This is a genomic window from Chitinophaga sp. LS1 (assembly GCF_034274695.1).
In the GTDB taxonomy this organism is placed as follows: Bacteria; Bacteroidota; Bacteroidia; order Chitinophagales; family Chitinophagaceae; genus Chitinophaga.
The window spans coordinates 6,194,756-7,117,501 of the sequence record NZ_CP128362.1; the positions used below are offsets into that span (position 1 = coordinate 6,194,756).

General features: G+C 43.3%; 712 protein-coding genes, 7 tRNA genes, 5 pseudogenes and 1 riboswitch (2 of these 725 only partly in view). Of the genes and pseudogenes, 307 read left to right on the top strand and 417 right to left on the bottom strand.

Annotated features, from left to right (window positions below):
* The 3 genes from accD to QQL36_RS25470 all read left to right on the top strand — a co-directional run.
* Positions 1-336: the 3' portion of an acetyl-CoA carboxylase, carboxyltransferase subunit beta gene (gene accD / locus QQL36_RS25460; protein WP_083728821.1), read on the top strand. The gene continues 513 nt to the left of window position 1, outside the view; the window shows 336 of its 849 coding nt (coding positions 514-849); its start codon lies beyond the left edge, outside the window; its stop codon occupies positions 334-336.
* A 78-nt stretch (positions 337-414) separates the two neighbouring features.
* Entirely contained in the window at positions 415-852 is a 438-nt protein-coding gene (gene smpB, locus QQL36_RS25465; protein WP_083728823.1) for an SsrA-binding protein SmpB, read from the top strand.
* 187 nt (positions 853-1,039) lie between these two features.
* Entirely contained in the window at positions 1,040-2,206 is a 1,167-nt protein-coding gene (locus tag QQL36_RS25470; protein ID WP_321567196.1) for a hypothetical protein, read from the top strand.
* A gap of 250 nt (positions 2,207-2,456) precedes the next feature.
* On the opposite strand, the gene rnhA is transcribed toward QQL36_RS25470, so the two are convergent.
* The 19 genes from rnhA to QQL36_RS25565 form a co-directional block, all read right to left on the bottom strand.
* Positions 2,457-2,915 carry a ribonuclease HI gene (rnhA, locus tag QQL36_RS25475; protein WP_083728827.1) on the bottom strand — a complete coding sequence of 153 codons (459 nt, stop codon included), beginning with the start codon at positions 2,913-2,915 and terminating at the stop codon, positions 2,457-2,459.
* 239 nt (positions 2,916-3,154) lie between these two features.
* Complete coding sequence (locus QQL36_RS25480) at positions 3,155-4,792, bottom strand: acyl-CoA carboxylase subunit beta (protein ID WP_321567197.1); 1,638 nt, start codon at positions 4,790-4,792, stop codon at positions 3,155-3,157.
* 104 nt (positions 4,793-4,896) lie between these two features.
* Positions 4,897-5,688 carry a C40 family peptidase gene (locus QQL36_RS25485; RefSeq protein WP_083728831.1) on the bottom strand — a complete coding sequence of 264 codons (792 nt, stop codon included), beginning with the start codon at positions 5,686-5,688 and terminating at the stop codon, positions 4,897-4,899.
* 16 nt (positions 5,689-5,704) lie between these two features.
* On the bottom strand, positions 5,705-6,835 hold the full coding sequence (locus tag QQL36_RS25490) for a CapA family protein (RefSeq protein WP_321567198.1): 1,131 nt from the start codon (positions 6,833-6,835) through the stop codon (positions 5,705-5,707).
* A 169-nt stretch (positions 6,836-7,004) separates the two neighbouring features.
* Positions 7,005-8,843: a glycoside hydrolase family 76 protein gene (locus tag QQL36_RS25495; protein ID WP_321567199.1), complete on the bottom strand. Its 1,839-nt coding sequence runs from the start codon at positions 8,841-8,843 to the stop codon at positions 7,005-7,007.
* Between the two features lie 146 nt (positions 8,844-8,989).
* Complete coding sequence (locus tag QQL36_RS25500) at positions 8,990-9,922, bottom strand: bifunctional helix-turn-helix transcriptional regulator/GNAT family N-acetyltransferase (RefSeq protein WP_083728837.1); 933 nt, start codon at positions 9,920-9,922, stop codon at positions 8,990-8,992.
* A 114-nt stretch (positions 9,923-10,036) separates the two neighbouring features.
* The gene (locus QQL36_RS25505; protein WP_321567200.1) at positions 10,037-10,507 is read right to left on the bottom strand and encodes a c-type cytochrome; all 471 of its coding nucleotides are present in this window, start codon (positions 10,505-10,507) and stop codon (positions 10,037-10,039) included.
* Position 10,508: 1 nt separating this feature from the next.
* Entirely contained in the window at positions 10,509-11,786 is a 1,278-nt protein-coding gene (locus QQL36_RS25510; RefSeq protein WP_083728841.1) for a PQQ-dependent sugar dehydrogenase, read from the bottom strand.
* A gap of 120 nt (positions 11,787-11,906) precedes the next feature.
* Positions 11,907-13,724, bottom strand: coding sequence for a RagB/SusD family nutrient uptake outer membrane protein (locus QQL36_RS25515; RefSeq protein ID WP_083728843.1), 1,818 nt, complete (start codon positions 13,722-13,724; stop codon positions 11,907-11,909).
* Positions 13,725-13,736: 12 nt separating this feature from the next.
* Positions 13,737-16,922 (bottom strand): TonB-dependent receptor, encoded by a 3,186-nt coding sequence (locus QQL36_RS25520; protein ID WP_321567201.1) that lies wholly within the window; start codon positions 16,920-16,922, stop codon positions 13,737-13,739.
* A gap of 293 nt (positions 16,923-17,215) precedes the next feature.
* Positions 17,216-17,734, bottom strand: coding sequence for a carbohydrate-binding protein (locus QQL36_RS25525; RefSeq protein WP_083728847.1), 519 nt, complete (start codon positions 17,732-17,734; stop codon positions 17,216-17,218).
* Between the two features lie 270 nt (positions 17,735-18,004).
* Positions 18,005-21,907 carry a CheR family methyltransferase gene (locus QQL36_RS25530; protein WP_321567202.1) on the bottom strand — a complete coding sequence of 1,301 codons (3,903 nt, stop codon included), beginning with the start codon at positions 21,905-21,907 and terminating at the stop codon, positions 18,005-18,007.
* Positions 21,908-21,962: 55 nt separating this feature from the next.
* Positions 21,963-22,559 (bottom strand): chemotaxis protein CheB, encoded by a 597-nt coding sequence (locus QQL36_RS25535; protein ID WP_083728851.1) that lies wholly within the window; start codon positions 22,557-22,559, stop codon positions 21,963-21,965.
* A 177-nt stretch (positions 22,560-22,736) separates the two neighbouring features.
* Positions 22,737-23,339 carry an LURP-one-related/scramblase family protein gene (locus QQL36_RS25540; RefSeq protein WP_321567203.1) on the bottom strand — a complete coding sequence of 201 codons (603 nt, stop codon included), beginning with the start codon at positions 23,337-23,339 and terminating at the stop codon, positions 22,737-22,739.
* A gap of 299 nt (positions 23,340-23,638) precedes the next feature.
* Positions 23,639-25,159 carry a RagB/SusD family nutrient uptake outer membrane protein gene (locus QQL36_RS25545; protein WP_321567204.1) on the bottom strand — a complete coding sequence of 507 codons (1,521 nt, stop codon included), beginning with the start codon at positions 25,157-25,159 and terminating at the stop codon, positions 23,639-23,641.
* Positions 25,160-25,185: 26 nt separating this feature from the next.
* Entirely contained in the window at positions 25,186-28,701 is a 3,516-nt protein-coding gene (locus tag QQL36_RS25550; protein WP_321567205.1) for a TonB-dependent receptor, read from the bottom strand.
* A 20-nt stretch (positions 28,702-28,721) separates the two neighbouring features.
* Entirely contained in the window at positions 28,722-29,693 is a 972-nt protein-coding gene (locus tag QQL36_RS25555) for a FecR family protein (RefSeq protein ID WP_321567206.1), read from the bottom strand.
* Between the two features lie 15 nt (positions 29,694-29,708).
* Entirely contained in the window at positions 29,709-30,326 is a 618-nt protein-coding gene (locus tag QQL36_RS25560) for an RNA polymerase sigma factor (protein ID WP_083728859.1), read from the bottom strand.
* A 68-nt stretch (positions 30,327-30,394) separates the two neighbouring features.
* The gene (locus QQL36_RS25565) at positions 30,395-31,543 is read right to left on the bottom strand and encodes a GTP-binding protein (RefSeq protein WP_083728861.1); all 1,149 of its coding nucleotides are present in this window, start codon (positions 31,541-31,543) and stop codon (positions 30,395-30,397) included.
* Between the two features lie 94 nt (positions 31,544-31,637).
* Between QQL36_RS25565 and QQL36_RS25570 the strand changes: the two genes are divergently transcribed.
* Positions 31,638-33,044, top strand: coding sequence for a S8/S53 family peptidase (locus QQL36_RS25570; protein ID WP_321567207.1), 1,407 nt, complete (start codon positions 31,638-31,640; stop codon positions 33,042-33,044).
* Here the strand turns inward: QQL36_RS25570 and QQL36_RS25575 are convergent.
* Together QQL36_RS25575 and QQL36_RS25580 are read right to left on the bottom strand one after the other, a co-directional pair.
* Positions 33,033-33,311, bottom strand: coding sequence for a LytTR family DNA-binding domain-containing protein (locus QQL36_RS25575; protein WP_321567208.1), 279 nt, complete (start codon positions 33,309-33,311; stop codon positions 33,033-33,035). The genes QQL36_RS25570 and QQL36_RS25575 overlap by 12 nt on opposite strands.
* Before the next feature lie 479 nt (positions 33,312-33,790).
* Positions 33,791-34,513, bottom strand: coding sequence for an SDR family NAD(P)-dependent oxidoreductase (locus QQL36_RS25580; RefSeq protein WP_321567209.1), 723 nt, complete (start codon positions 34,511-34,513; stop codon positions 33,791-33,793).
* Between the two features lie 337 nt (positions 34,514-34,850).
* Between QQL36_RS25580 and QQL36_RS25585 the strand changes: the two genes are divergently transcribed.
* From QQL36_RS25585 to QQL36_RS25605, 5 genes are read left to right on the top strand one after another with little or no spacing between them, the layout of a single operon-like run.
* Positions 34,851-38,117: a SusC/RagA family TonB-linked outer membrane protein gene (locus tag QQL36_RS25585; RefSeq protein ID WP_083730389.1), complete on the top strand. Its 3,267-nt coding sequence runs from the start codon at positions 34,851-34,853 to the stop codon at positions 38,115-38,117.
* A gap of 19 nt (positions 38,118-38,136) precedes the next feature.
* Complete coding sequence (locus QQL36_RS25590) at positions 38,137-39,819, top strand: RagB/SusD family nutrient uptake outer membrane protein (protein ID WP_083730390.1); 1,683 nt, start codon at positions 38,137-38,139, stop codon at positions 39,817-39,819.
* A 23-nt stretch (positions 39,820-39,842) separates the two neighbouring features.
* Entirely contained in the window at positions 39,843-42,614 is a 2,772-nt protein-coding gene (locus QQL36_RS25595; protein ID WP_083730391.1) for a SusC/RagA family TonB-linked outer membrane protein, read from the top strand.
* Positions 42,615-42,627: 13 nt separating this feature from the next.
* A complete protein-coding gene (locus tag QQL36_RS25600) occupies positions 42,628-44,274 on the top strand; it encodes a RagB/SusD family nutrient uptake outer membrane protein (RefSeq protein ID WP_083730393.1) in 1,647 nt (548 codons plus the stop codon).
* Between the two features lie 20 nt (positions 44,275-44,294).
* Positions 44,295-45,371 (top strand): DUF5013 domain-containing protein, encoded by a 1,077-nt coding sequence (locus tag QQL36_RS25605; protein ID WP_083730392.1) that lies wholly within the window; start codon positions 44,295-44,297, stop codon positions 45,369-45,371.
* Positions 45,372-45,411: 40 nt separating this feature from the next.
* On the opposite strand, the gene QQL36_RS25610 is transcribed toward QQL36_RS25605, so the two are convergent.
* From QQL36_RS25610 to QQL36_RS25715, 22 genes are all read right to left on the bottom strand, one after another.
* The gene (locus tag QQL36_RS25610; protein ID WP_321567210.1) at positions 45,412-46,878 is read right to left on the bottom strand and encodes an aspartate aminotransferase family protein; all 1,467 of its coding nucleotides are present in this window, start codon (positions 46,876-46,878) and stop codon (positions 45,412-45,414) included.
* Between the two features lie 7 nt (positions 46,879-46,885).
* A complete protein-coding gene (locus QQL36_RS25615) occupies positions 46,886-48,013 on the bottom strand; it encodes a taurine catabolism dioxygenase TauD (RefSeq protein ID WP_321567211.1) in 1,128 nt (375 codons plus the stop codon).
* Positions 47,967-48,950 carry a sterol desaturase family protein gene (locus QQL36_RS25620; RefSeq protein WP_321567212.1) on the bottom strand — a complete coding sequence of 328 codons (984 nt, stop codon included), beginning with the start codon at positions 48,948-48,950 and terminating at the stop codon, positions 47,967-47,969. Before QQL36_RS25620 ends, QQL36_RS25615 begins: the two co-directional genes overlap by 47 nt.
* Positions 48,947-49,501: a nitroreductase gene (locus tag QQL36_RS25625; RefSeq protein WP_083726457.1), complete on the bottom strand. Its 555-nt coding sequence runs from the start codon at positions 49,499-49,501 to the stop codon at positions 48,947-48,949. Before QQL36_RS25625 ends, QQL36_RS25620 begins: the two co-directional genes overlap by 4 nt.
* Entirely contained in the window at positions 49,498-51,306 is a 1,809-nt protein-coding gene (locus QQL36_RS25630) for an IucA/IucC family protein (RefSeq protein WP_083726455.1), read from the bottom strand. Before QQL36_RS25630 ends, QQL36_RS25625 begins: the two co-directional genes overlap by 4 nt.
* On the bottom strand, positions 51,303-52,478 hold the full coding sequence (locus tag QQL36_RS25635) for an MFS transporter (RefSeq protein ID WP_321567213.1): 1,176 nt from the start codon (positions 52,476-52,478) through the stop codon (positions 51,303-51,305). Before QQL36_RS25635 ends, QQL36_RS25630 begins: the two co-directional genes overlap by 4 nt.
* 2 nt (positions 52,479-52,480) lie before the next feature.
* On the bottom strand, positions 52,481-53,776 hold the full coding sequence (locus tag QQL36_RS25640; RefSeq protein WP_321567214.1) for a lysine N(6)-hydroxylase/L-ornithine N(5)-oxygenase family protein: 1,296 nt from the start codon (positions 53,774-53,776) through the stop codon (positions 52,481-52,483).
* Between the two features lie 289 nt (positions 53,777-54,065).
* A complete protein-coding gene (locus QQL36_RS25645) occupies positions 54,066-54,704 on the bottom strand; it encodes a response regulator transcription factor (RefSeq protein WP_083726451.1) in 639 nt (212 codons plus the stop codon).
* Between the two features lie 128 nt (positions 54,705-54,832).
* A complete protein-coding gene (locus tag QQL36_RS25650; protein ID WP_321567215.1) occupies positions 54,833-56,020 on the bottom strand; it encodes a PepSY-associated TM helix domain-containing protein in 1,188 nt (395 codons plus the stop codon).
* A gap of 63 nt (positions 56,021-56,083) precedes the next feature.
* Positions 56,084-58,489, bottom strand: a complete 2,406-nt coding sequence (locus tag QQL36_RS25655; RefSeq protein ID WP_321567216.1) for a TonB-dependent siderophore receptor — start codon at positions 58,487-58,489, stop codon at positions 56,084-56,086.
* A gap of 144 nt (positions 58,490-58,633) precedes the next feature.
* On the bottom strand, positions 58,634-58,813 hold the full coding sequence (locus QQL36_RS35775) for a hypothetical protein (RefSeq protein ID WP_083726445.1): 180 nt from the start codon (positions 58,811-58,813) through the stop codon (positions 58,634-58,636).
* 104 nt (positions 58,814-58,917) lie between these two features.
* Positions 58,918-60,186, bottom strand: a complete 1,269-nt coding sequence (locus QQL36_RS25665) for an MFS transporter (RefSeq protein WP_321567217.1) — start codon at positions 60,184-60,186, stop codon at positions 58,918-58,920.
* A gap of 178 nt (positions 60,187-60,364) precedes the next feature.
* Positions 60,365-61,123, bottom strand: a complete 759-nt coding sequence (locus tag QQL36_RS25670; protein WP_321567218.1) for a 6-phosphogluconolactonase — start codon at positions 61,121-61,123, stop codon at positions 60,365-60,367.
* A gap of 24 nt (positions 61,124-61,147) precedes the next feature.
* Entirely contained in the window at positions 61,148-63,991 is a 2,844-nt protein-coding gene (locus tag QQL36_RS25675) for a TonB-dependent receptor (RefSeq protein ID WP_321567219.1), read from the bottom strand.
* A gap of 34 nt (positions 63,992-64,025) precedes the next feature.
* Positions 64,026-65,252: a hypothetical protein gene (locus QQL36_RS25680; protein ID WP_321567220.1), complete on the bottom strand. Its 1,227-nt coding sequence runs from the start codon at positions 65,250-65,252 to the stop codon at positions 64,026-64,028.
* On the bottom strand, positions 65,239-67,560 hold the full coding sequence (locus QQL36_RS25685) for a glycoside hydrolase family 20 zincin-like fold domain-containing protein (RefSeq protein WP_321567221.1): 2,322 nt from the start codon (positions 67,558-67,560) through the stop codon (positions 65,239-65,241). Before QQL36_RS25685 ends, QQL36_RS25680 begins: the two co-directional genes overlap by 14 nt.
* A 146-nt stretch (positions 67,561-67,706) precedes the next feature.
* Positions 67,707-69,140, bottom strand: a complete 1,434-nt coding sequence (locus QQL36_RS25690) for a glycoside hydrolase family 28 protein (RefSeq protein WP_321567222.1) — start codon at positions 69,138-69,140, stop codon at positions 67,707-67,709.
* Positions 69,141-69,252: 112 nt separating this feature from the next.
* Positions 69,253-69,462 carry a hypothetical protein gene (locus QQL36_RS25695; RefSeq protein WP_083726431.1) on the bottom strand — a complete coding sequence of 70 codons (210 nt, stop codon included), beginning with the start codon at positions 69,460-69,462 and terminating at the stop codon, positions 69,253-69,255.
* On the bottom strand, positions 69,459-69,866 hold the full coding sequence (locus tag QQL36_RS25700) for a hypothetical protein (protein ID WP_321567223.1): 408 nt from the start codon (positions 69,864-69,866) through the stop codon (positions 69,459-69,461). The genes QQL36_RS25695 and QQL36_RS25700 overlap by 4 nt, the downstream gene beginning before the upstream one ends.
* A 393-nt stretch (positions 69,867-70,259) precedes the next feature.
* Positions 70,260-70,487, bottom strand: a complete 228-nt coding sequence (locus QQL36_RS25705) for a hypothetical protein (RefSeq protein WP_143708982.1) — start codon at positions 70,485-70,487, stop codon at positions 70,260-70,262.
* Positions 70,488-70,498: 11 nt separating this feature from the next.
* Complete coding sequence (locus QQL36_RS25710; RefSeq protein ID WP_083726425.1) at positions 70,499-71,572, bottom strand: LacI family DNA-binding transcriptional regulator; 1,074 nt, start codon at positions 71,570-71,572, stop codon at positions 70,499-70,501.
* Between the two features lie 248 nt (positions 71,573-71,820).
* Complete coding sequence (locus tag QQL36_RS25715; RefSeq protein WP_321567224.1) at positions 71,821-72,804, bottom strand: hypothetical protein; 984 nt, start codon at positions 72,802-72,804, stop codon at positions 71,821-71,823.
* A 110-nt stretch (positions 72,805-72,914) separates the two neighbouring features.
* Between QQL36_RS25715 and mnmD the strand changes: the two genes are divergently transcribed.
* Positions 72,915-73,535 (top strand): tRNA (5-methylaminomethyl-2-thiouridine)(34)-methyltransferase MnmD, encoded by a 621-nt coding sequence (mnmD, locus tag QQL36_RS25720; protein WP_083726421.1) that lies wholly within the window; start codon positions 72,915-72,917, stop codon positions 73,533-73,535.
* 50 nt (positions 73,536-73,585) lie between these two features.
* Here the strand turns inward: mnmD and QQL36_RS25725 are convergent, their stop codons facing one another.
* The 4 genes from QQL36_RS25725 to QQL36_RS25740 all read right to left on the bottom strand — a co-directional run bounded on the left by QQL36_RS25725 (position 73,586) and on the right by QQL36_RS25740 (position 76,554).
* Complete coding sequence (locus QQL36_RS25725) at positions 73,586-74,143, bottom strand: group 1 truncated hemoglobin (protein WP_321567225.1); 558 nt, start codon at positions 74,141-74,143, stop codon at positions 73,586-73,588.
* A gap of 3 nt (positions 74,144-74,146) precedes the next feature.
* Positions 74,147-74,572, bottom strand: coding sequence for a hypothetical protein (locus QQL36_RS25730; protein ID WP_321567226.1), 426 nt, complete (start codon positions 74,570-74,572; stop codon positions 74,147-74,149).
* 120 nt (positions 74,573-74,692) lie between these two features.
* Complete coding sequence (locus QQL36_RS25735) at positions 74,693-75,277, bottom strand: DUF1543 domain-containing protein (RefSeq protein WP_321567227.1); 585 nt, start codon at positions 75,275-75,277, stop codon at positions 74,693-74,695.
* Entirely contained in the window at positions 75,265-76,554 is a 1,290-nt protein-coding gene (locus tag QQL36_RS25740; protein WP_321567228.1) for a cobyrinate a,c-diamide synthase, read from the bottom strand. Before QQL36_RS25740 ends, QQL36_RS25735 begins: the two co-directional genes overlap by 13 nt.
* 47 nt (positions 76,555-76,601) lie before the next feature.
* Between QQL36_RS25740 and QQL36_RS25745 the strand changes: the two genes are divergently transcribed.
* The 21 genes from QQL36_RS25745 to QQL36_RS25845 all read left to right on the top strand — a co-directional run bounded on the left by QQL36_RS25745 (position 76,602) and on the right by QQL36_RS25845 (position 96,493).
* Positions 76,602-78,068 carry a cobyric acid synthase gene (locus tag QQL36_RS25745; protein WP_321567229.1) on the top strand — a complete coding sequence of 489 codons (1,467 nt, stop codon included), beginning with the start codon at positions 76,602-76,604 and terminating at the stop codon, positions 78,066-78,068.
* On the top strand, positions 78,065-79,081 hold the full coding sequence (locus tag QQL36_RS25750; RefSeq protein ID WP_321567230.1) for an aminotransferase class I/II-fold pyridoxal phosphate-dependent enzyme: 1,017 nt from the start codon (positions 78,065-78,067) through the stop codon (positions 79,079-79,081). The genes QQL36_RS25745 and QQL36_RS25750 overlap by 4 nt, the downstream gene beginning before the upstream one ends.
* Positions 79,066-79,992, top strand: a complete 927-nt coding sequence (gene cbiB, locus QQL36_RS25755) for an adenosylcobinamide-phosphate synthase CbiB (RefSeq protein WP_321567231.1) — start codon at positions 79,066-79,068, stop codon at positions 79,990-79,992. Before QQL36_RS25750 ends, cbiB begins: the two co-directional genes overlap by 16 nt.
* 167 nt (positions 79,993-80,159) lie before the next feature.
* Positions 80,160-80,361: riboswitch (cobalamin riboswitch) on the top strand.
* A gap of 130 nt (positions 80,362-80,491) precedes the next feature.
* Positions 80,492-80,851, top strand: coding sequence for a (2Fe-2S) ferredoxin domain-containing protein (locus QQL36_RS25760; protein ID WP_321567232.1), 360 nt, complete (start codon positions 80,492-80,494; stop codon positions 80,849-80,851).
* A 241-nt stretch (positions 80,852-81,092) separates the two neighbouring features.
* Positions 81,093-81,893 (top strand): NAD+ synthetase, encoded by an 801-nt coding sequence (locus tag QQL36_RS25765; RefSeq protein ID WP_083726405.1) that lies wholly within the window; start codon positions 81,093-81,095, stop codon positions 81,891-81,893.
* Complete coding sequence (locus QQL36_RS25770) at positions 81,880-82,719, top strand: SDR family oxidoreductase (RefSeq protein WP_321567233.1); 840 nt, start codon at positions 81,880-81,882, stop codon at positions 82,717-82,719. The genes QQL36_RS25765 and QQL36_RS25770 overlap by 14 nt, the downstream gene beginning before the upstream one ends.
* A complete protein-coding gene (locus tag QQL36_RS25775; protein WP_321567234.1) occupies positions 82,716-83,636 on the top strand; it encodes a sirohydrochlorin chelatase in 921 nt (306 codons plus the stop codon). Before QQL36_RS25770 ends, QQL36_RS25775 begins: the two co-directional genes overlap by 4 nt.
* Positions 83,637-83,639: 3 nt before the next feature.
* Positions 83,640-84,347 carry a precorrin-2 C(20)-methyltransferase gene (gene cobI / locus QQL36_RS25780; RefSeq protein WP_321567235.1) on the top strand — a complete coding sequence of 236 codons (708 nt, stop codon included), beginning with the start codon at positions 83,640-83,642 and terminating at the stop codon, positions 84,345-84,347.
* Positions 84,344-85,693, top strand: coding sequence for a precorrin-3B C(17)-methyltransferase (cobJ, locus tag QQL36_RS25785; RefSeq protein WP_083726397.1), 1,350 nt, complete (start codon positions 84,344-84,346; stop codon positions 85,691-85,693). The genes cobI and cobJ overlap by 4 nt, the downstream gene beginning before the upstream one ends.
* A complete protein-coding gene (gene cbiE, locus QQL36_RS25790; RefSeq protein WP_083726395.1) occupies positions 85,686-86,873 on the top strand; it encodes a precorrin-6y C5,15-methyltransferase (decarboxylating) subunit CbiE in 1,188 nt (395 codons plus the stop codon). Before cobJ ends, cbiE begins: the two co-directional genes overlap by 8 nt.
* A gap of 2 nt (positions 86,874-86,875) precedes the next feature.
* Complete coding sequence (cobM, locus tag QQL36_RS25795; protein ID WP_321567236.1) at positions 86,876-88,696, top strand: precorrin-4 C(11)-methyltransferase; 1,821 nt, start codon at positions 86,876-86,878, stop codon at positions 88,694-88,696.
* Between the two features lie 2 nt (positions 88,697-88,698).
* Positions 88,699-89,436, top strand: coding sequence for a precorrin-6A/cobalt-precorrin-6A reductase (locus QQL36_RS25800; RefSeq protein ID WP_083726391.1), 738 nt, complete (start codon positions 88,699-88,701; stop codon positions 89,434-89,436).
* Positions 89,427-90,482, top strand: coding sequence for a cobalt-precorrin-5B (C(1))-methyltransferase (locus QQL36_RS25805; protein ID WP_321567237.1), 1,056 nt, complete (start codon positions 89,427-89,429; stop codon positions 90,480-90,482). The genes QQL36_RS25800 and QQL36_RS25805 overlap by 10 nt, the downstream gene beginning before the upstream one ends.
* Positions 90,483-90,580: 98 nt before the next feature.
* Entirely contained in the window at positions 90,581-91,276 is a 696-nt protein-coding gene (locus QQL36_RS25810) for a hypothetical protein (protein ID WP_083726387.1), read from the top strand.
* Positions 91,273-92,196, top strand: a complete 924-nt coding sequence (locus QQL36_RS25815; protein WP_083726385.1) for an ATP-binding protein — start codon at positions 91,273-91,275, stop codon at positions 92,194-92,196. The genes QQL36_RS25810 and QQL36_RS25815 overlap by 4 nt, the downstream gene beginning before the upstream one ends.
* Before the next feature lie 83 nt (positions 92,197-92,279).
* The gene (locus QQL36_RS25820; protein WP_143708981.1) at positions 92,280-92,879 is read left to right on the top strand and encodes a vWA domain-containing protein; all 600 of its coding nucleotides are present in this window, start codon (positions 92,280-92,282) and stop codon (positions 92,877-92,879) included.
* 78 nt (positions 92,880-92,957) lie between these two features.
* Entirely contained in the window at positions 92,958-93,461 is a 504-nt protein-coding gene (locus QQL36_RS25825; protein WP_083726381.1) for a bifunctional adenosylcobinamide kinase/adenosylcobinamide-phosphate guanylyltransferase, read from the top strand.
* Positions 93,462-93,608: 147 nt separating this feature from the next.
* The gene (cobT, locus tag QQL36_RS25830; protein WP_083726379.1) at positions 93,609-94,649 is read left to right on the top strand and encodes a nicotinate-nucleotide--dimethylbenzimidazole phosphoribosyltransferase; all 1,041 of its coding nucleotides are present in this window, start codon (positions 93,609-93,611) and stop codon (positions 94,647-94,649) included.
* Position 94,650: 1 nt separating this feature from the next.
* Positions 94,651-95,421 carry an adenosylcobinamide-GDP ribazoletransferase gene (cobS, locus tag QQL36_RS25835; protein ID WP_321567238.1) on the top strand — a complete coding sequence of 257 codons (771 nt, stop codon included), beginning with the start codon at positions 94,651-94,653 and terminating at the stop codon, positions 95,419-95,421.
* Positions 95,403-95,918, top strand: a complete 516-nt coding sequence (locus QQL36_RS25840; protein ID WP_321567239.1) for a histidine phosphatase family protein — start codon at positions 95,403-95,405, stop codon at positions 95,916-95,918. Before cobS ends, QQL36_RS25840 begins: the two co-directional genes overlap by 19 nt.
* Positions 95,915-96,493 (top strand): cob(I)yrinic acid a,c-diamide adenosyltransferase, encoded by a 579-nt coding sequence (locus QQL36_RS25845; RefSeq protein WP_321567240.1) that lies wholly within the window; start codon positions 95,915-95,917, stop codon positions 96,491-96,493. The genes QQL36_RS25840 and QQL36_RS25845 overlap by 4 nt, the downstream gene beginning before the upstream one ends.
* Before the next feature lie 141 nt (positions 96,494-96,634).
* Here the strand turns inward: QQL36_RS25845 and cobN are convergent, their stop codons facing one another.
* Entirely contained in the window at positions 96,635-100,378 is a 3,744-nt protein-coding gene (gene cobN, locus QQL36_RS25850) for a cobaltochelatase subunit CobN (protein WP_321567241.1), read from the bottom strand.
* Position 100,379: 1 nt separating this feature from the next.
* Positions 100,380-101,417, bottom strand: coding sequence for a cobalamin biosynthesis protein CobW (gene cobW, locus QQL36_RS25855; RefSeq protein ID WP_321567242.1), 1,038 nt, complete (start codon positions 101,415-101,417; stop codon positions 100,380-100,382).
* A gap of 77 nt (positions 101,418-101,494) precedes the next feature.
* Between cobW and QQL36_RS25860 the strand changes: the two genes are divergently transcribed.
* Together QQL36_RS25860 and QQL36_RS25865 are read left to right on the top strand one after the other, a co-directional pair.
* A complete protein-coding gene (locus QQL36_RS25860; RefSeq protein WP_083726367.1) occupies positions 101,495-102,484 on the top strand; it encodes a phosphotransferase in 990 nt (329 codons plus the stop codon).
* Positions 102,485-102,569: 85 nt separating this feature from the next.
* Positions 102,570-104,123, top strand: coding sequence for a M81 family metallopeptidase (locus QQL36_RS25865; protein WP_321567243.1), 1,554 nt, complete (start codon positions 102,570-102,572; stop codon positions 104,121-104,123).
* 127 nt (positions 104,124-104,250) lie between these two features.
* On the opposite strand, the gene QQL36_RS25870 is transcribed toward QQL36_RS25865, so the two are convergent.
* Entirely contained in the window at positions 104,251-104,805 is a 555-nt protein-coding gene (locus QQL36_RS25870) for an NAD(P)H-dependent oxidoreductase (RefSeq protein ID WP_321567244.1), read from the bottom strand.
* 251 nt (positions 104,806-105,056) lie between these two features.
* On the opposite strand from QQL36_RS25870, the gene QQL36_RS25875 reads away from it, so the two are divergent.
* Both QQL36_RS25875 and QQL36_RS25880 read left to right on the top strand, forming a co-directional pair.
* Positions 105,057-105,212 carry a hypothetical protein gene (locus QQL36_RS25875; RefSeq protein WP_179091234.1) on the top strand — a complete coding sequence of 52 codons (156 nt, stop codon included), beginning with the start codon at positions 105,057-105,059 and terminating at the stop codon, positions 105,210-105,212.
* Between the two features lie 14 nt (positions 105,213-105,226).
* Positions 105,227-105,487: an RNA polymerase sigma factor gene (locus QQL36_RS25880; RefSeq protein ID WP_083726361.1), complete on the top strand. Its 261-nt coding sequence runs from the start codon at positions 105,227-105,229 to the stop codon at positions 105,485-105,487.
* On the opposite strand, the gene QQL36_RS25885 is transcribed toward QQL36_RS25880, so the two are convergent.
* Positions 105,482-105,961: a hypothetical protein gene (locus QQL36_RS25885; protein WP_083726359.1), complete on the bottom strand. Its 480-nt coding sequence runs from the start codon at positions 105,959-105,961 to the stop codon at positions 105,482-105,484. The genes QQL36_RS25880 and QQL36_RS25885 overlap by 6 nt on opposite strands.
* A 163-nt stretch (positions 105,962-106,124) precedes the next feature.
* Between QQL36_RS25885 and QQL36_RS25890 the strand changes: the two genes are divergently transcribed.
* The 4 genes from QQL36_RS25890 to glgX all read left to right on the top strand — a co-directional run bounded on the left by QQL36_RS25890 (position 106,125) and on the right by glgX (position 112,882).
* Entirely contained in the window at positions 106,125-106,886 is a 762-nt protein-coding gene (locus tag QQL36_RS25890; protein WP_083726357.1) for an SDR family oxidoreductase, read from the top strand.
* 107 nt (positions 106,887-106,993) lie between these two features.
* Positions 106,994-109,837, top strand: a complete 2,844-nt coding sequence (gene ligD, locus QQL36_RS25895) for a non-homologous end-joining DNA ligase (protein ID WP_321567245.1) — start codon at positions 106,994-106,996, stop codon at positions 109,835-109,837.
* Between the two features lie 60 nt (positions 109,838-109,897).
* The gene (locus tag QQL36_RS25900; protein ID WP_321567246.1) at positions 109,898-110,629 is read left to right on the top strand and encodes a DNA-formamidopyrimidine glycosylase family protein; all 732 of its coding nucleotides are present in this window, start codon (positions 109,898-109,900) and stop codon (positions 110,627-110,629) included.
* A 60-nt stretch (positions 110,630-110,689) separates the two neighbouring features.
* Positions 110,690-112,882, top strand: a complete 2,193-nt coding sequence (glgX, locus tag QQL36_RS25905; RefSeq protein WP_321567247.1) for a glycogen debranching protein GlgX — start codon at positions 110,690-110,692, stop codon at positions 112,880-112,882.
* Positions 112,883-113,055: 173 nt separating this feature from the next.
* Here the strand turns inward: glgX and QQL36_RS25910 are convergent, their stop codons facing one another.
* The 6 genes from QQL36_RS25910 to QQL36_RS25935 form a co-directional block, all read right to left on the bottom strand.
* Entirely contained in the window at positions 113,056-114,543 is a 1,488-nt protein-coding gene (locus QQL36_RS25910) for a calcineurin-like phosphoesterase family protein (RefSeq protein WP_321567248.1), read from the bottom strand.
* A 185-nt stretch (positions 114,544-114,728) separates the two neighbouring features.
* Entirely contained in the window at positions 114,729-116,234 is a 1,506-nt protein-coding gene (locus tag QQL36_RS25915; protein ID WP_321567249.1) for a DUF5689 domain-containing protein, read from the bottom strand.
* Positions 116,235-116,252: 18 nt separating this feature from the next.
* Entirely contained in the window at positions 116,253-117,746 is a 1,494-nt protein-coding gene (locus tag QQL36_RS25920; RefSeq protein WP_321567250.1) for a SusD/RagB family nutrient-binding outer membrane lipoprotein, read from the bottom strand.
* An 8-nt stretch (positions 117,747-117,754) separates the two neighbouring features.
* Complete coding sequence (locus QQL36_RS25925; RefSeq protein ID WP_321567251.1) at positions 117,755-121,225, bottom strand: SusC/RagA family TonB-linked outer membrane protein; 3,471 nt, start codon at positions 121,223-121,225, stop codon at positions 117,755-117,757.
* A 59-nt stretch (positions 121,226-121,284) separates the two neighbouring features.
* Positions 121,285-122,268 carry a FecR family protein gene (locus tag QQL36_RS25930; RefSeq protein WP_321567252.1) on the bottom strand — a complete coding sequence of 328 codons (984 nt, stop codon included), beginning with the start codon at positions 122,266-122,268 and terminating at the stop codon, positions 121,285-121,287.
* A 277-nt stretch (positions 122,269-122,545) separates the two neighbouring features.
* On the bottom strand, positions 122,546-123,085 hold the full coding sequence (locus QQL36_RS25935; RefSeq protein WP_083726339.1) for a sigma-70 family RNA polymerase sigma factor: 540 nt from the start codon (positions 123,083-123,085) through the stop codon (positions 122,546-122,548).
* Between the two features lie 105 nt (positions 123,086-123,190).
* On the opposite strand from QQL36_RS25935, the gene QQL36_RS25940 reads away from it, so the two are divergent.
* Positions 123,191-123,937, top strand: coding sequence for an ROK family protein (locus tag QQL36_RS25940; RefSeq protein ID WP_321567253.1), 747 nt, complete (start codon positions 123,191-123,193; stop codon positions 123,935-123,937).
* Positions 123,938-124,060: 123 nt separating this feature from the next.
* On the opposite strand, the gene QQL36_RS25945 is transcribed toward QQL36_RS25940, so the two are convergent.
* The 3 genes from QQL36_RS25945 to QQL36_RS25955 are packed head-to-tail and all read right to left on the bottom strand — an operon-like array spanning position 124,061 to position 128,055.
* Positions 124,061-124,402, bottom strand: coding sequence for a DUF4280 domain-containing protein (locus QQL36_RS25945; protein ID WP_083725019.1), 342 nt, complete (start codon positions 124,400-124,402; stop codon positions 124,061-124,063).
* A gap of 1 nt (position 124,403) precedes the next feature.
* Complete coding sequence (locus QQL36_RS25950) at positions 124,404-124,997, bottom strand: hypothetical protein (protein ID WP_083725017.1); 594 nt, start codon at positions 124,995-124,997, stop codon at positions 124,404-124,406.
* A 10-nt stretch (positions 124,998-125,007) separates the two neighbouring features.
* Positions 125,008-128,055, bottom strand: coding sequence for a type VI secretion system Vgr family protein (locus QQL36_RS25955; RefSeq protein ID WP_321567254.1), 3,048 nt, complete (start codon positions 128,053-128,055; stop codon positions 125,008-125,010).
* A 154-nt stretch (positions 128,056-128,209) separates the two neighbouring features.
* Here QQL36_RS25955 and QQL36_RS25960 point away from each other — a divergent pair, with 154 nt between their 5' ends.
* Together QQL36_RS25960 and QQL36_RS25965 are read left to right on the top strand one after the other, a co-directional pair.
* A complete protein-coding gene (locus tag QQL36_RS25960) occupies positions 128,210-128,836 on the top strand; it encodes an ABC transporter ATP-binding protein (protein ID WP_321567255.1) in 627 nt (208 codons plus the stop codon).
* Positions 128,837-129,934 (top strand): hypothetical protein, encoded by a 1,098-nt coding sequence (locus tag QQL36_RS25965; protein ID WP_321567256.1) that lies wholly within the window; start codon positions 128,837-128,839, stop codon positions 129,932-129,934.
* Between the two features lie 22 nt (positions 129,935-129,956).
* Here QQL36_RS25965 and QQL36_RS25970 read toward each other — a convergent pair whose 3' ends face one another.
* Together QQL36_RS25970 and QQL36_RS25975 are read right to left on the bottom strand one after the other, a co-directional pair.
* Entirely contained in the window at positions 129,957-131,264 is a 1,308-nt protein-coding gene (locus QQL36_RS25970; RefSeq protein ID WP_321567257.1) for a RagB/SusD family nutrient uptake outer membrane protein, read from the bottom strand.
* A gap of 22 nt (positions 131,265-131,286) precedes the next feature.
* On the bottom strand, positions 131,287-134,283 hold the full coding sequence (locus QQL36_RS25975) for a SusC/RagA family TonB-linked outer membrane protein (RefSeq protein ID WP_321567258.1): 2,997 nt from the start codon (positions 134,281-134,283) through the stop codon (positions 131,287-131,289).
* Between the two features lie 453 nt (positions 134,284-134,736).
* Between QQL36_RS25975 and QQL36_RS25980 the strand changes: the two genes are divergently transcribed.
* Positions 134,737-135,291, top strand: coding sequence for a hypothetical protein (locus QQL36_RS25980; protein WP_321567259.1), 555 nt, complete (start codon positions 134,737-134,739; stop codon positions 135,289-135,291).
* 213 nt (positions 135,292-135,504) lie between these two features.
* Here QQL36_RS25980 and QQL36_RS25985 read toward each other — a convergent pair whose 3' ends face one another.
* The 11 genes from QQL36_RS25985 to QQL36_RS26035 form a co-directional block, all read right to left on the bottom strand.
* Positions 135,505-136,560, bottom strand: a complete 1,056-nt coding sequence (locus tag QQL36_RS25985; RefSeq protein ID WP_321567260.1) for a DUF2167 domain-containing protein — start codon at positions 136,558-136,560, stop codon at positions 135,505-135,507.
* A 262-nt stretch (positions 136,561-136,822) separates the two neighbouring features.
* Positions 136,823-137,608: a pyruvate formate-lyase-activating protein gene (pflA, locus tag QQL36_RS25990; protein WP_083724999.1), complete on the bottom strand. Its 786-nt coding sequence runs from the start codon at positions 137,606-137,608 to the stop codon at positions 136,823-136,825.
* Positions 137,609-137,696: 88 nt separating this feature from the next.
* Entirely contained in the window at positions 137,697-139,931 is a 2,235-nt protein-coding gene (pflB, locus tag QQL36_RS25995) for a formate C-acetyltransferase (protein WP_321567261.1), read from the bottom strand.
* A gap of 148 nt (positions 139,932-140,079) precedes the next feature.
* The gene (locus QQL36_RS26000; RefSeq protein ID WP_321567262.1) at positions 140,080-140,850 is read right to left on the bottom strand and encodes a hypothetical protein; all 771 of its coding nucleotides are present in this window, start codon (positions 140,848-140,850) and stop codon (positions 140,080-140,082) included.
* Positions 140,851-141,097: 247 nt separating this feature from the next.
* Positions 141,098-141,937 (bottom strand): VOC family protein, encoded by an 840-nt coding sequence (locus QQL36_RS26005; RefSeq protein ID WP_321567263.1) that lies wholly within the window; start codon positions 141,935-141,937, stop codon positions 141,098-141,100.
* 206 nt (positions 141,938-142,143) lie between these two features.
* Positions 142,144-142,554, bottom strand: a complete 411-nt coding sequence (locus tag QQL36_RS26010) for a hypothetical protein (RefSeq protein WP_321567264.1) — start codon at positions 142,552-142,554, stop codon at positions 142,144-142,146.
* Between the two features lie 361 nt (positions 142,555-142,915).
* Positions 142,916-144,172 carry a metal-dependent hydrolase family protein gene (locus tag QQL36_RS26015; protein WP_321567265.1) on the bottom strand — a complete coding sequence of 419 codons (1,257 nt, stop codon included), beginning with the start codon at positions 144,170-144,172 and terminating at the stop codon, positions 142,916-142,918.
* Positions 144,173-144,355: 183 nt separating this feature from the next.
* Positions 144,356-145,126 (bottom strand): DUF5995 family protein, encoded by a 771-nt coding sequence (locus QQL36_RS26020; protein ID WP_321567266.1) that lies wholly within the window; start codon positions 145,124-145,126, stop codon positions 144,356-144,358.
* Between the two features lie 236 nt (positions 145,127-145,362).
* Positions 145,363-148,590 (bottom strand): DUF2723 domain-containing protein, encoded by a 3,228-nt coding sequence (locus QQL36_RS26025; protein WP_321567267.1) that lies wholly within the window; start codon positions 148,588-148,590, stop codon positions 145,363-145,365.
* Positions 148,591-148,800: 210 nt separating this feature from the next.
* Positions 148,801-149,634: an SAM-dependent chlorinase/fluorinase gene (locus QQL36_RS26030; protein WP_321567268.1), complete on the bottom strand. Its 834-nt coding sequence runs from the start codon at positions 149,632-149,634 to the stop codon at positions 148,801-148,803.
* A 218-nt stretch (positions 149,635-149,852) separates the two neighbouring features.
* A complete protein-coding gene (locus QQL36_RS26035) occupies positions 149,853-150,665 on the bottom strand; it encodes an SDR family oxidoreductase (RefSeq protein ID WP_321567269.1) in 813 nt (270 codons plus the stop codon).
* Between the two features lie 164 nt (positions 150,666-150,829).
* Between QQL36_RS26035 and QQL36_RS26040 the strand changes: the two genes are divergently transcribed.
* A tRNA-Lys gene (locus QQL36_RS26040) sits at positions 150,830-150,902 on the top strand.
* Positions 150,903-151,545: 643 nt separating this feature from the next.
* Entirely contained in the window at positions 151,546-152,220 is a 675-nt protein-coding gene (locus QQL36_RS26045; protein WP_321567270.1) for a hypothetical protein, read from the top strand.
* A 561-nt stretch (positions 152,221-152,781) separates the two neighbouring features.
* On the opposite strand, the gene QQL36_RS26050 is transcribed toward QQL36_RS26045, so the two are convergent.
* The 3 genes from QQL36_RS26050 to QQL36_RS26060 all read right to left on the bottom strand — a co-directional run bounded on the left by QQL36_RS26050 (position 152,782) and on the right by QQL36_RS26060 (position 156,677).
* Positions 152,782-153,951, bottom strand: a complete 1,170-nt coding sequence (locus QQL36_RS26050) for a M50 family metallopeptidase (RefSeq protein WP_321567271.1) — start codon at positions 153,949-153,951, stop codon at positions 152,782-152,784.
* A 752-nt stretch (positions 153,952-154,703) separates the two neighbouring features.
* Entirely contained in the window at positions 154,704-155,861 is a 1,158-nt protein-coding gene (locus QQL36_RS26055; RefSeq protein WP_321567272.1) for an alpha/beta hydrolase, read from the bottom strand.
* Positions 155,862-156,071: 210 nt separating this feature from the next.
* Entirely contained in the window at positions 156,072-156,677 is a 606-nt protein-coding gene (locus QQL36_RS26060; RefSeq protein WP_321567273.1) for a TetR/AcrR family transcriptional regulator, read from the bottom strand.
* 283 nt (positions 156,678-156,960) lie between these two features.
* Between QQL36_RS26060 and QQL36_RS26065 the strand changes: the two genes are divergently transcribed.
* From QQL36_RS26065 to QQL36_RS26090, 6 genes are all read left to right on the top strand, one after another.
* Positions 156,961-157,797 carry a hypothetical protein gene (locus QQL36_RS26065; protein WP_321567274.1) on the top strand — a complete coding sequence of 279 codons (837 nt, stop codon included), beginning with the start codon at positions 156,961-156,963 and terminating at the stop codon, positions 157,795-157,797.
* 164 nt (positions 157,798-157,961) lie between these two features.
* Positions 157,962-159,140 carry a hypothetical protein gene (locus QQL36_RS26070; protein ID WP_321567275.1) on the top strand — a complete coding sequence of 393 codons (1,179 nt, stop codon included), beginning with the start codon at positions 157,962-157,964 and terminating at the stop codon, positions 159,138-159,140.
* Positions 159,137-160,966: a 7TM-DISM domain-containing protein gene (locus QQL36_RS26075; RefSeq protein WP_321567276.1), complete on the top strand. Its 1,830-nt coding sequence runs from the start codon at positions 159,137-159,139 to the stop codon at positions 160,964-160,966. Before QQL36_RS26070 ends, QQL36_RS26075 begins: the two co-directional genes overlap by 4 nt.
* A 30-nt stretch (positions 160,967-160,996) precedes the next feature.
* Positions 160,997-161,647, top strand: coding sequence for a response regulator transcription factor (locus tag QQL36_RS26080; RefSeq protein ID WP_321567277.1), 651 nt, complete (start codon positions 160,997-160,999; stop codon positions 161,645-161,647).
* Positions 161,648-161,761: 114 nt separating this feature from the next.
* The gene (locus tag QQL36_RS26085; protein WP_321567278.1) at positions 161,762-162,679 is read left to right on the top strand and encodes a hypothetical protein; all 918 of its coding nucleotides are present in this window, start codon (positions 161,762-161,764) and stop codon (positions 162,677-162,679) included.
* On the top strand, positions 162,676-164,088 hold the full coding sequence (locus QQL36_RS26090) for a C1 family peptidase (protein WP_321567279.1): 1,413 nt from the start codon (positions 162,676-162,678) through the stop codon (positions 164,086-164,088). The genes QQL36_RS26085 and QQL36_RS26090 overlap by 4 nt, the downstream gene beginning before the upstream one ends.
* A gap of 81 nt (positions 164,089-164,169) precedes the next feature.
* Here the strand turns inward: QQL36_RS26090 and QQL36_RS26095 are convergent, their stop codons facing one another.
* On the bottom strand, positions 164,170-165,054 hold the full coding sequence (locus tag QQL36_RS26095; protein ID WP_321567280.1) for a hypothetical protein: 885 nt from the start codon (positions 165,052-165,054) through the stop codon (positions 164,170-164,172).
* Between the two features lie 245 nt (positions 165,055-165,299).
* Here QQL36_RS26095 and QQL36_RS26100 point away from each other — a divergent pair, with 245 nt between their 5' ends.
* The 3 genes from QQL36_RS26100 to QQL36_RS26110 all read left to right on the top strand — a co-directional run bounded on the left by QQL36_RS26100 (position 165,300) and on the right by QQL36_RS26110 (position 166,802).
* On the top strand, positions 165,300-165,620 hold the full coding sequence (locus QQL36_RS26100) for an ArsR/SmtB family transcription factor (RefSeq protein WP_083724952.1): 321 nt from the start codon (positions 165,300-165,302) through the stop codon (positions 165,618-165,620).
* A gap of 279 nt (positions 165,621-165,899) precedes the next feature.
* Positions 165,900-166,163 (top strand): SRPBCC family protein, encoded by a 264-nt coding sequence (locus tag QQL36_RS26105; protein ID WP_321570560.1) that lies wholly within the window; start codon positions 165,900-165,902, stop codon positions 166,161-166,163.
* Between the two features lie 105 nt (positions 166,164-166,268).
* Positions 166,269-166,802 (top strand): DUF4256 domain-containing protein, encoded by a 534-nt coding sequence (locus tag QQL36_RS26110; RefSeq protein ID WP_321567281.1) that lies wholly within the window; start codon positions 166,269-166,271, stop codon positions 166,800-166,802.
* A gap of 83 nt (positions 166,803-166,885) precedes the next feature.
* Here the strand turns inward: QQL36_RS26110 and QQL36_RS26115 are convergent, their stop codons facing one another.
* The 5 genes from QQL36_RS26115 to QQL36_RS26135 all read right to left on the bottom strand — a co-directional run bounded on the left by QQL36_RS26115 (position 166,886) and on the right by QQL36_RS26135 (position 172,715).
* Positions 166,886-168,586, bottom strand: coding sequence for a family 2A encapsulin nanocompartment cargo protein cysteine desulfurase (locus tag QQL36_RS26115; protein ID WP_321567282.1), 1,701 nt, complete (start codon positions 168,584-168,586; stop codon positions 166,886-166,888).
* Complete coding sequence (locus QQL36_RS26120) at positions 168,573-169,493, bottom strand: family 2A encapsulin nanocompartment shell protein (RefSeq protein ID WP_083724944.1); 921 nt, start codon at positions 169,491-169,493, stop codon at positions 168,573-168,575. The genes QQL36_RS26115 and QQL36_RS26120 overlap by 14 nt, the downstream gene beginning before the upstream one ends.
* Positions 169,494-169,713: 220 nt before the next feature.
* A complete protein-coding gene (locus QQL36_RS26125) occupies positions 169,714-170,181 on the bottom strand; it encodes a hypothetical protein (RefSeq protein ID WP_083724942.1) in 468 nt (155 codons plus the stop codon).
* 28 nt (positions 170,182-170,209) lie between these two features.
* Positions 170,210-171,637 carry a glycoside hydrolase family 28 protein gene (locus QQL36_RS26130; RefSeq protein ID WP_321567283.1) on the bottom strand — a complete coding sequence of 476 codons (1,428 nt, stop codon included), beginning with the start codon at positions 171,635-171,637 and terminating at the stop codon, positions 170,210-170,212.
* 241 nt (positions 171,638-171,878) lie between these two features.
* Positions 171,879-172,715 (bottom strand): methylated-DNA--[protein]-cysteine S-methyltransferase, encoded by an 837-nt coding sequence (locus QQL36_RS26135; protein ID WP_083724938.1) that lies wholly within the window; start codon positions 172,713-172,715, stop codon positions 171,879-171,881.
* Between the two features lie 86 nt (positions 172,716-172,801).
* Here QQL36_RS26135 and QQL36_RS26140 point away from each other — a divergent pair, with 86 nt between their 5' ends.
* The 3 genes from QQL36_RS26140 (at position 172,802) to QQL36_RS26150 (ending at position 174,108) form a co-directional block, all read left to right on the top strand.
* Entirely contained in the window at positions 172,802-173,365 is a 564-nt protein-coding gene (locus tag QQL36_RS26140) for a PhnA domain-containing protein (protein WP_083724936.1), read from the top strand.
* A gap of 180 nt (positions 173,366-173,545) precedes the next feature.
* The gene (locus QQL36_RS26145) at positions 173,546-173,908 is read left to right on the top strand and encodes a hypothetical protein (protein WP_321567284.1); all 363 of its coding nucleotides are present in this window, start codon (positions 173,546-173,548) and stop codon (positions 173,906-173,908) included.
* Positions 173,905-174,108 (top strand): hypothetical protein, encoded by a 204-nt coding sequence (locus QQL36_RS26150; protein ID WP_321567285.1) that lies wholly within the window; start codon positions 173,905-173,907, stop codon positions 174,106-174,108. Before QQL36_RS26145 ends, QQL36_RS26150 begins: the two co-directional genes overlap by 4 nt.
* Before the next feature lie 81 nt (positions 174,109-174,189).
* Here the strand turns inward: QQL36_RS26150 and QQL36_RS26155 are convergent, their stop codons facing one another.
* Positions 174,190-174,372 carry a hypothetical protein gene (locus QQL36_RS26155; RefSeq protein WP_179091188.1) on the bottom strand — a complete coding sequence of 61 codons (183 nt, stop codon included), beginning with the start codon at positions 174,370-174,372 and terminating at the stop codon, positions 174,190-174,192.
* Here QQL36_RS26155 and QQL36_RS26160 point away from each other — a divergent pair.
* Complete coding sequence (locus QQL36_RS26160; RefSeq protein ID WP_179091187.1) at positions 174,371-175,126, top strand: helix-turn-helix domain-containing protein; 756 nt, start codon at positions 174,371-174,373, stop codon at positions 175,124-175,126. The two genes, QQL36_RS26155 and QQL36_RS26160, sit on opposite strands and share 2 nt — an antisense overlap.
* A gap of 48 nt (positions 175,127-175,174) precedes the next feature.
* Positions 175,175-176,050, top strand: a complete 876-nt coding sequence (locus tag QQL36_RS26165) for a hypothetical protein (RefSeq protein ID WP_321567286.1) — start codon at positions 175,175-175,177, stop codon at positions 176,048-176,050.
* Here the strand turns inward: QQL36_RS26165 and QQL36_RS26170 are convergent.
* Positions 176,045-176,628 (bottom strand): annotated as a pseudogene (locus QQL36_RS26170) (suppressor of fused domain protein). The gene QQL36_RS26165 and the pseudogene QQL36_RS26170 sit on opposite strands and share 6 nt — an antisense overlap.
* Positions 176,629-176,741: 113 nt before the next feature.
* Between QQL36_RS26170 and QQL36_RS26175 the strand changes: the two are divergent.
* The gene (locus QQL36_RS26175) at positions 176,742-176,972 is read left to right on the top strand and encodes a hypothetical protein (RefSeq protein ID WP_321567287.1); all 231 of its coding nucleotides are present in this window, start codon (positions 176,742-176,744) and stop codon (positions 176,970-176,972) included.
* 53 nt (positions 176,973-177,025) lie between these two features.
* Here the strand turns inward: QQL36_RS26175 and QQL36_RS26180 are convergent, their stop codons facing one another.
* On the bottom strand, positions 177,026-179,410 hold the full coding sequence (locus QQL36_RS26180) for a discoidin domain-containing protein (RefSeq protein WP_321567288.1): 2,385 nt from the start codon (positions 179,408-179,410) through the stop codon (positions 177,026-177,028).
* 100 nt (positions 179,411-179,510) lie between these two features.
* Here QQL36_RS26180 and QQL36_RS26185 point away from each other — a divergent pair, with 100 nt between their 5' ends.
* From QQL36_RS26185 to QQL36_RS26205, 5 genes are read left to right on the top strand one after another with little or no spacing between them, the layout of a single operon-like run.
* Positions 179,511-180,236, top strand: coding sequence for a DUF72 domain-containing protein (locus QQL36_RS26185; RefSeq protein ID WP_321567289.1), 726 nt, complete (start codon positions 179,511-179,513; stop codon positions 180,234-180,236).
* 22 nt (positions 180,237-180,258) lie between these two features.
* Complete coding sequence (locus tag QQL36_RS26190) at positions 180,259-181,371, top strand: tetratricopeptide repeat protein (RefSeq protein WP_321567290.1); 1,113 nt, start codon at positions 180,259-180,261, stop codon at positions 181,369-181,371.
* 30 nt (positions 181,372-181,401) lie between these two features.
* Positions 181,402-182,091: a DUF2461 domain-containing protein gene (locus QQL36_RS26195; protein ID WP_321567291.1), complete on the top strand. Its 690-nt coding sequence runs from the start codon at positions 181,402-181,404 to the stop codon at positions 182,089-182,091.
* Positions 182,092-182,134: 43 nt separating this feature from the next.
* A complete protein-coding gene (locus QQL36_RS26200; protein WP_321567292.1) occupies positions 182,135-182,998 on the top strand; it encodes a serine hydrolase in 864 nt (287 codons plus the stop codon).
* A 19-nt stretch (positions 182,999-183,017) separates the two neighbouring features.
* On the top strand, positions 183,018-183,404 hold the full coding sequence (locus QQL36_RS26205; RefSeq protein ID WP_083724916.1) for a DoxX family membrane protein: 387 nt from the start codon (positions 183,018-183,020) through the stop codon (positions 183,402-183,404).
* Here the strand turns inward: QQL36_RS26205 and QQL36_RS26210 are convergent.
* The gene (locus QQL36_RS26210; protein WP_321567293.1) at positions 183,379-184,965 is read right to left on the bottom strand and encodes a T9SS type A sorting domain-containing protein; all 1,587 of its coding nucleotides are present in this window, start codon (positions 184,963-184,965) and stop codon (positions 183,379-183,381) included. The genes QQL36_RS26205 and QQL36_RS26210 overlap by 26 nt on opposite strands.
* A gap of 104 nt (positions 184,966-185,069) precedes the next feature.
* Between QQL36_RS26210 and QQL36_RS26215 the strand changes: the two genes are divergently transcribed.
* Positions 185,070-185,357, top strand: a complete 288-nt coding sequence (locus tag QQL36_RS26215) for a hypothetical protein (protein ID WP_083724914.1) — start codon at positions 185,070-185,072, stop codon at positions 185,355-185,357.
* Here the strand turns inward: QQL36_RS26215 and QQL36_RS26220 are convergent.
* On the bottom strand, positions 185,324-186,415 hold the full coding sequence (locus QQL36_RS26220; protein WP_321567294.1) for an anaerobic sulfatase maturase: 1,092 nt from the start codon (positions 186,413-186,415) through the stop codon (positions 185,324-185,326). The genes QQL36_RS26215 and QQL36_RS26220 overlap by 34 nt on opposite strands.
* Before the next feature lie 231 nt (positions 186,416-186,646).
* Here QQL36_RS26220 and QQL36_RS26225 point away from each other — a divergent pair, with 231 nt between their 5' ends.
* Positions 186,647-186,790, top strand: a complete 144-nt coding sequence (locus QQL36_RS26225) for a hypothetical protein (protein ID WP_179091185.1) — start codon at positions 186,647-186,649, stop codon at positions 186,788-186,790.
* 82 nt (positions 186,791-186,872) lie between these two features.
* Positions 186,873-187,586, top strand: a complete 714-nt coding sequence (locus QQL36_RS26230; RefSeq protein ID WP_321567295.1) for an alpha/beta hydrolase — start codon at positions 186,873-186,875, stop codon at positions 187,584-187,586.
* On the opposite strand, the gene QQL36_RS26235 is transcribed toward QQL36_RS26230, so the two are convergent.
* Positions 187,556-188,953 carry a carboxylesterase family protein gene (locus QQL36_RS26235; RefSeq protein WP_321567296.1) on the bottom strand — a complete coding sequence of 466 codons (1,398 nt, stop codon included), beginning with the start codon at positions 188,951-188,953 and terminating at the stop codon, positions 187,556-187,558. The two genes, QQL36_RS26230 and QQL36_RS26235, sit on opposite strands and share 31 nt — an antisense overlap.
* A 78-nt stretch (positions 188,954-189,031) precedes the next feature.
* Here QQL36_RS26235 and QQL36_RS26240 point away from each other — a divergent pair, with 78 nt between their 5' ends.
* The 5 genes from QQL36_RS26240 to QQL36_RS26260 all read left to right on the top strand — a co-directional run bounded on the left by QQL36_RS26240 (position 189,032) and on the right by QQL36_RS26260 (position 194,504).
* A complete protein-coding gene (locus tag QQL36_RS26240; protein WP_083724906.1) occupies positions 189,032-190,126 on the top strand; it encodes a vWA domain-containing protein in 1,095 nt (364 codons plus the stop codon).
* Positions 190,127-190,160: 34 nt separating this feature from the next.
* Complete coding sequence (locus tag QQL36_RS26245) at positions 190,161-191,669, top strand: sigma 54-interacting transcriptional regulator (protein WP_083724904.1); 1,509 nt, start codon at positions 190,161-190,163, stop codon at positions 191,667-191,669.
* Between the two features lie 123 nt (positions 191,670-191,792).
* The gene (locus QQL36_RS26250) at positions 191,793-192,374 is read left to right on the top strand and encodes a TetR/AcrR family transcriptional regulator (RefSeq protein WP_083724902.1); all 582 of its coding nucleotides are present in this window, start codon (positions 191,793-191,795) and stop codon (positions 192,372-192,374) included.
* Positions 192,375-192,388: 14 nt separating this feature from the next.
* A complete protein-coding gene (locus tag QQL36_RS26255; RefSeq protein WP_321567297.1) occupies positions 192,389-193,150 on the top strand; it encodes an SDR family oxidoreductase in 762 nt (253 codons plus the stop codon).
* A gap of 40 nt (positions 193,151-193,190) precedes the next feature.
* Entirely contained in the window at positions 193,191-194,504 is a 1,314-nt protein-coding gene (locus QQL36_RS26260) for a Gfo/Idh/MocA family oxidoreductase (RefSeq protein WP_321567298.1), read from the top strand.
* Positions 194,505-194,701: 197 nt separating this feature from the next.
* Here the strand turns inward: QQL36_RS26260 and QQL36_RS26265 are convergent, their stop codons facing one another.
* Together QQL36_RS26265 and QQL36_RS26270 are read right to left on the bottom strand one after the other, a co-directional pair.
* Positions 194,702-195,208: a GNAT family N-acetyltransferase gene (locus QQL36_RS26265; RefSeq protein ID WP_143708908.1), complete on the bottom strand. Its 507-nt coding sequence runs from the start codon at positions 195,206-195,208 to the stop codon at positions 194,702-194,704.
* A 224-nt stretch (positions 195,209-195,432) separates the two neighbouring features.
* A complete protein-coding gene (locus tag QQL36_RS26270; protein WP_235643886.1) occupies positions 195,433-196,647 on the bottom strand; it encodes an MFS transporter in 1,215 nt (404 codons plus the stop codon).
* An 89-nt stretch (positions 196,648-196,736) separates the two neighbouring features.
* Here QQL36_RS26270 and QQL36_RS26275 point away from each other — a divergent pair, with 89 nt between their 5' ends.
* Positions 196,737-197,633, top strand: a complete 897-nt coding sequence (locus QQL36_RS26275) for a LysR substrate-binding domain-containing protein (protein WP_321567299.1) — start codon at positions 196,737-196,739, stop codon at positions 197,631-197,633.
* Here the strand turns inward: QQL36_RS26275 and QQL36_RS26280 are convergent, their stop codons facing one another.
* Positions 197,634-198,863 (bottom strand): hypothetical protein, encoded by a 1,230-nt coding sequence (locus QQL36_RS26280; RefSeq protein ID WP_321570561.1) that lies wholly within the window; start codon positions 198,861-198,863, stop codon positions 197,634-197,636.
* Positions 198,864-199,399: 536 nt separating this feature from the next.
* Between QQL36_RS26280 and QQL36_RS26285 the strand changes: the two genes are divergently transcribed.
* The 12 genes from QQL36_RS26285 to QQL36_RS26340 all read left to right on the top strand — a co-directional run bounded on the left by QQL36_RS26285 (position 199,400) and on the right by QQL36_RS26340 (position 210,125).
* Positions 199,400-201,091 (top strand): arylsulfatase, encoded by a 1,692-nt coding sequence (locus QQL36_RS26285; protein WP_321567300.1) that lies wholly within the window; start codon positions 199,400-199,402, stop codon positions 201,089-201,091.
* Positions 201,092-201,224: 133 nt separating this feature from the next.
* Positions 201,225-203,642, top strand: a complete 2,418-nt coding sequence (locus QQL36_RS26290) for an ABC transporter permease (RefSeq protein ID WP_321567301.1) — start codon at positions 201,225-201,227, stop codon at positions 203,640-203,642.
* Positions 203,643-203,808: 166 nt separating this feature from the next.
* Complete coding sequence (locus QQL36_RS26295) at positions 203,809-204,147, top strand: hypothetical protein (RefSeq protein WP_143708907.1); 339 nt, start codon at positions 203,809-203,811, stop codon at positions 204,145-204,147.
* 130 nt (positions 204,148-204,277) lie between these two features.
* Positions 204,278-205,936: a phage tail protein gene (locus QQL36_RS26300; protein ID WP_179091182.1), complete on the top strand. Its 1,659-nt coding sequence runs from the start codon at positions 204,278-204,280 to the stop codon at positions 205,934-205,936.
* 186 nt (positions 205,937-206,122) lie between these two features.
* Positions 206,123-206,752 carry a hypothetical protein gene (locus QQL36_RS26305; RefSeq protein WP_143708906.1) on the top strand — a complete coding sequence of 210 codons (630 nt, stop codon included), beginning with the start codon at positions 206,123-206,125 and terminating at the stop codon, positions 206,750-206,752.
* Positions 206,753-206,766: 14 nt separating this feature from the next.
* Positions 206,767-207,444, top strand: a complete 678-nt coding sequence (locus tag QQL36_RS26310) for a hypothetical protein (protein WP_321567302.1) — start codon at positions 206,767-206,769, stop codon at positions 207,442-207,444.
* A complete protein-coding gene (locus QQL36_RS26315) occupies positions 207,393-208,178 on the top strand; it encodes a sensor histidine kinase (RefSeq protein WP_083724880.1) in 786 nt (261 codons plus the stop codon). The genes QQL36_RS26310 and QQL36_RS26315 overlap by 52 nt, the downstream gene beginning before the upstream one ends.
* Before the next feature lie 8 nt (positions 208,179-208,186).
* Positions 208,187-208,843 (top strand): response regulator transcription factor, encoded by a 657-nt coding sequence (locus QQL36_RS26320; RefSeq protein WP_083724878.1) that lies wholly within the window; start codon positions 208,187-208,189, stop codon positions 208,841-208,843.
* Between the two features lie 119 nt (positions 208,844-208,962).
* Positions 208,963-209,874, top strand: coding sequence for a putative 2-dehydropantoate 2-reductase (locus QQL36_RS26325; protein WP_321567303.1), 912 nt, complete (start codon positions 208,963-208,965; stop codon positions 209,872-209,874).
* 21 nt (positions 209,875-209,895) lie between these two features.
* Positions 209,896-209,966: transfer RNA gene (locus tag QQL36_RS26330), tRNA-OTHER, on the top strand.
* Positions 209,967-209,973: 7 nt separating this feature from the next.
* A tRNA-Gly gene (locus tag QQL36_RS26335) sits at positions 209,974-210,046 on the top strand.
* 7 nt (positions 210,047-210,053) lie between these two features.
* Positions 210,054-210,125, top strand: a tRNA-Gly gene (locus QQL36_RS26340).
* Positions 210,126-210,172: 47 nt separating this feature from the next.
* Here the strand turns inward: QQL36_RS26340 and QQL36_RS26345 are convergent.
* The 3 genes from QQL36_RS26345 to QQL36_RS26355 are packed head-to-tail and all read right to left on the bottom strand — an operon-like array spanning position 210,173 to position 227,206.
* Positions 210,173-210,415, bottom strand: a complete 243-nt coding sequence (locus QQL36_RS26345) for a hypothetical protein (RefSeq protein WP_321567304.1) — start codon at positions 210,413-210,415, stop codon at positions 210,173-210,175.
* Between the two features lie 7 nt (positions 210,416-210,422).
* Positions 210,423-211,412 carry a type IX secretion system membrane protein PorP/SprF gene (locus QQL36_RS26350; protein WP_235643876.1) on the bottom strand — a complete coding sequence of 330 codons (990 nt, stop codon included), beginning with the start codon at positions 211,410-211,412 and terminating at the stop codon, positions 210,423-210,425.
* Positions 211,409-227,206 carry an Ig-like domain-containing protein gene (locus tag QQL36_RS26355; protein WP_321567305.1) on the bottom strand — a complete coding sequence of 5,266 codons (15,798 nt, stop codon included), beginning with the start codon at positions 227,204-227,206 and terminating at the stop codon, positions 211,409-211,411. The genes QQL36_RS26350 and QQL36_RS26355 overlap by 4 nt, the downstream gene beginning before the upstream one ends.
* Positions 227,207-227,593: 387 nt before the next feature.
* On the opposite strand from QQL36_RS26355, the gene QQL36_RS26360 reads away from it, so the two are divergent.
* The gene (locus QQL36_RS26360; protein WP_083730421.1) at positions 227,594-228,208 is read left to right on the top strand and encodes an alpha-ketoglutarate-dependent dioxygenase AlkB family protein; all 615 of its coding nucleotides are present in this window, start codon (positions 227,594-227,596) and stop codon (positions 228,206-228,208) included.
* On the opposite strand, the gene QQL36_RS26365 is transcribed toward QQL36_RS26360, so the two are convergent.
* Complete coding sequence (locus QQL36_RS26365; protein ID WP_321567306.1) at positions 228,192-228,818, bottom strand: hypothetical protein; 627 nt, start codon at positions 228,816-228,818, stop codon at positions 228,192-228,194. The two genes, QQL36_RS26360 and QQL36_RS26365, sit on opposite strands and share 17 nt — an antisense overlap.
* 164 nt (positions 228,819-228,982) lie before the next feature.
* Positions 228,983-229,264 carry a hypothetical protein gene (locus QQL36_RS26370; RefSeq protein WP_321567307.1) on the bottom strand — a complete coding sequence of 94 codons (282 nt, stop codon included), beginning with the start codon at positions 229,262-229,264 and terminating at the stop codon, positions 228,983-228,985.
* Between the two features lie 97 nt (positions 229,265-229,361).
* On the opposite strand from QQL36_RS26370, the gene QQL36_RS26375 reads away from it, so the two are divergent.
* Positions 229,362-231,545 carry a beta-1,3-glucanase family protein gene (locus QQL36_RS26375; protein WP_321567308.1) on the top strand — a complete coding sequence of 728 codons (2,184 nt, stop codon included), beginning with the start codon at positions 229,362-229,364 and terminating at the stop codon, positions 231,543-231,545.
* 39 nt (positions 231,546-231,584) lie between these two features.
* Here the strand turns inward: QQL36_RS26375 and QQL36_RS26380 are convergent, their stop codons facing one another.
* The 5 genes from QQL36_RS26380 to QQL36_RS26400 all read right to left on the bottom strand — a co-directional run bounded on the left by QQL36_RS26380 (position 231,585) and on the right by QQL36_RS26400 (position 252,545).
* The gene (locus QQL36_RS26380; protein WP_321567309.1) at positions 231,585-232,088 is read right to left on the bottom strand and encodes a class I SAM-dependent methyltransferase; all 504 of its coding nucleotides are present in this window, start codon (positions 232,086-232,088) and stop codon (positions 231,585-231,587) included.
* A gap of 150 nt (positions 232,089-232,238) precedes the next feature.
* Positions 232,239-232,586 carry a DUF6515 family protein gene (locus QQL36_RS26385; protein WP_321567310.1) on the bottom strand — a complete coding sequence of 116 codons (348 nt, stop codon included), beginning with the start codon at positions 232,584-232,586 and terminating at the stop codon, positions 232,239-232,241.
* 137 nt (positions 232,587-232,723) lie between these two features.
* A complete protein-coding gene (locus QQL36_RS26390) occupies positions 232,724-248,533 on the bottom strand; it encodes a gliding motility-associated C-terminal domain-containing protein (protein WP_321567311.1) in 15,810 nt (5,269 codons plus the stop codon).
* A gap of 498 nt (positions 248,534-249,031) precedes the next feature.
* Positions 249,032-249,349 (bottom strand): hypothetical protein, encoded by a 318-nt coding sequence (locus QQL36_RS26395; RefSeq protein WP_321567312.1) that lies wholly within the window; start codon positions 249,347-249,349, stop codon positions 249,032-249,034.
* Positions 249,350-249,383: 34 nt separating this feature from the next.
* Complete coding sequence (locus QQL36_RS26400) at positions 249,384-252,545, bottom strand: DUF4450 domain-containing protein (protein WP_321567313.1); 3,162 nt, start codon at positions 252,543-252,545, stop codon at positions 249,384-249,386.
* Positions 252,546-252,590: 45 nt separating this feature from the next.
* Here QQL36_RS26400 and QQL36_RS26405 point away from each other — a divergent pair, with 45 nt between their 5' ends.
* Positions 252,591-253,214, top strand: coding sequence for a hypothetical protein (locus tag QQL36_RS26405; RefSeq protein WP_083727719.1), 624 nt, complete (start codon positions 252,591-252,593; stop codon positions 253,212-253,214).
* A gap of 655 nt (positions 253,215-253,869) precedes the next feature.
* On the top strand, positions 253,870-254,277 hold the full coding sequence (locus QQL36_RS26410) for an SMI1/KNR4 family protein (protein WP_083727721.1): 408 nt from the start codon (positions 253,870-253,872) through the stop codon (positions 254,275-254,277).
* 5 nt (positions 254,278-254,282) lie between these two features.
* Here the strand turns inward: QQL36_RS26410 and QQL36_RS26415 are convergent, their stop codons facing one another.
* Entirely contained in the window at positions 254,283-254,942 is a 660-nt protein-coding gene (locus QQL36_RS26415; protein WP_321567314.1) for a hypothetical protein, read from the bottom strand.
* 346 nt (positions 254,943-255,288) lie between these two features.
* Positions 255,289-256,707 (bottom strand): hypothetical protein, encoded by a 1,419-nt coding sequence (locus tag QQL36_RS26420; protein ID WP_321567315.1) that lies wholly within the window; start codon positions 256,705-256,707, stop codon positions 255,289-255,291.
* Positions 256,708-256,779: 72 nt separating this feature from the next.
* On the opposite strand from QQL36_RS26420, the gene QQL36_RS26425 reads away from it, so the two are divergent.
* The 3 genes from QQL36_RS26425 (at position 256,780) to QQL36_RS26435 (ending at position 259,692) form a co-directional block, all read left to right on the top strand.
* Positions 256,780-257,439: an alpha/beta family hydrolase gene (locus QQL36_RS26425; RefSeq protein WP_321567316.1), complete on the top strand. Its 660-nt coding sequence runs from the start codon at positions 256,780-256,782 to the stop codon at positions 257,437-257,439.
* Positions 257,440-257,660: 221 nt separating this feature from the next.
* A complete protein-coding gene (locus tag QQL36_RS26430) occupies positions 257,661-258,377 on the top strand; it encodes an HAD family hydrolase (protein ID WP_083727729.1) in 717 nt (238 codons plus the stop codon).
* Complete coding sequence (locus QQL36_RS26435; protein WP_321567317.1) at positions 258,361-259,692, top strand: MFS transporter; 1,332 nt, start codon at positions 258,361-258,363, stop codon at positions 259,690-259,692. Before QQL36_RS26430 ends, QQL36_RS26435 begins: the two co-directional genes overlap by 17 nt.
* Before the next feature lie 103 nt (positions 259,693-259,795).
* Here the strand turns inward: QQL36_RS26435 and QQL36_RS26440 are convergent, their stop codons facing one another.
* The 3 genes and pseudogenes from QQL36_RS26440 to QQL36_RS26450 form a co-directional block, all read right to left on the bottom strand.
* The gene (locus QQL36_RS26440; protein WP_321567318.1) at positions 259,796-261,715 is read right to left on the bottom strand and encodes a TonB-dependent receptor; all 1,920 of its coding nucleotides are present in this window, start codon (positions 261,713-261,715) and stop codon (positions 259,796-259,798) included.
* A 329-nt stretch (positions 261,716-262,044) separates the two neighbouring features.
* Positions 262,045-262,440, bottom strand: a pseudogene (locus QQL36_RS26445) (GNAT family N-acetyltransferase); the annotation flags it as partial.
* Between the two features lie 260 nt (positions 262,441-262,700).
* Positions 262,701-263,636 (bottom strand): quinone oxidoreductase, encoded by a 936-nt coding sequence (locus tag QQL36_RS26450; protein WP_321567319.1) that lies wholly within the window; start codon positions 263,634-263,636, stop codon positions 262,701-262,703.
* Between the two features lie 103 nt (positions 263,637-263,739).
* On the opposite strand from QQL36_RS26450, the gene QQL36_RS26455 reads away from it, so the two are divergent.
* A complete protein-coding gene (locus QQL36_RS26455) occupies positions 263,740-264,114 on the top strand; it encodes a winged helix-turn-helix transcriptional regulator (RefSeq protein ID WP_083727739.1) in 375 nt (124 codons plus the stop codon).
* Here the strand turns inward: QQL36_RS26455 and QQL36_RS26460 are convergent.
* Positions 264,101-264,328, bottom strand: a complete 228-nt coding sequence (locus tag QQL36_RS26460) for a hypothetical protein (RefSeq protein ID WP_321567320.1) — start codon at positions 264,326-264,328, stop codon at positions 264,101-264,103. The genes QQL36_RS26455 and QQL36_RS26460 overlap by 14 nt on opposite strands.
* 59 nt (positions 264,329-264,387) lie before the next feature.
* On the opposite strand from QQL36_RS26460, the gene QQL36_RS26465 reads away from it, so the two are divergent.
* The gene (locus QQL36_RS26465) at positions 264,388-266,712 is read left to right on the top strand and encodes a DUF1963 domain-containing protein (RefSeq protein WP_321567321.1); all 2,325 of its coding nucleotides are present in this window, start codon (positions 264,388-264,390) and stop codon (positions 266,710-266,712) included.
* Positions 266,713-266,727: 15 nt separating this feature from the next.
* Here the strand turns inward: QQL36_RS26465 and QQL36_RS26470 are convergent, their stop codons facing one another.
* Complete coding sequence (locus QQL36_RS26470; RefSeq protein ID WP_083727745.1) at positions 266,728-266,952, bottom strand: hypothetical protein; 225 nt, start codon at positions 266,950-266,952, stop codon at positions 266,728-266,730.
* A gap of 146 nt (positions 266,953-267,098) precedes the next feature.
* Between QQL36_RS26470 and QQL36_RS26475 the strand changes: the two genes are divergently transcribed.
* From QQL36_RS26475 to QQL36_RS26485, 3 genes are read left to right on the top strand one after another with little or no spacing between them, the layout of a single operon-like run.
* Positions 267,099-267,305, top strand: coding sequence for a hypothetical protein (locus QQL36_RS26475; RefSeq protein WP_321567322.1), 207 nt, complete (start codon positions 267,099-267,101; stop codon positions 267,303-267,305).
* Positions 267,306-267,319: 14 nt separating this feature from the next.
* The gene (locus tag QQL36_RS26480; protein ID WP_321567323.1) at positions 267,320-267,862 is read left to right on the top strand and encodes an RNA polymerase sigma factor; all 543 of its coding nucleotides are present in this window, start codon (positions 267,320-267,322) and stop codon (positions 267,860-267,862) included.
* Positions 267,859-268,251 carry a hypothetical protein gene (locus QQL36_RS26485; protein ID WP_321567324.1) on the top strand — a complete coding sequence of 131 codons (393 nt, stop codon included), beginning with the start codon at positions 267,859-267,861 and terminating at the stop codon, positions 268,249-268,251. The genes QQL36_RS26480 and QQL36_RS26485 overlap by 4 nt, the downstream gene beginning before the upstream one ends.
* 283 nt (positions 268,252-268,534) lie before the next feature.
* Here QQL36_RS26485 and QQL36_RS26490 read toward each other — a convergent pair whose 3' ends face one another.
* From QQL36_RS26490 to QQL36_RS26510, 5 genes are all read right to left on the bottom strand, one after another.
* Entirely contained in the window at positions 268,535-268,831 is a 297-nt protein-coding gene (locus QQL36_RS26490; protein WP_321567325.1) for a putative quinol monooxygenase, read from the bottom strand.
* 11 nt (positions 268,832-268,842) lie between these two features.
* Positions 268,843-269,514: a type 1 glutamine amidotransferase domain-containing protein gene (locus tag QQL36_RS26495; RefSeq protein WP_083727751.1), complete on the bottom strand. Its 672-nt coding sequence runs from the start codon at positions 269,512-269,514 to the stop codon at positions 268,843-268,845.
* A 265-nt stretch (positions 269,515-269,779) separates the two neighbouring features.
* On the bottom strand, positions 269,780-270,346 hold the full coding sequence (locus QQL36_RS26500) for a Crp/Fnr family transcriptional regulator (protein ID WP_321567326.1): 567 nt from the start codon (positions 270,344-270,346) through the stop codon (positions 269,780-269,782).
* Between the two features lie 122 nt (positions 270,347-270,468).
* Entirely contained in the window at positions 270,469-270,825 is a 357-nt protein-coding gene (locus QQL36_RS26505; protein WP_083727755.1) for a hypothetical protein, read from the bottom strand.
* Positions 270,788-271,237, bottom strand: coding sequence for a hypothetical protein (locus QQL36_RS26510; protein ID WP_083727757.1), 450 nt, complete (start codon positions 271,235-271,237; stop codon positions 270,788-270,790). The genes QQL36_RS26505 and QQL36_RS26510 overlap by 38 nt, the downstream gene beginning before the upstream one ends.
* Before the next feature lie 322 nt (positions 271,238-271,559).
* On the opposite strand from QQL36_RS26510, the gene QQL36_RS26515 reads away from it, so the two are divergent.
* From QQL36_RS26515 to QQL36_RS26545, 7 genes are all read left to right on the top strand, one after another.
* Positions 271,560-272,270 carry a hypothetical protein gene (locus tag QQL36_RS26515; RefSeq protein ID WP_321567327.1) on the top strand — a complete coding sequence of 237 codons (711 nt, stop codon included), beginning with the start codon at positions 271,560-271,562 and terminating at the stop codon, positions 272,268-272,270.
* An 88-nt stretch (positions 272,271-272,358) separates the two neighbouring features.
* Positions 272,359-274,749, top strand: a complete 2,391-nt coding sequence (locus QQL36_RS26520) for a TonB-dependent receptor (RefSeq protein WP_321567328.1) — start codon at positions 272,359-272,361, stop codon at positions 274,747-274,749.
* A 205-nt stretch (positions 274,750-274,954) separates the two neighbouring features.
* Positions 274,955-275,452 carry a hypothetical protein gene (locus QQL36_RS26525; RefSeq protein WP_321567329.1) on the top strand — a complete coding sequence of 166 codons (498 nt, stop codon included), beginning with the start codon at positions 274,955-274,957 and terminating at the stop codon, positions 275,450-275,452.
* Between the two features lie 116 nt (positions 275,453-275,568).
* Positions 275,569-276,378: a hypothetical protein gene (locus QQL36_RS26530; protein WP_321567330.1), complete on the top strand. Its 810-nt coding sequence runs from the start codon at positions 275,569-275,571 to the stop codon at positions 276,376-276,378.
* Positions 276,379-276,871: 493 nt separating this feature from the next.
* Positions 276,872-277,138: a PadR family transcriptional regulator gene (locus tag QQL36_RS26535; protein WP_220388834.1), complete on the top strand. Its 267-nt coding sequence runs from the start codon at positions 276,872-276,874 to the stop codon at positions 277,136-277,138.
* 6 nt (positions 277,139-277,144) lie between these two features.
* The gene (locus QQL36_RS26540; protein ID WP_083727768.1) at positions 277,145-277,720 is read left to right on the top strand and encodes a hypothetical protein; all 576 of its coding nucleotides are present in this window, start codon (positions 277,145-277,147) and stop codon (positions 277,718-277,720) included.
* Positions 277,717-279,057 (top strand): alpha/beta hydrolase family protein, encoded by a 1,341-nt coding sequence (locus QQL36_RS26545; RefSeq protein ID WP_321567331.1) that lies wholly within the window; start codon positions 277,717-277,719, stop codon positions 279,055-279,057. The genes QQL36_RS26540 and QQL36_RS26545 overlap by 4 nt, the downstream gene beginning before the upstream one ends.
* On the opposite strand, the gene QQL36_RS26550 is transcribed toward QQL36_RS26545, so the two are convergent.
* Complete coding sequence (locus QQL36_RS26550; protein ID WP_083727772.1) at positions 279,054-279,410, bottom strand: DUF2200 domain-containing protein; 357 nt, start codon at positions 279,408-279,410, stop codon at positions 279,054-279,056. The two genes, QQL36_RS26545 and QQL36_RS26550, sit on opposite strands and share 4 nt — an antisense overlap.
* 135 nt (positions 279,411-279,545) lie before the next feature.
* Here QQL36_RS26550 and QQL36_RS26555 point away from each other — a divergent pair, with 135 nt between their 5' ends.
* On the top strand, positions 279,546-280,430 hold the full coding sequence (locus QQL36_RS26555) for an SMP-30/gluconolactonase/LRE family protein (protein WP_321567332.1): 885 nt from the start codon (positions 279,546-279,548) through the stop codon (positions 280,428-280,430).
* A gap of 101 nt (positions 280,431-280,531) precedes the next feature.
* On the opposite strand, the gene QQL36_RS26560 is transcribed toward QQL36_RS26555, so the two are convergent.
* The 14 genes from QQL36_RS26560 to QQL36_RS26625 all read right to left on the bottom strand — a co-directional run bounded on the left by QQL36_RS26560 (position 280,532) and on the right by QQL36_RS26625 (position 312,614).
* Entirely contained in the window at positions 280,532-281,617 is a 1,086-nt protein-coding gene (locus QQL36_RS26560) for a Gfo/Idh/MocA family protein (RefSeq protein ID WP_083727776.1), read from the bottom strand.
* 162 nt (positions 281,618-281,779) lie between these two features.
* On the bottom strand, positions 281,780-283,213 hold the full coding sequence (locus QQL36_RS26565; RefSeq protein ID WP_321567333.1) for a RagB/SusD family nutrient uptake outer membrane protein: 1,434 nt from the start codon (positions 283,211-283,213) through the stop codon (positions 281,780-281,782).
* Positions 283,214-283,248: 35 nt separating this feature from the next.
* A complete protein-coding gene (locus tag QQL36_RS26570; RefSeq protein WP_321567334.1) occupies positions 283,249-286,347 on the bottom strand; it encodes a SusC/RagA family TonB-linked outer membrane protein in 3,099 nt (1,032 codons plus the stop codon).
* A 1,078-nt stretch (positions 286,348-287,425) separates the two neighbouring features.
* Positions 287,426-289,792: a right-handed parallel beta-helix repeat-containing protein gene (locus tag QQL36_RS26575; RefSeq protein ID WP_321567335.1), complete on the bottom strand. Its 2,367-nt coding sequence runs from the start codon at positions 289,790-289,792 to the stop codon at positions 287,426-287,428.
* 40 nt (positions 289,793-289,832) lie between these two features.
* Complete coding sequence (gene galA / locus QQL36_RS26580; protein WP_321567336.1) at positions 289,833-292,289, bottom strand: beta-galactosidase GalA; 2,457 nt, start codon at positions 292,287-292,289, stop codon at positions 289,833-289,835.
* Positions 292,290-292,371: 82 nt separating this feature from the next.
* On the bottom strand, positions 292,372-294,462 hold the full coding sequence (locus QQL36_RS26585; protein WP_321567337.1) for an alpha-L-fucosidase: 2,091 nt from the start codon (positions 294,460-294,462) through the stop codon (positions 292,372-292,374).
* Positions 294,463-294,479: 17 nt separating this feature from the next.
* Complete coding sequence (locus tag QQL36_RS26590; protein WP_321567338.1) at positions 294,480-296,786, bottom strand: glycoside hydrolase family 44 protein; 2,307 nt, start codon at positions 296,784-296,786, stop codon at positions 294,480-294,482.
* Between the two features lie 96 nt (positions 296,787-296,882).
* Positions 296,883-298,475 (bottom strand): GH39 family glycosyl hydrolase, encoded by a 1,593-nt coding sequence (locus QQL36_RS26595; protein ID WP_321567339.1) that lies wholly within the window; start codon positions 298,473-298,475, stop codon positions 296,883-296,885.
* A 27-nt stretch (positions 298,476-298,502) separates the two neighbouring features.
* Entirely contained in the window at positions 298,503-300,590 is a 2,088-nt protein-coding gene (locus tag QQL36_RS26600) for a beta-galactosidase (RefSeq protein ID WP_321567340.1), read from the bottom strand.
* An 11-nt stretch (positions 300,591-300,601) separates the two neighbouring features.
* Positions 300,602-302,053, bottom strand: a complete 1,452-nt coding sequence (locus tag QQL36_RS26605) for a cellulase family glycosylhydrolase (RefSeq protein ID WP_321567341.1) — start codon at positions 302,051-302,053, stop codon at positions 300,602-300,604.
* 30 nt (positions 302,054-302,083) lie between these two features.
* Positions 302,084-303,301, bottom strand: coding sequence for a glycan-binding surface protein (locus tag QQL36_RS26610; RefSeq protein WP_321567342.1), 1,218 nt, complete (start codon positions 303,299-303,301; stop codon positions 302,084-302,086).
* A 22-nt stretch (positions 303,302-303,323) separates the two neighbouring features.
* Positions 303,324-304,850: a RagB/SusD family nutrient uptake outer membrane protein gene (locus tag QQL36_RS26615; RefSeq protein WP_321567343.1), complete on the bottom strand. Its 1,527-nt coding sequence runs from the start codon at positions 304,848-304,850 to the stop codon at positions 303,324-303,326.
* A gap of 76 nt (positions 304,851-304,926) precedes the next feature.
* Positions 304,927-308,082 (bottom strand): TonB-dependent receptor, encoded by a 3,156-nt coding sequence (locus QQL36_RS26620; protein ID WP_321567344.1) that lies wholly within the window; start codon positions 308,080-308,082, stop codon positions 304,927-304,929.
* A gap of 434 nt (positions 308,083-308,516) precedes the next feature.
* The gene (locus QQL36_RS26625) at positions 308,517-312,614 is read right to left on the bottom strand and encodes a two-component regulator propeller domain-containing protein (RefSeq protein WP_321567345.1); all 4,098 of its coding nucleotides are present in this window, start codon (positions 312,612-312,614) and stop codon (positions 308,517-308,519) included.
* Positions 312,615-313,441: 827 nt separating this feature from the next.
* Here QQL36_RS26625 and QQL36_RS26630 point away from each other — a divergent pair.
* The 8 genes from QQL36_RS26630 (at position 313,442) to QQL36_RS26665 (ending at position 325,027) form a co-directional block, all read left to right on the top strand.
* On the top strand, positions 313,442-314,038 hold the full coding sequence (locus QQL36_RS26630) for an AraC family transcriptional regulator (protein WP_321567346.1): 597 nt from the start codon (positions 313,442-313,444) through the stop codon (positions 314,036-314,038).
* Between the two features lie 53 nt (positions 314,039-314,091).
* Complete coding sequence (locus QQL36_RS26635) at positions 314,092-314,448, top strand: nuclear transport factor 2 family protein (RefSeq protein WP_321567347.1); 357 nt, start codon at positions 314,092-314,094, stop codon at positions 314,446-314,448.
* Positions 314,449-314,699: 251 nt separating this feature from the next.
* A complete protein-coding gene (locus tag QQL36_RS26640; protein ID WP_321567348.1) occupies positions 314,700-315,788 on the top strand; it encodes an efflux RND transporter periplasmic adaptor subunit in 1,089 nt (362 codons plus the stop codon).
* Between the two features lie 18 nt (positions 315,789-315,806).
* Positions 315,807-320,270, top strand: a complete 4,464-nt coding sequence (locus QQL36_RS26645; RefSeq protein ID WP_321567349.1) for an efflux RND transporter permease subunit — start codon at positions 315,807-315,809, stop codon at positions 320,268-320,270.
* 256 nt (positions 320,271-320,526) lie between these two features.
* Positions 320,527-321,462 (top strand): sensor histidine kinase, encoded by a 936-nt coding sequence (locus QQL36_RS26650; protein WP_321567350.1) that lies wholly within the window; start codon positions 320,527-320,529, stop codon positions 321,460-321,462.
* A gap of 9 nt (positions 321,463-321,471) precedes the next feature.
* A complete protein-coding gene (locus QQL36_RS26655; protein ID WP_321567351.1) occupies positions 321,472-322,233 on the top strand; it encodes a LytTR family DNA-binding domain-containing protein in 762 nt (253 codons plus the stop codon).
* Between the two features lie 84 nt (positions 322,234-322,317).
* Complete coding sequence (locus QQL36_RS26660) at positions 322,318-322,920, top strand: hypothetical protein (RefSeq protein WP_321567352.1); 603 nt, start codon at positions 322,318-322,320, stop codon at positions 322,918-322,920.
* A 586-nt stretch (positions 322,921-323,506) separates the two neighbouring features.
* A complete protein-coding gene (locus tag QQL36_RS26665) occupies positions 323,507-325,027 on the top strand; it encodes a glycosyltransferase family 39 protein (RefSeq protein WP_321567353.1) in 1,521 nt (506 codons plus the stop codon).
* Positions 325,028-325,557: 530 nt separating this feature from the next.
* On the opposite strand, the gene QQL36_RS26670 is transcribed toward QQL36_RS26665, so the two are convergent.
* Together QQL36_RS26670 and QQL36_RS26675 are read right to left on the bottom strand one after the other, a co-directional pair.
* The gene (locus tag QQL36_RS26670) at positions 325,558-326,151 is read right to left on the bottom strand and encodes a Crp/Fnr family transcriptional regulator (protein WP_083729517.1); all 594 of its coding nucleotides are present in this window, start codon (positions 326,149-326,151) and stop codon (positions 325,558-325,560) included.
* A gap of 232 nt (positions 326,152-326,383) precedes the next feature.
* Positions 326,384-326,983 carry a hypothetical protein gene (locus tag QQL36_RS26675; RefSeq protein WP_321567354.1) on the bottom strand — a complete coding sequence of 200 codons (600 nt, stop codon included), beginning with the start codon at positions 326,981-326,983 and terminating at the stop codon, positions 326,384-326,386.
* Positions 326,984-327,233: 250 nt separating this feature from the next.
* On the opposite strand from QQL36_RS26675, the gene QQL36_RS26680 reads away from it, so the two are divergent.
* From QQL36_RS26680 to QQL36_RS26715, 8 genes are all read left to right on the top strand, one after another.
* Positions 327,234-327,893, top strand: a complete 660-nt coding sequence (locus tag QQL36_RS26680; RefSeq protein ID WP_083729513.1) for a hypothetical protein — start codon at positions 327,234-327,236, stop codon at positions 327,891-327,893.
* Between the two features lie 772 nt (positions 327,894-328,665).
* Positions 328,666-329,190, top strand: a complete 525-nt coding sequence (locus QQL36_RS26685) for a hypothetical protein (RefSeq protein WP_083729509.1) — start codon at positions 328,666-328,668, stop codon at positions 329,188-329,190.
* Positions 329,191-329,208: 18 nt separating this feature from the next.
* Positions 329,209-329,694, top strand: a complete 486-nt coding sequence (locus tag QQL36_RS26690; RefSeq protein ID WP_321567355.1) for a hypothetical protein — start codon at positions 329,209-329,211, stop codon at positions 329,692-329,694.
* Between the two features lie 68 nt (positions 329,695-329,762).
* On the top strand, positions 329,763-330,089 hold the full coding sequence (locus QQL36_RS26695; protein ID WP_321567356.1) for a transposase: 327 nt from the start codon (positions 329,763-329,765) through the stop codon (positions 330,087-330,089).
* A 14-nt stretch (positions 330,090-330,103) separates the two neighbouring features.
* Positions 330,104-330,514 (top strand): transposase, encoded by a 411-nt coding sequence (locus QQL36_RS26700; RefSeq protein ID WP_321570562.1) that lies wholly within the window; start codon positions 330,104-330,106, stop codon positions 330,512-330,514.
* Positions 330,515-330,533: 19 nt separating this feature from the next.
* Positions 330,534-331,172: a hypothetical protein gene (locus QQL36_RS26705; protein ID WP_321567357.1), complete on the top strand. Its 639-nt coding sequence runs from the start codon at positions 330,534-330,536 to the stop codon at positions 331,170-331,172.
* A gap of 92 nt (positions 331,173-331,264) precedes the next feature.
* A complete protein-coding gene (locus QQL36_RS26710) occupies positions 331,265-331,912 on the top strand; it encodes a hypothetical protein (protein WP_321567358.1) in 648 nt (215 codons plus the stop codon).
* 51 nt (positions 331,913-331,963) lie between these two features.
* The gene (locus tag QQL36_RS26715; protein ID WP_083729503.1) at positions 331,964-332,278 is read left to right on the top strand and encodes a hypothetical protein; all 315 of its coding nucleotides are present in this window, start codon (positions 331,964-331,966) and stop codon (positions 332,276-332,278) included.
* A gap of 277 nt (positions 332,279-332,555) precedes the next feature.
* Here QQL36_RS26715 and QQL36_RS26720 read toward each other — a convergent pair whose 3' ends face one another.
* From QQL36_RS26720 to QQL36_RS26755, 8 genes are all read right to left on the bottom strand, one after another.
* Complete coding sequence (locus tag QQL36_RS26720; protein WP_321567359.1) at positions 332,556-332,816, bottom strand: hypothetical protein; 261 nt, start codon at positions 332,814-332,816, stop codon at positions 332,556-332,558.
* Positions 332,817-333,028: 212 nt separating this feature from the next.
* Positions 333,029-334,792, bottom strand: a complete 1,764-nt coding sequence (gene tnpC, locus QQL36_RS26725) for an IS66 family transposase (protein WP_083730637.1) — start codon at positions 334,790-334,792, stop codon at positions 333,029-333,031.
* A 46-nt stretch (positions 334,793-334,838) separates the two neighbouring features.
* Positions 334,839-335,207 (bottom strand): IS66 family insertion sequence element accessory protein TnpB, encoded by a 369-nt coding sequence (gene tnpB, locus QQL36_RS26730; protein WP_083730638.1) that lies wholly within the window; start codon positions 335,205-335,207, stop codon positions 334,839-334,841.
* Between the two features lie 3 nt (positions 335,208-335,210).
* Positions 335,211-335,537 carry an IS66 family insertion sequence element accessory protein TnpA gene (tnpA, locus tag QQL36_RS26735; RefSeq protein ID WP_072362417.1) on the bottom strand — a complete coding sequence of 109 codons (327 nt, stop codon included), beginning with the start codon at positions 335,535-335,537 and terminating at the stop codon, positions 335,211-335,213.
* Between the two features lie 144 nt (positions 335,538-335,681).
* Entirely contained in the window at positions 335,682-336,437 is a 756-nt protein-coding gene (gene istB, locus QQL36_RS26740; protein WP_321567360.1) for an IS21-like element helper ATPase IstB, read from the bottom strand.
* Positions 336,438-336,494: 57 nt separating this feature from the next.
* Complete coding sequence (istA, locus tag QQL36_RS26745; RefSeq protein WP_321567361.1) at positions 336,495-338,027, bottom strand: IS21 family transposase; 1,533 nt, start codon at positions 338,025-338,027, stop codon at positions 336,495-336,497.
* A 629-nt stretch (positions 338,028-338,656) separates the two neighbouring features.
* Positions 338,657-339,649: a hypothetical protein gene (locus QQL36_RS26750; protein WP_321567362.1), complete on the bottom strand. Its 993-nt coding sequence runs from the start codon at positions 339,647-339,649 to the stop codon at positions 338,657-338,659.
* A 738-nt stretch (positions 339,650-340,387) separates the two neighbouring features.
* Complete coding sequence (locus QQL36_RS26755) at positions 340,388-341,053, bottom strand: hypothetical protein (protein WP_321567363.1); 666 nt, start codon at positions 341,051-341,053, stop codon at positions 340,388-340,390.
* A 146-nt stretch (positions 341,054-341,199) separates the two neighbouring features.
* Between QQL36_RS26755 and QQL36_RS26760 the strand changes: the two genes are divergently transcribed.
* Both QQL36_RS26760 and QQL36_RS26765 read left to right on the top strand, forming a co-directional pair.
* Positions 341,200-341,841 carry a hypothetical protein gene (locus tag QQL36_RS26760; protein ID WP_321567364.1) on the top strand — a complete coding sequence of 214 codons (642 nt, stop codon included), beginning with the start codon at positions 341,200-341,202 and terminating at the stop codon, positions 341,839-341,841.
* A 51-nt stretch (positions 341,842-341,892) separates the two neighbouring features.
* On the top strand, positions 341,893-342,084 hold the full coding sequence (locus QQL36_RS26765; RefSeq protein ID WP_321567365.1) for a hypothetical protein: 192 nt from the start codon (positions 341,893-341,895) through the stop codon (positions 342,082-342,084).
* Positions 342,085-342,411: 327 nt separating this feature from the next.
* On the opposite strand, the gene QQL36_RS26770 is transcribed toward QQL36_RS26765, so the two are convergent.
* From QQL36_RS26770 to QQL36_RS26815, 10 genes are all read right to left on the bottom strand, one after another.
* Positions 342,412-343,869, bottom strand: coding sequence for an IS1182 family transposase (locus QQL36_RS26770; protein WP_321567366.1), 1,458 nt, complete (start codon positions 343,867-343,869; stop codon positions 342,412-342,414).
* Between the two features lie 354 nt (positions 343,870-344,223).
* Positions 344,224-345,903: a hypothetical protein gene (locus QQL36_RS26775; RefSeq protein ID WP_321567367.1), complete on the bottom strand. Its 1,680-nt coding sequence runs from the start codon at positions 345,901-345,903 to the stop codon at positions 344,224-344,226.
* Between the two features lie 10 nt (positions 345,904-345,913).
* Positions 345,914-346,330, bottom strand: coding sequence for a very short patch repair endonuclease (locus tag QQL36_RS26780; protein WP_321567368.1), 417 nt, complete (start codon positions 346,328-346,330; stop codon positions 345,914-345,916).
* The gene (locus tag QQL36_RS26785; protein ID WP_321567369.1) at positions 346,314-347,471 is read right to left on the bottom strand and encodes a DNA cytosine methyltransferase; all 1,158 of its coding nucleotides are present in this window, start codon (positions 347,469-347,471) and stop codon (positions 346,314-346,316) included. Before QQL36_RS26785 ends, QQL36_RS26780 begins: the two co-directional genes overlap by 17 nt.
* The gene (locus QQL36_RS26790) at positions 347,464-348,534 is read right to left on the bottom strand and encodes a PD-(D/E)XK nuclease family protein (RefSeq protein WP_321567370.1); all 1,071 of its coding nucleotides are present in this window, start codon (positions 348,532-348,534) and stop codon (positions 347,464-347,466) included. Before QQL36_RS26790 ends, QQL36_RS26785 begins: the two co-directional genes overlap by 8 nt.
* Complete coding sequence (locus QQL36_RS26795; protein WP_321567371.1) at positions 348,534-354,647, bottom strand: DEAD/DEAH box helicase; 6,114 nt, start codon at positions 354,645-354,647, stop codon at positions 348,534-348,536. Before QQL36_RS26795 ends, QQL36_RS26790 begins: the two co-directional genes overlap by 1 nt.
* Positions 354,644-357,469: a hypothetical protein gene (locus QQL36_RS26800; protein ID WP_321567372.1), complete on the bottom strand. Its 2,826-nt coding sequence runs from the start codon at positions 357,467-357,469 to the stop codon at positions 354,644-354,646. Before QQL36_RS26800 ends, QQL36_RS26795 begins: the two co-directional genes overlap by 4 nt.
* Entirely contained in the window at positions 357,466-358,269 is an 804-nt protein-coding gene (locus tag QQL36_RS26805) for a nucleotidyl transferase AbiEii/AbiGii toxin family protein (RefSeq protein ID WP_321567373.1), read from the bottom strand. The genes QQL36_RS26800 and QQL36_RS26805 overlap by 4 nt, the downstream gene beginning before the upstream one ends.
* The gene (locus QQL36_RS26810) at positions 358,266-359,087 is read right to left on the bottom strand and encodes a type IV toxin-antitoxin system AbiEi family antitoxin (RefSeq protein ID WP_321567374.1); all 822 of its coding nucleotides are present in this window, start codon (positions 359,085-359,087) and stop codon (positions 358,266-358,268) included. Before QQL36_RS26810 ends, QQL36_RS26805 begins: the two co-directional genes overlap by 4 nt.
* A 542-nt stretch (positions 359,088-359,629) precedes the next feature.
* Positions 359,630-360,043 carry a helix-turn-helix transcriptional regulator gene (locus tag QQL36_RS26815; RefSeq protein ID WP_177189447.1) on the bottom strand — a complete coding sequence of 138 codons (414 nt, stop codon included), beginning with the start codon at positions 360,041-360,043 and terminating at the stop codon, positions 359,630-359,632.
* Positions 360,044-360,301: 258 nt separating this feature from the next.
* On the opposite strand from QQL36_RS26815, the gene QQL36_RS26820 reads away from it, so the two are divergent.
* The 10 genes from QQL36_RS26820 to QQL36_RS26865 all read left to right on the top strand — a co-directional run bounded on the left by QQL36_RS26820 (position 360,302) and on the right by QQL36_RS26865 (position 365,829).
* Positions 360,302-361,045 carry a HAMP domain-containing sensor histidine kinase gene (locus QQL36_RS26820; RefSeq protein ID WP_321567375.1) on the top strand — a complete coding sequence of 248 codons (744 nt, stop codon included), beginning with the start codon at positions 360,302-360,304 and terminating at the stop codon, positions 361,043-361,045.
* A gap of 34 nt (positions 361,046-361,079) precedes the next feature.
* Positions 361,080-361,994: a HEPN domain-containing protein gene (locus QQL36_RS26825; protein ID WP_321567376.1), complete on the top strand. Its 915-nt coding sequence runs from the start codon at positions 361,080-361,082 to the stop codon at positions 361,992-361,994.
* A complete protein-coding gene (locus QQL36_RS26830) occupies positions 361,978-362,379 on the top strand; it encodes a hypothetical protein (RefSeq protein ID WP_321567377.1) in 402 nt (133 codons plus the stop codon). Before QQL36_RS26825 ends, QQL36_RS26830 begins: the two co-directional genes overlap by 17 nt.
* Positions 362,379-362,591: a hypothetical protein gene (locus QQL36_RS26835; RefSeq protein ID WP_321567378.1), complete on the top strand. Its 213-nt coding sequence runs from the start codon at positions 362,379-362,381 to the stop codon at positions 362,589-362,591. Before QQL36_RS26830 ends, QQL36_RS26835 begins: the two co-directional genes overlap by 1 nt.
* A gap of 102 nt (positions 362,592-362,693) precedes the next feature.
* On the top strand, positions 362,694-363,503 hold the full coding sequence (locus QQL36_RS26840) for a hypothetical protein (RefSeq protein WP_321567379.1): 810 nt from the start codon (positions 362,694-362,696) through the stop codon (positions 363,501-363,503).
* A gap of 221 nt (positions 363,504-363,724) precedes the next feature.
* Positions 363,725-364,111: a hypothetical protein gene (locus QQL36_RS26845; RefSeq protein ID WP_321567380.1), complete on the top strand. Its 387-nt coding sequence runs from the start codon at positions 363,725-363,727 to the stop codon at positions 364,109-364,111.
* 38 nt (positions 364,112-364,149) lie between these two features.
* Complete coding sequence (locus tag QQL36_RS26850) at positions 364,150-364,422, top strand: hypothetical protein (protein ID WP_321567381.1); 273 nt, start codon at positions 364,150-364,152, stop codon at positions 364,420-364,422.
* 47 nt (positions 364,423-364,469) lie between these two features.
* Positions 364,470-365,174 (top strand): hypothetical protein, encoded by a 705-nt coding sequence (locus tag QQL36_RS26855; protein WP_321567382.1) that lies wholly within the window; start codon positions 364,470-364,472, stop codon positions 365,172-365,174.
* Between the two features lie 34 nt (positions 365,175-365,208).
* Entirely contained in the window at positions 365,209-365,466 is a 258-nt protein-coding gene (locus tag QQL36_RS26860) for a hypothetical protein (protein ID WP_321567383.1), read from the top strand.
* A gap of 114 nt (positions 365,467-365,580) precedes the next feature.
* Positions 365,581-365,829: a hypothetical protein gene (locus tag QQL36_RS26865; RefSeq protein WP_321567384.1), complete on the top strand. Its 249-nt coding sequence runs from the start codon at positions 365,581-365,583 to the stop codon at positions 365,827-365,829.
* A gap of 45 nt (positions 365,830-365,874) precedes the next feature.
* On the opposite strand, the gene QQL36_RS26870 is transcribed toward QQL36_RS26865, so the two are convergent.
* The 3 genes from QQL36_RS26870 to QQL36_RS26880 all read right to left on the bottom strand — a co-directional run bounded on the left by QQL36_RS26870 (position 365,875) and on the right by QQL36_RS26880 (position 367,494).
* Positions 365,875-366,969, bottom strand: a complete 1,095-nt coding sequence (locus tag QQL36_RS26870) for a site-specific integrase (protein ID WP_321567385.1) — start codon at positions 366,967-366,969, stop codon at positions 365,875-365,877.
* Positions 366,966-367,295 carry a hypothetical protein gene (locus QQL36_RS26875; protein ID WP_321567386.1) on the bottom strand — a complete coding sequence of 110 codons (330 nt, stop codon included), beginning with the start codon at positions 367,293-367,295 and terminating at the stop codon, positions 366,966-366,968. Before QQL36_RS26875 ends, QQL36_RS26870 begins: the two co-directional genes overlap by 4 nt.
* A 115-nt stretch (positions 367,296-367,410) precedes the next feature.
* Positions 367,411-367,494, bottom strand: a tRNA-Leu gene (locus tag QQL36_RS26880).
* A 136-nt stretch (positions 367,495-367,630) separates the two neighbouring features.
* Here QQL36_RS26880 and QQL36_RS26885 point away from each other — a divergent pair.
* The 3 genes from QQL36_RS26885 (at position 367,631) to QQL36_RS26895 (ending at position 370,328) form a co-directional block, all read left to right on the top strand.
* Positions 367,631-368,731 (top strand): NADH:flavin oxidoreductase, encoded by a 1,101-nt coding sequence (locus tag QQL36_RS26885; RefSeq protein WP_321567387.1) that lies wholly within the window; start codon positions 367,631-367,633, stop codon positions 368,729-368,731.
* Between the two features lie 270 nt (positions 368,732-369,001).
* Entirely contained in the window at positions 369,002-369,616 is a 615-nt protein-coding gene (locus QQL36_RS26890; RefSeq protein WP_321567388.1) for a Crp/Fnr family transcriptional regulator, read from the top strand.
* 73 nt (positions 369,617-369,689) lie between these two features.
* Entirely contained in the window at positions 369,690-370,328 is a 639-nt protein-coding gene (locus tag QQL36_RS26895; RefSeq protein WP_321567389.1) for an NAD(P)H-dependent oxidoreductase, read from the top strand.
* A gap of 86 nt (positions 370,329-370,414) precedes the next feature.
* Here the strand turns inward: QQL36_RS26895 and QQL36_RS26900 are convergent, their stop codons facing one another.
* A complete protein-coding gene (locus QQL36_RS26900; protein WP_321567390.1) occupies positions 370,415-371,710 on the bottom strand; it encodes a hypothetical protein in 1,296 nt (431 codons plus the stop codon).
* 275 nt (positions 371,711-371,985) lie between these two features.
* On the opposite strand from QQL36_RS26900, the gene QQL36_RS26905 reads away from it, so the two are divergent.
* The 4 genes from QQL36_RS26905 (at position 371,986) to QQL36_RS26920 (ending at position 375,770) form a co-directional block, all read left to right on the top strand.
* Positions 371,986-373,014 carry a sterol desaturase family protein gene (locus QQL36_RS26905; RefSeq protein ID WP_321567391.1) on the top strand — a complete coding sequence of 343 codons (1,029 nt, stop codon included), beginning with the start codon at positions 371,986-371,988 and terminating at the stop codon, positions 373,012-373,014.
* Positions 372,995-374,050 (top strand): 6-bladed beta-propeller, encoded by a 1,056-nt coding sequence (locus QQL36_RS26910; RefSeq protein ID WP_083730343.1) that lies wholly within the window; start codon positions 372,995-372,997, stop codon positions 374,048-374,050. Before QQL36_RS26905 ends, QQL36_RS26910 begins: the two co-directional genes overlap by 20 nt.
* 94 nt (positions 374,051-374,144) lie before the next feature.
* A tRNA-Leu gene (locus QQL36_RS26915) sits at positions 374,145-374,228 on the top strand.
* A 420-nt stretch (positions 374,229-374,648) separates the two neighbouring features.
* Positions 374,649-375,770, top strand: a complete 1,122-nt coding sequence (locus QQL36_RS26920; RefSeq protein WP_321567392.1) for a site-specific integrase — start codon at positions 374,649-374,651, stop codon at positions 375,768-375,770.
* 74 nt (positions 375,771-375,844) lie between these two features.
* On the opposite strand, the gene QQL36_RS26925 is transcribed toward QQL36_RS26920, so the two are convergent.
* The 3 genes from QQL36_RS26925 to radC form a co-directional block, all read right to left on the bottom strand.
* A complete protein-coding gene (locus QQL36_RS26925; RefSeq protein ID WP_321567393.1) occupies positions 375,845-376,084 on the bottom strand; it encodes a hypothetical protein in 240 nt (79 codons plus the stop codon).
* Positions 376,085-376,263: 179 nt separating this feature from the next.
* On the bottom strand, positions 376,264-377,193 hold the full coding sequence (locus QQL36_RS26930; protein ID WP_321567394.1) for a hypothetical protein: 930 nt from the start codon (positions 377,191-377,193) through the stop codon (positions 376,264-376,266).
* Between the two features lie 237 nt (positions 377,194-377,430).
* Positions 377,431-378,174, bottom strand: coding sequence for a RadC family protein (radC, locus tag QQL36_RS26935; protein ID WP_321567395.1), 744 nt, complete (start codon positions 378,172-378,174; stop codon positions 377,431-377,433).
* A 225-nt stretch (positions 378,175-378,399) separates the two neighbouring features.
* On the opposite strand from radC, the gene QQL36_RS26940 reads away from it, so the two are divergent.
* Positions 378,400-379,059 carry a hypothetical protein gene (locus QQL36_RS26940; protein WP_321567396.1) on the top strand — a complete coding sequence of 220 codons (660 nt, stop codon included), beginning with the start codon at positions 378,400-378,402 and terminating at the stop codon, positions 379,057-379,059.
* Positions 379,060-379,277: 218 nt separating this feature from the next.
* On the opposite strand, the gene QQL36_RS26945 is transcribed toward QQL36_RS26940, so the two are convergent.
* The 21 genes from QQL36_RS26945 to QQL36_RS27045 all read right to left on the bottom strand — a co-directional run bounded on the left by QQL36_RS26945 (position 379,278) and on the right by QQL36_RS27045 (position 396,421).
* Positions 379,278-380,792 (bottom strand): ATP-binding protein, encoded by a 1,515-nt coding sequence (locus QQL36_RS26945; RefSeq protein ID WP_321567397.1) that lies wholly within the window; start codon positions 380,790-380,792, stop codon positions 379,278-379,280.
* Between the two features lie 9 nt (positions 380,793-380,801).
* Positions 380,802-385,472 carry a strawberry notch-like NTP hydrolase domain-containing protein gene (locus QQL36_RS26950; RefSeq protein WP_321567398.1) on the bottom strand — a complete coding sequence of 1,557 codons (4,671 nt, stop codon included), beginning with the start codon at positions 385,470-385,472 and terminating at the stop codon, positions 380,802-380,804.
* Positions 385,473-385,532: 60 nt separating this feature from the next.
* Positions 385,533-386,417: a hypothetical protein gene (locus QQL36_RS26955; protein ID WP_321567399.1), complete on the bottom strand. Its 885-nt coding sequence runs from the start codon at positions 386,415-386,417 to the stop codon at positions 385,533-385,535.
* A gap of 2 nt (positions 386,418-386,419) precedes the next feature.
* On the bottom strand, positions 386,420-386,593 hold the full coding sequence (locus QQL36_RS26960; protein WP_321567400.1) for a hypothetical protein: 174 nt from the start codon (positions 386,591-386,593) through the stop codon (positions 386,420-386,422).
* 5 nt (positions 386,594-386,598) lie between these two features.
* Positions 386,599-387,243 carry a hypothetical protein gene (locus tag QQL36_RS26965; RefSeq protein WP_321567401.1) on the bottom strand — a complete coding sequence of 215 codons (645 nt, stop codon included), beginning with the start codon at positions 387,241-387,243 and terminating at the stop codon, positions 386,599-386,601.
* 37 nt (positions 387,244-387,280) lie between these two features.
* A complete protein-coding gene (locus QQL36_RS26970) occupies positions 387,281-387,520 on the bottom strand; it encodes a hypothetical protein (RefSeq protein WP_321567402.1) in 240 nt (79 codons plus the stop codon).
* Between the two features lie 76 nt (positions 387,521-387,596).
* Positions 387,597-388,226, bottom strand: coding sequence for a hypothetical protein (locus tag QQL36_RS26975; protein WP_321567403.1), 630 nt, complete (start codon positions 388,224-388,226; stop codon positions 387,597-387,599).
* Between the two features lie 43 nt (positions 388,227-388,269).
* Positions 388,270-389,274, bottom strand: a complete 1,005-nt coding sequence (locus QQL36_RS26980; RefSeq protein ID WP_321567404.1) for a hypothetical protein — start codon at positions 389,272-389,274, stop codon at positions 388,270-388,272.
* Positions 389,275-389,285: 11 nt separating this feature from the next.
* Complete coding sequence (locus tag QQL36_RS26985) at positions 389,286-389,951, bottom strand: hypothetical protein (RefSeq protein ID WP_321567405.1); 666 nt, start codon at positions 389,949-389,951, stop codon at positions 389,286-389,288.
* 10 nt (positions 389,952-389,961) lie between these two features.
* Positions 389,962-390,144 carry a hypothetical protein gene (locus tag QQL36_RS26990; RefSeq protein WP_146971330.1) on the bottom strand — a complete coding sequence of 61 codons (183 nt, stop codon included), beginning with the start codon at positions 390,142-390,144 and terminating at the stop codon, positions 389,962-389,964.
* A 55-nt stretch (positions 390,145-390,199) separates the two neighbouring features.
* Positions 390,200-391,006 (bottom strand): hypothetical protein, encoded by an 807-nt coding sequence (locus tag QQL36_RS26995; protein ID WP_321567406.1) that lies wholly within the window; start codon positions 391,004-391,006, stop codon positions 390,200-390,202.
* 1 nt (position 391,007) lies between these two features.
* A complete protein-coding gene (locus tag QQL36_RS27000; protein WP_321567407.1) occupies positions 391,008-391,322 on the bottom strand; it encodes a hypothetical protein in 315 nt (104 codons plus the stop codon).
* Positions 391,319-391,783, bottom strand: coding sequence for a hypothetical protein (locus QQL36_RS27005; RefSeq protein WP_321567408.1), 465 nt, complete (start codon positions 391,781-391,783; stop codon positions 391,319-391,321). The genes QQL36_RS27000 and QQL36_RS27005 overlap by 4 nt, the downstream gene beginning before the upstream one ends.
* Positions 391,780-392,160 (bottom strand): hypothetical protein, encoded by a 381-nt coding sequence (locus QQL36_RS27010; protein ID WP_146971326.1) that lies wholly within the window; start codon positions 392,158-392,160, stop codon positions 391,780-391,782. The genes QQL36_RS27005 and QQL36_RS27010 overlap by 4 nt, the downstream gene beginning before the upstream one ends.
* 77 nt (positions 392,161-392,237) lie before the next feature.
* Positions 392,238-392,966: a hypothetical protein gene (locus QQL36_RS27015; RefSeq protein ID WP_146971325.1), complete on the bottom strand. Its 729-nt coding sequence runs from the start codon at positions 392,964-392,966 to the stop codon at positions 392,238-392,240.
* A 17-nt stretch (positions 392,967-392,983) separates the two neighbouring features.
* Positions 392,984-393,622 carry a hypothetical protein gene (locus QQL36_RS27020; RefSeq protein WP_321567409.1) on the bottom strand — a complete coding sequence of 213 codons (639 nt, stop codon included), beginning with the start codon at positions 393,620-393,622 and terminating at the stop codon, positions 392,984-392,986.
* 22 nt (positions 393,623-393,644) lie between these two features.
* Positions 393,645-394,373 (bottom strand): hypothetical protein, encoded by a 729-nt coding sequence (locus tag QQL36_RS27025; protein ID WP_321567410.1) that lies wholly within the window; start codon positions 394,371-394,373, stop codon positions 393,645-393,647.
* A 92-nt stretch (positions 394,374-394,465) separates the two neighbouring features.
* Positions 394,466-395,350, bottom strand: coding sequence for a transglutaminase-like domain-containing protein (locus QQL36_RS27030; protein WP_321567411.1), 885 nt, complete (start codon positions 395,348-395,350; stop codon positions 394,466-394,468).
* Positions 395,351-395,356: 6 nt separating this feature from the next.
* Complete coding sequence (locus QQL36_RS27035; RefSeq protein ID WP_321567412.1) at positions 395,357-395,839, bottom strand: hypothetical protein; 483 nt, start codon at positions 395,837-395,839, stop codon at positions 395,357-395,359.
* Positions 395,823-396,077 carry a hypothetical protein gene (locus QQL36_RS27040; protein WP_321567413.1) on the bottom strand — a complete coding sequence of 85 codons (255 nt, stop codon included), beginning with the start codon at positions 396,075-396,077 and terminating at the stop codon, positions 395,823-395,825. Before QQL36_RS27040 ends, QQL36_RS27035 begins: the two co-directional genes overlap by 17 nt.
* Before the next feature lie 116 nt (positions 396,078-396,193).
* A complete protein-coding gene (locus QQL36_RS27045) occupies positions 396,194-396,421 on the bottom strand; it encodes a DUF4248 domain-containing protein (RefSeq protein WP_146971320.1) in 228 nt (75 codons plus the stop codon).
* Positions 396,422-397,042: 621 nt separating this feature from the next.
* Here QQL36_RS27045 and tnpA (QQL36_RS27050) point away from each other — a divergent pair.
* From tnpA (QQL36_RS27050) to QQL36_RS27065, 4 genes are all read left to right on the top strand, one after another.
* The gene (tnpA, locus tag QQL36_RS27050; protein WP_072362417.1) at positions 397,043-397,369 is read left to right on the top strand and encodes an IS66 family insertion sequence element accessory protein TnpA; all 327 of its coding nucleotides are present in this window, start codon (positions 397,043-397,045) and stop codon (positions 397,367-397,369) included.
* A 3-nt stretch (positions 397,370-397,372) separates the two neighbouring features.
* Positions 397,373-397,741 (top strand): IS66 family insertion sequence element accessory protein TnpB, encoded by a 369-nt coding sequence (gene tnpB / locus QQL36_RS27055; protein ID WP_083730638.1) that lies wholly within the window; start codon positions 397,373-397,375, stop codon positions 397,739-397,741.
* A 46-nt stretch (positions 397,742-397,787) separates the two neighbouring features.
* The gene (gene tnpC, locus QQL36_RS27060; protein WP_083730637.1) at positions 397,788-399,551 is read left to right on the top strand and encodes an IS66 family transposase; all 1,764 of its coding nucleotides are present in this window, start codon (positions 397,788-397,790) and stop codon (positions 399,549-399,551) included.
* Positions 399,552-399,748: 197 nt separating this feature from the next.
* Positions 399,749-400,303 (top strand): site-specific integrase, encoded by a 555-nt coding sequence (locus QQL36_RS27065; protein ID WP_321567414.1) that lies wholly within the window; start codon positions 399,749-399,751, stop codon positions 400,301-400,303.
* A 70-nt stretch (positions 400,304-400,373) separates the two neighbouring features.
* Here the strand turns inward: QQL36_RS27065 and QQL36_RS27070 are convergent, their stop codons facing one another.
* The 9 genes from QQL36_RS27070 to QQL36_RS27110 form a co-directional block, all read right to left on the bottom strand.
* A complete protein-coding gene (locus QQL36_RS27070; protein ID WP_321567415.1) occupies positions 400,374-400,622 on the bottom strand; it encodes a hypothetical protein in 249 nt (82 codons plus the stop codon).
* Positions 400,623-400,731: 109 nt separating this feature from the next.
* Positions 400,732-400,986 carry a hypothetical protein gene (locus QQL36_RS27075; protein ID WP_321567416.1) on the bottom strand — a complete coding sequence of 85 codons (255 nt, stop codon included), beginning with the start codon at positions 400,984-400,986 and terminating at the stop codon, positions 400,732-400,734.
* Between the two features lie 30 nt (positions 400,987-401,016).
* The gene (locus QQL36_RS27080) at positions 401,017-401,703 is read right to left on the bottom strand and encodes a hypothetical protein (RefSeq protein WP_083730607.1); all 687 of its coding nucleotides are present in this window, start codon (positions 401,701-401,703) and stop codon (positions 401,017-401,019) included.
* Positions 401,704-401,732: 29 nt separating this feature from the next.
* Complete coding sequence (locus QQL36_RS27085) at positions 401,733-401,999, bottom strand: hypothetical protein (protein WP_143709221.1); 267 nt, start codon at positions 401,997-401,999, stop codon at positions 401,733-401,735.
* 270 nt (positions 402,000-402,269) lie between these two features.
* Positions 402,270-402,983, bottom strand: a complete 714-nt coding sequence (locus tag QQL36_RS27090; protein ID WP_321567417.1) for an SGNH/GDSL hydrolase family protein — start codon at positions 402,981-402,983, stop codon at positions 402,270-402,272.
* A gap of 21 nt (positions 402,984-403,004) precedes the next feature.
* Positions 403,005-403,643 (bottom strand): hypothetical protein, encoded by a 639-nt coding sequence (locus tag QQL36_RS27095; protein ID WP_321567418.1) that lies wholly within the window; start codon positions 403,641-403,643, stop codon positions 403,005-403,007.
* 64 nt (positions 403,644-403,707) lie between these two features.
* Positions 403,708-404,604: an IS1595 family transposase gene (locus tag QQL36_RS27100; protein WP_321567419.1), complete on the bottom strand. Its 897-nt coding sequence runs from the start codon at positions 404,602-404,604 to the stop codon at positions 403,708-403,710.
* A gap of 847 nt (positions 404,605-405,451) precedes the next feature.
* The gene (locus QQL36_RS27105) at positions 405,452-406,141 is read right to left on the bottom strand and encodes a hypothetical protein (RefSeq protein WP_321567420.1); all 690 of its coding nucleotides are present in this window, start codon (positions 406,139-406,141) and stop codon (positions 405,452-405,454) included.
* An 11-nt stretch (positions 406,142-406,152) separates the two neighbouring features.
* Entirely contained in the window at positions 406,153-407,163 is a 1,011-nt protein-coding gene (locus QQL36_RS27110; RefSeq protein ID WP_321567421.1) for a hypothetical protein, read from the bottom strand.
* A gap of 14 nt (positions 407,164-407,177) precedes the next feature.
* Between QQL36_RS27110 and QQL36_RS27115 the strand changes: the two genes are divergently transcribed.
* Positions 407,178-407,798 (top strand): phage integrase SAM-like domain-containing protein, encoded by a 621-nt coding sequence (locus QQL36_RS27115; protein ID WP_321567422.1) that lies wholly within the window; start codon positions 407,178-407,180, stop codon positions 407,796-407,798.
* 273 nt (positions 407,799-408,071) lie between these two features.
* On the opposite strand, the gene QQL36_RS27120 is transcribed toward QQL36_RS27115, so the two are convergent.
* The 4 genes from QQL36_RS27120 to QQL36_RS27135 all read right to left on the bottom strand — a co-directional run bounded on the left by QQL36_RS27120 (position 408,072) and on the right by QQL36_RS27135 (position 412,562).
* Positions 408,072-408,599 (bottom strand): dihydrofolate reductase family protein, encoded by a 528-nt coding sequence (locus QQL36_RS27120; RefSeq protein ID WP_321567423.1) that lies wholly within the window; start codon positions 408,597-408,599, stop codon positions 408,072-408,074.
* Between the two features lie 104 nt (positions 408,600-408,703).
* Positions 408,704-409,549, bottom strand: a complete 846-nt coding sequence (locus tag QQL36_RS27125; protein WP_321567424.1) for a DNA-binding domain-containing protein — start codon at positions 409,547-409,549, stop codon at positions 408,704-408,706.
* Positions 409,542-410,465, bottom strand: coding sequence for a DUF692 domain-containing protein (locus QQL36_RS27130; RefSeq protein WP_083730535.1), 924 nt, complete (start codon positions 410,463-410,465; stop codon positions 409,542-409,544). The genes QQL36_RS27125 and QQL36_RS27130 overlap by 8 nt, the downstream gene beginning before the upstream one ends.
* Positions 410,466-410,474: 9 nt before the next feature.
* Positions 410,475-412,562, bottom strand: a complete 2,088-nt coding sequence (locus tag QQL36_RS27135) for a ferritin-like domain-containing protein (RefSeq protein WP_321567425.1) — start codon at positions 412,560-412,562, stop codon at positions 410,475-410,477.
* Positions 412,563-412,886: 324 nt separating this feature from the next.
* Between QQL36_RS27135 and QQL36_RS27140 the strand changes: the two genes are divergently transcribed.
* From QQL36_RS27140 to QQL36_RS27175, 8 genes are all read left to right on the top strand, one after another.
* Positions 412,887-413,264 carry a S26 family signal peptidase gene (locus tag QQL36_RS27140; protein WP_321567426.1) on the top strand — a complete coding sequence of 126 codons (378 nt, stop codon included), beginning with the start codon at positions 412,887-412,889 and terminating at the stop codon, positions 413,262-413,264.
* Between the two features lie 380 nt (positions 413,265-413,644).
* Positions 413,645-415,174, top strand: coding sequence for a phosphoethanolamine--lipid A transferase EptA (gene eptA, locus QQL36_RS27145; RefSeq protein ID WP_083727617.1), 1,530 nt, complete (start codon positions 413,645-413,647; stop codon positions 415,172-415,174).
* Positions 415,175-415,612: 438 nt separating this feature from the next.
* Positions 415,613-415,825, top strand: a complete 213-nt coding sequence (locus QQL36_RS27150; protein WP_321567427.1) for a hypothetical protein — start codon at positions 415,613-415,615, stop codon at positions 415,823-415,825.
* Between the two features lie 590 nt (positions 415,826-416,415).
* Complete coding sequence (locus QQL36_RS27155; protein WP_321567428.1) at positions 416,416-417,654, top strand: aspartate aminotransferase family protein; 1,239 nt, start codon at positions 416,416-416,418, stop codon at positions 417,652-417,654.
* Between the two features lie 12 nt (positions 417,655-417,666).
* Positions 417,667-418,692, top strand: a complete 1,026-nt coding sequence (locus QQL36_RS27160) for an alcohol dehydrogenase catalytic domain-containing protein (RefSeq protein WP_083727623.1) — start codon at positions 417,667-417,669, stop codon at positions 418,690-418,692.
* An 11-nt stretch (positions 418,693-418,703) separates the two neighbouring features.
* Positions 418,704-419,387 (top strand): HAD family hydrolase, encoded by a 684-nt coding sequence (locus QQL36_RS27165; protein WP_083727625.1) that lies wholly within the window; start codon positions 418,704-418,706, stop codon positions 419,385-419,387.
* 90 nt (positions 419,388-419,477) lie between these two features.
* Positions 419,478-420,626, top strand: coding sequence for an MFS transporter (locus tag QQL36_RS27170; protein WP_321567429.1), 1,149 nt, complete (start codon positions 419,478-419,480; stop codon positions 420,624-420,626).
* A 4-nt stretch (positions 420,627-420,630) separates the two neighbouring features.
* Complete coding sequence (locus tag QQL36_RS27175) at positions 420,631-421,161, top strand: DUF1349 domain-containing protein (protein WP_321567430.1); 531 nt, start codon at positions 420,631-420,633, stop codon at positions 421,159-421,161.
* Positions 421,162-421,592: 431 nt separating this feature from the next.
* Here QQL36_RS27175 and QQL36_RS27180 read toward each other — a convergent pair whose 3' ends face one another.
* Entirely contained in the window at positions 421,593-422,612 is a 1,020-nt protein-coding gene (locus QQL36_RS27180; RefSeq protein WP_321567431.1) for a sialidase family protein, read from the bottom strand.
* Positions 422,613-423,276: 664 nt separating this feature from the next.
* Between QQL36_RS27180 and QQL36_RS27185 the strand changes: the two genes are divergently transcribed.
* The 3 genes from QQL36_RS27185 (at position 423,277) to QQL36_RS27195 (ending at position 426,976) form a co-directional block, all read left to right on the top strand.
* Entirely contained in the window at positions 423,277-423,834 is a 558-nt protein-coding gene (locus QQL36_RS27185) for a hypothetical protein (protein ID WP_143709042.1), read from the top strand.
* A gap of 181 nt (positions 423,835-424,015) precedes the next feature.
* The gene (locus QQL36_RS27190; protein ID WP_321567432.1) at positions 424,016-425,419 is read left to right on the top strand and encodes a rhodanese-like domain-containing protein; all 1,404 of its coding nucleotides are present in this window, start codon (positions 424,016-424,018) and stop codon (positions 425,417-425,419) included.
* Positions 425,420-425,989: 570 nt separating this feature from the next.
* Positions 425,990-426,976: a DNA/RNA non-specific endonuclease gene (locus QQL36_RS27195; RefSeq protein ID WP_083727633.1), complete on the top strand. Its 987-nt coding sequence runs from the start codon at positions 425,990-425,992 to the stop codon at positions 426,974-426,976.
* Positions 426,977-426,986: 10 nt separating this feature from the next.
* Here the strand turns inward: QQL36_RS27195 and mgtA are convergent, their stop codons facing one another.
* Positions 426,987-429,527 carry a magnesium-translocating P-type ATPase gene (mgtA, locus tag QQL36_RS27200; protein WP_321567433.1) on the bottom strand — a complete coding sequence of 847 codons (2,541 nt, stop codon included), beginning with the start codon at positions 429,525-429,527 and terminating at the stop codon, positions 426,987-426,989.
* Between the two features lie 452 nt (positions 429,528-429,979).
* Between mgtA and QQL36_RS27205 the strand changes: the two genes are divergently transcribed.
* The 5 genes from QQL36_RS27205 to QQL36_RS27225 all read left to right on the top strand — a co-directional run bounded on the left by QQL36_RS27205 (position 429,980) and on the right by QQL36_RS27225 (position 439,443).
* On the top strand, positions 429,980-431,011 hold the full coding sequence (locus tag QQL36_RS27205; protein ID WP_321567434.1) for a response regulator: 1,032 nt from the start codon (positions 429,980-429,982) through the stop codon (positions 431,009-431,011).
* 312 nt (positions 431,012-431,323) lie between these two features.
* Positions 431,324-435,286, top strand: coding sequence for an alpha-glucan family phosphorylase (glgP, locus tag QQL36_RS27210; protein WP_321567435.1), 3,963 nt, complete (start codon positions 431,324-431,326; stop codon positions 435,284-435,286).
* Positions 435,287-435,310: 24 nt separating this feature from the next.
* On the top strand, positions 435,311-436,159 hold the full coding sequence (locus QQL36_RS27215) for a hypothetical protein (RefSeq protein WP_321567436.1): 849 nt from the start codon (positions 435,311-435,313) through the stop codon (positions 436,157-436,159).
* 567 nt (positions 436,160-436,726) lie between these two features.
* Positions 436,727-437,302, top strand: a complete 576-nt coding sequence (locus QQL36_RS27220) for a hypothetical protein (protein ID WP_321567437.1) — start codon at positions 436,727-436,729, stop codon at positions 437,300-437,302.
* A gap of 161 nt (positions 437,303-437,463) precedes the next feature.
* Positions 437,464-439,443, top strand: coding sequence for an SEL1-like repeat protein (locus tag QQL36_RS27225; RefSeq protein WP_321567438.1), 1,980 nt, complete (start codon positions 437,464-437,466; stop codon positions 439,441-439,443).
* Positions 439,444-439,570: 127 nt separating this feature from the next.
* Here QQL36_RS27225 and QQL36_RS27230 read toward each other — a convergent pair whose 3' ends face one another.
* The 4 genes from QQL36_RS27230 to QQL36_RS27245 form a co-directional block, all read right to left on the bottom strand.
* Positions 439,571-440,323 (bottom strand): SDR family NAD(P)-dependent oxidoreductase, encoded by a 753-nt coding sequence (locus QQL36_RS27230; protein ID WP_321567439.1) that lies wholly within the window; start codon positions 440,321-440,323, stop codon positions 439,571-439,573.
* A gap of 80 nt (positions 440,324-440,403) precedes the next feature.
* The gene (locus tag QQL36_RS27235) at positions 440,404-441,357 is read right to left on the bottom strand and encodes a helix-turn-helix domain-containing protein (RefSeq protein WP_321567440.1); all 954 of its coding nucleotides are present in this window, start codon (positions 441,355-441,357) and stop codon (positions 440,404-440,406) included.
* A 241-nt stretch (positions 441,358-441,598) separates the two neighbouring features.
* Entirely contained in the window at positions 441,599-442,687 is a 1,089-nt protein-coding gene (locus tag QQL36_RS27240) for a 3-oxoacyl-ACP synthase III family protein (protein WP_083727653.1), read from the bottom strand.
* A gap of 282 nt (positions 442,688-442,969) precedes the next feature.
* On the bottom strand, positions 442,970-443,782 hold the full coding sequence (locus QQL36_RS27245) for a helix-turn-helix domain-containing protein (protein WP_321567441.1): 813 nt from the start codon (positions 443,780-443,782) through the stop codon (positions 442,970-442,972).
* Positions 443,783-443,855: 73 nt separating this feature from the next.
* On the opposite strand from QQL36_RS27245, the gene QQL36_RS27250 reads away from it, so the two are divergent.
* A complete protein-coding gene (locus QQL36_RS27250) occupies positions 443,856-445,112 on the top strand; it encodes a S41 family peptidase (RefSeq protein ID WP_321567442.1) in 1,257 nt (418 codons plus the stop codon).
* A 141-nt stretch (positions 445,113-445,253) separates the two neighbouring features.
* Here the strand turns inward: QQL36_RS27250 and QQL36_RS27255 are convergent, their stop codons facing one another.
* Together QQL36_RS27255 and QQL36_RS27260 are read right to left on the bottom strand one after the other, a co-directional pair.
* Positions 445,254-446,906: a hypothetical protein gene (locus QQL36_RS27255; RefSeq protein WP_321567443.1), complete on the bottom strand. Its 1,653-nt coding sequence runs from the start codon at positions 446,904-446,906 to the stop codon at positions 445,254-445,256.
* 42 nt (positions 446,907-446,948) lie between these two features.
* Complete coding sequence (locus QQL36_RS27260) at positions 446,949-447,113, bottom strand: hypothetical protein (RefSeq protein WP_321567444.1); 165 nt, start codon at positions 447,111-447,113, stop codon at positions 446,949-446,951.
* 401 nt (positions 447,114-447,514) lie between these two features.
* Between QQL36_RS27260 and QQL36_RS27265 the strand changes: the two genes are divergently transcribed.
* The 3 genes from QQL36_RS27265 (at position 447,515) to QQL36_RS27275 (ending at position 448,549) form a co-directional block, all read left to right on the top strand.
* On the top strand, positions 447,515-447,796 hold the full coding sequence (locus tag QQL36_RS27265) for an RNA-binding protein (RefSeq protein ID WP_320574781.1): 282 nt from the start codon (positions 447,515-447,517) through the stop codon (positions 447,794-447,796).
* A gap of 59 nt (positions 447,797-447,855) precedes the next feature.
* Positions 447,856-448,122 carry a hypothetical protein gene (locus QQL36_RS27270; RefSeq protein WP_083727709.1) on the top strand — a complete coding sequence of 89 codons (267 nt, stop codon included), beginning with the start codon at positions 447,856-447,858 and terminating at the stop codon, positions 448,120-448,122.
* Positions 448,123-448,243: 121 nt separating this feature from the next.
* Positions 448,244-448,549, top strand: coding sequence for a hypothetical protein (locus QQL36_RS27275; RefSeq protein WP_083727659.1), 306 nt, complete (start codon positions 448,244-448,246; stop codon positions 448,547-448,549).
* A 157-nt stretch (positions 448,550-448,706) separates the two neighbouring features.
* Here QQL36_RS27275 and QQL36_RS27280 read toward each other — a convergent pair whose 3' ends face one another.
* From QQL36_RS27280 to QQL36_RS27290, 3 genes are all read right to left on the bottom strand, one after another.
* Entirely contained in the window at positions 448,707-449,435 is a 729-nt protein-coding gene (locus QQL36_RS27280; protein ID WP_083727661.1) for an acyl-CoA desaturase, read from the bottom strand.
* Positions 449,436-449,637: 202 nt separating this feature from the next.
* Positions 449,638-450,132 (bottom strand): 5-(carboxyamino)imidazole ribonucleotide mutase, encoded by a 495-nt coding sequence (purE, locus tag QQL36_RS27285; protein WP_083727663.1) that lies wholly within the window; start codon positions 450,130-450,132, stop codon positions 449,638-449,640.
* Between the two features lie 5 nt (positions 450,133-450,137).
* Complete coding sequence (locus tag QQL36_RS27290; RefSeq protein WP_083727665.1) at positions 450,138-451,256, bottom strand: 5-(carboxyamino)imidazole ribonucleotide synthase; 1,119 nt, start codon at positions 451,254-451,256, stop codon at positions 450,138-450,140.
* Between the two features lie 388 nt (positions 451,257-451,644).
* Between QQL36_RS27290 and QQL36_RS27295 the strand changes: the two genes are divergently transcribed.
* Both QQL36_RS27295 and QQL36_RS27300 read left to right on the top strand, forming a co-directional pair.
* On the top strand, positions 451,645-452,076 hold the full coding sequence (locus tag QQL36_RS27295; RefSeq protein WP_321567445.1) for a hypothetical protein: 432 nt from the start codon (positions 451,645-451,647) through the stop codon (positions 452,074-452,076).
* 194 nt (positions 452,077-452,270) lie between these two features.
* Positions 452,271-453,212, top strand: a complete 942-nt coding sequence (locus QQL36_RS27300) for a 3',5'-cyclic-nucleotide phosphodiesterase (protein ID WP_321567446.1) — start codon at positions 452,271-452,273, stop codon at positions 453,210-453,212.
* A gap of 44 nt (positions 453,213-453,256) precedes the next feature.
* Here QQL36_RS27300 and QQL36_RS27305 read toward each other — a convergent pair whose 3' ends face one another.
* The 8 genes from QQL36_RS27305 to QQL36_RS27340 form a co-directional block, all read right to left on the bottom strand.
* Positions 453,257-454,240 (bottom strand): hypothetical protein, encoded by a 984-nt coding sequence (locus QQL36_RS27305; protein WP_321567447.1) that lies wholly within the window; start codon positions 454,238-454,240, stop codon positions 453,257-453,259.
* Between the two features lie 6 nt (positions 454,241-454,246).
* A complete protein-coding gene (locus QQL36_RS27310; RefSeq protein ID WP_321567448.1) occupies positions 454,247-455,968 on the bottom strand; it encodes a galactosyltransferase-related protein in 1,722 nt (573 codons plus the stop codon).
* A complete protein-coding gene (locus tag QQL36_RS27315) occupies positions 455,965-456,828 on the bottom strand; it encodes a beta-1,6-N-acetylglucosaminyltransferase (protein ID WP_321567449.1) in 864 nt (287 codons plus the stop codon). Before QQL36_RS27315 ends, QQL36_RS27310 begins: the two co-directional genes overlap by 4 nt.
* A gap of 5 nt (positions 456,829-456,833) precedes the next feature.
* A complete protein-coding gene (locus QQL36_RS27320) occupies positions 456,834-457,043 on the bottom strand; it encodes a hypothetical protein (protein WP_321567450.1) in 210 nt (69 codons plus the stop codon).
* A 6-nt stretch (positions 457,044-457,049) separates the two neighbouring features.
* Positions 457,050-459,287, bottom strand: coding sequence for a peptidase domain-containing ABC transporter (locus QQL36_RS27325; protein ID WP_321567451.1), 2,238 nt, complete (start codon positions 459,285-459,287; stop codon positions 457,050-457,052).
* Positions 459,288-459,300: 13 nt separating this feature from the next.
* Positions 459,301-460,656 (bottom strand): radical SAM/SPASM domain-containing protein, encoded by a 1,356-nt coding sequence (locus tag QQL36_RS27330; RefSeq protein ID WP_321567452.1) that lies wholly within the window; start codon positions 460,654-460,656, stop codon positions 459,301-459,303.
* Between the two features lie 56 nt (positions 460,657-460,712).
* Positions 460,713-460,883, bottom strand: a complete 171-nt coding sequence (locus tag QQL36_RS27335; RefSeq protein WP_321567453.1) for a hypothetical protein — start codon at positions 460,881-460,883, stop codon at positions 460,713-460,715.
* Between the two features lie 166 nt (positions 460,884-461,049).
* Positions 461,050-463,506, bottom strand: a complete 2,457-nt coding sequence (locus QQL36_RS27340; protein ID WP_321567454.1) for an outer membrane beta-barrel protein — start codon at positions 463,504-463,506, stop codon at positions 461,050-461,052.
* 476 nt (positions 463,507-463,982) lie between these two features.
* On the opposite strand from QQL36_RS27340, the gene QQL36_RS27345 reads away from it, so the two are divergent.
* The gene (locus QQL36_RS27345) at positions 463,983-465,458 is read left to right on the top strand and encodes a M28 family metallopeptidase (protein WP_321567455.1); all 1,476 of its coding nucleotides are present in this window, start codon (positions 463,983-463,985) and stop codon (positions 465,456-465,458) included.
* 321 nt (positions 465,459-465,779) lie between these two features.
* On the opposite strand, the gene QQL36_RS27350 is transcribed toward QQL36_RS27345, so the two are convergent.
* The 3 genes from QQL36_RS27350 to QQL36_RS27360 all read right to left on the bottom strand — a co-directional run bounded on the left by QQL36_RS27350 (position 465,780) and on the right by QQL36_RS27360 (position 470,555).
* Entirely contained in the window at positions 465,780-468,011 is a 2,232-nt protein-coding gene (locus QQL36_RS27350; RefSeq protein WP_321567456.1) for a glycoside hydrolase family 3 N-terminal domain-containing protein, read from the bottom strand.
* A gap of 9 nt (positions 468,012-468,020) precedes the next feature.
* Entirely contained in the window at positions 468,021-469,304 is a 1,284-nt protein-coding gene (locus tag QQL36_RS27355; RefSeq protein ID WP_321567457.1) for a glycoside hydrolase 5 family protein, read from the bottom strand.
* A gap of 234 nt (positions 469,305-469,538) precedes the next feature.
* Positions 469,539-470,555 carry a proline iminopeptidase-family hydrolase gene (locus tag QQL36_RS27360; protein WP_220388832.1) on the bottom strand — a complete coding sequence of 339 codons (1,017 nt, stop codon included), beginning with the start codon at positions 470,553-470,555 and terminating at the stop codon, positions 469,539-469,541.
* A gap of 400 nt (positions 470,556-470,955) precedes the next feature.
* Between QQL36_RS27360 and QQL36_RS27365 the strand changes: the two genes are divergently transcribed.
* Entirely contained in the window at positions 470,956-471,240 is a 285-nt protein-coding gene (locus QQL36_RS27365) for a pyrimidine/purine nucleoside phosphorylase (protein ID WP_083727683.1), read from the top strand.
* Between the two features lie 362 nt (positions 471,241-471,602).
* Here the strand turns inward: QQL36_RS27365 and QQL36_RS27370 are convergent, their stop codons facing one another.
* Positions 471,603-472,004 carry an NUDIX domain-containing protein gene (locus QQL36_RS27370; RefSeq protein ID WP_321567458.1) on the bottom strand — a complete coding sequence of 134 codons (402 nt, stop codon included), beginning with the start codon at positions 472,002-472,004 and terminating at the stop codon, positions 471,603-471,605.
* Positions 472,005-472,176: 172 nt separating this feature from the next.
* On the opposite strand from QQL36_RS27370, the gene QQL36_RS27375 reads away from it, so the two are divergent.
* The 5 genes from QQL36_RS27375 (at position 472,177) to QQL36_RS27395 (ending at position 477,766) form a co-directional block, all read left to right on the top strand.
* Positions 472,177-474,597 (top strand): outer membrane beta-barrel family protein, encoded by a 2,421-nt coding sequence (locus tag QQL36_RS27375; RefSeq protein ID WP_321567459.1) that lies wholly within the window; start codon positions 472,177-472,179, stop codon positions 474,595-474,597.
* 3 nt (positions 474,598-474,600) lie between these two features.
* Complete coding sequence (locus QQL36_RS27380) at positions 474,601-474,780, top strand: 4'-phosphopantetheinyl transferase superfamily protein (RefSeq protein ID WP_083727689.1); 180 nt, start codon at positions 474,601-474,603, stop codon at positions 474,778-474,780.
* Positions 474,781-474,842: 62 nt separating this feature from the next.
* Positions 474,843-475,547 carry a head GIN domain-containing protein gene (locus tag QQL36_RS27385; RefSeq protein ID WP_083727691.1) on the top strand — a complete coding sequence of 235 codons (705 nt, stop codon included), beginning with the start codon at positions 474,843-474,845 and terminating at the stop codon, positions 475,545-475,547.
* Positions 475,548-475,619: 72 nt separating this feature from the next.
* Positions 475,620-476,816 carry an NAD(P)-dependent oxidoreductase gene (locus QQL36_RS27390; RefSeq protein WP_083727693.1) on the top strand — a complete coding sequence of 399 codons (1,197 nt, stop codon included), beginning with the start codon at positions 475,620-475,622 and terminating at the stop codon, positions 476,814-476,816.
* Positions 476,817-476,983: 167 nt separating this feature from the next.
* A complete protein-coding gene (locus QQL36_RS27395) occupies positions 476,984-477,766 on the top strand; it encodes a transposase (RefSeq protein ID WP_255373922.1) in 783 nt (260 codons plus the stop codon).
* A 16-nt stretch (positions 477,767-477,782) separates the two neighbouring features.
* On the opposite strand, the gene QQL36_RS27400 is transcribed toward QQL36_RS27395, so the two are convergent.
* From QQL36_RS27400 to QQL36_RS27420, 5 genes are all read right to left on the bottom strand, one after another.
* Positions 477,783-478,325 (bottom strand): hypothetical protein, encoded by a 543-nt coding sequence (locus QQL36_RS27400; RefSeq protein WP_321567460.1) that lies wholly within the window; start codon positions 478,323-478,325, stop codon positions 477,783-477,785.
* A 3-nt stretch (positions 478,326-478,328) separates the two neighbouring features.
* Positions 478,329-479,378 carry a mechanosensitive ion channel family protein gene (locus tag QQL36_RS27405; RefSeq protein WP_321567461.1) on the bottom strand — a complete coding sequence of 350 codons (1,050 nt, stop codon included), beginning with the start codon at positions 479,376-479,378 and terminating at the stop codon, positions 478,329-478,331.
* A 21-nt stretch (positions 479,379-479,399) separates the two neighbouring features.
* Positions 479,400-480,224 carry a tRNA1(Val) (adenine(37)-N6)-methyltransferase gene (locus QQL36_RS27410; protein WP_083727697.1) on the bottom strand — a complete coding sequence of 275 codons (825 nt, stop codon included), beginning with the start codon at positions 480,222-480,224 and terminating at the stop codon, positions 479,400-479,402.
* A 2-nt stretch (positions 480,225-480,226) separates the two neighbouring features.
* Positions 480,227-481,231, bottom strand: coding sequence for a tRNA (adenosine(37)-N6)-threonylcarbamoyltransferase complex transferase subunit TsaD (gene tsaD, locus QQL36_RS27415; RefSeq protein WP_083727699.1), 1,005 nt, complete (start codon positions 481,229-481,231; stop codon positions 480,227-480,229).
* A 201-nt stretch (positions 481,232-481,432) separates the two neighbouring features.
* Complete coding sequence (locus QQL36_RS27420; protein WP_220388833.1) at positions 481,433-482,740, bottom strand: ABC transporter permease; 1,308 nt, start codon at positions 482,738-482,740, stop codon at positions 481,433-481,435.
* Between the two features lie 47 nt (positions 482,741-482,787).
* Here QQL36_RS27420 and QQL36_RS27425 point away from each other — a divergent pair, with 47 nt between their 5' ends.
* A complete protein-coding gene (locus QQL36_RS27425) occupies positions 482,788-484,371 on the top strand; it encodes a peptide chain release factor 3 (protein ID WP_083727703.1) in 1,584 nt (527 codons plus the stop codon).
* Between the two features lie 301 nt (positions 484,372-484,672).
* Here the strand turns inward: QQL36_RS27425 and QQL36_RS27430 are convergent, their stop codons facing one another.
* From QQL36_RS27430 to QQL36_RS27445, 4 genes are all read right to left on the bottom strand, one after another.
* The gene (locus QQL36_RS27430; RefSeq protein ID WP_083724701.1) at positions 484,673-485,158 is read right to left on the bottom strand and encodes a DUF6265 family protein; all 486 of its coding nucleotides are present in this window, start codon (positions 485,156-485,158) and stop codon (positions 484,673-484,675) included.
* Positions 485,130-487,055, bottom strand: coding sequence for a menaquinone biosynthesis decarboxylase (locus QQL36_RS27435; RefSeq protein WP_083724699.1), 1,926 nt, complete (start codon positions 487,053-487,055; stop codon positions 485,130-485,132). Before QQL36_RS27435 ends, QQL36_RS27430 begins: the two co-directional genes overlap by 29 nt.
* A 446-nt stretch (positions 487,056-487,501) precedes the next feature.
* The gene (locus QQL36_RS27440) at positions 487,502-487,825 is read right to left on the bottom strand and encodes a hypothetical protein (protein WP_321567462.1); all 324 of its coding nucleotides are present in this window, start codon (positions 487,823-487,825) and stop codon (positions 487,502-487,504) included.
* 599 nt (positions 487,826-488,424) lie between these two features.
* Complete coding sequence (locus tag QQL36_RS27445) at positions 488,425-489,273, bottom strand: DUF6089 family protein (RefSeq protein WP_083724693.1); 849 nt, start codon at positions 489,271-489,273, stop codon at positions 488,425-488,427.
* Between the two features lie 485 nt (positions 489,274-489,758).
* Between QQL36_RS27445 and QQL36_RS27450 the strand changes: the two genes are divergently transcribed.
* The 4 genes from QQL36_RS27450 to QQL36_RS27465 all read left to right on the top strand — a co-directional run bounded on the left by QQL36_RS27450 (position 489,759) and on the right by QQL36_RS27465 (position 493,655).
* A complete protein-coding gene (locus QQL36_RS27450; RefSeq protein ID WP_179091177.1) occupies positions 489,759-490,688 on the top strand; it encodes a helix-turn-helix domain-containing protein in 930 nt (309 codons plus the stop codon).
* A gap of 237 nt (positions 490,689-490,925) precedes the next feature.
* Positions 490,926-492,002: an AI-2E family transporter gene (locus QQL36_RS27455; RefSeq protein ID WP_083724689.1), complete on the top strand. Its 1,077-nt coding sequence runs from the start codon at positions 490,926-490,928 to the stop codon at positions 492,000-492,002.
* Positions 492,003-492,004: 2 nt separating this feature from the next.
* A complete protein-coding gene (locus tag QQL36_RS27460; protein WP_083724687.1) occupies positions 492,005-492,580 on the top strand; it encodes a GNAT family N-acetyltransferase in 576 nt (191 codons plus the stop codon).
* 583 nt (positions 492,581-493,163) lie between these two features.
* Complete coding sequence (locus QQL36_RS27465) at positions 493,164-493,655, top strand: GNAT family N-acetyltransferase (protein WP_083724719.1); 492 nt, start codon at positions 493,164-493,166, stop codon at positions 493,653-493,655.
* On the opposite strand, the gene QQL36_RS27470 is transcribed toward QQL36_RS27465, so the two are convergent.
* On the bottom strand, positions 493,635-494,294 hold the full coding sequence (locus QQL36_RS27470; RefSeq protein ID WP_083724683.1) for a helix-turn-helix transcriptional regulator: 660 nt from the start codon (positions 494,292-494,294) through the stop codon (positions 493,635-493,637). The genes QQL36_RS27465 and QQL36_RS27470 overlap by 21 nt on opposite strands.
* Positions 494,295-494,416: 122 nt before the next feature.
* Between QQL36_RS27470 and QQL36_RS27475 the strand changes: the two genes are divergently transcribed.
* From QQL36_RS27475 to QQL36_RS27510, 8 genes are all read left to right on the top strand, one after another.
* Positions 494,417-494,974, top strand: coding sequence for an NADPH-dependent FMN reductase (locus QQL36_RS27475; protein ID WP_083724681.1), 558 nt, complete (start codon positions 494,417-494,419; stop codon positions 494,972-494,974).
* Positions 494,975-495,003: 29 nt separating this feature from the next.
* Positions 495,004-495,333, top strand: a complete 330-nt coding sequence (locus QQL36_RS27480) for a HesB/IscA family protein (protein ID WP_083724679.1) — start codon at positions 495,004-495,006, stop codon at positions 495,331-495,333.
* A gap of 46 nt (positions 495,334-495,379) precedes the next feature.
* On the top strand, positions 495,380-496,822 hold the full coding sequence (gene sufB / locus QQL36_RS27485) for a Fe-S cluster assembly protein SufB (RefSeq protein ID WP_083724677.1): 1,443 nt from the start codon (positions 495,380-495,382) through the stop codon (positions 496,820-496,822).
* 56 nt (positions 496,823-496,878) lie between these two features.
* Complete coding sequence (sufC, locus tag QQL36_RS27490) at positions 496,879-497,643, top strand: Fe-S cluster assembly ATPase SufC (RefSeq protein ID WP_083724675.1); 765 nt, start codon at positions 496,879-496,881, stop codon at positions 497,641-497,643.
* Positions 497,644-497,681: 38 nt separating this feature from the next.
* Positions 497,682-499,007, top strand: a complete 1,326-nt coding sequence (gene sufD / locus QQL36_RS27495) for a Fe-S cluster assembly protein SufD (RefSeq protein WP_083724673.1) — start codon at positions 497,682-497,684, stop codon at positions 499,005-499,007.
* A gap of 99 nt (positions 499,008-499,106) precedes the next feature.
* Positions 499,107-500,336 (top strand): cysteine desulfurase, encoded by a 1,230-nt coding sequence (locus QQL36_RS27500; RefSeq protein ID WP_321570563.1) that lies wholly within the window; start codon positions 499,107-499,109, stop codon positions 500,334-500,336.
* A 101-nt stretch (positions 500,337-500,437) separates the two neighbouring features.
* Complete coding sequence (locus QQL36_RS27505) at positions 500,438-500,863, top strand: SufE family protein (protein WP_083724671.1); 426 nt, start codon at positions 500,438-500,440, stop codon at positions 500,861-500,863.
* The gene (locus QQL36_RS27510; RefSeq protein WP_414017937.1) at positions 500,851-501,162 is read left to right on the top strand and encodes an iron-sulfur cluster assembly protein; all 312 of its coding nucleotides are present in this window, start codon (positions 500,851-500,853) and stop codon (positions 501,160-501,162) included. The genes QQL36_RS27505 and QQL36_RS27510 overlap by 13 nt, the downstream gene beginning before the upstream one ends.
* Before the next feature lie 121 nt (positions 501,163-501,283).
* On the opposite strand, the gene QQL36_RS27515 is transcribed toward QQL36_RS27510, so the two are convergent.
* Complete coding sequence (locus QQL36_RS27515; protein WP_321567463.1) at positions 501,284-501,910, bottom strand: hypothetical protein; 627 nt, start codon at positions 501,908-501,910, stop codon at positions 501,284-501,286.
* 182 nt (positions 501,911-502,092) lie between these two features.
* On the opposite strand from QQL36_RS27515, the gene QQL36_RS27520 reads away from it, so the two are divergent.
* The 4 genes from QQL36_RS27520 (at position 502,093) to QQL36_RS27535 (ending at position 510,728) form a co-directional block, all read left to right on the top strand.
* Positions 502,093-502,623: a hypothetical protein gene (locus QQL36_RS27520; RefSeq protein ID WP_321567464.1), complete on the top strand. Its 531-nt coding sequence runs from the start codon at positions 502,093-502,095 to the stop codon at positions 502,621-502,623.
* Between the two features lie 124 nt (positions 502,624-502,747).
* A complete protein-coding gene (locus QQL36_RS27525) occupies positions 502,748-503,854 on the top strand; it encodes an efflux RND transporter periplasmic adaptor subunit (protein ID WP_321567465.1) in 1,107 nt (368 codons plus the stop codon).
* A gap of 199 nt (positions 503,855-504,053) precedes the next feature.
* The gene (locus QQL36_RS27530; RefSeq protein WP_321567466.1) at positions 504,054-508,727 is read left to right on the top strand and encodes an efflux RND transporter permease subunit; all 4,674 of its coding nucleotides are present in this window, start codon (positions 504,054-504,056) and stop codon (positions 508,725-508,727) included.
* Between the two features lie 429 nt (positions 508,728-509,156).
* On the top strand, positions 509,157-510,728 hold the full coding sequence (locus QQL36_RS27535) for an ATP-binding protein (RefSeq protein ID WP_321567467.1): 1,572 nt from the start codon (positions 509,157-509,159) through the stop codon (positions 510,726-510,728).
* Positions 510,729-511,011: 283 nt separating this feature from the next.
* On the opposite strand, the gene QQL36_RS27540 is transcribed toward QQL36_RS27535, so the two are convergent.
* On the bottom strand, positions 511,012-511,578 hold the full coding sequence (locus QQL36_RS27540) for a chemotaxis protein CheB (RefSeq protein WP_321567468.1): 567 nt from the start codon (positions 511,576-511,578) through the stop codon (positions 511,012-511,014).
* Entirely contained in the window at positions 511,575-512,408 is an 834-nt protein-coding gene (locus tag QQL36_RS27545) for a protein-glutamate O-methyltransferase CheR (protein ID WP_321567469.1), read from the bottom strand. Before QQL36_RS27545 ends, QQL36_RS27540 begins: the two co-directional genes overlap by 4 nt.
* 233 nt (positions 512,409-512,641) lie before the next feature.
* Between QQL36_RS27545 and QQL36_RS27550 the strand changes: the two genes are divergently transcribed.
* Positions 512,642-513,451, top strand: a complete 810-nt coding sequence (locus QQL36_RS27550; RefSeq protein WP_321567470.1) for a hypothetical protein — start codon at positions 512,642-512,644, stop codon at positions 513,449-513,451.
* A gap of 456 nt (positions 513,452-513,907) precedes the next feature.
* Here the strand turns inward: QQL36_RS27550 and QQL36_RS27555 are convergent, their stop codons facing one another.
* The 3 genes from QQL36_RS27555 to QQL36_RS27565 all read right to left on the bottom strand — a co-directional run bounded on the left by QQL36_RS27555 (position 513,908) and on the right by QQL36_RS27565 (position 517,144).
* The gene (locus QQL36_RS27555; RefSeq protein ID WP_321567471.1) at positions 513,908-516,142 is read right to left on the bottom strand and encodes a cation:proton antiporter; all 2,235 of its coding nucleotides are present in this window, start codon (positions 516,140-516,142) and stop codon (positions 513,908-513,910) included.
* A 154-nt stretch (positions 516,143-516,296) separates the two neighbouring features.
* Entirely contained in the window at positions 516,297-516,665 is a 369-nt protein-coding gene (locus QQL36_RS27560; protein WP_321567472.1) for a hypothetical protein, read from the bottom strand.
* Between the two features lie 26 nt (positions 516,666-516,691).
* Complete coding sequence (locus tag QQL36_RS27565) at positions 516,692-517,144, bottom strand: MarR family winged helix-turn-helix transcriptional regulator (RefSeq protein ID WP_083724647.1); 453 nt, start codon at positions 517,142-517,144, stop codon at positions 516,692-516,694.
* Between the two features lie 117 nt (positions 517,145-517,261).
* Here QQL36_RS27565 and QQL36_RS27570 point away from each other — a divergent pair, with 117 nt between their 5' ends.
* The 7 genes from QQL36_RS27570 (at position 517,262) to QQL36_RS27600 (ending at position 522,430) form a co-directional block, all read left to right on the top strand.
* Positions 517,262-517,831 (top strand): YeeE/YedE family protein, encoded by a 570-nt coding sequence (locus QQL36_RS27570; RefSeq protein ID WP_321567473.1) that lies wholly within the window; start codon positions 517,262-517,264, stop codon positions 517,829-517,831.
* A complete protein-coding gene (locus QQL36_RS27575) occupies positions 517,828-518,238 on the top strand; it encodes a DUF6691 family protein (protein ID WP_235643844.1) in 411 nt (136 codons plus the stop codon). Before QQL36_RS27570 ends, QQL36_RS27575 begins: the two co-directional genes overlap by 4 nt.
* Positions 518,239-518,702: 464 nt before the next feature.
* Positions 518,703-519,476, top strand: a complete 774-nt coding sequence (locus QQL36_RS27580) for an SDR family NAD(P)-dependent oxidoreductase (protein WP_083724641.1) — start codon at positions 518,703-518,705, stop codon at positions 519,474-519,476.
* Between the two features lie 274 nt (positions 519,477-519,750).
* Positions 519,751-520,557, top strand: coding sequence for a phytanoyl-CoA dioxygenase family protein (locus QQL36_RS27585; RefSeq protein WP_083724639.1), 807 nt, complete (start codon positions 519,751-519,753; stop codon positions 520,555-520,557).
* A gap of 122 nt (positions 520,558-520,679) precedes the next feature.
* On the top strand, positions 520,680-520,928 hold the full coding sequence (locus tag QQL36_RS27590) for a hypothetical protein (protein ID WP_321567474.1): 249 nt from the start codon (positions 520,680-520,682) through the stop codon (positions 520,926-520,928).
* A gap of 366 nt (positions 520,929-521,294) precedes the next feature.
* Entirely contained in the window at positions 521,295-521,861 is a 567-nt protein-coding gene (locus tag QQL36_RS27595) for a hypothetical protein (RefSeq protein ID WP_083724635.1), read from the top strand.
* Positions 521,858-522,430, top strand: coding sequence for a hypothetical protein (locus tag QQL36_RS27600; RefSeq protein ID WP_321567475.1), 573 nt, complete (start codon positions 521,858-521,860; stop codon positions 522,428-522,430). The genes QQL36_RS27595 and QQL36_RS27600 overlap by 4 nt, the downstream gene beginning before the upstream one ends.
* Positions 522,431-522,466: 36 nt before the next feature.
* Here the strand turns inward: QQL36_RS27600 and QQL36_RS27605 are convergent, their stop codons facing one another.
* Positions 522,467-522,865 (bottom strand): helix-turn-helix domain-containing protein, encoded by a 399-nt coding sequence (locus QQL36_RS27605; protein ID WP_321567476.1) that lies wholly within the window; start codon positions 522,863-522,865, stop codon positions 522,467-522,469.
* A gap of 675 nt (positions 522,866-523,540) precedes the next feature.
* Here QQL36_RS27605 and QQL36_RS27610 point away from each other — a divergent pair.
* The 3 genes from QQL36_RS27610 to QQL36_RS27620 are packed head-to-tail and all read left to right on the top strand — an operon-like array spanning position 523,541 to position 525,070.
* Positions 523,541-524,113 carry a YceI family protein gene (locus QQL36_RS27610; RefSeq protein ID WP_083724631.1) on the top strand — a complete coding sequence of 191 codons (573 nt, stop codon included), beginning with the start codon at positions 523,541-523,543 and terminating at the stop codon, positions 524,111-524,113.
* A gap of 14 nt (positions 524,114-524,127) precedes the next feature.
* Positions 524,128-524,661, top strand: a complete 534-nt coding sequence (locus QQL36_RS27615; RefSeq protein ID WP_083724713.1) for a YceI family protein — start codon at positions 524,128-524,130, stop codon at positions 524,659-524,661.
* A 16-nt stretch (positions 524,662-524,677) separates the two neighbouring features.
* A complete protein-coding gene (locus QQL36_RS27620; protein WP_321567477.1) occupies positions 524,678-525,070 on the top strand; it encodes a hypothetical protein in 393 nt (130 codons plus the stop codon).
* A gap of 39 nt (positions 525,071-525,109) precedes the next feature.
* Here the strand turns inward: QQL36_RS27620 and QQL36_RS27625 are convergent, their stop codons facing one another.
* A complete protein-coding gene (locus QQL36_RS27625) occupies positions 525,110-526,459 on the bottom strand; it encodes an acyl-CoA dehydrogenase family protein (RefSeq protein WP_083724627.1) in 1,350 nt (449 codons plus the stop codon).
* 162 nt (positions 526,460-526,621) lie between these two features.
* Positions 526,622-526,882 carry a hypothetical protein gene (locus QQL36_RS27630; protein ID WP_321567478.1) on the bottom strand — a complete coding sequence of 87 codons (261 nt, stop codon included), beginning with the start codon at positions 526,880-526,882 and terminating at the stop codon, positions 526,622-526,624.
* Positions 526,883-527,103: 221 nt separating this feature from the next.
* Between QQL36_RS27630 and QQL36_RS27635 the strand changes: the two genes are divergently transcribed.
* A complete protein-coding gene (locus QQL36_RS27635; RefSeq protein ID WP_083724623.1) occupies positions 527,104-528,438 on the top strand; it encodes a sensor histidine kinase in 1,335 nt (444 codons plus the stop codon).
* A 76-nt stretch (positions 528,439-528,514) separates the two neighbouring features.
* On the opposite strand, the gene QQL36_RS27640 is transcribed toward QQL36_RS27635, so the two are convergent.
* The 6 genes from QQL36_RS27640 to QQL36_RS27665 form a co-directional block, all read right to left on the bottom strand.
* A complete protein-coding gene (locus tag QQL36_RS27640) occupies positions 528,515-528,778 on the bottom strand; it encodes a hypothetical protein (RefSeq protein ID WP_083724621.1) in 264 nt (87 codons plus the stop codon).
* 143 nt (positions 528,779-528,921) lie between these two features.
* A complete protein-coding gene (locus QQL36_RS27645; RefSeq protein ID WP_083724619.1) occupies positions 528,922-529,467 on the bottom strand; it encodes a hypothetical protein in 546 nt (181 codons plus the stop codon).
* A 39-nt stretch (positions 529,468-529,506) separates the two neighbouring features.
* Complete coding sequence (locus QQL36_RS27650) at positions 529,507-530,526, bottom strand: zinc-binding alcohol dehydrogenase family protein (RefSeq protein WP_321567479.1); 1,020 nt, start codon at positions 530,524-530,526, stop codon at positions 529,507-529,509.
* 97 nt (positions 530,527-530,623) lie between these two features.
* Positions 530,624-531,436, bottom strand: coding sequence for an MlaD family protein (locus QQL36_RS27655; RefSeq protein ID WP_083724618.1), 813 nt, complete (start codon positions 531,434-531,436; stop codon positions 530,624-530,626).
* 6 nt (positions 531,437-531,442) lie between these two features.
* Positions 531,443-532,174 (bottom strand): ABC transporter ATP-binding protein, encoded by a 732-nt coding sequence (locus QQL36_RS27660; RefSeq protein WP_083724616.1) that lies wholly within the window; start codon positions 532,172-532,174, stop codon positions 531,443-531,445.
* 2 nt (positions 532,175-532,176) lie between these two features.
* Entirely contained in the window at positions 532,177-533,004 is an 828-nt protein-coding gene (locus QQL36_RS27665; RefSeq protein ID WP_321567480.1) for an ABC transporter permease, read from the bottom strand.
* 138 nt (positions 533,005-533,142) lie between these two features.
* Here QQL36_RS27665 and QQL36_RS27670 point away from each other — a divergent pair, with 138 nt between their 5' ends.
* The 5 genes from QQL36_RS27670 (at position 533,143) to QQL36_RS27690 (ending at position 537,817) form a co-directional block, all read left to right on the top strand.
* Positions 533,143-534,792, top strand: coding sequence for a TPM domain-containing protein (locus tag QQL36_RS27670; RefSeq protein WP_321567481.1), 1,650 nt, complete (start codon positions 533,143-533,145; stop codon positions 534,790-534,792).
* A 126-nt stretch (positions 534,793-534,918) separates the two neighbouring features.
* Positions 534,919-535,785 (top strand): acyl-CoA desaturase, encoded by an 867-nt coding sequence (locus QQL36_RS27675; protein ID WP_235643838.1) that lies wholly within the window; start codon positions 534,919-534,921, stop codon positions 535,783-535,785.
* A 101-nt stretch (positions 535,786-535,886) separates the two neighbouring features.
* Positions 535,887-536,567, top strand: coding sequence for a FadR/GntR family transcriptional regulator (locus QQL36_RS27680; RefSeq protein WP_321567482.1), 681 nt, complete (start codon positions 535,887-535,889; stop codon positions 536,565-536,567).
* Positions 536,568-536,577: 10 nt separating this feature from the next.
* Positions 536,578-537,414 carry a sulfite exporter TauE/SafE family protein gene (locus QQL36_RS27685; protein ID WP_321567483.1) on the top strand — a complete coding sequence of 279 codons (837 nt, stop codon included), beginning with the start codon at positions 536,578-536,580 and terminating at the stop codon, positions 537,412-537,414.
* A 1-nt stretch (position 537,415) separates the two neighbouring features.
* Positions 537,416-537,817: a DUF1634 domain-containing protein gene (locus QQL36_RS27690; RefSeq protein WP_321567484.1), complete on the top strand. Its 402-nt coding sequence runs from the start codon at positions 537,416-537,418 to the stop codon at positions 537,815-537,817.
* Between the two features lie 21 nt (positions 537,818-537,838).
* Here the strand turns inward: QQL36_RS27690 and QQL36_RS27695 are convergent, their stop codons facing one another.
* Positions 537,839-539,635, bottom strand: coding sequence for an ABC transporter ATP-binding protein (locus QQL36_RS27695; protein WP_235643834.1), 1,797 nt, complete (start codon positions 539,633-539,635; stop codon positions 537,839-537,841).
* Entirely contained in the window at positions 539,577-541,334 is a 1,758-nt protein-coding gene (locus QQL36_RS27700) for an ABC transporter ATP-binding protein (protein ID WP_321567485.1), read from the bottom strand. Before QQL36_RS27700 ends, QQL36_RS27695 begins: the two co-directional genes overlap by 59 nt.
* Before the next feature lie 104 nt (positions 541,335-541,438).
* On the opposite strand from QQL36_RS27700, the gene QQL36_RS27705 reads away from it, so the two are divergent.
* Entirely contained in the window at positions 541,439-541,672 is a 234-nt protein-coding gene (locus QQL36_RS27705) for a hypothetical protein (RefSeq protein ID WP_321567486.1), read from the top strand.
* A gap of 312 nt (positions 541,673-541,984) precedes the next feature.
* Here QQL36_RS27705 and QQL36_RS27710 read toward each other — a convergent pair whose 3' ends face one another.
* The 8 genes from QQL36_RS27710 to QQL36_RS27745 all read right to left on the bottom strand — a co-directional run bounded on the left by QQL36_RS27710 (position 541,985) and on the right by QQL36_RS27745 (position 553,860).
* Complete coding sequence (locus QQL36_RS27710; RefSeq protein WP_321567487.1) at positions 541,985-542,794, bottom strand: SDR family NAD(P)-dependent oxidoreductase; 810 nt, start codon at positions 542,792-542,794, stop codon at positions 541,985-541,987.
* A gap of 98 nt (positions 542,795-542,892) precedes the next feature.
* Entirely contained in the window at positions 542,893-543,726 is an 834-nt protein-coding gene (locus tag QQL36_RS27715) for an SDR family NAD(P)-dependent oxidoreductase (protein WP_321567488.1), read from the bottom strand.
* Between the two features lie 487 nt (positions 543,727-544,213).
* Positions 544,214-545,116: a helix-turn-helix transcriptional regulator gene (locus tag QQL36_RS27720; protein WP_321567489.1), complete on the bottom strand. Its 903-nt coding sequence runs from the start codon at positions 545,114-545,116 to the stop codon at positions 544,214-544,216.
* Complete coding sequence (locus tag QQL36_RS27725) at positions 545,076-545,528, bottom strand: ADP-ribosylglycohydrolase family protein (protein ID WP_083724594.1); 453 nt, start codon at positions 545,526-545,528, stop codon at positions 545,076-545,078. The genes QQL36_RS27720 and QQL36_RS27725 overlap by 41 nt, the downstream gene beginning before the upstream one ends.
* A gap of 159 nt (positions 545,529-545,687) precedes the next feature.
* Positions 545,688-548,231: a polynucleotide kinase-phosphatase gene (locus QQL36_RS27730; protein WP_321567490.1), complete on the bottom strand. Its 2,544-nt coding sequence runs from the start codon at positions 548,229-548,231 to the stop codon at positions 545,688-545,690.
* Between the two features lie 6 nt (positions 548,232-548,237).
* Entirely contained in the window at positions 548,238-549,596 is a 1,359-nt protein-coding gene (locus QQL36_RS27735) for a 3' terminal RNA ribose 2'-O-methyltransferase Hen1 (protein WP_321567491.1), read from the bottom strand.
* Positions 549,597-549,752: 156 nt separating this feature from the next.
* On the bottom strand, positions 549,753-552,434 hold the full coding sequence (locus tag QQL36_RS27740; protein ID WP_321567492.1) for a glycosyl hydrolase: 2,682 nt from the start codon (positions 552,432-552,434) through the stop codon (positions 549,753-549,755).
* 7 nt (positions 552,435-552,441) lie between these two features.
* A complete protein-coding gene (locus QQL36_RS27745) occupies positions 552,442-553,860 on the bottom strand; it encodes an arylsulfatase (RefSeq protein ID WP_235643831.1) in 1,419 nt (472 codons plus the stop codon).
* A gap of 224 nt (positions 553,861-554,084) precedes the next feature.
* Between QQL36_RS27745 and QQL36_RS27750 the strand changes: the two genes are divergently transcribed.
* The gene (locus QQL36_RS27750) at positions 554,085-554,555 is read left to right on the top strand and encodes a hypothetical protein (RefSeq protein WP_321567493.1); all 471 of its coding nucleotides are present in this window, start codon (positions 554,085-554,087) and stop codon (positions 554,553-554,555) included.
* 17 nt (positions 554,556-554,572) lie between these two features.
* On the opposite strand, the gene QQL36_RS27755 is transcribed toward QQL36_RS27750, so the two are convergent.
* The 5 genes from QQL36_RS27755 to QQL36_RS27775 form a co-directional block, all read right to left on the bottom strand.
* Complete coding sequence (locus tag QQL36_RS27755; protein ID WP_083724584.1) at positions 554,573-556,108, bottom strand: M1 family metallopeptidase; 1,536 nt, start codon at positions 556,106-556,108, stop codon at positions 554,573-554,575.
* 10 nt (positions 556,109-556,118) lie between these two features.
* A complete protein-coding gene (locus QQL36_RS27760; RefSeq protein ID WP_321567494.1) occupies positions 556,119-556,541 on the bottom strand; it encodes a secondary thiamine-phosphate synthase enzyme YjbQ in 423 nt (140 codons plus the stop codon).
* A gap of 20 nt (positions 556,542-556,561) precedes the next feature.
* Positions 556,562-556,978 carry a hypothetical protein gene (locus tag QQL36_RS27765; RefSeq protein WP_321567495.1) on the bottom strand — a complete coding sequence of 139 codons (417 nt, stop codon included), beginning with the start codon at positions 556,976-556,978 and terminating at the stop codon, positions 556,562-556,564.
* A gap of 61 nt (positions 556,979-557,039) precedes the next feature.
* Entirely contained in the window at positions 557,040-557,981 is a 942-nt protein-coding gene (locus tag QQL36_RS27770) for a glycosyl hydrolase family 18 protein (RefSeq protein WP_321567496.1), read from the bottom strand.
* Between the two features lie 138 nt (positions 557,982-558,119).
* Entirely contained in the window at positions 558,120-559,025 is a 906-nt protein-coding gene (locus tag QQL36_RS27775; RefSeq protein ID WP_321567497.1) for a hypothetical protein, read from the bottom strand.
* Positions 559,026-559,229: 204 nt separating this feature from the next.
* On the opposite strand from QQL36_RS27775, the gene QQL36_RS27780 reads away from it, so the two are divergent.
* Together QQL36_RS27780 and QQL36_RS27785 are read left to right on the top strand one after the other, a co-directional pair.
* Positions 559,230-560,726, top strand: a complete 1,497-nt coding sequence (locus QQL36_RS27780; protein ID WP_083724574.1) for a S8 family peptidase — start codon at positions 559,230-559,232, stop codon at positions 560,724-560,726.
* A 154-nt stretch (positions 560,727-560,880) separates the two neighbouring features.
* On the top strand, positions 560,881-562,296 hold the full coding sequence (locus QQL36_RS27785; RefSeq protein WP_083724572.1) for an alpha-L-fucosidase: 1,416 nt from the start codon (positions 560,881-560,883) through the stop codon (positions 562,294-562,296).
* Positions 562,297-562,362: 66 nt separating this feature from the next.
* Here QQL36_RS27785 and QQL36_RS27790 read toward each other — a convergent pair whose 3' ends face one another.
* Positions 562,363-562,794, bottom strand: a complete 432-nt coding sequence (locus tag QQL36_RS27790; protein ID WP_321567498.1) for a response regulator transcription factor — start codon at positions 562,792-562,794, stop codon at positions 562,363-562,365.
* Between the two features lie 208 nt (positions 562,795-563,002).
* On the opposite strand from QQL36_RS27790, the gene QQL36_RS27795 reads away from it, so the two are divergent.
* Together QQL36_RS27795 and gpmA are read left to right on the top strand one after the other, a co-directional pair.
* Positions 563,003-565,012 (top strand): OmpA family protein, encoded by a 2,010-nt coding sequence (locus QQL36_RS27795; protein ID WP_321567499.1) that lies wholly within the window; start codon positions 563,003-563,005, stop codon positions 565,010-565,012.
* A 502-nt stretch (positions 565,013-565,514) separates the two neighbouring features.
* Complete coding sequence (gpmA, locus tag QQL36_RS27800) at positions 565,515-566,204, top strand: 2,3-diphosphoglycerate-dependent phosphoglycerate mutase (protein ID WP_083724566.1); 690 nt, start codon at positions 565,515-565,517, stop codon at positions 566,202-566,204.
* Here the strand turns inward: gpmA and QQL36_RS27805 are convergent.
* The 18 genes from QQL36_RS27805 to QQL36_RS27890 all read right to left on the bottom strand — a co-directional run bounded on the left by QQL36_RS27805 (position 566,182) and on the right by QQL36_RS27890 (position 580,052).
* The gene (locus QQL36_RS27805) at positions 566,182-566,802 is read right to left on the bottom strand and encodes a hypothetical protein (RefSeq protein WP_083724564.1); all 621 of its coding nucleotides are present in this window, start codon (positions 566,800-566,802) and stop codon (positions 566,182-566,184) included. The genes gpmA and QQL36_RS27805 overlap by 23 nt on opposite strands.
* Before the next feature lie 5 nt (positions 566,803-566,807).
* Complete coding sequence (locus QQL36_RS27810) at positions 566,808-567,791, bottom strand: hypothetical protein (protein ID WP_321567500.1); 984 nt, start codon at positions 567,789-567,791, stop codon at positions 566,808-566,810.
* 28 nt (positions 567,792-567,819) lie between these two features.
* Positions 567,820-568,362 (bottom strand): HAD-IIIA family hydrolase, encoded by a 543-nt coding sequence (locus QQL36_RS27815; protein WP_321567501.1) that lies wholly within the window; start codon positions 568,360-568,362, stop codon positions 567,820-567,822.
* Positions 568,359-569,051, bottom strand: coding sequence for a nucleotidyltransferase family protein (locus QQL36_RS27820; protein WP_179091176.1), 693 nt, complete (start codon positions 569,049-569,051; stop codon positions 568,359-568,361). Before QQL36_RS27820 ends, QQL36_RS27815 begins: the two co-directional genes overlap by 4 nt.
* On the bottom strand, positions 569,048-569,626 hold the full coding sequence (locus QQL36_RS27825; RefSeq protein WP_321567502.1) for a D-sedoheptulose 7-phosphate isomerase: 579 nt from the start codon (positions 569,624-569,626) through the stop codon (positions 569,048-569,050). The genes QQL36_RS27820 and QQL36_RS27825 overlap by 4 nt, the downstream gene beginning before the upstream one ends.
* A gap of 11 nt (positions 569,627-569,637) precedes the next feature.
* Positions 569,638-570,654, bottom strand: a complete 1,017-nt coding sequence (locus tag QQL36_RS27830) for a dehydrogenase (RefSeq protein ID WP_321567503.1) — start codon at positions 570,652-570,654, stop codon at positions 569,638-569,640.
* 70 nt (positions 570,655-570,724) lie between these two features.
* Complete coding sequence (locus tag QQL36_RS27835) at positions 570,725-571,855, bottom strand: glycosyltransferase (RefSeq protein ID WP_321567504.1); 1,131 nt, start codon at positions 571,853-571,855, stop codon at positions 570,725-570,727.
* Between the two features lie 6 nt (positions 571,856-571,861).
* Positions 571,862-572,809, bottom strand: coding sequence for a glycosyltransferase family 2 protein (locus tag QQL36_RS27840; RefSeq protein ID WP_083724555.1), 948 nt, complete (start codon positions 572,807-572,809; stop codon positions 571,862-571,864).
* Positions 572,810-572,833: 24 nt separating this feature from the next.
* Positions 572,834-573,364: a DUF4199 domain-containing protein gene (locus tag QQL36_RS27845; protein WP_083724553.1), complete on the bottom strand. Its 531-nt coding sequence runs from the start codon at positions 573,362-573,364 to the stop codon at positions 572,834-572,836.
* Between the two features lie 17 nt (positions 573,365-573,381).
* A complete protein-coding gene (locus tag QQL36_RS27850; protein WP_321567505.1) occupies positions 573,382-574,683 on the bottom strand; it encodes a dihydroorotase in 1,302 nt (433 codons plus the stop codon).
* Between the two features lie 492 nt (positions 574,684-575,175).
* Positions 575,176-575,556 carry a hypothetical protein gene (locus tag QQL36_RS27855; protein ID WP_321567506.1) on the bottom strand — a complete coding sequence of 127 codons (381 nt, stop codon included), beginning with the start codon at positions 575,554-575,556 and terminating at the stop codon, positions 575,176-575,178.
* Positions 575,538-575,762: a hypothetical protein gene (locus QQL36_RS27860; RefSeq protein WP_083724547.1), complete on the bottom strand. Its 225-nt coding sequence runs from the start codon at positions 575,760-575,762 to the stop codon at positions 575,538-575,540. The genes QQL36_RS27855 and QQL36_RS27860 overlap by 19 nt, the downstream gene beginning before the upstream one ends.
* 103 nt (positions 575,763-575,865) lie before the next feature.
* A complete protein-coding gene (locus tag QQL36_RS27865) occupies positions 575,866-576,627 on the bottom strand; it encodes an SDR family NAD(P)-dependent oxidoreductase (protein ID WP_083724545.1) in 762 nt (253 codons plus the stop codon).
* A 286-nt stretch (positions 576,628-576,913) separates the two neighbouring features.
* On the bottom strand, positions 576,914-577,585 hold the full coding sequence (locus tag QQL36_RS27870) for a BON domain-containing protein (RefSeq protein ID WP_083724543.1): 672 nt from the start codon (positions 577,583-577,585) through the stop codon (positions 576,914-576,916).
* A 203-nt stretch (positions 577,586-577,788) separates the two neighbouring features.
* A complete protein-coding gene (locus tag QQL36_RS27875) occupies positions 577,789-578,172 on the bottom strand; it encodes a hypothetical protein (protein WP_321567507.1) in 384 nt (127 codons plus the stop codon).
* Positions 578,173-578,314: 142 nt separating this feature from the next.
* Positions 578,315-579,028: a DUF6629 family protein gene (locus QQL36_RS27880; RefSeq protein WP_321567508.1), complete on the bottom strand. Its 714-nt coding sequence runs from the start codon at positions 579,026-579,028 to the stop codon at positions 578,315-578,317.
* A 98-nt stretch (positions 579,029-579,126) separates the two neighbouring features.
* Positions 579,127-579,282 carry a hypothetical protein gene (locus tag QQL36_RS27885; protein WP_179091175.1) on the bottom strand — a complete coding sequence of 52 codons (156 nt, stop codon included), beginning with the start codon at positions 579,280-579,282 and terminating at the stop codon, positions 579,127-579,129.
* Positions 579,283-579,374: 92 nt separating this feature from the next.
* The gene (locus QQL36_RS27890; RefSeq protein ID WP_083724535.1) at positions 579,375-580,052 is read right to left on the bottom strand and encodes a BON domain-containing protein; all 678 of its coding nucleotides are present in this window, start codon (positions 580,050-580,052) and stop codon (positions 579,375-579,377) included.
* 335 nt (positions 580,053-580,387) lie between these two features.
* Here QQL36_RS27890 and QQL36_RS27895 point away from each other — a divergent pair, with 335 nt between their 5' ends.
* Genes QQL36_RS27895 through QQL36_RS27905 form a run of 3 tightly spaced genes read left to right on the top strand, consistent with a single transcriptional unit; the run spans position 580,388 to position 582,975 of the window.
* On the top strand, positions 580,388-581,212 hold the full coding sequence (locus QQL36_RS27895; protein ID WP_321567509.1) for an ABC transporter permease: 825 nt from the start codon (positions 580,388-580,390) through the stop codon (positions 581,210-581,212).
* A 15-nt stretch (positions 581,213-581,227) separates the two neighbouring features.
* Positions 581,228-582,001: an ABC transporter ATP-binding protein gene (locus QQL36_RS27900; RefSeq protein WP_321567510.1), complete on the top strand. Its 774-nt coding sequence runs from the start codon at positions 581,228-581,230 to the stop codon at positions 581,999-582,001.
* Positions 581,998-582,975: an MlaD family protein gene (locus tag QQL36_RS27905; RefSeq protein WP_321567511.1), complete on the top strand. Its 978-nt coding sequence runs from the start codon at positions 581,998-582,000 to the stop codon at positions 582,973-582,975. Before QQL36_RS27900 ends, QQL36_RS27905 begins: the two co-directional genes overlap by 4 nt.
* A 62-nt stretch (positions 582,976-583,037) precedes the next feature.
* On the opposite strand, the gene QQL36_RS27910 is transcribed toward QQL36_RS27905, so the two are convergent.
* Both QQL36_RS27910 and QQL36_RS27915 read right to left on the bottom strand, forming a co-directional pair.
* The gene (locus QQL36_RS27910) at positions 583,038-585,533 is read right to left on the bottom strand and encodes a cation-translocating P-type ATPase (RefSeq protein ID WP_321567512.1); all 2,496 of its coding nucleotides are present in this window, start codon (positions 585,531-585,533) and stop codon (positions 583,038-583,040) included.
* A 220-nt stretch (positions 585,534-585,753) separates the two neighbouring features.
* On the bottom strand, positions 585,754-587,052 hold the full coding sequence (locus QQL36_RS27915; RefSeq protein ID WP_143709112.1) for a hypothetical protein: 1,299 nt from the start codon (positions 587,050-587,052) through the stop codon (positions 585,754-585,756).
* 469 nt (positions 587,053-587,521) lie between these two features.
* On the opposite strand from QQL36_RS27915, the gene QQL36_RS27920 reads away from it, so the two are divergent.
* The 5 genes from QQL36_RS27920 (at position 587,522) to QQL36_RS27940 (ending at position 594,748) form a co-directional block, all read left to right on the top strand.
* Positions 587,522-588,451 carry a histidine kinase gene (locus QQL36_RS27920; protein WP_321567513.1) on the top strand — a complete coding sequence of 310 codons (930 nt, stop codon included), beginning with the start codon at positions 587,522-587,524 and terminating at the stop codon, positions 588,449-588,451.
* Entirely contained in the window at positions 588,445-589,140 is a 696-nt protein-coding gene (locus QQL36_RS27925) for a LytR/AlgR family response regulator transcription factor (RefSeq protein WP_083729713.1), read from the top strand. Before QQL36_RS27920 ends, QQL36_RS27925 begins: the two co-directional genes overlap by 7 nt.
* Positions 589,141-589,224: 84 nt before the next feature.
* Positions 589,225-590,568, top strand: a complete 1,344-nt coding sequence (locus tag QQL36_RS27930) for a TolC family protein (RefSeq protein ID WP_321567514.1) — start codon at positions 589,225-589,227, stop codon at positions 590,566-590,568.
* Position 590,569: 1 nt separating this feature from the next.
* Entirely contained in the window at positions 590,570-591,640 is a 1,071-nt protein-coding gene (locus QQL36_RS27935; RefSeq protein WP_321567515.1) for an efflux RND transporter periplasmic adaptor subunit, read from the top strand.
* A 6-nt stretch (positions 591,641-591,646) separates the two neighbouring features.
* Positions 591,647-594,748, top strand: a complete 3,102-nt coding sequence (locus tag QQL36_RS27940) for an efflux RND transporter permease subunit (protein ID WP_321567516.1) — start codon at positions 591,647-591,649, stop codon at positions 594,746-594,748.
* Between the two features lie 716 nt (positions 594,749-595,464).
* Here the strand turns inward: QQL36_RS27940 and QQL36_RS27945 are convergent.
* From QQL36_RS27945 to QQL36_RS27985, 9 genes are all read right to left on the bottom strand, one after another.
* Complete coding sequence (locus QQL36_RS27945) at positions 595,465-596,424, bottom strand: hypothetical protein (protein WP_083729709.1); 960 nt, start codon at positions 596,422-596,424, stop codon at positions 595,465-595,467.
* A gap of 12 nt (positions 596,425-596,436) precedes the next feature.
* On the bottom strand, positions 596,437-597,492 hold the full coding sequence (locus tag QQL36_RS27950) for a hypothetical protein (protein ID WP_321567517.1): 1,056 nt from the start codon (positions 597,490-597,492) through the stop codon (positions 596,437-596,439).
* Positions 597,493-597,799: 307 nt separating this feature from the next.
* Positions 597,800-598,039 (bottom strand): hypothetical protein, encoded by a 240-nt coding sequence (locus QQL36_RS27955; RefSeq protein ID WP_321567518.1) that lies wholly within the window; start codon positions 598,037-598,039, stop codon positions 597,800-597,802.
* Between the two features lie 114 nt (positions 598,040-598,153).
* Positions 598,154-599,167 (bottom strand): non-reducing end alpha-L-arabinofuranosidase family hydrolase, encoded by a 1,014-nt coding sequence (locus QQL36_RS27960; RefSeq protein ID WP_321567519.1) that lies wholly within the window; start codon positions 599,165-599,167, stop codon positions 598,154-598,156.
* Between the two features lie 30 nt (positions 599,168-599,197).
* On the bottom strand, positions 599,198-600,448 hold the full coding sequence (locus QQL36_RS27965; protein ID WP_321567520.1) for a hypothetical protein: 1,251 nt from the start codon (positions 600,446-600,448) through the stop codon (positions 599,198-599,200).
* A 133-nt stretch (positions 600,449-600,581) separates the two neighbouring features.
* Entirely contained in the window at positions 600,582-602,366 is a 1,785-nt protein-coding gene (locus QQL36_RS27970; protein WP_321567521.1) for a RagB/SusD family nutrient uptake outer membrane protein, read from the bottom strand.
* A gap of 18 nt (positions 602,367-602,384) precedes the next feature.
* Entirely contained in the window at positions 602,385-605,552 is a 3,168-nt protein-coding gene (locus QQL36_RS27975) for a TonB-dependent receptor (RefSeq protein ID WP_321567522.1), read from the bottom strand.
* 221 nt (positions 605,553-605,773) lie between these two features.
* Positions 605,774-606,901: an endo-1,4-beta-xylanase gene (locus QQL36_RS27980; RefSeq protein ID WP_321567523.1), complete on the bottom strand. Its 1,128-nt coding sequence runs from the start codon at positions 606,899-606,901 to the stop codon at positions 605,774-605,776.
* A gap of 263 nt (positions 606,902-607,164) precedes the next feature.
* Entirely contained in the window at positions 607,165-611,250 is a 4,086-nt protein-coding gene (locus tag QQL36_RS27985; RefSeq protein ID WP_321567524.1) for a two-component regulator propeller domain-containing protein, read from the bottom strand.
* Positions 611,251-612,145: 895 nt separating this feature from the next.
* On the opposite strand from QQL36_RS27985, the gene QQL36_RS27990 reads away from it, so the two are divergent.
* Positions 612,146-614,050 carry a PAS domain S-box protein gene (locus QQL36_RS27990; protein ID WP_321567525.1) on the top strand — a complete coding sequence of 635 codons (1,905 nt, stop codon included), beginning with the start codon at positions 612,146-612,148 and terminating at the stop codon, positions 614,048-614,050.
* A gap of 152 nt (positions 614,051-614,202) precedes the next feature.
* On the opposite strand, the gene QQL36_RS27995 is transcribed toward QQL36_RS27990, so the two are convergent.
* The 4 genes from QQL36_RS27995 to QQL36_RS28010 all read right to left on the bottom strand — a co-directional run bounded on the left by QQL36_RS27995 (position 614,203) and on the right by QQL36_RS28010 (position 618,303).
* Positions 614,203-615,804: a glycoside hydrolase 43 family protein gene (locus tag QQL36_RS27995; RefSeq protein ID WP_321567526.1), complete on the bottom strand. Its 1,602-nt coding sequence runs from the start codon at positions 615,802-615,804 to the stop codon at positions 614,203-614,205.
* Positions 615,805-616,136: 332 nt separating this feature from the next.
* The gene (locus QQL36_RS28000; RefSeq protein WP_083729694.1) at positions 616,137-616,895 is read right to left on the bottom strand and encodes an SDR family NAD(P)-dependent oxidoreductase; all 759 of its coding nucleotides are present in this window, start codon (positions 616,893-616,895) and stop codon (positions 616,137-616,139) included.
* Between the two features lie 12 nt (positions 616,896-616,907).
* On the bottom strand, positions 616,908-617,537 hold the full coding sequence (locus tag QQL36_RS28005; protein WP_321567527.1) for an NADPH-dependent F420 reductase: 630 nt from the start codon (positions 617,535-617,537) through the stop codon (positions 616,908-616,910).
* Between the two features lie 13 nt (positions 617,538-617,550).
* A complete protein-coding gene (locus tag QQL36_RS28010; RefSeq protein WP_083729692.1) occupies positions 617,551-618,303 on the bottom strand; it encodes a glucose 1-dehydrogenase in 753 nt (250 codons plus the stop codon).
* 104 nt (positions 618,304-618,407) lie between these two features.
* Between QQL36_RS28010 and QQL36_RS28015 the strand changes: the two genes are divergently transcribed.
* Positions 618,408-618,770 (top strand): helix-turn-helix domain-containing protein, encoded by a 363-nt coding sequence (locus tag QQL36_RS28015; protein ID WP_321567528.1) that lies wholly within the window; start codon positions 618,408-618,410, stop codon positions 618,768-618,770.
* Positions 618,771-618,880: 110 nt separating this feature from the next.
* Positions 618,881-619,153, top strand: a complete 273-nt coding sequence (locus QQL36_RS28020) for a hypothetical protein (RefSeq protein ID WP_321567529.1) — start codon at positions 618,881-618,883, stop codon at positions 619,151-619,153.
* A 123-nt stretch (positions 619,154-619,276) separates the two neighbouring features.
* On the opposite strand, the gene QQL36_RS28025 is transcribed toward QQL36_RS28020, so the two are convergent.
* From QQL36_RS28025 to QQL36_RS28050, 6 genes are all read right to left on the bottom strand, one after another.
* Complete coding sequence (locus QQL36_RS28025; RefSeq protein ID WP_321567530.1) at positions 619,277-619,672, bottom strand: hypothetical protein; 396 nt, start codon at positions 619,670-619,672, stop codon at positions 619,277-619,279.
* 105 nt (positions 619,673-619,777) lie between these two features.
* The gene (locus QQL36_RS28030) at positions 619,778-619,960 is read right to left on the bottom strand and encodes a hypothetical protein (RefSeq protein WP_321567531.1); all 183 of its coding nucleotides are present in this window, start codon (positions 619,958-619,960) and stop codon (positions 619,778-619,780) included.
* 241 nt (positions 619,961-620,201) lie between these two features.
* A complete protein-coding gene (locus QQL36_RS28035; protein WP_083729688.1) occupies positions 620,202-620,732 on the bottom strand; it encodes a site-specific integrase in 531 nt (176 codons plus the stop codon).
* 84 nt (positions 620,733-620,816) lie between these two features.
* Positions 620,817-621,302, bottom strand: coding sequence for a phage integrase SAM-like domain-containing protein (locus QQL36_RS28040; RefSeq protein WP_321567532.1), 486 nt, complete (start codon positions 621,300-621,302; stop codon positions 620,817-620,819).
* A gap of 534 nt (positions 621,303-621,836) precedes the next feature.
* On the bottom strand, positions 621,837-623,735 hold the full coding sequence (locus tag QQL36_RS28045; RefSeq protein WP_321567533.1) for a tetratricopeptide repeat-containing sensor histidine kinase: 1,899 nt from the start codon (positions 623,733-623,735) through the stop codon (positions 621,837-621,839).
* Between the two features lie 511 nt (positions 623,736-624,246).
* Positions 624,247-624,320: transfer RNA gene (locus QQL36_RS28050), tRNA-Pro, on the bottom strand.
* Positions 624,321-624,543: 223 nt separating this feature from the next.
* Between QQL36_RS28050 and QQL36_RS28055 the strand changes: the two genes are divergently transcribed.
* Positions 624,544-626,961: an ABC transporter permease gene (locus QQL36_RS28055; protein ID WP_321567534.1), complete on the top strand. Its 2,418-nt coding sequence runs from the start codon at positions 624,544-624,546 to the stop codon at positions 626,959-626,961.
* Between the two features lie 235 nt (positions 626,962-627,196).
* On the opposite strand, the gene QQL36_RS28060 is transcribed toward QQL36_RS28055, so the two are convergent.
* The 17 genes from QQL36_RS28060 to QQL36_RS28140 all read right to left on the bottom strand — a co-directional run bounded on the left by QQL36_RS28060 (position 627,197) and on the right by QQL36_RS28140 (position 699,121).
* Complete coding sequence (locus QQL36_RS28060; RefSeq protein ID WP_321567535.1) at positions 627,197-629,614, bottom strand: DNA/RNA non-specific endonuclease; 2,418 nt, start codon at positions 629,612-629,614, stop codon at positions 627,197-627,199.
* Between the two features lie 110 nt (positions 629,615-629,724).
* Positions 629,725-631,776 carry a hypothetical protein gene (locus tag QQL36_RS28065; RefSeq protein ID WP_321567536.1) on the bottom strand — a complete coding sequence of 684 codons (2,052 nt, stop codon included), beginning with the start codon at positions 631,774-631,776 and terminating at the stop codon, positions 629,725-629,727.
* Between the two features lie 18 nt (positions 631,777-631,794).
* Positions 631,795-633,543, bottom strand: coding sequence for a carbamoyltransferase (locus QQL36_RS28070; protein ID WP_321567537.1), 1,749 nt, complete (start codon positions 633,541-633,543; stop codon positions 631,795-631,797).
* Between the two features lie 9 nt (positions 633,544-633,552).
* A complete protein-coding gene (locus tag QQL36_RS28075; protein ID WP_321567538.1) occupies positions 633,553-634,239 on the bottom strand; it encodes a thioesterase II family protein in 687 nt (228 codons plus the stop codon).
* Entirely contained in the window at positions 634,236-635,885 is a 1,650-nt protein-coding gene (locus QQL36_RS28080; protein WP_321567539.1) for a cyclic peptide export ABC transporter, read from the bottom strand. The genes QQL36_RS28075 and QQL36_RS28080 overlap by 4 nt, the downstream gene beginning before the upstream one ends.
* Positions 635,882-643,570 carry a non-ribosomal peptide synthetase gene (locus tag QQL36_RS28085; protein ID WP_321567540.1) on the bottom strand — a complete coding sequence of 2,563 codons (7,689 nt, stop codon included), beginning with the start codon at positions 643,568-643,570 and terminating at the stop codon, positions 635,882-635,884. The genes QQL36_RS28080 and QQL36_RS28085 overlap by 4 nt, the downstream gene beginning before the upstream one ends.
* 14 nt (positions 643,571-643,584) lie before the next feature.
* Complete coding sequence (locus tag QQL36_RS28090; RefSeq protein WP_321567541.1) at positions 643,585-655,713, bottom strand: non-ribosomal peptide synthetase; 12,129 nt, start codon at positions 655,711-655,713, stop codon at positions 643,585-643,587.
* A gap of 10 nt (positions 655,714-655,723) precedes the next feature.
* Positions 655,724-659,968, bottom strand: a complete 4,245-nt coding sequence (locus tag QQL36_RS28095; RefSeq protein WP_321567542.1) for a type I polyketide synthase — start codon at positions 659,966-659,968, stop codon at positions 655,724-655,726.
* A 9-nt stretch (positions 659,969-659,977) separates the two neighbouring features.
* Positions 659,978-671,188, bottom strand: a complete 11,211-nt coding sequence (locus QQL36_RS28100) for a non-ribosomal peptide synthetase (protein WP_321567543.1) — start codon at positions 671,186-671,188, stop codon at positions 659,978-659,980.
* Positions 671,189-671,205: 17 nt separating this feature from the next.
* Complete coding sequence (locus tag QQL36_RS28105) at positions 671,206-672,225, bottom strand: TauD/TfdA family dioxygenase (RefSeq protein ID WP_321567544.1); 1,020 nt, start codon at positions 672,223-672,225, stop codon at positions 671,206-671,208.
* 12 nt (positions 672,226-672,237) lie between these two features.
* A complete protein-coding gene (locus QQL36_RS28110) occupies positions 672,238-681,819 on the bottom strand; it encodes a non-ribosomal peptide synthetase (protein ID WP_321567545.1) in 9,582 nt (3,193 codons plus the stop codon).
* A gap of 4 nt (positions 681,820-681,823) precedes the next feature.
* Positions 681,824-682,171, bottom strand: a complete 348-nt coding sequence (locus tag QQL36_RS28115; RefSeq protein WP_321567546.1) for a hypothetical protein — start codon at positions 682,169-682,171, stop codon at positions 681,824-681,826.
* Positions 682,172-682,183: 12 nt separating this feature from the next.
* The gene (locus tag QQL36_RS28120; protein WP_321567547.1) at positions 682,184-684,535 is read right to left on the bottom strand and encodes a penicillin acylase family protein; all 2,352 of its coding nucleotides are present in this window, start codon (positions 684,533-684,535) and stop codon (positions 682,184-682,186) included.
* Between the two features lie 14 nt (positions 684,536-684,549).
* Entirely contained in the window at positions 684,550-693,876 is a 9,327-nt protein-coding gene (locus QQL36_RS28125; RefSeq protein WP_321567548.1) for a non-ribosomal peptide synthetase, read from the bottom strand.
* A gap of 69 nt (positions 693,877-693,945) precedes the next feature.
* Positions 693,946-695,187: a nucleotide disphospho-sugar-binding domain-containing protein gene (locus QQL36_RS28130; protein WP_321567549.1), complete on the bottom strand. Its 1,242-nt coding sequence runs from the start codon at positions 695,185-695,187 to the stop codon at positions 693,946-693,948.
* A gap of 8 nt (positions 695,188-695,195) precedes the next feature.
* Positions 695,196-697,625: a TonB-dependent receptor domain-containing protein gene (locus QQL36_RS28135; RefSeq protein WP_321567550.1), complete on the bottom strand. Its 2,430-nt coding sequence runs from the start codon at positions 697,623-697,625 to the stop codon at positions 695,196-695,198.
* 956 nt (positions 697,626-698,581) lie between these two features.
* A complete protein-coding gene (locus QQL36_RS28140; protein WP_321567551.1) occupies positions 698,582-699,121 on the bottom strand; it encodes a hypothetical protein in 540 nt (179 codons plus the stop codon).
* 613 nt (positions 699,122-699,734) lie between these two features.
* Between QQL36_RS28140 and tnpA (QQL36_RS28145) the strand changes: the two genes are divergently transcribed.
* The 6 genes from tnpA (QQL36_RS28145) (at position 699,735) to QQL36_RS28170 (ending at position 704,038) form a co-directional block, all read left to right on the top strand.
* Positions 699,735-700,049: an IS66 family insertion sequence element accessory protein TnpA gene (tnpA, locus tag QQL36_RS28145; protein WP_321567552.1), complete on the top strand. Its 315-nt coding sequence runs from the start codon at positions 699,735-699,737 to the stop codon at positions 700,047-700,049.
* Between the two features lie 2 nt (positions 700,050-700,051).
* The gene (gene tnpB / locus QQL36_RS28150; protein ID WP_321567553.1) at positions 700,052-700,408 is read left to right on the top strand and encodes an IS66 family insertion sequence element accessory protein TnpB; all 357 of its coding nucleotides are present in this window, start codon (positions 700,052-700,054) and stop codon (positions 700,406-700,408) included.
* 175 nt (positions 700,409-700,583) lie between these two features.
* Complete coding sequence (gene tnpC / locus QQL36_RS28155; RefSeq protein WP_321567554.1) at positions 700,584-701,972, top strand: IS66 family transposase; 1,389 nt, start codon at positions 700,584-700,586, stop codon at positions 701,970-701,972.
* Between the two features lie 110 nt (positions 701,973-702,082).
* Positions 702,083-702,889, top strand: coding sequence for a hypothetical protein (locus QQL36_RS28160; protein ID WP_321567555.1), 807 nt, complete (start codon positions 702,083-702,085; stop codon positions 702,887-702,889).
* A gap of 351 nt (positions 702,890-703,240) precedes the next feature.
* Positions 703,241-703,402, top strand: coding sequence for a hypothetical protein (locus tag QQL36_RS28165; RefSeq protein ID WP_179091387.1), 162 nt, complete (start codon positions 703,241-703,243; stop codon positions 703,400-703,402).
* 15 nt (positions 703,403-703,417) lie between these two features.
* Positions 703,418-704,038: a hypothetical protein gene (locus QQL36_RS28170; RefSeq protein WP_321567556.1), complete on the top strand. Its 621-nt coding sequence runs from the start codon at positions 703,418-703,420 to the stop codon at positions 704,036-704,038.
* Positions 704,039-704,050: 12 nt separating this feature from the next.
* On the opposite strand, the gene QQL36_RS28175 is transcribed toward QQL36_RS28170, so the two are convergent.
* From QQL36_RS28175 to QQL36_RS28220, 11 genes are all read right to left on the bottom strand, one after another.
* Positions 704,051-704,359, bottom strand: a complete 309-nt coding sequence (locus QQL36_RS28175) for a hypothetical protein (protein ID WP_143709193.1) — start codon at positions 704,357-704,359, stop codon at positions 704,051-704,053.
* A gap of 22 nt (positions 704,360-704,381) precedes the next feature.
* Complete coding sequence (locus QQL36_RS28180; RefSeq protein WP_321567557.1) at positions 704,382-704,711, bottom strand: hypothetical protein; 330 nt, start codon at positions 704,709-704,711, stop codon at positions 704,382-704,384.
* Positions 704,712-704,916: 205 nt separating this feature from the next.
* A complete protein-coding gene (locus QQL36_RS28185) occupies positions 704,917-705,324 on the bottom strand; it encodes a hypothetical protein (protein ID WP_321567558.1) in 408 nt (135 codons plus the stop codon).
* A gap of 187 nt (positions 705,325-705,511) precedes the next feature.
* A complete protein-coding gene (locus QQL36_RS28190) occupies positions 705,512-705,976 on the bottom strand; it encodes a hypothetical protein (RefSeq protein ID WP_083729731.1) in 465 nt (154 codons plus the stop codon).
* A 7-nt stretch (positions 705,977-705,983) separates the two neighbouring features.
* Positions 705,984-706,412 carry a hypothetical protein gene (locus tag QQL36_RS28195; RefSeq protein WP_143709117.1) on the bottom strand — a complete coding sequence of 143 codons (429 nt, stop codon included), beginning with the start codon at positions 706,410-706,412 and terminating at the stop codon, positions 705,984-705,986.
* 262 nt (positions 706,413-706,674) lie between these two features.
* Positions 706,675-707,001, bottom strand: a complete 327-nt coding sequence (locus tag QQL36_RS28200) for a hypothetical protein (protein WP_083729729.1) — start codon at positions 706,999-707,001, stop codon at positions 706,675-706,677.
* Between the two features lie 139 nt (positions 707,002-707,140).
* Positions 707,141-707,371, bottom strand: a complete 231-nt coding sequence (locus tag QQL36_RS28205) for a hypothetical protein (RefSeq protein WP_083729728.1) — start codon at positions 707,369-707,371, stop codon at positions 707,141-707,143.
* 83 nt (positions 707,372-707,454) lie between these two features.
* Positions 707,455-707,670, bottom strand: a complete 216-nt coding sequence (locus QQL36_RS35780) for a transposase (RefSeq protein WP_220388864.1) — start codon at positions 707,668-707,670, stop codon at positions 707,455-707,457.
* 372 nt (positions 707,671-708,042) lie between these two features.
* Entirely contained in the window at positions 708,043-708,240 is a 198-nt protein-coding gene (locus tag QQL36_RS28210) for a hypothetical protein (protein ID WP_321567559.1), read from the bottom strand.
* 461 nt (positions 708,241-708,701) lie between these two features.
* Positions 708,702-709,166, bottom strand: a complete 465-nt coding sequence (locus tag QQL36_RS28215; RefSeq protein ID WP_321567560.1) for a hypothetical protein — start codon at positions 709,164-709,166, stop codon at positions 708,702-708,704.
* A 39-nt stretch (positions 709,167-709,205) separates the two neighbouring features.
* Positions 709,206-709,757 carry a hypothetical protein gene (locus QQL36_RS28220; protein WP_143709115.1) on the bottom strand — a complete coding sequence of 184 codons (552 nt, stop codon included), beginning with the start codon at positions 709,755-709,757 and terminating at the stop codon, positions 709,206-709,208.
* Positions 709,758-711,236: 1,479 nt separating this feature from the next.
* Here QQL36_RS28220 and QQL36_RS28225 point away from each other — a divergent pair.
* Complete coding sequence (locus tag QQL36_RS28225; RefSeq protein ID WP_255373922.1) at positions 711,237-712,019, top strand: transposase; 783 nt, start codon at positions 711,237-711,239, stop codon at positions 712,017-712,019.
* Between the two features lie 59 nt (positions 712,020-712,078).
* Here QQL36_RS28225 and QQL36_RS28230 read toward each other — a convergent pair.
* From QQL36_RS28230 to QQL36_RS28260, 7 genes and pseudogenes are all read right to left on the bottom strand, one after another.
* A pseudogene (locus tag QQL36_RS28230) lies at positions 712,079-712,234 on the bottom strand (IS701 family transposase); the annotation flags it as partial.
* Positions 712,235-712,775: 541 nt separating this feature from the next.
* Complete coding sequence (locus tag QQL36_RS28235) at positions 712,776-713,420, bottom strand: hypothetical protein (RefSeq protein WP_321567561.1); 645 nt, start codon at positions 713,418-713,420, stop codon at positions 712,776-712,778.
* A gap of 17 nt (positions 713,421-713,437) precedes the next feature.
* Positions 713,438-721,903, bottom strand: coding sequence for a hypothetical protein (locus tag QQL36_RS28240; RefSeq protein ID WP_321567562.1), 8,466 nt, complete (start codon positions 721,901-721,903; stop codon positions 713,438-713,440).
* A 103-nt stretch (positions 721,904-722,006) separates the two neighbouring features.
* Positions 722,007-724,265: a hypothetical protein gene (locus QQL36_RS28245; RefSeq protein ID WP_321567563.1), complete on the bottom strand. Its 2,259-nt coding sequence runs from the start codon at positions 724,263-724,265 to the stop codon at positions 722,007-722,009.
* Positions 724,266-724,273: 8 nt separating this feature from the next.
* Positions 724,274-732,031 carry a DUF5977 domain-containing protein gene (locus QQL36_RS28250; RefSeq protein WP_321567564.1) on the bottom strand — a complete coding sequence of 2,586 codons (7,758 nt, stop codon included), beginning with the start codon at positions 732,029-732,031 and terminating at the stop codon, positions 724,274-724,276.
* A 111-nt stretch (positions 732,032-732,142) separates the two neighbouring features.
* Entirely contained in the window at positions 732,143-732,382 is a 240-nt protein-coding gene (locus QQL36_RS28255; protein ID WP_321567565.1) for a hypothetical protein, read from the bottom strand.
* A gap of 460 nt (positions 732,383-732,842) precedes the next feature.
* The gene (locus QQL36_RS28260) at positions 732,843-734,141 is read right to left on the bottom strand and encodes a hypothetical protein (protein ID WP_321567566.1); all 1,299 of its coding nucleotides are present in this window, start codon (positions 734,139-734,141) and stop codon (positions 732,843-732,845) included.
* A 161-nt stretch (positions 734,142-734,302) separates the two neighbouring features.
* Here QQL36_RS28260 and QQL36_RS28265 point away from each other — a divergent pair, with 161 nt between their 5' ends.
* Positions 734,303-734,767 carry an RNA polymerase sigma factor gene (locus QQL36_RS28265; RefSeq protein ID WP_321567567.1) on the top strand — a complete coding sequence of 155 codons (465 nt, stop codon included), beginning with the start codon at positions 734,303-734,305 and terminating at the stop codon, positions 734,765-734,767.
* Between the two features lie 73 nt (positions 734,768-734,840).
* On the opposite strand, the gene QQL36_RS28270 is transcribed toward QQL36_RS28265, so the two are convergent.
* From QQL36_RS28270 to QQL36_RS28315, 10 genes and pseudogenes are all read right to left on the bottom strand, one after another.
* Positions 734,841-735,116 (bottom strand): hypothetical protein, encoded by a 276-nt coding sequence (locus tag QQL36_RS28270; protein WP_083729717.1) that lies wholly within the window; start codon positions 735,114-735,116, stop codon positions 734,841-734,843.
* Between the two features lie 462 nt (positions 735,117-735,578).
* A complete protein-coding gene (gene nifJ / locus QQL36_RS28275) occupies positions 735,579-739,160 on the bottom strand; it encodes a pyruvate:ferredoxin (flavodoxin) oxidoreductase (protein WP_321567568.1) in 3,582 nt (1,193 codons plus the stop codon).
* 12 nt (positions 739,161-739,172) lie between these two features.
* Entirely contained in the window at positions 739,173-740,795 is a 1,623-nt protein-coding gene (locus QQL36_RS28280) for an NAD(P)-binding protein (protein WP_083730566.1), read from the bottom strand.
* 328 nt (positions 740,796-741,123) lie between these two features.
* A pseudogene (locus tag QQL36_RS28285) lies at positions 741,124-741,522 on the bottom strand (transposase); the annotation flags it as partial.
* 11 nt (positions 741,523-741,533) lie between these two features.
* Positions 741,534-742,067 (bottom strand): IS110 family transposase, encoded by a 534-nt coding sequence (locus tag QQL36_RS28290; protein WP_321570559.1) that lies wholly within the window; start codon positions 742,065-742,067, stop codon positions 741,534-741,536.
* Complete coding sequence (locus tag QQL36_RS28295) at positions 741,956-742,297, bottom strand: hypothetical protein (RefSeq protein WP_321566369.1); 342 nt, start codon at positions 742,295-742,297, stop codon at positions 741,956-741,958. The genes QQL36_RS28290 and QQL36_RS28295 overlap by 112 nt, the downstream gene beginning before the upstream one ends.
* Before the next feature lie 108 nt (positions 742,298-742,405).
* Positions 742,406-742,603 carry a hypothetical protein gene (locus QQL36_RS28300; RefSeq protein WP_321567569.1) on the bottom strand — a complete coding sequence of 66 codons (198 nt, stop codon included), beginning with the start codon at positions 742,601-742,603 and terminating at the stop codon, positions 742,406-742,408.
* 90 nt (positions 742,604-742,693) lie between these two features.
* Entirely contained in the window at positions 742,694-743,608 is a 915-nt protein-coding gene (locus QQL36_RS28305) for a hypothetical protein (RefSeq protein WP_321567570.1), read from the bottom strand.
* Between the two features lie 139 nt (positions 743,609-743,747).
* A complete protein-coding gene (locus QQL36_RS28310; RefSeq protein WP_321567571.1) occupies positions 743,748-744,854 on the bottom strand; it encodes a FecR family protein in 1,107 nt (368 codons plus the stop codon).
* A gap of 17 nt (positions 744,855-744,871) precedes the next feature.
* Positions 744,872-745,432: an RNA polymerase sigma factor gene (locus QQL36_RS28315; RefSeq protein ID WP_321567572.1), complete on the bottom strand. Its 561-nt coding sequence runs from the start codon at positions 745,430-745,432 to the stop codon at positions 744,872-744,874.
* A 185-nt stretch (positions 745,433-745,617) separates the two neighbouring features.
* Between QQL36_RS28315 and QQL36_RS28320 the strand changes: the two genes are divergently transcribed.
* The 4 genes from QQL36_RS28320 to QQL36_RS28335 are packed head-to-tail and all read left to right on the top strand — an operon-like array spanning position 745,618 to position 753,436.
* Complete coding sequence (locus tag QQL36_RS28320; protein WP_321567573.1) at positions 745,618-749,073, top strand: TonB-dependent receptor; 3,456 nt, start codon at positions 745,618-745,620, stop codon at positions 749,071-749,073.
* A gap of 24 nt (positions 749,074-749,097) precedes the next feature.
* Positions 749,098-751,008, top strand: a complete 1,911-nt coding sequence (locus tag QQL36_RS28325; protein ID WP_321567574.1) for a RagB/SusD family nutrient uptake outer membrane protein — start codon at positions 749,098-749,100, stop codon at positions 751,006-751,008.
* A gap of 12 nt (positions 751,009-751,020) precedes the next feature.
* A complete protein-coding gene (locus tag QQL36_RS28330) occupies positions 751,021-752,214 on the top strand; it encodes a DUF5000 domain-containing lipoprotein (RefSeq protein WP_083723845.1) in 1,194 nt (397 codons plus the stop codon).
* Between the two features lie 19 nt (positions 752,215-752,233).
* A complete protein-coding gene (locus tag QQL36_RS28335; RefSeq protein WP_321567575.1) occupies positions 752,234-753,436 on the top strand; it encodes a DUF4998 domain-containing protein in 1,203 nt (400 codons plus the stop codon).
* Between the two features lie 144 nt (positions 753,437-753,580).
* Here the strand turns inward: QQL36_RS28335 and QQL36_RS28340 are convergent, their stop codons facing one another.
* Both QQL36_RS28340 and QQL36_RS28345 read right to left on the bottom strand, forming a co-directional pair.
* Entirely contained in the window at positions 753,581-754,255 is a 675-nt protein-coding gene (locus QQL36_RS28340; protein ID WP_321567576.1) for an HAD family hydrolase, read from the bottom strand.
* A 78-nt stretch (positions 754,256-754,333) separates the two neighbouring features.
* Entirely contained in the window at positions 754,334-755,539 is a 1,206-nt protein-coding gene (locus QQL36_RS28345; protein WP_083723851.1) for a hypothetical protein, read from the bottom strand.
* A gap of 307 nt (positions 755,540-755,846) precedes the next feature.
* Between QQL36_RS28345 and QQL36_RS28350 the strand changes: the two genes are divergently transcribed.
* Entirely contained in the window at positions 755,847-756,284 is a 438-nt protein-coding gene (locus tag QQL36_RS28350) for a GNAT family N-acetyltransferase (protein ID WP_321567577.1), read from the top strand.
* Positions 756,285-756,422: 138 nt separating this feature from the next.
* Here the strand turns inward: QQL36_RS28350 and QQL36_RS28355 are convergent, their stop codons facing one another.
* Together QQL36_RS28355 and QQL36_RS28360 are read right to left on the bottom strand one after the other, a co-directional pair.
* A complete protein-coding gene (locus QQL36_RS28355; RefSeq protein WP_083723855.1) occupies positions 756,423-756,944 on the bottom strand; it encodes a hypothetical protein in 522 nt (173 codons plus the stop codon).
* A 209-nt stretch (positions 756,945-757,153) separates the two neighbouring features.
* Positions 757,154-757,615, bottom strand: coding sequence for a sigma-70 family RNA polymerase sigma factor (locus tag QQL36_RS28360; protein WP_321567578.1), 462 nt, complete (start codon positions 757,613-757,615; stop codon positions 757,154-757,156).
* A 90-nt stretch (positions 757,616-757,705) separates the two neighbouring features.
* Here QQL36_RS28360 and QQL36_RS28365 point away from each other — a divergent pair, with 90 nt between their 5' ends.
* Positions 757,706-758,404 carry a RibD family protein gene (locus QQL36_RS28365; protein WP_321567579.1) on the top strand — a complete coding sequence of 233 codons (699 nt, stop codon included), beginning with the start codon at positions 757,706-757,708 and terminating at the stop codon, positions 758,402-758,404.
* Positions 758,405-758,796: 392 nt separating this feature from the next.
* Here the strand turns inward: QQL36_RS28365 and QQL36_RS28370 are convergent, their stop codons facing one another.
* The 4 genes from QQL36_RS28370 to QQL36_RS28385 all read right to left on the bottom strand — a co-directional run bounded on the left by QQL36_RS28370 (position 758,797) and on the right by QQL36_RS28385 (position 763,396).
* Positions 758,797-759,102 (bottom strand): hypothetical protein, encoded by a 306-nt coding sequence (locus tag QQL36_RS28370; protein WP_321567580.1) that lies wholly within the window; start codon positions 759,100-759,102, stop codon positions 758,797-758,799.
* Between the two features lie 131 nt (positions 759,103-759,233).
* Positions 759,234-761,315 (bottom strand): GxGYxYP domain-containing protein, encoded by a 2,082-nt coding sequence (locus QQL36_RS28375; RefSeq protein ID WP_321567581.1) that lies wholly within the window; start codon positions 761,313-761,315, stop codon positions 759,234-759,236.
* A gap of 294 nt (positions 761,316-761,609) precedes the next feature.
* Positions 761,610-762,533: a helix-turn-helix transcriptional regulator gene (locus tag QQL36_RS28380; protein WP_321567582.1), complete on the bottom strand. Its 924-nt coding sequence runs from the start codon at positions 762,531-762,533 to the stop codon at positions 761,610-761,612.
* Between the two features lie 8 nt (positions 762,534-762,541).
* On the bottom strand, positions 762,542-763,396 hold the full coding sequence (locus QQL36_RS28385; RefSeq protein WP_321567583.1) for an NAD(P)H-binding protein: 855 nt from the start codon (positions 763,394-763,396) through the stop codon (positions 762,542-762,544).
* Between the two features lie 94 nt (positions 763,397-763,490).
* Between QQL36_RS28385 and QQL36_RS28390 the strand changes: the two genes are divergently transcribed.
* On the top strand, positions 763,491-763,931 hold the full coding sequence (locus QQL36_RS28390; RefSeq protein WP_083723871.1) for a YqgE/AlgH family protein: 441 nt from the start codon (positions 763,491-763,493) through the stop codon (positions 763,929-763,931).
* An 18-nt stretch (positions 763,932-763,949) separates the two neighbouring features.
* Here QQL36_RS28390 and QQL36_RS28395 read toward each other — a convergent pair whose 3' ends face one another.
* Both QQL36_RS28395 and QQL36_RS28400 read right to left on the bottom strand, forming a co-directional pair.
* On the bottom strand, positions 763,950-764,657 hold the full coding sequence (locus tag QQL36_RS28395; RefSeq protein ID WP_321567584.1) for an SGNH/GDSL hydrolase family protein: 708 nt from the start codon (positions 764,655-764,657) through the stop codon (positions 763,950-763,952).
* A 215-nt stretch (positions 764,658-764,872) separates the two neighbouring features.
* Positions 764,873-765,472 (bottom strand): hypothetical protein, encoded by a 600-nt coding sequence (locus QQL36_RS28400; RefSeq protein WP_321567585.1) that lies wholly within the window; start codon positions 765,470-765,472, stop codon positions 764,873-764,875.
* Positions 765,473-765,641: 169 nt separating this feature from the next.
* Here QQL36_RS28400 and QQL36_RS28405 point away from each other — a divergent pair, with 169 nt between their 5' ends.
* The gene (locus QQL36_RS28405; protein ID WP_321567586.1) at positions 765,642-766,115 is read left to right on the top strand and encodes a macro domain-containing protein; all 474 of its coding nucleotides are present in this window, start codon (positions 765,642-765,644) and stop codon (positions 766,113-766,115) included.
* On the opposite strand, the gene QQL36_RS28410 is transcribed toward QQL36_RS28405, so the two are convergent.
* Complete coding sequence (locus tag QQL36_RS28410) at positions 766,101-766,550, bottom strand: hypothetical protein (protein WP_083723878.1); 450 nt, start codon at positions 766,548-766,550, stop codon at positions 766,101-766,103. The two genes, QQL36_RS28405 and QQL36_RS28410, sit on opposite strands and share 15 nt — an antisense overlap.
* A 295-nt stretch (positions 766,551-766,845) precedes the next feature.
* Between QQL36_RS28410 and QQL36_RS28415 the strand changes: the two genes are divergently transcribed.
* Together QQL36_RS28415 and QQL36_RS28420 are read left to right on the top strand one after the other, a co-directional pair.
* The gene (locus QQL36_RS28415) at positions 766,846-767,091 is read left to right on the top strand and encodes a hypothetical protein (protein ID WP_321567587.1); all 246 of its coding nucleotides are present in this window, start codon (positions 766,846-766,848) and stop codon (positions 767,089-767,091) included.
* Between the two features lie 182 nt (positions 767,092-767,273).
* Entirely contained in the window at positions 767,274-768,488 is a 1,215-nt protein-coding gene (locus QQL36_RS28420; RefSeq protein WP_321567588.1) for an NAD(P)/FAD-dependent oxidoreductase, read from the top strand.
* Between the two features lie 21 nt (positions 768,489-768,509).
* On the opposite strand, the gene QQL36_RS28425 is transcribed toward QQL36_RS28420, so the two are convergent.
* Positions 768,510-769,067: a hypothetical protein gene (locus tag QQL36_RS28425; protein WP_321567589.1), complete on the bottom strand. Its 558-nt coding sequence runs from the start codon at positions 769,065-769,067 to the stop codon at positions 768,510-768,512.
* 80 nt (positions 769,068-769,147) lie between these two features.
* Between QQL36_RS28425 and QQL36_RS28430 the strand changes: the two genes are divergently transcribed.
* On the top strand, positions 769,148-770,104 hold the full coding sequence (locus QQL36_RS28430; protein ID WP_321567590.1) for a DUF4421 family protein: 957 nt from the start codon (positions 769,148-769,150) through the stop codon (positions 770,102-770,104).
* Positions 770,105-770,139: 35 nt separating this feature from the next.
* On the opposite strand, the gene QQL36_RS28435 is transcribed toward QQL36_RS28430, so the two are convergent.
* The 7 genes from QQL36_RS28435 to QQL36_RS28465 all read right to left on the bottom strand — a co-directional run bounded on the left by QQL36_RS28435 (position 770,140) and on the right by QQL36_RS28465 (position 775,500).
* Positions 770,140-770,595, bottom strand: coding sequence for a hypothetical protein (locus QQL36_RS28435; protein ID WP_321567591.1), 456 nt, complete (start codon positions 770,593-770,595; stop codon positions 770,140-770,142).
* A gap of 94 nt (positions 770,596-770,689) precedes the next feature.
* Positions 770,690-771,055, bottom strand: coding sequence for a hypothetical protein (locus tag QQL36_RS28440; RefSeq protein ID WP_321567592.1), 366 nt, complete (start codon positions 771,053-771,055; stop codon positions 770,690-770,692).
* 11 nt (positions 771,056-771,066) lie between these two features.
* Positions 771,067-771,411, bottom strand: a complete 345-nt coding sequence (locus QQL36_RS28445; protein ID WP_321567593.1) for a hypothetical protein — start codon at positions 771,409-771,411, stop codon at positions 771,067-771,069.
* Between the two features lie 100 nt (positions 771,412-771,511).
* Entirely contained in the window at positions 771,512-771,982 is a 471-nt protein-coding gene (locus QQL36_RS28450; RefSeq protein WP_083723890.1) for a hypothetical protein, read from the bottom strand.
* Positions 771,979-772,356, bottom strand: a complete 378-nt coding sequence (locus QQL36_RS28455; RefSeq protein WP_083723892.1) for an SRPBCC domain-containing protein — start codon at positions 772,354-772,356, stop codon at positions 771,979-771,981. The genes QQL36_RS28450 and QQL36_RS28455 overlap by 4 nt, the downstream gene beginning before the upstream one ends.
* Before the next feature lie 134 nt (positions 772,357-772,490).
* A complete protein-coding gene (locus tag QQL36_RS28460; protein ID WP_321567594.1) occupies positions 772,491-774,794 on the bottom strand; it encodes a family 20 glycosylhydrolase in 2,304 nt (767 codons plus the stop codon).
* A 106-nt stretch (positions 774,795-774,900) separates the two neighbouring features.
* Entirely contained in the window at positions 774,901-775,500 is a 600-nt protein-coding gene (locus QQL36_RS28465; RefSeq protein ID WP_321567595.1) for a pseudouridine synthase, read from the bottom strand.
* A 78-nt stretch (positions 775,501-775,578) separates the two neighbouring features.
* On the opposite strand from QQL36_RS28465, the gene QQL36_RS28470 reads away from it, so the two are divergent.
* Both QQL36_RS28470 and QQL36_RS28475 read left to right on the top strand, forming a co-directional pair.
* Complete coding sequence (locus QQL36_RS28470) at positions 775,579-777,981, top strand: glycoside hydrolase family 127 protein (protein WP_321567596.1); 2,403 nt, start codon at positions 775,579-775,581, stop codon at positions 777,979-777,981.
* Positions 777,978-778,118 (top strand): hypothetical protein, encoded by a 141-nt coding sequence (locus tag QQL36_RS28475; protein WP_321567597.1) that lies wholly within the window; start codon positions 777,978-777,980, stop codon positions 778,116-778,118. Before QQL36_RS28470 ends, QQL36_RS28475 begins: the two co-directional genes overlap by 4 nt.
* Before the next feature lie 68 nt (positions 778,119-778,186).
* Here QQL36_RS28475 and QQL36_RS28480 read toward each other — a convergent pair whose 3' ends face one another.
* Positions 778,187-778,753 (bottom strand): RNA polymerase sigma factor, encoded by a 567-nt coding sequence (locus QQL36_RS28480; RefSeq protein WP_321567598.1) that lies wholly within the window; start codon positions 778,751-778,753, stop codon positions 778,187-778,189.
* Positions 778,754-778,913: 160 nt separating this feature from the next.
* Between QQL36_RS28480 and QQL36_RS28485 the strand changes: the two genes are divergently transcribed.
* The 7 genes from QQL36_RS28485 (at position 778,914) to QQL36_RS28515 (ending at position 791,280) form a co-directional block, all read left to right on the top strand.
* The gene (locus tag QQL36_RS28485; RefSeq protein WP_321567599.1) at positions 778,914-780,050 is read left to right on the top strand and encodes a FecR family protein; all 1,137 of its coding nucleotides are present in this window, start codon (positions 778,914-778,916) and stop codon (positions 780,048-780,050) included.
* Positions 780,051-780,238: 188 nt separating this feature from the next.
* A complete protein-coding gene (locus tag QQL36_RS28490; RefSeq protein ID WP_179091162.1) occupies positions 780,239-783,568 on the top strand; it encodes a TonB-dependent receptor in 3,330 nt (1,109 codons plus the stop codon).
* A gap of 11 nt (positions 783,569-783,579) precedes the next feature.
* Positions 783,580-785,520, top strand: coding sequence for a RagB/SusD family nutrient uptake outer membrane protein (locus tag QQL36_RS28495; RefSeq protein ID WP_321567600.1), 1,941 nt, complete (start codon positions 783,580-783,582; stop codon positions 785,518-785,520).
* A 21-nt stretch (positions 785,521-785,541) separates the two neighbouring features.
* The gene (locus QQL36_RS28500; RefSeq protein ID WP_321567601.1) at positions 785,542-786,285 is read left to right on the top strand and encodes a DUF3823 domain-containing protein; all 744 of its coding nucleotides are present in this window, start codon (positions 785,542-785,544) and stop codon (positions 786,283-786,285) included.
* A gap of 246 nt (positions 786,286-786,531) precedes the next feature.
* On the top strand, positions 786,532-788,697 hold the full coding sequence (locus QQL36_RS28505) for a hypothetical protein (RefSeq protein ID WP_321567602.1): 2,166 nt from the start codon (positions 786,532-786,534) through the stop codon (positions 788,695-788,697).
* A gap of 213 nt (positions 788,698-788,910) precedes the next feature.
* The gene (locus QQL36_RS28510; RefSeq protein WP_321567603.1) at positions 788,911-789,723 is read left to right on the top strand and encodes an MBL fold metallo-hydrolase; all 813 of its coding nucleotides are present in this window, start codon (positions 788,911-788,913) and stop codon (positions 789,721-789,723) included.
* A 267-nt stretch (positions 789,724-789,990) separates the two neighbouring features.
* Complete coding sequence (locus QQL36_RS28515) at positions 789,991-791,280, top strand: acetyl-CoA hydrolase/transferase family protein (protein WP_083723918.1); 1,290 nt, start codon at positions 789,991-789,993, stop codon at positions 791,278-791,280.
* A gap of 393 nt (positions 791,281-791,673) precedes the next feature.
* Here the strand turns inward: QQL36_RS28515 and QQL36_RS28520 are convergent, their stop codons facing one another.
* The 4 genes from QQL36_RS28520 to QQL36_RS28535 all read right to left on the bottom strand — a co-directional run bounded on the left by QQL36_RS28520 (position 791,674) and on the right by QQL36_RS28535 (position 794,569).
* Positions 791,674-792,042 (bottom strand): winged helix-turn-helix transcriptional regulator, encoded by a 369-nt coding sequence (locus QQL36_RS28520; protein ID WP_083723920.1) that lies wholly within the window; start codon positions 792,040-792,042, stop codon positions 791,674-791,676.
* Between the two features lie 213 nt (positions 792,043-792,255).
* Positions 792,256-793,347 (bottom strand): TlpA disulfide reductase family protein, encoded by a 1,092-nt coding sequence (locus tag QQL36_RS28525; protein WP_321567604.1) that lies wholly within the window; start codon positions 793,345-793,347, stop codon positions 792,256-792,258.
* A gap of 146 nt (positions 793,348-793,493) precedes the next feature.
* Positions 793,494-794,270 carry a hypothetical protein gene (locus tag QQL36_RS28530; RefSeq protein ID WP_321567605.1) on the bottom strand — a complete coding sequence of 259 codons (777 nt, stop codon included), beginning with the start codon at positions 794,268-794,270 and terminating at the stop codon, positions 793,494-793,496.
* Between the two features lie 98 nt (positions 794,271-794,368).
* Positions 794,369-794,569: a hypothetical protein gene (locus QQL36_RS28535; RefSeq protein ID WP_321567606.1), complete on the bottom strand. Its 201-nt coding sequence runs from the start codon at positions 794,567-794,569 to the stop codon at positions 794,369-794,371.
* Positions 794,570-794,706: 137 nt separating this feature from the next.
* On the opposite strand from QQL36_RS28535, the pseudogene QQL36_RS28540 reads away from it, so the two are divergent.
* A pseudogene (locus QQL36_RS28540) lies at positions 794,707-794,931 on the top strand (DNA glycosylase AlkZ-like family protein); the annotation flags it as partial.
* 44 nt (positions 794,932-794,975) lie between these two features.
* On the opposite strand, the gene QQL36_RS28545 reads toward QQL36_RS28540, so the two are convergent.
* From QQL36_RS28545 to QQL36_RS28570, 6 genes are all read right to left on the bottom strand, one after another.
* Positions 794,976-795,557, bottom strand: coding sequence for a hypothetical protein (locus tag QQL36_RS28545; protein ID WP_083723926.1), 582 nt, complete (start codon positions 795,555-795,557; stop codon positions 794,976-794,978).
* Positions 795,558-795,594: 37 nt separating this feature from the next.
* Positions 795,595-797,820, bottom strand: coding sequence for a hypothetical protein (locus QQL36_RS28550; protein WP_321567607.1), 2,226 nt, complete (start codon positions 797,818-797,820; stop codon positions 795,595-795,597).
* An 84-nt stretch (positions 797,821-797,904) separates the two neighbouring features.
* Positions 797,905-798,390, bottom strand: coding sequence for a hypothetical protein (locus tag QQL36_RS28555; RefSeq protein ID WP_321567608.1), 486 nt, complete (start codon positions 798,388-798,390; stop codon positions 797,905-797,907).
* A 124-nt stretch (positions 798,391-798,514) separates the two neighbouring features.
* Positions 798,515-798,961: a hypothetical protein gene (locus QQL36_RS28560; RefSeq protein ID WP_321567609.1), complete on the bottom strand. Its 447-nt coding sequence runs from the start codon at positions 798,959-798,961 to the stop codon at positions 798,515-798,517.
* 176 nt (positions 798,962-799,137) lie between these two features.
* Positions 799,138-801,045, bottom strand: coding sequence for a heavy metal translocating P-type ATPase (locus QQL36_RS28565; protein ID WP_321567610.1), 1,908 nt, complete (start codon positions 801,043-801,045; stop codon positions 799,138-799,140).
* 176 nt (positions 801,046-801,221) lie between these two features.
* On the bottom strand, positions 801,222-801,989 hold the full coding sequence (locus tag QQL36_RS28570; RefSeq protein WP_321567611.1) for a hypothetical protein: 768 nt from the start codon (positions 801,987-801,989) through the stop codon (positions 801,222-801,224).
* Positions 801,990-802,259: 270 nt separating this feature from the next.
* Between QQL36_RS28570 and QQL36_RS28575 the strand changes: the two genes are divergently transcribed.
* From QQL36_RS28575 to QQL36_RS28620, 10 genes are all read left to right on the top strand, one after another.
* A complete protein-coding gene (locus QQL36_RS28575; RefSeq protein WP_321567612.1) occupies positions 802,260-802,844 on the top strand; it encodes a TetR/AcrR family transcriptional regulator in 585 nt (194 codons plus the stop codon).
* Positions 802,845-802,895: 51 nt separating this feature from the next.
* Positions 802,896-803,639 (top strand): SDR family oxidoreductase, encoded by a 744-nt coding sequence (locus QQL36_RS28580; RefSeq protein WP_321567613.1) that lies wholly within the window; start codon positions 802,896-802,898, stop codon positions 803,637-803,639.
* A gap of 28 nt (positions 803,640-803,667) precedes the next feature.
* Positions 803,668-805,212: a DHA2 family efflux MFS transporter permease subunit gene (locus tag QQL36_RS28585; protein ID WP_321567614.1), complete on the top strand. Its 1,545-nt coding sequence runs from the start codon at positions 803,668-803,670 to the stop codon at positions 805,210-805,212.
* A 28-nt stretch (positions 805,213-805,240) separates the two neighbouring features.
* Entirely contained in the window at positions 805,241-805,882 is a 642-nt protein-coding gene (locus QQL36_RS28590; RefSeq protein ID WP_321567615.1) for a class I SAM-dependent methyltransferase, read from the top strand.
* 19 nt (positions 805,883-805,901) lie between these two features.
* Positions 805,902-806,483 carry an RNA polymerase sigma factor gene (locus tag QQL36_RS28595; protein WP_321567616.1) on the top strand — a complete coding sequence of 194 codons (582 nt, stop codon included), beginning with the start codon at positions 805,902-805,904 and terminating at the stop codon, positions 806,481-806,483.
* A gap of 80 nt (positions 806,484-806,563) precedes the next feature.
* Positions 806,564-807,700 carry a FecR family protein gene (locus QQL36_RS28600; protein ID WP_321567617.1) on the top strand — a complete coding sequence of 379 codons (1,137 nt, stop codon included), beginning with the start codon at positions 806,564-806,566 and terminating at the stop codon, positions 807,698-807,700.
* Positions 807,701-808,097: 397 nt separating this feature from the next.
* Positions 808,098-811,439 (top strand): SusC/RagA family TonB-linked outer membrane protein, encoded by a 3,342-nt coding sequence (locus QQL36_RS28605; RefSeq protein WP_321567618.1) that lies wholly within the window; start codon positions 808,098-808,100, stop codon positions 811,437-811,439.
* A gap of 70 nt (positions 811,440-811,509) precedes the next feature.
* A complete protein-coding gene (locus tag QQL36_RS28610) occupies positions 811,510-812,865 on the top strand; it encodes a RagB/SusD family nutrient uptake outer membrane protein (RefSeq protein WP_083723952.1) in 1,356 nt (451 codons plus the stop codon).
* Positions 812,866-812,926: 61 nt separating this feature from the next.
* The gene (locus tag QQL36_RS28615; protein WP_321567619.1) at positions 812,927-814,108 is read left to right on the top strand and encodes a TlpA disulfide reductase family protein; all 1,182 of its coding nucleotides are present in this window, start codon (positions 812,927-812,929) and stop codon (positions 814,106-814,108) included.
* Positions 814,109-814,365: 257 nt separating this feature from the next.
* Positions 814,366-814,977 (top strand): hypothetical protein, encoded by a 612-nt coding sequence (locus QQL36_RS28620; protein WP_321567620.1) that lies wholly within the window; start codon positions 814,366-814,368, stop codon positions 814,975-814,977.
* A gap of 362 nt (positions 814,978-815,339) precedes the next feature.
* Here QQL36_RS28620 and QQL36_RS28625 read toward each other — a convergent pair whose 3' ends face one another.
* On the bottom strand, positions 815,340-815,699 hold the full coding sequence (locus tag QQL36_RS28625) for a hypothetical protein (RefSeq protein WP_083723958.1): 360 nt from the start codon (positions 815,697-815,699) through the stop codon (positions 815,340-815,342).
* A 406-nt stretch (positions 815,700-816,105) separates the two neighbouring features.
* The gene (locus QQL36_RS28630) at positions 816,106-817,251 is read right to left on the bottom strand and encodes a PAS domain-containing sensor histidine kinase (RefSeq protein WP_083723960.1); all 1,146 of its coding nucleotides are present in this window, start codon (positions 817,249-817,251) and stop codon (positions 816,106-816,108) included.
* A gap of 477 nt (positions 817,252-817,728) precedes the next feature.
* Between QQL36_RS28630 and QQL36_RS28635 the strand changes: the two genes are divergently transcribed.
* A complete protein-coding gene (locus QQL36_RS28635) occupies positions 817,729-817,893 on the top strand; it encodes a DUF1328 family protein (protein WP_083723962.1) in 165 nt (54 codons plus the stop codon).
* A gap of 46 nt (positions 817,894-817,939) precedes the next feature.
* Here the strand turns inward: QQL36_RS28635 and QQL36_RS28640 are convergent, their stop codons facing one another.
* Positions 817,940-818,542, bottom strand: coding sequence for a hypothetical protein (locus QQL36_RS28640; RefSeq protein ID WP_321567621.1), 603 nt, complete (start codon positions 818,540-818,542; stop codon positions 817,940-817,942).
* 71 nt (positions 818,543-818,613) lie between these two features.
* Positions 818,614-818,907, bottom strand: coding sequence for a hypothetical protein (locus tag QQL36_RS28645; RefSeq protein ID WP_321567622.1), 294 nt, complete (start codon positions 818,905-818,907; stop codon positions 818,614-818,616).
* A 109-nt stretch (positions 818,908-819,016) separates the two neighbouring features.
* On the opposite strand from QQL36_RS28645, the gene QQL36_RS28650 reads away from it, so the two are divergent.
* The 7 genes from QQL36_RS28650 (at position 819,017) to QQL36_RS28680 (ending at position 823,905) form a co-directional block, all read left to right on the top strand.
* A complete protein-coding gene (locus QQL36_RS28650) occupies positions 819,017-819,733 on the top strand; it encodes a pirin family protein (protein WP_321567623.1) in 717 nt (238 codons plus the stop codon).
* A gap of 63 nt (positions 819,734-819,796) precedes the next feature.
* A complete protein-coding gene (locus tag QQL36_RS28655) occupies positions 819,797-820,375 on the top strand; it encodes a nitroreductase family protein (RefSeq protein WP_083723970.1) in 579 nt (192 codons plus the stop codon).
* A gap of 12 nt (positions 820,376-820,387) precedes the next feature.
* The gene (locus QQL36_RS28660) at positions 820,388-820,699 is read left to right on the top strand and encodes a hypothetical protein (RefSeq protein ID WP_083723972.1); all 312 of its coding nucleotides are present in this window, start codon (positions 820,388-820,390) and stop codon (positions 820,697-820,699) included.
* 305 nt (positions 820,700-821,004) lie between these two features.
* On the top strand, positions 821,005-821,853 hold the full coding sequence (locus QQL36_RS28665) for a pirin family protein (protein ID WP_083723974.1): 849 nt from the start codon (positions 821,005-821,007) through the stop codon (positions 821,851-821,853).
* Between the two features lie 55 nt (positions 821,854-821,908).
* A complete protein-coding gene (locus QQL36_RS28670; RefSeq protein WP_083723976.1) occupies positions 821,909-822,844 on the top strand; it encodes a ring-cleaving dioxygenase in 936 nt (311 codons plus the stop codon).
* A gap of 96 nt (positions 822,845-822,940) precedes the next feature.
* Entirely contained in the window at positions 822,941-823,234 is a 294-nt protein-coding gene (locus tag QQL36_RS28675; protein WP_321567624.1) for a GNAT family N-acetyltransferase, read from the top strand.
* A 50-nt stretch (positions 823,235-823,284) separates the two neighbouring features.
* Complete coding sequence (locus QQL36_RS28680; RefSeq protein ID WP_083723980.1) at positions 823,285-823,905, top strand: alpha/beta hydrolase; 621 nt, start codon at positions 823,285-823,287, stop codon at positions 823,903-823,905.
* A gap of 76 nt (positions 823,906-823,981) precedes the next feature.
* Here QQL36_RS28680 and QQL36_RS28685 read toward each other — a convergent pair whose 3' ends face one another.
* Together QQL36_RS28685 and QQL36_RS28690 are read right to left on the bottom strand one after the other, a co-directional pair.
* Entirely contained in the window at positions 823,982-824,563 is a 582-nt protein-coding gene (locus QQL36_RS28685) for a Crp/Fnr family transcriptional regulator (RefSeq protein ID WP_083723982.1), read from the bottom strand.
* Between the two features lie 9 nt (positions 824,564-824,572).
* Complete coding sequence (locus QQL36_RS28690) at positions 824,573-824,746, bottom strand: hypothetical protein (protein ID WP_179091163.1); 174 nt, start codon at positions 824,744-824,746, stop codon at positions 824,573-824,575.
* Between the two features lie 121 nt (positions 824,747-824,867).
* Here QQL36_RS28690 and QQL36_RS28695 point away from each other — a divergent pair, with 121 nt between their 5' ends.
* The 3 genes from QQL36_RS28695 (at position 824,868) to QQL36_RS28705 (ending at position 828,938) form a co-directional block, all read left to right on the top strand.
* A complete protein-coding gene (locus tag QQL36_RS28695) occupies positions 824,868-827,333 on the top strand; it encodes a hypothetical protein (RefSeq protein WP_083723984.1) in 2,466 nt (821 codons plus the stop codon).
* A gap of 69 nt (positions 827,334-827,402) precedes the next feature.
* Positions 827,403-828,422, top strand: coding sequence for an aldo/keto reductase (locus QQL36_RS28700; protein WP_083723986.1), 1,020 nt, complete (start codon positions 827,403-827,405; stop codon positions 828,420-828,422).
* Positions 828,423-828,575: 153 nt separating this feature from the next.
* Positions 828,576-828,938 (top strand): four-helix bundle copper-binding protein, encoded by a 363-nt coding sequence (locus tag QQL36_RS28705; RefSeq protein WP_235643745.1) that lies wholly within the window; start codon positions 828,576-828,578, stop codon positions 828,936-828,938.
* Here QQL36_RS28705 and QQL36_RS28710 read toward each other — a convergent pair.
* Genes QQL36_RS28710 through QQL36_RS28745 form a run of 8 tightly spaced genes read right to left on the bottom strand, consistent with a single transcriptional unit; the run spans position 828,922 to position 835,273 of the window.
* On the bottom strand, positions 828,922-829,452 hold the full coding sequence (locus QQL36_RS28710) for a 4'-phosphopantetheinyl transferase superfamily protein (protein ID WP_321567625.1): 531 nt from the start codon (positions 829,450-829,452) through the stop codon (positions 828,922-828,924). The two genes, QQL36_RS28705 and QQL36_RS28710, sit on opposite strands and share 17 nt — an antisense overlap.
* Entirely contained in the window at positions 829,449-829,697 is a 249-nt protein-coding gene (locus tag QQL36_RS28715) for an acyl carrier protein (protein WP_083723988.1), read from the bottom strand. Before QQL36_RS28715 ends, QQL36_RS28710 begins: the two co-directional genes overlap by 4 nt.
* The gene (locus QQL36_RS28720) at positions 829,690-830,967 is read right to left on the bottom strand and encodes a beta-ketoacyl-[acyl-carrier-protein] synthase family protein (RefSeq protein ID WP_321567626.1); all 1,278 of its coding nucleotides are present in this window, start codon (positions 830,965-830,967) and stop codon (positions 829,690-829,692) included. Before QQL36_RS28720 ends, QQL36_RS28715 begins: the two co-directional genes overlap by 8 nt.
* A 17-nt stretch (positions 830,968-830,984) precedes the next feature.
* Complete coding sequence (locus QQL36_RS28725) at positions 830,985-831,434, bottom strand: 3-hydroxyacyl-ACP dehydratase FabZ family protein (RefSeq protein WP_083723992.1); 450 nt, start codon at positions 831,432-831,434, stop codon at positions 830,985-830,987.
* A gap of 3 nt (positions 831,435-831,437) precedes the next feature.
* The gene (locus tag QQL36_RS28730) at positions 831,438-832,331 is read right to left on the bottom strand and encodes an SDR family oxidoreductase (RefSeq protein WP_321567627.1); all 894 of its coding nucleotides are present in this window, start codon (positions 832,329-832,331) and stop codon (positions 831,438-831,440) included.
* Between the two features lie 57 nt (positions 832,332-832,388).
* Positions 832,389-833,441: a type III polyketide synthase gene (locus tag QQL36_RS28735; RefSeq protein ID WP_321567628.1), complete on the bottom strand. Its 1,053-nt coding sequence runs from the start codon at positions 833,439-833,441 to the stop codon at positions 832,389-832,391.
* On the bottom strand, positions 833,438-834,148 hold the full coding sequence (locus QQL36_RS28740) for a methyltransferase domain-containing protein (RefSeq protein WP_321567629.1): 711 nt from the start codon (positions 834,146-834,148) through the stop codon (positions 833,438-833,440). The genes QQL36_RS28735 and QQL36_RS28740 overlap by 4 nt, the downstream gene beginning before the upstream one ends.
* A 12-nt stretch (positions 834,149-834,160) precedes the next feature.
* Entirely contained in the window at positions 834,161-835,273 is a 1,113-nt protein-coding gene (locus QQL36_RS28745; protein ID WP_321567630.1) for an NAD(P)/FAD-dependent oxidoreductase, read from the bottom strand.
* Positions 835,274-835,497: 224 nt separating this feature from the next.
* On the opposite strand from QQL36_RS28745, the gene QQL36_RS28750 reads away from it, so the two are divergent.
* Positions 835,498-836,358 (top strand): hypothetical protein, encoded by an 861-nt coding sequence (locus QQL36_RS28750; RefSeq protein WP_321567631.1) that lies wholly within the window; start codon positions 835,498-835,500, stop codon positions 836,356-836,358.
* Positions 836,359-836,613: 255 nt separating this feature from the next.
* On the opposite strand, the gene QQL36_RS28755 is transcribed toward QQL36_RS28750, so the two are convergent.
* Positions 836,614-836,820 (bottom strand): hypothetical protein, encoded by a 207-nt coding sequence (locus QQL36_RS28755; RefSeq protein WP_321567632.1) that lies wholly within the window; start codon positions 836,818-836,820, stop codon positions 836,614-836,616.
* Between the two features lie 164 nt (positions 836,821-836,984).
* Positions 836,985-838,136 (bottom strand): putative sensor domain DACNV-containing protein, encoded by a 1,152-nt coding sequence (locus tag QQL36_RS28760; RefSeq protein WP_083724002.1) that lies wholly within the window; start codon positions 838,134-838,136, stop codon positions 836,985-836,987.
* 338 nt (positions 838,137-838,474) lie between these two features.
* On the opposite strand from QQL36_RS28760, the gene poxB reads away from it, so the two are divergent.
* From poxB to QQL36_RS28815, 11 genes are all read left to right on the top strand, one after another.
* Complete coding sequence (poxB, locus tag QQL36_RS28765; protein WP_321567633.1) at positions 838,475-840,199, top strand: ubiquinone-dependent pyruvate dehydrogenase; 1,725 nt, start codon at positions 838,475-838,477, stop codon at positions 840,197-840,199.
* 226 nt (positions 840,200-840,425) lie between these two features.
* Positions 840,426-841,700, top strand: coding sequence for a hypothetical protein (locus QQL36_RS28770; protein WP_083724008.1), 1,275 nt, complete (start codon positions 840,426-840,428; stop codon positions 841,698-841,700).
* 33 nt (positions 841,701-841,733) lie between these two features.
* On the top strand, positions 841,734-843,023 hold the full coding sequence (gene urtA / locus QQL36_RS28775) for an urea ABC transporter substrate-binding protein (protein ID WP_083724010.1): 1,290 nt from the start codon (positions 841,734-841,736) through the stop codon (positions 843,021-843,023).
* 25 nt (positions 843,024-843,048) lie between these two features.
* Positions 843,049-844,665, top strand: coding sequence for an urea ABC transporter permease subunit UrtB (gene urtB / locus QQL36_RS28780; RefSeq protein ID WP_220388777.1), 1,617 nt, complete (start codon positions 843,049-843,051; stop codon positions 844,663-844,665).
* A 26-nt stretch (positions 844,666-844,691) separates the two neighbouring features.
* Entirely contained in the window at positions 844,692-845,729 is a 1,038-nt protein-coding gene (gene urtC, locus QQL36_RS28785) for an urea ABC transporter permease subunit UrtC (protein WP_321567634.1), read from the top strand.
* Positions 845,720-846,475, top strand: coding sequence for an urea ABC transporter ATP-binding protein UrtD (urtD, locus tag QQL36_RS28790; RefSeq protein ID WP_321567635.1), 756 nt, complete (start codon positions 845,720-845,722; stop codon positions 846,473-846,475). Before urtC ends, urtD begins: the two co-directional genes overlap by 10 nt.
* A complete protein-coding gene (gene urtE / locus QQL36_RS28795) occupies positions 846,472-847,179 on the top strand; it encodes an urea ABC transporter ATP-binding subunit UrtE (protein ID WP_083724016.1) in 708 nt (235 codons plus the stop codon). The genes urtD and urtE overlap by 4 nt, the downstream gene beginning before the upstream one ends.
* 46 nt (positions 847,180-847,225) lie before the next feature.
* Positions 847,226-849,007 (top strand): ATP-binding protein, encoded by a 1,782-nt coding sequence (locus QQL36_RS28800; protein ID WP_321567636.1) that lies wholly within the window; start codon positions 847,226-847,228, stop codon positions 849,005-849,007.
* Positions 849,008-849,065: 58 nt separating this feature from the next.
* On the top strand, positions 849,066-849,731 hold the full coding sequence (locus QQL36_RS28805; RefSeq protein ID WP_083724020.1) for a response regulator transcription factor: 666 nt from the start codon (positions 849,066-849,068) through the stop codon (positions 849,729-849,731).
* 729 nt (positions 849,732-850,460) lie between these two features.
* Positions 850,461-851,381: a J domain-containing protein gene (locus tag QQL36_RS28810; RefSeq protein WP_321567637.1), complete on the top strand. Its 921-nt coding sequence runs from the start codon at positions 850,461-850,463 to the stop codon at positions 851,379-851,381.
* A 4-nt stretch (positions 851,382-851,385) separates the two neighbouring features.
* On the top strand, positions 851,386-851,670 hold the full coding sequence (locus QQL36_RS28815; RefSeq protein ID WP_072362329.1) for a chaperone modulator CbpM: 285 nt from the start codon (positions 851,386-851,388) through the stop codon (positions 851,668-851,670).
* A 109-nt stretch (positions 851,671-851,779) separates the two neighbouring features.
* On the opposite strand, the gene QQL36_RS28820 is transcribed toward QQL36_RS28815, so the two are convergent.
* Positions 851,780-852,508 (bottom strand): hypothetical protein, encoded by a 729-nt coding sequence (locus QQL36_RS28820; RefSeq protein WP_321567638.1) that lies wholly within the window; start codon positions 852,506-852,508, stop codon positions 851,780-851,782.
* A 286-nt stretch (positions 852,509-852,794) separates the two neighbouring features.
* A complete protein-coding gene (locus QQL36_RS28825) occupies positions 852,795-854,669 on the bottom strand; it encodes a M1 family metallopeptidase (protein WP_321567639.1) in 1,875 nt (624 codons plus the stop codon).
* Positions 854,670-854,826: 157 nt separating this feature from the next.
* On the opposite strand from QQL36_RS28825, the gene QQL36_RS28830 reads away from it, so the two are divergent.
* The gene (locus QQL36_RS28830) at positions 854,827-855,609 is read left to right on the top strand and encodes a transposase (protein ID WP_255373922.1); all 783 of its coding nucleotides are present in this window, start codon (positions 854,827-854,829) and stop codon (positions 855,607-855,609) included.
* A gap of 91 nt (positions 855,610-855,700) precedes the next feature.
* Here the strand turns inward: QQL36_RS28830 and trxA are convergent, their stop codons facing one another.
* Together trxA and QQL36_RS28840 are read right to left on the bottom strand one after the other, a co-directional pair.
* Positions 855,701-855,997: a thioredoxin gene (trxA, locus tag QQL36_RS28835; protein ID WP_083730543.1), complete on the bottom strand. Its 297-nt coding sequence runs from the start codon at positions 855,995-855,997 to the stop codon at positions 855,701-855,703.
* 93 nt (positions 855,998-856,090) lie between these two features.
* Entirely contained in the window at positions 856,091-856,606 is a 516-nt protein-coding gene (locus tag QQL36_RS28840; protein WP_321567640.1) for a 2'-5' RNA ligase family protein, read from the bottom strand.
* Between the two features lie 51 nt (positions 856,607-856,657).
* On the opposite strand from QQL36_RS28840, the gene QQL36_RS28845 reads away from it, so the two are divergent.
* Together QQL36_RS28845 and QQL36_RS28850 are read left to right on the top strand one after the other, a co-directional pair.
* Positions 856,658-858,106: a glycoside hydrolase family 28 protein gene (locus QQL36_RS28845; protein ID WP_321567641.1), complete on the top strand. Its 1,449-nt coding sequence runs from the start codon at positions 856,658-856,660 to the stop codon at positions 858,104-858,106.
* On the top strand, positions 858,103-858,918 hold the full coding sequence (locus QQL36_RS28850; protein ID WP_321567642.1) for an ankyrin repeat domain-containing protein: 816 nt from the start codon (positions 858,103-858,105) through the stop codon (positions 858,916-858,918). Before QQL36_RS28845 ends, QQL36_RS28850 begins: the two co-directional genes overlap by 4 nt.
* A 248-nt stretch (positions 858,919-859,166) precedes the next feature.
* Here QQL36_RS28850 and QQL36_RS28855 read toward each other — a convergent pair whose 3' ends face one another.
* The 16 genes from QQL36_RS28855 to QQL36_RS28930 all read right to left on the bottom strand — a co-directional run bounded on the left by QQL36_RS28855 (position 859,167) and on the right by QQL36_RS28930 (position 882,636).
* Positions 859,167-859,328: a hypothetical protein gene (locus tag QQL36_RS28855; RefSeq protein WP_321567643.1), complete on the bottom strand. Its 162-nt coding sequence runs from the start codon at positions 859,326-859,328 to the stop codon at positions 859,167-859,169.
* Between the two features lie 116 nt (positions 859,329-859,444).
* A complete protein-coding gene (locus tag QQL36_RS28860; RefSeq protein WP_321567644.1) occupies positions 859,445-860,152 on the bottom strand; it encodes a hypothetical protein in 708 nt (235 codons plus the stop codon).
* 140 nt (positions 860,153-860,292) lie between these two features.
* Positions 860,293-860,640 (bottom strand): hypothetical protein, encoded by a 348-nt coding sequence (locus tag QQL36_RS28865; RefSeq protein WP_321567645.1) that lies wholly within the window; start codon positions 860,638-860,640, stop codon positions 860,293-860,295.
* Between the two features lie 59 nt (positions 860,641-860,699).
* On the bottom strand, positions 860,700-861,581 hold the full coding sequence (locus QQL36_RS28870) for a hypothetical protein (protein WP_321567646.1): 882 nt from the start codon (positions 861,579-861,581) through the stop codon (positions 860,700-860,702).
* 56 nt (positions 861,582-861,637) lie between these two features.
* Positions 861,638-862,867, bottom strand: coding sequence for a transposase (locus tag QQL36_RS28875; protein ID WP_321566410.1), 1,230 nt, complete (start codon positions 862,865-862,867; stop codon positions 861,638-861,640).
* Positions 862,868-863,330: 463 nt separating this feature from the next.
* Entirely contained in the window at positions 863,331-863,921 is a 591-nt protein-coding gene (locus tag QQL36_RS28880) for a hypothetical protein (protein ID WP_321567647.1), read from the bottom strand.
* A 47-nt stretch (positions 863,922-863,968) separates the two neighbouring features.
* Positions 863,969-865,231 (bottom strand): IS701 family transposase, encoded by a 1,263-nt coding sequence (locus QQL36_RS28885; protein WP_321567648.1) that lies wholly within the window; start codon positions 865,229-865,231, stop codon positions 863,969-863,971.
* Positions 865,232-865,943: 712 nt separating this feature from the next.
* A complete protein-coding gene (locus tag QQL36_RS28890) occupies positions 865,944-866,744 on the bottom strand; it encodes a hypothetical protein (RefSeq protein WP_321567649.1) in 801 nt (266 codons plus the stop codon).
* A gap of 125 nt (positions 866,745-866,869) precedes the next feature.
* Complete coding sequence (locus QQL36_RS28895) at positions 866,870-867,631, bottom strand: HEPN domain-containing protein (RefSeq protein ID WP_321567650.1); 762 nt, start codon at positions 867,629-867,631, stop codon at positions 866,870-866,872.
* Positions 867,632-867,669: 38 nt separating this feature from the next.
* Positions 867,670-868,257, bottom strand: a complete 588-nt coding sequence (locus tag QQL36_RS28900; protein WP_321567651.1) for an SMI1/KNR4 family protein — start codon at positions 868,255-868,257, stop codon at positions 867,670-867,672.
* A gap of 39 nt (positions 868,258-868,296) precedes the next feature.
* Positions 868,297-872,511, bottom strand: coding sequence for a DUF6443 domain-containing protein (locus QQL36_RS28905; RefSeq protein WP_321567652.1), 4,215 nt, complete (start codon positions 872,509-872,511; stop codon positions 868,297-868,299).
* A 4-nt stretch (positions 872,512-872,515) separates the two neighbouring features.
* A complete protein-coding gene (locus QQL36_RS28910) occupies positions 872,516-877,657 on the bottom strand; it encodes a DUF5977 domain-containing protein (RefSeq protein ID WP_321567653.1) in 5,142 nt (1,713 codons plus the stop codon).
* A gap of 369 nt (positions 877,658-878,026) precedes the next feature.
* On the bottom strand, positions 878,027-878,239 hold the full coding sequence (locus QQL36_RS28915; protein WP_321567654.1) for a hypothetical protein: 213 nt from the start codon (positions 878,237-878,239) through the stop codon (positions 878,027-878,029).
* Between the two features lie 341 nt (positions 878,240-878,580).
* Complete coding sequence (locus QQL36_RS28920) at positions 878,581-879,459, bottom strand: right-handed parallel beta-helix repeat-containing protein (RefSeq protein WP_321567655.1); 879 nt, start codon at positions 879,457-879,459, stop codon at positions 878,581-878,583.
* A gap of 291 nt (positions 879,460-879,750) precedes the next feature.
* Positions 879,751-881,307 (bottom strand): alpha,alpha-trehalase TreF, encoded by a 1,557-nt coding sequence (gene treF, locus QQL36_RS28925; RefSeq protein ID WP_321567656.1) that lies wholly within the window; start codon positions 881,305-881,307, stop codon positions 879,751-879,753.
* A 726-nt stretch (positions 881,308-882,033) separates the two neighbouring features.
* Positions 882,034-882,636 (bottom strand): hypothetical protein, encoded by a 603-nt coding sequence (locus QQL36_RS28930; protein WP_143709110.1) that lies wholly within the window; start codon positions 882,634-882,636, stop codon positions 882,034-882,036.
* A gap of 189 nt (positions 882,637-882,825) precedes the next feature.
* On the opposite strand from QQL36_RS28930, the gene QQL36_RS28935 reads away from it, so the two are divergent.
* Positions 882,826-883,323 carry a hypothetical protein gene (locus QQL36_RS28935; RefSeq protein WP_321567657.1) on the top strand — a complete coding sequence of 166 codons (498 nt, stop codon included), beginning with the start codon at positions 882,826-882,828 and terminating at the stop codon, positions 883,321-883,323.
* Between the two features lie 6 nt (positions 883,324-883,329).
* Positions 883,330-884,139 carry an SOS response-associated peptidase gene (locus tag QQL36_RS28940; RefSeq protein WP_321567658.1) on the top strand — a complete coding sequence of 270 codons (810 nt, stop codon included), beginning with the start codon at positions 883,330-883,332 and terminating at the stop codon, positions 884,137-884,139.
* Between the two features lie 202 nt (positions 884,140-884,341).
* Here QQL36_RS28940 and QQL36_RS28945 read toward each other — a convergent pair whose 3' ends face one another.
* The 5 genes from QQL36_RS28945 to QQL36_RS28965 all read right to left on the bottom strand — a co-directional run bounded on the left by QQL36_RS28945 (position 884,342) and on the right by QQL36_RS28965 (position 895,247).
* A complete protein-coding gene (locus tag QQL36_RS28945) occupies positions 884,342-884,941 on the bottom strand; it encodes a hypothetical protein (protein ID WP_321567659.1) in 600 nt (199 codons plus the stop codon).
* Complete coding sequence (locus QQL36_RS28950; protein WP_321567660.1) at positions 884,931-885,431, bottom strand: sigma-70 family RNA polymerase sigma factor; 501 nt, start codon at positions 885,429-885,431, stop codon at positions 884,931-884,933. The genes QQL36_RS28945 and QQL36_RS28950 overlap by 11 nt, the downstream gene beginning before the upstream one ends.
* Positions 885,432-885,509: 78 nt before the next feature.
* Complete coding sequence (locus QQL36_RS28955; RefSeq protein ID WP_321567661.1) at positions 885,510-885,983, bottom strand: hypothetical protein; 474 nt, start codon at positions 885,981-885,983, stop codon at positions 885,510-885,512.
* Positions 885,984-885,985: 2 nt separating this feature from the next.
* Positions 885,986-891,499: a fibronectin type III domain-containing protein gene (locus QQL36_RS28960; protein WP_321567662.1), complete on the bottom strand. Its 5,514-nt coding sequence runs from the start codon at positions 891,497-891,499 to the stop codon at positions 885,986-885,988.
* Between the two features lie 61 nt (positions 891,500-891,560).
* Positions 891,561-895,247, bottom strand: a complete 3,687-nt coding sequence (locus QQL36_RS28965) for a T9SS type A sorting domain-containing protein (protein WP_321567663.1) — start codon at positions 895,245-895,247, stop codon at positions 891,561-891,563.
* 370 nt (positions 895,248-895,617) lie between these two features.
* Here QQL36_RS28965 and QQL36_RS28970 point away from each other — a divergent pair, with 370 nt between their 5' ends.
* Positions 895,618-897,267, top strand: a complete 1,650-nt coding sequence (locus QQL36_RS28970) for a lectin (protein ID WP_321567664.1) — start codon at positions 895,618-895,620, stop codon at positions 897,265-897,267.
* A 49-nt stretch (positions 897,268-897,316) separates the two neighbouring features.
* Positions 897,317-898,102 (top strand): AraC family transcriptional regulator, encoded by a 786-nt coding sequence (locus tag QQL36_RS28975; protein ID WP_083729673.1) that lies wholly within the window; start codon positions 897,317-897,319, stop codon positions 898,100-898,102.
* A gap of 76 nt (positions 898,103-898,178) precedes the next feature.
* On the opposite strand, the gene QQL36_RS28980 is transcribed toward QQL36_RS28975, so the two are convergent.
* From QQL36_RS28980 to QQL36_RS28995, 4 genes are all read right to left on the bottom strand, one after another.
* Positions 898,179-899,039, bottom strand: a complete 861-nt coding sequence (locus QQL36_RS28980; protein WP_321567665.1) for a glycosyl hydrolase — start codon at positions 899,037-899,039, stop codon at positions 898,179-898,181.
* Between the two features lie 161 nt (positions 899,040-899,200).
* Positions 899,201-901,504 carry a phosphoketolase family protein gene (locus tag QQL36_RS28985; RefSeq protein WP_321567666.1) on the bottom strand — a complete coding sequence of 768 codons (2,304 nt, stop codon included), beginning with the start codon at positions 901,502-901,504 and terminating at the stop codon, positions 899,201-899,203.
* A gap of 1 nt (position 901,505) precedes the next feature.
* Positions 901,506-902,621: an acetate/propionate family kinase gene (locus QQL36_RS28990; protein ID WP_321567667.1), complete on the bottom strand. Its 1,116-nt coding sequence runs from the start codon at positions 902,619-902,621 to the stop codon at positions 901,506-901,508.
* A gap of 11 nt (positions 902,622-902,632) precedes the next feature.
* Positions 902,633-903,181, bottom strand: coding sequence for a hypothetical protein (locus tag QQL36_RS28995; protein ID WP_321567668.1), 549 nt, complete (start codon positions 903,179-903,181; stop codon positions 902,633-902,635).
* 152 nt (positions 903,182-903,333) lie between these two features.
* Between QQL36_RS28995 and QQL36_RS29000 the strand changes: the two genes are divergently transcribed.
* From QQL36_RS29000 to QQL36_RS29020, 5 genes are all read left to right on the top strand, one after another.
* Complete coding sequence (locus QQL36_RS29000; protein WP_083729668.1) at positions 903,334-903,753, top strand: response regulator; 420 nt, start codon at positions 903,334-903,336, stop codon at positions 903,751-903,753.
* A 141-nt stretch (positions 903,754-903,894) separates the two neighbouring features.
* Entirely contained in the window at positions 903,895-904,935 is a 1,041-nt protein-coding gene (locus QQL36_RS29005) for an LLM class flavin-dependent oxidoreductase (protein WP_321567669.1), read from the top strand.
* 96 nt (positions 904,936-905,031) lie between these two features.
* Complete coding sequence (locus QQL36_RS29010; RefSeq protein ID WP_321567670.1) at positions 905,032-905,931, top strand: PfkB family carbohydrate kinase; 900 nt, start codon at positions 905,032-905,034, stop codon at positions 905,929-905,931.
* A gap of 192 nt (positions 905,932-906,123) precedes the next feature.
* Positions 906,124-906,573, top strand: a complete 450-nt coding sequence (locus QQL36_RS29015; protein ID WP_321567671.1) for a hypothetical protein — start codon at positions 906,124-906,126, stop codon at positions 906,571-906,573.
* A gap of 67 nt (positions 906,574-906,640) precedes the next feature.
* Positions 906,641-908,848 carry an alpha-N-acetylglucosaminidase gene (locus QQL36_RS29020; protein WP_321567672.1) on the top strand — a complete coding sequence of 736 codons (2,208 nt, stop codon included), beginning with the start codon at positions 906,641-906,643 and terminating at the stop codon, positions 908,846-908,848.
* A 161-nt stretch (positions 908,849-909,009) separates the two neighbouring features.
* Here the strand turns inward: QQL36_RS29020 and QQL36_RS29025 are convergent, their stop codons facing one another.
* Positions 909,010-909,585: a hypothetical protein gene (locus QQL36_RS29025; RefSeq protein ID WP_321567673.1), complete on the bottom strand. Its 576-nt coding sequence runs from the start codon at positions 909,583-909,585 to the stop codon at positions 909,010-909,012.
* Between the two features lie 485 nt (positions 909,586-910,070).
* Positions 910,071-913,268 (bottom strand): GH92 family glycosyl hydrolase, encoded by a 3,198-nt coding sequence (locus tag QQL36_RS29030; RefSeq protein WP_321567674.1) that lies wholly within the window; start codon positions 913,266-913,268, stop codon positions 910,071-910,073.
* Between the two features lie 219 nt (positions 913,269-913,487).
* On the opposite strand from QQL36_RS29030, the gene QQL36_RS29035 reads away from it, so the two are divergent.
* Positions 913,488-913,937 carry a DUF6496 domain-containing protein gene (locus QQL36_RS29035; protein WP_321567675.1) on the top strand — a complete coding sequence of 150 codons (450 nt, stop codon included), beginning with the start codon at positions 913,488-913,490 and terminating at the stop codon, positions 913,935-913,937.
* A 140-nt stretch (positions 913,938-914,077) separates the two neighbouring features.
* Here QQL36_RS29035 and QQL36_RS29040 read toward each other — a convergent pair whose 3' ends face one another.
* Positions 914,078-915,382: a HAMP domain-containing sensor histidine kinase gene (locus tag QQL36_RS29040; protein WP_321567676.1), complete on the bottom strand. Its 1,305-nt coding sequence runs from the start codon at positions 915,380-915,382 to the stop codon at positions 914,078-914,080.
* 215 nt (positions 915,383-915,597) lie between these two features.
* On the opposite strand from QQL36_RS29040, the gene QQL36_RS29045 reads away from it, so the two are divergent.
* The 3 genes from QQL36_RS29045 (at position 915,598) to QQL36_RS29055 (ending at position 919,323) form a co-directional block, all read left to right on the top strand.
* On the top strand, positions 915,598-918,006 hold the full coding sequence (locus QQL36_RS29045; protein WP_321567677.1) for an ABC transporter permease: 2,409 nt from the start codon (positions 915,598-915,600) through the stop codon (positions 918,004-918,006).
* A gap of 334 nt (positions 918,007-918,340) precedes the next feature.
* Positions 918,341-919,105 carry a hypothetical protein gene (locus tag QQL36_RS29050; protein ID WP_321567678.1) on the top strand — a complete coding sequence of 255 codons (765 nt, stop codon included), beginning with the start codon at positions 918,341-918,343 and terminating at the stop codon, positions 919,103-919,105.
* 23 nt (positions 919,106-919,128) lie between these two features.
* Positions 919,129-919,323 carry a hypothetical protein gene (locus tag QQL36_RS29055; protein WP_321567679.1) on the top strand — a complete coding sequence of 65 codons (195 nt, stop codon included), beginning with the start codon at positions 919,129-919,131 and terminating at the stop codon, positions 919,321-919,323.
* A 71-nt stretch (positions 919,324-919,394) separates the two neighbouring features.
* Here the strand turns inward: QQL36_RS29055 and QQL36_RS29060 are convergent, their stop codons facing one another.
* A complete protein-coding gene (locus QQL36_RS29060) occupies positions 919,395-920,801 on the bottom strand; it encodes a glycoside hydrolase family 32 protein (protein WP_321567680.1) in 1,407 nt (468 codons plus the stop codon).
* Between the two features lie 226 nt (positions 920,802-921,027).
* Here QQL36_RS29060 and QQL36_RS29065 point away from each other — a divergent pair, with 226 nt between their 5' ends.
* Complete coding sequence (locus QQL36_RS29065) at positions 921,028-921,876, top strand: universal stress protein (RefSeq protein ID WP_321567681.1); 849 nt, start codon at positions 921,028-921,030, stop codon at positions 921,874-921,876.
* Between the two features lie 175 nt (positions 921,877-922,051).
* Here the strand turns inward: QQL36_RS29065 and QQL36_RS29070 are convergent, their stop codons facing one another.
* Positions 922,052-922,746, bottom strand: partial view of a type IX secretion system membrane protein PorP/SprF gene (locus QQL36_RS29070; RefSeq protein WP_083730639.1) — the 3' portion only. The gene runs 274 nt beyond the window's last position; 695 of the gene's 969 nt are visible here — the last part of the coding sequence; the start codon falls outside the window, past its right edge — the gene reads right to left on this strand; its stop codon occupies positions 922,052-922,054.

Consider the following 922,746-nt stretch of genomic DNA (forward strand, 5'->3'; position numbering starts at 1 on the left):
GAAAGTGCTTTTTCCCTGATGCAAATGGCAAAAACTTCTGCCAAGCTGACGCAGTTGGCGGATGCGAAGCTGCCTTTCATCTCTCTGGCAACAGATCCGACCACGGGTGGTGTAACGGCTTCTTTCGCAATGCTGGGTGACCTGAACATTGCAGAGCCTAAGGCCCTGATCGGTTTCGCTGGTCCACGTATCATTAAGGAAACGATCAAGAAAGACTTGCCTGAGGGTTTCCAGAGTGCTGAGTTCCTGCTGGAACATGGCTTTTTGGACCTGATCATTGACCGTAAAGAAATGAAGGCCAAACTGGCACAGTTGCTCGAATTGTTTAAAAACTAATTTTTTAAAATAACTGCGGATTACAGCTGGTGTGAATTCATGCCATTGTAATCCGCAATTTGTAAATCCCAATTTAAAGTGGCAGAACTGAGGAACAGATCGGCATTTTATGAGTACGCAATAGAGGATAAATTTATTGCAGGGATGGTATTGACAGGTACTGAGATTAAATCTATCCGACAGAGCCGGGTTAGTTTTAATGACTCATTCTGCTATTTTTCTAAAGGAGAATTGTTTGTTAGAAGCCTGCATATCACCGAATATTCGCATGGCGCCTACGCGAATCATGACCCATTGCGCGAGCGTAAGTTGCTGTTGACAAAACGGGAGCTGCGTAAGATGGAAGGGAAGATTAAGGAGAAAGGGTTTACCATCGTTCCATTACGTATTTTTTTGAGTGAGAAGGGGTTGGCGAAGATGGAGATAGGACTTGGCAGAGGGAAGAAAATGCATGATAAGCGTGAGTCTATTAAGGAGAGAGATACGCAGAGAGAGATTAAGCGGTATCTGAAGTAAGGATTTTAACTGCAGGATTCTCAGAGAGAGATCAAGCGGTATCTGAAAGGAAAGATTTTAATTGCAGGGTTCTCAGAGAGATCAAATGGTATCTGAAGTAAAGGCTTTTTATCATGGAGATACACATAGCTGATCAGGTAGCATCTAAAGTAAGCTCTTTTTATACAAGGGGGACTATACCTATATCATGATAAACAAACCTAACTGTCGCTGGTGGCTGATAGCACCACTTATTTTTGCATTGTCCTGCAAATCAGGGGAGAAATTGTACAATAAGGGCCGTTATGACGAAGCCGTTATTGCATTTGTAAAGAAACTCCGTAAAACTCCCACACACCAGACTTCACTGACTTTATTGCCACAGGCATATGCGCAATCAGTACAGTTGCATGAAAAAAATGCGTCGGCTGCATTGGGCACCACTGCAAATTTAAAATTTGAAGCAGCATTGAGGGAGTACCAGGTACTGCAAAACCTCTATAATAATATTGAAGCGTGTCCGGCATGCCTTACGGTGGTGACACCGAAGGATTACCGGAATGCGATATCTGCATCCAGAGATACGGCAGCAGCTACGAGATATGATCATGGGATGGCGTTGTTGAGGAATGGAGATCGATTTAGTGCACGGAAAGCATATAGTAATTTCCAGGCGGCTTTGTCGCTGGTGCCGGATTATAAGAATGCGAAGGACATGATGGAGCAGGCGTACCAGATGGGAATGGCTGTTGTGGAAGTACGCGATGTAGCATTGGTATCACAGTATGACCAGAGAGCCCTGGAGCCGGGTGCAGCGATCTTCAGAGATAATGTGTTGAATAACCTGCGGGCAAAGAATAATAATAGTTTTGTGCAGATATTGCCGGAAAGTGAAGTAGTGAAAAATAAGCTCCATGCAGATTATGTGGTGGATATCAGGGTGGAAGATTTTCTGGTGAGTAAGCCGAATATACAGAAGAATTATAGGGAGCTGGTAAAGACGGTAGAGATTATAGAGCCTGCGGATACGACTAAGCGGCCGAGACAAGCGGATAAGGTGAGGAAGGAGACATATAAAGGGGTGTTGTATTTTAATACGGTGAGTGTGGTGACTGGGGGGAATATTGTGTGTTATCTGATAGATGGGGCGAATGATGATGATATGGAGAAGATTGTGTTGCCTGCGGATGCGGGATGGAGTAATTCGTTTTGTTATTTTAAGGGAGATGAAAGGGTGCTGACCCCGGAGGATAGGAAGTTGATTGGCGGGCAGGATTTGCCTTCACCTACGGTGGGGGAATTGTTTCAGGCGGCAGTTGGGAGGTCTTATGGGGAGATAACGAATATTGTGATGAAGCATTATGCGAGTTTTTAATGTGATTAACTAATGCATTCTATGGGTTTAGGCATTTAATGATATTATGTTTTAAATCCTTTTCAATAAAAGAGATTGCATCAAAAATAAATAAACCTCCTTAGAAGTGCTTAAAGGACTACCTCCATTAGGTACCCGAATAAAACGAGGCCATATCTTAAGTAAGATACGGCCTCGTTTATTGAATGTAATACGAAAACTTATATTGAATGCTTCCCGAATGCTTTTATAAATCCTTTGCGAATACTTTTTAATTCCCCGCTTCAAACCCCTGATCTATCAACCATTGTCCACTATCAGCAGCGGCAGTAGCCAATTCATCACAGCGGTTATTGAGTGGATTGGTAGAGTGCCCTTTTACCCAGGTAAATTTCACTTGCTGTCTTCTGTAAGCAGGAATAAACCGCTGCCAGAGGTCTTTGTTCTTTTTGTCTTTGAAGCCGATCTTTACCCAGTTCCAGAGCCAACCTTTTTCAATAGAATTGACTACGTATTCACTGTCGGTGAAGATGCGGACTGGCAAACCGTCCTTTTTGAGCGTTTCGAGCGCGACGATAACAGCGAGGAGTTCCATGCGGTTGTTGGTGGTTTTGCGATATCCCTGGGAGAGTTCTTTGCGAACTGAGTTCCACATGAGGATGACGCCGTAGCCGCCTGGGCCTGGATTGCCGCGGGATGAACCGTCTGTGTAGATTATTACTTCGGACATAGCGGGCAAAGATAGGAAATTTGGTTTGGGCCTGCGACAGCAAGCAAGAAAGATCTTATTTTTTCTTAGCGTAGTGAATATTGTGACCAGCGTACAGTATGAAAGGTCGGTCTTATTCCTCCTGTAGTAGCTTAAATGGTAACCAGATTAAAGAAATCTTTTTTCATTTCTTTAATCTGGCTGGTTTCTTTTTCCTTGACAGCGGTGGCGGCTTCTTTGGTAGGGACGAGTATTTTGTATTACACCTGAAATACGCCCAAACTAAAATTACCCTCCACGGGGGCCTGATTCGCGGCCTTTATACTCTCAGAAATTATTCTTCGTGTATCCAATGGGTCTATTATTTCATCTACCCATAATCTAGCCGCCGCATAATAGGGCGTGGTTTGACTATTATACTTCGCTGTGATCTCAGACAGCAATTTATTTTCATCCTCAGGCGTAATCTCCTCCCCTTTTGCTTTGAGCGAAGCCACCTGGATCTGCAACAATGTCTTTGCCGCCTGCTCCCCTCCCATTACCGCAATCTTTGCATTGGGCCATGCATAGATAAAACGTGGATCATATGCCTTCCCACACATCGCATAGTTGCCCGCACCATAAGAGTTTCCCACGATTACTGTAATTTTGGGAACGATAGAATTCGCCACTGCATTCACCAGCTTTGCTCCATCTTTAATGATACCCGCATGTTCACTACGGCTACCCACCATAAACCCGGTTACATCCTGTAAAAACACCAGCGGTATTTTCTTCTGATTACAATTCATGATAAAACGGGCTGCCTTATCCGCACTATCATTATAGATCACACCACCCATCTGCATTTCACCTTTCCTGCTTTTTACTATCTTCCGCTGATTCGCTACTATACCCACTGCCCAACCATCTATGCGGGCATAGCCACACAGAATGCTTTTACCATAATCTTCTTTGTATTGATCAAATTCAGAATTATCTACTATCCTTGAAATTACGTCCACCATATCATAAGGACGGGTACTATCTTCAGGAATCAGGCTATATAATTCCGAAGGATCTTTTGCCGGAGCAACAGCTGCGACCCTGTCAAAACCCGCATCGGCCGGGTGCCCCAGCTTGCTGACTATTTTCTTTATATGATCCAGACACTCCTCATCTGATTTGAATTTATAATCAGCAATACCTGAAATTTCTGTATGTGTCACGGCGCCACCCAAGGTCTCTGCATCTATAGTTTCACCAATAGCCGCCTTTACTAAATATGGCCCTGCGAGAAAGATAGAACCATTACCTTCTACCATCAGCACTTCATCACTCATGATAGGCAGATACGCACCACCTGCTACACAACTACCCATCACCGCCGCTATCTGTGTAATACCCATCGCACTCATACGCGCATTATTGCGAAATATACGGCCAAAATGCTCCTTATCCGGGAAGATCTCATCCTGCATAGGCAAGTATACCCCCGCACTATCTACCAGGTAAATAATGGGCAAATGATTCTCCATTGCGATCTCCTGCAGGCGAAGGTTTTTCTTCCCCGTCATAGGGAACCAGGCCCCCGCTTTCACGGTCATATCATTGGCCACGATCATACACTGCCGCCCGGCAATGTAGCCGATACCTCCGACAGTGCCTGCCGCCGGGCACCCACCATGTTCTTCATACATCCCATAGGCAGCAAATGCCCCTATTTCAATAAAGGTCGCGTCTTTGTCACAGAGATATGCGATACGTTCACGGGGAGTCAATTTGCCCCGCTGCCGGACTTTTTCGAGGTTCTTTTTACCTCCGCCCTGTTCTACAATGGCGAGGCGTTGTTTCAGGGTACTGAGCGATCTGCGCATGGCATCTTCATTCCTGTTCTTGTCCAGTTGCTGTGCTTCCATAACGATTGTTTTGTGTTCGGGGATGATTCTTCTTAAAAATAAGGGATTGGGGGCAAATAAAAACGCTTCTGCGGGGCAGAAGCGTTTTTATTTCTACATTTTTTTTATTTCTTGCTCTCATTCAGTGGCAGTGGCTCCTGACAGGAATCTACCGGCATTGGTGAGAATATACGCTTTGCAGCGACTAATCTCTTTTTGTAGTAAGTACTGTTCGTGATGTCAACGATATTCACCCCCTGGTTGGATGAGTGAATCATCATCACCTTTCCGCCTTCTACCTTATAGACCATACCTACGTGACCTACTTTCTTGCCTTTTACATTCTTCCTTCCTGTAAAGAACAACAGATCACCAGGACTGAAATTCTCCGGACTCACCACCTGCCCTAGTACAGAAATACTCGCAGCCGTTCTTGGGATGGTCATACCGATGGCATTAAAACCATAATTAATCAACCCGCTACAATCAAACCCAATGGGGCCGATTGCACCACGAACATAAGGTTTACCCAGTTCCGATACCAGGGTGAGCAGCATATTGCGCACCTCCTCCTGTTTGATACTGGCCAGATCGGCGCTGTCAGGCACATACACCTGATGCACCGGCTCGTCCGGTAAGTCAGGATTGACACCCGAACCAGGTCTCACCGCCATAGCAGCTTTCCCCCCCTTTGCAGGGTGATGAGCAGTCCCTTTTTTTCCGGGTTTAGTATGGGGCAGGTGAGCCGTTTTACCAGATTGGGAATTATGCGCATGTGCTGTGGTTTTAGCATGCGTGGAATGCACCACGTGCGTTTGCTTTTTCGCAGGCGTGGCTTTGGTTTTCTTTTTCTGCTGTGCAGCAGCAGTCGTTATGGTCGCCCCCAGGGGCAGTAGCAGTAGTATTAGCCTCTTCACAATTACATGTTTTGCATCACAAGGTCCCTACATTCACTCCTGTATATCCAAAATCCTTCACCGACAATGAACGGATCATTTTGAAAGCTTTCATAGCCGAGTCAGGTTTTGGGATACCTTCTCCTTCTTGCTTGAAAGAGAAGACTTTATTGTCCAGCATTCTCCCCTCTTTTGTGATTGTTACCTGCAACAAAGGTGCAATATTTAGCGGATATTTTAAATTGAATTGGTGATAAGTTGAAAAATTACCTAAACTATAAGCGATTAATTTTTCCTTATATACCTCCATTCCCCTTACTACATGGGGACCTGAGCCGATTACCATGTCCGCTCCGGCATCTACACAAAGACGCGCAAAATGACGGACATTTCCCCTGTTTTGCCCAAAAAAGACCTCTTTTGTCTTCGGCGTGGTCATTTTGGAAGCCCCTTCTGCACCTCCATGGAAGAATACGACTACGATGTCAAAACGGGGTTTTAGTTCAGATATCATGGCAGTTACCAGTGAATCGTCATTGAGATCCAGGCAGTTACTGTGTGGGGCAAAGGATATGAACCCGATGCGGGTATTCCTGACCGTGATGCTATCCGTAGGGTGCTGCGGGGTACCGCTGGTACGGATATTATTCTCCTGCAACCAGGCGAGGGTGTTCGTGACCCCTGTCAGACCGAAATCAAAACTGTGGTTGTTAGCCAGGTTGAGGTATTCGAAACCGGCGTCTTTGTACCACTGGGCAAATTTTGTGGGAGTACGGAAAGCGAAGCACTGGTTAGTACCACAGCTTTTGAACACAGGGGCCGAGTCGGATACACAGCTTTCCAGGTTCCCAATGCGGAGATCGGTTTGTGATAACACGGGCAGCGCCTCCTGCAGGATCGTTCCACTATCATATTTTGGAAGATAGTAGGTGGAAGGATAGCTGGAACCGACCATGAGGTCTCCTACTATCGAGAAACTGATAGTATCGGCAATGCCAGGTTCACGTAACCTTGCTACAGGTACCGTCGCTTTGAGCGACACAGGTTTTCGGGGGGTGGATGTTTTGGTATCCAGACCTCCGAGTAGTAATTGGGCTAACACAATCAGTAAAATGCCATTAAATGAAAATAGCAGTTTACCGCTTTTTGAACGATTCAAATTCAACATATATTGATGGGGAATGATTCTCTATTGTCCGCCTACGAAACAAACTTCACAATATGTAAAGGTATAATAAATTATGAGAAAATCCCCTATGATTGCTATACAATCACAGGGGATTTTCCGGGCCTGGGGGCCTGCGGCCGGCCTAAGGTGAGAACGCCCTCTGGCTGGCTTATTTTATGAATTTACGTACATATTGTTGATTACCATGTAGTAACACGAGTGTATATACGCCGGATGGTAAACGGGATACATCTATCTTACCTGTGGAGGTATAGGTAGTTAATACAACTCTCCCGGAAATATCTACTACACGCACAATTTCTTTAGAGAAATCAAATCCGGCTTTTACTGTCAACACGTCTTTTACCGGGTTGGGATAAATGGTAAATGACGGATCGTTCGCTGTATGTGAAGCAGAAGACGTTACTGCTGATGATGCAATAACCGCAGCCGTTGCACTAATCTTAATTGATGATGTTGAATCATTAAAATTATCATCTACCAGACAGGCATCATCCGCCGTCTTTACGATTGTTCTTCCGCCGAAGTTATCATTCAGATATAGTGTTACCTGATACCCGCCCGTCACTTTCAAAGAAGATACATCATCATTCAGAATACCTCTTGCCTGCAACTGAGACAAGGTATATGTACCCGCTGTCAAACTCACAAACGCACCTGTATAATTACAATCCTTATAGAAAGTAGCTACGCCAACGGGGTGGACAATCAAAGATGAAGCACTATCATTCCATGCATTTCCGATCCATGTACTCAATCCTGTAATCGTGAAATTTTCTCCTGAGAAATTATCATTCTTATACAGCGTTACCTGGTACCCGGCAGGGATGGCATAACTGGTGATATCATTATCCTTGATACCTTTTGCCACTAACGCAGCCGTATTGTATGCTCCTAACGGTAAAGGCCATGCATAACCGCCATAAGTGATATCTTTATAGAAAAATGCCTGATCTAAATTGGCCGCTGCTTCTTCCAGCATTACCCCACTCAGTTGTGTGGAATAATCTGTGGAGGATGAAGGGGGCACTGACCAGTTAGGGCTGACCAGGTTGTTAGAAGTATTGATCCCCTGCGTACGGAGTACTTCTGCATTGTACTGAATAGCGGCATTGTACTTTGCTCTTACCGCATCTGTCAAAACCCCTTCCCTGGCTAAGATAGAGAGATAGCGAATAAAGATACCTTTGAACAAACCTCCATCTCCGCCCCCTGTTTCATCTGCAAAAAACATCCCGTTGGGACGACGGCTATTGTAAGCATATTCAGCCGTCTTGATCGCATCATTCAGGTAAGTGACGTCATTCGTCGCCTTGTACAACTCCCAGGCGGCACCGATGTACGTACCTACATTGTAAGAGAAGACCCAGTCCTTCTGCGTCACACCAGTGTTCAGGTTGATGTTGTCCCACACCGCACCGGTGGTGGCATCTACGAGGTTTGTTTTTACAAAGGAGTAGATATCCTTTGCCCTTTGCAGGTCAGCTGCATTGCCGGTGTAGCGATAGATGCGTGCACCCAGGATCACCGCAGGAGTATTGGCACAGGTGTTTTTGCACCCGGAACAATTCTTGTTCCAGTCGAGCGCACCATTGGAATACCCCGTGTTGATGTCCGTCCAGAGCAGGGAAGCTACGCTGTAATAGTCAGCATCGGCAGTAGATTTGTACGCATTCAATGCGGCTAATCCCATCCACTCCATATCATCATAGAATGTATTGATATAGGTGTTGCCGTTAAATGATTTGGTACCCAGCAGGAGGCTCTTCATACGGGTCTTGTAAGTGTCGGAGCGGGTACGTAAATAACCGTCGTTGAGGGCGTCTACACCATGCGCACACCACCAATAATTATTCGTGGGAACGCCAAAGGTGTTGTACATACTTGTCTGTAAAGTTTCTGCTACAGGACCATAGGTAGCAAGCTGGCCGAAGGTGCACAGCTGTATAAATAACAGCAGGACACTGAGTGTAAAAATGGGTTTCATTTTCGTGGGTTTATTTTGAGAGATATAAAAACCAGTAACGTGGATTGTTAAGGTAGTAAAAAAAATAGCTTATGCCTAGCGGCATAAGCTATTTTTTTTTGCAAAAGGAGCAATTTGGCCTGCGGCCGCCTTCATCCTTGTTTATTTTAGACGAGATCCATGTCGTAACGCTCTTCGTTCATATGCTTTCCGTACAAGCCAACCGGTTTTTCGCCTGTCTTGCGGAAGCCTGCTTTTCTAAACATATTATTAGCCGTTTCGGCCAGATTGGTTGAAAACAGGTAAATTTTGTGATACCCCTTCTCCCGGCAGTTAATAATGGCATCTGCCAGTAACTTGCGGCCCAGCCCCATCCCTCTGAAATCAGGATGTACCAGGAACCATTTGAGCTGTGCGGCATAGCGGGAATGCCAAACGACAGCGATTGACGCCACGATCTGGTTGCCATGCAGTGCGAGGTATACCTGATCCTTGGAAGGATTGTACGCTTCCAGGAACTCGGCGAAGTTCTTACATACGCTGGTATCGAATTCCAGGTTATACCCCAGTTCTTTGGCATACAAGGTGCCGTGCATATACATCAGGTAACCAGGGTCTCCGGGGAGCAGCTGGTATCTCCATGTAATATCGTTAGCGGTGATCCGGTTTTCTTCGGACAGGATGTGGCGGATGGTCTTCATGGCGGCAGCCAGCGCTAACTGTTGCTCGTCAGGAATTGGGTCCAGCAACTGACGGATCTGTTCACCCGCCGTTTCCTGCATCATCTCCAGCAGCTTCCGTCCTTTGGCAGTAATCTGCAGGTACCAGGTACGGCCATCCAACGCAGATTTCTTTCTGGAAAGTAGTTGCTCGCTTTCAAAAGCTTTGAGCATACGGCTTAGGTAGCCGCCGTCAATTCCAAGATTATCCACAAGTTTACCAGCGGTGCACTGGTCTTCAGCTGTTAAGGTGTGGAGTACCCTTAAGGCCGTCAAGGTAAGGTTGTTTTCGGATACGTGTCGGTTCAAGGTTTCCGACAAACTGGTATAGTATCTGTTAAACTCACTGATTTCCTGTACCACTTCAAGATTCGATGACATGTCCCATTGAATTTGTACAAAAATATAAATCAGTTTTATAATGTGCAAATATGTTGAAAATGAAGGGCGAGGGAATAATTAAAAAAGGCCGGCATTTTCAGCTGGCCTTTCTAATTATTTAATTTTTGCCCTAACGGCTTTGACCTCTGCGGGTTTTATGGCGCTGGCTTTATTCCCGAAACTGTTTCTTACAAAGGTGAGCACGTCGGCGATTTCCTCGTCCTTGAGCTGCGCCTGTGGGGGCATAGGATTGGAGTAATACTCCCCTTCAATTTCCACATCGTCATTCAGCCCTTTCAGGACGATGGTGATCAATTTTGTTTTATCGCCCAGTACGAAGCTTGTCCTGATCAGGGGTGGGTTCATGCGGGGTACCCCGCTGCCGTCTGCCTGGTGACAGGCTAAACATATATTCTGGTACAGTACTTTTCCGCGGGCTATTGAAGCGGCGCTGCCAGCAGTACTGCCGGTGGCTTTGCCAGCAGTATTACCGTTAGCTTTACCAACAGTTTTGCTTTTAGTCTGTGCCATACCAACACCTGCAACACTCATTAGCAGCATCGCTGCCATTATCCATCTTATCATACTACTTTTTATATATAATCCGGTACACGGTTCCTTTCACATCGTCAGATACATACAGGGAGCCATCAGGGCCCTGTGCCAGTCCGCATGGACGGTGTTGCGCTTGGCCTGGAGATTTGATTTCACCAGGACCTGCAAATCCTTCAGCAAAGACTTCCCAGTCGCCGGCAGGTTTGCCATCTTTGAATGGCTGGAATACTACGAAATAACCTTTCTGAGGTTCAGGAGCACGGTTCCAGGATCCATGGAAGGCGATGAAGGCACCGTTGCGATACTTTTCAGGGAACATGTTGCCTGTGTAGAACAGCATATCATTCGGTGCCATATGACCCGGATAAGCTGCAGCGGGATCCTGAATGTGATCTCCACCTGTCTTTTTGCCATCGCCACCGTATTCAGGGGCGAGGATCTTCTTGTGCTGGAACTGGTCGTAGTAGATATATGGCCAACCACAGTCAGAACCTTTGTGCAGGGCGTACATGCACTCAGCAGGCAGTTCGGCAGATTGCTTTTCGTCGTATATGTCAGGGAAAAGGTCATGCAGCTGGTCACGGCCATGCTGCATCACAAACAGCTGGTTCAGCTGCGTGTTCCAGTCAAGCCCCACCACGTTGCGCAGACCGGTGGCATAGCGAACGCCATCGCCGTAGGTCTGGTTAAGTTTGTCCGCTTTGAACTGCCAGATGCCCCCGGCAGAATCCAGGACCGGACAAGGTTGCATACCGAGGGACCCCTTGGTACGGTCTTTTGTCTGGCAGGAATTGGAGTAAGCACCGATGTTCACGTACAGGTTGCCATCGTTGTCGAGCTTGAATGCTTTTGCTTCGTGCTGGTGACGGTTGATGAGGCCAGTGACGATGACTTCAGCTTTGGAGGTATCCATCACCTGGTGTTTGTTATTAAGTTTAAAGCGGTACACGTCGGTGTTGGAAGAGGCATATAAGTAGTTGCCTTTCACTTCGATACCAGTGCCGTCGTATTTGAAGAAGCTGGTCTTATTGTCAATTTTACCATCGCCGTTGGTGTCCTGCAGATACCAGATAGTATTTCCTTTATTGCGGGTGCCTTCTACTTTTACATAGAGGTCGCCTTCGGGGGTGACGGTCAGGTGGCGTGCGTGGCCGAGGCCTTCAGTTGCTACCAGGGCGCCGAAACCGGAAGGGAGTTTCAGACCTGCATTGTCTGCATCAGGGGTTACGGTAGTACCAGGTACACCGGGGCCGAAGCTGGTGAGGAGGCTGGTAAGTGCTACAGTAGCCAGAGTGAATGCTTTGTTCATTTGGGTTGCGTGGTTTTGAGTTTTTTTAAAGCCAGGATGAAATTACAAAATACCCTCGCTCTTGCGGAGCGAGGGTAGCTATTTTTTAAATGAGTGGTTATTTATGAGGTTAATTGGCCATTAAAAACCCGGATTCTGTACTAATTTGTTATTTCTATTGATCTCATCCCTTTGAATTGGCATAAAATACATCTTATCCAGCCACAACCTGTTCTCATTGACCAGTGTAACAGGGGTATAGGTATAATCATAATTAGCCGGATCATACTTATACAAGGTCACCTGGCTCCCCGCCTTAAGTTTTCCCTGTACATTGATCCCTCTCAGCGCACGACCAATGGTAGCTGGTGCAATCATCCAACGTCTTACATCAAAAAAACGTTGTTCTTCAAACACCATTTCTATTTCGCGTTCATGCTGGTAATCTGCTTTCAGCACCGCACCAGAAGAGGTGATATCAGGCATGGCCGCCCTTTTCCGGATCATGTTCAGGTAAGTACGCGCCTCTCCTTCCTGTCCTAATTCCATCAGTGCTTCTGCATAGTTGAGAATGATCTCAGTATACCTGAAAAATGGCCAGGGCACTTCCTGTCTGAAATATTGTGCATCTACAGCAGGGTCGATGAATTTCTTAAAATAATAGCCTGTGAAACTACCATTCCAGTCTTCTATAGGCCCCTGGCGGGTATCCAGGCCTGGATTGGAAATGGCCTTCGATCCATCCCATACTTCATAGCTACCTGCCTGCACCTGATTGGCCGGATCCATATCCGCCACATCTGTAGGGCGCTGGCGCCAGTTAGCACCATCATACAAAATCGTTGCATAAAAGCGGGGATCACGATTCTGGTATGGGTTTGCCTTTTGTGTCGCATTATTCCAATCAAAAGAGCTACCATCACTCATTTCGTAATCATCAATCAATAACTGTGTAGGTGTATTTCCCGACCAGTTATGATACCCATTTAATCCATTGTACAACCCAATCTGCCCACCTGCTTCTGACTTGGCATTTACAAAATAACGGGAGAAGATACTTTCTGTATTATCCTTCAGGAACATCGCCTGATAGTTAGTAGTGGCTTCCTCAGCAGAAGCCGGATCAGGAGAAGCTAAGGAATATGTACCGAGATCCATTACCGCCTTTGCCGCATCGAGCGCTTTCTGCCAGCGACTGTTACGATCACCGGATGTATAACCTAATAACTCAGGTTGTGCAGCAGCTGCAATGGTAGCCGATTTACTTTTCGCTGTCGGTATATCATGCAGATCACTCGCTGCATATAATAAGATACGGGATTTGAGAGCCAGCGCCGCACCTTCCGTGGCACGACCTTTTACCGATACCGATTCTGTACCATGCAGATAATATGCAGCGGAGTCACAATCTTTCACGATGTGATCCACACATTCTTCAAATGTATTTCTTGCTATACTATAATCTGCATCAGCTAAACTATACACCTGATCTACCAAAGGCACACCTCCAAAACTCCGCACCAGCTGCTGATAAAACCATGCACGCAGAAAGAACACTTCTCCTCTCAAACGCGCTGCCTGCAATTGTTTATCAAAGGTCACCTTCGATATATTCGCAAAGAAATTATTGCACGCACGTATACGCAGATACATCGTTCCCCACTGGAATGCACCACGGCTATTTACATATTCTGCATCAGTGGGGCTAATGGTAGACTCGACCATATTTTTCATACCATAGTTATGCGTAAACATGGTTTCATCTGTTGCAGAAGACAACATCGTTTCAGGGAAACCACCATTTCCCAGACCATTATAAATATCATTGACATACGCTTCGGCCAGCGCAGGATCAGTCCATACATCATCTGAAGTAGCCTCTCCCAAAGGCCTGGTATTCAGGAAGTCTGTATTACAGGCTGCTGTTGTCAGCAACAATAATAAGCATATATATTTCATACAATGATTGTATTAAAGCGTTAATGTAAAACCGGCATTGATCACTCTGGCCTGTGGATAATACTGGCCATTTCCATTCACGGATTCAGGATCCAGGATACCTAATTTATCCAGCGTAAAAAGGTTCAGACAATTCGCATAAATGCGCAGTCCATTTATGCCTGAACGCTTCTTTATTAAGTCAGATAAACTGTAACCGATTTCAAGGTTTTTCAATCTGATATAATTTGTTTTTCTGAACCAGTACGTATTACCAGTAGCCCAATAGGTATCATTTCTGTCATTGACACGAGGATCTACAGAACTGGGATGATCAGGACTCCAGCGATGATCGTAATAATCTTTTGTGAAGTTGCCGATCTCACCGGATTCTGTGTTGATGGCCAGCCCACCACCGGTAGCGCCTTGTATCAATACGGCCATATCAAAGCCCTTGTATTGTAAACTGATGTTGACACCACCTGTAAATGTTGGCTGAGTACTCTTATCATTCCTTACCTTGTCATCGCCATCAATTTTACCATTCCCATCTATATCTTTAAACTTCATATCGCCCGGCTTGAGGTTATTGGTCAGGGCGCTGTAATCGATTGTATTTTTGTTTATATCATCAAAATCTTTGAATACGCCATCATATTCATAGTAGAGCGCCGTGTTCATAGGACGGCCTGTAGACCTTTGCCTGCTGGGTGCGCCGGGTGCTTCATCCCAGAAAATGATCTTGTTTTTAGAATAACCACCGTTTACGCTGATATCGTACCTGAAATCAGGACCGATCTTGTCGGTATAACCAATGCGGAATTCAAAGCCTTTGTTATCGACCTTACCAATGTTCTCTGCAGGTAGTGTCATACCAGTGGTTTGTGGCACAGAAGCATTCCTTCTAACGAGGATACCGGTACGTTTATTCATGAATGCATCCAATTCAAAGTAAAGTCTGCTGTTCAATAATGCACCATCTAAACCAACGTTGTAATTATTCGCTACTTCCCAGGTTATGAAGGGGTTAGGCATACGTGCTTCATAGAGTGATTTCACCACATTGCCACCAAGAATATAACTATTGAAACCATAAGTAGCGTAGTATTGATATTCCTGCAGCGTAAGCGTACCATCTCCATCATCATCAAAATAGATCTGGTCATTACCCAGTTTACCCCACGATGCACGGAGCTTGAGGTAGTTGATGATTTTCACATTGTTCTTCCAGAAGTTCTCTTCTGAAATACGCCACCCTGCCATGATACCTGGGAAGAAACCGAAACGGGAAGAAGCTGGGAACATGTACGAACCATCATATCTCCATACAAATTCAGCGAGGTATTTCTCTTTGTAATTGTATGCCGCACGACCAAAATAATTTAAGCGCGCGCGATCCCATGCACCTCCATAGTTATCTTTTTCTGCATCACCACCTGCACTAAGTTGGTCAATCAAACTGGAAAGAAAGTATTTGCGGGAAGCACCGAAATCGTCGAAGTTGACAGTTTCTTTTTCTATACCAAATACCATGTTTACAGTATGATCTTTATTAAAAGTATGATCATAAGTGAGCAAGCCTCTTAGCAACAGATTCGTCTGGTCCTCAGTACCTTGTGAAAGGCTGGCCTGATCTGTCCCTCTTTTGCTTTTGATCAGCAAGGGTGTTTTACCATCGTCTTCATAAGTTTTCTTATCCCAGGTATATAGGTACCAGGGCGTCATCCAGTCTTTGGTACGCTTCAGGTATTTATCGTAAGCGATGTTACCGCTCAGCTTCAATCCTTCTACCCATGGAATGATGATGTCGAGTCGTGCATTGCTCTGTACATAGTAACGACGATCTTTGTCATAACCGGTTTGGTCGGTGGTGATTACAACAGGATTGTTACCATATTCAATATCAGGTCCGGGCAGACCATTTGGCCAGAATGCCGGCTCTGTAGGCTTTCCACGCATGAGCATCCGAAAAATGTCGCTGGCGCTACGTGTAGGAAAATGACGGTTTTCTTCTCTGCCCATCAGGTCTACAGCTACGTTCATGTACTTATTGACCTTTGCATCGAGATTTACGCGGAGGCTGTACTGATTATAACCGGTAGCAGAGTGTTTGTAATAAGCGTCCTGTGACTGGTACCCAAACGAGGTGAGGTACTTTACATTTTCAGAACCACCAGACATTTGCAGGCTATGATTGGATTGTGGAGACCAGGTTTTGAAAGTAGACTTATACCAGTTGGTATTGGGGTATAACCAGGGGTCAGATCCATCTTTGTATTTCTGGATTTCATCCAGACCAAAGGCTACATCCCAGGTCTTGTTGGTAGAAGGAGAAGTGTAAGTGCCATGCTGTTGGTATACACTCCATGCATTGTTCCATTCTGTAGCCGGTACATCCCTGTACAGACTGAGCTCATCACGCAACTGTGCATACTCAGGGGCATTGGACATATCGGGAATGTGAGTAGGTTGAGACCATCCCTGGTTGAATGAATAGGCCAGCTGGGGCTTACCGGATTTCCCTCTTTTGGTCGTAACAAGGATAACACCATTTGCAGCGCGGGCGCCATAAATGGCAGCCGAGGCATCTTTTAAAACGGAGATACTTTCGATATCCACGGGGTTAATTCTTTCCAATCCACCCACGCGGTTGGCCACACCATCGATCACGACGAGGGGATCATTATTCCCCAGGGTGTTGGAACCACGAATGCGTAGTGTGGAACCATCATACCCTGGTTCACCGCTGTTCTGCATAGCAGTGACACCTGGCATACGACCGGAAATGGAATTGGATAAATTCGTAGCGGGCGACTTGATGAGGTCCGCACCTTTTACACTGGTGATAGCGCCGGAAACGGCTTCTTTTTTCTGGGCGCCGTAACCTACTACGACGACTTCACTCAGGCCTTTGGTATCAGCTTCGAGGGAGACATCGATAACTGCTCCATTAACGGTGAGTGTCTGCGGCAGATAGCCGATAGCGCTGACAGTGATTTTCGACCCTTTGGCTACGGGCAGGGTAAAAGTGCCTTCGGGGGTTGTGGTAGTACCTTTTGAGGTGCCATCTACTTTGATGGTGGCGCCGATGACAGGCGCATTTGTTTTGTCTACGACACGCCCTTTGAGAGGGAGATCTTGTGCCTGTATAACGCTACAATAAAAAAGCACGCTCAGGGCATAGCAAAGCCAGCCCCGGAAGAGGAGCAAATTTTTCATACGCGAGATTTGATAGTTACAGAATACGAAGACCGCAGTAACGGGTGTTACTGAAGATTTTGGTTTTCAACGAGTTTAATAAACGAAAATTACCGTTTGGTTAAACGCTTTTATTTCGGATGATCATCACAACGTGGTTTTGTTTTTAATGAATGATGAAAATAAGGTGCCATGGATCTGGCTGATGAATCAGGTTTTCGCTACAATTACACAAATGAAAAGTCCGGGTTGTTAAACACAATCCTAAAATAGAAAAAATAATCAAGGAAGAATAATTTCTTTGACAATACGGGTTAATAATCCGTCTCGAACGAAATAGCAGTAATACTGAACTGGCTTCCCCTCGCTACGAGGTAGAGGTCATGTACACCAAATGAGTATTTGGAATTGCCCGTCATTTTGAGCGCATATGTTGTGTCTCCGGTATATGGGATCTTCAGGGTACCTATACGACGACTTTTCTTTCCTTTAGGGCTGTTTATTCTAAATTCGAGTCTGGAGCCTTTTGATTGTTTGTTTTCACAAAAAACAGTCACTCTGACTGCCACTTCCCCCAGCCCCAGATTTACTTGTCCGAAACCAAGGTAGCTCCCTGATTTCATTTTAAATTCAGTTTCAAAGTTTCCTTTTCTTACTACTGGCGCAGGAGTAGCTGGTGGCGGAGGCGTGTTGCCCGGTCCACCTCCAGTAGGAGATGCCGTTGCGACAGGCGTTGCTGCCGGTGGTGGTGATGCAGCCGGAGGCGACGATTGTGATTGTCCCCTGACGATCAACTGCGCGATAATAAAAAATAGACATAGGATAGGCCTCATAGCTATATGGGTAGGTCTGGCTCATAGTCATTTTCGATCACTATTGCCCAACCAGTGTCAAATTTTGTAATCAGGACGAAATTTACGCAAAATTATATTAAATTTTACAATAATAATATATAATGATTACCAAGGGTTTGTTAATAATATTTGAACCCCTCCTATATTTTACGTACTCCGACGGGGATTTATTGTATTTGTGGGGATAAAATCGACGAATGTGGATATGTTATCTTTTTATTATACGCGTTTACCCGCAGACAAAAGCGCTTATTGTTGTATTTCTGGTATAATGATGTGAAAGGCAGCGCCCTGTTGTTCTACCCCAAATGCTTGAATATCACCGTTATGGATGTCCATGATCTTGCGGCATAATGCCAGTCCGATACCGGTACCCTCGAATTTTTCCTTCTGGTTCAGCCGCTGGAAGATCACAAACAATTTATCGGCATAAGACTGGTTAAATCCGATGCCATTATCTGCCACCACGATCCGGTACCAGGAGGTATTTTTACTCAGGTGTGGGTAATCGTTCATGTCCGTGGCCGTCAGCTTTTTGGCACTGATGGTGATGCGGCAGGAATCGTTTGGATTCGAGAATTTCAGGGCATTGCCGATCAGGTTGTAGAACAACTGGTTCATTTGCAATGGCACGGCATCCAGTACGGGTAGTTCGCTGATTTCCATTTGTGCCTGTTTTTCCCTGATCAGGAGTTCAAAATCTTCCGTCACATTGGCTACGATCAGGTTTAGGTCCACAGGCAGGAAGGCATTTTCGCCCAGTTCCAGGCGGGAATATGCAATCAGGTCACGGATCAGGTCCGACATGCGGATGGCAGATTGTTTGACCTTGCCCAGGTACAACCTGGTATCAATTTTATTGTTGTCAGGCTTTACACTTTCGAGCATGTCTGCAAAGAGGCGGATCTTTCTCAGCGGTTCCTGCAGGTCATGACTGGTGATGAATACAAATTGTTCAAGTTCGTGGTTTCGTTTGGAGAGGTTTGCATTGGCCTCTTCCAGGGCGATGGTACGCTCGCGCACTTTTCTTTCCAGCGCATCTTCCACCATTTTCTGATCGTCGATGTCTACACAGGCGCCAATAAATCCTACGAATTCATCCTGCGCTATAAAGCGGGGAATACCGGAGCAGGATAACCAATGATAGCTGCCATCCTGTCTTTTCAAACGGAACTCAGCATAGAAATTTCGTCTGTCGCGGGAGGAACGGCTAAAGTTGATCTTCCATTTATCGATATCATCCGGATGCATAATGTCGTACCAGCCTTTGTCCTTATCCTGGTCCATGGAGCGACCTGTGTATTTTTGCCACGCCTTGTTGAAGAAGGAGAAGGAGCCATCTTTTTCCGCGATCCAGATCATGGCAGGTGCGGTATCGGCAATCATCCTGAAGTAGGCTTCGCTTTGTTGCAGGTGTAATTGAGCCTGCTTGCGTTCCGTGATATCCTGGGTGATACCGATCATGTGTCTCACACCAGTTTGTTCGTCGAGTACAGATTGTCCCCGGGCCATGACCCAGCGTATTACAGGGTCATGGCCTTTGATCCTGTATTCTTCTGAAAACGGTGTTTGGGTTGCCAGTGCAATATCCAGAGCCTTCATGACACGGTTCCGGTCTTCGGCATGAATGGCCTGCAGGAGTTTGTCTATGGTCACTACAGCGTTTGCAGACAGGCCATAATTTGCTTTACATAGTTCATTGCACTCCAGGATGCCTGTTTCAACATTGAGCTCCCATGAGCCTAATTTGCCCGTTTCCAGGGCAAAGTTCAGGCGGTTGTTCACGTCCTGTAAATGACGCTGGTATTGTTTGGATTCCGTAACATCTGTCACCACACCTAAAATGCGGCTGGCGATGCGTTCTTCAAAGAATACCTGCGCCTTGCAGGAGATCCATTTGATCCTGTCTTCGCTGGCTGTAATACGGAAATCGATATTGATCTGTCCATTGTCAATGCCTGCCAGTGCGGCCTGTATAGAGCCTTGTACGCCTTCTACGTCCAATGGATGGATCGCTTTGATGAAGGTATCATATTCTACAGGTGCATCACTGCTGATATTGAGTAATTCGCGGCTTCTGTCGGATAATAATATTTCTCTGGTAGCGGGGTTGAATTCCCAGGTACCGGTTTTTGTACCATCCAGGGCCAGGCGTAAACGCTCTTCGTTGTTACGCACCTGTTCCTGCTTCCGGGCGATCCGTTCACGCGCTTCCCTGACCTCGGAGATATCTTCGATAGCCAGCAGAATCAGGTCTTCCCTGAGATCCTGGGAGGTAATGAGCTGACCATTCAGCAGCATGGTACGCTCTCCTATTGTATTGAATTTGTGAGTGAGTTCGTAATTGATAAACGGCGTTCTGGAAGAATGCAGGTTTTCGAGTAGGGAACGCAGGTCGGAATTGTTCCATTGTTTATTACCCAGTTCGTAGAAGATCTTGCCTTCGGTTTCCTTTCTGTCTATTTTGAAGACGCGATAAAAAGAAGCGTTGGCACTTACTACGCGGATATTTGCATCCAGGATGACGAGTGATTCATGTACGGTATTGACGATGGCTTCTGCATACAGCCGCGCGTTATTCAACTGGTTATTTCGTTCCAGCAGGTCGTTGTTGCGGGTACTCAGTTCATCGTTGATCACCTGTAGTTCTTCCTGCGAGACTTCCAGTTCCTCATTCAGACTTTTCAGCTCTTCATTGGCAGATTGCAGTTCTTCGTTGGTCGCCTCGTATGCTTCGGCTACAGCGCGCAGTTCGTCTTTGTAGCGTTGCACTTCCTTTTCCATTTGCAATACGCGCAGTGTCTTGTCATCCGTGCTTTCGGTGACAGGTTCTGTCCTCTTCGTATCAGCGGCGTATTGGTCAGGAGACTGATGATTAAAGATCACCAGGTAGTAAGTCTCGTGCAGGTTGACGATAGGCACGATCTCAAAGCCAACGGTGAGTTGGCCGGAAACAACCGAGATGGTGATCCCTTCTTTCTTTACATTTCTTTTGCCTGTTTGAGCCTGGTTCAGGGCACTGCGCAGACTATGTACCAGATCTCTGTGGGCTAGTTTCAGGATATTCAGACTGGCTTTACCTGGCCCGTGCTCGAAAAACTGCAGGGTTATACCACGGAATTCGATAATGTCAAATTGTTCGTTGAGTAATACAGCCGACGGAGCAAACATGGAAAGTATAATACTATCAGCTGCCTTCTGTGCATCTACATTTTCATCTCTTTCCTGGTCGAAGCTGGGTGTCATGTGCTTGATTTTTTTATTAGTGGGGAACGCACTTCTCAGCGTCCACTTATCTACGTTCTTTTTTAAATAGATCTTCGTCTTTTTCGAAGGCATTTCAAACAGGTCGGGCGAGCGGTTGGTTTCAGATTTGCCCAGCCAGAGGAACCCTTTATCTTTCAGCGCGTAGTTGAAAATGCTGAGCATTTTTTTTTGTAGTACGGGTTGCATGTATATCAATACATTGCGGCAACTGATGAGATTCAGTTTAGCAAATGGTGGATCAGTGAGCATATTGTGAGATGCAAATACACACACGTCGCGGATATAACTAACTACTTCGTATCCCTGTTCTACTTCTCTGAAAAACTTTTCCAGCCTGGCATCAGAAACGCCTCCCATCTGTGTTTTAGGATAAAGGGCTTTTCTGGCTGAGGCTATCACAGCATCGGAGAGATCGGTGGCAAAGATTTTTACCTTTTCGGTGAAGTTGTCGTGCCCCATGATTTCATAGAGACAGATGGCAATAGAATAGGCTTCTTCTCCAGTGGCGCAACCGGCCACCCAGATACGTACCTGGTCGTCCCCATCAACTGCCTGCCGGGTTACCTGTGGCAAGATAGTTCTGAAGAGATATTCAAAACTGCCGGGGTCCCGAAAAAACGACGATACATGAATTAAAAGTTCAGCAAATACTACATTCTGTTCGTTCTCATTATCTTTTATTAATGTTAGATACTCTTCAAAACCTGGAATGTTCATTAATGACATCCTGCGTTGTAACCGTCTTGTAATGGTGGAAAGCTTGTACTGCAAGAAATCTACTCCTGAAAATTCTGACAGGATAGATAGGATACCTTTTAATGCAGCATTGGGCCCCGCACCGATTCGTCTCCGGTTACTCTCAGCATCTTGATGCATGTCAGGCATACAAACTTTTTTGACTTGTGTCTATATAAATCGATAAAGATATATAAAAATAGCATCAAATCATTCGTTTATCAGTTTTCAGGTATCGCTGCAGGAACTTAGCAATTTCCGGTGGCGGCAGTACCACATGCGGATCATCTCTATTGATGGCTGTCAGGGGCAGGATATTGAATTCAGTCGTCTCCGGATCCTGCACAAGTACGAGGCCATGCCTATCCTCTATCGCTTTAATACCTTCAATACCATCCGTGCCCATACCAGACAGGATGATTCCGACCGCGTTTTCAGCATAGCATTTGGCCATTGATATGAAGAAGAGATCAATTGACTTGTTGATGATTTCGCGCGAATAGCGTTTCCGTACCCGCAATATATGATCTTCCACAATCATCATCATCCCTTCTACCAATACATACACATTATCTGGTTGCAGTTTTACGGTATCGGTCACACGATGAACCGGCATTTCTGTAAACCGCTGCAGAATGTGGCTGAAACGGCTTGGATAATCGGCTGATAAATGCGGTATCACTACAAAAGCTGCGCCTGTTTTTTCTCTGAAGTGCTGAAAAAATTCACAAACGGGTTCCAGACCACCGGCGGAGCAGCCAATGCCAATGCATAAAGACGGGAATTTAACAACATTACTCATGGTTCACATCTAATTAATGGTTTCACAATAAAGATGCCTCTAATTAGAGGACAGGTTCAACCATTAAATTCAAAGAAAATGCCAGAGTGTGTTGCTGTGGTACTATTTTAACACAATTTGTAGAAAGAGAGGGGCAACGAGGGGTGAAAAAAAGGCCGGTTTTACCCGGCCTCCACATTATTTTGATTCCTTTAACACCATGTCGATGGTGATGGCACCAGCTACGATGGCGATCTTTTTCAGATCTTCAGGACATTCTTTACCAATGATCACGCGGTATTTATCAGCTGTGGTGAACACTTCTTTCATCACACCAGCCCACTTTTTAGTGATTTGTCCCAATTCATTCCCACTTGCATCCACAATTGTGAAATTCCACGCTTTCCAGTCCCCTTTGATCTCGGCAATCACAGCACCATATTGATCTGTAATATGGAATAAAGGTTTGAAAAGTTTGAACTTGTGTTTGATGCCACCGATTTGATTACCATTCCCATCGAGTATCGTGATTTTCGACATCCAGAAAGTCCAGCCACGGTGAATGGTGGCGACTATGGTGTTGTCCATTTCTTTTATGTCGAGGGTGAAAGGGAATACGGCTTTGCTCAGGAATAAACGCAGGAGCTTGTGCCAGACAGGTACGGTTTGTTCAATATTACCGATTTGCTGCCCCTGATCATCGTACACTTTATAGGCATTAGAGAATTTAAAAAGTCCGATTTTTTCGTCAATGAAATAATCGTGGTGATTGAAGAATTTAGGTAAGTTCGCTTGTCCCATTAAGAGAAATTTTAAGAGTTAAGGTTTAACAACGGGGGCGAAGGTATAAAAATATTATAATATAAAAAATCGTTTATACTTAACAGACATAAAACGATTGGGTGATCTTAATCAGGATACATTTCCAATAAATCCTGTAATTCTATGATCTTATCAGGATATTTACTGACGGGGTGCGTAGCGCTGTCTGCCACCTGCCAACAAATAAAAGGCGTTTATACATAACATATATCATTAAAAAAGGGGCCAGCCATTACAGCTGGCCCCATGCTCAAATATAAGGGGGAAAATGTAAAATATTAGTAGCCTGGATTTTGGTACATGCCTGTTGGGTTCAGCTTGACCTCATCAGAAGGAATAGGATAATACCTGTCCTTAGTGGTAAAGTGTTGCGGAATTGCGATTCCATATCTTGCCGGATCCTTTGCCTGGAAGTAACTTACCAGCTCGTCAGTGGTGAATGTTCTCAGCAGGTCATACCATCTGTGGTTTTCGAATGCCAGTTCAATTCTTCTTTCGTGCAGGATAGCCAGTTTCAGAGTTGGGTACTTAGCCGCATAGTTAGCATCCTTTGAGGCAGTAGCATAATCGGACATACCTGCCCTGGTTCTCACCTGATCCAGGAAAGAGATCGCAGTCGTATGGTCGCCCAGCAAATTGTTTACCTCAGCCAGATTCAGGATGATGTCTGCATAGCGCATCAGGATCCAATCGTTACCACCATAACCATTCACGCCGGCAGCATCAGAAGCATCGCGGAACTTGGTAATGAAGTAATCTTTTACATTGGAAGCATTCGCATATTTCACAGAGAAATCCATTCTTGGATCACCGGTTTCATAATCATCGATCAGATCACCTGTAACGTTTCCACCTACACCTGTTGCTTCTTTTTGTGAGTTGATGGTTTCACCGGCGGCCTGGTTATTTGCAGCTATAGAAGAGGAATAAGTAGCATCACCTTGTTTATACACGATCTGCATGATCAGCTCAGGGCAACTGGATTTTTTATCCACGTTAAACACATCTGAATAAGCGATTTCGCTCAGCTGACCGAAGTTGCGCATATTGTAACAAGCCTCGAGGTATGTTTTTGCATCCTGTAAGTGAGCTGTGCTTTGACCGTCTTCAATAGTCTGAGACATTGTCAGGTACACCTGCCCCAGCAGACCATTGGCAGCTGCCTTGGATGCGCGGCCAATTTTATCGCCGGTCTGGAAGTTGGGCAGTGGACTTTCCAATACATCTTTCAGGTCACTAATGATCTGCGCATATACAGCTGTATCAGCTACGCGATAGGTATAAGCAGTTACCTCGTCAGAAGTAGTCAACTGCTTTGTTACCAAAGGCACAGCACCCCACTGGCGTACCAGGTGGAAGTACATCAATGCACGCAGGAATTTAGCTTCTGCAGCATAACCCAGCTTCGTATCATTGCTGGAATAGCTTACACCATCAATATTGGATAAAACCACATTCGCACGGGAAACAGTTTCATATAACGCTGCCCAGTGAGACAGTAAATAAGAGTTACCGACTAATACTGAGAAATCATTAAACTGGAATGGCTCACCAGAGTTGGAATAGTCATTACGACCGGTATTGTCTGATCGCTCTTCCAGGTACAGGCCACTGCTTTCACCGATACAGTTAGAACTTCTCAGGGATTGATATATACCGTTTACTGCTAAAAGGACATCATTTTCTGATGCAAAATAATCGGATACACTGAGCGCATTGGGGTTAGACTGGTTCAGAAAATCCTTGCTACAGGAAACCATTACCACACTTACCGCTATTGCTAAAAATATTCGTTTCATGTTGAATAATTTTGAAAATAAAAGGATTAGAAGCCTACCTTAACACCTAGATTATATGCACGTACCAATGGATACTTACCATAGTCTACACCTGGTGTCAGGTTATTTCCATCATTATAATCTACTTCAGGATTGTAACCTTTGTATTTAGAAATAGTGAATAGGTTGTCTACACTTGCATAGACTCTTGCATTGCTCAGACCAAGACGTTTTTTCAGCACTCCCGACTTAATGTCATAACCCAGTGTAGCATTTGTACAACGGAAGAAAGAACCATTCTGCAGGTAGAAAGTAGACAAACGGGTACTATTACTCTGTGTACCACTTCTGGATGCACGGAATACGTGACCGTTACCTGGATTAGCTTCGCTCACATAGTGGCCTGCAGCATCGGCATATTGGTTACCGGAACCTTCCATGTTGTAAAGGTAGTAATCCTGACCATCCAGTACTTTGTTGCCATAAGAACCATTGAAAGAAGAAGAAAAGGTGAAATTCTTATAGCTGGCATTCAGCGCGAAACCATAAGTAAATTTAGCATATGGAGAACCGATCACCTTTTTATCATTATCATTTACAACACCATCCTTATTTACATCTTCAAAGTATAAATCGCCTGCTTTCAATGGAGAACTGTTAGCAGAAGATTCTGCCACCTTGCCCACATCACCAGGTTTGGCCACACCCAATACCTTGAAGCCATAAAACATACCCACCGGTTGGCCTTCCTCTGTAATGTGTGTCTTGTAAGAACGCTCAGCACCAGCCTTGATAATAGTGCTACCACCACCCAGATCCAGTACTTTATTTTTATTGATAGAGATATTACCCGCTACACCCAGGTGAAAATCTTTACCATCAATTACCCTGGCATCAACCTGCAGGTCTATGCCACTATTACGGATCTTTGAATCACGCAGGTTAGTCAGGATGGAAGTAGAACCGGAGATAGCAGAAATTGTTTGTTGGAACAAGAGGTTGTAGGAATAAGAAAGGTAATAGTTAGCAATGAAATTCAAACGACCTTTCAGGATGCCGATGTCAAGACCAGTATTAAACTGTGAAGTAGATTCCCAGCCCAGTTTCTGATCTTTCAGGTCACCCGGATAATAGGCAGAGCTCACAGTACCCGAACCAAATACGGTACCGGTAGCTGTTGCCATAGTAGTCATCGTATTGTAGTTACCGATATTATTGTTACCACTTAAACCCCAGCTGGCACGCAGTTTCAATGTAGATAACTGACCCAGCCAGTCATGGTAGAAAGATTCGCCTGAAATATTCCAGCCTGCGGATACAGACGGGAATAAACCCCACTTGTTCTGAGGACCAAAACGGGAAGAACCATCTGTACGGATAGATCCTGTCAGGAAATATTTTTCATTGTAATTATAACTTGCACGACCAAAATAAGACATCATCGTCCAGGTAGATTTGTAGGCATCCGTCAGTTGGAAATCAGTTCCATCAGCACCTTTTGCAGTGATTTCCTGGATACGATCATCTTCAAAACCTTTTGCAGTCACTTTTACCAGATCAGTGGTATTTATCTGGGCAGAATAACCAGCCAGACCAGTAATATTATGCTTACCAAATCGCTTGTTATAGTTCAGGGTGAACTCAGCCAGCTGGTCTACCACGTTCTGGTTTTGAGCAATACCATTTGCTGCTGCCTTTGCATTGTCAGAATAAGGTGCACTTACGCCACTACTTAAGCTGGTAGGGTAATAATAGTTATACTTCTCGGAATAACTCATCATACCTACGTTTGCCTTCACAGTCAGTTCTGGCAGGATGGTATAAATAGCATAAGCGTTGTAGTTACTACGGTTACCTTTGCGGGTAATGTTAATTTCCTTTGCCAGAGCAATCGGGTTTTCGAAGCTGTTGTAACCATACTTAGTAGACAGTGCAGCAATTTCATTCTTCAGTGGATTACCATTAGAATCGTATGGCTGTGCACTTGGAGGCATCAACAGCGCCGTCATGATCGGGTTGTGATCCCAGCGGCCTTCACTCAATTCCCTGTTCTGGTTGTTGGTGTAAGAAATGTTTACACCCGCCTTCAGTCTTGGATTGATCGTTGCATCCAGGTTCATTCTCAGGTTGATCTTTTTTACACTTGTATTCAGTACCACACCATCCTGATCCTGGTAACCACCACTCATATAATACCTGATATTGTCAGTACCACCAGAGAAGGATACATTGTGACGACCAAAGAAAGCATTCCTGTAAATCAGGTCCTGCCAGTCAGTATTATATTTAGAAGGAATTACCTTTTGATTGGCGAAGTCATAATAGCGGGGATCGATCTGCACAGCGTTCGCATTACCCACATTTGCCACGCGGGTAGCATTGTTATCACTCATCATACCATCATTCCATGTCAAAGAGGTATTGTTTTCTATCAGGTTCCTATAAGTACCATTACGACCGTCTACCAGCAGTTGCAGGAACTGGTTGCTGTCTAACAGCTTCACTTTCTTAGACACCTGGTTTACACCTGTGGTATAACTATATTCCAGTTTACCTCTGCTACCGGATTTACCTCTTTTGGTAGTGATCATCACCACCCCGCCGGAAGCCCGGGAACCATAGATGGCTGCAGAAGCCGCATCTTTGAGGATGTCGATGGTTTCGATATCTTCAGGGTTGATGAAAACGTCTGCATCTACAGGGTAACCATCTACTACATACAATGGATCAGAGCTCGCATTGAAGGAGCCAATACCACGCACACGGATCTTGGTGCTCTTGTAAGGTGCACCGCTCACCTGCGATACCTGTACACCTGCTACTTTACCTACAATCGCCTGACCTACGGTAGGTGCTGTGAGGTTCATTTCGCTCGCTTTTACGCTGGATACAGCACCGGTCAGATCGCTCTTTCTTACAGACTGGTAACCGATGGCTACCACTTCCTGGAGCTGGCTGTTCTGGCTTTTCAGACGTACGTTCAGAATGTTCTCTGAAGTAACCGGTACTTCCTGTGGAGCGAAACCGATGAAGTTAAATACCAGAACATCACCGATGTTTACTTTGATGGAGTACTTACCATCAACATCGGTAGTTGTGTTTACCTTAGATGTTTTTTCGTGAATGCTCACACCTGGAATAGGCATGTTGCTTTCGTCAGTAACCACACCTGAGATGGTCACTGTTGCGGCATCGGTAGTTTGTGCTACTACAACCGGAACAGCTTTTATTTTTTCAATCTTCAGGAAGATGTGACGCTCATCCACCTGTTTCACAGCACCTTCGTACCCTTTCAGTAAATCCTGCAAAACGGACGCCAGTGGAGCAGCAGCAGCTTTGTAGCTCACAAGCTGATTATCTGCAACATGTGTAGTATTGTAACCAATGGAAAGGCCAGTCTGAGATTCAATGAGTAAAAATACTTTTCTGAGTGGTGTGTTTTTAACGTCTAAATTAATGCGGGTATCACGCACCTGTATCGTGATCTGGCTGCGCAGTTCTGTCGCAAAACCCATTACATGACAAGTCAATAATATGAGCAGCAGGTACGCCCGGTGCGTCATATTTGTTGGCATTTTACATCTTATTCGCATGATGCTGTGTTGATTTTAATTTCATTATGATTAATCTGATAGGTAATGCCGGATAACTGTGACAGCAATCTCATGGCATTCTCCACCGTTTCATTTTTTAACTGTAATGTGTATTTACAATTGTGTCTGGCTTGTCCTGTCAGGGTGATATGGATATTGTATTGTCGTTCTAAAACAGCGGCTATTTCCGGAATACTGGCTTGTTCGAAGTAGAAAACATTGTTCTGCCATGCGGCAATTTCATTTGACTTTCCTGTACCTATGTTTAAGGAGTCGTGTTCTTTATTGTAGGTCAATACCTGGTCTTTGGTCAAACCTGCGGAGAGTACAGTAGTTTGGGTAGCTGCCTTTTTCTCGATCCTTACTTTACCGGTCAGTACCGCAATCTCTACGTCTTTTTCACCGGGATAGGCTTTCACGTTGAAGGAAGTACCCAATACTACTGTTTGCAGGTTTCCACTACGAACAATAAATGGTTTTGCAATATGCTGCGCTACATCAAACACGGCTTCACCTGTCAGTTCGAGCACACGGTCACGTACGCCAAAGTCAGACGGGATGCGGAGTTGCGTATTCGCATTGATGGTCACGATACTACCATCAGGCAAGGTGATCTTTTTACGCTCAGCTTTTCCTGCCTGCAACAAGGCATAGGTAATGGGAGCAGGAGGCTGGTGTAATTGTTTATATATAAATAGGACAGACGTACATACTAATATAAATACGGCGGCAACTTTCAGGATGCGTGGCAATACACGCACCTTCACCTTTGGATGGAATATGCGCTCCAAAGCCTCCAGGGCAGCGTCATTAGCAGCATCCGTAAATGCCGGATCGTCTTGTAATTCTTCGAAAGAATCAAACCACTCCCTGATACGGGCAGCTTCCTCCGGCGTAGCTTCACCGGCTCTGTATTTTTTAAAAAGCGATAATATCTCTGCTTTGTCTGATGATGTGTGCATTCATCAGTATAGTCTCTAAATCATATAAGCGGTACCGTTAAGGAATTGTAAACACAATGTTAACAGAATGTAAACAGAGAGCCAATGGTCTGTTTGTAGACGGAGACGGATCCTTTTGAGGGCAAGCGATATGGTATTCTTTACGGTTTGCTCTGAGAGTCCGTATTCCTGGGCTATTTCGTGGATAGACTTAGATTCCCAGCGGCTGGAAATAAAAACTTTCCGCATGGTATCATTCATCTTTGCGACTTCAGTATCCACCTTTTCCCGCATTTCGACGGCTATTAACTGGTTCTCGACAGGGAAAGTACTGGGTTCGTCTTTTTCTAATAAGGTAGTTTGCCGCGCTAATATTTTTTTGTGCGCTATCTGCCAGTCTATTACAGAATAGTAGGCGGCACGGCACATGTAGTTGAAGATCTTTTCGGGGTTTTGAATGTTGTGCCGGTTATTCCAGCAGGAGATCAGTACTTCCTGCAGTATATCTTTGGCGTCATCTTCCAATCGCACGCGGGCATAGATATACTTATACAACGCTACATTGTAGCGTAATACAAGTATGGCAAAAGCTTTCTCATCGTTCTCCTTCCGGACTAAGGATAATAATTCCGCATCGGTCAAATTCTTCATCATAAGACGGAGCTCTAAAGCGATGCGAAATTATTATTGAAAAAAATGGTTCTATATTATGTTTAAGTTAACTACAAGGGAAACTCATCTGAAAACCTTTGTCCTCTTTGCATTGCTGCGATTTCCACAGGTGTGCATAAACAGTTTTCCAGTTCTATGGTGATTAAATCCTTGTCCATATCCTTGCCGATGATAACAAGTTCATTGTATCTATCTCCAAAATTTTTATCCCACCTGCTTTCTATTTCTTCTTTGTAATCGAGGAAGCTGGCGTAGCGGATACGGTCTTTGTAGGGCATACTACACCACCATACACCGGCTTTTTCAGCGCGGAGACTACCTCCGGCCTGACTCCAGTTAATAGCGTCATCCTGCCGGGAAGCGAGCCAGAAGAGACCTTTACTGCGAATGATGTTGGAGTGCCATTCCTCGTTTAAATATCGCCAGAAGCGGGCTGGGTGAAAGGGTTCACGGCTGCGGAAGACAAAGCTGCTGATGCCGTATTCTTCGGTTTCCGGTGTATGGTATTCTTTGTTGAGTTCTTCGATCCAGCCGGCTTGTTGACTGGTGGTGTCGAAATCAAATAAGTGAGTATTCAGTATGTCAGCAGGGGCAATTTTTCCAAATTCGCTGGTGATGATCTTTGCACCGGGATTTAGTTTTTTAATCATGGCTTTTAAAGTGCCTAACATCTCTGGTGTGATCAGGTCTGTTTTATTTAATATAATAACATTCGCAAATTCCAATTGGTCAGTAAGCAGGTTTACCACTGTCCGCTCCTCATGGATACGGGTGCTGCCATAGTCCTGGAGGAAGTTGTAGGAGTCCACAACAGTAACTAAGGTATCAAGTCTGGATAATTCATCAAGCGTGCCGTAGGTAAATGTTTGCGCTACGGGAAGCGGTTCGCTGATACCGGAGCTTTCTATTAATAAATAGTCGAACCGCTTTTCATTGGCCAATTTTTCTACTTCAATAAGTAGGTCTTCGCGGAGGGTGCAGCAGATGCAGCCGTTGCTCATCTCTACGAGTTTTTCTTCTGTTCTGTTGAGGGTATTTTCATTCTTTACGAGTTGGGCATCTATGTTCACCTCACTCATATCGTTGACAATAACGGCCACTTTCAGGCCTTCTTTATTATGTAGGATATGATTGAGCAAAGAAGTCTTACCGGCACCCAGGAAACCACTGAGTACCGTTACAGGCAAACGGTCTGTCATTATTATATGTATTATTTGCAGTAAAGATATGCAACTTTGTTGCAAATGAAACTTTTCAATAAAACTTTCGTAACTTCTATGTAAATCCTTTGTTATGAAACCCATCTACCCTATTCTGTGCCTGCTGGCACTCAGCGCCTGTTCCCGGAAGGATACGCTTCCCACTATCAACAATTCAAATCCTGACACGATTATTCCGAAATCTGCTATCAATGATTTTATTGAACAACGACTTAAAGAGGAGGATCATTTCGACTGGGCCATGGCCAATGATAGTATGTTGTGGAGTGCATTGATTCAGTCAGATAGTGTATTAAGTATAGGCTATAATACCGGCGATAAGGAGAAAGTATTAAAAGTGGTAAAGGAACATGAAGGCGCGCTTATTTATCCATTTAAAGAAGGGAAATTGCCATTTCTTAACTTGAAAGTGGGTAATTATGCTACGATCAAAGCACTGCGTGGATTTGTTCGCTATGCAGATCCTATTGGCTATGGTGCTTATAGTCAGGCTAATGCAAGGCCTGCCAGTAGCTTATTGAATTTCGGCTGCGGGAGTAATACAGCCCAAACGAATATTAAATATACTTCGATACTCCCTGCAGCCAAGCAATCCTGGAATTACACTTATCACCACATTCCTGAGGCATGGGCACAATCTACAGGAGCAAATATCAAGGTTATGATTATTGATACGGGTATCAGTGATGCGCAGGAAAACTTAGGCTCCGCATTCAATCAGGGTTACTCTTCGGGACGAAGCATTGCACGTGCGGTGACATATTCCGGTGCTACCACCAATGACGATTGCGGGCATGGTACCAGTATGGCGGGTGTACTGGCAGGACCTCGGGGCACAGATGGCAATACTGCTGGCATTGCCTACAATTGTAATCTGCTCATGGTACATGCGGCTGAAAATGTGGTGATCCTCTCTTCAAAATCTGTAAATGGTGTAACTGATGCTTATGTACTGGGTGCAGATGATCCGGATGTAAAGATCATCAGTATGAGTTTGGGTACCATCTTTAGCTATGGTCAGATCAAGGATGCGATTGCTTATGCTGATAGCAAACAGAAATTGATGTTCTGTGCCGCAGGTACTTCATTTTCATTCTTTGCAAGTTTTGTGGGAGTGATCTTTCCGGCTAACCAGCCACAGGTACATGCTGTAACGGGGGTGAAAGATAACCTGACCACACGTTGTGACGACTGTCACGTAGGGAGCAAAGTAGATTTTACAATAGTGATGGAAAAAGCCAGTAACGGTTTGCATCCATTGAGTATTGCGATGAGCGGGGATGTACCTTCCACAGTAGGCGGGTCTTCTGTAGCAACGGCAAGTTGTTCTGCCATCGCAGCATTGATATGGAGTAAAAACCCGGGTTATCCAAGAGATAGCATTATCAGCAAGATGCAGAGAGCAGGCACCTACCCTGTGACCCGCAATAGTTCTTTTGGCTGGGGGATAGTGAATGTCGCTACGGCCTTATCGCTTTAGGAAACGATTATGTAAAATGCGTTGTAGTGTTTCTTCCTTCTGATATTTGGAAACTGGAATCTGGAAAGCACCTACATACAGCGTGTTACCTTCAATACTATTGATTTTGTCGATGGCCACCAGGTAAGACTTGTGTGGTTGTACAAAAGATGTTGCGGGCAGGTGCTCCTGCAACATCTTTAATGTAAGGTGTGTGATGATCTTTCTGTCAGGTACGTGAATAGCAGCATAATTCTCCATGGCTTCGACAAAGAGAATGTCATTCACGCTGATCTTTTCCAGCTTGCTATCAACTTTTACAAAGAAGTAATCGCTTGTGGATGGTTGGGTTTGGAAATGGTCATAGATCTTATTGGCTGTTTTGAGAAAGCGTTCAAAAGAAATAGGTTTTAATAAATAGTCCAGTACTTCCAGTTCATATCCATGTAGTGCGTATTTTTCGTACGCAGTGGTAAATACGACCTTTGGCGGGCGGGTAAGGGTTTTTTAATAATTCAATACCTGTCATATAAGGCATCTCAATATCCAGGAATAAAACATCTACCTGTTGTTGTTTTAGCTACGAGTTCAATTCAATGGCATTTTCACACACGTCTTTCAGATCAAGAAGATCAATCTTCTCAAGATTGCATAAGTTTGAGTTTATGCAGGAAAATTAGCGAGGATGTTGGGGAGGGGGAAATAAGTTTGACGTAAGGGCGGATTTTGGTGGTGTAGGGGGGGATAGAAAGAAAGACCTTTTAAAACTATGGCAATCTCGCCGCCAACTTTTCAGGCATCAATCTCAATACCTGATATATTAATTTCCATTTTATGCCCGGTACAATCGTAAACCCATTACCTGCATTTACAATTTCATTCGCAATAAACGAAGGTTCCATTAATAAAGACTCCGGGAGGTCAAGTCCGGCCGTCATCTTGCTACGGATATAGCCTGCTACTATCACATTTACCACGACCTTTCTGGCAAACAAATATTGTCTCATCCCTGCCAGATATTGGGTAAATGCTGCTTTTGTACTACCGTAAATAAAGTTACTTTTTCGTCCACGTACACCTGATAACGAGGATAGCCCGATGATCCGTTCCAGGTGCTCATTCCCCTTGTCATTTACAATGATATTAATGATGGATACAGCGCCGGCATAGTGTACCTGCATCATCCGATAACAACCTTCCCAATCTGTCAGGGCCTGTTCATTCGTTACCTGAAAACCGGCTGAATATACAACGATATGGGGTTTTGCAGGCAATGAAGCGTAGAAAGCCACATGTGTTTCAAAAGCAATGGCATCAAAATAACAGATAGTCAACCGGCTATCAGAAACCTTCTTCGCTTCCATAAACGATTCTATTGCTGCTGTACTACGGGAGGCTGCTATCACCTGATACCCTTTTTCGAGATATAATAATGTAGCTTCTTTCGCTACATCAGAATTGGCGCCGAGGATCAATACAGTTTTGGACATATAAAGCAAGCTAAGAAAAAACTAAATCATTTTAGCAACCCCATCGGCTAAAATCCTGCTATTCTTTGTTAATTCCCGCAAATACCCTCTCCTTTTTTCATAATACTTTTCCATCCAGCATTCACCTAACTGTAGTTATGAAAACAATTGTAAACGATTACTCTGATTCACCAAAGGGCCAACATCCTTTATTACATCCACAAGAAAAACTGTTTTATTATGAACCAAATTGTAAACGATTACGTTCCATCGCTACCTTTTTTATTTCGAATGATGCAAACGTTTGCAGACAACCACTAATCGGGGATTCCATTTTGTAAAAACCAATTTCTACATCATGATCAAACGACTACTCTTACAATGGTCGGTAGCCCTCCTATTGCTTGAACTAATAGGATTACCCACTACCTACGGGCAAAGCTCCCTTACTGTAAGCGGTACGGTACGCTCCGGCAATGAAGTGCTCATCGGCGTGAGCGTCTACCAGAAGAACAATATCAACATCGCTACCAAAACAGACGAAAACGGTCACTTCAAACTTACTGTACCAGACAATGCTACCCTGATCTTCTCTTTCATCGGTTACCATCGGCAGGAGGTGAATGTCAATGCACGCCCGGTTCTCAACATCAACCTCGTCACGGAAGATAAAGCGCTCGGCGAAGTGGTGGTTGTCGGCTACGGCAAACAAAAAGCACCTACCGTGACAGGGGCTATTTCTACCGTTGGTGGCAAAGAGCTCGTCTCCACCCCTGTGTCTAACATCACCAATATGCTTGTAGGGCGAGCCTCCGGTATCAGCGCCGTACAATCCAGCGGTGAACCCGGTCAGAATGCTGCGACCATTCACATTCGTGGTATTGCCACTTTAAACGGTCAGGATCCGCTCATCGTAATCGATGGTATACAGCAACCGGCAGAGCAGCCTTACGTGGTGCTCAACGCCATGGATGCAAACGAAATCGAAGGCATCTCTATTCTGAAAGATGCTTCTGCTACCGCTGTATATGGTATCCGGGGCGCGAACGGTGTCATCATCGTCACCACCAAAAGAGGGAAACTCAATAAACCTACCTTCGGCTTCACCGCAAATGGCGGTTTTACAAACGCTACCTCCCTCCTGCCCATTCTCAACTCTTATCAATACGCCCTCTTCCGTAATGAAGGTGTCCGCAACGCGGAGGCCGCCGGCAACAGCAGCTTTGACAACCTGCTCTTCACCGACAATGAATTGTGGAAGTTCAAAAATAACAGGGACTATACTACAGACGAAATCAACAGCCTTGAAATCGGAACCAGCGACAGACAGGCACTGGCCAACAGCCCCGCCCTGTACTACACTTCGCATAACTATTTCAAGGAAATCTTCGGAGGTAAGGGCCAGCAACAACAATACAACATGAATATATCCGGCGGAGTTGAAAAAGTAAGGTACTTTGCTTCGCTAGGCTACTATCACCAGCAAGGTATTCTCAACGACTACAATTACGGTGGTTCTAATACGAATTCCAACTTCAAACGTTATAACTTCCGATCCAACTTCGACATCGACGTATTCAAAAACTTCCAGATCAGCGTGAACCTGGCGGGGCAATCAACCGTTGGCCATGTGCCTTCAGGCGGCTATAGCTCTACAGACCAGGGCGATCGCTACCAGCTTATCATCCAGAAGATCTTTGAGAGTAGTCCGTTCGTAGGCCCCAACTTCGTTAATGGCAAACTGGTGAATGGGTTTATCGGTACCTCCGGCGATGGCATTAATCCCCTTGTTGATAAAGGTGGGAGTGGTGTCTCTCCCATCAGTGACTTCCTCAGTGCCGGTACGCTGAATCAGTATATTACAACTCTCACCAGCACCGTGAACCTGAAGCACCAGATGGACTACATCACCCAGGGACTGAATCTGAATGGAAAGATCGCCTATGATGACAGTTATACGAAGGGCTTCTACCAAACCACCAGCATTCCGCTTTACAAAGCCATGCGCGATCCCAACAATCCTAATAACATTGTGCTTGCCGGTGGTCAGTTAAACCCTGACTACACCTCCGACAACTGGGGTAATGGTGCCTGGCGCAAAGTATACCTGGAAGCTTCTATCGACTACGCCCACAGTTTTGGCAATCACAACGTGTCCGCATTATTCCTTGGCAATGCCCAGAAATACACGGCACACGATCTAACCTATAACACACCCTCCGGTTTAATGGGTTTGGTAGGCCGTGTTACATACAACTTTAGTGAACGCTACCTGCTGGAATTCAACATGGGTCTGAATGGTACTGAAAACTTCGCACCTAAGCGCCGCTTTGGTTACTTCCCCGCTGTATCTGCGGGTTGGGTTGTGACAAAAGAACCATTCTATCCGAAGAACGATGTGCTTACCTGGCTCAAACTTCGTGGCTCCTATGGAGAAGTCGGTAGCGACAGATTGGGAAGTCGCCGCTATCTCTACCTGCCAAATGGCTGGTCATCCAGTTCAAGCGGTTACTATTTTGGCAATAGCAATGGTAGTAGTGCAAACCCTTATTTCTCAGGCGCCAGCGAAACCACTTTGGGTAATCCTGACGTGACCTGGGAACGTGCAAAGAAACTAAATCTTGCCGCTGACCTGCGTTTGTGGAAGGATAAGATCACTCTCTCCGCTACCCTCTTCAGGGAAAACAGGAATAACATCCTCGTGAACCTCCAAACGATCCCGGCTACTTATGGGGTATCCTCTTCCATCGTACCTCCTGCGAATATTGGCCGCGTCAGCAACCAGGGATATGAGATCGAACTGGGGTACAATGATAATATTGGTAAACTCAGTTATTTCCTCCGTGCCAACTTCTCCTACGCGCGCAATAAAATTGAATATATGGCAGAGCCGTCTTACCAATATCCATGGATGAACGAGACCGGCTACAGCATTGGGCAATACAAAGGTTATGTATGGGATGGTTTCTTCAACACTACCGAAGAACTGAATAACCGCCCATATAATACGAACGGCAATCAGGCAAGACTGGGCAATATCCGTTACAAAGATATCAACGGCGACGGCATCATTGATACCAAAGACCAGGTGCCTATCGGCTACTCCAATCTGCCTCGCATAGCCTACAACCTGACCATCGGTTTCTCTTATAAAGGATTCGATATCTCTGCCCTCTTTATCGGTACAGCACAGGGTTCCTTCCCGCAATCCGGTTATGTGCTGAGTACCCCATTTGCCAAGAACGTAGGTGCTGTATTCCAGCCTTACTACGATGGCCACTGGACACAGGAAAAGTATGAGAATGGTGAAAAGATTACCTATCCCTCCTTCTCTTTCAGTGGTTCCGGCCCCAATAACCTTTTCAGCGACTTCTGGCTCAAGTCTAACAACTTCAAGCGCCTCAAGAACCTTGAAATAGGTTACAGCATCCAGGACAGGGGATTACTCACCCGCGCGCATATCCGAAGTATCCGCTTCTACGCCAATGGTAATAACCTCATTACCTGGAGCAAAGAAGTGATGAAAGGCATTGACCCTGAGCTGGCGGACGATGGCAAGAACAGTATGGGATATATGTACCCGCTGACCCGCACGTTCAACTTCGGTACCAATATCCAGTTCTGATCCACTAAAAATATTTGAGATGAAACCTTACTATATCATATGCATGGTGCTGTTGCTGTTTGCCTGCCAGAAGGACTTTCTGCAAATGCCCATCTCCAATACAACAACGACAGATTCGGTATTCTCTACGACTATCAAAGCGCAGGGAGCTATCGCCAACGCCTATAAGAAAGTGCTCTGTCAGGGTCTGCCCTATCAGGGTAACTGGAACTCACTCATCCAGGACAATATATCCGGCGCTCTCACCTATGGCTTCTCCTGGACATGGGGTTATGGTATTGCCACCAGTACCGGCCTCACTGCAACAGGCAATACGGAAGACATGGATGGCTACGCCTATAATTTCACTGCCATCAGACAGGCCTACCTCGTCAGGGAAAACATCGACAAGGTCACCGACATGACGGCAGCTGACAAAGCCATTGTGAAAGCAGAAATGCTGGCACTCATCGCTTACGACTATGAACAAATGGTGATCATGTACGGAGGTGTTCCTATCGTGACCAAATCACTGACTGTAAACGATGACCTGAATATTCCCCGTGCTCCAGTAGCAGAAGTAATAGATTCTATCAGCAGCTGGTGTGATGCTGCAGCAGCTGTATTGCCAGCCGTATGGTCTGCTACCTGGACCGGCCGGATGACGAAGTCCGCCGCCTTGTCCATCAAAGCAAAGGCGCTGTTATACGCGGCACGTCCTCTTTTTAATACAGCTACGCCTTATCTGGATCTGGGAGCTAATAATAACCTCATCTGCATGGGCAATGAAGACGCTTCCCGCTGGCAAACGGCTGCCATCGCTGCCGAAGCTGTGATCAAAGAAGCAGAAACCAATGGAGGTATTAAGATCATCAATACCGGCAATCCGCTGGATGATTATGGTACAGCGACCTCCACACCTGCCAACGCCGAGATCATACTGGCATTTAAATACGATGCCGGTGGTAGTGGCATGAACACGTTTTACAACATGCATAACTGGCAGGCATATGGAAATGGGCTCACTACCAGTTATCTCGAGAACTACTACAAAGCAGATGGCACCGACCAGGTATGGCCAACTGCCACCACAGCCTTTTCTGACTACACCACCCGTATACAGGCTATGGAACCCCGTTTCAAAGCGAGTTTCAAAGCATGGGAGATTGACACCTGGAACAACCCGAATGATAATAACTGGGCGAATTCCAACCTCTTTCAATGGGCGATGAACGTAGCCGCTGTACCTGTAAAGTTCTATTACAAAGCAGGCACCCGTAACTGGTTTGAGTTCCCCATCTTCCGTCTCGCGGCTTATTATTTATCTGCAGCAGAAGCGTACAACGAATTGGGACAATCTGCCAATGCACTGGCTAAACTCAACATCATTCATCAGCGTGCCGGCCTGCCAGCTATTACTGAAACCGATCAGGCAAAATTGAGAACGATTATCCAGAGAGAATGGGCAGCAGAGTTCTTCGATGAGAACTACTGGCTGCATGATATCAAACACTGGAAAAGAACAGATATCGGTGACGGCCTGATTGGCGGCGTGATTCGCACCCTGCATTTCAACAGTGATGTAGGATCAAAAATGACAGGTAATACGGACTATCATGATGGCAAGATGTACCTGGGCTTCTGGGCACCCCGTCAGTTCCTCAATCCTTTCCCGCAAACGGAAATCAACAAGGGTACCCTGATCCAGAATCCCGGCTACTAATCACGCTTTAAAAATTATTGAACATGCGCTACAGAACGCTACTATATATGCTGGCCTTTTCCGGTAAAGTGCTGGCGCAATCCGTTCCGGATTCGATACCTACGGCTTCCGTATCAAAAGTATCCGGAGAGGAATTATACAGGACACCGGCTGCAAATATCACCAATACCTTCTATGGCCGTCTGCCCGGTATCATCACCGAACAGGCCAGCGGCGAGCCGGGCTATGACAATGCCAGCTTTGTGATACGCGGCATGGGCACTTACGACAACAATGACATCGCCATATTTGTAGATGGATTTCAGGTGAACAATACCTACTTCCAGTATTTATCTGCCATAGAAATTGCGGAAGTTAAATTATATAAAGACGCCGCAGCACTCGCTGCCTTTGGGATGCGTGGCGCGAACGGCGTACTATGGATCACTACAAAAAGAGGCCATGCAGGCAAACCCACTGTACAGGTGCAGGTGAGAAATGGCGTACAACAGGCTGAGAATATCAATAAGCCATTGCGGTCTTATGACTATGCACGACTCTATAATCAGGCTGTCAGCAATGACCTGTATGCGGTAAACAATCATCAATATATTTACACGCCAAAGTATACCACCACACAACTGGAGGCGTATAAAAATGGTACGGGTACAGATATAGACTGGTTTGATGAAGTTCTGAAAAAGAACGCCGTATTCAGAGATGCGAATATTACTTTCAGTGGCGGTGATACAACTACCCGATATGCACTCATCGTAGATTACATGAAGAACCAGGGTTTGTATAATGTGGCGACAAATGCCACTACTTCAAATGCACAGATCCAGCGCTTTAACCTGCGGGCCAACCTGGATTTTAGCTTTTTCAAAATATTTGAAGCCAAAGTAGACCTGGGTGGCCGTATTGAAGACAGGCGATATCCGAACTTCAACGGCCCGAGCTTATGGAATAATATGGCGGTGTACCCTTCCAATGTGTACCCGGTGAAAGATGAAACGGGCAACTGGTCAGGCACGACCGTTTATTCAAATAACCCTGTAGCATCACTGAAAGCACTGGGTTGGACATCGACACATGACAGAACATTACAGGCGAATTTTAACCTGAAAGAAAAACTGGATTTCATTACTCCCGGGTTATACCTGAGTGAAGCAGTGAGTTTCAATACATGGACCAGAAGCGCTGCCAGCAAAACAGCTACCTATGCACGTTATTATAATGGCGTGCAAACAACAACTGATGTTACTTCAGATCTTGTAGCCAGTGCCAGTTCACCGACTAACCAGTACGACTGGAAACAGGCTAACCTGAGTGCCGGGTATGACCGTACTTTTGGTTCCCATGCGGTACATGCACTGGTGAATTATTTTGCCAGCAACTATATAGAAGACTGGAATGGTAATTTCAATGGTTCAGGGTATAATACAGGTAATAACATCTTCCATCACTATACGAACTTAGGTGGCACCATTGATTATACATACCGTAATAAGTATATGCTAGGATTTGGCTTTGGATATAGCGGTTCAGACAACTATGCTATAGGTCATAACCATGGTTTCTATCCGGCCATCTCTGCAGGATGGATTGCATTGACAGCGCCTTTGTACCTGAAAGTCAGGGCTTCTGCAGGCAAATCAGGAAATGAAAACTCTGCACAGGGCAGGTATCTTTACCAGCAGTATTATGGTACCTCTACCGCATTTTATACGGGGGTGACCAGTTTGAATTCCAACACAGCCATCGCACCTACTTATATAGCCAACCCCGACATCTTTGCAGAGCATAGCATGAAGTATAATGTCGGTTTTGATATGACCCTGTTTAAGAAACTGGATATTATAGCAGATGCATACATGGATAAACGTGGTGGTATTATCACCTACGATCAGGCCAGTTATGCCGCGACTATTGGTACGGCACTGATGTTTAAGAACATCGGGAAGATGACAAATAAAGGATTTGAACTCACCATGAACTACCACGATACATGGAAAGGATTGGGTTACCATGTAGGAGGCAGTATGCTGTATCATAAGAACACGGTAGACTATAAAGCTGAAATTACCCCTGTGAATAGTTTTAGTAAAACGACAGGATTATCTGTCAGTACGCCCACAGGCTTAATAGCAGAAGGGTTTTACCAGACAGACGATTTCAATGCAGATGGTACATTAAAGTCAGGACAACCAGTACCTGTTTTTGGTGCAGTACAACCTGGAGATCTGAAATACAAAGACCTTGACAATAGCGGATTCGTGGATCAGAATGACGTGACTAAGATCGGGCATCCGGCCTATCCATCCCTGTATTACTCTTTTAATGCATCACTGGATTACAAGGGTTTTGATGTGGCAATCCTATTCCAGGGAGGTGCTGGTGCTGATTTCAATCTGCTAAATGCAGCAACGCAGACCCTGGCATTCGTAAGTAATAACAATGCCTTCCCAATGGCCAAAGGCGCCTGGGCCTATTATCCGTCAGAAGGTATTGACACACGGAGCACAGCTACCTATCCACGGCTCACTACACAATCAAATACCAATAACTACCGGAATTCAACTTTCTGGATAAAGAAAAACAATTACCTGCGGATCAGGAATATAGAAGTAGGCTATTCTTTGCCTGAGGCATTCCTGAAAAGAGCACACCTGAGTCGTTTGCGCTTGTTCATGAGTGCGACGAATCCAGTCACCATCAGCAAGCTCTTAAGAGATTACAACTTTGATCCGGAGACCCCAACAGGATATCCGGGACTGAAATCGTACATCGGTGGACTCAGTGTTTCATTTAACTAATAAAATGACCCTCATGCAGAAACTAACAATCTATATAGTCATTTTGCTGGTGCTGAGTGCCTGTTCAAAAGACTTTCTAAATACAAAGATCGATTCATCTGAGACAGACAAGACGCTCAATTCGGATTACAGTACGCTGATCTCGCTGGGCAATGCGCCGTATGCATATATCAGGAATGGCTTTTTATCTGTGGATGGTAATCTCTTTGCAGCAGCCACGGACGAGGCAGAGCAGACTTCAGGCATTTCCGATGCACAGCTGTTTAACCAGGGGAGCTGGAATGCGACGACGAATCCGGATAACTATTACAGTAGCTATTATAGGGGGATCAGGGCGGCGAATTACTTCCTGGAACACTCCGTGAATTACAAAGATATCTTAGGCACTAACAGGGACACGATCTCTGCTGCCGGTGCTATCAGTTACAAAAATGATGTGATGAATGTGGCATGGTATAGAGCGGAAGCACACATTTTGAGAGCATACTTCTATTTTGAATTATCAAAAAGATATGGAGGTGTACCACTGCTGACAAGGGTGCTGAATGCGGATGAGAATACGATTATGCCGGCTACACCTTATGATAGTGTGATGAATTTTGTAGTTGACGAGGTAACATTATATCAGGACAGTTTGCAGGTGAACTGGAAAACCTCTTCTTTTTCCAATTATGATGGCCGGTTCACAAAGGGCGTGGCACTGGCATTAAAGGCAAGAGCATTACTATATTGGGCCAGTCCATTGCACAATACAAGCGGAGATGTATTGAGATGGCAGCAGGCAGCTGCTGCAGCCCATGATGTAATTGCGTTAGGGATATATAGTTTATCAAATGATTACAGGAATTACTTTTTGCAAAGTAATACGTTAAGCAGCGGCGAAACGATTTTGGCAGTCAGGCAGACAGCGAATCATTACATGGAAACCATGAACTATCCCATCAGTACTTCCGGTGGTCAGAGCGGAGTAACGCCTTCAGAAAATCTTGTATCAGATTATGAATATACTGGTACGCCGGATCCCGCGAATCCATATACCAACCGTGATCCAAGACTGGGGATGAGTGTCGTGACGAATGGAAGTACATGGAATAGCAGGGTGATCAACGAAGCTCCGGGGGGTACGGATGATATGGCAAATACGAATGCAAGTAAGACGGGGTATTATCTGAAAAAATTCCTGAATGATGGATTGAATCTTGTGCAGGGAGGTACTGCCACACACCATTGGGTGGTAATGCGATATGGAGAAGTATTGCTGGAATATGCAGAGGCAATGAATGAAGCCTATGGCCCGGATAATGATAATGGATATGGATTAACAGCCAGAGCCGCGATCAATATGGTGCGTGCACGTACGGGGGTAAATATGCCGGCGGTAACAGCCACCAATCAGGACGAATTCAGAACTGCTGTAAAGCATGAAAGAAGAATTGAATTAGCATTTGAGGATTACAGATACTGGGACCTGCTTAGATGGAAGGATGCAGAAACGGCCTTAAATAAGCCTCTGTTAGGCGTAAAAGTGAATAATGGTGTATACACCACATTCAGCGTAGAAGAGCGCGTTTTTAACGCCAGTAAGATGTATTATTATCCATTTCCGCAGACGGAAATCAGTATTTCCAAAGGAGTGCTGGTGCAAAACCCGGGTTGGTAATTCATTTAAAAAATCAATCTATGAAACAATCAATCATCATCATATTTCTTTTATCGCTCTGGGCTTGTAAAAAGGATGCCGACAGTTATGGCATTCCTAATATTTACATGCCACAGGCGCTCAATATCTCTGGTGGTATCAGTGCGAACTATCCTGTGCCAACTGGTACGGATTCTTCCACCTATAATTACACCATTGATGCGACTACCAATAAACTCAATATCATCCTGGGTGTTGCGCAGGCAAGTACGCTCAAACCAGCAGGTTTTACTGTCAATGTTATAACCGATGCTGATACTATTGATCTCTTAAAGTTCAACAATATCCTGGATGCGAATACCCTACTAATGCCTGATTTACTCTATACCCTTCCATCTTCTGTCAGTGTTCCTGCCGGAAAAAGTGAGGGAACCTTTTTTCTATCACTCGATATCAATCAGTTAAAATCATCTGATTACGAGGGTAAGAAGCTCGCACTGGCAGTAAGACTGAAAAGTACGGGACAGTATGAAGTTGCTTCCAATGCCGCGGTAACAATTGTAATTGTAGATGTAGATGCGCTGGTCATTGGCCCATCCAAAGATATCTCTTCCCAATATCTGAAGAATACCTCTACCCCATTCACAATAGCCGGTCTTCATTCCGGTGGCCGCTGGGGTACGCTGACGGACTGGATTGCCAATACGGCGGCAAAAAGCCATGACGGGTATGGTGGGTATGCAACAGATGAAGGAGGCACCATAGATATGGAAAGTGGCTGGGGATCTCCGGCTATTCATAATGGCAAGATCTGGCAGACTACGGGTAGTGCGCTGCCAGCGGGTACGTATACTTTAGATGTATCTGATCTGGATTGGCAGGGAACAAAGGATCCGACTTATATTGTAGTAGCGCCGGGGTTGGATACGATTCCGGATTATGGGGATATAAGCGGGAATACAACGATTCAGTATACGCTGTTCAGTGATCCCAAGATTACGTTTACGCTGACTGAAGAAACTAAAGTTACAGTTGGTTTTGCGGCGAATTATATTCAGGATCAACAAGGGTTTAAGATATATAGTGTAAAATTATTAAACTATCCCAAGCATCTATAATTTCTATACCGCCCCCTACAAAAGGGGGCGGTATAATATATCAAATGTCTCTGATTGCTTTTAATATCTCTTTGATATCCTCAATCGTAGTCAAAGGATTCAAAATAGTAAACTTCAGATAAAACCGTCCATCAACTTTCGTACTCGCTATCAATACTTCCCCGCTAAAAAACAACCGCTCTTTTATCTTTTTATTCAATTCACAGGGCGATACATTTAAGCCAGCCGGATAATACCTAAATACCAACACCCCCAAATCACTATGACTCAACAACTGAAAATCCTCCTGCTCCTCTATCAAACAAGCCGCCTCTTCTGCCGTTTCTATAATCGTATCCGTATACGCACCCAACTGCTGCCTACCCATAAGCCTCAAAGTAAACCATAACTTCAATGCATCAAACCGCCTGGTACTCTGCGTCACCGATTTATTGATCTGTGCAGGCAGTGCATCATAATCCTGCTCCTTCGGATTCAGATAATCTGCATGATGCCTGATAATATTCAGGTGTACCCTGTTTTTCACTATAAATGCGCTCGAACTGATCGGCTGAAAAAACGACTTATGATAATCAATCGTCACCGAATCCGCCAACTCAATCCCATCCAACAAATAACGATACTTATCCGTCAATAACAATCCACAACCATAAGCCGCATCCACATGATACCACAACTGATTCCGCTTTGCCACTCCCGCTATACCCGATAACGGATCTACATTTCCGAAATCCGTGGTACCTGCCGTCGCTATCACTGCTATTGGAATATTCCCCAATTCTTTTTCTTTTTGAATCGCTGCTTCCAGCGCACCCATATCCATCCTGAATCGTTCATCAGTCGCCACTTTTATCACCGCCTGCTCTCCCAACCCCATCAGCGAAGCATTCTTCTGATTACTAAAATGTGCCTTCTCCGACACAAATATCCTGAACCGGTTGGCTTCTACCGGATGCCCATCCAGCTTAATATTATGATGCAGGAAGTTCAGCGCATAATAATCCCTCGCCAGCAACAACCCCATCATATTACTCTGGGACCCACCAGCTGTAAACACGCCATCACACTGTTCATCATACCCGATCTGCGCACCCGTCCAATCAATCAGTTTCCTCTCCATAAATGTTCCACCCGCACTCTGATCGTAGGTATCCTGGCTACTATTGATCGCACTGATAATCACCTCTGCCGCCAGGGCCGGTATTACTACCGGACAATTCAGGTGTGCAATATACTTAGGCAAATGAAAGGCCGTGGCATGCTGTATATACAACCGATCCACCTCTTCAAACAAACGCTCATAATCAGGAAGCGGGGTATCAAAATCCACTTCCCTGAACTGCGCCAGCAAAGCCGCGGGCTTTATCCCGCTAAATGGTCGCTTATTGTTTTCCAGAAAAGCCGTCACCCGCTCTGCAGCAGCCGTGATAGCAGCATTGTATTCCGCCGCTGCCCCCTCATAAAAGAGATCCTTTACAGGTGCAGCAACCAGGGTTGGTTGATTCATGTTTGATTTATTTAAATAGACTGCCATAATGTTCTTCCATTATTAAATAAGGATCGTCCGCATGTGTTACTCCCCTGATGCCAATGAGACTGGTCTTACTCATCATTCTCAACATCATTCGCCGCTCACACTTTACCATCATATCATTCTCTTTCCGATATCCCGCCACAAATGCATTTCTGCCATGGGCACACAAATGATTGTTCACAAAAATGAGATCACCTGACTCTGGTATATAATCATTGTATATCAGCTTCCGCGCTTCCTCCCAGAAATGCTTCAGGTAAGCCATTGCCTCCGGGGTCTGCCCAGCCGATTCATTATAAATTTGTTCTGCCGCATCAAAGCGAATGAAAGGATTCTCCCTGTTTCCATACAAAACAGGGGTAGTCACTTCTTCTCCCTTCGCCACATCAGCATCATAATTCGCATCCTTCGGACATTTATAAATAGATTGGAACAATGCATCCATCTCCTCTCCCAGCAATCCATGCGAGCGAATACTATACAAGGAACTCGGTACATTCTCTTCATTCCTCAAAAACAAAAAGCTCAAAAAATCCGCCGCATTAAAGAGAAAAGCATCTTCCGTATGCACAAACAGATCCGTTCTTGACCCGGACCCTGTCTGTGTAAAATTCATTTTCTCATCAGGAATGATCGCATGCAATAATCCGCCTCCCTTACGCTGGGCATAGTACTGTACAGGCTTGGAAGGTACCGCTCCATGCAACAAAGCACAGATAAAACCATAACGATTGATCTTCGTATAATCCATCTGTTTATAAGAAGGCGGTGTAGGACCCAGCTGATCCTGATCTACATTCACCAACCCTCTCAGTACAATCGCCCCATATTGGGAAGCCGAGAAGTCAGTACCGAAACTGCAGAGGATACGTGAAATCCTTTCCGGCAATAACTGAAATGCATGTAAATGCAACTCTGCGATGAATGCCGGATTTTCATAACTGCCAAATGCCAATGCCAGCATATCGCCCAGTTTTGTCAGCGCAGCGCGTTCTCGTGGTGTAATGTCTATGATGAGTGGGGCCATTGGCGGATAGGCACGTGTTACGGAGAGCAACACATCATGCATGGGTTCCATCAATGGTATGTTCGCTGTATTGGGTTCCATATTTTTTCTTTTTAGAAAGTGGATATTGATATTCCTTCCAGGCTTCATCCCTGTATGCAGCAGCCATTTTGCCACCGTCTATATGATTCCATCCCGGAGGTTTGAGGACATAGCGTATTTTATCAATAAGACGGGGTGCGGACCGGATATCCATCCATAGATCCCGCCAGAGTAGTAGTTGTACCTGCCAGAGGCTTTTGGGGTTAATCTTTTCACTCAGGATGCCATACACTGGTTTTATATCATCCAGTTCTGTCTGAAACGTACGAAATAATTTATCCCATATGGAAAAGGTCTCACCATAATTGCGATCCAGGTAGATATAATTTTTAGCATGATGTACCCTGTGTACGGATGGTGTGATAAACAGGAATTCAAGGAATCGTTGTTTCCCGACAAAGCGGTCAAAGTGATCATTGACATGTTCATACAAACCATATAGTCTGGCAATAGACTCACAGATAAATATCATGAATGGATCAAAACCTAAAATGGGTAGCCAGATAATCGTGAGTGGGATATGCAGGAATCCCAGGAAGGAACCCCGCACAGCCACCGTCAGTTTCATTTCTTCAGCCGTATGGTGCACACCATGTATGCACCAGAAGAAGCGTACCTGATGGCCCAACAGGTGTACCAGCCAAAACATAAAATCATACACCAGATAAGTGAAGATCCATATGTACCAGGCATCGCTCAGTGTGGTGATCCTATATTGGTACAACCACATCATAGTGCCAAAGATCACCACCTTGCCCAGGAAGAAATAAGGAATGCTATCTAATACATAGGATAATACATTCACCCAGCCTTCTCTGTTGCTTTCCATTTTTTTACTGATGACCAGTAAGAGCCATTCTACAACGACAAGGCCAAGGACCACATAGCCAAAAACGCCTTGTAGTTTTCCAAGTAAGATGGGGAGATATGTATTCATGTTAACCAGGTCACTTTTTTCTCAATCCCTGTCCGCCGTTTACTGGAAGTATATTCGGCCATATCATAATAACCCATGTAAAAAAATCCCAGGCATCTTTCATTCGGTGCCAGTTCAAATCGCGCGGCATATTCTATACAGGCAGTGCAGCTATCCCAATATCCACCTATATCATAGGCGGTGCAGGTCAGCGCCATGTTCTGTACGGCACAGGCCACCGCTGCCAGTTCTTCCCACTCTTCTATGATTACTTTCGTACTCCGCTTCATGATGATCACGATCACACAACCTGCTCTGGCAGGATAATGTAATAACCGTTCATACTGTGCGCTGTAGTAATCCGCCAGATACGATCCGAACTGTATCAGCTGTGCGCCCTGCAATACAATAAACCGCCAGGGCTGGGTCATTTTATAATTTGGCGCCCAAATGGCATTTGTCAATACTTCTTCTATAACCGGTTTGGGAACAGGCTTATCTATATAATAATCCGCAAAAATACTCCTGCGATTACGGATGATATCCGTAATCATTTCACCTTTCGTCATCATACATTCAACAGGGAGGCATTTGCTTTTTTGAATACAGCTACCGGATTCTTTAACATACCGGCCAACTGCAAACTACCCGCCGGATCGGCCAGATCTACCATTTGCTTATTATTTCTTAATTGCAGTCTGTTCAGACAAGACAAAATGAATTCTTCTGCAAACAGGTCATACTGTTCAAACTTCTCTGCATGTTCCGGATGTTCTTCCTGATATGCATGAATGGTAGCTGCCACCAGCTGCCAGAATTTATCTTCTGCATAGTCACAATGTTCTACCAGTATCTGCGCCACAAAACGGAAGAAACAATCAAACACATCGGTGAGGATACTCAATGCACGTAACTCTTCCGGCACTTCCACACAGATCCTTCTACCCTTTTCAGGGATCTCTTCTTTGTAACTAAATACCCCTATCTCCTCTGTGATGTCTTTCATGATGGCCTTGACAGGTACATGGTTTTCCAATACCAATATCAGGTTCTCTCCATGTGGCATGAATACCAGGTCATGCTCATAGAAACAATGCAACAAAGGCGTGAGATAACTCTGCAAGTACTTTCTTAACCAGTCTGTTGTAGAGAGACCAGCTGCTTTGATCAACTCGTGTAATAAGGAGTTACCATTGAAATCGATATGTAGTAATCCAGCCATTGTCATGAGTCTTTGACCCGGTTGTAACACAGTGGCCGGGCTTTCACGCCACAGAGCAGCCAGCATTTTATTATAAGAACTCATTTTTCCAAATGGCTCATAATAGAAGTTGCGGTAACCGACTGTTGCTACTTCACATAATAATGTAAACCCTAATTTTTGAATATAAGGATCTCCGGCAATGGCTGACTTAATCCACTCTGTAATAGGTGGCGTACTATCCATGTAATATGGGGTAAGCCCTCTTACAAACCCCATATTGAGCACGCCAATGGCGGTCTTGGTATAATGCTTATCCGGATGACTAAGATTATAAAAGGTACGAATGGATTGTTGTGCACTGAAATCATCCGGTCCTTCACCCAGACAAACAAGTAAGTTATTAGCGATATCAGGTGCAAATACAATTGCTAATTTATTGTACCACTGCCATGGGTGTACGGGAATAAAAAAGTAATCAGCAGGGTCTACGCCTTTCTCTTTCAGGACTTTGTTGAAAGTCTCCAGCGTACGTTCGCCTAGTTCTTTTTCCATTAATAACTGGTAAGGCAGGCTATCTACCGCAGCATAGGCAGCACGGCTCTTATGTCCTGCTAACCAGATCAGCCGGATTTTTGCATCTGCTTCCGGCGCATAGGCCTTGTAATCTGCCGCATCAAATCCGATGCGGCCATTATTAGCTACAAAGCAGGGATGCCCGCTGGACATGGCGTGTTCGATTGTCTGGTAATCTGCATTGACCAGATCTGCTGCACTCAGTGTATGATTGGCCATCATATATGTACTGCCGTATAAAGTACTGGTGATCTCCTCAAGATAACTAGGCAATTGTTCTGTAGAGATATTCAACAGGTCTTTGAATTCCAGTATAAAGTGCAGACTGTCTAAAGCTACTTGTTCACCGTTCCTGAATTTCTTCAGCGAATCTTTGTCTATATACCAGTGCTGCAGGCTCAGTATCCTGGCACGAAAACTATAAACGATATCTTCACTTATCAAATTATAATGCCCCCATCCTTTCTCTTCATATTGCAAAATGGGTGCAAGCAAGAGCTCATGAGCAAACTCACTAATGATCTTACATACGTGCAACTGGTTGGCACGAGCCCATAACAGGGGTTGTAAATTGGAAACTACATGTGCGGCTTGTTTCATACTATCAATTTTGACGTTTGGGTAGTCTGTGTTCTGATTACATGATAATAAAGGGCGGTTACAACGGCGAACCCTGAAAGGGCTACCATAAAGGGCATGCGCAGACTAAACTGATCTACCAGTACCCCAGCCATTGTGCTGGCTATCAACACGCCCATATTCTGAAAGAAATGGATCTTGCTATATTCAATAGCATACGCTACAGGATCGCTCACATGAAAGAGCAATGCATCGAAGCGGACGGCCGCCTGAAAGAAAGACCAGCCATAAATACAGCGACCAATAAATACAGCGCCTGCCAACGGATACCCCTGTAATAACAAACCTGCCAGTCCAAACAACAATGCAGAGATAATACCCTGGTATACATTGCGCTGCCCCTGCCGTTTCTTATTTACATAGAGGCCAATCATAGCCACCACGGCTGGCATGGCGTATACTGTGCCTGACAAAATTGTACTATTACTATTTGTAACGCTCTCCCAGTACCGCACAAAAAATGGCCGGATGATGAAATCACTGAAATAAAGAATCATTGTAATAATCCCTAGTTTCAATACCATGCCTTGTGGCCAGATACTGGTTTTAATCTTTTGTGGATTTTCCACTGGCGGCACTTCATCGGAGCCAGAGGTTTGCAGCAAATAAAAACTCATACCGGCCTGTATAAGATCACCTGCTGCCATGCCTATAAAAATCCATGCCGGTGACAGCCAGTCGATCACCATACCTCCAAACACCGCACCGAGTACACTGCCACAATGAATGATCACAGCAAGCAGTCCGATGATATTGGTATGTTCTTCTTTCTTTGTAATGCGCAGGATAAAAGGATACACCAACAGGTAGCTTCCTTTAAAGACGATAATCGATAAGGAAACGATCCAGAAGTGTACATAGTTCGTGATAAAGAAACAACTGGCGGCCAATGCACCAGCTACCAGCTGTGTGTATACGAGAATACGCAGTTCCGACTTACCTTTTGAAATCCATGCCCACATAGGGAATGCGATCATCACTGTCGCACATACCGTACTGAAATAAAAACCCACAGCTTTCGGATCAGTGATCCCAAACTGGGATTTGAAGAAATGAGGGTAAAAAGGATGCAATAAATAGTCACTCACCACCGCCACCAGCGTCATGATGATCAGGAAATTCCTCACCTTCATACTTAAATCAGTTCGGGTATGTTTTGTAAGATTTGTTCTTCATCGGTAACCATAAATTGCTGGAAGGCAATTCGCTGCTCTATCGCATAGTAGTCCTTACCGGTCATCTCGCGGATCAGGATGGCATTGCGGTAACAGCCCATCCCCAGATCTGGTGTAGATAGTCCATGGGTATGCAACTCGGCATTTTGTACATAGATATTTTGCCCAATACTGTAGTTACGGTTTACATCGAACCGGCCTTTTTCATCAAAGGCGATCCTATCTTTGATATTATTTAAGAAAGCCGGCATGCTGTAGTGATAACCAGTGCATAGAATCAGGCCTTCTGTATGATGCCTGTAATGCTTTTCCACTTCTTCCTGATAAAAGTCCAGTGTGAAGCCATCATCATAAGCGACCTTCTTCAACGCGGAATTTGTACGTAGTGATACGGTAATCTCGTGTTGGAGTCTTTTTGTATACAGCAGATCGAAGATATTGCCAATGAGATCGTTATTAATCCCTTTGTACAAATGCCGCTGGTTGCGGCTCAGCTGGTCTCTCTTTTCCATCGGCAATGCATGAAAGTAATCGACGTATTCAGGAGAGGTCATTTCCAGTGTAAGCTTACTGTATTCAAGCGGGAAAAACCGGGGAGAACGGGTGATCCAATGCAATTGGTATCCATAGGTGTCAATATCTCCCAACAGATCATAATAGATCTCCGCAGCACTCTGTCCACTGCCTACAATTGTAATACTACGCTTACTTTGTAAGCTATTTTTATTTTCAAGATAGGAAGATGAATGGATGGCATTTTTCATATGCTCCCTGCACATAACAGGTACATACGGAACAGTGCCGGTACCCAACACCAACCTTTTTGCTTGAATAACTCCGTTATTGCAGGTAAGCGTATAGTGCTGTCTGTTATCATCCCATACAATATCATCTACCCTTGTGTTCCAATGCAGATTATCTAACTTTTTCACCGCCCATTGGCAGTACTTGTTATACTCATGGCGCAGTATTTTAAAATTCTCCCTGATGTAAAAAGAATAGATACGTCCTTCTACTTTCAGGTAGTTCAGGAAACTGAACGGACTGGTAGGATCTGCCATGGTGACAAGATCCGCCATAAAAGGGACTTGTAATGTTGTGTCCTGGAGCAGCATGCCAGGGTGCCAGTTGAAACCTTCGCGCTGATCCAGAAAAATGCCATTAAGTGCTTTAATCGGTTGTGTCATAGCAGCGAGGCTGATATTGAAGGGACCTGCACCGATAGCCGCGAAGTCGTAAACCTTTTCAGTATTCATAAAATAGTAATTGTTGATGGGTTAAGGGCAGTTTTTCATTGATGTAAAACTAGGTATACCATAATAGAATGACAATCGCCTGTTCAGGGTAAAAAGAGGGTAGACACAAATGGTAACACTCTACCCTATGAAGGGTATATCATCTCACAAAAAAGAGAGTGGACTCAAAAGTTAGAGTACACCCTCTTTAATTCGGATACCGGATGGAGCCAGATTCCATTTTATGCGATTCGTAGGAGTTTCATTTATTTACACCCTCCTTACGGGGTGGTATCCTGTGGCCCACAAATTATGTAACGAGACCATTCTCTATTGCAAAACTTGCAAGCCCGACTGCCGAATGGACATTCAATTTTTTCATTATATTCTTTCTATGTGTATGTACCGTGTGCGGACTTAAATTTAAAGCTGCGGCAATCTCTTTGTTGGCTTTGCCTGAGGCAATCTGCTGAATGATAGCAGTCTCTTTACCAGTCAGGATAGTAGTACTAAAAGAGGTATTGCGTCTATCATCCAGTAGTAGATCTACAATAAACGGTGCATATTTTTTTCGCCCCTGCAAAGCGCCGGTAATGGCTTCCTGCAATTCCTGCTTTTCACATTCTTTAGTGAGATAGCAGTATACATTCAGTTCCAGTGAGCGAAGTATGTGCGCTTTCGTCTGCTGACTGGAGATAATGATTACTTTACACGAGGGAATCAGGGCGGGCACAGCGCTTACTACATCGGGACTGAAGAATGCCGGGTTATAATCGAGGATCAATATATCAGGATAGTATGTTTGTAACACGTGTTTGAACTCGTCTGTGTTCCCCGCTTCCTGTATTACATAAGGGTTCTCCTGATTAACGAGCAGACTTCTGATCCCTTCTCTATATACAGGCTGTGCATCCGCCAGTAGGATACGGATTGTGTCTGTCTTGTTCATTATTTTGGTTACGTTAAATAATGACCTTATTGAACCGATAAAGATATGACGGGAAAATAGTCTGTATACAGCAGTGCCGCCCTTAATAGTAAGGGTATAAGTTAACAAAAATCATAATAATAAGTAGTTTACACAGGTACGCTGACTACTGGTTTGCGTGATGCCTGTTTTTTATTTTTTGTCGTCTTTTTATTTTTTCTGCCCCACCAGATATATACACCGGTCACGGGCAGAGAAGCAGCAATGAGGGAGGCAAAGAATGCCAGCATTTTTCCGGGCAGACCTAATATGCTGCCCACATGCAAATCATAGTTAAATGAGAGCACCTTTTCTCCATTGTTCCGGGTACTGAATTCACTTCTTCTCAGCAGTTTACCACTATGCTGGTCATAGAATGTACTGGTACTGGTAAAGTAAGGCCTGCGGGCGTTCCGGGCATATACGGAAACCGCCGCTTTATTATTTTTAGGTATAGTCACGAACAGAGAGGTGGCAGCAGGATCCTGTTGCAGGGCTGTATGTAAAATTCTATCCATGGAATATGGGCGAAGGTCAAGTGTGTCAGAGGTAACTGCAGGCAACTCCGCCACAGTTTTGCCACCATTGGCTGTCCATTGAACAGCTTTATTAAACCATTCAAAACTCCATACAAGACCTGTCAGCGCAATCACCAGTAAGATGAACATGGCATAAAAACCGGCAATGTTGTGCAGGTCGTAGTTCTTGCGCTTCCACTTGGTATCCTTCTTCCATTTGAACCATACCCGTTGTTTCATGGCACTCTTGTTCTTCGGCCACCAGAGTATAAGTCCTGAGATGAGCATCACGACGAAAATTACCACACTCCACGAAATGATCTTATCCCCTACTACAGGCCCCATAAACAGGTTGACATGAAGGGTAATAACCAGGTTAAAGAATTCCCATTTCGTATTTTCTACTTTTACAACTGCTCCCGTATAGGGGTTCACGTATACCTTGTAAAAATATTCGAGGTAACCGTTGTAAAAGATCTTCTTTTCGTTCACCTTCACTGTACGGAAATAGACCGTACGATCCGGTGCTGTCAACACCTCCGCTACCTGCAATGGTTTATCTGCACCGATAGCCTTTTGTGCATTGGCCTGTAAAGTGGCCAGAGGCAAACGAACTGCATTGGGCGGAACGGTGACATACATGCGGTTATGATAGGCCAGCGGTTTTATCTCTTCAATAAAAGCATACAAACAACCGGTGATGCCCAGTATTAAAACAACAAGCCCGGAACAAAGCCCGAGCCATAAATGTAATTTGCCAGTGATCTGTTTAAAGGTCATAAGTTTGCTTTAAATAGAAGACTAAGGCGTGCCATTGCACACCTTAGTCATTGAAAATTATTCTTAGAAACGATAACTTGTAGACACGCGTAAATTTCTTCCGGCTTCGGCCTGCCAGTAATAAATATGGTTGCCGTTATTGTCGTAAGAAGGTGCTCCTGTGTACAGGTATTTATTCAGTACATTATTTACATTCACGTTAAAGCTGAATTTGTTGATGTTGTAACCAACACCACCATCCAGTCTGAAGTAATCTGGCAGGAAGTTTTCAGACTTATCATATACCTGACCAGCAATCCGACCTATCTGCCACTGGTAACCGGCAAAGATGCGCAGACCATTCAGCACACCTGCTGGCACACGGTAAGTAACCCAGCTATTCTGGATATGCTTCGCTGTACCGGAGATGTAGTTACCCACCAGGCTGGCATAAGAGTCTTTAGTGACCTGACCATCGGTGTAAGCATAGTTGGCCACTACGCTCAGACCACGCGCCAGCTCACCCTTTACATCCACTTCCACACCTTTTATTTTCTGCTGTCCGTTAGTACGGCTATAGATGAAACCAGCGGTAGGTGATTCATGTTCCAGATCTGTAGCCAGAACATTGTTCTTTACGATCTGGTAGATAGCTACGTTGGTGCTAAGGCGACCGCCGAACCACTCTTTCTTCACACCAAGTTCCAGGTTAGAACCGGTGAGTGGTTTGAAAGTTTTACCTTCCCAATCAGTACCACCATTCTGCATAAACACTTCATCGTACACGAAGTAAGCACTCAGACTACTGATTACAGAGTAACTTACACCTACACGTGGAGTGAACTTACTTTCATTTTTAGTAGTGGAGTAAGGGTTATTGTAGATATTGGTAGTATAGCGGCCGGCAATTGTCAGTCGCAGGGTATTGTTCAGGAAACCCAGTTCATCCTGCAGGTATTCCGTGGTATAACCATAGTCGTATTCCACACCTCTTACACGGATGTTTTGAGAACGATCCCAGGTAGGCTGTGTTACGTTGCTGTAAGTTGGTTTATAAATGTTGAAGGTAGTATCACCCAGGGACTGTGATTGATTCCAGTCAGCCCAGTACTGGCTACGTTTCATATCCAGACCACCTAGTACGGTGTGGGTCACAGGACCGGTTTTAAATTTACCATTTACAAAGAACTGGCCGGTACGGTTGATGGCCAATGCATCCCAGATGCCGATATTCCTTTGCAAAAGACTATCATTGAAAGAAGAGAAATAAGAAGGCCACATGCTCTGACCTCTCTGGTCATATTGCAGGTAGGCCAACTGTGCGGTAAATTTCCAGTTGTTGTTGAAGTTGTGCTCGAAAGTACCCGTCAGACTCTGATCTGTGATCTTAGTAGGATCCAGTTTCGGATCGGCAGTGGTGAAGTTGATAGGCAGATCAGCATACCCTTTGCGGGAAAAGGCATAGTTGCTGCCAATTACCTGCTCCTGCACAAACTGACGGTTATATTCCAATGTTACCGATGTCCTGTCGTCAATCAGGTATTTCAATACCGGTGCAATAGAGTAACGGTTATTGAATTCATAATTACGCCAGGAATCACGCTGTGTACCCATTACATTCAGGCGGTACAGCAGACGGCCGTTTTTGGAGAGCTTGCCATCCAGATCCAACGTACCACGGTAAGTATTGAAACTACCTACGGTCAGGGCAATTTCATTATTATTACTTAAACCAGTAGGCTTCTTGGTCACTACGTTATAGAAACCGGAAGGTTCCCCGCTGGAAAGCATAAAGCCCGCAGGACCTTTCACAATTTCGATACGGTCTACCATGCTCATGTCTTCGGTAAGCGGGCTCCATGGGCTACTTACTACGTTCATACCATTTCTGAAAGCAGAGAGCTGAGAGCCACGGGCCTGAATTTTTGTATAAATATCCCAGTGACCGATTCGCATAGCGCCAGAGATATTCCTGGATACATCTTCCTGCATATCAAAGATCTGCTGATCCTGCAATACTTCATGGGTAAGTACTTCGATGCTTTGCGGCACATCTTTGATAGGGGTAGCAATTCGGAGGGAGGTAGATGGCGCATCTACCTTGTATTTGTTTCCATCGCCCACGATTACCACCTCTTTCATTTGCTGGTTGGTAGCACTGAGCTGGATGGTTGCATGAGCGACCTTATCCTCTTCTACAGTTACCGTCTGCTCTACGGATTCGTATCCGATCAGGGAAACCTGCAATGTATATGTACCAGGTTTTATCTTTTTGAAAATGAATTCTCCATTTTGATCTGTTACAATTCCTCTCCCGGTACCTTTGACCTGTACGGTTACGTAAGGGGCAGGCTGACCATCGGAAGTTATAACTTTCCCCCTTATAGCGGAGAGGAACTCGTCAGCTTTGGCGATGTTCCAAAGGGAACTAAGTAGTAGTGTAAAAAGCAGCGTTGTGGTAAAAGTGTAACGGGTGACGTTTTGGTTCATAAAAGGTCCAGTTTATATGTCCTTGGTTTTGGCCCGCAAAACTAACCCACACAAAGGCGTAAGCATTTACGCAAAAAGGAAAAGTTTTAATCGTAATGGGAAAAAAATTTAATAATTTGGCTTAATGTAACTTTATTTGTAGAGTCAGTAACTCATTTTATTTATTGATTGTCCCTGTTTTGCCCTTTGTTTCAGGATAGCAGCTTTCTGAACCAGCAACGGGCTTGTTTTCTTTGCCTTCTCTACCCGCTTCTCAATTTCTCTCTGTATAAGGGAAGGATTTTCCAGTTGCACTACCTGTTGTTCCCATACTACATCATCCAAATAATCCTGTCTTATCGGCTTACAACTACATTTCCTGGTTCCCTCAAAGCGATAAGCATCTGGCCCAAAACAGTGATAATAATGATAGCTCCTTTGGATTTGTTTTATGAGACCTTAGTAACAGGCGTCATCTTAGGTAATAAAAAATGGATCAGCAACCAGGCCAACAGGAAAGATAGGCTGCAGTAAATGAAAATAATATTGTAGCCGGCTTTGATTTGGTTTAAGGCCTTGTAATGGTCCAATACTAATCCTATAGCAATTGGGAAAAGCACGCCGCCTATGGCTCCCGCCATGCCGCCTATGCCTATTACGGAGCTGACTGCTCCCGAGGGCAAAATGTCGGATACCACCGTATAGATATTGGCGCTCCAGGCAGCATTCCCTGCGATGGAAAGACTAATGAGACTTACTACTATCCAGATGTTCTCAGTATAACGGGAAGCAAAGATTGGCAATACCACAAGTGCAGATATCAGGAGGGCCATCTTACGGGCCTTATACACCGGCCAGCCTCTTTTAATGAGGAAGGAAGAAAGGTAACCACCTCCCAGCGCACCCAGGGTAGCTGCAGTATATATGATGATCAGCGGAGGAGAAGGTTTCTTCAGGTCCAGATGAAAAGCACTGGAAAAATATGACGGCAGCCAGTACATAAAAAAGTACCAGATCGGGTCAGTAAAAAACTTTCCGATGATGAATACCCAGGTCTGCTTCAGGCCAAATAACCAGCTCCACGACACGGTCCCATTCACCAAAGGCTCGTTATCGCTTTTTATCAGCGCCAGTTCGGCTGCAGATACTTTTTTATGATTTTCTGGTTTGTCGTAGATAAGCACCCAGCCAATGAGCCATAAGCCTCCCAGGCTACCGGTAATGATAAATGCAGCCTGCCAGCCAAAGGTTCCCAGCAACCAGGGAATAATCAGCGGTGCTGCTACTGCACCGATATTGGAGCCGGAATCAAAGATTCCCGTTGCCATGGCTCTTTCCTGTTTAGGAAACCATTCTACGACAGTTTTAATAGCAGACGGGAAGTTACCGGATTCTCCAAGGCCCAGGAATGCCCTGATTATACCAAATCCAAGTGTAGATTTTACTACGGCATGTAAAATGGCTGCCAGGCTCCATACTGCGATGGAGATGGTATATCCCATCTTGCTGCCAATCTTATCGATAATGCGGCCGAATACTAGCAGTCCGATGGCATAGGAAGCGGTAAAAGCCATTACAATATGGCTATAGTCAGTTTCTGTCCAGTTAAATTGCTTTTCAAGTATGGGTTTCAGATAGCCGACTACCTGCCTGTCCAGGTAATTGATTGTGGTTGCAAAAAACAGCATGCTGCAAATGACCCAGCGATAATTTCTCATGACTTATAATTTAACTTATTTGGTTTTGCCAACTCACCTCATAACCATTTACCATAAAGCTGGGACCTTGCGGCTGGATGATTTCAAGCGGTTTGATATCCTGACGGAAAGTCTTCGCCAACTCTGCTTTGTAATCTCCTCAGCTGTAGGCGGATGTAACGGATGCATAAAGTTGGATTTAGATGATCAGTGCGGCACTTTCCTTGTCAAGGAACATGATTGTGTTTTCATGTTTCCTTAAGATGGTTGAAGGGTATTTTTCTGAGATATCATTTTTTAGTGTATGATATACGGCCTGTGCCTTTGTTGCTCCTGGCACCATACAATAAATATACTTCGCGTTGAGCAGAGCAGGAATGGTGAGTGTATAAGCATATGGAGGTACATCAGCGGCTTGTGGAAAGCAACCTTCGTTTACCTGCTGCTGCTTGCAGGCATCGTCCAGGTCTACTATTTTCACCAGCTTGCTGTCGTTAAACAAAGCCACATGCGGATCGTTAAAGGCCAGGTGGGCATTTTCACCAATGCCCATGAAGGTGATATCTACAGGATTCGTTTTCAGCAAAGCCGCATACCTGCTACATTCAATATGAATGTCAGTGGCCTGTCCGTTAATGTAAAAAATATTTTTAAACGACACTTTGCCGAAAATCCTTTCTCTCAGGAAATTACTGAACAGCTGTGGATGTCCATCCGGCAGACCCGTGTATTCGTCCATATGAAATGCCTGAACCCTGTTCCATTCGAGGTCTTCCCTGATCAAAGCAGCCAGAAACTCCAGTTGCGAACCGGCTGCGGCAAAGATGATATTGACTACAGGCTGCTGCTGCAACAGCTCTTTTATCTGCTGTGCGGCCATCGTAGCTGCAGCTTGTCCAAGCGCCTGACGATTTTCATAAATATTAACGGCTAACTGTCCTGCTGTAATTGCTGTCATGCTTATTTTATTTTTCCACCTTGTTTAAAATCTGAATTTGAGACCGGCACGTCCCCAATAGGAATAAAATTGCTTTTCGTAAATGCGCTGCTTGTTACCGAAATAAGAGCGCTGGGGGGCATTTGTAAGATTTTGTGCCTCCACGTATACAGTAAAGTATTTGCTGAGTTGGTAAGATGCATTGGCATCCACCTGCACACGTGCATCCCTGATCACATCTTTATCCGCATCATCACCCAGGCTTACGACGTAAGATCCGTTGTAGTTAAGATTACCCTGGATAGTGAACCCCTTTAAAGAATATGCCAGAGAGCCGTTGGCACTGTGTGTGGCCTGACCAGGCAGACGCAGGTTCTTACGGAACTGTGCATCAGCATCAGAGTGGCTGTAAGTATAGTTAGCGAAAATGGTGAATCCTTTCAGGAATCCTGGCAGGAAGGTCATATTTGCCTGTGCATTCAACTCCAGTCCGTATACATTAGCAGAGTTACCATTCAGCGTCTGGTAATATCTCCAGCCTGTATATTGATCTGCCCCCTCAAATTCATCTCCGTCCAGGTTGATCACGCTGTTGTATTGGAACTTGTCGATCTTCTTATAGAAGATGCCCCCGGAAAGGATACCCAGGTTAGACAGGTATTTTTCTGCCATCAGGTCTACATTGGTAGAGAATGCCGGCTTCAGCTCAGGATTACCATCGGTCACGGTTTCGCTGAGGATATTGATGATACGGCCAGGCACGAGGTCTGCGAAATTCGGACGGGAATAGCCAAAGGTCACACCACCACGAATCAGAGATGACTTTGTAAGATCATATTTACCCTGGATGTTAGGCAGAAACCGCACATAGCTGTTTGTCTTCTTTGCCAGGGTGGTGGAAGCCCACTGTTCATCCTCGTCCTGGGTAATGATGTTGCCTTTGTAGTTTACGTCTGTGCGTTCTACACGAAGGCCGCCCAGTAACATGAACCGGTTGAACTGGATCCGGTTCATGAGATATCCTGCTGTTATGGTTTCTACTGCATCATAAAAATATGCGTCTTTGCTTACTCGTGTACTGGATTCATCAGTGGTAAAGGTGCCATCGTTGGCAGCGTAATGCTTGTTAAAGTAGTTGATGGTGGAGGTTTTATCGACACCCAGACCAAAGTCAAAATTTCCGTCCAGCAGCTCATCATCAACATTAGTCAAGCCGGCGAAGTTAGTGAGCTTACCATCTGCGGCATCTCCGCTAAAGTTAGCTACCAGAGTATTGGGCAGCTTATACCGCTTATTGTGCATGGACTTCACCTTCACGCCTGCTTTAAAAATGGCGGAGTTGTTACCTATTTTATAGGGCACAGTGGCATTGATTTTAGCAACAAAATTTTTGCCTTCAATATTAAAGTAATCACGTTCAATGGTGTTGTAGGTAAAAAGGGAAGCATCATTCCGCCAGTCAGTACCTGTAGCCATCAGATAATCTTCGTTCAGTTTACTGATGGTCAGAGGTATATTTCCTGTAATAAAGTTAAATGTGTTGTTCCTGCTTTTCAGTTTAGAGATGCTATAGAAGGCACCTCCATCCAGCTTTACTCTTCCGATCTGGGTTTCACCCTGGAGATTAAAATTCAGGTTCCCATTATCTTCTGATGCATCTTTTATTTCGTTGTATGAGCGACCCTTACTGGTCACATAATTGCCGTCTGCATCAACAGAGGTATTCTTTGTCTGCATGCGAGTACGTTTCCTGTATCTCGTCATGTTATTATCCCTGTCGCTGTACATCACGTTCAGCACAAGGTTAGTTACCGGAGAAAAGTTATAGTCGATAGTAGCAGAAGCTCCTACCCTTGTTCGCTGATTTTCCGTGTAGAGATACCTGATATCAGTAGGGAAATAGATAGAGTCTTTCCCATCTCCGAAGTCCTTTAGCTCCCATACCTGTGCATTTACTTCATCATAACCGTTAGTAGTGCGGTAATAGCTGCCAGTGAGTATCACGCCAAGCTTTCCGTTTGGATTGTTCTCGTTCTGGAAGAAACGCTGGCCGTACGAAATGTTGCCAATCCCATTGGATTTACTTCTCAGTTGGTTGTAGCCAAGTCCTGCATCAAGGGCAAGCCTGGGTTTAAGTGAGATGGCGGTAGGAGATTTCATATTCACGACCCCCGCGATAGCGTCTCCGTCCAGGTCCGGGGTGAGCGTTTTGATCACTTCCATGGAAGAAAGCACATTGACAGGGATGAGATCCAGGGTAGCATTACGTTCACCATCCTCAGAAGAGCCCATGATCTGCTCGCCATTTACATTGATGTTGGTAAAGTTCCCCGGCGTACCCCTCAGCTGTACTGTGGCGCCCTCTCCACTGGTATTGCGGCCAATGGTGACACCCGGCAGGCGTTGCATAGATTCGGCCACGTTCAGATCAGGAAAACGGCCCATCACGTCAGCAGAGACTACCTGCTTAATGTTGTCGGCATTCCGCTGCTGGTTCAGCGCTTTCTGCTGGCCTTCCATTACACTCGATACCTGGATCGTGGAAAGGCTGTGAACATTTGACGACATCTTTATATCCTTCACTACTGTGCTGCCACCTTTTACCTTCACCTCTGTTTCCATCGGGGCGTACCCCATATAGTTGATCTGAAGAGTATAGGAGCCCTCTTTCACACCTTGCAACTCAAAGGTGCCGGCGGTACCGGTAGACACCCCTTTTGTAGTTCCTTTAATTTTCACGGAAGCTCCCGGCAGGGCATTACCTTCCGTATCTGTAATCAGGCCTTTAATGTTGCCCGGCGACTGTTGTGCTGTTACATCCGATACAAGGCATATCAGTGACGCTGTAAAGAAAAAGAGCGTCCGTAACAGGTGAATACCTGCTTTCATGTAGAGATAATTTTGGTTGAATAATTAATAGACCCTACTTAAACTTATAATTCAGATAATCCGAAAGAAACCGGACTGCAAATGAAGTTCCGATATCCCTGTTTGTGAGCCATATTTTCCCTTTCTTAAATCTTGTGCGCGTTTCCAGTACGGCCCCCCGGAGGTTTGGATCCGGATGATTTTCGGCGAACCTGTTTTTCATAAGCCATACTGCCGACTTTTCTATATTCTCATTAAACTCTGTGTATCCCTGTTCTGCCAGCTTGATCCAGACAATGCCGGCAAGCGATACTGCCGAACCGGTGGCTGAACCTTTATCTGGCGTCCGTCCGTTTGTATAGTTATCATAATAGATGGTTCCTTCTTCCGTTTGGGTGTTTGCAAAAAGACGCGCTGTGCGGGCAGCTGCCTCCAGGTATTTTTTATCCTTTGTGAGATAAAACGCTTCTATCAGCGATTCAGCATACCATAAAGAAAAACGGGGATGAAAGGAATGTGCTTCCATTGAATTGGGTGTAAACCGCATCCACAAGCCTTCAGGCCCCTGCTTTTCGATCAGGCTGTTGCAAAGGAGGATGAATGCATTGCGAAAGGCTGTATCTCCTGAAAACTCATATGCATCCTTGAACAGGGATCCCTCTGTGTTTGGCCTTGATACGTCATACAGCTCTTGCTTCTTTTTGCCTTTCCAGAAAGGGCTGTTCTCTTTCACCACCTCCCCTGTTTTTACATCTATCAGGTCGTAGCACACGCCCATCTGCGGGGAATACATGTTTTTCAGCATCCATTTTGCTGCACCGGTAGCCACTTTTGCATATGTAGGATCTTTGGTGACCCTTGACAACTCATAGATACCCGGCGTACCATCGGAAACAGTAGCAAATACATAATAGTCCTGTCCCAGCACATCGCCATGGATAGCGCGCACCATGCCATTCAGTTTGGGATCGTCCTTTATTTCCATGTTGATCCAGTAATTGCCGCCTCTTTTCGCCGCATCCAGATAATGTATATTGCCTGTTACCTTATAAGCCGCCAGCAGTGCATTTACAGCCTGTCCAGTATGCCAGGGCACTTCGTAGGGATACCATTTTCCTTCCAGCACATTATAATCACAGCGGGACTTACCTGCGGAATCGATCAATACATCTGCCACATAGCGGGCAGTCTGATCGATGGCCCTGACGACATCTTCCTTTTTCAGCTGCGCCGGGGCTGATATCGTAAGCAGGCACATTAAAGCTGTTTTAATCCACTTCATAACGGTTGGTTTTTGAATTTATCTGGTATTTGTGCTTATGATTAGTGATTACAAGGTCATCCCGCAGCCGGAAGGTAAACCTGCGGCGATTTCCAGTGCTCCGGATGAGGATGTGGTTTATGCCTGTGTGTAAAGGTAGCTGCACCGGGTTTTGCACAGTTTTTACTTCATGGCCATTACAATACAACACCGTGCTGTCTCCGGCTGTCAGCCATGCATCTACTACCCGGGCGCTGTCTGTTTGTAGCTGGCAATAGGCATATACAACAGATGGCAGGTATTTTTCTTCCAGGTCGATAATCCCTCCATTTGTGGCTGCAAACTTCTGCCAGCGATACTTATTACCATCATAAATGTATACATCGCCAGGCGAAGGTTGCAACGCTTTATCCATTCCATCTATTGACGGCAGGTTACCGCACAGCAGCCAATTGGTAAAGTAAAAGGAGGTTGTTGGTATGATATCCTTTCTACGGGCTGGCAGCTCCTGTAATTCCTTCACCTTTTGTGACCAGGAGTGTAACACCGTATCCAGCCAGTAAGGTTGATTTTCATTCAACCATAGCTTCCTGAAGGTTTCGGCAGTAGCCTTGTAGGCTGCTACGAGACTGTCTGTGCTCATATCAGGATCTACCATAACCTGCCTGGTTCGCAGCATCAGCTCATACTGATGGATGACCAGCTGCATCGCTGCAAGATCTTCCGGATGAAGCGCAGGCACTGCCCGGTGGCTTAGGCTAGTGGCTATTCTCACAATATGTAATGCCTCGGCTATACTGTTATTATTCAGGATCATTTGTTTGCCGCTGTCAGGTACAATCTGTTGTTTCCACAGCTGATCATTCAGGTTATAGGTAACTGGCTGTTCACGCAGCTGCATCAGCGTAAAAAGAGCATTTACATAGTTACCATTATACGTACCATATGCAACGTTTTCAAAGCGGAGATCAAACCCATCAGCACCCGTATTCCAGCTTTTGTCTGCAGCAAGGTAAACCCCATACCAGTCTGCATCAAAAAGGTAGGTGCCGCCATCATCCCACACCGTAGTAAACACACCAGCGGCACCGCTCTCCCTGCCCTGTTTAATAAATCCGCCTATGTTTTTTTTCGCCATGATCATATCAGGAAACATGCGGTAAGAGTTGACAATACCCGGGCATACCATATACTGTAATCCCCGCCGGGCAAAAGGTTTTATCCACTGATCAAAGTTCGCCTGGTCTCCATATTCCCATGAGAGGTACATGATGTCTCTGGGGAGGAGGTCCAGAATTTCCGTATGCTTTAAGGCCATATCTCCCCACATCATCATTTTTTTACCATGTTGTTTCACGACATCATATAGTAATTGGAGAAAGCCGGCATAAAACTTCGGGATGCCTACGCTGTCAACATATTTTGCTGATCGTCCTTTATCAATTCCAAATGTTTCGTCACAGTTTACATTAAACCAGGGCGCGCTGAAGGCATCGCACAGCTCTCCAATTACATCCTTCAGGAATATGCGTGCACTGTCGTCAAGTGGTGAGATGAGCGTAGCTGATTCTCCCATATGCCTGTATTGAGGTAATGCGAGGATCTTCTCAAAGTGGCCGAACGACTGAAAATTTCCTACCAGCTGCATGTGATAATCTGCTGCATAATCGCTTAGTTCACGGATTTGCCGGATAGTCAGCTTTCCATCTGCCGGGGCAAAATCCGGATGAGATAGTGGCTGTACTACATGTTCTATATAAAACGAGAGATAATTGACCTTTAACTCTGCCAGGCGTTGAATTTGCTTTTTTATATAATCGACTGTCGATATGGGACCGCGGCTGATGTCGTCAAACACTACCCGGGCTGGAAAATCAGGCCAGTCAATAATGGTGACTGCTGTTTTCCAGTGTGCCCCTGTAAGCTGTCTTAGCGTTTGTAAACCGTAAAACAGTCCAACTTCATCGTTGGCAGCTATGAACCGATGTTGGTGATTGATGACTAGTATATATCCTTCTTTTCCTATTTTCTCAATATTATTTTGTGCATAACGCCGGACAAGCGCATTGATAGTTGCATTACCACTAATGATATATAGGCTAATGGCTTCCTGCGGACCGGATGCTGCCGGCAGTTGCCAGTGGCGAAGGAGACGTGCCTGCATAGCACTGTCCTTTCCAGTCAGCAGTAACTTTACAGGCATGCTGACATTGTCTTTCCCCTCCTTTACAAACTGCGGATAAGGAATTACCGGTAGAACAGCTGCGTGCGTGAATACCATGGGCAAAAACATCCCCATTAATAGAAATAGATTTCTATAAGCTGTCATAGTTTATGTATATCCACTGGAATAAAAGAATTGTCCCCCCTGATAAATTAGCTCCTACTTACCTATAGTGTGTTTAAACGAACATTTACATGAAAATGAAATACCTCTACTACAATATAAGAATTTTTCCGGTAACGTACCCGTAATTATTCAATTAATTTCTTTTTTGCACCTTTCTCCTGTGTAAAACCATTGCTGCTATCCTGTATGCTTACTCCTGCTACATCCAGATCAGTGCAGGCAAATTGTTGTGTATGGCTGATCACCAGGCCTGGCCTGCTGTCCTTTTCTTTAGCACGGAATGTAATATCAGATAATCTTATATCCTTTGCATATCTTATAAACAGGCCATAAGCTGGTAATACGCCAAACATGGTAGCTTCAGGATAATCCTTTTCCAGTTCCGGCACTGGCTGGCCAGAGGCTTTGCCACCACCAGCTGTTTCGATAGTAATATGAGACAGAGAGAGCGCCTGCAAGGGTGTACCTGCAATACCTGTGATGGAGCATCCTGTAACGTCGGCACCTGTAGCATGAATATCTGACAAATGTATATTTCTTATTATTCCGGGAGCTGGTGTTGCGCCGCCTTCCTTATATTTCCGGCCCCTGTTGCACAGGCGAATGAACAACGGCACTTGTGGCCCATCTATTACTATATTATTTATGGATACATTTTCCATGATGCCACCATCGGCCATTTCCAGTGAAATGCCGCTGTTTCCTGCAGGTTTGCCGTAAATGGTAATTAATTGCGCAGATGGCCGTATCACACAATTGGTGACGGCGATATTCCTGAAACCACCGGTGGATTCTGTACCAAACTTCAGCGCATTGCAGTGGCTGCTAATGACACAATTGCTGATAGTAATATTTTCCGAAATACGTGGTGATGTGCTCTTAATCGTAATTCCATCATCATCGCTATCCCCGTTGATGCCTGATATGATTACATTACGACAGCCATCAATATCCATCATATCATTATTCTTGTTGGAATGGTTCCAGATTCTTATATCCTGGATCTTTACATCGTCACAGTCAAGGTAGTGTTGCATCCAGAAGGCTGAATTACGTAGTGTAATGTCCCGCACAGAGATATTTTTACACCCGATGAACCACAGAAGGTATGGACGATTGCGGTATCGGTCCGGCTTCTTTAGGGTATTGGTCACAAATGCTGCGCCCTGTCCATCTATGATACCATTCCCTTCAATGTGCACGTTTTCCTGGTCTTTGCAGAAGAAGAGCGCCTGCTGTGCCCATTCATCTCCATAAAATCTAATCCCGGCCTGCTGATGCGGGTATAATTTTGTATCCTTTTGTCCCAGGATGGTTGCTCCTCCTGCTATATATAAGGTGACATTACTTTTCAGATAAACGGTTGCACTCAGGTATTTCCCTGCTGGGAAATACACCTTTCCTCCCTTGGCAGCACAAGCATCCACTGCTTTTTGAATAGCAGCTGTATTATCAGTGGTGCTGTCTCCGATGGCTCCATAGCTGGTTACGTCGAACCATTGGCTGCGGGCTTCAATAGTAAATAATAAGCACCAAAGCCATATGCAATGCCTTATCATGAGTTTCTCATTTTACATGTGATGTAACAAAAACTGCTATCGTTTAACTAAGATAATAAATTTACGGGTACGTACCCGTTTTTTTTATTATTTTTTTGAATGAGATAATTTATCAAACGATAAGCCTATAGGTAACACTACGAATCCGCTGATCTTCCGAAGGCTGTAAAATCAACTCCAGAGGGTATGCTTTCAATGCGGGATAAGGCGTCCGGTACCTTGCTACTATCCAGCTGTCATTGCCTGAGGTGATGCTGAGCGCCCATTGATGTGTACCTGTACTAAGCAATTCCGTTTGGCTATCTACCATTGTAATTTTCATGCTGTTGTCCCGGATAATTGGTTCAATAATCCTGACCGGTGGCAGGGCGTCATGGCCGATAACTGTAATTTTTTTTGAAGGAAGCTGTCGTCCAATAAATAACGGATCTTATAGCCTACGCCTCTTGTGAGCCATTCCTTATCTTTCATCTCACCAGATACGGTCACTTCGTAGGTGCGTGGCCAGGTCTGGTTTGCAGATAAACGGCTGTCGAACTCAAACAGGTTGGTAAAATACCCTGTGCTGTCAGTATATTCAATCCGTGGTGTTAGTGGCAAAACGCCCCAGGCTTCCGGAAAGCTCATATGCTCAGGACGGGTGTAGATGGTGGGGCTTGAAGCGCCCATGAACCCGCAGCCTGAGGCCCACAGGTGACTCACCTTTCCCCCATCAGGACAGAACATCTATTTCCCTTTGCTGCCTGGTCTTTGTAGCGGTACACAGTGATTGTGGCCATAAAGCAGGCCGTTTTGACCTCAATCACATCAAGTTTGGGCAAACATCATCAAACTGGCTTCATCAGCAGGAATCGCCTTATAATGCCACATTTTTTTGTTTCCAACTCATAAGCCAGCACCAGGTTTTTAGCTTTTGCAAAAGTGGGATATACACAGGGCGGGGTATTTAAGACTGCTATATGCTGTGGGCCGTATCCCAGCAAGCTGTCTTTCAGGATATTCTGCCGGATAAAGGCCAGGTTCCGCAGGGCCGCGGTGGCATAACGGTCATCCTTGTTTAATAGAGGTAGTCAGCGGTGGCTGTCATGCCGGTGCGCCATTGCTGTTGCTGTGTGGGCGTTAATGCCAGCTTCTGATAAGACAGCAATAACAACAGCAACTGATCTGTAGTGGTGCCTGTTCACACCAGATGCTGCCATCAGCAGCCTGCCTTTGCAATAAGGCACCTGAAAGGGTGGGTAAAGTACCTGCATAGGCCTTATTGGGATAAAGCTCCTGCGCACTACCAGGCAGGCAAAGGAGCATGAATCCTGACAATAAAAGGATCAAGTGCTGGCTACGAAACATTGTGTGTGTGTTTAATTCCGATAGTACCGGCAATTTTCTTTTGTAACAATCTCAATTGGCATAAGGTACTCAGGCTCTACGGGTTGGTCATAAACAAGGTGCTGGAACAAAGTGATGATACCTCTGTACCCTTGCTCACGCGGCTTCTCACAGATAAGAAAATCAATAGTTCCAGACTGGAGATAGCTTACATTATCTGGAATAAAATCATATCCCAGCAGGATCAGGTGTTTAAGGCCAGCCTTTTCAAGGCAACGGGCAACCAGTGATACCCTGGAGTTAGTGACGAAAATAGCGCCGATGGCATTATCTTTTTTAAGGAGCTTTGTCAGATGGCGGGCCACTATTTCATAATCCGTATCCTTAGAATCGAATGTAATCAGCTCATAAGGCAGCTGATTGTCTTTGAAATACGCCCTGAAGCCTTCTTCCTTTCTCAATATGGAATAGTTGGTATCTATTTCCTGCGCGATTTTCGTAATAACAATCTTCTGCCCTTCCCGGATGCCATAACTTGCAAGCTGAGCGGCCACGTAGCCACTATGAAAGTTTTCAGGCCCAATATAGCACATGGCGTTAAAGCCGGGAATATCTGTATTGATCAGCACATAAGGAATACCGGACTCCTTGCAGTAATCAATGAGCTGTAAGGCAGTATCAGAAAATGTGGGTGTTAGCAGGATGCCATCCGGGGCCGAGCGTATGATTTTTTTTACCTGCTTTTTAAAAGTGGCTTCATCGTTCTGGTCAAAGAAAAGCCGCTCTACCTTTATTCCATACTGCCTGATTTCATTTTCGGCCTGGTCAATCCCTTCCTTGGGTGCTTCCCAGAAAGCTGTTTCTGGCGAGGTGACAGGCAATAGCGTGGCCAGCCGCAGATTTCCCCTGCTGGCCAGTGCCAGGCGCCGCGCCAGTACATTGGGCTGGTAATTCAGCCTTTTCATGATCTCCCGGATCAAGGCCTTTGTCTTCTCAGATACTCCTTCCCTGTTGTGAATTACCCTGTCTACCGTTGCTATAGATACCTGTGCAAGCCTTGCAATTTCTTTTACTCCTGCGGCTGCTTTGCTATTATCTTTCTTCATAATATTATTAGCTATAACAAATATAAACAATTAAACAGCCGCGTTGTATGACATTGCCTCCATGTTTTTCACTGTCCTTTCTCCAGTATGATCGAATCCCCTTTCCCGTTCATAATCCACCATAGCGGCAGACCTGTAATTGATGAACGCCTGGTGCAGGTGGCAGAGCTATTGCCCCTGCTGTACTTACTAAAATAAAAAAGCGCACCTGCCAGAAGACAGATGCGCTTTTTTACATTTGCTTTTTTTCAATAGTAGATATCTACCACCCCATTCGGGGTACCATTCGTTACCACACTCGCATGTTGTCCGCAATCCGTCACCGCATTCGCCACTGTCCAGGACAATGCTGATTGCGTACCACCCTGTAACTGTATCTGAATATTACTGAAGGTGGTCTTCGTTGTATTCGGATAATCAGTACATACTACAGGATAGTATACTTCCAGTGACTCAGCTGCCCAATAGAGCTTTTGGATATTACTCACTGAAAGATTGATAGAAGAATAGCCGGTGAAAGCAGAGGTGTAGCTATAGGTGCTGCCACTGCTGCCGGTGAGGGTCATGATACCAGTGAGGCTCGTACCGGCACTCACCCTCACAAGGTTACTGAAGATAGCAGTTCCGCTGGAACCATCTACATACCAGTTGGCAATGGCCCAGTAGTTACCACCACCTGCTGCAGAAGGCCCCCATTGTAAGACGGGTTGCAGGATGTAGGAACTATTTTGGAGACCATTGAACATAAAGATGGTCTGCCCATTGGAAGTGGAAGGTGCAGGTGGTACCGTCCAGGTGGTAGAAAAATAAGAAATCGGTGTAGACACCGGGTTACTCCAGTAAGTGTAAGCAATCCAACCGGAGCTGAGGGGTTTTACTTTCCGCGCTAAAGGAGCAGCGCTGTTGACATTACCAGGGTAATCAGGAAATGCGCCGGCATCGGCATGGATAGCGCCAAAGTCTTTGGCGACTTTGCCTGTGGCATCGTCGATGGCTCTTAAACGGCCACCCTGTACATCCAGGTGTTGTCCTTGTTCGATTTTGCTGACTTTGTCAGCTGGGCGCCAACCGCCGGGAGTTAGTACCATACCTGCCTGGGCTGAGTTGTCAGTGGCAACGGTAGTGGTAGAAACGGGGGTCGTGTCCGGAGCAGATTTGGTCGTTTCTTTGCCGCATGCAGCAAAGAAGAAGGCGCTGATGAGTATCAGACCGCCAACATAGGTGTGTTTCATGCGTGATCGGGTTTTCTGGTTATTATGGGGATGTTCTTAAAGTTACCTTGTTTGGATGCGGGGACATAGCAGGGGGAGGTTTTTAAGTTGTTTTTAAGTTCCTTTGTGATATGAAAAGGGAATTACTGGTCACGGCTGATGGCTCCCATACAATAGCTATTCCGGACATGAACGTAACATATCATAGCACACACGGTGCGATACAGGAAAGTATGCATGTATTTATCCATTCAGGTTTACATGCTATACAGGCACCTGCCATTCGCATCTTTGAAATGGGATTTGGTACAGGATTGAATGCTTTGCTCACTTTACAGTATGCTACTACACCTGTATATTACTACGCTGTAGAACAATTTCCCTTGACAGCACAGGAAGTAGAAGGATTAAATTATGGTGCCGATCTACATCAATACCCCTGGAATAAAGATGTAAAAATTTCTGAAAAGTTTACCCTGCACAAAGCCCATGCATCTTTATTAGATGTAGCTCCTTTTGTCCAAACCTTTCATTTAATTTATTACGATGCTTTTGCACCTGCAGCCCAACCGGAATTATGGTCGGTCGCTGTCTTTGAAAAATTATATAGCTTATTAGAACCGGGAGGAATACTGGTTACCTATTGTAGTAAAGGAGATGTAAGAAGAGCTATGCTGGCAGCGGGTTTCAATGTAGAAAAATTAGCAGGCCCGCCGGGAAAAAGAGAAATGCTGCGAGCGGTAAGACCCTAACGACAAATGTCCCAACATATGTTGAGACACCTGTTCTTTTTTTAAACAGATTATTTTTGTACGACCTGTGTACGCAGCGTTTCTACGAGTGCACCTACCCTTCCGATCAACTGATCAGACAAGCCATTTTTCTTTGCACCTATTACGAGGTCTGCAACAAATGCATCGAAATCATCATTGGCAGCCTTCCCATTCATGCGGGAATTCTGTGCCGGATCGTGTGCTGCTGTCATACTTTTACCACCATATGTATAACTGGTAGAACCTGTACCTACACATACAAAGTCAGTGAGTTTCTTGCTAAGTGCTTCAAAACCGCTGGTATTGCCGGCGGTAACTTCTGCCAGCAGAGTTTGGAAAAATCCATTGATAGCAGTATCTGCTGCAATCACGAAGATGGTACTGTCTAATACAGAACGAATGCCAAGACGACCCTGTTGAATCATAGTACCAGAATTGGCAGGATCATTCACCATAGTGGATCCTCCGAGTGAGTCATACAATGTTTTTGTTGTTTCCGTTTTATCTGAATCTTTCTTGCACGAGGTGAGGAACAGGCCTGTGCCAAAGATACCAGCTAATAATAACAGTGCTGCGTTACTTTTCATTTTCTATTTTTTACTGATGAATAAGTTCATAATTTTTCCGGTGAATGACTGTGCCATAGCCGGACAGCCTTTCTGCATATCAGCAGCGCTGGGTACAAATCGTGTAGCCGTATAATGTAGTGACTGACCACACCTGCTGATGATGTCGTTGGCATCCGCCAGCAATGGAGAATAAGTAAATATAGCGATACGTGTTCCTGCATTCACCAATACATGATCTACGCCGGGCTGTGCATAGAGCCAGGCCTGTACCTGTTCTCCTTCCTGGGCCGTAAGTGATTGCTGAATGTCCATTCTGGCCATGATTCGTGTATGCGCATCCGCTGGCTTTGGCCGGGTTACAAGGTAAATGTGTACTAACAGTACGAGTACCAGGCACGCGAGTATACCTCCCGCCCATGGCAGGATTTTCAGAGCTTTCCTTATCATAAAATAATGTGTAAATTATAGAAACCAGCTTCCGTATCTGACGATGTAGTTTTGCTACATATTCAGATACGGGAAATATATTCAGCTGGATTTAAAAGCTAAAAAATAATTGAAGAGGGGTTATTCGGAAGTATATTCTCCATTCAGTATGCGATCCAGTTTAAAATATCCCAGGTGTACCCGATCTGGCTTTGCAGCTGGACCAGCAGGTGTTAACTCCAAAGCATATTGTGCTCTGATAGTAGCAGGGAGTATTTCTTCTATCAATGCAAAATCATCGATATCTACACCATACTTGTCATCGATGTGTGATGTAGCACCGGGGAATGTGGTATGCTTGAAAAACGCAGTAGCTTTTGCTTTTCGAAGCGCTTCGTTCTTTTCTTTACCAGTGGAGAGCAATTTGTAATGGTATTCCTCCATTTCATTTTCTTTGTATCCACCAAGGTTGATGAAGTAAAGTTGTGTACCACCAGCTTCTTTTTCTGTACGGGGTATCACTTTTACCTGCATATCATCTACAAGCGTCACTTCCCTGAAAGCATCAAGGTGAAGATTCCCTTTTGCTTCCGGCCAGAAGGCTTCCAGCGCAGGTATTACCTCCTTCAGTGAAGTAGCGACACCAAAGAAGACATCATGCTGTTCTGTGTGTCTGCCTGCAGGCTTGCATCCTGCAAGGATCATAAAAAGCTTTACTTGTTCCATAATGATAAAAGTATTGCGACGTCTTCACCCCAGTAAAAATGAATGTAGGAGGCGAGCACATTTTGCTGTCTGTAAATAGGTGTTGGTACGGCTTTACCACGGGCATTCTGTACTTCGCCGATGGTGATGAGATTTGATGTGGCGTGTGAGTAATGGAATTCGTGCCCTTTCAAAACCGCATCTTCAATTTTTACTTTGCGATAACCTAGTGATAAGCGACTATCAACCATGCTGGTCTCAAGGTCCAGTACACCACACATGTCGTGGCGGGTGCCTTCCTGATCTGTAATAACGTTGCCCAGGTACATCATCCCCCCACATTCTGCAATCACACGTCCGCCGTTTTCGCAATAGTCGCGAATAGCTTTTCGCATGGCGAGGTTCTGCTGTAAGGCGGATAAATATAATTCAGGATAGCCTCCGGCGAGGTAGAGCAGATCTGCTTCAGGTAAAGATGTATCATGTATTGGACTAAAATAGGTCACATCTCCAAACTGACGGATATTCTCTGCATAGATAAAATTAAATGCTTCGTCCCAGGCTACAGCGATCTTAAATTTCTTTTGAAAAAAAGAATGCCTTGTCTCTGTCGAAGGTCTGTTTTTCTCCGTCAAAGCCAATAACCCATCGATATCCACCGACTTACTTACATGAGCAGCTGCCAGCTCTACAATCGCCTCATAATCATTTTCACCTGACAATGCCAACCCCAGATGTCTGGAAGGAATCTTTATCTCTTCATTCACAGGAATATACCCCAATGGCATAATACCCACATCCCCGCACGCATCCTTCAGAAACTGATAATGACTCTCCGTATTGACAAAATTGAAAATAACCCCGGCAATCTTTACATCCGTATTAAAATTCTTCAACCCATACAACAACGGCGCCACTGAATACGCCATTGCCTTTGCATTCACCACCAGTATCACAGGTATATCCAGCAACAATGCAATCGCCGCACTACTCCCCTCCCATTTCACGGCTCCGTCATACAACCCCATCACACCTTCTGTGACTACCACATCTGCATCATCGCTGTAGTGACTATACAGATCCTGCACATGTGCCTCACTCATCATAAACGTATCCAGATTGATGCTCTGCCTGCGGGCTGCCCGGGTATGATGGGTTGTATCGATATAATCAGGGCCGCATTTAAAAGGCTGGACCTGCAAGCCCCTGTTATGCAATGCCCGCAACAACCCCAAAGTGAGTGTGGTCTTGCCTGAATGGCTGGATGGTGCTGCGATTAAAAACTGAGGCTTCTTCATTTGGTCAAAGATAGTACATTTGTAAAATTATCTATACGCCCAACGCTATGCAGCAATTAAAACCCATCATGTTTGTAGGTACCGCTTCAGACGTCGGGAAAAGCTTTATAAATACCGGTTTCTGCCGCATTTTCAAACAGGATGGTTACCAACCAGCTCCGTTTAAGGCACAGAACATGTCACTCAACAGCTTCGTTACTCCTGACGGACTTGAAATAGGCCGCGCGCAAGCAGTACAGGCAGAAGCCTGTGGGCTGCCCTGTAGTGCAGATATGAACCCTGTATTGCTGAAACCTACGAATGACAAGACCTCGCAGGTTGTATTGATGGGTAAACCTGTGGGGAGCCAGTCGGCCTATGATTACTTCATGGGGAATAATAAACAGGAATTGTTGAATGCTGCCAAAGCAGCCTTTGACAGGTTGCTGGCCCAGTATAGCCCTGTAGTAATGGAAGGTGCAGGTAGTATCAGTGAACTAAACCTGAAACACAGGGATATTACAAATATGCGGATGGCACTGCATGCAAGGGCAGATGTATACCTCGTTGCAGACATTGACAAAGGCGGCATCTTTGGGAGTGTATATGGCACAATCGCACTTTTACCTCCTGAAGAAAAAGCATTGCTGAAAGGCATCATCGTCAATAAATTCCGTGGCGATGCCCGTCTTTTTGAAACCGGAAAAACCTTGCTGGAAGAGCTGTGCGGTGTTCCTGTAGTTGGTATCATCCCTTATCGAAGGGATATCTACGTAGAGGAAGAAGACTCTGTGGCACTGGCTCGTAAGCAACAACAGGCAGGTAGTGGCAAAGTCAATGTAGTAGTAGTTTTACTAAACCGTTTGTCCAACTTCACAGACTTTACCGTACTCGAAAAAGATGAGCGCGTACACCTGTATTATAGCAATAACGCGGCTGAAATTGCACAGGCAGACATTGTGATTATACCCGGTAGTAAAAATACCATTGCAGACCTGGTGGATATCAAAAATAATGGTGTGGCAACAGCCATCACACAGGCATTCAAAGACGGCAAGACTGTGATTGGTATCTGTGGTGGTTACCAGATGATGGGGCATAGTGTGGAAGATCCTGTAGGTGTGGAAGGTACTGTTTCTTGTATGCCCGGGCTGGGGTTGCTACCAGTAACAACAGTACTTACTGAAGTAAAGACCACACAACAATGCACCTTTCAATATAAAAATAGTGCCGCTATCTGTGAAGGATATGAGATTCATATGGGGATTACCTCAAGCAACACCCCATTGAATACGATGCCCCATGGCCACGGGGATGGGTATATATTGAACGACCGCTGCTGGGGCACCTATATCCATGGCATTTTGGATAACCCTGTAGTCGTGGACGACCTGCTTTCCCCTTTCAGGATGGAAGCTGCCGCCCCCTTTGATTACAACAATTATAAACATGAGCAGTACGATAAACTGGCACAACATCTGCGCGAACATGTCGATATTGCCTACATTTACAGTCAATTAAAAAGTGAACAATGATATTAGGTCATGGAGATGACAGGTATCTGTATTCCCGGGAAATTCTTGCTGATTTTAGTTCTAACGTGTATTACAAAGGACTTTCCATTGGTTTGGTACATCACCTGAGCACACAACTTTTCAGATTAAAAAATTATCCGGAAGCAAACGCACAAAGTTTGCAGGAAGCATTGGCACAATGGCATGAGATTACGCCGTCACAAGTCTTAGCCACAAATGGCGCAACTGAAGCTTTTTATCTGGTAGCCCATGCATGGAGAGGCCAATCGGCAACGGTTGTCATTCCTGCATTTGCAGAGTATGAAGATGCCTGCAGGGTGAATGATATTTCAGTATCGCATCTTGAATGGTCTTCTCTAAAACAGGATACTACATTTGCGACAGAGCTGGTATTTTTAGGTAATCCTAATAATCCTACCGGGGCTTTGTTATCAGTTGACTTTCTACAGGCATTGCTGCTAAACAATACTGCAATCACGTTTGTGATCGATGAAGCATATGTAGACTTTACCCATGAAAGAAAATCGCTGGTTAACTCACTGGATGACTTACCGAATTTAATTATCATCAAATCACTCACCAAAACTTATGCAATACCGGGTTTGAGGCTAGGGTATTTATTAAGTAGCACTGATACGATCGCTAAAATAATAGTGTCAAAAATGCCCTGGTCAGTGAATGCACTGGCCATTGAAGCGGGCTTGTATATTGTGGCGCATAAAGAACAACTGACATTTAATGCAGTAGATTTATTGCAGGATACGGCTAACTTAATGGCGGCATTGAGTATTCATGTGAAAGTGATGCCTACTCAAACGAACTTCTTTTTATGTGAGTTAATAAATGGTACTGCTGCTGATCTAAAGGCATATCTGGTAGAGGAGCATAGTTTACTTATCAGGGATGCCAGCAATTTCAAAAGTCTCAGTCCGAAACATTTCAGGGTGGCGACACAAACGCCAGAAAAAAATGCTTTATTGATTAAAGGCATCAATGCATGGATGGAAAAATAATATGGATTCCTTTGGTGGTAGGGTATGTGTTGGATTTGCTCCTGGGCGATCCAGGGTGGCTGCCACATCCGGTGCGGTTGTTTGGCAATCTGATCGCATTTGGTGAAAAGAGACTCAATAATGGATCCAGACGTATTCTAAAAGGAGCTGTATTAACCGTGGTATTGTGCCTCGGGGTGTATGCTTTCTTCTATTCCATGCAGGAAATACTGCCGCTCTGGGCGAGGTATATTTTCAACAGTATTTTTGTTTTTTACGGTTTGGCCAATAAGAGCCTTTTACAGGAGGGCGCAGCCGTTTATGACGCCTTATGCCACCAGGGGCTGGAAGCAGGCAGAAAACGCCTTGTCTGGATCGTAGGCAGGGATACTTCAAAGCTGCAGGAGAACCAGATCCGGATAGCGGTATTGGAGACCTTGTCAGAGAACCTTAGTGACGGAGTGATTGCCCCCCTGCTCTTTTATGCAGTAGGTGGTGTACCTGCTATGATGCTGTACAAGATGATCAATACGCTGGACTCTATGATTGGGTATAAAAGCGAGCGCTATTTATATTTTGGCCGGTTTGCCGCCAGACTGGATGATGTGGCAAACTATATACCCGCAAGGGTGACGGCGTTTTTGATGGTGCTGGTCTCCTTCAGTAAACGGGGATGGCAGTATATATTTAAATACGGTCACAAGCACGCCAGTCCCAATTCAGGTTACCCGGAGGCGGCGCTGGCTGGGATTATGAATTGCAGGTTCGGCGGGCCGAATGTGTATCATGGCGTGGTGGTAGAGAAGCCTTATATCGGTGAGCACCAACGGGAAATTCAACATGAAGAATTACGAAAAGTGATGTTTATAAATCAATCAGTAACTTTCCTGATGGTGGTGCTGATAATATTATTTAAAGCATTCTATTCATAACAATAAAAGCGGAACTCTGAAACCTGGTATCAAAGACCAGTTTTTATCCCCTCCCCTAACGAATCTAAATCGTCCGCCAGCTCACTCTTCCCTTCACTATCCATATAGTTATACTTCATAAGGTGGGTTTATTGTCCTTAACTGCCGGAAAGTTAATTTTATTTACTACTTTTACCCCGGTTTATGGTTTTTATACGCCTCCCAGGCGGATAAAATTAAAAGGGAATCTGGTGTAAATCCAGAACAGTTCCCGCTGCTGTAAGTTCCATCAATCGCTTTTAACATCTGCAAAGCCACTGTTCCTACCGGAACGGGAAGGCGTTAAAAGTGGAACAAGTCAGAAGACCTGCCAAAAACTATAACTACTTATCCAATGCTTTCGGGAAAAAAGTACAGGGATTGCAAACAACATACACTGCGTTTGCTCTTGCCGCTTTTTCTCCTGTCTGCTTGTTTAATCGTTAACGGGTAATTAACTGCATTAAATGTTTTAAAAGGTATGGCTATTAAAGATCTGACCAAGGTTCAGAAGATGGTTTTTATTTGCAATGGTGGAACCTGTGCTAAAGGCGGTGCAGACGAAAACACTATAGCTTTGAGGGCACACCTCACCAAACATGGCATGGATGATGAAATTCATACTGTTCGCACTAAATGTATGGGTCAATGTACCAGCGGACCAATTATATTCATTCACCCCGAAGGTGCCTGGTATGGTGGCGTAAACCCTGAGATTGCACGTGATATTGCGACTCAGCATCTCTTACAAAACACTTTACTGAAACCACAACTTTGCTTCCCGGAACCAGATGCCTTGGTGTTACAGCCTGTAACGTTTAGCGCAGCGAAAGCAGAATAAACCACAGCATCGTCACCAACGAAAATGGTGAATATACCCTTGCCTACCTTGCTCCCGGAGAATACACATTGATCCATGCCCGGACTCATAAACAGAGAACCTGTTCAATACACAATAGGCTGAGGCATAGTTTTACGACGAATCAGGATTGAAAGGTGAGGCGGAACCTGTTTATGATTTTCACATCACACCAGGCATACCCTTGTTTATAAAAGGAAGTTTGCGCGTATATTTTTAAATTATGGGAACCGATATTTCAGGATTTATCGTATTGGCTGTCCTTGGCCTTCGCCACGGACTTGACCCGGACCACATTACAGTGATCGATGGTTATACTTACCGCCTCCACATGCACAAAAGTACATGGAGCAAATGGGTAGGTACCCTCTTTACATTTGGACATGGCATTATGGTCACCGCCATTGCATTATTCCTTTGTATACTGAAGAACAATTTCAATATCCCACCATTGCTGGATATCGTGGTTGAATGGACTGCCTCGCTGATGCTGTTCTTTATGGGTATTTCTAACCTTATCTATTTGAAGAGAGGTCAGGTACAAATGGCCGGTATCCGACAGAAATTAATCCCGAATGCATTCAACAAAAGCCTGAATCCGTTCACAGTAATACTCACAGGCATCATCTTCGGGTTCATCTTCGATACCTCTTCGCAGATTGCAGCCTTTGGTTATGCTGTAGCAGTATCAAACCAATGGATCTACGCAATCCTGGGTGGCGTAGTGTTCTCCCTGGGATTAATCCTCACAGGCACCTGCGATTCCATGTTGCTCAGCAAACTACTCAAGACCTTCGACCAGAAGAAGATCCAAAACCACCGGTTCAAATTAAATGTACTAATCACAATCATGTGTTTCGCAATTCCCATCTATAAAATACTCAGTACATGGAATACTTCCCTGGAATTGAGCGACACACAGAACAATATTGTGGGAATAATTTTCGTAAGTATCATCATTTCATTGTATGCTGATTTATATTTGAGGCACAAATTCAGTAAATCAGACAATGGAACAGAATGAGTATACAAAGAACAGATCCATCAGCATCTTAGGCTGTGGCTGGCTCGGCTTACCATTAGCCGAACTTTTTGTTCAGCAGGGATACCAGGTTAAGGGGTCTGTGACCAGTGAAGAAAAGCTGGAAACACTGTCTGAAAAAGGGGTACTCCCCTACCAGGTCACCATCACCGACCAGGCCATTGACTGTAATGACCTGCAGGCATTCCTGGATAGCGATATCCTGATCATCAATTTCCCACCCGGTCGCAGACCGGATATTACCACTTATCACCCTGCCCAGATTGCCCTACTGATTCAGGCAATTGAGGTAAGCCCTGTCAAACACGTGCTGTTTATCAGCTCCACCTCCGTATACCCTGACCTGAACAGGGAAATTACGGAAAAGGACATAGTACCCCCGACCAAAGGTAGCGGACAAGCCCTGTTGCAGGCAGAGAACCTGCTCCTTTCACAAACGAAATTTACCACTACTATACTTAGATTAGGAGGTTTGATCGGGTACGACCGTATGCCGGCGCACTTCCTGGCGGGCAAAAAAGATGTGGAAAACGGAGATGCCCCTATCAATGTGATCCACCAGGACGATTGCTTAGGACTGATCAGTGCGCTCATTGAACAGGAGGTTTGGGGAGATATTTTTCATGCTGCTGCCGATGAACACCCGACCCGCAAAGTTTACTATACATTGGCAGCTGAAAAAGCAGGGCTGGAAGTTCCTACCTTTGCCGAAGGCAAACCATTGTGTTTTAAGATTATCAATTCTGATAAGATCAAGCACCGCCTGCGTTATACATTCAAACATCCTAACCCACTGGCATTATTATGAAAGGGATATTAATATGCGGACATGGCAGCAGGGACCCGGAAGGAGTACGGGGATTTAAAGAGCTGGTCGCTTTGCTTAAAGAGCGATACCCGGACTATATGGTCGATTATGGCTTCCTGGAATTTTCACATCCCGTATATGCAGCGGCGGTAGAACGCATGTATCTGGCAGGAGTGCGCGAAATCCTGGCAATTCCGGCTATTCTCTTTGCCGGCGCGCATGCCAAGAATGATATTCCTTATGAGATGAATACCCTGCAAAGCCAGTATGAAGGATTGACGATACGGCTAGGCAGGCATATAGGCATTACGCCGTCTATTTTAAAACTCGCACAGAAACTTATACGGGAAGCAGGTGGTACGGGAGATCTTTCTGATACCTGTCTGCTTGTAGTTGGCAGAGGAACTTCCGATCCGGATGCGAATGCTGATGTGGCGAAAATGACCCGGATGCTGTGGGAAGGAATGGGATTTGGCTTTGCAACGACGGCCTATATCGGAGTGACAAAGCCTTTGCTGCAGGAAGCCTTGCCCCTGGTGAATCTCTTGCCCTATAAGAGGATCATCGCGGTCCCGGTATTTTTGTTTACAGGCGTGTTATTGAAAAAGATATATACGCAGCTGGACGAATACAAAGCACAGACTGATAAAACAATACTATATACTTCCGGTTTCGAATGTGATGACCTATTATTAGAGACGATCGATGAACGGATCAGAGAGGTAGAAGTTGGAAGACCAGAGATGAATTGCCAGCTTTGTAAGTATAGAACTCAGATAATTGGATTTGAGGAGGAGGTGGGCAAAGAGCAGGTGGGGCACCATCTGGCTGTGAAAGGGATCTTGTTTGAAGAGGATGAGAAGATTGAATCGGGGAATAAGGTGATCAGCAAATTTAAAAAGATATTGGGGATCTGAGTTATGGCAAAACAAGGTAAAATTTATGGTGTATCTCTTGGCCCCGGCGATCCTTTATTGATAACCGTTAAGGGCCTGCAGGTTTTGCAGCAGGTAGATAGAATTTATTATCCGGGCTCTTTGCTCGAGGATGGCAGTACCATCAGTTACTCACTGGGAATATTGCAATATCATCAACTGGATGAGAGCAAATTCAGGGGCATGTTCCTGAAAATGAGTAACGACAGAAGCGAGGTAGCAGGCACATATGCAAATACGTTCCTGCAGATGTGGGAGGACTACCAGATGGGATTACAGGCAGCGTTTGTCAGCGAAGGGGATATTTCCTTTTACAGCACATTTGCTTACCTGATGGAACATATTCAGCAATATAAGTTGGATGTGGAGATCATTGCAGGAGTACCTTCTTTCCTGAATGGAGCGGCAGCTCACCAATTTCCATTAGGTGTACTGAATGAGAAGATAGCCATTTTGCCACGCATGCAGGATGCTAAACAATTGGATCATTTATTAGATTCTTTTGATACAGTAGTACTGATTAAAGTGCGGAGTGTGATCAAAACATTGTTGCCGGTGATGCACAACAGGGCATTGCGGATGATGTATTGCGAAAGACTGGGTACACCGGATCAGTTTATCACAACAGATATACAGGCTATTAAAGAGAGAGAACTGCCCTATTTTTCGCTGATTATTCTAAAGAAATTATGAGATTAAGTGTAGTGGGCATAGGTCCCGGCGGCGCTGATTACATTTTGCCAGTCGCACAACAGGTATTATCAGATGCAGATATCGTGATTGGATATAGTTACTATTTCCAGTTCATCAGTCATTTACTAAAACCCACCTGCGAATGTATTGGCAAAGACCTCACTGAAGAAGAAGCACGTGCAGTACTGGCAGTAGATAGCTGTGCCCCCGGTAAGCATATAGTCGTGATCAGCTCTGGTGATGCAGGGATTTATGCTATGGCATCGCTGGTATACCAGTACGCAGGCAAACACCCGGAAAAAGAGATTGCATTACAGACTATTCCGGGTATCAGTGCATTCATAGCCGCTGCAGGTAAACTAGGCGCCCCACTGGGCCATGATTTCTGCTGCATTTCCCTATCAGATTTAATGACACCATGGACCACCATAGAGCAACGTATCAAAGCTGCGGCCTTTGGTGACTTCGTCACCTCATTATATAATCCAAGAAGCAAAAAACGCTTCTGGCAACTGGAACGCTTTAAAGAGATCTTTTTAGAACATCGTTCGCCGGATACACCTGTGGCAATTATACGCCAGGTAACACGCCCGGAAGAAAACATCCTCATTACCACACTAAAAGAACTACCTGTAGCAGCTGTAGATATGTTCTCGCTGGTGATGGTGGGTAATTCCCAGACATACCAGTTCAAAAACTTCTTAGTTACGCCACGTGGTTATTTAGATAGAAAGCCACAGAGCGGACAGGAGATCCAGGACGAAAGTTTCAGACAGATCGCCGCACAAATGCAACGTACTGATTTATCACCTGCCGATAAGTGGGCGGTAATGCGTTGTATACACACAACGGCTGATTTCGAATATGAAGATTTATATCATTCTAACGATAATGCCATTGACCGCTGGCAGGAATACCTGCAACAAGGCGGTACAATTGTAACGGATGTGACAATGGTGCAATCTGGTATTACCCGTTCTTTTCTGGAGAAATATCAGTCTCAGGTACATTGTTATTTAAATGCAGAAGGCGTACTTGAACTCGCGGCACAGAAAGGTTTGACAAGAAGCCAGGCCGGGATGCGGCTGGCGATAGAGAAGCACCCGGAGGCATTGTTTGTAGTAGGAAATGCACCGACGGCTTTGTTTGAGTTATGTGATCATTTGGGAAATGCGGGCTTTAAACCTGCAGGCATCATTGGTGCACCGGTAGGTTTTGTGAATGTGGTGGAGTCAAAATTGAAATTGCAGGCGATGAAGCATATACCTTATGTGATAATAAAAGGTCGCAAGGGAGGTAGTAATGTGGCAGCAAGTATCGTAAATGCAGCATTCTCTTATGAATAAATACGTGGTCATAGGTATTTCAGATCAAGCACACTTCACCTTACCAGATGAAGTGCAGACCCTATTACCACAACACCGGTATTTTTCGGGAGGCAAACGACACCATGAACGGATACAGCAATACCTGCCTGAGAAATATGAATGGATCAATATTACAGGTGACGTTCCCGGCTTGATACAACAGTTTCGCCAGCTGGATGGCACTATAGTGATCTTTGCTTCAGGCGATCCTTTATTTTATGGATTTGCAAATAGCATCCGGAAGTATGATCCACTGGCAGCTATGAAGGTCTATCCTTATTTTAACAGCCTACAGTTATTATGTCAGAAATGCAATATCGCTTATGCCGGAATGTATAACACATCTGTTCACGGGCGTGGATGGGATGAATTGGATACAGCACTGATCAAAAGAGAAAAGCTGATCGGAGTATTGACAGATGGAGTAAAAACACCTGGTGCTATAGCAAAAAGACTTTTATCATTTGGGTATAACAACTACACAATGATAATAGGTGAAGGGTTGGAAGGTGTGGAGGAAAAAATCACAAGACACTCATTATCAGAAGCCACAAACAGTTTATTTCACACCTTGAATTGTGTATTATTAATACAATCTACGCCACGCAAAAAATATTCAGGCATACCAGATGCATTATTCGAAGGACTACCGAACAGGCCAAACATGATCACCAAGATGCCGATAAGGCTATTGAGTTTGACCCAACTGGATTTGTTTCAGCGAAGTGTATTATGGGATATCGGTTTTTGTACCGGCTCAGTAGCCATTGAAGCAAAGAATAATTTCCCTCATTTACAGGTAGTCGCTTTTGAAAAGAGAGAAGAATGTGATGCATTGCTGGATATAAATGCCTGCAAATTTGGAGTACCTGGAATCATAAAGGTGATGGGTGATATTTTCGAGCAGGACTTATCTGTCTATCCCCTACCCGATGCGATATTTATTGGAGGCCATGGAAATAGGTTAGACACTTTAATCCATCGCTTGCATTTGCATATACAAAAAGGCGCCCGCATTGTCATGAATGCGGTCAAACCCGACAGCAGGGAGCAATTTACGCAGGCCATAACGACCTTAGGCTATCACCTGCATCCCCCTGTAGATATTACAATTGACGATCATAATCCGATTACTGTCCTCACGGCAGAAAAAATATAAACATGAACAAAACAGCGATCATAGCCAGTACAGACAGAGGCGTGGAATTAGGTTTGCGCATCAGACAGGAATTTCCTCATGCTGTAGTGGTAAGTACGCGCACACATGAGCAGATAACCTCCATCCCTGCTATTGCAGATTTCTTACAGACCAATTACGACAACTTCGACACCCTGGTATTCATTGGCGCATTAGGTATTTGTGTAAGAAGTATTGCACCCTATTTACAGAACAAACATACAGACCCTGCAGTCATCAATATGGACGACCATGGGTATTATGTGCAGGCAGTAGTATCCGGGCATGAAGGTGGCGCAAATGCATTAGCCACGAAACTCGCACTTGCTACGGCAGGACAGGCCGTGATCACGACCAGTAGTGACCTGCAACAGTTATGGGCACTGGATACATTGGCCGCGCAGTTTAATTGGAAAGCAACTCCAAATAATGCATTGATTGCTTTATTTGTCAATAACAAACCCACAGCAGTTTTATTAGATATTAAAGATAAAGGCACACAGTATCTGGAAAGAACAAAGCCGGCCTTTGCCAATATTTATTACGCTTTTGAGGAGATCGACTTTTCGAAATATGAATTACTGATTGCAGTAACTTATAAAAACTATGAGGCCCCCATTCCGGTATTTCACTACCATGTCCCCGTATTGAATATAGGTATGGGATGTTCAAGAGATATTGAAACTGACCTGCTGGAAGCTTCACTCCATGAGCAGTTTCAGATACAGGGACTGGCTTTATCCGCTTTAAAAGCAATCGGCTCTATTGATATCAAAGGAGACGAAACTGCTTTCATCGCCTTAGCACAAACATTAAGTGTACCCTTTATCACCTTTACTGCGGATGAATTAAATACACAGGTAGTTCCAAATGCATCTGAAGTAGTTCTGTCTAAATTAGGCGTGCACAGTGTATCTGAAGCTGCTGCCATGTTGCTCTCCGGTAATACCGGTTTATTTCTCGAAAAGCAAAAGATAACAGTAGCCTCCGGCAAAAAACATACACTGGCTATTGCCATTGATAAAAGTGCAGTGCGCAAAGCAGAGGTGGTGATCGTAGGTGCAGGACCGGGAGATGCTGAATTGATCAGTATCAAAGGAAAACAGTTATTAGAGACTGCGGACCTGATCTTATATGCAGGTAGCCTGGTTCCGGAAGAACTCACCCATTATGCGAAAACAGGCGCAGTGGTACGTAACTCCGCTAGCATGACGCTGGAAGATCAAATCAGTCTCATGGAAACACATTATGCGAAAGGACATCTGATCGTACGTTTACAATCCGGCGATCCTTCCATATATGGCGCGATACAGGAGCAGATGACCATCTTTGATGAGAAAGGCATGGACTACTCCATCGTACCGGGTATCTCTTCGTTCCAGGCGGCAGCAGCTTATCTGAAATCTGAGTTTACCATCCCGGAAGTCGTGCAAAGCATCATCTTAACACGCGGTGCCGGCAAAACCCCATTACCGGAAAATGAGAAACTGAATGAGATGGCAAAGCATAAAGCGACCATGTGTATCTTCCTGAGTGCGACTATTGCTAAATCAGTACAGGCACAACTACTGGAACATTACGCACCTGAAACACCGGTGGCAGTTTTGTACAGAGTAACATGGAAAGACGAAGCAGTATTTACCGGTCAGTTAAAAGATCTTGCCCAGATTATCAGGGATAATAAACTGACCCTCACTACCCTGGTCATTGTTGGTGATGCAATTGGTGCAAGAAAAAACAGGTCACATTTATATAGTCCTGAATGGAAACACACATTCAGAACAGGTAAAACATTAAAAGTATAATCATGATACTTGTATTTGGTGGAACGACAGAAGGAAGAAAAACGATGGCCCTGCTGGAACAGGCAGGCTTACCCTATTGCTATTCCACCAAATCGGAACTCGAAATACCATCGCAGACCTATGGTACATACAGGCATGGCGCGCTCACCCCTGCTGCATTACAGGCTTTCTGTAAAGAACAAAGTGTACGGGTAATAGTACATGCCAGTCATCCGTTTGCAACTGTATTACACCAGACAATTGCGGAAGCAGGCTTGCCTGTTCTACGCTTTGAAAGAGAATATCCGGCGCGTACAGTACATCCGCTGGTGCATTATTTTGATAGTTATAATGCAGCAATGGACTACCTGTCCATACATCCTGTAAAAAAACTATTAGCATTGACAGGTGTACAGACAATCAGTCAACTATACAGATATTGGCAGCATAATGAAACACTCTTCAGGATCCTGCCAAGGAATAGTTCACTGGAACAGGCCTTGGCAGCAGGTTTTCCGAAAGAAAACCTGATCATGGAAATGCCGGGCAATGAAGCGGCACTGATTGCTTTTCACAATATTACAGGTATACTGACAAAAGAAAGTGGAGAATCAGGTTTATTATCTGTCAAGATCAATGAAGCACTGGCAGCTAATATTCCCATTTTTATCATTTCCAGACCTGTTATGCCGGCAGGCTTTATATCCGTAAATGAGGATGATTTATTGGATCATTTAAAAGTCTATGGAGCATGTCTCTAAGAACAGGATATACCACCGGCGCCTGTGCGACTGCCTGTACCAAGGCAGCCCTTACAGCGCTGTTGACTCAGACACCTGTTGAAGAAATTGAGATCACATTGCCACTGGGTCAAAAGGTATTATTCAAAGTAACCTGTTCTTTTAACAACCTGAATGCAACCTGCACCACGATCAAAGACGGTGGCGATGATCCGGATGCAACACATGGAGCTACCATCGGAAGCAGGGTTTCATTAAATACAGGTGACGATATCGTTTTTCTAAGAGGCGAAGGTGTAGGTGTAGTCACATTACCCGGTCTGGCCATCGGTGTTGGCGAGCCTGCGATCAATCCCGTTCCAAGAAAAATGATGCAGGATGCCGTGAATTTTATCCGGCATCAGTACCAGCTCACACAAGGCGTTGACATACAGGTATTCGTGGTGAATGGAGAAGAGATCGCAAAGAAGACGTTGAATGCACGTATCGGTATTATTGGCGGTATATCTATATTAGGTACCACGGGAATTGTAAAACCATTCAGTGCCTCCGCTTATATCGCCAGTATTACCCAGGGCATCGATGTATCAATTGCCAATGGTTGCGATACCGTAGTGATCAATTCAGGAGGTCGCTCTGAAAATATATTAAGAAAGCGCTTCGCGCATCTGCCTGAGTTTGCCTTTGTGCAATATGGTAACTGGATTGGTGAAACATTGAATAAAATAAAAACCACGCCCCTTCGGAAAGTGAAGATGGGGATTATGCTTGGTAAGGCCTGTAAACTGGCACAGGGAGAGCTAGACACACATAGTGGTAAATCCAGCTGGGATAAACAATTCATAAATGAATTGGCTATGGGGTGCGGGTATCCTCCGGAACAATGTCAGCCTATTCTGGATCTGAACCTGGCACGGAGACTAACAGAATTGTTTCCTTTTAATGCGGAAGAACCTTTCTACAAAGCATTGGCAGAACACTGCTATGCGGTATGTAAAGCGATCATCCCTGCCGTAAGACTGGAAATATTATTGATTGATGCGAATGATAATATAATTAGCTGGTAGTGATGGTTGGATTTATTATTGATTGATGCGAATGACAATATAATTAGCTGCTAGCGAGGTTTGGAAATACTATTGATTGATGCGAATGATAATATAATATGATTGGATTTTTATTAACAGATTCTATTTTATTAGGAGTACAACATTCTTTTGAACCGGACCATATGGCCGCCGTTTCAGTATTAGCATCTGAAAAAGCGAACAACAAACTAAGTCTCCGCAAACTCATCTGGCGATCTTCCCAATGGGCATTAGGACACTCGGTTTCTTTGATCCTCTTCAGCTTTTTTGCTTTATTACTGAAATCGGCTTTGCCCGTAAATATATCCGGCTATGCAGAAATGGCGGTAGGCCCCGTCATGATATGGCTGGGAATTTCCGCCATCCGCCGCAACCACCAGTTAAAGAAACTGATGGCTACCCACAAGGAATTTGCAGAACACGACCACCTGAACAATGCCCTGCATATTCATGGTAAACAAGGGAAGGAGATCGCCATGAATCCCCTGAGCCGTAGCTTTTGGGTAGGCATGCTACATGGCCTTGCAGGTACAGGTGGCGCCTGTGCCATCGCCCTCATCCTGGCATCAAAAGATGCAGGTACGGCCATGTGGATCATCGTATTGCAAAGTTTGGGAATCGTTATTGCCATGACCACCTATAGTTGTGTACTGGCATTTTCCGTATCCCGTTTTATTGAAAGAAATCAGGTGGCGTTCAAATCAATGAATGCGATCGTCGGCCTCTTCTCGATTGGAGTAGGCTGTGTATGGGTATATAATTGTTTTGTATGATCACGTATCCTTTTACTGCTATCTGCGGACAGGAAGATTTTAAACTGGCGCTGACACTGTGTATGATCGATCCCGGATTGGGAGGCGTACTCGCACTGGGTGACAAAGGCACTGGTAAAACCACCACTGTAAGAGGGCTAAGCCATCTCCTGCAGGATGTTCCTTTTGTAAACCTGCCAATAGGTGCAACAGAAGATCGTGTACTGGGCACCGTAAAACTGGATGTACTCCTGAACGAAAAGCGGCTGGAAATACAACCCGGTTTGCTGGCAGCAGCACATCATGGAATACTCTATATAGACGAAGTGAACCTCCTGAGTGATTATCTCATGGATGTATTACTGGATGCTGCGGCAAGCGGTGGCTATTATCTGGAAAGAGATACCATCTCTCAGTGGATGGAAAGCCGCTTTTGCCTGGTAGGCACCATGAACCCGGAAGAAGGGAATCTTCGTCCACAGTTGTTAGATCGGTTTGGACTGAGTGTACATATCAGTACACCTACAGATAAAGCATTGCGCATGGAAATTGTACAACGCAGGGTAGCTTTTGATACAGACGCAGCAAAGTTTGTTAAAGAATATTGTGAACATGAAAAGATGCTTGAAGCGCAGATCGTAGCCGCTCAGAATTTTTTACCCGCTGTTGCGATTCCAACAAAGATCTATGATGTAGTAACTGACCTTTGTATCCAGCACCAGGTGGAAGGGATGCGTGCAGATATATTATTGATGAAAGCAGCCAGGGCACATGCCGCGTTTCATGGACAAAATACAATAAGAGAAGATGATGTGCGTGTAGTACAAAACTTTGTCCTCTCCCATCGTTCACGTCAAACACCGCCCTCTCAAAGCTCTTCCCGCGAAAGTAAGCCTTCGGGCGATAAGGAGGGTGAGCCGAAAAAGGTCAGAACGATTTAAATAATTACCTTTTACAGGCAGCTGGCACTGAAAAGAGGTTGAACCTCAAAAGCGGTCCGAAAGGCCGTAAAAGAGGCCTGCCAATGCCTGTAATGTCCACTCCGGTCATCGGCAATGATCATCGAACACGCGATCTGCTAGGCACAGTGAAAAATTACTTACTCACTGGCCAACCTGAAATAATATACCAGCGTAAAGCTTCCAAAGCCGCCCTGTCCTTGCTATTTTTGATTGACAGCAGCGGCTCCATGATCAAAGACAGGCAGATCGCTTATATCAAAGGAGTCATTGCTCAAACCATTGCGCAGCATCAACACAAACGGCTGCGATATGGCGCAGTAGCCCTTACACAGGGCGATGCACAACTGGTATCACATTATACAACAGACACGACCAGTTTTATCGAAAGTATCGCCCAATTACGGTCAGGCGGCAAAACCAATCTGAAAGCAGGGTTACAACTAATACAACAAATGAAAACATCCGATAAGACACAACTTTACATCTTCACAGATGGAAAGATCAATACCGGCGGAAGTTTGCAGGAATCGGCCCTGTATTTCAAACAACACCTCCGGACTTTATCGGCAACCACTGTTGTCAATATTGAAAGCGGTTTTGTGAAACTGGGTAAGGCTGCTGAACTGGCAAAAGGTATCGGTGCTACTTACTTAAACTTATAAGAAGTGGTCCATTTTCAAACTGGCAGAATGCATGAACTGGCAAAAGGTATCAGTACTACTTACTTAAACTTATAACAGATGATCCATTACATTTCTGGCGGACAAAGGTCCGGCAAAACAAAATTTGCTATGCAGACTGCCTCGCAGCTGTCCCCAAACCCTGTTTACCTGGCCACCAGCCGCATCTGGGATACAGAACACCAGGCAAGGATTGAGCTGCATAAACAGGAACGGGATCATCAATGGGAAAATATAGAAGAAGAAAAAGAAGTAAGTAAACTATCACTGCCCAACAGAACCGTGGTTTTTGACTGCGTCACCCTGTGGCTGACCAACTTCTTCACCGATGCACATTATAACATAGACATCGCACTAAGAGAGGCCAAAGCAGAATTTGACCTATTTGCTGCACAGGAATTTAATCTCATCATCATATCCAACGAAATCGGTATGGGCGTTCACGCAGAGACTGAAATCGGCAGGAAGTTCGTTGACCTGCAGGGATGGATGAATCAATATATCGCACAAAAAGCGGATAAGGCAACTCTGATGGTATCAGGACTACCTATTACAGTTAAATAAAACTGGCAACCCTGATAATATCAGAACCACCTTCACAGTAACAAAACTGCCAAGGCAACCCTGATAATATCAGAACTACCACCTCAGTAAAAAAACCGAAAAGGCAACCCTGACAATATCAGAACTACCCATTATAATTAATCAGACATGACCGAATTTAACATTACACCACTTGACCGCAGCCTTGACGCTGCCCTCACCGAAAAGATCAATTTAAAAACCAAACCATTAGGCTCCTTAGGCAAACTTGAAAAACTCGCCTTACAGATAGGGAAAATTCAAAACACCCTCTCGCCAACATTAACAAAACCTACCATCGTTGTATTCGCAGGTGACCATGGCATTGCAAAAGAAGGCGTAAGCCCATATCCCCAGGAAGTAACCTGGCAGATGGTATACAACTTCCTGCAGGGTGGAGCAGGTATCAATGTATTTGCCCGCCAGCACCAGATCGCCATCAAAGTAGTTGATGCCGGTGTGAATTATACATTTCCCCCCCATCCTGCCCTGATTGACTTAAAGGTAGCACCAGGTACACAAAGCTATCTCCATGCACCTGCTATGAGTGTAGAAGAATGTAACACCGCGATTAGCCGTGCGGCATCACTGGTAGCGCAATTACATGCGGAAGGTTGTAATGTAATCGGATTTGGAGAAATGGGTATCGGCAATACTTCTGCTGCAGCATTGCTGATGAGTCTTTTATGTAACCTGCCACTGGAACAATGCATAGGCAGAGGTACAGGTCTGGATGATAAAGGATTAGAAAAGAAGAAAACAATCCTGGGCGAAGCTCTGCGTACACAAACACCGGCTGACAAATCTCCGCTGGAAATATTAAGAACCTTTGGTGGCTTCGAAGTAGCCATGATCTGCGGTGCCATGCTGAAAGCCGCTGAATTGAAAATGGTTGTTCTGATAGATGGCTTTATTACAACAGCCGCCTTGCTGGTAGCAGCTGCATTACATCCTGCAATATTGGATTATTGTGTATTTGCACATCAATCAAACGAACAGGGACATCAGCAATTATTAACTTATTTAAAAGCAGATCCGTTGTTGCAACTGGGTATGCGTTTGGGTGAAGGCACCGGTGCAGCTGTAGCATATCCTCTGGTACAGTCAGCCGTAGCATTCCTGAATGAAATGGCCAGCTTTGCATCTGCGGGTGTAACAAATAAAGACTAACATGATCAAAAGGGAGATCCTGTACTTCAGGGCCGCTTTAATGTTTTTCACCCGTCTGCCGGCGGGACATAACATCACCGTCGGGCTACAAAGTGCCGCCAGGTATTTGCCACTGATAGGAATACTGGTAGGTGCAACTGGCGCCACTGTATATTATCTGGGGCATTTGCTATTCAAAGATCCGTATGTAGCATCTGTACTCTCGATTGTAGCCACGATACTGATGACAGGTGGCTTTCATGAAGACGGACTGGCAGATGTGGCTGATGGCTTCGGAGGTGGCTGGACAAAAGAAAAGATCCTGGAGATTATGAAGGATCCCCGAACAGGAGCTTATGGTGTGATGGCGCTGGTATGTAGTATTGGATTAAAAATATTCGTACTCGCGAAGCTAGGGACGTTGCTGCCAGATCAGTTCTTTTTGATCTATGTATGTGGGCATACAATCAGCAGGGTAACACCGTTGTTTCTGATGCGTTTTTTGGAGTATGCCCGCCTGGATGGAACCAGTAAGGTTGGTGTAGTGATCACCCCGGTCAGTATCGGCGCTTTGGTATTTGCGACAGTTATCGGATTCGTACCACTGGCTATACTCGGTGTGGAAGCTGCATGGATCAGTGTAATATCTTGTGCTACGATGACATTATATTTAGGATGGTATTTCCAGAAGTGGATAGATGGGTATACAGGCGATTGCCTGGGTGCTACTCAACAATTGAATGAGCTTATTTTTTACCTGTGTTTACTTGCAATATGGAATTATGCTTTGTAAGACATGTACAGCCGGCGATTGAAGCTGGAATTTGTTATGGGCAGCTGGATGTACCTTTGCCGGCAGGATATGAAACACTGCATAATGAGATCATCGCTGGCCTGGGTCGTTTCGACAAAATATATACCAGTCCTTTACAAAGATGTCAGTTATTAGCTCAAACCCTTTCAGCAAACTTTGTCTCGGATGAACGACTGATGGAATTGAATTTTGGTGAATGGGAAGGAATAAAATGGGATGAAATTGATCGTAAATTGATGGATCACTGGGGAGCTAATTACATAACTTCAGGCCCTCCGGGAGGCGAATCATTACAACAACTGGTAGCAAGACTAGATGCTTTTTTAAAAACAATTCCCTTCGCGGATCGCATCGTTATTGTAACCCATGCAGGCGTAATCCGTGCAGCACGACATCTGCTGGAAGCCCGGCCACTGAACAAAATCATGTCAGAAAAAATTAATTACGGAGGAATCTATACATTCAACTTATTATGAAGATCTATACAAAAAAAGGAGACCAGGGTACAACCGCCTTATTCGGCGGAAGCCGTGTAGATAAAGACGATGTAAGAGTAGAAAGCTATGGTACATTGGATGAAGTAAATTCTACCATCGGCCTGTTAAGAGCCAAACTGGGACCAGAACACGAATGGCAACCCCGCTTACATAAGATCCAGAAAGACATGATGAACATGATGTCGCATCTGGCCCGTCCATCTGACTGTAAAAAGGAAAACCCGAATCCAAAGCCGGAAGACGGTGCAGCCTTTTGTGAAGAATGGATTGATGAACTGGAAGCTGCCATGACATCAAAATCTGATTACTTCTTACTACCAGGTGGCAATGAGATTTCTGCTTTGTGCCATGTAGTAAGAACACAATTGAGAAGAGGCGAAAGACGACTGGTATCGCTGATGAAAGTAGATACCATTGAAGATTATATACCCGCGTATGTAAACAGACTATCTGATCTGTTCTTCATTCTCGCAAGAGCAGAGATGGACAAGACAGGGGTAGCTGAGGAAAAATGGCAGCTGTTTCTTTACAAAAGAAAGAAACAGCCGGAATGATTGTTGCCTTCATCTCGCTAAAGCAAAGATGTACAAGCCTGTAATGCTCTACGCCCTGACGTCACAAAAGTAAAGCTGTACAAGGCATAATGATTTATGCCCTGACCTCACAAATGCGGAGCTGTACAAGGCAGTAATGATCTACTCCATATCCACAAACATACTTTGCAGCTTTTCCAGCGTCTCCGGTTTTGGCGTCTGCCACATTCCCCGTTGAATAGCTTCCAACATACGTTCTGTCATATCCTTCAAAGCCCACGGATTTGCCTGTTCGATGAACTGACGATTCGCTTCATTGAACAGGTATTCCTGGGTAATCCCTTCATACATAAAATCATCTACCATATTAGTCGTCGCATCATAAGCAAAGAGATAATCCATAGTAGCTGCCATCTCAAATGCCCCCTTATAACCATGGCGCTTCACACCAGCAATCCACTTCGGATTCACCACCCTTGAACGATATACTTTCAGCAACTCTTCTTTTAAACTCTTTATACGCGGCGTCTCCGGACGTGCATGGTCTCCAAAATAAATAGAAGGTTGCTCTCCTTTGATAGTTTCCACCGCATTTGCTAAGCCTCCCTGGAACTGGTAATAGTCATCCGAATCGAGAATATCATGCTCCCTGTTATCCTGATTATGCATCACGATTTGCAGATCAGATAAACGCTTTTCAAATACCTCATGCGCAGATTCACCTGTGCGGTCAGCACCATAAGCATACCCACTCCAATTGATATAAATTTTAGCAAGGTCTTCCCTCGTCTGCCAGTTCTTTTCATCTATTACTGCCTGCAACCCTGCGCCATAAGCACCTGGCTTCGAACCAAAAACCCTGAAAAGAGATCTTTTATGTGCCTTGGTTTCATCCAATCCCTTATTGAGCCATTCCTGCTTTTCAGCGAGATAGCGTTTGCGGATAGGATTCTGTTCCAACGGTTCATCCAGTAAAGCCACCTTTTCTACCACTGCATTCAACAAGGAGATCACATCCGGAAATGCATCCCTGAAAAACCCTGAAATACGTAGCATGACATCGATGCGTGGCCTTCTCAATTGAATAAGCGGAATGATCTCAAAATCAGACACCCGCCTGTTAGCCGCCTGCCATACGGGTTGTACCCCCATAAGAGCCAGTGCCTGTGCAATGTCATCTCCACCTGTACGCATGGTACTGGTACCCCATACAGAAAGCCCTATAGATTCAGGATAATCCCCCTGCTCCTGCATGTAACGACTGATGATAAGGTTCGCGCTTTTTACCCCCAGTGTGTAAGCGGCCTGTGTGGGTATAGCCCGGACATCTACAGAATAGAAATTTCTTCCTGTTGGCAATACATCCATACGACCACGTGTAGGTGCGCCGGAGCTACCACTGGGAACATAACCAGCGTCTAAACCGTGTAAGAGGTTGGTGATTTCCTCCGTAGTACGTTGAATCTTTGGTAAGGTATGAGTAAGGATATTGTGACAATAAGCTTTGGTCGCTGGAAGATGGTAGTCTTCGCCTTGCAGGATATGATGACCACTCAGCATCCTCTCACCTTTCAAAAGACCTTCCCCATCCAACATCCCCATACCCTTCAGCATCTCTTTCACAACCCCCTCCAACACCTCCACTGCATCCCCCCTGTTCCTACACCCCCTAAACAACAAATGCTCACTTTTAAAAGCCATCTCATAATCCCCTCCCAAAGGATCAAATCCTAACCCCATCTCCTCAGCCGGCACCTGCGTAATCCCCTTCTGCCCCGCCACAGGCACCCTATGCAATGCTATCAGCAAATCAATCAGCTGCTCATCCACTGGTGCCTTCCCCAAAATATGCAATCCATCCCGGATCTGCGCCTCTTTCAATTCACACAAATACCCATCCAGCTTCAACAACAACGTATCCATATCAGAAACCGCTGCCTGCAGATCTGTTTCCAGATCCGCCTCCTTCACCAACTGTGTGATCTGCGCACGAATCACCGCCGTACGCTTCGGATCCACACTAAACGCTTCATAATATTCATCAATCAAATGTTCCAGCTTAGTCAACGTACCATAATTCTCCGCTCTCGTCATGGGCGGAATCAGGTGATCTATAATAATAGCATGTGTCCTGCGCTTTGCCTGCGTTCCTTCCCCCGGATCATTCACTATGAACGGATAGAAATGCGGAACAGGACTTAACAACACAGCCGGGAAACAACTCTCCTTGCTCAATGCCACACTCTTTCCCGGCAACCATTCCAGGTTTCCATGCTTACCACAATGAATCAAAGCATCTGCTTTGAACACCTCATTCACCCAACAGTAATAAGCAAGGTATCTATAAGTAGGCGGTAAATCAGGCGAGTGGTAAATAGCCTTCTCATCCTGATTATAACCGCGCGCAGGCTGAATACTCACGAAGACATTCCCCAACAAACACCCTGGAATAATAAAATCCTCTTCCTGTGAAGGCCCCCATTGCTGAAGGATCTTCTCTTTAAGCAATGGTGATAACTGCTCAAAATATTCCTGAAACCGATCCTTGTCTATACTAATCTGATAAGGACGATAAAGCGTAGTATCCGTATCATTCGTAACATAATGCGTGATCAGCCCGATCAACTCCCCGCTGTTAGCAGGAATATAATCTCCCGTATCATACCCTGCTGTTTTCAACGCATGCAGGATCTCCACAATACTCGCAGGTGTATCTAATCCTACCCCATTTGCCAAACGACTATCCTTATTTGGATAGTTCGGCATAATAAGGGCAATATGTTTATCTTTTTGTTCCTTCTTACCAAGCTGTATCCAATTATTTGCAAAAGCCACCACAAAATCACACCCTTCCTCATGCGTACTATATTGCAGAATATCTGAATCCGTCAACACGTCCTTGCCCATAGAAGATTTAAAAGAAATAGCCGTCGTAATAATGCGACCATCTATCTCCGGCAATGCAATATTCATCGCCACATCTACTGGTGTCAGACCAAATAGATTCTGCTCCCATACCTCTTTTGTACAGGCAGCAAAGATGCCCTGTATAACAGGTACATCAAGATTATCAAATAAGAAACTTTCATCCTTATCCATAGACTTAATTGAAAAGCTGGTCGTGTTGATCAACACTTTTACCTTTCCTTTCAATAAAGATTCAAGTTCCTGTAAACTATGCTGATCACGAAGATTGCTCACAAAAGCAATCACAGGCTTCAGCCCTTTAACTGCCAACGCCTTTATTAAATAATACACCGGCGCCAGATTATCCGCCAGATAATGCGTTTGGTAAACAAGGATGGCTACATCTGCTATATAATCCCCCGGCGGGATCATTCCCTTCTCCGGATGAAATAAAAACAGATCCGCAATTTTTTGAGGAGGTGCGAATTGTAAATCTTTATTAAAGCAATGATGAAATATATAAGCCAACCCATTCTTCAGGTTATGCTTTCCACCGGCACAACAGTATTTCCATAAGGTATCAGCAATCTTCACATCCACAGTGGAACTATTCAGCAATTCTACATCCGGCGCGTCATAACCCGGCAGGAAGAGTACGGGAATACTTTGCTGTTCACAGGCAATGCTGATAGCTTCAAACAAATACGGGTAGTAATTCCTGCCACCTAACAGGCGACAGATCACCAGCTTTGCATGGCTGATCACCTCCTCTACATATTTATCGATGGTCAGTTCCTGCTTCAGGTATACCAGGTTGGCAATTCGCAGGGACGGGAGCTGTGTGTGGGTTTGGTGTAACTCCCTATAAGCATTGCTCAGTGAATGGATCTCCGTATCGGCAGCAGAGAGGAATACGACGTCTCCTATTGATTGCTGTATGTGGAAGACCCCATCCCCGTTGGGATTCCACCCACCGGGGATTGTTGGGATCAGGTGCATATTAGTTTAACTTTTCGTGTAACAGTGCGGACAGGTCTTTTTCCATCAGTTCATCGCCGATGAATACCAGACTGGTTTTGCGGACTTCGCCCTCCTTCCATTTACGATCAAAATAATGATCAAAACGGTGAGATACGCCCTGCAATACCATGCGCATAGGCTTATTGGGAATATCGATAAACCCTTTGATTCGGTAGATCTCATGCTCTGCCACCATTTCTTTCAGCGCAGCTACCAGTGATTCCGGGGTATGCGGTGCCGTTACAGTTACCACGATCGAGTCGATATCATCATCGTGATGGTGATCCAGGCCATTGGCATGATCTTCCTCGTGGTGAGAGTGACGGCTTTCCAGGTCGTTTTCTGCAGCAGCCTGCACGCCTAACAGTACGTCGGCAGACAGGTCGCCATTGTTAGCAGTCACCATCTTCACATTCGGACGAAGTTTGCTGCTTATAATACCTGTTACTTCATCAAACTGTAATCCTTCCAGCAGATCTTTCTTAGTTAATACAACGAGGTCAGCACAGGAGAGCTGGTCTTCGAAAAGTTCTTCGATCGGTGTTTCATGATCCAGGGAGTCATCGGCCTCACGCTGTGCCTGTAAGCGTTCACGGTCACAGATTTCGCCGGTCGCCTGACCTACCAGGTCTACCACAGTGACAACTGCATCTACAGTGATCTGTGATTTCAGGTCAGGCCAGTTAAATGCATGCAGCAGCGGTTTGGGCAGTGCAAGACCTGAAGTTTCGATGATGATATGATCGATCGTATCTTTTCTATCCATCAATTGCAGCATCACTGGCAGGAACTCTTCCTGCACGGTACAACACAGGCAACCGTTGTTCAGTTCAAGTACGTCTTCTTCATTGGAGCAGCAGGATTTGATAAGGTCTCCGTCGATGCCCATTTCACCAAATTCATTGACAATTACTGCAAGTCGACGACCATTGGCGTTCTGAATCAGGTTGCGGATCAATGTAGTTTTTCCGGAGCCTAAGAACCCCGTAATGATGGTTACCGGTATTTTGGAAGTCATGTTATTGTTTTGTGTAGGCCGCTAAAATACGTGATTTTTATATACTTTTGCTGGCCCCGTTTAAACCCATTCATACCATGACACATTTTCCGGTAGTTAGTTCTATTTTGTCGGCCCAATACCTGGTCCCTTTATTTCAGGTGAAGTATAATTTGAGTCGTGATACGACCTGCAGATTGCTGAAAGCTGGCGTAAATCACAGTTATCTCGTGACCGATGGTGACAATAAGTACATCTTTAGGATATATTGCATCAACTGGCGTACGAAAAAGGATATTGCAGAAGAGATCCGTTTGTTAAATCTATTGCGCACACATGCTATGCCAGTCTCCTATCCTATTGCAGATTTTGACAACGACTATGTACAGCTACTGCATGCGCCGGAAGGGTTGCGGTATGGCGTGCTGTTTTCCTATGCCCATGGAGAAAAGCTTTTACAGTACCCGACAGCCCTACATTACAAAATGGGTGTTGCAATAGCACGTCTTCACCAGGTAACCGAAAATTTCAAACTGGATAGAGTAGACTATACCCCCTCTGTCATGGTAGTCGATTCATTTGAAAGACTGAAAGGTTATCTCCCATTGGAGACAGAAGAAATGCAATGGATGCAGCAGGCGCAGGACTACTTATTAAAGCTATACGCCACCATCGATCACTCCAGCGTGAGAAATGGTGCCGTGCACATGGACCTGTGGTTTGACAACATGAATATTACTAACGATGGGTTTACCATTTTCGACTTTGACTTTTGTGGCAATGGCATGCTCTGTTATGATCTGGCCTATTACATCCTGCAGGTACATAGTACAGAAAGAGAAAATATGGAGGTGTGTAAAGAAAAGGTAGCTGCTTTCCTGGACGGTTATTCTTCCATTACCCCCATCTCAGAAGAGGAAAAGGCATTGATCCCGGCCTTCGGTATAAGTATGTATTTCTTCTACCTGGGCATTCAGTGCCAGCGATATGAGGACTGGTCCAATACTTTCCTGAATGAAGTATACCTAAAGCGATTTATAAAATTATTAATAAAAAGATATGCAGACTTATATGAGTTAGCTATCTGAAATCACCTACCATTCACACATTTTTTTAAAAAACCTATCGCTTTTTGATTATTTTTCAATGAATCTATGCTAAAAAGTGAATTTTATGAAACGTGTGTTTTTTCTAATGGCAAGTTATTGCCTTATGGGTGGCGCCATTGCGCAGAATAAGCTGCCCCGTATAGCTATCGCAGGCCTCGCTATCGAGTCCAGCACTTTCTCTCCTGCCACGTCAGACGAAGCGGCTTTCAAGGCGCAGTATGGCAATGAGGTATTTAAGACGTATCCATTTATGTCGGCAGATTCGCCCCTGCGAAAGGCTGCTATGTGGTTCCCGACAATTACGGGCCATGCATTGCCGGGTGGCGCGGTGACCAAAGTGGCATATGAGTCGCTGGTTAGAAAAACACTGGATTCATTGAAGAAACACCTCCCTTACGATGGATTGTATTTCGATATTCATGGAGCGATGAGTGTAGTGGGCATGGAAGATCCGGAAGGTGATTTTATAGTACGCATCCGCAAAGTAGTGGGTACGAAAACGCTGATCAGTACCTCTATGGACCTGCATGGAAATGTAAGCTGGCGACTGGCGGAAAATACAGATCTCATTACCTGTTATCGCATGGCGCCTCACGAAGATGCACTGGATACAAAGGAAAGAGCAATACGTAATCTCGTAGAACGCCTGAAAAGTGGTAAAGGGAAACCCGCCTACAAAGCCTGGATTCCAGTGCCAATCTTATTGCCGGGCGAAAAAACATCTACCCGAATAGAACCCGGTAAGAGTTTGTATGCGCAGGTAGATCCGGCTTCCAGACAACCCGGTGTAATTGATGCTGCAATCTGGATCGGGTATGCATGGGCAGATGAACCACGCAATCATGCAGTCGTAATGGTAACAGGTGATGACAAGGAAAATGTAACCATTGCCGCCGAAAAACTGGCAAAAAGCTTTTGGGATGTGCGCAAACAATTTGAATTTGTAGCACCGACTGCCACCTTGCAGGAAGCGCTGGATGCTGCCGTGAAAAGTGATAAACATCCTTTCTATATCAGTGATTCTGGTGATAATCCAACTGCGGGTGGTGCAGGCGATGTAACCTGGACATTGACGCAGATACTGGCACGACCTGAGTTTAAATCAGAGAATGGGCCTACATTGATTTATGCAAGTATCCCTGGCCCCGATTTGGTAAAGAAAGCCATAGAACTGGGTGTAGGAAAGCATATAGAAGCTGAAGCAGGAGCAAAGGTGGATGCGCGTTTTGCAGGTCCTGTGAAGCTGTCCGGTACGATTGAATCAATTGAATATGGTGATAAAGATGCTGTGGTAGAAGTCGTGGTAAAGGTAGGGAGTGTGCACGTGATCGTGACACAGAAGCGGAAACCTTATCACAAAGAGAAAGATTTTACACGGTTAGGATTGAATCCCCGTAAAGCAGATATTGTGGTGGTGAAGATTGGCTATCTGGAACCTGAATTGTATAATATGCGTGCAGATTGGCTGCTGGCGCTGACACCGGGTGGTGTGGATCAGAATTTGGAACGGTTAGGATATAAGCATATAGTGCATCCGATGTTTCCGGTTGATATGGATATGAAGGATCCGGATTTGAAAGTGAGGTGGGTACCTGCGGCAGATAAGTTGAAGAAATAGTTTTTATAAAAAGGGGGCGTCTCGAAGTTTCGAGACATCCCCTTTTTATAAAAATGGTTTTCATTCCCCGTTGGAGAATTCCCTCTTTCATGAATGTTGTATTAGGTACCTGATGGAAAGAATTTTTCTAAGCGTTTTTATTAAACCAATCTATATACGCTTTCACCACCTTTGCAATAAACTCTTTAGTATCCCCTTCTTTCAGATTCCCCTTATCATCAAACAGCTCATTAGATTTCTGAATATACACCTCTGGCTGTTGCATCACAGGAATATTAAGAAATACAAGACTTTGCCTTAAATGATGATTTGCCCCAAACCCACCAATATTACCAGGAGAATTACTAAACACAGCACCGGGCTTGCCATTCCACACACTTTTCCCATAAGGTCTTGACCCTACATCCAGCGCATTTTTCAAAGCCGCAGGTATAGACCTGTTATGCTCAGGTGTCACAAAAATGACCCCATCCACAGATTGTATCGCATTTCTGAAAGCAACATAGGAACCCGGCACAGTTTGATGATCATCAAAATCCTGATTATAAATGGGCAGCTCATCAATGGCGATGATTTTAAACTCAAACCCCGCCGGAGCCATGGGAAGTAATCCACTGGCAATCTTCTTTGAAAAAGATTCTTTGCGCAGACTCCCTGCGATAATGCCTATAATCTTGCTCATAATACTTGATTTTTTAGCATTAACACGGCAATGATAATGCCATAGCAATATTTACAAAGTTGGGGAATGTGACAGGACTTACTGGTACACTTTCACAGAATATTAGTATTTTCTCACGATTTGATAGATGCGGCGGAGGTATCCGTTTAGAGAGTCAGAAAGCGTACCCGGAAAAAAGTTTGAAAAAAGTAGTCGGAAAGTGCAACCTTTTTCACTAAAACGGGACTAATATATACAAACAAGGACAACAATTGACAGATCAGGAACTGATACAACAGGTTTTGAATGGTAATAAGCAGGCCTTTGGAGTGATCATTAAACAATCAGAAGGACTTGTAGCCCAGATCATGTATAAAATGATCACAGAGGCGCATGTTCGGAAGGGTCTGGTGCAGGAGGTGTATTGAAGGTATATCTGTCATTGAAAGAGTTCAGGTATCAGTCCAAGTTAAATACATGGATAGGCGGGATAGCATATAAGACTTGTCTGAAGTACCTGGAAAGACGGCACCTGGAATTTGTATCCGCTGACCTTATGGAGGAGGAAAATGAGATAATGGATAATGGAAATGCGACAAAGGCAATGACGCAGAAAGAGCTGGCAGGAATATTAAAAGAAGTGATCGATCAGTTGTCGCCAATATTCAGGACGTTGATAATACTACTCATTCATCCCTTATGAGGATAAGCCTTTCAACCTTTCTTTTTGCGGCCCTCTTTTCAAAGAGTATATTTTTAACGATGCTTCCACTGCTGAAGTGTAATCAATCAGCACCTGTATTTTTGCAAGTAATAGCAGTTGCTGTGGGCTATCCACCACTAATCGGATTTCATGATTTGCATCCCCCTCTTCAGCATTAGGAGCCTCCATTGCCAACTGCTCCAACACCTGATCCCTATTAATCTCCGCCTCCTCCAAAAGTATATCCACCATATAATCCACTGCTCTATAATCCACCTCCTTCTCCCTCAGAAAAACCGCTAACTCCTCTGCACTTAAACCATCAAAAAACGCCTTGCTCCCAAACTTCGTCCCACTAAACGCAGCTTTAATCTCCTCCAACGCCTTTGCAGGCTGATCCTTTCTCCGAGCAATAATTGCCCTCATGGCTCTTCCCAGCTCCTCTATCATTTCTAAAATATAATCTATTGGCATATTATCAGCGAATTTAACGTTTTTAAAAGGTTATAAATAAAGCCTTCCCCCACAATGGCATAATTCTGGAAGTTAGTAAGACAAAGACGAAAATACTTACCAGTCACAGCCGCTTATTTGAAAACTAAATTACTTTATTGAAAAAACCTAAAACAACTGAGTTATGGAAACAATCACCCAAAATTACCGATATAAATATATTCGTGAAATGCCTTGTGGAGATTACGAAACAGAAGGCGAACCGGAAACAACCATCTTTCCTTCCATCTTATACGACACTGCAAAAGATGGATGCCACCGTCTTCTCGGCAAAGTCGCGCTGATAGAGGGCGGAGATACTGGCCTTGGCCGTGCCATTGCCGTACAGTTTGCCAAAGAAGGCGCGGAAGTTGCTATCCTTTTCAATGATGATGGCAGCCAGGCCAGAGAGACAGCAGACATGATCAGGGAATATGGCAAACAAGCACTTTTACTTTCCTGTAATGTAACAAGTGAAGATGGTTGCAAACTAGCTGTCGATAAAACGATTAGCAGGTTTGGAAAGATCGATATCCTTGTAAACAATGCAGCACAGGAAAATCTTGTTCCGCAATATTATCTCGTCAATCATGCCATCCCACACCTGGCAATAGGGAGCAGTATTATCAATACTTCAACCCAGGAAGCCATTATCGACTTTACCAGGGTCTTGTCTTCCCAATTAATTAAAAAAGGGATCAGGGTGAATGGAGTGGCGCCAGGCGCAATATGGGATTCATCTGTCTATGACATAGCCGACCCTGACTATGGGAAAGATGCCCTTTTCGGACATGCCGCTCACCCTGCAGACATTGCACCTTGTTATATTTTTCTGGCTTCCGAAGATGCGGCCTTTATTTCCGGGGAAATATTGCATCCGAACGGAGGAATTGCAATCACCAGTTGAAGAGAAACGATGATGTTCTGTTAAGGAGACACCATGATGCCCGGTTGGAGGCATCATGATTTCCAGTTAATGAAGCACGATGATGCCCCAGTTAAAATTTGATCGCTATGAGCTTAGCTAAGTACAAGCAAAAAAGAACTTTTACAAAGACACCTGAACCTACAGGTGGCAAGAGTGATAATAAGGAATTGCATTTTGTAATTCAGAAGCACGATGCTTCGCATTTGCATTATGATTTCAGACTGGAAATGAAGGGTGTACTTAAAAGCTGGGCGGTGCCAAAAGGGCCTTCAATGGATCCGAAAGTGAAAAGACTCGCCATGATGGTAGAGGATCATCCTTATGATTATAAAGATTTTGAAGGTGTGATCCCAGCCGGCAACTACGGCGCAGGTACGGTGATTGTCTGGGATGAGGGGACCTATGTTCCGCAGATAAGCGGACTCAATAAAAAGGGGTGGGAAAAGGAGTTGTTACATGCCATCGAAAACGGAAAGCTTCATTTTATTTTGCAGGGAGAAAAGCTGAAAGGGGAATTTGCCTTGGTGAAAACACACGGCAGAGGGGAGAATTCATGGTTATTAATGAAGATAAAGGATGAATATGCCGCAACAGCGGATGTGACAAAGAAAGAGAAATCGGTTTTATCCGGCAGGACACTTAAGCAGGTGGAGAAAGACCCGGAGATGGTTACCACACATCCTCGCGTTAAAAAATCCGTCCCTCAGCCTACGGCGAAAGATCTTGCCACTCATCCTCCCCTTAACGAAATCGCTACTCATCCTGCATACGACTTCTCTACCCTCCTTTCAAAGGGCAAAAAAGCCCCCATGCCCAAAGAAATAAAACCCATGCTGGCCACCCTCACTGAAAAACCATTTGATAAAAAAGACTGGCTCTATGAAATCAAATGGGATGGCTACAGGGCCATCAGCTATATAAACAAAGGCAATGTAACCATCCTCTCCAGGAACCAACTTTCCTTCAACGAAAAGTTTGACGTGATTGCTGATGCCCTAAAAGAATGGAATACAAAAGCTATTATCGATGGCGAAATAGTTGCATTGAATAAAAACGGTAACCCTGATTTCCAGGCGCTACAAAATTACCTGAAGACGGGCAAATCCGTACAACTTGCTTATTATGTCTTTGACCTGCTATGGTATGATGGCAAGGATATCACCCAACTACCTTTACTGGAAAGAAAGGAAATATTACAACAGGTATTACCACAGAATAATAAACTGATACGGTACAGTGAACACATCACAGGAGGAAATAGTCAGGGCACCGCATTCTTTAAAGCCGCTTTGAAAAAAGGACTGGAAGGCGTAATGGCTAAAGATGCGGATAGTACCTATTCTTTAGGCCGCCGCACGGATAGTTGGCTAAAAATTAAAAACAATTTGCAGACGGAAGCGATCATCTGTGGCTATACCGTCGGCCGGAATAGCCGGAAACATTTTGGTGCGTTGATATTAGGAAAGTATAAGAATGGCGTATTGAATTATATAGGTCATACAGGAGGAGGATTTGATACGAAGTCACTGAAAGAATTGTATGAAAAATTCCAACCTTTGATAACAAACGAATTTCCCTTTAAAATAAAACCAAAAACCAATATGCCGGCTACCTGGATAAAGCCTGAGTTGGTATGTGAAGTGAAATTTGCCGAGGAGACAAGAGAAGGCATTTTAAGACAACCGATTTTTCTTGGTTTGAGAGAAGATAAAAGTGCGAAGAAGGAGAAGAAGGAAAAAGTAGTGGCGGCACCAGTTTCTGATAAAAAAACAAAGACAGTGAAAAAGACAGCTAAACCCGAAAAAGTAGTAGAAAATTTGACAGCGAAAAAAGCAACACCCCCAAAAGCTACTACTAAAAAAGCTACCGCAGGAAAGACCTCCGCTAAGAAAGCTGCTGCCTCAAAAGCAACACCACCTGTCCCCAAGGCCACCTCTAAGCCTTCCACCTCTCCTAAAAAATCAACGCCCAAACCAACTTCAAAAAAAAAGCCCACTACCCTCCTCCTTCCGGAGGATCAAAACGAAGTCGAAATCAAAATAGACGGGAAACTCCTAAAATTCACCAACCTTGACAAACTCTACTGGCCAGATGAAAACATCACCAAACGAGACATGCTCAACTACTACGCAACCATCTCCGATACCATTCTCCCCTACCTCATCGACCGCCCGCAATCCCTCAACAGATTCCCCGACGGTATCAAAGGCTTCCACTTCTATCAAAAAAATGTAGAAGACAAAGTCGCCGACTGGATCCAAACCTTTCCCTACGTCAGCGAATCAGATGGCGAAACAAAAAACTTCCTTGTCTGCAAAGACAAAGCCAGTCTACTTTATATGGCCAACCTTGGTTGCATTGAACTCAACCCATGGCATAGCCGCATTCAAAAACCAGACAATCCAGACTACTGTCTCATCGACCTCGATCCAGACACCAATGACTTCAATGAAGTCATTCAAACCGCACTCGAAATAAAAAAATTACTCGATGATATAGGCGCTGATTCCTACATCAAAACCTCCGGCTCTACCGGCATGCACATCCTCATTCCTCTTGGCGCAAAGTATACATTTGATCAATCCCGTATGCTTGCAGAACTCATCGTCCAGGTCATCAATAAAAGACTACCTGACATTACAAGTATTGAACGCTCTCCTAATAAGCGAAAGGGAAAAATCTACTTAGATTTCCTTCAAAACAGGCAAATCCAAACCATGGCAGTTGCCTACTCTTTAAGACCCAAACCAGGCGCCACCGTATCTGCCCCACTAAAATGGGAAGAGGTCAAAAAAGGATTAACAATTAAACACTTTGATATCTTCAATATGCCTGATAGAATTGCTGAAACAGGGGATTTACTGAAAGGAGTATTAGGAAAAGGAATCAATATGCAACAGGTATTAAAAAAACTACAAAAATTCATCTGACAGATCTTATAGAAAATGTCTTTCTTATAGAAATTCCCAACCCTTAAACCTTTTTAATCCATGCCCGAAGGCCCCTCTATCGTCATCCTGAAAGAAGCCATCTCCCACTTCAAAGGAAAAAAAATCCTCGCCGCCTCCGGCTACGCGAAAATTGACCTATCAAAACTTAAAAACAAAAAAATCACCGCCATCAAATCCTGGGGAAAACATCTCCTCATCTGCTTCAACACCTTCACCATCCGCATCCACCTCCTCCTCTTCGGCACCTATCTTATCAACAACCGCAAACCCGCAAACCCCACCCTCCGCCTCACCTTTACAAATGACGAATTGAACTTCTACACCTGCTCCGTCATCATCATCGACCAACCACTTAATGAAGTCTACGACTGGGAAATCGATTTGCTCAGCGACCAATGGAACGCTGAAAAGGTATTGAAACAACTCAAAAAAATCCCTGACATGTTAGCATGCGATGCCCTCCTCAACCAGGACATCTTTGCCGGCTCCGGCAATATCATTAAAAACGAAGTCCTATTCCGTACCCACATCCACCCACTCAGCAAAGTGGGGAAATTACCCCTTAAAAAGAAGAAAGAACTGGTACAGGAAGCCCGTCAGTACAGCTTCGATTTCCTGGAATGGAAAAAAACTTCTGTACTAAAACAACACTGGCTCGCCCACACCCGCAAAACCTGCCCCCGCTGCCATATAGCATTTAATAAAGAATACCTGGGCACGACCAGACGAAGATCATTTTTCTGCAATAATTGCCAGTTTTTATATGAATAACGATTGTAATGGCATGAATTTTACCACCCTATGCCCTATAACTAATTGCTCTGGAAATTAATGAAGAACAGTCCACAAACCCTCCATCTACCAGTCCACATTACCCCTGGTAGTCCATATCCATTAGGCGCAACCCCTGATGATAAAGGCGTGAATTTCGCCATCTACGCCGACTATGCAACCAGTGTAGACCTTTGCCTGTTCAACAGCCCCTCAGACCCAAAAGAATCGCAAAGAATCAAAATGACTGAGCGGTTTCATCAGGTATGGCACGTGCATGTATCCGGCCTGAAACCCGGTCAACTGTACGGTTACCGTGTAAATGGCCCATACACTCCACAGGAAGGTAGCCGTTTCAATGAAAATAAATTACTCTTAGATCCATACGCCAAAGCCATATCAGGCACTATCAACTGGCACGACTGCCTCTTTGGCTACCAAATAGGCAGTCCGGAAGAAGACCTGAGTTTCAGCGACGCTGACAGCGCTCCGTATATTCCGAAATCGGTAGTGGTCGATGATGCCTTTGATTGGGAAGACGATAAATTTCCAAAAATCCCCTACAATGCCACCATCATCTATGAGATGCATGTAAAGGGCTTTACAAAAATGCATCCGGACATTCCTGAAGAGATCCGCGGAACATATGCGGCCATCGGCCATCCGGTTACAATCGACTACCTCAAAAAGCTAGGGGTAACGGCGGTTGAATTAATGCCGGTACATCACTTTGTGGCCGACAGACACCTGGTTGAGAAAGGATTGACTAACTACTGGGGCTATAATACCATTGGGTATTTTGCCCCTGATGCGCGGTATTCTTCTTCCGGTATCGAAGGCCAGCAGGTAACCGAGTTCAAGGAAATGGTCAAAGCCCTTCATAAAGCTGGTATTGAAGTATTCCTGGATGTCGTTTACAATCATACTGCCGAAGGTAACCATATGGGACCGACACTGAGCTTCAGAGGAGTGGATAATTGTAGTTATTACCGGCTTACTGAAGATAAACGATACTACATGGATTTTACCGGCACAGGCAATACACTGAATGCACAGTTGCCCAATGTACTGCGCCTGATCATGGATAGTCTTCGTTATTGGGTAGAACAGATGCATATTGACGGATTCCGTTTCGACCTGGCGGCAGCATTAGCACGGGAACTACATGAGGTGAACAGCTTGAGTGCTTTCTTTGAAATCATTTACCAGGATCCGGTGATCAGTCAGGTGAAGTTGATTGCTGAACCCTGGGATGTGGGAGAAGGTGGCTATCAGGTAGGAAAATTCCCTCCTGGATGGGCGGAATGGAATGGTCTATATAGGGATTGTATCAGGGGATACTGGAAAGGTGATGATAGTATGCTGGCTGAGTTTGCCCTTCGGTTTACAGGAAGTCCGGATTTGTATGAGGCGGATTATCGCAGACCAACGGCTAGTATCAACTTCATTACCGCCCATGATGGTTTTACCCTGCATGACCTTGTCTCTTATAATGGCAAGCATAATGAAAGTAATGGTGAAGACAACAGGGATGGGGCGAATGTTAATTACTCTTTTAACTGGGGGGCTGAAGGTGACACCAATGATGAAGGCATCAATAATATCCGTGCACAGATCAAGCGCAATTTTATTACAACCTTATTCCTTTCACAGGGTGTGCCTATGCTTGTAGCGGGTGATGAATCAGGGAATACGCAACATGGGAATAACAATGCTTATTGTCAGGATAATGAAATTTCATGGTTGGATTGGGAGAAACAGGATCCGCAATTACGGGAGTTTACGAGGAATATCATTAAGTTACGAAAGAGTCATTCTGTTTTTGCGAGGCCGGGATGGTTTCAGGGAATTCCGATTAAGGGAGTGGAAGATATTGGATGGTTCCTGCCGGATGGTGCGGAGATGCAGGAGGATCATTGGAAAGAATATTATGCGAAATCAATTGCTATTTACTTGAATGGAAAAGGGTTGAGGTGTGTGAATGAAGTGGGTGAAAAGATGGTGGATGATTCTTTTTATGTTATTTTCAATGCGCATCATGATGCAATTGAGTTTGCGTTGCCTACAGAAAAGTATGCGAAGAAGTGGCAGCGGATCCTGGATACCAGTGTATGGAAGACGGAAGATCAAAATACGTATGTGGCTGGGAATAAGGTGCAGGTGCAGGGACACTCTATTTCGTTATTCATTCATAAAGAGGATTTGCTGCCTGTAGCAGGATTGCCGGTTCCGGAAGTTACGCATGCTAAATAACCCGTTCCGGGCTTACCTGTTCAGGAAGTAAAGCGTTCCATGTAATATGGGATAAAAAGCAGGCGGTCAGGAATTTTGCCTTCGGCAAAATTCCTGACCTAGCGGCTTTCGGCGGGCGATAAGCCCGCCGAAAGCCAATAAAATAACGAGCCCGACACCCGCCTACAACCTAACTAAATGCTCTCCTCATACACATTCCCAAACCTATCCGTCGCCCTCACCATTATTTTCTTCACCCCCACGGACGGCTTCGCAAAAAACAGATGATCCGTCAATGAAGGCTCTACAAACTTATGTTTCTTCGGCAACTCCGGCCCCAAATACAACTCCACCGCCCATGGATCATATGCCACCCGCCTCTCCATCTCCCCATTACTCACCCCATCCTCAAACCACTCCACCTTCCACTTCTTATCCCAATTCCATACATTCACCGCTACCTCATCAGGCGAAGCCTGCACCCGCCCCTTCTCATAAATCCTTAACTGCTTCTCCTTTGGTAACCCCGTCCCTTTATACACCCACTTTATATCTGTCCCATCCACATCATAGATCCCATACCCTGCCGGCGTTCCATCACTACAAATTGGCCCCGTCCACCAGGCCCCACACACCGTTCCATGATTATGCTCCATGATATTCCCTTCTTCCCAATTATCATTGAAATGCGTATGCCCACTCATTATGTGCACCTTATAAGGCGCAAACATCTTGTACAACTTCTTCCTGTTCGCCACCGTACCACCTCCCGGTTCATCCTTCTTCCCCTCTCTCCTTGCCTGTCCGGTATAAGTCGGTATATGCAAACTCAATACGATCATACTCCCAGCCTTCACCTGCGCCAGATCCTGATCCAGCCATTGTAATTGGTTCTCTGTCAGATAACCAATGTAATTTTTAGCTTCCCCCAAAAAGAACACATCATCCAACACAATGTAATGGATCTCTCCCCTGTTATATGAATAATAAGTAGGCCCGAAATGAGACTTAAATGTATTAGCCGAACCATCATCCGTCCTCGCCTCATTATCCATATCATGATTCCCAATCACATTAAAGAAAGGAATTCCACACAACTCCACCGCCCTGCGATAACCATGATACAACTCAAACTCATCCCATACCAGATCACCACAACCAATACCATGTATCAACGTATCCTTAGGATAAGATTTAATCACCCCCTGCAAATCAGGCACAGACTCTTTCAACAACTGATCTACATCTTTCTGCGACTTCATCTGCGGATCCGCCCAAACCATAAAGGTGTGTTTTGTATCATCCACCTTCAACTTCTCCAATTTGAAATCAGCCGTAAAGGAAGGCTTGTTCTTTGGAATAGCCTGATAAAAAGATGCGATGCCCCGTTCCTCCGGAAACGCATACCCACGTGGTATACTCATGTACACAAACTCCGCCGTACCATTGGATTGCAGCTCATACCCACCATTTTTATCTGTCAGCGTAATATTAATCCCATCTGTCACCGGAACACCTGCCACGCCTTTCCCCTCACAAAGAACCTTGCCCCTGAGCGACACAGTAGAAAGATCAATATTGTTCTCCCGCAGCAAAGGCCTTGCATTCACTATCGCCGCCGGCAAAGCTAACAATGAACCGGTCACACCTACATTCTTTAAAAAGTTTCTTCTGTTAAGCATACATCTTATTTAAGTGTTGTTGCGCCATCACCTTCTATATCGGTTATCGCTGATGTTTTTATACCATTACTTTCTATATCAGTTATCGCTGAGCCTTATTTAAGCGTCGTTGCGCCATCACCTTCTATATCCGTTATCACCGATGTTTTTATACCATTACTTTCTATATCAGTTATCGCTGAGCCTTATTTAAGCGTCGTTGCGCCATCACCTTCTATATCCGTTATCACCGATGTTGTACTAAGTTGTTTATTATTCTGCGCCCTTGCCTGTACCCACTTACCCAACGATACATTATACACTCCACCCAGCATATTAAATATCCCCAAATCCGCCGTATTATACGACAGCGCCAATGTATTAGACCCCTGACGATAAAATGGCTGTTCTTCCAGCGTGATCGGATTGATTATATCATAAAAATCGGTATTCGCAATGCGATAACCTTTCGCCGGTGGCCCAGCTGTATACAAACTACCACCCGTCGACACCCACATCACATCTACCGGTTTTGAATCTACCGTTACCACTGTATCCTGGAATACCGCCATCCCAAATGCATTCCCACTATTCGCCATCAAACCTGTCGTCGCTGTACCAAATCCATCTCCACCCGTAGTCGTATAGTCAAATGTACGTACCCAGTTAGCACTACTGATATCTGTAGATTTGGACCCATTTATTTTTTTCCCGATACCTCCTACATAAAAGAACGTTCCTTTCGCTGCCTTACCAGCATAAAGATTAAACTTGTAAGAACGCTTTTCACCTGTCGCCCACCCCTTGGATGGATAACCTGTAGGCGTGCTGGCATTGGCATTGTTCGTCACCACGAGCGCAAATGGCGTAGCTGCAAAGTCAATATCCCTCGTCGCCATCATCTGCACATATTCATAATTACCATCCGCACCACTTGCATCCGACATAAAACCAGTGATCAACACGGGTGCTATAGAAATTTCTGAACTCAATACAGTGACATCAGCAGCAGTGCGCATACGGAACACAGGCGTATTATCCGCACCTATAAACACAATACCATAGAAGTTGGCGCTCACCGGCGCAGTGATATTCGCAAACGCACTGGTATCTGCTGTACGTAACAACAAATTTCCAAAACCATCATTCAATACTTTATCGCCTTTCAATACATCTCCTTTTGCAGGCAATGGATCGAACCCACCTTTTACAACTACCGCCAATGTACTTTCAAAATCACCCGGATTCGCCAATATTGCCGCAGTCGTAACACGGTTTACCGGAATCGTATTCCCGGAAGAGATCTTCCTCATTTTCGTCAGTGATACCCCGGTCAGTTCCAACATGCCATCTGTTTTTTCCAATACTGCCCCCTGCACATCGATCAACACAGAATCTCCCGGCACATAACTATTCGCTACATCCCCCAATTGAATCGCGATCCCTCTCAGCTTTGACAAACGACGCGCATCCTGCACAATCAGCAGTCCGGCTGGCAAATTGCCTCCGCTATGATCTGATACGACCATCGCTGCTATACTCGTAGAGCCAAGCATGTTTTCTTTGCTGAGTGTAACGGGTTTTGACTTATACAGATTCCTGATATCGTATATCGAAATATAAGGGCTGATGGTTCCACCGGGATAGGTCTCACTTTTTTCACAACCCCAAATGAATAATATGAGTGGTAAGTATACTAAGAATTTCTTCATTGTAAAATGATTTTATTGTTACGGTTTCTGCCACCATACCTGTGTACTGATTTCATCTGGTCCCTGACTGGCTATCGCCAGCTTGTAGTTCGTCGGATTGGTAGACTGCACATACACCGGGTAAGTCATTCTGGCTGGCATCACACCATTATTCCGCAACCCTGCACCCTTTGGTAATTCAGGATGCCCTGTACGACGATACTCAAACCACTGCTGCATATCCGTCAGGAACAACGCATAATACTTTTGCTTATGTATTTTCTCCATCTTCTGATCCAGCGTTTCATCATTCAGCCACTCGATATCTGCCGCTGCCAGCCAGGTGGTGATGGATATAGGCCAGGTAGGAATCCACTGTGTAATGCTGTTGAGCGCACCTGTATTATAATACGTCTCTGCCGAACCACTGATCCATCCTTTCGCCGCCGCTTCTGCCAGTATAAATTCCAACTCTGCATAGTTCATCATCATCCCCGTCATCGGTTCTGTCATGAGAGAAACAGCCGATGTATTGGAATAGAAATAACATTTCTTCACAGGATTCTCACCCGGTGAATAACCACTTGGCACACCCTGATAAGAACCGGAATAAGGCGCGATCCCCCACCTGTTAAAACCTCCCGTACCATAAGTAGGTATATCAATACGTGGATCATTCCACTGAGAAAGATTATCAATAAAGAAACTCGCGATACCCGGTGAACGGAAATCCTGCTCCCTCACTGCCAGATAAGGTGATGAATAAGGCCCCACACCCGTCCATCGCAATATCGCAGATTCATCATTGCTGGTCATAATAGGATAGCTACTTTTATTCGTCTCCACGATATCCTTAATTTTCAGAATTGCTGAATCCGACTTTGCTGACACACGCAATAACAAACGCAGGTAAAGTGAGTTACCAAACTTCCTCCACTTTGCTACATCCCCATTGTACACCGGATCACTAGAACCTGTAATAGCCGTACCCGCACTCAGCAACGTATTGGCTGTATCCAGTTTTTTGAAGATATCGAGATAAATATCCTTCTGCGCATCAAAGCGAGGCTCATAGATCAGGCTGTCTTTTGCAAGGTTAGACTGGAAATAAGGAATATCCCCATAAGTATCTGTAAGTATGGAATAGATCCATGACTGACAAATGAGCGAGATCCCCATATAAGATTTATTGTAGTTCAGCTCATCACTGGATATGGTATACATATCCTTGAAGTTGGTCAACTCAGAATAGAGACCATTGTACAGATAATCTGACCAGGTTGAACGAAAGTCGTAACGGAACACCTGACCTTCTGCATCACTCATGTTCACCGTCACCTGCATCAGCTCATTGTTAAAGTTGCGGTTACGCAGCATGTTGTATGTAAGGGTATTCACCAGTGCCGGGGCCATCAATTGCGATGGCAAAGCTTCAGGCGTACCATTCGGGTTCGTATTCGTCTCCTGAAAATTTTTCGTACAGGAACTCAAAATGATACCCAGTAAAAGTATGTATGTAAATTGCTTCATCATGTCGAATATTAAAGTCCAATTACCAGATTAAAACCGAGGGTTCGTGTGGATGGGAACTGACCGATCTCAAAGCCCTGCAGTATGTCAGAACCATAGAGGGTACCAAATTCAGGATCAAACATCGGCCATGGTGACCAGATGAACAGATCACGACCATACACACCTACTGTGGCGCGCTGGAATCCCAACCTTTTTACCAACCCCTTGCTGAATGTATAGTCTATACGTGCTTCTCTGAATTTGATAAAGTCTGTACGAAACACACTACCTTCTGCATTGTCTACACCATAGTGTGAACGGTAGTATTCGTCTATATCAGTTGCGATCACATCGTTCTTACGATATTTACCATCAGTGGTCGCCACTACACCATTACCGACGATGCCGTTGTAACGGCCCGGCAGCGTCTCCTTCAGTTTACCCTGCTCTGCCATTTTATAGTGTGTAAGCGAGTGCGATACGCCACCATATTGTGCATCAAAAAGCAGGTGCAGATTGAAACCCTTATACCTGAAATCGTTCGTCCAGCCGATCTTTGCTTTTGGCAGAATGTTGCCAAGATATTTTACATCTTCTGTCAACAGTGCTACTCCCGTGCTGGCATCATAAATAACCTGACCATCCGGCGCACGCTGATAACCACGACCATACAGGTCGCCCATGCTACCACCTACTTTCGCCACGATCTGACCACCGCCTACAGGGCCAGTTCTCAATACGACAGAGCTATCGGCCAGACTCATAATACGGTTACGGTTCGCAGAGAATACCACATTGGAACTCCACGAAAATCCATTCTTCACACTAACAGGTGTTGTGTTAAGGGCGATTTCTATCCCTTCATTTCTCACATCCCCCGCATTGATCAATACCTGTGTATAACCAGATGCACGGTCTACCACCCGCTTTAAGTGCTGGTCTTTTGTATTACCTCTGTACACCGCTACATCAATACCGAATCTGTTATTCAGGAACTGTACATTCGCGCCTACTTCATAGGTAATGGTACGCAGTGGCTTCAGGTTCGGATTCGTCAGCAGATCTGGCGCTGACAAACCACCATTATACAAACTACCCGCAGATGAATAATTGTACGAAGTGAGGTAAGCAGTTGTACCACCACTACCTACGCTGGATGCAGAAAAGCGTACCTTTGCAAAGTTGATCGCCTTGGGCATATGCAATACTTCCGATGCTACAAAACTCAGGTTGGCAGCAGGATAAAAGAACCCGGAGTTAGTCGTACGGTCAGGTGTAGCCAGCGTACTGGTCCAGTCCTGTCTGCCGGTAAGATCCAGGAATAAATAATCCCTGAAACTACCCGTCACCATACCATAAAAACTATTGATGGCATATTTACTTCTGTAGGGCATAGTCACCAAAGGACCCGCTGCATTGGAGAAAGTAAAGATACCCGGGAATGTCAGTGAATCCGCACGGGTTTCATCTTTGTTATAATTATTTGTCAGGGTGCTTCCACCAGCTGTAGCAGAGAATTCAATATCTTCATTTATGCGCTTGCTGTATTTCAACAGGAAGTCACTACTTGCTTCCATAGAAAAGATATTCTGTGTACGATAACTTCCCTTTGGTAGTTTCGCACCTGCATCATACGGACGTTCCTGCGCACGCTGGTCATAAGCAAAGTCAATGGATGTTCTCACCAGTAAACTCAGTTCTTTGGTGAAGTTGTAAGTAGCCTGCACATTCCCCGTAATGCCGTTACGGTTTGTTTTGTTGATGAACTCATTTGCTACGGCAAACGGGTTTTCAGGATAAGAGCTAAAAGGGTACTTAATAGCACGACCCTCCTGGCCTTTCACCCAGTAGTCACGCAACCAGTCGATATTTGCATTGGGTTGCCAGAAGATGTACCAGTACATCAGCGATTGGTTACCATAACCTGAACCGGGTAGGTTATCACTCCCTTTATTTGTATAGTTAACTTTGGAAGAGATGGTTAGTTTGTCACTGATCTTTGAATTCACAGACATGGCAACGGTGTTACGTTTGTAACCCGTGTTTGGCACGATCCAGTCGTTGTTCACGTTTGTGAATGAAAAGCGCGCAGTGGTTTTGTCCGTACCACCATCTACACTAATGCTGTTCGTAAAAGTCTTTCCGGTCTGAAAGAATTTCTGTAACTGATTTGTATAAGGTCTCCACAGCGTTCTTTCTGTGCCTACCTTTTGCGTAACCGGATCATATTGAAAGAACATCTGTCCGTCGAACTTTGGGCCATAAGCAGAGCTGGTACCACTGGTGCTGGCGCCATCTGCAGATGTACCGTAGGAATAATAAGCGGCACCATCCAGACCTTGTCCATATTCATATTGCAACTCCGGCCAACGGTTTACCTGTTCCAGCGATTCGTTGCTATTGAAAGTAACACCTAACCCTCTTTTGTGGGGCGTACCAGCTTTGGTGGTGATGATCACCGCACCATTTGCACCACGCTGACCATAGAGCGCTGCAGCACCGGGGCCTTTCAGCACGGTAACCGATTCAATATCTTCAGCGTTCAGGTCGTTCAAACCTGTGCCATAGTCGGCAGGCATGTTGTCAGAACCTGTACCATAGGGTGTTTCACCATCTATACCTGTACGGCGTCCGCTACCATTGTTGATCACCACGCCATCTACTACGATGAGGGCTTCGTTGTCGCCATTCAGGTTGTTCTCACCACGAAGAATGATTTTGTTAGAGCCTGTAGGTCCCGCATTGGAACGAACCAGGTTAAGACCTGCTACTTTTCCGGAAAGGGCGTCTGTCCAGTTGTTAGACAAGGCGTTAGTCAGCTGTTCACCTTTAACCACTGTGGTGGCATAACCAAGCCCTTTTTCTTCTCTTTTAATACCTAATGCCGTTGTTACCACCACTTCATTCAGTGCTTTGGCATCAGGGGCCATTTGCAGGTCCAGTTTCTGTGATTCATTTACCGCTACCTGACGGGTGATATAACCTATAAAGGAAAATACGAGTGTAGGATTATTACCGGGTATCTTCAGGAAGTAGTTACCATCCGTACCGGAAATAGTGCCGATATTACCGCTTTTAATACGCACATTCACCCCCACCAGCGGTTCCCCCCGCTCGTCTGAAATACGCCCCCGTATCACAATGTCCTCGGGTTTGCGGGTTACGATAAATGTATTGCCGGTTTGCGTGAATACATAACCTGTATTTGCCAGGGCAACATGCAAAATTTCCTTTGCTGTGGCATCGTAGATCTTAATGCTGACCCGTACATTAGCATCTACATCATTAGGACTATAATTTATGAGATAACGGCTATTTTTCTGGATGTACTGAAATACATCTTTCAGAGGCTGGTTGCTCACCGTGAGGTCCAGCTTCTTTTCAATGGTTTGTGCATTGATGTTGGTCAGCCATGCTACAAAGAAGAATAATACCCATACAGAAAGTTTGGGGTAGGAAATCCCTAACGGGCATCCCCGCTTTTTTGTACATTTGTCCATTCATTTTAAAATTTAGCTTGTACTGAATTTTGGCGCCCTGTTACCGCAGGGTGCTTTTTTTACCTGATAACTATTTGATTGTCTGTAATTGTGTACTGGAAACTGCTCATCAATTTTAACTGCTGCATGATGTTTTCGATCGTATTATTCCGGAATGTGGCAGTGTATTTCCTTTTAAATAAGGTGGCATCCTTCACATCAAAGTGAACAGCGTACTTATGCTGTAATACCTGTAAGACCTGTTGTAAACCTGCATCCTGGAAAATTAATTCTCCCCTGATCCAGGCGGTTGTAGTGGCAGTGTCAATTTCCTCTTTTATAAATGTCCCGTTTCTCTTATCTGCGGTCAATCCCATACCGGCGCTCAAAACGAGTCCTTTTAAGCCGATTTTACCGCTATTTACGTTTACGATGGCAGTCTGTTCATCTTTATAATCCCTGACGGTAAAAGACGTCCCTAATACCTTTACATTGAGTTGTAGTGACCTTACATAGAATGGTCGTTTGGCGTCTTTGGCAATTTCAAAATAAGCCTCTCCTTCTTCTACATATACTATACGTGCGCTATCTTCAAATTCTTCCGGAAAATACAAGGTGGATCCGCCATTAATAGTCACCCGACTCCCATCAGACAAGTTGATGGACCCGTGATTACCATCTGCTATACGCATTGTCCTAAAGCGGCGCTCTGCTTTTTGCTCCCAGTTTAATACCCCTTTGCGTATTAAAAAACTACTCCCCAATAATAACACAAAGATGGCGGCGTAACGGCTGACATTTTTCAACAAAACAGGTTTTAATTTTAATGAAGCCAGTTTTACAGCCGGTTTCCTGTTATGCCGGAAGCGAGTCAGTGCTGTATCAATTTCTGCCTCGGGCAACTGATGTGCTATATTATTTACAAATGCATCTACGGGAAATAGTTCCGACAATTCCTGTTCAGACAGACCTTCTAATGCCTGCTGCAATTCCTGCTTACCGGCGGCGTCCAATCTGCCTGCCTGATAGTCTTCCAGTCTGTGTCTGATGTCGGAAATATTCATTTAAGAGACGTCGTTTTATATAAGAACGGCGAATTAAAATGGGCACCGACAGGAAAGTAGGTTAAGGAATTGTTACCAGAAAAAATTCATGACGGTAGGTGCTCCCAATGGGAATGAAACCCCTTACCTGATAAAATTCATGACGGTAGGTGCTCATCAATGGGAATGAAACCCCTTACCTGATAAAATTCATGACGGCGGGTGCTCCCAATGGGAATGAAACCCCTTACCTGATAAAATTCATGACGGTAGGTGCTCCCAACGGGAATGAAACCCCTTACCAGGTAAAAAAGATAGTAGCCAGACGTGAACGAAGCGAGCGAAGTACTCTACCTATATACCGTTCTACAGTTTTTTCAGACACCCCTTCCTGCAGGGCGATTTCCTTGTAAGTCAATCCGTACTCGCGATTAAGCAGGTAATAACGGCGAACCGTTTCTTCGTGATTATTAATGGTATGATTAACGATTTGCTGCTGTTCTTTAGCTTCTATAACAGTCATAGCCGGAGAGAAATGTCCGGATTCAGGGAAACTCACCTTATACGCATCGTGCTGTTTACGTTCCCGAAGCGCAACTTTCAGATGATCAAGAAAACAATTACGGGCGATGACAAGGATATAACGTGCTATTTCAGTTTCTTCTTCAGGAAGCAGGTGGAATTTTTGCCAGGCTTTCAGGTAGGCTTCCTGCGCCAGATCTTCGGCTAGTTCATTATTATTACTTATTTTTATAAGATATGCAACAGTGCCCGACCAGGTCTCTTTAAAGATCCTGTCGAAAATTGCAGCAGTATTTTCAGAATTGGAACGCATCATATAAATTGACGCACAAAATTAGGAAGTCAGTTTAAAGTGAGTGTTAAGTTATTATAAACAAAATCGGTGTGACTTTTGTATTGATTTGCATAAATTTTTAATAACATGGCAGAGACAGGACATATTTTAGCGATTGATGTGGGTGGGTCGCATATCAAATGTACGATCCTCAATGATAAAGGGGAATGGCAGATGGAGTATAAGCGGGTAAAAACGCCGGAGGCAGCCACCCCCGAGAGTGTGTTAAGTACCATACAGGGTTTGGTACAAGGCATGCCGGAATATGATAAGATCTCTGTTGGATTTCCAGGGTATGTAAGGAATGGTATCGTGTATACGGCACCGAACCTGGGAAATCCGAACTGGAAGAATATTGATTTGGGACAGCGTATTGCGGATTTGCTGAATAAACCGGTGAGACTGGTAAATGATGCGGATCAGCTGGGACTGGGTGTTGTAAGTGGCAAGGGGTATGAGCTGGCGGTAACACTGGGAACTGGGTTTGGAACAGCGGTTTTGATTGATGGGTATTTACTGCCGCACCTGGAACTGGCACATCACCCCTTGACGAAGGAGCATGATTATGACGAATATATAGGCAATAAGGCGTTGGAAAAAGAAGGGTTGGAAAAGTGGAATAAGCGGATGGAACGGGTGATGGAGGTGCTGAAAGTTGTGTTTAATTACGATCGGTTGTATTTGGGAGGGGGAAATGCGGATAAGATTAGTTTTAAACTGGATAAGAATGTGATATTGTTTACGAATAAAGATGGGATTAAAGGAGGGGCGAAATTGTGGGAGATGGAGGATAAGTATCATATCAGTACTAATTTTCCCAAAAATAAACAGTAAAAATTGAGGGAGATTGCTTCGCAATCTCCCTCAATTTTTAAATGCTGTATTTCGGCCGTCGAAAGACGGCCGAAATACAGCATTTAGGCAATCCCTGCTTCGCTAGCGCGTTTGGCGGTCCTTCTATTCTTCAGTAGCAGCGAAACCATTTTGCCCTGTCGATGCAAAAGAAATCTTTCCACCCAACCCGCACATACAATACGATTTATCTGTCAATTCCTTATCTGATCCAATCACATCCAATACCGTCGTATCCATCCACGCCGTAGGCTTCGGCATACACGGCTTCTGCGTTACACTACACACCCCAAACGGCGGTATATTCGTATTCGCTCCTTTATCCTTCTCCGTCGCCACCAGCTTATCTTCTATATACACATACGACTGACTGGTGACCTTTAGCACAGCTGGTGCCGCACCCTTATCACACTTCATCCGGGCGGTATCTGTAATAATTGTAAGCATATCAGTTATCGTGATGAGTAGATGTTTTAATTGTAATCACCTTGCCAGTCACCGCATCCAGATTCACATGCTTCAGCTGAATATCCGCCCCACCTATATGCCCGTCTTCATGCGTCACTATCCAGCGATCGCCAATAGTATCTGACTTTCTATTGATGCTCGTCCAGCGATCTGCCAGTGACAGATTATTGCGTTTCAGGAATTCCATCACCTTATCGAGCGTAAAAGTATATGGCGCATCGTAGTTCACAGATTTTTGTTCAACTCCCTGCTCATTGAAGAAACGCCACGTACCCAGGCGGAACACACTTTTATTGAACAAGTCACCTTCCTCCTTGAGTGTACCATTTTTATAATATTCACGATAGTGATCAATATACGTATCGGGTTTACTGGTCGTTTCGGCATATCCCCCATCAAAGTCGGTCTGTCTTACCTTCACACCATCGTGCTCAAAGGTATACTCACCTGCCTGTTTGTTTTTATTATAGGTCTCTATATCGAATCGGTTGTTCATATTTGTTTGTTTGGTTTGTGCACAGGCCGCAAATGAGTGGATGATGATCAGTACGGCAAGCCAGAACTTTTTATACATATTGATTGATTTATTCTTTTCCTACATTCGCTCTCACCTTCTCCCACTGCCACTTCCAGGTACTGATACGCGTCTTGCCATATTGGTGCGAATAGTCCATGATATTCTCAGTTTCACCAATCTTAAACACATGACTGCCACTATTGTCAAACGTGTGATACAGTCCCATTGCATGCAGCAATTCGTGGGTGGTCGTAGCAGTATTATGGGTATTGAAGAGCACTACACTCTTCGCCACTATATCTTTGGCGCCACCATTCAGGCCCTGGTAATTGCTTCCGGCCATATACCCGCCTTCTTCATCAAAGAAGAATACTTTGTAATAGTCTTTGTAAGTAGCATGCTTTGCATTGAAGGCCGTTTCCAGTGAATCGTGGATCTGCTTACCTCCCGGATAAGCATTCACAGCAGTGGAACCGGAAGCCGTGGTCAATGCATTCGTTTTGATAGCTGCATCTGCCGTCATATCCAGTTCTTCTTCTACCAGGTTCAATAAAATTAAACCCTGATTCATATATTTTTCCAGAAAAGCCTTTTCTCCGGTGGTCTTGCCTGTATTTACACTTGTCCCAAATTTGGTCTTCACTTTCACAAAAACCACATTTGCTTTATAACGTACTTTGTTTTTGACAACAATCAATTTTCCGGCCAGCTTAGGCGTATCCAAAGTACCATCTGCTTTCTTAGTATAAGCCATCACTTTTATTTCCTGATCTGCATCTGATTCTTTCAAACATTCTACTGTCAGTTCCAGTTTATGACTACCCTTACTCTTTGGTGTGATCTCCTTTTTATCGCATTTGATAAATTCATCCTTGAATAACAGCTCTATTTTTTCCGGCTCTTCATCTACTTCTACAAGCAACTGCACAGTAGCTTTCGTATTATTATAACTCTTACCACCGGGGAATAAGCATAACCATGACTGGTAGTATTCCGCCGTCGTTTTACCATCCGCTTCCTTCTTCCATGGAATGAGTGCCGGACTGTAACGGGTAGTTTTCAGTGTATTAAATTTAGCATCGCTTTGTGTAAACACAGCGCCAGACTGGGTGGCATAGACACTGCCATAGCTACCTACAATCTTTTTATATTCTACATCACCCACAATGCTGGTATCTTTGATACGCAACCAGTCAAAGCCATACTCTCCTGTCCACCCACTTTTTGGGCGGAAGCTTACAATCACTTTAGCCGGAATTTCCGGTTTTGCTGTTTCGTAAGTATCTGCTTTATTATAGTGTTTATTGCCCTGCTCACCTTTCATGTGCAACTCACCTTTACTATTTGCCAGGATCTTCTCATCGCTGTGCAGCATGATCTGGCTCTGGCCTGCGGCATAAAGTTGCTGGGCTTCTATCTTGATTTCATCTTTTGAATTGAATAGCGCCTTGCCCGCCTGCATGTGCAGGAAGTCAGCAATCATCTGCGTCATGAGTGGCGTATTCACGACCATTGCTTTCATCACATTCATGAGCAGCTGTCCGCCTACGTTCATCTCCATTTGCTCACCCACATTGATGTTCATGTTGCGGGCATTCAGCGTCATGTTCTCCGGCGCAGTGATTTCGATGCTGGATGTGCTGGTATTTAGGTAAATGACATTACTGTTTTTGTCAGTGATAGTAATGCTTTCACTACCATCCGTATCATCCAGACGAATGACATGGCCACTGCGGGTTTTGATCACCTTCAGGTTATTCTGCGCATCACCAAAACCTGTCTTTGCCGTACCATTGTACGTGGTACCTGTTACAAAAGGTGCTTCGGGATTCCCTCCTTCAAAGTCTACCCATACCTCCTCCCCTTTTTCAGGCATGAAGTAAATACCTTTGTCCGAACCGCTGTGTGCATTCAGCACACGTATCCAGGGAGTTGTACCGCTCTCCTGCCAGCGAAACCGAACCTTTACACGGCCCAGACCTTTGGGGTCATGGTTCTCAATCACGGTGGCGCTTTGTGGCTCGCAATATGGAATGGCATGCAGGTCTATGTACGGTACAGCCGTATCCGCAGGAATGGCTTCGAATGTATTTACATAAAGACCATTATCCGTACAGGAATGTTGCAATGAAGTAATAAGGAATTGTCCATGATCTTCGGTAGATAGAAAGTTTTCTCTCACCGTAATCAAATCCCCAATTCTTAAAGACGTTTCATTGGAGCGGCCTTTCATCACCACCATGCTGGCGGCTTTGCCTTTATACTGCAAGGTAGTCAGATCGTCTACCTGCGACTGGGCACTACTGCTAAAGCCATAGTTCATTTTGTACAGCGAGGGTTTGCTATAGAGCTGTTTGCTCACCTCCTGCACATGGGTGCTGTATTGATTCGTACCACTGCCAGCCTGTGATTGCGTGTCATTGTTCACCACAGATTCCTGGCGGTAGTCATAGCCATTCAGTTTTAAGTTGTTTGGCTTTACATCCAGTGCCAGGTCAAAATCCAGTAAATTCACCTGGTGGATTAATTCAGTTTGCCGGTTTTTGTACTGCCCGAAAATGAGTTGTTGCCCGTCGTAAAAGAACCATTCACCATAGCGTGCCGCGAGGCGGGACACAAAGGTGTAAGCGGTTTCCTTGTATTGAACAATGTACTTGAGCGACGCTGTGTTATTGGGTTTGACCGATAACGGCGGCATGAGTGGGCCCCCTGATTTAAGCACAGTATCAATGATGTCGCTGAGCGGACGGCGCTCAAATGTAGCGATGTGGGGATCGTTTTCCAGCAAAATATCGGGGCTGAAACCTCTGATCACACAGAAACCGTTGGTACCATCGTTTTCTTTGCCGGCATTGATACCGGTAACAATGCCATCAAAAATCAATGGTTGAGCAGTGCTCAATGGATCCGCGGGTTTGATGCTGATTTTGATTTCTTTGCCAAGAAAGTTCTTACTGGCGTTGAACAGACCTTTTCCTAACTTATTCAACCAATCGTAGCTAATGAGAATTTCAAATGAATGATGTCCTCTGATTTGCTGGTACAGATTGAGTGAATGAAATGAGGAAAACAGGTTCCCATCAATGGAGAATGAAGTTTGGGTATGTAAAGACATGGTTAAGGGTTAAAAAATCAAGGTGAATATACGAAAAAATATTAATTACGAATAGATGCACCCTGCCTGCGGCCAACTAATTTTCTCCAAAAAATATTGTTAAAAAACAGCAGCGGTCTCATCACCCATAAATATTTTTTATATATTGATAGCTATGCTTCAACTCACAAATGTTCGCAAAGCCTATCAGGGAAAAGTAATCCTCAATATACCTTCCCTCCTGCTGGATCCCGGCATCTACTGGATACAGGGCGCCAATGGGTCAGGCAAATCCACGTTACTGAAAATCATCGCCGGCATGGTGCCTTTTGAAGGAGAGATCACCTTCAAAGACAGCAGTCTCAGGCATTCACCCCTCATTTACAGACAACACATAGGTTGGGCTGCAGCAGAACCGCTCTTCCCTCCTTTTATGACAGGCATGGATCTCGTGATCCTGTACCAGCGGATCAGGAAAGTGCCACAACCCGAAATCGATCGGCTCATAGAACGGTTTAATGTCGGTAACTTCATACAGGGACAAGCTTCCGCATATTCCGCAGGGATGACCAAACGATTGTCGCTGTTACTGGCCTTCATCGGAAATCCTGCTCTTATTATACTGGATGAACCATTGACGACACTGGATACGAATTCATTTACACTCATCTCTGATCTGATACTGGAATTCAACCAGAAAGCCGGCACTTCATTTTTAATGAGCTCACACCAGGACCTGGATACCAGTTTATTAAATGCACAGCGGGCACTCACAGTTATTAACCAAAGCATCATACAATAAATGACAAGATATCTACTCCGTTCATTGGTTTCACCCTTCTTCAGAGAGAATGGCGGGTTGATCATTTTCATTTACACCATGACGGTGTTTATTGTCAATTCCCAATCTGGCGCAGGCGTATATGAATATCATTTATTCCTGGTACTGGGTACTTTCAGACATGCGGGTATGATGAGCATGGTGTTTTTACTTTGGTTCCTGTATACGAGAAAGTTTACCGCCTTTGTGGTCACGGAAATATATAAACCTGAAAATATGTTCCTGCATGTATTCAATTATCTCAGTAAAAAAAAGCAGACAGGATTACTATTCATTGCCACATTTTTATTGATGATACCCGTGTGGGCGTATGTGATCTTTATAGTAAGAACAGGTATTCAATATGGCTATATCGGAGGTGTATGCCTTGTGATCGGTTATTTATTATTGCTGTGCTTACTCTCCGCGCTCTGGTTGGGAAACAGGCTAAGACACATTGCGGAAGGAAATGCACCGGTGCTGAAATCTTTTAAATTCACTTCTATGACAGGGATGCTTTTGCGATACATAGCCACGAAACAACTTGTTACATGGACAGGATTAAAGATCTTCACATGTGGCCTGCTATACCTCATTGCTGTCAATAATTCAATGAAATATTATGATGGACAAACCATCTTTATTGTAATAAGCTTAGGTATTTTAGGCAATGGCATATTGGTATACAGATGCAGGGAATTTGAAGATGTGTATTTGAATTTTTATAGAACAATGCCGGTATCACTAAGTATGCGATTCCTTGAATATGCATTACTGGATTTTATATTGATCATCCCCGAGGTATTGTTGTTAGTACTGTTAGTACCCAAACACATGCCGCTGACCGATGCTGCTATCTTTTTTTTATGTGGGTATAGCAGTATGTTGCTGATGACGAGTCTTACCTTCTACAGGCATTTTACAAAATCACAGTTCTATAAGATCTTATCAGTCGTACTTTGTGTACAGTATATTTTTTTATTGACAGTAGGCTTACCGGCCCTTTATATTTCACTTACAATGATCGCCATCGCGCTGTTCAGGTGGAGATATTATAAATATGAAACGCTTCTGCCTTAAAAAAACAGAAGCGTTTCTATTTTTATTGATTGCTTTCGCTTTGAGGTAATGGGAAATGACTCCACACATCATCATCTGCTCTGTCTACAGGAAGTGTATGCAACAATACATATCTTCTCATATCAATCCATCTATGTCCTTCCATGAACAGGGAATACCGCCTGTTGTACAATAATTCCGTCGTCAAAGCAGCAGTGGTCAAAGCGCCTGCATATGCTGTCAGATTGTGGGCAGTACGTATACGGTTCAGGGCCACTATCGCATTCGGAAAGTTATTTGTTTGAATATTAGCTTCTGCATAGATCAAAATGAGTTCTTCATTGCGAATAATGCTCACAGGCGCATTCAGTGAATTCCAGACAATCACATCTCTGTTGCCGGTCAATCCATTCTGACTGGCAGACGAATTACGTACCTGTGTTTTATTGATCCGATCATCACCCGGCACAATGTCATTAGCATAAGAAGGATGCGCTATCCGCACTTCCCCATTACTATTTGGTGCGATATACAATGTGTTGGAAACATCTCCCCCATTGGTAGAGAAAAAATGCCATACACCTGTCGTAAGATTCCCATTCAGGTCAAAGAAAGATTCATTCAAAGCAGTCAGCGCTTCCGCCCATTGCTTACGATATAAATGCACCCTTGCAGCCAGTGCCCTGTTGAATTTCAACAAGCCCGCAGCATCCGAAAATCCTGCAAAACCACCTGACAAAGGGAAGATAATATCTGCACCTGTAAGGTCCGCCTTTCCATCATCCAGGAATTGTAATACTGAATCCAATACAATACCCGGATCAGTGATCACCGGTCCCTGTGCTGCGCCATTGGCCACCGGAATGCGGGCCCCACTGGAATCCGTCATATTGATATTGAGTAATAACTGGTAACCTATCAAAGTCTTTGCATATCCGGAAAATCCTTTCTTCTGCGCATCACTCGCTACAGATCCGCTGGTATGACTAATGGCCTCCAAAAGAATAAAACACTGCCGCATCACCTGATAACGGGATGCCCAGGGATTGGTCAGGTAAAAAGTATTATTGTCCAGCACCTTCGTACCACCACCCAACATATCTGTTGTATAACGGGGTTCTGAACTGGAAAAGCGATAGACTTCACGACCAATAATCCCTTCTGCATCCAGGTAAAAATTGATACTGGTACGCATACCCGATTCAGCACCGGTAGCGAGATTAAATAAGTCACTTCGGGTTGGATTGCCTGTTACACCACCCACCACCGGCGTATTCAGACTGTTTATTTCTCCCTTCTGACAGGCATTCAGCAATATTAGCAGACAGAAGGCTATTATGTTGTGTTTCATGTGTCAATGTTTTTAAAAAGGATCAGAAATCTACACCAATATGGAAACTGGCTCTCTTCGATGCAGGGAAAGGCATTACATCCACCCCTGTGGACAAACCATTGCTACCACGGCTGGAAGAAGTGCTGATGGTATTACTACCAAAATTGGATACTTCCGGATCATACCCTACATAATGGGTCCAGGTAAAGAAATTGTTCGCTGATACACCCAGCCGGATACCGGAAATGGTTTTGGTATTTTTTAACGGCACATTGTAATACAACCCGATTTCGCGGATGCGCACATAACTGGCATCCTGTACATAAATGCTGGCATCGCCGGCACCTAAGCGGTATACGCCTGCTTTCTGTCCATTGATGATATCATCATAATCGAAGGAGGTTGCCCCCGCATCGGTGAGCAACTGGGTCAGGTTGATATTATCCCCGCCTTTCTTCCAATGCAGCAGGAAACGCAGTGACCAGTTTTTAAACACCGTCACTTCATTGTAGAAGCTCATCTGGAATTTAGGCTCTGAGTTCCCGATCAGTTTCAGGTCACTCCCTACAGTACCTTTGATCTGTGTGGCGGGCTGACCTTCTTCGAGGTAGAATGTACCAAGTGAGTTACCAAATGCACCAATGGCATACGGAGGAATCACCAGTCTGGTGACCTTGCTACGGTTGTACCACCAGTTGATAGACGAAGTCCATTTGATATTCGTTTTATTGACAGGCACCAGGTTCAATCCTATTTCCACACCCTGATTTTTCAGGTCGCCGCTGTTTTTCCATTCAGCGCTGTAACCGGAGGATGCTGCCAGCGAGTGACGCAACAGTACATCCTGAATTCTTTTATTGTAATAAGTTGCTTCCAGGCTAATACGGCCATTCAGCACACTGATGTCCAAACCGGTTTCAAACTCCTCCTGTCTTTCAGGTTTGATATCTGGATTTCCCTGCAGATTATCGACCAATACACCGGGCAGACCATCGATATTACTACCCAGCATGCCGGTGAACTTACTGCTGTAAGGCGGTACATTGCCTGACTGTCCATAGGCCGCCCTGATCTTGAGGTTATCGACATTATCGATTGACCACCCTTTCAATTTGGTGAAGTTGAAAGAGAATGCGCCTTTCGGGAATGCATAGTACTTTTTGTATTCACCATTATTGGTAGAACGGTCAAAACGAACACCACCACTCAACGTAATGGCTTCAATCAGGGAAAGGTCTTCCTGTATGAAAACACCATTGTCCCTGAATTTGGATCGAAACTGTCGGGTAGCCGTATTGGCACTGGCATCGACATTGCTCTGACCTGCTACAATATTGGTAGCCACCGTTACGATGTTATCAAAATACCCGGTTTCCAATGTGGCACCTACAGTACTCGTCAGGCTGATAGCCGGTGTTGGCGTAAAAGTATTGGCGAGGAAACCACCGAGGTTGGTATTGAGGTTATTGGTATTGCCCTGAATGGAATGTCCCTGTTTTGAATTTTCTTCAAACTGCAGGTCACGTGGAAAGAGGGCCATCGTTTTATAATTGAAATAGTCCACTCCACCACGACCAATAAAGCGGGTATGAGAATGCTCGCTTTGTTGCAGGTGCACTTCCAGGTTACCTCCACCGACAAAACGGTTGGTAGTTTCATTGTTCGTCATCTTATCGCGGGTTTCCAGGGGGTTGGAAGCGGCGAAAGGATTGCGTGGATATTCCCCCAAAGCATTGGGATGGAGGTCAACGAAATTGGGGGTGGAAGAGAGCGCTACGCCATAGCTGACGCCATTGTTATCGTTGTTGGTTAAGCCCCTGTCGGCAGAAGAATAGATGTAGTTCGTCGTGACACCGAGCGATACCCGGTCACTGAGTTTATGGTCAATATTGAGGCGAACGGAGTTGTTAAAATAACCGGTACCTTTTACAATTCCTTCTTCCTGACGGCGGTTGCCCGAGAGGTAGAAAGTTGTCTTGTCTCCACCACCGCTGATGGCGAGATTGGTGTTTAGCACCTGCCCTTTCTGGCCAAACATTTCCTTTTCATAATCGAAGATCCTGCCGGCACTTTGGGCGTCGGTAAATTGCGTTTTATAGGCTTCTCTTTTGGCGATTACATCCGGATCAGTATTATCTGCACTACCGGCAAGATCGGCCGCCGTTTCGGCTGTAAATGGCCTTACACCCATCAGGTGTCGCACCTTCACAAAGCCGACTTCCTGGTTAAGGCTCACTTTTGTTTTGCCTGCCCTTCCTTTTTTGGTAGTAATGATCACCACCCCGGCAGCGGCTTTGGCACCATACATAGCGGCGGCAGAAGCGCCTTTGAGGATCTCAATATTTTCAATATCGGTGGGGCTCAGGTCTGCAATACGGCTGGAGGGGTTGTCCTGGTTATTGGGGTTTCCGGCAGTAGCGGCGCCGGTTACGTCATTGAGGCCGGCAGGGATACTGCTGTTATTAAAGAAGATACCATCTACAACATACAGCGGTTGCGAGTTACCAAATACCGAGGTGATACCCCTGAGTTTGACGGTGAAACCACCACCTGGGGCGCCGGAATTGGCAGAGATCAAAGCGCCCGGGACCTTGCCACTGAGGGCGGCGTCGAAGGTCTGTGCGGGGGCCACGCCACTGAGTTGATTGGCAGAGATGGTGGCGACGGCATTCGCAAGATTACTTCGTTTGATGCTTGTAGCGGCGCCGGTCACTACTACTTCATCAAGGTGAGCAAGGTCTTCATCCAGGGTCAGGTTGAGGATAGCCTGATTGTTAGTGAGGCGGATAGTTTGGGTTTTGTACCCGGTATAGCTGATCACTAACGTGGAGGCACCGGCGGGAAGGGCGATGGAATATTTACCGTTGGCGTCGGACATAGCGCCCCTGCTGGTATTGAGCACCCGGATGGTTACACCGGGTACTACCTGACCGGTTTTCGCATCTCTTATTTGTCCGGTCACATTTTGCTGCGCGAATAATGCATAAGTACAGAATAGGCATAACAGTAGCAGCAAGCTAAATTTTTGCAAAAGCATAGCTTGAAGGGTTTAGAGTGTGAGTTGAAATTTGACTGGTTACAGACTACAAAATTTTGGTTATTAAAAGCTGTCGTGGTTCCTGCTAAATGGGTTCAACACGGTTTCAGGGGCGCAGGTGATTATTACTCTGTCGGCATCAGATCGATGCGGCAGATTACGGAATTTTTCAGGGTTTTCACTTTTTTTATTTGGAGGGATTGGGTTATTTTTTATAAAGTAAGTATTAATACTCTGTAAAAGGGCGGTATCAACTGAATGATACCGCCCTTTGTCTTTAGTGTAACTTCGATGCTAATACATCACCATAAGTACATTATAAGTACACTTGTATATCGATTGGATATTGAGGTGAAGATTTAGTGATGTATTAGTACTCATTTAGTATTATAGTTACACTATAGTTCCAGCGTATGTAGTAACATTGTTTCTGTAACCTCAAAATTGTTTGTTATGGCACTTGTAAAAGACAACATACTCCTCCAACTCGTACGGGGAACGCTCGGCGATCAACTCACGATTTACGAACGGAACGGACAGATAATAATGGCGAAGAAGCGCGGTCCGTCAAAGAAAAAGCCGACGAAAAAACAGCTGGAAGCAAGGTATAAGATGAAAATAGCGGCGGCTTATGCGCGGTCGATTCTGGAGGATCCGGAGTTGAAGGCTTATTATAAGTCGCTGGCAGGGCCTGGGCAGAATGCTTATAATATGGCGGTGAAGGATGCTTTCAGATCGCCTGAGATTCAGAATATCAGGTTTGAAGAGATGGATGTAGTGGTGACTACGAAAGATGAATTCCGGGTAGTGGATGTGGATGTACGGGTACATGATGCGGCGGGTACTATGCTGGAAAGAGGGAAGGCAGTGTTGGGCAGGAATGGGGTAGATTGGTATTATAAAGCAGCGGTGTTGCCTGCAGGAGGCAGGGTTGTAGCGGTGGCGGTAGATTTGCCGGGGAATGAAACGCTGAGGGAGTTGGTGATTGTGGGGGATGGAGGGAAATGAGAAGCCGCCTCATATTCGTAATGAGACGGCTTTGTATGTAAAGATTGGGACTTTGTTTTTGGAGAATGATTTTAGAGGGCAGGCTTTCAGGTTCCTGTTTTTTCGGGGCCTGTTTCTCAGTATGCTACTTTTCGGGTTCCAGTTTTCCGGGGCCTGTTTCTCAGTGTCCTACTTTTCGGGGTCCTGATTTTCCGGGTTCTGTTTCTCAGTGCCCTACTTTTCAGGATCCAGTTTTTCGGGGTCCTGATTTTCTGATTCCAGCTGCCCTGGATCCAGCTTTTCGTGGCCCTGAATTTCCGATTCCTGCTTCTCGTCTTCTTGTTTTTCGTCTTCTTCTATTGCTGGTATCTCTTTAGAATTCTTCTCTTTTTTACCCGTAAATAACTTTCGGATAAAACCACCTAAAGCAACAAATCCTAAAAGAATAAATTTCCAGAAAGCAGCACCAAATTTAACAAGAAGGGCAAAGAAACCTACCTTGGCAAGCACTTTGCCAGCGATCAGACCACCAATAGTATAAGCAGCTACCTTATCGATTTTTGGATCAAAATCCTTGTAAGCATTACCACTTGTGAACTTCGCCATTTGCAACACTTTATCTATATCAGCTTTTACCAGCGGCAATTCATTCATAGTACATATTGCATTCATAGAAAGCACCCCATCACGACCTAATATCCTGATTTCGTAGTTCAGTGTATGGGGCGTGTCTTCTCCGAATTTAATTTCTCTGGCCCAGTGAAGCACTTTGTTTTCCTTGTCGTAAAAAGGAGATTGTGCCCAGCCCATCATATGAATTGGCTGGTAACCATTCTTTACTCTTTCCGTATTTGCTTCAACTTCTTCCTTTTGAATATCTTTCAGCAGGTCATCATAATTGATCTTTGATGCATCATAGTCCTTTACATAACCGATGTTTTCATATCGTACCACAAAAGCATAGCTGATCGAATCAAAAGCATCAGCATTAGCAGGAAAAATCATCCCCAGAATATCATCTGACACTGAAGGCGGGTTGCCCCACAAATCGGTCAGAATATACTTGCTCTGTGCTGCATTCAGGAATTTAAAGCCCGCAGGTACATTGATATCAGCCTTACCGCCGGACAAGTGAATCAAACCAGATTCCCACTTTTCCGACTGCTTTACTGAGTCTACGAATTTGCTGTATTGTTTTTCAGCCATGGCAATCGAATCGTCCACGGGAGTGGCCGCTTTCAGGCCCGGCGCAAGTAGGAGCACGCTGGCCAGGTAAAGGAATTTTCGCATATAGAGGTATAAATTAAAGACTGTAAAAGTGGGAATAATTTTGATGTATCCGTAATATATTGGACGGAAAATGGGTTTCAGAGGATGGATTTAATCCAGTAACCTATGGATGTTACAGGTGCGTATTGGAGTTACTTACGCAAGTATCGTTTTGACGGGTAAACAAAAAAAGCATACAGTTAGCAATTAACCGATGCCTTCATTTTATTATTAGAAAATCATTTTCCTGAATGGAAGAAACCTTATCCAGCTACCGTAGGCGTTATTTCAGCACTACATTATTAAAGTACTTATTAAATATATGTACAGCTGTTTTTTTACCCTCGAGTGTAGGCCCCTCAATACCTTTCAATGGATAATTCATTTTCAGCAATTCCCATTTATGGCTGCCTAACTGATGAAAAGGAATGATCTCTACCCTATCCACTGTTTTATATCTTGTAAAATGCTTGGCCCATTCTTCCAGGTACTCTACCTGATCTGTCCATCCGGGAACCAATACATACCTCAACCACATCCGCTTACCAGTAGATTCACGGTAGGCAGCAAGGTCCAGCGTATTCCGGTTACTCAGGCCAGTAAGTTTATGATGCCATTCATCATTAATATGTTTTACATCAAGCAGTAACAGGTCAGTATGTTCCATTAATTCATGGGTAGCATCATCATTCAGACGGCCATTGGAATCCAGACAGGTATTGATTCCTATCTCATGGAGCGCTTTAAAAAAGGTAGTGATCTTGTTGCGTTGCAACAGTGGCTCCCCTCCTGAAACGGTGACACCGCCATCCTTTCCAAAATAAGTGCGCTGTCTGTCTGCTCTTTTCACCAATTCGTCAATACCAATCAACATTCCACCTTTCACATCAAGTGTATCAGGATTCTGGCAGTAAACGCAGCGGAATTGACATCCCTGTACAAATACAACCATTCTAACGCCAGGTCCGTCGTGTGTGCCAAATGTTTCAAGAGAGTGAATACGCAAATGTTCCGGATCATCGAGGTTGAGCGCGGCGGCCTCGAGGTCCTGTAAAGGAAAGTACAACATAGTCTTAAAAAGGAAGGTCGATAGAAGACAGAGACAAAACAGCGGACCGCAGATGCGATCCGCTGTTGTCTTACTTAGTCCCAATTGATCACATACTCTCGTGGAAAGTACGTGTTATCACTTCAAGCTGATGCGCCCTGGATAAGCGCACGAAGTTTACAGCATAGCCGGATACACGGATGGTGAGCTGAGGATAATTCTCAGGGTGCTCGTAAGCGTCCATCAATGTTTCGCGGTTCAGCACATTTACATTCAGGTGATGCGCCATCTTGTTAAAGTAGCCATTCATGGTAGTCACCAGATTACTAATCTGTTCGTCTCTTGTATCACCCAGTGATTTAGGGATCATAGAGAAGGTGTTAGAGATACCATCCTGCGCATCTTTATAATCCAGTTTACAAACAGAGTTGAGAGATGCGATCGCACCGCTACAGTCTCTTCCGTGCATTGGATTGGCGCCGGGCGCAAAGGCTTCGCCTTTCTTACGTCCGTCAGGAGTCGCACCTGTGTTGCTACCGTACATTACATTACTTGTAATGGTCAGCAGAGACAGGGTCGGTGTAGAATTCTTGTAAGTAGCATGCTTGCGCAGCTCTGTGATGAAGAAGTGAGTGATTTCTTTTGCAATGTTATCTACTCTGTCATCATCGTTACCATATTTAGGATATTCTCCTTCAATTTTATAGTCTACGGTCAGGCCACGATCATCTCTGATTGGTGTAACCTTCGCATATTTGATAGCGGAGAGGGAGTCTGCTATGATGGAAATACCGGCAGCACCATATGCAATGTCGATATGGGGATCTGTATTTACCAGAGACATCTGGGCTCTTTCATAATAATATTTATCGTGCATGTAGTGGATGATAAACATCGCTTTGGCATACACTCTCGCCAGTTCTGCCAAAGTTTGTTTGAACACACCCAAAACCTGGTTGTATTCCAGCGGACCATCGGCCAATACAGGAATGTTCTTAATCACTTCCAGACCATCGATTTCTTCTTTACCGGCATTCAGGGCAATCAGCAATGCCTTAGGCAGGTTTGCTCTTGCACCAAAGTGCTGGATAGATTTACCGATTTCCTGATAGGATACGCAACAAGCGATACCATAGTCATCAGAACCACGGGTACCTCTCATCAGGTCATCGTTTTCGTACTGGATAGATGATGTATCGATAGATACCTGTGCACAGAAGCGTTTGAAACCTTCTGGCAGACTATCAGCCCACAGAACAGTCAGATTTGGTTCTGGTGAAGAACCCAGGTTGTACAGGGTCTGCAGAAAGCGGAAAGAAGTCTTGGTTACTTTTGTACGGCCATCGTGCAGTGTACCACCGAGTGCTTCAGTTACCCAGGTAGGGTCACCACCAAAGATCTCGTCGTAGCTACCAGGACGCAGGTGACGTACCAGTCTCAGTTTCATTACGAACTGGTCGATGATTTCCTGTGCTTCTTCTTCATTGATCAGTCCAGCCTGCAGGTCTCTTTCAATAAATACATCCAGGAAGGATGATACATTACCCAAAGACATCGCAGCACCATCCTGTTCTTTTACAGCAGCCAGGTAAGCAAAGTACACCCATTGTACAGCTTCGCGGGCATTTTCTGCAGGGCGGGCTACATCACAACCATAGGCAGCAGCCATGGTGATCATGTCTTTCAGCGCACTGATCTGGGTATTGATCTCTTCACGCAGACGCACTTTGTGCTCAGTCATTTCACCACCTACCTTGTTCAGGTCAGCTTTCTTGAACTTAATCAGCTGATCAGCACCATACAGCGCCAGGCGACGGAAGTCACCAATAATACGGCCACGTGCATAGTTGTCTGGTAAGCCAGTCAGTACGTGTTTGGAGCGGAATGCCCTGATTTCGCTGTCATAGGCATTGAACACACCTTCATTATGGTTTTTAGCATAATTGAAAATGTCGATCACTCTTGAAGATACTGTCAGTCCTTTTTCTTTCACAGCGGACTCAACCAACTTGATACCGCCAAAAGGCTTCATTGCACGTTTTAACAGTTGATCAGTTTGCAGGCCAACAATTATTTCATCATCCCTTTTAATATAGCCCGGCGCAAAGGCGGTCATATTGGAGATGGTTTCTGTGTCAATGGCCAGAACGCCATTGTTAGCTCTTTCTTTGAGCAATTCTTTTTTAACGGTATCCCACAAGCGGTTAGTTCTTGCAGAAATACCTGACAGGAATGAAGCATCACCCTGGTAAGGTCTGATGTTTTTTACAACGAAATCATATACGTTCATTGTAGTATTCCAATCACCTGATTTGAAGGGAACAGCGGTCACATCTTTTATCATATCCTTGAATTTTATTTATTCTCTAGATAATGATACAAAGTTAACCCCCGCGCGGGTGGATATTTGTGTTCGTCGTCAGTCTATATAGTGATTATAGTTGTGAATCTGACCAAATTGTGGGTGATTATAAGTGTAATTGTAGGTGTGATTATAAATTTGAATGTGATGATGGTGGAGGATGTGAAGATGGTTGTGGATGTTCTCTTTTCCACTTGGTAGCGAAGTAGGCTCCCCAGCCTTTGATATATTCGTAAAACTGGTATTCGTTTTCGAAGTCCAGGAGCATCTCGTAACTAGGCCGGTAGGCGACCATGAAGGAATCCAGAACGGGTGATTCCAGTCCGGTGAGACGCTTTACAAGAGGCATATTAAAGCGGTGAGTAATGTATTTATCCTGTTCAATAGCAACCAATTGGTCGCGGAAATGCTCCATTCTTTTTGCTTTTCTCCAGGTTAAGAGGAGGTCGAGGTTTACACCTACCCCACCCATGCCGGTGGCGATGTATTCGCGGGAATAATCGAATACTTTGCGGTACTCCTGTCTGAATTCGGCGGAGTCCTGTTTGTAGCTTTTTTGCTGTACTTCTACGGTAGGGAGTACTTTGATATCTATATGTAATCCCACATCAAATGGGCGGTTTACGTTCAGTTCATTTACGGGGAATTTCATGGTGACCTTGCCCTGGTAAGAAAAACTCAGGGAATCTTTGCGGTTGATGCGGATAGAGTAATGCCCCATGGAATCGGTGACAGTACCGCCTCCGGCGGAATTTATTACGCTGACGCCTGCCATGCCATAGCGTTCCGTACGTTCATACACGGTACCCTTCACCTGCACTATCTGGGCGAAGGTCAGGGCTCGAATGGCGATCAGGATAATAAGTAATAAGAATGATTTGTGTAAAATTGAAATACTCATCTGGAAGGCAAACTAATACAGATGATAAAAACAAACAAGTGGATGTTAAATATTAACAAACAATTGTATAGGAAACCCCGCGTTGGGACGCGGGGTTGGGGGTTTTAGAAGGCGAAAAAAAGTTTTTTGGTCAGGCGGATTGATCAGCGGTTTGAACATAACCAGAAGGCCGGTTTGATCCGGGGGGTGATTTGATCAGAGGGATTGGTTTGATCAGAGTCCAATTTGATCATGGCCCCTATTTTGATCATGCATTTTCCAATTCTGTATAGATAAGCTTCTTCATCTTCATCAATGCCCCCATTACATGCTGGAACTTACCTGGATTCGTCATCCATTCACCCAGTTTATCAGGAACGATCTGCCAGCTGATACCATATTTATCGACCAGCCAGCCGCAGGCCACCTCATGGCCACCGTTGGCGATCAGGCCATCCCAATATTTGTCAATTTCGGCCTGATCCTTACAGTTTACCACCAGGGAAATGGCGTCCACAAAGCCAAATCCATGTTCGGCAGAGCTATCCATGGCCATGGTCACGAAGTTCTTGATTTTGAACTGAGCGTGCTTTACATAATTGGTATTGTCCTCTCCTTCGCTATATTTCAGAATACCCTGTATACCGTTTTCAGGGAATAAACTGCTATAGAAGTGCACCGCCTCTTCTGCTTTGCCGGCTTTAGGACCGGTGAACATCAGGGTGGGGCAGAATTTCTGGTTCATATCGTTTTTGCCACCGGTATATAGCTGCCAGGAGATGCCAAATTTATCCTGCACCCAGGCGTATTTGGAACTCCAGGGGTAGGTATCCAATGGCATGAGGGCGCTGCCGCCGTTGATCAGTTTTAGGTAATATGCTTCTGTATCTTGCTCATTTTCACTCAATACCATGAAGGAAATGGATGGATTGGGGGTGGATGAAGGCCTGTCATTGAGTAACATAAATTGCTGACCGCTCAGTTTGAGCGTGATTACGATTGGGTTGGAGGAGGTAATGGCGCCGTCTCCAAAGGTGTCTAAGTAAAAGTCAGCCGCTTCCGCAATTTTGCCTTTGATGGTGAGGCAAGGATAGATGGAATTGTTCATGATGGTCAATTATGTTATTAATGAGTAGTTTTTGCGATACAACTTTTTGAAGAGCTGTTGTGCTATGAGGTCTTTAACTTTTGTCATGCACTCTTTAATGAAGGGGCTGTTTTGCCTTACAACTTTTTAAAGCGCTGTTCTGCCATGCCCTCTTTAATTTTTGTCATGCACTCTTCAATGAAGGAGCTGTTTTGCCTTACGACTTCTTAAAGCGCCTTTTTTACCATACAACGACACAGGTCCATCCCCATATACCATTCAATGCAAAAGCCCGCAGGGTCAATGCTACTATCGTGAATTAATTGCTGGAAAGCATTGCCAATGGCAGGAATGTCCTTCATAAAATCATGAACGTCGATGAACAGGTACCCTCCTTTTGAGATCACTTTAGTCTCCAGGCTATGTTTGGAGAACTCACCAGGGTGCAATTCGGCTGCCGCTGCCTTATACAAAATACGACCATCTCCGGCTGGCCAGGAAAGCCCGAAATACATCCTTTTTTCGTCGAAAGGAACAAGGCTATGTAAGGTCTCATGGGCCTGCTTTACTCCTTCTGGGAAGGAGCTGGCAGAGACACAATAGACAAGTATATCGCTTTGTAAAGTAGTAGTTTCCATACTGTAAACATACGATCATTAGGAACGGTTCATAGGGGGTAAAAAAGACAATTAACAGGTAAAATACGACACCATGACTCAGCCGCTGGAAAAATATAAAAAACTGCTTTCCGACAGGTGAAAAGCACAATTAAGGAGTAAAATGCAATAACCTAAGATTCGGCAAGATGAGGGATACTCCTTTCATAACTGATGAAAGGCATGATTACCGGGTAAAACCTACAAATGACGCAGATTCTGCAAGATCTGGGATACTTCCCTGCACAACCGGTGAAAGGCATGATTACCGGGTAAAACCTACAATTGACGCGGATTCTGCAAGATCTGGGATACTTCCCTGCATAACCGGCGAAAGGCATGATTACCGGGTAATATCCAACACTATAACCCCATTCTGCATCACCATGGAAACCAGCTTCACAACCGCAATATCTGCCACCGGATCTCCCTTTACTGCAATCAGATCGGCCACATAACCAGCCCTGATATTTCCCAGCAGCGGCAAACCAAATACACTTGCATTGACAGCTGTAGCCGCATGTAGTACATCAATAGGTTTCATACCGTATTCTACCATTAGCAACATCTCACGACTATTATCACCATGTGCAAATACACCTACATCCCCTCCCATACAAATAGTAACACCTGCCTTCATCGCGTCATTAAAGATCTTGTGCTTTTGTTTTATCGCAACCGTTTCCTGGTCTATGCCTTTACGCCAGCCTTTATAACTGGCAATAGATTCAGTAGCTGTAAGTGTAGGACACAATGCAATACCTTTCTCTTTCATCAACCTGAATAATTCAGGCGTTCCCCCATCCCCATGTTCAATAGTACGCACACCCGCCTCTATAGCGCGGCGCATCCCCTCTTCAGTGCCGGAATGTACCACCACATACCGACCACTACTACCAGCTACTTCTACCGCAAGCTTAAGTTCTGTAGCCGTAAACGTAGGTGCCGGTGTTTTATTCAACCCCCATCGGTAATCTGCATATAATTTAATCACATCAGCACCATGGCCGATCTGAGATCGAATGGCTTTTGTAAGGCCATCCGTACCATCAGCTTCTTCAGCGCCAAGCGGAATATCACCATTGTATCCTTTAGGCCCATAACTACCAGTGGCAACAATAGCACGGGTAGCAACGATTAAACGGGGACCTGGAATAATACCTTTATTAATCGCTTCTTTTAAACCAGCATCATCATACATCGCCCCTTCCGTACCCAGATCCCGTGCAGTAGTGAACCCCGCCATAAGCGTAGCTCTGGCATGCACTACAGCGCGGGCCGTACGTTCCGCTCCTGATTCAGTGAGCACCTGATCATTCCAGCTGGTTTCATTATAAGGATGTAAGAAAAGATGTGAATGGCCTTCTATAAGCCCAGGCATAAGGGTCATGCCTTTCAGGTCAATAACAGTTACTTTTTCAGGCACCTGGATAGTTGCAGGATCGCCGGCAGCCACGATCTGACTATCCCTCACCAATACCCACCAGTTAGCATGCATAACAGTTCCGTCAAATACACGATCCGGTTTGAAAAGGTAAGAGGACTGGGCATTGACAGATATATTGAATAGAAGGAAAAAAGCAAAAACGACGTATCTCATATTCATTCTTTGGCTTACAGTTTAGCTGGTTATACCGCCGGCAGCAAGGAAAAAATAACAAATATTCCTTTAATAAAATTATTCCCTCTTTAAAGGAATTCCCTCCTTAAGATCCCATCATTAAAATGATTCCATCATTAATAAAAAGCGATTCCTCTTTAAAAAAGAATGATTCCTTCTTTATCACCGCACCTTAAGATACATTTTTTGATAATTCCTTAGGATATTGGTAATCTTAGAAGGATTTTTCAGCTCAAATAAATGGATAAAAAAAACAGTTATTTTGATAAAGCCTTTGGTGGTGACAATACTCCCACCCAGTTTATGAATATCCTGATCTCTGGAAGCAATTGTATTTCCACTATTATATAAATCCTCTGCAAAGCACCATGCTCCATCTCTCGCATTACTCAGTGCAAACTGGATTAACAATGAATTATTTCCTGAATGTTTGCCTAGTAAAGATAGTAAGGGAGATATTCTATTTAGCTCGTTGATCACTTCATAACTCAAGGCCGCGAGAATAGTATTAATACTATTAAAGTCCTGGTGTATTAACTGTAAAGGGGTATTATATTCTTTCGCTATTTCCACTACTGCTACGCCAAGATCCAGATTAATATGCGCATTCATACCTAACAGTAAATGCTGCAAAACCAATACAGATCTCTTTTGTAGCTGCTCAAACGTCACTTGCCATGATAAGGATACACCGGTTTTATTCTTCGCCGTCCATTCATCATAAGCCGCAATGTAACGATTGGCAAAGACCACATCCAGTCTTTCCATTCTCGGTCCATCCTGAAACTCTCCTGCTGCAATTCCTTCTTTTACACGACATGTGACTTTGTGGTATAAGGCAGCGAAATAGCCGGCCCTGTTATCTGTGGTGATAGATGTTGCGATGATCTCCTCTAACCGGGAAATCACCTCATTAATAGTTTGCGCGGGCATATTTTGGGGTTTGATAGCTACTAAGATAATAAAAAATGTCCGGCGCAGTCACGTAATGATGGATCCTGCGGCCATTCTCCCCTGCCGAAAAATCAACACTTCAATAACTTGCTCGGACCTGTTTCAGAATTGATACCCAATAAGATAAAAAAATCCCCGGCTCTAAAAGAACCGGGGATTATACTTACTAATAATATATTAACCAGCTGGCGTCACATTGCCACCAGGCCTATAATTTACTTAGTGCTATCGTCTGTACTGATCACATTACCACCAGGTAAATCCTGCATGGCATGATGCGCAGTATCGCTAAAGTCTGATTTCATACGATCCAGTAATGAAATAAACTGTTGCGCCATCTGTCCATCACGCTGCAAATCGCTGGTCATTCTGTTCTCAGGCAGACTACGATAATAGTTGATCTGCTGCTGACAATCCTTCTTGATCAGACTGGCAATCTGCTCAGCCTTCGCCTTATCACCAGCCAGGTAGTACGCATATACAGTCTGCATAGAACTGTAGTTATGCATCTGCCCCGGAGTAGTCATCGCATAAGGGAACGTGCTTTGCAACAGGTTGCTATCCGCCTTGTTCAGTGCCAGTAACGCCTGATCTTTCTTATTATCCAGCGCCAGTGCAGTACCCAGGCGGGTATAAGCATTTCTCAGATACTGAAGCAGCTTACGGTTTGGTTCGTCGAAGTAAGTAGTTGGAATATTCGCACCACCGAAGGTGAATTTATTCATCATTACATCGTACATCACCGGCACGTTCACATTCTTCTCAGCACCCATTGGATCTTCGCTTTCTTCTTTCTTCAGTGGAACCAGGCGATAGGTCAGACCATCCATACGGAGGTAGTCGTTCAGACCCAGATCGGTAGGGCTGGTGAAATAGATAGGGCGTTTCCATGCATTGGTAGCAATGATATCCAGTGCAGCCAGGTCATTCTTCAGCAGGTAGTTCTTATTTACCTGGAATGGCAGCTGTGGCAGGATACGGCTGCTGTCGTACGCACTTACAGTATTGGAAGCCAGTACTTCAGCTTTATCAACAGGAATGAACAGTCTCTTTACAGGGAGGTAGTTCATCTGCTCATTACTCTGAGTGGTTACCATCGCACGACTGTCAGTAGAACCCATGAAGTTCAGTACTTCTTTCAGGTTATAGAATTTATCCTGCGGGAAGTTACCACCATCATAGAACTGAACGTAGTTGTGGTTTTCGCCACGGTATTTATCCGCACTCCAAGTCATTGGAATAGCTGGACTCTGGTTTACCGCCTGGCGGGCCTGATCGATATACCAGTCAACACCAAGCAAGCTCAGGTTGATCACACGTACATCGGTACGAACACCTTCTACTTCCTGTGCAAACCACAGCGGGTAAGTATCGTTATCACCTACAGTGAAGAGGATCGCATTCGGCGCACATGAATTAAGGTAGTCAGAAGCCACGTCTTTAGCAATCGTTTTGGTAGAACGATCATGATCATCCCACTCCTGCGCACCCATCAGTACAGGTACTGCCAGGATACAGATCACAGTAGCGATTGGCGCAGCAACTGCCAGTTTGGTTTTGCTCTTCAGGAACTGATATACTGCCAGTACACCCAGACCAATCCACACCGCATAAGCATAGAAAGATCCTACATAAGCGTAGTCACGCTCACGTGGCTGGTTACCAGCCTGGTTTAGGTAAAGTACGATCGCGAAACCTGTGAAGAAGAACAGCAGACCTACAACAAGGGTATCGCGGCGGTGGTATTTATAATGATACAACAGACCGAATATACCTAAGAGGAATGGCAGGAGGAACAGGGTATTGTGACCCTTGTTGTTCTTCAAACTATCTGGCATGTTAGACTGGTCACCATACAGGAAGTTGTCGATGAAAGGAATACCGGAAATCCAGTTACCATCTCTCACGTTACCATAACCCTGTGTATCGTTCTGTTTACCAGCAAAGTTCCACATGAAGTAACGGAAGTACATAAAGTTAACCTGGTATTCCAGGAAGAACTTCACATTGTCGCCAAAAGTTGGCTTTTCACCCTGTTGTAAGCCCAGGAAGCTACGATAGTAGTCAGCATGGCCCTGATCGTTGGACGCGTCCCAAACACGTGGGAACAGCATTTTATCTTCTGGAGCATAAACAGGTTCCTGTTTTTTGCCGGCAACTACATATTTAGGTTTACCGTTTTCATCAAAACCGCGTGCGTACACATTGCTGGTTTCTTTGTATTCGGAAGGACGGGCAGTAAATACCTGACCATAGATCAGCGGGAAATCACCATACTGCTCACGACCCAGGTAACCAACCAGGGAGATCGGGTTATCTACGTTATACATATCTACAGCCGGATTAGCAGTAGACCTCACCATGGTGGTAATATAAGTGGAGTAACCCAGTAACAGGAAGAGCGTACAGTAGATAGTCAGCTTGGTTGCATGTACAACATTTGGTAGCAACAGGTTACCACCAGCCTGTTTAACCACCCATGGAATACCCAGTACCGCACCTGCGATGATGATCTTCAGGAATATCATACCACTACCATCAGCGTCGATGAATGCAGGGATGAGGATTACGGAAGAGATCAGGATCAATGGAGCATAAATGCCGAATTTCGGATTTTTCAGACCATAGATCAGGGCTGCAATAATTGCAATAAAGTAGAATCCAAAACCAGTGAAGAAAGGCAGGTGCAGATAGTTTACGAAGAACACATCCATATAACCGGAAGCCTTGATGGTATCCTGGATAATGAATTTCTGTATCAGACCGGTTATCGCACAACCAATAATAAACGCCCAGAAGGTACCCATTGGGGTCGCTTTGTAACGTTTAAAGTAATATACCATCACAATAGCAGGGATGGTGAGGAGGTTCAGCAGGTGGACACCAATAGAGAGCCCCATCATGAAAGCGATGAACACGATCCAGCGGTCGGCATAAGCCTCTTCGGATTCATGTTCCCATTTCAGGATAGCCCAGAATACGATGGCAGTGAAGAAAGACGACATAGCGTATACCTCACCTTCCACAGCAGAGAACCAGAATGAGTCAGAGAAAGTATAAGCGAGGGCACCTACGATACCTGCGCCCATGATAGCGATCATTTTTTCGCCGGAGATCGATTCGCCTGCCTTCACCATAAGGCGGCGTGCAAAGTGGGTAATGGTCCAAAAGAGGAACAGGATAGTGAATCCACTTGCAAGGGCAGACATCGTGTTAACACCAATAGCGGCATGCTTCTGGCCGAAGAAAATAATAAAGAGCCTACCCAACAGCACAAAAAGCGGAGCCCCTGGAGGGTGAGGGATCTGCACCTTTGCGGCGGTGCTAATAAACTCACCGCAGTCCCATAAGCTGCCGGTCGCCTCCATAGTCATAATATAGACAGTGCAGGCAATGATACAAATAACCCAACCCACAATGTTGTTGGTCCTTTTAAAATTCATAGAGATGTTTTAGGTCCGACAAAAATAGAAAAAGTGGCAAATTATGATAATTAGAGATAACAGTTTTAACTTTTTCTTTAATAAGTGAAAAAAAATGAAGATTTACAGGGATTTATGGGGTTTGGGGTGAGATTTTTTAATACCATTTTAATTCAGGGGGGCCTCTTTCCGGATAAAATCAAAAATGCCGGCCATGGGGCCGGCATAAAATCAGTTAAATATGACTCTGACCGTCTGGTAAAACGACAGTTTCTGGTACCCGGTATTCTGCTGGCTCGTCAACTGATCCCTGCGGAACCCTTGTAAACCAAACAAACCGGCAGCATTACCTTTATTAATAGCGATCTCCAGGTAACCGGCGGCATTGAACATGGCCAGTTTATGTCCTTCCGGTACATCGGAATAGGTTTCACTGAGGGAGGAAATGACTTCATCCCTGCGGAAAAAGATAGAGAACTTTCTATTCTGGCGCTGCTCTTCGAACTGTTTGCGGGTGATATTCACTACAACATTTTCGAAGTTGTCGATATGAATGATCTGACCATCGATATAATCCTGCCCGGTCATGGGCTGTAAGTTATTCTTAATAACGTATTCGTTTGCCTGTTCTCCCAGGTCAGCTAATTTCTTACCGCTTTTGAGATCATTGAATGCCTGAGCAAAACGTCTCAGTATACCAAAGGTATCTTTCGCCTGATCTTTTCCGAGCGGTAATTTGACAACTACTCCAGGTAACCCTTCTGCAATCATGGTAATCAGCCCGTTATCTGCGCAGGCGATATATTGACCATTGTGCTGAGCGAGCAACACATGATCTGCTTTTCTATCGAACAGATTAATGAGTACCATATGAAATGTACCTGCTGCAAAATGCGCGAAAGCACCTTTACAGATATACGTAGCCTGCGGCAGGTTGAACGGAGAAATCTGGTGAGTAACGTCCACTAACTGAGCACCGGGACAGTCCTGCGACAGCTGCCCTTTCATGGCGCCGACGAGGTAATCCTGTAAACCGATATCTGATGTTAGTGTTATAATGGACATTCGTGATTATTAGATTCGCTTTATCTCCAAATTTGATGCCATTGAAGACTGGCGTTGATTTTAATGCAAAGTAAGATAATATTTAGATGCGGGAGACTGTCAATATGAAAATACTTGTTCAGATGTGTATAACTCTGTGAACTTGTATAGATAAGGGTTTGGGGCGGTGTAAAGAAAATCCGGAACTGGAAAATAGTCAGTTCCGGATTGAATGTCAATTATTTTAAAGGAGAATTTGGTTCTTTCTTAAAGTGGTTGTACACCATTCCATCCAGGAATCCGGGTAGTAGTTTACTCAGTAACACGGTCAGTTTTCCCTGTCCTGTCAATACCAATGTACGTTTACGTTTAGCAATCGATTTATTGATAGCTGAAGCAACGGCTTCGGCGGTCATGAGTTTTCCTTCATCAAGGGGTGTTTCGCCCTGTACGTTACCTTTTTCGTTCAGTGCCGTGTTGCGGATATTGGAGGCAGTAAAGCCCGGGCATACCCACATTACGTTTACGCCTGTATGCAGGAGTTCTGTTCTCAGCGATTCCAGGAAGCCCTGCATGGCGAACTTGCTGGCAGAGTAACCGGTTCTGCCGGGAAGGCCACGGTAACCGGCGATGGAAGATACGCCGACGATGGTTCCTTTATTTTCGAGGATGGAAGGTAATGCATAATTTGTACAATACACGGTTCCCCAGAAATTGATATCCATTAGTTGTTTTAACACAGACAAATTGACACCATTGAAGAGGGCGCGCATAGAGATACCTGCATTGTTGATGAGGATATCTATTTTACCGAAATGGGCAATAGTTTGTCCAATAAAAGCTTTACAATCATCCTCTTTACTGACATCGGCGACATAGGTAAACAGGGCATTTGTTTTCAGCTCATCGTTTAAGGCCTGCAGGGCGTCCTGCTTGCGGCCACATACGGCGACTTTGGCGCCGGAGCGAAGGAGGTCAATTGCGATGGCTTTTCCTATACCGGAAGTTCCGCCGGTGATAACGGCTACTTTGTTTTCGAAAGGTTGTTGCATTAGAAATTTTTAGCAATCACAAAAATAAGTGGGATATTGGATAATATGAGATTTTGTTTGTGAAGAGCGGGTAAAATTGTGAGTATGTTTTAAAAAAAGTTGTCAAAAAGTTGGGAGATATTAAATAATTCCTATCTTTGCACTCCCAATAACGAACGGGGTATGATTCCGTAGCTCAGTTGGTAGAGCAATACACTTTTAATGTATGGGTCTTGGGTTCGAGTCCCAACGGGATCACAGGAATTAAAAAAGCCTCAGGTTCAAGGACTTGGGGCTTTTTTAATTTTATAAGATTTGCATAACGGATTCATTATCAACCTCGATTAGGTTCAAGTCCCAATAGGGAGTTTGTCAACCACAAGCCTCAATAATTTATTATCTGGTAGCAATTCTTCAAATAGACTCGTTTCGTGTGTTACGCTTGTTCTATGGCGAGGATCACGCGCACGGCCATAACCATAAATATTACAGTCAAACTCCTCCAATAACTCTGTTATACAAATTATAGATCTTTAGAAATTTTGTAAATTTATAACGTGGACAATTGGGCTTAATCATATTTAGAATGTTATTGAATTTGACTATAGTTATGTGACATTCTCCTTTGCATATTAAGTACAAGTGAAAAGGCCTTTTCTGGAAATCCAGTAAAGGCTCTTTCAGCTGTAATTACTACAAGATCATCTGAAGGAAATCAGGGGCTAAGCAATTGAATCTATACAGCGGTTTCACCAGGTGCTCCAGGAATAGCATTGGCACACGAACTAGGGGACACTTTTCAATTAGGAGATAATTTTCCTCAATCTACAGGTGGATTTAATGGATTATCCACCTGGAGGTCTTATCAGTTCAGAGGTTGACGAAATATGGAATAAAGCTCATGATAAATAGAAAATTTAAGCTCATAGTAATTACATTATTGTTTATCTGCCAAATTGTAAAAGGGCAGTCCAATACGGATGTATTGAAAAAATATGTGGTTTTTACTTTTGAAGTATCGCATAAAGATGCCAAACTCAAAGAATATTATTATTGGATAACACCACAAGATTCTGTAACGAAAAAAAATGCGTTTGAAGTTTTTCCATTATATACAGAAGAATATTCTAAAGATATTTTGGATAGATGTAAATCAGGTGGCATGATAGATATATTTTCTGCTTCCAATGCAACGAATTTTGATTTTGACGATAATTATAAATCGCAAGTAACAAATCTACTTTCAATAATAAGTGTCAACAAAATTGAGGTTCAAATCTTTAAAAAGAAGTGGGACAAAAATGGAGATGAAATGGTTATAAGGGTTTATGCTACCCCTATTAATGGCACATTTTGTAATTGTTTACAGAACCATGGAAAGGTTACTTATGGTTTTAAGGGGATAGTTTATTTACCCGTGATGTCCTTTAGTTATGATATGAATTTTTCGAATAGTAAAAATGAAAAAACAGTTAAATATGTTGATTATAGTTATGTTGAATACTCCAGTCATTATCCTATAAATATTCATGGTAATTCAAATATTCGTGTTAAAGGAAGTATTGAGCTTTACTGAGCTGTCGGGCAATCCAAATTGATTGCATAAAGTAGCATAAAAGTTATATAATTAGTCAATTTCTACAATAAGTTACCCACTGATGATTCATGAAATTACCTTCATTGCTTTTGATGAGCGTCGAATTTAGGAGACTTAATTACAATTACATCTATCGGGTAGATTATGGTATAAACAGTTTAAGAAATGATTATAACTATTTGATTAACATATACTTTAAATCGGACAGCATCTTCAAATGTTCATAAAACCGGTTCGAGAATTGTCCAACTGGGTTCACCAACCCCGACTTCTTGAGAATAGTCTCAAAAGGTCGGGGTTCTTCTTTCTCTGAAGTGCCCGTCAGTTCTGCAACGAGAGCTTTCTCAGTTGTAGCTGAAAACCATTGCTCATCTGTAAGATATTCTCGTCTGGTTGCCATATAGCAAAGATCTGAATATTTTATCCATACTTACTATTTATGAAATGAACTCTAATTAATAATAGATGAATTGTAATAGCGATGGTATGTAACTTAATTAAATCACATCGCTATTTATAAATATTTCCGTTGAATCTAAATCACTTCAACCCGCATTGGTTTTCAGCTTCTTTAATGAGTTCATCTATCATTTGTGTGCCAGGGTTTAGCTCTTTCGCTTTAATAAACTGTTTTAGGGCGTCATGATATTGCCCCATTTTGTTATAATATACACCTAGCGCTGAGAACGTATCGGAATTATCAGGATCAAGCGATAAGGCATGCTTGATATCCAGCAGACCTTCTTCATTGAATCCCAGTTCGATTTTAGTAAGCCCTCTGTAATTGAAGGAATATGTAAAATTACTATCCACCGCGATTGCCTTATCGAAAAGTACAAGTCCCTCTTCGAACCGTTTGAGTGCAACAAGTGTTAACCCTTTATTATTCAGCGAATACTTATTTGCAGGATCCAATTCGAGAGATTGGTCGTATAGTTCAATCGCTTTATCGCGAAAGCCCAGCATTGAATAAGCCAGTGCCATATTCGATAAATCAGCTGATTTCAGTTGCCATTTCTGAACAAATTCATCAGACAATTCTTTAGCTTTCAGATAGTTTTGGCTTTGTATATATGCACTGATGGCTAAACGATACATGTACTCACTTTTGCTTGATGAAAGTCCTTCCTCAAGCAAAATAGCTGCCTCTGCATATCTTTTCTTATGATATAATTTTGTTCCGGTCGAAATCTTCACCCAATTATGGGAAATAAGCATTTTCAAAAGGTAACCATCATTGAATGTGATGTGACCATTCGCAAGTCTTATAGGAATGGGGTTTGGGTATAAATTTACATAAGCATCCAATAATGCGGATGACATGAACAAAATAAAAAATAATTTGAAAAAGCCCTCTATATTATCATCAAATGTGAAATAAACAGCAACCCCGCCGATAATAAAAGACGCAAGTGGTCCGGCCAATGTGTAAATGATCTGCTGAATTCTGGGGATCTCTGATGCTGATGGAATACATAATCCTCCTCTCCACTTAAACGGATTATAACGAACAAAGAAGGTAAATTTACCCATCGTTAGTTTGAAACATTGATCTGCATCGCCATAAGATCCCAGATAAATCGTTACTGCCTTTCTGGTTAGCAGCATTGCAGGGATAGCATGCCCCAGTTCATGACATAATATTGTTACAGGTCTTATTACTAACAGCACGGAAATTATAGTAAACAGGATCGGAAGGAAATATTCCATATAGCACGCAAAAGTATTTTAGGTAAAGGGATCTGTAAAAGTAGCTTTTTATGCTTTTGCTAATTATCTTTTTCGGAACTATTTAATTATCAACTCCCAGCTGTTTATGAAAGATCATTAAACAACATAGTAGGTGGCAATTAGGAGTGTTTCCAAACTGTAAATTTTAATAGACGTACTTATATATACCAAGGGAAGCGCATCGAACTTTTACCATATTAATTTAACTCATTAATATCGAATTAGGACTATTGACGCTAATTGATCAACAATCTGGTTCACGTTTCCGGTACCTGAGATCACCAAAATCAGAAAGCTTCAAGTTCAAGAACTTGGAGCTTTCTGATTTTTGGAGCTTTCATCCACATTATTTATTATCACCCTTTAGCGAGGTTCGAGTCTCATTGGAGTGTTAACTGAGAATAATATTAGAACAATATTCCATTATTTTTCATGATCATTGGCAACAGTTATTTTTGTAATGAGGCATATAAGCTAATAAGTATACACTTCCCGGCATTCCGGAATAGATATTTATAGGCTTTATCTTTGCCGCTGTATTTATTGATGCCATCAGGTTTACAGTATTACTTTCCAATCCTGGTATTTCCAAAACCGGTTCAGTCATATCATTTACATACACTCATTTTCCAACCGGAAACTACCAGCTGAACATGGTTCCATTCTTTATTTTGAATGAGTTGAAGGCGTTTGGGTAAGCTCCACTTATTTATACTATTATCAGATGTCGTCTATTTTGCGTGCTGCAAAAAATCGACAATCAATTCGGTGAGTTGTTCAGGTTGTTCCTGTTGCAACCAGTGACCCGCACCTGCAATGATGTGAAAGCTTTGCATTTTTGTACAGGCCTTGCGCTGCATCTGTTCTAATGCGCCTGGCGGACGAAATGTTGCCCAGTCAGCGACCCCTGAAATAAAGCAGGAGGGTACATCTATGGTGTGACCCGAAAAAAGTTCGAGGTCAGACCTATTTAATCCGCTCGTGGTACAACGGTACCAGTTTAATCCGCCCTGGAAACCGGTACGTTTAAACTCCTGGGTATAGAAATCTATTTCATTATCCGGAAGCCATTTACAAGCGTCTATTTCATTCTGTGACGGCATGTAGGGAGCAACTGACTCCGGCATTGTTTTATCCAGATCCAGCACATAATAAGTAGGCTGCCTGGCGAATTCTTCTGCCGTGCCCGAGGTAAGGGCAAATGGTTTATTCTGACTCCAGTCTGCACTCTTTACGTGAAAGTAAGCCCGCTGAAAATCACGCAGGCCATGTTTGCTATTCAGCATATCATCATTGGCGCTGCGTGATGAGAAATAGGTGGTACTGTCCTTACGGGGTCTTGGCAGTGATGCAAGGGGATCTTTAGCAGGTGCCAATGGTTGTAGATTCGGTGAAGCTTGTCCTTCAACACCAAAAGGTAAAGGTGGCACTCCACCGAAGGGACAACTTAAAATAACAACTGACCGGAAAAAATCAGGTCTGACAAGAGCGCAATACGCTGCCACTGTCGAACCCACATCGTGTCCCACTATAGCGGAAACAGAATTGTGCCCCATAGCCATCATCAGACCGAGGGCATCACGGGAAAGTTCATGGGTCCTGAAAGAGGCATAATTTCCATCAAAACTATTGTCAGATCCCGTTGTGCGGCCATATCCACGCAGATCAGGGGCGATCACATGGTAACCCGCAGCTGCCAATGGCAGCATCACTTTCCGCCAACTGTAGGCAAGTTCCGGAAATCCGTGCAGCAGTAGTAGAGCAGGGCGCTTTGGTGTCTCAAAACCGGCTTCCAGTACATGCACTGTCAGGCCGTTGACTCCGGGAACATACCGCTCGCGTATGCCTGCCGGTAGTTCCATGTCCTTTAATTGATCTTGTGTTTTCATAGAATTTATTTTTATTGGATTTGGTCTTTTTCCTGCCAAGCCCTCCAAAGGGCGGATCAAAACCGCTCCTAAGGCAGTAAGCGCTGTGTTTATTACAAAGTTTCTGCGTTTCATAGTTTCATATATGGCTTTTATTAAAAGACTTTTTGGTCTAATTTTAATTAAAAAAAATGGTTTGCATGATTTCATCATTTAAACCATATAGTTCATTTAAGCTTGCTTGATCTCAAAAGATTTTAACTCAGATTTAAGCATCTTTATGACTGTGCGCATCGGCTTAACACTATCGGTTACTCTCGAAACCAAAGTTGCCCCTTCCAGCATTACCAGTACTTTTAAACAATACTCTTCGGGCTTCAGTTTATCTGATAATTCTCCGTTTGCTATACCTTTTTTTAAAATATCAATAAAAAGTGTCAAAGAGCCTTCGATCATTGCCTTTACCTTTTTTTTGACTGTTGGATTTGTGTTATCCGAGTCTACACCGAAATTTAAAATGGGGCATCCGCCTTCTATAAAAGGAACCAACGGATTTTCACGAAGATCTAAGAACGCAAACAGCTTTTTAACCGCTGTTTTTTCTTTTGATATAACGGAATAAGTTTTAGCCGAGACTTTACTGAAAATGAAATCTACAGTAGCGATAGAAATTGCCTCTTTGTTTTCAAAATTCCCATATATGCCTCCTTTGGCCATCTTTGTGGCCGCCAGTATATCATCTATAGTCGTCCCCGCTATCCCTTTCGAATTGAATATGGGTGCCGATTGTTCTATGATAAACTGCTTAGTTCTTTCCGCTTTCCCTTTTATGTTCATCGTTTATTTTTGATGATTCAAATTTAGACTAAATAGTCTAAATTAAAAAATAAATAAAATTTCAGCAAAATTATGACAATGCTCAAACCAATATCAGAACTATCATGAGGACCTTTCTTCAAATCTACACTTCATAAATACATAATATCCATCTAACCGATATCCTGATGGGTCAGCTTATAAGTCTTCAGGTCGATTAATAGAAAACATTAGAGGTATACACCCAGTACAAAAAACACTAAGATATTTACCGTATATTCAATTTAACAACTCTTAAAATGCCATGCACGTTACCTCTCTTCGCACAACGCAGCCTGCTAACAGAGCTTCGGCCAATAATACCTCTTCTGCAGGTATTTCCCGGCCTGCTGCAACGGTAAATAAGCCTGTAGTACAGCTCACAAAAAGCCTTACATATGCAGTAAGCCCTGAAGCCGTGGTCAGCGCCTCCGCTAAGTCCAGGTGGATGATGGTACAGGGCCTGCAACAGCTGGGCTATCCTGATTGGCACCTCACCATCTTCCCTATTAACCAGGAAAAATGGAGCCATAGCTTTCAATTGCCTGCCAATGGTAACCGTCCCGTACAGAAATGGATGCTATACGACGAATTTCACTTTACCAATCGCGAAGGCGACCACTTCTTCTACACAGATGATTGTGTCCCCCTGAAAAGCAGCATGGAATCAAGAGGCAAAAGCCCTGCATGGGAGCTACAGGATAAATGGACCTGGGCTAACTGGATTTGTCATCAGTATTTCAATGTAAACTATAACGCGTTACAGCAATATGTACAAGAACGTCCCAAGGCTGAACAGGAAGAAGCAAAAAAAAAGAAAGCAGAAGAGCAATTCCAGCAAAACCTGTGGGAGCTCTATAAAGATTCTGTCAGGCGCTTTCCTGAATGGCATGAAAAAGAGAAGCTGGACGTGTATAGCTGGACAAAGCTAATCCAAGACGGCTACCGGGGCACTGATGAACAATTTAAACTACAGATAGCTGAGGAAGTCAAAGGAATTCCTTATCCGACCCAGGAGAGAGTATGGGTCGATAATGAAAAAGGATATGGATATGAGACGCCCCAGCATGAAAAATCTCCCAACTCTTCAGGTTTGATATAAAGCGCACTGTAAATAAATGCTTAGTCCCGGGACGATCAACCTGTAGCATTTCGAACACAAAATTCAACCCGGGGAAAATACCCCTCCCCCATGTCTTTTTTCACCTTTTCGCGCAACAGTGTAATGTGTAGCTTGCAAGCATAACCTCAATAACTACTGAATCTATGAGTCATAGTCGCAAAGTCGGGTACCTATTATTGACCCTGGTCATCATTTTCTACACCCCTTATGTAGCCCTGCTACTCCGCGAAGGAGGAGAACTCCCACCGGATTTCTTTTATTTTCCTGCAAAGGTAGCCACGGTAAAACCAGATAAGAATTACCTGGTGATTGTCATTACCTCCTTATTGTTCATCGCTTACCTGTTACTCGTCTTCTTCCCACGTATTTATGGGATACGACCTGCTACCACACCACCGCCACGCCCCCCAAAAACACGCTTACCATGGTGGTTCTGGCTGGGACTGATTTTGTGGGGTGCGATCATAGTCATATTCGCCGCAAAACTCAGCGGACCTAAATGGCTGTTGAACTGGGCATTATTGCCCCTATGGTGGGGCTTCATCTTTATGCTGGATGGCATGGTCTACGCCCGCAATGGGGGTAAATCCTTGATGAAAAATGGAATGGCAGAACTTTTTGCCATGGGGATGCTCTCCATTTCAGGATGGCTCATCTTCGAGTATTTCAATTTTTTCATCAACATCAACTGGTTCTATCCGCATGCGGAGATAGTGCCACGGGATGAATTCCTGCTCTACGCCATTATAGGTTCCTCAGCATTTATTCCCATGGCATTTGAGTGGTACCACCTGCTGCTGACCTTCCCGCGCATCAACGCCGGTTACCGGCAGGGCCGAAAGGTGAAATGGTCGCTGACTGCGCGTATCATTATTCTGATTGTAGCAGCCGGGTTGCTTTTCAGTATGGTATTCGCACCGGATAGTCTGTTCTACGCCTTCTGGCTGGGGCCACTCACCATCCTGATTATTGTACTGGGCATGCTGGGAAAATGGACGCCTTTCCGCGCTATCCGGGAACAGGGTGACTGGAATCCGCTGATTGTTTTTTCTACCGTATGGGTCATACAGGGACTTTGTGTGGAATGCTGGAACAGACTGAGTTATTTCCAGGCCATAGCCGTACGGTTCCATGGCGGTTCTTTTAACCCGGGTTACTGGGATTACTGTATTCCTTTTGTGAATTTCTTCCATATTTTCAATATGCCTTTGTTAGGCTACCTGGGGTATGTGCCGTTCGGTATTTACTGCTTTATATGGGTGATTACGATGTCTTTTGTAATGAATATAAAATTGCCGTTCACAATGGGGGATAACGAATGAAATACCTGCTTATACTGATAAGCTGCATCCATTGGTGCTTACCCGCTGGCGGACAAACCGTGCAATGGTCGCGGGGCGACGAGACATTGTCCGTTGCCCCGGCGATGCAATTTATGGAGGATAGTACGGGTAAGTTGCGGATAGAAGATGTGATTACTTCAGTTTGGCACCCTACGGGACAACCAGTGCTTCATTTCGGTTTTACGGATAAAGTGATATGGCTTCGCCTGTTTGTACGGAACAATACAGCTGATAGTCTGTTATTATCCTTTGAACAGGCGTTCATATCCGACCTTACATTATATTATACCGACGCAGAGGGGCATTGGCAGTCGATCAGGAGTGGATACGAAGTTCCGTTTACGGCAAAGCCTGTACTGGACCATAACCAGGTCATTCCCTTTCCCCGTTCGGATGGCCCGGTATATATCCGCATGCGCCCATTGATCCATGCTATACCGGTGCAACTCATTACCCTTAAACAATGGGAGCTGCAAGCTGCACGGCAAAAAATGGATTATGGGATCTATGCAGGCATCCTGCTATTAGCAGTGATCGTGAACCTCTTCCTGTTCGCCGCCCTGAAGAAAAACTATTTCCTGTATTATTCTATTCTCATCTTCTTTTACCTGATGACCTCTGCAACGGTCATGGAGGGTTACGCCATCTACTTCTTTCCCCGGATTCCGATGATGTTCTGGTACAGTATCGTACCGGTACTGGACATGATCGCACTTTTGCTCTTTTGCATCTCTTTCTTTGAGCTGCGTAACAGGCATCCGGACCTTTATGGGGTAGCATTGTACAGTGCGGCATTCTTCCTGATTTATCTGGTGGTACTCTCCTTCCTGCCTCTGCTGCCGGTTTTGCTGGCGAATCAGGTTTTTGCATTGTACGTATTTGTGATCGCGAGTGTGGTTGGGTTGAAAGAGGGACGATCCGGGAACCGGCTGGGATACTACTTTTCAGGGTTCTATGCTTTGTGGTTTATACTCATTCTCGTGGAAGCTGTGTATATACAGACCGGGGTACCCCAACATATATTCCCGGTAAGTTATGTTTCTACGGCCATTTTCCTGGAAGGTTTTCTCCTGGCGATTCTTGTTGCGAAACGATTCCAGCGGGAAAAGCGGGAAGATAACCTTCGGCAGTTTGAGATGAAAAACCAGATAGAGAAAATGGAACAAAATTTCAGACAGGAGATCCTGACTACACGGCTGGAAATCCAGGAAGAAACATTCACTGCCATCAGTCAGGAGATACATGATAATGTAGGGCAATTCCTGAGCCTTGCCCGGATACAAGTCAATATTATGGACCAGCAGGAAGCTAAGAATGGCCCTATGATCATTGAACTGAGAGATAATCTTGGCAGAGCGATGACTGATTTGCGAAATATTGCCAAAAGCCTTAATAGTTATTATATACAGAATAACAGCCTTGGTGAAACGATCGCCAGTCAGGTGCAACATATCAATCGTACGGGATTTACACGTCTTGAGCTTTCTATCCATGGCACAGAACGGGAAATCGATAATCAGCGAAAGCTGGTACTTTATCGCATGGTGCAGGAAGGTATCCAGAATGCTATTAAACATGCGAAGGCTTCAACCGTCCATATCCGGTTGGATTATACGGGTACTTTATTTTTGGTAGAGATTGAAGATAATGGCGAAGGGTTCGATAAAGAAGCGACATTACAGCAAAACCAGGGACTTGGATTGCATAACATGTTTAGTCGCGCGACACTGATTGGAGGTGACGCACACATTGTGAGTCAACCCGGAAAAGGTACCATTATTCAGATCAAAACACCATTTCAATAACTCATGAAGATTAAAACGCCCTATCAATAAATGAAAAAGATCGCTATTGTAGACGACCAGGTGATGATACGAAAAGCATTGTCCGTATTGATAAATATGTTTCCCGGTTACGAAGTGATGCTGGACGCAGCTGATGGGAAAGACCTGCAGCGACAGCTTCAGGAGGAGCACCTACCTCATATCGTATTACTTGACATTGTAATGCCCAATATGGATGGGTATGAAACAGCCGGATGGCTTCGGGATAATTACCCCGACATCAAAGTGCTGGCCCTAAGTACAATGGACGCTGACACGGCCATCATAAAAATGATCAAGCACGGCGCGAAAGGCTATGTGCTGAAAGATGCAGATCCTGCAGAACTGAAACTGGCATTTGACGAAGTAATACGACAGGGTTATTTCTATAATGAACTGATCACACGCAAAGTGATGAACAGCATCCATTCATTGGCAGATGATAAAAGTGACCTGAAGGCATTCGCGAAATTGACAGATCGTGAACTGCAGTTTCTCCGTTTAGCTTGTAGTGAGAAAACCTATCAACAGATTGCGGCCGAAATGTTCGTGAGCGAGCGTACGGTAGACGGTTACCGGGAAGCCCTGTGCAAAAAGCTCAACCTGAATACCCGGGTGGGTCTGGTAATGTTTGCTATTAGAAATAATATCGTGCAGTTATAGCCTTATTACGGGAAAAACACCCTCCTCATTTTCGTCTTTAATCCCATTGTTACAGACATGCCTCCGGGTTAGTTTTGGTAAAGCAATGTTTTATTCTTTACTAAACTTATGATCATGTTTGTAAAATCTCTATTCACAGCACTGGTCTCCTTCGCTCTTTGCAACAGCATTTCGGCAATACCGGCCTTTCATTCCTTAAGGGATACTCTTCCCACTACCCCAACCGATACTGTTCCAGCGGCGGTTTACACCCCTTCTGCACCAGCAGCTGTAGCAGTATCAGACGATGACGACGATACCAAAAGCGTACTCACCCCTTTACTGAGCTACAACTTTTCCAGTGGAAAAAACAACCTCTCCAATCTTACACCCGTTATCAACTACGGATGGATCAAGACAATCGGAAAAGCATTCTGGGGCCGGGCTAAATGGGAACTAGCCATTAATCCTTATTCAGCCGGACAAATAGACGTGAAGGATTCGGCCAACTATCTCCCTGCCCTCATGCTGCCTGGCATTGCGGGTATCAACATCAACAACTTTTTTACGTTCAATGAAAATGGTAACGGGCATTTTATTCTCTATCCCGTGAATTTCGCATTAAAACTGAACACTAATTTCCAGGACTCAGGCCGGATTATCGCACAGTATAACGTTCGCTGTGGTATGGGCTTCCGGTATGATGATCATTTTCAGATAGGGATACAACATACCTGGGCATGGCATAACCTGACATCGGAATCAGAAGAGAGTTTTAAAAAGGTATTCAATACAGAGAAGAGCCGGATTTCTTATGTGACGGTGGTATTCGAAACCTATTTCAATACTTCGCATGAAGCCAATACAGATGTGGACGGTAATGATAAAAGCAATGTATTATTCCTGGAATGGAGATGCCTGACAAACAGAAATGATTTCAAGGGATTTCCTAACGATCGTATTCTCACACTTGGGTTCAGGAAAACACTTAATCTTTCTAATCTCAGCCTCGCACCAGGAGCAGCTGCAAGAAGCAGAAACGCAGCAAGATGAAAAAGTTGATCATTGCACTCATACTGTCAATTTGCATGACGGCCTGCACGCCACCTGATGTACCAGGAGGACTACTACTACCCGAACCGGATTCACTCAAAGAGTTTCCGCTTGCTGCCTCTTCCGGACGCAAGGTGGAACTCCGGCTGGCAGTGGATATGGAACCAGTGCTGCCTCCCGCTGGTGATCAGGGAAAACAGGGATCCTGTGTGTCGTGGGCATTGGGGTATAACCTGTTCAGCTACTATGAAAGAGCGCATGCAGGGTTGCAGGATTATGGCATCTCTCAGGGTATCCCTGATCCAAGAAAAGTGTATAGTCCTGCGTTCATTTACAATTACCTGAAGCAGCAGGTCATTCCCACTGATTGTCAGCGGGGTATTTTGTTCAAAGATGCGTTTCACATCATTATGAACAAAGGTAATTGTCAATGGGCCGATTTTCCCTATCATTCGGTGCAGGATGGGTGCAAGGGCGGTGTAACGACGGCCAGCATTGATGGTGCAAGCAAACATAAAGGGTACCGCTTTCAGCGGATCACAAAATCGGAATATGATTTTAAAGTGCAGGTGCAAAGTGGGTACCCGGTGATTATCGGGGTCTATACTTCGGAAAGTTTGTATGATGATGGGAAAAATGCGGATACCACCCGAAAGTTTATCTGGAACCCGGCACAGCGGGATAAATGGGAGTACCACGCCATGCTGGTGGTAGGGTACGATCAACAGTATTTCAAACTAATGAACTCATGGGGAGCAGACTGGGGGAATAAAGGATTTGTGTGGATACCCTACAAGAAACTACTGGACCGGACGGTGGAAGCTTATACAGCAGAGAAGCTCGTCCCTGATAGAGGCATCGCCGCTATACCGTTCGCCATGGATTCGACTATTAAGCACCGTAAACATATGAGTTTAAAATTACCGGATAACTCATTCATTGCTTTTGATAATTTCTCGATGAATCTGAACAGGATGAATGCAAGTGTTTCATTCAGTATTTTTGATTCTACATCTAATCATCCCTACAAGGGATATTTGCAGGAAGGCGAGCAGAAGCAGTTTTATATATCGGATTCTCTGGTGACGATCTATTCTGATTTTACGAATAACAAGGTAAGACCGGTTCATATGAACATGAAGATTGATAGTGGTGTTGTAGATGAGAATATCAAAGGGATTGATTCGATGCTGCGGGAGAATTACAGCTATCTGAAAAGTAAAAAGAACCTGACGGAAGGGGATAAAAGAATGCTGAAAGAGTTTGTGAATTGGGAGGGGAAATACCAGATGGTATCCAACACCAATGATAACAATGACAGCGTAAACTGGAAATTATTAACTGTTCTGCTTTCCCTGATACCATTAGGCGTGTGGGCTTTCCGACAATGGAGGAAAACCCGGTCGTAGTCAATAACCTTCGGTTTGGGCCGAAGGTTATTTTTAAATAATTTTTCCTGTTCTGTCTCACTTAAATGAGTGCCAGATTGATTATAAACTCAGGTCTTCATAGAACACCACCGTCTCAGGTGCCTCCGGCAGGTACATAATCTCCACAGGGCCTGTGCCCAGCTTATGTGTTTCCAGTAGTGACACAATTTTCTTTGTCACCACGCTATGCCGGATCCCCTGCTTATCAGTAAACTCAATATTAAATGCAACCTGTGGTTGCTCATTAATATACAAACCTGTTTGATTGTAACTCAAAATCTCACCCTCTGCCTTCACGCCGTACATGACCATACGCACAGCGTTTTTGGAAGCACCTGACACTTTACCGATCATACCAATCAGAAATCCAATAAAGAGTGCAGTACCCAGGTTAATCAGGGGGATTAGCGTCCATGGATGTGGCAGCACAAAATAGCGCCAGTCCGCAGACACAGGATAATACACGGCTACCCCAATCAACACCAGGAATATAAATGTATAGAGGTATACCATCGGTACATTGCGGATTACCTGTATACCTTTGGGTACGACCAGTCCTGCTTTTTTTTTCATATTCACGCTCAATTCAATCTGACTACCTTTTTCATATCTTCTTTCAGCAGGCTTACTGTCCATCAGCTGATAACCTGCTTCTACAGGGGTGCCAGCGAGGTTTGTAAATGCGAGCCGGAGTTGTAGCACAGCTGTTTGTTTGATCACGCCTTCCTGCACTTTATTTTTCACAGTGGCGATGATGGTAGTACCTTCTTTAGCATTCTTTAAGATTTCTGACTTGTTGGCGAAGACAGTCTTCACGTAAAATCGCCCGTAAAAAGCAAGCAGTAATATCCATCCTACAATTGCAATACCAATGGAGATGTAGGTGAAGTTGGTAGGATCTTCGGGCACTTCAGAACCATCAATTGAAGAATAATAAATGATCATCGGTAGGACAACAGTAAAGGCTAACGTGTATAGGGCCCAAAAAGAAATGGTTAAGTTAGGTTTTCTCATAATGCTATTTTAACGACAAACATCAGACCACAATTGAATTGGCTGAGTATAATCCGGGATTTTCAGACCTTCTATTGTAGAGGTATTTGATGCGGTCTGGGTCATTTGTTTTCATTAAAAATATATTTGTGTAGTTAAATGACTACGCATATATTTGTACACAAATACCTTCACCCATGATAATCAGAAGAGACGTGTTTCAGGCCATTGCGGACCCGACCAGGAGGGCTATTCTAATGCTGGTGGCGTCACAGGCGATGACTGCCGGATCTATTGCCGCAAACTTCAATACTGCGCGACCTACCGTGTCAAAACACCTGGCTATTCTAACTGAATGTGAGTTGCTTGAACAACAGCAAAATGGCAGGGAAATTTACTATCACCTGAACCCAAATAAGATGAAAGAGATTGCTGATTTTATTGAACCATTCCGGAAACTATGGGATGACAGGTTCAATAAGTTGGAGGATATTATGAAAAACTACAAGAAGAAATAGGTCACCCATTCCTTAATGTACTTTCCGTAAAGGAGGATAAAAGGGATGATATTACGAAACCTGCAAATAGAAATAAATGGAACTGAAGACTAAAATCCACGCTGAAGAAGGTCAACAGCAACTCACCATTACGAGGGAGTTTGAACTGCCTGTAGAACTGTTATTCAAGGCATATGAAGATGCTGATATTGTAGCCCAATGGATGAACACAAAAGTTAAAAACTGGAAAATAAAAAATCCGGTAGCTGGCAGTTTGATACCAGCGATGGGGAAGGTAAAATCGTCTTCACGGCAAGTGGTGTTTATCACGAGTTTGTGCCGAATAAAAAAATCACCCGCACTTTCGAAATGGGGAATGCACCTTTTGATGTGCAACTGGAATTCCTTGAATTTGAGGCCCTGGATGAAGATAACAGCAAACTCACTATGCAGATTATATATAGATCGGGAGCATTGAGAGACCAGATGCTGAAATTGCCTTTCAGACAAGGTTTAAATATGGCACATAATCGCTTACAGGAAGTCGTTAACAAATTAAAATAACGATAAAAGTATCGATATCAGGCATGCTGAAATTCCCTTTCAAAAAAGGTCTAAACATTGCACTCAATCAATCATAGAAAGTTGTAAAAAAATTGAAATAACCGTATGAGTACTGAACTGCTGAAAATATTAAAAGCCCGTTTTGAAAAACATGCAAATCGCCACAAAGGAATTGAATGGGCAAAGGTAGAAGCAAAACTAATTGCCAGTCCAAAGAAATTAAAAGTTCTCGGTATTATGGAGGAAACTGGCGGAGAGCCGGATGTGATTGCATTTGATAAAAAAACAGGGGAATATACTTTCGTAGATTGTTCGCCAGAAAGCCCTAAAGGCCGCAGAAGTGTGTGTTATGATCAGCAGGCGCTGGATGAAAGAAAGGAAGCAAAGCCAGCGGATAGTGCTACTGAGATGGCGGCGGCAATAGGGATAGAGTTGCTAACTGAGGAGGAGTATAGGGGGCTGCAGGAATTGGGGGCGTTTGATCTGAAAACTTCCAGTTGGCTGGTTACGCCAGCTGCTATCAGAAAATTAGGTGGGGCAATCTTTGGGGATCGCAGATATGATCAGGTGTTTGTTTATCATAATGGGGCGCAATCTTATTATGCTGCAAGGGGGTTTAGGGGATCGTTGAAAGTGTAAATCCCCTTCCAGATCCTACCTCGCAATCCTTAGCTAATCAAAACCATACAACCACCTCTCCTTAAAACTATAAAAGAAACGCCTCACAAAGGAGAGGCGCTTCTTAATTTCCTTACTGTATTTACCAATGCATCAATATCCGTACAGGTATTATAAAACGCCAATGACGGTCGCACACTACTTTCTAACCCAAACCGCCGCAGTATCGGCTGCGCACAGTGATGGCCGGAACGTACAGCGATACCATTATTGCTTAACGCCGTCCCCACTTCCTCTGTACGGAATCCCTGTAATACAAACGATAGCACGCCTGCCTTATCCGGCGCCGTACCAATCAATCTCAATCCAGGAATATCCTTGAGTAACCGCGTAGCATATTGCAATAAATAATGCTCGTACTGGTGTATTACCTCTATGCCTATACTGTTTACATAATCAATAGCAGCACCCAATCCTACTGCATCGGCTATATTCCCCGTACCTGCCTCAAAACGGGCAGGTGCCGGTTGGTATTTAGTATGTTCAAAGGTCACATCACTGATCATGTTTCCCCCACCCTGCCAGGGTTGGGTTTCATTCAGTAAAGCTTCCTTGCCATATAATACACCGATTCCCGTAGGACCAAATACCTTATGCCCTGAAAATGCAAACCAGTCGGCATCCAGATAGCGCACATCCGCTTTCATGTGCGATACGGATTGAGCTCCGTCTATTAATACTTTCGCTCCTGCCTGGTGTGCAAGGTCTGTCATCTGCTTCGCAGGCGTTACAGTACCCAACGCATTGCTCACCTGCGTGAAGGATACCAGTTTGGTTTTCGGGCCTAATAAACGTGCATATTCTTCCAGTATGATTTGCCCATCTTCATCTACAGGCGCAACTTTCAATATGGCTCCTTTTCTGGCTGCCAGCTGCTGCCAGGGAACGATGTTCGCATGGTGCTCCAAATGAGTCACTACAATCTCATCGCCAGCTTTGATGTTTTGATCACCCCAGCTATTTGCTACCAGGTTGATGGCTTCTGTGGTACCACGTACGAATACAATTTCGTTCGGACTACCTGCATTCAGAAAGAGCTGTACCTTTTTGCGGGCTTCTTCGTATGCATCTGTGGCTCTTGCAGCTAATGTGTGCGCCCCGCGGTGAATATTGGAATTCTCATGCTCATAGAAATAGCTAAGTCTTTCAATCACGTGCCTGGGTTTCTGCGTTGTCGCAGCATTGTCCAGCCAGATCAGCGGACGGCCGTTTACATATTGATTGAGAATGGGGAAATCTGCTTTCACCCTGTTCACATCAAAAGGCGCAGCGGCAGTAATAGACTGGCCATCAGATGGTATGAAATAATAAGAAGAGTCGGTAAAAGGCAACTGTCCCGTCGGCACATACTGCGTTATTCCCTTCAACGCCGCCTGTAACTGCTCCTCAAACGTATTCTCATGCTCCAACGGCAATGAAGAAGGCGTTCTACCCCCGCCTGTAGAAGTAAGCGTAGAAGTATTCACCTGGCTCCCCAGCCCTCCAATCTTCGGATCCTCCCCTAACTGCTGCGCAGAAGGAGACTTCCCACTCCCCGCCACAGAAGCCGGTATCGGCCCCCTGCCACCCGGAAAATGCGGATCATGCAAACTGGTCTGAGGCTCCGCCATATTAACGGTCTCCCCATGTTGCAGCAGGATATCATTATGTGATGAAGATACTGGCTGTTGCCCCGGTTGCGCCTGGAAATACTGATTCGCCAGTTGCTCAAGGAACGCAGTTTCTATTGGATTACTTGTACTCATGATATTTACCGATTTCTACGTCTTCAAGTACAGCTATGGCGTCATCTACCAATACTGCCAGCGAACAATACAGTGATACCAAATATGAAGCGATCGCACGCTCATTGATACCCATAAATCTTACGGATAATCCCGGTGACTGTTCGCCCGGCAAGTTAGGCTGGTACAGCCCCACCACACCCTGCCTGCTCTCACCAGTGCGGATCAGGAGGATCTTGGACTTACCTTTCTCTACCGGTACTTTATCAGAAGGAATCAGTGGCACCCCTCTCCATGTAATAAATTGCGAGCCAAAAAGGGAAACTGTTGGCGGCGGTACACCCCTGCGGGTACATTCCCTGCCAAATGCTGCAATGGTAAGCGGATGTGTCAGAAAGAAACCCGGCTCTTTCCACACCTTTACAAGCAGGTCATCCATATCATCCGGTGTCGGTGCACCTGTACGGGTTTTGATGCGCTGTGAAGGCGCAATACTGCTCAACAGACCGTACTCCTTGTTGTTGATTAATTCGCTTTCCTGACGTTCTTTGATTGCCTCAATCGTCAAACGTAATTGTTCACTGATCTGGTTATAAGGTTTACTATACAGATCTGACACACGGGTGTGTACATCCAGTACTGTGTTCACCGCTGTCAACATATACTCTCTTGCATCCTCGATGTAGTCGACGAATGTTTGAGGAAGTGTACGTTCGTCACGACCACCACAGTCTACTTCTACCTGGGTAGCATCTTTCACCCTGTTCAGGCGATAGATCCCGGATTCTACAGGTATCCAGCTTAATAAATGGGTCAGCCACCGGGGGGTAATAGTACTCATCTGAGGAACGGTACGTGTGGCGATGGCCAGTTGCCGTGCGGCCACATCACCTAAAGCAGTTTGCTGCCTGGTCTTTGATTCTGCCATGGGGATAGCGTTTTTAATAAATGATTAAAGAAAGATAGATCATCAGGACTGACTGGTGGGATCAGTTCTTCATGTGGTGGTTAATTAATACGGACACTATATTAAAGTAAATCTTTGATATAAAAAATCTTCCTGCTTAGTCTATCAACCCAATATATTAAGTAATAAACCCGCTTCAGCGTTGAGCCAAAGCGGGTTTCACCTTATTATTAGTTAAATGTTAAAACTTAAACATCTTGCCTAAATCATTCAGGTCCACATCACCGTCATTATCTTTATCCAGGCCAAATTTTGCACCTAAACTGCTTAATCCACTCAGGCTGCCACCGCCTCCCAGAGAGGCTAAGATCTCCTGGATGCCACCCTGTCCACGCAGTGCGTTCAGGATACCAGGAATCAGTGTAGCTGCGATGGTGGTAGCTACCTGACTGTTGATGCCGAACTTCTGCATGATGTTGGTAGCAAAGTTATTCTCCATGTCTTTTGTTTCAGGCGTGTCCCCATTGGAGGATAACATTTCAGAAATTTTGTCGGTCTGACCACTGGTTACCAGACCTGTTACTTTAGAGAGGATGACATTCTTCAGTTCTTCCACAACCCCCTGGTTGTGTTCATTTGGTATTGCGGGATTGTCAGCTACGCTTTGCTGACTGTGCTGCTGGATCAGAGATGATAATTGCTCGAACATATGTATCAATTTTGGACAAAGATAATTTTTAAAAGGATAGCGTTTTCGCTTCGATATGTGATGTATTCATTTCCTTCTTTTCAGGTACTTTTACATGCCTCAATAGTATAGCCTTTACATCCTCAAACATTAATGCAGATCTGGAATCTCCACGTCGCACGTCTACTTTAAAATTCCACATTTGAATACTATCCGCATGCATTACATACAATCCCCATGCAGGCAAGTCTCCAAACATGGTGAATTCCGGATAGCCAGCTGGGTTATCCGGTACTTCATTGATCGCACCTTTTACACGCTCTCCCTGATAGACCACTTCAATATCCATGAGCTGCACATTTTTCACCGGATGCCCAGGTAACCCTGCAATCACCATCGGTAGTACATATTGAATCGGCATCTTCGGTAATGGCCCTTCCTGCGGATACCCGATGTCAGGTTTACCTGCCGGTATTTCCGCCTTTACCTTTTCAATCACAATATTATTGACCGTACTGTATCTGTCATCTGTATTCCGCTTCCCCAATCGTATAAACAAGGCATTGCCGGTGTTCGTGGCATTCACCCCACTCACATGCACATTCTCTATAAATCCCCCATCTACTGCCTCCAAAGCTATCGCTGAACGATAAGTGTCAAACACCGTAATGTTCTTTACCACAATATTCTTAAACCCTCCCAGTGATCCAGTGCCTAATTTAAACCCATTCGCACTGGAACGCAGCGTACAATTTTCTACAGTGACATCCTCACAAGTCCGCGCCGCAGTTTCTGACTTCAGACATATTGCATCGTCTGCCGCATTGAAATAACTGTTCTTAATCACTACATCCTTTGAATCAACAATATCTACCCCATCATTGTTCCAGTAAGCCGTACTTTCTACATTAATTCCATCTATCACCACATGGGTACACTCCTTATAATTCTGCACCCAACAGGCAGCATTCTTTAAGGTCACCCCCTTTATCCGTACCCCCGTACAGTTTTCAAAGTACAACAGGTTGGGCCTGTTTTTTTCAGTTGGTCTTTTTTTCAACCACTCCTCATCCTGGATCTTCCCCTCACGCAAGCATTGAATGGTATTTTCTACCAACTCCCTACCCTGTCCATCAATCATTCCTTCTCCTGTAATACCCACGTTTTGCTGCCCCTTACACACAATCAACGCCGGACCACTGTAGTGCATCCGCTCCGTACTCCCGAACAAAATGGCGTCTTTATCCAAATGTAATGTGACATTACTTTTTAACTGCAAAGGGCTAGTCAGGTACATCCCCGCAGGAATCATTACTGTCCCGCCCTTAAGAGTAGCGGAATCAATCGCCCGCTGTATAGCATTGGCGTTATCAAAATTCATCGTAGACTTTGCTCCAAAGCGGGTAATAGGGAACTCTGTTTGCCCCCGGGCCTTCACACTCAGGAAGACCAGCAATAATATGACAGTACTTTTCATTACACAATAAATATAATATCTTTATGCCATGCGACTCTCAATATATTCAGATATTTACGGAAAGATTTTGTTACCCTTCAGGTTAGTTGACCTTTATTACACTATGTGATCTTCAAATATCACTTCTACGGTCATACGGGTGAACCTATAAAAAGGAAAAGGACATCAACCGTATCACGACCTCTTTAAAAATTAAAGAACTGGAATTTAATGAAAGCGGCATTCCCGGAGAAAGTTGTACCTATAACCCTGCCTTCGCAGCTTCCCAGCCTATGATCGCCGTTTTTCGCGTGCTCCCCCACATATATTCCCCGAATGTACCACTGGATTGTATCACCCTGTGACAGGGAATTAAATATGCTACTGGATTATTGCCAATGGCTGTTCCCACTGCCCGCGATGCATTCGGATTCCCGATATTGGCAGCGATCGCACCATAGGTAGACAGTTTTCCTAAAGGTATCTTCAATAAACTCTCCCATACCTTCAGTTGAAAATCCGTTCCCCGCAGGTGTAATTTAATCTCTGGTAGTTTAGTCCAGTCATGCTGAAAAATGAACAATGCATTTTGTTGCAACAAATCCAGTTTGCGTACAAAAGCAGCATTCGGAAATTTCACTTTAAGATCTTCCAACGCCCGCACTTCGTCCGCATCAAATGCCATATAACAAACACCCTTTGGCGTAGACGCTACAATCAGACTTCCAAACGGACTCTCAGCAAAACTATAATTGATCAACAGATCCTTACCGCCATGCTTATATTCAGCCGGAGTCATACCTTCAATCCCAATAAATAAATCATGTAAACGACTGGTACTCGACAGCCCGGTTTCATAGGCGGTATCAAAAATAGTCGTTTCCTTCAGCATCCCCTTGGCATATTCCAGACTGATGTATTGCAGAAATTTCTTGGGACTTGTGCCTGCCCATTCCGTAAACATTCGCTGGAAATGCGCCGGACTCAGGTGCACACTTTCTGCTACCGCGTCCAGGTTCGGTTGCTCCCGGAAATGGTTCCTGATATAGTCAATTGCCTCTGCAATCCGGGAATAATTAATATGCTCCTGTATTTTCATAATACAAATGTCCTGATTCCTGTCAATACAGAAAATCCGAAATATGCGTTTATCTTTGCACCTTTTATATAGAAAATAAACCATTTATGAGTACAACTATTACGCCTGCATTAAGGGAGCGCAGTAACGGCACATGTGAACTGTGCACGGGTGAAGATGCCTCGATAGCCTTTGCAGTGAGTCCCAAAAACAATGATGCAATTGAAAATGAAGTGGCGATTTGCAACACCTGCGCTGCCGCCATGGAAGATGCAACAGCAGCTATGCACTGGCATGTACTGGCTGGTAGTATATGGAATCCGGAGCCCAGCGTACAGGCCCTGAGTTATCGCCTGCTATACAAACACAAAGACCAGGAATGGGCAGCCGAAATCATAAATGGAGTAGAAATAGATGAATCAGTGAGCCACTGGGCACTGAGCGCATTCGAAGTAAAAGCCGTTCATCGTGACAGCAATGGTACTGAACTGGAACACGGCGATACCGTGGTACTGACACAGGGCCTGAATGTAAAAGGCGCCAACTTTATGGCCCCCAAAGGAACGATTGTACGTAAAATCAGATTAGTCAGCGACAATCCCGAACAGATAGAAGGAAAGATCAATGAACAAACCATTGTGATCCTTACGAAATATGTTCGTAAATCATAAATGAAAAACCTGCGGAATTTCGCAGGTTTTTTTTATTAATATAAAACAATTATCCCACCCCTCTGTTTGTATTACATCACAACCAATTGTCCTCCCTTGCCTGCCATTTAAAAAATGATTACCGCCATGTAAGAATTGAATATTGCCCCCAACAGACATTTGTGACATATTTGCATTTAGTTGCAGTTAGTAAATGAATTAGCATCGGATTCTATCAACCATATCCTCGTCAACCACACTAGCGCAAGCGGCAACCTCATGATCCTGCAGCGTGCCGGTAGCAACGTGGCCCGCGTGAACAAAGCCGGCCGTGGTTTCTTCAATGGTGGTACACAAACAAGTGGTGCTGACGCAGCAGGAGCTTTTGCTATAGAAGGTAAAATTTCTTCTTACAGTGCTACTGAAGATGACCGCACTGTTGCCCTTTCTTCCGAACCATACTCTACGCTCGTCGTTGGTGTGTATGCCACCAAACCAGGTGTGCTACTCACCGAAGACGAGGAATTAAAAGGTGAACTGACCGACAAAGTACCAATGGGGTGATTGGTGTGATTCCAACCAAGGTCTGCAGTGAAAATGGGGCTATTAAACGTGGCGATCTGCTGGTAACTTCCAGCAAAGCGGGTCATGCTATGAAAGCTGATATTGACAAGGTGGAACACGGACAGGTGATTGGTAAGGCACTGGCCAATTTTGATGGCAATGGAACAGGTGTTATTAAAGTGCTGGTGAGTATCAAATAATAGGAACCAATATACTGTTGTAGTTTTGAAAAAGCGCCTGCATATTTTTGCAGACGCTTTTTTTGTAAATTGAAGTATGATTTATGCGCTAACCTGTGGCAGTATATTTTTACTGTCCTTTTTACTGATCAGTACCGCAGAGAAGATAAATGTGCCGGCAAATCGCTGGCTGGGGGCTTTTTTCTTATGTGTAGGATGTGGTATCGCCTCTATGATCGTCCCAACCAGGTGGATACCTTTAACTGAGCTTACCCGGTTTGCCATGGCGCCAGCACTTTATCTTTGCGTACTACATTATACAAGGGGGGGCAAGAAAGCTGCTTACTGGCATTTCTTACCGGCAGGGTTGTTTTTTATTTTCACTGTACCTGAAATCATTTACAACAAACATCTCTTTTCCTTACCTGCACCCTACTCACCCATTTTGGGCTGGATCATGGGCCGGATTATAAAGATACAGTTATTCATATACGTCTCTCTGTCTATCTACCGCCTTATGAAGTACCCGATGTACATGCCCTGGCTCAGGTATTTGCTATGGAGCATCTGCTGCCTGATGCTCATCTGGTTCAGCGGTCTTAATCAATACGCGGTGGTGGTGACCATTTTCGGAATTGGATTTTTGGCTATCCGGCAAAAGGATTATCAGCCACGTCCGGTTCAGGCTCCCATTGCTGATGATTTAAAAGCCCGTCTGGAGGATTTAATGACCAGACACAGGGTTTTTACAGACAGTGACCTTAACCTGCCCTTATTGGCCGAAAAAATGGGAATAAGTGTCCATGACCTGTCCGCATTATTAAACAACGGCTATGGCCAGAACTTCAATCAATTCATCAATACCTACAGAATCACCTTGGCTAAGCAGCTCCTGCTTTCTGAAAAACATGCCCACCTGAGCATACTGGGAATTGCCTTTGAAGCAGGCTTTAATTCCAAGACCACCTTCAATACCACCTTCAAAAAAGCGACTGGTCTATCCCCTTCAGACTGGAAAAAAAGTGGTTCGGAAATATAGTTCGGAACGCCAGCACCCGCGCTCCATGGTAGTATTGTGAAAAAAACCATGAGAAAAATTTTGCTTTCTATCCTAAGTGGATTATTGGCCGTGGCAGTTTTTAGCCGGATTGCCATCAGGTATTTTGACTTTTTACCGATGCCCTGGATATGGGGATTGACAGCATTGCTTACTATTATAATAATCATTAAACCATCGAAACAATGGATCTGCTTTGCCATCTCATTTGACCTGATCGTTTTTGGCTGGCAAAAACTCTTTCACCAACAGGCCAATGTTCCCCAATCGGTACTCGACATGCCATTTAGTTCCCTGCCTGCCGATACGGTTAACTGGGCGTATTTCCAGTATTCTTACCCCTATATGGTAGCCATTGCGCTGACCCAGATTATCTGTTCCTTCCTGTTGTTATTCAGAAAGACCCGGCTATTGGGATTGATTATGCTACTACCTGTCTTATTGAATATCATGATGATAGATGTTTTTTACCAGATTGGCGTGGGAGCGTTGCTTCACGCAACTATTTTATTTGCCGGAGTCATCTATCTGTTAGCGGGGTATTATAATCAGTTAAAGCAGGTATTTTTTCAAAAAAATGAATGCAATACTTATATTGTGCTTGCGGCGGCAGTACTTCCATTTTTGTTAGTCGCTACTGCTCCTTCTACAGACAAAAACCCATCCATTACAGGCAAGTATAATGTGGAAAATCATGCGCTCACCACCGTGTATTTAGAACATTTTAATGATGTAACCCTGCAATGGGGCGATGTAAACCACCGATACACTGGTAAATATCAGTACCGGGGGGATACGCTCATTGCTGGGCCCTTACAAGGTATTATTAAAAAAGAGATGGATCATCTTACAATAACAGGCACACTGGAAAAGGATTCTGTGCATCTTGACATGATCCGGTTATGACCGTCTTTCCAAATCGGTTATCAGCAAAGGATTAGTCTTAGCTAATTCTGTCAGTACTTCCTCCACAGCTGTTCTTGTATTGGATTTTTGAATCCGCTCAAGCTCAGCTGTGGTAATTCCTACTATTTGCAGGAAGGTGACCTCACCATTCGATGTATCTATACGATCTGCTTCCGGGTCTTTGATAAAAGCCAGACCAGTAATATCTGTATCCGTTCAAGACGGATAGGCCCATTAGCTGGTATATACTGAAATTCCTCAAACCAATTACCGGAAGTAAATACATAGCGGGCCAGGTTGTTCATCATATTTATCACCCAGGTTGGCTTGTCCGGATCACCCGCAAATGGCGTTACACGCATAGTCAGTTCAAACCCCCATTTGCTGAATTCACCACCTGCGGCTTTTTCGTTATAATACAATTCAGAAAAACCATAACTCACTATATGAAAATGTTCTTCCTGCTGATTGCTTTTGTAAATACTTGTGCCATCAAGTGGATCTTCCCCACCTGCTGCATAGTGTAACGGTGGGGCATAATGTGCTGGTTCCTGACCTGGGTAAATTTTATCTAACACATTGTCAATGGCCGTCCAACCAACAGTATCGTCCTAGGTAAACAAACTTTTATACGCTTCTGGTGTCATAAAAATAAAGAATGCCAATTTGCACAAAGGTAAACTCCTCATTAATGCGCAAGGTGTCAATTTCAGAAATGCGCCTGCTGCTTTGCTGTCTGACCATCGATCAGCAAGCACCTGATATGATCATTCTGGATGAACCGACGAACAACCTCGATATTCAGAATGTAGACATTCTCACAGCAGCCATCAATGCTTACGATGGTACATTGATCGTCATTTCGCATGATCAGTATTTCCTGGAAGAAGTACGTGCAGTCAGGGCAATCGAATTAAAATAAAAAACCGTCCCGGCATCATCACCGGGACGGTATTAACCTATGTTCACACAATTTTATTGTACAATAATCTTGTGTGACTGACCGCCAGCGGATATGATATAAATCCCCTTAGGCCATCCTGAAACGTCCAGTTGCAGTTGGTTTACATCCTGTTTCAGGAGTGTGGTATACATGGCTTGTCCGTTCATACTGTATACGCGCAGTACGGTAGGTGATTTAATACCTTGTACCTGTATGTTGAGGATGTTCGATGTTGGATTTGGAGAAGTGTTTAGTGAGAAATCAACAACTGCTGTTGTGGTTTTCTTTGCAGATGCGGTAGTTACGGCAGTCACATCACCTCCATGAATCACAACTTCCCACAATGAAATGCCATAAACCGTAGCACGTTTCAATCCATATAAACGTACGTATCGGGCATTTACTGCCGGGAAACTAACGGTTTCCGTGCCCCCTGTACCATTCGTCACGACTTTTTGTACTGTCCAGTTAAGCGTATCTAAAGCCGTCTCAATACGATAGCTGGTCGCATACGCGGCTTCCCATTTGAGCACCACTTCTGACACAGAATGCACCGTATCAAGGTCTACCCTTACCCATTGGCTATCCTTGAATGCAGATGACCATCTGGTAGTCGAATCATTTCCATCAAATGCATAAATGGCAGGGAAATCAGCTGTCTCTATAGAAGAAGCAACTGCCTCTTTGCCTGCGGCTAAATCTTCAGCCTGTAAGACGAAGTTAACCCAGTTCAGGTTGAACTGATCACTATCCATATAGACTTTCAGCACCTTTTTACCCGTGGTCAGCACCGGCGTAGTCACATTCACGGTAGTCCATGTCTGCCAGCCACCAGTAGTAGGTACACTGATCGTACCAGTAAAGTTCTGTCCATCCAGTTCAGCATGGAAAGCCTTGCCGGTAGCAGTGGTGGCAACCCGCGCCTGGAAGGTATATACACCAGCCTGGGTAATATTAACCGTATATTCCAGGTATTCAGTCGTGTGCAATGCCCCCACGTCATAGCCGCCGTTAGCATCCGTACAGCTTTCAATATCTACACTTTCAGTAGTTCTGTACTGTCCCAGTGTATTGCCTGCATCATAGTCATGATACGCAACCCCTTCACCGCCATTATCAAAATTTTCCGCTTCAATTTTTCCGGGAATGGTCCATGCGCTGCCACCATACGGGCTTTGCGCAGCACTACCATATACCTCCAGTTCATAGATAGAATAGCCATAAGCGGTAGATCTGGCCGTACCGTAAATGCGTACATAGCGGCCGGTGCCACTGAGACCTGTTACATCATTGGTCAGCGTGGTATTGCCACTTACAGATTTAATCGTTGTCCAGGTATTCGCATCCGCAGATACCTGTATCTGATATGCAGTAGCAGATGCTGTTTCCCAGGTGATCTTTACTTCGTTGATGTCATAATTCGCACCAAGGTCTACATACACCCATTGCGGATCGCTATAGGCCGAGGACCAGCGGGTGGTGTAACTGCCATCAGTAGCATTACCAGCTACATAGGTCGTACTGGTTTCTACAGAAGAAGCTATGGCTGTTTTGCCTTTGGCCAGGTTCTGCGGCACATGTGTACTACCAGAACATACGGTACCTAAGGTGCTGTAAATAGAATTGATATCACCATATTCGGTAGCAATATCCCAGATCATAATCCCACCATGAGACTTTGCTAAGGTCGCCTTTTGAATATGCTCTGCCGTATTATTGTCTGAACTATAAAAAGGTACGCCCAGCATGCGTTTGCTTTGCGGTACGCCCCTTGATGTCCAGTAAGACACAGAGCTGCTGGCCAGACTGTAATTACCATAGCACATAATGTTCACGAGATCCAGCATGGAGACGTCATCATAGTGATCACCATTGTTGGCTGCACTCTCGGAAACCGCGGCGGTAAACAGTTTGCCCATGCCGTGGATCTTAGTACCCAGGGCCGTCGCCAGTGCATTCCACTTAGCCTTGGTAGTAGGGTATTCCCAATCCAGGTCAATGCCGTCCAGGTTGTACTGGGTGATCAGGTTTCCGCAGGCCGTGGCGAGGTTATTGATATAAGTGCTATTACCGGAGATGGTTTCGAATGGCGTGTTGCTGGGTGAAGAATCCAGCCAGCCTCCGATAGACAACAACACTTTTACATTGGCAGCATGTGCACGTGTCACAAGGTCGGTCAATGAAGAGCTATTGTCTACAGCACCAATTTTACCATCGGTGCCCGGAATGGCAAAAGCATACATAATATGCGTGTATTTGGTATAGTCGATCTTCGAAGGGCTGTTGATGTAGTAACTACCTCCGGCTACCCACGAAGGGTAATACCCTACGATGTTGTAACATGATACCTGTGAGAAGCATTTCACAGAGAGCATGACGAGGAATAAAAGAATGATTACTTTGAGTTTTTGCATCATGAGATGTTTAATGGTTTTTCTGTTGAATGAGGGAAATTGATGAACATAGGCATGATTCAAATATAATTGTTTATAATGTATTATCAAATCAGATATTAATATGAATAGCCTGTATAAATCGGGCACCAGCGGGCTTGTACTGCCTGTTCCCAACAAAGCTGCTTTCCCGCCGGAGTACCGGGATAAGAGCCGGCTTACTTACTATTCCAGTTTGTTTAACAGCATTGAAATCAATAGCTCATTCTATAAAGTACCTAAAGGTAGTACGGTAAAAAAATGGACGGAAGAAGTACCTCCTCATTTCGTATTTACCTACAAATTATGGCAGGAAATTACCCATGTAAAAGGGTTCGCATTTAATCCCAAAGATGTGTTAAATTTCATGACTGTCATTGATCAGTCAGGGGATCAGAAAGGTTGTTTGCTGGTACAGTTTCCTCCCTCCCTGACCATCGACGCCTTTAGCCAGGTAGAATCTCTGCTGTCGCTGATTTCAGAATGGAAAGTAGCATTGGAGTTCAGACATTCCAGCTGGTATATCAGCGAAACGTTTGAGTTGGCCGACGAATACGGCGCCAGTGTAGTCCTGCACGATATTCCGAAATCAAAAAATACCCGGTTAAATAACAAAGCCAATTTTGTTTATCTTCGGTTTCACGGTCCGGCTGGCGACTATAAGGGAGGTTATACCCATGCACAGCTGGAACAACAAGCTTTACAGATCAAAGAATGGATGAGAGATGGAAAAGAGGTGTATGTGTATTTCAATAACACCATCGGGGATGCAATTACTAATCTGATGACATTGAATGCATTGATCGGTTAAACGGAAAAAAATATCCCTATATATGAAAAAATTTATCGCAACCATTTGTTGCTGTTGCGCCCTGTACCAAAGTCACGCCCAGGACAGTGTCCTCTTTAAAAGGCTGGCCCGGACAGAAAACTGGCAGGACATAATCACTGTCACCACAGTGCCTGACACCTTATCAGCTTCCGCATTGAATTACCTGGGTATCGCTTATCAAATGTTATCACAGGACAATATGGCGATCACCATCTTTGACAAGGCCAGTGCCAAAGCACCGAAAGATCCCCGCTCCTATTACCTGAAAGGCACTATGCTCAATCTGAGGCAAAAATACAGAGAGGCGATTCCCGTATTCGAAAAGGCACAGGACTGCGATGTCAGTGCCCGCAACTATGTAGGATTGGGTATTGCCTATCGTGGGTTAAATAAAATTCCCCAGGCGCTGGATATGTTAACAAAAGCAAGCGAACTACCCGATGACGACGGCCATGCCAATGTCATGATAGGCCAGATTTATTCTGAACAGAATGATAATGAAAAAGCGCTGGCTGTTTATTACAAGGTGAAAGATAAACTGGCCAAAGATGGGGAGGACTACCAGACTGCCTGCATCGGCATCTGTGATCTTGAAATCAAAGAAGGCAGACATGAGCTGGCCTTGCCGGTAGTGCAGGAATTGTTGGAAATAGACACAGCGAATTACATAGCGATGACCAAAATGGTCCAGATCTGCTATCAGGATAAGGATTATATAACAGGCGACAGATACAAGGCGAAATTGTACGCGGCACAGCGGGACGGTAACCTGGACGGAGAGCTGAATGACAGGTTTTGTATTGACTACTTTAAATGGAATAAGAAGAACGTGGTTGTATATGAAAGATATGAGCATGGTACATCCGACAAAATTTATAACAAGATCATTTTTACTATCATGGATCATCCTGACTCCGTTGAAAGGACGATCCAGACAGAATATGCTCTTCCTATTGAAGAAAGCAAACCTTATATACTCTGCGGAACAGATAACGATGGCCATACCAACTACGGCCTGAGATTCGATGACAATACACAGTATGAAGAACTGAAAACGGCCGTGCTGAAAATACTGGATAATAAAAAACAAGCTGTAGCAGGTAGTGCTCATTAGGATTATCTTTGCCATTCAATTTTCATTGTCATGGCAAAACAATCACAGGTGATAATACCTGCATCCGGATACGATTTTCTGGAGAAATTAAGAAAGAATAATAACCGCGAATGGTTTAATGAGCATAAAATAGCTTACCAGCAGGAGCTGCTGCATATTGAAAACTTTGCTGAAGCCCTGTTGGCTAAAATGAATGTACACGACCTGATTGAAACCCCATCCGGTAAAAAAAGCCTTTACCGCATTTATAGGGATACCCGCTTTTCCCAGGATAAAACACCTTACAAAACACATTGGAGTGGTAGCTTTAAACGTGCGACAAAACAGCGCAGGGGTGGGTATTATTTTCATATAGAAAAGGGGAATAGCTTTGTAGCAGGTGGATTCTTTGCCCCTGTACCGGCTGATCTGAAACTGATCAGGGACGACATCGCCTTTGATCCTGCGCCCTTGCAAAAAATCATACACAGTAAAACATTCACTTCTGCTTTTGGTACATTACAAGGGGAGCAGTTAAAGACGGCTCCAAAAGGTTATCCTGCAGACCATGAAGCCATAGATCTGTTGAGGTATAAACAATATCTGTTGATCAGGAGATTTACGGATGAGGAAGTAATGGAAGCATCTTTCCTGGAAGAAGCCAATAAAACATATAAGGCGATGCGCCCGTTTTTTGATTATATGAGCGAGGTACTGACCTCTAATAGCAACGGGGAATAATTCAGGACTACCGTAATTCGGTAAGATTTTTTATCTTACCAATATGAAGTATTTCTTTCTTGCGCTTTTGCTCCCAACTCTCGCCTTCGCCCAGCACGACCCAAAGCTGGAAAACGGCCTCCGCGATGTGATCTCCGGTTTTCATGGGGATGTAGGTATTTATGTCCGTAACCTGAAAACCGGCCACTACGCCGAGATCAATGCAGACAGCATCTTCCCTACCGCCAGCATCGTAAAGGTGCCTATACTGGTAGGCGTATTTGACAAGATAGAGAAAGGGGAACTCCAATACCACCAGCCACTCATATACAGGGACAGCGCCAAATACGGAGGCTCCGGTATTATGCAATATTTTAAAGACAGTTCAGACACAGAACTAAGCGTTCTCCTCGCCCTCATGATGTCGTACAGCGACAACACGGCTTCCCTATGGAACCAGTCCCTCGCCGGCGGTGGCGAACGTATTAACCAGCTCATGGAGCAGTACGGTCTGCACGTCACAAAAGTGAACTCCCGTACAGCCGGCAGACAGGAAATATGGAAAATCTACGGCTGGGGCATGACAACTCCCCGTGAGATGACCACCCTGATGATCAAAATCCGCAATGGAGAAATCATCAGTAAATCCGCTTCTGAAAGAATGTACCGGCTCATGACCCATCCTTATTATGACGAAGGGGCTATCTCCGCCATTCCTCCATATGTACAGGCTGCTCACAAATCTGGCGCAGTAGACGAATCCAGATCGGAAGTCGTATATGTGAATGCCCCACATGGAGAATATGCTTTCTATATCGGCACGAAGAATATTGCCGACAAAAGCTGGACGGATGACAATGAAGCGTCTATCCTGATCAGGAAAGTCTCCAAATACCTGTGGGAATACTTTGAAAATAAAAAGGCATGATATTTAGACTACAAAAAACATGATCCGTAATATATTTCGCATTTTACTTGGCTTATTTCTGATTTTCGCAGGTGTTGGCCACCTGAGTTTCGCCCGATATGAATTCCAGGCACAGGTGCCTTCATTTGTGCCATTGAATGCAGATTTAGTGGTACTGCTCTCTGGGGTAGTAGAAATTCTGATCGGCCTTGCCCTGATATTTGTCCGGAAATACCGCGTACAGGTAGGCTGGCTGATTGCGCTATTCTTTGTACTGGTATTCCCGGGCAATATCGCACAGTACATCCATCACAGGGATGCATTTGGGCTGAATACAGATAGTTTAAGGCTGATAAGACTGTTCTTCCAGCCGGTATTAATTCTTTGGGTATTATGGAGCACTAATGCACTACGACGATTTTCCTGATTTGGGTATTTTTACCTGACATGGAAATAACTCTTAGCAGGTAATTTCCCGAAGGCAGTTCCGCTGTGCTGATATTAAAAATAGGCCCTGTACTGTTTGTGCTTTTTAAAACTTTACCATTCATATTGACCACTTCCACCAGGAAAGGAGCGTTTGCTCCAACCCGCACAGTCACTGAAGATGCTGCAGGATTAGGAAACACCCTAATAAACGCTTTCTCTCCATCATTTGGCACCTTTATATTTCGTAATAGCGAAGCATCCGCCAGGCAATTGATGTAGTGCTCTAAATTCGTATACCCATCCGTATTCAACGTCTTCCCATCCGCTGCACTGTCAGGGTTCAAACCATATCGCACCTCCCACACATCCGGTATTCCATCTCTATCTGTATCCGTCTGCACCACGCCACCATTCACAACACCCGGTCCGCCCGTAGGCAACAGATTCTCATTTGTAAATGTGGTAATGGTGATTCCACAGGTTCCCAACGACGCCAGTTCACTGATCATAATAGAATCCACCTGATCCCTCTTTGGAATATTCGCCCCTGCGCCTTGCAATACAATACTATATGCCTGCTGCGCACTTACAACATTCCCGCTATCCGGCTGAATAGGATATGCAAACGGCACCGTCATCCAGTTTACCGCCCTGTCTCCCACTCCGTAATCAAACTGCTCCAACAACCTGCCACTCAGCGTACCATCCTGTATACTATCATAATAATTTCCTGCACCATACGTGCTGAAATTGAGATTTCCCCTTATAAAAGGAGCCGTATGATTATTCACCGCAGGTCCTGCAATAAAGAAATTATTGATAATATTTGCGGCAGAAGCACCTTCTGAATCACCTAAAATATACGCCCCGCCATCGCCCCAATTGTAAACGATATTATTGACAAACTCGTTCTTACCCTTTACTTTGGGATTCCTTGTCTTATTGTCTATATACAAATTGCGATACAGCGACACGCCTCCATTTGTCTGGATCAAACCACCGCAGGAATGGCTCCACAACCCCTGGCCGATAATTGAATGCTGAATGGTAATATTCCCGGGTTCGGAGTTCTTACTATCCCAATTAATTGAAAAATTCTCATCGCGGCCCCAGCTCACAGAAAGGTGATCAAAGATCATATTGATGCCGTTGGCAATCCCCAGCGCATCCTTGCCACTATCCCCATTAACCCCCATCCGCACGCGGAGATAACGGGTAATCGTATTACTGGCATTGGAATAAGACATGCCATTCCCATACACCACAATCCCATCTCCGGGTGCTGTCTGCCCCGCAATGGTGATGTTTTGAGACACCACAATCCGGGTATCGATATTAATAATTCCGCCTACCTCAAACACTACAATCCGGTTAGGCTGACTCACCGCATCGCGCAAAGACCCGCTTCCGCTATCGTTCAGATTGGTCACGATGTACACATCACCTCCCCGGCCACCGGTAGCAAAGCGTCCGAACCCTTCCGCACCGGGGAAGGACAATGTTTGGGCAAATAAAGCATTGGAAATGCATAAGAATGCAAAGAGTAACAGTTTTTTCATAGTAAACGTGGGTTAAAACACGACTATAAAAATACCCACTGTTCCTGCTGTGGAATTGCCGACATATGGCCTGTCTTTTGCCTTACTATACTAAACTCAAACATATGACCAGGCAAATCACAATTAACTTAGATGGGCAACAGTTTATGCTGGACCTGGAATTCGAACAACGCGATCATTCCATCGTCTATCATGTAACTCCAAACAAGCATTTCAGTCATCAGATCCCGGCAGGATTTGAAATGATTCAAAATGATATAGATAAGGAGAGTGCTCCTACTTATGATGAATCAGCTTTAAGCGAACAGGGCAGACATATTGCTGAAACAATCAGTCAGCAAATCAGTATGTTGCCACCTCAGTTCAGAGGCGGAAAACCTGTTGAAGCATAACGCATGACATTCGCGGGAGATCGATGATGGGCCAGTTCGTTGGCCATAAATTGCAGATAAGGACGGATATGCCTGAAGAACAGACGGTAACCCTTACAAAGGTAATTGAGACCATCTGACTGCCTGTTCTTCGGGCATTCCCCTCTACAATACTTATAGACATCACAGTTGCCACAGGCTGCCGACAGCAGCCTCAACTTATTTAAGCCAAAAGTCTGCTGCTTTTCTGAATGCATCATCTCCTGCAGGCTCCCTGTCAATATATTCCCTACTTTATACTGCGGCTCCACAAAATGATCACAGGCAAATACATCGCCGTTATGCTCGATTACAATCGATTGTCCGCAATAGTCATTGAATACACAACTCCCTGCCGGCACACCTACCTCATTCGCCAGTGCAGCGTCAAAAACAGGCACGAAATACCTGCCCACATCTCTCTTTACCCACTCGTCGAAGATGCTGCTCATAAACCGCCCAAATTCCTGCGGGTCCACAGCTTCTTTCTTGCCAACCAATGGAATAAACTGCATGTACTCACTTCCTTCTCTTTTCAGAAACCGGTATACTTCCAGCGGTTTCTTTGCATTTAAATCGTGTACGACAGTCAGCGTATTAAATTCTACCCTATATTTCAATAATAACTGTAATCCCCGCATCACCTGCTTAAAGGTGGCTTTCCCTCCTTTATTCACTCTGTAAGGGTCATGTAATTCTGCCGGGCCATCAATGGAAATTCCTACCAGGAAATTGTTATCTCTGAAAAAACGACACCAGTCATCCGTGAGCAAAGTACCATTCGTCTGAAACGAATTCGTAATCTCCTTTCCGTTTCTGTATTGCTTTTGTAACTGCAGGGCTTTTTTATAAAAAGGAATGCCCTGCAAAGTTGCTTCTCCTCCCTGCCAGACAAAATCAACCTGTTGGCTGGGCTGCTCGCGGATATAGTTCCGGATGTATGCTTCCAGCACCGTATCATCCATATAAGGTGTGCCCTTTTCCAGGTAATAACAATAAGAACATTGCAGATTGCAGGTAGCACCCGCAGGTTTTGCCATTAAATTGAAAGGAATTTGCATCATAACAGCAAACGTAGTAGAAAAAACGAGTGTAAACTATGACGGCGATCATTCATCCACAGGGGATTAGAGGCTTTTTAACAGTAAATAACAATCCATTTTTGACTCTGGCACACTTTTCTCATTTACTAAATCAGAAGTTTAAAAAACGCCTGCAGACGCCAACTTAAACAACCTTTATTGATCACAGTTTATTCAAACCTAATCATCATGAAAACGTTAAAATATTTCATCATCGCAACATTATTTATTGGTACAATCAGCTTAAGTAGCTGTCTGGTAGAACGTGGTCCTGGTTATGGTCCTCCACATCATCATCATTACCATGGTGGCGGCGGTTACTATCGCTACTAATAGTCTTGTACTTTAAATAATTAGCGGAAGGCTGGGATGCTTATTGGGTAGGCATTCCGGCCTTTCCTTTATATTTGCAGGCATGAAAAAGCCCCAATTGTTATTACTCCACGGCGCCATTGGCGCATCACAGCAGCTAAAGGCGATCGCCGAAGCATTGTCACCACATTATACCATCCACTTATTTGACTTTCCCGGACATGGCGGACAACCATTACCGGAGGAACCATTTTCTATTGCACTTTTTGCTGAAGCAGTAGCAAATCACATCCGCTCACAACAACTCAAAGATCTCACGATTTTCGGCGCCAGTATGGGAGGATATGTTGCCTTGCATTTAGCGGCAGCACATCCTTCTCTTGTGGACCGGATCATTACACTTGGCACTAAATTCCATTGGGATCCTGCCACGGCAGAAAAGGAAACAGAAATGCTCAATCCTGAGACGATGCTGGCGAAAGTACCAGCGTTTGCAAAGGCGCTGGAGAAAATGCATGCGCCGAATGACTGGAAAATTATTGTAAAAAAAACAGCAGAAATGATGCTGGCTATGGGTACGCACAATCCATTACAACCAGATGACTACAAAAACATCTCTACCCCTACATTGATCTTATTAGGAGACCGCGATCGGATGGTGTCTTTTGAAGAGACGCTACAAACCTATAAACTACTGCCGGATGCAGGTTTGGGTGTTTTACCCCATACCCAACACCCGGTAGAACTGGTGAATGCGCAACTGCTCGCTTACATTATTTCAGCAAATCAATCCAGCAAAAAGCCCATCGCGGGATAGTTTGGATCTTCATAACCGGGGATTTTATCTTCGCGGGTAGGCTCCCCGTAAATCATTCCAAGCTTTCGACCATCGTATTTTGTCCAGGGGCTTTTGCCTTTGATAAAATTCACCCAGTCTGTATGAATTGTTTTCTGCAAGGAAGGATTATCCAGCGGTTGCTGGCTACCCCATATGTATCCCAGCTCCTGTCCGTGGGTAGCGGGGTTGCCATGACTGGGCTGTTCGAATGAGTATAGCCATACGTTAGCTTTTTGTGCGCTGAGTACATTGGCAAGACGATAAGTATGCAGCTGGTACATAATGCGGCTGAGCATTTGTATTTTACCAGCAGTATCCGATGGCAGCTGCACCAGATCCCCATTTTTACCAAACCAATCCCTGAGTGCCTGCCTATCCTCGTGGTAAAGTCGCTTGTCCATATTCATAAACACCAATGCTTCTGCTTTATTGCTGCCGAGTAAGACCCGTACATTTTTTACAGGGTGCTTTTTTAGCCAGTTGTACGCATCGCTGAAAACGATCTTATCATCCGCCATAGGGCCGAAATAATTCGTACCTGAAGCTCCTTTTAACACCTTTGCCTGTGCAGTGATAATGTCATTAACAGATAAGATCAGGAGTTGTCCGGGATCAGAAATATGTAAGGTGTCCATGAGGCGCTTCCTGATAGCTTTGGCCGTAGTAGTATCCCTTATACAGTTTACGCCACCGCTTTCCAGTACCAGTTGCTGATATTTGCCTTTGGCAGCAGGAGCCACCAGCAGAACACTGGTCAGTTTTGCACCTGCTGATTCCCCCATTACAGTTACACGATCCGGATCTCCGCCAAATGCGCCTATGTTTTCTTTGATCCATTGCAGGGAGGCCACCAGATCCAGCACGGCATTATTCGCCGCAGTTTCATAACCCGGTATATCTTTTAAATACAGGAAGCCCAAAGCGCCTAACCGATAATTGATCGTGATTGTAATGATACTGTCATGATCTGCAAAGGCATGACCGTTCATCCACATGCCAGTACCGCCTGTCATACCGCCACCGTGTACCCATACCACCACCGGCTTTTTCCCTTTCACACCTGGTGTATACAGGTTCAGCCGCAGGCAATCTTCATCGCCAGTTACTTTACCATCCCACTGTGGAGCGATTGGGCCGAAATTAGTACACAAGAGGGTGTCTTTCCAGGCGGGTCTGGGAGTGGGTGCTTTGAAGCGTTCCGCACTGGCGTAGGGTATTCCTTTGAATACGAAGATGCCCTGCTCTTCGATACCTTTGATGTAACCGCGGGTTGTTTTAACTGTCTGGGCCGTGGAAATGCTGCATTGGAGAATGAGTGCCAATGCAGGAAATATTCTTCTTAACATAAACATAAAATTAAAAAAATCCCTCACATCCTGTCACTGTCTTTGACTGTCAACTAAAATCACTAATTTAGAACTATTATGAGAGGCTTACATTTTTCCAAATTTGAACCCGACGAGCAGGGAAAATCGCCATTTGAGAAATTACTGGACGTGTTTACCCAACTGCTGACTTACACCAGCGGCGACGTCAGCGAAGCACTGCAATGGCTGACTGAACTGGACAAGGAATACCAGCTGACCAACGAAGAATACGGTATCGGAGACTTCATACAGGAACTGAGGGATAAAGGATACATCCGCGAAAACGAAGAAAACGGCAGTATTCAGATCACCGGAAAAACCGAACAGAATATCCGCAAACGTGCCCTCGAGGAAATCTTTGGTAAGCTGAAAAAGTCAAACGTGGGCAACCATAACACCCGTAAATCCGGACAGGGTGATGAACTGAACGCCGATTCCAGACCTTACCAGTTCGGCGACGCACTGGAACAGATCGACATGACAGCTTCCATCCGCAATGCCCAGATCAATCATGGTATCGAGAGCTTTTCCATACATCAGGACGACCTGGAAATACAGGAAACGGATTTCAAAACACAAACGTCTACCGCCCTGATGATAGACATCTCCCATTCCATGATCCTCTACGGCGAAGACCGTATCACTCCCGCCAAAAAGGTAGCCATGGCACTGAGTGAACTCATCACCACCCGCTATCCCAAGGACACACTGGACATCATCGTCTTCGGTAACGACGCCTGGCAGATAGAGATCAAAGATCTTCCTTACCTGCAGGTGGGACCTTACCACACCAACACGGTAGCAGGGCTGGAACTGGCCATGGACATCCTGCGCAGACGCCGGAATCCCAACAAACAGATCTTCATGATCACCGATGGGAAACCTACCTGTCTCAAAGTCGGCAAACAATATTACAAAAACAGCTTCGGCCTGGACCGCAAAATTCTGAATCGCACACTGAACCTGGCGGCACAATGCAAAAAGCTGAAAATCCCCATCACTACCTTCATGGTAGCGACTGACCCGTGGTTGCAAAAGTTCGTGACCGAGTTCACCGAAACCAACAACGGGAAAGCATTCTTCTCTGGTCTTGACAAACTGGGCCAATTCCTCTTCTTCGACTTCGAAAATGGGAAAAGAAAGGTGCTGTAAACTCAATTGTAATCAGTAAAAATCTTATCAATTAATGAATATTAACATCAGAACGCTAGGTGAGTTAAAGAAGAGTGGATATAAACCTAAATCGGTCAAAGAAGAGATCAGACAAAACCTGATAAAAAAATTACAACAAAAAGAGATCACTTTCCCCGGTATCATCGGTTATGAAGATACCGTCATTCCTGACACAGAAAGAGCATTACTGTCAAGGCACAATATCCTCTTTCTCGGTCTGCGCGGTCAGGCAAAAACACGTATGGCCCGCCAGATGATCTCCCTGCTGGACGAATACATTCCTATCGTGGAAGGTTCTGAAGTGAACGACAGTCCATTCGAACCGCTCTCCAAATACGCCCGGGACCTGGTCGCTGAACTCGGTGATGCAACACCCATCTCATGGTTGCCGGCAGAAGTCCGCTATGGCGAAAAACTGGCTACACCAGATGTTTCCGTAGCTGACCTGGTAGGCGATATCGATCCTATCAAAGCGGCAAACCTGAAACTGAACTACGCAGATGAAAGAGTGATCCACTTTGGTATCATTCCCCGCTCTAACCGCGGCATCTTTGTTATCAACGAATTGCCCGATCTGCAGGCACGTATCCAGGTATCCCTGTTCAACATTCTGCAGGAAGGCGATATACAGATCCGTGGCTTCAAAGTACGCATGCCGCTGGATATCCTCTTTATCTTCACCGCGAACCCGGAAGACTATACCAACCGTGGTTCTATCGTGACGCCGCTGAAAGACCGTATCGAAAGCCAGATCATCACGCACTATCCAAAGAGCGTGGAGAACTCCCTGCTCATCACCGAACAGGAAGCGAATGTACATGCGGAGCAATCACATGTTGAGATCAGTGATATGATCAAGCGCTTGATCGAACAGGTGGCTTTTGAAGCACGTAACAGCGAATATGTAGATAAGAAATCAGGTGTCTCAGCGCGTCTTACCATCGCTGCGTACGAAAATGCAGTGAGTGCCGGCGAACGCAGGGCTATCATCAATGGCGAGAAATCAACTTTTGTCCGCATCGCGGATTTACAGGGTATCATTCCTGCTATTACCGGCAAGATAGAACTCGTGTACGAAGGCGAACAGGAAGGTCCATTGCAGGTAGCAGTGAATCTGCTGGACAAATCTATCCGTACACTTTTCGCTACTTACTTCCCGAATCCGGATTCGTTCAAGAAGCGCAGCAAACAGGTACAACAGGCTGAAAACCCTTACAGACAAGTAATTCAGTGGTTTGACAAAGGCAATGCTGTACAGTTACTGCAGGATGTGAGTGATAAGCAATACGAAACTGCACTTACAAAAGTAGATGGGCTGAAAGAACTGATCAAAGCCCGTTTTCCACAGGCAAATAAACAGGAACAGCTGCTGCTGATGGAATTCGTGCTGCATGGTCTGGCTGCTTACTCTTTAATCAGTAAGAAGGTGGTGGAAAATGAGACAAGGTTCAGCGATCTACTGGGAACCATGATGAATTTTGGCACAAGTGCTGGTGAAGAAGAAGAATCTGAAGATTTTTAAAAAATAGCAGGCCGCAAACCTTATAACTAAAACCCCTTCAATTTTGCTGTAAGTAAAATTGAAGGGGTTTGGTGTTTTAAGTAGGATTATCTATTTTTGTATCAATCATTACAAAAATCACAAATGAGAGGCAGACCGACCATTTACGATAATAGAGAAGCTTTGACAAAAGCCCAACAGGTATTCTGGAATAAAGGGTATACAGCCACTTCGCTACCTGATATTTTAGCGGCCATCGGCATAGGCGCCGGCAGCTTTTACAATGCTTATAAAGGGGGTAAAAAAGAGCTTTTCAGCAAAGCGATACAGCAGCGCAGGGAGGCTTTTACTGCATTTAAGGCGGAATTAGAAGTAGCTCCTGTACCATTGAACCTTATCAAAGATTTCTTTCGCAGCATTGCGGCAGCCGATCAGGAAACACATATGCAGGGATGCATCATTGTCAATACAGTCGTGGAAATGGCCAACCTGGATGAAGAACTGGAAAGCGAAGCAGTGACGATACTTAAAGAAGTAGAAGTAATGTTCACTGAAACGATTGCAGCTGCACAAAAGAACGGCACCATCAAAAACCAGACAGATGCTACGATACTTGGCCGTTATCTCATCACGCTCTGGAACGGAATTAACGTGACAAGACGCATGTATCCTGACAATACTATTCTCGCGAAGCAAATAGACATGCAACTGGAAATACTCAATTAAATCAACTTACATACATGGATTTACAATTAAGGGGGAAGACTGCTTTCATCAGCGGGTCTTCTCAGGGGATTGGTTTTGCCATAGCGGAGCAGTTACTGAAAGAAGGCGCTTCAGTAATTATTAATGGCAGAAATAAAGAAAAATTAGAACAGGCGATTTCGCAGTTACAGCCACTGGGCAAGGTTTCAGGAATTGCAGGAGATATCGCCACGATAGATGCACCGCCGGTAGATATTTTAGTAAATAATGTCGGCATCTTTGGGCTCAAATCTTTTTTTGAGCTGACCGATGAAGACTGGTTGCATTATTTCAATGTAAATGTGATGAGTAGCGTACGATTATCACGTGCATTAATGCCATCTATGCTTGAAAAAAAATGGGGCAGAATTATTTTTATCAGTAGCGAATCAGGTGTAAATATTCCTGCGAATATGATTCATTATGGCATGACAAAAACAGCGATGTTATCGATTAGCCGCGGATTAGCACAATTAACGAAAGGTACGGAAGTAACGGTGAATACAATTTTAGGTGGCCCTACTTATTCCGATGGGGTAAAAACGGCAATAGAATCAATCTCAGCAGTACAAAACGTACCTGTAGCGTTATTAAAAGATAATATTTTCGCTACCACCAATCCGGGTTCTCTGCTGGGAAGATTTTTACATGCTGCAGAAATCGCACAACTCGCCGCCTACCTGGCCTCTCCGTTATCAATTGCTACAAATGGCGCAGCACTTCGTGCAGACGGCGGTGTATTAAATACAATCTTGTAAGATATTTTTATATCTTGTATACTGTCTCAATTTCCACAATATGAACACATCCCGCAGAAAATTCATCCGTTCGGCGTCCACCCTTGTAGCGGGTGCCGGACTGGCCGCTTCCCTCCCATCCACATTGCGTGCTATGGCCCCCAGCGATCGCATCAACGTCGCTGCTATTGGTATCAATGGTATGGGTTGGTCTGACCTGACAGCCATGCTGAAAAACCCGGTCGCCAACTGCATCGCCCTCTGTGATGTAGACAAAAACGTACTGGACAAAAGAGCCGGTGAACTCGCGGCTAAAGGTATCCATGTCAAAACATACAGCGACTACAGGCAGTTGCTCGACAACAAGGACATCGATGCCGTCATCATCGGCACACCTGACCACTGGCATTGTCTGCAAATGACCGATGCAGTTTCCGCGGGCAAAGACGTATACGTAGAGAAGCCCATAGGCAACTCCATATCCGAAATCCGCGCCATGGTCGAAGCACAGGAACGTACTAAACGAGTAGTACAGGTAGGCCAGTGGCAACGCAGTATGCAGCACTTTAACGACGCCATCGCTTTTGTACACAGCGGTGCACTGGGCCAAGTCCGTCTTGTAAAAGCCTGGGCATATATGGGCTGGATGCATTCAATTCCTGTCAAACCAGATGGCGAACCACCTGCAGGCGTAGATTACACCAGCTGGTTAGGCCCGGCGGAGAAAAGACCTTTCAATCCTAACAGGTTCCATTTCAACTTCCGCTGGTACTGGGATTATGCCGGTGGTTTAATGACCGACTGGGGTGTACACTTACTGGATTACGCACTCCTTGGTATGAAAGCCACGGATCCTCAATCTATCATGGCTGCCGGTGGCAAATTTGCGTACCCTGATGATGCGGCAGAAACACCGGATACTCTCACCACCGTCTACCAGTTCGATGGTTTCAATATCCAGTGGGAACACGCTACAGGCATCAATGGCGGTCCTTATAACAGGGATCATGGCATTGCCTTTATTGGGAATAATGGTACGTTAATCTTAGATAGAGGCGGCTGGGAAGTCGTGCCTGAAAAAGAAGATGGGAAAGAAAAGATGCCCGCAGTGCCCCGCAGGGAAAAGGTCGACAACGGTCTGGATAAACATACGACCAATTTCCTCGAGGTGATAAAATCCCGGAAACTGGAAGACCTGCATGCCCCGATACAGGTGGGAGCACATGTGGCAAAAGTGGCACAAATGGGAAATATAGCCTATAAAACAGGCTTGAAACTACACTGGAATACCAAAGAGCAGCGCTTTGATGAAAAGGCCGGAAATAAGCTTATTATGCCCCATTATAATAACGGGTATCATTTGCCACGTTCCTAAAAAACTGTGCGTAGTAGGTTCACCTGCTACGCACACCCCTCCCCCTTATGCCATTGGCATTCAGCTTTCACAAAGTTCTAAAAATGGAAAACACAAGGGGGTAGGTACGCTTTACTGCGTAAATATCACATAACGTTCACCTGGCAATCATGGAGCATGTATTACCACCGGTGCTACACTATAAAAAGCAGCGCTACTTAAGCTGCATTACCTGTACTCTCGCTTTCTGTATCAAGACTCATAGACAAGTATACTGCATCGCTGATGGGATTGTCATAATAAGCGGCAATTGGTCTGAATCCCAGTCCGGTATAAAGGTCGATTGCACGGCGCATGTGCGCGAGGGTATCCAGCAAAATACGTTTATATCCCAGTCTGCGGCCAGCTTCGATGGCACTTGCTGCCAGGGCTTTCCCTACACCATGACCTTTGTAAGCATCTCTTACAAAGAGGCGTTTCATTTCACAGGTTGAATTTTCAAAAGCCCTTACGGCTACGCAACCCGCAGGCAGTCCATCTACCAGTGCTAAAAACAAACTACCTTCTGGTGCTACATAAGCAGGTTCAGGCAGGTTACTCAATTCTTCTTCAAAACGCTGAAAGCTCAGATCCACACTCAGCCAGTTAGCATACTCTCTGAATAGGCCTTTTACCTGATTCAGTCTTTTTACATCTTCCTTTGTTACTTCTACAATTTCCAACATACACTTCTTGGTTTGGTTACAAAAAATACAAAAGCCTCCTGAGGCATCAGAAGGCTTGATATCTATTACTGTAAATTGATACTTTACAATTAACTCAACGTCAGCATCCTTTGCATCCACAAAGCCTTACTGCTCACTTCCCTGTACAAATAGGGAGGGTAACAAATATAACAAAAAACAATTAAAAAAGAAAGAGTATGAAATAATTAATATGTAGATAATATTTATTTTTTAGGTTTCACCAATAAGAGGGAACCCAATACCAGCAAAAACAATACGCCGATAAACACTTCCCAGTTCCATTTTTGTAAGGCGATACCTGTACTACTGCCCACCAGACTGGATCCCAGGTAATAGAACAACCAATATAAAGAAGTTGCCGTACTCTTCCCTTGCTTTGCCTGTTGTGATACCATTTTGCTCGCCATCGTGTGTGCACCAAAGAAAGCAAAAGTGAAGATGCCAAGTCCTATAATTATCAAGCCGACACTTTTAGTCAGCAGGAACAATAATCCAGGTACCAGCAACAACATAAACACACGGAGAATCTTATCTGCCGGATGCCTGTCAGACCATTTACCTGTTACCAGTGAGCCCGCTACCCCTGTGGTATACATCAGGAAGATAAATGCGATCAGGTAATGTGGCAATGAAAATGGTGCTGCCTCCAAACGGAAACCTAAATAATTATAAACACTCACAAATGCACCCATGATCAACGCAGCTACAAAATATAACCGCACGATCAAAGGATCACGGAGAAACTGTCCCATGTGTTCCAGCTTACGTCTTGTCTCTACTTTGGCTGGTGCAAAGTGTCTGGATTCGGGAAATACCTCTGCGAACACAAGCCCTAACAATAAGCTGCCTACACCTATACCTACTGTAGCCCACTGCCATCCCCACCAGCCTGACATTAAAGTAGCGCCTACACGTCCCATCATACCCCCCATGGTATTACCGGCCAGATATAAACTGATAGAAGTACCCAGTGAACCCGCATCTACTTCTTCTGATAAATAAGCCAGTGCTACCGCAGAAACGCCTGATAATACCATTCCTTTCAGGAAATTGATCGCGATGAGCAATTCAAAATTGCTGACAGTCGCTGAGATAATTGTGAGAATGGTAGAGATGATCATTGAACTCACCATCAGCTTTTTCCTTGGAAAACGGTCGGCTTTAAAGGCAAATAAAAATAACCCGGTGGCCATTCCCACAGTACAGGCAGATACTGCCAGACTACTATGGGCAGGCGTGATGTTAAACTGTTTGCACAACAATGTCAGCATGGGCTGAAACAAATATAACTGTGCAAAAACCGACAAACCTGACAAAAAGATACCGAACCTGATACGTGTATAACGTAAACATCCTTTCACCGCTTTTTGTCTTTCAGGGCGCATTTTCAACACCCCGACGTCTGCTACCGCTTGCATAATCCTTTTATTTATTACACAAATTTATAACGGCGCTTCGATTAGTAAACATGGTATTTTTCTATGGTTATCATTGATAAAACCGATCGATGACCTACCTTCGTCTCATGGAACTACGCCAATTGCGCTATTTCGTGAAAACAGCAGAAATCCTAAACTTTACGGAAGCTGCAAGTATGCTTTATATCAGTCAAAGTACCCTTTCTCAGCAGGTAAAACAGCTGGAAGAAGAACTGAATACCCCTCTTTTTGACAGAATAGGCAAAAAAGTGATGCTCACAGAGGCCGGCAAGCTTTTTCTGCCCTATGCCAGACAGAGCATTCAGAACGCAGAAGACGGCCAACACCTGCTGCAAGACCTGCAGGAACTGGAAACGGGTGAACTCGCCATCGGTGTCACCTATGGTTTGCAAGCCCTGCTCACCCCTGCCTTAATGGAGTTCTCTGCCCGGTACCCCCGCATAAAGATCATCGTGGCCTCGGGGCCTTCCCTGGATCTGTTGGAAAAACTACGACAGGTACAACTGGATTTTGTGCTCTCTTTTACTCCTGCCCAGAAGAATGATGTCCTGATCTCACAGACATTGTTCGAATCCCGTTTATCCCTCATCGTTCCAGTCAATGATCCACTCAGTGCACGCAAAAGTGTAGATATAAAAGAAGTGGAAAGTCTGCCATTGCTCATGCCTTCCAAAGCCTTCAACACCCGGAGTTTCCTGGATAAAATGTTTGAGAAAAATAAGATCTATCCTGATATCAGAATGGAACTGAGCGACATCAGTATATTATTACAACTGGTGGCTACAGGGCGCTGGTATACCGTATTAACAACAGCTTCGCTGGTGGGTCAGACCGCGGTACAGGCTGTGACGATCACCGGAAAGGAAATGAGCAGACAGGCCACCATCTCGTGGCCAGCAAATGCTTATCGGAAAAAAGCGGCGATGGTATTTGCAGAAATGCTGCAACAGTTTGGAGGAGAATGATCAGAAGGCTTCACCCAGCATCATGCTGAAACGACCACCCGTTGAGCTAACACCATAGTCAAATGCAATATTAGTATTAGAGCGTTTATTGAACTTTACTCTCAAACCAGTACCCACAGCTGGATGTGGGGCAGTAAAGCGATATTCTCCGAGTTTGGTCACTGCATTCATATTGGCAAAAACCACAAAACCCAGAAAACCATTGGCTGTAATATCTCTGCGATATTCAGCTTCCAGATCCCACAAACCTTTGCCCCTGTATCTATTTTGCGTAATTCCCCTTCCACTGTGGGTCGTAGGATCCCAACCGATACTTGGCAAATCAAGATATGGGGTTTTATTACTCAGTGCTGTCCAATAAAAGCCCCACAATGCCAACACATTCTGGCTACGTTCATCTCCAAAATGCAGATATCTTCTATAATCTACATACAATGAGGGCCAGTTTTCACTACTGCCCAGCCATTTAAAGTTATAGCGCAATACGGTATTGAAAAAATACCCTGACTGTGGGTTGATAGAGTTCTGACGGGCATCTTTCTGCAAGTTAAATGAGATACCGGATGACACGGAATGCTTACCCAACTGGGTCCCGTATTCATAATGACTAAATTCCGGCAGCGATACGCTGTCATTGTTTTTGAACTTGATGGCCGAATTCCAGTCCAGCATGTAACCCAGACCAGCCATCCATTGACCACCGTCTAACTTGTGCAGCCAGGTTTGATAAAACCTGAAATAGTTGCTGTTTAGTATTTCCTTCTGATCATTGGACACGCCCTCTCCTAACCCCCATGTATATTGTGGGTTGATAATGAAACGCATATCACCGGTCACATTATCCTTATTACCCATAAGCCAGATATTGCTGTGGAAGCTAAAAGAAAATCGTCCCTTGAACGAAAATGAAGGGGCAAAAGAGACGTTGGACAAATTGGTAGATGCCCGTGGTCCCATATAAAAAGCCGCATTGGTACTGGTTATCAGCGCCACGCCACCACCGGGGATATTGGTCGGTATAGGTACTAATGAATAATAGACCCTCTTGTCTCCCTTCTTAGGCATCTTCTTGCCGTGAATATGAAATGTCTTGCTGAAGATGTCGATTAAGTCAAGTTTAGGTACTGTATCCACATCATAACCATAATATCTCCTCATTCTTGGGATCGAATCCTGGGCAATGGCGTCAGTTGTAAGCGTAATTAATATAATTAATAGTAATCCCTTCATCACTGGTAATGATATAAAATACTGTGCCACAATTCAGTCCGCCATCAATTGACCACGATCATCATGATCGTTGAGAATGATCATTTCCTATGGAGCCGTACCGCCCTACCTTTGCAGTGATAATTATTCGAATTACTCACAATAAATAACCCAACAGGATAATTTTTTATCTAATTGGTTTGATAACAAACACAGGCGATCAATAAGTAAAAGAGATCAGATGATCAAATGCAAACAGCCGGCTTAGCACCGGCTGTTCATTTTTTATTTCTCAAAGGGTCTCTTGTTGCCCTACTTTCCAGCCTTATATAAAGCGAATATTTTTCTGGCATTTTTTATACAAAACGAGGAACAGAGTCTTTTTCATGGGTATTATTTTTAATGGAGTGTTAGGATGGGAAATTCGTCTTAAGAAACTGATGTAATGAGTAATACAGGATTTTGATGTCAAGAATATTTTTACACCTGTGCTGAGACAAGGTTAGATCAATCCTGGAAAATTAATTGTAATTTTCTAAGGTTAAGACCTTTATGATATGAAACTTCGTGTAGCCCATCTGCTATTTTTATTTCTTGGAATTTCTGTAAAGGCGCAGCAACGCCCGAATATCATTGTCATCTTAAGTGATGACATGGGGTATTCTGATATTGGTTGTTATGGAAGTGAGATCCATACACCGAATCTGGATCAGCTGGCCCAGACAGGGATACGGTTTTCACAGTTTTATAACGGGGCAAGGTGCTGTCCTACCCGGGCATCCCTGCTCACAGGCTTGTATCCCCATCAGGCAGGAATGGGCTGGATGCGGGATACGGATTACCAGTTGCCCGGTTACAGAGGAGACCTGAACCCTAAAGCAACTACGATGGCAGAGGTAGCTAAGTCCGCAGGCTATTCAACATTCCTGACAGGTAAATGGCATGTGAGTCAAAATATCAAAGAGGATGGGGCCAAAACAAGCTGGCCGCTACAGCGTGGGTTTGACCGGTATTATGGCACGATACAGGGTGCGGGTAGTTATTTCGATCCGGCGGCATTGTGCAGAGACAATCATTTGATCTCTCCTTTTACAGATCCTGAATATAAGACAGATAGCTTTTATTATACAGATGCCATTACACATGAGGCCATCCGGTTTATAAAAGAAAGAGATGCCAGCAAACCTTTCTTTCTATATGTTACCTATACAGCGGCACACTGGCCATTGCATGCAAAGCCGGCAGATATTGCAAAATACAAAGGGAAGTATGATAAAGGTTGGGATGCGGTGCGGGATGCTCGATTCAGAAAGCTACGGCAGGAAGGTTTATTATCCAACAATACAGAATTAGCGCCGGCGGATTATCCCGGTTGGGATAACGGGGTTGATAAAGCAGTGCAGGCCGCACGCATGGAAATATATGCAGCGATAATAGATGATATGGACCAGGGTATTGGGGCCATTCTTGCCACTTTAAAACAGCAAGGCATTGACAATAACACCGTCATCATGTACATGCAGGACAATGGCGGTTGTGCGGAAGATATTGGTGCTACAGGGGCTACAGGTAACTGGGCACCACATCCGGAAACGCTGAAGCCTTTGAAAAAAGATGAAATCTCTTATGCCACCATTCCGCAAATTACCAGGGATGGAAAGCTGGTACAGAAAGGTAAAGGTGTGATTGGGGGACCAGATTCTACCTATATCTCTTATGGAAAGTTCTGGGCGAATGTGTCCAATACCCCATTTAGAGAATATAAACATTGGGTACATGAAGGCGGCATCTCTACGCCGCTCATTGTTCATTATCCGGGTATGATCACCGGAAAGAATAAGATAACGCCTTTTGTGGGACATATCATTGATATTATGCCAACGATCGTAGAATTGACAGGGGCGAAATATACGGGAAGCATCCCATTGGAAGGGGTGAGCCTGGTGCCTTTGTTTAAGGGGAAATCGCTGGATAGAGGAAAAGCTATTTGCTGGGAGCATGAAATGAATAAAGCGGTACGCCTCGGTGACTGGAAACTGGTATCTAAAGGAGAATTACTAAAAGATAAAGAACATTATAAAGAGGGGAAATGGGAGTTGTATAATATGAAAAAGGATAGAAGTGAGCTACATGACCTGTCAGAACTCTATCCGGAAAAGGTACAGGAATTAAGCGCTATCTGGAACGCCTACGCAAGACGGGTGGGAGTATTACCCGCACCGTGGAAACCATTGTTAGATTTAAACTAATCGTTCGCTACCGGACACACCAAAAGGTGAAAACGAACATATATTAATTTTAAATAATCATACACACTTTATAATCACCTCATAAAGAACAGGCATATTCCATGTATGCAGGTGGTAGCTAATCTCTACCCTTATGATCAGGAATTATTTCAAAATCGCCTATAGAAATCTGGTCAGTAATAAGCTGTACACAGGCATCAATATTCTAGGACTTTCACTAGGTATCCTATCCTGCGTTGCCATTTGGGTTACGTGCAAATTCGAGTTGAGTTATGAGAACTTCCAACCTGATAAAGCGCAAATTTACAGGATAGTAGGAGATATCATGAGGCCAGATGGCAGGCATGATTTCTTTTCAATGCCGCCGGATCCTGCTGCAGACGCCATCAGGGGGCATATCAGTGGAATGTCCGAGGTAGCGGATCTTCACGCATTTTATACCAAAGTCGATGTACCTAATGGAAAGCGGTTTCCTGCTGCTGACTTTCATGATCATCCTTCAGATATCATCATAACAGGACCTGCATACTTTCAGGTATTTACCTATCAGTGGTTGATCGGATCTCCGAATACAGCGCTATCAGAACCCTTTAAAGTGGTATTGACCGAAAGCAAAGCGTATAAATATTTCGGTCGCATTCCATTACAGGATATAGTAGGAAAGACACTGCTTTATGCAGATTCCCTACCGCTGACAGTAGCAGGTATAGTAAAAGATTATGCCGCTAATTCTGATTTCAGGTTTACAGATTTTGTTTCAATCAGTACAGTACCGAATAGTTTCCTGGTGAATAAGCACATTTATTCCAAACAATGGGGTGGCTACTTTGCCCGTACACAAGTATTTGCCAAACTACTCCCGGGAGCAGGGATAGCAACAATCAACAAACAGCTGACAGCTTTATTACTTCAAAATATCTCCCTGCAAAAAGGCGAACAGAAAAACCTCTTTTTACAACCTTTGTCTGAACTTCATTTTGATGTAAAATATCACGACTTCTTTTCGAAGCAGGTGCATTTACCTACCTTATATGGCTTGCTGGCCATAGCAGGTTTTATTCTTCTGATTGCGGTGGTCAATTTCATCAACCTGTCTACCGTTCAGTCTATCAAGCGGTCAAAAGAGATCGGGGTAAGAAAGGTCTTAGGTGGCAGCAGACAGAGTTTGATTTTCCAATTTCTGAGCGAAACGTTTTTGATTACCCTGGCAGCGATGATATTGGTGCTGATGCTGGTGTATCCAGTATTAAATGGATTGCAGAATTTTGTACCTGCTGGTGCCGTAGCCACTGTTTTTTCTACACAAAATATATTGATGCTGATTGGACTACTGGTCATTACGACATTGCTGGCGGGGATCTATCCGGCCATTGTATTGTCAGGTGCCATTCCAGTGATCAGTTTGAAAAGCAATACAAGAGAACGGGGTTATTTAAGAAAAGTATTGGTCGTATTTCAGTTCACCATTTCGCTGGTATTTATTATTGGTACCCTGGTAGTACAGAAACAACTGGATTATGTAATACATACAGATCTTGGTTTTAAGAGTGCCGCTATTATTAATATAAATACCAGTCCGGAGTACGAACGATCTAAGGTCGATGTACTGGCAGATATGCTGCGACGTATACCCGGAGTGGAATTGGTGAGTACAAGTAATGGCACTCCTGCTGCGGCATCACATTGGGGTACAGCGTTGAAATATAATGGCGGAAAAGAACCCCTAAAAGCGGATTGCCAGTTGCAATGGATAGATGAAAACTATGTCCCGTTGTACCAGTTAAAACTGGTAGCCGGCAGGAATGTACAGGCATCTGATAGTATGAGAGAGTTTCTCATCAATGAAAGTGCGGCGAAGGCGCTGGGGTTTGCCCATCCGGAAGATGCGATTGGAAAGATTGTGGAAAGCGGAATGAATGATGACGCCTCTCCTATCTGTCCGATTGTAGGTGTGGTGGCTGATTTTCATGCGCAGTCATTGCATGAAGTGATCAAGCCTACATTTTTTACAGCATCTAAAATGTTCGCGATCAACCTGAGTGTAAAAATGCATAGCGCTAATTTCTCTCAAATTGCAGCTGCATTTAATAAGGTATATCCGAATGAGGAGTTTGAATATAAATTCTTTGACAATACGATAGCCGGGTTCTATGCAAAGGAACAAAAGACGGCAGCCATCCTGAATACAGCAACTACAATGGCGATATTGATTTCCTGTATGGGGCTGCTAGGGTTGGCCGCCTTTAGTATTCGTCAGCGTACCAAGGAAATTGGTCTGCGTAAGATACTAGGTGCCAGTGTAGGGAATATTGTTCTATTATTGACCCGGAACTTTATTGCCTTAGTATTGATAGCTATTGTAATTGCAACACCGCTTGCTTGGTATGCAATGGAGCATTGGCTTGCGGATTTTGCTTACAGGGTGAATATATCAATTGGGTTATTTTTATTTGCCGGAATCCTGGCTGTCGGTATAACAATAATAACAGTAAGTTTCCAGGCAGTGAGTGCGGCCCTCGTAAATCCTGCAAAAAGTATAAAAACGGAGTAAAAGAATATTTAAAAAATCAGTTCAGGAGCTGCAGCTCCATTAACCCGGTTGGTGCCTACTGCTGCAGGCACCAACCGCCCCCGCAAAAAATCGCTTCTGCCGAAGACGGAAGCAATTTTTTGCCATTTTATTTCTATATTGTCTCAAACAAACCCTGCCAACTCACATGAAACTCAAAGTCGTTCGCAAATTTCTCGAATATCTCTATTCCAACTACATCGGCAACTTCATTGGCTTCGTCATCGGCATGATCTCCACCCGCCTCATCTCCCACTTCTTCACCACCCGCTCCATCCACAACCTCTGGGGCCTCACCACCCACAAAACCATCGTCACCAAACACACCTACACCAACCTTGAATGGGGCATCTCCATCCTCATCGGCTTCATCGTCTTCGAACTCGTCTCCAAATGGCTCAAAAAGAAAATGGACGAAATTCTTCCCCGTTACAAACTCACCCAATGGCTGGTCGACAACCCTAACACGCCTATTGAAAATCAATAACTTACTTCCAAAAAAGCTAAAAACCACCTTTTCCACCCCCTAAAAACAGCTGCAAAAAGGGGACATTCCGGCCTGTTCTCCCGATTCGTTTTAGATGACCTTTGAGCCATCAATCAAAACAAACCGGGACATGACTATCCAAAATGCTACAACTGTTTCCACTGGACTCCCTATAGGTGCGATCGCCACCTTTGGTGGAGACCTCTCCAACAGCGATCAGTTGCAGGCATTAGAAAAAGAAGGTTGGTTATTGTGCGATGGTAGCTCATTCTCTACCAAAGAATATCCAGAACTCTACACCGCCATTGGCAACGCCCACGGCGGAGACGAATCATATTTCAACATTCCCGATCTTATCGGACGTTTTTTGAGAGGGACATTACACAAAGCCAGGGGTACAGACCCGGATGCCAAAAACCGGGTCGCAGCCGCACCTGGGGGAGCTACCGGCAACCATACCGGCTCTTTGCAAAAGACTGCCACCGGTCTGCCTGCATCACTTTGGTCCCTCTCCATCACCGGCGCCCATAACCATACCTGCGGCAGGCTTACCGCCAATATGCACAGGGCCTGGAGCGGCTCCCGGCAAGAAATGGCCAGAGGTAATCAAACAATCGCCACAGAACCGGCGGGCGCACACTTTCACACTCTCACAGGATTTGACAACGCGACCCTGCCGATTAACGTGGCTTTATATTTCGTCATAAAATGCCGTGCACCACAAGTGCCTGCTGGCATCTTACCGGCAGGCACTATTACCGCCTTCGGAGGCCCACTGCCTCACATACCGGCAGAATGGCTCTACTGCGATGGCAAACCGTATGCATATACGGATCACCCTGCCCTGTCAGAAACGATACTGGGCAACTTTGGCGGAGATGGTCTTAAAATTATTAACGTCCCGGACTTAAGGGGATATTTTCTCAGAGGTACTAGTCACTTAACTAACAGGGACCCGGATGCGGATACCCGCCATGCCCTTCACAAAGGGGGAAACACGGGCGACAACATCGGCTCAGTGGAGTATTATGCCACAGCATCTCCTCCCGGCATTACCACCACAACAGCCGGTGCACACAATCACCAGGTCGAAAGTGTGCCCGTGTCTACCCAAACTGCGGCCAAAGGCGCCACAGGATTCAATGCCTACAACTGTATCGCATGGACGGACGACACCGAACAAACAAACACCGCCGGCGAACATCTGCACACCATCCAGGGCGGCGACCAGGAAACAAGGCCTGAAAATATCTACGCCGATTTCCTCATTGCTGCAGCAGACATCGTTGGCGCAGCCCCTCCTGTAGGCACCATCATGCCTTTTGGTGGCGACATAACGGACAGGGATGTACAAATAAAACTGCAGTCAGCAGGCTGGTTTCCCTGCGACGGTAGCTCCCTGCGCAGACATACTTACCGCGAATTGTTTGACATAATCGGTACACACTTCGGTGGGGCGCCACTCACTTTTTCCCTGCCCGATCTGCGTGGTTATTTTGTAACAGGAGCCGGCAAACTAAAAGTTGGCACCATACAGGTGATCTCTACTACTGGCTTGCCAGCCAATCCGATTATCACAACTACCAATGGAAAGCATACACATGCTATCTACCGGGTGCCCGCCGAAAGGCATGCGATAGATCCTTCGGATGGTTATGAACTGGCAGCCTTCAATGCAGAAGTAAGTGAGACTTCAAATGATGGCGATCACTCCCATCTTGTTGCTGGCGGCGACCGGGAGTCAAGACCAATCAATGTAAATGTAGATTACATCATCCGCTTTAAATAGGCCTTTCATCCTTATACATCCCCCTCAATCATAACCTGCACACTACTTTCAGAAAGGTACGTGGACAAGGCAGCTCATGGGCTAGGTAGCTGCCCTCCACTGCCTTTTGAAAGTAGTAACAGGGGAATTACCAGAATTAAGACAGTTTTTTATACATTTAGGTACACCTTAAACCATTTAATGTTTATGAACATCCCTGTTGCCATTATCTCCATAGCTATGGTAGCTATGACTATGACTGCCTGTCAACCAAAACAATCGCCTTCCATACCGGAAGATGATCACAAAGACACGCCTACGGTAGTATTGCTTGACAAAGACACTATCAGTATAGAGTTTGCAAAAATCTATGTGAACAATTATGCAAAACGTGCCGGTAAAATCCCGGTGGATTCAGATTTCTGGGATGGCTCCACTGCTATGATCGATGGCAAACCTCACAAGATGGGCTCCAATACACGCACCGTATGGTTCAGCGTTTCAAAACTGAAAGCACTCGTTGACCAGCTGGAAACAGAGGGCGGCGATGGTATCCGTTTTTATCTGGCATCGTATGACAGTACGTACAATAAGTACGACAGCGCACATACACACATTCCGGAGAAACCATATTGGAACCGTAACACGCTTGTCATGGTGACGACCCGGGATTCCACCAGAAATGACAGCATCTTCCATTGGGATTACTATAATAACGATCCTCATGGTACTTTAGGCAAAGGCCGAATCATACTTGCTGCACCTGAAAACCGTGGAGAACTGTGTCCTCCGCCCGCTAACTGTAAGTCTGCCGGCGCATTGTTAATTACTCAATGATTTGATTATACAGCATGAAATTATATTTTACAGTAAATACCGTCGCAGAAATGATCTGCCTTTTAATAGGGGTGTTTTGTCTTGCAAAAGACAAAACGCCCATATGGCGGTATTTTATCATCTTTTTGTTGCTAACCTGTGTGACTGAACTAACAGGTATATATATCAGGGAAATGACAAACATGTCCAATGCGCCCTTATATAATGTATACCTATTGGTAGAATGTGGTTTTATTAGTTATTTCTTCTATTATCTGTACCTGCAATACACCAATAAACGCAGTACGCTCATCCTCTGGCTATGTATATTTCTGGCCATGTATGTACGGGAAAGTCAACTCCTTCATTTTGCAAAGTTCGTAAACGTTACTGCCTCTACAGAATCTGTAGTATTTGTACTGGCAAGTCTGTATTTTTATTATCTTATCTTAAGGGACGAACAGTATGTAGTCCTGAATACCTACGCGCCATTTTGGTGGGTGAATGGAACCCTTATATTTTACTTTGGTAGTACAGCGACCAATATTTTCAATGATTATCTGGTGCATGACAAAATCTCGCTTATCTCTTCTTCGATCAGGTATGTCACCTTTTCAATCCTGAATGTGTTGTTGTATGCCTGTTGGTCATACGCTTTTATATGCAGATTTCTTCAAAGGAAGTATTATTCCTCATCGGTCTCACAACCATAATTTTTCTGATTGCCCCTTTGTTCCTGATCGTATACGTGAACCTTTATAACCGACGGAAAAAGAAGCATGCGGAAGAAAAGGAAAGCCTGAGACAGGCATTTGACACCGAATTGTTGAAAACCCAAATGGAGGTCCAGGAGCAAACCCTGAAGACCATTGGCTACGACTTACATGACAATATCGGACAGTTGCTGGGCCTTACGGTAATGACCCTGGGCTCTATCAACGTACAAGATACTGAAAAGGCCGGCGAAAAGGTGGCCGCGGCGGAAGCACTTGCCAAAAGGGCGGTGAAAGAGCTGCGGGCACTGTCCCGGTTATTGCATGGCGAAGAACTCCTGAGCAGGGGCCTGGTAGATGCTATTGCCTTTGAACTCGAGTACCTGGAACGATCGGACCTGTTTCGTATTTCCTATACACACCCCGATACCCCCCTCCCTCCCGTTGCAGATAAAGCGACGATCACCTTCCGTCTATTCCAGGAGATCCTGAATAATATCGTGCGGCATGCACAGGCCAAAGAAATTGTTATTAACTTAGCGTTTGCTGGTAATGTATTAACCTTATCTATACAGGATAATGGTAATGGATTTGATGTGGCTGAAATCATGAAGCAGCACAAAGGCATGGGATTACAGAATATCCAGAAGCGGGCAGGCATGATTGGCGGGCATACACAGATCCAATCAGCACCCGGTGCCGGCACTACGATTAAGATAACGATTCCTTACTAAATAAAATTATGGCTGAAAAGCAAACCACGATTGCCATTATTGACGATCATACCCTGTTCCGTCAGGGAATGATAAGCCTGCTGTCCGAGTTTCCGGAAATCTCTATTGTATTTGATGCCTCTAATGGAGAGGATATGAAGACCAAGCTGACTAAATTTCCTTTGCCGGAGGTTATTTTGATGGATATAAGTATGCCCGTGATGGATGGGTTTGAGAGTACCCGATGGTTGCGGGAGAATTATCCGGATGTACATGTGCTGGCACTGAGCATGTTTGAAGAAGAGAAGCCGATCATTAAAATGCTGAAGAATGGTGCGGGTGGATATTTGCTGAAGGAGTCGAAGATGACAGATGTGGTGCATGCGATCAGGACGATCAGTGAACAGGGATTCTTTATTAATGAGTTGGTATCGTTTAAATTACTGCGAAATATTCAGGGACATCTGGCGGGAAATAACGCACCGGAGAAGCTGAGTAGTAATGAGATTAAGTTTTTAGAGTTGTGTTGTACGGAGTATACATATAAGGAAATTGCGGATCAGATGAATTTGAGTCCGCATACGATAGATAATTACAGACAGGATTTATTTCAACGATTTGGAATCAAATCCAGAACTGGTTTAGTGTTGTTTGCGATAAAGAATGAGTTGATTACATTGAAGTAAAGAGGTATTTTATTTCTTATGAAAAAGTATCTAGCAGCCATCTGGGCGGCGGGTTTAAACGGATGTCAGGCAGAAAAGGTAATAGATTGTATCTTAGCAGCCACATTATAATTGATACAATGAAATTTGCGATAGTAGGAACCGGTGCCATCGGAGGATTTTATGGCGCCATGTTAGCCAATGCCGGCGAGGAAGTACACTTTTTATTAAATAGTGACTATGCCGCAGTAAAGGAAGAAGGACTCCACCTCATATCTGAAGTATTCAGCGATATTCATTTAGACAAGGTAAACGCATTTCAACAGTCGGCAGACATGCCCGTTTGCGATGTGATATTGGTGTGTTTAAAGACCACCAGTAATGAAAGCTTACTGCCTTCCTTAGTCAAACCTTTATTGCACGACAAGTCCGTCATTATCCTGATACAAAATGGCCTCGGTGTGGAAGCAGATGTAGCAGCCATGTTCCCGGGTGTAGGCGTAGCAGGTGCTACAGCGTTGATTTCAGTGAATAAGGTCGGCCCCGGACAAATGCATCACCTCGACTATGGAGATATCGAAATTGGCAATCATAATATACAGGATACAGGTATTATCGACCAGGTGGTAGCCGCATTTGATAAAACAGGATTGATCGCTAAAAAAGCACCAGACCTGAATACGCTACGCTGGAAGAAGCTGGTATGGAACATCACATTCAATGGAATGTCAGTAGTACTGAATACTACAGCCAACAAGCTGCTGGCTGATAAAGCTACTTATGAATTGTCTAAAGCGATCATGCATGAAGTGATTAATGGGGCAAATGCCTGCGGTGCACAGTTGCCGGAAACAATGGTATATGATATGCTGCAATTTACGATAGCAATGCGCCCTTATGCGCCGAGTATGAAATTGGATTTTGACAACAAGCGCCCGCTTGAGTTGAAATACATTTATGAAAATCCCGTAGAGATGGCGAAAGCAGCAGGGTATTATATGTCTAAAGTAGATATGTTGCTGCGGCAGTTATTGTTTCTGAGTAAATATTAATTATTTTCACGCTATTACAATGGGGGCGTAAATTGAATGGAAAACTGCTTACCCCAAGTTTGCAGATGCAAGTTCGAGTCTTGCCGCCTCCATTATGTACGGGGGATGGTTTAGTTGGAAAAACGCTGATTTGCCAAATCAGAGACGTAGGTTCGAACCCTTGCTCCTCCACAAGCAATAGTGTTGTAGTATAATTGGAAATATATTTGCCTACCAAGCAAAGGTTGCTGGTTCGAACCCTACCTTCACTATTGCCTTTTAAAAAATAATTTATCTATACACACTTTTTATAGCCCTGCTATCCGGTTGCACATACCCCACTCCCTTCGCAGGTATCCCATCTACCACCACATGTGGTATTAATCTGTTGCTGTATAGCCTGGGTTGTTACTTCACGTTGATCCTTCTTGGCGCGGTTATATAATTTTGTGACGAGACCTTTGAGCGTCAGGGTATCCAGCGATTTATCGGGATCTCTGGACAACACCTGCAGTACTTTGATACAGGCATCCCACTCAGCCTGCGAAAATTCATTTGACATAGCTACATTAAAATACTTTGGGACATGAGATACCCAATTTACGCAAATTTACGTGGTCCTTGTTTGTAGGAATTGTAAATCCAATGGATATTTCATGAGATCCGTTGCTATAGCTCTGTAATGGGCCAATAGAAAAGTCATAGGCATAACCGATACGGAGGGTAGGCATCGGGAATATTTCAATCGCAGCAACCGCAGCGTCTCTTGTGGTCAGCGTCTTTTGCAGATAGGCTTTATCGTATAGGGAGACACTGGTTCTGTAAGAGCCTCCCAGCCAGAGTTTATCTGTAATCAGCAAGAAAGCATTGACATCTAAACTAGTGGGTCCTCCCCTGTCGTCTTTCAATAAAAAAGAAGGTTTGAGGGAAAGCTGGTCATTCAGTTTGAACAAAGCACCAGCGGTTACATAATAATGTGGACGAGGTGTAGCGATATACACATATTTAGACTTGTTGATATGCGGTGCTACGAGGTTGTCTACAGAAACGCCGGCATAGAAGTTATCATCTGCATAAAATACACCAGCCCTGGCATCGGGTACAGTGGTCGTCAACGTACCGACAGGCATATCGTCTTCAGGATCGGTGGTGGTGAGCAAAGACGTGTTCACCGCGAGGTTAACCAGGCCACCGCTGATACCGAAAGACAAACGGGAAGTGCCGTCTTCATTCATGCGTATGCGATAGGCATAACTGGCATAGAGGGTTTGGTTGGTCTGGGCACCGAGTTTGTCGGCGACCGCCTGAATGCCCCAACCCACATTTCCGTCGTTTGCAATATTATCGGCAGAAACAGAGAAGCTCCGGGGAGCTCCTTCTATTCCAGTCCACTGCGCCCGATAGAACGCATGCAGGTATAATTCCTCTTTATAGCCTGCATACGCCGGGTTGATGTAGATGCCGTTAAACATATATTGGCTGAACTGCGCTTCTTGTTGGGCAAATGTCGATTTGCCCAACGCCATACATAGCAACAATATAAAACCTCTTTTCATCATTTCTTGAATTTGCGGAGGATGGTCGTGAATCCTTTGAAGACTTCCCAATCTGCGCTGCCTTGTTTCTTAACGCGTAATAAATAATAGTAGGTGCCTTCACTTAATCCGTCTCCGGTCCAGGTATTGGAATAGTTATGCTGGCGGTATACTTCGTTACCCCAACGGTTTACAATGATCAATTCATTTTCAGTGTATTTCTCCAGGCCGACAATTTCGAATACGTCGTTCTTACCATCGCCATTTGGCGTGAATAAGGTTGGCACGGCGATATAGACAGCACCTATATGAATGGTTACAGTAGCGACGTTGGATATATAGCCGTCGGCATCTGTGATGGTATAGGTGAAGGTGTCATCGCCAACATAGCCCTGGTCTGGAGTGTATTCGGTATAACCATTTACATCTCTGGATATAGTACCATGTTGTACTTCACTGATGATGGTGTAGGTACCCAGTGTTGAAGTACCCAAGTCATCGTTATCTATGAAATTGAAACTGATCTTCGTATTCATCCGGGTATCGTACTCGTCGTCTTTGGCTTTAGGTGCTCCCGGAACGGTGATCGTTGTTGGCGTATCATTGCCGGCGGTAGTACCAGAGATGTCGGACACGGTGGCATGATCTGTGGTTGCACCACTTACGGTAGCAGTGTTGGTCACTGATTCGTTTTCTCTGTCCGTCTGTGTGAGGGTGTAAGTAGCGGTTTGCGTAACCACAGCACCTGGTTGCAGGGTGGCAGAGATAGTAGTGTTCAGGTTGACCATTGGATCGGCGAGGATGACATTGATTAATGGAACATCGCCGGTGTTTGTGGTCGTGAAGGTGTAGGTGATGACATTACCATTGAGTACGGCGGTTTTCACCAGTGTGATGCCCGGGTGAGTAATTACCTGGGTGACGGTGATGTAGACGGTTATAGTAATGCTGTACTGGCCATCAGAGATGGTGACAGTAAAGCTGTCATTGCCTACATAGCCGGTGGTTGGTGTGTAGGTGAATGAACCGTTCGTATTTACGACTACAGTACCGAATGATGGGTCGGTGGCTTTAGTATATGTGAGCACATCGCCATCTACGTCAGCGCCAGTAACATTACCGGTGTAAGCGGTATTTTTTGGAGTGGTAATGCTCAGGTCAGTGCCGGTAGGTGCATCGTTGACAGGTGTCACGGTCACATTAACGGTAATGGTAGTTGTGCCGCTGTGGCCATCACTGATTACGATAGTAAAAGCGTCCGTGCCATTATAGTTTGCATTTGACGTATAAGTATAGGTGCCGTCTGCATTGACGGTGACAATACCATTCGTTGGGTTCGAGCCCATGCTGTAAGTGAGTGCGTCGCCGTCTACGTCGGTGGCAGTTACACTACCATTATATGGAGTGTCTTCTGGTGTTGTGATGCTCTGATTGCCGGCGGCTGGAGCATCATTTACAGGTACGACGGTGATATTTACGGTTACGGTTACAGAAAGCTGGCCATCGCTGATTTCGATGGTGAAGCTGTCGGGACCGAAGTAGTTGGCAGCAGGCGTGTAAGTGTATGTACCGTCTGCGTTGACCGTGGCTGTACCATGAGATGGGGTTGAGCCCATGCTGTAGGTCAGCGCATCGCCGTCTACGTCTGATCCGGTAACAGCTCCGCTGACAGGGGTGTCTTCGGAGGTAGTTTTGGAATCGCCGTTACCTGTTGGTGCGTCGTTCACAGGAGTGACGGTGATGGTGATAGTCACGGTGGTGGTACCACCATGGTTATCATCTAATGTAATAGTAAACGCATCCGGGCCATTGTAGTTGGCGTTCGGAGTATAAGTAAATGTACCATCTGCGTTAACAGTGGCTGTACCGTTCGTTGGGTTTGAGCCTTTGCTGTATGTGAGTGCGTCGCCATCTGCGTCGGTACCGATGACACTGCCATTGTATGGGGTGTCTTCAGGAGTGGTAACGATCTGGTTGAAGGCGGTTGGTGCATCATTTACAGGCGTAACGGTGATGTTGATAGTTATTATTGCGGTACCACCATTGCCATCATTGATTTCGATAGTGAAGCTATCAGGACCGAAGTAGTTTGCAGCTGGCGTGTAATTATATGTTCCATCAGCATTGACGGCTGCGGTGCCGTGGGCTGGGTCGGTGACCTTAGTATAAGTCAGCACATCACCATCCACATCATTTCCTACTACACTACCATTATAAGCTACATCTTCAGGAGTGGTAATATTCTGGTCCGCACCTGTCGGATCATCATTTACCGCTGTTACGGTGATATTGATGGTTACCGTTGCAGTACCGCCATTACCATCATTGATCTCGATAGTGAAACTATCTGGTCCATTATAATTGGTTGCAGGAATATAAGTATAAGTGCCATCTGCGTTTACTGTAGCGGTTCCGTGAGCTGGATCAGTTGCCTTGATGTATGTCAGCACATCACCATCCACATCATTTCCTACGATACTTCCATTGTATTGAGTATCCTCTGGCGTTGTGATCGTCTGATCTGAACCGGTTGGATCATCATTCACTGCTGTTACAGTGATATTGATGGTTACTGTTGCTATTCCTCCATTACCATCATTGATCTCGATAGTGAAGCTATCAGGACCATTGTAGTTAGCAGCTGGAGTATAAGTATAAGTTCCATCTGCGTTTACGATAGCGGTACCGTGTGCTGGATCAGTAGACTTGTTGTAAGTCAGCACATCACCATCCACATCATTTCCTACTACACTACCATTATATGCTACATCTTCAGGGGTGGTAATATTCTGATCAGCTCCGGTTGGATCATCATTTACCAGTGTTACAGTGATATTGATGGTTACTGTTGTCGTTCCGCCATTACCATCACTGATCTCGATAGTAAAGCTATCAGGTCCATTATAGTCTGCAGCCGGGCTATAAGTATAAGTCCCATCAGCATTGACGATAGCTGTACCATGTGCTGGGTCAGTGGCTTTGTTGTAAGTCAGTGCATCACCATCCACATCATTTCCTACTATACTTCCATTGTATTGAGTATCCTCTGGCGTTGTGATCGTCTGATCTGAACCGGTTGGATCATCATTCACTGCTGTTACAGTGATATTGATGGTTACTGTTGCTATTCCTCCATTACCATCATTGATCTCGATAGTAAAGCTATCAGGATCATTATAGTCTGCAGCTGGTGTGTAAGTATATGTTCCATCTGCGTTTACGGTAGCGGTTCCGTGTGCTGGATCAGTAGACTTGTTGTAAGTCAGCACATCACCATCCACATCATTTCCTACGATACTACCATTATAAGCTACATCTTCAGGTGTAGTGATATTCTGATCTACGCCTGTTGGAGCATCATTTACCGCTGTTACTGTGATATTAATTGTTACTGTAGCTGTCCCCCCATTGCCATCATTGATCTCGATGGTGAAACTATCAGGACCATTATAGTTGGTTGCTGGGGTGTAAGTATATGTTCCATCAGCATTGACAGTAGCTGTACCATGCCCTGGATCGGTGGCTTTGTTGTAGGTCAGTACATCGCCATCCACATCATTACCTACGATACTTCCATTATAAGCTACATCTTCAGGTGTAGTAATATTCTGGTCTACGCCTGTTGGATCATCATTTACTGCTGTTACTGTGATATTGATGGTTACTGTTGCAATACCGCCATTACCATCACTGATTTCGATAGTAAAGCTATCAGGTCCATTATAGTCTGTAGCCGGGCTGTAAGTATAAGTCCCATCAGCATTGACGATAGCTGTACCATGTGCTGGGTCAGTGGCTTTGTTGTAAGTCAGTGCATCACCATCCACATCATTTCCTACGATACTTCCATTATATTGAGTATCCTCTGGTGTTGTGATCGTCTGGTCCGCACCTGTCGGATCATCATTTACCGCTGTTACGATGATATTGATTGTTACTGTTGCAGTGCCGCCATTGCCGTCATTGATCTCGATAGTGAAACTATCAGGACCATTGTAGTTAGCAGCTGGGGTGTAAGTATATGTTCCATCAGCATTGACAGTAGCTGTACCATGCCCTGGATCGGTGGCTTTGTTGTAGGTCAGTACATCGCCATCCACATCATTACCTACGATACTTCCATTATAAGCTACATCTTCAGGTGTAGTAATATTCTGGTCTACGCCTGTTGGATCATCATTTACTGCTGTTACTGTGATATTGATGGTTACTGTTGCAATACCTCCATTACCATCACTGATTTCGATAGTAAAGCTATCAGGTCCATTATAGTCTGCAGCCGGGCTGTAAGTATAAGTCCCATCAGCATTGACGATAGCTGTACCATGTGCTGGGTCAGTGGCTTTGTTGTAAGTCAGTGCATCACCATCCACATCATTTCCTACGATACTTCCATTATATTGAGTATCCTCTGGTGTTGTGATCGTCTGGTCCGCACCTGTCGGATCATCATTTACCGCTGTTACGATGATATTGATTGTTACTGTAGCTGTCCCCCCATTGCCATCATTGATCTCGATAGTAAAGCTATCAGGACCATTGTAGTTCGCAGCTGGCGTGTAAGTATATGTTCCATCTGCATTGACGGTAGCGGTTCCATGTGTTGGATCAGTAGCCTTGCTGTATGTCAGTGCGTCACCATCCAGATCATTACCTACTACGGTTCCATTATAAGCTACATCTTCAGGGGTAGTAATATTCTGGTCTGTGCCTGTCGGATCATCATTCACCGCTGTTACAGTGATATTGATTGTTATTGTAGTAGTACCACCATTGCCGTCATAGATTTCGATAGTGAAACTATCTGGTCCATTATAATTGCTTGCAGGAGTATAAGTATAAGTTCCATCTGCATTAACGGTAGCTGTACCGTGAGCAGGATCAGTAGCCTTACTGTATGTCAGTGCATCTCCATCCACATCTGAGCCAACCACACTACCATTGTAAGCTACATCTTCAGGTGTAGTAATATTCTGGTCAGCTCCAATCGGATCATCATTTACCGCTGTTACAGTGATATTAATCGTTACTGTTGCTGTGCCCCCATTACCATCATTGATCTCGATAGTGAAACTATCTGATCCATTATAATTGGTTGCAGGAATATAAGTATAAGTACCATCTGTATTAACGGTAACTGTACCATGTGCTGGATCGGTGGCTTTGCTATAAGTCAGCGCATCTCCATCCACGTCTGAACCAACCACACTGCCATTATAGGCTACATCTTCAGGAGTAGTAATATTCTGATCTGCCCCGGTTGGATCATCATTTACTGCTGTTACAGTGATATTGATGGTTACTGTTGCTATTCCGCCATTACCATCATTGATCTCGATAGTGAAACTATCTGGTCCATTATAATTGCTTGCAGGAGTATAAGTGTATGTTCCATCTGTATTAACGGTAACTGTACCATGTGCTGGATCGGTGGCTTTGCTATAAGTCAGTGCATCTCCATCCACGTCTGAACCAACCACACTGCCATTATAAACTACATCTTCAGGTGTAGTAATATTCTGATCTGCGCCTGTTGGATCATCATTCACCGCTGTAACAGTGATATTGATCGTTACTATTGCCGTACCACCATTACCATCATTGATCTCAATAGTGAAGCTATCAGGTCCATTATAGTTCGCAGCTGGCGTATAAGTGTATGTTCCATCTGTATTGACTGTAGCCGTACCATGTGCAGGATCAGTGGATTTGCTGTATGTCAGTGCATCTCCATCCACATCATTACCTACCACACTTCCATTGTATTGAGTATCCTCTGGTGTAGTGATCGCCTGGTCTGAGCCAGTTGGATCATCATTTACTGCTGTTACAGTGATATTAATTGTTACTGTTGCTGTGCCGCCATTACCATCATTGATCTCGATAGTGAAACTATCTGGACCATTGTAGTTCGCAGCTGGCGTGTAAGTATATGTTCCATCTGCATTGACTGTAGCGGTTCCATGTGTTGGATCAGTGGCTTTGCTGTAAGTCAGTGCATCGCCATCCACGTCATTACCCACCACACTACCATTATAAACTACATCTTCAGGTGTGGTAATATTCTGGTCTACGCCTGTTGGATCATCATTTACCGCTGTTACGATGATATTGATCGTTACTATTGCCGTACCACCATTACCATCATTGATCTCAATAGTGAAGCTATCAGGGCCATTATAGTTGGTTGCTGGCGTGTAAGTATATGTTCCATCTACATTGACGGTAGCGGTTCCATGTGTTGGATCAGTAGCCTTGCTGTATGTCAGCGCGTCACCATCCAGATCATTACCTACTACGGTTCCATTATAAGCTACATCTTCAGGGGTAGTAATATTTTGGTCTGTGCCTGTCGGATCATCATTTACTGCTGTTACAGTGATATTGATTGTTACTGTTGCTGTGCCGCCATTACCATCATTGATCTCGATAGTGAAACTATCTGATCCATTATAATTGGTTGCAGGAATATAAGTATAAGTACCATCTGCGTTTACTGTAGCGGTTCCGTGTGCTGGATCGGTGGCTTTGCTATAAGTCAGCGCATCTCCATCCACGTCTGAACCCACCACACTTCCATTATAAACTACATCTTCAGGTGTAGTAATATTCTGGTCTGCGCCTGTCGGATCATCATTCACCGCTGTTACAGTGATATTGATTGTTACTGTTGCAGTACCGCCATTGCCGTCATTAATTTCGATAGTAAAGCTATCAGGACCATTGTAATTGGTTGCAGGCGTATAAGTGTATGTTCCATCAGCATTGACTGTAGCCGTTCCATGTGCAGGATCAGTGGCTTTGCTGTAAGTCAGTGCATCTCCATCCACGTCTGAGCCAACCACACTTCCATTATAGGCTATATCTTCAGCTGTGGTGATATTCTGATCTGCCCCGGTTGGATCATCATTCACTGCTGTTACAGTGATATTGATTGTTACTGTTGCAGTACCGCCATTGCCGTCATTAATTTCGATAGTAAAGCTATCAGGACCATTGTAATTGCTTGCAGGCGTATAAGTGTATGTTCCATCAGCATTGACTGTAGCCGTACCATGTGCAGGATCAGTGGCTTTGCTGTAAGTCAGTGCATCGCCATCCACGTCTGAACCAACCACACTACCATTATAAACTACATCTTCAGCTGTGGTGATATTCTGGTCTGCACCTGTCGGATCATCATTTACTGCTGTTACTGTGATATTAATTGTTACTGTTGCAGTACCGCCATTGCCGTCATTAATTTCGATAGTGAAACTATCAGGTCCATTGTAATTGCTTGCAGGCGTATAAGTGTATGTTCCATCAGCATTGACGGTAGCTGTACCATGTGCAGGATCAGTGGCTTTGCTGTAAGTCAGTGCATCGCCATCCACGTCATTACCAACCACACTACCATTATAAACTACATCTTCAGCTGTGGTGATATTCTGGTCTGCACCTGTCGGATCATCATTTACTGCTGTTACTGTGATATTAATTGTTACTGTTGCAGTACCGCCATTGCCGTCATTAATTTCGATAGTGAAACTATCAGGTCCATTGTAATTGCTTGCAGGCGTATAAGTGTATGTTCCATCAGCATTGACGGTAGCTGTACCATGTGCAGGATCAGTGGCTTTGCTGTAAGTCAGTGCATCGCCATCCACGTCATTACCCATCACACTACCATTATAAACTACATCTTCAGGAGTGGTAATATTCTGGTCCGCACCTGTCGGATCATCATTTACCGCTGTTACGATGATATTAATTGTTACCGTTGCAGTACCGCCATTACCATCATTGATCTCGATAGTGAAACTATCAGGTCCGTTATAGTTGGTTGCTGGCGTGTAAGTATATGTTCCATATGTATTGACGGTAGCGGTTCCGTGTGCTGGATCAGTAGCCTTGCTGTATGTCAGTGCATCTCCATCCACATCATTACCTACCACACTTCCATTGTATTGAGTATCCTCTGGTGTAGTGATCGCCTGGTCTGAGCCAGTTGGATCATCATTTACTGCTGTTACAGTGATATTGATGGTTACTGTTGCTGTGCCGCCATTACCATCATTGATCTCGATAGTGAAACTATCAGGTCCATTGTAATTGCTTGCAGGCGTATAAGTGTATGTTCCATCTGCATTGACGGTAGCTGTACCATGTGCAGGATCAGTGGCTTTGCTGTAAGTCAGTGCATCGCCATCCACGTCATTACCCATCACACTACCATTATAAACTACATCTTCAGGTGTGGTGATATTCTGGTCAGCGCCAGTTGGATCATCATTTACTGCTGTTACTGTGATATTGATTGTTACTGTTGCTGTGCCGCCATTACCATCATTGATCTCGATAGTGAAACTATCCGGGCCATTGTAATTGCTTGCTGGCGTATAAGTATAAGTGCCGTCTGTATTAACGGTAACAGTACCATGTGCAGGATCAGTGGCTTTGCTATAAGTCAGCGCATCTCCATCCACGTCTGAGCCAACCACACTTCCATTATAAACTACATCTTCAGCTGTAGTGATATTCTGATCTACGCCTGTTGGAGCATCATTTACCACTGTTACGGTGATATTGATTGTTACCGTTGCAATACCGCCATTACCATCATTGATCTCGATAGTGAAACTATCCGGGCCATTATAGTTGGTTGCTGGCGTGTAAGTATATGTTCCATCTGCATTGACGGTAGCGGTTCCATGTGTTGGATCAGTAGCCTTGCTGTATGTCAGCGCGTCACCATCCAGATCATTACCAACCACACTTCCATTATAAGCTACATCTTCAGGGGTGGTAATATTCTGGTCTGCGCCTGTCGGATCATCATTTACTGCTGTTACTGTGATATTGATTGTTACTGTTGCTGTGCCGCCATTACCATCATTGATCTCGATAGTGAAACTATCAGGTCCATTATAGTTCGCAGCTGGCGTATAAGTATAAGTTCCATCTGCATTGACGGTAGCTGCACCATGTGCAGGATCAGTTGCCTTGCTGTATGTCAGCGCATCTCCATCCACGTCTGAGCCAACCACACTTCCATTATAAACTACACCTTCAGGTGTGGTAATATTCTGGTCCGCACCTGTCGGATCATCATTTACCGCTGTTACGGTGATATTGATTGTTACTGTTGCTGTACCGCCATTACCATCATTGATCTCGATAGTGAAACTATCAGGTCCGTTATAGTTGGTTGCTGGCGTGTAAGTATATGTTCCATCTGTATTGACGGTAGCGGTTCCGTGTGCAGGATCAGTAGCCTTGCTGTATGTCAGTGCATCTCCATCCACATCATTACCTACCACACTTCCATTGTATTGAGTATCCTCTGGTGTAGTGATCGCCTGGTCTGAGCCAGTTGGATCATCATTTACTGCTGTTACAGTGATATTGATGGTTACTGTTGCTGTGCCGCCATTACCATCATTGATCTCGATAGTAAAACTATCTGGTCCATTATAGTTCGCAGCTGGCGTATAAGTATAAGTGCCGTCTGTATTAACGGTAACAGTACCATGTGCAGGATCAGTTGCCTTGATGTATGTCAGCGCATCTCCATCCACGTCTGAGCCAACCACACTTCCATTATAAACTACATCTTCAGCTGTAGTAATATTCTGGTCTGCACCAGTCGGATCATCATTTACCGCTGTTACGGTGGTATTGATTGTTACTGTTGCTGTGCCGCCATTACCATCATTGATCTCGATAGTAAAGCTATCAGGACCATTGTAGTTCGCAGCTGGCGTGTAAGTATATGTTCCATCTGCATTGACGGTAGCGGTTCCATGTGTTGGATCAGTGGCCTTGCTGTATGTCAGCGCGTCACCATCCAGATCATTACCTACTACGGTTCCATTATAAGCTACATCTTCAGGAGTAGTAATATTCTGGTCTGCGCCTGTCGGATCATCATTCACCGCTGTTACGGTGATATTGATTGTTATTGTAGTAGTACCACCATTGCCGTCATTAATTTCGATAGTGAAACTATCTGTTCCATTGTAATTGCTTGCAGGAGTATAAGTATAAGTTCCATCTGCATTAACGGTAACTGTACCATGTGCTGGATCGGTGGCTTTGCTGTAAGTCAGTGCATCTCCATCCACGTCTGAACCAACCACACTTCCATTGTAAGCTACATCTTCAGGGGTGGTAATGTTCTGGTCTGCTCCGGTTGGATCATCATTTACCGCTGTAACAGTGATATTGATTGTTACCGTTGCAATACCGCCATTACCATCATTGATCTCAATAGTGAAACTATCAGGTCCATTATAGTTCGCAGCTGGCGTATAAGTATAAGTTCCATCTGCATTGACGGTAGCTGCACCATGTGCAGGATCAGTTGCCTTGCTGTATGTCAGCGCATCTCCATCCACGTCTGAGCCAACCACACTTCCATTATAAGCTACATCTTCAGGAGTAGTAATATTCTGGTCTGCACCAGTCGGATCATCATTTACTGCTGTTACTGTGATATTGATTGTTACTGTTGCAGTGCCGCCATTGCCGTCATTGATCTCGATAGTAAAGCTATCTGGACCATTATAGTTGATTGCAGGAGTATAAGTGTATGTTCCATCTGCATTGACTGTAGCGGTTCCATGTGTAGGATCAGTGGCTTTGCTATAAGTCAGTGCATCTCCATCCAAGTCTGAACCCACCACACTTCCATTATAAACTACATCTTCAGGTGTAGTAATATTCTGGTCTGCTCCGGTTGGATCATCATTCACTGCTGTTACAGTGATATTGATGGTTACTGTTGCTATGCCGCCATTGCCGTCATTGATCTCGATTGTGAAGCTATCAGGTCCATTGTAATTGGTTGCTGGGGTATAAGTGTATGTTCCATCTGCATTGACTGTAGCGGTTCCATGTGCAGGATCAGTGGATTTGCTGTAAGTCAGTGCATCTCCATCCACGTCTGAGCCAACCACACTTCCATTATAAACTACATCTTCAGGTGTGGTAATATTCTGGTCAGCGCCTGTCGGATCATCATTTACTGCTGTTACTGTGATATTGATTGTTACTGTTGCTATGCCGCCATTACCATCATTGATCTCGATAGTAAAGCTATCTGGACCATTATAGTTGCTAGCAGGAGTATAAGTGTATGTTCCATCAGCATTGACTGTAGCGGTTCCATGTGCAGGATCAGTGGCTTTGCTATAAGTCAGTGCATCGCCATCCACGTCTGAGCCAACCACACTTCCATTATAGGCTATATCTTCAGGTGTGGTGATATTCTGATCTGCCCCGGTTGGATCATCATTTACTGCTGTTACAGTGATATTGATTGTTACTGTTGCAGTACCGCCATTGCCGTCATTAATTTCGATAGTAAAGCTATCAGGACCATTGTAATTGCTTGCAGGCGTATAAGTGTATGTTCCATCAGCATTGACTGTAGCCGTACCATGTGCAGGATCAGTGGATTTGCTGTAAGTCAGTGAATCGCCATCCACATCTGAGCCAACCACACTACCATTATAAGCTACATCTTCAGGTGTAGTAATATTCTGGTCAGCTCCAATCGGATCATCATTTACCGCTGTTACAGTGATATTAATCGTTACTGTTGCAGTACCGCCATTACCATCATTGATCTCGATAGTGAAACTATCTGATCCATTATAATTGGTTGCAGGAATATAAGTATAAGTACCATCTGCGTTTACTGTAGCGGTTCCGTGTGCTGGATCGGTGGCTTTGCTATAAGTCAGCGCATCTCCATCCACGTCTGAACCCACCACACTTCCATTGTAAGCTACATCTTCAGGGGTGGTAATGTTCTGGTCTGCTCCGGTTGGATCATCATTCACCGCTGTTACAGTGATATTGATTGTTACCGTTGCAATACCACCATTACCATCATTGATCTCGATAGTGAAACTATCTGGTCCATTATAGTTCGCAGCTGGCGTATAAGTATAAGTTCCATCTGCATTGACGGTAGCTGCACCATGCCCTGGATCAGTTGCTTTGCTATAAGTCAGTGCATCTCCATCCACGTCTGAACCAACCACACTTCCATTGTAAGCTACATCTTCAGCTGTAGTAATATTCTGATCAACCCCAGCAGGCGCATCATTCACAGGAGTCACCGTTATACGAAGCGTACCAACACTACACATACCCGGCGTTCCATTATCACACACACTATACTTCACACTATCCACCCCATTATAATTCGCCACCGGAGTATAAGTATAACTACCATTCGTATTCAACACAATCGTTCCATGCACAGGACCTGTCTGCACACTAGCCGTCAACGTATTTCCCTCTACATCCGTATCATTTGTCAATACATTCCCCGTACCCACATTATCTTCCAATATAGTCAGCACATCATCCACCGCCACCGGCGCATCATTTACCGCTGTAATTCCCAATGTTACTGTCTTCGTATCCTGCATTGCACCCCCTGAACCAGTATTCCCATTATCATTGATATTTACTGTCAATGTAACCGTTGCAGGTGGATTCTGTGATGAAGAATAAGTAACTTTATTCGCAGTCAAAAATGCATTAATATCCGTAATCGTACCCGTCAATACCAATGCACTACCCGTACCACTCACCACTACCCCAGATCCCGACACCGCACTCACATATCCATCCGGCACAGAAAAAGTAACCGTCACACTACCCGTACCCGCATCCACATCCGAAAATGATATATCCTTCAATGAAGCCGGAATATCCTCAGTTACCGCAATACTCGTCGGCACTGTAATTACCGGCGCATCATTCACCGCTGTAATCACAATAGTCATCTTCGCCGCCGCTGTTGAATAAGAAGTTCCATCTGACGCCCTCCAGTCAAAACTGGTCGTTCCATTCCAATTGGCCGTCGGAATAAACGTGATATTCCCCAACTGTGAAGCCAGAATCTCCTGTCCTGCTGTAATCACCACCCCATTCAACCGGAAACTACCATTCAATGGCAAAGTGACAATTCGGATCTTATTCAACGCTGTACCATCCGCATCTGAATATTGTGATGTAAAATTAGTCGCCGTAAATGCCAGGGTATTATCTTCCACCCCTGTCACCGTACTATTCGTCACTACCGGTAAGTTATTGACTGTCGCCATGACAGTATAGGAATAATCTGCCCGGCCCGTATCCGCATCATTATTCAATATGCGCACTACTGCCACATAAGTACCTACTGTATGAGAAGCAGCATTGAAAGTAACCGTAAAGCTCGTACTGCCACCCGCTGTTATTGAGGAAACTGATGGCTGCGCACTCACGGTAAAGCCTGCATCACCACTGATCGCCACATTCGGTGTACCTGTCAGGTTAATCACCCCGGTACCCACGTTGTTGATGACAAATGTATTTGTCATCGTACCCGTCGTCAGTGTGCCAAAGTCAGTTCCATCTACCGTCGTCACCGTACCACTATTGTCATTGATCAATGTACCATTACCTGTTACATTAATACGCGGATCTGTTGTGATGACGATCGTTGTAGTAGAAGCCGGCCCTGTTTCTGTACCATCATTCAATGTTGTGGTGATGATACGGTTCGTTGTATTCGGCGCACTATTGCTGTTTCTATATTCAATCAGTTTCAGCGCAGCAATATAACTCGCCTGTGAAGCAGATCCCGTCAGCGTGATTGTACTTGTACCACTGCCGGTTGCAGTAATACCTGCTGGCAATGTACCATTGATGTACAATCCTTCACTCCCCGCATCCAGCACATTCGTGAGCGTAATCACCGCCTTCACCATATTATCTCCATCATAATCTACGATACTCAGATCTGTATCTGTGATATTCGCACCTGAACCACCCGCATTGAAATAATTCAGGTAATTATATTTGCCCGTAGCACCTGAACTGTTATCCGCATCCAGGTTCGCCTTCGGACAATTATTGACATCCATGGCCTTTGTGATCAGGTTATTTTCGAAGTAACACTCTTTAAACCCCGAATTCTGATTAGCCAGCGATGATAATGTAAAAGGCGTACCCACTGCAGTTCCTACCCCACCACTTACAAAGCTACCATTGTCATTGATGATCAGGGTGACGTCGAAATCCAGGTTGTCAAATGCACTCAGATCCATGTCATAGGTAAATGTTTTACATTCTCCCTGCAGGATCGTCTGGTTGAAAGTACCGGTATACAATAAAATAGCAGCGGGATCCGTGGTAGGATCCCCATGATAGATTGAAATTGGCATTCCTGCACTGGCATTGCCCGCGCCCGGGTTGCACACTTCCACACTCGCCCTCACGATATTACAGGAGCTACCTTTTGCAAATGAAATATCGGCGGCGTTAAATGCAATATCCGGTCGGGCCCCATAATAATCCATGGATTCCAGGATCTGGTAATCCGGATTGGCCAGACCAGTTTTATTGGTAACCGTTAGCGTGGTTTTATCGGCTGAGAGGGAAAATGAAATATCATACCCATAATTACCCTTATAACCTACTGTATTCGCATGGTTCCGCGCACTGGTTCCATCCAGTGGTACACTTTTAAAAGCAAAGTTGTCATCTCTCCTGGTAGTACCATCCAAACCCACCTGCTGATAAAAATAGCCCGTAGCTGTACTTGTTGACAGATCAATGTATGCATATCCTGCCAGTGAGTTTTCATTACTTTCACGATCGGTATTCACCGCGTTACCCGTTTCATTCAGGTACATGGAGGTTGTACCCAGCGGAATAGTAAATGTTTTGGCAACTCCTGCTGAAGAACTGGTCCCCTTGGCTATAAATGCAAAATCAGTATTGAAGAATTCCGCACTCATCCCCTGTCCTACTCTTTTGTAAAATTCTACGACAAATGCATCGTCAAAGTCACGGGCATAATTCGCATCCCGCTTAATGACCAGGTTCGTTCCTGAGATGTACATCTGCGGGTTGCATACCCCTACCGCACCGGCGGTGCTCAGTTTGGTGGAATAATCACCCGTAATCGCTGCTGATGAAAGGAAGCTCATGGTGGATGCACTGGACAGGTCATTGATCACATAAGTCGATCTTCTGTCAATAGAACCACCATTCGCCAAAGTAATTACGCCATCCGTCAAACCCGCATCCAGGTCGATGGTAAAGCTCATATTGGAATAGCCTTCCTCTGTTCCGGAACTTGAATTCAGGTCAGTATAACTTGTATTGGTGCCCTTACCCTGGATACTGATAATATTGGTACCAGTTGGAATGGCAATAACCAGGTCTGTATTAGCAGTACCTGTACCATGCAATAACGCTTTTACCTGGGGATCGAGTGGAGTCAGTGAATTATTATAAGGGGAACAATATTCTACATAATAAGAAGAATGCGTTGTCGTAACGGTCTCTGTGATGGTAAGCGTGCTGCCGGAAATTGTAAACTTCACATTGTTCAGGTCTGCTGGTGTGGCATCCCCTACCTTGCTTCCGGCAGGGATAAAACTGCCCAGGGCAACTTTCTGCCACCCATACACATTCGTTCCCGAACCATCAGTATTCGTATTCTTTGCCACATTCACGTAACCGGATGACGTCCCTCCTGAGATGTCAATCACAGCACTGATATTGATGAAGTCCTCGTCTCCTTGAGGGTTATCACTACTTGTAGTGATACCGGTCTCGGAAGAAACATACACATTGATGGAAGAAGTCCCTGCTGGAATAGTAAAAACAGGGGCAGCACCTCCGGGGGCTCTGTATTTAGCTTCTACGCTCAAAATGTCTGCCTTTTTTCCACCGCTGGGGCTGCATGGACTGGTCGGCATTTGACCAAATGTCATCAACGAACAAAGCAATAAGCCGAAGCTTAACAATAATGTATTCTTCATAAAGATAGAGATAGGCGTCCCTTACAGATAGCCGTTAAAATAGTTAGGTACAGGCTATAACTTATCGTTAAGTATTCAGAGGGAAAAAGGGGAATTGAAGATCGCCGAACGTTTTTTATTCATCCAAAACTACATTGTCAGAAATGGGATTCCATCCTACTTACGAAAGGTTATAAACTGGACCTACCCGCGGCAAAAGTATTAAATTTTAATATTATATTAAAATTATTTTAAAACAGTTATTTTATGAATATTATTATCAGACACAGATATAGAAACATATTGATTTTCATTAATAATTACTCATAAATTATTTATTTTACTGATAGGTCTCCTAAATATGAGTGAAACAACAGCTTGCTAATATTTTTAGTATTTTTGTAAGCTATGCTACTTTTTGAAGACAATGAGCTGTTTGATCAGGGAAAAGTGAGGTACATTAACTATGCCCTGCCGGATACTACCCTCGAACTGCGGGAGCAGTTTTTTCCTAAAAATGAATCAGACCATTATTTTAAACTCCTGAAAGAAAATACCCCCTGGAAACAGCATAACCGAAAGATGTATGATAGGATACTGCCAGATCCACGCTTAATTGCTTATTACGGGGGTGAAAATGGACTGGAATGGACACAAGAGCTACTGGATATCAAAATGAAAGTAGAAGCTGCCTGTGGGGTTTATTTTAACAGGGTATTGCTAAATCATTACAGGGACGGCAATGATTCAGTCGCATGGCATAGCGATACGCTACCTGCAGATGGCATACATCATCCAATTGCCTCGGTGACCTTTGGCGAGACACGATTATTTAAAGTGAGACATAAGACGAGAAAAGATGTGCTGCCGCTGGATATACCGCTCACACACGGCAGCTTTTTGCTGATGGGTAAAACCATGCAGGATTTTTATGAACACCATGTGCCAAAGACCAGCAGAAAGATTGGTGCAAGAATTAACCTGACTTTCAGGATTTCGGATACCGCTAAGAAGGTGTACTGACTTCCTCATCCGCGGGCACCTCGTTTATTTCTTCATCATTCATAATTAACTGGACAGGATTTATTTTTTCAAATTCATCCTTACTGATTAACTGAATTTGCTCCATGGCAGGCAGACCGCTGTTGAACAAAGTGATCAGGCGCTGTAAGGTAGCATACAGATTTTCAGGCACGGCTTCTTTATAGGCTACGCAGTAATAAGGATAAAAACCACCATAGGGTTTGCCAAATAATACTTTGGAATTTTTTATCTTTTTGTTGATTAGTTTGTATTGATTAGGGGTAATGCAGACCAACCAATATAAGTAGTTGGGGTTCGGATTGTCATGACCGGAATAAAGGTATAGCTGCTTTTGTGTAATTGATAATCTGTAGGAGCCATCTATTTCCGGCGCAAACCAGTAAATATCGTATCCGGTGTGGTGCTTGCCATCTCCTAATTCAAAGGAATAGTAGAGGGCATCGGCATGGCAGGTAAGTGCACTATCGGGAATGACTAATCTCGTCAAGGTGCTGTCATCCACAAGGTGGAGAATCTTTCTATTGGAATGCTGGCCGATGGCAAGTTGACTGGTCAATAAAACAGATAAAACAAACAGCCTGCTTTTCATGCTTTAAATATACAAAAAACGGATCACCCGTTCCACACGAAATTATAAAATCCTGCGGTGTAAACCCCAGCTGTGCAACATCTGACAATACATCGAACCGCTTCCACATTGTACAGATTCTCCATAGCAGGTAATTAAGGAATATCCAAAGGCACAAAAGCAAACTATAATACCCCTACCACCAATGTAGATGTAATAAATGTTTGCTTCAGGAAAGAATTTTTTAATCCCCGTATTTCTTTTTTCATACTGAAATTAATAAGAAAAAGTCCCTGATAAATGTATGAGATAAACACAGGCATCTCATCCGCAAAAAGGTAATTTGTACCAGCCGGAATTCCCCATATACGTAACCGCTTCTCCAATGTCAGCATGACAGATTTCTCTAAAGAATAGTAAGTATTCACTGCTGTAAAAAACGCATTGATGACTGCACCCCTATTCATTCCATGACTTTTATCACGTAAAAATAAGCAGTATTTGGTTTTTCGGAATAAAAACTACCTTTGTACAAGTTCTTTAAAATTAAGACCTATAATCGCTATGAAAATCAGACCTTTCTTTTCCCTCAGGGTCTTTTGTACCCGCCTGGTCGTACTGCTTGGCCTTTCCATGTCTATTGGAACCACTGTACATGCCCAAACCACGGTTCCCTTTACCCTGTACAACAATTCTGCTTACACAGATGCCAACGTCTATGTTGCTGTAATTGGTATTATCAATGACAATCACGTATGGATTGACCCCAAAACAGGCGCAGTCAATCCTATGAGTACGTCTTATAATACAGTATCAGGTCCTGTCATCAATGGAAACTACGGCCCCGGTGGCAACGGCAAATACGCCGCCTGCTTCGCAAAGCTGAGTGAAATTCCAAACAAGGTGGTCAACGTTCCCGGCATCGCTGGTTGTCGTATCCTGATCTCCTTCAACTCACAGCTGTACCTTTATTTCTTCGGCGCTTCCGGCTCTCCCAGCGGTTATGCAGCACCCAATCTCGCTAATCCAACCGATCCCAACCAGGGCATCCGTTACGAGAACATTGAGCTGACAAACGCGTCTAATGGTCTGTGGGTAAATACTACGCGTGTAGATGCGTACCAATACCCAATGGGCCTCGAAGTATGGGGTAACAGCAGCTTCTATCAAAAAGTAGGGGAAACTGTCACACACAGTTACATCCTCAATCAGTGGCAGACTACCGCGCCTACTGAGTTTGCCGGTTGCTACGATGCGACCAACGGCATTATCCACTTCCCTTCCAAAACCACTGCATGGCAATCAGGCGGTGCACAGGCCAGCTACTTTGGCTCCTATGTAGATGCTATCTGGTCCAAGTACACCAGCGGTAACCTGATCTTCAATGCAGGTGATGCAGGTACATGGAGTGGTAAAGTGTCAGGTAGTACCTTCACCTTCACAAGAAGTTCCGATGGCGCTGTAGGCACCATCTCTGCCAAACCTTCCCAGATCGAAGTAATGGAAGGTAGTGGCGTGATGGCCAGCGGCGGTCAGTGGGACAAAGTAGTACAGGCACAGATCTGCGCTGCTATCAATCGTCATGCAATTGACCTGACTAAGGCCACTGGCGTGACACAGGATTTCTCTACGCCATCACTTTATTACCAGACCGCTCCTTACAACTGGTATTGTAAGTTCTGGCACCGTAGCGACATCACCTTTAATAGTCTGACGTATGCGTTCTGCTACGACGATGTTTTCAATCAGTCTTCTACCATCAATGCACCTTCTCCAACCCGCGCTACCATTACCATCGGTGGCTTTGCCGGCCTTACTTCCAACAGCCCGGTGACCGTCTACAAAGATTGTAACTACGCTGGTTATGCAGTAGGTCTGAGCACAGGTACTTATACCCTGAGTCAGCTGAATGCACTGGGTATTCTGAATGACGATATCTCCTCTCTGAAAGTAAGCTCAGGTTATAAAGTAACCCTGTACAAGAATGATAATTTTGGTGGTGCTACAGCTAGCTTCACAGCTGATGACGCATGTCTGGTAGACAACAACTTCAACGACTCTACATCTTCTCTAAAAGTTGAAACGACCAGCAGCACTACGTCTATCAAGATCGAAGCAGAGAACTACAATTACATGTCAGGCGTACAGACAGAAACCACCAGCGATGCAGGTGGCGGACTGAATGTAGGTTATATTGATGCAGGTGACTGGCTGAGTTATGAAGTAACAATCCCCGCTACCGGTTCTTATGTAGTAGACTATCGTGTAGCTAGTACCTCTTCCGGCAATACACTGCGCCTTGAAAAAGATGCTGGAGCTACACAACTGGGCACTGTCACCATTCCTAATACAGGTGGCTGGCAGGTATGGTCCAATGTAGCACATACTGTATCTCTGCCTGCTGGTACTTACAGTATCGGTATTGCCACTGCTACTGGTAATTTCAACTTTAATTACCTGACCATTACCAGTACTTCCGGCGCAAGAGCAGCTGCTGCTAACACTGTTACAGAAGACACGCACACTACGGTGACCCTGTCTCCTAACCCGGTCAGCAACCAGCTGTATATCCGTAATAATGATAAGATCAGAACCATGAGTGTTTTCGACATCAGCGGACATGCGATTATGCAGGTAACCAATCCTGGCACAAACATCAATGTATCTTCATTGGTACCTGGTGTTTACATTATCAAAATAGACCGCAAAGATGGTAGTCAGAAGACTGTGAAGATCCTGAAACAATAAAATATAAAAGCCCTGTATTCGTGAATGAATACAGGGCTTTTATATTTTTTTAAAAAGACCTTCTGCCACGCCCCTGTGTTTTACTGGGCGCTGGCTATAATTGAGCTGCTCAAGTTCATTCAATAAGGGTAATATATTTTCATTGTCTGCACGCTCAATCGCCAGTTTCAAAATCAGCACCCCACCAGGTTTCAGCGCATCGATAATAGCCGGAAATATCGCCACATCAAAATAATAATACAATACAATGAGATCATATTTGTCCGCAATTTCAAAAGCAGACAAATCCGCACACACTGTCTTCACCTTCAACCCCTCCGCACGCAAACTTAACTGCTCCATCGCCACATCCGAAAAATCTACCGCCGTCACCTCCCACCCTCTCTCGGCCAGGTACAACGTATGCCTGCCACTACCAGCCGCCAGATCCAAAGCCCTTCCACCAGCAGGAAACTGCTCATACATGCCAATAAAATAAGGATCTGGTATGTCCAATGAAGGAAGGCCTTTCGTGTATCGTTCATTCCACAGCATTCTACTCATTTGGACAAATGTAATGAAAAATGATTTCATTCGTTTTTGACGCGCCCTGTGCTCCTACCTAAGTCAGAAGCAGAGGGCCTGCGAAGCCATAAAATAAAAAATTCCTGCCGGAACCGACAGGAACTTTTTACTTTATAATTTGTTTTTTACTTACCAGGGCTTTGCACACACTTCAAATTTACCCTTCACTTCCTTATAGTAAACATTATCCTTGTAATAATACTTCACACCTTTATGCTCCTTTCGCTGGAACCCTGTGGGTACCTTATCTACCTGGATGCCTACCGGAGGTGCTGACACTTCTTCATAACCGCCAGATACAGGTTTGTAATACTTACCGTCTACCACCTGGTACTTTACACCCTTATAAGTAGTGGCTTTTGCATTCTTTGGTACAGTCTTCACTACTGGAGCCTTCCCCTTTGGCTGCTGCTGTGCAGATACTGTCATAAAAGTACCACCAGCAACCAACATCATAATTAAAATTCTAGTCTTCATTGCGCGTTCGCTTTTTATAGGTAAAAAAATACTCAGACAACAAGAATGACGAATAGTTTAACGATGTCTATAAAAAGGGAAGACGCCCCGGTGGGTACTCCGGGACGCCTTCAGCCTATTTCTACTTTACACTTCTCTTATCTTAATACGGTCACTTCACCTTTCACTATTTTCGTCTCTCCACCTGCCGTATTCTTGTAGCTCAACAGATACACATATGTTCCTACATCTACCAGTGATCCCTGGAATCTACCATCCCACCCTTTGGTCTGGCTTTTACTCAGGAACACTACCTGGCCCCAACGGTTGAAGACGCGCAGATCGTAATCATACATCGGACCGTTTACGTGAGGTTTGAACGTATCGTTGTTACCATCACCATTAGGTGTGAACGCATTCGGGAAGTCTGGCTTCGCTTCACATTGTTTGTAAGTAACTGTGATGTCGTCGGTCACAGAGCCACAATCATTGTAAACAGTCACTTTATAGTATCCGGTCGCTGTCACTACATACGTTGCTGTTGTAGCGCCATCCTGCCATCTGATGCTGTTGCCGGTACCGGCATCTACACTCAGTGTCAGGGTCTGACCGATACAGATGGTCGTATCATTGCCCAGAGAAATATCTCCGATACCAGCCACTGTTACTTTCACGCTATCTGTAGATGTCAGATTACAATATTTGTCAAGTACTGTTACAGTGTAGGTACCTGGTGTGCTTACTTCCTTGATCGGATCGGTCGTACCATCATTCCAGAGGTAAGAGATCGCACTCGCGTTAGTCGCATCCAGTACTACCAGGCCACCGGCACAGATATCCTTGTCAGGACCGAGGTCTAAGCTGATGTTAGCCTTGTTGGTCACCGTCACAGTATCGGTCACTACACAACTATTCTTCGTTACAGTCACCCAGTAGTCACCAGGTTTAGATACGATGATAGAGTTTGTCAGCGATCCATCAGACCATTTCACACTGCCGCCATCCGGCTCAACCTGCAGCATCACTGTCTGATCAGGACATACAGAAGTATCAGGTGTCAGGGTCACGTTCGGCGGAGTAGACACCGTTACGGTCGCCTGGTCAGTTACGGTACAACCTTTCAGTGATACATCTACGGTGTAGGTACCAGCGGTACTTACAGTGATAGATGGTCCGGTATCACCAGTGCTCCATGTGTAAGAAGCACCCTGTACATAAGCATTCAGTTTTACAGTCATGCCATCACAAATAGTGGTATCGCGGATATCAACCGTTGGTGGTGCGTTCACCGTTACCTTCACAGAGTCTGTAGCGGAACAACCATTATTGGTCACCGTTGCATAGTAAGTACCGGCAGCAGATACGGTGATCTGTTGGGTAGTTGCACCTGTGTTCCATTTAATTGTATAACCAGCACTTGCATTTGCCGCACCTGCATCCAGGGTGACTGAGTTGCCTTCGCAGATCGCAGTATCGTTACCCAGGTTGACAGTTGGTTTCTGTACATATTGCAGGGTATAAGTCACTGGGTCAGATACGCAACCGGTTACGCCATCAGTTACGATAAAGGTAGCCTGTGTGGCACCATTCAGGTCGAACACATTGCTGGTCTGACTCTTCGGTGTGGTTACGGTACCTGCAGGATATACGCTCTGCAGTGTAAATGTTGGTTTGCTTACTTTGGTCAGCAGCTGCAGTGCAAACTTCGTATTGTCAGAACAGTTCACTGGCAGTGTAGCGTCCAGTTGTGGTTTAGGACATGCTTCTACAGTGATGATCTGTACCCTTTCGATCGCGGCATTACCACATGCGTCAGATACGTTCCATCTTCTGGTGATGGTGTAACCGTTACAAGCATCCACAGTATATGGATCGGTGGTCATGGTCGCTTTCTTAGGGAAGTTGCCATCGCAGTTATCAGTTGCGTACAGGGTAGCAGCAGCTGGTATAGTACCTCCACATGATACAGTGACAGCAGCCGGAGCCGGATCCATCACTGGTTTGGTGGTATCTACTACTGTGATCACCTGACGTACAATATTAGTATTACCACATTCGTCTTTCGCTGTCCAGACTCTGATCAGCTGGTAGTTGCTTGCACAAGCACCGGTGATGGACTGACGGGTCTGAGAGTAGCTGATCTTCACATTGCTGGTTGCACTACAGTTGTCAGTAGCTGACAGGTTGCTTGGCGGTGTTGGCACTGCACTACAACTTACAGTAGTATCACTTGGCGGTGTGATGGTAAATGTTGGTTTAGTTGTATCCTGAACGGTGATCACCTGTTTCATAGTGGCAGTATTACCACAATCATCAGAAGCCGTCCAGGTACGGGTCAGACGGTAGTTGTTAGAACATGTAGTGCTCAGGAACACCTTCGTCTGGGATACAGATACTTTCACACTTGCAGAACAGTTGTCGGTAGCTGTGATAGTTGGCAGCGCAGGTACAGCGTCACAATTCACAGTCGTATCAGACACAAGGGTCATTGAGAACGCTGGTCTGGTTGTATCCTGAACGGTGATGATCTGTTTCACTACGGTGCTGTTACCACAATTATCGGTCGCAGTCCATGTACGTGTGATCTGGTAAGTATTACTACACTTAGCACCAGAGATTGACTGTCTGGTATCCACTGGTGTTACAGTGATAGTACCAGGCGTACAGTTGTCAGTAGCCGTCAGCGTGGCAGCTGTTGGTACCTTATCACAATCTACAGTTAAGTTTGCAGGAGCAGTTACTGTGAACACAGGACCAGTCTGGTCTCTTACCGTGATGGTCTGTTTCAGGGTGTCGCTGGCGTTACCACAATTATCAACCGCTACCCATTTACGGATCAGGTAGTAATTGCTGGTACACTGACCTGCGATGTCTATTCTTGTTTCAATTGGTGCGATTGTCAGGGTACCTAAACAAGCATCGTTTGCTGTCAGGTTCACAGCAGCTGGCACCTGATCACACTCTACGGTCACATCAGCAGGTGCTGTGGAAGTGAACACAGGAGCTGTGGTATCGATCACAGTGATGGTCTGCTGAGCGGAAGTCGTGAGACCACAACGGTCTACGGCTGTCCAGGTACGTCTGATGATAGTCGTACAAGCATCCGGTGTCTGCGTATTATCAGTGTAAGTCACAGTCAGCGCCTCATTAGTGAATGGCTGGTGACTGAATACTGGTGTACCGAACAGTGTAGTGTAATCTTTACCCAGTACACAATCAGTAGTGATAGCGGCTGGTACAGATACTACTACCGGAGGTGTAGTGATCCTTCTGATCTTCACCACATTGCTGATGGTGGTGCTACAAGTGCCTGAGGTCACAATTCTTCTGAACCATACTGAATCAGCGGTGAGTGTACCTGGAGTATAGGAAGCAGAAGTACCACCAGTACCTGTAGTCACGTTAGAGAATCCGTTGGTTGCACTGGTCGTGCTGATCTGCCACTGATAAGTGAAGGTACCGTCGCCACCACTCAGGGTAGTCGTTCCTTTCAGCTGCGCAGGTGTTTCAGAAGTACACACAGTCTGATCAGCGGAGATAGTATTACCCATTACTGGTCCCAGGTTAGTCAGTGTTACAGTAGCTGGTGTACCAGTACATGTTCCATTGCTCAGGGTCCATTGAAGAACAGCTGTTGTATTTACCAGCACTATTACTTTGGCAGTTGGATTGTTCAGGTCAGCAGCTGCGATGGTTGCAGTACCACTGATCACAGTCCATGTACCTTTAGAAGTAGCGATGGCGCCTGGCGTAGCAGTCATTATAAAGGCAGAGTCATTACAATGTGTCTGGTTAGCGCCGGCATTTGCAGCTTCCGGCATCATATCGTTCTTCAGGAAGACAGTGCTGCTGGTTGCGCATGAATTGTTAGTGATTGTCCAGATTGCAGTGGCAGTATCACCTGCTGGTACAAAGATCTTAGCTGTCGGATTATTCAGATCAGCTGTTGCGATCGTAGCGGTAGAACCTGTGTAGAATGACCAGGTACCGGTACCAATAGTAGCAGTGTTGGCTGTCATGACGAAGGCACTGTCAGAACAATGCGTCTGTGCAGAACCGGCATTTGCCACATCCGGCATCTTATCATTTACCAGTTTCACTGTGCTGCTGGAAGTACATACACCGTTGGTGATGGTCCAGGTAGCAATTACGCTATCACCTTCTGGTACGCTGATGGTCGCATTTGGCTTGTGCACATCCGCTGCAGCGATAGTAGCAGTAGAACCGGTTGGTAATGTCCAGGTTCCTACGGCACCGGCTACATCAGGTGTATTAGCTGCCAGGGTGAAGGTGCTGGTCGCACACTGGTGGGTTTCGGTACCTGCAGCTGCTGCTGTTGGTTGCTGATAGTTCACCAGTTTAATGCTGTCAACTGTAGAACAAGCACCGTTTGTGATTGTCCAGTAAGCCATCACGCTGTCACCCGCAGGTACGTTGATAGTAGCGGTGATGCTGTTTGCATTCGTAATAGTAGCAGTTGTTTTAGATACTGTCCATGTACCGGTAGCGGTAGTCAGTGATGGTGCAGTTGCACTCATAGTGAATACGGCGTCGTTACAATGTTTCAGAGAATCAGGACCCGCGTCTGCCTGAGCTGGCGCTTCGTAATTCTTCAACAGGATCATATCATAGCTGGAGCAGACACCGTTGGTTACTGTCCAGATTGCGGTTGCGGTATCGCCTGCAGGCAGGGTGAATACTGCATGGATATTAGTAGAGTCAGTCGCGTTGAAGCTTGCGGCACTACCTGGGTACAGAGACCACTTACCGACTGCTGTTGCCAGGTCTGGTGCGGTCGCTGCCATAGTGAATGTAGTGTTATTACACTGTACCAGGGAGTCAGAACCGGCATCAGCCTGCGCTGGTTGCTGATAGTTGTACAGTTTAATTGTATCGGCACTGTAACAGATACCGTTGGTCAGTGTCCAGGAGATGTATGCGCTATCACCATTTGGTACAGTGAAAGTAGTGCTGCTATTATTAAGGTCAGCAGCCGGGAAGGTCGCATTACCCTTCACTACTGTCCAGTAACCGATCGCACCCGGTACATCCGGAGCATTCGCCGTTACAGGGAAGGTAGTGGTCATACACTGTTGCATATCTGCTGGTACAGCGGCAGCAGTTGGTGACATATAGTTCACCAGTTTCACTGTGTCGCTGGTAGAACATGTACCGTTACCGATTGACCAGATAGCGAGTACACTATCTCCTGCAGGAACAAAGATGGTAGTATACGGATCGTTTGGATCACTTGCTACAGCGGCAGTAGTGCCTACGAACGTCCATTCACCGATCGCACCTGTTACATCAGGTTCGTTTGCACTCATTACGAAAGCACTGTCAGAACAATGTTTCACTAATTCCGCACCTGCATCAGCATTAACAGGAGTCAGGTAGTTAGTCAGTATCACAGCCGCAGAATCAGCACAGACACCATTTGTTACAACCCAATGTAATTCAGCAGAAGCATCATTTGGCAGGGTTAGGTGTGCCGCTGGCAAATGCTCTTCGCCGGTAGCGATAGTAGCAGAACCGCTGCGAACATACCATGTTCCGATAGCACCTGTTACGTTTGGTGTAGAACCAGCCAGTACGAAGTCTGAACCCGCACACTTGGTCTGGTCAGTACCCGCACTTACTGCTGTTGGCTGTTCGTAATCGATCAGCACAATGTTGTCTGAAGTGGTACAACCCAGGTTGGTGATGGTCCAGCTCAGTACCACCGTAGAACCCGCAGCTACCGTGAAGGTAGTGTTCGGATCATTCAGCTGTGCAGCTGAGATAGTATAAGAAGCAGGAGATACAACACTCCAGTAACCGGTTGCTCCAGCTACGGAAGGCGTATTCGCTGTCATGGTAAAGGCATCGTAGTTACAATGTTTGAGGGTGTCTACACCCGCATCTGCATTAGCAGGAGGATTATTGTTTACAATCCATACCGTGTCCACATCCGCACATACACCGTTTGTAATCGTCCAGTACAACATGCTGCTGTCACCAACAGGAATGGTCACAGTCGTGGTCGGACTATTGACACTTGCAATGGTTGCGGTAGATCCGGCTGGCTTAGACCATGTACCGGAAGCTGTAGATACAGATGGTGCATTGGCCGCCATGGTGAAGGTCGCTGTGTTACACTGGTGCTGGTCAGGACCGGCATCAGCATCAGCTGGTTTCACATAGTTGACCAGTTTCACGCTATCTATAGTAGAACATGTACCATTTACAACTGTCCAGTAAGCCATTACACTATCTCCCACAGGAACTGTGATCGTAGTGGTCGGGCTGTTTGGACTGGTAATCGTAGCTGCCGCTTTGGATACTGTCCACGTGCCAACACCTACGCTGGCCGCAGTGGCTGACATGGTGAAGGTATCGTTCGCACACTGCCTGATGGAATCAGGGCCTGCCTGCGCTGTAGCAGGCGCCTGGTAGTTCTTCAGGAAAACATAATCGGTGCTGGAACAAACACCATTGGTGACTGTCCATATCAAGGTAGCTGTATCGCCTGCGGCTAAGGTCACCGTAGCTGCAGGATTGTTGAACATACCTGTAGTGATAGTGGCCGTGCTGCCTGTAAATGTTGACCATGTGCCTACTGCTGTAGCCGGAGCTACGGCTGTAGCCTGCATGGTGAAGGAAGCATTATTACACTGTACGATGGAATCCGGACCCGCATCGGCAGTAGTGGGCATAGCGTAATTCACTAATACAATACTGTCTTTAGAAAAACAGGTACCATTCGTCACGGTCCAGTACAGGGTGGCTGTAGAGCCAGTCGCTACTGTGATCACAGCATTTACATTGCTGCTATCAGCAGTACCGATCGTTGCAGTACCACTCTTTATAGACCACTTACCAGTACCGATCGTTGGCGTAGTCGCCGCCATGGTAAAGGAAGGGGTCGCACACTGTTTCACACTATCAGGACCTGCATCGGCGGTTGATGGTGTGGCGTAGTTAATCAGTTTTACATAATCAGTAGAAGAACAGGTACCGTTGGTCACTGTCCATATCAGTGTAGCTGTATCACCAGCTGCCAGGGTCACCGTAGCTGCAGGATCGTTGAACATACCCGTAGTAATAGTGGCAGTGCTGCCTGTGAAGGTAGACCAGGTACCGGTACCGATGGCAGGTGTTGTCGCCTGCATGGTGAAGGTGCTGTTCGCACACTGCATAATAGAATCCGGACCAGCATTCGCTGTTACCGGTTGCATATAATTGATCAGTGTTACTGAAGCAGAATCAGCGCACACACCGTTGGTTATGACCCAACTTAATAAGGCTGTCTGACCAGCAGGAACTATAACAGTTGAAGTAGCACTGGTCGGTGTGGTCACCGTTGCTGTTCCACTGCGTACATACCAGTAACCGGTTGCGCCGGTCATTGGTGTAGAACCAGCAAGCGTAAACAGACTGTCAGAACAATGAGACTGGGCAGAACCTGCTGACGTAGCGGTTGGCTGTTCGTAATTGATCAGCACAATGTTGTCTGAAGTGGTACAACCCAGGTTGGTGATGGTCCAGCTCAGTACCACCGTAGAACCCGCAGTTACCGTGAAGGTAGTGTTCGGATCATTCAGCTGTGCAGCTGAGATAGTATAAGAAGCAGGAGATACAACACTCCAGTAACCGGTTGCTCCAGCTACGGAAGGCGTATTCGCTGTCATGGTAAAGGCATCGTAGTTACAATGTTTGAGGGTGTCTACACCCGCATCTGCATTAGCAGGAGGATTATTGTTTACAATCCATACCGTGTCCACATCCGCACATACACCGTTTGTAATCGTCCAGTACAACATGCTGCTGTCACCAACAGGAATGGTCACAGTCGTGGTCGGACTATTGACACTCGCAATGGTTGCGGTAGATCCGGCTGGTTTAGACCATGTACCGGAAGCTGTAGATACAGATGGTGCATTGGCCGTCATGGTGAAGGTCGCTGTGTTACACTGGTGCTGGTCAGGACCGGCATCAGCATCAGCTGGTTTCACATAGTTCACCAGTTTTATGCTATCCCTGGTAGAACATGTACCATTCACGATTGTCCAGTAAGCCATTACACTATCTCCCACAGGAACTGTGATCGTAGTGGTCGGGCTGTTTGGACTGGTAATCGTAGCTGTCGCTTTGGATACTGTCCACGTGCCAACACCTACGCTGGCCGCAGTGGCTGACATGGTGAAGGTATCGTTCGCACACTGCCTGATGGAATCAGGGCCTGCCTGCGCTGTAGCAGGCGCCTGGTAGTTCTTCAGGAAAACATAATCGGTGCTGGAACAAACACCATTGGTGACTGTCCATATCAAGGTAGCTGTATCGCCTGCGGCTAAGGTCACCGTAGCTGCAGGATTGTTGAACATACCTGTAGTGATAGTGGCCGTGCTGCCTGTAAATGTTGACCATGTGCCTACTGCTGTAGCCGGAGCTACGGCTGTAGCCTGCATGGTGAAGGAAGCATTATTACACTGTACGATGGAATCCGGACCCGCATCGGCAGTAGTGGGCATAGCGTAATTCACTAATACAATACTGTCTTTAGAAAAACAGGTACCATTCGTCACGGTCCAGTACAGGGTGGCTGTAGAGCCAGTCGCTACTGTGATCACTGCATTTACATTGTTGCTATCAGCAGTACCGATCGTTGCAGTACCACTCTTTATAGACCACTTACCAGTACCGATCGTTGGCGTAGTCGCCGCCATGGTAAAGGAAGGGGTCGCACACTGTTTCACACTATCAGGACCTGCATCGGCGGTTGATGGTGTGGCGTAGTTAATCAGTTTTACATAATCAGTAGAAGAACAGGTACCGTTGGTCACTGTCCATATCAGTGTAGCTGTATCACCAGCTGCCAGGGTCACCGTAGCTGCAGGATCGTTGAACATACCCGTAGTAATAGTGGCAGTGCTGCCTGTGAAGGTAGACCAGGTACCGGTACCGATGGCAGGTGTTGTCGCCTGCATGGTGAAGGTGCTGTTCGCACACTGCATAATAGAATCCGGACCAGCATTCGCTGTTACCGGTTGCATATAATTGATCAGTGTTACTGAAGCAGAATCAGCGCACACACCGTTGGTTATGACCCAACTTAATAAGGCTGTCTGACCAGCAGGAACTATAACAGTTGAAGTAGCACTGGTCGGTGTGGTCACCGTTGCTGTTCCACTGCGTACATACCAGTAACCGGTTGCGCCGGTCATTGGTGTAGAACTAGCAAGCGTAAACAGACTGTCAGAACAATGAGACTGGGCAGAACCTGCTGACGTAGCGGTTGGCTGTTCGTAATTGATCAGCACAATGTTGTCTGAAGTGGTACAACCCAGGTTGGTGATGGTCCAGCTCAGTACCACTGTAGAACCCGCAGTTACCGTGAAGGTAGTGTTCGGATCATTCAGCTGTGCAGCTGAGATAGTATAAGAAGCAGGAGATACAACACTCCAGTAACCGGTTGCTCCAGCTACGGAAGGCGTATTCGCTGTCATGGTAAAGGCATCGTAGTTACAATGTTTGAGGGTGTCTACACCCGCATCTGCATTAGCAGGAGGATTATTGTTTACAATCCATACCGTGTCTACATCCGCACATACACCGTTTGTAATCGTCCAGTACAACATGCTGCTGTCACCAACAGGAATGGTCACAGTCGTGGTCGGACTATTGACACTTGCAATGGTTGCGGTAGATCCGGCTGGCTTAGACCATGTACCGGAAGCTGTAGATACAGATGGTGCATTGGCCGCCATGGTGAAGGTCGCTGTGTTACACTGGTGCTGATCAGGACCTGCTTCTGCATCAGTTGGTTTCACATAGTTCACCAGTTTTATGCTATCCCTGGTAGAACATGTACCATTCACGATTGTCCAGTAAGCCATAACGCTGTCGCCTACAGGAACTGTGATCGTAGTAGTCGTGCTGTTTGGACTGGTGATCGTAGCAGTCGCTTTGGATACAGTCCACGTGCCAACACCTACGCTAGCCGCAGTGGCTGACATGGTGAAGGTTGTGTTCGCACACTGCTTGATAGAATCAAGACCTGCCTGCGCTGTTGAAGGCGCCTGGTAGTTCTTCAGGTAAACATAATCAGTGCTGGAACAAACACCATTTGTTACAGTCCATATCAAGGTAGCTGTATCGCCTGCTGCCAGGGTCACTGTAGCTGCAGCATTGTTGAACATGCCTGTAGTGATGGTGGCCTTGCTGCCTGTAAATGTAGACCATGTACCTACTGCTGTAGCCGGAGCAGCAGCTGTAGCCTGCATGGTGAACGAAGCGTTATTACATTGTACGATGGAATCCGGACCTGCATTGGCAGTAGTTGGCATAGCGTAGTTCACTAATACAACACTGTCTTTAGAAGAACAGGTACCATTCGTCACGGTCCAGTACAGGGTGGCAGTAGAGCCAGTCGCTACTGTGATCACAGCATTTACTTTGCTGCTATCGGCAGTACCGATCGTTGCAGTACCACTCTTTACAGACCACTTACCGGTACCGATCGTTGGCGTAGTCGCCGCCATGGTAAAGGAAGGGGTCGCACACTGTTTCACACTATCAGGACCTGCATTGGCAGTAGTCGGTGTAGCGTAGTTAATCAGTTTTACATAATCAGTAGAAGAACAGGTACCGTTGGTCACTGTCCATATCAGTGTAGCAGTATCACCAGCTGCCAGGGTCACCGTAGCCGCAGGATTGTTGAACATACCTGTAGTGATGGTGGCTTTGCTGCCTGTGAAGGTGGACCAGGTACCGGTTGCGGTAGATGGAGAAGCAGCTGTTGCCTGCATGGTGAAGGTACTGTTCGCACACTGCATAATAGAATCCGGACCAGCATTCGCTGCTACCGGTTGCATATAGTTGATCAGTGTTACTGAAGCAGAGTCAGCGCAGGCACCGTTGGTGATTACCCAACGTAATAAGGCTGTCTGACCAGCAGGTACAATCACCGTTGAAGTAGCACTGGTCGGTGTAGTCACCGTTGCTGTACCACTGCGTACGTACCAGTAACCGGTTGCACCGGTCATTGGTGTAGAACCAGCGAGCGTAAACAGACTGTCAGAACAATGTTGCTGTGCAGAACCTGCTGACGTAGCGGTTGGCTGTACATAATTGATCAGCACAATATTGTCTGAAGAAGTACAACCAATATTAGTAATAGTCCATTTCAGTACTACAGTCTGACCGGCAGTTACGCTGAAGGTAGCAGTCGGGTTGTTCAGCTGTGCAGCAGAAATAGTATACGTAGATGGAGAAACAACAGTCCAGGTACCCCATGCACCAGATACTGAAGGTGAGTTCGCGGACATTGTAAAAGTAGCGTTGTTACACTGCTTGATCGTGTCCGGACCGGCATTCGCAGCAGCTGGTGACAGGTTATTGACGATCCATACTGAGTCCGTAGTGGTACATGCACCATTCGTGATGGTCCAGTACAACCTGGTGCTATCTCCTGTTGGAAGGGTTACAGTAGTGGTTGGACTTGTTGGATTTGCGATCGTTGCTGTAGAACCGGTTGGTTTGGTCCACATACCTGAAGCGGTAGATACAGATGGTGCATTGCCCGCCATGGTGAAGGTAGTGGTCGCACACTGATGTTGATCAGGACCTGCTTCAGCATCAGTTGGTTTCACATAGTTCACCAGTTTTATGCTATCCCTGGTAGAACATGTACCATTCACGATTGTCCAGTAAGCCATAACGCTGTCGCCTACAGGAACTGTGATTGTAGTGGTCGTGCTATTTGGACTGGTGATAGTAGCAGTTGCCTTGGATACAGTCCACGTGCCTACACCTACGCTAGCCGCAGTGGCTGACATGGTGAAGGTTGTGTTCGCACACTGCTTGATAGAATCAAGACCTGCCTGCGCTGTAGATGGCGCCTGGTAGTTCTTCAGTAAAACATAATCAGTGCTGGAACAAACACCATTTGTTACAGTCCATATCAAGGTAGCTGTATCGCCTGCTGCCAGGGTCACCGTAGCTGCAGCATTGTTGAACATGCCTGTAGTGATGGTGGCCTTGCTGCCGGTAAATGTAGACCATGTACCTACTGCTGTAGCCGGGGCTGCTGCTGTAGCCAGCATGGTGAACGAAGCGTTATTACATTGTACAATTGAATCCGGACCTGCATTGGCAGTAGTTGGCATAGCGTAGTTCACTAATACAATACTGTCTTTAGAAGAACAGGTACCATTCGTCACTGTCCAGTACAGGGTGGCAGTAGAGCCAGTCGCTACTGTGATCACAGCATTTACTTTGCTGCTATCAGCAGTACCGATAGTAGCAGTACCACTCTTTATAGACCACTTACCTGTACCGATAGTTGGCGTAGTCGCCGCCATGGTAAAGGAAGGGGTCGCACACTGTTTCACACTATCAGGACCTGCATTGGCAGTAGTCGGTGTAGCGTAATTAATCAGTTTTACGTAATCGGTAGAAGAACAGGTTCCGTTGGTCACTGTCCATATCAGTGTAGCAGTATCACCAGCTGCCAGGGTCACCGTAGCTGCAGGATTGTTGAACATACCTGTAGTGATGGTGGCTTTGCTACCTGTGAAGGTGGACCAGGTACCGGTTGCGGTAGATGGAGAAGCAGCAGTTGCCTGCATGGTGAATGTGCTGTTCGCACACTGCATAATAGAATCCGGACCAGCATTCGCTGTTACCGGTTGCATATAGTTAGTCAGTAATACAGTAGAAGAAGTCGTACAAGCGCCGTTGGTAATTGTCCAGGTCAGCGTTGCAGTCTTACCTGCAGGTACGAATACTGTAGTAGTAGGACTGGAAGTATTTGTGATAGTTGCTGTACCAGTGTAAGTCCATGCACCTGCACCTACCGAAGCGGAGTTAGCCGCCATGGTGAACAGGGAGTCATTACAATGTGTCTGTGCAGGACCTGCATTGGAAGTAGTCGGTGCTGTATAAACAGTGACAGTACCGCTTGCACAGGCAGTAGTACCACACTTACCGTTGCTTTCTACCCTTACATAATATGTAGTCGTTGCAGAAACGCTCACAGTGATAGAAGAACCAGTACCGATTGAAGTACCGGAACCACAACCACCTGCATACCACACATATTGGCCTGCGGTAGTACCATTGGCGTTAGTACCCAGGGTTCCACCTACAACTGTCAGGGTAGAAGAACCACTTGTACAGATAGAAGGTGCACTTACTGTTACGCTGGTTGGAGCAGTTGGCGGCGTTTCAACATTTACTTTGATAGTAGTTGAATTGGTACAACCACCATTATTACTTCTGAAGTTAACTGTAAATGTATATACACCTGCAGCAACACCAGTAGGAATAGGTACAGTGATCGGCCATGAAGTTATTTGAGTTTCAGGCACTGCAGAGAAGCCGGACATAGTACCAGTTACACTGTAGTAAGTTGGCGTACCGCTGGTAGCTGTGGTATCCATCGTGAAATAACCCTGCGTGTTACAAACGGTATCAGGCTTCAGGGTCATGGTTGGCAGCGCAGTATAGTGCAGCACTACCTGATCTGAGTTGGTACCACAACCACTTGCATTGTTGATGGTCCATGCCAGCGTTACATCCTGATAGCTACCGTTGGTAATTCTCACAGTAGTATTATAGGCGTGTATATCATCGATGGTTACACCAGTAGAGGATCCTACTATTGACCATGTACCGGTTTCTGCGAAGTCACCTGTCAAGGTGAGATCCGGTTCGTTCGCCTGCATGGTAAATACATTATTAGTACCACACAACGTTGTATCCGGACCTGCATAAGCAGTGGTAGCGCCAGTGATCAGTGTCAGGGTATCATAAGCATAGCCCACACAATCAGAGTTGCCGGTTGCTGTCACAGTCCACTGCAGGTAAACGGTAATACCCGGATTATTCAGGGTAACTGTAGCAGCAGGGTTGTTCTTATTTAAAGTAACGTAGTCGGAGAAGTTGATGGTAGAGCTGGTGTCACCAGAAATACCAGGACCAGAGATACCAGTGATCGTCCACACGCCTTTGGTACCAGTAATGGTACTACGGGTCATAGTGAAGGTACCTGAGGCATTGCTTCCATCTTCCACACACTTGGTCACATGTGTACCAGCAGGTGGTGAAGGCACAGCCGTAAGGTGAATGATAAATGGCGCCGACGTGACGGTACAGGTTCCATTCGTGACAACGACTATAAAGGAGCTGTCGGCAAGGGTCTCTGTATTATATATCATACCCGTCTGATCATTATAATCAGAGAGCAATGTACCTGTAGCCACGCTTGAGCCTTTGTACCAACGGATGCTCTTGGTAGCATCACCATTTGGTGCCAGAGCATCAGCAATACTCAGGGTAACCCTGCTACCCACACACAATGAAGTATCAGAAGCGGCCACCTCCACGATAGGTTTGTCATCCTTCTTAATAGTAGCACTATTTGAGTCAATACAGGTCTTACCACCATCTACACCATAAGTTATATAACCATATACGGTAATAGTAGTATCACTTACAACTGTGATCTGTCGGTCTGGACCAACGTAACTGGTATCATTCCATTTAAAGTAATCATAACCACCGGAGGCTTGTAGGTCAACCGTGCCTCCCTCACAGACCTGCGTTTTGGTCAGGTATAGTATTGGCATCGGTAGTATCGTGATCTTGACCGATGATGACGGGGCCGCACAGGTTTGTGAGGAGCTTCCGCTTTCATATATCCTGACACGGAACAGGTAATCGGCAGCTACGTCTTTCGTACCTTTCAGTTCTCCTTCCGTGATTACCAGGGTGTCATTGTTAGCAGTACCAAAAGGAACATCGAACCAGGTCACACCACCATCATCAGACATTTCCCATTGGTACTCTGCATTTGTAAAGTAATTGGTTGGCGTATAAGAAGAAACGAGCGTAGTAGCAACGCCCTCACACAATACCTCTTTCAGGCTGCTGGCAGCGCCAAGGATAGAAGCGGTGATAATCGGACTACAATAAGAGAATTGAATATCATCCAACGCAATATCGTTACCACAACCACCGGGGAAGTTGTTGATAATTCGTACAATTACGTTCGTAACGCCGGTAGGTACGGTGAAAGATCCACCGAACCGTTGCCATGTAGCTTTTGAGAAGTTAGGCGAAACCGCGTACGTTCGGAAGCTCGCCAATATCTGACTGGTATTGGCCGCATTCACAATCTGGAAAGTCACCCCTGCATAAATAAAACCAGACGAACAGGTGTTCGTCATCACATAGGAGCTATCCGCATTTATAAACCAGGCACTAAAGTTATATACCGAACCACGACACAGACCATCTACTTCTTTTTGGAAAAATACCGTTGGCGTAGTACTGGAGTTCGCAACCAGCATACCACCACGGGTAGAACCTGTATGATCACTGGTAGTAATCCATTCACCTCTCAGGTGCGTTGTATTTGAGATCGCATAATAATTATCAGCCGGATAACCAGAAGCCGAGTAAGTATACCCTACCGCAGAAGCCGGGGAATATGCTTTACGGGTCGCGGTGGTGGGCAAGGTGCCAAAGTCTTCAGTGAAACCTGGCATCTCCGCATCCCCCCCGCTACAAGTGGTAATCGTACAGTCTACCACGACAATACTCTTAGTAGTGGTAACTGTCTTGGTGGTACTACCAGACTTATAACTCGTTGACAGCGTAAAAGTATATTTACCTGTAGCCAAAAATTGCAACGTCAGCAAATTCGTAAGAGTTAGCTGAGTTGCTTTGACAGAGGAAGCATTCTCCGAATACAGGATATTATAATCAGCCGCAGAATTATTGGGCGTGGTAATGGTCCAGGTTACCTTTGTTTGTTGGCCACTCGCCAGCTGGGCGTTCATACTGGTAAACTTGATCTGGTCCGCAGTACTACTATTCGTAGACATACAGACCGTATCCGGCATGTTAACATACCAGGTTTGAGACCGCGCTATACCAGTAAAAAGCAACAAACAGCCGCATAATAGGATTAGAATCTTTTTCATCTTCGTACTTTTTGAAAAAAAACTATCAGATAACTTCAGTTTCAGGCTGTTGTAACCCAATGAGCGTTTTCATAATTTTGAGGGCGAAAGTCCATCCTATTAGTTCTGCAGATGGCAAGCCGGTGTTTGTAAATGTGTTTCATAGGCCAAAATGATAATTATATACGAACGAGCAAATATAAAATAAGTTTGATATATTTTACTATTTTATAATTGATAAACTATACTAAAAGCTGACAATCAGTCAGATGCAAGTTTTTAACAAATTGATAACAAAAAATGGAATAAACACAAAAAGCCTTACAAGTCAATGACTTATAAGGCTTTTTTAGTATGTAATAATTTTTATAATATAACTTTCAGGAGGTAAGCGAAGTGTTATTTTAGTATTTAAAATGGGTTTATTGTGGTAGTATATTATCTATTTTTATCAGTATAGGCAATCGTGATATGGGATCTTCCAGTGGTGGGTTTCAATCCATTCAATTCCAGATTGCGTTAGCACCACTGTTCCCTGCTCTGTTGATTGAGCTGGGAACAATATTGTGCAGGAATCTTGTTCCACTGCACATCAGATGCATTGGAACAATAAAGGCCGGCATCTGCTTTTACAATTTCAGGTACACTGGCTGACTGATTGGAATCTGCATTGATAGTTAGGATAACGAACTTATCGTCAGCTATATATGCAAAGCCTGGAAAGGTGCCTTTTATTGCTATTATTGAATCTGAATTCTTTTCTTTTGTCGCTGAATGACAGGCAGTTAAATACATGCTGATTAACAGGGACAAGGAAACAATTATCGAATGCTTCATAGGTTTATGGAATAAATTGCGGCGCTAAATTAGTTTATTTATTAATACGTTGCAAGGTGATAGCTATCAAGCCGACCACCACATCGTTGGAAAGGGTCTCTAAGGTGAGGGTTTTCAATTCCTTATGTGCGTCCAATAAAATATCCAGGAGCATACCGGCTCCTCCTTCGATTTCCCGGCCATAAACACCTTTGATTTGGAGATCACTGCCAAGGTCCTGAGATACATATCCTGTTTTAAAATGCAGGCGCCAGGGTTTGGGTTGATGCATTTTAAACGCAAGGGTATCAGTGAAATAATCCTGTTCTATAGGGCACCAGGTTTCGGGGTTAATCAGGTCCTGTATCTGTTTTGTACCATCTGTGTAAGTAATGGTTACCCGGCCATTTGCAATACGGCTTTGCATTGAGTTTGTGCTACCGGCGAGTAACAGGTAGGCACGTTCTGCATGACCATTCAATTTTATCTGAATGCTGTCAGGGTAATTGTCCCATAAAGAGGTAAATGCGATGTCTTTGGGGGATTCGTTACCCGATACTTTTGCGGTATCGTTTCCAGATTCGTTACCTGATGCTTTTTTGGATGCTTTGCCTGATGTGCGAAAAGGCACACCAATATTGGTATTTAATACCGTGTCTTTTCTTAATACGGCATCGTCAATATTAGCTGTGATCTTAGGATGCGTCCACTCTCCTATTCCATGCAGGGGAATTTCAAGTGTGGTAAAAGGAGAGCGTGGTGAACGATATTCATTTTTGAAGATGTCAGTAACGGAAGCATTCCATTGTGTATCTATGTTGAGTGGCTCGCACAATTCAGGGATGACGTGAGAGAATGCAGTATAAGTTTCATGCCTTGCTGGTGCGGGTTGTACAGATTGTACAAGTTCTACTGGTTGTACCGGTACTGCTGCCAGCCACGTCATATCTCCCTGTGTGACGGTTTTGAAAGTCGTCTGTTCGCCGGTTATCGACGGTATGACTATATCACTACCCTCCCATTCAATAACGATATCGGCACTGTAGGCTTGCGTAGTAACAGCTATCAGCGGATAACCGGCTACAGCCTGAGATAGCCGCCATTTGGCCGGTCTGCCATTTACCAGTATGCTTTTTATACGATCCTTTTTTGCGGGTACCTGCAATTCAAGTATTGGAAAATGCGTATCAATATGATAAGTATCATAAGTTCCCTCCTGCTTGTACTGAAAGGTTACATCCGGTGTTTTTAAGGAAGCAAATGGCCATGCTTCAGGAAATCCCGGCCTGATGATAACACGGTTATTCAACGCATCCGGCCGAATGCCAAATACCCCCTGTATCAGCAAGCGGGAGGCGATCCCAATAGCATCTCCGAAATCCCGGTAACATTCGCCCCTGGCAGCATCGTAAAATGAAATCTGGCCAAAGTTACCCGGACTATCCCCCAAATACATTCCATCCAATACGGAGCTTTTAAATAGCCTGAAACCTTCTACATTTCTACCGGCGAGGAAGTATGCCAATGCGGTATGCATCACTTCTGCAAAGGCCACATTATTGGTACTCCATGTATAAGGCATCCAGTTGCTCGTAGAGATAGTGGCATATCCTTCATCTTTTAACCCTTTTGCTTTTACAGGGATATGCGGAATTTCTGTATCAATATATCGGGTGGCCTGAAAGGCTTGTATGGCATCAGGTACATCGCTGTCAATAGTGTGGTAAATAGTGTATACACCTGCACTTTCATGCAGGCGTTTTAGCCCCATAAAATCCTGGTATTCCGCCCAATGACCTTTATCTTTTAGCCACAAACGAGTATTGATTGCTGTAAGTATTTTACCTGCTTCAGTACGATAAGGTTGCGGGTCCTCTCCTATCTTTTCGGCGATGGCGGCTGCCAGTGTATTGGCGCGGTAATTATAAGCCGATGAATAAGTAACGGCACCTGAATTATAATACATACCATCACTGGCCCATATGCAGGCATAGGCATCATATAAACCATCATTGTCAGGATCAAAGTTGCGTTTTTCCCAGGCCAGATGTCTGGTAATCACAGGCCAGATCTTTTTTGCATAAGCCAGATCTCCCGTCCATTGCAGGTGCCAGAGCAATTCGTCGATGTATACCAGGTTCATATCATAATGATGCATCTGATCCGGACGATTTGGATTACGGGCTATATAGCCATTGCTATACATAGGCGTTCCCCATTGTTTGACGGCACGTGCCAGATCCAGAGCGGTATCCTGCGCAGGGTGTGGAATGGTATTAGGTACAGTGGTGACCTGACTGGCAGCATAGCCATCAAAATGGATCCGGGCACGATCGTGCCAGCCTAAAAAATCACCCGCATAGGCTGCACGCCAACCGGTAAGTGGCATACGCCAACCAATAGCCCCGTGTAACCAGCTTTTGCCATCCCATATGCCATCAGCAGCCATGACCAATGCACCACCAATAGGATTGATATATGGATCCGGGGTTTCGATCTGAATACGTTCCGCCAGTTGTAGTCTATCTTTTTCAGTCGCTTCGTAAATAGCAGTGGCATTGGTAGCTGATAATTGCAGGCCATTCAAAAGGATATAACCACTGGTTTTCAACTGACAGGTACTGGTATATACCGGGTTGTCAGCAGGTTCAAATACACCGGGAGGATCTGCCCCCATATCACCGGAACGGGACAACTTTTGTGCGCGTATTTTCGTGATGCCTGCCGAAATCTCACTCCCTGCAGGCATATTATTGTAATCAATTTTCCAGATAGCACCTTCTTTATCATACAAAGCTAATACGGAGATACGCAGCTCCCCCTTTCCCCATGATTTATCTTTCAGGAAGTAAGTTCTTTTGCCGGCATTGTAACGGGCTTCGCAAAAAGAAGTGGAATCGAGCCATTTGGAGGGCTTGCCGGGTATATCTATCCAAAAGCCGATATGCTGGCTGTTCTTTTCAATATATGCTGCAAATACGGGGCGATCACTGGTTTCCAGTCTGAAGGCCGTCGGACCTCCGTACAAAGCCCGGGTATACCTGTTTTTACCGTTCATACAGACAAAATCGTGGCCTTCCGGATGGTATTGCAGGGTCCTGGGGGTGCCTCTTTTATCGTCGTTATAGGAAGTCTGTTCAATAAAATCACCTGATTTCTGGGCCACTCCTGTATACATATGGAATAACAGGAGCAAACAAATGGTGTAATTCTTCATAACAATACAATATAAAATAAATATTTTTATCATCCATAAATCACTATGATGAAAAGATATTTATTGATTGCCATGTTAGCAGTACTGGCCTGTAATCAAACCACACAGCAGGCTGCCACCGGCACAGATTCTATTCCAGCACCACCTATTGCCGCTGATTCGACGAATGTTGATGAAGCAGAAGATTATCCGCATGAAACCACTACAGATAGTTCTAAGATTTCAGGTGACTTTAATGGTGATGGAAAAACAGAAGACGTCTGGGCTATCATAACAAAGGCCGGTCATGGTAATCCGGTGGAGAATGGGGTTGCTGATGAATTAGGGTTACAATTTTCCGATCCTGCATTGCCTCCTGTCAAAATCGGTTGTTGCGAAGTAAGACTGTTCAACGAGGGCGACCTGGATCATGACGGGGCTGAGGAACTCACGGTATATCAGGCACCGGAGAATGGGAATGTGTACCAGATGTATACCTATACTTTTAAAAACAATGCCTGGGTCTTGCTTTATGATCCATTTTTGATTCCTACGGGAGGTGATTATTTATCAGATAAGGAATTGCAGGACAGGGTGGTCATGGAGAATGATACCATTTTCTATTATGATGTGGATCTCAACTCTGAAAAACAGGAACTGGTGAAAAAACAGGTGATGTTGAATAATTAGTGAGAATTCTCCACCTATTCCTCTTTAGCACATCCATAGCGCATTCAGGGAGGTAACCCGCCTATAAGCCGCCTATATCCCGCCTATAAGCCGTAGATAACCCGTATCTATATAGATGCGGGTTATCTACGGGATACCTACGGGTTATAGTCGGAGTACCTTTATGTTTAAAACGGGAATATATCATTGTTTGTGATTGGAATAGCCCAATGATTGAACCCAGGAATATATCTATGGTTTATGGCCGAAATCGCCCTATGATCTAATTGGGAATCTGCTATCTGTGTAGCCGAAATCCTCCTATCATCCAACTGAAAATCCACTATTAGTTACCACTGAAATCCATCAATGATCCAACTGGGCATTCAGACCGTTTATCGCTCATGATAAAAATCCTAAATATCAAAACGCTTTGCTCATTTTTAGCAGGGAGAGTGATTCTGGGTTGGACAGTCACAGAGTGAGATGTTGTATAAAACGCTGAAAGTATTAGGAAGACCGATGGAGTATATACAGCAACCGGGCGCGAGTCATAAGTTGGTAAGGAATAGTGATGGACGACAGCGGATAGATCAGTTGTTAAGGACGTATTAATTTTTTGAAAGGTATTTGAGCACACCATTGTAGGTGTGCTTTTTTTGTTATTTTAGGTGATATGAAGAATTCTATTTCGGCTGTTATTGAACGAATGATAAAAGATTGCTCCATTAAACTGGTACCTGCCAAAATGGGTGAAGTAGCGCAATTTGAGTTTATAACAGGGTTTCAGTTGCCTGATGAGATGAGAACGTTTTATAGTTTGTATAGTGAGATGGAAGAGGAAAATGAAATGTTCAGGATATTGCCATTAAAAGAGATCATTGAGAATGGACAGCTAAAAAGCGACTATATTGAATTTGCAGAATACATGATTTATTCAGACACATGGGCGGTTACGATCAATGGAGAAGATCGGAACGATTATTTTATTGAAGGTTATAAATGGCGGGAGAATTCATTTGCGGATTTTTTAGTTCGATACCTGAACGGCGGTGTTGATAAAGGATTGTATAATTTGTATTAAAATAATCACAATTCCTCATCCTCCAAAGAAATATAACTCCACTCAATATCCAACTGGTCAAGCATTTTATCAAACCGCCCCCCATCATTTGTACCAATAAACGCACCCGTACAATTTCCCTCCTTATCAAAAGACAAACTCACCATTTCTTCATAATCAAGTGTAAACACTCTTTGTGTCGCATGAGAGATCTCCTTTAATTCTACATAAGTATTTTGTACATAAGCAACCGTTTCCGGCGGCACCATTTCAAATGAATTTGCATTGAATTCCAGCCCTCCTAATACGCCATTATACACTGCCATCAATAATAAAAACCCATCTGTAGTAGCACATTCCTGGTGCCAGTCAGGATTCATTTCATCACCAGAATAATTCCCATATACAGGAGGATTGGGCAATGCGAGGTCTGATTGTTTTATTCCCCAAAATACCACCCCCTGATTCTCTTCATAAAAGATCAGGTACTCATCCTGCGAAAACCCTATCTGATCAGGCTTCAATAATCTATTATGAGAATAGTTGACAGCGTCATGCTTCCCTAATGTGAGATAATACTCTTTTAATACCAATGGCAATGGCTGCTCTATTTCTCCCACTTCAAAACCAAATCGCTCCTGCTTTTCAATACCATATAAATGCCTGATTTGCTCGAAATATGTCATAGCCGATCTTTGCTTTAATGCTGCTAATATCCTAATTTTTTAGGGGATGAGGTCGAAATTCAATCTAATCGCAATAAACATAGTAAACTGGGAGATGTGCTCAGCAATGTCGCGGAGATTCAGATTGAAGCCCTGATTCTGGGGCATTTTTCATCACGATATTCGAATGAACAGATTGATGAAAGTATACGGGAATTATGTAAAAAGTTTAACATCCAGATACCTGTTTATAGGGTACTACCGGGTCAGACAGTCTTCGATATTTTATCCATGCTATCATTACTCGTCTGACAATTATCTTATTCATACCATCATTAATCATCTAACATTCATCTTATCCATGCAATCATTGCTCCTCTGACCTAAACACAGCTCTAATATACGCAGGGCAAGCAGTCGCTTCTTTTTGAAAATCGTTTAATTTCGCTATCCTGTCACTAGCATTAGGTTGCCAGTTGCAGTAGCTATAATACACCATACTAAACAGACACTGATTAAAAGGATCCAGGTTTTTATCCTTTATCATTTTCTTCACCTGCTTTTCAAATTCACCCGCCTTTGCTGATTCTGTAAATGCACGGCCAATACGGCCTAAACTACCATAATAATGCTTATCAGGGATATCTGTCGCCCGAAAAATGGAACCTAGCAATAACTGTTGAGCAGGAATATCCAGCACTTCCAACTCACGAAGATATGTACCACGCCCTGCCTGTGCGTAACTACCATCCGTATTCCGGTAAAAACGATCATTCATGATATCCAGGTGTGCCCTGATAAAGACAGGCCATTGGTGTGCCTTAGAAGCCATGACTGCAATATTTCGTGCATGCTCAATGGGTGCTTTATCCTGACTACATTGTCCCACTACTATTCGGGAGCGCATCAACAGCAAAACCGTATCCCTAGAATAAATTCCGCTCGCCACTTCTTCCAGTCCGTCTCCTCCATTGCCACTATCCAGTGCACTTTTCACCGCATCATCCATCCATTTCCGGACCTGTCTGTTAATGTCATATTCATCATGAATAAATTGCAGGTCAGCACCATCCAGGTAGTACCAGTTCTTTTCCCCATTATGTTTTTGCTTACGCACATATTCTTTGATACTATTAAATGCCTGGTTATTGTCATCTTTACCGTATTTTTGAGCTACCATGACAGCCGTACCCGTATCCACCATACAATCCACGTATTGGATCATCTTTGCATATTCCTTTGGAAGTAATAGGCTCGTAAATGGTTTATCCAGCAAGATGGCTGTTATATAATATTGGGTGGTATCCTCGTAAGAAGATCCACCGGGAATACAGATCCATTTGCCTGTTGGCTGCACGTCCAGCTCATCGCTTTCAAATCCATTCGCATTGCCATAAATCAACGTAGTGTGCATTTTCCCCTCCGTCTTATCATATTCAGTAGCATAAGCAACAACGATATTCGAAGTATCTTTCACTTCAACCTCCGGAAATTCTTTCAGCAGGTCCTTCAGAGAAATAGCATTATTCAATCTCTTTTCTATGAGAGAATGTTGCTTTTCTTTGACAACTAAATTGTAACATAGCCCATGGCTCTGCGGCAGGGAATGATATTGTGGATGAGGAACACATTGCAGGTAACGGAGGTTCAGCGAGTCAGCTGTTATCTTCAGTTCCTGCATATCGGCGGGTTGATACAACAGCCCATCATACTTATTAGATTTGGTATGCTGGCAAGCTACAATTAAAGGCATAGAAAGGATCAGGGATATTATCCATCTTCTCATAAGAGATACATTTTCTAATAGGATGCAGAAGTTAAGAAAATCCATAAAGCGGGATATCATTATCTTTGTTCCATGCTGGAAATAAAATCATTATCACTAACTATATCTGCGGCGCCCGGAGCCGTTTCTGCTATCTGCACCCTGCCGGAAAAGCCTATATGTATCCTGACACTAGCACATGGCGCAGGTGCAGACATGCACCACTCTTTTATGGAAGCACTGGCCACTTCACTGGCAGATGCGGGCATTGCCACCCTCCGATTCAATTTCCCTTTTACAGAACAAAAAAAGAAACGCCCTGACTCCCCTGCCGTCGCTCAGCAAGCGATAACCGCCGCTATCGATAAAGCGAAAGAATTGTACCCTGCCCTCCCTCTATTTGTAGCAGGCAAATCATTTGGCGGCCGTATGTCATCCCAATATCTTTCTGTGAACCACAGAAAGGATGTAACCGGCCTGATCTTCTACGGGTTCCCCCTGCATGCCGCAGGCAAACCATCTATAGACAGGGCGGAACATTTAAAAGAAGTAAAAGTACCGATGCTGTTCCTGCAGGGCACAAAAGATACCCTGGCTACCTGGGATCTGATTGAAACAGTATGCAAGTCTTTAAAGAAAGCCACCCTAGTAAAACTGGAAGGCGCGGATCACTCTTTTAAAGCCGGTAAGCGTAAGGATATGATACCCTTGCTCACGACTGCTACAAAAGATTGGGTGAAAAAGAAAATATAATGGTCCCTCCTCTCTTCAAAATAAAGATCTCCCGGGCATTTTTGTCCTGAACCATCAACCGCTCCCCTGCGTTAAAGCATTTTATATTCTGCTCAGCCGAACTTTCCGCAAATGACAAGAAATATGTATTTGTTCTAAGCATTTTCTTTAGTTGGGACAAATGTCCCGGTTTTGCACAAAATAGATAATAGTTTTGCCATCCGATTATAATTAAAGAAATTATGCATAACAATATTAAAGTCATCGCATTTGATGCAGACGACACTTTGTGGGTAAATGAAACCTACTTCCGGGAAGCGGAAGATCAGTTTACCATTATGCTGGAAGACTTCCTGCCAAGGCATGTAAGCATTAAAGAGCTTTTTAAGACCGAAATGGACAATATGTCCCTTTATGGATATGGAGTAAAGGCTTTTGTCCTTTCGATGCTGGAAACGGTCCTAAGGATCACAGAAAACAATATTCCCGCTGCCTACCTTGGTAAGGTCATTCAGATAGGCCGGGATATGCTCAGTAAGCCGGTGATTATGCTGGAAGGAGTTGAAACGGTATTGCAGGCCCTACAGCCACATTACCGGCTGGTAGTAGCCACCAAAGGGGATCTGCTGGACCAGGAGCGGAAACTGCGCCTCTCCGGTATCGAACATTACTTTCATCATATTGAAATTATGAGTGATAAACAGGAGAATGATTATGCAAAGCTCATCAAACGACTGGATATACAGCCAGCGGAATTTATGATGCTGGGCAATTCCCTGAAGTCAGACGTACTGCCGGTACTTGCACTGGGTGGTTTTGGCGGCCATATTCCTTTTCATACCACGTGGGAACATGAACGCATCGACTTTACAATTAATCATCCGAACTTCTATGAGTTCACCACCATCACTGATACACTCGCCAAACTACTGCCGGAACAAAATGCGGTTACTAAATAAAAACCTTGTCTTAGCAATTGCCTCTATGGGCATTTTTGTAGAAGCCCTCGACATTGCCATCGTAAATCTGGCATTGCCAAAAATTGAAGCTGACCTCGGATTAAGTAATGATTCCGGTTATAAAATACAAAGTATCTATATCCTGATCTATGGGAGCTTTTTAATCCTGGGTGGTAAATTATCTGACTACCTTGGTAGAAAGACCATCTTTATGGCGGGATGTGGTATCTTCCTGATCACCTCATTGGGTGCTGGATTGTCACATTCGCTCAATACCCTGATCCTTTTCAGGGCATTGCAGGGATTGGGAGCTGCGTTATTAATGCCATCTGCATTTTCTATTGTCAATTACTATTTTAAAGAGCCGCATGAACGCGGGAAGGCAATGGGCATCTTTGGGTCTTTTGCGGCCACAGGGGCTGCGGGTGGTGTGTCTGTAGGTGGGATTATTGCCAATTACTGGGGATGGTCGTGGGTGTTTTTGATGAATGTGCCTATACTGTTGGTGATCCTTGTAATTGCGTATCTCTATCTGGAAAAGGATACAAAGAGTGATAGCAGGTTGCCGGATATTCCGGCTGCGATTGCGCTGGTGTTGGGCATGATTTGTTTGTCGAAAATTACTGAAGGTAGCTATTTGTTGATTTCTGTGATTGTTTTAATAGTAGCTGCTTATTATTTATATAGCAGGCTTAAAACCCAGCCAGCACCATTATTAGATCTGAAGGTGTTGATACTTTCTTCTTTACGGAAAGGTACTTTATTGTTTTTTTTACTAGGCGCGTTGTTTACAGGATATTTATTGCTGATGAGTTTTCTCTTGCAACAAAACTTTCATTTTACCCCTGCGGAGGCCGGTTTTCTCATGATGCCATTCAATATCATCTCAATATTGTTAGGAAGGTTTGGATTACCTGCTTTATCATTGAAATTTTCTCCTAAACAGATAGCCATGGGTGGTGCAGTGGCAATGCTGATGGGCGCTGTTTCGCTGGTCATTGCAGTACAGATCCATCATTTAGTTTTCTTGCTGGCAGGTGGTGCCTTTATCGCGGGGATAGGCATGACGCTTTGTTATACCGGGTATACAGTGATAGCCATGGAGCATGTACCTACTGAACATTTAGGGATTGCCGCCAGCCTGATTAATACTGCCTATTTTGTGGGAGGTGGGGTTGGCTTACCGCTTATTTCAATCTTCATGCCGCATGATTCAGGGGAGTTGAATAGCCGTCCATTATGGTTGTTATGCATTGTCGCACTTTTATCAATAGCAAGGTTATTATACAGAAAAAAGAGCGTGTATCAAAAGTAAGATACACGCTCTTTTCATTCGGATACCTGATGGAGCCAGGTTTCCATTTATGCTGTTCTAAGGAGGTTCATTTATTTTTGATACATCCTGTTTTTATTAAAAGTTATAAAGTTACTCTAAACCCACCCATCAACCATCGTCCCGGCATCTGGGCACCTGTAAGGTCCGCATATGTTTTATTAAACACGTTGTCCGCTTCTACATTCAGGCTGAGTTTATTTTTGATCACGAATACATCTGCTTTAATACTCGCTACAAAGTATTCCTTTGTGACCATACCAGCTATACCACTTGCTGCCTGGGGATCTCTTACTTTGTACAAGCCATTTACACTTATACCAAACAACTGGTTACGGTATGACAACATACCATTCAGCAGGAAGCGTGCGTGTGAAGAGATATAAAAAGACTGCTGACCTTCCTGGATATCAGAATACAACCAGGTAGCACCTGCTGTAGCACTTACGGTATGCTTTTCCTGATAGGTCCTGTTAAACTGGATATCAGTTTCCACCCCACTGGTCACCATCTTTGAAATATTGGTCGCCAGTGAATATACACCTGTAGGTGACAGGTTATGTTTGTAAGGCATATTATCGTAAGCAGTGGTGGTCCAGTCGATCAGGTCATTGTACCTACGCTGGAATAAGGTAGAAGATACACGGAAATATTTGCCAAAATAATCCGCACCTGCTTCATAGCTGAAGGAGCTTTCTGCTTTCAGATCAGGGTTACCGATCTTTCCACTTGTAACCAGTGCTTTGTTATTGTTGTTGTATCGTTCGGTGAAGTCAGCGTTACGGATAGTTTTACCTGCGCTACCACGAATCTGGAACTGACCTGTTCTATAGCTGGCATTCAGTTGAGGCACCAGCTCATAACCACTCCGCTCATCCCAGTCCAGGCGTAATGCAGGGCTCAGGGTGAGTACATCAAGTACTGTCGCTGTCATGGAAGCAAAACCTGCTGCCTGGTTCACGGTGTGATTCCCTCTGTCGTTGGAGACAATGCTCTTTTGCTGGAACTGACCACCTGCTACAAAACTGATATCGTCATTGAACTTATGCTCGTAAGTAGCGAGGGACTGCAATAACTTACTGCGGTTGTCATTGGCAATAGAAACAGAATTATACACGTAGTGATCGCTCATATTCTTATAGCCTGCCATCAGACTAAAAGAATTATTCTTCTTGCGGTAAGACAAGTTCAGTTGCTGCCACCAGGTAGAAAGTTTTTCGCTGGCGGTATCGGAAACGTAAGTAGTGTAGAAGTTCTGCGCGGCGAACTTTCTATCGTCATAACTCAGGCGGTAAGAAAGTTTCCAGTTATCGCTCAGTTTATAACTGGCGGATCCGGAAATAGTGTGCAGGTGAAAATATCCATCAATACCACGCTGCGGCTGACCATCTGCATTATTGGTTTGTCCACCGATATCAACGGCCAGTTTATCTGTAGTATAATAAGCATTTGCGTTTGCGTTAAACAGTCCGTATGCGCCACCTGTAGCACCTGCGGTGATCTTTCTGGAGGGTGTGCTGTTCTGATTGTGTGCAAAGGTTTTAGTGATGATGTGTATCACGCCACCTACAGCATCGGAACCATAGATCGCTGAGGAAGCGCCTTTCAGTACTTCGATATGATCGATTTCGGCAGGATTGACAGGAATGTAACTGCTGAAGTGTCCGGTATTCGGATCGTTCACACGAACACCATCGAGGATCACGAGTACCTGCTGGAAGGTACCGCCACGGATCACGATATCGCTGGCAGCGCCCATCGGACCTTTGGCCTGTACTTCTACACCTGGCAGGTAGCGGAGTACTTCATCTATTGAATGGACAGGCATTCTGGCGATGTCCTCTCCTTTTATTACGTATAAGTTACGACCTGTTTTAGAACTCACTACCGGATTCACTGTGGCGGTGACTGTAACCGCGTCTAATTCATTTATTTTGTCCTGCGCCGGCAGCGTCAAAGCATATAGCATGCTGGCGGCCATAGGTAATGCTAATTTTGGAAACATTAGGTATGGTTTACTGATTGGGCGGCAAAGGTACAGTAAAAATAATTAGTTCATCATTCGGTAGTCTATCATTTTGAATTTAGTCATGCCGGCCGCAGGCCCCTGCCGAATCTCCCGCGCAGTTGCCGTAGACAATTGCGCGGGAAATTCGGGTGTTTATTTTTAAGAAAATTGAAATTGAGTCATCATACACCACGTTAAATACCTACCTGACGGAATATTTGCTGTAGCATATCCAGTTTTTGATCATACATATCACCAAGAGACATTTTTTTCCAGTCGCTTAATGTAGTGTTTTTACATTCGATGCAAAGCGCTAAAGATTATCACTAAGAAATGATCTTTTGTAATAAAACCAGGTTTAACCATTGGCCATTTTTGCGACCCACTTCTTTTATTTTCCCAATGTTTTCAAAACCCATTTTCTCATGGAAGATGATACTGCCTTCATTGGAAGAATCTATCACAGCAATAAACGTGTGAAAGCCCCGCTCCTTCCCGTCTGACAAGAGCCGTTCCAGCAATTGCCGGCCCATACCTTTCCCATGAAAATCTTTCTTAAAATAAAGACCATGCTCCGCAGAATGAGCATAAGCATTCCGCTCCCGAAACTGGCTATAAGCACCATATCCTACTACCTGCCCATCTACTTCTACCACGAATATGGGCAATCCCAATTCCGCCTTTTTATGAAACCAGCTCTCCATAAACTCCATGTTTTTGGGCTCAAAGTCATAATTGTAAGTCCCCTGCTATCGGCAGTATGTTTGATCCTGCTTTTTTAATACAGACCTTTCAGGGAACAGATAGGGTTTGAACACTCCCTGTCATTTAGTAAGTTTTTTAAGTCCAGGACACAGCTGACACCTTTGCAGTTCAGGGAAGCATTTATCTAATTAAAGAGAGATTGAAGTTAAAGTTACATTTCATCTCAAAGCCATTTTGGGAGAAAGAAACATGGCTTTGAGATGAAATAACTTATTTTTTATGGTTGCAAAATAATACTACCTGTCGTTTTTCTGGATTCCAGATCTGCATGGGCTTTTGCCGCATCAGCTAAAGAATAAATAGTCGGATTTTCAATGCTCAACACTCCCTTTCGGATCAGGTCAAAGATCTCTTCCATCGCTTTCCCACTTTTATCCTGATAGGCAGGATAGTGATTCAGGACAGCCGTTACAAAATGGATATTTCTATCTTCCATCCATTGCGTATCTATATCTGGCATACCGGATGGCCAACCGTATAATACCGCAGTGCCACCGGGTTTTATCAACTCCAATGATTGCTGGAAAGTAGTTTTGCCAATACCATCGTATACCACATCCACTACTTCTGTTAACTGCTCATTTTGCAAATTAATTACCTTTTGAAAGCCACGCTTCAAAGCAAGTTCTTTCTTTGCCGCATTTCCTACTTTACCAATTACAGTGGCGCCTATTGACCGCGCCCATGCACTCAATAATGAGCCTACTCCTCCCATCATAGCATGTACCAATACAACCTCCCCGGCTTTTACTTCATGACTTGCTTTTAGCAACATATGTGCAGTCAATCCTTTCACCATTACGGAAGCAGCCTGTTCAAAAGTAATATCATCAGGCAGTTTATACAGCTCATTTTCATTTAGTACCTTGTGTTCCGCATAAGCACCAGCTGTGCCATAATAAGCCACCCGATCTCCGGGTGCGAATTGCTTCACGGCATCGCCAACCTGCTCAATAATACCGGCAGCTTCCAGTCCAATGGGCGCAGGAAAGGCATCGACAGGAAAGGTACCATTTCTGAAAAATACATCTACATAATTCACCCCGATGGCTTTTTGGCGGATCAATACTTCCTGTGGGCCGGGAGGCCTCAGTTCAACAGTCTGATATTTTAATTTATCTTTTTCTTCAATCAATACAACATTTGTTATCATACATTCCTATTTGCCAGCAAAGCTACCGGGCCTTACGTCAAAAATAAAGTCACTTCCTGCAAGGGAAGTACTTCCCTTACAGGAAGTCAACTATATTTGCACTATGGGAAACACAGCAGCCAACGGCCACATATCAGACGAATGCAAACGGCATTTTAAAGCCATTCAGGATACACAGGATATACTGAGCGGTAAATGGAAAATGTTGATCATGGGGATACTTGGATCAGGCAAACGCCGCTACCTGGAATTGCAACGCCTGGTAGATGGGATAGGCCCGAAAATGCTTTCCAAAGAATTGCAGGAACTGGAAATAAACGGGCTCGTCAGCCGTACGGAGATGGCGACAAAACCCCTTACTGTAGAATATGCGCTGACCGAATATGGCAGATCTTTAAAACCCATATTGGATGATATGGCAGAATGGGGTAAAAATCACAGGGATAGGGTGATCAAGGACATAACTAGCCTAAAATAACCGGCAATTTTTCTACAGCATATTCCACAGCTTCCACAGGCGAAGTAAATCGTTTGGGAGCACCATCTTCTCCATTGAATATTTTACCTGGTTCATGCTCTTTTGTAGTATAAGAGACGATGAAGTACTCTGTAGGGATCACATTGAGATCCCCCTCCAGTGGTTCTATATCTAACCACACATCTTTCCCGTCAACTGCTATTTTCTCTACCATAATAATCGTTTAATATACCACCCGTATAATTGTGCCAGATAATTTTGTATACTTGAGGTATGATGAACCCGACCTCAACAGAAACATTCAGCGTTAGCTTACCTCCAACTTACGAGTACATACGCACAGCCTGGGAAAGTATTACTGCCGAACACAGAAAAGATGGCGACTATCTTTCCTTTATCACCCTTGGTTTATCCGAACTCAGTTTTTATAATAAATATAATGGAGACGACCACCTCTCCCGCTTCCGTGCCAGCTGTCTTGAACAACGCGGTGTCGTTGAAGTGATGACAGATAAAACCCTACCCGTAGCAGGACTGACAGCCAATATAAGAACTGCCCATGCTGAAGATGGGTATTTCTATTATTTTGGACTGGTACAGATCAATGATGTATATGGGTATACTATTATTGGCGATTGTGATACGGTTTCAAAAGACTTTTACGAACCACTCTTTGATGAAACATTCCAAAGTCTGCAATATTTTGGAAACCCTGTGGAAGCTATGGCAAAACAACAGGCAGGGATTGATGAAATGATGCATAAATATAAGCCAGCGGAACCTGAGGCTCCCGTGGTAAAGATATATGAACCATTCGTGGTGCCAGATCATGAATACTGGAAAATTGGCGAACATCAATTTTCATTAACCGGAGAAAGCCAGTGTTCTATTTCTGATGGCGACGGCGCCCTGTATATCAAAATCGAAGCACAGGCGCCTCAGCATATAGCAGGTCTTACCGATGACTATAGTAATGAAAAGGTTTACCTGCAATTCTATTTCAAAGGTATTTATAATGCAGGTGTACCTACCGGTAAGTTCCTTTTTGAAGAGGAAAGAGAAGCCTCCTACCTCGCATACCTCTGGAAAGGCGGTTTTGATTTTATACAGAAACTTTCGGGAGAAGTGACCTTACAGGATGGCTGGCTGGGTATCCAGGCGTATTTCAATGAACACCCCCTGAAACTGGCTGTAAAGATCACGCCTGATCTGAACTGGACAAACTACCGTTTTCTCAGTGCCCAGGAAGTGAGCACCGCCCCTCCGGAAATCGTTCATCAGCTTTGGCTGACCGACCCTTACACCGGTATCCTGCAGGAAACAATTTACCCATTAACACAGTTACAAAGCTTATCTATTGATTTCAGAAATAAGAACGACTTTAAAGAAATTCCAACAGCTGTAAAACGACTGAAAGCTTTGAAAAACCTTTCTCTTACAGGTGTTACAGCATTGGAAACCTTACCGCTATGGCTGGGAGATCTGAAAGCATTGGATACCATCCGTGTATCGAATAGCCAGATAGCAGGTATTCATCCTTACATATTCCAGCTGCCGGAGTTAACGAAATTGTATCTCAGTCATAACCAGCTAGAATCGATTCACCCTACCCTGCCAGAGAAACTGGAAACACTGGTGGTATCATATAACCAGCTGACATCTGTGCCAGCTTCAGTGACCAGGTTAACATACCTGAATATTGAACACAATCCTTTGGAGAAATTACCTGCCGGATTAGAAAATATTCCTACACTGAACCTTGAACTGGAAAAGAAAATAAAGCTGCTGGATTACACTTACAAAGGTGCAGGGCCATATGACGATAGCCGTTTCTTTGCAAAGAATGACCCAGCGTTGTTACAGCTATTAGAAACAAAAATCAACCTGACAGGATTAGGCGAATTCAAAGAAGGATTGATTGGTCGTAGCCGTAAAGCAGTGGCACTTGATACTACTGAAGAAGACACCTATGATCAAAAAGGCAATCACCGTTTTGGTGGATTACCTGATCTACCTCCGGGTGTGGATCTGTTAGCAGCAGGCATGCAGTTCATCGCACAAATTAATTGCGCGGACATTGCAGCACTACAGGGTTATTTGCCACGTATAGGGGTGCTTTTCTTTTTTATCAAAGATCAGGAGGAACTGGATCCGCAAGTGGTGTATTATGATGGAGATCTGAATGAATTGCAATCGGCAAAGGAGCTGGATATGGAATCTGAATTTACGCCTTTTCGCGCTATAGCCAGTAGTTATGCCAGCATTCCAAGCCTGTACAATGCCAGTACCCTCTATCCGGAGTTAACAGAGTTGTCCGAAATGTACGACGAAACGGAGGAGCTGGAAGCGGCACTCAGGGAGAAGCCTGCGCATAGCATGAACTCCTATGTGTTCAAACAGCATGATACCCCTGAAATGGAGGCCGTAGATGCCAAGAGAGGGAAACCGGAAGACTGGATGGTACTACTACGTGCCAGTTCAGACAGAAAGACAGGATTTTGCTTTGGGGATGCAGGGGAAATTTATTTTGTCATCCACAAAAGTGATTTGGAGAAGAAGGACTTTTCTAATATATATTGTGGGTTAGAAAGTAGCTGATCTCCGCCCAAAGGATCAAAGCCATTTAAATACCTGCTTCCTGTATTCCTCAAAATCCTGTTGGTTAGAAATAGTCTGAAACTTTTCCTGCTGACCATTCCTGTTCTGTCTTACAAGGATCACATCCTGCCCACCGACAATGGTGCGCTTTGCCCTGTCAAAGATCAGCTCCAACTCCGTGATATCCTTTGTTAACTGCAGGTCTTCGATGCGGTTGACAATTATTACATAATCTTCCATATTGCAAATGTATAAATTTTATTGCCCGCTCCCGCACATCAGCTGTCCCTATCCGGACAGTTTTTTCGAAGTTCGGCATCTTTTTTTTGCCACCCCAAACTTTTCGCTCTACCGCCCCGTATCTGTTATATCAAAAAATTCCCCGTATGAAAAAATCAACCATTTCGGTGGCTCTTGTATTATTACTATTTTCCAATGCACAGCCAAAGCATCCTTCTTCCAGTTACTGGCTCAAGATCGATCCGAAAGGGCAGGTATGGCAAAGTAATGATGGTATTAACTGGACTACTTCAACAGCTCAGGCGATTTACAGATTATCAGATGGCAGTATGCTCTGGAAACAAGATATATAATATTATAACCACTATTGGACGCAGCTTTTACATACACCGAGACTGAACTTGTTATATTATTAAAACAGGGGAAAACAGCAGCCTACGCGTATTTATACGACAGGTATGCAGGTGCATTGTATAGTGTAATTCTGGGTATAATACAAGACGAAGTAACCAGTACTGATGTGCTACAGGACACCCTTGTAAAGATCTGGCAAAACATTCACAGCTTCGACCCTGATAAGGGAAGGCTCTTTACCTGGATGCATAGGATAGCGAGAAATAAATCGCTGGATACAATACGAAGCAAATACTATCAAAATAGCCGGTTAATGAACCCTATAGCCGACCATGTGATGGAACTGGCTTCGTCCGATCAGGGTAATCATTACGGTCTGCGGGAAATAATTACTCACCTGAAGGACGAACATCGTATACTCATAGAATTGTCTTACATTCAGGGATACACTCAGGAAGAAATAGCACAGCAGTTAAATATTCCCCTGGGAACCGTGAAGACCCGACTTAGGGAGGCATTTGCGATATTAAGAAAAGAATTAAGTAAAATGATTTGAATACGACCGATTACATATCAAGCGGCATCATAGAGCGCCATTTCCTTGGATTCAGTACTCTTGAAGAAGAGGAGGATCTAAACCGGGCATTATTGCTATTCCCGGAATTAGCGGAAGAAATGGAAGAAGTGGAGCGGCGAATAGAAAAAGCGGCCATCAACTCGGCGGTGCCACCACCTGAAGAACTGAGAAGGAAATTCCTGGAGATAGTGCAGGAGGGCGAGGCGATCTATGGGAAAGAGCAGCGGAAAATATATGTGAACATATTGCCGTCGGAAGACACGATAACAGTGCATATAGGATGGAAAATATTTCTTATTTTCCTACTGGTTATATCTGCATTAGCACTATTAGCAGTATCACTGTATTATCGTGCTCTAATACATTAAATGCCCAATAAATATCAACTTTGAGAACGCTTATACTTATTCTTCTTTTCCCTACCTTTTGCTATAGCCAGATCCTCACAAGAGCAGTAAGTGCTCCGCTTTAAGCAAACCATGTTCCAGGTAAAAATCGACCGCATTGCCATATTACAAGATGTCACCGCCACAACATTATTTGGTTCCGATGCCAATTATGGCGAATAATCTGTATCGTCACCAATAAAAAATCATAGCACCTCCTCAAAAAAATAAAACAGAGCCGGAGATAACATCCCCGGCTCTGCACTTAAATCTGTGCTGTTACCACCACTTCCCTATTCTGCAGCAATGGCACGATCTTCCCGATCACCAGCTCCTGAAAGTACACTGCATTCCGATGTACCTCCACCGCTGCCTCACTGATATATCCTTCATACAACATTAAGGTATTCGCATCCTGCTTACTTTGATGAAGGTTATAAAACAAATTTCCTTCTTCTTCCCGACTCTTCGCCGCCACTTCCTGTAATAATTCCAGCACTGCATCCAACTGTCCTTCCTTCACCTGCCATTTGGCAAACACATAAACTGATTCTGTATTCATCTTTTTCTCTTTTATTTTTCTAAAATAGCCACCATTTTCTCGCCTACTCCTTTTGCAGAAGCAGGGTTCTGACCTGTTACCAGTCTGCCATCGGCAATACTATTCGCAGACCATGGCGCAGCTGCATGAAATATCGCACCCTGACTGGTCAGTGCCGTTTGCAGGTCAAAAGGTACATCCTTCCTTGCATAATTGTCTTCCTCTTCTGTAGTGAAAGAAGTGATTTGTTTGCCATTCACAAGGTAAGACCCGTCACTCAACTTCACATTTAACAAAGATACAGGTCCATGACACACGGCACCTACCACAGCATTCCGTTCATAAGTTTCAGCGATTACTTTTTTCAGCAAGGGAGCTTCCGGCATATCGACCATTGGTGCGAGTCCACCAGGTACAAACACGGCATCATATGCGCTCACATCAACAGTGGAGAGTTCCTTTGCCTGCTGCATATCTGCCCAGCCCTTGCCGGTCAGGAATTTCAGGTTATCAGGATCATTGGCCAGGTTCAGGGCATCTAAATAAGGGGTATCACCTGTTAAGCTGGCAAAATCTACCTCGAAACCTGCTTTATCAAATTCTGCATAAGGATGTGCTACTTCAGGCAGAAAGGTACCGGTTCTTCTATTATGAGAGCCAATTACATTGGCATTGGATACGATGATTAATACTTTTGTTTTCATGATGTAAGAGTTAAGTGTTTTTGATAACTCAAAATTACATCCATGAGGCAGGGTGAGAGAAGGAGTCTGGTCACTAAAAAAGTGTGATCTGGATCACACTTGGTTGTATAGCAGATCAGGATCATACTTTGCTATATAGTAGCTCGGGATTATACTTTGCCATACAAACAGTTCGGGATTATACTTTGCGATATAACCGGCTCAGGATCACCCTTTACTATACAATCGACTCAGGGTTTCCCTTTACCATACAACTGACTCAGTATCACCCTTTGCCATACAACCGGCTCAGGGTTTCCCGGCTTACGCCCAGGTACTCTGCTATAAACTTCTTTGGTATTCTTTCTATCAGCTCAGGATACAACCTGGAAAACTCCTCATAGCGCTGTTGTGGCGTACTGGAAAGCAACAATTTGATCCGTTGTTGCAGGGCGACATAGCCGTTAGTGAGCTTGGCCCTGAAAAAGTGTTCCATTTTATGCAGGTCGGCAGAGAGCTTTTCTCTGGATGCCAGTGTGGAATAAAGCACTTCCCCCCCTTCCATACATTCTATAAACATAGACGCGTCCTTTTGTTTAAAGAAGGCATAATAGTCGGACATCCACCAGTTTTGTTGTGCAAACTGCATGATGTATTCCTTTCCAGCATTGTCCACAAAGAAGACCTTATAGATCCCTGACAGGACCAGGTATTCATATTTCGCGTCATCTCCTTCGTGAATAAGGAACTGGTTCTTCCGTACCTTTTTCAGCGTAAAATAACCTTTTACATACTCAAATTCGTCATCGGTTAATGGTGAAATGGCTTCAATATGCTGTCTTAGTCTATCCATAGTTGACACTAAAGGTATAAAAAACAGGTTGTATCATAAAGTACGATCAACCTGTTTTACCCGGGTATCGGTTGGATATAGCTAATCGTTTACACGATTCTCAATTTGATGTTCCCTCCCGACTATTGTTCAGAGGTTTTCAGGTCAACCAGCGTCCAGTTCGACTTATCCGCCCAATCGCCACCATTGAATTTCAAAGTTGCTACGTAATGTGTTCTGAGCTTGGCCCCGAAACTATTCTGAGCGTCCACGTAGCTCTTGACCATGTAAGTATTTTCTCCCATGTAGTCAGATGTAAAATCCAGCGTTGGGAAATCAGCGCTACCAGGGGCCTTTAATGTTTCTCTTACAAAATTTTTGGAGATCGTAAATGCTTCGGAGTTCATTTTAGAAACATCTTTCTTTTCATCGTCCGATCCAAAGGCAAGGAATGTAAAAAAGCTACAGATAATGAGTGTCAACAGGTGATTCTTGAACATTTGTTTGAGGTTTGGTGATAATGATTATTGAAAGTAAAAATCCTGTGCAATAACACAGGAGATCATTGAAATCGTAAGTGCCGCGTACGACATAGAAGTATTGTCCTATTTCAGAGCCAGCCCCTAATATAAAAGGAATGAGCAGGTAGATGGTCAGTCTTCTTTTCCATGATAGGAGTACGGCGGAGGTAAAGGAATACATCCATAATGCATCGGGCAGGGAGTATAACATCCATGCAGGCATCCCGGATGTGATGGAATCTTTATATACCGTACGGAAATGATAGATATACGCTTCAAGGTGGAGGAGTTGAAACCATTGAAACATCTTCAAACTGTCGTGTCTTCCAAGCATATATATGAGTCCGCCGATAGATACAGGAATAATGCAATTAATCATTGCAGTTTTCATACAGGGTAATAATCGATTGATAGACATAAAGATACAAGGAAATACATTGCGAGAAGTACGGGATCGATTGCAAAAATAAATATATTTTGAAATTGCTTACCTTAGACATTATGAAATATTGTTTGTGGTTATTGCTGATGGGTTCATCAGTCTATGCCCAGCCTAAAAATATGAAAGAGGCAATGGTGTATTTAGACAGAGGACTATTGGAAAAATGAAGAGGCAAAGGCGCGTGAAAGACAACAAAAGAAACCTGAATGATAGCCTATCTTCTTGATCCAAAAACATGAAAACGCATTAATTTATCCTTATATCAGATCATATGAACGTCTTCCAAATACTCGCCCGGAACATCATCCGCAAATCCTTTCACCTATCTGTCTGGACAATAGAACAATTCTACGACATCGCTGTCTTCGAAGAAAAAACCAGGGAACTAAATAACCTGCCAGATGGTACCCTGGGTAAAGATATCGCTGCCTGCCTTATACGTCACAACCTGCGCCTTGTACCGGGTTACGAAAGCCATGATCTAAAGCATGTCTTACTCGGCTTCCAAATGACACCTGTACACGAAATCCGTCTGCAGGCATTTATGCTGGGAAACGGTAACCGTACCATCCCCAGCCTCCTGATCTTTCTATTCGGCGCCCTGCTCCTCCCCGATCTATGGCGTACCTTTTACCATGATTTTAAAAACGGAACGCAGGCTAAACCGATCAGTACCTGGACGATAGAAGACTATGCTCACTGCCAGACCAGCACCCTGCGGGAAGCTGTGTTCAGCTATGCACCTAAAACCCATCCTATGCCCGTTACCTCATGGATCACAAAGTTCGGCGCCTATATGGCAATTTTCCTGGGTACAGCAGGCATGTTATTCTGTTTGCCGTTTCTATTTTCTTCTTCCATAGAAGATATTGTAGGTGCAGGGTTTCCATTTGTAGGCGGGGCTATCATCGCCAGTGCGGGACTCATTGCACTTTCTAATATCAGTAAGCCTCAGCCTGCATTTACGCTATCCGGAAAATAGTTTACGCTATCCGGAAATTCTGGCGTATCTGCTATACGCGCGGTTGATTTTAATGTTTCTTTGCCAACATTCTAGTCAACCAACAATCATGAAATTACTACTACCTATCATCTCTTTACTGTTGCTGACATCAACTGTACATGCGCAACAACAACACGGCAGTCTGAACGGCGTAGTCACCACAAAAGACGGTAATCCTGTAGCTTATGTAACCGTAAGCCTCAAAGGTACCTCTTATGGTGCTGCTACCACCGACAAGGGCCACTTCCGTATTAACCGCGTGGCGCCAGGAACCTACACCATCACCGTAAGTGCAGTCAATATACAACCACAGGAAAAACAGGTGACTGTAGAAGCTGGTCAGAATGAAACCGTAAATTTTGAATTGAACATCAATAGAACACAGCTCAAAGAAGTGATGGTCAATGCACGTACCAATAGTGTGAAGATGGACAATCCATCGCAGTCCCTACGCCTGCAGGAACCATTGATAGAAGTGGCACAAAACATCCAGGTGGTTTCCAACCAGTCTATCAAAGAACAACAGATCATCAGCATGAGCGATGGCATCATCCGTAATGTGAGTGGTGCTGTAAGATTAGAACACTGGGGCGATCTGTATACCAATATCACTATGCGTGGCTCCCAGGTAAAGGCATTCCGCAACGGGTTTAACGTAGTCAGCTCCTATTGGGGACCACTCACGGAAGATATGAGTTTTGTAGACCATATCGAATTCGTAAAAGGCCCGGCAGGGTTCATGATCAGCAGTGGCGACCCCAGTGGTTTATATAATGTGGTGACGAAGAAACCAACTGGTCAGCACAAAAATGAATTCAGTTATACCATGGGCAGTTATAACCTGAACCGTGCTTCGCTGGACCTGGATGGAAAGTTAAGCAAAGATGGAAAGATCCTCTACCGCCTGAACCTTTCAGGTCAAAATAAAAACTCTTTCAGAACAAATGAGTTCAACGATCGGTATGCTTTTGCACCAGTCGTTTCTTTCCAGGTAGATGATAATACCAAGATAACTGCTGAGTACACCTACCAGCGTGCACATATGTCTGACGTAGGATCTTATTATGTATTCAGTCCATTTGGTTATGCCACTTATGACCGTACTTTAAGTGCCCTGCCAGCTGGCCTGAAACCTACCATCATCAACGATCACAGCTTCACCGTTAATGTGCAGCACCAGATCGATGAGAACTGGAAACTGACTGCACAAGCTGCTTATTATCTTTATAATCAGGATGGTTCATCTATGTGGGCAGATTCTGTAGAAGCGGATGGTAAATATTACAGGAACACAGGCATTTGGGAAGCAAAAAGCACCATGTCTTTAGGTCAGGTTTTCCTGAATGGTAAGGTTACTACAGGTCCTGTGGTACACAAGATCTTAACCGGTATTGACATGGGCAATAAAAAGTACGTGGCGGATTATGCGCAAACACATTCGCTGGATACCGGCGCTGCGCCTTTCGATCCTTTTGCACCAGGCCTGACCCTCGATAATCCATCCAACGGTTACCCTGTGTTTGACCACACCTTGAGCCTGGAAGCAAGAGCTGCTAATGGTTATGGCATTATCAACTCCCGGTATTCCAGCTTTTACCTGCAGGATGAATTAGGTTTCTTTAATAACAAAGTGAGATTGACATTAGCAGGTCGCTATACTTATATCAATCAGGCCGATTTCGGTACGGTAAGCGAAGCAAAACGCTTTACACCACGTATTGGATTGAGTGTATCTATTGACGACTATACTTCTATCTACGCATTATATGACCAGGCATTTACCCCACAGGCAGGTGCTGTGAGCGTAGGTAAATTAAAACCATTGACAGGTAATAATACAGAGGTTGGTATTAAGAGAGACTGGATGGAAGGGAAATGGAATACCACCGTATCTGTATACCGTATCTTAAAAGAAAATGAACTGACTGCAGATCCGAATGCCCCGGCAAATTCAGGACTGAGTATAGTATTTGGTCAAAGAAGAGCACAGGGTGTGGAGTTTGATCTTCGTGGTGAAATTCTGCCAGGTTTGGACTTGACTGCGAATTATGCCTTGACGGATTCTAAAGTGAGCAAGGTAAATCCGGGTGTTTCTGAAGCTACAGGTATTAAAGTGGGTGATGTGGTGCCTGGTTATTCAAAGCATGTGGCCAATGCATGGCTGACATATAAACTACGTACCGGCAAGCTGAGAGGCGCTGGTATTTCTGGTGGGTTTACGTATCTGGCGGGTCGTGAGACGGATACATGGAGTGTAGGGTTGCAGAGATTGCCGGATTATTTCAAACTGGATGGCGGATTATTCTGGGAAGGAAATAAATTGCGCATCACGGTGAATGCTTTTAATATATTGGATAAGTACCTGTTCAGTGGTTCCTATTATTCTTATATAAATGCCTACTACTATCAGGCAGAAGCTCCGCGAAATTATCGGTTGTCGATTTCTTATAAGTTTTAAAAATAAATAAAAAGGGGATGTGACATAAGTAACAGGGATACGCTGACGCTAAAATTAAAAGAGGACTATGAATTTGCAAATCAAAAAATTTAAACAGGCAAACACACGCTGACGATTGATGTCTTTCCCTAAAAAGGCACCCTTTCTGTATGAATATTATGATTTTCTTAGCAATATTCACAAAAAGGATAGTTACCTTCATATAATGAAACGCGCCATCATTTTTATCGCGATTTTAATGTCTGCTATAGTGACAAAGGCTCAGTCCCCGCTTTATTCCGGGGCACCCGGCCGATTGTCTGATACTACCAGACAGCATAATAAATGGTTTGTGACTAAATATACCGGCGTTTCCACCGGTTTTATGGCATTTAAAGGTGGTAGCAGTACGTTTTTGTCAGCGCCAATGGCATTACAGCTGAACCGTCAGCTGACTAATAACCTCTTTGCCTTTGGTAATATATCTGCCACGCCTACCCTGTTTCAATCCAATAATCTTTTTTACCAGCCCACTACCAGCAAAACCGGCTATGGCCCTATGCAGACCAGGAGCTTTGGCATTTACCCTGCTGCCCAGGTGGGTGTAATGTATATCAGTAATGATAAAACATTTTCCATTTCCGGTAGCGTAAGTGTAAGCAGAAGTAATTCTTACGGCTATTCCCCACTATACGGCGGCCCTGCAGGCGCATTTATGCAATAAAATCCCATCTGACATCGCATAATTAATCCGTACCTACAATCTCCAAAACAGTCATTTTTTATTTAATATGATAAATAATCATACTTTCTTTGCCTGCATAATCCTCAAAAACATCTATGAGAAAATCAATTCTGACTGTAGGCATGTTCATTCTATCAATGGCAGCCTTTGCACAAGACACTACCGACACTGACAACGATGAGTACGAACTTAAAGGGACAGAAAAACAGGGGTACATTATCACAAAAGACGACCAGAAAATCGAGGGAATTGTAAAGCTGTACGGCAATGCATCAAATCCCTGGAGAAACCAGAAGAAAGTTAAATTTATTGCTAAGGAATCAATTGACGCCGAAAAAAAGAAGCAGAAATTTAAAGTATTGGATGCTGATGATATGAAAGAGTACGTAGCTATCGAAGATAGCGTGGAAAGACACTTTCGTATGATCAAATTTGTCAACAAGCGCGAAGCTTTAACCAGCGGAGGTGGTTTAGGTGCGCAGATCAAAACAATCAAGAACCTCTCCCACACCACACACATGGCAGAAGTATTGGTTGACGGCCCTATCAAAATGTATCGTCTGTATGGTTATCCGGCTCCTGTAGCTGTGGGTAACAGCGACGTTGCAGAAATGGAAGCTTCTAATCAAAACCTTCGCGACAACCCGGATATCCTGGTACAGAAAGGTGATGATAAGCCCAAAGAGCTGACCACATCTGACATCAAGAAACTGGTAAGCGATTGTCCTACTGTAGCAGACAAACTGGCTGGAGGTAATTACAGCACTTATGATCCGGCCAAGGAGGAAAAGAAAAAGAGCGGTATGGGCAAATTGATCAAAGGTGAGTTAGACAGAGGTGGTAGCAAATTGCAGGATATGGGTATCCAGATCTTTAGCGATTACAATACTTCTTGTAAGCAATAAGTTGTAGAAACAGGCTGTATCATAAAATGACGATACAGCCTGTTTTCTTTGAAAATAGTTTTCATTCCCCATTAGTGAATTCCAACTTGTTTTCCTCCCACGATAATAGTCACCTTAAATTCACATCGTTCCAGACTTTTTTGAGTCAGGCACCGCTTTACATTCTTTAAAAAACCATCTTATTGATCATTCCTGCGGCAAAGTATGTTTGCTGTGTTTTACTACGCGTATACCCCTAAAAGCTGGCCCTTAGCCTGGTCAATCCTAATCGCCTGTGAATGAGTTATTGAGGCAACAAATAAGAGGTATAGTAATCAAAAAAATCTCATATCTGCCCAATCAGGCACTTTGCACCCTCTCATTTCATATTGATAATCAGTATATTTCGAAATTAATAATACCTCGTATTGCATAGTACATCCTAATACCATATATTTGCACCGTGAAAAACGAATTCTTAAAAAATTGGGAGACCCAATTAAAAAAAGGGCTATTGCCATACTTCGTTCTAAAGGCGCTTGACACCAAAGAACGCTATGGCTACGAACTCATTCAGCATCTAAAAGAGGATTTCAATACCGAGGTGACTGAAAGCACCATGTACCCTCTGCTGACCCGACTTCAGAAAGAGGAGTTACTGATTTACAAATGGATAGAACAACCAACGGGCATCCCCCGAAAGTACTATTACATTTCAGACGATGGCAGGGCACACCTGGCAGCAATGAAGAAATCTATAGATGAAAATTTTATAAAATAAACCTGCATGAAAGCAATAGAATTTAAAAACCCAGCCAGCCAGCGAGTGTATAATAACTATATAAATCGTTGTAAAAGAGTCGCACAAATCCTATCTAAGGAAGACCAGGAAGAATGTCTGATGGAGGTGAACAGCTATATCTATGAGTATATCACAGATCACAGGGAGGATGAGATGACAGCATTACTCAATATCCTGGACAGACTAGGCGATCCGGAAATAACACTCAAAGAGGTGGTGGCCAGCAAAAAAATTGACCAGGCTATCAAGACCTTCAATGTCAGGTACCTATTACAGGCGCTGTTCCTGAACCTGAGAAACGGGATCGCTTATATCGTGCTTTCATTAATGACGATTATGCTGGTGACCTTTCCAATATTGATTGTCATGAAAATTATCAAACCGGAAATAACCGGTCTCTGGGTGGGTCCGCATACATTCTTTTTTGGAATCATCAGGAAACAGGAAGGTATCCGGGAAATTGCCGGCAATTACTTTATTCCTATTGCCATTGTTACCTGTATCCTGTTATACTTCATTATTATCTATATTCTTAAAGTAATTAGAAAGAAAAAACCATGAAAAAGATTACCATCACTTTTCTAACCCTGCTCATAGCTATTGCCGGGATTGCACAAGACATCTCTGGTAGCTGGAATGGCAAGCTCGGGCCACTTCGCGTGGTATTAAATATTCAAAAGTCGGATACCGGGTACAACGTTACATTAGATAGTCCGGACCAGGGAGCGAAAGGTATTCCTGTAAGTGAATTCACTTACAACAACCCTGACATGCATTTACAGATCGATGCCATTCATGCCGCATACACTGGTAAATATAAAACCGATAGTTTAACAGGTACGTTTACCCAGGGAAGTAAAACATTGCCGCTTACATTTGTGAGAGGCACTGTGGAACCTGTCAAACATCCACAGGAACCGACTTTGCCACTTCCTTACTATTCTGAAGATGTCACCTTTGAAAACTCCCAGGCACATATTACGCTGGCTGGCACCCTGACCCTGCCAAAGAAAACCGGCTCCTACCCTGCTGTAATTCTTATCACTGGTAGCGGCCAACAAAACCGGGATGAGGAACTACTGGGACATAAACCATTTCTGATTATTTCAGACTACCTGACCCGTCAGGGAATTGCTGTGTTGAGATATGATGACCGGGGAGTAGCTAAGTCAACCGGTGATTTCAAATCAGCTAACTCATTGGATTTCGCTAACGATGTAGAAAGCGCCATTGCATACCTGAAGACACGCAAAGAAATAAAACAAATTGGATTGATGGGACATAGCGAAGGCGGATTGATCGCGCCAATAGTCGCAGCAAGAAATAAGAATGTAGCCTTCATTGTGATGCTGGCCGGTACAGGTATCAGGGGTGATGAATTGCTCCTCAAACAAACAGCATTGATTTTACATGCACAGGGAACACCGGATAGTGCCATTACAAAAATTAATACGACGAATAAAGGAGCTTTTGACATCATCGTCAACAATGATGATGATAGTACGATCAAAAAAGACCTGACATCCTATTATAAGCAATTGGGAGAAGGGAATCCGGAAGAGGAGGTGAAAGAAATGATGCGTCCATGGCCATGGATCAAGTTCTTTATCAAATATGATCCAACTACTTCCCTCCGAAAAGTGCATTGTCCTGTGCTGGCAGTAAATGGTGAAAAGGACCTGCAGGTACCCCCAAAGGACAACCTGCCAAAGATAGCGGCAGCGTTGAAAGAAGCAGGGAATAAGGATGTAACGATCAAAAAGTATGAGGGTTTAAATCACCTGTTCCAGGAGTGTAAAACGGGTAGTCCTACAGAGTATGCGAGGATTGAACAGACCTTTTCGCCGTTAGTGTTAGAAGATATTACTAAATGGATAAAAATAAGGACGGTGCATTAGTGCTCCGTTCTTAATATCTTTTCCATCTTCTTCCCTTTGGCCAACTCATCCACCAGCTTATCTAAGTACCTTATCTGTTGGGTTAAGGGGTTGTCGATCTCCTCTACACGATAGCCACAGATCACACCGGTAATGAGGTGCGCATTGGGGTTTAAGGTTGCCTTTTGGAAGAAGATGTCAAAAGTTACTTTTTCTTTAATGAGTTCGGTTTGTTGATGGATATTGAAGCCGGTTAACCATTCGATCACCTGATCCAGTTCTTCTTTTGTCCGGCCTTTCTTTTCTACCTTTTGGAGGTACATGGGGTAGACACCGGCGAAGGTAAGTTTTGCGATGCGTTCATGATGGTCCATATTTAAAGATAGTTATTATTGGTTTATGGGTTCTCCCTTAAGCAATAAAAAGTGCGTGTAATATGAATTGTAAAATCGTTTCTTTAATGATCGTAAAGTTCTTTTACTTATTTTGGGGAAGAGAAAAATAATTATATGAACAGCATCCACGCTTTAATTACTTTTTGTTTGATTTCGACCCAGGTAACCGCCCAGATCAGTGTAGTCGCGCCTGGTGCTCAACTAATAAAACTCCCTGCAACATTTGCTTTTTCAGAAGGTCCGGCGGTGAATAAGAAAGGAGATATTTATTTCACTGACCAACCGAATGATAAAATATGGAAGTATGATACGAAAGGGAGACTCACTTTATTTATGGATAAGACCGGGCGTTCCAATGGTTTGTATTTTGATCAAAAAGGTAACCTGATTGCATGTGCAGATGAAAAGGATGAGCTTTGGTCTATTAGCCCGGATAAAAAAGTAACCGTGTTACTGAGTCAATTTGAAGGCAAGCGGTTAAATGGGCCGAATGATTTATGGATTGATCCCAAAGGTGGGATTTACTTTACTGATCCGTATTATCAAAGAGAATATTGGGATCGAAAACAGCCTGATATTGCCGGACAGAAGGTATATTATTTGCGTAAAGGAGAAAGTAAACCGATAATAGTGGAAGATGGTGTCGTAAAACCGAATGGGATAGTTGGCACCCCAGATGGAAAGTATTTGTATGTGGCGGATATAGCAGCGAATAAGACTTATAGATTTGAGATCAAAGCGGATGGGAGTTTGGCAAATAAGCAGGAGTTTGTGCCGCAGGGTTCTGATGGGATGACGCTGGATAGTGAGGGAAATTTGTATATAACCGGGAATGGGGTGACGGTGTATGATAACACAGGTAAAAAACTGGGGAATATACCGGTTTCGAAGAGCTGGACGGGGAATGTGTGTTTTGGAGGGAAAGATAGGAAGCTATTGTTTATAACAGCGTCAGAGGGGGTGTATACGTTGAGGATGAAGGTGAGAGGGGTAGAATAAATAAAAGTTTCCAGGCTTTTACCCGGTTGGTCTTCTGTTGAATGGCCACCCTGATTCTTGCCCTCTCCTGCACTTCCGCTGGAATATAATGATTCATCTGATCATAGATGCAGGTTTACCTTTTTGCCCGTACGTGCTGCCTCATAAATAGCATCTATAATCTTCAGGTCTTTAACGGCTTCTTCGCCATTGACAGGCACGATGGGTTGTTTGTTATCAAAAATAATGGCGGCCATTTCATCCATTTGAACTGCCTGGTGAATGGTATGGGGTTTGGTTAATTCTCCTTTGTTAGTACGTCCTTTAATGGGTCCGTAGTTAGTAGAGGGCTGCATTTCAGCAAAGCCTTTATCTCCGTTCAGGAAGAACTTGTCCAGGTTGTTCATCGCATAAGTAGACAGACAGGAGGCGGTAGCGCCACTGGGAAAGCCGAATTGAAACTGGATCGTTTCGTCTACACCTTCTTTAAATTTTACATGGTCTGTTTTGGTTTCCTGTGCCGTTACCCACACAGGGTCCTCGCCTGTCATATATCTTGCGCCATTGATGGCATAGATGCCGATATCCATGATTGATCCTCCGCCGGCTAATTGTTTATTAAGGCGCCATTGGCTGGGATCCCCGATCTTAAATCCACAAAGGCCCTGAAAAAAAAGAATCTTGCCGAAATCGCCGTTATTTCGCATTCTGATGACTTCGAGCGTATTGGGTTCAAAATGCATACGATAACCTACCAGGAGCTTTACATTGGCCTTTTTACAGGCATCTATCATTTCCTGCCCTTCTTTTGCATTAAGTGCCATTGGCTTTTCACAAATCGCATGTTTACCTGCTTTTGCAACGCGGATGACCTGGTCATGATGTAGGGCATTAGGTGTAATGACGTACACAGCGTCTATATCAGGGTTATTTTTGATTTCGTCAAAGTTCTCATAGTTATAGCAATTCTTCTCCGGAATATTGTATTTGGCCTGCCATGCTTTGATCTTTGAAGGCGTGCCACTGATGACCCCGACGAGTTTGACGCGCGAGCAGGATTGGATGGCTTCGGCAACGCGGGAGCCGTACCCTCCCAGCCCACAGATGGCGACACGAAGGGGTTTCTCTTCGTACAGCTTGAAATTGGTAAATGGAATGGCAATAGAAGCCATGGCAAGGTTTTGTAAAAAGACACGACGGGAATTCATAATTGTAAGGTTGATATGGGTTATTTACCTAAGATAGGGAATTATTTTCAAGGTTTGGCAACCATAACAGGAAAGCCGGAGATTCTGTCTCCGGCTTTCCTGTTATGGTAGGTTTCGCACCCTGACTGCCCAATTACATTTTACACAAAAACGTCAATACCATTAGTACGAAGGATTCTGCTCATCTGCTAAATTGGAATTGGCTTTTATTTCAGTATAAGGTATAGGCGCAATTCTTCTAAAATCAGCATAAGCAACAGAAAGGTAACTACTGGTTACAGAAAGTCCACCCTGGTTGATTTTTCGTACCACAGTCAATCCCAACCTGTTCAAATCAAAGATACGATCTCCTTCAAAAGCCAGTTCTTTACGCCTTTCATCGATGATTGTATCAATCAGCGGCTGGCCGCTTAAAGAATATGCAGTTAAACTTTGATCCCTGTTCCGGGCAAGTGTATTCAAATAATCCAAAGCAACGCTATTTTGTTCCAAACGGGCGGCTGATTCAGACGCAATCAAATAAACTTCTGCTAAACGGATGACTTTGATATTATCTCTGTCCGTATTTCCGCCATTGGGATATTTATTGACAACATATGCACTCTTCCCAACCTTTGTAGTTCCCTCCAGCAGCAGGGTACGCCTTTCATCTGTTTCAGAAAAAGAACGATAAAATGTTGAATCGCAATAAATATCGTTATATCCATTATTATATAGGCGTGCTAAATCGCTGGACCCATTATTATTTGTAGCGTCGGCATCTACTTCAAACAGTACCTCTACCTTGTCCGTTTTCGCTGCTGCATTTGCCCAGAAAGATGCATAGGCAGATGAAGAAGATGTCAGGGTAAAACCCGAATTATCGATTACGTCTTTAGCTGTAGTTAATGCTTTATCATATTGCCTGGAGTAAAAGTAGGTTTTAGCTAACAATGCTTCAACTGCATATTTACTGATTGTAATTGAGCTGGTATAATCTCCGATATTAGAGAGTGCTGCCTGTAAATCGCTTTCTATCTGATTATATACCTGCCCGATTGAACTTCTTTTTGGTTTATTTGCAGGATTGTCCTCCAACACAATCGGGACCCCTAAGCCGGAAGTATCTTCATAATTACGTGCATAAATATTGATCAGCTTAAAGTACACCAGGGCTCTGATAGCATAAGCCTGTGATTTGAGTTCGTCAATCGCTGCCTGATCTCCTGAGGGTGAAGCATTGATGATGTTGTTTGCACGTAGAATAGCTGTGTAAGCATTATTCCAGATGGTAGAATAATAACTATCATCACTAATAAATGTGTACTGATAAATGGTCAGGAACCTGCCTGTGTTACCTGTTTGCACAAAGCTATTATCTGCCAGCAGATCTCCTATAATCGGCAAATCAGCCCCATAGAGGCCAAGGGCTCTCAGTTCTGCATAGGCGCCATTTAATGCGCTCTGCATGGAACTTTTGTCTGTGATGGCCTCTGAAGTTGAAACAGCATCTTCGGGAAGCCTTTCAATGAAATTTTTCGAACAGGATGCCATCAACGCAGCAACCGTTATTAGCTGAAGTACAAATCTTAAATATCTGGATTTAAATATTTTCATTATGATGGTGATTAGTCAATAATTAATAAAATTTGTTAGAAACCTATTTTCACTCCACCGACGATTGTTTTGACAGCTGGAGCATTCAGGTTGGCCACATTTTTAATGCCCTGTTCCGGATCAAACGGCAGGTACTTGTCTGTTCCAAATGTCCAGAAATTGGTTGCATTTACATAGGCAGAAACATTAGCGACCCTTAAATGCTTTAATAAGGAGGCAGGAACTGAGTAAGTGAATTGCACGTTTCTTAACCGTATATAATTTCCTTTATACAAATATCTTGTAGAGGATGCATAGGAGGATGTAGAATTGGTTGTAGACAATTTTGGTACATTGGTGTTGGTATTTTCAGGAGTCCATGCCTGCAACTGCCGGTTCGATTGTCCTTCTGAACCATAATATGCCCCATCACTATTATAGTAAGTTGCATAAGTGTCAAACAAATAATTCCCAAAATTGTAGGAAAAGGTACCTGACAAAGAGAATTGCTTGTAAGTAAATGTATTCGTAAATCCGCCAAACCATTTAGGTGATGCTGATTTTCCGGTAAAGTCTTTACTAACTTTTGATATTGTACTGGTGGTGGCAGTATCCGCAGCATTTGTGTACCACAAAGGATTACCATTCTCTTTGTCAACACCAGCCCAGTTTCTTAAATAATATTCCTGTACATCGTGTCCTTCTGCAATCATAAAACTGCCATTGGATATAGGATTTCCTCCATACAGTTTATTCACCCTGTTGCGGTTGTGAGCAATATTAAACGATACATCCCAGGTAAAATCTTTTGTCTTAACCGGTGTTCCTGTAATGGTAAATTCGATACCACGGTTTGTCATGGCGCCTACATTCATTAATTCGCCGCCACTATACCCGGTGGTGTAGGACAATGGAACTGTCACCAACAGGTTGCTGGTTTTTCGGTGGTAAAGATCAATTGTACCGGCTAACCTATTGCCAAAAAATGCCCAGTCAAGACCTATATCAGCATTCTTGTTTTTCTCCCAGGTCAGATCTTCATTTTTCACATTTGTGGGTGCACTTCCTACATCTCCTCCATAGTTATAGCCATAGCCATATGTGCCGATGGATTGATAGTTTCCGAAGCCTAAAGAGTTCCCGTTTTCACCATAGGAAATTCTTAGCTTCAGCAGGTTCAGCCAGTTAATATCTTTAAGAGCAGTTTCTTCACTCACATTCCAGGATGCGCCGACAGAGAAAAAGCTACCCCAGCGATGATTCTCACCAAAAACGGAAGATCCGTCTAACCGATAGCTGCCGGAAAGGATATATTTATCTCTGAAACTGAATATGGCATTAGATAAATAAGAATTTGTAGCGTTGTAACCTGTACCACTTGTAAAGGATAACGGATTGGCTGCGTTCACCGCATTGGTAAGTTTCAGATTTAAAGGCAAACCTGATGCACTTGAATTATCATAGCTTCTGTTGTACTTATAGGCTTCCTGACCTACCGTTACATCTATAGTAAAATCTTTATTGTAATTCAGGTTGGCATGATAGTTCAGCAGGTTATTAAATGTCCAGTCAAAAATGTTTGTATTATAGATCGTAACTCTTCCTGGATTTTCAGTCGCATAACCATCTCCGTAAAATGGATTGTAATATTTATATTCATGAATATAGAAATATTCCCCGCTGAATCTCGAAGTGAATTTCAGGTTAGGCAGGATTTTATATTCACCCGAAACGGCTCCTCTGAAGTTTGCAGTCTTAGCAGAATTCTTATCCCATGCGGCTATGATAAGTGGATTATAATTGTCTCCTGCAATAAGTGGGAAATTCCCGTTTCCGCCACCATAATCGTTTGCTGATCCGTAGTTAAAAGACCCATCTGCATTCCGCGTAGAATACCACGGAAGGGCAAAATAAATGTTCCCTGCCGGATTCGAAAAATAGCCACTATTGGAAGGTGTTCTTTGTTCAGAGTAGGTACCATTGATGTTGGTACTAAAAGAAAGACGTTCATTTACCTTTGAATTTATTGATAAAGCGCCATTATACCTCTTGAAATGGGAAGCAATAGTTGCTCCCTCCTGGTTAAAATATCCGCTGGACGCGTAATATTGTGTTTTGTCGTTCCCGCCGGACAAACTCAGGTTATACTGGCTTTGCAGGCCTGTCTGGTAAACCACGTCACGCCAATTGGTATTCACTGTAGAATCTACCCCGTAATTATCGACCATGACTGATTTTGCTTCATCTGCATCGGATGCCTCTCCGCCATTGATAATTGCCTGGCTGAATGCCTTCATGTATTCCGACGTTGTCATAGGCCTGTTGTTATTATTCCAAAAGGCATTTGAATTAGCCCCCCATGTTCCACTAAAGTTAATCTGGCTTTTTCCTGCCTTCCCTTTTTTGGTGGTCACAATAATAACTCCATTTGCAGCCCTTGATCCATATAGTGTAGTAGCACTTGCATCTTTCAAAACGGTGATGGTTTCAATATCATCCGGGTTCAAACTACTTAACGCATTAGCTGTTGTAGTTTGAGAAGTAAGATCACCAGAAGTAGCGATGGCGCCATCAATTACCCATAATGGGCTGGAACTTGCATTAATAGAACCGATACCACGCAAACGAACATCTGTATTAGAGCCGGGTGCACCGGAGGAAGAAGTGATTTGCAGGCCCGCAACGGCACCCTGCAATGTCTTATCAGGAGAGGTAAAGGGTTTGTCGGCAAGTTCGTTTCCATTCACGGTAGCCAAAGCGCCTGTCACCAGCTTTTTGGTGGAGGTACCGTAAGCAACTACAATCACTTCGCCCAGTATTCCGGAAGTTGTTTTTAAACGAATTTGAACGTTGCCTTCAGTGTTAGTTATTTTTTGGGAATAGGTTTCAAAACCTAATGATTTAACTTCAATCTCGTCAGAAGTATTATTATTGGGTAATCCCAAATTGAACCTCCCATCCGCTCCGACAATCGCAAATACCTTTGTACCCTTCAATTTGACGCTTGCCCCAGGAATCGGTACGCCGTTATAATCTGTTACTATTCCAGTAATACTACTTCGTTGCTGTGCCCGAATAATATTTGGGGGAAATATACCCACTAACATTATGACAATGACAAGTAACCTGGCAAAATTCATTGTTTTGCTCATCATAAATCCTTTTAGATTTTAGTTGAAATAAAATAGTTATACGCCACATTGTTTTACACAATACGGCAATGCTGCTGTAGCTTATATAAAGAAATCGGTGGTGGTGGAGGCATTAATAATTTTAATCAGTATTGCATCATTTTAGTGTGATAAAATGTAGTTGGCGCGCTTTTGGATTTTTATAAGCTGGGACAAATTGCTATGGGTGCGGTACTAACGCTTCATGGTTTGTCTGCTATAGTTGTATACAGTGGTTTAGATATCTGATAAATTAATTCAGGATTGCAGAAGTGTATTATTGGCGGTGGCTTGTCAATGAGAATAAAAAGCCCGACAGAGGGTGCCCCCTGTATCATTATTCGCACACTCCTTGTTGGTTTTCTTATGTTGACCTATCTGCTTCTTTATCTATTAGATTAAATTGGTTGAAAAGTGATTTGATTGATTTTAATTTTTCCGAAAGAATTTCATTGATTTTGATTTTTGCGCCATTATTGTGGCAGCATTTGCAGGTTGTAAGGTAATTGCTATCTTGTTCACGCCATTGCTCCTTCAGTACCTTCATTGGATACTAAATATGCCTTTACGGGCGCCTCTATAGTGCTTTAAAATGAAATGTACTCACCAGCATGCATGGAGTGTTAACCCTCCACGTCCCGCCCTCGACTATTGCAGGTATTTTTTGCCGGTTTGTTGTTGCTGCTTATTTTTCTTATTCACCTAAAGTTCAACTTGCTTATGAAACTATGGAAAGGTGAAGCCACCTGATATCCAAGGAACAAACTCTCTTGAAATATTTTCCATGTAATGGGCTAGTTTTCAACAGGATGGATTACCCTGTTTTACGGGTTCTCAGTGTGTCATCATCTATAAGAAAAGTAATAAGGTTTTTGCGAAGGTAATATATTTTTTTAGTCAACAAAGATTGCAGGACAATATTTTTTTCAATTCTGTTAGTAATTTATTGGATGAAAGACCAGCCAGGTTAAAATGCTTTCATTAATGCCAAAGTTCTGCTCGCTGTTACTGGAATCACTATTTAACTATGACTAAATCTAATATTGGATTTATGATAAGAAGGTTATTTAAAAAAGAACAACGACTTCCTGATTTCTTTCTGATTTCGAAAAATTGCTATGTCAGTACTTGTACCAATCACCCTCATCAAGGCTTCCCTTAGATCCCCGACATTGTCAATTCTTTTCCCATTCAAAAAGAGAATGACATCATTGGGCTGTAGTAATTTTGCTGCGGCAGTACCTGGCATAACCGATACGACCAACGCTCCCCTTGTTTCATCCATGCCCGTGGCAGACCGCTCCCCCAGCGTACGCAGGGTCTTTACCTTCGCGCCCATAAATTCAATGGCTTCATCCCCATCTGCATAATTTACTGCTACAATTGACGGCAGGGGAATCTTTTTTGCCAGTGCCTTCAGCTTAGGAGAAACAACGCCAAAACTATCCATTGGAAAGTTTTTAAAACCTATTTCAAAAGCTTTTGAACCATCCTTTAGCCTGAAATCGCCTTGTTCCGGATGCTGAAAATCAAGCGGAACGCATACAGAATGGCTATCTGTACCCCTTTCCCAGGCAGCTTTCAGCGACACTGAATCCGGAAAGACATTATAGTCAACCTCCTGCCCCCATACCTTAATGCCAATAGGCAGGTAACCGGTAGCAACAACATTATGTTTAAAAACATCGTTGCTGTTGTCAAACCACACATGCGGATGAAAGGTGTTATTAACCATAATATTATTTTCTACTACCCTGTTCACGCCTTCTCTAAGTTTTATGCCGCCGTTTAAACAAAGATTATCATAGATCCGGTAATTGCTGGAGCCATCGTCCAGATCGATATCCCAACCGTGATCGCAACGCATGCGGTTATGATGTAGCAAAATAGGGTCTACTACATCCAATAGTACAAGATCAAAGTTGGTAGCCACAATAGAGTCAAGTTTCTTCTTATCCGGGTGCCAGTACCGGTCCCGCCCCCAGGAATTAAAAGAGCCATGATCGCCGCTTTCTTTAACTGTATTGAATACATCATTATAGGCGATCTCATGTCCGCCCCAGGTTCCTTCACTAACATTTATACCGGCACGCGGAACGTCATAAATAGTATTATGGCTCGCAGTAATATGTCGGCACATTGACAGCTCAATGCCGGCTGATTGTTTTTCAACCATACCAAGGTTAAATAGCAGGTTATTGTATACACTGCATGATGCCGGATAATTATTGGTGCTGGGCCCGGGAGAGCGGTCCATCTCTTCCAATGGAACAAATTCGTTATACTCAAATCTGGGTGAACGTACCGCGGCAGGGTCGCCCACAAAACATACTGCGCTCGCGCCAATGTCGGAAATCAAACAGCCGGAGACCTCGCAATACCGGTTATAATTGTTAAAGAAGATGGCATTGCCTCCTACATCCCTGATTACACAGTCAGCTATCCCGCAATGAATCGCCCCGGTAAATAGAACGGCCCCTCCGCGGTAAATAGTCCAATCACTTCGCAACAATGGTTCTTTGTTCTCCATGAAAGTGCGCAGCGTATGCATGAGCGTAAGTCCACTAATTCGAATATTCTTCACGGGTGCAGCTTCGGTTCCTTTGAATTCAATGAGATGACGAATCCGGGGTGTTTCAAACGTTGCGGTCTTTATATCAAGCCCTTCTGGTGGATAATAATATAACAAACCGCTTTGCTTATCGTAGTACCATTCCCCGGGTGAATCCAGTTCCTCAAAAATGTTCTCTACAAAACGGTGGACGGGATGCATGCCCATACGCCTGTTATTCTGCCATCCGCCCTCAAGCATAAGTTCGCCCAGGCTATCCTTCCCTTTGATCAGATAATGAAAATCACCCCATTCCGAGCGGTGGAGCGCATGTACATAACCCCCACCAGGATTTTGCCAACGGGCAGTTCTTTCCTTGCTTAAAGCATCGGCTGCAGTCCCCCCCAGGAAGCGGGCCGACGAGTCATAATCAGGATAACGGGCCATATGTTGTAAGCGGCGATTAACGAATAGCTGGTCAAAAATAAGGTCTGGCCCTACCCTGGTTTGCCAAACACCACCTTTATATTTTCTCCACCGAAGGTTTTGCAACCGTACTCCCCCGCTGATAGTGACCGTTTCATTTTCAACATTGGTTATAGTGAGGATTTCACCATCTCCCCTGGAATCTGCCGGCGTAAAAACAATAGGGCTTTCCAGGTAATAAGTACCCCCAAAAAGCCTGATGATCACTTGCCCCTGGGTTGTCCGGGCGGCCGCAAGGGCTTTCGTAATAGACAAAAATGGCTGCTGTGGGGTTCCTGTATTAGTATCGCTACCATTGGATGAAACATAATAAGTGGTTTGTGAAAGAGCACATACCGGCAATACAAAAATCATTACATAAAATGCAACCACTATTCTGTTTATTTTAATCATCCCTATGTCTCTTTAGCCGTTTTTAAAAGAAATTATATAACTATTGCACCTTTATAGTTACTGTCGATCCCGGGAGAGTTTCTGAAATAGCCTTTAAGCGTATTTCTCCTGCGGCTTTACCTGATTGCACCAATACCTGGCAATAGCCGTTGAAAGCTCTTCGCTGATTTGTATTCTCCGGGTCGTGGCAGCTTGGATCGCCATTACCGGTTCCAATGATCTTGCCGGGTCCTTCAACAAAAAATTGAACATAATTATTAGCTGTAGGTACCACCCTTCCGATGCTATCTCTAATGGCTACATTTACAACCGCAACATCACAGCCATCAGCCTTTAAATAATCTACATCGCTTGCCAATGTCAATTTTTCGGGAGCTGTAGTTGTTTCTATCAGCTGACTGGCTACTTGCTGGCCGTTATTGTAGCCCCTTGCCTCAAGACTCCCGGGGTGATAAACTACTTCCCACTCAAAATATTCAAATGGTACGGCTTTCATCCTACCCACACTTTCCCCGTTAACAAATAGCGCTACTTCTTCACAATTGCTGTATCCCCTGATCTTTATTTTTTGTCCTACTTTTCCAGGCCAGTTCCAATGTGGGAAGACATGTACCAAAGGTGTGTCTGTCCAGGCAGCCTTGTAGGCATAATATCCGTCTTTCGGAAAACCGCATAAATCCATAATACCAAAATGGGAGCTAACACAGGGCCACCCATAAGGAGTGGGCTCTCCGCGGTAGTCAAATCCTGTCCATACAAAAGTGCCCCCTAAGAACGGGTACTGAACAATGTGTTTCCAATCCTGACCAGGTTGCAGCCCCCATCCTATCCCCAATCCAAAGTTGGAAACATAACCTAACCCTCCATTATCTTCATATTCGCCCCGGGTGGAAACATAGCTGGTAGACTCGGTAACAAACATTTTACGCCTGGGATATTGAAGATGGTCTTTCACGTACTGCATTCCCCTTTGACCATAGTTATAGCCTACTACATCCAGCACATCGCTATATCCACCTTCATTCCAACCGTGGTTCATGGCTGCCGACACGGGTCGCGTATCATCTAACTCATGTGCTACTTCCACAAGTGATTCAAGTATTCTTCTCCCTGTTACATTACCTTCCAGGGACTCCTCATTTTCCAGGTTCCACATAAATACCGAAGGATGATTACGGTCGCGGCGGATCATAGTTGTTAAATCCTCTTTCCCTTGTGCACTTGATGACAATAACCGGTTTTCATCTAATACCAACATGCCGATGCTATCACAGATATCGAGTAGCTCAGGTGTAGGCGGATGATGAGCGCAACGGTAGCCATTACTACCCATTTCTTTTAAAAGCTTTAGCTTATACGCGTTTAATTTATCAGGCAATGCCACACCCACACCAGCAAAATCCTGATGATTGGCAGTGCCTTTTATAGGATAAAGCTTTCCATTAAGGAAAAAGCCATTTGTGGTAATCTCCACTGTTCTTATGCCAAACGTGGTTTCATAATCATCAACGGCAATGCCATTTTCAACAATTTCAGTTTTCACTTTGTAAAGAGAGGGCGTTTCCGGTGACCAGAGCTGCGGTCTTACTACGTTAGCCTGCTGCTTTATAGTTAGCTTACTGTGTTTGGGTATTGACAGGGAGTTGCTTTGAGTGTTCAGCACCGTCCCGTTTTTAGCTAAAATTTTTGAAACGAGCGTAAATTTCCTATCGACATTATCATCATTTTGCAACGTGGTCCCGATACTCACGGTTGCTTTCTGAGCGGTAACAATGGGCGTTGTAATATGAGTACCATACTGGTCAACATGCAGTTTCGCGGTTTTAGTCAGCCAAACATGCCTGTAAATACCACAGCCCTCATACCACCATCCTTCAAAATCTGTTGCATCCACTTTCACCAGTATTACATTCTTTCCTTCCGTCCCGTATCGCAGCACATCTGTAAGATCGTAAGTGGAAGGTAGGTAACCACTTTCATGATTGCCCATAAGATGACCGTTCACCCAAACCGTACTGTTACGGAAAATACCATCAAAATCAATTGAGATCATCTTTCCTTCATCTCCTTCCGGTATCTCAAACTCTTTCCTGTAAAAACCTATACCTGCTGGCCGGTAACCATTACCGGCAGGCTGACTGCCAATGTTATCATCGTGCACAAAGGGCTCCCCCACCAACCAGTCGTGTGGCAGGTTTACATTCATCCAGTCACCAGGCTTATAATCTGCCACCTTATTCTTATCGGTATAAGCAATAACGGCTTCCTCCCCAGTCACTACTTTTACATTAGCGTCACTTAAGCCTCCCTGCTTTCCGGCTTTTACAGCACGCTTTATAGCAATGTCGCCTTTGTGAAACTGCCAGTCTTCATCAAAATTTATCCTCGCCCTTTTTACAGGAGTTCCCTCCGTTCGATGCTGTGCTGACAGGTAAAAATTACCTGTTAAGGTGAGTATAATTACCCCAATTGCTAAAACAAGAAATCTGTAAATCATAAATCTAATTCTAAAATTATTGTCCTCATAAACCCAGGTGCGGTTCTCCCCCACCCTGGCAAGCGGATAAGGCTTACCAGATTTATTTTGTGATCACGTCTACTTCCGCATATCCGGCATCATTATTACCATTCACCTCACGCACTGCGCGGAGTTTTATATAACGGGCATTTATCGGTGTAAAGCTTCTCGTTTGCCACAAAGGGTTGTTTTTTATATTTGGAAACTCTCCTTCATCTACCAGCTTCCACTCCGTATTATCGGTCGAAACAAAAAATTGATATTTTGCAATTGCACCCGTGGTATTTCCCTGGTCTGGCAGATATTTGAACCCACATAACTTTTGCTCACCTCCCAAATCGAGAACCAGATCAATGGGCATTTTTTCATTCTTGCTTTGATGCCACGCAGTAGATGGATTTCCATCCAGGATCAGGTTTGCCTTTTCATCGGCTAGTCCGACAATTCTCCAGTTCTTCCGGGAAATATCAAATTTTTCCCGGGACACAGGACTACTTTTACCAGTAGCTGGTTCATAGGCAATAGCACTTATTTCCAACTTCCCCTCTGAAGGAAAGGGACCCGTGTATTTTTTTGATTTTGAAGTAGGCTGCCCGCTAGCCAACGTGTAGTAAATAACCGACTCCATATCCGCCGGAGTGATGGTTACTTCACCAGATTGGTTTCTGGTAATAGAAGGAGCAGCAAGGATTTGCGGTGCATTGTAAATGCCGATATTGGAAATGACAGGGCAGCTTTTCGAACCAGTAATATTTAACCGAACCGCTGTTGCCTTTATCGCCGGAAAACGAAGGATACGCTTATACCCGATGGTCGTAGCTTTGGCCAGCTGCATCCAATGTCCATCAACAAGGGCCTCTACAGTGAAGGCTTTCACACGTTGTCCTAACCGGATATATTCCTGTACCAGGAAACGGTTGAACGTGGTTGGTTTACCAAAATCTATTGTTAGCGACGCGTTAGTCACATCATCATCAGTGGCCCAATAAGTATCGTTGCTATTATCAATAGACTTATCGGGGCCAAACTCGTTGGCATTTCCGCGAACATTGGTGGCACTCGCCTTCTTATTAGCAACCAGGTTCACAGCAAATGCTTCCTTTACAGCCCTGGCCAATCCGAGCGCTGCTTTTTCATCGTTTGGATGAATCAGTCCATTGGGCATAATCGGGAAATTAAGCAGTAATGTGCCATTGCGTCCGATGGAATTGTAGTACGTTTCCATTAATTGCGGCACCGTTTTTACCTGGCCATCTTCATGTGGATGATAGAACCATTCTGGTCTGATGGAAGTATTGACTTCGGCGGGCACCCAGGAATCCCCATTTTCCAGACCATGATGCAACATATTCCATTCCACCTCGCCTTTGGCATTTAGCAAACTCCAGTTCGTTTCGCCCACCAGGCCACCTTCAGTACCTACCCAGCGTAGATCGGCCCTGTCACCACCGTCATTCCATATTACGCAGTCAGGTTGTAGCCTGCGGATCAGCTTATAAGTATTCTGCCAGTCATAATAGGTAGTGCGGTCAATTGTGCGTGTTTCATTAGCGCCGCCATAGTATCCTGAACCACCATTGGCGCCGTCAAACCATACCTCGAAAATCGGTCCGTAGTTAGTGAGGAGTTCTGTCAGCTGATTCCGGAAGTAAGTGATATACTCCGGCTTTCCATAATCGGGGCTATTTCTATCCCAGGGTGATAGATAGATACCCAGTTTTAAGCCGTATTCTCTACAGGCATCTGCCAATTCCCGCACCACATCGCCATGGCCATTTTTCCATGGCGCATTTTTCACAGAATACTCCGTGTATTTAGATGGCCAGAGACAAAAACCGCAGTGATGCTTTACCGTAAGGATAATTCCTTTCATACCGGCATCCCTGCATATTCGGGCCCATTGGCGACAATCCAGTTTCAACGGATTAAATAACTTTACATCCTCATTGCCAAATCCCCATGATTGATCCGTATAAGTATTTAAGGAGAAATGGACAAAAGCATAGTATTTCATCTCCTGCCATCTCATTTGATTTTCTGTTGGCACCGGGCCATATGGATCCGGTGCCTTTTTCTGGGCATAGTTATTACTAATTGAACACAAGAAGAAAGCGACTCCACAAAGCCAATATTTCATCATATGAATAATCATATCAATATTATTTTGAACTAATTTATCTTAACAACCTTGAATGTTTTTACCCATTTTGCGGCTTCTACCCGAATTATATAAGTACCGGTTTTCAAGGAAGCGCCCATTGACATCAGGCTTGAAACCGAAGTACGTTTAACCGTTTCAAGCTGCCTGCCTGCAAGGTCGAATATAATAATACGTTTTACTTCCTCAGTTTTATCAATCGCTATATTAAAAGTTGACGTGAAAGGATTTGGGTATAATGAAACATGATGGTTGGTCTGCTGCAATAATAAAGAATCCGTAACCGTTGATTTCCGGGCCTGAGCAACAGTCCCTATTGTCCATAACTGATTATTACTGCTGCTTTCTGACCATTGCCCTGCATCAGTGCCGTTGGTATTCTGGCCCAGGCCGTCCAGGTATAATCCGGTAGCACGATTCTTCAGCTTGATATAACTTCCTGATGTAATCTGCTGCCATTGCTGGTTATAGCTGTTACTATTGCTCCATTGTCCCGCTATAGAGCCATTGGACGTTCTGCCCATGCCATCAAGATATAGGCCTGAAGCACGGTTTTTAATCTTTACATAGCCATCGTTAGTTTCCAGGGACCATTGCTGTGCATCACTGCCGCTGTTACTCCATTGCCCCACATTGGATCCATCGGAGTACCTGTACATACCATCCATCAGTAATCCGGTGGCACGGTTAGCCATTGTCACGTAAGTAACAGGAACAGTGGCTTTATTCAGCAGCATTGCCGTTGTAGAAAGAGCCGGCACAGTGATGGTAATTGAATTTGAGTTTGCCGCTACTGTATTTTGTTGAAGGGCATTTTGCGTGTGCGATACAAAACTTTCCGTTGCCGGTAAAGATGACAACTGCAACGTTTGGTAATTTCCATTGGCAACATCGAAGTTGCTTAAATTGATGGTAACAGTGCGGGAATTAGTCCTATCACGGTTTACGAGTATCACGGTTAAAGAGTCGGCATTTTCATTTACAGAAGAGTAAGCAGATACAGTATTTTCGAGTGAGGAAGTACTTAAAACACTATATTTCTTTGCATTCCTGCTAAAGAGGTGCAATGTTTCCCACATGCCAATAGACCAGTTCCAGGGAGAAAAGAATTCAACGCCATTGTTGCCAAATGTACCAAGATGCGAAGCATATATTACAGATTCAAGGCTTGGGTTACTGCTTGACATGGTCCCCCATTCGCTTATACCACATGTGATGCCATGGTTCGCGCCAAAATGTTCAGTCAGCCAGCCCTCGATACGCTTGAATATATATTGTTTTGTCAATGAGGCATCCCATCCGCCAGTGAGTGTTTTAATACCGTTTGAACCCGGATAGTCATATGTTGTATCATAATAAATCCGGTGCCCCTGCAGTGCAGCATCGTCATCGCTATTATACCAGGGATAGTTGTGAATATCTACTACATCAACCAGCTTGATACCGGTTGCTTTATACTCATCTCCAAGGCGTTTTATAAAATACTCAAGCCAGCAATAATACCTGCCATTTACGTAAATACTTTCATTTGACCATTTGTACCATTGCCATTCCGAAGTGGTAACAGGTCCGCAGAGCTTAATATCAGGATATAAAGCTTTGGCCTTTTTTGCCAGTGTAATGTAGTTATCCATAAAAGTTGCGGCAGAAATCTGCGTTGGCATGGCATAATCATGGGTACCACTCCAGATATCTACTTCATTATCCATATTCCAATATAAAAATTTATTTTTGTTTAGTCCTAAACCATTGGTTCCAAACCAGTGATTAAGGATTCCCACAGAAGAGTCGGCAGGCCATAGCTGTGTAAATAAATTAACATCGCCTTCTACCAACGCCTTACCGGAAGGGTCCTGCGTATTGGGTACACCTCCGCCGGCTAAATTCTGACCAACCCCGGCCCAATACTGGGATTGGTTGTAAGCCCAATCATCGAAGTTGTTATTGGTGTTGGATGCAGCTCTACCCAGTAATTGAAAGGCAAACATACCCTGTATATCAGGATAGTTGGCCGCAATGTTTTGTGCATATGCATCCCAATCCGTTCCATACACATTATTATACCAGTCCGGATGGACCGTAATTTTTTTACGCCAGTTGTAACATGTTGCGTTATTGCCTCCGTTCATACGGGCAAAACGTAAACCTGCGTCTTTATAAAATTGTACCGCCTTATCAAAGCCTTCGTTTCGGCCATATATGTATGGGGAAATCAAGCGTTTGTTTTGAGTCGGATTAATTGAAATGGTAACATTTTGTGCAATGGCTGTATAAAGTATAACGTGGCACAACAAAAGCAATATGGTTTTCTTACGCATTGTTTTGTTTTTTTACTAATTGTTTGCAATAGAATTTTCATCCAATAGTTCTGCCGCAATATCAACCTGGAACGGCGTCGTTTAATACTTATATCATTAAAGTTTGATCATATTCAAAAAGAAAACATCGTTCTCACGAATCTCCAACTCTTTTGTAAAAGGGACGCCGGCTTTTACAGCAATCATTTCCCTGGTAACGGGCGAACCATCGTTTTGCTTCTTTATTTGTTCTACTTCCTGCCTGTTTAGCTGTACCGGCTTGCCCAGGGCGAGATAACTGGAGTATGCATCATTGCTATGATAGCCTACTTTATATATTTCAAGTGCATACGTTCCATCAGGCACATTTACAATATTTACCTTCAGTTTTCCTTTTGATTTTGAAGGAAGATCGCGGATATAATATTGCTGGTTATGTACGGAATCTCCTGGATGAGTATTGGTAAAATCCCATGCCAGCGCCTGGATATTTCCTGTGGAATCCCTGCATACCCATGAAGTGGAATCGTTATTGACCAATTCAATACTCCCCAGCCTGTTCATAAACTGGTATGCATAGAACACCGGTTTGTTGATGCCCTGTGTGTTCAGCATACCGAAGCCTCCGTGAAACGGCGTAAAACGCGGTCCTGGCTCTTCGAAAATGTCAGTAAATACCCAATATGACATTGAATTGGCCGCCTTTCCTACCTGCTTTATTTTTTGCAGCACATAGGCAGCTTCATGATAGCTGTCGTGGATAGGATCAGCCGGGGTATAAGAAGCGCTCCATTCAGTGTAATGAAGCTCCAGGTGAGGCATAGTGGAACTGTCAATTTCCTTCCGCGATTGGAGTACATCCCCGCTAACGCTCATGGGATTTTTATCAAGTACGGTACCTGAGTTCCCAAATTCATCGAGATATCCCTGCTTTACGCCATAGGCGTGGGTGCTGATGAAATCTATCGGCACATTATTTTTTTCACAAAAGGCAATCATTTCCGGCTCCCAGGCAGCTCCGGCTGTTCCCGGACCACCAACGCGATAAGAGGAATTAACGCTTTTAATAGCCTTCGCGCTGTAGGTATATAATTTGAAGTAGTCTTCCTGTGTTCCTGCCCAGAAACCATCCAGGTTAGGCTCGTTCCAGACTTCGAAATACCAGGTTTTTACTTCCTCAGCGCCATAACGTTCCGTAAAATGCCGGGTAAGATCCTTCACCAATGCGGCCCATTTTTCGTAATCCTTTGGCGGGGTTACATTACCCCGCCACCAGAAGATAGTTTTGGACCCGCTGGCCAGCGCAGTAGGCATAAAGCCTAACTCAACAAAGGGCTTCATGCCTATGCTATGTAAAAAGTCGAATAAAACATCGATGTACATATAGTTGTACATCGGGTTGCCCTTACTGTCGACAGTATAAACCGCCATGTCGTCTGTCAACAGGCCATGCATACGGATATACCTGAAACCGCATTCTTTTTTTACATAGGCAAGCTGCTGCTGCCAGTCTGCCCGAAGTCCTTCGTTCGCACGGCCTGCGCCAACACAGTCATTAAACATCGTGTTCAGCTTTCCCGATGTTTTGTTAAAATCAATATTGATAACCCTTTCCGGGATGATTGGCGGTTGCTGTTTTTTTGTTTGGGCAACCAATATGTCAGAAATGGATAAAAGCAGTAGTGTCAATAACAATAAAATTCCTTTCATTTTTTAATATTTTAACTTTTGTTATAATTACTCACTCCAGACCAGCACTCCACCAGGCGCTAATATTTTATCGCCCACAATAATATTGGCTGTTTGCCCCATATTCATTGTATAATTCTCCGAAGAATAATTTACGGCCACATAAAAGCCATCCCGCCAATAAACAAATACGCCAGGGGGATAATTTTCAGTGGTAATACCTGCTCTGTTATAAATCTGTTTCAGAATGTCCGCTTCCAGTTTAGCATCATCCGTATCCACACCTATATAGGTAACAGTACCTTTGCCAACCTTATGTTTCACTACTGCTGCTTTTCCGCTGTAAAACTGGTTATCAAATACGGCGAGTGTTTCTGTATGCTTATCAGGTGCAAGTAAATCGGCCCAGTTATTCCAACTGTAATGAGTAGTACCCATCAGGAGATCGCCTTTGGCGTTACCAGAAAGCATATCTGTTGCTTTCACCTGTGCACCTATCAGTCCTGATATAGGAGCGGCGCATTCGGCCTCCCAGAAATGTCCCATGCGATCTTTGGTGGCTGTACGGCAGGTAAGAATCAGGTGCCCTCCGTTTGCTGCGTATTCCTGCCACTTCTTTATCAAAGCACTATCCACCATCTCATAGGCCGGAACAATCACAAATTTGTACTTCGACAAATCAGCCGTCTCCGGGATCACATCTACAGGGGCACCAAATGACTTTGCTATTTCCAGGAATTTAATCGGATAATTCCAGGTATCCCATTGCGAGGTCTGTTTTTGCCGGTCAATCGTCCAGTAATTTTCCAGGTTCCAGAGAATAGCTGTTGACCGGGCAACCAGTTTTTCAGGCATGGAAATTCCAGGCTTATATCGTTTCCGCAGTTCTTTTATTTCTTTCATGTATTGCATGTATTCCTCTCCACCTTGCGAAGGGGTTATACCATCTGTTTGTATTACACCCGCATGGTATTGCTCCGCGCTATAATTGATCTGACGGAACCGGTAGGAACAGGCAAGCTTTCCGCCCGCTGCAAAAGTGTGGTATAGCCACATTCGTACAGTACCGGGTAACAGCAATGGGTTGTAACTGCCCCAGTTTACCGGGCCGGGTTGAATTTCCATTACTCCCGACACGCTCCCTACTGATTTATAATATTCAGCCGCAAACAGGATAACGCTGCTGTTTCCCAGCCTGAATCCAAGGTCACCAATATTATGGGTACCTCCATTTGGATAAGCGGTATACGTCGCAAAATCCAGCTGTTTTGTCCGCCGCGGATCAGCACCCGTGGATACTGCTGTATAATTGGTCGTCACAAACTGGTCCTTCGAAATGAAGCGTCGTAGTGTAGCTGCCTGAAAATCGAGGAATTCCGCCTGGGCGTCGGCCGAATACCTTTTAAAATCAAGCAAAGCATGAGGGCTATTGCCCCACCAGCCCACCAGGGTGGTATTGGGAATGATAACCTGGTTGAAGTCGTTGTACCACTGACTCCAGAAGGCAGTTCCCCAGGCGGTATTCAGCGCATCTATGGTGTTGTATTTGTTTTTTAGCCACTGCCTGAATGCTTCCTGAGAAGCCGGACTGTAATCAGGTTTGGCATCAGGCTCATTATCAAGTTGCCAGCCAATCACATTTTTATGTTGTCCGTAACGCCTGGCCATTTCAACTACAATTGTTTCTACAAACTTGCGATAGCCAGGATGAACGATTGATCCTAATCCACGGGTGCCATGCTCTCCACGGATATAATGACCGTCCATCACAAAAGTTTCCGGATAATTTGTCCTCATCCAGGCTGGCGTGGTGGCGGAAGGAGTACACATCACCACTTTCAGGTTGTATTTGGTACAGAGGGCTATCACCTTATCCAACCATGCAAACTCAAATTCCCCTTCTTCCGGCTCCATTTTAAACCACGCAAATTCAGCCAGGTGTACAAACTCATAGCCCATACCTGCAATTTTCTTTATATCCCTCTCCCACTGGTTTTCGTTCCAATGCTCAGGATAGTAATAGATGCCGGTCGTTGTGAGATTCTTCTCCTGAAAAAAAGGATTGACTACCTGTGCGGTCGCATTCAATCCTACGATCAAAATGGTGATAATAACAAGTATAGAAAATTTATTCATCTGAAGATTTTTTAATGACCACCGGCAACAAGGGCATCAATTGTACGTTTATCAAGCACTGTATTATTTCTCCTGTCCAAAGCACCGCCTGTATCCCAGAAAAAGGGTTTCATACCATTGGCAAGTGCCTGTTTGGTTACATAGGTCAACCAATAATCCACCGCGTCGTTGTGAGTGGCTGGATCTTTAGGAACATACTTACTCCCGTTTCGCCTGTAGGCTCCATATTCGCCCAATATAACAGGAATTTGTTTGTCAGTGAATTTGGTCTTCATACTACCAAAGGATTTGTTTACGTCACTTTCTTCTCCGAAGGTGGCATTCCGATCAGGTTCAATGGTAGAATGATGTCCTGCCCCCCAGTAATAGCATACTTTACCCCAGGACGCATCTTCTTCCATTAAACAGAACTGGTATGGTGTATAGTAGTGGACTTCCACCATCATGCGATCTTTCACGATATCTGTGGGGAGTGTATTCATCAGGTTATTGGTTTTGTCAATATCCGTTGACGGCCCCTGGACCACAAGAACCCGGTAGCTGTTACGTCCACCAGTGGAGCGAACTGCATTGATGAAGGTTTGATGATACCCGGTGAGTATTTCCATTTGCTCCGCATTTTCAGCCGGAGGTTCATTGGCGCTGGCAAACATCAGGTGCTCATCAAAATCACGCATGGTGGTCGCAATCTGTTCCCAGAATGCTTTTTGTTTGGCATTGACTGAATCCTGCTTTGCCTTGTTGATATTGTGATCCAGCCAGCCGCCATCCCAGTGAATATTGAGTAAAACGTACATGTCATTATTTACACAATATTGAACCACCAGTTTTACCCGGTCGAGCCATGCATCCTGGATCTTAGCGGTTGCTTTGTCGGAATGCTGGTTCCACGAAACCGGAAGACGGATGGCATTAAATCCCTGCTGTTTTACAAATTGAATATAACTTTCACTAATCAAAGGATTGCCCCACGCAGTTTCTCCTCCAATAGCTTCCATGGTATTGCCAATGTTCCAGCCCAGTTTAAATTTAGCGGCCAACTGTACTGCGGTACTTTCCATACCGGTTGAATTGGCTGGAGCAGGTGATGTGTTGTAGCCAGGATATAAACTACTGGCTTGTGAGATGTTAATCCTGCGCATCTGGCTATTTCCTGCATTCACCACCAGTACAGCCGATCTGGTCGCGCCAGTGGTATTGGGCTTGGTCGTCAACCGGACGGAAGCCTGGCTACCATTACCGGTAGACTGACTTAACGCCAACCAGGCAGAAGCAGGATTATTAATAGTCCATTCTACGTTACTGGAGATCGTTACATCAGAGGCGCCTCCATCTGCCTCAAAAACAATTTCAGATAAGGAAACCGCTACTTCAGGCGTAATTACGCTCTTTTTACTACAATAGGAAAACATTACAACGGAAATCATTAATCCGATAAATCCACACAAACCTCTGGTTGTCATATTTATGATATTTGGTTAAAAATTTCGATACTATTGAATCTTAACTACCCTGATATTATCGATGGCGGCATGTAAACCTGAGGCCGAAGGAGAGGCAGAAAAATTTCTGGTATGGATATTTACAGATCCATTGGCCGAACTGCCCAGCAAAGTGGTCAGGTTTTCAGCTGCCGCACCTTTACCGTCATTGGTCCTGAACATTGATAATGGAATGGTGACAGTACGCCAACCCTTTGTTGTAAAAGGAGAAATGGTGCCATCTGAGCCTTGCCAAGGCTCATAGCGAGCCATATAGTCAAATGAGTTCCCTTTTACTACATAAACAGAAGTGCCTGTCCATGCAGCAGGAACACTGATCTCAAACTTAATAGCGTATTGATCAACCGGAACAGCTAAACTGTCCTGAGGAATCCACTGTACATCGTTGGTATTTATACTCCGTTGCCAATTCCACCAGTTGCCATCGCCGGCAGGCAGAATATCATTGTTTAATACAGCATAATAGCCCCTGTTACCTGGGAAATTGACGCTGCTATTATCTGTGCCGGTACCCCAACTTAAAGTATTGATATTATCAAAATCACAGAGAACGCCGGTCACAGGATCGTTTACATTAAAGGTAGTGAACACCGTACCGGATTTAGTGCTGATCTCTACGGGTCCACTATGTGAAAGCGCCGGCAGTACAAATCCGATGGATGTACCATTACTGGCTGATGTATATTCGGTAATTGGCGTACCGGCAAAAGTTATTTCGTTTATAAAAAACAGATTTAACCCGGAGATATAAACGGAATCCCCCTCGTGGGCATTTTCGTTGGAAATGCTGCTAATAGTGGGCGGAGGCGCCACGATGGCAAATGAAAAAGTGGTAGTTCCGTGTTTGGTAACATAGCTGATAGTATTCAGGCTTTCCGCAGGTACCGATGGAAACGGTATTATATCGGGTACCAATACGGTAGCACTGGTATCTGAAAACATGATGCTATTGATAGTGGCGGGTATGCCATTGAAGGAGATCTGTACGGCATCCTTTAAGTTATGTCCTATCAACACCACCCATTGACCGGTAGTGATGGAATTAACAAGCGTATCAGCAGGAGAAGCTGCATAATTTCTAACGTTTGTTATGACAGGTGCGCCATCCAAAGAATCCTTCTTACAGGCAGCATGCAACAGGGCAAAAGCAGCAGTAAGCGCCCAAAACAGCCACTTGGGATAATCCTGGTTGAATATTATTTTATTCACGGTATAATAGTTTTAGTAATTATTAATAATAAGATACCGGAGCTTCCAGCAGTTTAGGATTGGCAGTCACCTCTGAAGAAGGTATGGGAAAAGTGAAGCTTTGAATGGTAGCAGGCGTAACAGCGCCAAATGGATCTTTTGGTGTTACCACACCATCCGAAATGGAAAATGTTACACGACTTTCCCCATTTAATTTGCTGATGGCTTTGGCAGCGTTATAATAAGATAACCTAACCAGGTCTATCCAATATTGTCCCTCTGCCGCGAGTTCAATTCTTCTCTCAATTATCAGGCTGTCAATATCTATCATAGGGGCTGGATCCATTCCGGCTCTTTCACGAACTTTGTTAAAGTAAAGCAGCGCGTCGCCGTCTGCAGTAACACTGCTGTTACCAAGTATTGATTCTGCATAAATGAGGTAAACATCCGCCAGTCTTAATAAAGCATTATGTTCTGTAGAGGAAGTCAGGTTCATCGTTGGTGCATTGTTATCTTTGTTTGTACCAATAACATGTTTTTTCAATCCTGCATCTCCCCCAAATTTATATCCTCCGCCTGCTGCGTTCAACTCAGGGTAATAATCTCCTTTAATCATAAAAGTTGCCTTCCGCCTTATAGAATCCCGTGTGGCGTAAAGATTATACATATCCACGGTTGGGGCGATAGCAAACCAGCCCGCCGAGCCATTGGCAGATATTTCTGTACCTCCCGGAGAATAGATCTGCAGCATATTTCCTTCCAGCCAACCTCCTCCCGGAGCCCATTGCAATGCAAACAATGATTCCGGATTGTCGTTAAACTGGGTTTTAAAGATGTCGGCATAGTTAGCTACCAATGCGAGGCCACTGTTCTTACATACATTCCCGGCGTATTTTCTTGCACTATCCAGGTAAGCCTGGTTCCTGGTACCTCCGGACTGATTTAATCCGGATGCTGTCAGATAAACCTTACTTAACATACCTTGTGCTGACCACGTAGTTACTCTTCCGGCGGCATCGGTAGTTGGGAGATGCCCGGCTGCAAAAGTCAGGTCATTGATGGCGAACTTATAGACGTCCTCCGTTTTTATACGATTAACCAGTGGAGATAAAATCAGTTTACTGTTATCTTCAATAACGGGTACAGCCCCCCATAATACCGCCAGATTATAATACGCAAATCCACGTATAAAACGGGCTTCAGCGATAGCAGCATTCTTATCCACGTCTGGAATTGAAGCCGGCGCCTTTTGAATAATAGCATTAATGGTAACATTACAATGTGCAATGACTTTATACATTCCTTTCCAGTTGGCAATCATGATGCCGTTTAATCCGGTAATAGTAAAAGTATTAAGCTGTACAGCATCTCCCCAGAAATTAACTGCCATATTTCCACTCAGCACATCGCCAACAGGTAAATAACAATTATAATTCCAGTCAGCCCATGGTGTACCTGCATACAATGCAGCAGTTGCCAACCGAAGATCATCGGAAGTTTGATAAAAATTATCAGCACTTATCTGCGACAGGGGCGGACGATCCAAAAAGCTTTTGGAGCATCCTGTCATAGCTATCGTAATTAACAGCAAGACAATAATTTTATTCAATATTGATCTCATAACTATATATTAACAGATGAATATTTTATTTGCTCAATCTTACGTTCGCACCAAGGGTAAACACACGGGGCTGCGGGTAAAAACCGCCGTCAACACCAGCACTCAGCGGGTCCCATGATCCGATCTCAGGATCCATTCCTTTATAGTTTGTAATGATAAATGCGTTGGAGACATTGAAATATACCCTCAGGTATTTAATGCTGGCTTTAGAAAGCTGCTTTCCAGAGAAAGTATATCCTAAAGAAATATTTTTACATCTTACAAAGGAGCCATCCTCTACGAATTTGTCCGAATTCCTGTTGTTATCATTAGTATTATCATTTCTAAGCCCTGGGATCCTTGTTTCCGGGTTAGTCACTCTTACGTTATTGATATCAGTGGCTTCTCCGGCGGGATCAATTAAAGTAACTTTCGCATAGTCGTTTAATGACTTGAAATAACCAAAGCTGGTACCAGGGTATTCTCCATTTACGCGAAGCTGGTTAAAAACTTTGTTACCAAAGTTTGCAGCAAAAAATATATTCAGATCAAGATTCTTATAGGAGAAAGTATTATTGAAACCAATCTGGTATTTCGGTATAGGAGAACCCAGAAACGTTTGATCATGTTCATCAATAATGCCGTCACCATTCAGATCTTTGAACTTCAGATCACCATACCAGATGCTTCCGCCGGCAGCCCCTACTGGCAATGGCACGCCATTTTTAGTGGGTCGTGCGTGTGTTTCTAAATCTTTTTTGGTTGCATATACGCCTCCATCAATAACATATCCGTAAAACTCGCCGATAGATCTGCCTACAACTGTTTTGTTGTACTGCTTGTCCAGTGAAGCGCCATCTGTATTGAGCCTAAGTACTTCATTAATATTGCGGGAAACGGTTATGTCAGTTTTCCAGGTAAAATTTTGGGTCTTAATACTGGTAGAACTGATCCTGAAATCGATGCCCTTATTATTCACCATACCTACATTCACATACGGCGCGTCCATCGAGCCTGGCGAATAACCAATCGCTGTTCCGGAATACATAGGTAAAGGAATTTGCAGGACGAGACCATCAGTTCTGCGATTATAAAAATCCAGGGAGAAGTTTATTCTCCAGTTAAACAGCGTTCCGTCTACCCCTATGTTGGCATATTTCGTTTTCTCCCATTGTACATAAGGGTTTCCTACATTCTGGGTAAGCTGTGCGATGCCCGTCAGCCCGGTAGCTACAGTACCCAGTGTGGAGGTATAGGCATAATCCCGGATATTCTGATTATTCGTTAATCCATAACCCAGACGCAACTTTAACTCATTAATATTCTTTACTGTTTTCAGAAACCCTTCATTATTCAATTTCCATGCAAATGCGCCTGAGTAGGTAGTCACCCAGCGGTTTTCAACGGCAAACTTTGAAGAGCCGTCTGCACGAAGATTGGCAGTAAACAGGTACTTATCATTGATACCAAAATTAATACGGCCAAAGTACGATTCCTGGGCATTTTGTCCTTTACTTCCGCTATTGGTGGCAGTGGTTGGATCACCACTACTGATTACCTGCACATTATTGGAAGGGAAATTCGATCTGGATGCACCGACACCTTCACTGGTGCCAAGTTGCGCTTCATGTCCCAGTAATACATTTACATTGTATCTGTTTTTAAACAGATGTGCATATGTAAGGAAGTTCCTTATCGTTGTATATAAATTTTGCGAATATTCGTAAGACGCGCTGTTGGTATTATTTTTTACAAGGCCAAAGGTATAGGAAGGGTTAAAACGATCTTGCGTTGCCATCGAAAAGCTTGCTGTTGCTTCATTCCGAAGGCTCAGATCTTTGGTAAAGGCAACTTCAGCATATAAATTTCCAAAAAGCTGATTCCTTTTTGCCAGGTCTTTATTAATGAGGGCTATCGCATAAGGGTTCACGGTACTATTCACCCATCCATTCGGATTATAAGCCCCTCCCCAGCTACCGTCCTCATTTTTTACAGCGATATCGGGCGTCTGACTTAATGCAGTGTTAATTACATTCGAGCTGGTCGAATTCACACTCTCTTTCATACTAACTAATTGCAGGCTGGTACCAATTTTTAACCAACTGGTTGTTCTATTGTCCAGATTGAGTCTTAATGAAATCCTTCTGAAATTGGAGCCAAGGGCAATACCTTCCTGGTTGAAATAAGACCCTGACAGCAGATACTGTGTTCTTACATCTCCTCCATTAATAGTTAAAGTATGGTTGGACATCGGCGCATTTCTGAAAAGTTCTTCCTGCCAGTTAGTGCCTTCACCCAGGTACTTTGGATTTACAAATTCCGGCCGGGTGTCAAATCCCCATCCTAAACCTGTATTCCTTTCATTTATAAAAGTTGCGTATTCCCTTAAATTCATCACAGGCAACTTTTTTGGTATTTGCTGGTAGCCTGCATACATGTCATACGAAATACTAGGCGGAGCCACCTGTCCTCTCTTGGTGGTGATTACTATTACCCCATTTGTTGCCTGTGAACCGTAAATGGCTGTAGCGGATGCATCTTTCAACACATCAATAGACTCAACTTCAGAAGGATTGAGCCCTGCCAATGGATTCACTCCCGAGCCCAATGAAGCTGTACTGCCAATGATGATTCCATCTATTACATACATCGGAGAACCTCCGCCAAAAGAAGACAAGCCACGGATCTGTACAGACACAGCTCCACCTGGTTGACCTGATATTTGTTGAACCACTAATCCGGAAACCTTTCCCTGTAAAGCCTGGTCCAGGGTTACTGGTTGTGTTTTACGAATCTCTTCACCGGAAACCGAAGAGATGGCGCCGGTAACGTCTGGCCGTTTTACTTTGCCATAACCAATTACTACCACATCTTCCAGCTGTGAAATATTCTCAGTCATTTCTACTTCGACGAAGGTGGTTTTGGCAAAAATTTCATTTTTCTGGTAACCAATCATGGAAACTACTAATACACTTCCAGTAGAAGCATCTATCGTAAACCTTCCGCTTTCATCGGTAATAGCGAAACGGCTTGTATTTTTTAAGGTAACGGTCGCTCCCGGAATTGGAGACGATTTATCTTTACTGATGATTCTACCATTAATTTTGGTTGTTTGTGCGGAGAGGTTTATACCAGACAGGAATCCCAAAAGGATACCCAATAGCGGTAGTATTCGCAAGCGAATCATTTTGGTTGACTTCATTTTTCATAATTTTAACGTACGTGGATGATGATCCTCTGCTGACATTCTTCAGCGAGGAGGACATTTTATAAAGTCAGAACATAGTTGACAGGAGCGCGGCAATGGTTTGCGCTGTCCTCATAAGTCACTTTTTCTTATATGATTTGTAAGAACCTCAGATTCAATAACCTGAGGTGAACGATTAAGTAAAGGGATTAAAAAAGGAAACAGGTGATCTGGATCTGCAATATAGGCAGATGGACTTGCCAATAAGTCTCCATACGAGACATAGGGCGGCAAGCGAAGTAGCAGCAATTGTAGTTTCATATACGTGGATTGAATATTGTAAAGCTATTCTGAAGTTGTCGGAAACAGGGGGGTCAAATGATTCAACAAGGGGGGACAAATGTTACAAATGACTGAATATCATAGGTAATATTTCGATGAACAGGTTATTAAAGACTTTTATTCTTAAGGTTTTCCACATACTCGGAAGGTGTAGTTTTGAACTCTTCTTTGAAAAGCTTACGGAATATTTTGGGATCATTAAATCCTACCTGGTATGCCACCTCAGAAATAGACAATCCACTTTTAGCAAACAATTGAACAGCTCTTTTCAAGCGGATCGAACGTATAAAATCCAACGGCGACTTGCCGGTTAGCGAATGTATCTTTCTGTATAAGGTAGCCCTGCTCATATACATTTCCTTACTGAACTCATCCACTGAAAATTCCGCGTTGTCTATTTGATTTTCAATAATTTCCAATGCCTGTTTAAGGAATTTTTCGTCTACGGGGGTTATAGTTACCTCTCCGGGATTGACCTCAATCTGCTTTTGGAACCTTTTCTGCAATAATCTTTGCTGGGCCAGCAAATTATTAATGCGTGAAGCCAGGATCTCAAAGGTGAATGGTTTCGTAATGTAATCGTTTACGCCTGCTTTCAACCCCTCCAGTTGTTTTTCTTCACTTCCCATGGCAGTGAGCAGTATGACAGGAATATGTGCGGTGAGCATTTCGCTTTTAATTTTTTTGGCGAACTCAACACCGTCCATTAAGGGCATCATGATGTCGCTTACCACAAGATCAGGATTTAACAGTTTTACTTTCTCCCAGCCTTCCTTTCCATTTGTGGCTTCTTCAATATGATACTCCCCTCTCAGGTTATCCTTTAAATAAAAGCGTATGTCTTCATTGTCTTCAACTATGAGTATTGTCTTCTTCCTGTCACCTTTTTTATGCGTTTCAACTACTATTTGCTCCCCATCTTCTGAGAATATGGGACTAGTTAAGGTTCTACCTGAAGCAACATATATTTTTCTTGCGGGAAGCAATACTGTGAAACAGGTACCCTGATCTGGTTCGCTTTTAACAGTGATGATGCCGTTATGTAATTTTACAAACTCTTTTGTGATGGCCAGGCCTATACCGGTTCCCTGGTTTACCATGCTCTCCGGAACATCTGTCTGAAAAAACCTTTCAAATACCCTTGCCTGTTGATCCGCGGGGATACCAATACCTGAATCTTCTATTTCGATAGCCAGCGTTCCATCGTCCTCACTATTTTCCGGTTGTTTATACGTCAGTTTAACGCTTACCGTTCCGTTATCATGCGTATATTTAAAAGCATTGGACAGCAGGTTGAATAAAATCTTTTCAATTTTATCCTTATCAAAGTAAACCTCCAGGCTATCTATGTTAGACGAGAATGAAAATCTGATCGTCTTTTTTTCTGCAAGATCCGTAAAAGAATCACTGGTTTCCTTGCAAAATCTGACGATATCACCTATTGAGGGATGCAATTTTATTTCCTGTACGTCCATCTTCCTGAAATCGAGCAGCTGATTTACAAGATTTAATAAGCGTTTAGCATTACGCTGTACCAGATTTAATTGTTTAACCTGTTCTTCATCCACAGTCTGTTTAATGATCTTATCCAACGGCGCTATGATAAGGCTTAACGGCGTGCGGAATTCGTGGCTTACATTGGTAAAGAATTTCGTCTTTACCTGTTCCAGTGCATGTGCTCTTTCTGCTTCTGTGCGTTGTTGCCGAACTTCAAAGCGCATATGTATCCTGTCTAATGTAATACGCCGGATAAGCAAAAACAATCCAGTAATGATCAACAGGTATATAATATAAGCGATAGAAGTTCTCCAAAATGGGGGTTCAATATTGATCTGCAGTGTTTTTACATCACTCCACAATCCGGCCCTGTTCAAAACTTTTACTTTGAAAACATAATGACCTGGATTAAGATTTGTATAGGTGGCTCTCCGCTGGTTGCCATCGGCATACAACCAGTCTTCATTAAATCCTTCCAGCATGTATGCATATTTATCATATGCATTATGAAAAAAATCCAGGGCAGCAAAGTCAATAGAGAAAACATTTTCTTTATATTTCAGGTCAATACTTTGAAGCTGAGATAAAGAACGTTTGAGTAGCACCCGGTTGTTGACGGATTCTCCGGGTTCAACATTCTTATTTAATATCTGAAAACCGGTGAAAACAATCTTAGGATGATAAACGGGTTTATTGATAACAGCAGGATTAATAATGTTAAAGCCCGAGGGTCCGCCAAAGATCAATTCGCCAGTGCTCGTCTTTAATGCTGCGTTATCGTTGAATTCACGGTTTTGCAGGTTATTGGTGGCATCATAACTGATGACAGAAAAAACAACATGGTTATTATCCTGGTGCGGTATGGCGTTACATAGCCCATTAGGCGTGGAAATCCAAAGCGTTTGATGGTTATCCTCAAGAATATTCAGGATCATATTATCGGGAAGACCGTCAGCTATTGTGAATGCCTGAAACTCCTTTTTTTGATCATCAAACAAATTCAGACCTTCTCTGGTTCCTACCCAAATCCGTCCCTTACTATCTTCCAAAAGACAGATAATACCATTATCGCTCAAACTATTCCTCTTATTTGTATCCTGATAAAAAACAGCCGCAGTTTTATTCTTTTCCATCACCCCAATACCTGAGGCTGTCCCAATCCATAAATTGCCCTTTCTATCCTGCATCATAGCGGAAACATAATCGGAAGGTAAAACTCCCTTTCCACTTTTATAATGATGAAACTGATTTGTTTGTTTGTCAAAACGATCTAGTCCCCCTCCCAATGTGCCGATCCACAAATTCCGATCGCTGTCTTCAAAAATTTCCCAGACTTTGTCATCTGCCAGACTTGAAGAATCATTGTCACTATGCCGGTATCGGGTGAATTTCTCACCGTCGAAACGATTGAGCCCTCCCAGGTAAGTTCCTATCCAAAGTATATCTTCATCATCTATCCACAAACTCACTATTACATTTTCGCTTAGGCTGTTTTTATTTTGGGGATCGTACAGGTACTGTTTGAAAGTATTATTTTTCCTGTCAAAATAAATCAATCCTCCGCCATTGGTACCAATCCAGATATTACCTACCTTGTCTTCAGCAAACCGGTTTACATCATCGAATTGCAGGCTTTTTGCATTTAATTCCTGGTGATGATAATATGAAAACTGAACGATATTACTATTATAATAATTCACGCCTTGCTTGTAGGTTCCCAGCCAAATAATTCCCTGATCATCCCTATACATGGTAGTGATACTGTTTTGGCTGATGCTCTTAGGATCATTGGGGTTATTTACCAGATAACTGGTGTTGAGGCCGTTCTTCTTATCGATCAGCGTTACCCCTCCATGATCGGTTCCGACCCAGATCAAACCATTACTATCCTGCACAACCTGGCTGACCAGTTCTGAATTCAATCTGGTTGGATAAGAATGCTTATCAAACTGACTGATGGTATTATCGGCCGGGTGAAAAAGAAAAATGCCAAAGTTGTACCCCCAAAGCCAGATATCGCCATCATTATCTATAAAAAGACGATAGAAGTTATCACCTTTATGCCGTTTCTGTAAAGCAGTGGTGGAAGAAATTATTTTGTCCTGATGGATGTCATATTCCTGTAAAAAACCGGATTGATATACCAGCCACAACTTTCCGTCCTTTGTTTCATTTATGGAAGTAATCTTTTCAGTAAGAGAAACAACTTTCTGCTTAAATGGCTTTACAACTTTATCACTATCCGAGTACAAAAACAAACCCTTGTCTTCATACAGGAACCAGTATCTATGGTTGTTTCCTTTTACTATATTAGAAATAGCACCGGATGGCAAACCGATGGAATGTAAATAGTTATCATAGTTGGTATTAAACTTCTCTGTATCCGGATTATAAATACAGGGACCGCCCATTGTTGACACCCATAGTTTTTTATCCGGAAGCTCATAAAGTGACAATATATTGTTGTCCCTCAGTGAAGAACTGTCATTATGATCTTTACGAAAAATTCTACAGGAATATCCATCATAGCGATTAAGGCCATACGTAGTTCCAAACCATAAAAACCCGTCCCGATCTTTTAACAATGCGGTCACCTGATTATGTGACAGACCGTTATAGGTATTAAGCCTGGAAAAATTATAATGTTCGCTTTGTGCTAAAACAGAAAGAGATTGTAAAAACGGAATAATCCAGAAAAGGTAACGCATTGCATCAGGTTTGACATTTAAAAAATTGCGTTTTCCAACTAAAACCAGGTCTACAATCTCGTAATATAGGAGCTAATAAATTTAACAGAAGTATGAGTTTCATAAAAAAGCTGAAATATCACTTCAAAAAAGGTGTCAAAATAACAATAAAAAAATAAAGAACCAACTCTTCGTAGGGAAACAAATTTCCGATATGTATTATTCTACCTATATAACAGCTTTAACAGGACTTTTCTTTACTTAAAACTGGCTATCAATTTATCATTGATGTGCCGAAATTTTAATGCTTATATTGGGAAAACCAGATACTGCTTTCCAAAAAGGTAATTTCAATTGACATAGTAATTAATTTTACAACATGATTAAAATTCACTAAAAGCAATTAGTGGTTTCATGTTAAGTGTTTTTTGTACAAACTTTTCTATTTATTTTGAAATTATTGATCTATTCCCGGCATCAAGCCTGGTAAATAGTCATTAACGTATCAGCTAGTTTTTTTTTTAATATGCAGACTTCGCTTGGGGCTTCCCACAGATAATTTCTACTATGCCAATTCAATTATTTAACATGAAATCCCTCCTCTTAATTCTATTCCCGGTTCTGCTCACCATTTCTACAACAGGCCAAACACACAATACCGTTAGCTTCCAAAATTCCACAAAGCATCTTTTTTATTGACATCATTTCGGTTACAGTGGGCTTTTTATTGTACAAGGACTTTTGGTCATAACGGGAAAGTGTCCAGAAGCCGCCCCCATTAGGAGATGTTCATATCAAAACTCAGGGAAAACTGGAATTTGATCGGAATACTTTGTAATTTGTGTTCTATGATCCGGTTATATGAAAACTTCAACCAGCGCAGGGCAAAGGTAGAACTATTATATGCTGATGGCGTAATGAACATGGCTTTCTGCCAGTACCACCGTTCTTCCGAGGATGCGTTCTTTATGCCTTACGCTGCACTTACCTACGTACGCGAAGGCCGGAAAGTGGTTTTCCTGAACGGTGAACAATATGATATGAAAACTGGTGATGCGCTTTTCGTTCCGAAAAATTCCATATTATATTCTGATATCCTTGTGAAGAGGGAGCCTTTCGTAAGCCTGAACCTACTGCTTGGCGATGCGGATATCCTGCTCAGTCCCATGGCATGCCATATTACTGACCGTATGCAGCTGCAATATTACGCCAGCGCTCACAACATGAGTCTGAGCACTTTTAAACGATGGTTCAAAAAGAACGTGGGCTGTAGTCCTGGTCAATGGATGATCGAAAAACGTTTACAACAAGCCAAATACCTTCTGCAACACAAGCGTCTATCCGTGAAGGAAGCCTGCTATAGGAGTGGATTTGAAGATGTATCTTACTTTATCCGCAGGTACAAGCTGGCCTTCGGCCATACACCAGGTCAAGTAGCAATTTGACCTTTTTGTCTTATTCCATAATATTCCTACGCTGTACTTTTATCAAAAAAAATATGATCTCACGCGAACAATCCCTACAATTTGCGGACGAATGGGTAGCCGCATGGAACGCGCATGACCTTGATGCGGTACTCGAACATTATACAGAGGATTTTGAAATGAGCAGTCCCTTTATACTACAAATGGGCATCAGCCCGGATGGCCGCCTGAAGGGAAAGGATAACGTGCGGAATTATTGGGAAAAGGCGCTGGTGAAATATCCGGATCTTCATTTCGAGCTGCATGAAATCTTATCATGCATGAATACGGTGATCATTTACTATTCGAGTGTTAATGGAAAGAAAGCGGCAGAATTTTTTGTGTTTGATGAGGATGGGAAGGTGTTTCAGGCGATGGGGCATTACAATTAGAAAGATCGCAGTTAGTTTTGGCTAAGCTATATTGAAACCCCTGGCTACAACCTTCGCCATTGTATCTCGTACGGATGCCATGCATCTTTTAAATGCATGGCATTCTGCATAGCTTATATCTATTTCCCATATTATATAATTATATCCGGTACCAGCTCATGTAATTTCAGTTATTAATTATGTCAAGTCGGTCATTTTAAGAAATTCCTCTCCATTCTTCGTCCCACATTTGCCTAAAATCAAGCACAAAAATGAACTGGACCAAGACGAAGAAAATATTGTTACTCCTATCCGTAGTAATTATTTTATTTGCAGGTATTTATTTCAAATTAAGTGAAAATCAGGCAGCTGTTCAAAACGAAATTAAAGAAGAGCAAAGCCTGGGATGGTATAATGCACAGGCAACTATTGTTCGTGATTCTGTATTTATAGATTCTCTTATATATCGTGGTTCAGTGGAGGCGGGCCAGACTATTTCCGTAACTACTGAAACAGAGGGTAAGATAATTTATTCAGGCATCGAGAAAGGAAAACAGGTATCAAAAGGAACGCTGTTAGCAAAATTAGACCCTGTTACTAAAACAGCCGCGCATAAGATCAATCAGGATGCATATGACAAAGCGGTTAAAGATTATAATAACCTGAAAGCCCTGTTAGCGACTGGTAATGCGTCAGCGATCGAAGTCTCAAATGCAAAATTGCAAATGCAAAATACGGAATCGCAATTAAGTATCAGTGAAAAGCAATTGTCCCAGACAATAGTAACTGCTCCTGCCAAAGGCGTCATTTTTGAGAAGAAAGTAAATATCGGTGAATTTGTTAGTTCCGGCACACAATTATGTGCAATTGCAGCCCTGGACGAAGTTAGAATCACTGTCTATTTACCTGAAACATTGATTGCAGGTATTAGGATCGGTGACAATGTAAAAATAAAAGCAGATGCCTATCCAGGTTTGATATTTTCAGGTAAGGTAAATGCTATCATTCCAGTTTCTTCTGATGCTAAAACTTTCCCCACAGAAATTATAATTAAAAATGATCGTCCATCTAAGCTACTAGCAGGGATGAGTACATCTGTTGTTTTTAACGCAGATAAAACAAGCATAGGCATTGCCATCCCCCGTACTGCTATAACTGCAAATAAAAAAGGAAATTTTGTTTATGTGATCCACAGATCTGACAAAGCAGTATTGACACCTATTACTATTGGAAAATCATATGGTGATTATATAGTGGTATCTGATGGTCTTCATAAAGGAGATACCATCATGATCAATGGTATGCTGAATGCAGCCGATGGTAAGCAAATTCAACATCTGGATATTCACCAATCATTCTAAACTATTTAATGTTTCAATATGAGCATCACCGGACTGGCTATTAAAAGGCCGATCTTATTTATAGTACTATTCCTGATTTTAGGTGGATTAAGTTTTCTTAGTTACCAGAATTTAAAATATGAATTACTCCCAAATCTAGCTACTCCCTCAGTTACCATCATCACCGCTTATCCTGGTGCTTCACCGGAGGACGTGGAAAACAGCGTGACAAATAAAATTGAAGAGGCTGTATCCACAGTTAGCAAAACCAAAAAAGTAAGCGGCAATTCTGCTGAGAATCTTTCTGTTGTTTCTGTCGAGTTTGTGGCAGATGCAGATCAGGACCAGGCATTACAAGATGTTCAGCGTGCTATTAATACTATACTTGCAGACTTCCCCGCTGGCGTGAAGACACCTGTGTTAGAAAAATTCAATGTGAATGATTTACCTGTGGTAAAGCTGGCGGTAACATCAGATCTAAGTGCAGGTGAATTATATGACCTGGTAAATAACCAGATTAAGACAAGATTAGCGCAGCTAAAAGGAGTAGGTAAAGTAAAGATATTAGGAGGGACACCAAATGAGATTAAAGTACTTGCCAGGCAGAATAAACTAACAAGTGCGGGACTACCGATCACCGCTTTGTTTGAAGCCATTCAGAGAGAAAACCTTGACTATCCGGTTGGTACAATTAAAGACGACGATGCGCAATTTGGTGTACGGTTAAGTGGCAAATTGACGGACACCAACCAGGTGAAAAGCATTGTGGTAAAAAAATTCGACGATGGCAGCATTATAAAAGTAGGTGATCTGGCATATGTCCATAGTGGCCCCAGGGAGGAAGATGTGCGCTGTCGTTTAAATGGAAAATCATCAATAGGCATTTTTATAAATAAACAATCTGGATCTAACGCAGCAGCGGTGGCAAAATTGGTCCGGGAGTCCATTGTTGCTATTGAGAACGATTATAAACAGGATCATTTGCAATTCAATGTTGCACAGGATAGTTCTGAATTCACGCTTGCCGCAGCTCATCAGGTATATGAAGATATAGGAGTAGCTATTTTCCTTGTGGCAATGGTAATGTTGGTATTCCTGCATAGTCTTAGGAATGCAGTCATTATCATGGTATCTATTCCTGCATCTCTTTTCAGCGCATTTATCATGATGTATGCGCTTGGGTATTCACTTAATCTGATGACATTACTTGCTATAAGTCTTGTAATTGGTGTATTGGTAGATGATTCAATAGTGGTCCTTGAAAATATATACCATCACCTTGAAATGGGGAAAGATAAAAGAGTAGCTGCCCTGGATGGGCGTAATCAGATTGGTTTTGCGGCCTTATCGATCACGTTTGTGGATGTAGTTGTGTTCTTGCCAATGACATTAGTGACCGGACTGGTAGGCAGTTTGATTAAAGAGTTTTCACTGGTAATTGTTGTATCTACCTTGTCAAGCCTGGTTGTCTCTTTTACACTAACCCCTATAATGGCTTCAAGGTTTTCAAAACTTGAACACCTGGATGCTCAGACATTCTTAGGTAAATTGGGACTTTGGTTTGAAAGCCGGATCCAACAATTGACACAAGGGTATGGGAGACTACTTAACTGGAGCTTAAAACATAAAATCATCATTGGGATTGTTGCTATTTCAACACTTGGAGGGGCTGTTTCATTATTGACAACAGGAATCGTAGGAACTGAGTTCTTACCTGCAGCGGATAAAGGGGAAATGAGTTTGTTTATTGATTTAGAAGCAGGTACAAAACTTAAAACAACAGATTCAACAGTGAAAGTGATAGAGAAAAAGTTGAAAAACATCCCGGAAATAACCAGGACATTTTCAAATGTTGGTTATCAGAATGACGGATTTGATGAAAGATATAATACCAATATTGCTACTATTAATATTACTCTGGTACCAGTAAACGAAAGGGGAAAATCACTGGCAAAATTAGCAAGGGAGGTAAAGTCGCTTGCAATGCAGGTGGCAGGTGTGAAAAGCAGAGTATCACCAATAGGTCTGTTTGGAGCAAATGAGGCTCCTATACAATTATTAGTTACGGGTACAAACCGGGACAGTGTAAACCTGGCTGCTGAAAAGATCTTGCAAATTATTAAATCTATCAGGGGAATATTAAGTCCCCGTTTATCCACTCAGGATGGAAAGCCAGAATTGAAGCTGGTGCTTGACAGGGAAAAAATGGCGAGAATGGGATTAAGTACAGCTGTTATAGGAGAAGCATTACGTATGAGTATTTACGGATATGATGAGATGAAATTCCGTGATCATGATAAAGAAAAGGATATTCATATCCAGTTAAATGAAAGCGACATTAATCATACAGCTAACCTGATGCAGCTGAGTTTTATAAATGAACAGGGACAGGTAGTTTACCTCAACCAGTTTGCGGAAGTATCAAAACAGGCAGGTTCATCAGTACTTAACAGAAGGAACAAACAACCGGCTGTTACTATTTTAAGCCAGGTGTCAAGCCGCCCGGTAGGCGATGTAGGTGAAGATATTAAAAATGCGATAAATGGTTTACATCTCAATAGTAGTATTACAGTGAGATATGAAGGTGACCTGGAAATGCAGGATGATTCATTTGGTAGTCTGATAACAGCATTACTTGTATCCTTAATATTTGTATATCTTATCATGGTATTACTATATAATAACTGGATCTCCCCATTTATTATTCTGTTCTCTATCCCGCTGGCACTTTGTGGAGCATTATTAGCATTGGCCCTGACCGCGAAGTCATTGAACGTATTTGCGATATTTGGTTTAATCATGATGATGGGACTGGTGGTAAAGAATGGTATCCTGTTGGTTGACAGAACAAATGAATTGCTGGGAGACAATGTCAGTACTGGTAAAGTAATTCAGGCTCTGATAGAAGCTGGTGAATCCAGGTTCAGGCCGATCCTGATGACCACCCTTGCAATGGTAATTGGCATGTTGCCACTCGCTTTGGCAAGTGGCGCCTCTGCTGCCTTTAGTAGCGGACTGGCATGGGTACTGATTGGCGGCTTAAGCAGCAGTATGTTCCTGACCCTGGTGGTAGTACCCGTTGTATATTACCTGGTAACAAAGGTAAAAAGACTGTTTCACGCCAGAGGTGGCAAACGCATGGCATATATACCGGCTAAAGCTATCCTGTTATTAATGGTACTTTCCGGTTTCACAATGAGGAGTAAAGGTCAGGAGCAAGTATCGATATCTTTAAAGCAAGCCATTGATTCAGGTTTAAATGCCAACCAACAAATTAAATTAGCTCAGATTGAGGCTAAAAAGGCTAAATACGGCCTGAAGGAAGCCCAATCTTATTTATATCCGCAAATAGAAGCAACGGCTACTTATATGCGTAATATAAAACCTGCTGTATTTTATCTACCAACCTTTAGTGTGAATGCAGCCGGGCAGGTTACCTATGATGCTAAACAACTACAGGCTGTTCCTGCATCTGCTGCAAATGCTTACAATGGTACAGTCAATGTCAGCATGCCTTTATTTAATGCCTCCGTTTTTGGAAATATTAAATCAGCAAAATTGAATGAAGATCTGCAGATGGCAAATTTAGCACTATCCCGCTGGGAGCTTGCTGATGAGATCCGTAAAGCCTATTTCAATATCCTGGTTACAAAGCAGAACCTGGTGACAGCAAATGCAGCATTGAATAGGGCTGAGCAACAGTTAAATGAGAGTAAAGCACTAATGTCAAATGGGTACGCGAGTAGTAATGATACATTGATGGCCTGGAGTAAAGTGTCATTGATGAATATAAATGTTAACAAGGGGCAAACAGCTGTAGAAATGAGCTCCAATTATCTGAAAAGCCTCCTGGACCTTTCCCCTGATGCAGATCTCGATTTGACAGATAGCATATCAATGTCATTATTAGGTAATCAGCAGCAATTATTGGATGAAATATCCAAAGCAGCCAGTAAACGCCCGGATCTTCAGGTGAATGACTGGAAAAGACAGATGGCTCAGCAGGAGATTAGTAATGAAAAAGCCAAACGATTGCCATCTTTAGGATTTGTAGGCCAATATGGTATACAGGCTCAATCCGATAATTTCAAATTCGGTAATTATCAATATCCCAATAGCCTCTTTGTAGGATTACAATTAACCATACCCATTTTTACCGGCTTCAGAACAAATGCCAGCGTGCAACAAAGTATGTTGCAACTGGACCAGCTTTCAGCCGAGCGGGCATTATTGGATAACCAAATGAGCTTACAGATACGTAACAGTATAGCATCGTTAGTAGAGAATAAGAAAAATATAGAACGGTTAAAGGAGGTATGTGCGGCAAGAGAAAGATCCCTTGACTTTATGCGTAATCGCTGGAAGATGGGTTTTGTTAAATATACTGAAGTTGCGGATGCTGATCTGGCATTGTTACAATCAAATAATGACTATACACAAGGTGTCTTTGAATATTTATCCTCCATAGCCACTCTATCTAAGGTGACGGGGAATATCCATTAATATTGTTTTAGGGTTTTGTCAAAAGCAAAACAGTTGTAGGATAAGTAGACGGGCCTGATAGTCATATCAGGCCTCCCTAAAAAACAATGAAGATATGAACAGCCAGCATCTGAATTTGTTCTAAATAGTAGTAAGTTAGCGTATGCGTAACCATAATTATAAATTATTTAGATTTTACGGGTACCCGATCTTTGGGATTTTATTATATCTTTTTTTTCAGCTGATCAATCCAGTCGGGAATTGGTTAAGAGATGTTATGCAAATGGGTATCGGTGAATTCTTTTTACAGATCTTATTCTGTATTGGTTATGCTTCTATTTTATTTGAGCTGGGAATTCAGCTTACACATTTGTTAAATAAATGGTATCCGTGGGAGAGAAGTATAGGTAAAAGGATTGCAATCCAGTTAGGGATTCATAGTGTTATTACCTTACTGCTTATACTATTCTTTTTTGAGGTATATCTATCAATATACTTTCATGATGATACACTCTTCAGGCAGGTAATTATCATTGGGATGATATTGTGCCTGCTCATTAATGCAGTATTTACAGCTGAATACTTTTTCTATAAATGGAATGATGCCAGCGTAAAGAGTTTAGAACTTGAACGTCTTTCCAATCAAGCGCAGCTGGATGTTCTTAAACTGCAATTGGATCCCCATTTCCTGTTTAATAATTTAAGTGCCGCGATTTCATTCATTGAGGACGAGCCAAAAATTGCGATCAATTTTATGAAAAAATTGGTATCAATTTATAGGTATATGCTTTCAAATAAAACCCAACATATTATTTCCTTGCGTGATGAGCTGGATTTCATTAAGGGCTATTTATTTTTATACCAAACCCGGTATGGGGATAGTATTAAAGTTGAAATAGGGGAACTTGCGTTTGCGCACAAATATGGTGTACCACCTTTAACTCTTCAACTGTTGATTGAAAATGCCATTAAGCATAATATGTTTTCCCTGGACCAGCCGCTAACAATTCAGATATATTTTACAAATGAAGAATTGTTGTCCGTTAAAAATAATAAGTCCCCGCGTTTACACAAAGAAAATGGGCTGCAGATGGGATTGAAGAATATTGAGCAGCGATATTTGCTGTTGAATAAGAAGGTGCCTGCTACTATTGATGACATTGATTTTTTTACTGTTGAGATACCTTTAATAAAATTGAGTGATCAGGAATAAATTTTTTAAATGATTACAGCGTTAATTATAGAAGATGAATTGCCCAATATCAAAAGGCTTGAAAAATGTCTTTTGGAATTAGATGTAATTATTTTAGTTGTTGGCAAGCTACAAACTGTTAAGTCTAGTGTGGAATGGTTCCAAATGAACACCCATCCTGATATTGTTTTTATGGATGTTCAGTTAACGGATGGTAACAGTTTTGAAATCTTTAACCAGGTAGAAATTAAGTCTTCTGTTATTTTTATCACAGCATATGATGAATATGCATTGAAAGCATTTCAGGTAAATGGAATTGATTATCTCTTAAAGCCATTAGAAACAGATAAACTTGAACGGAGTATCCGGAAAGTACAGTCAATGAACCACAAAGTAAGAGATGAAAGTCTGGTACAGCTGATAAAAAACATGCAACATAAGCAGGAGGTCTATCGGTCAAGATTTCTTCTTCCTCATCGTGACAGACTGGTACCAATAGGAGGATCAGAGATTGCCTACTTTAAATCTGCAAATAAAAATACTTATTTGATTACTCATAATGGCGATTTGTTTGTTGTTGATCAGACATTGGAAGAATTAGAAAAAGAAATGGACCCTGCCAATTTCTTTAGATTAAACAGACAGTACTTTGTTAGTTTAAAATGTATAAAAGCTATTCATCTTTCTCATAATGGACAATTAAAAATTGAGTTAGCACCTGCGGTCGATGAAGAAATATTAATTAGCCGCGAGCGATCCAACCAGCTGAAGAAATGGCTGAATCAAGCCTGATCCATTAATCTTTGATCATAATCATTATTAGTCACATGCGCTGATTTTCAGCGTACGGAAATCTATTACCAAATAAATAATATCATGAGGAACCTGTGTCTCTTTTTTCTGCTCTTTTTTACCTGTGCTCATGCCAGCGGCCAGTCATCAGGTGGAACGTTTTTCGACAAATTATATTTACCATTCGGTATTGGATATACATTATCACCAGGCGGGGGGATTCAGTCCGGGTTTGTTTTAAGTACCAGTGCGGAGGTAAGGATAAAGGACCGACAGGGTATATTTCTGCGCTTTAACTATAACAGTCGTACTAATAACTACCGCAATGGGGCAGTTGATAATACGAATGCTATTATAGGAAAAATTAATGCAGACGATTTTTTGTTAGGAATGGGATATAGGTGTAAGGTTTACAAGAGGATTAGTGCATTTGCATTGGTGCAGGGCGGAATGAGTGATTATTCTTATCCTTATATAACATCGCTGACCAATGGATACAAGGTATCACAACAGTCAAAAATGGTTCCTGTGATGGCAGGTATTGGTGGTATTGAATTCTATTTCGTTAAAAGTGCCGCAATTTTTATTGAAGGTAGTTATCTCTATCATATTAAACAGCCATTTATAAAAAACAATAACTATGATGTGCCAGGAATTTCAGTAGGTATAACAACAAAACTGTTTTAGTATTAACCGATGCTGAATACAAGGTATCTTTTTTATAAACAGAAATGGGGGTTTGATTCCAGAATATACTGTCGCCATGAATTGTCATCTGCATCAGGTCATACCACTTTCTTTCCGGATGTCCGGCATATTGACATTACAAAAATGAAAAAAGCTATGTAAATCAATTGCTTACAGAGCTTTATCGTACCTGGTAGCGGTATATTTTTGAACCAAACGGTTTTAGTTATCAATAAATTACGTAAAATGTGTGCGCAAATTCCTGAATTGTTAGCTATATAAATTATATATAGTTAAATTCTTTGACCTGCGCTGAAAATGCATTTATGCAATATTTTTGTTCTGACGTTGGTACAACGTGATACTGAATATCTGCCGAGATGTTCCGTTGCATTTCAATTGGACTTTCACAAAGAGAAATGCAATGATTTTTGAGCAACCCAAAGTTAGTGTATGAAACGCACCAGTTTTGGAATAAAATTCCGTATCAGTTTCGGAATAATTAGTTTTCAAGTTTTTATAAAAAGCTCACATGACAATTGTAATAAATGTCGTTTTATTACAAACTCGTATTAATGAATTGCTTATGAAAAAAAGAACAATAGTTTTAATAGGATTCATAATATTAAAATTCTTATTACAATATATTTTAATAAGCCCTGAATACGATTTACAACGGGATGAATATTTACATCTTGATCAGGCACACCACCTGGCATGGGGCTATTTATCGGTACCTCCCGTGACTTCCTGGATTTCCTTTCTGATCCTGCTACTAGGAAATTCAATCTTCTGGATTAAGTTCTTTCCTGCGCTATTCGGAGCCTTGACTATCCTGATAGTATGGAAGGCGATTGAAGAATTAGACGGAGATCTGTTTGCCTTAACTACAGGAGCAACCTGTGTATTGTTTTCAGCCATATTGGCTTTAAATACCCTCTATCAGCCTAATTCATTAGATGTTCTGAGCTGGACGGCCTTTTACTACTGCATCATAAAGTATATAAATTCAGAAAAGCAGAAATGGCTGTTGCTTGCCGCCATTGTTTTCGCCGTTGGATTCCTGAATAAATACAACATAATATTCCTGCTCCTTGGGGTTTTCCCGGCACTTGTACTATCACCTCAACGAAAAGTATTTACCTGTAAGGGATTCTATCTGGCAGTTTTACTTGCATTATTACTTATTCTTCCGAATCTGCTATGGCAATACAACAACGATTTTCCGGTTGTTCGCCACATGAAAGAGTTATCGCGCTACCAATTGGTGAATGTAAGCAGGGAGGGGTTTTTAAAATCCCAGTTGCTATTCTTTTTTGGTGCAGCTGTTGTAATTTTATCTGGATTAGGTGCTTTGGTATTATATAGGCCGTTTCAAAAATACAGGCTCTTCTTCTGGACATTCATCTTCACCTTATCTATTTTCATCTACTTTAAGGCAAAAGATTATTATGCCATTGGAGTATATCCGATTTACATAGCTTTTGGCGCTGTTTTTCTTTCAAGGGCATTGTCAGGAGACTGGAAAAGATATTTACGTCCTTTTGTAATTATTATCCCCCTGCTTGTCTTCTTTCCAATGTACAAGGTTGCTTTTCCTAATAATGGTCCAGAATATATCTTGAAACACCAGCAACAATATAAAAGATTAGGACGTCTTCGCTGGGAGGATGGTAAAGACCATGCTTTACCGCAGGACTTTGCAGACATGCTTGGATGGAAGGAACTGGCACACAAAGTGGATAGTATCTATACGCAGCTTCCTACCTGGAGCAAGACCCTGGTGCTTTGTGATAATTATGGACAGGCAGGCGCCATAAATTATTATTCTGAAAAAGGTATACAAGCAGTCTCATTTAATGCCGATTATATCAATTGGTTTGTACTGAATGAGCGGTATGAAAACCTGATCAGAGTGAAAGACTATTATGACAGGGATGATGAACTGCAACAAACAGGTCCTTATTTCCATACCGGAGTGGCAGCTGATTCTATCACCAATCCGAATGCAAGAGAATATAGAACAACAATTTTCCTTTTTACGGGTGCCAAAATCGACATAAGGCAGCGAATAAAAGATGAAATTGTAGAAGAGAGAAAATATTAGCAAATTGTTGCTCTTGCCTTTTTGACACTACCACTTGTAAAAACCAGATCAGATGATTTATGAAAAATTAGTCAATTCAACTTGATCCAAAACTTTATCCGGAAAAAGCGGGATCAGGTTTTGAGATAACCATAAACAAAAAGGCTTGATAAGCAATGATTATCAAGCCTTACCAATGCCCAGTAGTGGAACGTTTTCGAACCAATTAGTATTGATTGTTAATAGATTAAAACTCCTGGGCTAGTAAATCTTAATCTTATGTGGTAGTTTGATAGTCCTTATTTCTGCAAGTATAGCGGTAGGCACTGGCTTAATTTTTTTAATTATTCCCACCCATTTTAATAACGATACCAAAGCGGCGCTTATTCGTTCTCGTTCTCCTTCTCTATCTGTATCTTTTCGTAACAATAATCCTGGTCTGAAGATGATGTAATTGTAAAAGCCTAATTCTGAAATGTCGCTTTTACATAGTCCTCTCAATCTGGTAATTCCATCTGATCTTTTTTTTAAAAGCGTTAAATACCGTTTCATCAGGGCTGTCTTCCTTTAACCGTATTGTTTCTGATCCTACTCAGCGATTTGGGAGCGATACCCAGATAGTTGGCAATATGGTACAAGGGGACTCTTTGCAAAATTTCCGGCGATTCTTCCATCAATATCAGGTAACGTTCTTTTGCATCGACTATCTGAAAGTGCAGGCTTTGTCGGACGATCTTCAAAAAAGCTCTTTCAACCAGAATCCGGAGCAGCCTTTCCAACGCTGGGATAGCAATAAGTAACTCATCCAGGTCCTTTTGATATAAAATATGTATCGCCGAATCTTCCAATGCCTTAATGTTGAGAAAAGAAGGGATGCCATTCAGCCGGCTATACATATCTCCAATCCATTCACCGTTGAAACCGAAATCAGTGGTATACTCCGTTCCATTTTCCAAAGAGCGGAAATAAACAAAAGCTCCCGATTGGACAAATGCCACGAAATCACAAACCCGGTCCTGGTATAAAACGTAATCTCCTTTTTTGATCTCCCTGTAGTTTAGCCGTGCAGCAAATGTCTGCCACTCTTTATCGCTCAAGGAACAAAGGCTTTCAACCTGTTGTTTTAGATCCTGTTTATCTGTCATCCCACAAATACATATGAATTGTGGGACAAATTTACAAAAACAAAAAAGATTACTTAAATATTGTAAAACTATCAATGGGTCTGCGCAGGCTGCGTGTTGTGTGAACTACCTGCCAATGAGGCATAATACAATAGCTGTTTCATTGCAGGAGAAGATTGACCTATAATTGTCATGTCCTTGTGTGTATAGTTGCCACAAGCGAATAACATACGCACCCATAACATCATTAATCTTATTGTTTTTCCCATAACCTGAAACCAATACGGATGACCGGGGCAACATCTGCATTGGGTATCGTGTATTTTACGCCATTGAAATCGCGGGTTTTATCGCCCCGCAAATAAAAGTGAAGACCAGGTTGCAGGTAAATGTATTTCCCAAAGAAAAACTGGTAGCTGATACCCCCGCCAAAGTCATTGCTCCGTATATCCTGGCGAATGCCGGTAGACTTTTGTTCAATGGCAAAGGTGTGCATTTCCAGAAATGTATAGAGTTCCAGGTTCTTCCAGATATTATATCCCAGGAAGATACCTGGAGATGTTTTGTAGAATCGTTTGAAATCATCCTTTTGGTTTTTCAGTCCGGCAGGTTCTGCATTGTAGTGGCCACCATTGATAACGCTTACTCTTACGCGGAATTTATCGTAGCGGAATCCTGCGGCGGCATGGTACCCACCAGTAAAAAACATCGGGAAGAGCGATTCCGCTTCAATGGCTTGTTTAGCTTTATAATGCGGTGGATCAGGGTGCCAGAAACTGCTTTTCACACCATACTGTGCATGCAGTACCATCCCGTAAAAGAAGGCAATGGTCAATAATAGGTAACTTTTCATCTTTGAAGTATTTTATCAATACCGCAAAGATGAAATGTTTACATCACGCCATTACTCCACATTTGTTACCAAATGAACAGGAAACTATCTTAATTTGCTTTTGCAACCGATAGCGATAAACTAAAAAAAAACGGCTTTTTTTGAGCCTTATTATAGAAGTTATTACATTTGTTTCAGCCTCAACATCAAAATATCAACCAAAAGGAAGTAATCCATGTGATTCCAATTCTATACATACAACAACAATTAGATGAAAAACAAATCAAAACCAGTGCCTTTTATATTCGGGGTACTAGTATCGCTTCTTCCCATATTCACTTTCCTGAACTGCTCTGCACAATCCTACACCCTCAAGATAAAAAAGGGGGATTACTGGCTGGGAGGGGGCCTGGGTATACAGGGTTCTGTAGCTCCTATGGGGCAGTACATTGGCACGTCTGCCAGTCTTTCTGCCAAAGGAGGATATTTTGTAGCAGATAAGTTGTCTGTCGGGATAACCGTGACGGGGGGATATAGTATTGTGGACAAGAAAGACAAAGGTGTCTATAACCGTGGGATCAGTTTCCTGATGGGTCCTCTTTTGAATTATCACATTCCTATTTCCAGGAACTTCTTCCTTGAGCCGATTATCTGTACTACCTGGGGACCTGTAAGTGTGAAGAGCATGGTGAGTGCCAGTCCTGAGCAGTATGTAAAAGTGAAAGGTCATGCTTTTTGTGAGATTGGAGGGATAGGGCCTTTCTTTGAAGTCATTCCGCAGAAAGCGGAGTTTGGCGTACAGCTGCTGTTAGCGGTGTTACAGCAGAGTACGACCGTCTATGGATCAAACGGGGAGGCTGTTCCCGGGTCAAAGGTGTGGGACAATAAGACAGGGCCTGCAATGAACGTAGAGTTCAGATTGCATTTTTAAAGTGATGCCCATTCTTCGGGGAGATTTAGCTCCCGATCTTACAGTTGACAGTTTTTAATTTGACGCCTCCATTTTTCTGAAGTGGCAGGATGGGATGGTTCATTTATAAGAAGGTGTTCATAAATAAGGCACCCTTTTGCATAAAAATACTGTAATGTACAGTAGTATTTTAGCACCTCTTGCCATATTTAAATAAGGCAAGAGGTAAAACTTTGTTGGTAGTATTTTAAAGCACTCATCAGAATAAGTGAACACTTTTCCTTCCTGATCTAACTAAATGAGATGGTGCAGCTAACCACCGGTTAGAAAAACGCTGGCCGGGTTTTCTCCCGTTATCATAATAGTAGATTCTTTTGTCTTCTGCTCTGTTTAAGTAAGATTCAACTTTCATATCGTTGTGGCTTTTGGGTTATAGGAGACAGAAAGCAATGGATATGCCGCGCCACAGGACTGTGGCATTGGATTTAATCTTGGGTTTTGACCGCTTCGGTAAGAAAAGGTGTGAGTTGTACGGCAATTTCTGCTTGTCATGCTGCTTGTCAATAATAGTGGCAGAATGCGTAAAAAAGGCGGCAAAAATTGACTTCGACATAAAACAAAAATGGTTGTAAGTATTTAACTTACAACCATTTTACGTGCCCAGTAGCGGAGCATTCTCGAACCAATTGGGTTTAATTTTTAATAAATTAAATAATACTTGATTCATGGCCATGAAGTTGGGAATGTTATGATATGTTACCTTTTAAAGGTTTCTATCTCTTAAGGGTGGTGGGTGCATGGAGTTCTAGCTCCCAATCATCTCTACATTAAACATATTGACGAGAAAGGACAATGGGTCAATGTTGAATTAACAAATGCCGGTTTCCCAAGAGATCAATGGATAATCAAGGAGTTAGCCATTTCAGTAGAAGCTATAAAGCAGGGAACATACATGACGCCTTTAACGGAAAAGCAATCAATTGCTTTTGCAATGTTTGATCTGGCTTGTGCTTACAGGTTTCAGCATGGTTATGATACCTTTCTTTTAAAGATAATGAATACAGCTTTAACTTATTACCCAAAGTGTGTCCCCCTGTTAATGATCAAGGCTAACTTCTTTAGAGCAATTTGTTTGACTGAGCTGAAAAAGGCCCATCCAGATATTGCATTTGTGAAGAACAATTATGATCTGTACAAAAACAATCAGGGAACAATTGATCAGCTAGGATATAAAGATATGCCTGCAGAACTTTATGAAGATTGGGTAAAGTCTGTTGAAAGAGAGAAAATCAAAAGAAGGGGCCTGCCAGCAAAATAAATATAATAATATTGCCAAATGAAAAAGAGAATTTTACTTTATACCTTGCTACATCTATCCGCCACTGCATTTTGCCAAGACACATACAAAGACCCATATGCAATTTTTGGACATAAGTCGAATACAAAATATGAAACAATTGTTGACGAAATGCTTTATGTGAAAAATGGAGATACTACTTCCCCGATTAAAGCAATGGCTTTCAATGTAGAGAATAATGTTGTATTAATATTCGGAAAGAATGATAGTTTAATTGATAAGAAAGATATTCAGCCTGAACAAGTGCTCCGGTTTATATCAAGTGACCCTTTGTCTGCCCAATATCCGGAACTTACACCATATCAATTTGCAAGTAATAGACCAATACAAGCAACTGACATAGATGGTTTAGAAGCCTATTTTAACAACAGCGGTGAGTTTATCAAATGGGGACGAGACAAATCCCAAACGGCGCCTGTAATATTTGTTAGTGGTAGCACATCGATTCAATTAGAACATGTTTAAAAATAAATCGGCGGGAAATTAGTTAAAAACGAATCGATCAATTAGTTTGGATTTACCAGAAACAAACTATGAGACCGAAGTACACATTATTGACCGATTCGCAATGGCAAAGTATAGAAAAATTATTAACAGACAAAAGAAAGCGTAAATATTGTCTTCGAAAGATATTTAATGCTATTCTATGGATCTGCAGAACGGGTTGTCAATGGCGCAATTTAAGCAGCGAATTCCCTTACTGGCAGATTGTTTACTATTATTTTAACAAGTGGAAGAAAAATGGATTCTTTGAAAAGGTTATGAGTAAGGTTGTAAGAAAAGAACGAATGATGCAGGGCCGAAATTATGCACCTTCTGCAGCAGCGATTGATAGAGAGTATAAAAAAGTCCATTTATAAATATTGAAACAGGCATTGATGGCGGAAAGCATATTAATGGACGAAAAAGGCACCTGGCGGTGGATAGTCTGGGCTTAACAATAGCGATCAGTGTCAGTGCAGCAGATATTCATGACTCAGTAGGTGGATTTGACTTATTGTGGAGAATAGAAAAAAATAGTTCAAGAATGAAGCTTATTCGTACTGACATGGCCTACAGGGGTGAATTTATTGATACTGTTGAAAAGTACTATAAATGGAATATAGAAATAACTCAAAAACCGCCGACAGTAAAAGGTTTTGTTCCACAAACCGGTAGGTGGCAGGTTGAACGATCATTCGCGTGGCTGAATTTTTTCAGAAGGTTAGATAAGGATCATGAAAGGCTACCTGAATCATCTGTTGCATTCATCCAGGTAGCTTTCATTAATATACTTCTAAAATGAGTCGTTTGGAATTTTAAACATGTTCTTAAAAACGGTTAATATTTCGCAATTCATTAACAGAGTTCACTGGGCATATGGAGAGGGTGGCGGTACAGCTGCTGATTACTTTGCTTCCACAATTAATAATGCGGCAAATAAGTTTGGTGAAGATCAAATGTATGCAGGAATGACGACAAAGATGAAAGCAGATAAGGTTCCGATAACATCTGAGAATCAAAAGAAAATTTACTTTTATCAGACTATGCCCGCAGGCAAAGAAAAAGTAAATGATAATTATACTGGTTTCAATACGTTGGTTGGTGGCGAAGATCTGACCTCTTTACCAAATATTAATGCCGATAAAAAAGACGATTTAAAACTGCAGATTCGTAAAACGAGGATTAGAGAAGGAATTGTTGCAGCTAAAAAGGTACTGACTGGAGAAACAACGGATTTAGTTGCTGGTGCGACTAAATGGGGGTCGGGTTCTGGAAGTCAGGCGGAAAAAGCTAATAGGGATCAGAGTACGCAAGGCACTGTAATTACAAAGGTAAATCAGAATACAGGATTCATAAATACTACTACCTGGTTTTATTTGCCCAAACCATGGACTCAACGAACAGGTAACACAACTGGGAAAATCAATGAGGTTAATTTGGATAAACAGAAAATACATTGAAATTGAGTTATAGAATTATTTTGTATGGATTTTTTTTGTCGTGGTCTTGCCTGGGATATACGCAGGGTTTTAGGAACCTAAGACAATACGTTTTGCAAGACAGTTTGTCTGACTACGGTTTTGGCCTCGAGAAGACTACTATTGTTGAAGATACAGGAGTTCACATGTTCTCTCTTAATAGCTTGCTTGATTCTAATATATTGTTCAGAGAGATTACTGACGATAGTATAAGAGTAGTAGTTAATGGGGATGAAGTAGAAGCTAAAGTGTCTTATAAGAATGAAATGTTGGACCAGTTTTATGTTTATAAGAATGGTAAATTACTAGCAAAGCACAAATATCCTAATGGACTTTTTTTTGAATCTGCGGGATATCTGATGATGTATCGGGGAAGCACTTGGTTTGTAATGTATAGTACCCCCAAATTTTTAGGATCTACTACTTTGATTCAAAATGAAGGTGTAATGGTAAACTTGAATACATTCCAAGTGTATAATTTACCAGATTGGCAGAGCACAAATAGTCTTTTGTGTTTTACGGACTATAACCTGGATGGTACACTGGATTATGTTCAATTTAAGGGTGGAATTGATAAGGAGGTGAAATTTTTCCAAATTGGTAAAGACTCGTTCATTCCAGATAAGAGATTTTTATTAAAGATGTCTGTCTGGGATAGTAGAACGTACTTCTTAGATAGCTTAAACAGTAAGATTTCTCCAGTATATCACGATGTTTTTTGATGTTTATGTAAAAGGAATATAATAGGCTCAACAAGTCCAACCGTCAAAGATATGTTAAAAGAGGCGAAGCTATATCATCGAAACGATTTAGAAGCATTTGAAGAAGTTAATCTTCAATGCGACGCATTGCAAAAAATACCACACGCAATTAAAAATCATTTCATTCCTCTACATGTTAAATCCAACGGCAATATAAATTTTTACAATCTTCTTGCCGCACATTATCCATCAAATACAAAGATTGAGGAATTTAAGATCGTCAATAAGGGAAGATATTCCTGCAATAAACCGCATGAATTTGAAATTGACAGATTTACACTTCAATTTGATGTTGCAGGACATCTAATTAAAGCACAGAAACGATAGTTACCTTTCGAACATAAATCCGGAATCGAACCTATTGGTACTTGATTATAAATCATTTATAAACTATCCATAAATACTGAAAAGCAGAGAATCCGCTACTAGAGCGAACTTTCTGCTTTTGGTGCCCAGTAGCGGTAGGTTTTCGAACCAATTGATGTTAATTATCAGATGCTTGCACCTGAAGTAACATAATCATGCTTATGATAAAGATGATGTAGCTTGCTTAACCTTGAGTTGCCATAAGTGTTAGTCTTCAGAATCGGAATAAATTTAATTACTAACCATTGGTACCTTTACTACCTCTAGGAACAAAATATTTAAATTCGTTGTTTTCTTTATATTCGATAAATCCTTCGGTTGCAAGCGTGGTTAAATCAACATAATTGATATTCGTTGCTTGTTCTTTTATAAGGTTTTTAACTTTTCTTAGATTCTTTTTAATTCCGTTACCTATATTGGCATATCCGTAAACAATTAAACAGAAATTTTTTTCGTTTGTGTAGAAAATTTCTGTATTGTAAAACCCATTGTTTCTCAACCTCTTCTTAAACTTAAACAGATCATTATTAATGCTTTTTTGACTGCATACGCAAATTCCATAATAGTCAGTAGTGTCGTTTTCAAAGTAAGTATTCGGACCTCGGCATTCCAGAATAATGTTTTACAGCCCTTATCTTTGCTGCTGTAATCATGGTATTGGCTATAAATGAAGTTCTTTGTAATTCGGGGCTAATCTGCTAATTGATGTAATCATGTATTTTTCTTCTTCCAATATGGAGGCAACAGATTAATAAGTTCATGAGCTGGGCAATCATGAAGGCGGTCATAGATATCTTTAAGATAAATATAAGGATCGATGTCGTTAAGTTTACAAGACTCGATCAGGGAGTAAAAAAGTGCTACTCTCTCTGCTCCATGTTCATTTCCGGCAAACAGGCTATTATTGCGGAAGGTAGTAACGGGTCTGATGGCCCTCTCGACGCCATTGTTGTCGGCATCGACGTATCCAAGGGTCGTAAATGCTTTTAGTTTGTGCCATTGCCCCAGGGCATAATTAACTGCTTTAATTATTGGTGTACCTGGCAGATGATCTATCTGCTGTTGTTCCAGCAACCAGATATGTATTTTATCGAGAAAAGGAACGCTATATTTCTGACGCAATGCCAATCGCTGGTCATCGGTCATCTTTTTTCTTTCGGCAAAGGCTTCTATCCTGTAAATGATGTTGAACAATGTCAATGCTTCTGCCGCTAGCTTTTTATCATATTTCTCTGCTTTCTTAAAACCGCGGCGGATATGGGACAGGCATGTCATTAGGTCCACCTCCTCATTATCTTTAAAAGCTGCTACATAGCTACCCAGGCCATCCGCCTGAAGCGTGCCCTTAAAATCTTTTAATATCTGCTGTGGAACCTTATGTCCGCGGGATGGGTTAAATTCAAACAATACTAATTTTTGTTCTTCAGATAAAAATACCCATAGCCAACCCCTGGATGGTTTGCCTTCTCCAATATCATTGAGGTAATCTAATCTTGTCTCATCGACCTTCAGATACCGGGCCTGCACAATTACTTTTTTCATACATCTCAACAGCCTTAGCAGTTTCTTAAAGGCCACCTCTTCCCAACCATTTACCGTTGATGCTGCGAAGCTGATGCCAGTAGTGCTTTTTATATACCGTAACTGACGTGTATATGGATCCCCATATCCAAACCGGCGGCTGTGTAAGTGTGCCAGCAGGCTGTTTCCTACTGTTCCTTTTTCTACCAGACGAGGGGCTACTGGTTGGCAGACAAACTTTTTATCTTCTGTACGATATTGAAGCCGCTCCTGTTGTACTTTAATAATTTTACCCGGCTTGTATTCGTAATAGGTCGTCACTTTTTTGCCCATAGGGATCAGGCCTGTCTTGTCTCCTTCGACGTCAATTGTTTCTGTCACTACTTCTATACAAGATGGTTGTACTCTTCTACCTTTATGAGCGAGATGTTTTTTCTTTTTGCGGTTGCCTTTCCGGATCTGGTCATCCACTTGTTGAATATCGCCTTTTGTGGAGGCTACTCTTATAATCTCTTCCAGTTCGGTCAGATCAAAATCAGGTCCTAAGGTTTGTTGTATGGCCGCATCTACTTTTTCACGTTCAGGTATAAATTTCTCACTCTTTTTACCCTGTAGCATTTCACATAACTCCTGTAACTGCCAGCTCTTCTTTTCTCCCTGAGCAACCTGCTCTTTTAAGAGCGCATTTTCACTTTCCAATGCTTCGATCCTGCTTTGCAATTCAATGACCTGATGTTCTCTATCAAGCATAATCTCATGTGCCTGATTCAGATAACGGTTTAATTTATCACATGCTCCATTCTTTGCTTCCAGCTGGTTATTCAGGTCATATATAATCTTACCAAACGTTATTCTCTCTCTGGTCAGAGATTCCAACAACTCCCCATTGGTCTCCGTTAGCGTGGAGATTTGTTTTAATGCATCTGTTATAGAAGTGAGTAATTCAGGGCGCACTGCTTTGTGTCATGGTATTGGCTATATTAACGCAAAAACAGCATTATTAGTTTGGCTGATCTGTTGATTTTCCTGACTTTCTTTCGTAACGCTTTCTGTACTTAATCTCGATTCCTTCCAGGATGAGCATCACATCTTTGCGTTCAATCATCATCGCCTGGCAACCAGGATCATAAACAGGTTTGCCAAAGGTGCCTCTGGCTAGTCTTTTGTAATAAAGCGCCTGACCATCTCCATCAAATTGCAACATTTTCACCTGGGTGAGACGCCCGTTAAAAAACAAATAGATGATGCCCTTAGCTAATGGATCAAGTGCCATTTGATTACGTACGATGCCTGACAAACCATTTATTCCCATCCGCATATCCGCTGCAGATGTATAGATATAAAAATTATAACCAGCTAATGACAACATTGACTAATGATTTAGCAAGGTGAGTAAATATTCTGCCGGCACAGGTTGATAAATTGCAATACCGCGCACTTCAGCAAATAAGTTTGAATTAACAGGCTCATTTGATGATGCTACAATTTTTACGGGAAGTATTGCTGGTGGTGAGGATGGAACCGGTGAAGTATTGTTTGTTTTCTTTAACCAGTAATAAAAACTGCCTTCACTTATTTGATGAGCCCTGCAGTATTCGCTAATAATCATGCCGGAATCAGGCTGCTGACGAACATGGAATGCCATGTCTACTTTTAAGGGAGAACCAGGGAGAGATCTCTGAATTTGCTTCTTTCGCATCGTTTAAATTTTGATGCAATGATCGCAATATTTAATTTCTATTCGGGAACGCCGAGAACCGAATACTTACGCAGCAAAAACAGCAACAATGGTACAGCAAAATCGGCAACAATTGTTACACAATCCGGCAAAAGTAGCCTGTTATCAGGAACCTTCAAAAATTGTTTTCCGATTCTTCAATCTGTAGCTCTCTCCGTTAAAGTTTATGACTTCACAATGGTAAAGCAAACGATCCAACAAAGCAGTAGCTATGACCTCATCATCCAGTTGTTTGCTCCAGTCTGAAGGCTTTTTATTGGTAGTGATAATTATTGATGTAGATTCATAAATCTGATTGATAAAATTAAAAAATGATATTGCTATATTTTTTTCCAACGGAAAAAGCATGATATCATCAATAACCAGAAGGTTAGCCTTTAAGAGCCGTTTATATTCAACTTGCTGCGTTTTAACAAAATCCTTCGTCTTAAGCATATTGACCAGGTCGTCCATTCTTCTAAAGTAAGCGTTGTATCCGGCCTTTACAGCATCCCGGCACAATCCGGCAGCTAAATATGTCTTGCCGGTTCCACTCGGACCCATCAGAACGATATTAAAAAGTTGGTCTAGCCAGTTTAATTCTCTAAGTTGCTTTAAACGACTTGGACTAATTTCAGCCTCTGAGTCTGTTCTGTAGTGATTCAGGTTTGACATCTGAGGCAGCCATGCTGCTTTTTCCCGTTTGTTCAGATCCTTTACTGAGCGGTAGGCTGCTTCCGTTTCCAATAACTGGCTTAGGAACTTTACATATCCCATCTCCTGCTGTTCCGCTTCGGCAATCAATGTTTTTATTCCATTGTTAATGCCACCCAGCCTAAAAGCTGTGCATAATTCGCTGATTCGTTGTTTTTCTGTTTCCATATAATTTTGTGATTTAAAAAATTAGCGGCCAGGCTTTGTCTGGCCGCTTTATCGGATTTAATTGAAGATTATATCATAGTTGATCAACTTACTCCGGGCTGGTTCAGTATTGGCTTTTTGCTGAACAGGAGCTGTTAATGGGTTATTGGTTATCGTAAGTGGAGGAACTATTTCTTGTTGTTGCATCCTCCCAAGGTGCTCTGCAACAGACTTAAAATCAGACGCGCTATAGATATAATATTGGCTGCAATAGTACAAGGTTTCAAGGGCTAAGGCAGGATCGAGCTTATTTACTATAGTCTTTAGTAATTGTATCTGATCGCGGATATACCTTGGCTTTTCTGTTTTGAGTTGAAAGATCCATCCCAATGCCTCCTTCTGATCAGTAAAAAGATTAGCAAACTCCTGCATCATCTCCAGAATTGCACGTGATTTGTCCCTACCATGGTCTGTTTGCAGGATCTTCTGTCCTTTGAGTGGTGAGATAATATGGCGACAGAGTTCCTGTTTTTCCATACTTAATATGACAAGCTCCTGCTCTTCCCTGATAACTAGTACCCGGCTTTGGCGATCTTTATATGTGCCAAGAGGTAATGAGTAAAAATTACTTTTCCAACTAATTGTGTTATCTTTTCTTACCGCATAGGAACTATATTCAGGTTCCGTCATTTGAACAGGGTTATACGGATAAAGAAAGGTAACTTCATTTTCCATTTCTTCAGCTGGTATTAGCTTTGTAGTGCCATGGATTGATGCATTAGCAGTACGTTTCAGCCATGCGAGTACTTCTTCATTAAGCAACTGAATATCTTTGAAAAAACGGCCATATAGAAAATTTCTTTTTACATATTTTACGACATTTTCTATTTTTCCTTTGGACTCAGGGTCTGCCGCACGGCAGAAATAAGTTTTCAAAGGTCGATGATATATATATTGTCGAAAATGTTCCGTAAGTATTAGATCTCCCCAATTTTCATCAACCATAAACAATCGGTCCTGGTCATAGACAAGTTCCTGAGGCATACCTCCAAAATGGCAGAAGGCTCTTTCATGTGCTTCTACAACAGTGATGGTAGTAAATGGCCGGTCTGTGAACAATACGTATTTATAGCGGGAGCGGGACAAACTCATACAGAAAAACTGTACTTTACGCGTCTTGCCTTCAGTAGTCCGCATATTATAAAAGCCAAAATCAACCTGAGCTTGCTGCCCATAAGGTAATTCGGCTACCATCTGATATTGCCGGGTTGGTTGTTCTACAGAAAGGCTGTATTTAGCCCGGATGGCCATAACAAAATTATAGACTGTTTTAGGGCTGATTGGCCCTAAATCAGGAAAATGTTCTTTTAATAAATCATGGATTTGAGCAGAAGTTGTATCTGGAAGGCTTCTCAGGCGATTGAATATAAAATCTTCAAATTCCAGGAGTATCTTCTTTCGACCTTTTTTCTGTTGAGAAATAACTAAAAAGTCTTCCTCACTCATGGAAAGTTGAAGCTTGATCGTACGCCAGTTTAGCCCTGTTATCCTGGAAATAGATCGAATGGAGTGCTTATCCCGGTAAAGTTGATGAATACGCTGGTAAGTCATAAGTTTGTTTAAATAGTTCATTTAACCCTGTCTTTGTGATGATTGACAAAGGTTAAAAAATCCCTCCGGGAGAAATCCTGGGGGGACGAACTATGTAACAACTGTACTTTTAGTGCTGCACTAATGTTGCCATTCTTGCTGTAGCATTGTTACCGTTTTTGCTGCACCCATATTTACCGATTTTGTTGTATTATTATTTACTGCTTACACTCCTGTAAGTACTAGTCCTATGGAAAACCAACCAATATTTTTGCTTAATTTCTCTTGCCAAGAAATATTATTGGAACTATTTGTTTGCGATGAGGTATTATTTGTTTGGGACATTTTTAGTTTTAATACTGAATGTTTTAGGGCTTGAATTTTTGCTTTACAAAGGTAAGGTGTAGCATCATAAACACAAATTTAATAGTATAACAAGACAAAAAGTATTATTTGGAATTAAATATGGTACTTATAAGTTATTAAGTTTTCTGTTTTTTAAAATCTAATTGAATTGCGCATAAAAACTGCGCAAAATAGGTCCTATTTTCGCTTTATTGAGTACGCTGCATTAGCGAAAATACTTAGAAATACATGCTATTTAATTGAAATGTATGTTGAGGAGAGTTTGACTTGCTGTACCATCATTTTCACTTTTTCTCATTCAGTGGTGGAATAAGATCTGCTAATGTAGTTTGCTCATCAAATTTTAGTGTTGAGAGCTGACGGGCATTGAAGGTGGGCATATCTTCCGGATATTTATAATCGTTTAAATATATGGCGCAATACAATCCGTATACTGTAATTTTTCGTCTGGTACATTCCCTGCAGGTATAATAAATAGCCAGGGCAAAGAGGAAGGATAATATAAGAGAGATAATTGTATGAATAGGCTCTACTCTTATGCCTCTGTCAACGGTAGATAAATCATTTGCGAATATACTTAAGTACACAATAAAGGGGAAATAAAACATTTTCATTATCGCCTTACCTAATCTTGCTTTCATGGTGCTTTTGGCACTTGTCTGCAGAGGAGGAAAGTTGAATATCTCATTCATGGAGAGGTAATTATAGTGATGTCGTCTTCTTGTATAATTAATGCTTTTTATATCGAATCCAGAATCTTTGAATTGATCGGCATTGGCATCGTCCGGATACCTTTCGGATATTGCATGGAACACGATCTTTAAGTTGTTGATCTCTCTTGTTAATGTGAATCTCATGGTAAAGCCTAATAGGATGAAGGTAATACCAGATATTAATCCGAGGTCATTGAGGTCAAAGCAGTTGCCTAATATAGGAATCCTTATGATTGTAAAGTTTTCTGTGTCGCTGCGCAGTAATATGTTGAGTTCCTCTCTCTTTTGCCTGATTGAATCCTGCACTTCATTGTATAAGGCAGTGTTAGTGGGAAGGACCTGTTTAAGGTGTTTTTTTAATGTATTATACTCTAAATTAGCATACTCCATTCTTTGACGCTCCCAGTTGTATTTATAAGAATTTATTACAGCAATAAGAGAGAGAATATTTACAATCAGGTAAATGTAAAGTATTGATCGGGTGGTACCAGAAGAGCGGTTGCTTACTTCACATATATTATCAATGGCTTTATCAATGTCGAGGTTTAGTCCTTTTACGTTCATAAAGGTTAAGTTTAGGTTATAAACTGAAGATAAAAATTAGGGTATAGTTTTGCAATACCAACTAGTTGGTATTTTTAAGGGAGGTGTTATTGGAAATGGGTGATGAAAAGTTGAAATTTTCATTTTAACGCCAATGAATCGGGATTGTAAATAATCCTTTTGTTCCGATAAAATACTTGTTTGCTTCCGGATATTGACTGGTCAAAGGGGAAATAGACTTCGTATTTATCTTTTGAGGCCCTTAACACAATGATTTTATTTTTTCATGATGATAGTATCACTCACATTCGAATGGGATTGGGAGCGAATTTTTCTGAATACAATTTCGTAATCGGGGACGTTTAAGAACTGTACAGGTGTTTCCAGAGCTTCATTAACCGGTACAAGGTTTTCAAATGTACTTTTATGTCTTTTCTCTATTTCGAAATGATTTATTGTAAAATGCAATGATAGGGGTTATTGTGGTGATTGGAAATACCAAGTAGTTGGTATTTTTCAAGGGGGGAATGGATTAAGGTTGATCTACAACAAAAAACGCCGGAAGTAATACCTCCGGCGTTTCGCCATTCTTAGGGTGCAGAGAACGAGGGAAGAAGCGAACCTCGTATTAAAAGATCTAATAATTCTAATAAAGGCCTTTACTTAAAAGATGAGTATCTTTCTGTTAAGATATGTCTTGACTATTTCAACTAATATTACTTTCAGATACATGTCGAAAGGAATTATCCTACTCCTTCACTATTTTTTCAAATTACTATCGTAAAATTCTGTAAAGTCTTTTTCCACTCTACCAAAATCATTATTGAATTGAGCCATCTTCCTATTAAGAAAATTTTCAAAATTTACACGCAGACGGCTGTCATTAAAATTTCTATTAGCTTTTCCTTCTTCAACTATCTTGACATATTCTTTTTGGGTTATGGAAATGGTATTACACAATGAATCATGTTTTGTTGACAGAAAATATCGTTTTTTATTTCTATCATGATATGCAGCTTGTATGGCATCGGGATACCGTAACCAAAATAGCTCTATTTTTTCATGTGCTGAAAGTGAAAAACACAAAACCCATTTGGAGTATGGTAATAGGTCTAGTTGACGGTATCGGATTAGAATATTTTCGGCTGGCGACTCAGTTTTGTTAAATATTTTAACAGAATCGAAATATCTACTTGCCCAATGTTCAGCGCGTTCATTTAGTGTAAAATCGATCTCTGGAGAGTTAAGTAAATATTGATGTTTTCTATTTTGAAATGTTGTGTAGAGTGTAAAAAAAAGTCCGATAATACCTAGAATAAAACCACCGTATGTAGCAAAATCAGACATTTCTTTGCCGGGAATAAACCTCATAATAAATAGATAGGTTCCAACAATAAACATTATAATGCCAATAACTTTTAACATCGAGGAAAACATAATAGTAAATTTAATTGAGTAAATTTATGGTACATGAAATTAGTCAAATTGGTTTTGCCTATAACCTTTTAGTTAATTGCTTCCTTAGCGGCCACTCAAAGCCGAATAAGATACTTTCTTAACAAAATCTTTATATGAAAGGGAAAAAACAACAAGAACTGAAAAATGAAATATGGCAGATTTGTGAGATCCTTTTACTTGCAAAGTCTTCATTTAACATTACTAAATACCTTCTTCATCCCAATTCGCTCAAACACACTGAATATATCAATTCATCAGCATATTTCAAATATTCAATAATAATTAATTGGCGGACCACAGTAATCGAGCTCTCAAAACTCTTTGCCGATAACAAGGATCGGGATCGTTTCAATTTAAAACATTTTATAAAGAAACTAAAAAAAGACGGCCACTTCGGCGATATAAAGATTCCAGATACAATAATTGCAGACTGGGAGGCCATATTGGACAAGGAAGTGAATGCTATAAACAATCTTATACTACAACGTGATAAGATATATGCACATACTGACCCTGCACATAAAAGCGTCACTAACACAGTTCATATCCGAAAAACAGATGAGTTAATTGGAGTAGTAGAAAAAGTTATTAAGCATATTTACCTTACCGTTTTTGACACCGGAATTTCCTTTGAGCCTGTTGGAGACCCTATACAAAATCTGAATTATTTACTAGATATTCTGGTTAATGAAAGAGAGACTAACTTAGCACCTCCAATGGCGTTTGCTAAAAAGCATGGCTTAGAAGATGTGTAGCTATTAGAGGATACAAGGAATAAATTAATACCAACTAAAATATAAACAAAAATGGACACACGAGAAATTGCGCAAGAAATTCTTAAAGCTACTACCTTACATTCTCAAGGTTCAATACTTACCGGTTTGACAGAGAATTCCCGTCCGCAGGGTATAGAAAAAATGAAACAGGCGGAACAAAACCTGATTGATATATTAGAAAAATTCAGACTACAAATTATTGACGAGATTAAAGCAGAATAGAGTATGTGCAGTACCAACTGATTTTTCAGAAAACAAACTTTGAACCATAGAGCCCAATTCGAAACCAGAGCTAATAAGACACTAAAAGATCATATCTTAGACATAATTTTGATGGTAAAATAAACAAAAAAAGCCGGAGGTATTACCGAGGGCACTGAAGAAGTTGCCCTTTTATGAGGGATCTCTTAAAAAATGATCAGGTAGAACACGTTTTTACCTGATCGTTTTTTTTGTACAAGAACTCGTTATTGGGCTTATATGATGATTTGTTGCGCATGATTGGTAAAATCCAAAGTTCTCCGGGCAGTTTTCACCAACTTTCGTCTTTTAGAGGTTTAGTTTGATAATTCTTTTCAGATTTACCGTGAAGATCGCCAATGCACCTTGCATTTGCATGCTATCAATCCCATAGGATATTGCCCGATTATAGCCATGTACATTCTTTAACTCACTGTTTTTTGCCTCGATCTTATATCGCTGTCTGGCCTTTTCTTTATAATATTCACTTTCTTGAAAAATCATTTGTTGCTGGTGTAAGTTTGATTGTATGGATACAGAATAGCTTTTAGTCTTTGCTTCAGGCTTATAACAATTGTCCTTCAGCGCGCAGATCTTACATTTTTCAATGTCAAAAAAATAGGTATCTACCTGATTAGTACCTACATCCTTCCTGCCATTACGGACTTTTTTAATCGCCATATGACCGGCCGGACAAACGAACATATCGGCATCCTTATTATAATCAAACTTATCCTCATCCTTTCTAAAGCCCTGGGTAATGGAAGGGTTCAGCTTTGCTACCACTTGTATATTCTGACCCTGGTTATCTTTTAATTTAAGGTTTTCTTTGCCCGAATATGCGGAATCACCGATAATCGTATCAACTTCAATCCCATTGTTCTGGCTGATCTCCAAAAGTTTGGGCAACTCCGGGCCATCACCTTTTTCTCCTGATGTGACTACCGCCGCGGTTATGATACGCTCTTCTGTCATGGCAAGATGTGTCTTATAGCCAAAGAATGAACTATCCGCAGATTTGTGCCCGATCCTGGCGTCCAGATCTGTGGAGAGTATGTGGTTTTCTTCCGTATCCTCTAATGTTTCCTTTAGCAGGTTTAGCTTTTCTTTAACCGCAGGTATTGAACTTAAAGTCTGCTCTGAGCTAATACGCCTCTCAAGTTCTCTGCAATAAATCAGCTCATCCTGCAGATCATTCGACGTATTTTTCTCAGGCAGATGGCCCTTCATATCCTTATCTATGGCGTAAACTGCTTTGCGAAGTAATTTTGAACGTTCTCTTAACACATCAAGGGCCGAATAAGGATTCGATCTGGAGAGTGAATGGGTGGCATCAACAATGATCGATTTGGATTTAATAATTCCTTTTTCGAGTGCAATAGATACAGTTTTGCCAATCAGCAGATTTAACAGGTCTGTGTCTTTTAAGCGAAGCTTTCGAAATTTAGTCAGTGAACTAGGGTTGATAACAGCTTCCTCGGGAGACATATCAAGAAAGTATTTGAAGGACATATCATAACGGGAACGCTCAACGATATCGACGTCTGAGGCAGTATAGATCGTTTTCAATAATAAGTATTTGAACATACGGATCGGGCTTTCAGCCATGCGACCATTATTCAAACAATACTTATTCACCAGTTCCTGATAAATAAACTGAAAATCGATCAGTTCGTTAATCTGGCGGAGCAGATTGTCTTTAGGTACTATAAGATCGTAAAGACTCGAAAAAGAACTAAGCTGAAGTTGCTGTTGATGAGGTAACATGCTATGATATATTGCTGATACCTCTAAGATAATTGAAAGGGAGCAGTAAACTTGCGTTTGCTGCTCCCTTTAATATTTAAGCATCTTGGGACTTTTTCAGTGCCCTCGGTATTACCTCCGGCTTTTTGCCATTATTTTTTGAGCGTGCCCAGAACAGGAATACTATCCTACTGGTTATTAATATCTTACAGTCGCGGGATGTCAAATTAAAGTCGCTGTTTTTTAGACAGCATAAAAGTGTGCCTATTGTTCACACTTTTTAACTCTTCTTCACCTGTCCAGACAAAGGTAAGAATATTATAGTAAATGTGTCAAATGGAAGATTTTTCAATAGTGCCTGTTACTGTGCCTAAATTACCTACTGTTCATACGCCTTATGGAAATATTAGTCTGTGCAACCTTATAATCAAAATCATGAATGAATTGACCGCCCTCAACTTTGTTCCTCATCTCAGGGGAAAAAAAACGCAATTTGGCAGCAAATTCACCAATTGGGTTCGATTGTAATGGGTCTTTAACTTTCGCAGAGGCCTCGATTACTTGATACCAAGATGCCCAAACAGCTCTTTTATCCAGTGATTGATTAGAAAAATGAACGTGATTTCTGGATATGACGAAAAGATAAATATCATAACCCGAATAATCGCTATTACTGATTTTTAACTTTTCGAGAATTGATTTTGCATTATTTGCTTTTATCCACGCTTCTATTTTTTCAATCCACTCTACGGATTTCGGAATAAGGTTAGAGATCCTACTGAATCTTTCTTGCATAGATGTAGAAAATGCATCTTGCCATTTAAGTTGAAAAAGCCCCAATACTTTCCGCTCTGGGTCAAAAATAATTGCATCAATATCCGTGCTTTTGTTATCTATTTTGACAACAATATTTTCATGAATTTTTAGTATTCTATCAGGAAACAAAGAGTATAGTTGCTTTTTAAAACGCGCTTCCCGATTATTTACAGCATTGAAGTAATCCTTCTGATAACGTTTTTTTAGCTCCCGATTTAAAAAGAACACAGGCATATCTAAACATCCATGTGATGAGCGCATAAGAATGTTATTTGCTAACTCAAAAAATGGTGAGCATGGCGCACCAGGATAACTTAAATGCTGCTGAAAATTTTCCTTATTAATCGTAAAGCAAGAAACAATTTGCAATACCTTATCTTCCGGAATACCTCTTGATTCACTATAATTCTTGATAAATGCATCCTTGGAAAAGGTATATGTAAGAATGTTACGTAAATAAACCTGATGGTTTGTTTTCTCTGCTAAAGCCATACAGCAATCTCTATGCATAGCAGCTGCCATGATAACATCCTCTGCAAAATCGAGATACTCCTTATAGGCAATTCCTCCAAAAACATCTGACTCATCAAAATCATCAATTATTTGAGTTGTTAGCAAATATATACGACCATATTCAGAGTAAAAATCGTCAATCTCGCTGGTTGCTTTATATGAAATAAATTTCTCAAAGTGTATAGTTACAATCTCCTTTAACTGCTCCCTAACAGCAGGAAGCCTCTCCATAAACTTTGAAAGTCGGTCCTTATAAATTCCTTGAGCTATATAAAAAAAGTATTCAAGACTCAACTTTTCATAATATTCGGCTGGCTCATCTATTGTATAGGTGAAAGCAAATTCTTTCTCAGATAGTTGGCTCAATTGCATTAACCCGGCCTTGCAATACATAAGAAAATGTGAGCTTATTTCAACTTTCCCAGCATGTTGAATTATATTATCCAGCCATTTTCGTGTTTCAGGATCGAATAAGATTGCCGGAATTAAATTGTTGGAATTGTAATCTTCATAAAAAATTGAAAATGCCACTCCCCAACCAAATCTATATTTTTCAATTAGCCAATCTTTCTGAGGTATTTCAAAATCATGTTTCAACATGAACATAAGATAGTCCAATGAACGTATTATCTCAATCACAACAAACTCAACATCATTGGAAGGATATGATTTTCTTATACGTTTTTTTTCATTTTCAAGAATTTCATAAAGGTGCTCATTAATCATCGCATGATTTTTAGAGATGAGGGCTAAAATAATGTTCAATTCTACCTACGGTATTATCTAATTGCTTTTCTATCTCACATTCCCAAGCGATAATGACTATCCAGCCTTCATTTGTTAATGCATGCTGATGTTTTAAATCACGGTCTACGTTTTTAGACAGCTTCTCCTTCCAAAAAATTGAATTGGTATCAGGAATACGCCCTTCACGGCAATTGCTATGATAATGCCAAAAACAACCATGTACAAAAATGGCTATCTTATACTTGACAAAAACGATATCTGGTTTTCCTGGCAGTAATTTATTATGTATACGGTACCTGTATCCTTTTGCGAATAGAGCTTTACGAAGCAATATCTCAGGCTTGGTATTCTTGCTCCGGATTTTGCTCATTACCTCACTTCTCTTTTGCTTAGACCAAATGTCCATTTTGTCCTGCTTTAGGGATTATTCTATTTTCTTCTATAAATTTATATAAAGCAGTAGCAATAGCCTCTGCTAAAGGCACCGGAACTCCATTACCTATCATTTTAAATTTTTTGGTCAGGGACAATCCTTCCGGCAACACATAAGTGTCTGGTACCCCTTGTATTCTTAATGCTTCACGTACTGATAACCGCCTGTGTTTATATGGGTGCAAGTGTACTTCATTATTGCCGTAACAAGCTGTAGGGCTATATCTGAAACGGTGCAGTCTTTTAAATGACGGTCTGTTTGTTTCTCCTTCGCCTATTGATAATAATTTCTTCTCGGAAATATATAAATTGAAATACTCGTTTGCATTCGCAATTTTATTAGATTCCCTATAAGAAACAAGACAGCTTTCAATACATAATTCTAACGGTAAATCTTTAGGTTTAGTTAAAGATTTACCAAAAGCGACAGCTTCTGGCCATAGATATTTAGTTTCTGCATTTCTATATTTTATATTCTCAGGCCAATCAAACCATTTGCCATTATTTCTTAAGTTAAATAATGGCTCTCCAATTTTACTCTTGAGTATGCCAACAAAAAATACTCTCTCCCTATGCTGAGGAACTCCAAAATCTAACGCATTTAAAGTTTCATGGTCAACGTAATATTCCTGTTCTACTCTTTTTAAGAGCTTGGCCAAATGAGCCTTTGTTGATGGGCTTTTTGTTAAACCTGTTACATTTTCCATTACGAAAAAAGTAGGCTTTAATGACAGTATTCTATCAAAATATACAATTGTTAACTTACCCCTCTCTCCATTAAATCCATTCATATTCCCCTGTACGCTGAAATCTTGGCACGGAGGACCGCCGATTATACCAAAATCCTCCGGCATACCATTGGGGAATGCCTCAGCAACTATATCATTAGCATTTACTTCAACTATTGACTTGGTATTAAATATTTCTGCTTTTATTCCATTGCCCCTGGCTTTTCTCCAGGAAGTAATTCCTTCAGAATGAAGTTTAGCGAACATTCCATCAACCTCATTCGTCCAAACGATTTCAAATCCTGCCATTTCAAACCCCATATCTAAAAAGCCTCCACCAGAATAGAATGAAAGAATTGGAATTTTATGGTCATTATGGTTACTCATAAATAATTGTGGTCTTAGTGGCTGAGTAAACAAATTCAGTTGCTTCCTTCCGTAAGTTAAAGAGGGTTATTTGTTTACCCCTGCTCTCGTTTAATTCAGTATATTTTTCAGAAGGAAAGCTTGTAACTGTAATTTTTCTTTCCTTGTTTTCTAAAAACACACTACTATTTCCGTTTTGATATTTTACAACGTTTTTGATAATACCTGAAACATCATTGAAAGAATAATCGGTTTCCAGTTGTTTCAGGAAAAAGCTACAAGCAGGTCTATATAAACAGAATTTACAATTTGCTTCAGACGGATTAGCTGCAAATATCCCCTTACTTACGTTTTCGTTTGTTATTTTTAACAAGGCTTTCGCTTCATTGAAGAGGTCATTACACTCCGATGGTGTAAAGTCAACAGTGAATTTTTGTTTAGCCAGATCAACCAAACTTAATTGTGTTGGGTACTTGCCAGTTGTTTCAAAATACAAATGACCATATAGTTTTAATTGCTCTTTGTATTCTGCCTTTATTTCCGAAAATACTTCTCCTTCTTCATCTAAAAAATCTTGTGTAATTGCTCCGGTTTTGAAGTCAATAATTTCTGTTTCTGTTTCGTCTTCAATTACCAAATCAACTTTTCCACCAATTAATTTATCCTTTGATTCAAACCATTTTTCGGAATGATATTTCACCCCAATTACCTTTGATTTTTTTTCAGAAGAATGTCTTAAATGTTTTTTAAGAAGAACTTTTTTCATCCCAAAGTCCTTCACGTTTTTTTGAAGTGGAGTAAAAAAGTCATAATGCAATTGTTTCAAGTTTTCCTCTTGCAATCTTACCTGGTCATCAAATGATCTGTTGAAACTTTCCTCGTCTTTAATTGCACCTTTAGCAATCTGTTCAAGCATTTTATGCAATACTGTTCCGAAATAAGCATTTGGTGAAACCGGTAATAAGGGCTTCTTTTCAAAAGCTTCTGCCAGAATGGATTTATATGTACAATTCTTCATTGAATAAAACTGGCTTGGGGATATCCTGTTAATTTCCCTGAATACTAATTTGTTAATCTTATTCATTATCTATTAACTAATTTTTCATAGCACCAACCCGGCCTGCGGTGCAAGTTAAATGTATCAATTATGCTCACCGTTCCGTTTCTACTGGCTGTGTATTCATCAATTTCAGCTTTCGTTTCGGCTAACCAATTTGCTTCCCTAATGTTCCTCAAATCCCAAAAAGGATGAACGATCATTATTATATTCTTCTGATTTCTTCCGAACTTAATGACTGGCAGTCTGTTTATTTCTTCTAAATGAGTAAAACCAAAACTTTGAGCAAAATTATTCCTTAATTCTGTCGCAAATGAAAGCCAGTCACGTAACTCAACATATTCATCAAAATTCCCGTCTGCCCCGCACACATAATTTGAATCGTTCATGACCCTCATCATTGCCAAACCTAACTTCCAGTCAAGCAAACTATGGTAATTCATATTTCTATACACTTTCAAACAATCATAGCACGCGTCCTTGCACCTTTGTTGATGTGCATGGGCATGAATTTTTCCTAAATAATCATTGGGGTCAGGGGGATTCATTGCTTCTGCAAGAATGCTTTGAAAGTTATTGTATAAATACCTCACAAAGCCAGAACCGTTGGGTAATTCATCTGTCAAAATGATTTCTGCAATTCTTCTATCTGTTCCATCTTCAAGCGTCTTCATCGAAATGTCTGCAATCTCAATTTCAGTTGGGTCAACATCAAGCTTGTCGGCTAAAATTCTTTGTAGTAAAAATGCTGCTGAATAATATCCTGAACGCACACCATTTGACTGTGCTTTGATATGTGCTAAATCAGTTTCCCTCGAGAACATATTCAAGTCTAATTCTAAAGAAACTGCTGCAGGTGATATTCTGAAAATTTCTGTTTTCTTGTTACTTGCCAAGGCAATTTGTTCGTCTTGTCCGGCAGTGTTGTTCTGGATGAAAATTGAATACCCATTTGAATTAGAGTTAACCGCGAAATCATTCACTAACCATTGGTCATTAAACCAAAATCCATTTACCGAGTTAAATGGAAACCGATTATTAGTATTATAAAGCTTTCCAGTGAAATATTTGTCAGAGTTTGTGTTGACTCTCCAGGTAACATCTTTATCGCTAATGATTAAGTCAGCATTATTTATTACTTTTTGCTGATCTGGGTTTGCAGGGTCGTTTATCTTTTCTGCAAAAATCGGAGGTCTTGACAAAAGGAATTCTGAATCATCCTTTGAATCACTTCCCGAAGAGAGATTTGTTCTGTAAGCTCTTGGCGATTTCAACTTTACTGGTTGCTGATATTTATCGGGGTTCAATTCACCACAATTTGGACAACTATCAAACTGGTTTTGTACGTCCAACTCTGTTTTTCTTTCTTCTGAATATGTTTCAAAAAATCCGCAAGCCCGGCAACGTACAAACCAACGGTTCATTGAAAAGGGAAGCTGATTGCTTGTTCTTGCATTGGTAACAGTTGCATTTCCCTGGATTCTCGTATTTATAATGTCACTCGTAAAGCCAATTACCTGATGAATTGCTTTGTCTTTCGTCTTTTGTGCCCCCGGTGCAAATTCATAAATTGCCATGGATTGCGCCCTGTCAATTGATAATGGCTCTAAATGTTTATTGATACCATGGTATAGATTTCTAATCGTCGTTGGCATTCCGAACATTGGGAGTATTCCACCCTCAGCCAATTTCTCTGAAACATCTGTTGTTGCAATTTCCTCATTGTTGATTACGTTTTGTGCCTTTCCAATTAAGCCATTTACACTTCCGGTATCGGTTATCCAGCTAACAAATTCATTTCTCTTGTTTTGTAATTCAGGTGTAATTAAAGCATCTATTGTTTCTTCAATTGTTGCTCTATTACCGTTTATCCAGTTAATGATTTTGGCTTTGTAATCTATCCAATTCACCTGAGCATCTCCAATGTTCCCAAATTCTCCATGAACACTTGATTTTTCATCATTAGTAATATCAATGTTTTCATCTATGTAGGCTTTTCTGAAAATTTCCTTGGCAAGTAACCGCTTAAAAATTCTTTCCTGATCCATAGTGAGAAATGGAGTAGGTGGTGAATCGCCAGTTATTTTGTGAGGATTTGAAAAATAAAATTCGTCGTGGCTTCTACCTCTGCAAAAGGTTAATATTACTGAATACGCTTGCCCCCTTCGTCCTGCACGGCCAACTCTTTGCTGGTAGTTGAATCTTTGAGGCGGCATGTTTCCTAACATTACTGCTTGTAATGCACCAATATCGACACCAACTTCAAGCGTTGTTGTTACACTCAATAAATCAATTGTTTTTACCTGCCTTATACCTTCATCTGGCAATATGATATTCCTGAAATGCCGTTGTCTTTCAAACTGGTCGTCTGTTTGTCCAGTCAATTCTTCGCAATGTAACCGGATTGGTTGACGTTTTTCTTTTATTGCATTGTAGGAGAGATAATTTTCCTCCCAAATATCATCACATATACGGTCGTGTTGTGGTTGTAGTGGTGTAACCGAATAGGTACAAATACCACCACTAAAATGTAAGTGTGGCCTACTTCCGCGCGGGCTTGTCCATACGTGGTCAGTCGCACGGGCAACTTTAATGAAAAGATTTTCAATTTGAATTCCTGTGTCGCCTAAGAGTAACCCACTTGTTGAAAGTGTTGCGAATACAGCATCACCAATTTCGTTTTCCTGTTTGGAAAATCTTAATGCAACTGCACGGATATACTTTTTTACTTGCCCAGGGAGTTCCCTGTAAGTAGTGAAGTTAAAAGGGTTTGCGTCATCGACTTTATTATGCTTGTATTTATCTCCCAAAATTCTGACTGTAGAATTTACAATTTGTAAAAAATCGTTTCTTGAGATTGCAACTGCATTAGCCTGATCTGTGATAACTTGCAATTCAGGATTAATACTTACATATCCTAAAGCAGATGATTCAAACGAATAAAAAAGGGAGCCAAAGAACATTGAAGCAAGATTGGTGAAAGTCCCATCTCTCATTTCTGCGATAAATTCATCGCTTATTCCGGCATTCCATTCTTCCCTATCAAAATTGATCAACTCATACCAAGGAACAAACCTTCCGTTCAGAGGTTTTGATTGTATTGAGATGTCATTGCCGCCAGGGTTTATTCCTAACTCAACAAAATGTTTTATTAGTGGTGCAAGATTTATAGAATTGGTAATATGAACTAATTCCCTCACATTTATCAGTAGTGAACGGTATTCATTTAATTTCGCTGTTGCATCTACTTTTTCCCTTTGTCTTATTATGTTTACCCCGGTATAGTTTGACTTGTCAAATAAGTCTTCAACTCCATCATAAATTATTGGATTGTTTTGCCTCAATTCACCTTGTTTAATTGTGTCGCCACCATCCAAAGCATTTATAATTTGAAAGCGAGACATCAAATTTGTATGAAGTTCGCTTACCAAAATTTCCCTTAACAGGTCTGTAAAGTGATTTCTTTCAATTCCGTTTGCAACCTGTGCCGCATCTTCCCGGCTATCAGAAAACACAACCAGTTTCCTTTCCGCTTCGTTATCCGGCAACTGGTACATTAATTCCTTTGCGAAAATCTGTGTTGTCTTAGCGAAACCCGTTCTAAAACCTCTTATTGATGTGAATTTTCTCTTGGGTGTGTCTTGCCTTCGCTTTTGATTGTTAAGACCACAACATGGACAGACATTTGGCAAAGCCCTGTGGGTTTCTCTTGTATCAATGTTTCCGCTTGCATCAGGAAAGGCAATATCACGGTTTGAACCGTTTGGAGTAATTGTAAAGTAGTATCCTTTTATCCAATCGCCACTTTCTGTATTTGCTTTATCATGCGAAAAATCAATATCACCCGAAATGCAATTGAGGGAGGCTTGAATCCAATCAGCTTCATAATCGCCTTGCTCAAATCCATTCACTGTGGTTTGCCTCCAAAAATTAGTTGGTATGCCATGTTCGCGGTCATGTCTTGTATATTCCTGATTTCCGCAAGGCCAAAAAACTCCAAACTCTTGGAAACTCCTTTTCTCAACGAGTTTTGCCGGTGTTTTTTCCGGTATGCCTTCAATATTTGGACTGATAGGAAGGAGTTCAAAAGAATGGTTGCCGGATTCATTTCTTGTAACTAACCGGCTTCCTCCAAACAAAGTTGTTCCGCAATTATCACAATAAAGCAATTCTAAAATTCTGTTTCCCCGTTCAGAATTTATTCGTGTTGTTGAGTATAGTTTTCCGGCTGTCCGTTCTCCATCAGCGAAGCCAGTATTATCAATATCAGTTGCCTTTACAGAGGCCCAAATTCCTTCTATATTTCTGAAAAAATAATGAAACCTGAACCGTGGTAATTTTCTTTCATCAGGAATAGCATTGGCAATTGTTTGAAATTCCGGCTCATCAAGCATTGCTCTTGCTATGAGCAATCCTCTTAATGCGTTTTGTAAATCTTCTTTTGAAGTAGTATTTTCAAAAATTGTTTCTGCAAAATACGTTCCTATTGTATCATCACCGATTGCCTTGATTGAGCAAACAGCCTTATAATCATTACATGGAGAATACAACCTTTCTTTTAGTCGCAAGGCGGGATTTGTAATTACCAAAAGTAATTTTTCTATTCCAGTTCCTTGCTGTTGAATATTTAATACAGTTGCAATCTGGGTTGCTGCAGCTTCACAACTTGCAATAAATGTTGCGTTTGAAGTATTTCCTTTTGAAGTTGAAAATTGCTCTGCAATTTCCTTGAAGGGACTTATTGGAAGTTTTCTTTCCGTTCCGGGAAATGGAATAATTGGATTATTTCTTCCTTCAATAAGTTTGAACTTGCGGTCAAAATGGTCTTTGCTAACTCCGAAAAAATCACAGACGAAATTTTTGCTATCCTCATCTCCCGCCTCAAGTGATGCACTTGAGGCAAGTATCCGAAGCTGTGAGTGTTGTGGGTGCAGTCCTAAGCGATTGAGTACAAGTTTGAGCAGGTATGCTACCTCTGTACCTTGAGTTCCTCTATACAAGTGTAATTCATCAATAATTAAATGAAAAATCCTGTTAGATTTTGCCGCTTCCCGTTCTATTTCAGGTAAATCTTCGCAAGCCAACCATTGTCTTGTTTCTTCAAAAATACCTGAATCTATTTCTCTCATGAGCATAATGCTCAACATGGAATAGTTTGTAATGAGAATATCAGGTGGTGCAACCTGCATGTCGAACCGGCTTCTCATTTCAGAACCATCCAAGCGTTGAAAAAACGATTTTAATTCTTTTGCTTCACTTGGTGTTTTCCCTGCTTCCCTTATGTATTGTGCAACTCTATCTGAATCTTTTTCAATTTGCCGTAAGGCATCAATCAACTGGTTAACCTTTTTCTTGTTGATTACGGTTCCATTATCAGCATTTTTTTTCAATTCGCCGGCAACAGGAGAACTGCCATTGTACCTTCCAAAGTAAATGGAATTTCCATTTGCGCTTGTATTTAACCATTGCCTTGTATCATCGGAATCAAGTGCTTTTCTTAACCGGCTCATTTGATCTTCAACCAAAGCATTCATTGGATAAAGAATTAACGCTCTTACACCTGATTTTCTGTTTTCATGTTGCCGCTGCCTCGTTGCATCACTTAATGTGAAATTTGATGTATTTACAATTTGCGTTGCCGTAAGCCCCCCATCTGTACGTTCTTTCCACCATGTATTCACAGTGGTGGGCTTTGAGTGAGGGATTTGCCAATTAGCAAACTCTTTTGCGAGTTGAGCAAATAATGGCAATAGAAATGATTCCGTTTTCCCAGAACCTGTTCCCGAAGTAATAATGCAATTGTTTCCCTCTAAAGCTTTCTGCAACATCTCCGCCTGGTGTGAATGCAGTTTTATATTGGCATTAAACAAACCTGTCTTTACAAGTCCTTTGAATGTATCTGCTTCACTAGCATTTAATGCGTTACCTAAATCAGTAAGAGTTAAATCATCAATCCGTTTATTACTTGAAATATAATCAGGCAATGGTTCAATCCACGGTTTGCGATAAAGAACTTTATCGTAATTTAATAAAGCGTAGCGTTCTTTTTCAATTCCACTAAACTTTGTCCCAAATGCCGTTTCAACATAACGGATGAAATTTTCTTTTATAGTTTCAAATGAACCAATTGGGTCTTTCATTTTAATTCTTTATTTATCGGTTGTTGCCCTAATTTACGAAAAAGGTTTTCTGTAAAAACGCCAGGAATATTCTCATAAATCCTATAATACTTTCCTTCAATTTCTTTGAAATCAGGAGCCAATCCACTTAGCAGCATGATTGATTCTGAAAGCAGCCGCGGCAAAGGGGTCTCCGAGGGAATTGCAACCCGCTTTCGTTCATTATCAAATAAAATCACGTTCTTACTGATTTGTTTTAGAGAAAGGTATTTCCCCCAGTTTTTGTCCACCTGATAGCATTTACCAGCTTTCCAAAGTTTATTGTAGTAAGTGTATTCATTTAACTTATACTCAATTAGCGAGAATGTCTTGTCAAAAGCAGGTGCTTCATTTCTTTCGTAATTCAAATTCTCAGGATTAAAAATTCTCCTCGCCCAGCCATAATCATCCTCCTGGGTTTCCGTTAACTCACGTTCATATTCTTCAATGTTTGCAGAGAACAGTTGTAGGGCTATCTGTGGGAAATTATTCTGACTGAACTCTATTTTCATTTCATTAGCAAATGCTATAATATTTCTTTCCCCGGAGCCTTCTGTTCGTTTTCCAAATGCTTTAATTGTTATTGCATCAGGCAGAAGCAATTTTTCATTGGAAGAAAATTGCTTTGTGATTTCAACTTGTAGATGATGTTTGCCAGCGGTGGTAATTATTGATTTTACAAGAGATAAATCTCTTGCCCCAATCAGTAGCACTTTTCTACCTTGATTAGAAGGGACGAAAATCAATTGTGGTGGATTTACCACAATTGATTTTGTTTCATAATCGTAATCAAGAATTCCTGTATAGTCATAGAAATTCAGTGATGCTTTCTTGGCTCGTGTCAGGTTAAAATTGCCGGTTGTTGTCTTCTCTGCAAATTGCTTTGAATAATAAAACTCAAAAGCACGATAAAACTCTTCTGTTGTCAGGGAAGTTTTTAATGCAAGAAAACTTGAAAGCATATTCCCACAATGATTGTCATACGCTGTCATTGTTATTTGCGAAGCAAGTTCTTCATTAATGCTAAGAAAAAGATTTTCCCAAGCACAAAAGTATCGTTGACTTGCCTTTGTCGGATTAATAATATTACTGCCTAAACAATATTGTGCTGCTCCAATTTCAATATACTTTCCAAAAGAATCTCGCTTTGGCAATAGAAGACCGTCAACTTTTTTTGCCGAATCATCAGAACTAATAAGGTTGTAAGCGATCTCATTACCTGCAAAAACTTCTCCTTCTACTTTTATATGGAAGTCAATGTTTAGGAGAGTATCGACAGGAAGTGACCAACGGTTACTATTCGATAGCTTTCTCGTTAGAAAAATTTTGTCTTCAGTATTCCTGTACTGTATGTAAACTCTTTCGTTGCCATCTGAATTGTTGATTTCAACCTCTGGTAAAAAATCATTAATAAATGTTCTGAAATTTACTTTAAGCCCACCTATAAGTTCAATTCGCTTCTCCGTATAGAGAGTAAGCAGTGGAATGTCAGGATGGCTTTTTACCGGATTCAGAATTTTGAAAAGTACGTATCCCTCAGCCAAACCTTCCAAATCCTCCTGCCTGAAATTTCCGTTCCGAAAAGTTTTTCCCCATTCAAGTATTGCTTCCCGCTTCTCATCCTTACAAAGTAAAAACATCGGGTCTGTTTTTGAGAGTGTTTCTGTTTCAATCCAATAACCAGTACTCAATTGATATGTTCCGGCACTTACAAACAACCTTATATCTTTTTTGGGAAATCTTGCAACCCATTTATTGAAATCATCTTTTAACTCAAATGGTTCTTTGAATTCAAGATTCAAAGTTCTTGACCAGCCATTCGTTTCATATAAGTTTTCGTAGCCAGCAAAATTTAAATCTTCGGGATAATCATTTGAAGAATATATTCTAAATGAAAATAAAATCAATCCATCATTATTGTTCACCTTGATTTGCAAAAACAAAGGAGCAACAGTATAGTTTCTTTTTGTCCATTTTGAGGTGCCTTCTTCTTCATTCGCATGTGTTTCACCAGTCCATTTGTTGTACTCACGAATGATAATTTCAACTATAGATTGGCCTAACTCATTTGAATCGCTTCTTCTGATAAGTTCGATTACACTTTCCTTCAACCAAAGAATTTTCGCTCCATGCTTTAAAAGTAATTTCCTGAATTCTTCTTTTGAATAAGCAGAATCAGGAATTAAACCGGCTTCATAAAATAGTTCAGGAAGTTTATTGATTGCACTTGGAGATAATATACATTGCGAAAAAGGCTTACCTACATGAATCCAATTTTGGTTGCCAAATTTTTTTAGTTCAAAAATTCCAAGATCACAATTTCTTGCAATAATCGACCATTCTTCAAGTGCATTCCATAAGTGAGAGATAATTTGAAAATTTGTAGTTCCAATTGATTGCTCTGTAAATTCATTCAGGATTTCGTACTTTTTAAAAAACACATTGACTTTGCCGTAATAATTTGTTGTATTGAAACGTTCATCGTAAGTTTCTGTTAAAGGAATAATATAAAGAATAAGATATGCTATAAATGGTGGTGTTTCTATTCTATTCCAGTATGAAAAGAGTTCCTGAGGACGTGCTATTGGTGAATAAGGCGTTTTATAATTATTTCTCTCTTGTCCATCGTATTTGATTGCGAGGATAAAGTCAGCCCAAATTTCATCGTCTGATTTACTATTAAAAAAAGATCTTGAATATTTGATCAGGTCTTGTTTTGTCAGATAGAACAAAATGTCACGACCCGCATTTTCGGGCTTGAAAAAAATCTTTGCTATATGTTCATTCCATTCTGAATAAGTCATAGCTTCAATTTCTTTAAAGGTCTCTGGACTTCTCTTTCCACCTGCTCAAAATCGGGCAAATCCTTTATCTGTTCCGCAAGTGAATTTTTCCAACGTCCTTTATATTGTGGCAAGCGTTCCTGTAGCTTTGCTGGAAAATCAGCTGTTTTCAGATTTTTGCTTTTGCATTTCTGGCTAAATTCATTCAGGTAATGTCCGGCTTCCATTTTTTCAACTTCCAGCAAATACCAGATGTCGTAAAAATCCCGTGCTGCCATTCGCTGCATTACAGAACGCATCTTTTCTACAAGCACTTCTTCCAACGAATAGCATAATAATTCGTATGCTTCTAAATCAGTATAACCAATAAGCACAGGCATTCTCACGGGTTCAAATGCTAATACTTCGCTCCTCGAAATGTCAACCTTTACTTTCTTGTTAGCACCTTGTCCACCTAAGGGGCCAACATAGCTAATATAAAAGTTTATTCCCCCATCTTCATGCTCATTATTATCTATTATTCCTAATGGGATGTTTGCCTCTTCTTTTATATAATCAAATGCTTCTTTAAACCATTCAAAAATTTGATCGTTGGTCACTGTATCGTCCAATAAAGTAAAGTCCAGGTCTTCAGAGAACCGGTAATCTTCAAAATAGACTTTCTTCAATACTGTGCCACCCTTAAACACAATCACTTTGGAAAGTTGCTGATGTTGGGAAACTCCTTTTAATATCCATGAAAGCACATAATCCTTTTCTATCTGCTGGTCTCGTACCCCTGTTTCCCTTGCTTTTTGTTGTATTTCGCCTGGTTTAATCATGTGTATATAGCAGATTTAATTGTTTCCGATTCCAGATTTTGCTGAATACTCCATCTGCTTAGCATTTTACCTGACTTTGGTAATTCAGTATCCAATAAGATGTAAGAGGCTGTTTTCTCTTTTAACAATTCTTCTATAATAATATGATTAATGTCCAGTACTTCTAAGAGAAACCCTAATCTTTTAATTACAGCTTGTGATTTAAACTTCCTTGTATATTCAAGTAACTTATCAAACTTGATTTGATCTTTTGAAATATTAATTGCCCTTGCAACCTCTACTATGCCACCGGCATAATCTGGCTTGAATAAGCAATCAATAATCGTTTTTTCAAGGTCGGAACACTGGACCTTATTGAAATTATCTATCCAAACTTTCTTTGCGCCAAAAAAATGATCTTCATTGTGATATATAAATTGGAAGGGAATATTTTTAATCTTAATGATAGAAGGCCGTAGTTGTTTTGAAACAACGATTTGTTCTTTTAAGGATGGCTGCGTAATAAGATTGTGGATATGAAGCGCTGAGTAATATCCTATGTAATAATCGGCATTATTAACCAGAAATCCCGCTATTGTATGCCAGTCAGGCATGAACGTTTCTGCATCAGCCTCATAAGGTATAATATAATATACTCCTTCTTTGAGCCGCATTAGTAATCCCCGCCGGGTCATATCACTAAGCAATTGTTTTACCGCATTTTCCTTTGAATCAGGCAGGGCTTGAAATGCTTCCGTATATTCAAAGCATACCCTACCTTTCCTATTAAAGTAAGATAATAGTTCGTTAGATTGCGTTGATATGTACTTATTCTTCATATACCGATAGTCAGCTTAAACCTGATTACAATGATATGAAATATCTTTTAAAATTGATAAAACTGCTTTTTGTATCAACACAGTCAGCTTTAAACTAACTATTCATCTATGAAACATAATTCACAAAACTACCATTTAGCCCTATGATATCAGATTAGTTTATCTGCTTTTGAATCATTTTGATGAATAGGAACCGTTGTTATGGACTTGATTTAATGAAAAGCCATCTGCAAAGTGAGATGGCTTAAATAAAAATATTAAATTTCTGCGTTATTTCTTCTTTTCTGCTAACATCTTATCTAACTCATAGTCATCAAGCATCAGCATAAAATCAATCTGCTTTTGCGTTAGATTCTCTGAGATATATGTACTTCTTGCCATTACCTTTTGTTTGGTGTTAGACCCCTAATAGCGGGGTTTATCTCATCTTAAAAGGTAAATATATCAATTTGGTCGACTTTCAAATAGGTTAACCTATTAATTAAAAAAAGCCACCTACACTCTCTGTAGATGGCTCTTTAAATATCATTAAAACTTTGCTTTTATTTTTTCTTCTCTGCCAACATCTTCTCCAGCAAAGCAATCTTTTCTCTCTCACTTTTCAATAGAGCCTCATATAATCTTTTATTTTCCTCCATTGCTTCTACCCATCTATCGATTGGATTGAATACTGGTTTATAATTAATAGCTGCGTTGTCGTTAAAATTACAAGCGATATTATTAATTGCCGCATCCTCATTAAAATTCTTAATAGCATCTACAGGCACCTTCAACGTTTTTGCAATCTGTTCCAGTTGCTCTGGTTCAATCGTTTCTTTGGTTTCCAGTAAAGAAATACTCTGCTGGCTGATATTAAGGGCATCGGCTAACACATCCTGTTTGATATGCAGGATTTCTCTAAGGCGTTTTACCGCACGTCCCTGGTGTACTTTTTCAGGCATACTGGTAGTTGTCATAGTCGCAAATATATTGAAAACTAACAATTTGGTATTATACTAATTCCGGCTTGTAAGGTACAAGTGAGCATCCTTAACCAACCCATCGGTAAAATACAACATTTTTTTATTAACGCACAGGCTTGCTTGGTGGGCTACGGCCTGGCAGGGCGGTAATTTACCTTCCGGATACAGTAACCAACAACAGATTTGAAGTAAAATACACTATAAGGCCGTTTTGGACAAGAACCACCTATTCACACTATAAATCTACCATCTATGCCAAAAATAGTAGAAAACAACACCTTAGCGCCGGATTACCCGCTCGCCCTTCCCAACCCGGAAACCACCTCCCTGCAAACCATCGAGCTATTCCTCGGCATGTTCGCCCATGAACTCCGCAGCCAGGTAGCCGGAACTGTACAGGTATGCCGGTATATAAGGGAAGGTAAGAATAAGGACATTTACCTGCGGGCGTTGGATAGGGCTACCCTTGATACCCTGCTTGTGCTGGACAATATGCTCACCACCGTAAAAATTAGGGCCGGTAAGCTGGATATTACCACTGTAAACGAATCTTTCCAATTCAAGGCATGGATACACCCGCTGATACGGTCATTTGACGATGCTGCCGCCATACAGCGAAAAGACATCAACCTGACGCTCTACCCATCACTGGAAGAGGCTTTTATCACCACAGATAAGGTAAAATTGGGCCAGATTATCCAAAACCTACTCACCAACGCCCTTAAATTCAGCTATCCGAATACCTGTATAGCAGTAAAATGCCATATCCTGCTGGCAGGATTGACCATCCAGGTAATCAATCAGGGCATGGGCATTCCTCCGGGGAAAGCCGCCACCTTATTTGACCCCTATGAACAGCTTGATAAAGGGTTGGCTGGTTCCGGGTTGGGGTTATACCTAAGCCGGTTATACTCGCAGGCTTTGGGCGGCTCCCTGACTGTAAAGAGCAATCATGGGAATACCGTTTTTACGCTAACAATACCCGTTTACCGTTAAATCATCACCTCATTACTGTACTAAAACTTTACCTATGCGCAATAACCTGCCCCACTTGTCCAAACTACAGATCACCCAACTGGCAAAACTCATTGAAAAAATACTCCGGGCGATGCAGCCAGAACTCATTCTCTGTTTAGGCAGTCGCACCACCACCATGCAGGATTGGAGTTGTTTTTGGGAGGAAGAAGGCTATCGTCAAACCGTATTTCCCACTACCTACGATTTATTGATCCTGACCGGTGAGGATGAAAAAAGGGCCGATCATGAGCTGATCCAGTTGATAGAGCAACAGGCCGGGCCACTGGCCTGTGAGGTAACCTGCATGATACAGCCATCCCATACTTTTTATGAAGGGCTGGAAAAAGGCTACCGTTTTGATACGACCGTTTACCGTAAAGCCGTAGGTGTTTACAGCAATGGCAGGCAGCTGTTGCCAGTCCTTCCGGCAGAACCGGAACCGCAAGCCCTCAAAGGCAAAATAGAAGACCACTGGAACCGGTGTTTTACGATAGCCCAACGCTTTTTCAAGGCTGCAACCGACTGCCAGCAGGATAACTGGCCGGAACAGGCGGCTTTTAACCTGCACCAGTCTACCCAACACGCCTGCATGGCCCTGTTAAGGGTTTTTACCGGCTACCGGTCTACAACCCATAACCTCTCGCGGTTACTGGCATTGATAGAAAATTTCAGCTTTGAGCTTTCCATTATCTTTCCGTGCCTTACCAAAGAAGAAAAGGAGTTATTCAACCTGTTGAACCGGGCTTATTCCGATGCCCGTTATAAGGAACACTACACGATCTCTGCGGAAAAAGTAACCATACTAACAGAGCGGGTGCAGGAGTTGCTTATGGTCGCAGAGATGCTTTACAAAAACAGGCAGGAACAATTGGCAGCAACACAGGCGCTTGTATTTCCTATAAAACCCAGCCATGAAAAACAGGCGTAAAAGAAAGCCATCTGCCAGCTTCAACAGGAACGGCTTGGCAATATCCATAGAGATAGACATGCCTGACGCATTTTCAACCGCCTGCCGTCAATTTCATGTAGGCAAACAGGAGGCATTGCAATTTTTTGCAGATCACCTCCTGTTTGCAGCGTACGTGCTGAAAGAAACAGGCGATATATACTCGATGACTACAACTGTTTTTGCCGCTTATACAAATACACTGTCCCAGACACCTATAGCAAACGAAGCCAAACGGCAGATCTGCATAAAATACACCAAACAGGTGATCGCGATATTGTCAGGCAACGAACAGTCGGTAAGCTACACCGCGACAATGAAAGAATGGTATGAAAAGCTACATCAAAATGATCAATACAATAGCTGATGAAAAAGACGTTTAAGATACGGCACACACATGACAGCTATATAATGACATCCCTTACGCAATGTTCCTTACAGGAAGTGTTACAGTTTTACGTTAATCACGTATCGGTAAACGGTTTTCTGGAGAATGATGATGCTATAACAGAAAAAGCAACCCGTGTATTTTTATCTTTTACGCCAAAGTCGACAGGCGAAGAAGACCTTCCTGATTAACCGGTTTGTAACCTCTAAATAAGGGAAGCTGGTAGCATTATTGACATTTTTTATTATATTAGTTTCATGCCTATAAAACAACCTGCCACAAACCCGCCCCGCATGCACATTGTCCCTTTACTGGTAGAACGCTTTTTTGAGGATTATGACGCAGCCGTTCAACCGTATCCACTGCCGCAGCAACTGGAATTAACAGAACACCTGCTGCATGTGTTAACGATTTTCCGGAAGTATCAGCCGGATGAACAGGAAAGTATTTTCGCTCAATACCGGGAAAAAGAGGAAGCCTTATTGAAAAAATACGGTAAAACGATAAAGCCCTATTTTGACAGGCAGTTTAATGGGTATTTCTATTTTAGAACGGTATTAGCGGAGAAAGGCATTTTTGAACAGGAGGTATTCAATAATTTACCCGGAGATCAGCAGGGTTTAACGTTAGACGAGACTCACCAGTTTATCCAGGTCTGCCATAATAGCCTGTCTAACGCCAAAATTTTCCTGTACCTGCAAATGGAGCCCGAAGGGGCAGCGGCTGTTGTACCGGAACCAGCAGAGCCGGATAATGAAATGACCAAAGCCCGCCAGTTATTAGCCATCTTCTACCTGCTGAAAACAAGTTTTGCTATAGAGCACCGGGATACGCATTCTGTCAGCGCCGTTGCGCAGTTGGTGCATTTGCTCACGGGTACTAAGTTCACCACCACGCAGAACTCCGACATCTACAAGAAATACACCAGCATGCCTAACTACAATAAGGGCGAGCAGTTGATAGCAGACCTACAATTTATACAGCCTTATTTTAACCGGCTGAACATGCAGGAGGCTGTGCAATTAATTGAGGAAGAAATCAATAGGGCCATCAAAGACCTGCCAGCGGGAGCCAGGAATAAATACCGTAATAAAGAGATATAACTGGTAGCGTTTACCGTTACCTAAAGCAACTGTTTACCGTTAAGCCATATTGCCAAAGCAGGCAGTATGGCTTTTTTTATGCCACTACCGGCAATTTTTCCAGAGAATAGGTATCCCTATAGGGGGAGCCTCCCCGCTCCATTCGATCTCATCTTTGTATCACGAACCGTAAACGTAAAACAACGATCGGTTTAACGGTAAACAATAAATGTCTTGTTATCATGGAAACAGCCCATACAGCACACAGCAAACCCAATGAAGGGCAGGCAGATAAAGAACGGCGGCAGGCTACCGGAGAACAAAAAACAAACGATAATCCTCAGGCATGGTGGGAGCAGTTGGCGGGCACCCTGCAAGACGATAAGGAAGGCGCAAAAAGCTGGTACAAGTTATTGTCAAACCCGCTTACTGTCATCATTGGTCTATTCCTTTTAGGGTATTGGCTGTTTACACAAAAACAGGGAGCTAACGCCCATATAGAAAAAGAAAACGAACAACTGAAAAAGGAAATGAAGCAATTAAAAAAGAAATATAAAAAGCTGCAAAAAAGCATACACGCCCCAACAAGTAGTAGCAGCATTTCTTCCGGTGTCGCTGTATTGGATTAACGCTAAACAGTATTACTTAAAACGATAAAACAAAGACGATGGAAACAAATACCACAAAACCGGCGCAAACCAGTTCACACAGCATCCCAATGGATGTATTCATGGATATTGTACGCATCCTGCTGAATAACACACTGGATTGGCATGTGGAAGGCATCAATGAAAAAGAGAACAGCCTGTTGATACAGGTAAGTTATCAACCACATTTACCGCGTCACCGCAAAGCCTTAGAGAATATACAAAGCATTTTAGCCGACTACGGGTATTACATCAAAGGTTCACCCAATGATGATGCGGAACAGTATGGTTAACAATACCCTTACTGTAAAACCTGCCGTTTAACGTTAAATACTAATTTATGTCAACAGTCTGCCTCCATTGCGGGAAACCCATTCAATCGCAACGTAGCACCAAAAAGTATTGCAGTGACAGCTGCAAACAACTGGCATTTTATAAGCGCAGCAGCTTACTCTCATCAGGAGCAACTTTACAGGAAACATTAAGCGATAACCAACCACCGGCAAATATCAGTAATCAATCTGCGGGTAAACTGTTGAACGGCAACCCAACTGCATTACCAGAACAACAACCAGCAGAAGCGCCTTACCAGTGGGTATATTCCAGGCTAATAGAGCAGGTAGCTGAATACGTGGATAGCGGCCATGCTTTGTTGCTATTGCAGCATCCAGGGGAGTATTGGAACAGTTACACACTGTCAACTGTAAAATGGGTCAGTATCCGGCTGCGCTGCCTGCTGGAAAACCTTATCAGGCTTAGTAACCTGCCTGCTGTCAATTATGAAACGTTGAGAGCTGTATTGGAAGCGTTTAACGATATAATAGCTTCCCGCCATTTTAGGCTTCTTCGACCTGATTATCCTTATACAAACATTATTAAAGAACTGACCGGCAAATTAGCTGTTCTTGCAAAACAGGGAAAGCGCAAGCAAACAACCCGTTTCCGCTTAACGCTTAACCGTAAGGCAGAACTGATGGCCGCACGGCATATACTGGCCGGTTTGGTGCCGCCTGCCAGGTTCAGCGAACTGGAATTTAAAGAATAACCACAACTATTTTTTCACCATTAAAATCAGACAAATGAACACAGTTATTACTAAGAAAGAACTCCATGTTCCGGTAGACGTACTTATCCGGGTAGCCGATGTTTTATTGGAAAATGAAATTACCAATACTATCATCGGAACAGAAGAAGAAGATCATGAACTCGTAATCGAAGTCGAATACGAAAAAGAACAGCGGGAGGTGATTCACGAGGTGGAGGACATTATCTCCGATTACCATGAAAATGATGAAGAGGACGAGGACGAAGATGATGAGGAAGAAGATGATGAATAATCCAATTTAGCATTACTACAATCGTGGGGTATATCCTCACGATTGTAACCAGCATTTTATTTGAATGTGGGACTACAGAAAGATGAACCCTTTTTAAACAATAAACAAAGCAATATGATAAAGCGGGATGATTTATTGGTAATGCGGGCAATAGCCCTTTGTTTTAAACCCTTCTTAAAACCGGAAGAAGCGCTCATTTATTGTAATCTGGGCCGAACTCAATTCGCCAAGAATTGTGAGGAATATGGTATTTACAAAACAAATAGCGGGTACTACAGGAAAGAAGACATAGATACAATGTTGTCCGGTGAAATAGTGGCTGCTGTGACTTCAACCCCTCCGGTTAAACTAAGAGCTGCATAGAAAACAGGGCTATTCACTGGCGAATAGCCCTGTTCTTTTTAATGCCTATAGAAACGTACCGATATTAAAAGATGGTAAATGACTGATGGCCTCCGATTGATCTTTGGGTTTATGCCGTTTATATGTCTGCTGTACCTGTCTGGTGGTCGTATGCCCCATGAGATAAGCGATAGTTACATCATCTACATTCTTATCTTTTAGCAGGATGGAGAAACTTAACCGGGCGCAAGACCAGGTTACATATTTATTCACTCCTGCACGTTTAACCCATTCTCCCAACACTTTATTTGCACCATTAGCCGTTGGCAAACTAAACACCTTATTCACGGACGTAGTTTTACCAAATGACAACTGTTTTATTTCCTCCAATATGGCAAGGGCTATAGGGTGGAGGGTAAGCACCACTGGTTTGCCTGTTTTCTGCTGGATAATCCTGGTAATTAAAGTGCCGTTTTGTAAATCCTGCCATTCCTGCCTTTTCACATCCACCCATCTAAGCCCTGTATAGCAACTGAATAAAAATGCCAGCTTTACTTGTTGATTAAAACAAGGCGTATTAAGCAGGGCTACATACTCTTCCGATTCCAGGTGTTCTTTAAGGGTAACACTTGGATTGCGTACAGCCGGAATATCTTCTGTAGGATTATTCCTGTAATATCCATCCTTGGTGGCAGCCTTTACCACCCATTTAAACCGGGCGTAATAATTGGCCGGAGTTTCACCAGTTAGCGTATCCAATAAATGCCGCCGGAAGCGTTTGCAGAAATTCTCCGTAATATCCACCGGTGAAATGAAATCACTTTTAATATAAGCCTTGAACTTGGTAAGGCAGCAGGTAAGATGCCGGTTGCCTTCTCTTTTATTTAGTTTGATGTACTCCTCGAAATACTCTACAAAGTTGGCCTTAAACTTATGCGCAGGAATAACAGGTGTACCTACGGCTTGCTGCTCAATAGTGAGCTGACTCTTTTTAGTCTCCAGTATCTTCAACGCTTCTTTGTTGAAGTTCTTTTGAATCTGGTTTTGAGGGTTAGCATAAATAAAGACCCCGGTAGAAGGTCGCTGCCCTGGCCCGCGACCTAAATCATAAAAGAAATAAATCTTATCTCCTTTCTTATTGAGTTTTTCTCCGATGTTCATAGGGTTCCATTTTTAAAGGTTACGGGAGAGAAGCCCAATGAGCGTGCCATGCCAACAGTAAAATCAGCCTGATTAATACCTGTCGCCAGCAAGTGAAAGTTTGCGAAAGAAAGAGGGAACAATAACCTTGAAAATAATTTTGAAAACCATCTTGTACAAAATGGCAGAACTGCCATATAGGCTTGGGTTTCACTGCCAGAAGTGAGTGTCATTTTGAGTGTCAAACCGGGTGTCAAATATGCCTTTTCAACCCGTTTTTGATGCAAAAATCCTTTGGTTAGATTCCGGTTGTGTTCCGGTGGAGTGCCTGCAATTCTGATTGTCATTGCGAGTGTCATTTGAGTGTCGTAAATAGTGGGAAAAAGGGCTAAAAAGCATGAAAAACCGACACTCCCGAAAATAAAAAAGCCTTACAAATCAATGACTTGTAAGGCTATCAAGTGCCCAGAACAGGAATCGAACCTGCACTCCGTTGCCGAAACAAGATTTTGAGTCTAGCGCGTCTACCAATTCCGCCATCTGGGCAATCACAACCGTCCTTCAGTTGCGGGTTGCAAATGTATGTATTTTTATTTAATTCCAAAATAAATTTATTTTTCCTTCATCTTATTTGAATATCGCAAATTACCGATACATTTGCAACTATAAATGATCCAATAAGATGAGCGCAAATAATCTGTTTCAGCCATTCCAACTAAAGACGCTGAATATTAAGAATAGAATAGTAATGGCTCCCATGACAAGAGCCTTTTCTCCTAATGGTATCCCCGGCCAGAACGTAGCCGATTATTATAAACGCAGAGCAGAAGGTCAGGTAGGCCTCATCCTCTCTGAAGGTACTGTGATCGACCGGCCTTCGTCCTCCGCTGATCCCAATATCCCTCACTTTTATGGCACCGAAGCCCTCAATGGATGGAAACGTGTCATTGATGAAGTACATGCAGCTGGTGGTGCTATGGGGCCGCAAATCTGGCACCAGGGCATTCAGGCAAACAACCATTCCGGCTGGCTGCCTTCTACACCTTTTGAAGGACCTTCTGGTATATTGGCTCCTGATGGTGTTAATGGAAATGCCCTGACTGAAAGTGAAATCGCCGATGTGATCAAGGCATTTGCACAAGCTGCTGCTGATGCTAAACGCCTTGGCTTTGAAACCATCGAACTGCATGGCGCCCACGCATACCTAATCGATCAGTTCTTCTATGCGCTGACAAACAAACGTACTGACAAATACGGTGGCGCTACTATCGGAGATCGTACCCGCTTTGCCGTTGACGTGATCAAAGAAGTGAGAAAAGCTGTTGGTGAAGATTATCCTATCATCATTCGTCTCTCCCAGTTTAAACCTACTGAATATAACCACAAACTCGCTACTACTCCCGCTGAAATGGAAACATGGCTCACACCGATGGCCGATGCCGGCATTGATATCTTCCATTGTTCTCAGCGCCGTTTCTGGGAACCGGAATTCGAAGGAGATGACCTGAACTTTGCAGGATGGGCGAAAAAGCTGACCGGAAAACCTACGATCACTGTTGGTTCTATTGGCCTGTCAGGCGATTTCATGGGGGCTTTCAGAGGTGAAAGTTCTTCTCCAAGCTCATTGGATGAACTGCTTCGTAGATTTGATCGTGGCGATTTTGATCTGGTGGCTGTAGGACGTCCATTACTGGCTGATTCCAATTGGGTTGTAAAGATTAAAGAAGAACGTAATGATGAGCTGAAAGGCTTTAGTAAAGAAGCACTGGCTACATTGTTTTAATATAAAACTGACACTACCCATAAGTAAAGCCCTTCATTTTGTAATGAAGGGCTTTGCTATGAAAAAAATGTCTCTTTAAATCTTGTAAAACGAAAATTGAAGGAAAAGGCCAGCCTTCACTAAAAGGCCCCCCTCCCCCACACCAATAAAAGATTTATCACCAAAGTATAATCGTATTTGACAAATCCCTCATCCTCACATGCACATCAACCTGCCCCACCATAATAACCTGCAGAATAGCATCCCTGAACAAAATAAACTAAATTACAGATGATGGATACGCAAATAGAACAATACCTGCCGGTTTTCAGACAGCAAATAGACAAATGGATCACCTTCAATGACGAAGAGTGGACTATTTTTGCCCAATATTTAAACATCAGGTTACTTCATAAAAAAGATCATTTTACCAGCGCGGGTGAGGTATGCAAAGAATTAGGTTATATCCTTTCCGGGGAACTACGCCTTTACCATGTCAAAGATGGTGAGGAAATCACCGGTTATTTTTCTATGAAAAACGAATTTATCTGCTCCTATAAAAGTTTCTTAAAACAGGAACCAGGCTTATCCTACATACAGGCAATCAATGATGCCGTATTGATCACCTTTAATCATGCCGCCTTACAACAGCTTTTAAATAACCCTGTTACCGCCCATAAGATGGAACGTTTCGGCAGACTTATAGCTGAACATTTAGTTTTCTGTTACGAAGACAGATTGCAGGCCTTTGTAACACAATCTCCTGAAGAACGCTACAAAACGCTTTTAAATAGTAACTCACGGATCTTACAACACATTCCCCAACACTATCTGGCGAATTATCTGGGTATTACACCTGTGTCACTTTCACGCATACGTAAGCGTATTATGGAATCTGGAAGATAGCAGTTAACTTTTCTTATCTTTTGTTAACGGTTTTACTTTAACGGTTGCTATAGTTTTGTTGTAAACTAAATAGATGATGACTGTTAATGAAAGATTACGATGGCGCTATGCTACCAAAAAATTCGATGCAACGAAAAGTGTGCCGGCTGACAAACTTGAACGTATTGTTGAAGCAATAAGACTTACACCGACTTCAAGCGGGCTTCAACCGTTTGAGTTATTAGTAGTCTCTAATGTCGAAATCCGCACAAAGATCAGGGCGGTGGCCTGGAATCAGGCGCAAATTACCGATTGCTCACATCTGCTGGTATTTGCTGCCTGGGATGACATCACTGCTGATCGCATCAATATGATGTTCGACCTTACCAATGAGGTTCGTGGTATAAGAAGTGAAGGATGGGAAAATTACAGGCAGCAATTGCTGGGCCTTGTTGCCGGACGGGGCATGGAGGCTAACTATCAGGCGGCTTCACGGCAGGCTTACATTGGGTTAGGCACCGCCTTAATTGCTGCAGCTTTTGAAGGGGTGGATGCTACACCAATTGAAGGGTTTGACCCCGCAGCTGTTGATGAAATCCTCGATTTTAAATCAAAGCATTTACGAAGCGTTGTCATCATGCCGCTTGGCTATCGGGCTACCGAAGGTGATTGGCTGGTGAATTTAAAGAAAGTGAGACGCAGTCGGGAGAATTTCGTTACTGAAATAAAATAAGCAACCCTCTAGTAACGATATACCCCACTCTAAGAGCGGGGTATATCGTTAGGTTCAATACTTTATCCTGCACCTCCTTATACCCATCACCAGGAACCATCATCACCATCATCTCCACCTTCTCCTATCCCTGTCTCCTCCCCCACATCCAATCCCACAGGCTCCCCATAGTTGATATACATATTATCCTCATCATACCGGATCTCTTTTATCGGGTCCAGTCCTAATAATTTAGCATAGTGCACCAATAACCACCCTCCTGCACGCCCGTTAGGAGAACCCAATAGTGCAATAAAATCCTTACTGTACGGCTTCTCTTCACCATTGCTGGACATACTATAATTCTTCATGAGATACTGCATTTTAGAACCATCAGACCAGAGAATGGTATGCAATGTCTGCGCATTAATAATCCCCTGCCGTTTCAGGGTCTTTAGCTCTATCGTCTCCCTGTCCTGCGGTTTTCGCTCAAACTGCGCCCGCTTAAGCGCCTGTATTTGTGCAGCGATAATATCAGCATTGGTAGCGACAGGTTGACTTCCGGCACTCTCTTTATCTTTATCACCAAAGTTCTGAGCGGCAATAAATGTCTTCATCTGGGGGTCATACTGGTTGTTATAGTACGTTTCACCACGATTTGCCTGCCTGCCAGTACTGATAAGATACTTTTTTACTTTCTGCCCATCCTGAAGTGTATTCACATCCTCATCCTCCATTGTTGATTGCGGCCGGCGTTCCCGGAAATCATCCAAACCACCAAACAAATCGTCATCGTCTTCTTTATTAGAATGAGAATCCTCTTGCGTCACTTCCTGCTGCTTAGGTACAGATACTGTATATTTCAGGGTATCTTCATAGTTCGTGTTCAATAGCCTTTCCGTCCGGGTAAAATGCATCTCCTCCTCCCGGACTGTTTTCGCATTTTCAAGGGCAGTAAGGATCTTTTCTCCTGTAGCATAACTATCATCATATTGTTTTTCTGAGGCCGCCAATGATTTCGTGCCAAAAATGACGGGGAAATCCAGATTTTCCGGATTTGCCAGTTGTTCTGATTGCTCATTTCCCCCCTCGGCCATGTGTGCGGAGAGTTCTTCAAGTACCGTGTCTTTAGAACGTTTTAATTGTATCACAGGTGTTGCTGCGGGATATCCGGTTTTCAACTGTCTGGCCTGCAAACCAGCATTCGCCATTTCCTGGTAAGCCTGCAATTGCCGCACCTGGGTACTATTAATGACCTTTGCCTGCAGCTGCCGTTGGATAATAGCTTCCGGCCGGTTGTTCATCAATTGAAAAGCGCCGCCGCTTTTATTTACCGTTGATGTTAAACTGCTGTTAGCAACCTGCTTTGGGGCGGAGGCAGCCAGGTTCTCATGGGTAATCATTCCTGTTTCATTTTTTATGAACGCTCAATAAAATGGATAGTATGAACAGCCGGTGAGCCGGCTATATTAAATGTAACAATAATTATTTTGATTACCAGTTTTTGACCAAAGGCTGAGCGATCTAAAATTATTTTAAAAACACATTACACACCATACATACTCCCTACTATGTATGCAACCTATGTTTGAAGTTTTTCATATTTCTGTAAAGAACTTTAAAAACCTCTACCAATAATCGATTATTTAGTAGCTTACTAATAATCAAATATCCACGTATGGGAATACTCCACACATTGTACGACGAAATCATCGGCTTCATGGGGCTTAATGCCCTACTCGAAATGTACCGCACAGGAAATTACCAGTCCTTGCTCACTTTAAACGGCATATTAGGCGCCATCTCACCGGTACTCCCCTTTTTGTTATTAATTGAAATAACACGCGCACTCGTCTATAAAAGGTTTAAGATAGAAGACTATCGGATGCCTTTTATTATCTTCGTTATCAATCGCGTAATCGGCCGTTTTCTTTCTATTGCAGCCATTGCTTTTTGCATCGGCGTATTCGAGAAGTATGCCATCTTCAAAACTACGTTTACCTGGTATTGGCTGATCTATGGCTATATCATCTGGGAATTTGGTCACTTCCTGTATCATTACTGGGGCCACAGGGTTCGCTTATTCTGGTGCCTGCATGCTACCCATCATATGCCACAGACGATGAACCTTTCTGTAAGCTATGCGCATTTCTTCTTAGAAGGCGCCTATGCCGATATTATTCGTACCACGGTATGTATACTGGCAGGCGTGAATCCTCCACTATTGTTTTTCATAATGTTCATTGATGGCCTTTGGGGAGGGTTTATTCATGTAGGAGAAAACATTCTTAAAAACGGAAGATTGGGCTTTCTCAATAAATGGATTTTGACCCCATCTCATCATCGTGTACATCATGCAAAGAACCCCTTGTACATGGATACAAATTTTTGTAATCTGCTGAACATCTGGGATAAGGTGTTTGGTACTTTTCAATATGAAGATCCTAAAGAACCAATTCAATACGGCGTAACACGAAATGTAAACAATCGTAATTTCTTCGATGTTTATTTCGGTGAATTCTATTACCTGGCGCTGGATGTATGGAAAGCCCCAGGCATCATGAATAAAATCCGTTACATTTTTATGCCTCCTGGATGGAGTCATACAGGAGATCACAAAACGGCCGTCATCGTAAAACGCGCTTACCTTGAATCGTTAAAACAAACCACTTCAACAACCACGATATATGAAACCAAAGCCAGTTAATACAAATACTTCCCGCAGACAGTTTATCCGCAATACATCTTTATCTCTTGGTGGCCTGTGGCTGACCAATGGCCTTATGGCCCGTGATAAAGGGCCGGTTTATGGTCACAATCATGTTCAATATACACTTGATACCAGTTGGAGCAAATGTAACCCACAGCAATATCCTGTCAATGACTGTCATGAAATGGTGCAGGATAAAAGAGGACGTATCTTTTTGCTGACCAACGAAACGAAAAACAATATACTCATTTACGATACAAAGGGGCAATTACTCGATTCCTGGGGCAATGCATTCCCAGGTGCGCATGGGTTGACCATTCATGATGAAAATGGTACTGAATTTTTGTATATCACAGATACGGTAAAGCATCAGGTATATAAAACTACCTTAAGCGGCGAAATACTGCTTACTATCGATGCGCCGATGGATAGTAAGCTATATGCGCAGGCGGAGAAATTTGTTCCTACAGAAACTACGATTGCACCCAATGGAGATATTTTCATTGCTGATGGTTATGGCGAGCAATATATCTTACATTACGACAGTAAGGGACATTTGCTAAATTATTTCGGAGGCCGTGGTAGTGGAGATGAGCATCTTGATAATGCGCATGGTATTTTGTTAGATCCGAGAAGTAAAGATGGATCTTTGCTGATCACCGACCGTACACGGAATTGTTTTAAACGTTTCTCCAGGGAAGGACAATTACTGGATATTATACATCTGCCTGGTGCCTGTGTATGCAGACCTGTCGTACAGGGGAACTTGTTGTATGCAGCAGTGCTTCGTTCTCCGGATATGAATAAGGAAGGAAGTGGGTTCGTGACCATACTTGATCAGCATAATAAAGTAGTGAGTAATATTGGAGGTAGTGAACCTGATTATAAAAATGGTCAGCTTCAGCCTATGTACCAGACAGATAAGATCTTTTTTCATCCGCATGATGTGTGCGTGGACCGGGATCATAATTTGTATGTAGCACAATGGGCATCTGGTAAAGTATATCCTTATAAATTAAAACGGGTCTCCTGAGATTAATTTAGCAAAAAATGAAAAATTTGAAAATAATATTTTGTAGAAAGAAGAAAAGGTTAGAAATTCGCGGTCCTGAAACACAAAATCAGTTGCCCAGATGGCGAAATTGGTAGACGCACTGTGTTCAGGTCGCAGCGCTCGCAAGGGTGTGCTGGTTCGAATCCAGTTCTGGGCACAAAATGGCTCTGTAATCAATTGATTTACAGGGCCATTTTTAATTTATGCTTGTCAATAATTCACAGGTTTTAACGCATTCTACCACTATTATTGACAAGCAATTGACAAGCAGCATGACAAGCAGAAATTGTCCTACTACTCACACCTTTTCCTGGCGGAATTGGCAAAAACAAAACTCCTGGGATTCTTCTAATCGAACTATTGCCACCCCTTACCTAATTGGCAGAATTAGAAATGTAAATCTGGCAGTCCTGACAGCTGTACAGGAAAAATTTCGAAAAATTCTTTTTCCACTATTATTTCCACTTATATCCGTATTCTTTAACGCCACCCTTAAAACGATAAATAGATCACCTTATATCTATGGCACGGCATATCCATTGTTCACAGTATCCTATAACCCAAAAGCCGCAACGATATGAAAATAGGATCTTACCTAAACAGGACAAAAGATAAAAGGATCTATTACTATGACTATGGCCGGCTTCCCGGACAGCGACCAGCAGTAGGAGTATTTACTTACACCAAACCGAAGAACCAGACCGAAAAAAATCACAATAAGCAAGCCTTAGAATTAATAGATGTAAAGAAAAGCCAGACAATAATAGAACAGCAATCTATAGGATCTGCCTACATTCCACCACATAAGTTTAAGGGGAATTTCCTGGAATACTACGCGGAATATGTAGATAAAAATAAAACCGATGGTAACAGGGCTTTACAGAACAGCTTTAAGCAATTCAAAGAATTTGTAGGGCGTAGTTTCGTTTCGCCAGTTGACATTACGGAAAACCTGTGCAAAGAATTTAGAAAATTCCTTTTAGCCAAATTTAAGGGGGAAACTCCCCAGGGATATTATGCAAGATTCAAGTGGGTATTAAACGCAGCGACTAAGGATAAATATTTCCAGGTCAATCCCACAGACGAAGTCGCAGCTATACCCAATCCCAGCGCGACGTTAAAGGAAAACCTTGAGGTGGAAGAATATTTAACACTGGTTAAAACACCTTGTTTAAACGAGGAAATAAAATTTGCATTTATCTTCTGCTGCTACACAGGGCTTAGATGGGTCGATGTTGAGCGTGTCTGGAATAGTGACGTAAATGATGACGTTCTTACTACCAGGATCATACAAAAGAAAACAGGTTTACCAGTTACGTTAACCCTGCATCCAATTGCCCAGGCTATAATAAAAATACAAAGAAGGAAAAGAGGCAATACGCCTGGGAATAAAAAGCTATTTCAACTTCTCGGCCGTAATGGTTGTAACAAAGTACTAGAAAAATGGATAGCAGCGGCTAAAATATCAAAACATATTACCTGGTCATGTGCCCGCTTATCATTTGCTATACTGCTCAGAGATGCCTTAGTAGATGAGGTGACTATCGCAACCTTAATGGGTCATGCGACACCCAAACAGGTCAATAAAACCTATAAAAGACACCGGGCTAAAGACCAGCTGCAAACCATCATGAAATTGCCATCGGTGGATATTGATAAATATTTTCTTCACTTACCGGATGAGGAAACTGAAGAATAAATTGATGCCTGTAATAAAAAGGAAAGGCTGTCCACATTTTGGACAGCCTTTCCTTTTTAAATGGAAGACAAAAATCATCTCCTCCTCTTCTTCGGTAATTCCATCTCTGTTGCCTTTTCACCCTCCAGCATTTTTTCAACATCCTCTCTTTTAAAGTATCCATTTTCATTTTTAAACACGCCAAACTCTTCGCACTTCTTTGCAAACTGTGTGCGGCCAAGATTACAAAAAATCAGTGCTTCTTCTGGTTTCAGATAAGGTTTGAAGCAAATTGCAATTGCACGCATAGTAACTAATTCTTGCTGTTTAATCATATGTCAGATTTTAAAGCAAAGTTCAGCCATCCCTTAAAACTGATATTCCAATTGTGTAGCTTTAAGTCGAAAAATGTCATATTATGTAGAAATATGTTGGAAAATGGCGAAAAGTTTTATTCGTCTGATCTCTTATTCAATTCTATCCAAGTTCATAAGAACTATTTTTTGCAAAGCAATTAGAAAAAAAATTGATTTTCAAGCCAACTAATCGCTATTTGATACTCATTTGTTTGGGGTTTCCATTTTCCGAAATATAAAGTAAAATCAACTTTGTATGAACCATTATACATTTGTCTAAACAAATTATATACTTCTAACTCAGAACTAGAGAATCCATAGGTATTATCAATATCGATAGGCCTCACTAAGGATGAATCGATAATCTCCCAAGCCTTTTCAAATTTTATACGTCTATTTAAGCAAGTGGACTCCCACATTTGTTTAAAAATGGATGCTTTTTTAGATTCTTTTATGCTGACCGGAATATTAAAATTAATCTTATCCAGAAAGTCTCTAAGACACGTCATACAGCGTTTATAGTATGCAATATCAATTTTTAATGTGTGATTAACCATATTACACCTAGCCTTAAATCCAGCTTTGCTTATATAAAGTTCTGTTGCCTTTCCAGCAGAGTGAATCAGACAATCCCGAGTACACTTAATTTCATTAATTTCATCTATCATATCATTTGGTATCTCTCCATTTAATTCCAATATATCCTTAACATTAAGAATAAACTTATCAAATCTACCATATGCAAGATCAAGGATTTTTTGAGTTCCCTTTTTATAAAATAATTCTAAAATAGATCCCTCCTCAAGAAGGTCATCAATATCAAATTTTTTATTACCTAGTTTCTTGGGATGTGAAATTATAACTTGAAATAATACCTCATTAAGTACATGTTCTGTTATACTAATAGTACCAATAATTGCATTTTCTCTAGTTTGTAACTTTTCCTCCTCACTGAAATCAGTAGAATTATAAATTTTATCAGTAATTCTTTCTATATGATCCAATTTCATTTTTGCACTTTCGAATGCATTATGAATTTTGACGTAAAGATTGGCTCTTCGTGCAATCGTTAGCAGATTTAAGTCCATAGAAATATTTTAAACTTTTTATTGAACCTGTGATTATGCAATATACTTATTCGACTTAACTTTAGAAGTTCCCGGCCAATTTGTATCCAATCAAATGTAAAGAGATACCATTACATTATTGCACAAAAATCTTATCAGAAAAAACCATTTATTATTGCGATGCTCAATTTTAAGTCAGTTAATTTTGCAGAAACGCAAAATATAAAAAATAGTCGATCAACTATTTTTTACATTTCATCAATTAAGTGATCCCTCATCTGCCAGGCTGTAAAATCCGACCTCTGAAACGATAATATGGTCAATCACAACAATATCCATAAGGCTTGCGGCTTTCACAATTTTCTCCGTAAAATACTTATCCGTAGAACTAGGATTTAAATTCCCGGAAGGATGATTATGACAAAGGATTAACTTGGATGCCCCAATTTCCAATGCTTCTCGAAGTATCATTTTGGTATCTGATGAAACATTAGCAATCCCTCCCTTGGCTAAAATACTATGTTTTAAAACCCTTTGTCCATGATTCATATACAACACGTGAAATGATTCATAAGATTGATCACCTAATATAGGCTTGAAGTATAGCACAGCATCAATAGTATTTGTAATGACCTTTTTCGACAATAGAAGTCCTGCCTGCCTACGTCTTCCTAATTCCATTACCGCTGCTAATTCGGCAGCTTTCATGTCGCCTATTCCTCTAACTCTCTTAAACTGGTTCACATTAAATTTCGCTAGCTCACTGAGGCTGTAAGAGGCTTTAGCAAGTAATTCCTTTGCTATATTATGTACGTTATTCCCTTTAGAACCGGTGCCGATAACTAAGGCTAACAGTTCCGTATCTGTCAAGGAAGAAGGACCGTTATTTATTAATTTTTGATGCGGTAAATCATCTATTGGCCACCTGGACATTGACAATGGGGATTTTACATCGACCATCTTATTATCAATTACCTGGTTCCAATCAACAATGGATTTCATAAATACCTTTTTTGATTTCCTAATTACCAATTAAATCGCAATACTTAAATTTTATTGTAACAATGAACAAAATGACATCCCAAATTTTGATAATTAGCTAAAGTGGATAAAAAAACATCCCTTCTGAAAACTATTTTTACAATAACCCAACTAGCGACCACCCCAGGTGTATCTAACATTTCTTGAGTGAACTAATGCCCGCTCAGGACGAAACTAAAAATAGATATGTCGGACGCTGTAAACCCTCTACTCCTACTTTCGGAACTCGTCTGTGATATTAGCATTAAAGATGCTTTCCAGATAACCCAGCAGGAATATGAGTATCAGATAACCAAAATAAATACGTATGAAAAAGAAATCCAGGTAGAGATATTTATGCAGGCGGTACATTTATTGTCATGCCAGGGTGTTGAGAATTATGTCTCTTCTTATTCACGTGTATTGTCATATCTGGAAAACTGTCTGAATGAATGTCTTTCCAGCATTGAAATGAATAAAGGAAAGGATTCTCTTACCATGTCACTAACACATCACCTTTTATCTGTAGTGCAAAGCCTAAAACAGTTTATTGATCGCCGATTTATAACTTTTTCTCCTGATAATTCGGCTGTTGACAAACCCATTCATAAACATAAATTCAAACTGAATATAGCAGTTTCAGTTATAGCCACCCTGACATCGGCTTTTGTCCGATGCGGAGATAATGTTAGCACAAAAGAGGAAACTGAAATTATGCGTTTCATAATACAGCTATTCAGTTCAAAGCAAACTGGTGAAATCGCCTTCAGAAGCTTTCAAAACCACTATAGGACACCGGAGAGATCAGCAATTGCCAAATCAATAGGCATTTTGCAGTCAATGATAATGTGGTTAAAAAAACAATAATTAGCAGATCACATTAATTATTAACCAGTTGCAAGGGGCTACACCAGCCTTTGCAACTGGTTCCTTATTTAAAATAGGTGTTGCTTTGATAACTCTTCCATTGTTTGATTCCCAGGTATATAGCCTTGCACGGTTATTATTATTTATTAAATCAAAATGGCCTGGCAAAATTGTCAGGCCATTAAAAAATCCATGTTAAATTTACCAAGGAGAAATCGCTACGCAACAAGTGGGGTATCAAAAATATTCATTTCTCCACCCTGGTTATACCTACCCATCTGGACTGCATGCCCCTTCTCTGGCACCTCTATTACTATGTCAACGTCATGCTGGAAGGCATTTTCACCCTTAAAGTTCCCTTGCTTTGTAGTTTGAAAAACGAAGATGAAAGATTTCTCAGGATATTTTTCCCTTAAATTGCGCAGGTCATCAGGTTTGAGACCCAAATAGGTGACACTATCAAGGAATATAAAGGAATAAGGAGATAAATCAGCCGGCAAACTTCCTGTAACATCTAAATTCGGGTGTTTGACGCTATTAATTTTAGCTTGTAGCGTATGCTGTAGCTTCTCTTCATTCGCCACATATAAAGTATAGCCAAAATTCCTTGCTAAATATCCCGCAAAATCCAATGCCAAATGACTTTTTCCTAATTTGGGCTTTCCAAAAATCATAGCAGTGAAATTCGCCGCTGGGTCGCCAATTAGATCCAACCACTTTCCTTTAAATCCGAGTGTCTTAAACTTGACCTTGGCAAAATCTTCACTATTCATGATTACTTCAGGGGCTATATTTCCACTTTCAAAACCTGACAATCCAAATATTTGACCGGTGCCCTTTCCACAACCACATCCACCTAGTGCATCTTGCCACCCGTTTAAAGTTGCACTATTAATTGGTAGCGTCTTAATTTTTGATTCTTTTGATATAAAATTCATCAAACAGGTTTGTAACTGGCTGATTTTATTTATATATAGATCATTAGCAGGAATTTGATTCTTACTAATCGCCCTTTCAATAATATCCAATAACTTCTTTGCCTTCTCCTTTGTGATAAGCTTCCCCTGCATTGATATATATCGCTTAATATAGGAAACTGAAAATCTAACCTTTTCGGATTCTATAATAGCTCGAAATTCATTTAGCTTATCCTCCTTTATTTTAATAGAAATGGTTTTACCCATAGAGTTATACACCCGAATTATATTATCCTGGATATACCTGATCTGTTCAGCAAAGCGTGATGTCTTCTTAATCTTTCGTTCTATAATTGCTCTTTGCAAAGAATTAATAAAATTTAGCAGTTGCTTGTCTTCCTTGGTTTTCCCATGTAAGGAAACGTACCTTTTAATAAATTTCACTTCTTCATCAAGATGTTCAACCTCACCAGCAGGATTTTCACGCGCATCAATACCAGGTTTTGCGCTCTGGCCTCTATTGGTTCTACTTTTAGGGGATTGGTCGTTTATTCTGTTTTCGCTTATATTCTTCTTTGATGACTGTCTCCTTGTATTAGTTCGATCAGCCCCATCACTTTGCTTTACATACTTATCTACTTTTTCAAAGTAAATATCAATCGCTTCCCGAATACCGTCACTTTCTAAATATTCTGACCAGTCCTGCCCGGCATCTGTAATCTTGATAATCCATTCGTGGGTTTGCTGAATAGATGACGGTAAAGAGGAGAAATCCAGTTTCTTTACCTTATCGAAATAATTTGTGTAATTAAGCATAATTTAGGATTAGGATGCCAACAATAATAACTTCAACTTCAAAGCCATAGCCTCATTTTCAAATCTCCGTCGCCTCGCCATGTCTACAACTTTAATACTTCTATTTTCCACCAATATTTCCGGTGGCGGTAGCTCAATAGGTCTCTTTGAACTAATTCTTTCCGATTGATTTTCAATTTGACGATACTGAGCACTATCAACCGTGACTGATAAACCGTGATTATCTTGCAACACCTTTACGAACGCGGAAATTTTATCTTCAGCCACTTCGGCAACCATCTTATTTGATGTTTTTTGAAAATTGTTTCCAATGGTTAGGGGAAGTAAATCCTTATCCAGGTATATCGCACCTCCGGACACAAGGCTACCTCCAACCACAATTTTAAATTGCTGCTCTTGTTTAAAAAAAGACAATCCATTATTCGTAACGATATGACTATTTCTTACCAGGGATCTAATTAATGGAAGTGCCTTAATAATAGGAACCGTAACTTTATCCTTTGTTTGCTCAGAAGCATTCCAATATTCAGGCATCAAAATCCCCTTTCTTATTTCACCATTCATAGTTGTATAGGATACTAATTTCCCTTTGAATTCCGAAAATGCCTGTAGAAGGTTACCTGTGACAATATTCCGCTGTCTGCGATCAACATTTGTCTGTTGAATAAAGTTTGCCCAATCTGTCAGAATATCTTGCCTATCTTTTTGACGTAAGTCATTACTAACCCCTATTATCGCATTAATATCCTTGGAAAAAGAAAGGGGAATAGCTACATACTTATTACTACTGGCTATAGCAAAACGTAGCTTAATTTGAGAGGGCAGATAAGGGTTTTTCTTTCTTAGATCCAACAAGTACCCGATAAATACTGCAGGTACAACTTCACTCCCATTTGAATAGGTTTCAATAGGATAATTCAGCAACCTACCTGGATAGAAAAAATTGAATATTCTACCCAAATAGCCTTTCGCGGCGGCAGCCCTAGCTGAAATCATAGAAAGCTTTTGTTCCTTCGCTTTCAACAACTCATTTCGCCGCTTATTGATTTCATTCATTTGTTCCTCCGGTGAGGCAGCTAGCTTTCGAATAGATTTCTCATAAGGGATCGAGCTCATAAGATCATCATACCGGCTATTCTCTTCTTCCAACTCCTGCTCTAACTTCGCATTTGCATTATTTTCGTAACCAGTAACCAGTTCCGCAACTATTTCATGTGATGTCCTGCCATTCAATGACTCTACCAATAAATTTTCAAGTTCAATAGCTGTAAAGGGTTTCTTCAAAACATTGGCTTGTACTGTTTCCAATATACTATCGTCTCCAAATGCGCTATCACCACCCTTTCCCATTTTCACAACCCGGGAACTAATTGTTTCTGCCTGTAGGTTCATAGCCTCTACTTCCAGATCGTATTCTCCTACTTGTTGTAAATATTCAACATAGTCATTATAACGGGTACTCATTTCATTATAAAAATCCTGCTGGGCAAGGGTATCCAACACTGCGACCCTTCCACTTACCTTATGAGCAGCATCCTCTATCCCCCCATCTCCATTTTCATCCAATCCTAACGGGTTGTCTAATACCCTATTAATTTCCTTGTTCTCCTTTAAATACTCCAATACCAATACATCCCCATATTTATTCAGGAAGTCAGGTACATCCAGAATTTTTGTAGACTGTTTTTGATTAGAAGAAGTATTTGCATCCAAACTCTTCAGTTTCTTTTGTAACATCATCATTAATCGCATCTCCGCAGGGATAGCGGAGGTGACATAGTCATATATTGGCTTCAATATCTGACCGGTTCGATTAATACGACCACGCTTTTGAACTTCCCGGTTAATATCCAGCTCTGCCTGCAAAACAATCATTACACGCTGCTTCACCAAATTCGCTGGCACCTTGGAGGTCGGAATCGCATGAGCAGATGCCCCGGTACTTCCTGCCTGGTTTATCATTAACACATCAACCTCGTTGTTATTAAATTGCCTGAAGGCATCATTTGTGTTAATCTTCCTACGTGAGGTTACCAAACCCATCCCCGTTTTTAGATTAAGCTGCAACTCGTACTTACGGCCAGTTACTTCAGCCACCGTGTAACCTGCATCCTTCAGGGTTTTTAAAATCACGTCAATTGGAGATATAGTTATCCCAGTAGCTACACTTTTTATCCTGTCCGTAATATCATAATACACAGATGCCGCTACCGGGGCAAGTTCTTCGAGGGAGAACCTTTTATAAATAGGTTTGCCATTCACGTCTTTCTCCGTATACCTCAAAACGCCTTCCAGTCCTCGATATAATACCTCAGCAAAGTCTGCGTTAATTACATCTCCATCCCCTACAGGAGCGCCCGTTTCATTCTCAAGGGTTTCTAAAAAGCTACCCATTGTTGATGAAAACGCTATTACTGGCTTCTTACCTTCTTTTAATCTCATGATAGCTCTCTCTGCCACTGATGCAGCTTTAATAGAGAAAAGCATTTGATTTATTACCTGGAAGATTTTACTAAAATATGGTTGGTTATCAACTCCAGCTTGTGACGTTCCCTTTCGCAATTCAGTTTCCTTACCTTCGGCAGCCGCCACTTTATCCAATTCCTTAACTATCTTATTAACATACAGATCCTGGAAGGCTATAATATCTCTTAAAATTGAAGTAATGTTATCCGAAATTGCCCTATGTTCCTGCGCCTGGTCCGTTAAAGTAATATAATTCACTTCTACTCCCTCAAAACTCCTTTCCCTACGTAGCATTTGCCCCTCCGCGACCAATTGCGCGCTCAGAATTTCCTGTAAAGCAACTCCGCCACGCGAAATAGCATCTACCAGCTCCTCCTTACTCATTGTACAATCAGCAATTGCTGTCTTTAGCGCATAAATCGGCATATTATCCGGCCTCTTTGCGAAAGTGGCGCTAAGGAAAACAACACCTTTCGCCGCTGCAACCACATTCTGTAAAAACGCCCCGGTATTTGAACTGCCACTACTATTATGTGATTCATCAAGAATTACAATACTATTCTGCGCAACTTCTGCTAAAAATAACGGTTTGTCCGGCTTTTTATCTGGACTACTAAATTGTGAATAGGTTGCGACAACATAGTCATACCCTGCAGGTAGTTCTCGTCTTTGGAATATGCTCTTCTGCTGTTCCACAGGAAGCGCCTGGTAAACAACATTACCGTCCTGGTCTTTAATATCTGTTTTGGACTCCTTTGAATTAACAATAAATGGCCGTAGATGCGCACTGCCAATGGCCAAAAGATCCCTGTAAATATCACTGAACAGGTTAGATTTTTCAGTTAAGAATATTGGTTTCAAATTTTGCTGTATAGCATACCTAATGATTGCGGCAGCAATTCTACCCTTGCCTATTCCTGTCTGATCCCCGATGATCATTCCCTGATTTTTGGCCTCTATATTATAAATAGCAGTTCCAACTGCATCTATTTGTTCAGCAGCTAAAGCATTACACAGTTCCATCTTCGAATTGAATCCTAATCGATGCCTGACAAAATTATCCATATCCCCACCAACCTCGATTCTAATCCTATCAATCGAAGACTGCGTCTCAAAAGACATACTGTCCGGCACCTGGGTATCTAACACAACACATGCATTAGATGCAGGCTGATAAGGAGCTTCCAAAGAGCCTAAAAGATCATTATCCAGCATTTCCCTTAACTGCCTTGCTCTTTGCTCATTCTCCTTTCTCTTCCTGATTTGGCTTTGTTTTACCCTTTTCATAATTCTATCATATAGCTCATAAAAGTCTCCGAATACAATATCATTTTCTGAGTCAAATAGCGGCGTAGCCCCAATCGGTTTATCCTTTCTACCATCGATTAAGATCAGCCGTACATTAACTGCCGTTCCCTGGCGGCTATATAATTTCTTACCGTCAATGTTAATGACATCATCAACATGGAACCGGCTGTATAAATAATTAAAAAAAATCCTATCACTTATTGGCTGTACCCTTCCCAGGTCATCCCACCATGTATTTCCACCAATAATTATTGCGGCCCTACCATTATCCTTCATCGTCTCCAATGCCCGAATCGCCATTAAGTGTTCCAGTGAAGTAATTTTATAGTCCTCCACCATAAAGGGCTTCACCAAATTGCCGAACGGAGGATTAGTTAAAACAGCCGAAAAATATTTAGCATATTGCTTAAATGGAATTGTCGCATCCTGTTGTAAGACATTATAAAATCCCTGTGCATGCAGGTTCGTATTTCTTAAATTATCAATCTCATTCACTATTACATTCCTGGGATTCGCAGCAATAGTTAATAACCCATTCCCGGCAGATGGTTCAAAACAATAACCGCCGGTATATGTGAGTAGGCTAAGCTTGCAGTATACTCCAAGTAAGTACCCTATTGGTGCTGGTGTGGAATATTGTTGTAATAAAATGGACTGGCTTGTACGATGTGATAGAATAACTTGCCTGCGATATAAATCAACAATTCTGGTAAATCTCTCATACTGTTCAATTGGCAATGCCGACAATTCCCTGGCATATATGACTATAGCCAATTCTGTCAATTCCTTAATAGTATTTTTATCATCAATACCAAGAGATAAAGCCTTCTTTTCAACTATTCGCTTATTGACAATTTCATTATTGCGCAGGCATGATATTACCCAATCAATATAGTCTTCTCTCATAAAAAAGGAATAATAAGTTATAGGTAGCTTCCTGGGATCGGAAGCCACCTATAACACTTTCTAATGTGAACCTGTATTTGCTAATAATTGCTTTATATCAGTGAGCAGTTGATTTTGCGTATCCTGCTTATTTATCAAACTGGCATGCTGGCTACGTAAGTCATTCAATGTGGCATCCATTGTCGACAACTTATTAGTTTGAGATTTCAACTCATTCAGAATATCAGCGAGGGTAGTCTGAACTTGCCCGGTTATCACTTTAGTATCCGTCAACACACCTGTTAAACTGTCTTGCTTATTTAACAGGCTTTGATCTGTTGTACTGATTACACCCAACTTCTCAACCATGGAAGTAAACATGATGGAATGGGCACTAATCAGGGAGATAATTGCATCTTGCTTCGTCAACAATTCATCCTCTCCGGATTTTATATCAGATACCTTTTCAGCAAGCGATGAAATTTTCACTGTCTGCTCCTTAACTGACAATGTCTGATCCTGCATACTGGTTAGCAGTTGCTGGCCGTTTTCCTTTTCCTCCAATAACCGGTTACCAATAGCGATTAACGCATTTACCTGCAATTGTTGAAAATTGAGATCTATCTGCTGGGTGCTATGCCACAGATTTAGAACCTGTTTAATTTCTATGAGCTGCTCTATTCCCAGCTGCTGCTTATTCAAGGCCAATTCCTCATAACCGTTAGAATAATCAAGCATATGAGCTACCGCATCTCTCAAAGCAGCTATATCAACAATCCCTGACGGTGCCGTCACATCCACCAATTTTATAAACAGATCTCCTAAAGTACCTTCCCCAAAACTGATCTTGATAGTATCATCCCTAACAGTTTCTACAGTTTTTATTTGGTCTTTGGCTATTAAAAGCACACTATCATTAGTTACCATCCGGATAAATGCCCCATAACTATATATCTGCATACTCATAATTAATTTCTTTTATCGATTTTAATGAGTATTAATTCCGCTGCCATTGCCCCAACAAAACCACCCATAAGCAAATAAGGCACCTCTGACTTCCTGTTTGCTTGTGCATACCAGTAAAAGGCTAATGAGCTGATTAAAGTACTGGTAGCTATAACAGCCCTTTCTTTATTTTCCATATGCATTAATGAATAGCTACTACAACAAGAACACCTGTGATAACCGCAAGAATGCCACCAAGCAACCTTTTACCCTTTCGGTGCTTTTTGATCATTTCCCGCTGCTGGGTATTTTCCGTTAATAGCTGCTGATGTTGGTAGGCAATACTTGTAAGATTATTCCTGAGGGTATCACATTCGTCTTTCTGCAGGGAAATCATACTGTCTTTTATAGAAACCTGTGACTGAAGGTCAATAACCATTGAGTCATACAAACTATCTTTAAGCTGGTCAATCGCTTTAAAATTCACCAATGCTACAGCCAGGCTATCACAATTACTAATGATTTCCGAGGTATCTGTTTCGGTATAGTGAACAGATAGTAAATCATCAATAGATTGTCTTAATGATGCATTTTCAACTTTTACAGCAGTCAATGAACTACGAGTTTTGATAATATTCTGATTTAGGTCTGCATTCACCCGCTTTAAAGAATCAATTTTACCGATGAAGTACTTCTCGGATTCATGAATTTTATCCAGGAACACAATCGGTTCCTCGACCCTTACCGATAATTTTTGAGAATTGCCTTTAAATAAAGGTTTTAAGAAATAATAAGCCATTACAGCGATTAAAGAAATAACAAACAGTTCTACTATTATTTTTTTCATGAAATATGTTTTATACTTATTGGGTTAAAAATGAGGTCTAAATATTTTTATTGGAATCAGTACTTTTCCTCTCCAGGGAATATCCAAAGGTTCCTGTGCCAATTAAACTGGCAAACGTAAAGAACATCGCTTCGGGAATATCCTTTCCAAGGAACTGCTGTCCAATCCAACTAATAATCAGGGCCAGCAACAATGTTCCGATAACCAATTCTCTCAGGCTATAGCTTCCATTCTTATCCTTCAGTAATTGAAGGATGAAATTCTTCATATCTCTCATGTGCTATTGGATTTTATGAGTTTATATGTGGCCAGTGATATGCTGCCGGCAAATAGTAATCCTGCAATACTGATCATTAATTTTTTTTTATGATAGACTTACCATCGCCATCAAATAGGGGCAGGCTACCATCCGGCAGACCAGATAAAAGAGTGTAGGTAAAAGAGTTGTTGTAAAGTGCGCGGTGCCTTTCTGCTAATTGGAGAAATACCGAGAAGTCATCAGCATTAGAAAACACCTGGCAACCAGCCGAATACTGATCAATATACTTCGTTGTTCCATTGGCAAGTGCCCTATGAATATTGATCCCATAAAGGCCGGTCTGTTCACGGCCTGAATTATAGTCAGGCTTCCCATCCCGGTTAAAATCCCGTATAACAGTTACTGGCTTCACCTGGACCAATGCCAGGTACTTCCCCCTGTGCATTCCCAAACCATGGCTACCTGGATATTGACCAGGTTTAAGAATTGCCGTTCCCTGTTCATTGGATGGATTACGTAACCAATATGTACCGGGATCAGTTGTAGCCCTCCAGCTGAAAGCAACCTGCTTTCCTGTATTATCTGTAAATAGCACATTAATACTGTCATTAAAGACATTAGGAATACTGGTATTATGCCTGATACCGATGATATTTAGCTCCCATGGGCGCACGGCAACCTTATACCCCCTCTGAAGGAGAGCATCATTTAAAATAGTCTGCATTTTAACGCTATTTGAAAGTGAAGAATATCGGGTTAACTAAAACTTATAGGTACTTTATGGACTTAGTGGCTACCAGGAAGTACCTTCCCTTGTTTTCGAAAAGTGTATAGTCCAGTTTCTTAGTGACCTCAGCTCCTAACACAGTCTTCTGAGGTACTTCCATTCTCTCATTAGCATTAATCCACACATTCGCAGGCTCAATGGTGATTAAAGTTCTACCATCGATACCATCCAATGACCATGTACTTCCATTATATCGCAAACCCATACGAATAAATTGATACCTTATTTGTTCCTTGTCAGATTCTTTGCTAAAACTGCTTAAAAGTCCATTTACAAGGGTCTGCCGGACACCACGAAGCCGTAGTTGAGAGAAAGCCGCGCTAACTTGCTTATAATCCTCTTTTGTATTCATTTGCTTTAACAAGCCTAAAACCGTTGACAAATTAGATGTTGTGGCGGCCGCAAGAAATTTTGAAGCCAATGCTGATTTATCAGTAACACTACTACTACCCTGGACAAAAACATAATAGGTACTTTCATCAATAACGGCCGGTAAACCAGCTTTAACTAAGGCAGCGACTGTTTCAGAACCAAAATCCCCATCTGCACCATACTTAGGTAAAATGGATACCCCGTATTTACTAATCAATGCCTGCTGAAGTGCTTTGACTAATTGTCCTTTACTGCCCTTTTTCAATGGAAAGTTGCTATTTAATTGGGATGTAGTTGAAGAAGTTGCAGCTTTCCCTGAACCTTGGCTTGTATTTACTGGCGTTAAATATACTGGCGTTGCAGGTGTATCAGTATACGATGTTGTGGATGGGTAAACCGCCGTAGTAGGTCGTAAAATGGTATTTAAATCAGCAGATGTACTACTGGTTTTCTTCTTCTTCCGCAGGTACTGCCATCCCAAATACCCTAAGATCCCGGTTGCAGCAACTGCCAGTGTAGTTAACACTATATTACTTTTTGCCTGCTTCTTTCCAGCTTTCCTGCTCCTCGTATTACCCGAAGTACTTTTAGCTTTTACCCCACTTTTTTTCATAAAGATTCGTATTACGGTTTACTTCTAATAATAGACATCATTGGATCATATTCCCAAAATTCCAATTCACTCCTTAGATCACTTTCCAGGTCGTTCCCATAAGTCTGCCTGTAGATGGCGGCTACCTGTTCATATGCAGCCTTTGATGGTATCTCAATGAATACAGCTTTAACTGCACTCTCATCAGTTCCCGGGAAAAGGCCATAGTGAATATCAAATGCCGCTTTGAGACGCTGTGCCCAGGAAAGATATTGAGTTGGACCAATCACAACAGAAGAAGATGAATTTAAGGCATCTGGTTTGCCAGCAATAATGGCTAATAGCTCATTATACTCAGTGGTTTGTAGCTCATCCTGCATATCCCTCATCATGGTACGATTGTATAATCGTGAATAACTATTCATTACCTTCACGAAATCCTCCTTACTGGGAATACTTCGAATAGTGTCACGTAAGGCTTCTACATCCGTACCCCACCAACCATCATTTTCAAAGGCCATCTTTACCTGTTTGGCAAAAGCAGGAATACTACCACTCTCAAAGGTTTTCTGTTCTTCATTATTCGCCCTGTTATTGAGCACTATTTTCCTTCCGATAATAAATGCTCCGCCTAATACCACTATCCCAATGAGACTATATTGAATTTTTTCACGGGTTGTAAGTGCGTCTTTTCCCATCTTACAATAGTTAAACTCCTAAAAATTGCTTAGCTATCGCCGTTTTGCTGGCATCCGTTTTCAGAACGTGGGCCATTTTTGCAAGTTCAGCAGCTGTTAAATGGCTGGCTAAGGTGGCAAATGCTGAAATCTTATCTTTTGCCTCATTCTCACTGGAAGCCTTAATCTTGATATTATAACTATACTCTTTCATGTTGGAATGGATTTAATAAATGCTTAAAATGAATTAATTATGCTTGAGCTATTCTTTAATGTCCAAGGTGGGCGAGAACAGATGAAATTTTTTCAGGACTATTTGCCAGAACATCCATAATGGTAAAAACGGCTATCATTTGTTGCTCATTAAACCGCTCCTGCATTTGGGCAATAAGAGATAACCGGTTACGGGTAATTTCATCGGGTTGATCGTCATTGGATCTCTCAAAGCTCACAGATGTTTCAGGCAATGTAGCCGGTGAGGAATTAGCAGGTGCCTCAGCGCCTAACAAACCTGCTAGTGCCGCTCCGCCTGGCAATTTGGATACATGCTGTTGTACCAGCCCCTTTAACACAACACTGGCTACTTCTCCTAGCGATACCGCATTGGTATATCGTTTATCCTCCATCTCCTTAATACGATTCTGCAACACATCAGCATATTCTTCTGCTTCAGTTAGCTGAGCCTGCACGTCTTTCAGTTTCTCTCTCATTCTATTCAATTCATACTCACGTTCCTTCTCTTCCATCTTCTGCGCTATCATCTGGTCTATCTCCCCTAAACCATTTAGTGTTGTGCTAGTCCTGCTTCCATTATCTGCATTTAGAATAAAAGAATACCGGGTATTCCTGTTCGTATTAGGACCGTCATAAATTAATATGCTCAAATTCCTTGTTGAATCTTTTATCTCCTGCTCATATTCATCAAACTCAGAAACATCATCGGTCCTGGAGACAATATGAAATCCGTCAACCTTTATCTCATAATCACGTGGGCGATTTTTATCTGCTTCACGTTGAAGAAAGCGTTTAAGGAAATCTACTTTCTGTTGATCAAATTTTTCTTCTATTAGTGGCATATTATGGATGTATAATTACCTGTAAAAATTCTATGTGTTGTCTATGATTGGCATAATTCTCTACTTCGATGTTCCCCATGTGCTCATACTGCAACTCGTTAACTGTGTCTACTGTGAGGTCGTATATACCAAAAGCACTCTGTACCCGAATCATAACAGCAGGGTTAATGAGCAAAAACATATGTGAATCAGCCAGGATAGTAACGGTTTGCCTGGGCCTTAATACATAGTGCCTGAGCCTTATGTAATAGCTGTTAGTATAACCTAACTCCCTCATTCTTCCATCAATATATTGCTGGGCAATTGCTGTAGTCATTTTCGATTAACTTGAATCCATAATGTTATGCTTATCCTATATGCTATATCCTTCGCCAACCTTTCTCCTAATAAATCCTTATAATTCGCATAAAAGCAGTTACACGAGGGGAGGAAAATAGTTTCTGGTGAGTTCATTCTTCTCTGAGCAATTCCATTCTTTTGTAATAAGGTCGGCTTTGTAAATCCTGCCTGGTACGTTGTAAGGCTTAAATCTGACTTCAGTGCCTGGGAAGATTCAAATTTGCATATGGTGTTATAGCACCCATTGGCTTTTCCAGTGGCCTGAAATTGTAAGAAACCTACCTGCCCAGTTCCTGTAGCCTTCACATCCTGCATTAGCTGGACACTACTGGCCACTCCTGTAATTGCAACGACATCCCTGGAAATATTTAGTTGGAAATATTGATGTTCTCCAGCCCTGGTTATTAACAGGGTATGAACTATTATTTCTTCCCTCATAACTCTACCTGTTCACAGTCCAAATAAAGGCTCACCCTATATGATTCAAATGTCATGCGCGTATCATTACTATCCTTGTATTCCATTCTCACTAATCCATTACCAACCGGGATATTAGTAACATAATACCTCGCGTTCGGGGATACATTTATACCACACATCAACAGTTTCGTTTCATAATTCTCCGGAAATATTTCCTGTTTGTTGACCTCGATCCGCTGAGAACCTCTATAGTAGAGTAGATCTTCTTTATCAGCGGTCAATAGTATTCCTTTAATGAAAGTGATATTCTTATCTAATTCGAACGTCTGTGAAAAGATCCTATCACTAGCGGTAACAGCAATATCAAATCTCTTTTTAACAATGGTAGTAGCCATAAAATGATTTTTTAGGATTAGGATATACGGCAGCAGATGAAAATCTGCCGCCTGATAAAGCTTAAATAAAGGAACAATTATGGCGTAGTTATCGTACCATGAAGACCCGCATATATGTATGTATTAGCTGGAAGCCCTTCTGTGCTTCCCAACTCTACAGTCAGTTCGATTAAAACGTCATCAACAATCAACCGGGGATTTGCCAATTTGTAATAACCTACCGGAACCTGGGTATATTGATCCGTTCTGAATACGTAATTAGAAGTTTCCGGTACTATCTGCTTTTTATTATACTTCACATTAAATTCCCCATTCAGTAATGCTGAATAATTTTCCAGCCCCACATACTTGGTTGAGAGTATCTGATCTTTTCCACTGCTTGCAGCGGTACCTGCTAGCAGGTATATACCAGATACCAATAAAGCCTGGTTTTTGGGTAGCTTCGCATTGGAGATATTACGAAATCCAACTTCACGGTCATCCTGTGTCTCCCACATCTTAATAGTCTTGGAATTAACTGGTTTAATTGAATAGATCAAGGTATCTGCCAGGCGAAGATCACCCTTGACTAACGCTTCTTTAATGGAGGCGGGTAATTCACCAAAAAATTTCTCCATTTCTGCACGGGAGCCTTTTGAAGGAGCACCAGTAGAAGCCAGTTTATTAACCGTACGCTGTCTTTTTACTGGATTCATTCTTTTTAATTCTCCTATCAATTCATCGCCGTCAGACCCATCTAATCCAAGTAATGCACCAGAGTTATTATATTCTTCGAGTGGACCATTTAATCCGTCTAAACCGAGCATAGTGTGTATTTTAAAGGTTATAAATTATAATCAGAAACATCCCCTAAATCAGATAGATCTGCAATTGGGCCTTCTATACCAGGGAAATTATAATCTGGAGATACACCGACACCTCCCTGTAGCTGAAGCCTGGACATAGCGCTATTTTCAACCTGGTCTTCAATAGCATTTAACCCTTCAATTCCGGCGATCTCGTTTGCATAATTAAAATATTGAAGACCTCCAATCCCGGATACTGTGGATGCAGCAGTGCTTGTTTTATTCTTAATAAACTTATCGATATAGAGCTTTTGGGAAAAAGTATCTTTAAAGGCGACAACTCTATCTTTAAACCCAAGAAGGCTATCATCTTCTATACCACTTACAGATGACTGGGTTTGAAATCCATTGGCGGCCATCATACCTACCCCCAAAAGACTTATTGCTTTATTGCCAACGAAATGTCCCAGTCCAGTTACCCCGATGCCGATTAATAATGATGGCTTACCGATAGCTGACCCCAACAAACCGCCGCCCAGGACACCGATTAATAATTCCTTTCCTGTCTCAATTACACTATTCTTTAAATCTCCTTTAGTGTCCAATGTCCGGGCAATAGTCTGATAATGGGTCTGCTGCGCTTTTTTAGCATAACGATTACTTGTTTTCTTACTCATATAATAATAGTTTTCACATTATTTACATTAAGGCAACTTTTGTCTTCCTCTTAAAATTCTTTCTCTTCTTACCATTCTTTGGCTTCGCACTGGCAGGAATACCATTGAGGTGTTGCTTCCCGTTATGATCGCTTGTATGTAGCATTTTCATTCCGACTGTGATAGCGGCAATAGCCCCAACACCAATTACAGCAGGTAACAGCCATTTTTTGTTCTTCTCCCAAAATCCCTGCGAAATTTTAGCCGCCGTGGTTGTATTCGCAACATCTGATACGGTGAGTGATGAGGATGTCGAAACGGGCAATAGTGACGAGTCAGACGAGGCATCATCAATATCTTCTGATGCAACCTTTGCAGATGAACTATTAGATGATGCTGATGAATCATAAGAACTATTCTCGCTTTCATCACTGGTTACTGGTACTGTAGAGGAACTGGATGATGTATTTGTAGCGACAGCGGTCGTAACTGGCGAGGTGGTTGATGGGGTTTCCGCTGCTTCTTTATCGGCAGCAGCCGTTTCTGTGTCGGAAAAGTCTTCCGATCCCTTTTGCCCCCCGCCAAATATGTTTCCAATACCCTTGATGATCTTTGATAACGCAGCGATGGCAGCAGAAGCTGCCGCAATTGCAGCGCCAGTAGCAGGCTCTCCCAGCTCTCCAAAACCTTCAAATCCCTCCATTCCATTCACATTTTCATCATAATAGATGTCTGGACCAAGTAGTGTAGCAAGCGGCGTACTGCTGTTCATATATAATACTGAAGCATCACTATCGACAAAACCCAACCCAGCTACAGCAACCTCCTTATTCTTATTGCCTTTACCTTTAAGAATGGCCTTCTTTAGATTCTTGGGATTACCCCAGCTGTTTCAAATATTGATTCCAACTTTTCCCTGACCTTCACCAATTTGTCGAACTTATCCTTTATAATACCACGCTTCACTGCCTCTTCAGGTGACAGGTAAGCATACTTTATCCTTGATGCTACCTTGAACAAGTTCAGTTTCATGGCAGCAAGGACACCGTTTCTCAACAAAATGGTAGCTGGATTTATTTTATTAATCTTACTCAGAACTTTCTTGAAAAATCCTTTCTTCTTTTTCTTTTTCGCTGCTGCTCCTAACTCCCCTATATTTCCATCAAATACAAGATCATTGCCTCGCTCACCTACTCCCTGCAGGCCGTCTAAATATTGTAGATCCATAACTATATCTTTTTTTTCACTAAATGGTACCTCGTAGTTAAAATGATCTGTTACGCAGTCTATAATGATCATTTTACCCCTATCATTTACTACTGGATAAATGTGTTGAAAATGATCACGCTGATATTTAGTAATCCTTAGACTATGAGGAATATGAAGATTACTTAAAATGCTGCTAATAAAAGTGCTGTAACAGTCACAATCCACTCCTGTTTTCCTGTCAGCCCATGTGCGACTTGGGCTACGTATCTGCTCCAAACCTTCTGCATCTTTCTGGTATGCCACGTTGTTATAAACAAAGTGCCAGATGTTTTTACAAGTATCATATACAGTGGGTCCAGATAATTTCTGTGCAATTCTTGAGGTCTGAGAAAGAGTTCTCCCAACTACCTTATGGATAAATGAAACAGTATCCTCCAGGGTGGCATTTTCCACTACTGTTTTATCTCTATTCATCGCTGGCGGAAAAAGGTAGTCGTACTCTCTTCCTGGGTAAACCTTTCTTCTTGTAGCAGCCTGCATATCCAATTACTTTTTCAATGTTATTTCCTTCTGATCGTTATAAGGCACACGTGACCAACCTAAATCAATAGTAGTAATCGTCTCTACCTTTACTGTTATTGATTCCTTGTTTAGTAAAGCCTTAATAACATCATAAGCAACTGAAAAGAAGCTCATAGTAGATATTTCAACCTGGATGTTATCAATCATGACCTGACCAAATGCTGGAACAGTAATATCCTTATCAATAACCTGGCTGCTTCCGAGAATAGAATCTTTATGGCTTATCTTCACATATGGGAACTTCACTTTGAAGCTTGCCCCAGTTGGATTCTTCAGTAAAGCATCAATACGGATTGTCAGACCAGAAAGTGATAGAGAATGAATTGTTGCGGTGGGGACAACTTCTAATTGTACGGAAGCCCGTCGCATATTGGCGAAATAACTTATAACGGCTATTACCCCGGCTCCAACTGCTGTGCCCATTATTAATTTATTCAGTGTTGCCATTTCCCTTATTTGTTTTTTTGTGATGTACGCGCCTGTATCGGGTACTAGTTAGTTTCCGCTTCCGCCGTCGCTGGATATACTCACCTGCTAGTTTAAAAGCTAGCCATATTGCACCACCGGTTAATGCCTTTAAAGCATATTCAAACAAACCGGTCATATCAATATTGGCCAGGAGAATTGTTGCAGGCAATAGGATATTATTAAGAGAGGAATCGCCGTGGTTTGTTTCTGTTCTCATAATTTAGTTTTTACTGTTTTGTAGTACAAAGTTCCGACGATGGTAAATGACGGTGTCCTGATTATGTTGGATTATGCAGGATTATGTCGAATTATGTAGTTTTATGTCGAATTATGTCAAATATTACTATCCCTGAACTCCAAATCACCGGGTAATCCCAACCTGTTAATAATAATCAGCACCTGGTTAACTGTGTACATATGGCCTACCCTTTCACCAATCAATGGAAGATGTGGTTTCAACCATCTGTTAAAGGTCCGGTAGTTTACCTTATATAATTTGGCGAGTTGTGCTGTATTATATGCGCGTAGTTCGAAAATGACCTTTGGATTATTGGTACTCATAAATCAGTTATTGGTGGGTTAATAAGTAGTTGAACAATACAATTATTCCATAGCTGGATGAGGTCATATTCCCTCAATGAAATGAGTTTTGCACCGCAGCTTTTTAATATTTTGTCAGAGGGGCATACCATGTACCGTAATAAATGCCTGGCAAAAACCTGGATGCCTTTATAATATCCTTTGACCACCTTTCTCTTTTCCCTAACTGATTGATAGAAATCATCATAGCTAGAGATCCCGTCAGGAAATTCAGGATTAAACCAAAGTGACGGTAGATCTATCCACCTTGAGTTATCATTACGCACCGTTTTATACGATAGAAGTAATCGTTCTATCATCTTTATGAAATTCTGATCAACTGACGGTTTGCTAAGGATATTCCAGATAGCATTTTTCGCATATAAGACTTCTGCTGCGGGTAAACGGTCGTAACACCAAAATGCATTGTAGCTTAGTACCCAGCATGCGTGCACATATGGGTGGTCTAATGGAATAGTTGGAGAATTGTTAATTGGAATTATCTTACTCATTGTGGCATTTGTTTCCACAAAGTAAGTATTCGGTTCTCGGCGTTCCCGAATAGAAATTAAATATTGCGATCATTGCATCAAAATTTAAACGATGCGAAAGAAGCAAATTCAGAGATCTCTCCCTGGTTCTCCCTTAAAAGTAGACATGGCATTCCATGTTCGTCAGCAGCCTGATTCCGGCATGATTATTAGCGAATACTGCAGGGCTCATCAAATAAGTGAAGGCAGTTTTTATTACTGGTTAAAGAAAACAAACAATACTTCACCGGTTCCATCCTCACCACCAGCAATACTTCCCGTAAAAATTGTAGCATCATCAAATGAGCCTGTTAATTCAAACTTATTTGCTGAAGTGCGCGGTATTGCAATTTATCAACCTGTGCCGGCAGAATATTTACTCACCTTGCTAAATCATTAGTCAATGTTGTCATTAGCTGGTTATAATTTTTATATCTATACATCTGCAGCGGATATGCGGATGGGAATAAATGGTTTGTCAGGCATCGTACGTAATCAAATGGCACTTGATCCATTAGCTAAGGGCATCATCTATTTGTTTTTTAACGGGCGTCTCACCCAGGTGAAAATGTTGCAATTTGATGGAGATGGTCAGGCGCTTTATTACAAAAGACTAGCCAGAGGCACCTTTGGCAAACCTGTTTATGATCCTGGTTGCCAGGCGATGATGATTGAACGCAAAGATGTGATGCTCATCCTGGAAGGAATCGAGATTAAGTACAGAAAGCGTTACGAAAGAAAGTCAGGAAAATCAACAGATCAGCCAAACTAATAATGCTGTTTTTGCGTTAATATAGCCAATACCATGACACAAAGCAGTGCGCCCTGAATTACTCACTTCTATAACAGATGCATTAAAACAAATCTCCACGCTAACGGAGACCAATGGGGAGTTGTTGGAATCTCTGACCAGAGAGAGAATAACGTTTGGTAAGATTATATATGACCTGAATAACCAGCTGGAAGCAAAGAATGGAGCATGTGATAAATTAAACCGTTATCTGAATCAGGCACATGAGATTATGCTTGATAGAGAACATCAGGTCATTGAATTGCAAAGCAGGATCGAAGCATTGGAAAGTGAAAATGCGCTCTTAAAAGAGCAGGTTGCTCAGGGAGAAAAGAAGAGCTGGCAGTTACAGGAGTTATGTGAAATGCTACAGGGTAAAAAGAGTGAGAAATTTATACCTGAACGTGAAAAAGTAGATGCGGCCATACAACAAACCTTAGGACCTGATTTTGATCTGACCGAACTGGAAGAGATTATAAGAGTAGCCTCCACAAAAGGCGATATTCAACAAGTGGATGACCAGATCCGGAAAGGCAACCGCAAAAAGAAAAAACATCTCGCTCATAAAGGTAGAAGAGTACAACCATCTTGTATAGAAGTAGTGACAGAAACAATTGACGTCGAAGGAGACAAGACAGGCCTGATCCCTATGGGCAAAAAAGTGACGACCTATTACGAATACAAGCCGGGTAAAATTATTAAAGTACAACAGGAGCGGCTTCAATATCGTACAGAAGATAAAAAGTTTGTCTGCCAACCAGTAGCCCCTCGTCTGGTAGAAAAAGGAACAGTAGGAAACAGCCTGCTGGCACACTTACACAGCCGCCGGTTTGGATATGGGGATCCATATACACGTCAGTTACGGTATATAAAAAGCACTACTGGCATCAGCTTCGCAGCATCAACGGTAAATGGTTGGGAAGAGGTGGCCTTTAAGAAACTGCTAAGGCTGTTGAGATGTATGAAAAAAGTAATTGTGCAGGCCCGGTATCTGAAGGTCGATGAGACAAGATTAGATTACCTCAATGATATTGGAGAAGGCAAACCATCCAGGGGTTGGCTATGGGTATTTTTATCTGAAGAACAAAAATTAGTATTGTTTGAATTTAACCCATCCCGCGGACATAAGGTTCCACAGCAGATATTAAAAGATTTTAAGGGCACGCTTCAGGCGGATGGCCTGGGTAGCTATGTAGCAGCTTTTAAAGATAATGAGGAGGTGGACCTAATGACATGCCTGTCCCATATCCGCCGCGGTTTTAAGAAAGCAGAGAAATATGATAAAAAGCTAGCGGCAGAAGCATTGACATTGTTCAACATCATTTACAGGATAGAAGCCTTTGCCGAAAGAAAAAAGATGACCGATGACCAGCGATTGGCATTGCGTCAGAAATATAGCGTTCCTTTTCTCGATAAAATACATATCTGGTTGCTGGAACAACAGCAGATAGATCATCTGCCAGGTACACCAATAATTAAAGCAGTTAATTATGCCCTGGGGCAATGGCACAAACTAAAAGCATTTACGACCCTTGGATACGTCGATGCCGACAACAATGGCGTCGAGAGGGCCATCAGACCCGTTACTACCTTCCGCAATAATAGCCTGTTTGCCGGAAATGAACATGGAGCAGAGAGAGTAGCACTTTTTTACTCCCTGATCGAGTCTTGTAAACTTAACGACATCGATCCTTATATTTATCTTAAAGATATCTATGACCGCCTTCATGATTGCCCAGCTCATGAACTTATTAATCTGTTGCCTCCATATTGGAAGAAGAAAAATACATGATTACATCAATTAGCAGATTAGCCCCGAATTACAAAGAACTTCATTTATAGCCAATACCATGATTACAGCAGCAAAGATAAGGGCTGTAAAACATTATTCTGGAATGCCGAGGTCCGAATACTTACGCTACTAAAGACGGATATTTCAGAAATAACCCGACAGAGGACATCCCGGCTGTACGCAATCCTAGCGCTGCGTTGAAGGAACACCTGGAATCAGAGGAATACGTTGCCTTACTTAACACGCCCTGTTTTAACCAGCAAGTGAAGCTGGCTTTCTTGTTTAGTTGTTATACCGGGCTGAGATGGGTGGATGTGAAAAGGCTGGAATGGCAGGATTTACAGGGTGGTAAATTAATTACAAGGATCATCCAGCAGAAAACCGGCAAGCCAGTGGTACTTACCCTACACTCAATAGCCCTTGCAATTCTGGAAGAAATTAAACAACTATCTCTTGGCAAGACAGTTTCTGCCAATAAAGTTTTCAGCCTGCCTACGGCGAATGGAGCCAATAAGGTATTGGGAGAATGGATTAAACGGGCTGGTGTCAATAAATACGTAACATGGTCCTGTGCAATATTAAGTTTTTCCATACTATTAAAGGATAAGAACGTGGATGATGTCACTATCGCTTATCTAATGGGGCATACAACTATCAGACAGGTGCAGCAGACTTACAAAAGGTACAAACCTAAAGATCAGTCGGAGGCGATCAGTCACTTGCCTTCTTTTAATATTGCGGGTGTCCTTTAGGGGGTCAACTAATTTCAGTATGGTGCAAGTTTTAGCAACAGGGCTATTCACCATCGAATAGCCCTGTTTACTATGCAGCTCTTAGCTTTATCAATGGTGGTGCAGCCTGCACTACCGCCATTTCACCGGACAGCATTTTATCAATATCTTCTTTCCTGTAATAGCCACTATTGGTTTTGTAAACCCCATATTCTTCACAGTTCTTAGCCAATTGCGTTCGGCCAAGGTTACAATAAATCAGCGCTTCTTCCGGTTTCAGGAAGGGTTTAAAACAGAGTGCAATTGCTCTCATGATTAGCAGATCGTCACGTTTTATCATACCTATAGTTTAGTGTTGAAATTTTACCTTTCTGTAAGAGTAAGGGTTAAGTTATTGGGCAAAGAGAGCCACCACTACAGGTAATCCTGTGGTGGTGGTAAAACTGGCGTTAATCTTCATCCTCATCTTCTTCGTCATCATCCTCTCTTTCCTCATTCTCATGGTAATCAGAGATAATATCTTCGGCTTCATGGATGGCATCACGCTGCTCTTTTTCGTATTCTACTTCAATAGTGATGTAACCCTCATCTTCGTCTGTGGCTGTAATGCTATTGGTAATATTCTTTTCCAGTAACACATCGGCTACCCGGATCAGCACATCTACAGGCACCTGTAATTCGCGTTTTGTAATAACTGTTTGCATAAAATAATGGGAATTAAAGGTTATGAATAATTATTCTGAAAAGTTGAGTTCACGGAACTTAACCAGCGGCACCATAGCTGCCAGCGTAAAACGACAGGCAATAAGTGATGCTTTCCGGTTAAGCGTTAAACGAAAGCGGGTATCACCTTTCGGCTTAACGTTATGAACAATGCGGTCAAGGTTATGTATAATGTCTTTTACCAACGTGGTGTAGGGATAGTCAGTAGGCAGTTGCCGGTAAGGACTTGCAGCTGCCATTTCAGCAAACGAATCCCGCAAAAGAACTAATGCCTCGTTGGGTATGGAAGGCATATTGCTTAAACGAAGCATGTTTTCCAACAGGCAGCGCAATCGAAGGCTTACCCATTTTACTGGCTGTATGGCATAGGTTCCCCAATATTGATCCGGGTTTTCAAATATAAATGTGTAGTTATTACTATCCAGGCATTCCTGTACCGCTTCCAGCAGCCGGGAATATACCTGCTGATAGGGCTGGTCTTGTTGCCTTACCATATAATCTGGTTTATCTACATCTGTTTTTGCTTCTTCCAGCAAAACTGCTGATTCATTACTGGTTAAAGTGTTAGTCTCTGCATCTGCCAATGCCAATCCGTTCCGCTTGTAAAATGCTAACTGCTTGCAGGTATCACTGCAATATTTACGGGTGCTTCGTAAGGCTTGCATCGGTGTGCCGCAGGGTTGACAGGTAGTTGTCATTGATGTCAGTTTAACGGTAAACGATCTTGTTAATAGTCAAGGGCTTCATCCTGTGGACTGCCTTTAACGTAATAACTATAATCACCCAATATGCCAATGATGTTTTGTAAGGCTTTCTTGTGTTTAGGGTTCCCCTGTTGGTGGGTAATTTGCACCATCAGGGTGCCTTCCTGCTCATTGATACCTTCTTCCTTCCAGTACAGGTGGTTATTGAACAAGATGCGAATGATGTCCAGTAAAACATCAATGGGAATAGTGTGTGAGCTGGTTGTAGCCGGTTTGTTAGCACTTTGCATGTGATGCTCATTAAAGGTAAAAATCAGGAACAACAGGAAAAGGTACTAACTATGCATCATATAACAAATGGTGCCCTATGGCTATTAGTTTAACTGTCCAGAACTAGAAAAACGCGGCTGGAATAAGTAGCTTGTATTATAGCCTATTTATCATCCGTTAAATTTTCCCGACCCTGACATCCCATAAAAGCCCAAAAAATCTCAATGGCATTTATAAAATAAGTTCTATTCCAAAAGCTGTTTTATAACAATAAGATTAGAAAATATGAGCTACTGAATAGTGGTCTTAAAAATAGAATCTGACAAAACTGATTGAACAATTAAATAATGGCCTCTGTTATTCAGATGAATCCCATCAGCTGCTGCAAATTCAGGTTTTATATAACCTTCTGGAGTAGAGAGGGTGTCATATAAATTATTAAACTTGTCGCCATAGTTGCTCATCATCTTTTCATTCAGCGTTTTCAGGCGACTTCTAATTGCTGCATCATCAAAGTTGCGCGGCTGGGTACCAAACAGGATATATTTTACTTTTGCTGAATCCAACAGCCGCACCATTTCCTTATAGTTACTCATTATTTCATTATCACTGTAGCCATTTGCAACATCATTGGTTGGATATGTAATCATCACTAAAGAAGGATAGTAAGATAACGCCTTGGTAATATTCTTTGTAGTATCTGTTAGTGGCATACCTTCCTGAACGGAATAATTTTCAGGAACTCCTTGATAGGTAGTGTAACCAGCTACAGCGAGATTAATAAAATAAAGTGTCTTTTTATTATCCAGAGTAGCCAACCTTAACCTGTTTACCCACCCCGAATCAGTTGGATTAGCTCCAATACCTGCTGCGGAAGAGGAACCTATAATTACGATATTAGCGGATTTTGAGCCGGCAGACTCTCCTGGATTATTTACTGCTTCTGTGCTTTTAGTACACGAAAACCAAAACACAATGGATAACCCAAATATATAATTTCTCATTGCTATCTAAATAGGCATTTATTAAAGACTTCCGAGTTTGTTCATATACGTCAGGTATGTATCCAGATCGAACTTCTTCTTACTTAAATGTTGATCTAATCTATACCAGGGAAGATACCTATTATCATTCCCATCCATTAAAATTGGCATAAAATAGGGTCTGTATCCATACTTCTTTTCTACCTGCCAGTGGGCACTTTTACTCCTTCTCATCTTTTCTCCAATAAAAATCCCTAATGGTATAAACAAGTCCATATACCGCTGTTGAGGGTCAATTTTATTCACCTTTTTGGATATTGCATTGTAGTAAGCGGTATCATCTTTTTGCACATCAATTTCCAAATCTAATTTCTCTGACAATATTTTAAGCCAGTAATTTATTTCGCTGGCGATATTTACCAGATGTTCCTGATTCGATTTAAATGGGTTATAATTGTCATCTTCAATAGGTACTCCATTTTTTAGAACTTCCCGCATGGTGGCTTCGTCTTCAAAAACGATTCCTTTGCCACCGCTAGCGGGTAGCCAGACAATTTTATTATTATTGATTGTATAAGCACAAGACAAATCTTCTTCATTTTCGCTCAAAATCTGCCCATTTTGCTCTCTTAAAATTTTTAACAGCTCTAGGGAGGATTTAATTTCATGTTTCTGGGCCATACCTAAACATAAATTAGTGATCAAAAAAATGTTGTCCAAATAATTTTCATAAAAATAAATAGAATTACCCATTTAGCTCTCGTAAAGTTAAAAATAAAGGAGCAGCAGCAACCATCCTGGATAAAAGTTTGTGCATTATACTGCCCAAATGATTTCTTCTGTTAAATCGGAAATGAAATTCATTTAAGTATGCCTGCATATGATTTTCAGAAACACGATGATGAATGCCTCTTAACCAACCTTTAAAATTCATGATATGAGTATGTAAATGAGGAAAATTTTTGCCATTACCAGATTCTACTTGCTCCAATCGTGGAAATATATTCTTTAGTGGAGCATAAGCTGCCCAGCCATCTGTCACTACCCGTGATTTTTTATCGATGTGTTTTTCCATGAATGGCTGAAACGATGTAGAGCTGTAATCCTCTATGCATTGGGCATACGCTCTGCCAGTCTTTCTATTTCGGCATACTTTTTCAACTGCTATCAGGATAATTTTTCGATCACCTTTAGCCCGACCTTGATTCCCTTCTTCCTTGCCACCAATCACAAATTCATCTACCTCTACACGACCTTGTAATGGAAACTGTTCACTACTTTGCATGCCCTCCTGCACTTTGCGCTTAAAATACCAGGCACTTGTTTGACGGATGCCATATTCCCTGCTTATTTCGCAACTTGACATCCCCTTTTTACTTACACTCAAACGGAAACAAATCTGAAAAGCTGTCAGCAAACTGAATTTTACTTTATGAAACAATGTCCCTGCAGTGGGAGACTCATTATAATTGCAAGCCTGACAACGTCTATCAAGCCACCTTTTACCTTTCCACCACATTTCTCCACCACACTTCTTACAACGAAACCCTTGCTGCCACTTCAACTCTGCAAGGTATTGTAAACACGATTCTTCATCTGGAAAATGTCTTTGAAAACTTTCAATTGTGATGCCCCTAAACATAGTTTTTTTTATAAAGCTATGATAGCACTACGCCGCATATTTGCGTAACGACCCGTAAATGGGTAATTCTAAAAATAAATTTTAAAACTGATAATCTACATCCGGATGCATGAAATGTATCTTCAAATGTATCTCCAACATAATCTTCTCACTGACCGCTACTTGTAAATGTTTTGCAAGAATATTATTTTGCTAAAGTCATTAAAACCGATTTAGAGAGATCTTGCCAACCGCTCGTATTTCCATTTTGCACACCTTTGACGAAATCATTAATACCATTACCGATATTTACTGCAAAATTCGAAATACTGTTTTCAATGGCACTATAATTAATCCGAGCACATAATTTATATCCATAGTGTCCAGCAGTAAAACCAGTTATACCACCACCAATAGTAGCTAACGAGAGATCATTTCCTGTTAGACCATTATTTTCTGCAGTTGATTTGCAACATCATTGGTTGGATATGTAATCATCACCAGAGAAGGATGGTGCGATAACGCATTGGTAATATTCTTTGTAGTATCTATTAGTGGCATATCTTCCTGAACGGAATAATTTTCAGGCACTCACTGATAGTGTAAACTGCTACAGCGAGATTAATAAAATAAAGTGTTTTTTTATTATCCAGGGTAGCCAACCTTAACCCGTTTACCCACCCTGAATCAGTTGGATTAGCTCCTATACCTGCTGCGGAAGAGGAACCTCTAATTACGATATTAGCGGATTTTGAGCCGGCAGACTCTCCTGGATTATTTACTGTTTCTATGCTTTTAGTACACGAAAACCAAAACACAACGAATAACCCAAGTATTTAATTTCTCATTATTATTAATATAGCGTTAACTAAAGAGCTCCCAGGCTGTTAACCAGTGTAAGGTATTTATCAAAATCGAACTTCTTTTTGCTTAAATGTTCATATAATTTATACCAGGGATGATACTTTTTCTCACTTGCATCTATTAAAATTGGCATAAAATAGGGTCTGTATCCATACTTCTTTTCTACCTGCCAATGGGCACTAGTTCCTCTTTTTATCTTCTCCCCAATAAAAATTCCTAATGGTATAAACAAATCTGTATTTCGATCGTCAGGATCAATTTTATTCACCCTTTTTGAAATTTCCTTATAATAGGAAGCGTCATCCTTATTTACATCAATTTCCAAATCTAATTTCTCTGACAATATTTTAAGCCAGTAATTTATTTCGCTGGCGATATTTACCAGATGTTCCTGATTCGATTTAAATGGGTTATAATTGTCATCTTCAATAGGTACTCCATTTTTTAGAACTTCCCGCATGGTGGCTTCGTCTTCAAAAACGATTCCTTTGCCACCGCTAGCGGGTAGCCAGACAATTTTATTATTATTGATTGTATAAGCACAAGACAAATCTTCTTCATTTTCGCTCAAAATCTGCCCATTTTGCTCTCTTAAAATTTTTAACAGCTCTAGGGAAGATTTAATTTCATATTTCTGGGCCATACCTAAACATAAATTAGTGATCAAAAAAAATGTTGTCCAAATAATTTTCATAAAAATAGATTTTAAAACTGGTAATCTACACCCGGATCATCCCAAAATATGGTTGTAATATTAAAGGGTATTCCTCCCACCCTTGTTCCTTGTTCATATCCAAACCTCACCTTTACCTTTTTATTAACAATCTTATATTGGGGAGTCCATCTTCTAACAAATAAACCCATAACATAACCACCCACATAGATTTTTGTACTAACTTGTGAATTAGTTGTGGTAACAATATTGAACTCCGCGGCCCCCTCATAAACTGCTCTAGGTTTATCCTTTACCAGCGCTTGCATCTCATAAGCAACCTGTCCCCTTGAGGTGCTGGGAGTAATATTTCCTTGTTTCGCTTTAATTTCAAACCAGGCAGCTTCTGGAAAACGCGTAGTTTTGCCTGATGAAACATTCTGCAAAGTGGTGGTTGCTTTCGCATCTATAATTATATTTTTCCTGCTAGAGTGGATTGGCCAGTACAATCCTTCTCCATCGTCAAGGTGGTCAGGTAGAGTATTTTGTGCGTAAGAGTTCAGATAGCCAACCATGTTTTTGGAGGCTTCCGCCCATACATGGAATGTCTTTTCAAATGTATCTCCAACATAATCTTCCCACTGACCGCTACTTGTAAATGTTTTGCCAGAATATTGTTTTGCTAAAGTCATTAAAACCGATTTAGAAAGATCTTGCCATCCACTAGTATTTCCATTTTGCGCACCTTTGAAGATATCATTAATTCCATTACTAATATTTACTGCAAAATTCGAAATACTGTTTCCAATGGCACTATAATTAATGCTAGCACCTAATTTATATCCATAGTGTCCAGCGGCAAAACCAGTTATGCCACCACCAATAGTAGCTAAGGCGAGATCATTTCCTGTTAATCCATTATTCTTTGCAGTTGAATACCCTATAGCGGAACCAATAGCCATAGTAGTAAACTGGGTCGCCCACTGAGTATTTGTATAACTTGCAAAATCAAATAATGAAATACTCCCTGAAGGGTCTGTGCCATTCACAGGATCATTTCCCATTACTACATAGGGATATGAAAATAGGATCTTACCTAAACAGGACGAAAGATAAAAGGATCTACTATTATGACTATGGCCGGCTTCCCGGACAGCGGCCTGCAATAGGAGTATTTACTTATACGAAACCGAAGAACCAGACCGAAAAAAATCATAATAAGCAAGCCTTAGAATTAATAGATGTTAAAAAAAGCCAGACAATAATAGAACAGCAATCTATAGGATTTGCCTACACTCCACCGCATAAGTTTAAGGAGAATTTCCTGGAATACTACGCGGAATATGTAGATAAAAATAAGACAGATGGTAACAGGGCTTTACAGAACAGCTTTAAACAATTCAAAGAATTTGTAGGGCGTAGCTTCGTTTCACCAGTTGACATTACGGAAAACCTATGCAAAGAGTTTAGGAAATTCCTTCTTGCCAAATTTAAAGGGGAAACTCCACAGGGATACTATGCAAGATTTAAGTGGGTACTAAACGCAGCAACAAAGGATAAATATTTCCAGGTGAATCCAACAGACGAAGTTTCAGCTATACCCAATCCCAGCGCTACGTTAAAAAAGAACCTTGAAGTGGAAGATCAAGTTGAATTCTTGGGGAGTGAGCAGTTGTATGATCGATTATTTCTTTTTTGAATCTTTCACAATGAAAAGTTCCTCTTCTAATCTCCATTGCGATCTCACTTAAAAATCTTCCCTCATAGGCAGGGTAAGTATTTTTGAATTTTAGATCTGGATACTCTAATGCCGGACTTTTAACGCTTATAGACAGTGATGGTCAAAAGTTGAAGATAAACCACCACCTGATAGGGCTTGCCACATTTGTAAGCCAGCTGGAAGGTAAAACTGGCATCTGGACCAGTATAAAGACATTACAACGATAATGCTCATAGAGTTGTCTGAATCAGTCTATTGCTTTTTTATTTCATAACACAATTCGACCATTCCGCTTTTATAGGCGGCCACGTCTTTCAGATGCAATATAACTTCATGTCCTATATGTTCAAAGAACGCCGTGCCTTCGCCAAGAATAACAGGCAGGAAAGACAACCTGATTTCGTCTGCCAGGTTTGAACGGATAAAATCTTTTGCAAGCATTGCTCCGCCTACAAGCCAGACATGTTTATACTTTGATTTTAGTCGTTCATTCACCAGCTCGTCCAGATCGCCGGAGTAAAGTGCTATGTTTTGTTTATAAACAGGGAGGTTTCTGTGAGAGACTACAATTGTGGGTATGTCTCCGTAAGGCCATCCATAAGATGCAGACAGTTCCAGCGCATGTTCGTATGTATGGGCCCCCATTACATAGCAGTCTATTTTTTTAAGAAATTCATCGGGGTCTTGTCCTGTAATTCCTTTCTCATAATAATCGGGCGTGTCAAACCACGAAACGCTATTGTCTTTTTTGGCAATTATTCCATCAAGGCTTGAAACCATATGTATGGTTAGCTGAAATGTGTCTGTTTTCATTTGTTTGGCAGGAAAGCTCTTTAAGTTACAGCAATATTTTGAAAGAACTTCGTCTTGTAGATATCCACATATTATAGTCCATCACGATAAATATATCCCGACTTCAACGCAAGCGGTATCCACAGCATTAAATCGGCCATCAGGGAATCACTATTTACGCCGCACTTTTGGGAGGCAATACTAATAGCAACAAGATAATCATTATGATTTTGCAATGCTTTCAGAAACTGCCATTGCCATAACTCCAAATCGCCTATTTGAACAATGTATCCGCTTCTGCTGATAGCAGCAAAGCTTTCTTTTATATCAGGAGTAGGAGGATTTTCCAGGCGTTGTACGGCCTTAATAAATTCTGCTAACGGAAAATGTAGCTGTAACAATATCAGGCATGGTGAAGTCCTGATTGAGGTCGTATCCAACAGATAAAGCATTTGGTTGTCATAAGTACTTTCTTTTCCCCTCCCTTCAATGCCCTTGCTTCTTGAAGCTTCAGCTATTGAACGTTCAAATATTGCAACCTCAACAGGAAGATCATATATGGATGGTTCCTCACTTACTTTTTCCTTTGGCAGCGTGCCTCTAAGGAATGTGGGAAAGTATAGTCCAAGATCATACAGGTTGGGAGAAGCAGGTGGCACGCTTGCAAGATAGGCACTGGCAAATATATTGAATAGTTCAGGACCAAGTAGTTGTAAGAGGGCCGGATATTCTGCCTTCATACATTCCATTAACCGTAGTACATATCCTTTGGCATATATTTCTATTTTTTTCATTGCTGGCATACCTGCGGTGGAGAGTATTACCTTCTCATGATTGAGATGATAGCATTGATCGGCCATGTACACTTTATCATTTAGCCTGCCAGGTTTAATAATAATCGACGTAAGCCATTTCTGAATGTTGGCCAGTTCACTCATGGGATGTTTGTATTTGATGATCTACAGGATTAGAAACCGCATTTAAATAAGGTGTACGATAGACAGGTACATCAGGTAAATGGCCTTGTAATACCTGTTTTGCTTTACTTACTTCAGCGATCAGTTCATCATATTCAGGAATATTTGCGTCCCATTCTAATAGGGTAGATACACCTCCGGTAAGCTGCTGTGCAAGATTATACAAACGCCAGACCTCTGTAGGCACTGGCTGATCATGTGTATCCAGATAATATTGATAACAATCTGTAGGTCCGGCAATATGTATTTGAACTACTGCTTCATGTGGTATGTTACGAATATAAAATTCCGGATCGAAATGGTGATTATTACCTGATACAAAAACGTTGTTTACGTCAAGCAGTAAACCACAGCCGGTTTTATGCACAAGTTCAGTCATGAACTCCCATTCGTAAAGACTGGAGCTTTGAAACTCCATGTACGTTGAAGGATTTTCCAATACTAATGGTCGTTGAAGTATATCCTGAACCCGGTTTATACGCTCGCTGACATGTAGCAGACTTTCTACTGTCAGGGGTAAAGGCAACAAATCATGGGTATTTAAATGAGCTACTCCGGTCCAGCATAAATGATCTGATATCCAGACTGGATTTACTACTGCGGCAAGCTCTTTCAGTTGTTCGAGATAGGCAAGATTTAATGGGTCTGTACTTCCTATTGACATAGATACGCCATGCATGACAATGGGTCTTAATCCTGCAATATGTTCCAACACATGTCTTGCGTAGCCAAAATTGTTCATGTAATTTTCACTGATGATCTCGAACCAGTCTATAACCGGATCGTTTTTCATCAGGTGTGCATAGTGTTTGCTGCGTAAGCCGACGCCCAGGCCAAGATTAGGAAGGCCCAGGCGTTTGTTGTTATTTATATCCATAAATATAGATCAGGTAGATGGAGGAAATGCCAGCCTGATATCACTAGGCTGCGGTTTAACTGGCTCTGGTGCATCGGGATTCCTGGTTTTTAAAACCTTTGTGTAGGCTTCCCATGCTATGTCATAAACCAGGTCGCCATATTCAAATACTACCTGGCCGGGTAATTTAGTAGTACTGTGATCCGGACCTTTAAAATCATTTAATTCCATTGCACCGACGACAGCAGGTTTCCCTTGCTGATCAGTAAACGGCGGGTAAATCTGAGAAGCAGAAATAGGAACAGCGCATCCGCCAAAACTTTTACAAAGATTATCGGCAGGAGCACTGTATGCCGGTGTCGGTAAACCGCATCCGGCTTGTAAATTATATTGGCCCTGGGCCAGTTTTACACTTTGGCTACATGATTTTGACTGGCCTACCAGTTGCACAAATCCGCAACCTCCCTCGGCCTTGCATGAGTTTGACCCTCTGCAATTATGGTAGACTTCTGCGGATGCGCAGGTGTTGTCAACCGGTGCATCGTTGTTCAGATTCATACCCTGACATGCGTGATAAAGTGTATTGACCTGCCGGACTTTTACACCTACCGAGAGATCGGGTAGCTGACCAAAAACTGCCCAGCACATCATCAGGCGGTCGCCGGAGCCACTCATTGATGGAAAAGGAAATCCTACAGAGCTGTTCTGCCAGTACTGGTCAAGCACAGTGGTAATGCCAGCTATTGCGCCTGTAGCCACTTCACAAAACTGTTTGTAGTTGGCATTTCTTTTTGCTTTATCCGGCTTTCCGGAATTATCCAAGGGATTATTAAGACGGTTTAATGCGCCTGCAATTTCTTCTGCCGCTGGCAATGGGTGTTTGTTTTTATCATAATCCTCACCCATCAGATCCTGAGCAGTCCATTTATCAGCACCTTTCCGTATCTGATTATGCCAGGTAGGCCATGTTACAATTTTACCGGATTTAAGATCTTCCTGTATTTGTTTAAAGCGCTCATAATGGTCATGTTCACCATTATTATGACGGGCGTATGCGTGAGATGACGCGGCAGGGGTTCCGGTATCTGTATAAGAAGGATAATCCGCTTTAAGTGCTTCATCGGAAGCCTGGTATTCGGGATTAACCGCCTGTAATCCTGCTGAAGGGCGTAGATTCTTCCGGATACCTTTACCCTCACCCTGGTCAGTTATACTGCAGATAAGTTTGAATACAAGTTCTTTTGCTTTATCTGGCAGCCAGCCCGATATGGTAGTCGTCAACTCCTGGAACTCCTTATAGGGATGGCCGGGAGAAACAGTGTTAAATATGTCCTGCTGTATAGCGGCCGGAGAATACATCATTTCCCAGAGAGTGGTAACCTTACCTTCAACATCTTTGTAAGTGATATCAAGGTAATCCCAGAGGCACTGATACATCTGACCAATACTACCGAACATTGGCAATTGATCTCCCTTTTTCCAGTTTTTAAATGGGGTTATCGGGAAATATTTGTGTAGTTCACTATCTTTAATACGTGCTTTAGCTTCTTCTTCGGGAGCCTCAATGGCAAGGAACAGATCATTCTGACTTAGATTAAGCTCATCGAGTTTTACCCTCATATCAGCATAATTAACACCATTTGATACAGGTTTACAATCCTGGAAATCAACAATACCCGGCAGAATGGTACTTTGGGGATTGTAACATGTCCATGCATAATTGTTGTTTTCTGGCGACATTTGGGTGAACTGGGGTACGATACCCAGCGCTGTTGCTACATTTGAGGCCAGTTGCAAATGAAGCATCTCTTCAATGAATACGCTGAATATTGTATTAAATGCTGCTTCATTCTCAGGAATATTATTTAAGGATGATTTTTCTCCTGGTCTGAAGGTAGGAGCTAGTCCCGGCCATAAACGTCCCTGATAAAGGTTACTTTTCTTTCCGGTAATCTGGTGTAGTCCCTGTATAGAGTACAAAGACGTCATGTACAGGGGAATCGTGAATAGTTCAACGTTTACAGCCGTTTGTACGATAGCCTCAACGGCGGCTTTGTCTGTTTCAAAGAATTCCGGGGAGCGATCAAAAAGATCTTTCTTTTCTGCTTGCGTCTTCATTGATTAAATGTTTAGGATCATAATAAATCATACAAATTTTGCTTTCATTATGGGTATGAGATCAACAATATAAAAATAAAGGGGTAAAACCGACTTGTCTTTATAAAATGGGTATGTAGAATAACGCGGATCATCGTCTATTTGTTTAATAAAATTAATTTTTTGCGATATTGGCTATTATGGTATGACGCTCAGTATCAGAAAACCCGATTGTATTATTTTCATCTTTAATAATTCTTATAGGCTTCGGTATCCGGGGCTACGTTTTTCAAATGCCAGCCAACAGCAAGTGTCAGACGTTTGTGTAATTAAAAACTCAATTGAATGAAGGGAACTTTAAAAGTTATTTTATTATTGCCGGGGATTCAATTTGTACTCCTGTTAATCGGTCGATTAGCAGATGTTTTTCAATACTATAAAGCCCCGACTATCGCAAACAAGCCTTCAATAAAATTAAATAGCAGAATGCTGGGCTCCAGGTTCATCTCTCCGAAAAGATTAGATTTTATTTGGTTTACAGGTGATACTCCATTCGGTAGACTGCCTAATATTTATAGATTGTGTGGCTTGCCAGGCGACATTGTTGAAATAAGGAAAGGTATATTATTCGCTACTGATAAAGATATTGATAAGGATTTAAAATTGGGGCACTCTTATATTGTTACACGAAATGAGTTTGAAAATATAAAACCCCTTACTTAATTCTACTTTGACAACTTAGGAACCATCTGCTCCAACAAAATCGAATCTTTTCCCAAGACTAACCTGTCGCTTTACAATATAAAGAGCCAAATCAACTTTACTTCGGTTAATATATCTTTCCCTGGGTACACCAGCTGCTTTGTACTTTAAGTTATTCCTTCCAGCACCTTCTTAATTTCTTTGAAGGCGTGACATTTGCAAAAAAATCCGTATCAGCCGGAAATATAGAATCTGGGCTTGGGTTAACAATAAAAAGTACTATCTGATTTTATTTTATTAATACTGGCTTGTTTCGTTAAACAGCTAAAAATTAACAAAAATTTAATAATATTATATTTTGTACTAATTTTATCGATTGTTATTGTTTAATAAAATGGTTTATGCGGTTATTTAAGGATAATATAAAAATCGTTCACTTTTCTTTATTAATAAGTTGTCTTAACTTCTTATTCTTTCATTTTCCCTTTTTCAAATTTATTTTTAATAATGTTGATTATAAAAGTTTTAACGGTATTTCCATTATTATTTGTTTTGTTATCCTAATGCTGGTTGCAAATTCTTTTGTCTTTTTTTTGATGTTCTTTCTATTTCGCTTTGTAGGAAAAATTATCCTGGCATTACTCTTTATTGTCAGCGCAATTGCAGTTTACTTTATTAATACTTACGGTGTTATAATAAATGCAGAAATGATGGGTAATGTGCTAAATACCAATTATGCTGAGGCGTCAGGTTTTTTTTCCATAAAATTACTACTCTATATAATTCTGCTTGGTGTTATTCCTGCCATTATTATCATAAAAGCCAAAATAGTACATGTAACATTCAAGCGATTTTTAGTCATCGCTTTAGCTAGTTTATTATTTATGTTAACTGTAGTATTTGCCAATTCCCAAAATTGGTTGTGGGTTGATAAAAATTCAAAAGTATTAGGTGGGCTTGCAATGCCATGGAGTTACACTGTAAATCTTTCTTTGTTTTTTGTACATAAACACCAGGAAAATGAAAAAGAAATATTATTGCCAGATGCTACCATAAAAGATAACCGGAAATCGGTTGTTGTCTTAGTGATAGGAGAATCCGCCAGAAGCGAGAATTTTTCTTTATACGGGTATAGTAAAAATACAAATCCATTGCTTTCAAAAACCCCTGGTGTATTTCATTTTAATGCTACCTCTTGCGCCACCTACACTACTGCAGGTGTAAAGTGTATTTTAGAAGCTAAAAATACCGGCGAGTTGTATGAGATTTTGCCCAATTATTTATATAGAAATGGCGTTGAGGTTGTCTGGAGAACCACAAACTGGGGAGAACCACCTGTTCATATAAAAAATTACCTGAACAAAGAGGCGCTGATGAAAGATTGTAAAGGCGATGAATGCGATTATGATGAAGTTCTTTTGAATAACCTGAAAGAGCAAATAGCAGCAAGTACAAAAAACAAGATATTGATAATTTTGCACACAAGTACAAGTCATGGACCTGAGTATAGCAAAAAGTATCCGCCTCAGTTCGAAACTTTTAAGCCAGTCTGTAATAGCGTTGAATTAGCAAAATGTTCTAGTACAGAACTGGTCAACGCTTATGACAATACGATTCGTTATACCGACTATATTTTATACAATGTGATTGAAGATTTAAAACAATTAAAGGAATATAGAAGTGCAATGATTTTTGTTTCCGACCATGGCGAATCTTTAGGAGAAAAAAATCTATACATGCATGGTTTGCCTTTAAGCCTGGCGCCGAAACAACAATATGACATTCCTTTTATAGTTTGGACATCTGAAAACAGTTTAAAACCATTGAACACAGAAAAATCATTGTCACAAGACTACGTATTTCACAGTGTTTTAAATTTTTTGGGCATACAAAGTCCTGTTTATAATGAGGAATTGAACATTTTTAAATAGCGGAAGACTATAATTAATTGCGCCTGACGTGGAAGATAACCTGTCCGCTTCTCCAAAATACTGTGCCAGACATTCCAAAGTATGGGAAAGCTTTTTGGCACGAAGCGAATGAGTGAGGACGATACTCTGTTCCATATAATACTATTGAAGACATTAAGTTCAATGCGCTGAACGTAGTATTAGCATACGAACCGAATAAAACCATAGTAGAAAATACAAGCCGCTGTTCCTGCAACAGGCTGCCTGGTGTTTTAACCATTTATTGGGATAACAGTGAGAAAATGAAGATGATTTACTTTTTTTAAAAGATGCGTGAGGTAAATATTTCTTTTAAAGCATGATTGTAGTATGGTCACGAAATTAGAACTAATATTAGGCTGCTGAAAGTAGGTACGTCGCCGTCCCTTAACCACTTTGAAGTTAGAAATGAGCCTGACAATGGATGACAACGAAAAAAAGTTTGATAAATTCACGGCCCTGCAACAGCAGATCTACGCAGGACCAGATGCGTATAAGCACAGTATTCTCTGCGACTGTTGCTCCATATTCGCTAATAAATGGAACCTGCTGGTAGTCGTGATAGAGAACTTCCCGGATGAGATCATCGAAATCCACACCGAATCTTATTGGAGAGAAACGTTTTTAGGATAGAGAGTTTATTTATTCGCGTATTTCCGGCGGTAGAACAGTTGCGTGACCATCATGCTTGCAGCCATGATACCAAGTGTATACTTAAAGGTAACATTACCAGGACCACTACCGGGAGGGCCAACATACATAGCTTTTCCACCCGATACATTTGTGAGTAAGTGACACCAGCACGGCCCGGATCAGACTCAAGAAAGCACTGGGGGCAAGCGTGGAAAGCATGTCCTGCACTCCTTTCGCAGCGGCCATAAAGTTATAGAACAGTACGCTCCACAGCATGGATAGAAGTATATAAAGAAGAATGTAAGGAAGTTGCCTAATGGATTTTTTATTGCACCTCAATTATAATATATAGTACCTGATTTTTCGAAAATAAAAAAAAGAAATTTATCCGGATTACATTTTACTTTACAGCTATTATGTAACCCGTTTTACTATTCCATCTTTAAGACAAGATCTCTTATTGTTTATCCTTTAAAAAACCCGTAAGACCCTCAAACTACAAAAATCGAAAAACGTATCATGACACTCCCCCCTGACGAAACATCACCCTCGTCCGGCACTTCAATGCACATACTCTAAAAAAAAATTCCATGACCACTACCCAAGTCCAATTCAACAAAGGGAAAGGCATTCGCCTGTACACCCCTGATCAGGATGAATACATCGACGCCGTGTCCGGCACCTTTAACCTGGCATTAGGTTACAGCTACCCCGAACTGGTTGATGCGCTCAAAACCCAGCTGGAAGACCTTATCCACGTATCGTCTTCCTTCACCGGCGACCTTGCCCAGCATGTACTGGATAGCATTCTTGCCCAAGCACCAGCCCATATCACCACCGGCTGGATGCGCGACATTATTGGTTCCACTGCCAATGAAGGAGCTGTTAAAATTGCCAATAAGTATAATGGCAGAAATGAGGTCATCAGCCTCTCCCTGTCCCACCACGGACAGACACTTTTCGCGACCGCCATCTCAGGTAATGCCTTCCGGCGCAAATCTTTTCCAAATACGGTTGTAACTCAAAATGGTATTGTACCTGCACCTTACTGCTATCGTTGTCCTTTTTCGGCAAAAGGTGCACCTGCCTGTGGTTTCCTTTGTACAGAAGCCATTCACGACTATGCTGAGTATGCCGCTTCTGGTGGTGTATCATGTATCATCATAGAGCCTATCCTCGGCAATGGTGGCAATATCATACCTCCTGAAGGTTACTTTGAACGGGTCCGCAAGATCTGTGATGAGCTGGACATTGTACTGATCGCTGATGAGGTACAGACGGGCATTGGCAGAACAGGGCACATGTTTGCAAGTGAGTACTATGACATTAAACCTGACATCATCACACTGGCCAAAGGCCTTGGTGGTATTGGTATTCCTGCTGCTGCTATACTTTACACACCCCAACTGGCCGTGCTGGAGAAGTTTGAACACTCCTACACATCCGGTGGTAACCTGCTATCGCTGACAGCATCACAGAAGACCATGGAGATTGTATCCCGGGAAGGTTTCCTGGAAAACGTGCGTGAAAATGGGGCAGTCCTTGGCCGCCTGCTCAACAATCTCAAGGAAAAATATGGCGATGTAATCGGCGATGTACGTGGTATCGGCTACATGTGGGGATTAGAAATCGTTGATAAGGATGGTGCGCCAGATGTAGATCTTACTAACAAGATCATTGACATTGGCCTTGAAAATCATCACCTCATACTGCGTGGCTCCCGTTATGGATTTGGAAATGTCGTGAAAGTAAGACCTTCCCTGACAACAACAGTTGATGACATTGAGGAGATCTGTGCACGGCTGGATAAGATATTTCATGAACTTTAAAAATTGCAAATCATGCAAGCTATTGTTTATAACAATCCCTGGGAGATCTCTATCCAGGAAAAGGAAGAACCATCTATTATACTTCCCGATGAAGTGATCGTAGAGGTCCGTGCTACAGGCATCTGCGGTACAGACCTCAGTATTATTTCCGGTGAGTACATGGCACGTCCGCAGGTGATCATCGGGCATGAATCTGCCGGGGTGATCGTGGATAAAGGTTCAGCTGTGGATAATTGCCAGATCGGAGACCGGGTCATCATAGACCCCACTTACTATTGCGGTTATTGTGATAACTGCCGTAAAGGGCTGCGTAATCATTGCCTGCTGAAATCCTCTACAGAAGCAGGTGTGTCTATTGATGGCACATTCACCCGGTATTTCAAAACCACGCAACGATTTATTTATCCATTGGCAGAGGCAATCCCTTTTGAGCAGGGGGCCATGTCTGAGCCATTGAGTTGTGTGCTCACAGCTGTAAAGAAATTGCAGGTCACACCCTTCATGCGCACAGCTATATTGGGTGGGGGACCTATTGGCCTGTTGTTCTACCTGGCCCTGAAGCAATATGGTATACGTGAAGGCGTGATCTATGAAGCATCGGGTCAGCGTATGCAATTGATTGAAAAGAATGACGTGTTGACTGATCGCTGGACCATGTCTCCATCGTTTGTACCGCAGAAGAACCAGTATGACCTGATCATTGATACCACAGCCAGTCTGCTGGAAAAATCCATCCAGGCTATTGCTGACGGTGGAAAGATCTCACTGATGGGATTGCGCAATAATCTGCAAACAATCAATCCACGTGAGATAGCGGATCGCAGTATTTCTATCATTGGCTCCATTGATTCACAGGACACTTTCCGGCATGCGGTGGATCTCATTAACAGCGGCCAGCTGGAGTTGCAGAAGATCATCACAAATGAGTATGATCTGAATAACTTCGATGCCGCTATAAAGGATCTGGGTTGCGATCGGACTACCCGTCAGCGAAGTAATAATATCAGTAGTCTTAAATCAGTTATCAGGATCTCTTAAAGTTAACCAGTATGAAGTACATCATTTTTGATATAGACGGTACATTGACCGACACCACTGCAATAGACGACCATTGTTATACCCGTGCGATAGAAGATTGCTTTGGTTTTAAAGATTTCGAAACGAATTATGGATATTATCAGAATACCACAGACAGTGGCATTATCGACCAGTTGTGCCGTGAGAGACTGGGTCGCACATTTACTGAAGCAGAGCGGGATCATTTCATCACTCACTTCTGTGGATTATTGCAGCAGGCCTACCAGGAAGATCCTGCTACCATTCGTGAAATAACGAAGGCAGGAGCTGTGATCGGGCTGTTATGCCAGCAGGAGCATTATAGTGTAGGACTTGCTACAGGAGGATGGCGGCAATCGGCACATTTTAAACTGCAATGTGCGGGGATTGATGTAAGTGCCTGTACAGCTTCTTTTGCACAGGATGCACTGGCGAGGCAGGATATTATCCATGCTACAATCCGGAAGATGAATGAAAAAAATGGACTGGATACTGCACCGCCCGGCATCGTTTATGTGGGAGATGGTGTGTGGGATTATCTCACTACGCAGCAGATGGGTATTGGGTTCATTGGCATTGCCAATAAGAAACTCGCTCACCTGGAGGATATTATCAGGATTGAAGATTACGATCAGCTCTATCAGCATATAGGATTATATGCTGAGAAGATCAAGTAAAAAAGTGCTTCACCGCAGCCCATGGGCTGTGGTGAAACATGCTGATAATGACCTGCGGTACGCCTTAAACAGATTAATAAATGTGAATTTATGCTTTCAGTTACGATTGACCAGAAACGTTCCTACCGTATAGCGACGTCCATTTTCTTTTTTATAGCAGGCCTGACCTATTCAAGTTGGGCCTGCCGTATTCATGATATCAAATCACAATTTGGGCTGGGGAACGCCGGGCTGGGGAGTGTCCTCTTTGCATTGCCCATCGGGCTGATGGTGAGCCTGCCTGTGTCCGGGTGGCTGGTGACAAAGACGGGAAGCAGGAAGGTATTAATAGCCGCCGGCCTACTGTTTCCAGTTATGCTTACATTTATTGGATTTACCACACACATCTGGCAGTTGGTCATCGTATTATTCTGCTTTGGGTTTATGAACAACCTGTTTGAAATATCCATGAATACGCAGGCTGTGGGTATTGAGAATTTATATGGGCGCTCGATCATGGCTTCCTTTCATGGGCTTTGGAGCCTGGCGGGATTTACGGGTGTGGGTATTGGTACCCTGGCTGTAAATCTGAACTGGCCTATATGGCAGCACTTCCTGATAGTAGCGTTGCTATGCTGGGTGCTGGTATTCAGTGCCAGATCATACCTGTTGCCAGCCGATGCGCCTACGGATGATGGGCCACTGTTTGCCATGCCGGATAGGAAGATCATGCAGCTGGGATTGATCGCGTTTGCCAGCCTGGTCACAGAGGGGACTATGTTTGACTGGAGCGGGGTATATTTCCAGAAAGTGGTGCAGGTGCCTGAGGCATTGACAACGGTGGGGTATATCGCTTTTATGAGTACGATGGCCGGTGGTCGATTTGTAGCGGATAAGGTAGTGACACGCCTGGGTGTGAAGCATGTGCTGACATATGCTGGTATGATCAGTAGTACAGGGTTATTGATCGCTATTTTCTTCCCGCATATCGTGACGGCTACGCTGGGTTTCCTGTTGGTAGGGATTGGCGTTTCGTCTATTGTGCCATTGGTATTGGCATTGGCAGGTAAGTCAGACACGTTACCGCCGGGCATGGCAATAGCTGCGGTGTCCACCTTAGGGTTCCTTGGATTCCTGATTGGTCCTCCGATGATCGGTTTTATAGCAGAAGCACTGGATTTGCGATGGTCATTTGGTTTAATTGCTTTGTTTGCCAGCTGCACTGTCTGGCTGACACGTGGTATTGATACAAAACAATAACAATATGAAATGGATGAATGAACCGGCCCAATGGGCTGGTGATAATCAGCAGCTGTCGATGACAGTAGATGCTGATACAGACTTCTGGCGTGTCACGCATTACGGTTTTATACGTGATAATGGGCCGTTTTATTACGTGGAGCGGGAAGGTGATTTTGTAGCCAGTGTGAAGGTGAGAGGGCAATATCGGGAGCTTTTTCATCAGGCAGGCTTGATGGTGCGGCTTGATGAAAAGAACTGGATCAAGACCGGCATAGAGTATGTGGACGGGGTGCAAAACGTAAGTGCTGTAGTCACACGGGAGGTATCTGACTGGTCTGTGGTACCCAGGAATGATAGTCCGGATGCGCTCTGGCTAAATTTGTTGCGAAAGGGTGATTATGTGGAGATCAGTTATTCATTTGATGGAAAAAGATATGAGATGTTGCGGCTGGCTTATTTTCCGCCGGGAGGAATAGTCCGGGTAGGGCTTGTGGCCGCTGCACCGGGTAAGGAATCATTTTCAGTGTTGTTTGAAGATTTTCGGGTAAATTAAAAGAGGCTGTCAATAGTTATTTTTGCCTGATTTTATTCGGGTACCTTGTAGCAACTGCTGCGCAAGCAGATGAAAGTTGCCTGCAAGAGTTTAGCTATACGAAAATATCAATGGCAAGCCCCCCGGCAGACATGAAATTCATGAATGTTAATCTGAGTTTTCAACATCCACCTTTACTGGGTATGACATAGATCACGTTGCCTGAAACTAATAAATTAAAGACCTTATCTTCTACAGAAGGAAGTAATAATTTCCATGTTTTCCCCTTGTCTGATGATCTGAAAATGCCGTCAGGATGAGCACTAAAGAAGTCTTCACCAACCTGGACAATTGAAGTCATGAAGGCTTGCAAACAGAACCAGAAGAATAGAAATTTAAAGATGGCGCCTCAATTACTTTTGAGACGCCATCTTCTTTTTTATTCAATTAGTTCAGGGAACTTCTATTAAATAAGGCGATTCGTTGGTAGTCCCATTTGCATTTGCCTTCTCTATATACCTGTCAGCAGATGGTAGAGCATAAATAATATTGGTATTGGTCTTAGCTTTGTAAATTGCTACACTACCAGTAGGACTGATAGAAGGTCTTCTGGATGTGTATGCAAGCTGTCCGGATGCAGTCTTGATCTGGGCAGGTGTAGTCCAGTTAACCAGATCGTAGGAAAACGTAGTTTTAAGCTGGCCATCCAGGTCCATCCCAATGATAGTCGCTGCAATTGAATTAGGGGGAGTTGGGTTAATTTGTGCTGCTGCGGAGTAGCGGAAAAACCCAAAATTCAACTGTGAACCCTTTGTCCAGGTTATTCCATTTGAAGACGATAAAATGGTAAAAGCAGGAGCCGGAGTAAGGGTGCTGCAATACAGGATATTGATCCCGTAGCCAAAAGTAAATATAAATGGATCACCATAGGATGTATAAGGTAAACTCACCTCCGTCCAGTTTTGTCCATCTGAACTGTAAGAATAATAGATAGGAGTTGAATTGTTGCCGAGAACAAAAGTAGGACTTGGATATGCCAGGAACATTCGACCTCCGAAAGTACATGCAGAGGCATCACCAGATGTGCTGGCATTATTTCCCAGCACTACAGCCGGAGCCCAGGAATCTCCCCTGTCAGCACTGTAAGTATAATACAGGTTATTATTTGTCTTTCCCCTGTGAAATTCATAAATAGCGCCGTTGAAGACAGTCGCAGCAGGGCTGCCCTGGGTTGTTTCACCATTGTTAATGAGGCTGGATGTCCAGTTAATGCCATTATTGCTTTTACCGCTGTAGACATTGTAATTATTATTACTGGAACCCTTGTAATAATATCTGAAAAATTCAGAGCTCAGGGTAGCATTGCTACTCGCAATCAAATTGTTACTACTTAGCTTTTCGGTTTCTTTCTTTTGGCAGGATGCTAAAGCAATGGTTGCGTACAGCAGAATAAAAATTGAGTTTTGGGTCATGGTGAGACGTTAAAGGGTAACTAAAAATAAATTTCAGTCGTAAGTTGCATCACCAAAAATTCACTGCCAAAATTAATTAGCCGAACCCCTATGTTTTTGAGTAGAAGAATTAGTTTGGAAGGTATCTACCGATCCTATCTCCTGGCTTGAAATTTTATAATTATCGATCTACTTGAGACAATCTGTCAATAATCAATAATATTTGATTTGAAAACTTACCGGCAGCGACCACTAAAAGCCTTATAGACAATCGATTTGTAAGGTTTTTTTATTCCCACGAATACCATTTTTATCTGTTCTATCCACATGCAGAATTGCAGCATCTTTCATCGCTATCAAATGGTGGCACAATTCCCCCTATGAACCCTAAACCAATTTCCTATGCACATTTTAGAGAACTGTCTTAACTAAGCATCCAGGTTAGATGATACTGATCCAACCACCTTTGAGAAATTCGATAAAGAATAGATGACAGCAACTAATTGACACTATTAATTCCGCTCTTAAGGATAAATAAATAGACAAGGGCATTAAACAAAAACGCAACAAAGTCAGGGGTAACTGATCTGCTGATAGTATTAAGAAAAATTGGTACCTTGGCTCCCCATAAATCAAAATCAGGTGTGAAATCCTTAACCTTCATGCCCCTAACACTAACTTATATATGAAAAGACGTAGTCTAATTCCCCTATTATCCGTACTGTCCGGACTAATGTTTGTTATCTTCATGATATCCTGCGGTAAAGATGGCGCTACAGGTCCTGCTGGCCCTGCTGGACCCGCTGGTGATAGCTCCTCCGGCACTGTAATTTATTCCGAATGGCTGGATGTGACGTATAAGCCCGACACCATACATAATGCTAACGGTAGTATTGATACGATAGGCTTCTATGCCATTATTGAGGCACCAAAACTCACCCAGGCACTGCTGAGTACCGCAGATGTAAAAGTATACGTCAACACTAATGATGCAAGTGATCCTGTCATTTTTCCGTTGCCTTATAATGCCAGATCAGGTATTTACATCGACGTCACAGCTTACACACAGAAGATTCAGTTGTATTCCAATGCGAACGTGGGTACCACATTGGCCAATGATGGTAAGAAGTATCAACAATACCGGTACATGATCGTGCCCGGCAATACTGAGGCAAGATCGGCGGCTTCGGTAAACTGGTCCGATTATGCCGAGGTAAAAGCGAAACTCGGGTTAAAAGATTAAAAGGAAAAGGCTGTCTCAAAAGGGAGGCAGCCTCTTTCTTTATTGGGTGATCCTTGCTCATACTAGATCCCAACGTAAGTACTATCCTGCAGAGGAAAGCACAAATGATCAGATCGTCTAAACTAATCACTGAATGTAAAAACAGGATACATTTTTGCATTAAAAAGAAAAACTAAACACCATGTATTTTCAGCACATTTATGATAAAAGCCTGGCTCAGAGCAGTTACTTTATTGGATGTCAGAAAGTTGGTATAGCTGCTGTAATAGATCCTAAAAGGGATGTGGATACTTACCTGGAAATTGCACAACAGCAAAAGATGAATATTACCCATATCCTTGAAACGCATATTCACGCTGATTTTCTCTCGGGATCCCGTGAACTGGCATCACTGACAGGTGCTCAAATGTTCCTGTCAGATGAAGGAGGCCCGGATTGGCAATATGAATTTGATCATACAGGCGTAAAAAATGGTAGCATCATAGAATTGGGCAATCTTAAATTTGAGGTTCTACATACTCCCGGACATACACCTGAAAGCATCTGTTTTTTATTGACTGACAAACCAGCAAGCGATGCGCCAATAATGCTATTCACTGGTGACTTAGTTTTTGTAGGAGATATAGGCAGACCAGATCTGCTCGAAAAAGCTGCTGGTCTGATAGGCACCCAGGAAATCGGCGCTCATCAACTGTTTATCTCGCTGAAAAAATTTGCTGCATTACCGCCCTATGTACAGGTCTGGCCTGCACATGGTGCCGGCTCTGCCTGTGGGAAAGCCATTGGTTCTGTACCTTCTACTACTACAGGCTATGAAATGATAAGAAACTGGGCCTTCCAATTCCAACAAGATGAAGAAGGTTTTGTAAAATACCTGCTGGCAGATCAACCGGAACCACCAAAATATTTTGCAAAGATGAAACAGCTCAATAAGGTAAACCGCCCATTGCTGACAGAGGTCCCCATCATTAAAGCGCTCGACAACAACGAACTATTATCTGCATTAAAGAAAGGTTACAAACTGATCGATACACGAGACAAAAGCATATTTGCCACCGGATATATTCCCGGCAGTATCAATATCCAGGCAAATAACTCCTTTAATACATGGGCTGGTTGGTTCCTGGATTATGATACACCTTTTATGTTAATAGCTAATCCCAATGAACTGGATGATCTGACCAGAAAATTAATGCGAATTGGCCTGGACAACATTTACGGCTATATTCCGGACATAAATGAATGGGTAAATGCCGGAGGTCTACCAGAACAGGAAACCGTGATCTCCATTAATGAGTTTAAGGAACTTTATTCTAATAATGATATTCAGATAGTAGACCTGCGTGGTGCGACAGAATACAAGTCCGGACACATCAGCAAAGCGAATAACTTATTTATCGGCCACCTGCCTGAAAATATGAATAAGATCAGCAGGGAAAAAAAAGTTGTGATTCATTGCCAGAGCGGCGACCGCTCTACAATCGCTTATTCATTATTGGCAAGGGAAGGATTTAAAAATGTACTGAATTTTTCAGACGGCATGAACAAATGGATACAGGATAATAATCCGGTTGAGCAGCAATAATCTCAAACATTTCTGAGAATAAAAGGAAGGGGTATTCTTACGGAGAATACCCTTTTTTGTTGCCTGCAATTCAACGGGATTTTTACATCTATTCGATCTTCAATAGTATTAATCTTCTTATGTGATTACTCAATACCTGTTTTGTCAACATGCAGGATAACAGAATGCAGCCAACAACTGTTGAAGGAATATATACAAGCCTGAAGACGGATAACTGGCTAATTGAAGGGGGATGGATCTATGGCATTGCTCCAAGAGGAACATACAAATGGTAGACTGTAGCTGGTTCCATGGGCTTATATTCGCATGGAACCAATGCCAGCAATGGGAATTAATCATATTCTTAAAAAGGAAATGTTTATTCGCAGAAATTATCGCATATTGCAGCCCGAAATTAACTTAAACGATTAAACTTTCTTTGTACCAAAGAAGTGAACACTAAAGAATAATATGCCACAAAAAGGAATTACCATCACACCATATTGACGCCATATCCTCGTCTATCCTAAGGACAGCAACTGGAATTTCACATCACATACCATCATTCAAATTTCTAATACAAGCCAACTAATGAAAGAAAAAAAATTATTATCCCTCGCCGTTACAGTGGCGCTGATAGTATTTATAACTTGTGTAAGGCTGAGAGAATCATCAGGAAATAAGACGCCGGATAAGCCTAAAAAAACCAATACAACAAAATCTTCCCACAATACCACAAAGTCATCTCAGGGTACAACCGCCTCCCGGACAATTGTACCTTCATCATCCGAAAATTGTGATACACACGTAAAGAACACCAGCGATAACAATCACCTATTATTGGGCAATCCGTCTGATGCACAGCCATGTATGGTGCTTGTCAACAATTATCTTATAGACAGAACCTATTATGTTGCGTCTTACAACAGTCAGCGCGGTACTCCTAACTGGGTAAGCTGGCATCTGGATGCCAATGATCTTGGCAAAACTTACAGAACTGATAACTTCAGAGAAGATCCTGAGTTACCACGCAACTTTTATCATGTAGAAGGCACCGACTATATCAGCTCCGGTTTCGACCGCGGACATAACTGTCCTTCCGGTGACCGTACCAATAATACCAGCGCTAACGAATCTACCTTTCTTATGAGTAATATGATTCCACAGGCGCCCAGGAACAACAAGCGTACATGGGCTGGCTTTGAGGAATATACAAGAAACACACTCGTGAGCCACGGCAATGAATGCTATATCATTATGGGAAGCTATGGCACTGGTGGGACCGGATCAAAGGGCAAGGTGAAAACAATCGATCAGGGGAAGGTGACAGTACCTACCCGCATCTGGAAAGTGGTAGTGGTTATTCCTGCCGGTGATAATGACCTGGAACGTCTCTGTAACAGCAATGTTACTATCGTAGCTATCGATACACCGAATAATGATAAATCGATTGATAACAGCTGGAGGAAATATATTACCTCTGTGAAAGCGATTGAAGATTCAACCGGTTATCATTTATTATCAAATCTGCCAAAGAAAGTGCAGCTGGCATTGAAATCAAAGGTATATGTTCCGTAGGTGCAGAACATCAATAATACTTATTCATCACCTTCCTGTAAAACCACTTCTTCAACAATTCAGCTGACATTATATACCCCAAAATAACCAACAACATCCAACCATAATAACCAATTGACAATTTTTCAAACCCCATCCAGAAAGCAGTATGCGTGAACGGGAAAACCAATACAAATAAAACAATAAAACCCGTAGCTATAGTTAAATACCTTCCAGGTAAACTTTTGAAAAATGGTAACGGCGTACGCACAACCAATACTATTAACGAAGCAGAAATAACTGATTCAATGAACCAACCTGTCTGAAATTGCTTTTCGTCAGCATGCAATACATTCAATAAAATACCAAACGTAATATAATCAAACACAGAACTGAGCAAGCCAAAAAAAATCATAAATCGCTTGATAAAATTTAAATCCCAATGCTGCGGCGACTTTATAACAAAATCATCTACTTTATCAAGTGATATCGTCATCTCCGGTAAATCTGTCAATAAATTGGTAAGCAGGATCTGCTTAGGTAACAACGGTAGAAAATTCAGAAATATAGAAGCACCTGCCATACTAAACATATTCCCAAAATTGGCACTTGTAGCCATAAAAATATACTTCATCGTATTAGCAAAGGTCTTCCTGCCTTCAATTATACCTTCTGTCAATACATCCAGCCCTTTGCTTAATAATACGATATCAGCAGCTTCTCTCGCTACATCTACCGCGGTGTCAACCGAAATTCCAACATCCGCGGCATGCAAAGCTGACGCATCATTTATTCCATCTCCAACAAAGCCTACCACATGTCCCGCCTTTTTCAGATTAAGCACAATTCTTTCTTTCTGATTTGGCTCAACCTCCGCAAAAATATCTACTAATGGTGCCTCATGTAATAATGCAGCATTACTCATTTTTTGTAATTGGGCACCGGTGACAATTTTAGGATCCACAATACCAATTTCTATCGCCAGACTATTTGCAACCAGCGCATTATCCCCGGTAATAATTTTGAGCCTGACACCCAATTTATTTAACTGTCCGATCAAAACCGACACATTCTCCTTGGGTGGATCAAATAATAAAATAAATCCTAGAAAGATCATATCATTTTCTTCCGCCTTTGTAAAGGGTTCCCCCACATTCAGCCGTTTATAAGCGAGCCCCAGTGTACGGAATCCCAACCTGCTAAATTGCTCGTATTGCTGTAGAATAGCAGGTTGACTTTCCTTCATGGATAATAATGTGCCATCTTTCCTCTCAACCTGACTGCATATAGATACCATAACAGTTAAAGCACCTTTGGTTATCACCAGGTTTTCTCCTTCACGCGCCACCTGTATTGTTAATCGCTTTCTGATAAAATCATAAGGAATTTCTGATATTACGGCAAAACCAGCATTTACGCCATGCCATGCCTTACAAATTGACTCATCAATAGGGTTCCGGAACCCTTGCTGCATTGATGCATTCAACCAGGCATATTCTAATACTTTTTCGCTATGTACACCAGCACTATCCAATGTATCCTTTAAGTTAACATGTCCCTCAGTAACTGTCCCGGATTTATCAGAACAAAGAATGTCCATACTACCCATATTTTCTATTGAAGACAATCGCTTAACAATTACCTTTTTAGTGGCCATTCTCTTCGCACCCGCTGATAAGTTAACACTGATTATGGTAGGAAGCAGTTGTGGTGTCAACCCTACAGCAAGGGCCAGGGAAAACAATAGAGAGTCAAGTACATCCCTGTGTAGAAAAACATTAATAGCAAAAATAGTTAATATTAATAGCAGTGTTATTTCCATCAGTAAATAACTAAACTTGCGGATCCCCCTTTCAAAATCAGTCTCAGGAGCTCTTTGTAATAAACCCGCGGCAATTTTACCAAACTCAGTCTGCCTACCCGTTTTAACAACAATTGCAGTCGCTTTCCCACTAATTATATGCGCGCCCATTAACAATGTATTGCTTCTTTGAGACAATGGAGTATCCAACGGTAATATCCCGCAAGTCTTTTCAACAGGATAGGTTTCACCAGTAAACGCAGCCTCATCTACAAATAGTTCCTGCGATTCGATTATTTTGCTATCTCCAGGAATAATATCTCCTGCTGTTAAATATATAATATCCCCGGGAACAACATTCTCTATTGGCACTTCACGCTTCTGTCTGTTCCTTAATATTGTGCAATTCAGGTGCACCATCTTTAATAATTCCTTTGCTGCATTTACCGCTGCGTTTTCCTGCCAAAAACTTAATATACTACTGATACATAAAATGATCAATATAATAATTGTATTTACCACATCTCCCAAAAACAATGATAGTAACGCGGCCACAATAAGAAGGATCGTAATTGGACTTTTAAATTGAGATAGAAACAATAGAAAAGAAGTTTTCTGACTGGTTTCCCTTAAACTGTTAGCCCCATACTTTTCTAAACGCTGAGCAACCTGCTCATCATTAAGCCCATCTTCTCCTCCAGATACCAATTTAAATACTTCCTCTTTTGTAAGACTCCAGAATTTAATCCCAAATTCACTATTATTATCCATACAAAATTATTTTTGACGATCCGGTATAACAACAAACCTACTGGTATTGACAGCCAATTAATCTCAAAAAAATGATCAGCATCATTCTATAAATTGATAATAAAATATTAAGGTAATTCCTTACTCCCCCAAAAAATAATAATATATAAATATGTATTCATGAAAATTTTCAATCTTATCACGGATTTAAGATGCCGAATTAAATTCATAATTAATTGATAATCTGATTAATTATGATTATCTTAGTTCTTCAATGATCCGCTTAATCCATGTTTCATATAAGCGCAAATATGAAATTCATTCCTCTCAGACCTTTCAGGATTTAATAATAGAAATTACATCTGCAGATATATTATAACAGGAGGCCATTTCAACGATAGTATTTACCTATTACATGCAGATGGTGAATATATTAGACCGCTTTTATTGTTAATGAAATTAATCCATTACTAATGGCGACTATACTCATTATTGAAGACAATACTGAAATAAGAGAAAATATTACCGAAATACTGCAATTAGCCAAATACGATGTAATTGAAGCAGAAAATGGGAAAAAAGGTATATTACTGGCAGAAACACACAATCCCGATCTTATATTATGCGATCTAACCATACCCATCCTGGATGGATATGGTGTGCTACAACTCCTGAATGCAAGGAAACTTCCTCACCAGATCCCTTTTATAATCCTTACAGCCAGATCAGAAAGAAATGATATAAGAAAAGGAATGGATCTGGGTGCTGATGATTATATTATAAAACCCTTTGACCCCGGAGAATTACTAACTTCCATTGAATGTCAATTGAATAAGAACAAGATTCACCCTATCATCCACAAAGAAAAAATGTTAACCACTGAAGAAATTATTTCGCTCCTTGTAAAAGACCGCAACATTCATAAATACAAAAACAAACAAACTATTTATGAAGAAAGTAAAAGACCTGCTGCCTTGTACTTCATTATAACAGGAAAAGTAAAAAGCTTCAAATCCAATGATGATGGAAAAGAACTCATAACCGGGCTATACAACGAAGGCGACTTTTTAGGGTACTGCTCCCTCCTGGGTCACGAACAATACAAAGATTCTGCCGCCTCTATGGAAGTAACTGAAATCGCTGTTATACCAGCAGATGATTTTTACACAATCCTCAATACCTACCCTCAATTAACACAACAATTCATCTGGTTATTAGCAAAAGACATTAAGGAAAAAGAAATACAACTCTTAGGAATCGCCTATAACTCCCTCAGGAAAAAAACCGCTGAAGCCCTGCTTGCTATGTACAAAAAATTTAATCCCGATGGCGACCATTTAATACCCATCTCTATCAGCCGCATAAACATGGCCGCAGTTGCAGGTGTTGCAAAGGAATCTTTTATCAGAACCCTGGGTGATTTTGAAAAAGAAAAGCTGATTGAAATGAAAGGTAGTGATCTATTCCTGCTTGCACCTGAAAAACTCACCCGGATTATCAATTAATTCCACAGCCCACCACCATAATGATGCCTTCGCTCAATAACAATTATAATTTCACTCATACCACCCACCCTAAAGCCAGACTCAACATATAATAAGTGCTGATAAGTACATACATTATCCTGAAGGTAACTATTCCCTTTCCTATGCGTTCATTATCTACTCCTAAATTACACCTGATCATTCACTAAAATGATAATGATCATCATTATAAAAGATGACTATTAACAACAAAATGATCACCATCAGCTAACCATCATCAACTTTTACACGGATAATAAGTTATAACTTAGAGTACACATATGTACAAAACTTATGCAACCTCCCCAAACACCCCTCCTATTCCCGGATTATCTTTTTGAGATAAGCTGGGAAGTATGCAATAAGGTAGGTGGTATTTATACAGTGATCAGCACAAAAGCATCCTTCTTACAACAAAAACTGGGCGACCATTATATTTTCATAGGTCCTGATCTCCTAAAACGAGATGGACAAAATACAGGCTTTATTGAAGATAAAAACCTGTTTAAGGTATGGAGTGAAAAAGCCGCCACAGAAGGGCTTAAAATAAAAACCGGACGATGGGATATAGCCGGATCTCCACTGGTTATCCTTATAGATTTCACCACCTTCTACGATAAAAAAAATGAAATTTTTGGAGCGTTATGGGAAAAATACAGGCTCGACTCCATCACAGGAAAATGGGACTACATAGATCCCGCATTGTTTGGTTACGCAGCCGGAAATGTTATAGCCAGTTACTACCAGTTACACCTTAATGCTACTGATAAAATAGTGGCGCAATTTCATGAATGGATGACCGGCGCAGGTATTTTATATCTTGAAAAAAACATTCCGCAGATAGCCACAATTTTCACCACCCATGCTACCGTACTGGGCAGAACCTTGTCCGGCAGCGGAATTCCAATGTATGCCTCAATAAATCAGATCATACCTGATGAACAGGCTGCAACATACCAGGTGACCGCCAAACATTCTCTTGAAAAAACAGCCGCCAACACTGCCGATTGCTTTTGCTGCGTAAGTGATATCACTGCCAGCGAATGCACCTATTTCCTTGGCAAAACACCAGATATCATTACACCCAATGGTTTTCAGGTATTACCCATAGCCGAAAATCAAAAAACCATTTCACGTCATAAGCTCTTATCAGTCGCAGCTGATATACTAAAGGAAACTTTGCCTGACAATACCCTGCTCATCATAAAAAGTGGCCGGTATGAATTTCATAATAAAGGTATTGACCTCTTCATAAATGCAATAGGCACGCTAAAAAAACAACCACTTCCACTCAAAATAATAGCATTCCTTTTTATCCCTGCAGCCCATGTGCCGCTAAATGAACAAACAAAGGATACGACATTAAAAGTAGCAACCCATCATCCATATGCACCGGAAAGAGATGACATATGTCAACTGCTGCGTCAAAACAATCTGAATATACCTGACCATTCAAATATCAGCATTATCTATGCCCCTGTTTACCTGGATGGTAATGACGGTGTATTCAATATGCAATATTATGACCTCCTGCAAGGGTTTGATCTCGCTATATTTCCCTCCTTCTATGAACCATGGGGATATACCCCATTGGAAAGCCTGGCTTACGGAATACCAACCGTCACCACAGATCTGTCTGGCTTTGGTCAGTCAGTCAACCAGCTGAACCCTGCTGAAAGAAAAGGCCTTTTTATTCTGCCAAGAAAACATATCAGCGATGATGTTGCTACAGACCAGCTGGCCGGATATATCAGTCAGTTCGCAGGCACTCCTCTCCCACTTAGGGTAGAGTTGAGTAAAAGCGCATTGCAGCTCAGTAAATATTATCAATGGCCCGCGCTACTTGAACATTACTTTCAGGCATATCATCTTGCCCTGGAGGAAAGCCAGCAAAGAGAAGACTTATTTAGAAACAAACCCCGCACGTTACCCGCAGATGTTTCTTCCTTTCAGGAATCAGTCCCTGCATGGAGAGAAATTCATATTTCGAATACACCAGCACCTGCGTTGAATACCTGCCGGTTATCCGGCTATGATAACTGCGACGACGACCTTACTGTTGCCTACTTCTGTATGGAATATGGCATTGAATCTTCCTTTAGAATTTATTCAGGTGGGCTGGGCATACTGGCGGGAGATTATTTAAAGACCGCCAGTGATATGAATGTAAGACTTATGGCAATAGGACTGTTTTACAGGGAAGGATTTTTCAGACAACAATTATCCGATACAGGCATACAGTCAGCAATTAATGACCAACAAGACCCTGCCAAACATCCACTTGAAGAAGTAAAAAACAGTGATAACCAACCATTGCAATTACTTATAACCTTTCCCGGAAGGCCAATACACGTAAAGGCATGGAAGATACAAATAAATAAAACATCGCTATTCCTGCTGGATACGGATGTTATTACAAATAATGAACAGGACAGGCTTATCACCTCCCGGCTTTACCCTTCAGATAAAGAACAACGCCTGCAACAGGAAATAATATTAGGCATCGGAGGTGTATTGTTAATCCGGGCGCTGGGTCTCCCAATTGATGTATACCACTGCAATGAAGGGCATGCTGCTTTTATTGCATTGGAACGTATCAGTAATGTAATAAAAGACAACCACCTTTCCTTTGAAGAAGCTTTCGAAATAGTAAAAGCCTCCCAGTTATTTACTACGCATACCTCTATGGCAGCATCAATTGATACATATAGCGAACCACTATTGCATAAATACTTTTCAGGTCTGCAAGAGAACTATTTTATCAGCTGGCAACAGTTCATGAAATTGGGAAAAACAAACCCTTCAAACGACAACGAAGAATTTTCAATGTTCACGTTGGCTGCCAGAACTGCACAGGAAATTAATGCAGTAAGCCGTATACATCAATATGTCACAGCCGGTCTGCTCCATGCTGTATGGAAAGATATCCAGCCTGATGAACTACCACTTACATACATCACGAATGGTATTCATATACCTACCTGGGCAGCAGAACAATGGCAACACCTACTACAGGAATGCGGCATTGACATCAAAACAGGCAATGGACCATGGGGGAAAATACTTACTATACAGGATGACCGGATCTGGGCACTCAGACTCAATGCTAAAAAACAATTCGTTCAATCATTAAGATCCCTGCTGGATAAACAACAATCCAGTCACCATCAGTCACAGGAGAAAACTAATGCCATCACAGAACTGCTGCAACCCGACACATTATGCATTGGCTTCGCCAGACGCATAACCGGTTATAAACGATCTGATATCTTATTTCAGAACATGGACAGGCTCAGACAAATTATTTCAAATACCCGGCAACCAGTAGTAATAATTTTTTCAGGTAAGGCACATCCTGCAGACACAGATGGTCTCCGTATGCTACAACATATTCATACCAATACCAGTGATCCACATATAATTTTCCTTGAAGACTACGATATGGACATTGCACGTATGCTTGTACAAGGAGTTGACCTGTGGCTAAACTTTCCTGTCAGAGGCAAAGAAGCTTCCGGTACCAGTGGCATGAAGGCCCTCATCAATGGCGTATTGAATTTTAGTACCCGTGATGGCTGGTGGGCAGAACAATATGCCGGAGACTGTGGCTGGGCATTAAAAGAAGACGCAACAAATCCGGAAATACAGGATTCATTGGATGCTGAAGAAATATACAACATGCTTCAACACGAGATCATTCCGCTCTATTATAAAAGGAATGAAAATGGCATACCAGTAAATTGGGTAGCCATGATAAAAAACAGTATGACCAGATCAGGGCAGGCTATATCCATGACTACTATGCTGTCAAAATATAATTATATCTATAAAAAATTGAAAGACCACACCATTGTCCTCCGCATGAACAATTACCAACTGGTAAAACACCTTGCAGAATGGAAAGATAAAATACGGAATGGATGGGATAGCATTAAAATTGTAAAAGTAATACCAGATAAACAACAGGTTCTTTCAGGAAAAGCAGGTGAACAATTACACACCTCCATTACCATTGATACAGGCATATTAAAATCAGACGATATTGGCGCAGAGATCTTATTTACACTTAAACATCCTGACACAGACATGCTGTTCAGGAAAACACTCCAGTTGTGCCATCAGCAGAACAATGAATCAACGTTCAATGCCGAAGTATTATTACAATATTCAGGTGAATACAAATTCGCATTCAGAATCTATGCAAGATACCATTCAATGATTTACAAAACAGATATGCCATATGTTAAATGGGCATAGCTCCTCACCTAAAAAAATAAAATCATGAAAAAGACGATCGCTGTAATTGATGCTGTAAACTATAAGGAAGAACAGCTGATTGCAATTACAAATATTTTAAACATGGTAGAAAATGACCTTACAATTCTGATGATAGAAGATACTGCCAATATTAATTCCCTGCTGACCACAGGTGGTATTGAAGCCTTTGCAGGAAAATATTATGATGTCCTGTACAAGTCTGAAAAAGAAAAACAACAGCTGATTCAGGACAATACAACAAAATTGAAGAAGACATGCGAAGAAAAAAACATTACCTGCACCATTAAAAACATTATGGGCATAGCGGCAGACAGTGTCATCCTGGAAAGCCGCTTTGCTGACCTGCTCATTATCGGAAGGGAGCTTTCTTTTCCGGTTATATATGACGGAAACCCTACAGTTTTTGTAAAAAACATACTTACACAGGCACAATGCCCCATAATCGTATTACCTGATATTCCACCGTCTGTAATTGGGGTTGCATGCTGCTACAATGGTACTTATTCATCTATGTATGCTATAAGAGCTTTTGCCGCCATCTTCCCACACCTCATCGAGAAGAACTGTGAGATTGTTTACGAATATGAACATAATAATCAAAAAATCCCCTACGAAAGCCAGTTACAGGAATACCTCAAATCTTACAAAGCACATTCCAGGCAAATAATACTCTCCGGTGCTGTAGGCCATACGCTGCAATCATATCTTCATTCAAGACCTGAGCTGATAAGCACATTTGGCGCTTATGGAAGAAACGGAATTTCACGTTTTTTCAACCACAGCAGTGCAGAAAACATCATAAGAAAACTGAACGGGGCGATATTTATTACACATCCAGGTGAACACATCTAAAAACCTGTTTTTATGACAGAAAAAATGAGTTGATCTGGTGCGATAAAATAGCGAAATTTTAAGGAAATAACTGATGAAAACAGGCTTCTGCCAAATGCTCCCATTATGGATAGCATCAGTTATAAACAAAAATTTCTCATAATATTCATATCTAAATGTGAGCGATGAAAACTGCCTGAGTAATTACCTTCAGTACAGATTCACCCCGGCTTGCCTTAAATAGGGTAGAAATCATATCTCGCCCATAAGCGCCCATCACAATAAATGCCTTATCTCTGTGCAATAGTGTATCTAATAAACCGGCTCTCACCTTTCCTTCTGATGAAAAAAAATCCACATTGGTTCGTGAGATAACCAGGGTCATTTCTTAATAGCTCGATATTTGTACAATCAGACTTCCTACCTAATATTGTCCATTCTATTTGCTCATTAGTAAAAGCCATAGCATTGGACTCCACGGGTTAAATAATATTTATCATTAATACATTACCCCTTCCATAACTTCTAATTACCCAAACAGCCGGGAAAAAATCCCCCCATTTACCAGATATGACGTTACTTTGTACCATGCTACAAATTCAGGACCTTATCCAGGCAGGACAAATTGAAACTGCGATCCGGGAAACGGAAACAACGCTCGGCCAACTTTCACCAACCGACTTCCATTACGTGATCGGCAAAGACCTGCTACATCTAAAAAAACCATTGACAGCATATTTCAACTATGTTTATACCATCCTGACGGAAGACGAAGAACTGGACATCAAGGCCCTATACCTGGAAATGAATAGTTTTACCACACAATACGACCAGTGGTTCCTGCATTTACTGGCTTACGAATCACTTATGAACCGCGACACCCCCGACTGGCTGGCAGATTTCAGTGGAGAAGCCCCCAAAACCCTTACCATCACAGGCTTTGAACCACTGCAGGAAGCCAACAAAAAGTACATGGAAACCGAAGGCTACCGCAACGATCAATTGCGGCAGGCATGCGAATTCCAGGAATATCTCGTCATACTCCGGGTGCAGGAACTCGTGATTGAAACCATTAAGGATAACAAAGGAAAAGCTCCCTGGGCAGAAATTCCTGTTTTCGTAGGGGCGCATGATTATGAAGATCTGATCTTTATGATCCATTAGTTCTCTTACCCTTTCTCCTCCTTTTAAGGATGCCTTTTCCAGACCTGCCAGGTCTTGTTATTTAACACCTGATAAAAATATTAAATTAACAGCGGGAAGCGTTCGTTCCCGCTGTTAACCTTATATGATAGCCCCATGTAAAGAATTCTTACCTTTGCTCCATGTCGCACAGCGTATTTTTAAGTAACACCAACTCCCCTTCAGGAAAAGACAGGAACGATATAATGATGATGGAATGGGAGTATGAGATGCCACTGTTATTACAACCTTTGTTAATAAGTGGAGGCTTCATTGAAAATGACATTTTATATTATGATGCCAAACCCGGTATCGAAAACCTGAAAAGATTTTACAACTTTCTGGATGCTACAAAGTCTCTCATTAACAATAAAAGCATCTTTACAGCATCAAAAAACAAGCTATTTAAATACCTCGACGGCCTGGAACAGCCTTATTTTAGCATGGATGCCCGGAACGTATTCAATATGGATGAGACACCGCATAACGAACAGGCGGCTATCTGGCTGGCAGATATTGCGTATAACAATGCAATGATCACCAGTGCCATGGACAACAACGACATATCCCTGTTGTCTTACAACAAGCTCAAGCATGTAAGCATGGCTTTTCATTCATTTGCTGAACTGCTGAACTACGGGGACTATAATTATGGATGGAAACACATCCATGAAGAATCGGGAAAAGAAGAAATTTACTATGAGAATGGATTATGGGGATTAAAGAGTGCTGATGGAGCAATATTGCTGCCTCCTCAATTTGATGAATTTTATGAATTCAGTGAGCAGGATATTGCGGTGGTAATGAAGGCGCAGAAATATGGCTATGTGCACAGATCTGGCAAGGTCATAGTCCATCCGGAATGGGATGAGGCCTATGATTTTGATTATTCTTATCTGGCGATTGTTCAGCGCAATGGTCTTTTGGGACTGATCAACGTTTCGGGAGAAGTTGTGGTTGAACCAACATATGAAAACATTAATAAAGTCGGGTACAATGGTCAATACATTGCACAAAAGAATGGAAACTGGGGTATACTGGCGGAAGATGCAACAGTGATCATCGATTTCAAATATGAAAAAATAGAACTGTTGCATGAAAATGTATTCATGCTACTAAAAGATGGTTTTTACAGTCTTACTGAAGATGGTGAGCAGTTCGACCTGATAGTACGTAAAGCCCCTCCACAGGGCTTTGCCTGGGCTATCAAGGGGAAGGAAGTTTATCTTATAGATAAATATGGGATATCAAGAGCAAATAAAGATCTGGTACAACAGGACGCCGAAAGTAATGGCTACAGTTTTTATTATGATAAGGTAGTGCGTGACAGGCTGCTGGCATATGCAAAAACCCCTGATGAGGAAACCGTTATAGATGTCTACACACCGGTTGAAGAATTGTATAATATTGGCATAGATGCTTATAACAGGCAGGATTACCAGTCAGCAATTTATCACTACACGCTTGCTGCTGAAAAAGGATATGGTTATGCGATGAACAACCTCGCGCATATTTATTACATGATAGAGGGATATGTAGATGATGACAAAGCATTTTACTGGTATGGGAAGGGAGCTGCTGCCCGCAATACAAATGCGCTCAATGGATTGAGCCTGTGTTATCAGAATGGCATAGGAACGATCCCTGATATAGAAAAAGCCATTAACCTATTGCAACAGGCAGCGGAAGATGGTCTGGCAGCGGCACATAATAACCTGGGATTTCTGCTTTATGATACAGACCCGGAGCAGGCACTATACCACTACCACCAGGCAGAGAAACTTGGAGAACCGGATTACGGTTGGCTGGGATACCTGTATGAAGAAAACGGAAATTTTGAAATCGCCCTCCGGTACTACCAGAAAGATGCATCTGAAATTGGCGCGTTTAACCAGGGAATTTTTCACCAGCAGGGATTAGGTATAGCAAAAGACATAAAAGCGGCAATAGGATACTTTAAAACAGCGATAGAGGCTGGTTATGACAGGGGCCATATTCAACTGGCCCAAATATACCTGTTTGAAGAAGGCTTTATCGATAAGGATCAGGCAAAGGCACATATTGCAGCGGCAGAAAAAGCAGGTCTTGAAATCCCTGATGAATTAATACAAGGCAGTCTGTGAAGCCGCAATTATTGTGATCTGCCACGCAGAACAGGGGGTGGCTCGGTTTACCACCCCCTGTTCTCATGAAACCCATTGATCGCCCTGATTCTTTTACCAGTATTCAGGCTTAAACGTATTGCCAGATTTACAACGACACACCACCAGTTACTTCAATACGCTGACCATTCACCCACTTAGCATCATCACTACAAAGGAAAGCCACCACGCCACCTACATCATCAGGCAGACCTACACGCCCCAGCGCCGTTATTCCTTCCACAAATTTGCGCATACCAGGATTGTCATCCATCGCACCACCACCAAAGATGGCCCCAGGCGCCACAACATTTGCAGATATCCCCCTTGCGCCCAGTTCTACAGCCAGATATCGGGTATACACATCCATTCCGCCCTTCATGATCCCATACACGGATACTCCCGGATAAGAAATTCGCGATACGGCAGATGAAATATTGACAATCCTTCCACCATCCTGCAACAACGGTAACATTTTTTGAGTAAGGAAATAAACCCCTTTCAGATGAATATTCATCATCTCATCAAACTGGCTTTCAGTTGTAGTTGTAACAGGCGCCTGAAGACTTGTGCCCGCATTATTGATCAGGAAGTCGAAGTGGGTCGTTCCAAATGTGGTGTTCAATGATTCGCTTACCTGCTGCTCAAAAGCATCGAAACTTTTTATGTCCGATGTGTTGACCTGCAGAGCTACAGCCTTGCGCCCAAGTGCCTGAATAGCTCCTACAGTTTCCTCTGCACTCGCCTTGTTGCTGAGATATGTAATGATGATATCGTTGCCTTTCTGTGCCAGGCTTATTGCAATATTTTGGCCTATACCACGGCTGCCGCCAGTTATTAATGCAATTTTTGAAGAGCTCATATGCTGTACTATTTTTGATTTAAAAACAGTACAAAATTCCGCCAAACGATAAATATGTACAATGGCAGCACCAATCCATTTTATGTATAATTCAAACTTTTGGTTTGTGCGCGATATGCCCCGGGTGGAATAGAAGTTTCATTCTTAAAGAATTTTGCAAAATGCGCAAAGTCTGAAAAGCCCAAACTATCTGCAATTTCAGCGATCGTCCAGTTTGTCTGACGCAAAAGGATCTGCGCTTCCTGTAAAATTCTTCCTGCTATCAATGCAGATGTCGTGAGGCCAGTGGTTTCCTTCAATATTTTGTTTAGATGATTGACATGTATGGATAGTTTGTCAGCATAATCTTTTGCAGCGCGGAGCTCTACTTTCTGGTGAGGATTTTCCAATGGAAATTGCCTTTCCAACAACTCAATAAACAGGGAGGTCGTCCGTGCAAAATTGCTGTGATTGGGATGAAGCATTATTTTTGACTGTAACTGTTGGCCCAGGTGAATGAGCTCAAGCGTGTAAGCTCGCAGCAGATCATATTTGTATGCATAGGTAGAAGCAATGGTGGTCTGCATCTTCTCAAAAATGTCTTTTGCATTTTTTATATCCCCTTTCTGCAGCTGAAATACAGGATGTTCCGGCGATTTATAAATAGGCAGCTCATCCAGCACTACCCCACTCCGTGTTGGATGAAGAAACGCTGATGTGAATACACAAAACATCCCGGACTGACGTTCCTGTGGCAACCACGTTACAGGACTTTTAGGCGTGGTAAAGACCAGGGTAGGCTGCGAAAGCTGTATGATAGTGTTATCAGGATATTCAATTTTTGAATGACCCAGCAATAGACTGACTTTATAGTAAGTGCGGCATTGATAAGGTTCAGTGGGTCTGTTCTGAACAGTCTGCCGGATTTTAGACAAATTAAACACGTTAAAGTGGCCGATCTCATTCTGAATACCCGGAGGCAACAAGGCACTTAACTCCAGAGGAGAACCGGAAGCGAAGCGTTGATCAAGTTCATTCAATGAAACACTTTTCATAACTTTCATTTGTAAAAATCAAAGTTATGTCATCTTCTTCACAAAATCCTTTCCCACTCCCCTGATAATAATTTAAATTCTCCCAATCCTTCAGCACCATCACCATTCCTTCAAATTTTTATCGATCAGGTTCTGTGCCTCACATCTTTTGAAGTCACAGCCCCTTATTAATCATCGTTCATGCCCCTTGCTGCAAATCCATGCTGTCATGCCACTATGCTGACGTAATCCTGTCCATCACTTAATAAGGAACACGGTATGCTACAGCATTCATATTAACGCCTGCACCTACTGAGGCAAATACAATATTCGTTCCTTTAGTGACCACCTGATTATCAAACTTACCTTTAATCATCAAATCAAAAAGTGTAGGAAGAGTTGCCACAGAGCTATTGCCCAGCCATGAAATCGTCATCGGCATAATGTCAACAGGTATTTGCTGTTCTTCCCCATATATGCTAAATAGTTCCCTCAGGATTGCTTCATCCATTTTTTCATTAGCCTGGTGAATGAGCAGCTTATCAATGTCTGAAATCGAGAGCGAAGCTTTTTCAAGACAATCTTTAATTGTCAATGGAACTGTTTTCAAAACATTTTCATACAATTTACGCCCGTTCATTTTTAAAAACAGTGCATCACCTTCAAAATCAGGATTGTATGAGCGTCCCATCCCCAGCACGTAAGCCAGATCATCTGTATAAGATTTTGACACATGGGAAAGAATGCCAACCTGAAGCGTGCTATGCTGAGCTTCCAGTATAACAGCACCCGCACCATCCGAATAGATCATACTATCCCTATCATGAGGATCGCAGATCCGGGATAAAGTCTCTGCACCGATCACCATCACACGCTTTGCACTTCCGGATTTTATAAAGAAGTCAGCCTGAATGATACCCTGAAGCCATCCGGCACACCCCCATGTCAAATCATAAGCTACTGTAAGAGGATTAATAATCCCCAGATGATGTTTGACTCTTGATGCTAACGCAGGGACAAAATCACTGCGCCTGTTGTCTGCCTTGATGTCTCCAAAATTATGGGCAACAATAATATAATCCAGGCTTTCCGGGTCAATACCAGATGATTTTAATGCATCTTCTGCAGCCAGTCCTGCGATGTCTGAAGCAACCAGATCATCCGAAACATATCGGCGTTCTCTTATACCGGTAATTTTGCCGAACTGCTGGATGATATCTTTATTTGTCTTCGACAAGGCTGTACCATCTTTGTCGTAAAAAATATGATGTAAGAAATCATCATTTGAGATCCGTAAAGTTGGAATATAGCTGCCGCTACCGATGATTACCGCATTTAGGTATGTATCCATAAATTATTTCTTGATATAATGCGCCCGGATTGCTTGCTATCACTGACCGTCGAATTGATTATTACAATTTAAACAAATGTAATACATTAAAATTTATTTCTTTATATAAGTTTGCTATGAAAGCCACCTTGATTTTTTAAAATCGGTAAGGACTGAATGCGAACAGAACCGTTTAATTACAGGAATTATATGATTCTTATCAACGTGTTCAAAGTACGATAAACAATCAATATATTATCGTTTTTATGCCCTGTTAAATCTACAAATTCAAAATCCCATCCTTTAAATCAGATGTAAGAAATTCTCCGCCAAAGGATCCATCTCACTAAAATACATACCCGGAGATGCTCCTACTATTTTCCTGAAATCTTTATTAAAATGTGCCTGATCACTATATCCCAGATCGAACAATATATCATTGTAATTCATCCTTGTGGACTTATATCGTTTACTAAAGGATTTAATCCTGACAATTCCTGCATACTGCTTAGGACTCATCCCAACAAAATCAACAAACTTTCTCCTGAAATTCCGCTCACTCATCAAATGCGCATGATGCAGTAAACTTACATCCAGGTTCCCCTCAGCCACATGAATATCGCTCACTGCATGTAATATATTATGCTGGTAATGCTCCTGCTGATAATCCCCTATAAATTTCATCAGCAACTTTTCCAGAAAATAATGCCGCTGGATCTCTGAAGGGAAACCTGCCAAACGCTCCAGTAATAAGTAAATATCCTTTCCGAATACATCCCCTGCATCTAAAGTCGACGCCTTTATATGCGCTAAACTATCTTTTATAAACAGATGCGCTGTACCAGGCTGAAAAACAACCCCTACCAGATGCACCTTATCTGCATAACAAAGAAAACTTTTGTCGGGATACAGCCCTGTTAAAGATACCGCCGGCATAAGGTTAAACTTTACTTCATCGCGGGACAAACTGACAGCCTCTCCTAAATTAAAAACCAGGTCCAGTGTACCATCGGGAAGACGGCGGTGAATAGCAATATTACCTTGTACTGCAAGAACAGAGTAAAAACATTGTATATATTTCCCCAGATGTACAGGTCGGGTTTTAACAATACTCATGTAAATTTTGGCCGTTTTTTACAAACGAATATATGCCATTTATATCTAACATTGTCTCCGATAAATGAACATTATGAAGGCTTTAGCGTACCTCTTTTTATTATTCGCGGCACCCGCAATGGCACAGGATCTTGGTAACATTGAAAAATCCAGGATCATCGATTCTATCTCTCAAAAGTTAAAGGCATTGTATGTTTACCCGGAAGTGGCAGAACAAATGTCCAAACAACTACATTCAAATGCAGAAAAAGGGCAATACGCCAAAATAAAAGACCCAAATGCATTTGCAGACCGCCTGACAACCGACCTGTGGGCCGTTTGCCACGACAAACACCTGGGTGTACATTATGATCCCCGGCCTGTTCAGGACCATCCCATTATGGAAGACAATGTAGAACTGGCCAGGTCCAGGAACTTTGGGTTCAAAGAGTTAAAGATCCTTGATGGAAACATTGGCTATCTCAACCTGAGCTATTTTGAAGCAACAGGCAAAGGCGGGGAAACAGCCACCATGGCGATGAACTTTTTGAGTAATGCAGATGCCCTCATCATAGATCTTCGCATGAATGGTGGTGGTTCTACAGATATGGTGCAATTGCTTGCCAGTTACCTATTTGAAGGTGAACCTCAGCCATTGACCGATATTTACTGGCGCCCGACTAATACCCTTATCCAATTTAAGACACTTCCTTATGTGCAGGGTAAACGTATGCCTCACAAAGATGTCTATGTACTGACCAGTCAGAATACGTTTTCTGCCGCAGAAGACTTCTGTTACAGCCTGCAAAATCTGAAACGCATTACCATCATTGGTGAAACGACCGGAGGCGGTGCACATCCTGTAGAAGAAATAGCAGCCAGCGACCACTTCATCATCAGTATTCCGGAAGGTAGGTCTATCAGTACCATTACCAAAACGGACTGGGAAGGTACAGGTGTCAAACCTGATGTGCCAGTCCCTGCAAAGGATGCGTTATTAACTGCCCAGTTAAAAGCCCTGACTAAAGCTCCGGAGGACAATTTTCCGGCTAAATGGGCCCTGATGACTATAAAAGCTAAACTCTCGCCGGTGACGGTATCTTCAGATAGCCTTAAAGTTTATACCGGTACCTACGGAGAAAGGAAAATTTTCATTGAGAACGGACAATTGTATTTAGAGAAAACAGGTGGTGCCAAAAACCATTTAATTCCGATGGATAAGGACTTATTCTCAGTGGAAGACAAGGATTATCTGAGGATTAAATTTGTCCGGAAAGATGCGGTGATCACTGGTTTTACAAGACTTTTTGATGATGGAACAGCAGAACCAGGTGTGAAAGATATTCAATAAGCTTATAGAAAGAGGATGAACTCAAAAATAAATAACCCTCTTCAGAATTGCATAAAGGACTACTTATCTCAATTAGGTAACCGAATAAAACGAGGCCGTATCTTACTTCTGATACGGCCTCTTCCTGCTTCCGGAAAGCGATCAATCATCTTCCAGTTTCAACACAATCGTTCCATGATTAGGTTTAATCCGGTATAAACCACCCATGGTAAGTGTCTCCATTTTACCCTGCGTCACCACCAGATAATAAGTATGACCATCAAATGAATAAGTTGCACGTACACTATCCACCTGTTGAAAAGCTGTTTTCGCTCCTGTAGACACATAAAGATCCAAAAACCAGTTCTCAGTATTATTTTTACCTGTGGTAATTATCAGCTTATTTTCCTGCAGATCGATTTCAAAACTACCATTATTACCCGGCCAGGAAACATGTGCAGTACTTTGTCCTTTATTACTAAATGCCGGATCTCCCCCACTTACCTCCCGCTCATTGCCATCTTTTATTTCCATTAGTCGAAAACCCGCCGGATGATCACGTTCTCCCCATTGAAACCCATCTACTATAGGTAGCGTATAGAAGAAACTCTGATTCACCTTTGTCACACTATTTAAGTATTTATCGGGTACGGCCTCATTAAACAAATGAATATCATCAATGCGCAAATGCCCATTCATCCATAAAAGATTTGCACGGTAAAAACGGCTATTGTACCAAAGGGTTTTCTTATTGCTGGTCCCCAAATCTCTTGTTACGGCAAAGGTGGTTGAAGGGGTTACCTTATACGTTTGCCGGAACCAACGACCTGATTGCGCCATCGTTTCCACCTGTACTTTTCCTTCCTGCTTTAACCGTGCGATGATTGGCAGCTGCATTTCCAGCCCTTTCTGCATAGCTGCCCAGGTAAAAGAATTCTCCTGCCCTGCCTGTGTATAGTTAAAACCCAGCACCGGATCACTGGAAAAAATATCTAAGAACCAGTTCACCCATTGTTCATTGCCACCTGCATATGGGTATACAGGTTCCAGTGTTGTTACCTTACCTCCATCTTCATACTGGCGGATAGGATCACTACCCAACATTCTGAATACAGGCACAGGAAGCTGCTTTTCAGCATGCTGGGCAGGCATATAAGAATTAATGCGACTTGGATAATAAGCCTGGTTCCAGTACCCACCCCAAAGCGTAAATCCATCTGTGCCTACCTGGTCCTTGCAATTGGCCGAAGCCACTATTTTATATTTATCATACATATAACTCAGGGAGTGGGCATCAATCACCCAGGAGGCTACTGATTTTGGATAGTACCCAAATATCTTTTTGAAGTCATTAAAATAAACATCAATAATCTTTTCGCGTTCTTCAGGCGTGTAGCCAACAGAAAAACCTATATCTGAATGCCAATCCCAGGCATATTTTCCTCTCCATTTAATACCTGCTTTTTCTATGAGTGGTTGTGGCAGTTCCCACCAGGCACCAATTTCAAACTGATCTTTGGGAAGGCTTTTAAGTAAACGCTGATAGCGGGGATCTATCAGCGCATCGTATTGAAGTAGAAAGGTGCCTCCGAGATGGTATTGTTTCATCAATGCAACCTGTTTTACGACCGTCTGGTAGAGTACGTCTTCAGTGATAGCAGGATCACGGGGTTCCAGCAACCGGATAAAATTGACGATATTCACAATCCTCCTGGAAGGAGTTACATCCGAATGATATGTTTGCCCATAAAAGGTATTGAATTGGGAAAAAAATAGCAGAAATACTAATAATGTGGAGCGATGACTTATTGGCATAATTGTTTTTTATTAAACATGAAATTCCTGTATACCCTAATTTTAAATCCTTTCATATCGCAGTGCCACACACCCACAATTCAGCGTATTCGATGCTGCCAGTTTTAATCCCAGACCTTCAGGCAGGGACATTTCAGTAAACAAGCGCCGTCCCTCCCCTACGATCACCGGGTGAACAACCATATGGAATTCAATTAGCTTCCGCATGGAATTAAGTTTATTGTGCTCAAATTAGGAAGTTTCAACGAATGAATCTGCACTCAATTTTACACCAGCCAATGGTGCACCTGCATCACCGCATTAACAAATACCGGTGGCGCTGCCTGCACCAGAATTCTGGCTTATCTCATACATTTAAATACAGCTTGTATTTCAAAAAAATATGGGGGGAAATATTTGAATTGCCAGGGAAAAAAGAACGTTATACGCCCCTTTAAATACCCCTTGAAAATAAATAAATTAGGCAGAGAACTATTTAAACCATACCTTTAAGAAGATTACAATTGAGATTTACGCATTAGTAAGCTAGTTTTCTTTACAGCCTTCTTTTTTACCACCTGCATTATTACCTCAATCGATATTTTTCACTGATAAATAAATAGTACAAAATGGATATATACGTGTCCAACCTAAGTCCTTATGTTGTTAATGAGGACCTCACTAACCAGTTTTCCAAATTCGGCACTGTTAGTTCCGCAAATGTGATTATTGATAAATTCACCAATCGCAGCAGGGGATTCGGCTTTATTACCATGCCAGATGATACTGAAGCTGAAAAAGCTATTCAGGAAATGAACGGTGCTTCCATAGATGGAAAGGCAATCACGGCAAGTAAAGCTAAACCCAGGGAAGAAAAACCCGCCAGGTCTAATTACAACAACCGTTGGTAAATAAAAAAATTAATGACGTGAAAGGGCATGTCCCTCTCACGTCATTAAAATACCCAAATATGACAGTAAGCGACATATATGAAAAGTTATATAGCAGAGCTTATTACGACAAAACTGAGAATAATAAATTCAGATTTCTGAATAATTCTCTTTTTATCGACCGCCGTAGTATTGTACCAATTGTCATTCATATGCTGGATGGCATATTCTATATACAGGCATTTAAGCAAATCGCAAATGAAAGTTTGTTTCGTCTTGAGATAAATGAAGATGACATTAAGATATACAGCGCAATAGACGATCACCCTTTATGGACGCTGGAATAATAGATAGATAGTTTGAGCCTACTTACTCCACGGTACATTAATCGACTCCACGACCCTCCCCCACATAAATTTCCAGAAACCAGCCAGGCAAATTAATTGATTTACTTAAAATAAAAAGTCTATGCAAAATAAAGCTGAAAACCTCCTTCATACTTTTGATGAGACAGCATATGTCTCCGTCAACCTGATTTATACAGAATTCCTGAATTCGATAAAATATGTTGACAGAATGAAAAATGAACATACTGTTCAATTGTGGATAGGTCAATATATGGGAAGGTTAAAGCAAGGACTTGAAGGTAAAGCGAAGGAATACATTTCAAGAAACAGAGATATTCCAACAATAGACTGGTTTCAAAAGAAAATAATTTACCTGATCAGTATGCATCTGCAGGAATTTTCACAAATGGTACGATACAATCAATAATATTGAAAGCGATCACAAATCGAAAAAGAATCGTGTATCAAAAAGAAATGATCCTTCTGAGAATCGCTTAAACGGCTAACTGTTTTCATCAGGTAACCGAATAAAAAAGGGCTGTATCGTACGATACGGCCCTTTTTTGCATTATATATACATGAATTTAAGCTCGCGCCAGCTTGATGATCTTGAAATATGCAAACATCTTAATTACATAATACACAGGATCAATTTCAAACCAACGACGGCCAAAATTCACAGAAGCCGGATGTTTATGGTGATTGTTATGATAAGATTCTCCCAACATTAATACATCCACGAACAGTAAATTCATCGATGTATTTTTCAATTTGAAATTAATATACCCATACTTATGTGCAAACCAATTAACGATCGCGCCATGAAAAGCACCCATTGAAACAACAATTGGTAACAGCAAATACTGCCACGGGCTTGTAGCAAACACTATAAAAAACAGGATGTATAGTGCTACCCACATTAATCGTGAAAGTGTTCCATTGGCAAAACGATCCAAACGCTCCCAGGAAGGGACATTTTTTGTGTACCGTTCTTCTACATCCATTTTATGATGTAGGATATGCTGATAGACAGTTCTAGTATGCCACATCATAGCAAATATGTTGGACGAGTTGGATGGCGAATGCGGATCCAAAGGTGTATCTGTATGGGCATGATGTAGTCTGTGCATAACCGCATATGCTCTGGGACTCATGTAAGACGAGCCTTGTGTAACATACGTTAAAATGAAAAAGAATCGTTCCCAGCCTTTACTCATCTCAAAAGCACCATGTGCTGCATACCTATGCTGAAAAAAAGTTTGAGAAAACAACGAAAGGTACCAGATGGAAATAAAAAAAATAAGGATAATCATATTAGAGAATCTTTTCGGAGGACGCTGGAAATAAATCTCAAATATGCGCTGTTGGATAGATGAAAATATGTAGGCGTAATCTAATTAAGTAATTGTGTGAAGTTAACCCTTATAATGTTAAGAAAATCATAATAGATAAAACAGTGATATAAAAAGGGGAAGCCGCTCAAAGAGCGACTTCCCCTTTTTAAAAAACGATCTTCTATTCGCGATCTAAGGTCTCATTTTGCTTAGCGACCTTATCATTATTCTCCTTCTTCAACGCCGCCAGCTTCTCCCTCAGTGTACTATCAGCTGTCGCCAGGATCTGCACCGCCAGTAAACCAGCGTTACGTGCTCCATTCACACTCACCGTCGCTACAGGAATATCACCCGGCATTTGCACGATAGATAACAGGGAATCCCAACCATCCAGGGAGTTGGAAGACTTGATCGGCACACCAACTACAGGCAATGTAGTAATTGCAGCCACCATACCAGGAAGATGTGCGGCACCGCCAGCTCCTGCAATGATCACCTTCAAACCACGCTCTTCAGCGGTAGTTGCGTACTCAAACATTTTTTGGGGGGTGCGGTGTGCAGACACGACGTTAAACTCATATCCTACATCGAATTTCTTTAACACCTCTATTGCCTGACGCATAATAGGCGCATCGGAACTACTGCCCATAATAATGCCTACTTCTACCTGTTTCATATTTATTAATTTAAAATTTTCCGAATAGTTTCAGCTTTTGACGATATGTCTTCCATTGTGCTGCCTGTGATGGTAATATGCCCTACTTTCCTGCCTAACCTGCTACCCTTTTTGCCATACCAGTGAAGATGTGCCCCCGGGATGTCCAACAGGAGCGTGAATTTCTCCTCCCTGTTAGCAGACAGTGCAGCCGTTTCCAGTATATTCAACATCATAGAAGGCAAATGCAGTGCTGTGTCACCAAGTGGCAACCCTAATATCGCCCGGAGCAGTTGCTCGTATTGTGATGTAGTACTGGCTTCAATCGTGTGATGACCACTGTTGTGAGGTCTTGGTGCCAGTTCATTCACTAAGATCTGGTTATCTTTTGTGACAAACATTTCTACAGCAAGAATACCAACCAGGTTAAGCGCATTGGCTATATTTTCAGCGAGGGTGTTGGCTTTCTCCTGTAAGCCTTCCGCTAACTGAGCAGGTGCTACCTGCGACTCAAGTACGAATTTCTCTTCGGAAAACACCATCATCACAGGGTCATAGCATTTTACAGCGCCATGCTCATTTCGTGCTACGATTACAGCGATTTCGTGTTTAATATCCACCAACTCTTCCAGCACACTCGGCACGTCAAAAGCATTGGCAATATCTGCAGCTGTCTTCAACACCATTACGCCATAACCGTCGTACCCATCGCGTCGTTTTTTAAGACAACCCGGTAATTTATTTTCGAGATTGTTAAGATCATTTTTGCCTTCAACAGCCACACCTGGCACCACTGGTATACTGTGTGACAGGAGAAACTGCTTCTGGGTATATTTATCCTGGATCACTTGAATAGTATCAGGAGATGGAAATACCTTTTTCCCTTGCTTTTCCAGTTCGCGTAAGGCGTCTATATTGACCGCTTCCATTTCGATAGTGATCACATCAAGCCCTTTGCCGAATGCCAGCACATCTTCATAAGATTTTGGATCGCCAATGGTAAAAGAAGAAGTATAACGGGAACAAGACGCGTTTGCATCTTTATCCAACACCGAAACGCTGAGGCCGAGATCGATGGCATGCCGTAAAAGCATCCCTCCCAGCTGACCGCCTCCTAATATTCCTATTTTCAAATTTTCAAGCATAATCTTCAATTGGGATGCAAAGGTATAAAACTATTGCAAATGATCGTAATAGCATTGAATGCCCACGAAATACCCGGATGTAAAAAATCGTGCAAACACCCTATCTGCAGGCCTTTTACCCTATAAGGCAATAATTAACCCAAATCCCCTTACTAAACCTTTTTGGGAAATAACCCTAAATTCTCTTTTATATCTCCGAAATTCATATTAATATTACATATTATATAATAATCCCTATTCAACTGTAAGCGGACAATATTGCCACCAGGTGGTAGTGGCGGTACACCTTCCGGGATATGAAACGGTGAAGGAGCTGCATATTACATAAATAAAAAAACAGCAGAACCAGCTGGTACAATGATCAGGCAAGATATCCTATCTTTGCCCGATGTTTGGGATATTAGATAAATACAAAACACAGCAACATTTCTTCCTCACGCCAGAAAAAGATCTACAGACAGTATGTAATGCGCCTGCTGATAAAAGTGGGGTATACGTAGTCTATGCATTGAAAAAAGGAAGAGTAGAGCTGATCTACATCGGAAATGCCGGAAAAATTGAAAAAGATGGTACCCTCTCTAATAAAAAGGGAGGATTGAAAGATGAAATAATCGATAGCCCACAGTTTGGTAAAACACCTGCACATATTGCCTGGAAAAAACAGATGATCCGGGAAAATATTGAAGCATTAAATATATACTGGTACGTAACCTACGATACCGACGTTAAAGATTGCCCGGAAGTTTTAAAACGGAACTTACTGAGGCAACACCTGGATATCTTTGGGATATTCCCGAAGTGGAATAAAGCCGTCTCTTAAATATGAACTTTATCATCCTGCAAAAGTAAAAACAGCAGATGAAACGGGTATACCCTCCTTCACACTGAAACCATTGCCGGCAACAGGCCTTATTTGGAAAAGATACTCAAAACTATGAATGGAAAACAGCTCTTGATTTTGCAATAGAATTGAACTGGGAGCATCTCATTCCATCATTAGAAAAATAATCGTTGATGAAAAATATCTTAACAATAGCAGGTATCCTACTTTGTCAATTTTCATACGCGCAAACTTCGTTCAAAGTGATACCACTGGGGGTGAAAGGAGGTACTGATGAAAGCAATCTTTCTGCTTATATGATCGCTCCGCAGGGAAGTGAAGATTATGTATGCCTGGATGCGGGCACTGTGCACTACGGTATTCAAAAAGCCATACAGGCGAAACTATTGCATGGCACTGCTGCTGAGGTGTTGAGGCAAAATGTAAAAGGATTTCTGATCTCCCATGGTCATCTTGATCATCTGGCGGGTATGATCATCAATTCACCGGATGATAGTACGAAGAATATTTATGGGTTAGATTATTGTCTGGATATATTAAAAGATAAATATTTCTCCTGGAAAAGCTGGGCAAATTTTGCTAATGAAGGCGAGAAACCGGCACTTGGTAAATATCACTATACAGTACTGACTCCAGGCACCGAAGCACCTTTGCAAAACACAGCTATGCAGGTCACGGCTTTTTCGCTCAGTCATTCTAATCCTTACCAAAGTACGGCATTCCTGGTTCGGCATGAAGAAGCTTATATACTTTATTTGGGTGATACTGGCGCAGATTCAGTTGAACATTCTGATAAACTACACCTGCTATGGGTAGAGGTAGCTCCCTTGTTGAAAGCAAAAAAGCTAAAGGCTATTTTTATAGAGGTGTCTTTTGATAATCAGCAACCGGATAAACAATTGTTCGGCCATCTTACCCCACACTGGCTGATGTTGGAATTACAGGATTTAGCGTCTCTTGCAGGAACGGAGGAGTTGAAGGGGTTTCCGGTGGTGATCACGCATATCAAACCGGGTGGTAATCGTGAGCAACTGATACGGGAGCAATTAAAGGCGTATAATCCTTTGCAGGTTAAACTGATTGTTCCTGAGCAGGCTAAGTTAATTAAGCTGTAAGGCCTTTATCAACTAGTCAAATATGCAGACATTCTAATTCAATATCATGACAATAAACCCTCCTCCCAATCCACAAAGCTTCCACTCACCCCCTCCAGCAGCACCATCCCTATCCCGGCTAAACCTCCCGACAACCCCAGATCCGGCATCCCTCTCCCTCTCTCCAGCTCCTGGCAAACACCTGTCTGCAACATTTGCCGGATATCTTCCGCCCCAGCTCCCAACAGCTTACAACTCAGCACCAGATCTTCCCATCGCACAATATTCTTCACAGCAGGTAGCTCCTCCAACACCATCTCCACTCCTGCCCTGCCCATTGCATCCCGCACCCTAAGTAAGGTTGTAAAATCAGTATGCACTAAGGTCCTGTATTCTGTCAGCCATGCAATTATCTCCGCCTCCATCTCACCTATTATAACCGGATAAATACCCAACTCTTTCACCCTGCTAATGAAATGTAATACTGCCGATAAACCTCTCATCTTATTCAACATCATCCTTGATTCTACCGGCGCATAATGCCTGTCAAACACCTTAAATATCCCTTCATCCATTTTCATCCTGATCTCATCTATCACTAATAGTAACCGCTCTGCTATCATCATCCTTGTAATGTCGGAACCCGTCTCTGCATATCTTTGCAGCAGATAATTTGTCATATCCAGCAACCCTCCCTGATCAAAAAGCCGGCTAAACCCAAATTGCAATTTGTCAAAAATCACCTTATCGACCTTTTCCAACATCTCATCCGTATTAATTCCAATGAGCTGCTGCTGCCCCAAATGCGAAATCAGCCAGCCAATACCCGGCACTGCCGATAAATGCGGATGTTTAATCTGCCTCACAAGATACCTATAGTTCTCTACGAGTAAATTCTGCGCCACCTCATAATATGGTTCACTCTCCACAACACGGGCATAATGAAACAGGAAAAGGGCCATGCCTGCCTGGCCATTTACAAGACTCATATCTTCTGTGAAGTCTTTTGCAGAACTAATCTTTTCCGCAATTTGATGTAGAACATTCATAAAAGGTCATAATTTTAATAACTGGTTCCAATACCTCACCTCTTTTTTCAACTCCTCTGCCGCCGAATTCACCACATCCATTTGATGTTGCATCAGCTCCTGGTAATCATCCTCCGAACGATAACCGGAATTATGCAATGTGACATGATCTATATGGTACAATGCTCCTTTTATCCGCACTGCCTTATAACCTAATACCGCCATCCGCCTAAGCCGCTCCTGGTCTTCAGGTCCCCATTTATAAAATCGCTCGTTTTCCATGCCACAGGCTATAAATGCTTCCCTGTCCAGCATCACGGCCCCGCCCACTGATTTAAATTGAGATGGCTTCAACTTTTGCAGGATCTTTAAATCCAGTTGTTGCTGGAATAGTTTTTTCAAATCCGGATCAGCTACAAATACTACATTGCCATCGAAAGGCAGAGATATTTTGCAATCACCGTTTCGTAACTGGTTGACGGCCGCCACTATCTGTGCAGGAGCCGCTACTACATCTACATCCCACAATGCGAGATACGGTGTAGTAACCATCCTGATCATTTCATTGTTGTACTTTGTCCGATGAAACCAGTGCGCGCTATCCTCCACAAATACATAGGTGGTATTTTCCGTCAATATACTTTTGTCCACCCGGGGTGCAACATCTGCTTCCAGCACGATAATAGTAGTCCGGAAATATTTATTCAGAAACTGAATTGACATCTTCAGGTTATCCTCCCTGTCACGGCTATCGATCCTGACCGGCAACAGAAAGGTCATATCACTTAAATCGATTCTCATCGCTGCTTCTGTTTCTCTCACTGCCAATACATATTGCCAGCTGCAATACGCTTTGCTGACATAATCAAAATTGACATGGTACGGTGGCAGTTGCTCAAAATCTCCTTTGAAGAAATGCTGATGTGCATGCTCTCTACCCAACCCGGCATTGTGAAAGATTTTTGTTTGCTCCCAGCACACCATCTCTTCCTTTGGCCAGCAAAAGGCCAGCTCTTCATGAATCCTCACGGGATAATGCAGGCGAAAGGCATTCCACAACACCGCCCACATATCCGCACACCAGGCTATGGGAGGCTGATAGAAACGCTGGCCTGTCTGCTCTTCGTACAACTGCGCATAACGCTCATTATGCATACTCAGGTGACGATACATTTTTACACAATCCGATTCTACCCTGTCCCAGAATTGATAGTTTACACCTTTCATCAGGTATTGGGCGCCGCCGGAATGTTCACTGTTCAACTCCACCAACGCCTGATCCATATCTATGGCCATACACATCTCCTGCAGCACAACACGTCCTGTACTGATCAGCCATTCAGCACTGATATAAGAACGGGTATCCGATACATACCAATTTGCATCATCAGCCCTGCACATGGATTCAAAATCGGGCAACTTACGGAATATGATATCCGGATCATGATAGAACACAGGTACACTACACTCTTCCGGATATGACTTAAAATGCTTTTTGATGATATGAGGTCTAAGCGAAGAAGGATATAACCGGTTAGTCCGGGTATCTTCGTACAAAAAGAATAAAGCATAATCACTGAATGCCAACAGCAACTCCGCGAATTTCGGTAGTAATCCTTTTTCAGGATCATACCCTACCAATACATGTATTTGTTCTTTGAGAATGCCGTGCTTTCTAAAATTAACCAACTGTACTTCCAGTTGCCACTTAAAATACAGCGTGTCCGGTTGTGCGGATAAAAATATCATGTCAACATTATTGATTGTTCAAGTTGATCGATCACTTCGCTATCTATGGCTGGAATAAATTTCCTCGCAAAAAGGCAACCACTGGCTTTCAGCAAAGGCAAATCATCCATGGTAAGTATTTTGGGCGATGCCGGACCTGTCACCCAGTCTATGTAACGGAGATTATTATTTATTACCTTTCTTTTGTAAGGGCTGTTCATGATAACAGTTGGTATCAGTATTTCATCGGCCAGTAATACTGTTCTGAAATAAGGATAGATCCAATCAAAGTTGTCGGTAAAGTAATCACAAAGGTATTCTAATACAGCAGAGGGCATTGTCCACCAGCAACTACCTCCATAGGGTTTCAACCCTGCGGGAAACGCTCTTCGTATGCCAGCCTCCTTTTGTTGCCACGCATATTCCTCCGCCGTATCTTTTCCTATGTCATCCACGGGCCATTCCAATTCGTATCTGTCTATTCCACCATTACTACCTGTCCATTTGGCGTAGGGTATTTCAAAATATTCAAGAAAGATAAGATCCTTGTTAGCCGCCACGAATGCACTGATTTCATCATTGCTCACAAGGGGAAAATCGGCACCACTGATCAAAAATACCTGATCGTATGTACCTGATGCCCTGCATTCACTCATGAGGGCCATAAATGCCAGTGTAAGATTAAAGCCGCCCCACGTAACCAGAAAACGATCTTCCAATATATGCACCCTGTCATTATCCTTCAGGGCTATCGATAAGTTGTATTCGATTTTTGCATCTATATGCACAAATATTTCTGTTTCAGGAGTGAGGATTTTTTCTATCAGCCTGGACAAATGATCAAAATCGCGATAAGCTGTGATGAGATAGGCAATTCGCATAGTGGTTATTTCTTTAAAAGATATTCCAATAGGGTTTGATTACCCGTTTTCTTCGCCGGGATTTTTATATGGGAAAACAGGATGAGGGCTATTACAAATACAAAAACGATGATCAGGTTAGACCAAAGAATGAGATGGGAAGGTGGCTTGCTCAATACTTCCTGCACTTCCCTGCTTCTTAATTCATACGTATTTCTTTTCCGGGTCTGTGGCATAATAAATTAGTTTCCTATTTCAAGCTGGTTCTTCACCAGTTCATAATAATATCCTCTTCGCTGTGTCAATGTCTGATGATCACCCTGCTCTACAATACGCCCTTGTTGCAGTACGATAATCTGATCTGCATTTTTTACAGTACTCAATCGATGAGCAATAATGACAACCGATTTCCCGCCGAAAAAGGCCTGCAGATTATTCATGATCTTTCGTTCATTAATCGCATCCAGACTGCTGGTCGCTTCGTCCATGAACAGGTAATCAGGGTCTTTGTATACTGCGCGGGCAATAAATATTCTTTGTCGCTGTCCGCCACTAATACCGGTACCATTATTGCCGATGCGGGTGACATAGCCCATGGGACAGCTCTCTATAAATGCTTTGATATTGGCGGTTTCCACGGCCAGCTGCATGCGGGTATGATCTATCTCTTCCCCATCTAATGCGATATTGTTGGCAATGGTGTCAGAAAAAATATATCCATCCTGCATAATAGTACCACACTTGCTGCGCCAGTATTTGGGTGACAAGGATGGTAAGGGTTGATCGCCTACCAGGATACGACCGTTTACCGGTTCGTAATAACCCAGTAACAGTTTCATAAGTGTCGTTTTTCCACTACCGCTATCGCCTACAATAGCAGTAATTTTACCTTTTGGTATGCGCAGACAGATATCCTTTAATACAAAAGGAGAATGAGGTCCTTCGTACTGAAAAGAAATATTATCCAATATGATATCTTCTTCTTGTGGGTGAAACAAGCCCTTCTCGTCAAGGTGTACGGCTGACAAGTCTTCTGTGATTTCGCCCTTTTTCTCTTCCTCTTCTCTGGAATGAATTTCATTCATTCTGTCCATACTGATCTTTGCATCCTGAGCAGCCTGAATAAATGCCACCAGTTGTTCCAGCGGGCCATTGGTCTGACCTATGATGAAGGATATACTTAGCAACACACCAAGGGATAATTCACCATTTAACACTGCACTGGCGGCTATAAATGAGATGAGGATATTCTTGAATTGGTTTAAGAACACATAGCCTGTCCGCTGGTACTGTGCCAGCGCCAGGCTTCGTATATTAAGCCTGAATACCTTTATCTGCAGGTACTCCCAGTTCCAACGTTTGGTCCGCTCACTGCCGTACAATTTGATCTCCTGCATGCCGGTAATCATTTCCACCAACTGATCCTGGTTCTCCTTATTCCGGCTAAAACGCTCATAGTCCAGTTCCTTACGTTTACGCTGAAACAACAGTATCCAGCTTACGCCAGCGATACTGAAGAAGAGGAAAACAAATAAAATCTGCGTGCTGTAAAAAGATAAAATCGTACTGAATACGACAATATTGATGAAAGAGAACAGGGTACTAAGCGTAACCCCAGTCAGGAAGGTCTCAATACGCTGATGATCATTGATACGTTGCAGAATATCACCCACTGCTTTCGAGTCAAAGAATTTGATAGGTAAGCGCATCAACTTGATCAGGAAATCGGAAATAATATTGAGGTTCAAACGGATGTTTACATGTAGCAGCAGCCAGTTTTGCAGGAGATCTATCACCAGACTACCCGTAAACAGGAAAAGCTGTGATAGCAGCAGCATGTAGATCAGGTGGATATTATGCCCCTGTATACCATAGTCAACAAGGAATTGTGTCAGCAGTGGAAAGGCCAGCGCAATCAAACTCGTGGCCAGCATACCTATAAACAATTGTATGATGAACCTTTTGTGAGGAGCCAGGTATCGTACCAGAAAACTTAGCCCCGGTTTTTGTACGACGGTTTGATGCTGGTAGAATTCAGTTGTAGGTTCCATCAGCAATGCCATCCCAAAATCGTCGGTCGTACTGATCCAGTTGTCTCTGAATGTTTTTTCATTTATAGTGACAACGCCATGTGCAGGATCGGCTATTTTGAAGCGTAGTTTCCTGCCAGGAAAGGTGCGGTAGACCTCATATAATACAATAAAGTGATCCTGGTTCCAATGCAGGACACAGGGCAGCGGACAATCTTCTGCCAGCTTCTCTAATGTAAGTTTTGCTCTCAGCGTACGAAAGCCGATCTTTTCTGCAGCAAAGCTCAGGTTGAGCAAACTCACCCCTTCCTTTCCTATGAAAGACAGCTCACGCATATATTCCAGGGAATACGCTTTGCCATAATGCCGGGCTATCATACACAGGCAGGTAGATCCACAATCGGAGGTATCTAATTGCCGCTGAAATACTATTTTTCTTTTTTTAAACACAGCATGTATTTTATTAAAGGGCTACTTCCTTTTGCTGACGACTTTGTATATACTCCAATACCAGCCGGTCTTCAATATTGAACTTGAACGATGGGCAGGCAGGGATGCCATGCTCCCAGTGAATAGGACAGCTACCTCCGCATACCGGCAATAACTTACAGTTTGCACACCAGGTCTTCCCTTCTTTCAAAGTAGTGTTCCATGCCCGCATAGGGGTTTTGCTCGTATCTTCAACAAAAGGTTGGTCCAGATGCCCTATCTCGTATGCCGTGTCTTTATACAGAGACGTATAAGGTACTTCCCAACAGGTAGATACATTTCCATAAGCATCGTATACTTCTGAGCCTTTTTTAACTGTACTACATACAATCTTAGACCGGCCGGGCAGGATCTCCGTATAAAATCCATGATGGATGAGCTTCATCATCCAGTCAATCTCTTCAGATGCAAAATCGCTCTTACTTACGCCGACAGTATCTCCTGCATTATTCTCGCCCCAGTTATGCACAGGTATCATATAAAACCCAACTTTCTTCTGCAATTGATAACTGGCCAGCAGTTGGATAAATTCATCAATGCCAGCTTCATTATTACGATCTACATTGCAACGCACCGTAATTCTCGCTTTACATTCTTCATAAAAGGGATCGTTGACGATATCCAGAATGTTCTTAAAGATCAGGTCAAAGGTGGGTTGTCCTTTTTTCGTATACCTGTTTTTATCGTGGTAAGCAGCCACACCATCCAGGGTAATCTGGAAATGCCGGATCTTCCATTGTGCAACCATCTCCCTGAAGATGGATGGCTTCAGACTCAATCCATTTGTAATCATATCAGCAGTATACCCCAATCCTAGCTTAGCTGTCAGCTCCATCAGGGGTTCACTCATCTCCCGAATTTGTTTCACTGCCATCAGTGGTTCTGCACCATACCAGGTAACAGACAATTTTTTAGCGCCTTCATTACGTAACTTATCCCCGATGCGTGCGATCATTTTTTGTTGCAGATCAACAGGCATATATTGATTGGTATGTTCCTGCCCACAGTAATGACACCCCAACTGGCACGAGGCGCCTGGCTGTATCACAATATCCAGCGTATGGTCCTGCTCCACAGCTTGCTGGTTATCCTGCAATATATAATCCAGCTCATCCTGATCTGCGGGTACAATAGCTTCGATAGTAGCCAGTTCGCTAAGTAAGGAAGGTGGCAGCTGATCCAGTTCATTCCGTTCCAGATATCCGTAATAAACATCTTTAATCATCAATACGCTGCCGGTGCGGGTGGCATAGAGGAGTCTTTTAGGAGCGGCATCGCTGTCATCAAGTATCCCTGTCTTTATGATATAGAAGGAACTCTTATATTCCATAAACTATGATTTTAGAAAATTCCAGGGCACTGATGGCCCTGGAAAAACAGAGGAAATTATTCAATCTCTTCACTTTTTTTAGTGCAATTCTTTGTGCAGCTATCTTCAAGCCTACGTGCACCACCGCGAATCAGGTAAGCATCAGCTTCATTCAGGGGAGTGATTGCTTTTTTGCTTTCTTCTTCGATTACCTGTTTCAGCAATTGCTGGAGATTTTTGTTGTTCATGGTTGTTGGGTTTTTAAATATAATGAGCAAATCGGCTTAAGTTTAACGTTGTTTAGCCATCATAGAACGCTACATATTAGACAATACATAGTCTGTACAGGATTGTTGACATTAGTGGCCACTGTCTGTCAAACAAGCTGTATTACCGGTAAGAAATTGTTTTTTGTTAATTAGCTCTTCGCTTCTCGTCTCCGTTAGTGTTGCGCTGTTTCAGGTCACGGGTTTTACCACCCAGTTTCCATGCCAGCGTGAGACGTAAGGATCGACTTCCGTAGTAAGTACTATACTGTTGTCGTATACCATTTGTCACACTCCCATAGCGTTCTCTGTTAGTCTTTAACAGGTCTTTCCCATTGAGGGCGATTGTTACTTTCTTTTTCCATAGGGATACTTTACAACCTGCATCCAGGCTATAATATGCCCCGACGTGATCTATCCCGTTTATCTCAGGAGCCTGGTACCAGATGGAGACGACGCTCTGGAAGGTACGGGCCTGGTTCCAGGAAATAGTCTGTTCAGAAGATATATACATGCTCCATCCACTCAGCCGTTTTTGGGTAGCAGCATTTGTGGATATGGTAGTATTTGAATAAACCTGCAGATAGGTATAATTTTCATACCACCGCCACGCACTAAAAGTGAGTGTCTCCTCGATGCCGTAACTATAGACGTTTAAAAAGTTGCGTTGTTCCATTGCAATGATATTCGTCACAGAATCGGGGATGCGTAACTGGTCAAATCCATTGTGCTTAATTTCTGCTGACAACTGGGAATTCAACAACTCTTTGTATTGATATCCCAGATGCAGCACGTGCAGGTACGATGGCTGCAGGAAGGGATTGCCTGCCGTATAATAGTATTTACTGGAATAAGATTTAAACGGATTGAGTGCTGCATAGTCCGGCCGGCCTATTCTTCTGCCATAAGAGAAGAACAGTTGTTGTTCTCCTTTAAGCTGATACATTAAATACGCTGTAGGAAACAGCCTGAAATAAGCATTCTCATTCCGTTGCTGATAGGTTTGAGAAATCCCTGTCGTCTGCGTAAATTCACCTCTTAATCCGGCCTGCAGGTTCCAGTGTCCCATGTGTTTACCTGCACTGAGGTACAATGCCTGTACCCTTTCCCTGTAGATAAAACTATCGCTCTTTGCAGCATCGAAAACAGGTGTACCTTTATAGAGGTTGTAGAAGGCGATTCTGCTGTCATTATTAATAAAAGACACCTTTGCTCCCATTTTGATTTCGAGCTGTTTTCCGGGCAGTTCAGCATCTACCTGTGCGGTATACACCTTCACCGTTTGAGGCGACTGATTCCTGGCTACCAATGAGTCACCTGTTGGGATACCTCCAGGCAGATAATTGTAACTATTCAGCTCCTGCACATTGCTTTTATGATAATAAAAGTAATCAGCACCTGCAGCTATTTTTTTGCCGGTTGAATCCAGCTTTTGTTCGAAATAAAGATCCAGGTCATGACTCTCCGGTTTGTTGGAATAACGATTGGCACTTTGTACCAGAGAATCAAGGTCTTTGGAATAAATGTTAGTTAGTGTGCCATCTTTTGTTGTTCTTTTTTGCAACGAAGTGGTGTACCTGATACCAGCTGTTTGATTCCTGTTGAAGTTATATTCCGCTGCCACTGTACCGGTCAGACTTTTGGTTACATAATCTGCTCCCCGTTCACTAAGCCATAGCTGGGAGGGATAATAAATAAAGCTTTCGCGGGTTTGGTAAGTCAGTTGTTTGCTTGCATTCAGCGTCGCCATCATGGAGAGTTTTTTATACGTATATCCCACACTCCCACCTAAGGTATAACCGGGAAATACCGCCTGTGCGTAGCTTCCCTGTATATTGCCGCTTATACCTGCTACTCTGTTTCTTTTGGTGACGATATTGATCAGTCCTCCTCCACCAGCGGCATCGTACATAGACGGTGGATTGGCAATCACTTCTATTCTGGCAATATCGGCAGATGAAATTGATTTCAATAAATTAGTAAGGTCTTCTCCTGACAACTGCAGGGTTCTTCCATTCAGCATAACCTTTGCACTGTTTCCTCCTGCCAGCATAATCCTGTTTTCTCCGGAAGTTCTCACTCCTGGTGCTTTCTGAACAGCATCCCAGGCCGATCCTCCTACCAATGAGATACTGTTATCAACATTGAAAATAACACGGTCTATTTTCCGCTCAATGAGAGGGGCTTTTCCGGTCACGACTACGGCATTCAGCTGTTTGGCTACACCAGTTTGCAATTGCACGGTTACACCATCCGGATGTGACAATGTAGCCGAATCCAGCAAGTATAAGCTATCCCTGTATTGTAGATGGGATACTTTAAGTAGCCAGGCATAACGGGGCGTTACTGCAAACTCATACCTACCATTCTTATCGGTCGTTCCTGTGGCTGACAGCACGGTATCTTTATACCTATACAATAGCAGGCTTGCATCAGCGATGGGTGTGTTGTACGCATCTAACACCGTTACTTGAATCGTAGGGACATAGGTATCTACAGTTTGGGCCGCGGCATAAGCTTGTAAGACCATCAACGCTGTTGAAAGGCAGACAAGTTTTATTATGCTGTTGCCAACCTGGAAGAACCTTCTATATTTAGCTTTCATCTAATAGCTTAGGTTATCCTTTCCAGGGTGATTATAGATAATGTGGGTGCTGGCTATTCAATGGCGAGGAATAACCTTTGTCGTTTTCTAAACTCTGTGAATTATTTGGGTTTAAATCTGGTGCTTCTTATTATCTAATGCGCTCAGTTGTTGTGTCATTTACAGGCTGGATGAAGATAACAATTTTACTAATAGCCAGATAATAATTTCAAGGTTTTTTCCCCAATTTTGGGATTCGATGGATGAATTAGGAAATTATAAGGATGGATAACTTTTTTTACAGGAATTCGCCGTGTACTTTAAAATCGAATAATTTACAGGACTCAATCTTAAAGAGATTTGCAGGTTTTTGAGAATACGAAAATTTTCTCCACAAATACCCGAATAAAAGGGCGCCGTACGAATTTTTGAGACGCTCCCTCTATTTTTATATTCCCTACCTTTGCCCGCAATAACTCATACACAACGATAACCATATGAGAAAAGATATTTTTCTATTTTCTTTTAGTACACTCCTGTGCTTTGCCGGTCAGGTAAATTCACAATCAAAAAAAGTACCCATTGAGGCTATTCAACAGGCAGAAATAAAACGCGACCTCTTTACCCTTGCCGATGATCACTTCAGAGGCCGTGAAGCAGGTACCCTCGATGAATTAAAAGCTTCCATGTGGGTAGCAGAACAAGCACGCAAAGCCGGCCTGGAACCCGCTGGTGACGATGGCACTTATTTCCAGTTTTATTCCTTATTACGCGAACGTGTAAATGATCACAGCACCGTAAAGATCGGAGACCGCACATTTTCTCTCTGGAAAGATATGATCATATGGGAACCAGGCTTTGCTTCAGTAGATGCTCCCATCGTATTTGTAAATGATCCCTTAACAGTGGATGAAGCTACAGTAAAGGGAAAGGTCGTAGCACTACAATTCACAGAACAGGATCTGACCGACCCACGCAAAATTATTCCATGGAGATACGTAACACTTGTCGTACAAAACTGTGTCAAAAAAATCGCAGCCAAAGGTGCAAAGGCAATTATATTTGTTTCAGATGACAGAGCGCAACAAGCCTGGGCCAGAGCCGTTCAGGACCGTATGCGTGGCACCTACCGAATTGAAGGCAGACCATCCAGACAATTATTAAACGGTATCCCTATTATTTGGATAGGCGCTGATGCCCTCGATCTCGTGCGTGTTCCAAATCAACAATTTCAGGCAAACATATATGCGGAAGCATTCACTTATCCATCTGTGAATGTAGTAGCGAAAGTGAAAGGTAGTGATCCCAAACTGGCCAATGAATATGTATTGTTCAGCGGTCACACAGACCATGATGGCGTACGCAACATTGAACCGGGAAAAGATTCTATCTTAAATGGAGCTGATGACAATGCAACCGCCTGCGTGGCACTGCTGGCCATCGGCCGTGCGTTTCACCAACAACCTGGTAAACGTAGTGCGCTGTTCGTATGGCATGGCGCAGAAGAACGTGGACTACTGGGTAGCTATTATTTCGCGGAACACCCTACTGTGCCACAGGAATCGCTGGTAGCTGTGCTGAATGCTGATATGATAGGCATGAATTCTCCTGACAGTGCAGGTTTACTGGGTATCACACCTCCACATCTGAACTCATCAGACCTGGCAAACATCGCATTGGCAGAAAATGCCAAAGGGCCAAAATTCAAACTGGATACTGAATGGGACAAGGCTTCCCATTTTGAAGGATTCTATTTCCGCAGTGACCATTTGCCATATGTGAGAAAGAATATTCCTGCGATTTTCTTCACCACGCTCACGCATCCGCGTTATCATACACCTGCTGATGAAGCTGCAACTATCAATATTGAGAAGCTGACGAAAATGACCCGCTGGATGTATGCAACAGGGTTTGGGGTAGCAAATGCGGCCAACAGACCGAAAATTGTAGATGGATTTAAGCTGGAAAAATAGATGCTAATATAGGAAAAGAGGCTGCTTCAATAGTATTGATGACAGCCTCTTTTCCCTGAAAATGGTTTTTATCCCCCGTTGGTGAATTCCTCTTTCATGAATGTTTTTTCTGAAAATGGTTTTCATCCCCCATTGGTGAATTCCCTCTTTCATGAATGTTTTTTCTGAAAATGGTTTTCATCCCCCGTTGGTGAATTCCCTCTTTCATGAATGTTTCTATTCGTGATACCTATTGATTGGTTTTATTTCTTAACTGGCTCGTAATTTAGTTTTTCTGGTATTTAACAAGGGAAGCCGGTGCTACGGCTTCCCTTGTTATAATTACTCATATTTAAATGCCGCTTTCAACCCTCCTACAGAAACGGAGAAATCACCCGGCTCTGTCACCCGCTGTAGTTGTGCATTGATAAAAGAAAGTCTTTCTTTATCTATCGTGAAAGAAACTGTCTTCGTCTGCCCCGGTTGCAATTCTATTTTTTCAAATGCACGCAAACGCTTTACTTCAGGCGTAATAGAAGCGACTTCATCACTTACATATAATAATACCGCCTCTTTACCCACTACTTTCCCGGTATTTGTCACATCGACAGTTATGGTAATCGCTTTTGCAGCTGTCAATGTTTTATTGCTGATTGTAAGGTTGGCATAAGAGAATTGCGTATAACTCAATCCATATCCAAATTCCCACTGCGGATTGTATCCCGCCATTTCATCAAACTGCAATGTCTCAGTATATTTATGATAATAATTGATCAGGCTATTGGTGGAACGGGGATAGGTGTAAGGCAGTTTTCCGGAAGGATTGATCTTACCAGCCAGCACATCTGCAATCACATTTCCCCCTTCATTTCCTGACAGGTAGGAATGGATGACAGCAGCACTCAGTGGTTCTATTGAAGAGATGATACGTGGACGACCTTCTGTCAATACAAACACAATAGGTTTGCCGGTCGCAGCTAAAGCACGTGTCAGTTCAATCTGTGAATCAGATATCCGCAGATCGCCGATGTTGCCCGGTGTTTCGGTATAACTGGTTTCACCAATACAAAGTACGATCACATCTACATTGGCCGCCTTTGATACCGCATCCGTGATATCGATGGTTTTATCAAAATCAACACCTGCACTATACACAACATTAGCAGCACCAAATACATGCTGAACTGCTTCGAGGATGGTGTTCTTATCTTTTTCAGTTTCATCGCTGGTAATACCCTGCCAGATACGTGCCCATCCACCATTTAGAGAACGCATTGAATTGGCAGAAGGACCTGCTACCAATATCTTTTTACCCGGTGTCAATGGCAGGATGTTATTTGTGTTTTTCAGCAATGTGATACATTCAGCAGCCAGGTCATAGTTTAGTTTATTATGCGCTTCGCCATTAAACAATGGATAGTCGCTGGCTTTGCCTACCGGGTTATCAAAAAGACCGGTTTCAAATTTCACTTTCAGTATTCTTTTTACCGCATCATCGATACGTGACATAGGGATCTTCCCTTCTTTTACCAGTTCGATAAGGTCGGTAGTAAATGTGTAATCAGTAGGCACCATGCTCATATCAATACCGGCATTAATAGCAATCATCACCGCTTCTTTGTTGTCCTTTGCTATTCTGTGACGCTGATAAAGATATTGGATATCCTGCCAGTCACTCACTACCAGTCCCTTGAATCCCAGTTCACCTTTCAGGATATCTGTTAAAATATGTTTGTTGGCATGAACAGGTACTCCATTTATTTCCGCGCTGTTTACCATCACACTTTTTGCACCGGCTTTTACAGCGGCGGCAAACTGAGGCAGGAAGTATTCACGCATTTCTCTTTCAGGTATCCAGGCAGGGGTACGATCATGTCCGCTTAAAGGCATGCTGTAGCCCATATAATGTTTCAGGCAGGCGGCAACGTGGTATTTGTCGGTTACGACATCATCCCCCTGGTATCCCTGTACCACGGCTTTGCCCATTTCGCTGACCAGATAAGGGTCTTCACCATAGGTCTCCCATATACGGGGCCATACAGGCTGACGGCCAAGATCAAGCACCGGACTAAAATTCCAGGGAATAAAGGAAGCACGTGTTTCATAAGCAGTAACAGCTGCAGCCTTTTTAGCCATAGCAGGATTAAAAGAAGCCGCTTGTGCAATCTGCTGAGGGAACATCACTGAATTTAAAGTATAATTATTCCCCCTGATGGCGTCAATGCCATACAGAACGGGGATTTTAAGACGTTCCTGCAAAGCAATTTTCTGGATAGTCTCAATCCTGTTCCTCCAGACTTCTACTGTTTGTGCATAGCCACCTACATTCAGAATAGAACCTACTTTATATTTTTTGATGGCTTCCTCTAATTTGCCCATGTCAAATTCATGAGGCTCGTTCACCTGACCATTTGTAGTTTTCAAAAAAGCTTCCACACTGATCTGGGTCATCTGTCCTGCTTTTTCTTCAAGTGTCATCTTCGCTACCAGCGACGCTACTTTCTGATCGATGGATTGGGTATACCCATTGAAGGTGGCCGCAGTAATTGCAACAGATAAGAGTAATTTTTTCATAAGTGTCATTTAATTTAATATATAGGAATGGATGATTTTCCAGGTGAGTACATCAGTATCGAAAACGGAGTTTAACCCCTGTTCTTCCTGTGGGGGATCCCCCATGAAGTCATCACCTTCTTTCCAGAATAATTGCCCGGGAAGCGGCCTTGCAGTACCGGCAAACGCCCAGAAATTACATCCTGCAATAGCACCTCCCTGTTTACGGCTTTTGGCCCATTCAGCAAAAACGCCATTGTACAATTGATTACGTGAATAAACTGCAGATGCCGGATCAAATGAATGCTGATCACGGGGCAGGCCAAATTCTTCTACTACCAGTGGTTTATTCAGATCATCAGCGATTACTTCATGTTGCCGGATGTATTGTTGTGTCTTTGCCATCAATCCGGGCAGACTGTTGGCAATGCTGGTATCCTTAAACCATCCCCAGTTCTTGGGCCAGATATGTAATGTTAAATAATCGACTTCTTTAGGTTGATGAATCGCTTTAAACAGGTCTGCAGATTCATCTGTCCCCATAATACCTTCAGTACCCAGGGTGACCAGGTGATGATGGTCTATAGATTTGATGAATCTGGCCATGGTGAGGGTCCACATTTTGTATGCCTCTACAGCAGCAGTCATCATGGGTCGTGGTTCATTTGCCAATTCCCAGGCCATGATGGATGGTTCCTCAATATACTGTTGTTTGGTATATTTGTTTACATGATTCAGGACCAATCGTACCTGATTCTCGTAATCTTTCTGGCAGGGGGCACAGGAGTAGAATTTGCTGGTATTTTCCCGAAGGTCATTCCAGTTCAATTTGCTACGCATGACTGAATCAGTAATGACCCCATTCCAGCTGAGGTATTGTAAAAAGCCCCCACTCCATTCCCAGTTATTACTCAGGAATAGAACGGCATACATCTTCCTTTTTCCCATTTCGTACAGGAGGTAGTCAAGACCTTCCAATATCTCCATATTGAATTTACCCTGCTCATACTGGAAGGCAGGTTTTACCCGCTCTACACCATTGACCAATCCTTTGCCCTCTGTTCCTACCAGTACGCGGAGGTTGGTGATGCCCTGGCTTTTCAGGAAATCCAATTCTTTTTGCAGGCGTTCCTTCCCGTTTTTTTGCAGGGCGAGCAAACCGCCATACCAGTAGTTCGTGCCGATGTAGTAGTAAGGTTTGTTGTGAAGGGAGAACTGATGCCCGGACTTTGTAATAAATTCCTGTTGGGCGGAGACTTTGGCGGTACATAGCATGAGAAACAGCCAAAGGGCTTTCATTGAAAAACGTGGCATGGGTGATTTTAATTAGTTAACTTTTTCAAATGTAGGTTAACTTATGCCACAGATGTAGTACTTTTTTATCTATTTCATTGCATTTAAATCATAGAATGCGAGGGATAAGGTGGTTAGCGGGATGATACTTTTCATGCAAAGGAGGCGCACGAAAGTAACATATTGAATTATCTACTTACAAAAAAGGTCGCCTCAATAAAAACTGAGACGACCTCTTCACAATTTAATTGCTAATTACTTCTTATCCGCCACAAACTTTCCACCATCCACATCCTTCAAAAAACCCACCAGATTCGTAAAATACCGCTGCTGATCATCATACATAGACATATGAGACCCATTCGGACACAAATACAATCTGCTATTCGGCAATAACTGCGCTTCCCGCTTCATACCCTCCGGACTCATTTCATCATGCATCCCTCCTAACACCATCACAGGTGTCTTAATATCCGGCAGTTTATCCCAGAATTCCCAGTTCTTAAAATTCCCGGTCACATGAAATTCATCTACTCCCTGCATCTGTATATAAATCGTATGATTCGCCTTCTTAAACGCTCTGAGCAAAGGCTCCGGCCAACTTTCCACTGGTAACCTGCAAATCGCCTGTGTATATAGCTTATTCATCAACAAGTCATTGTACTCAGGCGAGTCATATTTTTCTAATTTATCCAATGAATCATAAACAGCAAGATCTCTTGCTGTGAAGAATTGCTCCTTCAGTTGTTTGGTATAGGTGGTATAATCAATCATCCCGGCTGTCATATTGGATAATACAGCACCTTTAACATGGGATTGATACTTATGCAAGTACTCCATAGCCAGCATGCCGCCCCATGAATGACCGACTATATAAAAACTATCCAGATGCAGGCCTTTCCGCACCTGTTCTAATTCCTCCACATAATTGGATACCGTCCAAAGGGTGGTGTCAGATGGCTGGTCAGAATTGCCGCATCCTAACTGGTCATAGTAGTAGATCTCCATCCCTTCTTTAGGCAGAAAATCTTCGAAACATTCCATGTAATCATGGCTAAAACCAGGGCCTCCGTGTAATAGTAATACTTTAATTTTACCATCACCCACTTTTTTGGTCCATACATGGTATTTACCATCTACTTCGATCAATTTGTTCCCTCCGGTTTTAATTTCGGTTGTGTCTTCAGTACTTGATGTTAGAGCTGGGGTAGTAGCAGGTTGCTTGCAGGCAAAAAAGGACATTGCCGCGAAAACTAAAAGTGTTCTTGTCATGGTTAAATTTATGATACTCCCCAAAATAGGGATTTCCTTGATCTACAGCTAATATTATGTTTCACTACTTTGGTATTAGTACTCAATTTGTCCGGAAATAAACATCCCACCTACTGACCTTCCACCGCCGGCCTTTGCCTTTATCAATAAACCAGATGATACCTTTCAGCATCAATATTGCCCATCAAATCCTGACCGATCTTCAACAACGAATTCAAACACGTTGGGCTGATAACATCGCCGACTAATGCCGGCAGGAGCGCACTTTACAGCATGGGAACAACCTGAGTTACTGGCGGATGATTTGCGGAGGTTCTTTTACCACGCTCCTCTCCCTTTTAGGATTTCAGAAATAATTATTAAATATTAATTTAGCCCCTCAAAACTAAACAACAACACTATGAGTACAGTTTCGCACAATGTATATTTTGAAGGAAAAGTGCAAAGCCTCGGCATCGATGTAGAAAAAGGGAAAGCAACTGTCGGCGTGATGAAAAAGGGAACGTATGTATTTAACACCGGATCGCCTGAAACAATGGTCATTGTGTTAGGCGAAATGAGTGCAAAAGTGAAAGGTGGTGAGTGGGTGAAATACAAGCAGAACGAGCGTTTTGAGGTGGCTGCAAACTCTTCATTTGAAGTAAATTGCGACACAGATGTAGCATATATCTGTTACTACAATTAAAATATTTGAATGCCGGAGATTACCTCTCCGGCATTTAACTACTAAAAACCAAATTTGACCTTTTCGAGGAATCCTACTTTTACCTCAACCCAAAAAACCAAAAAGATTATAAAGAAATCAAGGAAAAACCCACCCTGTCTTATAACAACGAAGACTATGGCAATCGTAAAGATGAATGTGAAAGAAATGCATATTATGAGGCCTTAGGTTGGCCCAGGCCAATAACAGACTTAGATCTGCCACATTCCAATTAAATTATTGTAGTATGTAGTTTCTCACTGTACTATGCCTATCTATTGCATCTAACACCTTTGCCCAAAACTGTAACGGTGCAGCCAAATTTTATTTTATTATAAATATCCTTATACCAACCCATCCTCCTTCAACTTCCCAAACGCGATCAACACGCCCGGCACCTGCTTCTCCTCCCTCTCATAACTCTCCAGGTCAAAAAACCTCACCTCCCCAATCTCCGCCGAAGGCACCACCTCCTGATTTAACTCATGTAAAAAACAATCCTGTTCCATCACTATATCCTCCTCCCCAAATGCCGGCGCCGTTATATGATAATACCACTTCAACTCCTCCACAGGAATCAATATATTCAACTCCTCCTGCACCTCCCGCTGCATAGCCTCCACTGCCGTCTCCCCTGCATCAATCTTCCCGCCCGGCAAATACCACGCCTGCTTATTCTTACTAAAAGCCAATAATAACTTCCTGTTTTGTACCACCACCAATCCGGCTGTATATATACATTTCATTCCACAAAAATAAAAATTCGCAGGTCAAAATCCACTATTCAAAACTGAAATATCATTTCAGACACCCGATGATCATTGAAGGGGAAACCATTTCGTAGATTAGTCATTAGCTCTTCTTACATAATTTGCTAACTTACCGCAAACACACACTCATTACAACTATATTGTCAGTATGTTTAGATTAGACACAACCCTATTGTTAATCTGCCTGTTATGTACAATTGTTTACCCGACACTTGCTCAACAGGGAACAGGAGGGAAAATATCCGGCCACGTAAAGGATGACAAGAACGAACCTATGAATTTTGCGACAGTCGTTATATTAAAGCAACAGGATTCTGCTTTAGTTAAAGGGGCTATCACAGATCAGACAGGTGGCTACCAGTTCGAGAATATACCCAAAGGAGCCTATCTGATAAAAATATCACAGGTAGGTTTTCAGACGAAGTTCATTCCAATTACCACAGAAGGCCCAAACATCACGCTGGAAACTGCTGTTTTATCGACGGTTACCAAAAACCTGAAAGAAGTAAATATCACTGCCGAAAAAAAGCTGATTGAATTAAGTGGTGAAAAGCTCATCTTCAATGTATCCAATAGCATCACGTCTGCTGGCAACAATGCTTTAGAAACCCTGCGAAAGGCTCCTGGTGTAGCAGTTTCTACGGATGACCAGATCTCTCTGAAAGGAAATACCGGCGTGCTTGTAATGATCAATGGCAAACAATCTTATTTGACCGGGAGTGACCTGGCCGATATGTTGAAAAGTATGCCCTCCAGTAATATTGAAGCCATAGAAATCGTCAGCAATCCATCTGCCCGTTTTGATGCTGCCGGCACTGCAGGTATTATCAATATCAGATTAAAAAAAGACAGAACCAGGGGATTGAATGGCTCAGTTATCGTGAATGGCAATTACGGCATTACACCAAAGTACAGTGGTTCCACAGACCTGAATTACAGAACTGATAAACTGAATCTATATGGTAATTACAACAGTTATAAAGGTTCAACAGAGATCACGCAAACATTTGACAGAGATTATAGCGGCACACACTATGACCAGGTCGGAACCTTTTATTTTGACAGGCAACAACAGGCTTTTAAAGCAGGCTTAGATTATCATATCAGCAACCGGTCTACCATCGGCTTTCTGATCAATGGCAATACCAGCCGCAATGGAACAAACTCTGTTAGCCGTACCTTCATATATAGCAACGCTGCCTCCATTGATTCTATCATGAAAGCGACCAGCCAGGGACCACAAAACCGTAATAATTTCAATTACAATGTAAACTATAGCTATCATGATTCGACTGGCAAAGAACTGAATGTGGATCTGGACTACGTGAATTTCGACAGAAATGACAAAAGCTATCAACCTAATATTTATTACGATCCTACAGAAACCACCGTACTCAGCTCAGTAAACTATCGTATTAATACGCCCGCAAACATTCATATTTATGTAGGCAAGACAGATTATTCCCAACCATTGTTCAAAGGGAAACTGGGTATAGGTGGAAAGGTCAGCGCTGTCAATACAGATAATGATTTCCGGTTCTATAATATAGAAGAAGGGAAGAATGTAACGGACAGCAGCAAAACAAACAACTTTGTATATAAAGAGCAGGTCTATGCCTTTTATGTGAACTATAATATCAAATTAAGTAAATGGAGTATTCAAGCAGGGCTCCGTGGTGAACAAACCAATTCAAGAGGTCTACTGAAAGCCTTAACAAATGTAACTGATGAAGATGTGAAAAGAAGTTATCTGAATTTCTTCCCTTCTGCATCCGTTTCCTATGCCATGAACGATGCTCACTCCTTTAATGCGGCTTATAGCCGCCGCATAGGCAGACCCACCTATCAGGACCTGAATCCTTTCGAAAAAAGAATGGATGAACTGACGTATCAGAAAGGGAATGCCTTTTTAAAACCACAATATTCCAATAGCTTCTCACTAAGTTATGCATTCAGACAATACTTGATTGTCTCTGCAGACTATGTGCATACCAGAGATGTATCTGCACCAATTGTGGAAACGACAGATGGCAACAAACTCGTGTATGCCATTCAGAATATCGCATCCTGCGATAACATGAGTCTCTCAATTTCTTCCAATCTGGAGTTTTTCAAATGGTGGAACTGTTACCTGAATACGAATCTATACCGTGCCGTTTATAATGGAACAATCGATCAGTCTGCACTGAACAATAACACGCTGACTTTTATGTATAGTGCAACAAACACCTTTAAGCTTACACCTCTTACTGCACTCGAAGTATCTGTATGGGGCAGAACAGCAGAAGTATATGGTTCATTCACAAACGGGGCACAAGCGACTATAGATGCAGGTGTGTCACAACAACTATGGGGTAAAAAAGCTACTGTAAAAGTAGCTTGTTCAGATATCTTCTACACCTTAGGCTCCACCAGTAGCAGCAATTTTAATGGCGTGAACCTAAGCAGTAAAATCATGCCTGAAACCAGAATGCTCAAGTTATCATTCGCCTATCGTTTCGGCAGCAATCAGATCAAAGCAGCGAGAAACAGGAATACAGGTTCTTCTGAAGAACGCAATAGAATTTAAAATATGAAAATCAGCTCAGGTATAGACATCATTGAAATAGCAACGGTAAAGACGCTGATAGACCGGCATGGTGAACGATTTCTGAAAAGAGCATTTACAGAAAAGGAAGTTGCTTATTGCCGTGATAAGAACAACAACGGCTGGAGTAAAATACCAAGAACAGGGAATGCTAAACTGGAATGATTTTTTTATATCTTACTTTTTATAAAAAAAGATATTTTGTTACCTGTTTATTCGAATAAGTTATGAAACAAATTATTTATTTACTACTGGCACTAATTCTTTGCAGCTGTGCCAGACGAATCAATGGCAGTAGAAATATCATCACTAAAACAATTGACATTGGTAATTACACTGAGATTCATGCAAGGGCGTCTACTAATGTGTATCTTGATTCAACCCTCGATGGAAAGATCAGGATAGAGGCCCCGGAGGAACTGATGGATCATATCCTTTGTGAAGTAAAAGATAATGCACTGACCGTAGGTTTTAATAACTCTTTTAAATGGTGGGAAATGCGCTTTGGTCAGGGTATAAATGTATATGTTCCCTGCAGACATATTACCAGACTGGTAAAAACCGGTAGCGCCAATATAAGTGGTTCATTGGAAACAACACAGCTTGCTATTGAAACCGGGGGGTCCGGACATGTAAATATTAATGTAAACTGTCAGGAGATCAGAGTGTCAAAAGGAGGTTCATCAGGTGTTACACTAAAAGGCAGGTGCACTACTTTGGATGCGAACCTTGGTGGCAGTGGGCATCTGGATGCCGGGGAGCTGGCTACGGACGTAGTTAATATCAGAACCGGCGGAAGTACCCATGCGACAGTTAATTGTAATACCACCCTGGTTGCATCTGCATCTGGTAGTTCCAAAATTAATTATTCAGGCAATCCATCGGTGACTAAAAGAATAAGTGGTAGTGCGAAAGTGAGAAAAGCAAACTAAATTATCAGACCGGCGTTTTTCTCCGGCCTGTTTATTTTTTCAATATATTTGGCTCCACACCAAATCACCAGTATGTTATATATCGCACTGATTCGGGAAGAAAAACAGCCCCACGATAATCGCGTCGCCTTTACTCCACAACAATGTCAATGGATTGCACAACACTACTCCCAGGTCACCATCGTCGTACAGCCCTCCCCATGGCGCTGCTACAAGGATGAAGAATATGAGAGAGCCGGCATCACACTGTCAGAAGACCTGTCTCACTGCCAGATCCTGCTAGGTATTAAAGAAGTGCCTGCTGAGAAATTAATGCCAGGCAAGACATATTTATTCTTTTCTCATACACGGAAAAAACAACCACAGAACCAGCAGATGCTGAAAACCATCCTGGAAAAGAAAATCAACCTCATCGATTATGAATGCCTCGTCCATCCCGATGGACAACGGATATTGGGGTTTGGTTTCTTTGCAGGCGTAGTAGGCGCCCACAATGGTTTGCTGGCTTATGGCCGGAAAACAGGCACGTTCTCACTCACACCAGTGTACGCCTGCCATGATTTTAAAGAACTGATCAATCATTATTTCGGCGCCAAACTACCACCACTCAAGATTGTGATCACTGGTTCAGGCCGGGTGGCTGCGGGTACCCTGGAAGTAATGGGCTTACTGGGTATTAAATACCTGCCACCAGAAGAGTTCCTGATCAACTCCTACACTTATCCGGTATATACCCAGTTAAAAGCCGGAGAGCTGTACCTGAGAAAGTCCGATAAGACCTACGGCAGGGAAGATTTCCACCTGCACCCTGATCAATATGATTGTCGGTTTATGCCTTTTGTAACGGCATCGGATATTCTCATGAATGGGATCTATTGGGATGAACGCATCCCTCCACTGTTCACCTGGGATGATCTGGCGAAAAGCAACTTCAGGATCAAAGTGATTGCTGATATCACGGATGATACTAATGGATCCGTACCCTGTAACCTGGGTGACTGCACCATTGAGGAACCGGTATATGGCGTGAACCGGCACACAAGGCAACAAACAGCCCCGTACCTGCAGGATACTGTCGATATGATGTGTGTGAGTAATCTGCCAAATGAGTTGCCAAGAGATGCCTCGCAGTATTTCGGCGATCAGTTGATGAAGTATGTATTCGATGATTTATTAAAGTCGGAGAGTACAATCATTCACAATGCAACTATTGCTACCAATGGGGCGCTTACGGAGCGGTTTGGCTATTTAGAGGATTATGTATCATAATAAAGAAAAAGGCGTCTCAATGATGATTGAGACGCCTTTTTTAAGTATGAAGTTGTTTACACTTTTTGAAGGATAAAAAGGAAGTCCCAGGAATTAAGGATTTTTGTTTTGGCAAATAAAAACGAATAATTCTGGGACTCATAGACGAAGATAAGGTACGAGATTGGATTTTACCACATTTAAGCAAAGGCAAAAGAGGCTTTAAGGCCAGGATAGATTTAGTAAAAGTGGTTCTGTTGATTTTAAAGCGAATGAAAACAGGCTGCCAGTGGCGAGAGTTGTGTATTTGCGAATATTTTGATAAAGGGGCGACCTCGTGGCAAAATATTCACAGGTATTTTTTAAAATGGAGTAAAGACGGTTCATTCAAGAGGGCTTGGATCAATCTTTTATCTTGTAATAAGAAACTGCTGGATCTGTCAAGCGCTCAGTTAGATGGTAGCCATACACCTGTCAAACGTGGTGGCCAGGCGGTAGGTTATCAAGGCAGAAAAGCTTCAAAAACCAGTAATAGTTTGTTCTTATGTGACAACAGAGGTCAGATGCTGACGGTATCAACGGCGCAAAGTGGAGAGCATAATGACTTATACGATATAGTGAAGCTGTTTAAAGAAATGATCGGGGTTCTGGAACAATCCGATATCAATTGCAATGGAATATTTGTAAATGCCGATCCTGGATTTGACAGCGAAGATTTAAAACAAGTATGCATTGACTACGAGATTGAATTAAATGTAAAACCCAACTTGCGAAATCAAAAGAAGCAAAGTGATGAATACCGATATTTTGATGATCAACTTTACAAAAGACGAACAAAAATTGAACATGCCAATGCCTGGATGGATGCTTTTAAAGCATTGCTTGTCAGATATGAAAAACTTGTTGAAACATGGATGGCATTGCAATGGCTGGCTCTTATAACCCTTTTTTGTAGAAAATTAAAAGTATAAACAACTTCTATATCATTTAGGCACGCAGCCATTTTTTCATCGGAGGAAAATCTTCTTTGTCACCTGCCTTCGTCATCATGCCCACACTCTGTAACATTAATATTCCTATATAATCATTCATACGACAGCTTTCCATAATATCACTACTGCCACCCCTGTAACCTTCTTCATGAAAAACATAATCAGGATCTATATCCAGATGCAGGCAGGCCGCGTATGACCAGGCAATTGCCATGATCTCTTCTGCCTCCCTGTCCTTCCGCTTAATAATCGCATTTTCTGTTAAACGGGCGCGATCTTTCGTTGATACGACGGCAACATGACCCGCTTCATGAAGTATATCTCCCGGGTATTTCAACGTGTCTCTGTCAATGATGATAGTACCGTTCTCAATCAGGAAACCCGGTAAAAAGCTATCATCACCTAAACTCCTGAATATTGTCTGAATGCCGATAGCATTCACGAAAGCAATACATTTCTCAAATGTGACTATGTCATCATGTTCATTACTAATCATATTCGCGGAAGGTACGAATAACCGCTGGAAATACCCATCCAAAGATTAACTATTATTCGCATTGAATACCGTCTGTGTCGGATATGCAAACTGAATACCCCGCTTCGCAAACTCTCTGAAAATAGCAAGGTTGATCACCTGCTGTATATCCATATACTTATTATAATCACTTGTCAGTACATTGTACACCACCTCAAATTTCAAACTATACGGCCCATAAGTCGCAAAATGCGCCCTGTCAAATGCAATGCCTTCCTGTGCAGTGATGATGGTTTTTAAAATAGCAGGTATCTCTTCTATCACATCGGCAGGAGTTTCATACACCACATCCAGCACAAATGCAATCCTGCGCTTCTCCATTCTTTTGAAGTTGTGAATGCGTGAGTCTGTCAATTGCTTATTAGAGAAGATCATTTCCTCTCCACTGGTGCTACGGATACGGGTTGTCTTTACACCAATCTCCATCACTGTACCACTCTTGTCTCCTACCAGTATCGCATCACCTATCTCAAAAGGTCTGTCAAAGAAGATCACGAAATAACAAAACAGATCACTCAATATATTCTGTGAAGCCAGTGCAATGGCCACACCACCAATACCCAAACTCGTGATGATCGTTGTGACATTGTACCCGAAATTATCCAGCAGAAACACGATCGCAATACACCATAATACAAGGTTGATGATCATCAATATCCCCTTCACTTCACTCCTTCTTGCATCTGCATAGGATCGCTTTTGTAAATAAGAGATCAAAGCATATTCGATGAGCATCGTCAATACCCGCAACACGAAAAAGGTATTGATCAATACCATCACACCATGCATTCCATTCGCCAACTTTACCGGCAGTACGAGGTAATGAATACCACCATAAATCACCGTGATGTAGAGTGCCGGCATTATTGCACGGTCTATGACGCGGATGATGAAATCATCTACTGTATTGACGGTTCTTTCCGCCCATTTTCTTAACCTGTGTAATACGATACTTTTGATAATGCGCAGAGCGATCAATCCAATTACGATAACTCCCAACGCGATGACATAGGCATACAAAGTATTCCCCCAAAAGATCTGATTTAAACCTTCCATGCTGTGATGTTCTAACTAAATTTATAAATACAAATAATAAGGCTGTAACAATGCCTTGAATGCCGCTGTGTAATCATTGCCTGCTTCCTTAATGGCCATTACTTCTTCATCGCGGGGTGTTTCTTCCCGGCCGAAAATAGCAATGGTGCGGAATTTGTCATGATTTACACTTTGCTTTACGTGTAGTACTTTGCGGGGATAAAATCCTTTTTGTGTGGCTAATACTTCAAAAGTGGCATAAGGCTTATAGGGTAACAAAACGGAGAAAACGCCTGATAAAGACAGGTTTTTATCAATCACATCCAGTAATGCTGAATAATTCAGGGTGGTGGTGTGCATGGCCTGATTCCTTAATTGATCCGGACTTTTTAAATCTGATTCATAAAAAGGAGGATTGGTGATGATGAGGTCGTGCTTTACCTCCAATGATAATGTACGGGCATCACCAGTTAAGATATTTAATCTTGAAGCCCAGGGCGCATCAGCAAAATTCCGCTTTGCCTGACCTGCAGCTACAACATCCAGTTCTACGGCAGTAATAGAGGCTTCGCTGAATCTTTGCGCCAGCATCAGGCTCAATAGTCCTGTACCAGCTCCTATATCTAAAATACGAGGCGCCGGTAAAACTTTCTCTGAAGCAATATCAGCACTCACAGATACTTTCGCTGAAGTAACAGCAGCTCTCGCCGCCTCTTTTTCTTGTGAACCACCCCCACCTAACAATCCCTCTTCCGCCACATACCAACCCGTATACGCCCCCTGCAAACAGGCATCTGTGCACACTTTCATAGCACAATCTTCCTGATTCACCGTAAATTGTTTGAAACGAAAAAATTGATTCGCCATATTTAAAATGCTGCTCTTGCACCAGGTACCGCATCCAGTCCTACAAACTCCTTTGCCTGGTATTTATAATATGCTGTGATAGCGATCATGGCTGCATTATCCGTACAATATTCAAACTTAGGAATGTAAGTGTTCCAGCCAAACTTCTCGCCATAGGTTTGCAACGCCATTCTCAAACCAGAGTTCGCACTTACACCACCAGCAATGCCGATCTCTTTTATACCAGTTTCCTTCGAAGCCTTCACCAGTTTATTCATGAGAATACTAACAATCCTGTGCTGAATAGAAGCACAAATATCCGCCATATTATGCTGCACAAAATCAGGATCCAGCCTGGTTTTTTCCTGCAGGAAATAAAGAATAGCCGTCTTCAGCCCGCTAAAACTGAAGTTCAGCTCAGGTATCTGTGGCTCAGGGAATTTAAACCGGGTCGGATCCCCCAGTTTCGCATATTTATCAATCAAAGGACCACCCGGATAAGGCAAACCCAGTAATTTCGCACTCTTATCAAATGCCTCTCCTGCCGCATCATCCATGGTTTCACCTATCACTTTCATTTGCAGCGGACTATCTACCCGCACGATCTGTGTGTGCCCACCAGATACAGTGAGACACAAAAACGGAAATGAAGGAATGGGATCTTCGATGAAATTGGCCAGCACGTGGGCCTGCATATGGTGAACAGCAATGAGCGGTTTATTCAGCGCCAGCGCCAGTGACTTGGCAAAACAACTACCTACCAGCAGTGCGCCGATCAGCCCAGGGGCCTGTGTAAAGGCAATGGCGTCCAGTTCCTCCTTACGTATACCTGCCTGTTTAAGGGCATAGTCTACCACCGGAACGATATTTTCCTGGTGAGCACGGGAAGCCAGTTCCGGCACCACACCGCCATATTGCTCATGAATAGTCTGGTTAGCTATATAATTGGAAAGAATCTTTCCATCTACCAGTACGGAAGCACTGGTTTCATCACAAGACGACTCTATCGCGAGTATTTTTACTGACATGGATGCAAAACTAAAAAGAAAATCCGCTTCTGCCTAAAGGCGAAGCGGATTTTTGAAGGGGACATCCTTCTGTCTGAATAAATCCTTCTATCTGAATGATATTTTCTATCAGAGTGAATTCTTCTATCTGAGTGAGATTTCTATCTGAGTGAGATTTTCTATCCAAATCGAATTTTCTATCTGAATAAAACACAAATCCCATCACGTACTCCTGATCGCCACCACCGGATCCAGCTTCGAAGCTGACCACGCCGGAATAAACCCGGCTATCACCCCCACCACCGTACTCACACTCAATCCTATTATAATATTCTTCATCGTCAGCGCCACCGGAAATACATCAAACATATTCAACACCAACGTAATCATATATACCAGCAACAACCCCAATCCTCCTCCCACCAGGCACAACATAATCGCTTCCAGCAAAAATTCCATCAAAATCACCTTCTTCCTGGCCCCAATGGCCTTCTTCAACCCAATGATGTTCGTTCGCTCTTTCACCGTTACAAACATAATATTCGCAATTCCAAACCCACCTACTATCAGCGCAAACATCGCTATTATGATCCCTCCTATATTGATCTTGACAAAGATACTTTCCAGGTTCCCGGACGCTGATGTAATCTCATTCAATGAAAAATTATCTTCCTCCGTAGGCCGCAACCGCCGAATAGCCCGCATTACCCCGGTCAGATCATCCTTCATCTCTTTTACGGATATCCCCGGCTTTGCTTTTACCGTTATAAACGGATCCCCATACAACCGCTCATCTACCACCGTTTTGCCAAAGGCATACGGCACCATCACCGTATTATCATAATTGATGGCATCCATACCCGAGCCCTTTTTCTTTAGTACGCCAATCACCCTCACCGGTCTGCCCGCTACCCGTATCACCTTGCCCAGGGCCGCCTCCGGACTCCCAAACAATCCATCCCAGATATTTCCTCCCAGGATGGCCACATTCGCCCCGTCATTCTCCTTGCCAGCAAAATACCGGCCTCCAATGATCTTCAGGGACTGAATTTTAATATAATCTTCCGTCACGGGCAGGAACTCTACCCCCTCCATAGATTCGCTTTTATAATCGATCCGCTTATTGCCAGATGAAAACGCAAATGCCGCAAACTGCACCGTATGGGTCTTTTCCGTCATGTATCGCAACTCTTTGTACTCCGGCTGCGGACGGTTCACAAATTTCCACCACGGCATGTCCGGACCTCCATCCCATGGCCACTTCTGGATAAAGATCACATCAGACCCCAGGGCTTCCAGGCCTTTGCGGATATTACTTTCCAAACTATTTGTAGCAGTAAAAACAGCGATGATACAGAATATACCAATTGTGATTCCTAAAAGAGATAAAAACGTACGGAGCTTGTTCATTCTGAGCTCCTGGACGGCCATTTTCAGGCTACTCCATAATATTTTAATCGTGGCAATCATAGCGTTGTGGCAATCATAGATTAAATGTAAAGTAATGATAAATTGTGAGATTACATCCATTTCACAATTCATTCGTACCTTTGCACACATTTTTGGTACAAACGCATATGAAGTACGCAAGCGAAATCAATAAACGAAAGACATTTGCTATTATAGCCCACCCGGATGCCGGTAAAACCACCTTGACGGAAAAATTCCTGCTCTTTGGTGGCGCCATCCAGACTGCGGGCGCCGTAAAGTCTAACAAGATCAAGAAACATACGACCTCCGACTTTATGGAAATCGAACGGCAGCGTGGTATCTCTGTGGCCACCTCCGTGATGACTTTCGAATACCGGGATATGCTGATAAATCTGCTCGATACCCCGGGTCACAAGGACTTCGCGGAAGATACCTACCGTACCCTGACCGCAGTGGACAGCGTTGTGCTGGTCATCGACTGTGTAAAGGGGGTGGAAGAGCAGACGGAACGCCTCATGGAGGTATGCCGTATGCGCGATACCCCGGTGATCATCTTTGTCAATAAGATGGACCGTGACGGTAAAAATCCATTCGACCTGCTGGATGAGCTGGAAGAAAAACTGCGTATCAAGGTTCGCCCTCTGAGCTGGCCAATTAACGGCGGTACAGACTTTAAAGGGGTGTATAACCTGTATAATAAGAGCTTTGTATCCTTCGCGCCTAACAAGAAAGCAACAGATGATGATATCGTTCCACTGTCTGACCTGACAAGTGATTTCATCGATCAGACTTTCAATGCAACGGATGCAGCCCAGCTACGTAACGACGTGGAACTGATTGAGGGTGTATATGATACCTTTGAGAATACGGAATACCTGGAAGGTAAAATGGCGCCTGTTTTCTTTGGTAGCGCCGTGAATAACTTCGGGGTGAAGGACCTGCTCGATACCTTCATAGAGATCGCGCCTACGCCAAGAGATCGTGAATCCAGCACCCGTCCTGTTCCGGTGGCAGATGATAAATTCAGTGGTTTTATCTTTAAAATTCACGCAAACCTCGATCCGAGACACCGTGATCGTATCGCATTTTTACGTGTGTGTTCCGGTAAGTTTGAGCGGAATAAATTCTTCCACCATGTAAGGTTGGATAAGGATGTACGATTCAGTAACCCTTATACCTTCCTGGCACGGGAAAAGAATGTGGTGGATGATGCGTATCCGGGTGATGTGGTGGGTTTGTTTGATACGGGGAACTTTAAGATTGGAGATACACTGACGGAAGGTGAGAACTTCTATTTTACAGGTATTCCAAGCTTCTCTCCTGAGTTGTTTAAGGAGGTGGTGAATAAGGATCCGATGAAGACAAAGCAGTTGGAGAAAGGGTTGAGACAGTTGACGGATGAGGGTGTGGCGCAGTTGTTTACACAGCATGGTGGTAATCGTAAGATTATTGGTTGTGTGGGTGATCTGCAGTTTGAGGTGATACAGTATCGTTTGTTGCAGGAGTATGGAGCGTCTTGTATGTTTAATACTTTGCCGTTTTATAAGGCGTGCTGGATTACCGGGGATAAGGCGAAGGTAGAGGAGTTTATAAGGTTTAAACAGGCGAATGTGGTGGAGGATAAGGATGGACACCTGGTTTATCTGGCACAGAGTGAGTGGTATTTGAATACGGAGCGGACGAATAATCCGGCGGTGGAGTTTCATTTTACTTCTGAAATTCATAAATAAAATATCGGCGGTGATTGAGGTGATTGCTTCGCAATCACCTCAATCACCGCCAGGCGAAAGTTTTGGAGATGAGCAGAGCTCATCTCCAAAACTTTCGAAAGATAAAGAAGCCCGAAGGATAACAAAAAAATAGCCGCATCCTGTGATCAGGCGCGGCGTTATAATAAATTGTACGACCAACTCAAATGTAGTACAATTGCAGACTGTCCTTAGACTTGTAAAACAACAAGGCAAAGCTATTACAGCTTTGCCTTTGTTATTTATACATTTGGGAAATTGATTTACGCAAGTGGGAAATCCATTATTTCCTTTTGTACTCCAATATGATCTCACTAAATGTCTTCTCCTTCTCTCCTTTATAATGAACTTCCAGTTCATCCTCCTTCTTCCACTTATATACTATCTTTTGCGGATAATCACATTCCGGGTTTTCTGCCACAAAACCATTAGCTTGTATCACCGTTACCTTGAATGGCACCGGCTTTCCACTCTTTGGATCCGACACCGCAACAATGCTGAAATACAGGTCTTTCCCTCTTCTCTCCAGTTGCATATGATCCATCTCTACACTATCCTTACCGGTTATACGATGCGTCACTCCCTGCCAGGTATTCTCATCCAACTTTATCCAATACTCTGTAAAAGTACTGTGCTTCGTAGGCATACGCCAATATCCCAATATGTGATCCACGTACTTAAAGTCGGCCGGCTTTACCTGGGCAAAACTGTTACTGCAAAACAATAACAGCAGCAGGTATTTACTGTGGTACCACAGCTTCTTCCCCATACATTTGTGGTTTATATTTTAGCGATGGCGATGGCAGGAAAGGTCCTATATTTAACGCCGCCCATTTCTCATCTACTTTACGGATCGTTTCGTCATCCGCAACAACGATATTGGGCCAGTCACGCTCAAAACCATCCAGCAGTCTGTTTTTCAGGGTACCATCCATACCTATGCCCGCCCATTCTTTACCTGGTTTGCCAGGTACAGGATTACGTACTACAAAGCTATCTCTTCTTGGATCCAGGTTATTACAAAAGCGCCACAGGGTAGTTGCCAGATCACTGACATCTACAGTGTGCTCTACAAAAATGATCATCTTGATGCCCAGCATTTCAGGCAGTGCATACAGCTGTTCATTCAGTTCCTTGATATGCAGCGGACGTGCTTTTTGTACGGCAACAAATAAACAAGGAATATCCATGGCCAGCAGACTATCATTGATCCCTTTGATTTCAGGGAAACGTTTTTGCAGTTCTTCTTTATTGATACCAGCAGGTTTGATATCCTGTACGTGACTATCCAAAATTTCTTCGTCGAATTTGGTAGTCGCGTCGATACACATCTTACCACCAAAGCCCATTTTAGAACAGGAGTGGTCAAGTACATCCATCGGACCCTGGCTGAAGTAGATGTCTGTACCAGGGTTCAGGTGCTTAAACATATATTGCGCCAGTGCTTTGTAATCACTGATAGTAGTGTGCTGATCGGCGACAACAAGGATTTTGTTGAACATCATCTGCCCCGCGCCCCACATGGCATTCATCACTTTCTGCGCCTGGCCGGCATAATCTTTCTTTATCTTGGAAATCACCAGGTTATGGAATACCCCTTCTACCGGCATTTCCATATCGATCATTTCAGGTACCATGGCCATTTTGATAGGCGCAAGGAAAATTCTTTCAGTCGCTTTACCGAGGTAAGCATCTTCCTGAGGAGGGATGCCTACAATGGTAGCGGGGTATACAGCATCTTTACGATGAGTGATAGCGGTAACATGGAAACGAGGGTACCAGTCGGCCAGGGAGTAGTAACCGGTGTGGTCGCCAAATGGTCCTTCCCAGATCAGGTCTTCTTCCGGATCTACGTATCCTTCTAAAACGAAGTCCGCATCAGCAGGCACTTCGATATCTGGCTGAGAGATACATTTTACCAGTTCTACTTTCTGCTTGCGCAGGAAACCCGCCAGCATGTATTCATCCACATTTTCAGGGAGGGGTGCCGTAGCGGAATAGGTATATACAGGATCGCCACCGAGTACAACAGCTACCGGCATGCGTTTTTTCAGTGCCTTGTATTCGTTGTAGTGTTTGGCGGATACTTTGTGTTTATGCCAGTGCATACCGGTCATCTGGCCATCGAACACCTGCATACGGTACATGCCTACGTTGCGGATACCGGTGTGTGGGTCTTTGGTGTGGATGACAGGGAGGGTGATGAACGGACCACCATCTTTAGGCCAGCATTGAATAACCGGGATTTTGGTGAGGTCCGGGTTGGACATGATCACTTCCTGGCAGGCGCCTTTGCCGCTGACTACTTTTGGCATCCAGCTGGCGAATTGGCCAAGTTTAGGGAGCATGGCCAGTTTATCGAGAATGCTTTCTTTGGGTTTGGAAAGCATTTTGAAGAGGTCTTCGATCTGGTGGGCAACATCGTCCAGTTCATTGACGCCCAATGCCAGGCACATCCTTTTGAGGCTACCCATGGAGTTCATGAGGACGGGGAAGTCCGTGCCTGTGTTTTCAAAAAGGAGGGCTTTGCCGCCATCCGGGGATTTGCTGATCCTGTCAGTGATTTCGGATATTTCCAGGATTGGGTCTACGAAGGTTTTGATACGGACCAGTTCTCCTGCCTTTTCCAGTGTGTCTATGAAGTGTTTCAGATTCTTATATGCCATACGGAGATTCGAAAATTTATGCGAAGGTAAACCCAAAATAAATACTTTTGCCTCCGGCAAAAGTATTTATTTTGATGTAGATGACGCTGTGGGCTGGCCTGCCAAAGGCAACCACCTCTCCCCACACCCTCCGCTCCCTCAAACACCCTCCTCCTCCCCAAACCCAACCACCTCACCCTCAAACTACCACCATTTCCCCCTCAAATCAAACCACTTCTCCCTAAAAAAACCATCTCACCCTCAACCCACCTCCTCCTCCCCCTCAAGCCACAACCATCTCACCCTCCTCCACCTCAAACCTCCTCACCCTCTACCCACCTCCACCTCTCCCCCAAACCACAAACACCTCAACCCACCTCCACCTCTCCTCCAAACAACCTCCCCTCCCCAAAAACAAAAAAGGCCGTCCTCCTTCGAGAACAGCCTTTACCTTAATGATATATCGATTATAAGCTAATACTTGCATTAACCACCACTCTCGGTCTCTTTACATACACCACTTCTGCTGGAGCTGGTGCCGGTGCATAAACCACTACTGGCGCTGGCGCAGGCGCTGGTGCACATACTGCTACCGGTGCTGGTGCTGGTATCACTCTCACACCTGGACGGCAATCATAATAAGCACCACGATAACTTTTACTGCAATCCTCCCAACGGCCAGCATGAACACGATAACCTCTTTCGTAACTATTTCCACGATGTACATTTTGTGCCATTGCACTTACAACGGTTCCTCCTATCAGCAGCATCATTATTACTATCTGTTTCATACTGTTTGATTTAGTTTTTGGTAAAATTGATTGGAATTGAAATATAGGAATTATAATATATACTTAAACGTTAATAGCGGCATTTAAAGTGTGTGCAGGCACTACAACATTGTTATACACATGACGGTGATAACGATGTGGCCTGTGATGCACTACATGATGATGACGATGATGTATCACCCTGTGTGGCCGATGCGCTCTGTGCGGCCTTGGAGGATGAGGCGGAAAATGCCTGTGGTGCCTTACATGATGTGGATGCGGTGACCTTGTGGGCTGAGCATCCGACACTACGAATCCTCCAATTATAAATAAAATAATGAATAATATCTTTTTCATGATCCTAACAGTTTAGTAAGTAAATTAAAGTTAGCGCGATCGGATCTTCATGAGGAGAATGGTAAAAAATAACAGGGAGGAAAAGCGTACAACCATCATAGTTCTTATCTTATTCGTTACTCTCTCCGCGATTTCTGAACTCGTTTGCTCAATGATCAGTTGCACATCACTTTCTCTTATTCCTGTATTGTCTATGAAATTTCAAGAAGTATGCCAAAAACTAAATTCCCTGAAGATCGTTGACCAGCACCAACTTACACTTACTAAAACTTTGGACAGTTTGAAACTTTCTGTTTCTTCCAGTGGTTATATGGACCACTACCACCTCCAAAACGGTACGCCAGTGTGAATCCGGTAAACACATACCAGTCATCATACTTCTGCGAACCTCTTGGAAATCCTTCGGTAGGATACGCCCCGGAACCCCTGTAGGCATAGCGAACGGTATTGGGACCATATGCTGCCAGCAACGTATTATAATCTGCGTAACCCTTGCTCACATCATCCAGGTAGTCTGTAAATGTTTTACGTAATCCTATTTCAAAACCTGCTACCAGGTCGTCACGAATCAGGAATTTTACACCTGCACCAAATGGAATGGAAATACTTGTCAGGTTATACTGCTTACGGTCAGGATACTGTGAAAGCCCCTGCCCTTCTGTGTTCAGACCTCTCAGCTTTACTATGTCGCCACTACTATCGCGGGTGGTAGGATAAAAACTGAATACACCGACACCGCCAAATACATAAGGTGTCCAACCCTTGTCGTCTATATCAAATAAATTCAACTCAAGTCTGACATGAAACTCCATGATAGGTGAACGGAAACTCAGGTTCCTGTCTTTCAGATCTGCTCTCCTGTTTGTGCTATCTGCCCCGGCTATGCGCGCATAAGTAAGCCCTGCGCCTAAAGTGACGTGCGGACTGAGATCCCGCTTGGCAAACAATCCGATGTGATACCGGGTATATCCCATATCCACCCGTGATTGTGATAAATCACCACTGTAATTACTGATCCCTAATGCACCACCAACCTGCCAGTACTGTCCAAAAACGGCAAAGGGAAGACAAACAAATAAAGTAACTAGTACCTTCTTAGAAATAACATTCATAAAATGGTTTCTCAATGCAATTAGATTTGGCATCAACTTTCGTGATTGATTAACGAGCTTTTTTCATCGCATTTCGATAGGTATTTGCTAAGGGGTATCAGGACATTGTTTTATAACGAAGGAGACTGGCATAAAATTGTAAAGCAGGCATTCTCATTCTAAACAACGGCCGCTAAAATAATACTTTTTTGCAGGCTGAACAACTACCGCAGCAAATATCAAATACTCAAAAATTAATTGCAGAACTTGCGAACAAAGAGTTACATATAAACCAAAACACTCACACATTATCTTAAAATGCTTAGTATTAGCGGATTTACACGTTTATATTTGTTGAAACGTTTTTTTTATTATCTGCAGCTAATACCTTACTTTCGAATAGTATCAATTCATTATAAAATACTATCGGTCTTTTAGATGAAATGATCGGTTACAACAAACCTCATTTAGCCCTTATCGATTGCTCTTTATTTAAAAGTTCAGCTATGAAACAAAAACCTCCCGCCCAGGAGCAAATGGAGCTGTTTGCACTCAAAGCATTGTGTTTTGCAGATGATCATGTCTCTGATTCTTTTGAGATGAAACACGTATCTGACTGGCTCGGAATTTCCTACTCTTATTTCTACCACAGTTTTACACAGGTGATTGGAGAACCCTACTGGCAATATGTAAAACGTCACCGGCTGGAACTCTCTGCAGGGCTGCTCAGGCATAGCGGATATAACGTCAGCGAGATTTCAGAACGAACCGGTTACGCTACTGTAGCGGCATTTACAAAAGCATTTACCCAATATTATGACAAGAGTCCGCGGGGTTTCAGGAAGATCCCTACCCTCCCGAATGAGCAACGTACGCTACATTTAGTAGATGCGATTGTGAAAGCGTTTAATAAGAAAGGTGATAACCTGACTTCCTATTTTAATTTTGAGCGCACGGAGAAGGAGTACCTGCCGGATAGTATGTTATACTATACGATCTTATCCAGGGGCCAGGATCCGATAGCCCAGATGATTATGAAGATGACAAGGGAAGAGAAACGTTTGCGCAAAATCCTGCAGGCACAGGAGTTACCACAGGCAAAGGTGATTACGAGTACGCTGGATGCTGTACCGGTCACTTCATATGAACAAATGAGCATATTCGCAGGAATCTTTATACCCAGCAAGGATGTTACTTCCGGCTTTATGGATGTGGTGATGAAAGAGAACCTGATGGCTAAAAGGATACCAGCGGGCCATTATATTAAACTACCCGTGCCTATAGATTTTGCAATGGCAGGGATACCAATGTATGAGTTTATAGATCGGTATGTGAAAGAGGGCGTGTTTAAGATGAGTGGGAACCATTTCTTTATTTCTATGGTAGGGCCGAATAAGTGTGAGATCTTTATTCCTTATATGAAGCAGCTAATATAATGCATAAAAGCATTAATTAAAAAGGTCCTGCCACTAAGCAAGACCTTTTGTCTTTATAGATTTCTTAATTTACAAGCTGATTTTTCCTGTCGGCAAAATCTGTGCCCCGCGACAAGTTCACTTCTGCCGAAGGCGGAAGTAAACTTGTCGCCAAGGGCAAAACTTTATTTATTTGTGGATTGGCCAATTTATTGCTCTTTTTTACCTTCCTTTATAAAAAATCTACAAAACCATCCCATGAATGAAGTAAAGCTACCCTTTAATGCAAGACTAGCCTTCACCCTCCTCTCCCTCATCCTGCTGATGTTCATCGCCAGATCAGGACACGAGCTGCTAGTACCGCTGGCCTTCGCTTTTCTGATAGCTATCATGCTCATCCCAGTCGCCGGTTTTCTTGAAAAATGTCGCTTCTCAAGAGCCATGGCCGCACTTACCTGCATCTTATTAATCGTCATCATTCTCTTTGGGATCAGCATGATCCTTGCTTCTCAAATGGGCTCATTTGTTGCCGATTTTCCACACTTACAACAACAATTGCTACATACTATCACCGACCTTCAGGCCTGGATCAATAAGAAATTTCATATTGACGCCGCCCGCCAGATGGATTATTTAGAACAACTGGCCATGGGTACTTTAGGCTCTGCCACCGCTTTTGTGAGCACGACCTTATTATCCTTATCTTCCCTGTTGATCTTTATTATTTTCGTACTATTATATACGTTTTTCCTGCTGCTCTATCGGTCTTTACTAGTCACTTTCCTCATCACCGTGTTCGAGGCAAAACATCGTGAGACCCTGCTCAGCGTGATTGTTGAAACACGCCTGATCATCAAAGGATACCTGGCAGGACTGATGATTGAAATGGTGGTAGTCGCCGTCGTAAACTGTACCCTCTTCTGGATACTGGGTATCAAGTATGCGACACTGTTAGGTATCATGGCCGCTATATTTAATATCATTCCTTACCTGGGTATTTACGTGGCCACCGTTATTTCCATGTTGCTCACATTAACGAACAGTTCACTGGGCACTACGATACAGGTAGGTGTCGGTTTGCTCGTCGTACACTTCCTGGATAGCAATGTGCTACTGCCACGCATCGTAGGCAGCAAAGTAAAGATCAACGCACTTGTCACCATCCTCGCAGTCGTATCCGGCAACCTGCTATGGGGCGTTCCAGGCATGTTCCTCGCTATTCCGTTCATTGCAATTTTGAAAATTATTTTTGAGAATATCGAACAAATGAAGCCCTGGGCCATTTTACTGGGTGACGTAACACTCAAAAAAGTGAAAGTGCGCCGGAAAAATTAAGCATGAATAATCTACATAAAGAGGTGGAAGTTCCTGTGTTGGTAGCAGATGATTTACTCCTGCGACCCATCAGTGAAAAGGATATCGCCGCATTGTTCAATTTATTTTCGTCGGAAAAGGTGACCCGCTTTATGGATATAGAACGGTTCATCAATGTATCCGAAGCAGCACAGTTAGTCGCCTTTTTCAGGGAAAAACTGTTGAGTGGGGAAGGTATGCGCTGGGGAATTTACCAACCTGACAATGATACGCTGATCGGCACCTGTGGGTTGCATCATATCAATAAAACACATTATAAAGCAGAAATGGGGTACGACCTCCTCCCCGCTTTCTGGGGAAAAGGAATAATGACCGCCTCCCTGAACCGGTTGCTCCAGTATGCTTTTGAGGAACTGGCACTGAACCGAATAGAAGCAGTGGTAGATCCGGATAATAAATTATCTATTCTCCTCCTGAAACGACTGGGGTTCCAACAGGAAGGACTGCTAAGGCAGGCATTTTTCCAGAAAGGGCAATTTGTGGATACTTATATGTTTAGCCTCCTGTCCGGCGACTACAATTACGAGTTACATTATTAAATAACGAATGGCCCTGAAAGCCCGCTATTGCTTGTTGCAATAGCGGGCTTTCGGCATTTAAGGTCGGCCAGGCTTTCATCCGGACAGGAATAAGCAAACAACCATAGGTCAAAAAGTAAGGTACCCCCACCATAAACTGCTAATGACCCGTAGGTATCCCGTAGATAACCCGCCTCTATATAGATGCGGGATATTGGCGGCTTATGGGCGGGTTATGGGCGGCTTATAGGCGGGTTATCCCCGGCGAAGACCTATGGACGTGTTATAGCTGGGATAGTCCAACAGGATATAGATGGGATAAGGGTTTCCATGGGGGGTATTTCAGCATACCATAAGCATCACGCCAAAGGTATTGACATGGGATAAGGGTTTCCACGGGGGGTAATTCAGCATACCATAAGCAGCACGCCAAAGGAATTGACATGGGATAAGGGTTTCCATGGGGGGTATTTCAGCATACCATAAGCAGCACGCCAAAGGTATTGACATGGATAAGGGTATCCACGGGGGGTAGTATTTCAGCATTGCTGGCATTACAAACACCATTATCTTTCCTTTCCAAAAACTTTATATTTTTGCTCCCATGCAATTCAGAAACGCCACCACCCACGACATGCCGGCTATCGTAGCCATCTACAACAGCACCATCGCCGGCCGTATGGTCACCGCCGACACAGAACCTGTATCCGTAGAAAGCCGCATGCCCTGGTTCAATGTTCACAACCCGGAAAAACGCCCGCTATGGGTAGTAGAAGAAAATGGAATCATGATAGGCTGGGTGAGCTTCCAGTCCTTTTATGGCCGGCCGGCCTACGACGGTACCGCCGAAATCAGTATCTATTTAGATGAGCGTCAACGAGGTAAGGGTTATGGCAAAAAAATACTGGAATACGCCATGGCACAATGCCCGTCCATCGGCATAAAATCACTGCTGGGATTTATCTTCTCCCACAATGAGCCAAGTATCAAATTATTTGAGAAACTGGGTTTCACTTCCTGGGCACATCTGCCCAACATCGCCGTATTGGATGGCGTAGAAAGAAGCCTGGATATTTTAGGAAAGCGGATTTACTAAGACGACAATCTTATATACACACCTGCGGGCGCCGCTGATAATATGGTCAGCGCGCTCGACCTCCACCCCGTCACCCATCAGGTTTTTAAAGGTTTTGAGTTCTGATTTACAGATGTTTGCGCAGTTAATAGCAGCATTACAGATCGGACAGTGGTTTTCTATAAAGAAATATCCCCCTTCCCCATCTTCTGCCCACTCCGCCAGGTATCCTTCCCGGGTACGCAGGGCAGCAAATGCTTCCAGCTTATCTGCTACCTCCGTAATGCCTGACAGGGCATTAAAATATTTTTCATTCTGCTGCTGTTCCCTGGCGGCAACAACTTTATCGAGGGCATCTTCGCCCAGCTCCACCCTGATCGTCTCTAATAATTGTAAGGTAAATTCTGCATGCGTATCAGGAAAATGAGCATGCCCCACCGGTGTCAGATCCCATATCTGTACCGGACGTCCAACTCCCTTTGATGTCGTTACCGACATCACCAGTCCTTCTTCTGCCAGTTTCAGCAGTTGCAGCCGGGCGCCTTCTCCTGTTATATTCAAAGCAGCCGCCAGCATAGCGGCCGACTGAGGCCCCTTCGTTTTCAGTAACTGCAAAAATCTATCTGCAGTCGCTTTCGTGATGGGTTTATAATTTTCCAAGTATTTACTTGTTTTATTCTCAAATGTCGTAATTTTGTGGGAGACAAAAAAATTTGTTGCGACAATCAACGAGCTCCACGGCCTAAAAGCCCTGAAGCTTAACAGTAAATAAAAGGACATAGATGAACGTCTTGATCTTCAATGGAACGATGGACACCGCTCCTTATACCACGGCTAACAGACTGTCTGCCTATTTTGAAGAACAGTTCCGCCAAAAAGGCTTCTCTACAGAAGTATTTAGTCCAAAAGGCGGTCACATACCGTTCTTTGAATATCCAAAAGGCGATATGCCTGAACCCGTAAAGGCCATGTGCGATGCGTTTTGCAAAGCAGATGTGCTCGTATGGCTGACTCCCCTCTATCATGGAAGTATGACCGGGGTCATGAAAAATGCGCTGGACTGGTTAGAAATGACCAGCAAACTCAGTAATCCATATTTAACCGGAAAGGTCGTAGCTTTGGTGTCCTGGGGCGATGGTCATCAGGCCATGCAGGGTATCAACGCGATGGATTCCGTAGCGAAAGCATTGAGAGCGTGGGTATTACCCTACTCCGTTCCCATCATGAAAGAACACCTGTATACCGCTGACGGTAAAGATTTTACCGCGCCATACAAGAATAAGTTCGATCGCCTGGTCTCTCTTTTAGGAGAAGCACAGGTTTTGAAACACATAAAGTAATAGGTTCATATCATAAAAAAGGAAGCATTATGATAACAGTATCAGATAAAGCTAGCTTATATATCAAGGACTTGATGACCAAGGAAAACCATGCAGCTGACACCTTTGTTCGCGTAGGCGTAAAGGGAGGCGGTTGCTCAGGCCTGGAATATGTACTGAAATTTGAAGAGTCAGAAAAACAGGAAGGCGATCAAATCTTTGAAGATAAAGGTGTTAAGATAGTAGTACAGATGAAAAGCCTCTTGTATCTTTACGGCACAGAATTAGACTATAGCGACGGTCTGAACGGTAAAGGGCTTTTCTTTAACAATCCAAATGCTACCCGTACATGTAGTTGTGGCGAGAGCTTCGCTGTATAATAATTAAATAAAAACAGCAGGCCAGCAACCTTAATTAATCCGGAAAATGAGAAATAGCAACGAAATAATTGACGACATAGCCAACAAGGAATACGAGTTTGGCTTCACCACCGACATCGAGATGGAAATGGCACCCGTTGGCCTCAACGAGGATACCATTCGCTACATCTCAGCTAAAAAGGAAGAACCTGAATGGCTCCTTCAATGGCGCCTGAAGGCATTCGCTGCCTTCCAGAAAATGCAGTGGCCAGCATGGCAGCACTTTAAAATGCCGGAAATAGACCTGCAGAAGATCTCTTTCTATGCCGCTCCAAAAAGAAAATCATTAACCAGCCTGGATGAAGTTGATCCTGAAATCCTGGCTACCATGGAGAAGCTGGGTATCCCCCTGAATGAGCAGAAAGCGCTCTCCGGTGTGGCTGTGGACGTGGTGTTCGATAGCGTATCCGTTGCTACTACTTTCCGCGAAAAATTAGGTGAACTCGGTGTCATTTTCTGCTCCTTTGGCGAAGCAGTACGTGAACATCCAGAGCTGGTAAAAGAATACCTGGGTACCGTAGTTCCTCACTCTGACAACATCTTTGCCGCGCTGAATGCAGCAGTATTCTCCGATGGCTCATTTGTATACATTCCAAAAGGCGTACGCTGTCCAATGGAACTGAGCACCTACTTCCGTATCAATGCGGAAAATACAGGTCAGTTCGAACGTACCCTCATCATCTGCGACGATAATGCCTACGTAAGTTATCTCGAAGGCTGTACGGCTCCACGCCGCGATGAAAACCAGCTGCACGCTGCAGTTGTGGAACTCATTGCGCTGAACCATGCAGAGATCAAATACTCTACTGTTCAAAACTGGTATCCCGGTGATAAAGACGGTAAAGGTGGTATTTACAACTTCGTAACCAAACGTGGTATCTGTAAAGGAAATAGCAGCAAGATCTCCTGGACACAGGTAGAAACCGGCTCCGCTATCACCTGGAAATATCCAAGTGTGATCCTGCAGGGCGATGATGCTGAAGGCGAATTCTATTCTGTAGCAGTAACCCGCAACAAGCAGATTGCTGATACCGGAACCAAAATATATCACCTGGGTCGCAACACCCGCAGCCGTATCATTTCAAAAGGTATTTCTGCAGGCACCAGTGATAATACCTATCGCGGTCTTGTACAGGTAGGTCCACGTGCTGCCAATGCACGTAACTTTACCCAGTGCGACTCCCTGCTCATAGGCGATCGCTGTGGCGCTCACACCTTCCCTTACATCGAATCAAAGAATAGCACCGCTACTGTAGAACACGAAGCGACTACTTCCAAGATCGGGGAAGACCAGATCTTCTACCTCAACCAACGTGGCATCAATACAGAACAGGCAGTAGCCCTCATCGTGAACGGTTATGCAAAGGAAGTATTGAACCAGCTCCCAATGGAGTTCGCAGTAGAAGCGCAAAAACTGCTGTCCATTACACTTGAAGGTAGTGTAGGATAACAGACAAGGAAAGATATATTATTTACAAAGCAAACAACAGAGAAACAAAACATATCATGCTGACGATTAAAAATCTGCACGCAGAAGTAGACGGTAAGAAAATATTAAAGGGCCTGAACCTGGAAATCAAAGCTGGTGAGATGCATGCCATCATGGGACCTAACGGTGCCGGCAAAAGCTCCCTGGCTTCTGTGCTCGCTGGTCGTGAGAACTATACAGTGACTGAAGGTGAAGTGATCTTCGACGGCAAAAACCTGCTGGACATGGCTCCTGAAGACCGCGCCCGTGAAGGTGTGTTCCTGGCATTCCAGTACCCTGTAGAAATTCCAGGTGTATCTAACCTGAATTTCCTCAAGACTGCGCTGAACGAGATCAGAGCTTACCATAGCCTGCCTGCAATCGAAGCAAAGGAATTCCTGAAACTGACCAAAGAGAAACAGCAGATGATGGACTTTAATGCTAACCTGATGAACCGCTCTCTGAATGAAGGTTTTTCCGGTGGTGAAAAGAAACGTAACGAAGTTTTCCAGATGGCTATGCTGGATCCTAAATTCGCTATCCTCGACGAAACTGACTCTGGTCTGGACATCGATGCGCTGCGTATTGTAGCAAGCGGTGTAAACAAACTGCGTGCTGCTGACAAAGCATTCATGGTGATCACTCACTATCAACGTCTGCTCGATTATATCGTACCTGACTTTGTACACGTACTGGCTGATGGGGTGATCGTAAAAACAGGTAACAAAGACCTGGCGCTGGAACTGGAAGAAAAGGGCTACGACTGGCTGAAAGAAGATGTACATCAGAAAGAATCGGTATAAGTTTTTAACTCAGGCAATCGGTCTATAGATTTCAACACATGACTAGCGATATCAATAAATCATTTTACGACTTTATATCCAACGGGATGCCGGGTCCTGAACAGCAGGTAGACGTGAACAACGCCATCCTGCCTGCGCGTAAAGAGGCGTTTAGCCGCTTTCGCTCCCTGGGCCTTCCAACCCTCAAAACTGAAGAATGGCGCTATACTAACATACAGCGCTATCTGAAAGATGTATTCACCCTGGCAGAAGAAGAGCTATCAACTGTAACTGCCGAACAACTGCGCGGCGCGAGCATTCCTAAACTGGACAGCTATACTGCTGTACTGGTAAACGGACGCCTGCAACCGGAGTTGTCCCAACTACCTGCTGATGGAAAGATCACTATTTCCAAAATCAGCGATGCCGCCGGGAATGCTCAACTCCAGGCATGGTTCGATAAACACCCTCACCTGCAAAAACAACCTTTTGCAGCCCTCAATGCAGCCTTCTTTGCCGATGGTCTGTTCATTGAAGCAGGTGTAAACGCCAGCCTCGATAAACCACTGCACATCATTCATGTATATACAGCCGCTGTAAACGCTTTTATTCAGCCCCGCCACCTGGTGATACTGCATAAAAGCGCTACCCTCGAAATCATCGAGAGCTCAGTAGGTCTGAACAAAGAAGCGATCACATTTGTGAACAGCGTAACGGAAGTAGTACTGGAAGAGAACGCGGAACTCTGGCATTACAATGTACAGAGCACTATTAAAAATAGCCGCCACATCTACCACACCTCTGCCCTGCAGAAAGCTGACAGCCGCTACCATCACTTCAACTTCACCCTGCCTGCAGCTGAGCTTACGCGCAATAACCTGAGCGTGGCACTGACCGGCAGCAATACAGAGACCAACCTGCATGGCCTCTTCCTCGCTACCGAACAGCAGCATGTAGATAACCATACCTTCGTGGACCACCAGGTACCCAATTGTAACAGTAATGAACTGTACAAAGGCGTACTGCTGGATAATGCCAAAGGTGTTTTTACCGGCAAGATCATGGTTCACCAGGATGCGCAGAAAACAAACGCTTTCCAGCAGAATAATAACCTGCTGATGAGCGAAAAGGCAAATATCAACTCACAGCCACAGCTGGAAATATATGCTGACGACGTGAAGTGTAGCCACGGTTTTACCGTAGGCCGCTTTAGCGAAGAAGCATTGTTCTACCTCCGCTCCCGTGGTATTGGTGCTGAAGCTGCCAAAACACTCATGGTAAATGCATTTGCTTTTGATATTACCGACCAGGTACATATCCCTGCATTACAGGAGTTCCTCTCCGATAAGATCCGCAGGTATGTAACCGGCGCTATCAATAATTAATTCCGTAAGAAATTACGATCTTTGCAGGAGGTCATGTCGTCTTAGTATGACATGACCTCCGTCTTTTCAAAATTGAATAATATGGCACACGTTCCAGATATCGCTGCACCGGCATTAGATATAGATAAGATCAGAAAGGATTTCCCGCTGTTGCAGGAAAAGGTGTATGGTAAACCGCTTGTATATCTTGATAATTCAGCTACGACCCAAAAGCCACAGGTAGTGCTGGATACGCTGGAGCAATATTATAAGCAATACAATAGTAATGTGCATCGTGGGGTGCACCACCTGAGCCAGGTGGCTTCTGAAGCGTATGAAGGCGCCCGTCATATCATTGCAGGTTTTATCAATGCACAGGAGCATGAAGAAGTGATCTTTACCAAAGGAACCACCGATAGCATCAACCTGATCGCAAATGTATTTGGCAGAGGCATCATTAAGCCTGGTGATGAAGTGATTGTGTCTGCAATGGAACACCATTCCAATATCGTTCCCTGGCAGATTATGTGTGAAGACAGAGGAGCTGTGTTGAAAGTGATTCCGATGGATGAGAATGGGGAGTTGATCATGAGTGAATACACGAACCTGCTCTCTGATAAAACGAAGATTGTGAGTGTGGCATATGTATCTAATTCATTAGGTACCGTGAACCCGGTGCGTGACATTATCGCACAGGCACATGCGCGCAATATTCCTGTGATGCTGGATGCCGCACAGGCTATTCAACATATGCCGCTGGATGTACAGGAACTGGATGCTGATTTCATCGCATTTTCAGGGCATAAATTGTATGGTCCGACCGGTATTGGTATCTTGTATGGTAAGAGAGAATGGTTGGATAAACTGCCTCCTTACCAGGGCGGTGGCGATATGATCAAGACCGTTACATTTGCAAAGACGACTTACAATGAATTGCCATTTAAATTTGAAGCAGGTACCCCTGATATCAGTGGGGCGATCGCTTTGGGTGCGGCAGTGAAATATGTGCAGGAGATTGGGATAGAAAATATTCATGCGTACGAGGAGCAATTGGTGAACTATGCAGTGGAGCAATTATCTACCGTAGAAGGGCTGCGATTCATTGGGAATCCCAAGCATAGATCTGGTGCAATTTCGTTTTTAGTGGGTGCAATCCATCCGTATGACCTGGGTGAGTTGCTGGATAAGCAGGGCGTGGCGATCAGAACGGGACACCATTGTGCAGAGCCGGTGATGGATTTCTTTTGCATTCCGGGTACGGTGAGAGCGAGTTTTGCAATGTATACAAATAAGGAAGATATTGACAGACTGGTGGTGGCGATCAATCGCGCTGCGGGAATGTTGAGATAAATATCAGAGTTGAGATAATTTCAGAAAGGAGTTTTCTTAGAAGAAAATTCTCTCCTGAATTTACATGCCGGTATTCGGCCGGATTTTATTAAACAGGAAGTATGACGATCAACGAAAAACAAGACGAGCTCATTTCTGACTTCTCCTTTATGGATGAATGGATGGATAAGTATGAATACATTATCCAGCTTGGTAAGGATCTGCCACTGATAGACCCGAAATATAAAACAGACGATAACCTCATCAAAGGTTGCCAGTCACAGGTATGGCTGCATACTGACCTGGTAGATGGTAAACTCATTTTCACAGCAGACAGTGATGCCGTGATCACAAAAGGATTGGTGAGTTTATTGGTAGGTGTATTATCCGGCCACACGCCAAAGGAAATTGCCGAATCTGAAATTTATTTTATCGACGAAATTGGCCTGCGCAGCCACTTGTCTCCTACCCGCTCCAATGGTTTGCTGAGCATGCTTAAGCAAATGAAAATATACGGATTAGCTTACCAGGTAAAATCGCAACAATGAACTTAAGAGATCAGATAGAGGATGTACTGAAGACAGTATATGATCCTGAAATTCCGGTGAATATATGGGAACTGGGATTGATTTATGAAATCAGGATTAATGATGATAACAGAGTAGGGATTACAATGACGCTGACAGCCCCTGCCTGCCCGGTAGCGGGAGATATTGTACGTGAGGTAGACGAGAAGGTAAAAGCGGTGGAAGGTGTGACAGATTGTGATGTGACGCTTACTTTTGAACCTGCGTGGAATAGGGATATGATGAGTGAAGAGGCGAAACTGGAATTAGGTTTTATGTAATATTGAAATTGGCAGAGCTGACCCAAAAGGGTACGCCTCTCGGGTAGGTGATGGAGCCGAAATTGCTCTTACGCAATTCTGAACGCGTTCATTTTACTTTTTAGTCAGCTCCGCCAATTTTTTATTTAGCCTCTTTCAATATATACCTTTGATTATCTTTTTTCAATGCGTATCTGATGGTCTTTAATTGTTTACCATCAGGAAATTTCCTCACTAAATAATGCTGCTGAATAAAAAAGGTATCCCTTCCATTATATCCTGGAATACTATCTTTATCTACATCCCCCGAGAAGATTCTTACCGCTTTGTGTTGTATAAAAGTCAATCCATACACACTGCCCTCCGCATCTGTTCCATCTGATTTTGTAAATGCAAACACTTCCGGATTACCATCCCCATCCAGGTCACTTACGTCCATATTGGTTACTTTCCCCTTCACATCATATATCACCGTACTATCCGGCGCAGGTTTTGTCGTATCCCCTCTCAGGTCCTGTGAAGAGATCATGAGTGATCGCCCTGATCCATCTCCACTTACTTTCACCACAAATTTATAATTCCCTTTTACCATCACACCCGAACTCCGCAGTCCTTCTGCAGTCTTAAACTGCTGTGCCTGCGTTGCGATATCCTCACTACCGGGGGTTCCCTGTTGTTTCTCATCCGCCATCTGGTCCGAAGTCTTTACAGGGTTATTACAGGCTATGGCAGATATTATTATGATTCCGAAAAGTTGTAGAGCTTTCATCCTGATTACGTTTATAATTATGTGCAACAAGGATAATGCCATCACCACTCATCCATTAGCTGTTTGATATGTAATGGTAAAATTTTATATTTGCCCCTATCAATTGACGATTGCGAACTAATATGCTTCAACTAAAAACCGATCATACTTTTCGGAACAGGTTTTTATTTGTTTTCCTGTTAATGACCATTTTTAATGGTTTGACGGGGTATGCTACGAATAATCGTTTATATGATGTAAGGTTGCAGGTACAACCGGGGAGCTGTGCACAGGATGTGTCGTTGCAAACCAGCAACCTTCAGCATCGTGCTCAGGCAGTACAACGCCCTCAGGACTTTTTGTTCCGTACGCAGCCTACACATCGTCCGCAGGAATTGTCTTTCCGCCCGCAAACTTCCCACCGCCCTCACTTTGATCTCAAACCTTCTCATTTTTTCCTGCATCTTCCGCATTTATTGATGGAAGACCTGCCGGAAGACATCACTGAGGATCAGATTGCATACATTTCCCGTGCGCACGACCCTCGTCAGAAGCGCCGATTCTATATTTCTGCTACTTCACAGCAATACTCATTTACAACACGCCTACAACAGTTACAGCTCCTCCTGGTCCAATATATACCAGGAAATGAAAACAAAACCGGCATCTACCAATGGCATGATGCCTTTCTACCCGCCTACTATAAGTTTCTCTTCAGGTACACCCTCTTTTGAGCAATTCCTTATTTATAGATGATGAAATAAGAATTGTATTACCATGTATACAAGGCCCCCGTTATGAATGATACGTCATAGGGGCATGCTATTGTATACGCGAAAAAAATGATTGATACCTGTCATGCGCACAACTACTGTGATATTGATGAGCATCGCCCTGGGGGGATGTATTACCAAAGGAGAAAAAAATAATACGAAGGATAACCTGAACACTTATCCTGTAGTGCAGCTTGCACTTACAGACACCATATTACATAAGAACTATGTAGCCGATATTGAGGCCGTACGGAATGTAGAGATCCGTGCCCGTGTAAACGGGTTCCTCAATAAGATCTATGTAGACGAGGGGCAACATGTACAACAGGGACAATTACTCTTTAGTCTCAACGACGAAGAGTTCAGAGCTGAACTGGCACGCGCCAAAGCCGCTTTCAGCAGTGCGATTGCAGATGCAAAGACGGCGCAGCTGGAACAATCAAGGGTACAATTGCTGGTCGATAAAAAGGTGATTGCCAAAACAGAACTGGAAGTGGCCAGCGCGAAAGTAGCTGCGGCCAATGCCAGAGTGGAAGAGGCACGCAGTGCAGAAACCAATGCCGCTACACGGCTTGCTTATACGTCTATCCGTGCGCCATTTACCGGTTATATTGATAGATTACCTTCTAAAGCGGGGAGCCTGATCGCCGAAGGGGCGCTGCTGACTTCAGTTTCAGACATTCAGGATATGTATGCTTACTTCAATGTATCGGAGACTGAATACTTACAGCATAAGCGGAGTGCACAGGATAACCAGCATGCAGAAGTAGAGCTGGTACTGGCGGATGGTTCCCTCTATCCTTATAAAGGGAAGATAGAGACGATCGAAAGTGAATTTGAAGAAAGTACGGGGTCCATTGCATTCAGAGCGAAATTTCCAAATCCGAAAGCGCTGCTGAAACATGGCGCCAGTGGTAAGATACAACTCGCTGCTGATTTGGATAGCACAATGCTGATTCCACAGAAGGCGGTGTTTGAAATGCAGGATAAAAATTATGTATTCCTGCTGGATGCAAATAATCATGTAAAGATGAAAAGCTTTAGTCCGGGACCGAGGATGGCTAACTGTTACATTGTACAGGCAGGTCTGAAGCCGGGAGACAGGGTAGTGTACGAAGGGGTACGCAATCTTAGAGAGGGTATGCAGATCAATCCGACGGTGATTTCGCTGGATAGTATCAGGGCATTGTAATGATCAGTGTATTGATCTATCTGTGCGGTGATTTCGCTGGATAGCATCAGGGCAGTGTAATGATCAGTGCAGTGATCTATCTGTGCGGTGATTTCGCTGGATAGTATCCGTGCCCTTTAAAGCAAATTATCAATCCGGTGGCATACATCTAAGTGGTGCGACCTGATAGATAAATCATTTTCATCTTTTACATCATTTTATGTTTGATACATTTATCAAGCGGCCCGTGCTGTCGCTAGTCATCTCGTTAATCATAGTCCTGCTGGGCCTACTGGCACTATTCTCTCTGCCAGTCACCCAATTTCCCGACATCGTTCCTCCATCCGTTACCGTTACCGCCAAGTACACGGGTGCGAATGCCGAAGTATGTGCCAAAGCCGTGGCCACTCCATTGGAAAGAGCCATCAATGGTGTACCGGGTATGACCTACATGTCGTCTGTATCCAGCAATACCGGTGTCACACTGATCTCCGTTTCTTTCGCCGTTGGTACAGATCCGGACCAGGCCGCAGTAAACGTACAGAACCGTGTGGCCACCATCCTCGATGAATTACCTGAAGAGGTCATCAAAGCCGGTGTGAGTACGGAAAAAGAAGTGAACAGTATGCTGCTTTACCTCAACATCATGAGTGAAGACAGCACCCTCAATGAAAAATTCATTTACAACTTTGCAGACATCAACGTATTGCAGGAGTTAAAACGTATCGATGGCGTTGGCTTTGCGGAGATCATGGGCGCTAAGGAATACGCCATGCGCGTATGGCTGAAACCCGATCGTATGTTGGCTTACAGCGTTAGTGCCGACGAAGTGGTGGAAGCCATCCGTAAACAAAACATCGAAGCAGCCCCCGGTAAAACAGGGGAAGCCGCTGACAATGATCCACAGGTATTACAATACATCTTACGCTATACCGGAAAATTCTTTGAACCTGGGCAATATGAAAATATCATCATCCGCGCCAATGCCGACGGCTCTGTATTAAAGCTGAAAGAAGTGGCGGACGTGGAATTCGGCGCACTCAGTTATGGCATGGTATCCAAAACAGATGGTAAGCCTTCTGCATCTATCATGCTCAAACAACGCCCCGGTTCCAATGCACAGGATGTAATTGCGAATGTAAAAAGCCGTATGGCTGAACTGAAGGAAACCTCTTTTCCACCGGGCATGACGTACAACTTCAACTACGACGTATCCCGTTTTCTGGATGCCTCTATCCATGAAGTATTACGTACACTGGTAGAAGCATTCATCTTAGTATTCATCGTGGTATTCCTCTTTATACAGGACTTCCGCTCTACCCTCATACCTGCACTGGCAGTGCCGGTAGCGTTGATCGGTACATTGGCATTTATGCAAATGATGGGTTTCTCTATCAACCTGCTCACCCTGTTTGCATTAGTGCTTGCCATTGGTATAGTGGTCGATAATGCCATTGTGGTGGTGGAAGCTGTGCATGTAAAAATGCATGATCAGCACATGGCTCCCATGCAAGCCACACTGGCGGCAATGCGGGAAATAAGCGGGGCACTGGTGGCGATTACATTGGTCATGTCTGCCGTATTTATCCCGGTGGCATTCCTCTCAGGCCCTGTGGGCGTGTTCTACAGACAGTTCTCCCTCACCATGGCAATTGCAATTGTGATTTCGGGTATCAATGCCGTAACCCTCACGCCTGCTCTGTGTGCGATTATGCTCAAAAATCACCATGCAGCGGGCAAGCCCCGTACATGGCTACAAAAGTTCTTCGATAAATTTAACTATCGTTATAATAAGACAGAAAAGAAATACCAGCACCTGGTTGGATATATTGCAGGCAGGCGCATGATCACAATCGGGATGCTGGCATTCTTTTTCATTGCTACCTGGGGCGTGAGCGCGATTCTGCCCGGAGGCTTTATTCCTGCTGAAGACCAGGGGATGATCTATGTGAACGTCACGACGCCTGCAGGTGCCACTGTATCCAGAACGGAGGCTGTGCTGGATGAAGTACAGAAAGTAGCAGCAAATCTGAAAGAAACAGAATCGGTATCTATACTGGCGGGGTATAGCCTGGTGAGTGAAGTAGCGGGTGCCAGCTATGGCATGGGTATGGTGAACCTGAAACCATGGGAAGAAAGAAACCGGTCTGTGAAAGAGATCATTGCACAATTAGAGAAAGATACCCGCAACATTAATGATGCAAGTATTGAGTTCTTCCCACCTCCTACCGTACCGGGTTTTGGTAACTCGAGTGGTTTTGAACTGCGTGTGCTGGACAAGAGTGGTAGTGGAGACTTAAGACAAACAGCGGATGTAACGACAGCATTCATCAACGCATTGAAAGAAAGAAAAGAAATCGGAAGTGCATTTACCAGCTTTGACCCTGACTTTCCACAATATATGATTCATGTGGACCAGGCCATGGCAGCGAAGAAGGGCGTGAGTATAGATAATGCCATGAGCACGTTGCAGACATTGCTGGGCAGTTATTATGCCTCTAACTTTATACGTTTCGGCCAGATGTATAAGGTGATGGTACAGGCATCGCCCCGCTATAGAACCAAGCCGGAAGATATCCTGCATTTGTATGTCAAGAATGATAAAGGCGAGATGGTGCCTTATTCCAACTTTGTAAGCCTGGAAAGAGTGTATGGACCAGAGCAGCTCACACGTTATAATATGTATACAGCGGCGATGGTGAATGGAGATGCGGCGCCGGGATATAGTAGTGGTGATGCTATCAAAGCTATTGAAGAAGTGGCGAAGCAGAAACTGCCACGTGGATTTAGTTTTGAGTGGAGTGGGATGACGAGAGAACAGATCCTTTCAGGTAATCAGGCGGTGTACATTTTTGCGATTGTATTGTTGTTTGTGTATTTGTTGCTGGCAGCACAGTATGAGAGTTTCTTATTGCCATTGCCGGTGATATTATCACTACCGGCGGGGATCTTCGGGGCTTTCCTTACGTTGAAACTGGCGGGATTGGAGAATAATATTTATGCGCAGGTGGCATTGGTGATGCTGGTTGGTTTGTTGGGTAAGAATGCGATATTGATAGTGGAGTTTGCGATCCTGAAACATAAGCAGGGTGCTTCGATATTGGAGAGTGCGAAGGAAGGTGCGGTGTCTCGTTTGCGTCCGATTTTGATGACTTCGTTTGCCTTTATTGCAGGGTTGATCCCTCTGTGTGTTGCGAATGGTGCAGGTGCGATGGGGAATAGGTCGATTGGTACAGCGGCAGCGGGGGGAATGTTGATAGGAACGGTATTCGGTGTGGTGGTGATTCCGGGGTTGTATGTGCTGTTTGCAGGGATAGCGGAGAAGAGGAGGAAGCCACATGTGGTGAAGGCGCATCATGTGGTGACGGTGTTGGTGTTAGGGGTGTTGATGAGTAGTTGTTATACGCCGAAGGCAGTGGAGTATCCTGAGGTGCCTGCGGTACCTGGGGAGCATGCGATGCCTGCGGGACATGAGGTGCCTGCGGAGCATGAGGTGCATGAGGTGCATGCGGTGCCTACGGGGCATGCGATACCTGCGGAGCATGAGGTGCCTGCGGGGCTTGTAACAAATGTATCAGCTAAAACAAAGGATACAACAGCTACTACCCCACTTACTTACCAACAGTTTTTTGCAGACCCATATCTCAGGCAATTACTGGATACTGCCTTACATAATAATACGGATATACAGTTAGCGCTGCAGCGGGTGGAAATGACAAAGGCACAGTTGCTGGTAGCCAGCAAGGCATGGTTGCCGGCTGTGAATGCGGCTGTAGATGCAGGTGTAGAAAGATATGGTGATTATACCATGAATGGCGTAGGTAACTATGATACCAACCTTTCACAGAATATAGACAATAATCAAAAGATACCGAATCCTACGCCGAATTACTTTATTGGGCTGAAGAGTGCGTGGGAAATAGATCTGTGGGGGAAGTTAAAGAATGGTAAGAAAGCAGCACAGCAGCGGATGCTGGCGAGTGAGCAGGGAAAACGACTGGTGACCACGCAGTTGATAGCAAATGTAGCGGGGATGTATTACCAGCTATTGGCACTGGATAATGAGCGAACTGTATTGCAACGCAACATTGCCTTGCAGCAATCAGCGCTGTCGACAGTACGTATTCAGCAGGAAGCGGGAAGAGCGACATTGCTGGCAGTGCAACAATTTCATGCGCAGTTGTTGAATACACAGAGTTTGATGATGGGGATTCAGCAACAAACGACAAGGTTGGAGAATCAGTTGAATGCGTTGCTGGGTCGGTTTCCGCAGGCGATACCGAGAGATACTTCTTTGCTGACAGCCCCATTGCCTCCTTATGCGAGTGCAGGCATGCCGGCGACATTGTTATCTCATCGTCCGGATATTCAGCAGGCAGCGCTGGAATTGGGTGCAGCGAAAGCGGATGTGGCAGCGGCGAAGGCGGCGTTTTTACCATCGCTGAATATCAATCCCTATGTAGGATTTAATAGTTTCAGGGCGAATTTATTATTTAATACGGGGTCAGTGGCTTATGGGTTGTTAGGAGGTGTGACGGCGCCGATATTTAATAAGAAGCAGCTGGCGGCACAGTACCAGGTGAATTCGGCAACGGCATTAAGTGCGTTTTATAATTACAGACAAAGAGTGATAGATGGGTACCAGGAAGTGATGACGGCGCTGAGCCAGTTGCATAATGGCCAGGAGGCATTCAGGCTGAAAGAAGCAGAAGTGACGATGTTGAAGGATGGGGTATCGACAGCGAATGACCTGTATATGACGGGGTATGCGAACTATCTGGAGGTGATTACAGCGCAAAAGAGTGTGTTGGAGGCAGAGTTGGCGCTGGCAAATAACAGGAAGGAGTTGTTTTTGGGAACGATTGAGTTGTATAGGGCGTTGGGAGGAATGTAAGGAGAAGAAAGGATTGCCCTGGGGAACGATTGAGTTGTATAAGGCTCACGAAGGAATGTAAGGAGAAGAAAGGAATTGCCTTGGGGAACGATTGAGTTGTATAAGGCTCACGAAGGAATGTAAGGAGAAGAAAGGAATTGCCTTGGGGGACGATTGAGTTGTATAGGGCTCACGAAGGAATGTAAGAACCAGATAACGAAATAAAGAATCATTATTTATTACCTGACAGGTCGTTTAAAAACCAGGCTTGTCTTTTTAATGTAGCAGTAGTAGTATAAGTTAGAGGATTGATGAAGTGCAGCCCTCATTTGCAAATGCAAGTGGGGGCTGTTTATTTTTTTCCAACTCATTACATCATTTTAATATACATTTATACCAGCTGCGGCGCGATTTTTGAGGTAGTCCCCGTGGCCAGTAATTTATGGAAGAATGATATTAATCGTCGATGATAAGCCAGAAAATATTCTATCACTTAGAAAGACATTAGAATTACACGATCTGGAAGTGGATACTGCTTTATCAGGAGAGGAAGCACTCAAGAAGATCCTTAAGAACAACTATGCACTCATCATTCTCGATGTACAGATGCCTAGTATGGATGGCTTTGAGGTAGCTGAAACCATTTCCGGATATAGTAAAGCAAGGGACGTACCTATCCTGTTCCTGTCTGCTGTCAATAAGGATAAAAAATTCATTGCCAAGGGCTATGCTTCTGGAGGGTTGGATTACATAACCAAACCAGTAGACCCTGATATATTTCTGCTTAAAGTAAAGACTTTCATTAAATTATATGAACAGAACCGTCAGTTGCAGGCCATGCATGAAAACCTTCGTCAGGAGGTAGAAGTGCGTAAACAGGCACAGGCGGCATTGAATGCAAAGGTACAGGAGCAGCATTCCATCCTTGAGTCCCTCCCCCAGGTAGCCTTTACCGCCAGGGGGGATGGAAATGTGGAATATGCGAACCGGCATTGGTTCTATTATTCCCCATCCCTGGATGATTTCCCCGCTACCTACGACCAGGACCACCAGGAACAAAAGGTTTGGGAGAATGCGATCCTGGCAGGCCAACCTATTGAAAAGGAAGTGTACCTGCATAACCGGCTCACCCATCATTACAGATGTCATTTACTCAGGGCCATTCCCATTGACGAAGATGGACGAATTGTAAAATGGGTAGGTACATTTACCGATATCGCCCATCAGAAACAAGCGAATGAGATCCTGGAACAAAGGGTGGAGGAGCGTACCCATGAACTGCAGGAAATGAACCAGGCACTGGAAGCAAGTAACTATGAGTTACAGCAGTTTGCCAGTGTGGCTTCGCACGATTTGAAAGAGCCGCTCAGGAAGATCCAGTTATTTGGAACGATCCTCCGCGACAGGCATTTGGGTACCAACCCGGATGCCATCCAGTATATGGAAAGGATTGTGAGTTCTTCTGAAAGGATGAGCAAATTGATAAGTGATCTATTAAAATACTCCAGGTTATCAGCAGACAATACTTTTGAGCCAGTCAATCTGAATGGGTTGATCAATGAGATCTTAGCAGACCTGGAATTGTCAGTTAGAGATGCCGATGCGGAGATCGTGGTAGAAGAATTACCAGAGTTGGAAGCAATACCAGGGCAGATCCGGCAGGCATTACAGAATATAATTAGTAATGCACTGAAATTCAGAAGGCCCGGGGTACGGGCATTGATCACCATCAAGTCGGAAATTGTAGGGGAGAAAGAATTAGAAAGTAGTGTGCAGGAAGCCGGGAATTTTTGCAGGATTGTGGTGAGTGATAATGGGATTGGATTTGATGAAAAGTACTTACCAAAGATATTTACGCTGTTTCAGCGATTGCATAGTGCGGATGCGTATGAGGGTACTGGTATTGGGTTGAGTATCGCAAAGAAAGTGATTGAGAAGCACCAGGGGATTATCAGTGCACAAAGTAAAGAGGATGAGGGAACGAGATTTATTATGGTGTTGCCGCTGAAACAATCGAATTAAAAAAGAACGTTTTTCAAGCTGGCTGCAGGCCATGCAGCTCAAAAAACGGGACTAGAAAGTAAAATGAAGGCGCTGGGAATTGCGTAAAAGCCATTTCGTCTCCATCACACTTACCCGAGAGTGAGTCCCCTTTTAGCCTCGTTTTATTCGGGTACCTAATTGAGATAAGTAGTCCTTTATGCAATTCTGAAGAGGGTTATTTATTTTTGATAGATCCTGTTTTTTTCTGCATTTAAAGAGCTGTTGTATTTAAAGTGCCGTTGCATTTAGAGACCCGTTGCATTTAGAGAGACATTACCCACTCCACCATATCGCGCTGGCGCAACACCCTATCCACCTTCACCACTCCCATCGCATACTTAGGCATAAACGACACCTCTGCCTCCGCCGGATCCTGCACCGCCACTACCGCTCCCATCGCCTTCGCCATCTGCAACCCCTCTCCTCCATCCGTATTCGCTCCTGATAATAATAAACAAGCTAACTGCTCCTTTATGACCTCCGCAGCTGAAATAAATGTCACATCTATACTCGGCCTGCTATAATTTACCTTCTCAGAATAATCCAACGTAATCGTACCATCCGGCTCTATCAATAAATGGTAATCCGACGGCACTACATACACCATTCCCGCTGTCAGCAAATCCTTCTCCTCCGCTTCCTTCACAGGCAAGATACTCCTTGCCGCCAGCAAATCAGACAATAACGAATCGTTATCGCTCTTGCGGTGCAATACAATAATAATCGCCAGCTTACAAGCCGGATCTAACAACGGTAATAATTGTAACAATACCTCCAGACTACCTGCAGACCCTCCTATCACCAATGTTCGGGGAATCGAAACTGTCATGTAGCTATTTTTCTCCAGATTTTTTCTTTCTGTGCCAATGGTTTGAACAACGGCGCGACGGTTGTAAACCGCAATGTTTCCTTCGCACCCAGCGCCATAAAGCCCAGCGGCTCAAGGCTCTCACTAAACAGGTGCAATACCTTGTCCTGCAATTCCTTGTTAAAATAAATCAACACATTGCGGCAGATTATCAGTTGAAATTCATTAAAAGAACGATCTGTCACTAAATTGTGCGCTGAAAAAACGATCTTCTCACTCAGACTCTCTGAAAATTTTGCGTACTCATAATTTGCTGCATAATACTGAGAAAAATCATGTTGTCCGCCAGACTGCTGATAATTCTGTGAATACTGCTGCATATAGGCTAAAGGGAAAATCCCCTTGCGGGCTTTCTCCAACACACTCTCGTTGATATCGGTCGCATAAATAACTGACTTGTGTAACAGGTTCATCTCCTTTAATAAGATCGCCATGGAATACACCTCTTCACCAGTAGAACACCCTGCATGCCAGATCCTGATAAACGGATATGTGGCCAAAACCGGCAGCACCTGTTTGCGCAATGCCTGAAAAAACGCAGGATCCCGAAACATCTCCGTTACATTGACCGTGATCTGCTCCATCAGGTAGGTGAGGTAAGTACTGTCCATTCTCACTCTATAGCGAAATTCAGCAAAACTTGGAAACCTGTCATTTGTATATACTCTTTGTAACCTCCGCTTGACAGAAGCGAAAGAATAATCCGTAAAGTCGTACCCATATTGTTCCAACAAGTCGTTCAACAATATATTTACTTCCTCATCCGTCAAATGGTGTACATTCTCCTTCATTATCGATTCATTATTCTTTTATTCCCGTGCGTAATTTCGTAAAGTTTTCCGGCATTTGTGTAGTGTCTGTCAGACAATGAATTTCCCGATGTGAGAAAGTTCTTCACCATATTCCGCCACAATCTATAATACATTCACCTAAAAACATATATAAAATACTTATCAAAATCCAACTTACTGAGTATTCCGTAAGTATTTGGGAGAAGTATCTTTATAACCTAACTATTGCCAACATGAGTTTATCCTTAAACAGAGGAGCGCTAAGCGCTACCGTATTGTCAGCAGCATTAGCTATTTGCGCTTTTAAGCCTGCACCTTGCGACAACAATGGAGGTCTTCTCCATGCGATTTCTTCGCCGACTGACAAAACTGTTCTAACGTACAATGCAGACAAAAGTATTGCCAAACTGGTAACTACTCATGCAATGGGGGACGATCAGTACACAGATGTGCGTATCCCGGTTTATCAATCCGGCAAACTTGTAAAAACGATGAGTACAGCCGATGAAAGTCAGGCTCCTACCCTGTTCTCTTCCTTCGGGTACGATAGCAAGGGCCGTATTGACAAGATCAGTTATTATGAAGAAAACCAGGTATCTGGCTACGATTCACTGGTGTATGACACCAAGGGGCAGTTGGCCGCGAGGTATTTCTTCGTGATGCAGGCCGGGAAACAAACATTTGAAAATCACTATTGTCAGTTGTACACCTGGGATCAGAAAGGCAACATTATCCAACAGGAAAACATGGGTCGGGTTGCAAACAATGTTGCATTTGCATTGAGTTCTACAGTTGCATTCCAGTATGATGACAAGCTGAATTCACAGAAGAGCGTTCCGGGGTTTGGTTATATCACTGACCTGAATGCGGTAAATCTTTCTGCTAATAACATCGTCTCTGAGGTGATTACAACGGCGAATGGAGCGAATGCGATTTCTAAAAGTTACGCATATAATTACAATAGTAAGCAGTATCCTGCACAGATAACGGCTAAGAATAGTGGTACCAATGAGGAAGTGGTGACTGAATTGACATGGGAATAATGGGAATGTTTTTCCAGTAAATTGTCAAGGTTTGCTGTAAAATGTGAATGGTTCTTTTGTAAACTGTAAATGTTTGCTGTAAACGGTCAATGGTTCCAGTAAACCGTGAAGGGTTCCTTTGTAAACTGTAAATGTTTGCGGTAATCGGTCAATGGTTCCAGTAAACCGTGAATGGTTCCTTTACAAACTGTCAATGTTTGCTGTAAAATGTCAATGCTTCCAGTAAACCGTGAATGGTTCCTTTACAAACTGTCAATGTTTGCTGTAAACTGTTAATGCTTACAGTAAACCGTGAATGGTGCCTTTACAAACTGTCAATGTTTGCTGTAAACTGTTAATGCTTACAGTAAACCGTGAATGGTGCCTTTACAAACTGTCAATGTTTCCAATATAACGAAAGGGTGTCTCATTCATTTGAGACACCCTTTTGTAATTAAAGCATTTATGAATGTTCCATTAATCCTTTTTTGCATTTATCTCCTTCAACCATGCATACAATTTACCACCGCTTCCTGCAATCCACACAATATCTCCTGCCTGCAACACTGTGAGTGAAGCAGGATTCAACAATCGCTGTCCTTTTCGCTCTATCCCCAGCACAATTCCACTGGTCCGCTCCCTGATCCCTGCTTCCCGAATCGTCTTTCCTTCCAGCGCAGATCTTTCTGCCACCAAAAACTGCTTCAGTGCAATCGGATCTCCATCATTCACCGGTACAGCTATCGCAGCATTCGCCGGTTCAAGGTAATGATTGAACTTCTGCAATTGTTCGTCCGTGCCTATGGCCGTAACCACATCCCCCGGAAACAATCTCGCATTTTTATCAGGTGCATACATCTTCATTCCACTTCTATTGATCAATGCGATATTGATTCCATAATTTTCCCTCAGTCGCAACTCCTCCAGTGTCTGACCCACTACCGGCGAAAGTGGTTTGATCTCAGACACAGCCAAATGCGCATCCCAGGGAGCCAACACCGACTTATTGATATTCCCCACTTTCGTATCTCTTGCATTGAAGTTGGTAAAGAACCGCTCTTCGATCGTGGTATAAAAATCTCCGATCTTATGGCGCAATACGAAAATCAATACAATCATAATCGCCGTCACCGCCAATGCTACTGAGTAAGAGAAGAACCGGTCGATAAAGAACCCCACCAGGAACACCGCCACCACAATACGTGCAATACGCAACAGCATCAGTGGGCCTCTATACTTTTTCTGTTCCCATATGCGATTCGATTCTGCACTGCTGATCCTTCTGAAACCCAGTGCCCACAAAAAAGGCATGAGCAGGAAGAGGGTAACGACTGCACTTGCAATACGCCCCCAGTTGTACTTACCCGACATTGGTAGCAGGTAATAGGAGGATAATAATATAATAGCCAGCAGGACGACCGTACAAATTACGATGTTTGTAAAGTAACTCTTCAGCAATACCTTCCAGTCACTCACAACCGAGATGGTTTGTGCCGCGGCACTGTACCGGTTGATGGCCGTCCTCCAGCGATGCGGCAACATATCTGACAGTTTTTCATAAACAGGGCCGGATAGTTTGATCATATATGGAGTCGTGAAGGTAGTCACTGCCGATACTGCCACAGCTACCGGGTATAGGAATTCACTTGTTACATTGAGCGTGAGACCGAGTTGGGCGATGATAAACGAGAACTCCCCGATCTGTGCAAGACTCATCCCTGCCTGTACGGAGGTCTTCAAAGGCTGGCCGGATAAAAGTGCACCTAACCCGGTACTCAATGTCTTACCTATCAGTGTTACGACGGTGATGATGAGTACAGGTACGGCATATTTTACCAGCATAGAAGGGTCGATCAACATGCCTACAGAAACAAAGAAGACGGCACCGAACAATTCCTTTACAGGTTTTACAAGGTGTTCGATCTTTTCCGCCTGGGTCGTTTCGGCTAAGATAGAGCCCATGATGAAAGCGCCGAGTGCAGGAGAAAAACCTACCTGGGTAGCCAGCACCACCATGAGCAGACATAAGCCAACGGACGTAACCAGCAGGGTTTCTTCGTTCATGATCTTCTTCGTCATGCGTAGCAGACTGGGTATAAAGAAGATCCCAGCCACAAACCAGGCAATGAGGAAGAAAACGAGTTTAACTACGGAGATCAGCATTTCTCCGCCTTCGAACTGTCGGCTTACGGCAAGGGTCGATAATAACACCAGCAGTACGATGGCGACCAGGTCTTCAACGACGAGGATACCGAATACGAGGCCGGCGAATTTCAGGCCTTTCACGCCCAATTCTTCGAAGGCCCTTATAATAATAGTAGTAGAAGATATAGATATGATACCCCCCAGGAAGATGCTGTCCATAGCGTTCCATCCCATTATCTGCCCCAGGAGGTAACCGAGGGCGAGCATGAAAATGACTTCTACGATGGCGGTAATGGAGGCGGCCCCACCTACTTTAATTAGTTTCTTAAAACTGAATTCGAGGCCGAGGCTGAAGAGTAAAAAGATAACACCTATTTCAGACCATATATGGATATTTTTTTCATCGGAAACGGTTGGAACAAGCGAGACGTGTTGGCCTACCAGCAGGCCTGCTACAATGTACCCCAGTACCAGCGGCTGACGTAGACGCTTGAATATGAGGGTGGTAACAGCTGCTGCTATCAGGATTAATGCCAGGTCTTTAATTAACGGTGCTAAATGAATCATCTGGTCGTATTAGTAGTTAAAATTCCATTGCGAATAAAAATGAAGCGGCGAAAAATTGACTTGTACCTTCGGCAAAAGTCAATTTTTCGCGGGGGTAGAATGGCCTGCGGCCGGCTAAAATCTAAATGCCGGTAAAGCCAGTAATACAAAACAACTACCAGAAAATATGGTTAGGGAAAATAAGCGTTCTGACAATAGCATGTATATCTACCAGGAGCCTTCCTGTAGACAACACCACGGCATACAATGGCAACCGCGGTATAAAATACGCACTGAAATGACCTGTAGCAGGCCTATAAACACACTTGTTAGGGGAACTAAAACAGTTGTTGAAATCAACAATGGTCTCCGGTAGATATCCGGTACCGTTACGCCATCCAGGTTTCGGATCGCTCTTTACTACTTTGAGTACAGTGGTTACAGGTTTCCTATTCTCTACAGCTTCATACTTTTTCTTGCACACATGCGCACCCGCCTGGTAAAAAGAAAAGAATATGATGATATATAGAAGAAGGTGACGCATAAGTACGAAGATACGTTTTTCTGCCCCTATCTCCGCACCTTATCCAGCAAATCGCTCAGCTGCGCAGCTTCTTCGGCACTTAATCTTTCAGCAATGTCATTGTAAAAATTATCCATGGGCACATTGACTTCGTCCAGCAGTTTCAAACCTTTCGGTGTAATGTTGATGTCCATTTTACGCCTGTTGTGCGGGCACAATCTGCGTTGTACGTATTCCAGCTTTTCAAGTTTGTCGAGTAAGCGGGTCACGTCGCTCGCTTTGTCCAGCATGACTTCTTTGATGCTACCGGCAGAAACAGGTTCCGGATGACGGCCGCGGATAATGCGTAGCGCATTGTAATGCTGGGGCAACAGCCCATAGGATTTCAGGTTGGCTCCGAGGGAATCTCTCAGCCAGTTACCCGTATAAAGGAGGTTCACCACCATTTTGTGATGATCGTCCTTAAACTTACGCTGATTAATTGCTTGTTCAATTCTCATGTATCAAAGATATGAAATATGCGTGTTGCAACATATTAGGAGTATTCCATTCTATTAACATTATGTGGATATTTATGGTTGATTATATTTGTATATACATCCTCCAACCATAAAATTATGCTTTTAAAATTGATCTCATCGCCATGGCCATGGTACGTAGCGGGGCCTATTATCGGACTTACGGTACCCTTGCTGTTATTATTGGGCAATCGCTCATTTGGCATCTCGTCTTCTCTCCGACATATTTGCGCCGCCTGTTTTCCGGCAAAAATTCCCTTTTTCACTTATGAGTGGAAGAATGAGATCTGGAATTTGTTCTTTGCTGCGGGTATAGTGATCGGGGGATTTGTGGCAGCTCACTGGCTGGCAGATCCCTCCCCTGTTCAGATCAGTCCAAAACTGGAAACCACTTTAGGTGAATTTGGCATCACCGACCACAACGATCTGTTACCCAGCCAGTTATTTAACTGGCCAGCTCTACTGACAATCAGGGGTTTTATCCTCATAATTGTAGGAGGATTCCTTGTTGGGTTTGGTACAAGGTATGCCGGCGGGTGTACTTCGGGGCATTCAATTATGGGATTGTCCACTTTGCAATGGCCATCTTTGGTCGCCACTTGTTGTTTTATGGCGGGTGGATTTATTATGTCAAATCTGGTGTTACCTTTTATACTAAACTTATCATGAAGAACATAAAATATACATTTGCCGGGATGCTTTTTGGCATTGTACTGGTGAAATCGCAGGTATTATCCTGGTTTAGGATTCAGGAAATGTTTCATTTACAGTCATTTCATATGTATGGGGTGATTGGGTCGGCGGTAGTTACAGGTCTTCTTTCCGTAACTATCATTAAAAAGTTCAAAATCAGAACGTTCGGTGGTGAAGAGATAATCATTCCAAAGAAGCCTTTTTCGAAGGGGAATATCTATGGAGGGTTGTTATTTGGGTTTGGATGGGCATTGACGGGGGCATGTCCGGGGCCGTTATTTGCACAGGTAGGGGCAGGATTTACCGTGATGGCGGTGGCGCTGCTGAGTGCGATATTGGGTACTTGGGTGTATGGAGTGGTGAGTGATAAATTGCCACATTAGCTGTCACGAAGTTAATATCGCAACAATTTTTAGGGTTAATATGTTAAAAACAATAGATTTAAACAGGTCTACCTATTTCACTCGGTAATACGGAGTTAAATGCCTAAATATCAGTGAGTATTAGTTACCTAAAACGAGGGATTTTTTGTTAATTTTTGGTTAACAAACGTTAATTCATGACGTTTACCGGATAAATTATATCATTTACCAAAATTGATTAGGCGGCACCAAGCTGTCGTATATCTTTGGTTTAGGTTTTTCATAGGATATGGTTAAAAAATTAAGGGCGGTATTCTTACCGCCCTTCTCTATTTTTGTACAGTCTTCATTTTCAGGGATTTTTACACTTTTCTTACAGTAAATAATTAATTTCTCTTTTTATCGCTTCAATAAATAACTTATTTTTGTATTTTGTTCTCAGCTGTTCCTGTATTCATTAAGCACAGCGGCTAACCAGTATAATTATGAATTACGCACTCATTACAGGCGCAAGCAAGGGGATTGGACGTTCCATAGCCATCGTATTGGCTAAAAAAAAGTATAACCTGATTCTTGTAGCAAGATCCACCAGTGAATTGCAGGTAGTAGCCTCGGAACTGATTACTAAGTACGGAGTACAGGTGGACTACCTGGGCATAGATCTCTCTGTTCCAACGGCAGCTGGTGAGTTGTTCGAATGGGTACAGAAAAACCAGTACAACATTTCTATCCTGATCAACAATGCGGGGTATGCTGTATGGGGTGAATTTGACAAGACTTCATTAGAAGATCAGAACAAGATGTTGCAGGTAAACATGCAGACACCGATGGCATTGTGTCATCATTTTCTGCCTATGCTGCTGCAACAACCTGCTGCTTACATTATGAATGTAGCGAGTACCGCTGCTTACCAGGCAGTACCAACACTCAGTACTTATGCGGCTACCAAGGCTTTCATGTTATTATTTACCCGAGGTCTCAGGGCAGATCTGAAAGGCACAAATGTATCAGTAACTGCATTATCACCCGGCCCGGTGAATACCAATTTTATCGACAGAGCCGGTATGCAGGCGATCAAAGCCACTGCAGAAAAGTATGGTATGATGCCGGATGAGGTAGCACGAATTGCCGTAAATGGTATGTTTGCAAAGAAATCTGAATTGATTCCAGGCGCACTGAATGCGGCCACAGCATTTGTCACCCGATTGGTTCCCAAGGGGATGGTTGAAAAAATTGCTGGTAATCTATATAAAAAATAAGTAAATTCATCCCTTCAATCGCGGTGCAATTTATTATTTGGGTATAAGATAAAATACTATTACCTTTACCCTACAAATTCAGTAGACTAAAGAATGCGTTACAGATTATTATCAATACAAGTACTACAGCTGACGTGCTTGTCGCAAAGTAAATGGTGTCCGTATTGTTGAAAACACATGACCTATTTATCCTGTACTGACGGGGTTTTTACAAAAAAAACTATTTTCAATAATTCGTGATCAATCACCAAATCATCTATAAATTTACCACATCATGTCTACGGCTTATACTACGTTTACACTAGGTGATACGCTAACCGAAGAACAAAAAGCATTTTTTGACGAGCATGGATACATACACTTTTCCAGGTTCTTTACTCCTGAGCAGGTTCAGGAGATTATCAAAGCATCTGAAGAAGTACAGCAGAAATGGATCGCCGAAAAAAGAGAAAAAGTAAATGGAGTTCCCATCAAGTATGGTAAAGACTTGAATGGTGACCCAATTGTGCAGCGCTTTGCCTTCATCAACCAGCATGCACCTGTACTGTCCGAGGTATTGCAAGACAAACGTTTCGATGCACTTTTAAGCCTGATTGGTCCTGGTGCCCGCCTTGGTATCAACGAGAAAGACGGGATGGTGTTTAACCACTACGTAAATGGTCCGGAAAGCAAGTTCACTAAAATGGGCTGGCATACAGACGGTCTGCGCGACATCTTCATGGGTGGTAAACTGAATCCAATGCTCAATGTAGGTTTACACCTGAGCACATTAAAAGTTGAGAATGGTGGGCTGAGAATCATTCCAGGCACACACAAACAGAGCAGGCTGAGCATGCTGTTCAGGAAGAAATACTTCATTGACCACACGCCTGACAAGAATGAGATCGCTATCACGCCTACAGCCGGTGACGTAACTGTACATGATGGCCGCCTCTGGCACCGTGTGGCGCTGAGCTCTGTAATTGGTGAAGAAAGCCGCAGAAGAGTGATCTATGTACCTATCATTGCAGGGAAATATGCTCCCAAAAATGAAAACAGTCCGACCCAGTTCTACCAGCGCTTTGCTGGTATCGTAAAATAAGGGCCAGGACACAAGTAGGAATATGCGAACATTTTCTTCAAAGTTTTGAGGCAGGAATTCTATTATCTTTTCCTTATAATATATTTAAAAGCCTTTGGATGTCATGTCCAAAGGCTTTTTTAATGGGTACATCACCCGAACCTCCTGTGCCGGCAGCGACGATGATCACCTGGGTATTTGAAGGAGATTCCTGTATACTGGTAGCGAAAATCGTGAATGGTAAACATTATTCCATCCTCTCTGATTATCCCGGCGTACCTTTTGCTGCATACGATGACGCTGGTGTAGCGGAATGGTCCTGTGAATTGGATATTTATGGAAAGGTTCGTAAGTTAGGCAATTGTTTGCTTCTGGTAATGGTGCGAAGTTAACACCGGCGCAACGTGCCAGGTTGATAAAATTGGGTGTACCACCTGAGAATATTTATAGTGGGGTGGCTTATAAAAAGAAGCCAATACCTAAGACGAAGGTGAAGTCCGGGTGAAGTCTGTGAGAAAGGCTTACAATCTGGAAAGCCACGCGGAGAGAGTGATTATCAGGAATGCGCAGGAGGGGACAAAGTTTACAAGATGGGGGATTTCGTGGGCGAAGTATCAGAAGAATGAGCCGTGTAGTAATTGTAAGCCGCATGTGGAGTGTGCATCGTAGATATCATGCATGAATTCTCAAAGAATGATCCCTGGCCTTACTGTAAGCCGCATGTGGAGTGTGCATCATAAAACAAGTAATCAATATAAATGGCATTACCTTATTCAGCATACAAAAAGAAAATTCAACCTGAGCTGGCGAAACTATCACCTGAGCAATTACTCTTCGTCGGTGTATGGACTGCCGAGTACCTGGACAGGCAGTACGGCCCTTGTTTAGATGGCGATGGGCATGCCAGAGCACATGAAGTATTGCAGGATGCGATTGGATTTTTATGGAATGGCATAGACGATCCTTCAACTATAACAGAAGCAGATTTGAAGAAGCAATTAAGGCATGTGCGGTATATTGATATTGACGACCTGGATTTTGCCAAGCCAAAAGATTGTGGGATCCTGAAGTTGATGGAAGCAGTGGAAAGTACCCTCAGCTATGCAAAGGAAAAGAAACCGGATGCGATATTGACTACCGCCTGGTTCCCGATGGATGTACTGAATGCTGTAAAGGATAGTGAGTTTGTAATGAAAGAAACGCCACCGAAGTATAAACTGGATGATCCGTTTTTTGCGGAGGAGTTGGAATCGCAGACAAAACTGTTTGCGCACCTGCAGGAAGGAAAAAATCTCACAAGTAAAGACAAAACTATTTTCCGATGATGGAACAATTGACCTTTTCTTCTTTTGATAAAACACTCAAAGAAAACTTTACCAATCTCCCATTTGAACAATGCCTGTTTTTTGGTGTGTGGAATGCAGAGTACCTGTATCACAAATATGCCAATCACCTGCTGGAACTGGAAGATGAAGAAGGTTATGAAATCCTCACCGACGCCCTCGCCTACCTGTGGGATGCTGTAGACAAAACAGCGAATATAGAAGAAGAGGAAGTAGACAACCAGATCCTGCGCCTGCATGATATTAGTTTAGACCAGCTGGACCAGGACGAAGCCAAAGGTATCGGCGTCGTGAAACTGATGGAATGCCTGGAAAGTGGGTTGGTATATATAGAAGAAAAGAACTACGAATTTATCGCAGCCTGTGCTTACTTCCCACTGGATGTAGCAGATGTGATCATGACAAATGAATTGGGACTGGATACCAATGATCCCAATAAACATATTCATCATCCGCTGATGCAGGTGGAGTTTGAAGCGGAACTGAAAATGATGGAATATTTACAGATCTATAGGGATGTAAGCAGTAAGGAAAAAAACTTATTCAGGTAGCACCTGATTACCTGAGCCAGGAAACAGGTTGTATTATCAATACGATCCAGCCTGTTTTTTCTTCTCTTTTTCATCTTCATACCGCTTCCTGTTACCCAGGATGGTCTCCAAATGTTCCTGTCCCCAGTGCAGCAGATTATTAATAGGCGGAATCAGGCTCTTCCCCAGTTCTGTCAATTCGTATTCTACTCTTGGCGGTATTTCAGGATAAAACTCCCTCGAAATCAATCCATCTGCCTCCAAAGAGCGAAGCGTAACTGTGAGCATTTTCTGTGAAATATCTTCAATACTGGTGGCGATCTCGCTAAACCGCATCTTTCCTTTGTGAGACAGCAGTTCTACTACCAGGATGGACCATTTATCACCGAACCGATCCAGCACATGTCTTATCGGACAAAAAGCCGGCTTAAATTTCTCAGAATTATTTTCAACCATAACCCGCTGATTTTCAATATTAGTTACCGTTTGGTAAGTTGGTAGCTGGCAGGTGCCTTCTTTGTTAGAAGTTACACACCATTTACCTTTGGCTCTCCAAAAGAGAGTGACTCTCTTTTCTATGTAAAAGTAGGATAAATTATCTAATAAATAGTAATAAGGATTTGTGGAATTAGTTCAAGATAGGCCACCACAAAGGATTTATATTAAAATATATGTTGAAACACATTTTGTTTAAAAAAGTATATATCTTCGGTCCCGAATCGCCTGGCACAAATAGTACTTTAAAAGCGGTCAAAAGGACTGCTCAGAAGCAGAAACAATTCTATCATTCGGTTTATTAGATGAAAGGGGTCGTTAAAACACTGCTCAGGAACAAACAGAACTATCATTCAGTTTAATAGATGATAGCGGTCGTTAAAACACTGCTCAGGAACAAACAGAACTATCATTCGGTTTAATAGATGATAGCGGTCGTTAAAACACTGCTCAGGAACAAACAGAACTATCATTCGGTTTAATAGATGATAGGGGTCGTTAAAACACTGCTCAGGAACAAACAGAACTATCATTCGGTTTAATAGATGATAGCGGTCCTAAAAAGACCAATATTATGAACATAGAACAATAAATTTCATTTTTAAAATAAAAGCAATCCAAAAAACACCAGCTAACATGAAAAAAATCTCAATCGTTGCATCAGCACTGTTATTATCTGCAACTGCATTCGCTCAAAACACCTGGACTGTAGACAAAGCGCACAGCAGACTGGGTTACGGCGTTACCCACCTCGGTATCTCTGAAAGCGAAGGTAACTTCAAATCTTACGAAGCTAAGATCACTGCTACTAAAGCAGATTTTTCTGACGCGGTGATCGAAGTGACTGCAGACGTTAACAGCATCAACACTGACAACGAAATGCGCGACAAGCACGTGAAGAGCCCAGATTTCTTCGACGCTGAGAAATTCGGTACCCTGACTTTTAAGAGCACTTCTATCAAGAAAGCAAGCGGTAAGACTTTCAAAGTAACCGGCGACCTGACCCTGCACGGTGTAACTAAACCAGTAACCCTGGATCTGACCATCAATGGTACTACTACTAACCCAATGAGCAAAAAAGAAGAAGTAGGTATCAAAGTAACCGGTACTTTCAAACGTACTGATTTCGGTATTGGCGCTTCTATGCCAACTCAGATGCTGAGCGACGAAGTTGTACTGAAAGCTAACGGCGAATTCGTAAAAGAATAGGTTAAACAATGGCAATGAAAAGATTAATCATATTTTCAGGAACACTGCTGCTGGCGGCAGCAGTGTTTGCCTTTAATATCGTATCTCCCCTGTGGAAAATCACTGAAAAGTACAATGTTGCTTTTAGCAGCAATGAAGTAGGTGGTATTTTCAAAAGCTTTAAAGGCACTATCAATTTTGACGAGGCGAATCTGGCAGTTTCTAACTTTGATGTAACTGTAGATGTGGCTTCTATCCAGACTGGTAATGCATTGCAGAACAAGCATGCAAAGAGCGATGAGTGGTTTGATGCAGCGAAGTTCCCTGTGATCCACTATGTATCAAAGAAAATCGTGAAAGCGGGTGCAGGTTACCAGGTAACCGGCGATCTGGAGATCCATGGTGTGAAAAAGGAATTTACCATTCCTTTCAATTTCGTGAGAAAAGGAAACGCAGCTACCTTTAATGGTACCTTTAATGTAAACAGAAATGATTTCCATATTGGTAAACCAGGTGGAGATGTTGCTGACGTCATTAAAGTAGAGCTGGCAGTGCCTGTTACGAAGTAATTTTTAAATTGAATTTATGCTGAAGAAATTATTAATATTAGCGGTAGTTTCAGGTATACTGGCAGCAGTGGCGTGTTTGGTGTATCAAAAGGTGTATACAGAGTCACTGGGTGACGGGTTTATGAATATCGTTTCCCTGCAAAAGATATTTGCTGCCTGCATAGGTGCGAATATAGTGGCAGCAATTGGGTATTTTTTACTGAGCAAGGTGCTGAAAGGTCATACAGAAGCGGTGTTTAATATTTTATTTGCAGTGATAACAATTGCAACCATTGTGTATCCGATCGGGTATAAACTACCTTTGGATGTTGAGATGCCGGAATTGTTTCCGGGATTGGCGATTCCAATGCACTTTTTCCCTGTGTTGGGATGGATGACGTTGAAGCCATTATTTGCTAAGAATATTTAAATTAAATCCGCCCCCCGGAATTGGAGGGGCGGATTTAATTTATACAAAGGCGCTGAAGCCGGTTATGGCTCTGCCTACTATTAATGAGTTGATTTCTTTTGTTCCTTCATAAGAATAGATAGCCTCCGCATCTGCTACAAAGCGGGCTACATTATATTCCAACAGTATACCGTTCCCTCCCATTACTTCTCTTGCCCTGCTCACAATATCTCTGGTACGAAGCGAACAGAATACCTTTGCGATAGATGCATGTTCATCATCCAGTAATCCCTGATCCTGTAACTGAGATAATCTGAATGTCATGGTCTGCATGGCCGTGAGGTTCGAGAGCATTTCTACGAGATGATTTTGTATTAACTGGAAACTGGCGATTGGTTTGCCGAATTGTTTACGCTGACGGGTATAGGTCAGGGCATTTTCATAGGCTCCTCTGGCACAGCCTACGGCTAACCAGGCTACGCCTGCTCTTGTCATTTGCAGTACCCTGGCAGTATCTTTAAAGGAGTTTGCATGAGCGAGTCGATCGCTTTCGGCAACTTCGCAGTCCTGTAAGGTGATGATACCATTTTGTACAATGCGGAGGGCCATTTTATCATGCATCTTCTCTACACTGAAACCGGGTGTACCTTTACGTAAGAGGAATCCTTTTACCTGGTTATCATCCACATCTCTTGCCCATATGACCAATACATCGGCAAAGGTGGCATTGCCAATCCATTTCTTCTGACCATTTAAGACCCACTTGTCTCCTACCCTTTTTGCCGTGGTGGTCAGGCCACCGGCGGCACCGGAACCGACTTCGGGTTCTGTGAGGCCAAAGGCGCCGATGATCTTTAATTGCTCCATACCGGGCAGCCATTCTTTCTTTTGTGCTTCGGAGCCGAGGGCATGAATGGATCCCATGGCCAAACCGTTCTGTACACCAAAGAAGGTGGCAATGGAGCAATCTACCCGTGCCATCTCCATCGCGATGATTCCTTCCATTACGAAGGAGTATTCGCCCCTGAAGGTGCCACCGCAAATATTTAATGCTGCGAGTTTGGGTATAATCTCAAAGGGGAATTCAGCTTTGAACCAGTATTCGTTTACGATAGGCTGAATTTCCGTTTCCATAAAATGGCGGACTTTCAGTTGTAGGGCACGTTCTTCTTCTGTGAGCATACCGGCAAGGTCGTAAAAGTCACCGTTTACGGGAGGAAGCTCTTTCTTATGGCCGCTACCGCTGGTGAGCATTTTCATTAATCCAGCTAGCTGCTGGTCATTCATTTTGCCTACTGCGGCCATTACTTTTGGCAGGTCCACTTTTTCGGCGATGTGGCCGAGCTGTTGGAAATCAATGTTTTTGAGTAAGTGGAATGCCTGTCTGATGGTAGAAAATTTCACTGCCATATGGGGAGGTTTTTTATAAATATAAGAAAATCCTCAGCTAGCTTTTAAAAGCCGGCTGAGGATGGGGCTATCTAAAAAACGGATAGCCTAAACAATTGAAAATAAGAATCTGAGTGAAATTTCGACAACCAGTTTGAACCCCTAACCGGGCAAGCTGATACATTAAACAATTGAAAACAACACCCTCGCTGGCACGTCCGCCGCCAGTTGTATGTCCTTAATCTGTTCTTCTATCAATTTTTCAATTTTCTTTTTTCCAAACATACTGTAAGGAAATCGTAACGTGATCTTGAATTTAATTGCAGGTTCATCGTCCTGCAACCTGTAACCAAAACGGATGTCTTTAATCTTTTCCTTCCCTATCAAATTGGTAAGGAGCTGAGCAATCTCAGATGGATGCTTTAAAGTTGTGAGTTGTTGCATGTCTGGCTAAATTGGGGCGTAACCACGCCTGTTTTTTTCAATAAATACGACGTCTACATTTCAAAGGGTGGGGATTAGGACTGGGTCTAACGGAAACAATGTGTCAATTTAATCACAAAACCGGTACATTTGTGGGGCGATGCACAACACCTACAAAATATAATGAACGCAATTGAAAGTTGTATAATAACCTTATCAGGAATTTACCTCGTCAATTTTAGATGAAAATATATTTATTCACCGCGATCGAACAGGCATTTAAAAAAGAATTTTATCAGCAGATCCGGTCTCAGAATATTCGGGTGACAGGCATTACAGCCAAGATTGTATTGTTTACCACGCTTGTTACCCACATTCTTACGCTGACGTTGCCGGCGAGTAGTTCCCTGCCTGCGGGACAACAGGTTCAACTGATTATTATACAGCGGTTCCTGCTTATAAGTTCAGCGGTGATTGCTTTGGCTATCTACCTGATCCGTACTAAACTGTCTTCATTAGAGCAAAACCGATACCATTTCCTGGTCATTCTCTTTGCCTTGTGTTTTATTGGGAGTTGTATGGGACTGACTTTCGTATCGCAACACAATCCTAAGAACACAATGACCATGATGCTGATAGGTTTCCTGGTCATAGCCATGGTACAGGTATTTTCATTCAGACAACTCATCACCATTTGCCTGGTTACGGGGGCAACCTTTTCCATCTTTTTCCACCTCTTCCAGGTGAACAAGGTGGCGCTGGTGGGGAACATGGTTATATTCTGGCTCATGATGTGTGCATTTCTTGTAGTTTCCAGACTGTTATATTCTTATCACGCCAATTATTTTATAAAGATAAAAACTATTGAACAGAAAAACGAGGAGATTGCGGCTGCTAATAAACTGAAGACAGAAATTCTGGGGATTGTAGCGCATGACCTGCGTAGCCCTATTTCGGGCATTCGTTCTGTACTGCACCTGATGCAGGAGTACCCCTTTACCCCTGAGCAGGAGAATAAATACCTGGCCTGGATCAGCGAGGCCTGCACTACTGCGGACCAGATTATTGAGGAACTGCTCTCAGCGGCAAGGCAATCAGATGAAAACAAACTACAAACTAATTATATTTCCCTGAATGACTGGCTGGTGAATGTGCGTGACAACTGGCAACAACAAGTCAGGCACCAACAGCGGGTATTGCTGGAGTTGCCTCAGGGAGAGATAAAAGCACATATTCATACCGGCAAACTACAGCGGGTGGTAGATAACCTGCTACACAATGCAATGAAGTTTACACCTGATGGAGGGGATATAACCCTTGGCATGCGGCCGCATCGTGGAGGCGTGCGGATCTCTGTGGCAGATACAGGTATAGGTATCCCGGAGGAGATGCTACCTAATATCTTCGACCGGTTTACTTCAGCCAGGCGTAAGGGCCTTCATCATGAACCTTCCACCGGGCTGGGGTTGCATATCTGCAAGCAGCTGGTGCAGCAACACGGTGGTAATATCTACGTTTCATCACAAGAGAATAAAGGTACTATCTTTAATATCGACCTGCCTTTTACAGTGTTATAAAGTGTTGTTGTTAACATAGACCTTAGTTACCCCGTGGATAAGGTTCCGCCTTTAAACACTACACACTGCTGTAAGCTCATGGATAAGATGTGGCGCCATTTCCACGGTCTTCCACATGTACCACCTCCAAAATGCGCGTTGCAATTGCATTAACCAGTTGCGGATCTGCTGCATAATCTGGATTTGGCTGTAAATCTCCGTTTACCTGCAGTAAATAATCGATGGAATGTTCGTCATCCAGCACTGCTTTGTAGTGCTCGATTCCTCTTGATTCATGAGGCATAACCACTACAATGTAGTTGCTACCTTTCAGGTCAAAGTCTAAGGTAAAATCTTTCATATGGCATCACTTTTAAAATGCAATACGCAAAATTGTCCATACAGCGTAATAGGTGATAGTTGTAGATTGTCTGCTGTTTTTTTTTTGCGTAACCTAAATATAACAAAATTAAGGCCACGGAGTTGCAGAAAATCTATAAGTGATTAGTCTTCTTTCCCTCCTTTTTCTCCTGTGAACCAATGTTCTTTTTGTTTAAAGAGCACATTAAAGGTGGTCAGTGAGCCGTATATGCGGGTAATGTATTGTTGCATATTAACTTTGTCTTCGTCGGAGAGCAGTTTGTGGCTATTTATTTGTTGCTCGAGTACACGGAGACGATCTCTTACCATCACGATTTTATGAAAAAATACTTCTATGGGTATTTCTTTTGGTTTCAACGAAGCATCCTTTGGTTGAAGAAGGAGATTGCCACCTTCCCACCTGTCGCCAAGCGGGATGATCTCGTTAGGTTCGCCCCAGAGACGGAGGATCTTTAATAAAGAAGTTTCGACGGCGGAGGTAGTTTCCACTTCGATAGATTGGTTTTCTATGTGGAGGATTTCGAAAAGCGGATCAGTTTTATCTACTTCGATGACACCCTGGTCCATAAAGGTAACTACGTATTGTGCGTATTTGACCCCGATAATGACACCCGGGCCGTGTTTAGCGTGTTGTACTCTCGAACCTTTGCCGGCGATTAATTCTTCCATGCTGTGTTGGTTTTTTACAAGGTATTGAAAAAGCGTAAGTTATCCCAATTCGACCATCGCCTTTATCACTCCCGTCTTTGGATCTAACCAGCTATTAAACTCATCTTTTACGGCTTCGAACGTTACCCTGTGTGTGATATAGGTTACCGGATCCACTTCCCCACTTTTCATATTCTTCACCACATGCACAAAATCTTCTCTTGTAGCATTCCGGCTACTCATCAATGTCGCTTCTCTTTTATGAAATTCCGGATGGCTCACGCAGATCTCTCCTTTTTGTAAACCCACCAGTACATAGCGGGCGCCATGCGCCATATATTGAAAACCATTATTGATCGCTTTCTGGCTACCGGTAGCATCAATTACAACTGTAGGCATATCGCCGTTGGTAATTTCCTGCAATACGGTCATTACATCTTCGGTAGTTGGATTAATTGTATGAGCGACCTTTAATTTGTCTTTGCAGAATTGCAGGCGACCTTCATTGATATCCATCGCAATGACATGGCCACCGGCAATGCGGGCAAATTCCATGATACCAAGGCCAATAGGACCTGCCCCGATCACCAGGACAAATTCACCGGGTGTAACACCGGCACGGCGTACGCCATGAGCACCAATGGCGAGGGGTTCCACGAGTGCAAGCGCTTCCATGCTGAGGCCATCGCCATGTATTAATGAAGAAGAGGGAACGGAAAGGTATTCTGCCATACCACCATCGATGTGTACACCACAAACCTGGATACGGGTACAGCAGTTTGGCTTGCCGCTACGGCAGGCGATGCAGGTACCGCAATTAAAATAAGGGATAAAAGTAACGGCTTCGCCAATGGTAAAACCAGGGGCGTTGTCAGCAGCTACCAGTTCGCCGGCAAGTTCATGACCGAGTATACGTGGGTATACAAAGTAAGGTTGAGTTCCTTCAAAAGCGTGGAGGTCTGTGCCACAAATGCCGATACGTTTGATTTTTATAATCGAATGGTTGGCCGTTAATGCGGGCATTTCTTTTTGACCATAATCAAATTGACCTGGCGTGGTACAAGTAAGTATTTTTATCATGGTTGTAAAATAAAACAAAAAATGTTGGTTTTACGTTCGGTAAAACCAACATTTTTTGCAGGGGGCCCCTGGCCTGCTGACTGCCTGGTGAAAAGGGTTATCCTTCTTTAGGAATATTTACAGTAGCGCTATCTGTATCTTTTTTCTTTGATTTCTTTTTATCATCTTTCTGATTCTTCTTATTATCCTCTTTTTGTTGTTTTTGGTTCGCCTCTTTCGCCGCTTTTTCCTTCTTCCTGAAATACCCTCTCAATAAGAAATTATGTTTCAATGCCTCCATGTTCTGACTAAATCCTTCTGATCCTTTATGCACCGCTCTCATTGTTTTCTTCGCCTCATTCACAGTACCTTCCAGGTCATTTGCCATACTATCACTATATAACAATCTGCCTATACTTCCCTTTCCCTGATTCACCTGTGTAGCAATTCCTGCCAACTGTCCGGTTATTACTTCTGCATTGTAAGCTACGCCGGAAAGCCTGTCCAGTACCTTATCAAACTGCATTGGATCCACTGCATTGATGGTCTCCCCATCATTTACAGGTACATTAGATGCTGTGCCGGAACTAATTGCCACCAGCTTATCTCCCATCAATCCATCAGAACTGATACTCGCCACCGCACCTTTTTTAATAAAAGGCTGTACTTTTTTCTGCACGATCAAAGTTACCCGGGCAGTAGAGTCGGACAAAATATCGATATTGTCTACAGTACCCACATCGATACCTACAAACCGGATATTATTCCCCACCTGTAACCCACCTACGTTTTTGAACGTACCATATAAGGTGATCGTACTCCTGAACATATTTTTATTTCTGCCAATAAGGAAAATACCTACCAGCAACAACAGGATGGTGACCGATGTAAATATACCAACCTTCACTTTCTGAGATGTCTTGTCGCGCATACAGTATTATTTGAAAAAGTTATTAATGAGATCATCCTCTGATTTCGCCAGCTCGTCGTACGTGCCTGTGGCTATATATTCTCCATCATTCATTACCACGATCCTATCTGCTGTAATTCTTGCACAAGGCATATCGTGGGTGATAATAATGGACGAAGTATCGTATTTTTCCTGCAGGGTTACGATCAGTTCACTGATCTCCCTTGCAGTAATAGGATCCAGTCCGGTAGTAGGTTCGTCATACAGCATAATTTGGGGCCGCAGAATCAATGTTCTGGCTAGTCCTACTCTTTTCCGCATACCTCCTGACAGGTCAGATGGATATTTATCAATGGACTCTGTTAATCCTACACTGTCCAATGCTTCTTCTACTCTTTTCGTCAGTTCTGCCTTATCTTTTATTTGCAAAACATGGGTGAGTGGAAATTCCAGGTTTTCTCTTACCGTCATAGAATCATACAAAGCACCACTCTGGAAAAGGAACCCAATCTTTGTTCTGATTTCTTTTAGTTCATCTTCATTTAAGGTCGGGATCTCTTTTCCCAACACTTCCAGTTTGCCTTCATCAGGTTCCAGCAACCCTGCAATACATTGAATGGTCACAGACTTACCTTGGCCAGAACGGCCCAGTACTACTATATTCTCGCCTTTGTGTAGTTCGAGGTTAATGTCTTTCAGCACCTCATTTTCTCCAAATGATTTCTTCAGGTGCTCTATGCGAATCACAACTTCATCCATAATTAATAATATAACAGGTTAGTGATCTGTACTGCAATCGCATCTAATAAAATAATCCAGAGAGAAGCAGTTACCACCGCTGAATTGGCGGCCAGACCTACGCTTTCAGTACCTCTGCTGGCGTGATATCCTTTGTAACAGCCTACAAATCCAATGGCAAATCCGAAAAAGAATGTCTTCACCACAGCCGGTATCACATCACTGAATTCCAGTGCGGCAAAGGCTTTGCGAAAGAAGAGCGTACCGCTTACATTTCCCTGGGTATTGACGCCCAGCCACCCGCCTACAAACGCCAGTGCATCGGCCATGACAGTGAGTAAAGGTACCATGAGCGTACATGCCAGAATACGGGTTACTACCAGGTATTGAATGGGGTTCGCACTGGATACTTCCATGGCATCGATCTGCTCCGTCACTTTCATACTCCCCAGCTCTGCTCCTATACTGGAAGCGATCTTGCCTGTACAGATCAGGGCTATGATCATAGGTCCTATTTCGCGTACAATGGAGATGGCGACCATACCCGGTACAAAGCTCTCTGCACCAAATTGTTTCATGGTAGGCTGGGTTTGCAGGGTCAACACAAATCCGATAATAAAACCTGATACCGCCACCAGGGAAATAGATTTAACGCCTACTATATAACATTGATGGAGAAATTCATTCCATTCGAAGCCATTCCGAAAAATATTCCGGCCAAACTGGGTGGCAAAAGCGACCTGCTCTCCCACCGCGGCCATGTATCTATTTAAGGATGAAGTAATTGCACTTGCCATAATCGTTCGCATTAGTTCTGATGATGCTGCTACTATAATAAGATGTAATTTCATGCCACCCTTTTTTACCGGTTTTTAGTGATAAAAAGGCTGGTAAATGGGTATTATTTTACACAATTGTAGGGGGACGAGTGGGATGACCGCCGCAGAGCAGGGTGATCACTTCATTTTTTTAATATTTTTGGGACTATCATGAGAAATAGAAAATGTCAGCTTTTTATTTTAATGCTCCTGTTACTGGTGCAGTGTACTTCTAAGAAGCACAATTATGCGGAGGAGATCCCTGATCCTATGAAGAAGGGAGGGTATGTGAGCAATCCGGATCACATCATTTCAGACAATACCACAGCGGCGCTGAACGATCTGCTTGGCAAACTGGATCAGGCAGGCAAGGCACAGGTGGCGGTGGTGTTGCTGGAAAGTATTGGCAATCAGGCGGTGGAAGACGTATCACATCTTCTCTTTACTACCTGGAAACCCGGAAATAAGGAAACGAATAATGGACTGGTGGTACTGCTGGTAAAAGACCAGCATAAGATCCGCTTTGAAACCGGGTATGGACTGGAAGGCGATCTGCCGGATGTGATCTGTTTCCGGATACAACAGTCCGTGATGCTTCCTTATTTTAAGACGGATAATTATGATGAGGGGATGGAGAAAGGTTTGCAGGCAGTAGCGGAGATATTGACAAATCCGGAGGGCGCGGTGAATGTATCGGATAATGGCGATGGTCTGGCCGATACAGCGATTGAAGCCGCTGATGCGGGTGCGAATGCCGTAGTTGCACATGGAGGTGTGAATGTTGTAGCTGCAGATAGAGGTGTGAATGCCGCTGTTGCTGATACGGTTAGTGCTACAGCAAACGAACCTTCTCTGACAACTGATGCAACTGACGCCAATGTTGCCACAAACAGTGCAGCGGATGAATCGCAGCAAGACCCGAATTATTTACTGCAGGACAATGGTATTTCCCGTCCTGGTGTAGGCACCATCTTCTTCTATTTCTTTTACCTGATTTTCAGTTTCATCATATTTGGTATACTCAAAGGAGAAAAACACAAAGATGACCTGTACAGAACCACCTGGCTGGCCAGAAGCTTTGTGCTGTTAGTACCCGGTATAGTCATGCTGGTACTCTGTTATGCGCTGAATATACCTTATCATTTCTGGATCACCTTAGGTCTCTGCTATTTAACCTGGACCATCTACCTTTCCTACAGGTATACCCTAACGAATGCCCGGGAAAAGAAACGGGAATTTACTGACAGGCATGCCCGTTATGAGGCACTGGATATAGCACATAAGAACTTGTTGTTCACTGCGTTCGTATTCCCTATCCCCTTTCTCGCCTATTATCGCTGGCATGACCAGCGCATGAAAAAACTGCGTTACGAGCCGTATGACTGCGATGCCTGCACACAACCAATGACGCTGCTGAACAGAAATAAGAAAAAAGCATTCCTGAATCAGATCCAGGCTGCAGAAGAAAAAGTAGGATCGGTGATTTATGATGTATGGTATTGTAAGCACTGTGATACCCACAAAACCATCGGGTACGACAGTATTTATACCAAGGTAAAAACCTGCCCTAAATGTAATAATAAAACCTTTGAGGAGACACGTACGCAAACCGTCAAAAGAGCAACCGAATATTCAACTGGTCAAGGGATACAATTTTCTGAATGCAGGTACTGTAATTATGTTGAAAAAAAGACGTTTGTAATACCACGAAAATCGTCTTCCAGCTCCTCCACATCGTCCTCCGGGTCATCTTCCTCTTCATCCAGTGGAAGCTGGGGTGGTGGCTCATCTGGCGGCGGCGGATCCAGCAGCAGTTGGTAAAATTTGACCGATTACTGATTTTGGTCATTGATATATATCAGGATAAATAAATACTTTTGTACTATGAATTCTGAAAAACAACTGAGGAAGGGCCCAACCTGGTGGCATCAAATTGACTTTTTAGGCATGCATTTATTGCCTCTTCTGGCATTTTTCACGCATGTAACTGCATTCGATTGGATTTTATGTGCATTTCTTTATGTAACCAGGATGTTCTTTGTAACCGGTGGTTACCATCGTTATTTTTCACATCGTACATTTAAAACTTCCCGTTGGTTTCAGTTTGTACTTGCGGGTGGTGCACAGAGTACTTTTCAGAAAGGCGTGTTATGGTGGGGTGCAAATCACAGAATTCACCACAAACACAGTGATACACCAGAAGATCCGCATTCAGCAAATATTTATGGTTTCTGGTATGCACACATGGGCTGGATTATGGGGCCTGAGTACAAACCAACCCGTTTTGACCTGATCAAAGATTTCAAACAACCTGAACTTTTCTGGCTGAATAAATACCACTGGGTACCAGGTCTGGTATTGATGACGGTTAGTTACTTCCTGGGTAATAAAATAAATGGTACTGGTTGGTTCGACTGGCATGCAGGTCTGTCTACCCTGTGGATTGGTTTCTTCCTGAGTACAATCCTCGTATACCACGCAACATTTACCATCAACTCCCTGATGCACAAAGTTGGTAAGCCAAGATATGAGACCGGTGATTACTCAAAGAATAGTGTAATCCTGGCACTGCTGACCCTGGGTGAAGGCTGGCATAACAACCACCACTATTACCAGAGTGCTACCAAACAAGGTTTCTATTGGTGGGAAATTGATATTACTTATTACATCATCAGGACTTTAGGTGTGTTTGGTATTGTTTGGGATATCAGAGGGGTGCCTGAGAAAGTGAAAAATTCTAATTTTTTAAAGGAAAAAGGCAGGCAATTAGAGCCTAGTTTTCCAGCAAATGATTCAGTAGAAGTCAATAAATAAGAGATTAAATAATATAATAAGAACTCTCGTCTGACCAGGCGGGAGTTTTTTTATGCTTTTTCAAGAACAAACATCTGATGTTTCAATAAAACATCCTACCTTTGTTAAACATCAGACGTTTAAGAAAGATGGCAAATACAATCAAACTGGCAGATAAGGTTATCTACCAATTGCAACAGGACATCTCGCTGGGGAAATATAAACCCGGTGAGTTAATTCCCCCGGAGCCCGTACTCATGGAGCTATTCAATGTAGGCAGGTCCACCATCAGGGAAGCGATCAAAACACTTTCCAACGCGGGGATCTTAAGGGTACAACAAGGGGCTGGCACCTTTGTATGCAATACGGAGAATAATGAACCCCTGGATAAGCGTCTTCGTCGCGCTGCCAGGATGGAAGTAACCCAGGTGAGGTCGCTACTGGAAATCGAGATTGCCAGACTGGCTACCCAATTCAGGGATGATCAGGACCTCGGCTGTATTACCGCCGCCCTGGACGACAGGTGGCAGGCCATTCAATCAGAAAATTACGAAGCCGCTGCTGACGCCGATATCCGATTTCATAAATCGATCGCCCATGCCTCTCACAACAGTGTGCTTGCTGACCTATACCAGACATTTACAGGGGTAATCCGGGAATCGTTTTCACAGCGGGAGAAACCGCATGTGCAACAGTTCCAACAGACGCACCAGCTACATGCTGACCTGCTGAATGCTATCAAAAATCAGGATACCGCTGCCGCGACAAGGGTTGTGACCCAGATCCTGGAAACGAACTTCTAAACTTATTGTCATGTCAATACTATTATTTTCACTTATTCTGCTGGTCGGCGCATTTATGGCTGGCATGCTAGGTTCTCTTACCGGCCTTGGAGGAGGTGTTGTCCTCATTCCATTACTAACGATTGTATTTCATGTAGACATCCGCTATGCAATCGGTGCATCACTTGTAGCCTCTATCGCTAACTCATCGGGAGCTGCGGCGGCTTATATCAAGGAAGGTATCACGAACGTACGTATCGGTATGTTCCTCGAAATTGCCACGACAACCGGTGCTATAATCGGGGCGTTATTAGCCATCTACACACCGACTTCCTTGGTAGCGATCCTCTTTGGTGTAGTACTGCTTTTCAGTGCAGCGATGACCATCCGTAAAAAGAATGAACATAGTGATAATACCAGCAACAGCAAACTGGCACGCATTCTCAAACTAAACAACTCCTACCCTGTGAATGGTGAAATGGTGCCTTACAAGGTACGTGGTGTAGGAGGAGGTTATGCGCTCATGACCCTTGCAGGTATTGTATCAGGGCTGTTGGGTATCGGTTCCGGTGCTTTGAAAGTATTAGCGATGGACAATGTGATGCGTATTCCGTTTAAAGTATCTACCACTACCAGCAACTTCATGATCGGGGTCACTGCTGCAGCGAGTGCCGTGGTGTATTTGCAAAGAGGGTATATCGATCCGGGAATTGCCATGCCGGTTGTATTGGGGGTACTGGCAGGTGCATTTGGTGGCTCCAAATTGCTGATGAAAATGGACGTAAAGAAACTGAGATTGCTCTTTAGCATAGTGATCAGCGCACTCGCCATACAGATGATCTATAATGGTTTAACAGGTAAATTGTAAGATGATGAAACAGTTATTTTCAAAAGAATTCTGGCAGGAAAGAGATATTGAGATGTTTATCGGAAAACAATTACGTTGGGGAGTGATCACATCCAGCATCATTGCATTCATTGGTGGTATTATCTATTTATCCAGCCATGGTGGCGGTATGCCGGAGTATCATGTATTCAAAGGGGCGCCTGAGTATGTAAGACATTTACCGGGTATTTTTCATGGGGTAGCACGCGGCGATGGAATGGCGATTATACAGTTGGGCGTTGTGGTATTGTTAGCGACACCGATCACCCGTATTGCATTTTCTGTCATCGCATTTGCGATGGAAAAAGATAAACTTTATGTGATGATCACCTTGTTGGTTCTGAGCATTATTATATTCAGTATATTCAGCGGACTGGGAGGCTGACCCTCCCAGCCCTGCTGGCTTTTAGCTCTTTCTTTCATAATGTAGCAGCATGTTCATAGCATCACTGAATGACCCCGCTCTCACGATCTCTCCTGCGTTGATAAAGAAGATCTCGTCTGCATTTTCAATCGTATTCAATCTATGCGCGATGATCACACGCGTAGTATGCGAAGGTAATTTCTGTAAGATCTCTTCCAGCAATTGTTCAGTGACTGTATCGATATTGGCAGTAGCTTCGTCCAATACTAATAATTCAGGTTCTCTGAGTACCGCACGCATAAAGGCGATCAGCTGTTTCTGCCCCAGGCTCAGACTATCACCACTACTCAGCACAGGCGTTTCTAATCCGCCATCAAAGCGGGTGAGTAAGGTATCTAAACCCGTAGTACGGATCACTTCCTGCAACTGGTCAAGGCTATAATTCCCGTACTTTTTATTACCATAAATGATATTCTCATAAATATTGCCGGTGAATAAAAACGGTTCCTGCAGGATAAAGCCAATCTTCTGCGTACGTTCTTCATCCGTAAAGCTGCGGATATCTTTGCCATCCAGTAGCACCTCTCCTCCTGTGGGATCAAACAACCTTGCAATCAAAGATGCGGTGGTCGTTTTACCACCACCAGTAGGGCCTACCAAAGCATATGTTTTGCCGCGTTCCATTTCGAAACTGATATGATGGAGAATGTCTTTACCATCAGGATAATGAAAGTTCACATCTTTGAATGCGAGCAAGGGGGCGTTGCCATCCGTATTTGCAGCAGGAATTACATGCAGATCAGACTCCATGTTCAGGATGTGTGAAATCCTGTCCCAGCCTGCCATTGCCACCTGGAAGTTTGTATACAAAATGGCGAACTGGCGCATGGGGTTGTAGAAGTAAGTACAGTAGGACAGGTAACTGATGAGCAAACCAATGGTAAACTCATGATGAGCGATCAGGTAAATACCATATGCCAATACGGCCAGTTGGGCGAGGTTGGCGCAAAGGCTGAATAAAGGCATGAAGAAGTTATTGACCAGACCTGCTGTCACCGCGGTTTTGTATTGTTCTTTGTTCGCAATATCAAAACGTTTGCGGAAATAATCCCTGCGATTAAAGGCGATGATCACTTTGAAATTGTTCAGGCTTTCCTGGATTTCAGCGCTCATGCCACCGGTGCTCTTCATGTTTTCCGCGTTCTTCTTTTTAACGATTGGGCCAGTGATCTTTGTTATGATCAGCAATAAAATAGCAGGTGCAATGGCAGCGATACCCAGGGTAAAATGGATACTGAGCAGGAAGATAGAGGCCCCGATCATAGAAGCTAAACCACTGACAAATTGTACCAGGGATTGTGCAAAGAACTGGTTCAGTTTGTCAGTATCATTATTGATACGGGAAATGAGATCGCCGGCTTTGTTCTGATTGAAAAATGCAATCGGCAATGCCTGCAGGCGGCTGAACACATCATTACGTAGACGGTACAGGATATTCTGACCTACTTTTCCCATCAGGCTCGTCTGAAAGTAGCTGGCAGTGAGGGAAATGAGGAATATACCGAAGAGGATCCCGGAAAATAACAGTACTCCGTTGAATTCTTTATGTGTGACATAAACGTCGATCGTATGCCCTATCAGGATAGGGATGGACAGGTTCATGGAAGTACTGATCAGGATGGCAACGAGTGCCCCGAACAGTGTATTCCGGTCTGGCCGCAGATAAGGTAAGAAGTTCTTGAGCGCTTTACCGGTCTTCGTTTCCTGACCGGCAGCCAGTTTATTCAGGTTGTAGCTCATAGTTGCTGGTGCTGCGTTGAGAGTTATAGATCTGCACATATTCAGGACAGGATTGCATCAGTTCATTGTGAGTACCGATTGCAATGACCTCTCCTTCCATCAGCAGGATGATCTGATCAAAGTGCACAGCGGAGGCGATCTTTTGTGTCACGGAGATCAGGGTCAGGTCAGGATAATTTTGTTGCACATTTTGCAGAATGCGCTGTTCCGTATTTGGGTCTACCCTGGCGGTGAAATCGTCCAGCAACAAGATCGTAGGATTGATGGCGAGGGCTCTTGCCAGCATCAGTCGTTGTTTCTGGCCACCGGAAAGGCTGGTACCGCGTTCAGAAACGATGGTTTCCATGCCTTCGGGGAGGGTAGTTATAAAGTCTTTGAGTTCAGCGGTGGAAATGGCTTTTTCCATCAGGGCATCGCTGACAGTTTCATTGAAAGCGATGTTTTCTTTTAAACTCATATTGAACAGGATACTATCCTGGAATACGAGACCTATTTGTTGTAATAGTCGTTCTTTATCGTAATCTTTCAGGTCAGTGCCATCGTAGGTCACCTTTCCGCCATCGGGGTTCAGCAGGCCTACGAGTACATTGAGCAGTTGTGTTTTTCCGGCGGCAGTCGGGCCAATGATGGCGGTGCGCGTACCTGCTTTCACATTGAAAGAGATCTCTTTTAAAACGGGTTTGCCTGCCAGTGTGAGGTTTACATTTTCCATCGCGATATCGCCATCAATGGTACGCTGTATAGTGCCGGTATCGACAGTATCCGGAGCGTAGAGCACTTCGGCAATACGGGCATAGGAAGCGGCTGATTGGGCGATCAGGCCACTCATAAAGCCGATCACTACAATTGGGAAGATGAGGATGGACACATAGCTGTTATACGCCGCTAATTCACCCAGTGACATGGTGTTATTGATCACATAGTGGCCACCCAACAGGAGGATCGCCAGCAGGGACATATTTGCCATAAAGGAGATGACAGGTACCAGACCGGCGAAGAGGCGGACTACGGCCATGCCGAGCGTTTTGGATTCGCCGTTTGGAGAAATAAAGCGGTCGTATTCCTGTTGCTGAGCATTGAGAACGCGGATGAGGGCAGCGCCCATCACGCTTTCATTGATAATTTTATTGAGGCGGTCGATGACTTCCCTGCTTTTTTTGAAGATAGCGCGCACCTTGTTTAATACCATGTAAAAGGCGAGGCCGATGACAGGGATGATGGTGATGACGCAGAGGCCCAGTTTCCAGTTCATGACGAGTAGCAGGGTGCTGGCGCCGATGATGATAAAAAGGGAGGAAGATACGGACACAATTCCTTGCGACACGAACAGTTTTACTGTATCAATATCGGAGGTGAGGTTGGTCAATAGCTTGGAGGGGTTCGCGGCCTGGATGGCGGCGTACTGCTGGCGGGATATTTTATCGGCCAGTTTGGTGCGCTGTTCGCTGGCTACTTTCTCAGAGGTGTAGGTTTGGATAATGCTCTGGAGGTAGGTGAAAATAAAAATGAAGGCGGCAGCGAGCACAAATTCGGTGACCAGTCCGGACATGTCCAGGTGGCCGTTTGTGTAGGCGTCGATACCTCTGGAGATGAGCCATGGCAGGACCAGGTTCAGGCCATTGCTGAGCAGGGCAAGTAAGATCAGGAGGGTGACCATACCTTTATAGGGCGTCAGGATGGAGGTGATACCAGGAAGGGCCGGTGCTTTGGAAGCAGGTGGGCTTGTTTTTTTCCTCATAAGTGATTGTAATAGTAATAAGTTGCCATAACGGTGCGCCAGTGGCAGCGGCTAAATTACACCAAATTGATAGACGAAGGAGGGGTTGAGATATTTTATAATACTTGATAAATATTTGGGGATGGTTTTGGGAGGGGGTGTGGGGATGGTTTGAGAGGAGGTTTTTGGGGAGGTTGAGGAGGAGGTTTTTGGGGAGTGGTTTGAGAGGATGTTTTGGTGGGAGTGGTTTGAGGGGAGGTTTTGGAGGATGGTTTGAGAGGAGGTTTTGGTGGGAGTGGTTTGAGGAGGAGGTTTTTGGTGGTAAAAAAATGCTCCGGGTGTTTTGCCCGGAGCTTTAATTTGACGCGTCCGCGTCACAGCTATTTTTGATGGAGCAACCCAGTTAGGCGATACTAACTGAAGGTTTCCATGAATATACTGTAGATTCCATGAATACCTCCTTTTCTTTGATGAGTTATGAAGTTAAGTAATTTTTACGTTTCAACAAAGCCCCACTTTTGTGTCATTTTAATACAAAGAAGGCGCTTTTACTTTTGGTAAATTCGGTAAAAGCGTCTCTCTTTTAATCAATTACTAAAAACCTTTTAGTAATCAAATATTAAAAACTTTTCAGTAATCAATAATTAAAAAAAGGGGTTAGTAATCAATTATTAAAAGGTTGTATTAATAGTGAGCTCCTTCCATTCACTGATCTCATCGAGAATGCTTTGCAACTTCTCTGGTACCAGCTCTGCAGCATCTTTACCAATTAAGAAATTCAATGGTGGATGATCACTCTTTGCCATTTCAATAATAGCTGCTACCCCTTTTTCAGGATCGCCGGGTTGCTTACCATCGAGGTCTGCATGCCATTGAATAGAATCCTTTACAGATTGGTATTTACTTTCTGTTACACTCAGATCAGCACCCAGGAAGTTGGTTCTGAAATAACCTGGTAATACAACGGTGGCTTTCACACCAAATTCTTTGATCTCTTCTCGCAGGCCTTCTGTCAATCCAACTACTGCGAATTTAGTAGAGCAGTAGATCGCCCATCCTGGGAAACCTCCAAGCATACCGGCTACAGACGCGATATTGATAATATGGCCAGAGCGTTGCTCACGCAAATGCGGCATTACCTGTCTGATTACATTCAGTAAACCAAAGACGTTTATATTGAAATTTTCTCTGGCGTCTTTATCACTTACTTCTTCTAATGCACCTACTTGCCCGTATCCGGCATTGTTTACGACTACATCTATTTTACCAAATGTGCTGATCGTCTTTTCTATTGCGGCCTTTACACTTTCTTCTGAAGTAAGTGATACCGTGAGCGGCAGGAAATCATTTCCAGAAAATTCGCCTAAGGAAGCTGCATCACGTGAGGTGGCTGCTACGTTATAGCCTTTTGCTAATAACTGGGAGACTAAGATGCGGCCAAAACCTTTGGAGGCACCTGTTACAAACCATACTTTATTCATATAATAATAGGTTGATTGTGTTAAAGATTCGGGGATTGAAAGCGGATGTTAATAATCGGTTGATTGTGTTAAGGATTCAGTGGCTTTGAAAGCTGCTGTCAATAATCAGTTGACTTCGTTAAGGATTCAGTGGCTTTGAAAGCTGCTGTCAATTGTTCCATCTTATTCAGGCCCCGCTGATAAGCATCACTGCCTAATAAAAGGTACACTGGCGGTTCCGGCATATTTACCAATTGTATCATTGTTGCCGCAGCCTTTTCCGGATCACCAGCCTGTTCTCCATCCATGCCTGCATACTTTGCATGAGAATTCCTGATCGCAGTATAATCAGCAATTGGCGTATCTGTCATCACTAATGACTCAGCAGTGAGGAAACTGGTGCGGAATGCACCTGGTGCTACAAGGGTAACATGTATGCCGAACTCTTTTACATCTTGTGCCAAAACATCTGTCAAACCTGTAATGGCATATTTAGTTGCTGCATAAACAGACCAACCGGTATTCGCTGTTATACCAGCAATAGAAGATATATTAATGATATGCCCGCTTCTTTTTTGACGCATGAAAGGCAATACATGCCTGATCACATTCAGCGTACCAAATACATTGATATCAAAGCTGGTGCGCGTCACCGCATCAGATAATTCTTCTATACTGCCACCGATGCCATAACCGGCATTGTTTACAGCTACATCTATCTGTCCGAATTTGTCAACGGTAGATTGAATAGCGCTTGCTACGCTCCTATCATCAGACAGATCTACCTCTAAAGGGAGGAAGTTACTATTATCATTGCCCACAGCTGCTGCTAAAGCCGCAGCATTGCGGGAGGTAGCTGCCACAGACTGGCCAGCCGCAAGTAATTGCTTTACCAAACTTAGGCCTAATCCTTTGGAAGCTCCTGTTACAAACCAGGTCTTTTTGTTGTCCATATCTTGCTCGTTTTGATAGGACAAAATTAGATTATGCAGGGTTGCTGATTATTACAAGGTTCAAACCATTGGTTACAAAATTCAAACAACGAGGCATGAGGTGGTTAAAAGCATCAAATAGTGCGGTAACGAGAAGACGTATTTATGGAATACTTTTTAAAGATATTCTATAAAACATGATATCAGGAGGATGTACTGCTAGCATACCTCTTAAAGATGTTTTATACAAACCGGGTAAGAAGAAAAGGTAAATTATATTTATATCTCTTAAAGGTGTTTTATACCACCCGATAAGAAGACAAAACTACGGTTATGTCTCTTAAAGCTGCTTTATACAACCCGATAAGAAGACAAAAACTACGGTTATGCCTCTTAAAGCTGCTTTATACAACTCCATAAGAAGACAAAACTACGGTTATGCCTCTTAAAGCTGCTTTATACAACCCGATAAGAAGACAAAACTACGGTCATGCCTCTTAAAGCTGCTTTATACAACCCGATAAGAAGAAGGCGTACTACTTGTATGTTTTTTAAAGAAATTATTAAAGTGTGCCGGTTCCTCAAAGCCAAGACTATAACTAATCTCCGCAATGTTCCAGTTAGTATGTTTCAGCAGCGCTTTAGCTTCGCCCAGTAATCGTTCTGCAATATGATCAGTAGTCGTCTTGCCAGTAGTCTCCCGGATGGCCCTATTCAGGTGGTTTACATGGACCGCCAGTTTATCAGCAAAATCCCGGGCAGAGCGCAAAGTGAAGCGTTGGTGAGGTGTTTCTATTGGAAATTGTCTTTCCAACAGTTCGGTGAAGATCGCTGTAATGCGGGCATTTGCATCTGTATGCTGGTAAAGCATTTCTGATGGCTGCATTTTCAGGGCATAATGAATCATCTCTGTAACATAGTTGCGCAACAGGTCGTACTTATATTTATAATCAGAGTTGATTTCTTCCAGCATCTTTTTAAAGATGGCGCTCACATGCTTATCCTGGGTTTTGTTTAGCATGTAGGCAGGTTTACTGCCCAGCGCAAACATAGGAAGTTCATTGATATTGGTACGTAATGATTCCGTGAAGAAGGATTCTTTGAAGATGCAAAAGTAGCCAGCCCTTTCATTCTGTAAGGATTCGTAAGTATAAGGTACATTGGGATTGAAGAACATCAATGCGGTCCCGTCTGCTTCGATACTTTTATCTGCGTAATGATAGACGGTACGGCCCCTGATCAGGCTGATTTTATAAAAATCCCTGCGGGCGTAGTGGATGGGTGTACCGCCTGGGCTTAAGGTATCTTCTATCCGGAATACATTAAAATGCCCGATATCCTGTTTCAGGTTATCAGGTAGCCAGTTAAATTTATGCTGGTAGAATTCTTCGAGTGTTTCCCTGTTTGCCATGGGGCGAAGTTACGAAATTCAAACAGATTCGATGATACTTTGCATTTAGGGGTATTCTGGTAAGGTTTGAAGCTTTGACAAAAGCGAAACCGGGAATACCGGCTTCCAGGTCTTTGAGAGCTTTTAATGTACTGGCGCCAAGGCCACTTAATCTTCCTTGTTTGTAATATAATAGAAAATGAGCCGCCAATACGGCGGGCTCAATTTTCCTGTACATCCCTAAAATCTCACACGTTGCTAGTGTGAGTTGTGTATCGTCTGTCAACTTCCAACTTCGATCAGGTTCTGGCTTTTTGCCCCAGTACCAGGTTGTTTTGTCATCTTTTAAATTGTCAAACTCCCAGGCACTCCCCCAGGCATCGCCGATGGCTCCTCCGATAATACAGGCTTTAAATCGATCTGCTATTTGCATAGTTTATAATCTCGGATCTACTGGTTCAATTTTCAGTGTCAATACACTAAATATATATTGATATTCTTTGCGCAACAGTCCTTATAACCTAAGATCTACTAATTCACTGTAAAAGGACAATACTCCAAATACGTATTGCCCCTCATTGCTCAGTGGTCCTTACAATCTTGGATCTACTGGTTCACTCTCCAACGCCAACACCCCAAACACACATTGATGCACTTTCGTCAACGGCGCCTTCGCCACAAACCTTTCCAACGCTTCTACCCCAAGTGCAAACTCCTTCTGCGCTAATATACGCTTCGTACTCAACCCCCTTTCTTTCAATCGGGTCAGGTTCTTCTCCAACGTATACTCAGGACCATAAATAATTCGCAAATACTCCCTTCCTCTTACCTTGACTGCCGGCTGCACAAAGAACTTATCATTCATAGTGATGAAACTATATGGTTTTACAACCATCCCCTCTCCTCCATTATTCGTCATTCCTTCCCACCATTTGATCACCTCTGCCAAACTGCTATCATCCCCCAATTCTACCACTCTATATTTAGTAGCAATGATAGGATTCCCCTCACCACCTGCAAACGCCGCCAACTGCTCCATATGCCACTCATGGTCCTTGTCAAAATAGGTATTGCCTTCTGTCGCCAACAAATGGAATGGCGCCAGCTGGTAATCTTCCATACCATTTACTTCCCAGCAATATTGTCTATAGGCCGTAGCAAACTGATCGACCATCACCGCCCTCTCCCTATACTCTCTCAGCAAAGGCAATGCAGCAGGATTAGTAGCTGCTTTTTCCAAACTCGCTACTGCTCCTTCCATCGCATATCTGCCGGCAGCACCTGTCGCTCCATATTGATTACGAAGTAACTGCTGCGCCTTGAGGTTCCATGGCATGAGCTCACAATCCAGCACCATCCAGTCCGTATTGAAAGCTTCCCATCCACCACGCGCTGTGATCACATCAGCGATCTTTTTCAGAAAAGCCTGCTCTATGACCTCATCATCAAAAAATACACGACCAGTACGGGTATAGACAATCCCAATGCTATCCTCCTGTATACCAAAGCGTCGTTTTACCACTTCCGGCTCCTTACACACCACCACCACCGCACGCGATCCCATGTGTTTCTCTTCGCAAATGACCTTGTTTACCCCTTCACCTATAAAATACTTAAACGCCTCACCAGGATGTTCCAGATAATCAGGCAAAGGACTGGTGGCAGTTGGAGACATTGTAGGAGGCAGGTACACCAGCCACTTAGGATTCACTCCCCAACGGCTTATGATCTCCAACGCTGATGCGGCATTGCCTTCACGGATCCCGATCCTTTTCATCAATCGGGTGTCCACTAATTGTTTGCCAATGACATCACTGATATCAAGTACATTATCATGCTCCTGCTGTAAGCTCAACTCATTCATTGACTCCTGGATCGGCCTTGATGGCACCGCATATTCCTGCGCTGCAGGTACGCTCACCAATTCCCTTTCAGGATAACGCAAAGCCGTGAGACTTCCGCCGAATACACAACCCGAATCTATATCTATTGTATTGTTAAACCATTCAGGACGTATCACTGGTGTATGCCCATACACCACGGCTGCTTTACCATTGTAATTAGCCGCCCAGTTATACCGCACAGGCAATCCAAATTCATCTGTTTCGCCGGTGGTCTCACCGTACAGACAAAATTCTCTCACTGCCCCGGAACCTCTGCCCTGCATGGTCTCCTTGAGACCCGCATGCGCTACCACCAGGTTACCATGATCGAGGACGTAGTGACTCACCAATCCATCCAGGAACACTTTTACTTTTTCTATCCATTCAGGATCGGCGCCTTCCAGCTGTGCCGCCGTACGTTCCAATCCATGCTGCAACTGTACATTTTTACCATTCAGGTATTTGAGCAGTTTGTTGTCGTGGTTACCCGGTACACAGAGTGCCCCCATTTCTGCTGTCGCCTGCATCACCAATTTCAATACTGCTGGTGAAGCAGGCCCTCTATCGACCAGATCACCAAGGAATACGATCTTTCTACCATTGGTCGCTGTGATGCGATGAGCTTCTTTATCGACGCTGTGACCAAGGTTAGTGAGCAGTGTACACAGCTCGTCATAACAACCATGTACGTCACCGATAATATCGAAAGGCCCTTCCTCCTGCTTCAGGTCATTGTAGAGTGGTTCTCTTATTATTTCGGTAATGCTGTCTACCGATTCCGGGGTACGGAATTCAAAATGCCTCCTGAAACCTTCTTCCCTGATTTTGTGAACACCGCTTTTCAGGGCAGCCATCTGGCTCTTGATCACACGGGGTGGCAGGTTTCTGTCAGTACGGGTTCTATTCCTGTCCTGACATACCCGGTCTGACATATTCAATATGATAGCAACGGGCAGTATGTGGTATTCTCTTGCCAGTGCCACCAGTTGCTTTCTGTATTGTGCATTTACATTGGTCGCATCTACGACCGTGAGCAGGCCTCTCTTCAGCCTTTTGGCAATGATGAAGTGCAACAGTTCAAATGCATCTTCGGATATATCGGGTGTATTTTCATCATTGCTGAGCATCAACCTGCAGGCGTCACTGCTGACGATCTCTGAAGGCCTGAACCATTTTTTTGCAAAAAAACTTTTCCCTGATCCTGATGCGCCTACTAATACTACCAGGGAGAGTTCCGGAAAATTTAATGTCATAATTCGTTATTGTTTTGAGAATACAACCATCTGGCTGGGTGCGCCTACTGCTTCGATCTCCTCTCCCAGTGGCTTTATTTCATAAGTATATTTATATGCGTCACGGATGTGCTCACACCATGCCTGGAATTCCTCGCGGGTCCATTCAAATCGGTGATCACTGTGTCGCTTCATTGTTTCATCTTCTGTAAAGGTGATGTTCCAATCCTTGTTGGGCGTGGTAAGCACGATGGTATCAGGTTGTATCTCATTGAATACATTCTTTTCCAATGCCAGCAGCCTATCTTCGTCCAGGTGTTCGATCACCTCTACCAGCGTCGCTACTTCGTAACCCTGTAAACGCCTGTCCCTGTAAGTGAGGGAGCCATGCAGCAGGTTAATACGTTTACGCTGTGTGTCGATCATCTTGTCCAGCTTGAGTCTTCTGGCAGCAACTTCAAGACTACGTGAAGATACGTCCATACCTGTGATGCGTTGCAGCTGTTTATTTTCCAGCAACAGTTTTATGAGACGACCTTCCCCACAACCCAGATCTACGACAGATCTGACCTGTAGACGGGCGATTTCGTCGCTGACAGCTTTCAATCTTATATCATGTAGGGTTTGTTTGGATTCTTTTTCAACTACAGGAGTATCTTCCGATACGGTGATTGCTGCCAATGCTTCGTTGGAGAGTTTTTGCTGATAACGGAGGTAACGGCGAACAATCAGTTCTTTGGCAGGATGCTCTTCCAGCCAGCCTTTCCCTTTGTTCATGAGTTTTGTGATCTCTTCCTCATTTACCCAGTAGTGCTTTTCATTATCCATTACAGGAATGAGCACGTATAAGTGGGAGAGCAATGCCTGCAGGGTAACGGTATTTTTCAGGGTGACTGTAAAATACCGGCTTTCGCCCCATTCGGGAAAATGCGGATCCAGCGGGTGTTGGATAGCAGTCAGTTCATAGCCCAGCGGAAGGAAGAGTTGTTGCAATACTTCTTCGCCACCTTTTACTGAGAGGACGGAAAGTTGTACTTCGAGTTGCAGGGGGATGCTCACCAGTTCTGGTTTTGCTTTACAATTTCCGTTCAATGCGGAGCTAAATCCCTTAGAGATGGCACTGGTCATGAAAGAAGAGGCAACATAGGGGCGGTCATTTACATATTGATCCAATGCAAAGGGGTTGCCATCACTGTTCCTGACTAGTCCGACGGGGTCCATATCCAGCAATATTGCGCAGGTACATCTTTCATCGCTAACTTCCGGGTAGAAGACGTGGGCTTTACCGTTTACTACCTCGACAGATTGTACTTTGCCGGGGTGCTTGTGTAACAGAAAACTCAGGTCAGTAGCGGGGTAGCGTGAGTTGGTGATAGTTAATAACATATTTGCAATATAAATTATGTTGGCAAATATCTGAAGGATGTGTGAAGGGTATTTGCGCAGGAGAGAAAAATTTGAAGGAGATAAAAAAGCGGGCATTTCAATGAATGCTTCACATTCATTGAAATGCCCGCTGAATAATCCTGAATTAACCTAAGTTTAGTTATAAGGCGTGATCGTCACCTTGCCTTCTAACCCGGAAGGCTGTATACTCCAATTAGAAGCATCAAAATCTTTATAATTAATATTGACGAAATTAATTTCATGATATTGCCGCCATGGTATATGATGCCGATCCATATACCTGATATGATTAGCCATGAGGTTCGCCACTTCTATACGAATATCATTTTTTCCTGCACGCAGGTATTTGCCGATCCTAAGTGTAAATGGAATGCTCCACATGATACCCGCATCCTGTCCATTGATCCAGATATGCGCACTTTCATTCACTTTGTCAAGTTGCAAAAGATATTCTCTGGAATTTTTTGCCGGTAACTGAAGACTTGTTGTGTATATCCCTATTCCGGAGAATGAAGTAACAGCAGTATCTGGTAATGTAGTCCAGTCCACTAAGCTATCCAATTTTACAGCAGGCGGAATGAACGGTCCGCCATCTTTGAATTCCAATTGCCATGGACCTAGCAGCGTAAGCGGTTTGCCAGCATTTTCAAGGTATCTCCATGCCGCATAGCTTCCCTTGGAGGCCCCACCTTCTGCCTTTAGGATAATTGATTCTCCCGATGCCAGTTGTAATTTCACATGAGTAGTACTATCTGTATTCTCTATCTGCGCAAGACCAGTATCACCATGCAATGGATCCAGCATAAAGACACGTGATACACGGCGATTGACAGGAATAGACCGGTCAATTTTATTAGCCGTATGATTCACGATATAATAATAAGTATCCTCCCCATCCTTCCTGCGAATGAATTTCAATCCTGCATCTGTAAGCGCTTCACGGCGAATTCCAATTGAATGTAAGGCCCCTTCTACATCAGCAGTAATAATGATATTCTTCCTGCCTGCTAATGACTTCAACAATAATTGAAATTCTTTTCTACGCGTACCCAGCTCATTCATACCCGGTACATCCTCTGGCAATGCCTGAAAGATCACAGGAGTTCCATGCTGCGCAAGCGCAATAATCTTTTGCAATGTAGTCAGGGGCATCAAATGCGCCTTCGGAATTATCAATGCTTTGTAACCATTGGTTTTGGCTATCCAATTATCCGACACAAAATCCAGTGTATACCCTCTGCCATGCAAATTCATTACCTGTTTATAAAAATCCGTCGGATACAACCACTTATCTATATGATGTACTGACAATGGCATTTCCATCCCCTCCGCATCATTCCATATGTCATACACCGGCCAGTACACCAACAAATCATTATCCGGCTTGCCTGCCTGTAGTACTGACTGCACGCGGGTTATATACTCATTCAATCCGGGCAGATGCGACCACCAGCTATTAGCAGGTACAAAATTCACAGATGCATAAAACAACCACCCGGGAAAAGGCACCTTCTTCGGAGAATACGTAGTACCATGATAAAATACATGATTTACGCCCGCCAGAAAAGCCTGCTCCACTTCTGGTTTACATTGTGACAACGATGTTTTGAAATGCTCTGTCAACCATGTAAATGTCTCGCTTGAAATAAGCGGATGACCCGCTATATGACCCGCTGATGTAGCAAACTGCATCATTATCGGATCAGGACTTACATTTCTGATATCCGCACTATCCCTCCGTAAACCCGGAATTGGAAAATAGGTAGAGCCAAATGTCTCACACTCCGGAATATCCACTGTTGCATATAAATCAATCAGATTACCCGGCGATCCATGGGCCTGGTTTTTAGTGATACGATGATAATCATGCGCCCACTGTGTCCATGGCTTTGTAAAATTATCCAACAGCAACTCCGCCATCGTTTCCCTGTAATCTGATTTGATCCGGGCAATGGTATCAGAGCTCCTATTATCTGTGAACTCACGAATAAAACGAGTTAAATCGTACCCCCTTCGACGCTTAAACTCTGGTAAAAATGAAGGCGTCCAGTCAGCCCCATATACCTCATAACTATCATTATAAAATGCCCGGATACCGGGGACCTCTTGTTGGAAAGCATTATCAAAACGATGCAGGTATAATTGAACTGCCTCCCCCGATAAATGGTCAAGGGTATAACCCTCCCCCCCGGGCGCCGCACGTTTTACTTTCTGTTTCGTATGACTGCTGTACAATGCATAGACCGTGAGATTGCCTGCGGGATGCTCCCAATGGAGATGCCCATCCTGCACTTTGTCTATAATAGGAACAGGTGTAACTCCTTGATAAGCTACCAAGGCCTGCAAAGTACCGATACCCGTATCGATTTTTTCAGGAACCGTTGATAACACCCTCACCTCCATCTTCGCCGCTGCATGCGCCAAATCGATCTGTGGCCCGCCAAAAGGCCAGCCAGTGCCAGTAGTGAGGTCTACTCCCATATGTAACCGGGTCGCCTGCGTAGTCGTTATTTTCAATAAATGTATCCATTGCGGAGACAAAAAATCCACATACTTTGACTCAAACCCTTTCGCCCCATAGATAGGTGCGATTTCCACCCCACCAAAACCTACCTGATTATAAGTTGTCAATGCATTCGTCAGCCCCACACTATCTACAGCACTCCCCATCCACCACCAGCGGGTCCAGGGTTTGGTTTCCTTCTGAACAGAAGGCCATACAGGGTAAGTCCCCTTAAAATCCGGGTGTTGCGCAGTTGCCTTTAAGCCGCAAAGAAGCAGGCCAATGGTAGCCAGCCGGTAAATACGTGGATGCATATATAGTTTATTTCTCGGTATCAGACCAGTCAAATTCCTTGTTTTCTGCCGGGGTTTTCGCCTTTGCCATGATAGCTTTCAGGCTCTTTACTTTTGCCGGGTTTTCGGCAGCAAGGTCTTTTGTCTCTCCAATATCGTCAACTATATTGTACAATTCAAATCTTTCCCCCTTTCCTTTATATTTAAACCGGATTAATTTCCAGTCCCCCTGCAATACGGCTTCCTGGATATACCCTTCGTTAAACTGCCAGTATAAATAATCATGCACTTTGTCCGGCTTTTTATCTTCCAGTGCCGAAGCGTAGTTCAGGCCATCTATACCATGCAGGGTCTTTGACTTTGTCAATGCGCTGAATGTAGGCAGGATATCCCAAAACGCCCATTCCTCATCACTCACCTTCCCGGCAGGAATATGCCCCGGCGCACGCACCAGCAAAGGCACCCGGATCCCTCCTTCGTACAGATCACGCTTCAGCCCCTTCAACGGACCATTGCTGTTAAAGTACTCAGGATCAGCACCTCCCTCTTTGTGAGGACCATTATCACTGGTAAAGAAGATGTAAGTATTGTCATCCAACCCTAATTGTTTGATAAGTGCCTGAATCTGACCCACATTCTGATCCAGTTTGGTAACCATGGCTGCAAATGCAGCATGCGGATTTTGCTGACTACGATAAGTGCCCCCATTCTGTGCATACGGTGTTTCAGGCCCCAGTTTAGAGCTACCATCTGGGTTCAGCCATTGCTGCAGGTCCTTTTTGGGAGGATCCAGTTCGGCATGCGGCACTGTAATAGAAAGATATAAAAAGAACGGTTTGTCCTTATTTTCATTGATAAATGAATAAGCATGCTCCATAATCTCATCGTGGGTATACACGGTGGTATCATGTTTTATCTTACTGATCTTACCGGCTTTCACCTGGTAGAGGTAGTTCGTATAATAATCATGTGCATGCCCCTGATTGAGGTAGCCATAAAATTCGTCGAAGCCTTTAATCTCTGGTGAACCCGTCGTTCCCATTTCGCCTAAGCCCCATTTTCCAAACATACCGGTGGCATAGCCATTTTGCTGCAACACCTGAGCCAGGGTGCTATCCTGCGGCCGTAATGGCAACCGGGTATTACCCCTAATATAGGAATGCCCCATATTCTTGCCCGTTAGTAAGGCACAACGACTGGGTGCACATACCGTATTGCCGGAATAAAAGCGGGTAAACCGAATTCCCTCTGTCCCCAGGTTATCAATATTAGGCGTGGGAATCGGGCTCCTGGGGTTAAAAGATGTGAGGTTCCCATAGCCCAGATCATCTGCCAGGATAAATATGATATTTGGTCGGTCCGAATGTTTCTTTTGCTGTGCCATGGCGGTTATGGAGGTGGTAAGCAACCACCCTGACAACAGAATCCTGTAAAAGCGACGTTGCATAGTTTCTTATTTTCTGGTGACTAATGTACAAAAACCTACTAAATCGATAGACTAATAATTTATGAGCGGTTACCCCCCAGAATTGTAAATAATTTGATTAGAAAGGTACCGTATCAGATACTTTTTTTATATTTGATATATTTTCGTTTCAATTGTCTTAAATTCATATCGCCCTCAGTGTCAAGGTTTATAGAGGTTATGTGAATGATTTAAATCAATAGAAAATGATGGTGAGATACTATGCAATATTTGGAGATGGAAGTTACAGTCCTTTACATTCACTGGAATCAATTTCCATACTCCCGGAATATTCCTACATACTGATGACAACGGATACACTGAAACCAAACGGCTATGTGGAATCTACGACTTATCAATTTGTAGACAAAAAAGGAGATGTGGAATTACTTCGGATCAACAACTGGGAATTGCTGTACATCAGTCCATGGACGCATAGTTCCGACGGTCTACGCTACTGCCTGTACAATCATATGACCAAAACTGCCCACGAGTTTTTTGGCGAAGAAACAGGCCTTCACTTTTTTAAACACGATCTGTTTCCAAAACTCAGAGAGCTATCCATTATCTCCGATTACAATCAATACTTACTTAGTGAGAAAGTAGATCTGCTGGAGGTGGAGCTGACTGAGTTAAGGAGAAGACTGTATGAACTGGAAAAGGTGCTGCGGAAGTAAAGTTGATCCTTTCGGAATCAAAAACTCATATCTGCCAGCAGATTCGTATCCGGATCCAACCAAATACCGGCAGGCTTTGTCACTGCTGGTATTATGACGGTGGTAATCTTATCTTTCACTAATATTGTCTGCACAGGCTTTGATTTATCCAGCGTATATTCCAGCGGAAACTCAAACAAAGGTGTCTGCTGTTGAATCACTTCCAACTTTACCGCATGAGTATTTTCATTATAACTCATGTTCACCTGCAGCTTCGGTATAGCTGTCGTATATAACCATTGCGTAAAGAAGCCTTTCAGATCCTGCCCACTTATTTTCTCCATCTCCTTTCTGAAATCATCTGTACTTGCATTGCGCCCGTTATAGTCTTTAAAATACTGGCGAATACCTTTCCAGAAAAGCTCATCCCCCAACTTTCTTCTTAACATATGTAATACCCACCCTCCTCTTTCATAGCTATTCGCATTCAGCAACTGCATGTAATTACTATGTACGGTCGTATCTACTACAGGTGTCTTTCTATTTTTTGTAAATTCAATGATCTTCGCCTTGTCTTCTTTCAAAGAAGCCCGAAGGGTATCCACCCCATAAGTATGCTCCATATATAACAGTGTCATATAAGTAGCAAAACCTTCGCTCAGCCATAAATGCCGCCAGTCTGTCTCTGTGATCGCATCGCCAAACCACTGATGGGCAATTTCATGCGCGAGTAAAGATTCCAGGCCGGGATATTCCGGTGAATTCTCTGCGTAAAAGATTGCACCGGCATTTTCCATTCCTCCAAAGATCGTCTTCGATTGAATATTCGCCAGCTTTTCAAACTGGAAAGGACCTACCTGCTGAATGAAATAAGGCAAAATATTCGTGGCCCTTGCATATCCCTGATGACTGGAATCTTCATGGAAAACATAACTGTAAACAGGGATCTTCCCTACATCGCCGGAATGCGTCACTGAAAAATCTGCTGCTGCAATAGCCATTACTTTTATAGGTAGTGGCACCTTCTCATCATATACAGTTCTCTTTAACTGACCAGGTAGATTGGTTGCTGAAACCCGCACACCATTTGCTACCACGGTATAATGATCAGGCGCAGTAACAGTAAACGTCGCCGTAGCCTTATCAGATGGGTGATCTATACAAGGTAGCCACTGATGCGCTCTGTCAGGCCAATGATCTGTAAAGAATGTTCTATCTCCGTATTTATTTTTAGAAATGAACAGGCCATCTTTGGGAATACCGGTATACACTACTGTATACGCTCCTTTATCACCTGCTTTCGCATTCACTTTTATATAGAGGGCATTAAAACCCTGTTCGTACTGCAACAATTTATTATCCGCATGCACCCCACTCACATTCATTCCCGCCAGATCAATCCTGAGGCGGGTTGTATTTTGCAAATACTTTACTGCAATCGTCACCTTCCCTTCTATCTGATTCGTCGTATCATTCAGCGTCAGATCAATATCATAATGCTGTACGTCTACCTGCTGAGCCTTCGCTCCTGTGAACCATAAGGTACACAGACAAAGAAAAAATCCATTCTTCATAATAGATAATTTATTCTCCCCAAACTGTTATCACTAAACTTCTCGCCCCGCCATAATCCCGGTGTTCACACAAGTAAATACCCTGCCATGTACCTAAATTAAACCGGCCATTGGTGACCGGTATCATCACCGAACTGCCCAACATCGCGGCTTTCAGGTGTGCTGGCATATCGTCCGGTCCTTCATCGTTGTGTTCGTAATCCGGGTCATTCTCAGGCACGACTTTATTAAAGTAAGTTTCGAAATCTATTCTTACCGTTGGGTCAGCATTTTCATTGATGGTCAATGAAGCAGAAGTATGCTGGATAAATACCTGGCACATGCCCGTCTTCAACTCCCTTAGTTGCGGAATAGCCTGCAATACTTCGGAAGTGATCAGATGAAATCCACGGGCTCTGGCGCGTAGTTGTATCGATGCCTGGTACATTTTCATGCACCGAAATTAAGTTATTACTACTTTACTTTTATATACTTCTCTATGATTTCATGATCTACACCTGCGCCCTCTACCTTTTCAATACCTTTCTGTATCAGGGTATCGCCATGTAGACTCACCCTAAAAGTAAAGACGCCCCCCTCCCAGTCTTTGTTATTATAAAAGTCAAGGTGTTCTGTATACTGGTCACCACTCAGCGTATACCGGCCTCCACCGGCATCGAAAGTACCGCCGTGGTTTAGGAAGGCAAAATGCGTGTCGTTGATTATCTTGATCATCTCCTGATCTTTGGTGTAGTCCGTTACAGTTGTATCGCCCTTGGCAATGGAGGCGTGAGATAAGAGTTTCCAGGTGCCATTTAACCAACCGGCGCTGGAATTTGATGCGGGCTGACAGGCAAATAATAACGTGGAAAAAAGCAATAAATATTTCATACTACAATATAATAAAAAGAGCCTGTATCAAGAAACACGATTACAAGCTCTTTTTAGAAAATTACTGCTTCAAATGCCGGATGATATGCTGCGTATAACTCACATCTTTTGTAATATTTCCATTTGCATCTGTATGATGATAACTACATCCAAACACAAACTCCATCATACCCGAACCCGGGAATGCAATCCTCAATGTATCGGCAATCTTCAACTCCTCTCCTGTAGGTGTAGCCTGGCCTGCAGTGATCGCACAACCCTGTCCAACACCTATTAATACATTTTTTACATCTCCAATTGCCGCACCGTAAGACTTTACAATACTCCGTACCTGTTTCGCTGTATTCCAGTAAGACATCGTCATTACATAATCAATATACTTGTTTGTACGTTTGATCTGCGCAATGTTATAATTGTTATAATCCACTACTGACAAGATCCTGCCTGTCTTTGAATCAGGTCCCAGATATTTACCCAAAGCAATTACGGCACTATCTATATTCTTCGTAGTCGCGCCATTATATTCCAGGTCCAGATCTACCCCATCCAGCTGCCATTTGTCCAGTGAGTCTTTTACGATCAGCGCCATTTTAGCCGCTTCTGTACCAGATAAATTGACCATATTGCCGGAGAAAGATGTACATACAATGCGGATACCCTTTTGCTGCAATGCATGTGCTTTCGTCAATACATCATTCCAATCGTTGTAACCAGATACTCCTCTGTGCTCAAATTCCCAGCTACCATCGGATGTTTTACCTATCCCAAGTGTAAATATATTCACCACATCCACGCTATCCGGAATAGCGTCCAAAGGCCCTACATCATTGCGGTCATAGCAGCAACCACCCCAGTATTCCACCATGAGCGGGCGGGCGGTCAAAGTATTAGGTGTATCGATATCCACCGGATTCGTAGTCGGCGTATGCTCCTTTTTACAATAGGCCATCAGGAAAATAAGGAAGAACAACAGTCGTGGAAAATTAACAGAATTACGTTTCATGGTACAGTACCTTTTTTGAATAAATAAAAAAGAGCTAACGCCAGCTTTATGCTGGTATTAGCTCTTATGCTTTGGAAAAAGAATTGTAACCAATGAAAACGCAACGCGCAAAATATTTATGCGAAGCGATTCAAAAAATTATTTTATAGGAATAGATTTTGTCTTTGTAACAATGTCATCTTCCGTGAGCTCACTATAATGTATAATCACATTCCCCGGTTTCTTCGGGTCTTTCTGAATCACCTTCACCCCCTGCTCCCACTGATTACAATGGGTAGAGATCACAGGCACCGCATTTATCCACTGCCCGTTTTTCAATGTAAATACATGGTAGCCACTCCAGCAGCTGGTCCACCATTGCGGGTTAATGCCAATCTCATCCTTCCCGTCATTATTAAGGTCACCCAGTATATCAACGCCTCCATTCAGACAGTTGACTAACCTGATTTCCGGAATTGCTTTATTTGAAAAACGGATATAAGAAGTACAACTATCATCCAGACAAGACATCTCCCGGGTAGTATCGATAGGCGCAGGCACCAGGTAAGCATATTCCTTTACACCGTCCCCATCCGCATCACAAAGTACGGCCCCTTTGGCCTTCCACTTTCTTTTCTCCACATTCGCATCTGTAGTAAGGTCGCTTTCGACGGTGATCTTCCACACATTGGCTATCTGATGAAATACGAGATAAGATGCATAGGTTTTAGTAGTACCATTGGTAGTAACCGCCTTGTCAAAACTACATTTCACATTGCCGTTATCCAGGGTTTCTGTTTTAACGGGGCCGGCAATCTGCTGATCTAAACCAGGGTACTTTTTAAAGATGGAAAGTTTGCCGGCAATGCAATCCTGCTTTTTCATTTTGGTGCCATAAAACAAAACTTCACTATCATAAAAAAAGGTGAGTGTTCCAATATCCTGTTTGTTGTTGGCTGTATTCCATTCAAGCACTAACGTAGCTGGATCTTTGGCCTGTTGGGCATTTGCGTAGTAATAAGACAGGCATAACAGGCAAAGGAGTAAACGAACGAAAAATTTCACTTGACTTAATTTATCCATGTAAAGTACAAATAAATTAAATAGGAAAAAATGTACTGCATTGAAATTTCAAACAATTAATGTACATTCACTTACCCTTGAAACCCGTGGCATCAGAATAACCACCAATAGCGCTATCTGTGTTTTTTGAAGACCTATACAAAAGAGACCAGGACCAAAATTCAATAATTGTTAAACCAAAACTACATGAAGAAAAATCTATTGCCATTTTCATTCCCCCTCTTGCTGTTACTGTTGCTGGCATCCTGCTCCAAAGACTCTCAGGAAGTCAAACTCGCCAAAGGGCTTGCCACCACCCCAAAACAAGACAGAGGATTTTTGATTCTTACTGAGCAAAATGTCGATCAGAACGACATCTCAACAGCACTTTCTAATCTCGGCGTAAAGCGTTTTGTATTCAAAGAATCCAATAAGGAATTGGGGCTCATTCGTGTACAAACTCCTGATCCGTCCTTTCCTGAAAAAGCAAGGAAAGTAGCTGGTGTACAATCTGTATCAATTGACCTGGTACAGAACTGGCGCCTGCCGGAGCGTAATTTCCGCTCTTCTATTCCTTACAGCACAAACGCCCCGTCTACTGTCAATGCTAAATCAAGTGCCAGTGCCCTTACAGACAGATACAGCTTTCTGCAATGGGGTCTACAGGCAGTACATGCCCCCGAAGCATGGGCCAAAGGTTACAAAGGCGCTGGTGTAAAGGTAGCCGTACTCGATGGCGGTTTCCTGCTCAACAACCCTGAAATCAAGCCTAACATTATTCTTACCCACAGTTTTGTGGAAGGTGAAGAAGTACAGTACCATGGCGAAGAAGGCTTTAGCCACGGTAGCCACGTAGCCGGTACCATCGCCGCCGTGAAAGATTCCAATGGCGTAGCCGGTGTAGCTCCGGAAGCTAAACTGATACTCGTAAAAGTATTGTCCGACGCTGGTTCAGGAGCCTTTTCCAGCTTCATCGACGGCATCTTCTATGCCACCAACCATGGTGCTAAGGTCATCAACATGAGCATTGGTGGTGAACTGCCCCTCAAGACTTTCGTAGATGACAACGGTACGCCCGACGATCCATCTGACGATTACGTAGTGGAATATGACCGCGATGTAAAAGAACTGATCACCGCTATCAACAGAGCCACCCTGTACGCTACCCTGAAGGGTACTACACTGATCGCTGCTGCTGGTAACGATGGGTACAACTACGATGTAGAAAAACGCTTTATCACCTACCCTGCAGCAGCATTAGGTGTACTGGCTATTTCCTCTACCGGGCCGCTGGGTTGGGGTATTAACCAGGATACGTCTCTCTACATCCCTTCTATCTTTACCAACTATGGTAAGAACTTTATTCACTATGCCGCTCCAGGCGGTAACTACACGCTGCCTCCAAATACCACCGTTGTGAACGTAGGAGGTATCATCAACTACGAATACATATTCGACTTTGTCTTCAATATCGGTTACTGGGATGAAGCTTCTGCCACTTATTACTATGGCTGGGCAGCTGGTACCAGTATGGCTTCGCCACATGCTGCGGCTGTAGCTGCGCTGATTTACAACAAGTATCCGTACGCCAATCCATTGCTGGTAGATCTGATCCTGAAAGCATCGTCTACTGATTATGGTACTCCGGGTAAGGATAAGTACTTCGGTGATGGTGAAGTAAACGCCGCGAAGGCAGTCCGCTAAAGACTAACCATTTACATATATACGCCCAAATGAAAACGCTTTTGCCACTGGCAGAAGCGTTTTTTTCTTTTAATATCAATATCAGGTAAAATATGCGCACTCAAACCGTGAAGATTCCGCATATTACAGCCTGAAATAAAAACAGGTCGAATACATGAAGAAAACAATCGTTGCTTGCTCCGTTTTATTTGCAGCTATGCTGTCTGTAAAACAAGCAACAGCCCAGGAAACTGATGGCTTGCACCACATGTCCAAGGAGTATGTAGCTCCTACCGATCCGCTTGTGATCCGTAAACTGGATAAATGGCAGGACCAACGCTTTGGCTTATTTATGCACTGGGGTCCCTATACCCTTTGGGAAGAAGTAGAAAGCTGGAGCATTTGCCCTGATGACTGGGTAGTGAGAAAAGGCCCTTACTCCGCTGATTACAACGTATATCGCGAAGCTTATGAGAAATTACCGAATGAATTCAACCCGGTAGATTTTAACCCGCAAAAGTGGGCAGATGCCGCTAAGAACGCCGGTATGCGCTATGTGGTATTTACCACCAAACACCACGATGGTTTCTGTATGTTCGATACCAAACAAACGGACTACAAGATCACCGCTCCGAATGTACCTTTCTCAAAGAATCCAAAAGCGAATATCGCAAAGGAGATCTTCGATACTTTCCGCAAGGACAGTTTCATGATTGGTGCTTATTTTTCCAAACCGGACTGGCATAGCCAGGATTTCTGGTGGAAATACTACCCGGTAATGGGTCGTAACACGAACTATAATATCAAAATGTACCCTGAGAAATGGGCTGCATTTAAAGAATATACTTACCGCCAGATCGAAGAACTGATGACCAACTACGGTAAGATCGACATTCTCTGGCTGGACGGCGGTTGGGTAAGACCAGGTGGCAAACAGGAAATTGACATGCCTAAGATCGCTGCCATGGGTCGTAAAAATCAGCCAGGCCTGATCGTGGTAGACAGGGAAGTACCCGGTGAATTCGAGAACTACGCAACACCTGAACAAACGCTTCCTGAAAAACCACTCCCTTACCCATGGGAAACCTGTATGTCTATGGGCGACAGCTGGACGTATACCCATACCGACCAGATGAAGTCTTCCCTGAAACTGGTGACCCTGCTGGTAAAGATCGTATCAAGAGGTGGTAACTTCCTGCTGAACATCGGCCCTAGCGCGAAAGGCGACTGGACACCACAGGCTTACGAAAGATTGGCCGACATCGGTGCCTGGATGAAGATCAACGGCGAAGGCATTCACGCTTCCCGTCCGGTAGCACCCTACTCTGATAACAATGTGTACTATACACAAGCGAAAGACAGCTCTGCTACTTACGCCTTCTTCACGTCCGACAGCGATGTGGTGAAATTGCCTGAAACAGTGGCATTCGCGATCGAAGCACCTGCTAAGATCAAACGTGTTTCCCTGCTGGGTACCAAAGCTAAACTTAGCTGGAAACTCAACAACGGCAAACTTGAAATTAAAATACCTAAGAATTTACAACAACAAAGTGGCCTGAAATACGCCGCTGCGTTCAAAGTAGAAGCTTAATAAAAGGGGGGATTCTTCAAAGAGAATTCAATCATTTTTCAAAAAAAGAGCTGGCCGCAAAGGATATTAATATACACCTTTGTGCCCGGCTCTTCTCTTTTCCCAGAGCTGGTCCAGCATCTCCTGCCGTACCGTAGCGCTCATATACTTCTCTCCGTTTAGTACTGTTTTTACTGCATACTCCATCTCTTCTTTCTTCGCACTCTTACTCAGGTAACCATCTGCTCCCGCCAGTAGATTGTCAATCGCAAATGTCCTTTCATCGGCTGCTGTATACACCATGACCTTGATCTCAGGGCATTTCGCTTTGACTGGTCCCAATACTTCGGGGTGCAAATCGGTAATTAACAGATCCACACACCGGGAATCCAATAGGGTCATGGCTGCATCGAGGGTATCGGCAGTTTCAATCCGGGTGGGCTGTGGCATCGTTGCTATGATCTGTTTGAGTCCATAACTGAATATAGATGGGTCTAAGGCTATCAAAATAGTTTTCATCAATAAAGACTATGATTACATCTAGTAAAATTATCATATTATAAATTCCACATTTGTAGTACTTATACTACAGACTTATAGAATATCTACTATGTGATGAAGATCAGTCCATTGGTACTTTTGCAATGCGATATGAGATGAAAGGTTATAGTTTAGCCTATGTGAAAACCGATCCTATGTGATCAATTTTTAACCGTTCTCCCTGTATATGGATAAAAAGATTGCGCTGTTCAGCATAATGCTGCTCTCTGCCACCCTTTCGAATGCACAATATGTTTTAAAAGAAGCGGATAAACAGGCATCCTTGTATAATTATTCTGCTGCGATTCCTTTATATAAGAAAGCATTCAGCAAAAAAGTAACTGTCAGAGCCATTCGTGGAGTTGCTGATAGTTATCAGTTACTGAATGACTATACAGCTGCTGAACCCTGGTATAATAAACTGGTCGCGCTTCCAGAACATACTGCCAACGATGAGCTGCATTATGCAAAAGTGTTGATCAATAATGCAAAATATGCTGATGCGAAAGTAGCACTTGAAGGCTACCTTGGTAAACAACCGAATGACCCGCTGGCGATCAGCATGAAACAAGGTTGTGACAGCGCCGTGAAGTGGAAAGTGAAACCGGTGAAAGGGGATTTCGAGAACCTGAAAGCCATGAATACACAGTGGTCCGATTGGGGTACTGGCTTCAGAAACGGTAGGTTTGTATTTGCATCAGATCGCCCATATGATTCTTTGCGTCATGATCGCCTGTTTAATAATTCGAACATCAGCAGAAAGAAATACGGTTTTACCGGCCGTAGTTATCTGCACCTGTACGAAAGCGATGGGTTTGACAGTAGTACGACCCGCCTGCTTTCCCGCAATGTAAATGGGGATTATCACAGTGCGAAAGCAACGTATACCGCTGATGGCAATACCATGTATTATGCGGTGACGAATCTCGTAAAAAAGAAAGGTCGTTTTGCAGAGCAGTTATATACCTTAAATGTAGAACTGAAAGCGTCTAAATGGAACAATACCAATGGTAACTGGGAAATAGACAGCTTTCCATATAATGAGATCTTTGATTATAGTGTAGGTGATCCTTTTATCAGTGCTGATGGACGAACGCTCTACTTTGTGGCTGATTTTGGTACACGTGGTTTAGGCGGTACGGATATTTACTACTGTACAAGAGGGAAAGACGGCAAGTGGGAGACGCCTTTAAACATGGGCCCATCCATCAATACAGCGGGTAGTGAGCGAACACCGTTCATGGATAGTACGGGTGTGTTTTACTTTGCAACTGATGGCAGACCGGGTGTAGGTGGATTGGATATTTTCTCTGCAAAGCAGGTAAATGGTACCTGGGTGCCTGTAAATATGGGCTATCCCGTAAACAGTGCACAGGATGATTTCGGCCCTGCTTATAACACAGGCAAGACGATGTACTTCTCATCCAACAGACCGGGTGGGTATGGTAATGATGATATTTACCGCTTTACACCATGGAAGATCCTCGTGTTTAGCCTGGAAGGTAAGGCATTTGACAAAGCGACGAAAGCACCACTCAGCAATGCTACTGTAGCACTCGCTAACAAGGCCACTGGCAATGTGTTGACGGCAGAGACAGATGATGACGGTCACTACAAATTTGTACTGGATAGTTTGTCTGATTATGGTTTGAATGCAACGAGAGTGACTTATTATCCTGCTGAAAATAGTTTTGTGACTACAAATGGATTGACCGAATCACAGGTGGTACACCAGGATGTGTGGTTGCAGAAAATAGAGATCAAACAGGTGGCGGCGCCGGAAAAGAAACCGTTGATCATTGCGAAAGCAAATGTAAAGGGGCATAAAATAGATCTGGGTACCCGTTTCAATCCTGCGAATGTATATTTTGATCTGGGTAAAGCGAATGTACGACCAGATGCGGGAAGAGAGTTGGACAAGCTGATTGCGTTGATGAAGGAGAATCCAAACTGGAAAGTGTCGATGGGTTTCCATACGGATAGCCGATCAGATGACAATTACAACATGAAATTATCACAGAAAAGAGCAGCTTCTGTATTAGCATATTTCGTATCCAAGGGCATTGCAAAAGAACGTATGACTGCAATTGGATATGGTGAAACGAGATTAATTAACCGTTGTGCAAACGGTGTGCATTGTTCGGAACAGGAACACCAGGCCAATAGAAGGACTGAATTTGAAGTGTTTGATAGATAGGCCCTGGTGTTTAGTAATAGGCGGTTCAATGAAATCATTGAACCGCTTTTTTCTTTGAAAGTGGTTCTCATTCCCCGTTGGTGAATTCCCTTTTTCATGAATGTTTTATTCTAGTTTCCCTGAATGGGTAGTATAAGCAACATTGTATTGCGTCCTCATCTGGTATTGTTTCTCTAAATCTGGCATTGTTACCTTCAAAAAAGGCATGGCCCCATCTTTGTTTACTTATAAGACAGGATAATTCTCAAACCCTGATTAATTTCTACTGCAGCAGCGCTTGCATCTGCATTTCCGGGAGTCGGTTCTTTCCTCCTGCTGGGCTGTAAAGCTACTGTTTGGTTAATTTGACTTTCCGGAAATACAGAGCAGGCGCTGCAGCTTTTAACCTTGTTCGATGATGAATTTGCCTGAGCAGCAGTTAAAGGTATTAGAAGCAGCAAAAGATAAACTTAGAGAGGTGTTCGGCCATAAAAAATAGCATCATTTTTGCGCACTTTTATGCATGCAAAAATTAGTACTCCTACGCCACGGCGAAAGCCTCTGGAACCTGGAAAACAGGTTTACCGGATGGACAGATGTCGACTTATCCCAAACCGGTATTGAACAAGCCATACATGCAGGAAAATTACTCGCTGATAGTGGATTTCATTTTGACCTCGCATTTACCTCTGTGCTCAAAAGAGCAATTAAGACACTTCATCTGGCATTAGAATCGCTCAATCAGTTGTACATTCCTGAAGAGAAATCATGGCGTTTAAATGAGCGTTTCTATGGTGCTTTGCAAGGGTTAAATAAAGCTGAAACTGTGCAGCAATATGGTGAAGAACAGGTACACAAGTGGAGAAGAGATCCACACGAACACCCGCCAAAATTAGTGCAAACAGATGCCCGTTTTCCCGGAAATGACCCAAGGTATAAAGATCTGTTACCTACTGAATTGCCCTTTACAGAAAATCTCAGTGAAACCATGGATCGGGTACTGCCCTATTGGACGAATACCATCATTCCAGCATTGAAACAGAAAAAGCAAGTGCTCATAGTGGCTCATGGCAATAGCTTAAGGGCACTGATACAGTATATCGATCACTTATCTGATGAGGAAGTGACGAATTTAGATATTCCTACAGGAACACCGTGGGTGTATGAGTTGAATGATGACCTGAGCAGGATCAGGCATTACTATCTGAAGTAGGATCATCTGCTTTTGATGCTACCCCGTTTTTAAACATGATTAATTCTAAGGACCTGAGTGGAGTCATTGTATAGCCAACTTTTTCAACCATAGATTGGTGAAGAGGCTCAAACTCAGGCAGGGAAGCTATTTCATTACTAAACCTGTTATAATCCAGATAAGATTGATAATTATGAATTGTTTGTTGATTGGCGTTCTTTCCTGTTAAATATTGGTATACCCTGCTATCCCAGATAGCATAACTGGAAGGATTGATAAAGTGTAATATTTTTGAAACTCCTACCAGTGAGTTATTAAAACAGGCGCTCAATTCTTCTAAATCTGCTTCCGATAATGATTTCCCGTCCTTCGCCCTGTTCAAAATATAGACAACTTCCTCCCATTTATCAGATTTAAAATTAAAGATTCGTGGCATCCATCCGTAGGTAAAATGAATTCCTATTACCACATCATGTTTGGTAATTTCCTGTAGATCTGCAAAATATTTCAGGAATTCAGGATAAGCGATCAGATAAGATTTGTCTGTTGTAAAGACTACTTTTTTCTCATCCTCAATCAGTTTTTCAAGTGGAATTCTTTCTTTAATTATATCGTACATAACCGTTATTTCGGCTTCTTCTTCGATGACTGCTGCTGCTTCTGCAACGTCTCTTCGTTCATCTCCTCCGTAGTTTTCGGATTCGTCAAATCCTTCTTCTTCATATCCAACGGTTGCCCCACCGGATACTTTCCTAACTGCAACGCATCATGAAACACCTTATCTATATGCACCCACTTTCCTCCTTTCCACTTAAACCCTTCATAATCCAGATCCGGCACATACGTCGAAGGTTTCCCTTTCTGATTCGTCTCAGAGATCAAATGATCATACACGATCATATCCATCTCCGCGTTATAACTCAAACTAATCGTCGCCTCCTTCTTATACTCCAATATAAACCTGTTCTTCAGCGGCTTCGGCACCGTATCCTCCGCAAAACTAAAGAATGGTCCGCCAAACACAGGCTTGCCATCCTTAAATGACAACATCTCTATCATCTTCTTCTGACTCCTCAAATTATTCGCATCCCACCCAAACAAGGTGTAATAATCCGTATTAAAGAACCTGCGTTGCAATATCTTATAATACAAGCATCCATACCAGTTCTTATTATCCGTAATGGTATCCGTATTCAATATATAATCAGACGCATCGAACAGCGGGAACAACTTCAGCTTCCCATCCTCTGTACGCATCTGTATCGCCCCATAATGATGGAAAAAAGTATTCTCCCGCTCCACTCCCCATGTAAAAATGCGGAATGTGCTATCCTGCGGATATTGAATGGAAACCGTTGTAATTGAATCAAAAGGGAAATAAAAAGAATTCGGGGTCTTCAGCGCCTGCACCAGTTTCGGGATGAAACGATCACTGGCATTCTGCCGGGAATCTTCATCCCTGCCACGTAAAATAAGGTCAGATAAGTATTTGAGGGAGTCCTGCTGCGCGTTCAACGATGCTGCGTCAGTCGCACTGATTCTTTGCCCCCGTACAGTAGCAGCCACAAACAGCAGACAGGATAACCCAATTATGCGCACTTTCATCATAGCCTTATTTACGTTATATGAAACAAATTTATTGTATGATCTTCGAAAATTCCAATAAATTGTCACACTTAAAATCGATCATCGGATCAGGAAATGCCTGTTCCGGTTTTGTAGAAGGGATAAATACCGTCTTCATTCCCAACTGCTTCCCAAATTTCATATCTCCCATGGTATTCCCTACCATCACAGATTTACTGAAATCTATTTCAGGAAATGCTGCCCTTGCCTGCATCGCCATACCTGGCTGCGGCTTACGGCAGGGACTGTCATTATTCACATCCGAACAGTGGTAAATGGCATCTATCCTCCCCCCGTGTGTACGGATTTCGGATAGCATATGCCTATGAATGTCTTCTAACCCTTCTTCTGTCAGCAATCCTCTTCCTATACAACGCTGGTTCGTCGTGATCACAATACGGCCAAAACGGGCATTTAACACAGGCATCGCCGCCAGCACACCTTCCGAAAACCGGAACATATCCCATTGCAGCACATACCCATCTTTGATCTCCTCATTCATGACCCCATCGCGGTCCAGGAACAACGTCCAGCTATTATCAATTGCTATCATGCCAGTTCTTGCTGCGCCCGCTCATAATCAGCCGGTACGCCAATGTCTATAAAATAAGAATCACTCTCAAAGCCGTACACTTTACCGCTTTGCACCTGTGCTTCCAGTACATCTTTTTCAAAGGAGAATTTCTTTGGCAGATCCAGACTTTCCAGGTACTCCCTGTTCGCCACATAAATACCGCCATTGATCAGCCCTTCTTCACAATATTCCTTTTCGAGGAAAGCAGTGATCCTTTTATTGTCATCCAGCTTTACACTGCCGTAACGATCAAATTGCTTCATCGGTTTCAGTGCCAGTGACAACGCACTCCCCTTTTCTTCGTGAAAGTTTGAATAATCAAACAGGTCTACATTAAAAAGGGTATCTCCATTCATGATGAAGAACGCGTCTTCTTCCAGTTCTTCCAGTGCATTCATGATCGCTCCACCGGTACCCAGCGGTTCTTCCTCGATCACAAAATCCACCTTCATCGTCCATTCGTTGGCCTCAATGTATTCTATCACCTGTTCTGACAGGTGTCCCAATGATAATACCACATGCGTCATCCCTTCTTTGAGCAGGTAGCGCAGCAGGTAATCTATAAAAGGAACATCGCCCACGGGGGCCATGCATTTAGGCTTATCTGCCACCACACTACGCAACCGGGTACCCAGCCCTCCTGCTAATACAATACATTCTGTAATCATGATCCGAAAAGGTTATTTTCTACAATTTCACAAATGATATGCCCAATAGTAATATGCGACTCCTGGATACGCGGCGTATCGGAAGAAGGTACGTTCAGCAGGTAGTCGGTTCCATCTTTCATTTTACCACCAGATTGCCCTGTCATGCTTACCACGATCATTCCTTTGGACTTGGCCACCTTGATGGCTTCCAGGATATTGGCAGAATTGCCTGAGGTAGAAATGCCGACAAACACATCACCTGCCTGACCAATACCACGCAGCATGCGGGCATACACTTCATTGTAACCATAGTCATTGCCGACAGCTGTCAGGAATGAGGTATTACAATGCAGTGCTTCGGAATACAGCGGTGTCCTGTCTTTATAAAAACGTCCGGAAAACTCAGCGGCCAGGTGTTGCGCATCCGCAGCACTACCGCCATTTCCCGCAAACAATACTTTATGATTTTGCTGGAAGCAACCCGTCATCACACTAGCTACCTGTGCGATGGTTCTCACTAATTCTTCGTCGTTGATAATCGCCTGTTTTACCGCGATGCTTTCCTGTATAGTCTTAATTATTTTCTCTGTCATTGTTGCTATATTTAAATAGTCCAGGTGTTCACTCCCTGATGCGTAAAATGATAACGTTTTACCTGGCCACCAAAGGCATTCAGGGCATCGACTACGGCATAACGTGTATTCCGTGGACAGTAAAATATCATAAAGCCACCGCCACCAGCACCGGAGATCTTACCTCCTGAAGCACCGGCAAGTTTGGCCGCTTCGTAAATTTCGTCTAATTGTGTGTTGGAAATACCTTTTGCCATGTTTTTCTTATGCTGAAAACCATAGTCCAGGATCTCTCCGATTTTATCGATCTCACCTCTCAGCAGGGCTTCTTTCATCATCACTGACTGCTCTTTCAGGTGGTGCATGGCTTCAATGCTGGATTCTTTCTTATCCGTTACATTCTTCTGTTGTTCAGAGATAATGCTGCTGGACAAACGGCTGGTAGAAGTATAGTACAATACCAGGTTATTCTCCAGTTCATCGAGGTATTTTTGCTTAATGCGCAGGGGATTCACGATCACCTTATCGCCGTAAAATTCCATGAAGTTCACACCACCAAAGGTCGCGGCATACTGATCCTGTTTACCACCAGCCTGTTGCAGGTCTTCTCTCTCGATGCAATAAGCCAGGTGTGCCATATCATACTCACCCAGCGGCAGTTTCAGCCACTCTGCAAATGCGCCCAGCACCGCCACCACCAGCGTGGAAGAGGTACCCAAACCGGAACCGGCCGGAGCATCTACAAAGGTCGTGAGTTTAAAACCCGATGGGATACCATAGTCTTTCGCCACACGGTTAATGACACCTTTCAGAATATCCAGTTTACCATTATAGGCAAGCGGGAATACGGCTTCGCATTCCAGTTGTTCTTTTCTGTCTGCCGACTCAAAGATGACTTTGTTTTCAGGAATCGGCTCGATGGCGGCTCTGGCGTATAAAGAGATAGTTGCGTTCAGGATAGCGCCACCAAACATATCAGAATATGGACTTACATCGGTACCACCGCCTGCCAGTCCCAGGCGTAATGGTGCTTTACTACGATAGATCATGTTTAAATAATATGGACCGGCAAGATAAATGATTCCTGTGGCCGAAATCTTAAAAAACCGTTAAAATATCTTACAAACCTGTCAGGCGGAGAATTTCTTTTGCCAGTCTGTCCCAGGAATACTTTTGCTTTTCTATGTGAACAGCCGCTGTCATATCGGCTTCCCTGTTGCCAACATAGTATTTTTCTATGGCGGCAGCGATATCTGCAGGATCAGGTTCGCATTGGAAACCCACTACATTGCCTGGCACCATTTCGACTAATCCTCCTACCCTTGTTACCACCATTGGTTTTTCGAAGTGGTAAGCGATCTGTGAAATACCGCTCTGTGTAGCGCTTTTATAAGGTTGCACTACCAGGTCGGCAGCACAGAAGTAGTTTTTAACAGCGTCGTTTGGAATAAAATCGGTGTGCATGAGTATGCGGTCACCCAATTGTAGTTTGGCGAACAACTCCTTGTAAGGGGCTGCGTCTTCGTAGTATTCACCTGCTACGATGAGGTGTACATCCAGCTTTTTCATTCTTTCGTCGGCCATGGCCTGCATGAGCAGATCGAGGCCTTTGTACTGGCGGATAAAGCCGAAAAAGAGAATGTACTTTTTGTTTTCATCCAGCCTCAATACCGCTTTGGCCGCCGGTTTGGAAATCGGCGTACCATAGTTGTCATAAATAGGATGAGGTATGAGTGATACCGGTTTATCCGGTTCAAACACCTTGAGATCGTCCAGCACGGATTGGCTCATGGCGATGAAGGCATCCACCGGTTTCAGGAAGTATTTAGTAAAAGCCACATCGCCCGGACGTTTTTCATGGGGCACCACGTTGTCGAGGATAGACAAGGCTTTGGTATTTCCTTTTTTACCTAAACGCAGCAGGGAACCCAGGGCAGGGCCCATGAGTGGTAACCAGAATTTGGCAATGATCAGGTCTGGCTTCATTTTGCGGATTTGCCTGCCCACTTTCAACCAGTTCAACGGATTGATAGAATTAATCCTTCTGGTGATATTCAGGTGAGGCGGCGCCGCTTCAGTAGCATATTGACTTTTGCCGGGGAAAATAAATTTCGGGTATTGCAGGGTAAAGGTCCAGATCTCTACATCTGCGTCCTTTTGCAGTTCTTCAGCCAGTCTTTCATTGTAGGCGGCAAGACCTCCACGATAAGGCCAGGCGGGTCCCAGGATAAGTATCTTCTTTCTTCCCATCAGCAATTATTTCGTTCGGTCTAAAGTAGTTTCAACGAGGTAGTCGTTTCGTTCCACGGCATTTCTCGTCACCAGTTCACCAATGAAACCGGCGAGGAACAGCTGAGATCCAATGATCATGGCCAGCAGTGCCAGATAGAAGATCGGGCGTTCAGTCATTTTAAAGACATCGTTGAAGATCTTTTCGTAGCCAAGATATCCTGCGATGACGAAACCGATCATAAAACACAAGGTACCCATCGCGCCAAAGAGGTGCATAGGGCGCTTGCCAAACTTCCCGATGAACATGATGGTAGCCAGGTCGAGGAAGCCGTTGATAAAGCGTTCAAGGCCAAACTTTGATACACCGTATTTACGGGCGCGGTGTTCCACCACCTTCTCTCCGATATTGCGGAAACCGTTCCATTTCGCAATAACCGGGATGTAGCGGTGCATTTCACCATATACTTCTATGCTCTTTATCACTTTTTTACGGTAGGATTTCAGGCCGCAGTTCATGTCGTGCAGCTTGACACCACTCATTCTGGTAGTGGTCCAGTTGTATAATTTAGAAGGGAGGTTTTTGGTCAGGGCGCTATCATAGCGTTTCTTTTTCCAGCCGCTCACGATGTCGAAGCCGCCTTCTTTGATCATGCTATACAGCTCTGGTATTTCGTCAGGACTATCCTGCAGATCGGCGTCCATGGTGATGATGACATCGCCTTTGGCCATCTTGAAGCCTTCGTTGAGGGCGGCAGATTTGCCATAGTTGCGCTGGAACTTGATACCTTTGATATTGGCATTGGCAGCGGCCAGGGTCTGAATCACCTCCCAGGAATTGTCAGTACTACCATCATCTACCATCCACACTTCATAGGAAAACTGGTTCTCCTTCATGACACGGTCTATCCATGCTGCCAGTTCCGGCAGTGATTCATCTTCGTTTTTTAAGGGAACAATTACGGAAATATCCATCTTAAGTTACTATGTGTTAAATGGTTACTTTCTACGAACGATCAGGGAAAGTATCGCAGAAAGGATGAATGATTTAATCAGCTTTTGCAGATAATTTATGACACTGCCTGCAATTGTCACGCCATATTCACCTGTTTCCGCCTCTTTTAGTTCCCTGTTGTAATCGGATTCAGAGTAACCCAGTGCTTTGTAAAGGTTTTTCATATCCCTCACATCGGCAATATGTGCCTGTTTCATCTGTTCTACCAGTGAAGGATCGATAAAATTGAATAGGACATAGGTAAAAATGACCCCAATCAGCAGGGAAATTACGAAAGTGGTAAAGATAGGCTGCAGAACGGTCTTAAAATCTATTTTTCCCCCATAGGCTTTTCTACGTTCCAGGCCGGCCAGGAGGGCGCAGATGGCGGTAACTGCAAGTTCGATGCCGCCAAAAAGGAGGCTTTGCAGTTTGATTGGGTTGGTGAAATAGAAGATCAGTCCGACGGCAACGACGGATAATCCTGCTATCAGGCCCCATTTAACGCCCTGGTTGGGAGAAGATGCATTACTCATACTCAAAATGACATTTATTATAGTTGGGCATTGGTGCCGGTGGTTTGGGCAGATATGCCAGTGATCTGGGCATTGGTACCACTAATGATCCCTTTTACAGACCCTTTTAACCGGGCGCCAAGATACGCCGAATTTTTGGACCTGCTCGCCAGATGTGCAGGGGTCAGCGTCCATTCTTCCTCCGGATCAAAGATGGTGAGGTTAGCTACCGCACCTACAGCCAGACTGTGAGCAGGAAGGTTAAAGATCTTGCGTGGCTGAATGGCCAGCATATCGATCAGTTTTTCCAGCGGCACTTCCGGCAGGTATTGACGGAGTACGCCAAAGGCGCTTTCCAGGCCAATCATCCCATTCTTAGCATATTCAAATTCAAGGACTTTGGCGTCCCAGTCCTGTGGCAGGTGGTGGGTGGCAAAGCAGTCGATCAGACCATCTTTCACCGCTTGTTGCAGGGCTATTACATCATCCTTGCCGCGGAGGGGTGGATTGACCTTGAGGTTGGAATCGTAAGATTCCAGTTGATTGTCAGTGAGTGACAGGTGGTATGGAGTAACGGAGCAGGTCACTTTTATGCCTTTCTTCTTTGCTTCGGATATGAGCTGGATAGATTTGGCGGTACTTACCCCGGTAAAGTGAATTTTGGAATCGGTGTATGCTGCCAGTTCCAGGTCCCGCTGAATGATCAGTTCTTCAGCGATGGCAGGTTTTCCGGGCATACCCAGCTGTGTGCTGTAGATGCCTTCGTTCATGAGGCCGTGCGCAGAGATACTCAGGTCATCAGGCAGTTGTATAATAGTGCCGTCGACGGCCTTTACGTATTGGAGGGCTTTGAGCATGATGCCTGGGCTCTGGATAGGTTTCAGGCCATCCGAGAAAGCCACAGCGCCAGCTTCGCGCATTTCGTACATCTCTGCCAGTGAAGTGCCTTCGATGTTTTTGGTAACAGCGCCTATGGGGAGCACCTGAACACCGGTGTGGCGGGTACGGCTGATGACGTACTCGATTTGCGGCTTGGTGTGCAGCGCGGGTTGGGTATTGGGTACGATGAGTACAGTGGTATACCCACCTTTTGCAGCAGCGGCGGCGCCACTTTGAAGGTCTTCTTTGTATTCCTGACCGGGATCAGAAAAGTGAGCGAATACATCGGTCCATCCTGGAGACACGGAGAGGTTTTTACCTTCTACGATCCGGGCATTGGGCGCAGAGATGTTGTTTCCAATCTGGCTGATGATGCCATTTTCGATTAAAATGTCCTGTTGCTGGCCATGGTTGGGAGCACCTGGAGCTGTGATCTGTACGTTTTTGAGTAATATATGCATGCTATACTAACTGAGTCTAAACCGTTCTGAAATACCGGGGACAAAAGTAATAGAATTTCGGGGTAAGGAGTGCAGGCGGGGATAAAAAAGGCTATTGGGGTGTGGGATGCACCTTTCAAGGTGTTGCATCCTGCTAAGTCCCCTCCTACTGTGGGAGAAAGTTGTTTTCAAGCTGTATAGGCAGGCAGGGGCCAGGCTTCAGGGCATAGATTCCTGGAATCGGCTATGGCCGGATGGTGGTATAAATACCCATTTACGCTTAGAAGAGCGTTTTTCATGTGATAAGTAATATGGAGGCTGACAATGCTGTGAAACCAGTTATTGAGTGAGGTCACAGTGGTGATATCCATCACTATTGCGATAATGAGTGGTAAGATTGAGTAAGGTCACGCAGGTGATATCCATCACTATTGCGATAATTCATAGTAAGATTGAGTAAGGGTCACGCTGGTGATATCCATCATCATTAATAACCCGATATACAATACCTGATCAATGGGCAAAGAAATATTTTTTAACAAAAGCATGCTGCTGATTTTCTGTCATCCTATCAGCTTGCATGGTTTCGATCTTTTTATTATCAAAATGATGATCTGTTTTCAACACATTTACCAGCTCAGTTTTAGCCTCAGTAGGGCCAAAAATTAACACCTCATCATAGCTTTCTATGACAGCAGCTATCTCTTTATAATAAGCAGATTCTTCATGCTGCTCTTTATGGTGCATTGCTTTTTCACCTTTATGCAAAGTCTCCTTCTTTTCCTCGTGGGTAAATTTTGAATTGATAGTTTTAATTTTCATTTCGCTACCTATCATTTCCATCAGGTTGGCACTTGCATGATCCATCCAGATACCTATATATTTTTTTTCCATAACTTTTCTACTTTTGAATAATTTGAAACAAATTCGTTTAGCAATGTATTGTAGTCGTCTAAATTGCCAACGGTGATAACCGGCTTCGCTACATTTGGAATTGTAACAGGCATCTCAATAATGTATTTAGATAATTCCGGAAAATCCTGGTGAATACCCATTGTGGTATTCATAATGGCATTATTAATTTCATTTTCTGTTTTCATATTTTTATCATTTATTTAAGTAAAACCCCTTCAGGAAATTATAATTTAGAAAGCGATCTTTTTTTGTAATTTAAACTGTGGAATAACAGGTTTTCAAAAATATTTATTGTGCACACATTCCACCATCAATTACCTGTGTAGTACCAGTAATAAACTGACTGTCATCGCTGGCAAGAAACAATACCAACTTTGCAATTTCGATGGGCTCAGCATAACGACCCAATGGGATAGCAGCCTCAAATTTCTTCTTTATTTCTTCGCCATGACCGGAGGATGCACCTTCTTCTATCGAACGCATCATCCGGTTGTTTACCGGCGACGGATGAATAGAATTAACCCTGATATGCAGGGGCGCCGCTTCAATAGCTGTTGTTCTCATAATACCGACAACAGCATGTTTACTGGTTACATAGGCACTTAAACCAGCAAAGCCCAATAGCCCTGCTACTGATGACGTCAGGATAATGCTTCCGCCTGTATTCATTTGGGGTAAGGCATATTTATTGCCCAGCCATATTCCTTTTACATTTACGGCAATTACTTTGTCAAAAATAGCTTCAGGATAATCTGTAATGGGTTTCACCACACCTTCAATACCGGCGTTGTTAAAAAAAACGTCAATCTTTCCAAATACACTTACCGCTTCATTGATGTAACGTTCCACATCAACTGCCTTTGACACATCAGCAGTACAATATTTCACCTGGTCACTGTTTAATTCCTCCACACAATTTTTCAATGCGTCTTCCGAAAGGTCAACCAGCAATACTTTTGCGCCTTCTTCTAATAACAATTTTGCCGTTACTTTCCCTATACTGCCTGCGCCACCGGTTATAACTGCAACTTTATTTTCTAACTTTTTCATATTGTTTTGTGTTTCTAATATCTGTTATATCAATTCCTGTTCATTCAATCTCAAAATGATCCATTGACAGGTAGCAGCAGTACAACATTTTGAAACCGTTGAGGAAATTAATAGCATTTCATACTACTTACCTGTATATTTTTTAAATCAAGATACTACACGGCTTGCAGAAGTAGATACTTTGAATTTGCGTTGAACATGGAATAAATGGAATTTAAAAGGTGGTATATTTTTCCACAATGAATAAAAACGGTGGAAAATAACGCTTCCACCGTATTAATATTTTTTAGTCGACAAGCATAAATTCATAGTCAACAACTAATTCATTTTTTACGTCCAGGATACCAGGTGTTTTCCAGGCGATACGGCCTGCTTCATCTCTCTGGTACCAGGAATTGACCGTTCCAGTTAATGTAACAGTTGTTCCAGATACAGATACGTTAATATCATTATCCTTTACGGACCAGTTTCTGGCAATGGCATCTTCAACTTTCTTCTTTTCAATCACATCGTGGCTTTCCAGTTTGATTTGAATGTTGTTGGTTACACCTTTCACACCAGTTAGATAACTGACAGCATTTTGTGCTGCTTCTCTCTGGTAATGCCATGGTAATTCACCTTCTAATGTAACCCACCCCTCTTCTACTTTTACCATTACCTTGTCTTTAGGAATTGCCCAGTTATGTTTCAATGCAACCAGGACTTCACTGGCTACTTCACTATCTGTTTTAATCCATGAGTTTGGAAATTTAACAGCGATTTTTTCAACCAGCGCTTTTACCCCGATTACTTTTTTGGCAGCATTTTCGGCTTCCAATTTCTTAGCGTAGCTATCTACTGTTCCTGTTAAAGAAACAATACCGTCTTTGGCTGTAACACCAATTTCTGCTACATTCAATAATGGCTCCCATTTGATGGCATTTTGAACATCTCTTTGTAATTCTGCATTATTTTTCATTTCGGAATAATTATGGATTGCAGCGAAAATGTTGCAACACCACAAAGGTGAAGATTTGGGTACTTTAAACTGTTATACAGTTATTAAAATAAGTTGCATGATTCACACATTATTTTGAATTTCATGCCGCTTAAAATAGTATTGCAGAATTCTGTAGTGGAGACGTGTTGGCGGATCTGAATGAACAACACATCAAAGAAAATTTATATTTTCCTTCCATTCTCCATACATTCAATTTCTGTTTTCTCCTTTTTAATGTTCTGACGAATAAAACTAAACAGGCTCATGTAAAAATTAGCTACCCAGACCAATGAAAACCCCGCAATCAAATATCCACGCCAGTCATCCATCAGTAATTTATAACCTGTTAAAAGAAGGATTGCTATAGCTATATAATGGCTAAAGCAATATTCACAGGTAAACAGATAAAAAAGCTTTCGCACTAATAAAGTTCTGGCTGTTTTACTTTTTTTACTGCAATAGTCTCTTGGTTCCCTGAATACCTCTTCATGTGTAACTGTCCATGCTATGCAGGCAACGGGTATTGCCAACAAAAAAAGCCATGCTGTTTGCAAAAAAATAGTCATACCAGTGTTGGTTTCTTTTGATAAATAAGATGATCAGTATATTTTCTCCCCTATTTTTACCAGCGTAAATGCGATAATGATAAAGCAATCGAAAAAAAGTGGGAACAAACATTACCTTGATCTGCTACCTTCCAAAAGTGTATTATTTCTTATTTTTCAATTTCTGCACTTTAAAAACAGGCATCGGTGCTGCGTACAAGGATTTGCCGGCCGTATAATTCCTATCCATTTCTGTCATAATTGCATATACTGCTATGCTGATGATAGATGCAAAAAAGCACCAGACAGAAAGTATATAGTGTTCATAAAACATTGCAGAAATAATATATGAAATCAAAATCGCCAAACCCAGCATCCATATTCTTTTAATGGGTGAAAAGAAAGGAGAAACAACGGTGGCAAGTGCATATAATACAATACCATATTTTCTGAGTGATGGAGGAAAATCTAATGTATATGCAATGTGGTACCCAACAATATCAGCCTTAACCGGATATCTTATTAAACACCAGGCAAAATATACCCCTACTATTAATCCTGCAGCAACTAAGTAACGCCCCATCCGCTTTCGGCCGGCTTCTTCTTCCAGTAGTAATATGGCAACCGGCACCCAAATAGGCCAGACCACCTGTGCAAAAAAAAGGAAAATATAGGTGAAGGAAACCTGGGTTGCCAAATATGCCGGATTGGGTAAGGATAGCCATAGTACTCCTTCTGCTGATTGCTGTACCGCAAAAATAAGGGGTATGGCCGCAAACATAATCTGAGAGGAATGTTTCACTTTTTTAAAAGTGGCCACTCCAATAATGGCAAGCACAACACCTGCGCTAAAACTTGCAGTGGCTGAAAAGCACATAGGATTTTTTTTTGCTGAATTAATTTAAACAACCAATTAGTTCATTAATATGCTACCCTTCAGCCCTCTCCGGAAAAGGATTGGTTGATGGCAGTTGGTTATGTTTTTTGTGTGTGCCTGACTGAAAAAGCTTTAATAGATTTATCAAGGTCTTTTTCAAGTGTATTGATCAGGCCTTTATTATTAGCAGTCAGGGTTTTCTTTACTGAAACAATCAGCTTTTCTTTCAATTCTTTAATCTCTTTCTTTTTCATGATATATAATTTGATTTGAATATAGTATTCAACTTGTACTGTATTTAATGAATTAAAAAAACCGGTAAGCATTCTTCCCGTTCTTTTTAATGTCATTCATCCATTAATGAATAATTATAATAAACCACCAGTTCATTATCTACTGACCATACGCCAGGTGCATTAAAGGTAATCCGTCCTGCTTCAGTTTTCTGGTACCAGGAATCCACAGTACCTGTCAATGTAGCCTTATGCCCAGATACCTTAACATTAATGTCATTTTCATAAATTGACCAGTTACGTTTAAGTGCGCTTTCTATATCTGCTTTAACAATGGCTGCATTTAAATCAGATTTAATTTTGATATTGTTTGAAACCCCCGTTACCCCTAACAGATTCTTTACAGCATCATTAGCAGCTGTTCTTTCATAATGCCATTGAAATTCTCCTTCCAATGTAACCCATCCTTTTTCTACTTTTACTTTCACATTGTCATTTGGCACACGCCAGTTCCATTTAAAAGCATTTAATATTTCGGAAGCAATCTCATTATCATCATTTGGAGCATAAGAGCTACTGAATTTAACCTCAATTTTTTCAACAACTGCCATAACACCAGCTACATTCTTTGCAGCATCTTCAGCTTCAGATTTTTTAGTATAATTATCTACCACACCGGTAAGTGTTACTACACCATCTTTTACGATTACGCCAATTTCTGTTGCGCTCAATAAAGGCTCCCATTTGATGGCATCCTGAACATCCTTCTGTAAGTCTGTGTTATTTTTCATTTTATTAAAATTGAAATTGCAAATGAATCTTACAATTATGTAAGGTCAGTTTATATCGTACAGCACTCCTTTACTGTCATTATTCTCTCGTATTCACGGCTGCAAGAGGAGTGACTTGGTTTATTATTAAGTAAAGGTCGGTCTATCCGGACTGGAAAGTATTACACAATAAAAAGAATGAGTTGTATTATTCACACATTTGAATGACTGTGTTACGTATTATAAGTAACTTGGATTTTTTAAGCGTTAATAAAGGTTTGCCAGGGAACCGTTCTAACAGCGATTCTAAAATGGGTAGATCATAAAGTAAAAGGAATGGTAAAATTAATAAATATTTGAAACGATCAAACAACGTCATGGAATCAGAAATACCTGTAACCTCCAAACCGGAAAAATTTTTACTATCCAAAAAAGCAGATTCATTCTTCAGGGATATCTATAACGTTTATATATTCATTTTACAGTATTTTAAGGAACTCTTTTCAGTACCATTTGAATGGAAGGAATTAATCAACCAATGTTACCAGGTTGGTTATAGATCATTACCCCTTATTTCTTTAACAGGTTTTATAACCGGTACTGTATTTACAAAGCAATCCCGCCCGTCCCTGTCAGAGTTTGGGGCTACCTCATGGCTTCCCTCATTAATATCAATTGCCATCATCCGTGCGCTTGCTCCTTTGGTTACGGCTTTGATTGCCGCAGGAAAAGTAGGTTCTAATATGGGAGCCGAATTGGGCTCCATGAAAGTAACCGAACAAATTGATGCAATGGAAGTATCAGGTACCAATCCATTTAAGTATTTAGTTGTAACAAGAATCACAGCTATCACTTTAATGCTTCCTATATTGGTGATTTACACCGCCCTGATCGGGATGCTGGGTTCTTATCTAAACATTCATCAAAATGAGTTGACAAGTTTTCCTGCCTTTATCAGCAGCGCTTTTAAAACAATTTCATTTCTTGATATTTCCGCTTCCGTTTTCAAAGCAGTCTGTTATGGTTTTACTATTGGTGTAGCTGGCTGTTACCAGGGATATTATGCACAGAATGGAACCAAGGGCGTAGGAACTGCTGCAAATGTAGCAGTAGTGCTTTCGATGTTTATGATTTTTGTGGAAGAAATGGTAATTGTACAGGTTGTAAATGCATTTAGATAAAATGAATAGCGAGTTATGGATGAATCAGCAACAAATAATAATGACACAGTAATTTCTATCAAAGATTTAAAGAAATCCTTTGATACTAACATTGTACTGAACGGGATAGATATCGATATTTTAAAAGGAGAAAATCTTGCAGTGCTGGGTCGTTCCGGAAGTGGAAAATCCGTACTGATAAAAATAATCTCCGGCCTGCTAAAACCTGATAGCGGTACGGTAAAAGTACTAGGTCAGGAAGTGGATAAATTAAGGGGAAAGGCATTACAGGCACTGAGATTAAAAATTGGCTTCTCTTTTCAAAGCAGTGCTTTGTACGACAGTATGACCGTCAGAGAAAATCTCGCGTTTCCACTGGTAAGAAATAAACGCAACTTAAAAACAAAGGAGGTGAATGAAGCCATTGAATCGGTGTTGAATGATGTGGATTTATTACAAACCATCAATCAAATGCCCGCTGAACTTTCCGGAGGGCAGAGAAAACGCATCGGCATTGCCCGTACTTTGATAATGAAGCCGGAGATAATGTTGTATGATGAGCCTACATCGGGGCTTGATCCCCTGACCTGCATAGATATAAATACCCTGATTGTTAAGGTTCAACAACAATACAATGCCAGCTCAATTATTATTACACATGACTTAACCTGTGCGAAAGCTATTGCCGATAAAGTCACCATGATAGTAGATGGCAGGTTTTTGACACCCGGAAGTTTTAACGAAATATTCAATGAAAAGAATACAAATGCAAAATCTTTTTATGATTACAATTTTATTAACGACAAATGACTACATTAAAAAATAACCGTCCCGTAATTGTTGGGATATTTATACTGCTGGGCCTTGCGATATTAGTGGTTACCATTTTCACCTTAGGGGGACAGAAAAAAACATTCGTAAAATCGTATACCATATATGCGGTTTTTAATGATGTAGGAGGTTTAATAAAAGGCGGCAATGTTTGGTTTTCTGGTGTAAAAGTGGGTACAGTCAAGAACATCTCATTCTATCAAAATTCGCAGGTGCTGGTTACGATGAACATTGAGAAAGCAGCTCAATCACATATCCATAAAGATGCAATGGCAAAAATCGGTTCAGATGGACTGATAGGCAACAAAATAGTAATTATTTATGGCGGTAGTGAAAACATGCCCCAGGCCGAGGCAAATGATCTTCTACATGTCGAAAACATAGCTGGCACTGATGATATGCTGGCAACCTTACAGGCCAACAATAAAAATCTATTGGAAATAACAAACGATTTTAAGAGTATAAGTAAAAAGATCGATAGTGGGAAAGGAACATTGGCTACATTATTAAATGATCCTGCAATGGCCAATAAGCTTTCCAACACGTTTGACAATTTACAGGCTACCGCATCAAATTTTAAAGCCGTTTCTATAAACAGTAAAGATGTTTTATTAAATCTCAAAGATTTTGCCGGCAAAATCAATAAGCCGGGTAATTCAATAAATGATGTGGTTACAGATACAGTCATGTATGCTTCTATTAAAGGGACATTATTCCAATTGAAAAAAGCAGCGGATGCGGTGACAATATTTACAGGCAACCTCGAAAAAGTAAGTGCAAGACTGAACCAGGATAACAATGTAGCAGGGGTGTTATTGAACGATTCACTGGCAGCCGCCTCCATTAAAATCACTTTAAAGAACCTGGAAACCAGCAGTCAGAAATTAGATGCAGACCTTGAGGCATTGCAACACAATTTTTTATTAAGAGGTTATTTCAGAAAAAAGAAATAATATCCGAATGATACGGCTACTAACCAGTATATATGAGTTTGACTGGTAAGGTGAAACAAACTTTATTTCTTTTTTACAAGCGTTTTATAAACTTCAAACCATCCTGTTATAATCAGGCTTACCCCCGTGCAAAGTATAAAATCCCGCGCGCTTATCCGGGTTAATTGAAACGCACGCTGTATAAACGGAATAAAAGCTATTCCTGCCAGAAAAATCAGCGAGGCAGACAAGACAAAAGGGACCAAATTATTTTTGAACCGAAAGGTTGTAAAAATATTCTCCTGGAAAGAGCGGTTGACGAAAGTGAGAAATACATTACTGATTACAAGCGTAAGGAATATAACTGTGCGCACGTATTCGATTGTATAACCGCTTTGCATAAAACCATAGTACAGGGAAAGGATTCCGAATGCGATGACGAAACCCTGAATAAGGCTGATCAGCAGTTCCTTCGCGGTGAATATACTTTGAGATTCCTTGCGGGGTGGCTGGATCATAATGGAGCTTTCTACCGGCTCCTTTTCAAAAAAGATGGAGCAGGTTGGGCCCATGATCAGTTCAAGAAATATCACATGAATGGGGGTGAAGATATTAGGGAACCTCCAACCCAGTAATAAAGGAAGGGATGCCGTAAGTATAATCGGTATATGAATGGAAATGATGTAGCGAACAGCTTTTTTCAGATTATAGTAGATCTTTCTTCCCTGTTTTATAGCTTCAGTTACTTTTTCCAGGCGGTCATCCGTGAGAATAAGGTCTGAAGCTTCTCTCGCGATCTCCGTGCCTCTGCCCCCCATCGCTATTCCTATATTGGCTGATTTCAGGGCCGGGCCATCGTTCACACCGTCTCCCATCATGGCAACGGTCTCGCCGTTTTCTTTCAATGCTTCAATGATCTTCAGCTTGGCCTCTGGAAACATCCTGGCAAAAACAACTACTTCCCCCGCTATTTTGCCAATTTCGGCTGACGTCATGGTCATTAATTGTTCGCCCGTGATAGCGGCACCATTCAATTGCATGCCGACCTGCTTAGCAATATGCATAGCAGTCTCTTTATTATCGCCTGTTATGAGCTTTACTTTTATGCCTGCGGCATACCATTGGTCAAATTCCTTTTTTATTCCCTGTTTAGGAGGATCATACAAAGCGAGAAGGCCCTCGAACTGCCAGTTAAAGTTCTGCTGCAGTTCCGGGAAATCCTTTCCGGTGAAGGTGGCGGAACAAATGCCCAGTAACCGAAGTCCTTTGGCTGCCATACTGCTGATAACAGCATTTACTTTTCCGGTAGCTGCCGGGGACATTTTACAGACCGCCAGGATTCGCTCGGGTGCTCCCTTTCCTGCAACAATGAGGTGGCCGTTCATCCTGTAAACATGGGTCATCATGGGTGGCACGCCGCTTAACGGGTATTCCCGGATCATTTCTTCCTTTTCGGCCTGTTCCCGGGGAACTCGTTCATAAGCGGCGATGATAGCTTTTTCCATGGCATCAAAAGCCGCTTGTTCACTGGCCAACCTCGCGTATCGAAGCACTTTATCGCTCTTAATAGCACTTTCCGGCGTTATAATTTCTGTAATGTCTTTTTCAAAATCATAGATACTGTTGACTTCCATCCTATTTTCGGTGATGGTACCCGTTTTATCGAGGCAAATGACACTTACAGCCCCAAGATTTTCTATAGTTAACGGTTGTCTTGTTATAATGCCTAGTTTTGACATATGGAATGCCCCGAGTGCCATAAATGAAGAAAATGCTACAGGAATTTCTTCTGGTATAACGGCCATCGCAATGGTAAGACCTAACAGAAGGCTTTGAATAATACTTCCGGAATGAAGATAATTAACTAACCAGATTAAAGCAAAGGTGATAAAACCAATGGCCGCCATAATTTTCACGAATTGCGCGATCTGATTTTGTAACAGCGTTCCCGAGGTTGAAATAGCTGTGATGGATTTCCCTAACTTTCCCAGAACAGTGCTATTGCCAATGGCAGTGACGATTGCGTAACAACTTCCCGAATTGATGGTGGTGCCCTGGAAAAGCAGGTTGTGCCCCTCAGCTGCACTTTTATCTACCGGCTGAGATTCTCCAGTAATAATTGATTCATTGATACTCAAATCATTGGCGTGTACAATTGTACAATCGGCTGGGATGCTGTTACCTTCTTCCAGCAACAATATGTCGCCAGGTACGAGGTCCTCCGAGAATATGGTCTGTTCTTTCTCATCTCTGATTACGGTAACCTTTGGCTGTGTGAATTGTTTGAGCGCCGCCAGGGCTTTGGAGCTTTTGACCCCCTGAAAGATGGAAATAGCTCCGACAAAAACCATCGCAGCCAGCATAAGTAGTCCTTCTTTTACCTCTCCCAGTATGAAATATAGCAGGCAGGCAAGTAGAAGCATAAGAAACATAGGTTCTTTCACGATTTCCCAGACCATTCTGATAAACCCATGTTCACGGGCTGCTATGAACTGGTTTTTACCATATTGCCTGACAAGTGCAGGTACGTCCATGTTTCTCAAACCTGAAAAACCTGGTTCTAATTTGACGTTTTTCATGCCGGCTGATTTATTGGTATTGGATGGAGGACTTAGGTAAGTTAGTAAATTCCGGGGGGAAATGAAATGACTAGACTCATCAAGGGAGATGATTCGTAATGCCAGGTAAAGATCGATTCTATGAGGTGCTATAATTCTTCAAACGCATACATCTCACGAAAGTTCGGGACCAATACCCTAACTATGGCCTAAAGATTGACAATACCGTTCCTCTATGCAGTTAATGCTCCCGGTTCGTTCCAACCTGTTTCAACATTCTTTTATACCGGGCAAATGCCGGTCCCATCATATACCCGATATTCAGCTGTACCCTAAATCCATTATACCGCTCCAGCCCCCCGATATAAGGATCATATTTAGGTGTCCATAAGTATTTAACAGACAAATCATAGGCGAATCTTTTGCCTGCCCTGGTAAACATACCTACCCCTGCTTCCATAGAAAAACGTTTCTGCGAATAATCCTTTGCGTCAATATCAGCCATGGTTCCTTTTATTTTAATCAGGGTAGTATTTACGGCCCCCACTCCCAACATCAAATAAGGTCTTGGTTCTGCGGCTAACAAGCCTCTCAGGAAACTTCTCCGGCTATTCAGATAACCAAGTTCGATTTCATCATTCTCTTTCGCAATTTCCTCATCCAGTGCTCTGATCTTCATCCACTGATTCGCTTTATATCTCTTGCTATAAATTCCGCCCAGCCCCCATTTAAAATAGGAATAATTTGATAAAATAAACCCGGTGCTTGCACTGATCGAGGAACCATTACTGCCAATCAGGGCCATATACCGTTCTGTTCTATTCATCTGGATCTCCGTTCCTATCCGATGTCTATCTGAGATAAAACTCTCAGAGGCTATACCAAAGTAAAATTTCTTTTCTGCGATGTTTATCCTCGTTTTCACATCCTCAGGCGTTTGATAACTACGCGGAATATAGGTATTACCAAATGTAATACTGATGACCTTGTTGCTTAAATAGGAATCCAGCAGTTGGTCAGTCATCTCCTTTCGTAGATGATTATACATTTTTTCATACCGTGCCAGTCTTTCAACTTCCCATTCGTAGTCATTATCACCGTTCATTTTCCTTTTCTGAACATAATACATCGTATCAGCCGGAATTTCCCCCGTAAGCAGGCTATATTTACTCTTTTCTTTGTTTACATGGTGATAAGGGAAAATGGCATCGCCAAAGTAAGTAGTAGCCAGTTGCATAGATGGCATCATGATCCAGATACCGGGGGAAGAAGAAAAATATTCCGGTAAAAAGGACATCACCGGCATCATGGCTGCTCCCTTCGCAGCGGCATCTACATTTCTATTCAGGGGTTTTATGGCCCTGATATTTGTAAATTTAACACTGTCAAAACTTGGCGCCCCTAGTTTAACAGGAATAGGAATAGGGATAAATGGCGGCCGTTTAACAAATACAAGGCATGAGTCAGTTACACCGATCAGTACTGATTCAACGTAATAGGTATGCCTGTTAAAATCAGTCCTGGTGAGGGGTTGTTCCATCTTTATCTTTTTATCTGACCAGAACCATAATTTTATGAAGCTCCCTGTTTTTATAGTATCACAAACCTTTGATTGAAGATTTTTAATGATAAGAATTTTTTGTGTTGCAGGTAACTGGCCATAAGCAAAGGAAACTAAAAGACAATAAAAAATGATTTGTAGGAAGTACTTCATAAATTGTAGATCGTATCTTACAAATCTATTAGTGAAACTAACTCTTCAACAAAAAAATGGGTAAACCAACCGATTGTCAGGGAGAATAAAAAGCATTGCAGGCAGGAAATAAACGAGTTTATCAGCGGTAGCATATTTACCGGTAAATTGGTGGATTAATCGATTAATTTTACATTGGATGATTGAAAATTTTACTTTTCCCCCGATGAGAGCAAGATTGATCACAATAATAGTTCATGTGTTATTTTTAGCAGCATTTTTTTATGCTCCCTTATTCATTATTCCCGACTTCCCCATGAAAATTAAACCGGATGAATGGCGGGTGACAATCATCGTCAACAATTTATTTGCAGTATTTGTATTTTATATCAATTACAGCCTGCTAATACCAAGGTTCATACTTTCCGGAAATTATTATAAATACATAATTTACAATATTCCCATTGCATTAGCCTGTTTAGCAACACCCAATTTAGTAAATGTCGTTCTTGACTACCTTTACGGGCATAACCCTGATATCCGCCCAACAAATTTCATCATAGGCACTATCCTTATGTCTGCCATGGGGTTAGTGCTGGCATTTGCCATGCGATTCTCTGAAGACTGGAAAAGAATGCGGGAGGGAAAAAAAGAGCTGGAGAATACAATAAAAGCAACAGAGCTTGTATATTTAAAAAAGCAATTGAATCCGCATTTCTTTTTTAATACCCTGAATGGAATTTATGCAATGATCATTAAAAAGTCGCCAATGGCTCCTAAGGCGGTGTTATTATTATCTAACCTCATGCGGTATGTACTATATGATTCCGACAATACGCTGGTAGAACTCGAAAAAGAGGTCAACTATGTAACGAATTATGTTGAAATGCAGAAAATGAGACTCAGTGAAAACAATCATGTATCTCTCACTGTAAAAGGTGATATGTCACAGGTAAATATACTTCCGCTGGTGTTCATACCTTTTATAGAAAATGCTTTTAAATACGGGATTTCTTCAGAAGTGGAAAGCAGCATAATTATAGATATCCATTACATTGACAATTATGTTTTCTTTTCCAGTATCAATGATATAAATGAGAATAATATGCCTTCTTTTTACTCGGGTATTGGCATCAGCAATTCTATCAAACGATTGGATATGACCTATCCCGGCAAGTATTCGCTCTCACATCTTGCCAGAAAAGGGAAATATTATGTGGAGTTAAAAATTGACCTTTTATGTTAAGTTGTATTGCAATTGACGATGAACCACTGGCGTTAGATGTGTTGAAAGAGTACATACAGCTCATTCCAGAGGTGACATTGTTTAAGACTTTTACCAGCAAGGAAAAAGCGAAGAACTATCTATCCGACTACCCGGTAGATTTTATTTTTCTTGATATTGAAATGCCGGATCTCAACGGCGTTGATTTTTATAGATCGCTCACCAGGAAACCTCCGGTTATATTTATTACCGCCTACAGCAATTATGCGGTGGCAGGTTTTGAGCTGGACGCGGTCGATTACCTGTTGAAGCCCATAGACCCGGAGCGGTTACAACAATCCGTAAACCGGGTATTGTTAAGAATGAAGAACACACAGCCGGATGTTCAGTCATTTCTTACCATCCGGCATAAATACCAGTTAAAAAATATTTTGCTATCGGAAATCCTGTATGTGGAAGGGTTAAATGATTATGTCAAGATATTTACCCGCCAGGAATCCAAACCTATCATCGCCTTAATGTCCATGAAAGAGATCGCCATGAAACTTCCCCAGCAGATTTTCCTTAGAATACACCGCTCTTTCATTATCCCTGTCAGTGATATCGTATCCTATAATAGTAAAATAGTGCAACTGAAAAATATCTCACTTCCTATCGGGGATACATATCGCACGAACATAGCCCAGATCCTTAAAAGTAAGAATAGCTGATTCTCCATTATTATTCATGGGTTCACCCGATTATTTTGCAACCATTCCCCTGCCACCCTAATTTTGAGCATCAATTAAAATTATATGAAAAGAATGATGCTTGGCTTTGTTTCATGGTTGCTGCTTTTTCAGGCCAACAGTGCAGCACAGGAAAAGGCAGATACGTTAAGGCTTAAAGATTGCATACAGTTTGCACTCGGCCATCATGAAAATTCCCTCATCTATGCAAACAAAGTAACAGCATCGAAAGAAGCCATCCGGGAAAGTAAATCGGTACTATTACCGACGGTCAGTGGCAATGCGTCATTTGATTATAACCTTAAACTGCAAACGTCCGTCATCCCAGCCGGCGCACTCTCGGAAAAAGAACTTCATTTGCAGATGGGTAGTAAGTATAGCACGGGGGCTTACCTGCAAGCCGATGAAACCCTTTTTGATAAAGCTAACTGGCTGAATATAAAATCCGCGAAAACAGACAAAGACCTGGCCGATCTGAATTTAAAAAAACAGCAGGAACTAATTGTATATAATACCGTGAAGGCATATTACAACGTATTGTCCTACGCAGAGAAAGTCCGGTTACTGAAAGAGAATGAAAAAGAATATCTCCAACTCGAGCAAATTCTGAAACTTAGGTATGAACAGGGTGTAGTAAAGAAAAGCTCGTACGATAAAACCCGCGTGGACCTGAATAATATTCAGACCGAAATCAGCTCAAATGAAAATTACTACCGGCTGGCTTTAAACCAGCTGAAAAAAGAAATAGGGGCTGATCTTGAAACGGAAGTAGCGATCAGCACCCGGATCAAATTCGATGAATCAGCGCCATCACCTGGCTTCACCAATTTACCATTAACCCAGCTTACTGATTATAACATTGATTTACAACAACTGCGTAAGCAGGAGATTGCTGCACAACAGAAAAAGGCCGCCTTCCTTCCTACGCTTTCCCTGTATGCAAAGTATGGAGTAAATGCATATGGAACGAAGTCTTCAGATGCATTTAATGACTGGTTTGACTATTCTGTCATAGGCATGAAGCTAAGTGTGCCTATTTTCAGTGGGTTCAAAAAGCAAAGTCAATACCAGCAAAGTAAAATCGCACTGACCAATCAGCAGCTGACTGCCGCGTTGAATGCCAGAACATATAAGCTTGATTTCCAGGATGCGAATGCGAACTTATATAGCTCCTATACGACCTTGATAAAAAATAAAGAAAATCTCTCACTGGCGTCAGAACTCCTATCTGAAGCTACCGTGGAATTCAAGGAAGGGAAAACAGATCTTTCATCGTACCTGGACACAGAATATTCCTACAAAGAATCTCAGAGTAATTACATTAATTCCCTGATAGATTACCTCAATGCCAAAGTAGCCATGGAAAAGGCAAACGGCAGTTTATTGAATTACGTTAACAATCTTGAATAATATGACTGGAAAAAGAATAATAACTATAGTCGTTGCAGTTATTGTAGTCGGTATTATTTTCCTAACACTGACTAAGAACAAAAAGAAACTGGATGAGGATAAAAAACCGGAAGACAGGTCAAAGATAGCGGTCAATGTACTTACAGATACTGTGAGGAAACAACCTTTATCCAACACCTTACAATTACCGGCTACTCTCATTGCAAAGGATGAAGGTACCATTACCGCCGAGACCTCAGGTCGTATTGATGTACTGCATATAGAACTTGGTTCATATGTCAACAAGGGACAAGTGGTTGGACACATCGACATGACGGAGAACAAAATAAAACTGAGTTCGACAGAATTATCCATTTCAAAGCTGGAACGGGATTATGAACGCAACAAAGTGTTATTACAGGGGAATGCTACCAATGCAAATGCGGTCAATGATGCCAGGTATGACCTGGACAGTAAAAAACTGGAAGCCGATCAGCTACGTGCCACTATCAGTAAAGCCAATATTATCTCACCCGTTTCAGGTACTATTATAGAAAAGAAAGTATTAGCAAGTGAATATGTAAGCACGGGCGGAGCAATTGCTTCCGTGGTCAATACAACTACTTTGAAGGCTCGGATTTATGTACCTGAATCCAGGATCATGGCAATAAAGGCCGGTCAAAAGGCGGTGATCACAACCGAATCTTTGCCGGGAAAGGTCTTTCATGGTACGGTTGCTTTCATCAGCCCCAAAGGGGATGACAACCATAATTTTACAGTAGAATTGGTGGTAGACAATACCAACGGTCATCTATTAAAAGCAGGTTTATATGTGAAAGCCACCCTGATGGAAAATGAGATAGTGAATGCATTGCAGATACCCAAAATTGCACTGGCTGAAGGTGTAAAAAATCCATATGTCTATACCATCGTGAATAATAAAGCAGTCGCTGTAAAAATTACGGTTGGCCGGGAAAACAATGATATGATTGAGGTACTGAGCGGACTGTCTGAAGGACAGGTTGTAATCACCAGTGGCCTTATTAATATCGTATCAGGAAATAACGTACATGCGATCAACAAAAGCAAATAGTTCCGTATGAGTTTAACAGAATTTTCAATAAAACGTCCACTATTCATTACGGTAATATTTGCATGTTTACTACTGTTTGGATACCTAAGCTATCGTAGCCTGAATTATAACCTGCTACCGAAGTTCGAGACGAATATGATCAGTATAACCACTTCCTACTCCGGCGCTTCGGCAGAGGAGGTGCAGACCAGTGTGACTAAACCGATAGAAGATGCGGTAGCCGCAATTGAGGGTGTTGACAGGGTGAGTTCTTCTTCTCAGGAGGGTGCGTCAAGCGTTTCTGTAGAGTTGACAAATGATGCCGATGTAAAACAGGCGCAGCTGGATGCAGAAAGGAAAATAAACCAGATAAAGTCAAGTCTTCCGGATAATGCGGATGACCCGGTTGTGTCCAGGTTCAGTACAGATGATCAGGCTATTATGAAGATCAGTCTGACTTCTTCACTGTCTGATACCAAGCTGTATGACTTTGTTGATAATGAATTGAAGCCACAGTTGACCAATATTCCCGGGGTCGCACAGGTAGATATTACGGGGGGCATAGAGCGGCAAATCAATGTGATGCTGGATAATGATAAACTGAAAGCCTACAACCTGTCTATCAGTGAGGTCAACCAGGCCGTTGTTTACAGTGGTGCAACTTATCCTGCGGGGTCTCTTTCCGATAACCAGACACGGTATTCTATTGATCTGAATGCAAAAGTATCAAGTCCTGAAGAATTAAAGCAGGTTATTGTCAGGCAGAACCAGGATGGAAGCAGGGTCTTACTGAGTGATGTGGCTTCGGTTACAGATGGGCATGAGGAAGAAAGCACCCTGAACCGTCTGAATGGAAGGCCTGCGATCGGTATAGAGATTAAAAAGCAATCTGATGCCAATACGGTGAAAGTTTGTCAGCTGGCAGCCCAAAAACTGGAAACATTAAAACAAACATATGCAGATAATCACCTGCAGTACCATATCGCCTCTGACCAGTCGATATATACACTGGAATCGGCAGATGCGGTAATTGAAGATATATTTCTGGCGATTGTGATTGTGGCACTGGTGATGTTGTTCTTTTTGCATAGCCTTCGCAGCTCAAGTTTTGTACTGGTAGCGCTCCCGTCTGCCATGGTACCGACCTTTATATTGATGTGGGCATTCAAATTCTCCCTAAACATGATGACACTTATGAGTTTGTCATTGGTAGTAGGGATCCTGGTAGATGATAGTATAGTTGTACTGGAAAACATTTACCGGCACCTTGAAATGGGGAAAGATAAACGGAGTGCTGCGATCGATGGCCGCAAAGAAATCGGGTTTACCGCCATTGCCATTACACTGGTGGACGTGGTTGTTTTTCTTCCATTAGCACTGGCAGGTGGGATCATTGGAAACATCGTGAAAGAATATGCCCTGGTAGTTGTTTTCTCCACCCTGCTCAGTTTATTTGTTGCATTTACATTAACGCCCTTACTGGCATCCAGGTGGGGCAAACTAAGTCATTTTACAAATGATACGGTGTGGGGGAGAGTTAACGGCTGGTTTGAGTCATTAATCAACCAGTTGCGGGAGTTCTACGTCACAATATTGAACTGGTCACTGACGCATAAAAGATATATCATCATCTTTATCACATTCCTCATTATAGGTACCATTGCATTGGTACCGGCGGGATTTGTTGGTGCTGAATTTATGGAGCAGAGTGACAGGGGAGAATTAAATATCCAGCTGGACCTGGCTTCACAAAGTTCATTGAAACAGACCAACCAGGTGGTATCACAGGTAGAGGAGCTGATCTTAAAACATCCGGAAGTGAAGGATGTATTTTCAAATGTGGGCAGTCAGTCCGGTGCGAGCATTGGCTCAAATGCTTCCAATAACAGTAACCTGGCAGAGGTGACGGTCACATTGGTAGACAAAAAAGAACGGAAGATTAAAACAGAAGACTTCGGGAAACTGCTACGGGAAGAAATCAATACAGTTCCAGGTGTAAAACCAACCATTAAACTAACCGGCATCACCGGTAATGCATCTTATGGTGTGCAGATGGCGGTGAAGGGGAATAACAGGGACTCCATTTCAAAGGCAGCAGCGATTGTGAAGCAGATTGTTGCCGGCACAGCAGGAGCTGACTACGTACAGTATAGTACCAAAGAAGCCAAAACGCAAATTTCCATTCAGCTGGACAGAGATAAGATGTCACAGCTGGGTGTATCTGTGGAGAATGTAGGTACTGCTATCCAATATTCATTCAAAGGTAATGACAATACGAAATACAGGGAAGGTGGGCAGGAATATAATATTAACCTGCAGATGGATAATGCTGACAGAAGTAATATCTCCAATGTACGGAACCTGAATATATATAATGACAGGGGTGGCATCGTTCCTCTCAATGAAATTGCAGTGATAAAGGAGATTCAGATGCAGGGCGTGCTGGAGAGAAAGGACAGGATGAATTCAATGGAAATAGATGCAGCCACGGTAGGCAGGCCGGCAGGTAGCATTATGGAGGAAATAAAGGCAAAGCTGGCAAAAGTAAAATTGCCAGCCGGGGTAGAAGTCTCAGAAGAGGGAATGAATAAAAACCAGACAGATTCATTCAAAAATCTTTTTTTGGCTATCGGAATCGGGATACTACTGATGTATATGATAATGGTAGCCCTGTACGAAAGCGTGGTATATCCTTTCGTAGTCCTGTTTTCATTGCCGGTGGCTTTGATAGGTGCTATCCTGGCCCTGGCCCTTACGCTGAAAACGATCAATATATTTTCTTTATTAGGTATTATTCTACTGCTAGGTCTCGTGGCGAAGAATGCTATTTTAATAGTCGATTTTGCTAATCAACAGAAAGGAGAAGGATTACCTGTAAAAAATGCACTTATAGAAGCGGGTAAAGAACGACTTCGCCCGATTCTAATGACTACCCTGGCCATGATATTCGGCATGTTGCCCATGGCACTGTCTACCGGCGCAGGTTCGGAAACGAAAGGTTCAATGGCCTGGGTGATCATCGGTGGATTGACGAGCTCCATGATGTTTACCCTGATACTGGTACCCTGTGTATATATGATAATTGAAGGCTGGAGAGTAAGGGTAAATAAATTATTTAGTAAAAAATAAGATCATTTTTTTGATATATGGTTTTAATTAAAAGAGCCATTTATTCCATGGTGTAAGACTGGTTGAATGGCTCTTTTTCGTAAAACAGTATGCAAGTGAATGCCTGCCTTGTCAAGGGCGGGCATATTTGTTATTGGCTGGTAAAATAGATTTATTCAATACTGATTTGTTTCACTGTTTTATTCGATTATTTTCCATTTGTGGGCAGATTAGTTGGATTATAATACCCATCCACATCACTGGATTTGATCAGTTGACGATGTGATTATACAATTTGTGTTATAGCTCCTATTAATCATTTCTTTCAGGATGTTTTAATGGATCTGATTGATACAACCTGGCTCACTGATTAATAGGGCTAACCTACCACGAAATCACAATGCCGGCAACGAATGGTGACAATGTTGGCTCCTTTATTAAAATTCAGGCACGGGTGGTCAATAAAGCATAGAAGGCGTTGCACTTATTCAATTTATTGAATCATTCCCTGCCCAGACACTGGGTAGGTTTTGACAGTTGCGAACAGCTTTGAACCCACTCCGTAAATACTGCTGCCAGAAAAACAAGACTTAATTCCTATACAACACAGTTGGATGAGCTGCTAGTGAAGACATGGTTTTATAAATTGACTACCTGATTGTTTTTTTGCAACAATGGAATGGTGTAAAAAAGGGGCTATCTTCATTTCACTGCTGATGATAGCCCTTATTGCGTTTTTAAAAATCAAAATCTGTTGTTCCTGTCCAGGTAGTATCTGTCAATTGAAAATTGGGCGTTACATTCAACGAATCTGTAGTCAGAAAAACGGAGATAGCTGTCAGCGAGCTACGTTTTGGCCGGATTGGTTTGGTACCTAATACGACCGCATTTCCACTTCCATTGATCCAGGTAAGTGTGACCTGTAGCTGTGCACCGGGGATAGAATCCTGTGTTCTGAAAAGATCAGCAGTGTATATCTGGATGGGGAGAGTATCGTTTGTATGTATGGTATCGGGGATCATTTGTCCGCCGTAGGTAGCTTGTAAATATCCACTGGTCAGGTTGTGGATATCATAGCGGATGGCAAAGGCCAGTCTTTTTAACTGTAGACTAATCGTCGTATTGCTTGAATCGCGGGCGGTGTAGTTAGTGCTGCCGAAATAAGTATCGGCTTCTGACAAGGGGTATTTAGCAAATGTGTTTGTAAGGGTATCGGTTACGATACTCATATTGTTCAGAGAGTCAATGAAACCTGTTTCCATTGTTTCATTTGCAGCATAGAACATACGATTGCGCAGGGTACGATGTATAGGATAGGCATATTGCTTATACCCATCTGTAGAAAGCTGCCACCACAATCCCAGGCTGCTGCCTCTTTTGATAGCAGCTACATTGACGATGTAGGAGCTGTCTTTCAGCAGATCAATGCTGATGCTATCAGTGTTGTCAAATAATCCCTGCGCGTATAATGTGCCCTGACCTGTTCTGATATTCACACCATAAATGGTGCTGTCATAGGCAGATCTGGCGGCGATCCATGCTTTGCGGAGGTCGCCTATGCTGGTAGTAATGTCGCCACTAAGCTGCAAGTGTATAGTCACCTTTTCAGCAGTAATGGGAGGAGTAGCAGGCTGCGTGGTAGCATCTCTTTTACAGGATAGAAAAAGTGCTGCCAGTATGAGTAGGTAATTTTTCATAATGAAACTTGCTTAGAAGCTGATAGGAGTATTTGTTGACCATGATGTAGTTGAATATTTCAGGCTTAGCGTACTATTGCCTGAAGTAGCACTACTGTCCAGTACGGGCAGTGTGATATTCACGTTGAGGAGGTGATTCCGGTCTGGCGTAGGGAGTGCAGTCGTGCTACTACCTATGTTGTAAGTCCGGCCATCAGGTAATTCCCATTTGATGCTTGCGCTGATATCATGGATGCCATCATCCATTACTAAGGTATCTGCTGTTAAGAATCCAACGGCAGAATAGATGCTCAGATTATTGTCGATTGTGTTTGGATACAATACTTTCCCGGGTAAATAATTGGGCCAGCCGAAAGTGACTACCAGTCGTCCCTGCGTAAGCTGGGGACAGATGTATTTAATACCGAATACCAGCCGGCGCATGGGAATGGTGATGCTGGGGTGGGCAGTATCGACGGTGTAACCTTGTACATCTCCGGCGTAGGTAGTGGCTTCTCCTAAGCTTTGGGTCACGATTCCGTTGGTACTATCACTGGTATAGGTCTGATAATCGGTGCCATTTTCCCCAAATCCATAAGCGTAGTTAGGAATGTTGGGAGTGTAATCCATATGGTTTCGCAGGATGCCACCAATAGGATAGTTGAATAGGGGTTTGCCGTCATCCTCTGTATTGCCATACAACGATCCCCATTGATAAAGATCATAATATAATCCGGGACCGGTGCCTTTTTGCAATACTACCAGCCTAATTTTGTAGGTATAGGCAGGGTCGAGCATGAAATGGATAGAGTCGAGGTTGTCAAAGATACCTAATGCATATTTGGTAGAACCGTTCCATATCTCGACTGAATAGTAAGTGCTATCCCGAATTGTTTTGGCGGTAATACTGCCGTTTATCTTTCTGGCAGACTGATCGACGGTAAATTCACCTCCGGGCTGGAGGGTTACCATTACTTTTTTGGAGGACGTGGTCGTTGAGGTAGGTTTGGTGTCTGTATTCTTTTGACAAGAACAACAGTACAGGACAAAGGCCACCCCACAAACAATCAGGGAGATTGTAGTTTTCATTTTTTGGGTGTTTGTTTTTATTTTTTTGAAGAATTGCTACACTTTCCAGGCTGTTAGGCAGAGAGGTACAGCATGAAAGAAATAGGAGTAATTGTATTGGTTCCCCTTATGAGGAGCAATTTACTGTATTTTTTGGGGTAGAATATTACTTGTAATAGTAGACTCGGTAATTGATGGGAGAGGTAATTGAGCCACCGTATCCTGCCTCCATCCTTTCACAAGCTTATTCATCAAGTCCAGTGGCATCTCGGGGTCCCCAAGCAGGAACAGGTGCTTATGGGAACCTCACCATTTGCTATGGCGCCTACTAACTACGTTCCTTTCGGCAAATACTTCTAATAGTTAGCCGCTTATGCGGGCGTAATACCAGGGCCTTTCTTTTTACACCAACAGTGTTGGAGGAATAACTAACAGTATCAATAGTACCGTGAGCAATACCTGCATGCAGGGAATCAAAACACGCTGGTGCCTGTTGAACAATTTCCTGGGAATAATCAGTCAATATAAATAGGCAAAGGAAAGCCGGCAATAAAAATAAATACTTCATATGTGGATATTTCCAACAATTGTATGGATGACGATAATACAGGATAAACAACGCTCAATGTAGCTACTTTGGATGCTGCTATTTTGCGTTGTTTACCCTGTATATTATTGTATTTTATTGATAATTTCTGATCACTCCAAGATCGTATGGGATATTACCATAGTCGCCATAGCTTCCATTCGGCACACCCTGTATCAATAACTGACATCTGTCAATATTATCGATCTCCAATTTATCGTCAGTACCGGAACGAATCACCTCTACATGAGAGACCTGGTCTGTCCATACTTCTGACAGGAACCGGAGATTATCCCTCGCTGCCCACTTCTCTGCGACCTGTGTCCAGGTACCTCCCAACGAACTGGCTGTCCATAGCTCCTGGTAGCGGTTGATGTCTTCTACGATCATATAATACTTAGCATCTGCCTTGCTTTTATAAACATGCACTGCCTCAAATGTACTAGTGGCTGCTACAGTCGGCGCTTCCCAGTTATATGGGAAATTAGCCACGGTAGTTCTGCGTCTTTTTATAGTGCGTGACCCATCCTGGGCAGAATAAAAACAATACATGTAGGTCCCATCAGAAATACACCAGAAATCAATGCCATCAGTAAATCCCATGCTACTTACAGGTGTCCATGAACCGGGATTGCCAACATCTGTGGATGTTGAAAAAGAAGCTCCTTGTCCACTCTGGTAAATCAGGAACCACTTGCCCTTAGCCGGAAACCAGAATACCTGGGGCGCGCAGAAATATGAACCTGCATTCAATGCACTCATATAAGTACGGCTGGCAGTTTTAAGACCGGCAATAGAAGTAGCAGCTGCATACCCCATCCGCCAGAGACCTCCGGTTCCTTTATCACGACCTGTGTAAAAGAGATGATATTTACCACCGGAGTAAACAATGGAAGGATCCTTCACCGCCAGATCGTCGAATGCTCCTGCAGGACCATCCAGGAAACATCTCGCATCTGCATACCAGGTAGGATTGGCTATTGCTGTGGCAGTAGCCGCCACCCTGTTTTTATCCGTTACTCCACCTGCGCCATCCAATGATTTTTTGGTACATGAAGCACACAAAAGCAAACATGTAACCACCGCAGCTATGTATTGTAACTGTTTCATAGTTGTAACAATTATGCTGAAAGAATAGGATCAGTTCGAAACCAGGGTTGTTATACTGGATGCGGGCAGATTAATGCCAAATGCATTATTTGAAATACTCAGCGTACTTGCTGCAAGATTAGAGGAACTCGTTGTTACATAACGACTGAAACTACTAACTGTTACACCACTGATTGTGAATGGCTGATAGGTTACAGCTGCATTGGTATTGATCGCTACGATCACAATTTTTGATCCGTTCCTGTAAGCAGTCGTATATATACCGGTGCTGGGATTGGCCGCACAGGCAATTTTACTATAACCCGGCCGAACATACCTGGCAAAATGCGCCATCACATATCCTACCTTGGTGATTGCACTATTTTCGTCAATTGGACCATAAAACCGGCGGATATACCACCATACATAAGCGGCCCAACCAGCTGTCATGCAATCATGAATCTCCTTAGCAGCATTCATAGCATTGGACCAGTCATTGCCACTGATAGAAGAATTTGTGTAATGCTCTGTCATCCATACTGATTTGCCAATATTGCCTAAATTATAAGGTGTCTTACCATAAATGTGGCCGCTGACGAACAGTGTTTTGGATTTCGCAGTTGCATTGCTCAGGTAAGTATTGATAAAAGTCTGATCCATATTAAATGGTTCAGGAGCCATGATCGGAGCACCGCAGTTATCACCATATGCCGCCACAAAGTTTGCCACTTCTGTAGCAGAAGCATGCATCCATTCTGATGCCAGGTAATTGGGTTCATTCCACGGAGACAATGCATAGACACCTCCTACGGCCTGTGTGTAAGCCCTTAAATGTGCTGCAAAATCACTCCATGAACTTGCCTTCAGGTAAGCACCGTCCATCATGGAAGAAGGGGCATTCCAAACAGTAGCGATCACCTTTGCACCAAAACCTTTTGCAGCATCGATTGTTGCCTTTTCGGCTGCAAACTGGCTACTATTGGCAGGGACCATTACCCGCAGAATACTCATCCCGATACCACTGCTGGTGGAAAAAGCTTTTGTTCGCTGATCGGCTGTTAAATCGCCTATCCAGATCGGCACACTCATTCCACCAAATCCCTGGATAGTTTGTTGGAAAGTGTTGGCATCGATGGTCGCTGTTGCCATCACACTTACATCTGCTGCAGCTTTTAAATCACCGCTCTGCTTATTATCTGCAGCAGATACATCTGCTGCCGGTTGCTTTGTACAGGAGCTAATCATTAAAATGAGGGAAAGAAAAGATACTCCCAGGTTGCTGAGAAAAGGGTTTGTTTTCATAGTTACATTGTTAGTTTAATTAACTGTTTTTCAAATGGCTGTTATCAGGCCCACACGAGTTGTGTGAGCCTTTCATACGCCGCTAGATGGGTGGGTTTTCTTTCATGGTTTTTCAATTTGATGGTTATACTTGTTAATTGCTATACCATGGGTTTTGAGGAAATGCAGGTCCTTCTGTGACCAGGTCTATCTGCTGCTGAGGAATAGGTCTCAGCATATGTTCAGCTACAACATTGGCAGCTGCTTCATCGTTATATTTTTGAACCCTTGCAACAAGTGTTTTGGTTCTTGAAAGATCATACCACCTGTTGCATTCTCCATATAGTTCACGGGTGCGCTCATCCAGGATAAAATCAAGTGTCACCTCTGCAGCTGTAATTGTCTGTGCAGTGATGGCTGCCGCATACTGATCATCAGTTTGCCCTGGTATGCGGGCCGCCCTCACCCTGAGCACATTTAACATATCTGCCGCCTGCTGCAATGTACCGCCACCTTTCAGTGCTGCTTCAGCGGCGATGAGATATACTTCTGAAAAGCGGAACAGGATATAAGGTCTGTCAGAATAATCATTCATATCTGCTCTTGTTGAATCATCCCATTTTCTTAAAGATGGATACAGGAGACTGGTATAGGGTACGGTGGCACCTGGCAGGTAATCCGGTTCAAAAATAATTCCCTTAAAAGCTGCTCTTTCAGCAGGTGTCACAATCCTGTCTGCCATCCAGATGGCTGTGTCTATGCCATTCACAAGGGTTCCCCTGGGTGTGGTTGCACCTGTTGTACCTTTCCCCGATGCAGCTACACTATTGGACAACCAAATGGTTTGAAATGAACCGTTATACCTCGAGTCCGTGGCCCTGTTGGCGAAAGCAACATTTAGTACATAGCGCATATTAGGCCTTATTCTTTGCCATGGACGGCCGTTTTGTACATCTCTTACACAAACATAAGCACCTCCTGTAGCAGGATAATTGGCATTCACTGTCGGATAGTTCGGCCGGAAAAAAAAGTTGGATTTATTTTCTTTCAGGTTAGATGCGCCGGTACCCGTCTGTGAGTTCTCGCCGAATTTCAGGTCTTTTGTGTGTTCAATGACCATAAGCGTCTCCCTTCCATATTCATTACCTTCCAGGAAACCCTGCGCAAATACAGGCCATAAATCAATCCCATAAGCACTTTTATTATCGATGATGCTCTTTGCAGTGTTAAATGCATCTGTAAAATCACTTCCCTTTGCTGCTGAAGACCACCCTCTCCACAAGTAGGTTTTTGCAAGCAGGTACAGCGCTGTTGCTTTGAATGCTGGTTTACCCAATCCGGCGGATGGCTGATCGGGAAGACTGGCAGCTGCATCCTTCAGATCGCTGATGATCGCATCATACACCTCAGCAATGGGTGCCCTGCTATCAGCTGCTGAAACGTTGGTGTTGAATGTAAGATGCAAAGGCACATCCCCAAAAGTTGTAAGCAGCTGGAAATAACAAAATGCCCGGAGAAATTTTGCCTGGGCCAGGAGCTGCCCTTTCTTAGTTTCATCCATGCTCGCTTCCGGTCCGAATTGCAAGACCCCGTTGGCGGTATTGATATCTATGTAAAGGGAATTCCAAAAACCGCTGTAATCGTTCGTATTACTCTTCATCAGCAGAGAATAGGTAAAGTTATGCTGCACATCTGCTGCCCCACCCCTGATCATTTCATCAGTGCCTCCATTGAACAGCTGCGTAAAAATCTGTGTGCCCCAAAAACTGCGAAAAGACGAGTAAATACCGGCCACACCGCCCTCTAAGCCTTCCGGCGTTTTGAAATAAGCAGGATCGATTGTAGCACGGGGTTGTTCTTCCAGTATTTTTTTACAACCCGCACACACTGTAAGTAATGACAATAAAAGTAGCCCGGATAATTTTATGTTGAATTTCATAATAAGTTAATTTCAGGATTAAAATTTCACATTAGCACCAAACATGTACTGCCTTGTAGGAGGGGTACCCATACCAACGGTGATAGCACGGGCCACCACTGGGGTTCCTCCCGCAGTAGATCCGACTGCGTTACCATTTCCATTACCTTCCGGATCTATACCCAGACCATCCCGCACCAATGGTGCCCAGAGGATAAATGGATTCTGGACTGCCAGGTAAAACCGCAATGAACTGAGCCCCATTTTACCGGTGATCTTCGAAGGGAGGTTATATCCCAGGTTGATAGACCGGACCTTTATAAATGACCCGTCCCGGTAAGACAAGGTGGAGGTATATTGCAATGCATCCCTGCTGGCATCAGGCTGGGGGAAATCATTGGTAGGGTTATCGGGTGTCCAGTAATTAACTTTGTATTGGTTTACACGGCCGTTCATAAAGAATGGATAGCCAGCTGCACCACCGTCAGCAGTCAGATAGGTAACTACCACAGTCTGGCCTATACGGCCAAAGGTCACAATGTTCAGATCGAAATTTTTGTAGGTAACCCTGTTATTGAAACCAAATACAAAATTGGGTTGAAAATTGCCAATTACCTGGCGATCCTCGGCACCAATAGTACCGTTGCCATTCACATCCTGAATTTTAATATCGCCGGGGGCAGCGCCATAAGTAGCCGCCTGGTCTTTTTCGTTCAACTGCCAGATACCTGTTTTCTTCACGTCATAAATAACTGTCAGTGGTTGCCCTACATACCATCCATTACCAACATCCTGCTTTAATCCTGGTTGCAATGCAACAATCTTTTCTCTTGCCATGGAAAAGTTAAGATCTGTACTCCAGGTAAATCCGCTACGGCTTTTTACATTCAGGCTGCTAAGTGTTATTTCCAGCCCATGTCCTGTTGTCTTTCCCTGGTTTACAAGCACAGAATTGGCCCCACTGCTCCTGGGTAATTCCTTGCTTAAAAGTATATCCCTTGTATTGACATTATAATATTCTACTGCACCACTTATACGGTTGTCAAACAGACCAAAGTCGAGGCCTAAATTGTATCCCCTCGTAGATTCCCACGTAAGCTTCGGATTAGGCAACGTATTGATCAGGTACCCTGATACATAGTTTATATTGGCTGAGGTACCTGACCCATAATTGTAAAAATTGGAAGAAAGACTACCTATTGTTGTATAGGGTGCAATGGTCTGATTCGAACTGACACCCCATCCTACACGTAGTTTGAGGTTATTTATCCATTTTACATCATGCATGAATTCTTCGTTTGCCATGTTCCAGCCGGCTGATATGGCCGGATATGTAAACCACTGGTTGCCGGGAGCTAGTACAGAAGCGCCATCTGCACGCACAGTAGCCGTTAACATATACCTGTCATTATAGGTATAAAAGATACGTCCCATATAAGACAACAATCCCCTGTTACTGTAACCGGAGGGATCCGCCGTGAGTGAATTCGCTAATTGTAAATTATAATCCTGGATATAGTCTGCCGGCACACCTTGTCCGTTGATTTGCTGACTTTGATTGAAGTTCTTTACCACTTCGTGCAATGCTGTCACCTGGATTTTATGCTTTTCTGCAAAAGTCTTTTCGTAAGTAAGTGAATTATCGAAAGTATAACTCCATGTCTCGTCGTTTGACTGACTAAGGGTAGCACCTGCTGTAGTTGTATTGGTATTAAATACGGTGCCGGGTCCATTATAGTTATTGTTCATTGTCTGGATCCAGTCAAGTGCCAGGCTGGATTTCAGTTTCAATCCTTTTATGATCTCCAGCTCTCCATATACATTCGTCAATGTTCTGAACCGGCGGGTGCGGGCTTTTATCTTATCATTGTTTCCGATAGATGTGAGAGGGCTGATCTGCTGCGCATCATTGGATTGCTGTATGGCAGGTTGAAAATTGATACTGCCATCCTCATTGTACGGCAGGTATAGCGGGCTCAGTCTCGTTGCCGAACCCAAAGCGCTGGTGTTGATACGATTGGCCCAGCTCATTGTATTGGTGGTAGTGAGTCCAACTTTTAAGCGTTCACTCATTTTGTGATCAAGAGCGATATGAAAGGATCCCCTGTCGAATCGCTGATCCGGTATGATACCTGTTTCCCGAAATACACCAAACCCGAAGCTGTATAGTGTGGTTTCATTGCCACCCACTACGCTCACATTATGGTCTGTGCGGATAGCGGTAGTTAGCAATAGTTTTTGCCAGTCAGTATTTACACCATTGGCCAGGTTCTCCTGCTCAATGGGTGTTAGTGCATTGGGGTTGGGATTATTGGGATTAGGCTGGCCCTCCTTGGCTGCGTCCTTGAAGGCGGCATATTCCTGTCCGCTAAACAGTTTATATGTATTCATGGCTTCTGACAAGCCGATATAGCCATCGTAACTGGTAACAGATTTCCCCGGACGGCCTCTTCTTGTAGTAATGATAATCACCCCACCTGATCCACGGGAACCGTAAATGGCAGTAGCAGAAGCATCTTTCAGCACATCGATCGTACTGATATCATTTGGATTGATATCATTTATACTGCCGCCGGAAAGCGGTATACCATCTATCACCACCAGGGGGCCATTCTGCGAATTATTAGCTGAAGCACCTGATGCCAGGGAGCGGTTTCCCCTGATCCTGATCTCACCGCCGGTGCCTATACTGGAACCATTGTTGACAATGTCAATCCCAGCAGCCCTTCCCTGAAGCTGGTTATACACGTTTGGACTCCCCAATTCCCGGAGTGTTTCTCCTTTCACAGATACGGTGGCCCCTGTTACATCTTTCTTTTTTGCCGTTCCATATCCAATTACCACCACCTGTTCCAGGTCGCTGACCGTGGGTTTCATCGAAACATTGATGACGGTCTGCCGGTTTACATTTACCTCCCGGTTCATAAATCCTACTGAAGTAATGATTAAGGTAGCGGTAGCAGGAGTGTTGATTTTATAATACCCTTCGTCGTTACTGAGCACTCCCATTTTTGTGCCTTTCACCTGGATGCTGGCTCCAGGGACCACATTGCCATCTTCGGCGGTAATGCGGCCGCTGACGGTAATTTGTTGTCCTACCCCATAAGAACTACTCCAAATGAAAATAAATAACAGCATCGTTATCCTCAACAGCAGGCTGAATGAGGGCGACATCTTCTGTAAGTGATGCGTAAAAGGAAAATTCATAATCGTGGTTTTATTCAGTTTTCTAAAAAATGTAGTCCCCGCCCTGCATGCTTAGGGCGCAGGGATCCTGATGCCGTAAAAGGCATATATAAATCGGTTCTACTGTTGTAGCAGGGAATAGGTTGATATTTCCATCAGTACCAGGTGTTTTCCCGATGGAAGGCAGTTAATTCATAACATTGATGCTTTAAATTTCTAGGCTACAGTTGTATCAGTTGTCGTTATTTTGTTCCAGTACCGGGTTGAAGTGCTACTACTTTATTAAAAGCCATTTTTGGATTGAATTGTCTGTCAAACAACAAAGGATAATTTGTTCTGCCTGGCACCGGCCAGTTATTTAACCAGGAATCACCATCATTGACACCCCAGAAGGTGACCCGGCTTATCTTATCTTTGTGCTTCAGGAAAAGCCGGAATAAATTCTCGTAATCCCCGGCCAGTTGTTGTTGTACACTATCAGGCAGAGAACCGGAATAGGGGTTCAGTATACTGTTATACGCTTTCTGCTGGTTAACGTCTGCCCCTTCTACACCTTTGGGATCTGGCAATACGCTGATGTCCAGTTCTGTGAACATTACATCAATTCCCAAAGCAGAGAATTCCAGGATACTTTCTTCAATATCCTTTAAAGGAACCTTTCCCAGGTGCCAGTGCCCCTGTATACCTACACCATCTATACGGGTACCCGCTGCCTGAATTTTCCGGATGAGCGCCACCGCCCCCGCACGTTTTTTGGGTTGTTCTATGTTGTAATCATTATAATATAATTTTGTATGCCTGGCAGCCTTCTCTGCAAGTTGAAATGCCTCCACGACATAATCATCGCCAAGGTATCTCAGGAATAAGGATTTACGCATTGTACCGTCCTCATTAAGGGCTTCATTCACTACATCCCAGGAATACACCTTCCCGTCATACCGGGAGGCAATAATACTGATATGGTCTTTAAAGAACTGATGCAGCGAATCCTTATCATGCATCTGCAATACAAATGCGGGTAACTGGCTGTGCCATATAAGCGTATGTGCATTAATCTGCATATGGTGCTGCTGACCATAAGAAATGATCTTATCTGTCTCTGTAAAATTATACCGGGCCCATTCCGGGTGTATCAATGCAGCCTTCATGTCATTTTCAGGCGTGAGGGTATTAAACTGCCAGGATATAAATGCAGTTGCCATGGGATTAGTCTCATTTATCTGGTGCCTGTTAAGGGCGGCACCCACCATAAAATCCTCTTTAAAGACGGTTTTCAGGGAAGGAATTTTGCCCGTATAAGACGGGCTGTTACTACCTGTACAAATGCAACAGGTAAAAACTATAAGGACAAAGGAAATTATTTTATCCATAATGCCTGACTTTTAAGGTATTGTGCTACTCATGTCAATGTCTGCAGTGCCGGCAGACAGGTGAGGTAACCAAGTAGCATTCTATCAGATTTATTTGGTTTACTGGTCGTGGGAATCACAGGAGCGAATCTAGGATGACAGGCGCAGTATCAGTAGCTTATTTGTTAAAATGAATAGCACAAATGTTTAAAAGCAAAATCATTATCTCCATCTTTACTCCTAAACAACACCTAATGCATAAAATTAAACTTCATATATCCTCACTAAACTGACCTTTTCTTTTGGGCCTGGTATTCCGAAGGTAGCTGGTTAAATTTCGCCTTAAAAGCCCTGGCAAAATAATTAGGGGTAGAAAATCCAACAGCATAGCCAATCTGGGCAATTTTCATATCGCTGGTCTCCAGCAGACAAGCCGCCTTATTTAGTTTTATAGAACGGATAAATTCAACCGGCGTTTCCCCGGTAAGCTGCACAACTTTATTATACAGAGAAGCCCTGCTCATAAAAAGATGCCTGCTTAATTCTTCCACAGTCAGACTGTCGTCGTTAATATTGTTTTCTATATACTGCTTTACCTTTACCAGGAACTTCTCATCTGCCGATTCGACATCGTCAACAGAAACCATTACATCTAACTGCCGCTTATAGGTGTCTTTCAGACGCTTATTTAGTAATATCAGGTTCCTGATCCGGATATTTAATATATCAATATTAAAAGGCTTGGTAAGGTAGTCGCTAGCGCCCGTTTCCAATCCTTTAATATGAAACGCATCACCTGCAAGTGCAGTCAGGAGAATGACAGGAATATGGCTGGTCCTTTTATCGAACCTGACCTTACGGCTCAATTGTATACCGTCCATATAAGGCATATTGATGTCACTCACAATGACCATTGGATGTGCTGACAGCGCTTTCTGCCACCCTTCTCTCCCATCTGCCGCCTCCACAACTTTATAAAATGGCTGCAGATTGTCTTTCAGGTAATAACGGAAGTCTTTGTTGTCTTCAACCAGCAACACTGTTAGTTTATCTGCAGCAGCCACTTCAGCATGTTGGCAGGATATAGGGTGGTCTACATCCGGACCCGCCGCTTCACCAGGTATCTTTACATTCGGTAGTCTTAGCTCTTCCATTTTTTCCAATGGTAAAAGCACGGAAAATGTGCTGCCTTTACCAGGGATGCTCTCCACATTTATAAAGCCACCATGCATTTTCACAAATTCAGCTGTTATAGAGAGCCCGATTCCACTCCCCTGGTTGAGGATAGCAGGATTCTCATCACCCTGGTAAAAGCGATTAAAGATCTTTTCCTTCACTTCTGGTTTCATGCCTACACCAGTATCCGCCACCTTTATGATTATACCTGCATCCGGGTCAGGATCTACAGTCAGCGATATAGCACCCTCCTTCGGTGTGAATTTAAATGCATTAGAAAGCAGGTTAAACAATACCCGTTCCAGCTTATCCCTGTCAAAAGCTGTATAATAACGGGAAATGGAGCTTGTAAACAGAAAACTGATCTGCCTGTGCTCGGAGATATCTTTGAAGAGTTCTATTACTTCAGCTATAAAAGATATGATGTCCTCCCTGCTAAGGTCCAGTTTCGTTTCCTGCTCTTCCAGTTTTCGAAAATCCAATAGCTGGTTTACCATGTTCAACAGTCTACGTGCATTCCGTTTCACCAGGTTCAGTTGCTTTAGTTTTTCGGGAGCGATTTCGTTATGAATGAGTTTATCCACTGGCCCTGCAATGAGGGAAACCGGTGTACGGAATTCGTGGCTCAGGTTCATCAGGTATTTGATCTTCACCTGCTCAAATTCACGTTGCCTTTCCGCTTCCTTTCGGTCCATTTCTATTGCCTGCCGGACCTGCAGCCTTTCCTGCTCAAGCGCAAACCGGGTTTTCAGTTTGCGGATAGCCCGGTATCTCAGCCCCCACAAAACCGCAACGGCTGCTAATAAATAAAATATGTACGCATAGATGGTCAACCAGAAAGGAGGTCTTATGATTACATTGATGACAGCTTCTTCCGTATGCCATGCCCCATCGTCACAACTGGCCCTGACTCTGAAAACGTATTTACCAGGCCTTAAATTCGAAAACACAGCCATTCGTGATGTGCCTATATCATTCCAACCTTTATCGAAACCCTGCAGCATATAGGAATACCTGCTCTCCTGCGGTGCAGTATAGTTCAGCGTGGCAAAATTGATGGTAAAGTGTTGTTTATAATCAAGCCGGATACAGTCAGCTAATGAAATATGTGATTGGATAGCAGCATGTTCTCCGGGAATCACGGAAACATTGCCAATTTTGAGATCAGTCAATACAATGCGGGGGACAATTCTATTATAATTAAGCTGCTTCGGAATAAAGTAATTAAATCCCTCCAGCCCACCGAAAAAAAGTTCTCCCTTCTCTGTCTTTAAACCTGCTCCCAGGCAGAAAGTACTGCGCTGCAACCCATTATATTGATAATAATTCTTAAAAGTGCTGGTTGAAGGATCAAAACTACTGATTCCCTTATTACTGGTTACCCACACCTTTCCGGCATCATCTTCAAGGATCTTATAGATGACCGCGTTGGAGAGCCCTTCCTGTTCGGCGTAACGTTGAAATTTCCCGGTTTTCGGATCAAAAAGGCACAAGCCGGCACTGTGAATACCTACCCAGATTCTGCCGCTTTGTCCGGCGCAGATGGTTTGAACGTTATTAGCAGGAAGGTCACTGTTTTTCATGGTATAAGTCCTTATTATATTGCCTGATGCATCCAACATGATTATACCTGCTCCAATGGTACCAATCCAGATATTGCCGGCTTTATCTTCCTCTATGGTTCTGATAAAACCTCTGTTTAAAACCGTAATGCTGTCCTTTTTGTACTTGACCCTATCAAAACGTCTGAACACACCGGATACCGGATCATAAACGTTCACCCCATTCCCATTGGTTCCTATCCATATATTTCCACGGCTGTCCTTTTTCAGACAAAAAATATCGTTGCCCGAAGGCTGATTGGCACTGTCTCCTCTTAAATAGTGGTGCACCTTTCCCGTTTGCATATTTAGTGTGTATATACCATGCATAAAAGTACCTATCCAGAGTAGCCCGTCGGCATGTTCGAGAGAAAGTACAGCAGGTGGTTTGATGTCCTGGTAGAAGCGTGGATGGCTGAACAGGCCGGTGTTCCTGTGAAAAAGGTTAATACCACCACCCTCTGTGCCTACATAGATATCGCCATTGGCATCTTCGGAGAAAGAGGTAACAATTGGAGCGGTCAATCCTTGTGGGTCAAACGGATTGCTTTCCCTGAGATTAAAAAAAGCCAGGTTCCTATCGTATTTACTAATACCTCCCTGGTATGTTCCGACCCAGTAAATACCATTGTTATCGATGTAAATACTCCGCACTGATTTGCCCTGTAAACTATAACGATTTCTAACATCATGTTCTATTCGCTGCGAGGTCTTCTTTTGCAGGTCGAAGATGTTCAATCCTTCCTCGGTTCCTACCCAGATCCTATTTGCATTTTCAGCTGCCAAAGACCAGATGCAGTTGCTGCTCAGGGATTTTTTTTGCGTGTTGCTATGCTGATAAGTACGGAAATGCCTGCCATCGGGCAGCAGCATAGACAATCCATCATCTTCTGTGCCGATCCATAAGTTGCCATTATGGTCTTCGGTCATCGCTTTTATGGAATTGCCAGGTAAAGAAAGTGAGTCTGCCGCTTCGTGGCTAAAGTGCTTAAAGTTGTCAGCTTGTGGTTGGTACAGGTAGATCCCTCCATTGCCACCTATCCATAGCCGGTGCCTGCTATCTTCCACTATACAGGTGATAATGTTTGACACCAGTGACCCTGGCCTGCCAGGATCTGCCATATAACGGACTACCCTACCGGTTCGCGGGTTCAATCTGAACAAACCGATGTAACTTCCGATCCACACCTGGCCGGTATGATCGCAGAAAAGGGTCCGTGCCGTGTTATTTAATGTAAATTTGTAATTGATAAAGGAGTCTTTTTTGCGGTTATAGCAGGATAAGGTGTTATTAGTACCTATCCATAAATTGCCGGAACGATCCTCATGCAATGCGAGTATGGAATTACCTCCCAAACTGGTTGAATCCCCTTCCTTATGCCTGTAAACAGAGAACGTAAGACCGTCAAACCGATTCAGTCCGTCATCTGTACCAAACCACATGAAGCCATATTTATCTTTCAGAATAGTATTTACCGTGTTGGAAGACAAACCATTACTTGTGGTGAAGTTAACAAAGTTAAAGTCGCTCTGTTGCGAAATAACAACCTGTGGAACAAACAACAGGCATAATATATATAAAATATATTTCACAATAACATGGAATTAATAGGTTTCTGGTAGATTAACAGGTAAAGTGTATTTTTGACAATATAACGAATTTTAGGTCATGATTTTTTTATAAACAGCTTTAAATAGCTCCTGGTAGTATAGTAGTTTTTCATAGTCCCCTGGGCAAGGACCGATTTCATAATCTTATTGTGGTGATCAATGAGCCACATTAAAGAATGCTGCACTTCAGGCATATCATAATTTAAAAATGCCGGCTTCACCATGTCTGCACTTTTTGTCTCATCTCCAATGCAACCGTTGATAATGCCTTACCAGCTTCACCCTCGTTTCTTCAGATAACTTTTAATCGTCTTCAATTCATCTGCCTTAGGCTTTGCACAACCTCTGTCATAAATCAATTACACCAAAAGCTCACTCACAAGCCACGAAAAATGAATTGAAATCATATCAAACAACCCTGATTAATTCAACATAATTAACTTAAGATCAAACATTTGCATACCATTCCGAGAATCACAAATATGACTCACATTTTAAGTCACGAATAAATCGATATCCATTCACCTAAACTACCCCTCCCAAAATACAGGAGGCACGTAAAACCTGCGTTCTAGGTGCCTCCTGATATCCTTTGATATTAAATATGTCGGAAAGGATGGACAATTGTCGAACTTGCTTATTGAAGGATTATTAAAAATCAAACAATAACACTAATTAATAAAATTATATTTAAGTTTTAAGACTACACTTAAAAGCTAACAATTGTAAAATCTAACCGTTTGGGCCCCCTAAAAACGAGTGAAAAAACTTTACCTGAAAGGCAAACTGCCCTAAATCATCGTATATAATTCTGTAAATTAGGTTATTGTGCCTCATTTTACCTTCTTACTGATTAATTATATTAAAGTTATGTCGAATGAAAAGTGGAGCGGATAGAATCTCATCGATTGAAAAAATTTTGAAAATCGATATTTATAAAAAGAAAGAATTCCAAGATATTTTAGATCTGGTCGCCAGTTTGTGTGGAAAGCCTGTAGCTCTAATTGCTTTACTGGACGATGATTTTAATTGGTTAAAAGTTAAGCCTGGAGAAGATGTGGAAGTAATACCCCAGGAGACCTCTTTCAACAATTATGTAATTGATGAAGAGAATTTGTTAATAGTGCCGGATACTACAGCAGACGATCGCTTTAAGACCAATCCCCTGGTAAGCTCAGAACCCTATATTAGATTTTATGCAGGTGTACCAATTGTTATTGAAAATGGCATTAGACTAGGTACCTTATGCATTTATGACACTAAGCCCAACTGGATAGATGAAAAGCAGCAAGAAACACTTAAATTATTCGCGCGCCAGGTTTCCTGCCTACTGGAGTTAGAGTTGGGGCATAAAGAACTTCAATATCAGATAGCGGAAAAAGATGCAAAAAACAATGCACTGATGAAAGTAGCACAGCTGCAATCACATCAAATCAGGCAACCACTTACAACAATTATGAGTTTGATTAGCCTGTTTAAAGATGAATATCCTGATGTTGATCGTGAGTGGTTAACAATGTTTGAGCAGGCGACCAATGAATTTGACGTGAAAATCAAGGAAATTGTGGCTGAATCCATTGCTGTCAAGGACCTAAGAGCAATCCGTTTTAATAAAATGGTAGAAGAGATCGATGATTACGCAATACTATTGCTGGACAAAAATGGCAAGGTGGAAAACTGGAACAAAGGTGCTGAAAAGATAAAAGGATATACTGCTGAGGAGATCATTGGCAAGCATTTCAGTGTTTTTTATTCTGAATACGACCAAAATAATCTCCGCCCACAAAGATTATTAAGCCACGCCGAAAAAAAAGGAGTAGCCAAAGATGAGGGATGGCGTATAAGAAAAGATGGATCGAGATTTTGGGGAAGTATAATTATGACAGCCATACACGACGATTACGGAGAAGTAATAGGTTTCACTAAAGTAACACGCGATCTTACTGATATCACTGATACCAGAGATGCTCTTTGTGCATCAGAAGAACTATATAAATACTTACTACTGCAAACCCAAAATTCTGTTTCCATTGGTGGCTGGGAGCTAAATATTGAGACTAACATCCTGCACTGGACAGCTATCACAAAGAGTATCCATGGAGTTGATTCAAAATATGTTCCTGAATTGGAAAACGCAATCAATTTTTACAAACAGGGTTATAGCAGAGATAGTATTAAAAGAGTTATAGAGTTGACAATTGCAGAAGGTATTCCCTGGGACTTAGAGCTACAGATCATAACAGAACAGGGAAATGAAAAATGGGTCAGGGCCACAGGTAGCTCTAACTATAAAGATGGTATATGTACTAAAATATACGGCACTTTCCAGGACATTGATGAAAGCAAACGTGAAAAGATAGAAACGTCAAAATCGCAAAAGCTATTCGAAGATATTTTGAACACACCCATAGGTATAGGAGTCTTCGCTACAGACATAAATGGAATCGTTATAGTCTTTAATAAAGAAGCCGAAAGAATGCTTGGTTATACAGCAGATGAAGTAATAGGCAAACACTCTCCTGGACTGTTTTTATCTTGCCCGGATAAAACAAAACGAGGAAAAAGGACCGGGATTAAGTCATTGCCTAAAATACAGGAAATGGTGTGCACCGAACTACGGAATTGGACTTATGTAAGAAAGGATAGCAGCGAAATACAAATACAATCAATTTTTACACCCCTGAGAGACGCTGACAACAATATTTATGGATACATTGGCATTGCTGTAACCCCCACTAGTGCAGTTAGCAGGATATTAGCCATTCGAACGCATAAAGCGTGAATTGAAAAGTAAAGTGCCCCAAAGTACACAGGATTCTGCATAAGTATTTTTTACATCTTTTGTTGCGTTAAATATTTCAATAGCCCCTGCTAAAAAACAGATAGGTGCTAATAATGCTGCAAAAGAAGTTGCCAGTCAGGGCTGGAGAGACTTTATTCTTTTACCATGATCTCGTCTGAGATACGGAAATAGTCAAAATCGGCATATCCTCCAGGTTCTTTGGTCGCGTAGTTGAACAAACCAAATCTATATCCCATGAAGTGCGGTAGCGTATACTTCATTTGCAATGGTGTGCCGATAGAATTCCACGATTTACCGTCAAGACTATAATAGAACCTGGCAATATCTTTTCTGTCGGTAAAATTGCAATCTGCTTTCAGGTAAATAGTACTTTTATTCAACGCTATATGGGCAACTTCTTCAGTATTATCACCTGTGGCATTTACCATGACCAATGTTCTCTTTGTTCCATTAATTTTTACGCCTAACAGTCCGAAATCCTTTTGCAAAAGGCAAAGACCGGCAAAATCACCGTCTTTCATACTGGATACATCAACCGATGTACAGGCAGAAGATGTAGGCCCAAAAGTCCGCTGCGTCAAGGTGTTCCTTGCCTGCAGGAAATCCCTGTTCACTACGCCGGTGGTCAGGCGTAAAAACCCTTTCCTTCCTTTCAGTGACCATAATTCGTTATCTGGTTGATGGTTCCATTGCCAAGCCAAAGGAAAGGACGCATCTTGTAAACCACGGTTAAATTCATCGGATGCCACAATGCCCGGAGAGAGCGATTGATTGGCGGTGAGATTCAGAGCCATGGGTACTTTTCCATCATCACCCAGTACAGGCCAGCCGTTTTCCCACTTTACGGGAACTAAGTAAGGTATGCGTCCTACAGCGCCGTTGTCCCTAAACAAGTAGGCGAACCATCTGCCATCAGGCATATCTATAAGACCGCCTTGCGCTACCCCTTTATCCTGAAGGGCTGTTTTCCCTTCCCAGGGACCTGTTATTTTATCTGCCCTGTGTATCACTACGGATCGCTGTCCGCCAGCAGGCCAGGTAATGTTGAAAAGATAGTACCTGCCCTTTATTTTGAATAATTGTGAACCCTCAGCCGGCAAGCCCTCCCGGCTACCTGAAGGCGAGGTGGGAAGGCTGGCGTTTTCAATGATCACCTGTTCGCTGCCTGATGCAATACCTGTGAGTTCACTGTTTAATTCTACCAGTCTTATTTTACCACTACCATACACCAGGTATGCTTTGCCATCGTCATCGAAAAAAAGCGAGTGGTCGTGCATCATCGGTTTAAATGCAACACCTTCCCATGCACCCTTTTCTATGTCTTTTGTGGAATAGATATAAGTTTTGCCTGTGGTTTGGGAAAAGGTGGTGACGTAATATTTGCCATTATGATAACGCAGGCTACTGGCCCAGGAACCCCTGCCGTACGTATTCTTGCCGTTCCTGAGATTCAGTTCATCCATATTGCCTAACGTGTCGTAAGCATAGCCAATCAATTTCCAGTTTACCAAATCAGTCGATTTCATGATGGGCAGGCCGGGGCTCATGTGCATAGTTGTACTGCTCATATAATAGTTATTGCCTACTCTAATTATAGACAGATCCGGTACGTCGGCATAGATGATAGGATTATGTGCTTTTTGTTGCTGTGCTTTTATTGGCAGGAAACTAAAAATATGTAAAATTCCAATAGCGAGTGTTAACCGGTCAAGGCGATTTAATTGGGTTTTCATAACAATTTTTTATTTTGTAACATGTAATGTCAAATGGTATTCAGGTGAATGTTTTTGTAATATAAATATTATCAATGAATGAACAGGGATAATCCATTTCCTGCTACATAAGAAGTCACCCAGAGTGCGTCCTAAAACTAGAATATCTCCGATATTATAAACATATTTACAAGTCATCAAGGCAGAACCAAACTTGAAAAAAATCCCTGCTTCTTACGAAAGCAGGGATTAAAAGGAAATACACTTTTGAACCCATTATTTAATGCATTTTGCCTAGCCATTACACACTTATAATTTCAGCCTATCTTCTTTCATTTTCAGGCTTACGGAAATTAAAAGCCGTACATACCGCCAGAAACGGAAATCTGCTCACCGGTGATCCAGGCAGCCTCATCGGAGGCCAGAAAAACAGCAACTTTCGCGATATCTGCGGGCTGGCCCCTGCGGCCAAGCGGTGTTTTTTCAACAAACATCTTTTCATATTCGCTGCCAGCAGTGACGCCTGCGGCAGCGGCACCTTCCGTGTCAGTAGCGCCCGGTAAAATAGAATTGATCCGAACGTTTTTAACACCCAATTCTTTGGATAAAGCGATAGTGAAAGCATCAAGTGCTGCTTTAGTTGAAGAGTATAAAGATGCATTCGCCAACGGATATTTACTTGCACCGGAACTAATATTAATAATGTTTCCGCCCTTATTGCTGAAAAGTTTCAGCGCCGCCTGGATAGTCAATACCGGCCCTAAAACATTTACGTTAAAACTTTTGTGAAATGCCTCCACCGAAATCTGTTCGATAGGTGCGTATCCTTGAGCTACTGAGTTATTTACTAAAATGTCCAGTGTGCCGAAAGTCTTTTGGGTATTTTCAAACAACCTGTTTACATCAGTTTCATTCGATACATCGGCCTGTACAGAGATGGCTGTACCTCCATTATCCGTAATCTCCTTAACTACTTTGTCCGCGCTTTCTTTACTGGTGGCATAATTAACTACTACTTTTGCGCCTGCTGCGGCAAAATGTTTGGCAATCGCAGCGCCTATTCCTTTTGATGCGCCGGTCACTACCGCTACTTTGTTTTCTAATTTTTTCATCGTTCCTTTTATTTAAGATTTAAACTTGATCAGGTCCTGGAAGATCAACTGTCCCCAGGTATTTCCTTGCGCTTGCACCAGCAGTCCGCCATCGGTAAGTTTGCCCAATTTGACTGGCGCGAAACCAAGCCTTTCCGCAAGCGTTGCGACCTCCGAAGTTGCGTCCTCATCGTCGCCAGCCAGGAACACGACCCTATTGCCGCCATGTACGGCCGGATCCTTTTCAAGGATACCAGCTCCCAAATGGTTAAAGCCTTTAATGAGTTTCCCGTTGGTGAAAGCCTGCGCTACAAATTTGGCCGAGGGTAGCCCTCCCAGCTTGTGGGGCGGCACACCGTAGGCATTAGTCACATCGATGATCATCTTTCCATCCCAGTCGTGCATGGCCCTTGCAACGTCCGGGTGCGACTCGAAACGCACCGCCAAAAAGATAACGTCCGCCTTAACGGCATCTCCAAGTGTTACGGGAATGATCTCTTTTCCGATCGCGGCGGCTTCGGCAGCAAAACGTTCCGGAGTACGTGTGGTAGCAACAGACACTTTGATGCCTTTACGAACAAATGCTTTGGCCAGGGCCTGGCCGATCTTGCCAAAGCCGATAATGGCGTAGCTTTTTGCTACATTGTTTTCTGGATTATTCATTGAGAATTTTAAATTATTTAGATAAATAGGTCATGCCGCCATCCACCAAGAGTTCGGCACCTAGCATAAACGAAGAATCATCAGAGGCTAAAAAAACGGCTGTTTTACCGATATCAGATGGTTGTCCAATCCTGCCGATTGGCATTTGATCGGCAAAGTGTTTTTTTACCGCTTCCATTTGGTCTGCGGGAACAAACTTGTCAAATGCCGGGGTATCCGTGGTGCCCGGTGTGATTATATTTGCTCGAATCTTCCTATCCAAAAGGTCGCTGGAGAAACCTTTGGCCAAATATATCACTGCCGCTTTTGCGGCGCCATACAGTGTAAAATTCGCATAGGCCCGATGGGCCGCATTAGATCCGATTAAAATGATCGAACCACCATCATTCATGTAGGGCAGTGCTTTTTGGATTGTGAAGTAGACACTTTTCAGGTTTATATCAATAGCCTGGTCGAACGCTTCTTCATCAAAAGTCGCTACAGTTCCTACTGCTCCGGCACCCGCATTGGCAACGACGACATCTATCTTGCCGAATTTTTCAGCGGTTGTTGTAAACACTTTCTCTAGGTCAGCCAGTTTGGTCACATCGGCGTTAATAGCGATAAAACCACTTCCCAGTTTTGCCGCTGCGTTGTCCAACGTTTCTTGATTTCTGCCGACAATAACTCCCATTGCACCTTCCTTCTTAAATTCCAACGCAATGCCCAAACCAATGCCGCTATTACCGCCTGTAATCACTGCTACCTTATTTTTTAATCTGCTCATTTTATTTATTCTTTAATTGTTTCACAAAGCTACCATTGATAGTTTATATTTGTAACTATTAGAATTGAATCTGGTTACTGTCAGGTAACTACAAAATTTAAATCATGAGAGACGAGAGATTTTGCGCTTCAAACTGCTCCTTTACAAGGGCAATTGGTACAATCGGGAATAAATGGAAACCGATCATCATCAATGTGATCGGTACCCGTACCGTGCGTTTTGGTCAGATGGATTCCATTATTCCGCATATTTCAAGAAAAGTACTGACCGAACAACTTAAGGAGCTGGAAGAAGATGGGCTGCTAATTAGAATAGCCTATAAGGAACTGCCGCCAAGGGTGGATTACCGGTTGTCTGAAAAGGGGTTAGCCTTTTTACCTATCTTGGAAAGTATCAAGGAATGGAACTTCAAATATGAGGTTGCTTTAATACCCAAGGAAAATGATAGAATAACTTATAACAAATAATGTATAATCAAATTAGATGCGCTTGCAAAAGGCGAAGAGCGTTTAATGACAAGTCAGTTAGGAAGCGCAGAATAGCATTTACTTTGCGAAAACATTAGCCAATTTAACTGATGATATTCTTTTATACCGCCCGAGCAAAATTCAATAATGAAAATGGTGCCGACATTCTTGCATGGAACAACTATATCGAATGGAGCAAGCTCACACAATTAACTGAACTCGTTTCGATTGACACCAGCATTAATGAAGTTTTAGTTGAGACTGATCGAACAAGTGAAGAAGACTGGAAAGAAATAGTCATTGATGGATACCATGAAACGGGGTTCTATAGAACATTAGACCATGTGCTGAAAAAAAAGATATTAAAAGATTTAATCTCCTGACTGTTGTTATTGAGCCAGAAACCGATTGTTTGTTAACCCCAATAGACAGTTATGATTTTATTGGCTATGATCTCCTAGACCAAATATTATGACACCAGCGCCTTAAGCAACTGCGGAGGATTATCACCGTGCAAGGAAGAAGATAACCTGCGTCATAGTCATAAAGGCATTTATTTCATCAAAATATAGTATATGCTTGTTATTATCCTTATTAGTTAAAATAAATTTATGCCGATAAGCTTCAAGACTTTCACGGCAATGCTCCACCTCTTCCAAATCCTCGAGGAAAATCTCATATCCTACTCCTTTTGAGGCGGACCTTATGCGTCTTTTTGTAATTAAGACCCAGTTGTCATCGTCTTCTTTGAAAATAATTAACCCCTTTTCATCTTCAGAAAGGCCTTTAAGTTGAGCTGAATAATTGTCTTCATTGTCCTCTGTAATTATTTTAACGAACTCACTTTCACCGCCATTTTTGTTGAATATCTTTAATATTACATTCGGCTTTTTCTCCTTCATCGTGATATAAATTTAGTACAATATCAAAGTCAGTTTCACTTCTCCAGGAATAATTAATATGTTGATTAATGGAGAAAGTACTTTTAAGAGCAACACTAATTTTGTTCAGCTCGCGTATTTTGCTTTTAACAGTTCAATTGGAAATGGATGTTCCTTCAATCTGCGCTTAGCCTGCTCTATCTTTTTTATTATAAAAGGGCTATTGCGCACTGCATCATCCGGAATGCTCGATTTACCAACTATTAACTTTCCCCTTTTTTCAAGAAATTGTGAAATTTTTGTAGACATAATTTCTTCCTTTTAATCAAAATTAAACTTTTTTTCTGGTAACCCAAAATGCTCCATAGTTCTTGTCAGATTCAAACGGCTGCAACTTTTCAATTTTGTATAAACGACCGTTTTTTTATTGTACCATTTGGCCCCGTACTCTCAAAGTCAAATCTGGCAGTCGTTTCATTTAATATATAAGGATACTTTACTTGTCTTTTTTCATGACTATACAAATGTAGGTCGTAATATAACTCAGATTCTATTCATTCTCGTTCATTTTCTGCTGTAACATCGCCATATCCATTGCTACTTTACTCTGCGTTACCTTCGCATAAATCATGGTCGTACTCAGCTTCGTATGACCTAACATCTTACTGATTGACTCTATAGGCACTCCATTCATTAGCGTTATAGTAGTTGCAAACGTATGCCTCGCAAGGTGAAACGTCAGGTGCTTTTTTATCTCACAGATTTCACTGATTATTTTAAGACCTCTATTGATATTTTGATTGGTGGTGCTTGGGAAAATATACTCCGCGTCTTGATTGTATATATTCAATATCGATATTGCCTGTTTGAGTAATGGTACGTATACAGGTGTACCTGTTTTTGCTCTGGATGTCTTAATCCATTTCATTCCATCATTAGCAGTAAATATATTCTCCGGCTTTAAACTCAATAAATCCGCAAATGCCAATCCTGTGTAACAACTGAAAAGAAACAGCTCTTTTACCTGCTTTAGCATCTCATTTTCAAATTCTTTATTCTCTATAGCCTTCAGCTCTTCCAAGCTGAGAAAATCGCGCTCTTTATGCTTAAATTTCAGCTTGTATAATTCAAACGGGTTTTTATCTACCCATTCATTATCCTTCGCCTATTTCATTATTTTCTTCAGGCGCTCCATATGCTTCATAGTCCCATTATTTGTGCATTGATCATGCTCCTTCAATGGCTGGGTCCTAACATAATGCTCAAAACCAGTAATAAACTCAAAAGCAAGCTTCCTAAGCAACACATCATTTGTACCATAATGTTTTTTAATAAACAGCTGTAAATAGCTCTCAGTAGTGCGATAGTTTTTCATAGTCCCGGGAACCAGGACTGTTTTCATAATTTCATTGTGATGGCCTATGAGCCACATCAAAGAATGCTGTTCTACAGGCTTATCGTAATTTAAAAATGCCTGCTTCACCATATCCGCATTTATTCCCTCATCTCCCAATCTTAATTGCTGGTAATGCCGGACTAACTTAGCCCTTACCTCTTCCAAATAGCTGTTAAACCGCCTTAACTCATCCGATTTACTCTTAGCACATCCCTTCGCCTCATTCCAATCAGAGGGATTGATTTGCTGTTTCATCCCAGCTCACACTTAGTCTTGTTCACCACGATCCGGGCATACGCATAACATCTCAGTGGTGAGCAAACCCCGGAACCGTTGGCGGATGAAGACGGAGACGGGGGCCACGGCGTCAACCGTGCTGTAATCGATCAGCTTGTACGTGACTCGGCAAATAGTGGAATACGTTCGGTTGTGTTGTGCAATACGACTATATACGGCTGGTGCAATGGTATAAAAAGGGATAGCATACAGGTGCCGTGGTTGATCAGGGAAGCCATAAAAATCGGTACCGCCAGTTATATCGGGAAATGTGAGAATATATGGTCGAATGTGTGCATTTCGACGATCTTGTTGATCTATATGTGCTCGCATTGGACAAAACGGTGGCAGGAAGTTTTTTTCGTTGAAAATGGTGACTCGAAAGATCATGAAAGCCTGCCTGAATCGTCTGTTGCTTTCATCCAGGTAGCATTCATTAGTATACTTCTAAAATAACGAGAATCAGTTTTTAAACATACTCTAATACAAGAGCGGGTATTAAATAAATGCTATTCAATAAAAACTGATAGAAAAAACTGTCCCGTGAGGACTATTAGGATAAGCTGTCAATTGTCCACCGTTTGCTTCAATAAAGTCTTTACACATCACCAGTCCCAGCCCAGTTCCCTTTTCCCCTCCTGTACCTATTGAAGGCTGCGAGAAAGCGCCCATTTCCATATTTTTAATTACGTCATCAGGCAGCCCCGGACCATTATCACAAACATTGATAAACACCTGATCATTCTCTTTGAAACATTTTACGAATACTATGGAACCCGAAGGACAGAATTTAAGCGCATTACTCACCAGGTTTCGGATCACTATTTCCAACTGATTAGCATCAGCTATAATTTTTAGATCATCCTGCATCTGCTTTTCTAACACAATTTCTTTTTTCAGAGCATCGCTGGCTAGCAGATTAAAAATATTATTAACCACCTTATCTAAAATGACAACTTCCTTTTTAGTAACATTTCCATCAAGTTGAGAATGAGCCCACATCAGCAAATTATCAGTTACCTGATAAAGATTATCTACCCGGTCTTTCAATTTGGGAATAAAGCTTTTGAATTCGTCAATATCCATATACCCTTCTTCCAAAACAGCCAGGATCATTCCCAAACTACTGATTGGCCCCCTAAGATCATGAGCGATAAGAGAGAAAAGTTTATCTTTGGCCCTGTTGGCCTCTTCTTCTTTTTTTCGCAATTTTTCTTCGGCTATTTTTTCTACCTCTACAAGGCGGGCTTTTTCAGATAGCATACTGTTGATTCGCTTTTTCTGAGAGATATAAATAAATGCAAACAGGGTTACCACTATCATACCTACAATTGCAGTAATAGCAAACCGGAAGTTTTGCTGACTACTTGCAATACTTGCTTTGATAAGTAAGGCATCCTGCTCCTCTTTCTCCTGCGAAAATTCATTGACCCTCATTTTAAGTAAGGATTCACTTTTATTATTCTGCAGACTGTCATCTATATCCTGGGCAAGTAAGAGGTAGTGATAGGCGCTATCTGGTTTACCAACAGCATTAAAGTAATTTGATAGATTCTTGTAGATTCTGATCCAGGATTTTCTAAAAGGCCGATTATCCAGGCGCAACAAATACAGACCACTATCAAGCAATATTTTGGCGCGGACAAAACGCTTCTGTTGCAAGGCTACACCAGAGAGATCAAAGTAATCGTTGGCTGCACCTTCAAAAAGGGAATCTTTCAGACATAGATGCATATCAAAGTAGAGGAGAGGTATGGCTTCTGCTATTTTTCCCATTTCCAGATAAAGTGAACCGATATTACCGTTGGATAGGCCGATCCAGGCACTGTCTTTTGAGCTGATAGCAGCGGCAAGCGCCTGGTGAAGAAAAAGGGAAGCATCATCATATTTTTGCCGCCGCTGAGCAATAAGACCCAACATAGTCAAACAATTAATCAAATCTCTGTTAACAGGGCCATTATATGCTTCAAGGTGCTTTTCCATTGTGACCTGAGCTTTTTCAAAATCACCAAGTTGATAATACGAAGCCCCTATTTCGTAAAGGATCTTCTCCTTTATTTCCGGTTTGTCAAATGCGGGATCAGTAGCTATTGACAACAGGTAAAGGAAAAGATTATCTTCATGTCCCGAACGATTATATGTGATTTTTGTTAGCTCATACATCCAACCAAAAGCCTGGGGATAATGCGGTAGCTCAGCCGCTATATGTAGCAACGAATCCTCATAATAAATAGCATCCGTATAAGGTGTCTGATCAATAATTGCCTTAACTCCGTTAAAAACCGACTCCATATTACTTGCATCAGATTTCCTCAGGAGCTGTTCTACAAGCTCCAATTTAGATTGAGAATGAACAACCGGACAAAAAATTAAAACCAGAAAAAACAAAAAGAAACAAGCTCTTAATATCAATTGATATATATATATTATATTACATTAATTAATGTAAATTAAGTAAAATAGTATTTTAATTGATTAAAATATCTCTTTCCGCAAGCACCAGACCGAACAAGTCTGACTTTCATATTTAAAAATGCCAGCTTTTTCCAATAGTGCTGTATAAATATTGAGGATTTGAACAAACTAATCTGCCTCATTTGTTTCATTAATTTCAATTGTTCTGTAACGGTCAATAAGTGTCAATTCTTGAACAATCTGAATTCGTCGGGACCACTCCTAAGAGTTTCTTCTAAATGACCGGGGCATAAAATGGAAACATTTTAGGGCATGTGATTTATATAATGGACCAATACAGGGTATAATTAAAATGGGAAGTTACTATTACTGTTGATTCAATTATTTTCCTACGCTATTTGGTTAAAGGGATCGAACTTGTTAGAGTTGATTATGAGTAATTTACAAACAATGTATATTATAAATTAAAAGCAAAACCCGCTCAAAGAACGGGTTTTGCTTTTAATAGTCGGGACGACTAGATTCGAACTAGCGACCTCTTGCACCCCATGCAAGCGCGCTACCGGGCTGCGCTACGTCCCGAAAACCGGTATCCTGTGAAAATCACAGGGATGCAAAAGTAATGATTTTTTTATTTTTTCAAAATTTCTTTCTCTTTACAATGCAAAACCGACTGTCCATTATCGGTCAGCATAACGTACGTATTTGAACATATTGAAACCACCATACCCGCCATGGCACTACATCCCTTTAAATGGCAGCTTTTTTGCACCTCCCACCCCGCCATCAATGGCCCATCCCGATTATGCTAAAAAATCACCTTAAGATCGCCTGGAGAAGTCTACAGAGAAAGAAAGCCTATTCTGCTATCAACATCATTGGCCTTGCCGTAGGTATCACCTGCTGCATCATGATTGCCCTGTACGTATCAGATGAATTATCGTACGACAAGTATAACGTTCATTACAACGAAATTTACAGGGTACTGCATGCATACCGGAATGTGAAAGATCATGACATCACGAAAGCACCTGCGCCAGCCGAATACCAGGTATGGGGAAACGCCCCCGTCGCCCCTGCCCTGCAGGAATACTTCCCGGAAATAAAAAAGGTGACACGCTTCACCAGTCCTAATACCTTATTACTGGAACACAACGGGATGCGGTTTCAGGAAAAGGGAATTGTAATGGCAGATTCCACCACCTTCGACATATTCAGCTGGAAAATGCTGTCGGGTAATCCCAAAACAGCCTTAGTAGCCCCTTACAGTATCGTGCTCACCAAAAGTGTAGCCAGAAAATACTTTGGTGACCGGGATGCCGTAGGCCAATCATTATTGGCAGATCATAAGGAAACATTACTGGTGACCGGTGTCATGGAAGATTTGCCGCCGAATACACATCTAAGTTTTAATGCGCTGATCTCCATGAGCACCTTTATGAAATGGCGGCCGGAGATATTTAACCAATGGGGATACATTGATTTCTATACTTACTTCCTTATTCCACCACAGACCAACATCCACAATCTGGAAGCGCGCATTCCTTCATTTGTCAATAAGTATTTTGCAAAAAATGATTTAGATAATTACACCATTGCATTTGAACCTTTGCAGTCGGCCTACCTGCATTCCAGTGCCAAACGGCAACCTGGTGCCACCGGCAGCATGTCCAATATTTACATCTTTTCCATTGTGGGCATATTCATCCTGCTGATTGCCTGTATTAACTTTGTCAATCTCTCCACTGCCCGTTCCATGGAACGGGCCAGGGAAGTAGGTGTCAGAAAAGCAGTAGGTGCCCACCAGAATGGATTGATATACCAATTCCTCACAGAAGCCACATTGATATCCCTGATGGCGGTGATCATAGCAATCATACTTGCGCTGCTGTTGCTGCCATTCATGCGTGAAATAGCGGGTAAACCCATTACTTACGCGGCGCTGTTATCGTGGCGGATACTACCTGCCCTCATCGTGTTACCTTTCGTACTGGGATTACTGGCTGGCAGTTACCCTGCATGGGTACTTTCCAGTTTCAGACCGGTAGAAGTACTGAAAGGGCAATTCCGCTCATCAGGTAAAGGTATTGTACTGAGAAAGACCCTCGTAATTGTGCAGTTCAGTCTCTCCGTAGGATTGATAGCAGGTACCATGATCGTGTATTCCCAATTGAAACATCTCAGGCAACATTCCCTTGGGTACAGGCAGGACCAGATGCTGGTAATTGATTATGGTGGAGACTATAGTGTGAATATGTCTATTGAAACCATCAAAGCCATACTGGCCAGCAACAGTGCCGTCACCAGTGTATCTGCATCGAGAGCAGTACCCGGCGATTTCTTTCCAAATGGCACCACCTTTATTGAATCCACTACGGGTGACATGAAAATGGAGACACCTGCCTTATATGAAGTTGATTTCGACTTCATTCCAACTTATGAAATAAAGATGGCTGCTGGTAGGGCCTATTCCAGAGCATTTCCGGCAGATACGGTACAATCACTCATCATAAATGAAGCTGCTGTCAAGCAATTCGGATATGCTGATCCGGCTAAAATAATCGGGAAGCGCTTTGAACATTGGGGACGTACAGGCACGGTGGTAGGTGTCGTAAAAGACTTCAATTACATCTCCCTCCACAAACAGGTAGAACCACTGGTGATCAGAATTGCGTCATTTTATACATTCAACAAAATCTCACTCCGGGTGAAAACCGATAACATGACAAAGACCATTCATGAACTGGAACAAACATGGAATACAACGGTACCGGACCATCCATTTTTATATTCATTCCTGGACGAATCATTTAACGAACAATACCAGCAGGATGCCCGCTTCGGCGAGTTATTTGCAGCTTTTGCCATCCTGACAATATTCATTGCCTGCCTTGGATTATTTGGACTGGCCACTTATGCTACAGAGCAAAGAGTAAAAGAAATTGGCGTACGCAAAGCATTAGGGGCTTCATCCATGAGTATTGTGACATTATTGTCTTCGGACTTTGTCAAACTGGTGATGATTGCTATTGTAATTGCCACACCTTTAGTATGGTGGACGATGCAGCAATGGCTGGCGGGTTATGCATACCAGGTAGCTATACAATGGTGGATGCCGGCACTGGCCGGGGTATTGGCGATAGTGACGGCATTGCTTACAGTGAGTGTGCTGTCTTTCCGTGCGGCGTTGATGAACCCAATAAAAGCATTAAGAACAGAATAATAAGAAGAAAAAGTAAATGGTAATATATAGTCCGGAAACATCCAATGTTGCGCTTTTTGATAAAGCGTATTTAGTAGAAGAGCAGATTAAGAGGATTAGAACCAGCATGCAAACCGGGATATTGGATAAAATGCAACTGTATGCGCGTACGCACCATGTGCCCGATTCAGGATGAGGTCATTACTTGCGTTCTCATTTTATAAATGACCACAACATGAACCATGTTTTTCTATTTTCATTTTACCCTGAATTCTTTTTTGAATTGATTATAGTATTTTTCGCATTCCTTCGTTTTGGTAAACACATCATTGTATTTTTTGACATTGGGATAAGCCTTATAAGCCTCACTGGGACTGATTATTTCCAGATGGATCATTATCGCCAGGCCTACATATTTTATCAAATCCTGCTCCTGTAATAATTTATTAAAATCCTGGTCCTTACGGCTCACAATCCAATCCCTGGCAGGCAAAAATAGTTCCTTAATCAGCTGCTCCTTTTCATCTGCCACCTTATTGTCACTATCCGCTATCTGGCCAGGATTCCAGTCCAGGTTCGCTGTCTTTTCCGATGATGATACTATTTCCTCTTCATCTACATCCCGCTCCTTCTCCTGCTCTTCATCTACAAGCGATGGAATATCATTGGTAGATTCAATGTTGTCAGACAGCACATGCAGGGCCTTTGATTCACCTTCAGGGGCTTGCTCCTTCGGCCTTAATCGCTCCAATTCCTCGGCCATCACCTTATTTTTTTCTTCCAGGGATTTGATTCTCTCTTTAAGCCGTTTATTTTCCTCATCTCCTTCTCTCGCTAACTTCCCTGTTTCAAGCCCCCTGCTATACCCGTTTTTAAATGGTGCGGCACTGCCCAGAGATACTCTTCTATTAATAATCCACTCCTCCGACTTGGCCTCCTGTCCATTCAATCCATCAAAAAAGCCAAGTTCAAACCCCAGGTTTTCTGCCCGTTGCCTGGCTTTGTATTTGTATTCCTCCAGCTGTTCCGTCAGTTTACCTGCCAAATCATTCTGACTATCAATTGTCTCCTCCAACTTAACAATCCTTTCATGCATTTCAATTTTTTCCTTCTCCAGCGATTCAGAATAGGCTTCTGCTCTTTCCAGTTCTTCTACTTCGATGTCATATTGAGACTGGAGAGAATCCAGCTGGAATTTAAGCACACTCAGTTTTCGTTGTTCTTCTACAAGCTCTTTATTCTTACCTGTCAATAATTCCAGTTGCTTACCAGCTTCTGTTTTTTCCTTTGTAATCTCTTCAACCTGCTTTTGCAGTTTGCTGATAGGCAAAGAATAAATAGCCGCAGCAATGAATTCAATTTTTATATGTGCTTCTGTATTCAGCACAACATCTTTTTCCTTATCAAATTTAAGCTTGGCTGACGTGTTTACCTTATTTACGCCACCCCAGGGATATGCTTTACCACTTGAATCTTTATAGCCAGGAGATACGACATTATCATCCCGGATATACCCGAAATTAGATGCTAAATATTCGGATGGTTTATTAATAGGTAATTCAAAAGTGTGCTTATTCTCCAGGTCATTGTCAGGGTCAGGATTCGAAAAATCAGTCGACTCTTTATAACTGCCGAATGTAATTTTGAGCATAGATGCGTAATCCTTGCCTGCATCATTGTCATAATCCACTTCCGTTTTATAATATACGATCTGATGTTCCTTGTTGACCCACTCCACCACGTTATCTTCCACCTTATTCGCCATCTCACTGTTTACATCACCTGGAATAGCGGTCAGGTTCCTGGCATCATTACCAGGTCCTCCAAGTTTATGGTTCAATAAATGGCCCGCAATGTAGTCCTGGTTGCCAGCTGCCGAACTTAGGGTTTTAACACTTTTATTGATCGCTTTATTGTCGGATACAGATCCAAGCGGATGATCGGATGCGAGTACTGTGGCGGTAACGCCTTTCCCTTGCCCGTGCGCTATTGGCTCCCATTCGATGGCCGTCTGAACCTTTTTCTTGCTATCATGTTGCGCTTCCCCTTTCAGGCCAGTGGCCTTGTGGTCCAATTTATCAATAGATGTTTTGTACAACTCCCATTTAGCCTTTGACACCTCCGCTGCTGTAGCCGCCTCCAGTATCAGGTTATTTTCATTAAGCGCATCCTGCGTAATCTCTGCCAGCAAGCCGTCTTTTTCGTCTCGCAATAACTGTATCTGCACCTCTCCAACAAGTTTATATGCATCTTTCAATTTATCGATATCGATCAGACCACAATCTTTAAGCTTTTCAGCTAATTTTTTACCTGCCTCACTACCCACATTTCCTTTACCTGAATATATCCTGGCTATGCCCTGAACGACGATCCATTTTACCTGATCCTCAAAAATGGTCGTTTTAGACATGGGTTTTCGTTGCAGTACAGGGAAGTACATAGGCGCCTGCATCCTATCTTCAGCGCCGCCCGGCTTTATAACGGGTTTCAATTGAAACGGAGCCTTTCCATTTACATCAGGTATGGAGAATGGCTCCATTTCATTTTCTTTATCTAATGCTGTTTTTTGAAATGAATCGGCTGCAGGCTGAGATATTCCTGAGGAACGGTGGCTATTTGCTACCGCCATAGAAGAAGTCCGCCCACCATCGGTATTTCTATTTTCATGTGCCATAAAAATATGGGGTTATGCTATTAATATAAGCAATTATTTCGTGGTAATTTTCACCAAATAATAATGGCGACTAAAATAGCCGCCATTATATAAATTCATGTAATAAATACCTATTCCCCACTCATCACCGTCAACCGGCTCACCTCCCCGATCACAGGAAATAATGCCGTCAGGAATGACTCTGCCGTCAATGCCCCATTCACTGTCAGCGGCTGTGAAACATATGGCCACGTGATCTTTAATTCATTCAATCCTGCCTGCAACAACTCCTTCCTCACCACAAACCGCACAGGCGTCCACTGGCCCGTAGCAGCTACACTGGCTACAGGCGTTGGTTGGTCGTTGAGCGTTATCTTCACCTCATCAGTCATTGCCCTGTAAACAAAATCGAAGATGAGATCATCTTCTCCATTGCTTACAAAGTAAAAGGTAGATTCCTTTTGACGGGACTCAAAAAAGAATGGCTTATTCTTTACAAAGAAATTATGATAAGAGCGTTGGCAATAATAAGATGCTAATAGATCTACCGGCCGGTCCTGTACCGCATGCTCCTTCATTCGAAGCAGGTTCACCTCCTGGTCAATATCTATCCCATCTTTCTTCAGGATACTGGCAATAGCATCAATCAAAGTAATATCCATCAACTTCGTATTCCTGGGATGACGCAATGTATACCCTCCCATATATTGCTTCAGATCCTCTCCTGTGATCAGTTCTTCAAATGATTTGCACAACAACGTACTGGCCATCCTTGTTGCAAAGTCAATATATTTCCTCATGATATTGCTGATGCCGGGAAACAGCATATATGCCTGGTTACAATGATATTCAATAATCTCCCTGGATTGCCCATAGTGCGTATTATAAATAGCAGCCCCGAAATGTGCATGCGCCAGGATCTCATTGCCGGGCACTAATGGAGATGCAACCAGTGTTTCCACTTCACATTTTTCACCTGTCAGAATTTCCGATATCGATGCTGATGCATACCTGGCTATTAACCTGACTCCTTCAATCGTCAGGTGACAATTGTCCAGAAATAACTGCCGACCGGGTAACTGACCCGCATACCTTGTTTTAAATATATTTTCCATATCCAGGGTACGGATCCCATGGTCTTCCGCCGCATCAAGAATCGTTTCCCTGATCACTTTCAGTCTCCGTGGCATACTCTTACTGCTACGGTTAAATAAAATAGCATCTCTGGCTATTTCAAGACATCTCCTTGCACCTTCCAGGTTACCTGTACGCATGTAATATTCTGCCAGCAGCTCAAATCCATATGGATTGGATGGATCTGCCTCTGTCATTTTGTTTGCTGCCGCTCCAAATCCTTCAAGGTCTTCTTCCGGGTGAATGCTTTTTGCGGCTGACCGGGCATCCAGCCACTCCTGCCCCCTTGTGCCAGGCAGGACAGGCAATATCTGCTCCAGCTCATTACTTTTCCAGTCCAGCAAATTGAACTCAGGGATGATAAAAAGTACCGGTACCTGCCGGTCTGTAAATGTGTGCTCTATTTCGCCGAGGGTTGACATTACTATCTTCTTCATCTCTTCTTCCATAAATGACTTCATACCAGGCAAACCTTCCGCATCACAAATATCGAGCAACTGCTGGTAATCATATTCCTGCTCATGCAGCTGGAATACCCAGTTATTCCCTGCAAATATGATGACGGCATCTGGTTCCAACGCTACCGATGATTGCATCAGTGGCACCAGGTCACGTAACAACATACTGGTTCTTGCCAGGTCGATTATTTCCACATCTGCCCCAAGGATATGAGCTATTTCCATGGAAAGATTATATCCCGGATCATAAAACACCGTCCTCGCTGCTGATTCTCCAAATAACAGTACCCGCATTTTACTACTTTTCGGAGGTATCTCATGTACATTTGCCCACAGGCCCCATTCCAGCTGTTTTTTTACATCCCTCCTGTAAAGGGTCTTTCCATCCTGCTCCACCTGTTTCCAGATGCCTATCTGCCCTCCGGGAGAAAGCGCTATTTCGGGGGCCTCCACACACGGCTTTATCACTTCATCCAGGGTAAACTGTTCCAGCGCATTTGCAATAGCTGTATTATCCTTATTATGGCTGCTTAAAAGCTCAGCCAGTGTATTGGCCAGGGGTTTCAATGTTTCTGAAGGTCTGTATGACATACAAATAATTATAGGAGATCAAACAAATGTATATACTTCATGGGTGATACCACTTTGTCTTACCACATCGTGTAATAAGAGTAGCTTCAACAGGTCGAAATTATTTTCTTCCCTGTCTATGATGTAATCACCCAGTATTAAACAATCTATATCCGTGGTAATAAAACATCTCAGGGCATCTTCGGGTGTACAAACAATCGGTTCTCCTTTTATATTGAAGGATGTATTCAACAGGATCGGACACCCCGTCAACCTGTCGAATGCCCGCAATAATTCATAAAACCGCTCATTGGTATCCCGGTGTACGGTCTGTACCCGCGCTGATCCATCTACATGGGTAATGGCAGGAAGGTCCAGTGCAGAGATGACCTGGCAGGTTTCAAGCATAAATGGCGAAGCATGATCCAAGTCAAAATGTTCACCAGCACGTTTGTCAAGTACTGCTGGGGCAAAGGGGCGAAATCCTTCGCGCTTTTTTACCATGGCATTAATACGATCCCGCATGACCGGGCTCCTGGGGTCAGCCAGGATGGATCTCGCGCCCAGTGACCGGGGGCCAAATTCCATCCGTCCCTGGAACCATCCTATTACTTTCCCCTCATTTAGCCTGGCAGCTGTTGCTTCCAGTAATGCACCTGTGCGGGGAAAAGCCGTATAACGGATAGAAGTCGCTTCCAGCAATTGCTGCACTTCCCCGGATGAATAGGCTGGACCCAGGTAAACATGCTGCTGCCTTTCCTTTTGGGGCCGGCTTCCTATCAACTCCACATGTGCCAGCGCAGCAGCGCCTATGGCTCCTCCTGCATCATTCGCAGCTGGCTGTACAAACAGGTTTTTAAAAGGCGTATTCCGCAGTACTTTTCCATTCGCCACACAATTCAATGCCACGCCACCTGCCATACAAAGGTTTTCCATCCCCGTCTTTTCATACAGGTAACTGGCTTTCGCTACCAGTACCTCTTCCAGCACCTGCTGCATACTACGGGCTATATCCATATGCACCTGTTCCATCTCCCGGTCTTCTCCCCTTGGAGGCATGCCAAATAGTCCGCTCAGCGCATCTGAATACATCCTGTTACCTGATATGAAATCAAAGTATTGCATATCCAAACGAAATTGCCCATTCTCAGTTTCCTGTATCAGCTTGCGGATTTCATTGACATATGATGGCTTTCCATATGGCGCCAGCCCCATCACCTTGTATTCTCCATCATTCACCCCAAAGCCAAGGAAACTGGTAATAGTGCTGTATAATAACCCTATTGAATCGGGGAACTCTACCTGCTCAAAAATATCCAGCTTATTCCCTGATCCGGTTGCATAGGTGGTAGTCGCCCATTCTCCCACTCCATCCACCGTTAATACGGCTGCCTGCTCAAAACCGGAAAAGTAAAAACTACTGGCACCATGAGACAAGTGATGATCATAGTATTTTACAGGACCGTTAAAGCCCAGCTTTGACCTGATCTGTTCATCCACCATATTAGGATTAATACGCTGTAACCATCCTTCGTCATTCTTCAATATGCCACTCCATAACTGTCTCGCTAATTTCTTTTGCGGGTCTTCATAATAAGCTATACAATCCACATCTGCCAGCGTGATTCCCCCCTGTTCCAGGCAATATTTAAACGCTTGCCTGGGCAGAGCAGGATCTGCCTTAATACGGGAAAAACGTTCTTCTTCTGCAGCTGCTGTCAATACCCCGTCTTTTATCAAACAACAGGCAGCATCATGGAAAAATGCAGAGATACCAATGATATTCATATTTTATTTTTATGAGGTTATATGTTTAATAATCATTTCCCCCAGCGCAGCTGCATTCGAAAAGATAAAGAAATGCCCTCCGGGAAATGTAGCTGTTTCAAAAGATCCTGTGGTAAACTGATGCCAGTTATCCAGCTGCTCCACGCCTTCTTCCTCCTCCCCCATCATCGCCAGTAATGGTGCACTTACTTTCGGGAACTTTTCCGCACTGCATCCTTCCACCACTTCAAAATCAGCCCGCAGAATTGGCTCGTAATACGCATATAGCTCCTCATTTTCCAGCACCTCTTCCGGAATCCCACCTAATATCTTTAACTCTTCCCTGAAACCTTCATCATCCAGTAAATGTCGCATCTTACCAAAGTGTACGCCGGGCCCCGCATTCCCGGATACTATCACCAATTGCGGGCGATGCCCCTTCTGCTCCAGCATGGAAGTGACCTTTAGTGCCAGGTAAGCACCCATACTATGACCATAAATGTAAAACCGGTAATTATGCAGGCTATGCATGATCTGCTTAAAAATATCTTCCGCAGCAGCATCCAGATCCCTGATCAGTAAATCATTCACCCTTTTACCTCTTCCTGGAAGTTCTACCGGGGTTAACTCAAATCCAGTCAGCTCTTCTCTGAGAAAATCAAAGGAATACCTGCTTCCACCTGCAAAGTGTAATAAAAATAATTGAGGCTTCATCATAATCCTATTGCAGTAGTTTGAAAATTATGTGTTGGGTTTATAATAGACAATTGACCTTCTTCCATCTTATACAGCTTATCCGCACAATAATAGTACTGATCATCGTGGGTAATGGCGATTACCGTAATGGCGTTCTCTTTCAGGAATGGTAATACTTCTGTATAGAATTTTCGTTTAAAATGAGGGTCCTGGTCCGCTGCAAACTCGTCCAGCACCAATACGGGTTTCCTTTCCAATACCGCACATATCAACGCTAACCGCTTTCTCTGTCCGGCAGATAAATGAATGGTGGAGAATTTTCCTTCGTTAAAAGAAACCTTATGTTCCAGGTCCATGAGCTGTAGCAACTGCTTCACCATTACCGGATCTTTTTCAGCGACCCCATATAATTCTTCAAATAGATGAAAATCATTAAATACAATTGCAAACAGGGAATGATAATCCTGTAGGGATGTAGGGCGAATGAGTTGTTCATCAGCGTAAATTTCACCTCCGGATGGAATACACAATCCGATGAGAATATTCATAAAAGTTGTTTTCCCGCTTCCATTACCACCGGAAATAAATATGATTTCACCCGGCAATAAACGGAAGTTGATAGGACCTATTCCAAATGGCGTTTCATCCGCATTATTTTCGTCCTGCCCATAATGATAAACTATGTTGCTCATCACAATCTCTGAAAAACCCAGGTATATATTCTGCCGGGGCGCTTCCGTTTCGAATGTACGGATGTTGGCTTCCAGGTCATTGATGCGCTGCATGGAAATCCTTGCCTGAGAAAGGTTGGGTATTAACAATACAACCGTTTCAATCGGGCTCCAGATGTATAGAATAAGAAATATAAACCGAACCACAATACTCTTATCGACCCCCAGCCATATACCCAGGAACAGGAGTAAGGTGCCAATAAAAAAGTAAAATGCCAATTGCCCGATAATACGATTGGTAAGAAACCGTAACTGTGCCCGCTGGTTCATATCCGAGTTCTGGTGAATAGCCGGCCTTACATGCTTTTCCATGATCTCTACCCCCTTGCCTCTTTCCATTGATATCTCCTTAAAACCAGCCAGGATCTCATTTATATTTCTTACAAATACATCATAATATCCCATAGCGGCGACAAATAGCTTGCGGGCTTTCCTTTCACTATAGAAATAAATACCGAGTGTAAAACACAGCACGATCAGCATACCACATAATAGCTTCCAGGAAAGCAAACCCATATAAATAAAGCAAATAAAGATCACGATGCTATTTGTAAAAATATCTACAATGTTAGCCGATGCCATCACCACATTATCCGCATCCCGGGTCAGGGCACTGAAGATTTTCGCCTTGTATTTAATCACCTGACTATGGCCTGAGCGGATCACCATTTCCAGCATTTCCATCCTGGTTTTCCGAAGTACCTGCTGGGTAAAACGTATGATACCCCTTGCTGCTATTGTCCTGCATATAAAAAACAGCAACAACGCTATTGCAAATAAGAAAAGATATTCCCGGGGTATCCCCAGCGCATTATTAAAATAACCTTCTACTACCCGGTTGATCAGGTATACAATACCCATATTACCACCAGCGGCCAATATGCTTAAAAACGAAAACAGGACATATTTTCCCGCATACTCTTTTTTCAGGATCATACACTTAATATTTTGGATAGTTCGTTCAATTTCATTTGGGGTGATTCTATAATAGCTGATAATACCGCTTTCATCCTGTCGCAATATGCGACATCTTCAATCCGGGCAATCTTCCATTCCAATATGATTCCATCCTGGTATTCCATACAGCGCAGGTAATAACTATATTTAAACTGTCCCAGCGATAAACCGGGCATGCTGTCTTTTGTTTCGGGGCATGCTCCATCCATCTCCAGGTGACTGAAAGAAGCAAAATAATAGTCGTCAGGATCTGATGCCTCGCGCAGGTACTCCATAGGAACCTGTTCGAAGACTCTTCCTTCCAGGTAATTATGTTGCACCTGTTCTATTACCCCGGCAATCGTATGTTCCTCCCTGCACTCGCCCACCACTGCCACACTATTCACATATACACCTGCCACCCGGGATGCATCAAAGCCTGGCACTGGCGTCGTGATGCCACCTATGGTCACTTTTGCCAACCTGTACACGGAGGCTGGATGCCCAAGCCAGTCATTTATAAAACACGCTGCCAGCAACAGGCTGCTCATAAAATATCCATGCTCCCTGTTGTATGCGGAGAGCGTATCAATACGATATTGGTAATGTAATCTGCCGGCGGTAGCAGGTGGCGCTGCAAGTGCTATCTTGGGCATCAGAAAGGCCATCTGTCTTTCCCATGCCAGTTTCTTTTCTTTCGCAACAGCAGATGCGAGGTAGGTTTGTTGCAATGAAATAAATTCAAGGTATGTAGCAGTGGAAGGTGTAACATTTCCAAGGAATGCACTCTTCAGTAATTTATTGGAAAAATGATCTGTTACAATATGATGGATAGCCATGAAAATAATAGCGTCCTGCCTGTCATAAAGTACCGCACACCTGATCACCTCTCCTTTCTCCAATGCAAAGGGAACATTGATCATATTGTCTCTGACAGTACTCACTGCCGGATCATCCAGGTCTATTTCATCCTGCCGGATGAATGTGATAGCCGGCGCTGCTGGCAGGGGTAATAAAAACTGGTATACCTGGCCATTGATACAATCAAATTTCATTCGTAACATGCTATTGTCAGATAGCAATTGCCGGTAAATATGGATGATCGTTTGCTCATCAGTAAACGGCTGTTGAATATAAAAGGTTCCCACTGCATGCACAAACTCTTTTCCGTTCCAGTATATCTGCTGGTTGTAAGACAACGGAAATTGTACAGCGTCTGACACTACAGGCAATATCGTTTCAGCTGTTTCCACAATTCCCAGCCTGGGCGCCAAACTATGAATGACAGGGTATTTCAGCACATCCGTTACCGCCAGCTGGTACCCTTTTTTCTTCAACTGGTTCACCAGCCAGATTGCTTTTAGGGAGTTCCCCCCAGCCAAAAAGAAGTTTTCATTCGTACCGATCCCCTTTTTACCAAATAATTGTTCATATAATTCCACCAGCATAGCCTCTTTATCTGAGACAGGTAACCGGTGTGCTGCTATTACTTCATGATTGTTTTCCGTTAAGGCAGCTAACGCACGGCGGTCTATTTTTCCACTGCCGGTCATTGGAAATACAGCCACATGAATAAAATACTGTGGTACCATAAAATCCGGCAACCTTTGTACTAACCTTTCGCGGATGATTGCTGGCGTAATATCGCCGGAATAATAGGCCTTCAAGCATTTGCCGCCAGTATTATCTTCACCGGCCAATACAACAGCTGCGCTGATTTCCTGTTGCTGGTGAAGGGCATATTCCACTTCTCCCACCTCTATTCTATATCCTCTTATTTTTACCTGGTTATCTCTTCTCCCTGCATAGATGATATTTCCATCATCCTGCCACCGCCCGATATCCCCGGTTCTGTACAGGCGATGTTCAAATATACCCGGTAGGAAACTACGTGCGGTCAGCTCTTCACGGTTCAGATACCCCCGGGCTACCTGTACCCCCCCGATGAAGATCTCTCCATGCACGCCTACAGGTACCGGCTGCAAATGATCATCCAGTATATATATGCTTGTATTTGCTACAGGTCTGCCAATAGGGATGATAGCGTCCCCAGGTCTCGTATCGTAATAGGTGACGTCCACCGCTGCTTCCGTAGGGCCATAAAGATTGGCAATGGGCACCTGTAACCGCTTATACCAGGTATCCACGGTAGATGGACTCAGCGCCTCACCACTGGTGACCACCATTCTGAGCCGGCTAAGTATATCCAGGTTATCCGCCTCATCAAATAGAGTAGTCATAAAAGCCTGTAACATACCTGGTACAAAATGTAAACAGGTGATTTGATGCCGGCTGATAAGGTCGACGATTCGCCCGGGTGCATACACATCCTCCTCTTCGCACAATACCATACCGGTACCCCAGCACAATGGCAGAAATATTTCCCATACTGATACATCGAAAGTAAAAGTCGTTTTTTGAAGTATCCTGTCTTTGCTATTGAATCCATAATGCCTGTACATCCACTCTATCCTGTTCACTACACTGCCATGTTCAAGCATACAGCCCTTGGGCATACCGGTAGAACCGGATGTATAGATGACATAGGCAAGGTCATGTGCCGCAACCTGGAAATCATCTAATGTGGGCTGCCAATTGTTCGCCTGTTTTCTAAACGTATCAATCAATGCGCTATTCACAATTACTTCTGCCCCACAATCTTCCTTTATCCATGTGATCCGCTCAGGAGGATAATCTGCCCCGACCGGCACATAAGCACATCCTGTTTTGATAACAGCCAATATGGATATCACCAGCCATTCACTCCTATGAAGGTTCACTGGAATCAGCGCTCCCTTTTTAATATCATATTCTTCCAGTAAAAAATTGGCGAGGCGGGAAGACCATTCTTCCAGCTCTTTCCAGGTGAATGCACGGTCTTTAAAATAAAGTGCGATTTCGTCTCCCCTGCGTGCTGCCTGTTCATAAAAAAGAGAAACCAGGGTACGACCTTCCGGATAAAGTACCGCTGACTGGTTAAAGCCGGATAGTATGTTTGTCCGCTCCCCTGGCAACAGATAATCCACCTTGTCAACCGGGGTGCCAGGTGTAGCAGATAATACCCGCAGCAACTGGCTGAAATGTTGTAACAACCCCGTCATCCTTCGTTCATCAAAGAGGTCAGTATTATAGCCTAATTTAAGGGACAGGCTCCCATCTGCTGCTTGAAAAGCATCCAGCTGCAGATCAAATTTAACAGGCATTTGTCCCAGATCGCTCTTTGTAATACCATTTATATTTTCCTGCTCATTGTGCAATACAAATAGCACATCAAATAATGGGGAACGGCTCACATCGCGCGGTATTTTTATTTCATCTACCAAACGATCGAAAGGATACCACTGATGAGAGAATGCCTGTGAAATATATGTTTTGGCATGCGCAAGCAGCTCATGAAAACTATCTCCGCCCTTGAAGGGCAACTGCAAAGCGAGGGTATTGACATAAAAACCTACCTGGTCTTCCAGCTCTGCATGATCTCTGCCTGCCACAGGTGTACCTATCACGATCTCTGCCTGCCCGGAATACCGGTAAAGCAATACCCTGAAAACCGAAATAAGCCCTACAAAGATCGTTACACCTGCTGCCTGGCATCTTTCGCTCAAAAGAGCGCAGGCATCTGCTGGTACCTGGATCGCCAGCCCTTTCCCATTGAAAGTCTTCACAACAGGCCGCTGATGCGAAAAGGGAAGGGTTAATACAGGAATTTCCTCCCTGAATTGGTCCAGCCAGAATTGCCTGGTACTTTTTGCTGCTTCACTGTTCAGTCGTTCCTGTAGCCAGTAAGTATAATCTTTATATTGTATGGCTAGCGGCAGCTCTTCTCTCCTTTCCCCCCTTACCAGTAATGAATAATAATGCATGATCTCCTTCTTCAATATTTCTACAGACCATCCATCACTAATAATATGATGCATACAAAACCATGCAGTGACGGCGTTACCTGATCTCACTAATCCACCTCTCAGCAACGGCCAGGTACTGGTATCAAAGGGCAACAGGGTTACATTTCTTAAATGGGAAGCTGCTGCTTCAGCATCAGGAATATCGTTGATGTCAAGAATAAATTTTACTGCTGATGCAGGTAATACAACCTGCGACAGCTGATCCTCATCCGTTTCCCGGAATATGGTCCGTAGTATCTCATGCCTTGCAATCACACTATTAATGGCTTCTTCCAGCATTGCAGGCTGTATACTTTCATCCAGCACAAAATAACTACCGAGGTTATAGGCACCTTTCAAGTCTCCCATTTTATCCATTACCCACATCCTTCTTTGTCCATCTGACACAGGATAATGAGCTGCTGTCGCCACCGGCATAATCCTGGACCAGGGAGACGCGGGCATGCCTGTAATGAGCGCAGCCTGGTCTGCGATGGTCGTAAAACGGAACAGATCCTGCATAGAAAGAGTCACACCCAACTTCCTGCTATAAGCATTACTGATCTGCATAAGGTTAAGGCTATGCCCACCCAGGCTAAAGAAATCATGATGAATGCCGATGGATACCTTCTTCTTTAACACCTCCTGCCAGATTGCTGCCATCTCTTTTTCCAACAGGGTAACAGGGAATACAATTTCCTCGTCACCGATATTTTCTGCTGCTACCGGCAATGGCAATGCTTTTTTGTTGATCTTGCCTGTCACCGTAAGCGGAAATACTTCCAGTTGTACAAAATAGGAAGGGATCATATAATCTGCGAGAGACCCTGACAATTGCTTTCTTATTGCATTTATATCCAGATGACTGATGGTCTTTATATAAGCAATCAATATCAATTCTGTTCCCTGTTCTTTATTAGCTATTACCACCGCATCCATGATGCCGGGTATCCTGCGTAATGCCTGCTCAATCTCACCGGGTTCAATACGGATACCCCTTATTTTCAGCTGGTCATCCATACGACCGGTACAGATAAAATTACCATCCGGTAATAACCGGCCCTGGTCCCCTGTACGAAATAATAACTGTCCGGGGATAAAAGGATGTGGAATAAATTTTTCTTTTGTCAGCTGTTCATGGGCAAAATAGCCAGCTGCCAGCCCAATACCACTTACACAAATTTCACCGGGATAACCTGGTGGCACCGGCTGTAAAGCAGCATCCAGTATATACACCTGGAAGTTGTACAAAGGCTTGCCGATAGGCACACTCCTGCCAAACTGTGCTATGTCTTCCCGTGTATCGAAAAAGGTAACATCTGCCGTTACTTCTGTAGAACCATAAATATTTAACAGGGTACTACCCGGCAGTAGTGTTTTAAAAGAGGTGACCAGCTCTAATGGTAAAGGTTCTCCACTGGATACCCAATAATCCGGCAAGGGAGTTTGTTCCTTCCTGTCTTTTATTGTTTCAAGCAAAAGTCTGAGCAATGATGGCACCAGTACAATCCGTGTGATCTGTTTAGCGGATAGCTTTTCAACAAACGAAATATCGATTACCTCTTCTTTTCTGAATAAGACGCTGGGAATACCTTTTAAAAGGGGACCAAACACTTCACAGATATGATCTGCAAAGCTGCCTGAAGTTTTCCAGGCGCTCCGCTCTCCTTCCCGGTAAGGATAAGTATTCCACATCCAGTATAACCTGTTGAGGATACTTGTCTCTTTTAGTAGTACGCCCTTCGGATTTCCTGTAGATCCCGAGGTATATATCACGCAGGTTAAATGTTGGTCGTTAGCAGGCGGCGTTTCAAATAACAGGTCGATCGGCTCTGTGAGCAACTGTGTCACATCGAAAATCTTTCTTCCTGGCTGCAGTGGAAGCATGTCTTTACCACTGGTAAGAACGATAGCAGCATTCGTCTCTTCCAGGACAAAGCTGATCCTGCCAACCCCGTTAGCAGGATCCATAGGCACATATACCCCACCGGCTTTCAATATGCCTAATATAGCGATCAGCATCTCCGGGCATCTGTCCATCACCACAGGAATTAATTGCTGTGGTGTAACCCCCTCTTTCAACAAATGAGCAGCTATACGCTCACTACCAGCATCCAGCTCCTGGTAGGTTAAATAATGTTCATCATAAAACAAGGCAGGGAAGGAAGGACTTTGCTTCACCTGTTCCCTGAAAAGCATGACAAGTGTTTTATCAACAGGATAGGCCACTGTATTTTTATTCACCCTGTGCAAAAAATCAATTTCAGCATTTGTCAGAAAAGACAGGCTGCGAACAGGCTGATGAATATTTTCTATCACCAGGCAAAACAGCCCCATAAAATGCTGCACCAGTGTCTCCATGGAAGAACGGGAATAAATATCACTGTTATAGGCAAGGCGCATAAACAGTGCGTTTCCCACTTCTGTAAAGTCGAAGTTCAGATCAAATTTTACTGCACAATCGCCACCATAACAGATGGCATTTGCTATTGTGGAAGGAGTCACATAATTATTATCCCGCTCATTATGTAGTACGAACATAATATCAAACAAAGGGGAGCGGCTCAGGTCACGCTGAATATGAAGATCATCCAACAACTGGTCAAATGGATACAACTGATGTTCGTAGCTGTTCAGGGTTACCTGCCTGATTTGCTGAAGGATGCTGCCAAAATTATCAACTCCATCTATTTTAATACGAAGCCCTAAAGTATTTACATATAAACCAATCTGCTCCTGCAGGTTAGCATGATCCCTGCCAGCTACCGGGGTACCAATGATCAGATCTCCCTGCCCGGTATACCGGTATAATAGTACATGCAATACACCCAGCAATCCCATAAATAAAGTCGCCTGCTGTTGGTAACATAGCTGTTTGAATGCACTGACTTCCCTGCTCCCGATAAATGATTGTAACACTTCACCACGATGGGTGAATACCGCCGGTCTCTTACCAGCCACAGGCAACTCAAATAATGGTAGCTCGCCACTAAAATGAGATAACCAATATGTACGATGCCGGTCCAGTGAGCCGGATAATAACTGTTGCTGTTGCCATACGGCAAAGTCTTTATATTGGATATCCAGCGGGGGCATAGCAATTTCTTTACCTGCTGCCAATGCTGCATAGATCGCATTGAATTCCCCTGAAAAGATATTGACCGACCAACCATCACTGATAATATGGTGCATATTGCAATACAGCAGGTAGCGTTTTTCCCCTAATTTAAAAACCGCTACCCTGAACAAGGGGCCTTTATCCAATGCAATCGGCAATGCCTTGTCTGCCGCAATGATTTGATGCGCCGCTGTTACTGCATGATGGCTGTCTGAAAGGTCATGATAAACGATCCTGAAATCCACGTCCTCAGTGGCCAGTACATACTGCCTTACACCACGGGTAGGTTCCGTTTTGAAAACGGTTCTTAATATTTCATGTCTGCCTATGAGATACAGGAATGCTCTTTCTGCAAAATCCAGGTCAAAATCTGTGTTTATTTCAATAACCTTCGGAATATTGTAAGCAGTAAATCCATTATTGATTTCTTCTAATAACCATAACCTCAACTGCCCGGAGGATAAAGGATAGGAATCCGCCACAGGTACCGGAGGAATATTCTCATTCCCTGCTTTTGCATCCAACAGGTAATCTACTATCTCCTGTTTACTACTCTTAATAAGCGTTAAAATATCACCTGTCACTACTCCTTTTGGGAACTTTATATCCAGGTTTCCTTTTTCATTTATTGCTAAGCTGACATCCTTCTCCCGTAAGGAATCCAGCAGGTCTTTTACATTCATGCGCATAAATTTTATCAGATTTCTACGGCTTCATATTCCCTGTCATCATGGGATGTCTGAGCACCTGCGGTCATCCATTTCGATTCCTCTATTCCCCTGGCCAACCCTTCAATAGTTGCCTCTTTAAAAATGGTCTGTATGCTCAGGGTAACACCAAATTCTTTTGAGATCCTGGATAATAGCTTTATAACTTTGATACTATGACCGCCCAGGTCAAAGAAGCTGTCATGCACGCCGATGGGCTGACTTACACCCAGCACTTCCTGCCACAGTGTGGCCAGGCGTGCCTCCATGTCATTGCGGGGTGCTACATAGTTACTCCCCGGTCCTGCGGCTCCCCAACTATCTAAGAGCTGCTGACGATCTATCTTACCATTGCCGGTCAGCGGTAAGGCCGCAAGATGTTCGATATGCGTCGGGACCATATAACCAGGCAGCATCAGGGACAAATATCTTTCTACCTCTGCTACCGTGGCTGTTCCGCTGATAAAACAGCCCAGCTCATTTTCTCCGCTTTCGGTCGCCTTCACCAATACTGCACTTTGTAATACGCCCGCACAGCCGTTTAAGACACTCAATATCTCTTCCAGCTCTACCCGGTAACCACGGATCTTCACCTGGTGATCCTGCCGGCCCAGGAAACGGATGCTCCCATCAGGAAGATAGCTCGCCTGATCTCCTGTCTTGTATAAGACGGCTGGCCATGCATGCAGCCCATTCTTGACAAACCGGCTGGCGGTTTGCGGTGCATTATGCACGTAACCAATCGATACGCCGTCTCCTCCTATATACAACTCACCGGGTATGCCAATGCCACATGGCTGGCCGTTACTATCCAATATGTACACCTGCGTATTGCCGAATGGACGGCCTACCGGCACGATCCCTTCGCTTTCATTCGGGGTGCATACATGCAAGAGCTTCCCTACCGTTGTCTCTGTTGGCCCATAATGGTTCACTACTTCACAACCTCTGATCTGCGCTGGTATGGAGGCCGGTAAAGCCTCGCCTCCAAAGACCAGCAGGCGTTTCGGCAATAATAATTCTCTGCCTGCCGACAATGCCTTCCAGTGAGAGGGAGTGATCTTTACACAGTCTATTTCTTTGATGGATTGGATCAACACATCAGGACTGCTTAATTCTTCTTTGGAAAACAGGTGCAAACAACCACCGAAAGCAAGGGAACTGTAAACAACAGTATTCCCAAGGTCTGTAAACAGACCGGATACCAATGCGTAATCACGACACGATGAGATGGGGATACGGCTGGCAAGCCCATACAGGTAGTCGACTATATTGCCTTGAGTGATCTGCACCCCTTTGGGCTGACCGGTAGAACCCGAAGTATATATCACATACAGCAGATCTGATCCTGTGATGGAAACAGACGGTGCTACACCACCTCCTTCCAGTTCATCTGCAATCAAAATCCTGCCTATATCTGCCGGTAAACTATCCGCTACAACACGATCTGTAATCAACAAATCAGTCTGACAATCTGAAAGAATATGGCGGATGCGGGACACAGGGTATGCTGGATCTACCGGAACATAACAGCCCCCGGATTTCAGGATACCTAACAGGCTCGCTATCGCATAGCCTGAGGAAGGCATACACAAGAGTACCTTACTGCCATTCACAACACCCTGTGTTATTAAATACTCCGCTATCCGGTTGCCCGTTTCATCTAACCGCTGATAGCTCCATCTTTCACCTCCATAATGAATCGCTGCTGCTTCAGGGTGTGATTTTACAACACCTTCAAACAAACTCATAAAAGTTGTTCCCACAGGCACCTCTGCCACAGAACGGCCAAAGGCATACAATTCACAAAGCTCCGCATAGGATAAATAATTCACCGGACTGGTACCTGTTGCAAATGCATTGATCACATCGTTGAAATGACCCGCAATTTTTTGCACTGCTGCCTGTTCATAGATTTCACTCCTGTACATAAAAGTGATACGCATGTGCTCCCGCACAGGAACCACCTGCACTGTAAAATCAAAACTGGATTCTACCGATGCTTCCGAAGCAGTCAGGCTCAACTCATCCAATCCCCCACTGCTCACAGCTGCATTCCCCGCTATCATCTCCTGAATAGGGAAGTTCTCATACACAAATACATGATCAAACAGTTCATTGCGCAGGGGGCTTTCGGACTGTACATCCGGCAGTCGCAGGTAATGGTGTGGCAGGCTTTGAATAGCATCATCCTGGATGGATCTTAGCAGTGCCGTCACTGTCAGATCCTGCTGGCAGGTTATGCGGACAGGAATGGTGTTGATGAATAATCCCACCATTTTATCCACCCCTTCCACTTCATGCGGTCTGCCAGATACCACTGCACCAAAAACAACATCCTCCGAATTATTATAGCGACCTAACAACCATGCCCAGCAAGCCTGCATGAAGGTATTTTCTGTTACGCCAACCTTACGGCAAATATTCCTGATAGCCTGTACAGTGGTACTATCCAACTCAAATCTAAATTTGCTCATTGCCCCGGGTCCATTTTTCAGTGTTATATTTCTAAATGGCACCCTGACTGTTTGTGCATATCCTTGCAGGTAATGCCGCCAGTATTGCCTGCTGGCAGCTATATCCAGCTTACTTAACCAGCTGATATAATCCGAATATGGATAGACTTTTTCCAGGGAAGGCTGCCGGCCTTCATGGTAAGCCTGGTAAACAGCATAGAATTCACGTATCAATACCCCGCTACACCAACCATCCATCAGTATATGATGGTAGGTCCATATAAAAACGTATTCATTATTCCCGCCATCCAGTACGGTTAACCGCACCTGCGATCCATTCCCCAGGTCAAATCCCTGCCGGATATCCGCTTCTTTCCGGGCGGCCACCACATCCAAAAGGTCTGTTACCACTTCATAACGAAATCCTCCTGTAACAGACTTTTGCACGATCTGCAGGTTTACGCCGCTGTACAGATGGGTAAATGCAGTGCGGGTCACTTCATGGCGTGCCACCAGGTATTCAAAGCTTTGCCGTAATATATCTGTCGATAATTTACCCTTTACATGATAAGACACCTGGTTCACATAAGAGGTAGTAGCAGGATCTGACAACCAGTGATAATAGATCCCTTCCTGCAAAGGAGATAATTCGTAAATATCCTCAATATTTCCTGTTGGATTCAACGCCTGCAGCTCGTCGATAGACATTCCGCTGAATGTAAGATCACTGGGCGTAACATACTGATGTGCTGTTGCGGACAAACGCCGGATCAGCTGTTCCAGCTGCCGTTTATAATTTTCAAGCCAGGCGGTAATCGTCTCTTCCCTGAACCAGGCAGCGATATACCTCACTGCTATACTCAAATTACCTGCTGCGATCATGCCGGTGATCGTAATCCCCGTTTCAGGCGTATAGGTTTCAGACACCTCCATGCCTTTATAATCCGGGGCATAGCTAAATAAGGAAGATGTACCGGGATTGTCTGACAACTCACTAAATTCTCCCATGTAATTAAAAGTGATATCTGCAGGAAGTATAGGATGTACTTCATTGCGCAGATACCTTAACACGCCATACCCGGCTCCTTTGCGGGGAATAGCCCTTAATGCTTCTTTTACGCTCACCAGGTACTGTTGCGGATCCCCTGTATCGGAAGTATCCAGCAGGAAAGGATAAATCGCAGTAAACCACCCAACGGTACGGGATACATTCAATGAAGACAATACGTCCTCTCTGCCATGCCCTTCCTGCAATATCATGAGGTTTTGACATCCAAAACTTTCTTTTACAGACATCCCCAGTGCGGTGAGCAGCAGGTCCCTGGTATCCGTATTATAGACTTTATTTACTTCCGTTAGTAATGAAGCGGTCAGCGTCTTGTCCAGCACAAATCCACCTGCCCGGGTGATGGTATCCGTAACCCGGCCCTCAGGGAAATCGACCGGTAATGGCACTCTCCTGGCAGATACGACCTGCTGCCAGTATGGAATTTCTGCTGCCAGCTGGTCTGTGGCTGCCAGTTGCTGCAGACTGGCTGACCACTGCATGAAACTATCCGTTTTTAATGGCAGTTCTGCCTGCTGACCATTGACCAGCTGCCCATAACACAAGGCCAGGTCTTCCAGCAATATGCGCCAGCTGATTCCATCCACTACCAGGTGATGCACCACCAACAGCAACCTGTCTCCATCCTCCATATGGAAAAGCCCTGCATGCAGCAAAGGCCCATCAGCCAGGTCAATTGTCGCCTGCAAACGATCGGCAATGGCTGACAATTGTGATGTGGTACCCTGCAAATCATGTACTTCCAGCTTGTAAGACTTCGCAGTTTTGCTACGGTTAAATTGCCGCCAGATACCTTCTTCTTCCCAACAAATCATCCGGAGGGCATCATGATGGGTACAGATAGTCTGCAAACATTTTTCCAGTATGCCGGTATCTATCCGTTCCCTGGACTTCAGTAAAATTGACTGGTTATAATGATGTTTATCCTTGTAATTCCTTTCGACAAATGCTGCCTGTACAGGGGTCAACTGTACATTTCCTTCCACCGCTACTTCCTGTTTCACCTGCTTTTGTACCACTTCCGTCACATACCCGCTTAGTACCTTCAATACAGGATATTTCAATATATCGCCCACCTTTACACTATATCCACGCTGTTTCAACTTTGTCGCCAGCAGGATCGCCTTGATGGAATCCCCTCCTGATTCAAAGAAACTATCTGTAATCCCCCCGGCCAGCGGCCTCTTTAAGACTTCCTGGCAACATTCCAGTACAGCCGTTTCTACACCTGATGCAGGCGCGGTATATACTGTGGCAGGTGCGAGTTCCACCCTATCTACATCAGGAAGACTTTTGCGGTCAATTTTACCATTGGGCAACAGTGGCAGACTTTCCAGGTGAATAAAACGCCCGGGTAACATATATTCAGGCAATTGTTTGCCTGCCTGCTCCCTCAGCCACAGATCCCCATATTGCTTACCGGTATAAAAAGCGACTAATAATTTATCATCGTTGGCATCTTCCTGCAACATGACCACTGCAGCACCCACACCCTCCACGGATAATAGTACTTTTTCTATCTCCCCAGGTTCTATCCTGTATCCTCTTACTTTTACCTGGTCGTCGGTTCTGCCCACGTAAATGATATCTCCGGATGCAGACCATCTGACAAGATCTCCCGTACGATACACCCTGCCTGCGCCTGTAATAGGATCTGCCATGAAACGTTCTGCAGTCAGCGCCGGTTGGTTCAGGTATCCCCTGGCCACACCATCCCCGCCTATTAGCAGCTCACCGGCCACACCTACAGGACATAACTGCATACTTCCATTTACAACATATACCCTGGCATTGCCATAAGGCCGGCCCACAGGCACTTCTTCATATACATGCTGCAGGTTTACTTCGTGCAGCAGCACTCCTATCGTAGATTCCGTCGGTCCATAGTGGTTGAATACCTTTCCTCTGTAACTGGCAGCTGTCAAATGCTGCAGCACGCTTCCAGGAAATTTCTCTCCCCCAAAAATCAGGACCTTTGCAGGTAAAATCCGGTATCCCAGGCTGGCATAAGAAGTCCACAGTGAAGGGAAAATTTTCATCGCTTCAATGGTGTGGGCTTCAAAATACTGCTGCAATAACTGCCCGTTATGTAATAATTCTTCTGGTAACAGGTGTAATGATCCACCTGTGCATAAGGAGGCAAAATGAATCGTATGATAAGCATCCGCAGCCAGTGAAGCTAAGATGCCGAAGGATTTACAGGTATCCAACCCTGTGCGGGGTATAATATCCAGCAAATGGGCTGTTAATGAGTAATGAGAGATCATTACGCCCTTAGGCCGGCCGGTGGAACCAGATGTATAGATAATATACGCCAGTTGTTCAGGAAGGACAACTACCGTAGGAACGACATCGGTGGCTACTACCGGAGCTGCATCGGCACTTGCTACAGGAGGCACATCAAAGCCTGCCACCAGGTCTGCCCCCGGCTGCAGGAAGGTCAATCCGCTGATGGGTCCTATTGCCTGCTGCATCGCCTCTTCTGCTATCACCATCCTCGCCCCTGTATCTTCAATAATATACCGGATTCTTTCCGGGGGGAATGAAGGATCAACCGGTACAAATACTCCCCCCGCTTTTAAGATTCCTACAATGCCCATCACCAGCTCCACAGATTTCGCCGCAGATATAACCACCCGTTCTTCCTGGCCAATTCCTGCACGCAGCAGGAAATTGGCTATCCTGTTACTTTTACTGTCCAGTTCAGCATAAGTGATCGCTGCATCACCACAAACAACTGCTACCTGTTCAGGCACCCGTTTCACCTGTTCATGAAACATAGCTAATACAGTCCTGCTCCGGTCATATTCCAGGTGATGCACATTCCAGTCAGCCGACAATTGCCAGGTTTCTGCCGGGTACAATATATCCACTGCATCCAGGGATTGTTCCGGCCAGCTGCATTGCTGATCCAGTAATCGTAAGTAATGGCTTAACAGTTGTTCCATCTGCTCGTCACCATATATATCAGCATTGTATTTCAGGTCTATCCTCAGCGATCCGCCATATTGCTCCACATTAAACAGCATATCATATTTCACACTGGTATTTCCACGTGCTATAATGGTCGCAGTTCTATCTTCATACGCATCGTTTTCATTATGCTGCTGGTTCTGCATGGTGAACATGATATCAAACAATGGGGATCTGCTGGTATCCCTGCTTAAGTGCAACTCTTCTACCAGCCTGTCAAACGGGTACGATTGATGCTCATAGGCAGCCAATGCGGTTTCCCTTACTTTTTGCAGCAGAGAAATAAAATCCATTTCCCCCTGCAATTGGGTGCGCATCACGAGGGTATTAATATAAAAACCAATCTGGTTCTCAAGATCCACATGATCACGACCTGCAACAGGGCTTCCAATCAATATATCATCCTGCCCTGAATACCGGTACAGCAAAGTATAGAGTACACTTAGCATGCCCATATACAGGGTACTGTTATACTGGTTACATAGTTGCAGCAGGCGATCAGTGACTGCGGGAGAAACAATCGCAGCCACGTAACGACCATGTTGGGTCATCACCTTAGGCCGTGGATATTTTGCCGGCAGCTGCAAAGGAGTGATATCGCCTTCAAATTGTTTAACCCAGTAATTACGATGTACCTGGGCTGCTGTGCTCTTCAGCTGTTCCTGCTGCCAGGAAGCATATTCTTTATACTGTATACGCAAGGGTGGTAGCGCCGGAGAAGCACCATTTAAAATCGCTTCACAGGCGTGCAGCACTTCCCTGTACAGTACTTCCAGCGACCATCCATCACTGATAATGTGGTGCAGGTTGAACCATAATATGTGATGCTGATGCCCGGTATTCACCATCCCCCAGCGGAACAAGGGTCCGTTTTCCAGGTCAAATGGCTGATCAGATAATCCATTGATATAATCATTCACTGCTTCATCTCCGCCTACAGTCATTACAACCATATCGGGTACATATAAGGATTGCCCGGCTGGCAATACCACCTGCCTTAACTCACCCTTTGCATTTTGCCGGAATACTGTCCGCAACACTTCATGCCGTTCAATCAGTAAAGCAATTGCTTTTTCAACTACAGGGGTCTCATACCTATCATCCAATATTATCCTGCCCGGGTTATAGTAAGACCTGGCCGTATCTTCCTGCTGACAGGTGATCCAGATCCTCCTTTGACCATCACTTACCGGGTAATCCGGTGCATCTGCCAATACAGGAATGGCACTATACAGGGAAATATTATTTGCCCTGATTAACCCCGCATGTGCGGCGATAGTCGTATGCTGGAACAATTCCTGCAACGTCAGCTTTACTTCAAAGTGACGATAATAATGATTCACCAGCTGCATTAACCGAAGGCTATGCCCGCCAATGTTAAAGAAATCAGTATGTACACTGATATTCTTTTTTATATGTAGTACCTGCTGCCAGATACATTCTATGATCCTTTCCAGCTCTTCTGTGGCTGCTACAAATCCATCAGACACCTCCAGGTATGCTGAAATATCCAGCTGTGATAATTTTTTCCTGTCTATTTTCCCATTAGGGGTCAAAGGGAATGATACCTGCTCTATGATATGTGCAGGGATCATGTAATCGGGCAATTTACTTTTCAGGAAACCTTTGAGCTGTTCCTTATCAAAGCCCGTTTCTGGAATCACGATCGCTACCAGTAGCCGGCTGCCATCTTCCTGTTCTCTTGCCTGTACAACTACCTGCGCAACATACCCGCTTTGCTGGAAGATGTTTTCAATCTCACCCGGCTCTATCCGGTATCCCCGTATCTTCACCTGCTGATCATTCCTTCCTGCTATTTCAATCCGGGCATTCATATTCCACCGGCCGATATCACCGGTTTTATACATCCGCTCACCATGTGCAAAAGGATTTTTAACAAATACCTGTGCGGTCAGTTCTTCATTATTAAAATACCCGTTCGCCAAACCATCTCCTCCAATATATACATCTCCATACACACCGGCAGGACAAAGCTGCAGGTACTTATCCAGTATATATATTGCTGTATTCCTGATTGGTTTTCCTGCATGTACATGTTCAGATGCCCTGAGCAATGCGCCTGTGGACCAGATAGTCGTTTCAGTAGGACCATATACATTGTATATAGCTGCGCTGGTATGAGATTGTACCTGGCGGAATAATTTCTCCGGGAACTTTTCGCCGCCTACGATGAGGTGGTGCAATGATTTAACAAATAACCGGGAGTCGTTGTCTTCCAGCAATGAGTTCAGATAAGAAGGTGTGATCTGCATGGCAGTAATCGCCTGCTGATCTTTCACTGTTTTACGGGCATATTGTTGTTTCAGCTCATTCAGTAAAGGCAGGCTTTCCATCACTTCACCCGTATCTATCCCAAAATCTACGAGACAGGCTATTTCCGTTACACCTATTGTGTATAACCTGGCTATCAGCTCATGACAGGTGGCAGGAGTGCCCAGTAAAGCAGCACTCTGCCAGTATCTTTCAAAAGCAGCTTCCAGCACTGCCTCCATATCTGCTTCTGCCAGTTGCGCATCATTGCCTGCAAGGTTCTTTAACAAACTCACATTGGATCGCAGATATTCTTTAAACGGCTGCTTTACGGTGGCCCTTACTTTTTCATCATCCTGACCTATAAAGGTATGCAGCATCACCGCCACCTTCCTCGTAGCAGGGTCATACCCATGTTCAATTAATGCCTGTTTATATACGTGTATATTCTTTGCCAGTACAGTAATATCCTGGCCCAGCATATGTGTCAGCAAGTGTGCGCCGATACTGCCGGCTGTGCGGAATGTATCGGTACTACCGGCAGAGGTAATCCATATGGGTAACTCCTGCTGAATGGGCCTTGGAAATACCCTCAGTGATTTTTCCCGGTCATTGCCGTTTTTTCTTGTGATGCTTCCTCCTTTCCATAATGTCTGCAATGTTTGTAGCTGCCTGTACATGATCTCCTGCCTGTGGCTATAGTTCTCTGGCTTCAATACAAAGTCATCTGCATGCCAGCCGGATGCAAAAGAAAGTTCCACTCTCCCTGCCGAAAGATTATCTACGACTGCCCAGTCTTCAGCCACCCGGATCTCATCATGCAGGGGCAATACCACACTTCCCGAACGAAGTTTAACATGATTGGTAATAGCAGACAATGCACCTGCCAGCACAGCAGGGTTAGGGAATATGCCGCCAAAAGCATGAAAATGTCGCTCAGGCAACCATACGCCCGAAAATTTATGCGCATCTGCAAACTGCACTGATTGCAACAGGAACTGGTATTTATCGTGCTTTTCTTCCTCCTGCTGACTGGCAAAATAAAACAGGCTGAAATCCATTTCTACCTGGCCACTGCCCGCATAGGTATTGAAATTATTGATCCATTTACTATTGTCATGCAGTGTAATACGCACCCCATTGCAGAGTGTCCATATCAATTCCAATATTGAAATATCAAATGATACAGAAGTAATAGCCAGCAAATGATCATTTTCATTTACAGACAATAACTCCTTCATGCCATACATGAAATTGAGCAAAGCCCCATGTGCAATCATCACTCCTTTAGGCCTGCCTGTGGAGCCGGAAGTATAAATAATATAAGCCACCTGTGCTGGCAGCGGGGCATAGCCGGATGTATGTGCATGATCATAAGTGAGCTTGTCCACACTCACTACATTCATCCCCTGCACATCCACCAGGCGATCTCTCACCAGTTCAGTACTCAGCACTAATTGCGCCCCTGTATCTGACAACATATACGCAATCCTGTCTGCAGGATATTCAGGATCCAGCGGAACATATACGGCCCCAGCCTTCATCACACCCAGTATGGCAATCAACAGTTCTGCACAGCGATTCATAAAAACAGGGACAGGTGTGCCTGGAGTAATCCCTTCTTTTACGAGGTAATGAGCAAGATGATCACTATATGCATCCAGCTCTCCATAAGTCCAGGATGCACCTGCAACTGTAAGAATCTTTTTATTTCTATCCTTTTCTACCTGCTCCCTGAAAAGATCGATGACGGTCTTATCTGCGGGATTTTCAGCAGCAGTCTGGTTGAAAAGTTTCAATAATTGCTCGCGGTCATCAGAAGGCAGATAATCCAGTTTACATAAAGCAGTAGCAGGATTGCTGACAACTACCTGCAACAGGTTTACAAAATGTAATACCAATTGCCTGATAAATGCCCCTTCATAGATATCTGTATTAAACTCTACCCGCAGGGATAACCCTGCTGCTGTTTCTGCAAAATCAAAATTGAGATCCAGCTTGGTCATACAACTGCCTTCCTCCACTACTACCCCAGGTACGCGGCTGGTGACAGCCTGTTTATCATCATAGCTACGATGACTTTGCAATATGACCATCACATCAAATAATACGGACCTGCTTAAGTCTCTCTTCATTTCCAGCTCATCCACCAGCTTATCAAAAGGATAGGCCTGGTACTTGTAGCTATCCAACGTCACCAGGCGAACCTGTTCTAGTAGCCGGAGAAAACTCTGTTCTCCGCTAAACCGGGTCCTCAATGCCAGGGTATTTAAGTAATACCCGATCTGGTCTTCCAGCTCAGGATGTTCCCTGCCTGCCAAAGGCGTACCGATGATCATATCTTCCTGCCCGGTATACCTATAAAACAAGGTATTTAAGACCGCCAGCAATCCCATGAACAAGGTCGTGTCTTCTTCCCTGCAAAGGTTCTTTAATGCATCTGTAACGGGCTTATTGACCAGGATACTCATGGTCTTTCCGCGGTGGGTGAGCACAGGCGGTCTGATACCTGATACAGGTAGTTCAAGCACGGGTAATTCACCTGAAAACTGTTCCAGCCAGTACTTACCGGCGGTTACATAGGCTTCGGTTGCCAGTTGTTCCTGCTGCCAGCTGGCATAATCCTTATACTGTATTTTTAGTGGAAGGGAATGATAAGGGGTGCCGGAAGTAAATGCATGATAATACCCCAGGATATCTTTTTGTAATACTTCCATAGACCATCCATCACTGATAATGTGATGCATATTGTAATGGAAAAGAAATCTACCATCTTTCAGTCTTAACAAACCGGCCCTGAGTAATGGACCTGCCCACAGATCAAATGGTAAGGCTGCTTCCTCCTCAAGGTACTTTTTAACCGCGCTCTCATCCCATTCCGATGCATCCTGTTGCTGGAATGAAAAAGGGAATTCCCCTGCAGATAAAACCACCTGCCTGATCTCTCCTTCTTCATTCTCCCTGAAAACCGTGCGTAATATTTCATGGCGGTCTATGACAGACAGCAATGCCTTTTCCAGGTTGCCAGGTATATAGTGAGGTTCCAATGTAATACGAACCGGCATCGTATAAGCCATGGCTGCCTCGGGGAACTGGCTGAGTATCCATAACCGCCGCTGACCTTCTGACAAAGGATAATTTTTAGATACAGCCACCGGGCGAATAGGTGCTACCTGTCCCTCTTTTGTATACTTATTGAGATAACGGATCAGCTCCTGCTTATTTGCTTTTATCACCTGCAACAGGTCCTCCGGCAATGTGCCGGATTCATTTTCAAAGACCAGTCTCAAATCTTCCCCGTCTACTGAAAGGGATATTTTTTCCTCAGATAACCGGTTGATTAATTCGATCATAAAACAGCTTTTATATAATGAGCGCTTTAGGGTTTTCACTTTTATTACCTGTACCCTGAATCTGCAGCATACCTGTTATCACTTGCAGTTCATGGGATAATTCCCGGATGGTGGGATGTTTGAAAAAAACATCAACAGGCAATTGTATCTTGAATAACTGGTTGAGTTTTCCTGCCAGTGTCATAGCTTTTAAAGAATCTCCACCCAGCTCAAAAAAATTATCATCTATACTGATATCAGCTGTTCCGAAAAACAGGCTCCATGTATCCAGCAATTGTTGTTCTACAGGGGTGAATGATTCAGTTGTTATTTTCTCACGCCGTTTCTCTTTCACAACGATTGCGGGCTCAATCACCCGCTTACCGAACCGTGTTTCCAGGTCTGTTACAGAAACAATTACACCAGGATAGTCAGTTAAGCCCAGCGTGGTTTCAAATACCTGTATCATCTCTGGTTGGGTGATACCTGATTTTCCGGCATCGAATGATAATCCATCCAGGTTCACAGTAATCCAGTTTTTCAGTTCCTGCTTTCTGACCGTTACAAAATGATCCATAAAACTATTGGCCGCGGCATAGGCGCCATAGGTAAGTCCACCAAGTATAGCGGCAAGACTGGATGCAATCCATACAAAATCTGGCTGCAGTTTGCTGAATACGATATGAATATTTTGTAATCCTCTGACTTTGGGTAGAAAATGCTGCTGTACCTGCTCTCGTTCCAGGCTTGTAACAGGGCTAAATCCTGTGGAAGATACATCTCCGGCTAAATGAATGACCCCATCTATCTTACCAGGATATTGGCTTACAAACCGGGACAGTGCATCCAGGTCACTAATATCCAGCTGGTGATAACTGACAGTCCCGCCCAAGTGTTCCAGTTGCCGTACTTTTTCTATGGTTGCATCTGGCGCACTTCTACCTGTTAACAACAGGGTCGCCTGGTAATTTGAAAGCAGGTGTGCGGCCAGTACCATCCCTATTTTCCCTGTGCCTCCTGTAATGAGATAATGCCCCCCTTTTTTCAAACCGGATGCAGATGGCTGGCCGCTTATTGAGATGTGCTCATAAGCAGGTACCCAACGAAAATCTTTTCTGAGGCAGACTACCTGCTGCTGGTAATTCTGCAACAACTCCTTACAAACTAACGATATGCTACACGCTATTACATCCAGGTGAGCAAAGCTGAAAGATGGATGTTCCTGTGCCAGCACTTTCAATAATCCTGTTATCGGGGCAAGCGGTAAATCATACACATTGCTTTCTCCTGATACGGACAATAATCCTTCTGTGATAAGCGTCAGTTTTTTGAACGCCTCACCATGCCGGATCAAGTGTAACAAATGAAGAAATACAGTTTCAGGATCATCCTCCACACCCATCCATATCAATTGTTCCGGGTGATTGTCCGGCCGGGCTAACGCAGCTTTTAACTGTTCATAGTTATTCGTTCTTGTCACCTGGTGACCATCCCTGTTCAACTGGTAGGTGATACGATCTGCCAGCTCATTTTTACCCGACAGTATCAGGAAGTGGGTCTTCTCTTTCACTGGTTCGTTAGGTAAGAAGGCGGCCTTTTTCCATCCCTGGAAATAATACCCGTTATTAATATCCTGTCGCTTCTCTTTATCTGCATGCAGGTAACGGGTCAGCAATGTCTCCAGGTCTGCATCCACAGGGAAAGAATTTTTTTTGAAAACATAACCTGGTAATGAAACCCGGGCACCTTCACTGTTCCAGTTCACGTCTGCACCACTTTCCCAGATCTTACCGATGCCTTTCAAAAATGATTTATAATCCCCCGTCTTTTCCTGGGGATGCCGGATCAATTGAATGATAGGGGCTTTCTGTAATATTTGCCGGCAAAATCCAGCTAATACATTTCCAGGGCCCACTTCAATCCATACAGTATTCCCCTTTGCAGTACTGATGGTTTCTACGCCATCCCAGAACAGGACTGTTTCTATAATATGCCGTCCCCAGTAGACGGGAGAACAATGTTCATCGCCAGCTACCTTACCTGTCAGGTTAGCATACACAGGTATGCGGGGAGTAGAGAAAGTAATGTCGTTGATGCCTTTTACAAATTCTATGGCAGCTGCACTCATCATACCCGAATGAAATGCATGTGAGGTCTTTAGCCGGGCTACGCTTATCCCTTTTTCTTTCAGTAAGCGCGTAACCTCCACCACGTCTTCTTCATGCCCGCTTATCACACAATTACCGGGCGCATTGATGGCTGCAATACTTACGCCCTTATCCCTGATCAAAGGTGTCACCTCCTGCAAAGCAGCATGAACGCCGATCATGGCCCCCTGTGGCTGTTCACTCATACACCTGGCTCTTTCAAGTACGATGCGGACGCCATCAGGGAAAGTAAACACGCCACTGATACAGGCGGCTACCAGCTCCCCAATGCTATGTCCTATCATGGCAGTTGGCCTGATACCATGATGTGCTAATAATTGCGACAATGCATATTCAAACACAAACAGTAAAGGCTGTGTGTACAGCGTATTATTGATACGCTGATCTTCTTCAGCGGGCGGATACAGTATGTCTATATACCGTTCACCGGTCAATGCTTCCAGCAGGGCACACCCCTCATCTATCCATTTGCGAAAGACGGGTGAATGCTGGTAGAGTCCCAACCCCATATTTACATATTGCGCTCCCTGACCGGGAAACATAAATATGATAGCAGGATGATGGACGGCGGCATTTACATTCGTATTGATCATGGGCAATTGTGCCAGCAGGTCAGTGACAGAATGAGCCGTTAGCGATGTCCTGTAACGAAAATGAGCTCTTCCCTGTTGTGTAGTGAATGCGATATCCGGGATGGCCGGCTTTTCTACAGTAAGGAAAGATTGCAGTGCGGCAACCTGGTTCGCAAGGCCATCTGCCGTCTTAGCCGAAAATAAAACCAGCTCAGTATCCCCTTCCTCTTCTATTTTACCTGCAAGCGGCGCTTCCTCAAGCACAACATGTACATTGGTTCCTCCTATTCCAAAAGCACTCACACCCGCCCGTAAAGGATGTGCTGCGGTGGCTTTCCAGGGTGTAAGCGTATCATTTACATAAAATGGCCCTCCATTGAAATCAATATCAGGATTGGGAGATTTGAAATGTAAACTGGGAGGCAATTCTTTATGATAAAGGGATAAAACCGTCTTTATAAAACCTGCTACACCTGCAGCTGTATCCAGGTGTCCCATATTTGATTTCACGGCGCCAATCGCACAATGTTTCTCTTTATTGAAATGAAATGCTTCATTGAGTGCAGCAATCTCCACCGGATCTCCCAGTTGCGTAGCGGTACCATGTGCTTCTACATATGAAATGGTCTCCGGACCTATGCCGGCAAAACGATGCGCCATCCGGATACACTCCGCCTGCCCCTCCGGGCTGGGCGCTGTATAGCCCACCTTCCGGTTGCCATCATTATTCATGGCAGAAGCCTTTATAACAGCATAAATGTGATCCTTATCCCTGATCGCATCTTCCATTCTTTTTAACACCACTACCCCTGCACCTTCTCCACTGATAGTGCCGGATGCAGCTGCATCAAATGTCCGGCAATGCCCATCTGCCGAATAGATCATTCCCGGCTGGTATGCATACCCTGGTGTACGCCCCACATCAATGCGTACGGCACCTGCCACTGCCAGGGAGCACTCCTTTGTAAGCAAACTACGGCATGCCATATGAATAGCAGCCAGCGAAGTAGAACAGGCTGTATTGATAAAACAGGCAGGCCCTTTGAAGTTCAGCTTATACGCAATCAGCGTAGGAAGAAAACTCTTATTGGTAATAATGTTCGCAAAAAAAGGATCTACATTACTGTCCATTCTCCTGATCATGGAGGCCGCAATCCAGTTCAGATGCTCCGAAGCCCCGGCAAAAATACCAGTACTGCCGGGGTAACGATTGGGATCATAACCGGCATCTTCCATGGCATGCCATACCTCTTCATGGAATATCCTGATCTGGGGATCCATCAGTTCCGCTTCTTCACGCGTGTATCCAAAAAAACTATAGTCAAAGGAAGTCTTATCTTCCACTACAGAACGGGCAGCAATAAAACCAGGCCGCTCTTCGCTGATGCCCATATCCCCTAATTCTTCCTTACTGTAAAAATGTATGAGCTCCCCGCCAGTGCGAATGAGCGACCAGAATTTACGGATATTATCAGCACCTGCAAACCGGCAGGACATGCCTGTTACGGCAATATCTTTCTTACTGTAATTACTCATAATTAAATGCTAGGATTCTTCAAATAAGCTAAATACATCGTCTGACTGACCCGCATTTTCAGCCATCAGTTCATTATTCCCGGGCACCTGTTGATAGACCTCGGCCAGCAAACGAATATTGGGATACCGGAACAACGTGACTACATTCAGTGGCCTGTTGAAATGAGCGGTAATTGAGTTAACAAGTTTTACCATCGTGAGTGAAGTAGCACCCAGGTCAAAGAAGTTATCATCTATACTGATCGTACCCGGCTCCCTGCCCAATAATTCAGCAACGATGCTCACCATGGAGGCTTCTACTTCATCCCTGGCAGCTAACACACCGGAAGATCTTCCCGGCTGTTCCTGCGGAAGAGGTAATACCTGCCGGTCGATTTTACCGTTAGGGGTCAATGGCAGCTTCTCCAGGTGTATAAATGAAGAAGGAACCATATATTCAGGCAGCCCTTTCAATAGTATCTCCCTTAACCCGGTTACCGGCAATGGACCTTCATAATAAGCCGCCAGTTTTAACTGTCCGTCGGTACCTGTGAAAGACGTCACCACCGCTCCCGTAATGCCGGGGACCTGCAATAACCGGTGTATAATTTCTCCAGGTTCTACCCGGTATCCACGAATCTTTACCTGTTCGTCTGTACGCCCCTGGTAGGCAATACTGCCATCGGGCAACCACCTGCCTGTATCTCCCGTTTTATAAATACGCTCCCCGATTGTTGCAGGCTGAATGAATTTTTCAGCAGTCAACGCCTCATTATTCCAGTATCCTCTCGCAAGCGGGATCCCTCCGATATGAATCTCTCCTGTTACACCTACAGGAACCGGGTTACCTTTTGTATCAAGTATGTAGATTCTCGTATTGGCCAGGGGCTTCCCGATAGGTGATGCCGTTGTCTCCTCCCTGCCTACGATATGATCCGTCACCATCACCGTACCTTCTGTAGGGCCGTATTGATTCACCAACCGGTAAGGCAACTGGCTTACATCCAGGTAGGGCAGCCTGTCACCTCCAATCAGCACATATTTCAACCGCAGGTGAAGGGGTGCAGGAATGTGGATTAATTCTCCCACCAGTGCAGGTGGTACGAAGGCATGCGTAATGTGGTGGTCGGAATAATATTGCATCAGGCGATGGCTATCCAGCTTTAGCTGATCAGGTATTATATGCAGCACGGAACCCGTGAGCAAAGCAGACCACAGCTCCAGTGCACTGGCATCAAACCCCGGGCCTGCCATCATCGTGGAAGCATCTCCCGGCGCTACCTCATACCTTTGCTGGTGCCAGTGTACCAGGTTCACCATAGAAGTATGCGCGATCATTACCCCTTTCGGCATTCCGGTCGACCCGGAAGTATAAATGACGTATAACAGGTCATCCGGAGTGACAGTTACCGGCACATTTGTATGCTGTAAAGGATGCTCACTGTCCAGGCTAAGGACCTGTATACCTTTAAATTTGTTTAACAATGGCGATAATGCATGATTCGACAGCACAACCTTCGCCCCTGAATCCGATAGTATATATGCAACCCGCTCTTCGGGATAAGCGGGATCAATAGGCACATACGCTGCACCTGTCCTGATAATACCCAGGATAGCAATCACCTGCATGGCAGACCGGTGCAGGAATACGGGAACAAGGCAACCTTTTCCAATACCTGCCTGCTGCAGATAACCCGCCAGTTGATTGCTGAGATGATCCAGCTCACCATACGTGAGCACAGCCCCATCTTCTACCAGGACCGGCTGCAAATAGCGGGCAGCCACCTGTTGCCTGAATAGAGAGTATGCACTTTCCCTGTCAGGATACCAGGAACTGGTGGCATTATTTTCCTGTACTAAATGATGCACCTCTTTTCCGGACAGGTAATTTATTTCACCCAGGGGGGCTGCCGGGCTTTCCAACAAACCATTCATCAATGCTTCAAAATGCCGGATCAGCTGTGTGGCAAATGCGGCATCATAAATAGCGTTATTATATTCAAGCCGGAGGTAAATACCATTTGCCCTTTCAGAAAAGTCGAATACAAGATCAAATTTTATCCCACAGGCGCCTTCATCCAATATGCCGGCAGCAATTTCCTCCTTTTCTGCACCCTGGAAATTCTGCAACATAATCATCACATCAAACAGGACAGACCGGCTCAGATCGCGCCTTACACCAAGCTCTTCTACCAACCGGTCAAAAGGATAAACCTGGTGCTCAAAAGCAGCAATTACCTGCTTCCTGACAGCGCCTATTACATGCAAAAACGAGTCCTCTCCATGAATGCTGTTCCGTAATGCCAGGGTATTCACATAAAAACCGATCTGGTCTTCCAGCTCTGCATGTTCACGTCCTGCCACAGGCGTACCTAATATGATATCTTCCTGCCCGGTGTAACGATACAATAAAGCATTGAGCACCGCAATAAGACCCATAAAAAGGGTCGCCTGGTTATTCTGGCACAATGCGCGTAACTGATCTCTTTTTTTGCCATCGATCAGGAAGCCCAGCGCATGACCATTATATGTTAGCACCGATGGACGTACTTTTACGGAAGGCATTTGCAGCACCGGCAGCTCGCCTGCCAGCTGGGTCAACCAAAAATCGCGGTGTAACTTCACATTGCCGGCATCCAATATCTTTTGCTGCCAGGCAGTAAATTCTTTATACTGAATACGTAAAGGAGCAATGGAAGGCTTCACGCCATTTACGAGCGATGCATAACAGGCAGCAATTTCCCGCTGCAAAATGTTCAATGACCAACCGTCACTGATGATATGATGTAAAGTATAGTATAACAGGTATTGATCATTGCCAAACCGGGCGAGACCAATGCGAAACAAGGGACCATTTGAAAGATCGAAGGGTGCTTCGATAGCTGTTGTGATGAGCTGACTGGCGATATCGCTATCCCATTGCTCATACTCGCTGTATGCAGGAGCGACATGGAACAATGGGGCGGGTATGATCACCTGCCTGAGCGCTCCGGCAGTATTTTCCCTGAATACCGTGCGCAGTATTTCATGGCGTACGGTTACCAGCCGGATGGCTTCTTCCAGGTAGGCCAGCTGGTAATGACCTTGTAATAATACATGTCCACCCAGGTTATAAGATCTCACGGCATGTTCCATCTGGCTCAATACCCAGATCCGGCGTTGTCCATCAGATACCGGATAGTCAGGCTGTGTTTCCAGTACTGCAATCTCCTCGTAAATACCCCCCGGAAGGCGGGCAATTAACTGCGCATGCCCTGCCAGCGTACTGTTGGCAAACAAATCGGCCAACGTTATCTTCACACCGAATACACGGTAATAACGGTTAAATAACTGCATTAAGCGGATGCTGTTGCCTCCCATTGACAGGAAATCGTCCATCACACCAATATCAGTTGTCAGCTTCAATACCTCCTGCCATATCTTTTGCACCTTTAGCTCCGTCGCGTTGCGGGGGGCTATATACCTGCCCTTTTGCGCTTCCTCTTTGTACAGTCCTGCCAGGGCTGCCCTGTCTACCTTTCCATTCTGTGTCAATGGAATGGCAGCTAGCTGTATAATACGATCAGGGATCATATGCACTGGTAAGGTACCTGACAGTCTGCCAGATAACTGTTCTGTATCCACCTCCTGTGCAGCGACTATCCATGCTATTAGCTGCTGCTCATGACCATTCCCCAACGCCATGACGATGGCCTGTTGAATACCTTGTTCCTTCAATAAAGCAGTTTCAATTTCCCCGGGCTCTACACGATAACCACGTACTTTCACCTGGTTATCCGCCCTGCCCAGGTAATCAAGAGCACCATCCGGCAGTAACCTGGCTTTATCGCCTGTTTTATAAATGGTACGACCCTGCCGGTAAGGGTCTGCAATGAATTTCGCACTGGTCAGGGTTTCATTATACAAATATCCGCGGCCTACCCCATCGCCTCCTATACATAATTCGCCTGTCACACCTTCCGGAACCAGCTGTCCCTGCTCATCCAGCACATAGGCATACGTATTCATGATGGGGTTGCCTATTGCTACTTTTTCTTTGCCATAGGGCCCCTGTATGAATGCTACGGTACAACCAACGGTCGTTTCTGTAGGACCATATTCATTGTAAATCCGGATATCATCCCTCACCTGTTGCAATAAGGCAATATGATGGGGCAATAATTCTTCTCCGCCTACCACCACCTGGCTCACCCACGATGTACCCTGCTGATGCCCTTCCAGTAAAAGTATATGAGCAGGTGTACATTTTACAAAATTGATGTCACTTTTAAAGAAGATATCTTCCAGGCTATCTATGACCGGTTGTGCTTCCGGGTACACGATCAGCTCACCACCACTGAGAATAGCCCCAAAGAAGCTGGTCACAGTCAAATCGAATGACAAAGTAGTGAACCACGGTATTTTGTAATGCAAGGTTGCATCATTGAAATAATTGTCAATGCAATGTTCCAGGTAATGATATAAATTCCTGTGTGTAATGGCTACACCTTTGGGTATACCCGTAGAGCCGGAAGTGTAGATCACATATGCAAGATCAGCAGGGGCTACAGCTATCGCAGGTAATACCGGCACAAGTGCACTTTCAATGCCAGCAATCATAGCTGCTAATGTATCCTGTTCAATGACTAGCTTACATTTACTATCCTGCACAATCATCGCGCGTCTGGCCGCCGGGTATCTTGCATCAACAGGCACATAGGCGGCCCCACACTTCAGGATCCCCCACACCAGCGGCACCTGCCATTCACTTCTTTCCAGCTGTATAGCTACAAGATCCTTGTATCCTACCTGGTAATGAGCAGATAACCACCCCGCGATTTTACGGGACAGCTCATCCAGTTCTGCATAGCTGAATGACCGGTTGATACCCCGCACAGCAATCCGCTCAGGGTATTGCCGGCAAATAGCTTCCAGCCTGTTTAATACATTATGATCAGCATATTCCCGTTTAGGTCCTTCGAGTAAATCAATCAGCTGTTTTTTCTCTGCATAAGACATATATTCCACCTGGTCAAGCTGCACATCAGGCTTTGCAGCAACCTGCTGCATCAAATAAATAAAATGGTGCATCAACTGTTGCACGCCCTTACTATCATAGATGTCCGTATTGAACTCTACACTCATATCCAGCCCACCCTGTCTTTCCGTGAAATAGACCAGGTGATCAAACTTTGCAGCTACCCGCCCTTCATAATATATCCTGTCAGGCTCCATATAAGATCCCTGCTTATTATCCCGCTCATTATGCAGGATCAGCATTATATCAAACAATGGAGAATGGCTCATATCTCCTTTTACGCCCAGCTCATCTACCAGCCTGTCAAATGGATACAGCTGGTGATCAAAAGCATCCAGTATGACCAGCTTTATCTTTTCCAGCACACTGGTAAATGTATCACCCGGCACCAATTGCATTCTAAGGGGAAGCGCATTGATATAAAAACCGATCTGGTCTTCCAGTTCCGGTAGATTCCTGCCTGCGACAGAAGTCCCTATAATGTTGTCAGTAGCACCTGTATACCTGTATAGCAATGTGTTTAATACACCCATTAACCCCATAAACAGGGAGCATTCATGATCCTGGCACAGTTTAGCAAAATCCGAAGCAATACGGTTACTGATACGCACAGAAAATACATGGCCATTGTAAGACTTGATCGGCGGCCTTTGACGAATAGAAGGGAATACTGTCACCGGAAGCGGTCCTGCCAATTGTTCCATCCAGTAATCCCGGTCAGCGGTATTCAACTGCTGCTGTTGCCATACCGCGTAATCCCTGTACTGAATCTTTAAGGACGATAGCGTGGGAACTTTATTATTACAATAGTCCTGGTAAGCACTGTAAATTTCTTTTCTTAGTATTTCTAATGACCATCCATCACTAATGATATGGTGCATTTGATAATACAGCACATTAGCCACTAATCCAATACGCAATAACGGTCCTTTATCGAGCTGAAAAGGCTTTTCATCCTGTGAAATGAATGCTATGGTAATATTTGATAGCTCAGCGGGCAGTACTACCTGCCGCAGCTGGCCTTCTTTTTCAATAAAAATTGTTCTCAATATCTCATGTCGCTGTACAATGGCGTTCACCGCTTTTTGCAGGGCATCTACATCGACTGCATCTTCCATTTCAAATGAGCCGGACAAAATATAAGCACTGGCTGCACTCGCCTGCTGGCTCAAGATCCAGATCCTCCGTTGCCCATCGGACACGGGGTAATCAGGTGCATCTGTAACAGGCAGGAGCAGCGCGGGGGAAGCAACACCTTTACCTGGTATCAGGCTGGCATGCGCACGGATAGTGGTATGCCTGAATAACTCCTTCACAGACACATGCACACCAAAGCTGGCTTTATATTGGTTGGCCAGTTGCATGATATGCAGACTATGCCCTCCAAGACTGAAAAAGTCTGCCGCAGTACCTGGCATCGTATCCAGTTCCAGTAAGGCTTTCCATATAGAACAAATGCGGGTTTCCGTTTCATTCACAGGCGCCACATCATTATCATTAGCAGGCTGATAATAATCGGGAACAGACAACGCCTTCCTGTTAATCTTTCCACTGGCTGTCATTGGCCACTCTTCTACCTGGATAAACATGGAAGGGATCATATAATCAGGCAGGTAAACCAGTAACTGTTGCCTGATGATATCTGCAGGATAATCATTCTTTCCCCTGTAAAATGCATTTATCCGCCATGAACCCTTGTGATCTTTTTGTGCCTGTACCACACTTTCATAAATGCCATTCAACTGTTGCATGGCATATTCAATCTCACCCAGCTCTATCCTGTTTCCCCTGATCTTTACCTGGTCATCTGTACGGCCAATATATTCTATGTTACCATCGGGCAGCCAGTAGCCAATATCTCCCGTACGATACATGATCTCCCCTTTTCCAAATGGAGTGGGTACAAATTTTTCAGCAGTCGTGGTGGGTAATGCAAAATACCCTGCTGCCACACCATCTCCTGCAATGCAGATCTCACCGGGTACACCTATCGGCAACAACTGTGCATTCTTGTCAAGTATATATACACTAACATTGGCAATTGGCTTTCCAATAGGAACAGTTTTATTTTTCTTATCAATAAACCTACCAGTGCTTTCCTGTAATAATAAACCCGGCAATCTGAATTGACCTCCGCTTTCAAGTTGAGCAGCAATAAAAGCCTGCTCATCCAGCATGGCATCAAAATCTGCAGCGGTCGTATAAGGGTTCATAATCACCGCCCTTAATACCACTACCCGCTCTCTCTCCACTCCTACTGCCGGATGATCAAATTCAATTTCAGTAAAGGAAACAAAATATTTTCCCTGTGTAAATTCTGCCTTTTGCAGTTTCCTGTTCAGCTCATTAACAAATTGTAATTCTTCGGCTGATAAGTTACCAGCCCTGAATTTTTTGAGTAAGGCAGTGGGAATATACCGGTAGGTAAGAATATTCATCTCAGGCACCGTCGTGATCTGGAAGTTATCCCGCTGACCGATTTTATCTGCCAGCAACAGTGTCCGGTTGTAGTTCATCTCCATCAGGTCACTGAATCCTTTTGCGCCCAGCATCTTCAGCGCACCATGAAACAATAGGGAAACAAATGAACGGGATCCTTCTATACTGAAACGCCCCAGGTCATAACTACCTTTCCGGGCCTGGTAAAATGTATTATTCTCAGAAAAAGAGGCAAAATCAGGAGAGCGGAACAGGCATACACTGGCGCCCATTGGCAGGTACATTTGTTTATGACCACAAATCGTCACCGTATCTGCTCTTTGTATGCCCTTCAGCTTTTTCGCTAACTGGGCAGAGAAAAGTAACATTCCTCCAAATGCAGCATCCGCATGAAAATGAATTCCATATTGTGCTGCAATGTCGGCCAGTTCTTCCAGTGGATCTATACGGCCGGTCTCGGTAGCTCCCGCTACTCCAATGATCGCCAGCACGAGCATGCCTTCTTTCCTGAACCGCTCAATATAATCAACGAGTTTTTTTCTGCCTGCTTCCAGGTCGTCTTTGTCAATTTCAAATTTATATACCTGCGAAGTACCCAGCCCCAGCGTCCTCATGGCCTTATTAATAGAATAATGCGCCAGCCTGGAACTGAGAACTACCACCCCTTTATACTTAAAATGCGCCAATGCTTTCACAATCCCTTCTTCTACAATTCCCCTGAAACCATCTCCGGCGGGGAGTGCTTTATTCAATGCATAGCTCAATGCAGTTATATTTGATATAGTTCCCCCATTGGTGACTACCCCCAGGCAGTACTGTGCATCCTGCAAATGCTTTTTATAAAAGGTATAGCGCATCCGGTACACAACCTTGTGCATCATACCAATCACCTGCCGCTCTATCGTACTGCCGGCAAAAGAAGTGTCAATCTTCACCAGGTTCTGGTTCAGCTCTATCAGCAGTGCACTCAGGTCCTTGATGAAAGGAGGAATCGTACTGGTCATATGCCCCAGGTAATTAGGACTCGAAACATTCACGATACCCGGCAGCAGGTCATTTCGGAGAAAGTCCACATATTCTTCCGGCGTCCAGGCTTTATCTATGGAAACATCATAGAATTTCTCCAACGCTTCCCTGGAAGGCAGTGGTTTGATAATTTCCTGCCTGCTGTTAAATTCTTTTATCAAACCATTCACATCGTCTTTGATGGAAAGACTAAATTGGGGAATCGCTTCACCAGGTAAGCTACCGTTCCCAAATTGATAAGCCGTATTATAACAGGTAGCATCTCCCATGATTTCGGTAGAGCCATAGATGTTCAGCAGGATATGATCAGGGAATATAGAATAAAAATCATAGGCCAGATCAGCGCTCAACTGCTCACCACTACATGTCCAGTAGCGAAGATGTTCCAGTAAAGAAACATCCATAGATTCCAGCTTTTGCAGGATGGCTTTTAATAACGAGGGCACCAGTACTATACGGGTAACCTGGTAATGGGCTAATTGCCGGATAAATTCAGCAGTATCCAGTAGCTCTTCTTTTGTAAAGATAACGCTGCTCACCCCGGCCAATAACGGCCCAAACAGCTCCCAGATATGATCCACAAAGCCTGTAGACGTCTTCATCACACTACATTCTTCTGCTTCAAAAGCATAATTCTTCCACATCCAGTGCAGGCGGTTCATCACGGATTTTTCCCTGATCACCACACCCTTTGGTCTGCCAGTAGATCCTGAAGTATATAATATACAGAAGACCTTGTTTTCATCTATGGGTAGTATCGTAATGGCCGTATCCTGTATTGCGGTAATCCGGGCAGCATCGGTGCGGAGATGAATCACAGGCGCTCCTTCCCCTGGCAGTGGCAATCCGCCATCAGTAATAATCAATACAGGGTCAGCTTCCTGCAGTATCAGCGCTACCCGGGACGGCGCATTGTGAATATCGACAGGCACATAAATTCCACCTGTCTTTATAACAGCAAGAATGGCAATCACCTGTTCAATGGATGGTGCACAACAAATAGCCACCCGCTGGCCTTCGCCGGCACCCTGCTCACGGATAAATGCAGCCAACTGGTTACTTCTTTTATCCAGTTCCTTATAGGTAATTGTCTCCGTTCCTTTTTTAAATGCAGTCGCCGCTGGCGAAGTCTTTACCTGCCTGGCAAATAATGCAGCTACGCCTTCCTGTGCGGGATAAAGAGCAGCTGTATCATTAAATTTATGTAACAACAAATCCCGCTCCCCTGCATCCAGGTAATCCACTGCCTGCAATGCTACATCCGGTTGCTCACTCAGCGCTTGCAGTAATGCAGCATAATGACGGGCCAGCCTCGTAATATTATCTCTTTCATAAATATCCGTGTTAAAACCCACCTTCATCAGTAATGCCTCATCCGCTTCATAAAAATCAATATCCAGGTCGTATTTGATCGCTTGTTCTCCATGCAATACCAGGTCGTCATTCACCACAGGCAGGGTCTGTTCCTTTTCATTATGCAGGATGACCATCACATCAAACAATGGAGAACGACTGGCATCTCTTTTGATGCCCAGATCTTCTACCAGTTTTTCAAAGGGATAATCCTGGTGCTGTAAATATTCTAACACATCATTCCTCACGGATGCCAGGTGTTGCCGGAATGTATCGCGCCCCTTCAACTGAAACCGGAGCGGCAATGTGTTGATATAAAATCCAATCTGTTGCTGTAGGGATGACTGTTCGCGCCCCGCAGCAGATGTACCAATCACCAGGTCTTCCTGGCCGGTATAACGATACATGAGCACATTCAAAACGGCCAGTAATCCCATGAAAGGAGTTGCCTGTTGCTGTCTGCATATTTCTTTTAATGCAGCTACGCCTGTTTTGTCAATCTGCAGGGTAAATGAATACCCATTATGCGATCGCCTGGATGGTCTTGGAGACTGTACCGGCAATTCGAATAAAGGCAGTTCCCCACCAAACCGGGATAACCAGAAATCCCGGTGCAGGGCATACGTGGAAGAAAGCAGCTGCGCTTGTTGCCAGTATGCATAATCCTTGTACTGAATTTCCAGCGGAGGTAATGTTACCTCTTTATTACTGGTAAAGGCTTCATAATAGTGCATGATATCTCTTTCCAGCACATTCATTGACCATCCATCACTGATGATATGGTGCATATTGAAATAAAGCAATTGCCTGGATGGACTGAGGCGAAACAACATCACCCTGAATAAAGGCCCTGCCGGGAGGTCGTACAGCTGTTGACTATCTTTCGCGATGAGTGCCCTGGCTTCCAGCTCCGCTTCCAGCCCGGCTGAAAGATCCCTGAAATGCAACCTGAACTGCGCGTTGGATGATGCTGTTATAAACTGCCGTATATGGCCCTGCTCATCTTCCCTGAAAGTGGTCCTTAATATTTCATGACGGTCGATAACTGCATTGATGGCCGCTTCGAATACAACGGGATCCAGCGCTGCTGGTACTTCCATGACCGTACTGATATTATAGGCATTACTATCCTCCTCCATTTGTTCAGTCAACCATACCCGCATTTGTGCAGAGGATAATGGATAGCTTTCCTGCGGGGGAGCCACAGGGATGGGCACTTCCAATTGCTGTTGTCCCCGCATTTCCCGGAGGTATTCTGTCAGCAACGGTTTATTTGCTCTTATCTTTTCGATCAGTTCATCATTGAGCACACCTTGTGGCACCTCCACATCCAGGTTACCATCATTATCGAGGTCCAGGACCACGTCCAGGTTTCTCAGGTATACCAAAAGCTCTTGCTTGTTCATAATATATTCCTATGGGGTTACGCTATATTCTCGGTATCATATACTGCTTCAATAATAGCAGTAGCAATAGTTCTGTCACCTTTGTAAGGATTTCTGCCGTGTGCTGCCAGCATATTATCCAGGAAAATGATGTCTCCCTGCTGATAAGGGAAAGCAATCATATTTTTCTGGTAAGCGGCTTTTATTTCGTTATATTCTGCAGAGGTGATTTCGGTACCATCTCCGAAGAATGTTTCAGATGTCAGGTACTCACTGGGGAAGAAATCATCATGATCCAATTCCAGTTCTTCATAGCGGGAGAAACGATGAAAGAAGAATGCATGATTAAACCATGTTTCCTCCTGTGTGAGGGGATGCTTTACGACTGCCGCTTTCACCCATTCTATCACCATATGATTTTCACCCACCAGTTCATATTTAATATTGTTCTTCCTGCATGTTTCATCTACTACTTTCAGATCATCCGTCTGGAACACCTCCTGCCAGGGCATTCCGAGGTCGGGCAACAGGTTGCGACGATACTTCACACCTTTCTGCCTGAACTTATCCGCCAGCGCAGGACTTATATCCTGCAATACGCGACGGGAATCAGCAATAGGCGTTTCACCGCCTTCTTTAGCAGGCACAATACAACAGAAGACGATCTTCTGGCCCCAGACACGGCTATAAGAAGATTCATTGTGCATATTGATGGTCCGCTCATTGGGATAGATGGTAGACGTATAGATATTTTTGATCTTGTTATCCAGCTCATGCCTGGGGGATGATCTGAACATATATGGCAGCGGAGCGGTATCAAAGCTGCCCATAAAATCATTGAAATCAGCTACTGTTTTTATATTAAAACCACGGAATAATATACCTCCATGTTTTAGCAGATCCTGTTCGAACCTTTCTTTATTCGCCTGGATCCATTCTTTGAGATCTACTTCCGGAGAAACCGGGGAAATTACTAAAGGCAGCACCTGGTCACTGTTTTGAAGAAGGGGTTGCCGGGTCACATATTGACCTGCGGATGTTTGGGTAACACTTTCCATATAACAAGGTTTTTAGATTTTAATTCTTTCTTTTGGGATAACAGTCTCCTGAGACTGTTGTGCATTGATCCATTTTATGTTCTGGATTTCATTTGCCAAGTATTCAATAGTCGCTTCTTTGAAGAAGGTCTGTATGCTCAGAGTAACACCAAATTCTTTTGAGATCCTGGATAATAGCTTTATAACTTTGATACTATGACCGCCCAGGTCAAAGAAGCTGTCATGCACGCCGATGGGCTGACTTACACCCAGCACTTCCTGCCACAGTGTGGCCAGGCGTGCCTCCATGTCATTGCGGGGTGCTACATAGTTACTCCCCGGTCCTGCGGCTCCCCAACTATCTAAGAGCTGCTGACGATCTATCTTACCATTGCCGGTCAGCGGTAAGGCCGCAAGATGTTCGATATGCGTCGGGACCATATAACCAGGCAGCATCAGGGACAAATATCTTTCTACCTCTGCTACCGTGGCTGTTCCGCTGATAAAACAGCCCAGCTCATTTTCTCCGCTTTCGGTCGCCTTCACCAATACTGCACTTTGTAATACGCCCGCACAGCCGTTTAAGACACTCAATATCTCTTCCAGCTCTACCCGGTAACCACGGATCTTCACCTGGTGATCCTGCCGGCCCAGGAAACGGATGCTCCCATCAGGAAGATAGCTCGCCTGATCTCCTGTCTTGTATAAGACGGCTGGCCATGCATGCAGCCCATTCTTGACAAACCGGCTGGCGGTTTGCGGTGCATTATGCACGTAACCAATCGATACGCCGTCTCCTCCTATATACAACTCACCGGGTATGCCAATGCCACATGGCTGGCCGTTACTATCCAATATGTACACCTGCGTATTGCCGAATGGACGGCCTACCGGCACGATCCCTTCGCTTTCATTCGGGGTGCATACATGCAAGAGCTTCCCTACCGTTGTCTCTGTTGGCCCATAATGGTTCACTACTTCACAACCTCTGATCTGCGCTGGTATGGAGGCCGGTAAAGCCTCGCCTCCAAAGACCAGCAGGCGTTTCGGCAATAATAATTCTCTGCCTGCCGACAATGCCTTCCAGTGAGAGGGAGTGATCTTTACACAGTCTATTTCTTTGATGGATTGGATCAACACATCAGGACTGCTTAATTCTTCTTTGGAAAACAGGTGCAAACAACCACCGAAAGCAAGGGAACTGTAAACAACAGTATTCCCAAGGTCTGTAAACAGACCGGATACCAATGCGTAATCACGACACGATGAGATGGGGATACGGCTGGCAAGCCCATACAGGTAGTCGACTATATTGCCTTGAGTGATCTGCACCCCTTTGGGCTGACCGGTAGAACCCGAAGTATATATCACATACAGCAGATCTGATCCTGTGATGGAAACAGACGGTGCTACACCACCTCCTTCCAGTTCATCTGCAATCAAAATCCTGCCTATATCTGCCGGTAAACTATCCGCTACAACACGATCTGTAATCAACAAATCAGTCTGACAATCTGAAAGAATATGACGGATGCGGGACACAGGGTATGCTGGATCTACCGGAACATAACAGCCCCCGGATTTCAGGATACCTAACAGGCTCGCTATCGCATAGCCTGAGGAAGGCATACACAAGAGTACCTTACTGCCATTCACAACACCCTGTGTTATTAAATACTCCGCTATCCGGTTGCCCGTTTCATCTAACCGCTGATAGCTCCATCTTTCACCTCCATAATGAATCGCTACTGCTTCAGGGTGTGATTTTACAACACCTTCAAACAAACTCATAAAAGTTGTTCCCACAGGCACCTCTGCCACAGAACGGCCAAAGGCATACAATTCACAAAGCTCCGCCGGTGTTAAGTATTGCGCTGCGCCCAATGACCTATTGGCATCCCTGGCCAGATTTTCCAGGATAGTGCGGAAATGGTATAACATTCCTGTCATACTTTCCTTATTATAGATATCACTGTTATACCTTAAATCAAGCCGATACCCGCCATTGACTTTTTCAATATTAAACAGCAGATCATACTTCACTTTGAAATACCCACCGTCAGTGATGGCTCCCGATGCCAGGTCATCTGCATCATATACCCTTTCACGCTGATTTTGCATCGTAAGCATCACATCAAACAAGGGAGACCTGCTTTTATCACGTACCAGCTCAAGGTCATCTGTCAGCCGGTCAAATGGATACAGCTGATGAGAAAATGCGGATAAACTTGTCCGCCTCACCTGTAATAACACATCCTGGAAGCTGTCAGTAGCCCTGATCTTTGTACGCAATACCAGCGTATTAATATAAAACCCGATCTGGTCTTCCAGTTCTTTATGAGAACGACCCGCCACCGGGCTGCCTATAATGATATCACCCTGCCCGGAATAGCGGTACAATAATGCATTCAATACAGCTACAAAGCCCATATAAAGGGTAGCATTGACGGCATAACAGCAGGCTTGTAAAGGATCAATTAACTGGTCTTCCAGCAACGTCTTCAGGCAATATCCATTGTCAGTTAGTATAGCTGGCCTGGTACCTGCCATGGGCAATCGAAGTACGGGTATTTCTCCTCCCAGTTCATTCATCCAGTAATTCCTGTGCACCTGCGCCGTTTCGCTGTCCAACAGCTTTTGCAGCCAGGCAGCATAATCTTTATACTGGATCCTCAATGGCGCAATGGCAGCCTCACGACCACTCCTGGTAGCGTCATAATACAACATGACTTCTTTCGCCAGGATCTCAGAAGACCAGCCATCGCCAATAATGTGGTGCAGGCAAAACCAGAAGATGTTGCTTTCTCCATCCGTCCCAATCACACCTGCCCTTAGCAATGGACCTTCATCCAACTGGAATGGCTTCGTCATCAGCACCTCCATATGCTCATTCAATTCTTCCGCAGGTACTGTCTCATACCCCAGGCTAAATGCAATACCAGGCAATACCACCTGCCGAAGCTCTCCGGCAGCATTTAACCTGAAAACAGTGCGAAGAATCTCATGCCTGTCAATCACCTTTTTAATAGCCCCTTCCAGCGCATCCCTGTCTATATCATATAACTCATACCTGCCCTCAAGATGATAGGTGCGCGAGGAATGACCCAGGTGACTTTGCAGCCACATCCTTTGCTGTCCGTCTGACACGGGATAGTCAGGTGAAATAGCGATCACCGGGATACTGGCATATAGCTCCCTGTTACTGCGGGCCAATAAGACGGCATGCGCAGCAATAGTAGTATGACGGAATAAATCCTCCACAGAAGGCCTGGTACCAAATGCACTGTTATAATGGTTGATCAGCTGCATCAACCGTAAACTATGACCTCCTGTATTGAAGAAACCAGTATGGATACTTATCCGGTCCGTGGTGTTCAGCACTTTTTGCCAGATCATTTCAATCGCTATCTCCATCTCACTTCCGGGTGCTGTAAAAGTATGTTCCCCATCAGCGGCCCAATCTGGCACCGGCAATTGCTGACGGTCTACTTTTCCACTGGAAGTCAATGGTAACTTTTCCAGTTTTACAATGGCGGCAGGTAGCATATAAGCAGGTACCATAAGCGCCAATTGCTGACGCAGGTCCTCCCTGCTGACCGTTGTATTTCCTGTAATATAGGCGACCAGCATTCCCTCCTTTACTGTTACTACAGCCTGTTCAATACCCGCCTGCATGAATAGGATGCGTTCTATTTCTACAGGTTCTATTCGATGTCCCCGCACCTTCAACTGGTTGTCCAACCGGCCACAGTATACAATTTGCCCGTCTGCCGTCCATTTACCGGCATCTCCTGTTCTGAACAATACCTCCCCGGGAAATCTTTCATCATGAATAAATTTTTCAGCCGTCAGCTGTTCATTTCCCAGGTAGCCATTGGATACAGCAGCTCCCGCTACGTATATCTCTCCTGGTATACCTACAGGAACAAGATTTCGGGCAGCATCCAGTATATAAATCCGGGTATTGGAAATAGGTTTACCTATGGGCACACTATTCCCTTCCCAGGTAACAGAGGCATTTATTTCAAAACAGGTAACATCTGCTGTTACTTCTGTAGAACCATAAATATTGAGCAAGGTTTTCCCTGGGAATAAGCTGGTAAAAGTCTTTGCAAGGTCAGTACGCAGCTCTTCTCCGCTACAGGTACAATATTGAAGATAAGGCAGGCTATCCCCGCCCTTTTGCCCCGCAATAGCCATTATATTGACCAACAATGACGGTACCAGTACGATCCGGGATATTCTTTCCGCAGAAAGCTGATCGATAAATGTTTCATCCAGCATTTCCTCCTTCGTGAACAATACAGCAGGTATCCCCTGGAGCAGCGGCCCGAATATTTCCCATATGTGGTCCACAAATCCAATGGCCGTTTTCCAGGCGTTCCGCTCGCCCTCTGCAAATGGATATTGCTGCCACATCCAGAATAACCGGTTGACAATAGACGTCTCCCGGATCTGCACACCTTTAGGATAGCCGGTAGAACCTGATGTATAGATAATACAGCTGATCGCATCATCGGCAGGAAGAATCGCCTGCTGGTAATTAATTTCCGTTGGTGCTGTATGCAAAATAGCAGCCGGACTATAGACCGGAATAGCGCTAATGACCGATAGTCTTTCCGGATCATCCGTGAGGATCAACAGGGGAGCTGCATTTTCAATAATATAACCAATCCGCTCATCTGCATTTCCTGTATCCACTGGAATATAAGTAGCGCCGGTTTTAAGTATTCCCAGTAAAGAGATTATTAATTCGACAGATCGTTCCATACACACGAGCACACACCTACCCGGTCTTACACCTCTCTCATATATCCATTGCGCCATCCAGTCACTTTTACCGGACAGTGTTTCGTAAGTGATGGCCTTTCCATGATCATATAAGGCAATATTGCCATTATGTACCTGGCGATTGAACAAATGAATCAACCGGTCTTTCGGTGCCGTAGTGGTCGTATGGTTATAGTCTTCCAGCAGCTGGTTTTCTTCTTTGGGTGACAGGTAAACAGTTGCATCCAGCACCACATCCGGCGCTGATACAAGTGCCTGTAACAAGCCCTGGAAATGTTCCAGAAAACGGGTGATCGCTTCACGGGTATGAATGTCCCTGTTATAAGAAAGCCTTACATACAGTTGATCGCCCACTTCACTCATATCAAAGTTCAGATCAAACTTTACATAGCAACTACCCTCAAAGTTGATCATGCCTTCAGCTGGCACTTCATACTCGCTTAAATTATTTATCTCCTGTTCATTATGCAGGATCAGCATGATATCAAATAAAGGAGATCTGCTTACATCCCTTGTCAGTTCAAGCTCTTCCAGCAACCTGTCAAAAGGATGATCCTGGTGCTCATATCCGTTGATCGCCGCTTCCCTCACCTTACCCAACAGCGTACGGAAAGAATCCGCGCCACCTATATGGGTACGCAAGGCAATTGTATTGACATAAAAACCGATCTGCTGCTGTAATGCAGGATGTAAACGCCCGGATACCGGCGTACCGATAATAATATCCTCTTCCCGCGTATACTTAAATATCAGCGCATTTAATACGCTCATCAGCCCCATGAACAGGGTACTATGTTCTTCCCGGCACACCTGCTTTAACGCCGACACCAAATCCTTCCGGATAGTCATCGACAAAGCTGCTCCTTCGAATGTAAAGAAAGAAGGCCGGCTGCCGGCTATGGGAAGACTTATAACAGGTATAGGTGCCGCCAGCTGCTGCAACCAGTAATCACGATGTGGGTGCAGCTTTCCTGTATGTAACTGCTCCTGCTGCCAGTAAGCATAATCTTTATATTGCAGGGACAGGGCCGTAGGTGTATAATGCGCGTTGGCGGCTAACTGATCATAGATATATAGTATCTCCTTTTTCAATAGCTCCATAGACACACCATCAAATATGATATGATGCAGGTTGAACCAGAGCAGATGCCTGGCTTGCGCCGTACGTATAAAACCGGTTCTGATCAATGGCCCCTTACCCAAATCAAAAGGCATTTGTGCCTGTTCAATGAGGAATGCTTCTATGTCGCCCGCCGAAGCATGACGCATGTCGCGGTAATTTTCCGATACAATAGCCGGTTGTATCACCTGCCGAAGCTCTCCTTCTGCATTCTCCCTGAATATAGTCCGCAATACCTCATGCCTGTTAATAACAAGCTCAATGGCTTTGCCTAATCTTTCGATATCATAAGCAGCATCCAATTCTATTTGCCCTGGCATATGATAAGCTGGTCCTGCTTTTTCCTGCTGGCATATGAGCCACAACCTTCTTTGGCCATCACTCACCGGGTAATCAGCAGCCAGGGGGACCTGCGAAATGAATTCATTATCAATACCTGCTTTTTCTCTTATCAGCTGAGACTGTTGCCTGATCGTCGTATTCCTGAAAAGTTCCTGTACCTGCAGCTTTACCCCTAAGGTGCGGTAACAGAGATTCCCTACCTGCATGAGCAATAAACTATGCCCTCCCGCATGGAAGAAATCTGTTGTAATGCTGAGGGGTTTCTCCTTCTTCAACACTTCCTGCCAGATCTGGCTGAGCTTAAACTCTGTTTCATTGCCAGGAGCAACATATTCCTGTGAATTGTCACTTTCCAGGAACAAGGAAACCGGCAGGGATTTACGATCTATTTTACCACTCGCAGTCACCGGTATACTTTCTACCTGTACGATACCCGCAGGTAACATATATTCAGGCAATAAACCGGACAACTCCTCACGTAATGATCCTGCATCTACTGTTATCTTACTCACTACGAACCCTATCAACAACTGTTCTCCATCATTATCCTGATGGACGCTTACAGCGGCCGCCATCACGCCTGCCAGTTGCGACAATGCATATTCTACCTCTTCCAGTTCAATCCTGAATCCCCGTATTTTCACCTGGTTATCTATCCTTCCCAGGTATTCAATATTTCCATCCGGCAGCCACCTGGCCAGGTCTCCGGTTCTGTACAACCGGGCATCAGGCACTTCACTGAATGGATCCCTGATAAACCGCGCGGCTGTCTGCTCCGGGTTGTTCTGGTAACCTCTCGCCAGCTGTACCCCACCTATACATAGTTCACCGGCCACACCTACAGGCAACAATTGCCGGGCTTCATCCAGGATATATAAAGTATTGTTGGCAATTGGCTTTCCAATAGGAATCACCTTATCACCCTGCTTTGTATCATAATAACTCACTTCTATAGCTGCCTCCGTAGGACCATACAGGTTAGAGACAGGTATTTGCATCCGTTCATACCAACTGTCTGCTACATGTGGTAATAAGGCTTCCCCACTACAGAATACCCTCCGCAATGAAGATATGGCGGCTATTCCTGCAGGGGTTGATAACTGTACAGCAATAAACCGCTGCAACATGCCAGGTACAAAATGCACCATGGTAATTCTATGTTGCTTTATGAGGGCTGCTATTTTCTCCGGCAGGTAAACCGCTTCCTCATCACACAATACCATCCGGCAACCAAAACACAAAGGCGTAAAAATCTCCCCAACTGAAACATCAAATGTGAACGAGGTCTTTTGCAACATTATATCCTGGCTATTCAGGCCATATTGTTGCCATACCTGTTCTAACCGGTTGATCACACTCCCCTGTTCTACCATGCACCCCTTTGGGTTACCTGTTGAACCCGACGTATAAATCACATATGCCAACTGATCGGGTGTGCTGTTCACCATGGGGAACTTTTCCGAAAACTGGTCCTTCAGTACGCTGAATTCACTGATCAGCTGCTCGTCAATAATCAGCTGGGCCTGGCTATTTGCGATGATATAATCTTTTCGTTGTTGTGGGTAATTCGGGTCAAGCGGCACATAGGCACAACTATTCTTCAACACAGCCAGCAATGAAATGATCAGCCACTCACTGCGTAACAATGAAACACAAATCAGGTCACCTGGCTGCAACGTATGCCGGCTGGCCAGGTAGGATGCTAACCGCGAAGAAAGCCTGTCCAGCTCTATAAAAGAAAAAGTCTTATCCTGGAATTGCAAGGCAATATGCCCCGGCTGCAGGTTGACCTGTTCGTGAAACAGGGAGATCAGGGTCTTTTCTGTCAACGCTGCCGGCTTCTTATTGAAGACATGTAACAACGTCTCTTTTTCGGCCTGACTCAAATAATCCAATCCCTTCAGGGGCGAATGAGTATCTGTAGTAGCGGCCTGTAACAACTGTATATAATGATTACCCAACCGCTCCACGAAATCCGCAGTATAGATATCTGTATTAAATTCTACACACAATTGCAGCGCATCATCACTGGCCGTAAATGAGAAGGAAAGGTCAAACTGGCTGGTGTTACGAAGATCCCGCTGCACCAATGTAAAATTATTTTCTATCTCCCCGCCCCTGGCACCTCCACCTTCGTTATAAACAACCAATACATCAAATATCGCGGCATGACTGGTATCCTGCCGGATGTGGAGCTTTTCAACCAGGTAACTAAAAGGTAGCTGCTGGTTAGCCATCATCTCATCGAGTAACTGTTGCTGATGGGTGATCGCTGTTACAAAATCTTTATCACCAGCCACTCTTGTCCGCATCGGCAACGTATTTACAAACATACCTATCACCGACTGCAATGCGATGTGTTCACGCCCTGTCAGCACCACACCCGTCAACAGATCGGCTGATCCGGTATACCTGTAGAACAAGGTATTCAGCCCTGCCAGTAAGCCCGAGAACAGGGAAGCCCTGTTTACCTTACATACACTGGTCAAAGCATTCCTTATGGCTGTATCAACAGAAAAATATAAACGGTTTCCATGATTCGTTCTGATGGCAGGGCGAGGACCAGGGCTCAGCTGCAATACAGGTAGTGTACCTTCCAGCTGACTTTTCCAGTATCCAAGTTGTTTTTCCCAGGCTTTACTATGCATCGCCTGTTGCTCCCATACCGCAAAATCCTTGTAAGTATTGACAAGCGGTTGTAAACCAGGTGAAACACCCCTGCTTCGCTGCTCATACAGGGCAAATAATTCCTGCTGGAATATGCCCCCGGAAAATCCGTCAAAAACAATATGATGAATCGTCAATAACAGCACATCCTTTACGATCAACGCCCTGATCAAAGGAGGATTCGACAGGTCGAACACCCGCATCCCTTCTTCCGCGATGATAGCATCGATATTATCCGCCTGTTCTCTTATTTCAACTTCAAAAGGCACAGCACAAATACGTTGTCTGATTATGCCATATTCATCTTCAAAAAAAGCAGTCCGCAACGCTTCATGTCGTGCTACAAGCTCCTTCAGCACATCGGTTAAAATACTCCGTACTACCTTCGGGGAAAGACGAATCACCAATGGAATATTATATGCCCTGGAACCATTCGGATGCTGGCTCAATAACCATATGCCCCGTTGTGCAAATGAAACAGGATAATAATCCGCTATGTCAGCTACAGGAAATTTATCCTGGGTTTCTTTCCTGGCAATAAGCAACTCCAGTAAGCTGCTTTTATGTTCCCTGATCTCTGCGATCAATGCAGGGGTGAGCACCCCCTGGCTCGCTTTTACCTTCAATTCTTCCCCCTCCAGGTGTAATTCTATCCCCAGTTGTCTCAACTTACCCAATAACAATAAAACGTCCATAAGGTTATCTTTTTGTCAGCTTTCTCAACAACAGGAAAAAAGAAACAGCACAAAGCAAAGCTGTAATAATATTCACTAATAAGATGCCTGCAGCCAGTCTGAATATCTCCATTCCTGCATGCCTGGCCAGTATATCCAGGCTTCCATTTACATCTGCTATAAAAAACCAGAAACAGGCGAATACCGCTAATTCTGAAAGGGTGATCAGCAAAACAGGAAAACGCTTTACCCCAGGTGTAAAGGCCAGTCCTATACCTAATAAGCTCCAGGCAATGATCATCGTCCAGGTGCCGGCAAATAAATGTGCGATAAACAATAACAGGGGTATCAGTATATACTTCAGGTACTTCATACAATCAAAGAATTAAGGGTGAGAGAATACAATGGAATCTGTAATGGCTGCCAACTGGCGGGGATCTCTTGTCAACTGCGTATTATGCAGGCGATTCTCTTTCCATGCAGGCAACTGTTGTGCATAATTTTCATCATTTACACGGCCGGTTTGTCCGACTGCATTAATCATCCGGGAATGAATGACACCGTCTTTTATTTCTATCAGGGTACGGATCACAGGGTGTGCAGTATAGTTCACATTGATGGTGTTCTCACTTCCCCCAATCCCTGTTTGCCTCATTTCAAATCCAGGCAGTTGTGTGATCTGTGGAATAGAAAATACATATGCTCTTCCTGGAATCGGGTTGCCGGCGGCATCTCCATAACGGGCACTGTAAATAGAATCTGCTACCGACATGAGGTGATTGAAATAATACCGGCTGACGATAGACTTTCCTTTCACTGTTACTGAATCATATTCCAGGAGGAAATGTGTGAGCTGATCATGCGTAGGGGCCTGCTTTACACACAACTGACCGGCCAGGTCTTTTCCTACTTCTCCCATCGCCCGCAGGTAGGCCCTGTAAAAAACAGCTTCACGGGTACCGGGATTTAATTCTCCATTCCAATGGAGCACACGATCCCAATTACTGCCAGGCTTGACAACTACCTTATACTTCGTCAGCATTTGCTTCAGGTCCTTCACTGACAGGTCTACAATATCCAGCTGCATCGTCCGCATATCTTCTGCATTGAGCTGTTTACCACTGCTAATCATTTGTTGAATTCTCGCTGGCCGGTACAGGTCATCATACCAGCGGGAAGAGAAATAATAGTTGTTCCCCTGTGGCTCCTGGTTGGCAGTATACAGGTATCCCTGTTCGGGGTTATAAGTCTGCGGCAGCGAGTCAAAGGAAATGTATCCCTCTACAGGAGATTTAGTACCATCCAGCAATCCACCATTATATCCGGCTGGTTTCAATGGCATTTTGCCTGCACAGATCACTCCAATATCTCCGGCCGTATCAGCAAAAACAAAGTTCTGTGCAGGATAATCATATACTTTCAGCGCTGTTCTGAAACCATTCCAGTCTGCCGCCTGCATCATTCTCCAGAATGCCAGCGGTGCGTAGGCAGACTGTTGAGGATGCCACCTCAGCGCATATTGAATACTATCTTTTTTTAACAATGGACCAAACAATGTATTTTGAATAGTGAAATCTCTCGATGCTCCATCCTTTACATGAATGACCACTTTCTTTTTTTCCACCTGCTCCCATTTACCATCTACAAAATACTGGTCTTTGTGATGATCATCTGTCTTCAATAAATATTGCTCGGTTACATCCCAGCCACTATTAGTGATACCCCAGGCAATCTTTTCATTATGCCCGGTCAGTATAAGCGGTACACCAGGTATTGTATATCCATACGCATGCAGCCCCGGGGCATTTAATGCTACCTCGTAGAATATATTCGGCGCAGCAAGTACCAGGTGAAGGTCATTGCAAAGGAATACCTGCCCGTCAGTCGTATGCTTCCCTCCAACTACCCAGTTATTACTTCCCAAACTTCTGTTAGAAGGTGTTTCCGGGTAGTGATTGACATCGTTAGGTCCAAACAGCTTTACCAATGCAGGGGAAATATTGCTTTCTTCATGGCCTTTTGATGCTCCGGGAATAATAGCCAGCTTGTCATCCGGATGGACAGGATACAGCATACTTCTTAACGTATCCGGCAGCTTTTCAAGGATTTCTTCCCTGTTGAAATAATCATCATAATAAGTAAGATCATGACTCAGGTACCATTGCATCAGGAAGGTATAAGACGCTTTCCAGGGACGGGGAGAAACACCCCATATCGTAAACATGGGATCCCGTTGCCGCTCATCTTCCTGCTTTAAATAATCATTTGCCCCCTTCTCATATGCCGTGAGGTATGTCGCCAGTTCAGGTGCGGTCACCCGGATACTATCCAGCATTTCCTCCGCACGCTTTTCCAGGTCAAAGATTCGCCAGTGCTTATCTGATGCAATGCCCTGTTCACCTACGATCTCCGAAAGGCGCCCCATCACCGTATAAGCCAGCAGTTCCATCTGGAAATACCTGTCGCGGGCATGCATATAGCCCAGTGCATAACCGGTACTATTTATATCGCTACCATAAATATGGGGTATCCCCAACGTGTCAAGATATACTTTGGAAGCCCCTATATTGGAAGCAATACCTGCTTCGTTATCATGCAGGGAGGAAGCATTCAGAATGCCATTGCGAAAATTCGAAAGCCCCTGGATACTGTTGATTCCATTGAAGTGGATATTGGTATAAAACAACCATACACCTGTCAGGACGAATAAAAAAATAATTACTACAATTCGTTTCATAACATTTGTTTCAGTTAGATGATTACTTCTTCGATTTGATCAGCAGTGGAGGAAGCGATATCCTGCTGTAGCCACACAAGACCATCAATGGCCACTGCCAGCTCTTCAATTGTAAGCAGTCGCATCAGGTCTTTCGCCTGCAGGGGTACTTCAAACTCCTTCCGGATAGCCGTCCGGATTTTCATTAAGAGCATACTATTCCCTCCGAGGTCAAAAAAATTATCTTTTATACCGATTCTGTCAAGTGGCAATACCTGCTGGAAAATAGACACCAGCCTTTCTTCCGTACCCGTACGCGGAGGTACGTAGTTACCCGCTGTTTCCGGCAGCAGGGCCAATGGCGCAGGCAGCATCCCCCTGTCCACTTTTCCATTGTGGGTAAGCGGCATTTGTTCCAGTAAAATAAAATGAGCAGGTACCATATATTCCGGCAACCGGGCACTTAACAGGTTCTTAATTTCAGTAGTGGTATATGGGTTAACACTGACGATATAAGCTACCAGGTATTGAGGGCCATTCTCCATTTGTGCGGGTACGACAATCGCATCCTGTATGCCTGTGATCTGCAGCAATACATGCGCAATTTCTCCCGGCTCTACCCTGTATCCCCTTATCTTTACCTGCTGGTCTATCCTGCCCATAAACTCAATGTTTCCATCTTCCAGCCAGCGGGCCAGGTCTCCTGTACGATAGATCCGCTCTCCTGGATGAAAAGGATCAGCAATGAACTTTTCCGCAGTGAGATCAGGAAGGTTGAGGTACCCCCGTGCAAGCCCCGGGCCTGTTACAAATAATTCACCCGCTATACCTACCGGGCAAGGCTGCATATGCCTGTCCAGGATATAACAACGGCTATTGGCTACAGGCTTCCCGATTGGAGGCAGCTCTGTTTTTTCATCCCGTTGTACAGCATAATAAGTGGAGAAAACAGTATTTTCTGTAGGCCCGTACATGTTCATCAGCTGGTAGGGTAAACTGTTATTCCTGTTCAGCTTCAGCTGATCCCCCCCTGCAAGAAGGTATTGTAACGAGCTGTTTTTATAAGTGTCATTTTGCGTAAATACAGGCGCCATCCCTGTAGTAATAAAACAATGGGTAATACAGGCTGACTGGAAATAATCCGCCAGCTTTTCTTCCTCAAAACGGATATCATCTCCTATGATTACTAACGTAGCCCCATTGAGTAGCCCTGTATAAATTTCCCAGACGATGCCATCAAAGCTCGCTGATGCCATCACACTAAAACGACTGGATGGCTGAATAGCATAGCGGCGTCCATCTGCCTTACTCAGGCTTACAATTCCTTTATGCTCCACCATCACACCTTTTGGACGGCCTGTAGAACCCGACGTATAGATGATATATGCCAGGGCATCGGCAGGAACGGTAACAGCAGGTTCGCTCAGGGGAAGATGAGACAAAGAGTCTATGTAGCAGGTAGGATAGCCGGCTGCCAGCTCAGCCACATCACTGGTACCCAGTAAGAGTTTCACATCCGTGTCTTCCAGCATAAACCGGATCCTTTCTGCCGGGTATTTCAGATCAACAGGTACATAGGCAGCGCCGGCCCTGAGCACACCAATTATACTGACGATCATCTCCAAAGACCTTCCCATACATATCCCCACCCTGTCTTCCGGTGTGATGCCCTGTGAAAGGAGATAATTTGCCAGTTGATTGCCCCGCTCAAATAATTCCCTGTAAGTAATACGCCGCTCTCCATCTATAACTGCCGTATGATCCGGGGTAAGCAATACCTGGTCCCTGAATGCATCACAAATAGAATGATGAGCAGCATACTCTGTATGTGTATCGTTAAATGCGCCCAGTAATTGCGCCCGCTCTGCCTCATCCAGGTATGAGATCCTGTCAATCACCTGTGCCGGGTCAACTATAATAGCTTCCATTAACAGCCTGTAATGCAGTAGTAATCTGCGGGCCATGTCATGGCTATAGATATCTGTATTGAATTCAAGTGTAAGGTCAATTCCATCTTCCCTTTCGGTAAACTGAAAGGTATGGTCAAATTTGGCTGTGCAGGCACCATTATCCACTACTCCATTTCCTGCCACCGTAGCTCCCTGCCATCCAGGTTGTTCCCTGCGATGCTGCAATACCATCATAATATCAAAAAGAGCATGCCGGCTATTATCCCTCCGTAAAGACAACTCCTCCACCAACCTGTCAAAAGGATAAGACTGGTAAGCAAATGCCTCTAATGTATTTTCCCGTATGCGTTTCAGCAGGGAAGTAAAACTATCATTCTCCAATATTCTGTTCCGCAACGCCAGTGTATTGACATAAAAACCTATCTGCGGTTCCAGGTCAGGATGTTGTCTGCCTGCCACTGCCGTACCTGTTATAATATCCTGCTGACCAGTGTAACGGTTTAATAACGCATTCAACGTAGTCAACAGCCCCATAAACAGGGTGGAGTCATATTGCTGGCAAAGGGCAGAAAAACTGTCCACTAATTGCCTGGATAGCTGAATAGAAAATGAATGCCCGTTGTACGTCCTGAGCTGAGGTCTGATCCGCATAACCGGCAATTCGATTACGGGTACTTCATCATTGAACAATTGCAGCCAGTAATTTCGTGCAGCAGCCAGCTCTCTGCCATTATACTGCATTTGCCAGACCGCATAATCCTTATACTGAATCCGCAAAGCAGGTAAGGCTGGTGTCATACCTTTCCGGAAAGCATCATAATAAGTAAAGATCTCATCCCGGAATATATCCATGGACCATCCATCACTGATGATATGGTGCATGTTAAACCAGCAGATACAACCACCGGAAGCCGGGTATACAAGCCCTGCTCTCAGTAATGGTCCTGTACTCAGATCGAACAGCTGGTTCCAGCATGCATGTATGTGTGCATACGCTACCTCCTTAGTTGGGGTGGTTGTTATCTCTAATCTGAATGGAATACTTTCTGCAGGCAAAATTACCTGGCGCAGTTCACCAATACCATTCTCCCTGAATACAGTTCTCAATGCCTCGTGCCTGATCATGACCTGTTGCACGGCCTTTTCCAGGCTCACCGCATCATATCCCTCTTCGAGATAAAATGCACCTGGCAAGTGATAAGAACGCGAGGCCTCATCCAGCTGGCTGAGTAACCATATCCGACGCTGCCCGTCAGAAACGGGGTAATCCGGCTGTACAGGTGCAGGCATGATTTCCTGGTAACTATCTGTATGCATACCTGTCACCAGCAAGGCATGCGTAGCTACTGTCGTATGCCGGAATAACTGGGAGATCTGCAATCTTATACCAAACTGCCGCTGATATTTATTAATCAGCTGCATCAGTTTCAGGCTATGTCCTCCCAGGTCAAAGAAACTGGAATGGATGCTTACGGGCTTATCATATCTTAATACTTCCTGCCATATACTGCACAATTGTTCTTCTATTTCCGTAGAGGGACCTGTATATTCATGTTGACCGGGTGCTATGTCATCTGGTAATATAAACGCGGCTCTGTCTATCTTTCCATTGGCAGTCACCGGGAAACTATCCACCCTGAATATCCACGAAGGCACCATATATGCAGGCAGGCCCGCTGTCAGTAGTTGTCGCAGGTAATTCAGATCCAGCCCTTCCCTACAGATAACATAGGCAACCAGCAGTTTATCGCCGGCAGCAGTCGTATGTAACACCACTGTGGCCCCGGTAATATCCTCCTGCTGCAAAATTACTTCTTCTATTTCTCCCAGCTCTATCCGGTATCCACGTACTTTCACCTGTGTGTCAATACGGCCCAGGAAAATAAGATTTCCATCAGGCAGCCACCTGGCCAGGTCTCCACTTCTATACATCCTGGCACCGGGTATACCACTGAATGGATCTGGTAAAAACCTGGATGCTGTCAGCTCCGGCCTTTCCAGGTATCCTCTGGCCACCTGCACCCCGCCTATATATAGTTCACCTGCAGCCCCGGGGGGTAACAGCTCACGGTGTTCATCCAGTATATACAACGAAGTATTAAATACTGCCTTTCCTATCGGCAGTTCTGTTTCACCAGGCAGCGTATCATAATATGTACATTCGACTGTCGTTTCAGTAGGACCATACAAATTCGATACTGGTATATTTACTTTGGCATACCAATCCTGCAATACCTTCAGGGGCAACTCTTCGCCGCTGGTAATGACCCGCTTCAGCGAGCGAAGCCTTTCCAGCTGTTCAGCCGTCTGCATCTCCATACCCAGGAAGTTCTGCAGCATGGTAGGTACAAAATGAATGAACGTCACACCATGTGCAGCAATCATAGCAGCCATCTTTTCGGTAGAATAAACGGTTGCATCTTCACACAGGATCATCCTACAGCCAAAGCATAATGGCGTAAACAGCTCTGATACTGATACATCAAATGCGTAGGTCGTTTTCTGTAAGATCACATCTGCCGGAGATAAATTAAAATGCCGGACACCCCAGTACAAACGGTTCACCACACTCCTGTGCTCCAGCATACATCCTTTGGGTTTGCCTGTAGATCCTGATGTATAAATCACATAAGCCAGTTGATCCGGGGTAATGGTTACAGGTATATAATGAGCAGGCAATACTTCTTTTATTTCCCGGAAATGCTGTATAAAAGCTTCATCTATCAGGACCTTCACCTGGCTGTCCGTTACAATGAATTCTTTCCTTTCTGCCGGATGAGCGGGGTCTACGGGTACATAAGCTGCACCTGCTTTCAAAACTGCCAGCAGGGAAAAGATCAGCCATTCACTACGGTGAAGGCTGATGCCCACCAGGTCTCCTGAGGTCACACCCTGATACGACACCAGGTAAGCAGCCAGCTTTGAAGACCATTCATCCAGTTCAGCAAAAGTAAATTCCTGCTCCCTGAATACCAGCGCCACTGCACTTGGCCGCACCTTCACCTGGTTAATGAATAATGATACCAGGGTATCTGCCGGGGGCAATGGGGTATGAATATCCTTCCCGGAAAATGCTAACAGTTTTGTCTTTTCTTCCAGGGTCAGGTAAGGAATTTCTGAGAGGGATATATTGGGTTGTGTGGTAACAATATGGAGGATGTTACTGAAATGATGCATGAGGCCACTGACCACCAGTTTACTGAAAAGATCCGTATTATACTCAACCCACATTTCAAGACCTAAGCCAGATTCAAAAAAATCAATGGTCAGATCCACCTTTGCTGCTGTAAGCCCCATATCTGACACCACCCCTTCTTTCAGGATATGATCATGTCTTAAAGCATTTTCACCATTTCGCTGGTTCTGCAATACCAGCATCACATCAAATAATGCTGAACGGCTCACATCCCGCTTCAGCGTGAGCTCTTCCATCAGCAGATCAAAGGGATAGGACTGGTGCTCATAGCCTGCCAAAGCCACTTCCCGAACTTTTTTTAACAGGGATGTAAAACTATCACCTGGTTCAAACCGGGTACGCAGGGCAAGGGTATTTACATAAAAGCCGATCTGGTCACTTAGGTCAGCATGATCACGTCCTGCAATGGGGGTTCCGATAATAATATCTGTCTGGCCACTATACCTGTATAATAAGGTCAACAGCACGCTCATTAACCCCATGTATAGGGTATTGCCATCCTGCTGGCATAAAGCCTGAAAACGGGCTGTATTTTTAATTGGCAGGGTAGTCGCCAGCAGGTTGCCGTTATAGGTCTTCAGCACAGGGCGCGGCGCAGTATTCCGGAGGCTGAGTGCCGGCAAGGGCCCTCCCAGCTGCTGTAGCCAGTAATTCCTGGCCTGGGCAAGCTCCTTCGACAACAACTGCTGCTCCTTCCACACGACATAATCTTTGTATTGGATAAGCAAGGGAGCGAACCCGCTTCCTCCCTGTTTCAATGTTTCATAATAGTGAAAGATCTCCCGCTGCATCAGCTCCATAGACCAGCCATCACTGATGATATGATGCATATTGAACCAGCAGAGATACCTGTCTTCTCCAAGTTTGATCAATCCTGCCCTGATCAATGGCCAGGTAGCCAGGTCAAATGCCTTGCTCCGCAATTCGCGTACATACAGGTCTGCTTCCTGCTTACTGGCAGTACCGAGGTCGTTATATATCAGCCGGAAGGAACACGCATTTTTATCCAGCACTACCTGGCAAGGCAGGCCGGATTCATCTTCCCGGAATATTGTTTTCAGTATATCATGCCGGTCTATTACCTGTTGGATCGCTTTTTCAAAAATAACAGGATCGTATACGCCCTGTAACAGCACATTCCCTCCCAGGTGGTAAGAGCGGCTGGCAGCTTCTACCTGGCTCAATAACCAGATACGCCGTTGTCCGGCGGAAAGGGGGTAGTGAGCAGCGGTTTTTGCCACAGGTATCCTATCAAAATTCCCAGTGGTACTGCTTTCAATCAGCAAAGCATGAGCTGTAATAGTCGTGTTGCGAAACAGCTCCCCTACAGATACCTTTACGCCAAAAGCAGATTCATACCTGCTCTCCAGCTGCATGATGTTCAGGCTGTTTCCTCCCAGGTCGAAAAAAGACTCGTCTATACCTATATTTTTCAGGGGCAAAAACTCTTTCCAGATCTCACTGATCTTTTTCTCCAGGTAAGACCCGGGTAATTGTTTCAATCCTGTATCTGCCTGTAAGAGGTCCGTAGTCAATGCAGGTAGTGAATTCCGGTCCAGTTTTCCATTCGGTAATTGCGGAAATGCCTGCACCACGATCCATGCGCCTGGTATCATATAGGCCGGCAACTTTTCCTGCAACAGTCTCCGCCAGTCTTTAGGCGTATAAATATCATCACGTTTGTAACGGATATAGGCTGTCAGCACAGGTACCTGCTGTACTTCTTTTACAGCTACCAGCACCTCTGCCACACTTTCCTGTAAAAGGATTGCTGCTTCCACTTCTCCTGCCTCAATCCTGTATCCCCTGAAGCTAAGCTGTTCATCCATTCTTCCTCTGAACAGTACCGTTCCATCTTCCAGCATCATACCGGCATCTCCTGTACGATAGAGTTTTTCCCCATTTACAACGATAAACCTTTCCTCGGTTAATGAGGGGGCACCGGTATATCCCATTGCGAGTCCTTTTCCACCCAGCCATATCTCCCCTTCCATCCTAAATGGCTGTAAATGCAGATACCTGTCCAGTATATACACCTGCCTGTTAGGAATCACCTTCCCTATAGGCATTACTCTTTCCTCGCGGTTGATACGATGATATGTAGCACATACGGTGCTTTCCGTAGGGCCATAGGTATTGTACAAGGCGATGCCTGCAGGGAAATTTTTCACATCTTCTACCCTCAGTACATCTCCACCTGCAATGATCGTGTGCAGGGAAGCAGGTACATCCTGGCCATTCAGCCACCTGATCACAACAGGGGTAGTACTCAGCAATGTAACAGCTGCTTCAAAAAGCGCTGTCCTTAATGCAACCAGGTCCCGATGATCAGTAAGTATGTGCAAACGGCCGCCTGCAGACAAGATGGGAAATATTTCTTCTACTGAGGTATCAAAACTATTAGATGCCTGTTGTAAGACGACATCATCCGGCTTCAATCCATAATATTCCCTGAAAGTATTTACATAATCAGCCACTGATTCTCTCGAAATCTTCACTCCTTTGGGCTGTCCTGTAGACCCGGATGTATAGATGATATAGCAGGGATAGTCGCCCTGAATTTCTTCTTTGCTATTCAATTCATCCAGCAGCAGCCCTCCTGTTTCATCCCGGCGCAGCAATAGCTGACAACCGGCATCCTGCAGCATAAACCGGATCCTGTTTTCAGGGTAGGCAGTATCTACCGGCACATAAGTAAGTTTGCTCATCATAGCGGCCAGCATAGCTGCTATCATTTCTTCCCCACGTGGTAGCATTATAGCTACACAACCACCTTCGCGGTACAGGTTATTGGCCTGTAAGCTGCTGGCTATCCGGGTAGCCAGCTCGTTGAATGCATTGTAAGTATATGTTCGTCCCTCGCAGGAAACCGCCATCCGTTCACCATAAGCAGCGACTGCCTGTTGCCACATCGCCACGAAATCCGTATGCTCATATTGCAGATCGGGTCCCTTCCCGCATGCTAATATCCGCGCGTTATCAGTTGTATCAAGGAGGCCTATTTCATTCACCGTATTAAACTGAATAGCAGGCAAGGTGCTGAACAGGTGATCCAGGCTGCGGCAAAACTGGCTAATCACTTCCTTGTCCACGAAAGCAGTATTATAGATCAATCGCACATCAAACCCATCACCATTATAATCTCTTACATAGATCGCCAGCGGATCAATCTCAGACAAATTAGAAAATGCAATAGTAGTGGCCTGCAAGTTCCCGAATGACTGCGCAAAATCAAAATCCTCGTACGAAAATCGCAGGTGATATAATTGTTTCTGTTGCTGTTTCAGGTTCAGATCCCCTACCAGGTTGCCATACTGATACCGCTGGTGACGAAGAAAATGAGACATTTTCTTTTTTATCCCCTTCATAATATCAACAATAGTATCGCCTTCATTTATTTCAAATGGAAGACATAACAGGTTCATGAACATGCCGGAGGTATTCCGGTAGCTCCGGCTGGTGCGATTCAGCACGGGTACGCCGAAAGCAATTTTTTCCTGGGATGAAACCCTTGAAAAATATACCAGTACCAGGGAAATGATCAGTTGAAATAAAGAGACTTTATGCTCATCCGCAATCTGCTGCAGTACGATTCTTTTCTTTTTATCTATCGCCAGTGTAGCAGTGGCTGCCGTCATGGCATCCTGTTCATTGCAGTAAAAAAGATCGCCGGGCAATTCAGTAAATTGTTCCAGCCAGAACTTCCTGTCATTCGCAGCTGCATCTGATTGATAATACTGGTTATCATCACTGGCATAATCACTATAATTATATACCTGTAATAATACCTCCTGCCCTGCGTACAGTTGCGCAGCCTGGTTCAGCAGCAACCGGAATGACCATCCGTCACTGATCAGATGATGCATGCAGGCATACCAGAAATGTTTATCATCGGCGACTTTTAATAGTTTAAAGCTAAACAGCAATTTTCCTTCCATATCAAATGGCCTGGAAAATTCCTGCTCCATCCAGGTGATTGCACCAATTTCATTTCCTGTAAAATCCAGTATTGCTATATGCCAGTCCTTCAGGTCATCCAGCACATCGCAATGCAATACACCATCTCTTTCGAAGAACAATGTACGGTAGGCTTCCTGGGCATGCAGGATACTGCGGATGGTATCATCCAGGAGTGGATAGGAAATATCACCATCCAGGATAGTATATCCACCAATGTTATATTTACTTGACGCTCCAGCAATCCGCTGATCCAGCCAGATCATTTGCTGGGAAGCACTTGGGGTATATGTGCGCATAAGTTCAGTGATAAAGGGTATAACATACTGGGGGTAATGAACGCAGTTTTACTGCATTATCGTATCAGTTCAAATCCGGATCTCTACTCTTTTTATAGGCCGTAGCAGTTTTTCTATCGCATCCACTCCCCTTTGGGATTGTTGTTCTTCTAGAAATAATTGTTGCATCCTTTTTATATTTCTGGTTACGTTGTTATCCTGGAGGATGTTGGTTACCTGGTCCTTTAGTCCTTTCCAATCCCCCTGGTCAATGTCTGCCCTCTTTCCCAAACCATGGTATACTACCCGTTCTGCATTGGAGGGCTGGTCTCTGTTAATGGGGACGACGATCATAGGTACGCCAAAGTAAATACATTCTTTCACCGTACCGAGGCCGCCATGAATGATAGCCAGTGTCGCCCTTTTCAATATATCCAGCTGTGAAATCCAGTTGACCACCTTTACGTTCGGCGGGATATAACCCAATGTCGCCGGCTGCATCTCAGGACCAATGGCCAATACCATATACATGTCAATCATTTCTTCCGACTCCATCATGCTTAACAGTCCCCTGAAAAATGATTTGCTTTTCTCTCCATAGCTAAGTGCCTGTGACCCCAGGGAGGCATAAATCAATGGTCTTGTCCCTGCCTCTTCAATGATACGTGCAGTAAAAGGATCTGCATTTTTACTTTCCCTTATAGAAGGTCCGATACTTATACTGTGATGCTTTCTGGCCGGTGGCTCCAGGTCCAGCTCCAGTGGGCATGCTACCAATTCCTGCAAGGTATTCAGGGGAGCTGCCAGCGATTCAAGCGAACTCACTACAATGCCTATATCAGCCAGGAAGGTGATCAGGGAAGCGGTCAGCTCGGGAGGAATCTTCAGCAGGTCGCCAATACAATCTCTTGCGAGCGTTACGCCCGGATCCCGGAGGTAGGTGGTAAATACAACAGGCCTGATCCTATATTTGTAATAAAGTAATAACAGGTCAAATCGCAGGAAAGTACTGACAATGTAAATATCCGGCCTGATCACATTGACCAGCTGATCATATGCCCCATTGATGATTTCCTGTAAGGCAGCGATGGTTTCCGGTTCGTCGGCTGCCTGCCTTTCATGACGCCGTTTAAACTCTTCCCTGGAACCTGGAGGAAAAATAGTTTCAAGCACAGGTTTGAAATTGAACCCATACTCTCTGACAAGCTTCTCATTATCACATATACTCACATAGAGTACTTCATGTCCTCTTTCTCTCAGACCAGCACTTAAGTCAATAGTAGGAAGGAGATGCCCCTCCTCTGCATCCATAAGAATAGCAATCTTTGCCATATCAGTTATCAGTGAACGCGGTTACCAACTTCTTCTGCCCCTGATTCCCTTTCTGCCTGTTTCTTCACCTTGCTGCTACCAAAGTTGTATGTAAAATTCAACCTGCATATTCTCGGTTCGTAACGGTATAATATTCTTACATTCAAATTATTACTGGGTATATCCAGTGTTTGCTTATCTATGTTTGTCCAGAACAGGTCACTCACATTCAGCCTAAGCATTCCCTTATCTTTAAGGATCTTCTTTTGTAGTCCTACATCCACGGATCCTGCCGCGGCCGTTTTGGAGATACCTGCAATACCAGGAGACCTGTATACACCCATTAGCTCTGCCGTGATCCCTGCGGGCAATTTAAATCGCTGCACCAGGTTAAGCCTTAAATAAGACTGGTTGATACCGACATTATTTTCCAGGTGACTGGTCATTACCTTGCGGATGCTGCCAATTAAATTCAATTGTATATTCCACCACTTGCTTACCTTGAAAGGAGAGGCAAACATTAAGCTATAAGTATTCCTGTATTTCAGGTTAAGTGTTGTCAGCACTTCCACATCCGAATCACTATCAATTACCGGCTGGTTCTGGGCAAAGGCATTAGACTCATGGCTATATTGCAGTGACACGAGGTACTTCAGGAACTTGTAATCCAGTTTCACCCCATCAGTAATGGCTGCAAGCAGGTTCGCATTTCCATAATAATAGGCAGTGGGATCAATAAAGATCACGAACGGCGCCAGGTCACTGAAGGATGGGCGGGTGATTCTCCTCCCATAAGAGAACTGAATGGTTTGCTGCTTATTGATATCGTGAGAGAAGAAGAGCGTAGGGAAAAGGTTATTGAAATTTCTTTTCACCCCCGTATTCTTTCCGTATACATCCAGGTCTATATCAGCATACTCATATCGCAGGCCTGCATTCAGTTTGGTTTTGCTGCTAAGCGAAGTATTCAGCGCAACATATGCAGCACCGATCGTTTCCTTGTATTCTGAGGACTGGGAAAAATCAGGTACTTCTGTCCAGCTGCCATTTTCCAGTTTATTCAAAACTACATGATTGTCGAACTTCGAATAAGATCCTTTTACACCCGCCTCCAGGTCTATATTGTCATTGAAAGCGACAGTATAATCAGCTTTTCCTACCCATATATTTACAGGGGTTTTCTTAGTAGCATCCAGGTTTGAATCTGCCGTCAGCACACTACCCGCATTATAGTAATGATTAGCGTAATTAGAAGGGTTATCATTCTTGTAATAGAGGTAATCAATATCTATACTGATACTACTATTCTTTTTAATTTCATGTGTCAGGTAAATATTTCCACCCAGGTTTTGCCAGGTATTCGTTTCGTTATTGACGATGGCGATACCACCTGTATATTCTTTATTGGTTTGCAGGGTCACATCATTATTGGCTTCCATTACCCATTTATTATTATAACCGGTAATAAAGCCACCAATCGTGGTCTTTTTTGAAATGTTATAATCAAGGCCTACCTGCGCAGAGAAGCTGGTCGTTACGGGATCTCTTTTACTCACAGTCCCTGTATAATTATCATCCGTTCCATCCGTAACAGTTCTGGCGTTTTCAAAGCGCTGGCTGGTATGATTCCGGTAGAAGGAGAAGTCGCCATAAACATTCACCTTTTCAGCATGATGGTTGATGCTGAGGCCTGCGCCAGCTTTCTCTTTCAATCCATACCCGAGGGTTACGCTGTAGCTACCATTGGTACCATATTCGGCAGGTTTTTTCAAAATAATATTGATAATACCACCATTTCCACTGGCATCATATTGAGCGGAAGGATTACTGATCAGCTCTATTTTTTCAATGTTGGCAGCACCCATACTGCTTAGTTGCTGTATGATAGCATCCATGGGCAACCGGGATACTTTTCCATTAATCATAATTAATATTCCTGCTCTTGCATTCAGGGAAATAGTATTCTGTTGCCTTTCTACAGTTACACCCGGCGATCGTTCCAGAACATCAAGGGCGGTTCCTCCTGCAGAGGAAATATTCTGTTGGACATTTACGATAAGCTTATCTATCTTTTGCTCATAAAGTGGTTTCTGTGCAGTGACATCTACCTGCTTTAACTGGCTGCGACTGGTTTCGAGTATAATATCTTTCAGTATTATTTCATTGTTGGCAGTTGCATCTCCACTTACTACTACCACATCTTTCCTGCTATAACCGGTCATCCTGATAGAAATAATAAAACTGTCTGCCTTTACCTGTTCAATAGTAAATAAACCGTCTCCGTTTGTAACACCGCCTTTGAGCAGGGCAGAATCTTTTATTTGCAGTGCTAATGCATTCGCACCTGGTAATGATTGTCCGCCTGCATCTTTAACTTTTCCGGTTACTTTAATTTGTGCAAATGTTATCTCGCATATAGAACATAACAATAATAAACAAGGTAGGATAATTCTAATCATAAACAAATAGAGTTGCTAATAGTGATTCTTTGCTTAGAAAGCAATTATAAATGAGTCGAAACAGTGATCATCACTGCATCATCCAGTACTGTAAAGAAAATATATGGGTCCACTCCAAATTCAGCATGGCACTGCATCCTGCTTAATAAAATCCCTAACGATTTACCTGGATAACTGACATTCCGGAGTTTTCACAAAATGACTTTTGGCAAACAAAGTCCCAACCAGCGATTGAATAGGTCATAAAATTTTAATTATTGTGGATAGCAGTCATTATATCCGGCCTGCTTTGGTTATTGAATTTAAGACATGCAGTTCCCCGAACTACCTTTTAAGAGGTACATTCTGTCGTCAAACATGTATTCGCATATAAAATAAAAGAATAGGAATCTACAATGGGACATATACAATGGTCATTCCATAAATACAAGCATATTTAAGAATAACGATAATTATATCAATTGTTTTTCCTGTCTAACAGAGCAATTTTTCACGTAGAAACCCTTAAATTTTGTGTAATTAAATTTGAAATTTTGTCTTGTCAGTTTTATTGTAACTTATTTTAATGGATTAACGCCTTCTTAAATCATCGTCTTTCTCTCTTACTTAGGTCACAAACCTTTCAAACAAATTTTAGTGCTATATTCTGAGGGACGTTAAAAGCCAAACAAAAACCTATCTTTAAATGGTCCAAAATACATTACTCATAAACCGGCGAATGAACAGGACTGCAATATAAAAATTAAATTCATAAAAAAAAACATTTGCAGCATGAATTCTGAAATGATTACAACTTCACACTTTCCTGCACTACTCAAAATTATGAGCAATATTTAAATTTCCCTGTGCAGTCATCTACCTGTTTCAAGCTACTTGTTCTGACTAAACTTTCTTCCTCCTTCCGGTAGTTGATAGGTTTGCCCTATCTTCAAATAATGCGCTCTTTCTGCCATCCTTTATTCTAGCCTTACTTCTCTCACTGTTTCATTTCCGGGCAAATCTACTACCACCACTATTATTTTTCCGCCTTGCGGGAGATGAGTCACCTTATAAAGCCAATCCACGCCATTTCGGTGTAGAACGGCTTTACCTCCTTCCATTATAACACCGTCTGCATCGAGTACGCGTACCTGCACTTCTGCTATCCTGAATTCATCCTTTGCAGTTACCACTACGGTCTCATCCAGCAGCTGAATCTGCTGCACTTCGGGAGACTTATAAGCATCCTTTACCGCCATGTTGTAGGAATTCTGGCCGGGGCCTGCCAGTGATTTATAATAAGCCTTCAACTCCGGATCTTTCAGGATCACCTTGGCATATGCTGCCGCGATTTTCATTTTATACCTGGCTTCCAGCTGCTTTTTTGTCGGTTTATTTTTGGATGGGCCGCGTTTCTTCGCCATGATAACCTGGCCATTTCGTTCATAAATGGTGATTTCATTGCCGAGGGTACCACGGACGAGTTGGAGGAGCATGTTATTTATAACAATAGCCATAAAAATTGATTTGGGGGTTACAAGGGCAATGTTAATGCATACGTCGGAACTTCGGTGTGACTATATTACCAATTGAGTACTAATACATCACTATATCTGCACCTCAATATCGAATCGATATATAAGTGTAGTTTTAATGTACGGATGGTGTACTTATGGAAGTATAGTTACACCGGAGCTGCATAGGAAATGAAAGAAATAATTATACCTGCGCAAAAAGATTGCGCATTTGGGGTATACCTTTGTTCTATCAAATTGAAAGTGTCGTAGTTAGAGTTACTTCGTTGGGATCAGTGGGTCACAGGTTCGAGTCCTGTTCGCGCTGTAAAAAGCGCGATAGCGTAGTGGTAACGCACCTGATAGATATACTCTGGCGTATTTTTACCTTACAATTTCAGGATCGTCTTATTTTTTAAGGCGATCCTTTTTACATTATGGGACTTCAATTTTAAAAGTATATTTACGGAGGGACATCACTGTAGTTGCTCTATATCAATGAATAGAGATTCCTTCGTGGAAAAACTTAGACAGCCTTTATTTGGGTATGCCTCCGGGCAATTGAAATTTGAAAACCAATAAGTTCTCTAATTTACATGATCAACAACAGATCATAATGAGAACTAGAACATCACAAGTCAATAAAGAGGAGTACATGTTTTCCCTCATCGCTGAGCAAGCCGCCAGTGGTCAATCTATTAAGTCCTTTTGTGCCAGACATGGGATTCGTTCCGGCAATTGGTTTTACTGGCAGAAAAGGTACCAGCAAAGAAACGTAGAATCTCATAATAATGATAATGGAAGTTTTACTTTGCTTCAAGTAACGCCGGATGTAGTCACTTCTGTAGAATCAGGCATCTTTGTCGAATATAAAGGATTGAAAATTTATCGTCCGGTACCGGCCTCTTTTCTAAAGGAATTAATCGGGTAATTATGTTGCAGATTCATCCAGGAACAAGATATCTGCTATATTCCAAATGGGCAGACGTAAGAAAGAGCTTTGATGGATTGAGTGGCCTTATCACTAATGAACTCAAAATGCCGATAGAGTCCGGTGACGTTTTTATCTTCCTGAACCGCCGGCAAACTCACATTAAGCTATTGCAATGGGAAGGAGATGGCTTTGGCATGTATTATAAGCGATTGGAAGAGGGTACATTTGAATTGCCTGCCGGATTTATGGAAGGTACACATAGCGAGATATCCAGCAAACAGCTTTCTTTGATATTGCAGGGAGTCTCTCTGAAAAAGGCATTTTATCGTAAGCGGTATACCTCGCCTGAGGGCTAAATAGTTTTTTTGATAATGATTTGAGGCTAGCATTCATCAGGATGTTAGCTTTTTTTTTTAAGGAATACCCCGGTCATGTAAAATCTATTATTTATTACGATTTATCCACTTCTCCGGTGTATAAAAAATGATGCATGAGACTTGCATCAAAGCATATCAATACTATCTTTGGGTAATGTCGGAATCTGCTGCAAATATTTATTACAAGGAGCTGTATGAAGCATCGATAATGATGGTTCAGCAGTTAAATAAAAGCCTTGAGCAGCAGCAGAAGAGCAATCAAAGCCTGCAGGACCAGGTAACCCAACTTCAGTACCAGCTACAGCAACTAACTAAATTATTGAAGGGATTTAAATCTGAGCGCTTTTTACCTTCAGCTGTATCCAATTTACAGCCGGAGTTAGGGTTTAATGCTGAGGTAGCACCTCCAGCGACAAATCTTTCTGAAGTAAAGAAGATCAGCTATACCCAAGCCAGGAAAGCTAATACCGATATTACCGCATCAGATAATGGCACGCGGCTTCCTGATCACCTAAGGCGGGAAACATCAATACTGGAACCCACAGAAGATATTAGTGATTGTGTGAAGATTGGAGAAGAGATAAGAGAAACCCTAAGCTGGAAGCCAGGAGAGATCTTTGTCAACCGTATTGTAGTAAATGTTTATCGTAGTACAACTGTGACAAATAAAGGGAAGGAGATTATTATCAAAGCGCCTTTGCCAGTTCGGGCAATAAACAAATGTCTGGCAGATCCTGCATTACTTGCTCAGATCACGGTTGATAAATTAGTTGACCATAAGCCCCTAAACCGGCAGATAGAAGCTTTTAAACGCAATGGTGTTGAAATACCTTACTCCACAATGTCTGATTGGGTAGGGCTGGTAGCAAAAGCATTAATGCCACTTGGTACAATCCATCTGAAGGAAATGTACAAATACAACTACTGGCATGCTGACGAGACCGGAATAGCAGTGCTTGATAGAACAAAACAAAAAGAAACTCATAAAGGTTATTATTGGACCTTCCTGACAGGTGATGGCAGAATGATCTATTATGACTATCAACCTGGTCGTGGAGTCGAAAGACCTCTGAATATCTTAAAGGATTTTAAAGGCCATCTGCAGGCTTACGGTTACGCCGTGTACGATGAGTTGCCATTAGAGAATATAACAGTCTTCTACTGTATGGCTCATGCACGCCGTAAGATTTACGACGCGCAGAGTAATAATGAAAAGCCGGCATCATATGCATTACAAGAGATCGCAAAATTGTATGCAATTGAACAGGCATGCCAGGACGAACAGTTGAATGAAGAACAAATAAAAGATCGCCGTAATAAGGAAAGTCTACCTATACTGAAAGCATTAGGCGAATGGATGAAAAAAGAGTACCAGCAACTCAGACCGAAATCCCTTATTGCACAGGCGTTTGCATACAGTATAAAAAGGTGGGAAAAACTAAGCCTGTATGCTCATACTGGTAATCTAATAATCGATAATAATGCGATTGAAAGATGCATGAGAAATGTGGCAGTGGGTTATGTAAAGCGGAAGATTATGTAAAGAACAGGGTGAAAACCTACATCGGAGATTTGTTTTGAAGCAAAACACTTTACATAATCATGTTTGTTGTTATAGTGACCGCAATGCAGCGATCATTAAAGCAACCAGTTATGAGAAGAATTCGGACAACCTTTGATCAGCTCATTTATGACGCAGGCGAAGTGTTAGTAAACAAATTACTAAGGACCAGGAACACCGTCATTTGGTATCGCGTTTACTGGCGAAGAATGTATCGTCAGTTACTCGCTCAAGGCATCAGCGAGTTTAATTCCGCTATCGGCAGACAATATTTATTCAATAAGTTTGGAGAGTCTGACTATGCCGCCCTTTCAAAACGCGACAAGGACATAGTGAAGGTCATCAATGTGCTCTGTGAGTTTTACGATACTGGCACGCTCGTGAGTTATAGAGAACGAATCCTCCTGAACGGCCCAATGGGCGAACTGGTAAGTCAGTTCGTCGCTTACCTGGTATCTCATCGATTAAAGCCCTCCACGATAAATGAGCGAGAGCACTACTTAAGCCGGTTTCTCATCTTCCTGAAAGAGAAAGATTTGATATCCATGGACAAGGTAGACAAGTTCGTAATTCTCCATTATCTTAAAACCCTGGATGTACGCAAGCCGACTGTTGCTCATATGACCCTGAGAGCGATAAGGACGTTTTTAAAGTATCTTTTTGAACAAGGAATACTAAAAACGGATACTTCACTTTTTGTACCCAGGGACAATTATAAGAAGCAAGCCAAACTACCCTCTGTCTTTAAGACGAATGAGATCCAGCAAATGATCGGTACAATTGATCGGTCGAATGCCTGTGGTAAACGCAATTATGCAATCGTCCTGCTTGCTGCCAGACTTGGCCTCAGTACCTCAATATCGAATCAATATAGAAGTGTAGTTTTAATGTACGGATGATGTACTTATGGAAGTATAGTCACACCGTAGCTACATAGGAAATGGAAGAAATAATTACACCTGCGCAAAAAGACTGCGCATTTGAGGTATACCTTTGTTTTATCAAATTGAAAGTGTCGTAGTTAGAGTTACTTCGTTGGGATCAGGGGTACAGGTTCGAGTCCTGTTCGCGCTGTAAAAAGCGCGATGGCGTAATGGTAGCGCACCTGATAGATATACTCTGGCGTATTTTTACCTTACAATTTCAGGATCGTCTTATTTTTTAGGGCGATCCTTTTTTACATTATGATACTTCAATTTTAAAAGTATATTTACGGAGGGACATCACTGCAGTAATACAGGTAATTACCCATGAATAGATATTCCTTCGTGGAAGAACTTACTGTGCTACTTTGCTTGACAGCCTTTATTATGGGCCTATTAGGACTGGCATTATTACCGGAAGCTATCATCACAGGAACGAACATGCTTTCATTAGCTATTGTAGCCAGTGGAAATAAAAATCAGGATTAAAAGAAACAACGTTATATGTCAGTCAGAATTCTCATACCCATCTTAATAGCTTTTATACTTACGGGTTGTCATAACCGCCAGCGATTGCAGGATCGCCCTCAGCAAGAAGTACCGGCACTGATTGAGACGCCAAAATCATTGGAAGACAAAGGTTCTTATACATTTTCAAAACGCGGGGGAAGTAATTTAGTTGAGAGCCTTTATGAGGAACTGGTGACCCAAGATGCAGCATTAAAGAGATTAGAGGATCAGATTGACGAACTTAATAAAAGTCAGCAGGATTCAACTGAATCATTTTCCAATTTCAATCAGAAAATACAGTCATATTATCACATAGCTGATAGGGATGCTACTGAAATTAATGATTCCGTATTGAGCGAAAAGATAAAGTTGCTGGTGGCAGGTAGTTTGGCGAAATATAATGCACAGGTTAGTGAGCATAATGAATTACTGAAAACAATTGGGGCGAAAGAAAGTGCGATTGCAGATCTGCATCAGGCGGTAAAAATTGTGACTACATTGGCAGTTATTGAAAAATATCAAAAGGGGAATATGCCAGATACAAGACCATTAAGGGGGTATGTTCAGGAACAGGACAAGACGATTCATATGGAGGATAAATTGTTAAATAGATAAGAGAGTTTTATATTATAATTCTTCCTCAGCGTAATCGATCAAGGTCTGAAGTAGAATGGCCTTCAGTTCATCATCAGATTTATCTTTATAATGGATAGGAATCATTTCTGTCCAATGATATCGGGCTTCAATATTCAGCTTCTTCTGAAACCATAATGTCATTTTTAATGAGATTTTGGTATCATTAGCGGCTTCCAAACCTAACAAGAATCCTTTAATGTATGTTTTATATGTATCATAACCAGGATTCTCTAAAAAAAACATTTTGGGTCTATCACGCAGGGCCCTGGTAATTTCTTTAATAGAAGTTTTTATATCCATATTTTTTAATGCATATCGATAATCAATGATGTGGATTTTGGCAACAACTAATTATAAAGTTTACTAAATTAATAATACAAACAATCGTTACAACTGTACCAATGAATAAAAAAACAATTGCTCCTCCTCTCGCTCTCAAGATATAATTTTCATCAGTAGCCACATGTTTAATTTCCGAATTAACAAAATACCTTATCCACGAGCTCTTTCTATACAACCACAACTTTTCTGGTTGCACTTTAAAAATGTGAATCATAACTGTAATCCATCCAAACAATGCACAAATTATTCCCGCGAAGGGTACAATAAAAATTGCAGGATCTTTAAAGCGTTCTAATGACCAACCTTCCATAAATTTATCATTATATAATTTTATCTGTAAATGTAAAATTATGACTTTCTCCTGCACCACCACGTGGAGAAATCATGCCAGCATACGTCGTAGTGGTCTTATTTGCCGGATCTGAAGCAGGATGTTGTTCATCCTGCTGTTTAACTCAATTTATTAATAGCTCAACGTCTATTTCAACTACAAATTATCACTGAGATTAACAGCACTATTGTTTTCTTTTAATAAATAAAACAACTGCACATCCCGCAACACTTAAAATCCCCATAATCAATGTTGAATAATAGCTTTCTTTATAAGAAATAATTATAGCATCAAAATGTAAATGCATTAATAGCCATAATGAGATGATGGAAAATATTCCAAATATTCCTAAGAATAAAAATACAAGCCGATGTGATTTACCAAACAACATTATAATTGTTAAGATTAGTAAAGGATAAAGGCTCAGTAGTGCCACGTAAAATTCCGGAGAATACTTCTCTCGGGTAAGATAGTAATGGAACGATGTTCTATTACTATCTGTATCTAACTTTATATGATCATACTTTATATTAAAAACAACAATTAATAGTACAACAAAAAACGAAATTATAAAAGATAGATTCTTTCTCATTTAATAATTTTTCTCAGTGTTGATCAGGGATTTTTAAAATAAAACTGCGTATAGCAAATCAACAGCTTAGCCCAATGGGCTAAGCTTTAACGTTGAAGAGGCCATAATACTATGCTTATCATTGCTGCTCTCTAAAACATGATATTCGATCTTATCGATACTTACAGATTTCCCCCAATGAAAAGCTTCATTTGACCCACAGTGCCCCATCCTTCAAATCTATCGAATGAGGAACATTATTTCCAAAACGATCTTTAACATACCCTTCTGCTTCTGAATTGCCAAGTTCATATGCCCTCAGTAAATAATACGTTCCCAGAACATATGTCGAAGAATCATAAGTTTTTAGATGTTCTGGGCATCCCACCTCATTATTAATTTCGTAACAATCAAGGCATGCACTTGCATTCTTGTATTTATTGCACATAACTTGAGCGTAGTAAAGCAAAGCCCAACGGTCCATGCGTTTAAAAGAAAGCTCAAGCGCAAGCTTTCCATAAGATATGGAATCACCATCTGCCAAAACATTATGTTGCCAACCATAAATGCTATCAACAATTATCCCCTCTCCACTTTGAGTACTATTATCTTTAGAACTACTACCAGCGCTGCAAGCAATAATTAACAAAAGAAGCCACCATTTATTTTTCATACAAAATTCATTTTTGAATATCTAATTTTATGTCATTGGGGCACTTGGGTTTTCTTCTGTTCATCCGCCTTCCGGTGATCAACTTCCTCCTGGCGTAGATGAGACTGAGGAAAAGCAAATGGAACTCTATTAATAACCCTTCCATTTTTAATACGATGAAATCATTCATTACTGCAACACTCATCAGCTCTCCGACTTCATTGATCATACCCAGTGCATCACAGGTCCTATAAATGTACTTATTATCAGGGCGCTGCTTTGCATGCTGCGATAATGAAAGATGGCCCAAACGGTCGTACCAGAAATGGCTCTCACCTCCATCAGGTGATACCTGCGATACTACCTGGTTAAGCGTATTATGACGGTACTGCGTAGCCATCATGTAAGTTGGCACCAATGTTATCCCCTCTGCCCTGGCAGCCCTTACATTGTTCACCTGGTCAGTTGAAGGATCTATAACTACACCTGCTAGTGGAATCTCCTCTACAAGATTGCCCGCCTGATCGTAGTAGTAAAGTGTGTAATGATACTTACTCGTATTATAATAAGAATAAAACGTAGTAAATGGGAAGAAGGTGTCTCAAAAGTAAATGAGGCCCCTTTTACTTTTGAGACACCTCTGATCTTATTCATTACATCCAAAATAAATTAAGCCCCCCTTACTAAAAATGCCCTAATTTTCATTAGCATATCTATAATTAATGGGGATGATTTGGACCGCTACCCATAATATAGTTAATCAAATTAGTAATAGAACCAATCATTATAGCTGTACCTATTAATAAAGCTATTATTCCTGCTCCTCTTGCCCAAAATCTATAATTTTCATTTTCAGCCACATGCCTAATTTCTGAATTAATAAACCACCTTGCCAACAAACTCTTTCTATAAAACCAGACTTTCTCAGGCTGTAATTTAAAAATGTGGATCATTATACAGATCCATCCAAATAATAAACAAAGTATTCCCAATAAGAAAAATATAATATCATCAGCTTTCAAGGGCAATTCTGACCATTGTTTCATAAACTTACCAAGTTAAATATGTGTTAAATTTAAACTTATTATAACTCTCGCCAACACCTGCACCAGGCTTAACAACGCCAACTCCCCACTCAATTGGTTCGTAGGATCTGAGGGCTAGGAATATTGCCCCCCAATACCCTCAACTCTCAGACTGTTCCTGTCCTGTTAGGAAATTATCCAATTGATCTTTTGTTTCATCACGATGATTTAACCAGTTAATCGTAAAACTAAAAGATCCTCCGGTAGGACCATCCACGGCTCGTCCTCCCCCAACAAAAAATATTCCGTTTCTACCTAGCGTTCCACTTATTCCTAAAGTAAAACTGAAAAGCAATGGATAAATACCAAGCGCTTGTTTGATCAATCCCATATTCCATGCTTAGTTAGCAACTGGACATTCCTTTTTTACACTTAACCGGAAACAAATCTGAAAAGCTATCAGCAAATTGAATTTCAATTTGTGGAACAAGCTGCCTGCTGTTGGGATTCATTATAATTACATTCCTGGCATCGCCCGTCAAACATTCTTTTACCTTTCCACCACAGTTGACCGCCACACTTTTTACACCTGTAACCTTGCTGCCACTTAAAGTCTGAGAGGTATTGAAGAGAGGCTTCTTCGCTTGGAAAGTGGTTATGAAAACTATCTACTTTCACCCCTTTAAACATGCACTTTTTAGAGCTATTGAAACACTACGCATCATATTTACGTAATATTTAAGTAACGACCTCTAAAATGGGTAATTCTATAAATAAATTTCATGTAACTCAATTATTTGAAAAATAATATCCCCAAAAGAGCATATAGCAAAAACAAGCAAATTACCATTCCAAGGTTTAATCTATTATAGAACTTGTATTTAGCCCTATCATGTTTTGATAACTTATTCATTGGCACAAAAAGAGGGAAGCCATACTTCTTCAATAATTTGTGCTTTTTAACAAAAAAAAATCCATTAATAAAAACAAGAATCGCAGCTGTAAAAAATGTAAACAAGTTAAATATTGTAAAATATGTCATATTGCTGTGTTCAATCAATATTATTTAAACTCTTTGAGCCATGTCAGCAGATCGGTATTATTATCCCAACTCGGGGCCTCTTTATTAATAACATCTACATATACCTTTTCAAGAGTCGCTCTTTTTTGCTTAGAACCTACTCTTGCATATATTTCAGTGGCCAGAACAGATTGGTGCCCAAGAAAGTCTTGGATGAAATCCAAACGTTTGTATTTCATCCAAGACTTTCTTGGCCACCAATCGTTAACCTCAACAGAAATATATTCCTTCTTAATAGGATATAAGCAAAAGCGAGATGAACAAAAGCCTGATAACTCTCAATGCATCTGTCATACCTTGTTATTACCCGTTTGAATGCATTCAGCCAGGAAAAAAAACGTTCTATCTTCCATCTTCGCTTATATCTTCTAAGCTAGTGCCCATCTTGAGTAGAAGGCTTAATTCTATTATTTTTATGAGGAGCAATCAGTTCAACACTTTTCAATGCGAGCCTTTGATCGGGCGGATCACCGTCATAAGCACGATCCCCGATAAGTCTTCCGGGTTGTCCCACCGTGTAGGTTTGATCGATGGTAGCTTCGACAAGGGTGTTATGAAATGAACTCTAATGATAACTTACCAGTTCGAGCATCCGAAAATATGTTTGGGCATCTAAAATATAATTTAGACGCCCGGTTAATTACTTATCGCAACTGATAATAGTCTCAATCAAAGAACCTTTACTATACTTTTCTCTTAAGTAAATATTACCCTGCTCATCATAATATTTCCAATCTCCATTCCGAAGTGGTCTATAAAACTTTCTATACCTTACGCCATTCCCATCTCTTCCTGCTTTTCTATAGAAAACAGTATCCGTATACAATTTAGAGGATTCCAGATATTCGCATTCCATCTTTTTTTTGAAAGAATTGTCCCATAACAAAAATTTCAACTGCCCTTTTTCACTCATATCAAATACTTTAATCAACCTACTGCTATCTGTGGATCGATCTGTTATAACAGACGAGTCTTGTTTATTAAAGATCTGAATATATTGTCTGTTGATATCTAAAAATAGTGCATACTTTAGGTAAACCCTTTGACTATACCCATTAAATGCACCCAAAAGGATAGTAAAAAAAATCATTAAACTTTTACTCACTGATTTCATTTTAAAGTTTCAACCCTGTAATCTGCACATTTACATTACGACTAGCTGGTGTTGGATAAACCGCCCTGGTTGTACAGTCAACCTGGATCCATTTATTTTATACACATTTAGAAGACTATTCTTTGCAGCCACCAATGTTTCTCCACTCTGGACGAGGGAATAACCTTCGTCTCCACTATTATAACTAAACTGCCTGATCCATTGAGCGGTACCATTAGCTGAAACAACACCGATCATGCCATCAGTAAGACTACCATAAAAATTAGTTTTACCTATAAAGGCATAAGAACTATCCGTTTGCTGGATCACATCCTGTCCTATTTCTCCATTTGCTGTGTTAAATCCTAAACGCTTACTCCATACAACCTTTCCCGTGTCATTGGTCTTCACCAGCCAGAGATCTCTTGCTGCAGTTCCCGTATTGGTAACCGTACCTACAGCAATATGACCTCCATCGAAGGTGGGTTTCATCCGGTTAAAGTACTCGTTGCCATTGGCCTTATATTTCTTTGCCCATACTACATTTGCAAATGAGTCTTTATCAAAGCATATTTTGCGGATCAATAGAGGATTAAATCGCACTTACCAATATAATACGCTCCCGATATTAATACTATCCAACCACCTATCAGGATTGGCATAGGGGCAATTTTTCTAAACCAACCCCGTGAAAAAATCATCAGTATTATAATATGAAAAGAGGCATATAGAAGGTAAAACCAATTCGGGAATGATTGCAACAATAATAAATCCAATAATGTAGCTACTAAAAAGCCGATGCCACCTGTCAGAATAATAATTTCACCCCGATGTTTAAATCTCAATAGTATGTTCATTGCGCCGATCGCATACAAGGCATGCAAACATAATTGCAGCAATGATGTTTGTAATGTATGAACATAGATGCTGTAAACATGGGAAAAATGCGTCCTAACTATGCTACAAATATAAAAGGCAATAACCAATAAAGAATATGTCAGCAAGAGCAGACAGGACATTTTTTTCAATCTATGTAATAATTGATTTCTCATAATAATTGAGTTTCTTGTACTGAATCGAATAATTAATCAATGAGTTGGATTTTTCCATAAATGTATCAAAATCTGATTCCTGCTTTAGTGCAAGGCAGATTTGGTTCCTGGCTAAATCCTAACCCAATAACCGAATACCTGCATTGATTTTCAATTGCACTTTTGAAACTGAATTCAATGCCTATTTGCTGGCATCAGAGGCAATACATAGCAACTAATCTCGACTTCAGTATCCAAGTCAAAGCTACTTAAACGGTATAGCCAACTGCATAAAATCAGTTGGCTATACCCTTAAATGTGAATAGGATATTTCATTTCACGACTTCTTTAATTGCTAAAAAAAGAAAATGGCGATCCATAGTAAAACAACTGGTAGAAGCAGGGAAATTAAAAAATAACTAACAAATAGTTTTCCATCATAATAAGGATACTTTTTCAACAATCGCTCATACCGTTTATTTCTTAATATCAACAAGTAGTTCAAAAGAACACAAGGCACGATAAATAAAAAAAATAAGTGAATAGCGTATTTAAAGTCCCGGATAAAAATGAAAAATGGACTTTATAAAAGTATCTCTTAATTACATGCCGCTGCAAAATTGCCATAAACAAAGCGAAATTGGAGGTCATCGCAATAGACATGAATATCATGCTACCTAATGCCCAATCACGTCTGGTATTGGGTTGTGATTTTGCACGTTCTATACAATCCACCCAAATCCTATAATATAATCCTATCATTTTATATTTCATGTATTAAAGCAACCAAATATTAAACAGTATCTACTTCTACTTTGACAACCTAGGATGAGTCTTTTTCAATCTTTTCTAATCCTCTCTGATCTTGCCTTTTTCTGATTTGGTCCATCACTTCATCAGAAGAAAAACTTTTCTTAGAATAGACTCTTATTGAAGTTGTTTACACTTTTTGAAGGATAAAAAGGAAGTCCCAGGAATTAAGGATTTTTGTTTTGGCAAATAAAAACGAATAATTCTGGGACTCATAGACGAAGATAAGGTACGAGATTGGATTTTACCACATTTAAGCAAAGGCAAAAGAGGCTTTAAGGCCAGGATAGATTTAGTAAAAGTGGTTCTGTTGATTTTAAAGCGAATGAAAACAGGCTGCCAGTGGCGAGAGTTGTGTATTTGCGAATATTTTGATAAAGGGGCGACCTCGTGGCAAAATATTCACAGGTATTTTTTAAAATGGAGTAAAGACGGTTCATTCAAGAGGGCTTGGATCAATCTTTTATCTTGTAATAAGAAACTGCTGGATCTGTCAAGCGCTCAGTTAGATGGTAGCCATACACCTGTCAAACGTGGTGGCCAGGCGGTAGGTTATCAAGGCAGAAAAGCTTCAAAAACCAGTAATAGTTTGTTCTTATGTGACAACAGAGGTCAGATGCTGACGGTATCAACGGCGCAAAGTGGAGAGCATAATGACTTATACGATATAGTGAAGCTGTTTAAAGAAATGATCGGGGTTCTGGAACAATCCGATATCAATTGCAATGGAATATTTGTAAATGCCGATCCTGGATTTGACAGCGAAGATTTAAAACAAGTATGCATTGACTACGAGATTGAATTAAATGTAAAACCCAACTTGCGAAATCAAAAGAAGCAAAGTGATGAATACCGATATTTTGATGATCAACTTTACAAAAGACGAACAAAAATTGAACATGCCAATGCCTGGATGGATGCTTTTAAAGCATTGCTTGTCAGATATGAAAAACTTGTTGAAACATGGATGGCATTGCAATGGCTGGCTCTTATAACCCTTTTTTGTAGAAAATTAAAAGTATAAACAACTTCATTATGATATCTCTTATATCATAATGAACTCAGTAATGGATATTCATTATTATACAAGATTTTTTCGCTTAGTATAAAATGTAGTGCCATCATTACCAATACCATATGATGATGCCACGCCCTCCATCCTCTAACCTGATATTCACTCATAGCTGTTTCCTGGAAGGATCTCTCGATAAAATAACGCTGAGATTGCATTCTGACCAGTAGGACAATAATGATAATCTTTCATTATTTACGTCTACTAAATTGTGTTACAATATCTTGAACCGGATATAAAACACCCGCAGCTAGCTATAACGAATTAAACTCTCAAAACTATTAGACGGACCCTTTTTATATTTTAGGAAAAGGGTCCGTCTAATAGTTTTGTTGACTTTCTGGTCAGCCCTTCAGCTATTTGGGCTCCCTAATCTTATTCAAGGCTTTATCTAATAATTTATAATCATCCGGAGGTTTTTCCCTACAACACCCATGTCTATCCATTTTGATTTTCCGTAAACAACCTTTATAAATTCAAAAACTTCTTTCGTCAAATCAGACGCCACTATTTGGGTATCATCTGTAACTTCCTCATTGCCTTTTTTTTCATTTTGGTATCAGCAGAAATCCCTGTTATTTATCCACATTTTCCCCCACAGCTTCGCTGTGGAAAAACTTACCAAACTATTGTTAGTATCACATGGTATTAATGAAATCCTTATTTTTCGAACGACAATATATCACCAAACTTTAATCATCATATTCATTATAAGTATCGTCGATAGTAATACTTTGTAGATGTTATAGGCCATAAATAATGAGCATGACTAAAGTCTTCTTTAAAAGTCATATTAGGTATAAAGTCAGTTATTACAAACGTGAATACGAATGGCTGTCCATGATATTCTTTTTTTGCATGACCAATTATCTCCTCAGAATAAAAAGGATTATTTCGTTTAATATCCTCATATGTACTATCATAATAGGTAGTTGTAATTCGACTTATATTTCCTCCCCGAATAATTGAATATATACCGATACTCCTTAGGAAATAAATCCGCTTTAAAATTTCATTTTTAAATTTACTGATAGAATAGCTTTGACTAAGTGTATCCAATTTTCTTGTGGTAAGATCATTATAAGCCCATAACATATTTCTATACATATGAAACTTATATGTTTTTTTATAAACCACAACCCAGAATAGACTTGGACCATTAGCCCCATAGGGGCAATAAAATGACAAGTCATCGTCATTTATTTCTTTAAGCAGATAATTACAAAGCTCTTCCTTTGGCTTATTCCATTTTCGATATTCTATTTTTCCCCTTTTAAAAAAAATAAATATCAGAAAAACTAAAATTAGCAATACAAAAAAAATAATTACCCGATAACGAATTCTAGATTTCATAATATATACATTAAGCATCAATTATTCCTGAACCAAGTAGGCCTGGTAGTATTATAAGATCTCCATATAAAATTCCCTTTAGCTTGTGGCCTCAGGAATCGCTCCTGATAAAAAAATCCTGCATTTATTGCACGAATATCTGCCTCAGAATCTGGTGCATGATTTCTTATCATTTCGTGCCGGTCATCGCCCCACATCACAAGATCATGACACATGTTCATTCGAGCAGCAGCAACTCCGAAAAGAAAATTACCAGCATCTGGCAGGTTATATATATAGTTCAAATGGTAATCCTTACTTCCATTAAAATAAAAGAATCCTCCATTAAAATCCCATATGCTATAATTATCATCTATAGTTCCTCCAGCACTTTTTTTATTGGGATCAAAATTATCCCCTTCCCTATCTGCCAGGTTATGAACCAGATAATTTTGTCCAAAATCCAATGGGCCAAATGCACCTCCAATTCCTGCTAAAATGTGGCTTATAATGGGTATTCGTACGTGACTAAACCATGCCTTATTAATTATATAATTTACATTTTCTGGTGATAAGATCCTTACCATTTGATCGCCAACATTGAAACTACTAACCTGAAAATAATCATCTTTCCCACCATTAAGAAACACCCTTTCAGTTATATTCTGGCTTTTACCATTTATCACCTCTGTATGATTATATAAAACAACACCATCCTCTTTTTTATTAGTTTTAGTCACAATACCTTTTGAATTGAATATAGCAGTATCTCCCAACTGATCGAAATTCGCTATTGGATTATTAGTAAATGTTGCATATAAACTTAGGTCCGTTTCTGGTTTAGGGTCCTTATTCCACCTTCTTCCTATCCTTGCATCATACTCCCAGAACTCTGCTGTATAACTATTAGCATTACTAAAAACCTCATCACTTTTTTCCTGTCCATTGAACCCATAACGATAGTCCCCGGCACTACTCATTCCTCCTCCAATACCTCTACCTGGCATGAACATACCAAATGGATAATACTCTTGTGAAGATAGAAGATATGGTTCATAATGATCTATATTATTTTCTTCCAGGGACGCACCTATTTTATGGTCAGATACTGTAACTAATACATTTCCAAGATGATTACTCAGTTCATAGAATCTTTTACCTCTGGTAAAATTAATATTTATACCAATCCCTAACCCTGACATATTTGTTGAAGGCAAAGTACCTTTGTTTTCAACATTGACTACCACTGAGTTAATCCCCAATCGATTGGTTCCGTACAAATGTGCTTCTGTCTGACTCAGGGACCCATTGTTAACCGTACTATCACCTTTCGTATAGATACTCATCACATTACCCGTAGCATCACGTACATACCACGTCTCTACCCCATTCACCCGCTTACTGATCCTGTTCCCTCCAACATCATACGTATAATTGATCTCACTTCCATTCGATTTCTTTATCCTGCTTATCTTCCCATACAATGTCCATTCTATACTATCAATTCCAGCTCCCTGATCTGATATCAGATTGCCAATTGCATCATATTGATAATTCCCTGCTGTCTGACCATCTATATCATTTTCATAATTGGTGGCGCTCACAGTGTCATATACGAAGTCCAGCTGATTGGTTCCCGTCCGGTAGGTATATCTTAAGGAATCCATCCCTAACGGCGTGCCCGCAAAACTATGATTACCATTCCGCCGGTAGCTAAGAATATTACCATTCGCATCATAACTCACCCGTTCCTTAAAGTCGTCCAATACCTCCGGTTCCCATATATTCGTACTGGTATTCAATCCTCTTGATACCTGCATCCCCGTGAGCCGGTTCAGTACATCATAGCTATAATTGGATTGTAACGGTGTACCTACTGACGGAAGATTTTGGCTAATGGCGGAGATATTGCCATTAAATAAAGGCTTCAGGTTAGTACCGGATGCAAAGGGATTGACTGTGCCTATGGGCGAATAGTCCCTTCCACCATAATAATGTAATGCAAATCCAAATACATCCTTTGCTACCTGCGTTCCACTACCGCCATCGCCTCCCGGATCATAACCAGGGGTCACCGCAGTACTATTTACCCCTTTTAACCAGCCCTGAACTGTATATGCATAATCTACTCCCTGTACCTGTTCCTGACCTAAAACCATCCTACCTAAAGGACCATGCTTATAATACTGGTAATATGCATCATTATCCCAATTAATACTATCATGACTCGTCTCTACATTCGTTAAACGGTTCTGCGCATCATAGCTGTAACCGTGATAGAAAGCATCCTGCCGACCCGGTTGATAGCCTGCTGCATTCACCTTTCCACTGATCAGATCATAGCCATATACCATCTTCTTAAACCGGTTATCACTCTCCTGCATACCTCCCTGCTTATAATCCTGCAATAAAGTATCAACATTCCCATGCACATCATAGCTATAAAATGTGGCTGTTGCAAAACCCATCGTATCCTGAGCTGCAGCATCATTGAATAATGCCGTCCAGGATACCCTGTTGCGAAGATTCCCTGGGGTTAGGTATAACTGAGATAACGAGCTATACGCTACATCATATGTCGTTTTCGTAATCTGTTTACGCGAATTATTCGCTGCGGCCAACCAGTCTGATAACAATGCTGTATCCCGGCTGATGAAATCATTCATTACGGCAGCACTCATCAGCTCTCCGACTTCATTGATCCTACCCAGTGCATCGTAGGTCGTATAACTGTACTTATTATCAGGGCGCTGCTTTGCATGCTGTGATAATGAAAGACGGCCCAAACGGTCGTACCAGAAATGGCTTACCCCTCCATCAGGTGATACCTGCGATACTACCTGGTTAAGCGTATTATAACGGTACTGCGTTGCCATCGTATGTGCTGGCACTAATGTTATTCCCGCGGCCCTGGCTGCCCTTACCCTGTTCACCCAGTCAGTTGAACGATCTATCACCACTCCTGCCGGTGGAATCGTCTTTATAAGATTCCCCGCCTGATCATAATAGTAAAGTGTATAATGATACTCACTCGTACTATACGTCACGGTAAAAACCTCCTGCTGACCACCCGCAATTGCCATCGCCAGGTAATCGGCATCAAAGCTCCCATTCAGGGAATCCTTGTAGGAATTATATATCTCGGTTCCTTTGCTTACTGCAAAGAACTCATTATCCGTACAATTTGTGACACTATTCACAGCCACTGTTCCAAACACCGGTGTCGCATTGCCGCATAATAACGGTCCACCATAGAGTGTATAACACGAATCACCTACAATACAACCGCTCGTATAATGAACCGTACCTGCATCACTGGTACTCGTATTAAAGTCCGTTACATTGCTGACCGATTTGCTCCTATAGGTATCCCATGTCGCTTTTGTATTTGTATTGATCACTACGCTGTCATCTGCATTTACAAAGAGACTATCACTACAGCCTATCTTCCCCGTATAGTGGCTTATCATTAACACCCCATTATTCCCTATATTCCCCGCTGATGCATAATTGCCGTCAGGACGCTGTATTACTGAACTCAATTCCACGGCAGTATCCAACCTTATCAACTCTGACCATTCCAGGTTATTATCCTTATCTACTTTCCGCCATATCACGCTTTCTATATCTGAGGATACACTCTCTACTGCTACATATCCACTATCCCCTGTCGGGTACAGCGGCATAGACTGTACCAGGTTATCTCCTGATATCTTCCCAAACTCTTTATAATAAAGCACATTCCCCACTTCATCAATCCCCATCACAAGATGATGGTTCTCCGTCGTGGATATTCCATACCCCGTTATATTGAACATATAACCATACGGCTTCTTATAGATCTCCCCTCCAAAACTGGAGACCCAGCCATTAGTATGGTTCCGGTAATAACGCTTTGTTGATATTTGTGACCCGGTGGACAAATCCATTTTAAGAACGAACGTCTCAAAATATGGAACGGCATACGTGCTTCCCAGTACTACAAGTGTATCATTGTTCTGTAACAGACTGTAGCCTTCCTCACCACTGCTGTTACCTATTTGTTTTACCCATAATGCATTGCCTGTGCTATCAAGCAAACCTACTATAAAGTCTGCTACCGTATTGGCAATGTTGTACTTGCCGGTAAATGCATAACCGCCACCTGTCGTCTGGATGATATCTGTGCCCACCTCCCCATACGTCGTCGCATATTGCACGGATCTGCTCCAGGAGACGATCCCTCCACTATCCAGCTTGACTATATATGCACCCTGTACATAAGAGGCGCCACTCGTTCTCCCTATAGCTATAAATCCCCCATCTGACGTCTTTCTTACCTTCAAAAAGTAATCATCCAGTGATCCCCCATAACGTTTCGCCCACAATATATTCCCCAGTGAGTCTGTCTTTACCAGGTAAGCATCCGTATCAGAGTCCTGGTCCGTAGAATCTGCGACTGTCTTTATACGGCCCGCCAGCAAATACCCCCCATCCACTGTGCTGATCACGTCACTAAACATCGATGTACTGTCACTCGCATAGACATGTAACCCTCCGGTAGGATCTCCTATCTTCTTACAGACTATGCTGTCTTTTGAACTGTATAAGGTACAGGTATCCTCAATAAACGCCAGGTATTCCCATGCCTGTTTGGAGAAGCCGGTATGAGAGTTCATATAAGCGGCAAACAGGGAATTTACCTGCTGCTGCTTTGTGCTATCCCCATCCTCTTTTGTTGGTTTTAGTGAAGGATAGGTTGATTTAAAACTAGTATAAAGATCATTGATAGTTGTACACGAAGCACATGCTGCCGCTGTATTACATTGTATCAGCGCCGGAATGGTGATCGCTGGTGTCACATAGGTACAAGCTGCGTTGTCAGGATCACAGGCAGACAACAATGCATCTAACTGACTTTCTGTTAAAGCCGTACTGCGCGTCCGATTCAAATAAGCGGAGAAAGTACTGTCTGTGTTTTTCTTAAAAGCGTTGTATTCTATTTTCAGCGTATTAAGCGTATTACATTCACATGCTGTTGGCTTGGTATAAGTCGTACTTTCTGCATATACTGCCTGTGCATCATATGGAAGCGGCGCTGTTACCAGCAGGTAATTACAGTTTAATGTATCCGTAATATTATGTGCGTTGTTGTATTCATCTATTATAGCCTGAAAACTGCTGTATTCATTTGTACTACCAGGTGCCACAGTACTGGATCCCATTACATGGGTCGCATCTGCTCCTGCTTTACAGACAGCCAGCATCTTTGGAATAAATATCTGATTGATGACTGCGGTATCATAATAAGCACAGGTTTGCAACTGGCTGAGCCAGGTACTTACATAGCTCTGACAATTGGATGCGTATGTCGCTGCTAAATTCGCAGCTACTGAATCTTTTGCTTTTGTTGAATCACCGCTGGCGATATAACTGATGCCTGAAGATGTTAAAGCCTTTGAATAATCTGTAAAATGAACTGACTTCCCGGCGGCGATCAGCTCATTGGTGGTAGCGGTACATTTGGTCAGCTGGATTAAACTATCCAGCATACGTGTTTTTGTGGCTAAATACAATTCCCTGAATGTACGCCATGCCATATCCAGGTCACCGTCACACATGGTACTTTCGTTAAATGCACTCGCCATCGTTTTGTAGCTGGCTACGCAATCACTGCCCATTCCATCACATTTTACACCGATGGTCGATACACTGTACATAGAGATTCCCTTAGTAGTATCAGCAACATCTGAATAGAACTTCAGTTTCTTATTCAGCATGGTAGCCTGCGTAGCTGCCATAGGATCTATATTTGCTGTGACTGACTTAAATGGGATATTGCTATTGCCCGTAGGGTTCAGGAAACCGGAATCCCGCGCAGCAGCGTAAGTATTTACTGCCTCAAATCGCCTGTCCCACAGGAGGCTGCTCTCGTAAGACTGGTAAACCAGGAATTTGCAATACTCTGGATGGTATTGTAATAATGAATTTGCCCAGGATGGTTTGAACTTCGCAGAAAAGTCTTCTGCACTGAGTGACTGTGGCAATACAAACCCACCTACACTTTCGTCATACACACTATCTACAGTGCCTGTGGAACTCTTGTAACTAAGGGTCTTCAGGCTATAAATTGGCTCCGAATCATTATCGTCAGAGTAGAAGATGGAATAAATATCACTTGAATCTTCTACATTGGCATACTGACCTGAGGATGGTGACATATCTTCCAGCATGGCTGTTCTCATCTCATCGACTGGTGAGGTGGTGTTACAAAGCGCATTACAGGCGTCTACGGCCTCATTATAGGCGGTGAGTGCCTCCGCACGATACCCTGCGCTGTCCTGGGTCGAGATACCTGCCTTCGTCAGATATTGGGTACGGAAAGCATTCCAGTCACCTACACTGTCGCGGCAGGATTGACAATCGGGTACACATGTTGTATTTACCTGCAGATCACGCTGCTCCTGGATGATTTGAGACAGGGTGGTACACAGGTTGCGCAACATAAAGATGCTGTCACGATAATACGCCATTGCTTCACGATTCACTGTCAAACGCTTCGTGATCATGTAACTACCTTTCTCCAGGTTTTGAAGGGTGAAATCTGCTACGAATGATTCAGGCGTTCCACAATTAGCAATGATGGAGTCTGCTTTGAAATTATGGTAAGTGACCTGGTATGGGCTGCCACCCAGGTGTTGGTTGTACACGTCGTCTGTGATGGTGATCTCAAGATCATATAAGCCATTATAACATACCGTATCTCCATTACAATCTGGTTTACGAAGTACCGGAGGCGTTAAGGTATAGTGAAAATGGTAATCCCCTTTCTGCGTCACCAGTTGGCTATGTGTACTTTCAAGGGTCAAATCTTTGATCGTGTTACTACCAGCCCTGGATAAAGTATCTGTGACTGTAAATCCTATATTGGAAGAAAGATTCTCCAGGTCAGCACTGTCTGCCACGCCAGCCAGCGCAGTCGCCACTGTACGGCCATGCATATCTACATAAGAGACAGACATCTGCCCATTGGCATCCTGCACTGTGTTCTTAAAATAATGAGACTTGTCACCGGCTTCTGTGCCAAACAATACATCCAGATCATTATCATTAGGTGCATCATAATAATATTTTGTCTCATGGTTGCCTCCCAACCTAAAGGTCTCACCCAGCCCCCCCTGCCTGCTGATCCTGTTAGTATTATCCTGGGTATACACTGTTTCTGTAAACGCATACCCCCCTGCATCTGGTATATAGCGGTTCATGCCTTCATCCTTCTGTGGATTATTGGAAGAATAATACTGGTTGGCACCACTCTCTGTGGACATCTTTGCAGCACTTGCTGTCAGGAATGCCTCCGGAGTAGGCAAGGTATCATAATTACTCTTATCGTATTCTCCATTCAGACCCCGGTTGAAATTGCGGGAATATTTTATTACTGAACTCAATGTAGGAGAAGGCATGACCTGGATCGTTTCTCTGCCCTGATAGTCATATAGTTTCTCTCCAACAATTGTCGTATTTGTTGTATTATCTTTTGTGACAGTCTGCCGGTTCCTGAGTGAACCATCATAATAAGCTACAACCACATTTCGCTTACCTTCTTCTGCAAAACTCACCTTTGAATTCCAGTTCAGGGAACGCTGGTGTCCTACAAAATCAAAACTGCCCAGGCCACCGCTGAATGCAGAACTCCAGGGCGTTTCTATCCTGGCATAACTACCTTTATCCTGCACGGCACGAGCCCGGAAAAACAAAGTACCTTTGCCATCATACAATAATGGAATACTGTATGTAGTACCCGTGATCGTTACACGGGAAGCATTGTTCCTGAATAACAATACCGGGTTAATAGGATTACCATATTTATTAGCTGCCAGTGCACTGGAATCTACATAGGTCCATTCCAGGTCATATTCATCTGCACCGGTTAGTGCTGGCCAGGTAACGGTCAGTTCATCGGTAGAATCAGTATTTGAAGTGGCAGTATATGAAATTGACTTTACAGCATCATCCGTACAATTCAATGCATACGTCACCTGTACATCCATCTCATTTTCCAACAACAATGAATTTATCACTTTATCATTATCATTGGAAATATTCAGACTCAGTAACTTCAAGGTCACCTGATGTGTATTGTTAAACACAAAACTACTGCGGCTTGTATAAGCAACATTCTTAGAATAATTGATTTGGAGTGATTGGTCTACTGAATCAATCACACTGTCCGGACGTTTATAAATAACACGCACCGTAGCCACTGCGTTGAACGTATCGGGCAATAGCCTGCCTGAATATTCATTGATATGGAAAATGATAATATTCTTTGCTGAATAAGGTGTATCCAGTTTTGTATTGCCTGAGAAAAACACCGAGTCTTTCACTTCAATACTCGCATTGACAACCAATTCGCCCTTACTACCATCCAGGCTTTTTCTCAGTACGGTGATCCTTTGGGCATGACTACTTACCGCCACAAAAAGGCATAGAGATAAAATCAGCCATTTATAAAATTCTTTCATAATCATTTCAGGTTAGGGGTACCCAATAATATTTTGTAATCTCCTGCAACCAACATAGCGAGTGTGAATATTAATAAGAGACGTTTCATCTATTTAATATCTTTTAATAATCATTCAACAACGCACTCCTTGACTCTGTGATAGTCATCACCCCTCTCTCCGTCTCCTTCTTCAAACGGATCAAACTACCATCATCATCATATTCATAAAACGCCGCATAATTATTCTCATCCAGTTCCGCCATCAGTCGGAGTGTTTCTGCATCGTATACATAAGACTTCATGTTCGCATTGTAAGGATGAATGCGCAAGTCATCGAAGTAGACAGTATTACTCCCCGTATTCTGCATATTCACTGTCAGCGCAGTGGCATCTGTTGCCACATCCACGACCACTTCATAACGTTCCCAGCCTTCGATGATATTGCCGGATGGCGTTGCCACCGTACTGATATTACCTGCTGCACGACCAACTACTATGCTTACCTGATTACCGGTGTAAGATGTACCATCACACTGCCCGGATTCTTTTACCCATACACTTACCACCATACGTTTTCCTGCTATCGGAGAGAATGAAGGTATCAAGGCATCCGATCCAGCTACGATTCTCTTCAATACGGTACTACCATTGGTACTGCAGGTATTCTCCATTGTAGTATATCCTAATTCGAATGTGTTATCGTCAGCAGCAGTGACTGTCGCTGTAATGCCCGTACTACTGCCTGCATTGACACGGAGACTGTAACGGCCTGTATGTGCTTCGGTCGTATCAAACGCACTCTTGTATGCAGAGAAATCAAAGTTTCTTGGTACAGAACAGACACTGTCGCAGGTACTGCCTATATAGTCATAATCTTCAAACCCTTCATAACCGATCTCACGGAAACGGGCATTCTGTACCACGGCTGTGGCCAATGCATCCTGGTAACCATAGATGGCGGCATTATACCTCCCTAAGGGATCTTTGTTCTCCATCTCTGCGCCTTTCCGGTTAAATAAGGTGCTTTCACTATTCCATACCCACCTGGAGACTGCGGTATCCTGTGCTTGCCAGGTACTATCTGTCGTCATCTTCCAGAAACCAGCATAATTCAGGAATGTTCCATCTGTACGAATATGGGTACTGTCTGTTGGGTCTGATTCTTTTCTGGGCCCATAGTAGGCAAAAGATCTGTATGGTTGCCAGTTGCCCGTCAAGCCATAGGTATACGGGTTCACGCTGGTATCTGTGACGGCACTGTAACAAATACCGGATGCCACATCTTTACAGGTATAGCAGCTATCAATATATAACTGGGCAACTACACCCGTATCTGTTGCAAATGTCCAGGTGATATCAAGGTACGGGCGTTTTGTTGTATCAGCATTTCTTTGTGAACAAAACGTAGCATACAAGGAATAAGGATCTGTAAACTGAGACGGAAGTGTCTTATCGTTCTTCAGGATAATGCCATTGTCCAGTATACGCTTTGAACCAGTTAAACCAGAGACCAGATCAAAGGAGAAATCCTGAAAATGATTATCCGCCGCCACTACATCACCTACAGACGATCCTCCAAGTACATGAATGAGTACAGGGTCCATTTTGTACGTCCAGGGATCGGAAGAAAAATACAGGGTACCGATGGACTGGTAATCTGTTTCTGACCTGATCACATGGGCGTTTGTATATGTAGACGGATAAAACCCCGTAGGATCAGCAAACAGGTTTAAGGTAGCTGAAAGAATAATCGCATCATCCGGAATATTTACAGCACTGTCAATCGCCATCACGGATGTCAGTTGATAAGTACCCGTACTGTTTGCTGAAAATCCTACCCGCATGTTAGTCGCTGCTGTATCCATTCCATACTTTGCAAAGCTGGTCACCGTGGGGAAGATATCACTGGTGGCTGATATCATGTAGGTATTCACGGAACGGGTCACCAGGTACTTTTTATGTACGGGCTTTCCATAGTTGAAAGATACTTTACCAGAGTTATCACAGTCTGTGCTGGCCAGTTTTGTGAAATTCACGGTGCCATTGTTGACAGCATTCAATACGACGGCACAATCTCCTAACCGCGCCTTGTACTGACTGCCGGAAGTAGCTGTAGTAACGGCATAGAAATAGTTATTGATATTATTCGTCAGGATCGAACAGCCTGAATAGGACACTGAATAACCAGCAGCATTTGCATCTTTTATCAGTGTGGATAGCAGGATATGATCTGACTCCTTAATGTAAAGCCGGTTGGACGCGATCAGGTAATCGAACAACGGCTTCAGGCAGGTACAGGCACAGGTGGCTGTCGCCCCCTGTCCGGAGACCCTAAGTCCTGTTATAATTATTATGAGTGTCAGAAAAAAATATTTCCGCATATATAAGATTATTGTAAATACAGTAAAATGTTGATCGTACTTCCGGTGACGGTCCATGTTTGTGTACCGGAATAAACATTCTTAGCAGTACCATTTACAGAAGCATAACCCGCCGTCATAGCAGCGATGGTAACAACAAATGTAGTTGCAGTAGTACTGTACGTTTTTGAAGTGCCATTGGTGGCCAGCAGGTCTGTTCCATCATAAGTACCACTCATAATCGTTGTTCCGGAAGACGTCTTTATAGAAATAGTACCATGGGCCGTATTGGCAGTATGTCCTGATGGAGACGGATTAATATTGACAGTGACTGTTTGCGCTGTACATGTCCCATTCGTATTGGCATAGGTCTGACCATTTGCTAATGTATCGGCTGCTGCTTTTGAATTTGCATCGGCATAGCTCACGGTAGAGGTATATTTACCGGCAGCTACGCTGTAAGTAACTGAACTGCCTGTATATCCCGTTCCACAATTGTTCCTCGTATAGGTGCGGCTCATCGCATCGTTCGTATAGGTACAGGTACCATTCGTATTTGCATAGGTCTGGGCGTTGGCTGTCAGATCCGCACTTGCCAAACTATCTGCACTCGCCTGGCTGACCGTACTGCTATACTTGCTGGCGGCTACGGTGTAGGTCACAGAAGAACCAGTTCCATTTGTGCCACAGTTGTTCCGTGTCTTGGTAGATGTTACGGCTGTATTATAGAAGGTACAGCTACCATTTGTATTTGCATAGGTCTGGGCATTGGCTGTCAGATCCGCATTCGCCAAACTATCTGCACTCGCCTGACTGACTGTACTACTGTATTTATTCGCAGCTACGGTGTAGGTCACTGAAGAACCCGTACCACCGGTTGCACAGTTGTTACGGGTTTTCGTAACGCTTACCGCTGTGTTATAGAAGGTACAATAACCGTTTGTATTAGCATAAGTTTGTGCATTCGCAGTCAGATCCGCATTCGCCAAACTATCTGCACTCGCCTGACTCACTGTACTGCTGTATTTATTCGCTGCTACAGTGTAGGTCACGGAAGAACCCGTACCGCCGGTTGCACAGTTGTTACGGGTTTTCGTAACGCTTACCGCAGTGTTATAGAAGGTACAGTAACCGTTTGTATTCGCGTAGGTCTGTGCATTCGCTGTCAGATCCGCATTCGCCAAACTATCTGCACTCGCCTGACTCACTGTACTACTGTATTTATTCGCAGCTACGGTGTAAGTCACGGAAGAACCCGTACCGCCGCTTGCACAGTTGTTTTTGGTCTTGGTCACACTTACCGCTGTATTATAGTAAGTGCAGGTTCCATTTGTATTTGCATAAGCCTGTGCATTATTCGTGAGGTCCACATTCGCCAAACTATCGGCCTTTGCCTGACTCACTGTACTGCTCCATTTACCTGCTGCTACCGTGTAGGTCACTGAAGAACCGGTTCCACCAGATGCACAGTTGTTACGGGTTTTAGTAACACTCACCAATGTATTATAGAAGGTACAGGTGCCATTTGCATTCGCATAAGCCTGTCCCAGTGAAGCCAGTCTGATCTTCGCCAGTGAATCGGCAGCGGTCTGACTGACTGATGAAGAATCTGTACCTGCTGCAAGGTTGTAGGTGACTGATCCTCCTGTACCACCTGAAGCACAGTTGTTCTTTGTGTAGCTACCACTCTGTGCAACGCTATAATAATAACAGGTGGAATTATTTGCCTGCGATTGTGCCTCAGAAAGTGCCCATGCATAAGCGGTTGAATCAGCTGCAGCCTGGCTTACATAAGAATGAGAGAAACCGGCTCCTACTGTATAAGAAGCAGTAGCACCCTTCGACCCCGCAGCACAATTGTTCTTACTTGTTGTAGCAGTTTGTGCTGTACTTGCATAATAAGCGATACATACGCCATGTGCATTGGCGTACAACTGTCCGCTATCACTCATTAGCTTCTGCGCCATGGAATCAGCGGCTGCCTGGCTCACAGTTGACGAAAATTTATTGGCAGGCACCACATAAGAAACGGCATACCTGCCTATATATCCGCTGGAACAATTACTAACAATGTAAGACCTGCTCAGCAGATGGTTACCATAAGTTGTCTGTGTCACCCCACAATCCGAAGCATCTCCCCCTGCATACTTTGCATATGCTTCAGGTACACAAGTGGTCACTGTACCGGACTTCCTGCTATCAGGTACTTTCCAGGTTGATTTATATTGTACTGCTGCGGCAGCAATTACTTTTGACGTACTATCTATCACCAGTTTGTAACCAGTACTGGTTTGTACAAGCGGGTTTTTCAATAATGATACATTACTGATGGCTGCACCTATATTCTTTCTCCCTGACTTCACCACCTTCAGGGTAATATCATTCCCTGTAAAAGGTTGTCCATTCTCATCTACAAAGTAGATATCAGGACTACCACCGTTCTGCTCATTGGCATCCACTGTATACATCAGCCCTGTAGCAGGGAAGGTGGCCACATGAGGCGCACAATCTTCTCCACCTGTTTTAGGCTTACTGTAGATCAATATCTTATCACCACCTGCAAAGTAATCTGTTACTTTAGCTGTTGCAGGCAGACCACTTGTAATACGGCCCTGCCTGATATAGATATTTTTCAGGATCACCCCGATATTCTTATAGGCCCCACTCATACCATCGTAGGCCCAGCCGGCCGGCATGGTGAAATTATATATAGGATCGTTGAACTCATTTTGCGTGCTGGTCAGGAGCACATTCCCCGTTTCGCTGTCGTACAGCAGATTGCGGGTACTGATCTTACTATCCTTATCCGTTACCACCACACTATCCAGTATACCATGACGGTAGATCACTTTGGATACTGCCGCTGAATGATACATGGTCTCTTCTTTATTATATACACTCAACGCTACAGGTATAAACATGATCGGAGGCCATGGGAAGGTGAACATATCTCCATTCACCTGTACGGTCACGGCGGTAGATACAGAGCGTTCTTCCCGCATATCCGTCATCAGCTCCATGTCCTTACCAATTACAGCAGTAGTGTCAATCACCCCTTTAGGTGTCATGGCCATCACTGTATTATTAAGATGCTTAGTCGTTGCCTGCTGATCATCTACCCGATAATAATTAGTGGTAGAGGCAACCGGAGTAGTCGAATTTGTTTCACTATAAGAAGCCTGTGATTTCAATCGACCATTCATATCATTCAACTCCACTTTGAAACCCTGACTGACAGCGATATAATGTTTTGAATTGATACGCAGCAGGTTGCTCAGTGCCGGTTTATAACGTTTCTTGTTATCTGCCAACAAGGTCATATCAGTTAATGTAGGGAAGTCATAACTGGTATAGTAACAGTTTTCACCATACCCATTTGCAGAACGGGTTTTATTTGCATGGATAGTTCTCACACGCACTTTACTATAACCTACACCTGGAGATGGGAAGAACGATTCTCCCAATGGCAGCTCTGTATAACCATTTACAATAGGTGCCAGTGCAGCTACCTGCTGGTTATATTCCAATGGTGTTCTCCATGGGTTTTCATCTGCACCGATCATTGGCTCATAAGTAGCCACCCCACTGCTGATAGTATCTGTTTTACCATTGATATCTTTGGTAGTGGTATAAATATATTCCTGACCGTATACAGATTCTTTCTGTTTGGTCATCTCATTCCAGTTGTCAAATATCCTGATGCGTTTTACACGAATACCACCACCATACTTTTTATAGTAAGGGTTATTGAGGCGAACATAACTGCGGCCCAGGTCTACTGACCTCGCCCAGTTTTTGGTCCTGGCAGCTTTGTCGAACGTGGCTAACATCTGTACGATATTACTTGCCTGGCTAGCCAATATCTTGATCACATCTACTGCCGATACATCATCCCCTGTTTCAGAACCCGGATATGCCTTGGATGGCAGGTTCATTCTCAGGTAAGAGAAGGCGGCCTTCGTCAACGGGCTATATAAACTGGTAGCCATGTCTATTTCACCATTTGTGCTGATAGCCTTCACACGGATATAGATGGTTTTACCTCCGTTAAAGAAACCATATTTGCTTTGATCCAGCGTAGCGTAGACAGGTACATACTCGCTGCCACTACCATATTTATCAGCAGGCATTTTCACATACAGACGGAAATAGACTTTTTCCATTCCTTCCAGGTAACGGGTATACACTTCTGCATTGCTGCTTACCGCTTTCGGTACATTGATCGATACGTATTGATTATCATACTGACCATTGTAGAGATTACTTTGCAGGTCGTCCGCTGAGTTGGGCGCACCTAAAGAGAAACCAGCAATGGTATACATCTGTGCAGCTCTCTTATTCTGTACATAGGCATAATCATCACTTTCATAATCCACTTTGATACGACCGCCTGCTGGCAGCTGGATAGAATCCAGCGTCCAGGCACCCACGTTTTGTGCAGCCAGTGTACTATCCTGTAATGAATATGGATAATCATTGTTATTGACCTGAGACGGGTTCTGACCAGATGGTTTGTAGGTACCCCAGCGATCCACCTCCTTACTGTTATAATCAGGATTCACGCCATTATAAAAGAATACATAAGGATGACGCTTACCCTTCTGGTTATTATTATAAGTGAACCAAACTTTCTTCAGGGTCAGTTTACCTTCGGCATTGATCCTACCATTAGCACCTTTACACAGATCATAGCTGTATTCAAAGTGAACCGTTTTAACAGGCTTTGGATTTGCCTTCATCAGTTCTGACTTTGTATACAAATTGATCTCTTCCAGCTTACGGCCATAATTACCTTTTTGTCTTACACCATTCTCATCGATGGCAGGCAGGTCATCACGACTACTCATTTTAAAGATGGCCACCATGTTCTTGGACTCAATAGAGTGCAGGTACCACAGTTCTTTCTGACCGTACACATAACTACCTTTATCATCGCGGTTATCTGTACGCTGGCCCTGGTTCAGGGATGCCTGATTCGGGATAGCAGGTGCAGGTGAACGCCAGTTGTACGGATTATTGATACCTGCTATCTTGGTATAGTTAAATTTGATTGCGTCACCTTTATCATCTGCTGTAATACCATTGCCTGTTAAATCCTGGTAGTCGGGAGACAACAGGGCAGTCAACAGGAAGGTATGCGCATAGGCTGGCATGAGTTCACTGGAATAATAATGGTCATTACCACTGCTATTACCCGTTGAGTTCTCAGCACCAGGTGTATATTTTACAAGGCCACTGTCTGCATTTCCTTTGGAAGCATCTACAGAGAAGGTGGCTTCTTTTTGTTGCAGGTTATAGATAGGCAGACCATAGATGTATCGTTTTCCATCTGCATTGGTCACATCAATTTCAGAAATATGATTCTTCTGGCGGAAAGAATTTACGCGTTTCTCTATGGAAACACTATCTACCATCAATGTATCTTTTGTTGATGTCAGATAAAGGTTTTCTGTCGGGACACGGATGCGATCCTGGGAAGGGTATTTCCATTCCAACATCGCACGCATGGAACCTTTATTATTATTATAATCCACGCGCACCTTATAATACTGGCCTGCCACAAGGTTTACTTTGGCAGAGTCCAGCGTTGCTACTATTCCAAAGTTGTCAATCAGGCTGGTATCATTCAGGAACAACCGGGCACCATCGTCATGATTTAAATAAAAAGTGTAATCACCGGTAACGGGTGCTTTGATACGGCCTGTCCATCTGGCGGACCACCTGGTATTTAATGGCGTCACATCGGCAGCACGGTCATAGTTAAAGACCGTCTGATTTGGCATATAAATTACTGTATCTACTTTTTCATACAGTTTCTTTTCAAAATTTCTATGAATAAAATACTGTCCCTGCAATCCCACACCGTCTCCATCTACATCATCTGAAATAACAGCTGGACAAGGGGTCAGGCTATAATAATTCTCTGAATAGTTCTCAATAAATCGAGGAAACCCTGCCACACCAGCTTCTTCAGCTGTGAGGTAAGAGATGACCTGGTTTCTTTTCTCACGCCTTGTTCTCATGGAACTAAGGGTATCCATTGCCTCATCAGCCACCCATTTTTTATACTGGTATCTGCTCAGGTATTTGGTTGCCTGCAGGGTTGAGCTGCTGGTACTGGACTGGTTTAATTTCACGGTCACGACATCATCACCACCCAGTTTTGTATAATATTCCTTATCATTCACAGTCATCTCACCGGGGTTCCTGAAGTATGACCCTTCGTAGGTACCCAGAGAACTGGTAAATGGAGTTTGGGTATAAAATATATTATCCTTCAGCCAGGCACCATTTTCAGTATAAGCATAGGTAAGACCTATCGTAGCACCGGCATGGACCAGACCTCCGGCAGAAAGATCAGCACCTGCGGTACCTGATACAAATTTAGTTTTGTTGTAGTGATCAAATACATGACCGATATCGCTGCGGTAAGCCCTGAAACTACCCCCTGTACCTTCACCTGACATCGCAAACACATCGTAGGTATAGGATGGAATACCAATATTAGGCACGGCGGGTTTCTCACGGTAAGGAATATCCTTTTCACGGTTATAATCCATCAATACACTCGTATTATTACCGGCACCCTGGTAGTTCAGATAACCATAAGCAGGCAGTGATCTATGCTGATCAGCTTCCTTTATTTCCTGTTTTGCATAGTAACCTTCAAATGCAAGCGTAGAAGAGCTTACCGAAGCATCGGTCCCTACTTTCAAGGTAAATGTCAGGTTGGTATTTGTATAAGGAAGAGTGACTGCAGGAGAATAAGAAGGATATGCAAAAGACATGATCGTACGACTTGCACCTGTGGAACTGCCCCATTGATTGGTGGTAGTGGTCACTGTCTTACCGTCACTTCCGGTTTGATTTTTAGTTGAACTACGGGTCATGCTCGTACCCAATCCCAACGTCAGTGCTTTCATACCACTTCTGGAATTAAATCCTGTGCTAAGACCAACACTGCCACCCATGGTTCCGGTTTCCTTCGTCCTTTCCCAATTCTTTTTGTAATCCAGGCTGGCACCCACTGTAAAGCCATCTGTAGAGCTATTTGTAAGAGACAATCCTGCGGTTAATTTACCCATGGAGGCAGAGCCTACATTGATACTGGGACTAAGACCGGTTTCCATTCCCCAGCCTTTGTAATTATTATAATTAATGCCGACACTCGCAGTAAGGGATAAAGAGAGACTGGCAGAATCACTACCGGTGAGCTTATTCAACGGAAGACCCAGCAGCTCTTCAGACAACGCTACAGAAACACCTGCACTTACATTGGGTTTCATAGCAGAAACCTGCTGTATGGTATCTGTACCATTGAAATCATCGGGTAAGCCTCTCAGGTTTCTTGTGATGGAACCCGGGTTCAGGTTCCAGCCAAGACCTACCCAGCTTGCATCCTGATCCATGCCTACGCCACTGTTATAACCCAGCGCCAGCGGATAACCGCCTACATCCAGCAATGGAATAGAATAGGAAAAATCTCCGGAAAACAGGTCGACCATGTTATCACTGTTCACCGAGTGGAAGTCCTGGCTTTCGGGTTGTGTAGGGCCCCCGATAAATGCTTTGGATGTCATGGTACGGCCAGCTGGGGTGCTTTTTTCAGCGGGTAGTACTGCTGCATTTTCCCTTACCGGCAATGGGGTTCTTGTAGTTGTTACGCTGACAGGAAATACCACAGGAGCGCCAAATGCATAATTCGGCAACACCGTTTCGAGATACATCACAACAAGCATCAGAGAAGCAATCAAACGCTTGCTTCCTGCGACATGTTTTAATATCATTTACGCTTTATTTATTGTTGTAGATAAATTTTGCATTCAAGTATTCCTTCCTGCCATTTTGCAGACGGAATAGATAATGTTGGTCATTGGTAAGAGCTTTCAGTACGATCTTTAACTGGTTAAGGTGATCGTTCTGGACAACGCTGTCAGTATAGGCTGATTGGTTGTGACATCAGTCATTATCACCTCTATCTTTACGAGGATAGGTGAAGACGATGTACTCACTAACAGCATGTTCCAGAGATGTGCTTTTTGCACTACTCCTGTAGGTGGCAATTGAACCGTCATGCTTACCTGGGCAACAGAACTAAGAGATAGCAATATTAGTGCTATCAGGGCTAAGCGTCTCATTTAGAATTTTTTGGTATAGGTATATAGCATCTCATTCCATGTGGTAGGTATCGCTTCTTGAATGGGTTATAGAAGAATATCTATTGGGTGGATAGGGATATTTATTGGTATGTTTTGTCCCTTAAACAATTATACATGACAAAGCACCTCCTCCTGTTAAGGAGAAAAACACCACTTATTGAACAACCGGGTAAAATCGTACTTCTGTAGATATTCTTTAAATACTACAATAAGGGTTAATTTGTTGCTTGGTTTTGTTTTTAAAATTATTGTCCCTAATCGGCAACGTATACAGTCGGTTAAATGGTATGGGTACAGTACGGTGGGTCGGTATAGTCAACAACGTACTTATCAGGACAAAAGTATATAATAAAACGTGATTTCCAAATGTAAGTATAAAATATTTTCTCAATGATAGAAAAATGGCTGTACCTCAATCTTAGATACAGCCATTTTTTAATTATCTCACATCCTTTAGATTCACATCGACCTTGTCTCCATCCTTTCTGACAGTCACTTTCATCTCTATTTCGGCCGTTGCGCCGGTAGTAGCATTGGCTGATTTATAGACATCACTTGAAGATAATACAGCTCCACTTGGATGCATTAAATAGCTTGTTCCGGCATAATAACTGTATGAATATGTGTGAGTATATCCAAAACTGGTAAGCAGGATATACTCTCCGGGCATCAGGTTTGTAAATTCAAAATGACCTTTGTCATCATACACGGTCGTCTTTTTTATACATGCCTCCACATTAGGATCGATAGGTACCGGTGGCAGCTTTTTACCTTTCGCTATCTTTTTATTCACCTCTTTCCATTCATCCAGATAGGCAGAATTAGGCAGAATAGACACCACCGTTCCTTTAGGTGCATATTGTGCTTTGTTGATATTCACTACTGCAATTCCTTTTTTACTACTATGATCTCTTGCAAATGCAGTACCTACAATCACACTGTTTCCTTTCTCTAATTTCTGCAAAGCTTCTTCTTTGTTAAATTTATTGGCGATCGGCTGGTAATCCAGTTCTTCATCTATGCATATTTCGGTTATACCGCCACCCGCAGGCATTTCTCTTTGCCATATTCTGTGACTTTTTTTATCAATGATATAAGTGTATACCGCGCCGGTGGATTCTTCCAGTATATTCACCAGCCAGCTTTCGTGATTGCCGGTTTTAGGAGAGCGTTGTATATAGCTTTTTACATCTTTTATAATGTAGTTGGACAATACACTGTCAGGGTTTTCTGTATAATAGAATTCCGGGATCACCGCCTTATAACCGACATTCAGCGGTAATGTTGTGAAGAACAGATCTGCCAGGTTAAAATCCACAAATTTACTGGCAGGTTTAATAGCTATCTGCTTATCCTTATCACCATTTACGTAGTGATATTTACCTGTAATGGTGTTTCCGAAATTCAGGTCTATTGAGTTCTTGATCCCTTCGGACTTGAAGGTAAGCGGGCTGAATGTTTTTGCATCGGCTACTGAAGTTCTTTTTCTATACCATTTATCATTTTCATCTTTGTAGTTAGCTACAAATTTTATCTCATTCCCCAGGATGGTGATATCATTTGTATAGGTTCCTTTTTTTGTCCAGGTATCCCCTTTTACATAATATATCGTGTACAAAGATCTGCCGGATTTTAAGTAGGACGTATTCACGTCCGGGTTACCGGGTAAAACAGTTTTCTGACTAAAGACGGCCAATGGCAATAGCAATAGAAATACCGATTTCAAGGTTGTTAGCATGGGTTCTTGTTTACGTACTAAAAAGATAGGTTTAGGTGCAAAAGTAATACTTTTAAATAAATCCTTTAATTGTACTGCCTTTCAGGATAAACAACATATAATTATCACATTTTTTTGAGTAAGTTTATCCCTGACCATACCAAAAAGCAGCTGGATGATCTATGCACACAGTAAAAGATGATTTGGTAAAAGCCGTGGCCAGAGGAGATATAAAAGCCTTCAACCAGCTTTTTGAGGAGTTTTATGCCCCCCTTTTTTATTATACCTATAACCTGGTACAGGATAAGGAAGAGGCTAAAGATATTGTACTGACAGCACTTTATAAAGGCTGGGAACGAAGAGCACAGTTCCTCCAATACCAACACATTAAATCCTTTCTTTACCTGGTAGTACGCAATGCCAGGCTAAATTTCATAAAAAAAGAACAGCACACTGCAAACCGTATCCAGGATTTTCTCCTAACGGAAGAGCTGCAAACTACTGACAATGATCACCTCGCTACTGAAGCCGAAGTGCTGAAAAAAGTATTTAAAGCCATTGACGGGTTACCCCAAAAATGCAGGGAGGTATTTAGGCTTACCTACCTGGAAAATAAATCAGTGCAGGAAATTGCCTCCTTTTTGTAGTACTCCCAAAAGTATCTAACTTTTTAGGGGCACATTTTTTTTTAGGAGGCGCTTCTCTTTAAATTGTTTCTTTTTATAATAACAGTCCTACCATCAATGATACTTTCGGCCCACTCAACACACCATTTCTGCGCATCTGCATTGTTCCTGCCTCATTTCTCTCTTTGAAATAATCATTTATCTGATCGAAGGTCAGGATACTCTTTTGCTTTACCTGTATCATATACCCTGCCTCAAGACCGAATGATAGTCTACGCCAATGGCTGCTGGCAGCTAATACAGGTTGTAATGCCGAAGCCTTTCTTACATATTTGACTTCTACCCTGTCTGCATCGTAAGTGTGGGTCACTGTCTCTGTGTAAAATTACAGGTTGTAGTGGGAAGCCCACCTGTCGAGTAAACAATGGATGCAGTTTGTGCATAGGATTTTGGAATTATGTATGCGCACATACATAATAGAATTAAAAGGATTCTCTTCATAAAAAATACTGAAAAAAGAGGGTGAACAAATAATGATAAAGAGGGTCAACGAATTACTTATGTAAAGGTAAGAAGGAATAGCTAAAAAGGATAATTGCTTATTAATCATTAAGCACCATTCAAACCCAGGATGTATCAAAAATAAATGAATCTCCTTAGAACTGCATAAATGGAAACCTGGCTCCATCAGGTATCCGAATGAAATGAGCGTGTATCTTACTTTTGATACACGCTCATTTCTGCTGATGGCTGCCTAAATACCACTTCTCTAAAGTAAATTTTGCCACCGGCGTAAAACTACTTTATTATACCACTGGCGTAAACTCATCTATTATGCCACCGGCGCAAACTCTTCCGCCTTCCAAGTAGCCATATTCTCATAACTCTTATACCTCAGTGTCACCAACTCCTGCGCCAATCCCATCAATCTTTTCGCCTCTGCAGGATTCGCTGTAGCCAGTGCTTTGTACCTCGTCTCATTGTAAGCATAATCTGTAAATGACACGGCTGGTCTTGGTGAATCCAATACAAAAGGATTTTTACCAGCCTCACGCAGTGCCGGATTATACCTGATCAATGGCCAATACCCACTGGACACTGCCAGCTGTTGCTGCGTCAATCCTTTCTCCATATCTATACCATGCGCAATGCAATGACTATATGCCAAAATCAGGGAGGGGCCTTTATAAGCTTCTGCCTCGCGCAATGCCAGCAATGTTTGCTGTGGATTTGCACCCATTGCAATCTGCGCTACATATACATTGCCATAAGAGATCGCCTGCATGGCCAAATCTTTCTTACCTACTTTTTTCCCTGCTGCTGCAAATTTTGCGATCGCAGCTGTAGGTGTCGCTTTTGACATCTGGCCACCTGTATTGGAATATACTTCTGTATCTAACACCAGTATATTTACATTACGTCCTGTAGACAGCACATGATCTAATCCTGAAGAACCAATATCATACGCCCATCCATCACCACCTATCAACCATACACTTCTCTTTACCAGATGATCTGCAACTGCCAGTAATTGTGCCGCCAATGCATTTCCACGGAGTGCATGCAGTTTTTGTTTCAGCACACCTACTCTATCGCGTTGTTCGGCAATGTGTGATTCCAATTGTTGCGGTGCATGCAGGATTGCATCTACCAATACATCATTCTCCAATACAGGTTGCAATGATAATAACAATGTCTGTGCTATTTCCCACTGTTTATCTGCCGCCACACGCATCCCTAATCCAAACTCTGCATTGTCTTCAAAGAGGGAATTGGACCATGCCGGACCACGTTTATCTTTGTTCACAGACCATGGTGTAGTCGGTAAGTTACCACCATAAATAGAAGAACATCCTGTTGCATTTGCTACCAGTAATCTATCACCATACAACTGCGTCAGCAACTTCACATAAGGTGTTTCACCACAACCAGCACATGCACCAGAGAACTCAAATAATGGTTCCAGGAATTGCGCGCCTCTCACTGTAGAGAAATCAAGTTCTGCACGATTGTTCACCGGCATACTTTCAAAGAAGCGGATATGCTCACGGCCATTGGCCAGTGAAGGCTTTGGCGTCATATTGATCGCCTTTCTGGAAGCATCTTTGATATCCACTGCGGGACAAGCCTGTACACAAAGTTTACACCCGGTACAATCTTCTAAATATACCTGTAAGGTATATCTTGTTTCAGGAAAACCTCGTGCATTGATGGCAGCAGATGGGAAACCTTCAGGTGCTTTTTCCAGGTAAGATTCATGATAGAATTTAGAACGGATCACACTATGCGGACACACAAAGCTACAGTTACCACATTGTATACAGCTATCAGATTCCCATACCGGTACATCATCTGCAATATTTCTTTTCTCCCACTTCGTGGTACCAGTTGGATAAGTACCATCTATTGGCATTTTACTCACTGGCAACAGATCGCCTTTCCCTTCCAGCAACATCGCTGTTACTTCCTGTACAAAAGCAGGTGCCTCTGCAGGAATGCCATCATCCATCGGCAATGAACCTGTAGCACTCGCTGGTAAGTTTACACGTACCAGATGTGCCAGTGTATCATCCACAGCCTTGAAATTCTTCTGTACAATGGCTTCGCCTTTTGCCAGATAAGATTTGCGGATGAATTTCTTAATCTGTTCAATCGCTTCATCGGCTGGCAATACATTAGATAGCGCGAAAAAGCAGGTCTGCATAATCGTATTGATACGTTGTCCCATACCAGCTGCAGCAGCTACTTTGGAGGCATCGATCACAAACAGCTTCATCTGTTTATCTATCAATTGATCCTGCACCATACGTGGCAGATGATCCCACACTTCCTCCGCAGGATATGGGCTATTCAACAGGAAAGTAGCACCTGGCCTTGCACTCTGCAACATATCAGTCTTACTGATAAAATTGTATTTGTGACAGGCAATAAAATCAGCTTTGTCTACCAACCATGGCGCACGGATAGGATCTTTCCCAAATCGCAGGTGAGAAACCGTTTGCGTACCTGATTTACGTGAGTCGTATACAAAATATCCCTGTGCATAGAGGTCGGTTTCCTCACCGATGATCTTGATACTATTCTTATTCGCACCTACTGTACCATCCGCACCTAATCCATAAAACAGCGCGCAGACCCTGTCTGACGGTTCGATATGGAAAGCGTTGTCGTATTCAATACTTGTATAAGTGACATCATCATTGATACCGATCGTAAATCCATGTTTGGGTACCGGATTTTTGAGTTCATCCAGCACCGCTTTCGCCATTGCTGGTGTAAACTCTTTTGAAGATAAGCCATAACGACCGCCGATAATACGTGGTAGTTTTGACAAACGACCTGCTGTATATGCCTGACAGATGTGCGTAATGATATCCTGGTACAACGGTTCTCCCGCAGCACCGGGTTCCTTGGTACGATCCAGTACTACGATCTTTTCAACCGTATCAGGCAGTGCTGATAACAGGTGTTCGCCGGAGAAAGGGCGGAATAACCGTACCAATATTACACCTACTTTTTCACCATTGTCCTTCAGTATACGTACGGTTTCTTTCAATACTTCTCCACCGGAACCCATGACCACTGCCACTCTCTCTGCTTGCGGATGGCCATAATATTCAAACAGCTGATACTGCCGACCGGTCAATTCTCCCAACTGATTCATGGCATCCTGCACGATGACAGGAGCCGCTGAATAAAAAGGATTCACCGTTTCACGACCCTGAAAATATACATCCGGGTTCTGTGCAGTACCTCTTATAAAAGGCTGATCAGGATTCAGACTACGTGCACGATGTTCGCTCACGAGTGTATCACTGATCATACTTTTGATCTGGGTATCGGGTATCAGTTGTATCTTATTTATTTCATGCGAAGTACGGAATCCATCAAAAAAATGCATGAATGGAATACGTGTACGTAGCGTTGCTGCCTGACTAATCAGCGCCATATCATGCGCTTCCTGCACAGAAGCAGACGATAACATGGCAAACCCTGTAGTACGTGCCGCCATCACATCGCTATGATCACCGAAGATAGACAATGCCTGTGCAGCCAGTGACCTTGCAGCCACATGAAACACAGCACAGGTAAGCTCTCCGGCTATCTTGTACATATTAGGTAACATGAGCATCAGACCCTGTGATGCTGTAAAAGTGGTGGTCAATGCGCCAGCCTGCAAAGCGCCGTGTACCACACCGGCGGCACCACCTTCGCTTTGCATTTCTATTACATCCGGCACCTGGCCCCAGATATTTTTCAATCCTTTCGCCGCCCATTCATCTGCCAGTTCTGACATGGTAGAAGAAGGCGTGATCGGATAAATTGCACATACTTCATTAACGCGATACGCGATATATGCCACGGCTTCGTTGCCGTCCAGCGTAGCAATAACTGGTGTAGTCTCTTGTGTCATAGTGAGGTTGATTTACGCTCCGGGTACCATTTCGATCGCATGGCAGGAACACTGCTCGCTACACACTGCGCAGCCGGTGCAAATATCATAATTGAAGGAATAGCCATTGCCCGGTCCCAGTTTTGTGATTGCCTTTTGCGGACAGGCGCCAAAGCAGCCATCGCATTCAAAGCAATTGCCACAGGACAAACACCGGCGGGCTTCAAACAGTACTTCTTTTTCCTTAAGGCCGTAGGTTACTTCGTCAAAACCAGCGATACGGTCTTCCGCAGGTCTTACCACCTGGGCACCCTGAGGGGCATACGTGCGGTACCAGCGATGTAGTTTTTCGTATCCAATAAGAGGAGATTTGGCTGATGGTGTATACGCTTCGTTATTCAGGTAAGCGTCTATATAACGGGCTGTTTTTTTGCCGTGACCAATAGCGATCGTTACATTTCTTTCGCCAGGCACCATATCACCACCTGCAAATATGCCGGGATAACCCGTCATCATACTGCTGTCTACGCACACATTATCATCTGGAGTGAATGTAATGCCGGGTATATTTTTCAGAAAACCGGTATCTGTTTCCTGACCCAGGGCCATGATGAGGGAGTCTGCTTCCAGTGTTTCAAAGCGACCTGTAGGCACAGGTTTGCCGTCTACCAGTTCCATCACTTCTACCGTCATCGTCATGCCATCTACCGATTTGATAGAGCGTAACCAGTGAATATTCACACCTTCTTCGAGGGCTTCCTGTGCTTCAAAATCGTGGGCAGGCATATTGGCCCGGTCGCGACGATAAATGATCATGGTATCTTCCACACCCAGTCGTTTTGCAGTACGGGCGGCATCCATTGCAGTGTTTCCACCACCATAAATAGCTACACGGCGGCCCAGTTGTGGTGCATCGCCCTCTTCCACCTGTTTCAGGAATGAGATAGCGTCCATCATTTTGAAAGCATCTTTGGCAGGAAGGTCTACTTTTTTAGAAAGGTGGGAACCAATAGCGAGGAATACAGCGTCAAATTTGCCCTGTTCTTTTTCGTGCAACAGGTCTTCTACTTTATGATTATACTCGACAGAAACGCCCATTTTACAGATGCGTGCTACTTCCTGATCCAGTTCATGACGGGGCAGGCGATAAGCGGGGATACCAAAGTGCATCATTCCACCGGCAATAGGGCCGGCTTCATGAATTTCCACCTCATGCCCCTTACGCCTCAGGTGATAAGCGGCAGAGAGGCCTGCAGGGCCGGCGCCGACTATCAATACCCGCTTGCCGGTAGACGGAGGGGTAGCGATGGTCCAGCCTTTATGCAAGGCTTCGTCTCCAAGAAATCTTTCTACAGCGTGGATATTGACAGCACTGTCAATTTGCGTTCGATTGCATTGCACCTCACAGGTGTGATAGCAAACCCTGCCCATGACGGCAGGAAATGGGTTGTCTTCCATGATCGTGCGCCAGGCGGCTTCATAACGGCCGGCCTGGGCCAGCGACAGCCACCCTTGAATGTTTTCACCTGCCGGACAGGTGTTGTTGCAGGGTGGCAGCAGGTTGGCGTATACAGGATGTTGTGTCCTTGTAGGGCCGGTGCCAGCACTGTGGCTTTGCAGATCAGGCGATAAAGTAATGTCCTGATTTGTTTTCATAATATGTGAAGGTATTATCCCCGGGAGGGATAAAATGTGCTTGTGATCATAACATGGGGTGATAATGATCAACAAGCACCCCTTCAGTCATCACAACTTAGCCTTCTTTTCTTTGAAAATAGTTCGTCCAGGCCATAATTTGATATGACTCTATAGGATTAAAATTTTCTTTTCGTGCTTATAGCAACAATCGTTTGTACTTAGAGTCTTAAATCAGTTTTTTCTACAGGCTGAAAAAGCACCAATAAAAGGTCGATTTTTGTAACTTAGTAATCTTATTGAGATGGGGGTAATGCCTCAAGCTCGCGCAGGCGTCTGAGATAATTATTTATCTGCGCCTGCTTTCTTTTTTTAGCCACTCCTGATTATCAGGTTCCATATATGGCACTCTATTTTTGAGTATAAAATAAGCGGCAATTAGGATTTTGTGTGAAATTGCAATAAGTGCTCGTTTTTTGCCTCTTCGTATACTCAAAGTATAATATTTTCTTTTCAGATAAGTATCTTTCGTATGTGCTGCAGCCCATGCTGCTTCCACGAGTGCGGTTTTAAGGGATCTGTTGCCATGATTGATTCTTTCACTTTTCTTTTTTCCGGCACTTTCATTATTACCAGGACATAAACCACACCAACTAGCCAAATGATGCTGATTAGGGAACGCATGCATATCTGTACCTATTTCGGCTAAGATGGCGGTAGCTGTTTGTTTTTGTACTCCGGGAATAGTCTGAAGTAATTTTACTTCTTCCTCCCATTTTTTAAGTACTGATCTATACGGTTATCCACCTGACCAAGTAGGTCATTTAGCTGTAAAATAACAGTTTTAGACAGGCTGAGCATAAAACGGTGATGCTCATTAAGATGGCCTTCTAATGCAAGAATAAGCTCTTGTTTTTTGATTTTGAGCCTACCTTTTGCCAAATTGGCCAATATCATAGGATCCTGTTCTCCTTCAATAATGGCAGTGATCATTGACCAGCCACTTACACCGAATACATCACTGACTACAGTGCTCAATTTGATATTGGCTGTCTCTAAAATGTTCTGTAACCGGTTATATTCACTGGACCGCTGTCCTATTACTTTACGTTTGTATCGGTACAATTCCCGTAATTCGCGAGTGTATTGCGGTGGAATAAAACTTCCCTTTAGTAGCCCGCTTAGCAATAATTTTGCAATCCAGGCACTGTCATTGCGATCGGTCTTATGCCCCGGCACATATTTAATATGCCGGGCATTGACCAGAATAAGTTCAAAGTGAGGTTCCAGTATATTAAAAACAGGCTTCCAGTAAACCCCGTGCTCTCCATTGCGACATGTGTAATGCCGGATTCTTCAAGCCAAGCTACCAGGTCCCTAAGTGAACTTGTGAAAGTGCTAAAAGTGCGGGTTTGTTCTTCCAACCCATTTCCTCTGATGGTGGCTACTACATTCTCCTGGTGAACATCGAGGCCACAGCCGCGACTCACAACCTGTTCAAAACTGATATGTGATTGTTCCATGGTAGTACTTTTGTCGAAGGTACCACCATTTTCATAGTCGTTTGTGAACCCGGTTCATGAGGGTTTTTTCTGAAAATGGTTTTCATCCCCGTTGGTGAATTCCCTCTTTCATGAAGGTTTATTCTGAGACTCATCCTCTGTCGAAATTCCTTTGTTCTTCAGGTCATTCAGCTGCTCAATCTGATCCAATACAGTAGGAGCTGCTGGTGCTGCCGCAGCCGGTTTTGCCCTGATCCATTCTGACTGGATAATCAAAAACAGCCTATCCAGTAGTTTGTCTACTGGCAATGCCTGGGACGGAAACAAAGTAGTCGAATTTCCTGGTGATAACCAAAACAGGCAGTCCCCCTTTTGGTAGGACTACCTGCAAATAACTTTAACCTCAAAATATGTTTATCAGATCTTAATCAGATAAGCCCTGATTTGAATAGCTTCCAGTCTCTTTGAAGCACCGGTCACACCAGCTATGTCATTTTCACTCACCCAACTTTCCCAGCCATATGAATCCTGGTGCACCCTGTAATAGATGTAAGGCCTTGCTGTTGTTGAAGGCGCTGCATCATTAAATGTAACAGTATAATTAGGATTCTCATAACGGGGACCATAGATCTGGATGGCTTCCATTCTTCTGGACTGACCTACAGTACCGGCAATGCCATATGGAGAGGTTGCATAAATCTGCCAGCCAATATCCTGCACATGTGCTCTATAAGTAAAACCAAAGCTGCCGGTAAAGTAAGTGGTGCCAGTTTCATCTGCTGCACCAAACTGGATGTAAGGGAGTTTGATGGCCTCCATTCTCCTGGACTGACCAGTGGTGCCTATGATCTGGTTAGCGGCAGGAGCAGTTGTACTAAACGCATCCGGCGCTGTACTGTTCATGATATTAAAGTTATAATCCGTCCAGCCAAGGGCCTGCAAATTAGCAGAGGCTGTACCAAGTGTCTGGTACCAGTTACCAGTGATAACTACACCCACACCAGTCACGCTATGTGTAGGCAGGTTAGCAGCCGCAATCTCCGCAGCTCTTGCAGAACGTACTTCTTTTAAGAGATCTGCTTTACCATCCTTCCTGGCTGAGAAGGTAGCATAATACTCCTCACTCAGCTGGCTTGCCTGATCATAAAGTTTGTCATTTATCAGATCCTGATACAGTAAGGGTACTATTTCATTAGGGATCTGGTCTACAGACAAGTAAGATAATTTTGAAGGGGCTGTAGTTGTTGATGTTGTTGCGGGTTGAACTTTCTCTTTTGCACATGATGCAAATAGGAGGACTACTGCACACAGGTACAGACAATGAGTTTTCATAACAAATATTGAATAGGTTAATTAATAACAGGAGTTAATGGGTTACTGTCGAATAGGGTATTTTGAGATTAAAGTTTCTTTGTGCCTTTAATCCAAGTTAGGATAATATAATTAAAGAAAAAATTTTTTATAGCTCCTATTACCGGAACGTTAACACACCATCTTTCAATTCATGTTTAATGCCGGTCGTTTTTCCCAGGTTGTCCAAAAAATCATTTAATCCATCCTGCTTAGTCAATATGCCGGTAAGATCTATACGGGAAACAGCAGAATTTTCAAATACAACATCGATATCAAACCATCTGTTGATCACATCACCTAAGTCTTTCAATGTTGCGTTTCTGAAATAATATTTCCCTTCCATCCATCCTAAGGTATTTCGCTTATCAAAGGCATCGATACTAAAGAACTGCTGGTTATACACTGCTTCATAGCCAGGTGATAACTGCACCACCTGTGCACTGTTTTTGCTTTTTAATACTACCTTGCCTGAGGCCAATGCTATACGCGGGTTCACACTGCTGTAGGTGTTGATGTTAAAGGCTGTTCCAAGTACATCTACAGACACATCTCCGGCATGTACGATAAAAGGCCGGGTAGGATCTTGTTTTACGGAAAAATAGGCTTCTCCGCTCACGGTTACTTCCCGCGTTTTTCCATTAAATGCCATTGGAAAACGAATTTCTGATTTTGCATTCATCCATACTTCTGTTCCATCTGCCAGCACAAGCTTATAATCTTTGCCGGCAGGTACGCGCAATACATTCATTGGCATATCGGCAGTTGCGTTGGCGGCATTGTATTGTAAGCTTTTTGAAGATACGTGTAATTGCGCACTCCCTACCTTCATCATGGACTGTGTCGTATCGGAGAGGTCTATTTCCTGGCCGTTGGCTAGTTGCAGGACAATGCCGGTCGGGTTATTTGCAAGTTGTTTTTTCGACGGTTGTTTATAATAAAACAAACTACCTCCTAATCCTAATATTAGCAGGATACTTGCCGCTGCATACCACCACTTGAATTTCCGAGGTATAAACCGGTGTTTGTTCTCCTCCCATAAAACACCTTCATCCAGTTTGGACAAATACGCCTGTGAAATTGGCTGGCTCAACTGCTCCTGCATTCCTTTATATATTTCACTTAATTCCGGAACGGTCTCTAATAATTGCCTCAGTTGCGCATCATCTTCCTCAGAAATACATCCTGACAGCTTCTCCAACATTAATTGTTCTATATATGGTATCATTTGTTCTGATCTTAAATTTATTCTGAATATGGCAGGTCCAGCTTATTCCGCAGAGTTTTCACTGCGATCTTCAGGTGTGTCTTTAATGAGTTTACACTAATCCCCATATTGTCTGCCACCTCATGGTACTTCTTATGCTCCAGGTATACCAGGTTAAATGCACGCTGACGCTGCGTGGGAAATTCCCGCAACAGTTCATGTAGTTGCTGCTGAAACTTTTCGTTCGATATTACGTTGTGCTCCTCCCCACACGATTGGTCCACGACTGTTTCAGCATACTTTTCGATGCGTTTAAGTCTTCTCGACTTTATCTTATGATAGTCATTTACCTGGTTGCGTACCGCAACCAGCAGGTAGGTACGGAGGTTACCATTAATTTTGTAATACAATTGTTTTTCCCAGATACTGCACAGTACAGACTGGACCAGGTCATCAGCGTCAGTAGGATCTCCCGTTCCCAGATACGCCTTCGTCCACATTAGTCTGTAGTATTTCTTAAAGATAAGTTCAAATGCATCGCCGGCGCCCCCATTCTTTAATAATAGAAGTACAATATCGTCTCCTGGATATTCAGGCATAAAAAATAGTTAAGTGGTTGATTGTATAACGCGGATAAAAATTCTAAAGGGATATTGTCTGGAATAAATATAAATGTTATTTTGACATTTATAAAAAGTTTTTTTGGAGGGCATTCACCCATTCACAATTGTCGTCGTCTTTATATCGTGAAGCATCAACTAGATTCTACAATTAAGTAAGGAAAATGAACAGACATTCCCCGTTAATGAAAACGGCCAGCAAGCATTTTGCCTGGCAGCGAACCACTATTGCCTTTCTGTTGCTCTTTCTGAATTATCAATTACGTGGGCAGACGATCAGCCCCCCAATTGTAACGATCAAAGGGAATAATATGACCCTGGAATCGATCTTTAAATCGATAGAGCAACAAACCGACATCACCTTTTTTTATAGTGGCAACATCCCTAAAAACGACATCATTGGCCAGGTCAACTACTCCGGGGCCAAAGTGACCACCGTACTGGATGATTTATTGAAAGGGCGCAACCTCGCCTATGAAATTAAAAAAAATGTGATCCTCATTCGAAGGGAGGACAAGCCCCTCCCGGTCGAGAAACCTGCTGCCGCCAATCAGGAGCCCATACTCTCCGGCCAGATCTTAGCAGAGGATACCAAAACGCCATTACCCATGGCCACCGTCATGCTGAAAGGCACTAATATCGGTGCGACTGCCGATCAGAACGGGTTCTTCAAACTCAGGCTGAATGGCACCAGCAAAGTACTTGTGGTGCAATATGTAGGCTATGAAACCAGGGAAATGAACCTGACCGGGAAGAACAATTTAGAAATTATGCTCTCCCCAAAAGACAATACCATCAAGGATGTGGTGGTTGTAGCATATGGCACCCAAAAGAAAACCAGTATGGTCAGCTCCATCACCTCCATCAATCCCAAAGAACTGAAAGGCCCTACCTCTAACCTCACCACAATGCTGGCAGGAAAGATAGCAGGGGTGATCTCGTACCAGCGAAGCGGCGAACCGGGTGCTGACAACGCGCAGTTCTTTATCAGAGGTGTCGGTACCTTTGGCGCAGGTAAGGTAGACCCACTCATTCTCATCGACAACATTGAATCATCTTCAAGAGACCTTGCCAGGTTGCAACCTGATGATATCGCCGGTTTCTCTGTGCTCAAAGATGCGACTGCTTCCGCACTCTATGGCGCCAGAGGTGCGAATGGCGTGATCCTCGTTACTACTAAAACCGGCAACATCGGAAAGATGAAGTTCAATGCCCGTCTCGAAAACGCCACTTCTTCCAACACCCGCAACTTTGCACTGGCAGACAATATTACTTATATGAAACTGGCGAACGAAGCCACGCTCACCAGGAATCCACTCAGCGCGCTCCCCTATTCTCAAAATAAAATCGATCATACCGCAGCTGGCGACGATCCTTTATTATATCCCAATAATAACTGGATAAAACAGTTAATTAAAAATCACACCAATAACCAACGTTATAATATCAATGCCAGTGGCGGTTCTGACAAAGCCAAATACTACCTGGCAATGACGTATAATATTGACAATGGTATTCTGAAAGAAAATGAGCTGAATAATTTCAGCAATAACATCAAACTGAGGTCCTACTCTATCCTGTCAAACACCACGATCAATCTGACAAAAACGACAGAGGCACTCGTGAGTTTAAAGGGTCAGTTTGATGATTATAATGGTCCTGTAGGCGGTGGTGCGGCGGTGTTTTATAATGCGATCTGGAGCAATCCGGTGGCATTTCCGGCGGTGTATCCATCCAATCTGATGCCGTATGTAAAACATCCTTTATTTGGTAATGCCCTCATTCCAGGTGGTGGTGCACTGTATGTCAATCCATATGCACAATCCATTTCTGGTTTTCAGGCGACCAATACCAGTACACTCACTGCACAGCTCAGCCTAAAACAAAACCTGGATGCAGTAACACCCGGTCTTTCTGCGAGAGTGATGGCTTATACTACACGGTATGCGTACTTTGCCGTTTCCCGCCAGTATAGTCCTTATTACTACCAGGCGAATACCAATGAAGGAAAGTTTTCCGGGCTGACACTGATCAATGATGGTAGTACAGGTAGTGTAGGTGCTACGCCTACGGAATACCTCACCTATTCACCGGGTGATAAAGTTGTGAACACCACGACATATGCCGAAACAGCCCTGAATTATTCCAGGATCTTCAAAGACAAGCACAGTGTGGGTGGTATGCTAATCGGTACGATCCGAAACTACATTACAGGTAATGCTTCTACTCTGCAATTATCATTGCCCAGCAGGAACCTGGGGGTATCCGGCAGATTCACTTACGGCTATGACAACCGCTACCTGTTCGAATATAACTTTGGCTACAATGGTTCCGAACGTTTTGCTACGAACCATCGGTTTGGTTACTTCCCGTCTGTTGGTGGAGGCTGGATTGTGTCTAATGAAAAGTTCTTTTCCTCATTGGCTGATAAAGTGCAGCAGCTGAAGTTCAGGTTCACTTATGGTTTGGTGGGTAATGACCAGATCGGTAATTCAACTGACCGGTTCTTTTATCTATCTGATGTAAATCTGAATGGCGGCGCCGCTGGTTATTTCGGTACGCAATTTAATTATAGCCGACCCACCGTGGCTATCAATCGTTATGAGAACAAGGATATAACCTGGGAGTTGTCCCGCCAGACGAACATCGGGATGGACCTCACCGTCTTCAAAGATCTCACACTCACCATCGATGCTTACAAACAGGTACGTAGCAATATCCTCATGGTAAGAAGTACGATTCCTTCTTCCATGGGCCTGCAGGCTGACATCTCTGCCAACTCCGGCAAGGCCAGCAGTCAGGGTATTGACCTTATGCTGAATTATACCAAAACATTTGAACACAGCTTATGGCTGCAAACCCGTGGTACACTAACCTATGCAAAAAGTAAACTGCTGGTGAATGAAGAACCGCAATACGCTGCTAACAATCAACACTTATCAAAAGTAGGTAACTCATTGGGACAGATATACGGACTGGTAGCAGAGAAGTTGTTTGTCGATGATGCAGAAGTGAGCAACTCTCCTATACAATATGGACGTATCATGGCTGGTGATATCAAATACAGGGACATCAACGGAGATGGTACGATCTCTAATGCAGACATGGTACCGATCGGTTTTCCGACCACGCCAGAGTTGATCTATGGAATGCTCTTTTCTGTGGGCTATAAGAACTTTGATATCAGCGCTGCCTTTCAGGGTTCAGGCAGGTCTTCCTTTATTATTAATTCAGCGAACACGACACCTTTTTATATCAATGGTGGTAACCAGAATGGCTTGCTGCAGTCCATTGCAGACGACCACTGGTCAGAAGATAACCGGAACTCTTACGCATTCTGGCCAAGGTTAAGTAATAGCATTTCAGAGAATAACAAACAGACATCTACCTGGTGGCTGCGGAGCGGTTCCTTCCTTCGATTGAAATCAGCTGAGATCGGGTATAACTTTTCCGATCGGGTGTTGAAAAAATTCCGGCTCAGTACAGGTCGTATTTATGTAAGTGGTATGAACCTGGCTACAATCAGCGCCTTCAAAATATGGGACCCGGAAATGGGTGATTCCGGTCTGGGATACCCTATTCAGCGGGTTTTTAATACAGGATTGTCTATCGGGTTTTAAGTGTTAATTAAAGAACAGAATTTTATGAAAATTATTCGCTTGTTCATAATTGCGGCATTGCTGACTACATCCTGCAAAAAGAATTTCCTGGATGTGGTACCTGATAATGTGGCAACCATTGATAATGCCTTTACTTCCAAAACAGAAGCTGAGAAATATTTATTTACCTGTTATTCGTATCTCCCCATCAGTTTCGACCCCACTTACAATGTAGGTTTATCTGCCAGTGATGAGGTCTTTGTACTTGACCCTACCAGTGCAATCAGGTCTACTAACGTGCTTCGTCTGCCTTATGGAGATCAGAATATTTCAAGTCCTATCGCCAATTTCATGACTGGCGACAGAGACGGAACTGCTAGTTATAAAGCGATCAGGGATTGTAACATTTTCCTGGAAAACATCAGTAATCTAAGTAAAGTACCGGATCTGGACATCGATACCCGTGAGCGTTGGATATCTGAAGTAACGTTTCTGAAAGCCTACTATCATTTTCTCTTGTTCAGGGCATATGGTCCAATTCCTGTTATTGATAAGAACCTGCCTATCAGTGTGGACATTGAAGAAACGTATGTAAAGCGCCAACCGGTAGATAGTGTGGTGAATTATATTGCCAATCTGCTGGATGAAGCAGCCCTGCATCTGCCAAACAGTATCAATAATATTTCTTCAGAACTGGGTCGTATTACCAAACCGGCTGCAATGGGTCTCAAGGCAAAGTTGCTCGTCACTGCTGCAAGTCCTTTGTACAATGGCAATTCAGACTATGCTGCTTTTAGAAATAAAGATGGTACTGCTCTATTTAATCCTGCTTACAGTGCAGAGAAATGGCAGCGTGCAGCAGATGCGTGCAAAGCGGCCATTGACCTAGCTACAGCACAAGGTGTACAATTGTACGAATTCCCGGCACAGACCATTCCACTGAATGCTACTACCATGACACAGATGAGCATCCGTAACTCCATGAGCGAACCCTGGAATAGTGAGCTGATATGGGGGAATACCACCAGTATTACATGGGCGTGTACGTTCTTACAACGTTGTGGAATTGGCCAGTTTGATTTTGATAATGCAGTGGCCTCAAAAACTGCGGGACACCCATTAATGGGACCTACCATCAAAATGGCAAAGTTATTTTATACAAAGAATGGAGTGCCTATAGATGAAGACAAAACGTTGGACTTTACTAACATTTCTACCCTTCGGGTAGCCACTCATGATGAAAGATTTAATATCAAAGAAGGAGAAACGACCGCGCGGTTAAACTTTGACAGAGAGCCTCGTTATTACGCAGATCTTGGTTTTGACAGGGGCATCTGGTATATGGCGAACAGTCCTTCAAAAAGCGATGAAAACACATTCTGGCTGAAGGCAAGAGGGAGTGAAACGAGTCAGTCATCACCAGTGCCTGTCTGCGGGTTTTATATGAAGAAAACGGTGAACTGGCATATGGACTGGAATACCCTCACCTACCCTTCTTATCCTTATCCTGAAATGCGGCTGGCAGATCTGTATTTGTTGTATGCCGAAGCATTGAATGAAGCACAGGGTCCACAAAATGATGTTTATGAATACATCAACCGCGTAAGGGCAAGAGCAGGTTTGACAACAGTGCAAAACGCCTGGGCCACTTATAGTAAGAATCCTACAAAATATACCACCAAAGAAGGGATGCGTACTATTATCCAGCGGGAACGTGCAATAGAACTTTGTTTTGAAGGACATCGTTTCTGGGATCTGTTGCGTTGGAAAACGGCGGCACAGGAACTGAGTGGCAATATTACCGGCTGGGTAGTAAGCGGACAAACTCCGGAGTTGTACTATCGTGAAGTTTCTTTTCTGGCAAGGCATTTCGTGGCGCCACGTGATTACCTGTGGCCGATAGATGAAGATGACATACTGGAAAATCCGAACCTGGTTCAAAATCCTAACTGGTAAAACCGACAACACATGAAGTTAACATATATCATAGCTTTAATTTTATTAGCGGCATCCTGTACCAGGGATGATTTGCGCAGCCCCGTATCAAAGAACAGTTCGGCTCCTGGTGCAGTATCCAATGTTAAGGTGGTGAACCTGAATGGGAAATCAGCCTTAACGTATACACTCCCGGGTGATGAGGACCTTTCTTATGTAAAAGCGGAATATGAAACATCTGCAGGTCATCCAAGAGAGATAAAAGCATCTTACTATGTGAACACACTCACAGTAGATGGTTTTGGAGATACCTTACCACATACCATCAAATTGTACGCGGTAAATTCCAGTGAAGTAGCATCTGAGGCTGTCACCGTTACGGTACAGCCGCTGACACCGCCTATTGATCTGGCATTAAGATCACTGAAAGTAGTGGCTACATTTGGTGGTTTCAATCTCACCTGTGATAATCCTACAGAAGAAAACCTGGCGATCATTCCACTGGTAGATACCACAGGCAATGGAGTCTGGATACAGACGACTGGTATGGATAATATCTATAGTAATAGTCCTGTCATCACCAGTGCAGTCAGGGAACAACCAGCTATAGAGCGACACTATGCATTTGTAGTAAGGGATAGATGGCTGAATTATTCAGATACGTTGTATGAAACATTGACGCCGATTTTCGAACAGTTACTCCCTAAATCAGATTGGAGCAATTATGTGTTGCCCGGTGATGCGGAGATATTGAACAATGGTGGTCGTACAGATGTATCTTATATCTATGATGGCAACTTCCATCCTGGCTGGCCACAGTGTTTATTTACCGTTGAGCAGGCCAGCTCTTCACAGATGGTGACACTGGATCTTGGCAAACCACATATCTTCAGCCGTATGCAGGTGAATCCTTATAAGGAAGTGGGCAGTTTGTATTATGTAAGAGGGAATGTAAAAGACTTTGAAATATGGGCATCCAATTCACCGAATTTAAGTGGCGCTTTGGATGAAAGCTGGACCAGGCTGGTTACCTGTCATGTTACGAAACCTTCAGGCTCTGCTTCAGGTACAGAGACGACAGCGGATCAAACGCTTGCTTACAATGGCTGGCAGTTTGATTTTCCTGCGTTGCAAACGGCCTATCGCTATGTAAGGATCAGAAGTCTTTCCAACTGGCAGGGTTCATACTTTATAAACATAGCAGAGTTCACGCTATGGGGTAATTAATCACTTATAATCTTTTAGGATGCAAAGAGCATTTATAATAGCAGGCATGTTGACATTATTGTTTGCATGTACCAAAATGGATGAATACAGGGATAAGTATATGGAGAATGGATCCATTGTTTATCCGGGCAAAATGGATTCTGTAGCAGCCTTTTCGGGTAAGAACAGGGCGGAGATCAGGGGCTTGTTCACTTCCGATCCTAAGATCACGAAGTACAAGGTGTTCTGGAATAGCAGACAGGATTCAATAGAAGTGCCTGTGACTAGAACATCTGGTGTGGACACGGCGAAAGTGATCATACCTGATCTTCCGGAAGGACTGATGAGCTTTGAGATCAGGACCTATGATGCGCATGGCAATATATCTATCCCCGTTAATACATCTGCGAATGTATATGGGGACCTTTATCAGAGTGCACTGATCAATAGAGGTATTGCAAATGCAGAGATGCAGGATGATGGATCCGCGTTGATAAAGTGGGCAGATGCGGGCAGTGATGCGGGTACGGTGAGCATGCGGATTAAGTATACAGATAATACGGGGGGTGCGCATGATACGCTGGTATTGTCTGTTCTTACAGACATGACTACGACATTGCCTGCGTTCAAATCCGGAACGGGTATTATTTATCAAACGGCTTATTTGCCCAATGCTACGGCAATAGATACCTTTTATACAGCATTTGAGGCGTTTTCTGTGAAAGCGGATGTGACAGCGTTGTACCTGAAGAATACAGGTCCTTTTGATCGCGCTACTTATGATGGTGGGCGCTGGGGTACGCTGGCAGCGCCATGGGTGACGAGTGCAAATGTGATCAATCACTCAGGTTATGGCGGGTATGCATCTGAGACATGGTTGAATGCAGGCGGGTTTCTGGTAATGGAGTCAGGATGGAGTGGAACAGCGAATATTGTGAATGGGAAGATTTCACAGACGACGACATTGCCTGCGGGGAATTATATATTTCAGGTAGCGTGTTATACAGAGGCGTTGGATCCGGTGTATATAGTGGCAGCGGCGGGCAGCGCACTTCCTGATATTAGTGGGCTTTCGGGGGCTTTGGGGTATGGATCATTTCCCAGCAGTACGTATGTGAGTGCGACGGTATCATTTAAGTTTACGTTGGAGCAGGAAGAGGAGGTGACATTAGGATTATTAGCGACAATGACTTCGGGTAATCAATATTGGAGGGTAGGGAGTGTGAAGTTGATAAAGAATTAGATGTGGGGTGATAAAGAAATGGACTTTGAAAAGTGGATGTATCATAAATAACAGGAAGGCCATGAGAATTGCAGTACGAAAATTCTCTCCATCAGGTACCCGAATAAAAAGGGGGCGTCTCGAAGTTTTGAGACGCCCCCTTTCTTATATGATTTCTGAAATTTCCTGAATAGTGTAGGTTGGGTGCAATACTTCGCAGGCATCCTTTTGGCCATATCCGTAGGCGGCCCAGCAGGAGGCGATGCCACAGTTGTTGGCGAAGAGAATGTCGGCATGGGTATCGCCGGTCATTAGTACTTCTTCCTTGTTTTTAATATTGAAATTTTGTGTGATGATGGTTTCATAAACCATGGGATCGGGTTTCAATTTTAAAGCTAAATCCGGGAAGGCACCTTCGGCGATAATGAGGTCTGTCTGGTCGAAAAGATTCAGTGCTTTTAAGGAGCGTTCTACTGCGGCAATGCCTTTATTGCTGAGGACAATGATGGTTTTATCCTGCGCTTTTAATTTTTCAAAAACAGCGGCGGCTCCTTCGAATAGTACGGTGAGTTTTTCGTCACATTCTTTATATTGTTCACGGTATATTTTAGCGATTGCTTCAACATCGTCGAAGTTGAGTTTCGATGCTTCGGGAAGCAGGTGTCTTATTGTATCATGCAAGGCGCCACCTTTGCTGACGGCGGAGAGCATGGTTATTTTGTCGATGGTGTTCAGTCCGCTTTTTTCAAAGGTCTGGCTCATGGCGGAATGAATGGTGGGAAAAGTATTGCAAATGGTGCCGTCGTAGTCGAAGAGGTAGTAATTGTAGTGGTTCATCATCCTTAATTTGCAATGTAAAAGTAATGGATAGAAAGGAGTTTAGGGAGCTTTATCTGCCGCCGTTGGAAAATGATCATATTATTGAATTGCTTTCTTAATCTCTGCCAGATCCTGCTCCATTTTCTTTATCCGCTCCTGATTTTCCAGGTTTTGTTTATGCTCCTCAATCAGGTACAAGGTCAGTTCTTCGACCTTTTTCACAAGAATCTTATTCATCTCTCCAAGGTCCAGTCCTTTCACCGTCACTTCTTTCTCCGTAGGCACTTCGGGCAGATGTTTATGTTGTTGTACATAATTCTCAATTTCCATTAATGAGGGTAGCTGATAATGGCTATCAAAGACATAATCAGGCCAGCCGGATTGGGTCACCTGTATTTTTTTAGCTCCAATCGTACCTGCTACAGCAAGTTTGAATGTGCCTGTAGCCGTAGTACCTATTCCAAGATTCCCATCGGCATCCAAGCGCATTTTTTCTGTACCATCATTTACCAGGAAAGTGAGATAACCTCCGTACCTCGTTGATGCGGGCCCCATGTTGAAGATGAGCCCTGAATTTAAATTGCCGAAATATTTATGAATGAGACCAAACATTGGAGCACTTCCATTCGTATTATAAGCATGTACACCCAGATAGGTACCATCTTTGGTAGTGCTACCTATATATAAACGGCTTAGGATGGCTGTAGTAGAATCATTCACCATCGTGCCGACGTCCAATGATGCCTTGGGCGCGAGTGTACCGATACCGAATTTACCATCTGCTGTGGAAGTGACGCTATCCGGCAGGTTCACGGTGCCAGCGAATGTATTTCGATAAGGTATATCTCTGACGGCCGTTGCCTCGGGAATCAATGCAGAATCGACTACAGACCAACCGGTAAACATGGATGCTGTCTCACTCATGCCCTGTGCAAAGGCTCGAACATGAAAGCGTACATAATAACCATTCTTGTAATCAAGGAAAATAGATACCTTGCCATTTTCATTACCAATCCTTATTGGAGGGGCTGAACCACCAGAAGACGATACAGTAGTACGGGTTAAGGTATCACCCACAACATACGATGAAATTGTTAAATTCAAGGTATAGCCTGGGATTGTAAAATCATATCCTTCTATCCAGATAGTCGGCATGGCGGCGCGGTTCGTAAAAGGGATGTTTGTTTTTATTTTGTAACCGTTGGTAGCGTAAGCGTTGTTATTATATGATAATACATCATTGTAATACTGCGCTTTTCCAGACAGGACAAAGAATAGGGATAAGAATGCTAATAAATATTTCATAAAAACAATGCTGTTTTCCTATGGGTTATAATATTGTATAGGGTGATTAAAATATCGGGGGCAAATTAGGTGTTTTTTTAAAGTACTCATAAAATTATTTTCTATGATTATGCATCATTGATTAGTTTTCTGATGAGTTACTGATATTTTTTGATGCTACTGTTTGAGGTAAAACATTATAATTTTAAGCAATTCAATGATTATTCAAGTAGCTTATGCTTATGTATATCATATCAAACCTGCGCGAACTCGGTTACCCTACAGATTGCTCTTTTGATTAGTATATTTGTATAATAACCATTTATCAATGAGCTTTATCATCAGACCTTTCAATATTGATACCGACATCCCTGACACCACCGTTCTCACTATTGAACTTGGCTACCCCACAACTGAAGCTCAAATTACCCAAAGAATGAAGGCTATTCAGGAGGCACCAGATTACCACACTTTTGTAGCTGTCGCTGATCATAAAGTCATTGGGTATATTGGTATCAACAAGCAACTTGCCTGGGAACTGGATGGTACTTATTTTAAAATTCAGACGCTGGTGGTGAAACAGGAATATAGAAAAGAAGGTGTAGGTGCTGCCCTTATCCAACATACGGAAGCTTTTGCAAAAGCACAGGGCGCTACCTATCTTTTGGTTAATAGCGGCAATCGGACCGAAAGGACGAATGCGCATAGATTCTATCAGAATCAAGGGTTCGAGCCGAAATCGACAGGATTCAAAAAGATGCTATAAATTGAATATATAGAGATCATGGCTGGTTCCCTGGATAAGAGCAAATCCAATACTAATGTAGTCCGATCCTACTTCCAACACAGCTGTTCCCTGAATAATAAGGATAGCCAAAACCACTGTAGTCCGATTTTACTTCCATCACAGCGGCCTCCCGAAATCCAGCGGGTTCGATAAATCACTATAAACCCTATCTATCTTCCTAATCCTTCCCACCCATATTCCCACTAATACCATCCACATCACTATAAAAATCATTGTCACTATCCACCCTGCATTAAAAAACACCACCACACTCCCCATCATAAACCCTCTCGCCATCACCGCCACTACCGCATACAACTTCATCTTCTCCAAATGCATTCTCAAGGCTTCGCGTAAATTCGGCCCAATCACCCCCTGCTTTGCAAATAAATATCCCACCACATTACCTGCTATCACTCCTAACATCGCCACCACCAATAATACATTGGCATATACCGGCTTGCGATCCCCATCAAAAAAATCATAATACACGATCAAAAACAACACAAAACCCACCAGCTCTATCACCATCTGTTTCCGTATCTGCTTCAATACCGGATGCTGGCGTTCACGCAATAACCCTGCATGTACTGTTGAAGTTATACTTTTCTCATTCCACGCAGCAAAAAGATCTTCCATAACTCATGTTTTAATTAGTTGATAAATCCTCGTCTCAATTCTCTTTTAAGATCAGGGCAATTCCCTTCACTCATTTTTAAAATAGTTACTAAATCCTCGTTTCAATTCTCAATAATCATCAGGGGTAATCCCCTCCCCTTCACTCAATTTTTAATAGTTGCTAATTCCTCCTCTCAATTCTCTTTAATCAGCAGGAGCCATCCCTTCACTCACTTTTTAAATAGTAACTGCACCTTCGCTTTAATCCTATTCAATTTCACGCCCACACTATTCTCCGTCACTCCAATAATCTCCCCCATTTCCTTATAACTCAACCCCTCCAAATACAAAGTAATGATTGCCTTCTCATCATCCTTCAATTTCCGCAACACCTCAAACAACTCCGCCCCCCGCTCATCCAATACTTCCGCCCTATCCGGCAATACATCCGAATACACAATCTTCGGCACCCGCTTTCGATAGGTTGCGATCGCCGTACTAAGCGCTACCTTATACATCCATGTACTGAATGCCGCCGTACCACCATATGTCCCTATCGACTTCCACAACTGAAATACGATCTCCTGGAACAAATCCTCCCTGTCCTCCTTCGAATTACGGTACAACCTGCATATCTTATGAATGATTCCCTGATGCTGCCCGATCAGTTGTAAAAATTGCGTTTCATCCATAACTTTTTATATTTGCCATTTCTCTGTTAGTTGCAAAACCTTTCCAAAACTTACAAAGAATCAAAAAAAAATTTCAAGTAACCTGATAATATGAAACAACGACCATATACCATCTGTTTGATGATGAGTACCCTGGACGGTAAGATCCTTGGCGACAAATGGGGCGACAGCCCTCAAATTAAAAAACTGGGCGGCAAATTTGAAGAAGTACACAACCTAATTGGCAGTTATTCATGGATCGTAGGCCGTACTACCATGGAAAAGGACTTTACCCAATTTGCAAAGCCCATCTATAAACCCGGTACCCACTCCATTTCCCGCACGGACGTCAACGCTAATCCGGATGCCACCACCTATGCGATCGCCATCGATGCGCAGGCGAAATTAGGATGGGAAAAATCAGAGATGCATGGCGATCATGTTGTCACCGTACTTACCGAAAGCGTACCCGATGCTTACCTGGCACATCTGCAGGATATCGGGGTATCTTACATCTTTGGAGGCGCTACAGAGATCGATCTGAACATAGTGCTCGAAAAACTATATACCCTCTTCAGGATCGACATCCTCATGGTTGAAGGCGGTGGCCACCTCAATGGCAGCTTCCTGAATGAAGGACTCATTGATGAATACCATCACCTGCTACTGCCAATTGTAGATGGAAATCACGACAATCCGGCGATGTTTGAAATAGATCCAAAAGCAAAACGGTTTGATGCAGCACTGTTTAAACTGGAAGATGTGAAACGGATTGAAGATGATGTGCTCTGGCTAAAATATAAGTCATAAAACGCTAAAGCCTTATAATCCTTACTGTAAGACTTTTAGATACCAATACTGTTCCAACATACAAAACCCCTGATATTATTGTAACCTTGCAGCAGCTACCTGCAATACAGAAAATCTATACCCCAATAAAAAAAACAAAACCCGCCTCCCGAATAAATGAGGCAGCTACTATTTATTCATCTGCGAGAGAGAGCAACTGGCAGCGCAAAATACCTGTAAGACAAATTACTTCAAAAGCTGACAATTTACTCATAGCGGGGTTTAAAATAAAACAATAAGGGTTAACTAAAACGCGTCTCCGGATAAGTTTTTCGTCAACCTTCTATACAAAAAAACCGCTTTTCTTCAAACAGAAGAAAAGCGGGGTTTAATGATTACATCAATCATTTACATCACGGGTGTGTATAGATCGTATACACCAGTGTGCCGGATGGAGGTAAGCCATAACCACCACCAGTCCAGCCATAAGCTACCACGGTTCCGTTAGTAGGATCCAGATCTGCATCGCTTACTACCAGTGCATTTGCCAGGGTGCTCCATGCTACGAACGTACCGTCTGGTGTGTACCATGCATAGTTCACGATCTTAGCAGCTGACTTTGTAGCAGGTTGTTTTACTTCCTTAATGGGAGTAAAAGAGCAGAACAATAAAACCAGCGTGAACAGAGAAAGGGACAAGAGGGTTTTCATGTTTCTCATGTGGGTTGTCTTTAATGATTAACAAATAGAGGGTTATTTCATTTTAAAGATACAAAAGATGTAAATTAAAAAACATTAAAATCAGCTTGAGTTTTTCGCGCTTCTGTAATAAAACAGAAGCGCGAAAACAATTACTTACAACTAATCACCGACTGCTGTTGCGCAGGTACAGATGATCCCATTGCCTTTGACAACTTAAACAAATTACTGCTTGGAGAATCTACCGGCAATCCATTGGCTTCACGGATCAACTGGAAGATATGATCCGGTCTTACTACCACATAATCGGAATTCAGTGCTGTCGCCGCATTCTTAAAGCTGGTAGGCGTTACTCCCTGCCATGGCTGCGCCTGTATTATGATAAATCTTGGCGATGTACCATTCCAGCCAGCAGCTGCAGAAGCAATATTATCTTTGATGGTCTGCTCTGTTGTACAATAGTTACAATTCAGTGCCATTCCCGGTAGGGTATTGTTATAAATAGTTAAACCACCATTGGTATTCTGCGCAGTCATTCCCAGCAGTGAAGGCGCATACGTTGCATAGGTCTGACCTACATTCTGATTGATACCACCGGTGATGGTATTCCATATTGTTACCACTCTAAATCCTGCACGTTGATTATAATCTTCTGTCTTCGCCACAAACTGGTTTAGCTTCGCCTGATCCCAGCTGTTAGGATAGGTATAGCCATAGCCGGAAGGACCACTGATCAGGTTATCATTATCTGTTGATGACTGCCAGTAATAGTTCAATGCACCCGGCATCGCATCCAGCATAGCTGGTGATAATGTCCATCCCATCGGCACCTGTCCGCGTCCCGGATCATTCCACAGTTTACGCATCAGGTGTTCTACATATTGCAGGTTATCGCCATCACTCAATATAAATGCTACATAGATTTTATTCTGCAAAGCAGGTTTCTGTGGCATTGCTTTCAGGTTCACCGTTCTTGGCATACCGCTATGTACTGTGAGGTTGGAAGACCAGTCACTCGCAATAGTGGTGATACCATAAGTCGATGTCCTTTGCACACCCGATCCTTCGTTCTGCCACCAACCCATGAAGTTAGCACCTGCAGGCATTGAAGCGAGGAAACTATTCAGCAATGTACTTTCATCTGCAACGTCAGGATCCAGCCAGATGGTCGCAGCACCAATAGCCGTGGCATATTCACGCAATGCGGCTTTGTGTGTTGAAGGATCTAAACCGATCAATAAACGCTTGTCTGCATTCGGCCAGTAAGTATTATACATCGCCTGGTACACCGCCATTTTGCTGCTATACACACCACGCAGATCTGTTAAGATCGGCAGGTTGTAAGGCGCTGCCTGCAATTTGGACAGCAATGTTGGTGAACAGATCAACGCGTTCTGGTTCTTTGCCAGCATGGTGGCCAGGTTCACGGTATGGATCTGAGATGGATCATACACGATCAAACCACCGATTTCGTTACGGTACTTGGTGATCAGGCTATACTTATCCGATACTTCGTTATAGCCCAATCCGAGAGAATTCAACCAGGTATACTGACCTTCGGCAAATGCATCTCCTTCGTAAGAGAAGATACGTGGTTGTGTCTTGTTGACAATACCTTTCAGTGAAGCAAATAAATACATTTCTGCAGAAAAATTATTCTGCTGTACAGCTACATAATCCACTTTCGTATAAGCCGAACCCCGCCAATATACTCGCAGTTCTATCGAATGGTTGTCTGCCGGCATGGTAAACGGCAAGGTGAAAGTGACATAATCACCCGCAATGGTAAACATAGTACGGGTAATGGTTTGCGACGCCAGGGTAGCACCCGTTGTTGCGTCTCGCACATCAATATCCACGACAGGGTCATTGTTGGCGGTGTTGTTGTCCGTCTTCATACGGAACTCCGCTACATTCGCACCTTCGGGAATGGTGTTGTCATAAGGACCATAGATCATATGGTCGTTGGCTGCGTCGATACCCACCTGGCAAAGCCAGCCATCGGTTTCTAAACGGCCTGTTTTATGACTTAGTGAAGAACCTTCTGCTTCCCATTTCGTGGAAGTTTCGCGAAGGATAATCAGGTCCTGCGTTTGTGCCGTAGCAGGAAATGATGGCAATAACTGACCCTGAGGCCAGGTGGTTTGGGCCATTGAGGGCATGGCGCAAAACGGCATCAGTAGCAACGACATGGCTACTGCGATCTTTACAGACGGGTTACCGGGTTTGATCATAGGTGAACTATTAAATATGAATGTAACGTGTCCCTTCCAGGTGAAGGGTCTTTAATGGACGCTAAGTACTCTCTGAGTCATTTTCAACGTGAACGGATTAAAAGTACGTATTAAAAGTGAATTGCAAAATATGATTGAGGATGGTTGGACGCTAAAAGGATTTAATAGACTGAAAATCAAAGGAATTGTAATTTCAAATCATAACAATGAAATAACAGGAAAACGCTTTTATCTTCGGCAAAAGCGTTTTTCTGTTATGCGGTAAATGGCCTGCGGCCAGCACCAATTTAATATTTAATTAAAGGATTGTCTGAATGCTAACGGCGATAAATTCGTCTTTGCCTTAAATAATTTACTAAAACTCTGCGGATACTCAAACCCAAGCTGGTAAGCAATCTCACTGACTGACAATGTGGTCGTGGACAACTGTACCTTCGCCTCCTCAATCAGTTTTTCATGTATATGCTGCTGCGTACTTAACCCAGTTAATGCCTTCAGTAACCCACTCAGATAATCTGCGGAAACATGTAGTTGTGTTGCTACATAACTCACTGTTGGCAAACCACGTTGTTCTTTAAAATATACTTCCAGCAAATTATCCAATTGCGTTAATAACTGATGACTACTTCTTCTCCTCGTCAAAAACTGTCGCTGATAAAAACGCTCTGAATAATTCAGCAATGCTTCCAACATTGAGATAGTTATAGTATGACTAAAGGTATCTATGTTCGCAATGATCTCCTGCTCTATATTATTCACTATATGCACCAGCGTATTTTCTTCTTTATCGGATAAAAACAACGCTTCATTTACCCCATAATCAAAAAAAGCATACTGTCGCATCTTCTTTGCTAACGGCGTATTCCATAGAAAATCAGGATGCACCATCAGCATCCATCCATTTGCGTCCTTCATTGCCATCATTTCCCTCATCGTCTGTTCGTCCATCTCCATTCCAAACACCTGTCCCGGCGCCATAAACGACAACACACCTGCATCAAAATCATAATCCTGCTGACCATATTTTATCTTTACTCCTTTTGCAAAGCCCTGCTTCAGGGCAATGAGATAGAAGTCCGGCACCAATGTCTTCGGCTCGAATACAGGCAACTCTTTGATCGTATTGAATTGCACCACACTGATCAATGGGTGACCTGTCATGGGCAGGCCCCTTAACTGATGAAATTCGCTGATGGATTTTACTCTATATGGTTGCATATCCAAATTTAGTAAGCTGCTGCAAATAAAGGTGCAAAATCCTTCAGTTTCCGTTTCCCCAGTACAGGCCGTTGCTGAAAATATTTTTCCTGAATCTCGCCACTGTGCTGCGCTTGCTGCATGGCTACCAACATAGCTGCCAGGTCTTTGGGCATACCCATCATTTCCATACCTTGTTGTACCTGTTCGGCTGGCAATGCCGGCCATTGCAGATCGGGTTTGCCGATGGCTGTGCCTAATATATGTGCCGCTTCATTACAGGTAAGTTCATCACTGGCTACGTAGCGGATCTTTATTCCCTGTGAAGGTGTTTCCAGTTCTTCCACCACTACATCTGCAATATCTTCCGGTGCTACAAAGGCTATCATATCATCTCCCCCATAGTTGGACATAATCATGCCATAGGTTTTAATCATGCCAATGAACCCATAAAAATTAGAATAAAACGATCCCGGTCTTAAATGGGTCACGCTTACATCTTTTAAATCATTGAAAAAACCTTCTGCACTATGGTCTTTGATCACTTCAGCAGCCCACCCACTGAGATTGATCACTCTTTTTATATTATTTGCCTGGATGGCCTGTACGTAATTATTGGCAATACGTGTAAAGTATCCCAGTTGATCCTGTTCGGCCATATTGAAAGGGATCATACAATACACGGCATCTGCTCCTTTGAATGTCTCTTGTATGAAAATAGTGTCTTCCAGACTGCCGATGGCCGGCTTTGCACCTAAAGCAATAATCGTTTCGGCTTTGGCCGCATCACTGCTAATGACTGTCACATCATGGCCTTTTTCAATTAATAAAATGGCCAGTGGCTTACTGATATTGCCTAATGATCCTGTTACAATGATTTTCATATGATTATGATTTTAGGTAAATGTAGACCTGCCTGAAAATCCTCACGTAGCCGAATACGGTCTGGTTGTAGCCAAATCCTTGTAACTTTACCAGATGAAAGCAGGTCAATTTATACACGCCAGTTCGCTACTGGATGCCAGCATATTTGAAGATGTCATTATTTTCATTACTGAACAGGATGAAAAAGGAGCGATGGGATTTGTGGTGAATAAACAATTTTCCCGTGGACTGACTGAGCTGGAGGAGTTTAAAAACGGGAAACCATTCCCTTTGTATGAAGGAGGACCGGTGGACCAGGAACATCTTTTCTTTGTACACCAACGACCTGACCTGATTCCGGATGGTACACATATAAGTGATAAAGTGTACTATGGCGGCGATTTTAAAACCGCCGTAGCACATATCAATAAGGGTACCCTTACGACCCAGGATATTAAAATATTTATCGGTTATTGTGGATGGGATAATACCGAGCTGGAAGCTGAAATTGAAGAAGGTAGCTGGACGGTGGCAGCGACAGGCGCACTTTTTTAGTTTCGATTCAAATACAGTTTACTTAATCACCTCCTGAAACACAGCATGATCTGCTATCTTATGATACAATATGTCATGCCCTGTATTATTCACATGCACACCATCGCCATAAGCCACCGCTGCCCTGATCGTTCCATCTTCAGCAGCCAGGGTATCATACACATTGCTAAAATGCTCGCCAAAAGCTGCCTGCATCTTTACATTCAGGTTTTTCAACCGTATTCTGTAAGCCGCATCCGGGAAGTTGCGCGGTTGTGTACCGAATATAATGTACTTCACCTTCGCTGAATCCAGCAAACGGATCATCTCATTGAAGTTGTCCATAATCTCATCATCTGTATAATCATATGCCACATCATTGGTTGGATATGACATGATCACCAGCGAAGGCCGGAAAGACAATGCAGCCGTAATGTTGTGAAGGGTATCAGTCGCAGGGCGACCAGGTTTAGTAAAGCTCTTTGGAATCCCCTGGTAAGTGGTGAGCCCGAATATTCCAAGGTTGAAATAACTAAGTACCCGCTTATTCTCCTTTGTAGACAGCTTTAACCTGTTTACCCAGGAAGAATCAGTTGGACTGGCTCCCATGCCTGCGGCAGTGGAAGAACCAATAATAACAATGGTGGCGGAATCTGTCTTTGTAGGCGCCGGGTTAGTCGGTGTAGTTGGAGTTGTCCCGGGTTCTTTTATGTCAGCATTCTCATTTTTACCACACGAAATAAACAAGATTGCTAGGGTAAAGCAACAATATAGGTAATGTTTCACGGCAGTAAAGTTATTATTCGATGGTAAATCATCGTTCACACCTTCATGCTATGCCGCATGGTATATATAATTAATTTATTATCAACTTATATGCATTACTAATTTTGAATCATTCCTAGTGGTTAAACGCGCGCAAACCAGTCTCTACAACTCTTCTACCCCTCATCCAGTACGCTTCAATTTTTATTCGTACTGGCTTTACGCTTATATCGTGTCAACTTCACCTCCGCCGGGTTCAATTCATGAAACCCGATACCCAAAAACCGCTTTACCAATTTCCCGGGCACCCTGAAATCTTTCGCAAACCTTACCATTTCCCTGATCTCATGTCGTGACAATCCATCTTCTTCCATTTCTTCCAATTCCTCCTCCTCAAATAATGGCTCATCAGGCGCCTCCTGCTCTTCCAACAACGGATTGCCAAATTCAAAATACACCTCCTCCTCTGAGCCATATTTAGTACGAATCCTGGTACCTTCTTTAAACACTGCATATCCATACACCCCCACCGTCGAATTCTCAAGCAATACCCCTATCTCCGCCTCCGGAAAAATATCTATCATTGCCTTTGCCTGTACGCCCAATCCTGCAGATAAAAACTCAAATGGCAACTCCTTGTCCACTAAAATCAAACAATCATTATATTCCCCCGCAAACAACGTTTCCGGTTTATTCGTCTCAAATAAATTTACTTCCTGCCCAGATTCGAAATCTTTTAACAAAAGATCTTTGTCGTAAGCGCCTTTTACAAACACATAATATTTATTCCATGCCATGTACAACTACTTTATAAAACCGGTGTAATGTACTCTCTTTTTTAGAGACATCTCCGCAATCAGATTATCCCAAACATTCTTCGGGTTTTAATCATTAATATCAATAGCCGTCGACTCATCAACCTCATTTACAAAACCAGTATCTTCGCCCCTCAAAATTCAACAGACAATGAACACCCCAATCACCTATGTCGAAGGCGATCTGCTGGTAGCTGCCAAAGCCGGAAAATTCGATGCCATTGTACACGGCTGTAACTGCTTCTGCACACAAAAAAAGGGCATAGCTCCCCTTATCGCCAAAGCTTTCGGTTCGGACAAATTCCCCCTTGAAACAAAGCAATACAAGGGCGACCGAACTAAACTCGGCAAAATAGATTACCAAACAGTAACCCTTCCCAGCCAACAAGGGCTCACTATCATCAACGCCTATACTCAATACGACTACAGAGGCGAAAAACCTTTCGACCCTCTCGCATTCCGGCATTGCATGCAGGCAATAAACAGCCTGTTCAAAGGCGCACATATTGGCATGCCTTTGATCGGTGCTGGTCTTGCGGGCGGAGATTGGGATGAAATCAGTAAAATAATTGCGGCAGAATTAACAAACTGCCAGGTCACAGTAGTCCGTTTACAGCAACGATAACCGTTGCTCTAATAATTTGATCTTACCTGTCCAATAGCCTTTTGCTTCTTCCTTTTCTTTGTTGGTTTCCTGTCGCAACTGTTGCAATTCACCATTGTAAATGGTGATCAAACCGTTCAGATGCGTCTTTAATCCTTCCGTCGTATTAGGGATATACCCGGGTCCGGAGCAACCGCAAGAGTGAAAAGCGATGCCCACTGAATATAATACACGCAGGTGTTCCCATGCCTTAATTTTCCCTTTCCCAGGAGCTTCGAAGTCCATGCCCATATCAGCCATCAGCTCCCCACAATCGGGGCACTTGGCCAATTTGGCATGTGCATGCCCACCCGTTCCGGAACAGGAACAGTCATCAGAAATACGCCTCTTAAAGGTCTTACGGCATTTAAAACAAGCATAGTGTGGCTTGTATACGGAAAATCCATATCGACACATATATACAGTTAATTAGGGTAAAGTGATGCAAAGATACTACCCTCCTGCCATAGCATTTCTTTATAAAATGTTATAATTTGTCAATGCAATTGTCTTTTGTTCCTGAACAACGCAACAGCCTTAGTAAAAAAAAACGGCACTACAAAATGCCGCTGTTAAATGTAGTCAGTTATCGATCATCAACTCCTGCAAATTCAATGGGAACCAATACCTTTGGTATGATGCAGTTACGCAACAAGACTGGTAAATAATTTTTAGTCTTTAAAATCCATCAACTAGTTTTTATCTTTATTTCATGAGTACCACCTACCAACCCATCAATTGCGACTACTACGACCGTTTGGAGGCCTGGGCCACCATGCGCACCATCTGCCTCATCCGTTTCACATCCGAAGATGGCCAGGTGCAGGAAGTCTCCTCGCGCATCGCCGATCTCTTCGTCCTTGAAAAAGTGGAATACATGCGTCTTGAAAATGGCGTCGTATTAAGACTCGATACCCTTATCGACGTCAATAATATCCCCCTACCCAATCAATGCTAAAAGAACAGCCGCCATCCATCTTCATTATTTCCCACCATCGTTTTCCCATAGAGCGTGATCTTAAACATCGTACAGGAGAATACATTCTGGCATAATAAAACTATACATACAGTCAGCAATAGCGGTTCATAAAGTGAATTTCATCTATAATGTTTATTCTTCGAAAACCTTACATTTACAATATGTCAGCACAACAGGAAATCATTATCATTGGGGCCGGCGCTGCTGGTCTTATAGCAGCTAAAGATCTCTCCACTCAACACAACGTCACCATACTGGAAGCACGGCCACAAGCGGGTGGCAGAACGACTACCCTCTACCCTGCACCCGGTATTCATATTGAAACCGGTGCTGAATTCATACATGGCGAACTGCCCATCACCCTGTCTTTGTTACAGGAAGCAGGTATTCCCTATCACCCCATCAATGAGGAAATGGCCCTTGCGGAAAACGGGGAACTCAAACAGGAAGAAAGCTGGATTGAAGATTGGGATAACCTGATCGAACATATGGGCAAAGCCGCTGAAACGACCACCATGCAGCAATTGCTGGATCAATATTACCCTGCCGATCAATATGCAGAACTTCGTGATCATGTACAGGGATATGTGGAAGGATACGACCTCGCTGACCTGAACAAGGTAAGCGTAAAATATCTGTACGATGAATGGACACTGGAACAAGGCACCAACTTCAGAATTGAAAACGGCTACACTGCCCTGATCAATTACCTTGGCAAAGGATGTACAATTATCACGAACCAAACCGTGCAAATCATCTCCTGGGAACCGGGAAAGGTGACGGTCACAACACAGGACCGGACCTACACCGCACACAAAGTACTCGTCACCGTTCCTATCAATATCCTACAAAACGAAAGCATACAGTTTTCCCTTGCTCTCCCAGCATATACAGCTGCGGCACGGCAGATCGGATGGGGAACCGTTATTAAGTTCAACCTGCTTTTCAAACAGGCTTTCTGGAAAAGAGATATCGGGTTTGTGTTAAGTGATGAGGAAGTGCCGGTATGGTGGACGCAATCTGAAGATAGCTTAATTCTTACCGGGTGGCTGGGAGGCCCGCATGCAGCAGGACCTCAATCTGATCTATTGGCCAAAGCACTCAACTCGCTTTCTAAAATATTTAATGTAACAAACATTGCGGACCTGTTGGAGCAAAGTTTTATCCATAACTGGTCAACAGAACAAGCCATACATGGAGGCTACTCCTACGGCATGCCTGGTTCTGAAAAGGCAAAGGCAGTATTGACCACGCCCGTTGCAGATACTATTTACTTTGCAGGAGAAGCACTCTACACCGGCGATAGTCCTGGTACCGTAGAAGCCGCACTACACAGTGGAAAAGAGATAACGATCAAAATAAAAAGCCCCCAATAAAAGGGGGCTTTCTACTATCACTTAATGCTTAGGCTTAGGTATCACTTTGTACTTTCCATCCTCTATCAGATCCTTTAACCACACCCCATACTTTTTCTTATTAATTTTCTCATTATACTCCTCATCCAGCACCACTCTGCCCTTCACAATCTCATAATAGATATAAGGCACATAATACACTGAATCCGCAGCTGGATAAGGCGCCACTGTATATGCACCGCCTACTTCCAGGTTCTGGTCATGGTCATAATCCCTGATATCAGAAGACACGACATTCCCGATAGAATCCGCCTTGCTATTATTTACACTGAAAATTATCAGATCTTTAACGTCTGCACCGCGACTTACTTCCAGAAATAAAAATACATTGCCTCCATTTTCAATGAGCTTATTGCGCCTGCTATCTAAAAACTCCGCACCATTACTCAGCAGATACGTACGGTTACCATTTACAAAAATGGTCCCTTTATTAATATTGATCTGCTGGTTCTTTGTGCTTACGAAGTGAAAATTTGATTTTTGTCCAAAGGCTGGCAGCGTTATAAATGCCAGCAGACAATGTCTGAGTTTTAATTTCATAGTGTAGTTGTTAATATCGGGTAGAAACTTAAACATTTTTTGCGAAAAAACCTTTTACTGATTCCTGTTGTTGTAAAATCATGTGGCGTTACCTTTTTCTGTTAGTAATTTTTCCTGCTACACTGTATGCTCAAAAAACAGACTCGGCTTATATTCAGCCATTTCAAAGGAAAAATACAGTTGAGCTATATGCGGGAACGTATAGCACGACGTTTAAATTCAGGACCCACCAAAACAGACAGCGTAATTATAAACTGGCTGTGAACAGCAGTGGGTACCTGGGAGGCGATGTGAGTTATAAATGGCTATACCTGCAATATTCTGTCAATATACCCGGTACAGAACTGGACAATAAGGCAAAGTATCACTATCGGCTCATCAGGATGCAGTTTGGTAGTCATGCGGTGAGCGTAGAGCCGTTTTATAACGCCTATAATGGATTACTGATACCCAATCATGACCACAGGGGATATGAAGCCTTCCAGGGGATTGATTTTACGAATGCGGGACTCGATCTCTTTTATTATATCAATCATAGGAAATACTCTTACAAAGCAGCCACTTCCTTTTCCGAACAACAGCTGCAATCTGCGGGTTCTGTATTCCTGGTAGCAACACCGCTCTGGCATCAGATCAGGTGGAAAAAACCGACGCCACATCTGATATCAGACTCATCTACTTATAATTTATTATCTTCTAACCCCTCGTGGTTGTCGCTGGTATTTAAGGCAGGATACACCCACAATATCGTTCTGGGACAGCATAAGTGGATCATTGCACCTGCGGTAATATTTGGTGCAGGGGCTTTGCATGAATTAAATACAGATAATAAGAGACTGCAGGCGGTGACTGATATGCAGGGCTGGATCAATGCGGGGTATAATGGCGATAAGTATTATGCATACCTCAATGCCTCGTGGGAAAATCTGAATACGAATTTATTAGTGAAAGATATGCACCGGACAGATTGGAACCTGAGTTTTACACTGGGATATCGGTTTGCACATCTGCCTAAAAAGATCTTAGGAGTATTATAAAAAAAGCCGCAATCACTTGCGGCTTTTCAAATCCATTATTGCTGCTGCGTTTCCGGCTGAGTTTGTTCCTGTGGCTGCTGCTGTTGCGACTGTTGTCTCCGTTCCATCTGCTGTTTGTAATAATTCCTCTTGGCGTCATACACAGCATTGTCTCGTTCTCTTTTCAACTGTCTTACCTCCTGCCTTCTCTCTCTACCACTCAGGTCTCTATCCATTTTCACAGAGGCGATCCTGTCGGCATAGTCATTTTTAATGTCCATCACCTGCATATCGAGTTTAGTAGGTCGATAAGGAGCCGCATAGTAAGGGTATCCATACCCCAAACCCCAGCCAAATGGTGAATAGAATGGGCTGTAGTAACCAAAACCACCGCCTACTATGACGGTTGTCCGTCCTCCCCCATGAAAGCCTCCGCCACCATGTCCGGGACCCATTGCAAAAGCACCTGTCGCCATTACGGTCATCGTTAACGCAATTATTATCTTTTTCATGACTCCTCCTTTTCTTTTTATAGTTATTAGACTCTCGTTTAAAGGAAAGATTTAATGATCAGAAGATTTTAGCAAAGCGTTAACATATTGACATTTAATTTATTATAAGAGGCAGCGGCGTACGTTTTGCATGCTTTCTTCCCCTGAAAAATAAGTACAAATTAAAGAACAACATCACGCCCAGATATATACAAAATCCACCAATCTTCATACTCAACACTTCCATTAGTGTACGATTACTCTCCACTTCCTGCGCGATCTCCATGATAAAAAAAGCAAAGCCTAAATTCAATAAATAAAACCCCGTCTCGAACAACTTATTTGTGGCCAGCGCAATATCTTCCTTACCATGAAAAATTTCCAGCATAAACACCCTGCCATTTTTGAAAAGCGTATGCGCTACATACCAGGTTACAAAAATGACTACAGGAAGATAAATGAGGTAAGCAATGAAGTTCATATTGTATAGTTTTAATGTGATGAAATTCTATTTTTGATCAGTAAAATGGCCGCCATGTTGCAATAATGCATCACTGCCAGGGTTAATAAGATCCTGCCCGTCATAGTCGTGATACTAGTGAGGATTTCCAGCCAGGTATGCACCGTACTCCAACAACTGATCATGATAGCCGCATACCCTAAATTCACGAGGTAATACCCCACCAGCAAGATCTTATTGATAAAATCAGTCAGCGATACATCCCCCTGCAACAACCCCAGGATGTATAACCGGCCGTTCCGGAAAAAGAGTAAACCCACCCTGACGGTGACCAGGTAAGTGATGAACAGGTAGATGATATATGCAAGGATATTCATAACAGTACAAACCTAGTACAGTTTATCGTATTTTCAAAATATTCTGAAAGTTTAGTACTTACCGCATAAGAAAAAAGCAGGCAATTGCCTGCTAATCAACTTATAATCTTTCTAATTCTTTTAAATATTCATATTGCAAGTCTTCATGCTGCCCCTCTATCGCCTTCCGGATCTTCTTCATCTGCCCCATATATATCGTGACCAATGCCGGACTCTCTCCTACTTTTATGCCCGCTTTCTTAATCTTCATTAAAAAGTACAACAGCAACTCTATCTCCGCCACCTTCGACCCCGTATACTTTATCTGCTTACTCACTCCCCTCAATATCTTTCTCAAATGCTTCTTCACATAATAAATGTTCGTCTTCGGCTGGGTAGTAAACGCCTCATCCATTTCCAGCTTCACGGCGGCTATATATCCCTGCAGATCTTCCTCTTCGAATAACAAATAAGACAACAACTCTTTATTGTCATTCTTAAACTTCGCCAACCGCAAACATACCTCCATTAGCCTCGCCGGGGGCAATGCCTGCAATTCTTTCTTTATTTCACTGATGCTCGCTGGCTTCATGAATAGAAATCAACAAGTGCTCCAAAATACGCCTCATTCCATCCATCCACAATGTCGTCAAATGCCTCGTCAGGAATATTCGTATGCCTCAGCTCCACATCCGTTCCTTTCTTGTGAGGATGAAGTATAATCGTCACAATTGAATCTTCCGGCTGATCCCCGAAATACCACTCCTGCACAATCTTCTTATCCTCCTCAAACTCGAGGTTCATACCCGCAATACTGTCTCCCCAAAGGGAAAACTCCGTTCCTGCCTCGGCTTTCATTTCCGCAGGTTCACCGGACCATAACTGAATGGTGTATTGATTGGTCAATGCCTTGTACAACTCCTCAGGAGCTGCTGGCACCAAAAAGTGCTTTTTATAATCCTTCATAATGCTGCAAAACTACTTTTTCTGTTGCAATAACCACTCGTACAAGGCAGGTTTCTCAAACAAATTCGAAAAAACAGATCGGGCAGCCTTGTGAGCTGCCCGATAAAAATATTAAATTGGTTCATGTGCAATATTTATTTCGCTACCTGCAACCACTCGTCCGGCAGCCTTCCAATCTTACCTCCATTCACCCTATATTCCAGCTTCAACGTATAACCGCCACCGCCTTCTACAAACTTCACCTCGATCGGATGCAAACCCTTTTGCAGCGCAATCTGTCCGCTCTTTTGCAACGGCGCATGCCAGCCATCATTATCCACTACCTTCTCACCATCTATATAAAGGTTCGCACCATCATCCGCCGTCAGGAAGAAACTATATATCGCCGTCTCAGGAACATTGATAAAGCCTTTCAGCGTCGCGGCAAATGGCTTGCCACCATGCCCCATACTATCAGGCATGATCACATTGTTTACATACCCGCTGCTATCAGGAGTATCTTTCAGTGTCGTCACACTCTTAAATGATCCATCGAAATAATTCAGCTTCAATCCCTGCTGCAAACCAATCACTTCAGTCGGTTTGAAGAATGATTGTGGTTTATAGTTCAAAGTATATATCTCTCCATGCACACCATCTGGCTTAAACGCCGCAATACGCAGGGAAATCTTACCCGGAATAATATAATCAGCGGGCAATTCAGGAGACTTTACTGTCGGCGCCGTACCATCTGTCGTATAACGGATCGTCATCTCAGGAGAAGGCTTCGCGATTGCAAGTTTGGTCTTTCCTACAAATACATTTTCTTCTGTAAACCCATCCAGATCTGGCATACGGTAGTGTACCTTCATCTTGTCCAGACGCTTATACTGCGCCATCAGACGCTGAGAATACCCGTCAAAATCGGATTTATGTGTCCATAATACCTCTGCCAGCGCTGTCATACGTGGCATATACATAAAGTCTGCACGATTTTCAGAAGGGATCATCTCCGTCCAGATATTCGCCTGCGCACCAATGATGTAACGGCCTTCTTCGGCTGTCAACCCCTTTGGAACCGGCTCAAAATGATACACGTTAGCGATAGAGTTCCTGTCAGGAATACCATCAAAATACAAAGGATTACCCGGCGTCATGATCACATAATTCCCGTTCTTAGCCGCATGCACTGGTGCTGAAGGTACCCAGCTTCTCCAATACATCACGACTGCCGTAGGACTCACTCCACCTTCCAGGATCTCGTCCCAGCCAATCAGCTTCTTCCCTTTGGAATTAAAGAACTTTTCCATTCTCTTCACAAAGTAGCTCTGCAGTTCATCAACATCTTTGATATTGTGTTCTTTCATGAAATCCTTTACACCGTCAAAGTGCTCCCAGGTAGACTTGTCCACTTCGTCCGCACCCAGGTGAATGTATTGAGATGGGAACAATGCCGCAATTTCAGTAAATACATTCTCTGCAAATTCGAAGGTCGTTTCTTTGCAAGGGCAAATAGGCGTGGTAAACAATTTACCCCATTTCACACCACCCTGACAACTCAGGAAAGGATACTCCCTGATAGCCGCCATCATATGACCCGGCATATCGATTTCAGGGATGATTTCGATATGACGTGCTGCTGCATAAGCAATCAGGTCTTTCATCTGGGCCTGTGTATAGAAGCCGCCGTACAGAGTTTTGCCATCTTTGTGAATAATGTGAGAAGCGTCGATCGCCATATCCGGATTGGTTTTGGCTTTCTCCATACAGGCAGAATCCTGGTTGTTCCATTCACGCCATGCACCCTTTTCTGTCAGCAAAGGATATTTTTTGATTTCAATACGCCAACCCTGATCATCTGTCAGGTGCAGGTGTAATTTATTCATCTTGTACAAGGCGAGTACGTTGATGAATTTTTTCAGATAGTCGATTGAGAAAAAGTGACGGGACACATCCAGGTGCATACCACGCCAGCCATATACAGGGTGGTCGGTGATCTCCGCAGCAGGGATGGCGATCTTCGCCAGTTTGGTGGTAGCACCTTCTACTGATACCGGCATCAGCTGACGCAGGGTCTGGATCGCGCGGAACATACCGGTAGGCGTTTTTGCACCTATCTGAATTTCCTGCGTGCTGATCTGCAAAGTGTAATCTTCTTCGCCTTCCAGCTGATCGTTCTGTGTCAATACAATGGAACCCGCACCTGCTTTGGTGCCTGCAGGCAATGCCTGACCTAAGCCCTGTTTGATGAGTGCCTGTAACTGTGCCGCCTCATTGCTGAAAGCTTTTCCGGAAGGAACAACCAATTTCGTTTTTGCGGTAATGACAAATTCTCCAGCCTGTGGCACCAACTGTTGCGGATAAGGAATGATTCCGTAACGGGATGGTGCTGCATCCTGGGCACGTGCTACCTGAAAGAGTAACAATACACCCAGTGCCAGTGCACTTTTTTTCAACATAATTTACTTTTAAGCATGATAAGGAAGTCAGCAAAGTACCAAGAATTATGGCACCAAACTGATGCGATATTGCTAAATTATACAGTAATATTAGCGCTTACAGCTTCTATATCGCTACATTCACAATATTCAATAACCGGAAGAACCTTTCCTCTTCCATCTCCTGTACCTCCCCCGGCTGCAAATCTCCCAACAACAGATCTTCTATAGAGATCCGTATCAGCCTTTTCGTCTGATGCCCCACTGCTGACGTCATCTTCCTCACCTGGTGAAACTTGCCCTCCGTCAGCGTGATCGTAATCCACGTCCTTGGCAGGTACTCCTTCAGATCATGCGCCCTTGGCCCTACATTCGCCGGCTTTTCTACTACCTGCACATCACAGGGCGGCGTTACGTAATCCACACCCCCTTTAATACGAATGGTCACACCGGTACGCAATTTCTCTAGCGCCTCAGCACTCATCACCTTATTGACCATCACGAGATAAGTACGCTTGTGTGGTGTATCGCTTTCAAATAATAACCGGGTGACTTTTTTATTGGTTGTAAGAATAAGCAATCCTTCGGAATGGTTGTCGAGTCTGCCCACAGCATGAATGCCTTCGGGAAAATCATAATCCAGTTCGCCCAAAAGATGAACTTTGTCAGGGCTCACGAACTGCGACACCATGTCGTAAGGCTTGTTAATAATGAAATAACGATCCATAAAATTCTGCTAATATACAGGCAAATCTGATTAATATCTATTTAACCCATTCCCGGGGGAAACCATAATTTCATCCCTATGAAGATAAAGACACTCATCATCGCAACGACTGGATTTTGTAGCACCCTCCAGGCACAGGTGAAAAAAGATTATCCCATACAGCCTGTGGCCTTCACACAGGTAAAGGTCTCCGACAATTTCTGGGCACCCAAGATCAGGGTGAATGCAGAAGTAACGATTCCCTATACCCTGGAACAATGTCGCAAGACAGGCCGCATCGACAATTTCAGACGTGCCGCCCATACCATTCCCGGCGATTCTATGACGGAATATACATTTGACGATACGGATCTGTACAAAGTGATTGAAGGAGCTTCGTATGGTTTGCAGGTGAAAAAGAACCCCGAACTGGAAAAGTACCTCGATTCACTGATTGCTATTATCGGCGCTGCACAGGAAAAAGATGGTTATTTATATACTTTCCGTACCGTACACTCCGCGCATCCGCATCCATGGATGGGCACGAAGAGATGGGAAATGGAAGAAGACCTGAGTCATGAACTGTACAATGCCGGTCATCTGTACGAGGCCGCTGTGGCACATTATCAGGCTACTGGCAAAAAGACATTATTGAATATTGCTATCAAAAACGCAGACCTGCTGGTGAAAACTTTCGGCTATGGCAAAGAAGAAAAATGGCCCGGCCACCAGATCGTAGAAACAGGTCTGACAAAATTATACCGTGTCACCGGCGATACTGCCTATCTGCATCTGGCAAAGTTCTTCCTCGATGTACGAGGTCCCGGATCTCCATATAGCGGTGAATACAACCAGTCTTTTACAAAAGTAGTAGATCAGCACGAAGCCAAAGGTCATGCCGTAAGAGCTACCTATATGTACACCGGCATGGCAGATGTAGCTGCACTCACAGGTGATCAGCAATACCTGCATGCCATCGATGATATCTGGAATGATGTGGTAGATAAAAAGCTCTACATTACCGGAGGCATTGGTGCTACCGGCAATGGCGAAGCATTTGGACAGGCATACGAACTTCCAAATATGAGTGCTTATGCTGAGACCTGCGCTGCTATCGCGAACGTATACTGGAATAGCAGGATGTTCCTGCTGCATGGCGATGCGAAATATATCGATGTACTGGAACGTACTTTATACAATGGATTATTATCTGGTGTATCTCTTTCAGGAGATCGGTTCTTTTATCCGAATCCATTAGCGTCTATGGGACAGCATCAAAGAAGTGCGTGGTTTGGTTGTGCCTGTTGTATTTCAAATATGACGCGATTCCTACCTTCTATGCCCGGATATATTTACGCCCAGAACCAAAACAATCTCTATATAAATCTCTTTGCTGGTAATACAGCTTCTATTAAATTACCGGTTGGTGCTGTTCAGATCACACAAACCACCAATTACCCATGGGATGGACAGGTCGATATTGCAGTGGCACCTGCCAAAGCAGCGAACTTTGCACTGCATATCCGTATTCCTGAATGGGCAAAAGGCTCCCCTGTACCGGGCAACTTATATTACGATGCAGATAGTGCCAGTCTGCCTAAACTGGCCATCCTGCTAAATGGTAAACCTGCTACTTACAAAATGGAAAAAGGGTTTGCTGTCATTACCCGTAACTGGAAAGCAGGTGATAAAATAAGACTTGACTTTCCCATGAGCGTACAAAAGATTATGGCCAACGATCAGGTAGTTGCTGATAGAAAACGATTCGCCCTGGAACGTGGTCCTATCATGTATTGCCTGGAAGGCCCGGATAATAAAGATGCCACTGTACAAAATATTGTCGTAGATAAAAATGCTACTGTGAATGCTGTTTATAAACCTGATATGCTGAACGGTGTAACCGTATTACAGATGAATGGTAGCTCTTCCAGCCGGCAGTTAAACAGCGATCAACTCATTACATCCACTCAAACAGTAACAGCTATTCCATACTACGCATGGGCAAATCGTGGTCCCGGTGAAATGGCTGTATGGATTCCTTTCGAAGCCTCTGCGGCAAGACCAAAGCCAGCTCCAACCATTGCCTCCAAAGCAAAAGTAAGTGCGGGCATAAAAAACAAACGGATGTTCATGGCACTGAATGATCAGTACGATCCACTGGATTCTCATGACAACAGTTCACTCTATCTACATTGGTGGCCAAAACAGGATACGCTGGAATGGGTGCAGTACGATTTCGATCAGGCGTATACAATTTCCAGTTCTAAAGTATACTGGTATGATGACGGACCTTTTGGTGGATGTCGTATTCCTGTATCCTGGAAACTCTATTATAAAAAAGGTGATGAATGGATACCTGTCGTAAATAAAACACCTTACGAAATAGCAAAAGACAAATACAATAGCGTAACTTTTGAACCTGTGAACACTACCGCCTTAAGGCTGGAAGTACAGTTGCCAAAAGACAATTCATCAGGTATTCATGAATGGAGTGTACAATGATAAGAACCCTTGCACTATTCATCATCTGCACCTTTGCACAAAGCTGCTATCAGTATACCATCACCCTTTCTCCGGAAAGGGTGCATGTTTTTCTTTCAGTAAAAGGTAATCAGGCTGACTCACTGGCATTCAATTAGATTGCCACAGTGTTTGCAATGCATTGGATAAAATATTAGGGATATTTACGAACATACAATATCCAGGGCTAAAACAAAAATATAGATATCACCTTCAGCATCGTCCTCAAATGATGCAATGCATAGGTAATCTGATTCTCAACCGTCCTCTTCGAAATTCCTAACTTCCCCGCTATCTGGTCGTTCGACAAATGTTCCTGTCTGCTCAGTAAAAACACCTCCCTGCACCGCTTCGGCAACCTCCGCACAAACTCCTCCACACTATCCTCCAGTTCCTGTCGCGACAACTGCTGATACCCCTCATTCTGAACAGCATAATCATCCAACTGCCCGATATCCTCATTAAACGACAATGGCTTCACCTTCTCCTTCTTCAAATGTTTGTACACATGATACCGCCCCGCCGCCTTTAAATACGCCGAGAAAGAAAGTATTTCTAATTGTTCTCTCTTTAACCAGATATTCAGGAAAATGTCGTGGGTGATTTCTTTACTGACTTCCCTGTCCTTTAAATGGAAAAATACAGTTGTGTATACAGACTGCCAATGCTTCTTAAAGAAGTAAGAAAAAGCAACCTGATCCCCCTTTAATATGGACTCCCAAAGTTCATGGTCTGATAAATGGCCTAAGCACATGATAAATGGACATAACGTAGTGTGGATTAAAGGTAACAATTTGCCAGAGATTATTCTTTTTTTTTCCGGCCCCACCCGTCTTCAAAAAATATTTTTCAAATTTATGTGTGTGAGTCCCCAAAAGGGTCTCTAGTTTATCAGATACCTATAAATCAAACAAATGAGTCCACGGGAATTCTTTTTGCTATACGAAAAACTGTTATCAGGCACAATCACAGCCGAAGAAAAACTACGACTACAGGAATATACCGACCAAATGGAAGCGGAAGAACACCCCTGGCAAGCTGAAATGGGTGACAAAACCGAAATAGAAAACGAATTACACGCACTGCTCGAACAGGAGATCAAACCTAAAAAACGAACCGGCATCAGGACACTGACCACTATTCTCACAGCTGCTGCTGCTTTTACCGGCCTCTTCATCCTACTTTCATCCATCTATAAAAACAATCCAACCCTGCCGCCATCAACGCTAAAAAACCTTGCATCCAACAAGGTGACGCCCGGCTGCAATAAGGCTATCCTGACCCTCGCAGACGGCTCCTCTATCACGCTGGACAGCGCAGGGGCAGGTTCCCTGACCACAAAAAACGGTGTAATCATTAAACAGGTTCAAAATGGACTCATAGAATATAACGACAAAACTGGCAGTAGCGCCACCTCCTGGAGCACGATCGCCACCCCTACCGGTGGACAATACCAGATCGTACTCGAAGACGGTACCAAAGCATGGCTCAACGCCACTTCCTCCCTTCGATTCCCAACTACCTTCAGGAACAATGAAAGGACAGTGGAAATAAGCGGGGAAGTATATTTTGAAATTGCAACAAACGAATCCAAACCATTTAAGGTAAACTTCGACGGCAACACCATTACAGTACTGGGCACACACTTCAACGTCATGGCTTACAAAGACGAGGCGAAAAGTAAAGTGACCCTGCTGCAAGGCGCTGTCAAAGTGAACAACCACTCAGGCGAACAATTACTGAAACCGGGTATGCAGGCACAAATGACTGACTCAAACACCCGGATCACCACCTGCAAAGCAAACTTAGAAGAAGTCATAGCCTGGAAAAACGGCTACTTTACTTTTGACCATGAAAACATACAAAGCATTATGCGAAAACTTGCACGCTGGTATGACGTAAGGGTAAATTACCAAGGTGATATGAACGGAAAGATCTTTTCCGGCACTATTTCACGTTTTGATAATATTTCGGAAGTACTCAGCATGATCGAACTCACCGGCACCATCCACTTCAGGATTCAGGGAAGGGAGCTGACGGTGTTACCTTAACATCATCCACTTTAATTTTTAACACAACCGGCGCAAACCCTGCACCGGTAAGGGAATTCTATTGCTAAAAAAACACACATTCATAAATTCCAACAAAACGTACATCTATGCGATGCTATCTACAATTTAAAAAACCTCGGCAATTCCACGTGCCATTAAAACTGCTACTAAAAACATTTCTATTAGTTATGTTCACCGCCCTTCAGGTACATGGTAAGGCACAAAATGTGACCATATCGGAGCGCAATGTGCCGCTGGAAAAACTCCTGATGGACCTGAAAGAACAAAGCGGTTACAATTTTCTCTATAACGCACCCATGCTCGCCAGCGCACGCCCAGTAAGCATTTCAGTGACCAACTCTCCGATCGATGAGGTGCTGCGCCTTTGCTTCAAAGACCAGCCACTTGATTATGTGATCAAGCAGAAAACCATCATCATCAGACAAAAAGATAAACCTGCTACGCCTCCTGCTCCTCCTGCCGATATCACCATCAGCGGTAGAGTGACCAACGATGCCAACGAAGCATTGCCCGGCGTAAGCATTGGTATCAAAGGGACTTCCAGAGGCACCACCTCCGATGCCAACGGGAACTTCATTCTCCATGTGCGTAGTGAAAACGATACACTGGTATTTACTTTCATCGGCTTCTCTGCCAGAGAAGTAGTGGTAGGCAACCGTACCCGTATCGATATTAAATTATCTGCTGAAAACAAGTCCCTGGGGGAAGTGGTAGTGGTAGGTTACGGTCAGCAAACAAAAGCAACCGTAACAGGTGCGGTAGCTGCCATTAAAAGCGCTGACATCGTCCGCACCAAAAACGAAAACGTAACCAACATGCTGACAGGTAAACTGGCCGGCGTACGTATCGTACAGAAATCTTCCGAACCCGGTACCTTCAACAATACCTTCGATATTCGTGGCATGGGCGATGCGTTGATCATTATCGATGGTATCCCCCGCGATAACATGTCCCGCCTGAACCCTGACGATGTGGAAAGCATCTCTGTGCTGAAAGACGCGTCTGCAGCGGTATACGGGGTACGCGCGGCAAACGGCGTGGTGCTCATCACAACTAAAAAAGGAAAGGCGGGTACCAACGTCATCAACTACAACGCTAACTTCGGTATTCAAACCCCGATCGGCTCTCCGAAAAGCACCAGCGCTGCCGACTGGATGACCCTCGCAAATGAGAAATCCATGCATAACCAGAACGGTGGTACACTCCGCTACTCCCTCGACGAAGTAGAAGCCTACAGAAACGGTACCAAACAAGGTACTGACTGGTACAAAGCCGTAATCAGGCCATCTGCACCTATGTCTCAGCACAACCTGAGCACCAGTGGCGGTTCTGACAGGGTACAGTACTATGCATCTCTCGGTTACCTTTCTCAGGAATCTTTCCTGCGGAGTAACAGCAACAGCTACAAACGTTACAACTTACGCTCTAACGTAACAGGCCGGATCACTGATCGTTTGAAAGCTGACTTCCAGCTGAACGGTATCTTCGACGAGTCCAACAAGAACTACGAATCCACCGACTGGATCATCCGCTCTATGGAAAGATCTGCTGCTATTCAGCCAATTTATTCCAATGACAATCACGACTACCTGCAGGTTGGTTCTGTAGACGGTTCCAACCCTGTAGCCATGGCAGACGCTAACCAGTCTGGTTACAGAAAATATGGCAACAAATGGTTCCAGTCTAACGTGAGCCTGGAATACGATGTTCCCGGCATCACAGGTCTGCGTGCAAAAGGTATGTTCGGTTACGACTATCAGTTACTCGACAACAAGATCTATAAAAAACAATACAACCTCTACAACTACGATGACGCGACCGAATCTTATAACGCAACTACCAACCAGAGTCCCAGCAACATCCGCAGGGAATTCTATACCAAGCAATCCATCCTTACTCAGTTCTCACTGAACTACATGCGTACCTTCAACGAAGTGCATAATGTGAGCGTCCTTGCTTTGGTAGAAGGTCAGCACCGTCAGGGAGATAACATCTTTGCAGCCCGTGATCTTTCTCTGGCACTGGATCAGCTCTCCGCAGGTAACAGTGATAACCAGCAGGGTAGCATGTCTACCAACAGCGCTGACCTGTATGACTATGCAAACATTGGTTATGTAGGTAAGGCTAACTATAACTACAAAGGCAAGTACCTCGCAGAGTTCGGGTTCCGTTATGATGGTTCCTCCCGCTTTGATGCTGCTCACCGCTGGGGCTTCTTCCCTTCTGGTTCCGTGGGTTGGCGCTTTACAGATGAAAACTTCTGGAAAAACCTGGATGTAAAATTCATCGACAACGCCAAGTTCCGTGCATCATATGGTGTGCTGGGTGATGACAACGCTTCTACCTATCAATACCTGAATGGTTACACATATCCTGCAGGTGGCGATAATAACAACCTCCCAGGTGGTTCTGTATTCGATGGTACTTATGTGAACAGCTCTGTAAGTACTGGTATCGCGAACAAAAATATTACATGGTATACTGCGAAAACATTTGACGTAGGCCTGGACCTCAATACCAAAAACGGTATGTTCGGTTTGATCGTAGACTACTTCCAGCGTAAGCGTAGTGGCTTGCTGGCCACCCGCAGTGTAAGTCTGCCTTCAGTCGTAGGCGCTGCACTGCCTCAGGAAAACCTGAATGGCGATATGACCCGTGGTATCGATATCGAAGTCACACATCACTACAAAATTGGTGAAGTGAGCTATAATGTAAGAGGTACTTTCGGTTTCACCCGCACACAATATACTTATCAGGAAGTAGGTAAATATGGTAACAATTACAACGAATGGAGAAGCAATAACAACAACCGCTACTCTGATATGGTATGGGGTTTCAAAGGCATTGGCCAGTTCCAGAGCTACGAAGAAATAGCCAATAGCAAAGTGAAATATGACCAGGGTACACTGCCCGGCGACTATAAATACGAAGATACCAATGGTGACGGCATCATCTCTGACCTTGACTTACAGCCTATCAGCTATAGCGGCAGACCGATGTTCTCCTATGGCCTGACACTGGATGCGAGCTGGAAAGGATTTGACCTGGCTATGCTGTTCCAGGGTGCTGCCAAAGTATATGTAAACTATGTTGAGATCTTAGCAGAGCCTATCTGGGGATCCAATTATTCCAACGCACTTGAAATGTTTATGGACAGATGGCATCCTCAGGATCCAACTGCCAACCCTTACGATCCTAATACTAAATGGGTGAAAGGTAAATACGCTTACACAGGCACCGTGGCAAGAGGCAACTCTACATTCTCTTATTTCAATGCCAGCTACCTCCGTCTGAAAACGGTTGAGTTAGGCTACACCTTACCGGTATCCCTGCTGAAACGTGCAGGTATCAAAGGTGCGAGAGTGTATTGCAACATCTACAACGCCCACACCTGGTCAAGCATGAAATTCATTGATCCGGAACATCCTGCTGACAGTTATGGTAACGTATATCCGCTGAACCGTACCTACAACATGGGCTTCACCATCAATCTTTAATTCTTGTGATTATGAAAAAGTTTAAATATATACTACCATTCATACTGGGTTTTTCGCTCTTTTCCTGTACCAAACTGGATATCTCTCCAACCAATATCATCCAGGACGGTGATATCTTCGGTTCAGAAGCAGGTATCAATTCCTACATGGCAAGGATCTACAGCGAAATGCCGATCGAAGATTTCCGTTATAGTCCCAACTATCTGTTCAATCACTTCTGGGTACTACAGGTACCAGGTACGATGTCAGGCGAAGCATTGTGCCGCGAAGTAGGTGGTGCTAAGAACGAGTCTACATCTACAGATTATGGCGATACATGGAGCGATCTTTACACCGTGATCAGGGAATGCAATTACTTCCTGGAAAACATTAAAAACTACCAAAGCAGTTATTCTACTGCCAAGGTGGCCCAGTTCAAAGGGGAAGCTTACTTTATACGTGCCTTCACTTACTATGCACTGGTAAAACGCTATGGTGGCGTACCGTTGGTAACACGTGTACTGAACTATCCATCAGAATCCATCTCAGATGTAGACATCGCACGCTCTTCAGAGGAAGATACCTGGAAACTGGTGGGTGCCGATTATGATAGTGCGATTGCTTTATTACCAGCTACCAACCAGGTAGGTCGTGCCAATAAATATGCGGCGTATGCTATGAAGGCGAGAGCCATGGTGCACGCGGGATCTATTGCAAAATACAATACAAACTCATACATCGTAGGGGGTATTCGCCTCTGTGGCATGAGTACTGACCTGGCAAAAGATTTCTATACACAGGCTTACAATGCAGCACTGGCGGTAGATGCAGGTGGTTATTCCCTGTATATGAATGAATGGGCGTCTGGTGATAAAACCGCTCAGTACACCAACTATAAAAATATCTTCTCCAAAGCCAGCAGTTCAGAAGCGATCTTTGTAAAACAATATAGCTATCCTGAAAGTGTACATGGTTATGATGCATACAATGTACCTGCTCAATATAAAGGTGCAAACGGTTATTCTTCTGAGACCAATCCTACCCTGAATTTCGTAGAAATGTTCGATGGTATTCCTAAAGATGGAAACGGACATGTAGATGTATACAACAGCAATGGTACTTACAAACTCTATGACAGCACCATGCAGTTTTTTGCAGATGCAGAGCCTCGTCTCAGAGCGACAGTTATCTTACCGAACGATCAGTTCAAAGGCACTGCCTGTCAGATATGGAGAGGTATTTATACCGGTGCATCCACGTCATCTATAGCCCGCCTTATTCCTGAAGGCAGTACGACCAAGTATGAAAATTCATCCAGCGCTTCTCAGTTAGTCACCTCTTCCAGTGGTAGTCAGACGGCATATACACTGCACGATGGTACTAAAATGAATCCTGCTGGTGCAGCGGGTGTATTTTATGGAGATAACACCTGCGCTATGTCCGGCTTCACCATCCGCAAATGGTTGAATGAAGGGATGGCACAGGAAGAAGTACTGGAAAACAGATCTGCACAACCATGGATTGAAATGCGCTATGCAGAGGTATTACTGATCCGTGCAGAAGCTGCAGCAGAACTGGCTACGCTGGGTACAGCCGATTACCTGAATGATGCCTATACCAGCATTGACAAGATCAGAACCCGTGCAGGTGCAGATCTGTTATCAGGTATAGAAAAAGCATCTCCCGATGCATTCATCAGTGCAGTACGCAAAGAACGTCGTAAAGAACTGGCCTTCGAAAACAAAGTATGGTGGGATTTAAAACGTTGGAGAGTGATTGCAACCGAACAGTCCAATACCCGCTGGCGTACACTGATGCCGTTTTATGCTGATAATGCCGGCAAATGGTTCTTCGATGCACGCTATGATGAAAGGGGTAGTACGTTCACATTTGATACGCGCTGGTACTACCAGGAACTGCCGGGGGCAGCGATTACAACCAGTACTAAGGTGGTGCAGAATTCAGGCTATTAATCTACTAAAACTTTGAAGACGATGAAAATTCAATATATAGTTTTGGCGCTGGGGCTGTTTTGCTCCTGCACGAAATATGATAACAAGGATAAGCCTTCCATGGTATTGAAAGGTTTGATCACAGACTCGATCACTGGTCAGGGATTGCAGACGCAGGTAGGTGATAATGGTGTAAGGTTCAAATTGCTGGACCTGAATTATTCAGCAAGTCCTACCCCATTTTATTTTACAACCAATCAGGATGGTACGTTTGAGTGTTCCGTTATTCCTGCAGGGAAGTATAATGTAACACCGCTCGGGCCATTCGTGCCGCTTGTACAATTGGATGCCAATGGAGATACGACGAAAAATGCGAGTGTGACAATTGATATCAATGGTACGGTGACGCAGAATTTTACAGTGGTGCCTTTCCTTGAAGTGGAATGGATCGGGGATCCGGTGGTGAATGCCGATAATACTATTACGGTGCAGTTCAGGGTGTCCAGAGGTACAACATTGCCGGCGTATCAGCAGGATCTGGGGAATATTTATCTGTTCGTGAATTCAAGCAGTTATAATGTGGGTGATAATAATTATGATTCACGTTATACAGTGGCAGTGAGCAATCCGACCACTCAGTTGGGACAAACGATTACAGTAACGACTCCTGTATTACCATATACAAATGCAACTTATTACCTGCGTGCTGGTGGACGAATTAATTATAGTGTAGATGGTGTGAACAGGTATAATTATAATGAGCCGATAGCGGTGAAAGTACCGTAAGGCCCTTTGTGCGAATTCCACTTTTTATGGCATCTGTGTTTGCTGTCTACAAGGCCACAGGCCATCATAGCAAGTTCCTTCCGCCTACGGCGGAAGGGCTTGTTACAAATGTTACTCAGTTAATTGTGTTTAGTGTGCTATCAGTATAACTCACTTCTCTTATGTAGGAGTGAGTTATTTCAAAGTTTTTAATTACAGGTCTCAACTTTCCATTATGAAGAAACCATTGCTTCTACTCTCCTGCTTTTGCCTGTCCTTATTGGCAACTGCGCAGAAAGGAGAAAAAACAGCTCTCTCTCTCTCTCTCTCTCTCTCTCTCTCTCTCTCTCTCTCTCTCTCTCTCTCTCTCTCTCTCTCTCTCTCTCCTTTCAGACCAGCAGTCCGTGGCGGCCTGAAATAGACGTAAGATCAGACATCGCCATCGTATATGGCGCAGGTGATCATCATAACATGACCTTCGAACAAAGAGTAAAATCATGGCGTGACCATGGCTACACCGTTCAATTCATGACAGGCATTGCCTGGGGCTCTTATGATGATTATTTTCTTGGTAAATGGGATGGGAAAAACCATCTTGGTATTGGTCAGGTTATGCAAAATGGCGATACCATCTGGCATGGTCACAACATTCCTTATGTTGTACCGGAAAGCACCTTTATCGAATACATGAAAAAGGGTGTAGTCAAAAAAGTGATCGACGCAGGCATCACCGCCATCTACCTCGAAGAACCTGAATTCTGGGCACGTGCCGGTTATGGCCAGACTTTCAAAGACGAATGGCAACGTTATTACGGGTTCCCATGGCGACCACAGCATGAGTCTCCGGAAAATACTTATTTGTCCAGCAAACTGAAGTACCATTTATATTATAATGCGATTAAGGAAGTCTCCTCTTACGCGAAAGCCTATGGAAAAACCAAAGGCCTGGATGTAAAGGTGTACATTCCTACGCACTCATTGGTCAACTACTCTTCCTGGAAGATCGTTAGTCCCGAAGCAAGTCTGGCATCATTACCCAGTATTGACGGGTACATTGCACAGGTATGGACAGGCACTTCCCGCGAACCTACATTCTTCAATGGGTTAGAGAAAGAGCGTGTGTTTGAAAATGCTTTTTTAGAATATGGCTCTGTTATTTCAATGACCGCACCTACGAACAGGAAGGTGTTCTTATTGACTGACCCTATCGAAGACTGGCCGCGTGACTGGAGTGATTACAAACGTAATTATCAGGCGACATTCACCGCCAAGATCCTTTACCCGATGGTAGCTGATTACGAAGTAATGCCATGGCCGGAGCGTATATACACCAGACCTTACAAAGTAGCGAATAGTGATAGCATGGTATTGATACCTAAATACTATTCTACGCAAATGCAGGTGATGGTAAATGCGCTGAATGATATGCCGCGCTCTGCGAATCGGGTGACGGGGGTAAATGGGATAGGTGTGCTGATGGGAAATTCCCTGATGTTCCAGCGTTTCCCAACGCATAATGGTTTTGAAGATCCGCAGTTCTCCAACTTTTATGGGCAGACATTACCGCTGTTGAAATTAGGGATCCCTGTTCAGACGGTGCATATGGAAAACCTGTCCTTTGCAGCTAGTCTGAAAGATATCAGGGTGTTGGTAATGAGTTATTCCAATATGAAACCAATGAGTGCTGATGTACATAAATATATAGCTGAATGGGTAAAGAAAGGGGGTATACTGGTGTATTGTTCAAAAGACGACGATCCATACCAGTCAGTGATGGAGTGGTGGAATACGAAGGGAAATCATTATAAAACGCCTTCCGCGCATTTGTTCGGTTTGTTAGGGATTGCTCCAGATGGAGGGAAGTATAATGTTGGAAAAGGGAAGGTGTATATCATAAAAGAAGATCCGAAGAACTTTGTGATGCAGGTGAATGGGGCAGATAATTATGTGGCGACAATAAAAGAAGCCTTTGGTGGGAATATACAGACCAAAAACAATCTTTATTTAGAAAGAGGCCCATATGATATTGTAGCGGTGATGGATGAGGTGGCGGATAAAACCCCTTATGTGATCAAAGGACCTGTGGTGGACCTGTTTGATCCTACATTGCCGGTATTGGCCCGGAAAATAGTAGAACCTGGTTCTCAGGCTTTCCTGTATAATATTAATAGAGTGGCGGATAAGTCTAAGCCAAAGGTATTAGCTGCTGCTGCAAGGATATATGATGAGGTGGTGACGGCGAACAGCTATAATTTTACAGCAAAGAGTCCTGTGAACACAATTAATGCGATGCGGGTGTTATTGCCTGCGGAGCCGAAAGAGGTAGTGACAGGTAATAAGGAGGTGGTGAAGTCATGGGATGAAAGCTCCCATACCCTTTATCTTGGATTTGATAATAGTCCGGATGGGGTGAAGGTGAATATTAAATGGTAGATGAGCAGGCCGCCAGATTGTATCCAGGCTGCCAGCAAAATGATAGATGAGCAGTCCGCCAAATACCCGCTCCACGAAGGGTGTCTCTTTTTGAGGCACCCTTTATTTTTGGTGGAATGCTCCAGCTCAAATCTTCCCTTTACCATGAAGGATGTATCATCCTCTCAACAAAAACTAACTTCTTTAGCAATTTATTATTTACTTTGCAGCTTCATGTCACTTTACATCACATCACTTAATTCCGGTAGCAATGGTAATTGCTATTACATAGGCAACGACCATGAAGCGATCATGGTAGACGCCGGGCTCTCCTGCAGAGAAACCGAGCGCCGCATGCACCGCCTGGGATTGAGTATGACGAAGGTAAAGGCGCTCTTTATCTCGCACGAGCACACGGATCATATAAAAGGGATCACTATTCTTTCTAAAAAGTACAACCTCCCTGTTTATATCACCCCTGCTACCCAACGTAGCGGCAATCTTCTATTACAGGAACAGCAGGCTATCTCTTTTCTCCCTTACACGCCGGTTCAGATCGGCGAACTGAGCATCACGGCTTTTCCAAAATTCCATGATGCGGTAGAGCCACATTCTTTTATAATATCTGGCAATGCTATTAATATAGGCGTCTTCACAGACATTGGTGCCCCCTGCGAGCATTTAATTAAACATTTCCAGATTTGTCATGCGGCGTTTTTGGAGGCGAATTATGATGAGGTGATGTTGGAGAATGGGCAGTATCCTTATCATTTAAAGAAGAGGATACGGGGTGGGCATGGGCATTTGTCCAATAAGCAGGCGTTAGAGCTATTTAAAAAGCATAGGCCACCGTTTATGACGCATTTGTTTCTTTCTCACTTATCGAAGGATAATAATGATCCGGATGTGGTATTGGAGTTATTTCAGCAGCATGCCGGGGATACGCATATAGCAGTAGCTTCAAGGTATCAGGAGACGCCGATATATAATATATCTGATAATGGGAAGACGGCGCCGGTTAGGTATACGCAGATGAGTATGTTTTAGTGATAGGGTATCAGTATTTAAAAAGGTAACCCAATAGTAAGCCTCTTCCTTGCTGCCGCAGGCCAATTTCCCACCTATCATTCGCATTTCTCCTTCAAAAAAATCCCCCTATTCCACTTTCAGCATGCCCCTGTCGTCCCCACAGCAGCCCCTTCCCTCCCAAAATCCCCCATTCTCCTGACTACAAATACTTTCCTTCCTGACTCTCATCAGCATTTAACAACCCATCTGCTGGTAATTTTGAGGCATCAAAGTCAATGAAACGATATGTTTAAGTATATCCCGGCATCAGAAGCTGTAAAGTGTGTGACTTCAGGTAACCGTGTTTTTATCCATGGATCCGCCGCAACGCCAATGCACCTTTTAAAAGCCCTTCAAGATAGGCACGCAGAATTGGAGAATGTTGAATTAACAAGCATCACAACCTTAGGTAAGGTAGACTTCGACAATCCTGCATACAGAAAAAGCTTTTTTGTTAATTGCCTTTTCACATCCGCTGCCAACCGTAAGGTAGTGAATAGTGAGGATGGTGACTACGTTCCTATTTTCCTGAGTCAGATACCTCAGCTGTTCAAAAAGAACATTCTGCCTCCGGATGTTGCATTTATTTCAGTATCACCTCCGGACCAACACGGCTATTGCTCATTGGGTACCTCAGTAGACATCGCCCGCGCTGCAACGGAAGTAGCAAAATATATCGTGGCACAGGTAAATCCTAAAATGCCACGCACTCACGGTGAAGGTTTCATCCACGTATCACGCTTCCACGCTGCCGTATGGCACGAAGAAGATCTACCAGTACTGGACTACTCTTCAGATGCTACCCCAGTCACCGCTCAGATTGGCCGCAATATCGCTACCCTGGTAGAAGACGGCGCCACCCTGCAGTTAGGTATCGGCAGCATCCCTGATTATGTGTTAAAGAACCTGACCAACCATAAGAACCTGGGCTTGCACACAGAAATGATGTCCGACGGCGTCATTCCATTGATCGAAAGTGGTGTAATCAACAATAGCCTGAAGAAAGTGAACGTAGGCAGAAATGTCACAGCTTTCATGGCAGGTACCCGCAAACTGTATGATTTTGTAAACGATAACCCAACCGTAAGGGTACTGGCTATCGACTATGTAAATGATACAGCTGTGATCCGTCAGAATCCAAAAGCTACCGCTATCAACAGCGCCATCGAAGTAGACCTCACTGGTCAGGTGTGTGCAGATAGTATCGGTACTTACCAATACTCCGGTATCGGTGGGCAGATGGACTTTATGAGAGGTGCTTCATTGTCAGATGGTGGTAAGCCAATCATTGCGCTGCCATCAGTGACAAACAAAGGTATCTCCCGCATCACCCCTTACCTGAAACAAGGTGCTGGTGTGGTGACTACAAGAGGACATATACATTGGGTGGTGACTGAATATGGTATTACGAACCTGTTCGGTAAAGGCCTGAAACAAAGAGGTAAAGCGCTGATCGAAATTGCACACCCTGATCATAGGGAAGCATTAGAGAGAGCTTTCTTCGAAAGATATGCTAAAAAATCAGCGGTAATATAAGATATTAAAGATAACACTGGTTACAAGGAAGGTCCATTGTGCGCGATTTGCAACGGGCATTCTGACATCCCGGAATGCCCTTCTTCTGACCTTCCTTTCTTTTTTATTTTGCTGGTAAGTTTTTATTTTGGTTGCTTTCATTCAAATAATAGCAGAACCTGGCTGTGAGGCAAGGTTTTGCTTTTTTGATTTATAAAGTTAAGCTGGCCTTATTTCATAAAAAAGACCGGGATTATTTTATAAGAAGGAACCTGACCTTTTATAATAATGAGCTAACCTTATTTTATTAGAAGGACCTTTTATTAAAAGGACCTGGCTTTATTGAAAATACATACTCAATAGGCTTTGCCTTCAATTAGTTTATTTTCCCAATTTCCGCCGCTGGCAACCTTCTTACACAATCACCTGCTGCATGATCCGCTTCCTATGCTGCACTCCCCACTTCGCCATTTCCGAAATAATGCTCTGCAATGTTCCACCATAGTCAGTCAGCTCATACTCCACCGTTACCGGCTTTGTATCATGCACAGTCCGCTTTACCAGCTCATTCATTTCCAACTCTCTTAACTCTTTTGACAGCATCTTGGACCCTATTCCTTCCACTTCTCTTTGCAATTCCATAAATCGTCGCTTTCCAAAACTCAGCGAACCAATGATGGAAATCTTCCATTTCCCATTCAACACATCCAGGGTATCATGTATGGCCCGTAAATGTCCCTGACATTCTTCAGACCTTTCCTGCGAATGAATTTTCTTACTCATAACAGCTTTACTGTACCGTCAAAAGTACAGGATGTAGGAGTAATTTCAAAAAAACCACCCTGGGGGCGTGTTTCCGACAGCTTTTTCCCTAATTCCTGCCTTCAGGTACCCACCGCGCCCTAACGCAGGACCTCTAACGACTTCTCCTCCAACGGCTGTTTTCAGATACAGTACAATGATAATTTTCCTTCACAATCTATCAAAAACTCCTCCCTAACGCAGCACCTCCATCAACTTCTCCTCTAACGCCTCCCCTCTCAGATACCTTGCAACAATAACCCCTTTAGGATCAATCAAAAAGTTACAAGGAATCGCCTTAATCCCATACTCCTGCGCCAATTTCCCCTGAAACCCCTGTAAATCAGACACCTGCACCCACGGCATTCTATCCTCCGCAATCGCCTGTTGCCAACTCTCTTTCTTTTCATCCAGCGATACCCCTAAAACTGTAAAATTCTTATGCTTAAACTGATTATACGCTTTCAACAAATTTGGATTCTCCGCCCTGCAAGGCTTACACCAACTCGCCCAGAAATCTATCAATACATACTTCCCCTTCAGATCCGCCAATCTTACCGTATCCCCATTCACATCGGTCTGTTTAAAATCCATCAATGTCTGTCCGACCGCACTCTTTTTCAAAACAGCAATTCTTTCCTGCAGAGCCTTTCCGGGAGTCGTGCTTACCATGGCCGGAGATAATTTCCGGAAAAGGCTATCCAGCAAGGTCGGATCTCCCACCAGCGCCATATCACTCAGCAGCGATACGCTCACCACACTTCCTGGATGGGTAGCGATGAATTGATTCGTTCTTTCATCTTTCACTTCATCCAAAGAATCAAACTTCGTCCTGATCAACTCCTTCAAACTATCATTGTCCTTCGCCTTTACCCACTGATCAGTTAATGCCTGTCCTTCTTTTTTAATATCCGCCAGGGACCTTTGATATTCATCAAAGTCCGCTTGTGGCGCAGAACCTGTAATCCGTAACTGATCGAGTGAATCAATATGGCCATGAATCTCCACGGCCGAATTATCCATATACAATGGAATGGTTTTGTCGCCTATCCGCAACATCAGCCGCTGTACTTCCTGGATATCTCCTGACCAGCTGAATGCACCGTCTTTTACAGGTATCGGTTCTGTGTTATAAGTGTCACCCGCAGGGATGTTCAGGAAAATAGCGGGATCATACAATCCATCGATGGTACCAGTGATGCTGGCATGTGGGGTATCCTGCTTACAGCCAGGTGCGAAAAGCAAACCTGCGGAGAGGATAGCGAGGGGTAAATAACGCGTTGGCATAATGGGGTTTTAAAGGAATGTTGGGTTAAACTATTGGGTAAATGTAAATCTTTAGAGTTAAATGCCAAACTGTTACTTTATATGCTAAAATGTTCCTTTAATGTTGTTGCTTGAATGCTAAAGAATCTTTAGGGTTAAAGGTCAAACTATCCTTCCAATTCCTCTATCATCTCATTATCAACTTCCAATTGCAAATAAGTAATATTAATATTCAAAATCTCCTTCGCCGGTATCACGATCACATCCCCTGGTAAATCAATCGGAATCCCAGGCTCATTCGAATAAGCAGTCGTCTTCCCACCCTCTCCCAAAGGCTGCTCTGTCAGCACCTGTTTCCTCAAATCCCTGCGGGTCACCTGCGTTAAGACAATGTAATTCAGCTCTGTCGACTTAGTCTGAAAGTAATAATTTTCCAGGTAACCTGTATAGATCAATGTCGACTCTTTTGAACCAGTCACCACATTCAGCAAAATCATGTCAAAATTCATGGAAGCATACTTCCCATCAAACAACTCATACCACTCATTTCCTGCACCCAGCAATGCTACAATCTTCTCACTCAATCGCTTATTTTTTACGATCCACGCACTCACTACAAATGCTGCTGCAAATGCAAACAATACATACCCCATGAAACTGATCACATCCCACCCCATGGTTCTGTTATCGATATGAAAATCCCTGTTGGAATAAATAATATTGAGCATCAGGTCAAACTTTACCGTCATCCCCAATGTGAAGAGGATGGGTAATAAAACCAGGTGTGTACAGATGGGAACGAGGATAAACATCCAGATGGTGTCGGTGATAGACAAGGCACCCAATAACTCCTTCAGCTGGCGGTGGTTATTAAGCGCCAGACGAAATGAAATAGCTGGAATAAATAATAAGGTGATAAGGAAAGCGCCGATGGCAATGTTCATGTATCAATTAGAGGATTGAATCAGCTGCGCAAGACCGGGTTGACACTGTTAAAAATATGGCTATGGGGTGCATCAGGGGTGAAAGTGACTCCCAGCTATCACGGTTGTGAAATACCAGCACTCCTCACCGCAGCAATAAACTTAACGGGCTTATTACTTCTGCTCAGTACTACTTCAAACTGCACCTTCTCCCCATTGGAGATACGGTCACGATTATTAAATACAGCTTCTGACAAAGCAGCCGCTGCTTTATTGTTCTTTAAGAACGCTTTTCCAAGTTTACTGATCTTTGCACGCATACAAATTCAAATGGTTCTATACAAATATAAGTAAAATTTGTTGCCATAAGCATGCATTTACACAAACATATCATTATCAAATACTTAAGCCTCGCCATATCCCTCCGCCCCTCTAATTCACCCCCTACGCAGACAGAACAGCACTTGCACATGAAAAACACGCACACAAAATGCAGCGATCAGCCCCCTTCTTTGATAATACCATCATCATTGACGGTCAGGTAGCAGGTACATGGAAACGGGAAATAAAAAAAGATGAGGTAAAAGTTAGCCTACAGCCATTTGAAAAGTTAACCACCGCGAAGGAAACAAAATTAAAAAAAGCAGAAAAAAAATATATCAGTTTCACAAGTTCGAAATAGAAAAAAGAATACTAACAGAATGAGCTCACGAAAAAGGGATTGGTTTAGAATAACTCTTCCTCCTCCATATCCTCCAAAAAACTCCACGCCTTATCCTCACTCTTATACAAAAACAAATAATCCCTCAACCGCTTTTCTATCCCCATCCCCTGTATCTTATACAACTCTATCTTCAAATTACTAATCCCCTCTTCATCATCCGCCGCCGTCATAAACACCAGATCATAACTCGGAAACGCCACCACCAGGTCCTTCCCAAAATGCGCCGCCACTTTCTCCCATATCGGCGCTACTAATATAGCCGTTGCACAATGATCCGGCTCCCCTTCCAATTCATAACAACCAAAAATAGTCTGCACTATTTTAAACTCAAAATCTCTTATGAAATTATTTGTAGCCAACGCCATTATTTCCTCCGCTGTCATTTCATCGCCCAAATGACATTTGCTGATAAACGTGAATTTATCTCCTCTATCAATCACATATCCCAAAGCAAGGTCCTTCAGCCATAACCGGTGAATAGGAAAATCTGCCTCATCCTCCAACACCAACTTTAATTCATCTATCAAAAAAACTCTTGGGTAAATTTTATCCTTATACGCCTTTAAATCTGCCTGCATTGCCATATCGATCGATTTGATTTTATCTGAATGTAATTCAATTTTAGATGAATTTTATAGAACCAGGCTGCAATACGACTGTTTTAAAAGTAGCATGGATCAATACGTTGATGCCATATGGGCTAATCCCTCTTATCTCACCTATGTAACCTTTATTCAATTGCGCATTTGGATCCTGCTTATTACCCACTACCACTACATTGTGCCCCATCACATTCGATGGACTTTTCGGTGGCGCCAGATCAATGGAGTGTTTTTCTGTCAGCGTCGCTACCAGGTTGCTATTCCTAAGTGATCGGGGGTAGGCCTCAGCCACTGTATGCAGAAATTGATCCAACGCATACTTTTTCTTTTTCTGATTCGCCTTTTCCGTTCCCTTATCCTGTACAAAATCCCATAACGCATGCGTATTATCAAAACCATCCGTGACATACTCACTGATATTTGTAGCCTCCCTCCTCACCAACGATGGAGGGAAGTAATTGAGTCCGCTTGTATCAAACATCCCTAACAGGTGATCTGTGATAATTTTTGTTTTATTACCCAGTTCGTCTGTACTGAAAACCGCATCTCCATCCGTCTCGTACCTTTTCAGGAACTGCCGGTGCTGTCCTTCCCTGCGACCTCCCGGCACACCTCCTTTAGCAATAGTGGCAAGAGGGGTCACATTCAGCAAATTGAGATAAGTGGCAATGAAGTTTTCCAGGAAAGCAGTTTTTACGCCTACATTCTGCTTAAAATTCTCTCCCACCTTTCCTACAAATTTCCTGGCCTCATTAAAGGCCGCTACCAGGAAGATCTGGTGCTTTTCATCTATCACTCCGGCAAATTCCAGCTGTGGGCTTTTCATCGCCTCCTGTGTCATTAATGACAGTTGGAGGATGGCACTTGAAAGCGGCAGCCCTGTAAGGGTATTAATGACAGCATCCTGGTGAACGGCCCAGGCAGTAGTATGAGCGCCCATCGTACCGCTAAAAGGACTTTTGGTGCGACCGGTGGTAATAATATCGCCAATATTATCCAGGTCGTTCAATAATACTGTCACCTGGAAACCTGATCCGCCACCTGCAATATCTGAATCACCATAAGCAGATCCACGTACCTCTGATTCATTCAGTTGATGCGATCCACTGAGCTTAGACTTTACTTTATCCCTGTCATCCTCATCTTTAAAATTATAGCTCCCCGCAATATTGATAAATGTCTCTTCCCCATTCACCAGTTTCACGATATGGGCTACATTCAACGTAGGTATCTTGAGTGTTACATCGGTAGTGAGTAATGCCGTATCATTCATTTTACAGAAATCGTATGCAAAAGGATAAGCGACCCTGATGGTACGCAGGAAATTCTGTAGTGTCAAGGCCCATATTTCTTCTTTTACTTCCTTCCTTTGTGTGTTTTCGTGACCTTGTGCAAATACCTCTGGCGTTTCTTCTGCGAACATTGTCCAGAGTGTAGCCCGGATGTGCTTTTTATACAATGCCAGCTCCCCCTCTTTTAAGTCTCCTTTTAATAGCTTTCGCAATTCGGTATCCATGCCGGTAAAGTCTGTAGTATTCAGGTCTTTTTCATCCAGCGGGGTATAGGTTTCCAGAAGGCCGGTATTAGAAGGCGTTCCCTCCTCTTTCTGAAATTTCTGCGAAGCAGCGAATTCGAAATAGTTAATTTCGCCCCTTGCTACGCCTTCTCCATGGCCGGAAGGGTCTCCACCGGCTACTGTAGAGGTTGGGAGGAGGTTGATGTAGGTCAGGTACGCGTTGATGGCAATGCGTAACACCTGTAGCACGTTATGATAATTTTGCGCAGTGATTTTTGCTGATACACTCACGAGATTATCGCGGGATACTTTTAGCTGATAGGTCGCAAAGTCGAGTTTTGCCCATTGCTCTTTGCCGATATAGCCATCCAGCTTGCGCAAGGGGGAGTCCAGATCCTCATTGATGGTACCTAAAAACCAGTCGATCCCAACACTCATAGTAGTGCCTACCAGGTGCCTTCTGATGGCGTCGATATGTGCTACCCAGGCAGTAGAATGGGCACCCATCGTATTGCTGAATGGGGAGAGAGTGCGGCCGCCAATGATCACATCGTATATGTCGTAGTTATCGGTATTCCATTCTCCTACAATTTTTGTCAATGCTTGTCGCTGTATGACAGCAGTTTTCTGAACTACCGCTGGCTGAGAAATACCGGTAAAGGAGGAACGGTTTGCAGCAGCGCGGCTGGAAGGCTGAATGACAGAAATGTTTTTATTGTGCTGAAGCATAATATTGAGGGAATTGAAATAGGGTGGCGGAATTATATAGTAATATACAAATTTTCGGGGGTTTGGACAATTCCACACATCAAATTACCTCGTACATCCACTCATGTTCATCCTGATCTTATCTTTCATTTCTTCTTCTAATTTCCTCAAATACCTCTCAGGGTCAAGGCTTTCAGAAAATTCCATTCTATTACTTTTTGTAATCAGGATCCTGATCCGATAAGACTGTCGATTAATTTTCAGTTCGTAATACCTACTTTCAGAAGACATTTGAAATGGATAATATCCCAACCGGAATTTCAAAAACTCATCTACCTCATATTTGACTTCCAGTTCTCTTCTCTTTATTATTATGCTGTTATTTTCCTGAGACAACCAGATCTCGTAATCATTAAAAGATACCGAATATGCGATCCAAATTGTTGAAGAAAAAACGATGACATCCACAAGGATGGATGTTACACTAAAGTTCCTGGAACAAATATTTGCCAGTACAAATAATAATGGCCAGCAATATAAAATAAAGGTAATGTACCTTGCTTCCTTTGTACCGTTGGTAATCGGGATCATATCTATGCTTCTAATGATGTAAATGTAGCTTGCAGAAATTGCCAGGGCCGGCTCTCTTTTTTATCCGTTAGCACAAGTTCCATTTTTGCTTCGGTAAGGGAATCATCCTATTCAAATGTAATTTCTATCGGGCTACAATCAGCAATAATGGATTATCCATTCTATTACAACTTATTTGAAATTTGTCAGGGTCTAATATAATATATTCAACCCCCGCCGATTGCTGGACTTGCAGTAACTTCAGCTCCTCCGCTTTAAAATAAGGTACCCCATTGATAACAATGATATCAAACTCCTTCCCTGTCGCTACCCGAATCTCATTCACCAGCTCTTCCCCCGTCTTAAATTTCGCATTTACAGATGTTGGATAAATACTGATCCTCCTCCTCACATAATTCTTTTTCACCCGTGTGATACTGTCCTTATTTAAAATGATATTTTTAAACGCTACAGGGTGTCCATTGTATACTACCTGGTATCCCCTCTTCTCACTTTTAAAAACAGCCTTCTCAGAATACCTGATCGTCGTACAACTGGCGAGTCCCGTTAAAACAAACAAATACCGCCACATGTTATTGATTTTTATTGAATAGCATTATAGGAATACTAATTGTCGTTCGCACAGTTTGAAATAATATACAGACCAAAGATACTGCTAATATCACCACAGCCGGAAAAATAAAGAACCATCCCCCCTATCATTGTTGTAAAAACAGATAGTAATAACAAGGTATAGGTAACCATCCGTTATTTTTCTTTATACACCAACAACCGCAACGCATTCAACACCACTACCAAAGTAGAACCTTCATGACCAATCACCGCTGGTCCCATACTCGCAATACCCAATAAAGTTAAGGGTATTAGCACCGCCACCATACCCAAACTGATCACCAGATTTTGTTTGATAATACGATTCGCCTGCTGACTTAACGCTATCGCAAACGGCAGGTGCATCAACTGATCGCCCATCAACGCGATATCCGCCGTTTCCAGCGCTACATCAGAACCCGCAGCACCCATAGCGATACCTACCGTACTATTGGCCATGGCAGGTGCATCGTTGACACCATCACCCACCATAGCCACTTTATGTTCCGTAGCCTTTAGTTTATTAATCGCTTCGACTTTTTGTTCAGGCAACAAGTTCCCCCATGCATCTGTGAGACCCGTCGCTTTTGCAATCGCATCTGCTACTAACTGGTTATCGCCGGATAACATGACCATCTTTTTAATCCCCGCTGCTTTGAGTGCATCCAGTGCCTGTTTAGCCTCGGGACGAGGGGTATCCATCACGGTGATCATGCCCGCATACTGGTTGTCTTTTAACACTAGCATAGCCGTATGCCCGGCGGTGGATTTTTCATCCAACAGCGCAAGCACCTCCTCCGAAACACCGATGACCAAAGCCTTATTACCAATTACAATGTCATGCCCCTGCCATTGTGCTTTAATACCTTTACCGGTAACAGATGAAAGGTTCTCTGCAGGCTTGACATTCTTTAGTTGCGCATCGGCAACAATGGCTTTTGCCAATGGATGATCGCTGAGTGATTCCACAGCTACCACCATTTCCAGTAGCTCATCTTTAGTGATACCAGCCGCAGGAATAATGCCGGTAAGTGTTGGCTTGCCTGCCGTGAGGGTGCCTGTCTTATCAAAAGCAATGGCTTTGAGTGTACCGAGGTCTTCCAGTGGACGACCACCTTTGATAAGGATACCCGCACGTGCAGCACGGGCTACCCCACTCAACACAGCACTGGGCGTAGCAATGGCCAATGCACATGGACTGGCCGCCACCAACACACCCATAGCGCGATAAAAGCTGGCACTGAATGGTTCGTCAATCACCAGAAATGCGAGACATAGCAACCCTACAAAGATGATGACAGCAGGTACGTAAAACTTCTGCAACCTGTCAGTAAAACGCTGTGTAGGCGACTGCTGTGACTGCGCTTCATTCACGAGTTGAATCAGTTTTGATAAGGTAGAGTCTTTGGATGGTTTGGTCACTTTTACTTCCAATGCACCACTGCCATTCAAAGTACCCGCATATACATTGTGGTCAACCTGTTTATCAACCGGCATACTTTCGCCGGTAACAGCCGCCTGGTTAACTGCACTGTTACCTTTTATGATAATGCCATCGGCTGGAATCGTGGCATCAGGTTTTACTACGACAATATCGTTTATTTGTAAGGTTTCGATTTTCACTTCCTGCAGGTCATTGCCCTTTTTCAGCCAAGCAGTTTTAGGTGCTAGCTTTGCCAATGCACTGATAGCGTTTTTTGCTTTTTTCATGGCATAGTGCTCTAATGAATGGCCCAGACTAAACAGGAAAAGCAATAGCGCGCCTTCGGCCCAGTCTCCCAGGACAGCGGCACCAGCGGCAGCGACGATCATGAGAGAGTCGATGTCGAAAGAACCTGCTCTAATGTTTTCGATGGCTTCTTTGACAGTAAAAAAGCCACCTGCGATATATGCCAGTATATATAACGATAAAGGAAGTACGGGAGGAATACCTTTGACAAAAGATAAACCAAAGCCAATCGCCAGTGCTGTGCCACAGGTAAGGCTGCAGATGATCTCTATGTATTTCATCCAACCATGTCCGTGATCATGATCATGTTCGTGATGGTGTTCATGCTCGTTCATGTGTTTGAAGATACGAAACCAATGGGAAATTACAGCTGCATTCGACAGCAATTCTACTTCACCTCCTATCACTTATTGCAACAGCATCCGACAGGAACCTGCCATCTCAAATTACAACTGCCTACATTCTACCCCCTATCCTGCCATCTCAAATTACATCCGCCTACATTCACCTCCTATCCTGCTATCAATACCTTCCCACACCCTATATGCTTCACACTTTCCACCAGGGCATCACTCACCACCATACCCATCTCCACTCCTACAGCTACAACCATACACTGATACTCGCTGAATTTATTATTACTTAATTGCAAAGTAATCGTCTGTGCTTCCAGTGCCTGCTGAGAGGAATACCACTCAGTATTATAAGAAACCGGTGGCTGTTGAGAACGATAATTTCCGGCTACCCCCAAACTGATGATAAACCGAAACAAGGGGCGCTGCCAGGGAAGTACCAGGTTCACACCAGGCTGTAATGCAGGAAAGCGTATCACCGCGGTAGCTGTAGCATGATCTAAAGTGGCGGATACCGGGTTCCGGACCACGCTATCAAACAAATGATTTTTATTCAGGTTGACCCCACTCATCAGGTACCCAAATTCTGAAAAAAACACCATTCGTTCACCCCGCTTATTCTCCTTATCCTGCTTGAGCATATGCCTGCACAAAGATGTAAACTGGGAGGCCAAATTTATATCAGCCAAATGGCTGACAGGTCTGATCGCCATCCTGACAGCCTTCGCAGCTGCAGAACTGGTTCCAAATTCATGATTGTTTTGCCGTACCAACTCACAGGAAGGTAGTTTTTCAATTTGTTTCCTGGTAGGCCCTCCATTCGTTCGGAGAATATATCCCTCGGATTCATCCCTGTTCTTAGGCAGGTAAGCATTCATTCCTTCCAGTTTCCCTTCAAATTTGAATATTGATTTAATAATAGCCATAAGATATGGTTCTGCTGTTAACAATTAATGGTAACCGATAACCCTATAATGTACCTATGCCGTAAGTAACAGGTATATAACCCGTAGATATCCCGTATCTATATAGATGCGGGTTATGGGCGGGATATGAGCGGGTTATAGGCAGGTTATAGGCGGGTTATCTCTATTTTCATAAAGGTATTAATATTAACTGTACATGAGTTCGCAGTAAAATAAATTTGGAGAATTATACCAATCGGTATATTTTTACATCATCTTAATCGTTTTGATATGAGCAAAGCAGAAAAAACCAGGCAGTATATAGTGGAGAAAACCGCTCCTATCTTCAATACCAAGGGTTTTGCCGGCACCTCTCTCACTGATATGACCGAGGCAACCGGACTGACCAAAGGCTCCATCTATGGCAACTTTGCCAACAAAGATGAAGTGGCCCTCGCCTGCTTTGACTTCAATTTCAAAAAAGTAGTCGGCATCATCAACAGCGCCATCGAAAAGGAAAAGACCTACAGGGGCAAACTCCTGGTCTATACCAGGATCTATGACAATTTTCTGCACTCACCTTTCCCTACCGGCGGTTGCCCCGTGCTGAATACAGCCGTGGAATCGGATGATACTCACCCGGAACTGAGGGCGAAATCTGCCGCTGCCATCGGAAACTGGAAAGACAAACTCGCTGATATTCTCAATAAAGGCATTGAAGTGGGAGAATTCAAGCCAGGAATGAATATAGAGCAAACCGCACTCACACTCATCGCCACCATCGAAGGAGCTATCATGATCACCAAAGCAACTGGTAAACTCAATTACCGCTCTGCTATCATGAACGCCATCGAAAACATGATCAACGCACTCTAAATATTTTTTTGCACAATAATATACCGATCGGTATATTTAAAAACAAACAAGATGAACACAAGTAACAATACCGTACTTATCACCGGCGGAAGTGCCGGTATCGGTTTCGAAATCGCACAGCAATTAAGCGCACAGGGCAACCAGGTTATCATCACAGGTCGTAATCCTGAAAGATTGAAAACAGCGGCCGCGCAATTAAAAAATACCACCGCGATTGTATCTGATGTCACCAGCGAAGACGATGTCAACCAGCTCGTCGCTCAACTCAATGAACAATTCCCTGCTTTAAATATTGTGATCAATAACGCAGGGGCCGCGTCCTCTCCTTACAGATTTCTCCCAGGGGCAAATGCATATGAAAAGGCCAGTGCCGAAATGCAAACCAATTACCTCTCCGTACTTCGTCTGAATGAAAAGTTGCTGCCTTTATTAAGTGAACAACCCTATGCTGCCATCGTGAATGTATCCAGTATTGTATCTTTTGCGCCAAGTATCAATATTCCTGGTTATAGTGTCAGCAAGGCTGCTTTGCATGCTTATAGCAGGGTATTACGCCTTACTTTGAAAGATACCCCTGTACGTGTTTTCGAACTCATGCCCCCATTAGTCAATACAGAATTTTCTAAAGAAATAGGCGGGGAAAAAGGTATTCCACCTGCACAAGTCGCTGCCGGATTGATAGAAGGTCTTCAAAATGATTTATATGAAATACATGTAGGCGATACTGCCGGCATATACCAACTCTACCTCTCCTCTCCTGAAAATGCACTGCAGGCACTCAACGCCAGCATTTAATTCTTTGCCTTAATATATACCGATCGGTATGAAGAAAGAAACCATTCTGTTGGTTACCGTCATCGCTGCGGCCGTGATGGAACTAATCGATACCTCCATCGTCAATGTCGCGCTCTCTCATATGAGCGGGAACCTGGGAGCTACGCTGGAAGATACTTCGTGGGTCATTACGGCTTATGCCATTGCGAATGTGATCATCATTCCTATCACCAGTTTTTTAGTCTTAAAACTGGGCAGAAGGAATTACTATATCGGCTCTGTCATCGCCTTTACCTTCTTCTCTTTTATGTGCGGACAGGCGTCGAATATCTGGACTCTCGTGGCTTTCCGTTTCCTGCAGGGTATAGGTGGCGGGGCATTGCTCTCCGTATCACAAGCCATCGTGTTTGAGATCTTTCCGAAAGAAAAACGGAATGTGGCCAGTGCGCTCTTTGGAATCGGCGTGTTTGTAGGCCCCACTATCGGGCCTACACTGGGCGGGTATATCACCGAGTTCTACGACTGGCCATGGATCTTTTATATCAACGTACCGATCGGTATAACTGTTGCGGTTATATGTTATATGCTATTAAAAGAACCACCTACCAAACAGGAAGCTGGAAAAGTAGACTGGCTGGGAATCTTCCTCTTAGCAATTGGCGTAGGATCTTTGCAAACAGTATTGGAAAGAGGCGAAACGGACGATTGGTTCGAAGCAAATTATATCATCCTTTTAAGCGTGACCGCCTTCTTTGGATTATTACTTTTTATCTGGTGGGAACTCAAAACCAACAACCCGGTGGTGAACCTGAAAGTATTGAGGAGTAAGAACCTTACCTTAGCGGCTGTGCTTACTTTCATTTCAGGAGTCGGACTATTCAGTTCTGTATTTCTGACACCTGTTTTTGCGCAACGACTATTAGGATTCACGCCTACGCAAACAGGACTATTGTTGCTACCGGGTGCCTTATTAGCCATCGGCGGATTGATGATCTCTGCTACGCTGTTACAAAAAGGCGTTTCTCCTATTGTGATGATTACAATCGGGATGTTGCTCTTTGTTCTCTTCAGCTGGCAGATGTCGCATTTAAGTCTGAATGCAAGTGCCAATCTGATCACGACCAGTTTGATATGGCGTGCCGTTGGACTGGCTGTAGTGACGGTGCCATTGACCACGTTGGCAGTGTCATCGCTGGAGCCACAGGATATTCCACAGGGAGCAGCGTTGAATAATATGATGCGGCAACTGGGCGGTAGTTTTGGGTTGGCGATGGTGAATACATACCTGACTAATAGAAATGCAGTACACAGAACCGATCTTGTTAGCAATATTACCGTTGATAATCCGGAGGCTGTAAAGAGAATATCAGATTATACGGGATATTTTATGCAACATGGGTTTGGGGTGTTGGAGGCAAAGCAGAAGGCATTAAAGGTGGTGGATGCTGTGATTACGAAACAGTCGAATCTGATGAGTTATGATGATGCTTACCTGATGGTAGGAATAGTGTTTTTGTTTGCATTGCCATTGTTGTTACTGGCCAGGAAGCGGAAGGTGGGGATGCAGGTGAAGGTGGTGCTGTCGGATCATTGATGAATATGTCTTACATTTAGGTTGCACCATGCAACAGACTAAAAACAATTACGACATCGTCGCCTCGCAATATGACTGGCTGAGCAAAGTGGTATTTTACCGCTCGCTGGAAAATGCACAGGTGAGTTTATTGAAATACATCCCAGCCGGTAGCCAGGTCCTCATCGTAGGCGGGGGTACCGGCTGGATTTTAGAAAGACTGGCGCAATTACACCACAATGGGTTACGCATCACCTATGTGGAGCTATCGGGGAATATGATCACCCTTTCTCAAAAGCGCGACTATAAAGAAAATACAGTTGATTTTGTCAACCTCCCTATCGAAGATTTTACCCCCGACCTTGACTACGATGTCATCATAACCCCTTTCTTATTTGACAATTTCGTCCCTGAACGGGCACAATCTGTCTTCTGGCAGTTACATAATTCTTTGAAAAAAGACGGTTTGTGGTTATTCGCAGATTTCTATTATGACAAAGAAAAAAGCCGTTGGTGGCATAAATTGCTACTAAAAATCATGTATTCCTTCTTCAGATTGTTCTGCAATATAGAAGCAAACTCCCTCTTTAACATGGCTACTTGCTTTGAACAGGGAAAATACGAGGTACTTCATAAGCGTTTCTTCTATTTTGACTTCATTCAGTCAATTGCTTATAGAAAACCGGTATAATTACTATTTTAGTCCCCTGATGTACGCAGCTGAAAATTCTCTCTTACTCCGTGTAGCCAATGGTGACCAAAAGGCTTTTCGTATGCTTTTTGACCAATATTGGGATGGCATGTATGCCAATGCGTTGCATTTTACAAAATCGCCGGAATTAGCCCAGGACCTTGCACAGGAGATATTTACTAAGGTGTGGGTCATGCGCGATAAACTTCCCGGAATTGAGCGATTCGATGCCTGGCTGTACAAGGTAGCGAAAAATATGATCCTGGATGAGCTGCGCCGGTTACAACAAAGTCCGGATTATGCTGAGTTTATAGATGCCTATTTTCTGGCTGGCGATCAGGATGCACACCAACCGGCAACGACAAAAGACATTGAGAAACAACTACATGCAGCTATAGATCAATTACCCGCGCAAATGCAGACTGCTTTTAAACTGAGCAGGTTTGAGGGACTTACCCACGACCAGATTGCACAAAGGATGAACATATCCAAAGTAACCTCCCAGAATTACATAGCACGATCACTGGTAGCTATCAAAAAATACCTTGCAGGGAAGCAAATTGAATTGGGACTGCTTTTACTTTTAATGATAAGGAACTAGTATATAACTAGTTATAATTTTTCTGAAAAAATTTTCCTCACCGACGGATTACCCCGTCCATTTTTTTCGTCTTTATACATATGAAGGAATTATTGGAAAAATTCTTGTCCGACAGCATGACCAAAGAAGAACAGGAGGAATTCCGGGCTTTACTTGCCCGCGAAGACCTGCGTGAAGAGTGGGCTGCGTACATTGAAAAGATCCTCGCAGAGAAACGTTACGATGATGCGCCAGTCGCTGACCGTAATGCCATCTTTCAGCAAATGATGTCCAAATCACCTGTTTATCCATATCCTATATCAACTTTGCACAGGTACGGCTGGTGGGCCGCTGCGGCGGTCCTCCTGCTCCTGTTGGGGGCAGGCACTTTGTGGTTGCAGAAACCTGTGCCTCCACCGGCAAATCTGGTTGTTGCGGATGTTGCACCAGGTACTACAAAAGCAGTGCTTACGCTGGCAAACGGGCAAACGGTGCCATTGGATAGTGCCGGCGTAGGATCATGGATGCAGGGCAATACCAGTGTGCATCAATCTGGTGGATTGCTGGCCTATTCGGGCGCTGCTACCTATAATGCGATAAGTTATAATACCCTGACCACTCCCCGCGGAGGTACTTTCAGGGTGACCCTGCCAGATGGCAGTAATGTATGGCTGAATGCTGCTTCTTCGCTGCGTTATCCTACTTCTTTCAAAAGCTCATCGGAACGACTCGTAGAAGTACAGGGCGAAGCTTATTTTGAAATCGCACAAAATGCGCAACAACCTTTTAAAGTAAAGGTCAATGATCAAACCACGATTGTCGTACTCGGTACAAGTTTTAACATAAATGCCTATGCCAATGAAGGTGGTATTGCCACTACATTGTTTACCGGCGCTGTTCGTATGAACCACGGGAATGAGCAGGCTACACTGCATCCCGGGCAGCAGGCGCGCACGGGGCTGACAACTATTGAGACGATTCAGAATGTAGATACCGCACAGGTACTGGCATGGAAAAACGGGCTCTTTGATTTCCATAATGCCACGCTGCCGGAGGTAATGAGACAATTGACAAGGTGGTATGATATTGACGTCGTATATGAAGGGAATATACCAGCCATCACGTTTGATGGGAAGATGGATAGACATTTACAATTATCTCAAATTATCAAAATCTTTTCTTACATGAAGTTGAATTGTAGGCTGGAAGGTAATAAGCGCCTGGTAGTACTGCCATAATTTTCTCAGAAATTTCTTTCATTATTTGCCTGAAGCGGCTGACTAAAGCTCCAGGGTGGAACACCTGTGCCTGAAAAAAAGTTACGGACTGCAATTCGTAAAGGGTATGGACTATAATTACTATGGTGGAAGAAACCGCCACGGACTGTAATTCGTAGCGCATAAATCAATAGTGCTTTATTTCCAAATGCATACTATGCCTGAAGCAACCGCCACGGACTGCAATCCCTGACAGCATCATCCGGCATAGCCTTAAAATTCTGAATGTACACGCTGCCACACAAAAAACCGCTACAGACTGCAATCCGTAGCGGCATAAATCAGTATGGCCTTTTAATTCTGAATGTATCCCGACTAAAAGAAACATTTCATTAATCAACCAAACCTCTTCAAATTTATGCAATTCGTTGCTTATTACGAAGCCCTGCGTGAACCAGGGCCCTGGACCAAAATCTTTCGCACTATGCGATTCATCGCCTACTTATTGTTCGTATGCTGCCTGCATGTCAGCGCCAAAAGCGTTTCGCAGTCCATCACCTTCACCGGCCGCAATGTGCCAATGAAAACAGTACTGGACGCTATCGAAAAGCAAACCGGGTACGTCTGTTTCTCTAACGGCAGTGTACTCGCCAACGCAAAACCAGTGAATGTAGATGCAAAACATCTCGACCTTTCCGTATTCCTGGATCTGGTACTCCATGACCAACCACTGGAATATACGATTGAAAGCAAAACGATTATCATCAGGAAGAAAACACCCCTCCCGTACGCCCTCCCTGTCATGGATGCACAACCCCTGACCATCAAGGTCACGGGTATCATCACAGATGATAAAGGCGTAGCCCTCCCAGGTGTATCAGTAAGAGTCAAAAACAGCAAAGACGGCACTGTGACAGATGCCCATGGCCTATACTCCCTCGAAAATGTGGATGAAAATGCACTACTCGTTTTTACCTTCATCGGTTACACAACGCAGGAAATCCCCGTTAGAGGAAAACGTATTATCTCCATCAGTCTCACCCCAGCTTTGAACAAACTGGATGAGACAGTCGTGCAGGCTTATGGCGCTACTTCCAAACGCTACAACACGGGCAATATCGACAAGGTCTCTGCCGAAGAACTCATGCTTCAGCCCGTAGAAAACCCGCTGGCAGCGCTGGAAGGCAGGGTACCCGGTATGATCGTCACCCAAAGTTCCGGTATTCCTGGTTCTACTTTCAAAGTGGAGATCAGGGGTCGCATGGCATTTGACAAAAACCTCTCTGACGACCAACCTCTCTTCATTGTAGATGGTGTACCTATGGCGGCCAATAATGGCAAGATCAATAAACTCACTTCTGCTGCAGGTGTACTGCTAAACTCTGGTATCAGCCCTTTCAACAGTATCAATATGAACGATATCGCCAGCATTGAAGTACTGAAAGATGCTGATGCGACCGCTATCTATGGCAGTCGTGGTGCGAATGGCGTAATATTGATCACCACCAAAAGAGGGAAACCCGGAAAAACCAGACTGGACGTAGGTCTGAGTCATGGTATCAGCAAGGTAACCCGCACCGTACCCATGATGAATACACAGGAATACCTGCAAATGCGTCGTGAGGCATTCACCAACTCCAACACCGCCATGACGAATGCCAATGCCTATGACCTGCTCGCTTATGATACCACCCGATATACTGACCTGACTAAACTCTTCATTGGCAATACCGCTACAACAACGGATGCACAGGCTTCTATAGCAGGTGGTACTGTCAATACACAATACATCCTTGGCACCGGGTATCATTACCAGACCACCGTATACCCCGGCGATAGCCACGAGCAAAGAGGTTCTATGCACATTGGCATCACCAGCAGATCTGATGATAAAAGGTTCAACCTGAACTTTAGTGGCGGTTATTCTGTAGACCAGAATAATATCCCTGCCACTGATATCTCCTCTGTGATGCAGTTGCCGCCCAACTTCCAGATCTATGATTCACTGGGGAATTATGCATGGAATGAAGGAGGGATCACCGCGAAAGATAATCCGCTGGCTTTGTACCTGAACCAAAATTACCGCATCAATACCAGCAATCTGCAAGGGAATTTATTGTTAGGCTATAGAATCCTGCCTAACTTAGAACTCCGCACCAGCCTGGGTTACAACAGCACCATTGCCGATGAGCAAAAGAAACTGCCACGTGCTGCACAGAACCCATCCAAAGGTTCGGCTACCGGCTCATTACAGTTAGGTAATAATCAGTTTAAGAGCTGGATTGTAGAACCACAGATTGAATACAACACGCATATCTCCAAAGGGAAACTTACTTTATTGGGCGGCGCCACCTTCAATGCGATCAGGAATAATAGTTTAATGATTATTGCGACTGGCTATACCAGCGATGAGTTATTAGGCTCACTGGCAGCAGCAGGTACCAACAGCATTTCCACTACCAATAGTAATAACGACTACCGCTACCAGGCTTTCTTTGCAAGGGCCAATTACAATTATGACAACAAGTACCTGATCAACTTTACAGGTAGAAGAGATGGTTCCAGCCGCTTTGGTCCACAATATCGCTTTTCGAATTTTGGATCATTGGCAGGTGCCTGGTTATTTACCAATGAACAATTCCTTTCTAAACAGCAAGTACTGAGTTATGGTAAGATCAGGGCCAGTTATGGATTGACGGGCAATGATAAAATTGGTGATTATAAATACCTGGATAGCTGGAAAGCGACGAGCTATAACTATACTGATTCGGCATCCCTCTACCCTACTATCCTGTATAATCCCAATCTCCACTGGGAAAAGAATATCAAGACGGAAGTGGCGATGGAATTGGGTTTCCTGAAGGATAAGCTGCTGACTACTGTTGCCCTGTACCGCAATATATCTTCCGATCCGCTGGTGGGGTATCCCTTACCCTATGCAACAGGATTCTCATCGATTACGGCGAATCTGAATGGGGTATTGATTGAAAACAGGGGCATTGAAATCTCTATCAATACTACGAATGTTCAAACAAAAACATTTAGCTGGAATAGTTATCTGAATGTGACAATTCCGCAGAACAGGCTTGTTAAATATCCGAATCTGGCTACCTCTACTTATGCAAATCAGTATAAGTTGGGCGAGTCGTTGAATCTGATTTACGGTAGTGTTTATACAGGTCTTGATTCCAATGGTTTGTACAGCATCAAAGATGTAAATAAAGATGGATTGGGAAATGCCAGTGATTATGGAGTACATGGAAAAACGGATCAGCGGTTGTATGGCGGCCTGTCTAATACTTTTTCGTACAAAGGATTTCAGCTGGATTTCCTGTTTCAGTTTGTAAAACAGACAGGCATGAATTTCAGATCGAATGGATTGTATAACCCTCCCGGTACGATGTACAACCAGCCTAAATTATTGCTGGATCGCTGGCAGAAACCCGGGGATCAAAGTGCGAATCAGAAGTATACTTTATCCGCAGGGTCAATTACGGGAACGAGTGGATATTATGCGATGATGTTCTCAGATTACAGGTATGGCGACGCTTCTTATATCCGGTTGAAGAATGTGTCCCTGGCATATACCATTCCGCAGGAGGTGCTCAAAAGGCTACGTATTCTTTCCTGCAGGGTATATGTGCAGGCGCAGAATCTGCTGACGATTACTGGTTATCAGGGAGGCGATCCGGAAACACAGAATTATTTGTACATGCCCCCGTTGAGGACGATTGTGGGTGGAATACAACTGAATCTCTGATCTGTGAAAAATTGATAAGATCCTTTACATGCCGCCATTAGTAATTCTCCAGGCTTAAAAACTAAATTACATGTTCCGTCGATATTTATTTTTAATCACACTTACACTCGCTGGTTGTACCAAATTCGTAGAAGTAGCGGAGCCAATAGACCAGATCCCATCCAATGTGGTATTTGATGACGACACCAAAGCTGCTGCTGCCGTAAGAGGCTTGTACAGTGTAATGATTTCCGCCTTATACGCACCATTTGGGGGGAGCCTGAGCGTATGCCCGGGATTGGCTTCTGATGAACTCATTACCACGTCTACCCTGGTCGATTTTACAGACTTCCAGAATAATGCCATCAGCACTTCCAATTCTAAAAGCGGTTCCAGCATTTGGGGGAATTTATACACCACCATTTATCAGGCAAATGCCGTTCTGCAGGGATTGGAGAATTCTCCCAATGTAACACCTGCAGCGAAGTTATGGATTGGCGGCGAAGCACACTTTTGCCGTGCATTGTATTATTTCTATTTAGTGAATTTGTATGGACCTGTGCCTATGCCACTGACCACTGATTATACCACGAATACTTACCTGCCCCGCACTTCCATAGATTCTGTTTATAATTTAATCATTTCCGATTTACAAACAGCGCAAGGTAGTCTGGATAATAATTACACGGCCACTGGCAATAGAGTAAGACCCAATAAATGGGCGGCCACTGCCTTATTAGCCCGCGTGTACCTGTATCGCCAGCAATGGCAGGCAGCGATTGAACAATCTACTGCGGTGATCAACTCCGGCTATTATGCATTAGAGCCACTGAACAATGTATTTCTCAATGCCGGCAAGGAGAATATTTTACAACTCGTATCGCCGGGTACCAACCTGTATACATGGGATGCTTACGTATTTGTGAACCTGAAAGCACACCTCGCTTCTAACTCGCTCCTGAACAGTTTCGAAGAAGGTGATAACAGGAAAACAAGCTGGCTCTCGAAAGTGACGATTAGTAATGCCACCTACTATGCACCTTATAAGTACAAAGTATCTCTCGGAACCGGTACTGCAAAAACAGAAAATACCACCTTATTAAGATTGGGTGAACAATACCTGATCCGTGCCGAAGCTTATGCCCATGCAGGAAATATCGCATCCGCCAGCGCTGATTTAGATTCAATCAGGCACAGAGCTGGCCTGCCACTCATGATGGAAGGTATTACACAACAGGCATTATTAGACACCATTCTGCACGAAAGAAGGATTGAATTATTCTCAGAACTGGGCCACAGATGGTTGGATGTAAAAAGAAGCGGAAAAGCAGATGCGATCTTCGGTGCAGTGAAATCAGGCTGGACATCGACGGATATCTTATTTCCTCTTCCATTGACTGATATACAGCGTGATCCGAATTTAACTCAAAACGAAGGTTATAATTAAAAAATCATTCTGCCGTCTGTAAAGATCCACTGTGATTCGAACTTAAATCCAAACAAAGGGTATGATTACACTATTCCCTATCACCCTGCGTGATCCGAATTTAACTCAAAACGAAGGTTATAATTTAACAAAAGCTACTACCATGCGATTATTATTCACACTATTACTCCTTCCTGCATTTGCATTTGCGCAAAAAGGTGATTACAAAGTAGAAGGTAAAATGTCCAACTGGAAAGGAATTGATTCCCTCACCTATTTTGTTGACAACAAGCATGATACCATTGTGGCGCACGATGGTAAATTTTCCCTCAGATTCAACCTGGAACAGCCAGCATTGATGTACATCCGGAAGCTCGATTTCACACATGAAAAACAGGTACCGGATGTTATCAAAATTTATGTAGAGAAAGGTACGGTCAGTGTTACTGGTACTGATTCTTTAAAGTATGCAAAAATAAAAGGCGGACCAGTGAATACGGTGTATGAAGAGCGATCTGATGTGATCATTCCTTTGAACAAGCATATGATGGAGCTGCGCCTGGCGATTGAAAAATACCCCAAAGGTCCGCAGCGTGATTCATTTGCAAAAACAGTAAAGGATGATTATGCAGCTACGCAGGATTCCATCACAAATTATTTATTGAGTTTTGTAAAAGCACATCCGCATTCATTTATTGCATTGCAAACCATTAGTGATATGGCAGGGGCGGCAGTAGACTATACGAAATACAATCCGCTATTTGAGGGAATTGATGAGTGGTTGCGTAAAACACCTTTAGGGATTGCCTTCGGCGAAAGACTCGCCATTGCCCGCAACCTGGCTCCCGGAGCGAAAGCGCCGGCGTTTACTTCTACGGATTTGAAAGGGGATAGTCTGGCACTATATACGGTGTTAAAACAAGGTAAGGTAACATTGGTAGATTTCTGGGCGAGTTGGTGTGGACCTTGCAGAGCAGAGAATCCGAATGTGGTGAAGGCGTATCAGGCATATCATGAGAAAGGGTTTAATATTCTTAGTGTATCGCTGGATAGCAAGCACGAAAAGTGGGAGGCGGCGATTGAAAAAGATGGTATGCCATGGTATCATGTAAGTAGTTTGAAAGGCTGGGAAGAGCCGGTGGCGACGTTGTATGATATTCATGCTGTGCCGGATAATTTGCTGCTGGATAGCAATGGGAAGGTAATAGCGAGAGGATTGAGAGGTGCCAGGCTGGAAGAGAAGCTGGCGGAGTTGTTAAAATAAAAATGTAAAACAGCCGGGATAAGAATATCCCGGCTTACTACGTAAACCTACAACTGTTATATACGCTTATTGTTACACTTTTTTTAAAGCAGCATAAAATTGCCTGATCCTTATTGAACCAACAAACGGAATTCCCTGAACCAGACAAATCGACTTCTGAAGTAGAAAATTCCCCTTACGAACATCACCCTCATTCTTGACCGCTATCATGTAAAAACGCTCACGTCGGTAATACCTTTGTTAAAACCAGTTATACTATGGAAAAGATTCTCTTTGTAACCGACGCACAGCAACTAAGCAACAAAGCAATGGATTTTGCCGGTTTTATCTGTCAGTTATCTAAATCAAAACTGACGGGTATTTTCCTGCAAAATAGTGCTGCCAGCGGTTTTAAAAAGGCATGTGATGCGAGGAGTATAGTAGGCGCGCTGCACCCTCATACGGTGATTACAAGTGCCGGTGTGGTTGCAGAAAGCCGTTTTGCAGACCTGGTACTGCTACAACCCGATGGTATAGCGCTGCATGGTGCAGCATGTCCTGTTGTGGTAATGCCCTCACATTTTGAAGGATTAGACCAGCTGGTATTCATCTACGACGGTGAAGCTGCCAGTATTAACGCTATCAAACAATTTACTTACCTGTTCCCGGATCTGAAAGATCTGCCGGTAAACGTAGTGTGCTTAACTGAACATGAGGAGGAACTGGGAAAATGGTTTACCAGCCATTACAGAGATGTGACCTTTACACATCATACACTGCCCGAGTTGAGAGAGTACCTGGGATGTAAGGAAAGGGCATTTATTGTAGTGAACAATGAGCTGCCATCTCAGCGGATGTCCAGCCAGGCATTGTTTGTCTGCAATAACTAACACATTCATTACCTATTTCACACTATACCTATGACTAAATCTTAACAACGACGACGACGAGCAATGTTAACCCAAAATCCATCGTAACAAGGTGCAATCCCGATGCAGGGCTGGTCTCTAAAAAGATCAGCCCCTTTCGTTTTACTGAAAAGGGGCTGAGTGGTTTGTACTTACTGTTCAGCCCTTACCATGGCTGCAGGGGGGCTGCCCATTCTTTGATACAGCGATTTTATGAGTTGATTCGTTTTTGATTTTTTCTGCATATAGAAGCCTATTCTTCAGTTTATAGGTTCCTATATTTCAGCACTTTAACCTATTTGTGGTAATAGCAGGCTGGTACCTGATTTCAGACCAAAAGGTCCTTATAGTACCCCAGCTCCCATCTCATCCTGTATCTTAAGTGTCAGGTGATCGGTACGTGTGGTGAGCAGCCAGTTAAGACCGCTCTGACGCAGCACCTGCACAGACAGGCCTATTTGTCTGTAAAAATTCTTTTCCAGTTCAGCTACGGTTCGATCTTCACTGATGTCGATCCAGCCAAAGCTGTGGATCATACGAATATCTTCGATGGGGGTATTCAATGGCCACTTCTCATTGCGGGGACATCCTTCCCCTGCTTCATGGGGGTGCTTATAGAATTCCAGTCTGAGATGAGGATATGCTTCCTGAAACTTGTCCTGGATATTTTGCAGCACGTCTTCTTCGCTGATATAAATTTCCATGGTGCACGTATTTAACTGTGATAAAAGCATAGTAGTCGCTTTAATGAGTTCGTAATTTTCGTAAATGGCGTCGGTCGTAAAGGGCTGGTTACTCGTCTTTAGGAGATAAATTTAGGACGGCTGTCATTGGTCAGCAATGATAGCAATCAGGGGGCAGGGTGCTTAAGATCAGTCAGTAGGGGGAATGGGGCATTGCCAGGTAAACCGGGGGTATTTGAAGCAAAAGGCAAAATATAACTGGAAGGAGGCAAAAGATAAGAGGTAGGGAAATAAACCGGGATAAACTGGCGTAAATGCTAAACGGAGAAAATTCGAAAACAAACAAACCTAAAATAAAACAAACTTATATACCTAACGACCGGCTCGCGAAAAGGTGGCTTACCGGCCATACTTCTATAAATATCAATCAATTATGTGATCTCAACGTAATCCGGAACTCCGTCCCATTATCCAACTCACTAATACACTCAATCCTCCCATTCATCAACTCCGTATACTTCGCCACTATATGCAATCCCAACCCAGTCCCCTGTATATTCGACACATTCTCCCCTCTAAAAAACCTTTCAAACAAATGCTGCTGATCCTCCTTCGAAATCCCTACCCCATGATCCTTCACAGACAGCACCAACTCATCCCCCACATACGTAGTCGTCAACACCACCGGCTTTTCACCTAGCGAGAACTTTATCGCATTAGACAATAAATTGATAATAATATGCTTAATTAAAACCGGGTCAAGCGTCAGTATCGTCTTCCCTATATGGTCATATTCTATTTCCTGCCCTGGTCTGAGCAGTCCAACGAGTTCGCTGATAATATTCTCTATGTGCGCCCTGATATCAAATTCCGAATACCGTACCTGTATCGCTCCTTCTTCTATCTTCCCTACCGATAGGAAATCATTCAGAATATCCGTCAACATATTCACGGCCGATTTGATCCGCTCTATGTGCTTATACCGCTTGGGCTGCTCCTCCGTAGTCTCATACCTGGCAATCAGGAAGATCGAAGAAAGGATCGTACTCAGTGGGGTTCTGAATTCATGCGACGCCATGGTTACGAACCGCGACTTCAATTCATTCAGCCCTTTCTCCTTCTCCAACATCTCACTAAGTGCCTTGGTACGCTCATCTACCTTCGCCTCCAGCTCTGCATTGAGGTTAATGAGTGCCTGCTCTGAAGCCTTGCGGGCAGAAATATCGCTCACAAAGGCGATCACAAAGTGGCCGCCATCGGTAACATAGTTACCAAGACTCACCTCCACAGCAAACTCACTCCCATCCTTACGACGGCCAAAAAGTTCCAGACCGGCGCCCATAGGACGATTCCGGGGATGCTTATTGAAACCATCTCTGTGGTGAACATGCTGGTGCTGAAAACGGGTAGGTACAAGAAGCTCTATGAGCTGGCCCAGCACCTCATCTTCTTTATAGCCAAATTGGTTGAGCAGGAAAGGATTTGCGAGTATAATCCTACCCTTTTCATCTGTTACAATAATACCAATCGTGGCATTATTGAATAATACGTCGAAGCCTATTTTACTAATCATTGCTGGGAGTAAAATTAATAAAAGACACTTACTAAAAAAATGGTAAATTAGTTACCAGTACCAAACATACCGTTAATATAGGAAATAGACACCTCCAAAAAAGTAAATCTTTAATTGGCCATAATATCCGCATATCGGCCATGCTACCTATCGTTCAGGTACCTACGATTCCCTCTTACCAGCAATCTGAATATAGAACACCCTTACAATTTATAAACACTGACAGCTGTAAAATTTACAATCCATGGAAACTTTTTCTAAATTGATGAATTAGGCAGCCCCTGCTATAATGGAATACGCTATATTTAGAAAAAAAGGGTAGTTTCACCGTACTGATGGGGTCCCGATACATACTTTGTGGAAGTTAGGTCACACATTCTTTCCCAAATCACCCTCCAGACCTGCTTTTCTTCTCCGGCATTATTTTAGATTCATATACCATGACAATACATTTACTCATTATAAAATCTTAAAGTTATGTTACGCTGGACAATTACATTCTTAATTATCGCTTTAGTCGCTGCTTTGTTTGGTTTTGGTGGTATCGCAGCCAGTGCAGCAGGCATTGCAAAGATTATTTTCTTCATCTTCCTGATCCTGCTGGTTATTTCACTGGTTATGGGCAGAAGAAGCCGCATATAATTAATAAGAACGCTTCTGATGTTGAATAGCAGAAGCGTTCTTATTGTTATAAATTGAATATACAGTTTACGCCATATACATTTGGCCTGTAACTGGTCAACCCCTTCATATAAGTGAACTTGATTTCCAGGTTATGCCGGCGGCGATGCCCCATACCTATACGGAAACCCGCATTACCAGTCACTCCCAGTGTACTGTTGTCCGAAGTTTTGTAATTTCCATTGTCATCATAATACTCACTATACTCATCGGTAGACAGGTGATATCCATAACCCGCACCTGCAAAGAACCCCCATTTCTTATGGCCACCTTTCACCGCACCCGCACCATAGTTGAAGTTCAGGATCACAGGAATATCCAGCATAAATCCAATGCTGCTGGTATTATCATAATAATAGCCATCATAGGAATCTGACGAATACCCCTCGTTCACGCCCGCGCTAATAGGAATACCGACAGAAAAAGAGGTATTCTCCTGCTCAGCAAAAAACAAAGCCGGTGAATAGGTAAAGGTAAAATTGACTTTGGTATCCATGTACTGAGCATCTTCTACTGAGATACCCGCACCAAAACCATTCTTAAAATGTTGGGCAAAAGACGATTGCATGGACAATAAGGCTACTGCAGCCAGGAGTAAAACTTTTTTCATCTTTGGGTGTAAAGTATTGATTTAAAATAAGTAAGAAATTGTCCCGCCACGCACATCCGGCTTTTCATGGGTCATACCTTTTGCATAATATACCCGGAGTTCCACGCTATAAAACCTGCACCTTCATTTACGATGACGCCTGTGCTTTGATATGTAACATTTTTAGACGTCCCTGTATAGCCATTCTCTGTGGAATAGGCCCCCCCTATATAACTCCCCGGATTAAAACGGTTGGCCCCCATGGGCACAATGGAAATTTCACTTTCATTGGCGCCACTAGCGCCAACTCCAAACTTATACTGCTGGGCCACAATGTGTTGCAAAAACAATATGCCTAAGGCAAGTAATAGCAATGTAGCTTTCATATATAGGTATTAGGGTAAAACGGGCCTAAAGATATCAATTTTCTTAATCCAGATTAATGGTTTACTCAAGTAAAAAGTTCGATATTTGTTCCAACAAATGAAACATACAATGGCAAAAACAATTCTTCATACAGCAGCTACCAGAGGACATGCCGCACACGGCTGGCTCGATAGTCATCATACATTTAGTTTCGCAGGTTATTACAATCCTGACAGAATGAGTTTCGGTGCCCTCAGGGTATTGAACGACGATATCGTAGCTGGTGGACGTGGTTTTGACACCCACCCGCACGACAATATGGAAATCATCAGTATTCCCATCGAAGGCGATCTGGAGCACAAGGATAACCTGGGTAACAAAATCATCATCAAACAGGGTGACATCCAGGTGATGAGCACCGGCACCGGGGTATTCCACAGTGAATACAACGCTAACGCCGACCGGCCAGCCAAGTTTCTTCAGATCTGGGTATTTCCAAACCAGCTGAATGTGACACCAAGGTATGACCAGATCACACCCGACCTGACACAAAAGAACCAGTTGCACCAGATCCTCAGCCCTTATCCTGACGATGCAGGTACCTGGATTTACCAGGCTGCATGGTTCAACTTAGGTCGCTTCGATAAGGACTTTTCTACTACCTACCACATTCAAAAACCAGGCAATGGCGTATATGCATTCGTGATTAAAGGTCGCTTCAACATAAACGGACAGGAACTGGATGCGAGAGATGGCTTTGGTATATGGGATACAGACAGTTTTTTGCTGACGGCTTTAGAAAGCGATGCGGAAATATTGCTGATGGATGTACCTTTAAAACCGTAAATTATACAAATACTAATCAGCCCCGCTAATAATGTGGGCTATAACTTTGCAAAATTCTCTTTTATGTCATCATCAGTTAAGATCGCACAGACATCACACAAGGTATTGGATTTAATCAAAGAACGCTGGAGCCCCCGCTCCTACTCTGGTACACCAGTGACGGAAGAAGAAGTACTGACCATCCTGGAAGGTGCCAGCTGGGCACCAAGTGCGAACAACTCACAACCATGGCGATACGTATACGCATTAGCAGGTACACCGGGTTTTGACAAACTGTATTCTGCACTGATGCCGGGCAACCAGCCATGGGCAAAGAATGCAGCAGCACTGGTACTGAGCATAGGTATCAAAGAACTGCCTGACCTGGAACAGAAGAATCACTACTATGCACACGACACTGGTATGAGCAACGCGTTCCTGCTGTTACAGGCAGATAGCATGGGCATCAATGGTCACGTGATGGCAGGTTTCCACAAACAGCAAATTGCTGAATCACTGGAACTGCTGGCGACTGAAGAACCACTGGTGATCATCAGCCTGGGTCGCAGAGACGATGCAGAGAAACTGGAAGAACCTTACAAATCAAGAGAGCTGGCGCCAAGAACACGGAAGCCACTGTCTGAATTTACCAAACTGGTTTAAAAACATTGCACTATGACAACCGGGCATACTAACATACTCGCAATCGGACGCAATGAAGAGATCATGACAGTGATGCAGCGATTGCTGAATGCTCCTGAAGACTGGTCCGGACAGGCCGTGACAACAGATGAAGCAGCGTACGAGGCCTTGCTAAACGCACCATACGACATCATTCTATTGTGTGCAGGAATTTCTCCTGAAGAGGAGACAGCGCTGAGGGAACGGTTGTCAGCCCTTGCCCCTGCTGCCATCATCACCAGACATTATGGTGGTGGCAGCGGGTTGCTGAGGAACGAGATTTTATATCTTTTGGATCAGAGATAAATGAGATCATGGCAGGAAGTTGCTGAGGAACGAGATTTTATATCTTTTGGATCAGAGATAAATGAGATCATGGCAGGAAGTTGCTGAGAGCGAAATTTTATATCTTTTAGATCAGAGATAAATGAGATCATGGCAGGAAGTTGCTGAGAGCGAAATTTTATATCTTTTGGATCAGAGATAAATGTGATCATGGCAGGAAGTTGCTGAGAGCGAAATTTTATATCTTTTAGATCAGAGATAAATGAGATGATGGCAGGAAGTTGCTGGGGAACAAAATTTAATTGCTGTTAGATAAATAATAATTTATGAAAAAGGACATTACCCATATCCTGGATGGCAGGAGCAAAAACATCACTGCTACGCAGACGGTGTTACAACCCTTGCCACATGCGGATTTCCGGTTTGCAAGCCCCTTTATCGTATTGCACCATGGCGGTCCTGATGTGATTCCAAAAGGATCTGACAGCCGTATTCATCCGCATCCGCACAGAGGTTTTGCGCCTGTTACTTTTCAGCTACAGGGACAGGCACACCACAAAGATAGTTTTGGCAATGATCAGTTGCTGAATGCAGGAGATGCACAGTGGATGTTTGCCGGGAAAGGGATCCTTCACAGCGAAGGCCCTTCAGAACAGGAACACCGTAATGGTGGTGTGGAGGAGATTTTACAGTTATGGGTGAATGTGCCTGCAGCGAATAAATGGGATGATCCTAAATACCAGTTTGCGCATAAATCAGCAATGCCAATCGTATTGGATTATTTGAGATTGGTGAGTGGTAATTTTGATGGAAAAACCGGTCCGGTAAATATTTCTTATACACCGGTTATATCCGCTGTGGGCGAGGTGCCAGCTGGCAAAACCTTAACATTTAATGTAGTCGCAAATTATTGGACGCTCGTATATATCGCGCATGGAAGTGTGAAAGTGAATGAGGTGACTGAAGTAGCAGAACATCATTTAATTGTATTCGATAAAACAGGTGATGAATTTACCATCACCACTACGGAAGATACGCAGCTGCTCTTCCTTTCCGGCGAAGTCATAGACGAGCCAGTAGCAGCAAAAGATAACTTTGTAATGAGTACAATGGCAGATGTAGACCAGGCCATTGAAGATTATAAAAATGGTTTATTCGGCACCCTGAATTACTAGCCCTACCTTATTGGCCGAAGGTTACAACATATTCAACTTTTAAAAATCGACATTTATGGAAGATAGAATCTTAGGATTGCACCACATTACTGCAATCGCGGACAACGCTAAGCGGAATCTTGACTTTTATACCAATATACTGGGAGTACGGTTTGTAAAAAAGACCGTGAACTTCGACGATCCGGGTACTTACCATTTCTATTTTGGTAATGAAACAGGTACACCCGGCACTATTCTTACATTCTTCCCATGGGAGGGCATTGGCAAAGGTACTACCGGTACCGGTATGGCTACTGAAATCGGGTATGCTGTACCTGAAGGTAGCCTTGAGTTCTGGGCAGCACGCTTTAAAGAAAAAGGTGTGAAGCATGGTGAAATTGCAGAACGCTTTGGTGAATTGTACCTTCCGCTGGAAGATCCGGATGGACTGAAACTGAACCTGATCGTACCTAAGCATGTGGATGATCGTAAAGCATGGGAAACTGCGGATGTAAAGGCTGCACAGGCAACAAAAGGTTTTCACAATGTGACTTTAAATTTGCGTAGCATTGGCCCCACAGCGACTGTGTTGACAGAGATTTTAGGTTATCAGCCACAGGGTGTGGAAGGCAACAGACATCGCTTTGTAACGGATGCAATTGGTAACGCGAATATCGTAGATCTGATTGAATCTCCAAAAGAAGCGGCAGGTAGAAATGCAGCAGGTACCAATCACCACGTGGCCTTCCGTGTGGAGAATGATGAGATCCTGATGAAGTTCCGTGAGAAAGTGATGAAGAAAGGATTGAACATCACACCGAAGATTGACAGGGATTATTTCTTCTCTCTTTACTTCAGAGAGCCAGGTGGCGTGTTGTTTGAATTAGCAACAGATAATCCAGGTTTTACTGTGGATGAGCCGCTGGCAGAACTGGGGCAGGATTTGAAATTGCCTGCACAGTACAGGGCGATGAAAGATGAAATTGAGAAGGTATTACCCGCTTTAAAATAAATAATATTGGCAGGGGATAGTTGTTGATCAGGTAATCCTTTATTATTGGAAGGTACTACCTGATTAGCAAATATTCCCTCCTTTAAAACAATTTTTATGGAGGAAGTTGTAATCAGACTTAACCAGAAAAATCATGGTGCTTTTTACCTGATGCTGGATAACGAACAGGTAGGTGAGATGATGATTGGGATTGATGGAGAAGTGCTTACTGCCTTTCACACTGAAATACATCATACACAGGAAGGTAAAGGACTGGCCAAACACCTGCTGAATGCGATGGTAGCTTATGCGAGGGAGCATAAACTGAAGGTAAGACCTTTGTGTATGTATGTACTGGCACAGTTCAAAAGGCATCCGGAAGAATACGCAGATATCTGGTTGCAGCAATAAAGAACAGTTATGAAAAAGGATACCCTTTTTCATCAAAAAAGGAGATAATAATGACGCATCAGAAAAATATAGTGACGGCAGGAGTGCCGCTCACTCAGGCAAAGAAGGCCCTGATCATGATACATGGACGTGGGGCGAGTGCACAGGACATCATTTCCCTGGCTACTTATCTGAATGTAGGCGATTATGCATTGCTTGCCCCTCAGGCAAGTGGGCATACCTGGTATCCTTATTCATTTATGGCGCCGGTGGCGCAGAATGAACCGGGATTGAGCAGTGCTATTACGGTGTTGGAATCTATTGTAGCCGATGTAATTGCCGCAGGCATTCCGGCAACCAACATCTACTTTATGGGCTTTTCACAAGGGGCCTGTCTTACGCTGGAATACGTAACCCGTCATGCACAGCAGTATGGTGGCGTGGTGGCTTTCACCGGTGGTCTGATTGGCGCTTCGCTAGAGATGTCTAATTATAACGGAGACTTTGCCGGCACACCAGTGTTCATCGGCAGCAGCGATCCGGATATGCATGTACCGGTGACAAGGGTTCGTGAGAGTGAAACGATCATGAAAACAATGGGCGCGGATATTACTGTAAAAGTGTATCCGGGTATGGGCCACACCGTGAGTCAGGATGAGGTGGAAACCGCGAATGCATTGGTATTTAAGTAAGCCCGGGAGCCACTTGTACAGGTTCCTCCTGGTATTAAGTAAGCTACATGATATACCCTGGTATTTAAATCCTCCTTTACGGTTTTTTATACATCGTGCTCCTTACCTTACTGAGAAACTCTGGTGATACACCAATATATCGCGCTATCTGGTGTTGAGGTACCCGCTGTACGACTTGAGGGTATTTGTCAATAAAAGCCAGATAGCGCTCTTCTGCAGTCTGGGTAAGAGTTGCATAAAAGCGTTGTTGCATTACACCCAGTGAGCGCTGTACCAATATACGAAACACCTTTTCAAAGGCAGGGATCACATCAAATAGAATCTTCTTATTTTCAAAATTGATGACGAGCAGCTCACTATCTTCCAGCGTTTCTATGTTCTGTGAGGAAGGCTGTTGTTCCGAAAAAGAGCTGAGGTCACTGACCCACCACCCTTCTACAGCAAAGTTCAATATCGTCTCTGTACCGCTTTTATCTACATAATAGGTACGGATACATCCTTTCAGGATGAATGCTTCAAACTGACAGATCTCCCCTTCTCTAAGCAGGAATTGTTTCTTCTTTACCTTTTTGAATTCCAAAAGGGAATGAAAGATTTCAGTTTCCTCGGAAGTGAGTTTTATGTATTTCGAGACGAACTGGTCAAGTGCTTCAAACATGAGGCAAATTTAAACCACCCCGGCCAGATTACGCATATATTCAGTAGGAGTTTGTCCGGTAATCTTTTTAAAGTACGGGTGAAAATTTAAATACCCTTTAAAAAAGTATTCGCCTTTGGGTGAATGCTTTTTTTTCGTGTGTGGATGGCCTGCGGCAGGCCAAAAGAGATTAATTTTACTCATTATATAAATTATTTATTTTACTAATAAAAACCAATCCTGTAATTATTCGTCCATTTAAAAACATCATCTTAGTATATTTATCACATATTATTGATATTGCAGTGTAATAAATAAGTTCCGCATGGCCTCTATAACGAATAGAAAGTACACCCGGTTAAAATGGATCATCCCAGCCTGTGTGATTGGAATTTGCTCGATTTTCGCCAGTCTGCCGATAGATGGGCTGCCTGAAAAGGTAATGAAAGCGCTGGAAGAATTTGCCAAACGTAATCCGCAGGAGAAAGTCTATCTGCATGTAGATAGAGATTATTATGCTACCGGAGAAACCATCTGGTTCAAAGCATATGTGATGTTGCAGAACCAGCCTTCCCTGACCGCGACCAACCTGTACGTGGAATTACTGGATAAGAAAGGAAGTATCGCAATGAAAAAACTGCTGCCTGTGGGTGGCGCTGGTGCATCCGGCAATTTTGTGCTACCGGACACCCTTCCTGCAGGTAACTACCAGCTCCGTGCCTACACCGCCTGGATGCTCAACTATGACACAGATTACCTGTTTTATAAAAATATTGCCATCTACGATAGCCGCAAACGTAATGCTTTGCAGAAACTGGATACTAGTACCGCGATCGTAAGCAACGACTTCTCTGTACAGTTCTTTCCCGAAGGTGGTAGCCTGATGAACGGTGTAAGCAGCACCGTGGCATTCAAAGCCCTCAAGGCAGATGGCTATCCTGCAGAGGTAGATGGTAAGATCGTAGATAGTAAAGGTAAAGTAGTGGCACAGATCAAATCAGAACACGATGGCATGGGTAGTTTTGACCTGGAACCTGCCAAGGGACTAACTTACAAAGCACAGATGCAGAGTGCGGACGGCAGCAGCAAGGAATTTACCCTGCCAGCGGCCAGTGGCAAAGGCGCCATGCTGAAAGTGTTCAACCGGGGGGCGCGCATTTTTTACCAGACCACCCTCGCCAATACCCTGGATACTGCGTACGATGAACTCATGGTCTTTGCACAAATGCAGCACCAGATGGTATACCGGGCCATGCTGAAAGTATCTGAAGGCCGTATCAGCGGTTTTATCCCAACCAACCAGCTGCCTAGTGGCATCCTGCAGATCACCCTCTTCAACAGTCAGGGGGTACCATTGTCTGAAAGACTGGTATTTGTTCGCAAGAACGATCAGCTGGACCTAAGTCTGCAAAATGCTAACATCGGAAGGGAAGAAAGAGAAAAGAGCACCATTGAGCTGCTGGTACCTGAGAGAATGGCCACCAGCCTCTCCGTTTCTATCACAGATGCCGATAAGGTTCACCCGGCAATTGACGAGAACAACATCGTCTCCAACATTCTGCTTACATCTGACCTGAAAGGATATATTTATAATCCTTCCTGGTATTTCAAAGATACTTCCGCCACTACCCTGCATGCACTGGACCTGGTGATGCTGACCCATGGATGGAGAAGGTTCGTATGGAACAAGATCCTGAACGATACCATGCCGAATATCCGCTATCCTTATGAGCAGGGTATCCGTCTGAAAGGTAGTGCGTATGCCAATAATGGTAGCATTGTAATGGCAAATGGAAAGGTAGATTTCATTATCAAGAACCCGCTGGATAGCACCACCTCTTTTGCATCTGCACCTACAGATAATAAAGGAGACTTTGTGCTGGATGGTTTACAGTTCATGGATACAGTGAACATCTTCTACCAGGGTAATGATAAAATGAAACGATATAGCAATGTGATTGTGAAATTCAATAACCACTTCTTTGACAACAGTGTACCGGTGAAGACCCCGTATGCAACGAAGAACCCAGTGGTAATGGATGCCAATATGCTGAGCGCTTACCTGAATACGGCGTATGAGAATGGTCGTATCGCCAAGTCAATCGCCAGCCGTTCTATATTGCTGAAAGAATTTAATGTAACAGAGCGTAAGGTAACACAGGTACAGACCACAGAGAGTCGCTATGTATCAGGTATGTTCACGTCTGACAATGGATATAGCTTTGACCTGACAAAAGAAACGCCGACTGCGCTGAACGTATTCCAATATTTACAGTCAAGAGTAGCAGGATTGCAGATCACAGGGGATTATAACAATCCAAGTATGACGTGGAGAGGTGGTACGCCTACCCTTTACCTGAATGAAATGCCAACAGATAAGAGTATGCTGGCCACGATCAATATCAATGATATTGCGCTGGTAAAAGTATTCAGACCTCCGTTTATGGGCGGTGTCGGTGGCGGCTCCAATGGTGCGATTGCGATTTACACCAAAAAAGGTGGTGATAATCAGGGTGCAGATGGTGTGAAAGGATTTGAGCTGTACAGAAAAGCAGGTTATAGCATTGTGAAAGAGTTCTATGCTCCTGATTATAGCCAGCGTAAGGAAATTTACAGTCTGCCTGATAAACGACTCACACTGTACTGGAATCCAAATGTAGCGATAGATTCTATTACGCATACGGCGACATTGACTTTCTACAATAATGATATTCCTTCTTCACATTTTAGAGTAGTGGTAGAAGGGATTGGAGAAGATGGAAGAGTGGGAAGAGTTGAACAGACTTACTAAGGTTTGATATCTTTTTAAATAGTAAAAACCCTTTGCATTTCGCAGAGGGTTTTTCTTTTAAATTAGGATATGAAATACAATTTACTGGGCCATACCGGCCTTAAGGTATCAGAGCTTTGTTTAGGTACTATGACCTTTGGTGGCAAGGACAAAGGCATATGGACCGCTATCGGGCAAGTGGAGCAGGATGGGGTGAATGAGTTGATAAAAAGCGCGGTAGATGCGGGAATCAATTTTATTGATACTGCAAATGTATATTCAGAAGGGCTGTCTGAAGAGCTGACAGGAAAGGCGATCAGGCAGCTGGGGTTGGATAGGGATGAATTGGTGATAGCAACGAAAGTGAGAGGGAGAATGGGGCCTGGACCGAATCAGGTAGGGTTGACGAGGAAGCATATTTTGCAGCAGGTGGATCAGAGTTTGCAAAGGTTGCAGATGGATTATATAGACCTTTACCAGATACATGGCTTTGATCCGGTGACGCCATTAGAAGAGACGCTGAGTGCACTGGATACGCTGGTGAAGAGTGGTAAGGTGCGCTATATCGGTGCGAGTAACCTGGCAGCGTGGCAATTGATGAAAGCGTTGTCTTATTCCCAATATAAAGAGGTAGCTCGTTTTGTTTCTTTACAGGCGTATTATACCATTGCGGGAAGGGATCTGGAAAGGGAGATCGTGCCTTTGTTATTAGATCAGCAGGTAGGATTGATGGTGTGGAGTCCGCTGGCGGGAGGGTTATTGAGTGGGAAGTATAAGCGGGATCAGCAGGGGCCGGAGGGGTCGAGGAGAGTGGCATTTGATTTTCCACCGGTGAATAAGGAGAAGGCGTTTGATATATTGGATGTGATGCAGGAGATAGCGGATAGTAAGCAGGTTTCTGTGGCGAGATTGGCATTGGCGTGGTTGCTGCATCAGAAGGTAGTAACGACGGTGATAATCGGGGCGAAGCGTCCGGATCAGTTGGCCGATAATATAGCAGCGGTGGATGTGGTGCTGAGTGAGGAAGAGTTGAAGCAATTGGATGAGGTGAGTAAGTTGGCGGCGGAGTATCCGGGGTGGATGTTGGAGCGACAGGGAGCGAATAGATAAAGAACCAAATAGATAAGTGAGCGAATAGATAATAAGGAATGATCGGATTAATCCGCAATACGATCATTCTTTCCAGCCCCGAACAAATGTCGGCTTCGTTGACATTTGTTCGGGGCATTGTTATTGTACTCCTTTCTTAAAAATATTACCACCATGATGAATGAACAACAATACCAGGAATGCATCAATGCATGTATGGAATGTGCCAACACATGTGATTATTGCGCTTCATCCTGTTTGAATGAGGCGAATGTAATAAATTTGCGCCGCTGTATCCGCTTAGATTTAGAGTGTGCAGCTATATGCCGAATGGCGGCAGAGGTGATGAGTTTGAATGGACAGTTTAGTGAGCAGGTTTGTAATTTATGTGCGGAGGTATGTCATGCTTGTGCGGACGAGTGCCAGCGACATGCGGATATGGGTATGGAGCATTGCAGGGAGTGTGCGGAAGCGTGTAGGAAGTGTGCTGCTGCGTGTGAAGAGATGGCCCACCATGCAGTTAGACAGGTAAGATAGCTTTAAATATTTTTTGTTTTACCATCGCCCAATAACGCCCATGATGGCTGATTGACACAGGTTGATTATCTATCATGGGCATACCATTCTCATCTTTATAGTATTTAATCGTGGGATCTTTACACACCTCTAATTGTGGAAATAATTCAGGATTTGCGACAGCAATGGTGTGGATGAATTCGTCAGTAATTTCACTTTTAATAAAAAACTTCTCCCCTTCATACTTAAATATATTTTCAGAGAACCAGGTAATAGACAATGGCGCATAGCGGCGTTGTAAAGTAGCCCTGTTTATAATTTTGTACACTGATTCTTTAGCGCTCCATAACCACCAGACTGTTTTGTCATCTTTGATTAAAGATTGCTCTTCCGGGGTAAAAATTTTGGAGAGGTAATTGGGTCTTCGCCAATTACTCTCCACAGCGGCAGTGCGCAGGTCTATGATATCATTACCGATTAAGGGGATCTTGATATTATTTATGATCAGGTTATCCGTGACACCAGACCCCATCATGCCAGCTTCGTTTCTATGATTTCTATGGCGGATTTTACATTCACCATTTTCTCCATAGATTCATTATCAATCACAATATTATACTTCTCCTCCACATCCAATATCACATCCACCAGATTGGCAGAATTAATTTTCAGATCATTAATAAAATCTGTATTCTCATTAATATTCGCCAGTGCTTCTTCGTCTTTTGCATAAGGCTTTACAATAGCTTTCAGCTCGGCAATTAAGGTTTCTTTATCCATTGATATATTTTTTCAAGATTACACAGGCATTGACATCTCCAAATCCAAAACTTGCCTTGGCGATGATATTTAAATTTACATTTATTAACTCACGGGGAACGCAGGCTTCATCAATAATAGCACTGATTTCAGGATGCAGGTCTTCACAATTGATATTCGGGAAAAGGAAGCCTTCTTTCAGTTGCAACACAGCAGCGACCAGTTCTATACTCCCGGCCCCACTCAGACAATGTCCTATCATTCCTTTCAGGGCATTGATATAAGGGAACTCTTTTCCTGCACGACCCAGCGCCTTACTCCAATTTTCAATTTCCAGCGAGTCCTTGCTGGTAGCGGTCAGGTGACCATTAATAGCGTCTATATCACTACCTGTAATACCTGCCTGGGCCATGGCCTGGGTAATGCAACGTTGCACGGCTACGCTGTTAGGAGCTGTCATAGTGCCATCGCCTCTTTGTCCGCCGGAATTGACATGACCACCTAATATTTCTGCATAGATGGCAGCCCCTCTTTCCAGAGCGCTATCCAGAGATTCTAATAATAACGCTCCGGCCCCACTGCCTGGTACAAACCCGCTGGCAGAAGCGCTCATGGGTCGTGAACCCTGGGTAGGAGTATCGTTATGTTTATAGGTACATACTTTCAGTGCATCAAATCCACCCCAGATATAAGGTCCGGCATCGCTGGTACTACCTGCGATCATTCTTTTTGCCTGCCCGTTTTTGATACGTTCAAATGCCATGAGCACAGATTCAGCACCGGTGGTACAGGCAGAGGAATTTGTCGTGACCTGGTTGCCGAGGCCCAGTTTACCTCCCAGCCAGGCGCTGATGCCACTGGCCATGGTTTGTAGTACAACGGTGCTGCCGAGTCTTCTTACCTGTAAGGAATCTACTTTATAGATGGCTTCTCTTAGTTTATCCAGGCCGGAGGAGCCGGCGCCAAAGATGATGCCGCTGTCCCAATCAGGGTCGGGACCTTCGGTTGGTTGGAGGCCTGCATCTCTCCATGCATCGATGCCAGCTATCAGCCCATATAAGATACCGTTGCTATTAAAATTCCGGAGCTCAAGCGGATCAAGGTATTGTAATTGCAATTCATCAGATACTTCCGGCTTACCGGCTATCTGACAGGAAAATTGTAATTCAGCCAGTTGAGGATCATGGCGGATGCCAGAGGTGCCGGTTCTAAGGGCTTCTGTAAAAGCTGGTATGCCTACTCCGTTTGGAGCGGCTACGCCTAAACCCGTGATGACAACTCTATTGCTCATAATTTGTTTTATTGCTGTTATTCAGCGAATGGCTTTGCAATCAACATCCCGGAAATAACCCCTGCACACACTTCCCTCCCAGCCTCATTCCGCATACTCACCTTACACTTCAATTTCCCAAACCGGAAATACTGCTTCTCAGAAGTCACCGTTACCTTCTCTCCCGGAAACACTGGATGCATAAACTCTATTTCTGTAGCCGTCAACCCAAACGCCATACCGGAGCCTTCAGGAACACCACCTTTGATATAAATACCAAGGCATACCAGGCCAATCTGTGCCATCGTCTCGGTAAGTACAACCCCTGGGGTAACCGGAAATCCTTTAAAGTGTCCTTTATAAAAATCCATGTCTGCATGGTACGTAAAATGCCCAACCACCTTATCACAATCAATATAATCCAACCCATCCACAAATAGGAATGGCGGAGAATAAGGCAGGAAATGAAGTATCTCGTGTGTAGTCATGATCTAACATATATGTGCGCCTCCGTCCACTGGAATGATAGCGCCATTGATCCAGGCAGCTTCATCTTTACATAAAAGGTAAACAACATTAGCTACATCTTCGGGGGTCGTGAGCCGCTGGAAAGGACTGCGGGCTTCGCTCCAGGCGATCAATTGATCGCTACCGGGTATAAGTTGCAGGGAACGGGTATTAGTAGTACCTGCCTGGATACAATTTGCACGAATGCCAAGGGGCGCGAATTCCAGGGCAATATTCCGGCTGATGGCTTCCAGTGCCGCTTTGGCGGCAGATACGGCAGCGTAATGCTTCCATGCACGGTGACTACCTTCGCTGGTGAAGGATAGTACACGGGCATCAGTAGCAAACAGGTTCCTGAGAGACACATCTTTTACCCAATCATAGAGGCTGTAGGCCATACTATCGAGGGTAATGCGAAAATCATCTGTACTGAGGGTCGCTCCGCTGGCAGGAGGCATGGCTTTGATCTTATCACTGTCAATGCTGGACGCAATGCCATTATCAAGGCCCCTAACGTTGAGACGATCACTGCTACTCACACCTGCCGTCACCATCGCCTTCAGCGTCCCTCTCGCAATGCTATGCACCAAACATCTTACTTTCCCCTCTTCTCCCATACTACTCTCCAAACGCTCCAATATCTGCATACGCTTATCTGCGCGGGTCACATCTGCATTAAAAGTAATCACCTGCACCCCCATCTCTCTTATCCCTTCAAACCCGGCATTCACCTTTTCCATCTCTACCCCGGGATCACGATGAATAATACACAGATTCATACCATGAGCAGCAAGTTTTTGAGCAGCTGCAAGGCCAAGGCCCGAACTACCACCAAGAATGATCGCCCAATAATGATGATCGCTGAATTCGTTTGCCATTATACTAGTACTGAAATACTTCCTTTATTGCTAAAATAATGATTTTAAACAATAGCCTTACCATTGCAACAAAATCCGCTGCGCCGAGAACCCCGGTCCAAAACTCAACATCAACCCTTTCTCCCCTTCCGGCACCTTCCTGTCCATAAACCTTTCCAACACATACAACACCGTCGCACTCGACATATTCCCATACGCCCTTAACACCTCCTTCGTATCATCTATATTCTTCCCCAGATCCTTAAACAACTCCTCCACCGTCTGTATAATCTTCTTTCCCCCGGGATGAAATATAAAATGCTGGATCTCATCTATCGTAAACCCATTCCTTGCCAAAAAAGGATGTATGATCTCAGGAAAATGCGCCGCTATCTGATTGGGTACTTCTACATCCAACACCATTTGCAAACCCGTATTCGTCAAACGAAATCCCATCAGGTGTTCTGCCTCATAAAAATGATACATCTCCTCCCCTAATATCTCCGGCCCCTCATCATCAGGATGAGAAGACAATATCACACAAGCCGCCCCATCTCCAAAGATCGCCGCACTTACAATATTCGGCATGGAAAAATCTTCCAGCTGAAAAGTAGCCGTAGGCGACTCTACCGCAATAACCGCCGCACGCTTACCCGGATTTGCCTGCAAAAATTTCTTGGCGTAAATCATTCCGGAGATCCCTGCCGCACAGCCCATTTCCGTTACGGGAAGTCGTATAATATCCTGTTTTAATTGCAACGCATTGATCAGGTAAGCATCCAGCGAAGGAATCATGATACCCGTACAACTCACTGTAATAATGTAATCCAATGACTGAGGCGATAAACCCGCCTTAGCCAGCGCCCCTTCCAGACATTCCTTTCCCAGTTTGATCACTTCTCTGACATACAGATCATTCTTCTCCTCAAAACTGGTTTTGCTAAACACATCTTCCGGCCCCATAATAGAATATCGCCTCTCCACCGCCGCATTCTCAAAGATCTTCTTCACCTTCCTGGCAAATCGCTCCTCCTGCCCGGACAACCAAATATCCAGGAAAGGCATAATTTCTTCTGTAGTACGGGTATATGGTGGCAAAGCCTTTGCTACCGACTGAATTTTTACACTCATAATTTTGATATTATCCACTGGTAGCGGTAAGCCCATTTCCACCTGAGGGTATATTGAACGATATTTAACGATGTTGCCAGCGCGATCAGCTCCTTTCTTTTAAAACCACGCAGTATAGAAATGCGTCCATCCTCCTTTGCCATCGGCCCCAATCCCCACACAAAACTAAACAGACAAAACAGGTAATAAGCTACTTTACTACGATGCAGGTCATTGATCACTATCCCTATCCTTGCATTGCGCTGTAACAGTTGCAATAAGTTTTTTATTGCTGCCTCGCTAAAATGATGTAAGGTCAATGTGCACAATACAATATCATATTCACTGTAAGTAAATTCTTCAGAAAAGATATCTGTACAATGATAACTAATTTCAGGATAACCTGCGGACAATGTAATGGCATGTTCTATGGTAAAACGGTTTGCATCGATCCCCCTCAGCTGTACAGAGCGGCCTTTTTTGCGCGCCCAATCTGCCAGTATACGCAACATATCTCCATTCCCACAACCTACATCTGTTATACTAACGGTATTGCTTATAGGAATGGATTGCAGTAACCGATTTACTCCCTGAACTGTAATACGGTTACCTCCAAGTAACTGGTTGATCCCTGCTATTTCATCAAGTGTTTGTCGCAGGCTGTCTCCTTCCATCTGGAAGTCGTCCATGCTCTCAGGTGCGGATGTTCTTTGACTGGTATTGATCATTAATTTTTTGTACTACACTGTTAACGGCTTTCCATGCGTTTGCCTGATGATGAATGGCAATAATGCAGGCATTGCAACCACTGTTCTCATGCTCATTCCGGAAAGCCATGGATGCGTGAATATAGATGAAAGCAAGCTACCGGCCTTCATACGTTTAGCGAACTGCTGATTCCACTGCCGCGTATATTCTTTTTCCAATATCGCCCTCGGCTGCCCCTGTAAAATTTGCTGAGCCGCCAGCTGGGCACTACTTATCGCCATCGCCATACCATTGCCACAAAGCGGATGAATTAAACCAGCGGTATCACCCGTCATCAATATATGCCGATCTACTTTTTCCTTTTCTGAAAAAGAGATCTGGCTGATCGTCAATGGCCGCTCAAAGAGCGGTTCACTATTGGAAAAGATCTCTTTTAAATAGGGATTTTCGTATAGTACTTCCCGGCGGTGGTCGTCGATATTCTTATAATTTTTGAAGGTCTCATAACTTGCGAGGTAGCAGATATTGATAATGTTATCTTCTATTTTTGATACCCCACAATAACCACCTCTGAAATTATGCAATGCCACCAGTCCGTCGGGGAAAGGACCCTGATAATGCGCTTTGACTGCCAGCCAGGGAGATTTCCGGGAAATGAAATCCCTGTTCAGCTGTTGGTCGAGGGCGGCCCGCTTGCCATAAGCGCCGATTACATGTGCGGCAAACAATGTACCGTTTGCTACCGTTTCGATTGCAAACTGTTCATTTACAAAAGAAATGTTAATGACCGTATCCTGTAGAAGGTTGACACCATTGTTCACTGCCTTTCCCATTAGAAATGCATCCAATGCGTAACGGCTGATACCGACCCCCCCGAGAGGAAGACGGGTCTCCACCTTTTTGCCGGAAACTGTGGAAATACATACCCTTTCAATCAGGGCAGGCGACAGTTCAGCAGGGTCGGCACCCAGCCATTGTAAATAAGGTAATACTTCGTTTGAGATGTACTCACCACATACTTTGTGCCTGGGGTAGGAATGCTTCTCGATGACAGTTACATGCAACCCTGCTTTTGACAGATGAATAGCGGAGGTAAGGCCTGCCAGTCCACCACCTATGATAATGACTTCGCGAACTGGTTGCATAGTTTAGAATTCTGAAGCAAGTGTACACATTTTTTTTTACAAGCGAAAAAATCGCTTTCGGTAAATGCGATTTTGCAAGGCGGTAATCACCTGCGAGGGGCATAGAAGGTATTATTTCCAGGAGAAATAAATTATTTTTTTCACCTAAGGCAACCTTTTGAATTCAATTACCGTATTACATTTTCGGAGTGCACATCCATATTTAATCATTTAACCGTAAAAAGATGAAATCTAAAACATCTATCCTGATCGCTGTAGCAGCAATATCGTGTGCATTCCTCACAGCTTGCAGTAAGGATGACAACAACACAACTACTCCTCCTGAAACACCTGTAGCAAAAGTACAGGTGTCTGCAGATGCGACTTTAGGAAAAGTGCTGACAGACAGTGCAGGCAGAACCCTGTATTTTTATACGAAAGATGCAGGCGATACCTCTACCTGCACAGGTGGCTGTCTGGCTGTATGGCCGGTTTTTTACAATGCTAATCTGAGCCTGACTGATACAAGTCTGCACACCTCAGATTTCGCTACAATCGTAAGACGTGATGGTTTAAAACAAACTACTTACAAAGGATGGCCATTGTATTATTATGTAAAAGATACTTTGCCAAAGCTAACGCTGGGTGAAAAAATTGGTAACATCTGGTATGTGGCAAAACCTGATTACAGCGTGATGCTGGTGAATGCACAGCTGGTAGGTAATGATGGTGTAAACTATACCAGCGCGTATGTAGCAGGTGATGCAGTCACCCAATACATTACTGATGCTTATGGCAGAACACTGTATACATTCTCGCCGGATAAGTTTAACACAAACACATTTACAAAGTCAGATTGGTCTAATAACGCTACCTGGCCGGTGTATGAGTCTGATGCTTTTAAATTCGCACCTTCACTGCTGACGAAAAGTGATTTTGACACCATACATATTTATGGACATGTACAGTTGACTTACAAAGGATGGCCGCTGTACTACTTTGGTGCAGATGCAATGACAAGAGGAAAGAACAAGGGTGTGAGCGTACCAGGTCCGGGTGTATGGCCAATAACGAATAGCAATAGTGTGGTTGCATCGCAACCATAATTCCGGGCCCTCTGTCGTCTGAATCTATTATTCCCGGATTATAAGAGGGATGAGCTGGCTGGTCTTTTCAGGCCAGCTTTTTCTCTTTTTCAGGAGGTATTCATTGAGAGAGATGAATGGGGAGGTGATTAATACCGAAATACCAACAGGGGATTATCTGACGTGATATGGTAGAAAAGATCAGGTTAAGCAGCGATAACCTTACGAGACTTATAAGAAATGATAAGAGTAATACGTACTCCTACAGACCTAACCCTACCTGATTTGCCTGAATGTCAGACTCATTCTTCCATTCAGTGTATCCGTAGGTGGTATTCTCATCTGAGAATAATTATAAGCCTTCCCATAACTAACGGTTTTGCGGGCCAACATGCTTGTATCCCAGTCAACATGATCATGCAGGAACTGATACAGCTCCCCTGCATGATTAATAAATTCGGGTATAAACGTTATTCCATTCATTATTACACAAATAAGATTTCTATAGGATCAACCGGAGATCAGCAGTACAAAAATAATATATCTATATTATACATCTGCACAATCTGACCACACAGCATCTATAACTACAACAATAATATATCTATTCTATGCGCCTGCACAATCTGACCACGCAGCATCTATAACTACAACAATAATATATCTATTCTATGCGCCTGCACAATCTGATCCAACGGAGACCATGAGAATACTGTAAAGTACCCATCCTGCGAAGCCACCAGCGCCAGCGCATCCCGCTGATCATGAATAAACTGTGCCGCTGAAAAATGCCGCGTCCCTCCAATATTCGAAGGATGCATTAACTTAGGCGTTCCATCCGTCACCGGCTCTATATACAACACCTGGTCCACCGTCGTACCATCACTGGCACGCGCTATCTTAGACCCAAAAGTCAGCAGCTCATGCTTGTCATTGATCACCGTCGCACCATCTACAGCAGTGAGTCCTGAGATATTCTCAACCTCTCTCCGCAACGCATTTTGCCAGTATAACTCAGTTACTTTCCCACAATTTTGTCTTAATAGATCCGCTACACCAGAAAAAGGCGGCGCCACCGGATACTGTAAAGGATGTATGATCGAATTCTTCCAGTTATCATGCTCCGCAGGTACCACCAATAATATACCTCCCCGGCGATGTGCACGCATAGAAACTGCAATCTGGATCAATACATTGACAGGGTCATTCCATACACCAGAAGAATCCTGGCCCAAAAGTGAAGTAAGTATAGCCGGCGTATCAATTCTCCGTGCGCAGTTTTCATCTACGATCTTTACCTGGTCTCCTTTTAACATCGCCACATTGGCAAATTTGCCCATCCCGATTATCCGGCGGTGTTTCACCACCAGCAACCCCGGTTCCGAAACATCCAGTACAAAACAATAATTGGGGAGTTTCATGGTAGTTCCCCATATATACAACTCCTCACCTTCGTACCACACCCCAATATGAATCCCTGCTCTTTCCACACCGGGAGCCAACTTTGTCAGCACTCTCGGATCCAATGGCATCGGTTGTTCAAACAACAAAGGTTTCCCCGCCTGCGAGGGTGGCAAAAATGCAAGAGAGATCCGGATCGGTGCCCCTTCTTCTCTGCGGAGACTGGCCCAGAATGCCACGTCAATTATTTTTTCAATCACGCCCGCCTCAGGCGCATGCGCCAAATCCTCCTCCCCGTTTTCGCTGGCCAGATTTAAATGGTGTAAGAAATGGGTTGCTATTGTGCCGGCAACTTTCGACGCTGCCTGATATGTAGATTCAAATGAAGTTACTTCCATATACCAAAGATAATAAATTGCATAACTCGTATAATCCCCTCCAATTGCCAACAAAATCCGCCTCCTACCCCCCAGCTCACAACAAACCTGAAATTGCATAACCCGTAAATCTCCTCATAATGCCGACAAAATCCGCCTCCTATCCCCAACTCACAACAAACCTGAAATTGCATAACCCGTAAATCCCCTCATAATGCCGACAAAATCCGCCTCCTTTCCCCAACTCACAACAAACCTGAAATTGCATAACTCGTATAATTCCCTCTTATTGTTGACAAAATCCACACACTACCCCCTGCTGGCAACAAATTTGCGTCCCTAATAAAAACTTAAAGTACATGGCAAAGACAATAGCAGCCCAACTCGTTGCACAGCTTGCAAAGGCCGGTGTAAAGCGTGTACATGGCGTAGTAGGCGATAGTCTGAACGGCTTCGTCGATGAAATCAGGAAACAGGGAAATATAGAATGGATCCATTACCGACACGAAGAAGCAGCAGCATTTGCGGCAGGTGCCGAAGCACAATTGACGGGTACCCTCGCCGTTTGTGCGGGAAGTTGTGGCCCCGGCAATCTGCACCTCATCAATGGGTTGTACGATTGTCATAGAAGCATGGCCCCGGTGTTGGCCATCGCCGCACATATTCCAAGCATGGAAATAGGTACAGGGTACTTTCAGGAAACCCACCCCGAACTGCTGTTCAAAGAATGTAGCCACTACTGCGAAACGATTTCTTCTGCCCGGCAAATGCCAAGGGTATTGCAGATCGCGATGCAAAATGCCGTTGGCCAACGAGGCGTGGCTGTCATTACAATCTCAGGTGATGTAGCGCTGGAAGAAATAGAAGACGATTCCCTGGAACACACGCTCATGCAACGTTTACCGGCTGTCCGCCCTCATGACGCAGACCTGGATCTGCTGGCAGGCATGATCAATACTGCGAAGAAAATTACCTTATTATGTGGAAGCGGTTGCGCAGGTGCCCATGATGAACTGATCAACTTTGGAGCGAAGACCTTATCGCCCATGGTACATGCACTTAGGGGTAAAGAACACGTGGCCTACGATAACCCCTATGATGTAGGTATGACCGGGTTGATTGGATTTGCCTCCGGCTATCATGCCATGGAAGATAGCGACCTTTTATTATTACTGGGTACTGACTTCCCCTATACCAACTGGTACCCTACAAAATCTAAAATAGTACAGATAGACCTGCGTCCTGAAAGATTGGGCCGGCGTTGTAAACTGGACCTTGGCCTCGTTGGCACAATAAAAGAAACCCTCGCCGCCCTGCTGCCACTGATTGAGCAAAAAGATGACCGCAGCCACCTGGAACAATCTCTCAATAATTATATAAATAGTAAAAAGGAGTTGTCGGCACATGCCAGCAGTACCAATACCCCCATTCATCCGGAATACCTGACCACGGTACTGAGTGCCGCAGCAGATCCGGATGCCATTTTTACATGTGATGTAGGGGAACCTACCGTGTGGGCAGCGAGATATGTTGATATGACAAAGGATCGCAGACTCATTGGCTCTTTTAATCATGGGTCTATGGCGAGTGCGATGCCACAGGCAATTGGTGCCCAATTAGAATACCCCGGCAGACAAGTCATCTCTATGTCCGGCGATGGAGGATTTGCGATGCTCATGGGCGATATCCTCACCATTCTTCAATATAACCTGCCTGTGAAGATTGTTATCTATAATAATAGCTCACTGGGATTTGTAGCCATGGAAATGAAAGTGGCAGGCATGCCCCCATACGCCACCGACCTGAAGAACCCCAACTTTGCAAAAATGGCTGCTGCCATTGGCATGAAAGGGATCAGGGTCGAAGATCCTGCAGCACTACCGGGAGCTATTGACGAGGCCCTTATGCATGATGGCCCCGTGCTGGTGGATGTGGTCGTTAATTCTTCCGCACTGGTCATGCCACCGAAGATAGATGTAAAGCAGGCGAAAGGGTTCGGCATCTATATGATGAAACAGGTTTGGAACGGAAAAGGAGGTGAAGTCTGGGATACATTGAAAACAAACTTCTTACAAAAAGAATAACAAACATCATATAAAAGGATAAAGAGGCGACTACTTAAGTAGTCACCTCTTTACATTAAAATAAATTATATACAACATATCAATCAGCATTATACCCATTTTTAAAGCCTAAAACCTCAAAAAACTTGCATAAACCAAACTAAATATTAATTTTATACTTAAGTACTACCGAAAATTAAACCAAACACCTACTTAAGTGCAATATTAATTTTATAAAAATGTGTTTATGAAATTCTTCCCTACCACTTTGCTAATTATCTTCATTGTATGTGCTCATGTTGCCCGAGCGGAAGAAAACCCACCCAGGAAGAAGAGGAAGAGTCAGCTGCTAAAGGAACTACCTGCATCTATTAACAAGGACACAGCTAACGAAGTAACCGGCAGTGAAACTGCCCCTTTCAAGCCCAGTATCCAGGTGGGCGCCATTGTGCACATGTTCGCCGGCGCAGAGCAGGATGGATTTGGTAGCCCAACCGCCGATCCGGCTGCCAAAGACTGGAGCAAAAGCTTCACCCTGTACCGCGCCCGTGTACTCGTAGGCGGACAACTCTCTAAAAAAGGGAGCTTTTTTATGGAAACAGACCTGCCATCAGCCATTGGGGTACAGCTGACGACCGGCAACAAAAATGTAAAAGTATCCCCTATCCTGCTGGATTGCCAGTATGAGTACGATTTCTCAAATGCCTTTCAGCTGGTGGCTGGTATGCAACTGGTCTCCAACAACAGGAATGGTTTACAGGGCGCTGCCGGTTTGATGGCGAACGATTTCACCTTCTTCCAGTACCCTTACAACCTCTTTGCCACCAGTCCACTGAGCGGGAACTTTGGCCGTGACCTTGGTGTCAATGCCCGCGGATTCCTCGCTAAAGACAAACTGGAATACCGCCTTGGGGTATTCACAGGCAGGAATACAGATGGCAAAGCTCCTTTGCGTACAGTTGGCAGAGTAGCTTATAGTTTTCTGGAACCGGACAAGGATTATTATTATGCCGGCACAAAATTAGGCAACGGCAAAACATTTACCTGGGGTGCGGGGTTTGATGCACAAGGATCTTATTACAACCTAAGCACCGATGTATTTGTAGACAAACCATTGGGACAGGCAGGCTCCCTGACACTCAATGCCGCTTTTCAATACATGACAGGAGGTACGGACACGATTTCGAAATATTCATTTGCCAGAATGATTCCGAGACAAACCGTACAATTTCTCGAATTAGGGTATTATTTTAAGGAGCCGAAACTACAACCATGGGTGAGATTTGAAAATCAACACATCATTTCTCAGCAAGTGCAAACAAGCGGCGCCACAACGTATGATTTCGACCAAACTAATTCTAGCTATGTTTTAGGCGGAGGACTCAATTACTTCTATAATGGTACGGGCACCAACCTACGTTTATCGTATACCACCCGCTCCTACAATGTATTGGAATCCACCGGCTATGCTAATAAGACATTCGGACAGGTATGGCTGCAGGTGCAGTTCTTTATATTCTGATCCACTTTATTTACCCTACATGTAATTACACATATGAAAACAACGCGCTTCTTATTCTTTTGTTTCTTATTGGCCGCATTTGCTTCCTGTCATAACAATGCGACCAAAACCAGTGAAAATACAAGTGACAATGGTGAGACGGTGAAGATCGGGGTATTGCATTCGCTGAGTGGCACCATGGCTATTTCTGAGGTATCGCTGCGCGATGCCGTGCAGATGGCAGTGGACGAGATCAATGCTACTGGTGGTGTGCTGGGTAAAAAGATCGAACCAGTGATCGTAGATCCGGCTTCTGACTGGGACCTCTTTGCTGAAAAAGCAAAGGAACTATTGATCGATAAAAAAGTATCTGCGGTGTTTGGTTGCTGGACCTCTGTGTCCCGTAAATCAGTACTACCGGTGTTTGAAGAAAATAATGGATTGCTTTTTTACCCTGTGCAGTATGAGGGAGAAGAGTGTTCTAATAATGTGATCTATACCGGAGCTACGCCCAATCAGCAATTGATCCCTGCGGCAGAATACCTGATGAGTGAGAAAGGTGGCGGATATAAGAAATTTTATCTCTTAGGAACAGACTATGTATTTCCCCGTACGGCCAATAAAATTCTGAAAGCTTATTTGTTGTCTAAAGGCGTACCTAAAGAAAATATCATTGAAGAATACACTCCCTTCCATCACCAGGATTATCAGACCATCGTATCTAAGATCAAACGCTTTGCGGCAGATGGAAAGGCCTGTGTGTTGTCTACAATCAATGGCGATAGCAACGTGCCTTTTTATAAGGAGTTTGCCAATCAGGGATTGTCTTCAGCCACTTGCCCGATAATGGCATTTTCTGTAGCGGAAGATGAACTACGTTCCATGGATACTGAGTTCTTAGTAGGTCATCTGGCAGCGTGGAATTACTTCCAGTCAAACGATTCACCTGAGAATAAAAAATTCGTAGACGCATTCAAAGCTTTTTGTGAGAAAAAAGGCCTGCCTGGCGGAAATAAAAGAGTAACTGATGATCCTATTTGCTGGGCGTATACTGGTGTGTATCTGTGGGCAAGAGCGGCAGAGAAAGCAGGATCTTTTGATGTCAGTAAAGTAAGAGCTGCCTTGTCAGGATTGGAGTTTGATTCTCCTGATGGAAAAGTAAAAATGGATGCAGGCAATCACCATCTGGCAAAGCCGGTTATGATTGGAGAGATCAAACCGGATGGACAGTTCGATATTATTTCAAAGACGGACAATCTGGTAAGCCCGCAACCATGGTCGCCCTTGACATCTCCTGATAAAGATTGTGACTGGGTGAACCATAAGGGAACTTATACCAAATAGTAGATCGTATTTAACAACCGGAATCATGAAAAAATTGCTCATAGCAGCCCTTGTGTTTTGGACGCAGTGGGCGATGGCTGCTACCGATAGCACGACCATATTCGTATCACAAATATTACACGATACACAAAAGACCTACGCAATCAATCAGATTATTGCCAGGCAGGATCCGGCAACGTTTCCCCTGCTGAGTGCGATTAACAATAAAAAATTGTATCTATTAAATAATCAGGCCGTAACCACCGGAGAAAAAACGGCGTCTGCGACCTACGAAATATATTCTTTATATCCGAAAAACGAATTGTTGGTCAACACGAATGGTCAACCGCTTCACACCTCCATTGATGCGTTAACGGTAGTAGAGATCAACCGCTCTGACAGGCTGTTGCTCAACGGTATACTACCCATGCTGGAAATTTTCAACCCTGAGCCTGCGAAAAGAATGCTCGCATATGGCCAGCTGAAAGACAGTCATGCCCCCAACCGTTTAGATTTGTTACGGATGGCACTTGCACGGGAAAGCAATAAAGATGCCTTACGCGCAGGTAAAGACATCCTGTACTACCTTGAATTGAATACGACTGCTGATGCCAGTATTGCCAAATTATACATTGACAGTCTGGCAGAAAACTGGGGCGATAATGCCCCGGTTTTCCTTTCCGAATATGCAAAAACCAACAAACCACAGGCTGCTTATGCTGCTAAAAAAGCAGTAGAATTGGAACGCAGGTATGACTACCTGCAAAAAGTACAAAACCTCTTTAGTGGATTAAGTTTGGGAAGTATCCTGATCCTTATCGCCCTTGGCTTATCGATTGTCTATGGCCTTGCCGGCATTATCAATATGGCCCATGGAGAGTTCCTCATGATTGGCGCCTATACCACTTATTGTATTCAAACATTATTTACAGACGTACTGAAGGTACCTTACACTGACCTGCTCTTTATCATTTCCCTCCCCCTGTCTTTCCTGGTAGCAGGTCTTTTGGGGCTTTTACTGGAAAGACTGGTGGTGAGGCATCTCTACGCACGGCCCCTGGAAAGTCTCCTGGCTACATGGGGCGTGAGTTTGATTTTAATTCAAACAGCAAGATCCCTGTTTGGTGATTTGACAGCAGTGAAAACACCTGCTTTTTTATCAGGAGGATTGGCCGTATCACCTCATCTTGTATTACCATATAACCGCATTTTCATTATCGGTTTGACTACTCTGATCGTGGCGCTCACTTATTTTATGCTATACAAAACCAGGCTGGGACTACAGATCAGAGCGGTGACACAAAACAGGGGTATGAGTGCATGCCTTGGTATTGATACAAAAAGAGTAGCCGCACTGACCTTCTTCTTTGGCTCAGGACTAGCCGGTATAGCCGGTTGTGCGATGACGTTGATTGGAAATGTAGTACCTGATATGGGGCAAACGTATATCGTAGATTCATTCCTCGTGGTAGTGACGGGTGGTGTTGGCAAAATTGTAGGAACGATTGTGTCAGGGTTAGGAATTGGATTCTTTACGAAAATATTAGAAGCCTTTTTCCAGGCAGTGTATGGAAAGGTATGCATCCTCTTGTTCATCATGTTGTTTATGCAGTACAAACCGAAAGGCCTGTTTCCTTATAAAGGGAGATTGGCAGAGGATTGAAATGGCTTTATCAGAAGAATAATTTTATGGAAAAGAAAATTTATTACCTGCTCTTCATCGCTATCTTCGCCCTGCTTTTGCCGGCAGGACACCTGATGGGACTGGTTTCTATCAATACAATATCATTGTGGGGCCGGTATTTTTGTTTTGCCATTGCAGCATTGGGCATTGACCTGATCTGGGGCTATACCGGTATTCTATCTATGTGTCAGGCATTGTTTTTTTGTTTAGGTAGTTATGGCATTGCGATGCATATGCTATTGAAAACTGCCGGTGCTTCTCTACCAGAATTTATGGTATGGAACAAGGTAGAATCACTTCCTTTCTTTTGGGTACCGTTTCAGTCTTTGGGACTGACATTGATCTTATGTCTGATCATCCCCTCTCTCTTTGCTTTCATCACAGGGTATGTATTGTTCCGTAGCAGGATCAAAGGCGTATACATGGCCATCATTACACAGGCATTGGCATTGGCTATGTGGTTGTTATTCCTGCGCAATGAAACAGGTTTGGGAGGTACGAATGGATTGACTGATTTCAGAACTTTGATAGGATTACCGCTATCCAGCCCTTATGTAAAACTGGGATTATACTTAATATCCTTACTGCTATTATGCGTCGCCTATTTTGCCTGTAATAAAATGACCCAATCCAAATTCGGGAAGGTATTACAAGCTATCCGCGACAGTGAATCCAGGGTAAGTTTTACAGCATACAAAGTCATGGATTATAAACTGGCGGTCTTCGTCATCGCTGCACTGCTGGCGGCTGTGGGTGGTATGCTCTATGCCCCTCAAACGGGTATTATCACCCCCGGTCGCATGGATGTAAAAGCATCTGTAGAGATGGTAATGTGGGTAGCCCTCGGTGGCCGTGGCAAACTGAAAGGCGCTATAGCCGGTGCTTTACTTGTAAATTTCCTGTATAGCATCTGTACCAGTTTATTCCCCGATTCATGGTTATATATACTGGGCTTCCTGTTTGTGATCACGGTATTATTCTTTGACAAAGGCTTTGTAGGATTGATCGATACCCTGACTAAAAGAAAAGAACCATGCTATTAAGTGTAAATAACCTGGCAGTATCCTTTGGTGGTGTGCATGCTTTATCACTCAGCCAGTTTAGTCTGCGGGACAAAGAATTACGTGTGATCATCGGCCCTAACGGCGCTGGCAAAAGTACCTTTCTGGATATTCTTTGTGGCAGAACAAAACCAGATACAGGCGAAGTTTTGTTCAATCACAAACCCATTGCAGGCATGACAGAAGTAAGCATCGCCAGACTGGGCATAGGCCGTAAATTCCAGCAGCCATCAGTATTTCCGGGACTCACGGTTTACGACAATTTATTGCTGGCGGCAAAAATGAAGAAGGATATTCTTTCTTCTTTGTTTTTCAGACCATCACAGCTCTTGAAAGCACGCATTCATGAAGTAGCAGAAAAGATCGGGCTTACAAAAGTACTTTCTTCCATCGCCGGCGCATTGTCTCACGGACAAAAGCAATGGCTGGAAATCGGTATCGTGGTCCTGCAGGATCCAAAGTTATTACTGATTGACGAACCTGCTGCAGGCATGAGTGATGAAGAAACTTACAAAACAGGCGAACTACTACTCGAGCTCTCTAACAATCACGGCATCATCGTGATAGAACATGATATGAAATTCGTTCAACAGATTGCCCGGGAAAGGGTAACAGTATTGGAAAGAGGGAAGTTGCTGGTAGAAGGGAGTTTTAACGACATCAGAAATGATCAGCGTGTAATAGACTGCTACCTGGGGCGTAACAATACTCAACTTGAAAATCTATGAGTCAGATCTTACAGGTACAAAGCGTAGTGGCCGCTTATGGCCAGAGTACCATCTTGTGGGGTACCAGTCTGGATGTAAAGGCTGGTGCGGTAACGACGGTAATGGGCAGAAATGGCGTGGGTAAAACCACTCTCTTAAAAACAATTATGGGTGTGATCACTGCCCGTGAAGGTCGCATTATCTTTAAAGACAGGGACCTTACTCCCCTCGGACCTGCCGGCAAAGCCAAAGCAGGGATCGCCTACGTACCACAAGGAAGGGAAATCATCCCAAAACTCACCGTATACGAAAATCTTTTACTAGGTCTTGAAGCAGCCCCCGATCGAAAAGCAGGTATCCAGGAGGAAGAAATTTACCACCTCTTCCCTATCCTGAAAGATTTCAGGAAGAGAGCTGGCGGGAACCTAAGTGGAGGGCAACAGCAACAGCTGGCCATTGCCAGGGCACTGGTAAGCCGGCCTTCCCTCCTGCTGCTGGATGAACCGACTGAGGGCATACAACCCAGTATAGCACAGGAAATCGGGCATATTCTGCAACGACTGGTACAGGAAAAAGGGATCTCCGTACTATTGGTGGAGCAGAAGATTGACTTCGCCAGACAGGTGAGCGACTATTATTATTTTATGGACAGAGGCAAAATGATAAATCATGGCAGTGCGGAGGAAATGGACTTTGCTTCACTGGAAAGGCATATCGCGGTATAATAAAAGTCTACCAGGCAGGACAGAATTTTGCTATCTTCATAGCTATATGCATCGTATCTCAGAAGACCGCCGGGTATTTAAATTTTTCACTGCTATGTATGCGGTAGCGCTCACTACGCTGGCCGTGCTCTCCATCGTGAGCCAGATCGGAATTCAGCAGGCATTGAGCCACCAGATGCACGATTCACACGTGATCAACTTTGCCGCACGACTACGTACCTACAGTCAGACGCTGAGCAAACTGGCACTCCTGATCGAATCAGGGCAGGATATTGAAACGAACCGCAAGGAGTTTACCAATACCCTCATGCAATGGCAGAAGTCGCACGAAGGGCTGCAAAGTGGCAGTAATTTCCTGAATTTGCCTGCTAATGACCAGGATGAGCTGAAACAGATGTTCGACATCATCCGGACGCCGCACCAGGAGATCTGGAAGGCGGCTTCAGCAATGAGCTTGATATTGAGCAGCGATAAACCTGTGGATACGGCGGTGATCCATCCTTATGTGCAGACTATTCTGGCATATGAAAAGTCCTATTTACTGGGGATGGAGCTGATTGTATTTGACTATGACCGGTTTTCGAAAGAGCGGGTACGGAAGTTAAAACAGGTGGAATTCCTGATGCTGACATTGGTATTGTGCACACTACTGATAGAGGCGGCGGTGATCTTTTACCCGCTATCCATGCGGATCCGGAAAGTGATTAAGGGGTTGATCGCATCCGAAGAAACTTCCAAACAACTTGCGGATCAGCTACAGGAGGCCAATAAGCTGATGGAGCAATCCCATAATGAGTTGCGGGAAGTGACGTATGCATTGGACAGGGCGACCTATCTTGTAAAAACAGACCATGAAGGGCATATTATTTATGCCAATGATAAATACTGCCATGTAACACGATATAGTATGTCGGAGTTGCGTGGCAAACCGCTTTTTCACCATTACTTCGATCACCTGAATGACCCCGCCCGCAAGATGGAAGTATGGCAGGGAGAGATCTTTGACCATGCCGCTGATGGTACGGGATTCTGGCTGGATGTAACGATGATACCAGTCTTTGACAACACAGGCAGATTATATCAGTATATGGTAATTTGCAGTGACATTACCAAACGTAAAAATACAGAGCGGGAAATCCACCAGCTGACAGAAGAGAAACTACGCAGGCATGATATGGAGCAAAAGATCCGTAGTTATGCCATGATCAGCGGACAGGAGAAAGAACGGAAACGGGTAGCGGCAGAGATCCATGATGGGATTGGTCAGATGCTGACCAGTCTGCGCATGAAGATGGAACAGGTGGAAGATAAACTGCCAGCACCCAATGCGGAGATCACCAAAGTGAATGGGTTGCTGTTTAGTATTATTACGGAGACAAAAAGGATCTGTTCTGACCTCCTGCCTAGTGTGCTGGAGGACTTCGGACTACGTGCAGCGATAGAAGAACTGATAAAAACCTGTAGAGAAACGGCACGCAATGTGGTGTTTAGTCTGGAAGAATGTAACCTGTCACAACCTTTGCCAAGAGAAGTGGAGATTGGCGTATATCGCATCTTGCAGGAGGCGCTGAACAATGCGATAAAACATGCGCATGCTACGCAGGTGGATGTGCATATAGACAGGGAAGAGAATTTCCTGAACCTGATGATCCATGATGATGGAAAAGGGTTTTATTATGACAGTCAGCATTTCTTTTCGAGAGAGCAGGTGAAGAAAATAAATGGGTTGCGGAATATGAAGGAGCGGGCAGAGTTGCTGGGAGGGTCCCTTAGCATCCAATCACAACCCGGAAAAGGCACAAATATACAGCTGGAAATCTCATTTTAAGGTTGAAGAACTTTTCGCCTGAGCGCGATTAAACAATTAGAAATCTCATTTTACACCCATGGATAAAATCTCGGTATTTTTAGTAGACGATCATGAAATCTTCAGGAATGGCTTGAAACAATTGATAAACAGTGAGCCGGATATGGAGGTATCAGGAGAAGCCAGTACTGGCGAAGATGCTTTGCATGCACTAAGCAGTACACAACCTGATGTCGTGATTATGGATATCCGTATGCCGGGTATCAATGGTCTGGAAACGAGTACGGCATTGTTGAAGGCGAGTCCGCGCACGCATATCCTGTTCTTTAGTTTATTTGATGAACCGGATTATGTAGCGGCGGCGCTGGAGATGGGGGCGAGTGGGTATATTTTGAAAGATACGAGCAATAAGATCTTTTTGAATGCGATCCGGACGATACATAATGGGAAGTACTATTTTATTGGAGAGGTAAGTGATGTATTGGTCAAGAAATACCAGGCGGCGAGGCTGAGTGCAGCACAACCCGGGCCGCAGGCAGCGGATATATCATTGTCCAGAAGGGAGGAGCAGATCATCAGAATGGTGAATAATGGGCTGAACAATAAAGATATAGCAGAGAGCCTGGGATTGAGTATTAGAACGATAGAGGCGCATAGAATGAATATACTGAGGAAGTTTCAGGTGAATAGTATAGAGGAGGTGATTGAGTATTGCAGAAATGCGAATTTGTTGAAGGAGGAGTAGGTGTCTGGTTCACGGACCTTATAGTCTTATAGGTTTATGACCTTATAACCTCATGACCTTGCGGCCTTTTGATCTTATAACCTTATTGCCTTTTAATCTTATAGCTACAAGATCTTATAGCCTTTTCCCCTGCATTTATTTGACCTTTTTTCTGAAAATGGTTTTCATCCCACGTTGGTGAATTCCCCCTTTCATGAATGTTTTTCCTGAAAATGGTTTTCATCCCCCGTTGATGAATTCCCCCTTTCATGAATGTTTTTCCTGAAAATGGTTTTCATCCCCCGTTGATGAATTCCCCCTTTCATGAATGTTTTTCCTGAAAATGGTTTTCATCCCCCGTTGATGAATTCCCCTTTTTCATGAATATTTTATTTTCTTTTATTAAAACTGGTAGAGAATTCAGTTTTGCATCCTGCAATATTGAATTCTCTACCGGTTTTGAGCTTTTTAGGATAGTTAGGATCAATTTGTACAATTTTTTCCGTGTTTTGTGCATTGTCCCCCTTGCCTATCCTTCCTATTTTTGTGTTACTAAATTGATCATCATCATATTAAAAATAAACAGTTACAAAACAGTGTAACAGTTGTAGGTTTAAGAAATGGCCGGAATACTCATATTCCGGCTTTTGTCATTTGGTCAGGTTTTTATAGCGAACCGGACTTTCCGTCACCTGCATCCATTCCGGACTGACTTTTGTTATAACTATCACAAGAGAACAAATATTACATATGGCTTTTATAGATTATTATAAAGTACTGGGACTGGCAAAGACAGCTTCAGCAGATGATATCAAGAAAGCGTACCGTAAGCTGGCGAGGAAGCTACACCCCGACATGAATCCGAATGACAAGGATGCGAACCTGAAATTTCAACAGCTCAACGAAGCGAACGAGGTGTTAAGCGACCCTGAAAAGCGTAAGAAATACGACGAGTACGGCGAAAACTGGCGTCATGCGGAGCAGTTTGAACATGCGAAGCAGCAACAACAGCAACAGGGCTACACCTATGGTGGTCAAACGGGTTTTGAAGGCTTTGGCGGAAATTTCTCAGAAGAGCATTTCTCAGATTTCTTTGAATCACTTTTTGGTCGCGGTGGCGGCGCAGGTGCTGGTGGTCGTACACGTAGTAAATATCGTGGACAGGATTACCAGGCTGAGTTACATCTTGGTTTAAGGGAAGCAGCGACTACGCATCAGCACACCCTGAAAGTAAATGACCAGAACGTGCGCATTACTATTCCTGCGGGTATAGCGAATGGCCAGGTCATCAAACTGAAAGGACATGGTGCACCGGGTGGTAATGGTGGTCCCGCCGGGGATCTTTATATCACCTTTATAGTGGAGGATGATGAAAACTTTAAACGCTCGGGTGATGACCTGTATGCTACAGTAGATGTAGATCTTTATACAGCATTGCTGGGTGGTGATATCACATTTGATACCTTGAATGGAAAAGTAAAACTGAAGGTAAAACCTGAAACGCAGAGTGGCACGAAGGTGAGACTGAAAGGTAAAGGGTTCCCTATTTACAAGAAGGACGGGGAATCTGGTGATCTTATCATCACGTACAATGTGAAATTACCTACTGGACTGAGTGAGAAAGAGAAAGAACTGATCCGTGAGTTGGCTAATATTTCATCCAAAAACTAGTATCATGATTTCCATTACGCATTATTGCACGATTCATAATATCGATACATCTTTTATACATGCATTAGCAGATGAGGGATTAATTGTACTCACCATTGCAACTGACGGACCTTTTATAGAAGAAGAGCAGTTGCCTGATCTGGAAAGTTATACACGCTGGCATTATGAGATGGGCGTGAATACGGAAGGAATTGATGTGATCAGGCATTTGTTGGGGAGAGTGCGTGACATGCAGCAGGAGATGCATAATCTCAGGATGCGGTTACGGTTGTATGAAGATGGGGATTGAAATAGAAAAAGCTACCGGGGTGCCCGGTAGCTTTTTCTATTTCAGTTATTTACCTTTTTTATAGTCACGCAGTCTTCCTTAGGCTCAAGCCAGTTTTACTGACGATACTTTACTTTTCCATTAGCCATGCTGTTTTCTTCGTACCCAACTCATAAGTAAGCACCCCATTTCTCATCCCCACATATACCTTACCCTGATATACCACCAATGACCGCGGAAACAAATACCCTTTCCAAAACCCTTTCTCTATCAACGAATGCGATACGCCATTCTTATCAATTGACAACAATGACTTTTCTGTAATGACAATAATATTGCCTGCTTCATCTAAGTCTGCCGCCAGTGGCATAGCAGAAAGCTTTTTAAACGGCTTTACTTTCCCTTTTGATATTTTCACAATACCATGTGTAGTGTCAGCAACAACGCCATAGGTGTGATTTTCCCCTTCCAGCAATTTAATAACCGGTAGTTCGGCTAATTTGTTTTTGCTTTTGCCATTCGGGGCAAACCAATACAGACTCCCTCCTCCTGCTGCCCTGTAAAAAGCCACCAAGTAGCCATCATCGGTTTTCAAAACAGAACGATTACCTGTCAGTTTACCTGAATCTTCTGGCGTAGGCGTGATTAAAAAAGGTAATAATTGATTAGCACCAATCAAATCTTTTGTGGCATACACCTCTCCGTATTTCATGTAAACGACATAGTCGACAGCACTCTTTTCATACTTTGACAAAGTAGTAGAGTCCTTCGGGATAGGTTGTGACTTCCAGTTTCGCAGGAGTAAACCTCCATCCTGAAAAGAAGCTACGCATAGGGATAGTAATAACAATAAACGCATGGTCGCAATTTTTTCCAATCATTGTAGGTCAGTAATGCATCCATATGGTTGCTACTGGCCAGGTTATCATCAATCATCAATCATCAATCAGCATTCAGCTGCAGGCATCATCACTTCTTCCATTCAATACCTGTCGGCCTCGCATCCATAACGATGTCCTGCCCATTCTATATTCAATCAGCATTCAGCCGCAGGCATCATTACTTCTTCCATTCATTATTCGCCGGCGTCGCATCCATAAAGATGTCCTGCCCGTGCTATAATCAGCATTCAGCCGCAGGCATCATTACTTCTTCCATTCATTATCCGCCGGCGTCGCATCCATAAAGATCCCGCCATCCAACTTAACCCCAATCACCTTTTTAGCTATCGGCACACTAAGCAGCAGCTCCTTCTCCCCACTCGCCCACACGGCAGGAGTTTTATGTACAATCTCAATCCCTCCGTCCTCAAAAGTCAGCACAATATCAAAAGGAATGGCAAAACCACCCACATTATTGATCCCCAAATTTACTTTATTTCCCTGTTGATCGAAACGAGACAATTTCAGGTCAATATAGTTATTGGAAAAGAACCAGTTATTAAAAAACCAATTCAGATTCTGCCCGCTACCTGCATTGATAGCATTGAAATAATCCCATGGAATAGGGTGCTTTCCATTCCAATTATTCATGTAAGTATGCAACGCCTTTTTGAAGCGCTCATCGCCCAGCAGATCTTTCAAAGCGAGGTAAGACAAAGATGCCTTGCCATATGAATTATTGCCATAACCATGACCACTTACCTGGTGAGACTGCGTAATAATCGGCTGATCTTCCTCAGAAGAAGGATCCCCAATATACCCTCTCACCCGAAAGTTCTTATAAAAATGATCCGCTTTCTCCTTCCCTCTTTCGGCAATCGCAATCAGGTATTCAAAAGTGGTCGCCCACCCCTCATCCATATAGGCATAACGGCTTTCGTTGATCCCCATATAAAAAGGGAAGTAGGTATGAGCAATCTCATGATCCTGCACCAATTGGCCAAATTCAAGATCATCTCCTGTAGTTTCATCATTCACCATCATTGGATATTCCATATCTGCATAGCCCTGAAACGCCGTCATAGTAGGAAAAGGATATGCTACCCCTGGCCACTGGGTAGAAAAATAATTCAGTGCATAATGAGAGAACTCCACAGAGTGGTGGAAGTCAGCCGCGTTGTCGCTAAACGCAGCCTGTACACTGGTTCTGCGTTTGGTAGCGCTGTCTACAACCACACTGGCAGCATCCCATACGTAATGGTTACTGAGTCCAATCGTGGCGTCAGCAATATTTTTGGAAGTAAAGATCCATGTATTCCATTTATTCTGACGGGTCACCTCGTGGCCCTCCATATCTGCTTTTGTGGCAATATGGATCACATTGTCAGAAGTATAACTGCTTTTTAATTTCTTAGCAAAAGCGGGTTGCAGCACTTCATCCGCGTTCTGCAAAGTGCCGGTACCCCATACTACATAGTTGGCAGGCACCTTTACGGCTACTTTATAGTCGTTGAAGTCGCTATAGAATTCCACCCTATCCATATGTTCGATCCTGTCCCAGCCATTGTAATCATCATAAACAGACACACGGGGATAGAAGTAAGCGAGGAAGAAGGTAGTGCTGTCAATACTACCTTCGCGGCCACTTTGTACAGACATATCGTAGTGCCAGCTGATGTGCAGTTGCATGCTGTCTTTCGCCTTCAGCGGTTGAGGCAGATCCACATCTGCAACAGTACCTACGTTGTTGTCAAAATCAACGTGCGTACCATTGATGGTGAGTGTATCAATAAAGACGCCATCTGTCAGGAAGTCTTTGCTCACGTAACCGGAGCGGGGCGCCTGATTCTTGTGAATATTACAGATCAGTCTGATCACGATCTTACTGAGCGTATCAGGACTATTGTTGATATAACGGATGGATTCAGTGCCGTAAATGGTACGGGAAGGAGGATTAGCAGTGACCTGGATATCGTATCTGCCGGTGTTTTGCCAGTACTTAGCGCCTGGCTTGCCGTTCATGTCCCTGGTTTGATTAGTGTAGGCCTTTTTGATATTGCGGGGCTGGTAGAGGTCCTGCCCATGAGCGATGGTAACTATACCCAGTAAAGCTACCAGGCTGCTAAAAGATTTGATCATGTGTGAGCTGCTTTCAATATTTTCAATAAAAATATATAGAAGTTGTTTACACTTTTTGAAGGATAAAAAGGAAGTCCCAGGAATTAAGGATTTTTGTTTTGGCAAATAAAAACGAATAATTCTGGGACTCATAGACGAAGATAAGGTACGAGATTGGATTTTACCACATTTAAGCAAAGGCAAAAGAGGCTTTAAGGCCAGGATAGATTTAGTAAAAGTGGTTCTGTTGATTTTAAAGCGAATGAAAACAGGCTGCCAGTGGCGAGAGTTGTGTATTTGCGAATATTTTGATAAAGGGGCGACCTCGTGGCAAAATATTCACAGGTATTTTTTAAAATGGAGTAAAGACGGTTCATTCAAGAGGGCTTGGATCAATCTTTTATCTTGTAATAAGAAACTGCTGGATCTGTCAAGCGCTCAGTTAGATGGTAGCCATACACCTGTCAAACGTGGTGGCCAGGCGGTAGGTTATCAAGGCAGAAAAGCTTCAAAAACCAGTAATAGTTTGTTCTTATGTGACAACAGAGGTCAGATGCTGACGGTATCAACGGCGCAAAGTGGAGAGCATAATGACTTATACGATATAGTGAAGCTGTTTAAAGAAATGATCGGGGTTCTGGAACAATCCGATATCAATTGCAATGGAATATTTGTAAATGCCGATCCTGGATTTGACAGCGAAGATTTAAAACAAGTATGCATTGACTACGAGATTGAATTAAATGTAAAACCCAACTTGCGAAATCAAAAGAAGCAAAGTGATGAATACCGATATTTTGATGATCAACTTTACAAAAGACGAACAAAAATTGAACATGCCAATGCCTGGATGGATGCTTTTAAAGCATTGCTTGTCAGATATGAAAAACTTGTTGAAACATGGATGGCATTGCAATGGCTGGCTCTTATAACCCTTTTTTGTAGAAAATTAAAAGTATAAACAACTTCATATAATTTTCAGGCCACGACCAAATATTCCAGCAGCGGTAGGCTTATTATTTTATCACTTCACCCAGTGGCTGGCGATTAACTTAGGCGTTTTGTTTGATGATCTGTTCGATATTATGACCGGGAACTACGCCGGACTGACGCCAGAGTACTTTCCCATTTTTGAAAAGGATGAGTGTAGGTACACCTTGTATTTGGTAGGCAGCGGCTGCCTGCGGGTTTTTATCTACGTCTACTTTGATAATGCTGGCGGACTCGCCCACTTTTTTCTTCACGTCTTCCAGAATGGGGGCCATGGTTTTACAAGGTCCGCACCAGGTAGCGAAGAAGTCTACCAATACCGGTTTATCGCTGTTGATCATTTCTGAAAAGGTTGCCATGGTAGTAGTTTTTAAAGTAGATAATGCAACAATTATTCCAGTGGGGAGGAGTGGTGTCAGAGTGGCAGGATGGGATAAAGTTTTAGGGGGATATTACAATAGGAACGGGTATTTATCCAACAACTTCCACGGCCCTTTCAGATACTTCCACGTACTGAAGCCCGTAGCCTCTATTTTAAACGGCGTAAACCCTTCATTCAATTCCTGGTGTAACTGCTGTGCTTTAAAAGTCGTCACCTTATTCTGAACCGTAATATGCGCCCTTAACCCCTGCTGATCCTGCTTAATCAACCACGGTGCAAAAGCCACCTGCATCTCTTCATGTAATTTTTTCAACTCATCTGCTACTAATGTATAGGCGACACAGGTACCCATCAAATGTACCTTATCTACTTCCAAAGTAATAGCTTTTCTATCTGCAAATTTCGTGAGTATACCCGGAATACTCCCCTCATTAGCAGGTAACTTATGAAACAAAGTTATATGTGCATCCAGGTAATTGGCATGCGCGGGAAAATGCTTTTTCCTCAGTGCATCAAAAAACGCCTGATCGCCAGGAGCCATATCCAGTGTAATAATCAGAGTGCCCGTTTGTAAAATTTGTCCCATGTAAGGCAACAAAAATACGTAAATTAGAAAACGATATAATTCCCACGTTTCATGAAACAACTTTTTCTATTGGCAGTGGTCAGTTTCCTATCCCTCCCTGCCTTATGCCAAAAGCACCCGGTCGAATATTACCTGAACAAGGCACCATTCCCCATGCAGGCAATAAAAGACCCGGTTATCCCTTCAGCCAGATTTCTGCTCAGCGACTATGGCGCTGTCGAAGGCGGATCCGTTTTAAATACAACTGCTTTTGAACGTGTCATCAATGCCTGTGCTGCCGCAGGTGGCGGGCATGTCATCGTACCTCCAGGCACCTGGCTCACAGGCCCCATCGTACTCAAAAGCAATGTAGACTTACATGTAGAAAAAGGCGCATTAGTATTGTTTACGCCAGACCGTACACTATACCCATTATTACCCAATGGCCACAAATTCGAAGTAGCTCCACCTATTAGTGGGAAAAATCTGGAAAATGTATCCATCACCGGCGAAGGCACCTTTGATGGAAATGGCCAAAGCTGGCGGCCGCTAAAGAAAATGAAAGTCACCACCACCCAATGGGACCAGTTCGTAGCTTCAGGCGGTGTAGTGAGTGCCGATGGTAAAATATGGTGGCCGAGTAAAGAAGCCATGAATGGAGAAAACTATCTAAAAACATTAAAACCTGATGCAACAATTACCGATTACCTACCGGCAAGAGATTTCCTGCGCCCCAAAATGGTAGTGATCAGTAATAGCAATCATGTCCTGATAGATGGGCCTACCTTTCGGAACTCCCCTAACTTCGTCATCAACCCGCAGAAGGTGAATGACCTCATTATCCGGAATACAAATGTGTTCAATGAAGCCTGGGCACAAAATGGAGATGGTATAGATATCAGTGCCTGCAAAGGCGTAATTATCTATCATACCACCGTGAATGCAGGAGATGACGGCATCTGTATGAAATCAAGTGGCGATGGTTCACAGGCAGCCCTTTCCGAAATCCTGATTGCAGAATGTATTGTGTACCGTGCACATGGTGGCTTTGTAATAGGAAGTAATACAGATGGCGGCATGCGCAATATCTATGTTACCCATTGTTCCTTCGAAGGAAGTGATGTAGGTATACGGGTGAAAAGTAACCGGGGCAGAGGCGGACTGGTGGAGGACATCTATATTGACAGCATCCGGATGGTGAATATTATAAACGAAGCGATCTCATTTGATACATACTATGAAGCATCTTCACTTTCAGGAGGGAATGAAAAACTCCCCGAATTTAAAGACTTCTATATCAGCAATATTATTTGTAACGGTGCAAAAACCGCGATGTTATTTCGTGGATTACCTGAAATGCCCGTACACGACCTACACTTTAAAAACGTATACATTCAAGCCAGCAAAGGCGTAGAAGCAGAAGCCATCAATGATATTCAATTTCAAAACGTACAATTTAAAACAACGCAGCAGCCTGCAATTCCACCAGGTGTTGCACCTTTTATTAAAATTTCCTTATGAAACCTTACTACTTATTGTTGTTTGTAACTTTCACTGCATGTAATTTTTATGACAAAGACCTGATGCATGCGGTGATCAATAAAGACGAAGCCAGCATACGCTACGACCTGAAACACCATGCTAACACAGAGGTCAAAGATACGGAGGGCTTTACGCCACTCATCAGAGCCGCAGCAGATGACGAACCAAATATCGTCGCGATGCTTTTGGGTGCCAATGCGAATATTGAGGCAAAGAATACGTTTGGAGAAACTGCCTTGTCCCTGGCTGCTTTCAAAGGATTCAAAACTACTGTAAATGTGTTATTGTCTCACAACGCAAATGTCAATGCATTGAACAGAGATAGTGTTACGCCATTGATGTATGCTGCCAGCAGGGGACATACTGATATTACAGAAATGCTATTGAGACAGGGTGCGCAGTTAGACCTTATATCCAGGGAAGGGTTGACGCCACTGGCATATGCAGTATCTAATGAGCATGAAGATATTGCGAAATTGTTTTTAGATCATGGGGCGAAAGTAGATTTTAAAATGCATGATCATGAGACAATATTGATATTGTTGGCGAACAGGCATAATGTGTCATTGACGAAGTTGTTATTGGATCGTGGAGCAGATGTAAATGCGGCGGATGATTATGGGAATACAGCGTTGATGAATGCTTGCAGGAATAGGGATACTGGAATGGTGAAGTTGTTGCTGGGTTATCATGCAAGGGTGGATGTGAGGGATAGTAATGGGGATTCGCCGTTAGAGCATGCGAAGCGTTCGGGAGATGAAGGGGTGATTCGGTTGGTCGCACTTAAATAAAAGGGGATGTATCATAAGTTGCCGGAAGGCGCAGAGAATTGCATGTACGAAAATTCTCTCCATCAGGTATCAGGTACCCGAATAAAAAGGGGCTGTCTCGAAGTTTTGATACAACCCCTTCTAATTCATTTTCAATCAAAAAATCACTTAAAAAATGTTTAAATCTCCCACAGACTCATTTTAAAAGAATATTAATGAATGCTACCTGAATGAAAGCGACAGAAGATTTGGGTAGCCTTTCATGATCCTTATCGAGACTTCTGAAAATTATAGAATGCTTTAGAAACTATCGTAATACTATCCCCCGCCATCACACGTAATACCAAAGATGGCCCTATCTTCTGCACACTTACCCCGTTCAGTTTCGTCACATAATCATTCGGACTGGTCGTATTATCAACCCACCGCACCTGCTGCCGTTTTAATGGTCGCCATATGGAATATTTCGAATTAGAATTAATTCGATTTTGGATATGCAAACCAAGACTGAGATCTTTCTCAATTAAGAAAGACTAGTTATCGGAATTTAATCCAAGATCTCATCTAGTGATTTCCCTCGAATTTCTATGGGTATCTCACTGTAGATAGGCATTTTTAGCATCTCTGGCAGTAGATTGCTTACACCATCTTTAATAGCATCATCATTCATTCTTTTGGTACTATATTCGCTTCTCATTACAATAAATGCAATTTCTTCCCATTCCTGAGTAGAAATATGAAGATCTATTGCTTTGGCTTTTCGTCTAAGTATTTCAACAATTATTCTTAGTTTAATTGATATATCTCCATTCCAATTGGGATTCTCGAGATGTTTAACATTTTCGTAAGATGATTCTATTCCTGCCACTAGAAAATACTTTCCTTCTTTTAAATAAAAAAAGGTTTTATTTCCAAACTTTAAATGAGGTAATTCTTTTTTGGTAATATTAACAGGATGACTATCTATTAACTTCCAACTCTCCTTACCTCTTAAAGGAGGACTATATGAAATCACTTCTCCAAATAAAAAATCTGTTGTCAATAGAATATCTATTTTTTTTAGTGGCACATTATTTAGGAAGTCATAAACGCCAACAAGATTAAATTCTGAAGGTTCATTTATGACTGATGAAACATTATAAAATCTGCAATATGCATACCTTTCAGTAATCTCTATTGGTAGTTTTTCAAATGGTATATTGTCTAGTGGTATGCAAAAATAGAAGATGTTATTGTGTTTTAAAGTTTTACTCATTTTTTTAAATAATGATAATTTATTTTATTCAATGGCTTTCATCAACAACTTTTGCCAATTTGGATAATTTTGCTCTAAAAAACCAATTGCCTTCTGATACCACCCAGAATTTTTTGTTATGTTAAAATCCATAGCCTTATTTAAATTGGATACTGATACTCATTCAGCCTGACTACATATGCATTTGGATTGGTAGTTTCAACCGTTGGATAGCCAGCAGGAAGCGCCATGCGGATATTGGCTATGTTACTGAATAAAGCGTTTTCAGTCGCACTGCCTCCAGCCGAAATAATCAATTCCTGTTTTCCATACAAATTTTTTGAAATTTCAAAATACAAATTAGCACAATATGATTGTAGTTGAACCAACAATTGATTTATCAAATTTTCCTGCTGAGCTTCGTCTAAGCTTTCAATGAAATAATATTCAAATTGCCTTCGTGAAAACCAATCCCTGAAAACTTCAGCTCTTTTTGTATAATCGATCATAAATAATGATTGTCTTTACCCTACTTACATCAGTATTTCAAATTTCAATCAGCCAGCTTTCAACCAGTTCTTTTCTCATTCAATAACTTAATATCTTCAAAGGTATGAGAAAAATGACGCTTGTTTGAAAACCCAGCATAATCTAATCTCAACAAAGGCGTCAAATCCCCATCAAGAACATTCGTACCAACGAATCGAATGCTCTTCAATGCCAACATTTTACTCACAAATTGAAAAGAGGGAATCGAACCACAATCATTTAAAGCCAATACTTTAATATTTTTAATATTTTCGACATAGTCATGATTGCGAATTTTCTTACAGTGATCAAATTCCAAAAATGTGAGTGTATTAGAAGCATTATCCAGGCAACATAACTCCTCCAATTTAGTACAATAATGAAAAGACGCCTTTTCAAGAGCATTAAATTTTTCCAGTCCATTAAGATTAATAACAGAAGAATTAGAGATATGAATCTCCTTAATCCAGATAACAGAAGGAATTTCAGAGAAATCTTTGCTTTTAGAATTATAGTAATAAATAGTTAGTGACTCCAATTTTTCACAAAGCTCTAAGTTTTTAATCTTACCCCCTCCTGATGTAATTAAATTTTCAAGCATTGGAAAATGGGAAAAATCTATTTTAGGGTTCTTTTGTGCAATAGATATATATCTTAATTCTGTTAGGAGTACCATTGCAGTGATATCCACTATCTCTTCTGCAATTGATATGTATTTAATTTCTTTCCATAACTTCGAATAATCCTTCAAAAAATTCAGGCTTGTAAAATTAAACCCAAAAAATGGGTCAACTCTAATTCCGTCATATTTACTTTTAATAAAAAAATCCATACACTCCTTGATCCTCTCCGATTGAATTGTCAGAATTTCTCTACCATTTTCTGTCGAAATACGGAATCCCCCTTCAACTATTTTTAACATAAAAAAATTAAATTAGCAAATATTCTCAAACTGATATAATCAATAGTTAGGTAGTTTTAAGCGGCCAAATTTCCTATATCCAGGCACTTTTGATATAGCTTTTTTATTTTATTACAATTCAAGTCCAGTGGCAAGTTTGAGAAAATTCGGTCAGTTAAAAATCTGTTGTACCATGCCATTTTAATATTTCTCATAGAAAAAGCACCTCTATGTTGATCTGGTAGTTTCATCCAAAATAACACTTTGGCCAGACCCACAGTAGCAAATGCCATATTGAAATGGAAGTGTAACTTTTTCTCACTTCTTGCCTGGCATTCCTCCAAGCCCCCATGTTGCTTTGCATCACGGATAAGAAATTCAATCTGGAAGCGCAGTTGATAATAGTTGAGTATCAACTCTGGTTTTAGTTCGATATCCGTACAAAGAAGTATTTCATATTTACCCGTGACCTTTTCTTCTATGTATACAATTCTAACCTTGCATTTAAGAATAGCAGACCAAACTACACCACTATAATAAACAGCGTCATTATCTACAGCAAATTCCCTGATTTTTCGCTTATCAATACTGCCACAACTAACTTTATCTCCATGTATCCTGGGACGTCCAGGTCCTGTAGACCTTGGCCCATTGTATACATAAATCAGATTGGCATCGGATCTCATCTTTGTTACAATATGCAATCCTTCCTTCAATATTGGTAAAATAAACTCTTGTTTCATGAAATATGAATCGACTGCTAAATAATCGACCATACTTTTTAAGGTCAGCACTTCTGATTTTATAACATCCACGTAGTGATCAACCCTACTCATTCCCTTCTCATCAAGTGTAGTCTTATCAGGAGTTTGAACTACTTTTAATGGGAAAGCAGTTCTGGCATCGACATCTATTATTGCCAGACATCCTATCTCAAGACCTTTAACAGCTTTTTGATCTTTACCACTCCAAAATTTACCCAGACCAGGAGTATGCTTTCCAGACTTTGGCAAATAAGTTGGGTCATAAGCAGCAATGAGATGCTTACCACTGTTATCCTTAATCAAAGAACTATTAAAGCCTCCGAAATCAAATTCCTTTTCCATTTGCAATCGGATGCTTTTCTCACAATAAGTACCAAAACGGCTAAGATTGGAGATGGTATATCGAACAGGCAAACATAGCCAGACCTCAAATAGCGAAATCATAAATTTGTATTGAGGTTTGGTTATTAGGGGCAATTCATTTAAAATTGCACTAACAAGGTGTTTCACCTTGCCAAAGGCTTTGAGATTGGTACTAGTCATACTTCCTCATTGCCTTTTTTTTATTTTGGTATCAGCTGGAAAGCTCTTTTATTTATCTACATCTATTTTCCACAGCATCGCTGTGGAAAACTTACCGGACTATTGTTAATGATTCGGGACTTTAAAAACAAAACTGCTTATAATCATAAATGATATAAGCCTCACCATTTATGGCAAGGCTTATATCATGTCATTATGCAAAATAATCAGATTTAATCAAGATTACCTAATGATATGATCACTCTACCTGAAGCTTTGGCAACATTACTCCATAAATGAAAAGCCGCAGGCGTTTTCCTGCAGCCAATATAATTCAATCGATCCACGCTTTAAACAATCAGTGAAGTAACCCTGTCAAATGAAGTTTTACCTCTTTCAACATATTCATGTTTTCTCACAATCACAAATGCGTAATTATATGGAGACCGTTTTCTATTATTCTCGCATCTTACATGTCAGTGTTTTATAAAGTTGCATTTCTATCTAAAACTTCCGCCACCCATGAGTCTGCGTTTAATGATAATCCAGTGATATATTTAGACTGTTTAACCTTCTCTTTTTCAAATTGCGAGACAATTACGTAGCCCATATTGACACCTCGTTTATTTTTCGAATATATATCATTGTTTAATCGCAGTTTCATGTCCTTTAAAACATCGGTTAGTTTCCAGTCATATGATAATCGTTGGTAAGTATACAATACTATATGGTTACTATCACTTACATCTACAACCAACGCAAGACTTCTGGTAGGATCTGTTTTTGTATTAGTCTCAATGATAAAATATTTGTTAAAAAATAAAGAATTAGATTCCTGGATTTTATTCAAGAGATCACATCTCAATTCTATTCTGGATCGCTTTATTTCTGGATCTCCTAAACCTGCTAATAATTCCTTATAATCATTTCCTGAAAGTAAATGGTTTTGTTCTAATTGACATTTTACATCATTTATCGTTGCGTTTTCCCAGTCCAGACATACTGAATCTTTCGGTATGGTTATATTTTGATGGAAAAAGATTGTTATTAATAGACAAACGCTTGTCATACTCATGGCTGTAATATTGATTTTTTGGGTTCTTTTAATTCTGCTTTGACAAGTTATGAAGAGTCCTTTTTAAGTTCCTCTAATCTTCTCTGCTCGTGCCTTTTACGGATTTGTTCCATTACATTTTGGGCGCTGTGATTTTCCTTGGCATAAACGCGTATCATGATATCTCTTATGTCATATGCACTTAATAAGGGATACTCATTTTTGAACAGTACCTTTTCACTGAGTATAAAGTGAAGTGCCATCATGACTAATACCATATGATGGTGCCAGGCCAGCCAGCCTCTGACCTGATAGTCACTCATACCTGCTTCCTGTTTTGCATCCTGAAAGCTACGTTCTATAAAATACCGTTGGGATTGCATGCGAACCAATTCTTCTACTTCAAACTCTCCATCTGCTGCATTACTTAAGGCATATTTATATTCCAGATTTCCACTCTTTGTTTTGGTGGCCCGAATAATTAATAATCTCTCTTCATAGTGCCCGGATTCACCATCCCACAAATATACCTTCTTTACGAATCCCAGGCAGACCAGATCGTCTTGCCCTGTTTTCCTTAACCTTATTTCTTCCCATTTTTTCGATCCTTTAGCCGGACATAAATCTTTTACCTCTGCTGTCTTGTCTTCTGTTTTATATCTTGTTGGATTCCGACCGCTACTGCCCTGTTTTTCCGGAAGATAAAGGGATGGGGCACTTGTATAGACCTGCTGATCACTATGTACGTCCAGTACAAACAGTAATTCCATATCATCCAATTCATCCCGGAACATTTTACTGTTACAATATAGCCCATCTGCTCCCACAAAATCAAAGTGGGTGCCCAGTTCCAATTGATGTCTCACAATGTCTACCGCCAGTTCTACTTTGGTTTTATGTTTGTACTGCTCTTTGGGTACGCCGGCTGCTTTACAACGTTTACGATTAGCGGTCCAGCTTTCCGGAAGATATAAGGCGGTATCTATTAAACCATAATAATGCGCTGCACTTAATCCTGCATAAACTGCCACCTGGCAATTATCTACCTTCCCTATTGTTCCACAGTACTGACGAGATACCCCTACAGAATAATCTCCTTTCTTAAGGTGAGAACTTTCATCTATGAGCAGTGCCACCTGATCAAAACTCTTAAAAACCTCATTAGTATCAAGGGCAACCGTATCAAAACATGTACGCGCATCCCACGGAGATTCGCTGATGAAATGTTGCTTGCTGTAGTACTCACTATCAGCCACATGTTCCACCATCCGTTCTATATTCCCATTCCTGCTCTGGAATAAACCTCTCACATATTGAATTGATAAGGACATTTTATTGTGGGTACGGGTTTTAAAAACATGACCTCGTAGCAACATATATTTTTCCAGCCGCTTTGGTTCGGCTGGTTGTCGCGGTTGTTGAACATGTCTTATATTTATACGTTTGATTTACATGATACTAAGGTCTTATTTTTTATCCATTTTTCACAATTCATAACTTGTCAAAGTAGAATTAATCAATATCTCTTTTATACTGCTCCCGGAAGCGATGATCAGCTTACCATACGTGGCATGAAAGGAGGCTTCAGCCTGCGGTTTTTCATTTATGATTATACGCTGCCATCAAGTTTCCTGTTATCTTTTAGATAACCGATACACTTGCATAATTTGCCGATGGAATAATAATATGAATAACAGAATGCCTATAATTCCATTATATACTCCGTACTCATCGACATGCTTTTGAGAAGTAAAAAAAGCATATACAAAATATTCCGCAATAGACACTAAACTAATCAAAGCAATGAATGCTATAAAGTTCTTCAGCCTAAATGAAAAATAGACAACCGCTGAAAATAGTACTATGTTTATGATAGGCAAAAAGATAAACATAAACATGTAATAATACCAGTCTTCCCCACTCTTAAGTTTATCAACTCTCAAGAATGTATAATCACTCTTCAGAAACATGATAAGTATATACAATATAACATACTTTAACAAAAAGTACAATAAAACAATTCTAAATCTAACTTTAGCCATTTTACAATCTTTTATACCACATTGCGGGTGTATATTCTCTTACGAAATGATTATTTACAATACGGAATCTATGAGATTCTGTAAATGAAGGTTGATTATATTGCATAATATTATTACCATTAAGTTTGAGTGTAGCAGAGGGAAATACGTCAGTTGCAGCTGAAACAGAAACTGCTCCCTTAGGCGAAATAGTAACATCTAATTTCTGGCCGACATTGACAATGTTATATCCCATAGTATTTAATGCAAGTTCTTCTATCTTAGGAACGCTAGCATGCTGTTCAAAATTAACTTTCATTCCTTCAGATGTCGTTGTTGCGCTTAACTTATTTTGATCATCACCTAATCCAGGATAATTATCTCTTGCCGTACCCACAGGAGTCTCGCCAATTTTCACTTTGCTGGTATAAATATAAACAAATCCTGTTTTTTTAATAACAAACTTCTCTACCGTCAATGTTTGTAATTCATCAGGATTTCCCTGTACCTGTTTCACACCACTATTATCATCTACCATGTTGAACAGGTCGTCAAAAAGTACATAGGTGAGATACGCCTTTGGTTTAGTAGCAAGGTTCTCATCCGCATCCTTGCTGATCAACTCTTCGTACTCACTGGATGTATATGCTGACGAAATAGCGGAATTTGTACCCGCAGCCGCATGTGTACCATCAGAGATAGTGGAAGAACTGAATGCCTGTATGAGTGCAGCTAGCATACTGCTTGTGGTAGTACTGGAGGTGCTGGCTGCCGTGCTTTTATAAAATGCTTTCACCCCCAGCTGCAGGGTATCCCCCGCCATGACCCGTAATACAATGGATGGACCTATTTTTTCACCACTTTCTGCATTCAGCCTGGCTACATATGCATTTGGATTGGTAGTTTCATCCGTTGGATAGCCAGCAGGAAGCGCCGTGCGGGTATTGTCTATGTTACCTCGTAATGATCCTTATACCGGGCATCGATGTAGCCCCGTTTCAGCAGATCAAACAGGTGCTTTTCCTCCGGTGTGTTGTCGGGGAAGACACTGTCCAGTTCTTTAGAAAAGCGTTTGGAGTAGCGTTTCAGCTTGTCCAGGTTGTGAGTCTTGGACTTGTAGCCGGCATGTACCAGGATGATGGCATTGTAGGTGCGCTCGGTGGCCTGGTGCAGGACAAACGCAGATTCTTTCAGGTTGCCAACGCTCCGGGCATAAATGCCCATTTGCAGAAAATTCACTCCGCTGTGATACCACTGATCGAAGTAGTTCTGCGCAATAGCTTTCGCCTCAGCCTGACTTAACGGCTTACGCTCTGCCAGCGGCGTGTTGCCGGCATCATACAGCAAGATGCCTTCTTTCTCGATATCGGTAAAAAAGTACTGCCCCTCGCTGAGCATCTTGTTCACAAAATCAATGTCGTGCGTGATGACCGTAACCGGCGTCCGGTAAAAACAACGGTTCTCGATCAGGTCTTGCACCTCGTAGTCCTTGCGGCTCTCCCCGGATTTGGTGATGACCAGGATATCGTAGTCGCTGATGTATTCAAAAGTGATGCCGCCCTCTGTATAGCGGTGCTCGACCCACCGACCCGTGGCATGACTGCCGAACAGGATCACCTTCTCAGGATCCACCGCCTTCACGATGATCCCCGTGATCTCTCTCAGCTGCTTTTGCTTGTGCTCCGGTAAATGCTCCAGGGAAGTGTTCATCACCTAACTGTTTGCTATACCGTAAAGCTAAGGAAGTTTCAATTATCTAGCTTCCAATATTCGGAGTTTGGATTTTTACTTTGGGAGAGTTGTTGCTCAATTTGGTAATCCACCTCAATGAATCCACTCTCATCAAACCGGTATGCTCCCTGCCTGTAGCATTCTATGACAGTTTCAAACATAGTGTTCATATCGTCATATATTGACACTGGCTCTTCGGATAATGTGACTGACGGCGAATATGTGAGGATCTGGCCGACCGTCTGATTCTGTTCATTAGCATCAAAGAGTAAAAAGTCTCCACCGCCACTGGTGAAAATGGGAAACAGTTTCTCCTTCCACATATCATTTGTTATGGCATAATCGTAGTGCTCTATAGCATTTTCTAATGGCAGCATAATTGCCCGAGCAAAAAGTTCCATCTGCCCGATGACCCGATTATCCATATCCAAAACCCCATTTCTCCAACCATATAAGATAACCAGTAGATCGCTGGATATATGTAGCGTGCTCAGTCGCTTCGTCACCACATCAGGCGAAAGTCCAATTTGTAAAATATCCAAATACGGATATTTGAACTGAGCTAGGTCTCTTTCAAAAAGCAAAAGCAGTCTGGAAAGTTCCATCGTACCTATCTTGAATTAGTTAAATCGATTTTTGCTATGTTATAGAGGCGAAAGTACGCCGCACCCTCCGCAAAGAGGCAAAGTTGCTAAGCCTTCTACCCCTTTCCATATCAAATACCCGACTATTGCAGCCGCTCCCACACCGGCCCCAACCCTTACGGCATCGGGGTTCATGTTGATCACTTTGCCAGGGGAAGTATTATTATTTGTATTGTCATTTTGGTTTTGTTGATAATTATTCAGAGCAGTAGGAAGATTTTTATTAGCAGGGTCATCAGGATCAGGCACCGGGGTGACTAGAAACATGTCCCCTGTTTGCATCCCTGCAGCTTTCGCCGTACTGCTGACAATACCACCTTGTACCAGCTGTTCTCTCAAAGGAACTTCCTGAACGGAAGCATTTTTTCCACCTTCCTTAGTAGTAGCAAGAGGATATTCATCCAAGGAATTACCCTTCGCAGCAGGAGTTTGTCCTTTTAGAGCCTCGCCTCTTCTCTGATCTGCATTTTGCTTGCTCTGATCGTATGTAATTATCATTGGTTTACCGCCCCCAATAGCTTTTAACGTGTGTTGGTAGATGTTGGGCATTTTTTTCTGAGGTACTAACAAGGGGACGATCTTCGGATCGCGAGTGGTATCACCTAGCGGATCATTACGCAGAATCGGATTATTCCCCATTGCGGCATAAGGGCTTTCGGAGACATTGGGTTTCGGATCTGGTTGCCACCATCTGCCACCCAACTCTACATCAAGCATCCTAAAACGGGTCTCGTACATCTCCAAGCCGCTGCCATCACTGAACTCTTTATTTTGAAGCTCTGATCCTTTGTTGTAGCGGTATTTGTTTTCAGCATATTGAGATTTCAATGCCCGATCCGAGATACCGGCCATAGTCAATCCGCCCGGATAATAATGCGTCTCCTCCAATAACGGCCCTCTGTTATGGACTACCACCAGATTATCAAAATACACATTCTCCCCACTTTCATTACTCGTATAAATATAAACAAATCCTGTTTTTTTAATAACAAACTTCTCTACCGTCAATGTTTGTAATTCATCAGGATTTCCCTGTACCTGTTTCACACCACTATTATCATCTACCATGTTGAACAGGTCGTCAAAAAGTACATAGGTGAGATACGCCCTTGGTTTAGTAGCAAGGTTCTCATCAGCATCCTTGCTGATCAACTCTTCGTACTCACTGGATGTATATGCTGACGAAATAACGGAATTTGTACCCGCAGCCGCATGTGTACCATCAGAGATAGTGGAAGAACTGAATGCCTGTATGAGTGCAGCTAGCATACTGCTTGTGGTAGTACTGGAGGTGCTTGCTGCCGTGCTTTTGTAAAATGCTTTGACCCCCAGCTGCAGGGTATCTCCCGCCATGACCCGTAATACAATGGAAGGTCCTATTTTTTCACCACTTTCTGCATTCAGCTTGGCTACATATGCATTTGGATTGGTAGTTTCATCCGTTGGATAGCCAGCAGGAAGCGCCGTGCGGGTATTGTCTATGTTACTGAATAAAGCGTTTTCAGTCGCACTGCTGGCTGTCTCCATGGTAGCGGCGTATACGCTGGTGTCTGCATTATCTCCCAATACTACCCTGACATTGCCCAGGTGATCTTTTTCAAAATAATCCCAATGATAAACGAGGGCTTTGCCGGAATCGTATTCCGGACGAATACGGCCTTCTTCGTGAATGATATATCGTAAGGTGTCCCGTTCATACACTAATCCTTCTATGTAATCAGTCACAGTGGTTTTGACAGGAGACGAGGTACTGTCCACCACGGTTTTTTTCAGTTTCCTGCCATCTGCTGTATATAAATAATTAATTGTACCCTTGCCGCTGACCAGAATTTTTTCGGGAAGATTCAGCAGGTTATAACTGATAGAAGTGATTTGCTTATTCTGATCGGATATTAAATTGCCATTACCGTTGTATGTATAGTCATTGCCTGTGTTTGTACCATCATTAAAATCACCTAGTTTGGCGGTGCTTGTATTACTGGCATCTGTCACAGTCAATAGCTTATTACTATTGGCCTGGTAGGTATATGTCAGGTTATCCACATTACTGTTGGTAGTACCTATTAACCCCTGTTGTTTCATTGAGCTAATGTTACCATTTGCATCATAAGCGAGGTTGCTTACTGTAAAGTCAGCTTTGTCTGATGTCCATGCTGCTCCAGTATTGTTTTGCTGGTTAAAGACAGCCTTTTTTAGGCGGTTGGCGCCATCATAACCAAACCCGTATGCCCTTGGTATGCCGTTGGACCTGGTTTTCCATTTGATGCCTGCAATGTTGCCATTGTATTGGCTGCTATCAAAGCCATTATCATAACTGATTTCTTCACCGAACCAGTTGTCTGTGCCGGTGGAATTGACGAATGCTTTGTTGATACCCGCTAACCAGCCTTTTATATTATAAGTATAGGTGAGGGTATCTAACTGCCCACTGGCAGCTACGCCTATTTTCTTTTGTAGCAATTGTCCCAGCTCATTATAGGTGTTCTCTGCGATCTTTTCCTCGAGGTTGGTGCTGTCATTCAGCCGCTTGACGAGTGAAATCAGGTGACCAGCTGCATCATAACCCATTTTGGTCAGTAAGGTTGTCTGAGGCGTAACAGTGCTGGAAGGATTGGTATGCGTAAGGTAGGTGCTTAACACCTTGCCATTGTAGTCATATAGAAGGCTGGTCACATTTTTTCCACCTGTATGATTATCTGCAATTGTCTGGATAGTCAGGGCATCATCGTCGAAGTAGTTTGTGGTGGTGAGCCATTGGTCTGTGCCTAATATGCGAACCTTTGTTCCTGTGGTGAGAGTTGCGACACGCGTACTGGAAGAAGTATTGGCCTGGCTATAAGGATTGTCGCCTGCTTCCGGTTTTGAAAGACCTGTGTTCACAAGGCTATGTACACCAGTATAGTTATAATTATCATAGTAAGTGTAAGACAATGGTGAAAGTGCACCCGCGCTGATGTCCGGCAGGGGATTATAGACCGGAGAGGTATCGCTGGTAGAAGTATTCAGCGTGCATTGCAGGGCTTCTCTGCTGCTGGTAACCGTGTAAAGCGCCGTTTCATAGGGGCGGTTCAATCCATCGTAGAAGGTAGTCAGCCACTCGGGAGAAGACTGGCCTCTTTGTAATGAATCCTGTGTAAATACGACTCTGTTTCGGCTATCATAAGCCATTAAAACAGCTCCTGCTCCGGGGATTTTTTTCGAAATCATGCGGCCACGTGCATCATATTGATACTGGAAGCAAAGTTCATCGGCGACGGTTGAAGTGATCTTCCAGTCAGACATGATATTTTGTACTGCCAGTGGCGGTATTACAAAACGAAGACTACCCAGATCGTCATACACATAGTAGGTGCATAACCATCCATCATGGGCTTTACCAGGACTATCGGCCAATTGTACTTTTTTGAGAATGAGTTTGCCGTCTTTGTCCTTGTATTCTATCACCTGGAGCCCTGCTTCATCGATTAAAATGTTTTTATTGAGCTGCCCGGTACTGTAAATGCCGGCAGTATCGGGAAGAGTTGCGGAACCGGAACCATAAGTAGCAGTGGTGGAACAGTTCTTTTTACTAATTGCAATTTTCCAGATCAGCACAGCATCGTCGCTGGTATTGTAATAGTACTGCATTTCTACCGGATGATTTCCGCCCGTTTGTGCCCAACTATCACCGGGGTCCCATTTCTTTAATACCCGGTTTAGTGGAGAGGCTTCATACTCAGTCTGGCTATAGTACACATGTTCATTTGCGATGCCGGGGTTGAGTGCAGTATTTTGATAAAAAGATGCTTGTGCTGCAAATGGATCTGATTTTATTTTCCCATTATGGGCACTATCCTGTTGATGTATATAGGGCAGGTATTGATATTGTTGCCTGCCAAGAGAATCGTATGTATAGGCGGTAACCATATCATTGCCGTTAGGACTGATCCTTCTCTCTACAGTTTGTAAGGGACGTCCCAATCCGTCCAGGTATTGTGTCGTCAGTTTTACCGCTGCAGCAGTATGGCTGGTATCTAATACGGCATCAGCATCTGCTGTGATCATAGCCGGTGTCCAGATGTATAAGGAGCTGTAAGCAGTAGTTGTATAAGCGGAAGGTCGTATAACGGGAGTAGCAGCAGTATGTTGGGTGGTAACAGGCACCTGTGCGCTGCCGGGATGGAATATTCCCAGCAGGCAGCAAAATATGATATATATAGATAGATGTTTGTTCATGGGTTTAATTTTTCCAGATAAGAATCATAATAGGAGCGGAATTGCCGGTGAAAGTGATGGTGGAGCCAGATGAAACTGTTTTCTGGGTGCCATTTACATCGGCGGTCATAGATATGCCGGAACCAATGGGGGCAATAGAAATTGTAAATGTTTTACCACTGGTGATGGCGGCATAATATGGCCATTCCGTGATGGCTGTTGTCTTCACCTCTGCCGTGCTACTACTGGTATTGGTAGCGGTGATGCTGACTGTACCAGGGTCGGTACCACCTTTCTTTACTACTATTGCGAAATTCTTACCTGAAGGGAAGCAGTAACCATTTGTATTCGCATAGGATGGTCCGTTTGCAGTAGCATATGCATTGGCCAGTGAATCAACATATTCCTGTGATAGGGTAGACGTATACTTGCCGGCTGCCACGGTATAGGTAACGTAAGATCCTGTAGAGTCTCTGGTACAGCTGGTTTTCTGGAATGACTTACTTACAGCAGCACTGCTATATGTAGTTGTGCCGGAGGAAGAAAAGACAATGGTCAGTGTAGGTGCCAGTGACCATGATTTGCTGTAGCCCGGACTGATCGCCTTTTCTGTACCGTTCACGGTGGCATACAGATAATTCTGGGCTGTAATGGTAATAGTATAGGTGGCATCACTGGCGATGATGGAGCATACTGCCAGCTGTGCATCTGTCGGATCGACAAAGGTCTGTTGGTATACGGTGGATCCGGTAGAGGTATTGGTAATGGCCACATTAAAGGTGCCTAAATTGCTGCTACCGGATTTCTTACTGAAGAGAAGGTTACAGGTTTGACATGCACCATTGGTATTTGCATAAGATTGTGCATTGGCTTTTGTATATCTCAGCGCTGCAGCATTGGCTGAATCCTTGCTGATAAGGGAAGAGTCGTGCCGCGCTGCTACGGTGTAGGTGACGGTTGTACCTATATAACCTGTAGAACATTCGCGGGTAGCGCTTACAGATTGTGCATCACTGTAATAATAACAAAGACCGTTTCTGTTGGCATATACCTGTCCGCTATCGGATACTTCCTGTTTTGCCAATGCATTGGCAGCTGAGAGGCTGACTGAAGAGGTGTATTTACCGGCTGCAACGGTGTAGGTAACCGCTGTTCCTTCTGCATTGGCAGCTGTACATGCCCGGGTATAGGTACCACTTTGTGCCTCATTGCTCCACGTACACGTACTGTTGGCATAGCGTTGCCCCAGTGAGTCAAGACGTGATTTTGCTTTTGTATTCGCATCGTCCTGGCTGATGGTGGATGTATCTGCACCTTCTGAAAGGGTATAGGTGACTGTTGTACCTACGCCATTATCGGTGCATGTTGCAGTAAAAGTGTCTGTCATTTGCTGACTCAGGAAATAACTACAGTCTCCCATAAGGTCTGCATACGCCTGTCCGTTTGACTGAATATCGGCGAGTGCTTTTGCATTGGCATCACTCACACTTACGCTTGAGCTATATTTACCAGCATCGACTGCATAAGTAACGGAGGTGGTGGTTCCACTCAGTGTACAGGTTTTGCTGAAAGTTTGACTTTGATAATCGTTGTAATAGATAGTGCCTTCACACCTGTTTATATCGCCGGCATAGTTGTAGCAATACATTTTCAGGATGTTCTTATCCTTATTCCTGATTAGTTTCAGGCGGTTTAAGCCGTCGAATTCATAGTACAGGGTATGATTTCCTTCATCTGATTTACTGCTCATACCTACCAGTGGTAAATAAGAATAGTGGCTCATTTGTGATGCTGCGGGTCGTAGTGCCACTTCATCAAACCATACTTTACCACTACCCTGGTTATCGAGGCGAAGGCTGATGTAGGCGACGCCGGCAGGGATGCTATATTCTTTTTCGAGATATACCCATTGCCCGGTGGTGGATGTAGATACATTATCTATATAGGTATAGCTGCCTGTTTCGCTGCTGGTCTTCATGAGTAAACTGATGGCTGCCCCCGGACCATTACTGTATACCCAACCGGAATAGCGGAAGGAGGTAGCGGTTGTCAATGCGACATTGCACCAGGAAGCATTGGTATAGGTACTACATCCTGTAGTCAGACCTGCATAGGTGCCGGTATGAGATAGGGTCGCATCGCGGGTGATACCTGTCCAGCTGTCAGCATCTTCAAATCCATCGTACATGACCTGGTTTATAGCAGCACCTGCTGTTTGTGATACAGGGTAGGTGCCATTGGCAGACCAGGTAAATGCAGAAGTGAGACCATTGCCGTCTCTAAGCTGGCAGATGTTGCCATATTTACCATAGCTCTGATAGGCCGTCGTGATGGCAGGCAAGCTGTTATCATTACCGAATTGCCAGTTGCTGTCAATTTTTGGTGCGATCAGGCTGTCATTAGCACTCCAGCTGTCGCTATAAATGGTATGTTTATAACTTAATAAGGTACTGTTGGTATAGTTGCCCTGCCAGTAGGGTTGACGAAGCATGTTTTTAGTCACCATGTGGTCCAGCACACCAGCATTTACATCTGTACTGCTATGTTCACCGGGGTAGCGCATTTCTGTGACCAGGGTATCATTTTTACTATTGAGTTTTGTGATTTTTTGAGGATAGTTTTTATCATTATAGGTGTAGTTGACCGTATTAGTGAATACAGTACCATTATCATCGTAGTTATTATCTGTAACAGCAGCCAGATGCCGCCCACCGCTTTTTACCATGTAGACAAATGAACTGTAGTCAGTATAAGAGTCTACACAATGCTCAGAGGTAGCGTATTCTATTGTCGGGTACACCATGAGGGCAGAGTCCTGACTAAAGTTGAATAGCTCCCAGGTATTGACTGATTCTTTTATAAGTGAAAAGGAGCTGTCAGCGCTGTTGAATTTATAATACGAAGTCTTTATTGGCAATTCATCTGAAAGCCCGTTATCAATTCTTTCCTTTCCTCCAAGGGCAGATTGGTTACCAATGGTGACAAAGTCATTGGGTATATTGTAAGTAAACATTGTTTTACCATTGGGGCGGGTATTGCTGTATTCATACTTTGTAACATAAGGGTACAATACATTCGCTCCCTGGAAGGTGACAGTAGGATAGGTAGATTGGGCGATATAAGTATATTTGTTACCATCTTCCGTTTTACAACCAGTAGAAGATACCGCGACATTTCTCCTGGTACTGGTAGTGTAGAAGATATTAGTCATCATATCGTCCGCTGAAGTAGGCATGTAACCTATACCAGATTCATTTTCCCCGTACTTATACACATCTTTCTTCTGCAAGGTATTGTCAAGATTATAACTACTGATTGTTTCTACACGGATTCCACCACCATATTTGTATTTTGTACTATTGTCTGGAACAGCGATGGAAATGCTTGCAGTCACCGTAGTAGTGGGTAGATCATTGATCCCCACATATAACTGGTATGTATGACTGGTATCGCAGGTGTAAGTGGCCGTGAGCGTATGAGCTGTCCCGTTTGTACCTGCATTGAGATAGGTATCAGAATTCCAGCTGGCTACTATTTTGGCAGTGGTAAGGTCTCTCAGCTGTACCTCCTGTGCATAACTCAGCGTTGGATTGGCAGAAGATGCTGAAAAATCTATTGAGATATCCAGCTCGTAATAATCCTGGTTATTGTTAGGAGGTCTGACCTGGAATGTCGTTGTGGCACTATCCCAGCCATAAGTGACGCCTACCTTTGCAGGACCGGCCAGTGTGATGGAAGCTATCGTAGAGTCTTTATTATCAGGCGTTCTCTCATATTTATTCATGGCATAATCGTAAGTGGTATACCCTCCGGTTGGATAGGTTACCTTATTCAGGATTCCTGCCATAATATATGTTTCAGAAGCGGACCTGTCTGCAGTGCCTAACTTCCCATACTTTTGAATTTCTGTCTGAGACGGGAGTTGTTTGGGCATGAGGGTGTATTGTGTTACACCATTGTAGAATCCCCACCAATCCTGTGAACAGGATAAGGTATTGGGTAAGGTTGTGCTGTTGTAATTGAAGGTATACTTTTCTGGTTGTTCTCCATTCAGATCCTCGTTGGAAAATGAAAGGAGTTTGAGCCGGTAATCTGTAAAGCTGGGATATGAATTACCCGTGTAAAAGTAACTATAGTTAAATGAAACCTTTTTAACACGGTTGTAAGTGCCATTATCATTGCTATATACGACAATGCTGTCCAGCGCATTGCCTGCATAGTCGGCCCTGACGGTATTGGCATAGAACTTCACTTTCCCCTGACGGAAAATGATTTCACTGATTTTAGGTACGTTATTATAAGAGTAAGAGATGGTTTTGACAACTTCATCTGCTACATAGGAGGCCGCATCATCTGTACCAGATACGTTCTTGCGATATACCTTATTAAAGGTTAGTACGTCGTCGGCGGCTTTATCACCGTTACCTGTGACGGTTGCATAGTTAAATAGCACACTGTCTGCACCATCATTGGATATGATTTTAGTCAGGTTCCAGCCGATGACGTGTGTTTGCAGACCTGAATTATCAGTAGTCGTGTTGAATTTTTGTGTAAAGAAATAGCGGCTGCCATCGTCATCTGTGATTACATAGTTATTATCACTGGTATGTGTAATGCTGACAGGTTGATAGGGGGCGGTGACAAAATTTTTCTGGTCCCTGGAATATAGAAACCGCCCGGATTTACCTGTGAAATTATAATTGAAAAAATCTGGTTGCAGGTCAGGCCTGCTTTCGTAATAGTTTTTTCGTCCATCATAAGTCACCACACTACCAAAACTGTTAATAGGTGTGCTTTGATTAAACCAACCATAGGTTTCTGTCTCATCTTCATCTCCCCTGATCTGGCGTGCGATAGAGCCGCCTGCCATAAGTGACCATCCAAGACCTACCCATGTTGCTTTTTGGCCGACCTTTATGCCGGATGCATGGTAACTGAGTGAAATTGGAACCTTGATCCAGCCTGTATTGATTTCATAAAGCGGGTAAGAAATCTGGGGGACGCCGGTCATCATGCTGACCGGGGTGCTATTGTACTTAAAGAGTTCTGCCTGTTCTGCGGGTAGTGGTATAATGGACGGGGATTGTCCCTTTCCCCAATGACAAATACTTAATAACATCCACAGAAATAAAATCGTCTTAGTACGGGTGCGGGTTGTGATATACATAATTGAATACAAAAAATGGCAAAGGGATTACACACCTAATAATAAGGTACAGGTAATGGTTTTGATTCGAACTACAATGCAGTGGAGAAATGGTATGAATTACCTAAATTTAATCAAGCTGTTTTCTAATAAATGTAGAAAAATATGGAAAGGCTATTTTTATGGATGAATGCCGGGAAATACGCCTTGAGTATGCGAGTCATGCAGATAGAATAAGTGTGCTATGCTGATATAGTATTTTCCCCTCTGACTGCCAGACCTTCCACCAGGGAGATGTTGGTTTAGGTTTTGGAATTTTAAAACCACCAGGGTGAATTCAATGATCCCGTCATATTCAAATAGGGGCCGACCTCTATACCGGCTCCATATTTATGATACGAAATTTTCTTCTACTATGAGGTTTGGTTGATAAATACCAGCGGATATTTGATTTTTTTCAGGATAGATAGATAGATAGATAGATACGGTATATGGTTCTTCGCCAATGACCCCGAATTTTTGAATACCTGGTTCCTGCAGAAACTTTTCAGGATCTACAGTATTGACATTGCTGATGATTACTGATGTAGATTTCCATCCCATAAGAGGTAAATTCACTTATACTGTTGCAAAATATTATAAATGGATTATTGAAATTACCCACAAAGTAACATCGGTAAAGGATTTCATTCCACAAAAAAGTAGGTGGTAGTTGGAACGATCTTTCTCCTGGCTGAATTTTTCAGAAGGCTCGATAAGGATCATGAGAGGCTACCTGAATCATCTGTTGCATTCATTCAGGTAGCATTCAAAATATTCTTCTAAAATGATTCGTTCAGAAATTCAAACATATTCTTAGACAATTCACTAAATAAGAAACTCGCTTTTACCATTCAGCAAAAGCGAGTTTCTACTTTATTTTCAATCAACAAATCACATAGACATTACAAATCACTTAATCCGGCAGCATTACCTGTCCCACTCAAACCGCTATAAATAATCACTCCCTTCGCATTACCATTCCTTGTAAAACCCCAACCCGGAGAGTTATAATTCGCCACACAGTTTGTAATAGTATGTGCAATGCTCTGACCAGAGCTACCTAACTTAAACCCATTACCATCACCATTAGAACCTTTACCATTATGCTCCGCAGTACAACCACTGATCTTTACAGGAGCTGGATTACCATACAGATCCCATCCATCATCTGAATTGTAAGAAGCATAGCAACCGGTAAATGAATTACCAGTACCACTTGACAGCTTACATGCAAAACCATCAGCATCTTCACCACCGGCAGATACATCATAGTTCTGATTAGAATAACTATTATTAATACTTACATTATAGGCGCCATTGTACACCTGGATGCCAGTATTCCCATTGTAATCAGAAGTGATGTTATTCACATAATTATTTCCTCCTGACTGGAATACGATCCCGGAAGAGGGGCCGCCGGTAATGCGCATGTTCTGGATATTCCAATAGCTACCATTTACTTTCACAGCCCAACTACCAGCGCCGGCAGCATTAAGTGTTCCACCATAAATATTAATCTTGGAACTGGAAGTACCGCTATTGAGTAATTGTAGGGTACTGGTCAGCTTAATAGTGCCGCTGATGACGATGACGTCACCTGCTTTAGCATTGGCTACGGCTGTTTTCAAAGCCGCTTCCGTAGTGACAGTAGTGGTAGCAGCAGCGGTTACTTCGCCGATTGCGGCAGTGGAAACAGGAGATGGCAGCTTCACCTGGTCTTCGTTTTTGCTACAGCTGGTACATACTAATACCAATAGGGCAATCATCAGATTGATCTTCATAACTAGGAAATAAGAGGTTAAGAAATGAGGGTTCCTTAGCTGCGCAACTATGTCAATTTTACAATTAAATACAGGATAAATGAATAAGAGAGCGGGGATTTATTTACGCAATCGTTCCCGGCAACGATGGCGGATGTTGGGGGTTGGTATTATTTGAGGGCAATAACAGGTCAATGCTGCCATTGCCCTCTATCTGGATTTATATTTTTATGGTGATTGTTAGAAATACCAAATTCATTTTTTGTCTAAATAACATCTCACGAATACTTCAACTTTTACCTAAATCCACTCTCAGGGATACTTCAGCTCACCTCTCTCCTGCATATGCAATATCTTCAACAACACGCCATTCGTCCAACCAAACCCATCCTGGTTCGGATACTCTCCTCCCCCACCAGCAAGCGTCGTATCCACTACATTATACTTCTCTAACAATTTTCCGGTTGCCCTAAAAGTCTTTATATTCAAATGCGACCATCTTGAAGCAATCTCTCCCGCCAATGAATCCTTATGATATTTCATCAAACCTGCAATCGCCATCCAGTGCAATGGTGCCCATCCATTCGGCGCATCCCATTGCTGCCCTGTCTCTATCGGCGTTGCTACCAATCCACCAGGTTGCAAAAATTCCTCCTGCAATTCCTTCATCATCTTATCAGCCTGAGCCTGCGAAGCAATTCCAAAAAACAATGGATATATGCCCGCCAAACTTGGGATGCCCGTCTGAGCATTCTTCCTGAAATCATAATCCATGAACCATCCCTTGTTATCATCCCAGCAATATTTAATGATATCATCTGCTCTTTGTTTCGCCGCTTTTTCAAATTCTGCAGCTTTTGAAGTATTCCCTTTTTCACGATAAGCTGCTGCCAATGTCATTTCCAGGTGATACATTAAACAGTTCAGATCCACAGGTACAATATCCGTCACATGAATCGTTTTCAACGAATGCCCATCTTCAAACCATCGGCTACTAAAATCCCAGCCGGTTTCAGCACCGGAGCGCAGTTCCTTGTAAACCGTTTCTTTGGATTTATTATTGAAAGGTCGTTTTGCAGTCTGGATATCCTCCGTCCATGCTTCTTCCCGTGGCCATGTCCCTTTGTCAAAATACCTGTTCAACTTATGCCCGTCTGGCAGATATACCACATGTTCATCAGTTTCCTTTTGTGCGGAATGCATCCAGAAATCATATTCTTTCTGCAAAGCATCCAGGTAAAATGAAACGGGACGATTATCCAGTTCCAGCATCAATGAGAAGAAAGGTGGCTGTGAACGTGTCAGGTAATAGGTACGATTGCCATTGGGAATACTACCATGGTTCTCAATTAGCCATACAAAGTTTTGGATGATATTATCAATTTGTGCTGTATCACCGTCCTCTTTCAGACCGAGCATGGTGAAGTAACTATCCCAGTAATACACTTCCCTGAATCTTCCACCGGGTACAATGTACGGATGTGGCAAAGGGATGAGCGAGCCGCCCGTCTCCTGCTTATCAGGCGTTCGTTGCAACACCTTCCATAATGAACGGATATGGGCAGATACATCCTGTGTGGTATCAGTCACATAATTAGCCGCAGCGGGTACAGGAATTGTAAAATGGTCATTTACAAAATCCGCCAGCTGGAAGGAGGACTGTTGTTTTTGTCTTCTGTAAGAAGTCATTATCTCGCCGGGTGTCTTTTTCGGGATAGCATCTGCAAAGGTTTTGCTATCCGGGAAAATATGTGCTGATTGTACGTCTTCAAAAAGCCCTGGAAATAGCTGGACAGGAGACTCCTCTTTGGCAGTTGGTCTACAGGCTGCAAAGAGTACGATCAGGCAAATGACAGGTATTGTTCTCATACTGTTCTATTCAATTAATGACCCTGCTGCAATTCTCCTGCCACTTCTTCTATAAATAGTGGTGATGGTGGCTTTTGACTGTGCAGGAATATATGTGTACAAACCGCTATCGTCTATAGCGGGTTCTAATATTATTTCGTTTCGGTAGCAGGCCGGCGGATTTAATTATTTACCCTGCCACAACCCTTCTCACTATTCAACTTCTATTACGGTGGCGATGCTATCTTTTGACTAGGCTGAAATATATGTGTACAAACCGCTATCGTCTATAGTGGGTTCTAATATTATTTCGTTTCGGTAGCAGGCCGGCGGATTTAATTATTTACCCTGCCACAACCCTTCTCACTATTCAACTTCTATTAAGGTGGCGATGCTATCTTTTGACCAGGCTGAAATATATGTGTACAAACCGCTATCGTCTATAGTGGGTTCTAATATTATTTCGTTTCGGTAGCAGGCCGGCGGATTTAATTATTTACCCTGCCACAACCCTTCTCACTATTCAATTTCTATTACGGTGGCGATGCTATCTTTTGACCAGGCAGCAGAGCAAAGGTTCGTGGAAATAATGACTAAGATCAAATTTCATAACAATGGATTGTGATTGAATTTAAGAATTATTCTGATAAAAAGAAAATCGCCTTATTGATCTTCCTCAGATCAATAAGGCGAGTATTTTGAAAATATGCGCAATTCTGTTATATAGTCGTCATGAGTTTCAACCCCTTAATTCCAGCTAAACGCAACCTGCATTTTCTTAGTAAATATCCATTTCATATAAAAATGAATAACTTTCTTCGCTTGCTTGACAAGATTCCCAGACGATTCACTAAGCGAAAAACCTATCCAGTAGTTATTCGCTGATATAGGCGTAATGGTGATACTTGTCAAATAGCGATGAAAGAACAAAGTCGTCTCCTCTAACATAATCAAAAAAACTTCATCATCAGCACCGGCATTCGTATCATGCATACCTTGCGCCGTTTCATTCAGCAACTCATCGAGTTCATATCTTAGGGCATCCAGTGTATTATCAAAATTGAACTTTTGATAATGACCAACATGGTTATCCTCCGGTGAAATCTCTACACTCATGCAATGTTCCAGATCAATACAAGGGTGTTCAATTTCATATTTATTATTCCAATCATCAAGAATATCCGCTGGCACGAGTTTCAATCTTGCCACTATTTCTTTGAAAGATATATTCTCATTCTTCATCTGAAGAAACACAATATAAAACTGATAGAATCCGCTATGAACGGGCATAGAAAAGGTATTTACGTTGATTTGGTAAACATAGTCAATTTCTATTCCAATACATTTCACAGATGAATATTTAACATTGAAATTGTTTGTTCTTACAAGTGACCGATTAATTTAATCCGCGTGATTTACAATAAAAATCGTCTGCCAGTTATAATCTTCCAGTCGTTTTTTTGGAAATGATACGTTCAATCTTTTTCCCCCTAAAACACCTTCAATTGATTTTATCCTTAAAATGCGCAATTTTGTGCAATGGCACTCATACAGCAATACAATCCTTTTGAACCACTCACTGTAGAAAGAATTCAGCAATTGCTGCTGATGGGGCAACCAATTTTGGTCGTACAGCGGTTTCAATGGACAGGGATCATCAATGGAGCCGGTTTTATGGCGACAAGATATAGTTATCCCGAAGATGCCGCAGATCATTTAGCACATCTATTGCCTAATGAAGGTAAATCGGTAGATTTGTCAATACCTGCACAACGGGATAAGCTGTTGGCGTTGTTGGCACCTGGCTCAACTTATCAGGTTTATATCGACTCTCTGAAAAACAAGAACTGGGCGAAGCAGATGCAACAGGTTTATGCTGAAGATGTTCGGAAATATATCCGTAGCCAGACACAGCTAAAACCTGACAGAGATACGGGTGTGGATATTGACTTTAACCTCCGCTATGGCCGTGTGATGGCTATTATTAATACAGGCAAACAACGGCTGGAAGTGCCTTTTTATGATATTATCAAATGATCCTTTATGTGTTACGATGTCTCTTTTCATACGAATATTCAACTTACGCTTGATATCTTTCCTAATCTTCAGGATAACAGGCAAATGGAATTGAACAGTGATGCGCTTATTCATGTGGAGGGGCATGCGCTTCCATTGTATTATGTAATTAATACGAAGGATGGGGCGCCACAGCTGACCAATATGGAATGGGGTGTGACGCCTTTGTATGTAAAAGATCCGAAGGAAAGGAAGGCGAGGCGGTCCGGGATGATAAATGCCAGAAGTGAGCGGATACTCGATGACCATAAGTCTTATTGGTACAGGATCCGGAATAACCGTTGTCTGATTCCGGTGAGCGGGATTTTTGAGCACCGGCAGATAAATGGGTGGAAGAATAAGGTGCCTTATCTGGTGCAAATGAAGGAGACGCCTTTGTTCTTTTTGCCTGGATTGTACCAGGAGAGTACGGAGGTTGATACGGCCACAGGTGAGTTACTTCAGGCAGGTACATACACCCTGATTACGCGTCCGGCGAATGAGTTGATGGCGCAGATACATAATAGTGGGGAGAATAAACACCGGATGCCGCTTTTTGTACATCATGAGATGGCGAAACAGTGGATTGATCCGGAGTTGTCAGAGGCTGGGGTGCGGGAAGTGTTGAATTATGAGATACCGGTGGATGAGTTGAGATATAGTACGGTATATACGATTCGTGGAGCGAAGCTGCGGCCAGATCATAAGGAGAAGGATACGCATTGGGAATGGCAGGCGTTGCCGCCGTTGGGGAATGATACGCCGCTGAATGCGAGGACGCAGCAGAGTTTGTTTTAGGAAGGCTGAGGGAAAAAGTATCTTTTAGACATAATTCACTGGCAAACAACCAGTTGAAGGTATATCTATCGGTAATGAATGCTTGTATGGGTCCGTGAGTTTTAACCTATTGATAAATATTTAGTTGAGATAGAAGCACTAAACCTCCATTTACACACCCTTCTTTCCTGCTAGCGGCTGGCCCCTTCAGGGACAGCTTCCATTATTCCTTTAACTGATCCAGGATAGAACCGATCTCTTTAAGATACCTCCCATAACTAAGTTTTATTCCAAATTCCAGAAATCCATATATTATTATTGTAGATATCGCCAGAATGATAACGCCTAAAGTAAGCAGGTGGCTTTGATCCATCAGGGAAGCTAAAGGAATTTTCGCTACCAAATAGAGGGAAGTCATTATCACTAAAATTGGTATCAGGGCATAATTGAAGGACCTATACATTTCAATATTTACTTTTATATCGTAATACAAGCTGTAAAGACTCTCTTTTGAGTTGAGGGTGTAATTATAAAGACGGTTGTAAAAGAAGTAAAACCGGATTAAATAATAGATTGAAATGATGATCAGGAAACCATAAGTCATATAAAAAGCCAGCTGAAAGTTGCTATGCAAACCCAATATTTGAGGGGAAAAGCCCACTACGATCATTCCAAATAATTGAAAGATCAACTCTGTACGCATGGCACTTCTTATTTTCTTTACAGGGGAATTCTTGCCCTTGAGATCGCTGAGGGCGGCTGGTAATTGGATGTTTTCATTGCCTTCCTGATTCCAGGCAGCCTGGATGTCGTCAAAATTCATATCCTTGATTTTTTATGAGTTCTTTTAATTTATTTTTTGCTCTGTTTAACTTAACTCTGGCGTTTACTTCACTGATACCTAGCTGGAGGCTTATTTCCTTATGGGTGTAGTTTTCAAGATGATAAAAGATTAAGGCCTTTTCTATCTTTTCCAATTGCTGTACTGCTTTGTAGAAGTGAGATAGCTTTAGTTCCTGGGAGATCGCTTCGTATTCTTCAGTTGGGAGGTTTTCCGGGATTGAAGAGGTGGTAAGCGGTTTTCTCTTTTCTTTTTTGAAGAAGGTGATGGCGGTGTTTACGGCAACGCGGTACATCCAGGTGGAAAATTTGCTTTGGTGGGAAAAGGAGGAGTAGCTTTTCCAAAGTTGGTAAATGATTTCCTGAAAAAGGTCCTGTTGGTCTTCAGGAGATTCCATGTACATTTTGGAGATCTTGTGGAGGATGCCTTTGTGGGTATCCAGGAGTGTGAGGAAGTCATTTTCGGTGGGCAAAGTTTGGTTTTTAGGTGATTGTTTTTTTTAGTTAGTGTGGGGGGAAGGGGGAATGTTACAGGCGGGAGGGGATTTTTTTTAGTAATCCTCTTCAAAGGTTTGCCAGAGGGAAGGGATAAAGATTTTTTCTTTTTGGAGGGTTTGGTCAGAACTGTAGATAGCTTCGCGGTATTCTAGAAGTTCATATTTTTCATTAAAGGAAGAGGTTCCTTTAGGATTATAATTTTCATCACAGTTACAAATAAGAAACCCAATAAAAGTTTCTCGTTTATATTTTTTGGAGATAATATTGTAATTAGGTTTATGTTGAACCAATCTGAAATAATCGATTTCTGCAAATATTTTTTGATGATAAGCCCAAATATCCTCAAATTTTTTCCCTACATAGTAAATGTCTCCATATTTTCCACGCAAACATCGTTGTCCAATATGACAATTAATAGAAGGTTCAAAGTAATACCTAAAATATACTTTTCTGTTTTCCAATGAACTATCTGTAATTTCAGTGTTTTCATTTTGAAACATCCACGTTTCGTAATATTTGTATTCCATTTCTAAAATTTTAAATTAGGTTTTAAGTCCAGACTGCCGTCTTTTAAAATGATTGAAATCTGAACTTTCCCTGTATTCATTTTATCAGTAAGTTTCTTCCCATAAAAAAGTTCATATTTATCGTAGAATTCTTTTGTAAAAGACAAACCACTTTGTTCCTTGCTTTTTAACATGTTCAGACCTCCAATTTTACCATTCTGCCCAATTAATTTTTGGATTTTTTCAGATTCTACCAACTCTTCAAATCTTTCTACTAATTTTTCAAATTCTTTTGTTCCAACTCTAATCATAACATCCAAATCTCTAATCTCTATTTCTGCTCCCATTTGGTCTATTTCTCCAATAGTCAATGCACTTCCCTGTGCGTATATTTCTTCATTAGGTAATCCCCATTCCTTTGCTAATCCTTTCAACAAATCTCCAAACTCCCTAAACTCCTTTTCATTATTAAACAAATATGGATATCCCCGCTTCCTCACTACATTCCAACCATCCAACTGCTTTATAACCTCATCTAGCGAATATTTCCCCCTACTACAGGCATTAAATATCATATCCTCAACTTCACCTATATCAATTCCAACCGCCTTCGCTCTGGTTATTATCTGCCTAATCTCCCTAACCGAAAACCATAATTTATCATTATCCCCTAACTTTAATTCCCCTCTAATACGATAGTAAATATCCTTCGCCAAATCTTTTGCATTCCGCACGTCTCCTAGTGATACCATCAGACTTCCTGGCCTCTCATCCTTCCCTACCCTCACCATCACTGATTCTGTATCATCTGGAAACACCCTTACAAACTCATACTCCGACTCAATCACTCCATTCTCATACACATTTACCCAACCATCATTCACAATAATCGAATTTTCATAAATCTTACACAATTCCTTTGCTGTAGATAAATTTTTACTTGAAAGTAATACAATCTCTTTATTGGCAGGTATCTTTAACTCATCTAAATACTTCACTAGTGAATAGTATTCTAATATTGTTTCTTCTCCATTATTTATGACAGTATAACCATTACCATTTTTCCTAACCACTATATACACCTTATCATCACCCAATTTCCTCAAATATTTTTTTAATTGCAACAACTCCTCTTCAGCCAAAATAACCGACCGTTTCTCTATTTCGTTAATATCCCCCACATACCTCCCCGCCATCATCTCCGCCGGAACATTCACCCTCGCATTCCTTATAGCCTTTACACTCCCCACCGTCAAACTCCCCACCATATAAGCCATCGCCAAATAATTCGTATACTTCACCAATTCCGGATGATCCTGATACATCTCCGGAGCAACATTCGCATAAGTAACAAAACTAGCCAGACTCACATTCAACATCTCCACACCCGTCTTCACTGCCCCCGCCCCCATCAACCCCTCCATCCCTATAGCACACAACCCCGTATTCAATACCAATGCACCAAACGTTTCTGCCGCTGCCTTTGTATCCTGCTTAAATAATCCATATACTGATATCGCCGGGAATATATAAGGCAGCCCCTGCTCCAAAGTTGTACCATATGCACTGACATCCCGTCTTGGAATAACTATCAGATAATCCAACGGATTAAACTTCCCTGTAAACGGATTCCCTTCTGCATAATCCGAAAATAACCCCCCCGCATCCAATCCCGATAATATGACTTTCAGATACGCCCCTACCCCTTCTCTGGTTTCCAAACTAATCTTTTGCTCTCTATCTTTAAAATCTTCCTGATTACTGGCAGTAAGGTAGCCATTGTCAAATACCAACCACCTTTTTTCAGTGGCTAATTGTTGGATCAATCCCATATCATTGCCAGGCTTCTCTTCATTCAACCAGGCAACTGTTATCGCATTACATAGCTGAGTGAAATTGCCTTTGGAGAAATAGAGATAATCATAAGTATCTGATAAGAGCGTATACAATACTCGCTCCTGTTGTAAACGTTTAATAACCTCATGTAACGCTGCTGTACCAGCACAGTTTCTTATTATTTCAAGCATGATATTCTGCCCGCCGAAGCCTCCACTACTTACTGTCCACCGCTGTCCGTAATCGTCTTTCAGCAATTTCGTGATTAAACATGCCCGAACTTCGGGTGTAAGATCCGAGAATTGCGCATGAGTTAGATACGAAGTCTTGGTGCCAGCAATTACAAAATGAGCGTTTATGAACTTCACTATATCACTCCCACTCGTAAATTCACACCGCTTCAATAATTGAATACTACTATCCAGCTCCTTCAATTGCTGATGCATCTGCTTCAGTTGCTCAAATGAGAGCACATCCGGAGATTCATTCCAATCTATATAATAGAGTTCTGGATTGTCATAATAGCAATTGAATAATTCATCACTTGTTGCTAATACATCCCCGGGAAGAGAGATGATAGTTTTACAGATTGCCGCTATTTCTGCCTGTACTTCCGGTTGATCTGAACCAATTACCTGCAACATCAGGCGGTTGTACTGCTGCGTATATTTATTATCCTGGCACAAACAACCATCGTTTGCATAAGGAACGTTGTTAACCTTTACTGTACAGGTATAAATTTCTTTGCCAGCCTCGATAATATTGACATCGTCACCCGCCTGTTTAGAACGGCTATAGATATAAGTCGATGTATCGTATTTATCATAACTATATCCTTTAAACTTCCCCGTGCTGACAAAATAGATGGCGTTATATTCTTTTCCCCCATATTCAAAACTATTGAGTGAACCTGCCATCGCAGGACTCCCCTTGCTGAAGTCCTGGTAAAAAACAGAGAGTGGTACTGCGCCAGCAGGTAAATTTACGACCGTGCTATCCGGCGCATAATAGAATGAAGATGTACAGCCAGCCTGGGCATCTTTTTGCAAACATTTGTATAAGGATAGCCCTTTTGTTAATTCACTGCCTGCATCATCCTCAAAGATGCCCCATACACTGCCCGGATCATGCACAATGTCCCATTGGAATTTATATAATGCCAGCCCCGTACCTGTTGTCATCAGGTTAGTAGATGGACTGACAGCGTGCTCTAAGGTATAATCGCCATGCCCTATTTCATGGGCCACTGTGCGGGCGATTTCAGCGTCAGTGCCATTCTTTATGAATACAAACCCGAACTGACTCTGGCGGGGCATTTTGCCAAGCAGACCCGCATCTTCGCGGGCCACTTCATTGACCATAAATAGGTAAACTGCGTCGTCTGTTATCCTGTGAGATTGGATATAGGCCCTTTTCATGGCCTTTTCTTCGCCCGTGAAACTATTGCTGAGCAATGCACTTTTGCTATCCTGCAATACGCCATCTTTGTTCTGGTCCCACGAAATGTTATTTTTAAAACTATTGTCTGTTTCAAGCGCGTACGATATTCCTACATTTCCGTACACTGCTGCAAGGGTTTGAGAAATGGCCTTTTCGGGGATGAGAATGTTTTCCCCGATGGGAATCAAAACCACCCTTTTTTGTAAGGAAGGATAGCTGGCTATTAGTAACTTCCCAATACTGGTGCCATCGGGATGAATAGCAAATAACTCCTGTGCATCTCCTGCAGGGCCACCCGTAATTGTGACCTTGCAGGTACCGTCTGTGCAGGTAGACGGGTAGATAATTCCTTTTCTGGTTATAAATACAACTGACGAGGTATCTGAGCGAGAAGCTATGATTGTTTCCTGCGCACCAGGTATGATGGCTTTGGCACTGACATGGTATTGCCCATTTGCTAATGATTCATAGCTGGATGGATAATCAGCGTGATAGGTATCGAAAGCGTATTTGTTATCATTGCCCGCAGCGAAATCGATCCGGCCGGTACTGAGTTGGAGGTTAGCAAGATTGGCCGCTAAGGCGATATCCCGCTTGCCCACATAGTTGACGGCTCCCTGCTGGGTGATCTGGTAGATATTTCCATTCGCATCTTCAATTAGCAATGGAAGAGTCGTGTAGTGAATGATTTGTGTGGTGCCGTTTTCACTGTCGGTTAAGGTGATAGTGTGGGAAGTGGTATCTACGGCGATAGCTTCTTTGGTAAAGAGATGTAAGCGGGTAGTGATATCTGCTACCAGATCACCTGTTTTTACCTTGCCCATGTCATCACCACCATGCTGAGCATCCACAGCTGCTTGGATGAATTGATCTATACCTTTTGTAACGGCATACATTTCTCCACTGATGGCTACAAAATCGGTATTGACAACTACATTGTTTAAATAGACTTCCAGACCAAAACCCAAACCAGGAGTTATGATACGCCCATTTGTCAGGGAGGTCAGGATTACGTCGTAATGACCAATGCGAATGATATTTCCTACCATTAGGGTAGCCTGCAACTGTTTATTGGAGGACGGGGACAATAACCCTGCATCTCCGCAGGCAATATGCTGTAATGCTGCGGTTTTGAGTGTTAGGAGGTCACTAAAGCTGCTATAAACACCGGATAGTTTCCATTGAAGATGCGCCTCGTATTCCCTGTCTGGCTCAAGACTGTTGATGAGAGTAGTACTATCAGCCGTGAATTCTACTGTTTGCCAATCGTAGGTGATGTTATCTTTTGCCACAGCCCTGTATTGAAGCCGGTATGCATCTACTGCATTGAGTGGCCAATGGTAGCGGAGCTGCCGTTCACCCTGAACAGTTCCGTATAAGACTGGCTTTTCAAATTGTTCGAATGGATTGGTACCAAGGTAGGTGAATGTACAACTTTGGCTATATCCCTGGTTGCTGTACAGGTCTTTCCCTTCTTTGTCTATTGCCTGCACGATCCACACATATTGCATGCTGTCTGTTAGTGCGGGTTCTGAAGGGCCATACAGCATAGTCGTATTGTCCGTAGTAATCGTGTAAAGCGGCCGGGTACTGCGAATAGTATAATCCGGGATACTGCCAGCGGGTTTTATTTCATACAGGGAGAAAATATAGGACGTGTTTGCCTGACTGGTATTTCGGTTTGACCAGTTGAATGTTAAAAATTGAGGATCCCGTCTTTCTACACGACTACCGCAAATGGGCAGATTCAATAATGGCGGATCGCTCTTTTGTAAGAAAAATACACTGGCAATCGCATTACTTATTTGTATGCCAGGACGATGGGAATCATAAGCCTGAAAGGTAAGGCGGTAAGAGCCTTCTGGCAATGACCTGGTACGTTCATATTCTTCACGGCTGTAGCCCCCACTGAAAAGAATATTGTCCGCTAAAAAATAATCTGCCAGCGCAGCACTGCTGATAATAATGGGAACACCGGCATTTAAAGTGATGGATGGGGAATGAAAAGATGGTGAGGAACGCATGATCATTGTACCATTCCTCTCTATCGTCAGTTGCAGACTGATTTCATAACCCGGTTGGGTGAGATCGCGTTGTAATAGTATGACACGCAATTTTTCGCTTCCCCCGGAATAATAATCCGGAAGAAATAAACTGTAGGGAGGTATGATTTGTGTACTCGCAGTAACAGGATAGTCCTGCGCCTGCAAGGTGCATGTATAGGAAAACAATAAGATGATTAAATACTGTAGGCTTTTCATCTGCTGGAATTTTTGGGTTATGGTGGCCGGCAGTTACCGGCCAATATTCCATATTCCCTTACTAGAATTGGCTGATTATGAATGGCACATCTTTGCTGTCATTTTCGGTTAGCACCCTTAGCAGGTACATACCGGCAAGAATATTTTTCAGGTCAAAGTTGTCTTCTATGATGAGTACAGGTGAATATTGTTTTCTGTCTGTTAACCGGCCATTCAGGTCATATACAGTGATGGTGGCTGATTGCTTTTTATTTAGCAGCACTTTAAATTTAAAGTAGCCGTTATTGGGATTGGGAGAAATGATGACCGTATCAATGATGCTGGCTGGTAGTTGATATACAGGAATGACCAGCGGATCGAACGGCAGGATGTTTACATCTTTTTGTAAAGTGTAAGTACAACTACCGAAGGTGGCGTACATTTTTATCCAGTAGTCTCCCTGTTGGTTAAACCGGATCAATGGTGCGTCATAGAGATCGTTGCCCAGCCATTCTGCTGCAGGAGAGAATTCCCAGTTGACAGCGTCAGGGGCAGGAAGACAGATTTCCCGAACCGCAAGCGTATCTGATACGTTGTCCTGGGAGACGACGAGAAAATTGACCGTTGGCTGCGTGTTCTTTTTAGATAATGTTATTTTTTCTTCCAACAGGCAGTCATTGGCATCTTTTACAACAACCGGATAACCTCCTGGTCCGAGTTGAGTGAATACTGAATCGTCTGTCCAGTTAGCATCTCCAAAGGAGTAGGCATAGTTGCGAACACCGCCATCAGCAAGTATTTTTATTATACCATCCCGAAGACCGTCACAAACGGGAACAGCGCTTACCTGCATCGTTAACGGGAAAGGCTGTGGCACTACATACGATCCTGATTGATGACAACCTCTCCCATCGGATACAGAAAAGTGATACTCCCCTGCTCTTAAATGGGTCAGGTTATTTGTGGATAAAGAAGACTCCAGCCATGCATATTGATATACACCATCACCTCCTGTGACTGCTACATTCAATTCACCGCTGGGTGAACCATAACACTGAACAGGTTTGATGACCGCTGCTACTTGTATAGCAGGATCTTCGGCTGTTATTACAGCAGGATATTTTGCCGGACAGCCATACGCATCCTTTGCATAAATTGTATAGGTTCCGGCTGATAATCCGGAAAAATAAGGAGCGCCCTCCCAGCTGGTATTATCCAGGGAATATTGATAAGGCGCCTCGCCGCCGGAGGTGATAAAACTGATGCTGCCAGTTGTATCTGCTCCGCAATAAACGTTTTGAATACCCGTTATTTTAATATCAAGCGGCGGACGAACGTTGTCTTCCAGCAATTCGACTGATAAGGATTTGGTACACCCTCTATCATCCATTACATAAACCGTGTATTCACCTGCTAATAACCTGTCAAAGACCGGTGATTCCTGCCAATCAATATTATCAAGGCTATAGGAAAGCGAATACGCATTCCCCGAAGCAGCAATATCGATCCGTCCTTCATCATTCCCCCTACAGGTAATATTGGTCAATGCAGCCTTAAAATACAGGCTATCAGGTAAATTAATCGTATAGGTATCCGCTGCCCAGGCCATACATCCATTTCCATCGCTTACTCTTATATCATATTCTCCCGGCGTATGGATCTGTTCTAACGGTGAATATATTTCCCCATGATCCCAGGAGTAATCATATGTATATTGACCATCTCCGCCGGAAGCCGTGATGTCAAATGAGGCACCGTCTTCAAGACAGATTGCTTCTCTGATATGTACTTCAGATATAGCGAGTGGCAAAGGATTCGTCAATACGACTGTATCCGAAGTCATGCTACATCCATTATCTGTAATCGTTACATTGTAAACACCTGGTGTGACCTCTTCTACCAACGACCCGATGGCAAACCAGTTCGGTTGCCCTACCTTTTCCCACGTGTAATTATAAGCCCCTGTTCCACCTGTTACGCGGGCTTCCATGTACCCATTGGCAGCATTGTAGCAGGTAATCGGAGTCGTTTGTATGCTAACCTGTAATGGTGGACGCTCATAAATTGTATATTGACGGGACAGGACATCATCACAGGAGGTATTATTTTTCCTTACCTGCACTGTGTATTCTCCCGCAGGAAGGTGATTAAAGTCTCCTGTAGTATTCGTCATTTGTACCGGGCCTATAAGTTGGAAACGATTCCCATTGCCTGTTACCTGTAGATGACCATCATTAGCCCCCTGGCAACTGACGGAATCAATTTTTATTAATTGTAATGAAAGCGGTGGAGGTGCTGTCAATGCTATACTCGTATCCCACGAAGGACAGGTAGGGTGGCTACTGTCAGATACCCTGATTGTATAGTTGCCTGCCGCCAATCCGGAAAAGGAAGGTTGTATTACGCCGGCCTCATTGTACAGACCAATTATCCCCCCGGGTGCAGTAATGTCTACCAGACCATCAGCGGGAAGATTACAGGAAGCGCCAGACACATTGATGGTACTTACTATTGCAGGTGGCTCCATGAGCGTAATACTTACAACCCTTACATCATTACAAAATGTATCACTGACCATTGCCTGATAGTTACCAGCGGACAAATTCCCCCAGTAACCCGTTGTATTATTTATCACTTCTCCTGCAGGCCCTTTTAAGGAATAAGTATAACCACCGCCCCCTGTGGCCTGTACACTGATGATACCATCCTTTGCACCATGGCAGGCAAGTTGCGTGACTGAGCTTACGGCTAATGAAAGTGCCGGTATCTCAGGTACTGCTATATTTATCGGAGTCAAACAATTACCCGAACTTCCCCCGGAATTTATTAACCATAAAGTATATGTACCAGCCGATATACCTTTTATCAACACGCCTTTTGCTACACTGTCTACACCATTACTCCAATCCACCAGATCACCACAATTTGTAGTACAGGGAGTAGTAACATTGCCGGGGCGCAATAACCAATACATGAAAGGATCTATACTGGTAAGCGCACTTCCGGGAAGGTAAATCTTACCATTTGCTATTCCTGCACATGCAGGCGTTATCACTATTGCACCGGCCTTGTTTAATACAGGTGGAGCCGGTATGATCGTATAAAAATCTGAAGGTGTACTATACGGAGAATAATATACCTGATCAGTATATTTTGCTTTGACACGACAACGAAAACGGGCATTTAGTATTCCCGTAACCGGCATATACAACGACGGTATAAAAGAGAAACTAAACCCTGCTGATGCTGAATCTAATCCTACCCACACAGGCGAGCCATTCAGATTATATTCCCATATCACTCTTGTACTCAGAATATTATCACTAAATAAAGGCCAGTTATCAATAGAACGAAGTGTGATGACAGTATTAGCACAAGTTTGTGTAGTTGACGATACACTTGCGCTTACCTGCTGTGGCGCTGCCATCTCATACACATATCTTATGGAGAAATACCCTGTACTACTTACATCTCCATAGAATTGTAATTCCCCCCTGACAGGACTTATGGGATATATACTACTGCTACTTATATTTCCTATTCTTACATCATCCCGATATAGCGCAAATGGTGGTATATGATTGACTGTTGCCTTGTATACAACGCCACCTGTTACAGAAAATAAGGATGAACCCAATGACATGGTTTTGTCAAGTGACAATGCGCCGATTGAGCTAAATTGCGTCAGGTGAGCATAAACATTTACATTTATTTGTGCTAAGCCCGACAGATGTAATAATAATATTATTACCGTGGTAACAAACTTCATGATATAGGCTTAATTGTTACTGTTTTGGTTGATATTCTTTATAAAGAATATGGTCTGTAATGCAGCACGGATAGTGGTTAACATTAATGCTGCAGTGGTTATTACGAATATACGAATGTATTGGAAATAAAAAATTATTTAAAGAAAAATCACATAAAAATTCAAAAAAACCTTACCCAATTAATCACGAAAATCGCCTTACCTTTCCATCTTGAACCACCAGCTCCAACTCGCATTCCAACAATTTCAACATCTCTGGAAGCACTTATGTTTAGTGAAACCTGGTTATTGAAAGCAAAATAATATCCCCGATTCTCCGTTTAAATAACCATGTAGCAGAATTTCCCTCACCATAAAAACCTGAAAAACCATGAAAACCATGCCTATGCTGCTATGGGCAGCACTGTTACTGCTATGCTTCGGTTGTAACAAACGAGAATCCTCCATTACTTTAAAAACCAGTGGATTATCCGTCACCAATGCCTCTCCTGCCGGAGATGTAGTAGGTAAAATTGTAGTGGGGTACCAGGGCTGGTTCGCCTGTACCGGAGATGGCTCTCCTATCAATGCATGGTGGCACTGGACGCTGGACTGGGCCAAAACACCCTCCTCTTCCAACAACGGTATTAAGTCCTGGCCGGATGTCAGAGATTATACCAGCACCTTTCAAACCGGATGGCCCGCATTGGGCAATGGTTCGCCGGCAACCCTGTTTTCTTCCTACACCGATCAGACCGTGAATACTCATTTTCGGTGGATGCAGGAAAATAACATCGATGCTGCCGCCCTGCAACGTTTCAACCCGAACGGACAGGAAGGCCCTATCCGCGATTCTGTCACTGCAAAGGTAAAACGCGCTGCTGAAGCCTATGGACGAAAGTTTTACATTATGTACGATGTAAGCGGCTGGACAAATATGCAGACTGAAATCAAAGCTGACTGGCTGGCGAAGATGTCTGCCTACACTGCGTCTTCCGCTTATGCCAGACAGAATGATAAACCAGTTGTTTGTATCTGGGGATTTGGATTTAATGATGACAATCATCCATGGTCTGCTGATGTATGCCTGGAAGTGATCAACTGGTTTAAGACCCAGGGATGTTACGTCATTGGCGGCGTGCCTACTCACTGGCGGGAAGAGAATAGTGATTCAAGACCTGCGTTCCTGAACACTTACAAAGCATTCAATATGCTTTCTCCATGGATGGTAGGAAGAATTGGAAATGCAGGAGAATCCGACAATTTCTTCACCACTGTAAATACGCCGGATCAGGCATATTGCAATGCAAATGGTATAGATTATCAACCCTGTATATTGCCCGGCGATCTGCAGGAAAAACAACGCGCGCATGGTGACTTTATGTGGAGACAGTTTTACAATATGATCCGTGTAGGTTGTCAGGGAATTTATATCTCCATGTTTGACGAATACAATGAAGGTAACCAGATTGCTAAGACAGCAGAAAGTGTGGCTTTTGTTCCTGCTGGATCCGGTTTTGTTACGCTGGATGAAGATGGTGTAGCCTGCTCCGCTGATTATTATTTACGATTGACGGGTGATGGTGGTAAGATGCTGAAAGGCCTGATCACTCTGACGGCCATCAGGCAAACGCCAACTGTACCTGGTGGTACAGCGAATAACCCGGTGGGAATGACGATTACTTTGAAAGGATCTAACAACCTGTATGTAAGTAGCGAAAACGGCACACAGGCTATGAATTGTAATCGCACGAATGCCGGAGGCTGGGAGCAGTTTGTGGTGGTTGATGCAGGGAATGGAAAGATTGCTTTGAAGTATGGTAATCTGTATGTCTCTTCTGAAAATGGATTACAGCCTATTACCTGTAATCGCACCGCGATTGGCTTGTGGGAGCAGTTTGACTGGGTGACGAACGCAGATGGAAGCATTTCATTGAAAGGGAATAATGGAATGTATATTTCCAGTGAGGATGGGTTACAACCAATGACGTGTAACAGAGCAACCGTTGGAGGCTGGGAGTCCTTCAAAATAAATTTGTAAATTTAAAGACCCGCTTATACTAAAACATAAGCGGGTCTTTAAAAAAATTATGCAGGAATATATCAGCATGCGCATCGCCGTTCCGCCCACATGGGAACAGGTTTTCTCTCACTTTTACTATGCTGCGAATCTTAGCAGGGTTCCTGTGGAGAAGCATTTGTTACCTGCTTTTCAGTCTATCATGGCATTCAATTTTGGGCCGCCGGTACCGTTGGAATATGGGAATGAGCAGTTCCTGCCTATTGAGAAAACACTGGTACTGGGGCCGGTTAAAAAGTCTATGAAATATACCATGCCTGCTGGGAGCAGGATTTTGGTGGCGAACTTTAAGGATGATGCTTTTTATCGTTTTTTTGGGAAACCTTTACAACATTATTTAACTGATCCGGATAAGTTAATTCAGACGCATTGTTTTGCTGATCTTTGGCAGGAGTTGAATGGAATTGAAGATCCTGCTTTGCAGGTGGAGAAACTATTGGATTTTTCGGGGTTGTATCTTTGTGAGCGGGATCCGGCGGCAGCGAATATTATTGAGAATGGGTTTAATGATAACCCGAAACAAATTGCGGAGAAGACCGCGCAAAGTGAAAGGACGGTACAGCTGAATTATAAAAAGTATTTAGGGTTCAGCTCGAAAGAGGTAAACAGGTATCAGCGGTTTCAAAAAGCCATCGGGATGTTGGAACCCGGAAAGACGCCGGATTGGTTTGAGGTGATGGAGGAATGCGGGTATTATGATCAAAGCCACCTGATTAAAGATTTTACACATTATGTAGGCATGTCGCCGCAGGTGTATTGGCAATTGCAGGATGTGATGTGTAGGGCTGGTAGCTAAAAGTACATTACTCAAAATCAACAACAAAAAAAGGCGCCACCTTTTTGATGACGCCCTTCCTGGAAATGAAAATATACTATTGTGCTGCTTTAATGTTATTATTCGGTTCATGATCCGCATACCATTTCCCCAACGTCGTCAAATTCCCACTCGCATCTATCAATGAAGAAGGCCATAACCGCGCACTCGTCGGTGAACTGGAGAACCATGAATAACGCTGTACATAAGGCAATGAATCCAGCTTGGGTAATAAACGCTGCATAAAACCCAGCACCTGATCAGGTGTATACATATTCCCTTCTACAGTACTTGCATTGTTATCTACAGTAGCGAACTCGGTGATCCAGATTGGCTTATGGTACTTGTTGTACAAATCAGACAATACCGATACAAAATGCGTATCATCCAATCCTACATACATATGTACGCAAATGAAATCTACACGATAATTCTTCACAATACAGGAATCGAGAAAATCGTATATCCATTGCTGTGTAGGCCATGCAGCCGCAGGACTACCCAGTGGTAAACCGATGCTTTCCAATTTAGGCCAGAGTTCCAGGGCTTTTGCCACTGTCATGTTGGATTGATCAGAAAGATCCGGTTCATTGAAACCAAGAATGTACTTTACTTTTCCCTGCGCCTTCAGGTTGTTGACATAAGCGATATTTGCGTCTGTGACATTGCCTGAGCCCCAGAACATGGTGACAAATTCAGCATTTTGTGGTGCAACATCCAGGGGCGCATCTGTACCCCAGGTGTAGAACCAGTTGGCTTTCAATTTTACAATGTTTCCGTTCCAGGTACCGTCTGTGGTATAGGTGCTAAAGCAGGCACCTTTTTTACCGTTGTTCGTACTGGTTGTTGTTGTGTCATCTTTCTTGCTGCAGGCGAATAGCAGGGTGAGGGAAAGAATGAGAAGAGCATTGGTTTTCATAGATTAGGCTACTACAGTGAGTGATTAAAGAAACAAAATTAATAAAAGAAAATCTATATTTATAAAAGTTGAGTAGCCAATCGGAAGTCCAACCCGGGGTACTTGCGCAGCACCAAACAAAAAATACTCACTGCACCAGATGGTAAAACCTTAAAAGAACACTAATCACTCCATTTCCAATTAGTTATCTCTGGCATATCTTCTAAATGCGCTCTTATATATGCATCATGCTCTGCTAATTTATTTTTAAATAAATCAAGCACAGTTGAAGCTTCCAAACCGGGCACCCGCCTGATCGCCTCCATCGCCAAATGATACCTGCTCATATTATTCAACACCACCATATCAAACGGCGTTGTCGTTGTTCCCTCTTCCATAAACCCTCTCACATGAAACCTCACCGGATCCGGCCTTCCATGCACCAGATCATGTATGATCCTCACATATCCATGGAATGCAAATATCACAGGCTGTGTATCTGTAAATAAATCAGTAAACCGCTCCGGCTCCATACCATGCGGATGACTCTCCTTAGGAGACAATGCCATCAGGTCTACGACATTCACCACCCTCACTTTCAACGATGGTAAATGTTTTCTCAATAACCACGCTGCCGCCACCGTTTCCAATGTAGGTACATCTCCCGCACAACCCAAAACAACATCCGGCGCTCCATCATCACCATTCCCCGCCCACTCCCACACCGAAGCACCATGCGCACAATGCTGTATAGCCGAATCCATATCCAGCCATTGCAACTCTGGTTGCTTACCAGCTACGATCAGGTTTACATAATCACGGCTACGCAGACAATGATCCAATACTGACAATAAACAATTTGCATCCGGTGGTAAATAAATCCTGATCACATTGCTCTTCTTATTCACCACAGTATCTATAAACCCTGGGCCCTGATGACTATACCCATTATGATCCTGCCGCCAGCTATGTGATGTCAGTAAATAATTCAATGATGCCACCGGTTGCCGCCACGGCAATTCCCGGCAGGTCTTCAGCCACTTTGCATGCTGATTGAACATGGAATCAATGATCGTTACGAACGCTTCATAACAGGGGAATATCCCATGTCTGCCTGAGAGCAGATACCCCTCCAGCCATCCTTGACACAGATGTTCACTCAATACTTCCATCACTTTTCCATCATGAGAAAGATGATCATCATCCGGCAGGATCGTCTCTGCCGTCATCCGGTTTGTTACTTCAAACACCGCTCCCAACCTGTTTGAATTCGTTTCATCCGGACAAAATAACCGGAAGTTATTATTCGCTAAAAAAACATCTCTTAGTAACTTCCCTGCCTCTACTGTCGTCTCTGCCGTAGTCTCCCCCGGCTTTACTACAGGCAAGGCATACCTGCGAAAATCAGGCAAATGTAAATCCTCTAGTAATTTGCCTCCATTTGCATATGGTATCGCACTCATGCGCTTCTCTCCTGATGGAGGTAATTCCGCTAATGAAGCAATCAATTTGCCATTCGCATCGAATAATGTTGATGGATCATAGCTTCGTAACCATGCTTCTAATAATGCCAGTTGCGCAGGGTCTTTTTTCACATCCGTCAATGGCACCTGGTGCGCTCTGAACGTACCTTCTATTGCTTTCCCTTTCCACTCCTTTGGCCCGGTCCACCCCTTTGGTGTACGCAAAATGATCATTGGCCAATGCTTCTCACGTGAAGAATTTTGTATCGCCCTGATCTGTGCATATGCCAGATCTAACGCACCTGCCATCAAAGTATGCATCTCCATCGGATCATCTCCCTCCACAAACAAAGTCTCATATCCATGCCCTGCAAATAAATCCGCCAATGCACCATCAGACATCCTTGCCATCACTGTAGGTCCTGAAATCTTATATCCATTCAGGTGCAGAATAGGCAACACCGCACCATCTCTTTTTGGATTCAGAAATTCTATCGACTTCCAGCTACCTGCCAATGGCCCTGTCTCTGCTTCTCCATCTCCCACTACACAGGCGGCTATCAGATCAGGATGATCGAACACTGCCCCAAAAGCATGTGCCAGTGAATATCCCAGCTCGCCCCCCTCATGTATAGACCCGGGTGTATGTGCGCTCACGTGACTGGGTATACCTCCCGGTGTAGAGAACTGTCTGAAGAATAAATTCAACCCTGCCTCATCCTGTGTAATATGCGGATAGATCTCCGAATAAGTACCTTCCAGGTATGTATTGGCCAGCATTGCCGGCGCCCCATGTCCCGGACCACAGATATAAATAATACTCGCCTGTGTTTGCCGGATCAATCTATTCAGATGTACATAAATAAAATTCAGTCCCGGCGAAGTGCCCCAATGCCCCAATAACCTAGGCTTTATATGTTCGGCCTTTAATGGTTCTTTCAATAACGGGTTCGCCTGTAAATATATCTGGCAGGCTGCCAGATAATTCGTCGCTTCCCAATAACGATGCAGTAATTCTAACATATTATAAGAAGGTTTGCGTGTGTTGTGCAATCATTAACTCTTCATTGGTTTTCATTACCCGAACGGTAACCTTGCTATCATTCGCGGATATCATATTTGCTTTCTCTTCGTTGGCCTTTTCATTGATGACTATACCTAAAAATTCAAGTCCTTTACAGATACGACTTCTGATCGTTGCTGCATGTTCGCCGATCCCTCCTGTAAATACCAATGTATCTACGCCTCCTAATACCGCCGCCAGCGCACCAATCGTTTTACGCACATGATAGCAGAACATGAGAATCGCTTCTGCTGCCTGCGGATGCGTATCTTCCTGCTCCAGTAACTGCTGCACATCCCCACTTTCTTCTGACACCGCTTTTAATCCCGATGATTTGTTCAGCATACGCGACAGCTCACTCCCCGTCATACCTTTTTCTTCTAACAGGTACAGCAGTACCCCGGGATCCAGATCGCCCGCCCTTGTGCTCATCATCAATCCTCCTATAGGTGTCATGCCCATAGTAGTATCCAGACTCCTGCCCTCCTGTATGGCGGCACAACTGGCCCCATTGCCCAGATGCGCAACGATGACCCTACTGCCCGGTGATAACGGTTGTAACTGCTGCATAATGGATTCATAAGACAATCCATGAAATCCATAGTGGATCACCCCCTCCTTCCACAATGCTCTTGGCAATGGATAGTGTCGTGCTTCAAATGGCATATGCTGATGAAAAGCCGTATCAAAACATCCTACCTGCTTTAGAGCTGGAAACGCCTCCTGCAATGCATGTATCACATCCAGCGAAGGGGGTATATGCAAAGGCGCCAAAGGAACCAGCTCTTTCAAAGATTGTAAAACACCATCATCCAGTATAACCGGTTCAAAATGTTTCTCACCACCCTGTACAATGCGATGCCCGATAATACGCACATCATATGAACGGGCACGCAGCACTCTCACCACCTCTTCTGCCGCCTCCTTCATCGTCACCGCACCATGCTCATGTCTTTCCTCGCCAATCTTGGTATAACCATCTATTACATTGCCCAATAAAAGCTGTTCCAGTTTTAAAGAATACAGTGCAAACTTCAGACTGGAAGATCCACAATTAACCGTCAATATCGTTTCCATGGTAGAACATGTTATTTATCCAACCGGGTATCCAAATCCACATCATCAGGATTCTCCACAACCGGCACTTCGCGGTCTACAGAATGCCCCATAATGGGGTTCATGTAATTGTTGTATATGCTGAGTAATCCATCCACCACATTGTCAGGTCCTAAAATCGGACTATAGGAAAAAGCGTAGGAAATGTCTTCGACATCCTCTTCTTTTTTCATGATGAAAAAACTACTTTTTATGAAGGATCCCGCATTTTCCGCCACCGCAGCTATGGCCACAGGCGCTAACCGCATCCATTCATCCGCCCATATTTCAGATGCAGGACGCCCTAGTACAGAAGGATGTCCCTTGCCCGCAAATGGAATGAATGCATCGTTGTAAAGATGTATGAATTGCTCTCCCCACCAGATAAACATAGGTTGCACCGAAGTGAGCATAATACGTACAGCAGTGCGTAAATGAGGTGGCCATGTATCAGGAGTACCGATGATATTGTTTTCCCATTGATAGATGTGCATCAATTGTCCGGTCTCCCCACCATTAACAAATAATTCTTTAGGGTCCATGCGTGTCTTTTACAATACCTACTCACTAATCATGCCTAAGCAATATAGGCACCGTTAATAATAATTAACATCTTATTAGTCATTTTTTGAGTATTTTAGATACTTCTTTCTTACATACACCACTCTTCTGCTCACCTTAAATTTTTAACCATATGATACAGCAGCAGACAGTTTTAATCATTGATGACGATGCAGATGACAGGCTTTTTTTGACAGAAGCAATCACAGACGTTGTACCCGGATCACGCACGCACAGCTGTAACAGCGGTATAGAAGCCCTGGACCTGTTGAGTAAAAAGAAGATCGCCTTACCTGATTTTATTTTCCTTGACCTGAACATGCCAAAGATGAATGGAAAAGAATGTCTCGTGGAATTAAAAAAGCTCCTGCGTCAGACCCTCACCAGGATTATTATTATGAGTACATCAGATATGAAACGTGATATTGACGATGCACTCAAACTTGGTGCTCATTTATTCTTAACAAAACCCGGCACTTACACGGAACTGTGTAACCATGTGAAGAAGATCTTTTACTGTAATCCGGCTCCTCTTAGTTTTGATTTGAAATAGGTAATTTCATTGAATTTGAAGCTACAGTAATCCTGTAGCCAATTTATTGCAACGCCATAGTTTCCCCCGGGAAACCAGGTGTCCGTTTTCCATTACCTTTTATTGTCCGATCTTTGCGCCACGAAAAAAAAGGAGTAAACAATGGAATTCGGTATCAGCACTTTTGGAGAAGTTACACCAGACAATGTACCTGGCAAGGCGATAAACGCTCATACCCGGATGCAGGAATTACTGGCAGAAGCCAGACTATCCGACGAAATCGGATTGGATGTATTTGCCGTTGGCGAACACCACCGGCCTGACTACATTATATCTGCACCAGAGGTCGCACTGGGAGCTATTGCCGCGGTAACTAAAAATATCCGTCTATCCAGTTCGGTAACGGTATTGAGTTCTGCCGATCCGGTGCGTACTTTCCAGAACTTTGCCACGCTGGATCTAATTTCCAATGGCAGGGCCGAAATTATGGCTGGCAGGGGTTCTTTTATTGAATCATTCCCCCTGTTTGGTTACCATTTGAATGACTATGATGAGCTATTCATTGAAAAACTGGATATGCTCACCAAAATAAACAATAACGAAATTATCAGCTGGCAAGGCAAGTTCCGGGCACCTATCCGGGAAAGAGGAATATATCCCCGTCCTTATCAGGAAAAACTGCCTATCTGGCTCGCGATCGGGGGTACCCCCGCTTCTGCTGCCAGAGCTGGTAAAATGGGACTTGGAATGACTGTAGCCATTCTGGGAGGCTTACCCAAACAGTTCGTCAATATCGTAAAATTGTTCCGCCAGTCCGCAGCCGAAGCCGGTCATGACCTGACCACTTTGCCACTGGCCATCAATTGCCACATGTATATCGGGGAAGACGGCGAAACCGCTGCTAATGAGTTCTGGCCTGTGTACGAAAAAATTATGAACCGTGTTGGGGAAGAAAGAGGCTGGCCCCCTATCACCCGTGGTCAGTTTGAGTACTTGCGCTCTCCCGAAGGCCCCCTTTTTGTGGGCAGCGTGCAGGAAGTAGTAGACAAGATTGTATATCAAAGCAAACTGTTTAATCATACCCGCTTCCTGGCCCAAATTCTCAAAGGAGATATGCCACACAATAAGATACTGAAATCCATTGAGTTATTTGGCAGAAAAGTGTTACCAGCTGTACATTCCCTATTGCAGGCCGAACAGTAAAATTCAATACCAGTCATCCTGAAAATTCTTGGCAATAGACGGGGTTATATTTACATTTGCACCCTGTTAGGATCAACGCTATAAACCGGACTAAGCATGTATGACATTTGTTGTATAGGACATATTACATTAGACAAAGTAGTAACGACCCGCTCGGTAGTACATATGCCAGGTGGGACTTCCTTTTATTTTTCCAGTGCCATCCGGAATATGGATGTGAAATATACAATGGTAACCGCACTCGCTACCAAAGAGATGTACATTGCGGACGAACTGAGAGCAAAAGGCACTGAAATCGTGGTACTGCCCAGTACCAACACCCTCTACTTCGAGAACATTTACTCTGAAAATCAGGATCATAGAACACAACGTGTAAGTCAGCTGGCAGATCCGTTCACCCCGGAACAACTGTCTGATATGGATGCGCGTTTCTTTCACCTCGGCCCACTGGTAGCAGATGATATTCCGGTATCTGTGATCAGGGAACTGGCAAAGAAGGGGAAAGTTTCCCTGGATGTGCAAGGGTACCTGCGTAAGGTCGAAAATGAGCAGGTGATCCATATTGACTGGCCAGCGAAAAAAGAAGCACTACAATATGTATACATCCTGAAAGCCAATGAATCCGAAATGGAAGTGCTGACCGGTACAAACGATGTACGCAAAGGCGCGATCACTTTAGCTTCCTGGGGCGTGAAAGAGGTGATTATTACCCTCGGTAGCCGTGGTTCTGTGGTGTACAAAGACCAGACTTTCTACGATATTCCCGCTTATATCCCAACTACTTCGGTAGTAGATGCCACCGGATGTGGCGATACTTACATGGCAGGTTACCTGTACCAGCGCGCGAAAAACGCAAATCCGCAGGATGCAGGAGAATTTGCTGCCGCCATGGCGACTTTGAAGATCGAAGGATCAGGACCATTTAGGGGAAATGCGGAAGATGTGACAAAGTTCCTTGCTGCTAATCACAGATTTACGTTTTCACTCACGGCTTAATTGCCTGTAAATAATTGATGGACAGACCCGTTTGCAATATTGGCAAACGGGTCTTTTTTTCGTAATAAAATCCCTGTTTACAGTGAGTTTATATATTGTGATATTATTTAAATTCGTTCCAATAACCGGATTCATCTATTAATCTGGCACAATTTTACAGGTCTATAGCAAGATGAATAAAAAATTACGACCATGAAACAGATATTTCTAGCTTTAGCAACATCAGCCGTCTTATTCGCATGTCACAACTCAGCAGATCAAGCGGCAATAGAAGCAGCCAAACAAGAGGCTGTGGATTCAGTAAATACGGCAAACGCCATCAAACAACAGGTCATTGACTCTGTGAATGATGCAAAGGCTGCCGCACGTGAACATCATGCCGCCGTAGCAGCTCAGAACAATAGCAGCTCGTCTGCTACTACCAGCTCCGCTACGACAACGACTACCACTAAGAAAAAAGGTTGGAGTCATACCGCAAAAGGTGCTGTAGTAGGTGCGGGTGCGGGTGCCATCACTGGTGCAATCGTTAACCCGGATCATGTGAAAGGTGCTGCCATCGGTACAATCATTGGTGCTGGTGTAGGTGCTGGTACAGGTGCGATCGTGGATCACGCCAAGAAGAAAAAAGCGGCTAATCAATAATAGAGAATAACACATTTTGATCCCGGCTACAGCAATGTGGCCGGGATTTTTTTTATCTTTATCTCCTATGCAACTATCTTTTCGTACATCCCTGCTTTTTACATTCATTTTTCTTGGCTTCAAGGCCATCCCGACGGTAGGTCAGGACAAGCAAGCCATTGACGACCTGGTGAAAAGGATCATGCGATCACAGGCTATGCATTTTCAAACCCGCTTTATCCCACAGGAAAAGGGGCACGATGTGTTTGAACTTGAATCGCAGGGCAATACCATCCTCATAAGAGGTAGCAATGGGCTGAGTATAGCAAGTGCGCTCAATTACTATCTGAAAAATTATGCGCATTGCGATATCAGTTGGAACGGGACCAATATGGACCTGCCAGATCCATTGCCAAAGGTGCCAACAAAAGTGCATAAACGAACACCTTATCAATATCGTTACTACCTGAACTATTGTACGTTCAACTATACCATCAGCTGGTGGAACTGGGAGCGCTGGCAATGGGAGATTGACTGGATGGCGCTGAATGGCGTGAATATGCCACTGGCACTGACAGGCCAGAACTCGGTGTGGAGCCGGGTGTACAAGAAAATGGGATTCACGGATAATGACCTGAATAGTTTCTTTAGCGGACCTTGTTTCTTTAACTGGTTCTGGATGGGAAACCTGGATGGATGGGGCGGTCCACTGCCACAGCAGTTTATGAAAGACCAGGAAGACCTGCAGAAAAAAATTCTTGCACGCGAAAGATCATTAGGTATGAAGCCTGTACTCCCTGCATTTACAGGGCATGTGCCACCGGCGTTCAAGAAAAAATTCCCAAATGCAAAGGTGAAGAAAACCAACTGGGATGCGGGTTTTGATGATGTATATATCTTAGAACCGGAAGATCCGATGTTCTCAAAGATCGGGCAGGAATTTATTGAAGAAGAGACAAAGACTTTTGGTACTGACCATTTTTACTCTTCTGATACTTTTAATGAGAACTTACCTCCTACCAACGATTCTACTTACCTGCATACAATCAGTAAGAAGATCTTCCAGGCCATGATAGATGCAGATCCTAAGGCTATCTGGGTGATGCAGGGATGGATGTTCCATTATCAAAAAGATTTCTGGCATCCGGCTCAGATCAGGGCTTTGCTCACGGCAGCGCCGGATGACAGGATGATCGTGCTCGATCTGTTTAGTGATAACTTCCCTGTGTGGAACAGAACGAATGCTTATTATGGTAAGCAATGGATCTGGTGTATGCTGCAGAACTTTGGTGGTAATATTGGGATGTATGGCAGGATGGATCATGTAGCGCACGATCCGGCAAATGCCCTGCATGACTCTACAGCGGGGAACCTGGTAGGTATTGGTTGTACACCGGAAGCGATAGAACAGAATCCTGCCATGTATGCATTGATGATGGATAATGTATGGAATGATCAGCCGATTGAGCTGGATAGCTGGTTAAAAGCATATGCATGGCGCCGTTATGGCAGGCAGAATGCAGATGCAGATGCGGCATGGGCGATCTTACACAAAACAGTGTATGATGGTGGATTGACGGAAGGTACGCCAGAGAGTATTCTGACTGGCAGACCTACATTTGATACAGTGGCACATCGTACATTGACACATTTGAATTATGCACCGGGCAATTTGTTGCCGGCATGGGATCATTTGATTACAGCCGCAGATGTGTTGAAAGGAAGTGATGGATTTAGATATGATATTGTGGATGTGACAAGACAGGTGTTGGCGAACTATGCGGATTCTTTGCAACAGCAGGTGGCAAAGGCTTATAAGGCAAAGGATGGCGAACACTTTAAGAAATATAGTGCGGAGTTTTTGGTATTGCTGGATGATATGGATCGTTTGCTGGCGACGAGGAAAGATTTCCTGCTGGGCAGATGGCTGGCGGATGCGAAGAGTTGGGGAACGAATCAGCAGGAAAAAGCACTGTATGAGATGAATGCGAGGGATTTGATTACGTTGTGGGGAGATAAGAAGAGCCCACTGCATGAGTATAGCTCAAGACAGTGGTCAGGGTTGGTGAAGAATTTTTATGCGGCAAGGTGGAAGCAATTCTTTGATTATGCGGGAGAGAGTTTGAAGACAGGTCAGCAGATGGATTTGAAAGGGTTTGAGGAGAAGATGCAGGATTGGGAATGGAATTGGGTGAATGCGAAGGAAGTGTACCCTGTGGTGACGAGGGGTGATGCGGTTGGAGTGGCGAAGGAGATACATCATAAGTATCGGGAAATCCTTAAAAAAATATACTAGCAAATAAAAATATACCAGCAAATAAAAAAGCTTTTGCCAAAGGCAAAAGCTTTTTTATTTGAGCGAGGCCTGCGGCCGGCTTTGAAAGAAAGTACTTCAGGCTTTAAAGAAAGCACTTCAGATAAAGCACTTATGTCATTAAAGTAGCGATTCTTTTAGCCCTATATCTTTCCAGTAGCCAGTAATGATTTTATTTTTTCTAACTGTTCTGGTGTGGTGTACTCTACAAAAATCTTCAGGTCAAAACAACCGTAGTTTTTAAAGACAGTTAAAGTAGTTGTACCTCTGGCTGTTTTGGCAGAAGCGCCTTTCAGGTGTTCGGAGCCGATGGTGAGTTCTCCGTTTTCTTCTCCTTTAGGTTGTAAATCGGTCAGTGCGAAGCTGATGGCAGCACCGGCACCTTCTTCGGGCATTACGTCACGGATGGTGAAGAGAGCACCTTTGTTGGCCTGAGCATCTGCAAGGGTCAGGGTCTTTTGACGGACCATGTCTTCGGGTGCATTCTTACTCAGGGGTACGTAGTACTGGATCCTTCCTAAGGAAGTTTGTAAGTACCATCCGTTGGGCAGGTTTAAGGAGAAACCCAGTTCTTTGTTTTCATACTTCCAGTTACCATCGAAGTGACTGGAAAGCTCGCCGGTGGAAATGGCGGTAGTTTTCGTACAGCTACTACCGCATCCTGTCCCTATCAGACAGGTGATAATAGCTGCTAATAACAGGAATTTTGCCTTTGGCATAGGGTGTCATTTTTGGTTTTATAGCACGGGAATATTCCCTATATATTATTAAGTAGTTATTTCATCAGGTTAGACATTTTGGTTTATGACATAGGAGTATCCCATGCATGAACACTTAGTTTTTCAACAGGATTTAGTAAAATTTTGGCTTATGGCACGGGAGTATCCCCCATGCATATAAAATTAGTTTTTCAATTGGATTCAGTAAAATTTGGACTTATGGCATAGCAGTATCCAATGCATGAACACTTAGTTTTTCAATTGGATTCGGTAAAACTTTGGTTTATAGCACAAGAGTATCCAATGCAAATAAAATTAGTTTTTCAACAGGATTCAGTAAAACTTTGGTTTATAGCACAGGAGTATCCCCCATGCATATAAAATTAGTTTTTCAACAGGATTCAGTAAAACTTTGATTTATGGCACAAGAGTATCCCCCATGCATATAAAATTAGTTTTTCAACAGGATTCAGTAAAATTTTGGTTTATAGCACAGGAATTTCTCCAATACATTTACAATCAGTTATTTCAATAGGATCAAAAAAAACTTTCGCTTGTTGAATATAACCTTTGAAAATACGGGTTCCGGGAAATTCTTCATTACGTCCTAACGTCCATTTATTCCCTACGGACAGGTTAACTGGCGTGTCCAGTTTTGTCTCTCCTTTCAAAACGCCGTCGATATATAACTTAAGCCCCTGTTTATCACATACTCCGGCAATATGATGCCAGTGGTTCAACCAATGTTCCGGTAAAGGTACGGTAATATCTCCCCTGCCCCAACCCCCGGCAAAAAAACTTAACATTCTGCCGTTAGTAATCTGGAGAACATGGGTGTCTCCTTTAGAGAATACATCGACAAGACCGGGGGTTTGTTCAGTTGGGTAAATCCAGGCCATCATGGTGAGAGTGGTGCCTAATTCATCGAGAGAGCGGGCGTTAGGGACCTCGATGTAATAGTCCGGGCCAAAGAGGGGATTTGCAGCTTTGGGAGAATTGCCGGAGGCAGAAATACTTTGAGAGTTGTCAGAAGCGACAGTATTGCCAGAGGCAGTAACATGCTGTGATTTCTCAGCAATAATAATCTGACCATTGCCTGTCCCTTCCTTCGAATTTTCAGATCTAATTACCTGACCATCATTCTCAAACCCAGACACATCCTTCGTCCCTTCCAAAGACAATAACAAAGACTCCATTGGATCCTTATACACCTTAAATCGCTCGCTGATCCCTCCAATACTCACCGTCTGCCACCCAGTCACTACCACCTTTACCTGACAGGTCACTACCTTTTGCTCTCCTGGCTCCAATATCAGCTTAGCTGTATAAAATACTTTACCATTCAGATTCACGGGAATTGTAAAAGCCTTTTTAGTCCCTTGCTTATTCATCACAGCAAAGGCAATATGTTGCACGCTATCCTTCTTAATCAATGGTTTTAATACCAGGTCAGAAATAACCGGCGCTACATTCGCCAAAGGCACTTTGAGCTGTACGGTACGTTCCGCCTGTTCATTCAACTGCAATATGTTCTCCCCTGCTTTGTACAGGTATACCTGAATCGAATCACGGAGCCTCGCCCCTTTGCCGATCAGGCAATTCTTTGATCCATATAGTTTACCATTAAGGGTCACTTTGATCCTGTATACCCCGGCATCCCCATTGTTTATTAATGTAAACCCAATTGGAAAAGGTTGATCAGGCGTAGCAACCGAATCCATACTTATCTCCGTCAGTCTGATGACAGTACGGTTGACATTGTCGCGGGTTACTACCGGTACAACACCTGTTTCAAATTCCAAAGTACCACCCCGTTTGATGAACTCATGGGCCATATTCAACCCCTTGTACGCCACACCATTCAGTCGCACCTGTTGTACATAAGGCGCATGCGTATCATTGCTTTTGATGGTCAGTACCTTCCCCTCTTTCAGGTGGATCTTCATTTCACGGAAAGCAGGGATACCCAATGCATATAGGGGTTTACCGGGTGCCACAGGATACAATCCCATCGCACTGAAAATGTACCAGCTGGAAGTTGAACCCAGATCATCATTCCCTGGCAACCCACCCGGTGTATTTGAAAAACGATCCTTCATGATCTTCCTTACCCACAACTGGGTCAGGTCTGGCCTGTTGGCATCATTGAAAAGGTAAGGAACATGGAAAACGGTTTCATTGTCAAAGATGATATGTTGCTTTTCAAGGGCCGTATCCAACCGGAGAGAAAATAACTCATCTCCCCCCATCCTATTGATCAATTCACGGGGGTGCTGCGGTACGAAGAAAGAATACACCCATTGATCACCTTCTTTATAACCGGTATTACCGGGATTGAGTTTGAACACATCCTTATTGCGTGGCAACAGGAATAACGAAGGGATGTGCAATAATTGTTGGAAGGCTAAGCTCCTGTCGTCACTCACTTTTTCATGCATTGCTTCTTTTGCAAACAGGTTCAGCGCCCAGTCATCGTAGGCATACTCTACGGTACGGGTCACAGATTCAGGATAGGTAGATGGTACATAACCCAGTTCGTGATAAGCAGGCATATCTGCTTGCAGGTAAGGCGTGTCATTGATGCTTTTTTGCATCGCCTTGTATACTTCTTCCTTATCCATCGGGATGCCTTTGAAATAAGCATCGGTAATGATAGGGATGGAATGATTGCCCGTCATACTCTCTGTAGGCAAATGACCGGTGCTGTGATAAACGTCCAGCATAGAGCGGATCATGGCTGCCTGTAGATCAGGATACAGTAGACTGAGCAACGGGTGCAAAGTGCGGAAAGTATCCCATGGGGAAAAACCACTGTATTTACCTTCATTCAGCCATGGTAATAAGAGGGAATGATAAAGGGCGGTGTAAAAAATGGCTTTGCCTTTTTCATTGTCATCATTGATCTCTACGACTGATAAAAGGTCGTTCCATTGCTTATAAGTAGCTGCTCTGACAGCATCAAAGGAACGCTGTTCATTGCCGATCCGTGCTTCAATAATAGTTGTACCTTTTGGAAATGTATAGACGGTGCCATTGGTTAAGACTTGCTGTTCAATGGGCTTTATGTTAAACTGAAGTGGGGTGCTTGTAAAGATGTGAGGTGTGCCCTTAGCTGAAAAGTTCGCAGGCTTGTCCTTAGCTGAAATATTCTTAGAAGTGCCTTTATCAGGAAAGACCTCAGGCGTGCCCTTATCCAAAAATGTAAACCTAAAAACCCCACCATCACGAGAGGCCGTCATTTCTACTAAAGTCTGGTCATCTCTGAAAAGGACCTTATAATAACCCGGTTCCGCATATTCATCCTTGTGAGAAAAACGACGGCAATAGTGATCAGCATCAAATGACTGGCTGTTACTGACAGGCATTACGAATACGCTCCCCGCCGATCCACCGGGAAAACCACTATGGTGATCCTCACAGGTGAAATAACAAATGGAGCTATCCTGGTAGTCATAGCCTTTAGCCCCCGTCCTTCTCGTCTCCGGTGTCAGTTGGTAATAACCGTGAGGAGCCACAGCACCGGGATAGCAGCCGCCCTCATTCCCCCATTTAGTCAGCACTGCACTTTTGGTCGTACCGATGAATGGGTTGACATATGCTACCGGAGATTTTACCTGGGCACCTGCGGCGTTGGAGAATAAGATCAGTAGCAGGATGTAGCGGATGTTGGCTGTAAGATTCACTATGACGTTGTGGTTTGGGCGTAAAATATAAAAATTCTACAACAGTGTGTGCAAAAAAGGACACATCCCACAAAGAAATTGAGTACTGGTAAGCTCATCGGGGGAAATGACAGATAGAATTGAGTATAGGGATTTTATTGTAATGCATAAATAACTGTTGGCATAGTATTCGTCCCTATTACGATATATGTTATTTATTAATCCTTAAATTTTTTCACAATGGCAAAGTATTCAAGAAAAAGCGGAGAAAAAGTGGAGAAAGTAATGCATGAAATGCATGAAGGAAAGTTGAAAAGCGGAAGAAGTGGCAAAAAAGTAACGAATCCAAAACAAGCAATAGCAATAGGATTGTCAGAAGCGAGAGAGGAAGGTGCGAAAGTGCCGAAGAAGGCGGGTTCAAGCGCTACTAAGAAGGCTACTACGACCAGGAAATCAACGGCTGAAAAGGCCACTCCCGCGAAAAAAGCAACAGCGAAAAAAGCGGCACCTAAAAAAGCGACAGCTAAGAAAGTAGCTGCAAAAAAGACCACAGCTCCAAAAGCGAATGCAAAAAGAGCTACCGCGAAAAAGGCGACTGCCGCTAAAAAAACTACGGCTAAAAAACCAGCCTCAGGAAGAACTACCGCAAAACGTGCTACCAGCAAAAAGAAAGCAGCCGCACATTCATAAAAATAATGGGATCAGCTAAAAGATATTGCGTAAGCAATCAAGGTCTGTCTTAGCTGGTCCCTATACCTATTAAAGATATCTGCCATTTACGTTTGTGTACTGGCGAAGCCTACACTCCCCCCTAAAGAAAGCTGGCAAATTTATTTATGCAGGTGCAAACTAAACGTACTCCCTTTCCCCTCTTCACTCAATACTGACAGAAAACCATTATTCTTCTGCGCAAACTCCTGACTAAGACTCAACCCCAATCCTATCCCCTTCTCATTGCCCGTACCCGGTGTGGAGTAAATATTATCCGCTGCAAAGATCTTCTCCTGAATATTGGCCGCAATCCCAACTCCAAAATCCGCCACTGAAATGATCACTTCATCTCTCTTGTCTTCCATATTAATAACAATCGTAGCTTCCTTATAACTAAACTTGATCGCATTGCTCAGTAGATTCCGGATAATCAGGCGTACATGCTCCTGATCCGCATGAATGATACAGGTATATTGTGCAATATCATTTTGTAATTGGATATGCTTCTTTTGCAACTGGGGTTGCAAAAATGTAATTACTTCTTCCATCAAAACGACGAGATTAAAATTTACCGGCTGCGGTGCAATTCCTTTCATCTGGGTATAACACCATTGCAACAGACCATCCATATTCTCCTGCAGGTTCTTGGCCTGCAATATGAGCAGTCGCGAGGAGTCGGTAAAGTCCTTACCCGACAACATATCTTCCTGCAACAGATCCAGCATAAAAAAAAGCGTATTGATCGGCGAACTCATATCATGAGCCAGAATAGAAATCAGTTTCTCGCGGGTCTTGTTAGCTACATTCAGTTGTCGGTTGGATTCTTCCAGCTCCTTTGTATACGCCATGATCTGCAGCCTAAAATAATATAAACAGAACAATAACATGATGAGCCAGATCACCGCATTCATGATCCTCCTGGCCTCAGTAGCCTGGTGAATGACGGTATGTGGGGCCAAACGGTGCGTAACACCCAGCAGAATGGCGCTGAAAATACCCAGGGCCAGCATCACCCATTTATTGTTCAGAAGTATCAGGGAAAGACATACCACCAGCAACAGGTACAACTCCATGTTGTTGTTATAGATCAATGCACTGGCAGACAACTGCAATGCACAGACAGGCATGGTGATCATCGGCCCCAGATCGTACTTCTTCTTTTCATTGAAGTACACCATGCTGTACAGGCAGGCCATCGTGCATATATTGATCAGTGCAAGCAGGTAATTGCCCAGGCAGGTGTTGATCAAACTAAACATCAGGGAAACCGTCCCTCCAACAACCCCGGCTATATTCACAGTTCTGATCTGACGGTTGCGTGCAATGCCATTTGCTTCGTGTACCCCGGTATTTAATATTCGATTAATGAAATGGATGATGTTTGGGAAAACAACACGTTTAAGGCCTGTTTGTACATTATTCATTCATAACCACATTAAGTTTATTGGCGCTCTCGGAAACGCTTCGCAATTTATGTTAAAAAGTATTAATAATCAATCTATGATTTGCCCATTTCCGGACATATAATGTACCATTAGCGAACATATCCGACCCTTATCTTAGTATAATTGCTTAGTTTTCAATAAGGCAGGTATACGGCATTTTCTTTGTCTGAACCTGGGTACCCAAACCCACTTTTATGCTATTGAACTACATCCTGATTGCCTGGCGGAATATGAAAAAGAACCGCTTTCATGCAATCCTCAACATTGCCGGGCTTGCCATAGGCATTGCTTTTACCGGTATGATCATGGCACATGTGTGGAATGAGCTGCGGGTAAATACGGAACTCAAAAATGCAGACCGGCAGTATGTGATCAAAAGCAAGTGGAAGGACAAGAATATGGGGTTTGACCTGGCGACCTCCGGGGCCTTGCCCAAAGCGCTGAAAGAACAATATCCCACGCTGGTAAAGAACTTTTACAGGTGGGATGGGTTGACGCTCACCGTTCATGGAAAGGAAAAAGACTTTAAGGAAGAGGTGCAGATTGGCGACAGTACCCTGCTGGATATGTTTGGATTCAAGGTGTTGGCCGGTAATCCCACCAATGCGTTGTCTACACCAAACTCCATGATCATGACAGAGCCGGTGGCAAAGAAATATTTCGGTACGGTCAATGCCATTGGCCAAACGGTGGAGATCGAGAATATGGCTGGACAAAGACAGCCCTTTATGCTGACGGCCGTGATCAGGGTAGCGCGCGATAATGGGGTGACGGACCTGATTAACAACTACAGTAACGGAATTATTTTGCCCGAAAGTTCCATTAGCTACTTTGGACGAACGATCGATAACTGGAAAAATATGTTCATCGTAGGGTATGTGGAATTGCAGCCAGGCATAAATCCCAGTCAGTTAAACGGCCCTATTTCAAAACTATTAAAAGAGAATATCCCTCCGAATGTATATGCAAACCTAACACCACAGGTCATCAATTTACGGGACAATTACCTGGAACAAAATAATGGATTAGTGAAAAGGATGTTGTTTACCCTGTCAGGTATTGGGCTGTTTATATTATTAATGGCAGTGATCAATTTTATCAATATATCTGTAAGCCGCGCCGGATCAAGGATGAAGGAGATTGGTATGAGAAAGGTAATGGGCGGAAGAAAGCATCAGCTGGTATGGCAGTTTTTAATTGAGTCAACGATTATTGTTTGCATCGCAACCCTGCTGGCATTTGGCTGTTATTTGTTGCTAGGCCCCTTGTTTGCACAGTTGGTCGGTAAACCATTGCCTGCGCTGAGTGAGTTCCCTGTCTATTTTGTAGGATATCCGCTATTATTTGTCGTGCTGATAGGATTGGCTGCTGGATTATATCCGGCGTTTGTATTATCTGCCCTGCCATCATTGAGCAGTTTGAAAGAGAGTTTAAAGTCTGTTAAGGAAAATATACTATTAAGAAAGTCGCTGGTAGCATTTCAGTTCTTTACAGCGGTAGTAGTCCTGATCGGAGCGTTTATTGTGACCAAGCAGGTACAGTTCTTTTTTAGTAAAGGGATTGGGTATGACAAAGAATTTGTAGTTAGTGCACAGGTACCGAGAGACTGGTCACCGGCAGGTGTGGCAAAGATGGAAGGCATCCGGAAACAACTGGTAGAAAGTCCAGTGGTAAAGGATGTGACGCTAACTTACGAGATCATGGATGGTAACAATGGTGGGAGTTTGAGTATATTCCCGCTGGGTGCCGATGCTACTTCGGCGATCACCGCTTTTCAATTGTGTACGGATATGCACTTTGCAAAAACGTTCCAGGTACCCATGGCGGCAGGTGTTTTTTTAGCCAGGGAAGGAATGACAACTGACGTACATAAAATGGTGATCAATACCAGACTGGCAGCGGCATTGGGATACAAAGATCCCGCAGATGCAGTAGGGAAACAGGTGAAATTTACAGAGCTGCAGGATACGTATACCATTGCCGGAGTGACAAAGGATTTTCATTTTGGATCTATGCTGCAATCTATACAACCAATGGTATTTTTCCCTATAGAGGTATTTAATATTTTCAGATATTTTGCGATCAAACTGAAAGGCGGAAATGTGCCACAGGCTATTGAAACGCTACACCAGCAATGGGCAGCACTCATGCCGGGAGCACCGTTTGAATATAAATTCATGGATGATAGTTTAGCGAAGATGTACCAGACGGAATTACAGTTGAAGAAGACAGCGTATACAGCAACCGTGCTGGCTTTGGTAATTGTGTTGCTAGGCGTGATCGGTTTGGTGTCTCTGACGGTACAGAAGCGTACGAGGGAAATGGGGATCCGCAAAGTACTGGGGGCTTCAGTAAATAGTATCATTAGTTTGTTTATAAAAGATTTTATGGCGGTAATGATAGTGGCGAGCGTAGTGGCTTGTCCGGTAGCATATTACCTGATGCAATATTGGTTAAATAGTTACGAATACCATGTGGAAATCACTGCTTTACCAATCATGATGATCATCCTTTCATTAGGTATACTTACTAGTGTGATGATAGTCTTGCAGACATTGAGGGTGGCAGTAGCGAATCCGGTGAAGAGTTTGAAAGTAGAGTGATATAGATTTACATATTGTTTTTTTGAAAGCTTCTGCATTCGCAGAAGCTTTTTTTTCTAAAAATGGTTTCATTCCCGTTGGTATATCCACGCTTTTCATGAATGTTTTGTTATACCATTGATAATCATATCCCATTTGTTAATGCAAAGTAAATTCAGCAAACCGGTCATAAATAGCAGATTTATTCAATAACTTTACATTATAAATTAATATAATACGCAGGCTACCATCCCTATACCCTATCCTTATACCTACAATCCCTCACCACCAGGTTCGGATAAAATTGGAGCTGAAACGCCCGTGTGTTTCCCTTTTTGTACCATAATATTTTAGCATGCGTGAACAAAACAAATTGTTAGTGAACAAGTTATTAGCCCGCATCTCGACGGTTGTTTTTTTGATATTTTTCGTAACTGATGTCTCATTTGCTCAATGTACTACAGACTTAGCTTTTGGAAAGGCGGTGAATTCTTCCGGCGTAACTGCAAACAACTACGCATATTATGCCACAGACGGCATCACCACTACCCGATGGGGTACAAACACCTTCCAGCTGAGCGCTGACTACACCACTACTGCCAACATCAAGGATAATGACCTAGCTACCTTCCAGGCATGGAAAGTAGCTAGTCTGCCAGCGAACAATGTAGATGGTTATGTTCAACCTGGTGATATCATCACCTACAAGATCTACGTAAGGAATACCAGCACCACCACCATCGGACCATTGACCATCACTGACAAAATCCCAACCAATACCAACTGGGAAAGTGGCTGGATACTCTCTGGCGGTATCGTGAGCTTCCCTATCGCTAAGCAGTCTCCTGGCGGCGTAACAGAAGTGACCTTCCAGGTTAAAACTTATGAAAATCTGGATGGCGTTGATTGGATCAACAACACGGCATATGTATCTGACGGTATCAACAATATACCTACTTACGGATGTGATCCGCAATATGGTACCTGCGATACGGTAACGAGCGTGCCTGTCAGAGCGTCCAAAGGAAACCTGACTATCACTAAAACCGCTGCTGCCGACGGAACTTATGTAATTGATGATTATATCACCTACAATATCGTCGTGAAGAACACCGAGTAGCTCAGGGTGCTGCCTTCTCCGGAATGTTGCGACAGCTGGGGGGCCTTTGGGGTGGCATTGATCTCGACCTTTGTTACGTGGCAGACAGATCTGCACAGAAGTACGCTGGTAAGTGGGTAGCGGGGTTGTATGATAAGTCAGTGGAGGGGATTGACGCCGGGGCGATAGATATGGCGCTGGCAATGGTGCAGAAAATGAATGAGAACCTGAAATCGTAAATAAAATAATATTGAACTCATCAACAAAAAACGCTTACGTCTTTTTCGACATAAGCGTTTTTTGTTGATGATCATAATTGCCACACTTTAAGTGTTTTTACTTTTATATTTCCCCCTTTTGCAAATAAGGATACTTCATGTTCCTCTTTAGGAGGGTACACCAGAAACGTAATCACCTGTGCACCTCCATTTACAAATACTTCTACCGAAGATTTATCCTGTAAAACCTGTAATCTTACATCTCCCTTTGGTACAGATAGTGTCTTCTTTCCATCTTTCCAGGCTATTACTAATTCCCCTTGCTGGTAAGTGATTTCTGCCTGCGGCAATTTTACGCCATAAGCAGTAGCGGTACCTTCTCCAAAAGTAACATCTATCCAGTTCGTGTTATTTTCAAACTGCTGTAATTTAAAAGGCTGGTCATTGACTAACAGATCCTGTTTTTCCAACTTACCTGCAGGTAATTTGATCACATTCGCAGGTTGCTGGAATAACCGCACGCCCTGAGAGGTTGTTTTCAATGCAAGATCTCTTGGTATAGACATCTGCCCTGTCCATGGATAAGCCGGCTGGTTGGAAGGCATGAGCCATCCTATCATCGTCTTTCTACCATCAGGCAGATTATTATATGGAATGGCGGCATAAAATGTAGGGCCGTAGTCTACAAATTGTTGATGCGCTGCATCATTATCATTTTTGAATTCCTTTCCGTCAAAGTCCCCGGTGAAATACTGTAGCCCGGTTTCCCCATCCTGATTGCCGGAGGAAACCATCAGTAACCATTTAGTTTTTTTGGGATCTCCATCCACATACATCGGAGTCAGAGACGGGCACTCCCATATCTTGCGGGTATCGCCCTGATTCCCAAATTCACTGAGCAATGTCCAATGTTTCAGGTCAGTGGATGTATAAAACTGTACCTTTTTCTCATGGGGTAGCGCGACTGTCATCAACCAGTGTTTTTCCTTTTCCAGCCAGATGACATTCGGGTCACGGAAGTCCTTTTTATGCAGGTCGATCACCGGGTTGCCCACATACTGCTGGTAGGTTAATCCGCCGTCATTGCTATAGGCAATGAACTGGGATTCCTTTTGCTGGGTAGGCTGATCGGCGGTGTAAATTGCCACGATGGCGTTTTTGCCAAAACCGCTGGTATTGGTTTTGTCCAGCACAGCAGAACCGGAGAAGATCCAGGTGGTGGTATCAGGTTTTACCATTTCCGGAATGGCTAAAGGCAGGTGATTCCAGTGCAGGAGGTCTTTGCTCACGGCATGCCCCCAGCTCATATGTCCCCATTTGGTATCATATGGATTGTACTGGTAATAAAGATGATATTGACCGTTGATATATATCAGGCCGTTAGGATCATTGATCCAGTTTTTCGCAGCAGTAAAGTGGTAGGCAGGACGCTGGGTAGTATCTACCTGGGCCTGGGTGGCAATGGGCAACAGCCAGCATAATAAATGGCATATTTTCATAACGGGCTACAGTTTAAACGGTTGTTAAGTTAAACAATGTTTAACTTTTTTCACATGAAAAAATTGTTGAGGCAGGCTAAAAATAATGTAAATTTAGATAGAAGATTCCACTGATTGTTTACAGCTGTTTTAACGATTAAAATCATATTCCTCCGCACGCTTTTTGCTTAAATTTATTACAACGTATAAGGCTGAAGCCTTAATTGAATGATCAAAATTTTGTATTATGAAAACGATGCTTATTCCTGTTGATTTCACGGCTACAACTGAAAATACGATTCGTTTTGCAAGTGAGTGGGCACACCGGTTTGGATACGATCGGATTATTTTGTTAAAGACCTTTTATGATACAGTTTTTGACAATATCGCAGTATCTGCGGAATATGCGCCAGTAAGCCAGGATTTCAGGTGGCAGGAACGGAAAGAGAGTACGGAGAAACTGGATCATATGGCGGATGAACTCAGTGCCAGGATGGAAGATGATATGGCGGTTCTGACGGCGGTGAGTGAGGCGCCTTTGTTAAGGGCTATTAATGAAACAATCAGGGAGGAAAGTGTGGATATGGTGCTGTTAGGCAGTGATAGTTGCCAGTCAAATAGTAACAGTTTTATAGCGGGGAATATTATCAGTATAGCAAAGATCTCTCCTGTTCGGGTATTGGTGGTTCCTTCTCATTATAGTTTCCGTCCTATCAATGATGTGTTGCTGCCTTGTGATTACAGGATGATGGGAAATCTGGCGAAACTGAATGACCCAAAGGATTCTGCGATGGCGAAGGAAATACAGTTACACGTGCTGAATGTGGATGCGAAAGAGCGATATATAAATCCGGATGAGAATTTTAAGGACCTGGAGGCGCATCTGCATAGTTATCTGCAGAACTTTAAGCATGATATTAATTATAGTAATGAGAAGAATATTATTGATGGGATTATAAAGTATACGAATGTGAATGATTTTCAGTTGATCATTTCATTGCCGGGGAAACACAGTTTCCTGTATTATTTGACGAATAAGAGTATTAGTGAGGCGATATGCAGGAATGCGAAGGTGCCCGTGCTGATATTGAAATGAGAAGGTTGGATTTGGGGAGTTTTGAATCAGGCTGTTAATTTGCAGGCTTTTGAAATATATGTATCCATCCCCTTATGCCCGTAAAAATTTTGCAGTAAGCCATTACTGAAATAAGCCAAAAACAAAAAGGTGTACCGAATAAATCGATACACCTTTTTTTGTAACTATTCTAATTCTAAAACACCCTTGGATTAGCCATTCTCGCTTTGAACCCGGGGAAAGTATACCCTACAGATACTTCATGTGTACCACTGCTATACCCATTCAATGGGCCGGTGGTAATATCATAGGCATACCCTACCCTCATATTCGGCACCGGGAAAAGCTCGATCGCCGCTACTACAGAGTTGCTGTAGGTCAGCGCGCTTTGTAAATAACCCTTATCATACAGGTTCACCCTGGTACGATAAGAACCTCCCAGCCAGAGAATGTCCTTGTAGAGAATAAATGTATTTAAGTCCAGACTGGTCGGACCACCTAAGTCATCTTTCAGGAGGAAAGACGGCTTTAACTGGAAGTCCTCATTCAGTGGCAACAACCCACCTGCGGTGAGGTAGTAGTGCATTTTTGATTGTGGTACCAGTTTGTACTTACCGCTTTTCAGGTAGTTAATAATCATATTATCAACCGAGAAACCGGCATAGAAGCGGTCGTTGGAGAAGTACACCCCTGCCCTTGCGTCTGGCGACACAGTGCGCTGAACACCTGCCGGCATATTGGTTTCAGGATCATTGGTGACGAGTTCCGAAGTATTGATGCTCTTTTGTAAAATTCCGAAACTTACACCGAAAGCCAGCCTTGAGCTACCGTCGGGATTCAGACGGATACGGTAGGCATAGCTACCGTATCCTCCCAGGGTACTCTGTGCAC

Coding starts and splice junctions, on each gene's coding strand:
- QQL36_RS25470 (WP_321567196.1), top strand. CDS start 1,040: ATGATAAACAAACCTAACTGTCGCTGGTGGCTGATAGCACCACTTATT.
- rnhA (WP_083728827.1), bottom strand. CDS start 2,915: ATGTCCGAAGTAATAATCTACACAGACGGTTCATCCCGCGGCAATCCA.
- QQL36_RS25480 (WP_321567197.1), bottom strand. CDS start 4,792: ATGGAAGCACAGCAACTGGACAAGAACAGGAATGAAGATGCCATGCGC.
- QQL36_RS25490 (WP_321567198.1), bottom strand. CDS start 6,835: ATGTTGAATTTGAATCGTTCAAAAAGCGGTAAACTGCTATTTTCATTT.
- QQL36_RS25495 (WP_321567199.1), bottom strand. CDS start 8,843: ATGAAACCCATTTTTACACTCAGTGTCCTGCTGTTATTTATACAGCTG.
- QQL36_RS25500 (WP_083728837.1), bottom strand. CDS start 9,922: ATGTCATCGAATCTTGAAGTGGTACAGGAAATCAGTGAGTTTAACAGA.
- QQL36_RS25505 (WP_321567200.1), bottom strand. CDS start 10,507: ATGATAAGATGGATAATGGCAGCGATGCTGCTAATGAGTGTTGCAGGT.
- QQL36_RS25510 (WP_083728841.1), bottom strand. CDS start 11,786: ATGAACAAAGCATTCACTCTGGCTACTGTAGCACTTACCAGCCTCCTC.
- QQL36_RS25515 (WP_083728843.1), bottom strand. CDS start 13,724: ATGAAATATATATGCTTATTATTGTTGCTGACAACAGCAGCCTGTAAT.
- QQL36_RS25520 (WP_321567201.1), bottom strand. CDS start 16,922: ATGAAAAATTTGCTCCTCTTCCGGGGCTGGCTTTGCTATGCCCTGAGC.
- QQL36_RS25525 (WP_083728847.1), bottom strand. CDS start 17,734: ATGAGGCCTATCCTATGTCTATTTTTTATTATCGCGCAGTTGATCGTC.
- QQL36_RS25530 (WP_321567202.1), bottom strand. CDS start 21,907: ATGCCTGACATGCATCAAGATGCTGAGAGTAACCGGAGACGAATCGGT.
- QQL36_RS25535 (WP_083728851.1), bottom strand. CDS start 22,559: ATGAGTAATGTTGTTAAATTCCCGTCTTTATGCATTGGCATTGGCTGC.
- QQL36_RS25540 (WP_321567203.1), bottom strand. CDS start 23,339: ATGGGACAAGCGAACTTACCTAAATTCTTCAATCACCACGATTATTTC.
- QQL36_RS25545 (WP_321567204.1), bottom strand. CDS start 25,159: ATGAAACGAATATTTTTAGCAATAGCGGTAAGTGTGGTAATGGTTTCC.
- QQL36_RS25550 (WP_321567205.1), bottom strand. CDS start 28,701: ATGACGCACCGGGCGTACCTGCTGCTCATATTATTGACTTGTCATGTA.
- QQL36_RS25555 (WP_321567206.1), bottom strand. CDS start 29,693: ATGCACACATCATCAGACAAAGCAGAGATATTATCGCTTTTTAAAAAA.
- QQL36_RS25560 (WP_083728859.1), bottom strand. CDS start 30,326: ATGATGAAGAATTTGACCGATGCGGAATTATTATCCTTAGTCCGGAAG.
- QQL36_RS25565 (WP_083728861.1), bottom strand. CDS start 31,543: ATGACAGACCGTTTGCCTGTAACGGTACTCAGTGGTTTCCTGGGTGCC.
- QQL36_RS25570 (WP_321567207.1), top strand. CDS start 31,638: ATGAAACCCATCTACCCTATTCTGTGCCTGCTGGCACTCAGCGCCTGT.
- QQL36_RS25580 (WP_321567209.1), bottom strand. CDS start 34,513: ATGTCCAAAACTGTATTGATCCTCGGCGCCAATTCTGATGTAGCGAAA.
- QQL36_RS25585 (WP_083730389.1), top strand. CDS start 34,851: ATGATCAAACGACTACTCTTACAATGGTCGGTAGCCCTCCTATTGCTT.
- QQL36_RS25590 (WP_083730390.1), top strand. CDS start 38,137: ATGAAACCTTACTATATCATATGCATGGTGCTGTTGCTGTTTGCCTGC.
- QQL36_RS25595 (WP_083730391.1), top strand. CDS start 39,843: ATGCGCTACAGAACGCTACTATATATGCTGGCCTTTTCCGGTAAAGTG.
- QQL36_RS25600 (WP_083730393.1), top strand. CDS start 42,628: ATGCAGAAACTAACAATCTATATAGTCATTTTGCTGGTGCTGAGTGCC.
- QQL36_RS25605 (WP_083730392.1), top strand. CDS start 44,295: ATGAAACAATCAATCATCATCATATTTCTTTTATCGCTCTGGGCTTGT.
- QQL36_RS25610 (WP_321567210.1), bottom strand. CDS start 46,878: ATGAATCAACCAACCCTGGTTGCTGCACCTGTAAAGGATCTCTTTTAT.
- QQL36_RS25615 (WP_321567211.1), bottom strand. CDS start 48,013: ATGGAACCCAATACAGCGAACATACCATTGATGGAACCCATGCATGAT.
- QQL36_RS25620 (WP_321567212.1), bottom strand. CDS start 48,950: ATGAATACATATCTCCCCATCTTACTTGGAAAACTACAAGGCGTTTTT.
- QQL36_RS25625 (WP_083726457.1), bottom strand. CDS start 49,501: ATGATGACGAAAGGTGAAATGATTACGGATATCATCCGTAATCGCAGG.
- QQL36_RS25630 (WP_083726455.1), bottom strand. CDS start 51,306: ATGAAACAAGCCGCACATGTAGTTTCCAATTTACAACCCCTGTTATGG.
- QQL36_RS25635 (WP_321567213.1), bottom strand. CDS start 52,478: ATGAAGGTGAGGAATTTCCTGATCATCATGACGCTGGTGGCGGTGGTG.
- QQL36_RS25640 (WP_321567214.1), bottom strand. CDS start 53,776: ATGAATACTGAAAAGGTTTACGACTTCGCGGCTATCGGTGCAGGTCCC.
- QQL36_RS25645 (WP_083726451.1), bottom strand. CDS start 54,704: ATGAACAAGACAGACACAATCCGTATCCTACTGGCGGATGCACAGCCT.
- QQL36_RS25650 (WP_321567215.1), bottom strand. CDS start 56,020: ATGACCTTTAAACAGATCACTGGCAAATTACATTTATGGCTCGGGCTT.
- QQL36_RS25655 (WP_321567216.1), bottom strand. CDS start 58,489: ATGAACCAAAACGTCACCCGTTACACTTTTACCACAACGCTGCTTTTT.
- QQL36_RS25665 (WP_321567217.1), bottom strand. CDS start 60,186: ATGAGAAATTATCGCTGGGTCATTTGCAGCATGCTGTTTTTTGCAACC.
- QQL36_RS25670 (WP_321567218.1), bottom strand. CDS start 61,123: ATGACAGCAATTACAGCAGGACAGTTAGCCGTTAATATTTATGAAAAT.
- QQL36_RS25675 (WP_321567219.1), bottom strand. CDS start 63,991: ATGAAAGCAGGTATTCACCTGTTACGGACGCTCTTTTTCTTTACAGCG.
- QQL36_RS25680 (WP_321567220.1), bottom strand. CDS start 65,252: ATGAAGTGGATTAAAACAGCTTTAATGTGCCTGCTTACGATATCAGCC.
- QQL36_RS25685 (WP_321567221.1), bottom strand. CDS start 67,560: ATGACAGCTTATAGAAATCTATTTCTATTAATGGGGATGTTTTTGCCC.
- QQL36_RS25690 (WP_321567222.1), bottom strand. CDS start 69,140: ATGATAAGGCATTGCATATGGCTTTGGTGCTTATTATTTACTATTGAA.
- QQL36_RS25695 (WP_083726431.1), bottom strand. CDS start 69,462: ATGAAAATTACAATGGTAGATAGCCAAACGGAATTGCTTAGTACAGGT.
- QQL36_RS25700 (WP_321567223.1), bottom strand. CDS start 69,866: ATGTTCTGTCCTGATGGGGGAAAGGTGAGTCACCTGTGGGCCTCAGGC.
- QQL36_RS25705 (WP_143708982.1), bottom strand. CDS start 70,487: ATGTTTCGTAGCCAGCACTTGATCCTTTTATTGTCAGGATTCATGCTC.
- QQL36_RS25710 (WP_083726425.1), bottom strand. CDS start 71,572: ATGAAGAAAGATAATAGCAAAGCAGCCGCAGGAGTAAAAGAAATTGCA.
- QQL36_RS25715 (WP_321567224.1), bottom strand. CDS start 72,804: ATGAAACACACCTATGTTGGCGGTCTGATACTCATCAGCGCCTTCTTC.
- mnmD (WP_083726421.1), top strand. CDS start 72,915: ATGAAAAGGGAATTACTGGTCACGGCTGATGGCTCCCATACAATAGCT.
- QQL36_RS25725 (WP_321567225.1), bottom strand. CDS start 74,143: ATGAAAAGTAACGCAGCACTGTTATTATTAGCTGGTATCTTTGGCACA.
- QQL36_RS25730 (WP_321567226.1), bottom strand. CDS start 74,572: ATGATAAGGAAAGCTCTGAAAATCCTGCCATGGGCGGGAGGTATACTC.
- QQL36_RS25735 (WP_321567227.1), bottom strand. CDS start 75,277: ATGGAACAAGTAAAGCTTTTTATGATCCTTGCAGGATGCAAGCCTGCA.
- QQL36_RS25740 (WP_321567228.1), bottom strand. CDS start 76,554: ATGAAGAAGCCTCAGTTTTTAATCGCAGCACCATCCAGCCATTCAGGC.
- QQL36_RS25745 (WP_321567229.1), top strand. CDS start 76,602: ATGCAGCAATTAAAACCCATCATGTTTGTAGGTACCGCTTCAGACGTC.
- QQL36_RS25750 (WP_321567230.1), top strand. CDS start 78,065: ATGATATTAGGTCATGGAGATGACAGGTATCTGTATTCCCGGGAAATT.
- cbiB (WP_321567231.1), top strand. CDS start 79,066: ATGGATGGAAAAATAATATGGATTCCTTTGGTGGTAGGGTATGTGTTG.
- QQL36_RS25760 (WP_321567232.1), top strand. CDS start 80,492: ATGGCTATTAAAGATCTGACCAAGGTTCAGAAGATGGTTTTTATTTGC.
- QQL36_RS25765 (WP_083726405.1), top strand. CDS start 81,093: ATGGGAACCGATATTTCAGGATTTATCGTATTGGCTGTCCTTGGCCTT.
- QQL36_RS25770 (WP_321567233.1), top strand. CDS start 81,880: ATGGAACAGAATGAGTATACAAAGAACAGATCCATCAGCATCTTAGGC.
- QQL36_RS25775 (WP_321567234.1), top strand. CDS start 82,716: ATGAAAGGGATATTAATATGCGGACATGGCAGCAGGGACCCGGAAGGA.
- cobI (WP_321567235.1), top strand. CDS start 83,640: ATGGCAAAACAAGGTAAAATTTATGGTGTATCTCTTGGCCCCGGCGAT.
- cobJ (WP_083726397.1), top strand. CDS start 84,344: ATGAGATTAAGTGTAGTGGGCATAGGTCCCGGCGGCGCTGATTACATT.
- cbiE (WP_083726395.1), top strand. CDS start 85,686: ATGAATAAATACGTGGTCATAGGTATTTCAGATCAAGCACACTTCACC.
- cobM (WP_321567236.1), top strand. CDS start 86,876: ATGAACAAAACAGCGATCATAGCCAGTACAGACAGAGGCGTGGAATTA.
- QQL36_RS25800 (WP_083726391.1), top strand. CDS start 88,699: ATGATACTTGTATTTGGTGGAACGACAGAAGGAAGAAAAACGATGGCC.
- QQL36_RS25805 (WP_321567237.1), top strand. CDS start 89,427: ATGTCTCTAAGAACAGGATATACCACCGGCGCCTGTGCGACTGCCTGT.
- QQL36_RS25810 (WP_083726387.1), top strand. CDS start 90,581: ATGATTGGATTTTTATTAACAGATTCTATTTTATTAGGAGTACAACAT.
- QQL36_RS25815 (WP_083726385.1), top strand. CDS start 91,273: ATGATCACGTATCCTTTTACTGCTATCTGCGGACAGGAAGATTTTAAA.
- QQL36_RS25820 (WP_143708981.1), top strand. CDS start 92,280: ATGCCTGTAATGTCCACTCCGGTCATCGGCAATGATCATCGAACACGC.
- QQL36_RS25825 (WP_083726381.1), top strand. CDS start 92,958: ATGATCCATTACATTTCTGGCGGACAAAGGTCCGGCAAAACAAAATTT.
- cobT (WP_083726379.1), top strand. CDS start 93,609: ATGACCGAATTTAACATTACACCACTTGACCGCAGCCTTGACGCTGCC.
- cobS (WP_321567238.1), top strand. CDS start 94,651: ATGATCAAAAGGGAGATCCTGTACTTCAGGGCCGCTTTAATGTTTTTC.
- QQL36_RS25840 (WP_321567239.1), top strand. CDS start 95,403: ATGGAATTATGCTTTGTAAGACATGTACAGCCGGCGATTGAAGCTGGA.
- QQL36_RS25845 (WP_321567240.1), top strand. CDS start 95,915: ATGAAGATCTATACAAAAAAAGGAGACCAGGGTACAACCGCCTTATTC.
- cobN (WP_321567241.1), bottom strand. CDS start 100,378: ATGCACCTGATCCCAACAATCCCCGGTGGGTGGAATCCCAACGGGGAT.
- cobW (WP_321567242.1), bottom strand. CDS start 101,417: ATGACTTCCAAAATACCGGTAACCATCATTACGGGGTTCTTAGGCTCC.
- QQL36_RS25860 (WP_083726367.1), top strand. CDS start 101,495: ATGACACATTTTCCGGTAGTTAGTTCTATTTTGTCGGCCCAATACCTG.
- QQL36_RS25865 (WP_321567243.1), top strand. CDS start 102,570: ATGAAACGTGTGTTTTTTCTAATGGCAAGTTATTGCCTTATGGGTGGC.
- QQL36_RS25870 (WP_321567244.1), bottom strand. CDS start 104,805: ATGAGCAAGATTATAGGCATTATCGCAGGGAGTCTGCGCAAAGAATCT.
- QQL36_RS25885 (WP_083726359.1), bottom strand. CDS start 105,961: ATGCCAATAGATTATATTTTAGAAATGATAGAGGAGCTGGGAAGAGCC.
- QQL36_RS25890 (WP_083726357.1), top strand. CDS start 106,125: ATGGAAACAATCACCCAAAATTACCGATATAAATATATTCGTGAAATG.
- ligD (WP_321567245.1), top strand. CDS start 106,994: ATGAGCTTAGCTAAGTACAAGCAAAAAAGAACTTTTACAAAGACACCT.
- QQL36_RS25900 (WP_321567246.1), top strand. CDS start 109,898: ATGCCCGAAGGCCCCTCTATCGTCATCCTGAAAGAAGCCATCTCCCAC.
- glgX (WP_321567247.1), top strand. CDS start 110,690: ATGAAGAACAGTCCACAAACCCTCCATCTACCAGTCCACATTACCCCT.
- QQL36_RS25910 (WP_321567248.1), bottom strand. CDS start 114,543: ATGCTTAACAGAAGAAACTTTTTAAAGAATGTAGGTGTGACCGGTTCA.
- QQL36_RS25915 (WP_321567249.1), bottom strand. CDS start 116,234: ATGAAGAAATTCTTAGTATACTTACCACTCATATTATTCATTTGGGGT.
- QQL36_RS25920 (WP_321567250.1), bottom strand. CDS start 117,746: ATGATGAAGCAATTTACATACATACTTTTACTGGGTATCATTTTGAGT.
- QQL36_RS25925 (WP_321567251.1), bottom strand. CDS start 121,225: ATGGACAAATGTACAAAAAAGCGGGGATGCCCGTTAGGGATTTCCTAC.
- QQL36_RS25930 (WP_321567252.1), bottom strand. CDS start 122,268: ATGAATATTTCCGACATCAGACACAGACTGGAAGACTATCAGGCAGGC.
- QQL36_RS25935 (WP_083726339.1), bottom strand. CDS start 123,085: ATGATGCGTTCCAATTCTGAAAATACTGCTGCAATTTTCGACAGGATC.
- QQL36_RS25940 (WP_321567253.1), top strand. CDS start 123,191: ATGGCAGAGACAGGACATATTTTAGCGATTGATGTGGGTGGGTCGCAT.
- QQL36_RS25945 (WP_083725019.1), bottom strand. CDS start 124,402: ATGCTTACAATTATTACAGATACCGCCCGGATGAAGTGTGATAAGGGT.
- QQL36_RS25950 (WP_083725017.1), bottom strand. CDS start 124,997: ATGTATAAAAAGTTCTGGCTTGCCGTACTGATCATCATCCACTCATTT.
- QQL36_RS25955 (WP_321567254.1), bottom strand. CDS start 128,055: ATGTCTTTACATACCCAAACTTCATTCTCCATTGATGGGAACCTGTTT.
- QQL36_RS25960 (WP_321567255.1), top strand. CDS start 128,210: ATGCTTCAACTCACAAATGTTCGCAAAGCCTATCAGGGAAAAGTAATC.
- QQL36_RS25965 (WP_321567256.1), top strand. CDS start 128,837: ATGACAAGATATCTACTCCGTTCATTGGTTTCACCCTTCTTCAGAGAG.
- QQL36_RS25970 (WP_321567257.1), bottom strand. CDS start 131,264: ATGAAACACAACATAATAGCCTTCTGTCTGCTAATATTGCTGAATGCC.
- QQL36_RS25975 (WP_321567258.1), bottom strand. CDS start 134,283: ATGCTTTTGCAAAAATTTAGCTTGCTGCTACTGTTATGCCTATTCTGT.
- QQL36_RS25980 (WP_321567259.1), top strand. CDS start 134,737: ATGGCACTTGTAAAAGACAACATACTCCTCCAACTCGTACGGGGAACG.
- QQL36_RS25985 (WP_321567260.1), bottom strand. CDS start 136,560: ATGCGAAAATTCCTTTACCTGGCCAGCGTGCTCCTACTTGCGCCGGGC.
- pflA (WP_083724999.1), bottom strand. CDS start 137,608: ATGTTGTACTTTCCTTTACAGGACCTCGAGGCCGCCGCGCTCAACCTC.
- pflB (WP_321567261.1), bottom strand. CDS start 139,931: ATGATAAAAGATGTGACCGCTGTTCCCTTCAAATCAGGTGATTGGAAT.
- QQL36_RS26000 (WP_321567262.1), bottom strand. CDS start 140,850: ATGAGTATTTCAATTTTACACAAATCATTCTTATTACTTATTATCCTG.
- QQL36_RS26005 (WP_321567263.1), bottom strand. CDS start 141,937: ATGAACAATTCCATCTATCCTTGCCTCACCATCAAAGGCAAAATTGCG.
- QQL36_RS26010 (WP_321567264.1), bottom strand. CDS start 142,554: ATGGAAACTACTACTTTACAAAGCGATATACTTGTCTATTGTGTCTCT.
- QQL36_RS26015 (WP_321567265.1), bottom strand. CDS start 144,172: ATGAGATACGTCGTTTTTGCTTTTTTCCTTCTATTCAATATATCTGTC.
- QQL36_RS26020 (WP_321567266.1), bottom strand. CDS start 145,126: ATGCCCGCGCAAACTATTAATGAGGTGATTTCCCGGTTAGAGGAGATC.
- QQL36_RS26025 (WP_321567267.1), bottom strand. CDS start 148,590: ATGAATTTTAAAAGGACCAACAACATTGTGGGTTGGGTTATTTGTATC.
- QQL36_RS26030 (WP_321567268.1), bottom strand. CDS start 149,634: ATGTCCATTATAACACTAACATCAGATATCGGTTTACAGGATTACCTC.
- QQL36_RS26035 (WP_321567269.1), bottom strand. CDS start 150,665: ATGCAACAACCTTTCGAAAACAAAGTAGCCGTTATCACCGGCGGAACT.
- QQL36_RS26045 (WP_321567270.1), top strand. CDS start 151,546: ATGATAAATAGAAAATTTAAGCTCATAGTAATTACATTATTGTTTATC.
- QQL36_RS26050 (WP_321567271.1), bottom strand. CDS start 153,951: ATGGAATATTTCCTTCCGATCCTGTTTACTATAATTTCCGTGCTGTTA.
- QQL36_RS26055 (WP_321567272.1), bottom strand. CDS start 155,861: ATGAAAACACAAGATCAATTAAAGGACATGGAACTACCGGCAGGCATA.
- QQL36_RS26060 (WP_321567273.1), bottom strand. CDS start 156,677: ATGAACATAAAAGGGAAAGCGGAAAGAACTAAGCAGTTTATCATAGAA.
- QQL36_RS26065 (WP_321567274.1), top strand. CDS start 156,961: ATGCACGTTACCTCTCTTCGCACAACGCAGCCTGCTAACAGAGCTTCG.
- QQL36_RS26070 (WP_321567275.1), top strand. CDS start 157,962: ATGAGTCATAGTCGCAAAGTCGGGTACCTATTATTGACCCTGGTCATC.
- QQL36_RS26075 (WP_321567276.1), top strand. CDS start 159,137: ATGAAATACCTGCTTATACTGATAAGCTGCATCCATTGGTGCTTACCC.
- QQL36_RS26080 (WP_321567277.1), top strand. CDS start 160,997: ATGAAAAAGATCGCTATTGTAGACGACCAGGTGATGATACGAAAAGCA.
- QQL36_RS26085 (WP_321567278.1), top strand. CDS start 161,762: ATGTTTGTAAAATCTCTATTCACAGCACTGGTCTCCTTCGCTCTTTGC.
- QQL36_RS26090 (WP_321567279.1), top strand. CDS start 162,676: ATGAAAAAGTTGATCATTGCACTCATACTGTCAATTTGCATGACGGCC.
- QQL36_RS26095 (WP_321567280.1), bottom strand. CDS start 165,054: ATGATCATTTATTATTCTTCAATTGATGGTTCTGAAGTGCCCGAAGAT.
- QQL36_RS26100 (WP_083724952.1), top strand. CDS start 165,300: ATGATAATCAGAAGAGACGTGTTTCAGGCCATTGCGGACCCGACCAGG.
- QQL36_RS26110 (WP_321567281.1), top strand. CDS start 166,269: ATGAGTACTGAACTGCTGAAAATATTAAAAGCCCGTTTTGAAAAACAT.
- QQL36_RS26115 (WP_321567282.1), bottom strand. CDS start 168,586: ATGAGTACAAGTAATCCAATAGAAACTGCGTTCCTTGAGCAACTGGCG.
- QQL36_RS26120 (WP_083724944.1), bottom strand. CDS start 169,493: ATGGCAGAATCAAAGACCAGGCAGCAAACTGCTTTAGGTGATGTGGCC.
- QQL36_RS26125 (WP_083724942.1), bottom strand. CDS start 170,181: ATGTTCGAGCAATTATCATCTCTGATCCAGCAGCACAGTCAGCAAAGC.
- QQL36_RS26130 (WP_321567283.1), bottom strand. CDS start 171,637: ATGAAAAGTACTGTCATATTATTGCTGGTCTTCCTGAGTGTGAAGGCC.
- QQL36_RS26135 (WP_083724938.1), bottom strand. CDS start 172,715: ATGAAAATACAGGAGCATATTAATTATTCCCGGATTGCAGAGGCAATT.
- QQL36_RS26140 (WP_083724936.1), top strand. CDS start 172,802: ATGAGTACAACTATTACGCCTGCATTAAGGGAGCGCAGTAACGGCACA.
- QQL36_RS26160 (WP_179091187.1), top strand. CDS start 174,371: ATGGCGCCAGCACTTTATCTTTGCGTACTACATTATACAAGGGGGGGC.
- QQL36_RS26155 (WP_179091188.1), bottom strand. CDS start 174,372: ATGGCAAACCGGGTAAGCTCAGTTAAAGGTATCCACCTGGTTGGGACG.
- QQL36_RS26165 (WP_321567286.1), top strand. CDS start 175,175: ATGAGAAAAATTTTGCTTTCTATCCTAAGTGGATTATTGGCCGTGGCA.
- QQL36_RS26175 (WP_321567287.1), top strand. CDS start 176,742: ATGCGCAAGGTGTCAATTTCAGAAATGCGCCTGCTGCTTTGCTGTCTG.
- QQL36_RS26180 (WP_321567288.1), bottom strand. CDS start 179,410: ATGATGCAAAAACTCAAAGTAATCATTCTTTTATTCCTCGTCATGCTC.
- QQL36_RS26185 (WP_321567289.1), top strand. CDS start 179,511: ATGAATAGCCTGTATAAATCGGGCACCAGCGGGCTTGTACTGCCTGTT.
- QQL36_RS26190 (WP_321567290.1), top strand. CDS start 180,259: ATGAAAAAATTTATCGCAACCATTTGTTGCTGTTGCGCCCTGTACCAA.
- QQL36_RS26195 (WP_321567291.1), top strand. CDS start 181,402: ATGGCAAAACAATCACAGGTGATAATACCTGCATCCGGATACGATTTT.
- QQL36_RS26200 (WP_321567292.1), top strand. CDS start 182,135: ATGAAGTATTTCTTTCTTGCGCTTTTGCTCCCAACTCTCGCCTTCGCC.
- QQL36_RS26205 (WP_083724916.1), top strand. CDS start 183,018: ATGATCCGTAATATATTTCGCATTTTACTTGGCTTATTTCTGATTTTC.
- QQL36_RS26210 (WP_321567293.1), bottom strand. CDS start 184,965: ATGAAAAAACTGTTACTCTTTGCATTCTTATGCATTTCCAATGCTTTA.
- QQL36_RS26215 (WP_083724914.1), top strand. CDS start 185,070: ATGACCAGGCAAATCACAATTAACTTAGATGGGCAACAGTTTATGCTG.
- QQL36_RS26220 (WP_321567294.1), bottom strand. CDS start 186,415: ATGGCAAAACCTGCGGGTGCTACCTGCAATCTGCAATGTTCTTATTGT.
- QQL36_RS26225 (WP_179091185.1), top strand. CDS start 186,647: ATGAAAACGTTAAAATATTTCATCATCGCAACATTATTTATTGGTACA.
- QQL36_RS26230 (WP_321567295.1), top strand. CDS start 186,873: ATGAAAAAGCCCCAATTGTTATTACTCCACGGCGCCATTGGCGCATCA.
- QQL36_RS26235 (WP_321567296.1), bottom strand. CDS start 188,953: ATGTTAAGAAGAATATTTCCTGCATTGGCACTCATTCTCCAATGCAGC.
- QQL36_RS26240 (WP_083724906.1), top strand. CDS start 189,032: ATGAGAGGCTTACATTTTTCCAAATTTGAACCCGACGAGCAGGGAAAA.
- QQL36_RS26245 (WP_083724904.1), top strand. CDS start 190,161: ATGAATATTAACATCAGAACGCTAGGTGAGTTAAAGAAGAGTGGATAT.
- QQL36_RS26250 (WP_083724902.1), top strand. CDS start 191,793: ATGAGAGGCAGACCGACCATTTACGATAATAGAGAAGCTTTGACAAAA.
- QQL36_RS26255 (WP_321567297.1), top strand. CDS start 192,389: ATGGATTTACAATTAAGGGGGAAGACTGCTTTCATCAGCGGGTCTTCT.
- QQL36_RS26260 (WP_321567298.1), top strand. CDS start 193,191: ATGAACACATCCCGCAGAAAATTCATCCGTTCGGCGTCCACCCTTGTA.
- QQL36_RS26265 (WP_143708908.1), bottom strand. CDS start 195,208: ATGTTGGAAATTGTAGAAGTAACAAAGGAAGATGTAAAAAGACTGAAT.
- QQL36_RS26270 (WP_235643886.1), bottom strand. CDS start 196,647: ATGCAAGCGGTAGCAGACGTCGGGGTGTTGAAAATGCGCCCTGAAAGA.
- QQL36_RS26275 (WP_321567299.1), top strand. CDS start 196,737: ATGACCTACCTTCGTCTCATGGAACTACGCCAATTGCGCTATTTCGTG.
- QQL36_RS26280 (WP_321570561.1), bottom strand. CDS start 198,863: ATGAAGGGATTACTATTAATTATATTAATTACGCTTACAACTGACGCC.
- QQL36_RS26285 (WP_321567300.1), top strand. CDS start 199,400: ATGAAACTTCGTGTAGCCCATCTGCTATTTTTATTTCTTGGAATTTCT.
- QQL36_RS26290 (WP_321567301.1), top strand. CDS start 201,225: ATGATCAGGAATTATTTCAAAATCGCCTATAGAAATCTGGTCAGTAAT.
- QQL36_RS26295 (WP_143708907.1), top strand. CDS start 203,809: ATGAAACTCAAAGTCGTTCGCAAATTTCTCGAATATCTCTATTCCAAC.
- QQL36_RS26300 (WP_179091182.1), top strand. CDS start 204,278: ATGACTATCCAAAATGCTACAACTGTTTCCACTGGACTCCCTATAGGT.
- QQL36_RS26305 (WP_143708906.1), top strand. CDS start 206,123: ATGAACATCCCTGTTGCCATTATCTCCATAGCTATGGTAGCTATGACT.
- QQL36_RS26310 (WP_321567302.1), top strand. CDS start 206,767: ATGAAATTATATTTTACAGTAAATACCGTCGCAGAAATGATCTGCCTT.
- QQL36_RS26315 (WP_083724880.1), top strand. CDS start 207,393: ATGCAGATTTCTTCAAAGGAAGTATTATTCCTCATCGGTCTCACAACC.
- QQL36_RS26320 (WP_083724878.1), top strand. CDS start 208,187: ATGGCTGAAAAGCAAACCACGATTGCCATTATTGACGATCATACCCTG.
- QQL36_RS26325 (WP_321567303.1), top strand. CDS start 208,963: ATGAAATTTGCGATAGTAGGAACCGGTGCCATCGGAGGATTTTATGGC.
- QQL36_RS26345 (WP_321567304.1), bottom strand. CDS start 210,415: ATGTCAAATGAATTTTCGCAGGCTGAGTGGGATGCCTGTATCAAAGTA.
- QQL36_RS26350 (WP_235643876.1), bottom strand. CDS start 211,412: ATGATGAAAAGAGGTTTTATATTGTTGCTATGTATGGCGTTGGGCAAA.
- QQL36_RS26355 (WP_321567305.1), bottom strand. CDS start 227,206: ATGAAGAATACATTATTGTTAAGCTTCGGCTTATTGCTTTGTTCGTTG.
- QQL36_RS26360 (WP_083730421.1), top strand. CDS start 227,594: ATGCTACTTTTTGAAGACAATGAGCTGTTTGATCAGGGAAAAGTGAGG.
- QQL36_RS26365 (WP_321567306.1), bottom strand. CDS start 228,818: ATGAAAAGCAGGCTGTTTGTTTTATCTGTTTTATTGACCAGTCAACTT.
- QQL36_RS26370 (WP_321567307.1), bottom strand. CDS start 229,264: ATGAATAGGGGTGCAGTCATCAATGCGTTTTTTACAGCAGTGAATACT.
- QQL36_RS26375 (WP_321567308.1), top strand. CDS start 229,362: ATGAAAATCAGACCTTTCTTTTCCCTCAGGGTCTTTTGTACCCGCCTG.
- QQL36_RS26380 (WP_321567309.1), bottom strand. CDS start 232,088: ATGAGTAGAATGCTGTGGAATGAACGATACACGAAAGGCCTTCCTTCA.
- QQL36_RS26385 (WP_321567310.1), bottom strand. CDS start 232,586: ATGAAGACTAGAATTTTAATTATGATGTTGGTTGCTGGTGGTACTTTT.
- QQL36_RS26390 (WP_321567311.1), bottom strand. CDS start 248,533: ATGAAAAAGATTCTAATCCTATTATGCGGCTGTTTGTTGCTTTTTACT.
- QQL36_RS26395 (WP_321567312.1), bottom strand. CDS start 249,349: ATGAAGCATTCGATAATTGTTTCCTTGTCCCTGTTAATCAGCATGTAT.
- QQL36_RS26400 (WP_321567313.1), bottom strand. CDS start 252,545: ATGAAGAATTACACCATTTGTTTGCTCCTGTTATTCCATATGTATACA.
- QQL36_RS26405 (WP_083727719.1), top strand. CDS start 252,591: ATGATGAAAAGATATTTATTGATTGCCATGTTAGCAGTACTGGCCTGT.
- QQL36_RS26410 (WP_083727721.1), top strand. CDS start 253,870: ATGAAGAATTCTATTTCGGCTGTTATTGAACGAATGATAAAAGATTGC.
- QQL36_RS26415 (WP_321567314.1), bottom strand. CDS start 254,942: ATGACATATTTCGAGCAAATCAGGCATTTATATGGTATTGAAAAGCAG.
- QQL36_RS26420 (WP_321567315.1), bottom strand. CDS start 256,707: ATGAGAAGATGGATAATATCCCTGATCCTTTCTATGCCTTTAATTGTA.
- QQL36_RS26425 (WP_321567316.1), top strand. CDS start 256,780: ATGCTGGAAATAAAATCATTATCACTAACTATATCTGCGGCGCCCGGA.
- QQL36_RS26430 (WP_083727729.1), top strand. CDS start 257,661: ATGCATAACAATATTAAAGTCATCGCATTTGATGCAGACGACACTTTG.
- QQL36_RS26435 (WP_321567317.1), top strand. CDS start 258,361: ATGCGGTTACTAAATAAAAACCTTGTCTTAGCAATTGCCTCTATGGGC.
- QQL36_RS26440 (WP_321567318.1), bottom strand. CDS start 261,715: ATGTTTCCAAAATTAGCATTACCTATGGCCGCCAGCATGCTATATGCT.
- QQL36_RS26450 (WP_321567319.1), bottom strand. CDS start 263,636: ATGATAACAAATGTTGTATTGATTGAAGAAAAAGATAAATTAAAATAT.
- QQL36_RS26455 (WP_083727739.1), top strand. CDS start 263,740: ATGGGAAACACAGCAGCCAACGGCCACATATCAGACGAATGCAAACGG.
- QQL36_RS26460 (WP_321567320.1), bottom strand. CDS start 264,328: ATGGTAGAGAAAATAGCAGTTGACGGGAAAGATGTGTGGTTAGATATA.
- QQL36_RS26465 (WP_321567321.1), top strand. CDS start 264,388: ATGATGAACCCGACCTCAACAGAAACATTCAGCGTTAGCTTACCTCCA.
- QQL36_RS26470 (WP_083727745.1), bottom strand. CDS start 266,952: ATGGAAGATTATGTAATAATTGTCAACCGCATCGAAGACCTGCAGTTA.
- QQL36_RS26475 (WP_321567322.1), top strand. CDS start 267,099: ATGAAAAAATCAACCATTTCGGTGGCTCTTGTATTATTACTATTTTCC.
- QQL36_RS26490 (WP_321567325.1), bottom strand. CDS start 268,831: ATGAATACAGAATCAGTTTATGTGTTTGCCAAATGGCAGGTGAAGGAA.
- QQL36_RS26495 (WP_083727751.1), bottom strand. CDS start 269,514: ATGAAAACAAAAGTATTAATCATCGTATCCAATGCCAATGTAATTGGC.
- QQL36_RS26500 (WP_321567326.1), bottom strand. CDS start 270,346: ATGGATAGACTAAGACAGCATATTGAAGCCATTTCACCATTAACCGAT.
- QQL36_RS26505 (WP_083727755.1), bottom strand. CDS start 270,825: ATGTTCAAGAATCACCTGTTGACACTCATTATCTGTAGCTTTTTTACA.
- QQL36_RS26510 (WP_083727757.1), bottom strand. CDS start 271,237: ATGAAAACTGCAATGATTAATTGCATTATTCCTGTATCTATCGGCGGA.
- QQL36_RS26515 (WP_321567327.1), top strand. CDS start 271,560: ATGAACGTCTTCCAAATACTCGCCCGGAACATCATCCGCAAATCCTTT.
- QQL36_RS26520 (WP_321567328.1), top strand. CDS start 272,359: ATGAAATTACTACTACCTATCATCTCTTTACTGTTGCTGACATCAACT.
- QQL36_RS26525 (WP_321567329.1), top strand. CDS start 274,955: ATGAAACGCGCCATCATTTTTATCGCGATTTTAATGTCTGCTATAGTG.
- QQL36_RS26530 (WP_321567330.1), top strand. CDS start 275,569: ATGAGAAAATCAATTCTGACTGTAGGCATGTTCATTCTATCAATGGCA.
- QQL36_RS26540 (WP_083727768.1), top strand. CDS start 277,145: ATGAAAGCAATAGAATTTAAAAACCCAGCCAGCCAGCGAGTGTATAAT.
- QQL36_RS26545 (WP_321567331.1), top strand. CDS start 277,717: ATGAAAAAGATTACCATCACTTTTCTAACCCTGCTCATAGCTATTGCC.
- QQL36_RS26550 (WP_083727772.1), bottom strand. CDS start 279,410: ATGGACCATCATGAACGCATCGCAAAACTTACCTTCGCCGGTGTCTAC.
- QQL36_RS26555 (WP_321567332.1), top strand. CDS start 279,546: ATGAACAGCATCCACGCTTTAATTACTTTTTGTTTGATTTCGACCCAG.
- QQL36_RS26560 (WP_083727776.1), bottom strand. CDS start 281,617: ATGAATTCCCGTCGTGTCTTTTTACAAAACCTTGCCATGGCTTCTATT.
- QQL36_RS26565 (WP_321567333.1), bottom strand. CDS start 283,213: ATGAAAATATTTAAATCCAGATATTTAAGATTTGTACTTCAGCTAATA.
- QQL36_RS26570 (WP_321567334.1), bottom strand. CDS start 286,347: ATGATGAGCAAAACAATGAATTTTGCCAGGTTACTTGTCATTGTCATA.
- QQL36_RS26575 (WP_321567335.1), bottom strand. CDS start 289,792: ATGATTAAAATAAACAGAATAGTGGTTGCATTTTATGTAATGATTTTT.
- galA (WP_321567336.1), bottom strand. CDS start 292,289: ATGATTTACAGATTTCTTGTTTTAGCAATTGGGGTAATTATACTCACC.
- QQL36_RS26585 (WP_321567337.1), bottom strand. CDS start 294,462: ATGATTATTCATATGATGAAATATTGGCTTTGTGGAGTCGCTTTCTTC.
- QQL36_RS26590 (WP_321567338.1), bottom strand. CDS start 296,786: ATGCGTAAGAAAACCATATTGCTTTTGTTGTGCCACGTTATACTTTAT.
- QQL36_RS26595 (WP_321567339.1), bottom strand. CDS start 298,475: ATGAAAGGAATTTTATTGTTATTGACACTACTGCTTTTATCCATTTCT.
- QQL36_RS26600 (WP_321567340.1), bottom strand. CDS start 300,590: ATGAATAAATTTTCTATACTTGTTATTATCACCATTTTGATCGTAGGA.
- QQL36_RS26605 (WP_321567341.1), bottom strand. CDS start 302,053: ATGACAACCAGAGGTTTGTGTGGATTTATCGGATTAATGATTTCCGTT.
- QQL36_RS26615 (WP_321567343.1), bottom strand. CDS start 304,850: ATGACAGGATGCTCCAAAAGCTTTTTGGATCGTCCGCCCCTGTCGCAG.
- QQL36_RS26620 (WP_321567344.1), bottom strand. CDS start 308,082: ATGAAGTCAACCAAAATGATTCGCTTGCGAATACTACCGCTATTGGGT.
- QQL36_RS26625 (WP_321567345.1), bottom strand. CDS start 312,614: ATGCGTTACCTTTTCTGGATTATTCCGTTTTTACAATCTCTTTCTGTT.
- QQL36_RS26630 (WP_321567346.1), top strand. CDS start 313,442: ATGATCCGGTTATATGAAAACTTCAACCAGCGCAGGGCAAAGGTAGAA.
- QQL36_RS26635 (WP_321567347.1), top strand. CDS start 314,092: ATGATCTCACGCGAACAATCCCTACAATTTGCGGACGAATGGGTAGCC.
- QQL36_RS26640 (WP_321567348.1), top strand. CDS start 314,700: ATGAACTGGACCAAGACGAAGAAAATATTGTTACTCCTATCCGTAGTA.
- QQL36_RS26645 (WP_321567349.1), top strand. CDS start 315,807: ATGAGCATCACCGGACTGGCTATTAAAAGGCCGATCTTATTTATAGTA.
- QQL36_RS26650 (WP_321567350.1), top strand. CDS start 320,527: ATGCAAATGGGTATCGGTGAATTCTTTTTACAGATCTTATTCTGTATT.
- QQL36_RS26655 (WP_321567351.1), top strand. CDS start 321,472: ATGATTACAGCGTTAATTATAGAAGATGAATTGCCCAATATCAAAAGG.
- QQL36_RS26660 (WP_321567352.1), top strand. CDS start 322,318: ATGAGGAACCTGTGTCTCTTTTTTCTGCTCTTTTTTACCTGTGCTCAT.
- QQL36_RS26665 (WP_321567353.1), top strand. CDS start 323,507: ATGAAAAAAAGAACAATAGTTTTAATAGGATTCATAATATTAAAATTC.
- QQL36_RS26670 (WP_083729517.1), bottom strand. CDS start 326,151: ATGACAGATAAACAGGATCTAAAACAACAGGTTGAAAGCCTTTGTTCC.
- QQL36_RS26675 (WP_321567354.1), bottom strand. CDS start 326,983: ATGAAAAGTTACCTATTATTGACCATTGCCTTCTTTTACGGGATGGTA.
- QQL36_RS26680 (WP_083729513.1), top strand. CDS start 327,234: ATGAAAAACAAATCAAAACCAGTGCCTTTTATATTCGGGGTACTAGTA.
- QQL36_RS26690 (WP_321567355.1), top strand. CDS start 329,209: ATGAAAAAGAGAATTTTACTTTATACCTTGCTACATCTATCCGCCACT.
- QQL36_RS26695 (WP_321567356.1), top strand. CDS start 329,763: ATGAGACCGAAGTACACATTATTGACCGATTCGCAATGGCAAAGTATA.
- QQL36_RS26705 (WP_321567357.1), top strand. CDS start 330,534: ATGTTCTTAAAAACGGTTAATATTTCGCAATTCATTAACAGAGTTCAC.
- QQL36_RS26715 (WP_083729503.1), top strand. CDS start 331,964: ATGTTAAAAGAGGCGAAGCTATATCATCGAAACGATTTAGAAGCATTT.
- tnpB (WP_083730638.1), bottom strand. CDS start 335,207: ATGTTGTCATTAGCTGGTTATAATTTTTATATCTATACATCTGCAGCG.
- tnpA (WP_072362417.1), bottom strand. CDS start 335,537: ATGCGAAAGAAGCAAATTCAGAGATCTCTCCCTGGTTCTCCCTTAAAA.
- istB (WP_321567360.1), bottom strand. CDS start 336,437: ATGGAAACAGAAAAACAACGAATCAGCGAATTATGCACAGCTTTTAGG.
- istA (WP_321567361.1), bottom strand. CDS start 338,027: ATGACTTACCAGCGTATTCATCAACTTTACCGGGATAAGCACTCCATT.
- QQL36_RS26750 (WP_321567362.1), bottom strand. CDS start 339,649: ATGAACGTAAAAGGACTAAACCTCGACATTGATAAAGCCATTGATAAT.
- QQL36_RS26755 (WP_321567363.1), bottom strand. CDS start 341,053: ATGTTAAAAGTTATTGGCATTATAATGTTTATTGTTGGAACCTATCTA.
- QQL36_RS26760 (WP_321567364.1), top strand. CDS start 341,200: ATGAAAGGGAAAAAACAACAAGAACTGAAAAATGAAATATGGCAGATT.
- QQL36_RS26765 (WP_321567365.1), top strand. CDS start 341,893: ATGGACACACGAGAAATTGCGCAAGAAATTCTTAAAGCTACTACCTTA.
- QQL36_RS26770 (WP_321567366.1), bottom strand. CDS start 343,869: ATGTTACCTCATCAACAGCAACTTCAGCTTAGTTCTTTTTCGAGTCTT.
- QQL36_RS26775 (WP_321567367.1), bottom strand. CDS start 345,903: ATGATTAATGAGCACCTTTATGAAATTCTTGAAAATGAAAAAAAACGT.
- QQL36_RS26780 (WP_321567368.1), bottom strand. CDS start 346,330: ATGGACATTTGGTCTAAGCAAAAGAGAAGTGAGGTAATGAGCAAAATC.
- QQL36_RS26785 (WP_321567369.1), bottom strand. CDS start 347,471: ATGAGTAACCATAATGACCATAAAATTCCAATTCTTTCATTCTATTCT.
- QQL36_RS26790 (WP_321567370.1), bottom strand. CDS start 348,534: ATGAATAAGATTAACAAATTAGTATTCAGGGAAATTAACAGGATATCC.
- QQL36_RS26795 (WP_321567371.1), bottom strand. CDS start 354,647: ATGAAAGACCCAATTGGTTCATTTGAAACTATAAAAGAAAATTTCATC.
- QQL36_RS26800 (WP_321567372.1), bottom strand. CDS start 357,469: ATGACTTATTCAGAATGGAATGAACATATAGCAAAGATTTTTTTCAAG.
- QQL36_RS26805 (WP_321567373.1), bottom strand. CDS start 358,269: ATGATTAAACCAGGCGAAATACAACAAAAAGCAAGGGAAACAGGGGTA.
- QQL36_RS26810 (WP_321567374.1), bottom strand. CDS start 359,087: ATGAAGAATAAGTACATATCAACGCAATCTAACGAACTATTATCTTAC.
- QQL36_RS26815 (WP_177189447.1), bottom strand. CDS start 360,043: ATGACAACTACCAGTATGCCTGAAAAAGTACACCAGGGACGTGCGGTA.
- QQL36_RS26820 (WP_321567375.1), top strand. CDS start 360,302: ATGCCAAAAATAGTAGAAAACAACACCTTAGCGCCGGATTACCCGCTC.
- QQL36_RS26825 (WP_321567376.1), top strand. CDS start 361,080: ATGCGCAATAACCTGCCCCACTTGTCCAAACTACAGATCACCCAACTG.
- QQL36_RS26830 (WP_321567377.1), top strand. CDS start 361,978: ATGAAAAACAGGCGTAAAAGAAAGCCATCTGCCAGCTTCAACAGGAAC.
- QQL36_RS26835 (WP_321567378.1), top strand. CDS start 362,379: ATGAAAAAGACGTTTAAGATACGGCACACACATGACAGCTATATAATG.
- QQL36_RS26840 (WP_321567379.1), top strand. CDS start 362,694: ATGCACATTGTCCCTTTACTGGTAGAACGCTTTTTTGAGGATTATGAC.
- QQL36_RS26845 (WP_321567380.1), top strand. CDS start 363,725: ATGGAAACAGCCCATACAGCACACAGCAAACCCAATGAAGGGCAGGCA.
- QQL36_RS26850 (WP_321567381.1), top strand. CDS start 364,150: ATGGAAACAAATACCACAAAACCGGCGCAAACCAGTTCACACAGCATC.
- QQL36_RS26855 (WP_321567382.1), top strand. CDS start 364,470: ATGTCAACAGTCTGCCTCCATTGCGGGAAACCCATTCAATCGCAACGT.
- QQL36_RS26860 (WP_321567383.1), top strand. CDS start 365,209: ATGAACACAGTTATTACTAAGAAAGAACTCCATGTTCCGGTAGACGTA.
- QQL36_RS26865 (WP_321567384.1), top strand. CDS start 365,581: ATGATAAAGCGGGATGATTTATTGGTAATGCGGGCAATAGCCCTTTGT.
- QQL36_RS26870 (WP_321567385.1), bottom strand. CDS start 366,969: ATGAACATCGGAGAAAAACTCAATAAGAAAGGAGATAAGATTTATTTC.
- QQL36_RS26875 (WP_321567386.1), bottom strand. CDS start 367,295: ATGACAATCAGAATTGCAGGCACTCCACCGGAACACAACCGGAATCTA.
- QQL36_RS26885 (WP_321567387.1), top strand. CDS start 367,631: ATGAGCGCAAATAATCTGTTTCAGCCATTCCAACTAAAGACGCTGAAT.
- QQL36_RS26890 (WP_321567388.1), top strand. CDS start 369,002: ATGATGGATACGCAAATAGAACAATACCTGCCGGTTTTCAGACAGCAA.
- QQL36_RS26895 (WP_321567389.1), top strand. CDS start 369,690: ATGATGACTGTTAATGAAAGATTACGATGGCGCTATGCTACCAAAAAA.
- QQL36_RS26900 (WP_321567390.1), bottom strand. CDS start 371,710: ATGATTACCCATGAGAACCTGGCTGCCTCCGCCCCAAAGCAGGTTGCT.
- QQL36_RS26905 (WP_321567391.1), top strand. CDS start 371,986: ATGGGAATACTCCACACATTGTACGACGAAATCATCGGCTTCATGGGG.
- QQL36_RS26910 (WP_083730343.1), top strand. CDS start 372,995: ATGAAACCAAAGCCAGTTAATACAAATACTTCCCGCAGACAGTTTATC.
- QQL36_RS26920 (WP_321567392.1), top strand. CDS start 374,649: ATGAAAATAGGATCTTACCTAAACAGGACAAAAGATAAAAGGATCTAT.
- QQL36_RS26925 (WP_321567393.1), bottom strand. CDS start 376,084: ATGATTAAACAGCAAGAATTAGTTACTATGCGTGCAATTGCAATTTGC.
- QQL36_RS26930 (WP_321567394.1), bottom strand. CDS start 377,193: ATGGACTTAAATCTGCTAACGATTGCACGAAGAGCCAATCTTTACGTC.
- radC (WP_321567395.1), bottom strand. CDS start 378,174: ATGAAATCCATTGTTGATTGGAACCAGGTAATTGATAATAAGATGGTC.
- QQL36_RS26940 (WP_321567396.1), top strand. CDS start 378,400: ATGTCGGACGCTGTAAACCCTCTACTCCTACTTTCGGAACTCGTCTGT.
- QQL36_RS26945 (WP_321567397.1), bottom strand. CDS start 380,792: ATGCTTAATTACACAAATTATTTCGATAAGGTAAAGAAACTGGATTTC.
- QQL36_RS26950 (WP_321567398.1), bottom strand. CDS start 385,472: ATGAGAGAAGACTATATTGATTGGGTAATATCATGCCTGCGCAATAAT.
- QQL36_RS26955 (WP_321567399.1), bottom strand. CDS start 386,417: ATGAGTATGCAGATATATAGTTATGGGGCATTTATCCGGATGGTAACT.
- QQL36_RS26960 (WP_321567400.1), bottom strand. CDS start 386,593: ATGGAAAATAAAGAAAGGGCTGTTATAGCTACCAGTACTTTAATCAGC.
- QQL36_RS26965 (WP_321567401.1), bottom strand. CDS start 387,243: ATGAAAAAAATAATAGTAGAACTGTTTGTTATTTCTTTAATCGCTGTA.
- QQL36_RS26970 (WP_321567402.1), bottom strand. CDS start 387,520: ATGAGAGATATGAAGAATTTCATCCTTCAATTACTGAAGGATAAGAAT.
- QQL36_RS26975 (WP_321567403.1), bottom strand. CDS start 388,226: ATGCAGACTATTTTAAATGATGCTCTCCTTCAGAGGGGGTATAAGGTT.
- QQL36_RS26980 (WP_321567404.1), bottom strand. CDS start 389,274: ATGAAAAAAAGTGGGGTAAAAGCTAAAAGTACTTCGGGTAATACGAGG.
- QQL36_RS26985 (WP_321567405.1), bottom strand. CDS start 389,951: ATGGGAAAAGACGCACTTACAACCCGTGAAAAAATTCAATATAGTCTC.
- QQL36_RS26990 (WP_146971330.1), bottom strand. CDS start 390,144: ATGAAAGAGTATAGTTATAATATCAAGATTAAGGCTTCCAGTGAGAAT.
- QQL36_RS26995 (WP_321567406.1), bottom strand. CDS start 391,006: ATGCCACTAATAGAAGAAAAATTTGATCAACAGAAAGTAGATTTCCTT.
- QQL36_RS27000 (WP_321567407.1), bottom strand. CDS start 391,322: ATGACTACAGCAATTGCCCAGCAATATATTGATGGAAGAATGAGGGAG.
- QQL36_RS27005 (WP_321567408.1), bottom strand. CDS start 391,783: ATGAGGGAAGAAATAATAGTTCATACCCTGTTAATAACCAGGGCTGGA.
- QQL36_RS27010 (WP_146971326.1), bottom strand. CDS start 392,160: ATGGCTACTACCATTGTTAAAAAGAGATTTGATATTGCTGTTACCGCT.
- QQL36_RS27015 (WP_146971325.1), bottom strand. CDS start 392,966: ATGCTCGGTTTAGACGGATTAAATGGTCCACTCGAAGAATATAATAAC.
- QQL36_RS27020 (WP_321567409.1), bottom strand. CDS start 393,622: ATGAGTAAGAAAACAAGTAATCGTTATGCTAAAAAAGCGCAGCAGACC.
- QQL36_RS27025 (WP_321567410.1), bottom strand. CDS start 394,373: ATGAACAGCAGTACGCCGCTTGCTACACTACTTGGTCCAGACATCTAT.
- QQL36_RS27030 (WP_321567411.1), bottom strand. CDS start 395,350: ATGCAGGCTGCTACAAGAAGAAAGGTTTACCCAGGAAGAGAGTACGAC.
- QQL36_RS27035 (WP_321567412.1), bottom strand. CDS start 395,839: ATGGCAACACTGAATAAATTAATAATGGGCACAGCAGTTGGAGCCGGG.
- QQL36_RS27040 (WP_321567413.1), bottom strand. CDS start 396,077: ATGAGAACAGAAACAAACCACGGCGATTCCTCTCTTAATAATATCCTA.
- QQL36_RS27045 (WP_146971320.1), bottom strand. CDS start 396,421: ATGAGTACCAATAATCCAAAGGTCATTTTCGAACTACGCGCATATAAT.
- tnpA (WP_072362417.1), top strand. CDS start 397,043: ATGCGAAAGAAGCAAATTCAGAGATCTCTCCCTGGTTCTCCCTTAAAA.
- tnpB (WP_083730638.1), top strand. CDS start 397,373: ATGTTGTCATTAGCTGGTTATAATTTTTATATCTATACATCTGCAGCG.
- QQL36_RS27070 (WP_321567415.1), bottom strand. CDS start 400,622: ATGATAAAACGTGACGATCTGCTAATCATGAGAGCAATTGCACTCTGT.
- QQL36_RS27075 (WP_321567416.1), bottom strand. CDS start 400,986: ATGCAAACAGTTATTACAAAACGCGAATTACAGGTGCCTGTAGATGTG.
- QQL36_RS27080 (WP_083730607.1), bottom strand. CDS start 401,703: ATGACAACTACCTGTCAACCCTGCGGCACACCGATGCAAGCCTTACGA.
- QQL36_RS27085 (WP_143709221.1), bottom strand. CDS start 401,999: ATGCAAAGTGCTAACAAACCGGCTACAACCAGCTCACACACTATTCCC.
- QQL36_RS27090 (WP_321567417.1), bottom strand. CDS start 402,983: ATGAGAAATTATATATTTGGGTTATCCATTGTGTTTTGGTTTTCGTGT.
- QQL36_RS27095 (WP_321567418.1), bottom strand. CDS start 403,643: ATGGCCCAGAAACATGAAATTAAATCCTCCCTAGAGCTGTTAAAAATT.
- QQL36_RS27100 (WP_321567419.1), bottom strand. CDS start 404,604: ATGTTTAGGGGCATCACAATTGAAAGTTTTCAAAGACATTTTCCAGAT.
- QQL36_RS27105 (WP_321567420.1), bottom strand. CDS start 406,141: ATGAAAATTATTTGGACAACATTTTTTTTGATCACTAATTTATGTTTA.
- QQL36_RS27110 (WP_321567421.1), bottom strand. CDS start 407,163: ATGGGAAATGATCCTGTGAATGGCACAGACCCTTCAGGGAGTATTTCA.
- QQL36_RS27115 (WP_321567422.1), top strand. CDS start 407,178: ATGAAAATAGGATCTTACCTAAACAGGACGAAAGATAAAAGGATCTAC.
- QQL36_RS27120 (WP_321567423.1), bottom strand. CDS start 408,599: ATGGTTTCAAGCCTTGATGGAATAATTGCCAAAAAAGACAATAGCGTT.
- QQL36_RS27125 (WP_321567424.1), bottom strand. CDS start 409,549: ATGAGTGAACTGGCCAACATTCAGAAATGGCTTACGTCGATTATTATT.
- QQL36_RS27130 (WP_083730535.1), bottom strand. CDS start 410,465: ATGGATATAAATAACAACAAACGCCTGGGCCTTCCTAATCTTGGCCTG.
- QQL36_RS27135 (WP_321567425.1), bottom strand. CDS start 412,562: ATGAAGACGCAAGCAGAAAAGAAAGATCTTTTTGATCGCTCCCCGGAA.
- QQL36_RS27140 (WP_321567426.1), top strand. CDS start 412,887: ATGAAGGGAACTTTAAAAGTTATTTTATTATTGCCGGGGATTCAATTT.
- eptA (WP_083727617.1), top strand. CDS start 413,645: ATGCGGTTATTTAAGGATAATATAAAAATCGTTCACTTTTCTTTATTA.
- QQL36_RS27150 (WP_321567427.1), top strand. CDS start 415,613: ATGGATGACAACGAAAAAAAGTTTGATAAATTCACGGCCCTGCAACAG.
- QQL36_RS27155 (WP_321567428.1), top strand. CDS start 416,416: ATGACCACTACCCAAGTCCAATTCAACAAAGGGAAAGGCATTCGCCTG.
- QQL36_RS27160 (WP_083727623.1), top strand. CDS start 417,667: ATGCAAGCTATTGTTTATAACAATCCCTGGGAGATCTCTATCCAGGAA.
- QQL36_RS27165 (WP_083727625.1), top strand. CDS start 418,704: ATGAAGTACATCATTTTTGATATAGACGGTACATTGACCGACACCACT.
- QQL36_RS27170 (WP_321567429.1), top strand. CDS start 419,478: ATGCTTTCAGTTACGATTGACCAGAAACGTTCCTACCGTATAGCGACG.
- QQL36_RS27175 (WP_321567430.1), top strand. CDS start 420,631: ATGAAATGGATGAATGAACCGGCCCAATGGGCTGGTGATAATCAGCAG.
- QQL36_RS27180 (WP_321567431.1), bottom strand. CDS start 422,612: ATGACCCAAAACTCAATTTTTATTCTGCTGTACGCAACCATTGCTTTA.
- QQL36_RS27185 (WP_143709042.1), top strand. CDS start 423,277: ATGAAAAGACGTAGTCTAATTCCCCTATTATCCGTACTGTCCGGACTA.
- QQL36_RS27190 (WP_321567432.1), top strand. CDS start 424,016: ATGTATTTTCAGCACATTTATGATAAAAGCCTGGCTCAGAGCAGTTAC.
- QQL36_RS27195 (WP_083727633.1), top strand. CDS start 425,990: ATGAAAGAAAAAAAATTATTATCCCTCGCCGTTACAGTGGCGCTGATA.
- mgtA (WP_321567433.1), bottom strand. CDS start 429,527: ATGGATAATAATAGTGAATTTGGGATTAAATTCTGGAGTCTTACAAAA.
- QQL36_RS27205 (WP_321567434.1), top strand. CDS start 429,980: ATGGCGACTATACTCATTATTGAAGACAATACTGAAATAAGAGAAAAT.
- glgP (WP_321567435.1), top strand. CDS start 431,324: ATGCAACCTCCCCAAACACCCCTCCTATTCCCGGATTATCTTTTTGAG.
- QQL36_RS27215 (WP_321567436.1), top strand. CDS start 435,311: ATGAAAAAGACGATCGCTGTAATTGATGCTGTAAACTATAAGGAAGAA.
- QQL36_RS27220 (WP_321567437.1), top strand. CDS start 436,727: ATGCTACAAATTCAGGACCTTATCCAGGCAGGACAAATTGAAACTGCG.
- QQL36_RS27225 (WP_321567438.1), top strand. CDS start 437,464: ATGTCGCACAGCGTATTTTTAAGTAACACCAACTCCCCTTCAGGAAAA.
- QQL36_RS27230 (WP_321567439.1), bottom strand. CDS start 440,323: ATGAGCTCTTCAAAAATTGCATTAATAACTGGCGGCAGCCGTGGTATA.
- QQL36_RS27235 (WP_321567440.1), bottom strand. CDS start 441,357: ATGAAAAGTGTTTCATTGAATGAACTTGATCAACGCTTCGCTTCCGGT.
- QQL36_RS27240 (WP_083727653.1), bottom strand. CDS start 442,687: ATGGATACATACCTAAATGCGGTAATCATCGGTAGCGGCAGCTATATT.
- QQL36_RS27245 (WP_321567441.1), bottom strand. CDS start 443,782: ATGAGTATTGTTAAAACCCGACCTGTACATCTGGGGAAATATATACAA.
- QQL36_RS27250 (WP_321567442.1), top strand. CDS start 443,856: ATGAAGGCTTTAGCGTACCTCTTTTTATTATTCGCGGCACCCGCAATG.
- QQL36_RS27255 (WP_321567443.1), bottom strand. CDS start 446,906: ATGCCAATAAGTCATCGCTCCACATTATTAGTATTTCTGCTATTTTTT.
- QQL36_RS27260 (WP_321567444.1), bottom strand. CDS start 447,113: ATGCGGAAGCTAATTGAATTCCATATGGTTGTTCACCCGGTGATCGTA.
- QQL36_RS27265 (WP_320574781.1), top strand. CDS start 447,515: ATGGATATATACGTGTCCAACCTAAGTCCTTATGTTGTTAATGAGGAC.
- QQL36_RS27270 (WP_083727709.1), top strand. CDS start 447,856: ATGACAGTAAGCGACATATATGAAAAGTTATATAGCAGAGCTTATTAC.
- QQL36_RS27275 (WP_083727659.1), top strand. CDS start 448,244: ATGCAAAATAAAGCTGAAAACCTCCTTCATACTTTTGATGAGACAGCA.
- QQL36_RS27280 (WP_083727661.1), bottom strand. CDS start 449,435: ATGATTATCCTTATTTTTTTTATTTCCATCTGGTACCTTTCGTTGTTT.
- purE (WP_083727663.1), bottom strand. CDS start 450,132: ATGAAACAGGTAGAAGTAGGCATTATTATGGGCAGTAGTTCCGATGCG.
- QQL36_RS27290 (WP_083727665.1), bottom strand. CDS start 451,256: ATGCTTGAAAATTTGAAAATAGGAATATTAGGAGGCGGTCAGCTGGGA.
- QQL36_RS27295 (WP_321567445.1), top strand. CDS start 451,645: ATGTTTGGGATATTAGATAAATACAAAACACAGCAACATTTCTTCCTC.
- QQL36_RS27300 (WP_321567446.1), top strand. CDS start 452,271: ATGAAAAATATCTTAACAATAGCAGGTATCCTACTTTGTCAATTTTCA.
- QQL36_RS27305 (WP_321567447.1), bottom strand. CDS start 454,240: ATGAATGTTCTACATCAAATTGCGGAAAAGATTAGTTCTGCAAAAGAC.
- QQL36_RS27310 (WP_321567448.1), bottom strand. CDS start 455,968: ATGATATTTTTATCCGCACAACCGGACACGCTGTATTTTAAGTGGCAA.
- QQL36_RS27315 (WP_321567449.1), bottom strand. CDS start 456,828: ATGCGAATTGCCTATCTCATCACAGCTTATCGCGATTTTGATCATTTG.
- QQL36_RS27320 (WP_321567450.1), bottom strand. CDS start 457,043: ATGCCACAGACCCGGAAAAGAAATACGTATGAATTAAGAAGCAGGGAA.
- QQL36_RS27330 (WP_321567452.1), bottom strand. CDS start 460,656: ATGGAATATAAGAGTTCCTTCTATATCATAAAGACAGGGATACTTGAT.
- QQL36_RS27335 (WP_321567453.1), bottom strand. CDS start 460,883: ATGAACAACAAAAATCTCCAGCAATTGCTGAAACAGGTAATCGAAGAA.
- QQL36_RS27340 (WP_321567454.1), bottom strand. CDS start 463,506: ATGAAAGCTAAATATAGAAGGTTCTTCCAGGTTGGCAACAGCATAATA.
- QQL36_RS27345 (WP_321567455.1), top strand. CDS start 463,983: ATGAGAAAAGATATTTTTCTATTTTCTTTTAGTACACTCCTGTGCTTT.
- QQL36_RS27350 (WP_321567456.1), bottom strand. CDS start 468,011: ATGAAAAAATTACTCTTATCTGTTGCAATTACTGCGGCCACCTTCAAT.
- QQL36_RS27355 (WP_321567457.1), bottom strand. CDS start 469,304: ATGCCACGTTTTTCAATGAAAGCCCTTTGGCTGTTTCTCATGCTATGT.
- QQL36_RS27360 (WP_220388832.1), bottom strand. CDS start 470,555: ATGACAAGAACACTTTTAGTTTTCGCGGCAATGTCCTTTTTTGCCTGC.
- QQL36_RS27365 (WP_083727683.1), top strand. CDS start 470,956: ATGAGTACAGTTTCGCACAATGTATATTTTGAAGGAAAAGTGCAAAGC.
- QQL36_RS27370 (WP_321567458.1), bottom strand. CDS start 472,004: ATGAAATGTATATATACAGCCGGATTGGTGGTGGTACAAAACAGGAAG.
- QQL36_RS27375 (WP_321567459.1), top strand. CDS start 472,177: ATGTTTAGATTAGACACAACCCTATTGTTAATCTGCCTGTTATGTACA.
- QQL36_RS27380 (WP_083727689.1), top strand. CDS start 474,601: ATGAAAATCAGCTCAGGTATAGACATCATTGAAATAGCAACGGTAAAG.
- QQL36_RS27385 (WP_083727691.1), top strand. CDS start 474,843: ATGAAACAAATTATTTATTTACTACTGGCACTAATTCTTTGCAGCTGT.
- QQL36_RS27390 (WP_083727693.1), top strand. CDS start 475,620: ATGTTATATATCGCACTGATTCGGGAAGAAAAACAGCCCCACGATAAT.
- QQL36_RS27405 (WP_321567461.1), bottom strand. CDS start 479,378: ATGGAAGGTTTAAATCAGATCTTTTGGGGGAATACTTTGTATGCCTAT.
- QQL36_RS27410 (WP_083727697.1), bottom strand. CDS start 480,224: ATGGCGAATCAATTTTTTCGTTTCAAACAATTTACGGTGAATCAGGAA.
- tsaD (WP_083727699.1), bottom strand. CDS start 481,231: ATGTCAGTAAAAATACTCGCGATAGAGTCGTCTTGTGATGAAACCAGT.
- QQL36_RS27420 (WP_220388833.1), bottom strand. CDS start 482,740: ATGGATGTAATCTCACAATTTATCATTACTTTACATTTAATCTATGAT.
- QQL36_RS27425 (WP_083727703.1), top strand. CDS start 482,788: ATGAAGTACGCAAGCGAAATCAATAAACGAAAGACATTTGCTATTATA.
- QQL36_RS27430 (WP_083724701.1), bottom strand. CDS start 485,158: ATGGGGAAGAAGCTGTGGTACCACAGTAAATACCTGCTGCTGTTATTG.
- QQL36_RS27435 (WP_083724699.1), bottom strand. CDS start 487,055: ATGGCATATAAGAATCTGAAACACTTCATAGACACACTGGAAAAGGCA.
- QQL36_RS27440 (WP_321567462.1), bottom strand. CDS start 487,825: ATGAAACAGATAGTAATAATGATGCTGCTGATAGGAGGAACCGTTGTA.
- QQL36_RS27445 (WP_083724693.1), bottom strand. CDS start 489,273: ATGAATGTTATTTCTAAGAAGGTACTAGTTACTTTATTTGTTTGTCTT.
- QQL36_RS27450 (WP_179091177.1), top strand. CDS start 489,759: ATGAAACAAAAACCTCCCGCCCAGGAGCAAATGGAGCTGTTTGCACTC.
- QQL36_RS27455 (WP_083724689.1), top strand. CDS start 490,926: ATGAATGAAGTAAAGCTACCCTTTAATGCAAGACTAGCCTTCACCCTC.
- QQL36_RS27460 (WP_083724687.1), top strand. CDS start 492,005: ATGAATAATCTACATAAAGAGGTGGAAGTTCCTGTGTTGGTAGCAGAT.
- QQL36_RS27465 (WP_083724719.1), top strand. CDS start 493,164: ATGCAATTCAGAAACGCCACCACCCACGACATGCCGGCTATCGTAGCC.
- QQL36_RS27475 (WP_083724681.1), top strand. CDS start 494,417: ATGAACGTCTTGATCTTCAATGGAACGATGGACACCGCTCCTTATACC.
- QQL36_RS27480 (WP_083724679.1), top strand. CDS start 495,004: ATGATAACAGTATCAGATAAAGCTAGCTTATATATCAAGGACTTGATG.
- sufB (WP_083724677.1), top strand. CDS start 495,380: ATGAGAAATAGCAACGAAATAATTGACGACATAGCCAACAAGGAATAC.
- sufC (WP_083724675.1), top strand. CDS start 496,879: ATGCTGACGATTAAAAATCTGCACGCAGAAGTAGACGGTAAGAAAATA.
- sufD (WP_083724673.1), top strand. CDS start 497,682: ATGACTAGCGATATCAATAAATCATTTTACGACTTTATATCCAACGGG.
- QQL36_RS27505 (WP_083724671.1), top strand. CDS start 500,438: ATGACGATCAACGAAAAACAAGACGAGCTCATTTCTGACTTCTCCTTT.
- QQL36_RS27515 (WP_321567463.1), bottom strand. CDS start 501,910: ATGAAAGCTCTACAACTTTTCGGAATCATAATAATATCTGCCATAGCC.
- QQL36_RS27520 (WP_321567464.1), top strand. CDS start 502,093: ATGACCATTTTTAATGGTTTGACGGGGTATGCTACGAATAATCGTTTA.
- QQL36_RS27525 (WP_321567465.1), top strand. CDS start 502,748: ATGCGCACAACTACTGTGATATTGATGAGCATCGCCCTGGGGGGATGT.
- QQL36_RS27530 (WP_321567466.1), top strand. CDS start 504,054: ATGTTTGATACATTTATCAAGCGGCCCGTGCTGTCGCTAGTCATCTCG.
- QQL36_RS27535 (WP_321567467.1), top strand. CDS start 509,157: ATGATATTAATCGTCGATGATAAGCCAGAAAATATTCTATCACTTAGA.
- QQL36_RS27540 (WP_321567468.1), bottom strand. CDS start 511,578: ATGACAGTTTCGATTCCCCGAACATTGGTGATAGGAGGGTCTGCAGGT.
- QQL36_RS27545 (WP_321567469.1), bottom strand. CDS start 512,408: ATGAAGGAGAATGTACACCATTTGACGGATGAGGAAGTAAATATATTG.
- QQL36_RS27550 (WP_321567470.1), top strand. CDS start 512,642: ATGAGTTTATCCTTAAACAGAGGAGCGCTAAGCGCTACCGTATTGTCA.
- QQL36_RS27555 (WP_321567471.1), bottom strand. CDS start 516,142: ATGATTCATTTAGCACCGTTAATTAAAGACCTGGCATTAATCCTGATA.
- QQL36_RS27560 (WP_321567472.1), bottom strand. CDS start 516,665: ATGCGTCACCTTCTTCTATATATCATCATATTCTTTTCTTTTTACCAG.
- QQL36_RS27565 (WP_083724647.1), bottom strand. CDS start 517,144: ATGAGAATTGAACAAGCAATTAATCAGCGTAAGTTTAAGGACGATCAT.
- QQL36_RS27570 (WP_321567473.1), top strand. CDS start 517,262: ATGCTTTTAAAATTGATCTCATCGCCATGGCCATGGTACGTAGCGGGG.
- QQL36_RS27575 (WP_235643844.1), top strand. CDS start 517,828: ATGAAGAACATAAAATATACATTTGCCGGGATGCTTTTTGGCATTGTA.
- QQL36_RS27580 (WP_083724641.1), top strand. CDS start 518,703: ATGAATTACGCACTCATTACAGGCGCAAGCAAGGGGATTGGACGTTCC.
- QQL36_RS27585 (WP_083724639.1), top strand. CDS start 519,751: ATGTCTACGGCTTATACTACGTTTACACTAGGTGATACGCTAACCGAA.
- QQL36_RS27590 (WP_321567474.1), top strand. CDS start 520,680: ATGGGTACATCACCCGAACCTCCTGTGCCGGCAGCGACGATGATCACC.
- QQL36_RS27595 (WP_083724635.1), top strand. CDS start 521,295: ATGGCATTACCTTATTCAGCATACAAAAAGAAAATTCAACCTGAGCTG.
- QQL36_RS27600 (WP_321567475.1), top strand. CDS start 521,858: ATGATGGAACAATTGACCTTTTCTTCTTTTGATAAAACACTCAAAGAA.
- QQL36_RS27605 (WP_321567476.1), bottom strand. CDS start 522,865: ATGGTTGAAAATAATTCTGAGAAATTTAAGCCGGCTTTTTGTCCGATA.
- QQL36_RS27610 (WP_083724631.1), top strand. CDS start 523,541: ATGAAAAAAATCTCAATCGTTGCATCAGCACTGTTATTATCTGCAACT.
- QQL36_RS27615 (WP_083724713.1), top strand. CDS start 524,128: ATGAAAAGATTAATCATATTTTCAGGAACACTGCTGCTGGCGGCAGCA.
- QQL36_RS27620 (WP_321567477.1), top strand. CDS start 524,678: ATGCTGAAGAAATTATTAATATTAGCGGTAGTTTCAGGTATACTGGCA.
- QQL36_RS27625 (WP_083724627.1), bottom strand. CDS start 526,459: ATGGCAGTGAAATTTTCTACCATCAGACAGGCATTCCACTTACTCAAA.
- QQL36_RS27630 (WP_321567478.1), bottom strand. CDS start 526,882: ATGCAACAACTCACAACTTTAAAGCATCCATCTGAGATTGCTCAGCTC.
- QQL36_RS27635 (WP_083724623.1), top strand. CDS start 527,104: ATGAAAATATATTTATTCACCGCGATCGAACAGGCATTTAAAAAAGAA.
- QQL36_RS27640 (WP_083724621.1), bottom strand. CDS start 528,778: ATGAAAGATTTTACCTTAGACTTTGACCTGAAAGGTAGCAACTACATT.
- QQL36_RS27645 (WP_083724619.1), bottom strand. CDS start 529,467: ATGGAAGAATTAATCGCCGGCAAAGGTTCGAGAGTACAACACGCTAAA.
- QQL36_RS27650 (WP_321567479.1), bottom strand. CDS start 530,526: ATGATAAAAATACTTACTTGTACCACGCCAGGTCAATTTGATTATGGT.
- QQL36_RS27655 (WP_083724618.1), bottom strand. CDS start 531,436: ATGCGCGACAAGACATCTCAGAAAGTGAAGGTTGGTATATTTACATCG.
- QQL36_RS27660 (WP_083724616.1), bottom strand. CDS start 532,174: ATGGATGAAGTTGTGATTCGCATAGAGCACCTGAAGAAATCATTTGGA.
- QQL36_RS27665 (WP_321567480.1), bottom strand. CDS start 533,004: ATGAAATTACATCTTATTATAGTAGCAGCATCATCAGAACTAATGCGA.
- QQL36_RS27670 (WP_321567481.1), top strand. CDS start 533,143: ATGAGAAATAGAAAATGTCAGCTTTTTATTTTAATGCTCCTGTTACTG.
- QQL36_RS27675 (WP_235643838.1), top strand. CDS start 534,919: ATGCATTTATTGCCTCTTCTGGCATTTTTCACGCATGTAACTGCATTC.
- QQL36_RS27685 (WP_321567483.1), top strand. CDS start 536,578: ATGTCAATACTATTATTTTCACTTATTCTGCTGGTCGGCGCATTTATG.
- QQL36_RS27690 (WP_321567484.1), top strand. CDS start 537,416: ATGATGAAACAGTTATTTTCAAAAGAATTCTGGCAGGAAAGAGATATT.
- QQL36_RS27695 (WP_235643834.1), bottom strand. CDS start 539,635: ATGTGCAGATCTATAACTCTCAACGCAGCACCAGCAACTATGAGCTAC.
- QQL36_RS27700 (WP_321567485.1), bottom strand. CDS start 541,334: ATGAGGAAAAAAACAAGCCCACCTGCTTCCAAAGCACCGGCCCTTCCT.
- QQL36_RS27710 (WP_321567487.1), bottom strand. CDS start 542,794: ATGAATAAAGTATGGTTTGTAACAGGTGCCTCCAAAGGTTTTGGCCGC.
- QQL36_RS27715 (WP_321567488.1), bottom strand. CDS start 543,726: ATGGACAACAAAAAGACCTGGTTTGTAACAGGAGCTTCCAAAGGATTA.
- QQL36_RS27720 (WP_321567489.1), bottom strand. CDS start 545,116: ATGGCAAACAGGGAAACACTCGAAGAATTCTACCAGCATAAATTTAAC.
- QQL36_RS27725 (WP_083724594.1), bottom strand. CDS start 545,528: ATGCAAATAGCAGATCGATTTAAAGCCTGTATTATCGGAGGAGCCATC.
- QQL36_RS27730 (WP_321567490.1), bottom strand. CDS start 548,231: ATGACATTAAATTTTCCGGAACTCTCCCTGGTAGTATTAGTAGGCGCA.
- QQL36_RS27735 (WP_321567491.1), bottom strand. CDS start 549,596: ATGTTATTAACTATCACCAACTCACGCTACCCCGCTACTGACCTGAGT.
- QQL36_RS27740 (WP_321567492.1), bottom strand. CDS start 552,434: ATGCATCCACGTATTTACCGGCTGGCTACCATTGGCCTGCTTCTTTGC.
- QQL36_RS27745 (WP_235643831.1), bottom strand. CDS start 553,860: ATGCAACGTCGCTTTTACAGGATTCTGTTGTCAGGGTGGTTGCTTACC.
- QQL36_RS27750 (WP_321567493.1), top strand. CDS start 554,085: ATGATGGTGAGATACTATGCAATATTTGGAGATGGAAGTTACAGTCCT.
- QQL36_RS27755 (WP_083724584.1), bottom strand. CDS start 556,108: ATGAAGAATGGATTTTTTCTTTGTCTGTGTACCTTATGGTTCACAGGA.
- QQL36_RS27760 (WP_321567494.1), bottom strand. CDS start 556,541: ATGAAAATGTACCAGGCATCGATACAACTACGCGCCAGAGCCCGTGGA.
- QQL36_RS27765 (WP_321567495.1), bottom strand. CDS start 556,978: ATGAAATATTTATTGCTTTTTTCCACGTTATTATTTGCCTGTCAGCCC.
- QQL36_RS27770 (WP_321567496.1), bottom strand. CDS start 557,981: ATGAAACGTAATTCTGTTAATTTTCCACGACTGTTGTTCTTCCTTATT.
- QQL36_RS27780 (WP_083724574.1), top strand. CDS start 559,230: ATGAAGAAAAATCTATTGCCATTTTCATTCCCCCTCTTGCTGTTACTG.
- QQL36_RS27785 (WP_083724572.1), top strand. CDS start 560,881: ATGAAGAAAACAATCGTTGCTTGCTCCGTTTTATTTGCAGCTATGCTG.
- QQL36_RS27790 (WP_321567498.1), bottom strand. CDS start 562,794: ATGAAAACTATTTTGATAGCCTTAGACCCATCTATATTCAGTTATGGA.
- QQL36_RS27795 (WP_321567499.1), top strand. CDS start 563,003: ATGGATAAAAAGATTGCGCTGTTCAGCATAATGCTGCTCTCTGCCACC.
- gpmA (WP_083724566.1), top strand. CDS start 565,515: ATGCAAAAATTAGTACTCCTACGCCACGGCGAAAGCCTCTGGAACCTG.
- QQL36_RS27805 (WP_083724564.1), bottom strand. CDS start 566,802: ATGTACGATATAATTAAAGAAAGAATTCCACTTGAAAAACTGATTGAG.
- QQL36_RS27810 (WP_321567500.1), bottom strand. CDS start 567,791: ATGATGAAAGTGCGCATAATTGGGTTATCCTGTCTGCTGTTTGTGGCT.
- QQL36_RS27815 (WP_321567501.1), bottom strand. CDS start 568,362: ATGATAGCAATTGATAATAGCTGGACGTTGTTCCTGGACCGCGATGGG.
- QQL36_RS27820 (WP_179091176.1), bottom strand. CDS start 569,051: ATGATTACAGAATGTATTGTATTAGCAGGAGGGCTGGGTACCCGGTTG.
- QQL36_RS27825 (WP_321567502.1), bottom strand. CDS start 569,626: ATGACAGAGAAAATAATTAAGACTATACAGGAAAGCATCGCGGTAAAA.
- QQL36_RS27830 (WP_321567503.1), bottom strand. CDS start 570,654: ATGATCTATCGTAGTAAAGCACCATTACGCCTGGGACTGGCAGGCGGT.
- QQL36_RS27835 (WP_321567504.1), bottom strand. CDS start 571,855: ATGGGAAGAAAGAAGATACTTATCCTGGGACCCGCCTGGCCTTATCGT.
- QQL36_RS27840 (WP_083724555.1), bottom strand. CDS start 572,809: ATGGATATTTCCGTAATTGTTCCCTTAAAAAACGAAGATGAATCACTG.
- QQL36_RS27845 (WP_083724553.1), bottom strand. CDS start 573,364: ATGAGTAATGCATCTTCTCCCAACCAGGGCGTTAAATGGGGCCTGATA.
- QQL36_RS27850 (WP_321567505.1), bottom strand. CDS start 574,683: ATGCATATATTACTCAAAAACGTACAGATCACAGCTCCAGGTGCTCCC.
- QQL36_RS27855 (WP_321567506.1), bottom strand. CDS start 575,556: ATGGAAAAAAAATATATAGGTATCTGGATGGATCATGCAAGTGCCAAC.
- QQL36_RS27860 (WP_083724547.1), bottom strand. CDS start 575,762: ATGAAAACAGAAAATGAAATTAATAATGCCATTATGAATACCACAATG.
- QQL36_RS27865 (WP_083724545.1), bottom strand. CDS start 576,627: ATGAAAAAGTTAGAAAATAAAGTTGCAGTTATAACCGGTGGCGCAGGC.
- QQL36_RS27870 (WP_083724543.1), bottom strand. CDS start 577,585: ATGAAAAATAATGCAGAATTACAAAGAGATGTTCAAAATGCCATCAAA.
- QQL36_RS27875 (WP_321567507.1), bottom strand. CDS start 578,172: ATGACTATTTTTTTGCAAACAGCATGGCTTTTTTTGTTGGCAATACCC.
- QQL36_RS27880 (WP_321567508.1), bottom strand. CDS start 579,028: ATGTGCTTTTCAGCCACTGCAAGTTTTAGCGCAGGTGTTGTGCTTGCC.
- QQL36_RS27885 (WP_179091175.1), bottom strand. CDS start 579,282: ATGAAAAAGAAAGAGATTAAAGAATTGAAAGAAAAGCTGATTGTTTCA.
- QQL36_RS27890 (WP_083724535.1), bottom strand. CDS start 580,052: ATGAAAAATAACACAGACTTACAGAAGGATGTTCAGGATGCCATCAAA.
- QQL36_RS27900 (WP_321567510.1), top strand. CDS start 581,228: ATGGATGAATCAGCAACAAATAATAATGACACAGTAATTTCTATCAAA.
- QQL36_RS27905 (WP_321567511.1), top strand. CDS start 581,998: ATGACTACATTAAAAAATAACCGTCCCGTAATTGTTGGGATATTTATA.
- QQL36_RS27910 (WP_321567512.1), bottom strand. CDS start 585,533: ATGAAAAACGTCAAATTAGAACCAGGTTTTTCAGGTTTGAGAAACATG.
- QQL36_RS27915 (WP_143709112.1), bottom strand. CDS start 587,052: ATGGAACAACCCCTCACCAGGACTGATTTTAACAGGCATACCTATTAC.
- QQL36_RS27920 (WP_321567513.1), top strand. CDS start 587,522: ATGAAAATTAAACCGGATGAATGGCGGGTGACAATCATCGTCAACAAT.
- QQL36_RS27925 (WP_083729713.1), top strand. CDS start 588,445: ATGTTAAGTTGTATTGCAATTGACGATGAACCACTGGCGTTAGATGTG.
- QQL36_RS27930 (WP_321567514.1), top strand. CDS start 589,225: ATGAAAAGAATGATGCTTGGCTTTGTTTCATGGTTGCTGCTTTTTCAG.
- QQL36_RS27935 (WP_321567515.1), top strand. CDS start 590,570: ATGACTGGAAAAAGAATAATAACTATAGTCGTTGCAGTTATTGTAGTC.
- QQL36_RS27940 (WP_321567516.1), top strand. CDS start 591,647: ATGAGTTTAACAGAATTTTCAATAAAACGTCCACTATTCATTACGGTA.
- QQL36_RS27945 (WP_083729709.1), bottom strand. CDS start 596,424: ATGAAAAATTACCTACTCATACTGGCAGCACTTTTTCTATCCTGTAAA.
- QQL36_RS27950 (WP_321567517.1), bottom strand. CDS start 597,492: ATGAAAACTACAATCTCCCTGATTGTTTGTGGGGTGGCCTTTGTCCTG.
- QQL36_RS27955 (WP_321567518.1), bottom strand. CDS start 598,039: ATGAAGTATTTATTTTTATTGCCGGCTTTCCTTTGCCTATTTATATTG.
- QQL36_RS27960 (WP_321567519.1), bottom strand. CDS start 599,167: ATGAAACAGTTACAATACATAGCTGCGGTGGTTACATGTTTGCTTTTG.
- QQL36_RS27965 (WP_321567520.1), bottom strand. CDS start 600,448: ATGAAAACAAACCCTTTTCTCAGCAACCTGGGAGTATCTTTTCTTTCC.
- QQL36_RS27970 (WP_321567521.1), bottom strand. CDS start 602,366: ATGAAATTCAACATAAAATTATCCGGGCTACTTTTATTGTCATTACTT.
- QQL36_RS27975 (WP_321567522.1), bottom strand. CDS start 605,552: ATGAATTTTCCTTTTACGCATCACTTACAGAAGATGTCGCCCTCATTC.
- QQL36_RS27980 (WP_321567523.1), bottom strand. CDS start 606,901: ATGGATAAAATAATTTCCTTTGTCCTTATAGTTTTTACCTGTTGCATT.
- QQL36_RS27990 (WP_321567525.1), top strand. CDS start 612,146: ATGAAAAGTGGAGCGGATAGAATCTCATCGATTGAAAAAATTTTGAAA.
- QQL36_RS27995 (WP_321567526.1), bottom strand. CDS start 615,804: ATGAAAACCCAATTAAATCGCCTTGACCGGTTAACACTCGCTATTGGA.
- QQL36_RS28000 (WP_083729694.1), bottom strand. CDS start 616,895: ATGAAAAAATTAGAAAACAAAGTAGCGGTAGTGACCGGCGCATCAAAA.
- QQL36_RS28005 (WP_321567527.1), bottom strand. CDS start 617,537: ATGAATAATCCAGAAAACAATGTAGCAAAAAGCTACGCCATTATCGGC.
- QQL36_RS28010 (WP_083729692.1), bottom strand. CDS start 618,303: ATGAGCAGATTAAAAAATAAGGTAGCAGTGATTACAGGCGGTAATAGC.
- QQL36_RS28015 (WP_321567528.1), top strand. CDS start 618,408: ATGAGAGACGAGAGATTTTGCGCTTCAAACTGCTCCTTTACAAGGGCA.
- QQL36_RS28020 (WP_321567529.1), top strand. CDS start 618,881: ATGATATTCTTTTATACCGCCCGAGCAAAATTCAATAATGAAAATGGT.
- QQL36_RS28025 (WP_321567530.1), bottom strand. CDS start 619,672: ATGAAGGAGAAAAAGCCGAATGTAATATTAAAGATATTCAACAAAAAT.
- QQL36_RS28030 (WP_321567531.1), bottom strand. CDS start 619,960: ATGTCTACAAAAATTTCACAATTTCTTGAAAAAAGGGGAAAGTTAATA.
- QQL36_RS28040 (WP_321567532.1), bottom strand. CDS start 621,302: ATGAAACAGCAAATCAATCCCTCTGATTGGAATGAGGCGAAGGGATGT.
- QQL36_RS28055 (WP_321567534.1), top strand. CDS start 624,544: ATGCTAAAAAATCACCTTAAGATCGCCTGGAGAAGTCTACAGAGAAAG.
- QQL36_RS28060 (WP_321567535.1), bottom strand. CDS start 629,614: ATGGCACATGAAAATAGAAATACCGATGGTGGGCGGACTTCTTCTATG.
- QQL36_RS28065 (WP_321567536.1), bottom strand. CDS start 631,776: ATGTCATACAGACCTTCAGAAACATTGAAACCCCTGGCCAATACACTG.
- QQL36_RS28070 (WP_321567537.1), bottom strand. CDS start 633,543: ATGAATATCATTGGTATCTCTGCATTTTTCCATGATGCTGCCTGTTGT.
- QQL36_RS28075 (WP_321567538.1), bottom strand. CDS start 634,239: ATGATGAAGCCTCAATTATTTTTATTACACTTTGCAGGTGGAAGCAGG.
- QQL36_RS28080 (WP_321567539.1), bottom strand. CDS start 635,885: ATGATCCTGAAAAAAGAGTATGCGGGAAAATATGTCCTGTTTTCGTTT.
- QQL36_RS28085 (WP_321567540.1), bottom strand. CDS start 643,570: ATGAATGTAAAAGACCTGCTGGATTCCTTACGGGAGAAGGATGTCAGC.
- QQL36_RS28090 (WP_321567541.1), bottom strand. CDS start 655,713: ATGATCGAATTAATCAACCGGTTATCTGAGGAAAAAATATCCCTTTCA.
- QQL36_RS28095 (WP_321567542.1), bottom strand. CDS start 659,968: ATGAGTAATTACAGTAAGAAAGATATTGCCGTAACAGGCATGTCCTGC.
- QQL36_RS28100 (WP_321567543.1), bottom strand. CDS start 671,188: ATGAACAAGCAAGAGCTTTTGGTATACCTGAGAAACCTGGACGTGGTC.
- QQL36_RS28105 (WP_321567544.1), bottom strand. CDS start 672,225: ATGGAAAGTGTTACCCAAACATCCGCAGGTCAATATGTGACCCGGCAA.
- QQL36_RS28110 (WP_321567545.1), bottom strand. CDS start 681,819: ATGGACGTTTTATTGTTATTGGGTAAGTTGAGACAACTGGGGATAGAA.
- QQL36_RS28115 (WP_321567546.1), bottom strand. CDS start 682,171: ATGAAGTACCTGAAGTATATACTGATACCCCTGTTATTGTTTATCGCA.
- QQL36_RS28120 (WP_321567547.1), bottom strand. CDS start 684,535: ATGAAACGAATTGTAGTAATTATTTTTTTATTCGTCCTGACAGGTGTA.
- QQL36_RS28125 (WP_321567548.1), bottom strand. CDS start 693,876: ATGCGCACATATACCCCAAGTGCTTCCCAGCAAATGATCTGGCTGGAT.
- QQL36_RS28130 (WP_321567549.1), bottom strand. CDS start 695,187: ATGGCAAAGATTGCTATTCTTATGGATGCAGAGGAGGGGCATCTCCTT.
- QQL36_RS28135 (WP_321567550.1), bottom strand. CDS start 697,625: ATGATTAGAATTATCCTACCTTGTTTATTATTGTTATGTTCTATATGC.
- QQL36_RS28140 (WP_321567551.1), bottom strand. CDS start 699,121: ATGGCTATTGTTATAAATAACATGCTCCTCCAACTCGTCCGTGGTACC.
- tnpA (WP_321567552.1), top strand. CDS start 699,735: ATGAGAACTAGAACATCACAAGTCAATAAAGAGGAGTACATGTTTTCC.
- tnpB (WP_321567553.1), top strand. CDS start 700,052: ATGTTGCAGATTCATCCAGGAACAAGATATCTGCTATATTCCAAATGG.
- tnpC (WP_321567554.1), top strand. CDS start 700,584: ATGTCGGAATCTGCTGCAAATATTTATTACAAGGAGCTGTATGAAGCA.
- QQL36_RS28160 (WP_321567555.1), top strand. CDS start 702,083: ATGAGAAGAATTCGGACAACCTTTGATCAGCTCATTTATGACGCAGGC.
- QQL36_RS28165 (WP_179091387.1), top strand. CDS start 703,241: ATGAATAGATATTCCTTCGTGGAAGAACTTACTGTGCTACTTTGCTTG.
- QQL36_RS28170 (WP_321567556.1), top strand. CDS start 703,418: ATGTCAGTCAGAATTCTCATACCCATCTTAATAGCTTTTATACTTACG.
- QQL36_RS28175 (WP_143709193.1), bottom strand. CDS start 704,359: ATGGATATAAAAACTTCTATTAAAGAAATTACCAGGGCCCTGCGTGAT.
- QQL36_RS28180 (WP_321567557.1), bottom strand. CDS start 704,711: ATGGAAGGTTGGTCATTAGAACGCTTTAAAGATCCTGCAATTTTTATT.
- QQL36_RS28185 (WP_321567558.1), bottom strand. CDS start 705,324: ATGAGAAAGAATCTATCTTTTATAATTTCGTTTTTTGTTGTACTATTA.
- QQL36_RS28190 (WP_083729731.1), bottom strand. CDS start 705,976: ATGAAAAATAAATGGTGGCTTCTTTTGTTAATTATTGCTTGCAGCGCT.
- QQL36_RS28200 (WP_083729729.1), bottom strand. CDS start 707,001: ATGAAACAATGGTCAGAATTGCCCTTGAAAGCTGATGATATTATATTT.
- QQL36_RS28205 (WP_083729728.1), bottom strand. CDS start 707,371: ATGGGATTGATCAAACAAGCGCTTGGTATTTATCCATTGCTTTTCAGT.
- QQL36_RS35780 (WP_220388864.1), bottom strand. CDS start 707,670: ATGTTTAAAGGGGTGAAAGTAGATAGTTTTCATAACCACTTTCCAAGC.
- QQL36_RS28210 (WP_321567559.1), bottom strand. CDS start 708,240: ATGAAATACAAACGTTTGGATTTCATCCAAGACTTTCTTGGGCACCAA.
- QQL36_RS28235 (WP_321567561.1), bottom strand. CDS start 713,420: ATGAAATCTAGAATTCGTTATCGGGTAATTATTTTTTTTGTATTGCTA.
- QQL36_RS28240 (WP_321567562.1), bottom strand. CDS start 721,903: ATGAAAGAATTTTATAAATGGCTGATTTTATCTCTATGCCTTTTTGTG.
- QQL36_RS28245 (WP_321567563.1), bottom strand. CDS start 724,265: ATGCGGAAATATTTTTTTCTGACACTCATAATAATTATAACAGGACTT.
- QQL36_RS28250 (WP_321567564.1), bottom strand. CDS start 732,031: ATGATATTAAAACATGTCGCAGGAAGCAAGCGTTTGATTGCTTCTCTG.
- QQL36_RS28255 (WP_321567565.1), bottom strand. CDS start 732,382: ATGAGACGCTTAGCCCTGATAGCACTAATATTGCTATCTCTTAGTTCT.
- QQL36_RS28260 (WP_321567566.1), bottom strand. CDS start 734,141: ATGCTAACAACCTTGAAATCGGTATTTCTATTGCTATTGCCATTGGCC.
- QQL36_RS28265 (WP_321567567.1), top strand. CDS start 734,303: ATGCACACAGTAAAAGATGATTTGGTAAAAGCCGTGGCCAGAGGAGAT.
- nifJ (WP_321567568.1), bottom strand. CDS start 739,160: ATGACACAAGAGACTACACCAGTTATTGCTACGCTGGACGGCAACGAA.
- QQL36_RS28280 (WP_083730566.1), bottom strand. CDS start 740,795: ATGAAAACAAATCAGGACATTACTTTATCGCCTGATCTGCAAAGCCAC.
- QQL36_RS28295 (WP_321566369.1), bottom strand. CDS start 742,297: ATGGAACAATCACATATCAGTTTTGAACAGGTTGTGAGTCGCGGCTGT.
- QQL36_RS28305 (WP_321567570.1), bottom strand. CDS start 743,608: ATGAAAACTCATTGTCTGTACCTGTGTGCAGTAGTCCTCCTATTTGCA.
- QQL36_RS28310 (WP_321567571.1), bottom strand. CDS start 744,854: ATGATACCATATATAGAACAATTAATGTTGGAGAAGCTGTCAGGATGT.
- QQL36_RS28315 (WP_321567572.1), bottom strand. CDS start 745,432: ATGCCTGAATATCCAGGAGACGATATTGTACTTCTATTATTAAAGAAT.
- QQL36_RS28320 (WP_321567573.1), top strand. CDS start 745,618: ATGAACAGACATTCCCCGTTAATGAAAACGGCCAGCAAGCATTTTGCC.
- QQL36_RS28325 (WP_321567574.1), top strand. CDS start 749,098: ATGAAAATTATTCGCTTGTTCATAATTGCGGCATTGCTGACTACATCC.
- QQL36_RS28330 (WP_083723845.1), top strand. CDS start 751,021: ATGAAGTTAACATATATCATAGCTTTAATTTTATTAGCGGCATCCTGT.
- QQL36_RS28335 (WP_321567575.1), top strand. CDS start 752,234: ATGCAAAGAGCATTTATAATAGCAGGCATGTTGACATTATTGTTTGCA.
- QQL36_RS28340 (WP_321567576.1), bottom strand. CDS start 754,255: ATGATGAACCACTACAATTACTACCTCTTCGACTACGACGGCACCATT.
- QQL36_RS28345 (WP_083723851.1), bottom strand. CDS start 755,539: ATGAAATATTTATTAGCATTCTTATCCCTATTCTTTGTCCTGTCTGGA.
- QQL36_RS28350 (WP_321567577.1), top strand. CDS start 755,847: ATGAGCTTTATCATCAGACCTTTCAATATTGATACCGACATCCCTGAC.
- QQL36_RS28355 (WP_083723855.1), bottom strand. CDS start 756,944: ATGGAAGATCTTTTTGCTGCGTGGAATGAGAAAAGTATAACTTCAACA.
- QQL36_RS28360 (WP_321567578.1), bottom strand. CDS start 757,615: ATGGATGAAACGCAATTTTTACAACTGATCGGGCAGCATCAGGGAATC.
- QQL36_RS28365 (WP_321567579.1), top strand. CDS start 757,706: ATGAAACAACGACCATATACCATCTGTTTGATGATGAGTACCCTGGAC.
- QQL36_RS28370 (WP_321567580.1), bottom strand. CDS start 759,102: ATGAGAAACATGAAAACCCTCTTGTCCCTTTCTCTGTTCACGCTGGTT.
- QQL36_RS28375 (WP_321567581.1), bottom strand. CDS start 761,315: ATGATCAAACCCGGTAACCCGTCTGTAAAGATCGCAGTAGCCATGTCG.
- QQL36_RS28380 (WP_321567582.1), bottom strand. CDS start 762,533: ATGCAACCATATAGAGTAAAATCCATCAGCGAATTTCATCAGTTAAGG.
- QQL36_RS28385 (WP_321567583.1), bottom strand. CDS start 763,396: ATGAAAATCATTGTAACAGGATCATTAGGCAATATCAGTAAGCCACTG.
- QQL36_RS28390 (WP_083723871.1), top strand. CDS start 763,491: ATGAAAGCAGGTCAATTTATACACGCCAGTTCGCTACTGGATGCCAGC.
- QQL36_RS28400 (WP_321567585.1), bottom strand. CDS start 765,472: ATGGCATGGAATAAATATTATGTGTTTGTAAAAGGCGCTTACGACAAA.
- QQL36_RS28405 (WP_321567586.1), top strand. CDS start 765,642: ATGAACACCCCAATCACCTATGTCGAAGGCGATCTGCTGGTAGCTGCC.
- QQL36_RS28410 (WP_083723878.1), bottom strand. CDS start 766,550: ATGTGTCGATATGGATTTTCCGTATACAAGCCACACTATGCTTGTTTT.
- QQL36_RS28415 (WP_321567587.1), top strand. CDS start 766,846: ATGAGTACCACCTACCAACCCATCAATTGCGACTACTACGACCGTTTG.
- QQL36_RS28420 (WP_321567588.1), top strand. CDS start 767,274: ATGTCAGCACAACAGGAAATCATTATCATTGGGGCCGGCGCTGCTGGT.
- QQL36_RS28425 (WP_321567589.1), bottom strand. CDS start 769,067: ATGAAATTAAAACTCAGACATTGTCTGCTGGCATTTATAACGCTGCCA.
- QQL36_RS28430 (WP_321567590.1), top strand. CDS start 769,148: ATGTGGCGTTACCTTTTTCTGTTAGTAATTTTTCCTGCTACACTGTAT.
- QQL36_RS28435 (WP_321567591.1), bottom strand. CDS start 770,595: ATGAAAAAGATAATAATTGCGTTAACGATGACCGTAATGGCGACAGGT.
- QQL36_RS28440 (WP_321567592.1), bottom strand. CDS start 771,055: ATGAACTTCATTGCTTACCTCATTTATCTTCCTGTAGTCATTTTTGTA.
- QQL36_RS28445 (WP_321567593.1), bottom strand. CDS start 771,411: ATGAATATCCTTGCATATATCATCTACCTGTTCATCACTTACCTGGTC.
- QQL36_RS28450 (WP_083723890.1), bottom strand. CDS start 771,982: ATGAAGCCAGCGAGCATCAGTGAAATAAAGAAAGAATTGCAGGCATTG.
- QQL36_RS28455 (WP_083723892.1), bottom strand. CDS start 772,356: ATGAAGGATTATAAAAAGCACTTTTTGGTGCCAGCAGCTCCTGAGGAG.
- QQL36_RS28460 (WP_321567594.1), bottom strand. CDS start 774,794: ATGTTGAAAAAAAGTGCACTGGCACTGGGTGTATTGTTACTCTTTCAG.
- QQL36_RS28465 (WP_321567595.1), bottom strand. CDS start 775,500: ATGGATCGTTATTTCATTATTAACAAGCCTTACGACATGGTGTCGCAG.
- QQL36_RS28470 (WP_321567596.1), top strand. CDS start 775,579: ATGAAGATAAAGACACTCATCATCGCAACGACTGGATTTTGTAGCACC.
- QQL36_RS28475 (WP_321567597.1), top strand. CDS start 777,978: ATGATAAGAACCCTTGCACTATTCATCATCTGCACCTTTGCACAAAGC.
- QQL36_RS28480 (WP_321567598.1), bottom strand. CDS start 778,753: ATGTGCTTAGGCCATTTATCAGACCATGAACTTTGGGAGTCCATATTA.
- QQL36_RS28485 (WP_321567599.1), top strand. CDS start 778,914: ATGAGTCCACGGGAATTCTTTTTGCTATACGAAAAACTGTTATCAGGC.
- QQL36_RS28490 (WP_179091162.1), top strand. CDS start 780,239: ATGTTCACCGCCCTTCAGGTACATGGTAAGGCACAAAATGTGACCATA.
- QQL36_RS28495 (WP_321567600.1), top strand. CDS start 783,580: ATGAAAAAGTTTAAATATATACTACCATTCATACTGGGTTTTTCGCTC.
- QQL36_RS28500 (WP_321567601.1), top strand. CDS start 785,542: ATGAAAATTCAATATATAGTTTTGGCGCTGGGGCTGTTTTGCTCCTGC.
- QQL36_RS28510 (WP_321567603.1), top strand. CDS start 788,911: ATGTCACTTTACATCACATCACTTAATTCCGGTAGCAATGGTAATTGC.
- QQL36_RS28515 (WP_083723918.1), top strand. CDS start 789,991: ATGTTTAAGTATATCCCGGCATCAGAAGCTGTAAAGTGTGTGACTTCA.
- QQL36_RS28520 (WP_083723920.1), bottom strand. CDS start 792,042: ATGAGTAAGAAAATTCATTCGCAGGAAAGGTCTGAAGAATGTCAGGGA.
- QQL36_RS28525 (WP_321567604.1), bottom strand. CDS start 793,347: ATGCCAACGCGTTATTTACCCCTCGCTATCCTCTCCGCAGGTTTGCTT.
- QQL36_RS28530 (WP_321567605.1), bottom strand. CDS start 794,270: ATGAACATTGCCATCGGCGCTTTCCTTATCACCTTATTATTTATTCCA.
- QQL36_RS28535 (WP_321567606.1), bottom strand. CDS start 794,569: ATGCGTGCAAAGATCAGTAAACTTGGAAAAGCGTTCTTAAAGAACAAT.
- QQL36_RS28545 (WP_083723926.1), bottom strand. CDS start 795,557: ATGGCAATGCAGGCAGATTTAAAGGCGTATAAGGATAAAATTTACCCA.
- QQL36_RS28550 (WP_321567607.1), bottom strand. CDS start 797,820: ATGCTTCAGCACAATAAAAACATTTCTGTCATTCAGCCTTCCAGCCGC.
- QQL36_RS28555 (WP_321567608.1), bottom strand. CDS start 798,390: ATGATCCCGATTACCAACGGTACAAAGGAAGCAAGGTACATTACCTTT.
- QQL36_RS28560 (WP_321567609.1), bottom strand. CDS start 798,961: ATGTGGCGGTATTTGTTTGTTTTAACGGGACTCGCCAGTTGTACGACG.
- QQL36_RS28565 (WP_321567610.1), bottom strand. CDS start 801,045: ATGAACGAGCATGAACACCATCACGAACATGATCATGATCACGGACAT.
- QQL36_RS28570 (WP_321567611.1), bottom strand. CDS start 801,989: ATGGCTATTATTAAATCAATATTCAAATTTGAAGGGAAACTGGAAGGA.
- QQL36_RS28575 (WP_321567612.1), top strand. CDS start 802,260: ATGAGCAAAGCAGAAAAAACCAGGCAGTATATAGTGGAGAAAACCGCT.
- QQL36_RS28580 (WP_321567613.1), top strand. CDS start 802,896: ATGAACACAAGTAACAATACCGTACTTATCACCGGCGGAAGTGCCGGT.
- QQL36_RS28585 (WP_321567614.1), top strand. CDS start 803,668: ATGAAGAAAGAAACCATTCTGTTGGTTACCGTCATCGCTGCGGCCGTG.
- QQL36_RS28590 (WP_321567615.1), top strand. CDS start 805,241: ATGCAACAGACTAAAAACAATTACGACATCGTCGCCTCGCAATATGAC.
- QQL36_RS28595 (WP_321567616.1), top strand. CDS start 805,902: ATGTACGCAGCTGAAAATTCTCTCTTACTCCGTGTAGCCAATGGTGAC.
- QQL36_RS28600 (WP_321567617.1), top strand. CDS start 806,564: ATGAAGGAATTATTGGAAAAATTCTTGTCCGACAGCATGACCAAAGAA.
- QQL36_RS28605 (WP_321567618.1), top strand. CDS start 808,098: ATGCAATTCGTTGCTTATTACGAAGCCCTGCGTGAACCAGGGCCCTGG.
- QQL36_RS28610 (WP_083723952.1), top strand. CDS start 811,510: ATGTTCCGTCGATATTTATTTTTAATCACACTTACACTCGCTGGTTGT.
- QQL36_RS28615 (WP_321567619.1), top strand. CDS start 812,927: ATGATTACACTATTCCCTATCACCCTGCGTGATCCGAATTTAACTCAA.
- QQL36_RS28620 (WP_321567620.1), top strand. CDS start 814,366: ATGGAAAAGATTCTCTTTGTAACCGACGCACAGCAACTAAGCAACAAA.
- QQL36_RS28625 (WP_083723958.1), bottom strand. CDS start 815,699: ATGGAAATTTATATCAGCGAAGAAGACGTGCTGCAAAATATCCAGGAC.
- QQL36_RS28630 (WP_083723960.1), bottom strand. CDS start 817,251: ATGATTAGTAAAATAGGCTTCGACGTATTATTCAATAATGCCACGATT.
- QQL36_RS28635 (WP_083723962.1), top strand. CDS start 817,729: ATGTTACGCTGGACAATTACATTCTTAATTATCGCTTTAGTCGCTGCT.
- QQL36_RS28640 (WP_321567621.1), bottom strand. CDS start 818,542: ATGAAAAAAGTTTTACTCCTGGCTGCAGTAGCCTTATTGTCCATGCAA.
- QQL36_RS28645 (WP_321567622.1), bottom strand. CDS start 818,907: ATGAAAGCTACATTGCTATTACTTGCCTTAGGCATATTGTTTTTGCAA.
- QQL36_RS28650 (WP_321567623.1), top strand. CDS start 819,017: ATGGCAAAAACAATTCTTCATACAGCAGCTACCAGAGGACATGCCGCA.
- QQL36_RS28655 (WP_083723970.1), top strand. CDS start 819,797: ATGTCATCATCAGTTAAGATCGCACAGACATCACACAAGGTATTGGAT.
- QQL36_RS28660 (WP_083723972.1), top strand. CDS start 820,388: ATGACAACCGGGCATACTAACATACTCGCAATCGGACGCAATGAAGAG.
- QQL36_RS28665 (WP_083723974.1), top strand. CDS start 821,005: ATGAAAAAGGACATTACCCATATCCTGGATGGCAGGAGCAAAAACATC.
- QQL36_RS28670 (WP_083723976.1), top strand. CDS start 821,909: ATGGAAGATAGAATCTTAGGATTGCACCACATTACTGCAATCGCGGAC.
- QQL36_RS28675 (WP_321567624.1), top strand. CDS start 822,941: ATGGAGGAAGTTGTAATCAGACTTAACCAGAAAAATCATGGTGCTTTT.
- QQL36_RS28680 (WP_083723980.1), top strand. CDS start 823,285: ATGACGCATCAGAAAAATATAGTGACGGCAGGAGTGCCGCTCACTCAG.
- QQL36_RS28685 (WP_083723982.1), bottom strand. CDS start 824,563: ATGTTTGAAGCACTTGACCAGTTCGTCTCGAAATACATAAAACTCACT.
- QQL36_RS28690 (WP_179091163.1), bottom strand. CDS start 824,746: ATGAGTAAAATTAATCTCTTTTGGCCTGCCGCAGGCCATCCACACACG.
- QQL36_RS28695 (WP_083723984.1), top strand. CDS start 824,868: ATGGCCTCTATAACGAATAGAAAGTACACCCGGTTAAAATGGATCATC.
- QQL36_RS28700 (WP_083723986.1), top strand. CDS start 827,403: ATGAAATACAATTTACTGGGCCATACCGGCCTTAAGGTATCAGAGCTT.
- QQL36_RS28705 (WP_235643745.1), top strand. CDS start 828,576: ATGATGAATGAACAACAATACCAGGAATGCATCAATGCATGTATGGAA.
- QQL36_RS28710 (WP_321567625.1), bottom strand. CDS start 829,452: ATGATGGGGTCTGGTGTCACGGATAACCTGATCATAAATAATATCAAG.
- QQL36_RS28715 (WP_083723988.1), bottom strand. CDS start 829,697: ATGGATAAAGAAACCTTAATTGCCGAGCTGAAAGCTATTGTAAAGCCT.
- QQL36_RS28720 (WP_321567626.1), bottom strand. CDS start 830,967: ATGAGCAATAGAGTTGTCATCACGGGTTTAGGCGTAGCCGCTCCAAAC.
- QQL36_RS28725 (WP_083723992.1), bottom strand. CDS start 831,434: ATGACTACACACGAGATACTTCATTTCCTGCCTTATTCTCCGCCATTC.
- QQL36_RS28730 (WP_321567627.1), bottom strand. CDS start 832,331: ATGGCAAACGAATTCAGCGATCATCATTATTGGGCGATCATTCTTGGT.
- QQL36_RS28735 (WP_321567628.1), bottom strand. CDS start 833,441: ATGAGTGTAAAAATTCAGTCGGTAGCAAAGGCTTTGCCACCATATACC.
- QQL36_RS28740 (WP_321567629.1), bottom strand. CDS start 834,148: ATGATCAATACCAGTCAAAGAACATCCGCACCTGAGAGCATGGACGAC.
- QQL36_RS28745 (WP_321567630.1), bottom strand. CDS start 835,273: ATGCAACCAGTTCGCGAAGTCATTATCATAGGTGGTGGACTGGCAGGC.
- QQL36_RS28750 (WP_321567631.1), top strand. CDS start 835,498: ATGAAATCTAAAACATCTATCCTGATCGCTGTAGCAGCAATATCGTGT.
- QQL36_RS28755 (WP_321567632.1), bottom strand. CDS start 836,820: ATGAATGGAATAACGTTTATACCCGAATTTATTAATCATGCAGGGGAG.
- QQL36_RS28760 (WP_083724002.1), bottom strand. CDS start 838,136: ATGGAAGTAACTTCATTTGAATCTACATATCAGGCAGCGTCGAAAGTT.
- poxB (WP_321567633.1), top strand. CDS start 838,475: ATGGCAAAGACAATAGCAGCCCAACTCGTTGCACAGCTTGCAAAGGCC.
- QQL36_RS28770 (WP_083724008.1), top strand. CDS start 840,426: ATGAAATTCTTCCCTACCACTTTGCTAATTATCTTCATTGTATGTGCT.
- urtA (WP_083724010.1), top strand. CDS start 841,734: ATGAAAACAACGCGCTTCTTATTCTTTTGTTTCTTATTGGCCGCATTT.
- urtB (WP_220388777.1), top strand. CDS start 843,049: ATGAAAAAATTGCTCATAGCAGCCCTTGTGTTTTGGACGCAGTGGGCG.
- urtC (WP_321567634.1), top strand. CDS start 844,692: ATGGAAAAGAAAATTTATTACCTGCTCTTCATCGCTATCTTCGCCCTG.
- urtD (WP_321567635.1), top strand. CDS start 845,720: ATGCTATTAAGTGTAAATAACCTGGCAGTATCCTTTGGTGGTGTGCAT.
- urtE (WP_083724016.1), top strand. CDS start 846,472: ATGAGTCAGATCTTACAGGTACAAAGCGTAGTGGCCGCTTATGGCCAG.
- QQL36_RS28800 (WP_321567636.1), top strand. CDS start 847,226: ATGCATCGTATCTCAGAAGACCGCCGGGTATTTAAATTTTTCACTGCT.
- QQL36_RS28805 (WP_083724020.1), top strand. CDS start 849,066: ATGGATAAAATCTCGGTATTTTTAGTAGACGATCATGAAATCTTCAGG.
- QQL36_RS28810 (WP_321567637.1), top strand. CDS start 850,461: ATGGCTTTTATAGATTATTATAAAGTACTGGGACTGGCAAAGACAGCT.
- QQL36_RS28815 (WP_072362329.1), top strand. CDS start 851,386: ATGATTTCCATTACGCATTATTGCACGATTCATAATATCGATACATCT.
- QQL36_RS28820 (WP_321567638.1), bottom strand. CDS start 852,508: ATGCGTTTATTGTTATTACTATCCCTATGCGTAGCTTCTTTTCAGGAT.
- QQL36_RS28825 (WP_321567639.1), bottom strand. CDS start 854,669: ATGATCAAATCTTTTAGCAGCCTGGTAGCTTTACTGGGTATAGTTACC.
- trxA (WP_083730543.1), bottom strand. CDS start 855,997: ATGGCAACCTTTTCAGAAATGATCAACAGCGATAAACCGGTATTGGTA.
- QQL36_RS28840 (WP_321567640.1), bottom strand. CDS start 856,606: ATGGGACAAATTTTACAAACGGGCACTCTGATTATTACACTGGATATG.
- QQL36_RS28845 (WP_321567641.1), top strand. CDS start 856,658: ATGAAACAACTTTTTCTATTGGCAGTGGTCAGTTTCCTATCCCTCCCT.
- QQL36_RS28850 (WP_321567642.1), top strand. CDS start 858,103: ATGAAACCTTACTACTTATTGTTGTTTGTAACTTTCACTGCATGTAAT.
- QQL36_RS28860 (WP_321567644.1), bottom strand. CDS start 860,152: ATGAGTAAAACTTTAAAACACAATAACATCTTCTATTTTTGCATACCA.
- QQL36_RS28865 (WP_321567645.1), bottom strand. CDS start 860,640: ATGATCGATTATACAAAAAGAGCTGAAGTTTTCAGGGATTGGTTTTCA.
- QQL36_RS28870 (WP_321567646.1), bottom strand. CDS start 861,581: ATGTTAAAAATAGTTGAAGGGGGATTCCGTATTTCGACAGAAAATGGT.
- QQL36_RS28875 (WP_321566410.1), bottom strand. CDS start 862,867: ATGACTAGTACCAATCTCAAAGCCTTTGGCAAGGTGAAACACCTTGTT.
- QQL36_RS28880 (WP_321567647.1), bottom strand. CDS start 863,921: ATGAGTATGACAAGCGTTTGTCTATTAATAACAATCTTTTTCCATCAA.
- QQL36_RS28885 (WP_321567648.1), bottom strand. CDS start 865,231: ATGTCCTTATCAATTCAATATGTGAGAGGTTTATTCCAGAGCAGGAAT.
- QQL36_RS28890 (WP_321567649.1), bottom strand. CDS start 866,744: ATGGCGGGGGATACCCTGCAGCTGGGGGTGAAAGCATTTTATAAAAGC.
- QQL36_RS28895 (WP_321567650.1), bottom strand. CDS start 867,631: ATGAACACTTCCCTGGAGCATTTACCGGAGCACAAGCAAAAGCAGCTG.
- QQL36_RS28900 (WP_321567651.1), bottom strand. CDS start 868,257: ATGGAACTTTCCAGACTGCTTTTGCTTTTTGAAAGAGACCTAGCTCAG.
- QQL36_RS28905 (WP_321567652.1), bottom strand. CDS start 872,511: ATGAACAAACATCTATCTATATATATCATATTTTGCTGCCTGCTGGGA.
- QQL36_RS28910 (WP_321567653.1), bottom strand. CDS start 877,657: ATGTATATCACAACCCGCACCCGTACTAAGACGATTTTATTTCTGTGG.
- QQL36_RS28915 (WP_321567654.1), bottom strand. CDS start 878,239: ATGGGATGGAAATCTACATCAGTAATCATCAGCAATGTCAATACTGTA.
- QQL36_RS28920 (WP_321567655.1), bottom strand. CDS start 879,459: ATGAAGATCAATCTGATGATTGCCCTATTGGTATTAGTATGTACCAGC.
- treF (WP_321567656.1), bottom strand. CDS start 881,307: ATGAGAACAATACCTGTCATTTGCCTGATCGTACTCTTTGCAGCCTGT.
- QQL36_RS28935 (WP_321567657.1), top strand. CDS start 882,826: ATGGCACTCATACAGCAATACAATCCTTTTGAACCACTCACTGTAGAA.
- QQL36_RS28940 (WP_321567658.1), top strand. CDS start 883,330: ATGTGTTACGATGTCTCTTTTCATACGAATATTCAACTTACGCTTGAT.
- QQL36_RS28945 (WP_321567659.1), bottom strand. CDS start 884,941: ATGAATTTTGACGACATCCAGGCTGCCTGGAATCAGGAAGGCAATGAA.
- QQL36_RS28955 (WP_321567661.1), bottom strand. CDS start 885,983: ATGGAATACAAATATTACGAAACGTGGATGTTTCAAAATGAAAACACT.
- QQL36_RS28960 (WP_321567662.1), bottom strand. CDS start 891,499: ATGAAAAGCCTACAGTATTTAATCATCTTATTGTTTTCCTATACATGC.
- QQL36_RS28965 (WP_321567663.1), bottom strand. CDS start 895,247: ATGAAGTTTGTTACCACGGTAATAATATTATTATTACATCTGTCGGGC.
- QQL36_RS28970 (WP_321567664.1), top strand. CDS start 895,618: ATGAAAACCATGCCTATGCTGCTATGGGCAGCACTGTTACTGCTATGC.
- QQL36_RS28975 (WP_083729673.1), top strand. CDS start 897,317: ATGCAGGAATATATCAGCATGCGCATCGCCGTTCCGCCCACATGGGAA.
- QQL36_RS28980 (WP_321567665.1), bottom strand. CDS start 899,039: ATGAAAACCAATGCTCTTCTCATTCTTTCCCTCACCCTGCTATTCGCC.
- QQL36_RS28985 (WP_321567666.1), bottom strand. CDS start 901,504: ATGTTAGAATTACTGCATCGTTATTGGGAAGCGACGAATTATCTGGCA.
- QQL36_RS28990 (WP_321567667.1), bottom strand. CDS start 902,621: ATGGAAACGATATTGACGGTTAATTGTGGATCTTCCAGTCTGAAGTTT.
- QQL36_RS28995 (WP_321567668.1), bottom strand. CDS start 903,181: ATGGACCCTAAAGAATTATTTGTTAATGGTGGGGAGACCGGACAATTG.
- QQL36_RS29000 (WP_083729668.1), top strand. CDS start 903,334: ATGATACAGCAGCAGACAGTTTTAATCATTGATGACGATGCAGATGAC.
- QQL36_RS29005 (WP_321567669.1), top strand. CDS start 903,895: ATGGAATTCGGTATCAGCACTTTTGGAGAAGTTACACCAGACAATGTA.
- QQL36_RS29010 (WP_321567670.1), top strand. CDS start 905,032: ATGTATGACATTTGTTGTATAGGACATATTACATTAGACAAAGTAGTA.
- QQL36_RS29015 (WP_321567671.1), top strand. CDS start 906,124: ATGAAACAGATATTTCTAGCTTTAGCAACATCAGCCGTCTTATTCGCA.
- QQL36_RS29020 (WP_321567672.1), top strand. CDS start 906,641: ATGCAACTATCTTTTCGTACATCCCTGCTTTTTACATTCATTTTTCTT.
- QQL36_RS29025 (WP_321567673.1), bottom strand. CDS start 909,585: ATGCCAAAGGCAAAATTCCTGTTATTAGCAGCTATTATCACCTGTCTG.
- QQL36_RS29035 (WP_321567675.1), top strand. CDS start 913,488: ATGGCAAAGTATTCAAGAAAAAGCGGAGAAAAAGTGGAGAAAGTAATG.
- QQL36_RS29040 (WP_321567676.1), bottom strand. CDS start 915,382: ATGAATAATGTACAAACAGGCCTTAAACGTGTTGTTTTCCCAAACATC.
- QQL36_RS29045 (WP_321567677.1), top strand. CDS start 915,598: ATGCTATTGAACTACATCCTGATTGCCTGGCGGAATATGAAAAAGAAC.
- QQL36_RS29050 (WP_321567678.1), top strand. CDS start 918,341: ATGCGTGAACAAAACAAATTGTTAGTGAACAAGTTATTAGCCCGCATC.
- QQL36_RS29055 (WP_321567679.1), top strand. CDS start 919,129: ATGTTGCGACAGCTGGGGGGCCTTTGGGGTGGCATTGATCTCGACCTT.
- QQL36_RS29060 (WP_321567680.1), bottom strand. CDS start 920,801: ATGAAAATATGCCATTTATTATGCTGGCTGTTGCCCATTGCCACCCAG.
- QQL36_RS29065 (WP_321567681.1), top strand. CDS start 921,028: ATGAAAACGATGCTTATTCCTGTTGATTTCACGGCTACAACTGAAAAT.